The sequence below is a fragment of the Nocardioides dokdonensis FR1436 genome (assembly GCF_001653335.1).
Taxonomy (GTDB): domain Bacteria; phylum Actinomycetota; class Actinomycetes; order Propionibacteriales; family Nocardioidaceae; genus Nocardioides; species Nocardioides dokdonensis.
On the sequence record NZ_CP015079.1, the window covers coordinates 1,873,429 to 2,784,761 of the forward strand.

The following is a 911,333-nucleotide window of genomic DNA, read 5'->3' on the forward strand; positions in this document are numbered from 1 at the left end:
ACGGTGAGGGAGGCCGCGGAATCAACCAACGTCCGCCGGCGTTGAAGCCAACCGTGCCCATCGACGACTCACGCCGCGTGTCCATGCTGATCGGCGTGCTCTTCGGGCTCGCCGGGATGGGCTCCGCAGCCGCCGCCGTGGCGCTCCCGGCCCTGGGCCAGGACTTCGGCATCAGCGTCGGCACCGCCGCGTGGACGATCAGCCTCTACGCGCTGATGTTCGCGGTCACCACGGCGCTCTACGGCCGCTTCTCCGACCTCGTCGGCATCCGCACCCCGCTGCTGATCGGCATCGGGCTGATGGCCGGCGGCGCGCTGCTGGCCGCGCTGGCGCCGACGTACGCCGTGCTCCTCTTCGCCCGCCTCGTCCAGGGCGCCGGCGCCGCCGCCGTGCCGACCCTCGGTGTGGCGATCCTCAGCGGCCGGTACGACGGTGCCGTCCGCGGGCTCGCCCTGGGCCGGCTCGCCGGCACCGCGGCCGCCGTGACCAGCCTCGGGCCGCTGCTCGGCGGGGTCGTCGAGCACGCCTTCGGCTGGCGCGCGGTGATGGCGATCCCGATGCTCGGGGCGCTGGTGATCCCGTTCGTGTGGCGCGCGCTGACCACCGAGGGGAGCGGGGCCAACCTCGACGTCATCGGGGCCGTGCTCGTCGCCCTCACCGCCGCCGGGCTGGTGCTGCTCATCCAGTCGCCCTCGACCGGTCTGGTGATCGCGCTCGTCGGGCTGCTGCTGCTCGGTCTCGGCACCCCGCTGGTGATGCTGCAGGTGCGGCGTCGCCCCGACGGGTTCCTGCCACGCGACGTGATCCGCAACCCCGTCGTCGTCCGCTCCGCGCTGGCGGCGGCCGCCGTGCCCGCCTCGTGGTTCGGGATGCTGATCGCCGTGCCCGCGGTGCTCGTCGGCGAGGCCGGCTGGGAGCCGTGGCAGGTCGGCCTGCTGCTGCTGCCCAGCTCGGTGGTCGCGGTCCTCATGCCTCGGGTGACCGGGCCGATGCTGACCAGGATCGGCGCCGCCCAGACGCTCGTCGGGGCCGCGATCGCCGCCTCGCTCGCGCTGTTCATGTCCGCGTGGGGTGCTGCCGTGCTCTCGCCGGTGGTGCTCGCGATCGCGTTGATCCTGGTGACGTTCTCCTTCGGCGCCGGCCAGCCCGCCCTCTCCGCCTCCGTCGGGGGCGCGGTGCACGTGCACGTGCGCGGGGTGGCCCTCGGCATCGCCACGCTCGTCTTCATGACCGGTGGCTCCGTCGGCTCCGCCCTCGTCGGCGGTCTCGGCTCGGTCACCGGGCTGCCGTGGGCGCTGGCCATCCTCGGGGTGCTGCCGCTGATCGGCATGACCGCGCTGTTCCCGATCCTCAAGCACTCCCCGGAGGCGCTGATCGCCGAGGCCGACTGACGGCCCCGCCTTGTCCGCGGTCAGAGGTGGAAGCCGCTGCTGTGCGGGCAGGCGGTGCCGTACCGCCACCGACACCGGACGTAGCGTCGGAAGCGGGTGAGGCCCTTACGCGACATGGTCCGAAGGTAAGGAACGATCCGTTCGCTCGCCACAAGAAGTGCAGTGAGTGGGCGAATGGGGGCATGGAGGACCAGACCAGCAGCAAACGCCGAGCGGTCACTTCTGCACCCTCGAGCAGTCACTTTGTGCACGCCCGAAAAAGTTTTCGATCTGCCTGTGGAAAACGCTATTTGACCTGGTGTTTTACCTAGCGGCTTGGGAGAATGTTCCCATGGCCACGACGGCGCTGCACCCCATCGGCGACGCTGTCGCGCGGGTGCACTCGGTGTTGGACGACGTCGCTGAGACCCCGGCGTGGTCGATGGGTCAGGCTGACGCCGCTGAGGTGCTGGTGCAGATCGCGCGGGCTGAGGCGAGGTTGGTCGAGCTCCGCTCCCGGGCGCTGGTGCAGGCGGAGGCTGTGGCGGTCCAGGATCGCAACGCCTCGCCGTCGCTGGCGGTGTGGCACGCGTACGTGACCCGGTCGACGAAGCGGGAGTCGTTCCGCGAGGTCCACCTCGCCACCGGTCTGACCCGGTACGGCGTGGTGCGGGAGGCGCTGGGGCGTGGCGACCTGGTCGCGGAGCAGGCGTCGGTGATCGTCAACGCGCTGGACGTCCTGCCCGACGACCTGGACACCTCGGTGCTGGAGCAGGCCGCGAAGGCGCTGGTCGCCTACGGCGAGGTCCACGACGCCAAGGCGTTGAGGATCCTGGGGCGTCGGATCCTCGAGGTCGTCGCCCCGGAGGTCGCCGAGGCGTGGGAGGCCGAGCAGCTCGCCAAGGCCGAGCGTGAGGCGGAGAAGGCGGCGGTGTTCCGGATCCGTCAGGACGGCGAGGGCCGCTGCAAGGGGTCCTTCACGGTGCCGCTGCTGGTGGGGCAGATGCTGGAGCGGGCGCTGCTGGCGTTCGCCGCACCCAAGCACCAGATCGCTACGCGCACCGGACAAGACGGCCAGGACGACGCACCCCTGCCCGTACGTCGGCCCACCGCACAGCGTCTGGGTGCGGCGTTCGTGGAGCTCATCGAGCGCCTCGACCCGACGACTCTGCCCCGTGCGGGCGGGGTGAACGCCACCGTGGTGGTCACCATGACCGCAGCCTCGCTGATGGGCGGACTCGCTGCCGCGACCCTCGACACCGGCGCCCGGGTCTCCGCCGCGACCGCACGGCGGCTGGCGTGCGAGTCCGGGATCGTCCCGGTCGTGCTGGGCGGGAAGAGCCAGCCCCTCGACGTCGGCCGGACCAAGCGGTTCTTCACCTACGCCCAGCGGCTCGCCCTTGCGGTGCGGGATCGGGGCTGCACCGCCGAGGGCTGCGACGCCCCGCCGGCGATGTGCCACGCCCACCACGACGACCCCTGGTCCTGCCACGGCCACACCGACCTCGCCCGGGGCCGGCTGCTCTGCCCGTTCCACCACCGCCGCATCCACGACCCGGAGTACGAGGTCGATGTCGGCGCCGACAACCAGGTGCGGTTCCACCGGCGGACGTAGGAGAGCTCTGCTCGGTTCTCACGGGGTCTCGACGGGCGGTCGGCGCCGGGGCGCCTCCCTGCTCGACAGTGACGATACGAATGGAGTGCCTGGTGGCAGGTCGTCCTGACTCGCTGCTCGACTGACCATGGTGTCCATCGCTGGATCTGTCGGTCGGTCTGCTGCCGGGTGCTGCACCCAGCCAGGCGGGGGCCTCGTGACTTCATAGGAGCTTGTGCCCAGCCGTCACTGATCACTGTCCTGTCCGCTGCCCTCGCCTGGCTGGCGCCACCGCCACCACAAGAGGAGACGGCATGACCACCATGACATCTGCACCACCCGTATCGCACTGCACCCACGAGGAGACCAGCGCTGCCTTCGGTGATCCGCCGTCGCCACGGGTCGGGGTGATCGGCGGAGTCGACACCCACCGCGATCAGCACGTCGCTGCCGCCCTCGACTCACTGGGACGCCTGCTAGGCATCGAATACTTCGACGCTGACACATCCGGCCATCGGGCCCTGCTGGCCTGGCTGGAATCGTTCGGACCGGTGCTGATGATCGGCATCGAGGGCACCGGCGCCTACGGCCTAGGACTCGCACGCCACCTGGCCACAGCCACCACCGCCGACCTGATCGAGGTCGATCGACCAGATCGACGCACGCGCCGGCTCAAGGGCAAGTCCGACCCCGTCGACGCCGAAGCCGCCGCCCGCGCGGCGTGGTCGGGAGCGCACACCGGCACTCCCAAGGCCCGCGACGGACGCATCGAAGCGCTGCGCAACCTGCGTGTCGCTCGACGCTCAGCAGTCCAGCAACGCGCCGACGTCGTGCGCCAGATCAAAGCACTGATCGTGACCGCCGAGGACGACCTACGCCACCGCCTGCGTCACCTAGACACCCCCACATTGGTGCGCACCTGCGCCGCACTGCGACCCGACCCCGCGCACATCGCAGAGCCCCTGCACGCCACCAAGGCCGCCCTGCGCAGCCTCGCCCGCCGTCACCGCCACCTCAGCGAGGAGATCACCGACCTCGAGGCGCTGATCCACCCCCTGGTCGAACAGATCAACCCCGCCCTGATGGCCATCAACGGCATCGGACACGACTGCGCCGGACAGCTCCTGGTCACCGCCGGCGCCAACCCCGAACGCATCCACACCGAAGCAGCCTTCGCGATGCTCGTCGGCACCGCGCCGGTCCCGGCCTCCTCAGGCCAAACCCACCGCACGAGGCTCAACCGCGGCGGCGACCGTCAGGCCAACGCTGCCATCCACCGCGTCCTGCTCTCACGAATGCGCTGGCACAAACCCACCAAGACCTACCTCGCCCGCCGCGTCAACCAACGCGACCTCTCCAAACGCGAAGCAGCCCGCATCCTCAAGCGCTACATCACCCGCGAGATCTACCCCGCCCTGATCAACCCCCACCACGGACTTGACCATCCATAGGAGCATCCAACGGTGGGGTGCTCCTCCCTGCTCAACCCACGGGGGCGGCCCTGGGACAATCGGCATGCCGCCTGAACCCCCGCTGCGAAGGACCGCCTCATGAGCTACCCCCTCCCGCTCCGACGAGGACGGCTGGTCGCCGCCACCGCAGTCCTCGCCTGCGCACTGGTGCTCGCCGGGTGTGCCGGCTCGGACCCGCAGCCGCCGTCGTCCGCCGCCCAGTCGGACGCGGCCGGCGACCTGTTGTCCACCCACGACCTCGCCGGCCTCGACACCGCTGAGGTCATCGAGCGGCTCGACACGCTGCCGCTGGCCGAGCGCCCGACCGACCTGCTCGCCTCCGTGCAGCCGGACGCCGTCGTGCTCACCGACGACCAGGACCGCGAGACCTGGCTGCCGATGCCGACCGACGAGGTCTACATCTCGGTCGCGCCCTACCGCGAGCAGACCCATGAGTGCCACTTCCACAGCCTCACCACCTGCGTCGGCGAGCTCGGCAACGAGACGGTGCAGGTCGTGCTCACCGACGCCGACGGCGACGTGCTGATCGACGAGACCCGCGAGACCTACGACAACGGCTTCGTCGGGCTGTGGGTGCCGCGCGACCTCGAGGGGACCCTGACCATCGAGCACGACGGGCGCACCGGCACGGTGCCGGTCGCGACCATGGACGCCGACGACCCGACCTGCCTCACCGGGCTGCGCCTCACCTGAGCGTCGTACGCCGCCGCGTCACCACCGTCGCGTCACCACCGGCGGGACCCCTGACGAATCCCGGGCGAGCGTGGCGGCAGTGCGCCGATGTCGGCGGCCGCGATCTGGGCGCGCTCCAGCTGGGCCTGGACCTCCGCGCCGGCGGCCAGGGCGCGGGTGAGGGCGTCGGCGACCACCGCGACGGCCGCCTCAGGCTCGCCGACGAACGGACCCTCGCGCACCGTCAACCGCCGCGCCTCCTGCGCGTCGACCAGCCAGGCGGCGACCGCCCGCGCCCCGTCCTGGGTGGCCTGCGAGGTCATCCCCAGGCAGCCGAGGACGACGTACGCCTCGCCCGGCCCGGCCAACCCCTCGACCCGGGCGCCGTACGCCACGCTCCTCGCGGCCGAGCGCAGCTCGACGGCCCGTGCCGCGGCGGTGCTGCGGTCCCGAGAATCACGCATCCCCACCGTGCTGCCCCCTCGCAGTCGAACCCGACCTCCACTGTGGACGCCGCGACCGTTCTCGTCCATGGCGACAATCGGGGGTCAGAGTTTAGAGTTCCTGCATGGAGCTCCGGCTTCACCGCCTGCGCATCCTCCGCGAGGTCGCGCACCACGGCGGTGTGAACGCGGCGGCCCTCGCGACGCACTACTCGCCGTCCGCCGTCTCCCAGCAGATGGCCGCGCTGGAGAGGGACGTGGGCGCCCCGGTGCTCGAGCGCCGCGGCCGCCACGTCGTGCTCACCGAGGTCGGGCAGGTGCTGCTGCACCACGCCGAGATCCTGCTCGCCGCGGAGCGCGACGCCCGCAGCGCGGTCGAGCACGTGCGTGACCTCGTGGCCGTCGAGCTGACCGTCGGGGTCTTCAGCACCGTCGCCGCGGGCCTGGTCCCGCAGGTCGTCACCGACCTGGGGCGTCGGCGCCCCGAGATCCGCGTCCGCACCCGGGAGACCGATCCCGACGAGGCCGGGATGCAGCTCGCCCACGGCCACCTGGACCTCGCCTTCCTGATCGACTACCCCGACGCGACCGAGCCCTGGACCGCCGGGCTCGCCCTCGTGCCGGTCATGGACGACCGGCTCCACGTCGCGGCCGCGACCGGCCAGCTGGCGCCCGGCACGATCCGGCTCGCCGACCTGGCCGACCACGACTGGATCATCTCCGGACCGCAGAGCTACTACGGCAGGGCGGTCCGGGCCGCCTGCCGCGACGCCGGCTTCGAGGTCCGGACCACCCACGAGGTGGACGGGCAGGCGACCGCCCTCGCCATGGTCGCCGCCGGGCTCGGCGTCACCCTGGTCTCCGACCTGGGCCGCACCTTCCTGCCGGGCGACGGGATCACCCTGCACCGGGTCTCGCGGCCGCTGCGCCGCCGGATCCTGCTGGCCCGCCACGAGCGGGCCGACAGCCCGGCGATGCAGGCGTTCCTGAGCAGCACCGCACGGGCCGTGGCCGCGCTGGAGCTGGCGGATCAGGACTGAGGCACGAGACCGCTGTCGCGGAGGGCCTGCTCGAGGCTGGTGGCGATCGTCTGGTGGCCGGCGTCGAGGGGGTTGCCGGCCGCGCCGGTGGGCAGGTCGGCCCAGCCCTCCTTGCTCGGGCGCAGCACCAGGGTGCCGTCGAGGTCGCGCCACGCCTTCGTCATCTTCGCCTCCTGCTTCGCCTTCACCCCGTCGGGGCGGAACGAGCTGACCGCGACCACCGGGGTGTCGGGCAGGTCGGCGGCGATCTGCTCGCCCAGGTCGGCGATCGCCCGGGTCACGGCCTTCGTGTCGGTGGCGCCGGCGTACCCGGCCTGCACCAGGACGGCGTCGGGGTCGATCGAGCCGAGCGGGGCGCCGGCGAACATGTCGAGGATCGTGCTGCCGCCCAGGCCCGGCACCGTGTAGCCGGCCCCGGACTCGGCGACGGTGCGCACGTCCCAGCCGAGGTCGTCGGCCAGCAGCGCGGCGTACGACGCCTTCTCGGTGGAGGCGCCGTCGCCGGCCGCCCAGCCGTCGCCGAGGAGCAGCAGCACCGGGCGGGGCCGGTTCGCGGTCGGGGTGAGGGTGTCGAAGGTCGGCGGCTCGTAGGCCGGCTCCGCAGGCTCGCTGGGGGAGGCGTCGGGCAGGCCGGGGGCGTCGGGCAGGCGGTCGTCGCTGCCCCCCGGGTCGACGACGGACTCGACGTCGGTGTCCTCGGCGATGCGGTCGTTGAACTGCGTCCAGGCGTAGCCGGTCCCACCCACGACCCCGAGCGCGAGCAGCACGATCAGGAGGGCGGCGAGAGGGAAGTCGTGTCCGCGGCGCACCTTGGCAGCGTAGGGGATCGGGACTTGCCCGGCGGGGGCGCCGTGGCTCTGGGAGAGTGCGGCCGTGGACATTGGTATGACACTGCCCGTGATGGAGCCCGACCTGTGGTCGGCCCCCGACACCCTCGAGCGGTGGGCGCGCGAGATCGACGCCGGGCCGTGGTCGTCGCTGTGCTTCGGCGAGCGGATGGCCTTCGACAACCCCGAGACCCTCACCCTGCTCGGCGCGGTCTCCGCGTGGACGAGCCGGGTGGCGATCGCACTGACCATCGTGGTGCCGCAGCTGCACGAGCCGGTGCCGCTGGCCAAGGCGCTCGCCACCGCCGACCGGCTCTGCGGGGGCCGGCTGACCCTCGGCGTCGGGGTGGGTGGGCGCGAGGAGGACTACCGCGCCGCCGGCGCCCCGCTCGAGACCCGCACGATGGCCGAGATGGCCGACCGGGTCGCGGTGCTGCGCCGCGTCTGGGCCGGCGAGAAGGTCGTCGAGGCCACCCTGCCCGTCGGGCCCGCGCCGCTGCAGGTCGGCGGGCCGCCCGTGTACGTCGGCACCCTCGGCCCGCGCACCATCAAGCACGCCGCCGGCTGGGCCGACGGGCTGGCCGGGGTCTCCCTCGACCTCGACCTGGACGGGGTGTCCGCGCTCTTCGACCTGGCCCGCGAGTCCTGGGCCGCGGCCGGGCGTGAGGCGCCGAAGCTGACCACGTCCTTCTGGTTCGCCCTCGACGACGGCGACGGGTCCGCCCGCGAGCAGGTGCACCGGCACCTGCGCCACTACATGAACTGGTACCCCGTCGAGCTGGTCGACGCGATGGCGCCCACCACCGGGTTCGCCGGCACGGTCGAGGAGCTCGAGGAGGTGCTGCGCGGCTTCGCCGGCATCGGCTGCGACGAGGTGCAGCTCATCCCGACCTCCTGCGACCGCGAGCAGCTCGCCGCCGCCGCGGACGTCGTACGACGCCTGGGCTGAGGGGCGCTCCCGTGCCCGTACCGCTGAGAGGAGAACGCCCGTGGACCTCGTGCTGAGCGTCATCATTGGCTGCGAGATCGCCTTCTGGGTCGTCGTCGCGCTCGGCCTGCTGGCCCGCTACGGGTGGCGGCGGCGACGCCTCGGGGCGGTCCTGCTGGCAGCGACGCCGGTGATCGACGTCGTCCTGCTCGTCGCGGTGGTCGTCGACCTCGAGCGTGGCGGCACCGCCACCTTCTTCCATGGCCTCGCCGCGCTCTACCTCGGCCTCTCGCTGGCCCACGGGCCCGCCATGATCCGGTGGGCCGACACCCGTGTCGCCCACCGCTTCGCCGGCGGCCCGCCGCCGGTCAAGCTCTACGGCTGGGCCTACGCCCGGGGCTGCTGGAAGGACGTCGCGCGCACGACGCTCGCGGTGGGCATCGCAGCCGGGGTGCTGGGGCTGCTGACCGTCCTGGTGCAGGACGCCGAGCGCACCGAGCCGCTGCTGTCCGTGCTGCCGCTGCTCGGCATCTGGTGGGTGGTCGACCTGCTGTGGGCGCTCGGCCACACCGTCTGGCCGAGGCGGCCTGCCGCTGCCGGGTGACCGCAGGCGCTACCGGGTGTCGCGCCACAACGCGGCGCAGCAGGCCATCGCCGCGGCCCACAGCAGGATCACCGGGACGTCGCCGGTGTTGAAGCCGTGGCTCTCGCTGACCCTGAACAGCACCCGGCCCGCCCACGGCCCGTGCCCGGCGATCAGCAGCAGCGCGAGCACCGAGGTCACGAGGTAGACCGCGATGGCGATCAGGCGTCGGCGCTGCACCCGCTGACGATAGTCGTGGGCGTGCACCGGCCCCGCACAGCGGTCCGCCGGGGGAGCGGCTCGATGCGGCGTGCTAGCGCATCCTGACCACCTCGGCGAAGCCGCTAGCCATGGCTAGCGAGACGTTTCGCCTTGTTTCATGAGGGTTACTCGACAGTAGTGACTCGTCACACACGCGCTTGCACTTGCAAGCGCTAGCAGGAGCAAGCATGATGGAGGCATGACAAAGGGAAAGGTCTCGAGCGCCGTCGAGACACTGGGCGACTACCTCAAGGAGCAGCGCACCACTGCGCAGCTCTCCTTGCGGCAGCTCGCCGAGCAGGCCGGCGTGTCGAACCCGTACCTCAGCCAGATCGAGCGCGGGCTGCGCAAGCCGTCCGCCGAGGTGCTGCAGCAGATCGCACGGGCGCTGCGCATCTCCGCCGAGCAGCTCTACATCCGCGCCGGCATCGTCAGTCCAGACGATGGCGTCGGTGGGTCCGTGGAGCTGTCCGTGCTGAACGACCCGGCGCTCACCGAGCGCCAGAAGCAGTCGTTGCTCGACGTCTACCAGTCCTTCCTCGCCATGAACGGCGCTGGTCCAACGGACCCGGCACCGCCCGTCACCGACGAGGACTGAGCGACCACCCGTCGTACGCCGCTCGTGTGAGCGGCGCCCCACAGACCACCCGACACCGTCGGGATCTCAACCGAAGGAGCCGACCATGGCCAAGACCAAGTTCGACATCAAGTCCGAGGCCACCAAGGGCCTGTACGCCTACGCCGGTGTGGCCGACCTCGTCGTCGAGTCCGTGCGCGACTACGTCGCCGTCGTCCAGAAGGACGTCTCGACCCGCGTCGCCGACGTGCAGAAGTCGGTCTCCGACCTCGACTTCAAGCCGGAGACGCTGCGCAAGCAGGCCGTCACCACCGTCAACGCCCGCGTCGACGCCCTGACCGAGGACGCCAAGGCCCGCCGCAGCGCCATCGAGGCCCGCGTCGCCGAGCTCCAGACCGAGGCCCTCGCCCTGCCGGGCAAGGTCCAGGAGAGCGCCACCGAGACCTACACCGACCTGGTCAAGCGCGGCGAGACCCTGGTGACCCGCATCCGTCGCCAGGAGTCCACCAAGGCCACGGCCTCCTCCGCCAAGACCACCACGGCCAAGGCGAAGACCGCGAAGACGCAGGGCACCAAGGCGGCCACCACCACCGCCAAGAAGGCCTCGACGACGTCCAAGACGGCCGCCAAGAAGTCGACCACCGCGACGAAGACCGCCGCGAAGACCTCGACCGACGCCACCAAGACCGCCGCGAAGAAGACCGCGACCGCCACCAAGACGGCCGCCAAGTCCACCGCGACGACCGCCAAGAAGTCGGCCGCCCCCGCGCAGTCCTCGGCCAAGGCGACCACCACCGCCGCGACCAAGACCGCCGAGAACGCCGCCACGGCGACCACCGAGGCCGCCAAGAAGATCGGCGACTGAAGGACCCCCACCTCCACGCTCGTCGAATCGGTCACGCGATGACGAGCGCACGGAGCTGAGGCACCAGGACCCCCGCACCCACCAGGGTGCGGGGGTCCTCGCACGTGCGGGGGCCATTCGTGCGCGCGAGGTCGGATCTGAGCGAAAGCACTCCGTTGTCGAGCCACGGTCCTTTACCTTCGGGGTTGTGACCCCACCGCGCGGCGTACGCCGCCTCCTCTCGCCGCTGGCCACCCTGCTGATGGTCCCGGGCATGGCGCTGGTGCTGCCGGCCGCGTCGGCCGCCCCGCCCGCCGCAGTCGTGCGTGCCGTCTCGCCCGGTCCGGCCACCGGGCTCCAGGTGACCAGCCGGCCCGTCGACGACGTGCTGCGGCTCGACTGGCAGCACCCGAAGGGCGAGGACGCCGACGACCTGCGCTACCGCGTCGCCCTCAGCGCGTGGGAGGACGATGCAGAGGCCTCCTACGTCGTCGACAAGCCGTTCATCGAGGTGGCCACCCGCGGCGTCGGCACCACCTACCGCGGGTGGATACAGACCATCTCGCCCGCCGGGGACGGCGACTTCCTGCCGTTCAAGGTCGTCTACGAGGACGTGCCGGGCCAGGCGGTCGAGATCAACCCGCGTCCGCGCGCGGGCGGGTTCGCCCTGAAGTGGAAGTACGCCAAGTACGACCAGGCCAGGTCGTGGGAGGTCTTCGTCGACGGTGTCGTGGTGCCGACGAAGGTCAAGCAGGGGATCAAGCGGACGCTGCTGGCCCAGGTGAGCGGGCTGCAGGCTGGCACCGACTACGAGATCGGTGTGCGTGGGGTCAACGTGCATGGCGCCGGCGAGGCGCTCAGCGTCGTCGCGCGCACCTACGACCTGCCCGACCAGATGGCCGCCCCCACCGTCAAGCCTGGGAGGAAGGGCGGTGGGCTGAGCGTGCGGGTCGCGTGGACCCCGCCGACGGGCTGGGGCGGTGGCGAGCAGTGCTGCTACCGGATCACGGGCCACGGGCCCGTCGACCGGCAGGGCGCGCCCGCACGGGTCGAGCGCTGGACCGACGCCCCTGCCACCCGCTTCGACTTCCCCGTGGGCCGGTCCGGGAAGTGGCGCTTCCAGGTCGAGGCCAAGACAGGAGCCGGGTTCAGCCCGATCAGCGACCTGAGCCGGTCGGTGCGGGCCCGCTGAGGGTGGCTGGCGTCCCCCGCCCGACCGCCGCGGCCATGACCACCGAGGCCGCCGAGGAGTTCGGCGACGTGCTGTGTGCGGGGACCGGGGCCCCGACGTTTCCCGGGTCGGGGCCCCGGCGCCCCGTCCACCCCGATTCAGGTGGAGATCCGCCACCCGGACGTGGTGGAGGGCTCGGGGCTGTCTTTACTCCACATCGGCGACGCCCCGCGGCGGCTCACCCGCGCAGCGCGGTGACGAGCTCGGCCGCGCACTCGCTCGGGGTGCCGCGCACCGAGATGGTGTCCAGGCAGGCGGTCTACCCAATATCTATGAATCGGCGCTGCGGGGCTCGCGGGGCGGCGGCGCGCCGGCGCATATTGGTCCTGCGGATGCCCGGGCCCGCGGTCTTGAGACTCCCGCCGGCCCGGACACCCGCCTTACTCTGCCCGCCGACGTCAGCCGGCCTGGTCCCCGGCGGCGTCGCACCACAGGGACATCTCCTCGCAGCGTCCGCGCGCGTGCGCCGGCACCATCTCGCGCAGCGTCATCCACGTGTCCAGGTGGGCCGAGGTGGCGAACCGGGCCAGCCGGTCGGCGTTGAGGTGCGGGTCGAGCAGGAGCTCGGCGATCGTGTGCCGACGCGCCAGGGCACCACCCGGGTCGTCGCGGACCATCCGCAGCGCCACCGCCACCGCCTGGCCCACGAGCGTGCCGGGCCGCTGGTCGAGGCGACGCTCCGGGTCCCGGCCCAGCAGCGCGACCCAGGACCGGTGCGGCAGGTCGGCGGAGATCGAGGACTCGGCCTGCAGCGTCAGCCCGCTCGGCAGCCGTCCGCTCGCGATCCGGGTGCTGAGGATCTCCAGCCAGCCGGGGGGCTTGCCGGCCACGGCGGTCGCGGTCGCCTCGTCCACCACCAGCGGTCGCCACTCGAGGGCCAGGCCCGGCTCCTCGTCGATCGGCACCACCCGGCCGAGCACGTGGGCGTCCTCCGGCGCCTGCTCGCCGAGCCCGAGGTCCAGCACCTCGAGGGCCGCGCCGGTGCGGGCGTCGACCAGGGTGCGGTGCTCCTCGAGCGGTCCGAGCCGGTAGCCGCCCATCGGCGCGTACCGCCAGTCCACGATCCGCCCGGCGCGCCCGAGCAGGTCGGGGGAGAAGTCGATGGGCGGGCAGTGCGGGCAGAGGAGGTCCTCGAGCGCGTGCAGCTCGTAGACCTGCACCTGCCGCACCACCCAGTCACGCGCCCACAGCTGCGGGGTGGCCTGCTGCGGGTGCTCGAGGTCGAGGGCGTCGAGGTCGACCCCGTGCGGGTGCGCCACCGCCATCCCGAGCTCGAAGGCCCTCCGCTGTCGGTCCCGGTCGTCGTCGTGGCGACGCGCCAGCTCGGTGAGCCAGCGCGCCACCAGCCACCCGGGGGCGTCGTCGCCGAGCGTGGCCAGCAGCTCCAGCTGCTCGCCGTGCGTGGCGTCGCGGAACATCGGGATCCGCCGGTAGTGGCGCAGCGCCCCGGCCCAGTCGCCGCGCAGCTCGGCGGCCTGGAAGGCCTCGAGCGCCACGTGGTGCGCGGGCGTCATCTGGCTCGCGACGGAGCGGTAGGGACGGGACGGCTTGCGTGGACGGCTCATGCGACGACCCTGCGCCGACGCGGGAGCTGCCGTGAGGGGGAGCGTCGGGCCTGTGGAGAACCCGGCGGATCAGGCGGGCTGTGAATGCGCGGGGGACTTCACGAGCCGAGGCCGAGGGCGCCGGCACCATCTCCTGAGACGGGTCAGTGGCGGGCGACAGCTCGGGCCGACTCGAGGGGACATCTGGGCCGGGTCGGCGTGATATCTGGGCCGGGTCAGGGTGATATCTGGGCCGGGTCGCGGGTGGGGGGTGCGGCGGCCCGGTCGAGCAGCACCGCACCGACCCCGGCGACCACCCACACCGAGGCCAGGGTCAGCAGTGCGGCCCGGAACCCGTCCGCGCCACCGCCGTACGCCGCCATCAGCGCGACGCTGAGCGCGCTGCCGACGGTGAAGCCCAGGTATCGCAGCACCTGGTTGAACGCGACCGCGGAGCCGGTCTCGGCCGCCGGCAGGTGCGGGACCATCAGCACCGCGAGGCTGGAGAACGTGAAGCCGGACCCGGCGCCGCCCAGCGTCATCGCGAGCGAGGCCTGCCACAGGTGGTCGTGGAAGAGCCCCAGGCTCAGGGTCGCGGCCAGGAACATCGAGCAGCCCGTCGGCAGCAGCCAGCGGCTGCCCAGCCGCGCGCGCACCAGCAGGGCGAGCTGGTTGCCCAGGACGCTCATCAGCGAGTAGGGCACCAGGATCAGCCCGGCGACCACCACCGACCGGCCCAGCCCGAAGCCGGGCTCGTCGGTGCGCACCAGCACCACGACCAGGGTCAGCAGCGCGTACATGCCCAGCCCGGCCACCGCCGCGACCAGGTTGGGCGCGGCCACGCCGGGGCGCACCGCGAGCCGCAGGTCGACCAGCGGGGTCGCGCTGCGCAGCGTCCAGCGCACCCAGACCACCAGCGCCAGGAGCCCCGCACCGCCCAGGCCGAGCGTGCGCACCGAGGCCCAGCCCCACACCTCGCCCTCGGAGACCGCGAGCAGCACCGCCAGCATCGCCGCGCTGAGCAGCACCGCACCGGCCCAGTCGACCCGCGCGGGTGCCACGGTCGCGCTGCCCGGCAGGTGCCGCCAGGCCAGCAGCAGGGTCACCCCGCTCAGCACCCCGCCCAGCGCGTACGCCGCTCCCAGCCCGCCGAGCTCGGCCACGACCGCGGTGACGGGGTAGCCCAGCCCGGCACCGGCCACCGTGGTCACCGAGAGCAGCGCGATCGCGCGCTCCTGGCGCTCCCCGGCCAGCACGTCGCGGGCCACCGCGATCGCCAGCGGCAGCAGCGCCATCCCGACGCCCTGCAGCGCCCGGCCCGCGACCAGCGCCGCGAACGCGCCGTCCGAGGCGCCCAGCGTCGCGGAGAGCGCCGAGACCAGGGTGCCCAGCGTGACGACCCCCAGCCCGACCAGGATCGTGGGTCGCCGCAGCCGCCCGCTCGCGAACCGGCCCACCACCGGGGTCGACACGGCCCCGGCCAGCAGCGCCGCGGTCAGCGACCACTGCGCCGTCGTCAGCCGGACGTCGTACGCCTCGGCGACGGTGGGCACCAGCGGGGCGCCGAGGCTGCTGACCAGCGCCGTGATCGAGGTCAGCAGGACCAGGGTGGGCAGCAGGGCACGCGGGGGTGCGGTGGTCGGGTGCGTGCTCACCACCCGAACCTAGGCGCCGCCGGAGCGGCGGCGCCGACGGGGCGTCAGACGTGGACGTCCTCGACGAGCGAGTCGAGGTAGGTCGTGCAGACCTGGCGCATCCGGTCGATGGTCATCGAGCGGGAGCCCAGGATCACCTGGATCGCGAGGCCGTCCACGGCACCGATCAGCAGGTTGGTGTGGATCACGGCGTCACCCTGGCGCACCAGCCCCTGCTCCTGGCACTCCCGGATCAGCCCGGCCATCATCGCGCGCCACTCGCCGTAGACCGCGTCGTTGATCACCTGCAGCTCGGGCTCGTGCAGCGCCTCGATCCACAGCTCGGCCCAGACCCGCCAGGCGCGCTCGGTCTCCTCGCCCTCCGGGAGGTACGACTCCACGAGCGCACGCAGTCGGGTCAGCGGGTCGTCCTCGGCGTCGATGATCTGCCGGCGGCGCTCCAGCGACCGGGAGAAGTTGTGCTCGAAGGCCGCGTGCAGCAGGTCGCGCTTGGTCGGGAAGTAGTAGTGCACGGTGCCGGTCGCGGTCCCGATGCGCTTGGCCACGTCGGAGACGCGCAGCGAGCGGAACCCCTGGTCGGCGATGACCTCGCAGGTGGCGCGCAGGATCTGGTCGCGGCGCCCGCTCTCGGAGACTCGGCTCATGACGGCACACTAACTGACGGGCCAGTCAATCCGCTAGGGCTAAAGTCAGGCAGAATGGGCGTTGTGGCGATCCGAGTTGTTTGACTCGCCGGTCAATTTACCGATGTGGCCCTTGACACTCCTGTGACCCGCATCGCATGGTGGTGTCACTAACTGACGCACCAGTCAAACATCGGTCGGTGTCCACGGCCACGTTGAAAGGAACCGCGATGCGCCTGTCGCCCCGCCCCCTCGCCATGGCCGCCGTCGGCCTGCTCGCCGTGACGGTGACCGCCTGTGGCGGCAGCTCCGCCGAGGACGGCGAGAGCCTGACCGTCGTGATGTGGGGCGGCAGCGCCCAGAGCGCCCACGTGGACTCCTATGTCGCCCCCTGGGCCGAGGAGAACGGGGTGGAGGTCCTCCAGGACCAGCCCACCGACTACGCCAAGCTCCGCGCCCAGGTCGAGTCCGGCAAGGTCAGCTGGGGCGTCGTCGAGGCCGAGCCCAACTTCACCGTCACCGCCTGCGAGGACGGCCTCCTGGAGAAGATCGACACCAGCGTCGTCGACACCTCGGCCCTCGACCCGCAGTTCGTCAACGACTGCGCGATCCCGAACCTGCAGTACGCGTTCACGATCTCCTACAACACCGACGTCTTCCCCGACGCCCACCCCACCACGTGGGCCGAGTTCTTCGACACCGAGGAGTTCCCGGGCAAGCGCGGCTTCTGGCGCTACGCGACCGGCGGGATCTTCGAGGCCGCACTGCTGGCCGACGGGGTCGCCGCCGAGGACCTCTACCCCCTCGACATCGACCGGGCGTTCGCCAAGCTCGACACGATCAAGGACGACATCGTCTTCTACGACACCGGCGACCAGCAGGTCCAGCTGCTGGCCAGCGGTGAGGCGCCGCTGGTGCAGGCCTGGAACGGTCGCGTCTTCGACGCGGTCAAGCAGGGCCAGCCGGTCGCCAACGAGTTCGGGGAGCACCTGCTGTCCTACGACCAGATCGCGATCCCCAAGGGCTACCCCAACGCCGACCTGGCCATGGAGTGGATGGGCCACTTCGTGGAGGACCTCGAGGGCCAGGCCGCGGACGCCGACGCCACGGCGTACTCGCCGGTCAACCCCGCCGCCCTCGACCTGGTCGCCGACGACGTGCTGCCCCAGCTGCCGACCGCTCCCGAGAACGACGACTCCCGCGCCATCGTGATCGACTACACGTACTGGGCGGAGAACTACGACGCGGTCAGCGAGCGCTTCAACGAGTGGCTGGCCAAGTGAGCCTCGCGGCCCCCGAGCGCCCCGTCGAGCAGCCACCCGCGCGTCCCCCGGAGCCTCGGTCCCGTCGGTGGAGCCTGCGCGGCCTCGCCGACGGGTGGGGACTGCTGGTGCTGCCGCTGGCGGCCTTCCTGGTCCTGGTGCTCGTGGTGCCGCTGGGCATGATCCTCGCCCGCAGCTTCACCGACCCCGACCTGGGCCTGGGCAACTACCAGTCCTTCTTCGGGTCCGGGGTCTACCTCGACGTCCTGGTCAACACCTTCGTCACCGCCATCTCGGTGACGCTGATCTGCCTGGCCATCGGCTACCCCTACGCCTACCTGATGACGATCGCGCCGGCGTTCTGGCGCACCACGCTGCTGATCCTCGTGCTCGTGCCGTTCTGGACCAGCCTGCTGGTGCGCTCCTTCGCCCTGCTCCTGCTGCTGCGCGACACCGGGGCGGTCAACGAGACCCTGATCTCGTGGGGTCTCATCGACTCGCCGATCTCGATGGTGCGCAACTTCACCGGCGTCCTGATCGGCATGGTCCAGGTCCTGCTGCCCTTCATGGTGCTGCCGCTCTACGCCACGATGCGGGGCATCGACCGGCGCCTCCTCGAGGCCGGCGAGAGCCTCGGGGCCCGCCCGGCCTTCGCGTTCTGGCGGATCTTCGTGCCGCTGAGCATCCCGGGCATCGCCGCCGGCGGGCTCCTGGTCTTCATCCAGTCGCTGGGCTTCTACATCACCCCCGCCCTGCTCGGGGGACCCAGCGACGTGATGCTCGGTGAGCTCATCGTCCAGCAGGTCAGCACCGTGCTGCGCTGGGGCTTCGCCGCCGCGCTGGCCACCGTGCTGCTCCTGACCACCTTCGCCCTCCTGGCCGTGGTCAGCCGCTTCGTCAACGTCCGTGCCATGTTCTGGAAGGAGTCGTGATGCTGACTCGCCGACTCACCCGTGGCGCACTCGCCGCGCTGGCCGCCCTCACCGGGCTGGCCCTGGTGCTGCCAGTGCTGGTCATCGTGCCGATGTCCTTCAACGACAGCGCGTTCCTGCAGTTCCCGCCCAGCAGCTTCTCGACCCGCTGGTTCGAGAACTTCTTCGCCGACCCGCGCTGGCAGGCCAGCCTGATGGACAGCCTGCGGGTCGCGGTGCTGGTCACCATCTGCGCGGTGGTGCTGGGCACGGCCGCCGCGATGGGACTGGTCCGGGGCCGGCTGCGGCTCAAGGCGCTGCTCTCCGGGCTGGTCATCGCCCCGCTGGTGGTGCCCTACGTGATCGTCGGCCTGGCCTTCTACGCCGTCGCCCTCGAGCTCGGCTTGACCCAGACCACCCTCGGCCTGGTGCTGATCCACACCGCGGTCGCGGTGCCCTACGTGACGATCAACGTCGCGGCCGGGCTCGCCTCCTACGACCAGCGCCTCGAGCAGGCCGCGATGAGCCTGGGCGCCAACCCGTTCGTCACCTTCATCAAGGTCACGCTGCCGATCATCGCGCCCAGCGTGGTGGCGGGTGCGCTCTTCGCCTTCGTCACGAGCTGGGACGAGGTCGTCATCAGCCTGTTCCTCTCGGGCCCCGAGCTGACCACGCTGCCGGTGCAGATGTGGTCGGGGGTGCGGGTCCAGATCGACCCGACCGTCACCGCCGTCTCCACGATGCTGCTGCTGGTGACCATCTCGGTCTTCGCCACCGGGGGCCTGACCCAACTCATCCGTACCCGTCGGCTCGCCCGACAGCGCTAGGACCTGGAGCAGATCATGAACCAGACCATCACCCCCGCCGCGACGGCGGCCACGGGCTCGCCCACCGAGCCCACCAACGGTGCGGCCGTCTCGGTGCGCGGCATCGTCAAGGCCTACAAGGGCGCCCGGGCGCTCGACGGGGTCGACCTCGAGATCCGGGCCGGCGAGTTCCTGACGCTGCTCGGCTCGAGCGGCTCGGGCAAGTCGACCCTGCTCAACATCATCGCCGGGTTCACCACCGCCACCTCGGGCCAGGTCGTCGTCGACGACGCCGACCTCACCAGGGTGGCCCCGCACAAGCGCGACCTCGGCATGGTCTTCCAGCACTACGCCCTCTTCCCGCACATGAGCGTCTTCGACAACGTCGCCTTCCCGCTGCGTCGCCGCAAGACGCCGAAGGCCGACATCGCCCAGCGGGTCCAGGAGGCGCTCGACGTGGTCGAGCTCGGTCACCTGGCCAAGCGGATGCCGTCGCAGCTCTCCGGCGGACAGCAGCAGCGGGTCGCGCTGGCCCGGGCCATCGTCTTCCGGCCCCGGCTGCTCCTGCTCGACGAGCCGCTCGGTGCCCTGGACCGGCGGCTGCGCGAGCAGCTGCAGCTCGAGATCAAGCGGCTGCACCGCGACCTCGGCATCACCTTCGTGTTCGTCACCCACGACCAGGAGGAGGCGCTGGCGATGTCGGACCGGATCGCGCTGCTGCGCGACGGCCAGATCGTCCAGGTCGGCACCCCCGAGGAGCTCTACGAGCGTCCCGCCCAGCTGTACGCCGCGCAGTTCCTGGGGGAGTCCAACGTCTTCGCCGGCGGAGTCGAGGCCGGCACCTTCAGCGACGCCACCAGCGGGGCCCACCTGTCCTGCGCCTCCGGTGCCGTGGACGGGCCCGGTGCCATGGTCGTGCGCCCCGAGAACCTGAGCATCCTCGCCGACGGCGAGCCGCTGCCCGCCGGTCACAACGCCCTCAGCGGCACCATCAGCGAGGTCACCTACCTCGGCTCCGTGGTGCGCCTGGAGCTGACGCTGCCCGACGGGCGCCGGCTCGTGGCCCGCGCCGACACCGCCCAGCGCGGGCTGGTCGTCGGCGCCAGCGCCGTGGCCACCTGGTCCAGCGAGCGCTGCCAGATCGTGTCCGACTCCGGCGAGCAGGTGCCCCACCACCGCGCCGGCCTGGTGCGCCCCTGAGCGGCGTACGCCGCGCCCACCTGCACCACCGCCCGTCACCCCGCCCCCGTACGCACCGTCGCGCTGCCCCGCGCCCACTCGAAGTGAGAGACCAGCCATGAACCGTGTCCTGAACGACGCCCTCGACCTGACCAGCGACCAGAAGGAGTTCGTGGCCCTGGCCCGCGACTTCGCCGAGAAGGAGATCCGGCCCCGCGCCGAGGCGGTCGACGAGGCCGACTTCGAGTCCCCGATCGACCTGTGGAAGCAGGCCGCGCAGATCGGCCTGACCCACTTCATGATGCCCGAGGAGTACGGCGGCGGCGGGGTCACCGACCTGCTGACGCAGATCCTCGTGCAGCAGGAGCTCTGCTACGGCGACATCTCGATCGGCAACTTCCTCACCTCCAACGGCTTCTTCTCCGGCCCGGTCGAGGCGCTCGGCAGCCCCGAGCAGAAGGAGCGCTGGCTCGGGATCCTGTGCCGCGACGAGCCCCCCGTCACCGCGCTGGCCGTCACCGAGCCCGGTGTCGGCTCGGACGCCGCGGCCCTGCAGACCCGCGCGGTGCGCGAGGGCGAGGAGTACGTGCTCAGCGGTCAGAAGACCTGGATCTCCAACGCGCCGTACGCCGAGTACTTCATCGTCTTCGCGACCGTCGACCCCAGCCTGCGCTCGCGCGGCATCACCGCGTTCGTGGTGCCCCGCGACACCCCCGGCCTCAGCGTCGGGGGCCCGATGAAGAAGATGGGACAGCGCGGCATCGTCAACGCCGAGGTGTTCCTGGACCAGGTCCGGGTGCCGGTCGAGAACCGTCTCGGCGAGGAGGGCCAGGGCTTCTACGGGATGATGCGCACCTTCGACGCCTCGCGCATCCTCATCGGCTCCAGCGCCACCGGGCTGTCCCGCGCCGCGCTCGACGCCAGCCTGAAGTACGCCCAGGAGCGCGAGCAGTTCGGCACCGCGATCGCCAACCACCAGGCCGTGGCGTTCCGCCTGGCCGACATGGCCGCACGCGTCGACACCTCCCACCTGCTCACGGTGCGCGCCGCCAAGCTGTACGACGCTGGTCGCGACTGCACCGTCGAGGCCGCCATCGCCAAGCTCACCGCCTCGGAGAACGCCTCCTGGATCGCCTCCGCCGCGCTGCAGACCCACGGCGGCTGGGGCTACTCGCGCGAGTTCCCCCTGGAGCGGTGGATGCGCGACGCCAAGCTCGAGGAGCTCGAGGAGGGCACCTCCGACATCCAGCGCCTCATCATTTCCCGCGGTCTCCTGGCAGCCGGGCGATGAGCACCGCGACGGTGCGCGGCGACCGGTCCGCGGGGTCCCCTCCTGCACCGGCCGCCGAGCCGGCGCTCGCCGACCTGTCGGTGTTCCGCGACCCCGAGGTCGTCACGGTCCTCGGCGCCTCCGCCGACCCCGGCAAGTGGGGCTACTGGCTGGCCCGGGGCGCCCTGACCGGCGCCCACCGCCGGCAGGTGCACCTGGTCAACCGGCGCGGGGTCGAGATCGAGGGCCACCCCAGCGTGACGTCGCTGGCGGAGATCGAGGGCGACCTCGGCCTGGTCGTGCTCTGCGTGCCTGCTCCGGCGCTGCCGGACGCCGTGACCGAGGCCCTGGCCCGGGGTGCCCGCGGGTTCGTCGGGATCACCGCCGGCCTGGACCGGGCGACCGGGCGCCCCGGCGCCGAGGTCGAGCTGGCCCGCACCATTCGCGAGGGCGGGGCCCGGATCATCGGCCCCAACTGCCTGGGCATCTACGACGCCTCCACCGACCTGCGCCTGGCGTGGGGCGAGTTCACCCCCGGCGCGCTCGGGATCATCTCCCAGAGCGGCCAGCTGGGCTCCGAGCTGGCGAACCTGGCCGCCGACCGCGGCCTGGGCGTCTCCCGCTTCGTCTCGGTCGGCAACCAGGTCGACGTGAGCGCCCGCGAGCTGGTCGCGGACCTCGCCGACCACGAGGCCACCCGCGTGGTCGCGCTGTACGTCGAGAGCTTCGTCGACGGTCGTGCGCTCGCCGACTCGCTGCGGCTGCTGCACGCCGCCGGCAAGCAGACGGTGCTCCTCACCGTCGGCGCCAGCACCGCCAGCCAGGCCGCGGCCGCCTCGCACACCGGCTCGATGACCTCGGCCCTCGACGTCGTCGACGCCGCCTGCCGGGTCGCCGGCACGGTGCGCGTGGAGACCCCGGCCCAGCTGGTCGAGGTGGCGCAGATGCTCCTCGACGCCCCGCTGCCCCGCGGCCCCCGCGTCGCGGTGGTCGGCGACTCCGGCGGGCAGGGTGCGATCGCCGCCGACGTGCTCACCGGCCAGGGCCTCGCCGTCCGGAGCCTGGACCCCGCGGTGCGGGACTCGCTCGGCGCGCTGCTGCCGCCCGACGCCGGGATCGACAACCCGATCGACCTGGCCGGCGCCGGCGAGCAGGACCTCGCCGTCTACGCCGAGGTCGTCGAACGGCTGCTGGGCGACCCGGCGGTCGACGCGGTCACCATGACCGGCTACTTCGGCAGCTACGGCTTCCACACCCCGTCCCTGGCCGACGCCGAGGAGCAGGTGGCCCGCCGGATCGCCGCCGCGTCCGTGGCCACCGGCAAGCCGGTGGCGCTGCACTCCATGTGCCGCGACTCCGCCACCATCACCCTGATCCGCGAGCTCGGGGTGCCGACCTACCACACCATCGAGATGGCCGCCCTCGCGCTCGCGGGCGCCACCCGGATCGGTGCCGGGTCCGGGCGCGAGCTCGAGGACGTCGCCGTGCTGCCGGCCGAGCCCACCCACGGCTACCTGGCGGCGCGCGCGCTGCTGGACGCCGCCGGGGTCGACTTCCCCGGCGCCGCAGGGGTCCGCGACGTGGCCGGGCTGCGCGCCGCGGCCGCGACGCTGCAGGCGCCGTACGTGCTCAAGTGCGACTGGGAGGCCCACAAGACCGAGGTCGGCGGGGTGGTGCTCGGTCTCGCCGACGCCGAGGCCGCCGAGGCCGCGTTCGTCGAGATGTCCGCTCGCCTGGGCGGGGGCCTCTACGTCCTCGAGGAGATGGACACCCGCCGCCACACCGTCGAGCTCATCGTCGGCGCCCGCCACGACCCCTCCTTCGGGCCGGTCGTCGTGATCGGCGCGGGCGGGGTGCTGGCCGAGCTGCTCGACGACAGCGTCGTCGAGCTGGCCCCGGTCGACCGCGACACCGCCCGCGACATGGTCGCGCGGCTGCGCTGCGAACCGCTGCTGGCCGGCTGGCGCGGCGCCCCCGCCGTGGACCGCGAGGCGGTCGTCGACCTGGTGGTCGCGGCCTCCCGCCTCATCTGCGCCCGGCCCGACCTCAGCGACCTGGAGCTGAACCCCGTACGCGTGGCCCCCGACGGCCTGCTCGCCGTCGACGCCCTCGTCACCCACCGTCAGGAGAACCCATGACCAGCACCACCCCCACGCCCATGACGGGCCCCCGCACCGATCCCCGCTTCGCGGGCCGGGTCGCCCTCGTCACCGGCGGCGGCTCGGGCATCGGGCGCGCGATCGCCCTGGCGTACGCCGCCGGCGGCGGCACCGCGGTCGCCCTGGGCCGACGCAGCGAGGCCGTCCAGGAGACCGCCCGGCTGGCCGAGGCCGCCGGGGGAGCGGGGGACTGGATCTCCTGCGACGTGCGCGACGCCGACGCCCTGACCGCCGCGGTCGACCAGGTGGTCGAGCGGCACGGCCGCATCGACGTCCTGGTCAACAACGCCGCGGGCAACTTCGTCGTCGACGGCGAGGACCTCTCTCCCAACGGCTGGCGCGCGGTCATCGACATCGTGCTCAACGGCACCTTCTTCGCCACCCGCGCCGCCGGCCAGCACATGCTGCGCGCCGGCAGCGGCTCGATCCTCAACGTCATCGCCAGCTACGCCTGGCACGGCCACCCCGGCACCGTGCACTCCGCGGCCGCCAAGGCCGGCGTGCTCGCAATGACCCGCACCCTCGCCGTGGAGTGGGCCGACCGCGGCGTCCGGCTGAACTGCCTGGCGCCCGGGCCCACCGAGACCGAGGGCGCCGGCGCCGCGCTGTGGGCCACCGAGGAGGCCCGCGCCGGGGTGCTGGGCAGCGTCCCGATGGGCCGGTTCACCACGCCCGAGGAGGTCGCCGGCACCGCCGCGTTCCTCCTCTCCGACGAGGCGGCGTACGTGACCGGAGAAGTGCTGACCGTCGACGGCGGACAGTGGCTGGGCAAGCAGATCTACGGAAGGACCGACTCATGAGCACCCCCACCCCCGCGGCCCAGGCGCCGACGCAGACCGGCGGCGAGGCCCTCGTGGCGGCGCTCGCCGCGCACGGCGTCGACACCGTCTTCGGCATCCCCGGCACCCACAACCTGCCGATCTACGCGCACCTCGACGCCTACGGCGTCCGGCACTTCTCGCCGCGCCACGAGCAGGGCGCCGGGTACGCCGCCGACGGCTACGCCCGCTCCAGCGGCCGGCCGGGTGTCGCCCTGACCACCTCCGGGCCCGCCGTGCTCAACGCCGCCGCGGCGGTCGCCCAGGCCTACTCCGACTCGGTGCCGGTGCTGCTCATCTCGCCGGGCCTGCCGCTGGCCCACCCGGGCCTCGGCAACGGCTACCTGCACGAGGTCAAGGACCAGCAGCAGGCCCTGGCCAGCGTGGTGGCCTACAGCCACCGGGTCACCAGCGTCGCGGAGATCCCGCTCGCCGTCGCCCAGGCGTTCGCCACCATGACGTCCGGGCGCCCGCGCCCGGTGCACCTCGAGATCCCGCTCGACCTGCTCGACGAGTCCGACGTCGTCGTCCCGGTCGCGCCGGTGCCCGTCGCCGTCTCGATGCCGCCCGCCGAGGTCCTCGCCGCCGCCGCGGAGGTGCTGGGCAGCGCCCAGCGCCCCGGCATCGTCGCCGGGGGCGGCGCCCGGCACGCCGCCGCCGAGCTGGTCGCCCTCGCCGAGCGCTGGGGCGCCCCGGTGGTGACCACCACCAACGGCAAGGGCGCGGTCGCCGACGACCACGAGCTCGCGCTCGGCGCCGGGGTGCACCACCCGGCCGTCGCCGCGTTCGCCGCCGACTGCGACGTCGTGCTCGTCGTGGGCTCCGAGCTCGCCCCGGCCGACCTGTGGATCGGGCCGCTGCCCTACGGCGGCCAGGTCGTGCGCATCGACGTCGACCCCGTCCAGGTGGTCACCAACGCGCTGCCCGACCTGGCCCTGGTCGGCGACGCCGCCACCTGCCTCGCCGCACTCACCGCCCGGCTCCCGGGCACCCCCGCCGAGGACGCCGTCGGGCGGGCCGACCACTGGCGCAAGCAGCTCCAGGGCGACGCCCGGGCGGAGGGTCGGATCTACCTGTCCCTCATCGAGGCGATGGCGCAGGCGCTGGACCGCGACGCCATCGTCGCCGCCGACAGCGCGATGGCCTGCTACTACGGCGCACTGTCGAACCTGCCGTCCTACACGCCGTCGAGCTTCCTCTACCCGACCGGCCTGGGCACCCTGGGCTACGGCCTGCCGGCAGCCATCGGCGCCAAGATCGCCCACCCCGACCGGCAGGTCATCGCCATGCACGGCGACGGCGGGGTGATGTTCACGATCGCCGAGCTGGCCGGCGCCGCCGAGGCCGGGCTCGCGATCCCGCTCCTGGTCGTCGACAACGGCGGGTACGGCGAGATCCGCAACGAGCAGGTCGCCCGCGGCGACGCCACCCTCGGCGTCGACCTGGGCCGCGTCGACTTCCCGACGCTGGCCCGCGGCCTGGGCTGCCACGGCGTCAGCGTCGAGGTCTCGGGCCTGGCCGCCGAGCTGCGCAAGGCCTTCGCCGCCGACCGGCCGACGCTGGTGCACGTGATGGAGCCGACCGATGGGTGAGCAGGTGGCGCTCGAGCGTCGTCCCGAGGTGGGTGCGCCCCGGAGCGCGAGGGGCGCCTACATCGACGGCCGCTGGTGGCCGGTCGAGCAGACCCTGCCCGTGCACAGCCCGGCCACCGGTGCGGTCGTCGGCGAGGTGGCGGTCTGCGGCGTCGCGGACGTCGACCGGGCCGTCGCGGCCGCCCGAGCGGCGTACCCCGGGTGGCGCGACGCGGGCCCCGAGGCCCGCGCCGACGCGCTCGACGCCCTGCTGCTCGCGCTGCGCGAGCGCCGCGACGAGCTCGTCGACCTGACCGTCGCCGAGGTCGGGGCGCCGGTCGCGGTCGCGCGCGAGGCCCACATCGACCTCTCGCTCGACATCGTCGCCTTCTACGCGGGCCTGGCCCGCCGGGGCGCCGAGGTCGAGACGGTCGCCAACACCACCATCTACCGGGAGCCGGTGGGCGTCGTCGCGGCGATCACCCCCTGGAACTACCCGCTCTACCAGCTCGTCATCAAGGCCGCCGCCGCGATGGCGGCCGGGTGCACCGTGGTCGCCAAGCCGGCCGAGCTGACCCCGTTGACGTCGCTGCTCTTCGCCGAGGCGTGCACCACCTCGGGCCTGCCCCCGGGCGTGTTCAACCTGGTGCCGGGCCGGGGACGGCAGGTGGGCAGCGCCATGGTCGAGCACCCGCACGTCGACCTCGTCTCCTTCACCGGCTCCACCCAGGTCGGCTCCGCCATCGCCGGTGCCGCAGCGCTGAGCGTGAAGCGGGTCAGCCTGGAGCTCGGCGGCAAGTCCGCCTCCGTCGTGCTCCCCGACGCCGACCTCGCCACCGCGGTGCGGGCCACGGTCGACTCCGCGATGCTCAACAGTGGTCAGACCTGCAGCGCCTGGACCAGGCTGCTGGTGCCGGCGGAGCGGTACGACGAGGCGCTCGGCCTGGCCGCCGACCGCCTGGACGCGCTGGTCGTCGGCGACCCCGAGGACGAGGCCACCGAGCTCGGGCCGGTCATCTCGGCCGACCAGGCCACCTCGATCGAGGGGTTCCTGGAGCGTGCCGCCGCCGGGGGGGCGCAGGTGCGCCGGGGCCCGGCGTACACCGGGCTGCCCGGCCACTACGTCGCGCCCGCGCTGGTCTGGGACGTCGAGCCGGACGCCGAGATCGCCCTCGAGGAGGTCTTCGGGCCGGTGCTGGTCGTGCAGGCCTACACCGACGTCGACCACGCGGTCGAGATCGCCAACGCCACCGACTACGGCCTTGCCGGCGCGGTCTGGTCGGCCTCCGACCAGGCGGCCCTCGCGGTCGCCCGGCGGATGCGGACCGGCCAGGTCGACCTGAACGGCGCTGAGTTCAACCTCGCCGCACCCTTCGGCGGGGTCAAGAAGTCGGGCTACGGGCGCGAGCTGGGTCGCCACGGGCTCGACGAGTTCACCGAGGTCAAGGCCGTGCAGGCATGAGCCGCCCGGTCGCGGTCTACACCGACGTCACCGAGCTCGACCCCGCGCCTGGCGTCGCCCTGCTCGAGCAGGCCGGGTTCGAGGTGCGCGTGCTCGACGAGAGCGATCCCGATCGCGTGGCGGCGCTGGCCGCCGACGCGAGCGTGCTGCTGATCGGCTACTCGGTGGTGGACGCAGCGCTGCTGGACCGGCTGCCGCAGCTGCGGCTGGTCTGCACCCAGTCGGCGGGCGTCGACACCGTCGACCTGGCCGCGGCCGCCGCCCGCGGCGTACAGGTGGCCCACGTCCCGGACGGCGCGACCGACGACGTCGCCGGGCACGCCCTGGCCATGGCCCTGGCGCTCGTGCGGGGACTGCCCTTCCTCGACCGCCAGGTGCGAGAGGGCCAGTGGGACGGCACCAGCGAGCCGCTGCGCCGTCTGTCGAGCGTGCGGCTCGGCGTGGTCGGGATGGGCCGGATCGGACGGCGCCTCGCCACGATGGCGCTGCCGCTCTTCGGCGAGGTCGTCGGCCACGACCCGGTGCCGGGCACCCAGCACTGGCCCGACGGCGTACGGTCCGCGTCGTTCGACGACCTCCTCGCCGAGGTGGACGTGCTCAGCCTGCACCTGCCGCTCACCGACGGGACCCGGTCGCTGCTCGGCGCCCCGCAGCTCGCGCGGATGCGCCCGGATGCGCTGCTCGTCAATGTCTCGCGCGGCGGGCTCGTCGACCATGACGCCCTGCTGGCCGCGCTCGACGACGGCCGGCTCGCCGGCGCAGCGCTCGACGTGCTGCCCGTCGAGCCCCCGCCCGCCGACTCCGTCGTGCTGCGGCACCCGCGGGTGCTGCTGACGCCGCACGCGGCCTACCTCTCGCCCGACTCCGCAGCGGCGTACGTGCGCACCCAGGCCGAGAACGCCGTGGCCTGGCGCGACACCGGGCGGGCCCTGCACGTTGTGGGTCCCGCTCCGGGTCCGGTCGCCTCCGGCCACCCGGGATGACGACCCGCGCCCGCGACCACCGGTTCGTCCCGTTCCTGGCGCTCAGCGTCGTCACGGCGCTGTGGGGCTCGACGTTCGTGCTGTCGAAGGACCTGCTGGAGCGGCACGACCCGCTGACGGTGCTGAGCGTGCGGTTCGTGATCGCCGCGTTCTGCCTGTGGGCGGTGCGACCCGCCGCCCTGCGCGGGCTGCCGCGGCGCACGTGGTGGACCGCGATGGTGCTCGGTGCGGTCTACGGCAGCGCGCAGATCCCTCAGTACTACGGCCTCCAGATGACGACCGCCTCGACGTCGGGGCTGCTGATCGGCAGCTACGTGATCTTCACGCCTGCCGTGGCGTGGCTGCTGTGGCGGGTCCGGTCGAGCCCGCGCACCCTCACCGGGGTGGGGCTGGCGGCGCTGGGTCTCACGACCTTCTCGCTGCAGGACGCCCGGATCGGGCCCGGTGAGCTGCTCGCCCTGGGCGCCGCGGTGCTCTACGCCGTGCACATCGTGTCGATGGGGCGGTGGAGCACCCCGGGGCAGACCTGGGCGATGACCACGATCCAGATGATGACGATCAGCGTCGTGGTCAGCGTGCCGGCGCTGGTCCGGGGGCCGCAGGTGCCCGGGTGGGGCACCGACTGGCTGCTGATCGGCTACCTCGCGCTGATCAGCGGGGCGCTGGCGATCGGGGTGCAGACCTGGGCCCAGACCCGGATCCCGGCCGCCCACGCCGCCATCATCATGGCCGCCGAACCGATCTGGGCCGCTGGTCTCGCGGTGCTGATCCTGGGCGACCTGCTGACCTGGCGGATGGTCTTCGGCGGCGCGATGCTGCTCGCCGCCAACGCGCTGGTGGCCACCGGCGACCGCCGCGAGGCCGTGGTGGTGTCGGCTCCCGACGCGCTCAGCACCGGGTGGTGCGAGGACGAGGAGGAGCCTGAGGTGGAGGAGCCGGCCGGCGAGGAGACGCCCGCGGTGGGCCGGGTGGACAGCGCCGGCGACCCCGACCGGGTCTCCTAGACCGGCCGGCCGGAGCCGGGCCGGATGCCGCGCGGGTGGGACCGTGTCGCGATACGTTGAGTGACGAGTCAGTCCATCAACGACTCACGGATCAGCGATCCCACCACCTACGGAGGACCCATGGCCCGCCCGAGCGTAGAGGCAGAGCGACGTGAGCAGATCCTCGCAGCGACGCGCGAGGTGGTCGCCGAGATGGGTTTCCGGGCGATGCGGGTGGCCGACGTCGCCAAGCGCTCCGGAGCCAGCACCGGCACCGTGCACTACTACTTCGAGACCAAGCGCGAGCTGATGCAGGCGGCGTTCGAGTGGAACTTCCACGCCTCCCAGGCACGCCGCACCCCCGTCGTCGAGGCCCACGAGGACCCGCGCGACCGGTTGCGCGCCTTCCTGGACTCCTACCTGCCGGTCGACGAGGTGGTGGTGCAGTCCTGGCACATGTGGATCGAGCTCTGGACGGCCGCGCTGCACGACACCGACCTGCGCGAGCTCAACGAGAACGTGTACGGCGAGTGGCGGCGCACGGTGGCCGGCATCATCCGCGACGGCCAGGACCGTGGGTACTTCGTCACCGGCGACCCGGTGCTGCTCGCCAACGGGCTGGTCAGCATGGTCGACGGACTCGCGCTGCAGGTGCTGCTGGGCTCGCGCAGCATGACGCTGGAGCAGATGCGCCGCGTGTGCGAGCAGTCGGTCGAGCTGATCCTCACCGAGGGCAGCTAGCCGCCGCACCCCCTCCCGGGCCCGCCGCCCCCTTTCGGGGGCGGCGGGCCTCGTGCTGCCCGGACGCAGGTCGGCCGAGGACAGGCTCGCGGCGATCCCGGTCGCTGGAAGTGCTTGACATCACACTCGGGGTTCCTCACACTCGTCTCAGTTGTTAACTGACGCGCCGATCAACTATGGAGGACCACGTGCCCCAGCCCCCGCTCCACCTGATGGCAGGCCTCGCGGCAGCCGGTCTCATCGCCCTGACCGCCTGCTCGTCGGGCACCTCCTCCGACGCCGGATCACCCGCCAGCTTCGGTGACTGCGAGGTGTACGGCGACGCCGGCACCGTGGAGATGAGCCCGGTCGCCGACGGCGTCCTCACCGTCCAGACGACCCTGCCCTCGCCGGGCTGGTGGAAGGGCATCTCGCCGGACTCCATCGAGGGCGGCTACGAGTACTGCCTGGCCGCCAACATCGCGCACCGCGCCGGCCTCGACGGCGTCAAGGTCGCCAACGTCTCCTTCGACGCGCTCGTCGCCGGGCAGACCAAGGACTTCGACATCGCCATGGCCCAGGTCTCGGTGACCCCCGAGCGCGAGGAGGTGGTCTCCTTCTCGGAGCCCTACTTCGACTCCAACCTCGGCGTCCTGGCCCCGACCGACTCCGGCATCACCGAGGACAACATCGGCGAGCAGACCATCGGGGTCCAGGTCGGCACCACGTCGGTGAACTGGGTCGAGGACACCCTGCAGCCGGGCTCGGACGCCAAGAACTTCCAGGACACCACCGCCATGGTCACCGCGATCACCAGCGGTCTGACCGACATGGCGATCCAGGACACCGCGATCATGCTGGGCTTCGCCAAGAACTCCGGAGGCGCCCTCGAGGTGATCGGCCAGTACGAGTCCGGTGAGCAGTACGCCGCGATCTACCCGCAGGACTCCACCGACCAGGACGCCATGGACGCCGCCATCGAGGCGATGCGCGAGGACGGCACCCTGGACAAGCTCTCGGCGACCTGGCTCGGGCCCGAGCTCGGTGGCGACCCCGCCGCGGTGCCGGTGTGGACGGTGCGCTGATGGTGATGCCCACCCTCACTCCTGCGCCGCTCGACGCCCGGCCGAGCCCTCCTCCCACGCCCCCGGCGCGCGTGCTCCCGATGGGGGTCGTCGCTGCGGCGTGCGCCCTGGTGGCCCTGACCTGCACCCTGCTGGCGCTGCGCTCGGTGCACCGGCTCGTCGAGGCGCCCACGGCCCTGCTGACCGTGGTGCTCCTGCTGGTCGCGGTGGCCGCCGCGGTCCCCGTGGTCCCTGCGGTCCGGGCCCTGCTCACGGTGCCCCGGCGCACCGCCCTCGTCTCGGCCGGCGACCTCTCCGGCGCGCGGCAGGTGGCGGCCCGCGGCCGTGAGCTCGCCGCCACCGCCATGGGCTACGCCCTCGCGGTGCTGCTGGTGGCCGGCGTCCTCGGCTTCACCACCGCCAACAACGGCGCGATCGCCACCACGTTCCTGCGCTGGGAGTTCATCGCCGACTCGTGGGAGGGCATCGCCAAGGCGTTCGCCGTCAACATCCAGGTCGCCGTCGGCGCCCAGGTGCTGGTGCTCGTGGTGGGCCTGGCCCTCGCGGTGATGCGGCTGCTGCCGGGCCGCGCCGGCCGGCCGCTGCGCTGGATCGCGACCCTGTACGTCGACGTGTTCCGCGCGATCCCCAGCATCATCGTGCTCTACCTGGTCGGCTTCGGGCTGTCCCTGGCCCAGGTGCCGATCGTGCGCGACTTCTCCCCGCTGTGGCTGGCGATCCTCGCGCTGACGCTGACCTACTCGGCGTACGTCGCCGAGGTCTACCGCGCCGGCATCGACTCGATCCACCCCAGCCAGTGGTCGGCCTCGCGGTCCCTGGGGCTGTCGTACTCGATGACCCTGCGCACCGTGATCGTGCCCCAGGCGGTGCGGCGCATCGTGCCGCCGCTGCTCAACGACTTCATCGGGCTGCAGAAGGACACCGCGCTGATCGGTGTCATGGGCGTGACCGACGCCTTCATGCAGGCGCGGCTGGTGTCGTCCAACGTGTTCAACCTGACCCCGGTCATCGTCGTCGCCGTGCTCTTCGTGATCATCACGATCCCGCAGGCCCGCTTCGTCGACCGGCTGATCGCGGGCGAGCAGGCTCGCCGCGCGGGGAGGACGTCATGACGTTCCTGCAGATCCGTGAGGTCCACCAGTCCTACGGCCAGACCGAGGTGCTCAAGGGCGTCAGCCTCGACGTCGCCCGGCACGAGGTGGTCTGCCTGATCGGCGCCTCGGGCTCGGGCAAGTCGACGCTGCTGCGCTGCATCAACGGCCTCGAGACGATCGACTCCGGGGAGATCCTCGTCGACGGTGACGTCGTCAGCGGCGCCGGCGTCGACGTGAACCGGCTGCGCCGCAACGTCGGCATGGTCTTCCAGTCCTACAACCTCTTCCCGCACATGACGGTGCTGGCCAACATCGTGCTGGCCCCGACCCGGGTCGGCGGCGTGGCCAAGGCACAGGCCGAGGAGCAGGCGCTCGCGCTGCTCGAGCGGGTCGGGATGCGCGACAAGGCCGGCGCCTACCCCGACTCCCTCTCCGGGGGCCAGCAGCAGCGCGTCGCCATCGTGCGCGCCCTGGCCTGCCACCCCCAGGTGCTGCTCCTCGACGAGATCACCGCCGCGCTCGACCCCGAGCTCGTCGGCGACGTGCTCGCCATCGTCCGCGAGCTCGCTGCGGACGGGCTGACGATGCTGCTGGCCACCCACGAGATGGGCTTCGCCCGCGAGGTCGCCTCGCAGGTCTGCTTCCTGCACCAGGGCCGCATCCTCGAGCGCGGCTCCGCCGAGCAGGTCTTCGGCGACCCGCAGGAGGAGCGCACCCAGCAGTTCCTGTCCCGCGTCCTGACGGCGGGCCGGCTGTGAACGCGGCGGCGGTGCACCCGGGTGAGCGCGGCACCGCGCTGGTCCGGCGGCCCACGGCCGACCTGGTCGAGGGCATCGTGACCCACGTCGCCCGCGTCCCCGTCGACGTCGAGCGGGCCCTGGAGCAGCACGCGGGCTACCGCGCCGCGCTGGCCGACGCCGGCTGGACGGTCCACGAGGTCGACCCCGCACCCGGCTGCCCGGACGCCGTCTTCGTCGAGGACACCGTGGTGGTCGTCGACCGCACCGCGGTCCTGACCCGGCCCGGTGCGCCGGCCCGGCGCGACGAGGTCGCCGGCGTCGAGAAGGCCGTGCGCGAGCTCGGCCTCGACGTACGACGCCTCGAGGCGCCCGGGACGCTCGACGGCGGCGACGTCCTCCAGGTCGGCGACCGCGTGTACGTCGGCCGCGGCGGCCGCACCGACGCCGAGGGCGTCCGCCAGCTGCGGGCGATCGTGGCCCCGATGGGCCGCACGGTCGTGCCGGTGCGCCTCGAGGCGGTGCTGCACCTGAAGTCGGCGGTCACCGCGCTGCCCGACGGCACCATCCTGGCCCTGCCCGAGCTGCTCGAGGCCGGGGTCTTCCCGACCACCCGACCGGTGCTCGAGGAGGCCGGCTGCCACGTCGTCCCTCTCGACGACCAGCAGCTGCTGATCAGCGCCTCCGCACCGCGCACCGCCGACCGGCTCGCCGACCTCGGCTTCACACCCGTGGTCGTCGACATCGGGGAGCTCGAGAAGCTCGAGGGCTGCGTGACTTGCCTCAGCGTCCTGGTCCGACCCCGAGCCGCCTGAACCACCTCCCCGTGCCTGCCACCCCGCAGGCCGTCCTGCACGATCTGACCGCCGAAGGAGGCGCAGCATGAAGGACTCCAGCTCGCTGCTCGAGATCACCTGGACCGACCCGGTCACCGGCACGAAGGGGTTCGTCGTCATCGACACCCTGGTGCGCGGCCTGGCCAGCGGTGGCCTGCGGCTGCGCAAGGGCTGCACCCTCGAGGAGGTCCGCGGCCTCGCCCAGGGCATGACCCGCAAGGAGGCGGTGGTCTACGACCCGCAGGACCGCTACGTCCCCCTGGGTGGCGGCAAGGGCGGCATCGACGTCGACCCCGCCGACCCCGAGGCCGTGGCCGTGCTGACCCGGTTCCTGGCCGCGGTCCGCCCGGTGGTGCGCGAGCAGTGGACCACCGGCGAGGACTTCGGCCTGCGTCAGGAGACGATCGACAAGGTCGCCGCCGACCTGGGCATGGCCTCCACCGTCGAGGCGGTCTTCGCCACCATCGACGACGTCCCGGCGGCGCGGCAGCGCCTCGCCGAGGCCTTCGCGGTGCACGTCGGCGGCATCTCGCTCGGCGACCTCGTCGGCGGGTACGGCGTCGCTCGGGCCGCCACCGGGGCCGCCCGGCACCTCGGGCTGGAGCCGGGGGAGTCGACCGCGGTCGTCCAGGGCTTCGGCTCGATCGGCGGCGCCGCCGCGCGCTACCTGGTCGAGCAGGGGGTGCGCGTGGTCGCCGTCGCCGACCGCGAGGGCCTCATCCGCGACGACGCCGGGCTCGACGTGGAGGCGCTGCTCGCCGCCCGCGACGGCGCCGGTGTCATCGACCGCTCGCGACTCGGCGCAGGCGTGCGGCTCGGCGACCGGGACGCCTGGCTGGACGTGCCCTGCGACCTGCTGGTCCCGGCCGCGATGTCCTACGTGATCGGGCCCGACGACGTGGACCGCATCACGGCCCGCGTGGTCGTCGAGGGCGCGAACATGCCGACGCTGCCCGAGGCCGAGCGGCTGCTGGGGGAGCGGGGCGTCCCCGTGGTGCCCGACTTCCTGGCCAACGTGATGACCAACGCGTGGTGGTGGTGGGTCGTCTTCGGCGACGTGGCCCCGACCGAGGAGTCGTCGTACGCCAAGATCGACGCCGTGATGGCGCGCCTGGTCGCGACCGTCTTCGCCGACAGCACCGCCACCGGGACCTCCCTGCGCTCCTGCGCGCTCGAGCTGGCCGCCCGGCACACCGCCGCGGTGACCGAGCGGGTCGGGATCACCGGCTGAGCAGCCGGGCGGAGGGGCAGCGCCCGCCGGGCCCGGGTGGACAGCGCCGACGGCGCCGACCGGGTCTCCTAGGGTGGGCGGGTGAGCCAGCCCGACTCCGCCCCTCCGTCCGCACCCGCTGAGCCGACCGGCGCACGCGTCCAGGCCGAGCTCGAGGCGGCTGCCCAGGCCGCGGCCGAGCACGCCCGGCTGGGCACCCGGCTGGCCGCCGCCGACGCCGAGCTCGCCGACGCCGAGGCCCAGGTCGCCGCGGCCCGGGCCCGGCTCGCCGACGAGGCCGCCGACGTCGCGCGCCTGGAGTCCTTCAGCCCCACCCGCATCTGGGCCGGGCTGCGCGGCAGCCGCGAGTCCGACCTCGACCGCGAGCGCGCCGAGCAGCAGCAGGCCGAGTACGCCGTCGCCGTGGCCCAGCTGCGCCGCGACCGGGCCCGGGACGCCTGCACCTCGCTGCGGTCGGCGTACGACGGGCTGGGGGACGTGGCGGGCCGGCGCCGGGCCGCGCTCGACGCGAAGGAGGCGTGGCTGGCCCGCACCGGGGCGCCCGAGGCCGCGGAGCTGGAGCAGGTGGCCGCCGACCTGGGCGTCCTGCGCTCCGGGACGACCGAGCTGCGCGGGGCCTTGGTCGCGACCGACACCGCCCTCGACGCGCTGGGCCAGGCCGACCGGCTGCTGAGCTCGGCGCGGGGCTGGTCGACCGCCGACACGTTCTTCGACGGCGGCCTGCTCACCGACATGGTCAAGTACGACCGGATGGACCAGGCGCAGGGCCTGATGCGTGCCGCCGACGACGCGCTCTCCGACCTCGGGGTCGAGCTCGCCGACGTCGGGATGGAGCCGGTCGGCGGCGTCGAGATCACCGACCTGGTGCGCGCCTTCGACGTCTGGTTCGACAACATCTTCAGCGACTGGGCGGTGCGCGAGCGGATCAGCGAGGCGGCCGGGCGGGTCGCCGAGGCGCGCGGGGCCGTGGGCGAGGTGCGGCGCCGGCTCGTGGACCGGCTGCTGCAGGCCGAGTCGCGCGAGGCGGTGCTGGTGGCGCGGCGCGAGGACCTGCTGGGGGGCTAGTCCGGGGTCGGGCCCAGCAGCTGTGCCTCGAGGGTCACCAGCTCGTCGTCGCTGAGCCCGTGCGCGCGCAGGTAGGCTCGCGCGCCGCCGTACGTCTGCTCGACCAGGCGCAGGAAGCGCCGCATCACCTCGGGCGGGGAGCCGAACGCCTCGGCGGGCAGCTCCTCGAGCCGCGCCTGGTACGACGGCAGCCGCCGGAACTGCTCGCGCAGGAGCGGCATCGCCTGCTCGGTGCGGGCGTAGTCGGCGCTCAGGTCGTCCTCGCGCACGCCCACGGCGGCCAGCGTCAGCGCGACCGCGGTGCCGGTGCGGTCCTTGCCGGCGGTGCAGTGCGCGAGCACCGCGGTGCGCGCGGGGTCGCCCACGAGGCGGGCGAACGCGACCAGCGCGTCGGGGGAGTGCTCGGTGAAGCGCAGGTAGTGCCCGGCCACCCAGTCGGCCTGGTGCGCCGACTGGAAGTCCCACGACCGGCCGCCGGCGTGCACCTCCAGGTGCTCCACGGCCACCGCGTCGAAGGCGCTGCTGGTGGCCTCGTCGGCCTCCTGCTGGGTGCGCAGGTCGACCCGGGTCTGCACGCCCAGGTCCTGGACCAGCCGCTCGACCTGCGCGTCGTCGACGAAGGCCGGCGTCGCGCAGCGCAGCAGCACCCCGGGGCGCACCGTGCGGCCGTCGGTCGTGCGCAGGCCCGCGACGTCGCGCAGGTTCAGCAGGTCGGGCGCAACAGGCGGGGTGCTCACACCTCCGATGGTGCCCGGTCGCCCCAGCCCGCGGCGCGCCGGGTGTGGGCCGCGGTGGCGCCGGCCACAGCCGGCACCAGGAGCGCGAGCCCGACCAGGCGCAGGTAGCGCAGCGGGGTGAGCAGGTGGTGCTCGTAGAGGACGTAGGCGAAGCTCGTGCTCGACGTCTCCATCAGCACGTACTCGGCCAGGTACACCAGCTGCACCAACCCCCACAGGGCGCCGGCGGCGACGACGAACCACGCCCAGCGCTCACCGGTGCGCAGGGCGATCAGGCCGACCACGAGCACACCGACCGCGACCACGGTCTCGATGATGAGCGGCAGGACGGCTTCGAGGAAGAAGGACTGTTCCATGGACCCATCGTGCCCGAGGCGGGCCGGGTCTTTACCCACGCGTTCGTGCTCCGAGGCGTCGTAGCCGGAAGGACCGAACGCGCCGGGTGCCGGGGAACCCAGGGGGCCGGTGTTTCTGAGTCCTCCGGACGGCGAGCTCTCGCGTCTGAGACAGTTCGCCAGCCCCAGGACGCTCCTGAGCGTCGGGCCGAGAGAGGGAGACATCGTGGTGGACGTGACGACAGCGGTCCTGGTGCAGGCCCTGCGCCATGGAGCCGAGCTGGGGCCGCCGGAGGGCGACGGCCGGCAGCCGCTCCGAGCCGCGGATCTGCGCAGTGCTCTGCAGCAGGTCCTGCGGGGCGATGAGGCCATGTCCGTCGATCCCAGCGGACTCACGTTGAGGTCGACGGAGATCGAGGGTGACTTGGACCTGTCCGGCTTCCAGGCGCTGCCACCTCTCCACTTCGAGCACTGCACCTTCGACGGGGCGGTGCGCCTGGTCGACACGAGTGCGGCCCATCTGTCGTTCGAGCACTGCGCGGGTCAGGAGCTCGACGCCTGTCGGCTCACCGTGACTGGAGACTTCGCGGCCTCGCACAGCTCGTGGACCACCCTCGACCTGAGTCAGGCGAGCATCGGTGGTCGTCTCGACGTGATCGACTGCAGCATCGACGCTGGGCGAGGACACATCGATGCCCGCCAGGTGTCGGTCGGGTCCTTCATGTCCTGGTACCTCACCGAGGCCGCACACGTCTCACTCGAGTCGTGCCTCGTGCGCGGGCCCGACAGCGACAGCGCCAACAACAACCTGGCTTTCGCGAAGACGGGTTGCCTCGACCTGAGTGGCGCCGACATCCGGGTCTCGGTGGGCATCGGCTACGACAACGGCCCGGACAACGTGTCCAAGATCGACGTGCTGCGTGCCGAGCGAGCTGCTTTCGGTGGCGACGTCGAGCTCGAGGGTGAGTTCGGGGTCATCCACCTGGCTCAGGCCTCGGTGCTCGGTCTCGCGTCGTTCGGCCCGGCGCTGGTGGGCGAGACCGGATGGAACGCGCACGTGACGCAAGCACGGGCCTTGGCACACCAGGTGAGCCAGATGCTCGAGCTCCTTGACCAGTCGGACCCGGAGGTCGAGATCGACTACGTGTCACTTCATCGCCGCGTCCAGGCAACCGGGCGCCCGGACGTGTTCTCGAGGCTCAGGGACACCGAGGCCGCGGTGGTCATCGGAGAGCTCGCCGAGGCAGCCGAGCGCCCCGATGACCCGCAACGGCCCCAGGACAGCGAAGCGCGACGCGTCCGGCTACGTGGCTCGTTGCGTCTCATCGGAGCCCAGCTCCAGGATCTCGGCCTCGAACCCGGGGTGAGTGGTCGCACCACGGTGTCGCTCGATCTTCGCGACAGCAACGTCAGGAGCCTGGAGCTGCCGTTGCGACGTCACGACGGGGTGGCGAACCTCGACGGCGCGATCATCGGGACCCTTCACGTCGCCACTCGGGAGGGCGGGGAGCCGGCATCGATGCGTCTCGATCCGACCATCAACAGCTGGCAGGTGGAACGACTCCGCAACCGACCCGTCTTCGTCGGGCGAGGAGTGCCGTCGGCACAGCTGCAGGTGCCGCCGCTCCGGCTCGGTTCAGCTGCAGGGGGTGGGGGTGCCGGTCTGCTGGGATGGATGCCTCAGGGGACCAGGACGGTCTTCTGGCAGCAGCCGTGGCACGTCCTGGCTGCCTCGCTTGATGCCGAGGGTCGGGAGTGGGAGGCCCGCGGTGTGCGGATCCTGGCGGCCGACAAGCACAAGCGGGCGGTGGCAGCAGGTCACCGGCTCGGCTCCGGACGGATGAGCAGGCTGCGCGCAACCCTCTCCGAGGCTGGGCGGCGCATCACCTGGGCGACCATCGGTCACGGCTACTCGTCGTTCCGCGCGATCTGGTTGCTCCTGGCATGTCTCGTCGCCACGTGGGCGGTCACTGCGGCAGGACAGAGCGCCGGGGCGTTCGAGCCCACCACCGATGAGGCGCCCGGGTTGTGGTGGTTCCTGTACGGACTCGACATCACGCTGTCACCCGTCGGCACCGGCCAGTACGACGCCTGGCAGTCATCGGTCTTCTGGTTGGCACTGAGCCTGTGGACGCTCAAGCTCGTCTCTTGGACGTTGTTCGGCCTGTTCCTGTCGGGAGTCTCCGGACGCGTCACCCGCTCGCAGGGCGGAGCTCAGTGACGTGCGTCGGGCACGCTGCTGAACGCGGCTGATCGTCCGGCGTGGCACGGGGACGTCGCGCGGCGGTTGCTGCAGGGTGGCGCCCGCCGTTCGTAGCCGGAAGGACCGAACGCGCCCCGGACCACCACTCCCACGCGGGGAGGAGGTCCGGGACGCGTCGTTCGGTCCTTCTGGCTACGACGGGCCCCGAGGAGCCCGGCGAGCGGATCAGCTCTTGTTGGCCTTGCGGGCCTGCGAGGCGGTCTTGGCGCGCGCGTTGGCGTCCAGGACGACCTTGCGGATGCGGACCTGGTCGGCGGTGACCTCGACGCACTCGTCGTCGCGGCAGAACTCCAGGCACTGCTCCAGCGACAGCTTCTTCGCCGGGATCAGCTTCTCGAAGTTGTCGGAGGTGGCGGACCGGATGTTGGTCTGCTGCTTCTCCTTGGTGATGTTGACGTCCATGTCGTCGGCGCGGGAGTTCTCGCCGACGATCATGCCCTCGTAGACCTCGACGGCCGGCTCGAGGAACATCACGCCACGCTCCTGCAGCGACGTCATCGCGTAGGCGGTGGTGACGCCCTTGCGGTCCGCGACGAGCGAGCCGTTGTTGCGCGAGCGGATCTCGCCGGCCCACGGCTCGTAGCCCTCGGAGATGTGGTGCGCGATACCGGTGCCGCGGGTGTCGGTGAGGAACTCGGTGCGGAAGCCGATCAGGCCGCGCGCCGGGACCAGGAACTCCATGCGCACCCAGCCGGTGCCGTGGTTGGTCATCCCCTCCATGCGGCCCTTGCGGGAGGCCAGCAGCTCGGTGATCGTGCCGAGGTACTCCTCGGGCGCGTCGATGGTCAGGCGCTCGACGGGCTCGTGCTTCTTGCCGTCGATCTCCTTGGTGACCACCTGCGGCTTGCCGACGGTGAGCTCGAAGCCCTCGCGGCGCATCTGCTCGACCAGGATCGCCAGGGCCAGCTCGCCTCGGCCCTGCACCTCCCAGGCGTCGGGACGCTCGGTCGGCAGGACCCGCAGGCTCACGTTGCCGATGAGCTCGGCGTCGAGGCGGTCCTTGACCAGGCGCGCGGTGACCTTGGAGCCCTTGACCCGGCCCACGAGGGGCGAGGTGTTGGTGCCGATGGTCATCGAGATGGCCGGCTCGTCGACGTGGATGAGCGGCAGCGCCACCGGGTTCTCCGCGTCGGCGAGGGTCTCGCCGATGGTGATGTCGGGGATGCCCGCGATCGCGACGATGTCACCGGGGCCGGCGGACTCGCCGGGCTGGCGCTCGAGGCCCTCGGTGACCAGCAGCTCGGTGATGCGGACCTTCTTGGTCTCGCCGTCGCGCTTCATCCAGGCGACGGTCTGACCCTTCTTCAGCACGCCCTCGTGCACGCGCACCAGCGCGAGCCGACCGAGGAACGGCGAGGAGTCGAGGTTGGTGACGTGCGCCTGCAGCGGCGCGCCCTCGGTGTACGTCGGCGCGGGGATCGTGTCCAGGATCGTCTTGAACAGCGGCTCGAGGTCCGGGGAGTCGGGCAGCTCGCCGTTGGCGGGCTGGTCGAGCCCGGCGACACCGGCGCGGCCCGAGGCGTAGACGACCGGGAAGTCGAGGGCGGCCTGGCTGTGGGTGTCGTCGAGGAGGTCCATGAAGAGCTCGTAGGTCTCGTCGACCACCTCGGCGATGCGGGCGTCGCCACGGTCGGTCTTGTTCACGACCAGGATCACCGGCATGTCGGCGTTGAGCGCCTTGCGCAGCACGAACCGGGTCTGCGGCAGCGGCCCCTCGGAGGCGTCGACCAGCAGCACGATGCCGTCGACCATGGACAGGCCGCGCTCGACCTCGCCACCGAAGTCGGCGTGCCCGGGGGTGTCGATGATGTTGATGACCATCGGCTCGCCGCCCGCGGAGGGACCCGCGTAGTGGATGGCGGTGTTCTTCGCGAGGATGGTGATGCCCTTCTCGCGCTCGAGGTCACCGGAGTCCATGACGCGTTCGGCGACGCCCTCGGCCTGGTGCTCGGTGAACGCACCACCCTGCCGGAGCATCGCGTCGACGAGCGTGGTCTTGCCGTGGTCGACGTGCGCCACGATGGCGACGTTGCGGAGGTCGGTGCGGGTCTTCTGTCCAGACATGCGGGAGCGGCGTCGCTTTCGATTGACGAACGGCCGGTTCCGGCCTCGGCAATCTTATCGGCGCGGGCCGTCGTACGCCGATTCGGGCCGCCGCCCGGACCCTGCCCGAGTCCCTGCATGAGTCCCCGGCCAGCCGGGGACTCCGGTACTTGTCAGGTGTTGCAACACCCACTAAGTGCATGAGTCCCCGGTCGACCGGGGACTCATGCACACGTGTCAGGAGGGCGTCAGCCGGCCAGCGAGCCGCCGAAGATCTGCCAGGCCAGGAGGCTCTTGGCGACCAGGCTGAGCACCAGGTACGCCTTCTCGCCGAAGGCGTAGGAGCGCCACGGCCCGATGCCCTTGTACTGCAGCCACTGGTTGACGCCGAAGCTCATGAAGAAGACGAACAGCGACACCACGATGCCGTAGACGAAGCCGGGCACCGTGTCGGCGCCGGTGGTGTTGACGACGATCGCGACCCAGGGGGCCAGGCCGGCGAGGGTGCCGAACCAGAAGGGCAGCATGGTGGTGCGCTCGCGCCCCGGCGGGTTCATGACCTCCTGGATCCACCCGAAGAGGATCATCGAGACGTTGGCGCCGATGATCGCGATCAGCGCGTCGATGCCGGTGATGCCGTTGTAGAAGGCGATCAGCACGATCATCAGCGTCGCGCTGAGCGAGTACTCGACCCAGCGGAACCGGTTGATGCCCTCGCGCAGGCCCTGGTCGTAGCGCTTCTTCAGCAGGGTGCCGGTCAGCAGGTGGTCGACGGCGGCGAGGACCAGGAAGGCCGCGATCGCCCACCCGATGCGGACGTCGAAGAGCACCTCGGGGCTCGGCGGCTCGCTGCCCGGGGGGCCCGCGGGGAAGGTCGAGGTGACGCCGATCGCGAAGTCGGTGGCCAGCACCAGCACGGCGATCGCCTGCAGCCCGTGCAGCACCGCCAGCCCGATGTTCCAGGTGCGCAGCGAGGCGAGTGACGTCTCGTCCACCCCGCTGGCGACCGCTCGACCGGTGTGGCTGCCTGCCTCGGTGGTGTTGCTGGCGTGCGTCATCGGAGCACCATCTCCTTGCCGTCCATCACGATCTCGGTGGCGTCGCCACCGACTGCGTCCAGGATGGCGGAGATGACCTGCTCGTGGGGCATGGATGCCGGTAGTCGTGGCGCCGAGCCGGCCAGCGCCCGGGTCTCGAGGCCGGTGTCGAGGTGCGGCGGACGCACGTCGAGCACCCGGAACGAGCGGCGCTCCTCGCGGCGCAGCACCTGCAACCACGTGGCCAGCGCGGCCTTGGCAGCGGAGTAGTCGGCCATCCCGGCGGTCGGCAGGTCGGCCAGCACCGCGCTGAGCACCGCCGCGGTGCCTTCCCCGTCGCGCGCCTCGGCGAGGTACGGCGCCGCCGCGCGCACCAGCGCCATCGGGCCGAGGGTGTTGACCGCGAACAGCTCCTCCGCCACGGCCTCGTCGAGCTCGGTGGCCCGGCCGAAGCCGGCCGCCCCGGTGGCGACGACCAGCAGGTCGAGCCCGCCCAGCTCCTCGACCGCGCCCCGCACGGCGTCCCCGCACGAGTCGACGTCGACCACGTCGAGGTGCCGCCCCGACGTGCCCAGCGCCCCGGCCACCTCCGCGAGCCGCGCGGCGTCGCGTCCGGCGGCGACCACGCGGGCACCGCGCTCGTGCAGCCCCGCGGCGACCGCCCGCCCCAGCACGCCCGTCGCTCCCGCCACCAGCACCCGTGCTCCCTCGATCTTCATCTCTCGAACCTAGGTCCCGCCGCCCGACGGGGCAGGACCCCTGCGGGTGTGCGGAGCGTGGCTATCGTCGAGGGATGGCCACGATCGCGACCACCGACCGAGTCGACCTCGACGGGCTCCTGGAGTTCGTCCGGCCGCGCCACCGGATGACGTTGATGACCCTGCGCGCCGACGGCCGCCCGCAGGTCTCGCCCGTGAGCGGCGGGGTCGACGCGGACGGGCGGATCGTGGTGTCGACGTACCCGCAGCGCGCGAAGGCGGTCAACCTGCGCCGCACTCCCGAGGCGACGGTCCTGGTGCACTCCGACGACTGGAACGGGCCCTACGTGCAGGTCGACGGCACCGCCGAGGTGCTCGACATGCCCTCGCCGGAGGCCGAGGACGCGCTGGTGGAGTACTTCCGCTGCATCGCCGGCGAGCACCCCGACTGGGACGAGTACCGCGCCGCGATGCGCACGCAGGGCAAGTCGCTGCTGCGGATCACCCCCGTCTCGTGGGGTCCGGTGGCCACCGGCGGGTTCCCGCCGGGGCGCGCCCCCGCCTGAGGCCTGTGTGGGCGTCGGAGTCCCCTGAGGGGTTCCGCAACGTCGGTGCGCGGGTGTTACCTGGGTCGATGACTCGGCATCGGCCCTCCCATCGTCACTGCTTCGTCCCGCCCTACCTGCAGCGCGCCCTCGGGTACGCCGACACCCTCGCGGTCGACGAGTCGCTGCGGTCCGCGCGCCTCGCCGGCCCGGCCCCGGCCGCGACCCTGATCGCGACTCCGGGCGCCCCCGCGTGGACGGTGCACGACGCGCACTCGGGTCGCACCCTGCCCGGCGACCCGGTCCGCAGGGCGGGCGATCCCGACTCCGGCGACCCGGCGGTCGACGAGGCCGCGACCGGCATCGTCGCCTCGCTGGCGCTGCTGGCCGAGGTCTGGGGCCGCGACTCCTACGACGGCGCCGGCAGCCCGGTGAGCCTGAGCGTGCACTACGGCCGCGACTACGCCAACGCGTTCTGGGACGGCACCCAGCTGGTCTTCGGCGACGGCGACGGCGTGGTCTTCGACCGGTTCACCAAGCCCGTCGACGTGCTGGGCCACGAGCTCGCGCACGCGCTGACCGAGCACACCGCCGGTCTCGTCTACGCCGACCAGCCCGGCGCGCTGAACGAGCACGTCTCCGACGTCGTCGCGGCCTGCGTCAAGCAGCGGCTGCTGGGCCAGCGCCCCGACGAGGCCGACTGGCTGGTCGGTCAGGGACTCTTCCGGCCCGGCATCAACGCCCGCGGCCTGCGGGACATGGCGCACCCCGGCACCGCCTACGACGACCCGCGGCTGGGCCGCGACCCCCAGCCCGCGCACCTCGACGACCTCGTGGTCACCACCGACGACCACGGTGGGGTGCACCTCAACTCCGGCATCCCCAACCGCGCCTTCCACCTCGCCGCGGTCGCCGTCGGCGTCGCCGACCCCGGGCCGGGCGGCACGTCGTGGGAGGGCGCCGGCCGGATCTGGTACGCCGCGCTGACCGGCGGGCAGGTGGGCCCGCGCACCGACTTCGCCGGGTTCGCCGCCGCCACGATCGCGGCCGCCGGCCCGCACGCCGACGCCGTGGGCGCCGCCTGGGCCGAGGTCGGGGTGCGCCCCGGGGCGACCGACCCCGCGGGCGGGGTGGACGCCGGCGCCGGGGCGGGGTCGTCCTCGGGTGGGGGGCCGGCCACGGGCGTGGTGCGGGTGCGGCGTACGGGTGGGTTCGCGGGGTTGAGCGCCGAGGCCGACGTGGACCTGGCCTCCGACGACCCCCGGGTGCCCGAGCTGCGCGGGATCGCCGGCCGGGTGGACCTGGCGCAGGCGGCCGCGCGGTCCCCGGAGCCGCAGCCGGACCGCTACGTCTACGACCTCGACGTGTGCGGCGAGTGCGCCCAGGTGGGGGAGCAGGCCCTCACCGCCGACCTCGAGCGCCTCGTCGAGCTGGTGCTGGACCTGGGCCACCGGTAGACGAGCAGTCACTTCTGCACCACCGAGCAGTCACTTCTGCACCTCGACGGGGTGCAGAAGTGACTTCTCGAGGGTGCGAAAGTGACTGCTCGTCGGGGCGGGGTCAGTCGTGGACGCGGTGCACCTTGTGCTGCGCGGCCTGGGCACGGGGGCGCAGGACCAGCTCGTCGATGTTGACGTGCGGCGGGCGGGTCACGACGTAGGCGATCGCGTCGGCGACGTCCTCGGCGACCAGCGGCTCGGCGACCCCGGCGTAGACCGCGTCGGCCGCCGCCTGGTCGCCGTCGAAGCGGACCAGCGCGAACTCGTCGGTGCGGACCATGCCCGGCGCGACCTCACAGACCCGGACCGGCTGGTCGAAGAGCTCCAGGCGCAGCGTCTCGGTGACGACCTGGGTGCCGTGCTTGGCGGCGGTGTAGCCGGCGCCGCCCTCGTAGGCGATCCGGCCCGCGGTCGAGCCGACGTTGCAGATCACGCCGGCGCCGGAGGCGACCAGCGCGGGCAGCAGCGCCCGGGTGACCTGCATCAGCCCGATCACGTTGACCTCGTACATCGCGCGCCACTGGTCGGCGTCGGCCCGGGCGACCGGGGCGGAGCCGAACGCGCCCCCGGCGTTGTTGACCAGCACCGCGAGGCCGGTCTGCCCGGTCTCGGCGCCCAGCTCGGCGACCCGCTCGGCCAGGGCGGCCACGGAGTCGGCGTCGGTGACGTCGCAGACGACCGCGGTGCCGTCGATGTCGGCGGCCAGCGCCTCGACCCGGTCGGCGCGGCGGGCGGCGCACACCACGTGGAAGCCCTCGGTGCTCAGGCGGCGCGCGGTCGCGGCCCCGATCCCGCTGCTGGCTCCGGTCACGACGGCGAGGGGGCGGGGGGTGCTCATGGGCGCCATTGTGGCCCACGGCCGGTGGGGTGGTGGCCGTCGGTGCGGCCTGCGAGCATGGGGGGCGGGGCGCGCCAGGACGGATGACCGGGCGCGCCGAGAGGGAGGTCCGCTGTGGACAGGAGTACGACGTCCGCCGCCGTCGCCGGGGCACTGGCGGCGCTGGTCGGCGGTCTGCTGTGGGTGCTCGCCTGGATCGGCGTCGGCGGGTTCGCCTGGTGGCCGGGAGCCGTGCTGCTCGTGCTCGCCGCGGTCGCGGTGGGAGCCGGGCTGGTCGACCGGGGCGCGACGCCGCTGCGCGTGGTGGTCGGTGTGTGCCTGGCGGTGCTGGGCTGGGCGCTGCTGACCGTCGTCGGCGGGGTCGTCGGCACCGGCGGCTCCGAGCGCGTCGACGGCATCGCCGGCGCGGTGCTCGCCGCACTGGGCGCGGTGGTCGTGGGCCGCGCGCTGCGCGGGCGGGGCGACCGGCCCGCCGAGCCGGACGCGGGTCGGGGCGCGGGTCGGCCCGCCCCGGGGCGGCGACGTACGGGTGGGGCGCACGCGGGCTGAAGTCTGGCAATGTTCCATCGGCCGGCCGCTGAACCTGGCGCCGGGCCGATGAAGCTTCAGCGTCCACCCGGGAGTTTCATCGGCCGGCCGATGAAACTCCCGGCCAGCCGAGGCGACCCCGACCCGCGCCCGGGAATCAACCGGCCGCGACGGCGGTTGAGCGACGTGGACCAGTCAGACACGGATGGAGGCGCGCGTGAGCAGCCAGCACCGGAACGCTCGACCCCTGCGGCGGCTCGCGATGATCAGCCTCCACACCAGTCCCCTCGACCAGCCGGGCACGGGCGATGCGGGCGGGATGAACGTCTACGTCATCGAGCTCGCGCGGCGCCTGGCCGCCCAGGGCACCGAGGTCGACATCTTCACCCGTGCCACCAGCTCGCGGCTCGAGCCGGTCGTCGAGGCCCACGACGGGGTGACGGTGCGCCACATCCACGCCGGCCCGTTCGAGGGGCTCACCAAGGCCGAGCTGCCCGGCCAGCTGTGCGTCTTCGCCCGTGAGGTGCTGCGCACCGAGGCCGCCCAGCCGGCGGGCCACTACGACGCCGTGCACAGCCACTACTGGCTCTCCGGCCAGGTCGGCGCGCTGGCCCGCGACCGGTGGGGCGTGCCGTTGGTGCACTCGATGCACACGATGGCCAAGGTCAAGAACGAGGCGCTCGCCGAGGGCGACACCCCCGAACCCGCCGCCCGCGTGATCGGCGAGGAGCAGGTCGTCCAGGCCGCCGACCTCCTGATCGCCAACACCGACCTCGAGGCCAAGCAGCTCATCAACCTCTACGACGCCGACGCCGGCCGCGTCGAGGTCGTGCACCCCGGGGTGGACCTGACGCGGTTCCGCCCCCTCGAGCGCGACGTCGTACGCCGCGAGCTCGGGCTGCCGCTGGACGCCGACGTGCTGCTCTTCGCCGGCCGCATCCAGCCGCTCAAGGGCCCCGACGTGCTCCTGCGCGCGGTCGCCGAGCTGCTGCGCCGCCGCCCCGGGCTGCGCGAGCGCCTGGTCGTGCCCGTCGTCGGCGGCCCCTCCGGCAGCGGCCTCGAGCACCCCGACGCGCTCGCCACCCTCGCCGACGAGCTCGGCCTCGACGGCGTGGTCCGGTTCGTGCCGCCGGTCGCGCAGGACGACCTGGCCCGCTGGTACGCCGCCGCCACGCTGGTGGCCGTGCCGTCCTACAACGAGTCCTTCGGCCTGGTCGCCGCCGAGGCGCAGGCCGCCGGCACCCCCGTGGTGGCCGCGGCCGTCGGCGGGCTGACCACGGTCGTCAGTCACGGCCACAGCGGACTGCTCGTGGACGGCCACGAGGCCGGTGCCTGGGCCGACGCGCTCGACCAGGTGCTCAGCGACCCCGACCTGGCCCGCCGGCTGCGCGCCGGCGCGCTGCTCCAGGCGAGCGGCTTCTCGTGGGAGGCGACCGCGCAGGCGATGCTCGCCGGCTACGAGCGCGCGCGTTCCTTGATGAAGCAGGAGGTGCTGGCGTGAGCGAGACCCCGTCCGACCTGAACGGCGCGACCAGCGCGGCGCAGCGGCGCGCCACCGACGTGGTCCGCGCCTGGCTGACCACCAACGAGATCGAGGCCGACGAGCCCAGCCCGGGCCTGTTCTCGTTCTCGCTGCCCGGTGAGAAGAAGCTGCAGACCCCGGTCCGCCTCGACGTCGGCGGCCACGCCCTGGGCGTGCACGCCTTCGTGTGCCGCAACCCCGACGAGAACCACGAGCGCGTGTGGCGCTGGCTGCTGGAGAAGAACCTGCGCCTGTACGCCGTCGCGTTCGCCGTCGACCGCACCGGTGACATCTACCTCGACGCCCGGCTGCCGCTGGCCAGCATCGACGAGGCCGAGCTCGACCGGCTCCTCGGCTCGGTGCTCACCTACGCCGACGAGTCGTTCAACGCGATCCTCGAGCTGGGTTTCGCCTCCTCGATCCGCAAGGAGTGGGAGTGGCGCCGGCTGCGGGGGGAGTCGACCCGCAACCTCGAGGCGTTCCGCGGCTGGCTGGAGGCCGGTGGGACGCCGGCCGCCGAGCCGGTGACCGAGCGCGGCGAGGACTGACCTCTTCGACCTTTACCCCAGATGGGGTATGACCCGACGCCGGTCGGTGGAGCAGCATCAACACCCTCGACGCCACTCGGTGCGTCGGCAGGGGGGATGCAGGTGAGCGCGAGCAGCACGACGTCCCGGCTCGTACTGGCCGTGCTCCTCCTGAGCGTCTCTCCCGCGGTGGGGGCTGCGGGAGAGACGCCCACCGAGCCGACCGGGGTACGGATCCTGACCCCGTCGGCGGATCAGCGCGTCGCGACCGGCTGGGCCGGTCCGGTCCTCGTCGAGGTCCCCGACGGGCCGCTCCCCGAGCCGATCCCGGACCCGATCCCGGACCCGATCCCCGACCCGATCTCCGAGCCGGTGGGCGAGGCCCTCGACCCGGTCCTGCGGGAGGGCACGTTGACGCTCGACTGCCCCTCCACCGGCTACCACCACCAGACCACCTTCCCCACCGAGCCCGGCACCGTCGAGGTCGCCGTGGCACCGGTCGGGGAGCCCGCGGCCGACTGCACGGCCCGGGCCTCCCTCGACGACCCGCTCACCCACCAGGAGGACCAGGTGGGCTTCTCGGCGTGGAGGGCGGTCGGCTTCGCCCAGCCCCGGGTCAGCCCGGTCTTCTACCCCACGGTCCGCGACGGGTTCGCCGACGACGCCGAGCTCTCCTTCGAGCTGTCGGCCGACACCGACGTCGACCTGCTCGTCTACGACCTCGCCCACGGCCGCGTCGTACGCGAGGAGAACGCGCAGCTGGCGGCCGGACCGCACCGCTGGACCTGGGACGGCACCCTGACCTCACGCCGCCGCGAGGCGTCGCTGGCACCGGGGCGCTACCTGCTCGCCGCGGTGGCCACCGATCCGGTCACCCAGCGCTCCGTCGCGGTCATCGGCCGCACCGAGCTGGCGCGGCGCACGCTCACCCAGCGCACGGTGCGCACCGTGCCCGCCGTGCAGGCCACCCGCGAGCCGCACGGGGCGTGCGCGACGCGCGCCGACTCCGACGTGGTGGCGATCGTGTGCCGCGGTTCGCGGGGCACCGCGGTCGCGGAGCTCTCCGAGGTCGTCTGGGTGCCGCCCGGTGCGAGGCTGCGGCGGGCGGGTTCGCACCACGAGCTCGCCGCCGCCGACCAGCGCCCCGGACGCATCCGGCACACGCTCGAGCGACTGGCGCCGCGCAAGGTCCGGGTCTCGCTGCGGGTCGACGGCCGGCGCGCCGTCGTCGTCGAGGACCTGTACGTCGTGTGGGCGCGGCGCGTGCAGCAGCGCCCCCAGGAGGCTGCTGCCCCCTCAGCCGCGGGGATCGTGGGCGGCCGGGTGATCCGCCAGGACGGGCAGTGGCACATCGACCTCGACCCGCCGGGGTAGGGCAGGTCAGGCCGGAGCCGGCGGGTGCACCATCCGCCGCGGCTTGCGCCGCGCGACCGCGACGCCGATGAGGGCGAGCGCGCCGCCGACGTACGCGACGCCGGGCGGGGTCTCGCCGAGCAGCGCCCAGCCCAGGCCGATGGTGATCGGCGGGACGAGGTAGGTGGTGACCGCGAGCCGGCTGGCGTCCATGTGGGTCAGGGCGTAGGCGTAGGTGGTGAAGGCGATCGCGGTGGGGAAGACGCCGAGGTAGACCACCCACAGCACCGACGACGTCGGCGCGGCCCGGACCTCGTCGACGAGGGTGGGCAGGAACGGCAGGCACGCCACCGCGCCGATCGTGCAGGCCAGCCAGGTGACGTGCACGGCGGCCAGGCGCGCCACCAGCGGCTTCTGCAGGATCAGGCTGATGGCGTAGACGACCGCCGACAGCAGGACCAGGAAGACACCGAGCAGGTCCTGGCCCTGGCTCTCCGAGGTCGACAGCCCGATCAGGGCCACGCCGCCGAAGGCCAGCGCCAGGCCGATGGCGAGGTAGGCGGTGAACCGCTCGTCGAGGAACGCCACCGCGAGCAGCGCGACCAGGACGGGGGAGAGCTGGATCAGCATCGCGGCGGTGCCGGCGTCGATGCGCTGCTCGCCCTCGTTGAGCGCGACGTTGTAGACGCCGAACCACAGCAGCCCGATCGCGACCAGGGACACCCACTCGCGCCGGGTCGGGTGCGGCAGCCCCCGCGAGAGCGCCACCACAGCCAGGCACAGCGCCCCGACGAGGAGGCGGCCCAGGGACAGCGGCCCCGCGGAGAAGTCGGCGCCCAGGTGCCGGATCGCCACGAAGGCGGAGGCCCAGAGCACGAGCGTGGTGGCCACCGCCGCCGGCGGCAACCAGGTCGCGGGTCGGGGGCGGGCCGGGGCGGCGAGGTGCGTCACCGGCACAGACTAGGAGTCGCTGCCCCCATCGACCGCACGGGCCGGCAGGTCGGCCGAGCCACGGGCCGGGATGGCGCGGCAGCGCTGCACCAGCGCGGCCAGCTCGTCGTCGCGGTCGGCCGCGGCCGGCAGCCCGACGGCGAGCCCGTCGGCCAGGCCGGCGTACCACCGGCCGAGCACGGCGGGCAGGCGGTCGTAGGTGCCCTGAGGCACCAGGTCGTCCAGCACCTCCTCGGACAGCACCGCGCCCAGGTCGTCCCAGCGCTCCGCGCGCACGAGCGCACCGAGCCGGTCGGGCAGGTCGCCGTGGCCGAGGAGCTCCAGGGTCGGCCGGTAGGCCGGGGTCGACCACAGGAACGCCATCTCGCGACGCGCCTCCTCGCGCGCCGCGACGAGGCGCTCCTCGTCGGGGGCGGTGATCGCCTTCGACACGATGACCACCCGCGGCCCGCCGTCGGTGCGCCCGGCCTGCTCGGCCCCGGCCGCCAGCGCCGGCAGCACCCGCTCGCGCAGGTAGGTGGGGTGGGAGTTGGTGGCGTGGGTGACGAAGCCGTCGGAGGCCGCACCGGCTGCCTCGCAGGTGCGCCGGTTGACCCCGCCGGTGTAGATCTGCGGCGCCGCGACGTCGAGCGGTCCGGGGTTGAAGTAGGGCTGGAGCCGGTCGAAGCGGTAGTACGGGCCCTCGTGCAGCAGCGGGCCGCCGGCCTGGAACGCCGCGAAGATGGCGCGCAGGGCGCCCACGTAGTCGGCCAGCCGCCCGGCCGGGTCGCCCCACGGCATCGAGAACCGGCCCACGATGTTGCCGCGGACCTGGGTGGCCAGCCCGAGCTGGAAGCGCCCGCCGGAGAAGCGCGCCAGGTCCCAGGCGGCGTACGCCGTCGTCATCGGGCTGCGCGGGAAGGCCAGCGTCATGCTGGTGCGCACCGTCAGCCGGTCGCTGTGCTCGACGGCCAGCAGCGCGACCTGCAGCGAGTCGTGGACCGTCTCCGGCACGTGCACGGTGTCCACGCCCAGCGCCTCGATCCGGCGCACCGTCGCGCCCACGTCGCGCAGCGCGGTGTCCTGGGGCAGCGACGCGACGATCTCCATGCGGGCCATCCTGCTCACCCGCCCCGGGCCCCGTGGCCCCGCTCCCACCCGTCGGGAGCCGAGCGGGGCAGGCGTTGGGGTGAATCCGTAGGCGTTCGGGTGTTGCACCACCCCAACGCCTACGGATTCCCCGGGTCCCCGGGGAATCCGCAGGCGGGGGCTCAGAGGTCGAGCTTGTAGCCCAGCCCGCGCACGGTGACGAGGTACTTCGGCTCGCCCGGGTCGGGCTCGAGCTTGGCCCGCAGCCGCTTCACGTGCACGTCGAGGGTCTTGGTGTCCCCGACGTAGTCGGAGCCCCAGACCCGGTCGATGAGCTGGCCGCGGGTCAGCACCCGGCCGGGGTTGCGCAGGAACATCTCGAGCAGCTCGAACTCCTTGAGCGGCAGCCGCTGCTCCTCGCCGTCGACGGTCACCACGTGCCGCTCGACGTCCATCCGGACCGGCCCCGCCTCGAGCGTCGCGGGCGCGGCCTCGGGCTCGGCGCCGCGGCGCAGCACCGCCCGGATGCGCGCGACCAGCTCGCGCGGCGAGTAGGGCTTGGTCACGTAGTCGTCGGCGCCCAGCTCGAGCCCGACCACCTTGTCGACCTCGTCGTCCTTGGCGCTGACCATGATCACCGGGACGTTCGAGGTCTGGCGGATGGTGCGGCAGACCTCGGTGCCGGGGATGCCGGGCAGCATCAGGTCGAGCAGCACGATGTCGGCGCCGTTGCGCTCGAACTCCGCCAGCGCGGCGTTGCCGTCGGCGGCGATGGCGACCTCGAAGCCCTCCTTGCGCAGCATGTAGGCGAGCGGGTCGCTGTAGCTCTCTTCGTCCTCGACGACGAGTACCCGTGTCACGGGCTGTCCTCCTGTTTCCTCTCGGACCCGAAGTGCTGGGGCAGCGTCAGGGTGAAGGTGGAGCCGTGTCCCGGCTCCGACCAGACCCGGACCTCCCCGCCGTGGGTGGCGGCGACGTGCTTGACGATGGACAGGCCGAGCCCGGTGCCGCCGGTGGAGCGGTGGCGGGCGGGGTCGACGCGGTAGAAGCGCTCGAAGATGCGGTCGAGCTCGCCGGCGGGGATGCCGATGCCCTGGTCGACCACCGAGATCTCGACCGAGGTGTCCACGACGCGGGTGGAGACCAGCACGGTGGAGCCCGGGTCGGAGTAGGAGACGGCGTTGGAGACCAGGTTCGCCACTGCGGCGGTCACCTGCTTCTCGTTGCCGAAGACCTGCAGGTCGTCCTGGCCGCCCACGGTCACCGCGATCCGCTTGGCCCCCGCGTCGATCACGCTGGCGTCGACGGCCGAACGGATCGCGTCGTCGAGGTGCACCGGGACCGCGGCGTCGAGCGGGTCGTCGGCCTGCAGTCGCGACAGCTCGATGATCTGCTGGACGAGCTTGGAGAGGCGGTCGCTCTCGGTGCCCATCCGGTGCGCGAACCGCTTGACCGCCTCCGGGTCGTCCGCGGCCTCGAGCATCGCCTCCGACAGCAGCCGGATGGCACCGACGGGGGTCTTCAGCTCGTGCGACACGTTGGCCACGAAGTCGCGTCGCACCTCCTCGACGCGGCGCTCACGGGTCCGGTCCTCGACGAGCGCCAGCACCAGGCGCGAGCCGAGGGGCGCGACGCGGGCGGTGACGTGGCGCACCGGCGCACCGGCGCGCGTCATCGAGATCTCGCTCTCGCGGATCTGCCCGTCACGACGCACCATGCTGACCTGCTCGGCCAGGGCCTCGGAGGCCAGGCGGGAGCCCCTCACCAACCCGAGTGCGTACGCCGGCGCGCTGGCCTTGAGCACGACGTCGGCCCCGTCGACCACGACCGCCGAGCTGCGCAGGGTCGAGAGCACCGTCGCGACGCCGTACGGGAGCACCGGTTCGGGGGCGGTGGGCTCGCGGTGCTGCTGCCGGTCGCTGATGTGCCAGGCGATCACGCCGCCGCCGGCGACGACCGCGCCCACGACGGCGGCCACGAATGCCTGCAGCGTCGGGTCCACGGTCTGGATCGTACGCAGCAGCCGCCGCACCCGACGCCCGGGACGGCTTCCGCCGCACAGCGTTCACCCCCCGTTCACCGCCTACCGCCACCTCGTCACCCGCATTGCCTAGGGTCTGTCCCATGCGCAACGTCTTCCATGAGCAGCTCGACGCCGTCTTCGAGGACCTGACCCGCATCTGCGGGCAGGTCGAGATCGCGGTACGCCGTGCCACCGAGTCCCTGTTGACCGGCGACGCCGCGGTGGCCGAGCAGGTGATCACCGGGGACGCCGAGATCGACCGGGCGCGCGAGAAGGTCGAGGAGTCGGCCTTCGAGCTGCTCTCGCTGCAGCAGCCCGTCGCGGGCGACCTGCGGGTCATCATCGCGGCGCTGCGGATGGTCACCGAGCTCGAGCGGATGGGTGACCTGTCGGTGCACGTCGCGAAGATCGCGCGCCTGCGGGTGCCGAACGTGGCCGTGCCCGACGCGATCCGCGCCACGATGACCTCCATGGGCGAGACCGCCGAGGACATGGTGCGCCGCGTCGGCCAGATCATCGAGAAGCGCGACGTCGGGGCGGCCATCGAGCTTGGCCGTGACGACGAGGTGATGGACCGGCTGCGCCGCGACAGCTTCGCCCAGCTCCTCGGCGACGACTGGGAGCACGGCGTCGAGGCGGCGGTCGACATCGCCCTGCTGGGTCGCTACTACGAGCGGATCGCCGACCACGCCGTCTCGATCGCCAACCGGGTCGTCTTCGTCGTCACCGGCCAGAACCCCCGCTCCATCGAGTCCTGACCCGGCCCGGATCTCTCGCCGACCCGGCCCAGATGTCGCGTCGACCCGGCCCGGATGTCGCGTCGATCCGGCGCAGATAGCCCGCTCAGTCGGCGCGCATGGGCCCTCCAGCGAGCTCCGGCCTGCTGGGCACATTCGCGCCGACTGAGCGCGACATCTGCGCCGGGTCGCGCGGACATCTGCGCCGGGTCAGCGCGATATTTGAGCCGACTCGCGGGTTCTGGGGGGTGGGTGCGGGGCTGGTGAGCCGGGTGGGGCTCAGCGGCCCTGCGAGGCCACGGCTGCGGCAGCGGCCTCGGCCGCGGCCGGGTCGAGGTAGCGCCCACCGGGCACGGTGGGGGACAGGTCGTCGTCGAGCTCGTAGACCAACGGCATGCCGGTGGGGATGTTGAGCCCGGCGATCTCGTCGTCGCCGATGCCGTCGAGGTGCTTGACGAGCGCGCGCAGGCTGTTGCCGTGCGCGGCGACCAGGGTCACCTTGCCGGCGCGCAGGTCGGGGACGATCGCGGACTCCCAGTAGGGCAGGAACCGGACGATGACGTCCTTGAGGCACTCGGTGCGCGGCATCTCGTCGCCGAGGTCGGCGTAGCGGGGGTCGCCGGCCTGGGAGAACTCGGTGCCGTCCTCGATCGGGGGCGGCGGGGTGTCGAAGGAGCGGCGCCAGGCCATGAACTGCTCCTCGCCGTACTCCTCGAGGGTCTGCTTCTTGTCCTTGCCCTGCAGGGCGCCGTAGTGGCGCTCGTTGAGGCGCCAGGAGCGCTGGACGGGGATCCAGTGCCGATCGCAGGCGTCGAGCGCGAGCCCGGTGGTGCTGATCGCGCGGCGCAGCAGCGACGTGTGCACGACGTCGGGCAGGACGCCGGCCTCGCGCATCAGCTCACCGCCGCGACGGGCCTCGACCTCGCCCTTCTCGGTCAGCGGCACGTCGACCCAGCCGGTGAAGAGGTTCTTGGCGTTCCAGTCGCTCTCGCCGTGGCGGAGCAGGACCAGGGTGCTCATTCGGTGCTCTCCGGCTCGGACTCGGCGCCGCCCTCGTCGACGAGCTCGTCGCCGACGTAGCCCTCGTTGTCGGGGCCGAACTGTCGCACCGGCTCGGGCAGCCCGCAGTCGTACGGCTCGTCGACGCCGCCCTCGGAGGCGGTGTCGAAACCCTCGAAGTCGCCGCACTCGCGCACGACGGGGACGTCGATCCGGACCGACTCACCGTTGTCGAACTCCAGGCGCAGCGCGAGGTAGTCGCCCGCGGCGAAGTCGCCGGTCACGGCGACGCCGTTGCCCTTCTCGGAGAGGTTCTCGTAGCCCAGCGGCGCGATCTCGCGCGGGTCCAGCTCGACGTCGAGCTGGCCGTCCTCGGCGGTGAGCGAGGTGAGGCTGATCGCGTCGGTGGCGGAGTTGTTGGCCAGGCCGGCGATGAAGGTGCCGGCCCCGTCGCGGCTGGCCACGACGGCGGCACCGAGGACGTCGACCTCGGCGGAGCGCTCGTTGGCGCCGGCGGCCGGCGTGTACGGACGGTCCGTCGCGTAGTCGAACCCGCAGGACGTGAGCGGGAGTGCGAGGGCGAGCGCGCAGGTGGTCAGCGCGAGCTTGCGGCGGATCAGCATCGTGGGTCTCATGCCTTCGGTTCGTCGTGGTTCCGGCTGCGGCCACCTTAGCGCCAGCGCGCCGTCGTGGTGACCGCGGTCCGGGCCGGCGCCCGTCAGGAGGTCCCTCAGGCGGCCAGCCCGAGACTGGTGCCGACGAAGGCCATGGCGACCACGACCAGCGCCAGGTAGACGGCCGTCACCGTCAGCAGCTTCGCGGCGCCGAGCTTGAGCCCCAGGCGCAGCGGCAGGTAGGTCCACTCGTCCTCGTGGTCGGGCACCAGGCCCCACAGTGCGCTGAGGACGTGCACCCCGACACCCAGCAGCGCCGCCAGCACCACCAGCGCCGGCTGCGGCGCGTCACCCGTGCCGACACCGCCCCAGCCGCCGTACGACAGGAAGGCGGGGTACGTCGCGAACGCCGCGGCCCACGGGACGAAGGACAGCAGCCCGGTGCGCAACGTCAGGTTGCCGAGCAGTCCGATCAGCACGGAGAACAGGTAGAACAGCCCGGCGGTCGTGCCGTGCGCCATCGCCAGGGGCACCAGCGCCAGGACGCCGCAGGCCAGGCTGAACCACACGGTGCCGGGGTCGAGGCGGCCGTCGGCGACGGGCTTGCCGCGGGTGTCGTGGGCCGCGTCGCGCCGCCGGTCGACGAGGTCGTTGTGCCAGCCCAGCACCGCCTGGCCCACCAGCACGGTGGCCAGGACCAGACCCAGGTCGCGGGTCGGCCGGTCGGCGAGCGCGGCGGCGACGGTGACCAGGACCGCGGTCAGGGCCGCCTGGCGCGGGTGGGCGGCCTGCGCCAGCAGCAGCGGGGTGGAGTCGAGCACCCGCGCCGGGCCGGTACGCCGCGCCCGCGGCAGCGGCGGGGGCCCCGGCACGTCGGTCGTCGCGGGGCGCTCGGCGGTGTCGGTCGCGGTCGACGTCGCAGGGGCGGGCGCTGGGGTGGGTCCGGTGGTGGGTGCGGTGGTGGGCGCGGAGGTGCTGCCGGCCGCCGCCGGAGGCTCGGGGGCCGCCTTGCGTCGACGCCGGAGGTGAGGTCGGGCCATGCGCGGCAGTATCCCTCCCGCAGGCGCTCGATGGGGGAGGTCCGCGCAGGTCGGAGGCACTTTCACGCGCCGCGCCGGGACGTGGACGTGGGCTGCGTCACGCGACCGTGGACAGGCGCCACCACAGCCCGTATCGTTCTGTCAAGACCCCATAGTGCCTCTGACCTGCGCAAACGGTACTGAGCACCCTCGGACCCGTGGTAAGATGGTGCTCTAGGAAGGGGAACCTGACATATGACTTTCACCGTCGGCGAAACGGTTGTGTATCCCAATCACGGGGCCGCTGTCATCGAGGACATCGAGATGCGGACCATCAAGGGTGAAGACCGGCAGTACCTGGTCCTGAGGATCGTGGCCCAGCAGGACCTGGTCGTGCGCGTGCCGTCCTGCAACCTCGATCTGGTCGGCGTCCGCGACGTCGTGGACAAGGAAGGCCTGGATCGCGTCTTCGACGTCCTGAGGGCCGCCCACGTGGAGGAGCCGACCAACTGGTCGCGCCGCTACAAGGCGAACCTCGAGAAGCTGCACAGCGGCGACGTCATGAAGGTGGCCGAGGTCGTCCGCGACCTGTGGCGCCGCGAGCGTGACCGCGGCCTGTCGGCCGGCGAGAAGCGGATGCTGGCCAAGGCGCGCCAGATCCTCGTCTCCGAGCTGGCCCTGGCCGAGCAGACCAACGAGGACAAGGCCGAGATCATCCTCGACGAGGTCCTCGCCTCCTAGAGGCGCTCCCACCAGCACGAGCAGCACCCAACGGTCCCCGGGCATGTCCCGGGGACCGTTGCTGCGTCCTAGGCTCCTGCTCGTGACCACACCCGACGCGAACGACGCCGAGACCGACTTCTGGGGCGACGAGGTCGACCCGGACGAGCTGCCGGCTGCGCTGGGCGCGGTGCTCGACGCCGACCGCGGCTCGCTGCCCTTCGCGCTGCTGCACGGCGAGGCGCTGGTCGCGGTCGCCGCCTGGGGCCTGGGTGAGTCCGGGGTGACCCCCGTCGACCTCGGCACCGAGTGGGCCGGCCTGGTCGAGTCCGGCGAGCCCGTGGTGCTGCACGACTGCCTGTGCCCGATGACCCCCGCGGCCTTCATCGCCGACTGCCTGCGCGAGGCAGTACGCCGCGACGCCGTGGTGGTGGGGGTCCGTCCGGTGACCGACACCGTCAAGACCGCCGTCCCGGGTGGATCGGGTCCCTCTGAGATCGGCGACGGCCCGGACCGCGACGACCTGCTGGTGATCACCTCGCCCGTGGTCCTCCCGGCCGCCGTCGTGGCAGCCCTCGACGTCCTGCCCTCCGACGACGTGGCCACGCTCGTGGCCGCGCTCGCCGAGCGCTTCCCGGTCGTGACCCGGTTGGCGCCGCCCGAGGGACGCCGGGTCGCCAGCCTCGAGGACGTCACCGTCCTCGAGGCGCTCACCGCGCCCTGACCCGACCCGTCCGCCTGGCTGCCTCACCCCTCCCCGACCGGGGAGGGGTCAGGGGCGTCGCGCCAGCAGCTCCTCGGCGAGGGCGAGGTCCTCGGGCCAGGTGACCTTGAGGTTCGCCGGCCCGGAGGGGACCGCGACGACCGGCAGGGCGGCGTACCGGGTGAAGCAGGCGGCGGTGTCGGTGCCCTCGAAGCCGTCGTCGTCGGCGCGCCGGTAGGACTCCAGCAGCGCCTCGGCGCGGAACCCCTGGGGGGTCTGGACGCCGACGAGGTCGGCGGGCGCGGGCCGCAGGGCGCGGGTGAGCACACCGGTCACCGGGGCGGCCGGGAGCGCACCGCCGTGCGCGCGGGCCGCGGTGATGACCGCGGCGAAGAGGTCGGGTGAGGCGAGGGGGCGGGCGCCGTCGTGGACCACGACCACGTCGGTGCGTCCGGCCCCGACGTCGGCGTCCAGCAGCCGCAGCGCCTGCGACTCGGAGGCGTGCCGGGTGGCGCCGCCCTCCACGAGCCCGACCTCGACCCCGGGGACGTCGCCGGCAGCCGGGTCGGCAGCCGGGTCGCCTGGCAGCTGGTCGGCCAGCTGGTCGGCGACCTCGTCGAGCTCGCCGGGGGCGGCGACCACCACGACCCGGCCCACGCCGGGGGTGGCGAGGGCGGCGCGGACCGACCAGGCCAGGACCGGGCGACCGGCCAGCGGCAGGAGCACCTTGTTGACCCCGGCGCCCACGCGCGACCCGGACCCGGCGCCGAGGACGACCACGGTGGCGGTGGGAGCGGTCACCGGCTGCTCACCAGTGCGGTGGCGATCGCCGCGACACCCTCACCGCGCCCGGTCAGCCCGAGCCCGTCGGTGGTGGTGGCGGAGAGCGAGACCGGGGCGCCGGCGGCGGCGGAGAGGGCCGCCTCGGCCTCGGCGCGACGCGGGCCGATCCTGGGCCGGGTGCCGATCACCTGCACGCCCACGTTGCCGATCGTGAACCCGGCCGCGCGGACCCGCCGCGCGGTCTCGGCGAGCAGGCTGACGCCCGCGGCGCCGGCCCACTGCGGCTCGGCGGTGCCGAAGTTGGAGCCGAGGTCGCCCAGGCCGGCGGCGGACAGCAGGGCGTCGCAGGCGGCGTGCGCGGCGACGTCACCGTCGGAGTGACCCTCCAGCCCGGCGTCCTCCTCGGGCCACGACAGGCCCGCCAGGTGCATCGCGGTGCCCGGGGAGAGCCGGTGCACGTCGGTGCCGATCCCGACGCGGAACCCGCCGCCGGTCGCGGGCTCGGGGGGCTGCTGCGGCGTCTCGGTCACGGGGGAATCATGCCCGAACAGCACGCCTGGGGACGGGTGGGTCACAATCGGGGCGTGGAGGCGCGGGCAGGACTGTGGCGGCTGGCCGGGCTGGTGGCCGGCCTGGCGGGCCTGGCGACCAGCTACACCGCCGCGATGGTGCTCACGATCCGGGAGTCCCCGGTGGTCGCGATCGCCGAGGGCGTCATCCGGCTGACCCCCGGCCCGGTCGCCGACTTCGTGATCCGCTTCTTCGGTGCCTCGAACAAGGCGCTGCTCCTGGTGATGATCTTCCTGATCGCCGGGCTGGTCTTCGCCGCCCTCGGCCGCGCCGCCCGCACCCGCTGGTGGGTCCCGCTGGCCGGCTACTCCGTGCTGGCCCTGCTCACCGCGGCGGCCGTGATCGCCCAGCGCGGCTCGACCACCGTCGACCTGCTGCCCGTGGTAGTCGGCTACCTGACGTGGCTGCTCGTGCTGGCGCTGCTGGTCGCCCCGCTGCGCCGCGCCGACCGAGCGGCTGACCCCGCCGGCGTTGGCGGCCCCGTCGCGACCGAGGCCCCCGAGCCCCGGACCGACGCGTACGGCGACGGGGCCGCGACGCCGCAGGGGCGGCGTACGTTCCTGGTCCGCGCGGTGCTCGTGGCGGGCGCGGCGGTGGCCGTCGCCGGCGCGGGCAAGGTGCTGGGCACCGGTCGCCGCGCGGTGGAGGAGACCCGGCGGCTGCTGCGCATCGAGGGTGCCGGGCTGACCCCGGCGCCGCGGGGCGCCAGCCTGGGCCTGCAGGCCATCGCGCCGTGGCAGACCCCGAACGACGAGTTCTACCTGATCCACACCGCGCTCGTGGTGCCCGCGATCGCGCCGGTCGACTGGAGCCTGCGCATCCACGGGATGGTCGAGCGCGAGATCGTGCTGACCTACGACGACCTGCTGGCCCGCGAGCGCACCGAGGCGTGGGTGACGCTGAACTGCGTCTCCAACCCCGTCGGCGGCGACCTCGTCGGCAACGCGCTGTGGACCGGCGTGCTGACCTCCGAGCTGCTCGCCGAGGCCGGCGTCCTCGACGGCGCCGACGCGGTCCTGCAGACCTCCGAGGACGGCTGGACCTGCGGCACCCCGCTGGCCGCGCTCACCGACGACCGCGGAGCGATGCTCGCGGTGGCGATGAACGGGGAGGCGCTGCCGATCGAGCACGGCTTCCCGGTGCGCACCCTGGTGCCGGGGCTCTACGGCTACGTGTCGGCGACCAAGTGGGTCGTCGACCTCGAGGTGACCCGCTTCGCCGACTTCTCGGCGTACTGGACCCAGCGCGGGTGGGGTGAGCAGGGGCCGGTCAAGATCGCCTCGCGCATCGACGTGCCGCGCTCGGGGGAGAGCCTGCCGGCCGGGAAGATCGCCTTCGGCGGCGTGGCCTGGATGCAGGGCACCGGCGTCTCGGCGGTCGAGTTCTCCGTCGACGACGGCGAGTGGGTGCCCGCCACGCTCGGGAAGGTGCCCAGCGCCGACACGTGGGTGCAGTGGGCCGGCACCACCGACGTGGCGCCCGGCGACCACGTCGTGCGGGTGCGGGCCACCGACGCCGACGGCAACGTCCAGACCGACGTCGAGCGCGACGTGCTGCCCGACGGCGCCACCGGCCTCGACGCGGTCGACTTCACCGCGACCGACACCGACTAGGGCCGGCCCGCGACGGGCGGGCGGGCCCTCACCAGTTGGAGTGCTTCTCCGGTGCGGGCAGCGGGTGGTCGGCGTCGGTGATGACGTACGCCGTGCCGCCGGAGCGCGGCAGCCACGCGTTCTCGAGCTGGCCGCGGTCGTAGGTGCGGCGCACCGCGCCGTTGTTGGCGCCCGCGGGGTCGTTGACCACGACGTCGCCGTCGCGGGTGAAGCCGACGACCACCAGCAGGTGCCCGTTGGAGGCGCTGATCGGCGTGCCGCTGATCTCGCCGCGGCCGAAGGCGATCGAGACGACCACCGGGATGTCGGCGGCCACGAGCTGCTCGACCTCGCGCATGCTGCGCAGCCGGGTCACGAACGCCGCGCCGGTCTGGCGGGCGGCGTACGCGGTGTTGAAGGGCCAGTTGCCGGTGCCGTCGTAGCCGTGGTCGTAGGTCATCCGCGCCGCGTGGTCGACCCACGGGTCGGGATGGCCCTCGGGCACCCAGCCGCGGTCCTTGGCGCTGGGCAGCGCGTCGTAGTAGCCGAGCACCATCGAGGTCGACGTCGGCGAGCACCACGCCTCGCCGCCGTTGCCCCACTTGGCGTAGTGGCCCTGGTGGATCATCTGCGAGTACGTCGGCACGGCGAGCACCTTGCCGCCGGCGTTGCTGACGACGCCGGGCTTGGAGGCGCTGACCGAGCCCGACGGGAGTCGCGAGGCCATCGCGCCGACCATGCCGAGGCTGGGGGGCTTGGTGGAGGCGCCGGCCTTGCGCCCGAGGGTGACCCGGAGCCGGTAGGCGACCAGGCCGGCCGGGGCGCGCCAGGTGTCGACGTTGACCGAGGCCAGGTCGTCGTCCTGGCCCGAGACGGTGGTGCGCTCGACGTACTTGTCGCCGGAGGCCCAGCGGCCCATCAGGTCCCACGACGAGCGGCGCCCGTCGGCGGCGCGGCCCTTGACCTCGACCTCGATCCAGCTGTCCCCGGGCGTCTTGGCCTCCCACGAGGCGATCAGCTCGGTGAACGAGAAGCCGGGGCGGTGCCACGGGCCGTCCCAGCGCGAGGTCGTGTACGACGTGCCGTCCAGCGCGCGGGAGCGCGTCGAGGCCGCCGGCTGCGCGAAGACCCGTCCGCGCTTGACCCGGGCCGCGGCGAAGCGGCCCTTCTTCAGCTGCGCCGACCCGTCCCAGGCCTGGTGGTTGATCTTGCGCGTGGTGCCGCGGCGGGCGGCGACGTCGGCCCGCCCTGCGGTGCCGGTCGCGCTCGCGCTGCGGGCGGCAGGGGGCTGCGCGCCGCCGTCGGCGGCGTACGACGTGGGGGCGGGGGACAGCGCGGTGGCCACGAGGGCGAGCGCGGCGGCGGGGAGGACCTGTCGGAGCACGAGGTCACGGTACGTCACACGCGTCACTTGCGTCACAGGCCGATCGGGTGGAGTTCTATCGGCCGGCCGATGAACCTCCTGCCGGGACGATGAAGTTTCATCGGCCACCCGCCAGCTTCAGCGGCCGGCCGATGAAACTCCCCGCCGGCCGGCCTGTGGACAACCGGCGGAGCCGTGGCGAAGCGGCCCGGGTGGGGATGCGGGACGCGGCGCGGCGCGCTCCTACACTTGCTCGGTGACCTTCCGGCTCTACGACACCGCCACGCGCGACGTCCGCGACTTCGTCCCCCTGCACGCAGGTCGGGCGAGCGTGTACGTCTGCGGCCTGACCGTGCAGTCGGAGCCGCACGTGGGACACGTGCGCTCGGCGGTCAACTTCGACGTGCTGCGCCGGTGGCTGGGCCACCAGGGCCTCGAGGTCACCTTCATCCGCAACGTCACCGACATCGACGACAAGATCCTCACCAAGGCCGCCGAGCAGGGCCGGCCGTGGTGGAACCTGGCCTACGACATGAAGCGCGAGCTCGACCGCGCGTACGCCGCCCTCAACGTGCTGCCGCCGAGCTACGAGCCGGCCGCGACCGGGCACGTGCCGGAGATGATCGAGCTCATCGCGACGCTCGTCGAGCGCGGGCACGCCTACGCCGCCGAGGACGGCTCCGGCGACGTCTACTTCGACGTCCGCTCCTGGCCGTCGTACGGCGAGCTGACCCGGCAGGGCCTCGACGACATGGAGGCCGCCGAGGACGCCGACCCGCGCGGCAAGCGCGACCCCCGCGACTTCGCGCTGTGGAAGGGTTGGAAGAAGGACTCCGAGCCCGAGACCGCGGCCTGGCCGTCCCCGTGGGGCCCGGGTCGCCCCGGCTGGCACATCGAGTGCTCGGCGATGGCCGGCAAGTACCTGGGCGCTGCCTTCGACATCCACGGCGGGGGCGTCGACCTGCGCTTCCCGCACCACGAGAACGAGCAGGCCCAGAGCCGCGCCGCGGGCCAGCAGTTCGCGTCGTACTGGATGCACAACGCCTGGATCACCACCGCCGGGGAGAAGATGAGCAAGTCGCTGGGCAACAGCCTGGTGATCCCCGCCGTCCTCGAGCGCTTCCGCGGCATCGAGCTGCGCTACTACATGGTCGCCGCGCACTACCGCAGCCACGTCGAGTTCAGCTTCGAGGCCCTCGAGGAGGCCGCGGTCGGATTCCGCCGCGTCGAGGCCTTCCTCGAGCGCGCCCGCGCCGTCGTCGGGGACATCCCCGCCGGCGGCATGCACTGCGCCGACTTCGTGGCCGCGATGGACGACGACCTCGGTACGCCGGCAGCGGTGGCCGCGATCTTCGACGTGGTGCGTGAGGGCAACAAGCTGCTCGCCGACACCACCGTGGACACCGCCGCCCTGCGCGGCAACGCCGCCTCCGTGCGCGCGATGCTCGACGTGCTCGGGCTCGACCCGGCCGACCCCACCTGGGGCGGCGCGAGCAGCACCGACGACCAGCTCACCCACGCCGTCGACGTCCTCGTCGCCGGCCTCCTCGACCAACGGGCCGCCGCCCGGGCCGCGAAGGACTTCACCAGCGCCGACGCGATCCGCGATCGCATCAAGGACGCCGGCATCGAGGTCGAGGACACCCCCGACGGACCGAAGTGGAGCCTCATCAATGGCCGGTAACTCCCAGCGCAAGGGCGCGATCAAGAAGACGGGCAAGGGCAACCCCACCGCCGGCTCCGGGGGCCGCGTCAAGCGCGGCCTCGAGGGCCGCGGCCCGACGCCGAAGGCCAAGGACCGCGAGTACCACCAGGCCCACCACGACGCGAAGCGTGCGGAGAAGAACCGCCCGCAGTCGCGCGGCGGGTCGCAGAAGAAGCGCGGCAGCAGCGACGCCGAGTGGATCGCCGGACGCAACTCGGTGCTCGAGGCGCTGCGCGAGGGCGTCCCGGTCAGCGCGGTGTACGTCGCCGAGGGCGCCGAGCGCGACGGCCGGCTGCGCGAGGTCTTCGCGCTGGCCGCCGACAAGGGCGTCAGCCTGCTCGAGGTCGGCCGCGGCGAGCTGGACCGGCTCACCAAGGGCGCGGTCCACCAGGGCCTGGCCGCCCGCATCCCCTCCTACGAGTACGCCGACCCGCACGACCTGATCCTGCGCGCCGAGGAGATGGGCGAGCCGGCCCTGATCGTGATGCTCGACTCGGTCACCGACCCCCGCAACCTCGGCGCGATCGTGCGCAGCGCGGCCGGGTTCGGCGCGCACGGCGTCGTCATCCCCGAGCGCCGCGCGGCCGGCATGACGGCCTCGGCCTGGAAGACCAGCGCCGGCGCCGCCGCGCGCATCCCGGTCGCCCAGACGGTGAACCTGAACCGCCAGATCAAGGAGTACCAGGACTCGGGCTGCATGGTCGTGGGCCTGGCCGCCGACGGCGAGGTGGCGCTGCCCGACCTCGACCTGGCCACCGGTCCGCTCGTGATCGTCATCGGCTCCGAGGGCAACGGGCTCTCGCGCCTGGTCGCGGAGAACTGCGACCAGCTGGTCTCGATCCCGATGGCCAACCAGCTGGAGTCCCTCAATGCCGGCGTCGCGGCCAGCGTGACCCTCTACGCGATCGCCCGTGCCCGCGCCTGACCCGGACGTCGGGGTCGACCCGGCAGCCGCCGCCGCAGGTCCTGCCGAGGAGCAGGACCCGCGGCCGGCTGGGAAGCAGGGCCGCGGCCTGCTCGGGCACACCGTGCGCGGCGCGGTCGTGCTCACCGTCCTCGCGGTCTGGCTCGGCGGGTCGCTGCTCGCGACCGGCTTCCTCTTCCTCAGCAGCGAGCGCGAGGTCAGCCTGGCCAGCCACGACTCGGTGGTCCGCCCGACCCTGAGCGGGCAGGTCGAGCTGCGCACCGGCCCGGTGCTGCCCGACCTGCGGATCTCCGCCCGCCCCCCGCTCGGCCTCCCGATCGGCATCTCGGTGCAGCTGGGCAAGACCGAGGCGGCCAGCACCGGCGAGCTGGCCCAGCGCTACGCCCTCATCGCCTCCGCCCCCGAGGGACCCGAGGCCAAGCTCCGCTCGGCGATCGTGGACATGGCCCTCGACGCGCTGCTGCGCGGGCTGGTGATCGGCGCCGTGCCGGTGCTGGTGTGGGTGCTGCTGGGCCAGCGCCGACGACGCGAGCTGCTGCGCCGCCTGCCCACCCCGTACGGCGCGCTCGTGGCGCTGCTCGTCCTGGCGATGGCGCTCGGGCTCTGGCAGCCCTGGACGCCGGCCGACGACGCGGTCGCGGCCGCCGAGGACGAGCGCGAGTGGGTGCCGCTGGCCGACTTCGTCGGCCCCGGGGTGCCGCTGCCCGAGGAGGTCGAGGGCGTGGAGATCCGCGCCGACGCGACCACGAACCAGTCGCGGCGCCTCATCGAGTCGGCGATCAACACCTACGACAAGTCCCAGACGTTCTACGCCAAGGCCGCCGAGGCGGCTGCGGACCTCGAGCTGCGCACGCCCGAGGAGGACGAGGTCGTGGTGACGATGGTCAGCGACCGCCACGACAACATCCAGATGGACGCCGTGGCCCGCGCGGTCGGCGACACCGCCGGCGCGACCGGCGTCCTCGACGGCGGCGACGACACCTCCACGGGTGCGAGCTGGGAGGCCTTCTCGCTCGACTCGGTCTCCGCGGCGTTCGACGACGTCTCGCGCTGGGGCGTGGCCGGCAACCACGACAACGGCACCTTCGTCGCCGACTACCTGGCCAAGCAGGGCTGGAAGATGCTGGACGGCGAGGTCGTCGAGGGCCCCGGCGGCGGCACCCTGCTCGGCGTCGCCGACCCCCGCTCCAGCGGTCTGGGCAGCTGGCGCGACGAGGGAGGGCTGAGCTTCGAGGAGGTCGGCGAGCGGCTCGCCGACGCCGCCTGCGAGGCCGACGAGCCGATCGACACGGTCCTGGTGCACGACGCCAACCTGGCCTCCGAGGCACTGCGCCGCGGCTGCGTCGAGCTGGTCGTCGGCGGTCACCTGCACGTCCAGGAGGGTCCGACCCCGGTCGTGGCCGACACCCCCGCGGAGCGCCGCGGCGACGAGGCCGATCCGGGCGCGGACACCGAGCCGCGCACCGGGTACCGCTTCACGATGGGCACCACGGGCGGGGCGGCGTACGCGATCGCGCTGGGCTCCAAGATCCGCCGCGAGGCGCAGGTGAGCCTGATCACCTACCGCGACGGGCGCCCGGTGGGGATCCAGACCGTCAACCTGCAGACCAACGGCGTCTGGGTCGTCGACGACTACATCGAGCTCGCCGAGCTGGCACCGCCCCCGGGCCAGGACCCCGACGACCCGCCCACCGACGGCCCCGCACCGGGCCCGATCGCGCCCGGCGACGGACCCGACGAGGGCCTGGACGACGGGGCGCCGGCGGACCCGGCGGGCTCGTCCCGGGCCCGCAACCCCGCCGCTCGCTGAAGCTGACGGGTGGCCGATGAAGCTTCATCGGCCACCCGGGAGCTTCATCGGCCGGCCGATGAAACTCTCCCGCTCAGCCGCGGCGCCGGTCCCGGACCGCCTGCACCCGCTCGCGCAGCGGTCGCTTGCTGATCTGGCTGGCCCGCCCGTGCAGCGCGGTGAGCAGGGTGACGAAGAGCGTGTCCTGCTCGGTGGTGCGCTCGAAGGTGGTCAGGTTGAGCACCGGCTTCATCCGCTGGCGGGTCACCGCCTTGGCGTAGGTGAACTCGCGCAGTCCGTCGGCACCGTGGATGCGACCGAAGCCGGAGTCACCGACGCCGCCGAAGGGCAGCGAGGGGATGCCGGCGAAGGCGATCACGGAGTTGACCGAGGTCATGCCCGAGCGCAGCTGGCGCGCGATCTCGGGGCCGCGGCGTCCGGAGAAGACGGCCCCGCCCAGGCCGTACTTGCCGGCGTTGGTGCGCTCGATGGCCTCGTCCATGCAGGCCACCTTGTTGACCACGACCGTGGGGCCGAAGGTCTCCTCGGTGACGGCGAGCGAGTCCTCGGGCACGTCGACGAGCACGACGGGCTGGGCGAAGCGCTCGTCCACCGGCTCCGGGCCCCCGACCACGGCACGTCCGCCGCGGGCCAGGGCGTCGTCGACGTGACGGCGCACCACCTCGAGCTGCGACGTCATCGTCATCGGGCCGAGCTTGGCGTCGGCGTCGGTGCCGGCGTGCACGGCGCGGGCCTTCTCGGAGAGCAGAGCCACGAACTCCTCGTGGACCTTCTCGTGCACGTAGACCCGCTCGACCCCGATGCAGGTCTGCCCGGCGTTGGAGAAGGCGCCCCAGGCAGCGGCGTCGGCGGCGGCCTCGAGGTCGGCGTCCTCGTCGACGATCAGCGCGTCCTTGCCGCCGGCCTCGATGACGACCGGGGTGAGGTTCTCGGCGCAGGCGGCCATCACCTTCTTGCCGGTCCCGGTCGAGCCGGTGAAGGCCAGCTTGTCGATGTCGGCGCGGCACAGCGCCGCCCCGGTCTCGCCCCAGCCGATCACCGTCTGCAGCAGGTGCTGGTCCGGGACGACCTCGCGCAGGCTGTCGGCCAGCCAGACCCCGACGCCCGGGGTCAGCTCGCTGGGCTTGAAGACCACCGTGTTGCCGGCGCCCAGCGCGTAGGCGATGGACCCCATCGGGGTGAAGACCGGGTAGTTCCACGGGCCGATCACGCCGACCACGCCCAGCGGCCGGTACTCCACCGACGCCGAGTGGTTGGCCAGCAGCAGCCCCGAGGAGACCCGGTGGCGCCCCAGCACCTTCTCGGCCTTCGAGCCGATCCAGGCGAGGTGGTCGATGGCCAGCCCGATCTCGAGCTGGGCGTCGGCGTGCGGCTTGCCGGTCTCGGCGTGCACGACGTCGGCGAGCTGGGCCATCCGGCGGGTCAGCACCGCCCGCCACTGGCCGAGGACCTCGGCCCGTCCGTCGAAGCCGAGGCCGGCCCACCAGCCGGCCGAGGCCCGGGCGCGGGCGACCGCGGCGTCGACCGAGGCGGTGTCGTCCACGGCGTGCACGCCCACGACGTCGCCGGTCGCCGGGTCCATCGACTCCAGCTTGTCCGGGCTCTCGGTGTGCTCGCTCATCAGTACGCCTTCCTCTGGTGGCCGCCGGCGGCGACGGGCGCTCGCCCGCGCAGCAGGTCCGCGGCCTTCTCGCCGATCATGATGGTGGGGGCGTTGGTGTTGCCGCGGGTGACCATCGGCATCACGCTGGCGTCGACCACGCGCAGCCCCTCGATCCCGCGGACCCGCAGCTCGGGGTCGACCACGGCCCGGTCGTCGTCACCCATCGCGCAGGTGCCCACGGGGTGGTAGAGGGTCTGGGTCTGGGCCCGCACGTGCTCGACGATCTGGGCGTCGGTGGGGTCGGCGCCGCCCCGCGTGGCCCACGCCATGGTGGGCATCCCCGGCCCGGCCACCAGGTCGGCCAGCGGGCCGGTGGCGACGGTCTCGAGCATCCGCCGCACCCCCGACGTCATCGCGTCGAGGTCGGCCTGGTCGTCGTAGTAGCCCGGGTCGATGTCGGGGTGCCAGTGCGGGTCGGTGGAGCGCAGCCGCACGGAGCCGCGGCTGGCCACGTGCACCAGGGTCGGGGCGACGGTCACCTTGCGGCTCGTGGGCTCGTGCAGCCCGTTGTCCCAGAAGCCGGTCGGGGCCACGTGCACCTGCAGGTCGGGGGCGCTCAGCCCCTCGCGGCTGCGCCAGAACCCGCCGCCCTCGCCGACGTTGGAGGTCAGCGGTCCGCGCCCGAGCAGCTTGGCCCGCGCGAAGGTGCCCAGGGTGTTGAGCTCGACCAGGTCGGTGGTGCCGCGGGTCTCGAAGACCAGCGGCAGCGCAGGGTGGTCGTGCAGGTTCGCACCGACCATGGGCTGATCGAGCACCACGTCGACGCCGACCTCGCGCAGGTGCGCCCCGGGGCCGATGCCCGAGAGCATCAGCAGCTGCGGGCTGTTCACCGCCCCGCCGCACAGCAGCACCTCGGCGGCGGCGTACGCCGTCTGGCTGGTGCGGCCGTGCTGGTAGCGCACGCCCACGGCGCGGCCGCCCTCGACGACCACCTTCTCGGCCAGCGCGCCGGTGCGCACGGTGAGGTTGGGCCGGCCCATCGCCGGGTCCAGGTAGCCCTGGGCGGTCGACCAGCGCCGGCCACGGTGGCAGGTGACCTGGTAGAGCCCGGCGCCCTCCTGGTCGGCGCCGTTGAAGTCGTCGTTGCGGGCCATCCCGCTGGCCACCGCCGAGTCCACCCAGGCCTGCGTCAGCTCGTGGGTGTAGCCGCGGTCCTCGACGTGCAGCGGTCCGTCCTGGCCGTGGAAGGGCCCGCCGAGGCGGCTGTTGGTCTCGGCGCGACGGAAGTAGGGCAGCACGTCGTCGTAGCCCCAGCCGTGCGCGCCGTGCTCGTCGCGCCAGGTGTCGTAGTCGAGACGGTTGCCGCGGATGTAGATCATCGCGTTCATCGACGAGCAGCCGCCGAGCGCCTTCATCCGCGGCCAGTAGGCGCGCCGACCCAGCTGCTTCTGCTCGGTGGTCTGGTAGTTCCAGTCCCACTTGGTCTTGAAGAGGTTCGGGAACGCCGCGGGGATCGTGATGTGGTCGGACTCCGCCTTCCCGCCCGCCTCGAGCAGCAGCACCGAGGTGCCCGGGTCCTCCGTCAGCCGGGCGGCCAGCACCGCCCCGGCACTCCCGGCCCCCACCACCACGTAGTCGAAGCTCTCACGCTCGCTCATCGGCCCTCCTCGCCAGGCGCGGGCCACCCGCGCGCACTGTCGAACGTACGGGGGCGTGGTCCGGGTCACAACGCCCCTGGGCCCCCGGACTCACCCCAGGTGGTGCAGACGTCCTGTGATCCACGTCACTCGGGGCGCTGCGGCTCGTTGGGAGGTCGACAGGCCGAGCCCAGCCACCCGACCAGGAGGTCGCCCCGTGCGTCCGTCCCTCTCCCGGCGCGGCTCCACGCGCCTGCCGGCCGCACCGACCGGCGTGCTGGCTCTCGTGCTGGCGCTCGTGCTGGCCGCCTGCGGGTCGCAGGTCGCACCCGGCGACCTGGCCGGCGGCGTCGGTGGCGCCGGCGGGTACGCCGGGTCGGGCCCGGGCGGGACGGACGCCGCCGGCTACGACGCCACGGGCCCGGACTCCTCGGGCGGCGGGTCCGTGCCGGGCACCGCCGGGTCGGTGGGCGGTGCCGCGAGCGCCGGCTCCGCAGGTGGGGTGGACTCCGGCTCCGGCGCGACCGGGGGTGGCGCCGGCGCGGGTGGCGCAGGGCCCGGAGGCGGCGGTGACGGCGGGGCGCCGGTGGCGATGGGGAGCTGTCGGGGCTTCTCGAACGGGCCGGGGATCACCGACTCGACCATCACCATCGGCAACGCCTCGGACATCTCGGGGCCGGTGCCGGGTCTCTTCGAGGCCGCCCAGGACGCCACCAAGGCCTTCGTCACCTACTTCAACGCGGCCAACCCCGACGGCATCTGCGGGCGGTCGCTGGTGCTGAGGAACTACGACAGCCGCACCGACGCCGGGGCGGACCAGCAGGCCTACGCCGACGCGTGCGAGAACGTCTTCGCGATGGTCGGCTCCATGTCGGCCTTCGACTCCGGTGGCGCGAGCGCCGCGGAGGGCTGCGGGCTGCCCGACCTCCGCTCGACGGGCGTCACCCACGCCCGACAGGCCTGCGCCACCTGCTTCGGGGCCCAGTCCACGATCGCGGGCGAGGTCAACAACGCCGTCGCCGACTACGCGCTGGAGAACTTCCCGGCGGCGGCGAGGTCGGCGGCCATGCTCTACGTGAACGCCGGCGCCTCCGCGGAGAACGGCCGGATCATGCCGCAGGCCATGACCAAGCGCGGCATGGTCTTCAAGTACGTCCAGGGCATCGAGGTCTCGGAGTTCAACTACGCCCCCTTCGTCCAGGCCCTGAAGGAGAAGGGCATCCGCTACGTCCAGATGATCGGCGCCGTCCCGCAGTTCGTGCGGATGGCCCAGGCGATGGAGCAGCAGGCCTACGAGCCGGACGTGTTCATGTTCGACCCCACCGCCTACAACCCCGGGCTCATCGAGCAGGGGGGCGAGGCCGTCGAGGGCGCCACCGTCTACACGAACTTCGTCCCGTTCGAGGAGGCCGGACGCAGCGCGGAGACCCGGCTCTACCTGGACTGGCTGCAGCAGTCCAAGCCGGGCGCGGTCCCCGACTTCTTCGGGGTCTTCTCCTGGTCGGCGGCGCGTCTCTTCGTCGAGAAGATCGCCGCCCTCGGCGGCCGGGTCAGCCGCTCGGCGCTGGTCGACGCCGTGCGCAAGGTCGACGACTGGACCGCGAACGGGCTGCACGCCCCGCAGCGGGTCGGGCCCAAGCACACGGGGGACTGCTTCCGCTTCGTCCAGGTCCGCAACGGTCGCTGGGTCCCGGTGGGCGGCTCGAAGTACCTGTGCAACGGCACCACGGCCGTCGAGTGAGGACGCGGGCCGCCGGGGGCGCTCCGGACCGTCCGCCACCCCTGCCGGGGTGGGAAGCGAAGAAATGTCCGGACATCTCGATGTGCCCCCCGTCACCTTCCTGAAGCCCTATCGTTAAGAACTAGTACACGTTCTAGTTTCTGGAGGCCCAGTGTCCGCTCGCCGACCCACTCGTGATGCCCGACGTGCCGCCTCGGCCGTCGCGGCGGGCGCGCTCTGCCTGGTCCTCGCGGCCTGCGGTTCCCAGCTCGACCCCAACGACGTCGTCACCGCGGGCGGCACGGTCGGCGGCACCACGGTGGGCGGCACCGGCGTCGTCGGTGACGACGGCACCGTGGTCGGGGGCGACCCCGGCGCGGGTGGCGTCCCGGGGACCGACGGCTCCAGCGGCACCTCGGGCTCCTCGGGCTCCTCCGGCAGCACGGGCGGCACCGACAGCGGCGGCGGCAGCGGCAGCACCACCGACCCCGGCGGGGCCAGCTCCGCCGACGGTGGCGGCAAGGCCGCGTCCTGCGACGGCTTCAAGAACGGCCCCGGGATCACCGACTCCACGATCACCATCGGCAACGCCTCCGACATCTCCGGGCCCGTGCCCGGTCTCTTCGAGGCCGCGCAGGACGCCACGAAGGCGTACGTCGCCTTCTACAACAAGTCCAACCCCGACGGCATCTGCGGCCGCTCGCTGGTGCTGAAGAACTACGACAGCCGCACCGACGCCGGCGCCGACCAGCAGGCCTACGCCGACGGGTGCGAGAACGTCTTCGCGATGGTCGGCTCGATGTCGGCCTTCGACTCCGGCGGCGCCAGCGCCGCCGAGGGCTGCGGCCTGCCCGACATCCGCTCCGCCTCGGTCACCAAGGCGCGCAGCGCCTGCAAGACCTGCTTCGGCGCCCAGTCGACGGTGGCCAACCAGTTCCAGAACGCCGTGCCCGACTACGTGCTGAAGAACTTCAAGGCCGCCTCGCAGAAGGGCGCGATGCTCTACGTCAACGCGGGCGCCGCGGTCGAGAACGGCAAGCTGCAGATGCAGGCCATGACCCAGCGCGGCATGAAGTTCGTCTACGAGCAGGCCATCGAGGTCTCCGACTTCAACTACGCGCCCTACGTCCAGCAGCTCAAGGACCGCGGCGTCGGCTACGTGCAGTTCATCGGCGCCGCGTCGCAGGCCGTCAAGCTGGCCCAGGCCATGGAGCAGCAGAGCTACGAGCCCGACATCTACATGCTCGACCCCACGGCGTACACCAGCGAGTACCTCAGCGGCGGCGCCGCCGTCGAGGGCACCACGCTCTTCACCAACTTCGTGCCCTTCGAGGAGGCCTCCTCCAACCAGGAGACGCAGCTCTACACCTCGTGGCTGCAGCAGGTGAAGCCCGGCGCCAAGCCGACCTTCTTCGGTGCCTTCGCCTGGTCCGCCGCACGGCTCTTCGTGCAGGAGGCCACCGGCCTGGGCGGTCAGCTCAACCGGGGCACGCTCGTCGCCTCGCTCAACAAGGTGAGCGACTGGACGGCCAACGGGCTGCACTCCAAGCAGCAGGTCGGCCCCCGCCAGACCGGTGAGTGCTGGCGCTTCCTGACCGTCAAGGGCGGCAAGTTCGTGGCCCAGGGCAGCCGCAGCTACACCTGCAACGGGATCACGACGGTCCGATGACCTCCTTCCTGGCCTTCACCTTCTTCGGCCTCTTCAGCGGCGCGGCGTACGCCATCGCCGCGAGCGGCCTGGTGCTGACCTACACCACCACCCGGGTGTTCAACATCGCCCACGGTGCCCTGGGCATGGTGCTGTCCTTCGTCTTCTGGGACTTCAGCGTGCGCCAGGGGATGCCGCTGTGGCTGGCGCTGTTCCTGGTGCTGTTCGTGGTCGCCCCGGCGGTGGGCTGGTTCATCCAGCGCTTCGTCACCCGCGGCCTGGGCGAGGGCCCCGTGTCGGTGTCCCTGGTGGTCACCGTGGGCCTGCTCGTGGGCTGCATCGGGCTGGCCACGCAGATCTGGCCGCCCGAGCCGCGCTCGATCCAGCCGTTCTTCCCCGGCGTCAACATCGAGATGTTCGGCATCTTCGTGACCGCCCACCAGCTGATCACCATCGCCCTGTCCGGCGTGGTCGCGGTCGGGCTGTACGTGCTGCTCAACCGCACCCGCATCGGCACCGCCATGCGCGCCAGCGTCGACAACCCCGAGCTGCTCAAGCTCTTCGGCGGCAAGCCCGAGCAGGTCGCCGCGCTGTCCTGGGCCATCGGCACCTCGCTGGCCGCCCTGGCCGGGGTGCTGCTGGTCTCGACCGTCGGGCTCGACTACTACGCCCTGACCCTGCTGGTGGTCAACGCCTACGCCGCCGCCATGCTCGGCAAGCTCAAGTCGCTGCCGATGACCTTCCTCGGCGCGATGGTGCTGGGCCTGACCACCTCCTACGCGTCGGGCTACCTGCCCACCGAGGGCGTGCTCAACAGCGTGCGCAACGTGGTGCCGGCCCTCTTCCTCTTCGTGGTCATCGTCGCGATGCCCCAGGCCCAGCTGCGCATCGGCCAGGTCAAGGGCATCGTCTCCGCCCCGCAGCCCTCGCTGTTCAAGGCCCTGGGCTGGGGCGGCGCGCTGCTGCTCGGGGTGGCCTTCCTGGCCACCGCCATGGGCGAGTCCAAGCTGCTGCTGCTCGGCACCGCGGCGACGTACGCGATGGTGATGCTCTCCCTGGTGCTGCTGACCGGCTACGGCGGCCACGTCTCGCTGGCGCAGTTCACCTTCGCCGGCGTCGGCGCCCTGGCCTACGTCAAGCTCGACCAGCCCAACCTCGTGGGGCTGCTGCTCTCCGCGCTGATCGCCGCCGGCGTCGGCGCCCTGGTCGCGCTGCCGGTGATCCGGCTGACCGGGCTCTACCTGGCGCTGTCGACCCTCGCGTTCGGCGTGATCATGGAGAAGATGATCTTCCAGGCCGACTTCGCGTTCGGCTTCAACGGCACGCTGGACGCCCAGCGGCTCTCGGTGCTCGGCGTCTCGATCGACTCGAGCGCCGCCTACGTCTGGGTGATGTCGCTCTTCTTCGTGCTGATGGGCCTGTTCCTGCTCTGGCTGCGCCGCGGCACCCTGGGGCGGATGCTCATCGCGCTGCGCGACAGCCCGGCCGCCTGCGGCACCCTGGGCCTCGACGCCCGGTGGTTCCGGGTGGGCCTCTTCGGGCTCTCGGCCGGCATGGCCGGGCTCGCCGGTGCGCTGTACGCCGGCCTGCGCGGCTCGGTCGGGGCGGCGGAGTTCCAGTTCTTCAACTCGCTGCCGCTGCTGCTGCTCGCGGTCGTCTTCGGGGTCACCTCGGTGACCGGCGCGGCCCTGGGCGGGATCGGGCTGATGCTGCTCCCGGTCTTCCAGTCCTCCAGCCCGTCGATGGCGGGGTTGATCTTCGCGGTCATCGGCTTCGGTGCCGTCGCCCTGGGGCGCGACCCCAACGGCCTGGCCAACCAGGTCTTCAAGCTCGGGCGCCTGCTCGACCGGCGCTTCGGCAGCTCGATCCGGGCCCGGATCCCGGTGCTGCCCGCCCCGGGGGAGGCCCAGCGACGGGTCCGCGAGGAGGCCGAGGCGAACGCCGGGGCCGCCCCGTCGCTCGCCGGCGTCGGCCTGCACGCCGACCCCGCGGACGACCAGTACTCCGACGGCTCCCACGACATCCCGCTCCGCTCCGACCCGCGCCAGGAGGTGCCCGCCGATGCCGCTCCTCGAGGTTGACAACGTCGTCGTCCAGTTCGGCGGCGTGACCGCCGTCAACGAGGCCTGCTTCGCCGTCGAGGCGGGTCGCGTCACCGGGCTGATCGGGCCCAACGGCGCCGGGAAGACCACCTGCTTCAACGTCATCTCCGGCCTGCAGCGCCCGACCCGCGGTGCCGTGCACTTCGACGGCCGCAAGGTCACCTCGGTGCCGGTGCACCGGCGCTCGAAGCGGGGGATGGGTCGCACCTTCCAGCGCCTCGAGGCCTTCGGGTCGCTGAGCGTGCGTGACAACGTGCGGGTCGCCACCGACATCCACCGCGGCGTCCTGGGTGCCGTGCGCGGCCTCGGGACGTCCTCGCGCGGCGAGGTCGACGCGCTCCTGGGGCGCGTGGGCATCGCCGAGTACGCCGACGAGCGCGCCGACTCCATCCCCACCGGCACCGCGCGGCTCCTCGAGCTGGCCCGCTGCCTGGCCGGCGACCCGAAGCTGCTGCTGCTCGACGAGCCCTCCTCGGGCCTCGACGAGACCGAGACCGACGGCTTCGGCGACCTGCTGCGCGACCTGGCCGCCGAGGGCCGCGCCATCTTGATGGTCGAGCACGACATGGACCTCGTGATGGGGGTCTGCGACGAGATCCACGTCCTCGACTTCGGGTCCGTGATCGCCTCCGGCAGGCCCGCCGAGATCCGCCGCGATCCCGCGGTCCAGAAGGCCTATCTCGGCTACGCTCCCGACGAGGACGTCGAGCCCGTGGGTGGTGCCTCGTCCGCTCCGGGCGCGGTCGACGAGACCCGCACCGACCTGCCGGCCGTGAGCGACGAGACCACCGTGCTGCCCGCCGTACCCGCCACCGGAGGTGCCCGATGAGCGTCCCCATCCTCGAGGTCGTCGACCTGCACGCCGCCTACGGGCGCATCGAGGTGCTGCGCGGGGTCGACCTGGCGGTGCCGAAGGGCGCGGTGATGGCGCTGCTGGGACCCAACGGCGCCGGCAAGTCCACCCTGATCAAGGTCATCTCGGGACAGAAGTCGTCCACCTCCGGCGACGTGCACCTCGGCGGCGTCCACGTGAAGGGCGCCGGCCCGGAGGAGCTCGCCCGGCTCGGGCTGTGCACCGTGCCCGAGGGACGCTCGGTCTTCCCGAACCTGACCGTGCAGGAGAACCTCACCCTGATGTCCTACGCCGGGGTGTCCACCGAGGCGGTCCTCGAGACCGCGTTCACCTACTTCCCGCGGCTTCTCGAGCGCCGGGGGCAGCTCGCCGGCACCATGTCGGGCGGGGAGCAGCAGATGCTCGCGATGTCGCGGGCGCTGGCCTCCGACCCGGCGCTGCTGCTGCTCGACGAGCTCTCGATGGGCCTCGCACCGCTGATCGTCGACGAGCTCTACGACACCGTCGCCCAGATCGCCGAGTCCGGCGTCTCCATCCTCTGCATCGAGCAGTTCGCCCGCACCGCGCTGCGCGTCTCCGACTACGCCGCCGTCATGACGGGTGGGCGCATCGTGGCCAGCGGTGAGCCCGCCGAAGTCCTCGAGACCATGTCCGACGTCATCCTGGGAGGTGCGGCATGAGCCGCAAGACCACTGTTCGGCCCATCGTCCCGGGACGCCGGCCGCGGCGGGTGCTGCTCTCGCTGGCCGCGACCGCGCTCGTCGGCACCAGCCTGCCGCTGGCCTCCGGCCCGGCCGGCGCCGCCGAGGGCGACCCGCCGTTCGCCGGCTACTCCGCCACCACCAGCTCCACCCCGGTGCGCCTCGAGATCTACGAGCCCACCATCCCGATCCCCGCGAGCCCGCAGGCCGAGCTCAACCTCGGCTACAGCGTGGTCAAGGCCGACTCCTCCACCTCCCGCGGCCGCGCGGCCTTCATCTGGCCCGGCGACGCGGTCGGTGAGGGGTTCAAGACGATCATCGAGAACCTGGGCTTCCCGCCCGAGATCTCCGGCCCGCTGGCCGAGCGCGGCTACCCGGTGCAGGTGAACTCCAACCACCCCGCGGGCCCCGAGCGCGAGGCCGACGAGCCCTTCCCGGGCGTCGTCAACCGCACCCGCGCCACCGAGAGCAAGACCTTCGCCGAGGTGGGCTACTCCACCGACTGCCGCCTGGGCGAGCCCGGCGCCGGCAGCGACGACGGTGACGGTGGTGACGGCGGCGGCGGGGGCGGACTGCCCGGCCTGCCCGAGATCCCCGGGATGCCGGCCATCCCCGGGCTCGGCTCCCTGACCAGCGACGGCGGCCTGCTCAGCGGGCTGACCAGCGGTCTGACCGGCTCGCTCAGCGGTGGGCGCGCGGACGCCTCGGCGCCCTCGCCCGCCGCACGCGAGCGGCGTACGGCGCGGTCCTCGGCGGCCGCCGAGGACGAGGTCGAGTGCCAGATCCCGGCCCAGCTCGCCGCCCTGGTCGACCTCGGCGGGTACGCCGCCGAGTCGGTCGTGACCAGCGAGACCACCGAGGTGCGTGCGGTCTCGCGCTCGGCCGTCGGCGACGTCAGCCTGCTCGGCGGCGTGGTGACCCTCTCCGGCATCACCGCGCGCGCCGTGGCGGCCAGCGACGGCGCCAAGGGCAGCACCGGCGGCGGCGCCGACTACGGCGTCCTGACGATCGCCGGCCAGAAGTTCCGCTACGGCTCCGACGGCTTCGAGGCCGCCGGCCAGGCCAGCCCGATCCCGGGCCTGCCGTCCGACCCCGGCAAGGCGCTCGAGGCGCTCGGCCTCCAGCTGCTGCTGCCGCAGCCGTCGTTCGAGAAGGACGGCGACAAGGCCACCAGCACGGTGCAGGGCATCCAGGTCGTCATCGACACCCCCGTGCTGCGCAAGCAGCTCGACGCGCTGCCGCTGAACGCCCTGGCCGACCTGATCAACCAGATCCCCGAGGAGGCCGGCCAGCTCAAGAGCCTGCTCGGCGCCGCGGTGAACCTCTCCCCGAAGATCGTCATCACCCTCGGCAACGCCACCAGCGTCGTCGACACCTCCCAGGGCGTCGACATCCCCGGCGGCGAGGTGCCCGACAACAACACGACCGGCGAGACGACCACCGACGGTGACGGTGGCGGTGCGGGCGGCGCGGGCACCACGGGCGGCGACTCCGGATCGGCCGGCACCGCCGGCACGCCCGGCGAGCCGGCCGTGCCCGGCAGCGACGGTGGCGGGTCCGCCGACGGCGACCTCCTCGACGCGGCCCCCGTCGGCTCCGGCCTGCCCGCGCTGTTCTCCATCCCCGGCGCGCTGCTCCTCGGTGCGCTGATCGGCGCCACCATCGCCGGCAGCTACCTGCGCCGACTCGGCCTGCTCGCCCTCGGCGGCGGCACGGCCTGTCCCCACGGCCTCGACAGCGGCCTTCCCGATCTCCGAAAGGCCTGACGCGATGACCACCGTCAACCCTGCCCCCGCCTCCACCGTCCCCGCCTCGGGCGCCCGCACCGGGGCCTCGTCGGTGGGCTCCCTGCCGCGCGCCGGGTCGCGCGGCGGCAGCGGCGCGGCGCCCCTGAAGAACAACAACTACCGGCTGCTGCAGGTCGTGCTCTTCTGGGCCGGCGCGGTGCTGCTGCCCCTGGGCCTCGTGGTGATCGTGCTCGGCTGGTACGGCGCGGCCAACACGCCCTACGAGTACGACCAGATCTCCTACCTGGTCTCCGGCGGCATGCTCGGCCTCGGCCTGACCTTCTGCGGCGGCTTCCTGTACTTCGGTGCATGGCTGGCCCGGATCGCCGACGACGGGCGCGAGTCCTCCAAGCGCCTGGCCGACACCCTGCTCCTGCTCGCCGACGTCACCTCCCGCGCCGCCACCACCCGCGACGACGGGGTCGACGTCTCCGCGCTGCCCGTCACCGCCGGTGAGGGCACCACGATGCACCGCCGCGACTGCTCCCTCATCGCGCACCGCAGCGACCTGCACCCCGTCGGCGAGCAGAACGGTCACCTGACCACCTGCCGCGTCTGCCGCCCCTGACCCCAGCACCGCCCACCAGCACCGCCCCACCACAGGGAGTCACCGGCCCAGACCCATCAGAACCAGCACCAGCCCACCCGCGAGTCGGCGCAGATGTCGCACTGACCCGGCGCAGATGTCGCACCGACCCGGCCCAGATGTCGCGCTGGCCGGGTCCGGGAATGCCCCACCGCCAGGCGTAGATCCGGGCCGACTCGGCGGGATCTCTGCGCCGACTGGGCGCAACATCTGGGCCGGGTCGGCGGAACATCTGGGCCGGGTCGCTACTCCGGGTCGGTGGCGAGGGCCTCGTCGGGGCGGGTGGCCAGGACGGTGTCGATGTAGTCGCGGGCGGTGTCGAAGATGTCGACGGGGCGCTCGGCGCGCTCCGAGAGGTACCACCGGTGCACCAGCACCTCGTGGAAGAACTCGGCCGGCTCGAGCTTGCCGCGGGACTCGGGCGGGATCATCGCGGTGAGCGGTTCGTAGACGCGGGTGAACCACCGGTTCGCGACGAGCTGGCGGTCCTCGCGGCCCAGGTCGTGGTGGGCGGTGAAGGCGGCGAGGTCGTTGAGCAGGCGCCGGGCCTGGGCGTCCTCGACGTCGAGCCCGGTCAGTGACTGCAGCTCACGGCGGTGGTGCCCGGCCTCGACCACCTTGGGCTGGATCCGCACCTGGTCGCCGTCGTAGTCGGTGACGATGTCGAGCTCGTCGACGTCGAAGCCGAGGTCGTTGAGCCGCTCGATGCGCCGCTCGAGGCGCCACATCTCGCCCGAGGAGAACTCCTCGTGCCCGGTCAGCTCGCTCCACAGCTCGTCGTATCGGCGCTGCAGCAGGGTGACCACCTCGTGCGGGTCGATCTCGTTCGGCCCGGTGCTGCTGGCCTGCAGGTCGAGCAGCTCGGCGAAGACGTTCTCGGTGGCCACGGTGACGTCGTACTCCCGCATCTGCCTCGACAGGCTGGGGCGCAGCTCGCCGGTCTCCGCGTCGACGAGGTACGCCGCGAAGCCGCCGGCGCTGCGTCGGAAAAGCACGTTCGACAGCGACACGTCGCCCCAGTAGAAGTCCGCCAGGTGCAGCCGCACCAGCAGCACCACGAGCGCGTCGATCAGCGAGGGCAGGTCCTCGCGCCCGGCGCCGTGGCTGAACAGGCTGCGGTAGGGCAGCGAGAAGCGCAGGTGCTGGGTGATCAGCGCGGCGGGCAGCGGCTCACCGTCGGCGTCGACCCGTCCGGCGACCACGCCCTGCGGCACCACCGACGGCATGCCCATCCGCTGCAGGTCGCGCAGCAGCCGGTACTCGCGCACCGCGATCTCCTCGACGGTCTCCTTGACCGCGTAGACCCGCTCGCGCAGCTGCACGATCCGCACCACGTGGCGCGAGAGCCCGCGCGGCAGCGGGACGGTGTGCTCGTCGCCCCAGTCCTCCAGCGGCGTGGACCAGGGCAGGGTGAGGATGGCCGGGTCGGGTCGACTGGCGACGATGCGCAGGGCCATCCGGCGAGCCTAGGGCCGAGCGCTCAGAGCCGCCAGAGCTCCACGCCGACCCCGCCGGCGGGCACCCCCAGCACCCCGTCGCGTACGACGAGTGCTCGCGGCGCGCCCGCGGTGGCCAGGAGCGGCTCGGGCTCGCCGACCGGACGGGCCGGGGCGCCGTCGTGGGTCGGCTGCGCGAGGGCCGCCGCGGGCAGCTCGACCGCACCGCCGGGGGCCCGGCGCGCGCAGACCAGCACCGAGCCGGCCGGGTGCTCGCGCACGAAGACGAGCGTGTCGTCGTCGACGTGCGCCCAGCGCAGTCCGCCGCGGACCAGGGCCGGGTGCTCCGAGCGCACGCGGGCGAGGTCGGCGTACACCTGCATCGTCGTGCGGTCCCAGCCCTCGGGGGAGTCCCAGGCCATGGTGCGGCGCGCGTCCTCGCCGTTGACGCCCTCGAGGCCGATCTCGTCGCCGGCGAAGACCATCGGCACGCCCGGCAGCGTGAACTGCAGCCCGGCCGCGACGCGGTGCACCTCGGGGGAGCCGGTCAGGGTGCGGATCCGCGAGGAGTCGTGGGAGCCGAGGATGTTCCACGACCAGGTCGTGGCCCGCCAGCCGTGCCGGGCCACCCACTCGCGCATCGAGCGCTGCACGAGCGCCCCGGGTCGGCGCGGCACCGGCAGCGGCCGCCCGAACGCGCGGGCGGGGGAGGCGGGGTCGCGCAGCCACGACCAGACCGGCCACGAGAAGCCGGAGTAGTTCATGGTGCCGTGCCAGCCGTCGCCGTCGAGGTCCTGCGAGGCGTCGTGGTTGTGCTCGCCGATCACCAGCGCGTCGGGACGCTCGGCGTGGGCGGTGGCCCGCACCGTGCGCGCCACGTCGTGGGCCACGTCGGTGGCGCCGAGGCGCCCGGTCATGTTGGCGACGTCGATGCGCCAGCCGTCGACGTCGTACGGCGCCCGCAGCCAGCGCGCCACGACGCTGTCGGGGCCCTCGGTCATCGCGGCGCGCAGCCCGGGGTCGGTGTGGTCCAGCTTGGGCAGCGTGTGGTGGCCCATCCAGCACTCGTAGGAGCCGTCGGCGCGGAAGCAGTACCAGCCCCGGGTCGGCCCGTCCGGCTCGGCGACGGCGCTGCGGAACCACTCGTGGGTGTCACCGGTGTGGTTGGTGGTCAGGTCGCCCAGCAGCCGCAGCCCGCGCTCGTGCACGGCCGCGGAGAGCCGCGCGTAGGCGTCGTCGCCGCCCAGCAGCGGGTCGACGCCGTCGAAGGTGGAGGCGTTGTAGCGGTGGTTGGACTCCCCGGGGAAGACCGGGGTCGTGTAGAGCACCGTCGCGCCGAGCTCGACCACGTGGTCGAGGTGCTCGGTGACACCGTCGAGGTCGCCGCCGAAGTACTGCAGCGGGGTGCGCGGGTCGGAGCCCTCGAAGACGACCTCGTCGTCCCAGGCCGCGGGCACCGCCCACGCCGGCACCGGGCGCTCGTCGGCGGCCGCGGAGCGGGCGAACCGGTCGGGGAAGACCTGGTAGACCACGGCCTCGCGGCCCCACTCCGGGGGCGGGGCGTGGCTGGTGACACGGAAGTCGAGGGCGTCCGGCGGGTCGTGGTCGACCACCCCGGCCGCGCCGAGCCAGCGCTGGGTCCCGTCGGGGCCGGCGATGAGGAACCGGTAGTGGGTGACCGGGTTGTGCACCGGCAGCTCGCCCTCCCACCACACCGAGCCCTGGCCGTCGGCGGAGTCGTCGCGCCCTACCTCGGCGCAGCGGTGGAAGACCGGCTCGGCGTCGTACGACGTGCGCAGCCACACCGCCTCGACGGGGTCGCCCACCCAGGTGCGCAGCCGCACCCGCACCGGCCAGCCGGGCGCGGGCGCCTCGGGGTCCAGGTAGAGCACGGAGCCGTCGTGGTGCGGCTCGTGCAGGAGGGAGGGGGTGGCGCCGGGGGAGGTGCTGCTCATCGGGTCATCGTCCCAGGCCGGTCCGGGTCGGGTCGCCCTTGCCCCGAACTAGAACGTGTTCTAGGTTCAGCGCATGAGCAACCGTGTCGTCGTCATCACCGGAGCAGCCTCCGGCATCGGGTTCGCCACCGCCGAGAGGTTCCGCGACCTGGGTGACACCGTCTTCGGGCTCGACATCGCCCCGACCGTGCCCGACGGGGTCACCTACGTCGCGTGCGACGTGGGCGACAAGACCGCCGTCGACGCCGCGATCGCCACCTGTGCGGCCGCAGGACGCATCGACGTGCTGGCCAACGTCGCCGGCATCGTCCAGTTCGGGCGCTTCGAGACCATCAGCGAGGACCTCTTCGACCGGGTCCAGGCCATCGACCTCAAGGGCCCCTTCTTCCTGATGCAGGCCGCGCTGCCGCACCTGCGTGCGAGCCGCGGCTGCGTCGTCAACGTCTCCTCGGTGGCCGGGCGGGTCCCGCAGCCCTACGCCGCGGCGTACGCCGCCGCCAAGGGCGGGCTCACCGCGCTCACCCGCTCGCTGGCCCTGGAGCTCTCGCCCGACGGCATCCGCGTCAACGCGGTGTGCCCCGGCGCGGTGGACACCCCGCTCATCGCCCGGGTGGCCGAGAACTACCCGACCGACCTCGACCCGCGCGTCTCCGACCGGCTGCTCGCGATGCTGCCCGGCCCGGCCTCCAGCGCCGACGAGATCGCCTCCTCGGTGGTCTACCTCGCCTCCGCCGACGCGCGGATGATGACCGGCGCGGTGCTCGCCCACGACGGCGGCATGAGCTGAGCCCCGACGGCGCGCCGGCTGTCGCCGTGGCTAGGCTGGGGCGCCCCCGCCGGTGTAGCTCAGTTGGCAGAGCACCTCTCTTGTAAAGAGGATGTCGCAGGTTCGATCCCTGTCACCGGCTCGTGACGGACCTGACTGGCCCGACCGGCCCGAGCGCCCCGTACGGCGTGCTCGTGCTGGCCGCCACCCCCATCGGCCAGGCCGGGGACGCCCCGCCGCGCCTCGCCGCGGAGCTCTCCGGGGCCGACGTGGTCGCCGCCGAGGACACCCGCCGCCTGCGCCGCCTCACCACCGACCTCGGCATCGAGCTGAGCGGACGCGTGGTGTCCTACTTCGAGGGCAACGAGGTCGCGCGCACCCCCACGCTGCTCGAGGCGCTGCAGGCCGGGCAGCGCGTGGTGCTGGTGACCGACGCCGGGATGCCCAGCGTCTCCGACCCCGGCTACCGCCTCGTCGCGGCCGCCGTGGAGGTCGGGATCCGGGTCACCGCGGTGCCCGGACCCAGTGCGGTGCTGACCGCGCTCGCCGTCAGCGGGCTGCCCGTCGACCGGTTCTGCTTCGAGGGGTTCCTGCCCCGCAAGGCCGGCGAGCGCGCCCGGCGCCTGGACTCCCTGGCCGCCGAGGAGCGCACGATGGTGTTCTTCGAGGCCCCGCACCGCACCGAGGCGGCGCTGGCCGCGATGGCGACCTCCTGGGGCGAGGACCGGGTCGCCGCCGTGTGCCGCGAGCTGACCAAGACCCACGAGGAGGTGCGCCGCGGACCGCTCGGCGAGCTCGTCGCCTGGGCCGGCGAGGGCGTGCGCGGCGAGGTGACGATCGTGGTCACCGGCGCCGACCCGACCGCAGCCCTCTCCACCGAGCCCGCCGCCCTGGTCGCGGCCGTGACCGAGCGCGAGGAGGAGGGGATGTCGCGCAAGGAGGCGATCGCCGAGGTCGCCCGCCTGGCCGGGGTGCCCAAGCGCGAGGTCTACCAGCTGGTGCACGTGCCATGAGCGGGCTGCCGCCTCGCCCGCTGCCGGCGCGGATCACCTCCTACCGCCACGACGGCCTCGAGTTCGACGTCGTCGACGAGGGCCCCCTCGACGGTGACGTCGTCGTGCTGCTGCACGGCTTCCCGGAGCGCGCCTCGAGCTGGCACCAGGTCGCCGCCCGGCTGCACGCCCACGGCCTGCGCACCCTCGCGCCCGACCAGCGCGGCTACTCCCCGGGCGCCCGCCCGCCCCGGCGCCGCGACTACCGGCTCTCCCTGCTCACCGCCGACGTGGTCGCCCTGATCGAGCGGGTCGGCGGCCCGGTCCACCTCGTCGGGCACGACTGGGGCGCGATCGTGGCCTGGTCGCTGACCCAGGCCCGCCCCGACCAGGTCCGCACCCTCACCGCCTTCTCGGTCCCGCACCCGCGCGCGCTCGCCCGCTCGATGCGCTCCTCGCGCCAGCCGCTGCGCTCCTGGTACGTCGGTGCCTTCCAGGTGCGCGGTCTCGCCGAGCGCGTGCTGGCCCACCCGCGCCTGGCCGCCCGCATCCTGACCCGCGCCGGGATGGACGCCGACGACCTGGCCCACTTCGAGCGCGGCATCGTCGCGCACGGAGCGCTGCGTGGCGGCCTGATGTGGTACCGCGCCCTGGGCCTGGTCGACCGCGACCGGTCCGCGCGCCACGTCACCGTGCCGACCACCCTGGTGTGGAGCGACGGCGACTCCTTCCTCGACCGCGACGGCGCCGAGCGCACCGAGGAGTACGTCGACGCCCCCTACGAGCTCGTCGTGCTCGCCGGGGTCACCCACTGGATCCCCTCGCAGGCGCCCGACGCCGCCGCCGAGGCCGTCCTCGAGAGGATCACCGGCACATGAGCACGCCCGCCACCGCACCGCGCGAGGACCTCCCGCCGGTCCCGGAGCCGCTGCCGCACCCGGTCGTGGACAACCACTGCCACCTCGACATGGGCCGCGGCGACGCGCCCGCCCTGCCGGTCGAGGAGGCCCTGGTCGCGGCCGCCGCGGTCGGGGTGACCCGGATCGTGCAGATCGGCTGCGACCTGCCCGGCGCCCGCTGGGCGGTCCAGGCGGCAGCGACGTACGACGCCCTGGTCGCGAGCGTGGCCCTGCACCCCAACGAGGCGCCGCGCCTGGCCGCCGCCGGGCGGCTCGAGGCGGCGCTGGCCGAGATCGAGCAGCTGGCCGGGGCGCACCCCGGCGTCCGTGCGGTGGGGGAGACCGGCCTCGACCACTTCCGCACCGGCGAGGAGGGGCGCGCCGCGCAGGTCGAGTCGTTCCGCCGCCACATCGACCTCGCCAAGCGGCTCGACAAGACCCTGGTCATCCACGACCGCGACGCCCACGACGAGGTGCTGGCCGTGCTCGACGAGGAGGGCGCGCCCGAGCGCTGGGTGATGCACTGCTTCTCCGGGGACGCGGAGTTCGCGCGGCGCTGCCTGGACCGGGGCGCCCACCTGTCCTTCGCGGGCACCATCACCTTCAAGAACGCCGACCCGCTGCGCGAGGCGCTGGCCCTGGTGCCCGGTGAGCGGCTGCTGGTCGAGACCGATGCGCCGTACCTGACGCCGATGCCGCACCGGGGCCGCACCAACGCCTCCTACCTGGTGCCGCTGACCGTGCGGACGATGGCCGAGGTGCGCGGCGACGACCTCGCCGAGCTCTGCGCCGGCATCGACGCCGCCACGGAACAGGCGTTCGGCGGCACCTGGGGCGCGGCCGCGTCGTCCATCTGAGATCGACGTCTAGAGGGGCTGAGAGCGCCGTTCATCCCCGCGCTGACCTGCACCGACAGCTCCTCAGCAGGGGTGCTCAGCGTGGCGAGAGCCTGCTCACGTCGCGCGTCCAGGACTTGGCCGGACGCGGGGGGCTCTGGTGTGGTGGAGTACTGACAGCCGGGATCGCCATGGTCCCGCCGGTGCCGCTGGTGGCCAGCACGATCGTCGCCCGGCACTCCCGTCACTCCAGCACCACGCACGATAGTGGTGCGGCGCGGACGGGCCGCCGGCGGGGGTTGAGACCCGGACAGCTCCGACCTTGGAGAACTGTGCGACGTATCAACACCCTTGTTTCGACCGCCGCCCGCAGCCGCGTCTGGCTGGTCTCGCTGAGCGCCGTCGTCGTGCTGGCCGTGGCCGGCACCACCCTCGGCTACAGCGCGATGGCCGACACCGTCACCCTCACCGTGGACGGTGAGGAGCGCCAGCTCGACGCCCGCGCCGCGACCGTCGGCGACGTCCTGGCCGACGAAGGCATCGAGATCGGCGAGCACGACCAGGTCGCGCCGTCGCTCGGCGAGCCGATCGAGGACGGCAGCGAGATCTCCGTGCGCTACGGCCGCCCGCTCGACCTGACCGTCGACGGCAAGACCGAGACGCACTGGGTCACCGCCACCGACGTGGACTCCGCGCTCGCGCAGATCGGCCGCGGCTTCGACGGCGCCGAGCTGTCGCTGAGCCGTGGTGGCGAGCTGGACCGCTCCGGCGCCGAGCTCGACGTCGTCACCCCCAAGAAGCTGACCCTGGTCGTCGCCGGCAAGAAGCCGGTCAAGAAGACCATGACCGCCAGCACCGTCGAGGACGCCCTCGAGGAGCTCGGCGTGAAGGTCGACAAGCTCGACGAGGTCAAGCCCGGCTTCGACAAGCGCGTGCGCAACGGCGACAAGATCGTCTTCACCGACGTGCGCAAGGTGACCCGCAAGATGACCGAGTCGATCGCCTTCGGCACCGTCGAGCGCAACGACTCCTCGATGTTCGAGGGCGAGGACGAGGTCGCCCGCGAGGGCCGCGCGGGCGCCCGCAGCGCGACGTACCGCGTCACCCTGCGCAACGGCCAGGTCGCGAACCGCACGCTGCTCAGCGCCACCGTCACCCGCAAGCCCGTCGACCGCGTCGTCGAGGTCGGCACCAAGGAGCGGCCCACCGCTCCCGCCGCCCCCGCCGCGAACTACGCCGGCGGCAGCTCGGTGTGGGACAGCCTCGCCCAGTGCGAGTCCGGCGGGAACTGGGCCATCAACACCGGCAACGGCTACTACGGCGGCCTGCAGTTCAACCTGCAGACCTGGCGCGCCTACGGCGGCACCGGCTACCCGCACACGAACAGCCGCGAGACCCAGATCGCCGTCGCCACGCGACTGCGTGACGCCAACGGCGGGTACGGCGCCTGGCCGTCGTGCTCCTCCAAGCTGGGGCTGCGCTGACGGTCCGCCTGCATGAGTCCCCGGTCGACCGGGGACTCCTGCACTGGATGGGCGTTGCAACACCCGACAAGTGCAGGAGTCGCCTGACAGGCGGCCGTGGCCCGCGCCTAGGCTGGAGCCATGACTGACACCTCCGCCGGCCCGAGACTCCTCGGGCCGGCGGAGGTGCGTCAGCTGGCGGCCGAGCTCGACCTGCGCCCCACCAAGCAGCGCGGCCAGAACTTCGTCATCGACCCCAACACCGTGCGGCGCATCGTCCGCGAGTCGGGCGTCGGCGCCGACGACGTGGTGCTCGAGGTGGGCCCCGGACTGGGCTCGCTGACCCTCGCCCTGCTCGAGGTGTCCGGTCGCGTGGTCGCCATCGAGCTCGACCCGCTGCTCGCCGGCCGGCTGCCGCGCACCATCGCCGAGCACGCCCCCGCGCAGGCCGACCGGTTCGAGGTCGTCCTGGGCGACGCGATGCGCGTCACCGAGGTGCCCGGTCCCGCGCCCACCGCGCTGGTGGCCAACCTGCCCTACAACGTCTCCGTCCCGGTGCTGCTGCACCTGCTGGCGCTGCTGCCCTCCCTGGAGCGCGGCCTGGTGATGGTGCAGAGCGAGGTCGCCGACCGGCTCGCCGCCCGCCCCGGCTCCAAGGTGTACGGCGTCCCGTCGGTCAAGGCCGCCTGGTACGCCGACGTGCGTCGCGCCGGCGCGATCGGTCGCACCGTCTTCTGGCCCGCCCCCAACGTCGACTCGGGGCTGGTGGCCTGGACCCGGCGGGACCCGCCGCAGACCACCGCGACCCGCGAGCAGGTCTTCGCGGTCGTCGACGCCGCCTTCTCCCAGCGCCGCAAGGCGCTGCGCGGGGTGTTGCGCGCGCTCGCGCCGGCCGTCGAGGTCGACGCCGCGCTCGAGCAGGCCGGGGTCGCGCCGCTCACCCGCGGGGAGACCCTCGAGGTCGGCGACTACGTCCGGATCGCCGAGGCGCTCGCGCAGGTGGCCCGATGAGCCTCACGGTCCGGGCTCCGGCCAAGATCAACCTGCACCTCGGCGTCGGGGCGCTGGGCGCGGACGGCTACCACCCGCTCGCCACGCTCTACCAGGCCGTCGGGCTCTACGACGACGTCACCGTCGAGGAGCAGCTCGAGTGGTCGGTGCACCTGCGCGGCGACGGGCGCATCGACCTCGGCGAGGTGCCCTCCGGCGACGACAACATCGCGCTGCGCGCGGGCCGGGCCCTGGCGGCCCATCACGGCCTCGACCGGGCCGCGAAGGTGGAGATTCGCAAGGGCATCCCCGTCGCGGGCGGGATGGCCGGCGGCTCGGCCGACGCCGCGGCCACCCTGGTCGCGCTCGACCGGCTCTGGGACCTGCAGACCCCCGACGACGACCTGCTGCGCCTGGCCGCCGGGCTGGGCAGCGACGTGCCGTTCGCGCTCGTGGGCGGCACCGCCCTGGGCAGCGGGCACGGCGAGCTGGTCACCCCGGTCGCCGACCACGGCTCCTGGTGGTGGGTGGTGGTCGAGGACGACGCCGGCCTGGCCACCCCGGGCGTCTACCGCGCCTTCGACGAGCTGCACGCCGGCCGCGACGTCCCGACCCCCGAGATCCCCTCCGCCCTGTACGACGCGCTGGCCGACGGCGACGTCGAGCAGCTCGCGCGCCTGCTGCGCAACGACCTCCAGGAGCCCGCCCTGCGCCTTCGACCCGACCTCGCGACCACCTTCGACGACGCCCTGGCCGCCGGCGCGCACGCCGCCCTGCTGTCGGGATCCGGGCCCAGCGTGCTGCTGCTGTGCGCCGACCGCGACCAGGCCGAGGGGGTCGAGGCGGAGCTCGCCGAGCGCGGCCACCGGCGTACATCGGTGGTCCCCGCGCCGGTCGCGGGGGCGCACGTGGTGGAGTACGTCTGATGGCTGCCCCCCAGAACCTCCTCAACCTCGAGCGCGTCTCCAAGTCCTACGGCGTGCGTCCGCTGCTGACCGACGTCTCCCTCGGCATCGCCGAGGGGGAGCGGATCGGCATCGTCGGGCGCAACGGCGACGGCAAGACCACGCTGCTGGAGGTGATGACCGGGCTCGAGGAGCCCGACTCCGGCCGGGTGTCGATGTCCCGCGGCCTGCACGTGGGCTACCTGCACCAGGGTGACGAGCTCACCGACACCCACACGGTGCGCGAGGCCGTGCTCGGCGGCATGGACGACCACGAGTGGGCGGCCGACTACCGCACCCGCGAGGTCGTCGAGGAGCTGCTGGCCGGCGTCTCGCTCGACCGGCCGGTGCTCGGCCTGTCCGGTGGCGAGCGCCGACGCTGCTCGCTCGCCGCGCTGCTGCTCGGCGAGCACGACCTGATCGTGCTCGACGAGCCCACCAACCACCTCGACGTCGAGGCGGTCGCCTGGCTGGCCCGGCACCTCAAGAAGCGTCCCTCCGCGATGGTCGTGGTCACCCACGACCGGTGGTTCCTCGACGAGGTCTGCCAGTGGACCTGGGAGGTCCACGACGGCGTCGTCGACGCCTACGAGGGCGGGTACGCCGCCCACGTGCTGGCAAAGGCCGAGCGGACCCGCCAGGCCTCGGCCTCGGAGGCGCGGCGCCAGAACCTGGCCAAGAAGGAGCTGGCGTGGCTGCGCCGCGGCGCCCCGGCCCGCACCGCCAAGCCCAAGTTCCGCATCGAGGCCGCCAACGCCCTGATCGAGGACGTCCCGCCGCCGCGCGACCGGCTCGAGCTGCAGAAGTTCGCCACCCAGCGGCTGGGCAAGCAGGTCATCGACGTCGAGCACGTGGACCTCCAGCGCGGCGAGCGCACCCTGCTCACCGACGCCACCTGGCGCCTCGGCCCGGGCGACCGGGTCGGCCTGGTCGGCGTCAACGGCGCCGGCAAGACCTCGGTGCTCGCGATGCTCGCCGGCGACCTGGCCCCGAGCGCGGGCAAGGTCAAGCACGGCCGCACGATCTCGATGCGGCACCTGACCCAGCAGCTCGACGACCTCGACCCGAACGCCCGGGTGCTGCCGATGGTGGAGTCCTACCGCCGGGTCGTGAAGACCGACGGCGGCGAGATCTCCGCGACCTCGATGCTGGAGCGCTTCGGGTTCACCGGCGACAAGTTGACCGCGCGCATCGGCGAGCTCTCCGGTGGCGAGCGGCGCCGCTTCCAGCTGCTGATGCTGCTGCTCGAGGAGCCCAACGTGCTGCTCCTCGACGAGCCCACCAACGACCTCGACATCGACACCCTCAACGTGCTCGAGGACTTCCTCGACGCCTGGCCGGGCACCCTGATCGTCGTCTCGCACGACCGGTACTTCCTCGAGCGGGTCACCGACTCGGTCTGGGCGCTGCTCGGCGACGGCCAGATCTCGATGCTGCCGCGCGGCGTGGACGAGTACCTCGAGCGCCGGGCGCAGGGGGCGGCCTCCGGGTCCGTGACCGGCGGGGGCGGCGGCGTCGGCGCGAGCGACGTACCGGCCTCGAAGCGCGCGAAGCCCGGCTCGGCCGAGGAGCGCGCGGCCCGCAAGGCGGTGACCCGCGTCGAGAAGGCCATGAAGCGGCTCGACGCCCGCGAGGCCGAGCTCAACGCCCTGGTCCTCGAGCACGCCCAGGACCACGCCAAGGTCGCCACCCTCGGCAAGGAGCTCAGCACGCTGGCCGCCGAGAAGGACGAGCTCGAGCTGGAGTGGCTCGAGGCTTCTGAGCTGCTCGAGTAGGCCCGTGCGGTTTCCCCGGGTACCCGGGGATTCCGTAGGCGTTGGGGTGTTGCAACACCCGAACGCCTCCAGTTTCCCCGGGTACCCGGGGAAACCGTCAGCGCGGACGACGTCAGCGGAACGGCGTCAGCAGGGTGCGCAGCAGGTCGCCGAGGCGTTCGCGGTCGTGGGTGGGCAGGTCGGCCAGGAAGCCGCGCTCGGCCTCGATCAGGGCCGTGAAGGCCCGGTCGACGGTGGCCTTGCCCTCGGGCGTGAGGCGGACCTTCACCCCGCGCCGGTCGGCGGGGTCGGGCAGCCGCTCGACGAACCCGCGCGTGACGAGCCGGTCGACGCGGTTGGTCATCGTCCCGCTGGTCACCAGCGTCTCGCGCAGCAGCCGGCCGGGGGAGAGCTCGTACGGCGTCCCGGCGCGGCGCAGCGCGGCGAGCACGTCGAACTCCCACGACTCCACGCCCTGAGCGCTGAACGCCGCGCGGCGGGCGAGGTCGAGGTAGCGCGCGAGCCGGCTGATCCGGCTGAAGACCTCGACCGGGCCGAGGTCGAGGTCGGAGCGCTCCCGCGCCCACGCCTCGACCAGCTCGTCGACCTCGTCTCGCATGCGCCCACCCTACGCCCGTCGAGATTCTCGACGTCAAGAGACCTGCCGGCCCCCGGGTCGCGCCCCTCAGGGTGGCCCCGGGGCCACGCTCCGGGCCTCGCCCAGCGGCAAGGAAGTCTCTTGACGTCAAGACACTTTGTCTGCAGACTGTGGATATCTTGACGTCAAGAGACTCGGAGCGGCCATGACGCACAGCTGGGACCCGCAGCACTACCTGACTTACGCCGACGAGCGCGGCCGCCCCTTCGTCGAGCTGCTGGGCCGGGTGGGCGCGGAGGCGCCGCGCACGGTGGTCGACCTGGGCTGCGGCCCGGGCAACCTCACCGCCCTGCCCGCCCAGCGCTGGCCGGACGCGGAGGTCCGCGGCCTCGACTCCAGCGCGGCCATGGTCGAGGCGGCCCGGCGCGACGTGCCCCACGTCGAGGTCGAGCGGGCCGACCTGCGCGAGTGGCTCGCGGCCGGCGGCGCGAGCGTCGACGTGCTGGTCTCGAACGCGACCCTGCAGTGGGTCCCCGGCCACCTCGACCTGCTGCCCGCGCTGCTGGAGCGGGTGGCGCCGGGCGGCTGGCTGGCGCTCCAGGTGCCGGCCAACTTCGACGAGCCGAGCCACACGATCCGCGCCGAGCTGGCTGCGGAGCCGGCGTACGCCGCGCACACCCAGGGGGTGGCGGTCCCCGCGAGCCACGACCCCGCGACCTACCTCGACGCGTTGGCCCGCCTCGGCGCCCGCGTCGACGCTTGGGAGACGACGTACCTGCACGTGCTCACCGGCGATGACCCGGTCTTCGAGTGGGTCAGCGCCACCGGCGCCCGCCCGACGCTCCAGGCGCTGCCGGACGACCTGCGCCCGGGGTTCGAGGCCGAGCTGCGGCGCCGGCTGCGTGCGGCGTACGTGCCCGGTCCCGCCGGGGTGGTGCTGGCCTTCCGCCGGGTCTTCGTCGTGGCGCAGAAGGCAGGTGCGTGATGCGGTTGCACCACGTCCAGGTGTCCTGCCCGCGCGGCGGCGAGGACGCCGCACGCCGGTTCTGGGCCGAGGGCCTGGGACTGGTGGAGGTCGAGAAGCCGGTGGCGCTGCGGGCCCGCGGCGGCGCCTGGTTCCGGGCGTACGACGACGCCGGCGCGGTCGGCGCCGAGGTGCACGTGGGCGTCGAGGACGCGTTCGCACCCGCACGCAAGGCGCACCCGGCGCTGCTGCTCGACTCGGTGGCGGCGCTGGAGGCGGCCACGACGCGGCTCGAGGCGCTGGGCTTCGAGGTGGACCTGACCGAGCGGCACACCTTCGACGGCCACGAGCGGGTGCACGCGCGCGACGGTCACGGCAACCGCGTCGAGCTGCTCGCCGTCGAGGAGCACCCGCGCTGACCTGCGCAGAATGACTGGACCGGTGGCGTAACCCGGCCCCCGCTGCGGCGTTGATCAGGAGTCCTCCCCGTGCGGGGAGTCGTCAGCCAGAGGGGCCCTGATGAACGCCACCGCCAGCCTGTCCGTCGAGCCCGTGGGCGACCACGCGCCCGCGCCCGTCGCCCCGTCCGCCGCCGTTCCGCCCGCCGACATGACCGCGGTCATGAACCGCGTCAAGCGCGCGCAGGGCCAGCTCGGCGGGGTGCTGCGGATGCTGGAGGAGGCCCGCGACGTCTCCGACGTGGTCGTGCAGCTCAAGGCCGTCTCCCGCGCCCTGGACCGCGCCGGCTTCGCGATCATCTCCGCCGACCTGCGCCGCCAGGTCGCCGGCGGCGACGCCGTGAACGGCGACGACCTCGACCGCCTCGAGCGCTGGTTCCTCTCGCTGGCCTGAGCGGGCCGGGGTCCCCTGCATGAATCCCCGGTCGACCGGGGACTCATGCACTGGATGGGCGTTGCAACACCCATCCAGTACCGGAGAAGGCTGACAAGCCCGGTACGCGCCCGGCGCCAGCCCCGGCACGCGCCCGGGGTCAGGCCCCGGCGCCCTCGAGCTGCGCCGCCGCGGCGGGGTCGCCGGAGGACCGGCTCATCCGGCGCTCGACGTACTCGGCCAGCTTGGAGAGGGCGTAGTTGATGAGGATGAAGATGGTCGCGATGATCAGCAGCGACTGGATCGGGTTGTCGAGGTTCTGCGAGATCAGGTTGCCGCGACGCAGCAGCTCGAGGTAGCCCAGCGAGACCACCGCGGCCAGCGAGGTGTCCTTGAGGGCCACGACCAGCTGGCTGATCAGTGCCGGCAGCATCACCCGGAAGGCCTGGGGCAGCAGGATGGCCCGCATGGTCTGGCCGTTGGTCAGGCCGACAGCCAGCGCCGCCTCGCCCTGACCGCTGGGCAGCGAGTTCACGCCGGCGCGCAGGATCTCGGCGATGATCACGGAGTTGTAGAGGGTCAGCCCGATCACCAGGTACCACAGGCCCGGGTCGCCGGGCAGCGGGCCGAGGTCGATCTTGAGCTCCTTGAAGGCCCGCCACACCAGGACGATGGTGACGACCACGGGCAGCGCGCGGAACAGCTCGATCCACAGCACCACGGGAACCCGCAGGATGGGGCCGAGCATCAGCCGGCCCACGCCCAGCAGCACCCCCAGCACCAGGGAGAGGACGATCGCCAGCGTGGCGGCGGTCAGGGTCGCGGCCAGCCCCTTGCCGACCAGCTCCCAGACGGCGCTGAAGTTCTCGTCCGAGGGGTTCGCCCACGGGCTCCACAGCTCGCTGGCGAACTGGCCGCGGTCGTTGAGGCGCTTGGCGGCCACGGCCAGGAAGCCGACGAAGACGAGGATCGCGAGGATCGTGCCGATCCGGGCGCGGCGTACGGCGCGGGGTCCGGGGGCGTCGTAGAGGACTGAGAGCTGGCTCATCGCGCGATCGCCACCTTCCGCTCGAGGACCGCTAGCAGTGCGCCTGCGGTCAGGGTGATGATCAGGTAGCCGATCGCGACCCCGGTGAGCACCGGGATGAACGCGTAGCCCTGGGCGCTGGTGAGGTTGCGGCCCACGCTCCACAGGTCACCGCCGACCCCGAAGGCACCCACGACCGCGGAGTTCTTGAACATCGCGATCTGGACGCTGCCCAGCGGCGGCACGGTGGCGCGCAGGGCCTGGGGCAGCACGACCTGGGTGAGGGTCTTGGTGAACGGCAGGCCGATGGCCCGCGCCGCCTCGGCCTGACCGGCGGAGACGGAGTTGATGCCCGAGCGGATCGCCTCGCAGACGAAGGCGGAGGTGTAGATGATCAGCCCGATCACACCGAAGGTGTAGAAGCTGACGTTGATGCCGACCTCCGGCAGGCCGAAGGCCATGAAGAACAGCACGATGGTCAGCGGGCAGTTGCGCACCACCGTCACCCACGCGGAGCCGAAGGCCCGCAGCGAGGCGACCGGGGAGACCCGGAAGGCGGCGATCAGCGTGCCCAGCAGCAGGGACCCGACGAGCGCCCAGCCGATGATGCCCAGGGACGTCAGGAATCCCTGCCAGTACAGGTCCAGGTTGTCCAGCACCGGGCTCACGGCGGCTCCTCGGGGTGGGCCGGTGGGGACGCGCTCGCGCCCCCACCGGTCAGGGTGTGATCAGGTCAGGCGCAGGGGGCGGCTTCGGGGAGCTCGGGGGTCTCGGTGCCCTCGACCTCGCCCGCGGTGGCCTCCCAGGCCGCGACGTAGGCGTCCTCGTTGTCGGCGAGCGTCTTGTTGATGAACTCGCAGAACTCGACGTCACCCTTGGCGATGCCGATGCCGTAGGGCTCCTCGGTGAACTGCTCGCCGACGAGCTTGAAGTCGCCGTCGCTCTCGTCGACGTAGCCGAGCAGGATCACGTTGTCGGTCGTGACGATGTCGACCTGGCCGTTGCCCAGGGCGTCCTTGCACTTGTCGTAGATGTCGAAGAGCACCAGCTGGTCGTCGGAGGCCAGGTACTCCTTGATCTGCTCGGACGGCGTCGAGCCGGTCACCGAGCAGACCTTCATGTCGGGGTTGTCCTTGATGTCCTCAGGACCCTCGATGGAGTCGTTGTCCGAGTTCACCATCAGCTGCTGGCCGGCCTCGTAGTACGGGCCGGCGAAGGTGATGCGCTCGGCGCGCTCCTCGTTGATCGTGTACGTCGCCACGACCATGTCGACGTCGCCGTCCTCGATGACCTGCTCGCGGATGTCGGAGGAGGCCTGCTTCCACTCGATGTCCTCGGGCGCGATGCCCATGGCGCCCGCGATGATCTTGGCGACCTCGACGTCGAAGCCCTCGGGGACGTCCTCGAGACCGAGGAGGCCGAAGCCGGGCTGGTCGAACTTGGTGCCGACGGTCATGCTGCCGGCCTCCTTCAGCTTGGCCATGGTGGTGCCGGAATCGAACTCCGCGTCGGTGACGACCTCGGGCTCGCTGTCGGAGCTGTCGTCCCCGCAGGCGGCGAGGGATCCAGCGAGGACGAGGCCCGCGAAGGCCGCCGTGAACTTGGTCAGGCGCATCGTTCATTCTCCTTTGTCGGCTGTGCTGGGTGCTGCTGGTGCTGGGTTCAGCGGGTGGAGATCAGTGCTTGAGGATCTTGCTCAGGAAGTCCTGGGCGCGCTCGCTGCTGGGGTTGGTGAAGAACTCCTCGGGGGTGTTCTCCTCCACGATCGCGCCGTCGGACATGAAGACCACCCGGTCGGCGGCGGTGCGCGCGAAGCCCATCTCGTGGGTGACCACGACCATCGTCATGCCCCGCTTGGCGAGGTCGACCATGACGTCGAGGACCTCCTTGATCATCTCGGGGTCCAGCGCGGAGGTCGGCTCGTCGAAGAGCATCACCTTCGGCTCCATCGCGAGCGCCCGGGCGATCGCGACGCGCTGCTGCTGGCCGCCGGAGAGCTGCGCGGGGTACTTCTCGGCCTGGTGGGCCACGCCCACCCGCTCGAGGAGCTCCATCGCGTGCTGGTCGGCCTCGGCCTTCTTGACGCCGCGCACCTTGATCGGGCCGAGGGTGACGTTCTCGAGGATGGTCTTGTGCGCGAAGAGGTTGAAGCTCTGGAAGACCATCCCGACCTCGGCGCGCAGGCTGGCCAGCGCCTTGCCCTCGGCGGGCAGCGGCTGGCCGTCCAGGGAGATGGTGCCCTCGTCGATGGTCTCGAGCCGGTTGATGGCCCGGCACAGCGTCGACTTGCCCGAGCCCGAGGGCCCGATCACCACGACCACCTCGCCGCGGTGCACCGTCAGGTTGATGTCCTGCAGCACGTGGAGGTCGCCGTACCACTTCTGGACGCCGTCGAGCACGACCAGCGGTTCCCCGGTGGCGGCGCTGGGGCCTGACCCTGTCTGCTCAGCCGTCATGGCACATGACCCTAGTCACTGGTGGCCGGTGCGTGCCACGCTCAGGCTGCTCTCAGGTGGTCACATCTTCGTTGCGGTTTGGGAGCGGGACCCGGTCACGGAGGCGCCCCGGCCCGGGTGCGGGCCCAGGAACACCGGGTTGCTCAGCGCCACCGTGGCCCAGGCCGGGACCCCCTCGACGGGGTTCACGACGGGCGCGCCGTCGGCGCGGCGCACCTCGGCCCGGACGAACGGCGCGACCCCGGCCGCGACCCGCAGGGTCACCTCGGCGGCCCCCTCGGTGTCGGTCACAGCCCCGGCCAGCGGACCCAGCGGCCCCCACAGCTGGACCACGCAGCCGGGTGCGCCGGCGACCTCGAGGCGTACGTCGACCAGGTCGGTCGGGGCGGCGTCGAGGCTGTCGCCGCAGGTGGCGGTCCGGTCGCCGAGGCGGGCCTGGAGGCTCAGGTCGACCGCGGCCGACTCCGCCAGCCACGCGTGCCCGCCGCGCAGCCCGCGCACGATGGCGCCGACCGAGAGCGACCCGGCGCGCACCACGGTCTGGGCGCGCCCGACCTGCTGGCCGTCGTGGTGGCTGTCGGAGGAGCCGACGGCCGGCACGAACCGCCCGGCCACGAGCAGCGCGTGCCAGTGGCTCAGGGCGGTCTGGTCGTCGAGGGTCCAGGGGCCGTTCCACAGCTCGACGGCGTCGACGTCGGCGTAGTCGTACTGCCAGGTCGAGCCCGACGTGGGCGCGAAGGGGTGCGCGGCCACCGCCATCCCGCCCAGGGCGCGCACCCGGTCGGTGAAGCGGCCCAGCTGGTCGTCCTCGGGGCGGTAGCGCCAGTCGATCCAGGCGCCTGCGGGCTGCCCGAAGGTGACGCAGTGCCCGGCGCGGGTGGTCACCTCCTCGCCGGGGAGCACCAGGAAGTCGTCGGGCACGTGCCGGCCCCAGGTCAGCTGTGCGGAGGTGGTGTTGTGCTCGGTGGAGGCCAGGAAGTCCAGCCCGGCCTCGCGGGCCAGGGCCAGCAGGCTGCGCTGGGTGTGCCGGCCGTCGGAGTGCACGGTGTGGGTGTGCAGGTCGCCGCGGTACCAGCCCGGCCCGGTGCCGCGGACCCGGCGCGGGGCCGGCCGGGGCCGGAACCGCCGCCCCGGACGCCCGCGGTGCAGGGTGACGGTCACGGTCCACCCGACGCCGGGCGGGATGATCGTGAACGGGCCCAGCACCACGTGCCAGGTGCCCGGGGTGATCGGTCCGGCCAGGTAGCCCGGGGTGGCGCGGGTCCGGCTGATGCTGAACCGGTCGCGGGCCCCGCCGGACCAGCCGCGGAACCCGGCGGCGTCACCGAGGCCGACCCCACCGGGGTCGAAGATCCCGATGTCGATGATGTTGAAGGAGACCCCGGCGCCGGTCTCGAGCTTGTCGTAGTCGTAGGAGACCTCGATCCGCGTGGTCCCGCGCGGCACCTCCACCGGCAGCGCGTACCAGTCGGGGTCGCCGACCCCGGTGAACCGCCCGCGGTAGACCAGCCCCGCCGCCGTCGCCCCGTCGGCGTACGCCGCCGCCGGGGGCACCAGCACGGCGCCCGCGACCACGCCCAGGCCGGCCCCGAGACCAGCGCCGACCACCGCGCGACGACCCGGACCGGTCACGGGTGGGGAGGGGTCGCACACACCGCTCCAACGACCGGCCGGGCCCCGGGTGACGGATTGGGGGCGCCCGGGCGCGCCGCCGTACCCTGGGAGGCGTCATGACTGCCACCACCGCCCCGTCCGAAGCCCGCACCTACGAGGTCAAGACCTACGGGTGCCAGATGAACGTCCACGACTCCGAGCGCCTGACCGGGCTGCTGGAGGACGCGGGCTACCTGCCCTTCGACAAGCAGGGGGCGCCGGCGGGCGACCAGGCCGACGTGGTCGTGTTCAACACCTGCGCGGTGCGCGAGAACGCGGACAACAAGCTCTACGGCAACCTCAGCCACCTCGCGCCGATCAAGGCGTCGCGCCCCGGCATGCAGATCGCCGTCGGCGGCTGCCTGGCCCAGAAGGACCGCGCCACGATCACCGAGAAGGCGCCCTACGTCGACGTCGTCTTCGGCACCCACAACATCGGCTCGCTGCCGGTGCTGCTGGAGCGGGCGCGGGTGGCCGAGGAGGCGCAGGTCGAGATCCTGGAGTCCCTCGACGTCTTCCCCTCGACGCTGCCCACCAAGCGCGAGTCGGCCTACGCGGCGTGGGTCGCGATCTCGGTCGGCTGCAACAACACCTGCACGTTCTGCATCGTCCCCGCGCTGCGTGGCAAGGAGAAGGACCGCCGTCCCGGCGACATCCTCGCCGAGATCCGCGCCCTGGTCGCCGAGGGCGTCTCCGAGGTGACCCTGCTGGGCCAGAACGTCAACGCCTACGGCGTCGAGTTCGGCGACCGGCAGGCCTTCTCCAAGCTGCTGCGTGCCTGCGGCGGCATCGAGGGCCTGGAGCGGGTGCGCTTCACCAGCCCGCACCCCGCCGAGTTCACCGACGACGTGATCGAGGCGATGGCCGAGACCCCGAACGTGATGCCCAGCCTGCACATGCCGTTGCAGTCCGGCTCCGACAAGGTCCTCAAGGACATGCGGCGCTCCTACCGCTCCGCCAAGTACCTCGGCATCATCGAGCGGGTCCGGGCCGCGATCCCCGACGCCGCGATCACCACCGACATCATCGTCGGCTTCCCCGGTGAGACCGAGGAGGACTTCGCCGAGACGCTGCGCGTGGTCGCCGAGTCGCGCTTCTCCTCCGCGTTCACCTTCCAGTACTCCAAGCGCCCCGGCACCCCCGCCGCGACGCTGCCCGACCAGATCTCGCCCGAGGTCGTCAAGGACCGCTACGGCCGCCTCGTCGACCTCGTCACCGAGATCGCCTGGGACGAGAACAAGAGGATCGTCGGGCGCACCGTCGAGCTGATGGTCGCCGAGGGCGAGGGCCGCAAGGACGCCGAGACGCGCCGGCTCTCCGGCCGCGCCCCCGACAACCGCCTGGTGCACTTCGCGGCGCCCGGCGACGACCTGCTCACCGACGGCCGCGGCGACGTGCGGCCCGGCGACATGGTCACCGTCGAGGTCACCTACGCCGCCCCGCACCACCTGGTCGCCGACCGCGTCGTCTCCGTGCGGCGTACCCGCTCGGGCGACGCGTGGGAGGCCCGCACCTCCGCGCCGACGCCGAGCGGGGTCGGGCTCGGCATGCCCGTTGTGGGTGTGCCGGCGCCGCTGCCGGACGCCCCCGCCTGCCGCTGACCGCCCGCCGCTGACCGCCTGAACGCTCCCCCTGTGGAGGAGCGGGTGCATGCGCCGCCGCCCCGACGCATGCTCGCCGGGTGGACGACGACCTCCCCGTGGCGGAGGTGCTGACGGCGCTGGGTGGGGTGGCCACCCGCGAGGCGCTGGTGCGCGCCTGCTCGCGGCGCGCCGTCGACGCCGCCCTCGCCGCCGGCGACGTGGTGGCGCTGGCCCGCGGCCGCTACGCCCTGCCGGCCGCCGACGAGGCGCGACGGGCTGCGCACCGGGTCAGCGGGGTCGTCTCGCACCGCAGCGCCGCGCTGCTGCACGGGTGGGCGGTGAGCAGGCAACCGGATCAGCCGGAGGTGACCGTGCCACGCAACCGCAATGTCACCGGCGTGCACCGCGACGGGATCGCGCTCCGGCTGGCTGACCTGCACCCGTCCGAGGTCGTCGAAGGGCGGACCTCGCCCGAGCGCACGCTGGTGGACTGCCTGCGGGTCCTGCCGTTCAGCGAGGCGCTGGCGGTCGCTGACTCAGCGCTGCGCGAGGGGTTCGGGGAGGACCGGCTCCAGACGCTCGCGCGCGACGTCCGCGGGCCCGGGGCCCGGCAGGTGCGCCGAGTCGCAGCATGCGCGGAAAGAGCAGCCGCCAACCCGTTCGAGTCGGTGCTGCGCGCGATCTGCCTCGGTGTCGAGGGGCTGTCGGTGCGCGCCCAGGTGTCGGTGCGCGACCCGGACTGGCTGGGCCGCCCGGACCTCGTCGACGAGCGGCTGAAGATCGCGCTGGAGGCGGACTCCTTCGAGTGGCACGGGGACCGTGCGGCGCTGCACCGCGACGCCCGTCGCTACAACGCGTTCGTCGCGGCGGGCTGGCTGGTGCTGCGCTTCTCGTGGGAAGAAGTGATGCTGCATCCCGAGCGGGTCGCCGCTGTCCCCCGGGCTCAGTCCTTGCTGCGCGGGTCCGTCGAGGAGTAGCCGGCCTTCGGGGTCAGCCCCTCGGGCTGCGTCTCCTCCCCGCCGCGGGTCTTCTCGGGGTGCTCCGGGTCGGGCACCCCGCGGTCCTCGGCGACGGAGGTGTCCACCACGCCGTCGGTGCCGTGCTGGCCCGGGCCGGTGGGGCCCTCGCGCTCGCTGCTGACGCCCATGTCGCCGGCCAGCTCGTCGTTGGAGCTCTGCGGCTCGTCCGGCTCGCGGCCGGTGCGGGGGTCGGTCGGGGTGCTCATACCGGCGCCTCCTCGCTCGGGTCGACCTCGTCCGAGTCCTCGTCGGACTCGGTGGCCTTCGTGCTGGTGTCCTCACCCTCGCTGGTCTCGGCCGGAGCGTCCTCGGTGGCGGGGTTGGCCCCGGCGCTGACGTCGGGCACGACCGGGTCCGTGCTCACCTCGCCGAACGCGTCGGGGCCGCCGGGCACGAGCTGGGGCTCCTCCGCGTGCGGGGTCGGCATCGGGCCGAGGTCTCCGGCCGGGTCCTTGTCGTGCTGCTCGTCGCTCATCAGGTGGGTCCTTCCTCAGGGGGCCCCGACGGCGGCGCCGTCGAAGCCGAAGGTGCTGTAGGGACTGGTCGTACCCGCGCGGAGCCCGTCCAACACCGCCCGCTCGTGGGGGACCACGGGGTCGGGCAGCGTGTCGAGCGCGTCGAGGGCGCACCACCGCAGCCCGCCGGACTTCTCCGGCTCCACCACGTGCGGCTCGCCGCGCCAGGTGCGGGCGGTGAAGAAGAAGTCGATCCGCTCGTCGATCGCCTCGCCGCCACGGGTCCGCTGCATGGCCGTGACGAAGGTGAGGTCGAGGTCGGCGAGCCCGATCTCCTCCAGGGCCTCGCGGCGCGCTGCGTCGTACGCCGTCTCACCCTGCTCGACGTGGCCGGCGGCCGCCGCAGCCCAGTGCCCGTCCATGTAGCCGGTGCCGCGGCGCAGCTGGAGCAGCACCTCGGTGCCGGCGTCGCCCTCGCGCAGGGGGAAGACGTAGGAGGCGGGCACGACCACGAAGCGGCCGTGGTGGGGGTCGGGGGCGCTCACTGGCTGGTCACTGGCTGGGCTGGTCCTCGGAGGTTTCGGCGTTGCGCTCGTGCTCGGCCGGGGCCGGGTCGGCCGGGCGCTCGGAGTCGTCGCCGGGCAGCTCGGTGTCGTGCTCGCCGGGAGGCTTGCCCGCGGTGTCGAGCGGGCTCGCGTCGCGCTCCTCGGGGATCGGCGCGGTCACGGGGTGTCGTCCGTGCGCGGGTAGGTGGTCGGCGGGTTCTCGGGCGGCCGGTCGTCGTTCTTGTCGTCGAGCTTGTCGAGGCCGTCCTTGGCCTTGGAGACACCCTTGGCGATCTTGTCGCTGTGCTTGCCGCCGGTGCGCTTGTCGGCGGCGGAGGCGGCCTTGTCGATGCCGTCGGAGATCTTGTCGCCGTGCTTGTCCACGGCGTCGGTCAGCTTGCCGCGCAGCTTGGCGATGTTGCGCTTGTCGAAGAAACCCATGGCGGCCTCCTGCTCGGTGCGGATGAGGGCGTTGCCACACTAGCCACATGTCGTCACTGCCCGGTTCGCCCCAGCGGATGGTCCCGGTGGTCGTCGCCGTGGTCGGTGCGACCGCGTCGGGCAAGACGGGGCTGTCGCTGGACCTGGCCGAGCGGCTCGGCGGCGAGGTGGTCAACACCGACGCGATGCAGCTCTACCGCGGCATGGACGTCGGCACCGCCAAGCTCGCGCCCGCCGAGCGTCGCGGCGTGCCGCACCACCTGCTGGACGTGCTCGAGGTGCACGAGCCGGCCAACGTGGCCGACTTCCAGGCTCGGGCGCGCGGCTGCATCGCCGAGCTGCGCGGGCGCGGACGGGTGCCGGTGCTGGTGGGCGGCTCGGCGCTCTACACCCGGGCGGTGCTGGACGAGTTCGAGTTCCCCGGCACCGACGCCGAGGTGCGGGCCCGGCTCGAGGCCGAGGCCGAGGAGGTCGGCGGGGCGGCCCTGTTCGCGCGGTTGAGCGCGGTCGACCCCGACGCCGCGGCCCGGATGTCGCCCGAGAACACCCGCCGCGTGATCCGCGCGCTCGAGGTGGTCGAGCTGACCGGGCGCCCCTACAGCGCCTCGCTGCCGCGCCTGGTCTACACCGACCCCCGCACGCTCCAGATCGGCGTCGACATCGACCGGCCCACGCTCGACGCGCGGATCGAGCAGCGGGTGGAGCAGATGTTCGCCGACGGCTTCGTGGCCGAGGTCGAGCGGCTGCTGGACGAGGGCCTGCGGGAGGGACGGACCGCCTCGCGCGCGATCGGCTACCGCGAGGTGACGGCGTACGTCGCCGGCGAGCTGGGGCTCGACGAGGCGCGCGAGCGCACCGCGGCGGCCACGCGGCGCTTCGCACGGCGCCAGGACGGGTGGTTCCGCAAGGACCCCCGCATCGTGTGGATCTCGTACGACGACCCGGCGCGCGTCGACCTCGCGGTCGCGGCCGTCGAGCGGGTCGCGGCGACGTCCTGAGCGGCACGCCCACCCCCGACGGGCGTTGACGCCCGGCGCGTCCGGGGCGCAGGGTGGACGCTCGATCGTCGCCCTGCTCGGAGGACCGATGCGCCCCACCCGCCTGTTCGCCACCGCCGCCGCTGCGGCCGTGCTGCCCCTCTCGCTCCTGCCCGGGAGCACCACCGCTGCTGAGCAGCGCCCCGCGCCCGACAAGAACCCGACCGCCGTCGGCCGCGGGGGAGCGGTCACGTCGGTCGACCCCGACGCGACCCGGGTCGGGCTGCGGGTGCTGCGCCAGGGCGGCAACGCCGTCGACGCCGCGGTCGCCACCGCGGCCGCGCTCGGGGTGACCGAGCCCTACTCCGCCGGGCTGGGGGGCGGTGGCTACCTGGTGCACCTCGACGGGAGGACCGGCGAGGTCTCGACCATCGACGGCCGGGAGACGGCGCCCGCCGCGATGCCGCGCGACGCGTTCATCGACCCGGAGACCGGCGAGCCCTACCCGTTCACGCCCGAGCTGGTCACCAGCGGCGTCTCGGTCGGGGTGCCCGGCACGCTGGCGACCTGGGAGACCGCGCTGGAGGAGTGGGGCACCCGCTCGCTGCGCCGCTCGCTGACGCCCGCCGCCCGGCTGGCTCGCCGGGGCTTCGTGGTCGACCAGACCTTCCACGACCAGACGGCCGACAACGCCGAGCGGTTCGCGGCCTTCCGCTCCACCAAGCGGCTGTTCCTGCCCGGCGGTGAGCCGCCCGAGGTCGGCAGCGTCTTCGCCAACCCCGACCTGGCGCGGCTCTACGAGCTGCTGGGGCGCAAGGGCACCGGCCCGTTCTACCGCGGCGGGCTCGCGGCGAGGATCGCGAAGACCACGCGCAAGCCGCCCGTGGTCGCCGACACCGACCTGCCGGTGCCCGTCGGGTTCATGAAGCCGCGCGACCTGCGCCGCTACCGGACCCTGCAGCCCGAGGCGGTCACCGCCGACTACCGCGGCCTGCGCGTGCACGGGATGGGCGGCTCCTCCAGCGGCGGCAGCACCGTCGGCGAGGCGCTGGCCATCCTGGACACCTTCGACCTCGCGGCCATGAGCGACACCGAGGTGCTGCACCACATGCTGGAGGCGAGCGCGCTCGCCTTCGCCGACCGGGCGGCGTACCTGGGTGACCGCACGTTCGTCGACGTGCCGGACGAGCAGCTGCTCTCCGAGGAGTACGCCGCGCAGCGGGCCTGCCGCATCGACCCGGCGAAGGCCGCGACCAAGCCGGTGCCGGCCGGGGACGTCGACGACGCCGACGGGACCTGCCCGGCCCCCGACGGCGGGCAGGCGCGCCCGGCTCCTGACACGGAGAACGTCGAGACCACGCACCTGACCGTGGCCGACCGCTGGGGCGACGTGGTGTCGTACACGCTGACCATCGAGCAGACCGGCGGGTCGGGGATCGTGGTGCCGGGGCGCGGGTTCCTGCTCAACAACGAGCTCACCGACTTCAGCACGGTGTACGACCCCGACGACCCGAACCGCCTCGAGCCCGGCAAGCGTCCGCGCAGCTCGATGTCGCCGACGATCATCACCGAGGCCGACGGCACCCCGGTGCTGGCGCTGGGCTCGCCCGGCGGCTCCACGATCATCACCACGGTGCTGCAGCTGGTCGTCGACCACCTCGACCGCGGGCTCGCGCTGCCCGCCGCGGTGGCCGACCCGCGCGGCTCCCAGCGCAACACCGCCGCGGTCACCGCCGAGCCCGAGTTCATCGACGCGTACGGCGCCGGGTTGCGGGCGCTGGGCCACGAGCTGAAGCCGGCCGGGGACGCGTTCACCAGCGCCGCGGAGATCGGGGCGGCGACCGGGATCGGCTTCGGACCCGGCGGGCTGCTGACCGCCGTGGCCGAGCCGGAGCGGCGCGGCGGCGGCGACGCGCGGGTGCTCGAGCCGACGTCCTGAACAATGCGCCCATGAGCCGGACGACCTACTACACCGCCACCACCCTGGACGGGTTCATCGCCGACCCGCACGACTCGCTGGACTGGCTCTTCACGCTGGACATCGACGCCGACGGGCCGATGGGCTACCCCGCGTTCATCGCCGGGATCGGGGCGGTGCTGATGGGGTCGACGACGTACGAGTGGATCCGGACGCACGAGGCCACGTCCCCGTGGCCCTACGAGCAGCCGTGCTGGGTCTTCACCCACCGCGACCTGCCGGTGGTCGAGGGCGCCGACGTGCGGTTCGTGCGCGGCGACGTGGCCGAGGCCTGGCCCGAGGTGCTGGTCGCGGCCGGCGCGAAGGGCGTGTGGGTGGTCGGCGGCGGCGACCTGGCCTCCCAGGTGGCGACCGCGGGGCTGCTCGACGAGGTGGTGGTCGCGGTGGCGCCGGTGGTGCTCGGGGCCGGGCGGCCGCTCTTCACCCGGCCCGTCGACCTGCGCCTGGTCGAGCTGGCGCGCAACGGCGACTTCGCGTGCGCGCGCTACGAGGTGGTCGGGGTGCGGGCGTAGGTTGGCCCGCGTGAGCAGCCCGACCCCCCGCCCCGATCCCGCCTGGCACGAGGTCGCCGACGTCGACGAGCTGGTCGCCCTGCTCGGCGAGCCGCTGCCGGTGGTCCGGGCCAAGGTGCACCACGCGCTGCTGTCCGTCGACCGCGACTGGCTGGGCGCCTCGCCGTTCTGCGTGGTCGGCACGGCCGACGCCGACGGACGCTGCGACGTCTCGCCGAAGGGCGACCCGGCGGGCAGCCTGGTGCACGTGATCGACGACGTGACGATCGCGATCGCCGAGCGGCCCGGCAACCGGCTGGCCGACGGCTACCGCAACATCCTGACCAACCCCCACGTCGGCCTCGACTTCGTCATCCCCGGGCGCGGCGACACGCTGCGCATCAACGGCCGGGCCCGGCTGGTGCGCGACGCGCCGTTCTTCGACGCGCTGGTCGTGCGCGGGCGCCGGCCGCTGCTGGCGATGGTGGTCGACGTCGAGGAGGTCTTCTTCCACTGCGCCAAGGCCTACCTGCGCTCGCGGATGTGGGAGCCGGAGACCTGGGCGCCCGAGGCGGTCGTCCCGCGCCGGGCGCTGCTCGCGGCGGCGGCCGAGCCCGCGGTCGAGGACGGCGGGCGCAGCCCGGCCGAGCTCGAGGAGTACTACGGACCGTCCTACGCGCAGAGGCTGTACTGATGACCTACCCGTTCCTCAAGGGCCACGGCACCGAGAACGACTTCGTGCTGCTGCCCGACCACGACGGCTCCGTGCACGGCGACCTCGACGAGGCGCGGGTGCGGGCGCTGTGCCACCGTCGCGCCGGGATCGGTGGCGACGGGGTGCTGCGGGTGATCCGCACCGCCGCGCTGCCGGCCGACCTCGCGGCACTGGGGGAGGGGTCGGAGTGGTTCATGGACTACCGCAACGCCGACGGCTCGATCTCGGAGATGTGCGGCAACGGGGTGCGTGTCTTCGCCCTGCACCTCATCGACGAGGGGCTCGTCGACCCTGACGCGCCGATCCCGGTGGGCAGCCGCGACGGCGTCAAGGTCGTCACCCGCGCCGCCGACGGCGGCCTCACCGTCGACATGGGCAGTCCGCGGCTGCTCGGGCACACCGAGGTCACGGTCGACGGCCGCACCTGGCCCGCCCGCCACGTCGACATGGGCAACCCGCACGCCGTCGCCTTCGTCGACTCCCTCGACTCCATCGGCGGGGCCGGCACGCTGCTCGAGCCCCCGGGCCACGACGCCGCCGTGTACCCCGACGGCGTCAACGTCGAGCTCGTGGTGCGCCGCGGCCCGCGCCACGTCGCCATGCGCGTCCACGAGCGGGGCTCCGGCGAGACGCGGTCCTGCGGCACCGGCGCCTGCGCCGTGATGGTCGCCGCGGCCGAGGCCGACGGGGCCGGGTCCGACGGGGCCGGGTCCGCCGCGGGTGCGGCGTACCGGGTGGACCTGCCGGGCGGCACCCTGATGATCGAGCTCAGCGCCGAGGGTCGGGTGCTGATGACCGGCCCGGCCGTCATCGTCGCCCGCGGCACCACCGACCTGTGACGCGGCGGCCGGGAGGTTCATCGGCCGGCCGATAGAACTCCTGCCGGGACGACAAAACTTCATCGGCCACCCGTCAGCTTCATCGGCCGGCCGATGAAACCCCCGCGGCCGACCGTGACAGCGAAATTGTCTCAGTCGGCGGGGGTGCCTGACGCCGTACGCCGGCGCCCCCTAGGCTCGGGTGCATGGACATCTCCGGAGCATCTGCCATCGTCACGGGGGGCGCGTCGGGCATCGGCGCCGCCGCCGCTCGCCAGCTCGCCGCCCAGGGCGCGACCGTCGTCATCGCCGACCTGCAGGCCGAGAAGGGCGAGGCCCTGGCCGCCGAGATCGGCGGCGTCTTCGCCCAGGTCGACGTCACGAACACCGACCAGATCAAGGCCGCCGTCGAGGCCGCCGCCGCGATCGCCCCGCTGCGCGCGGTCGTGAACTCGGCCGGCATCGGCTGGGCGCAGCGCACGATCGGGCGCGACGGCGAGTTCGACTCCGCGCACGACCTGGCGGCGTACAGCAAGGTCATCGCGATCAACCTGATCGGCACCTTCGACGTGACCCGCATCGCGGCGACCGCGATGAGCCGCAACGAGCCCGACGCCGACGGCTGCCGCGGCGCGATCGCCAACCTGACCTCGGTCGCGGCCTTCGACGGCCAGATCGGCCAGGCGGCGTACTCCTCCTCCAAGGGCGGCGTCGTCGGGATGACCCTCCCGGTCGCGCGCGACCTGTCCTCGGCCGGCATCCGCCTCAACACCATCGCCCCGGGCCTCATCGACACCCCGATCTACGGCGAGGGCGAGCAGTCCGAGGCGTTCAAGGCCAAGCTCGGCGAGAGCGTGCTCTTCCCCAAGCGCCTCGGCAGGCCCGAGGAGCTGGCGTCGATGGTCGTCGAGACCATCACCAACTCCTACATGAACGCCGAGGTCGTCCGCGTCGACGGCGGCATCCGGATGCCCCCCAAGTGACCTGCTGATCGACGGCGTGCCCCTGGGCGTGACCCCCGGGTCACCCTCAGGGGCACGACTGATTTTGGAGGGGATGGGGAGGATCTCGCTGTGGACCTCGCACCCCGACTCATCGACACCCTGACCCCCGCCGACCCGCAAGGCGTGGTGCTGGTCCTGCACGGCGGCGCCGACCGGCAGGACAGCCCCGGCGTGAGCCCGACCCAGCTCTCGGTGCTGCGGATGATCCCCGTCGCGAAGGCCGTCGCGCGCGCCGGGCGCGGACGCCTCGCGGTGCACCGCCTGCTCAACACCCGTCGCGGCTGGGACACCCACCACACCCCGGTCGACGACGTCGAGTGGGCGCTCGAGCAGGTCCGGGAGCAGTACGGCGACCGCCCGGTCGGCCTCGTGGGCCACTCGCTCGGCGGTCGCGCCGCGCTGCTCGCGGGCGGGCTCGACCCGGTCCGCTCGGTCGTGGCGCTCAACCCGTGGGTCTACCCGACCGACGGCGGCGCGATGCCCGGGCGCCGCGTGCTGGTCGTGCACGGCATGCGCGACCGCATCGCCCCGCCCGGCCGCGCAGAGACCGTCGCGCGCCGCGTCGCCCGCTCCACCGACGTCGGGTTCATCCGCATCCCCGACGGCAAGCACGCGATGCTGCGCCACGGCCGCTCCTTCGACTCGTACGCCGCTCAGTTCAGCGCCGCCGCCCTGCTCGGCCCCGACGACGTCGAGGTCTCGGAGCCGGTCGCCGCCGTGCTGGCCGGTGAGCCCTGGGTCACCGTCTGAGCGCGACCCGGCCCAGATATCGCGCTGACTCGGCGCAGATCGCCCGTCGACCCGGCCCGAATATCGCGCTGACCCGGCGCAGATCGCCCGCCGAGGCGGCGCGGAGCATCAGCCGGCCGGCCGGCTGGCGCAGCTCGACCAGACCAGCCGGGTCGCGACTCGGCCTGAAAGCACCAGGCCGCGCGAACCTCGGCCTGACACCCGGCCCGACATCTGCGCCGACTCGGGCTCTTGTGACTGATGTGTGGGTCATCTGCCGGGTAGTCGGGGTCGGTGGCCGCCGAGAGTGAGCATGAGGATGGCAATCAGAGCGTGGGGGTCGCGGAAGCCGTAGGCCATGCGGGTTCGTAGTCGGATGCGCAGGTTGACGGCTTCGGTGCGGCCGTTGGACAGGCCGTGCTCGATGGCCAGCAGGATGGGGCCGCGTTGGGCCTGCACGGTCTTGGCTAGTGCTGCGAACTGGGGGATGCGGCAGCGTTGCGCTGAGGTGATCCAGGCATTGAGCGCCTCGGGGGCCTCGTGGTGGGGCAGTTTGAAGATCGCGCGTAGCCCTTCTTTGAGCTGGTAGCCGCGCCACAGTCGGGGGTCGGTCTGTGCGATCCACTTCAGTTGGGCACTCTGGCTGCTGGTGAGGTTCTCGGGGTTCTTCCACAGCGCGTAGCGGGAGCGGGTGAGCAGTCGCAGGCGCTGTGACTCCAGGTGCGGTGGTGCGTCCTTAACTGGTCGTCCGCGTCGTGGTGGGTTCGCGCGCACCGCTGCTCGTGCCTCGCGCCAGGCAGTCAACCGGACCTCCCCGAGGGCGTCGTTGGCCCACTTCACGACGTGGAAGGGATCAGCGGCCTGGATCGCGGCAGGGCAGTTGGTGCCTACGACGTCGGCGATGTAGCCGGCGCTGTCGGCGGTGACGTGGGTGATCTGGGCGGACCGTTCGGGCCCGAGGGCATCGAAGAAGGACTGCAAGGTGGCCTTGGTCTGGCCCTTGCCGGCCCACACCAGTCGGCCGGTGTCGTGGTCGATGACGACCATCAGGTACAGGTGCCCGCGCCGGTAGGAGACTTCGTCGATCCCGATCCTGGTGAGCCCACTCAGCAGGTCGACGCGTCCTTCTACCTCGGCCCAGACACGGGTGATGACCGCGCCTACGGTGCGCCACGCAATGCGCATCAGCTCGGTGACCGCGATCTTCGAGGTCTGGGTGGCCAACCAGGCGACCTGGTTCTCGAATGCCCTGCTTGCCCTAGCACCATGGCGGGCCCAGGGCAGGTGAGCTACCACCACGCCGTGCTCACGACACCGCACCCGCGGCGCATCGCCCTGCAGTTGACACCGGATCGTGCCCAGGTCCAAAGCGCGCCAGTGCCGGCGTCCTCGACCTGCGTCGTAGCCCGGCGAGGGGCGCTGGCAACGGCCACAGCGGCCACGCTGACGAGCTACCGGGCGGACCCGGATGGTGACCTGCTGCTGTTCCTGCTCGAAGTCAACGCCCTCGATCACGGTGTTCTCACACCCGACAAGAGCACGCCATAAGGTGGCATCGCGCACGCCGCTCTCCTGTGCACCTGGTTTCAGTTCCTCGACAGTTCAGAAACCTAGACAGAGAGCGGCGTGCGCTCATTCACGGCACGCTCAGCCACCCACACATGCATCACAAGAGCCCGACTCGGCATGACATCTGCGCCGACTGGACGCGACATCTGGGCCGACTCGGCGGGGCGGGTTCTAGGTAGTGATGCAACACCTCGATGACTGAGGAGTTGTGCCATGGCTCGACCGATGCGGCCCAGGGAGCTCGACCGTCCGTTCTGGGAGGCGATCCGTTCCGGGCTGGGAGTGAAGTCGGCTGCCCGTGTGACGGGCATGTCGGCGACCACGTCTAAGCGGGTCTTCCGCAAGGCTGGCGGGGTGAACCCTGTTCCTGTGAACCCGCCGGTGGGCCGGTATCTGTCCTGGGTCGAGCGCGAGGACATCGCAGCGTTGACCCATGCCGGCCACGGGGTCCGTGAGGTCGCGCGTCGTACTGGCAGGAGCCCAGCCACGATCAGCCGCGAGCTGGCCCGTGGTGCGACCGGTCGTGGGTACCGGGCCTCGGTGGCCCAGTCCAAGGTCGATCGTGGCCGCACGAGGTCGCGGGGGGCGAAGCTGGCCACCAACCTGCAGTTGCGCAGAGCGGTCCAAGACCACCTGGTCCAGCGTCGCAGCCCCGAACAGATCGCTGGCAGACTTCGACGCGACTTCCCCGACGATCCGGAGATGCGGGTGTCACCCGAGACGATCTACCAGTCGCTGTACATCCAGGCCCGCGGCGGGCTGAAGCGCGAGTTGAGCGCGCACCTGCGCACCGGACGTTCGATGCGCAAACCCCACCGCCGTGAGGCCGAGCGACGCGGCCGGATCCCCGGCATGGTCATGATCAGCGAACGACCCGCCGAGGTCGAGGACCGCGCCGTGCCCGGGCACTGGGAAGGCGACCTGATCCTCGGCTCGACCGCCTCGAAGTCCGCGGTGGGCACCCTGGTCGAGCGCAGCACCGGGTTCGTGATGCTGCTGCACCTGCCCGGCGACCACGGCGCCTTGGCGGTCCAAGAAGCGCTCGTGGCGAAGATGGCCACCCTGCCCGAGCAGCTGCGCCGCTCGCTGACCTGGGACCAGGGCGGCGAGATGGCCAACCACGTCGCGATCGCCGAGGCCACCGGCCTGGAGATCTACTTCTGTGACCCGCACTCGCCCTGGCAACGCGGCTCGAACGAGAACACCAACGGCCTGCTGCGCCAGTACCTGCCCAAGGGCACCGACCTGTCCTTCTACGGCCCCGGCCTGCTCGACAACATCGCCTCCGAGCTCAACGCCCGACCCCGCAAACGCCACGACTTCCAAACCCCAGCCGAGGTCCTCGACCAACTACTCTCAGACCCCATCACCAACCACGGTGTTGCGTGACTACCTAGATTCCGCCCGGGATATCTGGGCCGGGTCGGCGGGATGTCTGGGCCGGGTCAGGGGGTGAGGTCGAGGACCAGGTCGGCGCGGTGCGCGGCGGACTCGACCAGCTCGGCGTTCGGGTCGTCGACGCTCTCGACCCAGGCGCGGGCCTCGGCGGGGGTCTTGCCGAAGGTGACGTGGCGCGCCAGCAGCCGGTCGCGGCGCAGGTCGCGGTCGAGGTGCACGTGCCAGACGGTGTCGAGCCGGGCCCGCACCGCGGCCCAGCGCGGCTCGTCGAGCAGCAGGTAGCTGCCCTCGGTGACGACCTGGTCGGCCGAGCCGGGCACGGGGACGGCGCCGGCGAGGGGCTGCTCGAGGTCGCGCTCGAAGGCGGGCGCCATCACCAGCGGTTCGCGCAGGCGCACCCGCGCGAGCAGGGCGGCGTACCCCTCGGCGTCGAAGGTCTCGGGCGCGCCCTTGCGCCCGAGCAGGCCCCGGCGGCGCAGCTCGACGTCGGCGAGGTGGAAGCCGTCCATGGCCACCACCGCGGCCCCGGTCAGCGCGGCGAGGCGGGCCGCGAGCGTGGACTTCCCGGCCCCGGGGGCGCCGGTGAGGCCCAGCATCCGGCCGCGGGGCAGCCGGGCCAGCGCGTCCGGATCGGCGAGCTCGGGGACGGCGACACGGCGGGGCACGGGGCCCATGCTGGCACCCCGCACCCGTAGGGGGGATGAAAGTCGCTCGTGGTGGCGTTGCACAAGGCATACCCTGGAGGCATATGACGAAGACACCTGACTTCTCCCTCGCCGACGAGCTCGAGGCCACCGCGGCCTGGAGCGAGGACGGCCCCGCGGACGACGCCGACGACGCCGGCCTCGCCACCCCGGACGACTCGGACGACCCGGACGACTCGGACGACGACTTCGAGTCGGGCTACGCCGACGAGGTCGTCGACCTCGACGGCCCCGACCCCGAGTGGGACCTCGAGGACGACGTGCCCACCGCCGGCGCGATGGAGCTCGCCGAGCGCCACCAGCTGCGCCGCGTGGCCAGCCTGCGCACCGAGCTCGAGGACATCACCGAGGTCGAGTACCGCCAGCTGCGCCTCGAGCGCGTCGTGCTCATCGGGGTCTGGACCTCCGGCACGGTGCAGGACGCCGAGAACTCGATGGCCGAGCTCGCGCTGCTCGCCGAGACCGCCGGCTCCGAGGTGCTGGAGGCGCTCTACCAGCGCCGCCAGAAGCCCGACCCGGCCACCTACATCGGCCGCGGCAAGGTCGAGGGCCTCGCCGAGATCGTGGCCGCGACCGGCGCCGACACCGTCATCTGCGACGGCGAGCTCGCGCCCAGCCAGCTGCGCAACCTCGAGGACAAGGTCAAGGTCAAGGTCGTCGACCGGACCGCGCTGATCCTCGACATCTTCGCCCAGCACGCCAAGTCCCGCGAGGGCCAGGCCCAGGTCGAGCTGGCCCAGCTCAGCTACATGAAGCAGCGCCTGCGCGGCTGGGGCGGCAACCTGTCGCGCCAGGCCGGTGGCCGGGTCGCCGGCGGCGCCGGCATCGGTGGCCGTGGCCCCGGTGAGACCAAGATCGAGACCGACCGCCGCCGCATCAACACCAAGATCGCCAAGCTGCGCGGCGAGCTCAAGCAGATGAAGGTCACCCGCGACTCCAAGCGTGCCGGGCGCGCCCGCAACGAGGTGCCCGCGGTCGCGATCGCCGGCTACACCAACGCCGGCAAGTCCAGCCTGCTCAACCGCTTCACCAGCGCCGGGGTGCTCGTCGAGGACTCCCTGTTCGCGACCCTGGACCCCACCACGCGTCGTACGGCGACCCCCGACGGCCGCGTCTACACGATGAGCGACACCGTCGGGTTCGTCCGGCACCTGCCGCACCAGCTCATCGAGGCGTTCCGCTCGACGTTCGAGGAGGTGGCCGCCTCCGACCTGATCGTGCACGTGGTCGACGGGTCGCACCCCGACCCCGAGGGCCAGCTGTCCGCGGTGCGCGAGGTGCTCGCCGAGGTCGACGCGGCCGCGATCCCCGAGCTCGTCGTCATCAACAAGGCCGACATCGCCGACCCGCTCGTCCTGGCCCGCCTGCAGGCCCGCGAGCCGCACTCGGTGGTCGTCTCCGCCAGGACCGGGGAGGGCATGGCCGCGGCCCTGGCCGCGATCGAGGCCGAGCTGCCGCGCCCCGGGGTCGAGATCACGGCCCTGCTGCCCTACAGCCGCGGCGACCTGGTCAACCGGCTGCACCAGGAGGGCGAGATCGACAGCATCGAGCACACCGCCGACGGCTCGCTGGTGCGCGGACGCGCACCCGAGGCGCTCGCCGGCGAGCTCGCGGAGTACGCCGCCTCCTGACGCTGCGAGCCCTGGCGGGCGGGTCGCTCACACCCCGATCCGCCCCCAGGGTCCCCAGATCGCGAACGTCATGCCCTTGCTCGACTGGATGTTGACGAAGAGCGTGCGGCCGTCGTGGCTGAAGGTCGACCCGGCGAACTCGTCGCCGAACCGCTCCGCCCCGCCGCTGCCGCGCAGCCGGTTCAGCGCGATGTCCCAGATCCGACCGCGCGGGGTCAGCCCGCGCAGGTAGTTGTCGCCGCTGGAGTCCTCGCACACCACGAGCGTGCCCCGCTTCGAGGTGGTGATGTTGTCGGGCAGGTCGAGCACCATCGGCCCCGGCGACTGGAAGACGCAGCGCAGCTGCTGGCGCCGGGTGTCGTAGGCCCACACCTGTCCCGACCCGTTGCCGTAGCCCGAGGGGTCCTCGGTGCCCTCCTCGGCGGCTCCGCCGCCCTGGGTGGAGGTGAAGTAGACGACGCCGCGGTCGAAGACCTGACCCTCGAGCCGCGAGAAGTACGCCGCCCCCTGCCCCCAGCCCTGGCTGGCCACGTGGGTCAGGGCGGTCGACTGCTCGGTGGGGGCCGGCTCGCCGGGCGTGTGGTCGTACTCGACGTCGGGCTCGGCGATGTCGACCCACTCCACGTCGTAGGTCGCGCCCTGCTGCTGCTCGGCCTCGAGGTGGGCGTTGTCCACGCCTTTGACCTTGAGCATCTGCAGGCGGCCGCCGTCGCGCAGCTCGCCGACCTCCATCGGGTGCGCCGGCGGGCGGTAGCGGTAGAAGCCCGAGGCGAAGCCGAAGTCGTCCTCGGTCAGGTAGAGGTGCCCGCGCCGGGGGTCGAAGGAGACGGCCTCGTGGGCGAACCGGCCCGCCGAGCGGATCGGCTCGCGGTCCGACTGGCCCGACCCCGGCTGGTGGCTGACCGGGACCTCGAAGACGTAGCCGTGCGGCTTGGTCAGCGGCACGTTGGAGGTGCCGGTGAAGTCGGCCTCGACGTCGGGGCCGTTGACGGTCTCCTCGCAGGTGATCCACGCACCCCAGGGCATCTGGCCGCCGGAGCAGTTCATCATCGTGCCGTTGAGGCTGGTGAAGGAGCCCAGCACCCCGCCCCGGCCGTCGACCTGGATCGTGGTGGTGCCGCCGCCGGCCATCTCGTCGTACGGCGTCCCGGGACCGAAGGCGGGCTGCGGGTTGTTGACCTCGTGGTTGCGCACCAGGATCGAGGAGCCGCGCGGGCCGCGGAACGCGCCCATGCCGTCGTGCCGGCCCGGGAGGGCGGTGCCGTCGGTGAGCACGACGGGACCCTCGGTGTCGTGGAACGAGCGGTACTTGAAGCCGCGGGGCAGGTGCAGGCGCACCGTCCCGTCGCGCAGGTCGCGCACCGGGACGAGGTCGACGGAGCGGGGTGGTCCCGACCGTGCCGCGTCGGCGGGCATCGTGACCAGGCCCGCGAAGGGGCCGGCGGCGGCGCCGGCAGCGCCGGTGCGGAGCAGGGTGCGTCGGTCGAGGGGCATCGAGACTCCAGTCGTCGAGGAAACCGGGCGACCAACGTAATCCAGGTCACAGCATCCGGCCACCCGGGCCGCGCGCACGGCAGCGCGTAACGATCTCGGCACGACCGCGTCACGAGGTGGCGTGATCGGCTGCGGAGCCGGGCCGGGTCGCGCAGCATTGACCCGTGCTCGGACCACTGGTGGTGTCGCGGCGGCGCACCCTGGGGGTCGCGCTCGCGGCGCTGCTGCTCGCGCTCGCGGGGGTCTTCGTGCTCGTCGGCCCCGAGCGCGCCACCGGGTCGTACGCCGAGAGGTGCGCCCGGTTCGATGTCGACTCCGCGACCCGGGCGGGCGTGGTCACCGGCAGCGGCGACCCGGTGCTCGTGGTCGGTGACTCGTGGTCGGCCGGCCTCGGCCTGCCCGACCCCGCCGCGTCCTGGCCCTCCCGGCTCGAGGGGCGCGTGCGCGTGGCCGGCTTCTCCGGCTCGGGGTTCTCGGCGCACGCCTCGGGCTGCGGTGCGGTGTCCTTCGCCGACCGGGTCCCCGCGGCGCTGGTCGGGCTGCCCGCCGGGGCGCTGGTCGTCGTGGCCGGTGGCCTCAACGACTGGGACCGCCCCGAGGCGGAGGTCCGGGCCGGCTTCACCGCACTGGTGGCCGCGCTCGAGGGACGCCGCGTGGTGGTGGTCGGGCCGGCCGCCGCCCCGGCGCGGGCGGCGTACGTGCCCCGGGTCGATGCGCTGCTGGCCGAGCTCAGCGCGGCGCACGGCGTCGCCTACCTGGCGCCCCGCGACGTGGCGCCGGCGTACCTCGACGACGGGCTGCACCTGACGCCCGCCGGCCATGCCACGTTCGGGGACTGGGTGGCCGACCAGCTGGGGCGGCTGCCCCGGCCGAGGGCGTGACCCGCAGCACCACCCGCCTCCACAGGCCCGGACGGGGCGGCGGGAGTTGTCCCTGCCCGCGGCTAGGGTGCTCGGGTGCCTGAGACGCCCACCCCCGACGCGACCCCCGACGCGGCGACCCCGCCGTTGCTCAGCGACGCGACGACCCACCCGGTCACCGAGCTGCTGAGCCAGGCCGTGGCCGCGCTGGGCGGGTCCGAGCGGGCCGGGCAGGTGCAGATGGCCGAGGCCGTCGCGCGCGCGTTCGTGGAGGAGGAGCACCTGCTCGTCCAGGCCGGCACCGGCACCGGCAAGTCGCTGGCCTACCTGGTGCCCTCATTGCTCAACCACGAGCGGGTGGTGGTGGCCACCGCGACCCTGGCGCTGCAGCACCAGCTCGTCGAGCGCGACATCCCGCGCCTGATGGAGGCGGTCAAGGGCACCCCGGCCGGCAAGGGCGTCGACACCTCCTACGCGGTGCTCAAGGGCCGCTCCAACTACGCCTGCCTGCACCGGGTCCGCGAGGGCGTGCCCGACGACCAGGGCGCGCTGGTGCAGATGCCCGAGGGGTCGATGGGCCAGAAGGTGCTCGAGCTGCGCTCGTGGGCCGAGAAGGAGGCCGAGGACGGCGGGTCCGGCGAGCGCGACGGCGCCCCGCGGCACACCGACCGCGAGTGGCGCCAGGTCAGCGTCAGCCACCGCGACTGCCTCGGCGCCGCGCGCTGCCCCTTCGGCCAGGAGTGCTTCGCGGAGGTCGCGCGCGAGAAGGCGCACCGCTCCCACCTCATCATCACCAACCACTCGCTGCTCGCGATCGACGCGATCGAGGGCGTGCCGATGATCCCCGAGTACGACGCCGTGGTGATCGACGAGGCCCACGAGCTGACCGCGCGGGTCACCCAGGCCGCCACCGACGAGCTCTCGGCACTCGACGTCGAGCGGGCCGCGAAGCGCTCGGGGCGCCACGTCGACGGCTCCGAGGCCGACGACCTGGCCGATGCCGCCGACGCGCTGCGCGACGCGATGGCCGAGTGCGACGCGGGTCGGTTCGAGCGGCTCCCGGTGCACCTGGGCGACGCGCTCCAGCTGGTGCGCGACGCGGCCCGCGCGTGCGTGTCGGCGTACCCCAAGGACAGCCCGAAGGATGCCGGCGAGGGCGACGCCGGCAAGCAGCAGTCCAAGGGCATGGTCCAGGACGTCTTCGTCACCGCCGAGCGGATGGCCGCCGACCTGGAGTCCGACGTGCTGTGGCTGGGCGAGGCGCGCGAGCGGATGCCGGCGCGCCTCTACGTCGCGCCGCTGGCCGTGTGGGGCCCGATGCGCGACAAGCTGCTCAGCGAGAAGACCGTCGTGCTGACGTCGGCGACCCTCATGCTCGGTGGCGACTTCGCCTCCGTCGCGACCAGCGTCGGGCTCAAGCCGAGCGAGCGGGTCGGGGTGGGCCGCGAGATCGCCGCCGGCGACGGGGTGCTGCCCTGGCGCGGGCTCGACGTCGGCAGCCCCTTCGACTACGGCCAGCAGTCGATCCTGTACGTCGCGCGGCACCTGCCGCAGCCCGGGCGCGACGGGCTGGTCAAGGCCCAGCTCGACGAGATCGTCGAGCTCGTCGACGCCGCCGACGGCCGCGCGCTGGGGCTGTTCTCCTCCCGGCGGGGAGCCGAGGCCGCCGCCGAGGCGGTGCGCGAGCGGCTGCCGCACCTGACGATCCTGGCCCAGGGCGACGCCCAGCTGCCCGAGCTGGCCAAGCAGTTCGTGAAGGACCCGCACACCGTGCTGTTCGGGACGCTGTCGCTGTGGCAGGGCCTCGACGTGCCCGGTGACACCTGCCAGCTGGTGCTGATCGACCGGATCCCGTTCCCGCGGCCCGACGACCCGCTGATGAGCGCGCGGCAGAAGGCGGCCGACAAGGCCGGCGGCAACGGGTTCATGCAGGTCGCGGCCACCCACGCGGCCCTGCTGCTGGCCCAGGGCGCGGGCCGGCTGATCCGCACCACAACCGACCGCGGCGTCGTGGCCGTCCTCGACCCGCGGCTGGCCACCGCTCGATACGGCTCGTTCCTCAAGGCCAGCCTGCCGCCGATGTGGACCACCACCGACCCGGCCGTGGTCCGCAAGGCGCTGGCGCGGCTGTCCTCCTCCGCCAAGGACTGACCCCGGCCCTGGTCCGGCCGCCGGACGTCATACGGGCGGGACGTCCGTCACCGCCCAACGTATGACGTCCCGGCGCCGTGCCCGGCGCTCTACAGCCGCGCCCGCCCGTCGTACCCGCCGCGCGGCGGCTTCAGCCCGAAGAACGCACCGACGGTGGGCGCGACGTCGGTGGTGCGGGCGTGCCGCGAGGAGACCCGGCCCGCGGGGACCGCGGGGTGCCCGCCGCCGATGAAGAACGGGATGGCGCGGGTGGCGGGGTGGCCGTGGTTGCCGGGGATCGGGTTGGAGAAGACGTCCGGGTCGCTGAAGCGCCACCCGGCCTCGCAGAAGACCACCACGTCGCCGGACTCCGGGCCCAGGCGCAACCAGCCGGCGCGGCGGTCCCAGGCCTTGAGCACCCCGGGGACCTCGGAGGCGATGCGGCGGATGCGGCGTACGGCCTTGTCGCGGTCGGCGGCCGGTCCGGTCCAGTAGACGAGGTCGGCGCCGCCGTTGTCGGCGATCGCGAACCGGCCGGCCAGGAACGGGTCGTCGGAGAGCGGACCGTCGAGGGAGACGATCCTGTCGGGGTAGGACCAGTCCATCGAGTGGTCGGCCAGCACGACGACGATCGAGTGCTCCCAGCGCCCCGAGCTCTTCAGCTCGGCCACGAAGTTCCCGACGAGCCGGTCGGTGTTGAGCAGCGCGAGCCGGCGGGCGGCCTCGAGGGTGGTGGGCCCGGTCAGGTCGGAGTGCCCGAGCCGGTCGACGTCGCCGAGGTTGACGAAGACCAGGTGCGGGTCGAACTCCTCGATCATGTCGAGGGTGGCGCGCATCGTGAACTCGTCGGGCGCGTGGCCCGAGATCGGCACGATCGGCGCCGGCTCCCAGCGGTGCGTGGCCCGCTCGCCGAAGATCCCGTAGAGGTACTCCTTGCTGAGCACCGTGCCGGTGCTCAGCCCGCGCTTGTCGAGCCGCTCGAGGATGGTCGGGAAGCGCAGGTCGGAGGGCTGGTCGAGGGTGCGGACGTCGCCCAGCTCGCGGTCGTAGACGGCGTTGGCCGGCACGCCGCTGCGGTCGGGGCGCACCCCGGTCATCATCATCGTGTGGTTGGGGATGGTCTCCATCACCGGCATCGAGGTGGCCCGCGGGTGGTGCAGTCCGCCCTCGCGCAGCGCCAGGAGGTTCGGCGTCAGGCCGCTGTCGATCTCTTCGGGCCGGCAGCCGTCGACGACGAGCACGTAGGCCCGCTTGCGGGTCGAGGCCCGTGCGGCGAGCGCCGGCTGGAGGCCGGCCACGGTCGAGAAGGCCAGGCCGGAGGCCGCCGCCGTGAGCACCGTACGTCGACCGGCGCGGATCTCACCGAGCCCGCGGGCGAACGGGGCGTCGGCGCCGGCGGGGCGGGGCACGTCGGACTCGCACATCAGTTGTCTCCCACGGGGGTCGCGACGCGCTGCACCGTGCTGGTGCCGGCGAGGGTGCGGAACGACGCGTCGTGCGTCGCGGTCGTCTGCTTGTCGTCGCGCGAGCCGATGATGAACCAGTCCATCTGGGTGCGCTCGGCGGTGATGTCGAGCACCGAGAAGCCGTGGTCGTCGAAGTTGAGGTACTTCACGTGCCGGTTGTTGGCCATGAAGACCGCCTCCACGACGGGGGTCAGCGCGGGTTGGCCGGTGATGTCCTTGAGGTTGTTGGAGGTGACCGAGGAGCACACGAACTCCACCGCGACCGAGTCGCCGAGCACCGGGTAGGCCGAGGTGTCCAGCGGCAGGTCGTTGGCCCAGCCGGAGTGGATGTCGCCGGTCACGAACACCACGTCCTTGACCTGGTGGTCGTCGAGGTGGGCGAAGACCTCGCGGCGATCGGCGGTGTAGCCGTCCCACTGGTCGACGTTGTAGGGCGAGCCGTCCTGCGGCAGCAGCCCGGTGACGTCGTTGACCGGGTCGACGAGCTCGTTGGGCAGGTCGGCGAAGGTGACCGGGGCGATCATCACCGGGTTGCCGATGATCTTCCACTGCGGCGCGTGGTTGCCGCGGGTCAGGGAGTCCTTGAGCCACTCCATCTGCCGCTTGCCGGTGATCGAGCGCGAGGGGTCGTTGATCTCCGAGTCGATGATCGGGGTCGCGACCTGCTCGGAGCGGTAGGTGCGCAGGTCGAGCATGCTGATCTCGGCCAGGTCGCCGAAGCGCAGGCGCCGGTAGAGCCGCGCCCCGTCGCCCAGCGAGGCGGTGCCGTCCATGCGCACCGGCATCCACTCGTCGTACGCGCGGTGGGCGCGGGCGCGCCGTCGGCGGTAGTCGCCCTCGGTGTCGTCGTGGTTCTCCGCGCCTGCCTTCCACTGGTCGTTGGTGACCTCGTGATCGTCCCAGGTCACGATCCAGGCGTGCGCCGCGTGCAGCGCCTGCAGGTCCGGGTCGGTCTTGTACTGCGCGTGCCGGCGCCGGTAGTCGCTGAGCGTGACGACCTCGTGCGGCGGGTCGTGCGGGCGCACGTCGACGTTGTCGCGACCCATCCCGTACTCGCCGGGGCCGTACTCGTAGAAGTAGTCGCCCAGGTGCAGCACCGCGTGCAGGTCGCGGCGCGCCGCGAGGTGGCGGTAGGCGCTGAACCAGCCGGCCTGCAGGTTGGCGCAGGAGACCACGCCCAGGCGCAGGTTGGCGGGGGTGGCGCGCTTGGCGGGGGCGGTGCGGGTGGTGCCGACCGGGCTGCGCTGCCCGCGGGCGACGAAGCGGTAGTAGTAGGTCGTCTCCGGTTGGAGGCCGGTGACGTCGAGCTTGACGGTGTGGTCGCGCGCGGCGCTGGTCGCGAAGCGGCCGCGGCGCACGACACGGCGGAAGCGGCGGTCGGTGGCGACCTCCCAGCGCACCCCCAGCCGCGGGCCCTTCCCGGAGCCGGGCTGTGCGGCCCGGGTGGGGGTGACCCGGGTCCAGATCAGCACCGCGTGCGGCAGCGGGTCGCCGGAGGCGACGCCGTGCGCGAAGACGTCGTGCCGGGCGCTGGCCGCGCGGGCAGCGGGCGCGGTGAGTGCGCCGCTGCCGGCGGCCACGGCGGCGCTGCCGGCCCCGACGGCGAGGACCGTACGCCGCCCCAGGGCGGCCAGGCGGTCGCGCTCGGCGTCGCGGACGGGCCCGGTGGGGGAGGGAGCGGCAGGGGAGGGGATCTGCGGTGGGGTCACGCCTCATCCAACGACGAACCCCCGTCCGCGTGACGCGGACGGGGGTTCGGACGCCGAGTGTTCACCGTCGGTTCGACGGTGCGACAGGTGCGGGGCTCAGGGGCTGCCCCCAGAGGCTGTCCCTAGAGGCTGCGCAGCACCGCGGTGACGACGCCGAGGATCGAGGCGTGGGTGCCGTCGATGGGCTCGTAGGCGTCGTTGTGCGGCAGCAGCCAGACCTTGCCGTCCTTGCGCTGGAAGGTCTTGACGGTGGCCTCGTCGCCGATCAGGGCGGCCACGATCTGGCCGTTGCTTGCGGTCTGCTCCTGGCGGATCACCACGTAGTCGCCGTCGCAGATGGCGGCGTCGATCATCGAGTCGCCGGAGACCTCGAGCAGGAAGAGGGTGCCGTCGCCCACGAGCTGCTTGGGCAGCGGGAAGACGTCCTCGACGCGCTCCTCGGCCAGGATCGGACCACCGGCGGCGATGCGACCCACGACCGGGACGTAGGTGGCGGCCGGCATGGTGTTGCCGACGTCGGTCTCGTCGACCGAGCTGTCGTCGGCCGAGGAGATCGCGCGGCGACGCGCCATCAGCTCGGGCAGGAAGACCTCGAGCGCGCGGGGCCGGTGCGCGTCGCGCTTGAGGAAGCCCTTCTCCTCGAGCACCTTCAGCTGGTGGGAGACGCTCGAGGTACTGGTCAGGCCGACGGCCTGGCCGATCTCGCGCATGCTCGGCGGGTAGCCGCGGGTCTCGATGGCCTCCTTGATGCAGCCGAGCACCTTGACCTGGCGTGGGGTGAGGCCGGTCGCGTCGGGGGGCCCGTCGGGCAGCTCCGCGACCTTCCGCTTGCGGGGGACGCCGTCCTTGGTCGCCATCGTGTGCCTTTCGTGCGCGAGGCCCGAGCCGGGGTGTCCGCTCGGATGGTCGTGAGGACACGGTAGCGCCGCAGGGCGGGCAACTTCAAACATCTGTTCGAACGGCGTGTCGGACCGCGGCCCGGTGGGTGTGGCTGGTAACCCCCGTCGACAGGCCTCGAACAATTGTTCGCGCACCCTCTTGCATTCCCTCGAACACCTGATCTAGTCTCGCTCATGTGTTCGATCGAACACCTGGTCGAGGAGCTTCTCGACCGGGACTGTCGGTGGCCGTCTGTAGACATCACCTCGACCGATCACGACAACGACCACCCCCTTCCCCAGGAGGTCACCATGAGCACCATCGCCCAGTTCCCCATGCAGACCCAGCACCCCGTCCAGACGCGTACGACGCCCGGCCCGGTCCGGTTGACCCGTCGCGGTCGCCTGGTCGTCCTGGGCCTCGCGCTGGTGCTGGTGGTCCTGGCCGGCGTCCTCCTGGCCGGCGGCTCGATGGCCACCAGCGAGAAGGGCACGCCCCCGCCGACCGAGGTGATCACCGTCGGCACCGGCGACACCCTGTGGGCCATCGCCACGGAGCGGGCCCAGGGTGACGACGTGCGCGAGATGATCCAGCACATCCAGACGCTCAACGCCCTCGACGGTGGCCTGGTGGTCACCGGTCAGCGGCTGCGGGTCCCGACCAGCTGAGGCTGCTCGACGGCCCTGCGGGGCACTGGCGGCTGCGGCCGCCCACGATTTTCGCCGGTCGCCTCGACCCCGGCCGGCGAAACCAGGGGAAGCGAGGGGCGGGCCCAGGTGGGCCCGCCCCTCGCGCTGTCTCCGGTGGAGCTCGGCCCCGATGAGTGCGGCACGGTGCGGCCTCAGCGGGCCGCGCGGCGTCCAGCGGGCTGCGCGGTGGCCGGTTCGGGGGAGTCTGTGGCGTCGGGGGAGCGTGGCGCAGGCGCCTGGGTGATGCCCAGTGCGCGCAGCAGCCGCACGACCAGCATCAGTCCCACGAAGAGGCAGGCCACGGCGCCCAGCGAGGCCAGCGCCAGGAAGAACCATGCGGCCGACTCGCCACTGCGGGCCTCGGCGCCGAAGTCGATCGCGGCGTACACGAGGTAGCCCCAGGCCACCACCGCCACGGTGACCCCGAGGGCGAGCCCGAGCATCCGGGGGTCCATGGAGCGCTTCGGCTTCGCGGCCCGCCGAGCCCCGGCCCGCTTGCCCGGAGCGGGGGGTGCTGGAGAGTGCCCGCTCGGCTCCACGACCACCCTGTCCACGACCTCCCCGTCCACGTGCCCATTGTGGCCGATGCCCCCTGGTCGCGGGGACCGGGGCGAGGAACTGGGGCTGCCTGCGTGGCGCTGACCTGCACCGATGCGGGGAGCGAGATCCAGATCACACCAATTCTGCGGACCGGGTTGCGCACCTCGGGTCCGCAGGCGTACGGTTCCACTACATCTAGTAGTTACACCGGTGTAGTTATCCACATCTAGTTCACAGAACCGATGTGGAAGGTGCACAGGTGGACGGTTGTTCTCCACAGGAACAGCTTCGATATCCACAGGTACGGACCCCAGCAGGGGCCCGTCCGGCGCGCCCGAGAGAGGAGGAACCCTGATGCACTGCCCCTACTGCCGTGGCACCGACACCCGGGTCCTCGACTCCCGGGTCTCCGACGACGGCGGCTCGATCAAGCGTCGGCGTACCTGCTCGGACTGCTCGAAGCGGTTCACCACGGTGGAGCAGATGCAGCTCACGGTCGTGAAGCGTTCGGGGGCCGCCGAGCCCTTCGTGCGCGAGAAGGCCGTGGCCGGTGTCCGCAAGGCCTGCAAGGGTCGCCCGGTCACCGAGGACCAGCTGGCCTGCCTGGGCCAGGCGGTCGAGGACGCGCTGCGCTCCTCCGGCGCCGCCGAGATGGCCGCCCACGAGGTCGGCCTCGCGATCCTGGGCCCGCTGCGCGAGCTCGACGAGGTGGCCTACCTGCGCTTCGCGAGCGTCTACCGCCAGTTCGCCTCCGCGGCGGACTTCGAGGACGAGATCGCCATGCTCCGTGCCGAGCGACTCACGCTCGACACCGAGCCCGTTCCAGCCCCCACGGGCTGACCCAGACCGCCCGGCAGGTAGTGGGGAAGCTACCTGCCGGGCGCACCAACCCTTCCCCCACCGCACCGGAGCGCCGGTGTCGGTGGTCGCGGCGACCATGGAGACCGGGTCGCCCAGCACGAGCAGCAGTACGAGCCCTGAGCACGACGACGAGACCAGCACCCCCCGAGCGGGACCACAGAGGAGCACGGCAATGACCGAGACGGTGAGCGGCGCAGCCGACACAGCCACCCAGGGCACGACGACGGGCAGCGGGAAGGGCCTGACCATGCAGCGCGTCTTCAGCACCGAGGGCATCCACCCCTACGACCAGCTGACCTGGGAGAGCCGCGACGTCGTCCAGACCAACTGGAAGACCGGCGCGACCGTCTTCGAGCAGCGCGGTGTCGAGTTCCCCTCCACCTGGTCGGTCAACGCCTCCACCATCGTCACCACCAAGTACTTCCGCGGCGCCGTCGGCACCGACGCCCGCGAGCGCAGCCTCAAGCAGCTCGTCGACCGGGTGGTCTCCACCTACGTCAAAGCCGGCCTCGATCACGGCTACTTCGCCACCCAGGCCGACGCCGAGGTCTTCGAGCACGAGCTGACCTGGCTGCTGGTCAACCAGTACTTCTCCTTCAACTCCCCGGTCTGGTTCAACGTCGGCACGCCGTCGCCGCAGCAGGTCTCGGCCTGCTTCATCCTCTCGGTCGACGACTCGATGGACTCGATCCTGAACTGGTACAAGGAGGAGGGCTTCATCTTCAAGGGCGGCTCGGGTGCTGGCCTGAACCTCTCGCGCATCCGCTCCTCCAAGGAGCTCCTCTCCTCCGGCGGCACCGCCTCGGGCCCGGTCTCGTTCATGCGCGGCGCCGACGCCTCCGCCGGGACCATCAAGTCCGGTGGCGCCACGCGCCGCGCGGCCAAGATGGTCGTCCTCGACGTCGACCACCCCGACATCGAGGAGTTCGTCGCCACCAAGGCGCGCGAGGAGCACAAGATCCGTGCGCTGCGCGACGCCGGCTTCGACATGGACCTCGGCGGCGAGGACATCACCTCGGTGCAGTACCAGAACGCCAACAACTCGGTCCGGGTCTCCGACGAGTTCATGCGCGCCGTCGAGGACGGCACCGAGTTCGGGCTGCGCTCGCGCGGCACCGGCGAGGTCATCGAGACCGTCGACGCCCGCGACCTGTTCCGCAAGATCTCCACCGCCGCGTGGGAGTGCGCCGACCCGGGTCTGCAGTACGACGACACGATCAACGACTGGCACACCAACCCCGAGACGGGCCGGATCACCGCGTCCAACCCGTGCTCGGAGTACATGAGCCTCGACAACTCCTCGTGCAACCTCGCGAGCCTGAACCTGCTGAAGTTCCTCAAGGACGACGACACCTTCGACGGTGAGCTCTTCGCGAAGGCCGTCGAGGTGATCATCACCGCGATGGACATCTCCATCTGCTTCGCCGACTTCCCGACCGAGCCGATCGGCCAGACCACCCGCGACTACCGCCAGCTCGGCATCGGCTACGCCAACCTCGGCGCGCTGCTGATGGCGATGGGCCTGGGCTACGACTCCGACGGTGGCCGCGCGATGGCCGCTTCCATCACCTCGCTGATGACCGGTGTCTCCTACAAGCGCTCGGCCGAGCTGTCCGCCGTGGTGGGCCCCTACACCGGGTACGCCCGCAACGCCGACGCGCACAAGCGCGTGATGCGCAAGCACCAGGCCGCCAACGACACCGTGCGTCCGGTGCACATCGCCGACTCGCAGGTGCACAAGCTGGCGACCGCTGCCTGGGCCGACGTCCAGACCCTCGGCGAGGCCAACGGCTTCCGCAACGCGCAGGCCTCCGTGCTCGCGCCCACCGGCACCATCGGCTTCATGATGGACTGCGACACCACCGGCATCGAGCCCGACTTCTCGCTGGTGAAGTTCAAGAAGCTCGTCGGCGGCGGCTCCATGCAGATCGTCAACCAGACGATCCCGCGGGCGCTGAGGAAGATGGGCTACCAGCCCGAGCAGGTCGAGGCGATCGTCGCCTACATCGCCGAGCACGGCCACGTCATCGACGCGCCCAGCCTCAAGACCGAGCACTACGAGGTGTTCGACACCGCGATGGGTGCACGTTCCCTCGCGCCGATGGGTCACGTCCGGATGATGGCGGCCTGCCAGCCGTTCCTCTCCGGCGCCATCTCGAAGACCGTCAACCTTCCCGAGACCGCCACGGTCGAGGAGATCGAGGACATCTACTTCCAGTCCTGGAAGCTCGGGCTGAAAGCGACCGCTTGTTACCGCGATAATTGCAAGGTCGGCCAGCCGATGTCCTCGGGCAAGGGCGAGAACAAGGGCGTCGACTCCAACAAGGCAGCCGACGCCCCCGTGGAGACCAAGGTCGTGGAGAAGGTCGTCTACGCCCCGACCCGCAAGCGCCTGCCCAAGTCGCGCACCTCGCGCACCACGTCGTTCACCGTCGGTGGCGCCGAGGGCTACATGACCTCGGGTGCCCACGACGACGGCCAACTCGGCGAGGTCTTCCTCAAGCTCGGCAAGCAGGGCTCGACCTTGGCCGGCGTGATGGACGCGTTCTCGATCGCGGTCAGCATCGGCCTGCAGTACGGCGTCCCGCTGGAGACCTACGTCTCGAAGTTCACCAACCTGCGCTTCGAGCCCGCCGGTCTCACCGACGACGCCGACGTGCGGATGGCGCAGTCGATCATGGACTACATCTTCCGCCGCCTGGCCCTGGACTACCTGTCCTTCGAGGACCGCGAGGCCCTGTCGATCTACTCGGCCGACGAGCGCCAGCGCTACCTCGAGACCGGCTCCTACGAGCCCGTCGAGGAGACCGGTGGCGCCGCTGAGCTCGTCGACCACCCGATCGTTGGTCGAGCAGCGAGCGAAGCGAGCGTCGTCGAGACCGCTGAGACTGTCGAGGTCGCCGAGGTCGCCGAGGTCGTCGAGACCACCCGACGCGACACCTCCGGTGCCCACACCTCGGCCGAGCTGATGGAGAAGATCACCGGCACCGCCGTCGATTCCCCGCTCTGCTTCACCTGCGGCACCAAGATGCGCCCCGCCGGCTCCTGCTACGTCTGCGAGGGCTGCGGCAGCACCTCCGGCTGCAGCTGATTCACTAGCCGTACGACGACCCCGACGCCCTGATGGTGTCGGGGTCGTTCGTGTTCGGACGGCATAGCCATGGCCTGCGCAACACCAAGCAGATCTACGAGACCTTCGGCCCCCTCGCGCCGACCCGCATGCAGGCCCGCGGCGGCGACGGCCTCGCCGTGCGGTTCGTGCCCGCGAGCCGCGACGACGCGGTCGGGGTCGCCGACGACCAGGTCGAGGCGCTGCTCGAGGACGGTTGGGACCCCGCCAAGGTCGCCTTGCTCACCACCGGGCACCGCCACCCCGTGCAGACCGAGCAGTTCGAGCGGCACGGGCCCATCGGCTACTGGCGCTCCTTCTGGGACGGCGAGGACGTCTTCTACGGGCACGTCCTCGGTTCCAAGGGACTCGAGCGCGCTTGCGTCGTACTGTGCGTCAACGAGGCGGGCGAGCGTGATCGTGCGCGTGAACGCCTCTACGTCGGCATGTCGCGGGCCACCGACGTGTTGGTCGTCGTGGGTGACCCCGAGGTCGTCCGCCGCGTGGGTGGCGACGAGGTCGCAAGAAGATTGGGGATCTGAATGAGCGAGCAGCTGCCTCCAGGGCACCTCTTCGTGGTGCATGGCCGCATCGAGAGCGTGGTGCACGACGCTGCGGTCGTCCCCACATCTGACGGGATGCACTTCCGCTCCTACTGGCACGAGCTCCTCGGCGAACGGCGGCGCGAGGACGTCAGGCCTCCCGGCTGGCCGGGGCCCGGGTGGGGGCGCGCTGCTGATGGCAGCAACCTCTGGTTCGTGAGCGTGGGGGCCACGTCGCGCATCGACGCCACTGCTGTGGTGGCGCGCACCCTCGGTGCGGTGCGCAGCGCGGCAGAGGCTCAGCTCGGCAGACAGGAGAATCGTGTCCTCCCGGTCATCGCCGTCCCTGTCACGGGCATCGCGGGCGGTGGGCACGGTGAGCGGCGTGGTGACCTTCTCAAGGACCTGATGGCCGGGCTCCACGAGATGGCCGCCGAGCTGTGCGTGGACGTGGCGCTCGTGACACCGGACGCTGCGGTGCACGCAGCCGCCCAGCGCCTGCGTGCACCGCTGCTGGAGGACGTCCTGACGGAAGGGCTGAGATCGACGGCTCAACGGCTGGGTGAGCAAGCCAGGCGAGGCGAGCTGGCGTTGTTCCTGGGCGCCGGGGCCAGCATCCCAGCCGGCCTCCCGAGCTGGGACGAGCTGCTCCAGCAGTTGGCCACCGACTATGACGGCTCGCTGGTCGGGCTCTCTCCAGTGGATCAGGCCGAGCTGCTCGAGAAAAGGTTCCCCGACTTCCGTCACCGGGTGGCCGAGCGGGTGCGGGGGGCGGGACGGCCCTCGCTGGCCCATGCCCTGCTCGCGTCGCTGGGGTGCCGCGAAGTCGTGACCACCAACTACGACACGTTGTACGAGCAGGCGGTGACAGCGCGCGGCGCACAGGTCACCCGCATCCTGCCGGGTGCTGACAACCCAGGTTCGACCGGCTGGGTTCTCAAGCTGCACGGGGACGTGGATCGCCCTGGGTCGATCGTTCTGACCCGTCGCAGCTTCGTCCTCTTCGACTCTCGGACCCGTCCCGCAGGAGCCCTCCTCCAGACGTTGTTGATGACCCGCCACCTGCTCGTCGTCGGCGCGTCGATGCAGGACGACAACGTGGTGCGCCTGATGCACGAGGTCGAGGAGTACCGAGAGTCGCACCGCATGACCGGCCGATTCGGGACGCTGCTCGACGTCGACGCGGCAGGGCCTCGTCGCGAGCTGTGGGAGAAGCAGCTCGACTGGGTCAGCCTGCCGGGTACGCCGTTCGCCGAGACCTCACGCACGCTCGAGATCCTCCTCGACCTCGTCGCCCACCACGCCAGTGAGGACGTCCCCTGGCTGCTGGACGAGCGCTTCGCATCGCTCCTCGAGTCGGAGGAGGAACGAGAGATCGCGCAGGCCCTGCGTCGGGTCAGGGAGTCCCTTCCCGACGGACACACGGTCTGGGCTGAGGTTGCTCGCGCCCTGGACGGCTTCGGAGCACGCCCCCGAGGCCGCTCGAGGCCGTGAGGGAAAGCGTCGAGACCTCAGAGCTGGAGGTTCGCGTGGCCGCGCAGATGCGTGAGCAGCTGCAGCATCCGGTAGGCAGGCTCGCCGGTCGTTTTCGTGTGCTTGCTCGCGAGGTCCACCAGCGACTGCACACGCCCCGTGAACTCCTTGTTGGCCACAAGGGTGAACTCCTCGGAGGCGGCGTGCTGCTCGATGCGCTCGACCAGACCACTCGGGACGATCGGTGACCAGAACTCCAGGTGCAGGTTCGCCGTCGGGTAGAGACGCTCGGCGTACCTGCGCGCCGAAGCCATCTTCGTCCGCACCTTTTTCGTGGTGAAGTCGTAGGTGCCGTACTGGAGGCCCTCCAGGTGGATGGCCACCTCGGCGACGAACACGTCGATCTGCTCGCCCAGACGGACTCCGATAACGTCGATCTCACCCTGGGCGTCGGGAAGGAACGTGTTGAAGGTGATCGACTGGCACTTCTCGACGTGACGCAGGTATGCGCCCGCGATGCTCTCGCCCATGTCCATGCCGAGGGACTCTAGGCCCTCGGCGACCTGGGAAGCGGGAACGGCCCGGCCTCAGCGTCACGTACCGAGGCCCGACGCAGCCGGTAGAGCTGCGCCGGGCGACCGACGGTCTCCGAGGTCAGCACCGGCTCACCGCGCGAGTCCAGCTCCGCCTCCAGGTAGGGCAGCATCCGTCGGTTGAACGTGTCGCGCTTCAGCGGCTCGTCGAGGACGGCCTCGTGCACGTGCCGCAGCTGGCTGAGCGTGTACGGCGCCCGCAGCAGGCCGAGCGGGTCGGGGGAGCGCTCGTAGCGGCGGCGGGCGCGGCGTACGGCCGTCGTCACCATCTCGTCGTGGTCGTAGGCCAGCGGTTCGGGTGTGATGCGACGCCCCCGGTCGGCGCGACCGTGCAGGGGGAGCACCTCGGTGGTCTCCTGGGGCAGTCGCGCGAGGTGCTCGGTGAGGAGCGACGTCACGTGGGCGACCGAGACCACCCAGCCGCGCTCGTCCCGACTGGGGTCGTCGTACACGTCGATCATCTGCACGCGCAGACTGCGACGCGGCCGCAGGGAGAGCTTCTCGGCCATCAGCTCGATGACCGTCTCCCGGATCGTCTGGCGCTCGTGGACGAAGCGGCCTGGCAGCACGGCCCGGCCGTCTGGGCGTCGGAGTGCCACCAGACCGAGCTCTAGATGGCGACTGCCTGCTGGCTCCGGGATCGTCAGAACGACGAGGTCCACGGCCAGGTTGGGGCGGGGGTAGTCGGTGAGCGCGGAGGGCATAGCAGCAGATTAGCGCAACGGTGCGCATATCCGTGATATGCTCACATCCTCACAAACTCCGGAGGTCCCCATGACTGCTCAGCCCGAGCCCACCATCGAGCTCTTCCGCACCGCCACCGGTCAGCGGCTGCACATCCTCGGCTGCCCCCACGTGGGCAGCCCCGTGGTCGCTGCGACTGCGAACGACCTCGCGCGCCTGGCGATCTGCACGTGGTGCCGGGCTGAGATCCACGGCACGGGTCGCACGTACTGCCACAGTCTGGATGACGCGATGCGCGTGCTCGGCTGCTGGGAGGGCACCCACCGGCTCATCCGTGACGCGCTGCGCTTCGTTGCCTACGACGAGATCTGGCTGCCGCACAGCGACTCCTACATCGCGCTGGGTCGGGGCGGACGCTGCGTCGCCCGGGTCGGCAAGGGTTACGTCACCATCGCCGCCACCGAGACCTACGTCGAGCTGCCTGGTCACCGCGCGGGCCGGGGTGGAGGCGCCCCCCGGGTCGAACGGCTCGGTCCGATCTGCCCACGCCACTTCCTCGCCACGTCGATCGCCGGCGTGTGCGACGCCTGCGAGTCCTGAGCTTCCTGCTTACATGACCTCAATTTGAGCACATCCTAGAGAAGGAGGTGGGGCAATGAAGCTCCACGTAGGCCAGGGGACCACCATCGGCTCCCTCACGATCTTCCCGGTGTGGCACGACCGCGCCGTGCCTGCCCGACGCCGCTACGACACCGCCCACGACGCGCTCGTGGTCACCGAGGTGACCGACGGACCGGACGTCCCCCAGCTGCAGGTGCACAACCCGGGGGAACGGCCGGTGCTGGTGCTCGACGGCCAGCTCTTCGAGGGTGGCTGGCAGCACCGGATGGCGACGCGGTCCCTGCTCGTCCCTGCTGGCCAGCAGGCCCGCGTCGACGTCGCCTGCGTCGAGCAGTCGCGCTGGAGCGGCGACCTGGAGCAGACCACCCGGGGGCGCCGAGCGCCGACGTACGTGCGGGAGGGCTTCGAGCGGCCCGGCCAGCAGGCCGAGGTCTGGCGCCGGGTCCAGGCGTACGCCGGCTCGTCGCCGACGTCCTCGCTCGTCGACGGCATGGACGCCCTCGACGACCAGGTGGAGCTGCTGCGCCGCCTGGTGCGGCCGCTCGCCGGTCAGACCGGCGTCGTCATCGGGGTCGGCGGCCAGCCGCTGACCTTCGAGCTCTTCGACCACCCGGCGACGCTGGTCGAGCAGCTGCCCCAGCTGCTGCGAGCTGCGGCGCTCGACGGCCACGGCCGGCCCAGCCTGCCGACCCCCGGACGCCGCGCTCGACGCCTGGTCGAGCGCATCGAGCGCACCCGCCTCGACTGGGAACCTGCCGTCGGACAGCTCTCGACCCTCGGTCGCGCGACCACCGGCCACCTCGACGTGATGTCGCTGCGACACGGCTACCGGCCCGTCCACCTGCGCGCCACGCACCGCACCCACCCGATCCTCCAGGAGGCCTGATGAGACTCACCACCGCCCAGCACGACCGCGCCGCCGGCGTGCTGCTGACCACCGCCGTGGGCGACGCGCTCGGTGTCCCCTACGAGTTCGCCACGCCTCCGGGCCCCGGCGAGCTCGCCGAGATGAAGGGCGGCGGGCTCGGGAACCTGCCGCCGGGGGAGTGGAGCGACGACACGTCGATGGCCGTCGCGATCGCCGAGGTCGCCGCCACCGGAGCCGACCTCACCTCCGACGAGGCGCTCGACGCGATCGCCGAGGGGTTCCTGCGCTGGTACGACGGGCACCCGCCCGACATCGGCATCCAGACCAGCGCCGTCCTCGGCCGCACCCGGCGCCGACTCGATGCCGGAGAGACCGGGGCGGCTGGCGTGATGCGTGAGGAGGCGGAGCGGTACGCCCGCGAGAACGCCCACTCGGCCGGCAACGGCGCACTGATGCGCACCGCCGGGGTCGCGCTCGCCCACCTCGACGACCGTGACCACCTGGCGCGCGCGGCCCGGGGCATCGCTGAGCTGACGCACGCCGACCCGCTCGCCGGCGACGCCTGCGTGCTGTGGTGCGAGGCGATCCGCCTAGCCGTGCTGGGCGAGGCAGGCGGCCCCCACGCAGGGCTGGACCTGCTGCCCGATGGCCGCCGCTCGCCGTGGCGCGGCTGGCTCGACGACGCGACAGACGACGGGACGGACCCGGCGCGGTTCCGGCCCAACGGATTCACCGTGACCGCGCTGCAGGCCGCCCTCGCCTCCGTCACCACCACGCCTGTCCCCGACGCGGCGCTCGAACCCCGCTGCCTGCACCTGCAGCGCGCCCTCCACACCGCCGTACGCATCGGCGACGACACCGACACGGTCGCCGCCATCGCCGGTGGCCTGCTGGGCGCGACCTGGGGAGCCAGCGCGGTGCCGTGGCGCTGGCGCCGCGCGGTCCACGGCTGGCCCGGCCTTGGCGGGCGGGACCTGGTCGCCCTGGCGAGCCTCACGGTCTCCGGTGGACGGGTCGACCCGGTGGGCTGGCCCCTCGTCGACAGCGTCGACTACGGCGAGCCCGCTGGGGCTGTCGTGCCCCACCCCTACGACCCCGGCGTGCTGCTCGGGACGTCGGGCACCACGCACCACGACGCCGACGCGGTCGTCTCCCTGTGCCGCGTCGGGCGGCACCAGACCTGCTTCGGCGGCGCCACCGAGGTCGTCGAGTCGCGGCTCGTGGACTCTGACGGCCCCGCCGCCAACCCGCACCTGGACTTCGTGCTCCTCGACGCAGCCGACGCCGTGCGGGGGCTGCGCGCCGAGGGCAAGACGGTGCTCGTGCACTGCGTCTCCGCCCACCACCGGGCCCCCAGCGTGGCCGTCGCGTACGCCGTGCTGCTCGGACACGACCTCGAGCAGGCCCGGCGCGACGTACGCCGGGTGCTGCGCAGCACGCGGGCGTCCGGGGTCGTGTGGGACGGGGTGGCGGAGCTGACAGTCGAAAAAGTGTGGAGTCCTCGATGAACCTGCTTGATCCGCGGCTCCACACTTCCGCCGTCGGCCCTCGCTCGGGACCAGGTCCATGGGACCTTGGACGGGGGCCGTCAGCCACGGTGCAGGTACAGGCCGGGTGCCACCGGCGGGAAGGCCCGTTTGGCGACCCCTCCGATGCCCCGGGTCAGCGCGGCGTCGACGCCACCGCCGACGAGACCGCCCACGCCGGGCACAGCCTTGGACAGGGTGATCATCGACCGCTGGGTTCCGTACTTGGCCACCAGGTAGACGCCGGCGCGCTGGTTGACGGCCCTGATGACCTGCATCGGGATCTTGTCGATCGCCTGCAGAGCGGCTTGCTTGCCGAGCTTCACCCCCATCTCCGACGCGATGGACTGTGCGCTCGACCCCGCGACCGTGAGCATCAGCATCGCTTGGACGTGCGGGTCGTCGAGGTCGTGCCCCCGCAGGTGGGCGATGCTGCCGACCATCCTCGCGTTGATGATCAGGCTGCCCGTGATGCTCGCAGGCAGACTGACCGGGAGCGTGATGAGGCCGCCCAGACCTGTGACGAACCCAGCGGTGCCGGCCGCAACGACCGACTCTCGGACGACCCGGGTCACCGCCTTGTCGACGTCCTCGTGGGCGTGGCGGAGTCGTTCAGCGGCGTACGACCGGGACCCCGACATCGGGCCGACGCCCTTGTCGACAGCGCTGAGCGTCAGCTTCTGCAGCTGCCCGGCCGCCTTCGCGGTCGCCTTGCCGACCGCGGTCCCGGAGGGCTGCCCCTCCGTCGTCGGGTCTTGCATGTTGCCCTCCTGTGTCTGGACGCAGCGCGGTCGGGTCACGGCGGACCCCCTGGAGGCGGCTGGACTGGTGCGTCGCGCTGCGATCGTCGCCCTGGGTAAAACCAACCAGCCGGAACACGCTGGTGGGAACACCCGGGAGGCGGGGCGCCTGCCATCGGTGTCGGGTGGCGTAACGACCATCACGTCGCGCCGTTGGACGGGCATGCTCCCCACCCCACGCGTCCTGCTCGCTCCTGCGATGGTGGCGGGTCTGGTCCTCGGCTTGGGCGCGGCTCCTTCACAGGGGGTCTCGACAAGCTCGACCAACGGGGGAGGCCTGCCCGAGGGTGCCCCGGCCGCGGCGACGAAGGCCGAGCCGAAGCTGGACAAGCCGAAGGGCTGGCCGTTCGCCCAGCGGGTGTCGCGCACGTCGGGCACCGAGCGGCTGCACGGGGGAGCGTCGTACTGGACCGACTTCGTCTACGACGACCACGGCGCCGCGGTGCCGAGCGGGTTCAGCGTCGACAACATCGCGATGCTGGCGCCCGAGCAGGGCGTCTACGAGCAGCCGGAGGAGGCGGCCGGCAACGGGGCTGACGTGTTCGTGGCGGCCACGGGCGCGGACCGGCGGGCGACGTACTGGCGGGTCGACTGGACGACGCTGGCCAGCCGGGACGTGCCGATCGCGGTGTGGGCCTTCGACACCGACCGCGACGCCAGCACCGGCGTCGACACCTGGCCGGCCGCTGCCGGCGTCACGTCGCCGGGGCTCGAGCAGGCGCTCGTGGTCTCCAGCCGCGGCGCCTGGCTGCACGACCTCACCACCGGCGGCGTCACCGACGTGACCAGGAACGGCGGGCGGCTGACCGTCGACGAGTCGACCCGCTCGTTCACGGTGCGGGTGCCCAGGCAGCTGCTGCGCGCCCGCGGCTCCTGGCGCGTCCGGCTCGCCGCCGGCCTCGCCGACGACACCGGTGAGGCGATGGCGGCGCCGACGCTCAGCGGCGGCCTACCGCTGCCGCCCGGCCTGCCGCACGTCTACAACCTCGCCTTCCGCACCCCCGACCAGGAGACCCCGGTCGTCACCGACAGCCAGACCGCCGGCCTCGTCGCCGCGTTCCAGGCCGTCGCGGCCGGCAACCCGGTCACCGACCAGCTCGGCGTCGACGGGCAGGCGCGCTTCGTCACCGGCAACTTCTGGATGGAGGACGCCCAGGCCGACGCGCTCGCCACCGGCGACGCCTCCCCGTTCTCCCACGTCGTGCGCTGGCGCGACCTGCGCCGCAAGAAGCGCACCCGCGAGCCGCTGGTGCACGGCCCCAGCAACCGCTGGTACCTCTCCCGCCTCGACCTCGGCGAGGGCGTCGTAGCCGACGAGGGCCAGGGCAGCGGCGACGGCGCCCCCAACTACCTCTCCCCGGTGCAGCCCTACGCCGTCCACGTCCCCACGTCCTACCGCCGCGGCGACGCCGCCCCGCTCACCTGGACGCTGCACTCGCTGGGCGTCAACCACAACCAGTACGCCGCCTACGACCCCCAGCTGATGCAGCGGCTCTGCGAGGACCGCGACTCCATCTGCGCCGGCACCCTGGGCCGCGGCCCCGACGGCTGGTACTTCGACGAGGCCGAGGTCGACTACTGGCAGGTCTGGCGGGCGCTCGCCGACGGCTTCGACCTCGACCCCCGACGCACCGTCCTCACCGGCTACTCCATGGGCGGCTGGGCCGGCTACCACCTCGGGCTCGCGCACCCCGACCTGTACGCCGAGACCGTCGTGCTCGCCGGTCCGCCCCAGTGCGGGGTGTCCGTCGACGCCGACCAGCTCGTCTCGCCCGCGTTCGGCGGCCGCTGCACCACCGACGGGACGGCCTACGACCTGGTCGGCAACGCCACCTGGCTGCCGTTCCGGATCGGGCAGGGCATCCTCGACCAGCTCGTGCCGTTCACCTCGGTCGAGCGGCAGGTCTCGCGCTTCGAGGCAGCCGGGCTGCGGCACCGATTCGTGCGCTACCCCGGCGAGGACCACCTGATCTTCGCGGTGCAGGACCGGTTCGCGACCGTGATCGACGGGCTCGGGCTGCCGACGGTCATGCGCGACCCGCGCGACATCGACTTCACCTGGCGCCCCCACCTGACCTTCCGCGGGCTCGGCATCGGCGCGACCACGGCGTACTGGACCCGCGGCCTCGCCGCCCGTGACTCCGGCCCCGGCACCCTCGCCCGGGTGCGGGCCACCTCGGAGCGCATCCCCGACCGGGAACACCTGCCCGCCAGCAGCGGCCCGACGCCGGTGGTCAGCCCGCTGCCGGCGCTGCTGCAGGAGACGACCTGGCAGGACGGCGAACGGCTGCCGCTGCGCGACCGGCTCGCGCTGCGGCTGACCAACGTCTCGCGGGTGAGCGTCGACCTCGCCCGGGCCCGGTGGCGCTGCGGCACCCTCGAGGTCGTCTCCGACGGCGACGCCGTCGTCCGGCTGGTGCGCGGCGACCGGGTCGTGCGGACGCTCCGGGTCAGCGACGGGGAGCGGGTCCTGCGCCGCCGCTGCTGAGCCCCTCGCCGGTTATCCACAGACGCGGATCTGCTGGTGTCGCCGCCGCGCGATCCTGGGGAACCTGGAGGCATGACCCACACACCTCCTCCGTTCCCTCCGGTGGTCTACGCACCGACCGTCGAGCGCGACGACACCCAGCGACTGGCCATGCATCGCATGCACGACGACAAGGTCGCGCTGTTCGTCTACTCGGCCATGGACCGCCTCGCTGACTTCTACAGCCCCGAGTCCGCCTGGGTGCTGATGTCGGTGGCCGACCTGCAGGCGGCGCACGAGCAGGCGCCCTACGACCTGCTGTACCTCGACAAGCGGCCCAGCCCGGGGGCCGTCGAGGCGGGTCGGCGATGAGCATCGAGCTGCGGTGGGCGACCGCGGAGTCGATCACCGGCGACCTCGAGCAGGCGCGGGCGGCGATCGAGGACTGCGGGGCGCGGCTGCCGACCGGCCTCGACGCGGGCGAGGTGACGCCGATGCTCACCGAGATGCTGGCCCGCATCGCCGAGACCGCTGCCGAGGTCAGCGTCGGGCTGCTCGGTGCCGTCGACAACGTCCGCTCCGCCGTCGCTGCCCTGCAGGGCGCCGACGTCGCCTCGCAGCAGGCCTTCCGGCCCCAGGCGTGGTGGTGACATGAGCATCGACACCGAGATCCCCGGCTCGCCCGACTCGATCGAGGCGACCGCCGAGTGGCTCGCCGGGTCGCTCGGCGCCGCGCTCGGCGCCGGCGTAGGTCACGTGGCGAGCGCTCGCACGGCCGCCTCCGGGGACTGGGCCGGAGCCGCTGCGGGCGGGTTCGTCGCACGCATGGGGGTGGCCGTCGAGAAGATCGACCTCGTCCAGGAGGGGACCGACTCGGTCGCGCGCGAGCTGGCGGCGTACGCCGGCAGCCTGCGCCGGCTCCAGGAACGGATGAGCGACATCCGGGCCGCGGGCGCTGCGGCCGGGCTGGTCGTCTCCGGCTTCGTCATCGAGCCGCCCGGCGCCGGACCGACCCACCCCGGGCGCCCGCCGGCGGGCCGGGTGAGCCCCACGCTCGTCGACGCCCACGCGGCCTCGCTCGACGCGTGGGCCGACCACCGGGCGAAGGTGGCGGCGTACGAGATCGCGGCCGCGGAGGCGGCGGTGGTCCGGGGCGATCTCGCCCGGAGCACCCGGCGGCTCGAGGACGAGTACCGCGGCCTCGACGGACCCGCCTGGGCGCTGACCGCCATCGACATCGCGGGCGGGTTCGGTGCGGGGGCCCTCAGCAACAAGGCCTCGTCCTTGAGGGTTGCCAGCAGGGCGTTGAGCGACCAGGCCGGCGAGTACCTGGCGCTGATCGAGGCGGACAACACCGGGTTCACGAATCACGACCTCGACTACTGGGAGGGCAGGGGGCGCGAGGCGGCGGAGCAGGCACGGAAGGCCGACGACCTCGACCGCGCCGCCAGGGCCGGTCAGCTCAAGCTCGGTGGGGCGCTGGCCGTGGTCGGGATCGGGCTGGACGTGGCGGCGGGGGAGAGCACGGTCCAGGCGGTCGCGTCCAACGGCGGAGGGTTCGCGGCATCCGTGGCCGCGGGCGTAGGGACGGGTGCCCTGGTCGGCTCCTTCGTGCCGGTCCCTGGTGTGGGGACCGCGGTGGGGGCCGTCGTCGGGGCCGGCGTCGGGATCGTCGCCTCGGGTGCGATCGACTCGCTCTTCGAAGAAGGTCCCGATGTCGCGAATGCCTTGAGCGACGGATGGGAATCACTCACGGACACCGGAGGTGCTGTGGGCGACGGGGTGGGCGCTCTCGTAGACGGTGTCGGTGGACTTCTCGACTGAGGGAGAACGGTGTCTCGCAACGTACGCAACGTGCTCGTCGGCGTGGGCTACGTGTGGTTCCTGCTGATGGGTGTCGGGCTCGTCTCGCTGGGTGACTTCGGGCCGGTGCTGGCCGGGTCGTTCCTCCTGCTGCTGGCGGTGGGCGGGTTCGTCATGGTCGGCATCGACGTGTGGGTGCCGCGGCGGCGTCCCGCGGTGCGGGTGGGGACCGCGCCGTCGGGCGCGGCCGCCACCGTGTTCCCGTACTCGCGGGCCCAGGTGCTGATGTCCGGCGTCGGCATGACGGTCTACATCGTCTGGAGCGCCGTGGGCGCGGTGCTCTCCGCCCGCGAGGGGTACCCGGTCGGCGCGTGGCTCCTCGCCCTGACCGGGCTCGGACTGGTGGTGCCGATGGTGCCGCTGCTGCGGGGCAGGATCGCCGTCGGCGGGTTGTACGTGACCACGGTCGGCCTCGAGCTGCGCCAGGAGGGTGCCGGCTGGTCGGTGCCGTGGGAGGACGTGACCGGCGTCGTCCCTCACGAGCCCGTCCCCGTCCTCGTGTCAGCTCCCCCGAAGCGCCACGACACGACGACGAGGATGTGGCGCCGCGAGCCCCGCACCGGGCCCGGCATGGTCGTGATCGACACCCGTTACCTGGCCGGCGGGCCGGGTGTCGTCGCGGCGGTGATCGGGAAGTGCCTGGTCCACCCCGGCCAGCGCGCGCGCATGGGCGACATGTACGTCGTCAGCGAGATCAACGCGCTGACCACCACCTGACCCCGCGCGCAGGGCCCGTGACCGGTCGACCTGAGCCGATCGATGTGCCCCGCTGACGCGGCGTACTGTCGGAGGGGTGCTGCCTGATGCTCGGCTCCGACCCGCGCTGAAGGTCGCTGCTGCGCCGTCGTCGTGAGGAGCTCCCGCGTCGCTGGAGCCGTCGTCGCAGGGACGCTGCTGCTCGCCACGGCCAGCTGCCTCGGGAGCGTCCCCTCCGAGCGGGTGGAGGAGCAGCCGAGCGTCTCGACGCGCGCCCGGCTCGTCCCCGACTGCCCGGCCCCGCCGGTGGGAGGGCAGGCGCGCTCGGCCGACGAGCTGAACCGGATGATGGCCTCGATCGACCTGCCCGCCTGGCAGTCCGGGGACATCGGGGCCAGCGCCCGGCTGCCCGACGGGCGGATCGCGTGGATCTTCGGCGACACCAGCCGCACCGACGCAGTGCGCCCGTTCCTGGTGGCCAACTCGATGCTCGTCACCTCCCGGCGCTGCGTCTCCCAGCTTCGTACCCCCGACGACGGGCCGGTGGTGCCCGACGCGGCGCCCGGCGTCGTGTACTGGCCGATGTCGATGACCCAGGGCCGCTACGACGGCCAGGACTACCTGGTGGTGCTCTGCTCGCGCATCGACCGCGGCTTCGGCGGGGCGTTCGGGTTCACCTACCTCGGCAGCTCGGCGGCGGTCTTCACCGTCGAGGACGGCGAGGCGCCCCAGCTGCTGGTCGTCGCCGAGCTGACGCGCGACTCCCGCGACCTCGACCAGGTCAACTGGGGCGCGGCCGCCACCCGCGACGGCGACTGGTACCTCGTCTACGGCACCCGGGTCACCGGGCGGGCCTACGAGCCGGGCCGCGAGCTGTACGTCGCCCGCACCCCGGTCGCCACGCCCGCCGAACGGGAGCGCTGGCAGTTCTGGGACGGCTGGCGCTGGCAGCCCCGGGTCGAGCGGGCCGCCCCCGTCCTCGCCGCCGAGGACGGTGTCTCGCAGACGCTGTCCGTCGACGCCATCGACGGCGAGTACGTCGCGGTGTCCAAGCGCGACGGCGACGTCGCCGACTACGTCTACACCTGGTCCGCACCCCACCCGTGGGGGCCGTGGACCGCCGTCAAGCGGCTCCGGGCGCCGGCGGGCCTGGACACCGGGCGGTTGCGCTACGCCCCGCTGGCCCACCCCGACATCAGGCTCGTCTCGGGCGACCTGCTCGCCTCCATCTCCCGCAACACCACCGACCTGCAGGAGCTCAGGCAGGACCCCGCGCTCGGGCGCCCCGAGTTCATCGAGCTGGCCCGCTGATCGGGTGGTCCCCACCCGGGTAGCGTGCCAGCGTGCAGGTGCTCCCCGACCTCGTCCCGGACCGGCCGCTCGTCGTCTTCTGCGGCCTGGCCGGCGCGGCCAGCCAGAAGCACCGCGACCACTACTACGAGACCCCGGGCAACAGCTTCTGGGAGTCGTTGCACCTCTCCGGGCTCTCCCCGCGGCGGTTGCAGCCGCACGAGGACCACCTCGTGCCCGACCTCGGCCTGGGCCTGACCGACCTCGTCGGGCACTGGGACCCGCGCTGGGTGGAGGTCGACGAGCTCGTTGCCAAGTGTGAGAAGTGGCAGCTGGAGTGGCTGGCCTTCACCAGCAAGGCCGTGGCCCACGAGGCCGCCCGCGCGGTGGGACGCCGAGGGCGGCCCGGGCTGGGAGTCCAGGACTGGTACCTCGGGCCGGCGCAGGTCTTCGTCCTGCCCGGGGTCTCCGGCGCCAACCAGCGCCGCGACTACGACGGGCGCCCGAACCGGCTCGCCTGGTGGCGTGACCTGGCGATGATCTGCGGCGCCTGAGCCGGCGCGTCGCTCAGCGGCGCGCGGTCGCCCTGCCCTGCCTGATCTCCTCGACCAGCTGCTCGGGGGACACCGCGAAGGCGGTGATCGGGACGAGCGGGTCCTCGCCCGGGCCCTTCACGTCGATCGCCGCGCCGGCCGGGCGCGCCTGGAGGTGGGCGCCGTGGACCTGGGCCCACGGCCACGTCTGGTCGGTGCGGTAGCCGCGGTAGGTCACCCCCTGCGGACCGATCTCGAGCCGCCACCGGTGCAGGCGGCCGGTGAGCAGGCGGAGCAGGTCGGGCAGCGACGCGATCGCGCCGCCGACGGTGATCAGGGCCCACCCCGGCGACTCCAGGGCGCCGAGGTCCGTCACGGCCAGGTAGGCCCACATCCCCGCCACGACCAGGACGACGCCCCAGGCGCCCAGGAGCGGCCACGTGGTCAGGGCGGGGGCGAGGAACACGCGGGTCCCGTCCGGACGCACCTCGGGCTCACGCCGGCGACGCGGACGGACCAGCGCGGAGACCGCCGCGACCAGCAGCAGCCCGACCGCCACGTTGACGCCACGGATGCTCCACGCCACGAACCCGTCCACCGCCCACGACACGGCTGTGAGGGCCAGCACCACGACCAGGAGCGCCACGACGCCGACGGTGAACCGACGGGGGATCAGTCGCGCTGGTGGGTCGCTCACGCCCGGAGGCTATCGGTGCGCGCCCACCGAAACGTCGTACGCCGCCCGCTCGCGCCGCCCGGGAATGTCGGCGCTCCCGCCTAGCGTGGGGTGCTCGGGGTCGGTGGGGGCCGGCCCGGGCCGAGACACCGGGAGTGACGTGACGATCGATCCGACGTACGACGAGGCGTGGCGCGAGCTGCGCGCCCGGCTGGCCGACCACCTCTTCGCGATGGAGACCGACGACGAGCTGGTCGTCGCGCTGGACGACGAGCAGGAGGGGCAGCGCTACGTGCGGGCGACGGTCGAGGCGAGCGAGCTCTGGCTCGACTCGGTCGGCCCACACCGTCCCGACGGCCCCTGGGAGCGGGACCAGGACGACGCCGGCGACGTCAGCTGGACCCTCGACCTGGCCCAGCGCGAGTGCGACCGCGCGGCCGACCTGATGGTCGCTGCGCTGCGGGTCACGCACGGCTGCCTGCACCCCGCGTTCCTGACCAGCGACCGGCTCGACCTCGGCGGGCTGCGCTGGGAGCGCCCGGTGGCGGTGCTGGCGGCCCAGCGCCCGAGGGTGCTCGCCGACGACGCACCGCTGGCGGTGCTCGTCGAGGACCGCCAGCACCTGCAGCAGATGGTCGACGCCACGATCTCGGAGATGCTCGGCAAGCACCCCGTCGCCCACGACGAGGACGGCGACGTGCCGGTCCCGGCGGGCGAGAGCGTCGTGTGGGTGCAGGTCGTGGCCGACCGGCCCGTCGTGGGGCTGATGGCGATCCTGGTCGACGACATCGCCGACACCGAGGCCGCCGAGCGCGAGGTCCCGGGCCTGCAGGCCCGGCTGCCCTACCTGCAGGTGCGCGTCGTCGGTGACCGCATCCTGGTGCGCCACGAGATCTGCGCCGTCCCGTTCGCGCCCCGCCAGCTCGCGGGCGTGCTCACGCGGCTCTGCGCGGAGATCGACGACATCGCCGGCGAGGTCGCCGGACGGGTCGGCGGCCGCCGGTTCCTCGAGGGCCTCCTCGACGCCGACGACCACGCCGAGGTCCAGGAGCACGACGGCGCCGAGCTGCTCGCACCCCTGCCCGCCGACCTCGACGAACACCTCGCCACCGTCGTCGAGCTGCTCCTCGACGGCCAGGTCGAGCCGAGCCAGGTCGCGGCGGCGTACGACGGGCAGCGCCCGCTGCTGGTGCGGTCCCTGGTGGGGCTGCGCACCGGCACCGTGGTGGTGCCCGACGTCGACCTCGATCTCCTGCTGCACACGCTGCGCTCCGGGCTGCGCCACCTCGTCGACCGGCTCGCCCGCCGCGACGAGGGCCCCAGCCGCTCGCGCGGACCGCGCACCCAGCAGCTCTCGCTGCTGCCCGAGGACGAGCCCGGCCTCGACCTCACCGACCCCGGTCGCTGGGCGGGCTGAGGCGGCGTCGGTGTGCTGGCCGGTGCGGGAACCATCCCAGCGGCGGCTCGGTCGTCGTCCTGACGTTCCGCACCGCGACACGCCGAGCGGGCGTGCGGGACGTCAGGATGACGTGGGGTGGGAGCGCGCTCAGACGGGGATGGCGGTGCCGACCGGTGCCGCGGCGGTGCCGCGCAGCAGGTCGTGGGTGCCGGTGAGCCTCATCAGGCGCAGCGCGGCGGGGCTGGCGGCGTCGACGATGCAGGCGCGGCCGGCGTCGAGCGCCCGGCGGCGGCACCACATCACGGCTCCGAGGCCGGCGGCGTCCATGAAGGTGACGCCGGTCAGGTCCAGGTCGAGCCCCGGTCCGGAGTCGGGCCCGGACAGGGCCGGCTGGTCGAGCGCGGCGGTGAAGCGACGGCGCAGGTCGTGCACGGTGGCGACGTCCAGCTCGCCGGTCACGGTGTAGCGGGTGTGCCGTGTCGGCACGGTGATGATCTCGTTGCCCATCGTGGGCCCCCAAACAGGTGGTGCAGCGCCGAGTCCCGACGCTTGTTCACTTCTTCGACTGTAGGGACCGAACAGGGTTCCTACCAGCCCGCGCCACCGACATCCCCCGTAGGGGTGAACCTCGGACGCCGGATCCCCGACCCCGTCAGCCGCCGGCGAGGCCCAGGTCCACCCGGCCGTCCGGCCGCAGGGCAGTGCCCTCGGCGCGCAGCAGGCCCAGGCCGGTGCCGTCGTGGCAGGTCGGTGGGGTGCCGTCGGCGCGCACCACCCGCCACCAGCACACCTGCGACCCGTGCCGCGCCAGCACCTGCCCGACCTGGCGGGGCCCGGCACGGCCCACGACGGCCGCCACCTCGCCGTACGTCGTGACCCGCCCGCGCGGCACCGCGGCGACCACCGCGAGCACGGCCTCCACGTAGTCGGCGTCCATGACCCCAGGCTAGGAGGGGCTAGGAGGGGGCCGGGGGCGGTGGGCCGTCGTAGTGCAGCCCGTCCTCGCCCACCCGGGCCCCCTCGGCGGGCGGGTGCGGGGTGAGTCGCCCGTCGTGGCCGAGGTGCTGCACGTCGACGCCGTGCAGCAGCACCGCCGCGTCACTGACGATGCGCCGGTGGCAGCGCCACCACACCGTCTCGCTGCACATCACCGCCGTCAGCGCCGCGCCCGCCTCCTCGAGCACCTGCGCCAGCCCGGCGCGGAACTCCTCGGTGCGGGTGTGGGCGGCATAGGCGCGGAACGCCGGCACCCGCCACCAGCCGTCGACCTCCTCGGGCTGGCCCTGCGGCACCCGGCGCCGCCCGCCGAGCCGTTCCTCCCACCGGTAGTCGACCCCGGCGGCCGGCAGCCGCCCCGTCAACGAGTCGCGGCCCACCGACGGGTCGCGCCGGCTGCCGGGGAAGCGGCGTACGTCGACCAGGCGGCGCACGCCGGCGTCGCGGAGCAGCCCGACCAGCCCCTCGGCGTCGAGCGTCCCGTGGCCCAGCGTGAGCAGTCTCGGCGTGGTCATGCCCGCGCTCCTCGCAGCGTCTCGATCCCGATGCCGTCGGTGACGGCCCGCTTCACCTCTCCTGCCCGGTCCCAGTCGTTGACATGCATGGCGGCGCGGACGATCCCGCCGACGCCGTAGTAGGCCACCAGCGAGGTGCCCAGGTCGCCGTGGACGACGACCTCGTCGGGGCCGTCCGGGCCGACGTCACCGAAGTGCTCCAGGCCGAGGTCGTACTGGTCGGAGAAGAAGAACGGCTGCTCCTCGACGAGGGCGTCCTCGCCCAGGGCCGACCGGGCGGCGAGCCGGCCGTGGGCCTGCGCGGTCGCCCAGTGCTCCACGCGCAGCGACCGGCCCAGCGCGGGGTGGGCGAAGCGGGCCACGTCGCCCGCGGCCAGCACGTGCGGGTCGGAGGTGCGCAGGTGCTCGTCGACGACGATGCCGCCGTCGACCTCGAGCCCGGCCCGCTCGGCCAGCTCGGTGCGCGGCGTCGCTCCCACCCCGACGACCAGCACGTCTCCGGTCACGCCGGGCCGCCCGTCCAGGTCGACCATGACCAGCTCGTCGACCACGCGCACCCCGGTGACCTGGGTGCCGAGCCGCAGGTCGACCCCGTGATCGCGGTGCACCTCGGCCAGCCGCAGTGCCACCTGCTCGCCGAGCACCCCGACGAGGGGGAGGGCCTGGGACTCGACGACGGTCACCTCGGCGCCGCGGCCGCGGGCCGTGGCAGCCACCTCCAGACCGATGAACCCACCACCGATCAGCACGACGTGCCGGCCCGGGTGCAGGTGCCGCTGGAGGACGTCGGCGTCCTCGATCGTGCGCAGGTAGCAGACCGGCGCCCCGTGGCTCGCCGCGTCGTCCGCCATCGCGAGGTGGCGGGGCGCGGCGCCGGTGGCCAGCAGCAGCTGGTCGTAGCGGACCCGGTCGCCCGCGCTCGTCGTCACTGTGCGGGCCGCGAGGTCGAGGCCGGTGACCGTGGTCGCGAGGCGCAGGTCCACGTGGTGCTCGGCGTACCAGCCGGGCGGCTGCACCTCGAGTGCCGCGGCGTCCTCGCTGCCGGCGAGGTAGCCCTTGGAGAGCCCGGGTCGCTCGTAGGGCACGTGGTCCTCCGCGCACACCAGCGTCAACGGCCCGCGGTGCCCGCGCTCGCGCAGCGCGACGACGGCCGCGCCGCCGGTGAGACCGCCGCCGACCACCACCACCCGCTGGTCGCGGGGGTCGGGCGTGGTCGTGTCCATCACCGCACCCCCGGGCTGCGGGCCGGGCGGGCGAGGTCGAGGAACTCCGCACGCGCGGCCGGGTCGTGGCGCAGCGTGCCGAGCAGGGTCGAGGTGACCGTGCGCGCGCCGCCGGCGCGGGCGCCGCGCAGCGTCATGCAGGAGTGGTCGGCCTCGAGCACCACCCCGACGCCGCGCGGGCGCAGGTGCTTCTCGAGCTGCCGGGCGACCTGTTGGGTCAGCCGCTCCTGGGTCTGGGGGGCGCGGGCGGTGAAGTCGACCAGGCGCGCGAACTTCGACAGCCCGAGGAGCCGCTCGCCGGGCAGGTAGCCGACGTGGGCCACCCCGACGAACGGCAGCAGGTGGTGCTCGCACAGCGACTGGAACGCGATGTCGCGCACCACCACCAGCTCGTCGTGGCCCTGGCCGTCGTGGCCCTGGTCGTTGGGGAAGGTGGTCAGCTCGAAGGCGGGCGCCGTGAGCATCTCGGCGTACGCCGCTGCCAGCCGGGCCGGGGTGCGCGCCATGTGCACGGTGTCCCAGTCGACGCCCAGGGCGGTGAGCAGCGCCGCGGCCGCCCGGGTCGCGGCCTCGGTGTCCGGGGCCGGGGCGCAGGAGGGCGTCGTCCTGGTCGCCGTCGTCATCGCTGTCAGGGCCGTCATCGGCGAGCAGCGTTGTCGACGGCCTCCGCACGAGCCGCGTGAGCGGCGGGGGAGACGGCGAGCCGGTAGAGCGCGAGGGCGGCGACGAACAGGCCGGCGTCGCGCAGGGCGATGTCGTAGTACTGGCCCATCGAGACCAGGTTGACGATGATGCCGGCCAGCCACAGGGCGACCACGGGCGCGCCGAGGCGCGGGGCGAGGGCGACCAGGACGCCGGCGGCGATCTCCACGACGCCGACCGCGAGCATCGCCTGGTGGGCGGTGCCCGGTGCCAGGTCGTCGATCCAGCCGGCGAGGTAGACGTCCCAGTCGACGAGCACGCCGAAGAACTTGTCCAGCCCGAAGGCGATCGGGGCGATGGTGAGGACGGTGCGCAGCAGCAGGTAGGCCTGGTGGGCGCCACGGTCGTCGCTGAGCAGCGGCGAGGCGTTCCCGGCGGGCCGGGACGAGGGTGAGGCTGAGACGGGGTGCTGGTCGAGCATGGTGGACTCCTTCTAACGGAAACTTATTTACACGTTAGAACTGGAGTAAGGTTTCGTCAATGGATGTATCCGTTAGAGATGTCGCGGCGGCCGCGGCGCGAGAGGGTGAGCGGATGGACGACGACTTCGCAGCAGCCGTGACCGGCGTCGGCGCGCTCAGCGACCCGACCCGCCGTGCGCTCTACCTCCACGTCGTCGACCAGGTCGACGCCGTGACCCGGGAGCAGGCGGCCACCGCGTGCGGTGTCGCGGTGCACACCGCGAAGTTCCACCTCGACCGGCTCGTCGAGGCCGGCCTGCTCGAGGTCGACCAGCGCCGCGCACCGGGACGCACCGGGCCCGGCGCCGGACGGCCGGCGAAGGTCTACCGCCGCGCCGACCGCGAGGTCAGCGTCTCGCTGCCCGAGCGCTCCTACGACCTCGCGGCGCACCTGCTGGCGCGCGCCGTCGAGGACGCCATGGCCACCGGAACCGCGGTCGACGTCGCGGTGCGCGCCGCGGCCCGCCAGCACGGGGTCGAGGCCGGCGGGGCCGCGTCGCGCGCGCACCCCGGGGGTGGACGCGAGCTGGAGCGGGTCGCCCCGGTGCTCGCCGCCCAGGGCTACGAGCCCGTCGAGGACCCCGACGGGCTCCGGCTGCGCAACTGCCCCTTCGACCAGCTGGTCGACGAGCACCTCGACCTCGTGTGCGGGATGAACGAGGCGCTCGTCGACGGGGTGCTCGAGGGGATGTCGTGCTCCTCGCTGCACGCCGTGCTGCTGCCCGCCCCGGACCTGTGCTGCGTCCGGGTGCGGGCCCGCTGACCCGCTCGACGATCAGGGCTCGAAGGTCACCACGAGCTCGTCACCGTCCACGTCGACCTCGACCTGGAGGCTGAGGTAGGACGTGTCCTCCTGCGGCTGGAAGTCCTTCGGGCCGAAGCCGTAGGACTCGTCGGCCTCGTAGGTGACCGCCGCCTCGCCGTCGCTGAGGTAGAGCGTCTCGGGGAACTCCCCGCTGAGGTAGAGGTCGCTGGTGTCCGGTGCCCGCGTCAGCGTCCACTCCACCTTGCGGACGCCGTCGCCGAAGGAGTACGTCGACTGCGGGCAGCCCTCCGGCTCGAGCTCGGTGCTGGCCATGCACTCCTCGAGGTAGGCCCCGACCTGGTCGTCCAGCTGGGCGCGGAACTCCTCGGTGGGCTCCGCCGAGGACGAGACGCCGATGCTGGCGTAGCCGGCCCCCGGCTCGACGACGACCGGGTCGACGTCGGCCTGGAGGAACGGGTCGTCGGCGTAGGGGTCGATGTCGTAGGTGCCGGGCAGCAGCCACTGGTCGGCCTCGGGATCGGTCTCCACCATGATGCCGTTCACCCCGATCGAGTCGGTCTCGCCGTAGCTGCTCCCGACCTGGGCCAGGCCGGCGTCGCCGACCACCCAGTCGGTGAAGAGCCCGAAGCTGCGACCGTCGCGGTAGAGCGTCAGGTCGACGGTCGGCTCGCCGGACAGGCCCTCGAGGCGCACCTCGAGCTCGGCCCGGTCACCGCTCACGTCGGTGGAGAGGATCTCGTAGCCGGTGATCCGCTCCTCGGTCGCCTCGTAGATCTCGCGGGTGAAGAGGTCGGTGCGGGTGTCCTCGTCGCCGAAGCTGACGGCGAAGGCCAGGCCCTCGGGCTCGTAGTCGAACGGGGCGAGCTCCTGGGCCTTGTCGAGGTCGGCGTCGACGACGGCGTCGAGGTAGGCCTCGGCCTGCTTCTCGGGCCCGAAGAACGTCGAGTCGACGACGCGGTAGCCGATCGCGAGCACGGCCAGCGAGGCCACCACCCCGACGCCGATGAGCACCAGGCGCCGGTCACGACGCCGCTCCTCCGGCGTACGGACGCGGGGCTCGGCGCGCTCGCCGCCCGGCTGGTCGGTCGGGTCGCCCTCGTGGAGCGGGCGGGGGTGGTCGAGCAGGCGGGCGATCGGGGCGGGCAGGCCCGGAGACAGGGCGGGGGCGACGGTGCGGCTCAGGCCCTCCGCGGCCAGCGCCCAGACGGCGAGCACGAACATCGACCAGAAGGCCGGCGCGATGACGGCCTGGCCGCCGAAGCCCTCGATGCCGCCGCCGACGACCACGAGGCCGGCCAGCCACGCGATCAGCCCGGCCACGAGCCCGGCGAGCGGGAGGACGGCCCAGGACCAGGCGTCGGCGCCGGCGGGACGGACCCGCCGACGGTGCCAGGCCACCGAGACCAGGAGGGTCGAGACCAGCGCCGCGACGGTGAGGATCCCCCCGAGCAGGATGCTCTCGCTCCACACGAAGTACGTCTCGCCGGCCCCGGACACGGCGCCCAGGTGGGCCAGCTCGAGCAGGTAGATCGCGGCGGTCGGACCGGCCGCGAGGACGGTCACGGTCGCGTCCGGACCCTCACCGACGAGCGCGAGGATCGCGGCGACGGGCACGGCGACGACCAGCCAGCCGATGAGCACCGACCACATCAGGCGCAGGGCGACCACGAGGTCGAGGTCGACGGCGCGGTGCCAGCGGCCCCGGGCCGACCAGCGCCCGGCCCACAGCGCACCGAGGGTGAGCAGGGTGGTGCCGATGAAGAGAGTGGGCGAGGCGGTGTGGCTCAGCGTGCCGTTGGCGCGCATCGCCAGCAAGCGCATCAGCGGCAGCAGCACGACGCCGAGCGCGAGCCCCACGATCGCGCCGGAGCGGACCCGCTCCAAGGTGGTGGTGGGCACCGCGGCGCGCAGCTCGGCGCGGCGGGCCAGCACTGCGGTGGTGACCACGAAGGCGCCCGTGACCCAGTAGACCGGGGCGTAGAGGCTGGCGTGCACCCCGGACTCGGTGAGTCCCAAGGTGCCGAGCAGGCCCAGGCCGAGCACCTGGAAGGGCAGGAAGAAGAGGACCGTGACGTTGCCGAGCTCGTCGTCGATCCCGGAGGGGCTGTCCCCGGCGATCGCGAAGCCGAGCAGGACGACCACCGTGACCAGCACGGCCGCGCCCAGTGCGACGGCCAGACCCAGCAGCGCCGGGACGGCCGCCGTCCGGGCCTCGGCCAGCAGGGCTGCCGGGGTCACACCCGTCGACGGGGGTGGCCCGGTCGGCGCAGCGGTGGGGGGCGGAGGAGGGGGACCGGTGGGGGGATCGGTGGGGAGCACGAGCCTGAGAGTAAAGGAGTCGAGGCGTCGGGCCGCCATCCTCCGGCGCGCGTCGTCCTGACCTTCCGCACCGCGACACGCCGCGGCGGCGTACGGAGGGTCAGGCCGGGCCGGGCCGCCCCGGGTGTTTACCCGCACCCGCGGGAGAGGCAGGGTGAGGCCCATGGCTGCTGCTCCCCATGGACTCGTGTTCCCGGTCGACCCCGCTGACGCCGAGGGACGGCGCAGCACCACGACCACCGGCCGCGGTGTGGTCGCCGACGCGCTGCGCCCGGTCGACCCGGTCGGCGCCCGCGCCGCCGAGCGCGAGACCGCCTGGCGCACGCAGTACGTGCCGTGGTTCCGCCGCCTCGTGGAGGCCGGTCTGGGCGCGCCCGACGACGCCGTCGCCGTCGCCCGCGCCGGCCTGGAGTCGCTGCACACCCGGATGCGGGTCGTCGACGGCGAGGACGACCGGCCGCTGGCCGAGTGGCCACGCGCGACGACCGGCTTCGGCCAGGTCGAGATGCACGGCGCGGCCGAGCCGCTGCGCGAGCTGGTGCTGCCCTACCGCGGCGAGCGGCTGCGCGGCGACGACGTACGCCGTCGGGTCGAGGCGTGGGTGCAGGCCGGGGTCGTCGAGCCCAGCCTCGCCGAGGCGGTCGACGCGGTGCTGGCCAACCCCGACTGGCTGCGCCTGGAGGACCACACCGTCGCCGTCGTCGGCGCCGGCTCGGAGATGGGCCCGCTGCAGGCCCTGACCCGCTGGGGCGCCCGGGTCGCGGCCGTCGACCTGCCCCGCGACGACATCTGGGAACGGGTCAGCGACACCGCCGTGGCCGGCGCCGGCACCGTGGTCGCCCCCGCCGTCGACGGACGTCCGGGCGCGGACCTGCTCGCCGACGTGCCTGCGCTGGCCGACTGGCTCGCCGACCAGCCCGGCACCCTCGTCCTGGGCAACTACGTCTACGCCGACGGCGCCACCAACGTGCGCGTCTCCACCGCGGTCGACGAGCTGAGCCGGCGGCTGCTCGAGGCGCGCGACGACACCGCGCTGGCCTTCCTGGCCACTCCGACCGACGTGTTCGCGGTGCCCGCCGACGCCGTCGACCAGGCGCTGGCCTCCTACGCCGGCCGCGGCCGGCTCAGCAAGGGCCTCGGTCGTCCGCTGCGCAGCGTCTCCGGGGGCCGGCTGCTCCAGCGCCCGTACGCCGGACCCGCCGACCCCGGCGTCAACGACTCGCTGGTGCCGCAGCAGGGCCCGAACTACGCGCTGGCCAAGCGCCTGCAGCGCTGGCGCGCCACCGACGCGCGCCACGACGGCCGCCTGGTCTCGATGAACGTCGCGCCCCCGACCCGGACCCGCTCGGTGGTCAAGAACCGCGCCCTGGCCGCGGCGTACGCCGGCGCGCACCGCTTCGGCGTCGAGGTCTTCGACCCCTCCACCTCCAACGTGCTGATGGCGGCGATGCTCGTCCACGACCTGCACACCGACGGCGGCCCGCGCCACGAGCACCCGTGGCAGGACGAGGCGTACGCCGCCGCGCACGGCGGGCTGTGGCGCGCGGCGTACTCGCCCCGCAGCGCTCTCGGGCTGGCCGCACTGCTCGGCATCGGCGGCGCCCGGGGCTGACCCGAGGTCGAGGAGCCGGCCCGGGGTCGGCGCTGGGGGTGGTCGCCCGGGGGCGGTCTGTTCGCCTACGGTCGAGGGATGCGGATCCCCATGCTGCCCCTGTCGGTCCCGGGCCCCGCGGACGTGCGCGTCGTCCTCGACGCGCTCCTCGACGCCGGTCCCCGCGTGCTGCACCTGATCGGCGCCGCGGAGGAGATCGTGCTCGACGTCGGAGGGCTCCTGGACCGGATCGAGGCGACCCGCGTCCGCGCCGACGAGGTGGTCGCCGCCACCGACCGGACGCGGGGCGACGCCGCCACGATGCTGGCCGACCTGGCCCCCCTGTCCGGGCGCCTCGAGGCGCTGCTCGACTGCCTCGAACCGCTCGCGGCGCGCGCGGTCCCGCCGGCCGAGAAGCTGCTGCCCGTGCTCGACCACCTCGCCGAGACCACCTCGCCGCGTGAGGTCGACGCCATGGTCGGGCTGATCGACCAGCTGCCGCTGCTGTCGCAGCGCATGGAGACGCAGGTGCTGCCGATCCTCGAGACCCTCGGCACCGTCGCGCCCGACCTGCACGACCTGCTCGACGTCTCCCAGGAGCTCAACGAGATGCTGGGCAAGCTCCCCGGCATGCGCGGCATCAAGAAGCGGGTCGAGGAGGCGCAGGCGGAGGAGCAGCAGGAGGAGGGGCGCGCGTGACCACGATCCGTGACGGCGGACCTCTCGTCGCCCCGGACGCGGCCTACCGCTCGCTGGGCCGCTACGCCGTGCTGGCTCTCATCGCTCTCCTGGTGCCGATCGGCGCGCTCTTCGCGGTCGCCGGGCTGAGGGCCGAGCAGCCGGCCTTCCCGGTCGCCCTCGGGGCACTGCTCGTGGTGATGGGCGTCGCCGGGGCCGGCAGCCTGACGGCCCCGCGCCACGGGCCGCGGGCCGACCCGCCGCCCGCCGTCGCCGTCGAGGGTGGTCTCGCGCTGCCGCTGCGCCGCGCGCACGTGCTGATGCGCGCCGTGGTGGGTGCCGCGATCGCGGGCCTGGGTGTGGGGATGGTGCTGCTCGGCGGCTCGGCGACCCGTCCCCTGCTGGTGTTCGGGCGGGACGTGGACCCCCGGGTCGTGGGCGTCCTGGTCGTCCTCGGGGTGGTCGCGGCGGCCGTGCTGGCGACGCGCACCGAGAACCGGTTGGTCGTGGGCCCCGACGGAGTGCGGATGCCCGGCGGGCTGACCCGGGCGCGGACCGTGCCGTGGCGCGACATCGCCGAGGTGGGCGCCGTACGCGGGTGGCAGCCGCACCTGGTCGTCGCGTTCAAGGGCCCCGGGCTGGTGGCCTGCCGACTGCTGCCGCAGGCGTGGCCGGCCTCGTCGCTGGTGGCGCTGCTCGAGCACCACCGGCGCAAGGCCGGTGACCGGGGTGCGCTGGTCCACCCCGACGCCGTGGAGCGTTTCCGCACCTGAGCGTCCTCCTGCTGCTTGACTGTGGCCGCCGTCACCGGTCGAGCAGGGGAGAGTGGTCGTGAACGACTCCGCACTGATCAGCGTGGGCCTGCCGGTCGCGCTGGCCGTCATCATGTTCGGCCTCGGCCTGTCGTTGCAGGTCGAGGACTTCCGCCGGGTGGCGCGCAGCCCCCGGGCGGTGGTCGTGGCGCTGACGCTGCAGGTGCTGGTGCTGCCCCTGATCGCGTTCGGGTTGGTGCTCCTGCTGGACCTCGACCCGCTGCTCGCGGTCGGCGTGATGCTGCTGGCCGCCTCGCCGGGCGGCACCACCGCCAACCTCTTCAGCCACCTCTTCCACGGCGACGTCGCCCTCAACGTCACGCTCACCGCGATCAACTCGGTGATCGCGGCCTTCACCATCCCGCTCATCACCAACCTCGCGATCGGGTACTTCGACGCCGACGGCGAGCTCGGCCTGCAGGTCGGCAAGGTGCTGCAGGTGATCGCCATCGTGCTGGTGCCGGTCGTGATCGGGATGCTCGTGCGCCGCCGCTCGGCCGGGTTCGCCGCCCGCGCCGACAAGCCGGTGCGGATCTTCTCGATCGCGGTGCTGGTGGTCGTCGCCGTCGGGGCGCTGCTCGGCGAGCGGGAGAACCTGCCCGACTACGTCCGCCAGGTCGGGCTCGTGACCGCGCTGTTCTGCGCGGCCAGCCTGAGCCTGGGCTACCTCGGGGCCCGGATGCTGCGCCTGGACCAGCCGCAGGCCATCGCCAGCTCGATGGAGGTCGGCATCCACAACACCACCGTCGCGCTCACGATCGCGCTCAGCGTCCTCGACAGCACCGAGGTGGCCATCCCGGCCGCGGTCTACTCGGTGATCATGTACGTCTTCGCCACCGCCTTCGGGTTCCTCCTCACCCGTCGGACCCGGGGGCGGCAGCACCAGCCGGTCGGCTGAGGCGAGCCGGCGGGTCCTCGACGAGCAGGACGTGGGTGCCGGTCAGGCGCATGATGCGGACCGCCGAGGGGCTGGCCGCGACCACCCGGCACCCCAGCCCCACGGCCAGGGCCCGTTGGCGGCACCACAGGATCGTGCCCAGGCCGGTGGCGTCGAGGAAGGTCAGCCCCGCGAGGTCGAGGTCGAGGCGCCGGGGCGCACCGACCAGCGCCTCGGACCAGCGCGCGCGCAGGGCGCGGACCGAGGCGAGGTCGAGCTCACCGACGACGCTGAAGCGGCAGCCGTCGGGTGTCGCGGTGGTGGCGGTGGCGAGCGTGTCGGTGCCCATGGCGGTCCCAAGATGGTGGTGGTGGCGCCGTCGATCCTGGCGTCTGGACCACTCAACGGCCGGCGGCGTGCCGGCGGTGCCGTCGCGGGCCAAGATGACCCGTCTGTGCGTGGATATGACCCGAGAGGACCACACGCCGCCGGTCCGGAGGGGCGGGGCGGGTCGCTCGACCCGGCGGCTCAGTCGAGCAGACCCAGGCGGCGGGCCTCGAGGGTCAGCGCCGCGCCGTCGGCACCCCGCCCGGTGCGCCGGGCGCCCGCCTCGTGGCCGGGCTCGTGCTCGGGATGCGCGGCGCGCCCGAGGTCCGCGGGCTCGTCGTCGGCCTCGTCCGCCTCGCCGTCCAGGCGGCCGTGGCGCACCACCTGCTCGGGCAGGCTGAGCTGGCGGATCAGCACCGCGTCCACCCGGCCCGGGTGCTCGCGGGCGATCTGCGCGTACGTGCTCGGGTCGTGCTGGCCGTCGTCGCCGACGAGGATCCAGGACAGCTGGGGGAAGTCGACGAGCAGTCGCCGCAGCTCGGTGATCTTGTGCTGCTGCCCGGAGCGGAACCAGCCGGTGGGCGCGGGCCCCCAGTCGGTGAGGAGCGCCGGGCCCGGCGGGTAGCCGTGGCGCTGCAGGAAGCGTCCGATGGCGCTGGCGACGTTCCACGCGCCGGTGGAGAGGTAGACGACGAACGTGTCCGGGTGCGCGGCCAGCAGGTCGCGGTACAGCGCAGCCATGCCGGGCACCGGCACCCGGTCGACCTCCCGGCTGACGAAGGCGTTGCGGAAGGCCACCAGCGGGCGCGGCAGCATCGTGACCATCACGGTGTCGTCGACGTCGCTGACCAGGCCGTGGCGGGCGTCGGCGGCGGCGATGCTGAGGTGCGCGGAGGTCGGTGGGCTGTCGTCGAGCAGCAGCCGGGCCCGTCCCCACCCGGCCGGCAGGTCGGCGGGCAGCCGGACGTCGACGTAGCCCTCGCGGTCGGTCTCGACGCTGGTGACGGTGCCACCCACCTCGACCTGCACCGGGATCCCGGAGGCGGACTGGGTCACGAACCGGCGCCAGCCCCGGGCGTCGTCGGGGTGCCGCGAGGCGAGGCTGCCCTCGGGCACCAGCACCACGCGCGCCAGCACCCGGACCCACTCACCCTCGAGGCCGTAGCCGACGTGGGGCACCACCCGGGGCACCCACCCGGCTCGGCGCAGCCCCCGGTCGATCAGGCCGTGGACGGCGTCCTCGACGAGGACGGCCGGATGCATGCGCGGCGACGGGAGGGGGCTCACCGGGCCAGCGAAGCACAGATCCGGCCCGGGGGTGGCCTGGCTAGGCTCACCGCGTGCCCGGGACCCAGACGCTGCTGCTCGTCGGTGCCGGCCACGCCCACCTGCACCTCCTGCGCCACGCCGACCGGCTCCGGGCGGCCGGCTGGGACGTCGTGCTGCTCGCGCCACGCTGGTTCGACTACAGCGGGGTCGCCTCGGCGGTCGCCACCGGGGCGCTGCCGGTGAGCGACGGCCGCCTCGACGTGGCCGCGCTGGCGGCCCGGAGCGGCGTACGACACCTCGAGAGCCTGCTGGGCGACCTCGACACCGGGGCGCGGATCGCGACGAGCGCGACGGGGGAGCAGGTGACCTACGACGTCGTGTCGATCGGGATCGGCTCGGTCACCGCCGGGGGCGGCGGGCCCGTCGGCGAGGACGTCGTCGCGGTGAAGCCGTTGGCGCGGCTGCAGACCCTGGTCGACCGGCTGCCCGCGCACGCCGCCGCGACGGTCAGCGTGATCGGCGGCGGCAGCTCGGGCCTCGAGCTCGCTGCCCAGCTCGCCGTGCGTGACGGGGTCGCCCGGGTGCGGCTCGTCGACGGCGCCGACCGGGTGGGGGCGGGCCTGCCGCCGGGGGCGCGGCGCTACGTCGACCGGCTGCTCGCCGCGCGGGGTGTGGAGGTGCTCACCGACCGTCAGGTCACCCGCCTGGAGGCCACCAGCGTGACCCTCGCGGACGGCCAGGTTTTCGAGCACGACCTCGCCGTCCTCGCCGCCGGCCTCGACGCGCCGCCGCTGCTCGAGCGCCTCCGCCTCGGGGACGCGCGCGGCATCCCTGTGCGCGCCACCCTCCAGCACGTCGACCACGACGACGTGTACGCCGTCGGCGACTGCGCGTTCTTCACCCCCGGGCCGCTGCCCCGCGTCGGCGTCCACGGGGTGCGCCAGGCGCCGGTGCTGCTGGCCGCCCTGGAGGCCCGGGGCCGGGGCGAGAGCACCGCGGGGCACGTCTACGTCCCGCCGCGGCACTGGCTCTCCGTGCTCGACCTCGGCGACGGGCTCGGGCTCGCCGTCCGAGGACGCTGGTGGTGGGGCGGGCGCGGCGCCCTGCGGCTCAAGCGGCGCATCGACCGGCGGTGGATCGACGGCTACCGCGGCACCGCCTGACGGCCCCGGCTGCTGGAGCCCACCCCCGGTTGCGGGCGCTGTTCCTGACGCCGTTGGTGACCAAACGGCATCAAGAAGGCCGGATTCATGCCGTTTGGTCACCAACGGCAGCGTTGACGAGCCAGATGATCCCGAACCGGTCGGCGCACTGGCCGAACATGTCGCCCCAGGGCTGCATCTCCATCGGCACGTGCACCTCGCCGCCCTCGGCCAGCGCGTCGAACCAGCCGCGCAGCGTCGGCTCGTCGTCGCCGGAGAGGCTGATGCGCACGGTGCTGCCGTGCTCGACCACCTCGCCCGGCGCGACGTCGGAGGCCATCAGCGCCAACCCGTCGGGCGTGGTCAGGCTCGCGTGCATGATCTTGTCGGCGAGGTCGCCCTCGGCGCCCATGTCGCCGTACGACATCAGCTCCAGCTCGCCGCCGAGCACCGACCGGTAGAAGGTCATCGCCTCCCGGGCCGTCCCGGCGAGGGTGAGGTAGGGGTTCAGGTGGACGGGCATGGCTGGCTCCTGGTCTCGAGGGGGTCACCTCATCCGACCAGCCCCGGCGGTCGACGTCATCGGTGCGCGCCGGAATCCTCCGAACAGGTGAAGTCGGCCAACCCCATGGTCGGATGCCCGGGTCCGGCCTACAGTTCTCCTGCGGGCCTTCGGGCCCCGCTGGAGAGCGGAGCGAATGCATGCGGGCTGGCGGTCTGAGGAGCGTGGCGGCATCCGGCGCTGCCGCCTGCCTGGTGCTCGCGGCCGGTGCCGTCGCCGCCCCCGCCGCCCCCGCCCCGGTCGCAGCGGGCGCCGGCGCCGAGGGGTCCGGCACCGTCGTGGTGCGCGGCCTCGCCTTCCCCGAGGGGCGGGCGATGCGGCTGGGCTTCGTGGGCTGCCAGAACATCTACGACCGGGCCCCCGAGACACCGCAGGCGATGATCGGGGTGGGCCCCGGCGCCGCGCCCGCGGGCGAGCGCAGCCTGCGCTACGACCTCGCCGGCGGCAACGCCGTGGGCGCGCTGAGCTTCGTCTCCTCCGTCGCCCTGACCGAGTCGGCCGGCCTGACGGCGTACGCCGCCGACGGCACCACCGGTGTCGTCTACGCCGGCTACCAGGAGCCCGCCGACCGTCGCACCGGCCTGGTCTGGTTCGGGCGGGCCGACGTCGTCGTGCCGGCCGGGACCTGGACCCGCATCGAGGCCACCGACCTGACCTACTCGTGGAGCAAGTGGGACATGCACGCCCAGGCGCCCGTCCCGGTGGCGGCCGGCACCAGGCCCGCGCCCGTCGGGACGCTGGCCGACATGGTCGTGCGGCACCGCGGCGACGGCGCCGGGTTCGTGATGACCGGCCTGGGCTGCGACGGCCACGAGTTCGCGATGGACGCCCTGCACCTGGACACCGCCGGCACCGCCACCACCTACGACCTCGAGGGCCTGGCCACCTCGACGCGCATGCTCGCCCCGCCCGTACGCCGCGTGGTCGCCGGGCAGGACCTCGACCTGGGCGGCACCCTGGTCGACAGCACCGGGGCGCCGCTGAGCGGGGTCACCATGATGCTCGAGTCACGCGCGGCCGGCTCCTCGACGTGGGAGGTGGCGCAGGTCGTCGACGTCGACGGCACCAGCCCGAGCGTGGCCGTCGCCCCCGTCACCGGCACCACCTACCGCTGGCGCTTCGCCGACCGACCGATGGCCGAGGGCAGCGTCTCCGCGCCGTTCACGGTGCAGGTCGTCGGGGGCGTCAGCGCCGACCTGGTCGGCACCGGCACCGAGCGCGCGATCACCGGCGCCGTCACCCCGGCCGCGCCGGGCAGCGAGGCGGTGCTGTGGCGCCTCGACGACGGGGCCTGGCGGCGCGTCGCGACCGCCGCGGTCGGGCCGCTGGGCGGCTACCGCTTCGACCTGCCCGCCGACGCGGCCGGGCGCTGGTCGGTGACCCTGCCCGCCGCGCCGGGACGTCTCGAGGGCCGCTCGCCCTGGCTCACCGTGGCCGGCGCGTCGACGCCCGAGGCCTCCCCGAGCCCCAGCGCGACGCAGAGCCCGACGAAGAGTCCTTCGCAGAGCCCCACCAGGAGCCCGTCGACCTCGTCCACCCCGAGCGCGACGGCGAGCCCCACGAAGAGTGCCAGTGCATGGGCGACCGCGAGCCCCACAAAGAGCCCCACCGCGTCCAGCAGCCCCAGCAGCAGCTCGAGCGCCAGCGCGAGTGCCGGTCAGAGCGCCAGCGGGAGCGCGAGCCCCTCGGCCGGCGCCGACACCTCGACCCCCTGAGGTCGCGGCACCGGCGAAATGACGACGAGCGCCGACGAGGAGCTTCTCCTCACCGACGCTCGTCGAGCGTGCGACCCGTGGGTCAGACGCGAGCCTTGCCCTTCGAGGACATGCCCTCCGCGACACCGATCAGCAGCACAGCGGCGACCACGGCGATGACGAAGCCGAGGATGTTGAGCTCGAAGATGTCCCCGGTGCCGAGGGCGCTGGCGGCGATGCCGCCGATGAGGGCGCCGACGACGCCGAGCACCAGCGTCGCCAGGATGCTCAGCGACTGCTTGCCCGGCTTGATCAGTCGCGCCAGTGCTCCGATGATGAGCCCGACGACGAGCAGTCCGATGATGTTGAACATGGTGGTTCCCTCCTGGTCGTCCGACGGTCGAACGTCGGCATAGACCCTACGGGCGCCGGACTCACCCCTGGGCCACCCGCCCCGTAGGCTCCTCGGTCGTGCAGTGCGACTACTTCGACGCCGGCGCGTGCCGCTCGTGCACGTGGATGGGTCGGGCCTACTCCGACCAGGTCGCGGAGAAGCAGCGGCTCGTCGCCGACCTGCTCGCGCCGGCGCTGGCCGGGCGGGGGCCGGCGCGCCGGGCGCCGTTGACCTGGCTGCCTCCGGTCACCGGACCCGAGGAGGGGTTCCGCAACAAGGCGAAGATGGTCGTCGCCGGCACCGTCGACGCCCCGACCCTGGGCATCCTCGACCCCCGCGGGGGCGGCACCGACCTGCGGCACTGCGGCCTGCACGAGCCCGGTCTGCACGACGCGCTACCGGTCCTGGCCGAGCACGTGAGCCGCGCGCGGCTGGCGCCGTACGACGTCACGACGCGCCGCGGCGAGCTCAAGCACCTGCTGGTCACCCGCGCGCCCGGCGGCGAGCTGATGGTGCGCTGGGTGCTGCGCTCGACCGAGCCCGAGGCGCGGCTGCGCAAGCACCTGGCGTGGCTGTGCGAGCGGCTGCCGGTGGCGGTGGCCTCGGTCAACATCCAGCCCGAGCACAAGGCGGTGCTGGAGGGCGAGCGCGAGATCGTGCTCACCGAGCGCGCGACACTGCCGATGGAGCTGCCGATGGAGCTGCCGGTCGACCTGCCGGGCGGCGCCGGGCTGCGGCTGCACCTGCGGCCGCAGTCGTTCTTCCAGACCAACACCCTCGTCGCCACCGCCCTCTACGAGCAGGCTCGGGCCTGGGCCGCCGAGATCGGGCCCGCCTCGGTGTGGGACCTGTACGGCGGCGTCGGCGGCTTCGCGCTCGCCCTCGCCGCCCCGGGGCGCGCGGTCACCGGCGTCGAGATCTCGCCCGAGGCCGTCGCCTCGGCGCAGCAGTCGGCCGCCGAGGCGGGGCTCGCCGACGCCCGCTTCGTCGCCGCCGACGCGACCGCCTGGGCCCTGGAGCAGCCCGCCGCGTCGCACCCGGACCTCGTCGTGGTCAACCCACCGCGACGCGGCATCGGCCCGCAGCTCACCGGGTGGCTGGAGTCCTCCGAGGTCGGTGAGGTCCTCTACTCCAGCTGCAACGCCACCACGCTGGCCCGCGACCTGGCCGCCCTGCCGTCGTACGACGTCGTCACGGCGAGGCTGCTCGACATGTTCCCCCAGACCACCCACCACGAGGTGCTCGTCCGGTTGCGGCGCCGGTGAGGTCGCTCGGCTGGCCTGGAGGTTCATCGGCCGGCCGATGAACCTGACGGGTGGACGACGAAACTTCATCGTCCACCCAGGAGTTTCATCGGCCGGCCGATGAAGCATGCGGGGGCCCTTCCGCTGACCCGGGGGTGCGTGGGTACGGTCGAGGCGTGAGCTCCACCGACTTCTGCGACCTGTGCGAACTCCCTCTCTCGACCTGCGTGCACGGGATGCCCGCCCCGGTGGAGCCACCGCCACCGGTCAAGAAGGCGCCACCGAAGGCCTCCCCGGTGACCCGACGACGTACGACGCCCGCGGCGTCCGGCTCCTCGACGAGCCCGGCCGCGCCCGCCGCCCCCGCGCGTCCGCGCCGCCGCACCCCACAGGCCGACTTCAAGCCCTGGATCGTCAAGATGCTCCAGGAGGCCGGCGGCCAGGCCGAGGCCGATGACCTGCTCAGCGACCTCGAGCAGCGCCTCGGCGACGTGCTGCGCCCCGGCGACCTCGAGACCGGGCCGACCGGTGAGGTCCGTTGGCGCACCGCGGCCCGCACCGCCCGCAAGCAGCTGGCCGATGACGGCCTGCTCCTCGCCCCCCGCCCCGGCACCTGGGCGCTGACCGACCGCGGCAGCGTCGAGTGGGTGCCGGACCTGCCCTCCGCCTGAGGAGTCGCGCCCTGGGTCGTGGCTTGGGTCGTGGCCTGACTCGTGGTCCCTCGACGCGCCCTGGCGCGTCCTGGGACACACGACCCGGACCACGACCCAGACAGGCCGCAGGACAAAGAAAGTGACCCCGGCGCGCTGATCACGGACAATCGCTGACGTGGGTCATGTGGATGTCGCCGGTGTCAGGTACGAGCTCCCCGACGGGCGGGTGCTGCTCGACGAGGTGGCGTTCCGGGTCGGTGAGGGCGCCAAGGTCGCGCTGGTCGGCGCGAACGGCGCGGGCAAGACGACGCTGCTGCGCATCATCACCGGCGACCTGGCCCCGCACGCCGGCGCCGTGACCCGCTCCGGCGGCCTCGGCGTGATGCGCCAGGACGTCAAGGCCGGGCTGCGCGAGGGCGCCACCGTCGCCGACCTGCTGCTCAGCGTCGCCCCGCCGCGGGTGCGCGAGGCGGCCGCGGAGGTCGAGCGGCTCGAGCTGGCGCTGATGGAGTCCGACGACGAGGCGACCCAGATGCGCTACGCCGAGGCGCTGGGGGAGTACGCCGACGCCGGCGGGTACGACGTCGAGGTCACCTGGGACGTGTGCGCCACCGCCGCGCTGGGCTTCTCCTACGACCGCGCCAAGTACCGCGAGCTGACGACGCTGAGCGGCGGCGAGCAGAAGCGGCTGGTCCTGGAGTTCCTGCTGCGCGGCCCCGACCAGGTGCTGCTGCTCGACGAGCCCGACAACTACCTCGACGTGCCCGGCAAGATCTGGCTCGAGGGCCGCATCCGCGAGTCCGACAAGACGGTGCTGATGATCAGCCACGACCGCGAGCTGCTCGACAACACCGCGACCCGGGTCGTGACCGTCGAGCTCGGCGCCGCGGGCAACCGGGTGTGGACGCACCCCGGCGGCTTCGCGTCGTACCACCAGGCGCGCACCGACCGCTTCGCGCGCTTCGAGGAGCAGCGCAAGCGCTGGGACGAGGAGCACGCCAAGCTCAAGGCGCTGGTCCTGCGGCTCAAGATCAAGGCCGAGTACAACGACGGCATGTCGAGCCAGTACCGCGCCTCGCAGACCCGTCTGCGCAAGTTCGAGGAGGCCGGCCCGCCCCTCGAGCAGCCGCGCGAGCAGCAGGTCTCGATGCGTCTCAAGGGCGGGCGCACCGGCAAGCGCGCCGTGGTCTGCGAGGACCTGGAGCTCACCGGGCTGATGAAGCCCTTCGACCTCGAGGTCTGGTACGGCGAGCGGGTGGCCGTGCTGGGCTCGAACGGCTCCGGCAAGTCGCACTTCCTGCGGCTGCTGGCCGCCGGCGGCAGCGACCCCGACGTCGAGCACCGCCCCGTGTCGGAGGTCCCGGTGAAGCCGGTGCCGCACACCGGCAAGGCCAAGCTCGGCGCCCGGGTGCGACCCGGCTGGTTCGTGCAGACCCACGAGCACCCCGAGCTGGTGGGGCGCACCCTGCTCGACATCCTGCACCGCGGCGACGGCCACCCCGGCGGGCGCGGCGGCCTGGGTCGCGAGCAGGCCGCGCGGGTGCTGGACCGCTACGAGCTGGCGCACGCCGGCGAGCAGACCTTCGACTCGCTCTCGGGCGGCCAGCAGGCCCGCTTCCAGATCCTGCTGCTGGAGCTCTCCGGCGCCACGCTGCTGCTGCTCGACGAGCCCACCGACAACCTCGACGTGCAGTCGGCCGAGGCGCTGGAGGAGGGACTCGAGGCCTTCGAGGGCACGGTCCTGGCCGTCACCCACGACCGGTGGTTCGCCCGCGGCTTCGACCGGTTCCTCGTCTACGGCGCCGACGGGGAGGTCTACGAGTCACCCGGACCGGTCTGGGACGAGGGCCGGGTGGTCCGGGCGCGATGACCGCCCCCAGCGGGACGGGCGAGCTGCGCATCGAGGCGGTCGACCCCTTCGACGACGACACGTTCGAGGCGTGGCACGCGGTCTACCTGTCCTCCCAGCGGCACGTGCGCGAGCCGGCCGCGGTCACCGCCTGGACCCTGGGGGAGATGCGGCCGCAGATGCAGGCCCAGGGCAGCAAGCGGTGGGCGGGGGCGTTCCTGGGTCGTGTCGACGAGGTGCCGGTCGCCTCGGGCTACCTCGCGACCCCCTTGCTGGACAACCTCGCCCAGGCGCAGGTGTCCCTCGACGTCGGGCCCGACCACCGGGGCCGCGGCCACGGGTCGACGATGCTGGCCCACCTGCTCCGGCAGGCCGCGTCCCGCGGGCGCGACGTGGTCACCGCCGAGACCTCCTGGGAGTGGGACGCACCGGTCGACGGGGCGGGCCGGGCCGGTCCCGCCCTGCTGCGCCGACACGGCTTCGAGCTGGGCCTGACCGAGGTGCTGCGGGTGCTCGACCTCCCGGTCGCTGCCGAGCGGCTGCACGACCTGGCCGCGCAGGCGGCGCCGCACCATGCGGCGTACCCGCTGCGCTCCTTCGTGGGCCGGGTGCCCGACGAGCTCGCCGAGCAGTGGGCGGCGATCACCGCCAGCCTGTCCACGGAGGCGCCCGTGGGCAGCCTGAGCGTGGAGGCCGAGACCGGCGACGTCGCCCTGCTCCGGGAGGAGGAGGACATGCTGGCGCGCCAGGCCCGCACCCGCTACGCGAGCGTCGCGCTCACCGCGGACGGCCAGGTGGCCGGCTACACCGAGATCGTCACCACCGAGCACGAGCCCGGCAAGGCCTACCAGTGGGGCACCGTCATACGCCGCGAGCACCGGGGTCGACGTCTCGGCTCGGCGGTGAAGACCGCGACGCTGCTGCTCCTGCAGGAGCACGTCGCCGACCTGCACTCGGTGCGGACCTGGAACGCCGACTCGAACACGCACATGGTGGCGGTCAACGACGCGCTGGGCTACCGCCCGGTCGAGCGCCTCGGCACCTTCGAGCGGCGCGTCTGAGGCGAGACCGGCGGACGGTCAGGAGGTGGCGTCGGAGTCCAGGACCAGCTCGACGGTGTCCTCGTCACCGCCGCGCACGTAGGTGATCGTCACGCTGTCGCCGGGGCGGTAGGAGCGGATGGTGGCCACCAGGGAGTCGGAGCTGACGATCATCGTGTCGTCGACCTTGGTGATCACGTCGTCCTTCTGCAGGCCCGCGTCGGCGGCGGTCGAGCCGTCGCCGACCTCGCGCACCAGCGCACCCTGGACGACGTCGGCGCCCGACGACGACTCGTCGGAGCCGCCGCGGAGCGCGACGTCGCTCACCGAGATGCCCAGCCGGGCGTGCGTCGGCGTCTCGCCGGCCGCCATCTGCTCCACGACCCCCATCACCTCGTCGATCGGGATCGAGAAGCCCAGCCCGATGGACCCGCCCTGCGAGGACTCGCCGAAGGGCGAGCCGCTCGAGCCCGCCGTCCGGATGGAGGAGTTGATGCCGACGACGTGACCGTTCATGTCCACCAGGGGGCCGCCGCTGTTGCCGGGGTTGATCGCGGCGTCGGTCTGCACCGCGGGGTAGATGGTCGCGTCGCCGTCCTCGTTGCTGCCCACGCCCACGGGGCGGTCCAGGGCGCTGACGATGCCGCTGGTCACGGTCGCGTCGAGCCCGAAGGGCGAGCCGATCGCGACGACCGCCTGGCCGACCCGGAGGTCCTCGGACTTCCCGATCGTGGCCGGGGTCAGGCCCTCGACGCCCTCGGCCTGGATGACCGCGGTGTCGGTGAGCGGGTCGGAGCCGAGCACCGTGGCCGCCGCCCGCGAGCCGTCGTCGAAGGAGACGGTGATCTCGGCGCCGTCACCCGCCGCGGCGATCACGTGCTCGTTCGTCAGGATCTGCCCGTCCGAGGACAGCACGATCCCGGACCCGGAGCCACCCTCCTGCCCGCTGCGCACGTCGATGCGCACGACCGAGGGCAGGACGTCGGCCGCGACCTGCTGCACCGATCCCGGTTCGGCACCGGCCTCGGGGGTGTCCACGACCTCCGAGGTCTGCACGGCCGGGCTGTCCTGGCTGCTGCCGCCCTCGCCGTCGAAGGCGCTCCACGCGGCCGCCCCGCCGAACCCGGCCACCCCGCCGACCACCAGCGAGGCCGCCACCACCGCCGCTGCGAACCCCTTGCGCCCACGGGCCGGCGGAGCCGCTGCCGGTGCCGGCGTACCGCCCGGGTTCCAGCTGGGCTGGGGCCCCAGGTCGTACGCCGTGGTGTCGCGGTACGGGTCGTGCTGCGGGTCGTGCGGGGGCTGCGGGGCGTCCGACGGCGTCTCGTTCATGTGCCCATGGTGCCTACCGCGGCTGTGAGTCGCCTGAGACGGGCCTGGGGACGAGGCAAGAATGAGCGAACTTCGCGAAGTCCTTGAGCGCGCCTGTGCCCTCGGTCACACTCGGCGCATGACTGCCACGCCGACCCCGGCCACCAGCCCCGAGAACCAGCAGGCCCAGCCCGGGGCGACCCCCGGCCCGACCCCGCGCTTCGTCGACGACCGCCTCGCCCACTGGGCCGCGACCACCCCCGACGCCGAGGCGATGACCTACCTCGCGCGCACCTGGACCTGGGCCGAGCTCGACGATCGCGTACGCCGCTGCACCGGGATGCTGGCCGGCCTCGGGGTCGGGCGCGGCGACGTGGTGGCCTTCCTCGACAAGAACCACCCGGCCTGCGTGGAGCTGAGCATGGCCGCGGGCGCGCTGGGCGCGGCCAACGCGATCATCAACTTCCGCCTCGCCGGGGAGGAGATCGACTACGCCGTCAACGACTCGGGGGCGACGGTGCTGCTGGTCGGCAGCGAGCTGATGGGTCAGGTCGAGCAGATCCGCGACCGGCTGACCCGGGTCGAGCACGTCATCGAGGTGACGCCCGACGGCGGCCTCGAGTCCGACGACTACGAGCGCCGCCTCGCCGAGGCGACCCCGACCGGGCGCGCCGCCGACGTCGACCCGGGCGACACCTGCCTGGTCATGTACTCCTCGGGCACCACCGGCCACCCCAAGGGCGTGATGCTCAGCCACGCCAACATGGTCGCCCACACGACCAACGCCCACGACGGCTGGGGATTCGAGCCCGGCGACAAGTCGATGGTCGCGATGCCGCTCTTCCACGTCGGCGGGTCGTCGTACGTGCTCTTCGGCATCCACGACGGCATCCCCAGCGTGATGACCCGCGACCCCGACGGCGCGTCGCTGGCCGGCGCGATCCTGGCCGGCGCCAACCGGACCTTCCTGGTGCCGGCGGTGCTCGCCCAGGTGCTGCAGTCCGGGCCCGACGCGATCAAGCTCTTCGGGGCCCTCAAGACCTACACGTACGGCGCCGCGCCGATGCCGCCGCCGCTGCTGCGCGCGGCGATGGAGGCCTGGCCCGACACCGACTTCATGCAGGTCTACGGGCTCACCGAGGTCTCCGGCGTGGCCACCCACCTGATGCCTGAGGAGCACCGCACCGCGGTCGCCGACGGCCACCCCGAGCGGCTGGTCTCGGCGGGGCGGGCGCTGCCGGAGATGGAGGTGCGCATCGTCGACCCGGCCACCCTCGAGGACCAGCCGACCGGCTCTGCCGGGGAGATCTGGCTGCGCACCCCGCAGCTGTTCCAGGGCTACCTCGGCAAGCCGGAGGCGACCGCGGAGGTCATCACCCCCGACGGCTGGTTCCGCACCGGCGACATGGGCAAGGTCGACGCCGAGGGCTACGTGTTCGTGGAGGACCGGCTCAAGGACATGATCATCAGCGGCGGCGAGAACATCTACAGCCCCGAGGTCGAGCGGGTGCTCGCCGAGCACCCGGCGGTGATGGAGGTCGCGGTCATCGGCATCCCCGACGACACCTGGGGCGAGTCGGTCAAGGCCGTCGTGGCGCTCAAGGAGGGCGAGAGCGCCACCGAGCAGGAGATCATCGCCTACTGCCGCGAGCACCTGGCGCACTTCAAGTGCCCCAAGACCATCGACGTCCTGGAGGCGCTGCCGCGCAACCCGACCGGCAAGATCCTCAAGCGCGAGCTGCGGGCGCCGTACTGGGAGGGGCGCGACCGCGCCGTCTGACGGCCCCGAAGAGGCGTGGGGCCGCAGGCGTTGGGGTGATCCCGTAGGCGTTGGGGTGATGCACCACCCCAACGCCTACGGATTCCCCGGGTACCCGGGGAATCCGCAGCGGCTCAGAGCGGCAGCCCGAGCCCGGCCAGGTCGACGCGCAGCGCCTCGGCGTCGGTGAACACGAGGCCGGTCATGCCCAGCGCGACGGCCGCGTCGACGTTCTCGGGCCGGTCGTCGACGAAGACCAGCTCGCCCAGCGCCCGCCCGGTGCGCGCCACGAGCAGCTCGTAGACCCGCGGGTCCGGCTTGGCCAGGCCCTCGGTGCCGGAGACGACGACGTCCTCGAGCAGGGCGAGGACCTCGAACATCCGCGGTGCGTGCGGGTAGAGCTCGTGCGACCAGTTCGTCAGCCCCCACTGCGGTACGCCGCCGGCGTGCAGCGCGCGGACCAGCTCGGGGGTCCCGGGCACCTCACCGACCAGGGAGGCGGGGAAGTGCGCCCGGTAGGCGCGGGCGTGCGCCAGCCAGTGCGGGTGGCTGCGGGCGACCGCGGCCTCGGCCTCGTCCCAGGTCATCCCGGAGTCGGGGCCGTGGTTGTAGGCGCGGAAGTCGAAGTCGTCGGCACCCAGGAACCGGGCGGCCTCGTCCTCGCCGACCCCGGCGGCGATGGCCCGGGAGGCGTCCCAGTCGATCAGCACGTTGCCCAGGTCCCACACGACCCCGGCCCCCACGTGGGGGACCGGGGTCGCGACGGGACCGGGGGAGGTGCTCAGGCCCACCGCTCCGAGGCCGGGGTGAACTGCAGCTGACGCTCACCGGTGTAGATCTGCTTGGGGCGAGCGATCTTCTGCTCCTTGTCCTGCACCAGCTCGATCCACTGCGCGAGCCAGCCGGGCGTGCGCCCGATGGCGAAGAGCACGGTGAACATCTCGGGCGGGAACTGGAAGGCCTCGTAGATGAGGCCGGAGTAGAAGTCCACGTTCGGGTAGAGCTTGCGGCTGATGAAGTACTCGTCCTCGAGCGCGATCTTCTCGAGCTCCTTGGCGATCTCGAGGAGCGGGTTGACCCCGGTGACCTCGAAGACGTCGTCGCAGGCCTTCTTGATGATCGTGGCGCGCGGGTCGTGGTTCTTGTAGACCCGGTGGCCGAAGCCCATCAGCTTCTCGTTGCCGTTCTTGACGCCCTCGATGAAGGCCGGGATGTTCTCCTTCGACCCGATGCGCCGCAGCATCCGCAGCACCGCCTCGTTGGCGCCGCCGTGCAGCGGGCCGTAGAGCGCGCCGATGCCCGCCGCGACGGCGGAGTACGGGTCGACCTGCGAGGAGCCGACCGAGCGCACCGCATTGGTGGAGCAGTTCTGCTCGTGGTCGGCGTGCAGGATGAAGAGGATGTCGAGGGCCTTGACCAGACGCTCGTCGACCTCGAACTTCGACTCGCTCATCTTGAAGAGCATCGAGAGGAAGTTGGCGGTGTAGGAGAGGTCGTTGTCGGGGTAGATGTAGGGCTTGCCCTGCGCGTGCCGGAAGGACCAGGCGCCCAGGGTCGGCATCTTCGCGATCATCCGCACGATCTGCATGTGGCGGTTCTGCGGGTCGGAGATGTTGCGCGCGTCGGGGTAGAACGTCGACAGGGCCCCCACCGACGCCATCAGCATCCCCATCGGGTGCGCGTCGTAGCGGAAGCCCTGCATGAACGTCTTCACGTTCTCGTGCACGAACGTGTGGTAGGTGATCTCGTGCACCCACGTGTCGTACTCGGCCTTGGTCGGGAGCGCGCCGTGGATCAGCAGGTAGGAGACCTCGAGGAAGCTCGACTTCTCGGCGAGCTGCTCGATGGGGTACCCGCGGTACTCCAGGATCCCCTTCTCCCCGTCGATGTAGGTCACGGAGCTGCGGCAGGAGGCGGTGTTGACGAAGCCGGGGTCGTAGACGGCCAGGCCGGGCGTCTCGTCGTCAGCCTTGATCTTCCCGATGTCGGCGGCCTTGATGGAGCCGTCGAGGATCGGGACGTCGTACTCCTGTCCGGTGCGGTTGTCACGGACTGTCAGAGAATCGGTCACGCTTCGCGACTGTAGTCCGCGTTCGCGACGAACGTGAACCCGACGTCCCGCGCCTCGAGCGCCCCGGGGCCCCCGGCCCTCGCATTTGGCCGTACGTCGGGCCCGCCCGTAGTCTGGGCTGTCGCGACCCCTGCCGCGTCCCGACGTCCTCGTCGGGGTGCTGATCCGGACGTGAGCCGAGCCCCATCCAGACCCACCGTGGTCGGGGTTGGTCGGTGCGACCCGGGCCGTGTTCGTCAGAGGCCGTGCTCCACCACCCCGTCGAGCAGCTCGACGGGGACCAACGAACGAAGAGAGTAGATCAGCCGTGCGTACCTACAGCCCGAAGCCTGGGGACATCCAGCGCGAGTGGCACATCATCGACGCCACCGACGTCCGCCTCGGACGCCTCGCCGTCCAGGCCGCCACCCTCATCCGTGGCAAGCACAAGCCGATGTTCGCCCCTCACGCCGACACCGGCGACTTCGTCATCATCATCAACGCCGAGAAGGTGTCGCTCTCCGGCGACAAGGCGACCAAGAAGATGGCCTACCGCCACTCCGGCTTCCCCGGTGGCCTGTCCGCGACGCCGATCGGTGAGGTCCTCGAGAAGGACGCCCGCCGCGCGATCGAGATGGCCGTGTGGGGCATGCTGCCCAAGAACAAGCTGGGCCGTCAGGTGCTGAAAAAGCTCAAGGTGTACTCGGGTCCCTCGCACCCGCACCAGGCCCAGCAGGCCGTCCCGTTCGAGATCAGCCAGATCTCCCAGTAATCGTCGTCGTCGAGAAAGACTGAGTGAGGAACATCGTGGCTGAGACCACCGAGAACGAGAAGACCGAGAACACCGGCGAGGTCGAGGAGACCTTCACCCCCGACGAGCAGGGCGTTGCCTACAGCTCCGAGAGCACCCCGAGTGCCGAGGCTGTCGCCGAGCGTCCCGCGACCATCGCGCCTGGCGCGGCCACCGGCCGTCGCAAGCAGGCCGTGGCGCGCGTGCGCATCGTGCCGGGCACCGGAGTGTGGACCGTCAACGGTCGCGCCCTGGACTCCTACTTCCCGAACAAGCTGCACCAGCAGGTCGTCAACGAGCCCTTCGCTGCGCTGCAGCTCGAGGGTCGCTTCGACGTCATCGCCCGCATCCACGGCGGCGGCATCACCGGCCAGGCCGGCGCGCTGCGCCTGGGCGTGGCCCGGTCGCTGAACGCGATCGACGTCGACGCCAACCGCGCGATCCTGAAGAAGGACGGTCTCCTGACTCGTGACGCCCGCGTCATCGAGCGCAAGAAGGCCGGTCTGAAGAAGGCCCGCAAGGCGCCGCAGTTCAGCAAGCGCTGATCAACGAGGTCGCGTGAGCACTTCTGTGACACGCCTCTTCGGCACGGACGGGGTCCGGGGTCGGGCCAACGGTGTACTCACCGCTGGCCTGGCCCTGGACCTTTCCGTTGCCGCGGCGCGCGTGCTGGCCGACGCCGGCGAGTTCGAGGGCCACCGCCCCCGGGCCGTCGTGGGTCGCGACACCCGCATCTCCGGTGAGTTCCTCGAGGCCGCGGTCGTGGCCGGCCTGGCCTCCGCCGGCGTCGACGTCGAGCTCGTCGGCGTGCTGCCGACCCCCGGGGTCGCGCACCTGACCGACGTCCTGGACGCCGACCTGGGCGTGATGATCTCCGCCTCGCACAACCCGATGCCCGACAACGGCATCAAGTTCTTCGCCCGCGGCGGGCGCAAGCTCGACGACGCCCTCGAGGAGCAGATCGAGCAGCGGATGCACGCCGACGAGGCGCTGCCCACCGGTGCCGCGGTCGGCCGGGTGCGCTCGCACCCCGAGGCCGTGCAGCGCTACGCCGACCACCTCGTCTCCACGCTGGCCACCTCCCCGGGCGCCCCCGGGGCCGGCCCGCTCACGGGGCTGCGGATCGTGCTCGACTGCGCCGAGGGTGCGGCGTACGACGCCGGGCCGCGTGCGCTGCAGGCGGCCGGGGCCACCGTGGTCGCCATCCACGCCGCTCCCGACGGGCTCAACATCAACGACGGCTGCGGGTCCACCCACCTGGAGCCGCTGCGCCGAGCGGTGCTCGAGCACGGCGCCGACGCCGGCTTCGCCCTCGACGGCGACGCCGACCGGATGCTCGCGGTGGACGCCGCCGGTGAGGTCGTCGACGGCGACCAGGTGCTGGCGATCCTGGCGCTGGCCGGTCTCGAGGACGGTTCCCTGGTCGACTCCACCGTCGTGGCGACGGTGATGAGCAACCTCGGGTTCGTGCAGGCCATGGAGGCCGCCGGCATCAAGGTGGCGCTCACCAAGGTCGGTGACCGCTACGTGCTGGAGCAGATGGGCGCCTCGGGCTTCGTGCTCGGCGGCGAGCAGTCCGGCCACGTGATCATGAGCCGCCACGCCACCACCGGCGACGGCCTGCTCGCGACGCTGCACGTGGCGGCCCGGATGGCGGCCACCGGCCGCTCCCTGGCCGACCTCGCCGGTGTCGTGACCCGCCTGCCCCAGGTGCTGGTCAACGTCCCCGACGTCGACAAGTCGCGTACGCACGACGACGTGCTCGTCGCCGCAGTGGAGCGCGAGGAGGCCGCGATGGCCGGTTCCGGCCGCGTCCTGCTGCGCCCCTCCGGCACCGAGTCCCTGGTGCGGGTGATGGTCGAGGCCCCCACCCAGCAGCAGGCCCAGGACGTCGCCGACCGGCTCGCCGACGTCGTGCGCGAGCGGCTCGCGCTGGCCTGAGCGCCCGTCGCGCGTACCCCGGTGGGTATGTAAGCACCCTGACTTGATTAGGTGGGTGCATGATCGACGCACCCCCGCTGGTCCTCGAGGGACTGGGCAAGAGGTTCGGTGCGGTGCAGGCGGTGGAGGACCTCTCCTTCACGGTCGCGCCGGGCCGGGTCACCGGATTCCTGGGCCCCAACGGCTCGGGCAAGACCACCACGCTGCGGATGCTGCTGGGCCTGACCAGGCCCACCACCGGCCGTGCGCTGGTGGGGGACTCGGCGTACGCCGACCTGGCGGTGCCGGGCGCCGTCGTGGGCGCTGCGCTGGAGCCGGGCTTCCACCCCGGGCGCACCGCGCTGGGCCACCTGGAGGCCTACGCGCCGCAGGTCGGCGCCCACCGCGCGCGCTGCCGCGAGGTGCTGGTGATGGTCGGGCTCGACGAGAGTGCCGACCGTCGCGTCGGCGGGTTCTCGCTGGGCATGCGCCAGCGCCTCGGTCTGGCCACCGCCCTGCTCGCCGACCCGCCGGTGCTGGTGCTCGACGAGCCCGCCAACGGGCTGGACCCCGAGGGCATCAAGTGGCTGCGCGGCCTGCTGCGCCACTTCGCCGCCGAGGGCCGCACGGTCCTGGTCTCCAGCCACGTGCTCGGCGAGGTGCAGCACACCGTCGACGACGTGGTCGTCATCGCCCACGGACGCCTGGTGCACGCCTCGACCCTGGAGGGCCTCGCCGAGCTGGCGGAGGCCCGCACCTACGTCGAGTCCGCCGACCCCGAGGGCCTCGCCGCCGCGCTCGCCTCGGCCGGCTGGGACGCGGAACCCTCGGGGCCGCAGGGACGCGGCCTCGTGGTCAGCGGCGTGCCTGCCGCCCAGGTCGGGGCGCTCGCCCACGCCGCCGGGCTCGAGCTGCACCAGCTGACCTCGCAGGGCACCGACCTCGAGGACGTGTTCTTCCACCTCGTCGAGCAGGCCGGGACCCGGCAGGAGGTGGTCGCATGAGCAGCCCAGCCTCCAGCCCCGCCGCCTCCCGGTCGGTCGCCTCCCGGGTGGCCAGCGCGTTCGTGGCCGAGCACCGCAAGCTCGTCAGCACCCGCATGTGGTGGATCCTCGCCCTGGTGATGGCGGTCTACCTGGCCTTCATCGGGGGCGTCCTGGCGCTCAGCATCACCGTCACCCCGCCGGGCGAGAGCGCGCCGCCGCTGGTCGGCATCGACGCCGCGCTGTCGACGTACGGCGTCATCAACGCCATCGGCTACGTGTTCCCGCTGGTCGTCGGCACCCTGGCCGTCACCAGCGAGCACCGGCACGGCACCATCGACCAGACCTACCTCGCCGAGCCGCGCCGCGGGGTGGTGCTGCTGGCCAAGCTCCTCGGCACCGTGCCCGTGGGTCTGTTCCTGGGCGTCGTCGGCACCCTCGGCCTGGTCGCCACCGCGGCCCCGGTGCTGGCCTGGCAGGGCCAGGGCGCCCACCTCGACAGCGGCCGGGTCTGGCAGACGCTGCTCCTCGGCGTCGTCGTCACCGCGCTGTGGGCGGTGCTAGGCGCCGCCTTCGGGGCGGTGCTGACCAACCAGGTCGCCGCGATCGTGGTGGTCCTCGCCTTCACCCAGTTCGTCGAGCCGGTCGCCCGGGTCTCGCTCGCCGCGTTCGAGGGGGTCTCCGGGGTGGCGGCCTACCTGCCGGGCGCCGCCGCCGACGCGGTCGTCGGTGCCAGCATCTTCAGCGGCTTCGGCGGCGGGGACCTGCTGTCCCGCTGGGCCGGCGCCCTGGTGCTGCTGGCATACGTCGCCCTGCTCGGCGCGGTCGGCTGGTGGCGGTCCACCCGCAACGACGTGCGCTGAGTGTGAGCGTCGGCGGCGCGGGGTAGACCCCAGCCATGGGGACCCGCGCCGACCGGCTGCCGTGGCCGCTGGTGGCGCTCGCGGTCCTGACCAGCGCGCTCGTGCTGGTCACCGGTGGCGTCGTCGTCGCCGGCTGGGTCGCCCGGCCCGGCGACGGACCCGCAGGGCCGACCGCCGGGGAGGCGACGGCTGGCACCCCGGTGGTGCGCGACCTGGGGCCGGGTGCGGCCGCCTTCGACTTCAGCGGCGACTGGTCGTTGCGCCCGCCGGGCACCTCGGTCTTCTACACCGACGCGGAGGGGCGGATCAGCGCCGCCCTCGACGGTGCTGCGGTCTACCGCGACGGCTTCTGCGACCGTGCCGGCGCCGCCCACCGCCCCTCCAACCGGGCGGTCGCCGGCTTCGGGCGGGTGTCACGCCTGGGCGCGCGGCGCACGAGCCGGGCGGTGGCGCAGCAGTGGCGCGCGGCCATCGCCTTCGACAGCCGCACCGGCACCGTCCACGAGACGTCGCGGGTGCGCACCCGCGACGTCGAGCTCGCCGACGGCGCCGCGGCGGTGCGCTCCGACTTCACCCTGCGCATCGCGGAGCCGAGCGCCTGCGAGGCGGCCCGGGTGCGCACCAGCGTGGTCAGCCTCGACACCGGCGGCTGGACCGCCAGCCTGGTGCTGGTGCGCGACGTCGCTGTGCCCGACGCGCTGGGCGACGCGGAGGCCGAGCGGCTGCTGGCGAGCCTGCGTCCGGCCTAGAGCTTGCGCAGCCGCACGTAGCGCACCGAGTGGTCGATGTCCTTGCGCAGCACCAGGTTGGCGCGGGAGCGGGTCGGGAGCACGTTCTGCACCAGGTTGGGGCCGTTGATGGTGTCCCAGATCCGCTCCGCCTCGGCGACCGCCTCGTCCTCGCTGAGCGCGCCGTACTTCGCGAAGTACGAGCCCGGGTCGCGGAACGCGGTCTTGCGCAGCCGCAGGAACCGGTCGACGTACCACTGGCGGATCTTGTCGCGCCCGGCGTCGACGTAGACGCTGAAGTCGAAGAAGTCCGAGAGCACCAGGCCGGCGGTGCCGTCCTCGCGGACGCGCGGGGGCTGCAGGACGTTGAGACCCTCGATGATGACGATGTCGGGCCGCTTGATCACGACCTTCTCGTCGGGCACCACGTCGTAGACCAGGTGGGAGTAGGTCGGGGCCAGCACCTCGTCGCAGCCCGACTTGATGTCGACCACGAAGCGCAGCAGCGCACGGCGGTCGTAGGACTCCGGGAAGCCCTTGCGGTCCAGGATGCCGCGCCGCTCGAGCTCGGCGTTGGGGTAGAGGAAGCCGTCGGTGGTCACCAGCGCGACGTTGGGGTGCTCGGGCCAGTGCGCCAGCATCTGCTGCAGCACCCGCGCCGTGGTCGACTTCCCGACCGCCACCGACCCCGCGAGCCCGATCACGAAGGGGGTGCGCGGCGGGGTGCGCCGGTGCAGGAAGTCCTCCTGGTGGCGGTGCAGCTGGCCGGCCGACTCGACGTACAGGCTCAGCAGCCGCGACAGCGGCAGGTAGACCTCGCGCACCTCGTCGAGGTCGAGCTCGTCGCCCAGACCGCTGAGCTCGGCGACCTCGCGCTCGGAGAGGGGATCCTCGATGCCGGAGTCGGCGAGCGCGGCCCAGGCCGACCGGTTGAGCTCGATGTACGGCGAGGACTCGCGGCCGTTGTCGTCGTGGCCGCCCTGGGGGTGGCCCCGACCGTGCGAGGACATGACGAGGATTGTTGCAGCACCGGCGCCGGCGGTGGGGCGGCGGCCCCGCTCCTCGATAGACTCACCCTCCATGTGCGGGATCGTGGGATACGTCGGGCAGCGCCCCTCGGAGCTGGTCGTGGTCGAGGGACTGCGGCGCATGGAGTACCGCGGCTACGACTCCGCCGGCATCGCGGTGGTCGCCGACGGGGTGCTGGCCACCCGCAAGAAGGCCGGCAAGCTGGCCAACCTCGAGCAGGTCGTCGACCAGGACCCGCTGCCGCCGTCGACGATCGGGATCGGGCACACCCGGTGGGCCACCCACGGCGCGCCCAACGACGTCAACGCGCACCCGCACCTGGGCTCCACCGGCAGGGTCGCGATGGTGCACAACGGGATCATCGAGAACTTCGACGACCTGCGCGCCCGTCTCGAGGCCGACGGCCACCAGCTGCACTCCCAGACCGACACCGAGGTCGTCGCGCACCTGCTCGAGCTGCAGGTCGTCTCCGGGGTCGACCTGACCACCGCCATGCAGCGGGTGTGCAGCCGGCTCGAGGGCGCCTTCACCCTCGTCGCGATCGAGGCGGAGGACCCCACCAGGGTCGTCGCCGCGCGCCGCAACAGCCCGCTGGTCGTCGGGCTGGGGGAGGGCGAGAACTTCCTCGGCTCCGACGTCGCGGCGTTCATCGAGCACACCCGCGAGGCGCTGGAGCTCGACCAGGACCAGGTCGTCACGATCACCGCCGACGACGTCAGCGTCACCGGCTTCGACGGCACCCCGACCCAGGGCCGGCAGTACCACGTCGACTGGGACCTCTCCGCGGCCGAGAAGGACGGTCACGACTGGTTCATGCGCAAGGAGATCTTCGAGCAGCCCCGCGCCGTGGCCGACTCCCTGCTGGGGCGGCGTACGCGCGAGGGGGCGCTGCACCTCGACGAGATGCGGCTCTCGGACCAGGAGCTGCGCGACGTCGACAAGATCATCATCATCGCGGCCGGCACCTCGTTCTACGCCGGCATGGTCGCCAAGTACGCCATCGAGCACTGGTGCCGGATCCCGGTCGAGGTCGAGCTGTCCTCGGAGTTCCGCTACCGCGACCCGATCCTCGACTACTCCACCCTCGTCGTCGCCATCAGCCAGTCCGGCGAGACCGCCGACACCCTGCAGGCGATCCGGCACGCGCGCACCCAGCGCTCGAAGGTCCTCGCGATCTGCAACACCAACGGCTCGACCATCCCGCGCGAGTCCGACGCGGTCATCTACACCCACGCCGGCCCCGAGATCGGGGTCGCCTCGACCAAGGGGTTCCTGACCCAGCTGGTCGCCTGCTACCTGCTCGCGCTCTACCTCGCGCAGGTCAAGGGCACCCGCTTCGGCGACGAGATCGCCGAGGTGGTGAGCCAGCTCGAGGAGATGCCGGCGCACATCGAGACCGTGCTCTCGCGCGCCGAGCAGGTCTACGAGCTGGCCCGCGAGCACGTCGACACCCGTGCGGTGCTGTTCCTGGGCCGGCACGCCGGCTACCCGGTCGCGCTCGAGGGCGCGCTGAAGCTCAAGGAGCTCGCCTACATCCACGCCGAGGGGTTCGCCGCCGGGGAGCTCAAGCACGGCCCCATCGCACTCATCGAGCAGGACCTGCCGGTGTGGTGCGTCGTGCCGCCCCGTGGGCGCGACCAGCTGCACGGCAAGATGCTCAGCGGCATCCAGGAGGTCCGCGCCCGCGGCGCCCGCACCATCTGCCTGGCCGAGGACGGCGACGAGTCGATCGCGTCGTACGCCGACGTGCTGGTGCGCCTGCCCCAGGTGCCGGTGCTGCTCCAGCCGCTGGTGGCGGTGGTGCCGCTGCAGCTCTTCGCCTGCGAGCTGGCCACCGCGATGGGCCACGACGTCGACCAGCCGCGCAACCTCGCCAAGTCCGTCACGGTCGAGTGAGCGCGCCGTGCCCGTGATCGGCGTCGGCATCGACGTCTGCGACATCGAGCGGTTCGCCGAGTCCCTCGAGCGCACCCCCGCCCTGCGCGAACGCCTCTTCACCCCCGCCGAGGCCACCCGCCCGCTGGCGTCGCTGGCGGCCCGCTTCGCCGCCAAGGAGGCGCTGGCCAAGGCCCTCGGCGCGCCCATCGGGATGGCGTGGCACGACTGCGAGGTCGTCAACGAGTCCTCCGGCCGCCCGCTGCTCGAGATCCGCGGCACCGTGCTGGCCCGCGCCGACGCCCTCGGCGTCGCCCACCTGCACCTGTCGCTCTCCCACGACGCCGGCATCGCCTCCGCCGTGGTGGTCCTCGAGGCGTGACCCTGAGGGTGACTCCTGCGTCACCCTCAGGGGCACGACCCGGTGCCGGTGCGGAGGACGCCCAGGCGCAGCAGGTCGTGGGCGACCCGGTAGGCCTCCTCGCGCAGCTCGCGGGCGGTGCAGCGCACCACGATCCGGTCGGTGGAGACCAGGGAGCGCTCCCGAGCGATGTCGTCCTCCCAGTTCTCGGCGTGCATGTGGAACGCGCCGTCGATCTCCAGCACCAGCACGCCACCGCCAGGTAGATCCCACTCGCAGTCGGTGTAGCGCAGCCGCCCGTCCGATCCGCGCCGACGTACCTGCCGGTGCGGCGGCGTCAGCCCGTGCTCGCGACACAGCCGGGCCACGTCGAGCTCGGAGACCGAACGGGCCCCGCCCTCGATCTCGTCGAGCGCAGTCCGCAAGAGCCCCGCCCAGCGCAGCGGCCGCATCCGGCGCACCCACTCGTGCAACCGCTCCGGGGTGGTCAGCTGCTGCTGGACCACGGCGGCCAGCACTCCCTGCGCCGTACGCCGCGAGTGCTGGTAGTCCGCGAAGTGCAGCACCGCCGGCTCGAGCCGCATCACCGGCAGGTGGCTGGACGCGGACATCGGTCCCAGAGCGCGCCGGGTGCGGCGGAAGACCACTCCCTCGACGTCCTCGTCGAGCTCGAGGCCCTGCGGCACCACGATCGTGACGTCGTCGCGGTGCCAGCGCTCGAGCCCGTGCACCTCGGCGGCGCTGAGGTCGCCGACCAGGGCCTCCGGCCCGGCGTGCAGCACTCCCAGCCAGCGCACCTGAGCGCGACTCAACGGCCCGGTGGTGGTCGAGACGACCATCGGTGTGCGCAGCGTCCACCGCTCGGCGCGCACCTGTGAGCGCACCGCCCACCGGTCCACCCCGAGCTCGCTCAGCTGTCGCCGGCTCAGCAGCCCTTCCTGGCGGAGGGCGAGCGCGCGCCATGCCTCGTCCGGTCCTCGTCGCATGCCAGGAGGGTGCCCCGTTCGCCGCTGCGGCGGGCGCGTCTTCCACAGGCACCGGGTCGTGCCCCTGAGCGTGACCCAGGAGTCACCCCCAGGGGCACGACCGGCGGGACTAGGTTGGGGCGGCATGAGGCAGGCGCACACGGTGGAGCAGGTCCGGGCGGCGGAGGCGGCGCTGATGGCGCGGCTGCCGGAGGGCGCGCTGATGATGCGCGCGGCGCACGGGCTGGCGCAGGCGGTGGCGGACTGGCTGGGGTCGACGTACGGCCGGCGGGTGCTGCTGCTGGTCGGCTCCGGGGACAACGGCGGCGACGCGCTGCATGCCGGGGCGCTGCTGGCGCGGCGCGGGGCCGGGGTGGAGGCGTGGCTGCTCTCGGACCAGGTGCACGCAGGGGGTCTCGCGGCGCTGCGGGCCGCCGGGGGCCAGGTTGTGCCCGCAGGAGTGCAGACGGGGCCACGTTGGGGGACTCGTTGGGGGGCACGTCCCGAGGTGGTGGTCGACGGCATCGTCGGCATCGGCGGGCGCCCCGGGCTGCGACCCGCGGCGCAGGAGGCGCTGGCCCGGGTCGAGGGCGTGCCGGTGGTGGCGGTCGACGTGCCCAGCGGCGTCGACGTCGACACCGGCGAGGCCCCGCAGCCGCACGTGCGGGCCACGTTCACCGTCACCTTCGGCACCCACAAGGCCGCCCACCTCGTCGACCCCGCGGCCCGCGCCGCCGGCACGGTGCACCTCGTCGACCTGGGCCTCGACCTGCCGGCACCGGGAGTGGAGAGCCTCCAGGCCGCCGACGTCTCCCGGCTGCTGCCGCGCCCCAGCGACGACGCCCACAAGTACACCCGCGGCGTCGTGGGGGTGCGCGCCGGCTCGGCGACCTACCCCGGCGCCGGGCTGCTCAGCGTCGCCGGCGCCGCGTGCGGGCTCGCCGGCATGGTCCGGTACGTCGGCGACGCGGCCGTCGCGGACCGGGTGCGGCAGGCGCACCCCGAGGTGGTCGGGGCCGGTCGGGTCCAGGCCTGGGTCGTCGGCTCCGGGACCGGCGACGACGCGGCCGCCACGCTGGCCGAGGCGCTGGCCGACGCCCGCGAGCACCGGCTGCCGGTCCTCGTCGACGCCGACGCCCTGCACCACCTCACCGGCCCGCTGGACGTCCCGGCGGTGCTCACCCCGCACGCCGGCGAGCTCGCCGCGATGCTCGACGAGGACCGCGCCGAGATCGAGGCGCGCCCGCTGCACTTCGCCCGGGAGGCCGCCCGCCGCTACGGCTGCGTGGTGCTCCTCAAGGGCCGCCACACCCTGGTCAGCACCCCCGACGGACGCACCCGGGCCACCACCACCGGCACCCCGTGGCTGGCCACGGCCGGCGCCGGCGACGTGCTCGGCGGCGTCATCGGCGCGCTGCTCGCCGCGGGGCTCGACCCGTTCGACGCCGCCAGCGTCGGCTCGTGGCTGCACGGCGCCGCGGCCACGCTGGTCTCCCGCGGCGGCCCCCTGGTGGCCGGCCAGGTGGGCGGCGCCGTGGCCGACGTGGTCCGGGCCCTCCCCGCGCCGTGAGCCGCAGGGTGGAAGGATGGCGGTGATGAGCCTCCTGCCCCCACACGTCGCCCGGCGTGCCGAGATCGTCGTCGACCTGGCGGCGATCCGGCACAACGTGCGCCTGCTGGCCGGCGAGATCGGGCCCGACGTGGCCCTGATGGTCGTGGTCAAGGCCGACGGCTACGGCCACGGGATGGCCCAGGTGGCCGCGGCGGCCCGCGAGGCCGGAGCCCCCTGGCTCGGCGTGGCCACCTTCGACGAGGCGCTGGCGCTGCGCGCCGCCGGCGACACCGGCCGCCTGCTGGCCTGGCTCACCGTGCCCGGTGAGGACTGGGCGCCTGTGGTGGCCGCCGACGTCGACGTGACGGCGTACTCGCTCGCCGACCTCGACCAGCTCGTCGACGCGGTCGCCCGCGCCGGTCGCCCCGCCCGGCTGCAGCTCAAGATCGACACCGGCCTGCGCCGCGGCGGCTCGCTGCCCGCCGACTGGCCGGCCCTGGTCGCCGCCGCCCGCGCCGGGGAGGAGGCGGGCCACTGGCGAGTCACCGGCATCTGGTCGCACCCCGCCTCGGCCGACGACCCCGCGCACCCCGCCAACGACGCCCAGGAACAGGTCTTCCGCGACGCGCTGGCCACCGCGGAGGAGGCCGGGCTGCGCCCCGAGGTGCGTCACATCGCCAACTCCGCCGCCACCCTGCTGCGCCCCTCGATGCACTTCGACCTCGTCCGGGTCGGCATCGCGACCTACGGCCTCGACCCCGCCCCCGGCCACACCCGCGACCTGGGCCTGCGCCCCGCGATGAGCGTGGAGGCGACGCTGGCGATGACCAAGCGGTTGGCCCCCGGCGACGGGGTCTCCTACGGCCACACCTGGGTCGCCGACGCGCCGGTCACCGTCGGCCTGGTCCCGACCGGGTACGCCGACGGCGTGCCGCGCCACGCCGGCAACACCGCCCACATCGGGGTCGCCGGCGTACGCCGACCGGTGCGCGGCCGGATCTGCATGGACCAGCTGGTCGTCGAGGTGGCCGGCGAGGGCGAGGAGCCGGCGGTGGGGGCGGGGGACCGGGTGGTGCTCTTCGGCAGCGCCCCCGACCCGACCGCGCAGGACTGGGCCGAGGCCTGCGACACGATCTCCTACGAGATCGTCAGCCGGATCGGCGGCCGCTTCGTGCGGCGCTGGACCGACAGCGAGCGGGACTCGTGAGCAGGGCTCGACGCGTCCTCGGCGTCGCCGGGGCCGTCGCGGGGGTCGCCGCGGCCGGCACCGCCGCCGAGCTGGTCCGCCGCCGCCGCGACATCGCGAGCCGCGACGCCCTCGACGCGACCCCGCTCGGCTCGCTGCGCGCCCCGGGCCGCACCGTGATCGCCGACGACGGGGTGCCGCTGCACGTCGAGGTCGACGAGCTCGATCCCGAGGCCGCCGCCGACCAGCGGTCGGACCTGACGATCATCTTCGTGCACGGCTACGCGCTGAGCATGGGCTGCTGGCACTTCCAGCGCGCCGCCTACCGCGGGCTGGTGCGCTCGGTGTTCTACGACCAGCGCTCGCACGGCCGCTCGGGGCGCTCGTCGATGGAGAACGCCACCATCGACCAGCTCGGCTCGGACCTGGCCCGGGTGCTCGAGGAGCAGGTGCCCGAGGGCCCTGTCGTGCTGGTGGGCCACTCGATGGGCGGGATGACGATCGTGGCCCTCGCCGAGCAGCACCCCGAGCTCTTCGGGTCCCGGGTGGTGGGCGTCGGGCTGGTCTCCACCACCGCCGGCGGCCTCGACGTCGGGCGGCTCCTGCTGCCGGTGGTGCCCGCCAAGCTGGCCGGGCCGCGCCTGGGCCGCGCCCTGGGCAAGGCGATGGTGCCGATCGCCCGCGGGCACCGCGTCATCGACCTGGCCCGGCGCTGGGGCGCCTCGATGGCGATGATCGGCACCGACCTGTTCGCCTTCGGCGGCGAGGTGCCGGAGTCCTACGTCCGCTTCGTCGACCGGATGCTCGCCGAGACCCCCTTCGAGGTGGTCGCCGAGTTCTTCCCCAGCTTCAGCGAGCTCGACAAGTTCCACGTGGTCGACGTGCTCAGCCGGGTGCCGGTCTCGATCATCTGCGGCACCGCCGACCGGATGACCTCCATCGGCCACAGCCGCAAGCTGCACGCCCGCATCCAGGGCTCCAGCCTGCTGGAGGTCGCGGGCGCCGGGCACATGGTGGTGATGGAGAGCCACGACCAGGTCAACGCCGAGCTCGACCAGCTCCTCGCGGCCGCGGCCGAGCGGGCGGCACGCCCATGACCGTCGTCGTACGACGCGTGGGCCCGGAGGCGGCCGAGCAGGTGCAGCAGGTGGTCCAGGCCGCGTTCTCGGCGCGCCCGCCGCTCGACCCGCCGCCCGGTGCGCTGAAGGAGACGGTGCACACGATCCGCGGCAAGCTGGCCGACGGCGGGGGACTGCTGGCCTGCCTCGGCGACGAGCCGGTCGGCGCGCTGATCCTCGACCCGATCGGGTCCTCGACCTACATCCGTCGCTTCGGCGTGGTCCCCGGGCACCAGGGGATGGGCATCGCGGGGCGGCTCATCGACGCCGCGGTCGACGCGGTCGCCGACTCCGGGCGCGGCACCGACGACCTGATCGTGCAGGCGCGTGAGGAGCTGCCGGCGACCGTGCGGTTCTGGGACCGCCAGGGCTTCCGCGAGATCCGGCGCTACTCCCCGCTGGTGGAGATGCGCCGGCCGTTGCGCACCGCGGTCTTCCAGGCCCCGACCGCCGACGCGATGCGCAGCATCGGCCGCTCGTTGGCCGGCCAGCTCACCCACGGCGACCTCGTCGTGCTCACCGGCGACCTCGGGGCCGGCAAGACCACCTTCACCCAGGGCCTGGGTGCGGGGCTGGGGGTGCGCGGCAACATCACCTCGCCCACCTTCGTGATCGCCCGGGTGCACCCCACGATCGTGGACGGCCCGGAGCTGGTGCACGTCGACGCCTACCGCCTCGACGGGCTCGAGGAGCTCGACGACCTCGACCTCGACACCTCCCTGGAGGACGCCGTCACCGTGGTCGAGTGGGGCGAGCACCTCGCTGAGGGGCTCTCGGAGTCGCGGCTGGAGATCCGGATCGTGCGTGCCATCGGCGAGCCCGACCCCGAGCCCCCGCCCGACGGTCGGGCCGCGGGCCAGCCCGACGAGGAGGCCGACGAGCGGCCGCCCTTCGACCCGCGCCGCGTCGAGGTCACCCCGGTGGGCCCGCGCTGGCACGCACTCTCCTTCCGCGCCCTGGGCTGAGCCCGCGCAGCGCTTTCGGTGCGCGTCGGGGCCGGTCGTAGACTCGTCCGCGCTGCCCCACCCACCCCCGTCTCGGTCCTGAGCGGGGGCGTTCCCCGTGCTGGGGGTCAGCCCCACCACCACCCAGGAGCCCTCGCCCCGTGTCGACCACGACCACCGATGTCCACCTCGCCCCCGGCCCCGCCGGGATCGCCGACGCGGTGCTCGCCGACCCGACCCTGCTCGACGTGCTCTCCGACGCGGGGGAGGGCCGGGTCCGCGCGCTCGACCTGACCGGTCCCGAGGCGCTGCGCCCGTTCGTGATCGCCGGGCTGGTGCGCGCCGGACGCACGGTGCTCGCCGTGACCGCCACGTCGCGGGAGGCCGACGACCTCGTCACCGCCCTGGGCGACCTGCTCGACCCGCACACCGTGGCCTCCTACCCGTCGTGGGAGACCCTCCCGCACGAGCGGCTCAGCCCGCGCTCCGACACCGTCGGGCGCCGCCTGGCCGTGCTGCGCCGCCTGCAGCACCCCGGCACCGACCCCAGCAACGGCCCGCTCCAAGTTGTCGTCGCCCCGGTCCGCTCGATCCTCCAGCCGCAGGTCAAGGGGCTCGGCGACCTCGAGCCGGTCGAGCTGGTCCCCGGGGCCACCGCGCCCCTCGACGACCTGGTCCAGCGCCTGGCCGATGCGGCGTACTCGCGCGTCGACCTCGTCGAGCGCCGCGGCGAGTTCGCGGTCCGCGGCGGCATCCTCGACGTGTTCCCGCCCACCGAGGAGCACCCGCTGCGCGTGGAGCTGTGGGGCGACGAGGTCGAGGAGATCCGCTCGTTCTCCGTCGCCGACCAGCGCACCCTCGAGCCCGTCGAGAGGCTCTGGGCGCCGCCGTGCCGCGAGCTGCTGCTCACCGACGAGGTACGCCGCCGCGCCGCCGCCCTGGGCCAGGCCCACCCGCAGCTGCTCGAGCTCACCGACAAGATGGCCCAGGGCATCGCCGTCGAGGGCATGGAGTCCCTCGCCCCGGTCCTGGTCGACGACATGGAGCTCCTCGTCGACCTGATGCCCCCCGACACCCACGTCCTGGTGCTCGACCCCGAGCGGGCGCGCCGCCGCGCCCACGACCTGGTCGCCACGAGCGAGGAGTTCCTGGGCGCCAGCTGGGCCGCGGCCGCGAGCGGCGGCAGCGCGCCGATCGACCTCGGGGCGGCGTCGTACCGCAGCCTGGCCGACGTGCGCGAGCACACCCTGGGCCAGCACAAGCCCTGGTGGACGGTGAGCCCCTTCGGGATCGACGTCGAGGGCGCGGACTCACCGGTGCTGCGCGACGAGGCCGGCGCCATCACCGGCATCGACGTCGACGTGACCGTGGGCGCGGTGCCGAGCCGGGCCCTGTCGGCCAAGCCGGTCGACGCCTACCGCGGCGACGTCGAGCGCGCCATCGCCGATCTCGACACCTGGCGCTCGGAGGGCTACCGGGTGCTGGTGCTGCACGAGGGCCACGGCCCCGCGCAGCGGATGGTCGAGGCGCTGGCCGAGCACGACGTGCCGGCCCGGCTCGTCGAGCCGCACACCGGCGGCGACGACGCCCGGATGGGTCCCGACGTCGTCACCGTGACCTGCGGTGGGCTCTCCCACGGCTTCGTGGACGAGACCAACCGCCTGGTGCTGCTGACCGGCGAGGACCTGTCGGGGCAGAAGTCCTCCACGCGCGACATGCGCAAGATGCCCACCCGGCGCAAGAAGCAGATCGACCCCCTCGAGCTGAAGTCCGGCGACTTCGTGGTGCACGAGCAGCACGGCGTGGGCCGCTTCGTGGAGATGAAGCAGCGCGAGGTCGGCGGCGCCACCCGCGAGTACCTCGTCCTCGAGTACGGCGCCTCCAAGCGCGGCGGGCCCGCCGACCGGCTCTACGTGCCGGCCGATGCGCTCGACCAGGTCACCCGCTACGTCGGCGGCGAGCACCCCAGCCTCGACCGCCTCGGCGGCGGCGACTGGGCCAAGCGCAAGGGCCGGGCCCGCAAGGCGGTGCGCGAGATCGCCGCCGAGCTGATCAAGCTGTACGCCGCGCGGCAGGCCACCCAGGGCCACGCCTTCGGCCCGGACACGCCCTGGCAGCGCGAGCTCGAGGACGCGTTCCCGTTCCAGGAGACCCAGGACCAGCTGACCACCGTCGACGAGGTCAAGGCCGACATGCGCCGGGTGATCCCGATGGACCGGCTGGTCTGCGGCGACGTCGGCTACGGCAAGACCGAGATCGCGGTGCGCGCGGCGTTCAAGGCCGTCCAGGACGGCAAGCAGGTCGCGGTGCTGGTGCCCACGACGCTGCTGGTCACCCAGCACCTCTCCACCTTCAGCGAGCGGATGGCCGGCTTCCCGGTCGTGCTCAGGGGCCTGTCGCGCTTCCAGACCGACAAGGAGGCCAAGGAGGTCCTGGCCGGGCTGGCCGACGGCAGCGTCGACATCGTGGTGGGCACCCACCGGCTGCTCAACCCCGACACCCGGATGAAGGACCTCGGGCTGATCGTCGTCGACGAGGAGCAGCGCTTCGGCGTCGAGCACAAGGAGCAGATGAAGCGGCTGCGCACCTCCGTCGACGTGCTGTCGATGAGCGCGACGCCGATCCCGCGCACCCTCGAGATGGCGATCACCGGCATCCGGGAGATGTCCACGATCACCACCCCGCCCGAGGAGCGGCACCCGGTGCTGACCTACGTCGGCGCCTACGAGGACCGCCAGGTGACCGCCGCCGTACGCCGCGAGCTGCTGCGCGAGGGCCAGGTCTTCTACATCCACAACCGGGTCCAGTCGATCGAGAAGGCCGCGGCGCGGATCCGTGAGCTGGTGCCCGAGGCGAGGGTCGCCACCGCGCACGGCCAGATGGGCGAGCAGCAGCTCGAGCGGGTGATGCTCGACTTCTGGGAGAAGAGCTTCGACGTGCTGGTGTGCACCACGATCGTGGAGTCCGGCCTCGACGTCTCCAACGCCAACACGATGATCATCGAGCGCTCCGACACCTTGGGCCTCTCCCAGCTGCACCAGCTGCGCGGGCGGGTGGGCCGCTCGCGCGAGCGGGCCTACGCCTACTTCCTCTACCCGACCGAGAAGCCGCTCACCGAGACCGCGCACGAGCGGCTGGCCACCCTGGCCCAGCACTCCGACCTCGGTGGCGGCATGGCCATCGCGATGAAGGACCTCGAGATCCGCGGCGCCGGCAACCTGCTGGGCGGTGAGCAGTCCGGTCACATCGCCGACGTCGGGTTCGACCTCTACGTGCGCCTGGTCGGCGAGGCGGTCGCCGAGTTCAAGGGCGACGGCGGTGAGCCCGAGCTCAACGAGGTGCGCATCGAGCTGCCTGTCGACGCCCACCTGCCGCACGACTACATCGGCACCGAGCGGCTGCGCCTGGAGATCTACAAGCGGCTCGCCGAGGTGCGCACCGACGAGGACGTCGACGCGATCAACGAGGAGCTGCTCGACCGCTACGGCGAGCCGCCGATCGAGGTCGTCTCGCTGCTGCTCGTCGCGCGCTTCCGCGCCCGGGCCCGTCAGGCCGGCATCGCGGAGGTGACCATCGCGGGCAAGAACGTCCGCTTCGCGCCGGTCAGCCTGCCCGAGTCGCGCCAGGTGCGCCTGCAGCGGATGTACCCGAAGTCGCTGATCAAGCCCCAGACCGACACGATCCTGGTGCCGCGCCCGCAGACCGCGGTCATCGGTGGGCGACCGATCGACGGCATCGCGCTGCTCGAGTGGGCCCGCCAGGTCATCGACCAGGTGATCGACCCGTCCTGACAGACTGGTTCAATGGGCCCCAGCTGTGAGCCAGCCCTCACCCTGATCTACCTCTAGGAGCACCCGTGCGTCTGTCCCGTCCCCTCGCCGGTCTCGCCGCCGCGGCCCTGCTGGGCATCGGTGCCCTGTCCGGTTGCGGCGTCTCGGAGATCCAGGCGGCTCCCGGCGTGGCCGCCGACGTCGACGGCACGGAGATCCGCGTCGACGAGGTCGACGAGCTGTCCTCGACGACCTGCGCGGTGCTGCGCAGCAACCCCGAGCTGCTCGGTCAGGGCTACACCGGTGCCACGGTGCGCGACACCGTGCTGGCCCAGCTGGTCTCGCGCGAGATCGCCGACAGCATCGCCGCCGACAACGACATCGACGGCGCGGTCCTCTACGGCCGCTCCGCCCAGCAGGCCCGCCTCGGCCTGGGCCAGTCCGACTCCGCCGAGCTCGAGGAGGTGCTGCCGGTCTTCGCCTCCAGCAGCTACCTGCGCTCGGTGCTCGCGGCGGTCGCCGACCCGACCCTGCCGGCCGACACCGACGAGGCCACCGCGGCGGCGGCGTACCAGCAGGTGCTCGCCGACTGGCAGGCCGAGCACGACCTCACCACCAACCCGCTCTTCACCCCGGTCGACTTCACCGCGACCTCGAAGCAGAGCTCGGACCTCTCGGTGGCGGTCAGCGACGAGGCCGTCGAGCTGCAGTCCCTCGACCCGGCCGCGGTGCGCATCGAGGACCGGCTGCCCGCCTCCCAGCGCTGCAGCTGAGCCTCCGGGCGACGCCGTGACCACCGAACCGCTGCTCGAGCTGCGGGCGGTGATGGCCCGCCTGCGCGCCGAGTGCCCGTGGAAGGCCGAGCAGACCCACCGCTCGCTGGTGCGCTACCTGCTCGAGGAGACCCACGAGACGATCGAGGCGGTCGACCGGCTCGAGAGGGGTGAGCCCGGGGCCGTGGAGCACCTGCGCGAGGAGCTCGGCGACCTGCTCCTGCAGGTCTACTTCCACGCCGCCGTCGCCGCCGAGAGCGACTCCTTCGACATCGACGACGTGGCCCGCGGCCTCACCGAGAAGATGGTGCGCCGCAACCCGCACGTCTTCGGCGACGAGGCCGACCAGGGCCGCGACGCCGCCGCGGTCAACGAGCGGTGGCAGGAGATCAAGGCCGCCGAGAAGGCCGGCCGCACGCGCGTCGACGAGGGCGTCCCCGCCGGTCTGCCCGCGCTGCTGTACGCCGACAAGGTGCTCGACCGCCTCGCCCGCGCCGGCCACGAGGTGCACCTCGACCCGGCCTCGGCCGACCTCGGCGAGCGCCTGCTGGCGCTGGTCGCCGAGGCCCACGCCGATGGCCTCGACCCCGAGCAGGCGCTCCGCGACGCCGTCCGCCGCCGCACCTGACCCGGCCCGGATGTCGCGCCGACCCGGCCCGGATGTCGCGCCGACCCGGCCCGGATGTCGCGCCGATCCGGCCCGGATGTCGCGCCGACCCGGCCCGGACCGACCCCCGCGTCCGGGCAGTAGGTCCGGGCCGACTCGAGGGGACATTCGGGCCGGCTCGGGGTGACATCCAGGCCGACTGGGCGGGACATCTGGGCCGACTCGGCGCCCCGGGGGGAGGGGATCAGAGGGGCGGGCGGCGGTCCCACCAGGGCGCGGCGTCCTCGAGCTGCGCGGCCAGGCGCAGCAGCAGCCCCTCGCTGCCGAGGCGACCCACGAGCTGCACCCCCATCGGCAGCCCGTCGGGCGTCCAGTGCAGCGGCACGCTCATGGCCGGCCGGCCGGTGAGGTTGGCCAGCTGGGTGTAGGGCACCCAGCCGAGGTTCTCCTTGACCATCTGGTCCACCAGCGGCGTGAAGCGCAGCAGGCCGCCGCCGCGGGCGGAGAGCAGCGCCTTCTGGACCTTCTGCAGGGCGGCCGGCTGGTCGAAGGCGCCGACCCGCGGTGGCGGCGTGGCGGTCGTCGGCGTCAGCAGGAGGTCGTACGACGCGTGCAGCTCGGCGAGGCGGCGCACGTGCCGGTGCCGGTCCTCGACGGCCTCGATGAACCCCACCGCGCCGGTGGCCCGGCCCAGCGCCGCCATCACCCGGGTGTCGGGCTCGAATTGGTCCTCGCCGCACCCGGTGTCCGCGCGGGCCTGGGCCACCGAGACGGCCGTGTGGGCGAACCACGTCGTCAGGAAGCTCTTGGCCAGCGCCTCGTCGTCGACGGGCGGGGTGTCGAGCTCGACGACCTCGTGGCCCAGCCCGGCCAGCAGGTCGGCGGCCCGCGCGACCGCGGCCCGGGCCTCGGGGTGCGGGTCGGGGTTGATCGCGCTGCGCCAGCTCATCACCACGCGCAGCCGGCCGGGGTCGCGGCCTACCTCGGCGGCGTACCCGTCGACCGGCCCGGGCGCCGGCAGGTACGGCGACTCGTCGGTCGGCCCGGCGAGCACGTCGAGCATCGCGGCGGAGTCGCGGACGCTGCGGGAGATGACGCCGTCGGTGGCGGTGCCGCCGAAGAGCTCGCTGTAGACGGGGCCGTAGGGCAGCAGCCCGCGCCCGGCCTTGAGGCCGAAGAGCCCGCACGCCGAGGCGGGGATCCGGATCGAGCCGCCGCCGTCGCTGGCCGCGGCGCACGGCACGATGCCCGCCGCGACCGCGGCGGCGGAGCCGCCCGACGAGCCGCCGGGGGTGTGGTCGGTGTTCCAGGGGTTCCGCGCGGCGCCGAACAGCTCCGGCTCGGTGACGCCCTTGGTGCCGAACTCGGGGGTGTTGGTCTTGCCGAACACCTGCAGCCCCGACTCGATCCAGCGCTCCACGACCGCCGCGGTCTCGGTGGCCGGCAGCTCCGCGAGCGACCGGCTGCCCGCGCTGGTCGGGACGCCCGCCAGGTGCTGGTGGAGATCCTTGAGCAGGAACGGCACGCCCTCGAAGGGACGCCCGCCCTCGGGCGCGGGGCCGCTGGGGGTCGGCGGCTCGAGGTCGCGCACGACGGCGTTGAGCCGCGGGTTCACCTCCGCGGCGCGGGCCCGGGCCGCGGCGAGCAGCTCGGCGGGAGTGGTGGTGCCCTCGCGCACCAGGGCGGCGAGGGCGACGGCGTCGTGGTCGAGGTAGTCCTGCATCGCCCCACCGTAGCCACCCGACGGGTCCGCGTCCGCGGACCGTGCGAAGCCCACGGCCCGCGACGGTCTAGGCTCGTCTGGACGTCCCAGCACCCCGACCCCGTCCCAGGAGCAGACCACCGTGGCATCCATCGAAGCAGTCGGCGCCCGCGAGATCCTCGACTCCCGCGGCAACCCCACCGTCGAGGTCGAGGTCGTCCTCGACGACGGCACCTTCGCCCGGGCCGCGGTGCCCAGCGGCGCCTCCACCGGCGCCTTCGAGGCCGTGGAGCTGCGCGACGGCGGCGACCGGTACGCCGGCAAGGGCGTCCAGCAGGCCGTCGACAACGTGATCCGCGTGCTCGGTCCTGCGGTCGAGGGCCTCGACGCCGACGACCAGCGCCTCGTCGACCAGGCGATGCTCGCCGCCGACGGGACGCCCAACAAGGCCGAGGTCGGCGCCAACGCCATCCTCGGCGTCTCGCTGGCCGTGGCCCGCGCGGCCGCCGACTCCGCCGGCCTGCCGCTCTACCGCTACGTCGGTGGCCCCAACGCCCACGTGCTGCCGGTGCCGATGATGAACATCCTCAACGGCGGGTCGCACGCCGACTCCAACGTCGACATCCAGGAGTTCATGATCGCCCCCGTGGGCGCGCCGACCTTCCGCGAGGCGCTGCGCTCCGGCGCGGAGGTCTACCACGCGCTGAAGACGGTGCTCCAGGAGCGCGGCCTGGCCACCGGCCTGGGCGACGAGGGCGGCTTCGCGCCGAACCTCGACTCCAACCGTGCCGCCCTCGACCTGATCGCCGAGGCCGTCGAGCGCTCCGGCCAGCAGCTGGGCACCGACATCGTGCTGGCCCTCGACGTGGCCGCCACCGAGTTCTGCACCGACGGCGTCTACTCCTTCGAGGGGCAGTCGAAGACCGCCACCGAGATGAGCGCCTACTACGCCGAGCTCTGCGACGCCTACCCGATCGTCTCCATCGAGGACCCGCTCGACGAGGACGACTGGGAGGGCTGGAAGACCCTGACCGACCAGCTCGGCCACAAGATCCAGATCGTCGGCGACGACCTGTTCGTCACCAACGTGGAGCGCCTGCAGCGCGGCATCAGCGGCGGCCAGGCCAACGCGCTGCTGGTGAAGGTCAACCAGATCGGCTCGCTGACCGAGACCCTCGACTCCGTCGACCTCGCGCACCGCAACGGCTACCGCTGCATGATGAGCCACCGCTCCGGCGAGACCGAGGACGTCACCATCGCCGACCTCGCCGTCGCCACGAACTGCGGGCAGATCAAGACCGGTGCCCCGGCACGCTCGGAGCGGGTGGCCAAGTACAACCAGCTGCTGCGCATCGAGGACGAGCTGGCAGATGCAGCGCGCTACGCCGGTGTGTCGGCGTTCCCGCGCTACACCTCCTGAGCGACCCTGGGACACATGCCCGAGAACCGACGCACCCCGTCGCGGGGCAGCGGCCCGCGCGGGCGCACCGGCCCGGGCCGGGGCGGCGCCCCGCGCTCGACCGCGCGCCCCGCGGCCGGAGCGACCCCGCGTGCCTCGTCCCGGCGCCGCCGCCCGCCCCGACTGACCGGGCGCGCCGCGGTGCTGGTGCTCGTGCTGGTGCTGCTCGCGGTCTCCTACGCCAGCTCGGCGCGCGCCTACCTGCAGCAGCGCGGCGAGCTCGAGGCGCTGCGCGCCGACATCGCCGAGAAGGAGTCGAGCATCTCCGACCTCGAGCGTGAGATGCGTCGGTGGGAGGACCCCGCCTACGTCACGCAGGAGGCACGCGAGCTCGGCTACGTGATGCCCGGCGAGACGTCGTACGTCGTGCTCGACGAGAACGGCGACCCGCTGGAGCCGGCCGCGGAGCTGCCCGACCCCGAGGAGGTGGGCCCCGAGGTCGAGCCGGCCTTCTGGGAGGCCGCCTGGGGCTCGGTGCTGCTGGCCGGCAACCCGCCGCGCAACACCGGCACCCCGCCGCTGACCGAGATCGACGGCTCCGAGGAGCAGGAATGAGCGGTCCGCAGCCGGGGATCGACCCGGCGGACCAGGCGGCCGTCGACGAGCAGCTGGGCCGACCCGCCAGCGGCATCGCCGAGGTCGGGCACCGCTGCCCCTGCGGAAACCCCGACGTCGTGACCACGCAGCCGCGGCTGCCCAGCGGCACCCCGTTCCCGACGACGTACTACCTGACCTGCCCGCGCGCGGCCTCGCGGATCGGCACCCTCGAGGGCTCGGGGCTGATGAAGGAGATGGAGGCGCGCCTGGGCGAGGACGAGGAGCTCGCGACGGCGTACGCCGCCGCCCACGAGCGCTACCTCGAGGCGCGTGCCGAGATCGGTCGCGCCGCGGGGCTCGACGTCCCCGAGATCGAGGGCGTCTCCGCGGGTGGGATGCCGCACCGGGTCAAGTGCCTGCACGTGCTGGCCGGGCAGTCGCTGGCCCAGGGCCGCGGCGTGAACCCGCTCGGCGACGAGGTGCTCGACGCCCTCGGTCCCTGGTGGGAGCCCGGCCCGTGCGTGTAGCCGCCATCGACTGCGGCACCAACACGATCAAGCTGCTCATCGGCGACGTCGACGTCGCGACCGGGAGCACCACCGACGTGGTCCGCGAGGCCCGGATGGTGCGCCTGGGGGAGGGCGTCGACCGGACCGGGCGCCTCTTCGAGGCCGCGCTGGAGCGCACCTTCGGCGCCGTCGAGGAGTACGCCGCCCTGGTGCGCGAGCACGGCGTCGACCCGGCGCACACCAGGTTCTGCGCGACCTCCGCGACCCGCGACGCCGACAACGCCGAGGACTTCGCCGACGGGGTCGAGGCCCGGCTCGGGGTGCGCCCCGAGGTGCTCACCGGCGGCGAGGAGGCCCGCCTGGCGTGGGCCGGGTCGGTGCGGGTGCTGCGGGAGACGCCGCGGGCCCCGGTGCTGGTCATCGATGTCGGCGGCGGCTCGACCGAGCTGGTGCTGGGTCACGACGGCGCCGACCAGGACCGGCCGGACCAGGCGCACTCCATGGACATCGGCTCGGTGCGGCTCACCGAGCGGCACCTGCACTCGGACCCGCCGACGCCCGAGGAGGTCGCGGCCTGCGTGGCCGACGTGGACGCGGCGCTCGACGAGTGCCCCGTCGCGGTCGCCGACGCCCTGAGCGTCGTCGGGGTCGCCGGCACCATCACCACGCTGGCGGCGGGGGTGCTGGGCCTGGCGGCGTACGACCGGGTCGCGATCGACCAGAGCGTCCTCGACGTCGCCGCGGTGCACCGCGAGTGCGACCGCCTCGTCGGGCTCAGCGTGGAGCAGCGCCGGGCCGAGCCGTGGATGCACCCGGGCCGCGCCGACGTCATCGCCGCGGGCGCCCTGATCGTCTCCCGGGTCCTGGCCCGCACCCGGGCCACCCGGCTGGTGGTCAGCGAGAGCGACATCCTCGACGGCATCGCCTGGGACCTCGCCGTCTCCACCCCGTGAAGGTGGATTGAGGATCGCTGCACCGGGTATGCGGGTCGGGACACCGACGAGAGGAACGACCCATGAAGAAGATCCCGATGCTCCTCGCTGCCGGAGCCGGCTACGTCCTCGGCGCCCGCGCCGGGCGCGAGCGCTACGAGCAGATCAAGTCGCAGGCCTCCCGCGTCGCCCGGGACCCGCGGGTCCAGGACGCCACCGAGAAGGCCAAGGAGAAGGCCGGCGAGGTCGCCTCCGACGCGGCGGACGCCGCCCGGCGCCAGGCCTCGTCCTCGACCCCCTGACGGGCCGAACCCGGTGCCTCGGGGGAGCCCCGAGGCACCGGCGGCGGGTCGCTCAGGGCGTGAAGACGGCCTTGATCATCCCGTCCTGCTTGTCCCGGAAGGTCCGGTAGGCCTCCGGCGCCTCGGCGAGCGGGAGCCGGTGGGTCACGAAGTCCTCGGTGCCCAGCGGGTCGGTGTCGTCGAGCAGCAGCGGCATGATCGCGTCGGTCCAGTGCCGGACGTTGGCCTGGCCCATCCGCAGCTGCAGCTGCTTGTCGAACATCTGCATCAGCGGCATCGGGTCCATCGCTCCGCCGTACACGCCGAGCAACGAGACCGTGCCGCCGCGGCGCACGGCGTCCAGGGACGCGTGCAGGGCCGCGAGCCGGTCGAAGCCGGCCTTCTTCATCAAGGGCTGCGCCACCGCGTCGGGCAGCAGCCCCACGGCGCGGATCGCCTTCTCGGCCACCGGGTTGCCGTGCGCCTCCATGCCCACCGCGTCGATCACCGCGTCGGCGCCGCGGCCGCCGGTGCGGCTGCGCACCTCCTCGCCCACGTCGTCGACGGCGTCGAGGTCGATCGTCTCGGCGCCGCGGGCGCGCACCCGGGCGAGCCGCTCGGGCACCCGGTCGACCACGACGACCCGGAGGCCGCGGTGCAGGGCGATGCGGGTGGCCATCTCGCCGATCGGGCCCGCGCCCATCACCAGGAGCGTGCCGTCGGCCGGGCAGTCGGCGTACTCCACGCCCTGCCAGGCCGTCGGCAGCACGTCGGAGAGGAAGACGAACCGGTCGTCCGAGGGGCCCTCGGGCACCTTCATCGGCAGGAAGTCGGCGAACGGGACGCGCATCAGCTCGGCCTGGCCGCCCGGCACGGCACCGTAGAGCGCGCTGAAGCCGAACAGGCTGGCACCGGTGCCGTGCTGGTGGTTCTGGGTGGTCTCGCACTGGCTGTGCAGACCGCGGGCGCAGGTCCAGCAGCTGCCGCAGCTGATGTTGAACGGCACCACCACGCGGTCGCCGACCCGCAGGTCGCGCACCTCGGGGCCGACCTCGCGCACGATGCCCATCGGCTCGTGGCCGATGACGTCACCGGGGGTCATGAACGGCGACAGCGGGTCGTAGAGGTGCAGGTCGGACCCGCACAGGCCGGTGGTGGTGATCTCGATGACCGCATCGGTGGGGTCCTCGATCGTGGGGTCGGGGACCTCCTCGACGCTGATCTTGCGGGGGCCCTGCCAGGTCACTGCCTTCATGTTGCTCCGTTCGGTGCTGACGTCCCCGAGGGGCGAAGGTCCCACCGTGCGTGGCGCTCGCCGCGCACAGGACCTCCCTGCGGGTGAGTCGTGCCGGGCACCCGCTGGCCCAGGCTGGGCCGCATCGAATGGCGACCCCGACAACAAGGAGTGCACGTGAGCGCGCAGAGCGTGTGGTGGCAGCGCCGGGGCGACCCGCCGACCCAGCCCGAGGGCCCCGACAGCCCGGGGCCGGACGAGGTCTTCGACGCCGTGGTGGTCGGCGCCGGCGTCACCGGCCTGGCGACAGCGCTCGAGCTGGTCCGCGCGGGCCGCTCGGTGCTCGTCGTCGAGGCCCGGCACCCCGGTGCGGTCACCTCGGGCCGCACCACCGGCAAGGTCTCGGCCCTGCAGGGCACCACGCTCTCGGAGCTGCGCCGCAAGCACGGCGACAGCGCCCGGGTCCCCGCCTACGTCGACAGCTCGCTGGCCGCGCTCGACTGGGTCGCGGCCTTCTGCGAGGAGCACCGGGTGGCGACCTCCCGCCGTGACGCGCTCACCTACGCCGCCTCGCGCGACGAGGTGCCGACGGTGCGCGAGGAGCACGAGGCGGCGCTGTCCCTCGGGCTGCCGGTGCGCTACGAGACCGCGCCCGACCTGCCGGTCCCCGCGCACGCCGCGACCGTGCTGCCCGACCAGCTGCAGCTCGACCCCGTCGAGCTGGTGCTCGCCATGCTCGAGCAGGTCCGATCGGGAGGCGGTCGCCTGCTCACCGGTCGCCGCGTGCAGCGGCTGCGCCAGCGCGGCGAGGTCGTGCACGTGCTGGGCGAGGACGGCCTCGACGTGCGCGGTCGCCACGTGGTGCTCGCCACCGGCGCGCCGGTGGTGGACCGCCGGATGCACTTCGCGCGCCTCACCGCGCAGCGCAGCTACCTGATGGCCTTCAGCCACCCCGACCCGCCCGAGGTGATGGCGCTCTCGGCCGGGTCGCCGGGCCGGTCCTGGCGCGGCGGCGAGCTCGACGGGCGCCGCCTGCTGCTGGTCGGGGGAGAGGGGCACGAGACCGGCCGCGGCCCCCGCGAGAGCAGCCGCGTCGACCGGTTGCGCGAGTGGAGCCAGGAGCACTTCCCCGACGCCGTCGAGCTCGGCGCCTGGTCGGCGCAGGACTACATGTCCCTCGACGGGCTGCCCCTCGTGGGTGGGCTCGGCGGGCCCAGCTCCTCGGTGAGCGTGGCGACCGGCTACCGCAAGTGGGGCCTGACCAGCGGCATCGCCGCGGGCATCGCGCTGGCCGGCGCGCAGACCGGCTCGCCCGCCCCCTGGGCCGACGAGCTGTACACGCGCCTGCCGCGGCTGCGCGACCTGCCCGCCTTCCTGGGCGTCCAGGCCGGGGTCACGCTCGGTGAGGTCGGCGCGCTCGCCAGCGGCGTACGACGCCCGCCCTCGCGGGCCGCGGTCGAGGCGGGCGGCTGCGCGGCGCTGCCGGTGTGCACCCACCTCGGCGGCACCCTGCGCTGGAACGACCACGAGCAGACCTACGACTGCCCGCTGCACGGCTCGCGGTTCTCCGCCGACGGCGAGGTCCTCGAGGGCCCCGCCACCCGGTCGTTGGCCCGCGTGCCCGCGCTGCCCCGGCTGCCCGGCACGGGAGGGCGCTCGAGCACGTGAGCGACCGGAGCCACCAGCGGATCGTCGACGACCTGCTCGAGCAGCACGGGCACACGTTCGCCGCGCAGGCGGGGATCACGCTGCGCGACAAGCCGGCCCCGCTCTTCCAGCTGCTGGTCCTGGCGACGTTGTCCGCGGCCCCGATCTCCGCCGAGGTCGCGGCCGCCACCGCGCACGAGCTCTTCCGGGCCGGGTGGCGCACGCCCGAGCGGATGCGGGCCGCCACCTGGCAGCAGCGGGTCGACGCCCTCGGCCGCGGTGGCTACCGCCGCTTCGACGAGCGCACCGCGACCGTCCTCGAGGAGTCGGCAGGGCTGCTGCTGGAGCGGCACGGCGGCGACCTGCGCCGGCTGCGGCGTGCCGCTGACGGCGACCTCGACCGGCTGCTCGACGCACTGGAGGACCTCCCGCGGGTGGGGCCGTCCGGGTCGCGGATCTTCGCCCGCGAGGTGCAGGCGGTCTGGCCCGAGGTGGCGCCGTTCTTCGACGACCGGGGGCTGGACCGCGCCGGCGCGCTGGGGCTGCCCACCGACGTCGCGGAGCTCGCGGCGACCGTCGGCGGCGACCCGGCGGAGGTGGCGCGCCTCTCGGCCGCGCTCGTGCGGTCCGCGCTGGGCGCCGGTCGCCGTGGCTGAGCGGCCCGAGCCGCGCCAGCGAGATGGCCTGGGCGAGCTCGAGAGCCGCCTGGTGCAGTGCCGCGCCTGCCCCCGCCTGGTGGCGTGGCGCGAGCAGGTGGCGCGCGAGAAGCGAGCGGCGTACGCCGAGCAGGAGTACTGGGGGCGACCGGTGCCGGGCTGGGGCGCGGGCGACCCGCGGATCCTGGTCGTGGGCCTGGCCCCGGCGGCGCACGGGGCCAACCGCACCGGCCGGATCTTCACCGGTGACCGGTCCGGCGACTGGCTCTTCGCGAGCCTGCACCGCGTCGGGCTGGCCGCGATCGCGACCAGCACCCACGAGGGCGACGGGCAGGCGCTGCGGGGGACCCGGCTGGTCTCGGCGGTGCGCTGCGCGCCGCCGGAGAACAAGCCCACGCCCGCCGAGCGCGACACCTGCGCGCCGTGGCTGGACGAGGAGCTCGAGCTGGTGCTGCCCGGGGTCGAGGTGGTGGTGGCCCTGGGTGCCTTCGGGTGGGCGGCGGCGCTGACCGCGCTGGCCCGGGTCGGGGCCGAGGTGCCGCGTCCGCGGCCCCGCTTCGGCCACGGGCTCGAGGTCCTGCTGCCCGTCGGCGGGCGGATGCTGACCCTGCTGGGCTGCTACCACCCGAGCCCGCACAACACCGCCACGGGGCGCCTGACGCGGCCGATGCTGGACGAGGTGTTCGGGCGCGCGCGGTCTCTTGCGAGGATGGAGGCGTGAGCACCGACCCCGCCGCCCCCACCAGCCTGCACGCCGTCACCGTCCTGGGCCACGACCGGCCCGGCATCATCGCCGAGGCGACCGGTCGCCTCGCCGAGCTGGGCCTCAACCTCGAGGACTCCTCGATGACGCTGCTGCGCGGCCACTTCGCGATGACCCTGGTGTGCGCGGGCCCGGTCCGGGCGCTCGAGATCGAGCAGGCGCTCGCCCCGCTGACCGGCGACGGCACGCTGACCGTGACGGTGCGCGACGTGCCCGACGAGCACGCGCAGTCACACCACACCGGATCCGGCTGGGTACTGACCGTCCACGGCGGGGACCGGGCCGGCATCGTGTCGGCCGTCGTGGGCCGGGTCGCCGAGGTCGGCGGCAACATCACCGACCTCACCACCCGCCTCGCCGGCGAGCTCTACCTGCTGATCGCCGAGATCGACCTGCCCGCGGACGCCGACGTCGCGGCCCTGGAGCGCGCCATCGGCGACGCCGCGACCGGGCTCGGCGTGGGCGCCACCCTGCGCGCTGTCGAGGCCGACGAGCTGTGAGCGAGCAGCCCGCTGCGACCACCGAGCACCCGGTCGCGGCCTGGAGCGAGGACGACCTGGGCGTCGAGGGGCGCGTGCTCGACGTCGTACGAGCGCCGGCGGTGGTGCTCTCGACGGTGGGGGAGCCGGTCGACCCCTGCAGCCCGGACAGCGTCCAGCTCGCCGCCGACCTCGTCGCGACCATGCGCGTCAGCCCCGGCTGCGTGGGCCTGGCCGCCCCGCAGGTCGGTGTCAGCGCCCAGATGTTCTGCGTCGACGTCTCCGAGCACCCCAAGACCCGCGGGCACCACGGCACCTTCGTGCTGTGCAACGCCGAGGTGGTGGCCTCGAGCCGCAACGAGAAGGCCCGCGAGGGGTGCATGAGCGTCCCCGACCTGACCGGCGACGTGAAGCGCGCCTCGCGGCTCACCGTGCGCGGCCGGCTGCCCGGCACCGGCGAGGAGGTCGAGATCGAGACCTCGGCCTTCGAGGCCCGCGCGCTGCAGCACGAGATCGACCACTGCCAGGGCCTGCTCTTCGTGGACCGGGCCGCCGGCGCGCACGCGATCTACTCCCGCAAGACCTACCTGTGATCCGCCCCTGACCCCGCCCGCGGGACGTCATACGCTCGGCACCGACGTACGTCCCGCCCGTATGACGTCCCGCGGCCGGGACGGACCGGCCCCCGTATCCCAATCGGCAGAGGAAACCGCCTTAAAAGCGGCTCAGTCTGGGTTCGAGTCCCAGCGGGGGCACCACGCGCAGGGGGTAGGCTCGCGGGTGGGGAGGGATAGAGCACCGGCCGCGAATGCCCCCCATCCTGTGGTCGATGCTCCTGCCCCCGGCAGGGCCGTGCGTGGGCCCCGGCCCGCGAGAACCACCCCCCGGCCCTGCCGTCACCCACCCGGTTGCATAGTGGAGCAATGAGCGAGCACGGGGCCGGTCCGATGTGGACCGCGGAGTTCTGGGACGAGCGCTACGCCGAGAAGTCGGCCATCTGGAGCGGGCGGCCCAACGCGCGGCTGGTGGAGCACGTCGCCTCGCTGCCACCCGGCACGGCGCTCGACGTCGGCTGCGGGGAGGGTGCCGACGCGCTGTGGCTGGCCGGCCGCGGCTGGCAGGTCACCGGGGTCGACCTCTCGCAGGTCGCCCTGGACCGGGCGGCCGCCCGGGCCCGCGAGGAGGGCCTCGAGATCGACCTGCGCCAGCGCGACCTCATCAGCGCCCCGGTGCCCGGCACGTTCGACCTGGTCTCGGTGTTCTTCATGCACGTCCCGCGCCCGGTCTTCGACGGCCTCTACGCCAAGCTCGCCGCGGCGGTCCGTCCCGGCGGTTCGCTGCTCGTGGTGGCCCACCACCCCGACGACGAGCACACCGGGGTCCGTCGTCCGCGCGGCGAGGACCTGCTCTTCGGCCCGGAGCGGGTCACGGCCCTGCTCGACGACGGCGAGTGGGACGTGCGGGTCGCCGACACCCCCACCCGCAGCCAGGACCTCGACGGCGCGCCGGTGACGGTCACCGACACGGTCGTGCACTCCGTACGCCGCTGACGGCCCCCAGTTCTCGGGAACTTCTCAGCCGGGCCCGACACGTTCCGGGAACGTCGACGCCCGGCCCTGCGTTGCACACAGCAGAGCCACTACAGTGGAACGATTGCAGCGGCCGCGAGAGCGGCCACCACCCGGCCTCCAAGGAGAGACCATGAAGAGCAGCAACCCCGTGTTCTCGCGCTCGGAGTCGTTCAACCGCTCCGGCGCGAACGCCTACAGCAGCCCGACCCACACCGGCGGCTACGGCTCCGACCCCTCGACCTGGGGCACCGGCACTCCCGGTGACACCGGCTACGCCGCCCCCCAGGCGCCCGCCGCCCCCATGACCATCGACTCGGTGGTCCAGAAGACCGCGATCACCCTCGGCGTCGTCGTGCTCGCCGCGTTCGTGACCTGGATCCTCACCCCCGACCTCACCGACAACACCCAGGCCGGTGGCGCGCTGTACGCCGCGCTGATGTTCGGCAGCCTGGGCGCCTTCGCGCTGTCGATGGTCCTCTCGTTCAAGAAGGTCATCAGCCCCGCGCTGGTGATCGCCTTCGCCGTGCTCGAGGGCGTCGCGATGGGCGCGTTCTCGAAGTTCATCGAGCAGACCTTCGTGCCCGAGGGTGCCGGCTCGATCGTGATCCAGGCCGTCGTCGGCACCTTCGCCGCGTTCGCCGGCACCCTGGCCGCCTACAAGTTCTTCAACATCCAGGTCGGCCAGAAGTTCCGCACCTTCGTGGTCGCGGCGATGTTCGGCATGGTCGCCCTCGGTCTCCTCGAGATCGTCCTGGGCATGTTCGGCAGCGCGGTCGGCTTCCTCGGCTTCGGCGGCTTCGGCCTGCTGTTCGCGGTCGCCGGCCTGGTGCTCGGTGTCTTCATGCTGATCCTCGACTTCGACTTCGTCGAGCAGGGTGTCGCCAACCGGATCCCCGAGCAGGAGTCCTGGCGTGCGGCGTTCGCGCTGACCGTCAGCCTGGTCTGGATCTACACCAACCTGCTGCGCATCCTCGCGATCCTGCAGAGCGACTGACCCACCTCGCTGCGCCCGTCCCGGGCGTGAGAGCACCAGAAGACCCCCGGAGCACCGCTCCGGGGGTCTTCTGCGTGGCCGGGTCCTCCCAGGCGATCAGACCTCGGCGGGGGCGTCCGGCGCGTCGGTCCCGTCGCCCCGGGCGGGCTGGTCGGGCTCGTCGTGCTCGTCGGGGGTCTCGCCCGCGGTCTCGGGGTGGCGGCGGCGGTGCCGCAGCTCGACCCACAGCCCGCGCACTCCGCGCCGGTCGCCGCCGACCTGGGTGCCGCCGAGCTCGGTGCCCGGGGTCTTGACGGCCTGGATGGCGGCATCGGTGATGGGCAGCACGCCCTCGCCGCGCAGCGACTCGAGGCCGTGGTCGTCCTCGATGACGCCGAGGGCGGCCAGCACGCTGGGCAGCAGCACCGTCACCAGCGACCGGTAGCCGGTGGCGGAGGGGTGGAACTGGTCGGGGCCGAAGAGCAGCGCCGGCGCCGCGGCGAACTCGGGTCCGAGGATCGAGCTCAGCGAGACGGTGCGCCCACCTTCCTCGATGACCGCGATCGTCTGGCCGGCGGCGAGGCGGCGCGACCAGGCGCGGGCCACCTGCTTCAGCGGCGGCGCGATCGGCTTGAGGGTGCCGAGGTCGGGACAGGTGCCCACCACGACGGCCACGCCGGCCTCCTGCAGGCGGCGTACGCCCTCCTGCAGGTGCCGGATCGAGGTGGCCGGGGTGACGATGTGGGTGACGTCGTTGGCGCCGACCAGGATCAGCGCCACGTCGGGCTCGATCGGCAGCGCCCGGTCGATCTGGTCGTCGAGGTCGGAGCTCTTGGCGCCCACCACCGCGAAGTCGCGCAGGTAGACCCGCCGGTCCGCGTGCTCGGCGACGCCGCTGGCCACCAGGGCTCCCGGGGTCTGCTCGACCCGGTCGACGCCGTAGCCGGCGGCGCTGGAGTCACCGAGCAGCGCGACCTTGATCGCGGGGCCGGGACGCCCGCGGCCGTACCAGCCGGTCGGGTCCGGGGGCGGGTGGTCGTGGATCGGCCCGATGGTCTTGCGGGCGAGCTTGGCCTCGGCGGTCAGGACGCCGTACAGGCCGGCTCCGAGCACGGAGAGACCGCCGCCGCCGTAGGCCGCGGCCGACGCGAGCTTGCGTGCTGCCGCTGCCTTCCCCATGGCCTGGAGTCTAGAGGGACGGCCAGGTTTGGTCGCGATCGCCCGCACGCACCTAGATTGGGGCCATGCAGTACGTCGACTCCGTCCTGGACCTGATCGGCAACACCCCGCTCGTGCGGCTGCGTCGCACCCTCGACGGGCTGGCCGATGGCCCCCTCGTGCTGGCGAAGGTGGAGTACCTCAACCCCGGGGGGTCGGTGAAGGACCGCATCGCCACCCGGATGATCGAGGCCGCCGAGGCCTCCGGGGCGCTGCAGCCCGGCGGCACGATCGTGGAGCCCACCTCGGGCAACACCGGTGTCGGGCTGGCGATGGTGGCCCAGGAGAAGGGCTACCACTGCATCTTCGTGTGCCCCGACAAGGTCAGCGAGGACAAGCGCAACGTGCTGCGCGCCTACGGCGCCGAGGTGGTGGTCTGCCCGACCGCGGTGGCCCCCGAGCACCCCGACTCCTACTACAACGTCTCCGACCGCCTGGCCTCGCAGCCCGGCGCCTGGAAGCCCGACCAGTACTCCAACCCGCACAACCCGCGCAGCCACTACGAGACCACCGGACCCGAGATCTGGGCGCAGACCGAGGGGCGGATCACGCACTTCGTCACCGGCATGGGCACCGGCGGGACGATCTCCGGGGTCGGGCGCTACCTCAAGGACCAGAACCCCGACGTCCAGGTCGTCGGCGCGGACCCCGAGGGCTCGGTGTACTCCGGGGGCACCGGTCGGCCCTACCTCGTCGAGGGCGTCGGTGAGGACTTCTGGCCCGATACCTACGACCGCTCGGTCGCCGACCGGGTCATCGAGGTCTCCGACGCCGACTCCTTCGCCATGACCCGGCGCCTGGCCCGCGAGGAGGCGCTGCTGGTCGGTGGCTCGTGCGGCATGGCCGTGGTCGCCGCACGGCAGCTGGCCCACGAGCTTGCCGAGGACGGCCGCACCGACGCGGTCATCGTGGTCCTGTTGCCCGACTCCGGGCGCGGCTACCTGACCAAGATCTTCAACGACGACTGGCTGGGCCAGTACGGCTTCGCCACCAGCGAGAACCAGGACCACACCCGCACCGTCGGCGAGGTCCTGCGCGGCAAGGCCGGGGAGCTCCCCGACCTCGTGCACACCCACCCGAACGAGACGATCGCCGAAGCCGTCGCGATCCTGCAGGAGTACGGCGTCTCCCAGATGCCGGTCGTGCGCGCCGAGCCGCCGATCGTGGCCGCGGAGGTCGCCGGCTCGGTCTCCGACCGGGCCCTGCTCGAGGCCGTCTTCGCCGGGCACGCCCGCCTCACCGACAAGGTCGAGGACCACATGTCGCCGGCCCTGCCGACGATCGGGGCCTCGGAGGAGGCGTCGTCGGCCGTGGGGATGCTGGAGTCCGCCGACGCGGTGCTGGTCCACGAGGACGGCAAGCCCGTCGGCGTCCTGACCCGTCAGGACCTGCTGGCCTACCTCGCCCGCTCCTGAGCCTGTGGAGGAGCGGATGCGCTTCTCCTCGCGTCCCCCCAGGGTGGGGGCATGGACGTCGTGGACCTCGTCGCCGACCTCGGTGGGGTCGCGCGCCGCTCGGTGATCCAGAAGGTCGTGCCGCGCGCCGACCTGGATCGTGCCGTGGCCGGAGGCCTCCTGGTGCGCGACGCTCGCGGCCTCTACGTGCTGCCCGGTGTGGACGATGCCCGGCGGGCCGCGGCGCGGCTCGGCGGGGTGCTGTGCGGGCCGAGCGCGGCGCTGCTGCACGGCTGGGGGGTCAAGACCGCACCGGACCGACCGCACGTGCTGGTCAGCCGGGGGCGACGCGTGCCACCGCGAGAACGCCACCGGGTCCACCTCCACCGCGGCGACGGGGTGCCGCACGAGGACGGCGTGGTCGTCGCCGAGGTCGCCCTCGAGCAGTGCCTGCGGTGGCTGCCCTTCGACGAGGCGCTCTGCGTCGCGGACTCGGCACTGCGCGAGGGGATGGCCCCCGGGGTACTGGCGCGCCTGGCCGACGGTGCCGGTCCCGGGGCGCGGAGCCTCGCGAGGGTCTGCGCGCTGGCCAGCCCGCTGGCGGCCAACCCGTTCGAGTCGACGCTGCGCGCGATCTGCGCCGGGGTGCCGGGGCTCCAGGTCGTCCCCCAGGTGGTGATCGCCGGGCTCGGGGTGCGTCCGGACCTCGTCGACGAGCGGCTGCGCATCGTGCTGGAGGCCGACTCCTTCGAGTGGCACGGCGGCCGGGCGGCGCTGGCCGCCGATGCGCGGCGGTACAACCTGCTGGTGGTGGAGGGGTGGCTGGTGCTGCGGTTCAGCTACGAGGAGGTCATGGGCGAGCCCGACCGCGTGCAGGAGGTGCTTCGGCAGGCGGTGGCGCTCGCCGAAGTGCTGAGGGAACGTGGTCGGCGCAGGGGCGGCGCCGCGTGAGGCCGTGGGTCCCGACCAGCTCGTGGACCCTTTGCTCAGCACTTCGGCGAAGGACCCGTGCGCCCTCGGCGTCGACCCAGTGAGACGCCGGTGGTGGGCGTGCGTCGGGGCCTCTAGGGTCGAGAACCCGTTCTACCTCTGGAGCTCGTATGACTGCACCGGCCATCGAGGGATGGTTCACGACCGGACCCGACCCGACCTTGACGGGGGAGCGGTGCACCACGTGCACCACCGTGTACTTCCCCCCGACGATCGCGGCCTCCGGTTTCTGCCGCAACCCCGCCTGCAGCGGCGAGGAGTTCGAGCGCGTGCAGCTCTCGCGCCGCGGGCGCGTCTGGTCCTACACCGACGCGCAGTACCAGCCGCCGAAGCCCTACTCGGCTCCTGAGCCCTTCGAGCCGTTCGCGCTCGCGGCGGTCGAGCTGCCCGAGGGCATCGTGGTGCTCGGCCAGGTCGCGCGCGGCTACGGCGTGGGCGACCTCAAGGTCGGCGCCGAGGCCGAGCTGGTCGTCGAGCCGGAGGCCGTGGGCGACAAGCTGATCTGGAAGTGGCTGCCCCTGGGGTCGGGCCACGTCACCGAGCTGGGCGAGGAGGCCGACCAGTGAGCGCTCGGACGAGTGGACCGGGCGTCGCCGTCGCGGGTGTGGGCATGCACCCGTGGGGCAAGTGGGGCCGCAGCTTCGTGCAGTACGGCGTGCACGCCGCACGTGCGGCGCTCACCGACGCCGGCGTCGCGTGGACCGACGTCGACCTGGTGGTCGGCGGCGAGACCGTGCGCAACGGCTACGGCGGCTACGTCGCCGGGTCGACCTTCGCGCAGGCGCTGGGCTGGAACGGCGCGCGGATCGCGACGTCGTACGCCGCGTGCGCCACCGGCGCGCAGGCGCTCGACACCGCTCGGGCCCGGATCCTGGCCGGCCTCAGCGAGGTCGCGCTGGTCGTCGGCGCCGACACCACTCCCAAGGGCTTCCTGGCGCCCAACGCCGGTGAGCGCTGGGACGACCCCGACTGGCTGCGCTTCCGCCTGCTGGGGATGACGAACCCCGCCTACTTCGCGATGTACGCCCGCCGGCGGATGGACCTCTACGGCGCGACGTCGGAGGACTTCGCGCAGGTGAAGGTGAAGAACTCCAAGCACGGGTTGAACAACCCCAACGCGCGCTACCGCAAGGAGGTCGCCGTCGAGGACGTGCTGGCCAGCGCGGTGGTCAGCGACCCGCTGCACCTGCTCGACATCTGCGCCACCTCCGACGGCGCGGCCGCGGTCATCCTGGTCTCCGACGACTACGCCCGTCGCCACGGCCTGGTCGACCCGGTCCGGATGAAGGCGGTCTCCACCGTCACGCCGACCTTCCCGAACACGGTGCTCGACATGCCGATGCTCTCCACCGACTCCAGCGGCGGCGTCGAGCCCGAGCGCACCTTCAAGGAGTCGCTGGCGCTGGCCGCTTACGAGGAGGCCGGCCTCGGCCCCGAGGACGTCGACGTGGCCGAGGTCTACGACCTGTCCACGGCCCTCGAGCTGGACTGGATCGAGGACCTGGGGCTGTGCAAGCGCGGTGAGGCCGAGTCGCTGCTGCGCGCCGGCGACACCACCGTCGGTGGCCGGATCCCGGTCAACCCGTCGGGTGGACTGGCCTGCTTCGGCGAGGCCGTGCCCGCCCAGGCGCTGGCCCAGGTCTGCGAGCTCACCTGGCAGCTGCGCGGTCAGGCCGAGGGCCGCCAGGTCGAGGGCGCCCGGGTCGGCATCACCGCCAACCAGGGGCTCTTCGGCCACGGCAGCGCGGTCGTGCTCACGCGCTGACCCAGCGCTGCGCTCAGACGACGGCGGGGAGGACCATCAGCAGCAGGTCCTCCTCGCTGTCGGGCAGCCACGGCGGCCGCATCCGGCCGACCTGCTGCCAGCCGCGGTGGAGGTACACCTCGAGCGCGGTCCCGTGGCTGGTGACGACGTCGAGCACCGGGGTGCGTCCCGCCGCGTGCAGCCACGCCACCGCCGTGTCGAGCAGCAGCCCGCCGATCCCGGTGCCGCGCACGGCGACGTCGGTGAAGAGCACCTCGACGATGCCGAGGCCGGCCGCGTCCGGCAGGTCCAGCGCGTCGAGGAACGCCTGCTCCACGCCGCCGCGGGGCGGCCCGACCGCGACGTGACCGACGGGTCGGCCCCCGACCTCCGCGACCCAGGCGCGCTCCTGGCCGTCGCGCACCACGAACTGCTCGACGGGGAACGGCAGCGGCCAGCGCATCGGGTACGACGACGTCGGCTGCTGCGCGGCCAGTGCGGCGACCAGGTCCGGCAGGTCCGCGTCGCGGCGCTCTCGGACGGTGGGGGTGGGGTGCACGGCGGCCATCGTGCCCGACGACCGCGCGCACCGGACGCCCGAGGTGATAGACGTACGAGGACGCATCCGTCACCGAGGAGCCCACCATGGCTGAGCAGACCACGACCGACACCGACTCCGGGACCGCTCCGATCCGGGTCTTCCTGCTCGACGACCACGAGGTGGTGCGCCAGGGCCTGCGTGCCCTGCTGGAGGCCGCGGGCGACATCGAGGTGGTGGGGGAGTCCGGGCTGGCCGCGGAGGCCACCGCCCGCATCCCGGCCCTGCAGCCGGACGTCGCGATCCTCGACGCACGCCTGCCCGACGGCTCCGGCATCGAGGTGTGCCGTGCGGTGCGCGCGGTCGACCCGTCCGTGCGCGCCCTGATCCTGACGTCGTACGACGACGACGAGGCGCTCTTCGCCGCGATCATGGCCGGGGCGTCGGGCTACGTGCTCAAGGAGGTGACCGGGATGAACCTCGTCGGCGCGATCCGCCAGGTCGCCGCCGGCAACTCGCTCATCGACCCGTCCCTGACGGCGCGGGTGCTGGAGCGGGTGCGCAACGGCCCGGCGACCGCGCCCGAGCTGGCCGACCTCACCGAGCGCGAGCTGGAGCTGCTGGCGCTGATCGCCGAGGGGCTGACCAACCGCCAGATCGGGGAGCGGATGTTCCTGGCCGAGAAGACGGTGAAGAACTACGTCTCCGCCATCCTCGCCAAGCTCGGCCTCGAGCGGCGCACCCAGGCCGCGGTCCTGGCCAGCCGCCTCCTCGGCCCCGACGACCGGACCCGCTGATGGCGGGACCGGCGGACCTGCGCAGCGCCCTGCGCCGCCTGCCGGCCGACCCGCGCGTCGTCGTGGCCGGCAACTACGCCACGCCGTGGCACACGCTGGGCCTCGTCGACGAGGCGCTGGCGTCGTACCGGCTGTGGATGCTCAACGCCCAGACCGGGGTCCCGGACCGGGACGGCGTGACCCTCGAGACGTCGTTCGTGGGACCGGGCATGCGGCGGAACCCGCGGCTGAGCTACATCCCCTCGCGGCTCTCGATGGTGCCGACCCTCTTCGCCACCGCGCTGCCGCCCGACGCCGTGGTCCTGCACACCACCCGGCCGCGCGGGGGCCGGGTGTCGCTGGGCGCCGAGGTCAACGTGCTGCCCGCCGCTCTCGAGCAGGTACGCCGCCGCGGCGGGGTCGTGGTCGCGCAGGTGTCGCGGCACGTGCCGTGGACCTTCGGGGACGCCGAGATCGACGTCGACCAGGTCGACGTGCTGGTCGACGCCGACGAGCCGCTGCTGACGACCCCCGAGGCGGCCATCGGCGACGACGCCGCCCGGATCGGTGCGCTGGTCGCGGAGCGGGTCCAGGACGGGGCGACGCTGCAGACCGGGATCGGGGCCGTGCCGGACGCGACCGTGAGCGGCCTGGTCGAGCGCCGCGGGCTGCGGGTCTGGAGCGAGATGTTCTCCGACTCGGTGCTGCGGCTGGAGCGGGCCGGGGCGCTGGACACCTCGGTGCCGATCACGGCCTCGTTCCTCTTCGGGTCCGAGGAGCTGCTGGAGTGGGTGGACGGCAACGACCGGGTCCACCTCGCCCGCACCGAGGTCACCAACGACCCCGGGCGGATCGCGCGCAACCCTGCGATGGTCAGCGTCAACACCGCCCTCCAGGTCGACCTGTTCGGCCAGGCCAACGCCTCCCGGATCGACGCCCGCATCCACTCCGGCTTCGGGGGCCAGACCGACTTCATCGTCGGGGCCCTGCACAGCCCCGGTGGCCAGGCGATCCTCGCGCTGCGCTCCTGGCACCCCAAGGCCGACTGCTCGACGATCGTGGCGATGGTCGACGAGCCGGTGACGTCGTTCCAGACGAGCGCCGTGGTGACCGAGCAGGGGGTCGCCGAGGTGTTCGGCAGCTCCGAGGGCGAGCAGGCGCGTCAGCTCATCGAGCACGCCGCCCACCCCTCGGTGCGAGAGGAGCTGCGCGAGGAGGCCCAGGCCCTCGGCCTGCGCTGGTGAACGCAGGCCGACGACCCGGGCGGGACGTCGCTGCTCAGCGCAGGGCGGGCATCTTCTGCACCAGCGGCGTACGGCGCCAGGTGCGGCCCAGGCCCCAGGTGTCGCCGGCGTGGAAGAGCGCCAGGACCACGAGGGTCAGGCCGCCCAGCAGGTGCTCGTCGAGCACGGGGTTGTTGGCCGGGGGCAGGGCGACGGTCCACATCAGCACGTAGAGCAGCGCGCCGCTGGCGGCCGCGATCCGCATCCCGATCCCGAGGGTGAGCGCCAGGCCGATGCCCAGCAGGCCGACCATGAACAGGACGTCGGCCCAGGCGGCGCCGGCGACCGAGCCGTAGAGGTCGGCGAAGGGTCCCTTCGCACCGAAGGCGAGGAACCCCTCGGTGGGGCTGCCGCCGTTCACCCAGGCCGCGTCACCGAAGCGGTCGACGACTCCCTCGGGGTTCTTCCCGGTGGCGAAGCCCAGGGCCAGCAGCTTGTCGAGGAACGCCCACAGGAACGTGAGGCCGAAGCCGATGCGCAGCAGCGCGAGCGCCCGGTCCCCCAGCGTGCCGCCGTGCGGTGCCGCGGTGCCCCCCGTCGCTGCGCCCTCCCCGGACGGGTCGGAGCGGGGTGCGGACTGGGACTGCGTGGTGGTGCTCACAAGGGGCCTCCGGACGTCGGGGCGCCCTCAGGTCGGGGCTCCTCCGCGTTGATCCTCGGGGTCGCCGGCGCCACGGCCCAGGGGACTGGGTCACCGCTCGAGGTGCCATAGGTCCCGGTGGGCGTCAGCCGACGGGCACCCGCCACACGAACGACGTGCCGCGGGGCTCACGGCGGCTGATGTGGCAGGACCCGCCCAGGGCCGCGGCGCGGCGCCGGGCGTTGCGCAGACCGCTCTCGTCGACCTGGGCGGGCAGCCCGACGCCGTCGTCGTCGACGCGCAGCACCAGCTCGACGTCGCCGAGGCTGAGGTCGACCTCGGCGTGGTCGGCCAGCGCGTGGCGCGACAGGTTCGACAGCGCCTCGCGCAGGACCGGCACCAGGTGCTCGGCCACCGTGGTCGGCACCCCGGTGTCCAGCGGCCCGGCGGTGCGCACGGCGGGGGTGAAGCCGAGCGCGGGGACGTACTCGCGCACCAGGGTGCGCACCTCCGAGCGCAGCGAGCCTCGGGTGCGGTGCTGGAGCTCGAAGATGGAGCCGCGGATGTCACGGATCGTCAGGTCGAGGTCGGCCACGGCCTTGTCGAGGCGCCCGGCCAGCTCGGGGCCGGCCATCATCTGCGCGCCCTGCAGCTGCAGGCCGGTGGCGAAGAGGCGCTGGATGACGACGTCGTGCAGGTCGCGGGCGATCCGCTCGCGGTCGGAGATCACCGCGAGCTCGGCCCGCTCCTCGAGCGCCTGGGCCCGGTCGAGCGCCAGCGCGGCCTGGTCGGCGTAGGAGATCATCAGCTCGCGCTCCTCGACGTCCAGCGAGCCGTGCCCGCCCTCGAGGAGCAGCACCAGCGCGGTCCGCTCGACCAGGTGGGCGCGCAGCGGCACCACCAGGGCGTGGTACGCCGCCACCTCGCCCTCCGTCGGCTCGGTGCCGGAGGTGAGCAGGCCCAGGGCCGCGGTCACGGCCGCCCGCACCTCGTCCTCGTCGGAGCGGTCCCCGGCCAGCACCGCCGCCTGCACGGCCTCGTCGACCGGTCTGGCCAGGGCGACGACGGCCGCCGCCCGGGCGTGCGCCAGGGTGCACGCCGACCGCGCGATGTGCTCCAGCGCCTGCTGGCGCGCCACGGGCGGCTGCAAGGCGTCGCTGAGCTCGGCGGTGGCCTGCAGCAGCTGCCGACGCCGCTCGCTGAGTCCGTAGGCGCGGGCGTTGTCGATCACGAAGCCGGCCGCCGACGCGAGCGCCTCGACCAGGCTCGTGTCGGCCTCGGTGAACTCGGCGGCGCTCTCCTTCTCGGTGAGGTAGAGGTTGCCGAAGACGATGCCGCGGATGCGCACCGGCACCCCGAGGAACGACCCCATGGGCGGGTGGTGGGGTGGGAACCCGAACGACCCGGGGTGCTGGGACAGGTCGGGCAGCCGCAGCGGCTCGGGGTGGTCGATGAGCAGCCCGAGGATGCCGCGCCCGCGCGGCAGGTCCCCGATCTGCTCGCGCACGTGCGAGTCCATGCCGGAGGTGATGAACTCGCTGAGGTCCCCGTCGGGACCCACCACCCCCAGGGCGCCGTACCGGGCCCCGGTCAGCTCGCGGGCCGACTCGACGATCCGGGTCAGCACGCTGGGCAGGTCGAGGTCGGAGGAGATCGCGACGACGGCGTCGAGCAGGGCCTGGGCCGAGCCGGCGAGCTCGGGGTGGCGCGAGACCTGGCGGTGGGGCATGGCCCCATCCTCACAGGTGCCCGCTCACCGGGTGTGGGCTCACAGGTTCCGGCGCGCGGGCATGGCGGACATCGGGTCCCACGTGTCGCCCAGCCGGCGCCCGGAGATCTGGGTCCACCCGATCGCGACGTACAGCGAGCGGGTGCCCGCCGCCCAGGGCCGGGGCTCCCAGACCTTGCGCACCACCTCGAGGTCGGCGGCGTCGCTGATGACCTCGCTGCGACCGCGGGCCACCACGCTCCACCCGCGCTGGCGCTCGTGGTCGAAGCCGTCGACCTCGAAGGCCAGCACCGCCCCGCGCGCGTTGCTGCCCAGCACCGAGTAGGGCGTGGTGCGCAGGATGATGCGGCTCTCGACGACGGCGTAGTTGACCGGCACGATGTGCGGCCCGTCCGGGGTCGAGATCGCCACCCGGCCCACGAGCCCGGCGCGCAGCAGCGCCTCGCACTCGCTCTCGGACAGCTCGACGGACTCGGGCACGGCGACCTCGCAGGTAGGTGGGGTGGTGGCGCCACCCATCGTGCCGCCGCCGCGGGGAGCGCCGCAGGGTCCTTGGTCCCGACCTGGGGGGCCGCTGGTCGGGTCGCGGGTCGGGGCTCAGCCGCCGAAGGTGCCGTCGACGTAGACCCAGTGCCCCGCGCGCTTCTCGAAGCGGCTGCGCTCGCGCATCGTGCCGGGCCGGCCGCCGTCGACGTAGTGGGCGGCGAACTCCACCCAGTCCTCGCCGTGGTCGAGCACCTCGAGCCCGGTCCAGGTCCGCGCGGGGTCGATCCCGTTCTCGATGAGATCGGCGGGCCGGGTGCGCGGGTGCCAGGTGCGGAACAGGTGGTCGACGTGGCCGACGACGAAGGCCGAGTAGCGGCTGCGCATCAGCTCCACCGCGCTGTCGGCGCGGCGGGCGCCGCGGTGCAGCGGCCCGCAGCAGGCGTCGTACGCCGCTCCGGTGCCGCACGGGCAGGGCCCCGGGGTGGGCCGGGTGCCGAACAGGCTCACGTCTCCACCACCAGCCGCCACAGGGCGTGCTCACCCGGGAGGCCCTTCAGCTCGACCTCGCCGGCCTCCTCGAAGCGCATCCGACGCTCGTCGGTGCCCTCGACCTCGAGCCGCACCGCGTCGGTGACGAGCACCTCGCCGCCGTCGGCGAGGTCGGCGACGCGGGCGGCGATGACCACGTTGCGCCCGAAGTAGTCGCCGTCACGGGTGATCACCCGCCCGCTGTGCACGCCGATGCGCACCTTGACCGCCGCCAGGCGCAACCGCGGGTCGAGGGTCCGCGCGAGCGTGCGCTGGATGCCGCGGGCGGCCCGCACGGCCGAGTAGGGGTCGCGGAAGGCGACCATGAACCCGTCGCCGGCGCTCTTGACCACCTGGCCGTGGTGCCGCGCGACCCGGGCCCGCACCACCTGGTCGTGGGCCTCGAGCACCTTGACCCAGGCGCGATCGCCGAGCCGGTGGTTGAGGCTCGTCGAGCCCTCGATGTCGGAGAACATCAGGGTGACCGTGCCGTCGGAGGAGGCCATCTGCAGGACGTCGGGCCGCTTCTCCAGCGCCCAGGTCTGGAGGTCCTCCAGCGACGATCCGACCATGCCGACGACGCCCTGCCGGCGCACCCTGCCGGCGGTGCCGACGACGGCCCGCAGCGCGCGCTCGGCCGGGGAAGGGGCGGCGGCGGGCCGCAGGGCGGCGTCGAGGTCGGCCTCGAGCTGCTGCAGCATCCGCCGGGCCACGTCGAGCTCCCGGCGGGCCTGGGCGAGCAGGTGCAGCGCGACGACCAGCCCGACCACCAGCGCGGCGACCAGGACGACGGCGAGGACCACGCTGGTCACCACCGTCGCCTCGAGCACCCCCGCAGCCTAGGGCTCACGACCGGGACCGCAGGACGTGGATCGGGACCTTGGTCCCACCGGGTCCCGACCTGGGTCCCTTCGACCCGGCGGCGCCAGCGGGGAGGGTGGGCCCATGACGACCTCAGACGACGCCACCCCGACCAGCACCGCCACCGGACCGGCCCTGGCCACCGAGGTGTCGTCCCACGGCGCCGTCGTGGTCGCCGTGGACGGCAGCGAGCACGGCGAGCGGGCGCTCGCGTGGGGGGCCCGCCAGGCGGCGCTGCACCACCGGACCCTCGCCGTGGTGCACGTCTGGGAACCGGTGCCGAGCATGTGGCTCGACATCAGCGGCATCGACCACGCCATCCTGTACGCCGAGCTGGCCCAGCAGGGTCGGGACTTCGCGCTCGCCGCCCGGGACAGGGCGCTGGAGCTCCACCCCGACCTCGAGGTCGAGGCCGTGGTCGGCCGTGGCGACGTGCGCGGCGAGCTGATGCGGATCGCGAAGGAGGCCTCCGTGCTGGTGCTGGGCTCGCGTGGCCACGGCCCGGTGCGCTCCCTGCTGCTGGGATCGGTCAGCGCGGCCGTGGCCCGGCACGCGCCCTGCCCCGTGGTGGTCGTACGTCCCGGCGGCACCGGCGGCGGCGGCATCCTGGTGGGCATCGACGGCACCGAGCGCTCGATGGGCGCCGTGGCGGCGGCGTACGACCAGGCGGCGGCGACGGGGGAGAAGCTCACCGTCCTGCACTGCTTCTGGGACGCCCGGGTCGCCTACGCGGGCGTGATGGAGGTCGAGGACGAGAACGACGTCGCCGACGTGCGCAGCCTCGTCTCCGAGACCCTGGCCGGGCTCTCGGACAAGCACCCCGACGTGGAGGTGGAGGTCCGCCTGGTGCGCGGGCTCGCCGACCAGGTGCTGGTGGCCGAGTCCCAGGGCCGCGACCTGGTCGTGCTGGGCTACCACCGCCAGTCGGCGGTCGGCGAGGTGCTGTTCCCCTCGGTGGTGACCTCCGTGCTCGAGCACGTGCACGGTGCGGTGCTCGTGGTGCCCTCCCACGCGTGATCCGGCCGGGCGAGGTCCCGACCGGGGAGCGGGCCGTGGGCACGCGCAGTAGCGTGGCGCTGTGACCACCGCCGCGACCGCGACCACGTCCACCCCGCGACCGGGCCCCGCCACGCTCGGTGAGCTGCGGGCCTCCGGGCACGAGCACCGGACGCTGCGCGTCGAGCTGCGTGACAACCTGCTCGCCGCGCTGCGCGAGGGGCGGGACCCCTGGCCGGGCCTGCACGGCTTCGAGGACACCGTGGTCCCCCAGCTCGAGCGGGCGCTGATCGCGGGTCACGACGTCGTCCTGCTCGGTGAGCGCGGCCAGGGCAAGACCCGGCTGCTGCGCACCATGGTCGGGCTCCTCGACGAGTGGACGCCGGTCATCGCCGGCTCCGAGCTCGGCGAGCACCCCTACGACCCGATCACCGTGGGCTCCCAGCGCCGCGCGCTCGAGCTCGGCGACGACCTGCCGGTCGAGTGGCGCCGGCGCGAGGAGCGGTACTCCGAGAAGCTGGCCACCCCCGACACCTCGGTGGCCGACCTGATCGGTGACGTGGACCCGATGAAGGTCGCCGAGGGGCGCTCGCTGGGCGACCCCGAGACGATCCACTTCGGCCTGATCCCGCGCAGCCACCGCGGGATCGTGGCGATCAACGAGCTGCCCGACCTCGCCGAGCGCATCCAGGTGTCGATGCTCAACGTGATGGAGGAGCGCGACATCCAGATCCGTGGCTACGTGCTGCGGCTGCCGCTCGACGTGCTCGTGGTCGCCAGCGCCAACCCCGAGGACTACACCAACCGCGGCCGGATCATCACCCCGCTCAAGGACCGCTTCGGCGCCGAGATCCGCACCCACTACCCGACCGAGCTCCACGACGAGGTCGCGGTGATCCGCCAGGAGGCCGCACTCCCGGCGGACCTGGTGCACGTGCCCGACCACCTGGTGGAGATCCTGGCGCGCTTCACCCGGCACCTGCGCGGCTCGACCGCGGTCGACCAGCGCTCGGGGGTCTCGGCGCGCTTCGCCATCGCCGGCGCGGAGACGATCGCCGCCGCCGCGATCCACCGCGCCACCTCGCAGGGCGAGGACGCCGCCGTCGCGCGGGTCGTCGACCTCGAGACCGCGGTCGACGTGCTCGGCGGCAAGATCGAGTTCGAGAGCGGCGAGGAGGGGCGCGAGGCCGAGATCCTGACGCACCTGCTGCGCACCGCCGTCGCCGAGACCGTGCGCGAGCACTTCCGCGGTCTCGACATGTCGCTGCTCGTCGACGCCCTCGAGGCCGGCCAGATGATCACGACCGGCGAGCAGGTCACCGCGCGTGACCTCCTGAGCGGGCTGCCCGTCCTCGGCGAGTCCGAGCTCTACGACGACATCTGCGACCGGCTCGAGGCCACCACCGACGGCGAGCGTGCCGGCGCGATCGAGCTCGCCCTCGAGGGACTCTTCCTGGCGCGCAAGGTCAGCAAGGACAGCTCGCGCGGAGAGACGGTGTATGGCTGACATCTGGTCCCAGCGACGGGCCTCGCGCTACGGCCGCTACCACGGCGGCCCGGACCCGCTCGCGCCTCCGGTCGACCTCACCGAGGCCCTCGACGAGATCGGCGAGGACGTGATGGCCGGCTACAGCCCCGAGCGGGCGGTGCGCGAGATGCTGCGACGCGGGGGGCGCGACCACGACGGTCTCGACGAGCTCGCCCGCCGGGTGGCGAAGAAGCGGCGCGAGCTGCTCGAGCGCCACGACCTCGACGGCACCCTGCAGGAGGTCCGCGAGCTGCTGGACACCGCGGTGCTCGAGGAGCGCAAGCAGCTGGCCCGCGACGTCGAGATGGACGACGGCGACCGGGCGCTGCGCGAGATGCAGATCGACAGCCTGCCGCCGAACGCCGCCGCCGCGGTCAGCGAGCTGGCGTCGTACGACTGGCGCAGCCGCGCGGCGCGCGAGGCCTACGACCAGATCAAGGACCTGCTCGGGCGCGAGCTGCTCGACCAGCGCTTCCAGGGCATGAAGGAGGCGCTGGAGAACGCCACCGACGAGGACCGGGCGGCAATCGACGCGATGCTCTCCGACCTCAACGAGCTGCTCGAGAAGCACGAGCGCGGCGAGGACACCCAGGAGGACTTCGAGGAGTTCATGGCCCAGCACGGCCAGCACTTCCCCGAGCAGCCGCAGGACCTGGAGGAGCTGCTCGACGCCATGGCGGCCCGGGCGGCCGCCGCGCAGCGGATGCTGAACTCGATGAGCGCCGAGCAGCGCCAGCAGCTGATGGAGCTCTCCGCCCAGGCCTTCGGCTCACCGGAGCTGATGGACTCCCTGGCGCGCCTCGACGCCAACCTGCAGAGCCTGCGCCCCGGCGAGGACTGGTCCGGGTCCGAGCAGATGGGCGGGTCGGAGGGCGTGGGGCTGGGCGACGGCACCGGCGTCTTCCAGGACCTCGCCGAGCTCGACGCGCTCTCCGAGCAGCTCTCCCAGTCCTACGGCGGGGCCCGGATGGACGACCTCGATCTCGACGCGCTCTCCCGCCAGCTCGGGGACGACGCCGCGGTCAGCGCGCGCACCCTGCAGGAGCTCGAGCGGGCGCTGCGCGACTCGGGCACCCTGCAGCGCAGCTCCGACGGGCGCCTGCGGCTGAGCCCCAAGGCGATGCGCCAGCTGGGACGCTCGCTGCTGCGCGACGTGGCGCAGCGGCTCTCGGGGCGCCAGGGCCAGCGCGACATGGACCGCGCCGGCGCGGCCGGCGAGCGCTCCGGGGCGACCCGGTCCTGGGCCTTCGGCGACACCGAGCCGTGGGACGTCACCCGCACCGTCACCAACGCCCTGACCCGCACCGTCGGCGAGGGCGGGTCGATGGCCGGCGGGGTGCGCCTGAGCATCGACGACGTCGAGGTCCAGGAGACCGAGGCCCGCACCCAGGCCGCGGTCGCGCTGCTCGTCGACACGTCGTTCTCGATGGCGATGGACGGGCGCTGGGTGCCGATGAAGCGCACCGCGCTGGCGCTGCACACCCTGATCCGCAGCCGCTTCCGCGGCGACGCGCTGCAGCTCATCGGGTTCGGCCGGCACGCCGAGGTGCGCGAGATCGAGGAGCTCACCGCCCTCGATGCCCGGTGGGAGAAGGGCACGAACCTCCACCACGCGCTGCTGCTGGCCAACCGGCACTTCCGCAAGCACCCGAACGCGCAGCCGGTGCTGCTGATCGTCACCGACGGCGAACCGACCTCGCACCTGGAGCCCGGCGGCGAGATCTACTTCTCCTACCCCCCGCACCCGCTCACCGTCGCCTACGCCGTGCGCGAGCTGGAGGCGTCGATGCGCCTGGGCGCCCAGACCACCTTCTTCCGCCTCGGCGAGGACCCGGGCCTGGCGCGGTTCGTCGAGCAGATGGCGCGCCGCGTGGACGGGCGCGTGGTGGCCCCCGAGCTCGACGACCTCGGCGCCGCGGTCGTCGGCTCCTACCTGGGGGACCGGACCGGTCGCGGCGGACGGGAGAGCGGCGGTTCGCTCGGGGACTGGTTCGGTGGGCGCGGCTTCTGGGTCGGCGACTGAGTCAGCCGGCGGTCCGCGAGCCGTGAGTGGAGCGCGGGCTCCGCTCCCAGTGCCGGCACGGCCGGCTGCTGGTCGGGCCGACCCCGGCACAGCCGGGCCAGTGCTCGGGCTCCTCGAGCTCGTCGGTGTGCACGTCGCGCACCAGCACCTCGCGCACCGGGCGCAGCCCGTCAGCCAGCACGCCGCAGTCGCAGCCGCCCAGCGCGAGCAGGCGGCGTACGAGCGAGTGGGCGCCGGGCGAGCGAAGCTCGCGGAAGCGCACCGCCCAGCGCAGGGAGTGGTCGCACCCCTCGTCGGCCACCATCCGCCGCAGGTAGCAGATCACGCACTCGTCGGGGTAGGGCTCCGGGGCATCGGTCCCGGTCGGCGGCAGCAGAGGCACGGGACCACTTCTAGCAGTCGGCGCCGACAGCCGGACCAGACCACGTCCGGCACGAGGTAACCGTCGCCACCCACGATTGCCTCACCGCGGCCTCGGTCGGGCAACGGCTCCGCCACAGCTGCGCCACGCCCGTCCTCGCCGCTGGCATTCGCCCGGCGCCGGTCCCGGGCCGCGCGAGGATCGACCCGCGCCCGCCGGGAGGGTCGTGGCGCACCGATCACGCGGTGCCCCGAGCGGGCGCCGGCAGCTGGAGGGCTGAGCGATGCCGACGACACCTCGCACACACCGACACCCACGGGCGCGGCGCTGGACCCCGACGCTGGTCAGCCCGGTGCTCGGCACGGCTGTGAGCCTGGTGCTCGGCGCCGCGGGCCTCGCGCTGCTGCCCGCCGGCCCTGCGGCGGCGACGTCGACGACGGTGCCGGCCTTCAGCTGCGTCGACAACGCGGTCTACAGCGTCGACGGGGACAAGCCGTGGGCGATCCGCAAGATCACCAGCACCACCGGGGCCTCGAGCAGCAACGGCGCCTTCAGCCTCGACGACAAGGACAGCCGGGCCAACGCCCTGGCCCTGCCCAAGGGCGGCGGCGACCACATCTGGGCCTTCGACCGCGACGACAACGAGGTGCTGCGCTACACCCGGACCGGCACCACCAAGCGGTTCGCCCTGACGAAGAACAGCAACGCTACGAGCGTCGTGGCCGGGGCGATCAACCCCGTCACCGGCATCTACTACTACGCCGCCAGCGGCGGCAGCTGGACCGTCTACGCCTTCGACACGACCACCGAGAAGGCGATCGGTCAGGTCGCCACGATCTCCGGCAGCGGTCTCGGTGGCAACGGCGACTTCGCCTTCGACAGCACCGGGACCCTGTGGGTCGTCAGCAACAGCGGTGGCACCGGCGCCGGCACCCTGGCCCGCGTCGACCAGGGCGTCCCCGCCACCTCCGGGGCGACGGCCCTCTCGCTCACCACCCTCACGGCCACGCCGGGCGACGCCGGGCAGTACCACTCCATGGCCTTCGACTCCTCCGGCAACCTGGTGATCGGCACCAGCCTCGGGTACGTCGCCCGGGTCAACCCCGCCTCCGGCGCCATGGTCGGCAGCGCGGCGCAGGTCAGCAAGGACTTCGTCGACCTCGCCTCCTGTGCCCTGCCCAGCACCGGCCAGGCGCGGGTGGACCTGCCCCAGGGCCGCTACGCCGGCACCGACCAGTTCCGGGTCGAGCTGAGCGGCGGCGGCCTGGGCGGCCCGGTCACCGGCACCACCGCCGGCACCGACAGCGGCCTGCAGGCCGAGACCGCCGAGGTCGCCGGCCCGGCCGTGCTCGTGCCCGGCCAGACCCACACGATCACGCAGAGCGGGGTCGGCTCCACCGCGCTGGGCGACTACACGACCACCTGGCGGTGCACCGACGCCGCGGGCACCCAGGTCGCGGCGGGCACCGGCAGCACCGGCACGTTCACCATGCCCGGCGCCGCCGGCGCCGCCCTCACCTGCACCTTCACCAACCTGCCGATCAAGCCGGCCGTGCGGCTCGACAAGACCGCCTCGTCGATCGCCGACCTCGACGGGAACGGACCGGACGCCGGGGACACGATCACCTTCGCCTTGAAGGTCACCAACACCGGCAGCGCCGCCCTGGACCCGGTCACCGTGCACGACCCGCTGCTCAGCGGCGCCACGCCCAACGTGGTCTGCCCCGGCGGCGCCCTGGCGCCCGCGGCGTCGCGCACCTGCTCCTCGCGCACCTACACGCTGACCCAGGCCGACGTGGACGCGGGCACGGTCGAGAACACCGCCACCGTCACCGGCCGCGCGGCCAACGGCCGCACCGTCACCCACAGCGCCAGCACGAGCACCCCGGTCGGCGCCGCCCCGGCGATCCACCTGACCAAGCGGGCCACGCTCGTGGACCTCGCCCCCGTCGGGGCCAACGCGGGCGACACGATCACCTACGAGTTCAGCGTCCGGAACACCGGCAACACCACGTTGTCCGCGATCACGCTCACCGACCCGCTGCTCGGCGGGCTCGTCACCTGCGCCGCGACGGCGTTGCCGCCCGCCGCCGCGACCACCTGCACCACGACGTCGTACGTCGTGAGGCAGGCGGACGTGAACGCCGGCACGGTCGACAACACCGCCACCGTCGCCGGCACCTCGCCGAAGGGCGCCACGGTCCAGGACCGCAGCTCCACGAGCACCCCGCTCGACGCCGAGCCGCGCGTGATGCTCGACAAGACCGCAGGGCCCGTCGTCGACCTCGACGCCAACGGCCCCGACGCCGGCGACACGATCACCTACTCCTTCGAGGTCACCAACACCGGTGGCGTGACGCTGGACCCGGTCACCGTCGCCGACCCGACGCTCGGCGCCGTCACCTGCCCGGCCGGGGCCCTGCTGCCGGGCCGCAGCGTGCGCTGCGCCGACCGCTCCTACGTCCTGACCCAGGCCGACGTGGACCGCGGCAGCGTGGCCAACCGAGCCACCGCCACCGGCACCGCGCCCGGTGGCACGAAGGTCGCCGACGACGACGACACCCGCACGTCGGTGGTCGGCACGCCCGGGCTCACCCTGGTCAAGAGTGGCGGACCCGTCGTGGACGCCGACGGCAACGGTCCGGACGCCGGCGACACGATCACCTACTCGTTCGAGGTGACCAACACCGGCACCGTGACGCTCGACCCGGTCACCGTGCACGACCCGCAGCTGGGCGGGCCGGCCCCCAGCGTCACCTGCCCCGGCGGTGCGCTGGCACCCGGCGCGACGCGCACCTGCACCGACGCGACGTACGTGCTCACGCAGGCCGACGTGGACCGCGGCAAGGTCGTGAACACGGCGGTCGCCACCGGCACGCCGCCGAGCGGCCCGAAGGTCACCGACGACGACACGGTCACCACCCCCGTCGTCGCCCGGCCGGCGATCCGGCTCGACAAGACCGCCTCCTCGATCGACGACCCGGACGGCAACGGACCCGACGCCGGTGACACGGTGACCTTCACGCTGGAGGTCACCAACACCGGTCCGGTCGCGCTCGACCCGGTCACCGTCCACGACCCGCTGTTCGGCGGCGCGGCCCCGAACGTCACCTGCCCCACCGGCCCGTTGGCCGCCGGCGCGTCGAGGACCTGCACCGTCCTGACCTACCCGATCACCCAGGCCGACGTCGACACCGGGCGCATCGACAACACCGCGACCGCGACCGGCACCGCCGGGGCGACGACGGTCACCGACGACGACTCGACGACCACACCGATCGTCCCGGTCGTCGCGCAGGACACCGACCTGGTGCTGACCAAGGAGGTCGACCGCGCCGCACCCCGGGCCGGGCAGGACGTCACCTACACCCTCACGGTCCGCAACAGCGGACCCGGCGACGCCGCCGACGTGGTCCTCACCGACGTGCTGCCCTCCGGAGTCACGTTCGGGTCCGCCACCTCGCCCTGCACCCAGAGCGCCGGCACCGTCACCTGCGCCTGGGAGTCGGTGGCCGCCGGTGCGAAGCGGGCCGTGAGCATCACGGCGACCGTGAAGGCGCTGCCCGCCGGCGGGGGCGACCACCAGCACCAGCTCGACGTGCAGAAGGTGGAGGCCCACCTCGACCTGGAGCCGGGTCAGCAGCGCACCCTCGCGGTGACCTGCCCGACCGGCTACCTGGCCACCGACGGCTCCGGCCGCATCGACCACGTGGACCAGGGGACCGGGACCGTGGCGTCCGTGGGCGTGCTGCGCAGCGCGGCCACCGGCCTCGGCACGTGGGAGGTCCAGGCGCTCAACGAGGCCACCGGCCGCGCCCAGGCCAAGGTCTTCGCGGTCTGCGTGCAGACCCCGACCGTGAGCGAGGCGGGGCACCGGCACCCGCTGGAGGTCGGCCCGGTGCTCACCGGCGCCGTCGACCTCTCCTCGGGCGCGGGATCCACCACCCTGCAGTGCGACCCGGGCTCGCGCCCGGTGCAGCCGGGCTGGTCGCTCGACGCCCGCGCGGCGACCGTGACGTCGTACCCGGTGGGGACCACCGGGTGGCGATTCGGCTTCGCGCCGGGCGCCGCGACGGCGGCCGACGTCTCGATCCGCTGCCTGGGCGAGCAGGTCGGGGCGGCCGGCGGTCACACCCACCCGCTCGCGCTGGGCGAGGTCGCGGAGACGGTCACCGTCCCACCGGGTGCGGTGCGCGAGGTGACCCTGTCCTGCAGCGGCGACGCCAAGGGCGTCGTGGCCGGCTGGGACCTCGACCCCGGTCTGGTGGGTCTGGGCAACGACCCGCGACCGGTCGTGCGGGTGTTCAGGCTCCACAACCCGACGACGACACCGCTCGAGGCAGACCTGTGGCTGCTCTGCCTGTCGACGCGCACCCGTGGCGGTGACACGCCCGCCCAGGTCACCAACCGGGCGAGCGTGCGCACCACCACCGCGGAGACGAGCACCTCGAACAACACCGCCGAGGCCACCTTCACCGTGGAGCCGGGCGCCCCCGGGGCGTCGCTGGCCAGTCCGACCGTCCTGGTCTCGGGCAGCAGGGTCGCCGCCCAGGTGGTCTGCTCCTCCGGTGCCGACGGCTGCCAGGGCACGGCGAGGCTCGTCGCCCTGCGCACCCAGGTGGTGGGCGGCACCCAGGTCCGCCGGGGCGCGACCCTGGCCACCAGCCGCTACGCCGTGAGCGCGGACAGTGCCGGCAGGGTCGTCCTGAAGGCCTCGAAGGTGGGCCGCAAGGCGCTGCGCTCGACGAAGCTGAGGAAGGCCCGTCTCCTGCTCGGGGGCGAGGCCCGCACGGTCCGGTTGCGTCGATGAGCGGGTTCCACGAGGGCGGCGACGCTGGCAGACTGCTGAGATGGATCTCGGGGAGCTCCACGAGCTGGCGACGTCGTTCGACGGTGTCACGCGCACGACCCGCGAGGGGCGTGCACGCTGGGAGCTGGGCGGCCGGCTGATCGCTCGCGAGGTCGATGCCACGCAGGTCGTGGTCCGGGTGCCGTTCGACCTGCGTGACCAGCTGGTGCTCCAGCACCCGGACGTCTTCTCGGTGCCGCGCCGGTTCGCCTCGCACATGCTGGTCGTCGCCGCGCTCGACAGCGACGACCCGGACACCCGCGGGGCGCTGGAGGAGGCCGTGGCCGGGGCGTGGGAGCTGCAGCGCCATGAGTGAGCTGGCGGGCCGGGTCGCGCTGGTCGCCGGCGCCACCCGGGGTGCCGGACGGGCGCTGGCGGTCGAGCTGGGCCGCGCGGGCGCCTTCGTCCACGTCACCGGGCGCAGCAGCCGTGCGCACGGTCCCTCGGACATGGACCGGCCCGAGACCATCGAGGAGACGCTCGGGCTGGTCGAGGCCGCGGGCGGCCGGGGCGTGGCGCTGCGCGTCGACCACCAGGAGCCCGACGAGGTCCGCGCCCTCGTGGAGCGGATCCGGGTCGAGCACGGACGGCTCGACATCCTGGTGAACGACATCTTCGGTGGCGACCGCTACGCCCAGTGGGACCGGCCGCTGTGGGCCCACGACCTCGAGGGCGGGCTCCGGATGCTGCGGATGGGCATCGAGACCCACATCGTCACGAGCGTGCTCGCGCTGCCGTTGATGCTCGAGACCGGCCCCGGCCTGCTGGTCGAGATGACCGACGGCACCCGGGAGGTCAACGCCCGGGTGCGGGCGGGCGTCGGCTTCTACTACGACTTCGTCAAGGCCGGCGTCGACCGGTTCGTCACCAACCTGGCCGTCGAGCTGGCCGAGCAGGGCGTGACCCCGGTCGGCGTCACCCCGGGCTGGCTGCGCTCCGAGCGGATGCTCGAGAACTTCGGCGTCACCGAGGCGACCTGGACCGAGGCCTGCGAGCAGGTCCCGGGCTTCGCCGTCTCCGAGTCACCGACGTACGTCGCCCGCGGCGTGGCCGCCCTGGCCGCCGACCCGGCGCACGCCCGGTTCGCCGGGCAGGTGCTCACGGCCCGGCAGCTGGCCGAGACCTACGACCTCACCGACACCGACGGCTCGCGCCCGGACTGCTGGGGCCTCATCGAGGCGCACGGGTGGGACGACCAGCCGCCCGAGGTCGTCGCGCGCTACCGCTGAGACCGCGCCGACGGCTCAGGAGCCGCGTGCTAGACACCTGGTGTGACCCTCCTGCTCGGCCGCCACGAGTTCGACGACCACCAGACGCTGATGATGGCCATCGTCAACCGCACCCCGGACTCGTTCTACGACAAGGGCGCCACCTGGGCCGAGGACAAGGCGTTCGAGCGGGTCGCGACCGTCGTCGCGCAGGGAGCCGAGATCGTCGACATCGGTGGCATCAAGGCAGCGCCGGGCGTCGAGATCGGGGCGGCCGAGGAGAAGAGCCGGGTCGTGGACTTCGTGGCCCGCGTCCGTGCGACCCACCCAGGCCTGGTCATCTCCGTGGACACCTGGCGCGCCGAGGTCGGCGACGCGGTGTGCCGGGCCGGCGCCGACATCCTCAACGATGCCTGGGGCGGGGCCGACCCCGAGCTCGTCGACGTCGCCGCCGCCCACGGCGCTGCGATGATCTGCACCCACACCGGCGGTGCCACCCCGCGCACCCGGCCCTACCGGGTCGAGTACGACGACGTGGTCGCCGCCGCCATCGCCGACACGATGGCCTACGCCGACCGGGCCGTCGCTGCCGGCGTCGACCCGCGCAGCGTGGTCATCGACCCCGCCCACGACTTCGGCAAGAACACCTTCCACTCCCTCGAGCTGACCCGGCGCCTGGGCGAGATGGTGGCCACCGGCCGCCCGGTGCTGGTCTCGCTGAGCAACAAGGACTTCGTCGGCGAGTCCCTCGACCTGCCCGTCGGGGAGCGTCTCACCGGCACCCTGGCCGCCACCGCGGTCTGCGCGCTCGCCGGGGCCCGCATCTACCGCGTGCACGAGGTCGTCGAGACCCGCCAGACCGTCGACATGGTCGACGTCATCGCCGGCCGGCTGCCGCCGATGCGCGCCATCCGCGGCCTGCAGTAGCCGTCGGCCGCCAGCGGCGAGGAGTCGGGGACCAGGGGTCAGGCGAGGGCGAGCCGCTCGAGGGCGCCGCGCAGGTCGGCGACCCCGTCGGCGACCCGCGGCCCCGGTCGGGCCCAGTGCGCGTTGGCGTCGACCGCGTGCACCGCCACGCCGGGCGGCAGCACGCCGGAGGCCACCAGCCGGTCGGCCTGCTCCTGGGCCGCGGCCCGGTCGTAGCCGCACGGCGCCACGACCACCAGGTCGGGCCGCGCGGCCCGGACGTCGTCCCAGGTGACCCGCACCGACTTCGCCCCGGCCGTGCCCAGCAGGCACTCGCCCCCGGCCGCCTCGACCATCTCGGGGATCCAGTGCCCCGGCGCGTACGGCGGGTCGGTCCACTCCAGCACCACCACCCGCGCGCGGGTGCCCCCCGGGGCCGGACCGGTGGTCACCGTCAGCGGCTCCAGCGGAGCCGCCAGGCGGGCCGCCTCGTCGGGTCGGCCCACGGCGGCGCCGATGCGCAGCACGCTCTCGCGGATCTCGGCGATCGTGTGCGGGTCGAAGGACAGCACCTCCGCCCGGCAGCCCAGGTGCGCCAGCGCCTCGTCGACGCTGCCGACGTCGATCGCGCAGACGGCGCACAGGTCCTGGGTCAGCACCAGGTCGGGGTCGAGGTCGGCGAGGGCGCCCGCGTCGAGGCGGTAGAGGTCCTCGCCCGCGGCGGCCGCGCGAGCGACGTAGGTGTCGATCTCGGCGGGGGAGAGGCCCTCGGGCATCGTCGTCGACGACACGACCTGCCGCGAGCGGGCCTCGGCGGGGTGGTCGCACTCGAAGGTCACCCCGACGACCTGGTCGCCGACACCGAGCCCGAAGAGGATCTCGGTGGTTGAGGGCAGCAGGGAGACGATGCGCATGGGCACACGGTAGGGGGTGGCCCGCGGCCCGGCCCGTGCGGAACACCTAGGGTCGGGGGGTGGAGGACCTGACCCTGACCGTGCTCCTGCTGCTCGGGTTCGCGGCGCTGGCGGCGGGCTTCGTGGACGCCGTCGTCGGGGGTGGCGGCCTGATCCAGCTGCCCGCACTGCTGATCGGCCTTCCCGGGGCCAGCCCGGTGCAGATCCTGGCCACCAACAAGCTCGGCTCGATCTGCGGCACCAGCGTCAGCTCGGTCACCTACTACCGCCGGGTCCGTCCCGATCCGCGTACCTTCTTGCCGCTGATGGCGCTGGCCTTCGTGGGGTCGGCGGCCGGGGCGGTGGTGGCCAGCCAGATCCCGCGCGGGGCCTTCGAGCCGATCGTCCTGGTCGCCCTGCTGCTGGTGGGCGCCTACGTGCTCTTCAAGCCCAGCCTGGGCCAGGTCACCGCCCTGCGCTTCGCAGGTCGGCGCCACACCGGGGCCACCATGGGCACCGGATTCGCCATCGGCTTCTACGACGGCGCGCTCGGTCCCGGCACCGGCTCCTTCTTCGTCTTCGCCCTCGTCGGGCTGCTCGGCTACGGCTTCCTCGAGGCGTCCGCGAAGTCCAAGATGGCCAACTGGGCCACCAACCTCGCCGCCCTCGTCGTCTTCGTCCCGCAGGGCGCGGTGCTGTGGGAGGTGGGCCTGCTGATGGGCCTGTGCAACCTCGTCGGCGGCTACGTCGGTGCGCGCACCGCGGTCGCGAAGGGTTCGCGCTTCGTGCGGGTCTTCTTCATCGCCGTGGTGGTCGCCTTCGTGGTCAAGATCGGCGGCGACGTGCTGGGTGTCTGGTGAGGGGGTGGGCCCGGTGAGCGGGGCGACGTCGTACCTCGTGCTGCGTCGCGACGCCGCGGCCGAGATCGAGGTCAAGCGGTCCCGGTTCCTGGCCACCCTGGTGCGCGTCGACAGCGAGGACGCCGCCCGCGCGGTCGTCGAGCGGCTGCGCAAGGAGCACTGGGACGCCCGCCACCACTGCTCGGCAATCATCGTCGGCCCGCCGCCGACGCCGGTCCAGCGCTCCTCCGACGACGGGGAGCCCGCCGGCACCGCCGGCGCCCCGATGCTCGAGGTGCTGCGCGGAGCGGGGCTCAGCGACACGGTCGCGGTCGTGACCCGCTGGTTCGGCGGCACCCTGCTCGGCGCCGGGGGCCTCGTGCGGGCGTACGGCGACGCGGTGCGCGCGGCGCTGGACGCAGCCGGCACCCGCGAGCGCCGGCTGCGCCTCGAGCTCGCGCTGGAGGTCGACCACGCCGACGCCGGCCGGGTCGAGGGCGAGCTGCGGGCGCGCGGCGTCGACGTCCTCGGCACCACGTGGGGCGCGGCGGTGCAGCTGGTGCTCGGGGTCGACCCGGCCGCCGAGGCCGCGACCCGCGCCCTGGTCGCCGAGGTCACCGGCGGCACGGCCGAGGCGAGCACGACGGGGCAGCGCTGGGTCGACGCCTAGGGTGGCTGGCATGAGCATCCCTGTCGCGATCGACGACCTCGCCGCGACGCTGAGGCGTTTCGACGCCGCCTTCCTGCTGAGCACCGACCCCACGACCACCCCGGCGCGGGTCAAGGTGGTCTCGGTGCGACCCCGCTTCTCCGGCGGCCTCCTGCTGCTCGACGCCCCGGGGCGTGGCTCGCTGGCCAACGCCGGCGCCAACGACGCCGTCACCCTGCTGTGGCCGCCGCGCGCGCCCGACGACTTCTCGCTCATCGTCGACGGCACCGCCCTCGTGGTGGAGCAGACGATGCACGTGCGACCCACCGGCGCCGTGCTGCACCGACCGGCGGGGACGAGCCCGGGCGCATGAGCGTGGACCTGCCCGTCTCCAGTCCCACGTGGGTCAGTGCCTTCCTGGACCTGGCCGCCGAGGAGCTGGAGCGGGGCTCGGCCTTCTGGGCCCAGGTCACCGGCACCACCCTGTCCGCGGTGCGCGGTGCGCAGCACGAGTTCACCACCCTCGTCCCGACCGACGGCGACGACCACCTCCGCATCCAGCGCCGCGACGCGGGCGGCTCGCGGGTGCACCTCGACCTGCACGTGCCCGACCAGGCCGCTGCGGCGGCGTACGCCGTGGAGCTGGGCGCGGAGGTGGTGCGGCCCGAGGAGCGCGAGGACGGGTTCGTGGTGCTCGTCTCGCCGGGCGGGCTGAGCTTCTGCTTCGTCGGGCAACGGGCGACCACCCGCAGCCGCCCGACGTCCTGGCCGGCCGGGCACCGCTCCCGAGTCGACCAGGTCTCCATCGACGCGCCGGGTCGGCTGCTCGCCGCCGAGCTGGCGTTCTGGCGCGACCTGACCGGCTGGCGGCTGCGGCGCACGGCGTACCCCGAGTTCCACCAGCTCGAGGTGCCCTCGAGCCAGCCCCTCCAGGTGCTCCTCCAGCGGCTCGACGACGACGCCACCGAGGTCAGCGTGCACCTCGACCTCACCACCGACGACGTCGGCGCCGAGCTCGAGCGGCACGTCGCCCTCGGCGCCCGGGTGCTGGCCAGCCACGACCACTGGACGGTGCTGGCCGACCCTGGTGGCCTGCGCTACTGCGTCGCCGGCGACCCGCCGGACCACGACGTCCCGGCCTGACGCACGAGCCCGTAGCCAGAAGGACCGAACGCGTCTTCAGCGTCCCTGCTCAGGCGGGGAGTCGACCGGCAGCGGGTCGTTCGGTCCTTCCGGCTACGACGGGCTGAACCTCCCGACTAGCGTGGACGGGTGCCTGAGACCCCGCTGCCCGAGATCCCGTTCGTCGCCGACGAGGTGAGCGCTGTCCGCTCGTTCCTGGCCTACTACCGCGCCACCCTGCGCCGCCAGGCCGAGGGACTCAGCGCCGCCCAGCTCCGGCAGGCCCTGCCGCCGAGCACGATGACGCTGGGCGGGATGCTCTCGCACCTGGCCTTCGTCGAGGACTACTGGTGCTCGCACGTGCTGCACGGCACCGAGCCCGCCGAGCCGTGGGCCGGAATCGACTGGCGCGCCGACCCCGACCGCGACTGGCACCGGGCCGCCGACCAGGGCCCCGAGGAGCTCCTCGCCCAGTACGACGCCGCGCTGGTCGTCGCCGACGCGGCCATCGACCGGGCGCTCGCCGACGGCGGGCTCGACACGCTGGCGGTCACGCCCAGGCACGGCTCAGCGGCCAGCCTGCGCTGGATCCTCCTGCACCTCGTCGAGGAGTACGCCCGGCACGCCGGGCACGCCGACCTGATCCGTGAGTCCATCGACGGTGCCACCGGTCTCTGACCGCGGGCGACCTACGGTGGGGAGATGCGATCCACCACGCAGCGCCCCGCCAGCCGCCTCTCGAGGACGACACTCGTCGCCGTGGTCGTGGCGGCGCTGCTGGTCCTGGCGGCCTGCGGCGCGGACGAGCCCGGCGAGGCGGACGGGACCGCAGCGGAGGGATCGGGGGAACGCATCTCCCTGGTCGACGACGGCGACGCGCTGCGCTGGGGTGACGGCTCGTACGGCGTCGTGCTGGCGCACGGCGCGGCGTTCGACGCCGCCAGCTGGCAGGACCAGGCGGTCGCGATCGCAGACCAGGGCGCGAGCGTCATCGCGGTCGAGGACCTGACGCCCGAGGCGATGACGGCCGCCGTGGACCTCCTGCGCGACGAGGGTGCGGAGAGCGTCGCGCTCGTCGGCGGCAGCGCGGGCGCCGACGCGGCGCTGCGGCTGCTCAGCGACGAGCCCGACCTGGTCGACCAGCTGGTGACGCTCTCGGTCAACAGCGTCGTCGACGGCCTGGGCGACCAGCCCAAGCTGTTCATCGCGAGCGAGGAGGAGCCGGTCGCCGACGTCTCCGTCGAGCTCGCCGAGACGGCCCCCGGCGACGACAACGAGGTCCTGCTGCTGCCCGGCGCCGACCACGCGCAGAACATCTTCGACGGCGAGCAGGCGGAGGCGGCCCTGACCGCGCTGCTGGAGCGGCTCGACCGAGGCTAGGCCGGGTCGGCGAACCCCGGCAGCGACTCGCGCAGGATCTCGCCGAACGCCACCTCGGCCTCGAGCTGGGAGAGGATGCCGACCGCGCCGAGCCAGGTGCGGTGGATCAACAGGTAGGACGGCGGCAGGTTGATCTTCAGGGCCACCGAGAACGACGGGTCGCGGGGGTTGTTGATCCGCTGGAACTGCTCCTGCATCCAGGCCCGGGTGAACTGGAACCGCTCGGTGCGGGCCGGTTCCACGAACGGCGCGAGGTAGTCGAGCAGCTCGCGGGAGCCGATGCTGACCCCGGGCTTGACGAAGCCCTCCTCGCGCAGCCCCTCGAGCAGGGTGGCGTCGTCCTCGATGGAGGCGATCCGGATCAGGGTGCCCATGGCCAGGGGCAGGCCGTCGGGCAGTCGCGCCACGGCGCCGTAGTCGAGCACGCCCATCCGGGGCGGCCCGCCGTCGACACCGGGCAGGACCCGGAAGTTCCCGGGGTGCGGGTCGGCGTGCAGCATCCCGGTGCGCCCCGGGGCGCCGGTCAGGAAGCGGGTGAAGAGGTCTCCGAAGCGGTCGCGCTCCTCCTGGGTGCCCTCGGTGATCACCTTCGCCAGCGAGGAGGTGGACTCCATCCACTCCGTGACGAGCGTGGCCGGGCCGTGGGCCACGACGTCGGGCACCTCGATGTCGGGGTCGTCGGCGTACGCCGCCGCGAAGGCGCGCTGGGCGGAGGCCTCGAGGTCGTAGTCGAGCTCCTCCTCCATCCGCGCCTGCATCTCGGCCACCAGCGGCTTCACGTCGAGCCCCGGCACGAGCGGACCGATGCTGCGCGCGAGGCGGGCGAGCTGGCGCAGGTCGGAGCGCAGCGCCTCGCCGGCGCGGGGGTACTGCACCTTGACCGCGACCTCGCGGCCGTCGTGCCAGCGTCCCTTGTGCACCTGCCCGATCGACGCGGCGGCGGTGGGGCCGCCGTCGAGCCAGACCAGCTGGTCCTGCCAGTCCTCACCCAGGTCGCGGGCCAGCGTCTCGCGCACGGTCTGGGTCGGCATCGGGGGGGCGGAGTCCTGCAACCGGGTCAGCTGGGCGCGGTAGGGCGCGGCGAGCTCCTCGGGCAGCGCGGCCTCGAGCACCGACAGGGCCTGGCCGAACTTCATCGCCCCGCCCTTGAGCTCGCCCAGGGTGCGGAAGAGCTGCTCGGCGGTGCGCATCTGGATCTCGCTCATCACGGCCTCCGCCGGGCGACCGCCCAGGCGCTTGCCGAGGCCGATCGCGTTGCGGCCGGCGTACCCGAGCGGGAGCGCGGCCAGGCGAGCCGTGCGTCCGAACGCCCTGCGCGGCATGTCGCTCATGGACACATCCTCCCTGACCGGGCAAGGCAGCGGCAGGTGAGCGCGTCCCGGTTCGTGGCCCCCATCGATTGCGCGTGTGCACCAGGAGGCGCACGCTGGAACACGGAGAGCACCTGCCCTGCCGCGAACCTCGTCCGGGAGTGATCCTGATGTCGGAGCGTCATCTCGCAGTACGACGCCGCATGGCTGCCCCGCCCAGCGCGGTCTGGGCGGTGTACGCCGACTTCCCGCACCTCGCGACCCACTGGAGCGGACTGCGCTCCTCGAGCGCCATCGGCGACCAGAGCGACGGCGTGGGTGCGCGCCGCCGCGTCGGGCTGAGGCCGCTGGGCAGCATGGACGAGATCGTGACCGTCTGGGAGGAGGGCCGCAGGATCGACACCGAGAACCAGCCCAGCCTGACGGTGCCGATCCGGCACGCCCGGTCGAGCCTCACGCTCGAGCCCGACGGCGACGGGACGGTGGCCACCTTCGACTACCGGTACCGGCCCCGGGGCGGGCCGCTCGGCGGGCTGCTCGGGCCCGTGACCGACAAGCTGTTGACGGCCACCTTCACCCACATGCTGGAGGCCGGCGAGCACGCCGCCCGCGCTGGCAGCTAGCGCGGCAAGAAGAAGTCGGCGAGCGCCGCAGCGATGACCCCGGGGTGGGTGAGGGGTGCGGCGTGCCCGGCGCCGGGAACCACCTGGAGCCGCGCGTCGGGGACGCGGTCCACCACGTGGTGCGCGCTGGTGGTGGAGAGGGGCTTGGAGGCGGAGCCGATCAGCACCAGGACCGGGACCCGGATGTCGCCCAGCACGGCCGGGTCGTCCACGGTCGGGCCCTCGTAGGCCAACCACTGCTGCAGGGTGCCGAGCAGGCTGGGGACGTAGCGTCCGCTGGCCTCGAAGTACCCGGCGGCCTCGGCCCCGGCGATGTCGTCGTCGGTGAAGGGCCAGCCGGCGAAGGCGCGGGCCGCCTCGGTCCGACGGTCGTCGGCGAGCAGCTGGGCCACGTGCGCGATCGTGGCGCCGACGACACCCTGCTCCGCCTCGTCCATCAGGCTCGGGACCACGGGCTCGAGGGCCGCCACCGCTGTCACCGCCTCGGACTCGGCCGCCGCGGTGAGCGCGAGGCCGGCCCCACCGGACCAGCCCACCAGCGCGACGGGTCCGTCGAGGCTGTCGACGTAGCCGAGGAGGTCCGCCACCTGTCGGCCGAAGCCGAGGTCGGGGTGGTCGCCGCTGAGGCCGCGGCCGCGCAGGTTCGTCAGGTGGCAGGTGAACTGCCCGGTCAGGTGCGGCAGCAGCGCCTGCCAGTCGAGCTCGCCGTCGCCCATGATCCCCTGCACGAGCACCAGCGGTGGCCCGTCACCGTGCACGGTGGCGCCGATCCTGACGCCGTCGGTGGGCACGTGGTGGGTGCGCTGCTCGCTCATGGGGGGCTCCGTCGTCACAGGGGGTCCCTGCCACGCTGTCGGATCGCGTCACCACGACCAGGTACGGCGCCGCCAGGCCCCTGGGACGTCATGCGCCCCGCAGCGACGGACGTCCCGCCCGTATGACGTCCCGCGGACGGGGACGCGCAGGCTCAGGCGTCCGCGGGGAACGGGACGCCGGTGTTCGAGTGGCAGCGGTAGCCGTTCGGGTTCTTGGCCAGGTACTGCTGGTGCACGTCCTCGGCGTAGTAGTACGTCGGCGCCTCGCGGACCTCGGTGGTGATCGCGCCGAGGCCGCGGCGGGCCAGCTCGTCGCCGTACACCCGGGTCAGCTCGAGTGCGGTGGCCTCCTGCTCGGGCGTGGTCCAGTAGATCGCGGAGCGGTACTGGGTGCCGACGTCGTTGCCCTGGCGCATGCCCTGGGTGGGGTCGTGCACCTCGAAGAACGCCTTGACCAGGTCGGCGTAGGAGACGACGGCGGGGTCGTAGACCACGCGCACGGCCTCGGTGTGGTTGGTGCGTCCCGAGCAGACCTCGTCGTAGGAGGGGTGCGGGGTGTCGCCGCCGGCGTACCCGACCGAGGTCGACCAGACACCCGGCATCTTCCAGTAGAGCTCCTCGGCGCCCCAGAAGCAGCCCAGCCCGAAGACCGCCACCTGGTGGCCGGCGGGGGCCTCGTCGGTGACCACCGGGGCGTCCAGCACCACGTGCCGCTCGGCGAGGTGCCAGGGGCTCTCGCTGCGACCGGGCAGGGTCTCGTCGGGGGAGATGAGGTCGGTCTGCTTGCGGGTGAAGAACATGCGGTGCGCCTCCAGAGGGTGGGTCGTCACGAGTGACAACACCGATCCTGCCCAGATGGTTCCCGATCCGTCCCACCCGGTCGGGCCGCCCACCCGGCGGGCATGAGTACCCTCGACGGGTGAGCGAGCAGCAGCACTTGGCCAAGGCGGGCTTCGAGACCCGCGCCATCCACGCCGGCTACGAGCCGGACGCCGCGACCGGGTCGGTGATCCCGCCGATCTACGCGACGTCGACGTACAAGCAGGACGGCGTCGGGGGTCTGCGCGGCGGGTACGAGTACTCCCGCTCGGCGAACCCCACCCGCACCGCGCTCGAGGGCAACATCGCGGCGCTCGAGCAGGGCGAGCGCGGCTTCGCCTTCGCCTCGGGCCTGGCCGCCGAGGACACCCTCGTGCGCTCGCTGTGCAAGCCCGGCGACCACGTGGTCATCCCCGACGACGCGTACGGCGGCACCTACCGGCTCTTCGACAAGGTCGAGCAGGCCTGGGGCCTGGAGCACAGCCCCGCTGCGGTCTCCGACGTCGACGCCGTGCGCGCCGCGATCCGTCCCGGCCAGACCCGGCTCGTGTGGGTGGAGACGCCCACCAACCCGATGCTCAACATCGGCGACATCGAGGCGCTCGCGGCCGTGGCCCACGAGGCCGGTGCGCTGCTCGTGGTCGACAACACCTTCGCCTCGCCCTACCTGCAGCAGCCGCTCACCCTGGGCGCCGACGTGGTCGTGCACTCGACCACGAAGTACTGCGGGGGACACTCCGACGTCGTCGGCGGCGCCCTGGTCGTGCGCGACCTCGGGATCGCCGACGCCGTGGCCTTCCACCAGAACGCCATCGGCGCGGTGGCCGGCCCGTTCGACTCCTGGCTGACGCTGCGCGGGTTGAAGACGCTCGCGGTGCGCATGGACCGCCACTGCGACAACGCCGAGAAGGTCGTCGACTTCCTGCTCGACCACCCCCGCGTGGAGCAGGTCATCTACCCGGGGCTGGCCTCGCACCCCGGCCACGAGCTCGCGGCGCGGCAGATGAAGCGCTTCGGCGGCATGGTCTCCTTCCGGGTCACCGGCGGCGAGGAGGCGGCGCTGAAGGTGTGCGAGAGCACCGAGGTGTTCACCCTGGGTGAGTCGCTCGGCGGCGTGGAGTCGCTCATCGAGCACCCCGGCCGGATGACGCACGCGAGCGTCGCGGGCACCGACCTGGAGGTGCCCGCCGACCTGGTGCGGCTCTCCGTGGGCATCGAGACGGCCGACGACCTCCTCGCGGACCTCGACCGGGCACTCGGCTGAGCGCGACCCGGATAGGTTGACGCCGTGGACGAGCAGCGGGACACCAGCACACCCACCACGGCGACGGCCGACCCGGGCGCCCCGGGGCCGGGCCTCCCCGGTCCGGACGGTCAGCAGGCGCTCGCCCAGCCCGACCCGGCGGCCCCGGCCCCGGGCGGACGGCTGCGCCGACGCAGCCTGCGGCCGCGGTCGGTGGAGGACGAGGAGAGCCTGGCCCACCGCCTCTTCCAGCAGTGGAGCCTGCTGCGCGACGAGCGCGAACGGCAGCTGACCCCTCCCGAGCTTCTCAGCGGCTCGGCCGCCTACCCGCGCACCCACGTGCCGCCCGGGGTCGACCTCGCAGCGGCCTGGGCGTGGCGCTTCCTGGTGATCGTGGCCGCCGGCGGCATCATCGCGTGGACCGTCGGCTACCTCTCGGTGATCGTGCTGCCCATCGTGGTCGCCCTGCTCATCAGCGCCCTCGCCGTCCCCGTCGTCGACCTCCTGACCCGCTGGCGGGTGCCTCGCGGCGCCGCCGCGCTCGTGGTGCTGGTCGGCGGGCTCGCCACCGTCAGCGCCGCGCTCACCTTCGTGGGCCAGCAGGTCGCCAACGGCGCCACCGACCTGGCCGACCAGACGGTCAAGGGGCTCGGGCAGATCCGGGTGTGGCTCGAGGAGGGCCCGCTGAACGCCAGCGACTCCCAGATCGACCGCTACATCAACGACGCGCAGAACCTGATCACCAACCAGACCAGCGACGGCGAGGTGGTCAGCCGGATCACCGAGGTCGGCACCACCTTGACCCACGTCTTCGCGGGCTTCTTCATCGTGCTGTTCGCGACCTTCTTCTTCATGGCCGACGGGCGTCGCATCTGGTCGTGGCTGGTGCGCCTGGCGCCGCGGGCGGCCCGGGCCCGCGTCGACTCCTCGGGCCGGGTGGCCTGGATCTCGCTGACCCAGTTCGTGCGGGCCACCGTCATCGTGGCCCTGGTCGACGCGATCGGGATCGCGGGCTGGGCCTGGTTCCTCGGGGTCCCGTTCGTGGCCGCCATCGGGGTGCTGGTCTTCCTCGGTGCGTTCGTCCCGATGATCGGAGCGACCATCGCCGGCACCGTGGCCATCCTGGTGGCCCTGGTCGACCAGGGGCCGTGGGCGGCGCTGCTGATGCTGATCGGCGTCATCGTCGTCCAGCAGGTCGAGGGGCACGTGCTCCAGCCCTTCCTGATGGGGCGCTGGGTCTCGGTGCACCCGCTCGCCGTCATCGTCGCCATCGCCACCGGTGTGCTCGTCGCCGGGATCGCCGGTGCGCTGGTCGCCGTCCCGCTGGCAGCCGCCGCGAACGCCGTCATCCAGCACCTGGCGGCCAACACGGCGCCCGGGGACGATCCGGAGGTGGAGCTGGCCGAGGACTACGACGAGACCGGAGCCAGGGTCGACGTACCGGAGGAGTCGTCCTCGTCAGCGGTGGGGGACACCCCGTGAGCGAGTGGCCGATGGTCGGCCTGGCCGAGATCGAGGCCGCCCGCGACCTCCTCGAGGGCGTCGCGGTGCGTACGCCGATGGAGGAGTCGCGCTGGCTCTCGGAGATGGTCGGCGGGGAGGTGCGGCTCAAGGCGGAGAACCTCCAGCGGACCGGCTCGTTCAAGGCCCGCGGTGCCTACGTCCGCATCGCCCGGCTCTCGCCGGAGGAGCGCGCCCGCGGCGTGGTCGCGGCCTCGGCCGGCAACCACGCCCAGGGCGTGGCGCTGGCCGCCCGGCTGCTGGGCATCTCCGCGACCGTGTTCATGCCCGAGGGGGCGCCGATCCCCAAGGAGCGCGCGACCCGCGGCTACGGGGCCGAGGTCGTCTTCTCGGGCCAGTACCTGGAGGACGCGCTGGTCTCGGCCCACGAGTTCGCGGAGCGCACCGGCGCGGTGCTGATCCACCCCTTCGACCACCCCGACGTGGTGGCCGGGCAGGGCACGGTGGGTCTCGAGATCCTGGAGCAGCTGCCCGAGGTGGCCACCGTGGTCGTGCCCACCGGCGGCGGTGGCCTGCTGGCCGGCATCGCGCTCGCGGTGAAGGCGGTGCGTCCCGACGTACGCATCGTGGGCGTGCAGGCCAAGGACGCGGCCGCCTACCCCGGCTCGTTGGCCGCCGGTCGGCCCACGCCGCTGCAGGTGATGCGCACCATGGCCGACGGGATCGCCGTCGGCCGGCCCGGCGACCTGACCTTCGCGGCCGTGCGCGAGCACTGCGACGACGTGCTCACCGTCAGCGAGGACTCACTGGCGCGAGCGGTGCTGTCGTTGGCCGAGCGCGCCAAGCTGGTCGTCGAACCGGCCGGGGCCGCCGCGGTGGCCGCCCTGCTGGACCGGCCGGGCGACTTCGCCGCACCCGTGGTCGCGGTGCTCTCGGGCGGCAACATCGACCCGTTGCTGCTCGGCAAGGTGATCCGCCACGGCATGGCCGCAGCGGGGCGCTACCTCAACCTGCACGTGACGATCCCGGACGCGCCCGGCGGACTGGCCCGGTTGCTCACCGAGGTCAGCGCGGCCGGCGCCAACGTGCTCGAGGTCGCCCACGAACGGATCTCCCCGGCCCTGTCGATGGACGAGGTCGACGTGCACCTGCAGCTGGAGACGCGCGGGTCCACACACTCAGAAACCGTGCTCGCGCGGTTGCGCGAGCACGGTTACCGGGTGCTGGAGTGAGTGCTCAGACGGTGTAGGGCACCGCGTCGAGGATGACGACCTCGAGGACCTTGCCGTTGGGAGCGGTGTAGGACACGGTGTCGCCGCGGCTGGCGCCGTGGATGGCCTGCCCGAGCGGGGACTGGGGGGAGTAGACCTTGAGGTCCTCGACGGAGTCCTCGATCTCGCGGGCGCCGAGCAGGAAGGTCTCGACCTCGTCGTCGCTGTCGCCGACGAACTTGTAGGTCACCTTCATGCCGGGCTCGACGACGCCGTCGTCGGGAGGGGTCTCACCGATCTCGGCGCGGCGCAGCATGTCCTCGAGCTGGCGGATGCGGCCCTCGATGCGGCCCTGCTCCTCGCGCGCTGCGTGGTAGCCGCCGTTCTCCTTCAGGTCGCCCTCGTCGCGCGCCTCGCTGATGCGCTCCACGATCTCCTGACGCACCGGACCCCTGAGGTCGTCGAGCTCGGCGGTGAGCTTGTCGAAGGCGTCCTTGGTCAGCCAGATCTTGCCGGGCTCGGTCGACTGCGTCATGGGTACTCCTACGGGGTGCGTCAGGGTGTGGTCGTCAGCACCCGGTGGTCGTGGGTGTGTGTGGAACGGATCTGACTACGTCGGACCGACAGACGGACGGCCGACGGTGCTTGCGGGCCTTCGGTCCTGGCGGGCCCACGGGACAGTCAGGGCTTCATCTTAACAATCTCTGCCCAGAAGTGCAGATACGTCCGCCGCAGCGGTCAGCGCGGGCGGGGCTGGCCCTCGGCCGTGCAGCCGACGTTCTCGACCGCGGTGGCGAGCCGCTCGGTGCGGATGCGCAGCTCGGTGCGGCCCCCACGGTCGGGCTCGAAGACCAGCTCTCCGACGGTCGCCTTGTCCTCGGCGTAGGCACGCACGAGGCACTGGACGCCGGTGGCGTCGTCCTGGAGGCGCACGTCGATCACCGCGGTGGCCACGTGCTCGTCGACCACGTCGAAGCCGACGATCTCGGACTTCACCGCAGGGGAGGCGTGCACCAGCGTGGTCCAGGTCAACCAGGCCAGGCAGGTGGCGGCCACGACGCCGATCAGCACCAGCAGCGCGCGCCGCCGCCACGGCGCGGGAGCGCCGTACCGCTCGGCGAGGAGGTCCTGGGAGGTCACTCCTCCATGGTGACACCTACGATGGAACCCATGTCGCAGCACCCCCAGCCGCCTGCCCGGCAGCAGCAACCGCACCGGCCCTACGACGGACTGCGCCTCATGCACGTCCACGCCCACCCCGACGACGAGTCGAGCAAGGGTGCGGCGTCGACCGCGCGCTACGTCGACCAGGGGGCGGAGGTGCACGTCGTGACCTGCACGGGCGGTGAGCGGGGCTCGATCCTGAACCCGCGCATGGACCGTCCCGAGATCCTCGAGAACATCACCGAGGTGCGCCGCCAGGAGATGGAGCGTGCCCGTGACATCCTCGGCATCCGCCAGCACTGGCTCGGCTTCGTCGACTCCGGGTGGCCCGACGGCGACCCGAAGCCGCCGCTGCCGGAGGACTGCTTCGCGGTGGCTCCGCTGGAGGAGTCGGTGGAGGCGCTGGTGCGCATCATGCGCGAGGTCCGGCCGCACGTGGTGACGACGTACGACGAGCGCGGCGGCTACCCGCACCCCGACCACGTGCGCTGCCACGAGGTCAGCGTCGCGGCCTTCGAGGCCGCCGGGGATCCCGACCGGTTCCCCGACGCGGGCGAGCCCTGGCAGCCGCTGAAGCTCTACTACCACCACTCCTTCAACCGTCCCCGCATGGAGGCGTTGCACGCCGCGATGCAGGCCCACGGCCTGGAGTCGCCGTGGGAGGAGCGACTCAAGAACTGGATCCCCGAGCCGGAGTGGGACGAGCGGATCACCACCAAGGTGGAGTGCGGCGACTACTTCGGCGTGCGTGACCAGGCGCTGCTGGCGCACGCGACCCAGATCGACCCCGACGGGCACTGGTTCGCGATCCCGCGCGAGCTGCAGGTCGACGTCTGGCCGACCGAGGACTACGAGCTCGTGGTGAGCCATGTCGCTCGAGCGGAGCACGAGGACGACCTCTTCGCCGGCATCGACGCCCCGGGTGGCACGCTGTGAGCATGTTGCTGGCTGAGCTCACGCCGTTCCTGGCCCCGGTCCTCGACCTGGTCCGACTCGTCGACGAGGCCCCGGAGCCGGAGGACGTCAAGGCCGGCTGGGGCGCGCTCGCGATCTTCTTCGGGCTGGCCGCGGCCGTCGCGCTGCTCGGCTGGAGCCTGTTCCGCCAGCTGCGCAAGGTCGACTCCGCCGAGAAGGCAGGCGTCTACGGCAGCGCACCGACCGAGGCCGAGCCCGAGCCGGCGAACGGCGACGACGACCGCGGCTGAACCCTGGGTGATCAACCCCGGGCGATCAGCCCTGGGTGATCAGCCCTGGGCCTCGACCTGCTGGCGCACCTCGTCCATGTCGAGGCCGCGCACGGCCTGGATCACCTCGTCGAGCGCCGGTGCGGGGAGCGCGCCGGGCTGCGCGAAGACCAGCACACCCTCGCGGAAGGCCATCAGCGTCGGGATCGACTGGATCCCGGCGGCGGCCGCGAGCTGCTGCTGCTCCTCGGTGTTGATGGACCCGAAGGTGATGTCGGGGTTGGCCTCGGAGGCGGCCTCGTAGGTCGGGGCGAACTGCTTGCACGGTCCGCACCAGCTGGCCCAGAAGTCGACCAGCAGGATGTCGTCCTCCTTCACGTGGGTCTCGAAGTTGGCATCGGTCAGCTCGATGGTTGCCATGCCTCCACCGTACGACGCGATCGCTCCGGAACCACGCGGGTCACCGCCGTTGGGACTTCCCCTCGCGCTGCCCGGGGCGCTCGGTGCCGGGGTCGTCGGGGTCGTCCGCGCTGTCGGAACCGGCCGCGAGCCCGGCGACCAGGATCAGCAGCAGCATCGCGGCCACCGCACCGGCCACGCCCCGGTGGTGCACCGGGGTGGCCCGCCAACGCGCGAGCAGCCGGCCCGGGGCATGGGCGATCGCGGCCCCGGCCCGGTCCGGGAAGCTGTCGCCGGGCACCCGCACCCTGGCCGGCTCCGCCTCGTCGGGCGCCGGGGCCGACGGGGGCCCGGGCGGCGGGGGCGCCGCGGCGGCCGGCACCTGCGAGGTGAGGGCGACCGGGGCGGTCAGCACGGCGGTGGTGGCGCCGAGGTCCGGCGCGGCCGACGGCGTACGCAGCTCCTCGAGGGTGGTCTCGACCTGGCCGGCCGAGGGACGCGCGGCCGGGTCCGCTGCGGTCATGGCCGCCAGCAGGCGCCGCCACCGCTCGTCGAGCGAGGCGGGCAGGTCGGGGTCGCGCTGCAGGCGGGCCAGCGCCGACTCGGTGGGGCTGCCGGGGAACGCGCGCTCGCCGGTCAGGCACTCGAGCAGCACCAGGCCGAGGGAGTGGACGTCGACCGCGGTGCCGACCTCCTCGCCCCGGACCTGCTCGGGCGAGAGGTAGGCGGCGGTGCCGATGGCGGTGCCGGTCCGGGTGTGGCGCACGGTGTCGCCGATCAGCCGGGCGATGCCGAAGTCGGCCAGCTTCACCCGTCGCTCGGCGCCCAGCAGCACGTTGCCGGGCTTGATGTCCCGGTGCACGACGCCGCGCTCGTGGGTGTGGGCGAGGGTCGCGGCCAGCTGCGCGCCGACGTGCGCGGTCTCGTTGGCCCCCAGCGGTCCCTCGTGGAGGGCCTGGGCCAGCGAGCGGCCCTCGACCAGCTCCATCACCAGGAACGGGTGCTGCTCGTCGATGCCGGCATCGAGGACCGTGACCAGGCCGCGGTGGGAGAGGTTGGCCAGGGTGCGGGCCTCGGTGGTGAACCTCGCCCGGTCCGCCGGGTCGCCGGCCACGTCGCGCAGGACCTTGACCGCAACCTGGCGGTCGAGGAGCCGGTCGGTGGCGCGGTGCACGTCGGCCATCCCGCCGGAGCCCAGGAGGGGTCCGAGCTCGTACCGGCCGTTGAGGAGTGAAGAGACCACGTGCGCAGTCTGGCAGCCCCCGACGGGTGAAGGGTCGATGGCTAGGCTCGGACGATGGACAACCCCACCGGTGCCCCCCGGGTGGTGGTCCTCGACGTCAACGAGACGCTCTCGGACCTCTCCCCGCTCGACGACGCCTTCACCGAGATCGGCCTCGCCGCGCACGAGCGCCAGGCATGGTTCGCCGGCGTGCTGCGCGACGGGTTCGGCCTCGGCCTCGCCGGCGCGAGCGCGCCCTTCGCGGAGATCGCCTCCGGTGCCCTGCGCGCACGCCTGCAGGAGCGCGGCGCGGCGTCGGAGGACGAGGTCGAGGCCGCCGTCGCGACGGTGATGGGCCGCTTCTCCGAGCTCGGCCTGCACCGCGACGTGGCCCCCGGCATCCGGGCGTTGCGCGCCGCCGGGCTGCGGGTGGTGACGCTGAGCAACGGCGCCGCCGGCGTGGCCGAGGCGCTGCTGGCCCGCGGGGGCCTGCGCGACCACGTCGACCTGGTGCTCTCGGTCGAGGACGCCCCCGCGTGGAAGCCGGCGGCGTCGGCCTACCAGCACGCGCTGGACGAGTGCGGGGTCGAGGCGCACGAGGCGATGCTGGTCGCCGTGCACCCCTGGGACATCGACGGTGCGGCCCGGGCGGGGTTGCGCACCGGCTGGGTGGACCGCAGCGGTCGGGGCGCCTACCCGTCGTACCTGCGCGCCCCCGAGCTCACCGCGCCCTCGCTGGCCGAGCTCGCCGGCGACCTGCTCACCGCCGAGCTGAAGTGACGCGGGGCTGACGTGCCACCGGCCCGCGCGCTTCCCCGAGGGGGCACGGACGGGCCGGTGGGTGGGGTGCGGTGGCTCAGGGGGTCGGCGGCACCGGGGTGCCGTCGACGGTGAAGACGCCGCCGTCGTTGTGGTTGTCGGGGTTGGTCGGTGCGGTGTTGCCGCGGACGGTCACGTCGGAGACCGTCAGCACGCCGGTGGCGCTGTTCCACAGGCCGCCGCCCTCGTTGGCGGCGTTGTTCCCGGTGACGGTGCCCCCGGTGTAGGTCACGACCCCGGCAGCGGTGATGTGCAGCCCGCCGCCGTTGCCCGGCGAGGCGCCGGTGTCGTTGCCGGTCAGCACCACGTCACGCAGGGTCACGGAGGTGGCGTCGGTGGTCTCGATCGCACCGCCGGCGCGCACCGAGGTGTTGGCGTCGAAGGTGCTGCCGGTGACCTCGAGGGTGCCCTTGTTCAGCAGGCCGCCGCCGGAGCCCGCAGTGCCGGTCGCGGTGTTCTCGCTGACCACCGAGTCCCGCACGGTGAGCGTGCCGCCGTCGTTGTAGAGGCCGCCACCACCCTGGTCGGCGTCCTTGCCGCCGGCGGTGTTGGCGACGACCTCGGACCCGGTGACGGTGAAGGTGCCGGCCGCGCTGTTCCACAGACCGCCGCCCTCGGCGCTCGCGCGGTTGCCGCGGACCTCCGTGCCGGTGACGTCGACGGTGCCGGCGCCGGTGAGGTGCACCGCGCCGCCGTTGCCGGGGGCCGCGCCCGCGGTGTTGTCGTTGAGGGCCGAGCGCTGCACCGACGTGGTGCCGAGGTTGGCCTCGATCGCTCCACCGGCGCGCTGCGCGTCGTTGCCGATGACGTCGCTCTGGACGACGGTGAGGGTGCCCTGGTTGTTGAACAGCCCACCGCCGGAGCCCGCAGCGCCGGGTGCTGAGTTGCCGGTGACGGTGCTGCCGCGCACGGTCAGGTCGCCCATCTCGTTGTAGAGGCCGCCGCCGCCCTGGTCGGCGGCGCCGCCGGCCGCGACGTTGTCGACGACGTCGGAGCCGCGCACGGTGAAGACACCGCCTGCGCTGTTCCACAGCCCACCGCCCTCGGCGAGGGCGGTGTTGCCGCTGACGGTGGAGCCGACCACGTCGACGGTGCCGGCGCCGGTCAGGTGCAGGCCACCGCCGTTGCCCGGGGCGGCGCCCGCGGTGTTGTCGGTGAGGGCGGACCGGCGCACGACGGTGTCGCCGGCGTTGGCCTCGATGCCACCACCGGCCCGCGGTGCCTGGTTGTCGTTGATCGTGGACTCGCTGACCTCGAGGGTGCCGAGGTTGTTGAGAATGCCGCCACCGGAGCCGGCGGCGCCGGTCGCGGTGTTGTCGTCGATCGTGGAGCGGGTGACGCGCATGAAGCCGCCGTCGTTGTAGATGCCGCCGCCGCCCTGGTCGGCTGCGGCACCGCCGGCGGTGTTGCCCTCGATGCGGGTCCGGTCGACCAGGAAGGTGCCGTCGGCGGAGTTCCACAGCCCGCCGCCCTCGGCGCCGGCGCTGTTGCCGCCGATCCAGCTGCTGGTGATCTCGACGGCTCCGCCACCGGTCAGGTGCAGGCCGCCGCCGTTGCCGGGCTCGGCGCCCGTGGAGTTGTTGACGAGGCGGGTGCCGATCAGCTGGGTGAGCCCCTCGAGGGCCTCGATCGCACCGCCGGCGCGGGTGGCGGTGTTGCGCGCCAGGCGCGAGTCGGAGATGAGCACCTCGCCGCCGTTGTTGAACACGGCGCCACCGGAGGCACCGGTGCCGGTGACCTTGTTGGCGAGCATCGAGGTGTTGCGCACCACGAGCGAGCCGTTGACGAGCACGGCGCCGCCGCTCTCGCCGGCGGCCGGGGCGCCGCCGCGCAGGCGGGCGTTCTTGACGACCAGCCGGGCCCCGTCGGCGACGGTGAAGATCCGGTCGACGCCGTCGGCGTCGATGGTGTGGCCGCGAGCGTTGAGCACCAGGTCGTCCTCGACCTCGATGGCGCCGCCCAGGCGGCCGTTGAAGCGCACGTCGTCGCGCAGCTTGAGCCGGGCCCGACCGTCCTGGCGGTTGGCCTTGTCCACGGCGCGGCGCAGCCCGGCCTCGGAGCTGGCACTGGGGCGCTGCGCGGCGGCGGACGGGGCGGTGGGTGAGGCTGCCTGCGCAGTGCTCGGGAAGGCGGCGACCGCCGCCAGGGCGAGGGCCCCGGCCGTCGCTCCGCCGAGGAGTCGGCCTGCTCGGGTGCTGGGTGTCGTCATGTGGTGCCCTTCTCTCCGGGTGCGACCGACCGGCCGCAGGACGCGCTCCAGGGACGGGAGGCGGCGGTGCAGAGCGGGTGCGCCGCCCGTGAGGGCGCAGACCTGCTCGGGGGTGCTTCGGAGCCGCGCCCCGATCGGACTGGTCCGGGGGATGAAGGGGTGCTGCTGCGCTGGGGCGAGCTCAGCGCAGCGAGTAGGTGGCCAGCGAGACGCCGATGTAGTGGGTGGCGAAGGCGAGGATGGTGAAGGAGTGGAAGACCTCGTGGAAGCCGAACCACCGGGGGCTGGGGTTGGGGAACTTGAAGCCGTAGACGGCCCCGCCCAGGGTGTAGAGCAACCCACCGGCGGCGATCAGCACCAGCACGCCGATGGCCATCCCGGTGCCCAGGCGCGAGGTCGCGCCGTCGATGAAGCCGGGGATGAAGAACAACGCCGACCAGCCCATCGCGATGTAGATGGGCGTGTAGAGCCAGCGCGGGGCGTCGGTCCAGAAGACCCGGAACAGCACGCCCAGGACGGCGCAGATCCACACGGTCAGCAGCAGCACGGTGCGCTGGGTGCCCCCGAGCAGCATGAGCGCCAGCGGGGTGTAGGAGCCGGCGATGAGCACGAAGATGTTCGAGTGGTCGAAGCGCCGCAGGAACGCCCACGTCCGGGGCGACCAGGTGCCGGTGTGGTAGATCGCCGAGACCGTGAACAGCAGCAGCGCCGAGCCGGTGAAGACCGCCGAGCCGATGCGGGTGGTCGTGTCGGGGGAGAGGGCGACCAGCACGATGCCGGCGACGAGCGTCAGGGGTGCGGTGCCCAGGTGCAACCAGCCGCGCAGCTTCGGCTTGATGTCGCGGAACTTCTCGTGCACCGACTCCGTGAGGTGGTCGACGCCGTGGCGGACCGAATCGGGGAGGTGGGCGCTCATGAAGGAGGAATCTACCGTCCGGCTCCCCATCCGCGCTCCCTCACGAGGACCTCGGGGGACGAAGATCACGTGTCGCGGTGAGGTCGGGCCGCCCAGGCCGTAGCCTGAGCGGGTGGACTGGAAGCGAGGAGTGCGGCGGGTGATCTACCCGGCGTACGAAGCGCGGCTGCTGCGCCGCCTCCCCGAGAACCTGCCCCGCCACGTCGGCGTGATGCTCGACGGCAACCGGCGCTGGGCACGGGCGGTCGGTCACGACACCGCCCACGGGTACCGGGCGGGGGCCGCCAACATCGAGCCGTTGCTGGGCTGGTGCGGCGAGGTCGGGATCGAGGTGGTCACGCTGTGGCTGCTCTCGACCGACAACCTCAACCGGCCGGCCGAGGAGCTCGAGCCGCTGCTCCAGATCATCGCCGACGCGGTCGACTCGCTCGCGGTGCAGCGGCGGTGGCGGTTGAACCCGGTGGGCGCGCTCGACCTGCTGCCGGCCGAGACCGCCGAGCGCCTCAAGGCGGCTCAGGAGGCCACCCGCGACGTCGACGGGATGCTGGTCAACGTCGCGGTGCCGTACGGCGGGCGGCGCGAGATCGTCGACGCGGTGCGGTCGCTGCTCAGCGAGCACGCCGCGAAGGGCACCTCGCTCGAGGACCTCGCCGGCGTCGTGGACATCGACATGATCGGCTCGCACCTCTACACCCGTGGCCAGCCCGATCCCGACCTGGTGATCCGCACCAGCGGCGAGCAGCGTCTCGGCGGCTTCCTGCTGTGGCAGAGCGCCACCTCGGAGTTCTACTTCTGCGAGGCCTACTGGCCCGACTTCCGCCGCGTCGACTTCCTGCGGGCCATCCGCGCCTACGCGCTGCGCGAGCGCCGGCACGGGACCTGACACCCGCGGGTAAAATCCGGGATCGGCGTGTTGCCCCCGACGTCACGTGGGCAGGCGTAGATTCAGTGCCACCGGTGAGTGGGGAAGCTCACCGCACCTGGAAGGCCCGCTCGTGACCACTCACGAATGCTCCGCACGTCAGGCTCCTGCCTGGCTCGCGCTCGGAGGCGGGCACTCCCGTCCCTGGGGCCCCTCCCGGTCCGAGATCAGGTTCTAGGGCGGGCGACGAGTGCGCGCCGCGACCCGTGAGGGGTAACCGTGCCGACCAAGGTCACGTCGCAGCAGTCGCACAGCGCAGCTCACCCAGCAGTCCAGCACCCCGCCCAGGACGCACCCGACCAGCCGGGCGATGTGCCGCTGGTGCGCACCTACGTCCTGGACACCAGCGTCCTGCTGGCCGATCCGGGGGCACTGCGGCGCTTCGAGGAGCACGAGGTCGTGCTGCCCGTCGTCGTCATCACCGAGCTCGAGGGCAAGCGTCACCACCCCGAGCTCGGCTTCTTCGCCCGCGCCGCGCTGCGGATGCTCGACGAGCTGCGGGTGGAGAACGGGCGCCTGGACACCCCGGTGCCCGTCGGGGAGCTGGGCGGCAGCATCCGGGTCGAGCTCAACCACACCGACCCCAGCGCGCTGCCGTCGGGCTTCCGGCTCGGCGACAACGACACCCGCATCCTCGCGGTGGCGAAGAACCTCGCCGACGAGGGCGCGGCGGTCACCCTGGTCTCCAAGGACCTCCCGCTGCGGATCAAGGCCTCGGCGGTCGGGCTGGACGCCGAGGAGTACCGCGGCGAGGCGATCTCGGAGTCCGACACCGGCTACACCGGGATGGCCGAGCTCGACGTGCCCGCGGCCGATCTCGACACCCTCTACGACGAGGGCGTCGTCGACCTCGACGAGGCCCGAGACCTGCCGTGCCACCAGGGCCTGGTGCTGCTCTCGGAGCGCGGCACCGCCCTGGGGCGGGTCGGGGCCGACAAGCGGGTGCACCTCGTGCGCGGTGACCGGGAGGCGTTCGGCATCCACGGGCGTTCCGCGGAGCAGCGGGTCGCCCTCGACCTCCTGCTCGACCCCGAGGTGGGCATCGTCTCCCTCGGTGGGCGCGCCGGCACCGGCAAGTCCGCGATGGCGCTGTGCGCCGGCCTCGAGGCCGTCCTGGAGCGTCGCCAGCACCAGAAGGTCATCGTCTTCCGTCCGCTGTTCGCCGTGGGCGGGCAGGAGCTCGGCTACCTGCCCGGCTCGGAGACGGAGAAGATGTCGCCGTGGGGCCAGGCGGTCTTCGACACCCTGGGGGCGATGACCTCGCGCGAGGTGGTCGACGAGATCCTCGACCGCGGCATGCTCGAGGTGCTGCCGTTGACCCACATCCGGGGCCGTTCCCTGCACGACGCCTTCGTGATCGTCGACGAGGCGCAGTCCTTGGAGCGCAACGTGCTGCTGACGGTGCTCTCGCGCATCGGGGCCAACTCCAAGGTGGTGCTGACCCACGACGTGGCCCAGCGCGACAACCTGCGCGTGGGCCGGCACGACGGCGTGGTCGCGGTCATCGACAAGCTGAAGGGCCACCCGCTCTTCGCGCACGTGACCCTGACCCGCTCCGAGCGGTCGCCGATCGCCGCGCTGGTCACCGAGATGCTGGAGAACGTCACCGTCTGAGGACCGTCGGCTGGGGCCGGTGGTCCGGGTGGGACCTGTGGGGCGGAATGGACGAGATCCGCCCCACAGGTTCGCCGGTTCGGTTTGCGTGCGACCCGCGCCTCCTGCACAGTTGCCCGTGATCGTTTCGTGACCTTGCCTTCCCCCGCCCGGTCACGGGGCGCGCCGACCCGCTGACGCACGGACGCGGGGTCTCGCGCCCAGTCCTGTCGTCGAGCATCGCGAGCCATTCCCTGTGTCCAAGCAGCCCAAGTACGTCGGCAAGCACGCCGCGCCCAAGACGCACCGTGCCAGCGCCGCACCTCGTCAGGCCCTGCGCACCACCGTCGTCATGTCGACGCTGGCCGTGGGGGCCACCGGCGCAGTCGTGACCGGCGGCGTCGCCGGTGCTCCCGCCACGTCGACCGCCGGCGCCGAGACCCCCGCCTCGGTGGTGCCGCTGGCGGCCGAGGCCGTCTCGGAGGAGACCCGCGCGGCCATCGTTGACGGCCGCGACGAGGTCGTCTCGCGCAGCGACCGTCGTGACCAGGCCGACCCCGCCAAGCAGGCGGCGCTGTCGACCGACGAGGGCCAGGCGATGACGAAGGCCGAGCGGCTCGCCGAGGCCGACCCCCGTGACATCGGGCGTGCCCTGCTCGGCGAGTTCGGCTTCTCTGCCGACCAGTTCAGCTGCCTCGACTCGCTGTGGGTCAGCGAGAGCGACTGGGAGGTCGACGCCGACAACCCGACGTCGTCGGCGTACGGCATCCCGCAGGCGCTCACCGAGCTACACGAGCTGCCCGCCGACTACATGACGTCCGCGGAGAGCCAGATCCGCTGGGGCCTGGAGTACATCCAGGACTCCTACGGCTCCCCGTGCAGCGCCTGGTCCTTCAAGCAGGCCAACAACTGGTACTGAGCGCCCTCGCGTCGGTCCGGCCTGGGACCATCGAGGCGTGAGCAACGTCTTCGAGTGCGAGATCCAGGCGCGACTGCGCGACATCAACCTCGGCGGCCACGTCGACAACGTCGAGGCGATCCGCATCCTCGACGAGGCGCGCATCCTGTTCCTGCGATACGCCGACGTCAGCCCCCCGGCCGGGCCGCGTCCGGGGCTGTTCGGTGGCCTGCCCGACGGTGTGGTCGACCTCGTCGGCTCGCAGCGGGTCGACTACCACGCCGAGATGCGCTTCGCGCCGTTCCAGCCCTTCCTGATGCGGCTGTGGGTGCAGCGGATCGGCGGCTCGTCGTTCACGGTCGCGACCGAGCTGCGCGTCGCGCGCGACCACGAGCCGGCCCTGGTCGCGGCGACCACGCTGGTGCTCTGGGACCACGCGACCCAGGCCTCGTGGCCGATGAGCGACGACGTGCGGGCCACCTTCGAGCGGTACGCCGGCGACCCGGTCGTGCTGCGCGGCTGACCGGCCCGGCCCGCTGCGGCCCGGTCCTAGGGGTGGGTCATGCTCTCGACGTCGAGGGCCGCGTCGAGCTGCTCCTCGGTGAGGTCGCCCCGCTCGACGTAGCCCATCGAGAGCACCTGCTCGCGGATGGTGCGGCCCTCGGCCAGCGCCGCCTTGGCGACCTTCGCGGCCTCCTCGTAGCCGATGTGCTTGTTCAGCGGTGTCACCACCGACGGCGACGACTCGGCGTAGGTGCGCATCCGCTCGGCGTCCGCGGTGATCCCGTCGACCGTGCGCTCGGCGAGGACCCGTGAGGAGGCCGCGAGCAGGCGCACCGACTCCAGGACGTTGCGGGCGATGACCGGCATCGCGACGTTGAGCTCGAAGGAGCCGCTGGCGCCGGCGACGGTGACGGCCGCGTCGTTGCCGATGACCTGGAAGCAGACCATCAGCGTCGCCTCCGGCAGCACCGGGTTCACCTTGCCGGGCATGATGCTCGAGCCGGGCTGCAGGTCGGGCAGGTGGATCTCGGCCAGCCCCGTCGTCGGGCCCGAGGCCATCCAGCGCAGGTCGTTGCAGATCTTGGTCAGCCCGACCGCGTAGGTCCGCAGCGCGCCGCTCAGCTCGACGAGGGAGTCGCGGGTGCCCTGCGCCTCGAAGTGGTTGCGGGCCTCGGTGAACGGCTGACCGGTGCGCTCGCCGAGCACCTCGATGACACGGGCGGCGAACCCCGCGGGGGTGTTGATGCCGGTGCCGACCGCGGTGCCGCCCAGCGGCAGCTCGTGGACCCGGGGGAGCACCGCCTCCAGCCGTTCGGCGGCGTACCGCACGGTGGCGGCGTACCCGCCCATCTCCTGGCCGAGCATCACCGGGGTGGCGTCCATCAGGTGGGTGCGACCGGACTTGACCAGGCCGGCGAACTCCTCGGCCTTGGCCTCGAAGGAGGTGGCGAGCACGTCGAGCGCCGGCAGCAGGTCGTCGACGACGGTGAGGGTGGCGGCGACGTGGATCGCGGTGGGGAAGGTGTCGTTGCTCGACTGGCTGGCGTTGACGTGGTCGTTGGGGTGCACGTCGGTGCCCGCCCGCGAGGACAGCGAGGCGATGACCTCGTTGGCGTTCATGTTCGACGAGGTGCCCGACCCCGTCTGGAAGACGTCGATGGGGAAGGCGTCGTCGTGCCGGCCGGCCGCGACCTCCTGGGCCGCGGCGGTGACGGCCCGGGCCTGCGACTCGTCGAGGATGCCCAGCTCACCGTTGACGGTGGCGGCGGCGGCCTTGACCTGACCCATGGCATGGATGAGCGACGGCTCGATCGGGGTGCCGCTGATCGGGAAGTTCTGCACGGCCCGCTGGGTCTGGGCGCGCCACAGCGCGTCGCGGGGCACCTCCACCTCGCCCATGGAGTCGTGCTCGATGCGGACGTCGTCCCGGTCGCTGTGCTGGCTCATCCGGCCACCGTAGCGACTGCGCCGGGACCCGGGTTCACCTGGCGACGTAGAGCAGGTACCGCTCGTCGCGCTCCTGCAGCTGCACGTCGTGGCGGCGTACGTCGACCTCGTCGAAGACCCCGCGCAGCGCCGCCTCGAGCGCGGCGGACTCGGAGGCCGACCACACGACCAGGGCACCGCCCGGGCGCAGCACCGCGCGGACGGTGGCCAGGAACGGCTGCTCGTAGAGCGTCGCGTTGGCGTCATGGACCAGGTAGCCGGGGCCGTTGTCCACGTCGAGCAGCACCAGGTCGTACGACGCCGGCCGCGCCTCGGCCATCGCGACGGCGAGGTCGGCCACCACCACGTGGACCCGGGCGTCGGCCAGCAGCGACGGCCCGTGCGGGACGGTGCCGTCGCGCATCCAGCCGACGAGGGCCTCCTCGATCTCGACCACCGCGCACGTCTCGACCCGGGAGTCGGCCAGCACCTGGTGCATCGTGTAGCCGAGGCCGAGCCCCCCGACGACGACGGCCCGCGGGTCCGCCACGAGGTCGAGCGCGGCGCTGGCCAGCGCGCGCTCGCTGCCGACCTCGACGGTGTCCATCACGAAGACGCCGTTGGCGCGCAGCTCGAGCCCGGCCGGCGAGCCGTCGACCCGACGCTCGCGCAGCACCAGCTCACCGCGTTCGGTCTCGGCCCGGGCGATCTCCACGTGCTCCACACCAGCATCCTGCCCCGACGCGGAGGGTGAGGTTCGGCAGCACCGCCGTGGCTACCGTCCGGGGGAGGAACCACCGACGCACGACGAGGGAGATCCGTGAGCCAGGGCCAGCAGGACCGCGAGCAGGAGCGCAAGCAGGACAAGCAGCGCGACGCCGACGAGAAGGGTGCGGCCGACGAGGGCGGTCAGGTCTCCGAGGTGCAGAACATGGAGGGTGCCGGCGAACCGATCTCCGACGACCAGTCCGTCGCCGGTCAGCCGGACGCCGAGAGCGGTCGCGTCGACGAGGGGCCCACGGGCCCGAACGCCCGCAGCGGCTCCAACGAGAACTGACTACTCGGCCGAGCGGACCCGGATCCCGGACAGCGGCACGGTGACGGTGCCGCTGGGGTCGGTGAAGAAGTCGTTGCCTTTGTCGTCCACGACGATGAAGGCGGGGAAGTCCTCGACCTCGATCTTCCAGACCGCCTCCATGCCGAGCTCGGGGTACTCCAGCACCTCGACCGACTTGATGCAGTCCTGGGCCAGGCGGGCGGCGGGGCCGCCGATCGAGCCCAGGTAGAAGCCGCCGTGCTCGCCGCAGGACTCGGTCACCTGCTTGGACCGGTTGCCCTTGGCGAGCATCACCATGGAGCCGCCCGCGGCCTGGAAGGACTTCACGTAGGAGTCCATCCGGCCCGCGGTGGTGGGGCCGAACGAGCCGGAGGCGTAGCCCTCGGGGGTCTTGGCCGGGCCGGCGTAGTACACGGCGTGGTCCTGGAGGTACTGCGGCATGGGCTCGCCGGCGTCGAGGCGCTCCTGGATCTTGGCGTGCGCGATGTCGCGGGCCACGACCAGCGGACCGGTCAGCGAGAGACGGGTCTTCACCGGGTGCTTGGTGAGCTCGGCGAGGATCTCGGTCATCGGCTGGTTGAGGTCGATGCGCACCACGTCGGCCTCGGCCTGGAGGGCCTCGTCGGTGGGCTCGGGCAGGTAGTGCGCCGGGTCGGTCTCGAGCTGCTCGAGGAAGACGCCCTCGGCGGTGATCTTGCCCAGGGCCTGGCGGTCGGCCGAGCAGGAGACGGCGATCGCGACCGGCAGCGAGGCGCCGTGGCGGGGCAGCCGCACGACGCGCACGTCGTGGCAGAAGTACTTGCCGCCGAACTGGGCGCCGATTCCGAAGTCCTGCGTCAGCTTGAAGACCTGCTCCTCGAGCTCGAGGTCCCGGAAGCCGTGGGCGGCCATCGAGCCCTCGGTCGGCAGGTTGTCGAGGTAGTGCGCGGAGGCGTACTTGGCGGTCTTGAGGGCGAGCTCGGCGCTGGTGCCGCCGATGACCACGGCGAGGTGGTACGGCGGGCAGGCGGCGGTGCCGAGCGAGCGGATCTTCTCGTCGAGGAACGCCAGCATCCGCGTGGGGTTGAGGATCGCCTTGGTCTCCTGGAACAGGAACGACTTGTTGGCTGACCCGCCGCCCTTGGCCATGAAGAGGAACTTGTACTCCGGCTTCCCGCTCGTCTGCGGGGTGGAGTAGATCTCGATCTGCGCCGGCAGGTTGGTGCCGGTGTTCTTCTCCTCGTACGTCGTCAGCGGCGCGAGCTGGGAGTAGCGCAGGTTGAGCTTCGTGTAGGCGTCGTGGACGCCACGGCTGATCGCCTCGCCGTCGTCGACGCCGGTCAGCACGCCCTCGGACTTCTTGCCCATCACGATCGCGGTGCCGGTGTCCTGGCACATCGGCAGCACGCCGCCCGCGGAGATGTTGACATTCTTGAGGAGGTCGGTGGCCACGAACCGGTCGTTGCCCGACGCCTCGGGGTCGTCGATGATCTTGCGCAGCTGGGCCAGGTGGGCCGGGCGCAGGTAGTGGGCGATGTCGTGCATCGCCTCCGCGGTCAGGCGCTGGATCGCCTCGGGGGAGACCTTCAGGAAGGTCTGGCCCTCCACCTCGACGGCGGAGACGCCCTCGGTGGTGATCAACCGGTAGGGCGTGTCGTCGTGTCCGATGGGCAGCAGGTCGGAGTAACGGAACTCGGCTTCGCTCACGGGCGCCCAGGGTACGCCGTCCGGACCGGCGCTGTTCTTCGGGCATGGGAGAGATGGAGGAGGGGGTACCCGGACCGTCGAGGTCGCGGGTCTCGCACGCCGACCGGGAACGGGTCGCGGAGGTGCTGCGCGTCGCAAAGGGGGAGGGGCGCCTGGACCTCGACGAGCTCGGAGAGCGCCTCGACCTGACCTGGGGCGCCAAGACGTACGCCGACCTGGTGCCGATCACCCACGACCTGCAGACCCCGGACTCGATCGTCCCCGCGCAGCACACCGCGTTCGCGCTGATGGGCAGCGTGGTGCTCGACCTGCGCCAGGCGGTCCTGGAGAGCCACGAGACACGCATCCAGGCCAACGCGGTCATGGGTGACGTGAAGGTCCTGGTGCCGGCGCACGTGCACGTCGTGGTCGACGGCATGCCGGTGATGGGCGACTACGGCCAGGGCAAGGACAAGGTGCCCGCCGACCTCGGCCCCGAGTCGCCCGTCGTACGGGTGCAGGGCGTGGCGCTGATGGGCTCGGTGCAGGTCCGGCGGCTGCCCCCGCCCGGCACCCCGAAGAAGTACCTCGGCACCTACTGATACCTCAGCCGGGGGTGGGCTCGTCGAATCGGAGGCGAGCGGCTCGCACGTCGGGGAGGTGCCGTTCGGTCCACTCACGCATCGCGGCAAGGGGCTCGGTCACGGTGTGCCCTAGGTCGGTGAGGGAGTACTCGACCTGGGGCGGCCGCTTGTGCGCGAGGACGGTGCGATCGACCAGCCCGTCGTGCTCGAGGCCCCGAAGCGTCTGGGTGAGCATCTTCTGCGTGATGCCAGGGACGGCTCGGCGCAACTCTCCGAAGCGGTGCGCCCTCTCCTCGAGCCTGCCGATGATCAGCGCCGACCACTTCGACGCCACGAGGTCGAGGATGTCGCGGCACGGGCATTCGGCCGAGTAGAGGTCACCCCGGTGGGAGGCGTCATCACATGCTGTGTGCGGGTGGGTAGTTTCCATGAGGTACCTACTAGTCAGACGAGTGCCTTCTTGCGGAAGGATACTGCAGCGATGATGCTGGATCGCATGATGAGTGACAAGCCCCAGATGACCGCCATCGTCCGCTCCGACGACGGGAGGCTGTCGGCCCTCCAGGTCGCCCGCCCCGTGCCCGGGCCGACCGAGGTCCTGTTCAGAAGCGCGGCGGCCGGGGTCAACGCGATCGACTGGAAGATCCGTGCGACCGGCGACATCTTCGGCACGTTCGATCCGGACCTGCCGATGGTCCTGGGCTGGGACGTGGCCGGCGAGGTCGTCGAGGTGGGCCCGGGCGTCACCCGGTTCGCGGTCGGCGACCGGGTCTTCGGGATGCCGCGGTTCCCGCGTCCCGCCGAGGCCTACGCCGAGTACGTGGTCGCTGGCTCCCGCGAGGTCGCCCACACCCCCCAGGCACTGTCCGACGTCGAAGCAGCCGCCCTCCCGCTGGCCGTGCTCACGGCATGGCAGTCGGTCGTCGACACCTTGCGCGTCGGTCAGGGCGACCGGGTGCTGGTGCACGCGGCATCGGGTGGCGTCGGTCACCTGGCCGTCCAGCTGGCCAAGGCCCGCGGCGCCGAGGTGTGGGCCACGGCGTCGGCCCGCAACCACGACGCTCTGCGCGACCTCGGTGTCGACCACGTCATCGACCACCGGACGGAGCTCTTCGAGGAGGTGGCGGTCGACATGGACGGGGTGCTCGACCTCGTAGGCGGGGCCGAGCACGCGGAGCGGTCGGTGCGGAGCCTGCGCCGGGGTGGCCGCCTGGTGGTCGTGCCGTCCCCCGACGACATCCCATCCCGCGACGTGCTCGACGAGGCCGGTGTCAGTGCGACGTGGATCCTCGTCGAACCCGACTACGCCGCCCTGGAGGCCGTGGCGCAGATGATCGGCTCGGGGACGCTGCGAGTCGTCGTGGGTGACACACGGCCGCTCGAGCGGTTGGCCGAGCTGCACGAGATCGGCGCGACGGGCGGTCCGTTGGGCAAGCTGGTCGCCACCATCGGTTGAGCGCCGACCCAGCGGCTGCCTGCGCACGTGTGCGGCTGACTCCTCCCACGCCCCCTGAACAGAAGGACTCCACGATGTCCACGATCATGATCACCGGCGCCACCGACGGCATCGGCCTCGCCACCGCCCAGCGGCTCGCCTCCCTCGATCACCGGCTCGTCCTGCACGGACGCAGCCCAGGCAGGCTCGCCGACGCCCGCGCAGCCGTCGAGGCGCAGCGGGCCGGGTCAGTCCTCGCGACCGCGCTCGCAGACCTGTCCGACCTGTCCGAGGTCGACGCACTCGCCGCTGCCGCCGCCGACCTGAGCATCGACGTGCTCGTCAACAACGCCGGCGTTTACCACACTGAGCACCCGGTCACCGTTGACGGGCTCGACGTCCGCTTCGTCGTCAACACCATCGCCCCGTACCGACTGACACGTCTGCTGCTTGCGCACCTGCCCGCCAGTGGACGCGTCGTCAACCTGTCGTCCGCCGCTCAGGCGCCCGTGGACCTGCAGGCGCTCGCCGGTGGGCGCCGGCTCGACCACGGCACGGCCTACGCCCAGAGCAAGCTCGCCCTCACCATGTGGACTCGTCACCTCGCTGACCAGGTCGGACCCGACGGGCCGGTCGCCGTTGCTGTCAACCCCGGCTCGTTGCTGGCTTCCAAGATGGTCCGGGACGGCTTCGGCATCGCCGGCAACGACATCAACATCGGTGTCGAGGTCCTCGTCCGAGCCTCGACGAGCGGCGAGTTCGCCGATGCGGGCGGAAAGTACTACGACAACGACGCGGGCCGGTTCGCCGATCCGCACCCCGACGCGCTGGACCCCGAGAAGCGCGCGGCCCTTGTCGCGGGGATCGACCGCGTCCTCGGACGATGACCGGGAACGACCCGACGACGCGGCCCGGTCGATGGCCCGGCGGGGATGCGGCCGACGTGGTCAGCATGCTCTTCCGTCTGCTGTGGGACGGGGCCTTGACGTCACCTCCCACGTCCGCGCTACGGTCTGCTCGTCCACCACGGGAGCTCGCGGCAGCGGGCTGAGAGGGAGCTGTTCCGCTCCGACCGTTGAACCTGATCCGGGTAAAGCCGGCGAAGGAAGCGAGGAGCGAAGCGTGCTGCCACGTCTGTTCTGCCTGGTCGGCCCCGCCGACGACCTGTCCGTCCTGCCCGGGCTGGCCCGGCTCGGGATCCGCGGCTTCCAGGTGCGTGCCAAGCACTGGTCCACGCCGGTCTCGGACCGCCAGGCCCTCGAGCTCGTACGCCGCGTGGTCGCCGCGGTGCGCCCGCACGGCGCCGTCGTGGTCGTCGACGACCGGGTCGACCTGGCGCTGGCCGGCGCGGCCGACGGGGTCCACCTCGGGGCGCTGGACCTGCCCGTCGCCGAGGCGCGGCGGATCGCCCCCGGGCTGCTGCTGGGCGCGACCTGTCGGGACCGCGACGAGGTGTGCCGTGCCGCCGCGGACGGCGCGGACTACGCGGGCCTCGGGCCGGTCTTCGACACCGTGAGCAAACCCGGACTGCCGCCCGCCCTGGGCCTGGCCGCCATCACCGCGGCCGCCGGTCCGCTGCCGCTGCTGGCCATCGGTGGCCTCGACGCCCCCCGCGCCCGACAGGCCCGCGAGGCCGGGGCCCACGGGGTCGCCGTGATCGGTGCCCTGTGGCGTCCGCCCGACCCCTTGCAGGCCGCCCGGGAGCTGCTCGACGCCGTCGCGTGAGCGGCACCGACGCGGCCCGCGTCGAGATCCTCGGGGCCGGCGTCATCGGGCTCGCGGTGGCCGACGAGCTCCGGCGTCGCGGTCACGAGGTGCGCGTCGTCGACCCCGCCCCGGCCCGCGGTGCGTCGTGGGCGGCGGCCGGGATGCTCAGCCCCGCCGCCGAGGTCTGGCACGACGAGCCGGCCCTGCTCGACCTGGGCCGGCGCAGCCAGGCGTCGTGGCCCTCCTGGGGTGACCGGCTCGGGGTCCCGCTGACCCGCGGCGGCACCCTGCTGGTCGGGCTGGACGCCGACGACCTGCGCGACGTCAAGCGCCAGGCCACGCTGGTGCGGAGCCTGGGCGGCCGGGTCGAGGACCTCGACGGGGCTCGGGTGCGCGCGCTGGAGCCGACGCTCGCGGGGCGGGTGCTGGGCGGGGTGCTGCTGCCCGACGACCACAGCGTCGACCCGCGTCGGGTCCTCGCCGCCCTGCTCGACCGGGTCCCGGTGCAGCGTGACCCCGGCCCGGCCGGCTGGGCCGAGGTGACGGTCCTGGCCACCGGCGCGTCGCTGCCGTCGGCGTACGCCGCACGGCTGGGGCCGGGTCTCGTGCGGGGGGTGCGCGGGGAGGTGCTGCGGGCCCGCAGCGACGACCCGCCGACCCGCCCGGTGCGCGGCTGGGTGCGCGGGCGTCCCGTCTACGTGGTGCCCCGCGCCGACGGCGAGGTCGTCATCGGCGCCACCAGCGAGGAGCACGACCAGCCGCCGGTGGTGACGCTCGGTGGCGTGCACCGCCTGCTCGACGCGGCCCGCGAGCTGGTGCCCGGGCTCGACCGGGCCGAGCTGCTCGAGGCGCTGGCCCGCGACCGGCCCGGCACCGCCAACGGGCTGCCGTTGGTGGGCCCCACCCACGACCCCCGGGTGGTGCTGGCGACCGGCCACTTCCGCCACGGCGTGCTGCTCGCGCCGCTGACCGCCGAGCTGGTCGCCGACCACCTCGAGAGCGGCCGGGTCGACCCGGCCACCGACCCCCGCCGACTCCTGGAGGACCGATGAGTGCCCCGACCACCCCGCAGATCCTGCTCAACGGCCGGCCCGCGCCGCTCGTCGCGAGCGTGCGTGACCTGGTGCCCGACCCCGACGGCAGGGCCGTGGCCGTCAACGGTGCGGTGGTGCCCCGCGCCGAGCACGGCACCCACCGGCTGCGCGACGGCGACGTCGTCGACGTGGTGACGGCGGTGCAGGGCGGATGACGCGGGCGGCGACGACCGGTACCGGGGCGCTGCGGGTGGCGGGGGAGGAGCTGTCCTCCCGGTTGCTGCTGGGCACCGGCGGCCTGCCCGGGCTGTCGCTGCTGCCGGCGGTGCTGGAGGCGGCCCGGCCCGGCCTGGTGACCGTCTCTGTGCGCCGCACCTCGACCACCGGCGCCGGCGGGCTGCTCGACCTGCTGCGCCGCTCGGAGGTCCGGCTGCTGCCCAACACCGCCGGCTGCACCTCGGCGCGCGAGGCCGTGCTGACCGCGCGGCTGGCGCGCGAGGCGCTCGACACCTCCTGGGTCAAGCTCGAGGTGATCGGTGACGAGACGACCCTGATGCCCGACGTGGTCGAGCTGCTCGACGCCGCCGCGACGCTGGTGCGCGACGGGTTCACCGTGCTGCCCTACACCACCGCCGACCCGGTGCTGGCACGTCGCCTCGAGGACGTCGGGTGTGCCGCGGTGATGCCGCTGGGGGCCCCGATCGGCTCCGGGCTCGGCATCCTCGACCCCTACGCGGTCGAGGCCGTGGTCGCCGCCGTGGGCGTGCCGGTGGTGCTCGACGCCGGGGTCGGCACCGCCAGCGACGCCGCGCTGGCGATGGAGCTGGGCTGCGACGCGGTGCTGGCCGCGACGGCGGTCACCCGCGCCGAGGACCCGGTCGCCATGGCCGCAGCGCTGGCGCTCGCCGTGGAGGCCGGCCACCTGGCCCGCGGCGCCGGACGGATCCCTCGGCGCGGGGTCGCCCGGGCCTCGAGCCCGCGGGCGGGGCGGGTCGGATGAGCGGCCCGAGCCTGCCGCGGCTGCTGCTGCTCACCGACCGGGCCCAGCTGGCCAAGGGACGAGGACTCAGCGCCACCGTCGCCGAGTGCGCCGCCGCCGGTCTGGAAGCGGTGGTGGTGCGGGAGCACGACCTCGACCGGCGCGGGTTCGCCGCGCTCGTCGACACGCTGCTGGCGGTGCCCGGGTTGCGGGTGCTCACCTCGCGGCGCGCGCACCCCGGGGCCGCCGGGCTGCACCTCGCCGCGCACCAGCCCGCCCCGGCCACCGGTGTCTTCGGGCGCTCCTGCCACGACGCCGCCGGGCTGGCCGCGGCCGCCGCCGAGGGGGCGGCCTGGGCCACGGTGTCGCCGTACGCCGCCACCGCGAGCAAGCCCGGCCACGGCCCGCCGCTGGACCCGGCGCTGCTGGGTCGGGACCACGGGCTGCCGGTCTGGGCCCTGGGCGGCCTCGACCCCACGAACGCCGCGGGCGCCCTGGGCGCCGGCGCCGCCGGCGTGGCCGTCATGGGGGCGGTGATGCGGGCCCGCGACCCGGCGCAGGTGGTCGCCGACCTGCTGGCCGCGACCGCACCGGCGGTGACCCGGTGATCCGCGCGCAGCGGCGGCCCGTCGACCCGCCGGTGCTGCTCAGCGTGGCCGGCACCGACTCCGGCGGCGCCGCGGGGACGGCCGCCGACCTGACCACCTTCGCCGCCCTGGGCGCCCACGGGGCGTGCGTGGTCACCGCCGTGACCGCCCAGGACACCACCGGGGTGCGCGACGTGCACCCGGTGCCGCGGCGCAGCGTCGAGGCGCAGCTCGACGCCGTGCTCGAGGACCTCCCCGTGGCGGCCAGCAAGACCGGCATGCTCGGACACCCTGGTGTGGTCGAGCTCGTCGCGGCCCGCCTGGGCGGCACCCGTCTGGTCGTCGACCCCGTCCTGGTGGCCACCAGCGGGGCGGTGCTCGGCGACGCGTCGGTGGCGCGCGCCTACGTCGAGCACCTCCTGCCGGTGGCAGCCGTCTGCACGCCCAACGCCGACGAGGCCGCCGTGCTGCTCGGCCGCGAGGGCACCCCGCGCGACCTCGCCGCCGCGCTGTCCGACCTGGGGTGCGCGGTCGTGGTCACCGGCGGCCCCGGCACCGACCCGGCCGGCGCGAGCTGCACCGACTGGCTCGCGCACCCCGGCGGGCCGGTCCGCGCGCTCGCGCACCCCGCCGTCGACACCGGCAACGACCACGGCACCGGGTGCACGTTCAGCGCTGCGCTGGCGGTCGCGCTCGGCCACGGGGACGACCTCGAGACCGCGGTGGCCCGGGCCGCCGCCCACACCGTCGCCGCGCTGCACCGCAGCTCCGGCTGGCGCCTCGGCCGCGGCCGGGGGCCCATCGCCCACACCCACGACCCGATCCGCACCACCGGAGGAGACCGATGACCCAGCAGCAGCCAGTCCACCCCGCCCACTCCCGCGTGCTCGTCGACCACGCAGGCGTCCAGGTGCCCGTCACCCGGGTCGCGCTGACCAACGGCGAGACGTTCGACCGCTACTGCACCACCGGCCCCGGCTCCGACCCCGCGGTCGGGCTGCCGGCGCTGCGGGAGCCGTGGGTGGTCGAGCGCGGTGACACCACGACGTACGACGGTCGGCGCGGCAGCGCGCTCGACGACGGTCGCGGGGCTGCCCGGCGCGGGGGAGCCCGCCAGGAGTGGACCGGCCCGCGGCGAGCACCGCGGCGCGCGACCGGTGCGGCGGTGACCCAGATGGCCTACGCCCGGCGCGGGGTGGTGACCCAGGAGATGCGCTACGCCGCGGCCCGGGAGGGCTGCGACGTCGAGCTGGTGCGCAGCGAGGTGGCCGCGGGGCGCGCGATCATCCCGGCCAACCCCAACCACCCCGAGGCCGAGCCGATGGTCATCGGCAAGCGCTTCCTGGTGAAGATCAACGCCAACATCGGCAACAGTGCCGTGACCTCCAGCATCGCCGAGGAGGTCGAGAAGCTGACCTGGGCGACCACCTGGGGTGCCGACACGGTCATGGACCTCTCCACCGGCGAGGACATCCACACCACCCGGGAGTGCATCCTGCGCAACTCCGCGGTCCCGATCGGCACCGTGCCGATCTACCAGGCGCTGGAGAAGGTCGACGGCCAGGCCGACCGTCTGACCTGGGAGATCTACCGCGACACCGTCATCGAGCAGGCCGAGCAGGGCGTGGACTACATGACGGTGCACGCGGGCGTGCTGCTGCGCCACGTCCCGCTGACCGTCGACCGGGTCACCGGCATCGTCTCGCGCGGCGGCGCGATCATGGCCGGCTGGTGCCTGGCCCACCACGAGGAGAACTTCCTCCACACCCACTTCGACGAGCTCTGCGAGATCTTCGCGGCGTACGACGTCTCGTTCAGCCTGGGCGACGGGCTGCGCCCGGGCAGCGTGGCCGACGCCAACGACGCCGCGCAGCTCGCCGAGCTGCGCACCCTGGGGGAGCTGACCCTGCGGGCGTGGGAGCACGACGTGCAGGTGATGGTCGAGGGTCCCGGGCACGTGCCGCTGCACCTGGTGGAGGAGAACGTGGCGCTGCAGCAGGACTGGTGCCACGGCGCGCCGTTCTACACGCTGGGCCCGCTGGCCACCGACGTCGCGCCCGGCTACGACCACATCACCAGCGCGATCGGCGCCGCCGCCATCGCGATGCACGGCACCGCGATGCTCTGCTACGTCACCCCCAAGGAGCACCTGGGCCTGCCCGACCGGGACGACGTGAAGACCGGGGTCATCACCTACAAGCTCGCCGCGCACGCGGCCGACGTGGCCAAGGGCCACCCGGGTGCCCGGGAGTGGGACGACGCGCTGTCGAGGGCCCGCTTCGAGTTCCGCTGGCACGACCAGTTCGCGCTCTCCCTCGACCCGCCCACCGCGCAGGCGATGCACGACGAGACGCTGCCGGCCGAGGCGGCCAAGACCGCGCACTTCTGCTCCATGTGCGGGCCGAAGTTCTGCTCGATGCGGATCAGCCAGGACGTGCGCGACCGGTTCAAGGAGAAGTCCCAGGAGTTCCTCGACCTCGGGGCCAGCGTCTACGTCGAGGAGGGAGCGGGTTCGATCTAGGCTGTCGCCATGGACGACCTCTCGGACGCAGCCGGCCACGACCGTGGTCGGCTGCGCGTCTCCCACGCGGACCGTGAGCGGGTGGCCGAGGTGCTGCGCGAGGCTGCGGGCGACGGTCGGTTGGACCTCGACGAGCTCGACGAGCGCCTGGGACTGACCTGGCAGGCCAAGACGTACGCCGACCTGGTCCCGATCACCGTCGACCTGCAGGCCGGGGGCGCGCTGACCTCACCGCCGCCCGGCCCCGGGAGCCGCGCCCCGGTGCCGACCACGGGGCACGCCTCGTCGACCGCCATCCTCGGCGACTGCAAGCGCCGCGGCGTGTGGCGGGTCCCGGCCCAGCACACGGCCTTCACGCTGATGGGCAGCGTGCTGCTCGACCTGCGCGAGGCCGTGCTCGAGAGCCGGGAGACCGCCATCACCGCCAACGCGGTGATGGGCGAGGTCAAGATCCTGGTCCCGGCGCACGTCCACGTCGTGGTCGACGGCACGCCGATCCTGGGCGACTTCGGGCAGGGCAAGGACAAGGTGCCCGCCGAGCTCGGCGCGGACTCACCCACCGTCCGGGTCCGGGGGATGGCGCTGATGGGATCGGTGCAGGTCCAGCGCCTCCCCGCACCGGGCACCCCCAAGAAGTACCTCGGCACCTACTGACCCGGCCCAGATGTCGCACCGACCCGGCGCAGATGTCGCGCCGGGTCGGCCCGAAGTGTCCGGCCGGCTCCGGTCAGGCGGGGGTGGCCACCGCGTCCGCGGGGATCTCGCCGGCGTGCTCGCGGTCGACGGTGAGGTTCTCCCCGGTGGCGGGGTCGAACAGGTGCATCTTCGTGGCGTCGACCCAGATCTCGGCCGTCTCGCCCTCCTTGATGCGGCTCGCCCCGTCGAGGGAGACCACGAGCTGGGTGCGCAGGCCCTCGCCGTCGAGGTCGGCCTCGAGCTCGCGCATCTTCGCCTCCACCTCGGGGGGCGCCTCGAAGGGGATGTAGGCGTAGGTCTCGTTGCCGAGCCACTCCACGTAGTCGACGTCGGCGCTGAAGGTGGAGTCCGAGCCGACCTTGTCGGCGATGGTGGCGTCCTCGAAGTACTCCGGTCGGATGCCGGCCATCAGCACGCCCTTGCCCTGGCAGCGCTCGGCCTTGGCCTCGGGGATCTGCACGGTCCCGAAGGGCAGCTTCACCGAGGTGCCCTCCACCTCGGCGGGCAGGAAGTTCATCGGCGGGGAGCCGATGAAGCCGGCGACGAAGAGGTTGCCGGGGTTCTCGTAGAGCTCGCGGGGGGTGGCCAGCTGCTGGAGCAGACCGCGCTTGAGCACCGCGACCCGGTCGCCGAGCGTCATCGCCTCGGTCTGGTCGTGGGTGACGTAGACGGTGGTGATGCCCAGCCGCTTCTGCAGGCGCGCGATCTCGGTGCGCATCTGCCCGCGCAGCTTGGCGTCGAGGTTCGACAGCGGCTCGTCGAAGAGGAACGCGTCGGCCTGGCGGACGATTGCGCGACCCATCGCCACCCGCTGGCGCTGACCGCCCGACAGGTTGCCGGGCTTGCGCTCGAGGTGCTCGTCGAGCTCGAGGGTCTTCGACGCCTCGCGCACCTTCTCGTCGATCTCCTTCTCCGGAGCACCGGCCAGGCGCAGCGGGAACGCGATGTTCTCGTAGACCGACAGGTGCGGGTAGAGCGCGTAGTTCTGGAAGACCATCGCCAGGTTGCGGTCGCGCGGCGCCAGGTCGTTGACCTTGCGGTCCCCGATCATCATGTCGCCGGAGGTGATGTCCTCGAGGCCCACGATCATCCGCAGCAGCGTCGACTTCCCGCAGCCCGAGGGGCCGACGAGGATCACGAACTCGCCGTCGGCGATGTCGATCGAGACGTCGTTGACGGCCGGGAAGCCGTCGCCGTACTTCTTGACGATGTTCTTGAGGGTGATGGCGGCCATCGGACCTGCCTTTCTGTGTCTGACTCAGCCCTTGACGGCGCCGGAGGTCAGACCGGCGACGATCTTGCGTTGGAAGACGAGCACGATGAGCACGATCGGGATCGTGGCCACCACGGCCGCGGCGGCCAGGAGGCCGGCGGGACGCTGGAAGGGGTCGGGGCCCACGAAGAACGACAGCGCCGCGGGGATCGGGCGCGCGTTCTCGGTGGAGGTCAGGGTGATCCCGAAGACGAAGTCGTTCCAGGCGAAGAAGAACGTCAGGATCGCGGCGGTGAACACACCCGGCGCGGCCAGCGGCACGATCACCTTGCGGAACGCCTGCCAGGAGGTGGCACCGTCGACCTGGGCGGCCTGCTCCATCTCCCACGGGATCTCGCGGAAGAACGCCGACAGGGTCCAGATCGCCAGCGGCAGCGTGAACGACATGTAGGGCAGGATCAGCCCCGGCCAGGTGTCGTAGAGGCCGATCGTGCGCCACAGGTCGAAGAGCGGGCTGACCAGCGAGACGACCGGGAACATCGCGATCGCCAGCGAGATGGTCAGCACCAGCTTCTTGCCCTTGAACTCCAACCGGGCGATCGCGTACGCCGCCAGGGTGGCGATGATGACCGACAGCAGGGTCGCGATCAGGCTGATGCCGATCGAGTTGATGATGGCGCGACGGAACTGGTCGTCCTGCAGGACGCTGGAGTAGTTGTCCCAGCCGGTGAACGAGTCCAGCGGCAGGAACCCGGGGTCGGTGCCACCGGAGACGGCCGCCTGGCTCTTGAACGACAGCGAGATGATCCACACGACGGGCAGCAGGCACCAGACGAGCACGAGCAGCACGCCGATCATGAGTCCGATCTTGTTACGCATCGTCGTCACTCCCCTCGGGCCTGGGCCAGGTCGACCTTGAACATCTTCACGATGAGCCACGCGACCAGCAGCACGGACAGGAACAGCAGGACCGCGAGCGCCGAGCCCATGCCGAGCTGGAACTGCTCGATGCTCTGGCGGTAGGTCAGGAACGAGATCGACTCCGTGCCCTGGGCGCCGGCGGTCATCACGAAGATGTTGTCGAAGATGCGGTAGGCGTCGAGGGCGCGGAAGAGCACCGCGACCATGATCGCCGCCTTCATGTTCGGCAGCACCACCTTCCACATCCGCTGCCACCAGGTGGCGCCGTCGACCTTGGCGGCCTCGACCATGTCCTCGGAGACCTGGGCCAGCCCGGCGAGGAGCAGCAGCGACATGAACGGCGTGGTCTTCCAGATCTCGGAGACCATGATCGCGATGATCGCCGGCGGCGGGGAGCCGAACCAGTTGAAGTCGTCGGCGATGAACGGCAGCCAGCCGTTCACGAACCCGTTCTGGTAGGTGAACGCGAACTGCCACGCGAAGCCCGAGACGACGGTGATGATGCCGTAGGGGATCAGGATCGAGGTGCGGATCAGCCCCCTGGCGAAGATCACGCGGTGCATCACCAGGGCGAACGCGAAGCCGATCACCAGCTCGATCGCCACGGTCACGACCATGTAGAGGACGGTCACGCCGATGTCGCGCCAGAAGAGCGAGTCGGTGAGGGCGGTGACGTAGTTGGAGAGCCCGATGAACTCCCGGTCCGCGGGTGCGGTGAGCGAGTAGTTGTACAGCGAGAGGTAGAGCGCCCGCAGGATCGGGAACGCGGTGACGATCAGCATCACCACGATCGCCGGTGCGACCAGGCGCTGGCCGAGACGGTTCTCGTGCCGGGCGCGGTCGCTGACGTAGGCCTTGGGCTGCTTGGGGTCGCCGGCGTTGACGGCCGGCGTGGCCACGGTCGAGGAGGTCACAGCAGCGCCTTCCCTTCGAGCACGGCCTGCAGGTAGGCCTGGGACTTCTCGGGCGTCGAGTCGGGGTCGACGTCGCTGGGTGCGTGCCAGCGGGCCTGGATGGCGCCGGAGATGGTGGCGTAGAAGGCGCTCTTGGGGCGCGGCCCGCCGTCGTCGACGCTGGTGCGGAACAGCTCGAGCAGGTCCGGGGGTAGGCCTTCGTCAGCTCGTCGGCGTCGTACGCCGTCTGGGTGGCGGGCATCAGCCCGTCGGTGACGGCGAGCTCGACCTGGTTCTCGGTGGAGGTGATGCAGGCGGCCGCCTCCCGGGCGAAGTCGGGGTGCTTGCTGAACGCCCCGACGCCGATGTCGATGCCGCCCACCGGGGGCGCGGAGTCCTCGCCCTCGACGGTGCGCGGGTAGCGCGCCCAGCCGAGGTCGTCGAACTCCTCCTTCGTGTAGTCGTTGGCGTCGGAGGGCTCGTAGTTCTTGTAGACGAACGTCCAGTTCGTCATGAACTCGCCGGGGGAGTCGCCGTACATGTAGGCCAGCGCGGTGCCCTCGTTGGACACCGACAGGTCGCCCTGGGCCGCGGAGGAGTCCGCGAGGGCCTGGATGACGCTCGCGGCCTCGCGGGCGGCGTCGGAGTCCAGGGTCACCTTGGCGTCCACGCCGTCCTCGGGGTTCTCGAGGATCGTGCCGCCGGCCCCCTCGATCAGCGCGTTGATCCACACGACGTACGCCTCGTACTTGTTGCCCTGCACCCCCACCGTGGCGCCGTCGACCGAGCTGGCGCCCTCGATGATCTGCTTCCAGGTGACCGGCTGGCTCATGTCGAGGCCGGCCTTCTCGGCCAGCGACTTGCGGTACCAGAGCACCTGGGTGTTGGCCCACAGCGGTGCGGCGAAGATCTTGTCGTCCCAGCGCACTGTCTCGGCGATGCCCTCGAGGGTGTCGTCGGTGACGGTGTCGCCCGGCAGCTCGGCCAGCCAGCCGGCGTTCGCGAACTCGGGCACGAAGACCGGGTCGAGGTTCATCAGGTCGGTCTGGTCGTCCTCGGCGGCGAGGCGGCGGGCCAGCTGCACCCGCTGGTCGGTCGCGCTGGTGGGCAGCAGCCGGGTCTGGATGTCGTACTCGTCGGTGCTGCACTGCTCGGCGAAGGCCACGAAGGTGTCCTGGCCGTCCGGGTTGAGGTACCAGGTCAGGGTCGGCTTGCCCTCGGAGCCGCAGGCGGCCAGCAGGCCGACCGAGAGCGTGAGGGCCGCCGCGGTGGCCAGGCCGCGCCGCGACCTGCGGCGTACGACGGCTCGTCGCCGGCCCCGGGTCGTCGGGGCTGGGCTCTCCTGCGGCATGGGACCTCCCGAGGACGCGAATGGGACCCCAGGTCTAGTCCCTGCCAGCGGGCCTCCACAACCCCCTACCGGGGTATCTGCGGGGGTGAGGTCCGCTCAGGCCCGGTCGGCCGTGCGGCGGATCGCGGCCGCGAGGGTCTCGTGCAGCGCCGGGGGCAGGTCGTGGCCCATCCCGTCGATGAGCAGCAGCTCGGAGCCGCGGAGCCCGCGGGCGGTCGCGCGGCCACCCGAGGGGTGGACCATCTTGTCGGCGAGGCCGTGCACGACCAGGGCCGGCTTGCGCAGCGCCCGCAGCCGCGGCTCGCGGTCGGGCTGGGTCAGGATGGCCATCATCTGGCGCAGCGTCCCGGCGGCGCTGACGCCGTGGTCGAAGGTGTCCTCGGCACGGCTGCGGGTGGCCTCGGGGGACTGCGGGTAGGCGGGCGAGCCGATGAGGCGCCACAGCCGCTCGCTCTGCCTGACGAAGTCCTCCTTGGAGGTGCCGCCGCGACCCAGCAGGGTCGGCAGCAGCGCGGGGTGCTGCCACCCGACGGTGCGCCGGCCGGTGGTCGACATGATCGAGGTCAGCGACCGGACCCGCGTCGGGTGCTCGAGCGCGAGCGTCTGCACGATCATCCCGCCCATCGACACGCCCGCGACGTGCGCGGACTCCACGCCCAGGTGGTCCAGCAGGCCCGTGACGTCGCCGGCCATGTCGGCCAGCGAATACGGCGCCCGGGTCGGCGCACCCGCGAAGGCGCGCACGAGGGTGGCCCGGGTGACCCGGCCCCCGACACGGCTCGACCGCCCGCAGTCCCGGTTGTCGAAGCGCACGACGTAGAAGCCGCGGTGCGCGAGCATCGTGCACAGCTCCTCGTCCCACCAGGTCAGGGGCGCACCGAGACCCATCACCAGGACGAGCGGCTCGTCGGCGGGGTCTCCGAAGGTCTGGTAGCACAGCTCGACGTCGGTGCTGACGGGCGCGCGGAGCTGCTCGGACATGGTCACCGGGGGACGAGCGGGCATGGTTCCAGTAGACCGCAAGGACCAGGTCGACCGGACGTCCGGTCACAATTGTGTGTCACACCTCACAGGGTGGTCCGAACCGCGTTACGGTCGGGCGATGAACGAGTCGCCGCTCGCCTCCTTCCTGCTCCCGGAGGGCTACCGCCGCCCGCCGGTGGTGGCCGTCCTCAACGAGGCGCGGATCGCAGGCGAGGCCCGTCGCTACGCCACGCGGGCCCTCAGCGCGCGCCTCGAGCGCCGCCGCACGCCGTACGTCGCCGGGCCGCAGGCGCGTGACCTCGACCCGGTGCTGCTGGTCCCGGGCTTCCTCGCCGGCGACTACACGCTGCGCTTCATGGCCGCCGCGCTGCGCAAGCAGGGGATGCGCACCTACCGCTCGCACATCGTGGCCAACGTCGGGTGCACCCTCGACGCCGCCCACCTCATCGAGCAGCGGCTCGAGGCGATCGCGAACAAGCGCGGCACCCGGGTGCAGCTCGTGGGCCACAGCCTGGGCGGGATGCTCGCACGCGGCATCGCCGTACGCCGCCCCGACCTGGTCTCCGGGATCGTCACCATGGGCAGCCCGATGCTGGCCCCGGCCGCGCACCACCGCGCCCTGACCGCCGGCCTCGGCGGGCTGATCGCGCTCAGCAAGGTCGGGGTGCCGCGCACGATGACCGTCGACTGCGTCGGCGGCCCGTGCGCGCGGGAGAGCTTCGAGGAGAGCCGGCAACCGGTGCCCGCGGACGTGGCGTTCACCGCGATCTACTCGCGCCGCGACGGGATCGTCGACTGGCGCGCCTGCATCGACCCCACGGCGACGGCGGTCGAGGTGCGCACCTCGCACGTCGGCATGGTCATGGACCCCGCCGTCATCACCGCCGTCACCGAGGCGCTGGTGCGCCACCGCGGCGCCCGTGAGGAGACGCAGAGCTGGGTGGCCAGCGCCTGACCGACGAGCAGTCACTTCTGCACCGTCGACCGGTCAGTTCCGCACCCCGCCGGCTCAGCGGTCGAAGTCGACCGCCGAGTAGGAGCGCAGCTTGTGCAGCTGGTGCTCCGACTGGATCTGGCGGATCGTGCCGGAGCGCGAGCGCATCACCAGCGAGTGGGTGGTGACCCCGCCGGCGCTGTAGCGCACGCCGCGCAGCAGCTCGCCGTCGGTGATGCCGGTGGCCACGAAGAAGCAGTCGTCCCCGGTGACGAGGTCGTCGGTGGTCAGCACCGTGCCGAGGTCGAGGCCGGCGTCGAGGGCCTTCTGGGTCTCCTCGTCGCCCTGCGGCCAGAGCTTGCCCTGGATGGTCCCGCCCATGCACTTCATGGCGCAGGCGGTGATGATGCCCTCGGGGGTGCCGCCGATGCCGAGCAGCAGGTCGATGCCGGTCTCGGGGCGGGCGGCCATGATCGCGCCGGCCACGTCGCCGTCACTGATGAACTTGATCATCGCGCCGGTGGCGCGGATGTCGGCGACCAGGCTCTCGTGGCGCGGCCGGTCGAGCAGCATGACGGTGACGTCCTCGGCCCGCTTGCCCTTGGCCTTGGCGACCGCGGCGATGTTGTGCGCGACGGGCGCCTCGATGTCCACGAAGTCGGCGGCCTCGGCGCCGGTGACCAGCTTCTCCATGTAGAAGACCGCCGACGGGTCGTACATCGACCCGCGCGGCGAGACCGCGAGCACCGAGACGGCGTTCGTCATGCCCTTGGCGGTCAGGGTGGTGCCGTCGATGGGGTCGACCGCGACGTCGCACTCGGGGCCGGTGCCGTCGCCGACCTGCTCGCCGTTGTAGAGCATCGGCGCGTTGTCCTTCTCGCCCTCACCGATGACCACGGTGCCGTTCATGCCGATGGTCGAGATCAGCACCCGCATGGCGTTGACCGCCACCCCGTCGGCGCCGTTCTTGTCGCCGCGGCCGACCCAGCGGCCGGCGGCCATGGCGGCGGCCTCGGTGACCCGCACGAGCTCCAGGGCCAGGTTGCGGTCGGGGGCCTCGGGCGAGACGTCCAGCCCACCGGCTGGGGCGCTCGTGGTGGGGCTGGTCTGCGTGGAGGGCGAGGTCATGGGCGCATGCTATCGGTCTGCACCGCTGTCTCCTTGACGCTCAACCACACCTCGGCACCCGGGTCGAGCCCGAGCTCGACCGCGGCGGCCGGGGTCACGTCCGCGATCAGCTCGGGACCCCGGGTCGTGGTCACCAGCAGGCGTACGGCGTCGCCGTGCGGTGCGAGCGCCGCGACCCGGCCGGCCCAGCGGTTGCGCGCCGACGTCGGGGCCGGCCCGCTCCCGGCGCCGCGGGGGGAGACGGTGACCGCGCTGGGGGCGAAGGAGCGCAGCGTCTCGCCCTCGCGGACCACGTTGAGCCCGACCAGCCGGGCGACGTGCTCGGTGCGCGGGTGGGCGGCCACCTCGCGCGGCGACCCGGTCTGCACCACCCGGCCCTCGTCGAGCACCAGCACCTCGTCGGCCAGCGTGAGCGCGTCCAGCGCGTCGTGGGTGACCAGCAGCACGACGCCGGCGTACGCCGCCAGGTGCCGGGCCAGCTCGATGCGCAGGCCGGTGGCGACGCCGACGTCGAGCCCCGCGAACGGCTCGTCGAGCAGCAGCAGGTCGGGCTCGGTGGCCAGTGCCCGCGCGATCGCCACGCGCTGGGCCTGGCCGCCGGAGAGCTCGGCCGGGCGGCGCTCGGCCAGGTCGCCGACCCCCAGCCGGTCCAGCCAGTCCCGGGCCCGGCGCTCCGCGTCGCGGCGCGGGACGCCCCGGGTGCGCAGCCCGAAGGCGACGTCCTCGTGGGCGCGCAGGTGCGGGAAGAGCGACCGGTCCTGGAAGACCACCCCGAGGCGCCGCTCGCGCACCGGCAGGTCGGTCCAGTCGCGCCCGCCGACCTCGACCCGACCGGTCGCGGCGACGGTGCCGGCCAGCGCGCCCAGCAGGGTGGACTTGCCGGCGCCGTTCGGGCCGATGACCGCCACCACCCGGCCGGGGGCGGCGTGCACCTGCGCCACCAGGCGTCCGGGGACGGTGAGGTCGGCGTGCAGGCCCGTCATCGGGGCCTCAGCCAGCGGTGCCGCAGCCCCGCGAGCACGCCGACGGAGACGATGAGCAGGATCATGCTGAGCGTGCGCGCCGCAGCCGGGTCGGCCTGCAGGGTGGTGTAGATCAGCGACGGCATCGTCTGGGTGGTGCCGGGGAAGTTGCCGGCGAAGGTGATGGTGGCGCCGAACTCGCCGAGGCTGCGCGCCCAGGCCAGCGCCGCGCCCGCGACCAGGCCGGGCATCGCCAGCGGGAGCGTGACGCGGCGGAAGGTGGTCCAGCGGTCGGCGCCCAGGGTGGCGGCCACGACGTCGTACCGCTCTCCGGCGGTGCGCAGGGCACCCTCGACGCTGAGCACGAAGAAGGGCATCGAGACGAAGGTGTGCGCGATGACGACGGCGCTGGTGGTGAACGGGATGCTGATCCCGGTGGTCTCGCGCAGCAGCGAGCCGACCACGCCGTTGCGGCCCAGGGCGGTCACCAGGGCGACGCCCGCGACCACCGGCGGCAGCACCAGCGGCACCGTGACCGCCGCGCGCAGCAGGCTGCGACCGGGGAACTCCACGCGCGCCAGCAGCCAGGCCAGGGGCGTGCCGAGCACGACGCAGGCCGCGACGGTCAGCAGCGACGTCAGCGCCGACAACCCGAGCGCCCGGCGCACCGGCTCCGAGCGCAGCTCGCTCCAGAACGACCCCCACGGGGTGTCGAGCACCAGCGTCGCCAGCGGGAGCACGAGCAGCACCGCGGCGAGGACCGCGGGCACCAGCAGCACCAGCGGCGGCCGGCCGAGGTGTCGGGGGGCCGCCGTCGTCGGCGCCCCCGTGGCCCCCGGGGCCGTGGCGGCCAGGAGCGGGCCGGAGGTCACGGGGCGCCGAAGCCGGCGTCGGCCAGCACCCGGCTCCCGACCTCCCCGAGCACGAGGTCGACGAAGTCCTGGGCGAGGTCGGGCTGCTGGGTCTGCTGCAGGATCGACAACGGGTACGACGTGGGCTGCTGCTCCGCGCCCGGCACGGTGATCGTCTCCACGGCGTCGCCGGCCGCCACGGCGTCGGTCGCGTAGACCAGGCCGGCGTCGGCCTCGTCCGCGACCACCCGGGCCAGCACCGCCTTGACGTCGACCTCGAGGCTCGCGGCGTCGGTCTCGACGCCCGCCTGCTCGGCCAGGGCGGCCCAGACCGCACCGCAGGGGGCGGTCTCGACGCAGGCGACGTAGTCGACACCTTCGGCGGACAGGTCGTCGAGGCCCTCGATGCCGGCGGGGTTCCCGGCCGGCACCACCAGGACCAGGGTGTTGGTGGCGAAGAGCTCCGGCGCGCCGGCCAGCGCCGCGGCCGCCGACTCCATCGTGCGGGTGTCGGCGGTGGCCAGCACGTCCGCGGGCGCTCCCTCGAGCGCCTGCTGGGCCAGGGTGGCCGAGGAGTCGAAGGCCAGCGTGACCTCCACCCCCGGGTGCTCGGCCTCGAACTGGGCGGCGAGCTCGGTGAAGGTCTCGGTCAGCGAGGCCGCGGCGAGCACGGTGAGGCTCTCGCTCCCGCTGGTGCCGCTGCTGCTCGGCTCGCCCGCGCCGCCGGCCGGGTCGCTGCTGCTGCTGCAGGCGGCCAGGGGGAGCAGGGCAAGCACGCCCAGGAGGCCGGCGGCGACGTGCGGACGGGCGTTCACGGCAGCTCCACGACGACGTTGGTCGACTTCACCGAGGCGACCACCCGCGAACCGGGGGCCAGGGCGAGGTCGTCGGCGGCCTCCGCGGACATCAGGGAGACCAGGCGGTAGGGGCCGCAGACCATGTCGACCTGGGCCATCACCGTGTCCTTGCGGACCCGGGTGACGATGCCGACCAGGCGGTTGCGGGCGCTGACCGCCGAGGCGCGGGCGGGGTCGGGCGCGTCGGCCAGCGAGGCGGCGAGTGCGGCCAGGTCGGCCCCGTCGACCACGGTGCGGCCGTCGTGCTGCTGCGCGGGCACCCGGCCGGCCTCGACCCAGCGTCGTACGGTGTCGTCGCTGACGCCGAGCAGGTCGGCGGCTTCCGCGATCCGGTAGGTGGTCACGCAGCGAGTATGCCGCACCTGCGGTGAAGACGGCCACAGGGTGCCGCACCTGCGGGTCTCGGGAGGTGGCCTGCCGCCCCGGGCGCGGTGACGTTGGAGCGGCACGGGAGAATGACGCCATGAGCCAGACGGGCCAACCCGGCCGCTACACGCGCTCCACCAACGGATTCATCGGCGCGATGCTGATCCTGGTGGTGGCGGTCATCGGCACCGTGCTGATCGCCGGGCTGTTCCGCTCCGAGCCGGAGTACACCCCCTCCAACGCCGACTACACCGAGGTCGTGCGCGCGGTGCAGGGCGAGGGCGTCGAGCTGGTCTACCCAGAAGCACTGCCCTCGGGCTGGCTGGTCAACAACGTCAGCTACGAGCCGGGCTCCCCGCCGACCTTCGCGCTGGCGCTCCTGACCGAGGAGAAGACCTACGCGGGGCTCCAGGTGGAGGGCGAGGACGTCGACGACCTGGTGGAGGTCTACGTCGACGAGGGCGCCACCGAGGGTGACCCGCTGGTCCTCCAGGCCGGTGAGAGCAGCATCGCCACGCAGTGGCGCACCTTCACCGACGAGGAGGGCGACACGGCGTACGCCGCCGAGGTCGGCCGCGGCGCGCGCGCCAGCACCGTCCTGGTCTACGGGTCCGCGACCCCCGCGGAGCTGCAGGCTCTCCTGCGCTCGCTCACCACCGCCCCCCTCAGCTGACCCGGCCCAGATATCGCGCCCACCCGGCCCAGATATCGCGCCCACCCGGCCCGGATGTCGCGCCCACCCGGCCCGGATGTCGCGCCCACCCGGCCCGGATATCGCGCCCACCCGGCCCGGATGTCGCGCCCACCCGGCCCGGATGTCGCGCCCACCCGGCCCGGATGTCGCGCCCACCCGGCCCGGATGTCGCGCCCACCCGGCTGGAACCGACCAGCCGGCGCGCGGGAAAGATCTGCGCCGACTCGGGCTCTTGTGATGCATGTGTGGGTGGCTGAGCGTGCCGTGAATGAGCGCACGCCGCTCTCTGTCTAGGTTTCTGAACTGTCGAGGAACTGAAACCAGGTGCACAGGAGAGCGGCGTGCGCGATGCCACCTTATGGCGTGCTCTTGTCGGGTGTGAGAACACCGTGATCGAGGGCGTTGACTTCGAGCAGGAATTGCAGCAGGTCACCATCCGGGTCCGCCCGGTAGCTCGTCAGCGTGGCCGCTGTGGCCGTTGCCAGCGCCCCTCGCCGGGCTACGACGCAGGTCGAGGACGCCGGCACTGGCGCGCTTTGGACCTGGGCACGATCCGGTGTCAACTGCAGGGCGATGCGCCGCGGGTGCGGTGTCGTGAGCACGGCGTGGTGGTAGCTCACCTGCCCTGGGCCCGCCATGGTGCTAGGGCAAGCAGGGCATTCGAGAACCAGGTCGCCTGGTTGGCCACCCAGACCTCGAAGATCGCGGTCACCGAGCTGATGCGCATTGCGTGGCGCACCGTAGGCGCGGTCATCACCCGTGTCTGGGCCGAGGTAGAAGGACGCGTCGACCTGCTGAGTGGGCTCACCAGGATCGGGATCGACGAAGTCTCCTACCGGCGCGGGCACCTGTACCTGATGGTCGTCATCGACCACGACACCGGCCGACTGGTGTGGGCCGGCAAGGGCCAGACCAAGGCCACCTTGCAGTCCTTCTTCGATGCCCTCGGGCCCGAACGGTCCGCCCAGATCACCCACGTCACCGCCGACAGCGCCGGCTACATCGCCGACGTCGTAGGCACCAACTGCCCTGCCGCGATCCAGGCCGCTGATCCCTTCCACGTCGTGAAGTGGGCCAACGACGCCCTCGGGGAGGTCCGGTTGACTGCCTGGCGCGAGGCACGAGCAGCGGTGCGCGCGAACCCACCACGACGCGGACGACCAGTTAAGGACGCACCACCGCACCTGGAGTCACAGCGCCTGCGACTGCTCACCCGCTCCCGCTACGCGCTGTGGAAGAACCCCGAGAACCTCACCAGCAGCCAGAGTGCCCAACTGAAGTGGATCGCACAGACCGACCCCCGACTGTGGCGCGGCTACCAGCTCAAAGAAGGGCTACGCGCGATCTTCAAACTGCCCCACCACGAGGCCCCCGAGGCGCTCAATGCCTGGATCACCTCAGCGCAACGCTGCCGCATCCCCCAGTTCGCAGCACTAGCCAAGACCGTGCAGGCCCAACGCGGCCCCATCCTGCTGGCCATCGAGCACGGCCTGTCCAACGGCCGCACCGAAGCCGTCAACCTGCGCATCCGACTACGAACCCGCATGGCCTACGGCTTCCGCGACCCCCACGCTCTGATTGCCATCCTCATGCTCACTCTCGGCGGCCACCGACCCCGACTACCCGGCAGATGACCCACACATCAGTCACAAGAGCCCGACTCGCGGCGACATCTGCGCCGACTCGGCGAGACATCTGCGCCGACTCGCGGCGACATCTGGGCCGGGTCAGGTGTCGGTGGCGAGGACCTCGTCGAGGCGGGCGCGGGCCCCGTCGAGCCAGTCCTGGCAGACCCCGGCGAGCTTCTCGCCGCGCTCCCACAGTGCCAGCGACTCCTCGAGGGTGGTGCCGCCGGCCTCGAGGCGTCGTACGACGTCGACGAGCTCCTCGCGCGCAGCCTCGTAGGAGGGCGTGGTCTCGGTCGTCGGCTCAGCCATCGGTGTCGTCCTCCGGGATCGGGGTGGTCGAGGACTCGAGCAGCGGCTCGAGCCGGGTGGTGGTCGCGTGGACACGGCCGTCGGCGACCCGCACGCTCACATCGGCGCCGGGTGCGAGGTCGTCGACCGAGGTGACGACGTGGCCGTCGACGTCCTGCAGCACGGCGTAGCCGCGGCGCAGCGTGGCCAACGGAGAGAGGGCACGGGCGCGGGCGCGCTGGTGGTCGATCTCGTCGGCGGCCCGGTCGAGGCGGTGCGAGAGCGAGCGACGGGCCCGCTCGCGCAGCAGCACCAGCTCGTCGCCGCGGGCATCGACCAGGGTGCGGGGGTCGGCGAGCGAGGGGCGGGAGCGCAGCGCGTCGAGACCGGCCTGCTCGCGGGCGACGTGGGCGGCGACCAGCGAGCGCAGCCGGTCGCGGGTGCGGGCCACGCCACCCATCTCCTCGACCACGTCGGGCACGACGAGCTTGGCGGCGTCGGTGGGGGTGGAGGCGCGCACGTCGGCGACCAGGTCGAGCAGGGGTGAGTCCTGCTCGTGGCCGATGGCGGACACGACGGGAGTGGTCATCCGGTGCACCGTGCGCACCAGCGCCTCGTCGGAGAAGGGGAGCAGGTCCTCGACGGAGCCGCCACCACGGGCGACCACCACGACGTCGACCTCCGGGTGCCGGTCGAGCCGCTCGAGCGCCTCCATCACCTCGCCGGCACACCGGGTGCCCTGCATGGTGGCGTGCGCGACCTCGAAGTCCACCGCGGGCCAGCGGCGCCGGGCGTTCTCGAGCACGTCGCGCTCGGCGGCGCTGTTGGGGGCGGTGACCAGGCCGACGCGGGCGGGCAGGAACGGCAGCCGGCGCTTGCGGGCGGGGTCGAAGAGACCCTCGGCGGCCAGGAGCTGGCGGCGTCGCTCGAGCTGGGCGAGCAGCTCGCCGAGGCCCACCATCCGGATCTCGCGCACCTGCAGCGACATGCTGCCGCGGTTGGCGTAGTACGACGGCTTGGCGTGCACGACGACGCTGGCACCCTCGACCAGCGGCGGGTTGAGCGAGTCCACGAGGGTGCGCGGCGCGGTCAGGGGCACCGACACGTCCGCGACGGTGTCGCGCAGGGTCATGAAGACCGTCGCCATGCCGGGGCGACGGTTGATCTGGGCCAGTTGGCCCTCGACCCAGATGGCGCCGAGACGGTCGACCCAGCCCGCGATCGCCGTGGCGATCTGGCGCACCGGGGCCGGCGCCGCGGCGGAGGTCTCGAGAGCCATGGCCGCGAGGTTAGGCCATCGCGCCGACACGCCTACCATGGAGCGCATGAGCACCGACGTATCCCGCAGTCCCGGCGTGAGCATGGGGATGCCCCCCGTCCTGAGCCCCGACGAGGCCGAGAAGGCGGTGCTGCTCGCGGCGCCGCGCGGCTACTGCGCCGGTGTCGACCGGGCGGTGGTGACCGTCGAGCAGGCCCTCGACCTCTACGGCGCCCCCGTCTACGTCCGCAAGCAGATCGTGCACAACAAGCACGTCGTGGCCGACCTCGAGACCCGTGGAGCGATCTTCGTCGAGGAGGTCGCCGAGGTGCCGACCGGTGCGACCGTGGTGTTCTCGGCGCACGGTGTGAGCCCCGAGGTGCACCGCCAGGCCGCCGAGCGCGACCTGAAGACGATCGACGCGACCTGCCCGCTGGTCACCAAGGTGCACCACGAGGCGAAGCGCTTCGCCAGCGACGACTACGACATCCTCCTGATCGGCCACGAGGGCCACGAGGAGGTCGAGGGCACGGCCGGCGAGGCTCCCGAGCACATCCAGCTCGTGCAGGGCCCCGAGGACGTCGCCAACATCGTCGTCCGCGACCCCAGCCGTGTGGCCTGGCTCTCCCAGACCACGCTGTCGGTCGACGAGACCCTCACGACGGTCGCGGCGATCCGCGAGCGCTTCCCCGAGCTGCTCGACCCGCCCAGCGACGACATCTGCTACGCCACCCAGAACCGGCAGCTGGCGGTCAAGGAGATCTCCGAGGGCGCCGACCTGCTCATCGTGGTCGGCTCGGGCAACTCCTCGAACTCGGTGCGCCTGGTCGAGGTCGCGCTGGACGCCGGCGCCAAGGCCTCCTACCGCGTCGACGACGCCAGCGAGATCGACGAGGCCTGGCTCGAGGGGGTCCGCACCGTCAGCGTCACCTCCGGCGCCAGCGTGCCCGAGTCCCTGGTCGACGGCGTGCTCGCCTACCTCGCGGAGCGCGGCTACCCCGACGCCAAGGCCGTGCACAGCGCCGAGGAGTCGCTGATCTTCTCCCTGCCCAAGGAGCTGCGCCGCGACCTCAAGGCCGCCCGGGCCGCGGCCCGCGAGGCGAGCGAGCAGAACTGATGGCCCGGTACGTCGACCTTCACCCCGACAACCCGCAGCCCCGGCTGGTCAGCCAGGTGGTCGAGGCCCTGCGCGACGACGCGCTGATCGCCTACCCGACCGACTCCGGCTACGCCCTCGGCTGCCGCATCGGCAACCGCGACGGCCGCGACCGGATCCTCAAGATCCGGGGGTTGGACGACAAGCACCACTTCACGCTGGTGTGCCGCGACTTCTCCCAGCTCGGCCAGCTCGTGCACGTCGACAACGCCGCCTTCCGGGCGATCCGGTCGGCGACCCCGGGGCCCTACACGTTCATCCTGCCCGGCACCCCCGAGGTGCCGCGTCGGTTGCTGCACCCCAAGAAGAAGACGGTGGGGGTGCGCATCCCCGACCACGTCGTGGTGACCGCGCTGCTCGAGGAGCTCGGCGAGCCGCTGCTGTCGAGCTCGTTGATCCTGCCCGGGGAGACCGAGGCGCGCACGATGGGCTGGGAGATCAAGGAGGAGCTCGAGCACCAGGTCGACCTCGTCATCGAGGCCGGTGAGACGACCGCGGAGCCTACGACGGTCGTGGACTGGTCGGGCCCGGAGCCCGAGGTGCTGCGGTACGGATCGGGCGACGCCTCGCGCTTCGAGTAGGCCACGCGATGGCCGCCCCGCGGCCGTGCGCCCGCGCGACCCGGTCGCGCACCACCAGGCACCCCAGCGCCAGGGCGTAGCCCAGCACCAGGGCGAGCGCGTGGTCCGCGAGCCCGGAGACCACGGCCTGCACCGGGCCGTCCTGGGCCCGTGCGATCGAGCCGGGGCTGGTCGCCCCCAGCAGCACCAGCGCGACGAGCATCAGCAGCGGCGGCAGCACCCCGACGGTGAAGAAGTCGCGGGGACGCACCAGCAGCGCGCACGCGACGCAGATCAGCACGAACGCGACGTCGTAGAGCCACCCCAGCCCGGGGGAGACCAGGCTGTCGAGGGCCACTGCGCTCAACGTCAGCGCCAGCCCGAGCGCGACGACCTGCCAACCGGGGTCGCTGCCCTCCTCCCAGAGAGTGCGTGCGGTCACCGGTGGCTCACCTCCGCTCCTGTGCTGGTGGGGCCCGAGCGCTACAGCGCCACGCTAGGGCGGTCCTCGGCCTCCGGGGCGTCGGCGCGCCGGTCGACCGCACGCAGCTCGACCGTGCGCGGGCTGCCGAGCTCCTCGTCGGTGACCGAGAGGTCGTTGAAGCGTCGAGCGGACACCAGCACCCGCGACTCCAGCGAGCCCACGGCGCTGTTGTAGTGGCCGACCGCCGCGTTGAGCGACCGGCCCACGGCGTCGAGGTGGCCGCCCAGGGTGCCCAGGCGTCCGTGCAGGTCGCGCCCCAACCGGTGGATCTCGCGGGTCTGCGCGGCCAGGGCCTCGTGCTGCCAGCCCTGCGCCACGGTCCGCAGCAGCGCGATGAGCGTCGTGGGGGAGGCGAGCACCACCTGGCGGGCGGCGGCGTGCTCGATCAGTCCCGGGTCGGCCTCGAGCGCGGCGGCCAGGAAGGACTCGGCGGGCACGAAGAGCACCACGAACTCGGGGGTCTGCTCCAGCGAGCGCCAGTAGGACTTGGCGCCGAGCTGCTCGACGTGGGTGCGCACCTGCCGCGCGTGGCGGGCCAGGTGCGCGCGCTGGACGTCCTCGTCCTCGGCGGAGGTGGCGTCGAGGTAGGCGTCCAGCGGCACCTTCGCGTCCACGACCACGTGCCGGTCGCCGACCAGGTGGACCACCAGGTCGGGGCGCAGCGCACCGTCGTCGAGGCGGACCTGCTCGGAGAAGTCGCAGCGCTCCACCAGCCCCGCGAGCTCGACGGCGCGGCGCAGGTGCAGCTCGCCCCACTGCCCGCGCACCTGCGGCTTGCGCAGCGCGGTGCTCAGCGCCCGGGTCTCCTTGCTGAGCAGGTCGGTGGTGTGGCGCATGTCGGCGACCTGCTGGTGCAGCTGGCCCTGCCACGAGACGCGGGTGTGCTCGAGGTCGCGCAGCTGGTCCTGCAGCCGCTCCAGCCCCTCGCGGACCACGGCCTGGTCGGCCACCCGCTGGTCGAGCGCGGCCGTCATGCGGGCGTCGTACGGCGCCTCGGCGGCGGCCTCGGCGTGCCGCAGTCGCGCCCAGAGCAGGCCCAGGGCCACGCCCAGGGCTAGCCCGAGGAGCAGGGTGGTGGTCAGTGCGGCGACCGTCGAGACGTCCATGGGCTCAGCATGGCTGCGACCACCGACAAGCCTCGGTCGGCAGTCGACCGGCAGTCAGTCGGCCAGGTCGACGACCACCGGCGCGTGGTCGGAGGCACCCTTGCCGGCGCGCTCGTCGCGGTCGACGAACGCGCCGGTGGTGCGAGCCGCCAGCGCCGGCGAGCCGAGCAGGAAGTCGATGCGCATGCCGCGGTTGCGCTCGTAGCGCTGGCGGTAGTAGTCCCAGTAGGTGTAGCTGTCGGGCTCGGGGGTGAAGGGACGGGCGAGGTCGGCGTACCCGTCCTCGAGGAACCCCTCGAAGGCCGCCCGCTCGGGTGCGGTGACGTGGGTGCTGGTCTTGAACTGGGCGATGTCGAAGACGTCCTCGTCGCGCGGGGCGATGTTCCAGTCCCCGACCAGGGCGGTCGGGCTCGCACTCCAGTCGCGGGCGGCCGCGCGCAGCCGGGCGAGCCAGTCGAGCTTGTAGGCGTAGTGCGGATCGTCGATCTTGCGACCGTTGGGCACGTACAGGCTCCACACCCGTACGCCGCCGCACGTCGCGCCGATGGCTCGGGCCTCCTGGGTGACCGGGTCGCCGAAGCCGGGCATGTCGGGGAAGCCGACCTCGACGTCGTCGAGGCCGACGCGGCTGATGACGGCCACGCCGTTCCACTGGTTGGTGCCGGCGGCCGCGACCTCGTAGCCCAGCGACTGCAGTCCCATCAGCGGCAGCTGGTCGAGGCGGGCCTTGGTCTCCTGCAGGGCCAGCACGTCGACGTCGTGCCGGGTCAGGAAGGCCTCGACGCGGTCGATGCGGGAGCGGAGGGAGTTGACGTTCCAGGTAGCCAGGCGCACCGTGACACGGTACGTGCGAGCACCGTGACGGCCGCGATCGGGGCGTTATGGTTCCTTATGAAGCAGCCACTCCATCAGGAAGCATCATGATCCCCAGCCCCTACACCCCCGGGGCCGCGCCGAGCGTGCTGGCCGGGCGGCGCGAGCAGGTCGAGGCCGCTGAGGCCGATCTCGCCGTGGTGGCGACGTACGCCCGCTTCCAGGGCCGGGTGCGCGTGGACATCGGCTCGCGCGGGGTGGGCAAGACGTCGCTGCTCAAGACGGTGCGCGAGTCGGCGGCGCACGCCGGCCTCGTCACCGCGTGGGTGACCGCGCGCGCCGACGAGTCGCTGGTCGCATCCCTCGTGCACGCCCTGGCTGCCGAGCTCGACCGGATCGGCGTGGACGTCGCCCGGCGCACCCCGTGGCGCGAGCGGCTGGAACGGCTGGGCCTGGAGCTCGGCGTGGGTCCGGCCAAGGCCGGCGTCGAGCTCGACGTGACCCCCAGCGCCGAGGGCCGGGCCGGACGCCGCGCGGCGTCCGCGGCGTTCGGGGACCTGCTCTCCACCGCGGCGCTCGAGGCCCGGGCGCGCGGCTCGGCGGGGATCTGCCTGCTGGTCGACGAGATCCAGGCCGCGCCGCGGGCGGACCTGCGCACCCTCGCGTACGCCTGGCAGGAGCTGCAGAACGCCGTGCCCGAACCGCCCGCGGTGCTCTTCGCGGCGGGGCTGCCCAACACGCCCGACGTCCTGACCGCCGCGGTCACCTTCAGCGAACGGTTCGGCTTCCGCACCCTCGAGCGGCTCGGTGCCACGGACGCGGCCGAGGCGCTCGAGGTGCCCGCGGCTCAGCACGACGTCACCTGGTCGCCGGAGCTGCTGGGAGAGGTGGTCGCGCTGGCCCAGGGCTACCCCTACTTCCTCCAGCTCTACGGTGACGCGCTGTGGCGCCGGGCGCGCCCCGTGGCGGGCAGCCGGCTGGGTCCCGAGCTCCTCGGGGCAGCGCACGTCGACGTCGAGCACGAGCTGGCCACGATGTTCCGGGCCCGCTGGGCCAAGGCGTCGCCGGGGGAGCGCCGCCTGCTCGAGGCGATGGCCGCCCTGGGCGACGACGCCGTACGCCGCGGCGACGTCGCGGCCCGGCTCGGGGTCGGCACCAACGACCTGAGCGTGCCGCGCCGCAGCCTGCTCGACAAGGGGCTCATCGAGGTTGCCGCGCGCGGGATGCTCCGCTTCACGGTGCCCGGCTTCGCCGCGTTCGTGCGCGACGAGTCGGGGGAGGGCCGGTCGTGAGCGGGCAGCGGGCGTTCAGACGAAGGCGCTCTCACCGGTGATGGCGCGCCCCACGATGAGGGTGTTGATCTCGCGGGTGCCTTCGTAGGAGTAGATCGCCTCGGCGTCGGCGACGAAGCGGCCCACGTGGTGCTCGAGCAGGATGCCGTTGCCACCGAGCACCTCGCGCGCCCAGCCGACCGTCTCGCGCATCCGCACCGTGCTGTGCACCTTGCACAGGGACGCGTGCTCGTCGCGCAGCATCCCGGCGTCCTGCAGCTGGGAGGCGCGCACGTTCATCGCCGTGCCGGCGGTGACGTTGGACAGCATCTTCACCAGCAGGTCCTGCACCAGCTGGAAGGAGGCGATCGGGCGACCGAACTGCTCGCGGGCCTTGGTGTAGCGCACCGCGTGCTCGTAGGCACCGCGTGCGCACCCGACGGCCTGCCAGGCCACGCCCATCCGCGTCACCCGCAGCACCTGCGAGGTGTCGGCGAAGCTCGCCGCGCCCTGCAGCCGGTTCGCCTCGGGCACGTGGACGTCGCGCAGGTGGATCTCGGCGTTCTGCACCACGCGCAGCGCGATCTTGTCCTGCTGGACGTCGAAGCCCATGCCCTCGGTGCCCTTCTCGACCACGAAGCCCTTGACCTCGCCGTCGTCCTCGTCGCGGGCCCAGATGATGACCAGGTCGGCGAACGAGGCGTTGCCGATCCACTTCTTCTCACCGTTGAGGACCCAGCCGTCGCCGTCGCGCCGCGCCGAGGTGGCCAGGCCCATCGAGATCGCGGAGCCGACGTCGGGCTCGGTGAGCCCGAAGGCGCCGATCAGCTCCATCCGGGCCATCGCCGGCAGCCACCGCTGGCGCTGCTCCTCGGAGCCGCACAGCTGGATCGAGCCCATCGCCAGTCCGCCGTGCACGCCCATGAAGGTGCCGATGGAGGGGTCGATGCGGCTCAGCTCCATGGCGACGAGGCCGTCGACCAGCGCCCCGCGGGCCGGGCAGCCGGGGCCGTCGTAGGCGAGCCCCGCGATCCCGAGCTCGGCCATCGCGGGGATCAGCTGGTGCGGGAACTCCCCGCGCGTCCAGTGCTCGTTGATCACCGGCTCGACCTCGCGGGTCATGAACGCGCGCACCCGGCTCAGCAGCTCGCGGTCCTGCTCCTCCAGCAGCAGCTCGAACCCGAGGAAGTCGGAGAAGGGGGAGTCGTGCAGGTCGTGGTCGGCAGTGCCCGAGTCGCTCATGGACAGAACGTACTGCTGGACGTGGCGGCGCGGCTCACACGTCGGGGTCGGGTTCGAGCAGGAACTGCTCCACGACCGGAGCCAGCGTCTCGGCCGCGGTCACGAGGTCGAGGTGACCGCCCTCGTAGAGGTGCAGCCGGGCCCGGGGGATCAGCCTGGCCTGCATCCGCGGGTTCACCGCGGGGATGATGGGGTCGTCGGTGCCGCCCATCACCAGCGTCGGCTGCCGCAGCAGCCGCAGGAACGGCAGGCTCGTCCAGCCCGCCATCGCGGCGAGCTGGTAGTAGTAGCCGCGCTTGGGGCCCGAGCGGGTCGCGGCGTGCAGCAGCCGGGAGCCCTTCTCCGGGTGGGTGCGCATCGTGCCGCCGTAGATGTCGGCGGCGATGCTGGCGGCGTACTCCGGGTCGCGGTGGCGACGCGGGGTCGACATCTTGAGCAGCACCGAGGGGTGCGCGGGCACCATCAGCGCCCCGGTGCCGGTCGCGACCAGCACCACCCGGCCCACGCGGCGCCACGACTGCACGGCCAGCTGCTGGGCCAGACCGCCGCCCCACGAGAGGCCCAGGACGTCGAAGCGGCGGTAGCCGAGGTCGCTCATCAAGGTGGTGACCCACAGCGCCAGCGCCGAGATCGGGTACGGCGCCGGCGGCAGCGCGCTGCCCCCCACGCCCGGCACGTCGAAGCGGACGACCCCGCGGTGCGGGTCGAGGTGGTCGACGAAGTTCTGCAGCACCTCGAAGGACACCCCGATGCCGTTGCACAGCAGGAGGGGTGGCTCGTTGACGAACCGGCCCACGCCCGGGCGCACCGAGACGCGGGCGGTGATGCCCCGCACCGAGATGGTGCGGACCCGGTCGGGGGCGGAGTCGCGGATCGGCTCAGCGGTCATGGACGTAGGTCCCCGGGGCTGCGCACAGCGGCTCGTAGCGCGCGGAGCCGTCCTTGCGGGGGCGGTTGCGCTCCGGCCCGGTGCGCTCGGCCAGCCAGGCCACGTAGTCCGCCCACCAGCTGCCCTTGACCTTGGTGGCGTCGGCCAGCCAGGCCGCTGCGTCCTCCGGGTTGGTGTCCGAGGTCTGGAAGCTGGCCTTCTCGTTGCCCGGGGGGTTGACCATCGCGGCGATGTGGCCGCTGGTCGAGAGGATGAAGCGCGACTCGCCGCCGAAGAGCTGGGTGGTCTGGTAGCAGGACTCCCACTTGCACAGGTGGTCGGCGATGCCGGCGACGACGTAGGAGTCCACGTCGACCTTGCCCAGGTCGACCGGCGAGCCGAGCATCGTTGAGGCGCCGGCCTCGGTGAGCGCGTTGCGGACCGCGAGGTCCATGAAGTCGCGGTGCATCGCGGCCGTCATCCGCACCGGGTCGGCGTTCCAGTAGAGGATGTCGAAGGCCTTGGGGGCGTGGCCCATCAGGTAGTTGTTGACCCAGTAGTTCCAGATCAGGTCGTTGGGGCGCAGCCAGGCGAACAGCTCGGCCAGCGCGCGGCCGTCGAGGTAGCCCTTGTCCCGCGAGGCCCGTGTGGAGGCGGCGGCCCCCTTGTGCGAGAGCAGCGCGCTCGGCAGCCCGGCCTCGTGCTGGTCCAGGACCGTGACGGCCAGGCTGAAGGCCGCCACCCGGCCCAGGTCGCCGGTCGCGGCGAGGTGGGCCATCACCATCGAGGCCAGCATCCCGCCCGAGCAGATGCCGAAGATCGCGACCTGCTCCTGCCGCGAGATGTCCTGGGCCGCGGTCATCGCCTCGATGATCGCCTGGCCGTAGGTGTCCAGGCCCCAGGCGGCGTGCCGGGTGTCGGGGTTGCGCCAGGAGATGCAGTAGACCTGCTGCCCGGCCTGGACCAGGTGCTCGACCAGGCTGCGCTGCTCGGCGAGGTCGATGACGTAGTACTTGTTGATCGTCGGCGGCACGATCAACAGCGGCACGCTGCGGACCCGGGGGGTCTGCGGGGTGTACTGGATCAGCTCGAAGACGTCGGTGCGCAGCACCACCGAGCCGGGCGTGACCGCGACGTCCTCGCCGACGGTGAACGCGTCGGGCTCGACCATCGAGGGCACCCGGGGCGCGGTGGCGAAGTCGCGCACGAAGCGGCGCCCGCCGGCCAGGAGGTTGCCGCCGCCGGTGTCGATGATGCGCTTGAGCACCTTGGGGTTGAGCGTGGGGCTGTTGCTGGGGGCCAGGGCCTCGACGAGGTTGTCGACGATGAAGCTCATCCGCTGCTCGTCGCCGTAGCCGAGACCGGCGTCCGCCACGAGCCCGCGCAGGCTCTCGCCGGTGGCGAGGTAGCTCTGCAGGGTGCGCTTGAGGAAGGGGTTCTTCTGCCACGCCTCGTCGCTGAAGCGGCGGTCCTTGGGATCGGGGGCGGTCTCGGAGCGGCCCACCTGCACCCGGGCCAGCTCGGCGCCCAGCCCGACGGCCCGACCGGCCACCGCCCGCGGACGCCGCGCCAGCCCGGCAGCGAAGCGGACCCCCGACATGCCGGGGATGAAGCGTCGCCAGGGTCCGCGCCCGGCGTCGGCGAGCAGCAGGTCCAGGGGGGTGCTCAGCTCCATGGCCCCGGGCTCGTCGCGGTCGCCGGCGTCGGACATCCGCTCGTCGGCCTGGCGTGCGAGCTCCGTGCGTGTTCCGCTCATGGGGTATCCCTCCCGAGGACGTGGCCACCGGCGGCGCGGCGCCGGTGGGCGTGGTCCTCCGAGTGTGACCCATGCCACCGCACCCTGGACACCACCTGCTGGTGGTCGGGACGGGTCGGGGGGTGAGGGGGTGCCGGGACCGACGGGTGCCGCCGGGATACTGGGGCGCGTGAGTGAGCACCCCGGCCTCGACAGCTACCCCGCCCGCAGTCGCGACAAGCTCCGGTACGGCGACACCGACCGCCAGGGGCACGTGAACAACGCCGTCTTCTCCACCCTGCTGGAGACCGGCCGCGTGGAGCTGCTGTTCCCCGGCGACGGCACCTCGATGAGCGATCCCGGCGCGTCGTGGGTGATCGTGCGGATCGAGCTGGACCTGGTCGGCGAGATCACCTGGCCGGGCAGCGTGGACATCGGCACCCGCGTCGAGCGGGTCGGCAGCTCCTCGGTGACCATGGCGCAGGGGCTCTTCCAGGCGGGACGGCCGGTCGCGCGCGCCACGACCGTGATCGTGCAGATGGACGAGCAGACGCGGGGGTCACGGCCGCTGGGCGCGGAGCTGGCCGAGCGGTTCCGGTCGCTGCAGGGGTGACGCCGGGGTGATCTGGGCGCCGCTGTCGCGACGTACGTTCGCGAGGACCGGAACCGACCCCCAGGAGGCCACCCCATGACCGACGAACAGCGCGTGCTCGACCTGGTCAACGACGCCAAGATCGCGATGCTCACCTACGTCGACCCCTCCGGCAAGCTGCTCAGCAAGCCGATGGCGACGCAGGACACCGACGTCGACGGCTCGCTGTACTTCATCGCCGAGCTGCACTCCGACAAGGTGCAGGCGCTGCAGGCCGACCCGCGCGTCAACGTCTCCTACAGCGATCGCGGCTCGTGGGTCTCCATCGCCGGCACCGCCACCGTGGTGCACGACGAGTCGCGGCTCGAGGAGCTGTGGAGCGCCTTCACCGACTCCTGGCTGCAGGGCGGCCCGGACAACCCCGAGAACGTGCTCATCGAGGTCGATGCGGAGTCGGCGGAGTACTGGGACGCCCCGGGCGGCTCGAAGGTCGTCCAGCTGGCCAACCTCGTGAAGGCCAAGGTCGCCGGCTCCCGGATCGAGGGCGACAACGAGACCGTCGAGATGTGACCGGGTGCCGTAGCGACACCTAGACTCACCGCCCGTGGCTCTCACCATCGGCATCGTCGGTCTCCCCAACGCGGGCAAGTCGACCCTCTTCAACGCTCTGACCAAGAACGACGTCCTCGCGGCGAACTACCCGTTCGCAACCATCGAGCCGAACGTCGGCGTCGTGGGCGTGCCGGACGACCGGCTGCCGCGGCTGGCCGAGGTGTTCGGCTCCGCGAAGCTGCTGCCGGCGACGGTGGAGTTCGTCGACATCGCCGGCATCGTGCGCGGGGCCTCGGAGGGGGAGGGCCTGGGCAACAAGTTCCTCTCCCACATCCGCGAGTCCGCCGCGATCTGCCAGGTGACCCGGGTCTTCCGCGACGAGGACGTCACCCACGTCGACGGCGAGGTGAACCCCAAGAGCGACATCTCCACCATCCAGACCGAGCTGATCCTGGCCGACCTGCAGACGGTGGAGAAGGCGATCCCGCGCCTGGAGAAGGAGGTGCGGGGCAACAAGGACCTCGCCCCCGTCCTCGCCGCGGCCCAGGAGGCGCTCGGTCACCTCGAGGCCGGCACGCCGGTGATCGACACGAAGATCGACACCGCGCTCCTGCGCGAGCTGTCGCTGCTGACCGCCAAGCCCTTCATCTACGTCTTCAACTGCGACGCCGACGAGCTGAACGACGAGGACCTCAAGCAGCAGATGCGCGACCTGGTCGCGCCGTCCGAGGCGATCTTCCTCGACGCGAAGTTCGAGTCCGAGCTCGTCGACCTCGGTGACGACGACGAGGCCCGCGAGATGCTCGCCGAGATGGGCGTCACCGAGCCCGGCCTCGACGTCCTGGCCCGGGTCGGGTTCGACACCCTCGGCCTGCAGACCTACCTGACCGCCGGCCCCAAGGAGTCGCGGGCCTGGACGATCCCCAAGGGCGCCACCGCACCCGAGGCGGCGGGAGTCATCCACACCGACTTCCAGAAGGGCTTCATCAAGGCCGAGATCGTCTCGTTCGACGACCTGATGGAGCACGGGTCCATGCAGAAGGCCAAGGAGGCCGGCAAGGTGCGCATGGAGGGCAAGGAGTACGTCATGGCCGACGGCGACGTGGTGGAGTTCCGCTTCAACGTCTGAACGAGGCTGGCCGGTCCGCCGTCGACGGCGCCCGCGCCCGTGACCCGCGCGGGATCGTCTATCGGGCCGGCGCCCTGTCGAACCACTCGGTCCTGGTGAGCAGCTCGATCATGTCGTCGGCGTCGAGCACCGGGTCGGTGCGGGTCGGTTCACCACCCAGGCTCGCCCTGGTGGCGTTGTAGGCGGTGAGGTTGACGCTCCTGCCGTCACGAAGGATGTAGGTCGCCTGCACGCCGGCCAGCGCTGGGCTCCCACCCGAGACGTCGGGGAGCGACGGACCGGTGAAGATCCACCCGGCACCCGTGTCGACACAGTCGTCGGGGGCCGGCGAGGCGACGACCCGCTCACATCTGGCGTCCTGTCGACCGACGATGGCGGAGTCGTCGGTGGCGACGACCTCCACGATCTCGCCGAGGCCGCGCCCGTCGGGGTCGTAATCGACCCGGGCGATGTACCCGGGGTCCGGGATGGACTCCGGGAGCGCATCGAGCAGCAGATCCTGTGCCCGCTGCAGGTGGGGTGGGAGCCCGGTCGGGGTCGGCTGCGGCGCCGACCCGGACGTCGGCCTCGCGGCGGCACTCGGTGCGCTGTCGGTCGGAGTGCCGGCCACCGGGGACCGCTGGTCGTCGTGGCCACCGAGGAGGGACGGTGCCGCGACCACCGCCGCTGTCGCCAGCGCGGCGGCGGCGCCGACCCCGACCGTCCGGACCACGCGGCGGCGACGGACGGCGCGTCGGCCTCGGCGCACGCCACCGGCCACGAGCTCGTCGCTCGCGGTCACCGAGACCATGGCGTGCTGCACCAGACGGTGCATCTGATCATCGCGCAGGGCCGTGTCGTGAGTCATGGTGTCGCCTCTCATCGGCTGTTCTCGTGCAGTTCAAGGAAGTCGGATCCGAGGTGCTCGCGGATCCGGGCGAGAGAGCGTGAGGCCCTGGTGCGGACCGCGTTCTCGGTGAGCAGGAGATCGCGGGCCACGGTGGCCACATCGGCGTCGAACAGGTACCGGTGCACCACCACCGCACGATCCAGTGGTGCCAGCTCGCGCAGCGCCGCCACCAGCACCTGTCGTAGGTCGCTGTCGGGCGTGCTCACCTGGCCGAGCGGCGGGTCGGCCAGCGAGAGCTCGGTGGAGCTGAGGCGCCGTACCGAGTCGAGATGGAGCCGGGTCAGGATCGTGCGGGCGTACGCCACCGGGTTGTCGGCCGCCCTGACCCGCGACCACCGCGTGAAGACCCGGGCCAGCGTCTCCTGGGCCAGGTCCTCGCCGCGGTGTCGATCCCCGGTGAGCAGCCACCCGGCTCGCAGCAGCTCATGGGAGCAGGCCCTGGCGAACTGCTCGAAGTCGCGCCGATCGGTGCGCTGCACATGCCCTCCTGCGCCGGTGAGGACCACGTCCCTGGTTGTCGCTGTCCTCACTCCTACGACGAGACCAACGACGAGTTTGTGTCACCCGGCCCGGGGCGGGGTCTCGCTCGGTCAGTGCCGCGGGCGTGGGGAGCCGCCGAGCCAGCGGTCGACGATCAGGTATGGCTGCCGACGTTGATCACGCGCCCGGACGAGTCGCGGTAGAAGAAGCGGCGTACTCCCCACTCCTCCGTGGACAGCGGATGCACGATCTCGACGCCCGATGCCACCGCGGCGTCGTGGGCGGCCTCGACGTCGGCGACGAAGACCGAGACGTCGGGGTTGACCGGCGCCGTTGCGTCAGCGGTCATCAGTCCGATCTGACGACCGTCGTCGTCGGCGAGGAAGGCCACCCAGCCCATGTCCATCACCACCTGCATCCCGAGCGCCCCCGCGTGCTCGGCGATGGCGGTCGGGAGGTCGTGGACGGTCAGGATCGGGGCGATGCGCTCGATTCTCACCCGCCGATTCGATCACCCCGCACGGCGTCGGTCCAGCGGTCGAACCGCTGCGCGGCCGAGGTCACGACGTGCTGCTCGCGACCTCCTACGCCTGGGACCGCCCCGGCCGGCCCGTCAGCAGGCCGGCCAGGGTCACGCCCCAAGCGTGCGCGCGCTCAGCCTCGCCCGGCTCCAGCGGACCCTCCATGCCCGCCACACGGAAGTGCTCGGCGGGCACCAGGCGCGTCCCTCCGAGCTTCGCGAGGCCCTTCTCGATGCTCTTCGAGGCATGGTCCATCGCCACGACGGCCTTGGGATGCGAGCCTCGGGTGTCGTAGGCGACCGTCGGCAGCCCAGGGGTGAGTGAGGCGCTCCCGAGCCACTCGCGCACCCCGATGCCCTGGCTGACCAGTGGGGTGTCCGCCTTGGCCTCGGCGCTCTCACGAGTGTTGGGTCTGGGCATGCTCCAGGCATGGTTGGGCGACCCCACGACGAGGAGGTCGACGTCCGAGCCGAGCGCAGTCGGGGCGGTACCCACCTCGATCGCCTCGGCCGCGACCCCCGCCTCGATCAGCCCGGCCGCGATGGCCCGGGCCACCTGCTGGTTGTCCCCGAACATCGACTCGTAGATCACGACGGCCCGCATCCGGCGACTCTACGCCCGCGCTGTCGCAGGGTGTCGTCACGCGGAGCGCGACAGTGACCGAGCTGAGCGAAGCGATCGAGAAGTATGAGTCCCGCGAGTCACCCTGTGCGCCAGGTCGTCAAGGGCCGGCGACGCCGCCGGTCTTGGGCGGCAGGGTCCGTACGTGGCGGACCGCCCGGTCCACCCAGGACCCGAGGTCCTGCTCGGACGAGAGGCCCTCGCTGTCGACGATGATCCAGCCGCGCATCGGCCGGCCGGTGAAGTCCATCTTCCGCGCGTACGGCTCCTGCACCGCGGACTCGCCCTCCTCGGCCGAGAGGCGCACCATCATCCCGCCGCCCTTCATGACCCCCACGCACATCTTGCCGTCGAGCATCAGGGCGACGCCGCCGAACATGGCTCGCTCGCTGAGCCCGGGCTCCCCGCCCAGCAGGAGACGCAACCTGTCGAGCAGGTCGGTGTCGTAGTCGACCATGGCTCAGCATCCCACAGGGCCTCCGTGCGGCGGTCCGGTCACGACGGCCCGTCGAGCCGGTGCCGCACCACCCTCCGGCGCAGGGTGGGCGAGTCCACCACCTCGTAGCCTGCGTCGAGGAAGGCCTGCAGCAGCCCGACCGACGCCTCATCCCAGATCACGGTCTTCCCGGGCACCGGCTCGGTCGGGTAGCCCTCCAGGACGTGGGCGCCGACCTGCCTCCCGTAGTCGACGGTGGCGGCGGCCAGCTCGTACATCAGCCCCTGGCGGCGCAAGCCCTTGCGCACCACGAAGCAGGTGACCGACCAGACGCCCTCGAGCTCGGGGTCCATCCGCATCCACGACTTCTTGCGGCTCCAGACCCGGGGGTAGTTCTCCCGGGGCTCGACCGCGACCCAGCCCACCGGCTCACCGTCGAGGTACCCGATCAGGCCGGACGTGGGTCCGTCGGTGCCACAGCCGGTCTGCTCGAGGAGGGCGGCGTCCCGCTGCTCCTGGGTGGTGTCGCGCCAGATCCAGCCGGGGACCTTCAGCGCCTGGCAGCGGCACTTGGCGGCGCCGCCGGTGCCGAGCACCGACTCGACGTGCTCGGTCGTCGCCTCGTTGGCCGGTCGCCAGGTGAAGTCGGGCACGGCGCAGCCTAGGCCGGATCGGTCGGGCGAGCCGGGCGCGGCGCGTACTCCACCTCTGACCACGGCCAGTCCTCAGCGAGCCACCTGGTCACGGCCTCGTAGAGGGGCTCGTCGAGGTCGGAGTGCTCGGCGGTGACCCAGGACAGCACGACGACCGCGCCGGACCGTGCAGGTCGGGCGGGCTTGAAGTAGACACAGCCGATCACCTCGTCACGGTCGGGCAGCAGCACCGTGTACGCGAAGTCCACGCCGGAGCCCGACCGCTCGGCGTGGGAGACGCAGTCCCGCAGGTTCGCCTCGATCGTCATGGGCTCCGGCCAGCTCGACGCCGCCCATCCGGGCAGGCTGCGGATGAACTCCATGCTCCCGGTCCACGCCGCGTAGTCCGACTCGTTGTGCTCCGGGCCGAGCAGGGCGAGCCGGAAGCGAGCCGTCTCGAGGGGGGCGGGAAGCACGAAGTCGGCCGGGACGATGCTCATGGCCCGAGTGTGCCACCACGGTTCAGGATTCCCCGCCGGCGTTCCCGGACGTCCCCGCAGTGAGGTCGAGCAACCGGTAGCGGTCAGCAGCCTCGCGGGCAGCACCGGCCGGGATGGTGCCGCGCTGAGCCAACATCTGCAACGTCCGGACCACGATGGAGGGTCCGTCGACGTGGAAGAAGCGGCGTGCGGCGGGCCTCGTGTCAGAGATCCCGAACCCGTCAGCGCCGAGCGAGGCGAAGTCTCCAGGGACCCACGGGCTGATCTGGTCCTGCACCTGCCGCATGTAGTCGGAGACGGCGATGACCGGCCCTTGGGCCTGGCTCAACCGACGGGTGACGTAGGGGACCCGTCGGTCCCGGTCGGGGTGCAGGAAGCTCTGTTCATCGCAGGCCAGGGCGTCGCGACGCAGCTCGGTCCACGAGGTCACCGACCACACGTCCGCGATGACACCCCACTCGTCGCGGAGGAGCTGCTGTGCCTCGAGTGCCCAGGGAAGAGCGACCCCGGATCCGAGGAGCTGGGCACGCGGTGTCGACTCGGGCAGCTCCTCGCAGTCCCCGCGGGCATAGAGGTGCATGCCGCGCAGGATTCCGTCGACGTCCACCGCATCGGGTTCACGCGGTTGTTTCAGAGGTTCGTTGTAGACCGTCACGTAGTAGATGACGTCCTCAGGCTCGTCCCCGTACATGCGCTGCAGACCGTCTCGGACGATGTGGGCGATCTCGAAACCGAATGCCGGGTCGTACGAGACGACCGCCGGGTTGGTCGCCGCGATCAGGTGGCTGTGGCCGTCAGCATGCTGCAGCCCTTCCCCGGTGAGCGTCGTGCGACCCGCCGTGGCCCCGATCAGGAAACCACGGGCCATCTGGTCGGCCGCGGCCCAGATCGAGTCCGCGGTGCGCTGGAACCCGAACATGGAGTAGAAGATGTAGATCGGGACCATCGGCTCGCCGTGGGTCGCGTACGACGAGCCAGCGGCAGTGAATGCCGCCACCGAACCGGCCTCGTTGATCCCTAGATGCAGGATCTGGCCGTCCTTGGCCTCCTTGTAGGCGAGCATCAGGTCGGCGTCGACAGACAGGTAGTTCTGCCCGAGCGGGTTGTAGATCTTGATGGTCGAGAAGAACGCGTCCATGCCGAACGTGCGGGCCTCGTCAGGGATGATCGGCACGACACGCGCGCCGAACTCCTCGTCCCGCAAGAGGTCCTTGAGCAGGCGGACCAAGGCCATCGTGGTCGCGATCTCCTGGCTGCCCGAGCCCTTCTTGGTCTGGTGGTACGCCTCGTCGCCGGGGAGCTTCAGTGGCGCGTGCTGCACCCGTCGTCGGGGCAGCGGGCCGCCCAGCTTCGTGCGCCGCTCGCGCAGGTACTGGATGGCCTCGTCGTCCTCGCCGGGGTGGTAGTACGGCGGCAGCTGGGGGTCGGCCTCGAGCTCTCGATCTGAGATGGGGATGCGCAGCGTGTCCCGCAGCAGCTTGAGGTCGTCGATCTTCAGCTTCTTCATCTGGTGGGTGGAGTTGCGCCCAGCGAAGCTGGATCCCAGTCCGTACCCCTTGATGGTCTGCGCCAGGATCACGGTCGGTCGGCCGGTGTGTCTGGTCGCGGCGTCGTAGCCGGCATACACCTTGCGATAGTCGTGCCCGCCCCGCTTGAGGTTCCAGATGTCGTCGTCGGACATGCCCGCGACCAGCTCCTGCGCGCGGGCGTCGCGCCCGAAGAAGTGGTCACGGATGAAAGCGCCGTCATTGGCGCGATAGGTCTGGTAGTCACCATCGAGGGTGTCGTTCATCAGCTGGACGAGCGCGCCGTCGGTGTCTGCCGCCAGCAGCGGGTCCCACTCTCGCCCCCACATCACCTTGATGACGTTCCAGCCAGCGCCTCGGAACGTGGACTCGAGCTCGTGGATGATCTTCCCATTGCCACGAACCGGACCATCAAGGCGCTGGAGGTTGCAGTTGACGACGAAGGTGAGGTTGTCGAGGCCCTCGTTGGCGGCCACCTGCAACACACCCCGGGACTCGGGTTCATCCATCTCCCCGTCGCCCAGGTAGGCCCAGACGCGCTGGTCGCTGGTGTCCTTGATGCCCCTGTCGTGCAGGTACCGGTTGAACTGTGCCTGGTAGATCGCGTTCATCGGTCCGAGCCCCATGGACACGGTCGGGAACTCCCAGAAGTCAGGCATCAGTCGAGGGTGCGGATACGACGGGAGTGAGGCTGCCTCGCCGTCGACCACGTGGCTGTTCGCCTGCCGGAACCCGTCGAGCTGGCTCGTGGTCAGCCGACCCTCCAGGTAGGCCCGGGCGTAGATCCCGGGCGATGCATGTCCCTGGACGAAGACCTGGTCCCCACCACCGGCATGCTCCTTGCCGCGGAAGAAGTGGTTGAACCCGACCTCGTACAGCGTGGCTGCCGAGGCGAAGCTGGAGATGTGTCCGCCGACGGAGATCTCGGGGCGCTGGGCGCGGTGGACGAGCGCCGCGGCATTCCAGCGCACGAAGGACCGGTAGCGCCGTTCGATGTCCTCATCGCCGGGGAAGCACGGTTCTGCCGCAACAGGGATGGTGTTGACGTAGTCGGTCGTGGTGGGGGAGGAGACGTCCACCTGCAGCGTGTGAGCCCGAGCGTGCAACCGCGTGAGTATGTGCCGAGCCCGGCGTCGTCCACCAGCGTGGACGACGCCGTCGAGCGACTCCAGCCACTCCTGGGTCTCGTCGGGATCGCTGTCCCAGCTGGGCTGCGGGTCGACGGGCGCGCTGGCTCCGGTCTCACCTGATGGCATGAGTGGTTCCCTTCTCGGACGATGGCCCCCGAAAGTCCTGGGCCCACCCCCGGTGGGGCTGAGCTGCTGCTGACGCGGATGCATCCATGGAAGCGCGGGTGCGCCCGGGGGCCCGTCGCAATTTGAGACTGGCGCGCGCCGGTCGTTGAGGCACAGTCTGTGAAAACTCGACGTGAAGGAGCTGTGACGTGAGCGCACCACCAGCAGACTGGCAAGGTCAGGCACTAGCAGGACTGGGGCGGCTGAGCAATACGACGATGCCCACGATGGAGCTGCTCTACCTCGATGGACTGGCCGTCCATCTGCTGGGTCCGGATGCGCCGGTTCCGCCGTACACGGTCGAGCACGGGACGACGATCGCGAGCCATCTCCTCCGCGCCGTGACCGATGCGCCCACCGTGGACCTGGAGCTGGAGCCGGACCCCGATGAGGAGGATCCGGCCATCAGCGTCGCGCGGGAGTCGGTCGTAGCGGGCGGACACCGCCTGTCCAGCCGCGGGGGGCCGGGCGTGCACCAGCTCGTGACACGGTTCCTGACCGCTGCTGTAGGTGAGCTCGAGCAGCACAAGGACGACCCGGAGGGCCAAGTGCGCTCCCTGTTCTACTACGGGTTGCTGGCGATCGCCTCGGGCCCGGAGAACCAGACCAACGACCAGGTCGCCGAGGGTGCCCTCGCGGCGTTCAACGCCTGGGATGCCCGGATCGGCGCGGGTTTCGTGCCGCCGTGGCGGATTGTTGCCTGAGCCTGCTGGGATCGGCGCGGCGCCTCGCCGTGCCGACCCGGGGGTCCTGATCGGCGTCGTCGGGCATCGCGATGCGGCCCGGATGTCACCGAGGCATGACGATGCCGTAGTCACGGAGCTTGCGATAGATCGTCGCCCTCGACGTGCCCAGTGACGTGGCCGCAGCGGTCTTGTCGCCGTCGAAGACGTTGAGCGCCTTCACGATGGCGTCTCGCTCCAGCGACTCCATCCGCGAGAGGCTGCGCCGGGTGGTCGCCAGGCACTCAGCCGGCAGATCGCCGATGTCCACGACGCCGGAGCGTCGGGTACGGACGATCGAGAGCAGGATGTCGTGCAGGTGCGTGACGTTGCCGGGCCAGGCCAGGCGCATCAGCTGGTTGATGGCCTGCTTCGACAACGTCAGCTGCGGGGCTCCGGCGCGGTCGAGCAGCGACCGCACCAGCTCCGGCAGGTCCTCGAGGTGCTGCCTCAGCGGTGGCACCTCGATCGTGCGGGGGAAGAAGTGGAGCAGGTGCGTGCCGGCCTGTGTCTCGTCCTGGCCCTCGATGGTGGTCAGTGCTATCCACCGGTCGTCGTCCGCCGCCGACGAGGCCTCGGTCGCGTGCAGCAGGTCGGCGAGTCCGTCGAGCTGTTCTCGGTCGAGCAGGTGCGCGCGACGCACCACTAGATCCGCACCACTGTCCAGCTCGGCCTCTGCCTGCGCGATCAGAGCTGTCGAGTCGTCGGCCGCGTCCACCACCGCCAGGCGGCGAGAACGCGCGGTGTGCCGGTGTGCGGCCTCGAGCAGCGCCATCTTCCCGGTGCCGGTCTCACCTTGCACGACCACCCGTCGCGATCGCGAGAAGGAGTCGAGCAGCTCCTGGCTGACATGTCTCCAGGCTGCACTGGTCCCACTCAGTCCGGTGAGGGCGCCGGCGGGGGATTCTCGGGCGATGGAGCGGTGCTGCTTGATCTGGATGACCCCGCCCGCCAGTGCCTCGCCCACCAAGGTCGGCTGGTAGGCGAGCCGAGCGGTGACCCCGCTGGGCAGGTCGGCGATCACCGTGGTGGCGGAGAAGCTGCCGATCGCATCTCTGGCCTGGGCGAGCAGCGCAGCCTGATCGTGGGCATCGAAGTGCTGCTCAGTGAGGCTGTTCATCATGAAGACGCTCTTGCTCACCGCCATCACCGGGCCGCCGCTGTGCTGGCAGGCGGCGTGGTAGCCCGCGAGGAGAGCCGCGTCGAGCTCAGTGGCCATCTCGATCACGCGCTGCTGGATCCGCCGGGCAGCGAGCTTGGCGAAGGAGAGCAGCAGGGAGTTGCAGTTGCCGCTCGCCGTCGTGATGTCGATGACCCCGAGCAGCGCACCGGAGGTCGGGTGGGTGATCAGGGCGCCGGCGCACGAGAACGCTCGTAGACCGCCGGAGTAGTGGTCGCTCCCGTGCACCAGGACAGAGGCGCCCACCTCCAGCGCGGTACCGATGCCGTTGGTGCCGACCTCGGGCTCGGCGTAGCCGAAGCCCGGCGCCAGGTTCACCTTGTCGAGAGCCCTGAGCAGGGAGTGGTCGCCGCCCATGCGTCGGAGCGCGACGCCGTGGTGGTCGGTCAAGATGATGCAGACGGGCTCGTCGACCAGCTCGGTCGCCAAGGCCTTCAGCACCGAGTCGGCGGCGCGCAGGAGCGTCGACTCCGCGGCGTCCGGCGCGACGAAGGTGGGGCTCGGGTTGTCCGTGTCCACCTGGGCAGCCGCTGAGCGCTCCCACGAGACGCGGATCAACGAGCGCATGGGTTCCTCATGGGGCGAACGTACTCGCCGGGCGCTGTGACCTGCGTCTCACATTGAGACAGGGGTGATGACGAGACGCGTGTTCTGTGTGTGCCACAGGCCGAACGAACCGGCAGGGCACGGCACACGGGTCGGCCCCCGACCAAGGAGGCAAGGTTGAGCAGACAAAGTCTAACGAAGGCTCACGCCAAGATCAGCGAGCTGACGTGGGAGCCGACGTTCGCCACTCCGGCGACGCGATTCGGCACCGACTACACGTTCGAGAAGGCCCCGAAGAAGGACCCTCTCAAGCAGATCATGCGGTCCTACTTCCCGATGGAGGAGGAGAAGGACAACCGCGTCTACGGAGCCATGGATGGTGCGATCCGCGGCAACATGTTCCGTCAGGTGCAGGAGCGCTGGATGGAGTGGCAGAAGCTGTTCCTCTCCATCATCCCCTTCCCCGAGATCTCGGCGGCCCGAGCGATGCCGATGGCCATCGACGCGGTCCCCAACCCGGAGATCCACAACGGTCTTGCGGTCCAGATGATCGACGAGGTCCGACACTCGACGATCCAGATGAACCTCAAGAAGCTGTACATGAACAACTACATCGATCCCGCCGGGTTCGACATGAGCGAGAAGGCGTTCGCCAACAACTACGCCGGCACCATCGGTCGACAGTTCGGCGAGGGCTTCATCACCGGTGACGCCATCACGGCAGCCAACATCTACCTGACGGTGGTGGCCGAGACCGCGTTCACGAACACGCTGTTCGTGGCCATGCCTGATGAGGCGGCGGCGAACGGCGACTACCTGCTGCCGACCGTCTTCCACTCGGTGCAGTCCGACGAGTCGCGCCACATCTCCAACGGCTACTCGATCCTGCTGATGGCCCTGGCCGACGAACGCAACCGGCCGTTGCTCGAGCGGGACATGCGCTACGCGTGGTGGAACAACCACTGCGTGGTCGACGCGGCGATCGGCACCTTCATCGAGTACGGGACCAAGGACCGTCGCAAGGACCGTGAGAGCTATGCGGAGATGTGGCGTCGCTGGATCTACGACGACTACTACCGCAGCTACCTCCTTCCCCTGGAGAAGTACGGGCTCACGATCCCGCACGACCTGGTGGAGGAGGCCTGGAACCGGATCGTCAACAAGCACTACGTGCACGAGGTGGCTCGCTTCTTCGCCACCGGGTGGCCGGTCAACTACTGGCGCATCGACGCCATGACCGATGCCGACTTCGAGTGGTTCGAGGAGAAGTACCCAGGTTGGTACTCCAAGTTCGGAAAGTGGTGGGAGAACTACAACCGCCTGGCCTACCCCGGACGCAACAAGCCGATCGCCTTCGAGGACGTGGGTTACCAGTACCCGCACCGCTGCTGGACGTGCATGGTCCCGGCCCTCATCCACGAGGACATGGTCACCGAGAAGGTCGACGACCAGTGGCGCACCTACTGCTCGGAGACCTGCTACTGGACCGACGCGGTCGCGTTCCGTCCCGAGTACGAAGGCAAGCCGACCCCCAACATGGGACGGCTCACCGGGTTCCGCGAGTGGGAGACGTTGCACCACGACAAGGACCTCGCCGACGTGGTGCAGGACCTGGGCTACGTGCGTGACGACGGCAAGACCCTCATCGCTCAGCCGCACCTCCATCTGGACGACCCCAAGAAGCTGTGGACGCTCGACCACATCCGCGGGATCCAGTTCATGAGCCCGAACGTGCTCCTGAACCAGATGTCGGACGTCGAGCGTGAGGCGCACCTCGCCGAGTACAAGACCAACGGCACACACGCCACGGTCTGACCTGCTGCACCGCTCGGAGGCGTCGAGGAGCGACTCGGCGCCTCCGGGCTCCCCATGCACACGACCAAGGAGGAACCCGTGGCCGCCAAGCACACCATCACCTTCGAACCGGTTGACATCGAGATGGAGGTCGGCGAGGACGAGAACATCCTCGACGCCGCGTTCCGTCAGGGCATCCACCTGATGCACGGCTGTCGGGAGGGCCAGTGCTCGGCCTGCAAGTCGTACGTCCTGGACGGCGAGATCCAGATGGACCGCTACTCGACGTTCGCCTGCAACGACTCCGAGGCCGCGGAGGGATACGTACTGCTCTGCCGATCGCACGCCTACAGCGACTGCACCATCGAGCTGTTGAACTTCGATGAGGACGAGCTGCTCGGAGGGGTGCCGATCCAGGACGTCATGACCCGGATCAGTGCCATCGAGTCCATGACCCGCGACATCGTCTCGCTCCGCCTGACAGCGGTGGAGCCGACCACCTACGAGTTCAAGCCCGGGCAGTATGCCGACCTCACCATCCCGGGCACCACCGAGCACCGGTCGTTCTCGATGGCCACCACGCCGTCCACACCCGGCGAGGTCGAGTTCCTGATCAAGAAGTACCCGGGTGGCAAGTTCTCCTCCCTCCTCGACGCCGGGCTCAGTGTCGGCGACGAGATCGGGCTCACCGGGCCGTACGGGGCCTTCACCCTCAAGGACGGGCATGCGCTGCCGGTGGTGTGCATCGGGGGAGGCGCCGGAATGGCGCCGATCCTCTCGCTGCTGCGACAGCTCAGCGAGACCGAGAGCTCTCGTCCCGTCCGCTTCTACTACGGCGCACGCACCGCGGAAGACCTGTTCTACGTCGACCTGATCGAGTCGCTCGGCAAGTCGCTGCGTGACTTCGAGTTCGTCGTGTGCCTCTCCGAGTCGCTGCCCGAAGACCCGTCGCTGTACGCCTTCGAGGCCGAGGCCGGGAACGTCACCGAGGTGGTCGAGCGCCGCGAGGAGGCGCTGGCCAAGACCGAGGTCTACCTGTGCGGTCCCCCTCCGATGGTGGACGCGGCGATGGTCTTCCTCGACCGGCAGGGAGTGCCGGCGGACCAGGTCTTCCACGACTCGTTCACCAGTCCGGCAGCAGCGGACTGAGCAGCTCCACCCCCCATCCACCCACCCGTCCCAGACCATCGGACTGCCACAGGGAGTTGACAGACATGTCTGACATCACCAACCAAAAGGAACGCAGCTTCCCCAAGATCGAGTTCACGGACTCGGAGGCGGGTGCGCTGACCTTCCCCAGCTCGAAGAGCCGGAGCTACAACTACTTCACCCCGGCCAAGAAGCGGTCGACCATGTACGAGGACGTCACGGTCGACGTCCAGCCCGACCCGGACCGACACCTGTCCCAGGGCTGGATCTACGGCTTCGGTGACGGGCCCGGTGGGTACCCGCACGAGTGGACCACGGCCAAGTCGTCGAACTGGCACACCTTCCTCGACCCCAACGAGGAGTGGGAGCAGACGATCTACCGCAACAACTCCGCCGTGGTGAAGCAGGTCGAGCTGTGCCTGAACAACGCCAAGAGGGCCAGGGTCTACGACAGCTGGAACTCCGCGTGGTTGAAGTTCGTCGGCCGGAACATCGGTGCGTGGATGCACGCGGAGAACGGCCTGGCCCTGCATGTGTTCACCTCCATCCAGCGCTCCGGGCCCACCAACATGATCAACACAGCAGTGGCCTTCAACGCGGCGCACAAGATGCGCTTCGCCCAGGACCTGGCCCTGTTCAACCTCGACATGTCCGAGGCCGACGTCGAGTTCGATGGCGCCGAGCACCGCGAGGTGTGGCAGCAGGCGCCGGAGTGGCAGCCGACCCGGCAGGTCGTCGAGCAGCTCACGGCCGTGGGCGACTGGTGCGAGCTGCTGTTCGCCACGAACATCGTCTTCGAGCAGCTGGTCGGGTCGCTGTTCCGCACCGAGCTGGTGATGCAGATCTCGGCACGCAACGGTGACTACATCACTCCGACGATCGTCGGTACCGGCGAGCACGACTACGACCGGGACCTGGGCTACACCCGAGCGTTGTTCCGGCTCCTGACCCAGGACGAGGAGCACGGCGCAGCGAACAAGGAGCTGTTCGGCTCGTGGCTCAGCACCTGGGTCCCCAGGTGCTTGGAGGCCGCCTATGCCCTGCAGCCGATCTGGTCGCAGCCGGCAGACAAGCACGTCACCTTCGCGACCAGCCTGGCCAACGCCAGCTCGAAGTTCGCATCGCTGCTCGAGGACCTCGGGCTCGACATCCCCCAGGAGCTGAACCAGTGAGCATGCAATTCGGATCCGACGTGGAGTTCTCCAACATGTGCGGCGTCACGCTGATGAACACGCCGATCGGGCGGGCCGTCGCTGAGGTGATGGGCGAGAAGGACGGGGTCGAGCTGACCGAGTACCCGTCCATGATCCGGGTCGACGGCCCCACGCTCCTGGAGTTCGACTACGACGAGCTCACCGACGCGCTGGGCACGGACTTCGATGGCTCGACGTTCGAGGAGATCAGCTCCACGCACTACGGGCGGATGGTCCACCTGGACGACAAGACCATGTTGTTCGCCAGCCCCGAAGATGCGGCCGAATACATCGGCTTCGACCTCAACGTCGCGACCTGAACCACCACGAGCGTCCCGTCCGGGACCCGGGTCTGTGGTTCCGGGCGGGACTTCTGACAGACCACTCACGCACCAGAAGCGAGGCATGAGATGTACAGCAAAGATGGCGAAGACTATTTCATCGTCGACAGTCACGTTCACCTGTGGGACGGGCGCAAGGAGAACCAGAAGAACATCCACGGCCAGGAGTTCATCGACTGCTTCTTCGACTACCACACCAACCTGAGCCCGGACTCCGAGAAGTGGAGCTACGAGGAGTACGTCTACTACGGCGGCGAGCGCCTGATGAAGGACCTCTTCGAGGACGGGTACGTCGATCACGCCATCTTCCAGTCCACGATGCTGATGGAGTTCTACAAGCGTGGGTTCTCCTGCTCGGACGAGAGCTGGGCCCTGACCCAGAAGTATCCGGAGAAGCTCACCTACAACCACTCCTTCGACCCCCGCAACGGCGAGGCGGGACTGAAGCAGCTCGAGGCCGACGCCGAGCGGTTCAACCTGCGGGGCATCAAGCTGTACACGGCCGAGTGGTTCGGTGACTCGCGCGGATACAAGCTGAGCGACCCTGGCTGCCGGACCTACCTCGAGAAGTGCCTCGAGCTGGGCATCACGAACATCCACGTGCACAAGGGCCCCACGCTCAAGCCGCTGGACCGCGACGCGTTCGACGTCGCCGACGTGGACGCCGTCGCCTCGGACTACCTGGACCTGAACTTCATCGTCGAGCACTGTGGCCTGCCCCGGTTGGAGGACTTCTGCTGGATCGCCACCCAGGAGTCGAACGTGTACGCCGGCCTCTCGGTCGTGATGCCGTTCATCCACACCCGGCCGCGCTACTTCGCCGAGGTGATCGGCGAGCTCCTCTACTGGGTGGGGGAGGACAAGATGACCTTCTCCAGCGACTACGCGCTGTGGACCCCCAAGTGGTTGATCGAGAAGTTCGTGGACTTCCAGATCCCCGAGGACCTCAGCGACTATGCGCCGATCACGACCGCGCAGCGCAAGAAGATCCTCGGCCTCAACGCCGCTGCGCTCTATGACATCGACGTTCCCGAGCACCTGCGGCTGCCGACCACCGCCGGCGTTGCCGAGACGGAGGTGGCTCCCGGGGCCAAGCAGGCCGTCGCGTCATGATCGTCGCGACGATGTCCCTCGAGGCAGAGGTGCTCGCTGCCCTGTCGACGGTCCTCGACCCCGAGCTCGACGAGCCCATCACCGATCTCGGCTTCGTGCGCTCCATCGAGATCGACGAGCACGGTGTGTCGGTGCACGTACGTCTGCCGACGTCCTTCTGTTCCCCCAACTTCGCCTACCTGATGGTGTCCGATGCTCGTGACGCGCTGCGGCGTGTGGAGGACATCGGGCGGGTCCATGTGTTCCTGGACGACCACCACGACTCCGAGAAGATCAACGCCGGGATGGCCGCGGATGCCGGCTTCCGCGGGACCTTCGGGGTCGAGGCCGAGGACAGCCTCGACGAGCTTCGACTGATCTTCCAGCGCAAGGCGCACACCGCTGCGATGGAGCGCTGCATCGAGGACCGGTTGAAGAACTCCGGCCTCGCTGTGTCCGACATCTACCGCTTGCGGTTGCGCAACCTCCCTGGCGGTCAGTTCAAGGAGGCGCTGCTGCGCAGGCGAGCCACCCTGGGGCTGGACATCGCTCCCGATTCGTCGGTGTTCGTCGATGAGCTCGGGGTGCCGGTGCCGCCTGATGACATCCCGCTCAGGCTGCGCTTCGCGAAGTCGGTCCGGATCTCCATCGAGGGGAACTCCCACTTCTGCCGGGGGCTGCTGGCCACCCGCTACGAGGACGAGGAAGACCTGGCGACCCGCATCACCAACACCCGGCTCGTGACGAGGAGTGCTTCATGAGGGCGGTTCAGGTTGTCGGCTACCACACGAAGATGCAGATGACAGAGGTGCCGGACCCCCAGGTGGAAGGGCCCCTCGACGTGGTGGTGAGGATCGGCGGCGCAGGAGTGTGTCGTACCGACCTCCATGTCCTGGAAGGTCAGTGGGAGGCCAAGTCGGGAGTCGAGCTCCCCTACACGATCGGGCACGAGAACGCCGGCTGGGTCCATGCCGTCGGCGACGCCGTCAGCAACGTGGTGGTGGGGGACAAGGTGATCCTGCACCCGTTGATGACCTGCGGGCTGTGCCGCGCCTGCCGGTTCGGTGACGACGTGCACTGCGAGAACAGCAAGTTCCCCGGCATCGACACCGACGGCGGGTACGCCGAGTACCTGCTCACCAACGCACGCAGCGTCGTCAGGATCGACGACTCGCTGGAACCGGCCGGCGTCGCCGCACTGGCCGACGCCGGCCTGACCGCCTACCACGCAGTGGCCAAGGCTGCTCGGGCCACCCGACCCGGGGACGTCTGCGTGATGATCGGGGCCGGCGGCCTGGGCCACATCGGCATCCAGGTCATGAAGGCGATCTCGGCGGCGACGATCATCGTCGTGGATCGCAACCAGGCGGCCCTCGACCTGGCCCTGGAGATCGGCGCCGACCACGTGGTGCTCGCTGATGGACGTCATGTGGCCCAGGTGCTCGAACACACCGGCGGCAACGGCGCTGAGGCCGTCGTCGACTTCGTCGGCGAGGGCGGTGCGACCGCCGAGGGCATCGCGATGCTGCGCCGGGCCGGGAGCTACTACGTCGTCGGCTACGGCGAGAACATCGACGTGCCGACCATCGACGTGATCTCCACCGAGATCAACTTCATCGGCAACCTCGTCGGTTCCTACAACGACCTGCAGGAGCTCATGGTCCTGGCGGCCAGGGGCGACGTCCGGCTGCACACCACGACCTACCCGCTCGCGGACTTCCAGCGAGCGCTCGACGATCTCGACAACGGACGGGTCCGGGGCCGGGCGATCCTCGTCCCCTGAGGCACGGCAACACCCATCAACAGACCATCGATTGCTACGTGAAGGGTTGTTCGACATGGCTAAGGAACTGAGGTTCAACGAGGAAGCACGGCGGCTGCTGGAGTCCGGGGTCAACGCCCTGGCTGATGCGGTCAAGGTGACGCTGGGGCCGAAGGGTCGCAACGCGGTGCTGGAGAAGCTCACCGGCCCCCCCACCATCACCAACGACGGAGTGACGATCGCGAAGGAGATCCAGCTCCGCGAGCCCTTCGCCAACATGGGGGCCCAGCTGGTCAAGGAAGTCGCCATGAAGACCAACGGCGTGGTCGGTGACGGCACGACCACCGCCACGGTGCTGGCGCAGGCGATGGTGCGCGAGGGCATGGCCGCCGTGACCGCCGGCGCCAACCCGATGCGGGTGCGCCGCGGCATCGAACGGACGATCCCCGTCCTGGTCAAGACGCTCGCGGAGTCGGCCGTCGACGTGTCGGGACAGGACGACCTGGAGCGAGTCGCGTCCCTGGCTGCCAGCGACGACGACGCGATCGGGCGCGTCATCGCCGAGGCGGTCGCCCGGGTGGGACGAAACGGCATCGTCACCACCGAGGAGTCCGAGACGCTGGGACTCTCGGTGGACGTCGTGGACGGCATCGAGTTCGGCCACGGCTACATCTCCGGATACATGGTCACCGACCAGGAGAAGATGGAGACGGTCTACCAGAACCCGGTGATCCTGCTGACCAACAAGAAGATCACGCAGGTCCAGGACATCATGCCCACCCTCGAGGTCGCCAAGCGCGCCGAGCGACCGCTGGTCGTCCTGGCGGAGGACGTCGACGGTCCGGCGCTGCAGCTGCTGGTCGGCGGGAACATGCACAACACCATGTCCTCGGTGGTGGTGCGAGCGCCCGGCTTCGGCCATCGCCGCATCGCGGAGCTGCAGGACCTCGCGGTGGCACTCGGCGGTCAGGTGATCGCGAAGGACACCGGCCTGGAGCTGAGCGAGGTCACGCGCGAGCAGCTCGGCTCGTGTGATCGCATCACGATCACCGACAGCGACACCACCATGGTGGGAGGGCACGGCGACAAGGACCTCGTCGAGATCCGCATCGCGCAGCTGGAGACGCAGTTCGAGCGTGCCCGCCTGGACGCGGATCAGGACAGCCTGCAGCTGAGGCTGGCTCGGCTGGCCGGCACCGTGGCGGTCATCAAGGTCGGTGGCGCCACGAACGTGGAGCTGCGGGAACGGATGCTGCGTGTCGACGACGCACTCTCTGCCACTCGCGCCGCGCTGGAGGAAGGAGTGGTGGCAGGCGGGGGCGCCGCACTGGTCCACGCCCAGGAGGCCGTGTCCCGGGTCGAGCTCAGCGGCGACGACGCGGTCGGGCGCGAGATCGTCCGGCTAGCACTGGAGGAGCCGCTCCGGTGGATCGCGATCAACGCCGGCTACGACGGTGACGAGGTGGTGGCGGCGGTCGCAGGAATGCCGACGTCGCACGGCTTCGACGCACTCACGGGCGAGTACGTCGACATGCTCGAGGCGGGGATCATCGACCCGTTCAAGGTGACGCGGGCGGCCCTGGAGAGTGCAGCCTCCATCGCTGCTCTCCTGATCACCACCGAGACGGCCGTGGTCGAGGAAGTGTTCGGGAACCCGGGAGCCATCATGGCTCCCGGGTTCGGCGACCTCGCCGAGGGCATGGTTCGCCCCTCGAACATCTACTGAGGGGGTGCGAGCAATGGGCAACGGGTTGCAGCTGATGGCCATCGGTGCATTGCTCGTGGGGAGCCTGCTGCTGCGCAACGCAGCAGCAGGCCACCTCACCCCTGGGATGGTGCCCGCCTGTCTGGAGGGGCGGCTGCGTCTCACCAACCGGATGGCGCCGTGGATGTTGGCCGGCGCGTCGGCGGCGGTCCTGGCGGGATCGGTACTCACCCTGGTGTCTCAGATTGCGACACGACAGTGAGACGCATCACCCTAGGCTCCGCCGCATGACGAGGACCAGCATCCATGTGCAGGTCCCCCTCCCCTCCGAGGACGAGCGGAGGGGGAACGGACAGGACCACGAGGACCCGGCAGGCACACGCCGACGTCTTCTGGTGGAGACCTTCTTGCACCGAGTCCTCGGACTCACGTGCGAGGAGATACCCGAGGAGGTCACCATGCTCGAGCGCAACCTCAGCCACGGGGTGGAGGAGCTGATCGACGCGGCTCTCGGCTTCCCGCGACATGATCATCACGGTCGCGCCATTCCCGCAGCGCCGATGGGCAGCGAGCCGATCGGCAGCGCTCGGGCTGGCCGCGGGGGCTGTGCCGCAGCGGTGGAGTCATGACCCTGGACGAGCTGCCGCGTCGGGGATGTGCAGTGGTGACCAGTCTGGAAGCCACGGGCGCAGAACGGCGGCGGCTCATGGATCTCGGGGTCCTCCCGGGTGTGGAGGTCCGCTCAGAGACCAGGAGCCCCCTCCGAGACCCGACCGCCTACCGGGTGCGCGGCACCCTCATCGCCCTGCGGCGCTCGCAGGCACGGGGCATCCACATCGTCCTGCAGGACGAGCGATGAGGGTCGACCTCCCGATGCTGGAGGCCGGGACCGGAGCGGTGGACCACGCGTGTGGGGGATGTGCCCTCAACGGGGTCTCGAACCTCAAGAAGTTCGGCCTCGCGACGAGTGGGTGCGACGTCGTCGTCGCACTGGCCGGCAACCCCAACACGGGGAAGAGCACTGTCTTCAACGCCTTGACCGGGTTGCGGCAGCACGTCGGCAACTGGCCGGGCACCACGGTCGCGCGAGCCGAAGGCGCGTACGGCTTCAATGAGCGGTCCTTCAAGGTCGTCGACCTGCCGGGCACCTACTCACTGCTTGCCGGGAGCCGTGACGAGGAGGTCTCGCGGGACTTCCTCCTCTTCGGGGAGCCCGATGCGACGGTGGTCGTGGTCGACGCGACCCGACTCGAGCGCAACCTCAACCTGGTCCTGCAGATCTTGCAGGTCACCGATCGAGTGGTTGTGGCCCTCAACCTGATGGATGAGGCCAGGCGGCACCGCACGGAGATCGACCTCCGACACCTGACCCGCGCGCTCGGCGTGCCGGTGGTGCCGATGGTGGCTCGTCGCGGTGAGGGTCTCCCTGAGCTGATGGCGGCGATCGCGGAGACGGTCGGCGCCTCCCCGAGAAGGCGCCGCCGGCGCGAGCAACGGTTCGAGCCGGTCGTCTCCCGTGCCATCGACGAGCTGGCGGGCCACCTGGTCGCCGGGTTCCCAGGACTCGCCAACGCACGATGGGTGGCGCTGCGTCTGCTCGAGGGTGACCCTGGCATGGAGCGTGCCGTCCGGAACGGGACGCTGGGCGAGCTGGCCCAGCAGCAGGCGAGAAGAGCGGCCTCATGAGCGGCCTCGTGAGCAGTCCGGTCCTCGAGGCGGCAGCGAGGCTGCGCCACACCATGCCCGACGACTTGAGCGAGGGCGTGGTGACCTCGATATTCGACGATGCTGCCGCCATCGCTCGCAGCAGTGTCTCGACGGACTCCCCGGAGGACGGCTCGCGGAGGCCGACCGTGGATCAGGTGCTCGACCGTGCCCTGACCCACCCGGTGTGGGGCTTCGTCGTGATGGGGGTGCTGTTCTACGGGGTCTTCTGGTTCACCATCGCAGGTGCTGCGGTGCCCTCGGACCTGCTCTTCGTGGGGCTGGTGGATCATGGGCACACCTGGCTGCGCAGCGGCTTCGAGGCGGTCGGTGCCCCGTGGTGGGTCACCGGGCTCCTCGTGGACGGGGTGTACCTGGGGACCGCCTGGGTGGTGGCGGTGATGCTTCCCCCGATGGCGATCTTCTTCCCGCTCTTCACGTTGCTCGAGGACTTCGGCTACCTGCCACGGGTCGCCTTCAACCTCGATCGGCTCTTCGCTGGCGCCGGTGCGCATGGCAAGCAGTCGCTGACCATGATGATGGGCTACGGCTGCAACGCCGCCGGGGTGACGGCTACTCGCATCATCGACAGCCCCCGCGAACGGTTGATCGCGATCATCACGAACAACTTCAGCGTCTGCAACGGGCGGTGGCCCACTCTCATCCTGATGGGCACGATCTTCATCGGCTCGATGGCGCCCCCGGCCCTCGCCGGGCTGTTGGCCGCCGGAAGCGTCGTGCTCGTGGCTCTGGTCGGGATCGCCACGACGATCGTCGTCTCGTGGTTCCTCTCGCACACGATCCTGCGTGGCGAGACATCGGTGTACTCCCTGGAGCTCCCGCCCTACCGGAGACCGCAGGTGTGGCGCACGATCTACACCAGCATGGTGGACCGCACCTTCAAGGTGCTGAAGAGGGCCCTGGTGATGGCGGCCCCGGCGGGCGCGGTGATCTGGCTCCTCGGCAACGTCGAGATCAGCAGCACCAGTCTCGCCATGTACCTCGTCGACGCACTGGAACCGGCGGGCTGGGTGCTGGGCCTCAACGGTGTGATCCTGCTGGCCTACCTCGTGGCGATCCCCGCCAACGAGATCGTCATACCCACGATCCTCATGCTCACCTTGACGTTGCACGCTGCGCCGGGCACCGCAGCGGGGGTGATGCTCGACATGTCCGACCTGGAGGCGAGCACGGTGCTCGTCGGTGTCGGCGGCTGGACCCTGCTGACGGCGGTCAACCTGATGCTGTTCTGTCTGCTGCACAACCCCTGCAGCACCACGGTGCTGACCATCTGGCGGGAGACAGGGTCCGTCAGGTGGACCACCTTCGCCACGTTGATGCCGCTCGCGCTGGGTGGCCTCGTCACCGCCGGCACCGCGGTGGTCTGGCGCATGTTCTAGCTGTGAGCCCGGCCGGGTCGGACAGCCCGGTGGGTGGTCTCCGCGGGTCGAGAGAGGTGCAGCAGTCGCCGACCCACCAGGACGGCGAAGACCGACCACGGCGCCAGCGACACCACCGCGAGCACCAGGCCGACCTGCCCGAAGGTGGCAGGGACGACCATGAGGACGGCGCTGGCCAGGCCCCACGCTCCCGTGGCGCGGCTGAAGACCGCGGATCGCAGCATGAGGACGCTCAGGATCAGCAGGGTGGCGAAGCCGAGGTAGTAGTAGACGACGTACCCGGTGCCCTGCCAGGTGGCGAGCATGCCGTCGCCCGTGGCCAGCAGCGCCGTCCGTTCCGCTTCGTCGGCATCGGCGTACGTGGTGGCGAGCGTCAGCATCTCCACGGGGCGTGTGGAGGACATGAAGGCAGCCGTGCCGACGACGGCGAACGCGAGCGCGACCACCACCGCTGACCGGCTGACCCGCCACAGTGCGAGACCCAGGGCGACGTAGACCAGGAACGTCAGGGTGTTCGACACGATGAAGAGCAGGTCGAGCGAGACCAGACCCAGGACCGGGTGGTCCAGCAGCAGGGCGTAGAACCCCGCGGTCGAGGTCGGCGGGGGCCAGAGCAGGTACCGGCCGACCTCCACGACGATCATCGCCACGACCGCGAAGGCGCACCAGCCGCCGGTGACGAGGAGCCCGCGCCACTGCGGTGCATCCGTGTGAGGAGTCACCCGGTCGTCAGCCATCACCCCAGCCTTCGTCCCGCTGCCCGAGCACGCCAGGGACCTTGGTCATCTGCACCGACTGCCCGGGCAGGACCTGCCGGGACCGCCGTCGGGGGACTCGGTTCGCGCCGAATTGACCCACGGCAGGACGGGGCCTAAGTTTCTCGTCGTTGCCCCGGCAGCCGCCCGCAAGGGAAGGCCGCAGGAGCAGCCACCTTCGGCCAGCCGGCCGGAACTTCCAGCAGCAGGACCCGCTGGGAGTTCTCTCGGCGCGCCGTGGGTGAGGAACTCGTCGGAGACGGGGTTCCGCCCAGCTCACCGAGTTGACGCGGACTACCACAACCGGTAAGTTTCTGCAGGTTGCCCCGCCGCTGGAGCCGAGAGGTTGCAGGACGGTGTGCGTCTGATTCTTGAGAACTCAACAGTGTGTCATAGTCGACGAATTAGTTTGTTATGCCCCGTCGATCACCGAAGCCCTTTTGGGGTGGGTGTGGTTGATGGTTTCTTTGGTAAGACGATGATTCTGGCAATTGTCAGTTTTGTTCTCTTGTCGGGGGCATCTCTTTTTGCTGCATCGGCCCTCAAGGGGGAAGGTGTGGTGTTGTTTTTCAACGGAGAGTTTGATCCTGGCTCAGGACGAACGCTGGCGGCGTGCTTAACACATGCAAGTCGAGCGGTAAGGCCCTTCGGGGTACACGAGCGGCGAACGGGTGAGTAACACGTGAGTAATCTGCCCCTCACTTCGGGATAAGCCTCGGAAACGGGGTCTAATACCGGATACGACACAGACCTGCATGGGTTCTGTGTGGAAAGTTTTTCGGTGGGGGATGTGCTCGCGGCCTATCAGCTTGTTGGTGGGGTAATGGCCTACCAAGGCTTCGACGGGTAGCCGGCCTGAGAGGGTGACCGGCCACACTGGGACTGAGACACGGCCCAGACTCCTACGGGAGGCAGCAGTGGGGAATATTGGACAATGGGCGGAAGCCTGATCCAGCAACGCCGCGTGAGGGATGACTGCCTTCGGGTTGTAAACCTCTTTCAGTGGGGACGAAGCGCAAGTGACGGTACCCACAGAAGAAGCACCGGCCAACTACGTGCCAGCAGCCGCGGTAATACGTAGGGTGCGAGCGTTGTCCGGAATTATTGGGCGTAAAGGGCTCGTAGGCGGTTTGTCGCGTCGGGAGTGAAAACACCGGGCTTAACTCGGTGCTGGCTTTCGATACGGGCAGACTAGAGGTATTCAGGGGAGAACGGAATTCCTGGTGTAGCGGTGAAATGCGCAGATATCAGGAGGAACACCGGTGGCGAAGGCGGTTCTCTGGGAATTACCTGACGCTGAGGAGCGAAAGTGTGGGGAGCGAACAGGATTAGATACCCTGGTAGTCCACACCGTAAACGTTGGGCGCTAGGTGTGGGGTCCATTCCACGGATTCCGTGCCGCAGCTAACGCATTAAGCGCCCCGCCTGGGGAGTACGGCCGCAAGGCTAAAACTCAAAGGAATTGACGGGGGCCCGCACAAGCGGCGGAGCATGCGGATTAATTCGATGCAACGCGAAGAACCTTACCTGGGTTTGACATACACCGGAAAGCTGCAGAGATGTAGCCCCTTTTAGTCGGTGTACAGGTGGTGCATGGCTGTCGTCAGCTCGTGTCGTGAGATGTTGGGTTAAGTCCCGCAACGAGCGCAACCCTCGTCCTATGTTGCCAGCGGGTTATGCCGGGGACTCATGGGAGACTGCCGGGGTCAACTCGGAGGAAGGTGGGGATGACGTCAAGTCATCATGCCCCTTATGTCCAGGGCTTCACGCATGCTACAATGGCCGGTACAAAGGGCTGCGATCCCGTGAGGGGGAGCGAATCCCAAAAAGCCGGTCTCAGTTCGGATTGGGGTCTGCAACTCGACCCCATGAAGTCGGAGTCGCTAGTAATCGCAGATCAGCAACGCTGCGGTGAATACGTTCCCGGGCCTTGTACACACCGCCCGTCACGTCACGAAAGTCGGCAACACCCGAAGCCGGTGGCCTAACCCCTTGTGGGAGGGAGCCGTCGAAGGTGGGGCTGGCGATTGGGACGAAGTCGTAACAAGGTAGCCGTACCGGAAGGTGCGGCTGGATCACCTCCTTTCTAAGGAGCACACGCCCCGATGTCAGACGCATGTTCTGGCACGTATGGTGGTGTTCACTAGTGGAATCGTCGATGATGTTTCTTTCACCTGTTGGTGGGGGTTGTCTTAGTACTGTCGTTCATCTCTTCGGGGGTGGGGGGCGTGGAACGGAGGAGCCTGCTGGGAGGTGGGGGACTGGCACACTGTTGAGCTTTGAGGGATCAGATTCCCTTCGGGCCGGTCTTTGACTGGTGGCGAGGGGGTTTGGTTTGCTCTGTGCCTCCTTTGCTCCGCGTCCCGTCTGTTGGTGGGTGTGGGGGTGTTGGTGGGCTGGTTGTTTGTGAATTGGATAGTGGACGCGAGCATCTGACGCGATGAAGGCTCTCTCCTCTTGTGTGGGGTGGGGGTGTTGGTCGTGTCTTTCTAGATGTGTAATTAAGTCTAGTCTTTGTAGTTTTTGTTGAGTGTTTGTGAGACAAGCTATGAAGGGCACATGGTGGATGCCTTGGCATCAAGAGCCGATGAAGGACGTAGGAGCCTGCGATAAGCCCTGGGGAGTTGGCAACCAAGCTGTGATCCGGGGGTGTCCGAATGGGGAAACCCAGCTGGAGTCATGTCCAGTTACCCGCGCCTGAATATATAGGGCGTGTGGAGGGAACGTGGGGAAGTGAAACATCTCAGTACCCACAGGAAGAGAAAACAAAAGTGATTCCGAGAGTAGTGGCGAGCGAAATCGGATGAGGCCAAACCATGTACATGTGATACCCGGCAGGGGTTGTGTATGTGGGGTTGTGGGACCGTATGGGAGGATCTGCCGGTCTTCCACACAGTAAGAAACTCACGTTGAAGTTGAAGTCCATTGGAAAGTGGCGCCGTAGAGGGTGATAGCCCCGTAAGTGTAAGTCGTGAGCTGTGATGCGGTATCCCAAGTAACACGGAACCCCTGAAATTCCGTGTGAATCTGGCGGGACCACCCGTTAAGCCTAAATACTCCTTGATGACCGATAGCGGACAAGTACCGTGAGGGAAAGGTGAAAAGTACCCCTGGCGGGGAGTGAAATAGTACCTGAAACCATGTGCCTACAATCCGTCGGAGCTTTGCTCACACTTTGTGTGACGGGGTGACGGCGTGCCTTTTGAAGAATGAGCCTGCGAGTTTGCGTTGTGTTGCGAGGTTAACCCGTGTGGGGAAGCCGTAGCGAAAGCGAGTCCGAATAGGGCTACTTAGTAGCACGATCAAGACCCGAAGCGGAGTGATCTATCCATGGGCAGGTTGAAGCGCGGGTAAGACCGCGTGGAGGACCGAACCCACTTAGGTTGAAAACTGAGGGGATGACCTGTGGATAGGGGTGAAAGGCCAATCAAACTCCGTGATAGCTGGTTCTCCCCGAAATGCATTTAGGTGCAGCGTCGCGTGTTTCTTGCCGGAGGTAGAGCACTGGATAGCTAATGGGCCCTACAAGGTTACTGACGTTAACCAAACTCCGAATGCCGGTAAGTGAGAGCGCGGCAGTGAGACTGCGGGGGATAAGCTCCGTAGTCGAGAGGGAAACAGCCCAGACCATCAGCTAAGGCCCCTAAGCGGTGACTAAGTGGAAAAGGATGTGGAGTCGCAGTGACAACCAGGAGGTTGGCTTGGAAGCAGCCACCCTTGAAAGAGTGCGTAATAGCTCACTGGTCAAGTGATTCCGCGCCGACAATGTAGCGGGGCTCAAGTCACCCGCCGAAGCTATGGCATTCATGCGAGCCCAGCATCCCCTTGAGGGGTGTTCAGGTGTGTGGATGGGTAGGGGAGCGTCGTGTCGCGAGTGAAGCGCCGGAGTGATCCAGGTGTGGACGCGACACGAGTGAGAATGCAGGCATGAGTAGCGAATCACGTGTGAGAAACACGTGCGCCGAATGATCAAGGGTTCCAGGGTCAAGCTAATCTGCCCTGGGTAAGTCGGGACCTAAGGCGAGGCCGACAGGCGTAGTCGATGGACAACGGGTTGATATTCCCGTACCGGCAAAGTAGCGCCCATGACGAACCTGGTGATGCTAACCATCTGAAACATCCATGATCGGACCCTTCGGGGCGAGACGCGGGTGCGTAGCGTGGGACCCGAACTGGTAGTAGTCAAGCGATGGGGTGACGCAGGAAGGTAGTCCAACCGTACCGATGGTTGTGTACGGCTAAGCATGTAGGGCGTCATCTAGGCAAATCCGGATGGCTGACTTCGATGTCGAGCTTGAGATGTGATGGGGACCCCGTATGGGGGAAGTGGATGATCCTATGCTGTCGAGAAAAACCTCTAGCGAGCTATGCGCCGCCCGTACCCCAAACCGACTCAGGTGATCAGGTAGAGAATACTAAGGCGATCGAGCGAACCACGGTTAAGGAACTCGGCAAAATGCCCCCGTAACTTCGGGAGAAGGGGGGCCCGGAACGTGAACACCCTTGCGGTGGGAGCGGGAAGGGCCGCAGAGACCAGGCCCAAGCGACTGTTTACTAAAAACACAGGTCCGTGCGAAGTTGTAAGACGATGTATACGGACTGACTCCTGCCCGGTGCTGGAAGGTTAAGAGGACCTGTTAGGTGGTAACACCGAAGCGGAGAATTTAAGCCCCAGTAAACGGCGGTGGTAACTATAACCATCCTAAGGTAGCGAAATTCCTTGTCGGGTAAGTTCCGACCTGCACGAATGGAGTAACGACTTGGGCGCTGTCTCAACCGTGGACTCGGCGAAATTGCACTACGAGTAAAGATGCTCGTTACGCGCGGCAGGACGGAAAGACCCCGGGACCTTTACTATAGTTTGGTATTGGTGTTTGGTTCGGCTTGTGTAGGATAGGTGGGAGACTGTGAAGCATTCACGCCAGTGAGTGTGGAGTCAACGTTGAAATACCACTCTGGTCGTACTAGATGTCTAACCTAGGTCCGTCATCCGGATCAGGGACAGTGCCTGATGGGTAGTTTAACTGGGGCGGTTGCCTCCTAAAGAGTAACGGAGGCGCTCAAAGGTTCCCTCAGCCTGGTTGGCAATCAGGTGGCGAGTGTAAGTGCACAAGGGAGCTTGACTGTGAGACAGACATGTCGAGCAGGGACGAAAGTCGGAACTAGTGATCCGGCGTCGGCATGTGGAAGCGGCGTCGCTCAACGGATAAAAGGTACCCCGGGGATAACAGGCTGATCTTCCCCAAGAGTCCATATCGACGGGATGGTTTGGCACCTCGATGTCGGCTCGTCGCATCCTGGGGCTGGAGTAGGTCCCAAGGGTTGGGCTGTTCGCCCATTAAAGCGGCACGCGAGCTGGGTTTAGAACGTCGTGAGACAGTTCGGTCCCTATCCGCCGCGCGCGCAGGAAACTTGAGAAAGGCTGTCCCTAGTACGAGAGGACCGGGATGGACGAACCTCTGGTGTGCCAGTTGTCCCGCCAGGGGCACGGCTGGTTGGCTACGTTCGGAAGTGATAACCGCTGAATGCATCTAAGCGGGAAGCACGTTTCAAGATGAGGTTTCCCACCGGGTTAACCGGGTAAGGCCCCCAGCAGAACACTGGGTTGATAGGCCGGAGGTGTACAGCAGCAATGCCTAGCCGACCGGTACTAATAGGCCGAGGGCTTGTCTTACACTCACTCAGCTGAACCTACAAAGTCTCGCGTCCACGAATCCACACACACAGACAACACGTGTATGATCACATGTGAATAATGGCTTGGTAACCAGCCACACCAGACGGTGAACACACCCGTCTGGGCTGGTACCGCAAGAGTTACGGCGGCCATAGCGAAAGGGAAACACCCGGTCCCATCCCGAACCCGGAAGTTAAGCCTTTCAGCGCCGATGGTACTGCAACCGGGAGGTTGTGGGAGAGTAGGACGCCGCCGGACAATAATTAGCAGCAGCCCCACCGCACCGCGGTGGGGCTGCTCGCATTTGCAGGGCATCTCGCGGAGATCTCTCTGGAGGCCCAGCGACGTACCGTCGACGTGAACGTCAGCCCGAGCTGGCCACCTACTCCGCGACCGAGTTCGCGGTGCGGGGGTTGACGGAGGCGCTGGACCTGGAGTGGGCCGCCAGGTGCGGATGGCGTTGGCGTCGGGCGGGTGGGGGCAGACCATCGAGGACCCCGTAGATTCAGGGTGACGCGCACCACGCAGCCGGGGAGGGCCCTGATGATGCTCACGAGCAGGACCAGCCCATGAGGGAGCACCGGGTCGACCCCGTCGATGCCATCTGGCTGGGGATGGACCGCCCGCAGAACCTGATGGTCATCGAGTGCTTGATGTTCCTCGACGGACCTCTCGACCGGGAGCGCTTCGACCGCGTGGTCCGCGAGCGCCTGCTCGCCGTCTACCCGGTGTTCTCGCGGCGCCCCGTGCCCGGGACCGGGCGTTGGCGCCGGCGTCGGTCGCGCTGGCGCGACGTACCGGACCTGGACGTGAGCCAGCACGTGCGCGAGGTGCGCCTGCCCGCGCCCGGTGACGATGCCGCGCTGCAGCGCTACGTCAGCGGCTACCTCGGCACCCCGCTGCCGCGGGAGCGCCCGCTGTGGGACATCCACCTGATCCACGGCCTGGAGGAGGGGTCGGCGGTCTACGTCCGGCTGCACCACGCCCTGGCGGACGGGATCGCCCTGACCCAGGTGCTCCTCTCGCTGACGGACGAGACCCCGGAGGCGGACCGCGACGGCACCCACGCCCCGCCCGCGCCCCACCACGCACTCGCGGACGTGGTCCAGGCCGCCCGGCGCGCCGCGCCCGAGGTGCCGCAGCTGCTCCGGCCCGCACGCGTCCGGCGCGCCGTCCGTGAGGGCTTGCGCCTGGGCCTCAGCGGGGTCGCAGCGCTGCGCAAGCTGCTGCTGACGACGAACCCGGACACCTCCCTGGCCGGCGAGGCCGGGATGGAGAAGGCGGCCGTGTGGTCGGCGCCGATCGACCTGCAGGGGATCAAGGACATCGCCAGGCGTTCGGGAGCCACCGTCAACGACGTGCTCGTGGCGGCGCTGGCCGGCGCGCTCGAGCGCTACCAGCTGGACCACGACGGCCAGGCGGTCGACATCCCCACGATGATCCCGGTGAACCTGCGTCCCATGCACCTGCCGCTGCCGCGCGAGCTGGGCAACCGGTTCGCGCTCGTGCTGCTGATGCTGCCGTCGGGACGGCTCGACGCCGCGGACCGGTTGGCCGAGACCAAGCGTCGGATGGACGTCATCAAGCGCTCGCCGGAGCCGGTCATCACCTTCGCGCTGATCCTGGGCATCGGCCGCCTCGGGGCGCGGCTGAGCCGCCTGCTCGTGACGTTCTTCGCCAGCAAGGCCACCGGGATCACCACCAACGTCCCCGGCCCGCGCGAGGCCCGCTACCTGGCGGGGACCCGGATCGACAGCATGCTCGGCTGGGTGCCGGGCTCGGGCCACCAGACGGTGGGCACCTGCATCTTCACCTACGCCGGGAAGGTCCGGGTGGGCTTCAAGGTGGACCTCGCCGTCATGCCCGACCCGCAGCAGATCCTGGACGCCTTCCACGACGAGATCGACGCCCTGGCCGCACTGGAGGGTTCCGTCAGGGCTTGACGGCCAGCTGCACGCCGAACGCCACGAAGACCGTGCCCATCAGCCGGTCGAGGCGGCGTCGGATGCGGGGCTCCGCCATCCAGCGCACCACCGGACCCGACAGCGCGATCAGCACAGCGACGTAGACGGCGGTCTCGGTGATGTAGATGCCGCCGAGCAGCATCGAGGTCGTCGCGACCGACGCCCCGGACGGCACGAACCCGGGCAGCAGCGCCACGAACATCACGCCGATCTTGGGGTTGAGCAGGTTGGTGGCCAGCCCGGCGCCGAACCCCGACGTACGCCGCTCGCGAGGGCCCGGCCCACTCGCTGCGGTGACGGGCGCCTCCACCGGCACGTCGCCGGTGCGGGAGCGGAACGCCTGCACGCCCAGCCAGACCAGGTAGGCGGCTCCGGCGATCTTCAGCGCCAGGTAGGCGGCGTGGCTGGCGTGGAGAAGCGCCGCGAGTCCGAGAGCGGTGATGGAGACCCAGACGACGAGTCCCGTCAACCCACCCAGCGCCGTCCACACCGCGCGCCGACGACCGCCGCGCACCATGCCGCGGATCACGACGAGCGTGTCCGGGCCCGGCAGGACCACCAGCAGCGCGCCGGCGAGGCTGAAGGCGAGGACGGCGGTGAGCACCCGGCGATGGTAGCCGCGTCAGGAGGGCCCGAGCGAGGCGTCGAGCACCGGGCGCACGTCGCCGCGCGAGCCGACCCAGCCGACGTCCGGCTCGAGGCGCCGGACCACGCGTGCGGGGTTGCCGGCGACGACGGCGTGGTCCTCGACCTCGCCGCGCACCACGGAGCCGGCGGCGACCACCACGTTGCGTCCCAGGCGGGCGCCGGGCAGCACCATCGCGCCGTGCCCCAGCCAGGAGCCGGCACCGATGACGACGGGGTCGTGCGTGCCGAACTGGTGCCCGACGGGGATCGTCGGGTCCTGGTAGCCGTGGCTGGTGTCGGTGATGAAGACGCCCTGCCCGCAGAACACCCCGTCGCCGATCTCGATGGACTCGTGGGCGGTGATCGAGCTGCGCGCGCCGATGGCGCACCGGTCGCCGATGACCAGCCCGCGTGCGGGGGCGCCGGGGTCGCCGGCGCCGTACCCGACCGAGAGCGTGATCTGGCGCCCGATGAGCGTGTGCTCGCCGACGTGGATCGAGCCCGGGTTCAGGATCGTCGCCGGCGCGAATCCGATGCTGCTGCCGCGTCCGAACGTGCCGAAGGCGGCGGCGGAGGCGCTGCCGGGCACGATCTCGCCGATGCCGTCGAGGTAGCGCCAGGTCGCGTGCAGGCCGCGGTGCAGGAGGCGGCTCAGAGGGTTCACGGCCGTGACTGTAGTGGGCCCAGGATGTCCCCGCGTGGTTCTAGGCTGCCGGGATGGGCGCCGACTCCACTCCGCACCGCCTGACCGCGCAGCAGGCCAGGCGGATCGCGGTGCGGGCCCAGCTGCTCGACGCCGCCGCCCGGCGGCGCGACCTCGACGTCCTCGAGGTGGTCCAGCACCTGACGATGCTGCAGGTCGACCTGACGGCCCGGGTCGCCCCGAGCGCCGAGCTGGTGCTGTGGAGCCGCCTCGGTGGCGACCTCGACCCTGCCGAGCCGGCGGACCTGCAGGAGCAGCAGCGCCTCGTCGAGGTGTCCGCACGGCTGCTGCACCACGAGGACGTCGCGCTGCACCGTGCCGAGATGGCGGTGTGGCCCGACCCCGACCTGCACCGCGCGGGGGAGCACGAGAGCTGGGCGTGGGTCCTCGACAACGGCGCCTGCCGCGCAGACGTGCTGGAGCGGCTGCGTGCCGACGGCCCGCTCCCGGCCTCCGCCCTGCCCGACACCTGCGTGCGCCCCTGGGGGTCCTCGGGCTGGAACGACGACAGGAACATCGGCCGGATGCTCGAGCTCCTCAGCCGGCGCGGCGAGGTCGCCGTCGCCGCGAGAGAGGGCCGGGTCCGGCTGTGGGACCTCGCCGAACGGGTCTTCCCCGACGACCCGCTCCCGCCCGTCGAGGAGGCCCTGCACGAGCGCGGCGTACGCCGCCTGCGCGCGCTGGGTCTCGCCCGCGCCACCGCGGCGCTGATGCCGGGTGCCGAACCCAGCGACGTCGGCATGGTGGGGGAGCCGGCCGTCGTCGAGGGGGTGCGGGGTGCGTGGCGGGTGGACCCCGAGCAGCTCGCTGCGATCGGGGTGCCCTTCGAGGGCCGGGTGGCCCTGCTCTCCCCGCTCGACCGGTTGGTCTTCGACCGCAAGCGGATGGTCGAACTGTTCGACTTCGACTACCAGCTCGAGATGTACAAGCCGGCCGCGTCGCGGCGCTGGGGCTACTACGCGCTGCCCGTGCTGGTCGGGGACCGGCTGCTCGGCAAGGTCGATGCCACCGCCGACCGCCGGGCCGGCGCCCTGGTGGTGCACGCCCTCCACGAGGACGAGCCGTTCGACGACGCCACCACCGACGCGGTGCGCGCCGAGGTCGCGGACCTCGCCGGCCGGCTGGGCCTGGAGGTGGTCTGGGCCCGGTGAGGGCGGCGGAGGACGGTCCTCAGACCCGAGGCCCGCCCACTCGGTGCAGCGATGCCAGAGCACGGACCACGTCGTGGCTCGCGGCGATCGCGGCGACCGCGTCCTCGACGTCGGCAGCCGCCCCGGCGCCGATCAGCGCCCGCATCTTCTCCCGCAGTGCGCCGTCATCGAGCGGGAAGTGGTCGGCGTCGCCGACGGGGTTGGGCTGCGCGAGCCCGAGCGTGCTGCCGTCGTGGAACCCGAGGACGACCTCGGTGATGCGCCGCTCCGGGAGGTGGGCGTCCAGGTCGGCGTCGATCTCGACCTCGACGCGCTCGCTGAAGGCCTCGGCGGCGAGGAACTCCCGCGTGCCCGGCTGCATCGTCGCGGGGTCGACGCGACCGTTGACGACGGCGTTGGCGACCACGAACGGCAGCGAGAACATTGCGGCCAGGCGGGTGCGTGGGTGCCGGGCCAGCAGGGGGCGGGCCAGGGAGTGGGTGCGGACGCGCACGGTCGCGACGTCGGTCTCGTGCCAGGGGCGGGCGGCGCGCAGCGAGGCCACCAGGTCGACGGCGCTGTGGGTGTAGGAGCACGAGGCGTGCTGCTTGAGGTATCCCTGGGTGACGAGCAGCGGCTCCTCGCCCAGTCCGGCACCCAACGCCTCGAGGTCGAGCTCGCCGACCAGCCCGCCGAGCGAGTGCTGGGCGTTGCCCACGTTCTCCGCGAGCCCGGCCATCGCGAGCCGGGCCGCGCGGAGGCCGGCGCCACCCGCACCGGCGATCCACAGGTTGCGGGTGAAGTCGCCGCTCAGGACGGTGCCCCACGGGGTGACCTGCATGAGTCCGGTCGAGCTGTCGATGGCGGCGGCGACCTGGGCGGGGCTCGCCCCGAGCAGGAGGGCGGCCGCCGCCGCGGCCCCGGTGGCCCCCCAGTGGCCGTGCGGGTGCCAGCCGGTGGCGGTGGTGGTCGCGCGGCCGAACCGCGCCGCCACCTCGTACCCCACGGCGACCGCCGTCATCAGCTGCGGGCCGGAGATCGCCTCGGGGGAGAGCTGGGCGGCAGCCACGGCGGTGAACACGACGTGCGCGGCGGGATGTCCGGCGGCGTGCTTGTTGCCTTCGTCGAGCTCCAGCATGCAGGCGGCCACCGCTGCCAGGAAAGCACCGGTCTCGGGGTCACAGGTCTCCGCGGTGCCGATCAGCGGCGCGGTGCCGGCCGGGCGCGGCCACACCTCCAGCAGGCGGCGCATCTCGGGGGTCCGCATGCCGGCCACGGTGACGCCCACCAGGTCGGTGAGCAGGAACCGCACCCGGCGCTGGGTGGCGGGGTCGGAGGAGGACCGGTAGGCGGCCGTGGCCCACTCCGCGAGGCCCGCCACCGCGACGGCACATCGTTCCGGCAAGAGAAACGATTCGTCGGTCCGCATGACCTGAACGTAGGTGGCCCCGCGGGAGGGGTCAAGGGCGTTGCGACGATGTCTTCGCAACTTTCCGCGCCCTGTCGTTCCCAAGCGCGAGCGGAACGGCTATCGTTGGCCGCATCGATATGTTTCTTCCAGCGGAACGGATGACCCATTGACTGCCGAGTCCTTGCCCCTTGCCGGGCTGCGGGTCCTCGACGTCTCGACGATCCTGGCCGGCCCGCTGTGCTGCCAGATCCTCGGTGACTTCGGGGCAGACGTGATCAAGATCGAGCACCCCGCCCAGGGCGACAACATGCGGGGGCACGGTCACAGCAAGGACGGCGTCCCGCTGTGGTGGAAGGAGATCAGCCGCAACAAGCGCACCGTCGCGCTGGACCTCAAGGCGGACGAGGGTGCCCAGGTGCTCCGTCGGCTGGCGGCCACCGCGGACGTGCTGGTCGAGAACTTCCGTCCCGGCACCCTCGAGCGGTGGGGGATCGGTCCGGAGGTGCTGCACGAGGCGAACCCGGGACTGGTCGTGGTCCGCCTGACCGGCTTCGGGCAGACCGGTCCGTACTCGAGCCGTCCCGGGTTCGGCACCCTGGCCGAGGCGATGAGCGGGTTCGCGGACGCGACCGGCGAGCCCGACCGTCCCCCGACGCTTCCCGCCTTCGGTCTCGCCGACAGCATCTGTGGCATCGCCGCGTCGTCGGCGGTGATGATGGCACTGCGCCACCGTGACCAGACCGGGCGCGGTCAGGTCGTCGACATGAACATCCTCGAGCCGATCATGACCGCAGTGGGGCCGGCGCCCACCGTCTACCAGCAGCTGGGCATCGTCGAGCCGCGGCACGGCAACCGCTCGACCAACAACGCCCCCCGCAACACCTACGAGACCTCCGACGGCAAGTGGGTCGCGGTCTCGACGAGTGCCCAGCGCATCGCTGAGCGGGTCCTGACGCTCGTGGGCCACCCCGAGGTCATCGGCGAGGAGTGGTTCCGCACAGGGCATGGGCGGGCCGCCCACGTCGACCTGCTCGACGAGTACGTCGGCTCCTGGATCCGTGAGCGCACGCGGGCCGAGGTGCTCGACGCCTTCACCGAGGCCGGCGCCGCCATCGGCCCGGTCTACGACGCCAAGGACATCGTCGAGGACCCCCACGTGCGGGAGACCCAGATGTTGGTCGAGGTCGACGACGACGACCTCGGCCCGATCCTGCAGCACAACGTCATGTGGCGCCTGACCGACAGTCCGGGTCGCATCCGGTTCACCGGTCGCGCCCTGGGTCAGGACACCGACGAGGTGCTGACCGAGCTGGGCATGACCACCGACGAGATCGCCCACCTGAGGAAGAACGAGGTCATCCGATGAGCAGCACCACCCCCGCCGGCGCCAGCGCCGGGGCCGACACGCTCCTGGACGTGGTGAGTGCCGGCGTCGATGTCATCGACCTGGGCCGCCAGCTGCGCACCGGCATGCCCCAGTCGCCGAACCACCCCCAGTTCTGGCACACCCTCCCGCGCCGGCACGGCGACATGACGCGGGCCGACGGCGGCAGCGCCGCCAACGACATGATCACCACCGGCACCCACGTCGGCACCCACATCGACGCCCTGGCCCACGTCTCGCACAACGGCAAGATGTACGGCGGCATCGACGCCGTCGAGGCGGGCATCGGGGGCAAGTACGACCAGCTGGGCGTGCACACCATCGCCCCGATGATGCGTCGCGGCGTGCTGCTCGACATCCCGGCGCTCCTCGAGGTCGAGCACTGCGCGGGCGGGTACGAGATCACCGTGGCCGACCTGGAGGGCGCCTGTGCGCGCCAGGGCGTCGAGGTGCGCGCCGGCGACGTCGTGCTCGTGCGCAGCGGCTGGGGGAGCCTCTTCGAGGACGGCACCGCCTACCTCGGCAAGGAGAGCGGCGTGCCCGGCGTCTCGGAGGCCGGTGCGCAGTGGCTGGCCGAGCACGAGGTGCACGCGGTCGGCGCGGACACGATCGCGTTCGAGCGGTTGGCGCCGTCGGGTGGGCACGCGCTGCTCCCGGCGCACCGGGTGCTCCTCGTCGAGCACGGCATCTACATCATCGAGTCGATGGACCTCGAGGCGCTGGCCGCCGCGGGGCGCCACGAGTTCACCTTCGTGCTGGTGCCGATGAACATCTACGGCGCCACCGGCTCCCCGGTCCGTCCGCTGGCCGTGGTGCCGGCATGAGCGCTCCGACCCTGGCCGAGCAGGTCGCCTCGTTCGCGGCGGAGACGTCGTACGACGACCTGCCGGACGCCGTGGTGCACAGCGTCAAGATGCGCGTCCTGGACACCATCGGCATCGCGGTCGCCGCGGCGCCGCTCGAGACGAGCCGCTCGGCCCGGCGCTGGGCGCTGGAGCAGGGCGGGCGGGAGCTGGCCTCCGCGGTCGGGGTCGAGCAGCGGCTCCCGGCCAACCTGGCCGCGTTCGTCAACGGCGTCCTCGCGCACTCGCTCGACTACGACGACACGCACCTGCCCTCGGTGCTGCACCCCAGCGCCAGCGTCGTCCCGGCCGCGCTGGCCGCGGCCGAGAAGCACGGGGCCGACGGGCGCACCCTCATCCGGGCCATCGCGGTGGGCCTGGAGACCTGCGTGCGGCTCGGCATGGCCGGCTACGACCACGAGGCCCGCAACTCGACCTTCTTCGAGCACGGCCAGCACGCCACGTCGATCTGCGGGGCCATGGGCGGCGCGGTGGCCGCGGCCGTCATCGCCGGGGACGGCGAGACCGTGCTGCACTCGCTGGGCGTGGCGGCCTCCATGGCCTCCGGCATCATCGAGGCCAACCGCACGGGCGGCACGGTCAAGCGCATCCACTGCGGGTGGGCCGCGCACTCGGCGATCTCGGCGGTCGAGCTGGTGCGCCACGGCCTGACCGGCCCGCCCACGGTGCTGGAGGGTCGCTTCGGCTTCTTCGAGGCCTGGCTGCACGGGCGCTTCGACCCCAGCGCCGTCAGCGAGGGGTTGGGCGAGACCTGGGCGGTGCCGGACATCTTCTTCAAGCCCTACCCCGCCAACCACTTCACGCACGCCGCTGTGGATGCTGCGGCGGCGTTGCGTGCCGAGGGCATCACGGTGGACCAGGTGGAGCGGCTCACCCTCGGTGTGCCGGCTCCCAACCTGCGCACCATCGGCGAGCCGATCGAGGTCAAGCGCGCCCCCGAGACCGGCTACATGGCCCAGTTCAGCGGCCCGTACGCCGTGGCCGTCGGACTGCTCGGCGGCAGCGGGCTGGGCGCCGGTCTCGACGACTACACCGACGAGCTGGCCCAGGACCCGCAGCGGCGACGCATCATGGACCTCGTCGACGTGGTCGCCGACGAGCGCTGCACCGAGATCTTCCCCCGTCAGTTCCCCGCCGTGCTCACGGCACGGCTGCACGACGGCCGGGAGCTGGTGCAGGAGGTGCTGACCACCCGAGGGGGACCCCAGCGCCCCCTGTCCTTCGAGGAGCTCGCAGCCAAGTTCGAGGACAACGCCGCGCGCACGCTCGCCGGCGACCAGGTCGACGCCCTGGCCCGGGCGTGCGACGAGCTGGAGACCTGCACCGACCTGGCCGCGCTGATGCGGCCGTTGACCACGGTGGACCCGCTGGCCGACCCGGCCGTGGGCCGCACCACCGACGCCGGCGGGTCCTCCGCCGGCGCGACGCCGTACCCAGGATGAGGAGAGTCATGTCCCACTACGATCTGGTGATCCAGAACGCGCTGGTCGTCCGCCCCGGAGCCGAGGCGCCCGAGCGTCTCGACGTCGCTGTCAAGGACGGTCGCTTCGCCGCCTTCGAGGACTCGATCGACGCGGGCGAGGCCACCCAGGTGGTCGACGGCACCGGCAAGCACCTCTTCCCGGGCGTCGTCGACGTGCACCAGCACTGGGGGATCTACAACGAGCTGGGCGAGGACGCCGCCACGGAGAGCCGGGCGGCCGCGCAGGGCGGGGTGACCTCGGGGATCACCTACATCCGCACCGGCGCCTACTACCTCAACCGCTCGGGGCCCTACCGGGAGATCTTCCCCGAGATCCTGGCAGCGACCGCGGACAAGGCCTATATCGACTACGGCTTCCACGTGGCGCCGATCCTGCAGGAGCACATCGGCGAGATCCCCGACCTCATCGAGGAGTTCGGGGTGCCGTCGTTCAAGGTGTTCATGTTCTACGGCAGCCACGGTCTGCACGGTCGCTCGACCGACCAGGGCTCGTTCCTCATGCTCCCCGAGGACGAGAGCTACGACATCGCCCACTTCGAGTTCGTGATGCGGGGCATCCAGGCGGCCCGCCAGCAGGAGCGCTTCGCCGCGGACCGCGACCACATCTCGCTGTCGCTGCACTGCGAGACCGCGGAGATCATGCGGGCCTACACCAAGCTCGTCGAGCAGGAGGGCACGCTGACGGGCCTCGAGGCCTACAGCGCCTCGCGTCCGCCGCACTCGGAGGGGCTGGCCATCACGATCGCCTCGTACCTCGCGCACGAGACCGAGCTGCCCAACATCAACCTGCTGCACCTCACCTCGCGCAAGGCGATCGAGGCGGCGATGATGATGCAGTCGACGTTCCCGCACATCGACTTCCGCCGCGAGGTCACCGTGGGGCACCTGCTCGCGGACTACACGACCGCCAACCTGGGCGGCAAGGTCAACCCGCCGCTGCGCTCGCCCGAGGACGTCGAGTCGCTGTGGGAGCACCTGCTGGCCGGCAACTTCTCGTGGGTCACGTCCGACCACGCCTGCTGCAAGGACGAGACGAAGTTCGGCGAGCCGCGCGACGACGTCTTCGTGGCCAAGTCCGGCTTCGGCGGCACCGAGTACCTGCTGCCGGGCATGGTCTCCGAGGGGCGCAAGCGCGGGCTCTCCTACAACAAGATCGCGGAGCTGGTCGCCCGCAACCCGGCTCAGCGCTTCGGCATGTCGACGAAGGGCGACCTCGCGGTTGGCCTCGACGCCGACTTCTGCCTCCTCGACGACGCCACCGAGTACGTGGTGCGCGCCGAGGACTCGCTGTCGACCCAGGAGTACACGCCCTTCGAGGGCTTCACCCTGACCGCGCGGGTGACGGACACCTTCCTGCGTGGCGAGGCGATCCTCACCGACGGCTCGGTCGTGGGCAGCCCGCGCGGTCGCTACGTGGCCCGCTCGGGCTCGGGTTCCTGACCCACGACGACACCTGTCGCACCCCGGTCGCCCCGGGACAGCAGCGAGCCCCGACCGCACCGCGGTCGGGGCTCGCTGTCTCAGCGCTCAGCGCGGGCCAGCACCTCGCGGGCTCCCCGCACCACCGCCGCATCGATGAGCCGGCCGTCGGCGGCGGTCGTCACGCCCCCGGCCGACGTCTCGAAACGGGCCATCAGGTCGCGCGCTGCCTCGACCTCGGACTCGTCGGGGGCGAGCACGTCGTGGATGACCGGCACCTGGCCGGGGTGGATGGCGGTGCGGGACCGGAAGCCGAGGTCGCTCAGGTGCCGAGTGGACTCGGCGAAGGCCTCGAGATCGCGGAAGGCCGTCGAGGTCGGGGCCACGGGCGCCTGCTTGCCCGCGGCTGCGCAGTGCACGACGACCTGGGTGCGCAGCGCGTCCAGCGCGGCGGCCGAGCGCGCCGAACGGACCATGCGCAGGTCGCCGAGGAGGTCCGCCTCGCCGAGGCCGAAGGTGAGGAGCCGCTCGACCTGGGTCATCCGGGGCAGGTCGAGGAGGCCGAGACCGCTCTCGACGAGCCCGATGACCGGGACGGATCCGGGAGCCAGACCGCGCTGCCGCTCGAGATCGCGCAGACGGGTGTCGGTGGCGTCGAGCTGGGCTGCTGTGCACTTGGCCAGCACCACCCCGGACGTGGCCGGCAGGACGGCGGCGTCGAGGTCGGCGTCGAGGGCGTCCGGGTCGACGCGGACCCACAGCTGCGTTCCCGCACCAGGGTCGTGGGCAGGGCGCGTGGTGAGCCAGGCGCGCAGGTGGTCCCGGGCCTCGTCCTTGCGAGCCAGCGGCACCGCGTCCTCGAGGTCGAGGATCAGGGCGTCGGCGGGACCGTCCGCCGCCTTCGAGAAGAGCTCGGGGCGCACCGTCGGGACGTAGAGGAAGGAGCGCGGCAGCGCCGCGGCCGTGGGGGTCGCCGTGCTGCTCATGCGTCACCCGCCAGGCCGGCCGTGATGGCGCGCGCGGCGTTGATGACCAGGCGGACGTGGTCCTCGTGGCCCTCCTCGCCGTAGCGGAAGACGGGGCCGCACGAGCTGATGGAGCCCATGACGTTGCCCGCGGCGTCGAAGAAGGGGGCCGCGATGGCGGCGGCCCCGGTGTTGCGCTCGTTCAGCGACACGGCGAAGCCCTTGCTGTGGACCTGCTCGAGCTCGTGGCGGTAGGCATCCGCGTCGAAGTCGGGGTCGGCCGCGCGCAGGTGGCGCACGGCCTCGGCGATGAAGGGCTCGGGGAGGAAGGCGAGGATCGAGCGGCTCGAGGCCCCGGAGTGCAGCGCGAAGCGAGGGCCGAGCTCGACGACCATCTTCACCTCCTGCCGGCTCTCGAACTGGTCGAGGTAGATGCGGTGATGCCCCACGAGCACCGACAGGGTGGTGGTCTCCAGGGTCTCCTCGCGCAGGCGCCGCAGGATCGGGGCCGCGATCGTGCGCACGTCCATCTGGCTCCACGCCCGCGCGCTCAGGCTGGTGGCGGCCGGGCCGAGGATGTAGGTGGAGTCGCCGGGCACGACCTGCAGCAGGGATCGCGAGGTCAGCGACTGCAGGATGCGGTGCACCACCGCCTTGCTGAGCGAGAGCGACCTGGCGATCTTGGAGACCCCCAGCGGGTGCTCGGCCCGGGCGAAGAGCAGGAGCACGTCGGCGACCCGGTCGGCTGACTCGGTCCCGCGTGACCCCGTCCCTGGGCTCAGGTCGGTCGTTCCGTCCGTCATGGTCGCGCTCCTTGGGTTGTGTTCCGCCTGGCGGAACCATACGGCTTACTCAAAATTCGGTCAATGCTCTAGTCAGTAGGCCTCAGCGCATGTAATCTCGCCCACTACAGCCGCACCGCGCTCCGACATTGATCGCAGAGCGGAACACCCACACTGAGTTCGCGTTCCTGCAGGGGAAACAGTATCCAGTGTCTTTGCGTACCGAGGAAGGCCCGTCACCATGAAGCCAAGGCCCAGCACGTTGAAGAAGCTCACCGGTCTCGTCGCCGTCGCGGCCACCTCGTTGGCCCTCGCCTCCTGCGGCGACTCGGGCGACAGTGCCGACGGTGGCGGCGAGATCACCATCGGCTCCGTCCACCCGCTCACCGGCGGCCTCGCCGGCGTCGGCGGTCTAATGAACGACGGCGCCCAGATGGCCATCGACGACATCAACGCGGACGGTGGCATCGAGTCGCTGGACGGCGCCACGCTCACCCTCGCCGACGGCGACAGCAAGGGCGAGGCCGCGACCGGCCAGAGCGAGGCACAGCGACTGATCCAGGACGGCGCCGTGGCACTGGTGGGCACCTACCAGAGCGACGTCACCCAGAACGTGGCGGCCGTGGCCGAGCGGGCCCGCGTGCCCCTGGTCATCGATGTCGCCGTGGACGACCAGATCTTGGAGCAGGGCTACCAGTACGCCTTCCGCACCCAGCCCAACGCCACGAGCATGGGCACCGCCGGCGCCCAGGCGCTGATCGCGATGGGCGAGGAGAACGACACCCCCATCGAGTCGGTCTCCTACATCCACATCGAGGGCTCCTTCGGCCAGAGCGTCTACGACGCCTTCGAGGCCGAGGCGGAGTCGCAGGGCGTCGAGGTCCTCAAGGAGGTCGTGTACGCCGGCACCAACTTCACCGATGCCACGACGCAGGTCCGCGAGGCCGCGTCGGCCAAGCCCGACGCCATCGTCGCGACCGGCTACTACCCCGACAGCCTGCTGATCGCGAAGTCCGTCAAGGCCCTCGACCCCGACATCAGCGCCCTGTACGGCGTCGCCAATGGCGCCTTCGACGACGGTTCCTTCCCCGCGGACGCGGGTGCGGCCGGCGAGAACGTGCTGAGCGCCAACTACCACTACGCCGCCACCAGCGACCGCGTGGCCGACATCCGGGAGCGCTTCGAGGAGAAGTACGGCCAGCCGATGGAGACCGCGGCCATGCTGTCCTACCAGTCGATCGAGCTCATCGCCGCGGCCCTGGAGGAGTCCGGGAGCAGCGAGCCGGCCGACGTGCGCGACGCCCTCGCCGACCTCAGCTTCGAGGACCCGCTGCTGGCCTTCGACGGCCCGATCACCTTCGACGAGACCGGTCAGAACGAGAACGCGACGGTCATCGTGATGCAGGTCCAGAAGGGCGCGGTGGAGCAGGTCTACCCCGCGCAGTTCGAGACCTCCTCGCTGGTCTTCCCCGCATTCACCCGCTGATCCGGACCGGAGCCTGAACCGATGAGCCACTCCACGAGCCAGCCACCCCGCCAGCCACCGGACGAGCCCACCGGAGAGGTGGTCGCGGACGAGTCCACGTCGTCCGCGACCACGGTCCTGGCCCGGCTGCGTGACTGGGCCATGCCGCTCGGACTCGCGGGCGCCGTCGTCCTCGGGCTCCTGCTCGTCTACACCGTGGGAGGGCGTGACTCCGGCCTGATCACCCAGTCGATCGTCACCGGCCTGCTGCTGGGCGGGGTGTACGCCCTGGTCTCGATCGGGCTCACGCTCATCTTCGGTGTCCTGGGCGTGGTCAACTTCGCCCAGGGGTCGATGCTCACCCTGTCGATGTTCCTGGTCTACGTGATGGTGACGTCGATGGGCATCCCCGTCTACGTCGCCACCTTGATCGCGATCCCGATCATGTTCGCCTTCGGCGCGACCATCCAGACGCTGTTCCTCAACAAGCTCACCACCTCGGGCAACCACGAGGGCCCGCTGCTGATCACCCTCGGGGTGTCGCTGCTGATCATCAACGGACTGCTGATGATCTTCGGCGGGCGGCCCAAGTCGGTGCCCGGCGGCGTCAGCGGGTCCATCACCGTCTTCGGCGCCATCGCCTCCTACGAGCGCCTCATCGCGTTCGGCGGCGCCGCGGTCGTGGCCCTGGTGCTGACCCTGGCGCTGAAGAAGACCTCGTTCGGACTCTCGATTCGAGCGGTCTCGGCCAACAGCCAGGCCGCGTCGCTGGTCGGGGTCAACGTCAACCGTGTCTACGCCATGACGTTCGGCATCGGCGCCGCCTGCGTGGCGGTGGCGGGCGGGCTCACCGTGCCCTTCCTCAGCCTGACGCCCACCGTGGGGGAGCAGTTCACGATCCTCGCCTTCGTCATCGTCGTCCTGGGCGGTCTCGGCAACGTCGTGGGGGCCATGGTGGGCGGGCTCGTGATCGGGCTCGTCCAGACCGTCGGTGCGCTCTACCTGCCCGGGACCGGGTCCCTGATCCTGGTCTTCGGGGTCTTCGTCCTCGTCCTCTTCTTCCGGCCCCAGGGCCTGTTCGGAGCCACGTCGTGACCGACACCGCAAGCCGCTACGGGACCACCCCCGTGGCCGCAGACGACCCGCGGCTGCGTGACACCGCGCAGCGACGGTCCTTCCTGGCCCTGCTCGTGCTCACCGCCGTGCTCGCCGTCCTGCCGCTCTTCCTGTCCGAGCGCCTCGAGTCGATCGCCATCCGCACCATGATCTTCGCGATCATGGCCGTCGGCTGGAACCTGATGAGCGGCTACGGCGGGATGTTCAGCTTCGGCCACGCCGCCTTCTTCGGCATCGGCGCCTACACCGACGCCTACCTCCTGGTCGAGCACGGCGTCTCGCCGTGGATCGCCATGGTCGTGGGTGCCGCCATCTCGGCGGCGGCCGGCACCCTGATCGCCTTCCTGTGCCTGCGCTACAAGCTCGCCGGGGCCTACTTCGCGCTGGCGACCTTCGCCTTCGCCCAGATGTTCCTGCTCGTGGTGCAGAACCTCGACTTCCTGCGCAAGACGCTGGGCTACAACATCCCGATCCTGCCCCGGGACTCCTGGGCGATGATGCAGTTCGCGCAGGGCAGCGACTACTACTTCTGGATCCCGCTGGGCATCCTCGCGCTCGCGCTGGCCATCACCATCGCCTTCGTGGGGGCGCGTTCGGGCCAGTACACCCAGGCGATCCGCGACGACGAGGTCGCGGCGGCGTCGCTGGGCATCAAGGTCCTGCGCTACCGCCTGGTCGCGGTCGCCCTCAGCTGTGCGATCACCTCGGTGGCGGGGTCCTACTACACCCAGTACTACTTCTTCGTCGGCCCCGAGCAGGCCTTCGGCGGCTCGGTGTCGATCGAGGCCATCATCCCGGCTGTCATCGGTGGCATCGGCACGATCTGGGGCCCGGTCGTGGGTGCCCTGGTCGTCGGTCCGCTCTCCGAGCTCATCGCCTCGATCCTGCGCAACCCGCCGGCGTTCTTGGACTTCCTCCAGGGGGTCACCGGCCTCGACGTGGCGGTGTACGCGGCGCTGCTCATCATCATCGTGCTCTTCATGCCGAAGGGCATCTACGGAACGATTCGGGACCGGTGGCGCAAATGAGCCTTCTCAAGATCGAAGGGCTGACGAAGTCCTTCGCCGGGCTCAAGGCCGTCAACAACATCGACCTCGAGGTCGCCGAGCACGAGTTCCTCGGCATCGTCGGCCCCAACGGTGCCGGCAAGACGACGCTCTTCTCGCTGCTGGCCGGTCAGATCCCGCCGACCCAGGGCCGGGTCTGGTTCGAGGGGCGTGAGATCACCGGGTGGAGCGCCGACCGCGTCGCGGCCGCCGGGCTCGTGCGCACCTTCCAGCTGATGCGCCCCTTCGAGAGCATGTCGGTGCTCGACAACGTCGCGATCGCCTCGCACGCCCGCCACCGCTCGCGGAAGGAGGCCCGGCGGCACGCGCTGGGGGTCATCGAGCGCGTGCAGCTCGAGCGCTACGTCAACGACCCGTCGGGCAGCCTGCCCACCGCCGGCCTCAAGCGTCTCGAGCTGGCCCGTGCCCTGGCCCTGGAGCCACGGCTGATCCTGCTGGACGAGGTGCTGGCCGGCCTGGTGCCGACCGAGCGCGCGCCGATGATCGACCTGCTGCGCGACCTGCACGCCGACGGGCTGACGGTGATGTTCGTCGAGCACATCATGGCCGCCGTCCTGGCCCTGTCCGAGCGCCTCCTGGTGATGCACGACGGTGCCAGGCTCGCGCTCGGAGACCCCCGCACCGTGATCGAGGACAAGGTCGTCATCGACGCCTACCTCGGGGAGGACTACGCATGATCCTCGACCTCCAGCAGCTGACAGCGGGCTACCGCAAGCTCCAGATCCTGCACGAGCTGTCCCTGCACGTGGACCGCCACGAGATCGTCTCCCTCATCGGCGCCAACGGGGCGGGCAAGACGACCACGCTGCGCGCCATCGCCGGCCTGATCGGGACGATGGGCGGCAAGATCGTCTTCGAGGGCGAGGAGATCCAAGGTCAGCGACCCGACACCATCGTGCGCTCCGGGCTCGTGCACGTGGCCCAGGACCGGGCTCTCTTCGGGGACCTGCAGGTCTGGGAGAACCTCGAGATGGGGGCCTACACGCAGCCCCGGTCCTCGATCAAGGGCTCGCTGGACGAGGTCTTCGACCTCTTCCCGATCCTGGCGGAGCGTCGCAAGCAGGTGGCCAAGACCATGTCGGGCGGCCAGCAGCAGATGCTCGCCATCGGCCGCGCCCTGATGGCCCGGCCGCGGTGCCTGACCCTGGACGAGCCGTCGGTCGGCCTGGCGCCGAACCTGGTCTCGCAGGTGCTCGACGCGATCAAGGCCATCCGGGACTCCGGGGTCACCGTCCTCATCGTCGAGCAGAGCGCCCGCCAGGCACTGGCGATCTCGGACCGTGCCTACGTCATCGAGAACGGCGCCATCGTGCTGGAGGGCACCGGCGCCGAGCTCTCCGACGACCCCCGGGTGCGCGAGGCGTACCTGGGCATGTGAGCCGCTGACGATCGTCGTCGGCCCACGAGCACCGCTACCGCACTTCCCCGGGAGGGACCCATGCACCTGCTGGCCATCACGCCGATCCACCTCGACGAGGACGAGATCGCGCGCCGCCAGGCCCGCTACGACCGGCTGGTGCCTGCCGGCGTCACCGTGCGGCTCGAGGACCTCGGCGCGGGCAGCGAGATCCCGCGCGCGCTCGAGACGGCCGCCGACGTGTCCGCCTCCGAGGCAGCGGTGCACGCGCGCTTCGCCGACGCGGACCTCGCCGGCGTCGACGCGTTCCTGCCCGACTGCGTGCTCGACCCCGCGGTGGACCACCCGGTGGCCCTGCCGCGCCCGGTGTTCGGGATCGGTCGGCTGTGCGCCGGGTTCCTCGCCGGGCTGGGAGGACGGATGGGGGCCGTGGCCCGCAACTCCGCGATCGCCGACGAGCTTGACCGCAAGCTGGCGTCGTACGGGCTGGCCCCGGTGCTGCCGACGGCGGTCCTCGACCTCTCGGTCGAGGACATCGCCGACGACGCGGTCTGGGCCTCGGCGGTGCGCCGCACCGTGGACCACCTGCCCGTGGACCACGTCTTCAACGCCTGCTCGGCGGTCGAGGTGGGGGCGCCCGACGGTGGTCCGCTGCTGGTCGATCCCACGCGCGTGGCACTCCAGCTGGTCGCCATGCGGCAGGCGCTCGCGAGCGCCGAGGCGGGCGGCCCCCGATGAGCCACGACGGTCCCGACCTCGTCGTCGCCGGTGCGGGGGGCGGACTGATCGGCGCCCTGCGTGCGGCCTCCCTGGGCCTCTCGGTGCTCGTCGTGGAGCGCAACGAGCACTACGCGGTCTCGAACAACACCGCCATGTCCACCGCGATGCTGCCGGGTGCCGGCTCGCGCTGGCAGCGCGAGCTGGGGCTCGAGGACTCGCCCGAGAGGTTCGTCGCCGACCTGGTCGCCAAGACCCACGGGGAGACCGACGAGCTGCTGGCCGGAGCGCTGGCCGGGGTGAGCGCTCGCCTGGTCGAGTGGATGGCTGACGACCTGGGGCTGCCGCTGTCGCTGGTGACCGACTTCCCCTACCCGGGGCACTCCCAGCTGCGGTGCCACACGGTGCCGGGACGCATCGGGCGCAACCTCCTGCGCGACGTGGTCCGAGCCGTGCGCGACAGCGACCTGATCGACGTGATGGTGCCGGCGACCCTGACCGACGTGGTGGTCGACGCCGCGGGGGTCACCGAGGTCGTCATCACCTCGGGCGGCCGCGAGGAGCGGGTGCCGACCCGCGCGGTGCTGCTGGCGACCAACGGCTTCGCCGCCGACGCCGAGCTCGTGGCCCGCCACATCCCCGAGATCGCCGGCGCGGTCTACCACGGCAGTGACGCCTCGCTCGGCGATGCGCTGCGCATCGGGGAGCGTCTCGGTGCCGCGACCGCGTTCCTGGACGCCTACCAGGGCCACGCGGCGCTCGCGATGCCGTCCGCCACCCTGACCGGCTGGGCCACCGTCATGCACGGCGGCGTCCTGGTGGACCGGGCCGGTGCCCGGTTCGGCAACGAGACGACCGGCTACTCCGAGTACGCCGCCCAGGTGCTGCGGCACGCCGGCGGCGAGGCCTGGATCGTGCTGGACCAGCGCATCCACGAGGCCTGCCAGGAGTTCCAGGACTACCGCGACACCGTCGAGTCCGGTGCGCTGCGCTGGGCCGAAGACGTGGAGTCGTTGGCCACGAGCATCGGCGCGGACCCGGCGGTGCTGCTGGAGACGATGTCGCGCGCCCGGGCCAGCGCCGGGGGCGCTGCGGACGAGTTCGGGCGGACGCACTGGGAGCAGCCGCTCGAGCCGCCGTACGCCGCGGTCGCGGTGCGCCCGGCGCTCTTCCACACCCAGGGCGGCCTGCGCGTCGACGAGCACGCGCGGGTCCTCACCCGCACCGGCGAGCCCATCGGTGGGCTCTACGCCTCGGGGGGAGCGGCCGCGGGCATCTCCGGCCACGGGTCGGGCGGCTACCTCGCCGGCAACGGCCTTCTCCCGGCGTTCGGCCTGGCGTTCCTGGCCGCTGAGCACCTCGCCGACCACGCACGAGCAGAGCAGCAGACGGAGGACGGGGCATGAGCGCGCTGGAGGACGCCCAGGAGGCGGCACTGCGATTCGTGGGGGAGGAGGCCGGCTTCGCCCAGGTCACCACCCTGGACATCAAGGGCTTCCCGGTGTCGCGGTCCATGACCGCGTTCCTCGCCGACGACTGGTCGGTCTCGCTGGTGCAGCGCCACAGCCACCAGCGCATGAACCAGATGCGCCGGGACCCGCACATCCTCGTGACCTGGGTCGGCAGCCCCGCCCCCGGCGCCACCAACGAGCGCCCGCACGTCTTCGACATCGGACAGCTCCCGCCACGAGCGGTCTTCGTGCGCGCCACCACCGAGTTCATGGACGAGGAGTGGACCTGGGACTGCTACGAGCGCGAGGTGCACCGACAGCGCTCGCAGGGTTTCGACCGGGCGCCGCTGCGCAGCCGCGACCAGGTCCGCGAGGACCTCGTCGGTGTCCGCCTCGAGCCCTACCGGGTGCGCCTGGAGGGCTTCGGCGAGGGCGCCCAATCGTTCGACTGGACCATCACCTCGACCTCAGGAGACTCATGAGCATCAAGACCATCCTCGGCTACGACATCGTCCCCGGCGTCTCGGAGGAGGAGTACGAGGCGTGGCTGTTCGACGTGCACGCGCCCGACCTGCTGGCGAACCCCCACCTCGACAAGATCGTCTTCAACAAGGTGCTGCGTCCGGTCACCCAGGCCTCCGGCGGGACCGCCGACGTCCCGGAGGGGCTGACCTTCTACCGGATCGCGGAGATGTACTACGCCGACGAGGAGGCCTACCAGCGCTACCTCGCCTGGTTCGACGAGAACCCGCTGCCCAAGGACCGCGGCCCGGGCGGACGCACGGCCTTCCGGTTCTACCTGGTCACCGAGAGCACCACCGTCACCCGCTGATCCTGCTCCCACCACCCCTGTGAGGGCGTAGGTCCGCACCACAGTGGGTAGACAGGTGGGTTGTCGGAAGGAGTGTGATGGCACCGGAACTGATCGCGGGTCGATACCGCGTCGAGCGTGAGCTGGGCCGAGGGGGCATGGGCGCGGTCTGGCTGTGCCGTGACGAGATGCTGGGCCGGCAGGTGGCGGTCAAGCAGATCGGCGCGCTGCCGGGCGAGGCGGCCGACCTGGCCCGGGCGCTGCGCGAGGCCCGCAGCTCGGCGGCGCTGCAGCACCCGAACGTGGTGTCGGTCTTCGACGCCATCGACGAGGGCGAGACCATCTGGTTGGTGATGGAGTACGTGCCCTCGCGCACGCTGTCCCAGCTCGTGCGCGACGACGGTCCGCTCGACCCGCGCCGTGCCGCCGGGCTCGGCGCCCAGGTCGCCGAGGGGCTCGCGCTGGCCCACGACCGCGGCACGGTGCACCGCGACGTGAAGCCGGGCAACGTGCTGGTCAAGGAGGGCGACCACGCCAAGATCTCCGACTTCGGCATCGCCCGCAGCAACACCGACGACGAGCACCGCACGCAGACCGGTCTGATGACCGGCACCCCGGCGTACTTCTCACCCGAGCTCGCCCGGGGCGCCGACCCGACACCCGCCTCGGACGTCTGGGCGCTCGGGGCGACGCTGTACGCCGCCGTGGAGGGGCGCCCGCCGTTCCCCAGCCGGGACAACGCGATCGCGATGCTGATGGCGATCGCCCACGACCGGCCCGAGCCGCCGCGGCACGCGGGACCGCTGGCCGGCGTTCTCGGCCACATGCTCGACCCGGAACCCGACGCCCGGTGGAGCATGGCGCGGGTGGCCCGCGAGCTGCGCGCCGTCGCCGGCGGCCGCGACGACAGCGGTGACCGGGCCGCCGCCGCGACCGCACCGATGACGGCCGTCGCGCCGGCCGTGGTGCCCGAGCCGGAGCCCGAGCCCGACCCCGCCCCGACGCCCGCTGCGACCCCCGCTGCGACCCCGGCGTCGGCCGTGGGCGCGGCCGGGACCGCCGACCGGCGACGCGGGATCTGGATCGCGGTGGCCGCCGTGGTGCTGCTGGTCCTGGTCGCGCTGGGCGGGTTCGCGCTGCTGGGCGGCTCGGAGGACGACCAGGCGCCGGCCGCCGACGACAGCAGCGCGACACCGGAGGCGACCGGCGACCCGAGCGACGACACGACGGCCTCCTCGGCGCCGACCGCGGACGGCTCGAGCGCCGCACCGGAGGAGACCGAGGACCCGGGCAACGACGCCGACGTCAGCGGCAGCGACGCCGAGGGCGTCGTCAGCGACTACTACGCCGCGCTGCCGCAGGACGTCGACACGGGCTGGGCCACGCTCAGCCCGGACCTCCAGGACGAGATCGGACGCGACAGCTACGACGGCTTCTGGGCCACGATCTCCTCGGTCAGCATCCAGGAGGTCGACGACGTCGGCGACGGTGTGGTCGACGTGACGCTGACCTACGATGGCGGCTCGCGCGAGACGCGCCGCATCGAGGTCGGCCCGGTCGACGGCGACCTGCGCATCCTCAGCGACAGCGTGGTCGGCTGAAGACGCGTGAACCACCGTGACAACGGGTATGCGGACCTGTAGGTGACATCATCGCCGGCGCTCCGCGCCGGCCAGGAGGGAGACATCATGATCGGCGGCATCATTTCCAAGGTCCTCGGAGGCGGTCGCGGTGGCAGCCGCCGCGGCGGCGCGGTCGGCACCCCCGGTGCCGGCGGTGCAGGCATGGGCGGCACCCGCGGCGGCTCCAGCAAGGACGCAGCGATCGGTCGCGGCGTGCGTGGGGTGCTGGGCCGCTTCACGCGCCGTTGAGCGACCGCTCGGCACACCCACGGCTGCCGCTCGGCGTCCGCGCGCTGGACTCCCTGTTCCGCGTCGCGCCGTCGATGTCGGTGGCCCGCATGGACGAGGAGCGGTTGCGCCGGGTCCAGGGGGTCGCCATCCCGACCCGGGGCCCGGCCAACCTGCTCCTCGGCCGTCCGCGGCGCGGCGTACGGATCAGCACGCGCACGTTCGACGCCGGCCACGGGCCGTTACCGCTGCGCCTCTACACCCCCACCCGCGCCACGACCGGTCCGCGACCGGTCGTGCTGCACCTGCACGGCGGCGGCTTCGTGCTGGGCAGCGCCCGGCAGGGGGACTGGCTGTGCAGCGTCGTGGCCGACGAGCTCGACGCGGTCGTCGTCGCCGTCGACTACCGGCTCGCGCCCACGCACCGGTTCCCGGCGGCGCTCGAGGACTGCTACGAGGCGCTGCTGTGGACCGCTGCGCACGCCCGGGAGCTGGGGGCCGACCCCGACCGGCTCGGCCTGATGGGCGACAGCGCCGGCGGCAACCTCGCCGCCGTCCTGGCCCTGGTGGCCCGCGACGAGGGCGGGCCGGGGGTGCGCCACCAGGGGCTCGTCTACCCCGCGACCGACCTGACCGACGCGACCCGCGAGCACGCGTCGTACGTCGGCAACCGGGGGATCGTGCTGAGCAACGACGACCTCGAGGTGTTCTACGGCCACTACCTGCCCGAGGGCACCGATCCCGCCGACTGGCGGCTCTCACCGGTGCGGGCGCCCGACCTGTCCGGACTGCCGCCCGCCCTGGTGGTGGTCGCGGGGCTGGACCCGCTGCACGACAGCGGGGTCGGGTACGCCGAGGCGCTGGTCGCCGCCGGCACGCCGGCGCGGGTGGAGGACTTCCACCTGATGCCGCACGGGTTCCTGAGCTTCCCCTACCTGGCGCGCAGCGCGCGCGACGCCGCGACCGCGCTGGTCACCGACCAGCGTCGGCACCTCGGCGGCGCGCGCCCCGGCTCCTGAGGCTCAGTGCGCGCCGCTGAGGTTGAGCCCGACGACGCCCACCACGATCATCCCGAGGGAGGCCGCGCGGATCCAGCCGAGCGGCTCGCTGAGGAAGACCACCCCGACGATCGCCACCAGGGCGGTGCCGAGGCCGGCCCACACGGCGTACGCGACCGAGACCGGCATCGTGCGCACCACCAGGGCCAGCAGCCACAGCGCCACGGCGTAGCCGCTGACCACCGCGACCGTCCAGCCGGGACGCGTGAAGCCCACGGTGCGCGGCAGCAGCGCGGTGGACACGACCTCGACCACGATGGCGAGGGTGAGCAGGACGGCGGGCACGGGCTCCACTGTAGCGATCGCTACAATCGGGCCATGGATCGCCGCGAACGGCTGCTCGACGAGGTCACCGACCACGTCCTCGAGCACGGGCTGATCGGGCTGACGCTGCGCCCGCTCGCCGCTGCCATCGGCACCAGCGACCGGATGCTGATCTACCACTTCGAGAGCCGCGACGCCCTCGTCTCCGCGGTGGTGCTGCGCGTCAACGAGCGCGCCGTGGCCGCCGTCGAGGCGCTGCCGGCGCGGCGGACCGTCCGGGCGGGCGTGCACGGGCTGTGGGAGGCCTTCGGCGCCGCGCCGCTGCAGGCCCTGATCACGGCCTACGTCCAGGCCGCCGCGACCGGGCTGCTGGGGGAGGAGCCCTACCGCACCGACGTGCGCGCCAGCAACGACCAGTGGGCGGCCGCGCTGCGCGACTACTTCGTGCGCTGCGGCGCGCCGCCTCGTCGCGTGCGCCGCGTGGTGCGGCTCGTCGACGCCTCCCTGCTCGGGCTGCACGTCGACCTGGCCACCGAGTCCTCCGACCAGCTCGCCGGCGTCGTCGACGACCTGGCCCGTGCCGCGCAGGGGCTCGCGCACCCGGAGACCGGCCGGCCCGAGACGTGACCTGAGTCGCACTGCGACGTTGTGCCAGTCATGACGATCCGACCGCTCGCCTCCCTCGTCACCCTCACCGCCGCCGTCCCGCTCGTGGGCGCCCTGCTGCTCGCGCCGACCGCCGTGGGCACGGCCGTGTCAGCACCGGCGCCGCAGGAGCGTCGCCTGCCGGTCGTCATGGAGTACGTCGCGCTGGGCGACTCGTGGACCGCCGACGTGGTGCTGGTCGACCGCTACGGGCTGCCGGACACCACGCACGCGCCGATCGACTGCGCCCAGTCGAAGCAGAACTACCCCAAGATCGTGGCCGAGGCGCTGTCGGTGACCGAGTTCCGCGACGCGTCCTGCGGCTCGGCGACCACCCAGGACTTCCGGCGCCCCCAGGACGGGCTGCCGCTGGGCGGCACCAACCCGCCGCAGTTCGACCGGCTCAGCCCCACCACCGACCTGGTCACCGTCGGCATCGGCGGCAACGACGCCGGCATCGCGGGTGCCGGCCTGGACTGCCTCAACCTGCTGCCCGCGCCCAACCCGGTCTCCGACTCCGGGCCCGGCCTGCCGCTGGGCGGCTGCAAGGCCAAGTACACCGCCGGCGGCAAGGACCGGCTCGCGGAGCGGATCCGCGCCTCGGAGATCAAGGTCGTCAAGGCGCTGCGCCAGATCCACCGCCGCGCGCCCCGGGCGCGGATCCTGGTGATGGACTACCTCGACGTGGTGCCCGACCACGGCTGCTACCCGACGCTGCCGGCCACCGACGAGGACATGGCCTACATCTCCGCCAAGTTCCGCCAGCTCAACAAGATGGTGCACCGCGCCGCCCGCCGCGGGGGCGCCGAGGTCGTCAACACCTACCGCCAGAGCGCCGGGCACGACCTGTGCCAGGCGCCGCAGGTGCGCTGGGCCGAGACCTACGGCCCCTCGGTCAACGATCCTGCCGTCGGCGTGCCCGCCCACCCCAACGCCGCCGGCGCCCGCGCCCAGGCGGCGTACCTGCTGCAGCACCTGCGGGACACCGACCCCGACGTCTACCAGTGAGGGCGGCCACCGCTCCTGCATGAGTCCCCGGTCGACCGGGGACTCATGCACTGGATGGGTGTTGCAACGCCCGACAAGTGCTGGGGATGCCTGACAAGCAGCCCGGGCGCCCGGCTCAGGCGCTGAGCAGCGGCGGGTGCAGCACGCGGTTGATGCGATCGGCGGTGGCGGCGCCGTGCTGCAGGTCGTTCCAGTCGACCCGGACCGGGCGCCACTGGGTGATCTCGCAGACCTGCTGCTCGCGGGCCTTCTCGCGGAGCACGACATCGGTGATGGTCTCGCCGGGGCGCAGCAGCTTGGTGTACTTGATCTTGCCGTCGAACTCCATGTAGACGCCGAGCTCGGGCCAGGCGAAGTCGACGCGGGCGACGAGCCGGCCCCACCGGTCGCGGATCTCGTACTGAGGGATCGGCATCGGCAGGCCGAAGAGCCAGCAGAGGTAGAAGAGGCGGCTCTCACCGACCGACTCGATCCGTGCGTCGCACAGCATGAAGACCGTGTTCGCGGTCAGCGTGTGCGGCCAGTGGTCCATCGGATCCGTGGCGTCCTCGCCGATCGCCCGGTAGCGCCGCTCCAGCTCCTCGGATGTGGTCAGCCCACGGTGCAACAGGTCGTTGACGACGCACAACGCGGCCTCGGTGCGACCGGACGTGGTGACCTCGATGCCCAGCCGGGTGGGGGAGGAGACGATCACCCCGCCCCGAGTGACCGTGTCCCCCGGCAGGAGCTTGCCCCGGTGCTGCTGGACGCCTGCCTCGTGCCGGCCCGCCTTGCGGTCCGGTCGGGTGACGTGCACGTCGGTGAGGTCGAGGCCCCACGTCGGGGCGCCCCAGAACGGCAGCGCCGAGGTGTGGGAGACCACGAGGGGAGTACCCGCCTGGGCGACGACTGCCCGGGCGCGGAGGCCGTTGCGTCCGGCCTCGTCCAGAGCGTCGTACGCCGCCGCGTCGACGTAGGCGCCCCACCTCACCTTCGCCAGGTCGCGACGGGCCACGGCGCGGGCGATGGCGCGGTCGGTCCAGCCGGCCTCGATGAGGTGCTTGCGGAGCTGGATCGGGCTGAGCATCGGGTTGGTTGCTTCCAGTTCATCCATGCCTGGGCCGATGCCCGGCGCCCCGAACGCCTACCCAGGGGGTTGCTGGCCTGTGGGGAGGCGGAACCCGGGCCGCGCCTGTGGACAACAAATGGCCCGGGCTCGGGACGACCCAGCTGGCCCGGGATCACTTGTCAGGCAACTCCAGCACTGGATGGGTGTTGCAACGCCTGACAAGTACCGGAGTCCCCGGTCGACCGGGGACTCCTGCAGCCCGGCCGGCCTACCCCAGGGAGGCAGCCAGGGCGAGGAGGTCGCGGTCGCGGCCGGGGGCGGCGGTGAGGCTGACGCCGCAGGGCAGACCGGCGGCGGTGCGCAGCGGCAGGCTGACGGCGGGCAGCCCGCCGAGGGGCGCCAGGCAGGTCAGCAGGAGGGTGGCGCCGCGGACCGGCCCGAGGTCGCTGCCCAGGAGCGGGGCGACCGACGGGGTGGTGGGCAGCACCAGCACGCGGTCGCCGACGAGCTCGCGCAGCCGGGTGCGGGCGGTCTGCACGACGCCCTGAGCCCGCTCGGCGGTGCGCTCGTCGATGGTCGCGGCGTGCTCGAAGCGGGCCCGCACGTCGGGGCCGAGCAGGTGCAGACGTTCGCGCAGCCACGGGCCGCGCACGGTCCAGGCCTCCCACGCCTGCCAGGTCGAGAAGGCGCGGCGCCACTCGTCGAGCTCGCCCAGCGACCACGTCTCGCGCACCACCAGCCCCTGCGCCGCGGCCCACGACTCGACCGCGTCGCGCACGTCGGGCTCGGCGAGCGCGAGCAGCTCGGGCACCAGCACCAGCTCCGAGGTGCCGGCGGGTCCGGCGGTGTCGGGCAGCAGCACGTCGCCGACGAGGGCCAGCAGGTCGGCGTCGCGGGTCAGCCAACCGACGCTGTCGAAGCTCGGCGCCAGCGCCAGCACGCCGTGGGTGCCGATCGCACCGTGCGTGGTGCGCACGCCGTACAGGCCCTGGTAGGCCGCCGGCACCCGCACCGACCCGGCGGTGTCGGTGCCGAGCCCGATCGTGGCGTGCCCGAGCGAGACCGCGCTGGCCGGGCCCGACGACGACCCGCCGGGCACCCGGTACGGCGCCCGCGGGTTGGGTGGGGTGCCGAAGTGCGGGTTGGCGCCGAACAGTGACCAGCCGAGCTCGTCGGCGCGGGCGATGCCGCGCAGGTCGGCGCCCGCCTCGACGAGACCGAGCACGGCCTTGGCGTCGCCGCGCTCGACCGGCGCGCCGGCCTCCCAGGCGGGGTTGCCGCCGCCGACCGGGTGCCCGGCCACGGCGTAGACGTCCTTGACCGCGACGCTCTCGCCCGACAGCGGCCCGCCGGGGGTGCCCGGCACGAGCGGGTCGCCGACCACCCGCCAGATCCGGCTGTCCAGGGCCGGCGGGGGCTCGGAGGTGTGCGCAGCGGTGATCACCCACCCGTCGGCGGTGCGCGCCCACAGCTGGGTCTGCTGGCCGCGGCCGCCGGACTCGTGCTCGGTCAGCGCCACGACCAGCGCGTGGTCGGGGTCGGTGACCTGCACGTGGGTCTGCACGAGACGGCGCGGCGGCGGGGCGGCGGCGTACGCCGTGATCGCGTCGCTGCCCACCAGCAGCCCGTGCGGGTCGCCGGCCAGGGTGCTGGAGCCGGGCGCCACGAACCGCGCCAGCGCCGTCGTGTCCCCCTCGGCGGCCGCGCGCTCGTAGTCGCGGAACGCCTCCACGAGCCCGTCGGGGACGGGCAGGGCGGGGCCGGACGGTGCGGTCATCGCTGCTGCTCCACGAGGCCGAGTCTGCCCGACCCGAGGCGGTGGGAGACTGCAGGCGTGCCCGTCGTCGCCTCGCTGCTGCTCTTCGTCCTGGCCGCGTTCGCCGAGATCGGGGGTGCGTGGCTGGTCTGGCAGGGCGTCCGCGAGGACCGTGGCTGGCTGTGGATCGGGGCGGGCGTCATCGCACTGGGCCTCTACGGCTTCGTCGCCACGCTCCAGCCGGACGCCCACTTCGGGCGCATCCTCGCGGCGTACGGCGGGGTGTTCGTGGCCGGCTCGCTGGTCTGGGGGATGGTCGCCGACGGCTTCCGCCCCGACCGGTACGACGTCACGGGTGCGCTGGTGTGCCTGGTCGGGGTCGCGGTGATCATGTACGCCCCGCGCCCGGGCTGAGCCCGCCCCGGCCTGGTCCGTCCGACGAGAGCGGTCTCAGTCCTGGCGGCTGTCGTCCACGCGCTCCTGCGGGGCGTGCAGCTCGACGTCGGAGTCGGGGTCCGTGGCGTTGAGCTGCTCCTCGGGATCCTGGTCGAGCCGGTCGGCGGCGTCGGCGGGGGAGATGCCCTCCTCGTCCGGCACGCCCTCGGTGTGCAGCGGCTGGTCGTCGCGACCGTGCAGGGTGCCCATGTCGTCCTCCGGTCCTCGGGTGATGGGCGTCCCACCCTGCATCGCCGGTCGCCGGGTGGCTTCACCCCACCGGTGATGCGCTGGATATCTTCGTCCCATGACGACGCAGCGCGCCGAGTTCGACGCCGACACGACCGTGACCCCCGCCGGTGCGGGCCGGTACGCTGCGCAGCTGGCGCCCGGCTGGAAGGTGGGGGGCGGCCTCAACGGCGGCTACCAGCTGGCCGTGATCGGCACCGCGATCAGCGCGCACCTGCCCGAGAAGCCCGACCCGGTCGCGATCAGCGCCTACTTCCTCTCCGCCGCCGAGGCCGGGCCGGCGACGGTCGACGTCGAGGTCAAGCGCGCCGGCGGACGGATGTCGACGGTCGCTGCCGAGATGACGCAGGGCGACGCGACGCGGGTCAGCGTGCTGGCGACCTACTCCGACCTCGACCGGTTCGACGGCGACGTGCGCACCACCGCGGTCGAGCCCGAGCTGCCGCCGCGCGAGGAGTGCGTGGGGCGCGCCGACGTGCCGTCGTACGTGCTCGAGATGGCGCCGCTGATGTCGCGCTTCGACATGCTCTTCCCGCGCGAGCAGTCCGGCTGGACGGTCGGGGAGCACACCGGGGAGGGGCGCTTCCAGGCGTGGTTCCGCCTCGCCGACGACCGCGAGCCCGACCCGCTGGCGCTGCTGCTGGTCCTCGACGCGCTGCCCCCGGTCACCTTCGACCTCGGTCTGGTCGGGTGGGCGCCGACGCTCGAGCTGTCCGCGCACGTGCGCGCCAAGCCGGCCCCGGGCTGGCTGAAGGTGCAGCACCACACCCGCAACCTCGCGGGCGGGATGTTCGAGGAGGACTGCGAGGTCTGGGACTCCACCGGGCGCCTGGTCGCCCAGTCGCGCCAGCTGGCGCTGGCGCCGCGCGCCTCCTGAGCGGAGCCTCGGCCACCAGGGCTCAACGCGGCTGCGGCACCGTCCCGAAGTCCTGCTGCTCGCACTGGCTCACGCCTGAGCAGTCCTCCAGCGACCGGTAGCGGCGGCGCAGCTCGCCCAGCACCGGCGCGTACGCCGCCCGGTCGGCGACGTTGTCGATCTGGAAGCGGTCCTCGCGGCGGTCGTAGAGCTCCTCGGACCCGTCCCACCAGCGGGCGTAGGTCCAGCGGCCGGTGCGTACCCCGCGCCACTCCCACCCGAAGGCGGCGAGCGCCTCGGGGTCGCTGGTGCCGGCCTGGATGAGCGAGGTGTCGTTGACCGGAGCGCCCTCCGCCCAGCCGGGCTGCAGGGTGATGCCGTCGGTGTGCCCGGCGCGGCGGACCTTGCCGAGCACCCCGGCGAGGTCGAGGAAGGTCGGCGCGAGGTCGACCATGCTGGCGGTGGCCGTGCTGGTGCTGCCCGGCTCGATCCCGGGCCCGCGCAGCAGCAGCGGCACCTGCAGCGCCTCCTCGTAGGGGTAGTTCTTGCCGAAGAGCCGGTGCTCGCCGAGCAGGAAGCCGTTGTCGCTGACGAAGACGATGAGCGTGTTGTCGAGCTCGCCGCTGCGGCGCAGTGCCCGGACCGTCCGTGCGTTGGCCTGGTCGATGGCCTGCAGGGAGCGCGCCCGGTCGCGGACCTGGCGGGTCAGGGCGGGCAACGACAGCCGGTCGCGTCCGCTGATCGCGGCCGGCTTGTCGGACATGTCGTCCTCGTTGAAGGAGGCCTTGTCGCGGGTGCTCAGGCGCAGGTCCGAGAACATCTCGGCGTGCCGACGCGCGGGCACCGGCGGGCCCCACCCGTCGACGTACGCCGCGTGCGGACCGACGTGGGAGGCCCAGAGGAAGAACGGCGCGCGCCGCGGCGCGTACTCCTTGATCAGGCGCACCGACTCGTCGCGCACGATGTCGGCGACGTACTTCTCGCCGAAGCCGCGCGGCTCGCCGTCGTTGTAGAAGGTGGTGCCGTAGTAGGAGTAGGTGCGGGCGCCGGTGGGGGAGTAGAAGTCCCAGCCACGCGGGCGGGGCTCCTCGAAGGTGTACTCGTTGAGGTTCTTGCCCACGAACGCCGTGCGGTAGCCGGCGCGGCGCAGCCACGGCCCGAGGTTCTCCTTCTCGTTGCCGGCCACGAACGCCGGCCACCCGCCGTAGGGGCCGTCGTTGTGGCGCACCCCGTTGTTGTGCGCGTACTCGCCGGTGAGGATCTCCGCACGCGCCGGGCAGCACAGCGGGTGCGGGTTGATCGCGTCGGTGAACTCGATGCCCGCGCGCCCCAGCAGCCGCCGCGTGCGCGGCATGAACCGCATCTCGGTGTCGGTCTGGTCGTCGGTGGTGATCAGCACGATGTTGGGTCGCGCCTGCGGGCGGGCCGGCGCCGGCGGCGCCTCCGTCCGTTGCGGGCGTCCGGGAGCCTCGGTCCGCTCCGCGCGCCCCGGACGCTGCGGGCGCCGTCCGTCGTCGGTCTGCGCGGGCCAGGTGCTCACGAGCAGCGCCAGCACCAGGGCGCCGACGAGGAGCAGCACGCCCGTGAGGACGCGCAGCCGCCTGGGCATGTCCGAGAACCCCATGTCTTGGTAGACGCAGCGGATCCGGATTCGGTTGCCACGAGTCACGATTCTTCTTCCACAACCTCGGCCTGCCCATTGCTCTCGAACTCCAGTTCGAGTAAAATCAGGTCATGGCAGCCGTTCTCACCACCACCTCCGGCCGCAGTGTCGGCGAGGCGGACGTGGCACGGCTGAGCGAGGTCGAGCTGGTGGAGGAGATCCGGGCCCTGGAGGAGCTGAAGGCGCAGGCCTCGGCTCGGCAGGTCGAGGCGACGGCGCGCCTGGACGTGGTCGTACGCCGCCGCCACGCAGCGGCCGGTCTGCCGGCGGACCGCCACGGGGTCGGGGTCGCCTCCCAGGTGGCCCATGCTCGCCGTGAGTCACCGGTGCGCGGTGCGCGGCACCTGGGGCTGGCGAAGATCCTGACCCGGGAGATGCCGCACACGCTGGCCGCGATGCGGGCCGGCTGGTGCAGCGAGTGGCGCGCGACCCTGCTGGTCCGCGAGACCGCCTGCCTGTCGTTGGAGCACCGCCGCCAGATCGACGCCGAGCTGATGACCGAGCCCTCGACCACGCAAGGGTGGGGCGACAAGCGGCTCATCAACGAGGCCCGCACCCGGGCCTACCGGCTCGACCCGCACGCCCACCTCGCCCGCTCCCGCAAGGCCGAGGCCGACCGGTACGTCTCCATCCGCCCGGCACCCGACACGATGACCTGGGTCAGCGCCCTGCTGCCGGTCAAGCACGGCGTCGCGGTCTATGCGGTCCTCAAGAACGCCGCCGACCACGCCCGCGCCACCGGCGACGAACGCACCCGTGGCCAGGTCATGGCCGACACCCTCGTCGCCACCCTGCTCACCCCCGCCGAGCCGGCGCAGACGTCCACCCCGCCCACGGGCCCGGTCGCGGTGAACCTGACCATCTCCGATGCCACCCTGCTCGCCGGCGGCCACGAACCCGCCTGGATCACCGGCTACGGCCCCGTCCCCGCCGGGTTCGCCCGCAACCTCGTCGCCGACGCCCTCGCGGAGGCGCACGCGACGCTGAGGCGGCTCTACACCAGCACCACCGGCGCCCTGACCGCCATGGACTCCAGGTCCCGCACCTTCCCGGCCGGCCTCGCTCTGTTCATCGAGCTGCGCGACCAGTCGTGCCGCACCCCCTGGTGCGACGCACCGATCCGCCACCACGACCACGTCCGGCCCCACACCACCGCCGGCCCCACCAGCGGCCACAACGGCCAAGGCCTCTGCGAGGCCTGCAACCACGCCAAGGAAGCCCCCGGCTGGACCTCACAACCCACCACCAGCCCCGACGGGCGCCACCAGGTCGAGATCACCACCCCCACCGGCCACCAGACCCGATCCAGAGCACCCGACCTCCCACCCGGCGACCCACCGGCGTACGCGTCGATGCGCGACTTCACCCAGGCCGTCGTGCTCCGGCTGCGTCGCCATCGGGAGCTCGAGCTCGTCCGCACCCCCGTCGCCTGAGCGGCGCGGCTCAGGCTGCCCTGCCCTCGGTGTCGTCGTCGCGCAGCGCCACCTCCAGCCCGGTTGGCTTGAGTGCTGTGGACGCTGATTCACTGGAGCCATGCCTACTTTTCGCCGCTTTTCGGTTGGTGTTGCGCTTGTCCTGTCCACTTCCCTCGCGGGTTGTGGAGGCGATGGATCCCCAGATGCTGATGCGGAGGGCGCTACGCAGGTAGTGGAGACCGAGGAGCAGTGCGACGCCGCCGTCAAGGTGCGTGGTGACGAAAAGGCCCGTTGGAAGACGGACGGCTTCACGATCCTCCAGGACGGCACACAGGCGTTCTACAAGTCGACTCACAAGAAATTCGCGCTCTCTGTCTTCCCGGACATGGAAGACATGCCGGCCCACGCAGTCCTCACGGTCAAGGGCGCCAGTTACACCACTCAGGACTCGGGGCAGGTGGATGCGGACCCCGAGGGCAGCGGGGCAGAGGTCGAGGCCGTCGCCACAGGTGTCGAACCTGGCGCCTCCGTGAAACTGACGGCATCCATCTCCTGCACGCAGTAGTTGGGCGCTCCTGAGAAGCGGTCGACAGTCGGACGGAGTCGTACTACGCGCCAGCATCCGTGATCGCGGGGCCGACCTTGAGCCACCACGAGGCGACGGCGCGATCGTTGGGCGGCAGCGAGTCCATCTGGTGCAGGTGGGCGGGCGCGCCGCTGCCGAGGGCGAGCAGCGCCGCGGAGCGCACGCCCCCGTGCGACGTACGCCGCGCGGTCTCGGCAATGCTGGTGGCCTCCTCGTCGTCGAGCGGCTCGCCGCACAGGCCCAGTGCACTCAGGGCGCGCCGCTGGAACCAGGGGTGCCGCTCGTCGGTGGCCATCGCGGCGACGTCGTCGCGCCCGCTGCCGAGGCCCAGCAGCCAGACCGCCTCCCAGGCCCGGCCGCTGACGAACTGGCTCTCGCCGGTGGCCAGGTTGAGGCAGCCGTCGGCCACGGCGTCGCGGTAGGGGCTGACGCTCAGGAGGTGGGCGGCGGTCGCACGGCGCGACCCGTGCACGTGGAAGAGCACCTCGCGCACCAGGCGGTAGAGCAGCTGGTCGGGCTCGGTGGCGTACGTCGACGGCGTGACGGCCTGCGCCTCCTGGGCGATGGTGCGGCTCAGGGCGCGGGCGACGTCGCCGGGCAGCAGGCAGCGGGTCTCCCGCGCCTGGTCGAGGCGGTTGCGCATCTGCGCGTCGCGCACGGTGGCGAGCACCCGGCGGTAGGACGTGTCGGGCAGGTGGGCGGCCAGGTCGAGGATGTCGATGCCCTGCTGGCCCTGGGGGGAGACGAGCTCCCGGACCGCGCGCTGCTCGAGCAGGGCCAGGGCCACGCCCTGGAAGTGCCCGCGGTCGGCCTTGGTGGCCGCGACCTGGACCGCGCCCTGGCCGATGGTGCGGCTGTCGCTGTCGAGCAGGCGCAGCACCAGCTTGCTGGCCTGCTCGGCGGGCACGTGCTGCAGCAGGGGGAGCAGGGGGGTAACGACCTGGACGGCCGGCTCGGTGAGCCACTCACCGAGCGCTTGCACGAGGTGACGCTGGGCCACCGGGTGGCAGATGAGGGTGACGGCCGCCTCGTAGCGCCGCAACCGGTCCGGGCCGGTGGTGCGGGCGAGCTCGTTGACCAGACGGGCGCAGAGCGCCTCCCAGGTGGGGCGAGGCAGGAGCACCATCTCGAAGCGGGTGAGCTCGACGGCCAGGCTGAGCCAGTCACCGCCCGCCATCGGCCGCAGCGGGTCGCTGGCGCGCTCCATCAGGTCGCCCGCGACGTGGTCGGCGGGGGCGTCGGGATCGCCGAAGTGGACCGGATCGGGGGCCGGGCCGCTCGGGTCGCACATCCGCAGCAAGCCGCGATGGGCGGCCACGAGACTGCCCTTGGCCAGGCCGAGGACGTCCTCGTAGCCGCATAGGGCCCGGGTCGGCACCGCCTGCGCGCCGGACTCCCAACGGCTCAGGCGCGTCACGTCGGCCGAGACTCCCGTGTCCCGCAGGCTCGTCACGAACGAGGCGCGGCGGGCGGCGTCCGGGTCGGGGGAGAGGGAGCGGCAGGTCGAGAGCAGCCACGCGGTGCGCGCCGCGGCGTTCACAGTGCCGGAGCGCATCGAGCTGGGGTCGTCCGGCATCTGCACCGGCCGGCCGCGGCGCTTCTGGGGCGGCTGCGCGGCGCCGGCGGGGGCGGTTCGTGAGGTCCTCGCGCGGCTCGCGCGGGTCCAGGGGGACGTGGGTCCCGGCAATGCGTGCTCCTCGAGGCCGAAGTATGAGGTCTCAGCGGCTCCAGGGCGGAACCGATGCGCCTATGTACCCACAACTAGTGACGGACGCCATGGTTATTGCAAAGGATCTTGCTTCTGGCATTAATCACCCCTCCCGAGTCTTTACGTTCCTAGAGTCCTGATCGTCTGACTCGGTGCCTTGTGTCCAAGTCAGGCTCACAGCGGCCTTTCTTGGATCGCTGTGGCATGACTTCGAGCCCAGCTCGATGTCAGTCCTCTTCACACATCCGGAAGGATCACTTGCACATGAACAGCAGCGGCATTAAGCGGGGGCTGGCCGGTTCGGCCATCACCGCCCTGGCGATCACGGGTCTCCCGTTCCTCGCTTCCTCAGCCAACGCCGACTCCCTCGCGGCTCAGGAGGGTCTCGCCACCGGCGTCACCCTGCAGAGCCCCGAGTTCGTCGCGTCCGTCGAGAACGACGGCTCCGAGAGCACCGTGCACCTGGTCGCCACCGGCGGCTCGGACGTGCAGCAGGTGCGCTTCGAGTTCCAGAACGCGGGCGGCACCTGGGTGCCGATCGCCACCGTCTCCCGCAACGCAGGTGCCTTCTCGACCGAGTGGGCCCCGCCCCCGGCGACCTTCAACAGCACCGTTCCGGTGCGTGCCGTGGCCCTCGGCTCGGTCGGTACTGAGATCGGCACCCCGGACACGAACAACGTCGACGTGGACGCTGACGCGGACGCGATCGACATCGCCTATGCCCCCGGCGCCGAGGTCGGCGTCTTCAAGCAGGACTACGCCACGGAGGGCCAGGAGGCCCTGCTCGGTGCCGTCTCCGGCACCACCTCGGACCTGGCTGCCGACCCGGCGCTGACCTTCGAGTCGAACACGGGCGCGCCGACCACGTCGGAGGACGTCGCGGGCGAGGTGGAGACCGGCGACACGAGCCGCACCTACTCGGCCCCGGTCGACTTCACCGGCTACAGCTTCGACACCGTGGCTCCCATCGTCAACGAGGCCCTCATCCTGGCTCAGGCCGAGGGCGAGGACGCGGAGCCGGTCAACATCTACAAGCAGAGCATCTCCGGCGTCACCGTGACTGCCGAGAACTCGAACGTGCAGGGCTCGACGCCGACCGACATCGCCGTCAAGGTGACCGACTCGAAGGGCAACCCCATCGTGGGTGCCCAGGTCGTCGCCGAGGACGCCGTCACCGGCGCCAACAGCGGCACCGACGTCGAGTACACGAACTCGCAGGGCGAGGCCGTGTTCGAGGGTGCCACCGGGTCGGCCAACGGCACGGCGTATGACTTCTACGTCAACACCACCGACAACGACGTCTACGAGAACGGCGTCGACTTCCGTCGCTCGGTGACCGTGGGCAGCTACACCGCGGCTCCCACCACCATCACCACGTCGTCGAAGGACGGCGCGGCCTTCGACGTGGATGAGAACGCCACCGGCGACCTGCGTGTGCGGGTGCTGGACCAGAACGGCAACCCGGTCAACAACCAGACCGTGTCCTACTCGCTGTCCGTGGACTTGTTCCCGCCCGCGACCGGCGCGGCTCCGACGAACCCGCCCGCCACGACCGGCAACGTCACGACCGGCCCCGAGGGCTACGCCAACATCCCCTTCACCGACAAGGGCGACGGCGAGTACACGCTGTCCGCTTACGTCAACCTTGACGGCACCCCCGGTCAGGGTGCTGGCGACCTCTCTGCCCAGGACTTCGTCTTCAAGGCCGGCGACGCCGAGCTCGAGTTCGATGACGAGATGGACAACGCCGCCGGCACCACGGCCACCTACGACGCGACGCTCGCGCTGGTCGACGGCACCCCGCTGGCCGGCCGAAAGGTCCGCTTCACCTACGCCGCGAACGGTGACGACGTGGTCGTCGCCGCGCAGGGCGCCCAGCCGAACGGCACCGAGCGGATCAGCAACACCGTGGCTGACGCGGTGACCGGCAGCGACGGGTCGGCGAGCGTCGCCCTGTCCGACCCGGCCAACACCCCGACCCGCTCGGAGCTCGACGGCGAGCTCGACGCCGCCTCGGTGACCAACACCTTCGGCAACGCCGGTGCTGACGCCGACGCTGTCGAGGTCAACTTCGTCACCGACGAGGTCGACGGCACGGCCGTCGTCAAGATCGCGGCGAACACCGCCGAGGGCACCCCCGGCCAGGTCACCACCGGCACCGTCAAGGTGACCGTTGACGACCCTGACACCACCGCTGTCGAGACTGACCCGGCCGCCAACGTTCTCGTTACGCTGACGGTCGACGGTGACGCCTTCTTCACCACCGCCGCCGGCGAGCCGACCGACCCGAAGGAGGGTGACCTCGAGGGTGACATCGTCGACCGGGGTCAGTCGATCACGGTCGTCACGGATGTCAACGGCAACGCGACGTACTACCTGGGCGTCAAGCGCAGCGAGGACTTCGACGACGACGGCGAGGCCGTAGTCGACGTGACCGCCTCGGTTGATGGGTCCTCTGACGATGAGGACTACAAGTTCTCGTCTGAGGACCCGCTGAACGGCGGCGACGTCAACATCAAGCTGGCCAGCGCTCAGTTCCAGACGAGCAGTGTTCTGCCGAAGCTCCCGCTGACCGACACGGTCGCCTACGACGTCATGGTCACCGACCAGTTCGGCAACCCGGTCAAGGGCGAGGATGTCGACATCGACATCGACGGTGTTGGCACGGCGTCCGCCAGCTCGGTGACGACCGACTTCAACGACAACGTCGAGTTCACTGTGGCCTCGAACGTTGCCGGGAACTCGAAGCCTGTCGGCACCTGGGACGCTCCGGTCAACGAGTACAACGCCGCCGGCGTCGTCGTCCCCACCACTGACGACATCGAGGGTGAGGGCCCGGCGGTCGAGTTCTACGCCGTCGACTTCGCTAACAGCACCTACACGCTGTCGCAGAACGGCGAGGAGACCCAGCCCGTCGGCACCACGGTCATCATGACCTACTCGGCTGTCGACCAGAATGGCGAGCCGATCGAGCTGTTCGTCGACTTCTTCCGCACCGGTCCCGATGACCTGCAGGGTGGCGAGTCCAACTCGAAGGACGTCTTCACGGGTGAGGATGGCAAGGCCACCTACGTGTTCTCCGGCACCAAGGAGGGCACTGCCACGGTCACGGCCATCGCATCCGAGACCGCTACCGGCGAGGCGATCGCTGACACCCAGGTCACCGACACGGTGAGCTTCGGCAAGGTTGGCGGCGGCGAGGAGCCGGTCGTCGTCGAGGCGATCATCTCGGGTGACAGCAACGGCCCGAAGAAGGATGTTGTCCGCTTCCAGGTCGACGACGAGGCCGAGGGCGCCACGGTCAAGCTCTTCAAGATCCGTGGCACCAAGTCGCAGGGCAACAAGCGGCTGGTCCAGGTTCGCGAGGATGTCGTCCCCGAGGGCGGCACGCTCACCTTCAAGGTGGCTGACCGCAACGGGAACAAGAAGACCCGCTTCATCGCGAAGGTCTCCGCCACGGAGCTCTCGCAGAAGGCGAAGTCCAACACCCAGAAGCTCCGCTGAGCTTTAGCTGGACCAAGTGAGGAGTTCCGGGGCGGCCCACCCGCCCCGGGACGACTCTCCCTGGGGGAGCCGTAGAGGACGCCCCCACTCCTGCGCCCAGTCACCTGAGCGAGTTCCACTGAGCACAGCTCACTGAGCCGGAGACACAGACGCGGTCCGGGCCATTCTCTGTTGCCGCTGCTTGAGAATGGTCCGGACCGCCCTGTCACCATATGCATCTGGTGCCACCGGCTGCATCACCGGGGCCGCACACATCGTGTGCGGCCCCGGTGGGCATTTGTCTCCCTTCATCGGCCCTGACCCGCTTTACTCGCGACGATCGGCAGATGCTTGACTCGACGCATGCGTCTTTTCAATCCCGTCTCTGCCCTGGCCGCCCTCGCGACGACCGCCCTCGTCCTCACCGGCTGTAGCGGCGATGACGACAGCTCCGCCGAGCCCGAGGCCACCACCTCCGCCTCCGCCGGCTTCGACGAGAAGACCGGCGTGACTGACGACGGCAGCGGCGACAAGCAGCGAGAGTGCAAGGCCAAGGTCGAGGTCTCGGGGGGTGCCAATGCCACCTTCAAGGGCAAGGGAGAGTCCGTCCAGCCCGCGAACGGACAGCCTGCCGCGTACTACGTGTACGAGGGCAAGAAGGGCTCGATCCAGGTCTTTGCCGGAGCGGACGACATTCCCACCAGCGCCGTGGTGACCGTCGACGGAGTTACATACACCACCGACCCGGAGGACCCGACCGGCGTCGAGGCCGGCGAGGATGGCACCTCGGCGACCGTCGACGCAGTGGGCAACCCCACCGAGGGCGGCAGCGCCGACATCGTCGCCGAGTTCACCTGCGGGAACTGAGGCGCACGATCCAGCGCCGCCGCGGGTGCTCCGTGGCGGTCCACAGGTCGCCGGCGGGGTCGGCGTACAGGTCCTCGGGTCCCATCGGGGCGGCCCAGCGGCGGCGGGTGAACGCGCCGGGGACTCCGGACCAGATCGAGCCGGGCGTCCACGGGCCGTGCGAGGTGGACACGAGCCAGCGGCCGTCGCGCTCCACGACGCCCTGCATGCCCGCGACGCCGTCGCCGGCGACGACCGGGGCGCCGCAGGGCAGGTCGGTGGCCGGGTCGACCGGGATGCACGCCAGCCGCCGGGTCTTCTTGCCGCGGCCGTACTCGCCCACGACGATCCCCGAAGCCCCGGCCGAGAAGAACGAGTAGCGCAGCCGCTCGACGCCCTCGGGCGCCGTGGCGCGGTGTGCGTGGCGCATGGGCAGCACCATCTCCCCGTCGACGGAGACGATGTCGTCGAGGTGCGCGGTCCAGAAGCCCTTCCCGGTCGCCGCCACGTGCAGCCACCGCCCGGTCCGGGCCAGGCCACCCGCGTGCACCTTCAGGGGACCGAGCGACAGCTCGCCGGCGTCGTCGAGGCGTGGCACGACGAGGCGCACGTGGGCGTACCAGCCGGTGCGGGTGTCGACGACCGAGATCCGCGAGCCGCCCTTCTTGGCGTACCACGACACCAGCAGCGTCGGGTCGCCGTCGGCGGCGTCGGTGATGCCCTGCGGCCACCACTCCCGGTCGCGTCGGTCGGCCGCCTCCCACGTCCAGGCACGCATCCCCGCCACCCGCAGCAGCGGGCTGCGGCGCAGCTGGCCGGTCAGCGGCACGCCCTCCAGGCCCACCGCCCCCGGCACCCGCGGGTACGCCGCGCTCCGCGCGAGCCCGAGCCCGCTGTCGGGGTCGGTCCACGACGTCGTCGCTGTGCTCATGCGGTCGGCTCCTCGAGTCTCGGGGTGAGTCGGCGCGCCCGGCCCGCGCGGGTGGCGACGGCGACGCCGACCACCGACAGGGCCAGCCCGATCACCTGGCGCGGCCCGAGGGTGTCACCGAAGGCGACCCAGGCCAGCACCGCGGTCACCGGCGGCATCAGGAAGAACACGCTGGCGCCCGCGCTGGCCCCGCCGCGGCGCACGAGCACGCCCAGCAGCAGCAGCCCGGCCACCGAGTTCACCGCGGCCAGGTAGAGCACCGCGACCAGACCCTGGCCGGGGTCCTGGACCCCGCCGGTGCCCTCGAAGGCCAGCGCCACCAGGCCCAGCGGCACCGTCGCCACCGCGCACTGCACCGTCGCCGACCAGATCGGGTCGGCGCTGACGTGGATCCAGCGCTGGCCCAGCGTGCCCAGGCTCAGCGCCAGCAGGCTGGCCACCCCCAGCCCGAGCCCCAACCAGCCGCCCGCGCCATCGACGTCGGGCCCGAGCACCACCAGCACCCCCACGACACCGGCGGCGAAGCCGGCCACCTGCACCCGGGTCAGCCGCTCCCCGAGCAGCAGCCCGGCCAGCACCACGGTCAGCACGGGGGAGAGGGAGTGCAGCAGCGCGGCCAGGGTGGCGCCCAGGCCCAGCGCGAAGCCGACGTACATCAGCCCGAACTGGATCGCGTTGAGCACCAGCCCGACCGCGCCCACGCGCAGCAGCTCGTGGCGTGTCATCCGCATCGGTCCGCGCAGCCACCACGCCAACGGCGCCAGCAGCAGCGCGGCCACCCCGAAGCGCAGCGTCAGCAGGGTGAACGGCTCCACCACGTCGACGCCCGCGGGGCCGGCGATGTAGCCCGACGACCACACCAGCACGAACGCCGCCGCCGGCAGGAGGGGCACCGCGCCCGGTGGTGGCGCGGTGCGGCTGGTCGTGCGGTCCCGAGAGGTCACGGAGCCAGCCTGCCTGATGGCGCCACCCACTAGGGTGCGGGCGTGGGTGAGCGGCAGCTGGTGGTGGGCGCAGCGATCGTGCGCGGAGCGCGGGTGCTGGCGGCGCGGCGTACGACGCCGGCGGCGGCCGCGGGCCGCTACGAGCTGCCTGGCGGCAAGGTGGAGCCCGGCGAGCTGCCCAGCGCCGCGCTGGAGCGCGAGATCGTCGAGGAGCTCGACTGCGAGATCGAGGTGACCACCTGGCTGGCCGGCACCAGCCCGATCAGCGACATCCTCGAGCTGCGGATCGCGGTCGCCCGCCTCGTGGCCGGCGAGCCCGAGCCCCACGAGCACGACCGGCTGATCTGGGTCGGCGCCGACGAGCTCGACGGCCCCGACGGCCCGGACTGGATGGACGCCGACCGCCCCTTCCTGCCCGAGCTGGCACACGTGCTGCGCGCCGCCGCGACCGCCCAGCGCCGCGCGGTCCTCTTCGACGAGGACGACGCGGCCGCGGTGCTGCGCCGCCTGCGCGCCGACGGCTACGACGCCGAGCTGGAGCGCGAGCGCCTGGCCGGCGAGGACGACGACGAGGACCACCCCTGGGCAGTGCTCACCGACGCCCCCGGGTTCATCGTGGAGATGCTGGTCGACGAGCACGACGGCTGGCTCGACGAGGACGCCGGCGCGCCCGCGCCGCCGCCGGTCGCCCCGCTCGACCTGCCCACCGCCCCCCGCCGCATCAAGCGTCCTGGGGCCGGCTCCTAAGATCGAGGGCATGTCCACGCCCTCCTCGAACGCCGGCGACCACCGCCTCCTGCTCGTGCACGCCCACCCCGACGACGAGTCGATCGGCCAGGGCGCCACGATGGCCAAGTACGCCGCCGAGGGCCGCGGAGTCACCCTGGTGACCTGCACCGCAGGTGAGATGGGCGAGATCCTGGTGCCCGAGCTCGAGCACCTCGCCGCCGACCGCGAGGACCGTCTCGGCGAGCACCGCCGCACCGAGCTGGACGCGGCGATGAAGGCCCTGGGCGTCACCGACCACCGCTTCCTGGGCGGCTTCGGGCGCTACCGCGACTCGGGCATGAAGTGGCACGCCGACGGCCACGCCATCGCCGCCGATGACATCCACGACAACGCGTTCTGGCGCGCCGACCTCACCGAGGCCGCCGACCTGCTCGTCGAGGTCATCCGCGAGGTCCGCCCGCAGGTGCTCGTCACCTACGACCAGTTCGGCGGCTACGGCCACCCCGACCACATCCAGGCGCACCGGGTCGCGATGTACGCCGCCCAGCTCGCCGCGGTGCCGTCGTACCGTAAGGAGCTCGGCGCCCCCTGGTCGATCGCCAAGATCTACTGGGGTGCGATGTCGGAGAGCCGGATGCGCGCCGGGCTGCGGGCGCTGCGCGACGCCGGCGACACCACGACGTTCGAGGGCATGGACCCCGACGGGAAGCTGCCGCACTTCGTGACCGCCGACGAGGACCTCGCCTGCGGCGTCGACGCCACCGACTACGTCGACACCAAGATGGCCGCCCTGGCCGCGCACGCCACCCAGATCACCACCGACGGCCCGTTCTTCGCGCTGTCCAACAACGTCGGGGCCACCGCGTGGGGCATCGAGTTCTACCGCCTGGTCCACGGCGAGCTCGGACCGGTGGGGGAGGACGGTCTCGAGACCGACCTCTTCGCCGGGCTCTGAGCGGGTGACCCGGCTGGCGCTGGCGCTGGCCCTGCTGGTGGCGGGAGCAGCGATCGGGCTGGCCGCGCTCGTCGTGCACGCCACCGCCTGGGGCCTGCCGCTCGGAGCGGCGGCCGCCGTCGCCGTCCTGGTCGCCCTCCCGCCGGGGGTGGCCACCCGCCTGCCCTACGCGCTGGGCCTCACCGGCCTCTTCGTGTACGCCGCCCGGGCGCGGCCCGAGGGCGACTACCTGGTCGGCGCCGATCCGCGCGGCTACGGCCTGCTCCTCGTGGCGGTGGTGGTGCTCGTCGGGGCCGTGGTCAGCGTCCCGCACCGACGATTCAACGCTGTCGACAACGGTCTTTAGACTCGCACGGTGAGCCGAGACCCCAAGCGACCCTCCGACGACCGCGAGTCCAGCGGCGCCAAGGCCGTGGTGCTGATCCTCGGTGTCCTCGTGCTGCTCGCCGCAGGCGGCTACGCCGCGGCCGGTGCCTTCGCCGGCGACAAGGTGCCCCGCGGCACCACCATCGCAGGCGTCGACGTGGGCGGGCAGAGCCCCGCGCGCGCCGAGCGCACCCTGCGCAACGGCCTCGAGGAGCGCCTCGCCGAGCCGCTGCAGGTCAGCGTCACCGGGGCCGGCGGCGACACCACCGAGCTCGACCCGGCCGAGGCCGGGCTGTCGGTCGACCACGCCGCCTCGGTCGCCGAGGCCGGCGGGCGCCGCTCGTGGGAGCCCCGGCGGCTCTGGGACTACTACACCGGCGGCCAGGACCTCGCGCCCGTCGTCGACGTCGACGAGAGCGCCCTCGAGGACGCGCTCGCCCAGATCTCCGAGGAGGTCGGCGAGCCCGCCGTCGACGGTGCGGTCAAGCTCACCTCCACCGGCGTCAAGACCACCAAGGCCAAGCCCGGCCGCGAGCTCGACCTCGACGCCTCCCGCGAGGCCCTCGTGGCGGCGTACCTCCAGATGGCCGAGGGCGAGCCCGACGGCAGCGCCGACCTCGCGCTGAGCGAGGTCGCCCCCGACATCGACGAGCGCGACGTGGAGCGGGCCGTCGCGGAGTTCGCCAACCCCGCCCTGTCGGCGCCGGTCTCCCTCGACTTCGGCGACGCCACGGTCGTGCTCGACCCCCAGCAGTACGCCCCCATGCTGCGGCTCGAGCCGGTCGACGGCCGCCTCGAGCCCGTCGTGAAGGGCAAGCAGCTCATCGCCCTCGTCGACGCCGCGACCTCGGGCGACGGCGCGCCCGTCGACGCCACCGTCGCGCTGGTCGACGGCAAGCCGCAGGTCGTGCCCGGCAAGCCGGGCGTGGCCTACGAGCCCGACGACGTGACCGACGCGTTCCTCGACGTGGTCGTGCGCAAGGAGGGCAAGCGCCAGATCGAGGTCGAGGCCAAGGTCGCGCGCCCCGAGGTCACCACCGCCGACGCGAAGGCGTGGAAGATCCGCGAGAAGGTCTCCACCTTCACCACGTACTACCCCAACGCGGCCTACCGCAACACCAACATCGGCCGGGCCGCCGAGCTCATCGACGGCACCGTGCTGGCGCCGGGCGAGACGTTCTCGATGAACGACACCGTCGGCGAGCGGACCCGCGAGAACGGGTTCACCGAGGGCTTCATCATCTCCGACGGCATCCTCAAGGAGGACCTCGGCGGTGGTGTCTCGCAGATGGCGACCACCCTCTTCAACGCCGCGTTCTTCGCCGGCCTCGAGGACGTCGAGCACAAGCCGCACTCGTTCTACATCGACCGCTACCCGGTCGGGCGCGAGGCGACGGTGGCCTGGGGCGCGATCGACCTGCGCTTCAAGAACGACACGCCCTACGGCATCCTCATCGACACCTCGGTGACCCCGGGCGACGCGACCGGCACCGGCGTGGTCACCGCGACGATGTACTCCACGAAGTACTGGGACATCACCTCCAAGACCGGGGAGCGCTACGCCTACACCGAGCACAAGACCCGCACGCTCGAGGGGGACGACTGCTACGCCTACACCGGCTCGTCGGGCTTCTCGATCAACGTGTGGCGCTACTTCCGCAAGGCCGGGGAGTCCGCGCTGGACCACGACGAGAAGTTCACGACCGTCTACACGCCCTCCGACGGCGTGGAGTGCAAGTAGCGCCCCAGCTGGGGCGCCTAGCCTGAGCAGGTGCTCGTCCACCTGCGCCTGACCGCGCCCACCGACCTCTCCGACCGCGTCCGCGAGACCCTGTGCGCACCCGACTGGGTCACGAACGTGACGTGGCAGCGGGACGCGGTGATCGATCCGCCCGGCGACCTGTTCGAGTGCGACGTGGCGCGCGAGAAGGCCGGCGCCCTGCTCGACAAGCTCGAGCACTGCGGGCTCAAGGAGCACGGCAGCATCCTGGTGCTCGACCCCAGCGGTGCACCGTTCGCCAAGGCCGAGGAGCTCGAGGAGGTCGCCCCCGGCCACCCCGACGACGCCGTCATCTGGGAACAGGTCGCGGACGACGCCGAGAGCGGTGCCGACCCGACCGTGTCCTACCACCTGTTCCTGGTGCTCGCGGTCGTGCTGGCCGCGGTCGCGGTGCTCACCGACTCGGCGGTCCTCGTGGTGGGTGCGATGGTCGTGGGGCCCGACTTCGGGGTGGTCGCCGCCGCCAGCGCCGGCATCGTGCTCGGCCGGTGGCGGCTCGTGCGTCGCAGCCTCCAGCTGCTCCTGCTCTCCTTCGTCCTGGCCATCGCGGTCGTGGCGCTGCTGTGCCTGGTGGGGCGCGCCACCGGGATGATCGACGTCGCCGACGTGACCCGGGCCCGGCCCAACACCGGCTTCATCTGGCGACCCGACCAGTGGTCCGTGGTGGTCGCGCTGACCGCCGGGGCGGCCGGGGTGCTGGCGCTGTCGATCCAGAAGACCTCGACCATGGTGGGCGTCTTCATCAGCGTCACCACCGTGCCTGCAGCCGGGAACCTCGCCCTCGGCCTGGCCTTCCTGGAGACCGGGGAGATCCTCGGGTCGCTGGCCCAGCTCGGCATCAACCTCGCCGGCATGCTGGTGGCGGGCACGCTCGTGCTCGGCATCCAGCGGCGCTGGTGGATCCCGATCACCGCCGGCGCCGAGCGGGTCTTCCGCGCCACGAGCTACGGCAACGACGACGGCGGCGACGCGGCGTCCGCGCCGGGGCACAGCCGCGACGAGGGGATCGACGTACGCGACGAGGAGTGAGGTCAGTCGCTCGCGGCCGGCACCAGGTAGCGCGCCACGTGGTGGGTCAGCAGGCCCAGGGCGTCGTAGAGGGCGCGGGCGGCGGTGTGGTCGGTCTCGACGTGCAGCCACACCGTCATCGCGCCGCGCTCGGCGCCCCACTCGAGCAGCGTGTCGAGGACCTCGCCGGCCAGGCCCTGGCGGCGGTGCTCGAGGTGGGTCCTGACGGCGTTGAGCCCGAGCCAGTCGTCGTGGACCGCGGCGCGCCCCTCCGCGACCGGCCCGCTGGGGCCGGGCACCACGACGTGCGCCCGCTCGTCGCGGTCACCCTCGAGCGCCACCACGCCCAGGCCCCGGCCGCGACCCCGTCGGGCGCGGCGCAGCGTGACCAGGGAGGCGAGGCGGAACTCGACCTCGCCGTGGGGCAGATAGACCCAGCCGTGCTCGAGGAACGACCGCTCGACGTCGGTGCCGGCCTCGACCTGCACCATCGGGTCGCGGCCGCGCTCGGCGTAGAAGTCCAGCACCGCGGCCGCGGCCTCGGGGAAGGGGCGACCCGGGTCGCCCATGGCGAGCGCGGAGTTGGCGCGCTTGTAGGGCCGCCCGATGGGGGCGGGGTCGGAGCGCAGCACCCACTCGCCCAGGTCGACGCGGTCGGTGTCGGGGAACAGCACGAACGAGTGGCCCTCGGCGGCGCGCGCGGAGACCCGCTGGCGCACCGACGCACGGGGCGGCACCGGCTTGCCGGCCACGATGTCGGCGATCGCGATGCGCACCGGAGGGCCGTCCTCGGGCTGCACCACGCAGACCCCGTCGGCCCAGCTCAGACAGGTGCCGAGCACGTCGGTCAGCGCCGGCCCGCCGCTGGGACCGGTCTGCCCCTGCAGCACGCTGCGCACCACGACACGGGTGCCGACCACCTGAGGACCCAGGTGCGGGGCGGCGGCCGGCGGCGTGCTCCCACTCGAGGGGTGGGCTTCCGGCGAATCTGGCACGACGGGATACTAGGCTGGAGCCCTCGCGTCGACCTGACGCGCCTACCCGCTGCCCCACCCTCCGAGGAGGATTCGGTGACCTACGTCATCTCCCAGCCGTGCGTGGACCTCAAGGACCGCGCCTGCGTGGACGAGTGCCCCGTCGACTGCATCTACGAGGGCAAGCGGATGCTCTACATCCACCCCGACGAGTGCGTCGACTGCGGTGCCTGCGAGCCGGTCTGCCCGGTCGAGGCGATCTTCTACGAGGACGACACCCCGGAGGAGTACAAGGCGTACTACGACGCCAACGTGCAGTTCTTCGACGACCTCGGCTCGCCGGGCGGTGCGGCCAAGATGGGTGAGATCGACAAGGACCACCCGTTGATCGCCGCTCTCCCGCTGCAGGTCCACGAGTCCTGAGCACCCACGCGAGCAGCACCCGGGGGACGGGTGGGCCGGTCTCGGCCCGCCTGCCCGACTTCCCCTGGGACAAGCTGACGACGTACGCCGCCACCGCCCGGGCGCACCCCGACGGCATCGTCGACCTGTCCGTGGGCACGCCGGTCGACCCGACGCCCGAGGTCGCCCAGGCGGCGCTGCGCGCGGCCGCCGACTCACCGGGCTACCCCGTCACGATCGGGCTGCCCGAGACGCGGCAGGCGTGCCTGGACTGGCTCGAGCGGCGCTTCGGCGTCACCGGGCTCGGGCTCGACGCGGTGCTGCCGGTGATCGGCTCCAAGGAGCTCATCGGATCGCTGGCGGTGCACCTCGGCGTCGGCGCCGGCGACCTGATCGCCTACCCGGCGCTGGCCTACCCGACGTACGAGGTCGGTGCGGCGCTGGCCGGCGCCCGCTCGATCGCCACCGACTCGCTGACCTCGATGGGCCCCGAGGTGCCGCGCATCCTGTGGCTGAACTCGCCGTCGAACCCGACCGGGCGGGTGCTGCCCGTCGAGCACCTGCGCAAGGTCGTCGACTGGTGCCGTGAGCGGGGAACCCTGCTGGTCTCCGACGAGTGCTACCTCGAGTGCGCCTGGGAGAGCGAGCCGGTCTCGGTGCTGCACCCCGATGTCTGCGGCGGCTCCTCCGAGGGCATCCTGACCGTGCACTCGCTCTCGAAGCGCTCCAACCTCGCGGGCTACCGCTGCGCGTTCGTGGCCGGCGACCCCGCCGTGGTCGGCGAGCTGCTCGCGGTGCGCAAGAACCTGGGCCTGCAGATGCCCGGGCCGCAGCAGCACGCGATGGTCGCCGCCCTCGACGACGACGAGCACGTCGCCGTCCAGCACGCCCGCTACGCCGCGCGGCGTACGGCGCTGCGCGCGGCGCTGGAGGGCGCCGGCTTCCGGATCGACCACTCCGAGGCCTCGCTCTACCTGTGGTCCACGCGCGACGAGGACTGCTGGGAGACCGTCGCCTGGCTGGCCGAGCGGGGCATCCTGGCCGCCCCCGGCTCCTTCTACGGCCCCGCCGGCGACCGGCACGTCCGGGTCGCCTTCACCGCCACCGACGAGCGCATCGATGCTGCGGTGGCGCGGCTGGCGGCGGGCTGAAGGTTCATCGGCCGGCCGATAGAACTGGCGGGTGGACGATAAAACTTCATCGTCCCGCCAGGAGCTTCATCGGCCGGCCGACAAACCTCCCGGCCCGGCCGGCTCAGACCGCGACGCCCATCGCGCCCAGCATGTGGTCCAGCACCACGGTGTGGGCGTGGGAGGGGCTGAAGAGGATCACCTCGGCGTCCTCCTCGACCCGCACGCTGTGCCCGGCGGGCCAGCTGAACAGGTCGCCGCCCGCGCAGCGCTCCTCGCTGCCGTCGGTGTAGCTGACGACCAGGGCGCCGGAGATGACGTAGCCGACGTGGGTGGACTGGCAGGCGTCGCCGGGCAGCCCGACGAGCAACGGTGCGATGTCGGTGCCGGCCGCGAGCGAGAACCACTCGGCCGCCAGCGGCCCCTCGGCCAGCCCGAAGTCGGGCAGCTGGCGGGCCTTGGCGCCGGGGACGTCGATCTTGACGGGCAGGTCGTGCTGGGAGATGCGCATGGGATTCACCTGTCGTGTGTGGGGAGCTGACACTCCTTCGGCGTGACAATCGGTGTCACACTGCGACAGTGGTGCTCGACGAGCAGGACACCCCCGAGCTGCCGGCCGCCCTGGAGCTGCAGGCAGGCCAGCACTACGCCGCCGGAGACCTGGAGCGGGCCATCGGCTGCTGGGAGCGCCTGCACGCGCTGCACGAGCAGCGCGGCGAGCGCGAGCCGGCGGGCCGCGCGGCCGCCATGGCGGCGCTGCACCTGCTCATCGACTCGGGCCTGATGGCCACCGTGCGCGGCTGGAACCGGCGCGCCGAGCGGCTGCTGGCCGACACCCCGGGCTCCCCGGTGTGGGCGGTCGTGACGATGGTGGCCGGCTACGAGAGGTTCTTCAGCGGCGACATGGTCGCGGCCGCCGAGCTGTCCCGACGTGCGGTCGCGCTGGGCCGGGAGCGCGACGTGCCGGCGGCGGTCGTCATCGGTCGTACGGCGCTCGCCCGGCTGCGCATCATCGACGGGGCGGTCGAGGAGGGGATCGAGCAGCTCGACGAGGTCGCCGTCGAGCTGACCTCCGGCCGGGTCGACCCGCTCACCGCGGGGATGATGCTGTGCGAGATCGTCTGCGCCGCCCAGGGCGTGGGGCGCCACGACCGGGCCCGGGAGTGGACCGAGGTGATGGACCGCTGGCGACCGGGTCGCGCCGTGGGCGGGATCAGCGGGCGCTGCCGGGTGCACCGCGCCGAGATGCTGCGCTGGTCCGGGCCGGGCGACGAGGCCGAGGCCGAGGCGGTGGCCGCCTGCGACGAGCTGCGCCCCTGGATGCGGCGCGAGTTCGGCTGGCCGCTCGTCGAGCTCGGCACGATCCGGCTGCGTCGGGGCGACCTGGTGGGCGCCGAGGAGGCGCTGCTCGAGGCCCACGAGCACGCCTGGTGCCCGCACCCCGCGCTCGCGCTCGTGCGGCTGGCCCAGGGTCGGGGGGAGGAGGCGCTGGCGCTCGTCGAGGAGGCCATCGCCCACCCCCTGCCGATGCCGTCGAAGGAGCGGCCGCCCTTCGTCGAGCTGCGCGTCGCGCCGCTGCTCGAGGCGCAGGCGCAGATCGCCGCAGCGTTGGGCCGCCCCGAGCAGGTCGAGGCCGCGGCCGAGCGCCTCGAGTCGATCGCCCGGCGCTGGGCCGGGCCGGGTCTGCGCGCGGCCGCGGCCCTGGCCCGGGCGCGCGCCGAGCTGGCCGCCGGGCGGCCAGCGGTCGACGCGGGCACGGCGGCCGTGGCGGCCTGGGCCGACGCGGAGGCGGCGTACGAGACGGCCGTGGCGCGCGAGGTGCTCGCCGCTGCGCTCGACGCCGCCGGCCGCCCCGAGGCGGCCAGGCTGGAGCGGGGCTCGGCCCTGGCGGCGTACGAGGCGTTCGGTGCGGCCCTCGACGTACGCCGCCTGGCCGCGGCCGACGACGACGTCACCGAGGCACCGGCGCGGGAGCCCGCGGTGGCGGTCTTCGAGCGGCTGGGCTCCGGGCGCCGGATCGCGCTGGGCGGGGTCGAGCGGGTGCTGCCGGACCTCAAGGGCCTGCGCTACCTCGAGCGGCTGCTGGCCGAGCCGGGCCGGGAGCTGCACGTGCTGGACCTGGTCGCGGGGGAGAGCGACGCCGAGGCGCCGGAGGGCCCCAGCCGGGTCGACACCACCGGCCTGCTGGTGCTCGACGACGAGGCCAAGGCGGCCTACCGGAGGAGGTTGGCCGAGGTCGAGGAGGACCTCGACGACGCGGTGGCGATGAACGACCTGGCCCGCCAGGAGGTGGCCCAGCACGACCGCGACTACCTCGTCGACGAGCTGGCCCGGGCCGTGGGGCTGGGCGGGCGGGACCGGCGTACGGGCGGCTCGGCCGAGCGGGCGCGCACCAGCGTGACCCGCTCGCTGCGCTACGCGCTGGGGCGGGTCGCCGAGCAGCACCCCGACCTCGGCGCCCACCTGGCCCGTCGCATCCGGACCGGCACCTACTGCTGCTACGAGCCCGACCCGTTGAGCCCGGTGACGTGGCGGCTGGGTCCGGACTCGCCCCCTCATGGTTCATCGGCCGGCCGATGAACCTGGCGGGTGGCCGATAAAGTTTCATCGTCCATCCAGGAGTTCCGTCGGCCGGCCGATGAAACTCCCGCCGGCCGGCCTACTCGGTCGCGATCGCGTCCAGCACGTTCATCCGGGAGGCGCGGACGGCGGGCAGGATGGCGGCGACCACGCCGAAGACGACGGCGATGAGCAGGAACACCGCCAGGCTCGGCAGCGGGACGGCGAGCTCGGAGAGGTCGTCGCGCAGGGAGCGTTGCAGCAGCACCCCGATGAGCACCCCGAGCAGCAGGCCGAGCACGGCGCCCATCATCGAGATGGTCACCGACTCCAGGGTCACCATCAGCCGCAACCGGCGCCGGGACAGCCCGACCGCGCGCAGGAGGCCGATCTCGCGGGTGCGCTCGAGGACGCTGAGGCTCAGGGTGTTGACGATGCCGATGACCGCGATCACCACCGACAGCGCCAGCAGCCCGTAGACGATGTAGAGCAGCTGGTTGATCTGGGCGGTGATCGAGTCGGCGAACTCCTCCTTGTCCTGCACCGCCACGATCGGCAGGTCCGCGACCAGTGCGTCGAGCGCGGCCTTGACCGCGACGACGTCGGCGCCGGGCGCGGTGTTGATGCTCAGCGTGGTGTCGACGCGACGCACACCGGCGGTCTCGAGGACGTCGAAGCCGACGTTGAACGGCCCCGCGACCTGGCTGTCCTCGAAGATCCCCGCCACGGTGACCGGCACCTGCTGGTCGCCCGGGAAGCCCAGCTCGGTGGTCGCGCCGAGCGTGAACCCTCGGTCCTCGGCGGTGCTGGCCGACACCACGACCTCTCCGGGGCCGGGCTGCTCGTGCCCCTCGAGCATGGTCAGGTCGTAGACGTCGCCGAAGGAGCCGTCGGCCGCCACCACGTACGTCGGGTCCTCGTCGTCGCCGACCGTCGCCAGCAGCGCCTGCTGGCGGGAGAGCACCTCGACGCCCTCGACGCGGCTCATCCGGTCGCCGATCGCGACCGGGAAGCTGCCGAAGACCGGTGACTGCACCAGGAAGTCGGCCTCGAACTGCTCGTCGACCAGCTGGTCCGTCGAGGCGCTCACCGAGGCCGCGAGCACGCCCACCGCCGAGACCAGCGCGAGACCGATCATCAGCGCCGAGGCGGTCGCTCCGGTGCGCCGTGGGTTGCGCAGCGCGTTGTCTCCGGCCAGCCGCCCGGTGGTGCCGAAGACAGCGCCGAAGAGCCGGCGGGCGCCGAGCAGGACCGGGCGCCCCAGCACCGGGCTGATCGCGGCCACGGTCAGCACCCAGAGCACCGCACCGGCGCCGAGGTAGAGCGCGTCGTTGCCCGGCGCGCCGACCAGGCCGACAGCGGCGAGCGCAGCGCCGACGACCAGCAGCACCGCCCCCACCAGGGTGCGTCGGCGCAGCCCGGCCTCGCTGGCGCCGGTGTCCTCGCGCATCGCCACGACCGGTGCCACCTGCGCGGCCCGGCGTGCCGGCAGGTAGGCCGACGCCAACGTGACGCCCAGTCCGACGACGTACGCCGTCAGCACCGTCGCGGAGGTCAGCGTCAGCACCGCGGCGTCGATCGGGAGCCCGATGCCGTTGAACAGCGCGGCCAGGGCGCGGGCCAGGCCCAGGCCGAGCAGCAGGCCGGCGGTGGAACCGATCATCGCGGTGAGGGCGGCCTCCAGCAGCACCGATCGGCGCACCTGCGCACGGCTGGCCCCCAGGCCGCGCAGCAACGCGAGCTCACGGGTGCGCTGGGCCACCAGGATCGAGAAGGTGTTGGCGATGATGAAGCCCCCGACGATGACCGCGATCACCGCGAAGGCGCCGAGGAAGATGTCGATGAAGCCGAGGAACTCGCCGACCGCCGACTTCGACTCCTCGGCGACGACGTCACCTGCGACCGCCTCGTAGCCGGCCGGCAGGACCTGTGCGGCGGCCTCGGCCAGCTGCTCCTGGTCCACCCCGTCCGTCGCGGTCAGCCCGACCGAGGTGAAGGCGTCCGCGCCGTCGAGGAACATCGCCTGGGCGCCCGAGGTGTTGAAGATGACCAGCGTGGCGCCGGCGGTACCGGCGCCGGCGTTGAAGCCGGCCAGGCCGACCAGCTCGAGCTGCTGGGTGATCGGGCCGCTGCCGTCGACGCCCGGCGGGATGACGGTGACCTGGTCGCCCACCTCGTAGCCGGCGTTGCGAGCGGCCCCGGTGTCGAGGGCGATCTCGTCGTCGGCCTCGGGCCAGCGGCCGTCGTCGAGGACCAGGATCTGTTGGCCGCTGAGGTTGGGGGAGTCGGTGTAGTTGAAGGACAGGGTCGGGGCGCCGCCGGTGCCGACCAGCTTGAGGTCCGGGTCGAGCACGTAGAGGCCGAAGCCGTCGATGCTGCCGTCGGCGCGGGCCACCTCGGGGAGTGCAGCCAGCCGCGCGACGTCCTCGGGCGCCAGGGTCTGGGTGTTGCCGGCACCCACCGCCTCGAACGATGCCGTGCCTGCCGGTCGGACGACCGCTGCGGGCGTGGAGCCGTCGATGATCCCGTTGAACGTGGCCGACAGCCCGCTGCTGAACGTCAGCACCCCGCTGAGGAAGCCGATGCCGAGCACGATCGCCAGCGTGCTCATCACCAGCCGCGCCTTGCGGGCCAGCAGCGTGCGCCAGGTGAGGCGGAACACCGCTCAGCCCGCCTGCGGCGGCGTGGCCTCGGGCTGCAGGCGGCGCATCCGCTCCAGCACCGCGTCCCGATCGGGATGACGCAGCTCGTCGACGATCCGGCCGTCGGCGAGGAAGAGGATGCGGTCGGTGTACGCCGCCGCCGAAGGGTCGTGGGTGACCATCACGATCGTCTGGTCGAACTCGTCGACGCTGCGCCGCAGGAACCGCATCACCTCCGCCGAGCTGGTCGAGTCGAGGTTGCCCGTCGGCTCGTCGGCGAAGACGATCGCGGGGCGGCTGACCAGCGCCCGGGCGCAGGCGACGCGCTGCTGCTGGCCGCCGGACATCTCGCTGGGCCGGTGCCCCAGCCGCGGGCGCAGGCCGACGGCGTCCACGACCGTGTCGAACCATCCCCGGTCGGGCTTGCGCCCGGCGAGGTCGAGCGGCAGCAGGATGTTCTCGCGGGCGGTGAGGGTGGGGATCAGGTTGAAGGCCTGGAAGACGAAGCCGATCTTCTCGCGCCGCAGCGTCGTGAGGTCCTTGTCCTTGAGCCCCGCCAGGAGGGTGCCGTCGATGACGACCTCACCGCTGCTGGGGGTGTCCAGGGCGGCCAGGCAGTGCATGAGCGTCGACTTGCCCGAGCCCGACGGGCCCATGATGGCGGTGAACTCACCGCGGTGCAGGTCCACGGTGACGCCGTCGAGGGCACGCACCTGCGCCTCGTCGGCGCCGTACACCTTGGTCAGGTCGCGGGCGCTCGCCGCGGGTGTCTGCTCCATGCCGACGAGTCTGGCACCAGGCACCCCGGTCGGGCATCCGGGATATCCCCGATCCTGGGGGCAGGGGTGACCCGTCAGGCGGTGACGCCGTGCGGGATCACCACGACGGGGCAGTGCGCCTGCTGCACGCAGTGCTGGCTCACCGAGCCGAGCAGGGCCGCGCCCCACGACCCGTGCCCGCGAGATCCCACGACCAGCAGCGAGGCCACCCAGGTGGCCTCGACCAGCACCTGGGCCGGGTGCCCGCGCACCGTGCGCTGCACGACGGCCGCGTCCTCGCCGAGCACCTCGAGGACGGTGCTCCGCAGGGCCGCGGCGGCGAACTCCTCGTACTCCGGCGGATCCGGCGTGGTGACCATGGCGTAGCCGTAGGTCGCCGGGACGTCCCAGGCGATCACGGCCTCGACGTCGACGCCGACGTGGCGCGCGTACCCGGCCGCCCAGCGCAGCGCGGACTTGGCGTTCTCCGAGGAGTCGATCCCCACGAGGACCGGGCCGGTGGGATTCATGGCGGTGGCTCCTTGCTCGACGACGACCGGTCCACCAGCCTGTCCCAGGCCGTGGCGCCCGGCAACCCGACGGTTCAGGAGAAGACGTCGACGTGCACGTGGTCGCGGTGCTCGAGGATCTCGGCGGTCTCGGCCGACACGTCGGAGGTGTCGACGTCGTAGTCGCGCCAGCCCTGGGCGGAGCGACGGGCGGTCCAGATCTTGTCGTCGAAGATGATCGTGGCCACCGACATCCGCTCGGCCTGGGTGACCAGGTAGTGCGCCATCGCCCAGCCGCGCACGGCGCTCTGCTCCGAGACGGGGCGGAAGAAGACGTCCACGGCGCGCCCCTCGTAGTGCGCCGACCCCTCCTGGTGCCCCGTGCTGACCCCGCCGGGGGCGAAGCCGCCCACCGAGAGGTCGCCGAAGACGGCGGTGAGCTCCTTGCGGACCTTGTCGGCGCGGAAGGTCAGCCCCACGTCGCGGAGCTCGGCGTTGGCGGCCTCGGCGTCGCCGGGCACCTCGCACGACAGTGCGGCAGGGGAGTTGCCGGTGAGCGCGGAGGCCAGCACCCGGGCGTCGGCCTCGTGGTCGGCGTAGGCCTCGGGGAAGCCCGAGCGCTGCACCGCCTGCGCCGCCTCGGTGACCTCCATCTCGCGGTAGCCGTCGATCTCGACGAGGGCGTCGTAGAAGGCGTTGGTCGAGTAGACCGGGTCGAGCACCTGCTCCTCGCTGCCCCAGCCCTGGGAGGGGCGCTGCTGGAACAGGCCGAGCGAGTCGCGGTCCCCGGAGGTCAGGTTGACGATCTTCGACTCCTGGTAGGCCGTGGCCAGCGCGATCGACACCGCGCGCGCCGGCAGCCCGCGTCGTACGCCGATCGCCGCGATCAGCCCGGCGTTCTCGGCCTGCTCGGGGGTCAGGTCGACGCTGCTGCCAGCGACGGTCGCGGTGCAGGTGCGGCTGGTGAAGAGGCCGCCCACCCGGTCCACGAGGGCCCACACGCCCACGCCGATCACGCCGGCCACGACGAGCGTGATCACGACGGCGGGCACCAGCTTCCTCATGCGCCCATCGTCCGTGACGCCCCCAAGGGGACGAGGGGCCGGGTCGGTCCCGGTGGTCGGGAGACGGCCGCGTCACGCCGGCGCGGGCTGCGTAGCGTCCGCGCGTGGCCACGACTCGTACCAGCCCGGACTTCTCCCACCTGCTCGCCGAGGGCCGTCTCGGCCCGGTGACCCTGTCGAACCGGGTGCTGCTCGCCGCGATGGACATGAACCTGTGCCACGACGGTGAGATCGAGCAGGGCGACATCGACCACTACGTCGCCCGCGCCGAGGGCGGCACCGCGATGATCATCACCGGCGCGTGCGCCGTCGCGTTCCCCCACGGCACCGCCAGCATGCACGAGCCCGGCCTGTCGGAGGACCGCTTCATCCCGGGCCTGACCGCGCTCGCCGACGCCGTGCACGCGGCCGGCAGCAAGCTGTGCATCCAGATGACGCACCACGGCAAGGTCGGGCGCGTCGACATGGCCCACGACCGGCCGCTGCTGGTGCCCTCCGCGCCCCGGTCCGCCTACGACATGAGCGCCCTGGCCGACAACACGCCCCAGGAGCTGATGCGGATGGCCACGGCCTCCCAGGGCAAGCAGGCCACCTACAAGGAGGCCACCGAGGAGGACATCGCCTGGCTGATCGAGTCGTTCGCCGACGCCGCGCGTCGCGTGCGCGAGTCGGGCGCCGACGCGATCGAGGTGCACTGCGCCCACGGCTACATCCTCGGAGGCTTCCTCTCCCGCGCCGACAACCACCGCACCGACCAGTGGGGCGGCGCGTTCGAGAACCGGGCCCGCCTGCCTGTCGCGGTCGTGCGCGCGGTCCGCGAGGCGATGGGTCCCGACATGGCGCTGCTGGTGCGCATCGCCGGCAAGGAGTTCGGTGAGGAGGACGGCCTGACCACCGAGGAGGCGATCGCCGCCTCGAGGCTCTTCGAGGAGGCCGGCGCCGACGCCATCCACGTCACCGGCTGGGGCCGCAACCCGTTCCAGAACTTCCTCGACGGCCCGCTGCCCAACAAGCTCGGCGCCTACCGCAGCCTCGCGGCGGCCGTGAAGGCCGAGGTCTCCGTGCCGGTCGTCGCCGTCGGACGGGTGCTGCCCGCGATCGGTGAGGACATGATCGCCGGCGGCCAGGCCGACTTCGTGGCGATGGGTCGCCAGCTGCTCGCCGACCCCGCCCTGGTCAACAAGCTGCGCGCCGGCAACGCCGCGAGCGTGCGCCCGTGCATCAACTGCTACGTCTGCGTGGAGCGCAACTTCTTCGACGAGACCCCCGTCTGCGCGGTCAACCCGGCGCTGGGCAACGAGGCCTCGCTGCCGTTCCCGGGCGTGCGTACGCCGCGCCACGTGGTCGTCGTCGGCTCCGGCCCCGCCGGTCTCGAGAGCGCCCGGGTCGCCAAGGAGCGCGGGCACCGCGTCACCGTGCTCGAGTCGGGCGACCGCATCGGCGGCACCCTGTGGTTCTCCCAGCTCACCACCCCCGACAACCAGCGCCTCGTCGACTGGCTGACCCACGAGACGCAGCGTCTGGGCGTCGACGTGCGCCTGGGCCACCGCGCCACCGCCGACTCCGTGCTCGCGCTCGAGCCCGACGCGGTCGTCGTGGCCACCGGCGCGGTGCGTGCCCTCCCGTCCGTGCCGGGCGCTGACCTGCCGCACGTGCACACCGGTGACACACTGCGCGCCCTGATGACCGGCGACGGCGACGCCGGCGGCCAGAGCCACCTGCTGCGGGTGTTCGGCAAGCTCGGCAAGTGGTCCCGCATCACCAACGACCCCGGGCGGATCCGTGCGGTCACCCAGCGGTTCATGCCGATCGGCAAGGACGTCGTGGTCATCGGCGGCTCGCTGGTGGGTCTCGAGCTGGCCGAGTTCCTCGCCGAGCGCGGGCGCCGGGTCACCCTCGTCGAGGAGGGCGGCCAGGTTGGTCTCCCGATGGCGATGCCGCGCCGCTGGCACGCGGTCGCGAAGGCCGGCAGCCACGGCGTGACCATCCACCGCGGCGCCACCGTGGAGCGGATCACCGAGGACACCGTGCACTTCACCACCGAGGACGGCGCGACCAGCGCCGCCGCCGCCCTCGTGGTCGTGGCCTCCGAGGTCTCGGCGGCGGCTCCGCTGGCCGACGACCTGCGGGCGCGCGGCGTCGAGGTGCACGTCGCCGGCGATGCCGACGACGTGGGCTACATCGAGGGCGCGATGCACTCCGCCTGGGCGGTCGCCCGCACGCTCTGACCAGGGATCAGTTGGCGTGCAGGGCGGCGTTGAGGGCGACGCCGTCGCTCCTCCACGCCACGGCCTCGACCGCGCCGGAGACCGAGTTGCGCCGGAACAGCACGTTGTCGGCGCCGGACAGCTCGGCGGCCTTGACGACCCGACCGTCCTCGGACGGCAGGGTCACCTTGGTGCCGGCGGTGACGTAGCACCCGGCCTCGACCACGCAGTCGTCACCGAGCGGGATGCCGATGCCGGAGTTGGCGCCGAGCAGGCAGCGCTCGCCCAGGGAGATGACCGTGGTGCCGCCGCCCGAGAGGGTGCCCATGATCGAGGCGCCGCCGCCGACGTCGCTGCCCGCGCCGACGACGACGCCGGCCGAGATCCGGCCCTCGACCATCGAGGAGCCGAGCGTGCCGGCGTTGAAGTTCACGAAGCCCTCGTGCATCACCGTGGTGCCCTCGGCCAGGTGCGCGCCCAGGCGGACCCGGTCGGCGTCGGCGATGCGCACCCCGGTGGGGGCGACGTAGTCGGTCATCCGCGGGAACTTGTCGATGCCGTACACCGAGACGTGCGTGCCGCCGGCCTTCATCCGGGCCCGGGTCAGCTCGAAGTCCTCGACGGCGCAGGGGCCGGACGACGTCCACACGACGTTGGTCAGCTTGCCGAAGACCCCGTCCATGGAGACGCCGTGCGGGCGCACGAGGCGGTGGGAGAGCAGGTGCAGGCGCAGCCACACGTCGGCCGTGTCGACCGGGGGCTGCTGCAGGTCGGCGATCTCGACCAGGAGGACCTCCCGGCGTACGCCGCGGGCGTGGTCGCTGCCCTCCAGGTTGGTGAGCTCGGCGGGGGCGCTCTCGTCGCTGTCGGGACGCGTCCCCAGCCGCGGCTGCGGGAACCACGCGTCGAGGACGGTGCCGTCGTGGGTGACGGTCGCCAGCGCGTGGCCCCAGGCGGGGCCGGTGGTGCGGGTCGGGGTGGTCTCGGGGGCGGTGTCGGAGGCAGTCACGTGGCCCACCCTAGGAAAGACGACGCGCCGCTGTCGCACCGATCCCCGGGCGTGGGACCGGTCCGGGGTGCTTGGCGGCAGTGACGCGAGGACCTACCCTGGTCAAGCCTGCTCGGGGGGAGCCGGTCGGCACCGACGACGTTCGTCGGCGAGGGAGTGGCACTCGCATGGCTTCGACGTCGGTGCACCGTGGGGACAGGCCCGGGCCCGTCCGCGGTCGCAACCGGGAGCTGGCCATCCTCGAGGTCGTGGTCCGCGAGGTGCGTCCCGCGGTGGTGCTCGGTCGCGCCGGCGTCGGGGTGAGCACGATCCTCGACGAGGCGGCCCGCCGCGCCGCCCAGGACGGCGTCCGGATCGGGCGGCTGCGCCCGCGTCCCTGGGCCTCCTCCCCGCTCGACCTGGTCGACACGCTCGAGCCGATGCTGGAGGGGCGCGACAAGGTCCTGATCGTCCTCGACGACGCCGACCTGTGCGACCCGGCCCAGCGTGCCGAGGTGGTGCGCCAGTGCCAGCGCTCCCGGGCCCCGCTGCTCGTCGGGGCCCACGGTCCGGTGCCGGAGGTCGCCGACGGCCGCGACTGCACCGTCGTGGACCTGGGCTGCCTGGAGCGCGCCGCGGTCGCCGACGTGGTGGGCGACGCCCTCGGTGAACGGCTCGACGGCGCCTCCGCCCTCGTCTCGGCCTACCACCGCGCCAGCGCCGGGAACCCTGCGGTGCTGTGCGCGATCCTCGACGACCCCGACCTGCGATCCCAGTTCGACGCGGCACGGCACCTGGCCGACCCCAGCGACGTGGCCCGGTCCCTGTCCGAGGCGCTGCCGGCCGCCGTACGCCGACGCCTGGGGGGCCTCGACCCGCTGGCGCTGCTCGCGGTCGGGGTCAGCGCGGTCGCCGGGCCGCTCGCCCCGGCCGGCGTCGTGGAGGACGCCGTCGGCCCTGCCGCCCTGGCCCGCGCGGTGGACTCCGGGGTGCTGGTGCACACCCCCGACGGGACCCCCGTCTTCCGCCACGGTGCCGTGCGTCGCCTGGTCCTCGAGGAGCTGGCCATGGAGGTCCACACCGACGTGCGCCGGCGCCTGCGTGACGCCGCTCGGGCCCACGGGCTCACGGTCGTCCCCGAGGACGTGCTGGCCGTCGGCTGAGTCGACCTGGGACGGATGCTGTCAGTCGACTGACAAAACCCGGCGGCGGTGTCATGGTGACGTCGATCACCCGATCTCGCGGACCGTGGTGGTCGTCCTCGACTGTTCCTTCTTGCCCCAGGAGTCCTTTGATGTCACCCCACCTGCGCCGGCTCCGGCTCGGTTCCCTGGCCCTCGTCGGCGCCCTCGCCGTCTCCGGCTGCACGTCCTCCGCCGAAGAGGAGGGCAGCTCCGATAACACCTCGGGCGGCCAGCCGAAGAGCGAGATCTACACGACCGGCATGGTCGGCGTCGCCGACGGTGACACCGAGCCTGTCGAGGGCGGGACCCTGACCGTCGCGGAGTACTCCGAGATCCGCACGCTCGACCCCACCAAGAGCTACGCCAACGGCGCTGCCGGCGGCAGCGCGATGGGCGCGATCTACGACACGCTGGTCCGCTACGACCACGAGTCCCAGACCTTCGAGCCGCAGCTGGCCGAGTCGTTGACCACCGACGACAACATCGTCTGGACGCTGGCCCTGCGCGACGGCGTCGAGTTCGCCGACGGCACGCCCCTCGACGCGCAGTCGGTGGTGGACTCCATGAAGTACTACACCGACAACTTCGCCTACCAGGCGCTCACCCTGATGGCGAACCTCAAGTCCAGCAAGGTCGTCGACGACCGGACGGTCGAGTTCACCCTGCAGCGCGAGTGGGCGACCTTCCCCAACATGCTGGCCGGCGGCCCGGGCATGATCCTGGCCCCCGCGGCGTACGACGACGTGTTCGACTTCGAGCCGATCGGCGCCGGCCCCTTCGAGCTCGAGACCTACGCCGAGGGCGAGGAGCTGGTGCTCAGCGCTCGTCAGGACTACTGGGGCGAGGGCCCCTACCTCGACGAGCTGCGCTTCGTGTGGCTGGGCGGTGACGACGCCAAGCTGGAGTCGCTGACCAGCGGCGGGGTGGACACCGCGTTCATGCGCGGCCCCGGGCCGGTCGAGCAGGCCATCGACGAGGAGTTCGCCGGCATGATGTTCGCGACCGGCCTCGGCACCCAGATCTGGATCAACAGCCGGGAGGGACGCCCGGGCGAGGACCCGCGCGTGCGTCGCGCGGTCGCCCTGGCCATCGACCCCGAGGTCTACCTGCAACGGGTCACCGACGGCGCCGGCGTGCCGACCAAGGAGATCTTCCCCGACGCCTCACCGTGGTCGACCGGGGTGCCGCCCCTGGAGACCGACCCCGACGCGGCCCGGGCGCTGCTCGAGGAGGCCAAGGCGGACGGCTTCGACGGCACCGTCCGCTACCTGCACGGCGCAGATGGCCCCGGCACCGCCGGTGGCGTCGCGGTGAAGGCGATGCTCGAGGACGTGGGGTTCACCGTCGAGAACGAGGCGCTGCGCAGCGTCTCCGACCAGATCCAGCGCCTCTACATCGACCACGACTACGACCTGGCCGTGGCCGCCCTGAGCATCCCCGACGAGGACCCCTACTCGCGCCTCATCGGGGCGCTGCAGAGCTCCTCGCGCCAGAACACCAGCGGCTTCTCCAACTTCGAGATGGACGCCCTGCTCGCCGACCTCCAGGCCGCGGCGACGCCTGAGGAGGGCATCGGCACGATGACCAAGATCGAGCGCCTGTGGCACGAGAAGGTCCCCGGTGTCGGCCTCGCCGCCGGTGGCACCTTCCAGGCCTGGAACGACAACGTCCACGGCATGGAGCCGACCAGCGAGACGATGTTCCTCTACGACCGGGCCTGGGTCGACTGACCCGTAGCCCGCTCGTCGTGCCGGCTCGCCCCTCGGGGCGGGCCGGCACGTCTGTTCCCGGTCAGCTGCCCAGCCCGACCAGGAACAGCGTGGTGCCGAAGACCAGGCCGGACGCGATGAGGGTGACCATCGTGTAGCCGAGGATGTCGCGGATCTTGAGCCCCGAGATCGCCAGCACCGGCAGTGCCCAGAAGGGCTGGATCATGTTGGTCCACTGGTCGCCGTACGCGATGGCCATGATCGTGATGGACGGGTCGACCCCGAGCCGGCCGCCGGCGTCGAGCATCACCGGGCCCTGCACGGCGAACTGCCCGCCCCCGGACGGCACGAAGAAGTTCACGACCCCGGCGGAGAGGAAGACCAGCACCCCGAAGGTCGAGGGGCCGGCGGTCTCGACCATGAAGTCGGAGAAGACGGTGATCAGGCCCGAGGTGGCCATGATCCCCATGATCCCGGCGTAGAGGGGGAACTGGAGCAGGATCTCGCCCACGTTCGAGGCGGCGTTCTTGACCAGGCCGATCAGCTCGAGCGGGCTGCGCACCAGCAGGAAGATCAGCGCCAGGAACGTCCAGTTGACGACGTCGAGGGTGGCGGTGCCGCCGTCGGAGTAGTGGACGACCAGGTAGGCGACCAGTGCCAGGCCGACCAGCAGCGTGGGGATGCGGCTGGCGTCGACCCGGTCGGCCGGGGTGACCACGTCGTCGTCGATGACCGGGCCGTCGTCGAACTGGGCCTGCGGCTTCAGCTCGATGATCTTGTCCCCCCCGCGCGGGGCCACCAGGGCGAGCCCGATGCCCACCACGACGATGGTGGCGACGATCGCCACGATGTTCCACCAGGCGAAGGTGGTCTCGCTGATGGGGATGGTCTCGCCGAGCTGCTCGGCGATGAATGAGCCCTCGGTCGCGGCCGTCAGGGTCCCGGAGCCGGAGTAGCCCATGTGCCAGATGACGTAGCCGGAGTAGCCGGCCGCGACGAGCATCGGGAAGTGCAGCCTCAGCCCCTTCTCGCGCCCCTGCTTGGCCACCTCGACGGCCAGCAGCACGCCGACGACCAGGCCGAGGCCCCAGGTGATCAGGCACGCGACGGAGGCGACCAGGAACACGAAGAGGTAGCCCTGGAGCGCGGTCTTCGGCAGTCCGCCGAGCCTGCTCAGCAGGGCGCGCACCGGGCCCGTGTTGGCCAGGGTGTGGCCCAGCAGGAGGATCAGCGACATCTGGGTCATGAAGGCCAGCAGCCCGGACAGCCCGTCGCCCCAGCCCCTGACGACGTCGACCGGGCCGGTGTCGGTCATGAGCAGCGCCAGGAGGGCGACGATGAAGGTCAGGACGATCGCGAAGACCAGCGCGCTGGGGATGAAGCGCTCGACGACGGAGTTGACGGGGCGCATCAGGGCGGAGAGCCCGGACGACTTCTCTTGGGAGCGGGTGCTCGGGCTGGACATGACTGGCTCTCCTCGTCCTCGGGGCCGTGCGGTGGTCGGCGGGCGCTCGTCTGGGTCCGGGCTGCCGTCACCGCAACCTATGGGCGGGGCGGGGTCCCGACAAGGAGCGGAACCGGCGCGGCGCCCGCCGAGTCCCACCCGTATGCCCTCGCGCCGCGTCGTCGCCCTCGCCCTGCTCCCCGTGCTCGCCTCGGGCGCGCTGGTCGGGTGCGGCGACGATCAGGGCGAGGACCCCGTGGCGCACGCGGACGTCACCGCCGCCGGCTCCGCCGTGCGGCTCGTGGACCGGTCCGAGGCGGACCTGGTGCTCCACGTCAGCAACCAGTCGTTCGACGACGAGCGGGTCGGCCTGGAGATCGCTGTCGACGGCGTCACCGTGGTCGATGACGACTTCCACGTCGGGAGCCAGCACAACTGGGTCAGCTTCTCGCTGAGCCTGCCCTCGGGCGCCCACGAGGTCACGGCCGAGTCCGACTCCGGGGCGACGCTGCGTGAGCGGTTCCGGGTGCTCGACGGCACCACGCGGTACGCCGTCATCGACCACTGGGGAGCGGGCGACTCGGCGGAGCTCACGTGGTTGTTCCAGCGGGGCCCGGTGGCGTTCGACTGAGCGGTTGTTGCTCGAAGAGGGTCGGCGCGCCCGGCAGGTCCTCGACGTCGCGCGGCAGCTCCTCTGCGAGGACGTCCATGAGCAGGCCGTCGTGCCACCCGACGCCGTCCGCGTCCCGCTCGTAGCGGCGCAGGATGCCGACCGGTCGGAAGCCCACCGCCGAGTAGCAGCGGATAGCCGCCTCGTTGTCCGCAGCGGGGTCGATCACGAGGCGGTGATGACCCTTGACCTCCACCAGGTAGCGAGCCAGCGTGGCCACGCTGTCGCGGCCGACGCCGCGACCGTGGAGGGCAGGGTGGATGAAGACGTCGATCGAGGCATGCCGGTAGTCGGGTTCCTCCTCCTCGGCGTACTGCACCAGCCCGCGCACCGTGTCGTCGACCAGCACGGCGAAGCGGGTCGCCGAGGGGTCGTCGAAGGGCCACGCCGGGGAGGCGTCCTCGTCGCGCCAACGCGCTCGTACCGCGGGGGTAGCGAGGATGCGGCGAAGCGCCGGCACGTGGATCGCTGCGACCGGTGTCAGCACCACCTGCAGGCCGTGGAGGGTCGGGGACGTCATCCGATCGAGCCTGCCACGATCGGTCAGGCGTCGGCGACGAGGTCGCGGGCGAACGGGAGCGGGCGAGGTGGGCGTGCGGGTCGAGGGCTCGGTCATCAGCTCGGCGTCGATCTGGCGGCGGCGTACGACCTGGTCCAGGCGCAGCGTTCGCACCCGTCCGCGAGCACCGTCTAGCGTGCTCGCATGACAGGGGAGCTGCTGCTGATCACAGGACCGCCGGCGGTCGGCAAGATGACGGTGGGGCGGAGGATCTGTGCGCGCAGCGACTACCGGCTCTTCCACAACCACCACACGGTCGAGCCGCTGCTGGAGGTGTTCGGGCACGGCACCCCGTCCTTCGAGCGGCTCACGCTGGAGTTCCGGCGCCGGGTGCTCGAGGAGGCCGTCGAGCACGGTGTGAAGCTGGTCTTCACCTTCGTGTGGGGCGTCGACGACCCCGCCGAGGCCGATCTGGTGCGCCAGATGATCGAGCCCTACCGGGACGCCGGGCTGCCGGTGCGCTGGGTCGAGCTGTACGCCGACCTCGAGACCCGGCTGGCCCGCAACGCCGGCGCCGACCGGATCTCGGCCAAGCCCTCGAAGGCGGACCTGGCCTGGTCGGACGCGCATGTGCGCGAGATGGAGGAGCGGCACCGGATGAACACCGACCCGGGCGATCCGACGCTGGCCGACGAGCTGCTCGGCGACGTCGAGCACCTGCGACTCGACAATGCCGCGCTCACCGCTGACGAGGCCGCTCAGCGGGTGCTCTCCTGGCTCGAGCCGCACTGAGTGCGGTCATCTCGGGCCGGGTGGGCGGGATATCCGGGCCGGGTGGGCGGGATATCCGGGCCGGGTCACTGACCGGTGCGGCCGTCCAGGCACTCCCTGACCAGGTCGGCGTGCCCGGCGTGGCGGGCGTACTCCTCGACGAGGTGCACCAGCACGTCGCGCACCTCGATCTGGTCGCCGCCGACGTCGACGAGGTCGTCGTACGACGCCGCGGCCACCGCCTCGCGGGCGTGGGCGCACTCGGCCCGCCACAGCGCGAACGCCTCGTCGACCGTGCCCTGGTCGACCTCGGGAGGCAGGCCGAAGCCGGCGTCCTCGTCCGGGCCGTGGAAGAGCCGGGTCAGGTCGGTGCGACCCTCCAGCACCCGCCGCGCCCAGTGGTGCTCGACCCGGGCGAGGTGGCGCACCAGGCCGAGCAGCGACAGCGCCGAGGGCGGCACGGACGCCGTGGCCAGCTGGGCGGGGGAGAGGCCCTCGCACTTCAGCGCGATCGTGTGCCGGTAGGCGTCCAGGTAGCCCTCGACGCAGGCGCGCTCACCCCGGGTGTCGACGATCTGGGTGCGCGGGTCCTGGTCGGAGGGGACGAACATGCCCTCGTGAGACGTCATGGCAGCACCCTGCCTCGTGGCGGAGCCGCTCACGGCAGCGGGTGCTCGTCGGGCTCGAACATCTCGTCGAGGGGGATCTCGAAGAGCCTGCTGATGCGGAAGGCGAGCGAGAGGCGCGGGTCGAAGTGGCCCTTCTCGATCGAGATCACGGTCTGTCGGGAGACGCCCAGTGCGCTCGCGCACTCGCTCTGCGAGAGGCCGGCCCGCTCGCGCGCCGTCCTGAGGTGGTTGTGCATCAGCCCTCACGCCGCTGGAGCACGACCAGGCGGACCGAGATGTCGGCGAGGCCGAGCGCCACGAAGGGCCACAGCGGCACGCCCCCGGTGTCGAGCACGGAGGTGAGGAAGGTGACCAGGGCCAGGGCGATCAGCAGGTCGTAGAACGCGCGGCTGCTCGCCTCGCGCGCCCACTGGGACTCGATCGAGTCCTCGTTCTGCTCGGGACGCTCGGTGCGGTCGAGCAGGATCGCCCCGAGGGCCAGGAAGAAGCCGAACGTCATCGCCGCGAACACGGTGAACGTCACCGCGTCGGGGGCGTCGTCGCGGACCCGCGCTGCGAGCGCGCCGACGCCGGCGGCGAGGGCCAGGGCGGGCAGGGCGGCGAGGAGCCACGGACGGAGGGGGCGTGCGGTGGTGGTCGTCGGCATGGGGCGCCTCTCGGTGTTAGAGTTCTTTGACATCTCCCAGCATCGGACCAGAAATCCGACATGTCAAGTTTCTTTGACACATCGATCCGCGGGAGCCTCCGGTCGTCGTCGTGGTCAAACCGATTGCGGCCGGACCCACGCGGCGGCGTACGATCGGGGCACAGGCGTCTGAGCCGTCATCAGCGGCGAGCCTCCGGAAGAACAGCCCCGGCCTCGGTCGGGAGCCCAGTAGAACCGGACGGGTAGGCCCGTCACAGCCCGCAACGAGCGGCCTCCGCTGCAGCACCGTGGAGGCAAGCGAGGTGGTACCGCGGACCCCGTCAGGGGAGTCGTCCTCGTGGCAGTCAGCCCCGACGACCGACGTACCCCAGGAGCAGCAGTGACCTATCCGAAGGTCTCCACCGACGCCACGGGCGCCATCCCCTCCTCCCCGCGCTTCCCGGAGATCGAGGAGCGGGTGCTGGCCTACTGGGCCGCCGACGGCACCTTCGAGGCCAGCGTCGAGCAGCGCGACGCGGGCGAGCACGGCGAGAACGAGTTCGTCTTCTACGACGGCCCGCCGTTCGCCAACGGGCTGCCGCACTACGGCCACCTGCTCACCGGCTACGTCAAGGACCTGATCCCGCGCTACCAGACGATGCGCGGTCGCCGCGTCGAGCGCCGCTTCGGCTGGGACACCCACGGCCTGCCCGCCGAGCTCGAGGCGATGCGACTCAACGGCATCAAGACCACCGACGAGATCGTCGAGATGGGCATCGACAAGTTCAACGACGCCTGCCGCGAGTCCGTGATGACCTACACCGGCGAGTGGCGCGACTACGTGACCCGCCAGGCGCGCTGGGTCGACTTCGACAACGACTACCGCACCATGAACCCCGACTACATGGAGTCGGTCATGTGGGCGTTCTCGCAGCTGCACGAGAAGGGCCTGGTCTACGAGGGCTTCCGGGTGCTGCCCTACTGCTGGAACGACGAGACGCCGCTGTCGAACCACGAGCTGCGGATGGACGACGACGTCTACAAGAACCGCCAGGACCCCGCGGTCACCGTCGGCTACGCGCTCGACGCGACCGGTGCGGACCCGGTGCTCGACGGCGCGCACCTGCTGATCTGGACCACGACGCCGTGGACGCTGACCTCCAACCTGGCCGTGATGGTCGGCTCCGAGATCGAGTACGTCGTCGTCGAGGCCGGCGTGCCCGGCACCGACACCACGGCGCGCTACCTGCTCGCCGAGGCCCGACTGCCGGCGTACGCCAAGGAGCTCGGCGCCGAGCCGACCGTGCTGGGCCGCTACCGCGGCGCGGAGCTGGTCGGACGCACCTACACCCCGCCGTTCTCCTACTACCTCGGCCACGAGCGCGCCTTCCGCGTGGTCGCGGCCGACGACGCCGTCACCACCACCGACGGCACCGGGCTGGTGCACACCGCCGGCGCCTTCGGTGAGGTCGACAAGGAGGTCACCGACCGCGAGGGCATCGAGCCGGTGATGCCGGTCGGCAAGGACGGGCGCTTCACGCACCCCGTCGACGACTACGCCGGCATGCAGGTCTTCGACGCCAACCTGCACATCATCGACCACCTGAAGGCGGCGACCCGGGCCTCGACGGGCTCGACCGACGCCACGGGCGCGGTCACGCCGGGCACGATCCTGCTGCGCCGCGAGAGCTACGACCACTCCTACCCGCACTGCTGGCGCTGCCGCGAGCCGCTGATCTACAAGGGCGTCTCGTCGTGGTTCGTCGAGGTCACCGCGATCAAGCAGCGGATGCTCGAGCTGAACCAGCAGATCAACTGGGTCCCCGACCACATCCAGGACGGCCAGTTCGGTCGCTGGCTGGAGAACGCCCGCGACTGGTCGATCACCCGCAACCGCTTCTGGGGCTCCCCGGTGCCGGTGTGGAAGAGCGACGACGAGGCCTACCCGCGACTCGACGTCTACGGCTCCTTCGCCGAGATCCAGCGCGACTTCGGCGACCTGCCGCGCAACAAGGCCGGCGAGCCCGACCTGCACCGCCCCTACGTCGACGACCTGGTGCGGCCCAACCCCGACGACCCGACGGGTCGGTCGATGATGCGCCGGGTGCCCGACGTGCTCGACGTGTGGTTCGACTCCGGGTCGATGTCCTACGCCCAGGTGCACTACCCGTTCGAGAACGCCGAGTGGTTCAGCGGCAAGGACGGTCAGCCCGGGCACTTCCCGGCCGACTTCATCGTCGAGTACATCGGCCAGACCCGCGGCTGGTTCTACACGCTGCACATCCTCGCGACCGCGCTGTTCGACAAGCCGGCCTTCGAGAACTGCATCAGCCACGGCATCGTGCTCGGCTCCGACGGCAACAAGATGAGCAAGTCGCTGCGCAACTACCCCGACGTGCGCGAGGTGTTCGACCGCGACGGTGCCGACGCGATGCGCTGGTTCCTGATGTCGAGCCCGATCCTGCGCGGCGGCAACCTCGTGGTCACCGAGCAGGGCATCCGCGACTCGGTGCGCCAGGTGCTGATCCCGCTGTGGAACAGCTGGTACTTCTTCAGCCTCTACGCCAACGCCGGGTCCGTGGACGCCCAGCGCTCCACCGCCTCGACGGACCCGCTGGACCGCTACCTGCTGGCCAAGTGCGGGCAGTTCGTCGAGCAGATGACCACGTCGCTGGACGCCTACGCCGTCGCCGACGCGTGCGACGCCACCCGCTCCTTCCTCGACGTGCTGACCAACTGGTACATCCGTCGCTCGCGCGAGCGGTTCTGGGACGCCACGGACTCCGAGCCCTTCGACACCCTGCACACGGTGCTCGAGACGGTCTGCCGCGCCACCGCACCGCTGATGCCGCTGGCGACCGAGGAGATCTGGCGCGGCCTGACCGGGGGACGCTCGGTGCACCTGACCGACTGGCCGACGCCCGACGAGCTGCCCGCCGGCCCCGACGACCTGGCGCTGGTCGCGGCCATGGACCAGGTCCGCGAGGTCTGCTCGGCCACCTCCGCGCTGCGCAAGGCCCGCGCGCTGCGCAACCGGCTGCCGCTGTCGACGCTGACCGTGGTCGTCACCGACCCCGCGGCGCTCGAGGGCTTCGAGTCGATCGTCGCCGACGAGGTCAACGTGAAGACGGTGCGACTGCTCGGCGTCGATGCGCCCGAGGCGGCGTCGTACGGCGTCTCGCAGCGGTTGAGCGTCAACGCGCGCGCGGCCGGACCGCGCCTGGGCAAGGACGTGCAGCAGGCCATCAAGGGCTCGAAGTCGGGGGACTGGTCGGTGGCCGAGGACGGCACCGTCACCGCCGGTGGGCTGGTGCTGGTCGAGGGCGAGTTCACGCTCGAGACCGTCGCCGGCTCCGCCGAGGACTCCGACGCGGTCGGGATGCTGCCCGGCGGTGGCTTCGTGGTGCTCGACACCGTGGTCACCGACGAGCTGGCCGCCGAGGGCCTGGCCCGCGACCTGGTGCGCGCGATCCAGCAGGCCCGCCGCGACGCCGGCTTCGAGGTCTCCGACCGGATCGGCCTCACGATCGCCGGCTCGCCGGCGGTGCAGGCGGCCGCCTCGACCCACCGCGAGCTGATCATGGCCGAGACGCTGACCACGGCCTACGAGGTGTCCTCCAACGTCGACCACCCGGGGACGTCGGTGCTGGTCGGCGACGGCGAGAAGGCGACCGTGGCGGTGGCGAAGACCTGAGGTCAGTCGAGGGGCGGCGGGGGCGGGCCCAGGAGCTGGATCCGGAACTGGGCAGCGACCTCCGCCACCCGGGCCCCGTCGACCTCACGAGGCTCGGGGATCGTGGCGCTCTCGGCAGCAGTGCCCAGGGTGCGCACGAAGTCGTCGAACTGGGCGGGTGTGGAGACCTGGAAGACCTTCGCGGTCCTCGACGTCGTGGCTGTGCAACGGCGGCCCGAAGCCCCGTGGGCCTTCGAAGACCAGCGCCGTCTTGGCCCCGTCGCTGCGCGCGCCGTCGACCTTAAGGGTCTGGAGCGTGTTGAGGAAGTGCCAGTGCTCACCTTCGCCGGCGCCGAGGATCGAGGGTGTCTGCAGGGTCATCGGAGCCTCCGTGGGTGGGGTGGGCTCCTGCCACGCTAGGCGCCCCGGCGCCCTCGTGCGTGACCCAGATGGGGGGTCCTGCCCCGTCACCCGAGGAGCGGCTCCGGGGCCAGGCCCAGGCGGCTGGTGAGCCGGTCGAGGCTGGCGAGCACCTCGTCGGGCTCCTTGTCCGGGACCCCCCAGATGAGCTCGGTCGCCCCGGCCTCGGCCCAGGCGACGAGGTCGTCGGGGTCGGGCTTGAAGGCGATCAGGATGCGCACGTCGGGCCGGCCGGTGCGCCCGGCGTCGGCCCAGGCCTGCTGGAGCGCGCCGATCTGGGCGGTGATGTCGCGCTGCTGCGGGGTGGTCATCCAGCCGTCGGCGTGCCGGGCGATCCAGGCGAACGTCTTCGGCCCGCCGCCGGCGCCGATGACGAGCGGCACGTGCCGCGCCGGCTTCGGCCACGCCCAGGACGGCCCGAACGAGACGAACTCGCCGTCGTAGGCCGCCTCCTCCTGCGTCCACAGCGCGCGCATCGCCTCGACGTACTCCTTCAGGACGGTGCGGCGACGCTCGGCAGGCACCCCGTGGTCGGCCAGCTCGTCGGTGTTCCAGCCGAATCCGGCGCCGATCTCGACGCGGCCCCCGGAGAGGTGGTCGAGCGTGGCGATCTGCTTGGCCAGGGTGATCGGGTCGGACTCCACCGGCAGCGCCACGGCCGTGGACAACCGGATCCGGCTGGTCACCGCGGCCACGGTGGCCAGCGAGATCCACGGGTCGAGGGTGCGCGTGTAGCGGTCGTCGGGCAGCGTCTCGTCGCCCGTGCCGGGGTGCGCGGCCTCGCGGCGTACCGGGATGTGGGTGTGCTCGGGCACGTAGAACGTGTCGAACCCTCGCTCCTCCGCGGCCATCGCCAGGGCTGCCGGGGTGATGCCGCGGTCCGAGGTGAACAGGACGAGTCCGTTGCGCATGGTCCGCAGACTAGAACGCGTTTCAATTGTGGGCCAGGGGGGTTTCGTCGGCCGGCCGATGAACCTGCCGCCGGGCCGATGAAGCTTCATCGTCCACCCAGGAGTTTCAGCGGCCGGCCGATGAACCTTCGGGGTCGGCGGCGCGCACCCGCCGCGGGGTGGAGGAGCGGCTGGTTGGATGGGGGCATGACCAGCTCTGGCAGCCGTACGGCGACCGGCCCGACCCCCGTGCTCGACCTCGACACCGACGTGGTGACGCTGACCCGTCAGCTGTGCGACATCGAGTCGGTCAGCCGCGACGAGCAGCGCATCGCCGACGCCGTGGAGACGGCGCTGACCGCGCTGCCGCACCTGAGCGTGACGCGCCTGGGCCACACGGTCGTGGCTCGCACCGAGCTGGGCCGCGGCGAGCGGGTGGTGATCGCGGGCCACCTCGACACCGTGCCCGTCAACGGCAACTTCCCGAGCCGGATGGACGAGGAGACCGGCATCCTGCACGGGCTCGGCACCTGCGACATGAAGGGCGGCGACGCGGTCATCCTGCGCCTGGCCGCCACCGTGCCCGAGCCGGTGCGCGACGTGACCTACGTGCTCTACGAGGCCGAGGAGATCGAGGAGGAGTTCAACGGGCTGAAGCGGGTCGCCGAGGAGCGCCCCGACCTGCTCGAGGCCGACTTCGCCATCCTGATGGAGCCCTCCAACGCCGGCGTCGAGGCCGGCTGCCAGGGCACCCTGCGCGTCGAGGTGCGCACGACCGGCGAGCGCGCCCACTCCGCCCGCTCCTGGAAGGGCGTCAACGCCATCCACGGCGCCGCCGACGTGCTGGCGCGGCTCAACGCCTACGAGGCGCGGCGCCCGGTCATCGACGGGCTGGAGTACCACGAGGGACTCAACGCCGTCGCGATCCGCGGGGGAGTGGCCGGCAACGTGGTGCCCGACGAGTGCGTGGTCGAGGTCAACTACCGCTTTGCCCCCGACGTCTCCACCGTCGAGGCCGAGGCGTTCGTGCGCGACTTCTTCGAGGGGTACGACGTCACCCTCACCGACCTCGGCGCCGCCGCGATGCCCGGGCTCGACCGGCCCGCGGCCCAGCAGTTCCTCGAGGCCGTCGGCGGCCGGGTCGCCCCCAAGTTCGGCTGGACCGACGTCGCCCGCTTCACCGCGCTCGGCGTGCCGGCCGTCAACTACGGGCCCGGCGACCCGCTCTTCGCCCACAAGGCCGACGAGCACGTGCCGGTCGCCGAGATCGAGCACTGCGAGCGGGCGCTGCGCGCCTGGCTCACCGCCGGGCCTGCCGGTCCCGCCGAGCGGGCGGGGGCCTGAGGTGTCGCGTCTGCGCGGACGGTTCACGGGGCCGGTCTTCACCCGTCGCAGCGAGGCGACCACGACCGACCAGCGGCTCCTCGACTCCCACCAGCCCAGTGATTGGGTGCACACCGACCCGTGGCGCGTGATGCGCATCCAGAGCGAGTTCGTGGAGGGCTTCGGCGCCCTGGCCGAGCTGGGCCCGGCGATCGGCGTCTTCGGCTCCGCGCGCACCGCCGCCGACCACCCGACGTACGCGCAGGCCGAGCGGGCCGGCCGGCTGCTGGCCGAGGCCGGCTACGCGGTCATCACCGGTGGCGGTCCCGGCGCGATGGAGGCGGCCAACAAGGGCGCCTGCGACGCCGGCGGCACCAGTGTCGGGTTGGGCATCGAGCTGCCCTTCGAGGCGGGGCTCAACGAGTGGGTCGACGTGGGCATCAACTTCCGCTACTTCTTCGTGCGCAAGACGATGTTCGTGAAGTACTCCCGGGGCTTCGTGGTGCTGCCCGGCGGCGTCGGCACCCTCGACGAGCTGTTCGAGGCGATCACGCTGGTGCAGACGCAGAAGGTCACCCGCTTCCCGATCGCCCTCATCGGCGTCGACTACTGGAGCGGGCTGCTGTCGTGGCTGCGCGAGACGGTGCTGGCCGACGGCAAGATCTCGCAGACCGACCTCGACCTGCTCTTCCTCACCGACGACGTCGAGGAGGCGGTGCGCCACGTCCTGGCGGTGCAGGAGGAGGACCCGCGGCCATGATGTGGTTCTTCGCGATCCTGCTGGTGCTGGTGATGGGTGCGATCGCGACGGTCGCCGCCGGGCGCGGCACCCCGCTCGCGGCGGAGTACGACGACCGGCCCGACGTGCTCGTCCCGGCGGGCCGCCTCGTGGGTGCGGACCTGCGCCGGGTGCGCTTCTCGCTGGCCTTCCGCGGCTACCGGATGTCGGAGGTCGACGCGCTGCTCGACCGGCTCGCCGCGCAGCTGGAGGAGGGCCGCGTCGAGGTGGGCCCCGAGGAGCGCGACGCGCCGGACGGCGGGGAGCGTGGCGCGGCGAACGACGCGTAGGGCACACTCACGCCCGTGTCGTCCCAGGTCGTCGTCTACGTCCTCACCGCCCTTGCGGCGGTCGTCGTCGTGCTCACCCGCGTGCGCCTCGGGCCCTCCGACGGTGCCGCGCGGCGCCTCGACGTGGGTCGCCGCTGGCTCGCGGTGCACACCGGCGCCGGCGCCCTGGCGCTGGTGCTGTGGGTGGTCTTCCTCGTCGCACCCGACGACACCGCCCTCGGCGGGTCGCTGCTCGGCATCGTCGCGCTGGGCCTGTGGTGGGTCGTGGCCCTGGTCGGGCTGGTGATCCTCGCGCGCTGGCTGCCCTCGAAGGGCAAGCACGCCCAGGCCGGCACCGAGGACACCTGGTCGGCCGGTCCCGGGCTCTCCGTGCTCGCCCACGTCGGGATGGTCGTGGGCGTCGCGGTCTTCACCTGGGCCTACTGGTCGGCCACGGTCTGAGCCGACCGGCTCCTCAGCGGCCCCGGAACTGCGGCCGCTGCTTGGCCACGAACGCCTCGACGGCCCCGCGGTGGTCCTCGCTGGCGCCGGTGCGGGTCATCATCGCGCTCTCGAAGGCCAGCGACTCCTCGAAGCCGTGGCTGGCCGAGTGCGCCACCGAGCGGCGCATCGCGCCGAAGGCCAGGGTCGGCCCGGCGGCCAGGCGGGCCGCCAGCGCGGCGACCTCGTCGCCGAGAGCGTCCGCGGGCACCACCGTCGTGGCCAGGCCCAGCTCGAGGGCCTCGGCGGCCGGGACGGTGCGCGGGAAGTAGAGCAGCTCCATCGCCTTCGCGCGGCCCACCAGGATCGGCAGGTGGATCGAGGCGCCGGTGTCGCAGGACAGGCCGACGCCGGCGAAGGCGAGGTTGAAGCCCGCGGTGTCGGCCACGATCCGCATGTCGCAGGCCATCGCCAGGGACGCCCCCGCGCCGGCGGCCACGCCGTTGACCGCGGCCACGACCGGCTTGTCCATCTGGGCGATCAGCGTGACCAGCGGGTTGTAGTGCTCGTCGACGGTGCGGAACAGCGCGTCGCTGCCCCCGTTCTCGAGCAGCTCGATGTGCTCCTTGAGGTCCTGCCCGGTGCAGAACGCGCGCCCGGTCCCGGTGAGCACCACGCAGCGCACCTCGGGGTCCGCAGCCACGCCGCGCACCGTCTCCAGCAGGAGGTCCTTGGTGGCGTTGTCGAGGCTGTTCATGGCGCCGGGTCGGTTCAGCGTGATCGTCGCGACGCCGTCCGCGGTGCTGAGCAGGACGGTCGGAGCCGGGCTGTCCGGGGTGCCGGTGGCGGGGGTCTCGGAGGTCATGGTCCGAGTCTGCCCGACCGACGCCGCGAGCGGTGTCCGGGTCGCGTCGACGCCCGGGGGTGAACCCTGTGGTGTCGGTCACCGCGGCGATAGGGGATAATAAAGATTCACGCGCGACTCGGGTCCTCGACCGGGGTCCGCACCTGTGCACGCACGAATGGGAAGAGGTGCCGGATGGCGGCGATGAAGCCGCGGACGGGCGACGGTCCGCTGGAGGTCACCAAGGAAGGACGCGGCATCGTGATGCGCGTTCCCCTCGAAGGTGGAGGCCGCCTCGTCGTAGAGCTCAACAAGGACGAAGCAACGGCGCTGGGTGACGCCCTCAAGGGCGTCGTCGGCTGAGCCGGCCGCGTCCCGCTTGATGCCCGCCCCCACCGCCGACCACCTCCCGCCCCAGGTCGCCCCGCCCGAGGTCGCTCTCAGCGACCTCGGGCCGTACGCCGTCCTGGGCGTCGACGTGGTCGCCGTCCCCGTCCTGCCGGCCGAGAGCCCGCAGGACGGTGCCGGCGACTCCAATCGAGCGGGCAGCGACGAGCCCAGGACCGGCCCCGTGCTGGGTCCCGGTGCCGCCGAGCTGTCCGACGGGCTCGGTCTCGACCTGCTCGCGGTCCTGGACCTCGAGGAGGCCACCGGCGCGGTCGGGGAGGTCATCCGGGTCCCCGTGCCGCTCGGCGGCCCCGAGAACGCCCAGCTGCGCTGGGTGCTCCTGGTGGGAGTGGGCCAGCAGCGCCCCGTCGACCTGCGGCGCGCCGGCGCAGCCCTGGCGCGCGCCGTGCGCAACCGCGAGGCGGTCGCCACCTCGGTGCCGGCCGCCGCCGGACCTGCGGGGATGACAGCCGGGCTGGAGGCGTTCGTCGTCGGCCTGGTGCTCGGCTCGTTCGGGTTCAGCTGGTCGAGCCGCGACCCCGAGCAGCCGCCGGTGCGTCGGGCCGTGCTCGCGGGCGTCGGCGACACCGCCGAGCACCGCCAGGTGCTCGCCCGCGCCCTGGCCATCGCCGGTGCCGGGTGGCAGGCCCGCCTGCTGGCCACGGTCCCCTCGAACCTGAAGAACCCGGCCTGGCTGGCCCAGCAGGCGGTCGAGACCGCCGGCCGCGCCGGTCTGGACGTCGAGATCTGGGACGAGCACCGGTTGGCCGACGAGGGCTTCGGTGGCGTCCTGGGCGTGGGCCAGGCCTCCGCGAGCCCGCCGCGCCTGATCCGACTCGACTACACCCCGCCGGGCGCCTCGAAGAAGACCCCGACCGTGGTGCTCGTCGGCAAGGGCATCACCTTCGACACCGGCGGTCTGTCCATCAAGCCCGCCGAGGGCATGGCCACCATGAAGCGCGACATGACCGGCGGGGCCGTGGTGATCGCCACCATGGCGGCCCTGGGCGCCGTCGGCTGCCCGGTCCGCGTCGTCGGCCTGGTCCCCGCGGCAGAGAACGCCGTCTCCGGCAGCGCCATGCGCCCCGGCGACGTGGTGCGCCACTACGGCGGGCGCACCTCCGAGGTCACCAACACCGACGCCGAGGGTCGGCTCGTGATGGCCGACGCGCTCGCGTACGGCGTCGCGCGGCTGCAGCCCGCCGCGATCGTCGACGTCGCCACCCTCACCGGTGCGATGAAGGTCGCGCTGGGCCTGCGCACCGGCGGCTACTTCGCCGACGACGAGGCCCTGGCCGCCCACCTCGCCGCAGCGGCCGAGGACTCGGGGGAGACCCTGTGGCGGATGCCGTTGGCCGACGTCTACGAGGAGCGCATCGCCTCCGAGGTCGCGGACGCCGACAACGCCGGGGGCGGCCCGGGTGCGATCACCGCGGCGCTGTTCCTGCGCCACTTCACCGGCGACGTGCCGTGGGCGCACCTCGACATCGCCTCGGTCGGCGACTCGCCGGTCGACGTGCACGAGTACAGCACCGGGCCCACCGGCTTCGGCGCCCGCGCGCTGCTGAGCTGGCTGGGCTCCGCGGATCCGCTGGCCGGTGTCGGCGAGGGGCAGCAGCGCCCATGAAGGGGTTGACCGTGCGCTGGTCGCTCACCGACGCCCGCGAGGGCGTCGGCGCCGAGCTGGCGACCTACGTCGAGACCACCTCGCACGCGAAGTTCACCGGTCAGTCGGGACTGTGCTTCAAGACCTGGCGGATGGTGCCGGGGCAGTGGTTCGAGGGCTGCTACGTCTTCGCCACCGACGAGGCCCGCACGGCCTTCCAGGAGACGTTCACCGCCGGCGCCGCCGACGCGCCCGGGTCCGTGATCGTCGGCAGCGCGCCGGTGCTCATCGAGGCCTGCGAGATCGTGGCCGTGGCCGAGGGCTGGGACGGCTTCACGCCGACCGCCCGCGACGAGGGGTAGCCGCCGCTCCCGACAGCTGTTCGGGATCGTCCGGGATCGCGGTTCCGGCCGCAGGGGCCGCCGGGCGGCTGACAGGGTCAGCCTCCCACCCCCGAAGGAGCCCCTGTGCCCACCACGCCCCTGACCCGCCTCGCCGGCGTCGTCACGTCCCTCACCCTGCTCCTCGCGGGACTGAGCCTCGCCCCGGCTCAGGCCGCCGAGCCGTCGTCGAGCGCGCCGGCCGCGGACTCGACCGCGGACCGGTCCCGCACCAAGCCTCTGAAGGTCACGACCGTCGGGGTCTCGTGCGAGTGCGGCGGTGCCGGCTACCACTGGGGCTGGCGCGTGGTGAGCCTGCAGTTCAAGGGGGTCCGGAAGGGCCACACGTACCGGGCGTTCGTCGACGGCGACAGAGCCACCGAGACCCAGTCCTACGGCTACGCGTCGTTCTCCGGCGTCGACCACGACTTCCAGCACGGCGAGACCTACTCGTTCCGCGTCAAGGAGTACAAGCGCAAGAGGCTGGTCCGCACCAGCAAGGCGAAGAGGTACACGATCCCCACCCCGGTCGCCCACCCGGAGCAGGCCTTCCTCGGGGTCGTCGAGGGCGAGGGCGAGGACTTCCTGGTGGCCGGGCGCACCTACAGCGTCTCCTACGAGGGCCAGTGGCAGGAGGGCATCCAGTTCGCCAAGGGAGTGGACCGCTTCAGCACCGCCGACGGCGGCTTCGGCTGGTACGAGGAGGAGGGCTACCCCCTGCCCTGGACCGAGCACGCCCCGGACGCCTCACTGACGCTCAGCCCGACCGAGGAGCACCTCGGCCAGTCGTGGAACATCTACGTCGTGGGTTCACGACCCGCGCCGAAGGACGTCCCGAGCCAAGGCATCGAGGCGGGCGACCCGGTCCGTGGCTCGGAGTGGGGCCACCGGTGGTACGTGTCGATCATCTCCGAGGAGCAGGCCGCCGAGCTCGAGGGTTAGTCCTCGTCCTCGGGACTCCAGACCTTCTTGGCGCACAGCAGGCCGTCGCCGACCGGCAGCAGCACCGAGAGCAGCCCGTCGTGGGCGGCCACGGCGCGACCGAGCTCGCGGATGGCGACCGTCTCGTCGTCGCGCTGCGCCGGGTCGGCGACCCGGTCGTGCCACAGGGCGTTGTCGAAGGCCACCACGCCGCCGGGGCGCAGCAGCCGCATCGCCTCGGCGAGGTAGGCGGAGTACTCGCGCTTGTCGCCGTCGCAGAAGACCAGGTCGTAGTGGCCGTCGGTCAGGCGCGGCAGCACCTCCAGCGCGGAGCCTGAGATGGTCCGGGCGCGCTGGGTGGCGATGCCGGCCTCGGTGAAGGACTGCCGGGCCAGGCGCTGGTGCTCGGCCTCGATGTCGACGGTGGTCAGCACACCGTCGCCGCGCATGCCGCGCAGCAGCCAGAGCCCGGAGACCCCGGTGCCGGTGCCGATCTCGACGACCGCGCGGGCCTCGAGGATCGAGGCGAGGAAGCGCAGCGATGCGCCGCCGCCAGGGCTGATCGGCACGACGCCGACCTCCTCGGCGCGCGAGCGCGCAGCGGCCAGGACGTCGTCCTCGGGGACGAACGCCTCCGCGTGGGACCAGCTGGCGGGCGTGATCGGCGTGGTGATGACGAGCCTCCTGCAGACGTGGCGCGCGGCCAGGCGCCCGCGCGGTCGCGCTCAACCTATCGCGGTGCGGGCCCGAGACCGGGGAACACCACCCCGGTGCCGCTCGTTGGACGAGGCGACGAGGTTCACAGACTCCCCTCAGCAAGAGGCCCTAGCGTGAGAGAGGTCCACGCCGTGGGCAGCAGGCACCGCTCCCAGGAGACAGCCATGACCAGCACCCAGCAGCCCGACCCGGCCCTGTCGTGGGAGCGGATCGTCGAGGACCACTCCGACCGCGTCTACCGGCTGGCCTACCGGCTCACCGGGGACCGGCACGACGCCGAGGACCTGACCCAGGAGGTCTTCGTGCGGGTCTTCCGCGCGCTGGACTCCTACACACCGGGCACCTTCGAGGGCTGGCTGCACCGCATCACCACGAACCTCTTCCTCGACCAGGCCCGGCGCAAGCAGCGGATCCGCTTCGACGCGCTCTCCGACGAGCGGGCGGCCCGGTTGACCAGCAGCTCGCCGGCCCCCGAGGCGGCGTACGCCGACCAGCGCTTCGACGACGACATCGAGCGCGCGCTCGCGACGCTGCCCCCCGACTTCCGCGCCGCGGTCGTGCTCTGCGACGTCGAGGGGCTGAGCTACGAGGAGATCGCCCACATCCTCGACGCGAAGCTCGGCACGGTGCGCAGCCGGATCCACCGCGGCCGGGCGATGCTGCGCAGCGCGCTGGCCCACCGGGCCCCCGCCAACGGCCGCTCGCGCTTCGCCGGACCGGTCGTGCCCGGCCTCGTCACGCTGCCCGGCGTCCCGGGGGGCGCCCGGTGATCGGACACCTCGGCAGCCGCGCCAGCGCCCTCCTCGACGGCCACGTCGCCCCCGAGGAGGCCGAGCGGCTGTGGACCCACGTCCACGGCTGCCACCTGTGCCGCGACCTGGTCGAGCGCCTCGGCGCGGTCAAGACGCGGCTGGGAGCGGCTCCCACGTCCGGCGCGCCGGACCACCTCAAGGGGGCCCTGCTGAGCGGCGCCGTCCTGGGTGACGCCTACCTCTCCCTCGGCGACCAGGCCCCCAGCCGCCACCGCCGAGCCGGCGGGGTCGCCGCGACCGTCGGTGGCGCCGCCGGGGTCGCCGTGCTCGGGCTGCTCGCCTTCGGTGCCGCCCCCGCGGACGCACCCACCCCGGGTCGCCAGGTGCCGGTCACCTCGGTCACCGTGCCGACGTACGGGCCCAGCGTGACGCCCGCCCGCAACGCCACCCGTCCCTGATCCCGCACCCGGTCCGCGCGGTCCGGCGGGGACCACCCGGGCCGGGGGGAGCACCGGCTGCCTGGCTCAGGGGATGATGGGTGGGTGAGTGACGACGAGCAGCCGCCGTACCCGGAGCAGTCCCCGGCCCCGGCGCCGCTCCCCGCCCCGGCCCCCGAGCCGCTGCTGGGCCCGCCGCCCGCGCCGTACGCCGGCTACGGGCAGGCGCCGGCTCCCCGCCCGGCGGCCCCGCCCGCTCCGCGGGCCCGGATCAGCGGCTGGGTGTGGCCGCTGGTGACCGCGCTCGCCCTCCTCGTGGGCCTGGTCGGTGGCCTGGTGGGAGGTGCGGTCATCACGGTGATCGACCGGGACGACCTCGGGACGGTGGGCGAGGGCCTCGCGGGGGTCGACACGATCTCGAGGGCACCCCTGAAGGCCGAGGACGGCTCCGTCGCCGCCGTCGCCGAGACGCTGCTGCCGGCGACCGTGCAGATCGTCGCCGAGTTCGGCTCCGACGACGAGGGCGCCACCGGCTCGGGGTTCATCCTGGACCGCCAGGGCCACGTCATCACCAACAACCACGTCGTCGCCGACGCCGCCGACGGCGGGAAGATCCAGGTCGTCGACCAGGACGGCAGCCGGTACGCCGCCAGCGTGGTGGGCCGCAGCCCCGTCTACGACCTCGCCGTGCTCGCGGTCCCCGGGCTCGAGGGCACGGAGCCCGCGTCGCTGGGCGCCTCCTCGGCCCTGCGGGTCGGGGAGACCGTGGTGGCCATCGGCTCGCCGCTGGGGCTGAGCTCGACGGTGACCTCCGGCATCGTCAGCGCGCTCCAGCGCCCCGTCACCACGGGCGACTCGGCCAACGAGTCGTCGTACATCAACGCGGTGCAGACCGACGCCGCGATCAACCCCGGCAACTCCGGCGGACCGCTGGTGAACCTGCTCGGCCAGGTCGTGGGCGTGAACTCCGCGATCGCCACCACCGGCGGCGGCAGCTTCGGCGGCGGCAGCTCCGGCAACATCGGGGTCGGGTTCGCGATCCCGATGGAGCAGGTCAAGATCACCGCCGACCAGATCCTGCGCACCGGCGAGGCCCGCTACCCCGTCATCGGCGCCCAGGTCCAGACCGGCCGCGAGGACGGCCGGGGGGCCCGGATCGAGGAGGTCGTCGACGGCAGCGCCGCCGAGGACGGCGGGCTGGAGAAGGGCGACCTGGTGGTCGAGGTCGACGGCGACCGGGTCACCGACGGGATCGCGCTGATCGTGGCCATCCGCGCCCACCAGTCCGGGGAGACGATCGAGTTCACGGTGCTGCGCGACGGGTCCGAGGAGCGCGTGGAGATCACGCTGCGACCCGAGGTCGGCTGAGGGCGACCGTCCCGCCCGGGCCGCCCGGCCCGACTACTCCGGCCGCTCGGCCTCGACGTAGGGGTGCTCGTCGACGAAGGTGCGGGTCTCGGTGTACATCCGCTCGATGAACTGCTCGAGCTGGGCCGACTCCACCCGCCACTGCCCACGCCCGCCGATCTTGATCGCCGGGAGGTCGCCGCGGCGCACCAGGGCGTAGACCTGGGCGCTGGAGGTGTTGAGGACCTCCGCGACGTCGGCGAGGGTGAGGAAGCGGGGCGTGCCGGACATGGCCCCATCGTCGCACCTGCGGGCTCCGGTACGGGGCAGCGACCCGGCGCCTGTGGACGGGTGGTCCGCGCCGCCCACCCAGGGACGAGCAGTCACTTTTGCACCACCGAGCGGTCACTAATGCACCGACCCAGGTGCAGAACTGACCTCTGGATGGTGCACAACTGACCTGTCGATGGTGCAGAAGTGACCGCTCGGCCGGGGGCGGGGAGGGGCGGGGCCTGTGGAGGAGCAGGTGAGAGGAGCGGCCGGAGTGGGCATGATGCCGGCCGTGAAGGCCGAACCAGCGAGCAGTTCCGTCGTCCCGCCCGCCGTGCGCAGCACCCGACCGGGGTGGCGCGACCCGCGGCTGTGGGTCGGTGTCGCGCTGGTCGCCGCCTCGGTGCTGCTCGGTGCGCGGCTGCTCGCGGCCGCCGACGACATGGTCACCGTCTGGGCCGCCGGCAGCGACCTCGGGGTCGGCCAGCGGCTGGAGCCCGAGGACCTGGTCGCGCAGCGGGTCCGCTTCGACGACGCGCAGGCGCAGGCGGGGTACCTGGGTGCCGACGACGAGCTGCCCGCCGACGCGACCCTCGTGCGCCCCGTCACCGCGGGGGAGCTGGTGCCGGCGGCGGCCCTCGGTCCCGCCGAGGGGGCCGCCCGCGTCGAGCTCCCGCTCTCGGTCGACCCCGAGCGGCTGCCCGACCTGGGGGCGGGCACCACCGTCGACGTCTACCTGCTGGCCACCGGGCGCGACGCCGACGGCCGCAAGGTCCGGCTCGACCCGGGCCCGGTGCTCGCCGACGTCACCGTGGTCGACGCCAGCACCCCAGACGGGGGCTTCGGCTCCTCCGGCCAGCGGCGCGTCGTGGTGGCCGTGCCGGCGGAGGACGCCGACGCCTACGTCGCACTGCTGGGCCGGCTCGGGGAGCCGACCGTCCTGATCTCGAGGGCCCAGTGACGGGTCCGGTGGCGGGTCCGGTGCAGGGGCCAGGGAGCTCCGACCCGGTGGTGGTGCTGGTCGCCGCCGCCGGCGCCGCCTGGGAGAGCACGGCCGTCGAGGCGCTCAACGCCCGCAGCGGCGTCGTGCTGCTCAAGCGCTGCGTCGACGTCGACGACCTGCTCGCCGCGGCCTCGGCCGGTCAGGCGCACGTGGCCGTGCTCGGTCTGGACGCCCACGGCCTGGACGCCTCCGCCGTCGACCTGCTGCACCACTACGAGGTCCGACCGGTCGCGGTGGTGCCGAGCACCGTGGCCCCCGACACCGCCCGCTTGCGCGCCTCCCGCATCGGGGTCCGCACGCTGGTGCCCGAGGGACGTGTCGACACCGTCGCCGACGCCGTCACCGCCCCCGAGGTGCAGCCGGAGCCGACCCGCGTCGCCGCCGCGCCGGCGTACGACGTCGGGGCCGGGCCGCCGGCCAGCGTCCCCCGACCCGGCCGGGTGCTGGCCGTGTGGGGGCCCGCCGGCGCGCCCGGACGCAGCACCGTGGCCGTGGCGCTCGCCTCGGAGCTGGCGCGCCGGCGGGAGGAGACCCTGCTCGTCGACGCCGACCCGCACGCGGGCAGCATCGCCCAGCAGCTCGGCGTCCTGGACGAGGTCTCGGGGCTGCTGGCTGCGGCCCGGCTCGCCACCGCGGGCGTGCTGGAGGAACGGCTGTCGTCGGTGCAGCGCTCGCTGGGCCCGCACCTGCGCGTGGTCACCGGCCTGCCCCGTCCGGACCGGTGGAGCGAGGTGCGACCGGGGGCGTTGGAGCACCTGCTCGAGCTCGGGCGCGTCGGCGGGCACGTGGTGGTCGACGTCGGCGCGGACCTCGAGGACGACCCGGCCGCCGACGTCGGGGGCCGGCCCTCGCGCAACGCCCTGACGCTCGGCGCGCTCGAGGTCGCCGACGAGGTGCTCGCGGTCGGCACGGCCGACCCGGTGGGCCTGTCGCGGCTGGCGCGGGGCCTGGTCGAGCTGGGGGAGCGCTGGCCCGGCACCCCGGTGCGGCTCGTGGTCAACCAGATGCGGCCCAGCCTGGGCTGGACCCGGGAAGAGGTCGCGGGGATGGTGCGCGGCTTCGTCGCGCCGGCGTCGCTGCACTTCCTGCCCGAGGACCGGCCCGGGGTGGACCGGGCGCTGGTCGCCGGGCGCACCCTGCTCGAGGGGGGCGAGTCCCCCCTGACCCGGGCGGTCGCCGAGGTGGCCGACGCCCTGGTGGGCGCCGGCCAGGCTGCAGCGGTCAGGCCGCGAAGAGCAGGAAGAGCCCGCCGGCGGTGAAGCCGACCATCAGCGCCAGCAGCGGCAGCTGGCCGGTGAGCTGGTGCCGCTTGGGCAGCAGCGTGATCGCCCGGTCGTGGGCGGCCACCACGGCGACCACGTGGCCCAGCACGACGCCGGCCACCTTGAGGTTGGCCAGCAGCGTCGGGTGGTAGGAGAGCCAGTAGTTGACCCGCCAGTCGCCGGTGCCGAGGTAGTTCGCCCCCGTGCTCATCGGGTCGCTGGCCTTGATCAGGGTGTCCTGGCCGACCTCGATCCAGTACGACAGGTAGTGCGCGGCGATGTAGCCCACGATGATCGGGACCATCGAGTGCGCGAACTGGCCGGGCAGGTGGATGCGTCGCTGCTCCGAGCCGACCCCGGTGAGCATCGTGCCGGCGGCGAAGAGCAGCCCGACGCCGCCGCAGAAGACGATCAGCGCGAGGTTGTCGGCGAGCGTGGCCGCCCAGTCCCGCGAGGCGATCGCGTCGGTGTTGAGCAGGAACCGCACCCAGGTGGGCGACTCGCGGAAGGAGTCGAAGCCGGTGCTGCCGAAGAGCACCGCCACGACCGCGACCAGCCCGGGCCGGGCCTCGATCGTGGCCAGGTTGGACAACGGGGAGCGCACCAGGACGCGCCCGTCGCGGCTGCCCCACACCGACAGCTTGGCGACCAGCGAGGAGTAGACCTCGAAGGGGTCGGCGCGGGCGTACCAGGTGTTGCCGAAGAGGGCCCCGCCCACCAGCATCACCGCGACGTACACCGCGGCCCACAGGCGCACGGGCCCGAGCTCGGTGGAGTAGGGGTAGACCAGCTCCAGCCACACGAACGCGAACAGGCCCAGTGCGGCGGGCCAGTAGCCCCACCGGGCGGGGTAGGCGAAGACACCCCGCTCGGGGTCGGACCCGGAGGCCCTGGCCAGCAGCAGGTTGAGGGTGCGCACCGGGCTGACGGCCCGCCAGACCGGACCCAGCAGCAGCGAGGCGGGGACGATGCCGACCCACCACCACACGTAGAACATCCCGAAGAACGGGTTGGTCAGCAGGTCCTGACCCGCGACCGCGGCGATGCCGGCCCAGGCGAAGAACAGCAGGCCGACCACCCGCAGCGCGATGCGCCACACCCGGGAGTCGAGGACCCGCTGCGCGACGTCCGGCAGCAGGTGGCCGCCGTGGTCCGGGGTGTGCTCGGAGGCGTAGCGCGGGGTGCGCCAGGCCAGGGCGAGGACCGTGAAGGAGATCGTCAGGGCCGCCACGGCGCCGGCGACGGCCAGCTCGGGGGAGATCGGCAGGTCCTTGGCGCCGCCGATGCCGTGGGCCTCGACGGTGCGTGCGGCGTCGCCCAGCGCGGGACCCAGCAGGAGCGTCACGTCAGGAGACTTCGAGCTGGACGATCAGCTGGTCGATCGTGTGCGACTCGACCTCGACGACACCGGGACGCTCGAAGGTGAGCGTCTCCTCGGTGGTGCCCTCCTCGTAGGAGAACTCGGTCTCGGGGGTGGAGTGGACGTGCACCTCCCCGGGCGCGTCGGCCGTCACCGTGAAGACGACGTCCTGACCGACACCGACCTCGACCCGGTCGCCCTTGGGGCTGATGACCCCGTCCTCGACGGTGATCTCGATGCTGACCGCCTCGTTGCCGCCCGCGCCGCCGTCGGGCTCGCTCCCGGAGTCGTCGGACCCGCAGCCGCTCACCGCCAGCGGCAGGGCGAAGGCCGCCACGAGGGCGACGGCACGGGTGCGGGGACGGATCGGGGCGCGGAGCATGGGGCTCATCCTTCTCGGGCACGGCGCGCGGCACCCACCGGAGGAGATCCCCTCCGGTGGTAGGTCCGTCGCGCGGGGGGTGGGCTCTGACAGAATCCCATGCAGGACAAGCACGACGACGTTAGGGGCCTGGCCAGATGACCACTCGGGTGCGCTCGCGCGACCTGGCCTTCCTGGCTGAGGAGACGGCCGCCACGCCGCGGCACAACGCCACCGTGGAGATCTTCGAGCCCGGGGAGTCGGGATTCGACCACGAACGGCTGCTCGAGCTGATCGAGGACCGCATCTCGTTCGTGCCGCGCTACCGCCAGCGCCTGCAACCGGTCCCCGGCCGGCTGGCCAACCCGGTGTGGATCGACGACCCCGACTTCGACCTCGGCTACCACGTACGCCGCTCCGCGCTGCCGCGTCCCGGCACCCCCGAGCAGCTGCGCGAGCTGGTCGCGCGCATCGTCTCCCGCCCGCTGGACCGCACCAAGCCGCTCTGGGAGGTCTACGTCGTCGAGGGCCTCGCCGACGGCCGCGTGGCGCTGCTCTACAAGGCCCACCAGGCGCTGGTCGACGGCGTCGAGACCGTCGACCTGGCCCAGGTGCTGCTCGACACCTCCCCGGAGCCCAAGTCGCTCGGCGGCGACGAGTGGCACGCCTGGAGGCCTCCGACCTCGTCGAGCCTGGTGCTCGGCGCCGTGCGCGACAACCTGACCCGGCCCCGGGTGCTGGGCCAGACGCTGCGCAGCACGTCGGCCGCTGCGGCCCGGACCGCCGACGCGGCGGGCGAGCGGGCCGGGCGGGTGCTGGGCGCGGTCACCGGGCGCCGCCACGAGGGGGAGACCCCGATCAGCGGACGGCACTCCCAGCAGCGCCGGGTGGTGTCGGTGCACACCGACCTCGCCGACTACCAACGCATCCGCGAGGTCCACGGCGGCACCGTCAACGACGTCATCCTCGCCACCATCACCGGCGGGCTGCGCGGCTGGCTGATGACCCGCACCGAGTCGCTGGCCGGGTTGCGCCGGGTCCGGGCCGTGGTGCCGGTCTCGGTGATCGACCGGGAGCTCGAGGCGACCTCGCTGGGCAGCCAGATCGAGGCCCACGTCGTCGACCTGCCCGTCGGCGAGGCGAGCCCCGTGGTGCGTCTGCACCAGGTGTCCTACGCCTTCAAGAGCCACCAGGAGACGGGTCGGGGCGTCGCTGCCAACCGGCTCGCCGGCATCGCCGGGTTCGCGCCCAGCACCTTCCACGCGATCGGGTCGCGGGTGGCGGCCTGGGAGAACGTCCGCGGCCTGCAGTTGGTCGTGACCAACGTCCCCGGCCCTCAGTCCCCGCTCTACGCCGCCGGCGCCCGGATGGTGGCGACGTACCCCGTCCCGCCGCTGCTGCCCGGCCACCTGCTGGCGATCGGCGTGACGTCGTACGACGGCGGGGTGTCCTTCGGTCTCACCGTCGACCGCGACAAGGTGCCCGACGCCGAGGTGCTGGGCACCTGCCTGACCGAGGCGCTCGACGAGCTGCTCGACACCGTGACGGGCGCCCGACCCCGGGTGCCGCGCGGCCGCCGCACGAAGAAACCGAGCCGCCCATGACCCGCCTCTACCTGCCCGCGTCCCTCCAGGCGCTGGCGCGCCTGCACTCCGGGGCGGGCCTGTCCCGGACCGGAGCCGTCGAGGCGGAGGACGACGCCGAGGAGAGCGAGTACGCCGCGCTGCTCACCGCCGCCGTGGCCTCGGCCGAGCTCGTCGGCCACGGGAAGCGGCGCGTGGTGGTCGTGGCCGAGGTCGACGACGGGGTCGAGCGGGTCGTGGTGGCCGACGTGGTCGCGGTGCACGTCGACGTCGAGCCGGGCGCGGAGCCCGACGACGACCTGGCGTGGTTCGCCACCCAGGAGATCGACCGGTTGCTCGAAGGGTCGTAGGGTCGCCACATGGATGCGATCTCCTTCCCGCCGGTGCCCGTGAACGAGCCGAACCTGACCTACGCCCCGGGCAGCGCGGAGCGTGAGGCGCTGCTTGCCGAGATCGCGCTGCTCGAGAAGGAGCAGCGCGACCTGCCCGCCTACATCGGCGGCCAGTGGCGCCCGGCCGGCGGCGCCGAGATCAAGGTCGTGCAGCCCCACGACCACCAGCACGTCCTCGGGGTGACCCACAACGCCACCAAGGCCGACGCCCAGGAGGCCATCGATGCCGCGCTCGAGGCGGCCCCCGCCTGGCGTGCGCTGCCCTTCGACGAGCGCTGCGCGGTCATCCTCAAGGCCGCCGACCTGCTGGCCGGTCCCTACCGCCAGCGCCTGAACGCCGCCACCGTGCTCGGCCAGTCGAAGACGGCCTTCCAGGCCGAGATCGACGCGGCCTGCGAGCTCATCGACTTCTGGCGCTTCAACGTCCACTACGCCAAGCAGATCCTCACCGACCAGCCGATCGCGAACAGCCCCGGCATCTGGAACCGCACCGACCACCGCCCGCTCGAGGGGTTCGTCTACGCGATCACCCCGTTCAACTTCACCGCCATCGCCGGCAACCTGCCGACCGCGCCGGCGCTGATGGGCAACACGGTCGTGTGGAAGCCCAGCCCGACCCAGCAGCTGGCCGCCTCGATCACGATGGAGATCCTCGAGGAGGCCGGGATGCCTCCCGGCATCATCAACATGCTGCCCGGCGACGGGCTCGAGGTCTCCGAGGTCGCGCTGACCCACCGCGACCTCGCCGGCATCCACTTCACCGGCTCGACCCCGACCTTCCAGCACCTGTGGCGCACGGTCGGCGAGAACATCACCGGCTACCGCTCCTACCCGCGCATCGTCGGCGAGACCGGCGGCAAGGACTTCATCGTCGCCCACCCCAGCGCCGACCCGCAGGTGGTGAAGACCGCGATGATCCGCGGCGCCTTCGAGTTCCAGGGCCAGAAGTGCTCAGCGGCCTCCCGCGCCTACGTCGCCCGCTCGGTGTGGGAGCGGATGCACGAGGACCTGGTGGCCGAGGTGGAGGCGATCAAGGTCGGCGACCCCACCGACCTGTCGAACTTCATGGGCGCCGTCATCGACGAGCGCGCCTTCGCCAAGCACGAGCAGGCGATCGAGCGGGCCCGCTCGACGCCCGGGCTGGAGATCATCGCCGGCGGTCAGACCGACGACTCCGTGGGCTGGTTCGTGCGCCCGACGGTGGTGCTGGCCGACGCGCCCACCGACGAGATGTTCTCGACCGAGTACTTCGGCCCGATCCTGGCCGTGCACGTCTACGAGGACGCCGAGTTCGAGTCCGTGGTGGCGCAGATGGAGTCGTTCGCGCCGTACGCGCTGACCGGCGCGATCATCGCCCAGGACCGGGGCGCGATCGCGTGGGCCCGCAAGGAGCTGCGCTTCGCCGCCGGCAACTTCTACATCAACGACAAGCCCACCGGCGCGGTCGTGGGTCAGCAGCCCTTCGGTGGCGGCCGGGCCTCGGGCACCAACGACAAGGCCGGTGCCGCGATCAACCTGCTGCGCTGGACCAGCCCGCGCTCCATCAAGGAGACGTTCGTGCCGGCGACCGACTACCGCTACCCCTACATGGGCTGAGCCGGCCCCGCAGACGACGAACGCCCCGCCCGGGAGTCCCGGGCGGGGCGTCGTGCGTCCGAGGTCAGCCCTCGAGCGCGGGGTAGTCGGTGTAACCCTCGGCGCCGCCGCCGTAGAACGTGGCGGAGTCGGGCTCGTTGAGGTCGGCACCCTCGGCCCAGCGCCGCGGCAGGTCGGGGTTGGCGATGAAGAGCCGGCCCACGGCCACCGCGTCGGCGAGGTCCTTGTCGAGGATCTCCTGCGCCGACTCGCGGGTGGTGATCTCGCCGAAGCCGTCGTTGGCGATGACAACGCCGCCGAAGCCGCGGCGCAGGTCCTGGACGAGGTCCAGGCGGGGGTCGGCGAGGACGCTGAGGTAGGCCAGGCCGAGCGGGGCGAGCGCCTCGACCAGGTGCGTGTACGTCGCCTTCACGTCCGCGGCGTCCTCCTCGGTGGCGCCCTGGATGTTGTGGGCCGGGCTGATCCGGATCCCCACGCGGTCGGCGCCGATCGCCTCGGCGACCGCGCGGGTCACCTCGATGGCGAAGCGGGCCCGGTTCTCGGGGGAGCCGCCGTACTCGTCGTCGCGCTGGTTCGAGCCGGGCGCCAGGAACTGGTGGATCAGGTAGCCGTTGGCGGCGTGCACCTCGACCCCGTCGAGGCCGGCCTCGACGGCGTTGCGGGCCGCCTGGACGATGCCCTCGACGACGCCGGGGATCTCGTCGGTGTCCAGGGCGCGCGGGACGGGGTGCGGCTGCGCACCGGTGGGCGTGAACATCTCCCCGGGAGCGGCGAGCGCGGAGGGCGCCACGACGTCCTGGCCGCCGGTGTTGTCGGGGTGGGACACGCGGCCGGCATGCATGAGCTGGGCGACGATGCGCCCGCCCTGGGCGTGCACGGCGTCGGCGACGCGGCGCCAGCCGGCGAGCTGCTCGGGGGAGTGGAAGCCGGGGGTGTTCGGGTAGCCCTGGCCCTCCGCCACGGGCTGGCTGCCCTCGGTGATGACCAGACCGGCGGAGGCGCGCTGGGCGTAGTAGTCGACGTGCAGGTCGCCGGGGACGGTGCCGGTGGCGCGGTTGCGGGTCAGCGGGGCCATGACGAGGCGGTTCGGCAGCGTCATGGCGCCGGCGGTCAGGGGGTCGAAGATCGAAGGCATACCGGTCTCAACCTCCACCCGCCCCCGCTGCATTCCGCCCGCATCGTCTGCTGCGTCACGTCGCCGGCCACGCGGGGCAGGTCCCTGACGCCGGGACCCCAGAGTCGGACCCATTGCCGCGCGCAGCTCGGCAAAGGACCTCGACCTCGACGTCGCCGCCTGACCGGCAGTGGGGGAGGATGGCCGCGATGTTGATCGCGACCTTTCTCTGGACGGTGCTGGCGCCCACGGCCCTGCACCTGGGTTCGCTGCACCCCGTCGAGAAGGCGCTGACCCTGGCGCTGGCCTTCGGCCCGTTCCTGGTGCTCGGCGTCGTGATCTGGTGGCGCTCGCGGCACGAGGACCAGGACGAGGACCAGGACGAGGACGAGGACGAGCCGGCTCAGCGCGAGAGGTAGTCGCGCCCCACGGTGTTCTCGATGACGAGCGCCTTGCGCAGGATGTCGGCGACCAGCTTCTCGACCTTGCCGCCGACCAGCGGGATCGACACCTTGATCGTCAGGTCGACGGTCTCGGTGGTGCTGCCGCCGTCCTCGCGCAGCGTGATCGTGCCGGTCACGTCCCCCGGCTTGCCGGGGATGGTGACGGTGACGTCGCCCCGCTCGGGGCTCGCCCAACGCTCCTCCTGGACGATCGCCATCTCGTCGCCCACGATCTTGCGGGCGAACGAGGGCATCCCGTCGGCGGTGCGCACCTGCTCGACGCGCACGGTCAGCGCGGCGTCGGTGCGCTCGAGGTGCACGTCGTGGCGCAGCACCTCCTGGGCCTGGCTGACCTCCTCCCGGAAGGCCGGGTCGGCCAGCATGGCGGCGACGTCGGCGAGGGGGGCGTCGTACGTCAGCTCGTGGACGAGCGAGGTGGTCATCAGCGCTCTCCTGCCAACCAGGCGATGCCGACGGTCTGCTCGATGTCGAGGCCCTTCTCGATGTTGTCGGCCATCAGCGCCTCGAGCTTGCCGCCGACCAGCGGCACCTTGACCTTGACGTCGAGCTCGACGACCTCGCGGGTGCCGGCACCGGCCGCCTCGAGCGCGACGGTGCCGGTGGCCGAGGTGGGCTTGCCCGGGGCGGTGATGCTGACGGTGCCGCCCGAGGGGCCGGCCCAGTCCTCCTCGACGACCGCACGGGTCGTGTCGCCGGTGATCTTGCGGGCGATGGCCGGCAGACCGGCGGTGTCCTGGACCTGCTCGACGACGAGGTGGAAGCCGCCGGCGCCCCCGTCGCGCGGCTCGAGGGTGACCTCCGAGGAGACCACCGCCTGGGCCGCGAGGACCCGCTCGCGGAAGGCGGGGTCGCGCAGCATGGCGTAGACGTCGTCGGGGGACGCGTCGTACGAGAGCGTGTGGGTGAACTTCATGGGCGACATCATGCCGGTACGAGCACGGGCATAGGTTCGGGACATGAGCGAACAGTTCGTGTCCTTCGGCGAGCAGGGTGCCCAGCTGACCTACGGCAGCTACCTCCGGCTGCCGCAGCTCCTCGACGCCCAGCACCCGGAGTCGGGCACCAGCGACGACCCGCCGGCCCACGACGAGCTGCTGTTCATCACCATCCACCAGGTCTACGAGCTGTGGTTCAAGCAGCTGCTGCACGAGGTGGGTGCGGCCCGGGACGCGCTGCTCTCGCCGAGCGCGGGGCGCGACCGGTTGTGGTGGGCCCAGCACCTGCTCAGCCGGGTGCACGTCATCGAGCGCACGCTGGTCCAGCAGGTCGACGTGCTGGAGACGATGACCCCGCAGGACTTCCTGGAGTTCCGCCAGCGTCTCGCGCCGGCCAGCGGCTTCCAGTCGGTGCAGTTCCGCGAGCTGGAGTTCCTCTCCGGCGCCAAGGACCCGGCCTACCTCGAGCGCTTCCGGGGGCTGACCCAGGACGAGCAGGAGCGGCTGCGGCGGCGCCTGGTCGAGCCGTCGCTCTGGGACGCCTTCGTCGCGGCCCTGGCCACCGCCGGCTTCGCGGTCGACGACGACGCCGCGATCGCGCAGGCGCTGCACACGGTGGCCCACGACCGCGACTCCCACGCGGCGCTCTGGGCGCTGGCCGAGGCGCTGCTCCAGCACGACGAGCTGGCCGCGTCCTGGCGCGCGCGGCACGTGGTGATGGTCGAGCGGATGATCGGGGCGAAGTCGGGGACCGGCGGTTCCAGCGGCTCGGCGTACCTGCGCTCACGGCTGCCGGTGCAGTACTACCCGATGCTGTGGGAGCTGCGCTCCCAGCTGTAGCCCGGGTGTCGTGTTGTCCACGTCACCTCCGCGTCCTAGGGTCGGGCTGTGTCAACGACGACGCACGATCTCGAGAAGTCCGAGCTCATCTCCCGGGCCGCAGAGCTGGCCCGCTCCGGTCGGGGCAGCGGCGGGCCGCCGCACGACCAGGTGGGCGACCTGCTGACGGCCTACTACCGCCACGTGGCGGCGGAGGACGTGGCCGAGCGCAGCGAGAGCGACGTGTACGGCGCGCTCGCCAGCCACTACCGCCTCGCCCAGCAGCGGCCCCAGGGACGCGCGACCGTCCGGGTCTTCACCCCGACCCTCGCCGACCACGGCTGGTCGGCCGGGGGGCACAGCGTGGTGGAGGTCGTCACCGACGACATGCCCTTCCTCGTGGACTCGCTGACCATGGAGCTCTCGCGCCAGCTGCGCGACGTGCACGTGGTCGTGCACCCCCACTTCGACGTCGAGCGCGACATCACCGGTGCGCTCCAGCGCGTCGCCGTTGTCGACGACGGCGCCCTGCCGCCCCAGGACTCCTCGGTGCGCGAGTCGTGGATGCACGTCGAGATCGACCGGCTGGCCGACGACGACGACCCCGACCAGGTCGTCGAGGACGTCCAGCGCGTGCTGCGCGACGTCCGGGAGGCGGTGGAGGACTGGTCGCGCACCCGGCAGCGGATGCTCGACGTCGTCGAGGGGCTGCAGAGCGACCCGCCGCCGGGCCTGGACCCCGAGGAGGTCCGCCAGGGCGCCGCGCTGCTCGAGTGGCTCGCCGACGACCACTTCACGTTCCTGGGCTACCGCGAGTACCGCCTCGAGACCGTGCCCGGTCACGACGGTGGTGAGCACGCCGTCGACGACGAGGTGCTGCGCGCGGTCCCCGGCACCGGCCTGGGCATCCTGCGTGCCGACCAGGCGCACAGCGGGTCCTTCGCGCGGCTGCCCGAACCGGTCAAGGCCAAGGCCCGCGAGAAGTCCCTGCTGGTGCTGGCCAAGGCCAACTCGCGCGCCACCGTGCACCGTCCTGCCTACCTCGACTACGTGGGCGTCAAGACGTTCGACGAGCGCGGCGAGGTCGTCGGGGAGCAGCGCTTCCTCGGGCTGTTCTCCTCCACCGCGTACGCCGAGTCGCTGACCCGCATCCCGCTGCTGCGGGAGAAGGCCCGCGAGGTGCTGCGACGCAGCGGCTTCGACCCGCGCTCCTACGCGGGCCGGGCGCTGATGGACACCCTGGAGACCTACCCGCGCGACGAGCTCTTCCACACCGAGGTCGCCCAGCTGGCCACGATGGCCGAGTCGGCGATGCACGCGCGCGAGCGCCGCTCGGTGCGCGCGATCATCCGTCCTGACACCTACGGGCGCTACGTCTCGGTGCTGGTCTACCTGCCGCGCGACCGCTACAACACCGCGGTCCGCGAACGGTTCAGCGAGATCCTCCTGGAGCGGCTCGGCGGCGAGTCGATCGAGTTCACCGTGCGCATCAACGAGTCCACGACCGCGCGGGTGCACTTCGTGGTGCACCTGCCGCGCGGCGAGGCCGACCCCACCGTCACCGGCCAGCTGCGCGCGCTCGACACCACCGACCTGGAGCGCCGGCTCGCCGACGCGTCGCGCTCGTGGCGCGACGACTTCATGGCTGCGGTCCTGTCGGAGTACGGCGAGCAGTCCGGCGCGGTCCTCGGCCGGCGGTACGTCGACTCGTTCCCCGAGGCCTACAAGGAGGACTTCTCGGCCCGCACCGCCGCGATCGACGTGGGACGCCTCGAGGCCATCACCGGGGACGAGGGCATCGACCTGAGCCTGCACGAGGACCTCGACGCCGGACGCGGTGAGGTGCGGCTCAAGGTCTACCGGGTCGGCAGCCCGCTGTCGCTCTCGGAGGTGCTGCCGATGCTCTCCAGCCTCGGGGTGGAGGTCGTCGACGAGCGGCCCTACGAGCTCGACGGGCTGTCGCGCTCCTCCTTCGTCTACGAGTTCGGCCTGCGCTACCCGCGCTCGCTGCCCGAGGGCAGCCGCGACCTCTTCGTGCAGTCGCTGCACGCCATCTGGGACGTGCGCACCGACACCGACGGCTTCAACACCCTCGTGCTCGGCGCGGAGCTGACCTGGCGCCAGGTCGCGGTGCTGCGCGCCTACGCCAAGTACATGCGCCAGGGCGGGTCGCCCTTCCAGCTCGACACCATCGAGGAGGCGCTGAGCAGCAACGTCGACATCACCCGGCTGCTGGTCCGCCTCTTCGAGATCCGCTTCGATCCGGCCTGCGCCGAGCGGGAGCAGCAGGAGGAGCGGCTGCGCGAGCAGCTGGTCAGCGCCCTCGACGACGTGGCCAGCCTCGACCACGACCGGATCCTGCGCTCCTACCTGACCCACGTCGGCGCCACCCTGCGCACCAACCACTACCAGCGCGGCACCGACGGAGAGCCCGCCGACTACCTCAGCCTCAAGCTCGAGCCGTCGTCGATCCCTGACCTGCCCGAGCCGCGGCCCAAGTACGAGGTGTTCGTGCACTCCCCGCGCGTCGAGGGCGTGCACCTGCGCTTCGGCTCGGTGGCCCGCGGCGGGCTGCGCTGGTCGGACCGGCGCGACGACTTCCGCACCGAGGTGCTGGGCCTGGTCAAGGCGCAGATGGTCAAGAACACCGTGATCGTGCCCGTGGGCGCGAAGGGCGGGTTCTTCGCCAAGCAGCTGCCCGACGCCTCCGACCGGGAGGCGTGGATGACCGAGGGGATCGCGGCGTACCGCACCTTCATCAGCGGCCTGCTCGACATCACCGACAACCTCGTCGAGGGCGCGGTGGTCCCGCCGACCGACGTGGTGCGCCACGACGGGGACGACTCCTACCTGGTGGTGGCCGCCGACAAGGGCACTGCGACGTTCTCCGACATCGCCAACGAGCTGTCGCAGGACTACGGCTTCTGGCTCGGGGACGCCTTCGCCAGCGGCGGCTCGGTGGGCTACGACCACAAGGCGATGGGCATCACCGCCCGCGGCGCCTGGGTCTCGGTGCAGCGGCACTTCCGGGAGCGGGGGATCGACTCGCAGACCGAGGACTTCACCTGCGTCGGCGTCGGCGACATGAGCGGCGACGTGTTCGGCAACGGGATGCTCTGCTCGGAGCACATCCGGCTCGTGGCCGCCTTCGACCACCGCGACATCTTCCTCGACCCCACGCCGGACGCCGCGTCGTCGTACGCCGAGCGCCAGCGGCTGTTCGACAAGCCGCGCTCGAGCTGGCAGGACTACGACACGTCGCTGATCTCCGAGGGCGGCGGGGTGTACCCGCGGTCGAAGAAGTCGATCCCGATCAGCCCGCAGGTCCGCGAGGCGCTCGGGATCGCCGACGACGTCACCCGGCTGTCGCCGGCCGAGCTGATGCGGGCGATCCTCACGGCGCCGGTCGACCTGCTCTGGAACGGCGGGATCGGCACCTACGTGAAGAGCCGGGCGGAGTCGCACGCCGACGCCGGCGACAAGGCCAACGACGCGATCCGGGTCGACGGTCGCGACGTGCGCGCCCGCAGCGTCGCCGAGGGCGGCAACCTGGGGCTCACCCAGGCCGGGCGCATCGAGTATGCCCGCTTCGGCGGCGACCCCGACGGTGGCGGCGGGCGGATCAACACCGACTTCATCGACAACTCCGCGGGCGTGGACACCTCCGACCACGAGGTGAACATCAAGATCCTGCTGGACCGGGTGGTCGCCGCCGGCGACCTGACCGGCAAGCAGCGCAACGAGCTGCTCGCCGCGATGACCGACGAGGTCGCCGCGCTGGTGCTGCGTGACAACTACGAGCAGAACCTGGCCCTGGCCAACGCGCTGTCCCACGCGCCGTCGCTGCTGCACGTGCACGAGGACTTCATGAAGCAGCTGGAGCGCGACGGGACCCTGACCCGCTCCGTGGAGGGGCTGCCGTCCAGCCAGGAGGTACGCCGCCGCGGCGACCGCGGCGAGGGACTCACCGCCCCGGAGCTGTCGGCACTGATGGCCTGGACCAAGATCGTGCTGGCCGACGAGCTGCTCGCCTCGGACGTCCCCGACGACCCGTACCTCGACGAGGACCTGCTGGCCTACTTCCCCTCGGCGATGCGCGAGCGGTTCACCGACCAGATCCGCAGCCACCCGCTGCGCCGCGAGATCATCGTGACCCAGGTGGTCAACGACCTCGTCAACGGCGCGGGCATGACCTTCTGGCCGCGGCTGGGCGGGGAGACCGGCCTGGGCGCGGCCGAGCTGACCCACGCCAACTTCGTGGCGCGCGAGATCTTCGCGTCGCTGCCGCTGCGCGAGGAGCTGCGCTCCTACGACAACCGCCTCGACGCGGCCGTCCAGACCCGGATGCGCCTGGAGATGCGCACCCTGGTCGAGCGGGCCACCCGGTGGCTGGTCGCGAACCGGCGCGCGCCGCTGGACAGCAGCGGCACCGTCGAGCAGCTGGCCGGACCGGTCCAGGAGACCGTCGCGCGGCTGCCCGAGCTGATGGTCGGCCACGAGCTGGCCGCCTACGAGCAGCGCCGCGACCGGCTGGTGAAGCGGGGCGTTCCGGAGGACCTGGCGGCCCGGGTCGCTGCGCTGCCGCCGGCCTACATGGTGCTGGGTATCGTCGACGCCGCCACCCGCGAGGGCCTCGACCCCACCGAGGTGGCGCGCGTGCACTTCGCCCTGGGGGAGCGGCTCGGCCTGACGACGCTGGTGCTGCGCATCCTGGCGCTGCCGCGCGAGGACCGGTGGCAGACGATGGCGCGGGCGGCGCTGCGCGACGACCTGCACTCGGTGCACCTCCAGCTCACCCTGCGGGTGATCGCCGCGACCCCGGCCGAGGAGTCGGCCCCGGCCCGGATCGCCACCTGGGAGGACGCCGACGCGACCACCGTGGGTCGCGCCGCCACGACGCTGGGGGAGATCTGCTCCGACGACGAGGCCGACCTGGCCCGGCTCTCGGTCGGGCTGCGGGTGGTGCGGGGGCTGCTCGCGAGCTGAGTCGCGGACCGGCACAACCTCGCGGCCGCTCGGGCGCGTCGTACAGGCATGGAGCACGCATGGAGACGGTGAGCACGTCGTCACGGCCCCCGTCACGGTCGGGCCGCGAGAGGCCGGGGACGCCGCGGGACGGCGACTTCGCGTCCTTCTTCGCCGCCACCTGGCCGCGGGTCTACCCGGTCGCCGTGGCGGTGGCCGGGGAGCACGCGGCGGCCGAGGACGCGCTGCAGAGCGTGTTCGCCAAGGTCTACGCGCGCTGGGACCGGGTCCAGCAGGCCGACCACCCGGAGGCGTACGTGCGCCGGATGGTCGTCAACGAGGTGGTCGGCGCGCGGCGCTACGGGTTCGCCCGGCGGGAGCGGACCGCCGAGCAGGTGCCCCACGACGACCGGCGCGCGAGCGGCTCGCCCGAGCCCGGCGTCGTACGCCGCGACGAGGTGCTGGCCGCGCTGCGCACCCTGCCGCCGCGCCAGCGGGCGGTGGTGGTGCTGCGCTACTACGAGGACCTGTCCGAGGCCGAGATCGCCCGCACGCTGGGCTGCAGCCGAGGCACGGTGAAGTCGCAGGCCTCCGCCGCGCTGGCCTCGCTGCGCCGCTGCGGGCTGGTGTCCCTGGCGACCGACGACGAGGGAGACGCGAGATGAGCACCCAGGACCTGGCCCGCGGGCTCGAGGCCGAGCTGTCGGCCCTGCCGGTGCCGCCCGGCGACCTCGATCGGGCGATCCGCGAGGGCACCGGCCGACGTCGGCGTCGCCGGGCCGGCATCGTGGCTGCCGCATCGACCCTCGTGCTGCTCGCCGGTGGGCTGGGGGTGGCGCTGCTCAGCGGGGAGGACCCGGGCGGCGCCCGGGTGCTCGACCCCGCGGGCGTCGGTCCCTTCGACGTCTCCGGGGGCCTGCGCGCCTACGCCGACCCCGGGGTGAGCCTGCACCTGGGCGACCGGACCTTCCCGGCCGAGGGGCTCGGGGCGCTCGACACCGACGCCAGCGCCACCGACCTCGGCGTCGTCCACACCGTCTCCGGCCGTCCGTACCTGCTGGGCCCGGACGGCGCGTCCCGCCCGCTCGTGGACGGCCCGGTCGACGACGTGTCGTCGTTCCACCCCGGCAGCAGGGCGGACCGCGCCGGGACCTCCGTCGTGGTGGCCACGCTGTCCGGCGACGTGGCGACGCTGCACCTCGTCGACCTGCGCGACCTGAGCACCCTGGGCACCCGCACCCTGGAGTGCGGCGGCGGGTGCGAGGCGCTGCGCCTCGACGCGCTCGACGAGGGCCGGGTCTTCCTGCAGGGCCCGACGGGCCCGGCGGTGTGGGACACCCGCGACGACTCCTGGACCCCCTTCGGCGCGCGCACCCGGGTCGCGGACGTCCGCAACGGCGTCGTGCTGCACGACGGTCCGCCGGCCGCCGAGCTCGACGGGCTCGGGCTGCGCCAGGTCGCCGGGGCGATCGACTCGCAGCTCACCTTCGACGGCGGCCACGTCCTGGGCTGGTCGAGCCGCCTGGAGCCGACCACCCGGGGTGGGACGGCGATCCTGCTGGAGCGTGGCGCGGGCGGCGCCGATCGCGCGGACAAGGGTGCGCTGGGCTTCTGGAGCATCGACAGCGACGGCTCGGTGCTCCTGGCCCTCAGCACGCGCTACCCCCGGTACGACGTGCTGGACTGCGAGGTCCCCTCGGGCCGCTGCGAGCAGATCGGCACCCTGGAACCCACCGGAGGCGACCCGGCCTTCATGGGCAACGACATGTGAGCCGACCGGGCTGCGGGGGTGAGGAGGAGCCGCCGGGGGTGTCGGTCCCGCGACCTAGGATCGTGGACGATGTCAACGACTCTCGGCTCTCCTGACAGCGCCCTCGACCGTGCCCCTGGCAGCCCGGCGGGGGTGCACTCGCTGTGGCGCCTGCGCGGCTACCTGCGTCCCTACGTCGGCTCGCTCGCGATCATGCTGTTCGCCTCCCTGGGCGGCGTCGGCCTGGCCATCGGCATCCCGCTGGTGACCCGGGCGATCATCGACGGGCCCGTCGAGCAGCGGGACCTCGCAGCCCTGTTCCCGCTCGCGGGGCTCGCCCTGGTGCTCGGCGTCCTCGAGGCCGTCCTGGTCTGGTGGCGCCGGTGGGTGCAGTCCAACGCGGTGCTCGGCCTCGAGACCACGATGCGCCGCGACCTCTACGCCCACCTGCAGCAGCTGCCGATGGCCTTCCACACCCGGTGGCAGTCCGGACAGCTGCTCTCCCGGGCGACCACCGACCTCGCCGCGATCCGCCGGTTCTCAGGGTTCGGGATGCTCTTCCTGCTCATCAACGTCGTCCAGCTGGTCGTCACCACGCTCGTGCTGCTGCAGATGTACTGGCCGCTGGGCGTGGTCGTCGCTGCGGCCGCGGTGCCGATCGTGTGGCTCTCGATGCGCTTCGAGAAGCGCTACGTCGTGATCTCCCGCCAGGTCCAGGACGAGCAGGGCGACCTCGCGACCCTGGCCGAGGAGGGGGCGGTCGGCATCCGGGTCATCAAGTCCTTCGGACGCAGCGCGCACATGGGCGAGCGGTACGACGTCGCCTCGCGGCGCCTGCACGCCACGAGCGTCGCCAAGGCCCGGCTCTCGGCACGCTTCTGGACCTTCCTCGAGGTCATCCCGAACGTGGCCGTGGTGGTGGTGCTGCTGCTCGGCGCCATCGGCGTGGGGCGCGGCCAGCTCTCGCTCGGCGAGCTGGTCGCCTTCATCACGCTGATGCTCAGCCTGGTCTGGCCGGTCTCCTCCCTGGGGGTCATCCTGGCCATGGCACAGGAGGCGATGACCGCCGCGGCACGCATCCTCGAGATCTACGACACCGAGCCGTCGATCCTCAGCGGCGAGCGCGAGGTCGCCGAGCCGCGCGGGCACCTGCGCCTCGAGAACGTCGACTTCGCGTTCCCTGACGCCCCCGACGAGCCGGTGCTGCGCGGGCTCGACCTCGAGGTGCACCCCGGCGAGACGATCGCGCTGGTGGGAGCCACCGGCTCGGGCAAGACGATCCTGACCGCGCTGGTGCCGCGGTTGTGGGACGTCACCGGCGGCCGGGTGCTGCTCGACGGCGTCGACGTGCGCGAGCTGCGCACCGAGCACCTGCGCACCCTGGTCGCCACCGCCTTCGAGGACCCCACGCTCTTCTCGATGAGCGCCCGGGAGAACCTCACCCTGGGGCGTGCCGACGCCACCGAGGCCGAGATCGAGGAGGCCCTCGAGATCAGCCAGGCCGGCTTCGTGCACGACCTGCCGTGGGGGCTCGACACCCGCATCGGTGAGCAGGGCATGGCGCTGTCGGGCGGTCAGCGCCAACGCCTGGCCCTGGCCCGCGCGGTGCTGGCCGGGCCCCGGGTGCTGGTGCTCGACGACACCCTCTCCGCGCTGGACGTGCACACCGAGGCGCTGGTCGAGGAGGCGCTGGCACGGGTGCTGTCCTCGACCACCGCCATCGTCGTGGCCCACCGGGCCTCCACGGTGCAGCTCGCCGACCGGGTCGCGCTGCTCCAGGACGGCCGGATCACCCACGTGGGCGGGCACCGCGAGCTGCTGGCCACCGTGCCGGCGTACCGCGACCTGCTCGCCGGCGACGAGGTGCCGGCATGAGCGGGGGAGCGTCGCGGTCGTGGCGCGGCGAGGCGGAGGTCGACCGCGACGAGGCGGCCGAGCGGCTCACGTCGGGCTCGCTCGGCGGCGGCGCGGGTCGCCTGCTGCGCGACCTGCTGCGGCCCTACCGCCGTGCGCTGCAGGTCCTGGTCCTCATCGTCCTGGTCGAGAACACCGCCCGCCTGGCGATCCCCTACCTCGTCAAGGTCGGCATCGACTCCGGCATCCCGCCGATCCGCGAGCGCGACGACCTCTCCACGCTGCTGATCGTGGTCGCGGTGGTCCTGGTGGCCACCGTGACCCAGGCCCTGGCGCGCAACCGGTTCCTGGTGCGGCAGGGCGAGATCGGCCAGGACGTCCTGCTGGCCCTGCGCCGGCGCGTCTTCGGCCACTTCCAGGTGCTCAGTCCCGCCTTCCACGACGGTTACACCTCGGGGCGGGTGATCTCGCGGCAGACCTCCGACGTCGACGCCATCCACGAGATGCTCGAGACCGGCTTCGACGGGCTCGTGACGGCGGCGCTGACCCTGGTGGGCACCGCGGGGATCCTGCTCTTCCTCGACGTCCGCCTGGGGCTCGTGGCGTTGCTGTGCGGACCGTTCCTGGCGCTGCTGACGAACTGGTTCCGCAAGGCCTCCGCCGACAGCTACCGCGTCACCCGCGAGAAGGTCGCGCTGGTGATCGTGCACTTCGTCGAGTCGATGGGCGGCGTCCGGGCGGTGCAGGCCTTCCGGCGCGAGGACCGCAACCAGGAGATCTTCGACGACGTCAACGAGCAGTACCGCCGGGCGAACCTCGTCGCCTTCCGTCTCGTCGCCTGGTTCATGCCGGGCATCCGGCTGATCGGCAACATCACCATCGCGGTGGTGCTGCTCTACGGGGGCTACCTGGCCCACGAGGGCGAGGTCACCGTCGGGGTGCTGGCGGCGTTCCTGCTCTACCTGCGCCAGTTCTTCGAGCCGATGATGGAGATCAGCCAGTTCTACAACACCTTCCAGTCCGCCTCAGCGGCGCTGGAGAAGCTGGCGGGGGTCCTGGAGCAGGAGCCCGACGTGCCCGAGCCGCTGCACCCGCGACCGCTGGACCGGGCCGCGGGCGAGCTGCACTTCGACGGGGTGCGGTTCGAGTACGTCCAGGGCCGCCCGGTGCTGCCGGGTCTCGACCTGCGCGTGCCCGCCGGCCAGACGGTCGCGCTGGTGGGCACGACCGGGGCGGGCAAGACCACGCTGGCCAAGCTGGCCACCCGGTTCTACGACCCGACCGGGGGCCGGGTGCTGCTCGACGGCATCGACGTGCGCGACCTGGCCAGCGACACCCTGCGCGACCACGTGGTGATGGTGACCCAGGAGAACTACCTGTTCTCCGGCACGATCGCCGACAACATCCGCTTCGGGCGCCCCGACGCGTCGATGGACGACGTCGTGGCCGCGACCACCGCACTGGGCGCGCACGACTTCATCGCGGCGATGCCCGACGGCTACGAGACCGAGGTGGCCAACCAGGGTGGACGCCTCTCGGCCGGGCAGCGCCAGCTGGTCGCCTTCGCCCGGGCGTTCCTGGCCGACCCGGCCGTGCTGATCCTCGACGAGGCGACCTCCTCGCTCGACGTGCCGTCCGAGCGGCTGGTCCAGCAGGCGCTGCGCACCGTGCTCGCGGGCCGGACCGCCGTGATCATCGCGCACCGCCTCTCCACGGTGCAGATCGCCGACCGGGTGCTCGTGATGGAGCACGGTCGGGTCGTCGAGGACGGCAGCCCCGCCGCGCTGGTCGCGGCCGGCGACGGCCGGTTCTCGGCGCTGCACGAGGCGTGGCAGGCTTCGCTGGCATGAGGCGCCTGCTGAGCACCCCGGCGGCCCGGATCGGTCGGGTCACGCGGCTATGGACCGGCCGGCCGAGCCCGCTGGCGGGCAGCACGGTGCTCATCACCGGCGCGTCGTCGGGCATCGGCGAGGCCACGGCGTACGCCGCCGCTGCCGCCGGCGCCCACGTGCTGCTGGTGGCGCGGCGCGCCGACGAGCTCGACCGGGTGGCGGCGCGGGTGACGGAGCAGGGCGGGCGGGCCACCGCCCATCCCTGCGACCTGACCGACGCGAGCGCGGTCGACGCACTGGTCGCGGGGCTGCTCGCCGAGCACGGGCACGTCGACCACCTGGTCAACAACGCCGGTCGGTCGATCCGTCGCTCGCTGGCACTGAGCGCGGACCGCTTCCACGACGTGGAGCGCACGATGGCGATCAACTTCTTCGCCCCGGTGCGCCTGACGATGGCGCTGCTGCCCTCCATGCGGGAGCGCGGGTCGGGCCACGTCGTCAACATCGTCACCTGGGGCGTGCAGCTGAAGGCGCCGAAGTTCTCCGCCTACATCGCCTCCAAGACCGCCCTGGACGCGTGGAGCCGGGTCGCGGGCCGCGAGACCTGGGCCGACGGCGTCACCTTCACCTCCATGCGCTTCGGTCTCGTCGCCACCGCGATGAGCGCACCCACCGAGGCCTACGCCGGACGCGGCGCGACCCCCGAGCGGGCCGCGGCACGCGTCGTACGCGCCCTGGAGGAGCGCCCGGTGCTGGTCAGCACCCTGGCCGGCAACGTCGGAGAGGTGCTCAACCTGGTCGCACCGCGCCTGAGCGACGTGCTCTTCGCCCGCGCCGATGCCCGATTCCCCGACTCCACCGCCGCCCGCTCGCCCGATCTTGCGGCGCCGGGTGGGGCCGGCGCCGGAGGAGTTTCATCGGCCGGCCGATGAAACTCCTGGGTGGACGACAAAACTTCATCGGCCACCCGTCAGGTTCAGCGGCCGGCCGATGAAACTCCCCGGTCAGCTGGCCTTCTTGGCCGCCGTCTTCTTCGCGGTGCTCTTCTTGGCAGTCGACTTCTTGGCCGCGGCCTTCTTGGCGGCAGACTTCTTCGCGGGCGCCTTCTTGGTGGCCTTCGCAGCCGAGGTCTTCTTCGACTCCGTGCCGGACGACTCGTCCTTGGACTCCTCGGACTCCTCGTTCCCGCGCCGACCCGACTTGGCGGCGTCGACGGAGCGCTGCAGCGCGGCGAGCAGGTCGACCACCTCGCCGGAGGACTTGGTGGAGGTGGGGGTGCGCTTCATCTCGCCCCCCTCGATCTTCGTCTTGACCATCGTCTCCACGGCGGCGGCGTAGTCGTCCTCGAACTCGGAGGGGTCGAAGTCGCCGGCCAGGGTCTCGACGAGCATCGTGGCCATCTTCACCTCGGTGTCCTTCACCTCGCCCGGCTCGATGCTGAAGTCGGGGGTGCGGATCTCGTCGGGCCACATCATCGTCTGCAGCACGATGACGTCGTCGCGCACCCGCAGCACCGCGATCGTGGTGCGCTGGCGCAGCGCGACGGTGACCACGGCCATCCGGTCGGCGTCGAGCAGCGCCTGGCGCAGCAGCGCGTAGGGCTTGGCGCCGGACTTCTCGGGCTCGAGGTAGTAGCTCTTCTCGAAGAGCATCGGGTCGATCTGGTCCGAGGGCACGAACTTCTCGACGGCGATCTCTCGCGAGGACGTCGAGGGCAGCTGGGCCATGTCGTCGTCGGTGAGGATGACCATCTCGCCGTCCTCGGTCTCGTAGCCCTTGGCGATGTCGGCGTAGGGCACCTCCTCGCCGTCGATCGCGCAGACCCGCTGGTAGCGGATCCGACCGCCGTCCTCGGCGTGGACCTGGCGGAAGGAGACGTCGTGCGACTCGGTCGCCGAGTAGAGCTTGACCGGCACGTTGACCAGCCCGAAGGACACCGCGCCCTTCCAGATCGCACGCATGGCTCGCCTCTCGCTCGGCACGCGTCCCGGCGGACGCCCCACCAGTGTGACGGGTGGGACGCCCGGAAGTCATCGCCCGGGTGGGGGCGTGGCGATCACCGGGTCGGGCAGGATGGCGGCGTGCCCCCGCCGCGCCCGATGCTCGCCACCAAGACCGACACCGTGCCCGTGGGTGCGGACTGGTCGCACGAGGTGAAGTGGGACGGCGTGCGGATCCTGGCCGACCGGGCTGATCGGGGCGCCGGCGGCGCGACGAGGCTGTGGAGCCGCAACGCCAACGAGGTCGGGGTCGCCTGGCCCGACGTCGTCGACAGCGCCGTGGGCTCCCGCGACCTGCTCGTCGACGGCGAGGTGATCGTGCTCAACGAGGCCGGTGTCCCCGACTTCCGGGTCCTCCAGGAGCGCCTGCACGTACGCCGCGCCCGCACCGCCGAGCACCTGGCCGGCACCCTGCCGGCGACGTTCATGGTCTTCGACCTGCTGCGCCTCGACGGCACCGACCTGACCGCCCTGCCGCTCCACGAGCGGCGCGCCCGCCTCGCCGACCTCGACCTCGGGCGCTGGCAGGTGCCGCCGGCGTACGACGACGGGGCGATGCTGCACGCCGCCACGCACCAGCAGGGGCTCGAGGGCGTGGTCAGCAAGCGGCTCGACTCCCGCTACACCTTCGAGCGGCGCAGCCCGCACTGGCTCAAGCTGGCCCACCGGCACCGCCGCTCCTACGTGGTCGGCGGGTGGCGTCCCCAGGAGGGGACCAGCGACCGGCTGGCCGCCCTGCTGGTGGGGGAGCCGACCCCGCAGGGGCTGGCCTACCGGGGTCGGGTCGGCAGCGGCATCGGCGCGCGGACCTCGCGGCAGCTCGCGGAGCTGGTGGCGGGCCTGGCCCGGGGTTCCAGTCCCTTCGACGACGAGGTGCCCGGGATCGATGCCCGGGGCACGCACTGGGTCGAGCCGGTGCTGGTCGTCGACGTCGACACCCACGGCACCGGTCACGCACGGCTGCGCCAACCGTCCTACCGCGGACTGCGCGAGGACCTCGTCCCTGCCGACCTGCCGGACCAGTCCTGATGGCGGGGGAGGAGGTGCACGTCGACGTCGAGGGCCGCACCCTGCGCCTGACCAACCTCGACAAGGTGCTCTACCCGGCCACCGGCACCACGAAGGGCGAGGTGCTGCACTACTACGCCCAGATCGCCCCGACGCTGCTGCCGCACCTCGCCGACCGGGCCGTGACCCGCATCCGCTGGCCGCACGGGGTCGGCGGGAGCAGCTTCTTCGAGAAGAACGCCCCGTCTGGCACCCCGTCGTGGGTGCGCACCGTCTCGGTGCCGACCACCGGCAGCCGGGGGGAGTCCCGGCACGGCGACCGGCTGGTCTTCCCGGTCGTCGACGACCTCGCGACCCTGACCTGGTTGGCCAACCTCGCGGCCCTCGAGCTGCACGTGCACCAGTGGCGGGTCGGGCGCAACGGGCGGCCCCGCAACCCCGACCGGATCGTCATCGACCTCGACCCCGGCGACCCCGCCGGGCTGCACGAGTGCTGCCAGGTGGCGCTGCTGGTGCGCGACCGGCTGGCCGGGCGCGGCCTGGTCGCCCGCCCGGTCACCAGCGGCAGCAAGGGGCTGCACCTCTACGCCACCCTGCCCCAGCGCCTCGCGGCCGACGCCGCGACCGAGCTGGCCAAGGAGGTCGCCGACGAGCTCTCGGCCGCCCGTCCCCGCCACGTCACCGCCACCATGACCAAGGCGCGCCGCGGCGGCAAGGTGTTCCTCGACTGGTCGCAGAACGCCGCGTCGAAGACCACCATCACGCCCTACTCGCTGCGCGGGCGCGAGCGGCCGTACGTCGCCGCGCCGGTGTCGTGGGCCGAGGTCGAGGCCGGCGCGGAGGACCCCCTGGGGCTGGAGCAGCTGCGCTTCGAGGAGGTCCTCGAGCGGGTCGCGGACCTCGGCGACCTGTTCGCCAAGCCCACCTGACGTTACCCAACCGTGGACGGGTCGTGGGGTCGACGTGGTCACGACGTGGCAGCGGTGTGCGGACCGCACTCCTACGGTCAGGGGACCGGTCTCCCGACCGGGGACGACCAGGGAGGACCCGTCATGACGTCGATCCAGCTCTCGAGGCCCGCACAGGCGCACCTGCCGAGCCTCAGCGGCTCCCAGTGGCGCGGCGCGACGGTCCTCCTGGCGGTGCTCCTGGTGCTCGCCGGCACCGTGTGGCTCAGCGGCATCCCGCTGCGGGCCGCCGACGTCGACTCCGGGGCGGGCCTGTCCCTGAGCGCCAGCGAGCGCGGCACCAGCCTGAGCGTGACCAGCCTCGACGCCGGCGCGAGCGCGAGCCGCACCGTGACGATCCGCAACCCGGAGAGCACCGACGTCCGGCTGGCCCTGGTCGAGAACGCCGCCCCGACCACCGCGGCCGGCGGCGCCCTGGTGCTGCGCATCGAGCACGACGACCGCACCGTGTACGAGGGCCCCTTCGGGGGCATGGCCGACGTGAGCCAGGACATGGGGTGGGTGCCCGCGCGCGGCGAGAGCACCTTCACCTTCACGGTCTCGCTCCCCGAGACGGCCGACCCGCTCTCCGCGGGCGGTCAACCCGCGATGGCGGCGTACGCCTGGGAGAGCACGCCCTGACCGCCGGGTCAAACTGTGGTGTTGGCCCCGCGCCGGGGGCCGGCGGGCCCTATGATCCGGTCATGGGCCAACGGGTCCTCGTTGTCGAGGACGAGGAAGACATCGCGTTCCCCCTCGTGCGCACCCTCGAGCGAGAGGGCTACGAGGTGAGCTGGGTCGACACCGGCCAGCGGGCCCTCGACGACCTCGCCGGCATCCCGGCCGACGTGGTGATCCTCGACCTGGGGCTGCCCGACATCGACGGGCTCGAGGTCTGCCGCCGTGCCCGTGAGGCCGGGTTCGAGGGCGCGATCATGATCGTCACCGCCCGGGCCGGCGAGCTGGACCGGGTGGTCGGCCTCGACTACGGCGCCGACGACTACCTCTCCAAGCCGTTCGGCCTCGCCGAGCTCCAGGCCCGGGTGCGCGCGCTGCTGCGCCGCACCAGCCACGGCTTCGCGGCCCCGGCCGACACCGACCCGCACGGGCTGCGCATCGACGTGGCGGCCCGGCGCGTGCACTCCGGTGACCAGGAGGTCCCGCTGACCGGGAAGGAGTTCGAGGTGCTCAACATCCTCGCCTCCCAGCGCGACAAGGTCGTGGCCCGCAGCCGGTTGATGGCCGACGTGTGGGACGAGAACTGGTACGGCTCCACCAAGACCCTCGACGTCACGATCGGGCGGCTGCGACAGAAGCTCGAGAGCGTCGGCGTCACGGAGAAGATCGTCGCGGTGCGTGGCGTCGGGTTCCGGCTCGAGGGCGCCGCCGCGGCCCCGGACTCCTCCGTCCAGGGCTGAGCCGCCGGGTGGGTCATGATGGCGTCATGAGCGACGTCCCCGCCGTCCCGGAACCCCGCGAGGTCAGCACCTGGCTGACCGACATGGACGGGGTGCTGGTCCACGAGGACGTGCCGATCCCGGGCGCGCAGGAGTTCATCGCGCGGCTCCAGGAGTCGGGCCTGGGCTTCATGGTGCTGACCAACAACTCGATCTACACCCCGCGTGACCTGCGGGCCCGGCTGCTGCGCAGCGGCATCGACGTGCCGGAGAGCGCGATCTGGACCTCGGCCCTGGCCACCGCCCAGTTCCTGCGCGACCAGCGCCCCGGCGGGTCGGCGTACGTCGTCGGCGAGGCGGGGCTGACCACCGCCCTGCACGACGTGGGCTACGTGATGACCGACCACGACCCCGACTACGTGGTGCTCGGCGAGACCCGCACCTACTCCTTCGAGGCGATCACCCGGGCGATCCGGCTGATCGACGCCGGTGCCCGGTTCATCGCCACCAACCCCGACCCGAGCGGACCCAGCCAGGACGGCAAGCTGCCGGCCACCGGTGCGGTCGCCGCCCTCATCACGACCGCCACGGGGCGCCAGCCGTACTACGTCGGCAAGCCGAACTCGTTGATGATGCGCAGCGCCCTGAACCGCATCGACGCCCACTCCGAGACGACCGTGATGGTGGGCGACCGGATGGACACCGACATCATCGCCGGGCTCGAGGCGGGGCTGCGCACCATCCTGGTCACCACCGGGTCCACGACGCAGGACCAGGTGGGGACGTTCCCCTACCGCCCGACCTTCGTGCACGAGTCGGTCGCCGACCTCGTGGACCTGGTCGACGAGTGGGCCCAGCGCGGATAGGCGCAGACTCCGGCAGTAGGCTCCGAGCATGCCCTCCGGCCCCCCCGCCGCCAGGCGCCAGCTCGTCTCGCTCGTCGTCGCCGCCGTGGTCGCGGCCGGGCTCTTCCTGGTCCTCTGGGCCCTGCTGTCCTCGTCGTTGGCACTCTCCGTGCGGGGGAGCATCAGCGTCCTGGGCCTGGTCGTGGCCGGCGCCCTGGCCACGGCCAGCACCGCGATCCGGGCCCGGTGGTCGACGGGCGGGCGGCGCCGTGCGTGGCGGCTGCTCTCGCTGGCCGGGCTGACCGCCCTCGTCGGGAACGTCCTCGCCGCGCTCCTGGGCGATCCGGAGTCCGTGGGGTCGTCTCCGGTCGGTGACGCCGCCATCGCGGTGGCGCTCCTGCTCTCCATCGCCAGCCTGACCTGGTTCACCCAGGTGAACCGGAGCCGGGTCGACCTGGCGGTGATGGCCCTGGACGGGGTGATCCTCGGGACGGCGGTGCTGATGATCGCCGCCAGCCTGGTCTACGACCAGCTCCTGGCCTCGGGAGGCAGCGTCTCCCTGCTGGCGGGCACTGTGATCCCGATCCTCGACGTCGTCCTCGCGACCGTGGCGCTGATCCTGCTGCGCCGCACCCGGGGCCCGGACCGAGTGGCACTGGGCCTGGTCGCCGCCGGCTTCATCGTCTACACGATGACCGACCTCGGGTACGCCGTGCGCATCGCCGCCGGGACGTTCGACTTCGGCTCCGTGCTCGACCTCGGGTGGATCGGTGGCTACCTCCTCCTCGCGCTCGCCGCCTGGTGGCCGACCCGGGTCACCGACGTGTCCCGGGAGGACGGGGTGGCGGGCGCCGAGGACTGGGACACCGCCGTGGTCTTCGGCGTGCTGCTGGTCGCGACCATGGTCGAGGTGATCGGTGACGGCCCCGGGCGGCTCCTCAGCATCGAGGCCCTCCTGTGGCTCGTCCTGATCGGCGGCGCCGGGGTCCGGCAGGGCCTGATCGCGCGCGACAACCGCCACCTGCGGCAGAGCCTGGAGGACCAGGTGCGCGAGCGCACGGCCGACCTGCGCCAGATGGGACGCGAGACGGAGGTGCTGCTGTCCTCGGTCGCGGACGGCATCTACGGCGTCGACCTCGAGGGCCGGGTCACCTTCGTCAACCCCTCCGGCGCCGAGATGCTGGGCTACGCCACCGGGGGCCTGGCCGGCATGGTCGCCCACGACGTCTTCCACGCCCCTGACGCCGAGGGCAGGCCCTTCCCCTTCGACGCCTGCTACATCGAGGAGGCGGTGCGCTCGCGCGTGGTCACCAACGGCGAGGAGGACCTCTACGTCCGGGCGGACGGGGACGTCTTCCCGGTGGAGATCACGGCCAGCCCGCTGGTCGACGACGACACCGGCGAGGTCCGCGGCGGCGTGGTGGTCTTCCGCGACGTCACGTCGCGCCGCGAGGTCGAGCGGGTGAAGAACGAGTTCCTCTCCGTGGTCAGCCACGAGCTGCGCACCCCGCTGACCTCGATCCGGGGCTCCCTCGGCCTGCTCTCCGGCGGGGTGCTCGGCGCCCTGCCCGAGCAGGCCGCCTCGATGGTCGACCGGGCCCTCGTGAGCTCGGAGCGGCTGACCCGCATGATCAACGACATCCTCGACCTCGAGCGGATCGAGTCCGGGAACCTGGCCCTGGAGGTCCAGCCCCACGACGTCGACGAGCTGCTCGCCATCGCGGACCGGGAGATGAGCGGGCTCGCCGCGAGCCGCGACGTGCGGCTGGTGCGCAGCACCGGGTGTCCCGGACTGGTCCTGGCCGACCACGACCGGATCGTGCAGTCGCTGACCAACCTGATCGGCAACGCGATCAAGTTCTCCGCGCCGGGCTCGGTCGTCGAGCTCGACGCCCGGCTCGTGGGCGACGACGTCGAGATGCGCGTGCGTGACCGGGGTCGTGGCATCCCGGCCGATCGCCTCGAGACGATCTTCGAGCGCTTCGTCCAGGTCGACTCCTCCGACATGCGCCAGGAGGGCGGCTCCGGACTGGGGCTGGCGATCTGCCGCGGCATCGTGGAGCGGCACGGGGGCCGGGTGTGGCTCGAGAGCGAGGTCGACGTCGGCACCACGGCCCACCTGAGCCTCAGGGCCGCACCGACCCCGGGCGTGGACGCCGTCCCGGCCGCCGGCGGCGCGACGGCCGGAGGACCCTCCGCTCCCTCCGCCTGAGTGGCAGGGAACAATCGGGCCGCGCCCACCCGGTGGGACCGTCCTGCTCCGCCGTCCCCGCCAACCCCTGCCTCGGAGGCCCCGTTGGATTCCGCCCCGCTCCTCGACCTAGGCGACGACGCGGCGAGCGCCGCACCGCCCGTGGGCCCGCGCATCACGGTGCGCACCGGGAGCGGCACCGGCCGCACCCGGCTCTCGGCCTTCGACGCGGCCCTGCGCGCGGCCGGCGTCGCCGACCTGAACCTGGTCACCCTGTCCTCGGTCGTCCCGCCGGGCAGCACCGTGGTGGAGTCGCACGAGCCGCTCGCCCACACCCACGGCGACCGCCTGTGGTGCGTGCTGGCCTCGGCGGGCGCCGAGCAGCACGGCGAGGTGGTCTGGGCGGGCCTGGGCTGGGCCCGCGAGACCCGGGGCGGCGCCGGGGTGTTCGTGGAGCACCACAGCGGCAGCGAGGAGGCACTGCGCACCCAGATCGCGCTGAGCCTCGAGGACCTGTGTGCCTCGCGTGGCTGGACTGCGGTCGAGAGCCACACGGTCGTGGCCAGCGCCGAGTGCGTCAGCGACCCGGTCTGCGCCCTGGCCGTGGCCGCCTACGAGGTCCAGGGGTGGGGGACCGGTGGCTGAGCGGACCCTGGACGGGCTGTCCATCACCGTCGATGTGGAGGGGGCGCTGGACGCCGACGTCATCGAGCGCTTCCACGACCTCTACACCGTGACCTTCGCCCCGATGGCCGAGCTGGCCGTGGCGCGCCAGGTGCTGCACCGCGAGGAGTTCGTGGAGGAGATGAGCGACCCGCGGGTGATGAAGTACGTCGCCCGCGACCCGGCCGGCGAGGTGGTCGGCCTCACGACGCTGACCCGCGACCTCCGGACGGTGCCGTGGATCAGCCCCGAGTACTTCGCGGCGCGCTACCCCGAGCACACGGCGCGCAACGCGGTGTTCTACCTCGGCTTCACGCTGGTCGCGCCGCAGCACCGCCGCTCGCACGTCTTCCAGTTCATGATCGAGGAGGTCATCGACCGGGTCCTGGCCGCGCAGGGCGTGTGCGGGTGGGACGTGTGCGCCTACAACGAGCGGGTGCTCGGCTTCTCCGACATGGTCGGTGCCCTGCTGCACGCGCACGCCGACTGCACCGTGACGGAGATCGACACCCAGTCCTACTCGGTCGTGGAGATGCACGGTCCCGCCGGGGGGTGATACCCGCGGCGGTATCGTGTCCCCTTCGCAGCTGTCCGCGGGACCGAGACGTCAAGAGGAGCACGATGCCGACCGTGCTGATCGTGGACGACGACGACGACGTCCGGATGGTCACGTCGCTCTCCCTCAGCAGGGTGGGCGGGTGGGACGTGCTCGAGGCGTCGCGGGGACGCGAGGCCATCGATCTCGCGCGGGCCGCGCAGCCGGACGCCATCCTGCTCGACCTGATGATGCCGGAGATGGACGGCATCACGGCCTTCGGGCTGCTGCAGGAGGACGCCGCGACGCGGCACATCCCGGTCATCCTGCTCACGGCCAAGAGCCGGGTGGGCGCCACCCAGCCCTGGGACGGCCTCGCCGTGGCCGGGGTGCTCGCGAAGCCCTTCAGCCCGATGCAGCTGCCCGGTGACGTCGCAGCGCTGCTGGGCTGGGAGACCACCTAGCGGCGGCGTACGACGCCCACGACGGCCCGGCCGACGGCCCGGGCCATCGCGTCCGGGGCGACCCCGGCGGGGGAGACCCGGGGGTCGTCGAAGAGAGCGCTCGCGGCGCCGAGCGCGAAGAGCATCCGCCACGCGGCCTCCGCGTCGGCCTCGTCGGCCCCCAGCCGCTCGCGCAGCCAACCGGTGACGGTGTCGGCGAGCAGGTGGCTGCCGCGGGCGGTGCGCTCCGCGAACGCCCCGTCGGGGTCGGGGTCGACGAGGAAGGGGCGCACCGCGCCCCGGTGCCGCTCGAAGATCGCGAGCGCCACGCCGGCGAGCAGGGTCGTCGCGCGATCGTCGTCCGGCTCGTCGTGGGCCTCGGCGAACGCCACCGCGGCCTCGGCCTCGACCCGCGTCAGCGCCCGGTCCTGGGCGGCCAGCAGCAGGCCGCGACGGTCGCCGAAGCGGTGGTAGAGCGATCCGTTGGACGCGCCGGCGGCACGGGCGACCGCGGCCACGGTGACCGCTGCGGTCCCACCCTGCGCCAGCAGGTCGAGGGTGGCGTCGAGCATCGCCTCGGAGGAGGCCTCGCTGCGGGACTGGACCGGTGTGCGCACCGGACCACCCTAGCGCGACTGGAGTGGATGCTCTAGTTTGTGGGCATGCGGACTCCACGACTCACCTGGCGGGGCAAGACCTTCGGCGGCGTGCCGCGCGACCACTGGCGCCGCGTCAACGACCGGCTGGACCCCGAGACCGACTACGTCGAGATCTACCGCAACGCGGTGGTCCACGAGTTCCCCTGGGACATGAACCAGGCGCTCTCCTTCGCGCTCTTCCGCACCTACGCCGTGCCCGGCATCGGCGCCCTGCTCGCCGAGACCGGCGCCTTCACCGAGGCGGTGCAGCGGCGCTACGACGACACCGCGCTGCTGCTCGAGGTGCCCTCCCTGAAGGGCTTCGAGCACCCCGATGCCCGGGCGGCGATCCGTCGGGTCAACCAGATGCACCGCGCCTACGACATCCCCGACCACGAGTTCCGCTACGTGCTCTCGACCTTCGTGGTGGTGCCGCAGCGCTGGCTGGCCGACTACGGCAAGCGCCCGTTCACGGCAGGGGAGCTGCGGGCCTCGGTGAACTACTACCGCACCCTCGGGCGGCACCTGGCCATCCCCGACATCCCCGAGACGTTCGACGAGTTCGCGCGGTTGATGGACGACTACGAGGTCGAGCACTTCGGTCCCGACGCCGGTGGTCGCGCGGTCGCCGACGCGACCCTGGGCCTGATGCGGACCTTCCACCCGTCCGTCGCCGGGCCGGCCGTCGAGGTGTTCTCCCGGGCGCTGATGGACGCCCCGCTGCGCGACGCGCTGGGGTACGCCGCCCCGCCGGCGCCCGTCGAGCGCGCCTCCCGGGCCGCGCTGCGTGCCCGGGGCCGGCTGCTGCGCCTCTTCCCGGCCCGGATCAGCAGTCAGACGGTCGCGGACCTGCCCTGGGTGCGCTCCTACCCGCAGGGCTACGACATCGAGCAGCTCGGCACCTTCCCGGTGCCCGGCGCGGCCGGCTGCCCGGTCCGCCGCACCTCCTAGTCGCCCGCGGTCCTTCCACGAACCTGTTGACACCGGGGGTGGCTGTGGCTACGGTCACATCTGAAACCTGAATCACCTGTCAGGTTCGCGACTTGGAGGAGACCTCATGGGTATCGGCACCGCACCGCACCAGGCCCGCCGTCGACGCAGCACCACGATCGCGGTCGCCGCGGTCGTCGGCGTGCTCGGCCTCGGCAGCGCCTGCGCCCCCGACAGCGGCAGCGCCTCGTCGGGAGACGAGAGCAGCGGGGTGCCGGTCGCGATCGTCTACTCGCAGAGCGGCCCCCTGGCGGCGTACGGCGAGGCCTACCGCAACGGCCTCGAGGCCGGGCTGGACTACGCGACCGAGGGCACCGGCGAGGTGGACGGGCGCGAGATCGAGCTCGACTTCACCGACGACGCCGGCGACGCCGCCAAGGCCGTCGGCCTGGTCAAGGACGCCATCGGCTCCGGCACCCAGATCATCGCGGGCACCGTCTCCTCCGGGGTGGCCCTGCCGCTGGCCGAGCAGGCCGAGCAGAACGAGGTCCTCTACATCTCCGGGCCGGCCGCGGCCGACGCCATCACGGGCATCAACCGCTACACCTTCCGCTCCGGTCGCCAGACCTACCAGGACGTCGCCACCGCCGGCAGCTTCCTCGGTGACCCGGAGGGGCAGCGGATCGCGGTCTTCGCGCAGGACAACGCGTTCGGGCAGGGCAACGTCGCCGGCGTGGAGGCCGTGCTGGGCGCCGAGGGCGCCGAGGTCGAGCCGGTGCTGGTCCCCGAGGACGCCACCGAGTTCACCCCCTTCGCCCGCCGGGTGCTCGACGCCGACCCCGACCTGGTGTTCGTCGCCTGGGCCGGCGACACCACCAGCGCCATGTGGCAGGCCCTGAGCCAGCAGCAGGTCTTCGACGAGGTGCCGGTCACCACCGGCCTCGGCGACGTGTCGACGTACGGCGCCTACGGCCCGGCGACCGAGGACATCACCTTCCTGTCGCACTACTTCGGCGACGCGGCCGACAACGACGTCAACCAGGCGATGGTCGACTGGCTCGAGGAGAACGACGCCGAGGCCGACCTCTTCTCGCCCGACGGCTTCGTGGCCGGTCAGATGATCGTGCACGCGATCGCCGAGGGTGGCGGCGACGACGTCGACGCCATGATCGAGGCGCTCGAGGGCTGGGAGTTCGAGGGCCCCAAGGGCACCACCATGATCCGCGCCGAGGACCACGCGCTGATCCAGCCGATGTTCGAGGCGCGGCTCGTCGGCTCGGGCGGCGACGCGCTGCCCGAGCTCGTCGAGACCGTCGACGCCGACTCGGTCGCACCCCCGGTCGCCGGCCAGTGACCGCTCCCGGCCCGGTCCTCGCCGTCCGTGACCTGCGCCTGAGCATCGGTGGGGCCGTCATCATCGACGGCGTCAGCCTCGAGGTGGCGCAGGGGGAGGTGCTCGGGGTCATCGGCCCCAACGGCGCCGGCAAGACCACCCTGTTCAACCTGCTCTCGGGCGTCAGCCGGCCGACCGCCGGCACCGTGCACCTCGCCGGTGTCGACGTCACCGGCCGCTCGGTGGACGCGCGGGCCCGGGCCGGGCTGGGACGCACCTTCCAGACCTCGAACCTCTTCGACGGGCTCAGCGCCGTCGAGAACGTCAGGCTGGCAGCCCAGGTGGCGCTGGGCGGCTCCTTGAGTCCGTGGCGCTTCCCCGGCCGCGAGGACGCCGCCACCCGGCGCGCCCTCGAGCAGCTCGACCGGGTGGGGCTGGCGCACCACGTCGACACCCTGGCCGGGGGACTGGCCCACGGCGACAAGCGCAAGCTCGAGATCGCGATGCTGCTCGCCGTCGAGCCCCAGGTGATCCTCCTCGACGAGCCGATGGCCGGCGTCGGCAGCGCCGACGTGGCCGGGCTGGTCGACCTGATCCGCCGGGTGCACCGCGAGGAGGGCACCACCGTGCTGATGGTCGAGCACCACATGGACGTCGTCCTCGGCCTGGCCGACCGGGTCGCGGTGATGCACCACGGCCAGCTGCTGGCCTGCGACGTCCCCGACGTCGTGATGGCCGACCCCACCGTCCAGAGCGCCTACCTGGGAGCGAGTGCATGACCGACCGGACCGCCGCCGAGCAGAGCGGTCGCAGCGTGCTGCGGGTCCGCCACCTCTCGGCGCACATCGGCAGCCAGCAGGTCGTCGAGGACGTCTCCCTGGAGGTCCCCGAGCGTGGCGTGACCGCGCTGCTGGGCCGCAACGGGGTGGGCAAGACCTCCACCATCAAGGCGGTCCTCGGGCTGATCGGGCGCGCGGGGGAGGTCGAGCTCGACGGTGAGCGGATCGAGACCCTGCCCACGCACCGCATCGTGCGGCGCGGTGTCGGCTACGTCCCCGAGGACCGGGAGGTCTTCGGCTCCCTGACCGTGGAGCAGAACCTGCGCCTGGCCGAGCGCGACGCGCACCCGCGCCGCGACCTGGTCGCCGACCTCTTCCCCGACATCATGGCCCGCTCGGGCCAGGCCGCCGGCACCCTCTCCGGGGGGCAGCAGCAGATGGTGGCCCTGGCCCGCGCGCTGCTCAACGACAACCGGCTGCTGCTCGTCGACGAGCCCACCAAGGGCCTCTCGCCCAAGCTGGTCGAGGAGGTCGCCGACGCCCTCGAGCGGGCCGCCCAGGTGGTGCCGATCCTGCTGGTCGAGCAGAACCTCGCCGTCGCGCGCCGACTGGCCACCGACGCCGTGGTGATGGCCGGCGGCCGGGTCGTGCACACCGGCGACGCCCGGGCGCTGCTCGACGACGAGGAGCGGGTGGTCAACCTGCTCGGTGTGGGCGCCGAGCCCGCCCCGTCGCACGGCCGCCCCCCGTCCACCCACCAGTCCCACCAGGAGGTCCCGTCGTGAGCACCGTCGTCCTGCTGCTCGCCACCGGCCTCGGCCTCGGCGCGCTCTACTTCCTGGTCGCCTCCGGGCTCTCGTTGATCTACGGGCTGATGGGGGTGCTCAACTTCGCGCACGGCTCGTTCCTGACCCTGGGCGCCTTCGCCGGCTGGGAGACCGCCCGCCGCCTCGGCGGGGACTCCTGGGCCTCGCTGCTGCTCTCGCTCCTGGTGGGCGCCGCGGTCGGCGCCCTGGCCGCGGTGCTCACCGAGCTGCTGCTGATCCGGCGGCTCTACGAGCGCCACATCGAGCAGGTGCTGGTCACCGTCGGGCTCGCGCTGGCCACCGTCGCGCTCTTCGACGGCATCTGGGGCACCGACGCGATCTTCGTGACCGGGCCCCCGTGGTTCAACGAGACCACCACCCTCCTGGGCGCCCGGATCCCCAACGACCGGTTCGTGCTGATCGGTGTCGCGGTCCTGGTGCTGCTGGGCATCGTCGCCTTCCTGCGCTTCACCCGCTTCGGCCTCGTCATCCGCGCCGGGGTGGAGAACCGCTCGATGGTCACCGCCCTGGGCATCGACGTACGCCGCGCCTTCACCGTCGTGTTCGCCATCGGCGGCGCGGCGGCCGGGCTCGGCGGGGTGCTCGCCTCGCACTACTTCGGCTACGTCTCGCCCCAGCTGGGCGGCTCGCTGCTCATCTTCGCCTTCATCGTCACCGTCATCGGTGGGCTGGGCTCCCTGCTCGGTGCCGCCATCGCCTCGGTGGTGGTGGCCGTGCTGCAGCAGCTGGCCAACTTCTACCTCTCCGGCACCGGCGACCTCGTCGTCGTGCTGCTGCTCGCCGCCGTGCTGCTCGTGCGCCCGGCCGGTCTGATGGGAGCACGCGCATGACCACCAGCTCTGAGACCACGCCCGCCGAGCAGGTGGCGCCCACGGGTGCGCCCGAGGCACGCGACGCGCGGGTGGCCACCCCGGCCCCGGACCGCGGGACGTCACGGCTGCTGCGCCGGCTCGCCCCGCTGCTGCTGCTGGTGCTGCTCGCGGTGCTGCCGCTGGTCGACGTCACGGTGCCCGGCGTGCTGCCGGGGTCGACGTACACCGCCGGCACCCTGCAGCTGCTGGCGCTGTGCCTGCTCTTCGCGGCACTGGCCCTGACCTACCACGTGATCTTCGGCGTCGCGGGGCTGCTCTCCTTCGGGCACGCCCTCTACCTCGCGATCGGCGCCTACGGGTTGGGCATCGTGCTCGAGCGCACCGACCTGGCCCTGGTGCCGGCGATGCTGGTCACGCTCGTGGGCGGCACCCTGGTCGCGGTGGTGCTCGGCGTCATCGGGCTGCGGGTCAGCGGGATCTCCTTCGCGATGGTCACCCTGGCCTTCGCCCAGGCCGGCTCGGTGCTGATCCGGCGCAACGCCGACGTCACCGGCGGCGAGGAGAGCCTGCGCCTGGACACCACCCACGTGCCCGACGCGCTGGTCGGCGTCGCCGACACCCGCAACCTCTACTGGCTCACCCTGGCCCTGGTCGTGGTGGTCCTCGCGCTGGTCACCTGGTTCGAGCGCTCGCGGGCCGGGCACGTGGCGGCCGCCACCCGTGAGAACGAGCTGCGGGTCCGGGTGCTGGGGCTGCGCCCCTTCGTGGTCAAGCTGATCGCCTTCGTCATCGGCTCGTCGCTCGCCGTCGTGGTCGGCATGGTCTACCTGCTGCTGCAGAGCGGGGTGACGCCCCGCGTGGCCTCGGCCGACTTCACGCTCACGATCCTGGTGGTCGTGGTGCTCGGTGGCCTGGGTTCACGGTGGGGGGCCATCCTCGGTGGGGTGGTCTACACCCTGCTCGACCAGCGCCTCACCACGCTGGCGGCCTCCGACACCGTGGCCGGCCTGCCCGCGGTGCTCCAGGTGCCGCTCAGCGAGCCGCTGTTCCTCCTCGGCACCCTGTTCATCCTCGTGGTGCTCTTCGTGCCCGGCGGCCTCGTCGGGGTCGGCCAGCGCCTCGCCTCCGCCCGCCCCCGTGCCGCGCGGCGGCGTACGGCGGACGGGGCGGGCGCGTGAGGACGACCGACGCCGACGGGCTGCACACGCTGGGTCGGTGGACCACCGACCGGGCGGCCTCCACCCCGCAGCGCGTGGCGATCGACGACCGGGGCGTGGAGCTGACCTACGCCCAGCTCGACCGGCGCGCCACCGCGCTGGCCGACCGGCTGCTGCGCAGCGGCTACGCACCCGGCGACCGGCTGGCCACCCTGACCGGCAACAGCGCCGACCACGTCGTGGTCCTCTTCGCCTGCGCCAAGGCCGGGCTGGTGCTGGTGCCGCTGTCGTGGCGGCTCTCGCCGCGCGAGCTGGCCGAGCAGGTTGCCGACAGCGACCCGGCCGTGCTGCTGGTCGAGGAGGAGTTCGGCGCCCTGGCCCGCGCCACCCTCGACCTGGTCACCGCGCCCGTGCCGGTGACCCGGATGGGGGAGCAGGGCGTCGAGCAGGCCCCGCCCCCGCCGGGCGGCTCCCGCCCCGCCGACCTGGCCCGGCGCCCGGTGCGCGACGACGACCCGCTGCTGATCATCTTCACCTCGGGCACCTCCGGGCGGGCGCGCGGAGCGGTGCTGACCCACGCCAACTGCTTCTGGACCAACCTCTCGCTGTCGCGCACCGCCGAGATCACCAGCCGCGACGTCGTGCTGGCGCTGATGCCGCAGTTCCACGTCGGCGGCTGGAACGTGCAGCCGCTGCTGGCCTGGTGGATGGGTGCGACCGTGGTGCTCGAGCGGACCTTCGACGCCGGTCGGGTGCTGCACCTGATCGGGGACCGCGCCATCACCACCACGATGGGCGTGCCGGCGACCTACCTGATGCTGGCCGAGCACCCCGACTTCGACTCCGCCGACCTGTCCAGCCTGCGCCACGCGATCGTCGGCGGCGCCCCGATGCCCGAGCCGCTGCTGCGCACCTGGCACCGCCGCGGGGTCGCGCTGACCCAGGGCTACGGCCTGACCGAGGCCGCACCCAACGTGCTGTGCCTGCCGCCCGAGGAGGCGACCCGGCGCGTCGGCATGGCCGGGACGCCGTACCCGCACGTCGACGTCGAGCTGGTCGACCCCGTCACCGGCGAGGTCGTCGAGGGGGCCGGCACCGGTGAGCTGGTGGTGCGCGGACCCAACGTCTTCGCCGGCTACTTCCGCGAGCCCGACCACGAGCGGGCCGAGCAGCGGCGCCGCCGCGGGCTGCACACCGGCGACCTCGCCACCCGCGACGCCGACGGCTACTACCGCATCGTCGACCGGCTCAAGGACATCTTCATCAGCGGCGGCGAGAGCGTCGCCCCGGCCGAGATCGAGCACGTGCTGCTGACCCATCCCGGGGTCGCCGACGCGGCGGCCGTCGGGGTGCCCGACGAGCAGTGGGGCGAGGTGTGCGCCGCGTTCGTGGTGCTGCGCCCCGGCGTGCCCACCGACGAGCAGGACCTGCGCGAGCACTGCGCCACCCGGCTGGCGTCCTTCAAGGTGCCTCGCCACCTGCAGGTCGTCACCGAGATCCCGCGCTCCTCCAGCAGCAAGATCCTGCGCCGGGTGCTGGCCTCGGCGTGGGCCGCGCCGCAGCGCACCGCCGTCCCCGACCGAGAGGTGCACCCGTGACCGAGAGCGTGCGCAAGCCCCCGACCACCAAGCGCGGCACCGCGACCCGCAAGGCGATCATCGACGCCGCGGAGCACGTGTTCGCCGAGCACGGCTACGCCGACGCCTCGATCGTGCGGATCACCGAGCGCGCCGGCGTCGCCCAGGGCACCTTCTACCTCTACTTCGACTCCAAGCTCACCGTCTTCGAGGAGCTGGTCGAGGACCTCAACCGCCGGGTGCGGCACGCCATGACCGAGGGCTCCAGCGGCGCCACGACCCGGCTCGAGGGCGAGCGCGCCGGCTTCCGGGCCTTCTTCGCCTTCACCGCCGAGCACCCTGCGCTCTACCGCGTGGTGCGGGAGGCGGAGTTCGTCTCGCCCCGCGCGCTCAAGCTGCACTACACCCGCATCGTCGAGGGGTACGTCGCGAACCTCGAGCGGGCCCGCGCGGCCGGCGACGTCGGCGACATCGACCCCGAGGTGGTCGCGTGGGTGCTGATGGGGATCGGCGAGATGGTCGGGATGCGCTGGGTGCTGTGGGGCGACGAGCCCGGGCATGCACCCGGGCCCGGCTCGACCGCCACCGTGCCCGACCACGTCTTCGAGCAGGTGATGGCCTTCATCGAACGCGCCCTCGCCGCGCCCCGCCCCGACACCTCCTCCGACCACCCGAGCCCTGGAGCAGACCAGCGATGACCCTCGACCTCACCGACACCGACACCGGTACGGACACCGGCCGGTCGGCCGCGGACTCGCCGGACGAGCCGCGGACCCTGCGCGTGCCCTGCGAGGGCGGCGACCTGGTCTGCGGGGTCTGGGGACCCGAGGACCCCGACGCCCCGGTCGTGCTCGCGGTGCACGGCATCACCGCCCACCACCGCTGCTGGCCGCTGGTGGCCGCGGCGCTGCCCGGCACCCGGGTCGTGGCTCCCGACCTGCGCGGGCGCGGGCGCAGCGCCGCGCTGCCGGCGCCGTACGGCCTGGAGCGGCACGCCCGCGACCTCGAGCAGGTCCTCGACCACCTCGACCTGCGCGAGGTCACGCTGGTGGGGCACTCGATGGGCGCGTTCGTCGCCCTGACCCTCGCGGCGCGGATCGGACCCCGGGCCACCGGCCTGCTGCTGGTCGACGGCGGGCTGCCGCTGGTGCCGCCTGCGGCCGGCGTGCCCGGCCCCGACGCCACGCCGGAGGACGTGCTCGGCCCGGCCGCCCAGCGGCTGACGATGACCTTCGAGAGCCACGCGGCCTACCGCGACTTCTGGCGCCAGCACCCCGCCTTCGCCCACGACTGGAGCCCGGTGGTCGAGGGGTACGTCGACTACGACCTCGAGGGCGAGGCGCCGCGGTTGAAGCCCTCGGCGGTGGTGGCCGCGGTGGCCACCGACGCCTCGCAGCTCTTCGGGGGAGCGGACTACGAGACGGCGATGCGCGGGCTCGAGGTCCCCACCACCTTCCTGCGCGCGCCCCGTGGGCTGATGGACGAGCCCCAGGCCCTCTACGGGAGCGATGCCGCCGCGCGGGCGCGGGGGCTGCTGCCGCAGCTGCGCGACCTCGAGGTCGACGACGTCAACCACTACACGATCGTGCTCGGCCCTCGCGGGGCCGAGGCGGTCGCCGCCGCCACGCGAGATCTGCTCGCCTGACCCACCGCTGCACCGTCCCACCAGTCCGTCATGCCAGGCCCTACTCGGAGGAGCACCATGAACGACGTACGCATCCCGTCCACCGCCACAGCCACACCTGTCCGCCGCGGGATACCCGCCGTGCTGGCCGGGGTGATCGCGGTGGTGCTCACCGCCGTCACCCTGGTCCTGGCGCCCGGCGCCGGCACCAGCGCCCAGGCAGCGGGCAGCTGGACCAGCGAGACGATCGCCGGGATGAACGTGCGGCTCTACGTCCCGACCACCGCCCCCGCCATCGCCGACGGCCGGGCCCTGATGGTCAACCTGCACGGCTGCGTGCAGACCAACGCCGACCTGCAGGGCGCCGGCAACTGGCAGGCCACCGCCGACGACTACGGCATGGTCGTGGCCGTCCCCGCCGCGCCGGGCGGCGGCGTGATCGCCGGGTGCTGGGACTACTACGACGCCAACCACAGCCGCAGCAACCCCGCCCGGCACGACGACAACCTGCTCGCCCTGGTCGACGCCCTGCTGGCCCGGAGCGCGCTGGGCCTCGACGCCGACCAGGTCTACCTCTCCGGGCTCTCCTCGGGCGGCGGCGAGACGATGGTGATGGGCTGCCTGGCGCCCGACGTCTTCGCCGGCATCGGCATCAACGCCGGTCCCACGGTCGGCACCACCTCCTCGCAGATCTCGACCGTCTCGACCACGAAGGCGGCCGCGACCTCGACGTGCACCGGCTTCGCCGGCAGCCACACCGCCGGCTTCGACACCCAGCTGACCTCGGTGGTCCACGGCAACGACGACTACACCGTCAACACCGGCTACAACCGGCTCAACGCCGAGGTGATGGCCGGGCTGTACGGCGCCACCGCGACCTCGCCGGTGACGATGTCGACGCTGCCCGGCACCAGCACCAACGGCAGCGGCACCGTGTGGTCCGACGCCGAGGGCCCGCGGGTCTCGCTGCTCACCAACACCGGGCTGGGCCACAACTGGCCGGCCGGCGGTGGCCCGGGCGGGCGCTACATCAAGGCGAGCAGCATCGACTACCCGCGCTACGTCACCTCGTTCTTCTTCGCCCACAACCGCCGGGTGAGCGGCACGACCACCGGCACGCCGACGCCCACCCCCACGCCGACTCCCACCCCCACGCCGACTCCCACGCCCACGCCGACCACGGCGCCGGGCCCGGTGGACTGCTGGACCACCACCAACGCCACCCACGAGAGCGCCGGGCGGGCAGTCAGCTACGGCAGCCACCCCTACAACCCGTTCTACGCGCTCGGGAGCCAGGACTACCTGGGCCAGGGGAACACCACCGTGACCTCGGTGCGCGAGACCAGCGCCGGCGTCTACCGCAAGGTGAGCGTCTGCTGAGCCGGCGCCGGCACTAGCCTGAGCGCGTGAAACCGCTGCTCACCGTCGTCATCGGCCTGCTGCTCACGGTGGGCGACCTGCGCATCGGCGACGGGGAGCTGGCGCCCGACCTCCTGCCCGACCCCGTCGGCTGGGTCCTCGTCGCGGTGGCGCTGGGCCGGCTCGCCCACCTGCACCAGGGGTTCCGGCTCGGCGCCGTCGCCGCCTGGGTCGGTGCGGCGATCTCGGTGCCGCTGTGGCCCGGCCTCGCGGGGCTCGGCGAGGTCGAGCCGCTGCTCGGGCTCGCCACCGGGATCGTCGACCTGGTCGTGGTGGCGGGCGTGCTGAGCGGGGTGGTGGCGGTGGTGCCGACCCGCAGCGACGGCGCCCGCTCGCTGCGCACGGCGTACGTCGTCGTCGCGGTGGTCTTCACCCTCCTCGCCGTCGGCGCCGAGGTCAGCGTGGCGTTCGCTGTGCTGGCGCTGACGGCGGGACTGGTCAACCTGGTGGTGCTGGTCATCGTGCTGGTCTTCCTGGGCAGGGTGGCGCGCGACCCCGAGGCGGTGCCCTCAGGCGGATGAGGGCGCCACGCTGAGGGGCACGACGCGGTGCGCGACGATGGCCGGATGGACGACCTCGTGTTCTACCTCGGCCTGCCCCCGCTCGGTGCCCTCGCGGTCGTGGTCTCCACGATCGTGCTGTACCTGGCGATCACGACCCTGCTCACCCACGCCGGCCAGCGGCTCTACGCCTCGCCCTCCAGCCTCGACCTGGCGGTCGTCACCGTGCTGGGGGCGATCGTTGGCCGCGCGATCCTGGGGCAGGTGCCGACCCTGAGCGGTGGTCTGCTCGCCCTGGGCACGCTCTTCGTGGTCGAGAGCGTCGCCGGGCGGGTACGCCGCAGCGACCGGATGCTCGCGCGCCGCCGGCACCGGGCGGTCGCGGTGATGGTCGCGGGCCGGGTGGAGCGCCACGAGCTGCACCGCCTCGGCCTGGACGAGTCGGTGCTGTGGAGCGAGCTGCGCGGCGCCGGCGTGCGCACGCCGCAGGAGGTGGCCGTGGTCGTCGTGGAGCCGGACGGGCGCTTCAGCGTGCTGCGCCGCGATGAGGAGGTGCACCCCGCCGCGCTGACCGGGGTGAAGCACTCGGTGGAGCTGCTCGAGCGGCTGGCTGCGGTCGCCGACTGACCGCAGGCCGCGCACGCGACCGCTGTGGCGGATGGGGCTCGAGTGCCGCTACGCCCCGCCCGACGGTCATCCACAGGTTAAGAAGTAGGGCTTCCCGGGTAGGTGGATGGCTGCGTAACGTCGCCGGCGACGCGCTCCTCGATCTCGGATTCCCTACTCGGAGGGAGGCCCCATGGCGATGACCCACGCTGGCGCCCGGCGTTTGCCGGGGCATGCCGAGACCCTGGAGTCGCTCGACCACGCGCTGCGCGAGGTCGTGCGGCGCGAGGGCGTCGATCCGCAGCGCGATCCCGACGTCGTACGCCGTCTGGCCGAGGGGTTGGTGCGCGCGCACGACGAGCGCAGCCTGACCGGCGCGGTGGTCCCGGTCGGCGACGTCGAGGGCATGGTGGGCGAGCTGATGGCCCGGGTCTCCGGCTTCGGGGCGCTGCAGCCGCTGCTCGACGACCCGAGCGTGGAGGAGGTCTGGATCAACGACCCCAGCCGCGTGTTCGTGGCCCGCAACGGCCGCCACGAGCTGACCAACCTGATGCTCACCCAGGCCCAGGTCTCCGAGCTGGTCGAACGGATGCTGAAGTCGAGCGGTCGCCGGATCGACATGAGCCGGCCGTTCGTCGACGCGATGCTGCCCGAGGGGCACCGGCTGCACGTGGTGCTCGAGGGCATCAGCCGGGGCTTCTCCGCGGTGAACATCCGCAAGTTTGGAGCCAGGGCTCAATCGACCGCCTGACCTGCGAATATGTGATCATCGGTGGGTCTGCAGTCCGCAAGGGGTCCGCACGTGGGCGAGGGGCCTGGTCCTGTTCCTGCCTTTCGGTGCCCGTTTCGGGCGTCACGACGCGGCAAGCGAGGGCGCGTGGATAGGGTCCCCGTGTGACGCCGTTTCCAGGGTTCGACGTAACGGACTGGCTCGTCACGGATGTGGAACCGGTCGGAGACGACATCAAGTACTGGCTCCGTGGGGCAGCGGGTGAACCTGACGAAGCGTCTTGGCTCTTCAAGCAGGCGACTGTGAAAGAGATAGCAGTTGCTAGGTCCGCCGGTGGCGGCTACCGCCTCTACCGGCAGGGAGAGGACTGGGCAGAAAAGGTATGCAGTGAGCTCGCCTCCCTGATCGCCCTACCCGCAGCGCGAGTCGAGCTCGCCGAGCGTGACGGTGTCCCGGGCCTGATCTCCCGAGACACCAAGCCGAGAGGGTGGTCCCTTAACGGAGGAGGGGTTCTGTTGTCGGCCGTGGACCCGCGCTACAAGCCGAAGTCGGACAGTGATGCAAGGGCTAACCGAGTTGGGCACAATCTGGACAACATCGAGCGAGTCCTCCTTGGGGCTGACGCTCCGCCCTGGTGGCCCATCCGGGGCTTCTCCGCGTTCGACCTGTTCGCAGGTTTCTTGCTGTTCGACGCTTGGGTCGCGAATCGAGACCGACACGAGTTCAATTGGGCTGTGCTGCAGGAGCCTGAAGGGGGCCTGTTCCTTAGCCCCAGCTTCGACCACGGCGCTGCGTTGGCGTCAGGACTGGAGGACGAACGGCGAGAAGCCGTGCTCGCGAGAGCGACGGTGTCAGACTGGTGCGCCAAGGGGACGGCTCACCGCTTCGAGGACTGTGGGCGTCGCTCACTGCTGGACGTTGCCACCGATGCGCTACTCCGTGCGACCCCGACGGCTCGAGAGTTTTGGATCGACAGCATCGTGAGTGTCGAGCAGCATCAGTGGGAGGATGTGCTCAACCGAGTCCCATCACTGTCGGCGGTCACCAGTACGTTCACTGCAGAGCTGTTGAGGGTCAACCAAGAGAGGATTCGCGATGAGTTCAAGCGCCGCGCTTGACGCGTCCGGAGTTCGTCCGCACGCGGATGTTCCCTCGCGCTTGCTTGTCACCGTGAGGACCGGCGATCCGGATCTGCCGGGGCACAGGCTGTACCGGCATGTGGGCTTCCTGGCCTGTCGGGCAGACGGCTATGAATTCGTGTACGCGTCACGTGATGCGTTCCGACCACTACTTGGCTTCCCCGACCTGCAAGCGCGATACACGTCGGACGAGATCTTCCCTCTGTTCGCGCAACGGATTATGAATGCGAAACGCCCAGATAGAGCGAGGTACCTCGAGGCGCTGGACCTGGACGAACAGAGCGAGCCTTGGGAAGTGCTAGTCCGATCTGGTGGGAGGCGAGCTGGGGACACGATCGAGGTCTTGCCGGAGCCCGTCATAGGGCCTGATGGGGCAACCTCCTGTGTCTTCCTCGTTCACGGGGTTCGGCACTGCGGTCCGCAAGCAAGTGCCGAAATTTGCGGACTTTCGGCTGGAGATTCGCTGGCGTTGCGGTGGGAAGAGGACAACCCAGTCAATCCTCGAGCCGTGCTGGTGCTGAACAACTCCGGCACAGAGCTCGGCTACGTTCCCGATCCTCTCGTGGAATATGTCCAGACCGTGATGACGGCCAGCGAGGCTAGGCTTAGCGTGGTCCGCGCCAACGGCCCCGAGGTCGGCTCCCACCTCAGACTGCTCGTGCGTCTTGACGGGTTTGTGCCAGTCGGGTACCAGCCGTTCCCTGCCCCGGTTAACCCTGGGCCCTAGACCATCAGGCTTCATCGACTAGGGACTTCGACTTTGATCGTCTAGCGCCGAGCATGAAGTCCACCGCGGAGCGTGTGAGGTTCTAGGAGACCGGCCACAGGTGCGAGTAGGTATCCAGCGTCTCCTTCGCCGACGCGTGCCACAGTCACGGCTGCACCACCTCCACGCTTTCGCCATGCCGCGACAGGAGCGAGGGGTAATAGTGCCGCAGGTCCTGCAGACGCGTGGTGGGGGCGGCACCGACCTAGAGGACGGCGGGCTTGAACGAAGTTGCCATGTCGTCGCGCTTCGATACTCCACCGCTGCGACTAGTGAAGATCAGGCGGTGCTCGCCGACCGGGTGCTCGGCCAGATGTGCCGAGAATCGATCGAATACGACTCGGGGGAGCGGAGCCGTCCGGCGCGAGGTGGCTTTGAACTGCCGGATTCGGGAGTTCACTCTCGATGAAGCCGCGACGGCCGGAGGGGCGGACCGCTACGGTGTCGCGGTGTCCAGCGCTCCCACTGACTATGCCTGGCTGACCTCCAACAGCGGCTACCCGCCGATCGGGCGTCGGCGATTGTCGCTGGATGCGGCAGAACAATTGCTGGTCGGGGAGTCTGCTTTCCATGGTTCCCCGACGCGAGCAGGCCTGTGGCGGGGCCTCGAAGAGTATCTAGGCCGATTCATCTATCTCGAAGATCTGTACGCCTCGGAGCTGAATGGGCGCAGCCTCATCGAGTTTCTGTGGCTGGGCGGTAGCTTCGTGAGCCAGAAGTTCGACCCCAACAACATCGATGTCTCTGTGGCGGTCAACTTGGAGGCCAGGAACCTTTTGAAGGGGCGGAGACTCGCCGGCTGGTTGGTAGATGCCTTCAGCCGAGACCGGATGCTGGCTGCCTACGGTGTGAGCCCCTTGGAGATCTCTTACGTTCCTGTTGCCTCGGTCTTCGACCGTCGCGCCATGGAGCCCGCTGAGCGCGAGTACCTCGAGGCTCGTGGGAGCTGGGATGACTGGTGGCAGCGACTGCGCGACCCTAGTGCGCAGACAGGCCAACCAACGACGGCTACCGTTGAGGCGAGGCGGGGATACTTGGAGGTGACGTTGTGACGGGTTCTGAGTCACGTCGGCGCCTGCTTTCGGTCCATCAGCAAGCGCTAGACACGTGGGCAGCATCTGATGATGCAAACGTCCTCCTCGGCGACGACGAGTTTGAGTCAATGGCAAGGCGGAATCGGTTGCTTGCGTTGCGCAGCCATGACCCGACGGCCAGTTTGGGCGAGAGCCTCGAGGTTCGGCTGTCGTCCCCTCAGTTGCGGACGGGGGCGCTATCGTTTGCGGCTGGCGACACGCTTCTGCGGCCGCTGGAAGATACGGTCTCGGCCTTGGGGCCGCGAGTAGTGGAACTTGAGGTCACCGGTATCTCCCGTGGCAGCACGATCCTGCACGTCCGCCCGGTGTCGGCACCCGAGCCTCCGTTAATGGATGGACCACCCGTCGACACCTCGAGCGCAGACACAGCCATGAGGGCGCTCGTCCGCATGCTCATGGCGCTTGAAGAGCGTCAGGACGTGAAGTCCTACGTGGACGGGTTAGTCCAGTTGAGCAGACTCTCCAATGCGCTCGACAAACTCGATGCCCGACTGGACGTCGCGTGGTCAGCGAGCAACGGTGACAGATCATCGGCCTCGTTCACAGACGTGGGTCAGACGTATCTTCGAAGCTTGATGGAGACGCGGCCCCGCGAGGAGGTCCGCGAGATCTCAGGGCGGGTTACCGAACTTCGAGAGAGTGGTCTGGTCAAGGTTAAGAGCGGAGTGGCCCGCAACTCACCTGCGTTCGACGTTCGTTTCGAGCCTATGGATCTGCTGAATCTGCGCCTGTCTCTAGGTGAGAACGTGCACTTTTTAGTGCGTGAGCGGCGCGAAGTTGACCGACTGGGCACGGTTCACCACGTGGAGTGGAACTTTGAGCGGGTGCTGTCTTCGCAGGGTCAGATCGAGACCCAGTAGTTCTTAAGCCGACCCTTCCCGTAGTGGCGTCGCGGGCTGCCGCAGCGTCGGCAGCCGTGGTCGGGAGATGGCGAACGACCCCGCAAATCGATGGGTCGGTGGGTGCACCCGGCGTTCACGTGCCTGCAGAGACGCTGGTGCACGCAAGGTGCCGCATCGGGACCACCGTTCGTGACCAGCCAGGATCGAGGAAGGACCCCATGCCCACTCCTACCTGCGAGTGTCAGCCCGATAGTCATGCACTAGTCAAGGCCGCGCCTGGATCACCGCTGGCGTCTAGCCCAGGGCTCAGTCGCAAGTACCTCGTGGCTTTGCGAGATGGACTTCCGGTGCCTGACGAGGGGTGGATGGTCGAGTTCGGGGCAGGCCGTTTCGCAAGTTTCGTTCCTATCCACGTGCCCGATCGCGCTGAGGTTGGTATCCAACAGGCGCTCCGGCTTGTCGGCGACTCGTTGGTTGATAGACCCGGCGTGCCCGAAAGTGTCAAGGCTGGCCCAGCGAATCAGGTGCTCGCGTTGGCTGGTGTGCCGACCGCTGACCCATTCGACGCAGGGGAGCATCTATCCGCTTGCCTTGATCTGATTGAACAGGCTTCGAGGGCGCTCTTGCGCAACGTTGATTCTTCGGGTCGACCGGCAACGACCAGACGGCTTCATCCCTGGGTGGTAGTGCTGGACCGGGACGCGGATGGGTCCTTCGTGCCTGCACAAGGCATCACGCTGCCTACCTTTTTCAAGCCGACGCCTGTCGCCGATCTCGCCCGAGCGACGGCGCACCTAGACCTCGATCTGTCAGGCGACACGATGACTCGTTACGAGGACCTGTGGTTGGCGGCGCGACGGGCAAGCGACCTCGATGGTGACTTCACACAGTCGGTGCTGGCCGCAGCCACCGCCAGTGAATTCCTGGTCAAGCAGACGGCATGGTCCCTCGAATGGGAGGCTGCGGAACGAGGTGACGCGCCTATCTCCGTATCAGGGGGCCTTTTTGAGGCGGGGCCAGGCGAGCTGATCGGGTCGGTTTTCGCGCACCGGTTGCGGGGCAACTGGAGTACGCAGTCGTGCCGTCACCCCGCAGGGGCTTGGCGCCACCACGTCGCCCGAGTGCGCAACGCGATCATGCATCGTGGGCACTCTGCCTCCGAGTGGGAGGCTCTGCTCGCGATAATCTCAGAGGAGCGACTCTGTGGCGCCATCACGGCCCAGTTGATGAAACGTCGGTCCTTATGGCCGCGCACGGCGCACGTGCTGGCGCTCAAGGGCGGCCCCGAGCCCGACAGGCCCCGCTATGAAGAGCTCGAGTCGTTTCGAACCTGGCTCAGCGATTGTGGATTGGACTGAGCCGCACAGGATCAGGCATCGAGCCTGCGGAGGACGTCGCCATTGCAGGTCGGCGGCTGTACCAGCCCCAGTGCTACCAGAGGCCCCTTGCCACATGCTGAGCCCTCTGGCTGACCTAATTCGACTAGTTCGCGACCGTGCCGGCGCGTTGGGCGCCCAAGACCGTGTCGATTGCCTGTCGAGTCATGTCTTCAGAGTCGGGCCATAGATGCGAGTAGGTGTCGAGCGTCTCGCTGGCCGATGAATGTCCGAGGCGTGATTGGACGACTTTGACGCTCTCGCCGTGACGGATTAGGAGGGAGGCGTAGTAGTGCCTCAGATCGTGGAGTCTGGTTTGGGCCGGAGCGCCTGATGCCGTCACTGCGCGTCGGAACGCCGCAGATACGTGATCTCGCTTGAGTAGCGAACCATCCGTGTTTGTGAAGATCGCTTCATTCTCGCCGACAGGGAATTGCGCCACGTGGGCCGCCAACGCGTTGACGACTACCTGAGGCAACGGGATGGTACGGATGGAGCTTCGCGTCTTCGGGGGCCCATGGGTCGGCGGCCAGGTAAGCAACAGTTGGCGGTCGATGCGAACCGTACGGCGGAGGAAGTCGACGCGGTCGAGCGATAGCCCGGCGGCTTCTCCGGGACGTATGCCAGTGCCGGCCATCAAGGGAATCATCGCAGCCCAGCGGTGAGGCATCGCGCCTTCCAATGCGATCACAACTTCGCTGGGAAGTGGTTGCAGCACCCGGCGTTCCACCCTTGGGAGGCTTATCCGCTGACAGGGACTTCTTGCAATCAAGCGGTCCGCCTCAGCTGCTCGAAATACGGCTCGCACATGCTGATAGGTCACTCGTACAGTTGAGGGGGCGAGGCGCTGGGTCAGGGTGTGCACGAAATTCTGGATGTCAGACGGTTTGATCGAAGCGATCTGCCGGCCGCCGAATGCGGGGAAGGCGTGGACCCGAAGGGCGGAGTCAACGGCTGCTGCAGTGTTAGGCCGATGAACCTGCGCGAGCTGCCACTGGCGAGCAAAGACCTCGAAAGTAATCTTTCCGGCCTTGGGGTCGACATAGTTGCCTGTCAAGATAGAGGCCGTGACCTCGTCGAGCCAACGTTGGGCGTCCACCTTCCGTTCGAAGTGCCGCGCGTGCTCCTTACCGTCTGCGTCGCGATAGCGGGCACGCCACTTACCGCTATCGCGACGTTTGATCGAACTCACTCGGCTTCAGCGCCTGCACTCGATTGACGCAGTTCCGTCTCGAGGGAAGCTACTCGCTCCTGAGCCTCTTCTAGTTCGATCTGAACCGCGTGGGCGTGTCCCCGCGCCTCGATCAACCGCCTTTCAGCGGCCTTTAGGTCTGACCGTGCGACGAAGAGGCTCTGGGCCAATACGTCCTGTTGAGAGACCGGATCTGACATCAAAGAGGCAGGCCTAACGCCCAGTGCAGTGCCGAGGGCTGCAAGCTCCTCCACTGGAAGTGGCCGCGCTCCTGCCTCGGTCTTCGCAACAGTGGACTGCAGCCAGGCGTGCCCATGCGTCTGCATCACGTCCGCCAGTTGCTGCTGCGACCAACCCCTCTGCTTGCGGCAGTCAGCTACCCGCGATCCCACTTGACGACGAAACTCATCAACCTCCACAGGGATACCGTACATGCGCTCCTGGGGGTTGACAATCATCGATCCAGACTGAAACCTAGTGAGGGTTAACGAAACTATTCGGTAGGGGGATGGCATGACGAAGTTGCTCACGCTCATGGAAGTTGCGGACCGGACGCGCTTGCCCGTCGGGACGTTGCGGTGGTTCCGGCACCAGGGGACTGGCCCGCGATCGGCCAAAGTGGGTCGAAGGATCATGTACCGGGAGGCCGACGTGCTGGCTTGGATCGACGATCAGTTTGGCACTGAGAGCAGGGGCTCGTGACGTGTCGTGGAGTCGCTTTGACGATCGGTGGTGCGATCGACCCGTATGGGAGACCGTCGATTTCGCTAGTCGATGGCACTACTTCGCTCTCATCCAAGTGTGCTCGCGGGAGGAGCGCTTCGAGGGCGTCATGCCTTTGGCCCGTGCTCGTCGAGCCTCAGATGTCCCGGACCCTGATGCTTGCCATCAAGTGCTTGTAGATCACTCGCTACTCGTGCTGGACAATGGTTCAGTCCGGCTCGTAGAGATCGACCAGCACCTTCCGCCGCCCTCCGTGCGTGCCGCCTCCGCGGATGCCAAGGTGCGCATGGCTCGGTCGCGGAAGCACCGAAATGGTGATCATTCGGAGTGCTTGGTTGGTCGATGCGAAAAGGGGACGGTCCCACCTGTTGCGAGGCCGGTTACGCGTAACACCGGGACGGGACAGGACGGGACAGGACAGGACAGGACGGGCCACAACGCAACGGGACGGGGGGTGGCCGTGAGTCCCGCTCGCCCAATGGCTGCGACGGCCAGCAGTCAGGACGAGCACTATCGGACGAGCTCGACTCCGTCTTGTGTGCACGGAGTCCCCAGCGGTGACGAGTCGGACCCTTGGAAGGCCGGTCGGAAGTTGTGTGATTCGTGCCAGGAGCTGGCCGCATCGTAGTTCGCCGGCATCTCGCCGTGAGAGCCATCGAGGCTCGCGTTTTCGCAGGCGGCTTGGGCTCGAGTGTCGCGAGATAGAGAGAACGGTTGCGCCCGGCTTGTAATCGTGTGTCCTGTGGCTCTTGCTTAGACATGGACACCTCTATCGAGACTCGCCGAGTGCGAGACGCCTACCTGCTGCCCTACTCCAACAACACGCTCTTGACGTACACGTACCAGTTGGATCGCTGGCTCGCCTGGTGCGCAGGCGAATCATTGGAACCGCTGCAGGTCACGCGGACGGACGTCGAGACCTACATCAGGCATCTCCACGAGGAACTGAGCCAGAAGATCTCGACAGTCCACACGGCATTGGTGCCCGTCCGGGGGTTCTACCGCTTCGCCTTCAATGAAGACCTCATAGCTCGGGACCCTGCCGCGATGGCACGCCGTCCACGGCTTTCGCGAGGAGTTACGGACACCCTTGGTCTTGACCGCCAGCAGATGCGGGCGTTCCTTCGAGCCGGCTCGGAGAGGTCGGCGCGGGACTGCGCCATCGCCCATCTCCTCGCATGCATGGCCCTGCGGTCGAGTGAGGCCTGTTCGATCAGGATCGAGGACTACCAGCAGACCGTTCGGGGACATCGAATCCTCCAGTTCACCGGCAAGGGATGCGTCCCTGCACGCATGCCCCTTCCGGTGCCAGTCCTCCGGGCTCTCGATTCCGCCGCCGACGGCCGAGCGCAGGGTCAACTGCTTCGAGGACGGGATGGGCAGCCGCTGTGCCGTCGAGGGGTGTACAGAGTTGTTGGGTATCTGGCTCGACAGGCGAGCATCTCGACCCGTGTGACCCCGCACCTCCTGCGTCACAGTTCCATCACCAACGCACTGGAATCCGGGGCGTCACTGCGGAAGGTTCAGGACCTGGCCCGTCACTCAGACCCTCGAACGACCATGCACTACGACCGCAACAGGACGAGTCTCGATGACCACGCCGTGCACTCACTCGTCGCATTCTTGTCCGGCGAAGCCGGGTACAGGGTGGATGCCGCGCTTGATGAGGTTGCTGACATCGACCGACCGGAACTGCCGCGATGAGATCACGCGAATCGCGGCCAATCCGGATGTTCCGAACGGCGATCCCGTACTGGTCACGATCCAATCGAGTCCTGGGAACGGCTACTACTCGAGCACACCACCGCAGTGAGCACGCTCGACCTCTGCACCGCGTACATGGAACAAGCCTGACGGAACGGAGGGACCAACACGCCGACGCGCCACACCGACTAACACAGTCGAACGATGGTCTATCTTTCGCCAGTGAACGATTCGCCAAGCGGGCCGACGCCCAGTAACGAAACCAAGATTCCGTGGTGGGCTCACGAGGCTGCCTTCGCTTTATACGGTGGAGTCTCGGGCGCCTGTGCGGGCGGGTGGGCCTTCTTCTGGGCGGATGACGAGATCACAACCACCGCCGGATTCATCAAGGCGTACCCGTTCATCGGGAGCCTGATTGTGATCGCCGTCTCAGTGGACCGCATCGTTCGCGGCCTTAGCGACGACGGGGAGCAGAAGAGGGCCTACGAGCGGTTGCGCAGTTCCGTGCCACTTGCCATGGCAGGATTTGCCGGGGCGTTCGCATTGGTCGCCCTTCTCGACGCAGCTAGCGGTCTCAAGCTTGAGTGGCTTGTTGTCCTAGGAGTGGTCGCACCGCTGGTGGCGCTCGCGGTCGCCGTCAACAAGTTGTCTTCGCGTTTGCAGGCGCAGGCTCCCACGGCGGATTCACTCGATGCGGAGCCGCACGTTTCGGGATAGACAACTTGAGGGCGCCCGCGGAGGCCGCGGCCAGCGCGAGAAACAGCAGGCACATAGGGTCGCTCGCGGTCCTCAGAGCCGGGTTCGTGTCGTCCCGGTCGCTGACCGCTGCGGGCATCCGCTTCGAGGTCGTCGCTCCAGGCAGACGGCCGCATCCGACGGGTGACCCTCAGTCCGCCAAGTGGTCCATCTCGCCCGGCTGCTGCGGATCGACGGAGTTCACTGCGCTGTCGATTCCGAGCGGTGGACTGGAAAGGGCGCTCGGGATCTGGTCCGGGCCGGGAAGATTACCGTGAGGGTCTGATGCGTGCCCGGTACCGGCTGTACCTCCTGCTCCGGCAAGGAATCCTTAATCGGATGTCGGTGGCTGTTTGTCGAGACGGCGAGGTCGCCCGTCGATTGGCGTCGCATCGCCGCTATAGCGCAAGGCCCGCCGTGACGCACTCATGAAGGCTGTCGCTGCCGGGTGAATCCTGACCCCCTGGTGCCGATCGAATCCTGACCCCCTCGGCACTGTGAGGGAGTGATCATGACTGAGGACTGGGCTGAGATTCGACGGCTGCACAAGTCGGAGCAGATGAGCATCAAGGCCATCGTGCGAAAGACCGGCTTGGCGAGGAACACGGTGCGTGCCGCGTTGGCCTCGGATACGCCGCCGAAGTACGAGCGGGCTGCGGTGGGGTCGATGCTCGACGCCTACGAGCCACGGATCCGGGCTTTGCTGGCGGAGTTCCCCTCGATGCCGGCCACGGTGATCGCCGAGCGGATCGGGTGGGCGAACTCGTCCTCGGTGCTGCGGGCGAAAGTCGCCCAACTGCGTCCGCTGTATGCCCCCAGCGATCCCGCGGACCGTACGAGCTATGTCGCGGGAGAGATCGTGCAGTGCGACCTGTGGTTCCCCGGCAAGGGCATCCCTGTCGATGTCCACGCTGGGTCCAAGACCGCGACCTGGGTCGGCGGGCGGCCCGCGGTGGATCTGCCGGTGTTGACGATGGTCGCGGCGTTCTCGGGTTTCATCATGGCCACGCTGTTGCCGTCCAGGAAGACCGGCGATCTGGTGGCCGGGATGTGGCAGCTCCTGACGGGCCTGGGCGGGGTCCCCAAGATGCTGGTGTGGGACAACGAGGCCGGCATCGGCCAGCACCACCGCCTGACCCTGGGCGCCAGGTCGTTCGCCGGCACGCTGGGCACCCGGATCTATCAGACCGCGGCACGTGACCCCGAAGCCAAGGGGATCGTCGAGCGGGCCAACGGATTCCTGGAGACCTCCTTCATGCCTGGACGCGAGTTCGACTCCCCGCACGACTACAACACCCAGCTCACCAGCTGGCTGCCGCGCGCGAATGCTCGGATGCTGCGCCGCACCGGCCAGCAGCCCGGCGTCCGGGTCACGGCCGATGTCGCCGCGATGGGGGCACTGCCGCCGATCGCGCCGTCGGTGGGCACCACGGTCCGGGTCCGGCTGGGCCGCGACTACTACGTGCGCATCGCCGGGAACGACTACTCGGTCGACCCGGGCGTGATCGGCCGGTTCGTCGATGTCCACGCCGGCCTGGACACCGTCACGATCACCTGCGCCGGCACCAGCGTGGGAGTCCACCAGCGGTGCTGGTCGACCCACCAGACGATCACCGACCCGGTCCACGTGGACACTGCTGCCGGGCTACGCACCGCGTTCCAAGCCCGCACCGCTGGCATGCGTGGCCCCGCCACAAGGCCGGTGTCCGGACTCGGTGCGGTCGTCGGCGTGCGGGCGTTGAGCGACTACGACGCGCTGTTCGACCTGGCCCCGGCAGTCACCGACGAGGTCGCTGTGGCCGCGCGTGCGCGACTGGAGGTCGTGCGATGACCACACCCACCGGCAAGGTAAGGGGCAGCGACCTGTTCAGTGAGGTCGCGTTCCTGGCTCGTGAGCTCAAGACCCCGGTGATCAACGAGACCTTCGCTGTCCTGGGCGACCAGGCCCGCGCCGAGGGCTGGTCGCACGAGGAGTACCTCGCGGCCGTGCTGGGCCGCCAGGTCGCCTCACGCACCGCGAATGGGACCCGGATGCGGATCGCGGCGGCGCACTTCCCCGCGATCAAGACCATGGAGGACTTCACCTTCGACCACGTCCCTGCCGCGACCCGCGACTTGGTCGCGCACCTGGCCACCACCACGTTCATCGCCAAGCGCGACAACGTCGTGCTCCTCGGGCCGCCCGGGACCGGGAAGACGCACCTGGCGATCGCGTTGGCGATCAAGGCCGCCGAGGCCTCCTACCCGGTCGCGTTCGACTCCGCGACCGGGTGGATCACCCGCCTGGCCGCTGCCCACGAGCAAGGCCACCTCGAGCGCGAGCTGCGCAAGCTCAACCGCTACCGGCTGCTGGTGATCGACGAGGTCGGTTACCTGCCCTTCGACACCGCCGCCGCGTCGCTGTTCTTCCAGCTCATCGCCAGCCGCTACGAGACCGGCTCGGTCGTGGTCACCTCGAACCTGGCGTTCTCACGCTGGGGCGAGACCCTCGGCGACGACGTTGTCGCCGCAGCCACCATCGACCGCCTCGTCCACCACGCCCAGGTCATCGCCCTGGACGGCGAGTCATACCGCACCCGCGGACACCGAACCGGGCCACCCCCGGCCACGCGCACCAAGACCATCTAGCACCAACGAACCGCTCGAAGGGGGTCAACTTTCGATCGGCAAAAGAGGGTCAGTTTTCGGCCGGCGTTGACAAAGGCATCTCTTGCCGCTCGAGCACGCTCGGCGGCGTCAACTACGACGTCGAACGCTTGATAACTTTCCAACCCGCCGGCGACGTCCCACAGCGCCTCGTGAAGGCCATGCACGAGAAGTGGGCCTCCAAGCGCCCTTCCGTGGCTTACGGTGCCTGTGTGTCTTCGGGGACTACTGAGCGTCGACTTCTACCGCTCTTGGGTGGGTACCCGGCGAAGCGCTGCCCGCGCAGGGTCCACAACGACTTCGACCGGACCGTCCCCGCCCCGCCGCCGGAATCAGAGTCTGCGACACGACGCATGGAGGACGGGCGGGTCTTTGAGGACCAGACGGTGGTCCCGATGCTGGTCGCTGCGCTGGGAGGCCGGTGCGTAGCCATCGACTCTGGCGACCATGGGGTCGACAAGCCCCGTCGGATCGCCGAGACGTTGGCGGCCATGGAAGCCGGGGTGCCGGTCATCATCGGAGCCCAGTTGCCCGACGACACCGTTGGGGGACGTACAGGGTCTCCAGATGTCTTGATGCGGACCACTCCTGACGGGACCGAAGCAAAGTACCTACCTGCCGACATCAAGCACCACACGTCACTCAAGCCCGCCAAGCGGGTCGTCGCTCGCGTGTCGCGCCTCGGAGCCGGTTTCGCGGTTTCGGACGCGCCCGGCTGGACGCCGATGACCTCGCATCGAGCCGGCGACGGGATGCAACTGGCGCACTACACTCGCATGCTGCAAGCGATGGGTCGCCACCCTGGCACGGACATGCTCCTGGGTGCCGTACTGGGCACCTCCGACTTCGCCCAGGTGACCGGGGAACGCTACGGATTCGTTTGGTACGACCTCTCCGCGCTGACTGAGAAGACCCCATCGAAGTCCTCGGACACCCGGTGGGCGAAGCGGTCCGTGTTGAACGTCTACGACCACCAGTTCGCGTTTCGCCAGAAGGTCGCTGCAGCTGCCCGTGCCGGTGAGACCCTGGTGGTGCCATTCGGGAAAGACGAATGCGCCCATTGCCCGTACCAGGACTGGTGCGAGGACTACGCAGGTGAGCAGGACGTCTCGTTCGCCATCACCGTGGGCCGGTTGAGCGACCGCGAGTGGCGCTACCTGTACGACCAAAAGCTCGGCACTACCGACGCGCTCGCCAGCGCAGACCCGACAGACCCGGCACTCCTCTCGGGCTACCTACGAGTGGCCTCTCACCTGCCAGCACCCGAAAGCAGGCTCGCCACAGCCGTCCGACGAGCCCGCATGCACCGCGACGACATTGCGCTCGAACTCACCGCCCCCGACGGGTTCGAAGTCCCGGGCGCGGACGTCGAAGTCGACTTCGACGTTGAATGGCACCCCGATGACGGGCACGTCTACCAATGGGGTGCACGCGTCCGGTACGACAGCAACGAAGCGACCGCCACCTACGACCACACCGTGATGTCGTTCGACATCCTCGACGATGCAACTGCCTACGACTTGGCACAGGACTTCTTCGCCTGGATGGAAGGCTTCGTCGCCGATCAGGAAGCCCAAGGACGCACCGTCGGCATCTACCACTGGACCACCCCAGAGACCCGGGTGGCGACTAAGGTGCTTGGCGGAGAACGAGCCGAGCGACTCTTCGAGGGCCGCTTTGTAGACCTCAAAGCGCTCATGGCAACCCACTTCTTCGCACGCGATGGGTTCTCCCTCAAGAAGATTGCCCCACTCTTCGACTTCACATGGCGGGCACCGGACGCAGGTGGGGACGTATCCGTCCTCAAGATCGAGCAAGCCCGCAACGCCGCGGACCCAGAGACGGCGCAAGCGGCGCGAGAGTGGCTGTTGGCCTACAACGAGGACGACTGCGCAGCCCAGGCTGCCATCCGTGACGGGCTGAAGATGATGCTCGACCAGCTGCCCTCTGATAGTGAGACGAGCGATAAGTCCAGCGTCGCCGCGCCTTCACCTGACCTGCCCCACACCAGCAATGACGCCGCTACCACCACCCCCAAGACTGCTATCGAGCCTGAGGTGGTGAGGTCTCGACCTTCGACTCAAGGAGAACCGGTGCCCCCGACAGAAGCGCTGACTCCGGCGGAGTCTCAGCCTGCTGGCCCCGCAGTAGGGCGGGCCGCGACGCAACCGGTGGGACGCGACGGGCGACTGCTGTCACTTAACGAGATGCGTCGACGGGTGGCCCAGTTCGTTATCGACTACTCCGGAGTCACCAGCGAACGGCAAAACACAGGCGACTTCTGGAAAGCGTTCATGCGCTGCTACGGCGTCGAGGACTCCTACCTGCACGGCGTGACCTTCGAGTACCCCGCGATGCGCTCCGACACCGGACGTGAAGGCCGCATCGACGTGTTCTTGCCCCGCCGGTACCTGATCGAGCAGAAGACCACCGGAAAGATTCGCACCCCTCGCCTCGGCTCGGAATCGAACGCCGAACAGCAGGCCAAGGCGTACCTGACCGGCGGGTCGATCACCACAGCGCAGATGCCTCGGTATTTGGTCACCTCCGACTTCGCCACTATCCAGGTCACGGACCTTGACCAGCCCCCCCGGTCGGTTCACCGCACCCGCAACATCCGATTCGAGGATCTCAACGACCACGTAGAGATGTTCCTCTTCCTTGCCGTCGACGATCCCGACGCGATGATCGCCGAAGAGCAGGCAGACGCGTCGGTGAAGGCGGCCCGGTTAATGGGCGACCTGTACGCCGCCATGACCGGCGACTCCGACGTAGACGCCACAGAAGTTCATGACGCTCGCGAAGAGGACGCCGCGTCGATGGAGGCTTCGATCCTCCTGACCCGGCTGCTGTTCCTCATGTTCGGCGACGACGCCGGGCTATGGGAGCGGGGCCTGTTCCATCGATTCGTGGAGACCCGCACCTCGGTTGACGGCTCCGATCTTGGGCAACAGTTGAGGACTCTCTTCGAGGTGCTCGATACCCCCGAAGACCGTCGCCCACGCCGGGTTGATGAGGCTATGAAGGTCTTCCCGTACGTCAACGGCGACCTGTACAAGGACGCTGGACGCGACCAGACAGTGTGGTTCGACGCCGACATGCGTGACGCGCTTTTGGCGGCGTGCCGGTTCGACTGGTCACGCATCAGTCCGGCAGTTTTCGGGTCCTTGTTCCAGACGGTCAAGTCGCGGGCTGCCCGCAACCTTGCCGGTGAGCACTACACCAGCGAGGAAAACATCCTTAAGACGTTGCGCCCGCTTTTCCTCGACGAGTACCGCAAGCGATTGGACGCTGCGGACACCAAGCCGAAGTTGGAAGCGCTACACGCCGAACTCAAATTGTTCCGATACATCGACCCTGCCTGTGGATGCGGCAACTTTCTCATCGTCGCGTACCGGGAGATGCGCGCATTGGAACTAGAACTGTTGGTCAAGTTAAAGGCCATGCGCGGCAGGGAAGGCGAACTGGTCCTCGACCCCAGCGAGCTGCTTAACGTGCGGCTCGACCAGTTCTACGGGATCGAGTTGAACTGGTGGCCCGCAAAAATCGCGGAGACCGCCATGTACTTGGTGGATCACCAGGCCAACCAGAAGATGCTGAACACGCTCGGTTTGCCCGTCACCCGTCTCCCCATCAACATCTCCGCCCACATCGAGCACGAGAACGCGCTCTCTATCGACTGGGAGGTCGTCCTACCGACTACACCCGAGCTGCGCGTATACGTGTTCGGTAATCCACCTTTCCTAGGTCGCAAGGTGAGCAGCGCCGCACAGAAGGCAGAGTTGCGGGAGGCGTGGGGCGTCACCAACCCTGGACATCTTGACTTCGTGACCGCATGGCACGCCAAGTCACTCGATTACCTGTCTGGCAAGGACGGCGAATTTGCGTTCGTGACCACGAACTCCATCACCCAAGGCGAGCCGGTCGGGGACCTGTTCCCGAAGATCGAGCAACAGGGCTGGCGGATCAAGTTCGCGCACCGTACGTTTGCGTGGCGAACCGAATCCTCCGCCAAAGAGACTGCAGCGGTGCACTGCGTCATCGTTGGATTCACTCGTGACACGCAGACAAAGCAGAGATTGTTTGAGTACGCCAGTCCCGGCAGCGCCCCAATCGAGCGACGCACCGTATCCACCGGCATCAACGGATACCTCGTCGACGGACCACTCGTGTACGCCACGCGTCGCAGCACCATGTTGTCCCCAGAACTTCCCGAACTTGGCTACGGCTCCATGCCGAACGACGGTGGAGGGTTGATGATCAACCCTGCCGAATACGCCGAGGTGATGGCAGACCCAGTTGCAGCTAAATACGTGCGCAAGTTCGTGGGGGCTTCCGAACTCATCCATAACAAGGACCGCTGGTGTCTGTGGATGGTCGACCTCGACCCGGCTGACGTGCCACGGTCGCCGATTCTGCAAAAGCGGTTGGCGAAAGTGAAGGCGGTTCGACTGGCATCAAAAAACCCCGACACGTGGCCCCACGCCGAGACCCCGGCACGGTTCTGGTTTATCAACCAGCGAGACGTGCCCTATCTGTGCATCCCGGCGCACTTCTCGGAGAACCGGCGCTACGCAACAGTTGCCCGCTTCGAACCGGACGTCATCGCGGGTAACGCGAACTTCACCTGCCCTGACCCCGACGGGTTCGGCTTCGGGATCATCTCTTCCGCAATGTTCATGACCTGGCAGCAGACTGTCGGTGGACGACTTGAATCCCGGCTTCGATTCTCAGCGTCGCTCGTGTGGAACAACTTCCCGCTCCCAACAGTGCCTACGCCGCTGCGACGCCAGATCATCGCAGCCGGGGAGAAGGTGCTAGCAGCCCGCGCCCTACACCCGGACAGGCCGTTGGCTGACCACTACCAGCCCTTGGCGATGACCCCGGAACTCGTGGCCGCACACCGCGCTCTCGACAAAGTGGTGGACAAGGCATTCGGTGTGCACGGTGCACGCCGAATGGCCGAGGGCGACAGGCAGAGAATCCTGTTCGAGAAGTACGCCGAGATGACAACTGCCCCGGTCACGTAGGCACACACCGCCCCCCTTTACGATTGAGGTGTGATAGCCGCACGCCAAGATCGCGGCGTGGTCAGACGCCTCTTGGACCGGTCCGCGGGGTGTGGGAGTGCTGCCACCTCCGTCACCGGGCCAAGGCCCAACCTCGAAGGTGTCGGTGCGAGGGAAAGCGGACATCCATCCGGTCGTGGGCGGTGCTTCGTAAGGACGATGCGCCTCGGCTCAGCAGCGGGACAGCGTCTTCTCGATGGATGCGAAGTTCTTCTTCGACATCGTGGCGTCAGTCTCGTGCGAACGGTCCTTCAAGTCTTGCTTCAGCTTTTTGGCGCTCCGGCTCAGGGTGCGCAGGTCGGTCGTCGGTATGACGAAGTTCTCCTTGAGGGCGGCGCAGGGGTCCGCACCGTAGGAGTTCCAGTTGACGCCGACGGCCGGCCAGTAGCCAGTCCACATCTGCTGGGGGGCGTAGCTGTTTAGCGTGAACTCGCGGCTGAGCACGACCGGCTGCGCGGCGCCGTTTAGGTCGAGGCGGATGAGCGTGTTCAGCGAGACGCTGAGGTAGTCGCCGCTGGGGTCGGTCTCGGCCCTGGCGGTCAACTTCGGGCTGAGATAGGCGACGTCGTCGACCTCGACGCTTTCCGGAAACCTGGAGGCGACCGTCCCTTCCCACTCGAACGGCACGTCCCCTTGGCTCATCGTGTCCTCGAAGTTCGTGCGCAGCTGCTCCACGCTCTCGCCCGGCAGGACCGAGAGCACGCGGTCGAAGGCCGCGGCGGCGGGCAAGTCGCTCAGAGCCGGGTCGGTTGACCGCTGCATCAGGCGGATCAGCAGGTCCGTCATCACCTTGACGTCGGCGACGGTGAAGTCGTCGGGCGCCTCTGGCAACTTCAGCTCGTCCAGCGGCTTGGCGCGTCGGTCCGCCAGTCGGGAGAACTCCTGCCTCGCCTCGTCCAGGGGGGTCGCAGGCGAGGTTTTTTCTATCGTTGCGGTCTTCGGTTGGTCATCGCCTGTGCCACCGCACCCGGCAAGCGCCGCAGTCAGGATGAGCGTCGATGCCAGTGTCTTGTAGGCGCGAAACACCGCTTAGTCCTTCGTCTGTTCTTGTGCCGCCCGGTCGGGCGGGCTCAACCTATGTCAGGACCGCGACGCGCGGGCGCGAATACGCCGATGACGCCGGTTCGGTGCCGCATCGAGCGATCTGCCAATGGGCCGTCCGCTGGTCACCGAGTTCGTTGAGGCCATCGAGACAGCCCTTCGTGCTGTCGGTCGGATGGGGTCGGAGACCCTTCGCGGACGCTGACGAGAACGACCGTTTCTCGGCGGATCCGGACGCCTCTGCGCGGAGGGTCATCACACCTCAATCGCATAGGGGGCACACCGCTGCCACAGTTCGATCTTGTGAGACCGACCGTCTGAGATAACCACGGTCGGAACGCGTCCGATGAGTGACGATGTGACTGACGTGGAAGCAGTGAGAAGCCGGTGGCGGGGACGCCAACGTTTCTGCATCGACGCTCAACGCGTTCTGACTCGTGCGCGGGTGTGTCGCCGCGATGGCATGTTCGTGGAGCTTGGAACAGGCGCCGCGGGCAGCGCAAGCTCCATCCGGCACAAGCCGGGTCACAGCGGGGCGCGAGGTTTGATATCAGGCTGAGCCCCGAAGTGGATGAAGTACATGGTCGTCTGGACTCGCGAGATTGGGAAGCTTGTCAATCCAGCCGGCCATCTCTGCAGCGTTGAGCGGAAGATGAGCCCCGAAGCCGCGAAGTTCTGGGGCGCTCGACAGAGCGGTTCGTGCCTCGGCATCGGTGAGCAGCGCGTCGCAGTAGGCGTACGCGACCGCGAGGGCGTCGATGTCGGCGATGTGATTGGTTTTCCACCGGTGACCCGGGTTGCGGTGGTAGCGAGTCTTCATAGTGGTCGCGACCTGGATATGGGGCATCGCGGCCCAAAGAGCCACCATCTCGGTGTCCTTGGGAAGTTCGTGCGGGAGGCCGTCTTCTTCGCGTTGCTGGAGGTGGTGAATGAAAGCAGTCATTCCTTCGTGCGTGACCTCGCGGGCGAAGATGAGGTCGCGCAAGCGACCGCGTCGCCAGGACGGGTACTTCTCGAGGGTCGCTGAGGTCTCGAGCTCGAACGCCAGGCGGCTCTGGGCGCTGACTTGGAAGGTCTCAGGGGCGTAGCCACAGGCACGGAGGTCCGCAATCTCGGAGTCCTGCGGGCCTTCCAGCAGCTTGCGTTCCATGAAGTAGCGCATCTCGACCAACTGATTCTCGAACGCCTCGTCGCCGAGTTCCTCGCGCAGTTGTGCTTCGGTGTCTTCGCCAGTGATCTCGTTGAAGAACCTGAATCCACCGCTTCTGCCAAACGCCCACAGCGCTGAGTCCCCCAGGAGCGGCATCAAGGCGTAGCGCGGTGGCGTGCCATAGACCTTGTCGAGACCCGCCGCGATCTCCATTTCGACGATGGATGGCCGGCCGAGGAGATAGGTGAAGTCCGAGAGTTCCTCCATGACGTCCGCGACGTGACCGCGTTGGCGCGGGCTCGGGACCGAGTGCGCGACCTCCATAAAGTGGACTGCGGAGAGAGGGAACATCGCGCGACGATCTGCCTTTGCGCGGCGAGCCGCCGCCAGGAGGTCCGTGTACCCGGGGAGGACCGTGATGGGTCTGCCTGAGTCCATGACATGGCCGTCCGCTGCCCGGCTGGCCTTGGCAATTTCGATGTAATGGTTCAGGTCCAAGTAGACGAGCGAAACCGGTGGACGAGTGACACGCGCCCACACCAACTCGTCAGGTACAGGTGCTTTCAGCATGGCGACGAGAACGGTACGCCGAAAGCCTCAACCAGCGCCGCCGAATATGAGCCACGAGTCAGGCGGGTGTCGATCCGAGACTCGTGGCGATCATCCGCCCCCGGTTCGTCTGAGCCGAGCCCGGGTCGTGGACTACCTGCGCGATCCGACGCCGCCGTTCCCGGGCACCAGCACCTTGATTTGGCGTCTTCCGTGGCCGTGCAGACCTGTTCGACGACGGGGGTCAGGCTCGCAGCAAGTCGCTTCTTGATGCGTCCCACCGGGTCTGGAGCTTCCGTCCGGATGCAGTACAGCCGACCTTGCTGAGGACCGGCGTGTGTCGATCAGGGACTGCGCGAGACTGTGACCTGCGAAAACGCCGACGCCGTCTCCGGGTGGCGAGCAAGAAGCACGAGTCGGGTCAACGTTTCCGCATCGACGCTCAACGCGTCGCACGCGCGGCTCTCGGACCATACCGGCCCCACCACAGCAGCCAACTCGTTCGTGCCCCGGCACCCCAGCACCTCGATGGCTTTTGGTGGCCAGACCCGCCTGTCAATACGGCTCGGGCCACCCGGTCACCCACACCATCCCGCCAGCGCCTCCGCCCGCTATCTCATTGACTCAGGACCAGACTTCGACTCCTCAGCGCGGCGGGATCTGTTCGCATCTGAGCGGCCAATAGCGGGGCGAGCCCACCTGCACCGCGAAGAGGGTTCCGCCGGCATCCAGTAATCGTTGGATCGTGGCCGGAGGTCTCATCAATGTCGGGGTCGTCGAGTACCACCCCGTGAATGACGCCAGAATGTCGACACCCCATGGAACTTCGAACGATCGCGTTGCCGTTCGCAGGACACATGGCCTGCTTGCCCACTCCCCGGCACGAAGGGTCCGCACTGAGTCCGCGGACTGTCCGCAAGAAGTCGGTGATTGTCGATCGGTGTCAACACGCTTCGACGAATGTTCTTGCAGGTCAAGCCACATATTGCCTGATTAGCGCGATGGTGTGCGGACTACATCCGCAAGTTCGTGCTGCGGGCCGCGCGGCTCGACGACCTGGTCGAGCTCGGCAGCCTGACCCCGCAGGCGGCGGAGTTCCTGCACGCCTCGGTGCGCGCCGGGCTCAACATCCTGGTTTCCGGAGGGACGCAGGCGGGAAAGACGACGATGCTGAACTGCCTCGCGGCCGCGATCCCGGGCAGCGAGCGGGTGATCTCGGCGGAGGAGGTCTTCGAGCTGCGCTTCCCGCACCCCGACTGGGTGCCGCTGCAGACCCGGCAGGCCGGGCTCGAGGGCACCGGTGAGATCCGGCTGCGTGAGCTGGTCAAGGAGACGCTGCGGATGCGCCCGAGCCGGATCATCGTGGGGGAGGTGCGGGCCGAGGAGTGCCTCGACCTGGTGCTTGCTCTGAACTCGGGGCTCCCCGGCATGTGCACCCTGCACGCCAACTCCGCGCGCGAGGCGCTGGTGAAGATGTGCACCCTGCCGCTGCTGGCCGGCGAGAACATCGGGTCGCGCTTCGTGGTGCCGACGGTCGCCGCGTCGGTCGACCTGGTCGTCCACCTCGGCCTCGACCACCACGGCCGGCGCCACGTGGAGGAGATCGTGGCCGTTCCCGGCCGCACCGAGAACGACATCATCGAGGTCGAGCCGATCTTCCGGCGCAGCGGCGGGGAGCTGCGCCGCGCCAACGGGATGCCGCCGCGCACCGGGCTCTACGAGCGGCACGGCATCGATGTACGACGCCTGCTCGCGGTGGGCGCGGAGCAGGAGGTCTGAGCGTGGGCGCGCTGGTGGGCCTCGGGGTGGGCGTCGGACTGCTCCTGATCTGGTCAGCGTTCGCGATGCCGCGGCGACCGCGACCAGTCGCGACCGGGCCCGGCCGCACCGCACGGCTGCTGGGCTCGGCCGGGCTGGGCGGGGTGTCGGTGACCTCGTTCGTGCTGCTGTGCCTCGGCTGCGGAGCCGGTGTGGCGGTGCTGGTCCAGCTGGTCTCGGGCACGCCGCCGGTCGCCCTCGTCTTCGGCGTGCTCGCCGCCTACCTGCCCGTGACGGTGGTGGCGGCACGGGCGCGGCGTCGGCTGCGCGAGTTCGCCGAGGTGTGGCCCGAGGCGGTCGACAACCTGGCCTCGGCGGTGCGGGCCGGCATGTCGCTGCCCGACGCGCTGGCTGCCCTCGGCGGCCGCGGGCCCGAGCCGCTGCGCGCGGCGTTCGTGGCCTTCGCGCTGGACTACCAGGTGTCGGGGCGCTTCGGGGAGAGCCTCGACCGGCTCAAGGACCGGTTGGCCGACCCGGTCGGCGACCGGGTCGTCGAGGGGCTGCGCGTGGCCCGCGAGGTCGGCGGTGGCGAGCTCGGCCGGCTGCTGCGCAACCTGTCCGGCTACCTGCGCGAGGACTCCCGGACGCGCTCGGAGCTCGAGTCGCGCCAGGCCTGGACCGTCAACGGCGCCCGGCTCGCCGTGGCCGCGCCCTGGGTGGTGCTGCTGCTGATGTCGTTGCAGAGCGACGTGATCCGGCGCTATGCCTCGCCGACCGGCGTCGTGGTGCTCGCCGTGGGGGCCGGCCTGTGTGTCGTGGCCTACCGGTTGATGATGCGCATCGGTCGGCTGCCGACCGAGAGGCGGATCCTCTCGTGAGCCTGACGATGTGGGGCGCCCTGCTGGGCGCGACGACCGGTGCCGGGCTGCTGCTGGTGCTGGCCCGGCTCCGCGTGGTGCGGCGCCCGCAGCTGGCAGCCCGGGTGCTGCCCTACGTGCGCGACCTGCCGCAGGGCGTCGGACCGGGCGCTGCTCGGTCGACGGGGGCCGGGACGGAGCCGGTCGCTGTCGCGGTCTTCGGCCCGGTGCTGCGCTCGCTGGCCCGAAGCATCGAGCGGGTGCTCGGCGGCTCGGCCTCCGTGCGCCGCCGCCTGCACCGCGCGGGTCTGGACAGGACCGTCCACGAGTTCCGCATCGAGCAGGTCCAGTGGGGCCTGGTCGCCTTCGCGGTCGCGGCGGCCTGGGGACTGCTGCGCACGCTCGGCGATCCCGGTGCCGTGGTCAGCTCCGCACTGGTGTGCGCGCTGGCCTTCGTGGCCGGCGTGCTCGGGCGCGACCACCACCTCTCCGAGCAGGTCCACACCCGCGAGCGACGCATCCTGGCCGAGTTCCCCACCGTGGCCGAGCTGCTCGCCCTGGCGGTGGCCGCCGGGGAGAGCCCCGTCGGCGCCCTGGACCGGGTGGTCAGCCGCTCCGGTGGCGAGCTCTCGGCCGACCTCGCGCGGGTGCTGGCCGAGGTGCGCACCGGCGAGCCGGTCGGCGCCGCCTTCGACACCCTCGCCGCCAGCAGCGGGCTGCCGCTGGTGTCGCGCTTCGCGCAGGGCATCGCGACCGCCGTCGAGCGCGGCACCCCGCTGGCCGACGTGCTGCACGCCCAGGCCGCCGACGTCCGGGAGGCCGGTCGTCGCGAGCTCATCGAGTCCGCGGCCCGGCGCGAGGTGCTCATGATGGTGCCCGTCGTGTTCCTGGTGCTGCCCGTGACCATCCTCTTCGCCTTCTGGCCCGGCGTCGTCGGGCTCGACCTGACGACCCCATGACCCTCTCGGGAAAGGACACCCCATGATCACCCTCCTCGCGCACCGGTTGGTGCTGCTGTGGCTCGCCCTGGTCGCTCCGGCGCCGCACAGGTCCGCGCGACGCGACGAACGCGGCGACGTGCCCGGCTGGGTGCTGGTCACGGTGATGTCGGCCGGGATCGTGGTCGCCATCGGGTCGATCGCCCAGGACGAGCTCAGCCAGATGCTGCGCAACGCGCTGAACAAGGTGAAGTAGTGCTGCGGCTGCGCCACGACCGGCGCAGCACGGGCGCCCGGGGCGCAGCGATCGTCGACTTCGTCCTGGTGCTGGTGGTGCTCGTCCCGCTGGTCCTCGGCATCCTGCAGGTCTCGCTGGTGCTGCTGGTGCGCAACACCCTGGCCGCGGCCGCCGCCGACGGGGCCCGGTACGCCGCCACGGCCGGTCGCGGCGAGGCCGACGGGGCCGCCCGGACCCGCGACCAGATCGCCGGCGCGATCTCGGGCCGTTTCGCCCAGGACGTCTCGGCCCGCACGGTGCTGGTCGACGGGGCCCCCACCGTCGTGGTGACGGTGCGGGCCAGCGTGCCCGCGCTCGGCCTGGGCGGACCGGGCGTCGACATCCAGGTCGCCGGCCACGCGGTCGAGGAGGAGCAGTGAGCCGACCTCGCGACGAGGAAGGCAGCGCGCTCGTCGAGCTGGTCTGGCTCGGCATCCTGCTGCTGGTCCCGCTGCTGTGGATCGTGGTCAGCGTCTTCGACGTCCAGCGCGGCGCCTTCGGGACCGAGTCCGCGGCCCGCTCGGCGGCGCGGGCCTACGCCCTGGCGCCCGACGACGCGAGCGGCCGGGAGCGGGCCCACGCGGCGGCGCGGCAGGCCCTCGCCGACCAGGGGCTCGACGGGGCGCCGGTCGACGTCGAGGTGAGCTGCCGTGGGCTGGCCGACTGCCACAGCGGCACCTCCGTCATCACGGTGCGCGTCGGCTCCCGGGTCGACCTGCCCCTGATGCCGGACGTGCTCGGCGGGGGAGCGCCCAGCTTCGCGCTGTCCTCCAGCCACACCGTGCCCATCGGGCAGTACCAGGAGATCACCCGGTGAGGCGGCGCCGGCGCGGGCATCACAGCCGGGGTCGCGACGAGCGCGGCCAGGTGACGGTGCTGATCATCGGCTTTGCGTTCGTGCTCGCGCTGGGGGTGGCCGTCGTCGTCGACGCCAGCGCCGCCTACCTGCAGCGCTCGGGGCTCAGCACGCTCGCCGACGGCGCCGCGCTGTACGGCGCCGACGCGGGCGCCACCGGGGCGTCGACGTACACCGAGGGCGTCCCGGAGGGGCAGCTCGCGCTGGACGCCGACGTCGCGCGGGCCGGGGTGGCCGACTACCTGCGCAGCGTCGGCGCCTACGAGGAGTACCCCGGGCTCCGGGTGCTGATCCAGGTCGACCCGGCGCGGTCCGCCGTCGAGGTCCGCGTCTCCGCCCCGCTCGACCTGCCGCTGGGTTTGCCCGGTGCCCCGGAGTCCCCGACCGTCTCCGCCGAGGGATCGGCCGTCTCCGACGTGGAGCGGTAGTCACCACATGTTCACGCGCTGACTGTGTGCGGCAGGCACATATCGACACCGAGTCGCAGTGCGTAACGTGCCTCACATGATAGAGACCCTCATCACACCTGCCCCCGGACAGCGCCCATGATCGGGCTCGCCGGCATCATCCTGTCGCTGGTCCTGCTGATCGTCTTCGCCTACCGCGGCGTCAACGTGATCATCCTGGCCCCGCTGATGGCGCTGCTCGCCACCGCGTTCGCAGGCGGACTGCCCATGCTGGCCACCTACACCCAGGTGTTCATGCCAGCGCTGGGCAACTACCTGATCACCTACTTCCCGCTGTTCCTCCTCGGCGCCCTCTTCGGCAAGCTCATGGACGACAGCGGAGCGGCCCGGGCGATCGCGTACTTCATCGTCGAGAAGCTCGGCGACACCAAGGCGATCCTGGCGATCGTCCTGGCCTGCGGCATCCTCACGTACGGCGGCGTCTCGCTGTTCGTGGTCGCCTTCGCGGTCTTCCCGATCGCCGCGGCGCTCTTCCGTGAGGCCGGGGTGCCCAAGCGGCTGATCCCCGCGACGATCGCGCTGGGCTCGTTCACCTTCACGATGACCGCGCTCCCGGGCACGCCGCAGATCCAGAACGCGATCCCGGCGCCCTTCTTCGGCACCAACGCCTTCGCGGCGCCCGGGCTGGGCATCATCGCCGCGCTCATCATGTTCGGCGGCGGCACCGCGTGGCTGATGTACCGCGCCAAGCGGCTGACCGCCGCGGGCGAGGTCTACCTGCCCGAGGAGGCCCCCAAGGGCGGTGGTCTGCTCAGCCGCTTCAGGGGCAAGAAGACCGATCGCGACGCGCCGTCCGGTGCCGTCGACCAGGCCGGCCCGATCCCGGGTGGCTCCGGCACCGCCACCGCCACGGCCACCACCACGGAGCCGGTGGCGGTCGACCAGTCGACGCTGCCCCGGCCCAGCGTGCTCATCGCCTTCCTGCCGATCTTCGTCGTCATCGCCCTCAACTACGTGCTGGTCACCTGGGTCTTCCCGGCGATGGACACCGACTACCTGTCCGGCGACGCCTACGGCAACACCGACATCGACACCGTCGGTGGCATCTGGGCGATCGTGGTCGCCCTGGTGGTCTCCTGCCTGTTGGTCGTCGCGACCAACGTGAGCCGCTTCGGTGACGTCAAGGAGTCGGTCAACTCCGGCACGATGGGGTCGTTCCTGCCGATCTTCAACACCGCCAGCGAGGTCGGCTACGGCGCCGTCATCGCCTCGCTGCCGGCCTTCCGCACGGTGCGCGACTCCGTGCTGGGCATCTCCAACAACCCGGTCATCTCCCTGGCCGTCGCCGTCAACGTGCTGGCCGGCATCACCGGCTCCGCGTCGGGCGGCATGAGCATCGCGCTGCAGACGCTGGGCGAGCAGTTCCGCGGCCTGGCCGACGCCCAGGGCATCAGCCTCGAGCTGATGCACCGGGTCACCGTGCTCGCTGCCGGTGGCTTCGACGCCCTGCCGCACAACGGCGCGGTCGTCACCGTCCTCGCGATCTGCGGGCTCACCCACCGCCAGTCCTACAAGGACATCTTCGTGGTGGCCGTCGCCATCCCGCTGGTGGCGCTGGTCGTCGTCATCACGCTGGGCACCGCCTTCGGCGGCTTCTGACCCACAGGTCGTGCCCCTCACCGTGGCCTCGGGGCCACGCTGGGGGGCACGACTGCGTCCCGGTAGTTTCACGACGTGACCGCCGACCTCGTCTACCTCGTGGCCGGCGCCAGCCTGCTGCTGGCCATCGTGCTCCCCAGCAGCCTGAGCAGGCTGCCGCTCACCTCTCCGATGGTGCTGGTCGCCGTCGGGATGCTGCTGGGCGCGACCTCGTTGCCCGACGACCTGCCCCTGAGTCCGCAGGACAACCGGGCCGCGATCGAGCACATCACCGAGATCACCGTCCTGGTCGCCCTGATGGGCGTCGGCCTCGCGCTGGACCGGCCGTTCGACCCGCGCCAGCGGGCCTCGCGCCGCGCCTGGTCGCCGACCTGGCGGCTGCTGGCCATCGCGATGCCCCTCTCGATCGCCGGCGTGGCCCTGCTCGGCTGGTGGGCCGGTCTGGCCCCTGCCGTGGCGATCCTGCTCGGCGCGGTCCTGGCGCCGACCGACCCGGTGCTGGCCTCCGACGTCCAGGTCGGCGGCCCGGCGACGCACGCCCTCGACGAGGTCGATGACTGCGCCCCGATCGACGAGGACGACGAGGTCCGCTTCGCGCTGACCGCCGAGGCCGGGCTCAACGACGGCCTGGCGTTCCCCTTCGTCTACCTCGCGGTCCTGGTGGCCGGCGGCGGCGCCCTCGGCGCCACGACCCTGGAGTGGCTGGGCTGGTATCTGCTGGGCAAGACCGTCATCGGCGTCGTGGTCGGCGTGGCGGTCGGCTGGGTGCTGGCGCGGCTCGCCTTCCGGGCGTCCAGCCCCGCGCTCCGGGTCGCCGACCGCGGGGAGCCGCTGCTGGCGGTGGCGGCGCTGGCGACGTCGTACGGCGCCGCCGAGGCGCTGGGCGGCTACGGGTTCCTGGCCGTCTTCGCGTGCGCGATGACCTTCCGCGCCTCCGAGCGCCGCCACGACTACCACCGCGCCATGCACGAGGTCGTCGAGCGGCTCGAGCGGCTGCTCACGCTCTTCGTGCTGCTGGTCCTCGGCATCGCCCTCACCCGCGGCCTCCTCGAGGCGCTGGACTGGCGCGGCGTGACGATCGGCCTCGGGCTGGTCCTGGTGATCCGACCGCTCGCGGCCTACCTCGCCCTCAGCGTTCTCCCAGTGCCGGCGGGGGAGCGCGGCGGGCTGACCCGGGCCGAGCGCAGCGCGACCGCCTTCTTCGGGGTCCGCGGCGTCGGGTCGCTGTTCTACCTCGCCTACGCCGCCGGCCAGGTCGACGCGTTCGGCCAGCCCTGGCTGTGGTCCACGGTCGGCTTCACCATCGTCGCCTCGGTGCTCGTGCACGGCGCCGCCTCCGGCTGGGTGATGAAGCGGCTCGAGGGCCAGCCCCGCGTGACGTCTCGCTAGACCGCGCTGGCTCGCGTCGTCGAGGAGCCCGCCTCCGATACGGCCGGAGCTGTTCACGGGATCGCCGGACGCGGCCTCTCGGCGGGTGCATCATCTTCGCGTGAACCGTGATCGTCGCCTCGCTCTCGCTGCCCTCGCGCTGACCGCGGGACTTGTCGCACTCGTACCGGTGGCCTCCAACGCCGGGCACCCGGCCGGTGCGGCGCAGGAGACCGCCCAGCAGCGCGTCCCTGCGACCGCCTCCCGTGCGGAGGTGCGGCGCGACTACCTGGACGTCTGGCTCCCGCTGCAGAAGATACCGACGACCTGGACCGGTGGGGACGTGGCCACCTGCCAGGAGGGGCGCACGGGGGGACAGACCCAGCAGGGCATCCTCGACGCCGTCAACTACGCCCGTGACCTGGCCGGTCTCGGCCCCGTCGTCATGAACGCCGCCTGGTCGGCGAAGGCGCAGAAGGCCGCGCTGATGATGCATGCCGCCAACCGGCTCAGCCACTCTCCCGACCCGGGGTGGCCGTGCTGGAGCGAGGAGGGGTCCGAGGCCGCGGGACGGTCGAACCTCTACCTCGGCCGCACCGGGGTCCCCTCCATCGGCGGCTACCTCGATGACCCGGGGAGCAACAACGCGGCGGTGGGGCACCGGTCGTGGATCCTCGATCCGGACATCGTCCGGGTGGGCGCTGGCAGCACGAGCGGCGCGAACGCGCTGTGGGTGGTGGACACGCAGTGGCCCTCCAGCGGCCACACCGAGCCCGTCACCTGGCCCACCGCAGGCTGGTTCCCCCGTCCGCTGCTTCCGATCTCGGGCCGGTGGTCGCTGTCCACCGTGCCGGCGGACCCCCGCAGCCTCGAGTCGGCCGTGGTGCACGTGAGCGTCGACGGCGGGCCACGCGTCCTCGCCGACGTCGAGTACAGGTCGCGGAGCCGGGTGGTCTACGCCGTCCCCGGCCTCGGCTCGAACGTGGGCGACCGACGGGTGGTGGTCAGCATCTCGGGCGTGGAGCTCGACGAGGCGCCCACTGCGGACATCGGCTACGAGGTGAGGCTGCTCGACCCGGACCAGGCAGCGCCGACTCCGACGCCCACCACGAGCCCCAGCCCCTCTCCGACGGTGACACCCACAGCCACCACCCCGACCGCGGCCGGGCGGGTCGGCATCCGGGGCCGGGCGCGGCCCCGGTCCACGCTCCGGGCGAAGGTGCCGACCTTCGACCCGTCGAGCAGCGTGGTGTCCCTGCAGTGGTTGAGCGACGGCAAGGAGCTGCGCGGTCGCACCGGTCCTCGGCTGGTGCTGCGGGGGCGCGACGTCGGCCACCGGATCTCGCTCCAGGTGACCGCGGTCCACGAGGTCGACGGCTCGACCGAGGAGACGGTCGTGGTCAGCACCGCGAAGGTGGTCCGTCGCTGATCCAGCTGCAGACTGCGAGCAGGCACCCCTACGAACCCCTGACGTACGGGATCGAGAACCGCACTTTCTCCCCACAAGTGAATGCGTGAAAACAACCTTGGGGGGTGGTTTTCACCCCTGGTCGGGGGGCAGGAAGGGCCAGTCAACATCGGCGCGCTCGGGGTGCCGGACCTCATGGCTGATCGGCCCGACCACAGGAGAACCATCATGCGCACGACCACTGCCGTCCCCGCTCCCTGGCGCCGCCGTGCGCCGGGTGCCGTTGCTGTGCTGGCCGCGCTCGCGCTCGGTCCGGCCGCCGTGGCTGCTCCGGCGGCTGCTGATCCCGGCGGTGGCAACGGGAAGGGGAGTGCCTCGGCCCAGCCGGGGCAGGGCGACAAGGGCAAGACCCAGGGGCAGGGTGACAAGAACAAGAACAAGAACAACAGCAAGAGCAACGGCAAGAGCAACGGCAACGGGCCGGGCGCCAACAGTGCCGGCGGCAACAGCAACGGCAACGGCAACGGCAACGCCACCGGCCCCGGCGCGAACAGCAACGGCAACGGGCCGGGCGCGAACAGTGCCGGCGGCAACGGCAACAGCAACAGCAACAGCAACAGCAACGACGGCGCCACCGGCCCCGGCGCGAACAGCAACGGCAACGCCGGCGGCAACGGCAAGGGCAAGGGCAAGGGCAAGGGCAAGGACGGGGACCCGGCCGGCAACAACGGCACGGTGAAGATCTCCTACACCGGCGACCGGGCGACCCCCGACAACAACCCGCACCCCGGGTGCACGTTCCTCGTCGAGTGGTACGGCTTCGGCCCCGACGCGACGTCGGACGTCACCTTCGCCATGCAGGCGCCGACCAGCGACGCCACCCTCTCCGTCGTGCAGGGCAAGCTGGACAACGTGCAGCTCGACGGCGACGACGCCAGCGGCGCCGGCACCGAGACCGGGCTCGACCACTCCGAGGCATACACCCTGCAGTTCGAGGGCGAGCCGCACCCGAAGCAGGGCTACCACGTGAAGCTGACGGCTGCCACTGAGTGGTCGCAGGGCAACGACACCAAGAGCAAGGTCTTCTGGGTGGCCCCCTGCACGGCGGACCGCGACGGCTCGGGCGCCAGCGAGGGCGACGAGAGCACGACCGCCGGGTCGGACGAGACCGGCGCGGAGGCGGACAGCGGGGTGCTGGGCACCCAGGCCAGCGCCGGTACGGCCGTGGGCGGCTCGAGCGAGGGCTCGCAGGACACGGCCGCGGTCGACGCCGGCTCCGACACCGGTGCTGGCAGCGACGTGCCCTCCGCCGTCGACGCCGGTGCCTCCGGCAGCTCGGTGTCGGACTTCGTGCGCTCCCCGCTGCCGCTGCTCCTCGTGGGGCTCGGGGCACTGCTGGCGCTGGGCGCGGTGATCGCCCGACGTCGCACACATGGCTGAGACGTCGCCCGCACGCCGTACGACGTCGTGGGTGCTCACCGCCGCCGCGGTCGTGCTGGTCGGCGCGGGCATCGTGACCTGGCGTGAGCAGGAGCCCACCCCCGCCGGTGCGTCCGAGGAGGGCGCGTCGGCGGTGGGGGAGCGTGCCCTGGTGTCCGAGGCCGAGCTCCCGCGACCCCGTCGGCTGGCCCGTGTGCCCGGGAGCCCTCGGCGCCTCCGGGTGCCCGCCCTCGAAGTGGATGTGCCCGTCGTCGCCGTCGGCACGCGCCGAGACACGCTCATCCCGCCGACCGACCCCCAGCAGGTCGGCTGGTGGGGCGAGGGAGCCAAGCCGGGCGCCGCCACCGGCCGGGCGCTCCTGGCCGGGCACACCGTCAGCTCGGGTGGCGGGGCGCTCGACGACCTCGAGACCTTGGTCGAGGGTTCCGAGGTCGTCGTGACCGGGGACCGGGGCCAGGTCGACTACGAGGTGCTCTCGGTGCGCACCTTCGGCAAGGGGCGCCTCGCCCAGCAGTCCGAGCGGCTCTTCCGGCAGCGTGGCCCCGGGCGGCTGGTCCTGCTGACCTGCGAGGACTGGGACGGGGAGCGGTACCTGAGCAACGTCGTGGTCGTGGCCCGGCCGACCGGTCGGTCGTCGGCTGGATCGTGACCAGGGGGTGCAAGGGCTCGCCGGTGCCCCACGGTCTGGCCTACCCTGCTGGTCATGTCCAGCCGCCCCCTCCCCTCCGCCACCTGGCGGGCGACGGTGGTCGTGGCGGTCGTGGCGGCGGTGCTGCTCACCCTGGTCCCGCCCGTCTCGGCCAAGACGGCCGCCGGGTTCCAGGGTGGTGTCCGCTCGAGGACCAACGCGGTCCGGGTGGAGCGTGACCTTCCCCAGCTCCGCAAGGAGTCGTGCGTGCAGAAGTACGCGGCGCGACAGGCGCGGCGGATGGCGAAGCAGGGGAAGATGTTCCACCAGGACCTCAAGCCCGTCCTGCGGAACTGCTCCCTGACGTCGGTCGGCGAGAACGTCGCCTACGGCTACTCGTCCGCGACCGACGTGCTGAAGGCGTGGATGGACTCAGCACCCCACCGGGCCAACATCGTGAAGAAGCGCTACCGCCTGCTGGGGGTGGGGGCCCGCAAGAGCGCGTCGGGCACGTGGTACCTGGCCCAGGTCTTCGGCCGCAAGTAGGAACCCCTCGGCGGGGTGCGTAGTCTTATCGACTGTGGCAGGCACTGATTACGACCTCGAGATCAAGCAGCTCCAGGCGACCATGCGCACGATCGAGCAGGTGCTCGACATCGACGCCATGCGCCAGGAGATCGTGGACCTCGGCGAGCAGGTGGGCGCCGCGGACCTCTGGGACGACCAGGAGAACGCCACCCGCGTGACCGGGCGCCTCTCCCTGCTGCAGGGCCAGGTCGACCGCTTCGCCGAGCTCTCGAGCCGCATCGAGGACCTCGAGGCCCTCGTCGAGCTCGGGGTCGAGGAGGGTGACGCCGACTCGATGGCCGAGGCCGAGCGCGACCTGGTGAAGATCAAGAAGTCGGTCGAGCAGCTCGAGGTACGCACCCTGCTCTCGGGCGAGTACGACGTCCGCGAGGCGCTGATCACGATCCGCGCCGGCGCCGGTGGCGTCGACGCCGCCGACTTCGCCGAGACGCTGATGCGGATGTACACGCGCTGGGCCGAGCAGCACAAGTACCCCGTCGACGTCTTCGACACCTCCTACGCCGAGGAGGCCGGCTTGAAGTCGGCCACCTTCGCCGTGCGCGCGCCGTACGCCTACGGCACCCTCTCGGTCGAGGCCGGCACCCACCGCCTGGTGCGGATCAGCCCCTTCGACAACCAGGGCCGCCGCCAGACCTCCTTCGCCGCGGTCGAGGTCGTGCCCGTCTTCGAGCAGACCGACGCCATCGAGGTCCCCGACGAGGAGATCCGCACCGACGTCTACCGCTCGGGCGGTCCCGGTGGGCAGTCGGTCAACACCACCGACTCGGCGGTGCGCCTGACGCACATCCCGACCGGCATCGTCGTGTCCTGCCAGAACGAAAAGTCGCAGCTGCAGAACAAGGCCAGCGCCATGGTGGTGCTCAAGGCCAAGCTGCTGGCGCGCAAGAAGGCCGAGGAGAAGGCCCACCTCGACGAGATGCGCGGTGACGTGCAGGCCTCGTGGGGCGACCAGATGCGCAACTACGTGCTGAACCCCTACCAGGTCGTCAAGGACCTGCGGACCTCCTACGAGGTCGGCAACCCGCAGGCGGTCTTCGACGGCGACATCGACGGCTTCCTCGAGGCCGGCATCCGCTGGCGGATGGGGGCCGAGAAGGCCGGCGCGAGCTGACGCGTCGGCCCCCTCGGGGCCCGGTCAGCGGGCGCGCACGGACCGCGACATCGCCGAGGCCGCACCCTGGCCGGCGCTGTTGACCGCCACCACCGTGAAGGCCCACCGGCCACGCGGCATCAGGTACTGCACCTTGCGCGTCGTCGACGGCTCCTCCGCGGTGCGGGTCTGCCTCACCTGACCGCGCTTGTCGACCTTGTGCGCCGACACCTCGTACGCCGTCACCGCGGCACCGCCGTCGTCGGCCGGTGCGCTCCAGCTGATCTTGATGGTGAGCGGCTTGCCGCGCCGACCCGGCCTGGCCTTGCCGATCGTGGGCGCATCCGGCGCGGTCACCTCCGGCTCGGGCTCCGGCTCGGGCTCCGGCTCGGGGTCCGGCCCGTAGCCGCACCCGGTGACGGCGAGGTCGTAGAAGCCCAGGCTGCCGTAGTCGCTGTACCCGGTGGAGGGCGTGCCGTGACCCACCCCGTCGACGGCGGCGAAGAGCTCCTGCCCGGACGCCGAGTGGGTCAGCGCGGCGCCCATCCCCGAGGCCGTCTCGCCGTCGCCCGTGCCGGCCGGCGGGTTCGACGTGGCGAGCGCGGGACCCGAGGCCGGCAGCAGCCGGAGCTCGATGTCGAGGTCGGGGCTCGTCGAGGTCGGCGTCGCGGTGACGCTGACCGAGCCGGAGCAGGTGCCCAGCCGGTACACGTCGACGTCGGTGCGCGTCGAGATGACCCCGCGCGTCGCGGTCAGCGCTGCAGCCGTGGCCGGGGTGCCGCCCGCGTCGTCGGCGCGCATCGGTGCGCCGTTGGCGGCGATGTCGACGAGGTCGTCGCCCTTGTTGTCGGCGCCGGGGTAGTCGCCGTTGCTCCACTGGGTGATGGGTGCGTAGCCCGAGCCCATGATGGGTGCCCAGAGGCCGTTGCCGGCGTCGTACTCCTCGGAGGCGTTCCCGTCGTGGTCCAGGCCGAGGTTGTGACCCACCTCGTGGGAGATGGTCTCGGTGATGTTGAAGACGTCCGAGGACTCGGCGGTGAACGTCAACGCGGGCTGGTAGTAGGCGTGCCCGCTGGTCTCGTCGAAGACGTCCAGGAACCCGACGCCGGAGCAGGTGCTGCCGGGGCAGATGGTGTCGAGCGCCTCGCGGTCGCCGGTGACGAGCGCCGTCGTGCCGTAGACCTGGTCGCCCGGTCCGGCCCGGTCGATGGCTCCGGGGGCAGGGGGCTGCGTGGTCACGTCGACGGCGAACGGTGCGTAGTCCTCGGCCACGCGCTGCCACACCGTCTGGATCAGCGCGTGCTCCTCGGCGTTGAAGGTCGAGTAGCTGCCGTCCAGCGAGAATCCGAGCAGCGGTGAGGTCTTCAGGCCCTGGTCGTTCCACCCGGTGCCGGTGACCGTGGCGCCGTCGAAGTCGAGGTAGATGGTGCGCTGGGCGCCGGGGAAGCTGTGCAGCAGGAACGTCTGGCTCTGCGGCAGCGACGCCTTCGGCGGTGTCGCGCCGGAGTCGGGTCGGGCGACTCGACGGTCGCGGAAGAAGACCCGGCCGCTCGAGCTCAGCGCGGCGGTGTCGTCCTCGGCGAGGAGGCGACGCAGCGCCGCGGGAGTCATGTCGTTGACCCGGGCGGCGTCCTCGAGCAACCGGTCGCCGTCCGGCGCGGGAGCGGCCGAGCCCGCGGCGCCGGCCGCGGGGAGCGCCAGTGCCGCGGCGAGGGCGGCGGCGAGGGCGGCGAGCAGTGGACGGGAACGACCTGGGGGGCGGCGCATCGATCGACGCTAGGTCGATCCTGGGGGCGGCGCGGGTGGTTCGGCCCAGGCGGTCCCACTGGTCTGGTCAGGCGCGGTGCCCGGGTTCAGAGGCCCTGGCGTAATCTCGGTCGGGTGATTCGCTTCGAGAAGGTCACCAAGACCTACCCCGGTGCCGGAGGGCATGCCCTCGACGAGGTGTCGGTCGACGTCGAGAAGGGCGAGTTCGTCTTCCTCGTCGGCAGCTCGGGGTCGGGCAAGTCCACCGCGCTGCGACTGATCCTGCGCGAGAGCCGGCCCACGTCGGGCCGGGTCTACGTGGCGGGCAAGGAGATCAACCGGCTGGCGGGCTGGAAGGTGCCACGGCTGCGCCGCCAGATCGGCACCGTCTTCCAGGACTTCCGGCTGCTGCCGTCCAAGACCGTGGCGGAGAACGTCGCCTTCGCGATGCAGGTCACCGGCCACTCGCCGAAGGAGGTCCGGGCCCTGGTGCCCGAGACGCTCGAGCTCGTGGGTCTCGACACCAAGGCCGACCGGATGCCTGACGAGCTGTCCGGCGGTGAGCAGCAGCGGGTCGCGATCGCGCGTGCGTTCGTCAACCGGCCGATGATCCTGATCGCCGACGAGCCGACCGGCAACCTGGACCCCACCACGTCGGTGGGCATCATGAAGCTGCTGGACCGCATCAACCGCACCGGCACCACGGTGGTGATGGCCACCCACGACCACGGCATCGTCGACCAGATGCGCAAGCGGGTCATCGAGCTCGACCACGGCAAGGTCATCCGGGACCAGGCGCAGGGCGCCTACGGCTTCCAGCACTGATCCCGGCCGGACCGCGCGAGCCTCCGACCCCTCCTCCCGAATCTTCGACAGGCAAGAGAGCCCCTCCTCCATGCGCTACGTCTTCTCCAACCTCGGCCAGGGGCTGCGTCGCAACCTCTCGATGCACCTGGCGGTGATCCTGACCCTCTTCGTCTCGCTCACGCTGGTCGGCGCGGGCGCGCTGCTGAACCGGCAGGCGGAGAAGACCAGCGACCAGCTCGGCAGCGAGCTCGAGATCACGGCGTACCTGTGCCGCGACAGCGACCCCAACCAGAGCTGTCAGGGCGAGGTCACGGGCGCGGAGAAGAAGCGCATCATCCAGGCGGTCGAGGACAACCCCGAGGTCGCGTCCTACCGCCTGGAGTCCCAGGAGACCGCCTTCGAGAAGGTCAAGGAGCTGTACGGGCCCGAGGAGGCCGACCGCTTCGAGGGCCCCAACGCGATCCTGACCGCCGAGGACCTGCCCGAGTCGATCTGGATCACGCTGGAGAACCCAGCGGAGTTCGAGGGGATCACCTCGGCGATCGTCGGTCTCGACGGCGTCGCCAAGCTGGTCGACCAGCGCGAGACGGCCGGCAAGATCATCAACACGATGGAGGCGATGCAGCGCGCGGCGCTCGGCATCGCCCTGCTGCTGGTGATCTCGGCGCTGCTCCTGGTGGCCAACACGATCCGGCTCGCCGCGTTCGCGCGGCGCCGCGAGATCGGGATCATGCGCCTGGTGGGCGCCTCCACGCTCTACATCGCGCTGCCGTTCCTGCTGGAGGCGCTGGTCACCGCGGCCATCAGCGTGGTGCTCGCCGGCGGTGCGCTGGCCGGGTTCCAGTACTTCGGGATCGAGCAGCGCTTCAGCGGCTACCTGGAGTTCATCCCGTGGGTCGGCTGGGACGACTACCTGGTCGCCCTGGGCGTGGTGGCGGTCCTCGGCCCCATCCTGACGCTGCTGCCGACACTCGCGCTGACCCGCAAATACATCAAAGTCTGACCGCGGCGCCGTACCGTCGTCTCGACTCTCTTCCCCGACGTCGAAGGCAAACCGGTGCGCTCCTTCCCCAGCGCCTCGCGCCACCGCCTCGCCACGGCCGCCACGGCCGGTGCGCTGGTCCTTGGTGCTCTGGCCGTCCCACTCGCCCACGCAGACGACGACCTCAAGGACCAGCAGCGACAGGTCCAGAAGCAGATCAACGGCGCCGCCGAGGACCTCGAGGAGTCCAGCAAGCGCACCCGCCAGGCGTACGCCGCGATGACCGCCGCCCGCGAGAAGCTGGACTCCGCCAAGGCGGAGCTCGGGGCGGTGCGCACCAAGCTCGGTGACGCCCGGCTCGAGGACGCCCGGATGGCCGAGCGCCTCGCCACGGCCCGGCTGCGCCTCGAGTCCGCCCGGGACGAGCTGGTCGAGGGCCAGGCGGCCCTGGAGCGCCAGCGGGGCGTGGTCAAGGACCGCATCGCCGACACCTACATGCAGGGCAGCCCCGACCTCCTGGTCCTGGGCAGCCTGCTCAACTCCAGCTCGACCAGCGACCTGACCCGCCAGCAGTCGGCCAGCAGCGTGATCGTGGGCCGCGAGACCTCCATGTACGACGACCTGGACGCCGCCGAGGTGCTGCTCCAGGTCCGGGAGGACGACGTCGAGGAGGCCAAGGACCAGGTCGCCGACGAGCGGGCCGCCGCGGCCGCGCACCTGTCGAAGGTGAAGTCGCTGACGGCCCAGGCCGTGCAGGTGCGCGACGAGGTCCGTGGCCTGGTCGGCAAGCGGCTGGCGGCCCGCCGGGAGGCGACCCGGGCCCAGCAGGCCGACCGCGCCGCCCTCGCCTCGCTGCGCAAGCAGGAGGCCCGGATCAAGGCCCGCATCGCCGCAGCCGCGCGTCGGGCGCGCGGCACCTCGGTGTCGGCCAAGCCGTCGGGCTACCTGCAGCGCCCGGTCGGCGGCACGGTGACCTCACCCTTCGGCTACCGCACCCACCCGATCTACGGCTACCGCGGCCTGCACGACGGCACCGACTTCGGCGTCAGCTGCGGCCAGCCGATGGCCGCCGCGGGCACCGGCACCGTGATCGCGAAGTACTACTCCTCGGTCTACGGCAACCGGCTCTTCCTCAACCTCGGCCAGGTCAACGGCCGGTCGCTGACGGTGGTCTACAACCACGCCCGCAGCTACCGCTACAACGTGGGGGCGCGGGTCTCCCGCGGCCAGACGATCGGGTACGTCGGCGACACCGGCTGGTCGACGGGGTGCCACCTGCACCTGAGCGTGCTGGTGAACGGCACCGCGGTGGACCCGCTCAACTGGATGTGACGGCGCCCGGCGCAACCACGTTGACCTGACCTGGGACAATGATCAGATGGCCAGGGAGCAGGGACAGAAGATGGTCGCGCAGAACAAGAAGGCGCGACACGACTACGCCATCGAGGACACCTTCGAGGCGGGCCTGGTGCTGCAGGGCACCGAGGTGAAGTCGCTGCGGATGGGGCGCGCCAGCCTCGTCGACGGGTTCGTCGACATCGACCGCAACGAGGCGTGGCTGCTCAACGTGCACATCCCCGAGTACACCCAGGGGACCTGGACCAACCACGCGGCCCGGCGCAAGCGCAAGCTCCTGCTCAACCGGGCCGAGATCGACAAGATCGAGCGCCGCGTCAACGAGAAGGGCCTCACCGTCATCCCGCTGTCGCTGTACTTCGTCGACGGCCGGGCCAAGGTCGAGATCGGCCTCGCCAAGGGCAAGAAGTCGTGGGACAAGCGGCACACGATCGCCGAGCGCACCGCCAAGCGCGAGGTCGAGCAGGCCGTGGGTCGTCGCCTCAAGGGCATGAGTGACTGACGGCTCCGGCCCGTCGCCCGAGGCGTGGTCCGCCGAGGTCGAGCAGGTGACCGCGTTCTGGCGCGGGCTCGGGCTCCCGGGCCTGCTCGACGTGCACACCCACTTCCTGCCCGCGAACATCCAGCGACGGGTCTGGGCCCAGTTCGACGACGCGGGGCCGAAGATCGGCCGGGCGTGGCCGATCCGCTACCGCGGCAGCACCGAGGAGCGCGTCGAGCAGCTGCGCGAGCTCGGCGTACGCCGCTTCTCCTCGCTGCCCTACGCGCACCGGCCGGGCATCGCCGGCTACCTCAACGACTGGGCCACGACGTTCAAGCAGCAGGTGCCAGAGTCGCTCTGGTCGGCGACGTTCTACCCCGAGCCGGAGGCCGCGAGGTACGTCGCGGCGGGCCTCGCAGTCGGGGTCGAGATCTTCAAGGTGCACGTGCAGGTCGGGGAGTTCGACCTCGACGACCCGCTGCTCGACCCCGTGTGGGGGCTGCTCGCGGAGGCCGGGACACCCGTCGTGGTGCACGCCGGGCACGCGCCCGTGGGCAACGACTTCACCGGTCCGGCGCCGATGGCCCGCGTGCTGGCCGCCCACCCGCGGCTGTGCCTGGTGGTGGCGCACCTCGGTGCTCCGGACTACCTCGACTTCATGTCCTTCGCCGACACCTACGACCGGGTGCACCTCGACACGACCATGACCTTCACCGACTTCTGGGAGACCACCTACCCCGACGGGATGCTGGCGCGGCTCGCCGACCTCGGTGACCGGATCCTGCTCGGCACGGACTTCCCGACCATCCCGTACCCGTACGGCCACCAGCTCGAGGGCCTGGCCCGCCTCGACCTCGGCGACGACTGGCTGCGCGCGGTCTGCTGGCACAACGCCGAGGCGCTCGTGGGTCGCTGACCCGATGCCCTTGCTTTACCTTGTGCGGGTGACCGTCTCGCGAGCGCTGCTCGGACCCCTCGCCCTCGTCCTGGCCGTGGCCCTGTCAGGCGCCGCCGGGCCGGTGGCGGCCGGCCTTCCTGACGGAGGCGCCGGCCCCGGCTCGCCGGGGATCGGGGACCCCTACTGGCCCCGCGACGGCAACGGTGGGTACGACGTCGACCACTACGACCTCGACCTGCGCTACCGGCCAGGGTCGAAGCAGCTGTCGGGCGTTTCGACGATCTCGGCGCGCAGCACCCGAGCGCTCTCACGCTTTCATCTCGACCTCGTCGGTATGCAGGTCACTCACGTGAACGTCGACGGACGACCGGCCCGGTGGGACCGCCGCGGCCAGGAGCTGCGGATCACGCCGCGGCGCGCCATCTCGCGTGACACCGACTTCGCCGTCGCGGTCACCTACGCGGGGCGTCCGGGGCGGGCCGGGCAGGGCCGCTTCGACGAGGGCTGGATCTCGCTGCCTGACGGGGCGATCGTGGCGGGGGAGCCGCACTCGGCGACCAGCTGGTTCCCGTCGAACGACCACCCGACCGACCGGGCGCGATACACGTTCCGCATCGAGGTCCCGGCGGCGCTGAGCGTCGTGGCCAACGGTCGGTTGGAGGGCACCGAGGAGCACGGGCGCACGACCACGTGGACCTGGCGCGCCGACGAGCCGATGGCCAGCTACCTCACCACGGTGGGCATCGGCGACTACGACGTCACGACCTACGAGGAGGACGGGCTTCGCTTCCACGACGCGATCGACGCCGGTCTGCCCGGAAGGCTCTCCTCTCCCAGCACCGGAACGCGTCTTGCGGTCGCTCGAGGCTCCAACAACGCCTACCAGCGTCTGGCGCGCCGCATCGAGGTCCCGCCGGACGGCGCCACGATGGCCTTCGACCTGGCCCGGGACACCGAGCCCGGCTTCGACTTCGTCTTCGTCGAGGCGCACACGGTAGGCCGGGACGACTGGACCACGCTGCGCGACCTCGGCGGGCACACGTCCTCGAGGACCGGCCGCCAGTGCGCCACCTGGAGCGAGGAGCGCCCGTTCATCGTCGAGCACTACCAGTCGCAGCGTCGTCGCAGCTGCCGGCCGGTGGGTCCCACCGGTGAGTGGTGGGCCGCCTCCGGGGCCGGTGACGGGATCGAGCGGTGGGAGGTGGACCTCGGGCCGTACGCCGGCTCCGAGGTCGAGGTGTCCATCACCTACCTCACCGATGGGTCCTTCCGTGGGGCGGGCGTGACGGTCGACGACGTGGAGGTCAGCGCCGGGGTCGGTAGCACCTCCTTCGAGGGCGGCCTCGAGGGCTGGACCGTGCCGGGGCCGCCCGAGGGTGACGCAGCGAACCGGACCGACTGGCGCGTGGGCAGCACCGACGACGTACCCGCGGGCGTCGGCGAGAAGGCCCGCCGGGCCCTGGCGCGTCAGCCGGAGATCGTGCGCTACCTCTCCGGGCTGTTCGGTGAATACCCGTGGCGCGACGTCGGAGGCATCGTCGAGGACAGCGGCGTGGGGTTCGCGCTGGAGACCCAGACGCGCCCGGTCTACGAGAGCGGTTTCTTCGCCAGCGTGTCCGGCGGTTCCAGTCTCATCGTCCACGAACTGGCTCACCAGTGGTTCGGGGACAGCCTCACCGTCAAGCGGTGGAAGCACATCTGGCTGAACGAGGGGTTCGCCAGCTACACCCAGTGGCTGTGGTCCGAGGCGGAGGGCAGGGCGAGCGCGGCCGAGCTCGCGTGGCGGTCCTGGCGCTCCATGCCGCAGGGCAGCGATTACTGGGACCTGCGGATCGGGGCGCCGGGGCGCGACAATCTCTTCGACGGGGCGGTCTACAACCGTGGCGCTCTGACCCTGCACGCGCTGCGCGTCCGGGTGGGCGACGAAACCTTCTTCCGCATCTTGCAGGGATGGCCCACGGCGCGGGCTGGCCAGGACGTCACCACCCGCCAGTTCGTGCGGTACGCCGAGCGTGTGGCCGGTCGCGACCTCGATGGACTCTTCCGGCGTTGGCTCTTCACCCCGAAGCGCCCTGACTTCCCGGGCGCGCGGCCCTCCGCTGACCGGCGTACGGTGCGCGACGTGCCGGTGGTGGCGCACCGCTGACCCGGTCCGGCCGGAGGGCTATCTCCGGCGCCGGCTCAGCTCCCAGCCGCGGTCGGGGTGGTGTCGTAGCTGCCAGGTGGGGTCGTGGGTGCGGTGGTGGTGCCAGGAGCAGAGGGGGATGGCGAGGTCGAGGTCGGTGTCGCCGTGGTGGGACCAGGGGATGAGGTGGTGGATCTCGGTCCAGGCGAAGGGTCTCTGGCAGGTGTCGATGGCGCAGGTGTCGTGGGTCAGGGCGAGTGCTTTTCGTTGGTGGTGGGTGTGCAGTCGTCGGGTGCGGCCGAGGTCGAGTGGCGCTGACTCCGAGTTGAGGATGGCGGGGACGAGTCCTGCTTCGCAGGCGAGGCGGCGCAGGTCGCCGGCGGCGGTGCGGGTGCCGGTGTCGAGCTTCGCGGTGCCGGTCTCGGCCGGGCCTTTCCAGTCGGGCCAGGTGGTGGGGTCGTGGTCGCCGGTGGCGGCGAGGTCGCGGGTGAGGTCTTCGGCGGTCATGGTGACCAGGAGGGTGAGTGCGTTGGCGCCGGTCCAGCCGTCGGTGGGCAGGTGTTCGATGAGCTCGCAGAGGGCGTGGCCGTGGAGTTCCCAGCCGGAGAGGCCGTGGCCTTCTCCGGTGGGGGCGGAGGGGTCGTGGCCGGAGATGTGTTTCCCGTCGGGGCCGGTGCGGGCCTTGTTGAGTCGTCGTGGTGCGGAGAGGGTCTCGATGGCGGTGCGCAGTAGGGAGCCGTGGAGCTCGGGGAGGGTGAACCTGCCGGAGTAGGTGCCGTCGCCGTTGTCGTGCAGGGCGAGGTAGGTCTCGTGCTTGGCACGCCTGGATTCGCGTCCGAGCATGATGGCTTCGTGGCGGTCGGCGAGGTCGCGGTCGACGACCTCGAGCATCCGTCGGGCTGCTTGGCGCAGTCGTTTGGCGTTCATGGGGCGCCCCGAACGGGTGCCGACACCGGTGGCTTTGCCCACGAGGATCTCCTCGGCGACGGCGAGCTGCTCAGGAGTGGTCTCGACCGGCGCCTGTTCGGCGGCGCGCACGATGACGCGGACCTGGTCGGCGCGCAGCTGCCCGGCGGCGTAGGCCTCGCGCGTGTGGTGGTACTTGGCCTTGAGCAGCTCGGCCAGGTGCAGACCGCCGGCGTTGACCTCGCGCGTGGTGCCGGTCAGCGCCGCGGCCCACGCATCGGTGCCGGTCGCGGCCTCGTCGGCCGCGACCTGGCGGCGCTCGGCCTCGGCCAGCACCTTCAGCCGCAAGGCCTCGGCCTGGGACTCGACCACCGCCAGCGTCTCGAGCAGGTGGCCGAGCTCCGCACGCGCCACCCGGTCGAGCGCGACCCCGTGCGCCTCGGTCAGGAGAGCGCTCGCCCCATTCACCGCGGGGGCCGCGGTGGGGGTCGGGAGCGCCTGGACCGTCATGCCTCCATTCTCTCAAGGCAAAGACCCGATGGGAACACCAGTTCGACAATCTGTGGAGAACTTCTGGGAGGGGCCACCGGCCCTCTCGACGGGACCTTCGGCGCTGCCGCTGGACGTCTCCGTGCGCTGCACTGGGGGCATGAGGCCGGGAGCTGCTGATCTCCTGCCGAGGCGGACATCGCGCTCGGCGAGCCCGCCCCGCCTGCTGATCTGGGCAGCCGCGCTTGCGCTCGCGGAGGCCGTCGGTCTCGCCGCGGCAGCGGGCGCCTCTCAGGCGGTCACCGCGTGGTCGACCGAGCCGGGAGCCAAGGGGAGCACCGGTCTCGCGTTGGCCCTGGTGGTGGGCGCCGGTCTGGTCGAGGGCCTGGCGCTGGGCTCGGCGCAGGGGTGGCTGCTGGGCCGCTGGCTGCCGCGGCTGCGGCGTACCCGCTTCGTCGTGGCGACCCTGCTCGTCGCCGGTCTCGGCTGGGCTGCCGGCGCCGCCCCGGCGGTGCTGGGCCAGGAACAGGCGGGCGAGGCGCCGAGCACCCCACCCCTGGCGTTCATGCTGCTGGGGGCGATCGGGGTCGGACTGGTGATGGGGCCGGTGCTCGGTCTCGCCCAGGCGTGGGCGCTGCGCCCCGCCGTGCGGCACGCCCGCGCGTGGGTTGTCGCCAACGCGCTGGCCTGGCCGGTCGTGATGGTGGTGATCTTCCTCGGCGCCTCGCTGCCGGGGCACGGATGGCCGGTGGCGGCCATCGTCGCCACCGGCGGTGCGACGGGCGCGGTGGCGGGTGGCGTCCTGGGACTGACCACGTACTGGGCGTTCGGGTCGATGACCGCGGTGCCGGCGTGGGACCGCGCGCTGCTGCGGCTGCTGACCACGTCGTGGGGGTGGCTCGACGGCGACCTGGTGGGGCTCGAGGTGCGCGGGCTGCGGACCGGCCGGACCTACCGGATGCCCGTGCGGTACGCCGTCGACCTCGAGGGTCGCCTCGTCGTCGCTCCGGGCGAGCACACGGGGTGGTGCGGCAACGTGCACCGCCCCACGACGGCGGTGGAGGTGCTGTGGCAGGGGTCGTGGCTGCCCGCGCGCGCCGAGCCGGTGGTGCCCGGGCACCCGGACTACGCCGACGCGCGCGCGGCGTACGAGCTGCGCTGGCCGCGAGCAGGGCTCCCCGCGGACCAGGTCCTGGTGTGGGTCCGCACCCCGGGCGCGGATGAGGGCGAGGGCGCGTAGGCGTCGCTGCGAGCCGTTTGGGCAACCGGATGCCGGGTAGAGGGACCGCGACCCGAGGAGGCCCCATGAGTCCCCAGCCGAGCCTCGCCCCTCCGCCTGAGCACGAACCGGGCGCGAGTGGGCGTCCCCCTGCCACCCGGCGTGCCCGTCACCTGGTCGTGGGCCTTGCCCTGGTGGCGCTGCTGGCCGGCGGTGGCGTCACCGCGGCTGCCGTGCTCGCCGGCGGGGACAGCCCGGACGAGGCCGCGGGATCGACGGGGGAGGGGGGCCCCGCCGAGCAGCCGGCGGAAGAGACAGCTCCGGTGGAGGAGGACCCGGGACCCATCCTGGTCGGGGACCGGCCCTACCTGAGCCCGTGCCGGCTGGTCACGCTCGCCGACGTCGAGCGGGTCCTTCGACCGCTCGGGGACCGGGGGCGGGTCGAGCAGACGTACGTCGCCGAGCCGATGACGCGCGGCGAGCTGCGGGCGGAGACCAGGTACGGCGGCGGCGTCGAGGTGGAGTGCCGGTACGACTTCGCCGACAGCGACGGCAGCTCGTTCTCGGTGGAGGTCGAGCAGTTCCCGTCGACCAAGGCGGCGCGGGAGCGCTGGGAGGCGGTGGAGTACCTCGGGACCGGGCAGCAGAGTGACGAGATCGCACGCGAGGACCTCGACGGTGCCTTCGACTGGGTCGCCGAGGCGGCCGCGGAGAACGAGCGGGACCTCGGCGGACAGCCCGTGGAGGGAGCCGACGATCTCCTCTACGTGCCGGGCCAGCAGCGCTACCTGCTGACCGCCGGCCACGCGCTGGTCTGGCTGCAGCTCAGTGACGTGATCTCCGTCTTCGCCGACGAACCGCTGTCGCCCGCGGAGTACGCCGCGCAGACCCCGCGCATGCGTCGGCTCGCGGCACTGGTGCGCGACCGCGTGCGGGCAGGGCTCGACGACCAGGCCCCGGTCCCGGTGACGATCAGCGGACAACGCACCCTCGGCGGTGCCGACGTCGACCTCATCGATGCCTGTGCGCTCCTCGGCGACGACGTGTTCGAGGCGCTGCTGCGGGTCGAGCCCGAGCCCTACTTCGAGAGCACGAGCCTGGCGCGCGAGACGCGCAAGAAGTACCGGCAGAACGTCGGGGACCCGTACGCCGCCTCGCCGAGCAGCACCTGCCGACGCAAGCGCTACGTCGACAAGGGGGACTCGGGGAGCACCCGCAGCGCCGAGCTGACCGTCCGGTACGCGGCCAACGGCCTGGAGGCCTTCGACCTGCTCGAGGACGACCTGGCGGAGCGGTTCGCCCAGGGCGAGCGCGGGCTCCGGGCGTCCCAGCTGGAGGGCGTCGGGCTGCTGCGCAAGCTCGACTCCGACGCGGACGCGGCGTACGTCTTCGACGCGCTGGCGGAGGTGGGCAAGGACGACCGCTACACCGAGGCCTTCGTGACGGTGGGACCGTACGAGATCACCATCGACGCCGACCGGGGACTGGTCGCGGGGACCCTGCGTGAGCGTGTCGTCGCGGACGAGCAGTACCTCGCCGCGGTCGATCTCATCGCCGAGCACGTGCACGAGCTCACGGGGTCGCAGGACGGGTGAGGCCGGCTCGTGGGAATGCCGCGTGACCTCGCCTGGTTGAGCGAGGTAGCCTGTGCATGCAGGTGAAAACTCAAGAGGGGCTGATCGGTTTCGACTTGGGACGTTAGTTCCAGGAGAAGCGGGTCGAGAAGCCAGCGTTATCTCGTTAACGATCGCTGGAAACCTATAACTGCCAACACCAATCGCAGTTCCTTCGCTCTCGCTGCCTGAGCAGTGACCGAAGCGTCAGACCGGGCACCCGTCTCCGTCCCGGAACCTGGCGTCGACTAGGAGACTTGCTGTTCAACTGCCGTCAGAGTGGTTGATCGGGACTTAAATCTGACTGAGCCCGTCGGTGACGTGTCTGTGGGAGCACCGGGGCTGAGAAAGGCGACATCACAGACTGCACCCGGAGAAGACCTGGTTCGACGCTCGAGGACGCGGGTTCGATTCCCGCCAGCTCCACGCGCAGAACTGCCGGTCACGGTGGGTCACCCCACCGAGATCCAGCCCTCTTGAACGAGAGCCTCCCTGACACCCGTCGGGGAGGCTCTCGTGCTGCGCTCTATCGTCCTCTGCGACGGTTTGCGCCCCTCTCGGTGGAGCCGTCTTCAAGACCACGTCAGCGATCCCGGTTGTAGTCCAGGCGTGATCACCGGGGAGCTCAAGAGCAAGATCGACACCATCTGGAGCGCCTTCTGGTCTGGGGGTATCGCAACCCCCTCGCGGTCATAGAGCAGATCACCTACCTGCCCTTCATTCGCCGTCTCGCCGACCTCCAGACCCTGACGGAGCAGAACCAACCGCGCCGGCCAGGCGATCGAGGAGCCGCTTTTCCAGCCAGGGCAGGCCAGAGTTGCGATGGTCGAAGTTCGAGGACCTCGAGCCTGGCGTGATGCACCAGGTGGTCGGCGAGGGCGTCATCCCATTCCTGCGCAAGCTCGGGGGTGACGGCTCGACCTCCTCGTCGCACATGAAGGATGCCCGGTACACCATCCCGGCGCCGGCTCTACTGTCGAAGGTCGTCGACCTGGTCGACGACATCCCGCTGAACGACCGCGACACCACCGGTGTCCTGTACGAGTACATGGTCGACAAGAACGCCATAGAGGGCCCTCCCACCCGCGAGGACCACGCCGACGAGGCCGGGCATCCCTTGTTGCGCCCCGAGCCGACGGGTGTGACAACGGAATCGCCGGGCGTTGCCGCCGAGCACGCTGCCCCGGTCGACGGTGCTTTCCGCCAAAGCATCCACTCTGCTTCGCCGGTCATTAGTGTCGTCTGTGGGATCGCTCTAGGGGGCCGGGGATGGTGGGTCGCGACTGGCCTGGTCGGTCACTTGACCCATGGGACCCCGTACGTCTCGGACGCTTCGACATCCGGGGCCGCTTGAGCGCTGGTGGCATGGGGGTGGTGTACGCCGCTGAAACCCTGTCGGGGGACCGGGTTGTGATCAAGACGGTCCTCAGTGAGCACGCCGACAACGCGGACTTCCGACGCAGATTCAGACGTGAGGTCGTCGCGGCATCCGCGGTCGAGAGTCCCTTCCTGGCCAAAATCCTGGCTTCGGACGTTGATGATCGGCGTCAGTGGTTGGCCATGGAACACGTGCCGGGACCCACGCTCGACGAACTCGTGCGACAGCACGGTCCGATGACCCCTGCCCAGCAGGTCGACCTCGCAATCGGCCTGGCCGCGGGGCTCAATGAGTTGCACGCTGCGGGCCTGATCCACCGCGATCTCAAGCCGTCAAACGTGATCTGCACGGATGGCGGTCCGCGAATTGTTGACTTCGGCATAGCCGTCCTCTCGGGGCTGCCGACCTTCACGGCCACCGGAGTCCTCAGTCCAGGCACCCCAGGGTGGATGGCCCCAGAACAGTCTGACCCCTCGGTCCGCCCATCCCAGGCCGTCGACTTGTACGCATGGGGATGCCTCTGCTTCTTCGCAGCTGTCGGCACATCGCCAAGGCAACTCGAGGCTGAGCCCTCGACCGAGCGGGCTACGTGGAGTCGCGAAATGACTACACCGGCGATGCCTGACTCGATGCCGGTCGTCCTTCGTGGCGCAGTTCAGCGCGCTCTGTGCGCCGAACCGTCCGCCCGGGGTTCTGCCGCGCAGTACCTGGCGATGATGCGGCCACTCGTAACAGCGTTGAACGAGGAAGAAACGCAGGCGATGCCGGTCGCTGCAGCGGTGGGCGCAAGCTCAACGATGCTCAGTACCAAGGTCGACCCAGCCCCAGATCCGCCGCGAGAGCAGCGCCGCCAACGAGGAACCTTCCTCGTCTACGTCACTGCGGCCATCGCAGTGCTGGCGCTCGCGGGCGCCCTGATAGCCACTGTCTCGATCAGGAAAGACGAGGTCGGGAGCGCAAGCGTGAGTCGCGACTTCGGCAGTGGCAGCACCGCGTCGCCCACCAATGAGCCTCTCTCGAGGACCAAGGCGCCGCAGAGGCCGGCAACCTCGGGAACTGCCGAATCGCCCAAGCCCCCCGCGGCGAGGGCCGGCTATCTCCCGATCGGGAGGACAGTCCGACTTGAGTACTTCGACGTTGCAGTCCGCGCGCAGAGAACGACCCGCACGACCTGGAGTGTGGACGTCAAGGTCTGCTACGCGAGACCCCACGACTCCGCGAACCCCGACGGCACAACCCGTGTGAGTACAGATCCCTGGGCGATGGACTATCTCAGCACCCGGAGGCAAACCGAGCGCACCTCTATCAGCGAGCTCACAGTCCTTCGCGGTCCTGCGCCGCTGTACACCGAGGCTCGCCTCAGTCTTGGGGACTGCCGGTCTGGATGGATAACGGTGGGCCGGCCGCGCGGCTCTCGAGGCCTCCTGGGTATGCACTACGCCCCCGCTGACTTTCCGAGCAGTGCGGCAACCTGGAGATGGGCGATGTAGCGGACCACGGGATCGAGACGTACCCCCCTCTGCTGGGGGTATGTCCGATGCCAAGGGCCGCGCGCCCATACCGGTGTGCGTCTGCGGCTTTGGCTTCCAGGCGATGTGCGGCCCTCAAGGCAGGGACTGCTGCACGATCAGATGTCACCTACTCGTGCAGCAGCCCCTTCTATTGCTCTAGGGTCTCGATTCGGAGTCGTCAGAGACCGGCGGTGATGAGGTCTCGGAGGATCTCAGCTCCGACCTGCACGCGGTCGACGGTATCGACGAGCTCACCAGCATGGCTCCTCTGTGGAGTGCGAAGGAGCCAGCCGTCTTCACAGGGTTCCGCACCTGCGGCTTCGCATAGCGCTTTGAGGGTGCCCTCGTCGCTAGCCGAGTCGCCGTTGCGGAGAGCGAGACCCCCTGAGACGCTTCGGATGCCGACGCGAGAGCGAGCAAGTTCCATCCAGCGTGCGGTCGTGGAGTAGCCGTAGAACCATGGGTCGCTGACCTCGCTGGGGCGGCCAGCCTCGCTCCAAATCGCGTACAGGTAGGCGTCGCGGTAGTAGCTGCGCTGCACCTTCTTGCGCAGCATTGTCATCTCGTAGCCGAGTTCGCCGTCCGCTCCGTAGTAGATGCCGGTGTTGCCCTCGCGCATTTCCGGGTATCGGACCAGGTGGTATCGCCAATCGAAGCGCTCCTGGTCGGCTCGCGACTTCGTGAAATCGCGAGCGATCTCGCCGAGTGCGATTTCTACGTCTTGCGTATCTGCATCGGCAATGAGGTCGAGCATCGCGGCGAGCGCTTCACGGGCCGGGGCCAAGACATCCCGATCACCGCGATCGACAAGCACCAAACGCCACACGCTGTCTGTGTTGGGTGAGCCGAACTGGAACCGGTCCGAGTTCTGGTAGCCGCGTTGGTATGCCCCGCACGCGAGCAGGGTGCCAGTCACGAGGGGCCACCGGGTCGGCTCGAATGCGGCCTCGAAGGCACTTGCGCGGTGGGAGATGGAGGAGGAGAGGTCGAAGCAGGCCAGCGTGCCGCGCAAGACGGCATGGTCCTCGAGGCGGGCGATGCTCGGAATCAGTTCGGGATTCAGAGTACGAAGGTCCTGTTTCGCCTTCTCCTCGTTGACTTGGTTGGTGTTGAACGTGGCGAGCGCATCGAAGTCGCCGGTCTGGATGAACGTCGTGACCTCGTTCACGAACTTCGGCATGTTCGTGACGCGCATCTCGAACTGCGATGCCTCATTGACGTTCCGCAGGCTTCGCAACCGGGCAGCCACATCCGGGGTCTGGTGCTGTCTGTGCACGAGGACCGCGAGTAGAAGCAACGTGTCGGTCAGAGAGAAGAGCCTGGTTGATCCTCTGAGGTCGCCATAGCGATCACAGCAAGCGTGGAAGAGGTCGCTAGTGGCGTTAGCGCCAAAGACCCGCACTCCGTCGCCATCGAGCGTCGTCTTGAAGAGACTCTCGAAGTAGTCCCTGAGATTGGGCTCTGCGACCCACGTCTCGAATGCTCCGTGCATGAATGAGAGGTGCTCGCGGTGGCGTGGGTTGCCGAGGCCGTAGAGGGCCTTGGCACGCTTCTCAGGGGTCACGAGGTCGTCGACCCTGGACCAACCTTCACGCCACTCGCAGACCTCCATCAGGAAGTCGAAGTAGCGCATGAACTCGTCGTCGACGATGTTGTTCTCGCCCCGGTACGGCCACAGGACGTCGGTCCAGTCTCCGTCGATCTTGTGCCCGAAGTCCTCGAACCCGCCGGCCTCGTCCACAAGTTGTCCCAGGAACGCCTTGAATGCCTCGAACTCGGTGAGAGGCTTCCCGCGGGAGTTCATCTTGATGTAGAGGTCTTCGGCGGCGCCCATGTCGTCGATCGGTAGCAGCTGGAACCAGATGGCTGGGTTCTCGGCGTCGGACAGCCGTTGCCAGAGCTCATCAGGGCTCTCATCGGCGAAGCGACTCGCGATGGCGTCAATGGTCACGAGCATCGCGCGGATCGTCGGGTCGAACTGCCACAGATGCAGGTACCAGCTCTGATCGGTGATCCACGCCGACGGCGGTGTGGAGAGGTCACTTGGCGGGGGGTGCTTGACCAAGCGTTCGCAGAAGAGTCTGGCGCTTGGCCGCGTGGCGTAGCTGAAGTTCGTCCAGGGTTGCGCTGCGCTGACTTCGCCGCGACGGAATGCGAGGTACCAATGCAGCAGGAACAGCGTCGTGAGGCGTTGTTGGCCGTCCAACGGCTCGAAGGTGCCGTCGTTATGGACCTCTCCGTAGATGAAGTCCAGGCCGACGGAGGTCTCGCCGGTGAGCGCGGCGTGCAGGGCATCCAGGAAAGTGGCTCGAATTGTGGATGTCCGTGTATCCAGGCGCCCCTGGGCGTAGTCACGCTGGATCAGGGGAATCGCGACTCGCTCCACGGACGGCATGCCATCGATCTGCTCGCCGAACATGGCCTGGAAGGTGGTGCGGTAGCCAGTCATGTTTTCCTCGTCGGACTCACGGATACTCATGCCACGTCCTCCACGTCGACTTCGGCCGCAATGCTGTCGTTCTCCGGCGTGTCCTCGAGCAAATACGGCTGAAGTTTCGCGCGTATCGCTGTCAGGTAAGCCTCCCGGTCGCGTCGCCCCCAGAAGTGGATCTGCTGGGCTGCGGTGCTGGTGTCGTAGTACTTCAGGAACACGTTCCGAGTGCAGACTGGGATGTAGGACCCTCGCTGATCGAGTTCGATCACGTGGCGGCGTTTGACCTCGAACACCGAGTTGTTCAACACGCTGTTGTCGTCGCGCGAGAGCAGCGCGAGATTGGCGATCGAGTCGATCTCATCATGGTCGGCTGAGGTCGGCCCTTCGGCTTCGTCCGGGTCGGTGCTGTCGCTGAAGAGCTCAACGAGCTCGAGGTGCAGGGCGTCGAACGAGTCGCTGTTGATCGACGGCAGTGCGTTGTTGATCTTGGCTTGGAGGTCCGCGCGCTGTTCGGAAGACAGGTTCAGCACTTCCAAGGCGTCGAGGTGCTCCTTCAGCCAGGACGTCCACTGGTCGACTGTGTTCAGACCTTCGGAGCGCTGCGCGTGAATGTGCTCGAGGGACCAGAGCCGTTGCACATGTTGACTGAACGAGTACCGCTCAGAGGAGAACTCATTAGTCCGAACGGTCTCGACGTTCATGAGGAGGAGGACTTGCCTGGTCTTCCTGCTGCCGTAGGTCAGCGCAGCAACTCCTGTCCAGGCGAGACCCAGGCTGCGCCTGATGCGCTCGTTTAGTGCACCGTCGAAGGCGGACTTTGCTCTGCCGTCGGCCATCTTGACGAGGTCGAAGAACGTTGCCACCTCGGACGCGACGAGGTAGCCGACTTTGTGAAACGAACTCAGATCTTCGTACCAGCCGAGGATTAGGGAGTGCAGATCAACGACCTTGTCCCACACCGCCTGGGGATCCGACAGGATCAACGGTCGCAAGATCTCGAAGGTGTGGAATCGCGGACGGTTCTTGATGTGCGTTCCCGACTCGAGATCAGCAACGGTGTCGAGCAGCAATTCGATCCGGGTTGCCGCTTGGTCGTAGGACGAGCCAGCCGCGAAGGCCCACACCTCCGGCGACCATAGCTGGCGCTCGATGGTGTCCCACTGCGCCGCGGTCTCGTGCTCGCGCTCGATGCGGGACAGTAGCGATGCCTTGACTAGCTCGGCGTCTGTGAGCGGAATTCGGCCGACGTTGAGTCGCGTGAAGAGAGCGCGCGAGTCGAACTCAGGTTCCTGCGGCGCCTCGTACCAGATCACGAAGACCGTGCTACTCAGAGCCTCTGACAGCTTGTAGGCAGCGAGGTTCGGCTTGGCCTGCTTTGCGAACCAGGACTCGATGGCTGTGAACGCCTCGAACATGTGGAAGTAGTCGATGTTCTCGTGGCGAAGGTCCTCACGGGGGTCGTCGAGGTACTCCGCGCTGCCCGGCCGGGTCTCGTAGCTGAGGTCATAGTGAACCTCCGCTTGCGGCATGTAGGCCTTGAGTGCGCGCATCACCAGGTACAGGGTGGTGAGTCGCTGCTGCCCATCGACGAGCTCCCAGCGACCGTCGTCCATCGGCTTCACCACCACGGGCTGGAGGTAGTAGTTGGCGCCCCCAGCCTCCTGGATGTCGTCCAGAAGCCTCTCCACCTCGTGAGCACCCCAGCGATAGCCGCGCTGGTAGTCCGGGACGAAGAACGATCCCTTGAGATCGTCGACGAGGCGTGGCTCCAAAAGCGCCGGGGTTCCGAGGTTCATGCGGCACATCTTGACTCACTCCCATGGGACACGCCCGGAAGCCGGGCAACTCCGGCGGGGCCACCTCGCACAGCGGACTGAGGGCCGGGGCCGGGGCCTGCGGCCAGTTGGCAGCGGTCGCGCTCAGAAGCGAGTGACCTCGCGGGCGACCGCCATCGGCGCCGCACGCCGCATCGACGATGCCAAGGTCCAGGAGTTCAAAGGGGCGTACAGGGCCTGGGCTTCCGGGAACACGCCAAGCACGCGCGCGCAGAACTGCCGGTCCCGGTGGGTCGTCCCACCGAGATCCAGCCCTCTTGAACGCCAGCCGTTCCGGATATCACGTCAAGGCGGCTATCGTGTCCCGCTGCCCGGGCCGCGCGCTTGCCCCGTGCTCGGCTGGCCCGCAGCGCTGCCGGTGCCGTCGCACCGGAGTCAGTCAGTGAGAGCTCCTGAGCCGTCGAGTTGGCTCTCGCCATCAAGTGTCCCAGTACGGCAAGTGCCCCTCAGGCTGGATGACATCCCCGATAGCGACGATGCGGGCGTCCGGGATGTTGGTACTGGTGTTGGCACCTGCGGGGTCGAATGAGCTGAAGCGTCGCGACGGCCCAGCTCTGGAAAGCCGGCTAAGCGCGACGCGACTACTGGAAACTAGGTCGATGTTCTACCGCGTGCAAGGGGCCCACGAGCCCGTTTGATTACAGCCTGCTTCGGCCAGCTGTCTCCACGGCCCCGCTCTCGGCGTCTGAGCGCCGACTAATCCCTGCCGAGGTCAGTGGAGAAGAAGTGGCGGCTCGGTCCGCGAGGGTTGAGCTAGAGCATGCGTTCCAAGCGGTTCTTGTATACGGGCGACGCCCGAATCACGTTCTCCACCTACTCCTGACAGTGTTTCTCCTAGGCCTGTGGTTGATCGTGTGGGTCCTCGTAGCGATGTCGGGCGGCGAGCGACGCCGAGTCCTCTCAATCGATGACTTCGGGGCTGTCCGGATTTTTTCGCGGCGCCGAACTAGCGCACACACGTCCGGATTTCGCGTCAGGCTGACAGTCTGACACCGGTCCGCTTCCGCCGCTGCGCAGCTGAGATCAGCGGTACCGGCACGTCCGGGCGGCGACGCCGAGAGTCTCGGAGTCTCGACGGGCGAATGCCCAGCTAGCGTCGGGGCTGGTGGAGTAATGAGTGGTCGTGGGGCCCGCTGCCCTCGTGTCAACTGCACAGCTGCTCTCCCTTGCTATTCGCACAGCAGCGCTCGGCGATCTGCCGAGCGTGGTTGCTGACGCCACGTTGGCGACGCTCATCGGCCTTCTTGACCCCATGGTGCCGACGCTAGGCTGCCTCGGTGACTGAAGACGCCACGCCGACGAGCGACATCAGCGGTGCAGTACCGACGGGAAGCCAGGGCGGCGGGGACAACGTTCAGTACACGTTCATGACCGCCAAGACGATCCGCGGACGAGAAGGTGCCACGCGAACCAAGTGGCAGAATCAGGGCTGGGAGTTCGTCGACCAGACGCAAGGACCGCTGCGCTCGGAGCTGAATTTCCGGAAGGTGAAACGCAAGGGTGCCGGGGCCTACCTGGCCCAGGGCTACACAGCCTTCCGAGGGCTCAAGCCCACCACCCAGAAGACCATTCTGAGCGTTGTGGGTGCGCTGGTCGTGCTGAGCGTTTTGGTCGGCTCCATAGCCGCCGCGCTCGGCGGAGACGATGACGCTCCCGAGACGACCCCGCCGGCAGCCCAGACCGAGCCGCTCCCGGCCAGCCCGGAGCCCACCGAGGGGCCCTCTGAAGAAGCGAGTGCTGAACCACTGGCGTCCGAAATTCCTGAGGTTGATCCCTATTCGTACGACGGTCCTACTTACGAGGTCGTTACGACCGACGAGAACCAGGGTCCGGCCAAACTGACCCAGTACTGGGTGGTCACCACGCCCGATCTCGCCTTCTCGGGCGATGCCTACAAGGACGCGATCAAGCTGATCATCGACGACATCGCCCACGCGCAAGGCACAAGCAAGTTCATCGCTGAGGTGGTCACCGACAAGCAGATTGCCGAGGCTGAGTCACCCTCGACCTTCGAGGCTTTCATCGATGAATACGGCGCCGACTACGCCATCAAGACGATCCCGAAGCTCGAGAAGAAGGGTTGGGTCGCCAACTACACGGGTGGTTTCGACCAAAACACCGGGAAACCCAGTGACGACGCCTCGGCGTTCACGATCCTCTGGCGTCCGTACGCGACTCAAGAGTTCGAGCAGTGGGAGCCCGAGGTGCCGGTTTCCTAGGCACTCCTTTGCCGCGCCGATATAGCCGAGCCGGGCTGGAGCGCCTACGGGCTGACAGCGGGGTCGCACCTGCACCCCCACCCGCAGTGGTGTCCGCCGATGGGCCGCGGGCATCTCATGGCGGGCTGTAGTCGTACCCCTGAGCCAACACAGAGTCAGCCGGATCTTGAGGTCGAACTGTGGCGTGTGGGCTCTACGGGCACGGTTTCCTGAGCGAGCAGGCCGGCGCGGTGGGGATGGGTGCTGATTTCGGGTCGCAGGGGTGCAAGCGTTCACAGCGAATCGCAGATTCGGGTGCTTGACCTGCACGTTTGCGATTCTGCGAACACCCCACGCGCAGAACTGCCGGTCACGGTGGGTCACCCCACCGAGATCCAGCCCTCTTGAACATCAGCCGCCCTGACACCAGTCAGGGCGGCTGATGTGCGCTGCTCACGCCCCAGGCTCAGCCGAGGGGGCGCTGCATGACGCCGAGCACGTTCCCGAACGGGTCGACGACGCTGGCGCCGACGTACCCCGCGCCGAAGTCCCGCGGTGGCCACTGGCTCGTGGCGCCCATCCCCAGGAGCCGCTCGTACGCCGCCACTGCGTCGTCGACCTGCCAGTAGGCGATCACCGACCCGGTGCCGTCGGCCCGGTGCTCCGGCGCGAACGCGGCGTCGAGCAGCCCCAGCTCGCGGTCGTGGGGGCCGACCCGCCACTCGACGTACGGCCCCTGGTCGAAGTAGGGCTCGGAGTGCAGGAGTTCGGTGTACCAGGCCCGGGCCGCTGCGGGGTCGGCGGCGAAGTAGACGACTGTGCTGACCCCGGTGGTGAAACCGGGCTCCGAGGGTGTCCATGGTTGCAGGAAGCCCAGGTCGCCCATCCCCTCGGCGGCGGCGATCAGGGGATACATCGTGGCGCCGTCGAGGGTCTCCCGGATGATGTCGCCGTGGCCGGCGTGCCGGGCCAGCTCCTGGACGAGGTGGCCCCAGACCCACCGCACCGACCAGTGCTCGACGTCCTTCGGGAACCAGGGCGCGTCGGGCACCGGTACGGCGGTGTCGAGGGCGACCCGCCGGGCCGCGGCGAGCGCGCGTTCGGCGACGTCGTCGTACTCCTTCATCGCGGCGGCCAGGGAGTCACCGGCGACGAAGCCGCGCTCGAACTCGGCGACACGCTTCTCGATCTCGGCAACCGGGGCGTGCTCCGGCGCGTGGGTCACGCCGTCGACCCAGTTGGCCGTCACCACGGTGACGTGGCGGACCAGGCCGCCGATGGAGAAGGTGCTCGCACTCGGGGTCGCGGCCGCCTGTGCGTCGGACAGGCCGTGGGCGAGAACACGGAAGGCGTCGAGCTGCATGGACAGGTAGCCGGCCAGGTTCTCCTGCTCGGTGGCGGCGGGTGGGGCCAGGAAAGGCATCGGTTCTCCTCGGTGGTGGATGGTCCTGCTTCCACCCTGGACCCGAACTAGGACAGTTCCTGTCCGCGGCCTGTGGCAGGTTGTCGTGATGACCGAACCCTCCTCAGGTCCCACCGAACGCATCCTGCGCCTGCTGGCCCTGCTGCAACAGCGTCACACCTGGAGCGGCAGCGAGCTGGCCGAGCGCCTGGGAGCGACGACCCGCACCATCCGACGCGACGTCGATCGCCTGCGTGAGCTGGGGTATCCGGTCAACGCCACGCAGGGTGTCGCCGGCGGCTACCGCCTCGGCGCCGGACGAGCGCTGCCGCCGCTGCTGCTCGACGATGCCGAGGCGGTGGCGGTCGCGGTGTCCCTCCGACTGGCGGCAGGGGGGACGGTCGCGGGGGCCAGCGAGGCGGCGCTGCGCGCACTGACCAAGCTCGACCAGGTCCTCCCGTCACGTCTGCGGCAGCGGGTCCACGGGATCCACGACTCGATCTCGACGCTCCCCGGCGGACCGGCCGCCGAGACCGTCGACGCCGATGCCCTGGTCGAGATCGCCGGTGCCTGCCGCGACCTGGTCCGCCTGGAGTTCGCCTACGCCGACCGCTCGGGGGCGACCACCCAGCGACGGGTCGAGCCGTACGGACTGGTGGCGACCGGGCGACGCTGGTACCTGATGGCCTACGACCTCGACCGCGAGGACTGGCGCACCTTCCGTCTCGATCGACTTCGCGAGGTGCGGGTCAGCACCTGGCGCTTCACCGCGCGCGAACACGAGGACCCGGTGACCTACGTGCACCGAGCGGTCACCTCGGCGCCGTACCCCCACCAGGTCCTGGTGCGCTTCCACGCCTCGGCCGAGGAGGTGCGCGCGGTCTACCCGGTGGCGGCGGTCACCGTGGAGCACGAGACCGACGTGACATCCCTGCTGCGCACCGGCGGTGAGGATCTCGCCATGGTCGCCGTCTACCTCGGCCTGGCCGGGTACGACTTCGAGGTGCTCGAGCCGCCTGGGCTCGTCGAGCACTGCGCGGTCATCGGACGGCGCTTCGAGCGCGCGGGGCGCTGAGGGTCAGCGGGCGCCGGCTCCTCCGGGCCGGGCCGACGGTGGCGCCACCCGCGCGTCGCGTCGCCCCGAGCGCTCCAGGGCGTCGGCGACGAACCCGTCCGCCTTCAGCTCCTCGACGACGTCGTGGAGGAATGCGAGCGTCCCGGCGCTGCGGGAGCGAGTGGTGCCCACCGCCTGCTGGATCCCCATGAACGCCGGTTCGAGGACTCGGTGCCCGGGATGCTCGGCGACGAAGTCGAGCACCGGCTGCCGGATGCCGGCGCCCACCTCGAGCCCCTGCTCGGCGAACACGGTGGTGCCCTCGACGCCTCGCACCGGCTCTGCCTGCTCCAGGGTCCGGGACAGGAACAGGTCGTAGGCCGAGCCCTCCTTCACGCCCACCCGGACGCCCGCGCGATCGACCTCGGCCGCCGAGCCGATGGGTGAGGCGTCCGCGACCACGTAGACTCCCTCGATCACGGCGTACGGCGCCGTGAAGGCGACCGCCGCCTCTCGTGCCGGGTCGACGGCCAGGAAGCAGAGGTCGGCCCGGCCCTCGGCCATGGACTCGAAGGACTGGCGGGCGGCTGCGAAGCAGCTGAGCTCGACGGGGACGCCGAGTCGGGACCCGAGCTCGCGGGCTATGTCGACGGTGACCCCGCTCGGTCGCTCCGCTGTCCCTTGGGCGAGCACCGGGTTGCCCAGGTTGATCGAGACGCGCAGGGCGCCGGTAGGGGCGAGGTCGCTCGCGATGTCCACGGGGTGCACTGTGCCACCCCGGGCTCCCCGGCCGGACGCAACTTCGGGCCGGGTCAGCGGGAGATATGGGCCGGGTCGGCGGAGATGGTCAGCCCTCGGGGGTGTCCGGCACGGTCGCGTGCAGCTCGGCCACGATCCTGTCCAGCTGGTCGAGGCTGCTGCGCTGCCCGTGCAGGACGGCGTCCCACACCGGGACCAGGTCGTCCTCGTAGACGTGCCCGTGCCCGGCCGGCGGGTCGTTGGCCACGGCCATGTCGAGCGTGACCTGCCAGAAGGTGACCAGCGGCCACCAGCGCAGCCCGATGTTGACGTCGCCGCCGGCGCCCTCACGGATCCAGTCCGGCTCCTGGAGGACGAGGCCGGGGGACCACCACACGATCGGGTCCGAGGCGTGCTGCAGGAACGCCACGCGCGGCTCCTGCCAGGCGCCGTACTCGCGGCCGTAGGCGTCGCGGTCCAGTCCTGCCGGCCCGGTGACGAAGCGGATGTGGCGGCCCTGCTCGAAGACGGGGGAGACCTGGGGGCTGCCCCGCAGCCGCTCGGCGGTGATGGAGCTCCACAACGGGGTGAAGCTCGGGGTGCCGACCCAGACCGCCCCGTCGACCTTCGCCACCAGGTCGTCCGCGTCCTCGAACGCGGCTGTACCGCCGAACGCGCCCAGCGACTCGCCGCTGACGTAGAGGCGCGGCCGCTCGTCGGCAGGTCGCGACCGCACCTCGGCGTACACCTTCTCGAAGAGCAGCCGGCCCGCCTCCGCGGGCGCCTGTCGACTGGTGAGGAAGGCGACCGGACTGGGCAGGTAGGAGTACTGCATCGCCGCGGTCGCGGAGTCGCCACCGGTGAGGTACTCGATCGAGGCGACGTTGTACTCGTCGACCCAACCCCGGCCGGTGGTGCCGATCAGGGTCAGCGTCGACCGGTCGAAGGCGCCGGTGCGCACCAGCTCGCGCACGACGTTGTCGGAGACCTCGTCCAGGCTCAGCTCGTCCCCCAGGGAGCCGTAGACCCGGATCGGCTCCTGCGCCGGCTCGCCGGTCACCGCCTCGATCTCGGTGCGCGTGGGACCGCTGGCGGTGAAGACCTGGCCGTGGAACCCCAGCTCGTCCCACGGCTGGGTCGAGCCCGGACCACCCGAGCGCAACCGTGAGGTGGGCTCCGCGAGGTCGGGGGTGGAGTCGTTGAGCCTGAGCGCGGCCGCCGACACCGACTCCAGGGTGCGGCGCAGCAGGTACTCGTTGCTCGTATAGCCGACCAGCGCCACGACCAGCAGCACCGCGGCGATCCTCGCCAACCAGGGTGGCAGTGCGATCCGCAGCACCCGGCGCCACCCGGCCAGGGAGATGCGCACCAGCACGACCAGCGCGACGATGCTCAGCGCCAGGGCGATCCCCCCGAGCAGGGCGCGCACGTCGTCCAGGAGGCTCGGAGGCGGCAGCCCGACCAGCTCGGCGGTCAGTGCGCGGGCCTGGCGCTGCAGGTGGACCACCCAGCCGACGGCAGCCAGGACCACGAGGGCCGTCAGGGCGCCGACGAGCCGGCGCCGTCGGGGCTCGACCACCAAACGGATGCCCAGGAAGTCGATCAGCGGGCGCAGCAGGAAGACCAGGAGCACCCCGAGGGCGTAGGCGGTGGCAGCCGAGAGGCCCGTGGCGAGCGCCTGGAAGGCCCAGCTGCGCGGGAGCAGGCTCGGGGCGAAGGAGACGAGGAAGGCCACCAGCCCCAGGAACGCCGCCACGCCCGAGCGGCCCTGCCACCAGCCGCTCCACCGCGACCGTCCCGGCACCGACGGGGTGGACCGAGCGGGGGCTGGCACGGCCGACGTCGCACCTGCTGCGGCTGGGGTCCCTGTCGTCACCACGTCGGGCGCAGGCTATCCCACTTGCCAAAGGTCATACCTTTGCTGCACCCTCGTGCGTGACCCGTCCCACACCGTCACGTCTGCCTGGAGTCCCGATGGAAGCGATCACCCCCGCCTACGGCACAGCCACGCTGCTGCTCATCGCCGCGGCCGCCGTGGCCGTGCTGCTGTTCCTGATCATCAAGGTGCGGCTGCACGCCTTCATCGCCCTCGTGCTGGTCAGCCTCGTGACCGCCGTGGCGGCGGGCATCCCGCTCGACCTGGTGCCCACGGCGCTGACCAGCGGGTTCGGGAGCACGTTGGCCTCGGTGGCGCTGCTGGTCGGCTTCGGCGTGATGCTCGGGCGGCTGCTCGAGATCACCGGCGGCGCCCAGGTGCTGGCCGACACCCTGATCAACCGCTTCGGCGAGGCCCGCGCGCCGTTCGCGCTCGGCGTGGCCGCGCTGCTCTTCGGCTTCCCGATCTTCTTCGATGCCGGCCTCGTGGTCTTCCTGCCGATCATCCTCACCGTGGCCCGCCGCTTCGGCGGCTCGGTGCTGTACTACGCGCTGCCCGCGGCCGGTGCCTTCGCCGCGATGCACGCCATCGTCCCGCCGCACCCGGGCCCGGTGGCGGCGGGCACCCTGCTGGGCGGCGACATCGGCGTGGTGCTGCTGGTCGGCCTGCCGGTCGCGGTCCTGTCCTGGTACGTCGGCGTCTACCTCGTCTCGCGCTGGCTCGGCGCCCGCATCTACGTCCCGCTGCCCGACCTGCTCCTCGGCGAGATCAACGGCGGTCGCACCGCCGGCTCGCCCGCAGGCGACCCCGACGCGCCGGCCGGCTCCGGCGGGACCGCCACCGCGACCCGCACCACGACGCCGCCGGCGTTCGCGACCGTGCTGGGCCTGCTCCTGGTGCCGCTGGTGCTGATTGCGCTCAACACGGTGCTCACCACCCTGGTCACCGCCGGCACCCTCGAGGAGGGCAACTCGCTCATCCAGGCGCTGCAGCTCGTCGGGCAGACGCCGGTGGCGCTGCTGATCACGCTGCTGCTGGCCATCGCCACACTCGGTCGACGGGAGCGGACCCTCGCGGAGACGACGGCGGTCCTCGACCAGGCGCTCGGACCGATCTGCTCGATCATCCTGATCACCGGTGCCGGCGGCATGTTCGGTGGCGTGCTGCGCGCCAGCGGCATCGGCGAGGCCCTGACCAGCTCGCTGTCCGACCTGGGTCTGCCGCTGCTGCTCCAGGCCTTCCTCATCGCCACCGCCCTGCGCGTGGCGCAGGGCTCGGCCACCGTGGCGCTGACCACCGCCGCGGGCCTCATCGCCTCGCAGGCGGCGGGTCTGCACGACCTGCGCGTCGCCCTCCTGGTCATCGCCATCGCCGCCGGAGCGACCGTGCTCTCGCACGTCAACGACTCGGGGTTCTGGCTGGTCAGCCGCTTCTTCGGGATGGACGAGAAGACCACGCTCAAGACCTGGACGGTCATGGAGACGACGCTGGGGCTCACCGCCTTCGCCGCGGCCGCGGTGCTCTGGCCGCTCAGCGCACTGGTGATCTGAGCCGGTTCGGACGGACTCGCTCAGGAGTCGCGGGTCGCCCGCAGCACCTCGGTGCAGATCGCGGTCATCGCGGCCCGGGCCGCGCCGGGCTCCCCGGCGGCGACCGCCTGCGCCACCTGCAGGTGCAGCCGCCGGGCCTCCGGCTTGGGGTGCGCCGGCATCAGGTCGTGGTCGGTGCGACCCCGCAGCACCTCCTCGACCACGTCACAGAGCCCCGCGAACATCTGGTTGCCCGACAGGTGCAGCAGGCTGCGGTGGAAGGCCACGTCGTGCTCGAGGAACGTCAGCAGGTCGCCGGCCGCCCCGGTGGTCTCCATGTCCTGGGCCAGGCGCAGCAGCGCGGCTCCGTCCTGGGGCGTCGCACGCTCGGCGGCGAGCGCCGCTGACGCCGGCTCGATCGCCGCGCGCAGCTGTGAGAGCTCCTGCAGGTGCGCGGTGCGCTGGGCGCCCCCGAGGCGCCAACGCACGACCGCCGGGTCGTAGGAGTGCCACTCGTCGCGCGGACGGATGCGGATGCCGGTGCGGCGGCGGCTCTCGACCAGGTTCATGGAGGCCAGCACCTGCACGACCTCCCGCGCGACCGTGCGCGAGACGGCGTACTCGTCGCCGAGCCACTCGAGGGTGATCACCGAGCCCGCCGGCAGCGACCCGTCGATGATGCGGGGGCCCAGGCTCGCGAGGACTCCCTCGTGCATCGTGGCCATGGGCGGAGCCTAGCCGCGCACAAGTTCCCCACTTCCGGGCATGACCGCGGAGGGGGCCGGGAGGACTCTCATCTCATCCGGACGCTTCGGCGGCGGGGTCGTCCCGCACGGACAGAGGGGAGAGGACCGTGCTCAAGACCTATCAGGGGCTGGCGTACACCATCGCCGGACTCGTCGTGGTGCAGGCGGCCATGATCGCGTGGGCGTTCTTCGGGATGACCAACTGGATCTCCGACGAGGGGGGCGTGGTCAACAAGCAGCTGCTCGAGTGCGAGAGCTGCGACATGAACTTCACCGCCGAGTGGGGCTTCGCGTTCCACATGTTCTTCATCGGACTGCTGCTGATCCCCCTGCTCTCGCTGGTGCTGCTCGTGGTCTCGTTCTTCACCAGGCTCCACGGCGCAACGGCGTACGCCGGCACGATCGTGGGCCTCGTCGTGCTGCAGGTCATCGTGCTGCCGATGCTCTCTCGCGAGATCGGGTCCGCCTTCGGGGCGCTGCACGGCGTCAATGCCCTGGTGATCCTGGCTGTGGCGGCCATGGCCGGGCACCGGGCCACTCCCGCGGCGCTCCGGGAGCCGCAGCACGCCTCCGTCGCGATGTAGACGATGCGCCTGCGCGCGCGGTGGCGGTGGGTCGTGGCGGGCGCGGCCACGGCGGCGCTGGTGGTGCCGGTGGGTTGGTCGTGGCAGGCGAGCCTGCTGCCCGACGAGTACGACATGGCGGCGATGGGCTACGCCGACTGGGGAGGCGGACCGGTCGGGGAGCCCGGGGCGCACGGGGCGCACGGACCCTCGGGGGTCCCCGTCGCCGAGCTCACCGAGACCGCGGCGGGTCCGGCCGACGTCCGGGAGACCTTCACCGTGCAGACCGCGAGCGCGGGCCGCTTCACCGTCAACGGGCAGACTCCCGGCCCGCTGCTTGAGGCCCGGGTCGGCGACCTGGTCGAGGTCACCCTCGTCAACGACGACGTCGAGGAGGGCGTGACCCTGCACTGGCACGGGGTCGGCGTGCCGAACGCGGCGGACGGGGTCGCGGGGGTCACCCAGGACGCCGTCCTCCCGGGCCAGAGCCACGTCTACCGCTTCGTCGCCGACCAGGCCGGCTCGTTCTGGTACCACTCCCACCAGCTCAGCCACGAGCAGGTGCGCCGTGGTCTGCTGGGGCCGCTGGTGGTGCACGAGGAGCGCCCGGACCCGGCCGTGGTGGACCAGGTCGCGCTGCTGCACGCGTACGGCGACGGGCCGACCCTCAACGGGGAGCCGGGGGTCAGCGAGCTCGACGTCGCGCCCGGGCAACGGGTCCGCCTGCGGGTGGTGAACACCGACAACGGGCTCGCCACGGTCTGGGTCACCGGTGCGGCGTTCGAGGTCACCGCCGTCGACGCGACCGACGTGAACGACCCGTCGCCGGTGGAGGACCGCGCGGTGCGCGTGCCGGCCGGCGGGCGGGTCGACCTGGGCCTGGAGGTACCGGCCGGCGGTGTCCGGGTCGACTTCGGCGGCACGACCAGCCTGGTCCTGGGCCGCGACCCCACCGGCGGTGCGGCCACCCTGCCCCCGACCGAGGTCGTCGACCTGCTCACCTACGGCCGGCCCACCGACCTCGGCCTCGACCCGACGGACCCCGACCGCGTCTTCGACTACCGCATCGGCAAGCGGCCCGGGTTCCTCGACGGGCGCCCCGGCATGTGGTGGAGCATCAACGGGCACCTCTTCCCCGACGTGGCGATGTTCATGGTCGAGGAGGGCGACGTCGTGGTGGTGCGCATCGAGAACGGCAGCGACGACGCCCACCCGATGCACCTGCACGGGCACCACGCGGTGGTGCTCTCCCGCGACGGGGTGCCGGCGACCGGCTCGCCGTGGTGGGTCGACTCGCTCGAGGTGGGCACCGGGGAGACCTTCGAGATCGCCTTCGTCGCCGACAACCCCGGGCTGTGGATGGACCACTGCCACAACCTGCCGCACGCCGCCCAGGGCCTGGTCTCGCACCTGATGTACGCCGGTGTCGTGTCGTCGTACCGCGTGGGGGGCGGACCGGGCAACCAGCCGGAGTGAGCCGGAGGTCACCCGGCGGATGGTCTGCGAGGGGTGACGAACGGGTAGGAAGGAGCCGTGCCCCACGACCCGAGCGACCACTTCGTCCACGTCCGCGGCGCCAGCGAGCACAACCTCAAGAACATCGACGTCGACCTGCCGCGCGACGCCATGGTCGTCTTCACCGGCGTCTCCGGCTCCGGCAAGTCCTCGCTGGCCTTCGGCACCCTGTACGCCGAGGCGCAGCGCCGCTACTTCGAGTCGGTGGCGCCCTACGCCCGGCGGCTGCTGCAGCAGGTCGGGGCGCCGCACGTGCAGGAGATCACCGGTCTGCCCCCGGCCGTGGCGCTGCAGCAGCGTCGCGGGGCGCCAAGCTCCCGCTCGAGCGTCGGCACCCTCACCACCCTGTCCAACCTGCTGCGGATGCTCTACTCGCGCGCCGGCACCTACCCGGAGGGTGCGTCGCGGCTGGGCGCCGAGGCCTTCTCGCCCAACACCGCCACCGGGGCGTGCCCCGTGTGCCACGGGCTGGGGGAGGTGCACGACGTGGCCGAGGACCTGCTGGTCCCCGATCCCTCGCTGAGCATCCGCGACGGGGCGATCGCCGCGTGGCCCGGCGCCTGGCAGGGCAAGAACCTGCTGCGGGTCGTGAAGGCGGTCGGCATCGACGTCGACGCACCCTTCGACCGGCTCTCGCGCGAGGACCGCGACTGGCTGCTCTACACCGACGAGCAGCCCCGCGTCCTCGTCGACAGGCGCGGGGAGCCCGACGACTCCACCGGACGCGACTACCACGGCACCTTCTGGAGCGCCCGCAAGCACGTGCGCCACGTGCTGGCCGACACCAAGAGCCAGATGATGCGCGACAAGGCGATGCGCTTCGTGCGGACCGTCGTCTGCTCGGCCTGCGAGGGCACCGGGCTGCAGGCGGACTCGCTGGCGGTGACCTTCAGGGGGCTGTCCATCGCGCAGGTCAACGCGCTCTCCTTCCACGACCTCCTCGCGCTGCTGCGACCTGTGGCCGAGCTGACCGAGGCGGGTGCGGCGACGTCCTCGGCCGACTCGGGGGAGGCGACCGAGGTGGCGGTGCGCCTCAGCGCGGACCTGGTGGCCCGGGTCGAGGTGCTGCTCGAGCTGGGGCTGGGCTACCTGTCGCTGGGCCGCACCTCCACGACCCTCTCGCCCGGCGAGGCGCAGCGGCTGCGGATCGCCACCCAGCTGCGCTCGGGCCTCTTCGGGGTCGTCTACGTCCTCGACGAGCCGTCCGCGGGGCTGCACCCTGCCGACGCGGAACCCCTGCTCGACGTGCTCGAGCAGCTCCTGGGGTCGGGCAACTCGCTGTTCGTGGTCGAGCACGACCTCGACGTCGTCCGTCGCGCCGACTGGATCGTCGACATCGGGCCGGGAGCCGGTGAGGGAGGGGGACAGGTGCTGTACTCCGGACCGGTCGCGGGCCTCGAGCAGGTCGAGGGATCGATCACCGGCGACCACCTCTTCGGGCGCGTCGAGGCGGTCGAGCGCCCCCAGCGCACCCCGCAGAGCTGGCTGCACCTGCGCGGGGTCACCCGGCACAACCTCGTCGACCTGTCGGTGGACGTGCCGCTGTGCGTGCTGACCGCGGTGACCGGGGTGTCCGGGTCGGGGAAGTCGACCCTGGTCACCCAGGTCCTCGCCGAGCTGGTGCGCCGCCACCTCGGCCAGGCCCCCGACGACGCCGGCGACGACGGGACGAGCGACCTGGAGATCGACGTCGACGACGCGACCGGGCTGGAGTCCTTCGACCGGTTGGTGCGTGTCGACCAGCGACCGATCGGGCGCACGCCCCGGTCCAACCTGGCCACCTACACCGGGCTCTTCGACGCGGTGCGCAAGCTGTACGCCGCGACCCCCGAGGCCCGCGAGCGGGGCTACGGCGCGGGCCGGTTCTCCTTCAACGTCGCCGAGGGGCGCTGCGAGACCTGCCAGGGTGAGGGGTCAGTCTCGGTCGAGCTGCTGTTCCTGCCCGGCACCTACGCGCCCTGCCCGACCTGCCACGGCGCGCGCTACAACGCCGAGACCCTCGAGATCACGTACCGCGGCCGGAGCATCGCCGACGTGCTGGCCCTCTCGGTCGACGAGGCGGCCGACTTCCTGGCCGACGTCCCGGCGGCCGCCCGCAGCCTGGTCACGCTGCGCGAGGTGGGCCTGGGCTACCTGCGCCTGGGGCAGCCGGCCACCGAGCTCAGCGGCGGGGAGGCGCAGCGGATCAAGCTGGCCACCGAGCTGCAGCGCGCCCGCCGCGGTCACGCCCTCTACCTGCTCGACGAGCCGACCGCGGGGCTGCACCCGGCCGACATCGCCCTGCTGGTGCGCCAGCTGCACCGCCTGGTCGACGCCGGCAACACCGTCGTGCTGGTCGAGCACGACCTCGACACCATCGCCGGCGCCGACTGGGTGATCGACCTCGGCCCGGCCGGCGGCGACGAGGGTGGTCGGGTGGTGGCCACCGGCACCCCGCAGGAGGTCGCCCGGGCCGAGGGCAGCGCCACGGCGCCGTACCTGGCCCGGCGCCTGGCCGAGCGTTGAGCGACCAGGGGGCGCTGCTACCGTCCGGGCAACCGCGGGTCGTAGCCGACCCGGTCAGTTTTTCGTAGGACCCGTCGACCGATGCGCAACGGAGCGCGTCGACGCCCTGTGCCCCCCTGCACGCAGCCGCCCACCGGCCGGCGCGTCGGGTAGCGCGATGCGCAGGGTGCCCCGACGCGCGCCCTGCGACGAGTGTGGAGGAGGTGGCGCGCGTGCTCGAGCTCGACTCGGCCCCGTTCGGCGCGGCAACGGCGATCGGTCTGATCGTCTTCTTCTACGGGGGCACCTTCTGGGTGTCCTCGCGGATCGGCAAGAAGCAGGAGAACGCCGACGACTACATGACGGCCGGCAACCAGGTCGGCTTCGGGATCTCGGCGGCCAGCATGACGGCCACCTGGATCTGGGCCTCCTCGATGTACGCCTCGGCGACCTCCGGCTACACCTACGGGATCTCCGGGCCCATCCACTACGGGCTGTGGGGGGCGCTGATGATCCTGTTCATCTACCCCTTCGGCAAGCGGATCCGGGCCGTCGCGCCGCGGGCGCACACGCTGGCCGAGGTGATGTACGTCCGGCACGGCCGGTCCAGCCAGCTGATGCTGGCCGGCTCCAACGTGGTCGGCAGCGTGATCAGCCTGATGTCGAACTTCATCGCCGGCGGGGTGCTGATCTCGCTCCTGACGCCGTTCAACTTCATCCAGGGCATCTTCACCGTGGCCGCCGGGGTGCTGCTCTACACGTTGTGGTCGGGCTTCCGGGCCTCGGTGCTCACCGACTTCGTGCAGGTCGTCGGCATGCTCGGCGCGGTGGCGGTCATCGTCCCGTTCATCTTCCTCGCGGCGGGCTTCCCGGCCGCCTTCGAGACGGGCGCGGGCAACCTCACGGCGCAGCAGGGCAGCTTCTTCTCCAGCGACGCCTTCCTCAACCAGGGCGCGCCCTACATCGCCGCGGTGCTGGCCTACGCGATCGGCAACCAGACGATCGCCCAGCGGCTGTTCGCCGTGCGCGCCGATCTCATCAAGCCGACCTTCATCACGGCGACCATCGGCTACGGCGCCATGGTGATCGGGGTCGGGATGCTGGGGGTCCTGGCGCTCTACCTGGGCTTCGAGCCCACCGGGGGCGACTCCAACAACCTGATCCCGGGGATGGCGGCGGAGTACCTGCCGCCGGTGCTGCTGGCGGTCTTCTTCCTGATGATCATCGGTGCGCTGTCCTCGACCGCGGACTCCGACCTATCCGCGCTGTCGTCGATCGTGATGACCGACGTCTACGGGCAGAACGTGGCTGGCAAGGGCGATGCCGACCCCCGGACCATGCTGCTCATCGGGCGGGTCACCATGGTCGTGGCCAGCGCGGTCGCGGTCGCGTTCGCGAGCCTGGAGCTGAACATCCTCGACCTGCTCGTCTTCGTCGGCGCCCTCTGGGGGGCACTGGTCTTCCCGGTGCTGGCCAGCTTCTACTGGGACAAGGTCACCAACAAGGCCTTCACGGTCTCGGTGGTCGCTGCGCTGGCAGCCTTCCTGCCGGTGCGGTTCGGCTGGGTCTCCATGGGCGGACCCATCGGGCTGCTGGTCGACCTGGCCTCCGTGGTCGGCATCGGCGTCGTGCTCGGGCTGATGGTCTTCGGGTTCTGGGGGGTGCGCCCGGCGCAGGTGGTCGGCGTCCTCGCGATGGTCGTCTCGGCGCCGTTCGTCCTGGGCTTCCTGCACGACTACGCCACCCTCAGCGGCTCGTTGGTCGCCTACGCGGTGAGCACGGTCGTGTGCTGGTCGATGTCGGTGGGCCAGACCGAGCGGTTCGACTTCACCGAGATCGCGGAACGCACCGGTGACTTCGATGTCGAGGTCGTGGACGGGAGCGGGCGTCACGACGACGACCCGCAGCAGAGCCTGAGCGAGGAGATCCGATGAGCACGACGATCCTGACCCTGTACGTCCTGATCTGGCCGGTCGTCGTGGCCGGTGTGCTGTTCGTCATCTGCCGGGCGTTCCTGCGGGAGTGGACCTCCGCGCGCCGCGAGGGCCGCGACCTGATCTGAGTCGGGGCGGGGCGGGGCGGTCGGCTCAGGCCGGGCCGGGCGGCTCGACCGCGGACGAGACCAGCACCAGCCCGGTGCGCTCGCGCAGGACGGACGGCAGCATCGAGCAGGCGACGAGGGCGACGAATCCGCTGATGATCTTGTCGCCGAGCGAGATCAGCGTGTTCGACAGCCCCACGGCGACGGCCAGGGTGTCGGTCATCTGCAGGAAGGTGGAGGTGACCTGGTCCTGGCTGTGGCCGGTGCTGCCGCCGTAGAGCAGCACCAGCAGGGGGACCGCGACCAGGGTGCAGGCCAGTGCGACGAGCACGTTGAGGCCCAGGAACCGCGGCAGCGTGCGACCGAGGCCGAGGCGGCGCACGCCGTAGCCCCACAGCAGCGCCCCGGTCACGTTGACCAGGGCGAACGGGATCGAGTCGGCGCCGCTGACCGTGGACGCTCCCACGTTCGTGGCGACCCCGACGACGGCGCCGTACCAGGGACCGAGGGCGATCGCTGCGATCGCGGTGCCGACCATGTCGAGATGGACCGGCAGCTCGAGGAAGTCCACGAGGGCCCGGCCCACGAAGTTGACCGCGATGCACGCGGCCATGAGGCCCAGCGTGAGCCGCAGCCGAGGTGTCGCCTGAGCGGTGGCGGTGGCGGCGGACTCAACGGGCTCAGCGGGCTCGGTGGCCTGGTCGGTCCGGGCCTGCGCGACCGGCGCCGGCGTCGGTCGCGGCGCGCCGGACTCGCGGGCCTCGGCGATCCAGGCGTCCACCTGCTCGTCGCTGGCGCCGAGGACCTCGGCGATCTCGCGCACCAGCACGAGGTTGATCCGGGCGCGCCCGGTGCGGAAGACGTCGTAGACGGTGGTGCGCGCGACCCGTGCGACGTGCTCCGAGCGGCCCTGGGCGATCCGCAGCTCGGCGACGCGCCGCGCGATCTCGGCGTACGACGGCTCGCCGACCTCCGCGCGCAGCGCCTGCAGCCGGACCGCGAGCAGGTCCCACTCGCTGCCGAGAGGGGTCTCAGCGGGGTTCTCGATCACCGCTGCTGCCACCTCGTCCCTGTGCCGGATCCCTGCGGGGACCACTGTACGAAGCGTGGGGGCGTTGTTCGGGTTCGTTCGGATTCTTTGCCGATCCTGGTGGAAAGGGGCCCCGGGGGCGTACACCTGACGTGTGCGTCCTGGCCCGTCGTGGGCCGAGCGAAGGAGTGGGAAGATGTCGATGGCCGCTGCCGACCCGTCCGGGTCAGTCCGGTCCGCGTGCGAGTTCACCGCCGACCTGAGCCACCTGGTCTTCGACGAGGAGGGGACCGTCGCGCGGGAGAACCTGGTGCTCAGCCCCGAGCTGCGCGTCGACGAGACGCACCTGCACTTCACCGACGGTGCCTCGCTCTTCTACTGGGTCTTCTCCTTCCACTGGAACGGCGAGCGCTGGCACGGCCAGCTGCACGAGTCGCGCCACCGCGACCTGCTCATCACCCAGGCGCGGGCGGTGATGGCCGGGTTCCTCCCGTTCAGCCGCTTCCAGGACACCGCGGGGCTGGTGCGCACCGAGCAGGAGCACTACAGCACCGACGACCTGCGCCGGTTCGGCTGCCGCTACCGCTACGAGAAGCTGGGCTGGTAGCCCCGCCCGGCTGCGCCGGGGCCTTCCCTCGTGGGCGGTGCGGGCTTATGTTCGATCCCACGCCGTCACCAGTCAGCGAGGCGGTCGACCCAGCTCTCGGGAGGATCACCCGCATGCGTCCACGTCAGATCGTCGCCGCCCTCGCCACGTCCGCGGTCGCCGTCACCGTCCTGACCGGAGCGGCACCGGCCGACCTGCGTCCGGTGGCCTCACCGGGCGTCCAGGCCTGTGCGGAGGCCCCGGACCAGGCCCGCGTGCGCCAGGGCGCCCAGGTGGCCGAGCCGGCGCTCTACGCCAAGAAGGACGCCCGCAAGTACGGCGTCATCAAGGACCTGCCGACCCTGGCGCCCGGCTCGGTCGAGGTGGAGACCGTCTTCCACGTCGTGACCGAGACGACGCCGACCCCGGCGCAACGCGCGCGGACGACGTCGATGATCGACGCCCAGATGCAGGTGCTCAACGACGCCTACGCGGGCACCACGTCCCCCGACGCAGCAGCCACTCCCTTCCGGTTCACGCTCGACCACGTGACCTGGACCGTGGACGCCACCTGGGCGCACGTCTCCCCGGGCAAGCCCGAGCGGGACATGAAGGCCGCGCTGCACGAGGGGGACTCCGAGACCCTCAACGTCTACGCCGCCGACATCGGCGACAACCTGCTCGGCTGGGCCTACTTCCCCAAGGGCTACAACAACGGCCGGGACTACATCGACGGCGTGGTGCTGCTCGACGAGTCGATGCCCGGCGGCACCGTCAACGCCTACAACGAGGGCGACACCCTGACCCACGAGGTGGGCCACTGGCTGATGCTCGAGCACACGTTCGCCGGTGGCTGCTCGGCGTCCGGGGACGGGGTGGCCGACACCCCGCGCGAGGCCGTGCCGCAGTTCGGGTGCCCCGAGGGCGCCGACACCTGCCCCACGCCCGGGCTCGACCCCATCCACAACTTCATGGACTACAGCGTCGATGCCTGCATGGACATGTTCACCCCGGGCCAGGCCGACCGGATGAGCGACGCCTGGCAGGACTTCCGGGCCGGGGGCAACGGCTGAGGCCCGCCGACTGCGTCTTCTGCCGCATCATCGCCGGCGACGTCGAGGCCGACGTCGTGCTCGAGACCGACGACCTGGTCGCCTTCCTCGACCAGCGCCCGGTCTTCAAGGGTCACGTGCTGCTGGTGCCGCGCGAGCACGTGGTGACGCTGCCCGACCTGCCGGCCGCCCTGCGGGATCCGTTCCTGGCCGCGGCCCAGCGCATCGCCACGGCCGCCGTCGAGGAGCTGGGTGCCCAGGGCAGCTTCGTGGCGGTCAACAACACCGTGAGCCAGTCGGTGCCGCACCTGCACCTGCACGTGGTGCCGCGCACCAAGGGCGACGGGCTGCGCGGGTTCTTCTGGCCCCGGCAGAAGTACGCCGACGGTGAGCGGGCGGCGTACGCCTCCCGGTTGCGGGCGGCCCTGTCCTGATCGGCCCTGAGCTGATCCGGCGTCGCCTCCGTGGTGAGGCGGGACTATCGTTCTGGCGGCGCGGGACAGCATCGCGCGGGCGCGCCGTGCGGCGCGCCGCCGCAGAGCTTCGAAGGAGTTGGACAGCTGATGGGTCGATTCGACGGACGCGTGGTCGTGGTCACCGGGGGTGCGCGGGGCATCGGCTTCGGCACCGCCACCCGCTTCGCCGAGGAGGGCGCCTCGGTCGCCATCCTCGACCTCGACGAGACCGCTGCCTCCGAGGCGGCGGGCCGGCTCCCGCTGGTCGACGGCGCCAGGGCCGCCGGCATCGGCGCCGACGTCAGCAACGGTGCCTCGGTCGAGGCGGCCGTGAGCCGCGTCGTCGAGGAGCTCGGCGGCATCCACGTGCTGGTGAACAACGCCGGCATCACCCGCGACAACCTGCTCTTCAAGATGAGCGAGGACGACTGGGACCTCGTCATGGGCGTGCACCTCAAGGGCGTGTTCCTCATGACCAAGGCTGCCCAGAAGCACTTCGTCGAGCAGAAGTACGGCAAGATCGTCAACATCTCCAGCGTCTCGGCGCTGGGCAACCGCGGCCAGGCCAACTACTCCGCGGCCAAGATGGGGGTCCAGGGTCTGACCCGGACCCTCGGCATCGAGCTGGGCCCCTTCGGCATCAACGCCAACGCGGTCGCCCCGGGCTTCATCGCCACCGAGATGACCGACGCGACCGCCGCCCGCCTGAAGATGGACGTCGAGGAGTTCCGCGCCCTGTCGGCCGAGGCCAACCCCGTCAAGCGGGTCGGCTTCCCCGAGGACATCGCCGCGGCCGTGGCGTTCCTGGCCAGCGACGAGGCCTCCTACATCACCGGCCAGACCCTGTACGTCGACGGCGGCGCCAAGCTCGGCTGAGCACCGCCCGCCCTCGCCCCACCCCCCCCGATCGGAGCCCTCGTGCGACCTGTCCGCACCCGTCATGCCCAGCGCCGCCCCCGCGGCACCCGGGCCGCGGTCCTGGTGGCCCTGGTGGCCGTGGCCTGCCTGGGCCTGGCCGCCTGCTCCTCCGACGACGGGGGCGAGGGCTCCGAGCCGGACGCCGGCCCAGAGGGCCAGAAGGTCAGCAAGGGCGCCACCCTCGACGCCACCTGGCCGCTGACCGGGCTGCCGGTCACCGGCTCGCAGACCGCAGCCCAGGACCACCCCGTGATGGTGGTCAAGATGGACAACACGCCCTCCAGCGCGCCGCAGCGTGGACTGGACGCGGCCGACCTGGTGGTCGAGGAGCTCGTCGAGGGCGGGGTCACCCGGCTCGCGGCGTTCTACTACTCACGCATCCCCGGCACGGTCGGGCCGGTGCGCTCGATGCGCGCCAGCGACATCGGCATCGTCTCGCCGGCCGGGGCCGCCGTCGTCACCAGCGGTGCGGCACCGGTGACCCTGCAGCGTGTGCGCGGCGCCGGCATCGACTTCTTCTCCGAGGGCGCCAAGGGCTTCTTCCGCGACTCCGGCCGCGCGGCGCCGTACAACCTCTTCACCGACCTCGCGGCGACCACCACCCTGGTCGAGTCCGCGGAGGCGCGCCCCGACGACTACCTGCCGTGGGGCGACGCGCAGGACCTCCCGAGGGGCAAGCCGGCCGGTTCGCTGTCCGCGAGCTTCGGCAGCCACACCACCACCTGGTCCTACGGCAAGGACGGGTGGACCAACTCCAACTCCTACGCGGCCCAGGGCGAGCAGTTCCCGGCCGACACGGTGCTGGTGCTGCGCGTGCAGGTGGGCGACGCCGGCTACCGCGACCCGGCCGGCAACCCGGTGCCCGAGACCAAGCTCGAGGGCAAGGGTGACGCGATGCTCTTCCACGACGGGCGCGTGGTGCGCGGCCAGTGGTCGAAGAAGAGCCTGCAGGCGCCGATCGCCCTGAGCGTGCGCGGCAAGGAGCTCACCGTGCCGGCGGGTCGGACCTGGATCGAGCTGGTCCCGGCCGCGACCGGCTCGGTCGGGATCGGCTGAGCCCTCCGGCTCAGCCCTCCTGCTCGGGCAGCTCCACCCCGGCCTCCACGAGCGCCTGGAAGCCGCTGATGATGAAGCCGACCGCGGTCTCGACCCGGGCGGCGGCGGCGATGGCGTCGTCGGAGGCGGCCACGTCCTCGCCGGCCGAGGACATCGCGCCGAAGAAGATCCGCGCGAAGGTCTGCAGCATGTCCTCGTCGAGGTCCCACGTGCCGGCGGTGAGCACCGCGCGCACGATGTCGACGACGTTGCCGAAGGTGGAGCGCTCCTCCTGCTCGCGGAAGCGCTCGTAGCCCAGGACCGAGGGGCCCTCCTGGATCACGATGCGCCGGTACGCCCGTCCCTGCACCACCAGGAGGAATGCCTGCAGGCCGGCGCGGGCCTTCATCCAGGGGTCCACGCTGTCCTTCAGGGCCTGCTGGATGGTCTGCGAGGCCTCGGTCTCGATGCGCTCGAAGACCGCCTGGAAGAGCGCCTGCTTGCCGGTGAAGTGGTGGTAGAGCGCGCCCTTGGTGACGTCGGCGCCGCTGACGATCGCATCCAGGGAGGTGCCGGCGTAGCCGTGCTCGGTGAAGAGCTCCTCGGCGACGTCGACGAGGGCCCGCTTGGTGGAGGCGGAGTACTGCTGGCGTCGGGAGCCGGCGACCCCGGGCACGCCCGGCACCTTGGGCATCAGCTTGGAGACGGTCGACTTCGGCATGGAACCACCTTAGGGAACGCGGGACGGGTGGCGGGGAGCCGCCGGGGGTGCGGTGGTGGCCAGCGTCACGCCCGGTCCCACCCCCACAGCGTTGCATACCGTGAGTATGGATGAGTACCGTGAGTACGTACCTACGGTATGTGAATATTCGACCGCACGGGAGAAGACGCGATGACCCGCACCACGCACCGCCACCGCGGAGAGACCCTCCGCCGCGTGATCGCCGCCGCCGACCAGCGTCGCGACGGCCACCTGCCGCTGCACGTCGAGGGCGTCGACGAGGCGTTCGCCGACGAGCTCGACCTGCTCGGCGCCCTCCAGCTGCGCTGGCACACCCGGCTCGGCGGACACATCGAGCGGGCCCTGGTCAACGACCCGCTGGACCTCGAGCAGGCGGTCGTCACCGCGTGGCGCGCGACCGCCGAGGGCCTGCCTGGCGTCCGGGCCGTCGTGGACCACCACCGCGAGCACCCGCTCGACGACCGGATGCGCGCCGCCATGGACAAGGCCGTGCTCAAGGAGCGGGCCTTCCTCGCAGTGATGGCCGGCCAGGCCAGCGCCACCGACGCCGGCGCCGCCTCGGTGGGCGCCCGGCTGGAGGCGAAGGCCCGTGCCGGTTGGCAGCCCACCGCCGTCCGCGGCCAGGTCGGTCGCCCGACCCTGCTGCACCGGCTCCGCGCGGCACTCGCCGCCTGAGTTCCTCTGACCGGCCCGGTCCTCCTACCGGGCCGCCCGTTCTCGTCCCGCGGCAGTTCATGGCGTACGACGCCGCGCCGTCGGTCGAGCAGGGAGGCGCCCTCTATGCGATTGAGGTGTGATGACCGAGCGCACGGATCGCGGAATGAGCGGCTGGTGCGAGGGCTTCGTAGTCAGAAGGACCGAACAGCCTTCGCGTCGACGGCCCCCGCCCAGCGGGCCCCCTCGAGGGGTCTTCGGTCCTTCCGGCTACGGCGCGAGGCCGCACAAGCCGACCGTCCGAGGCTCGGCATGAGAGTGCGTTTCGGGCTCAGTAGGGACACACCCAGTTAGTCGACCTGGTCGCATTCGAGTGCCACACCGCCACCGACGGGGAGGCGTTCCGTTCCTGGACCGCCACCAACTCGGCCTGCACCAGGGCCCGCGAGCGCAGTTCGACCAGCCGGGCCTCGGCCCGAGCGATCTCCACCAGCACGTCCGCAGTGGCGCCCTGGCTCATCGACCACGCCGGCGTACCAGCCACGTCGTCGAGCGCCGCGTGCACTCTCGCGACAGCACCGCCGATGGGGTGCGGCGCGGTGGTGACCATGCTGAGGATTATCCAGCCCAGCCAGCAAAGCACCAGGTCAGAAGCCGTTTTCCACAGACGCAACGAAAGTTCTTTCGACGCTCCTCGCGGCGGTGTGAACGCGACTGGTCGAAGGTGCACAACTGACTGCTCGGTGGTGCAAAAGTGACTGCTCGCGCATCCGCGGCATAGTGGTCCCATGGCGACGGGCGAGGCACGGGCGGGGATGCTGCTCGTGGCCAGTCCTGCCCTGCTGGACCCGAACTTCGTCGACACCGTGATCCTCGTGCTCGACGCCGACGCCGACGGTGCGCTCGGCGTGGTGCTCAACCGGCCGAGCCCGGTGCCGGTCGCCGAGGTGCTCGCCGACTGGGGGCCCGTGGTGGCCGAGCCCGACGTGCTCTTCCAGGGCGGGCCCGTCAGCACCGAGGGCGCGCTGGCGGTCGCGCACCGGGTCGAGCCGGGGGAGGAGCCGCTCGGCTTCCGCTCCGTCACCTCGACGTTGGGCCTGGTCGACCTCGACACCCCGGTCGAGCTGCTCGCCGGGCACCTCGACGCGCTGCGGATCTTCGCCGGGTACGCCGGCTGGGGTGCCGGGCAGCTCGACGACGAGATCGCCGAGGGCAGCTGGTACGTCGTCCCGGCCCACGACTCCGACGTCTTCCGCGAGGAGACCACCGGGCTGCGCCGCGACGTGATGCGCCGCCAGCCGGGAGAGCTGGCCTGGCACTCCACCCGGCCCATCGATCCCGACCTGAACTGAGGCCGGGTCTCGCGTAGGGTGCTTCCGTGAGCAGCTTCGGATTCGGGACCGGCACCGCCGTCGATGAGGGCGTCCGCGAGGACCGCCGCACCGTCCCGACCGACGAGGGCGACCACGAGCGGTTCTCCCACTACGTCGACAAGGACAAGCTGACCGAGGCGATGGTGATGGGCACGCCCGTCATCGCACTGTGCGGCAAGGTCTGGGTGCCGAGCCGCTCGCCGGAGAAGTTCCCCGTCTGCCCGGACTGCAAGGACGTGTGGGAGTCCTTCAAGGACAACACGGGCGGTTCCGACGCGTGACGGGCCCGCACCAGCCGGACATCCCCCTCGACGACGGGTCCGGCCCCTCGCTGACGCCCGCGCTGCCCCCCGCCTGGCCCGAGCGGGCCGCGTGGGGCACCGCGCCGTCGTTGCGCGCCTGGCAACAGGCGGCGATGGAGCAGTACTTCTCCGAGCAGCCACGTGACTTCCTCGCCGTGGCGACGCCCGGCGCCGGCAAGACCACGTTCGCGCTCTCGGTGGCCGCCGAGCTCCTGGGGCGCCGCATCATCGACCGGGTCACCGTGGTGGCGCCGACCGAGCACCTGAAGACCCAGTGGGCGCAGGCCGCCGAGCGGGCCGGCATCCCGATCGACCCGGCGTACGCCGCCGGCAAGGGCAGGACCTCGCAGGACTACGTCGGCATCGCCGTCACCTACGCCGGGGTCGCGGTCAACCCGCTCGCGATGCGGATCCGCACCGAGCGCTTCAAGACCCTGGTCATCCTCGACGAGGTGCACCACGCCGGCGACGCGCTGTCGTGGGGCGAGGGCGTGCGCGAGGCCTTCCAGCCCGCGACCCGTCGCCTGGCGCTGACCGGCACGCCGTTCCGCTCCGACGTGAACCCGATCCCGTTCGTCACCTACGCGCCGGGTCCCGACGGCATCCCGCGCTCGGCCGCCGACTACACCTACGGGTACTCCCACGCGCTGGCCGACCACGTCGTGCGCCCGGTGCTCTTCCTGGCCTACTCCGGCGAGATGAGCTGGCGCACCCGCGCCGGTGACGAGATCGCCGCGCGGCTGGGCGAGCCGCTGACCAAGGACCTGACCAACCAGGCGCTGCGCACCGCGCTCGACCCCGAGGGGTCGTGGATCCCCTCGGTGCTCGCGGCCGCCGACAAGCGTCTCTCCGAGGTGCGCCGCCACGTCCCGGACGCCGGTGGCCTGGTCATCGCCACCGACCAGGACAGTGCGCGGGCCTACGCCAAGACGCTGCGCCAGATCACCGGCGAGTCGCCCACGGTCGTGCTCTCCGACGAGAAGGCCGCCTCGAAGAAGATCAGCGCCTTCGCCGCCGACGAGTCGCGCTGGATGGTCGCGGTGCGGATGGTCTCCGAGGGCGTCGACGTGCCCCGGCTGGCGGTCGGGGTCTGGGCCACCACCACCTCGACGCCGCTGTTCTTCGCCCAGGCCGTGGGTCGTTTCGTGCGCGCCCGGACCCGCGGCGAGATGGCCTCGATCTTCCTGCCCTCCGTGCCCCGGCTGCTCACCTACGCCTCCGAGATGGAGGTCGAGCGCGACCACGTCCTCGGACGCACCATCACCGACGAGGACGACCTCTTCGCCGCCGAGGACGACCTGCTCGCGCAGGCCAACGCCGGCGAGTCCGCCTCCTCCGACGAGCAGTTCCTGCCGTTCGAGGCGCTGGGCTCCGAGGCCCGCTTCGACCACGTGCTCTACGACGGTGCGACCTTCGGCCACGAGGGCGAGGTCCAGGTGGGCTCCGAGGAGGAGATGGACTTCCTCGGCATCCCCGGTCTCCTCGAGCCCGGCCAGATGCGCGACCTGCTGCGCCAGCGCCAGTCCGACCGGGCCCGCAAGCAGAAGCCCACCGCCGCGGCCGCGGCCGCGCCGGTCCCGAGCATCGAGCAGGTCTCCACCCACGAGCAGCTCGCCGTGCTGCGCCGCGAGCTCAACGGGCTGGTCGCCGCGTGGTTCCACCGCACCGGCCAGGCGCACGGCATCACCCACTCCGCGCTGCGCAAGGAGTGCGGCGGACCGGCCGCCGCGATCGCCAACGCCGAGCAGCTGCGCGCCCGCATCGACCGCGTCCGCGAGTGGGCGGCCCGCAAGTCCGGCTGAGGCCTAGGATGACGGCGTGCCGGCCGAGACCTCCCAGACCCTCGACCGCGGGCTGCGCGTCCTCGAGACCCTGGCGACCTCCGCCGGCGGGCTGACCGTCACCGAGCTCGCCGCGCGGCTCTCGGTCAACCGCACCGTCGTCTACCGGCTGGTCAGCACCCTCGAGCAGCACACGCTCGTACGCCGCGACGCGCGCGGTCGCCTCCACGTCGGGCTGGGCGTGCTGCACCTGGCCTCCGCCGTGCAGCCGGTGCTGCGCGACCTCGCCGGGCCGGTGCTGCGCCGGCTGGCCGAGACCGTGGGCTGCACCGCCCACCTGACCGTGGCCGAGGGCGCCGAGGCGCTGGCCGTGGCCGTGGTCGAGCCCTCGTGGACCGACTTCCACGTGGGCTACCGGGTCGGCACCCGCCATCCGCTGGCCCAGGGCGCCGCAGGTCGGGCGATCCTCCTGGCCCGCAGCGGGCGCGCGCCGGCGGCGTACTCGGTGACCGAGGGGGAGCTGCAGACCGGTGCGCGCGGACTAGCCGCCCCGGTCCGCGACGTCGAGGGGCTCGAGGCCAGCGTCGGCATCGTCACCCTCGGTGTCCTCGACGAGCGGGTCGTGGCCCGGGCCGTGACCGCCGCCGCCGACGAGGTCGCCGACCTGCTCTCGGGTCGCGCCGCGAGCTGAGGGACCTCAGGTCGCCGCGGCCCGGACGAGGGGGAGGGCCCGGTAGCCGACCTGTGTCGCCAGCGCGATGACGGTCGAGGAGCGGGTGATGGCCGGGTGGGCCAGCACCCGGTCGATGACGCGCTGCAGGTCGGCGTTGGAGCCGGCCACCACGCGGGCGAAGAGGTCGCCGGCGCCGGTGATCGTGTGCGCCTCGAGCACCTCGGGGATGCGGGCGAGGTGCTCGCCGACCACGTCGTGGCCGCTGGCGCCCCCGGCCCGCGCGTCCTCCGGCCGGGTGCCGGCGTCCTGGCGGATCTCCAGGGTCAGGAAGGCCGTGACCGGGTAGCCGAGGGCGGCGGGGGAGAGGTGCGGGCCCCAGCCGGTCACGACGCCGCGCTCGACGAGCTTGTCGAGCCGGGCCTGCACGGTCCCCCGGGCGACCCCGAGCCGGCGCGACGCCTCGAGGACGCCGATGCGCGGCTCGGTGCTGAAGAGATCGATCAACCTGACGTCCAGATCGTCCATGGGTGCTCCTTCGACTGTGCAACCTGACCAGCGTGGCGACGTTCGATTGCGCAGTCTGCCCTATCTCATCAGGCTGGGCGCATGACGACGACGCACGACACCCCCACCACCGGTGGCGCCCTGACCGAGGACGAGCTCAAGGCCGACCTGACGCTCGACCAGCTGCGCCAGCTGGTCGGCCTCGTCGAGTACGACGCCAGCAGCGACCCGTTCCCGGTCACGGCGATGGACGCGATCTGCTTCGTGGTCGGCAACGCCACCCAGACCGCGACCTTCTACCAGCTCGCCTTCGGCATGGAGCTCGAGGCCTACCGCGGCCCCGAGAACGGGCTGCGCGACGCCAAGGTCTTCGTGCTCCGCTCGGGCAGCGCCCGGTTCGTCTTCGCCGGCGGGGTCACCCCCGACAGCCCGCTGCTCGAGCACCACCGCAAGCACGGCGACGGGGTGGTCGACCTGGCCCTGGAGGTGCCCGACGTCGACCGCTGCATCGACCACGCCCGGTCGGTCGGGGCCACGATCCTCGACGAGCCCTACGAGATCTCCGACGAGCACGGCGTCGTGCGGATGGCCGCCATCGCGACGTACGGCGAGACGCGTCACACGCTGGTCGACCGGTCGCGCTACGACGGCCCCTACCTGCCCGGCTTCGAGGCGCGCTCGACCGTGGTGGAGCGCCGCGAGGGGCACCCCAAGCGTCTCTTCCAGGCCGTCGACCACTGCGTCGGCAACGTCGAGCTCGGCCGGATGGACGAGTGGGTGACCTTCTACAACAAGGTCATGGGCTTCACGAACATGGCCGAGTTCATCGGTGACGACATCGCCACCGACTACTCGGCGCTGATGTCGAAGGTCGTGGCCAGCGGCAACCACCGGGTGAAGTTCCCCCTCAACGAGCCGGCGATCGCGAAGAAGAAGTCGCAGATCGACGAGTACCTGGAGTTCTACGACGGTGCCGGCTGCCAGCACATCGCGCTGGCGACCAACGACATCCTGCGCTCGGTCGACATCCTGCGCGCGAACGGCATCGCGTTCCTCGACACCCCCGACTCCTACTACGACGACCCGGCGCTGCGTGAGCGGATCGGCGAGGTGCGGGTGCCGATCGAGGAGCTGAAGCAGCGCGGCATCCTGGTCGACCGCGACGAGGACGGCTACCTGCTGCAGATCTTCACCAAGCCGGTCGGCGACCGTCCCACGGTCTTCTACGAGCTCATCGAGCGGCACGGCTCGCTGGGCTTCGGCAAGGGCAACTTCAAGGCGCTCTTCCAGGCCATCGAGCGCGAGCAGGAGCTGCGCGGCAACCTCTGAGCCGGCCGCGGGGCCGGGGGTGACGCAGGTCACCGCCGCCCGGCCCATCCGGAGGGCGCCTGTCCCTCGAACCCCTGTCGTCAGAAGTTGAAGCACCCACCCCGACAGGGAGCACCCCATGCGCTCGATCACCACCACGCCCCGCACCCGCCGCGTCCGTCGCATCGCCGGAGGCATCGCCGTCGCCGCGCTGGTCGCACTGCCGATCAGCGCCTGCGGCTCCGAGAACGACGCCGAGGCCGCTGGCTCCAGCAGCTCCGAGGTCGCCCAGAGCGCCCCCGAGCCGGTCGCCGTCATCGAGGCCCTCACCGGGGACAGCACCCAGATCACCCTCGACAAGGGCTTCCTCGACGCCCTGACCCAGCTGAAGCTCACGCCCGGCACCGTCGGCGAGGCCACCCTCGAGGGGGCCGAGCTCAGCTTCCCGATCACCGGTGGCAACGTCACCGTCTTCGAGCCCGGCACCGTCTCGCCGTACGTCATCGGTCAGCTCCAGCACGTCAGCTCGGGGCTCTCGCTGAGCGCGGGCGGCACCACCGTCGAGCTGCTGAACCTCAACGTCGACCCGGGCGTCTCCCGGGTCTACGGCGACGTCGCCGTCAACGGCAAGGTCGCCGTCGAGAGCGCGTTCCTGTTCCAGCTCGACGGTCGGACCCTGAACCCGCTGCAGGTCGATGGCGGCCAGGCGGTGCTCGAGGGTACCGAGGTCAAGATCTCGGAGCCCGCCGCCGGTCTGCTCAACGACACCTTCGGCACCGACGCGGTCAAGCCCGGCCTGCTCGTCGGCATCGCGGAGATCACGGTCGACCTGCCTGCCTGAGGCGCGACCCATCCGGGAGGGGGGCGGTGACGAACAGTCACCGTCCCCCTTCCTGCTCCCTCCGAACGGATTCCGTCATGGCCCTGCGCCCGCCCCTCCGTCCCCTGCGCCGGCTCGCCGTCGGCGCTGCCGTGCTCGCCCTGACACTGCCCCTGGCGGCGTGCGGCGACGACGCCGACGCGTCCTTCGACGGCCCGCCGCAGCCGGTCGCGGAGATCGCCGCCGTCCAGGGGAAGACCACCGCGATCAAGCTGGACAAGGGCTTCGTCGAGGCGCTCGACGGCCTGGGGCTCACCCCCGGCGTCACCGGTGCGGCCCGGCTGGTCAAGGGCTCCCTCGTCTTCCCCATCAGCGGTGGCAACGTCTCGGTGTACACCCCCGGCGAGGTGTCGCCGTACGTCATCGGCCAGCTGCAGCACGAGGGCTCCGGGCTGACCCTGGCCGCGGGCGGCACGACCGTGCGGCTGAGCAACTTCAACGTCGACCCCGGCGTGTCCCGGGTCTACGGCGACGTCGCCGTCAACGGCAGCACCGCCGTCACCAACGCCTACCTCTTCCGGCTCGACGGGCGCACGTTGAAGGACCTCGCCACCATCAAGGACGGCAGGTTCGCCGTGCTGGAGGGCACGAAGGTCTTCATCTCCGACGTCGCCGCCGGCCTGCTCAACGACACCTACGGCACCAAGGCCGTCACCGACCAGCTCCTCGTCGGGATCGCCAAGATCACGGTCAACACCAAGTCCGCCTGACGGCTCCTGCCCGCTGGCGCCTCGCCGCCCCCGCGGGCAGGATCGCGGGCATGAGCACCCGGATCGCCTTCCTGCGCGCCATCAACCTCGGAGCGAAGCGGAAGTTCCCGCGCGACGACGTCGTCGCCGCGGTCGAGGGCGCCGGTTTCACCGGCGTGCTGACCCACCTCAACACCGGCAACGTGCGGCTGGAGACCTCGATGCGCGCCGCCGCGCGCATCGAGGCCGCCCTGGAGGCGGCGTTCCTGGCCGACCGCGGCTTCGAGGTCCCCACGCTCGTGCTGACTCCCGACGAGCTGCGCGAGGTCGACGCCGCCGCCACGGCGATCGAGCACGACGGCCACCACTACGTCGCGCTGCTGCGCGAGCGCCCCGCACCCGAGGCGCTCGCGGCCCTGCAGGCCCGGGCGGGCGAGGGGGAGCGGGTGGTCCTCGGCGGCCGCGCCGTGCACCTCCTCGTCGGCCCCGACGGGGTCCACGGCACCCGGCTGAGCAACGCCCTGGTCGAGAAGACGCTCGGCACGGTCGCCACCACCCGCAACCCCACCGTCCTGCGCACCCTCGTCGAGCGGTGGTGCTCCTGACCGCACGCCCCCGACCCCGGACGAGCGGTCACTTCTGCACCATCGAGAAGTCAGTTCTGGCACGCGGGAGGGTGCGCACCGCGGGGGAGAGCAGGGTCAGCAGGGCGACCCCGGTGAGCAGCAGCCCGGCCACCAGCATGACCGGCCGCAGGCCGAACGCGACGGCCAGCGGGCCGGCCATCAGCTGGCCCAGCGGGATCGCGGCGAAGGAGCCGAGGGCGTCGTAGGAGAACGCCCGCGAGAGCATGTCGGCGGGCACGTTCTCCTGCATCGCGAGGTTCCAGGCGAGCTCGAAGACGCCGATCCCCGCGCCCGCGCCCAGTGCGGCGAGCAGGGCGATCCCGAGGTCGTCGGTGAGACCGAGCGCGATCAGCGGGGCGCCGTACACGGCGGTGCCGAGCATGCCCCAGAAGAGGGGCCGCTCGAGGCGGACCCGGAGCAGCACGAGCCCGGCCACCAGCAGCCCGAGGGCCTCGGCCGACAGGATCAGGCCCCAGCCGCGCTCGCCCAGGGCGGAGCCCTTGGCCAGCGCCGGGCCGAGGGTGAAGAAGCCGCCCTGGTGGACGGCGCAGATCATGCTGAAGGCCAGCACGACGATCCAGAGCCAGGGCGTGCTGCGGAAGTAGGTCCACCCCTCACGCAGGTCGGCGACGGCCGAGGAGCCGGCCGCGCGCACCGGTCGGGGCAGCTCGATGCACGACAGCAGGGCGGCGGCCCCCAGATAGGTCACCCCGTCGACGCCCAGTGCCCAACCGGGCCCGACCCCCACCACCAGCAGGCTCGAGACGGTCGGGCCCGCGACCGCCAGGGCGCCGCCGGCCATCGAGACCAGCACGTTGGCGGGCTGCAGCTGGGCGCGCGGCACCAGCTGTGGCAGCACGCCCGCAAGGGCCGGCAGCGCCGCCGCGGCAGCGACGCCGTTGACGGCGGTGAGCACGACGACGTGCCAGATCTGGGCCTGCCCGGTGATCACGAGGGTGGCGATGGCGAGCTGGCTGAACCCGGCCACGACGTTGGAGGTCTGGATGACCAGCGTCCGCCCGAAGCGGTCGGCCAGCACGCCGCCGACGAGCAGGAAGACCACCATCGGGATGCTGTGCGCGGCCAGCACGACGCCCAGCGCAGTGGGGGAGTCGCTGATCTGCAGCACCGCGAAGGCCAGCGCCACCGGGGCCATCAGGGCGCCGAGCAGGTTGACGATGCGCGAGGCGAAGTAGAGGCGGAAGTTGCGCTCCCGCAGCGGCGCGAGCGCCCCGGTGGTCATTGATCGTCCTGCATCCGGAACGCCACGGAGGTCGCGCTGACGTGCACGGTGCCCGGGGTGCGGGGCGGACGGTTGCGCTCGTGCAGCAGGCGCGCGGCGCTCATCAGCAGCTCGAGCGCCTCCTTCCAGGTGTCCTCGTCGACCCAGCCCTCCAGGTCGCTGCTCAGGCTCTGGGTCGAGGCCGCGCGCGACCTGCTGCGCCGCTCGAGCTCCTTGCCCAGCGCTCGCAGGTACGCCGCCGGCGCACTGGGCCTCGTCGGGGTGCCCGGCTCGCTCGGCGCCAGGTCGCGCTCGTGCGGGTAGCGGTAGCGCTTGGCGACCCCGCCGCGGATCTTCTCCTCGCCGTCGACCACCAACTCGCCGGCATCGGCCAGCAGTCGCAGGTGGTAGCTGGCGTTCGCGTGGGTCAGGTCCAGCTCGCGCGCCACCTCCGCCGCGCTCATCGCCGTACCGGTCAGCAGCGACAGCATCCGCAGCCGCACCGGATGGGCGATCGCCCGCATCGCCGAGATCTCGTCCACCATCTCACCCTCCAAGATGTATTGGAGAGTCAGTTCACACCCACCCGTTCCCCACTGTCAAGGACTTCTTGGGGGGTCGCCCGACGAGCGGTCACTTTCGCACCGTCGACCAGTCACTTCTGGTCCCCGGGGTGTGCGGAAAGTGACCGGTCGGTGGTGCGAAAGTGACTGCTCGTGCCTACTCGCCGCGGAAGGTGGGGCGGCGGCGCTCGGAGAAGGCGGCCATCCCCTCGGCGACGTCGGCGGTGCGCATCAGGACGCTCTGGCCGGTGCGCTCGCGCTCGAGGGCGTCCTCGAGGGGGAGCAGGGTGGCGGCGTTGACGGCCTTCTTGGTGGCGGCCAGCGCCAGCGGGGGACCGGCCGCGAGTCGGCGGGCCAGGGTGGCCACCAGGTCGGGGAAGTCGTCGTCGCTGGCCAGGTGCGAGACGAGGCCGGCGTCGTACGCCTCCTGGGCCGAGAGCGGCTCGGCGAGCAGCGCCATCCGCATCGCCCGGGCGCGCCCGATCGACGCGGCGACGGTGGCCGAGGCGCCGCCGTCGGGCATGAAGCCGATGCGGGTGAACGCCAGCAGGTACGACGACGAGGCCGCTGCGACGACCAGGTCGGCGGCCAGCGCCACCGAGCAACCGACCCCGGCGGCGATCCCGTTGACCGCGGCCAGCACCGGTCGGTCGCAGGAGACGACCGCACGCACCACCCGGTTCGTCACGTCCATCGCCCGTACGTCGAAGCGCTCGTGGGCACCGTCGCCGCTGATGTCGGCGCCGGTGCAGAAGGCCGCCCCGGTGCCGGTCAGCACCACGACGCGCACGTCGTCGCGGGCGGGCACCGACTCCAGCAGGTCGGCCAGGGCCAGCATCATCTGCCCGGAGACGGCGTTGAAGACCTCGGGCCGGTCGAAGCGGGCGGTGAGCACCCCGGCGTCGAGGGTGACGACGAGACCGTCGACGCCCGCGAGGAGCGGGTCCGACCGCTCAGACAACCTGGACCCCGGCGGCCTCGAGCTCGGTGAGCGTGGCCGCCGTGGACTCCGCCGCCACGCCGGCGCTGAGCTCGGTGAGCACCCGGGTGGTGAACCCGGCGGCCACGGCGTCCAGCGCGGTGGCCCGCACGCAGTAGTCGGTGGCCAGGCCGCACACGTCGACCTCGCTCACCTCGCGCGCCCGCAGCCAGTCGGCGAGCCCGGAGCCGTCGGCGGCGCGGCCCTCGAACCCGGAGTAGGCGGCCTCGTGCTCGCCCTTGAGGAAGACCGCCTCGAAGGCGGCCGGGTCGAGGGCGGCGTGGAGCTCCTCACCCGGTGTGCCGACCTCGCAGTGCACCGGCCACGAGGTCGCGAAGTCGGGCGTGCTCGACCAGTGCGCGCCGGGGTCGACGTGGTGGTCCTTGGTGGCCACCACGTGGTCCCAGGCGCTCGCCGCGGAGCCGCTGCCGGCCCACTGGGTCACCAGGGCGCCGATCTCGCGGGCCACCTCGGCCCCACCGGCCACTCCCAACGACCCGCCCTCGCAGAAGTCGTTCTGGACGTCCACCACGATCAGCGCTCGCGTCATGCCCCGACCCTAGCCACCCGTCGTCGGGTCGACCCGTCGGGTCGGCAGCACCGGCTCGCCGCGGCTCATCGACTGCGCCGCCAGCGGCAGCTCCTCGCGGGAGGCGAGGTGCCGGGCCCGGGCGTCGGCGAGGGGTTCGCGCCCCACCACCTCACCGGCGCGCACCAGCGGCACCAGCAGGTCGCGGCTGCGCGGTCCCGGATCGGGGGCGGGGCCGGTGCCGACCACCTCGGCCTCGGCGTAGCCGTCCGTCCCGAGGTGCCGGTGCGCCCACTTGCGCCCACCGAAGGACGCCTTCTTGCTGCTGCGCTTGGCCACCGGCTCCATCTCCCCGCGGGAGTCCTCGCGGGCGACGAGCTTGTAGACCATCCCGCACGTGGGGTGCCCGCTGCCGGTGACCAGCTGGGTGCCCACGCCGTACCCGTCCACGGGCGCGGCGCCCAGCCCCGCGATGGCGTACTCGTCGAGGTCGCTGGTCACCACGATCCGGGTGTCGTGGGCGCCGAGCGAGTCGAGCTGCTCGCGCACCTGGTGGGCGAGCACGCCGAGGTCCCCGGAGTCCAGGCGCACCGCGCCGAGGCCGGTGCCGGCGACCTCGACGCCCAGGCGCACGGCCTCGGCGACGTCGTAGGTGTCGACCAGCAGCGTGGTGCCGACGCCGAGCGAGTCCACCTGCACGCGGAACGCGTCGGCCTCGGTGTCGTGCAGCAGCGTGAAGCTGTGCGCCGACGTGCCCGTCGAGGGCACGCCCCACCGGTGCCGGGCCGCGAGGTTCGAGGTCGCCTCGAACCCCGCGACGTACGCCGCCCTGGCCGCGGCCACCGCGGCCTCCTCGTGGGTGCGCCGCGAGCCCATCTCGATGCACGGGCGGTCGCCGGCCGCCCGGGTCATCCGCGACGCGGCGGCCGCGATGGCGGAGTCGTGGTTGTAGATCGAGAGCAGCACGGTCTCGAGCAGCACCGCCTCGGCGAAGCTGGCCTCGACCACCAGCAGCGGCGAGCCGGGGAAGTAGGTCTCGCCCTCGCCGTAGCCCTGCACGTCGCCGGAGAAGCGGTAGGCGGACAACCAGGCCAGGGTGGGCTCGTCGACGACGCCGTCGAGGGCGTCGAGGCTCTCCTGGTCGAAGCGGAAGGCCTCGAGCGCGTCGAGGGCCCGACCGACCCCGGCGACCACGCCGTAGCGGCGCCCGTCGGGCAGGGAGCGGGAGAACAGCTCGAAGACGCAGCGTCGTTCCGCGGTGCCGCCCGCCAGGGCGGCCTGCAGCATCGTCAGCTCGTAGTGGTCGGTGAGCAGCGCGGTCGTCCGGGTCACGTGCACACCCTAGGGAGGACGCGTGCAGGGTTGTGCAAGCATGGAGTCGTGTCCGCGCCCAGCCCGGTCGAGGTCGAGCCGACCACGACGCCCGAGGAGCTCCTCACCCCCACCACGCCGTGGGTGGTGATCGTGTGGAACGACCCGGTCAACCTGATGTCCTACGTCACCTACGTGTTCCGCACCTACTTCGGCTATCCCAAGAAGAAGGCGGAGAAGCTGATGATGCAGGTCCACGAGGAGGGACGCTCGGTGGTCTCCGCGGGAAGCCGCGAGGAGATGGAGCGCGACGTGCAGGCGCTGCACGAGTACGGCCTGTGGGCCACGATGCAGAAGGACGACTGAGCCGCTTTGAGCGCCTTCGCACGCCACCGCCGCAGCAAGCGGATCATCGCCACGTTCTCCGGCTTCGAGGCCGACCTGCTGCGCTCGTTGGCCTCCCAGCTCGTCGAGCTGCTGCGCAACGAGGCGGCCGTCCCCGACGAGGACCGCGACCCGCTCGAGGCGATGATGGACTTCTCGGGGCCCACCACCGAGCCGGAGGACCCGGTGCTCGCGCGGCTGTTCCCGACCGCCTACCCCGACGACGAGGAGGCGGCCGGCGAGTTCCGCCGCTTCACCGAGGGCGGGCTGCGCGACAGCAAGGCGGCCGCGGCCTGCCTGGTCATCGACACCCTCGAGGAGGCCGGGCTGCCCTCCGAGCTGGACGAGGACGGCCTGATGATCGACGTCGAGCTCGAGCAGGACGTCGCGACGTCCTGGCTGCGCTCGTTCGCCGACCTGCGCCTGGCCCTCGCCACCCGCCTCGAGGTCGAGGACGGGGACGAGGAGTACTGGCTCGACCTGCCCGAGGACGACCCGCGCTCCCAGGCGCACGACATCTACGAGTGGGTCGGCTACCTGCAGGAGACGCTGGTCGACGCGCTGATGCGCTAGCCGACGGCGCCAGGTCGCCCCGGAAGGACCGTCAGACGACGCCGTGGGCGAGCATCGCGTCGGCGACCTTGAGGAAACCGGCGATGTTGGCGCCGGTGACGTAGTCGCCCGGGGCGCCGTACTCCTCGGCGGCCGTGGCGCAGCCCTCGTGGATGCCGGCCATGATCTGGTGCAGCCGCTCCTCGGTGTGCTTGAAGGTCCAGGAGTCGCGCGAGGCGTTCTGCTGCATCTCCAGGGCGCTGGTGGCCACGCCACCGGCGTTGGCGGCCTTGCCCGGGGCGAAGAGCACACCGGAGTCGCGGAAGACGTGGGCGGCGTCGGGGGTGCAGGGCATGTTGGCGCCCTCGGCGACGGCGAGCACGCCGTTGGCCACCAGGGTGCGCGCGGCCTCGACCCCGAGCTCGTTCTGGGTGGCGCAGGGCAGGGCCACCTCGCAGGGCACGTCCCAGACGCTGCCGCCCTCGACGAACTTGGCGCTGCCGCGCTCGTCGGCGTACGCCGAGATCCGGGCCCGGTCGACCTCCTTGACCTGGCGCAGCAGGTCGACGTCGAGGCCGGCCCCGTCGTAGACGTAGCCCGAGGAGTCCGAGCACGCCACGACCTGGGCGCCGAGGTCGGCGGCCTTCTGGGCGGCGTAGATGGCGACGTTGCCGCTGCCGGAGACGACGACGCGCTTGCCGGAGATGCTCTTGTTGGCCGCGGCCAGCATCTGCTCGGTGAAGAAGACGGTGCCGAAGCCGGTCGCCTCCTTGCGCACCTGCGAGCCGCCGTAGGCCAGGCCCTTGCCGGTCAGCACACCCGACTCGTAACGGTTGGTGATCCGCTTGTACTGCCCGAAGAGGTAGCCGATCTCACGCTCGCCCACGCCGATGTCTCCGGCGGGGACGTCGGTGTACTCACCGAGGTGGCGGTAGAGCTCGGTCATCAGCGACTGGCAGAAGCGCATCACCTCGCCGTCGCTGCGGCCCTTGGGGTCGAAGTCGGACCCGCCCTTGCCGCCGCCGATGGGCATCCCGGTCAGGGCGTTCTTGAAGATCTGCTCGAAGCCGAGGAACTTCACGATCCCCAGGTAGACCGACGGGTGGAAGCGCATCCCGCCCTTGTAGGGGCCGAGCGCGGAGTTGAACTCGACGCGGAAGGCCCGGTTGACCTGCACGTTCCCCTTGTCGTCGACCCACGGGACCCGGAAGATCAGCTGGCGCTCGGGCTCGCAGATCCGCTCGATGACCGACTGGTCGGTGTACTCCGGGTGCCGGGTCACGACGGGTGCGAGCGTCTCGAGGACCTCCAGGACGGCCTGGTGGAACTCCCCCTCACCGGGGTTGCGCGCCAGGACGGTCGCGTAGTGGTCTTCGAGGATCGGGTCGAGATGGGCCATGAGCGCACTCTAGGAGACGCCGGGCGGGCCCTCGGACGCGCACTTCCCACATGGACACCCGACGCAGCGCACGAACGGGACCGCGACCGTGGCGCGGGGACGACCGCCTAGGGTGGAGCCGTGCTGAGCATCGACCAGAAGACCTACGACGCGATCGTCGCGCACGCCAAGCGCGACCACCCCGTGGAGGCGTGCGGTCTCGTCGCGGGCCCCGAGGGCAGCGACCGGCCCGAGCGCTTCGTGGAGATGGTGAACGCCGCGGGGAGCCCGACCTTCTACGAGTTCGACTCCGCCGAGCTGCTCGCCCTCTACAAGGAGATGTGGGACCGCGACGAGGAGCCGGTGGTGATCTACCACTCCCACACGGCGACCGAGGCGTACCCCAGCCGCACCGACATCGGCCTGGCCAGCGAGCCCGGAGCCCACTACGTGCTGGTCAGCACCCGCGAGCACGGGAATAACGAGGGCCCTGTGGAGTTCAGGTCCTACAGGATCGTCGACGGCCAGGTGAGCGAGGAAGAGGTCACCGTCGTCGCCGAGCTGCCCTGAACCCCTTTCCCTGAAGCATCCCCCTGATCGGTCGTCCTGATCGGTCGACCGAGAACCAGCAAGGAGTCACGCGTGTCCATCGAGGTCCGGATCCCGACCATCCTGCGCACCTACACCGGCGGCGAGAAGGCCGTCAACGGTGCCGGCGCGAGCCTGAGCGCCCTCATCGACGACCTCGAGGCCAACCACCCCGGTCTCAAGGACCGCCTGGTCGAGGACAAGAACGGCAAGGACGACCTGCGCCGCTTCGTCAACATCTACGTCAACGACGAGGACGTGCGCTTCATCGGCGGCCTCGAGGCGTCGCTGAGCGACGGCGACCAGGTCGTCGTGCTGCCGGCCGTCGCCGGCGGCTGCTGAGCGGCACCGTCGTGACCGAGCGTCGTACCTTCGTCATCGTCGACGGCGAGAACATCGACGCGACGCTCGGCAACTCGCTCCACGGGCGGCGACCGACCCCCGAGGAGCGACCCCGCTGGGAGCGGGTGACGGCGTACGCCGAGAGCCTGTGGGGTCAGCCCACCCAGGGCCTGTTCTTCCTCAACGCCTCCAGCGGCCAGCTGCACACGCCGTTCGTGCAGGCCCTGCTGGCGATGAGCTACCGGCCGGTGCCGCTGTCGGGTGGCAGCGACGTGAAGGTCGTCGACGTCGGTATCCAGCGCACCCTGGAGGCCATCGCCCAGCGCGGCGAGGAGGCACCGGCCGACGTGCTGCTGTGCAGCCACGACGGCGACTTCGCGCCGCAGGCCGGAGCGCTGCTCGACGCCGGGCACCGGGTGGGCCTGCTGGGCCTGCGCGAGTTCATGAGCACCGCCCTGACCGGGCTGGGCCTGGAGGTCCACGACCTCGAGGACGACGTCAACGCGTTCCTCTCCCCGCTGCCGCGGGTGCGGATCATCGCGCTCGAGGACTTCGACCCGGCCTACTTCCTTCGCTGAGGAGCCCCGTACGCCATGCGTTACGACAACCTGCTCGCCTCTGTCGGCGGCACCCCCCTCGTGGGGCTGCCGCGTCTCTCGCCGAGCCCCGACGTCCGTCTGTGGGCCAAGCTCGAGGACCGCAACCCCACCGGGTCCATCAAGGACCGACCGGCGCTGCGGATGATCGAGGAGGCCGAGAAGGACGGCACGCTGCGGCCCGGGTGCACGATCCTGGAGCCCACGTCCGGCAACACCGGCATCTCGCTGGCCATGGCTGCCAAGCTCAAGGGCTACCGGATCGTCTGCGTGATGCCGGAGAACACCTCCGAGGAGCGTCGCCAGCTGCTGCGGATGTGGGGCGCCGAGATCATCTCCTCACCGGCCGCCGGCGGCTCCAACGAGGCGGTGCGCGTGGCCAAGCGCACCGCGACCGAGCACCCCGACTGGGTGATGCTCTACCAGTACGGCAACGCCGCCAACGCGCTCTCGCACGAGGAGACCACCGGTCCCGAGGTGCTGGCCGACCTGCCCTCGATCACCCACTTCGTGGCCGGGCTGGGCACCACCGGCACGTTGATGGGCGTGAGCCGGTTCTTCCGGCGCGCGAAGCCCGAGGTCAAGATCGTGGCCGCCGAGCCGCGCTACGGCGAGCTGGTCTACGGCCTGCGCAACCTCGACGAGGGCTTCGTGCCCGAGCTGTACGACGCCGACCTCATCGACTCCCGCTTCTCCGTCGGCCCCCGCGACGCGGTCCGACGCGTGCGCGAGCTGCTGGAGATGGAGGGCATCTTCGCCGGCGTCTCGACCGGCGCCATCCTGCACGCCGCGCTGGGCCAGGCCGCGAAGGCGGTCAAGGCGGGGGAGTCGGCCGACATCGCCTTCGTCGTGTGCGACGGCGGCTGGAAGTACCTGTCGACCGGTGCCTACGAGGGCACGGTGGACGACGCCGAGGACCGGCTCGAGGGCCAGCTCTGGGCCTGAGGCCCCTCACCCGCCGGTGACCCGGCTGGCGCCCGGCGCGGTGGCCGTGCCCCGCCCCACACGTGACCTGTGCCGCCTTGTCGTGCGGGCGAACGAGACTTGTGCCTACCCTTCACCCGTGCCGCCTGTGTCCTCCCCGCCGTCGAAGGACGCCCCGATCGGGATCTTCGACTCCGGATTCGGGGGCCTGACCGTGGCGCGCTCGGTCATCGACCAGCTGCCGCACGAGTCGGTGGTCTACCTCGGCGACACCGCGCGGCAGCCGTACGGCCCGCGGCCGATCGGCCAGGTGCGGGAGTACGCGCTCGAGTGCCTCGACCACCTCGTGGAGACCGGCGTCAAGGCGCTGGTCATCGCCTGCAACTCCGCGAGCGCCGCGATGCTGCGCGACGCGCGGGAGCGCTACGACGTACCGGTGGTCGAGGTGATCTACCCCGCGACCCGCCGCGCGGTGGCCGCCACCCGCACCGGGCGGATCGGGGTGATCTGCACCCGCGCCACCGCCGAGTCGATGGCCTACGACGACGCCTTCGCCGCCGCGCCGCACCTGGAGCTGACCACCCGCGCCTGCCCCCGCTTCGTCGACTTCGTCGAGGCCGGGGTGACCGCCGGGGACGACCTGCTGGCCGCGGCCCACGAGTACCTCGACCCGTTGAGCGAGGCCGGTGTCGACACCCTGATCCTGGGGTGCACCCACTACCCGCTCCTGACGGGCATCATCTCCTACGTGATGGGCGACGGAGTGACCCTGGTGAGCTCCGCCGAGGAGTGCGCGAAGGACGTCTACAAGATGCTGGTCGTCAACGACCTCCTGCGCGACGGCGGCGAGCCCCGGCACCAGTTCCTCACCACCGGTGAGCCCGAGGAGTTCGCGGCCGTCGGCCGGCGCTTCCTCGGACCCGAGATGGTGGCCGCGACCGGCCTGGCCGGGAGCCTCGCGTGAGCGCCCCGACGCTGCGGCTGACCGTCGTCGGCTGCTCCGGGTCCTACCCGGGCCCGGAGTCACCCGCGTCGTGCTACCTGCTCGAGGCCGAGCACGACGACGGCAGCGGGCCGCGCACCTGGCGGGTCGTCGTCGACCTCGGCAGCGGCGCGCTGGGTGCCCTGCAGCGCTACGCCGACCCGCTGGCCATCGACGCGGTGCTGATCAGCCACCTGCACGCCGACCACTGCCTCGACATGTGCGGCTACCACGTGCTGCGGCGCTACCACCCCTCCGGCAAGCAGCCGCTGCTGCCGGTCCACGGCCCCGTCGGCACCGCCGACCGGTTGGCCCGCGGCTACGACCTCGAGCCCGACCCCGGCATGCGCGAGGAGTTCGACTTCCACGTCTGGGACGCCCCGGTGCAGGTCGGGCCCTTCCACGTGGTCCCGATCCCGGTCGACCACCCGGTGGAGGCGTTCGGGATGCGGATCTCGGTCGGCGACGTGACGCTGGGCTACTCCGGCGACACCGGCCCCTGCGCCGGTCTCGACGCCGTCGCGGAGGGTGTCGACCTGTTCCTCGCCGAGGCCTCCTTCCGCACCGGGGACCACAACCCGCCGCACCTGCACCTGACCGGCACCGACTGCGGCGAGGCCGCTGCCCGCGGTCAGGTCGGGCGCCTGGTGCTCACGCACGTGCCGCCCTGGTTCGACCCCGCCGACGCCCTCGCCGAGGCCACGGCCGTCTTCGACGGACCGATCGAGCTCGCCAGCGCCGGGGCGGTCTACGAGCTCTGAGGCGGCTGCACGAGTCCCCGGTCACCCCCCTGTCGACCTAGGGACCCGGGCCTACTCCCGCCTGTCGGCTTCGCCACGGGCGCTTCATCGGGCAGGGTGGAGCCATGATCATCGTGGATCACCTCACCAGGAAGTACGGCTCGTTCGCGGCCGTCGACGACGTCTCCTTCGTCGCCCAGCCGGGCCGGGTCACCGGGTTCCTCGGCCCCAACGGCGCGGGCAAGACGACCACCATGCGCGTCATGGTCGGGCTGACCCCGGCCACGAGCGGGTCGGTGACGATCGGCGGCCACGCCTACCGGGACATCCCCAACCCCGGACGCCACGTGGGCGTGCTGCTCGACGCCTCCGCCCAGCACGCCGGGCGCACCGGTCGCGAGGTGCTGACCATCGGCGCCCGCACGATGGGCCTGCCCGACTCACGCATCGACGAGATGCTCGAGCTGGTCTCGTTGACCGGCCCGGAGTCCAAGCGCCGGCTGCGCAACTACTCGCTCGGCATGCGTCAGCGCCTCGGCATCGCGCACGCACTGCTCGGCGACCCCTCGGTGCTGATCCTCGACGAGCCCGCCAACGGCCTCGACCCCGCCGGCATCCGGTGGATGCGCGGGCTGCTCAAGGGGTACGCCGACCGCGGCGGCACGGTGCTGCTCTCCAGCCACCTGCTGCACGAGGTCGAGCAGATCGCCGACGAGATGATCCTCATCGGCCGCGGCCGCGTGGTCGCCCAGGGCGACAAGAAGTCGCTGCTGCAGGGCCAGGCGGCCAGCACCCTGGTCACCTCCACCGACAACACCCGGCTCGCCGAGGTGCTGCGCGCCCAGGGGATCGCCGTGACCCCGGCCGGCGAGGGGCTGCGTGCCGAGTGCGCCGCCCTCGACGTCGGCCGCGCCGCGGCCGAGCACGGCCTCGTCCTCACCGACCTGCGCACCGGCTCGGCCGGCCTCGAGGACCTCTTCCTCGAGCTGACCGCCAGCACCCAACGTGAAGGCCACCCCCAGGCCGCGACCCAGCAGGGAGCCTCCGCATGAGCGCCACCACCCCCGCGACCCACGCCGGCGCGCCCGGCATGCTCGATGTCAGCGGCACCCCGCGGGTCCCGCTGAGCCGCCTCGTCACCGTCGAGCTGCGCAAGAGCCTCGACACCCGCGCGGGGCGCTGGTTCACCGGGTCGATCCTGGCGCTGTGCCTGGCGATCGTGGTGATCTACGCCCTGATCGCGCCGGAGGGCGCCATCGACCTCGGCGACTTCCTGCTCGTCTCCGGCAGCGTGCTGGGCTACTTCCTGCCGATCCTCATCATCTTGATGGTCACCAGCGAGTGGAGCCAGCGCACCGGGCTGGTCACGTTCACCCTCGAGCCGCACCGGCCCCGGGTCGTGGCAGCCAAGTTCCTCGCCGGGCTGCTGCTCGGGGTCGGCCTGATCGTGGTCGCCGCGCTGATCGGAGTGCTCGGCGTGCTGATCGCCGGCGGCGGCTGGGACGTCGAGACCGGCCTGATCGTCAACGGGTTCGTGATCGCGAACATCATCGGCATCCTCCTCGGCTTCGCCATCGCGATGCTGCTGATGAACACCCCCGCCGCGATCGTCGCCTACTTCATCTACACGCTGGTGCTGCCGATCGCCGTCGGCATCCTCGGCGCGTTCCAGGAGTGGTTCGCTGACCTGGCGCCGTGGATCGAGTTCAACACCGCCCAGGCGAGCCTCTTCGAGGGTGACTACGTCCCCACCGGCGAGGAGCTGGGCCAGCTGATCACCTCCGGGCTCATCTGGCTGGTGCTGCCGCTGGTGCTGGGCACGCTGCGGCTGCTGCGCGCCGAGCCGAAGTAACGCCGTAGCCGCGACCGGCCCCGGATCGTTGAGCCGGACGTGCGCCGACTGCTGCTGCTCGCCCTGACGTTCCTGCTGGTCACACCGGTTCCGGCTCCCGCCGTCGGCACGGCACCCGAAGACCCGGGGCGCCGCGCCGACGGCCCGGCGGCGACAGCGGTGCCGCTCCCGAGGCTGAGCGCCCCGCCCGGCGGGCTGCACGGTCACCCTCTGTGGGACTCCTGGCACGACCTGGAGCCGTTCGGCTACACCGAGTCCGAGCTCCTCGTCTCCGGGACCGCGACGTCGGCGGACGGCGCCAGCACGGCGCCGTACACGACCCGGGTGGTCATCACCCGGCCGCAGCAGCGCCGCGACTTCAACGGCACGGTGCTGCTGGACTGGGTCAACGTCACCGCCCAGTTCGAGAACGCCGTTGACACCCTCGAGGCGCGCGAGATGCTGCTGCGCGAGGGGGTGGCCTTCGTCCACGTCAGTGCGCAGAAGGCCGGCCTGTGCTGCACCCCGCTGACCCCGCAGGTGTGGGACCCGGTGCGCTACGCCGACCTCGACCACCCGGGCGACGCGTACGCCGCCGACATGTTCGCCCAGGTCGCGCGAGCGGTGCGGACCCGCCGGGTCGGCTCGGTGCGACCGCTCGGCCCGCTGCGTGTACGCCGCGTGCTCGCTGCCGGCCAGTCGCAGTCGGCCAGTAGGCTGCACACCTTCGTCAACGCCCGACCCGACGGCTCCGGGGTCATCGACGGCTTCCTGATCCACGGCGGCGGAGGCCTCGAGTACGGCCCGCGCCTGCGCGTGCCCGTGCTGCAGATGAACAGCGACTGGGCCGAGAGCACCGGCACCCCCGACGACGACCCGCGCTTCCGGCTGTGGGAGGTGGCCGGGTCCGCGCACGCCGACTTCTTCATCGGCCATCAGCAGGTCTTCGGCCAGGCTCCCCGGGTCCTCGACCAGCCCCCGAAGGACCGCGCCGGCTACGAGGCGCTCATCGAGACCGCCGGCAACTACGGCCAGGTGCCCGACCTGCTGCAGGCGGCCTGCACCGTCGCCGGGGCCACCATGCCGACCCGCTACGCGGTCTCCAGCGCGCTGCACCGCCTCGACCGGTGGGTGCGCACCGGAGTGGCGCCGGCGCCGACGCCGCGCTACCGCTACAGCCCCGACGGGCAGACCCCGCTGCGCGACGCCGATCACAACGTGCGCGGCGGGATCCGGCTGCCGCCGATGCAGGTGCCGGTCGCGAGCTACCGCTCCGACGACTGCCAGCTGGGCGGCATCACGGTGCCGTTCAGCGACCAGGAGCTGGCGCAGCGCTACCCGACGTTCGGCGACTACCAGCGCCGGATGCGCCTCGCCACCGATCGCTCCGTGCGCCGGGGCTGGCTGCTGCCCGCTGACGCGGTCGACATGATGCGCCGGGTCTGCGCCGTGCGCTCCCGCTACCCCAGCGCGGACCAGGGTCGCTGCCGCGGGTACCGGCCGCCGCGCTTCCCCCGGCACTGACGCCCGACGCCCGGCTGGTTAGGGTCGCGAGCATGACTGCACGCGAGGACGGCCGCGCCGACGACGAGCTCCGCCCGATCACCATCACCCGCAACTGGCTCGACCACGCCGCGGGCTCGGTGCTCGTGGAGTTCGGCCGGACCAAGGTGCTGTGCGCCGCCTCGGCCTCCACCGGCGTGCCGCGCTGGCGCAAGGGCTCCGGGCTGGGCTGGGTCACCGCGGAGTACGCGATGCTCCCGGCCGCGACCAACACCCGCTCGGACCGGGAGTCCGTCAAGGGCCGCATCGGAGGTCGCACCCACGAGATCAGCCGGCTCATCGGCCGCTCGCTGCGCGCGGTGGTCGACTACGAGGCGCTGGGGGAGAACACCATCCAGCTCGACTGCGACGTGCTCCAGGCCGACGGCGGCACCCGCACCGCCGCGATCACCGGCGCCTACGTGGCCCTCGCCGACGCGGTCGCGCACCTGCGCTCCACCGGGGCGATCAAGGGCGAGCCGCTCACGGGGTCGGTGGCCGCGGTCTCGGTCGGCATCATCGACGGCATCCCGCGCCTGGACCTGCCCTACGTCGAGGACGTGCGCGCCGAGACCGACATGAACGTCGTGATGACGGGCACCGGCTCGTTCATCGAGGTGCAGGGCACCGCCGAGGGGGCCGCCTTCGACCGCGCCGAGCTCGATGCCCTGCTCGACCTCGCCGGCAAGGGCTGCGTCGACCTGACCCGGATGCAGGCCGAGGCCCTGGCTCGATGAGCCGCTCGACTGACGGGGGCGGCGAGACCCGGCAGGTCGTCCTCGCCTCCCGCAACGCCAAGAAGGTCGCGGAGATGCAGCGGATCCTGCGCGAGCACGCTCCGGACCTCGAGGTCGTCGGCCTCGACGACGTGGCGGCGTACGACGAGCCGGTCGAGGACCAGCCCACCTTCGCCGGCAACGCGCTGCTCAAGGCGCACGCAGGGCACGCGGCCACCGGCCTGCCGACGCTGGCCGACGACTCCGGCCTGTGCGTCGACGCGCTCAACGGCATGCCCGGCGTGCTCTCCGCACGGTGGTCCGGCCGGGCGAAGGACGACGCGGCGAACAACGCGCTGCTGCTCGCCCAGCTCCACGACGTGCCCGAGGTGCGCCGGGGCGCGCACTTCGCCTGCGCGGTCGCCTTCGTGCACGGCGACGGGGAGCTGGTCGTCGAGGGGCGGATGGACGGCACCGTGATCCGTGAGGTGCGTGGCGAGGGCGGGTTCGGCTACGACGGGCTCTTCGTCGCCGACGAGCACTCCGAGCCCGAGCGCACCAGCGCCGAGCTCGAGCCGGCGGAGAAGGACCGGCTCTCCCACCGTGGTCGGGCGCTGCGCGAGATGGCTCCACTGGTCGCCGCGGCGCTGGCCGACGAGCCGGCCTGACGACGCGGAGCGACCCGACGCCCTAGGATCACCGCCGTGAACCGTCACTTCCTGCTGCGCCGCTCCATCGCCCGTGTGCTGCTGCGACTGGTGCGCTGGCGCACCGTGGGGGAGGTGCCGCGCAAGGGCGTGCTCGTGGGTGCGCCGCACACCTCCAACTGGGACTGGGTGCTGACCCTCCTGCTGGCCTGGGACAACAGCGTCACGATCCGGCTGCTGGTGAAGCAGGAGTTCTTCAAGGGCCCGGTGGGCTGGTTCCTGCGCGTCACGGGCTCGGTGCCGCTGGACCGGGCCAACCCCGGCGCCACCATCCGCCAGCTCATCGCCGACTCCAAGACCGACGAGACGTTCCTGCTCGGGCTCGCCGCCGAGGGCACCCGCAGCAAGAGCGAGTACTGGAAGTCCGGCTTCTACCGGATCTCCCAGCAGACCGGCCTGCCGGTCACCCTCGCCTTCGTCGACAAGCCCACGCGACGCGTCGGCTGGGGGCCCACGTTCGCGCTCACCGGCGACGTCTCGGCCGACATGGATCGCATCCGCGAGTTCTTCGCGGACAAGACGGGCCTGCGCCCCGAGCTCACCACCACCCCCCGCCTCAAGGAGGAGGGCCCGGCCTGACCGACGAGCGGTCACTTCTGCACCACCCAGCAGTCAGTTCTGCACCTGGGGGCGGCCCGGCGTGGGCCGCAAGTGACCTCTCGATGGTGCAGAAGTGACCGGTCGATGGTGCAGAAGTGACTGCTCGTGCGTGGGTGCCGGAGGCGGGACTCGAACCCGCACGCCCATGGGGCACAGGTACCTAAAACCTGCGTGTCTGCCGTTCCACCACTCCGGCTGCAGGTGGGAGTCTAGGAGCGATGACACGCTCACGCCCGGTGGGTCCGGCACTCGCCCTCGCGCTCGCGCTGGTCGTGCTGGGCGCGGCCTGCGGCGCTGAGCCGCGCCCCGACGCGGTGGGCGCCGGGATCGACGCCGAGCTGCGCCAGTCCTCGCTCGACGCCGCTCGCGGGCAGATGCAGGTGTGGGTCGCGAACGACACCGGGGCCGCGCAGGTCCCGACCTCGGTGCGCTACCTCGACGACCGGCTGGCCGGGCCGCTGGAGGGTGACCGGCTGCGGCCGATGGCCGCCGGGGCGCAGATCGGGTTCGGCCTGCCCCTGCCATTACGCCCGCCCTGTGGTGCGGAACCGGCGCCGCGGGGCGCCCAGCGCGTGGAGGTGCGCACCGACGAGGGCGACACCTGGCGCAGCGCCGTGGCGGACGAGACCGACGTCCTGGGGCGCTACCTGGCCTCCCGCTGCCTGGAGCTGGCGGTGGCGGAGGTGGCCGGGCTGCGGTGGCTGCCGGTGCGCCACGACGGACGGCGGGGCAGCACCGGCACCCTGACCCTGGCCGTGCGCCCGACGGGGGAGCCCGGCCACGTGCTGTTCCTCGACACCGTCAGCGGTACGCCGCTCCTGGGCGCGGCCGGGGCGGCCCACTGGTCGCCGGGGGTCCGGGTGCGCAGCGACGGGGAGCCGCTGCTGGTCCCGCTGGAGGCCCGGGCGGCCCGCTGCGACGACCACGTGTTCATGGAGGGCGGGGGCTCGACCGCGTTCCGTGTCGGGCTGCGGCTCGACGACCGTGGAGGTCAGCTGCTGGTGCGCATGGGCGAGCGCGCCACCGCCTCGGCCGTGGCCTTCGTGCGCGACAGCTGCGGCCTGTGAGCGCGCCGGTCGGCAAGACGCCGGAGCAGTGGGAGGGCGCCGGGGTGCGGCTGCGCGCGTTCGTGCGCGCCGACGAGACCGACCTGGTGGCGGCCTTCGCCGACGCCGCGATCACGACCTGGAACCCCGGGCCGCCGGAGGGGCCGACGGCCTTCGTGGCCGAGCGCAACGACTGGAGCACCGGCACCCACGCGTCGTGGGCGGTCGCTGCCCCCGCTCCCGGTGGCGAGCCCGGCCGGCTGCTCGGATCGGTGTCGCTGCACAAGATCGACCTCACGCAGGGCGACGCCGAGATCGGCTACTGGGTGGCGCCGTGGGCCCGCGGCCGCGGGGTGGGTGCCGCGGCGGCCGCGGCAGCGGCGGCGTACGGCTTCGCCCGTCTGGGGCTGCACCGGGTCCACCTGTTCCACGCCGTGGAGAACCACGCCTCGTGCGCGGTGGCGACCCGCGCGGGGTTCCTGCTCGAGGGCACCCTGCGCCAGTCCTTCCGCTACCCCGACGGGCACCGCCACGACGAGCACCTGCACGCCCGGCTGGTCACCGACCCGCTCAGTCGCTGAGCCCGAGGTCGCGGCGCAGCTTGGCGACGTGCCCGGTGGCCTTGACGTTGTACTGCGCCACCTCGATGGCGCCCTGCTCGTCGACGACGAAGGTCGAGCGGATCACGCCCTGCACGACCTTGCCGTACATCTTCTTCTCGCCGAACGCGCCCCAGGCCGTCAGCACCGACCGGTCGGGGTCGGAGAGCAGCCGGATCCCCAGCGCCTCCTCGTCGCGGAACTTCGCGAGCTTCTCGGGCTTGTCGGGGGAGATGCCGAGCACCTCGTAGCCCTCGGTGCGGAAGGCGTCCTGGGTCGCGGTGAAGTCACAGGCCTGCTTGGTGCACCCCGGGGTCAGCGCGGCGGGGTAGAAGTAGACGACCACCTTGCGACCGCGCAGCGCCGAGAGGGTGACCTGGGCGCCGGTGTCGTCGGTGAGGGTGAAGTCGGGGGCCTGGTCACCGGGAACCAGGCGCGGGGCGGGCGTCGTGGTGGTCATCGGGTCCTCCTGCGGGCAATCCGGATGGCGGCTTGTTGCGAACAACTTGCAACAACGTATTCTGGGCGAGGATGTCGCACCGGCGTCCAACCTAGCCTCACCCAGACCTGCCCCCAGACCTGCCCCGAGACCTGCCCCGAGACCTGCCCAGGAGCGGCCATGCACGTGCCCGACGGGTTCTTCGACGCCCCCACCTCCATCGCCACCGGCGTCGTCGCCGTGGCCGCGATCGGGGTGTCGCTGCGCGGCGCCCGGCGCGAGCTCGACGACCGCACCGCACCGATGGCCGGGCTGGTGGCCGCCTTCGTGTTCGCCGCGCAGATGCTGAACTTCCCCGTCGGTGCCGGCACCAGCGGGCACCTGATGGGCGGCGCCGTCGCCGCGGTGCTGGTGGGGCCGTGGACCGCCGTGCTGGCCACCAGCGTCGTGTTCGTGGTGCAGACCCTGATGTTCGCCGACGGCGGCATCACCGCGATCGGCACCAACGTCGTCGTGATGGGCGTGGCCACCGTGGTCGTCGGGTACGGCGTCTTCCGCGGCCTGCAGGCCGTGCTGCCCAAGAAGCTCGCGCTGGTCCCGGTCCTGGCGGGGATCGGGGCCTTCGTCTCCGTGCCCGCCGCGTCGCTGCTGTTCGTGGCGCTGTACGCCGTCGGCGGCGCCGCGCCGGTGCCGATCGACACCCTCACCACCGCCATGGTCGGCGTGCACACGCTCATCGGGGTCGGGGAGGGGCTGATCACCGCCCTGGCGGTGGCCGGCATCATCGCCGTGCGCCCCGACCTGGTCCGCGGGGCCCGTCGGGTGCTGGAGGAGCGTCCGCTCGAGATCCGCACCGCACGTCCGGAGGTCCCCGCATGAGCGCGCCCACCCGCAAGGTCAGCACCCGGGTCGTCCTGGTCGGTGTCCTCCTGGTCTCCCTCGTGCTGGCCGGCGTGATCAGCTTCTACGCGGCCAGCAGCCCCGACGGCCTGGAGACGGTCGCCCAGGAGCACGGCTTCGCCGACGCCGAGCAGGACCACGGCGCCGCGGACGGCCCCTTCGCGGGCTACGACAGCGGCTTCGTCGACAGCGACCGCCTCGGCGGCGGGCTCGCCGGCGTCGCCGGTGTGCTCGTGGTCCTCGTGCTGGGCACCGCCGTAGCCTACGGCGTACGCCGCCGCCCGCGGGCGACCGAGGCCGACGACAGCGTGGACACCCCCACGAGCACCGGGTCCTGAGGTGGGTGCCGGGCACGGGCACCGCCTGCACTACCACGCCCACTCGGCGCTGCACCGCGCCCCGGCGCACCTGAAGGTGCTGGGCCTGCTGGGGTTCATGCTCGTCGTCGTGGCCACCCCCGACGACTGGTTCGCCGCCTTCGGCGCCTACCTGCTGGTGCTGCTGGGCGTCGTCGCGCTCTCCCGCGTGCCGCCCACCTACCTGCTCAAGCGGATGGTGGTCGAGGTGCCGTTCGTGGTCTTCGCGCTGGTGCTGCCCTTCGTCGCGTACGGCGAGCAGGTGCAGGTGCTGGGCGTCGGCCTGAGCCGACCCGGGCTGCTCGCCGCGTGGGGCATCCTGGCCACCGCCACGCTCGGCGTGCTGGCCTCGCTGACGCTGGCGGCCACCACCGAGCCGCAGGACCTGCTGGCCGGGCTCCAGCGGCTGCGGGTGCCGCACCTGCTGGTGCAGATCATGTCGTTCATGGTCCGCTACCTCGACGTCGTCACCGGTGAGATGCGCCGGATGCGCGTGGCCCGGGAGTCCCGCGGCTTCCGCGCCCGCGACCCCCGCCAGTGGCCGGTGATCGCCCGCTCGACCGGCGCCCTGTTCATCCGCTCCTACGAGCGCGGCGAGCGGGTGCACCTCGCGATGCTCTCGCGCGGCTACACCGGCACCATGCCCGAGCCCGAGGCGCACCGGTGAGCCTCGGACGCGTGCACCCGACCGAGCCGCCGGTCCTGGACGTGCGGGGACTGGCCTACGCCTACCCCGACGGTCACCAGGCGCTCTACGGGGTGGACCTGCGGGTGCGCCGCGGCGAGCGGGTCGCGCTGCTGGGGCCGAACGGAGCCGGCAAGACCACGCTGGTGCTGCACCTCAACGGCATCCTCGCCGCCGGAGCCGGCTCGGTCGAGGTCGGCGGGCTCGGGGTCGGCAAGGAGACCCTGCAGGAGGTGCGCCGCCGCGTCGGCATCGTCTTCCAGGACCCCGACGACCAGCTGTTCATGGGCAGCGTGCGCGCCGACGTGGCCTTCGGCCCGCACAACCTCGGACTGCGCGGAGCGGCGCTGGAGCGTCGGGTGATGGACGCGCTCGAGCAGGTGCAGATGGCGGCGTACGCCGACCGGCCGCCGCACCACCTGTCCTTCGGGCAGCGCCGGCGCGTGGCGGTCGCGACGGTGCTGGCCATGGAGCCGGAGGTGCTGGTCCTCGACGAGCCGTCCTCCAACCTCGACCCGGCCTCGCGCCGCGAGCTGGCCGACGTGCTGCGCTCGCTGGACGTGACGGTGCTGATGGTCACCCACGACCTGCCCTACGCCCTCGAGCTGTGCCCGCGCTCGGTGGTCCTGCACGAGGGCCAGGTCGTCGCCGACGGTGCGACCTACGACGTGCTCACCGACGACGCCCTGATGCGGGCGCACCGCCTCGAGCTGCCCTTCGGCTTCGACCCCCGCACGGTGGGTCCCCCACCGGGGGGCCCGCGGGGTGGTGGCGGTGTTGATAGCGTGACGCCGTGACCACGGACCCCAGCGCCCTCGAGCGTGAGATCGAGGAGACCCGCGAGCGACTGGCGGGCACCATCGACCAGCTGCTGCACCGGGCGAGCCCCAAGACGATCGTCGGCCGCGAGATCTGGACCATCAAGGCCCACTACGTCGACCCGGCGACCGGGCAGCCCCGCACGGACAACATCTTGAAGACCGTCGGCGCCGTCGTCGGCGTGGTCGTGGCCTTCGTCGCGGTCCGCAAGATCACGTCCTGAGTGCGCGCAGCGCGATGAGCGACAAGATCCCGATCAAGATGTTGCACGACCGGGTGCTCGTCGAGCTCGACACCGAGGCCGGTGAACGCCGCTCCTCGGGAGGCATCGTCATCCCGGCGACCGCCGCCATGGGCGCGCAGCGCCTCGCCTGGGCCCGCGTGGTGGCCGTCGGTCCGCACGCCCGCGCCGTCGAGCAGGGCGACCGGGTGCTGTTCGGGCCCGAGGACAAGGCCGAGGTCGAGGTGCAGGGCGAGACCTACGTCGTGATGCGCGAACGAGACGTGCACGCGGTGGCCGCCGAGCGGGTCGGGGACCAGGCCACCGGTCTGTACCTGTGAGGTGGCACACCCGGCCGCCCCGCCCACGTAGGCTGGGCACCGACCTCCGACGTTCCCCTGCCCGCCCGGGGCAGGAAGCCGCAGGAGCGAGAGGTGGGCGCCCGTGCGGACCCCAGGACGAAGCGAGCCGCTGACGGTGCTGCGTGAGCGCGTCCGCGTGGCGCGTGACGAGGTCGCCCTGCGCCGCCAGGACCCCGGACGCCGCGACGACCTGGGTCGGGCCCAGCTCGAGCTGCGCCGTGCGCTGGAGGCGCTGGTCGTCGAGCTCGAGGACCGCCGGCTCCCGGTGCCCTACGCCCTGCACGCCGAGCTGCGCCTGCACCAGGACATCGACCCGCGCTGACAGGGCGTAACGCAGGTCACTCGCCGCCGTTGGGCAGGCATGGTCAGCACTCGCCCCACCCGAGCGGTCATCGCGCTCGCCGCCACCCTCCTCGCGCCCCTGGGCGCCGTCACCCTGGCGGGAGCAGCAGCGCAGCCGCCGAGCACGCCGCGAGCCGAGCCCGCTGGCATGCGCGCGGAGATCACCTGGACCACGCACGGCATCCCGCACATCGAGGCCCGCGACTTCACCTCGCTGGGCCTGGGCAGCGGGTACGCCGCCACGGAGATGTCGGCGTGCACCCTCTTCGACACCCTGATCACCGGGCGGGGTGAGCGCTCGCGCTGGTTCGGCCCCGAGGAGCGCTACAACGACCAGGTCACCCTGGACGCCACCAACCTGCAGGTCGACACCCTGGTCACCGACCTGCACGACCGCAAGGTCGTCGAGACGCTGCTCGCCGACGAGGTCCGCGGCCCCGGTCGCCAGGCCCGCGCCCTGGTCAAGGGCTACGTGGCGGGCGTCAACGAGTGGGTGCGCGACCACGACGTGCGCGACCCCGCCTGCCGGGGCGCCGCCTACCTGCGCCCCGACGTCACCGCCCTCGACCTCTGGTACGGCGTCTACCTGGCCAACCTGCTCGCCTCCACCGGCGTCTTCGTGCCGCAGATCGCCGACGCGTCCCCGCCGAGCCCGGACGACCCCGGCCTGCCCTCGCTCCCGGTCCGCGCCTCCCAGGTCGACCAGGACGCGCTCCTGCGCGCCCTGGGGCGGGACCCCGACGCGCCCTTCGGCTCGAACGCCACCGCGGCCGGCGCCGACGCGACCTCGACCGGCCGCGGGATGCTGCTGGGCAACCCGCACTTCCCGTGGCGCGGTCGCTACCACTTCACCCAGCAGCACCTGACGATCCCGGGACGCTACGACGTGGCCGGCGCGTCCCTGGTCGGGTCGCCGGCGGTCAACATCGGGTTCAACAAGGACGTGGCCTGGAGCCACACCGTCTCGACCGCCTACCGGTTCACGCCCTACGAGTACCGCCTCGTCGGCCCCACGACGTACCTCACCGACGCCGGCCCGGCCACGCTCGAACGACGCGAGGTCGAGGTCCGGGTGCGGGGTGAGGACGGCCGGCTCAGCACGGTCACCGAGGACCTCTACCGCACGCCCGAGGGGTACGTCGTCGACTCGCCGGACACCCTGATGCCGTGGAGCCCGGCGTCGGTGTGGGCGATCCGGGACGCCAACGCCGAGCACCTGCGCACCATCGACACCTTCCTCGACATGGGCAAGGCCACCGGGGTCCGCGACCTCCTGCGGCGCCAGGACGCCGGCAGCGGGATGCCGTGGGTGAACACCACCGCCGCCGACCGCGAGGGCAAGGTGCTCTACGCCGACCACTCGGTGGTGCCGAACGTGCCGGACGCGCTGGCCCAGCGCTGCCTGACCCCGGTCGGGCGGGTCCTCGAGCAGGTCGCGGGGCTCCCGGGCCTCGACGGCACCCGGGCCGGCTCGTCGTGCGCCTGGGGCGAGGACGCCGACGCCCAGCGCCCCGGCATCTTCGGGCCGGGGAACCTGCCCTCGGTGGTGCGCGAGGACTGGGTGATGAACGCCAACGACTCCTACTGGCTGCCGAACCCGGAGGCGCGCCTGGAGGGGTACGCCGCGATCATCGGGTGCGAGCGCTGCGAGCGGACCATGCGCACCCGGGTGGTGTCGCACTACGTCATGGACCGGCTCGCCTCCGGCCGCAAGGAGACCCCGCGCAGCTTCCGTGGTCACCAGTACGCCAACCGCGTGATGGCGGCGGAGGTGATGCGTGCCGACGGCGCCCTCGACGACGTGTGCGAGCAGACCGGCGAACGCGAGGCCTGTGCCGCGCTGGCGGCCTGGGACGGCCGCTCCGACAAGGGATCGCGAGGCGTGCACCTCTTCGAGGCGTTCGTCGCCCGGTTGCCGAGCGCGCCGTTGGACCTGGTCGAGACCGTGTGGCGCACCCCGTTCGACCCGGAGCAGCCGCTGACCACCCCGCGCGACCTGAACACCGACAACCCGCAGGTCGTCGAGGCGATGCAGGCGGCCATCGACGCGGTGCGCGACGCGGGGGTGCCCTTCGACGCCCGCTGGGGCAGCCTCCAGGTCGCGGGGGACCGAGGCGCTCGCCCCTACGGCCTCGGCGGCGGGACGGGTGACTCGGTGGGCAACGCGAACGCCCTGGCCTCGCGCTGGGTGCGCGACCACGCCGACCGGTACCGCCCGATCACCTACGGCTCCTCGCACATCCAGGCGATCAGCTACCGCGGGCGACGCGGGGTGGATGCTCGCACGATCCTGACCTACGGGCAGTCCGAGGACCCCCGCTCGCCGTTCTCGCGGGACCAGACCCGGATGTTCTCGAACGAGCAGTGGGTGCGCTTCGCGTGGACCGACGCCCAGATCCGCAAGGACCGGGTCCGTCAGCAGGTGGTCACCCGCTGACGGACCCGGTCCGTGAGGTCATGAGGTCGGTGCGGCCCTGATCAGCGACGCACCTTGACCTTGAGGACGCCGCTGACGGCGCCGGTGACCGACTCCGAGCCGTGGACCACCAGGCGGTAGCGGGAGGTGCCCTTGCGGCGCTCCTTCGGGAAGCTCACGAGCACCCGTCCGCTGTCGGCCGGCAGGGTCGCCTTCGTCGTCCAGTCACCCTTGCCGAGCCGCTGCAGCTCCACGGAGGACAGGCCGGGCTGGTCCACGGTCACCATGTCGGTGGCGACGCTCTGGCCGCGGCGCAGCTTGACCTTCGCGTCGTCGAAGTCCGCGATGGCGGTCACGGCGCGGGGCACGTCGAGCGTGTCGGCGTCACCGTCGGTCTCGAGCAGGCAGCGCAGGCCCTTCTCCCAGTGGTAGTTGGTGCCCGCGACCTGGATCCACTCGACGGTGTAGTCGGTGGTCCCGGCGGGCCAGTTGCGGTGCTGGGAGTAGGGGAACGCCCGTGTGCCGGACCAGGTGCCCTCGTTGTTGTGGTAGTTCAGCGTCACCTGGCCACGGGGAGTCATCAGGCGGATGTTGATGTCGTTGGCCTGGCCCTCGGGCAGGTCGCCCGGGTAGGCGACGACGAGGCCGGCACACGTCGGGTCGGCGTACTTCCAGTTCCAGTCGAACGAGCCGCCCGGGTTGGTCGGCGGGTTCGGCGGGAACGTCGGCGGGGGCGTGGGCTCCGGGGTGGGCGTGGGAGTCGGGGTCGGCGTCGGGGTCGGCGTGGGGGTGGGCGTCGGAGTCGGGGTCGGCGTGGGCTCCGGGGTGGGCGTGGGAGTCGGCGTCGGCGTCGGCGTGGGCGTCGGAGTCGGGGTCGGAGTCGGCGTCGGCGTGGGGGTCGGAGTCGGGGTCGGCGTCGGAGTCGGGGTGGGCGGCGGCGTGGGCGTCGACGGGGCACTCACCCAGGAGTACGAGTAGTGCGAGATCTCTTTGCCGGAGGTGTGGGAAATCGGGTACTGAGCCGTCGGGGTGTCGAGCGTGACGTACTGCGGGCCGTTGCCCTGCTGAACGCTGCCAGCCTTTACGCAGTACTCCGAGATCAGCATGCCGTCGGGTGCCGTGAGCGTGATGCTCTGCACCTTGCCGCTGACGTCGATCTTCTTGGACCTGAGGTCCTGGCAGACCTGGTCCTTGTCGTCATCGTTGCCCTTCGCGACCGCGGTGCCGGCACCGCCGACCACCCCGAGGACCCCGACGGCCAGCAGCGAGCCGAGGGCGGTGACGGCGGTGGCGCGGCGGCGGCGTCGGACGGACGGGGTGGCCGCGCTGGGCGCGGCGAGCTCGATCTGCACGGGAGACTCCTCGTTCTGGAAGGCGATGACAGCAGCCTGGCACGCGGATCCGGCCCGGGAGCGGGCCTTGTGGAGACCTTGCGGACCTCCGGGCAGACCTTGAGGATTCCTTGCAGAAACACCCGCGACCGGCAGGCGACCGCCTAGCGCGCGGGCGCCGACGGCAGGTAGCCGAGCTCCGCGTTGTCGGCATCGGCCCAGGACCCCGCGGTGCCCTGCTCGTGCAGGTCCGGGATGCGCGAGGCAGCGAGCGCAGCCAGCACCATCGCGCCACCGAGCACCAGGAAGCCGAGGGTGTAGGCGCGCTCGGTGGGGTACCCCGACGCCAGCACGTCGGCGGTGAGGATGCCGGCCATCACCGCGGAGCCGATCGCTCCGCCGATCGTGCGGATGTTGGCGTTCATGCCGCTGGCGACACCGGTCTGGTGGGCGGGCACGGAGGCGATGACGACCCCGGCGAGCGACGAGAACACGAAGCCGGAGCTGAGGCCCTGGACCGTGGTGGCCAGGTAGAGCTGCCAGGTGTGGTCGTGGAAGAGGGCCACCGAGCAGAACGCGACCGTGTTGCCCAGGGTGCCGGCGACGATCACGGTCCGCGCACCCATCCGGCGCACGAGCCGCGCGGTGACGAAGCCGACGGCGAAGCTGGCGACCGCGGACGGCAGCAGCAGCTGCGCCGACTCGCTGATCGAGGCGCCGAAGCCGTAGCCGGTCGCGGTGGGGGTCTGCAGGAACTGGGGCAGGAACCCGAAGGAGGCGAACATCCCGAAGCCGACGAACGCCGCGACGGCGTTGGCGGTCCAGATGCCGCGCTGGCGCATCATCGTCATGTCGATCAGGGGCACCGGCACGCGGGTCTCGACGACCACCCACGCGACCAGGAGCACCACGGCGGCCACGAGCAGGGCCGGGACGCGCGCGGACGTCCAGCCCCACACGTTGCCCTGGCTGACCCCGAGGAGCAGGCAGACCAGCCAACCGGCCAGGAGCAGGGCGGGCAGGACCGGCAGGCGTCCGGGGGTGCGCACCGGTGACTCCGGCACGAGCAGCAGGGCGCCGACCGCGGCCAGGGCGGTCGCGATCATGGGCAGCCAGAACAGCCAGCTGTAGCCCAGGGAGTCCACGACCGGTCCGGCGACGACGATGCCGACACCGAAGCCCACCGCGGTGAGCGAGGCCATCACGCTCAGGGCGCCGTTGACGCGGGTGTCGCTGAACTCGTCACGGATGATGCCGAAGGCCAGCGGCAGCACGCCGCCGCCGACGCCCTGCACCGCGCGGGCCACGATCAGCCACCCGATCGTCGGGGCCAGCGCAGCCAGGGCCGAGCCCAGGGTCAGCACGGCCAACGTGATGACCAGCATCCTGCGCTTGCCGATCGCGTCGCCCAGGCGGCCGATCAGGGGAGTGGCGATGGAGGCCGAGAGGAGGTAGCCGGTCAGCACCCAGGTGACGGTGGCCTGGTCGGTCTCGTACTGCACCTGCACCTGCGCGAGGACCGGGATGATCAACGACTGGAGCATCACGAACGACGAGACCGCGACCGCCAGCACCGCGAAGGTGACGCGTTCGCCGCCGCGCGCACGCGGGGTCGTGCTCCTGAGCACCCGGACTCCTCGTTCGGCAGATGGTTGTGCCTGACAACCAAGCACTCGGTGAGTGTAGTGCGTGCTCCCGGGCCGGTGTCGCCGGTCAGTCCCGCCGGTCGATCAGCAGCGCGGCGATGTTGAGCGCGCCCCACCCCAGCGTCACGCCCATCACCTTGCGGCGTACGTCGCCCTCGGTGCGCAGGGCCAGCAGTGCGCAGTCGCCGAGGTCCATCGCGATGCGCATGCGCATGGCGGCCCTGACCACCGCGGGGGAGCCGAACATGCCCGCGCTGCTGATGGCGAGGTCGCGCACGCCGTAGGCCTGGGCGAGCAGGCGGTAGCCGTCGCGGTCCCCGCGCGCGGAGCCGAGCGCGTCGGGCAGGTGGTCGGGCTGGACGAGGGCGAAGACGCCGTACGACGCGGTGGCGGCGGACAGGGCACGGGAGAGCTTCATGGTGGCCATGACTGCGACGGTAGGTCGTGCGGGACGCCCCGCCATCACCCTCGGCGCAGGCGGGCGTGCAGCATCGCGGCGCGGGCGGCGTTGGCGCCGGGCGCGCCGTGGACGCCGCCGCCGGGGTGCGCCGAGCTGGACCCGAGGTAGAGCCCGCCGATGCCCGTCTCGGCGCGCCCCAGCCCGGGGACCGGGCGCAGCACCAGCATCTGGTGCAGCTGGGAGGTGCCGCCGTTGACGGCGCCACCGATGAGGCTGGCGTTGCGCTCCTGGAGCTCGCGCGGGCCGAGCACCCGACGCGACAGCACCCGCGAGCCGAAACCGGGCGCCAGCCGCTCGATCCGGTCCTGCATGCGGTCGCCGAACCGCTCGACGTCGTCGTGGTCCCAGACGCCACGGACCGGACCGTCCTCGACGCCGTCGCGCGCGCTGCCCTGGGGCACGTGCGTGTAGGCCCACAGCGACTCGGTGCCGGCCGGGCTCCGGGTGGGGTCGGTGGTGGTCATCTGCCCGGCGAGCATGAACGGGTGGGCCGGGACCGTGCCTGCGGCCACGTCGGCCAGCGAGCGCTGCATCTCGGCCAGCGAGTCGCCCACGTGGAAGGAGCCGGGTGCGACCGCGGGTGCGGCGGCCCACGGGATCGGCCCCGACAGGGCCCAGTCGACCTTGACGGTGGCGGGGTCGAGCTCGAAGGAGGCCATCCCGCGTCGCACCCGGGTCGGCAGGTGCTCGGACGCCACGAGGCGCCCGAAGAGCAGCGGTGCGCTCACGTCGGCCACGACCGCGCGGCCGGCGGCGTACCGCTCGCCGTCGCGGGTGCGCACGGCGACGGCACGACCGCGGTCGATCTCCACCGCGCTGACCTCGGTGCCGAGCTCGATCCGTCCGCCCCGGCTCTCGAGCCGCCGCGCCATCGCCTCGGTGAGGCGTCCGGCGCCGCCCTCGGGGACCGGGAAGCCGACCGTCTGGGCCAGCATCGTCATGATCAGCCCGAAGACCCCCGAACCGGTGGCGTCGAGCGGGATGTCCGCGTGCCCGGCGCTGCCGGCGATCAGCGTGCGTGCGTCGCGGCCGCCGAAGCGGTGCGCGCCGAAGCTCGCCGCCGGGGTGAGCAGCTCGCGGACCAGGTGCAGCCCACCGGCCCGGGGCAGCCGGGTCAGCAGCCGGGCACCGCCCCGCACCGGCGGGAACGGGCTCAGCAGCGCACTCAGCAGCGGTTCGCCGATCCGGTCCCAGGTGCGGCACAGCTCGAGCCACGCCTCGCCGTCGCCGGCGTGCTCCCCGTCGAGCCCCGCGGCGGTGTCGTGCCGGTCGGGGTGCAGCAGTGCCCAGCTGCCGTCGGGGAAGGGGTGGCCCAGGGGTGCCGGCGGGTGCTGCCAGCGCAACCCGTGCTGCTCCAGGTCCAGGTCGCGGATGACGGGGGAGGCCGCAGCGAAGGGGTAGAAGGCGCTGAACGTGTCGTGGACGAAGCCGGGGTGCACGTCGGTGTCGCTGCGGACCGCGCCGCCGACCTGCTCCTGCTGCTCGAGGACCAGCACCGACCAGCCGGCGTCGGCCAACAGGTTGGCGGCCACGAGGCCGTTGTGCCCGGCCCCGATGACGACGGCGTCGTGGTCGCTCCTCGCAGTGCTCACCCGGCCACGGTGCCAGCCGGGTGGTCGCGGAGCCTCACCCGGCGGGCAGCTCGAACCACAGGGCGGCACCGGCGCCCTCGGGGAGGTCCTCGGTGCCGCAGTCGCCCCCGTGCGCGTGCACGACCCGGGCCACGGTGGCCAGCCCGATGCCGTGGCCCTGGGCATGGCCGGTGCGGGTGAAGAGGTCGAAGACGCGTGAGCGGTGCCCGGCAGGGATGCCCACGCCGGCGTCGCGCACCGTGACCCGGACCCGGTCCCCGCGGCGCTCCGCGCGCACCGCCACCTCGGGTGGCTGGCCCGGTCGGGCGAACTTGCGGGCGTTGTGGAGCAGGTTCTGCAGGACCAGCGTGAGCTGGGTGGGGTCCCCGACCACGGGCGGCAGCTCCCCGAGGTCGACGGTGCCGCCGACCTGGTCCCACTGCTCGGCCTCGTCCGCCAGCAGCTGCTCGGTGAGCGCCCGCAGGTCGACGGTCTCGTGACCGGGCGCCTCGCGGCCCAGGTCGTGCAGGCGCAGCGTGCCCTCGACCATCCCGCGCATCCGCTCCACGGACCTGGTGGCCATCGCGAGCACGGAGGCGCGGGTGGTGCTGTCGAGTTCCTCGCCCTGGAGCACCCCCAGGCTCATCATCAGCGTGGCCAGGGGGGACTGCAGGTCGTGGCTGACCTGCGCGGCGATCGCCAGCACGTCGGCGGTGGGTGCGGGCATCGGCGCCAGGCGACGCAGCCGCAGCTCCAGGATGCGGTTGGCGGCGACCGCGAGCGTGGCCACGACGCGGCGCTGGGCGTCGTCGAGCCGGCGGGGGCTCAGCCCGAACAGGCAGAAGCGACCGGTCTCCTCGCCGGTCGACGTGCTCAGCGGGAACGAGGCGTAGAAGCGCACCGACGCCAGCTCGCCGGTCACGAAGGGGGAGTCGGTGAAGCGGGGGTCGAGCAGCGTGTCGGGCACCTCGAAGAGCTCGCCGTGTCCCCACGCCTGCCGGCACATCGCGGCGGCGTACGGCGTGGAGAACGGCTCGATGCCCACCGCGACGGGGTAGTGGAAGTCGTCGCCGTCGGCCACGGTGACCGCTGCCACCTCGACGTCGAGCAGGTCGGCGGCGAGGGCGAGCAGGTCCCTCAGGTCGGTGTCGCGCACGGTCGACAGCGCCGTCATCGTGCGTCCCGAGCTCTCGGGATCCACGTCCGGCCGCGACGTCACCGCCTCGCTCTCACGCGTCAACGGGCCCTCCCTGCCCCGGGCCGCCCCGTCCCTCATCGCAGGTGGCTCGTGACCGAGGCTACGCGGTGCGGACCGCCGGCGTCCCGTGTCGGCCGGGACAGAGCTGGATCGCCCCGGGAAAGCAGTCGAGGCCCACCCGGATCTCTCCGTGGTGGGCCTCGGCCGGTCGAGCGCGGTACGGCATCAGGGACTCGAACCCCGAACCCGCTGATTAAGAGTCAGCTGCTCTGCCAATTGAGCTAATGCCGCGTGGTGAAGCGAGAAGAACGCTACCAGTGGGAGGCGGGGAGTCGAAATCGAGGGGGCTGGAGCCCCGGTCAGCGGCTCTCGAGGACCGCGTGCGCCGCGTGGTGACCGCCCAGGCCGGACACGGCACCGCCCCTGCGGCTGCCCGAACCGCAGAGCAGCACCTGGTCGACACCGGTGGCGACGCCCCAGCGCTGTGCAGGGGTGTCGAGGCGCGCCCGCTGCGGGGCCCAGGGCCAGTCCAGGTCCCCGTGGAAGATGTGCCCTCCGGGCATCGCCAGGTCGGCCTCGATGTCCTGGGGGATCTTGGCCTCGATGCAGGGGTTGCCCTCGGCGTCGCGGGCGACGACCGACGAGATCGGCTCGACGAGGTGCTCGTCGAGCGCGGCGAGGGCCCGCTGCACCGCGAGCTGCTTGGTCACCTCGGTGTCCTGCTCGAAGAGCGTGGCCGGGGTGTGCAGCCCGAAGTAGGTCATCGTGTGCATCCCGGGCGCGGCCGAGCCGAGGATCGAGGGGTCACTGAGGGAGTGGCAGTAGACCTCGCCGGGCATCTGCGTCGGCACCCGGCCGGCCGCGGCGTCGGCGTAGGCGCGCTCGACCTGGGAGTAGTCCTCGGCGAGGTGCAGGGTGCCGGCGAAGGCCTCCGCCGGGTCGACGCCGGAGCGCAGCCGGGGCAGCCGGTCGAGCAGCAGGTTGATCTTGAGCTGGGCGCCCACCGGCTTGGAGGCCGGGTCCGCGGGCTCGCCGAGCAGGATGCGCAGCACCCAGGGCGCCACGTTGGCCAGGACCGTGGTCGCGGTGATCGTGCGGGCGCCCGCCGAGGTGTGCACGTCGATCTCCGCCGGGTCGTCCCCGCCGGGTCGGATGGCCGAGACGCCGGCGGAGGTGACCAGCTCCGCGCCGGCGCGGAGCGCGGCCGTGGCCAGGGCGTCGCTCACCGAGCCCATGCCGCCCACCGGCACCCGCCACTCGCCCGTCCCGTTGCCGATCAGGTGGTAGAGGAAGCACCGGTTCTGGACCAGCGACGGGTCGTGCAGCGAGGCGAAGGTGCCGATCAGGGCGTCGGTGCCGACGACCCCGCGCACCGTGTCGTCGGCGAAGCGGCGCTCGATGGCCTCGGCGAGCGGACGCTCGACGACGTCACGCCAGGTCGTGGCGTCGACCTGGGCGCGCACGTCGCGCTCGTGCGGCAGCGGCGCGAGCAGCGTGGGCGCCAGGACCTGCGCCAGCCGTCCGACCCCGGCGTAGAAGTCGGTCCACGCGGCGTACTCGTCGTCGCCGCCCGTGAGGTCGCGGAAGGACCGCGCCGTCTCGTCGCCCTCGGGGCGCTGCACCAGCAGGCCGCCGGGGACGCCGTCGCGCAGCGTCGGGGTGTACGACGCGGTGCTGCGCGAGGTGAGCCGCACGTCGAGGTCGAGGTCGCTGATCAGCTGGTCGGGCATCACCGAGACCAGGTAGGAGTAGCGCGAGAGGCGCACGTCGTGACCGCTGAAGGCGGGTGCGGAGACCGCTGCGCCACCGGTGTGGTCCAGCCGCTCGAGCACCGCGACGGAGAGTCCGGCGCGAGCGAGGTAGGCGGCCGCGGTGAGGCCGTTGTGGCCACCGCCGACCACGGCGACGTCGTAGTGGGTGCGCGAGGGTGCCGAGCTCATCGGGCCAACCTAGACGAGCGGTCGCACCGCTTCGTCCACCCGTGCCGAAGGTGAAGTCTTGGGCCCCGCGACCAGCCAGCGGTGCGGGAAGTCCACGCGCTGCCCACCGAGATGTCACGATGCTGGCGCCCGGACCGCGGGCTGCAGCGGAAGGGGCACCGTGTCGACTGACTGGGTGAGGTCGTGGCAGCTGCGCGCCGCGGGCCTGCTCGTGCTGATGGTGGTCCTCGGGGCGCTCACGGTCCGGTCCGCGCCCCTCGCCGGGCACGTGGTCGGCAGCTGGCCGGTCGGGCTGGCCACCGGGCTCGTCGTGCTGGCGCCGCGACGGGCAGCGCCGCTGATGCTGGGGCTGGTGCTGCTGGCCGCGCTGCTCTCCCTCTCCCTGACCGACCGCCCTGTCGGGGTGGTGGTCGGCTACTCCCTGACGATCGTGCTCGAGACCGCGCTAGTCGCCCGGCTCCTGCTGGGGGGCAGGGAAGGTCGCTGGCGACTGCGCCGGGACGCGGACCTGCGTCGCTACCTGGCCGCCTGCGCGATCGGCGGTGTGGTGGCGACCCTCGGCGGCGCCGTGACCTCGGTGCTGACCGGCCTCGGGGAGCCGTGGTTCGTCGCGCTGACGCTCGGCACCGCGCACCTGGCCTCCCAGCTGGTGCTCACCCCGCTCTGGGCGAGGCTGCCCTCCCACGGCACCCTGGCCCGGCGACCCGAGCGGATGCTGCAGTGGGGCGCCGTGGCAGTGGTCACGCCGGCCGTCTTCGCCCCCGAGCTCTCGCTGCCGCTGGTGTTCCTGGTGATCCCGCTGCTGGCCTGGAGCGCCCTGCGGACCAGCCCGGCCCAGGCGCTGGCGCAGATGGTCGCGGTGCTGGCCTTCGCCGTCGCGATGACGACGTTCGGCCGGGGGCCCTTCGCGTTCCTGCCCGGTCTGCTCGAGATGGAGCACGACGTGCGCGGCGTCCTCACCGCGGCGTACGCCGCCTCGTGCGCCCTGATCGTGGTGCCGCTGCTGCTGCGGGTGGGGGAGAGCATCGAGGCGGCCCGGGCCGCCTCGGCCGAGCGCGACACCCTCGACCGCATCGTGCGCAGCGCCACGGGGACCGCGATCGTCGGCACCGACGACCAGGGACGGGTCACCCTGTTCAACCCCGGCGCCGAGCGGCTGCTCGGCTACACGGCCGCCGAGGTCGTGGGGGAGACCACCCGCGTCTTCCACACCGCGGAGCAGATCGCGGCCAAGGCGGAGGAGCTCGGCGTCGAGCCCCGCTTCTCCGAGGTGGTGCGGCGGATGGCCGAGCCCGACATGGCCGGCGAGGACATGGGCTTCGTCCGCAAGGACGGGGCGGTGCGGACCCACTCGATGACCCTGGGTCGCATCACCGACGACGCGGGTCGGGTGCTGGGCTACGTGAGCACCTCGGAGGACGTCACCGAGCGGGTGCACACCGAGGAGGCGCTGCGCGAGGCGTTGGCGCGGATGCAGGAGGTCGACGCGGTCAAGGACGCCTTCGTCTCCAGCGTCAGCCACGAGCTGCGCACGCCCATCACGAGCATCCAGGGCTACCTGGAGATGCTCGAGGACGGTTCGTTCGGCCAGCTCAGCACGGCCCAGAAGTCGGCCGTCGCCCGGGTCGCGGGCAACAGCGAGCGCCTGCTCATCCTGATCGACGACCTGCTGACCCTCTCGCGGGTGCAGGAGGACGGGCTGGGGCTCAGCGACAAGGTGGTGGACCTGTGCGAGGTGGTCGCCACCGGGTGTGCGGTCGTGGCGCCGGGCGGCGAGCGGTCCCGGGTGGTGCTCACGGTCGACGTGCCGGCGCACCCGGTGCCGTGCCTGGGCAACCGCGAGATGCTGGAGCGGGTGGTGATCAACCTCGTCGGCAACGCGATCAAGTTCACGCCGGCGGGTGGCCACGTCGACGTCGCGCTGACCAGCGCGGCGGAGGGCTCGACGATCACCGTGACCGACACCGGCATCGGCATCCCGCCCGAGGAGCAGGCGCGGCTCTTCACGCGCTTCTTCCGCTCCTCCCTGGCGCAGGCCCAGGCGATCCCGGGCAGCGGGCTGGGGCTCTCGATCGCCTACTCCGTGGTCGCCCAGCACGGCGGGACGATGCGTGCGGAGTCCGCCCCCGGGCAGGGCACGACCTTCTTCGTCGACCTGCCGCCGCTGCCGTGACCACCCTGCCGGAACAACAAGGATTCAACTACCGTTGGGACGAGTGCCCGGCCGGTCCGCGTCGGGTCTGACCGATCCTCCGTGAAGCGAGGTGGGCTCCGTGCCCGCGATCACCGTCGACGACCTGACCGTGCTGTCCCGGGTGCGCGCCCCCGGCCTGGGTGACCAGCCGCGACCCGTGCGCCAGGTGACGACCGCCCCCGAGGGCCACGAGGGGGAGGGCTTCCCCGTGCGCCGCGCGTTCGCGGGCATCGACATGGCCCTGCTCGACCCGTTCATCATGATGGACCAGATGGGCGAGGTGGACTACGCGCCGGGGGAGCCGAAGGGCACCGCCTGGCACCCGCACCGCGGCTTCGAGACCGTCACCTACATGATCGACGGCGTCTTCGACCACCGCGACTCCCACGGGGGCGGCGGCTCGATCACCAACGGCGACACGCAGTGGATGACCGCCGGTTCCGGACTGCTGCACATCGAGACCCCGCCCGAGTGGCTGGTGACCTCCGGTGGGCTCTTCCACGGCATCCAGCTGTGGGTGAACCTGCCCCGGGACACCAAGATGACCGACCCGCGCTACCAGGACATCCGCTCCGGTGAGGTGCGCCTGCTGACCAGCGCCGACGCGGGTGCGCTGGTCCGGGTCATCGCCGGCACCGTGGACGGCCATGCCGGGCCCGGGTCGACGTACACGCCGATGAGCCTGGTGCACGCGACCATCGAGCCGGGGGCCCGCCTCGACCTCCCGTGGGAGGTCGAGCACAACGCGCTGGTCTACGTCCTGTCCGGCCAGGGGACCGTCGGTGTCGAGGGACGCCCGCTGCGCACCGGCCAGACCGCCGTGCTCGGCGCCGGCGACTACCTCACGGTCGCGGCCGACGCCCGCCAGGACAGCCGGACCCCGGCCCTGGACGTGGTGGTGCTGGGCGGCCGGCCGATCCGCGAGGCCGTGGCCTGGGCGGGCCCGTTCGTGATGAACACCCGCGCCGAGGTGATGGAGGCCTACCAGGACTTCCAGCAGGGCCGGTTCGGCCACATCCCGGCCTGAGGGGTGGATGACGCTGAGCTCACCATCCGTCAGATCGCTGGGGCGGCTTCGACGGAGTACGCCGCAGACGAGGTCAGCCAAGGGGCCATCGCCGCCGCACTCAACCGGCGCGGTGTCGACGGCATCGAGGTCGTGGCGGGCAGCTCACCTGTCCGGGCCAGGCGCAGCAGGGCGGGTTGGGGCACATCCCGGCCTGAGCGCACGCCGCGGCCGCGCCGCTAGGACGTGTCGGGGGCCAGGGCCGCGTCCAGCTGTGCGCGGCTCCACCGGTCGGCACCGGGGCAGCCGCTCAGGTAGGCGGCCTGCCGGTCCGGGGGATGCCCGGCCGTCTCGGCGAGCCCGGCGCCGATGGTGCGCAGGTACGCAGCCGTCGGGGCCGTGACCCGGGCCTGGGCCAGGGAGAAGGGGGCCGTGAACGTGACCACGGGCAGGCCATCGAGGTCTCCCAGATGGACGAGGGTCTCGTAGGCGCCCTGCCCCATCCCGGCCCGGCCATCGCGGACCGCCTCGGCCACCGGCACGGGCGCCGCAGCCGAGGCGTGCCGGCCGTTCTCCTGCGCGACCACCTGCGCGAGCTGGTCGGTGCTGATCCGGTACGCCCGCAGCCACGCATAGGCTCCCGGCGCAGTGACGTCGGTGTCGAGGAACGCGACCCCGCCGCCCCACACCGCTGAGGTCAACGCGAAGTGGACCCGGCTGCCGGGGAGCGCGAACGCCACGTCGCCGTCCGGGACGGAGGTGTCGTCGCTGCCGGAGTAGGTACGTGCTGAGCCGGGTGGGGTGCCGCCGTGCAGGTAGGTCAGGAAGCGATCACGGCAGAGGTTCGACCCGTACGCGGCGTACCAGATCCGTCCCGGCGCGACGCGGTCCGGGACCCGGGTGGAGCGGTCCAGCGCGACCCGGGCCGGGCGCGCAGCCTGCGGGGCAGCGGTGGGCTTCGCCATCTCCGACTCTTCCCGACAGCGAACTGTCCGCGTCCGGGTCCCCGTCGTGGACAGGGCGGACGGGATCGTCGACGAGCCGGCGGGACGCTGGCACCACTCGCGCGGGCGGTGCGAGCACCTCCAGGAACCGACCGTACCAGCGCCTGTGGACGGCCCGGGACGGGTCGAGCCCCTGACCGCGTCTCCGCAGGTCAGGGGCTCGATACCACTGGGGTGAGTAACGGGACTTGAACCCGCGACATCCGCCACCACAAGGCGGCGCTCTACCAGCTGAGCTATACCCACCGTGGGCCCGGCGTTCCTGCCGGACCGTCGAGAATCGTACTAGATCGTCGCGGCGCTGCCTGCATCGGGAGCATCCGCGGCCAGACCGGTGATCGAGCCGCCGTGGCGGGCCGCGATCTCCCTGGCGGTGGCGCTGTCGGGTCCGGGCGGTGCCACGAAGACGGCCTCGCGGTAGTAGCGCAGCTCCTCGATGCTCTCCTGGATGTCGGCGAGGGCTCGGTGGTTGCCGCGCTTGTCGGGAGCGGCGAAGTAGGCGCGGGGGTACCAGCGGCGGGAGAGCTCCTTGATCGAGGAGACGTCGACGATGCGGTAGTGCAGGAACGACTCGAGGGTCGTCATGTCGCGGGCGAGGAACGCCCGGTCGGTGGCCACAGTGTTGCCGGCCAGCGGTGGACGGCTGCCGTCGGGGCAGTGCTCCTTGATGTGGGCCAGGACCCGCTCCTCGGCCTCGGCCAGGCTCACGCCGTGGTCGAGCTCGACCAGCAGCCCGGACTTCTCGTGCATCTCGCGGACGAACGGGATCATCTGCTCCAGCGCCTCGGCCGGGGGCTTGATGATGATGTCGATGCCCTCGCCGAGCACGTTCAGGTCGAAGTCGGTGACCAAGGCGGCGACCTCGATCAGGGCGTCGGCGCCCAGGTCGAGGCCGGTCATCTCGCAGTCGATCCACACCAGTCGGTCACTCATGGGCCACCACCCTACGCGGGGCCGGCCCCCTCTCTCAGGGGGTCCTCAGCCCGGTCTCCTACCCTCAGGGCGTGAGCAGCGCGGTCAAGGAGTGGATCGGCCTCCTCGCGCGCCTGCTCACCGGCGGCGTCTGGATAGCGGCGGGCGCGGTCAAGCTGCCCGCCCCCCACGAGTCCGTGGCGGCCGTGCGGGCCTACGACCTGCTGCCCGAGGTCGTGGTGCCCACCGTGGGCCAGCTGCTGCCCGTGCTCGAGGTGGTCATCGGCCTCGCGCTGGTCCTCGGCGTGCTCACCCGCGGCGCGTCCGTGGTCTCCGCGGTGCTGTTCGCGGCGTTCATCATCGCCATCGCGTCGGTGTGGGCGCGGGGCATGACCATCGACTGCGGCTGCTTCGGCGGCGGCGGGGCCGACCCGGACGCCGCGTCGCAGTACCCGTGGGAGATCGCCCGGGACGCCGGCCTGCTGCTGGCCTCGGCGTACCTCGTCGCGCTGCCACGCACGCGCCTGGCCCTCGACAACCTCCTCTTCCAGCGGCGTACGCCGCTCCCGCTCGACCTGACCGACCCCATCCCCGAGGGAGAACGATGAGCAGCAACAAGTCCAACGCGGCCGACCGCACCGCCCGCGCCCAGCAGGCCCGTGCCGAGCAGGAGCGTGCCGAGCGCCGTCGCCGGCTGCTGTCCATCGGCGGCGTCGTGCTCGCCATGGTGCTCATCATCGGCGTCGGGTTCGTGATCCAGCGCTCGCGCGACACCAGCTCCGACGTCGCTGCCCCGGCCGCAGGTCAGGGCGAGTACGGCGTGACGATCGGCGCGGCGGACGCACCGCACGACATCGTGGTCTACGAGGACTTCCTCTGCCCGTTCTGCGGTGCCCTCGAGGAGGTCTCCACCGACGACCTGGCGCGGCTCGCCGACGAGGGGAAGGTGACCGTCGAGTACCGGCCCTTCAACCTGCTCTCGCGCATCGGCGACTACTCCGCCCGCGCCACGAACGCCTTCGCGGTCGTGCTCGAGGAGTCCGGCCCCGAGACGGCCAAGGCCTTCCACGACCTGCTGTTCGAGAACCAGCCCTCCGAGAGCGGCCCCTTCCCCTCCGACGCCGACCTGGTCGCCCTGGCCGTCGAGGCCGGCGCCGAGGAGAGCGACGTCGCTGACGGCATCGAGTCCGGCGCCCGCATGGACTGGGTCGAGGAAGCCACCCGGGCCGCCCAGGACGCCGGCGTGCAGGGCACCCCGACGGTGCTGCTCGACGGCGAGGTCGTCAACGGCGGCTCGGTCGAGGAGATCGCCGATGCGCTGGTGGCCGGGGTCGAGTGAGTAGGTTCGGTGCGATGAGCACCGAGCACCCTCACGCACTGGACTCCTTCATCGCCGGCCTGCCCAAGGCCGAGCTGCACGTGCACCACGTCGGCTCGGCCTCGCCGCAGATCGTCTCCGAGCTCGCCACCCGGCACCCGGGCGTCGTGCCGAGCGATCTCGAGGAGCTGCAGCGGTTCTTCGAGTTCCGCGACTTCGCCCACTTCATCGAGGTCTACCTCGCCGTGGTCGACCTGGTCCGGACCCCGGAGGACATCCGCTACCTGACCTACGAGGTGGCTCGCGAGATGGCCACGTCGCAGCGGGTGCGCTACGCCGAGCTCACGTGCACGCCGTACACCTCGGTGCGCCCGCACGAGGACGGTGTCGGGATGCCGATCGAGGCGTACTCGGAGGCGATCGAGGACGCTCGGGTCGCGGCCGAGCGGGACTTCGGCCTGGTCCTGCGCTGGATCTACGACATCCCCGGCGAGGCCGGGCTGCCGGCGGCCGAGAAGACGCTGGAGTACGCCCTCGAGCACCGCACCGACGCCCTGGTCGGCTTCGGTCTCGGCGGTCCCGAGGTGGGCGTGCCGCGCCCGCAGTTCCAGCCGTACTTCGACGCCGCGCGGTCAGCCGGCCTGCGCAGCGTCCCGCACGCGGGGGAGACCACCGGGCCGCAGACGGTCTGGGACGCCCTGCACCTGCTGGGGGCCGAGCGGATCGGGCACGGCACGTCGGCGGCGCAGGACCCCGAGCTGCTGGCCCACCTGGCGAGCACCGGGATCGCGCTGGAGGTCTGTCCGTCCTCCAACGTGGCCACCCGTGCCGTCGCCTCGCTCGCGGAGCACCCGATGAGCCTGTTCCGCGACGCCGGCGTGACGGTGACGGTGCACTCGGACGACCCGCCCATGTTCGGCACCACGCTCAACCGCGAGTACGGCATCGCCGCGGACCTGCTCGACCTGGACCAGGACGGGGTGCGCGACCTGGCCCGGGCGTCGGTGCACGCGTCGTTCGCCCCGGACGACGTGCGTGCCCGGCTGCTCGGCGAGATCGACGCTCACACGGTCTGACGCAGGTCGTCCTCGTCGCTGAGCCCGCCACCGTCCGGACCGGCCGGGACCGCGGTCACCACCAGGTGCTCCACGGGGATGGTGAAGTGCGCCAGCATCGGTCCGCTCAGTGCCGGCGGGTCCTCGGGGGAGAGGGCACGCACCTGGGTGACGTGCGCGCGGATCGCTGCGAGCTTGGTGTCCAGCACGTCCTCGGGCAGGTCGACGCGCACCATCTCGTCCCACGGCGCCTCCTCCGGGGTGCGCAGGCGCCACATGACCAGGGGGTACTCGACGAGGCGGGCGCCGGTCAGGGTCGCCACCTCGGCCGCGGCCCGGCCGGCGGCGTCGTGGTCGGGGTGGCCGTCGTGGCGCCACGGTGCGACCAGCAGGGTGTGGCTGCCGTCGCCGACGATGTCCGTCAGGGCGGTCACCATCTGGTCCTCGACCTCCGCGGCGCCGCCGTCGGGCGCGCCGAGGAACACCACCGGGGCGCCGGGAGCCAGCAGCGCGACCGCGGCCTCCATCTCGGCGAGCCGCTCGGTGGCCAGCGCCTGGCGACTGATCTCCCGACCGGGCGGGTGCGAGGCCTCGCCGGCGGTGAGCAGGACGACGTACACGTCGATCCCCGCGCGGTGGGCGGTCGTGATCAGCCCGCCGACGCCGAGGCTCTCGTCGTCGGGGTGCGCCGACACGACGACGAGCCTGCGGATGCGGGCCTTGCCCGTCCCCAGGTCGAGCGGAGGCACCTGGCCCCACGCAGGATGCTGCTGCCACTTCTCCGGCAAGGTCGTTCCCCTCTGACCGACCGCTGCTGCCGGCGGTCCTGCCCGGCGGCGACGGAGGTCGCATCAGGTAAAGGATAAGTATCCCCCGTGGGGAGGCACTTCCCCCACCCGGGTGACACGATCCCCAGCATGGGTCAGGCCTGAGGCCCGACCGACCACGCGGTGCAGCAGGAGCGCCCCCGGCAGGACTCGAACCTGCGACCGGCGGATTAGAAGGCCGCTGCTCTATCCAGCTGAGCTACGGGGGCGGGGGACCGGAAGCCACAGTCGGAAGCACAGGGACGACCCCGGTGCAGTTCGACGGCATGCTGCCGACCCGGACGCCAGTATGCCGTAGCGGGTCATCGCGATGCTCCGGGGTGGAGTCGGCTCCCACCGGGCTGAGGTCCACGGACCGGACTCTCCCACCCGATCTCCGGCTGCTGCGTGCTGCTCGGGTCCGGCGTGACCGTGGTGGTCGGGGCCGGGGTGCTGCTGTGCGCGCACGCGTCGCCGGACCGTGCGCCGGGGCGTCCGGCTGGAAGCCGCCGAGGCGGGTAAAGCCGGTTACGCTGCGGGCGTGGACGACTCGGCGGGACCTTCTTCCGCCGTCACGCCTCCCGATCAGAGCGGCGTACGCCGGCTGCGGCTCCTGGTGGTCGACGACCAGGAGGACATCCGCGAGATCATGGTCCGGATGGTCGCGCGCCTGGGACACGAGGCGGTCGAGGCCGAGGACGGCCAGCACGCCGTGGAGGCGCTCTCGGCGGACCGGTTCGACGTGATGCTGCTGGACCTCTCGATGCCGCGGATGACCGGCGAGGAGGTCGTCCGGTGGCTCCGCGACCATCCAGAGGTCGCCCCGGACCTGCGCATCGTCGTGGTCAGCGCCTGGGCCGGGGACAAGCGTCCGGCGCTGCACGAGCTGGGTGTGGACGCCGTCCTGCCCAAGCCGTTCCGCAAGCAGCAGCTCGTCGACCTGCTCGACGAGCTGTCGACCAGGACCTGAGCCTCGCCTCCCGGCTGCACGAATTGCTGGTCGTGGGGTCGGCCCGGTCCCTAGGATGAGCCCAGCCGTGCCGGGGAGGGTCTGGTCGGCTCGTCGCTGGGTAGGTGCCCGGGGACGTCGGTCTCGTCGAGGGAGGAACATTCCATGCTCAAGTTGATCCAGAAGCGCCGTGTCGCTCGCCAGCTCAGCGCCGTCTACGGATGGCGTCCGGGCCGCTGACGGTGGCCCGACCATCGAGGAGCGGACCCGGATGACGGGTCCGTTCCCCAGTCTCGGCACCGAGGCGCCTTCCGGGCGTCTCGGTGCCGTTCTACGTGCGGTGGGTGCCGACGAGCCGGTCGCGCTGGGGCGGACCGGGCCGTGGCTGGTCACGAGCCCCGCCGACTCCCGGCGCGTGCTCACCGACACCGCGTGCTTCGACTTCCCCCTCGACGTGAGTCGCCGTGCGGTGCGCCGGGGCGCGGGCCGTGCTGCCGCGTCCGGCCCGCCCACCCCGCACGAGACCTTCGCAGCGTTGGGCCCCGCTGCTGTGGCGGCAGGCCGCCGGGTCGTCGCCGAGGAGCTCCGGAGCCGCTGCGGCGACCCGGGGACCGTCGTCGAGGCGATGGACCTGCTGCGTGCCCCGGTGGCGCGCTCCACGGCCGCGGCGGCGCTGCCGGACCTCGACCCCACGGCCCGCGACGAGATCGCCGACCTCGTGCTGTCGTGGGTCGACGCCCTGGGCCCCGTCATCGCCCACCGTCGCAACCCCGCGCGGTTCTCCCGCGTACGGCGCCGCGAGTCCGTGGCACGTCGACGTCTGGAGCAGCGGCTCACGGACGCCGGCGAGCAGCACCCCGCCAGGATCGCGACCTACCTGGCCGCCGGCACGCAGGTGCCGATCGCGGCCGGGGCGTGGCTGCTGGTCGCGCTGGCGGCCCATCCCGGCGTGGCCACCGACCTGCGTGCGGGGGAGACCGAACCCCTCGCCGCCGTCTGGGAGACCCTGCGGCTCACGCCGCCGACGTGGGTGACCGGGCGCGTGAGCGCGGCGCCGGTGGAGCTGGGCAGCACCCGGTTGCCGGCCCAGGCAGTGACCCTCGTGAGTCCGCTGCTCCTCGGGCGTCGCGCCGAGCTCGTCCCGGGGCCGGAGCACGGTGAGGCCGATCGCGGCGTCTTCAGCCCGCGCCGCTGGACGGGTGTCGCGATGAGACCGGGGGCCTGGCTGCCGTTCGGTGCCGGGCCGCACGCGTGCCCGGGGCGTAACCTGGGCCTGGCACAGCTTCTCGAAGTGGTCGCCTGGGCGGGTCGGCACGACCTGGAGCCCGGCGCGGTCGCCCGGGTGGACCAGAGCCGCGGCATCTTCCCCGCCCCTTCCACACTGGTCGTGCACCCCAGGCACCCCGACAGGAGCAGCAGTGACTGAGCCCGGCCCCCTCCAGGTCCTCGGGGACGAGGCCCAGCCCACGGCCGCGGCCACGCGGCTCGCGCAGGCGATCCTGCAGGGCGCGCTCAGTGGCGCGGAGGCGGTCGAGGCCATCGCTGACATGTTCCTGCCGCACCCGCGCGTCGATGCCGTGACGGTGGCGCTGACGACGTACGAGCCGGAGAGCAAGGACGGGTGGATCGAGCTGGGGCAGCGCGCGTGGCTGCGCGAGTGGGTCAGCCCCGGGAGCCTCGTGTCGGTGGTGCCGGACGGCGACGCCGGGCCCGAGGCCGCGCTGACCATGCCGTGGATGTCGCCGCGCACCCGCGAGGGCGTCGTCGTCATCACCGACGTCGAGCTGCTGCCCCCGGAGGCGGCGCAGGACCGCCGCGAGATGCTCGCCTGCGGGGTCCGCAGCCTGGTCAGCTCCTCCCAGGTCAACGATGGCGTCATGTTCGGCAGCATCTCGCTGCTGAGCGCGACGGGCGGTCCGTGGCCGGACGGCGACATCGCCGACCTCACCCTGCTCGCGGCAGCCCTGCGGTCCCGGCTCCAGGTCCTCGCGACCCGGCACTCGCTGGCGGACGCGATCGCGCGCGGCGACCAGGCCAGCGCCGTCCAGCAGCAGTTCTTCGCCGCCACCGGCCACGAGCTGCGCACCCCGATCAGCGCGATCCTCGGCTACGCCGAGGTGCTGCAGTCCGACGCCGAGGACCTGGCCGGGGTCACCGATCCCGAGCAGCTGGCGCGCTTCGTGGCCGGCGTGCACCGCGACACCGGGATCATCGTCGGCGCCGGCGAGCAGCTGCTCGCGATCGTGGAGGAGCTGCTGAGCACCGCCCGGGTCCTCGGGGACGCGCCCCGCGAGCCGGTGGTGGTCGCCGAGGCGGTCCAGGACGTCGTGCACTGGGTGCGCACCCCGGCGGCCACGGCGCAGGTGGACGTGACCGCGTCGGTGCCCGCGGACCTCGCGGTGCTGGGCACGCCGGCGGGCGTGCGCCAGGTGCTGACCAACCTCGTCGGCAACGCGGTGGCGCACAACCGTGCCGGCGGCCGGGTCACCGTCTCGGCCACCCCGACGCAGGGCGAGGCCGGTGAGCCCCGGATCCGGATCAGCGTCAAGGACACCGGGCCCGGGCTGACCCCCCGTCAGCTCAGCCAGGTCTTCGAGCCCTTCGTGCGCTTCGCCGAGCCGGGCGTGCGGGGGACCGGGCTCGGTCTCTCCCTGTCCCGTGCCGTCGCCGAGCGCGACGGCGGGCTGCTCGGCGTCGAGTCGCGCTCGGGCGAGGGATCGACGTTCTGGTTGGACCTGCCGGCCGCCACCGGGGGCTGAGCCGGCCTCGGAGGGAGCGCCCAGGGGGAGCGGGTCAGAGCCGGGCGCCCATCCATGCCTCGACGTCGTCGGCGCTGCGGGGCAGCGCCGCGGAGAGGTTGCGGTGGCCGTCGCGGGTGACCACGAGGTCGTCCTCGATGCGGATCCCGATGCCGCGCAGCTCCGCAGGGACCAGCAGGTCGTCCTCCTGGAAGTACAGGCCCGGCTCGACGGTCAGCACCATCCCCTCGGCCAGGGTGCCCTTCGCGTAGGACTCGGGGGCCGCGGCGCCGCAGTCGTGCACGTCCATGCCGAGCATGTGGCTGGTGCCGTGCAGCGTCCAGCGGGCGTAGACCTTGCTCTCGGGGTCGAGCGCCTGCTCGGCCGGCACCGGCAGCAGACCCATGCCCTCGAGGCCGTGGGCCAGCACCGTCATCGACGCGGCGTGCACGTCGGCGAAGGGGGTGCCGGGGCGCACCGCCTGGAAGCCGGCCTCCTGGGAGGCGAGGACGAGGTCGTACAGCTCGCGCTGCAGCGCCGTGTAGCTGCCGTCGACGGGCAGCGTGCGGGTCACGTCGGCGGTGTACAGGTTGTGACCCTCCACCCCCATGTCGAGCAGCACCAGCTCCCCGGGCGTGATCGCACCGGAGTTCTCGATCCAGTGCAGCGTCGTGGCGTGCTTGCCGCCGCCGACGATCGAGTCGTAGCCGATGTCGTTGCCCATCGCGCGGGCCCGGCGGAAGAACGTGCCCTCGATCCAGCGCTCGCCGTACTTGAGCACGTTGGCCCAGTCCGACACGGAGTCCTCGAAGCCCATCGTGGTGGCGTCGCAGGCGGCCTGCAGCTCGCCGACCTCCCAGTCGTCCTTGACCAGGCGCATCTCGGACACGACCCGCGCCAGCTCGCTGTCGAGGGCCGCGTCGGCGCTGACGAGACGGTCGACGTGGGCGGAGACCCCGCGGTGCACGCGGGTCTTGTGCTGGACGCCGGACAGGTCGTCGGCGAGCCGGTCGACGTGGCGGACCCCGATGCCGAGCGAGGACGAGAGCTCGTGCGCCGAGGGGCGGCGCCCGGCCCACAGCTCGCCGTACTGGCGGTCCCGGAAGAATTCGTCGGTCTCCCGCGAGGAGCGGGGGCGCGCGTAGAGCACGGCCTCGCCGTCGGTCAGCACCAGCACGGCGTCGGAGGTGAGGTTGCCGGTGAAGTAGGTGTGGGCGGTGTCGCTGCGGAACCGGTAGTCGGTGTCGTTGGCGCGCACCTTGTAGGTGCCGGCGGGCAGCACCAGCCGCTCGCCGGGGAAGGCCTCGCTCAGGCGCGCCCGGCGCTGCGCGGCCAGGTCGGCGACGGGGTGGCGGGGCAGGTCGAGCTCGCGGTCGCCCCAGCCCGAGCGCATGAACGTGGAGTACGCCTCCGGCACGGCGGGGTCGTGCGACTCGGTCTTGGGCTCGGTCGGCGCGGGGACGCTCTGCTCGCTCATCCGGCCATGGTACGTCGCGTGGTCGCGCCGGGACGGCGTGCCGGGTCGCCTGCCGATAGGGTCACGCGCATGGTGCCGACGCGTCGCGACAACGTCGCCTTCACGGTCGTGGTCACCGCGCTCGTGGTGCTGGGAGCGTTGCCGATCCTGCTGGTCATCGCGTTGTCGGGCGGGCCCGACTCGTTGGTCCTGGCCACCGTGCTCGCAGCCCTGCCGGTGGGCCCCCTGGTCGCCTGCTACCTGTGGCTGGACCGCTACGAGCCCGAGCCACGCTCCCTGCTCCTGCTGGGCCTGCTGTGGGGCGGCTTCGTGGCCACGGCGGCCGCGCTGCTGGTGCAGGGCGTCGGCGGCCTCGTCGTCGGGGTCACCGAGGCGGCCAGCCTGGCGGTCGTCGCGCCGGTGACCGAGGAGTTCTTCAAGGGCGCGTTCCTGGTCCTGCTGCTGTGGTGGCGCCGCGCCGAGCTCGACGGCGTCCTCGACGGCATCGTCTACGCCGGCATGGTCGGCATCGGCTTCGCCTTCGTCGAGAACATCCTCTACCTCGCCGCGGCCTACAACGGGACCGACGGGATGGGCCCCGGCGGCACCGAGGCCCTGACCACGACCTTCGTGCTGCGCTGCCTCTTCAGCCCCTTCGCCCACCCCTTCTTCACCACGTTCATCGGCATCGGGGTCGGCTTGGCCGTCGGTTCCCGCTCCACCGCGATGCGGGTGCTCGCCCCGCTGGGCGGCTACGTCCTCGCCGTGCTCGCGCACGGGCTCTGGAACGGGTCGACCATCTACGGCTTCGGCGGCTTCGTCGTCGTCTACGTCGTGCTGATGGCTCCGGCGCTGGTGGCCACGGCGGTGCTGGCGGTGTGGGCGCGCAGGTCCGAGCGCCGGATGCTGGCCGCCGCCCTCGGCGACGCGGCCCAGCGCGGGCTGCTGCCGGCCACCGACATCGGCTGGGTCGTCGACCTCGGCGCCCGCCGGAGGGCCCGCAGCCACGCCCGACGGCTCGGTGGCACCGCCGGTGAACGGGCCATGATCGACTACCAGCAGGCCGTGATCGAGCTCGGGTTCCTGCACCACCGCTACCTCCGCGGCACCCCTCCGCCAGACTTCGCACTCCGAGGACAGGACTACGTCGCCCGCATCCGCGCCGTTCGTCCTTCCATCGCTTTTCCCGGACAGGTGGTTCCAACCCGATGACAGCCCGCCCCGACGCCAGTCCCAGCGGAGCCGAGGACGCCCAGATGCTCACCGCGCTGGTCCGCCTGCGCGGCGCGCTGCAGGGCGCCACCCTCCCTCTGGACCTGCCCGGCGTCGACGAGGTGCGCGCCTCGCACGACGAGATGGTCGCGCAGCTGGAGGACTACGTCATCCCGCGCGTGATGACCATCGACGCCCCGCTGCTCGCGGTCGTCGGCGGCTCGACCGGCGCCGGCAAGTCCACCCTGGTCAACTCGCTCGTCGGGCGCCGCGTCACCGAGCCCGGGGTGCTGCGCCCCACCACCCGCTCGCCGGTGCTGGTGCACCACCCCGACGACGGCCACTGGTTCGGCCAGGACCGGCTCCTGCCCGACCTGCGCCGCGTCGAGCACACCACCAACGACCCGGACGCCCTGCAGCTGGTGGCCTCCGAGACCGTCCCCCAGGGACTGGCCATCCTGGACGCCCCCGACGTCGACTCCGTCGAGGAGCGCAACCGCACCCTGGCCGCCCAGCTGCTGGCCGCCGCCGACCTGTGGCTCTTCGTCACCTCCGCCGCGCGGTACGCCGACCAGGTGCCGTGGGGCTTCCTCAAGCAGGCCGCCGACCGCTCGACCGCGGTCGCGGTGGTCCTCGACCGCACCGCCCCCGAGGCGGTGCAGACCGTCTCCACCCACCTGGCCCGGATGCTGGCCTCGCGCGGTCTCAAGGACTCCCCGCTCTTCGTCGTCCACGAGGGCCCGGTCGACGCCCAGGGCCTGCTGCCGGCAGCGCACGTCCAGGACGTGCGCGGCTGGCTGGACTCGCTGGCCCACGACGCCGGCGCCCGCGCCGCGGTGGTCAAGCAGACCCTCGACGGCGCGATCCGCAGCATCACCCACCACGTGCACCCGGTCGCCGATGCCGCGGCCGTGCAGCTCGAGACGGCCGCCACCCTGCGCGACGAGGCGGAGCGGGCCTACGAGCGCGCCGCCGCCGATGCCGTCAAGGCGACCGCGGACGGCACCCTGCTGCGCGGGGAGGTGCTGGCCCGCTGGCAGGAGTTCGTCGGCACCGGTGAGCTGCTGAAGTCGCTCGAGAACCGGGTCGGCTGGCTGCGCGACCGCGTCGTGAACGCGGTCAAGGGCAAGCCGCAGCAGGCCGAGCGGGTCACCGTCGCCGTCGAGTCGGGGCTGGAGCTGCTGATCCTGGAGCACGCCGAGCAGGCCGCCGAGCGTGCCGAGGCCGCCTGGCAGCAGCACGCGGCCGGGGTGGGCCTGCTCGCGCAGGCCGGGCCCGACATCGGTCGCGCCTCGCGCGACCTGCGTCGTCGTGCCGAGCGCGCGGTGCGCGACTGGCAGGGCGACGTCCTCGAGATGGTCAAGGCCGAGGGCGCCGACAAGCGCTCGACCGCACGCTTCCTGGCCTTCGGGGTCAACGGCCTCTCGGTGGCCCTGATGGTCGTGGTCTTCACCCACACCGCGGGCCTGACCGGGGCCGAGGCGGGCATCGCGGGCGGATCGGCGGCCCTGGGCCAGAAGCTGCTGGAGGCGGTCTTCGGCGACCAGGCCGTGCGCGGCCTCGCCGACCGGGCCCGCACGATGCTCGAGGAGCGCATCACCGGCCTCTTCGACACCGAGCGCGCCCGCTACACGTCCCTGGTCGACGGGCTCGGCCTCGTGCCCGGCTCCGCGGAGCAGCTGCGGCAGGCGGCGCGCCGCGTCGACGACGTCCGCTTCGCGGCCGCGCCCCGGCAGGGCTGAGCCCTGCTCGCGACCTGGCGCCCGGGGCACCCTAGGGTGTCCTCCAGCACTGACCGCACGCTGAGTGGGAGAACATGACGTCCTTGCTGGACGGGGCCAAGAAGCTGGTCACCCGTGGCACCGACACCGGCGCTCGCATCGAGGGGCTGGCCACCGCCGTCGACGCGGCGCGCGGACGGCTCGACGACGACCTCGTCGACGCCGCCGAGTCCGTCGTCGACCGCGCCACCAGCCGCCTGCGGCTCTCCGCGTCCCACACCGTGGTCGCGATCGCCGGCGCGACCGGCTCCGGGAAGTCCTCCACCTTCAACGCGCTGACCGGCCTGGAGCTCTCCGCCGTCGGCGTACGCCGCCCGACCACGTCGTGGGCCACGGCGTGCGTCTGGGGCAGCGACGGTGCCGGTGAGCTCCTGGACTGGCTCGGCATCCCGCCGCGGCACCAGACCACCCGCGACTCGATGCTCGACACCCGTCGGGAGTCCCAGGCGCTCGAGGGCGTCGTGCTCCTCGACCTGCCCGACCACGACTCGACCGAGGTCTCGCACCACCTCGAGGTCGACCGTCTCGTGGCGCTCGCCGACATGCTCGTGTGGGTCCTCGACCCCCAGAAGTACGCCGACGCGGCCATCCACGACCGCTACCTCGCGCCCTTGAAGACCCACGAGGGCGTCATGGTCGTGGTGCTGAACCACATCGACACGGTGGCCCCGGACGGCCGGGAGGCGATGGTCGCCGACGTGCGCCGCCTGCTCCAGGCCGACGGTCTCGGGCAGGTGCCGGTGATCGCCGTCAGCGCCCGGGAGGGCATCGGCATCGACGCGCTGCGTCGCGAGATCGAGTCGCGGGTCAGCGCCAAGAAGATGACCGCCGCCCGGATCGAGGCCGACGTGCGCGCCGTGGCGGGACGCCTGCAGGAGGCCGGCGGCGACGCCGCGACCCGCGCACTGTCCGACCAGCGGGTGCGTGCGATGCAGGACGCCTTCGCGGAGGCCGCCGGGGTCCCCACCGTCGTGGAGGCCGTCGAGCGTTCCACCCGCCTGCGCGCCGGTCGGGCCACCGGGTGGCCCCTGGTCTCGTGGGCCAGCCGGCTGCGTCCCGACCCGCTGAAGAAGCTCCAGCTCGACCTCGGCTCCTCCACCCGGGCCCTGCGTGGCACGCACGCGGCCGTGCCCGAGACCACGTCGGTGCAGCGCGCCCGCGTCGACTCCGAGGTCCGGGCGCTGACCGACGAGGCGACCCGCGGGCTCGGTCGGCCCTGGGCCGACGCCGTGCGCCGGGCCTCGGTCGACCGGCTGCCCGAGGTCGGCGACCGCCTCGACGAGGCCCTGCGGGGCGTGGACCTCCAGGTCGCGCGCATCCCGGTGTGGGCCGGGATCGTCCGGGTGCTGCAGTGGGTCCTGATCGTCACCGCGCTCGTGGGTGCGGCCTGGACCGCGGCCGCCGGGCTGTCCGGCACCCTCGCCAGCACCCCGAAGGTCGGCGGCGTCGCGCTGCCCCTGGTGATGCTGCTCGGCGGGGTGGGGCTGGGCATCCTGCTGGCCCTGGTCTGCCGTGGGCTGGTGGCCGGGACGGCGGCCCGGCGCGCCGGGAGCGCCGACTCGCGGCTGCGCGCCGCGGTCGACAGCGTCGCCCACGACCTCGTCGTCAGCCCCGTGGAGGCCGAGCTCGCGGCCTACACCCGCGCTCGCGCCGGGTTGTCGAAGGCCCTGGCCTAGCACCTGGCACCAGGTCGCTCCGGGCCGCTCCGCGTCCACAGCGACCCGGTGACGCAGCGTCCTGCACCGCCGGCCCGTGCCGGCCCGCGGTCGCGCCGGCCCGGTCAGAGGGTGGGCTCATCCGGGGACGGCCGTCCCCGGTCGACGGCCCGGCACCCGGGCGAGAGCGGAGGACGCATGCTCAACGAGACGACCGTGACGCTGCAGGGCTGGCTGGGCAGCGACGTGACCGTGCGCGAGGCGGCCGGGAACCCGGTGGCCAGCTTCCGGGTGGCCAGCACCCCGCGCCGCTACCACCGCGGGACGGGGGAGTGGGTGGACGGGGTGACCCAGTGGTACACCGTCAACGCCTGGCGGGCCCTCGCGAGCACCTGCGCCGACTCGCTGAGGCGTGGGGACCCGGTCGTGGTCCACGGCCGGCTGCTGCCCCGGGTCTGGGTCAACCAGGCGGGGGTGGAGGTGACCACCGTCGAGGTCGACGCCGTCCTGGTCGGCCACGACCTGAGCCGCGGCACCACGGTCTTCACCCGGACCCCGCGCACCGCCGACCGGCCCACCGGTCCCACCACCGACCACGCCGCGGCCTGACCGTGACGGAGGGCCCCGATCGAGCCAGGACGCCGCTCAGCAACTAGGCTCGCTGACCATGGCGGATTATGTTTTCACTCTGCGCAACGTGCGCAAGGCCCACGGTGACAAGGTCGTCCTCGACAACGTCACCCTCTCGTTCCTGCACGGCGCCAAGATCGGCGTGGTGGGCCCCAACGGCACCGGCAAGTCGTCGATGCTGAAGATCATGGCCCAGCTCGACCACGCCAACAACGGCGACGCGATCCTCGACCCCGGCGCGACCGTCGGCATGCTCCAGCAGGAGCCGCCGCTCAGCGAGGGCAAGACGGTGCTCGAGAACGTCGAGGAGGCCGTGGCCGAGACCAAGGCCAAGATGGCGCGCCTCGACGAGCTCTACATGATGATGGGCGACCCCGACGCCGACCAGGACAAGGTCGCCACCGAGGCGGGTGACCTGCAGAGCGAGCTCGACGCCGCGAACGTGTGGGACCTCGACAGCCGGCTCGACCAGGCCATGGACGCCCTGCGCTGCCCCCCGGCCGACGTCGTCGTCGACCACCTGTCGGGTGGCGAGCGGCGCCGCGTGGCGCTGTGCAAGCTGCTGCTCCAGCAGCCCGACCTCCTCCTGCTCGACGAGCCCACCAACCACCTCGACGCCGAGTCGGTCCAGTGGCTCGAGGGCCACCTGGCCAGCTACCCCGGTGCGGTCCTGGCCGTGACCCACGACCGGTACTTCCTCGACAACGTCGCCTCCTGGATCCTCGAGCTCGACCGGGGTCAGGCGCACCCCTACGAGGGCAACTACACGACGTACCTGGAGACCAAGAAGGACCGGCTCAAGATCGAGGGCCAGAAGGACGCCAAGCGCGCCAAGGCCCTGGAGCGCGAGCTCGAGTGGGTGCGCTCCAACGCCAAGGCCCGCCAGACCAAGAGCAAGTCCCGACTCGCGCGCTACGAGGAGATGGCGGCCGAGGCCGACCGGATGCGCAAGATCGACACCTCGGAGATCAACATCCCCGCGGGCCCGCGTCTCGGTGACGTGGTGCTGGAGGCCAACGGGCTGACCAAGGGCTTCGAGGACCGGACCCTGATGGACGACCTGAACTTCTCGCTGCCGCGGGCGGGCATCGTGGGCGTCATCGGCCCCAACGGCGTCGGCAAGACCACGCTGTTCCGGATGATCACCGGTCAGGAGCAGCCCGACGAGGGCGAGCTCAAGGTCGGGCAGACGGTGAAGATCTCCTACGTCGACCAGAGCCGGGGCGGCATCGACCCGAACAAGAACGTCTGGGAGGTCGTCTCGGACGGGCTCGACTTCATCAAGGTCGCGAACTTCGAGATGAACTCGCGTGCCTACGTCGCCTCGTTCGGCTTCAAGGGCCCGGACCAGCAGAAGAAGGCCGGGGTGCTCTCCGGAGGTGAGCGCAACCGCCTCAACCTCGCGCTGACCCTCAAGATGGGCGGCAACATGCTGCTGCTCGACGAGCCCACCAACGACCTGGACGTCGAGACGCTGTCCTCGCTCGAGGACGCGCTGCTCGACTTCCCGGGCTGCGCCGTGGTCACCTCGCACGACCGGTGGTTCCTGGACCGGGTGGCCACCCACATCCTGGCGTGGGAGGGCACGGACGAGAACCCCGCCTCGTGGTTCTGGTTCGAGGGCAACTACGCGGCCTACGAGGAGAACAAGATCGAGCGGCTGGGCGCCGAGGCGGCGCGACCGCACCGGGTCACGCACCGTCGCCTGACCCGCGACTGACCCGCGACTGGCCCGCAGCTGGGCAGCACCGGCCCGGGACGGGCCCGGGTCCACCCGGGGAGCTAGCGGATCTCCCTCTCCGGGTGGGCTCCGACCAGGGCGTCCGCGACGGCGTTCATCACCCGACCCATGGCGGCGAAGTCAGCGGGGTCGACGAGGTCGACCAGGTGGTCGCGCACCCCGTTGACGTGCAGCGGCGCGAGGCGCTCGAGGGTGCTGCGGCCCTGGTCGGTGAGCCGGCACTCGATGCCGCGGCCGTCGTCGGGGGAGGTGCGGCGCTCCACCAGGCCGGCCCGCTCCATCCGGGCCACGGTGTGGGTGACCCGGCTGCGGCTGTGGGCCAGGGCGTCGGCCAGCTGGGCCATCCGCAGCGTCCCGTCCCGCTCGGAGAGCCGGACCAGGATCTCGTACTCGGTCAGAGACAGGTCGCACTCGCGGCGCAGGTCGTCGTCGAGGCGGTCCAGGAGCAGCGTCGACCCCAGCACGAGCGCCCGCCAGGCGCGCTGCTGGTCCGCGTCGAGCCACCGACCCTCGACGGGTGCGGTGGCGGGTGCCGTGGACGCGGAGCTGGGGGTGCCTGTCACGGCGCAGAGCCTAGTGCGGGCCCGCGCCGCCCTGAACACCCCCCGAGGTCCCGCCGCCCCCGACCCGCCCACAGCGCAGCGGACCCCCCGGCACGGGTGCCGGGGGGTCCTGAGTGCGTGGTGCTGCGGGGAGCCGATCGGGTCAGAGACGCTCGAGGATCAGCGCCATGCCCTGGCCGCCACCGACGCACATGGTGATCAGGCCGGTGCTCTTGTCGTGCCAGTCCAGGCTGTTGAGCATGGTGTTCTGCAGGCGGGCGCCGGTCATGCCGAAGGGGTGCCCGACGGCGATGGCGCCGCCGTTGACGTTCAGGCGGTCGAGGTCGATGCCCAGGTCCTGGTAGGACGGGACGACCTGCGCGGCGAAGGCCTCGTTGATCTCGACCAGGTCGATGTCACCGATGCTCATGCCGGCGTACTTCAGGGCGTTCTTGGTCGCCTCGACCGGGCCCAGGCCCATGATCTCGGGGGACAGCCCGCTCACACCGGTGGAGACGATGCGCGCGAGGGGCGTGAGGCCCAGCTCGGCGGCCTTGGTGTCGCTCATGATGACGACCGCGGCGGCACCGTCGTTGAGGGCGCAGCAGTTGCCGGCGGTCACGACGCCGTCGGGGCGGAAGACCGGCTTGAGGTCCTTGAGGCCGTCGTAGGTGACGCCGGCGCGCGGGCCGTCGTCGGCGGAGACCACGGTGCCGTCGGGCAGGGTGATCGGGGTGATCTCCCGGGCCCAGAAGCCGTCGTTGATCGCCTTCTCGGCCAGGTTCTGGCTGCGGACGGCGAACTCGTCGAGCTCCTTGCGGTCCAGGCCGCGCAGCTTGGCGACGTTCTCGGCGGTCTGGCCCATGGCGATGTAGGCGTCCGGCAGGAGGCCGTCCTCGCGGGGGTCGTGCCAGCCCTGGCCGCCCTCGGCGGTCTTGGCGGTGCGCGCCTTGGCGTCGTCGAAGAGGTGGTTGTGGGTGTCGGGCCAGTGGTCCGAGGTGCCCTTGGAGAAGCGGGACACGGTCTCGACGCCCGAGGAGATGAAGATGTCGCCCTCGCCGGCCTTGATGGCGTGGAAGGCCATCCGCGTGGTCTGCACCGAGGACGAGCAGTAGCGGGTGATCGTCGCGCCCGGCACGTCGTCCATGCCGTTGAGCACGTTGACGACGCGGGCCATGTTGTTGCCGGACTCGCCACCGGGCAGGCCGACGCCCATGTAGTGGTCGTCGACGGAGTTCGGGTCGAGCGCGGGGATCTTGTCCAGGGCGGCCTTGATGATGGTCGCGCTCAGGTCGTCGGGGCGCAGGTCCTTGAGCGAACCCTTGTTGGCCCGCCCGATGGGCGAACGGGCGGTGGAGACGATGACTGCCTCAGGCATGGATGGGAACCGGCTCTCTGGTGGGGAACGATGAGTCGGCTGCAGCCTAGTCCAGCCGGTGGGTGGGCGGCCTGGGGACCACCGCGTCGAGCAGCAGCCCCAGCCAGCTGGTCAGGGCCCGGTCCCGCTCGGCCTCGGGGCGGGCCAGGGCGGCCGCCAGGACGCCGTCGAGGGCGGCGACCAGCATCTCTGCCACGGACATGGCCGCGTCGGGGCCCGGGGGAGCAGCGCCCGGATCCAGGCGGCGTACGACCTGCTCCACGGTCTCGACCAGCGGGATCCGCCACTGCGCCAGGAGGTCGGCGAGCGCCGGGTCGCGCGCAGCGGCGAGCCCCAGCTCCAGCGAGACGAGGTACACCGTGCGCTCGCGCAGCCAGCGCCCGAACAGCTCGTGCACCATGGCGACGGCCTCGGCCCGGGTGGGGACGGGCTCGCCCAGCGCCCGGGCCAGGTCCTCGACGTCGGCGGTCAGCTCGGCCACCACCTCCTCGGCGAGCGCCGTGCGCAACGCGTGGCTGGTGCGCAGGTAGGCCGAGCAGGTGCCGAGGGGCAGCCCGGCCTCGCGGTCGACCGCACGGTGGGTCAGTCCCCGCAGGCCCTCCCGGGCAGCCACGGTCCGGGCGGCGCCGAGCAGCTCGGCGCGGCGTCCGCCGGCGGGGCGCGGGGGAGTGACGGACATCGCTCTCCTGGGGCTGGGGTCCTGGACGTGGCGAGCGTACTGTCGGCAGCACCGAAGTTCTACAAATGTAGAAGGAGAGTCCCATGGTCAACCTGACCACCGCCGTCCTCGTCCTGCTCGTCCTCACCGCGGTCGCCGCCGGGCTCGCCGCCCTGCTGGTCGCCGGCCTGGCGACCACCGCCGTGGCCGCCCACCGGCGCCGGCGCCGGGCCGCCGCGCTCACCATCCCCGCCTACTACCGCGGTCTCGCCCTGTCGCACTGACGCTGCGGCGAGCGCGACGTCTGACACCATCGCGGGCGTGCGACATCGCTACGAGTGCCCACTGCGCTGGGCCGACCTCGACCTCCTCGGCCACGTGAACAACGTGGTCTACGTCGACTACCTGCAGGAGGCGCGGGTCGACATGCTGCGCCACCACCGTGGCGAGGCCTCCGCCGAAGGACTGGTCGAGGGCCTCGTCGTGGTGCGCCACGAGGTCTCCTACCTCGCGCCGCTGGTCTTCCGCTTCGCCCCGGTGAGCATCGAGTGCTGGGTCGTGGAGATCCGGGCCGCCAGCTTCACGATGGGCTACGAGGTCTTCGACGAGCACGAGGACGGCAGCCGCACGGTCTACCTGCGCGCCAGCACCGTGCTCACGCCGTACGTCTTCACCCACGAGCGCCCGCGCCGCGTCTCCGCCGAGGAGCGCCTGGTGCTCGAGGCGTACCTGGGCACCGAGACGCCGTCGCCCCGGCCGGCGCGCAGCGCGCCGCACCACGAGGAGCTCGGGCACTACCCGGTGCACGTGCGGTTCAGCGACGTCGACATCTACGGCCACGTCAACAACGTCGTGTACTTCGAGTACATCCAGGAGGCCCGGATCTCGCTGATGGCCCGGCTGTGGCCGGACCCGAGGGAGGCGAGCGCGGGGAGCATGGTGGTCGCCCGCACCGACGTCGACTACCGGGTGCCGATCCTGCAGCGCCAGGCGCCGTACGACGCCTGGTCCTGGGTCAGCCACGTGGGCACCACGTCGGCGGTCATCGAGACCGAGATCCTGGACGGAGACGTGCTGCTGGCCCGGGCGCGGGTGGTGATGGTCTTCGTCGACGCCGACACCGGGCGCTCGCGCCCGCCGGCACCCGAGCACCGCGACCCGCTGGCCGCGATGCTGCAGCGGGCCGGCTGAGCCGTGGGCGACGCTCAGTCGAGCGTGTTCACCATGAACTGCGCGGCGTGGGTGACGTAGTCGTTGAACGTCTCGCGCTGCTCCGCGGTCAGCCCGCTCTCCTCCAGGGCGGCCCGGAAGTGCGTGAGCCAGTGGTCGCGCGCCTCCGGGTTGACCGCGAACGGTGCGTGCCGCATCCGCAGCCGGGGGTGACCGCGCCGGTCGGAGTAGGTCGTGGGCCCGCCCCAGTACTGCATGAGGAACAGCGCGAACCGGTCCTCGGCCGGCGCCAGGTCCTCCTCGGGGTACATCGGGCGCAGCACCTCGTCGGTGGCCACCCCCTCGTAGAAGCGGTGCACGAGAGCGCGGATCGTCGCCTCGCCGCCGATCTCGTCGTAGAAGCTCATCGGTCCATCATCTCGTCGTCCTGCGCAGCAGGGGCGGCCGCGTCCCGCTCGTCGCGGTGCCACACCACCCGCTGGGGGAACGGGATCTCGATCCCCTCGATGTCGAAGCGGGCCTTGATCCGCTGGCGCATCTCGCGCGCCACGCCCCACTGCAGGCCGGGGGCGGTCTTGAGGGCCACCCGCACCGCGATGCCGTCGGCGCCGAGGTCCTGCACGCCCCAGACCGAGGGCTCCTCGATGACCTTGCCCTTGAAGTCCTCGTCGTCCCACAGGTCGTGGGCGACGTCCTCGAGCACCCTTCGGACCTTGACCAGGTCCGCGGAGTAGGAGACGGAGACGTCGAGGACGGTGCGGGCCCAGTTCTGGCTCATGTTGCCCACCCGCACGATCTCGCCGTTGCGGACGTACCAGACGGTGCCGTTGATGTCGCGCAGCCGGGTGACGCGCAGGCTGACGGCCTCCACGGTGCCGATGGCCTCCCCCAGGTCGATCTCGTCGCCGACGCCGTACTGGTCCTCGAAGATCATGAAGATGCCGGACAGGAAGTCGGTGACCAGTGACTGGGCGCCGAAGCCGACGGCGAGGCCCACGATGCCGGCGCTGGCGATGATCGGGGCGATGTTCACGCCGACCTCGCTCAGCACCATGGTGCCGACGATGGCCAGCACCAGCCCGGTGATGATGCTCTTGAGCAGGCTGCCCATCGTCTTGGCGCGCTGGACCCGGCGGGTGGCGTTGAGCGAGTCGCGGGCCACCTGGGCCTTGGCGGCGCCACCGCGCCGGAAGCGGGTGACGTGGTCGGGCAGCACGCCGTCCTGGGCGCGCGCCACGACCCGGTCCACCACCCGGTGCAGCAGCCAGCGCAGCACCAGGCCGAAGAGGACGAGGCCCAGCACCGCCAGCGGCTTGCCGATGAGGATGTCGGCGATGTTGGCGAGCTTGTTGCTGCCGGTCCAGTCCTTGACCAGGTTGCAGACCGTCTCGGTGTCTTCGCAGCGGCCCTTGGTCAGCGAGGTCACGGAAACGAGGGAGAACATGCTCGCCAGTCAAACAGGTGCCTGGCCCTACTCCGAACCCTGAGCGTGTCGACCCCGTCACGTCGGGGAGTCCTCGGCCGGACAGGGTTCGATGCCAGCGCCTGGAGCCGATACGATCGCAGGTGTGACCACCCTGATCACCGCCTTCGCCGTCCTCGCCCGTCGCGCCCGCGTGGCGCTGCTCGCGCTCGGCCTCGCCGGCACGACCGTCCTGCTCGGTGCCGCTCCGGCGGCCGCCGACGTCCCCGTGGGCTGGTCCGACCCGGCCGACGTCAACCCGCTGATGGCGCTGCTGCTGATCGTCGGGCTCCCGCTGCTCGGGCTGCTCGCGCTCGCCGCGATGATCTACGGGCCGCCGCTGGCCCGCGGAGAGCGCGTCGCGCCCGGCGCCCCGGCCGTGGCCAACCAGTGGATCGGTGGGCCCCGCCGCAAGACCGGCGAGCTCGCCGGCCCCGACACCGAGGAGTCGCAGGCAGGTGGCTCCAGTGCCCGCTGGTGACCCCTTCACCTCCGCGGACCACGCGGCCCTCGACGCGACCATCCGTCGCGCCGAGCAGCTGTGCCGCATGGAGTTCTCGGTGTTCGTCGGCAACGCCGAGGGCGACCCGCGCGCGTTCGCCACGAGCCTGCACAACACGCTCGTCGCGCCGGCGCGCAGCATCCTGATCATGGTCGACCCGACCCGGCGCCTCCTCGAGATCGTCACCGGCGCCTTCGTGCGTCGTACCCTCAGCGACAACCAGGTCGAGCTCGCCGCGCTGCACATGCAGCAGGACTTCGCCAACGACGACCTCGCCGGCGGGCTGCGCCGCGGCATCGAGATGCTCGCCGAGCACGCCCGCGCCCCCCGCACCCTGCACGCCAAGGCCTGACGCACGAGCGGTCACTTTCGCACCCTCGAGCAGTCACTTCTGACCGCCGAGAGGTGCCACAAGTGACCTCTCGGTGGTGCAGAAGTGACTGCTCGTCCCTCAGCTGCGGGCGTCGCGCTCCTGGGCGGCCATCGCCCGCAGCGCGTCGGCGCGGCCCTCCTGGACGTAGCGCTGCGCCGCGGCGGGCGCCTCGGTTCGAGCGAGCCAGGCGTCGACCTTCTCCACCAGCTCCGGCCCTGCGAAGGGGCTGGGGAAGATGTAGTTGAGCACGGTCGAGGCGCGGTGGGTGCCCAGGTGGTCCCAGAGCGTCTCGGCGGCCTCGAGGTAGCGGTCGACGTACGGCGCCAGGACCTCCTCCTGGCCGTGGCGCATGAACGAGAACACGATCGAGCGGGCGGTCTCGTTGGGGACGTCGGTGCGCTCCACCGCCAGCGACCAGGCCTCGACCTTCGCCTCGGCGTCCGGGAGCGCGGCCCGGGCGGCGGCTGCGTGCTCCTGGCCCGAGATGGTCGCGTCGCCCGCGAGCTCGTCGTCGATGCGCGACCCGGCGCGACCCGCCGCGGCCAGCGAGGTGACCAGGGACCAGCGCAGGTCCTGGTCGACGGTGAGGCCGTCGATCTCCCACGTGCCGTCGAGCAGCCCGGCCACGTCGTCGAGGGCGCTGTCGCTGTGCGCCGCCCCCGCGAAGGAGCGCACGAAGGTCAGCTGCTGGTCGCTGCCGGGCTCAGCGGCCAGCGCGAGCTCGCGCAGGCCGCTCTCCCAGCGGGCCTGCAGGGCGGCGCGCTTGGCCGGGGCGGCGTACGCCGTCGCTGCCGTGGCGGCCGTGCTGGGGATGCGGCTGACGCCCCACGGGTCGGTCTCGGCGCCGATGTTGGCCAGCACCAGGTCGACGTAGTCGGAGGCCGCCATCTCGGCGTCCCGCGTCATATCCCAGGCCGCGCCCCAGACCAGGGCACGCGCCAGCGAGTCGTCGAGGCGCGAGAGCCCACCGATCGCGGTGGCCAGCGAGCGCTCGTCGAGCCGGATCTTGGCGTAGGCAAGGTCGTTGTCGTTGAGGAGCAGGAGGTCCGGCTGGGTCTCACCGACCAGCTCGGCGATCTCGGTGAGCTCGCCCTCGACGTCGGTCTCGACGTAGCGGGTGCGCACCAGCCGGCCGTCGACGTCGGAGTACATGCCGACGCCGATGCGGTGCCGGCGCAGCGTGGGCCAGTCCGGGTGGGCGCTCTGGCGCACCGCGACACGGGTGTAGCGGCCCTCGTCGTCGAGGTCGAACTCGGCGGCGAGCGTGTTGACGCCCGCGGTCTGCAGCCACTCCTTGGCCCAGCCGGCCAGCTCGCGACCGGAGGACCTCTCCAGGGCGGCGAGCAGGTCGGAGAACTCGGAGTTGCCGTAGGCGAAGTCCTTGAAGTACTGCTGCAGCCCGCCGAGGAAGTCGTCGAGCCCGACCCAGGCCACCAGCTGCTTGAGCACCGAGGCGCCCTTGGCGTAGGTGATCATGTCGAAGTTGACCTCGACGGCCTGCAGGTCGACGTTGTCCGCGGCGATCGGGTGGGTGCTGGGGAGCTGGTCGGCGCGGTAGCCGGTCTGCTTGCGCGCGTTGGCGAAGCCGGTCCAGGAGTCGGTGAACTCCGTGGCCTCGACCTCGGCGTGGTAGCAGGCCCACTCGGCGAACGACTCGTTGAGCCAGAGGTCGTCCCACCAGCGCATCGTCACCAGGTCGCCGAACCACATGTGCGCCATCTCGTGCAGGATCACCGAGCAGCGGAACTCGTAGAACGAGCGCGGCTGGCGCGAGCGCGGCAGGTACTCGTCGCGCAGCGTCACGGCGCCGGCGTTCTCCATCGCGCCCATGTTGTACTCCGGCACGTAGAGCTGGTCGTACTTGCCGAACGGGTAGGGGAAGTCGAAGGCGTCCTCGAAGAACGCGAAGCCCTGGCGGGTGATCTTCAGGAGGTCGTCGAGGTCGCGCTCGAGGTACTCCACCAGCGACTGGCGGCAGTAGTGGCCCAGCGGGATCGTCCCGTGCGCGCCCTCGTAGGTGTGCTGCACCTCGTGGTACTCGCCGGCGATCAGCGCGGTGATGTAGGTCGACATCGGCTTGGTGGGCTCGAAGTCCCACACGGCGCGGCCGTCTCCGAGCGGCTCGGGCTGCGGAGTGGGGGAGTTGGAGACGACCTTCCAGTCCTGCGGGGCCGTGACGCGGAAGGTGAAGACCGACTTGAGGTCGGGCTGCTCGAAGGTGGTGTAGACGCGGCGCGCGTCGGGCACCTCGAACTGCGAGTAGAGGTAGACCCGGTCGTCGACGGGGTCGACGAAGCGGTGCAGGCCCTCCCCGGTGTGGGAGTAGGTGCAGTCGGCGCGCACCACCAGCGTGTTCTCGGCCTGTAGGTCCGCCAGCGCGATGCGGCTGTCGGCGTACGCCGTGGCCGGGTCGAGCGGCGTGCCGTTGAGGGTGATCTCGTGCACCGTGGCGTCGACGAGCTCGGCGAACGTCTCCGCTCCCGGCTGCGTGCAGGTGAAGGAGATCGTGGTCGTGGAGGAGAAGGTCTTCTCGCCCGTCGTGAGGTCCAGGTCGATGGCGTACGACGTGACGTCCAGGAGGGCGGCGCGGATGGCGGCCTCGTCCCTGGTCAAGTTGGTTCCAGGCATGACGCAGATCATTGCACCGGCACCCGGAGGACGCCGCACCAAGTGCCTCCCGAGCGCCGGTGAGGTGCGGATGCGCCGGATGAGCGCTCGTGGGACTCGTGGGACGAAAGTGAAAATAATTCACTCGACCGGCGTGTCGGTGCTTGACGTGGGGTTTAATCCCCACTCGTGATGATGACTCGGGATGCGCTCTGTGCCACCACGCGCCAGCGCTGCACACAGCTGGTGGGTCTCCTCGTCGCGCTGGTCGCGGCGCTCGTCGTGCTGCCGGCGGTGCCGGCCCAGGGGTACTCGACCTACCTGTGCACCGGCTACCAGGGCTGCCAGGACAAGGGCTACTCGCACGCCGGCTACCGCACGGCGGGCCAGCAGATGTGGTGGCGGATGTACGGCGGGCACAACTGCACCAACTACGTGGCCTACCGCCTGGTCCAGAACGGGATGCCGAACGAGCGCCCCTGGAGCGGCAGCGGCAACGCCACCAACTGGGGCGAGGCGATGTCGCACCTCGTCGACGACCAGCCCGTGGTCGGCGCCGTCGCGTGGTGGCGTGCGGGCACGCCCGGCGGCGGCTCCGTGGGCCACCTGGCCTACATCGAGGAGGTGGTCTCGCGCGACGAGATCATCGTCTCCGAGGACTCGTGGGGCGGCGACTTCCACTGGCGGCGCCTCACCAACACCGGCTCCGGCTGGCCGACCGGCTTCATCCACTTCAACGACAAGCAGATCGAGGCCGAGGAGGCGCCCGTCATCGCCGGGGACGCCGCGGTCGGCGAGACGCTGCGCGCCACCACCGGCAGCTGGAAGCCCGCGGGCACGACCCGCCTGCAGTGGTACGCCGGCAACTCGGCCATCGAGGGGGCCGACGGCCAGACCTTCACGCCGACCCCGGCCCAGCGGCGTACGCGGCTCTCGGTGGCGGTCGTGGCCACCAAGAAGGGCTACGCCGACGGCACGGCGACCTCGCAGCGCACCCGCAAGGTCAAGCCCGGCACCCTCACCACCACCAGCACCCCCGTGGTCAGTGGGACCGCGCAGGTCGACAAGGTCCTGACGGCGACGAAGGGCAGCTACGCGCCGGCCCCGGCGCGCACGTCCCTGCAGTGGTACGCCGACGGCGAGCCCGTCCCGGAGGCGACCACCGCCAAGCTGCGCCTCACGCCGGCGCTGGTCGGGGCCACCGTGGAGGTCCGCGAGAAGAGCACCCTCGAGGGCTACCGCGACCGCGTGGTCGCCGCCGACGCCGGACAGGTCGCGCCGGGCGTCTTCCAGGTCTCCGAGCCGTTCACGGTGGCCGGCAGGCACCGCCTCGGGGTGCGGCTCGAGGTGGCGCCCGGCACGTTCTCGCCGTCCGCCGACGACGTCACCTACACCTGGCTCCGCGACGGGAAGCCGGTCACCGGCAGCGCCGTCGGTGCCGGCGGGCGTCGCTTCGCGCTGACCGAGACCGACGTGGGCCGCCGGGTCGCGGTGCGCGTCGAGGTGGCGCGGGCCGGCTACGAGACGCTCACGAGCGAGCTCGGCGCGGAGGGCCCGGTCACCACCGGCTCCGACCTCGACGTCGTCGCCGAGGGCCGCAGGCGCAAGGTCCTCGTCGACGTCGCCGTCAGCGCGCCCGGGGTCGACGTCCCCGAGGGGCCGGTGCGGGTGCGGGTCGGCGACCGGGAGGTGGTCGGTGAGCTGAGCGAGGGCACGGTGCGCCTGCGGGTCACGAAGCTGAGCCCCGGCATGCAGCGCGTCCGGGTCCTCTACGAGGGCACGGAGGTCGTCCGCGGCTCCCGCGAGGTCGTGCGGGTCAGCGTGCCGCGCCGCTGAGGCGGAATAGCCGGACGCCCGGCGGGCTTGTCACGTCCATGACCTCCAAAGCCGATTTCTGGTTCGACCCGCTCTGCCCGTTCGCCTGGATCACCTCGCGGTGGATCCTCGAGGCCGAGAAGGTGCGTGACATCGAGGTCACCTGGCACGTGATGAGCCTGTCCTACCTCAACGAGGGCAAGGACGTGCCCGAGGACTACCGCGAGGCGCTCGTGAAGGGCTGGGGCCCGGTCCGGGTCGCCATGGCCACCTGGCAGCAGCACGGCCAGGACCAGCTGCTCCCGCTCTACACGGCGATGGGCACCCGCATCCACGACGACGGCCGCGGCATCTCCCGCGAGGTGGTCGTCGAGGCGCTGGCCGAGGTGGGCCTGCCCGACTCGCTGATCGACGCCTGGGACGACGCGTCGTACGACGACGACGTGAAGACCTCGCACCACGCGGGCATGGACCAGGTCGGCGACGAGGTCGGCACGCCCACCATCGCCATCGACGGCACCGCCTTCTTCGGCCCCGTGCTGACCTCGATCCCACGCGGCGAGACCGCTGGCAAGGTGTGGGACGGCGCCGTGCTGCTCGCGTCGTACCCCTACTTCTTCGAGCTCAAGCGCTCGCGGTCGGCACCGCTGGACTTCAGCTAGCCGCTGGGCCCGCGGCGCCGGCGAGCTGGTGCTGCTTGGCCACGATCGTCTGGCGGTGCTCGGGCGAGGCGTCGACCTCGAGGTCGTCGAGCATCTCGCGCAGCCGCCGCGGCACCTGGATGCTGTCGCGGCCCCAGTGCGCGATCTCGTCGACGGCGAGGTCGAGCAGGGTCGAGAACGTCGGTTCCCGGGTGACCACCCGGGGCATGCCCTCGGCGTCGATGTGAACCGGGTAGGGGTCGCGCGCGGTCGACATCCGGTGCAGCAGGTCGTGCAGCTGGTCCACGACCTGGATCGCGGTCGTCGGGTCGTTGATGCCGGGGGAGAGCGCTCGCTCCGCGATGTCGACCAGGCGCCGCAGCCCGAACGAGATGTCCTGCTGCAGCGACCGGTCACGGGCGAGGTCGACGTGGCGGTGCAGGGCCTCGTCCCAGCCGGTGGGCGGTCCGGCGCCGTGGACCATCGCGAGCGGCCGGCCCTCGACGATGAACGTGCCCAGCGGGTGCAGGATCTCGATGCGGGCGTCGTTGCGGACCGCGAGGGTGCGCAGGTCGCCCAGGTCGAGCGCGTCCAGGTAGCCGCTGCGCGGCGCGACCACGACGTGCTGGTGGCCCAGGTCGGGCAGGTCGGGGCGCCCCTCGGCCCGGCCCTCGTCGGCGCGCTGCGCCCGAGCCAGCATGGTGCGCGTCTCCTCCGCGCCCCGGTGGAGCACGTTGGAGACCCCCACCGAGGCGGTGATGTGGTTGATGAAGGCCAGGAACATCGCGACCGCGCCCACCACGAACAGGAAGGACAGCGTCACCGCCACCTGGGGGACGGGGTCGCCGCCGATGTCGGCCAGCGAGCGGAGCACGGTGAGGGCGTAGACGAACGAGGCGGTGAACACGCCCAGCGTGTGCTGGGTGACACGGTCCTCGAGGAAGGTCTGCAGCACGCGCGGGGAGAACTGGCTGCTCGCCAGCTGCAGCACGACCATGGTGTTGGAGAAGACCAGGCCGGTCACCGAGATCATCGCGCCCGCGATCGTCGAGAGGACGCTGCGCGCGCCCTCCACGTCGCCGGGGAAGAAGTAGGGCAGCAGCGCGTCCGGCACCAGCCCGTCCACCCGGGGCGCCAGGAGCCCGAGCGTGACGGCGAACAGCGACCACAGCGCCGGGACCACCCAGAACGGCCGCAGCATCGTGCGCAGTCGACGCGCGAGGGTGCTCTGTCCACCCGGTTCGACGCTGCTCGTCGCAGGCACGGGGGTGCGGTGCATCGGGGGTGTGCTCACCGGCCATTCCTACCGTGCCCGGGGGTGGCTGCGGCCCCCGACAGGCGGGGAAGGCCGGGTCAGCGGATCGACACTGTGGCTGATGTGACGCATGATGTTGGAGATGTCTAGTCCAGAGATGCAGCGTCGCGCCCTCGTGACGACTGCGGCGGCCCTCGCCGCCGGACCCGCTCTCGGGGTCCTGGCCGGCCCTGCCGCGAGCGCCCGCGCCGGCGGCGTGGCCTCCCACGAGATCGCCCTGGACGGGCGGCGGCTGGCGTCCAGCGGCCGGGGCCGCTGGGCCACCGGTCGCCTCGACACCGCGGCGTACCGGATGCTCGCCGCGACGTGGACCGGCCCGGCCCCCACGCTGCGCGTGCGCACCCGCAGCAGCGGGCGCTGGTCCCCGTGGCAGGTGCTGCGGGTCCTCCACGACGGGCCCGACCGCACCAGTGGCGAGGGCAGCGGCCGCGCGGGCACCGACCCGCTGTGGGTGGCGGAGTCCGACGCCGTCGAGGTCGTCGTGGTCGGCCGCCGCCCCGACGACCTGCGCCTGGTGCTGATCCACCCCGGGAAGCGGGGCGAGGACGAGCGCGCCACCGGGTCGATCCCGGCGGGACGGGCGTTCGCCGAGGACGACAGCGGCGAGGTCGACGAGACCGGGAGCGGCCGGAAGCGGGCGCGACGCTCACCCCGGCCGCGGCTGCTGAGCCGCGGGGACTGGGGCGCCGACGAGTCCTGGCGCGACGGCAGGCCCGTCATGTGCCGCACCATCCAGCAGGTCCACGTGCACCACACCGCCAGCGGCAACGACTACAGCCGCGGCGACGTCGCCGGGATGATCCGCGGGATGTACCGCTACCACACGCAGTCGTTGGGCTGGTCCGACATCGGCTACAACTTCCTCGTCGACAAGTTCGGCCGCACCTGGGTCGGCCGCGCCGGCGGTCCTGGTCGGCCCGTGCGGGGCGCGCACACGTTGGGCTTCAACAACACCTCGATGGGCGTCGCGGTCATCGGCAACTTCGAGAGCGGGAAGGTGACCCCGCGCACCGTGACGGCGCTGGTGAAGCTGGCGGCCTGGAAGCTCGACAAGTACGGCCGCCGTCCCTCCGGCAAGGTCCGGGTCTACTCGACGGGCAGCGACAGGTACTCCAAGGGCTGGGTGCGGCTGCGCGTGATCGACGGGCACCGTGACACCAACGACACCGCGTGCCCCGGCCAGGCGCTCTACGCCAAGCTCCCGACCATCCGACGCCGCACCCGCAAGCGGGCCAAGAAGTACGGCGGCACCGGCCGCTGAGGTGACGCCCGGGGGTCACTCCTAGGATCCCCCCATGAGCAGAGTCCTCTCCGCAGTCGCCTGGCCGTATGCCAACGGTCCGCGCCACATCGGCCACGTGGCCGGTTTCGGCGTGCCCTCCGACGTGTTCAGCCGGTACATGCGGATGGCGGGCCACGACGTGCTCATGGTCTCCGGGTCCGACGAGCACGGCACCCCGATCCTGATCGCGGCCGACGAGGCCGGGGTGAGCCCCCAGGAGCTGGCCGACAAGAACCACCGCATCATCGCCGAGGACCTCGCGGCGCTCGGGTGCACCTACGACCTGTACACCCGCACCACCACGCCCAACCACCACGCCGTGGTGCAGGAGCTGTTCACGGGGGTGCACGCCAACGGCTACTTCGTCGAGCAGACCACCCACGGGGCCATCTCGCCCTCCACCGGACGCACGCTGCCCGACCGCTACATCGAGGGCACCTGCCCGATCTGCGGCGCCGGCGGGGCCCGCGGCGACCAGTGCGACACCTGCGGCAACCAGCTAGACCCGGCCGACCTGATCGACCCGGTCTCCAAGATCAACGGCGAGACGCCGGAGTTCATCGAGACCCAGCACTTCTTCCTCGACCTGCCGGCGCTGGCCGAGGCGCTGGGGGAGTGGCTCGACGAGCGTGAGGCGACCGGGCTGTGGCGGCCCAACGTCATCCGCTTCAGCCAGAACATCCTCAAGGAGATCCGTCCGCGCGCGATGACGCGCGACATCGACTGGGGCATCGCGGTGCCGCTCGACGGGTGGCGCGAGCAGCCGACGAAGAAGCTCTACGTCTGGTTCGACGCGGTGATCGGCTACCTCTCCGCCTCCATCGAGTGGGCCCGGCGCACCGGCGACCCGGAGGCCTGGCGCCAGTGGTGGAACGACCCCGAGGCGCTGTCCTACTACTTCATGGGCAAGGACAACATCACCTTCCACTCCCAGATCTGGCCGGCCGAGCTGCTGGCCTACTCCGGCAAGGGCGACCGCGGTGGCGAGGTCCACACCTACGGCGAGCTCAACCTGCCGACCGAGGTGGTCTCCTCGGAGTTCCTGACCATGGAGGGGAAGAAGTTCTCCTCCTCCAAGAAGGTCGTCATCTACGTCCGCGACCTGCTCAGCCGCTACCAGCCCGACGCGTTCCGCTTCTTCGTCGCCTCCGCGGGGCCGGAGAACCAGGACTCCGACTTCACCTGGGCCGAGTTCGTGCGCCGCACCAACGACGAGCTGGTCGCGGGCTGGGGCAACCTGGTCAACCGCACCGCGACGCTGATCGCCAAGAACTTCGGTGAGCTCCCGGCCGCCGGGGCGCTGGAGCCCCAGGACGAGGAGGTGCTGGCCGCCGCCGAGGCCGCGTTCGGCACCGTGGGCGACCTGATCGCCCGGCACCGCCAGAAGGCGGCCATCTCGGAGGCCATGCGCGTCGTCGGCCTCGTGAACAAGTACGTCTCCGACTCCGAGCCGTGGAAGCTCAAGGGCGACGACCAGCGCGAGCGGCTCGCCACGATCCTGCACGTGGTCGCCCAGTGCGTGGCCGACCTCAACCTCGTCCTCGCCCCGTTCCTGCCGTTCTCCGCCAACGCGGTGGACCGGGCCCTGGGCGGCACGGGCGAGATCGCCCCGATGCCGCGCATCGAGGAGGTCGAGGACCTCGACGGCGGCCCCGGCTACCCGGTCATCACCGGCGACTACACCACCGCGCCGTCCTGGCAGCGGCACCCGATCGTCGTCGGCACCCCCGTCGGCAAGCCGACCCCTGTCTTCACCAAGCTCGACCCCGAGGTCGCCGAGGAGGAGGTCGCCCGGCTGGCCGACGCCTGAGCCGGCCGAGCAGTCACTTCTGCACCATCGAGCGGTCGCTCTTGCACCACCGACAGGTCAGAGCCGCTCCTGCTGCCGACGTACGTCGGGGTGCCGCGCCGCGACGTGGACGACGACCACCAGGATGGCGAGCGTGCCGCCGGCCACGGGGTGGCTGGTGAGCACCAGCGCGACCACGGCGCCCGTGAAGACCAGCGTCTTGACGGCGGGGGTGAGCACGGCGCCGCGCCACCGCGCGCGGGGCGAGGCCGTCAGCGCCCACAGCGTGACGACGAGCAGCGGGAGTGCCCACACCCACAGCCAGCCCGGGGACAGCGCCCAGCCGAGCACGGCGTACGCCGCCCAGGCGAGCAGCTCGACGACGAAGAGGAGCGCCAGCACCGACCAGGCCATCAGCACAGTCTGCGCCCCGTGACCAAGGTGCATAACTGACTGGTCGGTGGTTCAGAAGTGACTGCTCGGCAGTAGGTTGCGGGCGTGCTCTACCCACAGTCCCGCCGTTCGCTCGAGGCCGCGGCGCTGACCCCGAAGGTCTTCGACGCCGACTTCGACATCGCCGAGTCGCGCCGCCAGGCACGTGACCTCGCCGCCGGCCAGCCCCGCGAGGACGTCGAGCAGGTCCTCGACCTCGACGCCGACGGGGTGCGCTGCCGCCTGTACCGGCCGCACGACGCCCGCGAGGGGGTGCTGGTGCACCTGCACGGGGGCGGCTTCGTCTTCCACGACATCGACGTCCACGACGCCGCGGCCCGCCGGCTGGCCAACCGCAGCGAGGTGGCGGTGCTCAGCGTCGACTACCGCCGCCCGCCCGAGCACCGCTTCCCGGCAGCGCCCGACGACGTCGACACCGTGCTGCGCTGGCTGGGCCGCGAGGGCGCGTCGTACGACCTCGGCGGTCCGCTCTACGCGCACGGCGACAGCGCGGGCGGCAACCTCGCGCTGGTCGCCGCGCTGCGCCACCCCGGCCGCTTCCGGGCGCTCGCGCTGGTCTACCCGTTCCTGGACCCCGAGGCCGGCTTCGAGAGCTACCGCACGGCCGCGGACGGCTTCGACCCGCGGGAGGCCGCGTGGTACTGGCAGCAGTACGCCGCCACCGCGGACGACCTCCAGCACCCCGACCTCGCGCCGCTGCGCTCGGACCGGCTGTGGACGCTGCCGCCGACCCTGGTCACCACCGCCGAGCACGACCCGCTCCGCGACGAGGGTGAGCACCTCGCCGCGCTGCTGGCCGACGCCGGCGTCGCGGTCGTCGGGACCCGCTACCTCGGGCAGCTGCACGGCTTCTGGCGGCACCCGGAGGTCTTCGACGCCGCGGAGCCGATGACCCGTCAGGTGGCGGCCTTCCTGGCCATGTACCCCTGAGCACGCCCGGGTCCCGGGTTCTGGGAGGATCGCCCCCATGCGCGTGCACCTCGGTTCCGACCATGCCGGACTCGACCTCAAGGCCCACCTCGTCGAGTGGCTCGGCGAGCACGGGTACGAGGCCGTCGACCACGGCCCCTTCGTCTACGACGCCGTCGACGACTACCCCGTCTTCTGCCTGCGCGCCGCCGAGGCCGTGGCCCGCGAGCGCGCCGCCGGGCAGGACTCCATGGGCGTGGTGATCGGCGGGTCCGGCAACGGCGAGCAGATGGCGGCCAACAAGGTCACCGGCATCCGCTGCGCCCTCGCGTGGTCGGAGGAGACCGCGAAGCTGGCCCGCGACCACAACGACGCCCAGATGGTCTCGGTCGGCGGTCGGATGCACAGCCTCGAGGACATGACCCGCTTCGTCGAGGTCTTCCTGGCCGAGCCCTTCAGCGGTGACGAGCGGCACGTGCGCCGCATCGGCCAGCTCACGTCGTACGACGAGACGTCGGTGCTGCCGCCGCTGCCGGCCTCGGCCCAGGGGCTGGGCCCCGACGCGGGGCTCGATGCCTGAGGGGCACACCCTCCACCGGCTCGCCGGCCACCTCGACGACGCGTTCGCGGGCCGCCGGCTCGAGGTGTCCAGCCCCCAGGGTCGCTTCGCCGGGTCCGCGGCCCAGCTCGACGGGCAGCCCCTCGAGCACGCCGAGGCCTGGGGCAAGCACCTCTTCCTCGACTTCCCCGGGGAGCGGTACGTCCACGTGCACCTCGGCCTCTACGGCAGGTTCGACGTGCACGCCGACGCCGAGGACGTGCCCGCACCCGTCGGCCAGGTCCGCCTGCGCCTGAGCGCCGCCGACGCCCGCGGTCGTGCGTACGCCGATCTGCGCGGGGCCACCGCGTGCGAGCTGCTGACCGGGCCCCAGCGCGACCAGGTCGTCGCCCGGCTGGGACCGGATCCGCTGCGGGCCGACGCCGACCCCGACCGCGCCTGGGCGCGCATCAGCCGCAGCCGGACCTCCATCGGCGCCCTGCTGATGGACCAGTCGGTGCTGGCCGGCGTCGGCAACGTCTACCGCGCCGAGCTCCTCTTCCGGCACCGCCTCGACCCGCAGCGCCCGGGCCGGACCCTGCGGGTCGGTCAGTGGCGCGCCATGTGGGACGACCTGGTCGAGCTGATGGCCGAGGGGGTGCGCACCGGTCGCATCGACACCGTGCGTCCCGAGCACACCCCGGAGGCGATGGGTCGGGCGCCGCGTCGCGACGACCACGGGGGAGAGGTCTACGTCTACCGCCGCCACGCCCAGCCGTGCCTGGTCTGCGGTCGAGCGGTGCGCACCACCGAGATGGCCGGGCGCAACCTCTTCTGGTGCAGCCGATGCCAACCCGCCTTCCGGTCGCGAGCCCTACGATGAGCCTGCCTCGAGGGAAGGGTTGGCGATGAGCGCGGTGTTCGACCACTCCGAGCCGGGTACGGCGTCGGCGACCGTCGAGCGGCTGCGGCTGGCCTGGCGGCGCGGGCGCATCGGTCAGTTCCGCACCGCCGCCCTGCTGTGCCTGCTCGCCCTCGCGCTCGTGGTCGGGGTGGCGCTGGTGCCCGAGGTCTTCCCCATCACGTCCCTGATGGTGCCGCTGCTGCTCGGGAGCCTGGTGCTCAACCCGCGCCAGCTGCCGTGGTTCGTGGGCTGGATCGTCGTGATGGCCGCCATCACGCTGGCTCTCCAGGAGGAGCGCACCGGGCGGCTGGTGGCGGCCGGCGTGATCGAGCTCCTGATGGCCGCGATCGTCCTGGCCACGGCCTTCCGGCGCGGGCGCCTGGGCGTGGCGGGCAACACCGGCGAGTCGATGTTCGTGGACCTGCGCGACCGGCTGCTCAACCAGGGCGGCATCCCGGACCTGCCCGCCGGGTGGCACGTCGAGGCCGCGCTGCACTCGGCCTCCGGCACCCCGTTCGCCGGCGACTTCCTGGTCGCGACGATCCTCGACGACGACACCCGCCTCGAGGTCGTCGTCGTCGACGTGTCGGGCAAGGGCGACGCGGCCGGCACCCGTGCCCTGCTGCTCTCCGGTGCGTTCGGCGGCATGCTCGGCGCCCTGGCTCCCGAGGACTTCCTGGGGGCCGCCAACGACTACCTGATGCGCCAGGGGTGGGACGAGGGCTTCGCCACCGCGGTGCACCTCTCCCTCGACCTGCGCAGCGGCGCCTTCCAGGTGCGCAGCGCCGGTCACCCGCCGGCGGTGCAGCGCCACGCCGGGTCGGGGCGCTGGGCGGTGCTGCCCAGCGCGGGCCCGGTGCTCGGCCTGCTCGACCGCGCCGACTTCGAGGTCGCCTGCGGGGCGCTGGACCACGGCGACGCCGTGCTGCTCTACACCGACGGCATGGTCGAGCGCCCGCGCCGCGACATCGAGATGGGCCTGGACCGGATGCTCGGCCAGGCCGAGACCCTGCTGCACGGCAGCTTCGTCGGCTCCGCCGACCGCCTCGTCGAGGCGCTCGGTTCGCGTGACGACGACCGCGCCATGGTGGTGGTCCACCGCCGCTGAGGGCGGTCCGACCCGCGGCGCCGGTTGTGGCTGCGCAGGCCCGGTGTGGCACGATTCAGGGGTCCAGGGGAGCCGCCACCTGCGCGCCCGCCGTGACCACGGTCCGGGGGTACACGGGGGCGGAGCCCCTGTGCGTGCGGATGTAGCTCAATGGTAGAGCCCCAGTCTTCCAAACTGGCTACGCGGGTTCGATTCCCGTCATCCGCTCCAGGGAGTCCTCGGCGGCGTCGCGACGCGAGCCGGAGGGGACGCTTTGGCGGGGCGTAGCGTAGTGGCTAGCGCGCCTGCTTTGGGAGCAGGAGACCGCAGGTTCGAGTCCTGTCGCCCCGACGTACCAGTGCCGGAAACAATCACCGAACCATGAGGAGACACCCTGTGAAGAGCGCCGTCGAGACCTTGAGCCCGACCCGGGCCAAGCTGACCGTCGAGGTGCCCTTCGAGGAGCTCAAGCCGAGCCTCGACGCGGCGTACAAGGCCATCGCCCAGCAGATCAACGTCCCCGGCTTCCGCCGCGGCAAGGTCCCGCCGGGCGTCATCGACCGTCAGGTCGGGCGAGGCGCCGTCCTCGACCAGGCCATCAACGACGCGCTTCCCAAGAAGTACGTCGAGGCCCTGCAGGAGAACTCCCTCGAGCCCCTGGCCCAGCCCGAGATCGAGGTGACGAAGCTCGAGGACAACGAGCTCATCGAGTTCACCGCCGAGGTCGACGTCAAGCCGCAGATCGACCTGCCGGCCTACGAGGGCCTCGAGGCCCAGGTCGAGGACATCGAGATCAGCGACGAGGACGTCGACGAGCAGGTCGCGGCGCTGCGTGAGCGCTTCGGCACCCTGGCCGACGTCGAGCGCGCTGCTGCCGAGGGCGACTTCGTCGTGCTCGACCTGAAGGCCATGAAGGACGGCGAGGTGCTCGAGGGCGCCGAGGTCACCGGCATGAGCTACCAGGTCGGCAAGGGCGGCATGATCGACGGCCTCGACGAGGCCCTCGTGGGCATGTCGGCCGGCGACGAGAAGACCTTCACCTCCAGCCTCGTCGGCGGCGACCTCGTCGGCGAAGAGGTCGAGGTGGCCGTCTCGGTCAGCCAGGTCCAGGAGCAGGAGCTCCCCGAGCTCGACGACGAGTTCGCGCAGCTGGCCTCGGAGTTCGACACCTCCGACGAGCTCGTGGCCGACGTCCGCAAGCGCCTGGGCAACGGCAAGCGCCTCGAGCAGGCCGCCGAGGCCCGCGACGCGGTGCTGGAGGCCCTCCTCGAGAAGGTCACCGTCCCGCTGCCGGAGTCGATGGTCACCGACGAGCTCAACGCTCGCCGCCAGAACATCGAGCAGCAGCTGGTGATGGCCGGCATCTCGATGGAGAAGTACCTCGAGGACGAGGAGCAGACCCAGGAGGAGTTCGAGTCCGAGCTCGACCGCCGGGTCCGCGACGCCGTCGCCGCGCAGTTCCTGCTCGACGAGATCGCGAAGAAGGAGGAGCTCGGCGTCGACCAGCAGGAGCTCTCCCAGCACCTGATCCGTCGCGCCCAGCAGTCCGGCCAGGACCCGCAGGAGTTCGCGAACCACATGTTCGAGCACAACCACATCCCGGACCTCGTCCAGGAGATCCTGCGCGGCAAGGCGCTGGCCGTGCTCGTCGAGTCCGCGACCGTCAAGGACGCCTCCGGCGAGGTGCTCGAGCTGAAGAACCTGCAGCCCGACGGCACCATCATGGAGACCCCGGCCGAGGACAGCACCGAGGAGCCCGCCGACGAGGCGCCTTCCGAGGACGCCGCCGAGGACAGCACCGAGGACAGCACCGAGGACGCGGCCGACAAGGCCTGAGCCACCTCGGCACCGCAGCACCGACGACCCGCCCGAGCACCTCGGGCGGGTCGTCCGCGTTGCACCGGCCTGTCGAGTGCACACTCGTTCACTCGACCTCTAGGATGGCGCTCATGTCCACCGCCGCCGCACCCAGCGGGCCCTCGCTCCTCGACGCCGCCTCGCTGGCCTGCGAGGTGGCCGACGGCCTGGTCCTGCGCAGCGTCCGCGACACCCACACCGCGTGGCTCGACCGCGTGCACGGCATCGGACGCCGCATCACGGGGCGCGGTCCGGGCCCCGTCGAGCAGCTGCACCGCGGCCTCTCCGGCGCCGTGTACGGCGGCCTGGGCCTGGGTCTGCGGGCCGCCTCCCGGGGACTCGACGTCGCGGCCGCCAGCGGCGCCGGGCCGCGACTGGAGGACTCCCCGCGCGGACGCTTCGTCAGCTCGGCGGTCAACGGACTCATCGGTGACCGGCTCGCCCAGGACCGGCCGCGGATGGCGATCACCACGGCGGTGCGCCACGAGGGTCGCGACGTCCGACCCGACGCCGACGGCCTCGCCCGGGCCTTCCCGGACGCGACCGGGCGGCTGCTGGTGCTCCTGCCGGGCCTGTGCGAGAACGAGTCCTACTGGGAGCGGCACCGCGAGCGCACCGGGACGACGTACGCCGAGGACCTCGCCGGCCGCGGCTGGACCCCGGTCCACCTGCGCGCCAACACCGGGCTCCCGCTGCGCCAGAACGGGGTCGCGGTGACCTCGTTGCTCCAGCAGGTCGTGGACCACTGGCCGGTCGGGGTCACCCGCATCGCGCTGGTCGGGCACTCGATGGGCGGCCTGGTGCTCCGGGCGGCCGGTGCGGTCGCCGCCGAGCCGGGCGGGGCGAGCGCGTCCTGGACCCGGCTCGTCAGCGACGTCGTCACGCTGGGCACGCCGCACCTGGGCGCGCCCGTCGCGTGGGGGATCGGCCAGAGCAGCAGGGGCCTGTCGCGGCTGCCCGAGACCGCGGCGTTCGGCCGGCTCCTGGACTGGCGCTCGGTGGGGGTGCACGACCTGGTGGCCGGGCTGGCCGAGGACGTCCCCCCGCTGCCGCACGCGCGCTACCGGCTGGTGGCCGCCACGCTCAGCGAGGACGAGCGGCACCCGGTGGGACAGGTCGTCGGCGACCTCCTGGTCCGTCCGCGCTCGGCGTACGGACGGGACCGGGCGGGGCGCACGCTGTTCCCCGGCGCCACGGTGCTGCACGTGGGCCGCAGTGACCACTTCGGCCTGCTCAACCACCCCGAGGTGCTCGCGGGGCTGCGGGAGTGGCTGGCCTGATCCCGGAGGGGCCCGATGAAATCCGCTGTCGGCGAACAGTGCCGGGTTGCCCGTGGAAGTGTCGGTCCTTCGGGCTAGTGTCGGCGACGTGAACCAGAACTCCAGCTCCGAAGGCCGCGACACCGCCTCCGACCAGAGAATGGGTGGGGGCGCCGGGCTCAACGTGCTCGACGACCACATCTACCAGCGTCTGCTCCGGGAACGGATCATCTTCCTCGGCTCCGAGGTGCGCGACCAGAACGCGAACGCGATCTGCGCGCAGCTGCTGCTGCTGTCCGCCGAGGACCCCGAGGCCGACATCTTCCTGCACATCAACTCACCCGGTGGCTCCGTGGATGCCGGCATGGCCATCTACGACACCATGAACTACATCCCCAACGACGTGGCGACCGTCGGCATGGGCCTGGCCGCCTCCATGGGCCAGTTCCTGCTGTGTGCCGGCACCAAGGGCAAGCGCTACGCCCTGCCGCACGCGCGGATCATGATGCACCAGCCCTCCTCGGGCATGGGTGGCTCCGCCTCCGACATCAAGATCCAGGCCCAGCAGTCGCTGCACATCAAGAAGGTGCTGCTCGACCTCATCGCCGAGCACACCGGACAGCCCATCGAGCAGGTCGTCGCCGACGCCGACCGCGACCGGTGGTTCACCGCCGACCAGGCCAAGGAGTACGGCCTGGTCGACCAGGTCGTCAAGAGCGCTCGCGACGCGGCCGACGAGGGCCGCCCGGCCCACACCAAGTGACGGGAGCACCGGACATGAACTACTACATCCCGCAGTGGGAGGAGCGCACGTCCTACGGCGTGCGCCGGATCGACCCCTACGCCAAGCTCTTCGAAGAGCGCATCATCTACCTGGGCACGCCGATCTCCGACGACGTCGCGAACGCCGTGATCGCCCAGCTGCTCTGCCTGCAGTCGATGAACCCCGAGCAGGAGATCAGCATCTACATCAACAGCCCCGGTGGTTCCTTCACCGCGCTGACGGCGATCTACGACACGATGAACTTCATCAAGCCCGACGTGCGCACGGTCTGCCTGGGCCAGGCGGCCTCCGCCGCCGCGATCCTGCTGGCCGCCGGCACGCCCGGCAAGCGGATGGCGCTGCCCAACAGCCGGATCCTCATCCACCAGCCCTACACCGAGGGCACCTTCGGCCAGACCTCGGACATCGAGATCCAGGCCAACGAGATCCTCCGGATGCGCGAGCTGCTCGAGAAGATGATCAGCGACCACTCCGGCCGTGCGGTCGAGGAGGTCAGCCGCGACATCGAGCGCGACAAGATCCTCACCGCCCAGGCTGCGGTGGAGTACGGGCTGATCGACTCGGTCCTGGAGTCCCTGAAGGCACCGGCCCTCACCTGAGGGCCGACAAGGCGAGGTATCTCCCCGTGTCTGCCCCCGAGAGGGCGGTCCGGGGAGTACCTTCGTCCAGATCGGTACAACGAGCACGACCCCGGGCGTCCCCCACGCCTGAGATGACTGAGGAGGGTGACCCCGGTGGCACGTATCGGTGACGGTGGAGACCTGCTGAAGTGTTCGTTCTGCGGCAAGTCGCAGAAGCAGGTGAAGAAGCTCATCGCCGGACCCGGCGTCTACATCTGTGACGAGTGCATCGACCTCTGCAACGAGATCATCGAGGAGGAGCTCAGCGAGGGCACCGAGGAGGGTCTGGCCGAGCTCCCGAAGCCGCGCGAGATCTTCGACTTCCTCAACTCCTACGTCATCGGCCAGGAGCAGGCGAAGAAGTCGCTGGCCGTTGCGGTCTACAACCACTACAAGCGGGTCCAGGCGGGCGTCCAGCCCGCCGGCGGCAAGCACGCCAAGGACGAGGTCGTCGAGGTCGCCAAGTCCAACATCCTGGTCATCGGCCCGACCGGGTGCGGCAAGACCTACCTGGCCCAGACGCTGGCCCGGATGCTCAACGTGCCGTTCGCGATCGCGGACGCCACGGCGCTGACCGAGGCCGGCTACGTCGGCGAGGACGTCGAGAACATCCTGCTCAAGCTGATCCAGGCGGCTGACTACGACGTCAAGAAGGCCGAGACCGGCATCATCTACATCGACGAGATCGACAAGGTGGCCCGCAAGTCGGAGAACCCCTCGATCACGCGCGACGTCTCCGGCGAGGGCGTCCAGCAGGCGCTGCTCAAGATCATCGAGGGCACGACCGCCTCGGTGCCCCCGCAGGGCGGGCGCAAGCACCCGCACCAGGAGTTCATCCAGATCGACACCACCAACATCCTGTTCGTGGTGGGTGGGGCCTTCGCCGGCCTCGAGCACATCATCGAGCAGCGGGTCGGCAAGAAGACCCTCGGCTTCACCGCCGAGGTGCGCAAGGAGGCCGACCGCACCGAGGACGACCTCCTGGCCCTGGTGCGCCCCGAGGACCTGACCAAGTTCGGCCTGATCCCCGAGTTCATCGGTCGGCTGCCGCTGATCGCCAGCGTCTCGAAGCTCGACCGGCCGGCCCTGGTGCAGATCCTCACCGAGCCCCGCAACGCCCTGGTCAAGCAGTACCAGAAGCTCTTCGAGATCGACGGGGTCGAGCTCGAGTTCACCGAGGACGCCATCGCCTCGATCGCGGAGAAGGCGATGGAGCGCGGCACCGGCGCCCGAGGACTGCGCGCCATCATCGAGGAGATCCTGCTCCAGGTGATGTACGACGTGCCCTCGCGCGGCGACGTCGCCAAGGTCGTGCTCAACTCGGCCGCCGTCCTCGGCGAGGAGAGCCCCGAGCTGGTCCTGCGCGAGGTCGAGGCCAAGAAGAAGAAGTCGGCCTGACCCGAGCCCCCACCACGCAGAGCAGCGCCCCGACCGGATCCCGGTCGGGGCGCTGCTGCGTGTGTGCCGCGTCGGCCCGGGATCAGTCCTGGGCGAGCGGTGCGAGCTCGGCGGCCACGCTGAGCTCGGTGGCGGCGGCGTCGACGGTGAAGACGAGGTCGCCCACGATCCGCCCGGTGCGCCGCAGGTCGTCGGCGGCCTGCTCGGCGGCCCGGACCAGGGCCTCGGGGCCGCTGACCTCGACGCGGCCCAGCTCGGCGCGCATGCTGACCTTGGCCTGCGACTTGGCGCCACGGATGCCGCCCAGGGCGGTCGCGACCGCCTCGACGACGATCGGGTCGGCGGCCGCCGCCGAGCCCAGGTCGAGCTCCGTGGGCCACGAGGCCTGGTGGATCGAGCCCTCCTGCCACCACGACCAGACCTCCTCGGTCACGTAGGGCAGGAACGGCGCGAGCAGGCGCAGCTGCACCTGCAGGGCGATCGCCAGCGTCGACCTCGCCGAGGCCGTCGCGGGGCCGCCGTCCTCGGCGTAGGCCCGCTCCTTGACCAGCTCGAGGTAGTCGTCGCAGAACTCCCAGAAGAACTTCTCCACCGACTCCAGGGCGCTGGTGTAGTCGTAGGCCTCGAAGGACTCGGTGGCCTTGCGGGTCACCACGGCCAAGCGGCCCAGCAGGGCGCAGTCGACGGGCTCGGAGACCTCGTAGGCGTTGCTCGAGGTCGCGCCCACGTTGCCCAGGACGAACTTGGAGGCGTTGAGCACCTTCATCGCCAGCCGGCGCCCGACCTTCATCTGCGCCTCGTCGAAGGGCGAGTCGAGGCCGGGACGGGCCATCGCGGCGCGCCAGCGCACCGCGTCGGCGCCGAACTTGTCGAGGATCTCGGTGGGCACCACGACGTTGCCCTTGGACTTCGACATCTTCTTGCGGTCCGGGTCGAGGATGAACCCGGAGACCAGCGCGTGCGACCACGGGGCGACGTGGTGCTCGAAGTGGGCACGCACCACGCGGGAGAACAGCCAGGTGCGGATGATGTCGTGGGCCTGGGTGCACAGGTCCATCGGGAAGACGCGCTCGAAGAGGTCCGGGTCGCTCTCCCAGCCGCCCGCGATCTGCGGGGTCAACGACGAGGTGGCCCAGGTGTCCATGACGTCCGGGTCGCCCATGAAGCCGCCGGGCTGGTTGCGGTGCGCCTCGTCGTAGCCGCGCGGGGCGTCGGTGGACGGGTCCACCGGCAGCTCGTCCTCACTGGGCAGCAGCGGGTGCTCGTAGTCCGGCTCGCCCTCGGCGTCGAGGGGGTACCAGACGGGGAACGGGATGCCGAAGAAGCGCTGGCGCGAGATCAGCCAGTCACCGTTGAGCCCGCCGACCCAGTTGTCGTAGCGGTGCTTCATGTGCGCCGGGAGCCAGGTGATCTCCTCGGAGCGGGACTGCATCTCGTCGCGCAGCGCGGCGTCGCGGCCGCCGTTGCGGATGTACCACTGGCGGGTCGCGACGATCTCGAGGGGCTTGTCGCCCTTCTCGTAGAAGTTCGCCATCCGCTGGGTCGGCTCGGGCTCGCCCTCGAGGTGGCCGCTCTCGCGCAGCATCGCGACCATCTCCTCGCGGGCGGAGAAGACGGTCTTGCCGGCCATCCGCTCGTAGGCGGTCTCGGCGGCGGCCAGCCAGGGCGGGGTCTCCCGCGTGAAGCGGCCGTCGCGGCCGATCACGGTGCGCACCGGCAGGTTCAGCTCGCGCCACCAGGTGACGTCGGTGAGGTCGCCGAAGGTGCAGCACATGGCGATGCCGGCGCCCTTGTCCATCTCCGCGCCGGGGTGGGCCAGGACCGGCACCTCGACCCCGAAGACGGGGGAGGTCACGGTCGTGCCGAAGAGCGGCTGGTAGCGCTCGTCGTCGGGGTGCGCGATGAGCGCGACCACGCTCGGGATCAGCTCGGGCCGGGTGGTCTCGACGTGGACGGCGCTGCCGTCGGCGGCGTGGTAGGCGACGCGGTGGTAGGCGCCGGCGTAGTCGCGCGCCTCCAGCTCGGCCTGGGCGACCGCGGTCTGGAAGGTGACGTCCCACAGCGTGGGCGCCTCCTGGAGGTAGGCCTCGCCGCGGGCGAAGTTGCGCAGGAACGCGCGCTGGCTGACCGTCTGCGCCTTCGGGCCGATGGTCGTGTAGTGCTGCGACCAGTCCACGGACAGGCCCAGCGTGCGCCACAGCGACTCGAAGACCTCCTCGTCCTGGGCCACGAGCTCCTCGCACAGGGCGATGAAGTTGGGGCGGCTGACCGGGACCTGCTTCTTGGGGTCCGGCTTGGCCGGCGTGGTGAAGTCGGGGTCGAAGGGCAGCGAGGGGTCGCAGCGCACGCCGTAGTAGTTCTGCACCCGGCGCTCGGTGGGCAGGCCGTTGTCGTCCCAGCCCATCGGGTAGAACACCGACTTGCCCTGCATGCGCTGGTAGCGCGCGATCAGGTCGGTGTGGGTGTAGGAGAAGACGTGGCCCACGTGCAGGCTGCCGCTGACGGTCGGCGGGGGAGTGTCGATCGAGAAGACGTTCTCGCGCGGCTGGGTGCGGTCGAAGGTGTAGGTGCCCTGCTCCTTCCAGCGCGCCGCCCAGGTCGACTCGAGACCCTCGAGCGCCGGCTTGTCCGGTACGACGAGAGCACGCGCATCGGTGCTCGTCGCGTCGGTGGCCTGGGGCGTGGTCTCGGTCATGGCGTCAATCCTATGAGTCCCGCTCCTGCGGACCGAACCCGCCGTCCGGGGTCCGGGTCCTAACCTGCGTGCGTGACCTCCTACCGATTCGAGACCACGACGGACCCGGGCGCCTTCCTGGCCCGCGCCGGCGACCACCTGGCGCAGGAGCCGGTGCTGGCCACGGTGGTGGCCTCCTCCGCCCACGGGGCGTTGGGGGACGACGGCCCCGGGCCGCAGCACCCGCAGTGGTGGGTGAGCGTGCTCGCCGACGGGACCGACGGCGAGGAGGTCGTCGGGGTCGCGATGCGCACGGCGCCGTTCGTGCCGCACCCGATGTGGGTGCACCTGATGCCGGACGACGCCGCGCTCGCGCTGGCCCGCGACCTGCACGCGCGCGGGGAGGACGTCACCGCCGCCAACGGTGCGCTGCCGAGCGTGGCCGTCTTCATGGACGAGCTGGCCCGCCTCCGCGACCGCGCGGCGTACGTCCACGAGCACCTGCGGCTCTTCGAGCTGCACAGCCTGGTCGAGCCGCGTCCGGTGCGCGGGCGGGCCCGTCCTGCGGGGCCCGAGGACCTCGACCTGGTCACCCGGTGGGCGGCGGCGTTCTCGGTCGACGCCGACGAGCAGGCCGGGCGCGAGCCCGAGCCCGGGGAGCACCTCGACGCGGCGTGGACCACGAGCCGGATCGAGCGCGGCCTGCTGTGGGTGTGGGAGGTCGACGGACGGCCCGTGCACTTCAGCGCCCGGTCCCCGGAGAGCTTCGGTGTCGTCCGGCTGGGGCCGGTCTACACCCCGCGCGAGCAGCGCGGGCACGGCTGGGCGAGCGCGCTGGTGGCGCACCTGAGCCGGGAGGTCCTCGACGAGGGGGCCCGCCCGACGCTCTTCACCGACCAGGCGAACCCGGTGTCGAACCGGATCTACCAGGCGCTGGGCTACGAGGCGCTGGCCGACACCGCCAACCTGCGGCTCACCACACCAGCACCGGCTTGACGACCCGACCGGCCAGCACGTCGTCCACCGCGTCGTTGATCTTCTCGAACGGGTAGGTCGTCACCAGCGCGTCGAGGTCGAAGCGACCCTGCGCGCGCATCGCGAGCAGCCGAGGCACCATCACCAGCGGGTCGGAGTCGCCCTCGACCGAGGCCAGCACCCGCTTGCCGCCCTGCAGCAGGTCGATCGCGTCGAGCTGGTACTCCTCGGGCCCCAGGCCGAGGACGACCAGCGTGCCGCGCGAGGCCAGGGACTGCTGGGCCTGCTTGACCACCGCAGGCACCGCGGTGGTGTCGACGGCGTACGTCGCGCCCCCACCGGTGAGCTCCTTGACCCGGGCCACGACCTCGGCCGGCTCGAGCCCCGAGGCGTCGACCGCGGTCGCGCCGAGCCGGGTCGCCTCGGCGAGCCGGGCCCCGACCAGGTCGACGGCCAGCACGGTGCCGACCCCCTCCGCGACGGCTGCCGCGACCGAGGCCAGCCCGACCGCGCCGACGCCGTACACGACCAAGGAGTCGTCGGCGTCGGGGTGCAGGACGTTGAGCACGGTGCCTGCGCCGGTCTGGTAGCCGCAGCCGAAGGGCGCAGCGAGGGTCAGGTCGAGGTCCGGGTCGACCACGACGCAGTTGTCGGCGTGGGCGAGGGCGTGCCGGGCCAGGCTGGACTGGCCGAAGAACGAGCCGAAGACGGGGGAGCCGTCCTGGTGCATGGTCGTCGAGCCGTCCGCGCGCATGCCCATGTAGTTGAGCAGCAGGGTCTGGTCGCAGTAGCCGACCAGACCCTCGCGGCAGGGACCGCACTCGCGGCAGGAGCGGAAGGACAGCACCACCTGGTCACCGACGGCGATCCCCTCGACGTCGGTGCCGACCGACTCCACGACGCCGGCCCCCTCGTGGCCGAAGACGTTGGGGAACATCTCGGCCGGCAGGAGGCTGCGCATCGTGAGGTCGGTGTGGCACAGCCCCGTGGCCACGATCCGCACCAGCACCTCGTCCGCGCGGGGCTCGTCGAGCTCTACCTCGGCGAGCTCGAACGAGCCGCCCTGCCGGGTGACCATCGCCACTGTCGTCCTCATGCCAGAACTAGAACCTGTTCCAGAGTCTGGGTCAAGCGGTGGTCGTCCCTAGACTGGACCGGACATGAGTGAGCCTTCGTCTGACCCCGCCGCCGTCCCGCGTCCCGCCCAGAGCTTCGCCGAGGTGGAGGACGCCCTGCTGTCGCGCTGGCCCGAGACCCGTCTCGAGCCGTCGCTGGACCGGATCGAGGCCTTCCTCGAGCTGCTCGGCGACCCCCAGCGCTCGCTGCGCCTGGTCCACCTGACCGGCACCAACGGCAAGACGTCCACCGCGCGGATGATCGACGCGCTGCTGCGCACGCTGGAGCTGCGCACCGGGCGGTTCACCAGCCCGCACGTGGAGACGATGCACGAACGGATCAGCATCGACGGCGAGCCGCTCGACGACGAGGCCTTCGTGCGCGCCTTCAACGACGTCGCGGCGTACACGCACCTGGTCGACGAGGACCAGGCGCACCCGTTGTCGTTCTTCGAGACGGTCGTGGGCATGGCCTACGCCGCGTTCGCCGACGCGCCGGTCGACGTCGCGGTCGTCGAGGTCGGCATGGGCGGCGCCTGGGACGCCACCAACGTCGCCGACGCCGACGTCGCGGTGATCCTGCCGATCGCCGTCGACCACGCCCGCTACCTCGGGGGCACGCCCGACGTGATCGCCCAGGAGAAGGCCGGGATCATCAAGCCGGGCTCGACGGTGGTGATGGCCCAGCAGGAGGTCGAGGCCGCCGCCGTGCTGATGGCGCGCGCCGCCGAGGTCGGTGCCACCGTGGCCCGCGAGGGCCTGGAGTTCGGCGTCGTCGCCCGCACCGCGGCCGTCGGCGGCCAGATGATGTCGCTGCAGGGCCTGCGGGCCCGCTACGACGACGTCTTCGTGCCGCTGTACGGCGCCCACCAGGCGCAGAACGCCGCCGTCGCGCTGGCCGCGGTCGAGGCGTTCGTCGGCGGGACCGACGCGCAGCCGCTCGACGCCGAGCTCGTGCGCGCGGCCTTCGCCGAGGTCACCTCGCCGGCCCGCCTCGAGGTGGTGCGCCGCAGCCCCACCGTGCTGCTCGACGCCGCCCACAACCCGCACGGCGCCGAGGCCGTGGGGGCCGCGCTCGAGGACTCCTTCACCTTCGAGCCGGTCATCGGCGTGCTCGGCGTGATGAGCGACAAGGACGTCGAGGGCCTGCTCGTGGCCCTGGAGCCGCACCTGGCCCACGTCGTGTGCACCCAGAGCTCCACCGACCGCGCGATGCCGGCCGACGCCCTCGGCGAGGCCGCCGTGGAGGTCTTCGGCCAGGACCGCGTCAGCGTGGTGCCCCGCCTGATCGACGCGATCGACGCCGCGGCTGCGCTCGCCGAGGCCGGCGAGAGCGTCGGCTCCTCGATCGGCTCCGGGGCGGTGCTGGTCACCGGCTCCGTCGTCACCGCCGGCGAGGCCCGCACCCTGCTGACCCGCGGTCGCCGGGAGCCCGGCGCCCCGCGCGAGGAGGAGCCGTCGTGAAGCGGTCGCCCCGCCGCGGCATGTGCGCCGCGATCCTCTCCCTCGAGGCCATCACCCTGGGTCTGACCACCCCGGTGCTCATCTCGCTGACCGACGTGCCCACCGGGCTCGCGCTGCTCATCGGCCTCGGGCTCGCCGTGGTCTGCCTGCTGCTGGCCGGCATGCTGCGCTCGGAGTGGGCCTACACCGCCGGCTGGGCGGTGCAGGTGGCGGCTGTCGGTCTGGGCTTCGTGATCCCGATGATGTTCTTCCTGGGCGGCGTCTTCGCGCTGCTCTGGGCCACCGCCGTGCTGCTGGGTCGCAAGATCGAGCGCGAGCGGGCCGCCGCCTACGCGGCGTACGAGGCGCAGCAGGGGTAGCCCGCCCGGGTCACTCGACGGCTGCTGCCACGACCGCCAGCACCCGGTCGAGCTCGGCGTCGGTGCAGCCGCCGAAGCCCAGCACCAGCCCGTGCCGGACGCTGCTGCGGCAGTAGTCGGCGAGCAGGGGCAGGTCGAAGCCCTCCCGCAGGGCCGCCTCGCGGGCCCGTCGGGCCGTGGCGGCGGGCAGGGTCCAGGTCGCGTACATCCCGGCGAGCGGGCCGTCGAGGTGCTCGCCCAGGGCCGCGGTGATCCGCGCCGCCCGCTCCGCGTAGGTGCGCCGCGCCGAGCGCACGACGCGGTCGACGTACCCGTCGCGGAGCAGGGAGAGCAGCGCACGCTGCACCGGCCAGGACGCCGCGTCGTGGGTGCGGGAGCGGTGGGCGTCGATGCGCTCGCCCAGGCCCGGCGGCGGCACCAGCCACCCCAGCCGCAGGCTGGGCGAGACGGCCTTGCTCGTGGTGCCGAGGTAGGCCACCCGTTCGCGGTCGAGCGCCGTCAGGGCCGGGATCGGTGCCACGTCGTAGCGGAACTCCGAGTCGTAGTCGTCCTCGACGAGCACCGTGCCGCTGCGGGTGGCCTCCGCGAGCAGCGCCAGGCGCGCGGCCCCGGACATCGTGGCGCCCAGCGGGTGCTGGTGCGCCGGCGTGACGTACGCCGCCGCGAGACCGCCCAGGTCGGCCCCGGCCGCGCCGGGCGGGAGGTCCACGACCCGACGCCCCGTGGCGCTCGCCGTGGCCACGGCCGCCCGGTACCCGGGGTCCTCCACCCCGACCGGACCGGGCCCGAGGGCCGTGAGCAGGTGGCGCAGGCCGTCGGTCGTCCCGGCGGTGATGCGCACGTCGTCGGGACCGACGTCGAGACCCCGGTCGCGGACCAGCCGGTGCGCGACCTCGGCGCGCAGCGCGGGCAGGCCGCGCGGGTCGTCGTACCCGCGCGGCGGGGTGGCGGCGGCGACGTCGCGCCAGGCCCGGCGCCAGGCGGCCACGTGCCGGGGATCGATCCACGGGGTGCCGGTGTCGAGCCGGACCAGGGACGGACCCGTCGGTGCCGCCGGCCCGGCCCGGCGCCGGGGTGGGGTGCGGGCGCGTCCGGCGGCCACGAAGGTCCCCGAGCCCTGCCGACCCTCGAGCCACCCCTCGGCGACCAGCTGGGCCCAGGCCTGCTCGACCACGGTGCGGGCCACGCCGAGCTCGGCGGCCAGGGCGCGGCTGCTGGGCAGGCGCTCACCGGGCGGCAGCCGGCCGTCGGTGATGCGGGCGCGCACGGCGTCGCTGAGCTGCACGCCGAGCGGGCGGGTGCTGCCGCGGTCGAGGCGGACGGCGAGCGGCGTCATCGAGTGGCCTGTCCAGATCGTCGTGAATTGGCCCTGGTTCGTGGGCCATTGTGCCCGCAGGATCGGAGCATGACCACCGCAGCGCTCTCGCCCACCGACCGCACCACCGCGACCCGGGGTCGCCACCGCATGGTGGCGGAGCGCGCCGCGCTGCACGCCCTGCTGGCGGAGGCGATGGTGGCCCACGTCGGGCTGACGGTCGGGTCCGGACCGGACGCCCACCCGCTGGTCCTGCCCACGGCCTACGCCGCCGACCCCGACGGCCCCGACGACGGCGGCTCGCTCTACCTGCACGGCTCGGTCGCGGCCGGTTGGCTGCCCACGGTGCTCGCGGGCCAGGTCTGCGTGACGATCACGCTCCTCGACGGGCTGGTCGCGGCCCGGTCCGGGTTCCACCACTCGGCGAACTACCGCTCCGCGGTCGTGCTCGGCCGGCCCCGCCTGGTCGAGGACGAGGTCGAGAAGGTGCGGGCCCTGGACCTGGTGGTCGACCAGGTGGTGCCGGGGCGCTCGGGCACGCTGCGCCCGCACACGCGCAAGGAGCTGGCGGCGACCGCGGTGCTGGCGCTCCCGCTGGCGGAGGCCTCGCTCAAGGTGCGCGCCGGGGGACCGGTCGACGACGAGCCCGACATCGCGGCGGGGGTCTGGGGCGGCCACGTCCCGCTGCGCCTGGTCGCCGGCGAGCCGGTCGCCGACGCCGACGCGGTCGGCGTCCCGGTGCCCGCCGAGGTGGCCGCACGCGCGGCGGCGCTCGCTGCTCGGTAGGGTCGCGGGCATGACCGAGCGCACCCTGGCCCTGATCAAGCCCGACGGCGTACGCCGCGGCCTCACCGGCGAGATCGTGCGCCGCATCGAGGCCAAGGGCTACACGCTGGCCCGCCTCGAGCTGCGCGAGGCGACGCCCGAGCTGCTCGCCGAGCACTACGAGGAGCACCACGGCAAGCCGTTCTACGAGCCGCTGGTCGAGTTCATGCTCTCCGGCCCGGTCGTGGCGATGGTCCTCGAGGGCGAGCGCTGCATCGAGGGCTTCCGCTCGCTGGCCGGTGCCACCGACCCGACCGTGGCCGCCCCCGGCACCATCCGCGGCGACCTGGGCCGCGACTGGGGCCTGAAGGTCCAGCAGAACCTGGTGCACGGCTCCGACGCGCCCGAGACCGCCGAGCGCGAGATCGGCATCTGGTTCCCCGCCTCCTGACGCCACCTGTGGCAGATGTGACTCGTGAGGCGCCTGATCCACCGGCGTGGCGTCCCTGATCCGTGGTAGGTGCTCCCTAGTCTCGTGACCGGGTCGCACCGGGATCGTGCGCGCGGGACGACCCACCTTCCCGGGTCAGCACCGCGCACGAGGGACCACGAGGCGCACCCGCCATGGCGAACAGCTTCTTCGGCCGCGACATGGCCGTCGACCTCGGCACGGCCAACACGCTGGTCTACGCCCGCGGGCGCGGCGTGCTGCTCGACGAGCCCAGCGTCGTCGCGCTCAACGCGAACACCGGCGAGATCCTCGCCGTGGGCCACGAGGCGAAGCGGATGATCGGGCGCACGCCCGACAACATCACCGCGATCCGACCCCTCAAGGACGGCGTGATCGCCGACTTCGAGGCCACCGAGCAGATGCTGCGCTACTTCATCCAGCAGGTGCACCGGCGCAGCGTCTTCGCCAAGCCCCGCATGGTCATCTGCGTGCCCAGCGGCATCACCGCCGTCGAGCAGCGCGCGGTCAAGGAGGCCGGCTACCAGGCCGGCGCCCGCCGCGTCTACATCGTCGAGGAGCCGATGGCGGCTGCGATCGGCGCCGGGCTCCCGGTCCACGAGGCCACCGGCAACATGGTCGTCGACGTCGGCGGCGGCACCACCGAGGTCGCGGTCATCAGCCTCGGCGGCATCGTGACGAGCCTGTCGATCCGCACCGCCGGTGACGACCTCGACGCCGCGATCGTGGCGTGGATGAAGAAGGAGTACTCCCTCATGCTCGGCGAGCGCACCGCCGAGGAGGTCAAGATGACGCTCGGGTCGGCCTTCCCGCTGCCCGACGAGCCGGAGGCCGAGATCCGCGGCCGCGACATGATCTCCGGGCTGCCGCGCACCGTCGTGGTCTCCAGCGCCGAGGTCCGCCAGGCCCTCGAGGAGCCGCTGCACGCGATCGTCGACGCGGTCCGCACCACCCTCGACCAGACCCCGCCCGAGCTGGCCGGCGACATCATGGACCGCGGCATCGTGCTCACCGGCGGCGGTGCGCTGCTGCGCGGCCTCGACGAGCGGCTGCGCCACGAGACCGGCATGCCGGTGCACATCGCCCCCGACCCGTTGAGCTCGGTGGTCCTGGGCGCCGGCAAGTGCGTCGAGGAGTTCGAGGCCCTCCAGCAGGTCCTCGTCACCGACCCGAGGCGCTACTGATGGCCCTGCTCGACCGCGTGGGCCCCGCCCGGAACCCCGGTGCGCCGCGTCCCGACCAGCCCGGCCGGCCACGGCGCACCCGGTCGCTGATGGCGCGCCACGACCGCCGCGAGCGCCGGTGGGGCACCGCCCCCGGCGGCGGCCCGGACGCCGAGCAGCAGAAGCCGTCGCGCGCGCTATTCGTCGCACTGCTGCTGGCCTGCGCGAGCGTGACGACCCTCGACCTGACCACGGGTGCCGACTCACCGCTCGACCCGGTGCGCGCGGGTCTCGCCGACACGCTGGGCCCCGCGCAGACCGGTGCGACCGCCCTGGTGCGCCCCTTCACGTCGGTGGGCGGGTGGTTCCAGAGCAACGGCGCGCTGCGTGACGAGGTCGCGTCGCTGGAGTCCGAGAACTCCGCCCTGCGCGCCGACCTCAACACCTCCGCCTACGACCGCAACCGGCTGGCGGAGTACGACGGCCTGACCAGCGTCGCCTCCGACCTCGGCTACTCCCTGGTCCCGGCCCGCGTCGTCGGGGTGGGCGCCGCGCAGTCGTTCTCCAGCACCGTGACGATCGACGCCGGCACCGACGCCGGCCTCGCCCCGGACATGACCGTGGTCAACAACGACGGCCTGGTCGGTCGGGTGCTCAGCGCCGGGCGCTCCAGCGCCACCGTGCTGCTGCTGGTCGACCAGGAGTCGACCGTCGGCGCCCGGGTGGGCGACTCGATGGCGATGGGCTTCCTCAGCGGCCGCGGCGCCCTGGGCGAGGACGGCCGCCTCGACCTCGAGCTGGTCGACACCACCTCGGTGCCCGCGCGCGCCGACAGCGTCGTCACCTGGGGCAGCGAGGGCGGGGCGCCGTACCTCGCCGGCATCCCCGTCGGCCGGGTCACCAAGGTCTACTCCTCGCTGCGCGAGACCTCCCAGCGCGCGGTCATCGACCCCTACGTCGACTTCGGCTCCCTCGACCTGGTCGGGGTGGTGGTGCCTACCGGCACCCGCAGCGACCGCGGCGTGATCGGTGCCGACGGCGAGATCACCGGGGGCTCCCGGTGACCGCGGTGCGCGCCGTGGTGGCGGCCGTGGCCGTCGTCGCCGCGCTGGTGCTGCAGGTCTCGGTCTTCGGGCCGCTGGCCTGGGAGGGGATCGTGCCCAACCTGTGCCTGCTCGTGGTGGTCGCGGGCGCGCTGACCCGCGGGCCGCAGTTCGCGATGGTGCTCGGCTTCGGGGCCGGGCTGCTGCTCGACCTGGCTCCGCCGGCCGATCACGTGGCCGGCCGCTGGGCCCTGGCGCTGCTGCTCGTGGGCTACCTGGTCGGTCGGGTCCGGCCCGAGTCGCGGCCCACCGCCACGACCGTGGTGGCCACGGTCGCTGCCGCCTCGTTCGTCGGCACCTCGGTCTTCGCCCTCACCGGCATCGCGCTGCAGGACCCCGTCGTCGGGGTCGGCCAGACCCTCCAGGTCCTGGTGGTCTCGCTGGTCTGGGACGTGCTGCTCACCCCCTTCGTGCTCCCTCCGCTGATGGCGCTGTTCCGTCGCCTCGAACCCGCCCACGCCCTGTGAATGCTCCTGTGAGGTCCTGCTGATGCGTGCTCCCACCCGCGGCGAGGAGGCCGCCGGCACCCGTCGTTCGCGGCTGCGGATCCTGGTCATCCAGGCCCTCGTGCTGTCGCTGTTCGCGACCCTGCTGGTGCGGCTCTACTACATCCAGGTCGTCACCGGCGAGGAGTACACCGCACAGGCGGCCTCGCAGTCGGTGCGCGACATCGTCGTGCAGCCCCAGCGCGGCCTGATCGTCGACGACATGGGTCGCCCCCTGGTCACCAACCGCACCGCCTGGGTGGTCTCGGTCGACCGGACCCTGCTGGGCAAGATGGGCGGACGGGACCGCCGCGAGGTGCTCAACCGCGTCGCGGTCGTCACCGGTGCCGGCCGCAGCGAGGTCGAGAAGCGCCTGGTCACCTGCGGCGACGCCGGCTCGGTCAGCGGCACCTGCTGGAACGGCTCGCCCTACCAGCCGGTCCCGGTCGCCACCGACGTCGAGCGCGGCGTCGCGCTGAAGATCCTCGAGCAGCCCGAGGACTACCCGGGCGTGCTCGCCGAGCAGCAGACCGTGCGTGCCTACCCCCGCCCCTACGGCGTCAACCTCGCCCACGTCCTGGGCTACCTCAGCCCGATCACCGAGGACGAGCTCGACCAGGCCGACAGCGACGGCGACGCGAGCGTCAACGGCGCGTCCTCGGTCGGTCGCGCCGGCGTCGAGAAGCAGTACGACGCCTGGTTGCGCGGGATGCCCGGCTACCAGTCGGTGGCCGTGGACTCGATGGGCCGCGTGCTCGGCGAGGACAGCCAGACCCAGGCGCGGCCCGGCGACACGCTCGTCACCTCCATCGACGCCCGCGTGCAGAGCGTGGTGGAGAAGCAGCTCGCCGAGACCATCAAGACGGCGCGGGCCACGACCGACACCGTGACCGGGCGCCGCTACGCCGCCGACTCCGGCGCCGCGATCGTGCTGGAGGCCGACACCGGCCGCGTGGTCGCGATGGCCAGCCAGCCGACGTACGACCCGGAGGTCTGGGTGGGCGGCATCTCCGACAAGGAGCTCGCGCACCTCTACTCCGAGGCCGCCGGCACCCCGCTGCTCGGGCGCGCCACCCAGGGCCAGTTCGCGCCGGGCTCGACCTGGAAGCCGTTCATGACCGCCGGCGCGCTCAGCAACGGGTACGGCACCGACACGATGCTCAACTGCTCCTCCGCGCTGCGCGTGGGCAACCGCGACTTCAAGAACTACGAGTCCGGCGCCTACGGCTTCATCGGCTTCGCCAAGGCCCTCGAGGTCTCCTGCAACACGTTCTTCTACCGCGTCGGGCTCGACTACTGGCAGCGCTACGGCTCCGACGTGTCCGACGTGGACGCCAAGGACCCGCTGGTGCAGGAGGCCAAGGACTGGGGCTTCGGCGCCGAGACCGGGATCGACATGCCGGGGGAGGCCCCCGGCCGGATCGCCGACCGGCAGTGGAAGCGCGACTACTACGAGTCGATGAAGGACTACTACTGCGGCATCTCGGAGAAGCCTCAGGACGCCGAGACCAGCGACTTCGTCTACAGGTTCTCCCGCGAGTTCTGCGTCGAGGGCTTCGCCTACCGGGCCGGTGACGCCGTCAACTTCGCCATCGGCCAGGGCGACACGATCGTCACGCCGCTGCAGCTGGCCCGCGCGTACGGCGCGATCGCCAACGGCGGCACGCTCTACGAGCCGCGGATCGCCAAGGCGGTCGTCGGCCCGGACGGCAAGGTGCTGCGCCGCATCGACCCCGAGGTCCAGGGCGAGGTCGACCTGCCGGCGAAGACGTTCGGCTACATCGACGAGGCGCTCGCCGGCGTGACCCGCCAGGGCACCATGTCGTGGCGGATGATCGGCTTCCCGCTCGAGGAGGTGCCGATCCGCTCCAAGACCGGCTCCGCCGAGGTCTACGGCAAGCAGTCGACCTCGTGGGTGGCCTCCTACTCCGAGGACTACGTCGTGGTGATGATGGTCAGCCAGGGCGGCACCGGGTCGGGCACCTCCGGCCCGGCGATCCGCACCATCTGGGAGACGCTGTACGGCGTCGACGGTGAGCAGGTGCGACCCGCGAAGGCCGCCATCCCCGGCACCACGCCGCCCACGCAGCTGCCCACCTTCACCCGCGACGGCTCGGTGCTCCCGCCCGCTCGCGCGAAGGGCGACTCGTGAGCACCGGCGTCCGGCTCAGGTCCGCCGGCGGCACCAAGCCGCGGTTCCGCTGGGCGGGGCTCGACTGGGTGCTGCTCGGTGCGGTGCTGGCGCTGGTGGTGATCGGCACCCTGCTGGTGTGGTCGGCCACCTCGACGCGCGAGGACCTGACCGGCGGCAACCCGCGCGCCTACCTGGAGAAGCAGCTCTTCAACATCTCCGTGGGCCTGCTGCTGATGGCCGTGGTGGTGGTCGCCGACCACCGCTGGGTGCGGGTCGCCGCGCCCGCGGTCTACCTCGCCTCCGTCGTCGGGCTGGTCCTGGTGCTGGTGATGGGCTCGACCATCAACGGCTCGCGCTCCTGGCTGATGCTGGGCGGGATGTCGGTGCAGCCGGCCGAGTTCGCCAAGCTCGCCGTGATCATCGGCATGAGCCTGGTCCTGGCGCACCGCGCCGCTGGTCGGTGGCGCCCCAAGGTCGGTCTCGTCGAGGTGCTGCTGATGCTGCTCATCGCAGCCGTGCCGGCGGCACTGATCCTGCTCCAGCCCGACCTCGGCACGATGCTGGTGCTCACCGCCACCGTCGTGGGGGTCCTCGCGGTCTCGGGCGCCCCGCGGCGCTGGCTGGCCCTGCTGGGCGCGGGCGGGGTGACGGCAGCGGTCGTCGCGGTCGCCGCCGGGGTGCTCAAGGACTACCAGGTCGACCGCTTCCTGGCCTTCACCAACCCCGACCTCGACCCGCGCGGTGCCGGCTACAACGTCGAGCAGGCCCGGGTCGCCGTCGGCAACGGCGGCCTCTTCGGCCAGGGCCTCTTCAACGGCTCCCAGACCCGCTCGGGCTTCGTGCCCGAGCAGCACACCGACTTCGTCTTCACCGTCGCCGGCGAGGAGCTCGGCCTGGTCGGCGCCGGCCTGGTCGTGCTGCTGCTCGGCGTCGTCATCTGGCGGGCCCTGGCCATCGCCACCGCCACCGAGGACGTCTTCGGCCGGGTCGCGGCCGCCGGGATCGCCTGCTGGTTCGGCTTCCAGGCCTTCCAGAACATCGGGATGTGCCTGGGCATCATGCCGGTCACCGGCGTGCCGCTGCCGTTCGTGTCGTACGGCGGCTCCTCCATGTTCGCCGGCCTGCTCGCGGTCGGGCTGCTGCAGAACATCCACCTGCGCTCCACCGAGCAGGCGCCCCGGCGCTACTCCGCTCCGCGGGTGCTGGTCAGCGCGCGCTAGGGCTTGACCGAGAAGAACAGGAACGTCGCGAACAGCACCAGGTGCACCACGCCCTGCAGGGTCTTGGCTCGACCCTGGGCCAGGGTGAGGGTCGAGATCGCCACGGTGATGGCCAGCAGCACGATCTGCAACGGCTCGAGGCCCAGCACCAGGTCGCCGTCGATCCAGATCATCGCCACGGCGATGGTCGGGATCGTCAGGCCCACCGAGGCCATGGCTGAGCCGTAGGCCAGGTTGAGGCTGTTCTGCACCCGGTCGCGCTCCGCGTTGCGCAGCGCGGAGATCGACTCGGGCGAGAGCACCAGCAGTGCGATCACCACACCGACCACGGTGTAGGGCAGCCCGAGACCGGCGACGGCGTCCTCGATCGTGGGGGACAGGATCTTGGCCAGGCCCACCACCGAGACCAGGGCGACCACCAGCAGAGCCAGGCTCTGCTTCGCCGCGCGGTCCGAGGGCGGGTCGGCGTGCCCGTCCTCGTCCTGGTCGAGCAGCCCGGTGACCCGGCCATGGTCGTCGGAGGAGACCGGCAGGAAGAAGTCGCGGTGCTGCACCGTCTGGGTCAGCACGAACGCGCCGTACAGCACCAGCGAGGCGACCGAGACGTAGGCCAGCTGGGAGGGCGAGTACGACAGTCCGGCCTCGCTGACGGTGAAGCCGGGCAGCACCAGGCACACCGCAGCCAGCGCGACGACCGTCGACAGCGCCGAGCCGGTGCCGCTGGCGTTGAAGCTGACCAGGTGGTGGCGCAGCGCCCCCACGAGCAGCGAGATGCCGACGATGCCGTTGAGGGTGATCATCAGGGCGGCGAAGACCGTGTCACGGGCGTAGGTGCTGGCTCCGTCGCCGCCCCCGATCATCAGCATCACGATCAGGCCGACCTCGATGACGGTGACCGCCACCGCGAGGATCAGCGACCCGAACGGCTCGCCCACGCGGTGCGCCACCACCTCGGCATGGTGCACGGCTGCGACGACCGAGCCCACCAGCGCGACGGCGACCGCGACCAGCACCGGCCACGCGTCGTGGTTGGCCCAGGTGGCCAACAGCAGCACGAACGCCACTCCCGGCACGGCCACGGTCCAGCTGAGGGGGTGTCGGACCGTGGGTTCGCTCATGTGCCGAAGACTAGAGAGGCGGAGAAATGGCCCACCGAACGGCACCGCCGTACGCTGGAGCCTTCCCGACCGTTCGCCGAACCACCGCTTGCGAGGTTGCTCCATGTCTGCGTCCACCGTCGAGACCACGCGCCAGGCAGGCCGCTCCGTCTTCGCCGACCTGGAGCCGCACCTGCCCAGCGTCTCGAAGCCCATCCAGTACGTCGGCGGCGAGCTCAACTCGACCGTCAAGGACTGGGACGCCGCCCCCGAGGGCGAGACGGTCCGCTGGGCGCTGATGTATCCCGACGCCTACGAAGTGGGCCTGCCCAACCAGGGCGTGCAGATCCTCTACGAGGTGCTCAACGAGCGCGACTGGATCGTGGCCGAGCGCACCTACGCCGTGTGGCCCGACATGGAGGCCGTGCTGCGTGAGCACGACATCCCGCAGTTCACCGTCGACGCGCACCGCCCGGTCGGCGACTTCGACGTGCTGGGGCTGAGCTTCTCGACCGAGCTCGGCTACACCAACATGCTCACCGCGCTCGACCTCGCCCGCATCCCGCTGCACGCGGTCGACCGCGGCGAGCACGACCCGGTGGTCCTGGCCGGTGGCCACGCCGCGTTCAACCCCGAGCCGATCGCCGACTTCGTCGACGCCGCTGTGCTCGGTGACGGCGAGGAGGTCGTGCTCGCGATCTCCGAGGTCGTGCGCGAGTGGAAGACCGAGGGCCGCCCCGGCGGTCGCGACGAGCTGCTGCGCCGCCTCGCGGTCACCGGCAACGTCTACGTCCCGAAGTTCTACGACGTCGTGTACGCCGAGGACGGCTCCATCGAGGCGATCGTCCCGAACAAGCCGGGCGTGCCGTTCCGGGTCAAGAAGCACACCCTGATGGACCTCGACGCCTGGCCCTACCCGCGCAAGCCGCTGGTGCCGCTGGCCGAGACGGTGCACGAGCGCTTCAGCGTCGAGATCTTCCGTGGCTGCACCCGCGGCTGCCGCTTCTGCCAGGCCGGGATGATCACCCGCCCGGTGCGGGAGCGCTCGATCAAGACCATCGGCGACATGGTCGAGAACGGCATCCGCTCCACCGGCTTCGAGGAGGTCGGGCTGCTGTCGCTCTCCAGCGCCGACCACACCGAGATCGGCGAGGTCGCCAAGGGTCTGGCCGACCGCTACGAGGGCACCAACGTCTCGCTCTCGCTGCCCTCGACCCGCGTGGACGCCTTCAACATCACCCTCGCCAACGAGTTCTCCCGCAACGGCCGGCGCTCGGGGCTGACCTTCGCCCCCGAGGGCGGCTCGGAGCGGATGCGCAAGGTCATCAACAAGATGGTGACCGAGGAGGACCTGATCCGCACGGTGGCGGCGGCGTACTCCCACGGCTGGCGACAGGTGAAGCTCTACTTCATGGTGGGCCTGCCCACCGAGACCGACGACGACGTCCTCCAGGTCGCCGAGCTGGCCAAGAAGGTCATCGCCAAGGGTCGCGAGGTCTCCGGGCGCAACGACATCCGCTGCACCGTCTCGATCGGCGGGTTCGTGCCCAAGCCGCACACGCCGTTCCAGTGGGCCGCGCAGCTCGATCACGAGACCACCGACTCGCGGCTCAAGAAGCTGCGCGACACCGTGCGCGAGGACAAGAAGTACGGCCGCGCCATCGGGTTCCGCTACCACGACGGCAAGCCCGGCAGCATCGAGGGACTGCTCTCCCGCGGCGACCGTCGCGTCGGTGCGGTCATCGAGCAGGCATGGCGCTCCGGGGGCCGCTTCGACGGCTGGAGCGAGCACTTCTCCTACGACCGCTGGGCCGAGTCCGCGGCCACCGCCCTGGCCGGCACCGGCGTGGACCTCGAGTGGTACACCACCCGCGAGCGCCCCTACGACGAGGTGCTGCCCTGGGACCACCTCGACTCCGGCCTCGACAAGGACTGGCTGTGGGCCGACTGGGAGGACGCTCTCGACCCCGACTCCGTCGACGTCGAGGACTGCCGCTGGACCCCCTGCTACGACTGCGGCGTGTGCCCCGAGATGGGCACCGAGATCCAGGTCGGCCCCACCGGCCAGACGCTGCTCCCGCTCGCCGTCGTCTGACCCCCCGCGGGCCGAGCAGTCACTTTCGCACCACCGAGCAGTCACTTCTGCACCTGCGAGCGGTCGATCCCGGCCCGCGCGACGTACGCCGGTGACCGGTCGGTGGTGCAGAACTGACCGCTGGGTGGTGCAGAAGTGACTGCTCGTGCGTGGGCTGGGGGGTGGCTCAGCCGAGGGGTGCGGTGAGCTTCTCGCCGTCGGTGCGCTCGAAGAAGCAGGCGACCTGGTCGCCGGGGTCGGGGTCGGCCACGTCGGTGGCGAACGTCGCGTCGAGGTCGTCCCGGTCGCTGCCGGACGAGGCCAGGAAGGCCGGGGTGCAGATCTCGGTGTAGTCGCGGTCCGGGTGCTGCGCGAGCAGGTCCTCGGTGAGCTCGTAGACCCCGACCACCTCCGCGTCGTGGCTCTCGGTGCACTCGGCCAGCGTGATCGCGGAGAAGGTCTCGGTGCTGCTGCTGTCGTCGACTCCGGAGAAGTTCACGCACTGGCCCTCCTCCAGGTCGTCGACCGACTGGACCTGGGAGGCGAACACCACGATGAGCACGACCACGGCGATCGTGGCCAGCAGCACCAGGGTGCTGATGACGATGCCGGCGATGGCCAGACCCCGGCCGTGGTCGCGGCCGTTCCTGCTGCGCCCCAGCACGATGACCCCGAGCACGATCGAGGCGATGGCTGCCACGAAGGGCACGCAGAACAGGAACGAGAGCACCAGCGAGGCGACCGCCATCGCCTTGGACGGCGGTCCCTCCTGGCGCGGGTCCCCGGCGCCGGGGAACGCCTGCCCGTACGGGTTCTGGGGCGGGGGCGGCGGCTGCGGGTGGTAGGGGTCCTCGGGCGGCGGGTTGCTCACGGGCGGGTGCTCCTTCGTGGAGTGCTGCCCCCGAGCTGGTCCTCGAGGAAGTGGGGTCGGGCCAACCACGAGGCCAGGGCCAGCATGGGGACCACCAGGGCCAGCAGCAGCGCCAGCGGCACCGTCCACTCGCCGGTCGCATCGTAGAGCAGCCCGACCACGAAGGGACCGGAAGCGGCCAGCAGGTAGCCGGCGGACTGGGTGAAGGCCGACAGGGCGGCCGTGCCCTCAGGGGTGCGGGCGCGCAGCCCGATCAGGGTCAGGATCAGCGGGAACGTGCAGGCGCCCACCCCGGCCAGCAGGGCCCACAGCACCGCGCCGGCGGCGGGAGCCACCAGCAGCCCGACGTACGCGACGGGGTAGCAGGAGATGACCGCCACCAGGATCCGGCGCTGGTGCGACGACCGGGCCAGGAGCGGGGGCAGCAGCCACGACAGCGGGATGCTGACACCGGCGATCAGCCCGACCAGCGCGCCCGCGGCGGTGGGGGAGTAGCCGGCGTCGCGCCACAGCTGGGCGAACCACCCGAACATCACGTAGGCATGGATCGACTGGACGCCGAAGAACGCCGCCATCGCCAGGCCCAGGGGCGTCCGGGCGACCTGTCCGACGGTGATCGGGCCCCCGGGCGTCGGGGTCACGCGGTCGTGGCGGGCCAGCAGGATCCACGGCAGCACCGCCACGCCGGCCAGCACCGCCCAGGCGCCCAGCCCGCCGCGCCACCCGCCGAGGGCCGTGGACAGCGGGACCGTGAGCAGCAGCGCCGAGGTGAGCCCGATGGCCAGGGCGGTGGAGTAGATCGCGGTCACCGCACCGATCCGCTCGGGCGCGTGCCGCTTGACCAGCGAGGGCATCAGCACGTTGGCCATCGCCATGCCTGCCACGGCCAGCAGCGACAGCGCCAGGAAGGCTATGTCGGAGCCGGTGACGGCACGACCGGCGAGACCCACGACGACCGCGAGCAGCGCGACCAGGGTGACCCGGTGCAGGCCGCCGCGCGCGGCGGCGGCCGAGGCGAGCGCGCCGAAGACGGCGAAGGCGAGGACCGGGAGCGTGGTCAGCAGGGACGCCTCGGTCGCCGACATCGACAACCCCTCGCGGACCTCGGCCAGCACCGGACCCACGCTGACCGCGGCCGGGCGCAGGTTGAAGGAGAGCAGCACGAGGCCGAGCAGGAAGAGCGGACCACCACGACGCGACACCCGTGGATGCTCCCACCTCGCCCCTCACCCTCCGTGACGGGTGTCGGTGCGCCGCGCCACCATGGGGGCGTGCGACACGTGAGCGACCACGAGCGGCGCGACCGGCTGGCCCGCCGGCACGCCCTCGCCCCCAGCCACAGGGCGCCGGACCCGGCGAGCGCCACCCGCGCCGTGGTCGTGCTGCACGCGACCGAGCCGGCCACCGTCCACCTCTCCCTGCAGGCGCGGGTGGACGGGTTGCGCGTCGCCGACGTCGACCGAGCGCTGTACGACGACCGCAGCCTGGTGCGCCAGCTCGCGATGCGGCGCACCATGTTCGTCTTCCCACGCGACCTGCTGCCCGCGGCCTGGGGGAGCGCCGCGGCGCGCACCGCCGCGGCCGAGCGCGCCCGGCTCCTCAAGGACGTCCGGGCCGCGGGGGTGGCGGCCGACGGGGAGGAGTGGCTGCGGGCGCGGCAGGACGAGGTCCGGGCCGCGCTGGCCGCCGAACCCGGCGGCCTGACCAGCCTGGAGGTCCGCGCCCGGGTGCCGGGCCTGGAGGTCCGGATCAACGGCGGCACGGTCTGGGCGGCCGGCCGGGTCCTGGGCCAGCTGGGCGCCGCAGCCGAGATCGTGCGCGGGCCCAACCTCCTGCACTGGCGCCAGTCGCGGCCGCGCTGGCGGCTGGCGCAGGAGTGGCTGGGAGGGCCGCCGACCCCGCTCGACGCCCCCGCGGGCTACGCCGAGCTCGTACGCCGCTGGTTGCACCGCTTCGGCCCCGGCACCGAGAGCGACCTGGTCTGGTGGCTCGGCGCCACCAAGGGCGCCGTGCGGGCCGCGCTGGCCGAGGTCGGCGCGGTCGAGGTCGGCACCGACGCCGCGGAGGCGGCGTACCTGCTGCCCGACGACCTCGAGCCCGAGCCGTCGGTGGCGCCGTGGGCGGCGCTGCTGCCGGTGCTCGACCCCACGGTCATGGGCTGGAAGCAGCGGGCGTTCTACCTCGGCGAGCACCAACCGGTGCTGTTCGACCGCAACGGCAACGCCGGCACCACCGCCTGGTGGGCCGGCCGGGTCGTGGGCTGCTGGGTGCAGGACGAGGACGGTGCGGTCGAGGTGCGGCTGATCGAGGACGTCGGCGCCGAGGGACGGGCCGCGCTGGGCAGCGAGGCCGCCCGGCTCACCGACTGGCTCGAGGGCCAGCGCGTCGGCACCGTCTACCCCTCGCCGGCGATGCGGGCCGACCCCGGTGACCTCGCCTACGCTGTGGTGCGTGCGTGAACAGCCCGAGCAGCAGGCCCCTCCCGTCCAACGGCTCCGCATCCGCTACGCCAAGCGCGGGCGGCTGCGCTTCACCAGCCACCGCGACTTCTCCCGGGCCTTCGAGCGCGCGGTCTTCCGGGCCCGGCTGCCGATGGCCTACTCCTCCGGGTTCAACCCGCACCCCCGCATCTCGTACGCCGGTGCCGCGCCGACCGGGTCCGCCAGCGAGGCGGAGTACCTCGAGATCGGCCTGGCCCAGGTGGTCGACCCCGCCGACATCCATGGTGAGCTCGCCGCCGCGCTGCCCGACGGGCTCGACGTGCTCGAGGTCGTCGAGTCGCCCGGCGGCTCGCTGAGCGACCGGCTCGAGGCCAGCCACTGGCGCCTCGACATCGAGGCGATGCCCGAGGAGGCCGCCGCGGCGGTGACCACGTTCCTGGCCACCGACGAGGTGCTGGTGGAGCGGATGATGAAGAAGGGGCTGCGCGAGTTCGACTGCCGCGCGCCGGTGGTCTCGCTGGGCACCGAGCCCCGCGAGGACGGCGCCTCGCTCGACCTGGTGCTGCGCCACGGCGTGCCCTCGGTGCGACCCGACGACGTGCTGCGCGGCCTCGCCGCCCTCACCGGCCTCGATTCGGGTCGCGCGCCGCTGCTGACCCGGCTGGCGCAGGGCCCCCTCGAGCAGGACGGGAGCGTCGGCGACCCGCTGTCCTGACGTGACATGACGGGACTTGGGGGCCCGGTGTGCGATACTCGCCACGGTCCCCGACCTGCGGTCGTACCCGACGAGGGCGCACTCCAGCGCCTGCCCCGAGGGCACAGCTGTGGTCGTCGACCCGACGACGTTCTCGCCGTTCCTCCCAGCTGGAGGGCGGCACACCAGGGAACCGGTCGTCGCCAGACCGCGACGCGGCAGGCAGGCCCGGTGACAGCGAGCCTTCCACCTCCATCCGGAGGCCAGCCCGGCGACCGCGGCAGGTGACGGCGGGGGACGTGGTGACGCACACACGCGGAGGGTGTCGTCGCCACCGAAGGCTTTGCGTCGCCCCGCACCGCGGGAGCCGGCGTCTGACCGTCCGGCACCCGCTGGCGTGCCGGGCAGAGGAGCACCACATGCCCGACGAGAACCAGGTCGGCCAGGAGCCGACCACCTCCGAGGTTCCCACCGCTGAGAGCGGTGCGGCCGCGCAGGAGACTGCGGCGCCAAAGGTCACCACCACGACCCGCACCCGCAAGAGCACCGCCAAGGCGCCGGCCAAGAAGTCGGCGACCAAGAAATCGACCGCCAAGGCCGCCACCCCGACCGACGAGCCGGGCGAGGCCCAGCTCGACCTCGGCGAGGTCGAGGCCGCGCCGGCGAAGAAGGCCGCTGCCAAGAAGGCCCCGGCCAAGAAGGCCGCTGCCAAGAAGGCGCCGGCCAAGAAGGCTGCCGCCAAGCCCGCCGAGGACCAGGGTGTCGACGCGGCCGCCGCCGAGGCGCCGACCAGCACGCGCACCACCACCACGACCCGGGCGGCGCGCAAGAGCCCCGCGAAGAAGACGGCCGCCGCCGCGGAGGAGACCCCGGTGCCCGCGACCGTGGCCCCCGAGGCCCGGACCGAGCCCACCACCGAGCCCACCACCGAGCCCGTGGTCGAGGCCGGCGCCGGTGTGGCGCCGCTGTTCCAGGCGCCCGCCGTGACGACCACGACCCGCAAGCGCACCGCCAAGAAGGTCGCGCCCGCCAAGGTCGCCGAGCCCGTCGTGCCCGCCGAGGACGAGGACGAGGCCGACGAGGCGGCGCCCGCGGTCCAGGAGAGCAGCACGCCCGCGCGCACCACCACGACGACCACGACGCGGCGCACCCGAGGGACGGCGGCGGCCAAGGCCGCTGCGGCCACGCAGTCCGGTGAGCAGGCCGACGAGCAGGCCGCGGAGAAGGCCCCGGAGAAGGCCGCGGAGAAGCCGGCCGCGAAGACCCGCAACGACGACCGGAACCGCGACAGCAGCGTCGACCAGGACGACGACAGCGACGACGACGACGAGAACGACGACGACGAGACCGGTGGGCAGGGCTCGGGCACGGGCCGGCGCCGGCGCCGGCGCGGCGGTCGACGCCGCCGCAAGTCCGGCGATGGCGGCGATGGCGGCCAGCAGGACTCCGACGACTCCTCGGGCTCCACCGACACTGCGGACGCCTCCGAGAGCGGCACCCCCAACGGCGGCGGCAACAGCGGCGGCAACGGCGGCGGCAACGGTGGCGGGGGTCGCCAGGGTGGCGGCCGCGACGGCAACCGGGGCGGTTCGTCGGCGGCCAAGGAGAAGGCCGAGAACGACAACGGCCCCGGCAACGGACCCGGCGACGACGAGCAGGACGGCGACGAGAACGGTGGCAGCACCAGCTCGCGGCGCCGTCGGCGTCGTCGCCGCTCGGGTGAGGACGGCGGCGACGGCGGGGACGACCCGAGCAACACCGTCACCCGGGTGCGCAGCTCGCGCACCGGCGAGGACCAGATCACCGCACTGTCCGGCTCCACCCGGCTCGAGGCGAAGAAGCAGCGTCGTCGCGAGGGCCGCGAGGCCGGTCGTCGGCGCGCGCCGATCGCCAGCGAGGCCGAGTTCCTGGCCCGTCGCGAGGCGGTCGACCGCGTCATGGTCATCCGCCAGCGCGAGGACCTGACCCAGATCGGCGTCCTCGAGGACAAGGTGCTCGTCGAGCACTACGTGGCTCGCGAGTCGCAGACCTCGCTCATCGGCAACGTCTACCTGGGCCGTGTGCAGAACGTGCTGCCCTCCATGGAGGCGGCCTTCATCGACATCGGCAAGGGTCGCAACGCGGTCCTGTACGCCGGCGAGGTCAACTGGGCCGCGCTGGGCCACAAGGAGGGCCAGCCCCGCAAGATGGAGTCGGTCCTCTCCTCCGGCCAGTCGGTGCTGGTGCAGGTCACCAAGGACCCGATGGGCCACAAGGGCGCCCGGCTCACCAGCCAGGTCAGCCTGGCCGGCCGGTTCCTCGTCTACGTGCCCGACGGCACCAGCAGCGGCATCTCGCGCAAGCTGCCCGACACCGAGCGGGCGCGACTCAAGGCACTGCTCAAGGAGATCGTCCCGGACTCCGCCGGCGTGATCGTGCGCACGGCCGCCGAGGGCGCCAGCGAGGAGGAGCTGACCCGCGACGTCGAGCGGCTCAAGGCCCGCTGGGACGACATCGAGAAGAAGGCCAAGGGCAACGGGCCGCAGCTGCTCTACGGTGAGCCCGACCTGACCCTCAAGGTCGTCCGGGACCTCTTCACCGAGGACTTCGCCAAGCTCGTCATCGACGGCGACGAGGCCTGGGAGACCGTGAGCGACTACGTCAGCCACGTCGCCCCGGACCTCCAGGAGCGCCTCGAGCGCTTCGAGCCGGCCACCGAGGGCAAGCAGGCCGGCAAGGACGCCTTCGCCGCGCACCGCATCGACGAGCAGATCGCCAAGGGCCTGGACCGCAAGGTCTTCCTGCCCTCGGGCGGCTCGCTGGTCATCGACCGCACCGAGGCGATGACGGTCGTCGACGTCAACACCGGGAAGTTCACCGGCTCGGGCGGCAACCTCGAGGAGACCGTCACCAAGAACAACCTGGAGGCGGCCGAGGAGGTCGTGCGCCAGCTGCGGCTGCGCGACATCGGCGGGATCATCGTCGTCGACTTCATCGACATGGTGCTCGAGTCGAACCGCGACCTGGTGCTGCGCCGCATGGTCGAGTGCCTCGGCCGGGACCGGACCCGTCACCAGGTCGCGGAGGTGACCTCGCTCGGCCTGATCCAGATGACGCGCAAGCGCATCGGCACCGGACTGCTCGAGGCGTTCAGCGAGCCCTGCGAGCACTGCTCCGGTCGCGGCATCCTCACCCTCGACCACCCGGTCGAGCCCAAGCACGACGACGACGGTCGCCGCGGCGGCGGCGGTGGTGGGAACAGCAGCGGCGGCGGCAACAGCGGCAGCAGCAGCCGACGCTCCCGTGGGGGCAAGGGCGGCGGCAACGACAGCGACGCCGGCAACGACGGCGGTCGCGGCGGCAGGGGTGGCGGCAAGGGCGGGTCGTCCGACGACACCTCCGCCACGAAGGCGCCCTCGCCGAAGGACGTCGCGGCCATGGCACGCCACGAGAACGCCGAGCAGGACGCCGCCTCCGCGCCGGCCGAGCAGCAGAAGGCGGCCGAGCAGGACCAGCCGACCGGGCAGGACCAGCCGGCCGAGCCGGAGCAGCCGCAGAAGTCCACGCGGACCCGCTCGCGCCGTGCGCCCCAGAACGAGAAGGCCCAGAACGAGAAGGCCCAGACCGAGAAGGTTCAGGCCGACGAGGTCCAGCCGGTCGCCGAGCCGGAGACGGTTCCGGTGCCGGACGAGGCGCACAAAGGAGCCGACTCGCAGCCCACGGGGTCGTCGGGGTCGGCTGAGCCGGCTCAGCAGCCTGCTGCGCCGGCCGAGCAGGACAGTGGGCAGGACGCAGCAGGAGCCCCCGGCACCCGGGTCGTGACCCGGACCCGTCGTCGGGCCGCCACGCGACCCGCAGGGCAGCCCACGACGGCCGGTGAGCCGGTCGTCATGACGGCGCCCGACGTCGTACCGGCTCCGGAGGCGGCTGCAGCGCCCGCGACGACGGCTCCCAAGGTCGTCACCCGCACGCGCAAGCGCTGACGCACATGCACGATCGGGCGGGGTCCGGGCTGGCGTTTTGCGCCTGTCCGGCCCCGTCCGTAGTATTGCCCCTCGGTGCGTTCACGCGTGCTGTCTCTGTGTGGCACCCCCACTGAAGAGGCACCTCCCCGGAGGTGGCCCGACCGTGGGCGGGCAGCCCCAGACCCAAGACACATCCAGATGTTCGACGAAGGAGACCGCGGTGTACGCGATCGTGCGCGCAGGCGCCACTCAGCAGAAGGTTGCCGTGGGCGACGTCATCCAGATCGACAAGGTCACGACGGGCGTCGGCGAGACTCTGACCCTTCCCGTCCTGATGGCAGTCGACGGTGAGAAGGTCACGGCCAGCGGCCTGGACAAGGCGGCCGTGACCGTCGAGGTCCTCGGCGCTCTCAAGGGCCCCAAGATCATCATCCAGAAGTACAAGAACAAGACCGGTTACAAGAAGCGCCAGGGTCACCGCCAGCGGTACACCCAGGTCAAGGTCACCGACATCTCGCTCTGAGCCTCTGGCTCCAGGCCTCCTCCGAACGCATCCAGGACTAAGGAACTCGACATGGCACACAAGAAGGGCGCGGCGTCCACCAAGAACGGCCGCGACTCCAACTCCCAGCGCCTCGGCGTCAAGCGCTTCGGCGGCCAGCTCGTCAACGCCGGCGAGATCATCGTGCGCCAGCGTGGCACCCACTTCCACCCGGGTTCGAACGTCGGTCGCGGCAACGACGACACGCTGTTCGCGCTCGCGGCCGGTGCGGTCGAGTTCGGCACCCGTCGCGGTCGTCGGGTCGTCAACATCGTCCCGGGCGAGTGACCTGACACCACGTGTGCGCCGGTCCTGACCGGCAGCTGTTCAGGAGGGCGCCCCGACCCGGGGCGCCCTTCGGCATTTCTGTAGTAGAACGACCCCGAGGAGCACCACCATGGCCGTCCCCACCTTCGTGGACCGAGTGTCGCTGCACGTCAGCGCCGGACGCGGCGGCAACGGCGTCGCCGGGGTGCACCGCGAGAAGTTCAAGCCGCTGGGCGGCCCCGACGGCGGCAACGGTGGTCTCGGCGGGTCGGTGATCCTGCGCGTCGACAGCGACGTCACCACGCTGCTGGACTACCACCACAGCCCCAAGCGCCGTGCCGAGTCCGGCGGGCACGGCGCCGGCTCGCACCGCAACGGCGGGCACGGCAGCGACCTCGTGCTGCCCGTCCCCGAGGGCACCGTCGTCAGCGACCCGCAGGGCAACGTGATCGCCGACATGGTCGGGCCCGGCACCGAGCTGGTGATCGCCCAGGGCGGTCGCGGCGGCCTCGGCAACGCGGCGCTGGCCTCGGCCAAGCGCAAGGCGCCCGGCTTCGCCCTGCTCGGCGAGCCCGGCGACGAGCTCGAGATCGTGCTCGAGCTCAAGGTGGTCGCCGACATCGGCCTGGTCGGCTTCCCCAGCGCCGGCAAGTCCAGCCTGATCGCCGCGATCTCGCGGGCCCGGCCCAAGATCGCCGACTACCCCTTCACCACACTGGTGCCCAACCTCGGCGTGGTCACCGCCGGCGACCTGACGTTCACCGTCGCCGACGTGCCCGGCCTCATCGAGGGGGCCAGCGAGGGACGCGGCCTGGGCCACGACTTCCTGCGCCACATCGAGCGCTGCGCCGCCCTGGTCCACGTCATCGACACCGCCTCGATCGAGCCGGGCCGCAACCCCGTCGACGACCTGGACGTCATCGAGAACGAGCTGGCGCGCTACGGCGGGCTCGAGGACCGACCCCGCCTGGTGGCCCTGAACAAGATCGACGTGCCCGACGGGCGCGACCTCTCCGACATCACCATCGAGGACCTGCGGGCCCGCGGGCTCAAGGTGTTCCCGATCTCAGCGGCCTCGGGGGAGGGCCTCAAGGAGCTCGGCTTCGCCATGGGCGAGATCGTGGCCGCGGCCCGCGCGGAGCGCACCGTCGTCGAGCCCCAGCGCATCGTGATCCGCCCGCCCAGCGCCGACGGCGGCGACGACTTCACCATCACCCGGACCGAGGACGGCTGGCGGGTGCGCGGCACCAAGCCGGAGCGCTGGGTGCGCCAGACCGACTTCAGCAACGAGGAGGCCGTGGGCTTCCTCGCCGACCGCTTCAGCCGGCTGGGCATCGAGGAGCAGCTGGTCGCGCTCGGCGCCCAGGCGGGCGACCCCGTGCTCATCGGCCACCCCGACAACGCGGTGGTCTTCGACTTCGAGCCCGGCATCGAGACCGGTGCCGAGATGCTCGGTCGCCGTGGCGAGGACCAGCGCTTCGACGACTCCCGCCCGGCGGCCCGCCGTCGTCGCGACATCGACGAGGCCATGCCCGACCGCGCCGAGGCCGAGACCCGCGCCGACGTGGCGCGTCGTCTCGACACCCCCAAGCGCGGCGGCGCGAGCGGCCCGACGTCGTACGAGATCGGCAGCAGGAACGACCCGGACTGGGCCGAGTCCGACCCCGGCCGCGACCAGGACTAGAGACGTGAGCCTGCGCCCGGAGGTCACCGGGGCCCGACGGGTCGTGGTCAAGGTGGGCTCGTCGTCGCTGACGACCGCGGCCGGCGGGATCGATCCCGACCGGGTCCGCGCGCTCGTCGACGTGCTGGCTGCGGCCCGCGAGCGCGGGATCGAGGTCGTGCTGGTGTCCTCGGGCGCCATCGCCGCCGGACTGGCTCCGCTCGGGCTGCGCCGACGACCCTCCGGGCTCGCCGCCCAGCAGGCCGCGGCCTCGGTGGGCCAGGGCCTGCTCGTGCACCGCTACACCGAGGAGCTGCGCCGCCACGGGCTGATCGCCGGGCAGGTGCTGCTCACCGTCGACGACGTCACCCGCCGCGCGCACTACCGCAACGCCTCGCAGACCTTCACCCAGCTGCTCGAGCTGGGGGTGCTGCCGATCGTCAACGAGAACGACACCGTGGCGACCTCCGAGATCCGGTTCGGGGACAACGACCGGCTCGCAGCGCTCGTGGCGCACCTGGTGCACGCCGACCTGCTGGTGCTGCTCTCCGACGTCGACGGTCTCTACGACGCCGACCCGCGCACCCCCGGGAGCCGGCTGCTCGGTGACGTGCAGGGCCTCGACGACCTCGACGGCGTGCGGATCGGGCGCACGGGTGCGGCGGGGCTGGGCACCGGCGGGATGGAGACCAAGGTGCAGGCGGCGCGGATCGCGACCGGTGCGGGCATCCCGGTCGTGCTGACCTCCGCGGACCGGGCCGCGGACGCGGTGGGCGGTGAGCGCGTCGGCACCCTCTTCCACGCCACCGGCAAGCGTCGCGCCAAGCGGCTGCTGTGGTTGGCGCACGCCACCGAGCCGATGGGCACGGTGCACCTCGACGAGGGCGCGGTGCGCGCGGTGGTCGACCGCCGCGCGTCGCTGCTGGCCGCCGGGGTGGTCGGGGCCACGGGTTCCTTCCACGCGGGCGACCCCGTGGACCTGACCGGTCCCGACGGCACGTCGGTGGCGCGCGGGCTGGTGAACTTCGACGCCGAGGAGATCCCCCGCCTGGTCGGGCGCTCGAGCCACGACCTCAAGCACGAGCTCGGCGCCGCCTACGAGCGCGAGGTCGTGCACCGCGACGACCTGGTCCTGCTCTGAGATGAGCGCGCGACGGGTCCTCTGGTGGGTGCTCCTGGCCGTGACCCTGGTCCCGGCCCTGCTGCTGAGCGTCCTGCGGGTCGCCGAGCTCGAGCAGGGACAGGCGGTGCGACTGGTCTCCTTCGCGCCGTACGCGCTGCCGGGCTACGCAGCCGCCCTGCTGCTGCTCCTCGCCGTCGTACGCCGCCGGCGGGCGGCGCGGGTCGGGGTGCTGCTCGCCCTGGCGGGTCTGGTCGTGCACGCATGGTGGCTGGCGCCGCTGGTCACCGGCCCCACGACGGAGGCCGACGGTGAACCGCTGACGGTGATGAGCAGCAACCTGCTCCGGGGACGCGGCGACGCCGCCGCCGTGGTGGCCGCCGCCGTGGCGGACGACGTCGACGTGCTGGTGCTGCAGGAGGTGACCGCGGCCGTGCTCGCCGACCTCGACCGGGCCGGGCTGGACGAGCTGATGCCGCACCGCATCGGCCACCCGGACGCCGGCGAGCCGCCGTTCGCCGACACGGTCGGCACGATGGTCTTCGCCCGCACACCGCTGGAGCAGCCCGTGCGGCTGGGCACCGAGCTGCAGTCGTGGCGGGTCGAGGTCGAGGGACTCACGCTGCTGGCGCTGCACTCCAACGCGCCCACCGATCCCGCCGGGTGGATCAGCGACCACGCGGTGCTGCGCGAGGCCGCCCGCGATCCGGAGGTCGACCTGCTGGTCGGCGACTTCAACGCCACGCTCGACCACGCACCGCTGCAGCGCCTGGTCTCCGACGGCTATCGCGACGCCGTCGAGCAGTCCAACGCCGGATGGCAGCCCACCTGGCCGGACAACGGCCTCTTCAAGGGCCTGCCGCTACCGCCCCTGGTGGCGATCGACCACGTCCTGACCCAGCCGGGACTGGCGGCCACCGGGGTCTGGACCGTGCCGATCGAGGGCACCGACCACCGCGCCATCCTGGTCGAGCTGCGACGACGCTGAGCCACGAACGGCCCCGACGGGTGCCGCCGCCTCAGCGCTTCCTGCGGTCCCGCCAGGCGAACAGGGCACGGAACAACCGCACCGCGAACGACGGGTCACCGCCGTGCGCCACCGACGACGTGCCGAGGAAGTCCCGCTGGACCGACTGTCGGGCGCCTGCGCGCCCCTCGTAGCTCTCGTTGGACTGGCCGGGGCGGCGCGGCTCGGGACTCATCCGCCCAGGGTAAACCCCCCTGTCCACGACTCGTCCCGAGAAGAACCAGCCGGCGCTGCGCGAGGCCGTCGGTGCCACCGAGCCGGCCGACCACCCGTGGCGCCGGCTCCTCACCCCCTCAGGTGTGGGTGGACCAGACCACGAGGTGGACGGTGGAGGGATGAGCGATCAGAGCATCACCGTCAGCCGCACCATCCAGGCACCCACCCAGGACGTCTTCTCGGTCCTGACCAACCCCGAGCGGCACCCCGAGCTCGACGGCTCCGGGTTCGTGGTCAGCGACGAGAAGACCGACCGGATCACCGCGACCGGGCAGGTGTTCCGGATGAACATGACCGGGGACCACATGGGCGGTGACTACCAGACCGACAACACCGTCACCGGCTACGACCCCAACCACCTGGTCGCCTGGCAGACCGCGCCCGCGGGCACGCCGCCGCCGGGGTGGGAGTGGACCTGGGAGCTGAAGTCGCTGGGCTCGGACTCCTGCGACGTCTCGCTGACCTACGACTGGAGCAAGGTCACCGACAAGGAGCTGCTGTCGAAGATCACCTTCCCGCTGGTCGAGCGCTCCGCCCTCGAAGGGTCGCTGGACAACCTCGCGTCGGCCGTGTCGGGCTGAACCCGCAGCGGGTGCGGCGCGGGCCGGGGACGGGTGCGTCCGGGCGCTGGCCTGCGCCGTAGGCTGGCACCCACATGAGCACGCCCGTCTACCTCGACCACGCCGCCACGACACCCATGGTGCCGGCGGTCCTCGACGTCATGACCCGCCACCTGGCCGCCGCGGCCAACCCGAGCTCGCTGCACGCCTCCGGTCGTCGCGCCCGCCGCATCGTCGAGGAGTCGCGCGAGACCATCGCCGACGCCCTCGGCTGCCGCCCTGGCGAGGTCGTCCTCACCTCGGGCGGCACCGAGGCCGACAACCTGGCGGTCAAGGGCATCTACTGGGCGCGCCGCGCCGCGGACCCGCGCCGGGTGCGCGTCCTGACGACCGCCGTCGAGCACCATGCCGTGCTCGACCCCCTCGACTGGCTCGCCGAGCAGGGCGACGCCGAGGTCGAGCACCTGCCGGTCGACGCCGAGGGGCGCCTCGACGTCGACGCGCTGCGCGCGAGCATCGAGCGCGACCCCACGAGCGTCGCCCTGGTGTCGGTGATGTGGGCCAACAACGAGGTCGGCACCCGCCAGCCCGTCGCCGACGTGGTCGCGGTCACCTCGCCGCACGGCATCCCGGTGCACACCGACGCCGTCCAGGCCCTGGGCGTGCTGCCCGTCGACTTCGCCGCCTCCGGCGTCGACGCGATGACGGTGACCGGGCACAAGGTCGGCGGCCCGCACGGCGCCGGAGCCCTCGTCGTACGACGCGAGGTCGCGGTGGTCCCGCTCGTGCACGGCGGCGGGCAGGAGCGCGACATCCGCAGCGGGACCCTCGACACCCCCGCGATCGCCGGCTTCGCCGCCGCGGTCGAGCTGGCGGTGGCGGCGCAGGCCGCGCACGCGACCCGGATGGCCGGGCTGCGCGAGCGCCTGGTCGCCGGCGTGCTCGCGGCGGTGCCCGACGCCGTCCTCAACGGCCCCGGTCCCGAGACCTGGGAGGCCGAGCGGCTGCCCGGCAACGTCCACCTGTCCTTCCCCGGCTGTGAGGGCGACTCGCTGCTGATGCTGCTCGACACCCGCGGCATCGAGTGCTCCACCGGCTCGGCCTGCTCGGCGGGAGTGCCCCAGGCCTCCCACGTGCTGCTGGCGATGGGCCGCGGTGAGCGGGCGGCGCGCAGCTCGCTGCGCTTCTCGCTGGGCCACACCTCCAGCGAGGCCGACGTCGACGCGCTGGTCGCGGCCATCGGGCCCTGCGTCGAGCGGGCGCGGGGGGTCCGGCTCTGATGCGCGTCCTCGCTGCCATGTCCGGTGGGGTCGACTCGGCCGTCGCCGCGGCCCGCGCCGTCGAGGCCGGTCACGACGTCACCGGCATCCACCTCGCCCTGTCCCGGAACCCGGCGTCGTACCGCTCGGGGGCCCGCGGCTGCTGCACGATCGAGGACAGCAACGACGCCCGGCGCGCTGCGGACGTCATCGGCATCCCGTTCTACGTGTGGGACATGTCGGAGCGCTTCCACGAGGACGTCGTCGAGGACTTCATGGACGAGTACGCCGCCGGACGCACCCCGAACCCGTGCCTGCGCTGCAACGAGAAGATCAAGTTCGCCGCGGTGCTCGACAAGGCGCTCGCGCTCGGCTTCGACGCGGTCGCGACCGGGCACTACGCCCGGCTGCGCACCGGTGCGGACGGTCTCGTCGAGATGCACCGGGCCCTCGACCACGGCAAGGACCAGTCCTACGTGCTCGGGGTCCTCGACCAGCGCCAGCTGCGGCACTCGCTGTTCCCGCTCGGCGGGTCCACCAAGACCGACGTGCGCGCCGAGGCCGCGCAGCGGGGGCTGCTCGTCGCCGACAAGCCCGACAGCCACGACATCTGCTTCGTCGCCGACGGCGACAACGCCGGCTGGTTGCGCGAGAAGCTGGGCGAGCGGGCGCCGAACCACGAGGGGGCCGTCGTCGACGACGCCACCGGCGAGGAGCTCGGGCGCCACGAGGGCACGTACGCCTTCACCATCGGCCAGCGCAAGGGACTGCGGATCGGGCGCCCTGCTGCCGACGGCAAGCCCCGCTTCGTCCTCGACATCGAGCCCGTCACCGGCACCGTGCGGGTCGGCCCACGCGAGCGGCTGGCGGTGCACCGGCTCAGCGGCGTCCGGCCGCGCTGGTGCGGCACCCCGCCCGAGGTGCTCGACGGTCCCGAGGTCAGCGTGCAGCTGCGCGCGCACGGCTCCGAGCTCCCGGCCCGGGTCCGGGTCGCCGGCGCCGAGCGCGACGGCGTCGAGGTCGAGCTGCTCGAGCCGGCGTACGGCATCGCGCCGGGGCAGGCGGTCGTGGTCTACGACGGCACCCGCGTGGTCGGCTCGGCCACGATCAGCGCCACCCGAGGAGATCGATGAGCGTGCTCGCGACCGGCATCGGCTCGATGCCCGGAGACGACACCAGCGGCGAGGGCTACCGCGAGGCGGTGCGCACGGTGCTGGGTGAGCTCGCCGAGCACGCGTACGTGCCCGAGATGCCCGGCCGCGGCCCCGCTGCCACCATGACCGGCCGCGCGCTGGCGGTGGTGGAGGGGCTCGACGCCGACCTCCAGCCCTCCGGCTGGCGGCTCACCGGCGGCTCCGGGAGCCCCGGGATCGACCACCGCCGCACCCGCAGCCTGCTCGCCCAGGACCTCGACGCCCTCGAGGAGCTGGGTCAGGGGTACGCAGGGGTCGTCAAGCTGCAGGTCACCGGCCCGTGGACGCTGGCCGCCACCGTGGAGAAGCCGCGCGGAGCACTCGTCCTCGGTGACCACGGGGCCCGCCGCGACCTCGCCGAGGCACTGGCCGAGGGTGTGCGCGCCCACGTCCGCGACGTACGGCGCCGGATGCCGGCGGCCGCCTCCCTCGTGGTCCAGCTCGACGAGCCCGCCCTGCCCTCGGTGCTCGCCGGCGCGGTGCCGACGGCCTCGGGCTTCAGCCGGCACCGCACCGTGCACCCGCCGGAGGCCTCGGCGCTGCTCGAGCAGGTCGTCGCCGCGATCGTGGCGGAGGACGCCGAGGCGTGGGTGCACTCCTGCGCCGCGGGTACGCCGCTGTCGTTGCTGCGCGGCGCGGGCGTGCGCGGCCTGCTCGTCGACGTCGATCGGCTCACCGCCGCCGACCACGACGTGCTGGCCGAGGCTCTCGAAGCGGGCGAGACGGTGGTGCTGGGCGTCGTCCCCGCCACCGACCCGCACGGCCCCGGCGGCCCCGACAGCCCCGACAGCGCCGTGGCCGACACCCGGCTGACCGAGCGGGTCGCGCGCTGGCTCGACATGCTCGGCCTGGACCCCACCATCGGCGGCCTGGGCGTCTCGCCCGCCTGCGGGCTCGCCGGCGCCTCGCCGGCCTGGTCCCGCCGCGCCCTGCAGCTGAGCCGGACCGTGGCCGACAACCTGGCGAACCTGGGCTAGCTCACCCGGCGTGGACCGGGGGGCCGTCGGTCGCTAGCTCCTCGTGCTTGACGTCGAGGAACAGCCAGATCACCAGCGAGCCGACCAGGGCCATGCCGGCGCCGACCAGGAACGCCGTGGTCGAGCCGGCGGTGAAGACCTGGTGGGTCAGCGTGAGCTCGTCGACCGGGACCCGGGCCTGCTGGGCAGCAGCCGCGATCTCGGTCGACCGGTCCGTGATGACCCGCGTGGCCACCGTGCTCAGGGTCGCCAGGCCCAGCGCGCCACCGACCTGCTGCATGGTGTTGAGCACGCCCGAACCGATGCCGGAGTCCTCCGTGCGCAGGTGGTGCACCGCGGTCAGCGTGACCGGCACGAAGGTGGCGCCCATGCCCAGGCTCATCAGCACGATGAACGGCAGGATGTCGGTGGCGTAGCTGGCGGTGACGTCGGTGAGCGGCACCGTGGTGTCGGAGGGGATGCGCGAGAAGCCGAAGAGCGCGACGGCGGCCATCAGGGTGCCGGTGCCGGCCAGGTACCGGGGATCGATGCGGTTGACCAGCTGGGAGGAGATCGCTGCGGCCACGATGATCCCGCCCGAGAACGGCAGGAACGCGAAGCCGGCGTGCAGGGGCGTGTAGCCCATCACGTTCTGGATGTACTGCGAGAGGTAGAAGAACATCGCGAACATCGCCGCGGGCAGCAGCATCATCGCCACGAAGCTCGCGGCGCGGGTGCGGTGCAGGAAGACCCGGAAGGGCAGCAGCGGACGCTCGGTGCGCGACTCGATGACCCCGAAGAGGACCAGGACCGCGATGCCGCCCAGCAGCGTCACGAGCGTCCAGGTGTCGCCCCACCCGTCGGTGGCGGCGCGCGAGAGGCCGTAGACCAGGCCGAGCAGGCCGGTCGTGCCGGTGACGGCGCCGGGCACGTCGAGCTGGCCGGTGTGGCGCTCGGACTCGGCGAGGATGCGCGGCGCGAGGGCCGCGGCCGCGAGGCCGATCGGGGTGTTGATCAGCAGTGTCAGGCGCCACCCGTCGACGGTGACGCCGAGGACGTCGAGGCTCAGTCCGGTCAGCCAGCCGCCCAGGATCAGCCCGACGGCGGCGCCGGCACCCGACATGGCGGCGTACACGGCGAAGGCGCGGTTGCGCTGCGGTCCGGCGGGGAACGTCGTCGTGATCAACGCCAGTGCGGCGGGCGAGGCGAGCGCTGCACCGAGGCCCTGGAGCCCGCGGGCGGACAGCAGCAGCGCCGGGCTGGTCGCGAGGCCACCGAGCAGCGAGGCGACGCCGAAGATCGTCAGGCCGATGGCGAAGACCCGGCGACGTCCGTAGAGGTCACCCAGCCGCCCACCCAGCAGCAGCAGGCCGCCGAAGGCGAGGGCGTAGCCGGTGACCACCCAGGGCAGGTTGCCCTGGCTGAAGCCGAGGTCGGCCTGGATGTAGGGCAGGGCGATGTTCACGATGGTGCCGTCGAGCACCACCATCAGCTGGGCCACGGAGATCAGCACGAGGGCCCAGCCCAGGTGCGCGACCGGCGTCGAGGCGCTCGGTTCCGTGGCGGGGCCGCCGGGCGGGGTCGCCGGTTCGACGATGTCGGTCATGGGTGTTCCTTCTGTTCCGGTGCACGGTGAGCGGGACGCGGTGGCGTCGCCGCGGGCAGGATGATCTGGTCGATGAGGCGGGAGACGGTGTCCGGGTCGGGTGCGTGACCCAGCACCACCGCCCGGTGCAGCACGATGGCGGCGAGAGCCGGCTCGACGAGCTCGAGGTCGAGGTCGTCGCGGACCTCGCCCCGGGCACGTGCACGAGCCCACACCAGGTGCGAGGCCTCGAGCCTGGGGCCCAGGACGTCGCGGCGGAAGGCGGCGGCGAACTCGGGGTCGTGCCCGACCGCGGTGACGATGCTGGACAGGGTCGCGGTCGCGGTCGGGCCGCCGAGGCCGCCCGACCCGCAGTAGAGCGCGTGCAGGTCGCCGCGCAGCGAGCCGGTGTCGGGCACCTCGAGGGGACCCTTGGCCTGGCGCAGGGCGTCGACGACGAGGCTGGCCTTGCTGGTCCAGCGCCGGTAGAGCGTGGCCTTCGAGGCCCGGGCGCGGGTGGCCACCGCGTCCATCGTGAGCCGGTCGTAGCCGTCCTCCAGGAGGACCTCGAGAGCGGCCTCGAGGACCTCGCGCTCCCGGTCGCCCCGGACGCGGGGACGCACGGTGCCGTCCGTGGTCGTCATGGCTGCCCCTGTCGGCTCGATGGAACGGAACGGTTTCGTTCCGAAGGAGCCCAACCAGGAGGCCTGCCGGGGTATTCCCCGCTCGGGGGATCGGCTCGCCCGGCGTCGGGCGGGGTCCCCGAGAGGGTGTCCCCGGCAACGGGCAGGATGTCTGCCATGAGCGACCCCACCCCGGCCGGAGACGCGGCCCGCGAGGAGCACCGCAGGTTGGCGGAGGAGGTGGAGGACGCGCGCTGGCGCTACTACGTGCTGGACAGCCCCACCGTGGACGACGCCGACTTCGACGCCCGGGTGCGCCGGCTGGAGGAGCTGGAGGAGGCCCACCCCGAGCTGCGCACCCCGGACTCGCCGACGCAGAAGGTCGGGGGAGCGGTCTCGACGCAGTTCACGGCCGTCGACCACCTGGAGCGGATGGAGAGCCTCGACAACGCCTTCTCCTTCGAGGAGCTGCAGGCCTGGCACGAGCGGCTGCGCCGCGATGGCGTGGACGACCCGGCGCTGCTGTGCGAGCTGAAGGTCGACGGGCTCGCGATCAACCTGCTCTACGAGGACGGGCGCCTGGTGCGGGCCCTGACCCGCGGCGACGGTCGCACCGGCGAGGACGTCACGCCCAACGTCAAGACGATCGACACGATCCCGCACCGGCTCACCGGCACCGAGCAGTTCCCGGTGCCCGAGCTCGTCGAGGTGCGCGGCGAGGTCTTCCTGCCGGTGGCCGCGTTCGAGCGTCTCAACGAGGCGATGACCGAGGCCGGCAAGCCGGTCTTCGCCAACCCCCGCAACGCCGCCGCCGGCTCGCTGCGCCAAAAGGACCCCCGGGTCACCGCGACCCGCGCGCTGGGCATGGTCTGCCACGGCATCGGGGCCCGGCGCGGCTTCGAGCCCCGCTCCCAGTCCCAGGCGTACGACGCCCTGGGAGCCTGGGGCCTGCCCACCAGCACCCGGGCCACGGTGCTGGCCACGCTGGGCGAGGTCGAGGCGCTGGTCGCCCACCACGGCGAGCACCGCCACGACGTGGAGCACGAGATCGACGGCGTCGTGGTCAAGGTCGACGACGTCAGCCTCCAGCGTCGTCTCGGCTCCACGAGCCGGGCGCCCCGCTGGGCGATCGCGTTCAAGTACCCGCCCGAGGAGGTCAACACCGAGCTGCTCGACATCCGGGTCAACGTGGGCCGCACCGGCCGCGTCACGCCGTACGGCGTCATGGTGCCGACCCGGGTGGCCGGCTCGACGGTCGAGAACGCCACCCTGCACAACGCCCACGAGGTGCGCCGCAAGGACGTGCGCCCCGGCGACACGGTGATCCTGCGCAAGGCGGGGGACGTGATCCCGGAGATCCTGGGGCCGGTGCTGGCGCTGCGCCCCGAGGGCCTGGAGCCGTGGGTGATGCCCACCCACTGCCCCGCCTGCGGCACAGAGCTGGCCGAGCAGAAGGAGGGCGACAAGGACCTGCGCTGCCCGAACCACGAGCAGTGCCCCGCCCAGGTGCGGGAGCGGGTCTTCCACGTCGCGGGTCGCGGTGCCTTCGACATCGAGGGACTCGGCTACGAGGCCGCCTCGGCGCTGCTCGACGCCGGCGTGATCACCAACGAGGGCGACGTCTTCGACCTCACCGTCGACGACCTGCTGCGCACCGAGCTGTTCACCCGCGCCGCCAAGAGGACCGAGGCCGACACCGCGACCGACGGCCGGGTGCTCTCAGCCAACGGGCAGCGGCTGCTCGACCACCTGCAGCAGGCCAAGCAGGTGCCGCTGTGGCGGGTGCTCGTGGCGTTGTCGATCCGCCACGTCGGCCCGACCGCGGCGCGCGCCCTGGCCCAGGAGTTCGGCTCGATGGCGCGGATCCGCGAGGCCGCCGAGGAGCAGCTGGCGGCGGCGGAGGGGGTCGGCCCCACGATCGCCGAGGCCGTCATCGAGTGGTTCGGCGTCGAGTGGCACCGCAGGATCGTCGAGCGGTGGGACGCGGCCGGGGTCACCATGCAGGACGAGCGCGACGAGTCGGTGCCGCGCACCCTGGAGGGGCTCACGATCGTGGTCACCGGCTCCCTGGTCGACTTCAGTCGCGACTCCGCCAAGGAGGCGATCCTGGCCCGCGGCGGCAAGGCGGCGGGATCGGTGTCGAAGAAGACCGACTACGTCGTGGTCGGCGACAACGCCGGCTCCAAGGCCGAGAAGGCCGAGCAGCTCGGCGTGCCGGTCCTCGACGAGGACGGCTTCAAGGCGCTGCTGGAGCAGGGGCCCGCTCAGGACTCGTAGGACAGCCCTGCCAGCTTCAGCGGCCCCTGCACCGACCCGGCCACGTCCTGCTCGTCGCACGTGCCCGACACGGGTGCGCAGGTGGTGGTGGTCCCCGCCTCGGTGTCGACGGAGAAGAGGTGTCCGCCGGCGGTCCAACCGAAGTCCCACGGGGCCTCGGTGATGGTCGTGGTCCGGCCGCTGTCGAGGTCGACGACGAGGAAGCCCTCGTCCTCCTGCTCGTCCTGGAAGACGACCTTGGCGAGCTCGCCGTCGGGGGAGAGGTCGATGTAGGGGTAGCGCTCGGTGCTCACGGAGTAGAGCACCGCGCCGGTGGCCAGGTCCACGACCCGTGCCTGGTCGTCGACGGTCTCGACGACGCGCCCGCCCACGGCGGGGCCGTCGCCGGAGTAGGGCACGACCTCGCCCTGGCGCCAGTCCACCGCGGTCGTGGCTCCGTCGTCGAAGCTGACGTAGACCAGGTCCCCGTCGAGCGCGACCGGCGGGGCCTCCCACCCGCCGGACAGGCTGCCCTCGACGTCGACCCGGGCCCGCTCCTGCCCCGTGGTCACGTCGAGCACCACGACCTGCCAGCTCCGCGGCCCGCCGGCGGCCTCGGCGAAGGCCAGCAGCGGCTGCGTCGGATCGGTGGCGGGGATCCGGTCGCCGAGGTCGAGGTCGAGGGTCGACTGCGTCGCGTCGGGACGCACCAGCGTGTAGTGGGACGGGCCGTCGTCGTCGGTGTGGCTCACCAGGCCGGTGCGCACCAACGGACCGGCCGAGGTGTAGTAGAGCACCTTGACCTTCTCCGCCACCTCGGCAGTGGAGCCGTCGCCGAGGTGGATCGTCGAACCGGTCGCGAACACGCCGTGGTCGAGGTACGCCGCGGTGGCGGGGTCCACGCCCCGCTGCCGGCCGGCCGGGTCGTCGCCGCCCAGGGCGGCGAGGCCCAGCGCGACGCCCGCGACCGCGACCAGGGCGAAGAGGCCCGATCCGGCCACGGTCGCGCCCTGGCGGCGACGCCGGGCGCGACGCCCCGCCACGAGGATCGAGGCCGCCGGTGCCGTGGGCACGTCGAGGTCGGCCGCCTCGCGCTGCAGCAGGGTGGCGAGAGGGTCAGTCATGGGTTCCTCCGGTGGTCGTGGTGGTGGTCGTGAGGAGGTCCTCGCCCAGGAGCGCGCGCAGGCGCTCCAGGGCGTGCGAGGTCTGGCTCTTGACGGTGCCCTCGTTGATGTCGAGAGCAGCAGCGGTCTGGGCCACGCTCATGTCCTCGTAGTAGCGCAGCACCACCACCGCCCGCTGGCGCGGGGCGAGCCGGGTGAGGGCGTCGAGCAGGGTCGGGCGCAGTGCCTCGTCGGTGTGCGTCCCCGCCTCGGGCAGCACCTCGGTGGGCCGCTCGTTGCGCCAGGACCTCTTGCGGAACCACGAGGCCGCGGTGTTGACCAGGACGGTGCGCGCGTAGCCGGGCGCCGCGTCGACGGAACGCACCTTCGACCAGGTCGCGTAGGTCTTGGTCAGGGCTGTCTGCACCAGGTCCTCGGCCTCGGCGGCGTCGCCGAGGAGGAGGTAGGCGGTGCGGTAGAGCGCTGGCCAGCTGGCGTGCACCATCTCGCTGAACTGCGCGTCGGTCGGGGGGCGTGTCATGGGATCTCCCGGAAGCTCACACCCGAAGAGATGCGGCGAGCCCCGATTCGGTTGCGCCGCGGTGCGATCAGGCTTCGAGCATGGACAGCGCGACGGGGAAGTCTCGCAGCTGGTGGGCCAACGCATCCCACACCTGGTCGACGCTGGCGGGGTCGCCGCCGCGACCGGTCAGGACGTCGCGCAACCAGGCTCGGGTCTCGGAGAGCACCGAGACGTCGTCGCACAGCAGCGCTCCGACGAGGGAGTCCACGACGTGGGGGGTGTGCGTGGCCAGCACGACCCGCCAGTCGTCGGGGGACAGCGCCAGGCTGCCGAGGTCGAGGGCGGCCAGCACGTCGCGCGCGATGGCGTCGGCCCGCGCCTGCACGGTCCGCGCCTCGGTCGCGCCCCGGTGGCCCAGGGGAGGGGCGGCGTCGACGTGGCGCGGCAGCGTCGGCAGCAGCGCCAGCGCCTCGGCGGGGGAGGCGGCGTACGCCGTCGCGCCGAGCCGGCGCGCCCGGACCCCGCCGCTGTCGAAGGCCCGCCCACCGACCACCACGGGGGTGCCGGTGCCCCGCACCGCCTCCACCTGGCGCCGCAGCCGGGACAGGGAGGACGAGAGCGACGCGCTGAGCAGCACCGCGCGAGGCCCGCGGTCGAGGATGGCGGAGACCAGGTCGTCGCGGGAGGTGGCGGCGCCGGAGTACTCGGCGCCCAGCCCTCGCGCCCTCAGCACGGTGGTGAGCACCAGGGCGGGCATCGCGTGCCACTCCCGCTCCACGCAGGCCACGAGCAGCAGCGGTCCGGCCCCGGCGGGCAACCCGTCGGCGACCCGGTGCACGACCGCCTCCGAGACCGCGGTCGCGGCGTGCTCGCGCGCCACGCTCCACCGGTGGGAGGCCCACAGCTCACCGACCCGGCGCTGGGCGTCGACGACGACGTGCTCGAGGAGGTCCTCGACGCTGGTGCCGCGGTCGAGCACCCGTTGCGCCACGGCGTGCGCGGCGGCGGTGTCGGCGTCGGACACCGCGCGCCAGTAGTCCTCGCGGTCGGCGGGCTCGACCTCGGCCCGGACCGGGGTCACGCAGGCTCCGCGCCGTCGTTGTGCAGCACGAGCAGGGCGATGTCGTCGTGGGCGCGCTCCCCGAGGTGGTCCGAGACGGCGAGGGCCACGGCCTCGACGACGGCGGCGGCGGACATGCCCGCCACAGCGGCGAGGACGGACTCGAGCCGGTCCTGGCCGAAGAAGTCGGTGACCCCGCGCGCCTCGGTGACCCCGTCGGTGTAGAGGACCAGGCTGTCGCCGCGGTGCAGCGTGGTGGTCGCAGCGGGGAAGTCCGCGTCGGCGATGAGCCCGAGGGCCACGCCCTCACCAGCGATGGCCTCGACCCCGCCGGTGGCACGCAGCACGAGGGAGTCGGGGTGCCCGGCGCCGGCCAGCACCACGTCGAGGTCGTCGCCGTGGCGCTGCAGGCGGCCGCACACCGCGGTGGCCAGCCGCTCGCTGAAGACCTCGTCCTGGTCGGCCTCGGTCACCAGCACCCGGTTGGTGAGCGCCAGGATGCTGCCGGGGTCCTGGTGCACCAGCGACGCGGTGCGCACGGCGTTGCGGATGCGCTTGGCGTGCACGGCGGCCTCCACACCCTTGCCGGTGACGTCGCCGCACAGCACCAGGAGGTCGTCGGGCTCCCCGGGGACGCGCAGGACGTCGAGGAAGTCGCCGCCCACGGCCTGTGCCTCGTGGGCGACGCGGACGTGGCTGTGGATCTGCAGGCCGGGGACCTCGGGCAGGCGGGCCGGCTTCAGGGAGCGGCGCAGCACGTCGGCGACGTAGCGGCTCTCGGCCACGAGCAGGGTCGCGTCGAGCCCGACGGCGACGCGGTCGGTCAGGTCCCCGAGGAAGGCGTGGGAGCCGGAGAAGTCACCGCCGCGGTCGCGGCCGACGACCAGCGCTCCCAGGGTGCGCCCGCGGGCCGTGAGCGGCAGCACCGCCAGCAGCTCGACCTCGCTGGCGGCCACCTGCGCGACGAGGTCCTCGTCGACCAGGAGGGACCGCAGGGCCGCGAGCCGGGTCGGGCCGGAGCGCGGCAGCACGACCTCCGTCGAGAGACCGGTGTCCAACGTGGCCCCCAGGTCCTCGGGCAGCGGGTCGGCCAACGGGCGTCGCGCAGAGACCGGCTCGGCACGGTGGGTCCCGCTGCACACGAGGTGGTGCGGTCCGGAGCGGACCACCACCTGGGCCACGTCGACGACCTCGTCGAGCAGCAGGTCGACGAGGGCCGCGAGCCCGCGGTCCGGGTTCTGCACCGCGGAGACGGTGCGGGAGAGCCGCAGCAGGAACTCGGCGCGGCTGACGGCCTGGGCGAGGCGGGCGCGGGGCTCGGCGGAGCGGGAGTCGGCCAGCAGACGGGCAGGGCGCTCACGCGTCATCGCCGTCACGGGGCCTCCTGGGGGTGTCGGCACCGGCTGGTACCGGGGCCATCGTAAGGAAGAAGCCCGCACGGTGGTGCTTTCCCAGCAGAGCCACCCGGTCGGGTGACCGGCAGCCTGCCTCCTAGGATGGCCCCATGCCCGAGATCTCCCGAGACGAGGTCGCCCACCTCGCGACCCTGGCCCGGATCGACCTGTCCGACCACGAGCTCGACCACCTGGCACCCCAGCTGTCGGTCATTCTCGAGTCGGTCGCATCGATCCGCGACGTGGCCGGCACTGACGTGCCGCCGACGTCGCACCCGCTGCCGCTGACGAACGTGTTCCGCGAGGACGTCGTCAGGCCCGGCCTGAGCGCCGAGGAGGCGCTCGCCGCCGCCCCGGCCTCCGAGCAGCAGCGCTTCATGGTGCCGCGGATCCTGGGGGACGAGCAGTGAGCATCGACCTGACCCGGGCCAGCGCCGACGAGATGGCCCGCGCCCTGGCCGCCGGGGAGACGACCTCGGTCGAGCTCACCCGCGCCGCCCTGGCCGCGACCGAGCTCGTCGACGGCGCCGTGCACGCCTACCTCCACGTCGACGCCGAGGGCGCGCTGGCCGCGGCCGCCGAGTCCGACGCCCGCCGTGCCGCCGGCACCCCCGCCTCCGCGCTCGACGGGGTCCCGATCGCGGTCAAGGACGTGCTGACCACCACCGGGCTGCCGACCACCTGCGGCTCGAAGATCCTCGAGGGCTGGATCCCGCCGTACGACGCCACGGTCGTGGCGCGCCTGAAGGCGGCCGGTCTGCCGATCCTGGGCAAGACCAACATGGACGAGTTCGCGATGGGCTCCTCCACCGAGCACTCCGCCTACGGCCCCACGCACAACCCGTGGGACCTCGAGCGGATCCCCGGCGGCTCCGGCGGCGGCTCCGCGGCCGCGGTCGCCTCGTTCCAGGCGCCGCTGGCGCTCGGCACCGACACCGGCGGCTCGATCCGCCAGCCCGGCGCCGTCACCGGCACCGTGGGCGTGAAGCCGACGTACGGCGGCGTCTCCCGCTACGGGCTGGTCGCGATGGCCAACTCGCTGGATCAGGTCGGTCCGGTCACCCGCACCGTGCTCGACGCCGCGCTGCTGCACGAGATCATCGGCGGGCACGACCCGCTCGACTCCACCTCCGTCGACCAGCCGCTGCCGCCGCTGGTCGAGGCCGCCCGCCAGGGCGCGACGGGGGACCTGTCCGGCCTCAAGGTCGGCGTCATCACCGAGCTGTCCGGTGAGGGCTACCAGTCCGGGGTGCTCGCCCGCTTCAACGAGTCGGTCGACCTGCTGGTCGCCGCCGGCGCCGAGGTCGTCGAGGTGTCGTGCCCGAACTTCGTGCACGCGCTGGCCACCTACTACCTGGTGATGCCGTGCGAGGCGTCCTCCAACCTCGCCAAGTTCGACGCGATGCGCTACGGCCTGCGGGTGCTGCCCGAGGGCGTGGAGTCGCCGTCGGCCGAGGAGGTCATGCGCGCGACCCGCGACGCCGGGTTCGGCGACGAGGTCAAGCGCCGCATCATCCTGGGCACCTACGCACTCTCCAGCGGCTACTACGACGCCTACTACGGCACCGCCCAGCGGGTGCGCACCCTGATCTCGCAGGACTTCGCCGCTGCCTTCGAGCAGGTCGACGTGCTGGTCAGCCCGACCTCGCCCACCACGGCCTTCAAGCTCGGCGAGAAGCTCGACGACCCGTTGGCGATGTACCTCAACGACCTCGCGACCATCCCCGCCAACCTGGCGGGCGTCCCGGGCATCTCGGTGCCCAGCGGCCTCGCCGAGGAGGACGGTCTCCCGACCGGCTTCCAGGTGCTGGCCCCGGCGCTGGCCGATGACCGGCTCTACCGCGTCGGTGCGGCCCTCGAGGCCGCGCTGGAAGCGATCTGGGGCGGTCCGCTGCTCGACAAGGCCCCCACCCTGGAAGGAGCAGCCCGATGAGTGCCGCCGAGAAGCTCGTGCCGCTCGACGACGTGCTCGCCGCGTTCGACCCCGCCCTGGGGCTCGAGGTGCACGTCGAGCTGAACACCGCCACGAAGATGTTCTGCGGCTGCCCGACCGAGTTCGGTGCGGAGCCGAACACGCAGGTCTGCCCGACCTGCCTGGGCCTGCCCGGAGCGATGCCGGCGGTGAACCGGGTCGCCGTCGAGTCGGCGATGCGCATCGGACTGGCGCTGCACTGCGAGATCGCCGAGTGGTGCCGCTTCGCGCGCAAGAACTACTTCTACCCCGACATGCCGAAGAACTTCCAGACCAGCCAGTACGACGAGCCGATCGCGTTCGAGGGCTGGATGGACGTCGAGGTCGACGGGGAGACCTTCCGCGTCGAGATCGAGCGCGCCCACATGGAGGAGGACACCGGCAAGTCGCTGCACGTGGGCGGCTCGACGGGTCGCATCCACGGCGCGGACTACTCGCTGGTCGACTACAACCGCGCCGGCATCCCCCTGATCGAGATCGTCACCAAGCCGATCACCGGCATGGGGGAGAAGGCGCCGGCCGTGGCCCGCGCCTACGTCCAGCAGCTGCGCGAGCTCATCGTGGCCCTCGGCGTCTCCGAGGCCCGGATGGACCAGGGCAACCTGCGCGCCGACGTGAACCTCTCGCTCGCCCCGAAGGGCAGCGAGGTGCTCGGCACCCGCACCGAGACCAAGAACGTCAACTCGTTCCGCTCCGTGGAGCGCGCGGTGCGCTACGAGATGCAGCGCCACGCGGGCATCCTGCAGGCCGGCGGGTCGATCCTGCAGGAGACCCGGCACTGGCACGAGGACACCGGGGTCACCACCAGCGGCCGCGAGAAGTCCGACGCCGACGACTACCGCTACTTCCCGGAGCCCGACCTGGTCCCCGTGGCTCCCTCGCGCGAGTGGGTCGAGGAGCTGCGCGCCACCCTGCCCGAGAACCCGACCCAGAAGCGGGCCCGGCTGCAGACCGCGTGGGGCTTCACCGACCTCGAGATGCGCGACACCGTCGGAGCCGGTGCGTTCGGCCTCGTGGAGGAGACCGTCGCGGCCGGGTGCACGCCGCAGGCCGCCCGCAAGTGGTGGCTGGGGGAGATGGCGCGCCGCGCCAACGACTCCGGCGCCGACATCACCGATCTCGGCGTCTCCCCGCTCGACGTGGCCCGCGTGCAGGCCCTGGTCGACGAGGGCTCGCTCAACGACAAGCTGGCGCGGCAGGTCTTCGACGGCCTGCTGGCGGGGGAGGGCAGCCCCGACGAGGTGGTGGCCGCCCGCGGGCTCGCGATCGTCTCCGACGAGGGTGCGCTGGGCGCGGCGGTCGACAACGCGATCGCCGCCAACCCCGACGTCGCCCAGAAGATCCGCGACGGCAAGGTCGCCGCGGCGGGCGCCCTCATCGGCGCGGTGATGAAGGAGATGCGCGGCCAGGCCGATGCCGGCCGCGTGCGCGAGCTCATCGTCGAGAAGCTGGCCTGAGGCACCCGTGCCGCCGCCGGTCACCGGCGGCGGTACGCTCCGCACACCAACTCCATACGCACGCCCACGCAGGGGGAAGCCGGTCGAAGCCCGGCGCTGACCCGCAACCGTAGACCGCCTTCGAGCGGTGAGCCGGAGCACCCACGTGTCGCGTACCGATCACACGCTGTCGAGGACCGCAGCGGTGACGTCCTCGCCGCGTGCGGGGTCGCCGCCGCTGCCTGCGCAGCGGAAAGGCACCCTCATGTCGCTCCGACTCACCCGTGGGGTGGCGCTCGTCGCCACCACCGCCGCCCTGGCGCTCGTCGCCACCACCACGCCGGCCGTCGCCGGCCCGGTCCGGGACCAGAAGCAGGCCTCGCGCTGGCTCTCGGGCCAGCTCACCGACGGCCTGGTCCACAACGACCAGTACGACTTCACCGACTACGGCCTGAGCGTCGACGTCGGGCTGGCCCTGCACGCCCAGGAGCGTCGGGGCGGCACGGTCACCGCGATCCGCGACGCGCTCGCCGGCGGGGTCGACAGCTACACCACCGGTGTCGACTGGGGCTCGGGCGACGTGTACGCCGGCGCCACCGCCAAGCTGACCTCGTTCGTGGCCCGGACGGACGGTGACCCCGCCTCCTTCGGCGGCGTCGACCTCGTCGAGCGGCTGGAGGGCCTGGTCTCCACCGAGGCCCCGACCACGGGTCGCCTCCAGGACGTCACCACCTCCGACGACTACGCCAACACCATCGGCCAGGCCTTCGCGGCCCAGGCGCTGGACGCGGTGGGCTCCGACGCGGCCGCCCCGGTGACGTCGTTCCTGCTGGACCAGCAGTGCGAGGCCGGCTACTTCCGGCTCGGGTTCTCCCGCAAGGACTCGGTCGACCAGACCTGCGACGGCGACCCGCGTGACGCCGGCAAGCCCGACCAGGGCGCCGACGTCACGGCACTCGTGCTGATCAGCCTCGACGCGCTCGAGAACCCCTCGGCGCAGGTGCAGGACGCCGTGGAGCGGGGCTCGGCGTGGCTAGCCGCCCAGCAGCGCAAGGGCGGCAGCTTCGACGACGGCTACGCCGGCAGCAACGCGAACAGCACCGGCCTCGCCGGCTGGGCGCTCGGCGAGACCGGACGCTGCGGCAAGGCCCAGAAGGCGGCCCGCTGGGTGCAGAAGCAGCAGGCGGGGAGTAAGGACAAGGCGCTGTCGGCGGACAAGGGCGTCATCGCCTACGACCGCAAGGCCCTCCTGACCGGCAGGAAGGACGGCATCGAGGTCACGACCCGCGACCAGTTCCGCCGCGCCACCGCCCAGGCAGCGCCCGCGCTGGACAACCTGCGCAAGAAGCAGTGCAAGGCCTGATGCCGGTGCTGCGCACCGCCGCGGCCGCGCTCGTCGTGGCCGGGGCGGGTGCGGTGCCGCTGGTGGTCGGCGCGTCGGGCGCCGAGGCGGCGACGTGCTCCGGCGCCGGGGGCATCTCGGTGGTCGTCGACTTCAACAGCCTCGGCGGCGCCGACCGCACCGGCTGCGTGACCGACAGGGGCGGCAGCAGCGCGGCCACCGTCCTCAGCGCGGCCGGGGTCGACCTGACCCGGGCCCGCAACCAGCCCGGCTTCGTCTGCCGGGTCGAGGCCGTCCCGGCCGACGACCCCTGCGTCAACGCCTCGCCCGCCGACGCCTACTGGTCGTTGTGGTGGTCGGACGGCTCCTCGGGCAGCTGGAGCTACGCGAGCCTGGGCGTCGACCAGCTGAAGATCCCCGAGGGCGGCTCGGTCGCGTTCGCCTGGGACGACCAGGAGGGTCAGGTCGCACCCGGTACGCCGCCGCCGACCAAGCCGAAGCCGGCACCGGCACCCTCCCCGGAGCCGACGACGAGCGCCCCGGCACCGACCGGCGCGACCGGCCCGGCCCCGAGCGCCCCGGCGGCGTCCACGGGCGCCGTGGAGGAGGAGGACGAGACCGGCACCAGCGGGTCCACCTCGTCGGGCAGCGCGGGGGAGAAGGACGGGAGCAGGAAGGGGAAGGCCGGCAAGGGCCAGGCCGACAAGGGCAGGTCCGAGAAGTCGGAGCGGGCCCCGTCCCCGACGCCGACCGCGGGATCGACCGCCTCCTCCGTAGACGACGACCTGACCGGCAGCGAGCCGGCCGCGGCACCGACCGACGATGCCGGCCTGCCGACCTGGGTCGCACCGGCGCTGCTGGGCGTGCTGGGGCTCGCCCTGGCCGGCGTGGCCGTCGTACGCCGTCGCCGCCGGCCCTGAGGGACGCATGCCGCCGTCGGGTGCCGGCGGCGGTATGCTCCTGGGACCAACCACCCACCGCGCACGCTGGGGGAAGCCGGTCGAAGTCCGGCGCTGACCCGCAACCGTAGGCCGCCTCGAGGCGGTGAGCCGGAGCACCCACGTGGGCGTACCGATCACACGCTGTCGAGGCCACAGCGGTGACGTCCCCGCTCCCCAGGGTCGCCGCCGCGTGCAGCGGAGAGGACCCCCGTGCAGAGCTGGAGGACCCGTCTCGCCGCCCTCGTCGCGGCCGCGACCGTGGTGGTCGCAGCGGTGCTGCTGTGGCCGAGCGGCACCGACGACCCCGACGAGTCCCAGGGCCCGCCGACGAGCGCCCCGGAGGCCGTCGAGCCCGGCCTGGCCGCCGACTGGTTGACCGCCCAGCTCACCGACGGGCTGGTGCACAACGACCAGTACGACATCGACGACCACGGACTGAGCATCGACGTGGCCCTGGCGCTGCACGCCCAGGGCGGCCACGACGCCACCGTCGAGGAGATCAGCGACGCGCTCGCGGGCGAGGTCGACGCCTACACCCGCGGCGGCACGAAGGACCTCTACTCGGGCTCCGTGGCCAAGCTGGCCTCGTTCGCGACCCGTACCGGCGCCGACCCGGGCTCGTTCGGCGGGGTGGACCTGCTCGAGCGGCTCGAGGGCCTCGTGAGCACCCGGCCCGTCTCGGCCGGTCGCTTCGAGGACCGCTCCGCGGCGGGCGACTTCGCCAACACCATCGGCCAGGCCTTCGGCGCGCACGCCCTCACCGAGGCCGGGTCGCCGCTGGCCGCGCCGGTGACGGCGTACCTGCTCGAGCAGCAGTGCGAGGGCGGCGGGTTCCGGCTCCTGCTCACCGAGGACAAGACCGCGCGGGACCAGTCCTGCGCCGCGGACGCAGCCACCCCGGAGGTCGACGCGACCGCGCTCGTGGTGCTGGCGCTCCTGGAGATCCGGGACCCCACGGACGAGGTGCTCGACGCCGTGGACGGCGCGCAGTCGTGGCTGCTCGAGCAGCAGCGGGCCGACGGCAGCCTGCCGGGCAGTGCCAACGCGACCGGGCTCGCCGGCTGGGTGTTCGGCAGGCTCGGCTCCTGCGACCCGGCGCAGCAGGCCGCCCAGTCGCTGGGCGACCTCCAGGTGCCGGCAGGGGAGCCCGAGGCGGGCGCCGTCGCCTACGCGCCGCCCGCTCTGGACGCCCTGCCCGCCTCGGGCCGCATCACCACCCGCGAGCGCGACCAGTGGCGACGGGCGACCGCGCAGGCGGCACCCGCCCTGGAGCACCTGCGACCGACCCGCTGCGAGGCGGGCGCCACGGCACTGCCGGGCTGCGACCCCGACACCGAGATCGCGGTGGTGGTCGAGTACCGCGACCTCGGCGGTCCCGATCGACCCGACCTGTCCAGCTGCGTCGCCAGCGACGCGGCCGTGGCGAGCGAGCTGCTGCTCGAGGCCGGCGTCGAGCTCACCACCGCGCGCACCGTGCCGGGCTTCGTGTGCCGCGTCGACGGCGTCCCGGCCGACGACCCGTGCGTGACCGCGGCTCCCGCCGACGCCTACTGGGGCGTGTGGTGGGCCGACGACGCGACCGGGTGGACGTACTCGACGCTCGGCGTGGACCAGCTCGAGGTCCCCGTCGGTGGGTCCGTCGCCATGGTCTGGGACGACGAGGAGGGCGACGTCGCCCCCGCGGGCGGGGCGGGCGCCCCATGAGCGGCGGCAACGCCAGGCTGCCCCGCGACCTGCACCCCGTCGCCTGGTGGGTCTGGGCGATCGGGCTGGCCGCCGCCGCCTCGGCGACCAGCAACCCGCTGAGCCTGCTCCTGCTCGTCGGCACCGCGGCGCTGGTCGTGGCGGCCCGCCGCTCCGACCAGCCGTGGGCGGGCTCGTTCCGCCTCTACCTGTGGCTGGGCCTGGCGATCGTGGTGATCCGGGTGCTGTTCCGCATCCTGCTCGGAGGCGGGTACGCCGCCGGCCCGGTGCTGCTGGACCTGCCCGAGATCCCGCTGCCCGACCTCGCGGCCGGCATCGTGCTGCTCGGGCCGCTCAGCTCGCAGGCCCTGCTCGCCGGTCTCTACGACGGGATGCGGCTGGCCACCATCGTGATCTGCATCGGTGCCGCCAACTCCCTGGCCAACCCCAAGCGGCTGCTGCGCTCGGTGCCGCCGGCGCTCTACGAGATCGGCACCGCCCTCGTGGTCGCGGTGACCGTGCTGCCCCAGCTCGCCGACTCGGTGCGCCGGGTCCGAGCCGCGCAGGGCCTGCGCGCAGGGGCCAGCAGCCGCACGGGGCTCGTGAGACGGTCGCTGGTTCCGGTCCTGGAGGACGCCCTCGACCGCTCGCTGGCGATGGCGGCCGGGATGGACGCCCGCGGCTACGGGCGCAGCCCGGAGCAGTCCCGCAGCGCCCGCCTGCTCACCGGGACCCTGATGGTCAGCGGGCTGATCGGGGTCTGCGTGGGCACCTACGCCGTCCTCGACAGCACCGCGCCGCGGGTGCTGGCCCTGCCGATGCTCGCCCTCGGCGTCCTGCTGGCCTTCGCCGGCCTGGCGAGCGCCGGTCGCCGGGTCGAGCGCACCCGCTACCGCCCGGACCGGTGGCGCTGGCCCGAGGTCGTCGTCGCCGTGGCCGGCGTCGGGGCCGGGGCCGCTGGCCTGTGGGTCGGACGCGCCCAGCTCGACATCGCCCACCCGCCGCTCGACGCGGTCCCGACCGTCAGCCTGGCTGTGCTCCTCGGGGCCGCACTGGCGCTCGCCGGTGGCCTGGCCGCGCCCGCCGCCCCGACCGCCCCGACTGCCCAGGTCCCTGCTCCGGCGGTGGCCGCATGATCGAGCTGCGGGGCATCAGCTTCGCCTACGACCCCGAGCAGGCGCCGGTCCTCGACCGGGTCGACCTGGCGGTCGGGGAGGGCGAGCTGGTGCTCGTCTCCGGCCCCACCGGGGTCGGCAAGTCCACGCTCCTGGGGGTCGTGACCGGCCTGGTGCCCCGCTTCTCCGGCGGCACGCTGGACGGTGACGTGCTGCTCGACGGCGCCAGCATCGTGCGCACCCCGCCCCGCGAGCGCGCCCACGCCATCGGCTACGTCGGGCAGGACCCGGCCCGCGGGTTCGTCACCGACACCGTCGAGGAGGAGCTCGCCTACGGCATGGAGCAGCTGGGCCTGCCCGCCGCGACGATGCGCCGCCGCGTCGAGGAGACCCTCGACCTGCTCGGCATCGCCGACCTGCGCGCCCGCGACCTGCGCAGCCTGTCGGGCGGGCAGCAGCAGCGGGTCGCCATCGGCGCGGTGCTGACGATGCACCCGCGCCTGCTCGTGCTCGACGAGCCGACCTCCGCGCTCGACCCGACCGCTGCCGAGGAGGTGCTGGCCACCCTCACCCGGCTCGTGCACGACCTGGGTGTCTCGGTGCTGCTGGCCGAGCACCGGCTCGAGCGGGTGGTGCCCTTCGCCGACACCATGTGCCTGCTGCCCGGGGACGGCCGGCTGCTGGTGGGGGAGCCCGCCGAGCTGCTGCGCACCTCGCCGGTGGCCCCGCCCATCGTCGAGCTGGGGCGCGCCGCCGGCTGGTCGCCGCTCCCGCTCAGCGTCCGCGAGGCGCGCCGGCTCGCGCGCGACCTGCGACCCCGGCTGAACGGCGTACCCGAGGAGGCGGTGGTGGTCGAGGCGCCCCGTGGCGCCGGGCTCCTCGCGCGCGGCGTCACCGTCGTCCACGGCGCCACCGTCGCGGTCCGCGAGGTCGACCTGCACCTGCCGCCGGGGCGGGTCACCGCGCTGATGGGGCGCAACGGGTCAGGCAAGTCGTCCCTGCTGTGGGCGCTGCAGGGCACCGGTCGGCGGTACGCCGGCAGCGTCGCCGTCGCCGGGACCGACCCCGCGGCGCTGGGTGCGACCGCCCGGCGGGCGCTGGTCGGGCTGCTGCCCCAGAACGCCGCGGACCTGCTCTACCTCGAGACGGTCGGCGAGGAGCTCGCCGCCGGGGACCCCGAGGGCTCTCCGGGCGCCTGTCGCGCGCTGCTGGACCGGCTGGTGCCGGGCATCGGCGACGAGGGCCACCCCCGCGACCTCTCCGAGGGGCAGCGGCTGGCGCTCGCGCTCGCGCTGGTCGTCGCCGCGCGACCGACGGTGGTGCTCCTCGACGAACCGACCCGGGGTCTGGACTACGCCGCGAAGCGTGAGCTGTCCCGGGTGCTGCGCGCGCTGGCCGCCGACGGGCACGCGGTCCTCGTGGCCACCCACGACGTCGAGTTCGTGGCCCTGGGCGCCGACGACGCCGTGGTGCTGGCCGAGGGCGAGGTCGTCTCCTCCGGTCCGGCCCGCCGGGTCGCGATCGAGTCGCCCGCCTTCGCCCCGCAGGTCACCAAGATCCTGGGGTCGCCGTGGCTGCGCGTCGACGAGGTCGTCGCCGCCCTGGAGCCGGTGTGAGCGCCGGCACCAGGGCCGTCCCCCTGAGCCGCCGCTCGGCGCTCGTGCTGTCCCTGGCCTCGCTGGCCGGGCTGATGATGCTGGCCTGGCCGCTGCTGCTCCGGGTGCCCGAGGGCACCCGGGTGGACCCGCCGTTCCTGTTCCTGGCGCTGCTGCCCGTGGTCGTGGCCGTCGTGCTGGCCGAGGTCAGCGAGGGCGGCCTCGATGCCCGGGTGCTCGCGGTGCTGGGTGTGCTCAGCGCCGTCAATGCGCTGGCCCGCGCCGTCTCGCCGGGCATCGCCGGCGTGGAGCTGGTCTTCTTCCTGCTCGTGCTCGGCGGCCGCGTCTTCGGTGCCGGGTTCGGCTTCGTGCTCGGCTGCACCAGCCTCTTCGCCTCGGCCCTGGTCACCGCCGGGGTGGGGCCCTGGCTGCCGTACCAAATGCTGGTCGCGGCGTGGGTCGGCATGGGGGCCGGGCTGCTGCCCCGTCGGGTTCACGGACGCGCCGAGATCGCGTTGCTGGTGGTCTACGGCATCGTCGCGGCGTACCTCTTCGGGGCCCTGATGAACCTGTCGGGCTGGCCGTTCCTGCTCGGTGTCGCGGTGCCCGGGCACGAGGGGGACCTGACCTACGTCGCCGGGGCGCCGGTGCTGGAGAACCTGCACCGCTTCCTGATCTACACGCTGCTGACCTCGACCGGGGGCTGGGACACGCTGCGCGCGGTGACGAACACCGTCGCCATCGTGCTGCTCGGGCCCTCGATCCTCGCCGTCCTGCGCCGCGCGGCCCGCCGGGCCACGGTGACCGGGCGGGTGAGCGCCCCTGCCCCGGTCCCGGTCAGGGACGGATCCTGAGGATCCGGTCGTCGTCGGCGTCAGGGGAGCCCCGGCCGTCGCGGTTGCTGGTGGTCACCCACAGCGACCCGTCGGGCGCCTCGGCCACGGTGCGCATCCGACCGTGCTCCCCGACGAAGTACGCCGTCGGCTCGCTGGCCGTGGCCCCGTCGCGGTCGACCTCGACGCGCCACAACCGCTCGCCCTGGAGCGCCGCGAGCCACAGGTGACCGGCTGCGAACGCCAGCCCCGACGGGGAGGCCTCGCCGGTCTCCCAGGTCAGCTGCGGATCGGTGTAGCCCTGCTCGGTCCCGCCGGTGCCCTCGACCTCGGGCCAGCCGTGGTCCTCGCCGCCCTCGACGAGGTTGAGCTCGTCGGCCTCGTCGGAGCCGAACTCCGAGGCCCACAACCGGTCAGCGACGAAGGCCAGGCCCTGCACGTTGCGGTGCCCCGACGAGAAGACCGGGCTGTCGGGCTCCGGGTTGCCGGGCGCGGGGTCGCCGCCGGCGGTGATCCGCAGGATCTTCCCGCCGAGGCTGTCGGGGTCCGGCGCCCGCGAGGGCTCGCCCGCGTCGCCGGTGGAGACGTAGAGGAAGCCGTCGGGGCCGAACTCGAGACGACCCCCGTCGTGGATGAACCCGTTGGGGATGCCGGTCAGCACCGGCTCCGTCTCGCCGAGCCGGGTGCCGCGCAGCCGGGCCCGCACCACGCGGTTGTCCTCGGCGGTGCTGACGTAGAGGTAGAGCAGCCGGTCCTCCTCGAAGTCGGGGGAGACCGCCACGCCGAGCAGCCCCGCCTCGCCCTCGGGGGCGGCCTCGTCGACGGTGCCGGCCTCGACGACACGGTGCTCCTCGCCCCGCAGCAGCAGCACCCGGCCGCTGTCGCGCTCGGTCACCACGGCATCGCCGTCGGGCATGAAGTCCAGCCCCCAGGGGACCTCGAGACCGGTCGCCACGGTGTCGAGCAGCCGCGGGTCGGACGTTGGAGCCTGGGGGGACGGCGAGGAGCCCGTCGGGTCCGGGGACGGCGTCGGGGTGGTCGGCAGCGGCGTACCGCTCGGGGTCGTCTCGATCATCCGCACGTCGGTCGTGTTGCCCTCCTCGAGGCAGCCGGACAGCAGCGGCACGCTGAGCGCGCAGCCGGTGAGGACGGCGACCAGGCGCCGGTTCACCCGACGCGCTCGAGGAAGTCGAGCAGCAGGGCGTGCAGCTCGTCAGGACGCTCCAGGGACAGGAAGTGGCTGCCCGGGAGCTCGTGGAAGGTGGCGTCCGGCAGGCGGGCGGCGGCGCTGGCCATGTCGCGGGCGCCGGCCAGGACGTCCCAGGTGCCGGCGACGAAGGCGGCGGGCACCCGGATCCGGCGCAGCGAGACCCGCGAGTGCTGGGAGGTGCGCAGCGCCAGGTGGAAGTACCAGTCCAGTGGCGTGGTGAGGAACTCGCGGACCGCCCTCGCCGCCATGTCGGGCTCGCTGACCGGCAGCATGAACCCGGTGTGGCTCAGCGCCGCGATGGTGCGCCGGCCCACGGGCAGGCGGGTGGAGATCGGGGTCAGCGCGGACCCGGCGTGCTTGGCGGCGTGCGCGAGGGTGACGGTGAGCGTGCGGACCACCGGGCGGGGCAGGCGCAGCGGGGCCAGCATCGTGGCGAAGGTGTCGCCCGGCACGCCCGCGACGGCGAACAGGCCGCTGACCCGCTCGGGGTGGTGCAGGGCCAGCTCGAACATGGCGTTCACGCCCATCGACCAGCCCATCAGCACCGCCCGGTCGATCCCGAAGGCGTCCATGACCGAGAGGCCGTCGTCGACGATGTCGGCGATGCCGCAGTGCTTGCGGTCCAGCGGCCGGTCGGAGCCGCCGACACCGCGGTGGTACCAGGACACGACACGCACGCCGCAGTCGGGACGCAGCAGCGCGGGCCAGGCGTAGGGGCTGGTGCCCAGGCCGTTGCAGAGCACCACTGTCGGGCCGCTCATGGTCTGGTCGGGGTCGTTGGTCCAGGCGCGCAGCCGGGTGCCGTCGTCGGAGAGCACGTCACGGAACGCGAGCGAGGGCGAGGTGCTGGTGCGGGCCTCGGAGGTCGGCATGCGCAGATTGTGCCCCACCGGCGCAGCGGCCGCGGATCAGTGGTGGTGCGCCTGGTCCTGCTCGAAGGAGTCGCGCCGGGCCTCGAGACGCTCGAGGTAGTCCTCGACCTCCTGCCGCTCGACCCGACGCCGCGTCGTGGCGGTGCAGGCCACCATGGCGTTGCGCTGGGCGCCGCGCTGCGAGTCCACCGGCCAACGGCGGGCAGCGCCGGCGAGGTCGAGGACCGGCAGGACGAGGCGAGCGATCAGCACGAGGGGGGCTCCAGGAGGTCGAGGAACCCCCGACAGTAGGACGCTTCCGTTGCCCGGGGGAGCCCGCGGCGTGACAGGTGCGTGAACACCCAGGTCAGTCGATCAGGGTGACCGGCCGCCGCTGGGAGCGGGTCGCGCCGATGCTCGCCAGCACCACGCACGCGACGGCGGCGTACTGCACCGCTCCGAGCAGCTCGCCGAGCACGACGATCCCGGCCAGGGCGGCCGCGGCCGGCTCGAGGCTCATCAGGATGCCGAAGACGGCCGGGCGCAGGCGGCGCAGCGCCACCAGCTCGCAGCTGTAGGGGATCACCGAGGACAGCAGGCCGACGGCGGCGCCGATGAGCAGGATGCGCGGGTCGAGCAGGTCGGTGCCGCCGACCCCGACCGCGAAGGGCATCAGCAGCAGGGCCGCCACGAGGCTGGCCAGCACCAGGCCGTCGACGCCCTCCCAGTGCCGCCCGGTCTCCGCGCTCAACAGGATGTAGGCCGCCCACGCGCCGCCGGCCAGGAGCGCGAAGCCGACCCCGGCCCAGGTCAGGTCGGCGCCGTCGAAGCCCAGGAGCGCCACGCCGAGCCCGGCCAGCGCGACCCACACGAGGTCTCGTGCGCGCCGGGAGCCGAGGACCGCGAGGCTGAGCGGGCCGATGAACTCGATCGTGACCGCGACGCCGAGCGGGATCCGCGCGAAGGACTGGTAGATGGCCCAGTTCATCAGTCCCAGGCTGAGCCCGAACGCGACGACCACCGCCCAGTCACGCCGGCTGCGACCGCGGACCCGGGGACGCACCACCAGGGCGAGCACCAGCACGCTGGAGGCCAGGCGCAGCCACACCATCGTGGTGGGCGCGATCTCGTCGAAGATCGACTTGGCGAAGCTCGCGCCCAGCTGCACCGAGGCGATGCCGACGAGGACCAGCCACACCGGTGACATCCCCAGTGGGAGGCGAGACGATGAGTTCACGTCGGCCATGCGGTCAACCTACGGGTAGGCCATGGACGACGAGGACATCGACGGAGGACGCAGATGACGGATCGGGCGGCGAGCAGGACGGTGCTGATGGTCGGCACCCGCAAAGGGCTCTGGATCGGGACGGCCGACGACCAGCGCGAGGAGTGGTCCTTCACCGGGCCGCACTTCGACATGCAGGAGGTCTACTCCTGCCTCGTCGACCCCCGCAGCAGCGACCAGGACGGGCGGCCGCGGCTGGTCGCGGGGGCGTCGTCGAGCTGGTTCGGCACCCAGGTGCACACCTCCGACGACCTCGGGACCGGGTGGCGGGCGGGCGCGCAGCCGCTGGCCTTCCCCGAGGACGTCGACGCCTCGGTGGAGCGCATCTGGCAGCTCAGCGCCGGCAGCGAGGCGGGGGTCCTGTGGGCCGGCACCGAGCCGGGCGCGGTCTTCCGCTCGCGCGACGACGGGGAGAGCTGGTCCCTGGAGCGTGCGCTGTGGGACCACCCGCACCGAACCCAGTGGTCCGCCGGGTTCGGCGGCCAGGCGTTCCACACCGTGCTGCCGCACCCCGACGACCCGGGGTCGGTGCTCACGGCACTGTCGACCGGCGGCGTCTACCGCAGCACCGACGACGGCGCCTCCTGGCACCCGCGCAACCAGGGCATCCGCGCCGAGTTCCTGCCCGAGGGCGAGCAGTACCCCGAGTTCGGCCAGTGCGTGCACAAGGTCGCGCGCCACCCCTCCCGCCCCGAGCGGCTCTTCGCCCAGAACCACGGCGGGGTCTACCGCTCCGACGACGAGGGCGGCACCTGGGAGTCCATCGCCGACGGGCTGCCCGCCGACTTCGGCTTCCCGGTCGTGGTCCACCCGCACGAGCCCGACACCCTCTACGTCTTCCCGCTCGGCGGCGCCGGCGGACGCTACCCACCCGAGGGTCGGGCCCGCGTGTGGTGCTCGCGCGACGCCGGGGCGAGCTGGACCGAGCTGGGGGAGGGCCTGCCCGACGGCTTCTTCGTCGGGGTCCTGCGCGACGCCATGTGTGCGGACGACCACGCCTCGGCCGGCCTCTACATCGGCGGCCGCAACGGCTCCGTCTGGGCCTCCGCCGACGCGGGGGAGACCTGGCGCAGCATCGTGACCGACCTGCCCGACGTCGTCTGCGTGCGCGCCGCCTCGTTCTAGGTCCGCCGGTGGAACCGGATCGATCCCGCGAGACACACATCGGACTCGGAGGCCGAGCACAGCCTCTACACAGGTTCGCTGGGGATGGTCGAGACCGAACGAACGACACGATCCCGACGAGGAGTCCTCATGAACAGATCCACCAACATCCGACGCGGCGTGGCCATCGGCATCGCCGGAGCAGGTCTGGCCGTGGGCGGACTCGGTATCGCTTCGGCGGCCGAGGACGGAGCCCAGTCCGAGAGCTCGACGCCCGCCGCGAGCTCCGCCACCGACACCGGTTCCGCCGAGCGCGGCGGACGCGATCGCGGTCACGGCCCGGGGCGCGGTCATGGGCCCGATGGCCCGGAGCTCGCCGAGGCCCTCGGCGTCAGTGAGACCGAGCTGAAGTCCGCGCTCGCGTCGGTCCGCGAGCAGCTCGAGCCGTCGCAGACCGACCGGTCCACGCCGCCGGCCGACGGCGAGCGCGAGGAGCGGCGCGGCCAGATGATCGACGCGCTCGCAGAAGAGCTCGGCCTTCCCGCAGCCGAGGTCACCTCGGCCTTCGAGGAGCTGCAGCAGGGTCTCGCGGAGGAGCGGCGTACCGGGCTGGGTGACCGGCTGGACGAAGCGGTCTCGGACGGCGACCTCACTGCCGGAGACCGGGCCTCGGTGCTGAAGGCCTTCGACGCCGGAGTGCTCGGTGGTGGGGCCGGGGGAGGCCACCGGGCTCGCTGAGCCCGCCGCCCCGGTGGGCCGGGCGCCCCCTGCGCACAGGGACGCCCGGTCAGATCGTGGGGGCCGGCACCCCCGCGGTGATCCGGCTGCCGTCGGCACGGGTGCCGCCGAGCTGCGGCCGCTCGTCGAGCGGGTGCGGGAGCCGGGTCCCGCGGGCGTCGAGGTCGATCTCGAGAGGTCGCTCGGCGCTCACCGTGTGCTCGGTGCCGCGCACGCTCAGGTGCACCGGACCGGTGCCCTCGACCATGGTGACCAGCAGCCGGGTCGCCGTCAGCTCGAGGCGCAGGCGGTGCTGCTGCCAGCGCAACGAGCAGCGCAGCACCGGGAAGGCGTCGGGCAGGCGCGGGTCGAAGGACAGCCGGCCGCCGTGGTCGCGCATCCCCGCGAAGCCGTTGACCAGCGCCGCCCACACCCCGCCCGCGGAGGCGATGTGCAGTCCGTCGTCGGTGTTGCCGTGCAGGTTGGCCAGGTCCACGTAGAGCGCGTTGCAGAAGTAGCTCCAGGCCGCGTCGGCGTAGCCCACCTCGGCCGCCACCACCGACTGGACCACCGCTGAGAGCGTCGAGTCGCCGGTGGTGATCGGGTCGTAGTACTCGAAGTCGGCGCGCTTCTCCTCCGCGGTGAAGCGGTCGCCCTGCAGGAAGAGCGCCAGGACCACGTCGGCCTGCTTGAGCACCTGGAAGCGGTAGATCACCAGCGGGTGGTAGTGCAGGAGCAGGGGGCGCAGCCGGTCCGGGGTCTGCGAGAGGTCCCACACCTCCCGGTCGAGGAACGCGTCGGCCTGCGGGTGGATGCCCAGGCCCTCGTCGAAGGGGATGTGCATGCCGGCGGCGCAGCGGGCCCACTCCTCGACCTCGTCGTCGCGCAGATCGAGGCGGGCGCAGATCTGCGTGAAGTCCTCGGGATGCTCGCGGCGCACCATGTCGACGGCGGCCACCGCCTGCTCGAGGTTGTCGCGGGCCATCACGTTGGTGAACAGGTTGTTGTTGACCACCGTCGTGTACTCGTCGGGGCCGGTCACGCCGTGGATGTGGAAGGACGGGGTGCCGTTGCTGCGCCAGAACCCGAGGTCGGCCCACATCCGGGAGGTCTCCACGAGGATGTCGATGCCGTCGCGCACCAGGAAGCCCACGTCGCCGGACGCCGCGACGTACTTGGTCAGCGCGTGCGCGACGTCGGCGTCGATGTGCACCTGGGCGGTGCCGGCGGCGTAGTAGGCCGAGGCCTCCTCGCCGTTGATGGTGCGCCAGGGGAAGAGGGCGCCGTTCTGGGCCATCTCGCGGGCCCGGTGCCGGGCGGCGGGCAGCATCCGGCTGCGGAAGTGCAGCAGGTTCCGGGCCAGGTGCGGCTGGGTGTAGGTCAGGAACGGCGCGACGTAGATCTCGCTGTCCCAGAAGTAGTGGCCCTCGTAGCCGGACCCCGTCACGCCCTTGGCGGGCACGCCCTGCTGGTCGGCGCGCGCGGTGGCCTGGGCCAGTGAGAACAGGTTGAAGCGGATCGCCTGCTGCACCGCGATCTGCTCGTCGTCGGCGTCCGGCGAGGTGACCTCGACGTCGGCGCCCGACCAGAAGTCGGCGTACCAGTCGCGCTGCTCGTCGAGGTAGTGGTCCAGGCCGTGACGTCGGGACCGGTCGAGGGTGCGCTCGCAACGGTCGGCCAGCTCGCGCACGGGGACACCGCGCGAGGTGTGGTAGGCCACGGTCTTCTGCAGCCGCACCGGCTGGCCCTCGGTCGCCTCGACGCGGAAGACCATCTTGGTCAGGTCGGCCTCGGCACGGCGCACGACCTCGCTGGGATCGGTGGTGGTGAGCTGGTGGTCGGCAGCCACTGCGATCGTCATCCGCGAGTTGGCACAGCTGTAGCCGAGCATCATCCGCTCGTCCTGGGCCGAGTGCAGCCGCGGCACGAGCACCCGGTCCTCGAACGCCGAGGCCTTGCGGGGGTCGATGCCCTCACCCATCGCCGCCCGCGGGTCGTGGTACTCGTCGGTGCCGTCCTGGCGGTTGAGCAGCTGCGACGAGATCGTGATCGGCGCGTCGCCCTCGAGCATCGTGACCGTCAGGCTCAGCAGCGCGAGGTGGCGCTGGGTCATCGAGACCATCCGGGTGGACTCGACCTTGACCCGCTTGCCCGACGGGGTGCGCCACACCAGGGAGCGGCGCAGCACGCCGTCGCGGAAGTCCAGCGAGCGCTCGTAGCGCTCGAGGTCGGCGGTGCCCAGGATCAGCGGCTCGTCGTCGACGTAGAGCTTCATCAGCTTGGCGTCGGGGACGTTGACGATCGTCTGCCCGGTCTGGGCGAAGCCGAAGGCGGACTCGGCGTGCCGGATCGGCCAGGTCTCGTGGAAGCCGTTGACGAAGGTGCCGTGGGCGTGCGCGTCACGGCCCTCCTCGGGGTTGGCACGCATGCCGAGGTAGCCGTTGGCCACGGCGAAGAGCGTCTCGGTGACCCCGAGATCCGCGGCGCGGTGGCCGCGCTCGACCAGGCGCCAGGGATGCACCGGGAAGCGGCCCCGGTCCATGGGGTCCTGGCCGCCGCCCAGCCTGTCGCGGTTCACGCGTCGGCTCCGGGGACCAGCTCGGCGAGGTCGCCGACGACCAGGTGGGCGCCCGCCTCGCTCAGGGTCTCGGCGCCGGCACCGCGGTCGACGCCGATCACCAGCGCGAAACCCCCGGCAGCGCCGGCGCGGACCCCGGAGACGGCGTCCTCGAAGACGACCGAGCGCTCGACGGCCGCTCCGAGCTCGCGGGCGGCGTGCACGAAGGTGTCGGGTGCGGGCTTGCCGGGCAGGCCCAGCTCCGCCGCGACCGCACCACTGACGACGGTGCCGAAGCGGTCGGCCAGCCCGGCCGCCGCGAGCACAGCGGGGGCGTTGGCCGAGGACGAGACGACCGCCAGCGGCACCCCGAGGTCGCGCAGGTGGTCCAGCAGGGCGACGGACCCGGGGTAGGCCACGACGCCGTCGCGGGCCAGGACGTCGTTGAACGCGTCGTTCTTGCGGTCGCCGAGCTCGCGGACCCGCTCCTCGGGCAGCTCGATGCCGCGCGAGGTGAGGAAGTCGCGCACCCCGTCGTAGCGGGGCTTGCCGTCCACGTGGGCGAAGTAGTCGGCGTCGGTGTAGGTCGAGAGGTCGGTGGCCGCGCCGTCGTAGGAGTCCAGGAAGGCGTTGAACATCTCCGACCAGGCGCGCATGTGCACCTCGGCGGTCGGGGTGATCACCCCGTCGAGGTCGAGGAGCACGGCGTCGTGGTCGGTCCAGGTCACAGGCATCACGGAACGAGGCTAGGGCCCACCCCGTCCCGCGCGCAGGTCGACGGGGTGAGACGCAGCGGTGGGTGCGACGAGGCTCACGGATAGCCTGACGCCATGACCGGACCGTCCGAGCGCCCCGACCTCAAGCCCCGTTCCCGCGACGTCACCGACGGCATCGAGCGCGCTGCCTCGCGCGGCATGCTGCGCGCCGTCGGGATGGGCGACGACGACTGGGAGAAGCCCCAGATCGGTGTCGCCTCCAGCTGGAACGAGATCACCCCCTGCAACCTCTCGCTGGACCGCCTGGCGAAGGCCGTGAAGAACGGCGTGCACGCCGCCGGCGGCTACCCGTTGGAGTTCGGCACCATCTCGGTCTCCGACGGGATCTCGATGGGCCACGAGGGCATGCACTTCTCGCTGGTCTCCCGTGAGGTCATCGCCGACTCCGTCGAGGTCGTGATGAGTGCCGAGCGCCTCGACGGCTCGGTGCTGCTCGCCGGCTGCGACAAGTCGCTGCCCGGCATGCTGATGGCCGCGGCCCGCCTCGACCTCGCGTCGGTGTTCATGTACGCCGGTTCGATCATGCCCGGCCAGGTCGACGGCGAGGACGTCACGATCATCGACGCCTTCGAGGCCGTCGGTGCCTGCCTGGCCGGCAAGATCACCCGGGAGCAGCTCGACCGCGTCGAGCGGGCGATCTGCCCGGGCGAGGGCGCCTGCGGCGGCATGTACACCGCCAACACCATGGCGGCGGTCGGCGAGGCCCTCGGCATGTCGCTGCCCGGCTCGGCCGCCCCGCCCGCCGTCGACCGGCGTCGCGACGGGTTCGCCCACCGCTCCGGCGAGGCTGTCGTCGAGATGCTGCGCCAGGGCATCACCGCGCGCCAGATCATGACGATGGAGGCCTTCGAGAACGCCATCACCGTGGTGATGGCCCTCGGTGGCTCCACCAACGCCGTGCTGCACCTGCTCGCGATCGCCCGCGAGGCCGAGGTGCCGCTGACGATCGACGACTTCAACCGGATCGGCGACAAGGTCCCGCACCTCGGCGACCTCAAGCCCTTCGGCCGCTACGTGATGAACGACGTCGACAAGATCGGCGGCATCCCGGTGGTCATGAAGGCGCTGCTCGACGCCGGGCTGATGCACGGCGACGTCATGACCGTCACCGGCCGCACCATGGCCGAGAACCTCGAGGCGCTGGCCCCGCCGGCGCTCGACGACGACGTCATCCGCAGCCTCTCGCGCCCGATCCACGCCACCGGCGGCCTCACGATCCTCAAGGGGTCGCTGGCCCCCGAGGGTGCGGTCGTCAAGACGGCCGGCTTCGACGAGACGGTCTTCGTGGGCACCGCCCGCGTCTTCGACGGCGAGCGCGCCGCGATGGACGCGCTCACCGCCGGCGAGATCAAGGCCAAGGACGTCGTGGTGATCCGCTACGAGGGCCCCAAGGGCGGTCCCGGGATGCGCGAGATGCTCGCCATCACCGGCGCCATCAAGGGTGCCGGCCTCGGCAAGGACGTGCTCCTGCTCACCGACGGGCGATTCTCCGGCGGCACCACCGGCCTGTGCGTGGGCCACGTGGCGCCCGAGGCGGTCGACGGTGGCCCGATCGCGTTCGTCCGCGACGGCGACACGATCACCCTCGACGTCCTCAACCGCTCCCTCGAGGTGGAGCAGGGCGAGGACTGGGAGTCGCGCAAGGAGGGCTGGGAGCCGAACCCGCCGAAGTACACCCGCGGGGTCCTGGGCAAGTACGCCAAGACGGTCTCCTCCGCCGCCCACGGCGCGGTCACCGGCTGACCGACGAGCGGTCACTTCTGCACCACTGAGCGGTCACTTCTGCACCCAGCCCGGGTGCAGAAGTGACCTGTCGGCGGTGCAAAAGTGACTGCTCGTGCCTCACCAGGTGTCGACGGTGCGGCCGCTGCCGACGAGGCGGCCGTCGCGGGCGGCGGCGCTGATGAGTGCGGCGACCACCTGACGGGTCTCGGCCGGGTCGATGACGTCGTCGATCTCGAAGTGGCGGGCGACGTTGAGGGCGGTGGAGTGCGCCTGGGCGTACGCCGTCAGCTCGCGGACCTGCTGCTCGCGCTCGGCCTCGTCCTCGATCGCCTCGAGCTCGCGGCGCATCGAGAGACGTACGGCGCCCTCGAGACCCATCGCACCCAGGTGGGCGCCGGGCCAGGCCAGGGTCATCAGGGGCTGGTGGGTGCTGCCGCCGAGCATCGCCTGGGCGCCGAGGCCGTAGCCGCGACGCAGCACCACGCCGACCAGCGGCACCTGCAGCTGGGCACCGGCCACCAGCAGCCGCGAGGTGTGGCGCACCATGCCGGTCCGCTCCGCGTCGGGGCCGACCATCATCCCGGGGGTGTCGACCAGCGAGACGACGGGGAAGCCGTAGGCGTCGCAGAGCTGCAGGAACCGGGCGGCCTTGTCGCCGGCGTCGGCGGTGATCGCCCCGGCGCTGTGCCGGGTGTCGTTCCCGATCACACCGACCGTGCGGCCCTCGATGCGCCCGAGCGCGGTGACCAGCTCGGGGGCGAACCCGGGGCGCAGCACCGTGACGGAGTCCTCGTCGCAGAGCGTCTCCACCACCGGCAGCAGGTCGTACGACGTCCGCTCGCCCTCCGGCACCGCCTCGCGCAGCACCCCCTGGTCGGGCGCCACCCAGGACTCCTCAGGACCCAGGAAGTACCCGAGCAGCCGGCGCGCGGTCCCGACCGCCCCGAGAGCCCCGTCGTCGTCGACACCGACGTCGACGACGCCGTTGGCCTCCATGACGTCCAGGGGACCCACCTCGGCGGCCGTGAAGTCACCCAGGCCGCCGCCGGCGATCATGGCCGGTCCGCCCATGCCCAGCGAGGCCCGTGGGGTGGCGACGACGAGGTCGGAGCAGCCGGCGATCACCGCGTTGCCGGCGAAGCAGGGTCCCTCGACCACGGCGATGCGCGGCACCTTGCCCGAGAGCCGGGCCCACGCCGCGAAGGTGGGCACGTCGAGCGCCGAGACGAGCGGGATGTCGGTGTCGCCGGGGCGGCCTCCGCCGCCGGCGGCGAAGAACACCGTGGGCAGCGCGAGCCGCTCGACCACGTCGAGCAGCCGGTCGGTCTTGCGGTGCCCGCGCATGCCCTGGGTGCCCGCCATCACGAGGTAGTCGTAGGACAGCACCGCACAGGCCCGGCCGTCGATGGTGGCGAGTCCGCCGACGATGCCGTCGGCGACCGTGCGGTCGAGCAGGTCGTCGATCTCGCGCTTGTCCTCCTGGGCTGCGGTGACGAACCGGCCGTACTCGACGAAGCTGCCCGGGTCCACCAGCGCCGCCACCTGCTCGCGCGCCGTCCGGCCACCCCGGGCGTGCAGCCGCTCGACCGCCTCGGGGCGTGCGGTGTCCTCGGTCAGGGCTCGCCGTGCGAGCACCTCCAGCAGCTCGGGGCGGATCGACATGGCGGGGAGTCTAGGAGGGCGCTCGCGATGCCCGGTGGGGTAGACATGCGCTCGTGACCGCCACCGCCTCGGACGCCGCCGCCCTGGACGCCGCCGACCCGCTCGCCGCCCACCGTGACCTCTTCGTCGGGGCCGAGACGCCGTTGGTCTACTTCGACGGCAACTCGCTGGGGCGACCGCTGAAGGTCACCGGGCCCCGGATCGCTGCGTTCGTCGAGCAGCAGTGGGGCGGTCGGCTGATCCGCGGCTGGGACGAGGCCTGGATGAGCATGCCGTCCGCGGTCGGCGACCGGATCGGCTCGATCTGCCTCGGCGCCGCCCCCGGCCAGACCGTGGTGGGCGACTCGACCACGGTGCTGCTCTACAAGGCGCTGCGCGCCGGGGTCGCGGCCCGACCCGGACGCACCGAGATCGTGCTCGACCGCGACAACTTCCCCACCGACCGGTACGTCGCCGCCGGGGTCGCCGAGGAGCTCGGCCTGAGCCTGCGCTGGATCGACGTCGACACCAGTGCCGGGGTCACCCTCGAGCAGGTGCGGGAGGTGGTCGGGGAGCAGACCGCCGTGGTGCTGCTCAGCCACGTTGCCTACCGCTCCGCCTGGCTGGCCGACGCGCCCGCGATCACCCGCGCCGTGCACGACGCCGGCGCCCTGGTGCTGTGGGACCTGAGCCACTCCGTCGGCTCGGTGCCTCTCGAGCTGGACGCCTGGGAGGTCGACCTGGCGGTCGGCTGCACCTACAAGTACCTCGACGGCGGACCCGGCGCCCCGGCCTTCGTCTACGTCGGCGAGCACCTGCACGAGGACCTGCGCCAACCGATCCCCGGCTGGTTGGGCCACGCCGACCCGTTCGCGATGGGTCCGGGCTACACCCCGGCGCCGGGGATCCGTCGGATGATCTCCGGCACCCCGGCGGTCGTGGGGATGCTGGCGATGCAGGACATGCTCGACCTGCTCGGTGAGGTCGGCATGGCCGCGGTGCGGGAGAAGTCGCTCGCGCTCACCGACCTGGCCCTGCGCCTGGCCGACGAGACGCTCGCACCGCTGGGGGTCGGCGTCGCCTCGCCGCGCGACCCGGAGCGTCGCGGCGGGCACGTGACCCTGACCCACCCCGCGATGCGCGAGGCCACGACCCGGCTGTGGGCCGACGACGTGATCCCCGACTACCGCGACCCCGGCGGCCTGCGCCTGGGGCTCTCACCGCTCTCGACGTCGTACGCTGAGGTGGCCGCCGGCATGGAACGCATTCGCGAGGTGCTGGTCGACCTGGCAACCTCGACGCCATGACGAGCCCCCAGTCGGCCACCGCGGTCCGTTTCCCCCGCCCGCTGCGCCCCGGCGACACCATCGGTGTCACCGCGCCCTCCGACGGGGTGGCGACGCCGCTGGTGCCGCGCCTCGACCTCGCCTGCGACCAGCTGCGCGGGCGCGGCTACGAGGTGCGCCGCGGCCAGGTGCTCACGACCCCCGACGGGGGAGTGGCCGGCACGGCCGCGCGACGCGCCGCCGAGCTGACCGCCATGCTCTGCGACCCCGACGTCCGTGCGGTCGTCCCGCCGTGGGGCGGCGAGCTGGCGATCCAGGTGCTCGACCACCTCGACTGGGACGCGCTGGCCGCGGCCGAGCCGACCTGGCTGGTCGGCTGGAGCGACCTGACGACGTTGATGGTGCCGCTGCTGACCCGGCTCGGGTGGGCGTCGCTGCACGGCGGCAACCTGATGGACACGCCCTACCGCCAGCCCGACGGGCTCGCGCACTGGCTCGACGTGCTCGAGACCGAGCCCGGCGAGGCGGTGCTGCAGTCCTCTCCGGGCCGGCACCGCACCGGCGGGTTCGACGACTGGGAGGTCGAGCCGGGCCTCACCGAGCAGCGCCTGGAGGCGACCGGGTCCTGGGAGGTCGCCGGTGGCGGCGGCCTGGACCTGACCGGTCGGCTGGTCGGCGGGTGCATCGAGGTGCTGGGGCCCCTGGTCGGCACGCCGTACGCCGACGTCGCCGGCTGGGGTCGCAGCCAGCACGAGGAGGGCCTCGTGATCTACCTGGAGGCCGCCGAGCACGGCGCCTTCGACGTGTGCCGGGCGCTGCACGGGATGCGGATGGCCGGTTGGTTCGAGGAGGCGGAGGCGGTGCTGATCGGCCGCACCTCCGCTCCTGACGCCACCGGGCTGACCCAGCGCGAGGCGGTGCTCGACGCGCTCGGCCCGCTCGAGGTGCCGGTCGTGCTCGACGTCGACCTCGGCCACGTGCCGCCGAACCTGTCGCTCGTCAACGGTGCGTCGTGCCGCGTGGTCGTCGACGGCCGACGCAGCGAGATCACCCAGACGTGGGGCTGAGCGGTCGGGGCTCCCGGGCCCTGTCGCCGAGCCGGGAGGCCAGTGCGCAGGCCCCGAGCAGCGCCACGAAGAGCGCGGTGATCGCGACGCAGGTGACCACCACGGCCGCCCAGCCGTCCTCGCGGTGGTCCAGGAACGGGTAGGGGAACCACCCGGAGACCAGGCCCACGACCAGCGTCCAGCCCAGCCAGGCCAGCGGCCACACCAGGGCCAGGCCCGCCGTGCGCCGCGTGAGCGGGGGGCGCGGTCCGACGAGCAGGAACCCGCCGAGCGCCAGCACCGGCACCACGAGGTGCAGCAGCGCGTCGGCCAGGGCGTCCGCGCCCGACAGGTCCAGCAGCGGGCGCAGCAGCACGAAGTGGACCAGGCCGGTGATCGTGATGCCCACGACGGCGTCGAGCCGCGCCACGGTCCAGGCGGTGCTCCCGTGCCCTGGGCCGCGCCTCGCGGCGCGGGCCAGGTGGACGGCGGTCACCGCGACGAGCAGGTTGCTCTGGATGGTGAAGTAGGAGACCAGCCGTCCCAGCCGGATCCCCAGCGGGGGCACCGTCTGCTCGTCGAGCACCCGGCCGCCCTGGACCACCAGCACCAGCTGCAGGAGCAGGGCGCTGCACGCCACGAGGGCCACCAGCGCGTACCAGGACCGGACCTTCGTCGACATGGAGCCCGAGGCTAGGGCATCTGGCAGCATCGATGTGGTGGACCAGCGACTCAGCTTCGTGACCCTGGCCGTCGACGACCTCGACGTCGTACGCCGCTTCTACCTCGACGGGCTGGGGTGGCAGGCCTCGTTCGACGGCGAGGAGGTGCTGATGCTGCGCGCCGGTCCGCTGCTGGTGCTCTCGCTGTGGCGGCGCGAGGCCTTCGAGGCCGAGGTCGGCCCGATCGGCACCGGCCCCGCGCCGGTGACCCTGGCCCACAACGTGGCCACCCGCGACGAGGTCGACCGGGTCCTGGCCGAGGCCCACGCGGCCGGGGCGTCGCTGGCGGACCCGCCGGCCGAACGGATCTGGGGCGGCTACACGGGTTACTTCACAGATCCGGCGGGCTACCGTTGGGAGGTCGCGTGGAATCCCGGGCCGATCGGACAAGAGGTGCTGCCATGACCATCCCCGACGAGGACCGCCAGGTCCTGACCGGCCACGACGTGGCCGCCGAGCTGCTCGAGGACTGGCGCTTCGTGCTGGGGGCGTTGCACGCCCGCTTCCGCACCGGCGACTTCGCCACCGGCGCACGGCTGGTGCAGTGGATCGCCGAGGCCGCCGACGACGTGGACCACCACCCCGACGTCGACCTGCGCTACCCGCACGTCGACGTGCGCCTGGTCAGCCACGACGTCGACGGGGTCACCCAGCGCGACGTGCGCCTGGCGCGCGAGATCACCCGGCTGGCCAGCGGCGTCGCGAAGGCGGCACCCGACGAGGTCGTCGCGGTGGAGTGGGCCCTGGACACCCCCGACCACGCGGAGGTCAAGGACTTCTGGGCCGCCGTGCTGGGCCTGGCCGGCCACCAGCCCGACGACCTCGTGGACACGGGCGGCCGCTGGCCGAGCGTGTGGTTCCAGGAGTCCGAGCGGCCCGAGGACGGTGCCGCGCCGGTCCAGCGCTGGCACGTCGACGTCCACGTCGCGCCCGACCAGGCCGAGCGACGCATCCGCGCGGCCCTGGAGGCCGGCGGCACGATGGTCGACGAGGGGTGGGCGCCCTCGTTCTGGGTCCTGGCCGACGCCCAGGGCAACCGGGCCTGCGTGTGCACCTGGCTGGGCCGCGACGGCGGGCCGGACAGCGACTGAGCGGGCCGGGCGACCAGGATGTGGGACCTGCGTCCCAGATGTCGGGACGAGTGGCAGGCTGAGATGACGAGGCGAGTGGCCCCGAGATAGCATGCGGCCATGTGCCAGGACCTTCTCGTACCCACGCGACGCGTGAGCTGAGCCGTCCGGCACCAGCCAGCGCGTCACCCCTCGTTGCCCACCGGGCCGAGGGGCTTTTTCATGAGCAGGCGACACCATGCACCATCAGGGGCACGAGCAAGGGAAGCGGCAGGGCATGAGCACTGAATCCTCCGGCACACAGACCACAGGCACCGCGATCACGGGCGCGCAGAGCCTGGTCACCTCCCTCGAGGCGGCCGGTGTCACCGACATCTTCGGCATCCCCGGTGGCGCCATCCTGCCGGCGTACGACCCGCTGATGGACTCCTCGATCCGCCACATCCTGGTGCGCCACGAGCAGGGCGCCGGCCACGCCGCGCAGGGGTACGCCGCCGCGACCGGCCGGGTGGGCGTCTGCATGGCCACCTCGGGCCCGGGGGCCACCAACCTGGTCACGCCGATCGCCGACGCGCACATGGACTCGGTGCCGATGGTCGCGATCACCGGACAGGTGGGCGCCTCCCTGATCGGCACCGACGCCTTCCAGGAGGCCGACATCCGGGGCATCACGATGCCCATCACCAAGCACAACTTCCTGGTCACCGATCCCGCGGACATCCCGCAGCGCATCGCCGAGGCCTTCCACATCGCCTCCACCGGCCGGCCCGGCCCCGTGCTGGTCGACATCGCCAAGTCCGCCCTGCAGTCGATGACGACCTTCCGCTGGCCCACCGAGCTGCACCTGCCCGGCTACCGCCCGGTGACCAAGCCGCACAGCAAGCAGATCCGCGAGGCCGCGCGGCTCATCCTCGAGTCGCGTCGCCCGGTGCTCTACGTCGGCGGCGGCACCATCCGCGCCCACGCCTACCGGGAGCTGAAGGTGCTCGCCGAGATGACCGGCATGCCGGTGGTCACCACGCTGATGGCCCGCGGCGCCTTCCCCGACAGCCACCCCCAGCACCTGGGCATGCCCGGCATGCACGGCACCGTCGCGGCGGTGGCGGGGCTGCAGAAGAGCGACCTGATCATCAGCCTCGGTGCCCGCTTCGACGACCGGGTCACCGGCAACCTCGACTCGTTCGCCCCGCACGCCAAGGTCATCCACGCCGACATCGACCCGGCGGAGATCGGCAAGAACCGCTACACCGACGTGCCGATCGTGGGCGACTGCCGCGAGGTCATCTCCGACCTCATCGTGGCGCTCCAGGCCGAGGCCGACGCCGGGAACACCGGTGACTACGAGGCCTGGGTGGCGTTCCTGTCCGGGGTCAAGAAGAAGTACCCGGTGGGCTACGAGCAGTCGCCGGACGGGACCCTGGCGCCCCAGCACGTGATCGAGCGGCTCAGCGCCATCGCCGGCCCCGAGGCGATCTACACCTCCGGGGTGGGCCAGCACCAGATGTGGGCCGCGCACTTCGTGCAGTACGAGAACCCGCGCACCTGGCTCAACTCCGGTGGCCTGGGCACGATGGGCTACTCGGTGCCGGCCGCGATGGGCGCCAAGGTCGGCTGCCCCGACACCACGGTGTGGTCCATCGACGGTGACGGCTGCTTCCAGATGACCAACCAGGAGCTGGCCACCTGCGCGATCGAGGGCATCCCGATCAAGGTCGCGGTGATCAACAACGAGTCGCTCGGCATGGTGCGGCAGTGGCAGACGCTCTTCTACAACGAGCGCTACTCCAACACGAACCTGCAGCGCCAGGGCGGCACCGTGCGGATCCCCGACTTCGTCAAGCTCGCCGAGGCCTACGGCTGCGTGGGCCTGTCCTGCGACAGCCCGGCCGACCTCGACGCCACGATCAAGAAGGCCATGGAGATCGACGACGTGCCCGTGGTCGTCGACTTCCGCGTGCACCGCGACGCCATGGTCTGGCCGATGGTCGCGGCCGGCACCGGCAACGACGACATCAAGTACGCCCGTGACCTGGCCCCCGACTTCGACGAGGACGACCTGTGAGGACGCACCGATGACCCAGCACACCCTGTCGGTCCTGGTGGAGGACAAGCCCGGCGTCCTGACCCGGATCGCCGGCCTGTTCAGCCGCCGCGGCTTCAACATCCACAGCCTGGCGGTGGGCCCCACCGAGCACGCCGAGATCTCGCGGATGACGATCGTGGTCAACGTCGACGAGTCCCCGCTCGAGCAGGTGACCAAGCAGCTGAACAAGCTGGTCGAGGTCATCAAGATCGTGGAGCTCGACGCGGCCGCCTCCGTCAACCGCGAGCTCGTGCTCGTCAAGGTCGGCGCCACCGCCGAGACCCGCGGACAGGTGCTCGACACCGTGCAGCTGTTCCGTGCCAAGGTGATCGACGTGGCACCCGATGCGGTGACCATGCAGATCACCGGCAACGATGCCAAGATCGCCGACTTCCTGCGGATGCTGGAGCCCTTCGGCATCCGCGAGCTGGTGCAGTCCGGGATGGTCGCGATCGGGCGCGGTCCGCGCTCGATCTCCGAGCGCAGCCAGCGCCCGGTCGCCGTCCCGGCACCGCCGCCCGCAGTCTGACCCCGCCCAGCACCACCGTGACACCCCAACCAGAAGGAGAAGCCAACCGTGGCTGAGATGTTCTACGACGACGACGCCGACCTGTCCCTGATCCAGGGCAAGAACGTGGCCGTCATCGGCTACGGCAGCCAGGGTCACGCGCACGCGCTGTCCCTGCGCGACTCCGGCGTGGACGTGCGCATCGGCCTGCAGCCCGGCTCGAAGAGCCGCGCCAAGGCCGAGGCCGAGGGCCTGCGCGTCCTGACCCCGGCCGAGGCCACGGAGGAGGCCGACGTCATCGTCATCCTCGCTCCCGACCAGCACCAGAGGAAGCTGTACGCCGAGGAGATCGCCCCGCACCTCGCCGAGGGCGACACCCTGGTCTTCGGCCACGGCTTCAACATCCGCTTCGGCTACATCACCCCGCCCGAGGGCGTCGACGTCTTCATGGTCGCGCCCAAGGGCCCCGGCCACCTCGTGCGCCGCGAGTACGTCGATGGGCGCGGCGTCCCCGTGCTCGTCGCGGTCGAGAAGGACCCCTCCGGCACCGCCTGGCAGCTCGCGCTGTCCTACGCCAAGGGCATCGGCGGCCTGCGTGCCGGCGGGATCCGGACCACCTTCACCGAGGAGACCGAGACCGACCTCTTCGGCGAGCAGGCTGTCCTCTGCGGCGGCGCGTCGCAGCTGGTCCAGTACGGCTTCGAGGTCCTCACCGAGGCCGGCTACCAGCCCGAGGTCGCCTACTTCGAGTGCCTGCACGAGCTCAAGCTGATCGTCGACCTCATGTACGAGGGCGGCATCGCCAAGCAGCGCTGGTCGGTCTCAGACACCGCCGAGTTCGGCGACTACGTCTCCGGCCCCCGGGTCATCGACGAGCGCGTGAAGCAGAACATGGTCGGTGTCCTCGAGGACATCAAGAACGGTTCGTTCGCCGAGCGGTTCATCACCGACATGGAGAACGGCCAGCCCGAGTTCACCAAGTTCCGCGAGCAGGGCGAGGCGCACCCGATCGAGAAGACCGGGCGCGAGCTGCGCAAGCTGATGGCGTGGGTCAAGAGCCACGACTCGGACTACACCGAGGGCACCGCCAGCCGCTGATCACCAGCCGCTGAGCAGCACCTCCGCTGGCCCGCCCGGGACTCCCGGGCGGGCCAGCGTCACTTCACCTCGGAGCGCAGCACCAGCCGCAGCCCGACGGCGAGCGGCAGCACCAGCCAGAAGAAGCCGGACACCCCGAGCTGGGCCCACTGCTCCGCGCTGGGGACGACGTCGAAGAGCTGGCCCTGGCTGTAGTTGAAGTCCACCCAGGGCTGCAGGTCGGCGAACCACGGCTGGAGGAGGGCCAGCAGCGCGGTGAGACCGCTGAGCACGAACTGGTAGACGAAGTAGGCCACCAGCGCGGCCGCCGAGCTGCGCAGCACCAGACCCAGCATGAAGCCGATGAACATGTTGAGCACGGTGGCCAGCGTGATCATCGCGAGCTGGAGGGCGCCGAGGTCCCACACGTGGTCGACCCCCGCCAGCGAGGCCCCGACGAGGTTGCCGAGGGCACCGATCGCGGCGGCCACCAGCATCGAGACGACCCCGATGCCGAGCGCGCAGACGGCCTTGGCGGCGATGACCCGGCCGCGTCGAGGGGCGAGCGTGAACGTCGTCAGACCGGTGCGCTGGCTCCACTCGCTCGTCACCGACAGGAGCGCCACGATCGGCAGGATGACCGTCATCGGGAGGCCGATGGCGGCCGCGAACGTGTCGTAGGTGAGCGACTCCTCGGGGGCGACGAGGACCACCGCGACGGTGGCGACCAGTGCGGTGAGGCCGATGCTGGTCAGCAGCCAGGCACCCGAGCGGGTGTCGAACATCTTGCGGAGCTCGACGCCGAGCAGCCGGCTGGTGGGGATCGGGTCGGGCGCCGGCCGGGCGGCGTACGCCGGGGGAGCGGCGCCCGTCGCGAGACCGTCCGGGTCGAGGGCCGTGGTGGTCATGCTGCTGCTCCTTCTCTCTGGGTGTCGGCGGTGAGCTCGAGGAACATCTCCTCCAGGCCGGCGCCGTCGGCGGTGCGCAGCTCGGAGAGGGCGATGCCGGCCTCGAGCGCCAGCCGGCCGACCGTGTCCGGGTCGGCGTCGGTCGACAGGGCTCCGTCGCCGCTGGGTTCGGCGGTGTGACCCGCGGCCACGAGGACGCGGCCCAGCGCGTCGGCGTCGCGGCACCGGGCCAAGGTCCCCGCCGAGACGAGCAACTCGGCCTGGGTGCCCTGCGCGACGATCCGGCCCTGCCCGATGACGACGAGGTCGTCGGCGATCACCTCGATCTCGTGCAGCAGGTGGCTGGAGAGCAGGACCGTGCCGCCCCGGTCCGCGTAGTCGCGGAGGAGGTCGCGCATCCATCGGATGCCCGCAGGGTCGAGGCCGTTGGCGGGCTCGTCGAGGACCAGCACCTCCGGGTCGCCCAGCAGCGCGGTGGCGATGCCGAGCCGTTGGCGCATGCCCAGCGAGTAGTGCCGCACCCGGCGCTCCGCCTCCTCGTCGGTCAGGCTGACCAGGTCGAGGCTCGTCTGCACGCGGGCGCGGGGCAGGCCCATGGTGCGCTGGGCGACGGTGAGGATCTCGCGCCCGGTCCGCCCGGCGTGCTGGGCGGAGGCGTCGAGCAGCACGCCCACCTCGCGTCCGGGGTCCGGCAGGTCGACGAAGCGCCGTCCCAGCACCGTCGCCGAACCGGCTGTCGGTGCGGTGAGTCCGACGAGCATCCGCAGGCAGGTCGACTTGCCGGCTCCGTTGGGGCCCAGGAAGCCGGTGACGCGGCCGGGCCGCGCCGTGAAGGTGACGTCGTCGACGGCGGTGCGGGGGCCGTAGCGCCGGGTGAGGTTCTCGATCGTGATCATGGCCCGAGCCTCGGCCACGTGGGGTCCGGTGCACATCGGGGATGGTGCCGATCTCCACCCCGGACCGACCCCGGGAGGCCTCCGGGGAAGAACCGGGGGCGGCTCGGGGTTGGCCCCACATGCGTATCGAGATCTGGTCCGACATCGTCTGCCCCTGGTGCTACATCGGGAAGCGCCGCTTCGAGACCGCCCTGGCGGGGTTCGAGCACCGTGACGAGGTGGAGGTCGTGTGGCGCTCCTTCCAGCTGGACCCGGGTGCGCCCGCGGTCGCGGCGGAGAGCATCGCCGAGCACCTGGGCCGCAAGTACGGCGGCGGCCCCGAGGCCGGCCAGAAGATGGTCGACCAGATGGAGGCCGTGGCCGCCGAGGAGGGCCTGGTCTACCGGCTCGGCCAGGCGCACCGCGTCGGCACCGCCGACGTGCACCGGGTGCTGCACGCCGCAGCCGACCACCAGCAGCGCGGCGTGCTGAAGGAGGCGCTGCTGGCGGCGTACTTCCTCGAGGCCCGCAACGTGGCCGAGCACGACGTGCTCACCGAGATCGCGGTCGGCGCCGGGCTCGACGAGGCGCGCGTGCGCGAGGTCCTCGCGAGCAGCGAGTACGCCGACGAGGTCGAGGCCGACATCGCCCAGGCGGGTGCCTACGGCGCCACCGGGGTGCCCTTCTTCGTCATCGACAGCCGCTACGGCATCGCGGGGGCGCAGCCCGCTGCGACCTTCGCCGACGCGCTCGATCGCGCGTGGTCCGACAGCCACCCGGCCGTCGAGATGGTCGGTGCCGGCACGGGTCAGGACGGCGCGGTCTGCGGGCCGGACGGCTGCAGCTGAGGGTCACCTCACTTTGGTTAGGCAAACCTAACTAATTGCCTGTAGCGTTCGGCGGGTGCTGGGCAACTTCCTGATCGGACTGCGCGAGGGCCTCGAGGCCTCTCTCGTCGTCAGCATCCTCATCGCGTACCTCGTGACCTCCGGGCGACGGCACCTGCTGCCCCGCGTCTGGACCGGGGTCGCCCTGGCGCTCGGGGTCTGTGCGGCGCTGACCGTCGGCCTCGGCCTGCAGGCGCGCCAGCTGACCTTCCAGACCCAGGAGATCGTCGGCGGCACCCTGTCGATCGTGGCGGCCGGGTTCGTCACGTGGATGGTCTTCTGGATGGCCACGGCCGCCCGCTCCATGGGTGCGCAGCTGCGCGGACGTGTCGACGCGACCGCCGACGGCCCCGCCTGGGGGCTGGTGCTGGTGGCGGTCCTGGCCGTGGGGCGCGAGGGGCTCGAGACCTCGCTGATCCTGTGGACCAACACCCGCCAGGCCACCGGCGACGGGGTCGGCGAGCGGACCAGCACGCCGATCCTGGCCGCGCTGCTGGGCATCGCGGTCGCCGCCGCCCTGGGCCACCTGCTCTACCGCGGCGCCATCAGCATCGACCTGACCCGCTTCTTCACCTGGACCGGGGCGCTCCTGGTGGTCGTGGCCGCCGGCGTGCTCGCCTACGGCTTCCACGACCTGCAGGAGGCCGGCGTGCTGCCGGGCCTGCGGTCCTACGCCTTCGACGTCTCCGGCGTGATCAGCAGCAGCGGCTGGCTGGGCACGCTCCTCAAGGGCGTCCTCAACTTCTCCCCGCAGACGACCTGGCTGGAGGCCGGGGTCTGGGTCGCGTACGTCGTGCCCGTCCTCGCGCTCTTCCTGCACCGGGTGCGTCGTCCTGTCCCGTTCGCTGCCGCCCGATGAGAGAGAACCCACCTGTGCGCACCCACCTGACCCGCCCGTTGCTCACCGCCCTCGTGCTGACGACGCCGCTGCTCGCTGCCTGCACCGAGAGCACCGACGCCGGGTCGACCGCCGACGGTCCCCGCGCGATCACCGTGACCTCGGGCGAGGACGACTGCCAGCTCTCGGCGTCGCGAGCGCCTGCGGGCACGGTCCGCTTCGACGTCACCAACACCGGCTCGCAGGTCACCGAGTTCTACCTGCTCGCCGAGGACGGGCTGCGCATCGTGGCCGAGATCGAGAACGTCGGGCCGCAGGCCACCCGCCAGCTGGTCACCCACGTCGCACCCGGGCGCTACCGCACCGCCTGCAAGCCGGGGATGAGCGGCGAGGGCATCCGCGGCGACTTCACGGTGTCGGCCTCGGACCAGGAGCGCGACGTCTCCGCCGACGAGCAGCAGCTGGTCGATCGGGCCCTGGCCGGCTACCAGGGCTACGTCGAGGACCAGTCCGCGCAGCTGGTGGAGAAGACCCGCGACTTCGTGGCGCTCTACGAGGGCGGCGACGACGACGGGGCGCGTGCGCTCTACCCGGTGGCGCGCACCCACTGGGAGCGGATCGAGACGGTCGCGGAGTCCTTCGGCGACCTCGACCCGAAGATGGACCTGCGCGAGGCCGATCTCGAGCCCGGCCAGGAGTGGACCGGCTGGCACCGCATCGAGAAGGACCTGTGGCCGGACCGGGCCGAGGGCTACACCCCGCTCACGCCGCGGCAGCGCACGGCGTACGCCCAGGACCTGCTGGCGAACACCGAGCAGCTGGACACGGAGATCCAGGGCCTCACCTTCACGGTCGACCAGATCGCCAACGGGTCGCGAGGCCTGCTCGAGGAGGTCGCGCTCGGCAAGGTGACCGGCGAGGAGGAGTACTGGTCGCGCACCGACCTCTACGACTTCCAGGCCAACGTCGACGGCGCCCGGGTCGGCTTCGAGGGCGTCGAGCCGATCGTGGCCGAGAAGGACCCCCAGCTGGCCGAGAGCCTCACGACCCGCTTCGCCGCGCTGCAGGAGCTGCTCGACGCGCACCGCGACGGCGACGGGTTCGTCTCCTACGACGACCTCGCGCCCGAGGAGGTCAAGGCGCTCGCCGACGCGGTCAACGCCCTGTCCGAGCCCCTGTCGCGGCTGACGGCCGCCGTCCTGGCGTGAGCGTGGGACGGATCTCCCGGCGCGGACTGCTCGGCGGGAGCGGGGCCGCTGTCGCGGGCGTCGCCGGCGGTTTCGCGCTGAGCCGTGAGGTGGAGGCGGCCGGCGGGATCGACGGCACGACGACGACGTACGCCTTCCGGGGCGCGCACCAGGCCGGGATCACCACGCCGGCCCAGGACCGGCTGCACTTCGTGGCCCTGGACGTGACCACGGAGTCCCGCGAGGAGCTGGTGGCGCTGCTGGAGGAGTGGACCGCGGCGGCCGAGCGGATGACGCGCGGTGCCGGGGCGGGTCCGGTGGGCCCGGTCGAGGGCAGCTACCTGCTGCCGCCCGACGACACCGGCGAGGCGATCGGCCTGGGCGCGAGCGGGCTGACGCTCACGTTCGGCTTCGGGCCCGGCCTCTTCCGTGACGGCGAGGGCCGGGACCGCTTCGGGCTGGCGGACCGGCAGCCCGAGGCGCTGCGCGACCTGCCGCACTTCCCGGCCGACGTGCTCGACCCGCGCCGCTCGTACGGCGACCTGTGCGTCCAGGCCTGCGCCCAGGACCCCCAGGTGGCGGTGCACGCGGTGCGCAACCTGATCCGCATCGGGTTCGGGCGGGTGTCGGTGCGCTGGTCCCAGCTGGGCTTCGGCCGCACGTCCTCGACGTCGACCAGCCAGGACACCCCGCGCAACCTCTTCGGCTTCAAGGACGGCACCGCCAACGTCAAGGCCGAGGAGCCGGCCGCCCTCGACGAGCACGTGTGGGTGGCGCCCGAGGACGATCCCGACGCGTCGTGGCTCGCCGGGGGGACCTACCTGGCGGCGCGGCGCATCAACATGACGATGGAGGTGTGGGACCGCCAGCCGCTGGGGGACCAGGAGGCCTTCATCGGCCGGGCCAAGGGCAGCGGGGCGCCGCTCTCGGGCGGGGAGGAGCACACCGCACCGGACTTCGACATGCCGGGCAGCAACGACACCACCGTGATCGCGCCCGACGCGCACGTCCGGGTCGTGCACCCCGACGCCCACGGCGGCGCCCGGATGCTGCGGCGTGGCTACAACTTCGTCGACGGCACCGACGACCTCGGGGGACTGGACGCGGGCCTGTTCTTCATCGCCTTCGTGCGCGACCCGCGCACCCAGTTCATCCCGGTCCAGAACGCGATGGCGAGGAACGACGCGTTGATGGAGTACCTGAGGTTCACCGGATCCGCGCTGTTCGCCGTGCCCGCCGGGGTCGCCGAGGGCGAGCACGTGGGACACGCGCTCTTCAGCTGAGCGGCGACTCGTCGAGGCGCACCAGGACGACGGTGTCGATGCTGCTCCGGCGTGGCAGGCGCGCCCGCCACCCGTACTTCTCGCCGAGCCGACCCAGCGTCTCCTCGAAGAGCCCCCCGAGCGCACCTGCTCGGCCTCGCCCTCCACCGGTGCGGCGTCATCGCGGGGGCGCCCGCGGGAGTCGCACGGCTGGAGCCGTACCCGCGGCTGCGCCCCGAGGGCGGCCGGGAGGCCCAGGCGTCCGTCTCCGAGGCGGACCACCCACGCCGGGACGGTCACGGGTTCACCCTCGGTGTCGTAGGTCGTGAGGGCGACCTGCCTCGCTGCAGCGAGGTCGGCGACGGTCATGGCGTCGAGCCTCCCACCAGCGGGGCGCCGAGGTCGAGGGTGTGCTCGAGACCGAGGTCGTCGAGGAACGCCTGGTCGTGGCTGGCGACCACGAGCGCGCCCCGGTAGCCCGCGAGGGCGGTGACCAGGGCGTCGTACGACGCCAGGTCGAGGTTGTTGGTCGGCTCGTCGAGCAGCAGCAGCCGCGGGGCGGGGTCGGCCAGGAGCAGGGCCGTGAGGGTGGCGCGCAGCCGCTCGCCGCCGGACAGGGAGCCGACGAGGCGGTCGCCGGCCGCGCCGCGGAAGCCGAAGCGGGCGAGCCGGGCACGCACCTGCTCCGGAGTCGCGCCCGGGTTTCGGCGCGCCACCTCCGCAGCCAGCGGGGCGGCGTCGTCGAGGACGTCGAGCCGCTGGGGGAGCAGGGCCACCGGGACGTGCACGCGGACTTCGCCCGCGCGCGGGGCCAGCAGCCCGGCCCAGGTGTGCAGCAGGGTCGTCTTGCCGCAGCCGTTGGGACCGACGAGCGCCAGCCGTTCCGGGCCGACGAGGTCGGTGTCGACGGTGGTGCCGGTGCGTAGCACCAGGTCGCGGCTGCTGAGGACCAGGGCGCCGCGTCGCACCTCGGTGCCGGGCAGGTCGACGCGGATCGCGGTGTCGTCGCGCAGCAGCTCCTCGGCGCGGTCCAGCCCGGTGCGGGCGGTGTCGAGCCGGTCGGCGTGCACGTGGCGGTAGGACGCGGCCGACCGCTCGGCACGGCCCTTCAGGTAGTCGCGCGCGGCCTTGCCGAGCCCCGTGGTGCGCTCCGCCTTGGCGGCGACCCGACGACGCCGGGCGAGGGCCTGCTCGGCGTCGACGACATCGCGTCGCTGTCGACGGACCTCGGCGCGGGCGGTCACCACCGCCTGCTGCGCCGCCTCCTGCTCGGCCGCGACCTGGGCGACGTACGCCGACCAGCCGCCGCCGTACCACCGCACCACGCCCTCGCGCAGGTCGGCGATGCGGTCGACGCGCTCGAGCAGCTCGCGGTCGTGGCTGACCACGAGGAGGGTGTGGGGCCAGGTGGCGACGAGGTCGTGGACGCGTGCCCGGGCGGCCCGGTCGAGGTTGTTGGTGGGCTCGTCGAGGAGCAGCACGTCGGGGCGACGGAGCAGCACCGCGGCCAGCGCGAGGCGGGTCACCTCGCCGCCGGAGAGCTCTCCGAGACACCGGTGCAGGGTGCGGGCAGGCAGTCCGAGCCGGTCCAGCTCGGCGGTGGCGCGTTCCTCGACGTCCCAGTCGTCACCGACGCGGTCGAAGTGGGACTGGTCGGTGCTGCCGGTCTCGATCGCCCGCAGCGCCTCGAGCGTCGCGGCGATGCCGAGGAAGTCGGCGACGGGACGGGTGGGGTCGGCAGTGAGGTCCTGCGGCAGGTAGCCGACCTCGCCGGTGACCGAGACGTGCCCGGCCGTCGGGATCATCTCCCCGGCCAGCACCCGGAGCAGGGTCGACTTGCCGGACCCGTTGAGCCCGACCAGTCCGGCCCGGCCGCGCTTGAGGGTGAGGTCGAGCTCACGCAGCGCGCTGCCGCCATCGGGCCAGGTGACGTCGAGGCCGGAGACGACGCAGACGGGTCGGGTCGAGGACATGGCTGCTCCAGGTGAGGGGTCGGGTGCGTCGCGACGGACGCGGGGACGGACCTCAGAGGAGCAACGTGACCTTGCCTGGGGTGCGGGGGTGGGACCACGCCAGGTTAGGACGGGACCATGGCGTCCTGCACCTGGTTTTGGAGCCACCCGGCTTGTGCGAGGGAGTCGAGACGATGACTTCTTGCCATCGTGCTGTGTGAGAGGTTGCCGGGATGTTGATCTACGTCGCGGGTGCGTTGGCCGATGTTGAGACCGTCCGCAGCGTGCAGACCGCGGTGATCCGGGCGGGCCACGAGCTGACGCTCGACTGGACCCGAGCCAGCGATGCTGCGCTCACCGACTACGAGTCACAGCCGGCCGCTGCGGCGTCGGTGGCCTCGGCCGACCTTGATGCGGTGCTGGCGGCCGAGGCGGTGCTCGTCGTCGCGTCCGAGCACGAAGGTCGGGGGATGTATGTCGAGCTCGGCGCCGCGCTCGCGCGGGCCAGCGCCGGCGAGCTCGAGCAGGTGGCGGTCATCGGCTCGATCCATCACCAGAGCGTCTTCTTCTACCACCCCGCGGTGACGCGGTGGGTCAGCGTGGAGGAGTGGCTGGCGAGCCTGGATCGAGCTCGAGGGTGCCGTACGGCGTGACGGCGTACCTGTTCCCGTGCTGGTCGCGCCACAGGTAGTCGCCGTGGTCGGTGCGCTGGTAGCTCCACGCGTCGATGGTCTTGGCGCGGTGATCGTGTCTGCACAGTGGTGCCAGGTTGGCTGGGTGGGTCTGGCCGGGTGGGCCGCCGTCGTCGGGGTCGATGTAGGGCTCGATGTGGTCGAGGTCGCAGCGGCTGGCGGGGACGTCGCAGAACGGGAAGACGCAGTGGGTGTCGCGGCGGGTGACCAGGTCGCGCATCCACCGGGGCGGGTCGTGGGCGTCGACGGAGTCGGTGCGGGCCATGTCGAGGACCGGCAGCACCGTCACCGACGCCCCTGCGAGCCACTCGCGGATCTTGGTCAGGGTGGCGGGCCCGAGTCCGAGCACCTGCCCGACACCGGTCTCGGTGCCGGTGCCGGTGGCGTCGAGGTCGCTGGTGGTGACGTCGATGTTGAGCCTCACCCGGGGGCGGGGTGCACCGAGCCCGTCGAGGACCGCTGCCAGCGCGTGCACCTGTCGTTCGCCGAGGCCCGGGTCGAGCTCGGCGTCGGGGCCGGTGGCGGGCTCGGTGGTGTCGACGATCAGGTCGTGCAGCCGCTGCAGCGTGGGGGTGTCGCCGGTGATCCCCAGCCACGACGTCCCGGCCCACTGGCCGCCCTCACCGGCACGGTGGTGCCGCAGGCTGATGCCCCACTCACGAGTCCTCGCGTGCTCCTCCGCGGCCTCGAGGGTCTCGGGGTCGAACAGCGCCACGGCCTCCGCGACCGCCCGGTCGATCCGGGTCGGCCCGACGGAGTCCACGACCGGCGCCAGCGCCGCATCGACGTGCGCGGCGGCCTCGGGTGAAAGTCCCTGGGTGGCCTTCGCGACCCGGCGTGCCCGCCACAACGCCACGTCCAACGCCTCGACCCGGGCGTGGATCTTCGGCAGCCGGTGCCGCAGCTCGAGCGCCTCGGCCATCAGGGACGTGGTCGCTGCCGGCGACATCCGCATCACCGCAGCCAACGGCTGCGCGGAGAACTCCGCCACCGCCGGCACCCCCTCGCCACCGATCCAGGCGTCGCAGTCCCAGACCCGCTCCTGCTCACCCCACGAGAGCCGGTGCGCGTCGTCGACCGCGGGATGCAGGTCGCACCAGCGCAGCACCACCCGCAGTCGACGCCGCTCCGCCCTGCGGACCTCAGCCTCTGCCTCGTGGGCGAAGTCGAGCAGCCACTCAGCATCGAGGTCGTCGACCTCGAGAGGCTGCCCGTGGCTGTCGGTCTCGATCATGGGTCCGATCCTACTCGAACACCTGTTCGAGAGCAAGGGCTTTCTGCTGCGAATCGACCCACCAGCGCGACGCTCGGGGACGTCTGACGGGCCGACGTCGACCCGTCGGGCCATCCATGCTGTCCGGTCGGTCGGCGCCTGGTTTGACGAGCAGGGCCCGCTCGCGCCAGTGTCGCCGTCCCACGCCTCCCACCCCGACAGGACATCCCGATGAGCGCGCCCGGCACGTACCCGCTCGGTGTGGCCACCAGCGAGCAGGACCGTCGGCGGTACGCCCGACGGGCCCAGCTGCTGGCAGGTGCGTCGGTGGCCTACAACGTGGTCGAGGCCGTCATCGCGATCGCGGCAGGGCTGGTGGCCGGGTCGATCGCCCTGGTCGGCTTCGGCCTCGACTCCGTCGTCGAGGTCTCCTCCGGCCTGATCATCCTGTGGCAGTTCCGCCATGCCCTGCCGGAGTCACGTGAGCGCACCGCGCTGAGACTGATGGCGCTCTCGTTCTTCGCCCTCGCCGGCTACGTCGCGTTCGAGTCGATCCGCTCGCTCGCGAGCGGGCTCCGTCCGGAGGCCTCGACGGTCGGCATGGTGCTGGCGGCAGCGTCGCTGGCGATCATGCCGTTCCTGTCCTGGGCGCAGCGCCGCACCGGTCGTGCGCTCGGCTCCAACGCCGTGGTCGCCGACTCGACGCAGACCCTCCTGTGCACCTACATGTCCGCGGTCCTGCTGGGCGGCCTGGTGCTCAACGCGACGCTCGGCTGGTGGTGGGCCGACCCGGTGGCCGGCCTGGTCATCGCCGCTGTCGCGCTCAAGGAGGGCCGGCAGGCCTGGCGCGGCGAGGGGTGCTGCGCTCCGATGCCGGTCGGCGCGCCCGACCAGGCCGACGGGTGCGGCTGCGGGCAGGGCTGCGCCTGCTGCTGACCGCTCACCCCACAAGTAGGCAGAACGGGTGCCCAGCGGGGTCGGCGAGCACGTACAGCGGCTCGGTTTGCTCCCTGGTGCGGTCCAGCAGCAGCCGGGCGCCGAGCTCCTCCGCGCGCCTACGGTGCCGCTCGAGCGCCTCGCGGTCGGTCACGGCGAAGTCGAGGTGCATCTGCATCGGTACGTCATGCGCAGGCCAGGTCGACGCAGTGAGACGCTCGACCTCTTGGACCGCGAGGACCCGACGGCCCTCGGCGTCGACCAGCACCAGCCAGTCCGCGGCGTCGTCGGTGCCCTCGGTGGGTGGCTCGTCGCCCGGCCGGTATGTCAGGCCGAGCAGCTGTCGGTAGAACTCCGCGAGGCCGCGGGCGTCCGTGGTGTCGATCGCGGCGTGCATCAACCGTGGGTAGTCGTTCATGGATCTCCTCACGCGGGGCGGCGGGCTGCTCAGGCCACCATCACCCGCGTGCCGCGCCGCACCCGCGTGGCGGGGGCGTCGCGCACGTCCGCCCAGGCGTGGGCGAGGCGCTCCACGGCGAGGGCGAGCTCGTCGGGGCGGCGGGTCCAGGGCACCCGCACGAACCGGTCGAGCCCGCCCTCGGCGGCGAAGACCGGGCCCGGGGCGACGATCACGCCGTGCTGCTCGGCTGCGGCGGCCAGGGCGCTGCCGCGCGCCGAGGGCAGCTCGATCCACAGCGCCAGCCCGCCGCCGGGCGTGTGGAAGCGCCACTCGGGCAGCCGCGCGGTCATCTCGGCGACCAGGCGGTCGCGCTGGGCGCGCAGCTGCTCGACGTGACCGGGGAGCACCGGGCCGGTCTCCAGCAGCCGCGCCAGCGTCAGCTGCTCCAGCACGGGCGCGCCGAGGTCGAGGGCCAGTCGGGCCTCCTGCAGCTGCTCGAGGCACTCGTGCGGGGCCCGGATCCACCCCAGGCGCAGCCCGCCCCAGAAGCTCTTGCTGGCGCTGCCGATGGTGATCGTCCCGGGCGCGTGCGCCGCGAACGGCAGCGGCATCGGCTGTCCGTCCAGGGCCAGCGCCTGGTGCGCCTCGTCGACGACGGCGCGGGTGCCGGCGGCGCGCAGGTGGGCGGCGTACGCCGCTCGCTGATCGTCGCTCATCACGTGCCCGGTCGGGTTCTGGAAGTCGGGCACCAGGTAGGCCAGCCGCGGCCGGGCGGCGCGCAGTGTGGCGCCCACCGCGTCGAGGTCCCAGCCGTCGGGATCGACGGCGCTGGGCACCAGCCGTGCCCCGGCGTTGCGCAGCGCCTGGGTGGCGTTCGGGTAGACCGGGGACTCCACCAGCACCCGGTCGCCGCGACCGGTGAACGCCTGCGCGACGACGGCGGCGGCCGACAGCGCCCCGGGCGTCACGAGCACCTGGTCGGGGTCGGTGGCGAGGCCGCGGGCGGCGTAGGCCTCCGCGATGCGCTGCTGGAGCCGGGGGAGGCCGGTCGGGAAGTAGCCGTGGCCGCCCAGGTAGGCCGGCAGGTCGCCGGCGGCGTCGGAGTAGGCCTGCAGGAGACCGACGGGCGCCGCGGCCGCAGCACAGTTGAGGTCGACGGCGTCCCCGTCGTCCACCCCCGGCAGCAGCGCGCGGTCGTGGGAGCGGGCGCGGCCGCCGGGCACCCGGGTGAAGGTGCCCGAGCCCTGGCGGGAGGCGGCGTACCCGGTCTCGCGCAGCAGCGCGTAGGCGCGCGTGACGGTGGTGCGGGAGACGCCCAGCGCCTCGGTCAGCTCGCGCTCGCTGGGCAGGCGCACGTCGAAGCCGATCCGCCCGTCGCCGACGAGCAGCGTGAGCGCGTCGGCGAGGCCGAGGTAGGCCGGCGAGCGGTCGAAGGCGCCCACCAGCGACGCGACCCGGGCGGCGGACACAGAGGCGACCATGCAGACCACTGTCGCACGATTGGCTATTTCCTGACAGGCCAATCCGACGGCATCCTGGACCCATGCTCCTCGCCGACCTCGGACCCCTCGCCCAGCTGCGCGCCGGGCGGCTGGGGCGCCGCCTGCCCCAGCTCTACGTCGGCCTGTGGCTGTACGGCGTCTCGCTGGCCATGATGGTTCGCGCGGACCTGGGCGTGTCGCCCTGGGACGTGCTGCACCTCGGCATCGCCCGCTACGTCCCGCTCAGCCTGGGCGAGGTGCTGATCATCGTCAGCCTCCTGGTCCTGCTGCTGTGGATCCCCCTGCGCGAGATGCCCGGCCTGGGCACGATCTCGAACGCCCTGGTCATCGGGATCGCGACCGACGCGACGCTGGCGATGCTCGACAGCCCCGACCACCTGGGCCTGCGGATCGCCTTGATGGTGGCGGGCGTGCTCGGCAACGGCGCGGCGACCGCGTTCTACATCGGCGCCCAGCTGGGCCGCGGCCCCCGCGACGGCCTGATGACCGGGCTCCACCGGCGCACCGGGGTGTCGCTGCGCCTGGTGCGCACCGGCCTCGAGATCACCGTCGTGGCGATCGGCCTCCTGCTCGGCGGCGCCGCCGGCGTCGGCACGGTCCTCTACGCGCTCAGCATCGGACCGGTCACGCAGGCCCTGCTGCCCGTCCTGACCGTGCGCCTGGGCCCGGCGGTCGACCCGCCCGGCGCCGACGCCGCGACGGCTACCGCTTCGTCGCGATGATGGTGGAGGCGTCCGAGGCCACCATCACCTCGACCGCGGTGAACCGCGGGTCGGTGAGCCACTGCTCACGCAGCACGTCGACGCGCCCGTAGGTCACCGGCGGCCACTGCTCGCAGGGCGTGAAGTCGTCGAGGACCACGATGCCGCCGTCGGCGACCAGGTCGGCCAGGGCGTCGACGCCGACCGCGCCGGGCTGCTCGGAGTCGAGGAACAACAAGGAGAACGGGCCCTTGTCCAGGAGCGTCGACCAGTCGGCGGCCAGGACCTCCACGAGCGGGTCGTCGGCGAAGATCTCCCCGGCCGCCTGCGCGAGCCGCGGGTCGAGCTCGGCGGTGAGGATCCGCGCCCGCTGGTCGCGCACACCGCTGCGCAGCCAGGCCGTGCCGACGCCGCAGCCGGTGCCGAACTCGGCCATCGTGCCGTCCCGCGTCGCAGCCAGGGTCGCCAGCAGCCGACCGGTCTCGTTGCGGCAGAACGAGACGTAGCCGGCGCGGCGGGAGACCTCGAAGGCGCGCCGTACGACGTCCGGCAGCTCGGGAGGGGCACTCATGGCCGCGAGTCTGTCATCTCGGGACCCGCGTCTCGGATCGCGGACACATTCCGGAAATCGGTAGCCGCCGTCCGCTGGGCGAGCCTAGGCTGTGTCCATCATGCGGAGCATCCTCGTACTTATCGAGCGCCGCGGCGAGGCCCAGCAGCAGTAGCTGCCAGTGAGGCCCCCTCGCCGCGGTGGTTCGGCGTTGCGTGTGGTCTCACGGCACATCTGAAGATGTCTCCGCGGCGGGTCCTGCTTCGACAGCACGCGCGATCCGCTCCTCTCGAGGTCTACGCCTCCCCATGCGATCCATGGGTTCCTAGTCCCCACCGCGGGGTCATCTCCGGCTGTGGCGTCATGCCGCCGGAACAACCGCGCCACACCGCGCAGGAACCCGTCAGATCAGCCACCGAGAAGGAGTCACGACATGTACGACATGTACCCCGAGTGGGGCCCCGCCGCGCACAACCCGGAGAACCCCCGGAGCTGGGAAGCGGTCCAGACCTCGCTCGACCTGCGGGACAACGGCGGTCAGCGCCCCGACGACAACTAGCGTTCGGCCCATGACCACCACTCCTGCCTCGTCCGGTTCCGTCAACCTCGCCGTCATCCCCGGCGACGGCATCGGGCAGGAGGTGACCACCGAGGCGCTCAAGGTCCTCGAGGTCGCCGCCCCGGCAGGGATGCACGTCGCCCAGACCAGCTACGACCTCGGCGCGGAGCGCTACCTCGCGACCGGCGAGGTGCTGCCCGACACCGTGCTCAGCGAGATCCGCGGGCACGACGCCATCCTGCTCGGCGCCGTCGGTGGCAAGCCGAACGACCCGAACCTACCGCCGGGCATCCTCGAGCGCGGGCTGCTGCTGCGGCTGCGCTTCGAGCTCGACCACTACGTGAACCTGCGCCCCTCGCGGATCTTCCCCGGCGTCACCTCGCCGCTGAGCCGCGAGATCCTCGGCGACGACGAGGTCGACTTCGTCGTCGTGCGCGAGGGCACCGAGGGCCCCTACACGGGCAACGGTGGCGCGCTGCGCGTCGGCACCCCGGCCGAGGTCGCCACCGAGGTCTCGGTCAACACGGCGTACGGCGTGGAGCGGGTGCTGCGTGACGCCTTCGCCCGCGCCGAGCGCCGCCCGCGCAAGAAGCTGACCCTGGTCCACAAGACCAACGTGCTCGTCCACGCCGGTGCGGTGTGGTGGCGCCTGACCCAGGAGGTCGCCGCCGAGCACCCGGACGTCACCGTCGACTACATGCACATCGACGCCGCGATGATCCACATGACCACCAACCCGCAGCGCTTCGACGTGATCGTCACCGACAACCTCTTCGGCGACATCATCACCGACCTCGCCGGTGCGATCAGTGGCGGCATCGGCCTGGCCGCCTCCGGGAACATCAACCCCGACCGCACCGCGCCGTCGATGTTCGAGCCCGTCCACGGCTCGGCGCCGGACATTGCCGGTCAGCAGGTCGCGGACCCCACCGCCGCGATCCTCTCGGTCTCGCTGCTGCTCGACCACCTCGGGCACGCCGAGGCCGCGAGCGTCGTCGAGCAGGCCGTGATGGCCGACCTCGCCGAGCGCGGCACGACCACGCGGCGCACCTCCGAGGTCGGCGACGCGATCGCGAAGCGCGTCGCGGGCTGACCTCCGCCCTGCACCCGACCGCCCTGCACCCACCACACGAGAGCGCGTAGTTTGATGCCCATGGAGATCAGCGTCACCGGCAACGCCGCGCCCGTCCCCGACGACCGTCTCGCCGAGATCCTCTCGGCGCCGGGCTTCGGTGTGCACTTCACCGACCACATGCTCACGGTCGAGTGGACCCCCGAGAAGGGGTGGCACGACGCGCGCATCACGCCGTACGGCCCGATCACGCTCGACCCGGCCACGGCGGTCCTGCACTACGCGCAGGAGACCTTCGAGGGGATGAAGGCCTACCGGCACGAGGACGGCTCGATCTGGAGCTTCCGCCCCGAGGAGAACGGTGCGCGGATGGCGCGCTCCAGCCACCGCCTGGCGCTGCCGGTCCTCGAGGTGGAGGACTTCGTCGCCGCGGTCGACGCCCTCGTGCGCGTCGACGAGCGCTGGGTGCCGGACGGCGCGGGGGAGAAGAGCCTCTACCTGCGTCCCTTCATGTTCGCCTCGGAGAAGTTCCTGGGCGTGCGCCCCTCGCAGCACGTGACGTTCATGGTCATCGCCAGCCCGGCCGGCGCCTACTTCAAGGGTGGGCTCAAGCCGGTCAGCCTGTGGCTGACCGAGGAGTACACCCGGGCCGGACGTGGCGGGATGGGCGCGGCCAAGACCGGCGGCAACTACGCCTCCTCCCTGGTCGCCCAGCAGGAGGCCACCAGCCACGGGTGCGACCAGGTGGTCTTCCTCGACGCGCAGGAGATGCGCTACGTCGAGGAGCTCGGCGGGATGAACATGTACTTCGTGTACGACGACGGGCACATCGTCACCCCGGCGACCGGCACCATCCTCGAGGGGATCACCCGGGCCTCGATCATCGAGCTCGCCGGCAAGCTCGGCCACAGCGTGGAGGAGCGGCGCTTCTCCATCGAGGAGTGGCGCGACGACGTGTCGTCGGGGCGGATCCGCGAGATCTTCGCCTGCGGCACCGCCGCGGTCGTCACCCCGGTCGGCTCCCTCAAGCACGCGGGCGGTGAGATCCCCGCGCCCGCCGACACCGGCGAGGCCGGCGGCGAGCTCACCGGGCGCATCCGCTCCGCGCTCGTCGACCTCCAGTTCGGGCGCGCCGAGGACACGTTCGGATGGATGCACCGCATCGTGTGAGCGTCCCCGAGGAGCGCGCCTCGCGCGGGTAACCTCATCGGGTGAGCACCTCGCCGCGCAGCGACGCCCTCGTCACGGTCGGCGAGTACACGTTGCTGACCAAGCTCGGTGAGGGCGGCATGGGCGTGGTGCACCTCGCGCGTCGTCCTGGCGGCGACCGGGTGGCGCTGAAGGTGCTGCGGCCCCAGGTGGTCGGTGGCGACGACGCCCGGCAGCGCCTGGAGCGCGAGGTCGCCTCCCTCTCACGCGTGCGCAGCCGCTGGGTCGCCGAGGTCCTCGACGCCGACCCGTGGGGCGACGTCCCCTTCGTGGCCACCCGCTACGTGCCCGGTCTGTCGCTGCACGACCACGTGGTGGAGGAGGGCCCGATCCGGGGGCGTGACCTGCTGTGGTTCGCGGGCTGCCTGGCCGAGGGCGTGACCTCGGTGCACGACGTGGGGGTGCTGCACCGCGACATCAAGCCCTCCAACGTGCTGATGGAGGGGCGCACCCCGATCCTCATCGACTTCGGCCTGGCCCGTGTCGCCGACGACCCGCGGCTGACCCACACCGGTTGGCTGATCGGCACCCCGGGCTACCTGGCCCCCGAGATCCTGTACGGCGACGACGCCAGCGCCGCCTCCGACGTGCACTCGTGGGCGGCCACGGTCGCCTACGCCGGCACCGGCCGCGCGCCCTTCGGGCGGGGGCCCTCGATGGCGGTGATGGACCGGGTGCGCCGCGGCGAGCACGACCTCACCGGGCTGCACGGCGACCTCGCCGACGTCGTCGAGGCCGCGCTCGACCCCGATCCCGAGCGGCGGCCGACGCTGAGCGAGATCCTTGCCTGGCTGCGCCCGCAGACCACCCAGGTGCACCGGCGACCCGTCGCCGGTCCGCTGCCCGAGACGCTCCCGGTGCACGTCGCGGCCTGGCCGGACGACGCGACCCGCGTCGAGCCCCTCGACGACGACGGCTACGACGAGGGCCACCCGGACGAGGCCGGCCACACGGCGGTGCTGCCGACCGAGCGCTGGCCCGACCAGCCCTACGACCAGCCCTACGACCAGTCCTACGAGCAGGTGCCGGAGCAGCCCCGCGTCCCGCCGCTCGAGCGGGCGCGACGCGGTCTGCTCCTGCTGGCGGGCGGCGTGGCCGTCGGGGTCGGCGTCGCGGCGGCGCCGTACCTGGGCCTCGCGCTGGTGCTGGTGCTCGTCTGGCTGCTGCGCAGCGGCTCGCTGGCCGCCGGCCACGTGGGGGAGCGCCGCCGCCTGCGCGGGCGGCGCTGGTACGACGCGCCGCTGCTGCTGGTGCGCGCGCCCTGGGACGTGCTGCGCTCCGTGCCCTCGACGCTGGTGCTGCAGCTCTGGGCGATCGGGCTGGCGCTGGCGGCCGGCCTGCTGTGCTACACGTTCGCCCTGGGCACGACCACCACGCTGCTGGTCGGCTCCGGGGCGGTGCTGCTCGGTCTGTGGTGGGGCCCGGGAGGCTCGCGGGTCCGGTCCCCGCTGGGGCGGGTGGTCCGCCCGTTGTCGGCGCGCCCCGGCTCCTGGGTCGCCGCGGTGCTGGTGGTGCTGGTGCTCGCCGCCGGGGCGGCGTACTCGCTGGACCAGCGGGGCCCGCAGTGGAGCCCGGCCCAGGACCAGCCGATCGGATCGCGAGACGCCGGGCAGGGCGGCGGCCTGAGTGGCATCATCGGTCGTGTGCAGCACCGCGTCCTCATCATTCGCTAGCGCGCCGGGTCCACCCCGACGCGCCAACCTCTCGTCCGCGAGAGGTTTTTTTGTGGGCGCACCCATGACCTCCCACCCCTGACGGAGCAGCAACGATGGACCTCCACGGCGCTTTCCACGTCTACGACACGACCCTGCGCGACGGCGCCCAGCAGGAGGGCCTGAACCTGTCGGTCGCCGACAAGCTCTCGATCGCCCGGCAGATCGACGGGCTCGGGGTGGGCTACATCGAGGGCGGCTGGCCCGGGGCGAACCCCAAGGACACCGAGTTCTTCCGCCGCGCGGTCGACGAGCTCGACCTGCGCCACGCACGGCTCGCAGCGTTCGGGGCGACCCGCCGCGCCGGTCTGGTCGCCGCCGACGACCCGCAGGTCGCGGCCCTGCGCGACAGCGGCGCCGGTGTGGTCACCCTGGTGGCCAAGTCCCACGACCGCCACGTCGAGCTCGCGCTGCGCACGACGCTGGAGGAGAACCTCGCGATGGTGCGCGACACCATCGCCCACCTGCGTGCCGAGGGCCAGCAGGTCTTCCTCGACGCCGAGCACTTCTTCGACGGCTACCGCGCCAACCGCGACTACGCCCTCGAGGTGCTGCGCACGGCCTTCGAGGCCGGGGCCGAGGTGGCGGCGCTGTGCGACACCAACGGCGGGATGCTGCCGCCGTGGGTGGCCGACGTGGTCCACGACGTGGTGGAGAGCACCGGCGGGCGCGTCGGCATCCACTGCCACAACGACACCGGGTGCGCCGTGGCGAACTCGCTGGCCGCCATCGACGCCGGTGCCACCCACGTGCAGGGCACGGTCAACGGCTACGGCGAGCGCACCGGCAACGCCGACCTCGTCACCGTGGTCGCCAACCTCGAGCTCAAGCGGGAGCGCCCGGTGCTGCCGGCGGGGCTGCTGAGCGAGGCCACCCGCATCGCCCACGCGGTGGCCGAGGTCACCAACATCGCCCCCGCCGCCCGGCAGCCGTACGTCGGCACCTCGGCCTTCGCGCACAAGGCGGGCCTGCACGCCAGTGCGATCAAGGTCGACCCCGACCTCTACCAGCACATGGACCCCCTCGGTGTCGGCAACGACATGAGGCTGCTGGTCTCGGACATGGCCGGGCGCGCCACCATCGAGCTCAAGGGCCGCGAGCTCGGCTTCGACCTGTCCGGGGACAGCCCCGAGGCCAAGCAGCTGCTCACGCGGATCACCGACCGGGTCAAGGCGCTCGAGAGCCGCGGCTACACCTTCGAGGCCGCCGACGCCTCCTTCGAGCTGCTGCTGGCCGAGGAGGTCGAGGGGGAGCGTCCGGCCTACGTCGAGGTGGAGTCGTGGCGCGTCATCACCGAGACCCAGTCCGGCCCCGGGCTGGAGGCGCTGTCGGAGGCCACGGTCAAGCTGCGGGCCCAGGGGGTGCGCTACGTCGTGACCGGTGAGGGGAACGGTCCGGTCAACGCGCTCGACCAGGCCCTGCGCTCGGCCATCGGGCAGGCCTACCCCGAGGTCGCCAAGCTGGAGCTCGTCGACTACAAGGTGCGGATCCTCGACCAGGGCCACGGCACCGACGCCATCACCCGGGTGCTCATCGAGACCTCCGACGGCGCCGGCACGTGGGTCACGGTCGGGGTGGGACACAACGTCATCGAGGCCTCGTGGGAGGCGCTGCTCGACGCGCTGACGTTCGGCCTGCGCCGCCACCACCGCTGACACCGACGAGCGGTCAGTTCTGCACCATCGACCAGTCACGTCTGCACCATCGACCGGTCAGTTTGGCACCGCCGATCAGTCGATGCGGCGCCGCCGCTGTCCCGGCATCGGCGTCGGCCGGCAGTACCTGCCGCCTACGAGTCGGGTGCAGAACTGACTGCTGGATGGTGCAGAAGTGACTGCTCGGCGGTCCGTGGGTGGGGGAATAGACGCCCTCCTGAAGTGGTTGAACCCTGTATGACTTCTACCCGTGTCGCAGTCCTCGTCGGCAGCCTCCGTGCCGACTCCCTCAACCGCCGTCTCGCCGAGGGTCTGGTCGCCTCCGCCCCCGAGGGGGTCGAGCTCCAGATCGTCGACGGCCTCGGCGACCTGCCTTTCTACAACGAGGACATCGACGGCGAGACCCCGCCGGCCGCGGCCGTGCGTCTGCGCGAGAGCGTCGCCGCTGCGGACCGCGTGCTCGTGGTGACCCCGGAGTACAACGGCACCATGCCGGCCGTGCTCAACAACGCGATCGACTGGCTCTCGCGCCCCTACGGGGCCGGCGCGCTCGTCGGCACCCCGCTCGGCGTCGTCGGCGTCACCCCGACGCCGTACGGCGGTCGCTGGGCGCACGCCGACGTGGTGCGCTCCGCCGGTGTCGCCGGTGCGAGCGTCATCGAGGACGTCACCGTCTCGCAGTCGGCGCTCGACGTCGACCCGCTGACCGACCCCGAGGTCCAGGAGAGGCTCGCGTCCGCGGTGCGCCGGCTCGTCGACGTCGCCCCGGTCGCCGCCTGACCCACGTCCGAGCCGGCGTGCCTGGCCTCAACCGCCGGAGCGCGTGAGCAGGACGTAGGCGTAGCGGGTGTCCAGCTCGTCCTCGGGGACCAGCGTGAGCACGTGCGGGCGGAGACCTTGCTGCTCGCAGATCGCCCAGAACTCGTGGATCTTGAACGTCGTCATGTGGGCGACGTGGCGGTGGTAGTCCCGCCGCCGCGCCGCCCCGGTCCACGTGCCGTCGTCGTACTTGATCTGGATCACGGCCGCCCCGTCCGCGGCCAACAGGTCGTGCACCGCTCGAAGCACCTGCGTCGCCGAGCGCGATGAGGGCAGGAGCTCGAAGACGTAGAAGCAGACGACGAGATCGATGGTCCCGGGGCCGAGCTCCGCGACCACCGTCTCGGGAGTGGCCGGGTCGACCAGCACGGTCCGGATCTCTCGACCTGTGTGGGTCAGGACCTGGTCGCGGCACTCGTCCAGGCTGTGCTGCGAGATGTCGACGCCGACGTACTCGCGACACAGCGGGGCGAAGCTCACCGCGTTGGCGCCCCCACCGCAGCCCCACTCGAGGACGCGCCCCTCGGGGACGTCGCGGCCCAGGGAGGCCAGCAGGCTCCGGGTCAGCGCGAGCTGGCGCGGTCCCACCGACGACCACAGCTCACCCAGGCCGGACCGCCAGTGCGACTCCACCGCCCACCGGGGTGCCTCGGTGTCGGACCAGTGCGCGAGCGCCGCGTCGGTGAGCGCGCGCTGCGACTGTGGCGGTGCCACCCTGCTGACCGTGTCGCGAGCACCGCTGAGGGCAGCGCGCAGCAAGCCCATCTCTTCTCCCGGTACGACGTCCTGCGGCGCCGCTGCGCCGCTCTCGCGACGGTGGCACGCAGCCGCGGGAGCGCCGGTGGACGGTCCGGATGTTCATCGATTCTGGTGACCCCGGGTTGCGACCCCGACCGGAGGGTCTCGGCTACGTTCCTGGCGTGAGCCACGTCCACGACCTGACCGCCCTCGAGCAGGGAGCACTCGTCCGCCGCGGCGAGGTGTCCCCGGCCGAGCTCGTCGAGCACTACCTCGACCGGGTCGCGCGCCTCGACGACGTCGGTGCGTTCGTGCACCGCACCGCCGAGCAGGCGCGGGAGCGGGCCGTGGGGCTGGGCAGCCGCCCGCCCGAGGGGGCCGGGCCCCTGTGGGGCGTGCCGACCGCGGTCAAGGACCTCAACCTCAGCGCAGGCGTGCGCACCGCCTTCGGTTCCGCGGCCTACGACGACCACGTGCCGGAGATCTCGGACGGGGTGGTCCTCTCCCTGGAGGCCGCCGGCCTGGTCAGCCTCGGCAAGACCGCGACCCCCGAGTTCGGCTCACCCTGCTACACCGAGCCCGAGGGGCACCCGCCGGCGGTCACACCCTGGGACCGCACCCGGATGGCCGGCGGCTCCTCCGGTGGCGCCGCCGCGGCCGTCGCGGCCGGGCTCGTCCCGCTCGCGCAGGGCTCCGACGGCGGTGGCTCGATCCGCATCCCGGCCTCCTGCTGCGGCCTGGTCGGCCTCAAGCCGTCGCTGGGACGCATCAGCGGGACCCCCGTGTACGGCGACCCGATCGGCCTCTCCACCTCCGGCCCGCTCGCCCGCACCGTGCGTGACGCCGCCGCGCTGCTCGACGTGCTGGCCGGCCACCGCACGGGCGACCCGACCTGGGCGCCCGAGCCGGACGGCACCTTCCTCGACGCCTGCGACCGCGAGCCCGGCCGGTTGCGGATCGCCCGGTTCATCGAGCCGGTGATCGCCGAGACCGACGTCGACCCCGAGTGCCACGCCGCCTGGGAGGCGGCCTCCCGCCTGCTCGAGGGGCTCGGGCACGAGGTCGTCGACGTGCCGGTGCCGATGAGCCGCGAGGCGGTGCCGGTCTTCGAGACCTGCTGGGCGGTGCTGACCGCGATGTCGACCGCGCCCGAGGGGCGCGAGCACCTGCTGCGGCCCCTCACCCGGTGGCTCAGCGAGCGCGGCCGCGCCGCCAGCGGCCCCGATCTGGGCCTGGCCATCGGGGCGATGCGCCGGCACGCGGCCGAGGCGGTGCGCGCCCTGGCGGCGTACGACGCCGTGCTGACGCCGACCCTGGCCACGGTGCCGCTGCCGGTGGGCGCGCTGCGCGACGACGCCGACCCGGCGGCCGACTTCGAGGCCCAGAAGCGCTTCACCCCGTGGACCTCGGCCTGGAACGTCACCGGGATGCCGGCGGTCTCGCTGCCGCTGCACTGGTCGGCCGACGGGCTGCCGGTCGGGGTGATGCTGGCCGGGCGCCCTGCCGGCGACGCCGACCTGCTCGCGCTCGCCGCCCAGGTCGAGCAGGCCGCCCCCTGGCACCACCGGCGCCCGCCGGGCTGGTGAGTCCGCGCTGGCGGCCTCAGTCGTCGCCGAGACCTCTGGCGGCGAGGGCGTCCCCGGTCTCGTGGGCGCGGGCGACGACGCGGATGACGAACGGGGTGACGTAGGCGCGCGGGTGCCGGCCCAGACCGCGAGCCCGGGCCGCGTCGCGCGTCTCCAGGGCCAGGGTGACCGTCCCCGGGAGCGCGCCGATCGCCATCGAGAAGGTCAGTGCCACCCGCTCGGGATCGACGCCGACCCGGCGGAAGGGGCCCACCCAGCGCACGATCGCGTCCAGCATCGCGTTGACCGACGTGGTGGCGCTGACCACGATCGCGGCCAGCGCGAGCGCGAGCAGGTCGACGAGCGTCTCGACCGCCTTCGCCGGGCCGTCGATCCACCACTGGAACGCCGACACGACCAGTGCCAGCAGGAGGATCGTGCGGGCGCCGCGCAGCAGGGTGGCCAGGTCGAGGCGTGCCAGGACCGCCAGCAGGAGCGCGATCGCCAGCCAGACCCCGGAGGCCGGCATCGAGCGGACCAGCACCACCGACAGGCTGAACACCGCGAGCCCGGCGAGCTTCACGCCGACCGGCAGGCGGTGCAGGAGGGTGTGGCCGGGCCGGTAGACCGCGACCAGGACGGCGCTGCTCATCCGGGGCTCATCGGAGGCTCACCGGGGCACGCTCGCCTCGTACGCCGCCACCGCGGCGGCGGCCGGCCCGTCGTGGACCACGCGTCCGTCCTCGACCACCAGCACCCGGTCGCAGCGCCGGGCCAGGTCGAGGTCGTGGGTGACGAGCACCAGCTGCTGCTCCAGCCCGAGCAGCAGGTCACCGATCCTGCGGGTGTTGGCCAGGTCGAGCAGCGTGGTGGGCTCGTCCGCGACCAGCACCGCGGGGTCGGTGGCCAGCACGCCCGCCAGGGCGAGGAGCTGGCGCTGACCACCGGACAGGGTGTGCACCGACACGTCGGCGTGCGCGGCCAGGCCGTAGCGCTCCAGCACGGCCAGCGCCAGCTCGCGCCGGCGTCCGGCGTGGCGCTCGCGCCGGCGCAACGACAGCTCGACGTCCTCGACACAGGTCGGCATCACCAGCTGCGCCGCGGGGTCGGTGAAGCAGAAGGCGACCTGGCGGCGGACGGCGGCTCCCCGGGAGGCGACGTCGGTGCCGTCGACGCGCACCGCGCCGGTGGTGGGCACCACCAGGCCGTTGAGCAGCCGGGCAAGCGTGGACTTGCCCGACCCGTTCGCCCCCACGACGCCGATGCGGTGCTCGCCCAGCGTCAGGGTGGTGGGTGCCAGCAGCACCCGGTCGCCGTCCGGGGTCGCGACGGCGACCCCGGCGGCGTCGAGCTCGATCAGCGGCACCGTCGGCCCGTCAGCGCCGCGCGCGGAGCAGCTGCGGGAAGGCGCGGTGGACCTCGGCGGCGACGAGGGCGACGAGCGTGGTCTTGAGGAGGTCGCCGGCCCAGTAGAGGACGTCGATCTTGAGTGCCTCGGCCAGCGAGAGGTCGAGGTAGAGCGCGAGGCCGGCGATGCCCATCGGGTGGATCACCAGGATGCTGGCCGCGATCGAGCACCCGAACACGACCAGGGCGCGGGTCTTGCCGCGCTCGCCGGCGGCGTACTTCACCAGCAGGCCGCCGACCAGGGCCGCGATCGGGAAGGACCACAGGTAGCCCGCGCTGGCGCCGGTCATGGCCCCGAGGCCGGCGGAGTGCTCGGCGAAGACCGGGAGACCGATCGCACCGAGGGCGAGGTAGAGCGCGACGGCCAGGAAGCCCCGACCGGGGCCGAGCAGGCAGCCGGCCAGCATCACGCCGGCGGTCTGCAGCGTGATCGGGACGCCCGCGCCGCCGACCGGGATCGCACCGATGTAGGCGAACGCGGAGATCAGGGCCGCGAAGGAGGCGACGAGCGCGAGGTCGGTGGGCGTCATCCGGCGCCGGCGGGTGGCCGGGGCAGGAGTGCCGGAGGGAGTGGTCTGGTCGGTCATCGCCACGGGAGAGCCTTCGGGGTGCGGGGGAGGAGAGGGTCGCCTCCTGAACGGTGTTCAGGTTAGGGTGGGTCTCGCGGCCCGGTCAATCGGGCGTCTCGATCGGAGGTCCGTGACATGCGCCACCACCGCGACGACGTCGTGCGGCACGCCATCGTCGTGCTCGACACCTACGGCCTCGCCGACCTCACGATGCGACGACTCGCCAGCGAGCTCGACGTCCGGCCCAGCGCGCTCTACCACCACTTCCGCGACAAGCAGTCGCTGCTCGCGGCGGTCGCCGACGAGCTGCTGCGCCGCGGCGCCCGTCCGCTCGCGGCGCAGGCGTGGGACGAGCAGGTGGTCGAGCTGTGCTCGGGCCTGCGTGACGCGCTGCTGGCCTACCGCGACGGCGCCGAGCTGGTCTCTACCGTGATCGCCTTCGGTCTCGGTGCCTCCCAGCCGTACGACGACCTGGTCACCGCCCTGGCCCCCGCCCGGCTGGGCGAGGAGCTCGCATCGACCGCCGCGCGCACCCTGCTCCACTTCGTGCTCGGTCACACCCTCGACGAGCAGACCCATCTGCAGGCCGGCAGCGCCGGTGCGATCGGGGACGACCCTCGGCCGCGCTCGGACTTCGGCGCCGGGCTCGGCCTGGTCGTCGACGGCATCCGCCTGCGCTCCTCACGAGGCGTCGACGCGCGCGCCTGACTGCTCGGCCAGCAGGACCGCCCCGTCGACGTCGAGGCGGGTGGTGGCCAGCCGCGCCTCGACCAGGTCGAGCTCGTCCAGGGTGGCGCCGCGCAGGTCGGTGCGGACCAGGGTCGCCTCGCGCACCGTCGCGCCGGTCAGGTCGGCGCCGCGCAGCACGCTGCCGGTCAGGTCGCACGCCGACAGGTCCGCGTCGCGCAGGTCGACGCCGGAGAGGTCGAGGCCGGCGAGGTTGGCCCCGCTCATCGCCACCCCGCGCCACTGACCACCACGCACCGTCATCGGCCGCAGCGTGCAGCGCTCCAGCACCGAACCGGTGAGCTTGCAGCCCTCCAGGGTGGCGCCGAAGAAGGAGGTGCCGCGGAAGGTGCAGGCCACGAAGGCCGAGTCGACGTGCGTCGAGGCGTTGAACCGGCAGGTCTCGAACGTGCACCCGGTGAAGACCGCGCCCCTGCTCCGCGCCTCGGTCAGGTCGACGTCTCGGAAGGTGCAGTCGGTGAACCGGGCGGCACCGAGGTCGGTGGCGTACCAGTCGTCGCCCTCGAAGGTCCGGCCGTCCTCCACCCACTGCTCACCCACGCAGCGGAGGCTACGCGGAGGGTGCGGGTGCGCCTCAGCGAGGGCGGCGCTCGCGCTTGTTGAGCAGGCCGTGGCCGCGCGAGAAGGAGTACGCCGCCCCGCGGCCGGCCGACGAGCCGCCCAGCAGGTCGGAGTCGGTGCCGGGCTGCTCCGGGCCGCCCAGGCCCCGCTGCTCTCGCCGGGACAGCAGGTGGTCGACGCCGAGCACCACGACGGAGACAGCGATCACGACGAGGACGACGACGGTGGTCATGGCCCGACCCTAGGGCAGGGGGACGCCCAGGGCGAGGAGGGCGATGTCGTCGCGCGCGATGCCGTCCTGGAAGTCGAGCACCTGGGTCAGCACCGTGTCCACGACCTCGGTCGCGGTGCCACCGGCGCCGTCGTCGACGACCCGCAGCAGACGGTCGTCGCCGAAGAAGCCGGCCGCCCCGGAGGCCTCGGTGACCCCGTCGGTGTAGAGCAGCAGGGTGTCGCCGGGACCGAGGAGGACCTCGTGGTCGGTGTAGGTCGCGTCGTCCATCACCCCGACGAGGGGGCCGAGCAGGTCCAGCTGGCGTGCCGAGGTGTCCGCGGACAGCAGCAGCGGTGCCGGGTGGCCGCCCACGCTGACCACCGCGCGCCAGCCCTCGCCCTGGCGCTGCAGCCGGGCGAGCACCACGGTGCAGAAGCGGTCGGTGCGGTGCTGGATGACCGCCTCGTTCAGCTTCTCGAGCAGCAGGCTGGGCTGGCGGGTTCCGACCGCGAGGGCACGCACGGTGTAGCGCACCAGGGCCGTGACCACGGCTGCCTCCGCGCCCTTGCCGCACACGTCGCCGAGGATCACGAACCAGTCGTCCTCGCCGAGGTCGAACACGTCGTAGAAGTCACCGCCCACCTCGGAGCCGTCGCCGGCCGGGCGGTAGGCGGCCGCGACGTCCAGGTCGGCGATCTGTGGCGGCGACGGCGGGATCAGGGTCTCCTGGAGGGTGCGGGCCAGCATGCTGGCCCGTTCCTCGGAGGCCTCGGCCCGCTCCTTGGCGCCCACGAGCTCGCGCTCGTAGCGGCGCCGCTCGGTGGCGTCGAAGACGGCGATCCGGACCGTGCCCAGGCTCCCGTCGGGGGTGCTGTCCATCGTCGCGTTGACCAGCACCGGCAGGCGGGTGCCGTCGCGGCGGCGCAGGTCCACCGCGATCTCGCGGGCCTCCCCGTGCATCCGCAGCAGGGGGGCGAAGTGGGTCTCGTGGAAGATCCGACCACCGGGGGTCAGGAGGTCGATGAAGGCCCGCGACAGGAGGTCCGTGACCTCCCAGCCGAGCCAGGTGGCCAGCGTCCGGTTGATCTGCAGGATCCGACCGTCGGGATCGGTCGACAGGTAGCCGCAGGGTGCGCGGTGGTAGAGGTCGTCGGCGTCGTCCGCCGCCGGCGCGACCACCGGGACCAGCCCCGTCTCACCTGTCACGCGGGCACGACGTCGAGCCCGCGGACGAAGGAGTCGATGGCTGCGGTGGTCTGGGTCGGTGCGCTGAGGTTGGGGCAGTGCCCCGTGGCCTCGAGCAGCACCAGGGACCCGGCGGGGACCTGCTCGGCGACGTACTCGCCCACGCTGATCGGCGCGATCACGTCGTTGGTGCACTGCAGCACGAGCGTGGGAGCAGAGATCCGGGGCAGCAGGTCGCGGCTGTCGGAGCGGAAGGTGGCGGTGGCGAAGCGGCGCGCGATCGCCGGGTCCATCCGGCAGAAGGTCTCCGTGAGCTCCTCTCCGAGCTCGGGTCGCTCCGCGTTGCCCATGATCGCCGGCGCCATCGCGGCGGACCAGCCGAGGTAGTTGCTGCCCAGGGACTCGAGCAGCTCGTCGATGTCCTCCTCGGCGAACCCGCCGGTGTAGTCGGCGGTGTCGGTGTAGCGGGGGGAGGGGGCGACCATCACGAGGGCCTTGACCCGTTCCGGCTCGGCCAGCTGCGTCATCGCCACCAGCATCGCGGAGACGGAGTGGCCCACCAGCACGGCGTCGCGCAGGTCGAGCTCGCGCACGACCTCGGTGACGTCGGCGGCGTACCCCTCGAGCGTGGAGTACCGCTCCGGGTCGTAGGTCGCGAGGTCGGAGCCGCCGGCCCCCATCAGGTCCATCAGCACGACCCGGTGCTCGGCCTCGAAGGCGGGAGCGACGTGGCGCCACATGTTCTTGTCGCAGCCGAAGCCGTGCACGAAGACGATCGGAGGCCCGTCGGGTCGACCCGACACGGACACGCTGTGACGGATCAGGGCACTCATGGGTAAAGCCTATCGTTCCTGGTGCGCTGCGGGGGCTTCCTCGAGCAGCCGCTCGCACTCCCGCACCAGGCGGAGGCGCAGGGGAGCCCCGCGCTCGGCGAACGCGGCCTGTGCGGCGGCGTACTCGCGCTTGCCCTCGGCGGTCTCGATGCGCACCGGTTCCAGTGGGCGGCCGTCCACCTCCAGGTCGCTCAGGTCGTACGGCGCGGCGCGCATGTCGAGCTCGCGGATCTCGCGGGCCAGCTCGAAGCAGTCGGCCACGAGGTCGGAGCTGATCATGGGGGTCAGCCGGAAGGCGTGCTTGTAGAGGTCCATGCCCGCGTGGAGGCAGCCGGGCTGCTCGAAGTCGGGCCGGTCGTCGGCGGTGGGGGAGAGCGTGTTGAGCGGGCGGGCGGGGCCGGTGAAGAAGCGGTAGGCGTCGAAGTGGCTGCAGGAGATCCGGTGCGACTCCACGACGGCGTCGGTGCCCGCCGGCCCCAGGCGCAGCGGCCAGTCGGCGTGCCGGGTCTCGTCCTGGTCGAGGCGGTAGACCATCGCCCACTCGTGCAGCCCGAAGCAGCCCAGCTGGGCCGGGCGCGAGGCGGTGGCGCGCAGCAGCCGTCGGGTCGCCTCGAGCAGCGGGCGCTGCGAGGCGACGTGCTCGGCGGTGACGCCCACGAGTCCGTTGACCTCGGCGTACCCCTTGAGCCCTGCGTGCTCCGCCGCCCCACGGAGCGCGGTGCCGAAGCCCGGGTGCCAGCGCCGCAGCTGCGCCGGGCGCTGGGAGTAGTAGGTGAAGAGGAAGTCGTGCACCGGGTGCTTGACCCGTGCCTCCCGGCGCGCCAGGTGGGGTGCGACGAACGCATCGACACGGGCCGCGTGTGACGCGGCCCGCGCCTGCCACTCCCGCTGGTCCAGCACCTCCACGGGCACCAACCGTAGGTCGCTAGGGTCAGGGAGTGCGCATTGCGAGATTCACCACTGGCGAGGACCCGCTCTACGGCGTGGTCACGGGCGAGATCGACGAGCTCGGGCAACCGAGCGAGGACAGCGTGGTCGTGGCCCTGGCCGGCGACCCGTTGTACGTCGGCGTGAAGCTGCTGGACCAGCAGTTCCGGCTGCCCGACGTGCGGCTGCTCGCGCCCGTGCTGCCGCGCAGCAAGGTGGTGGGCATCGGGCGCAACTACGCCGCCCACGCCGCGGAGATGGGCACCGAGGTGCCCGCCGAGCCGATGATGTTCCTCAAGCCCAACACCAGCGTGGTCGGGCCGAACGACCCGGTCTTCTACCCGCCGCAGACCCAGGACCTGCACTACGAGGGCGAGCTCGCCGTGGTGATCGGTCGGATCTGCCGGGACGTGCCGGTCGAGAAGGCCACCGACGTGATCCACGGCTACACGATCGCCAACGACGTGACGGCCCGCGACCTGCAGCGTCGCGACGGGCACTTCACGCGGGCCAAGGGGTTCGACTCCTTCTGCCCGCTGGGGCCCTGGGTCGAGACCGACCTGGACCCCCAGACGTTCAAGGACGGGGTGCGCCTGCAGACCCACCTCAACGGCGAGCTCGTGCAGGACGGCTCGACGGCCGACATGGTCTTCGACATCCCCACGCTGATCGCGCACGTCTCCAGCATCATGACGCTGCTCCCCGGCGACGTCATCCTCACCGGCACCCCCGAGGGCGTCGGTCCCATGCAGGTCGGTGACGAGGTCGAGATCTCGATCGACGGCCTCGGCACCCTCACGAACAAGGTGGCAACCCGATGAGCACCCCCGCTCCAGTCCGCGTCCGCATGGCTCCCTCCCCGACCGGGTCGCCGCACGTCGGGCTGGTCCGCACCGCGCTGTTCAACTGGGCCTTCGCCCGGAAGGCGGCGATCGAGGGCCGGGACGCCACCTTCGTCCTGCGCATCGAGGACACCGACAAGGAGCGCTCGACCGAGGAGTCCTACCAGGCGATCCTCGACCTGTTCCGCTGGGTCGGGCTCGACTGGGACGAGGGCGTCGAGAAGGGCGGTCCCTACGGCCCCTACCGCCAGTCCGAGCGCGGCGACCTCTACCGCGACGTGCTCGCCAAGCTGGCCGAGTCGTCGCACACCTACGAGTGCTTCTGCACCAACGACGAGGTCGACGCGCGGCGCAAGGCCTCCGGCTCCAAGGTGATGGGGTACGACGGCTTCTGCCGCGACCTCTCGGCCGAGCAGCGGGCCGCCTTCGAGGCCGAGGGGCGCGCGCCGCTGGTGCGCTTCCGGATGCCCGACGGCTCGATCACCTGGGACGACCTGGTGCGCGGCGACGTCACCTTCGACACCACCCACGTGCCCGACTTCGCACTGTGCCGCGCCAACGGCGACCCGCTCTACACGCTCACCGCGCCGGTGGACGACGCGACGATGCACATCACGCACGTGCTGCGCGGGGAGGACCTGCTCTCCTCGACCCCGCGCCAGATCGCGCTCTTCGAGGCGCTCAAGGCGATCGGCGTGGCCGACGTGACGCCCGCCTACGGGCACCTGCCCTACGTGATGGGCGAGGGCAACAAGAAGCTCTCCAAGCGCGACCCGCAGGCGCACGCCCTCGCCTACCGCGACCAGGGCTTCATCCCCGAGGGCCTGATGAACTACCTGGCGCTCCTGGGCTGGGCGATCGCGGCGGACCGCGACGTCTTCAGCCTCGAGGAGATGGCGCACGCCTTCGACATCAAGGACGTCAACCCCAACCCGGCGCGCTTCGACCTCAAGAAGGCCGACGCCATCAACACCTCGCAGATGCGGCTGCTGCCGGTCGAGGAGATCACCCACCGGGTGCTGCCGTTCCTCAAGGACGCCGGCGTCGTCTCCGACCCGGTCTCCGACGCCGACGCGCAGCTGCTCGAGCTGGCGATGCCGCTGATCGCCGAGCGGATCAACAAGCTCACCGAGGCCCCCGGGATGCTCGGTTTCCTGTTCGTGGACGAGGCCGACTTCAGCATCGACGAGGCCGACGCCGAGAAGCTGCTCACCGAGGACGGCCTCGCGGTCGTCCGGGCGGCGCTCGAGTCCGTGGAGGGGCTCGAGCAGTGGTCCACGGCGGCGATCCAGGAGGCCCTGACGCACAGCCTGGTGGAGACGATGGGGCTCAAGCCCCGCAACGCCTACGGCCCGGTCCGGGTGGCGATCTCGGGTCGCCGCGTGAGCCCCCCGCTCTTCGAGTCCATGGAGCTGCTGGGGCGCGAGCGCTCGCTCGCGCGGCTGCGCAGCGTCCTGGCCTGACGGTGGCGGGCGTGCAGGACCTGCCGGACCGCCTGCGCTACCACCAGCTCCTGCGGGCCGCGCCCCGCGGGCGCTGGTGGGCGCTGCTCGGGATCGCCGCCCTGGGGCTGGTGTTCGTCGTGGCCCAGACCCTCATCGCGATGGCCCTGGGCGCCTATCTCGTGCTCGGCGGTCTCGACCCCGGGACCGCGCTCGACCGGCTGAGCGGGCAGGGCGAGATCACGCCGGTCTTCCTCGTGCTGGTCAACCTCGGGTGGGCGGTGACGATCCCGCTGGCCCTGGGCATCGTCTGGGCCGTGCACGGGCTGCGGCCGGGCTGGCTCTCCTCGGTCGTGCCGCGGCTGCGCTGGGGCTGGCTGATGACCTGCTTCGGCCTGTCCCTGCTGGCACTGCTGGCGACGTTGGTGGTCTCGACCCTGGTGCCCGCCCAGGACAGCGTCGCCCTCACCGGCGGGCCCAACGACTTCACCTCGACGACCCGCGACTTCCTGCTCGTGGTGGTGCTCCTGACGCCGCTGCAGGCCGCGGGGGAGGAGTACGCCTTCCGGGGCTACCTCACCCAGGCCTTCGGTGGCTTCTTCGCCAACCCCCGGGTCTCGCTGGTGGCGGCCGTCGGCGTGCCGGCGCTGATCTTCGCGCTCGCGCACGGTGCCCAGGACCCGCCGATCTTCGTGGACCGGCTGGCCTTCGGCCTCGTGGCCGGCGTCCTGGTGGTGCTGACCGGGGGTCTCGAGGCCGGGATCGCGATGCACGTGCTCAACAACTTCCTCGCCTTCGGCATCGCCCTCGCCTTCAGCGACATGACCTCGGCGCTGAACCCCACCGGGGGCAGCTGGTGGAGCCTTCCGGTGACGCTCACGCAGAGCCTGGTCTACCTCGGCGTGGTGGTCTGGGTGGCCCGCAGGCGCGGGATCGCGACCACCACGGGGGTCGACCAGGTGGCCGTTTTGTCTGCCCGGCGCACCCGCGTGTAAGGTTTCGACCGTTCCTGAGGGAGGCCGCAAGGCGGCTCTCGGGACGCCCCATTGGGATATGGTGTAATTGGCAACACGACTGGTTCTGGTCCAGTTATTCTAGGTTCGAGTCCTAGTATCCCAGCGAGCAGCACGATTTTGTGCGGAAGTCGGCCTCGGCTAGAGTTCCGCACGTTGCTCTGGAGGGACCTCCGCGTCTCTCCGACTTGCATGCCCCCGTTGTGTAGCGGCCTAGCACGCTGCCCTCTCACGGCAGTAGCGCCGGTTCGAATCCGGTCGGGGGTACCACGCAGTTCAGCAGGCCCCAGCCCTCAGGCTGGGGCCTGCTGTGTCTCTCGCCGACCCGGCCCGGATCTCTCGCCGACCCGGCGCAAATCTCTCGCCGACCCGGCCCGGATCTCTCGCCGACCCGGCCCGATCCGCTCCCACCGCGGCGGTTGCACAGCAACCGTGTCCGCCCTGCGTCTGGTTGCTGACGCACCGCCCGACCGCGCGGATCTGCCGCGCTCCGCCCACACGTCGTCATCGCAGTGAGTGGCCGTCCCTTCTCGAGAGTCGCGAGATGTGGGCCGACTCGAGGAGCTGGGGGGACTGGTCAGGCGCAGAGACCGTTGGCGAGCGCCTCCGCCTTCTCGATCTCGCTGGGAGCCTTGCCCCCGCCGGACCCGGGGCTCGCGCTCGGGGAGCCGCTGGGGCCGCCCACCGGGTCGGCGGCGTTGATCGAGCCCTGCTTGAGCGAGGTGCTGAGCGGCTTGTCGCGCTTGATGCGGGTCCACAGCTTGCTGGCGTCCTCGGTCCACACCAGGCGGTTCGGGTCGGGCTCGTAGGTCTCGAAGGGCACGCTGATGAACTTGATGTCGCTCAGGCCGGTCTTGCGGAACTGCATGGCCAGGTCGGCCAGCTTGCTGAGGCTGTCCAGCTCGGCGTCCAGCGTCAGCGAGCCGGTGGCGGCCTTGAGGAAGGCGTAGACCCGGTCCGGACGGGTCAGCGTGCCGGCGGAGACGACCTTGTTGACCATGGAGGCGATGAAGGCCTGCTGGCGCTTCATCCGCCCGATGTCGGAGTTCGCGGAGAGCACCGTGCGCTCGCGGACGTACTTGAGCGCGTCGCCGCCGTCGAGGACCTGGGTGCCGGCGTCGAGGTAGATCTTGGTCTTGGGGTCGGCCACCGCCTTCGGCAGGCAGACCTCGACGCCGCCGACCGCGTCGACCATGTCGACGAAGCCGTTGAAGTCGACGGTGACGTAGTGGTCGATCAGCACCCCGGTCAGCTGTTCCAGCGTCTGCACGGTGCAGGCGGCCCCACCCTCGGCGAAGGCGGTGTTGAACATCGCGAGCTCGGCCCCGGGGATGGTGCTGCCGTCCTCGGCCATGCAGTCGGGGCGGTCGACGAGCGCATCGCGCGGCAACGAGACGCCGTACGCCTCCTGGCGGTCGGCCGAGACATGGATGAGCAGGGTGGTGTCGGAGCCGCCCCCGCCGGCCTCGCCGTCGATGCCGCACCCCTCGCAGCCCCGGTCGTCGGTGCCCAGCACCAGGATGTTCAGCGGCTCCTCGGGACCAGCGGTGTCGAGCTTGTCGGGGCGATCCATCAGCTGGGCCTCGATGTCCTGCACGTCGAGACCGGAGTCGAGCCGGTCGTAGGCGAACGCCACCGCGCCCGCCGTGATCAGCGCGAGGCACAGCTGGGTGACCAGGACGACCCGGAGCACCGTGCGCCGGTGCGGCCGATCGGGGTCGGCGCCGCGGCGCCGACCCGGGCGTGGAGCGGGCGGCTCGCTGCGGCGGGATGTCGGCTCGTCGTTCACGAACCGATTCTCCCTGACCCATGGTGATCTGCGCGACACCCGCAGCCACCCCCGGCTGGCGAGGTTCGGCCGCGGTGTCCGATTCCCGCCAGTCACCGCTGGGGCGGTGGGGGAGGATGGGGCCATGACGACGCGAGCGGAGCCCCGGACCCGGCTGGACGCCGAGTCCTGCTACGCCGCGGTCAAGGCCCGCGACCGGCGCTTCGACGGCCTCTTCTGGACGGCGGTGCGGACCACGGGCATCTACTGCCGCCCCTCCTGCCCGGCGCGGACCCCGGCCGCCGGCAACGTCACCTTCCACCCCAGCGCCGCCGCGGCCCAGGGCGCCGGCTACCGCGCCTGCAAGCGGTGCCTGCCGGACGCGACCCCGGGCAGCCCGGGGTGGGACGTCGCGGCCGGGGTCGCGGGACGCGCGATGCGCCTGGTCGGCGACGGGGTCGTCGACCGTGAGGGCGTCGACGGCCTGGCTCGGCGGCTCGGGTACAGCCCCCGCCACCTCGCCCGGGTGCTGACCGCCGAGCTGGGCGCTGGCCCGCTCGCGCTGGCCCGGGCCCGTCGGGCCCAGACGGCGCGGGTGCTGATCGAGACCACCGACCTGCCGCTGACCGAGGTCGCCTTCGCCGCCGGCTTCGCGAGCGTGCGCCAGTTCAACCAGACCGTCCGTGAGGTGTACGCCGTGACACCCACGCAGCTGCGCGGGCGCCGGACCGCGGCCCCGACGACCGGCGAGATCTCGCTGCGGCTCGCGGTGCGCACCCCGTTCGCCGGCCAGGCGCTCCTGTCCTTCCTGGCCTACCACCTGGTGCCGGGCGTCGAGACCGCCGGCGCAGGGTTCTACGCCCGCACCCTCGACCTGCCGCACGGCCCCGGCACCGTGCGGCTCGAGCTCGACCCTGCCCTCGACGAGGTCCCGGGCGGGGGAGTAGCCCTGCTGACGGCACGCTTCCGGCTCACCGACCTGCGCGACACCGCCGCGGCGGTGGAGCGGGTCCGTCGCCTCGTCGACGCCGACTGCGACCCGCTGCCGGTCGCCGAGCACCTCGGCGCCGATCCCGTCCTGGGCCCTCTCGCCCGGGCGCTGCCGGGCCTGCGCCTGCCCGGCCAGGTCGACGGTGACGAGACCGCGGTGCGCACCGTCGTCGGCCAGCAGGTCTCGGTCACCGGGGCCCGGACCGTCGGCGGCCGGATCGTCGCCGCCCACGGTCGTCCCGTCGAGACCGGGGAGCCCGGTCTGACCCACCTCTTCCCCGACGCCGCGACCCTGGCGGAGGTCGATCCCGAGACCCTGCCGATGCCGCGGGCGCGCGGCCGCGCACTCGTCGGGCTGAGCGCAGCCCTGGCCCGCGGGGACATCGCGCTGGACCGGGGGCCCCAGCGTGACCAGGTGCGGGCCGCGATGGTCGCGCTGCCCGGGATCGGTCCCTGGACCGCCGACTACGTGGCGATGCGGGCCCTGGGCCACCCCGACGTGTTCCTGCCCACCGACCTCGGCGTGCGCACGGCCCTGAAGCGTCTGGGCCAGGAGCCCGCCGTCGCGATCGCCCGCGCCCCGGAGTGGAGCCCGTGGCGCTCCTACGCCCTGATGCACCTGTGGCAGACCCTGATGCCCGCCCCACCGACGACGGAGGACGACTGAGATGTGGACCGAGACCGAGAGTCCGATCGGGCCGCTGCGCCTGGTCGAGCGCGACGGCGCCCTGAGCGCGATCGAGTTCTCGCCCTACCGCGAGGAGGCCTGCCCCACGCAGGAGCGCCAGGACGACCACCCGCTGCTGCTGGAGACCGCCCGCCAGCTCGCGGCGTACTTCGCGGGAGAGCGGCGCGACTTCGACCTGCCGCTCGCGCCGGTGGGCAGCGACTTCCAGCAGCGGGTGTGGGCCCAGCTCCAGGAGATCGGCTTCGGTGAGACCGCGTCGTACGGGCAGGTCGCGCTGCGCCTCGGCATGACCAACGCCGCGTCGCGCGCGGTCGGGCTGGCCAACGGGCGCAACCCGATCCCGGTGGTGATCCCGTGCCACCGGGTCATCGGTGCCAACGGCACCCTCACCGGGTACGCCGGGGGGTTGGAGCGCAAGCAGCTGCTGCTCAGCCTGGAGCAGCACTCCTTGTTCTGAGCCGGCTGCTGCTCAGGCGCTCTCGGCGGCGGCGCGGCGCAACGACTCCGAGAGCCGCTCGGCCGCGGCGAGGACGGCGGGCGCGTGCATCCGACCGGGCTGGCGCGAGAGCCGCTCGAGGGGTCCGGACACGGAGACCGCGGCGATGATCTTGCCGCTGGGGGAGCGCACGGGGGCGGAGACCGAGGCCACGCCCTGCTCCCGCTCACCGACGGACTGGGCCCACCCGCGGCGACGGATGCCGGAGAGTGCGGCGGCGGAGAAGGCGGCGTTCTGCAGCCCGCGCTGCATCCGCTCGGGGTCCTCCCAGGCCAGCAGCACCTGGGCAGCGGACCCGGCGCGCATGGTCACCTGCGAGCCGACCGGGATGGTGTCGCGCAGTCCTGAGGGGCGCTCGGCGGCGGCGACGCACACGCGGTGCTCGCCCTGGCGCCGCCAGAGCTGGGCGGACTCGCCGGTGATGTCGCGCAACCGGGCGAGCACGGGGCCGGCGGTGGCCAGCAGGCGGTCCTCGCCGGCAGCGGCGGACAGCTCGGCCAGGCGTGGGCCCAGCACGAAGCGTCCCTGCATGTCGCGGGCGACCAGCCGGTGGTGCTCGAGGGCCACCGCCAGACGGTGCGCCGTGGGGCGCGCGAGCCCCGTTGCGGTCACGAGCCCGGCCAAGGTCGCCGGTCCCGCCTCGAGCGCGGTCAGCACGATGGCCGCCTTGTCGAGAACTCCCACTCCACTCGTGTCCATATGCCAATACTCGCGTCTCAGAAGATGGGATGCAAGTCCTGTGACCCACTCCTCACCACGCGGAGCGCTGGGGGTTTCGCGCGCTTGAATCTCGAACTGTGAGAACCGAGTCTCACGAGGTGGGATCGACGACGTAGGGTTCCTCCTGTCGCAACGACGTCCACGAACCCGTCATGAATGGAGCACGTCATGGGCAGGACCCTGTCGGAGAAGGTGTGGGACGAGCATGTCGTCCGCTCGACCGCGGGAGAGCCGGACCTGCTCTACATCGACCTCCACCTCATCCACGAGGTCACCTCGCCGCAGGCCTTCGACGGTCTGCGCCTGGCCGGTCGCCCGGTGCGTCGTCCCGACCTCACGCTGGCCACTGAGGACCACAACGTCCCGACCCTCGACTGGGACAAGCCGATCGCGGACCCCGTGTCGCGCACCCAGGTCGAGACCCTGCGGCGCAACGCCGAGGAGTTCGGCGTGCGCCTGCACCCCCTGGGCGACATCGACCAGGGCATCGTGCACGTCGTCGGCCCGCAGCTGGGCCTGACCCAGCCGGGCATGACGATCGTCTGCGGCGACAGCCACACCAGCACCCACGGCGCCTTCGGCGCCATCGCGTTCGGCATCGGCACCTCCGAGGTCGAGCACGTCCTCGCCACCCAGACCCTGATGCAGGCCAAGCCCAAGACGATGGCGGTCACCATCAACGGCAGCCTCTCCGAGGGCGTCACCGCCAAGGACATGGTGCTGAACCTGATCGCCCACACCGGCACCGGTGGCGGGCAGGGCTACATCGTCGAGTACCGCGGCCAGGCCATCGAGGAGCTCTCGATGGAGGCCCGGATGACGGTGTGCAACATGAGCATCGAGTGGGGCGCCAAGGCGGGCCTGATCGCTCCCGACCAGACGACCTTCGACTACATCGAGGGCCGCCCCGAGGCGCCCAAGGGCGCCGACTGGGACGCGGCCGTCGAGCACTGGACGAGCCTGCGCAGCGACGACGACGCGACGTACGACGCCGAGATCGTGCTGGACGCCTCCACGATGACGCCGTTCGTCACCTGGGGCACCAATCCCGGCCAGGGCGTCCCCCTGGGGGCCTCGGTGCCGCACCCGGACGACTTCGACGAGCCGTCGGACCGCGTCGCCGCGGAAAAGGCGCTCACCTACATGCAGCTGGTCGCCGGCACGCCGATGCGCGAGGTCAGCGTCGACACCGTCTTCATCGGCTCCTGCACCAACGGACGCATCGAGGACCTGCGGCTGGCGGCCGAGGTCATCCAGGGCCGCACCGTGGCCGCGGACACCCGTCTGCTCGTCGTCCCCGGCTCGGTCCGGGTCCGCCTGCAGGCCGAGGCCGAGGGGCTCGACGTCATCTTCAAGGAGGCCGGCGGGGAGTGGCGCGGAGCGGGCTGCTCGATGTGCCTGGGCATGAACCCCGACACGCTGGCCCCGGGTGAGCGCAGCGCGTCCACCTCGAACCGCAACTTCGAGGGCCGGCAGGGCAAGGGCGGGCTGACCCACCTCGTCTCCGTGCCCGTCGCTGCCGCGACCGCCGTGCGCGGCACCCTGTCCTCGCCCGCGGACCTGGACTGAGACGAGAGAGATGACCATGGACAAGTTCACCAGCCACACCGGCATCGGCGTCCCCCTGCGACGCAGCAACGTCGACACCGACCAGATCATCCCCGCGGTCTACCTCAAGCGCGTCACCCGCACCGGCTTCGAGGACGGTCTCTTCGCCGCCTGGCGCAACGACCCCGAGTTCGTGCTCAACGACCCGGTCTACTCGCAGGGCACCGTGCTGGTCGCGGGCCCCGACTTCGGCACCGGCTCCTCGCGTGAGCACGCCGTGTGGGCCCTGCAGAACTACGGCTTCAGGGCCGTCATCTCGTCGCGCTTCGCCGACATCTTCCGGAGCAACTCCGGCAAGGCCGGCCTGCTGGCAGCCCAGGTGGACGAGAAGGTCCTGCAGCAGCTGTGGGACCTCCTGGACTCGGACCCCGGAGCCGCGATCACCGTCGACCTCGAGTCGCGGACCGTGCGTGCCGGTGAGGGTGCGGACGCCATCGAGGAGTCCTTCGACATCGACGACTACACCCGGTGGCGCCTGCTCGAGGGCCTCGACGACGTCGGCATCACGCTGAGCCACGACGAGCTGATCGGCTCCTTCGAGAAGGACCGTCCGGCCTGGAAGCCGGTCACGATCCACTCCTGAGCGGTCTGGTTCTCCAGCGCTTTCCCGGCGTGGTCGTTGTGGCGCAGCCCACATTTCCCTACCGTGCTTGGAACATCGCGCAGCGTGCCTCGCTGTCGAGGTCAGGTGAAGGGGAACCGGAGTGAACAAGTCTCAGCTCATCGACGCGCTCGCAGCGCGCTACGAGGGGAACAGGAAGGCGGCCGCGCACGCGCTCGAGTCGGTCCTCGACACGATCACGCGTGAGGTCTCGAAGGGCGAGAAGGTCGCCATCACCGGCTTCGGCTCCTTCGAGAAGCGCATCAGGGACGCTCGCTGGGTGCGCAACCCGCGCACCGGCGAGAAGATCAAGGCCAAGAAGACCGCCGTCCCGAAGTTCACCCCGGGCGCGAATCTGAAGGGCGTCGTCTCGGGGGCCAAGAAGCTGCCGAAGCTCACCGTCGCGGCCGCGACGGCCCCGGCGGCGATGGCGGCCGGAGCGGTCAAGAAGGCCACCCCGGGTGGTCGCGCGACTGCGAAGAAGGCACCTGCCACGAAGGCGTCCACCACGACGTCGGCACCGGCCAAGAAGTCCGCGGCCAAGAAGGCGCCCGCCAAGAAGGCGCCTGCCAAGAAGGCCCCCGCGAAGAAGGCTGCTGCCGCGAAGGCCCCGGCCAAGAAGGCTCCCGCGAAGAAGGCGCCGGCGAAGAAGGCTGCTGCCACGAAGGCCCCGGCCAAGAAGGCTCCTGCGAAGAAGGCGACTGCCACCAAGACGGCAGCGAAGAAGGCGCCGGCAAAGCAGGCGCCGGCGAAGAAGGCTGCTGCCACCAAGGCTCCCGCCAAGAAGGCCCCGGCGAAGAAGGCCCCGGCCAAGAAGGCCGCGAGCAGCAACGGCTCGTCCAGCACCACCTCGTCCAGCACCACCTCGTCGGGCAACGGGGGCTCGTCCTCGTCGTCCTGACCAGGAAGGGCTCAGAACAGGCGGAGGGCCGCCACGACCTCGGTCGTGCGCGGCCCCAGCCCGAGGGCGACGGCCGCCTGCAGGTCGACCAGGTCGTCGACGTCGTGGCGCAGGGTGAGCGGCGCGTCCGCGAGCTCCGCGCAGCCGGCGTCGAGGTGGGCGTGGCGCGACGGGCCGCCGTACCTCGGCTCGAACGACGCGTGCGGTGCGGCGTAGAGGGTGGTGCCCACGCCGGCGGCGTCGGGGACGAAGGCCGCGGCGGGTGCGCCGGGCGCGCCGATCCTCGCCAGTGCGGTCGCGAGGTCGGCGGCCCGCAGGGACGGCAGGTCCGCGCACAGGGCGACCGGGCGCAGGTCGGGCCAGCGTCGTCGCGCCTCGGCGGCGCTCTGGCGCAGCGTGGCGTTGAGGTCCCCCGACGCGCCGTCGGGCAGGCAGCTGGCACCCAGGGCGCCCAGCGAGGCGGCGAAGCCCGCGTCGTCGGTCACCACCAGCACCCGCGCCACGCCCGGCGCCGCGAGGCAGGCTGCGACCGTGTCGAGCGCGAAGGCAGCGGCCAGCTCGCGCCGTGCGTCGTCGTCGAGGCCCAGCAACCGCGACTTGCCGCGGGCGGGCGGCTTCACGGGCACCAGCACGACCCACTCCCCGGCCGGGTGCGGGACCGGGGGCTGCTCGTCGTCGGGGGAGGGGGCGGCGTGCTCATCGCGGTGCATCCTCTCAGGCGTCGCTGCCCGCGGTGGAGGACGGCTGCTAGTAGCCTGCAGATCGACGTCGCGGGCGGCCCGCTCCGACACGGGAGACGAGGGAGTCGTGTGAGCGTTCGCGAGGTGCAGGAACCCCGCGGTTGGGCGTGGCGGATCGCGGTGGCGATCGTGAAACCGCCGCTGCTGGCCACGACCCGTCCGGACTGGCGCGGCGGCGAGCACATCCCCGCCTCAGGCGGCTTCGTGCTCGTGCTCAACCACATCTCGCACGTCGACCCCTTCACGGCGGCTCACCTGGTCCACGGCCACGGGCGGCTCCCGCGCTACCTCGCCAAGGCGGACCTCTTCAAGCACCCGCTGCTGCGCCGCTTCCTCCACGCGCTCGGTCAGATCCCGGTGCACCGCGCGAGCAGCACGGCCGCCGGGGCGTACGCCGCCGCGGTCGCGGCCGTGCGCCGCGGCGAGTGCGTCGTGGTCTACCCCGAGGGCACCATCACCCGCGACCCCGGGCTGTGGCCGATGCGCGGCAAGTCCGGCGCGGCCCGGATCGCGCTCGCGACCGGTTGCCCGGTGGTCCCGGTCGGCCAGTGGGGCGCCCAGCACCTGCTGGCGCCGTACGCCAAGCGGCCGCACCTCCTGCCCCCGCGCAAGCGGATCTCGATGCTGGTCGGCGAGCCGGTCGACCTGTCGGACCTCGTCACCGACCCGGGGGCGCCGACGTCCCCCGCGGCCGTCTCGGCGGCGACGGACCGGATCATGGCCCGGATCACCGGGCTCGTCGAGCAGATCCGCGGCGAGCAGGCTCCCGCTGAACGCTTCGACATGCGCCGCATGCACGACCACGACCGGAAGGACTCCGCATGACCTCCGCACCGCACGGCAAGGTGGCCGTCTTCAGTGCAGGTTCCTGGGGGACCGCCTTCTCGATCGTGCTGGCCGACGCCGGCAACGACGTCACCCTGTGGGCGCGGCGTCCCGAGGTCGCCGACGCCATCAACGCCCGGCACGAGAACGTCGACTACCTGCCCGGCATCGAGCTGCCGCCGAACGTCGACGCGACCACCGACGCCGAGAAGGCGCTGCACGGCGCCGACGTGGTCGTGCTGGCCACGCCGTCGCAGACGCTGCGCGAGAACCTCACCGAGTGGGCGCCCCACATCGAGGACGACGCGGTCATCGTCTCGCTGATGAAGGGCGTCGAGCTCGGCAGCCTGAACCGGATGAGCGAGGTGATCCACCAGGTCACCGGCGCCGGTCCGGAGCGCATCGCCGTCATCAGTGGACCCAACCTCGCCAAGGAGATCGCGCGCCGCGAGCCTGCGGCCTCCGTGGTGGCCTGCGCCGACGAGGAGGTCGCCAAGCGCCTCCAGCAGCGCTGCCACTCGCCGGCGTTCCGGCCCTACACCTCGGTCGACGTGCTGGGCTGCGAGCTCGGTGGCGCCTACAAGAACGTCGTCGGCCTCGCGGTCGGCATGGCGGTCGGCCTGGGCTTCGGTGACAACACCACCGCCTCGATCATCACCCGCGGCCTCGCCGAGACCGCCCGGCTCGCGATGAAGCTGGGCGCCAACCCGCTGACCCTGATGGGCCTGGCCGGCCTCGGCGACCTCGTGGCCACCTGCTCCTCGCCGCTCTCGCGCAACCGCTCGTTCGGCGAGAAGCTGGGTCAGGGCATGACCACCGAGGAGATCTACGCCAGCACCCGCCAGGTCGCGGAGGGTGCGAAGTCGTGCTCGTCGCTGCGGGCGCTCGCCGAGCAGTACGGCTGCGACGCCCCGGTCGCGCGGTACGTCGACGAGGTCGTCGCCGGCACCATGACCGCCCAGGACATGATGGACGCCGTCCTGGCGCGGGACACGAAGGCTGAGACTGACTGAGCGCGCAGCGTCAGGGGTGCGTCACCTCTGCGCACCCGGCGCCGTGGTCCTGCTCCAACCGCTTGCCGATCGCGCCGGTGTCGAAGAAGCAGTCACCGTCGCTGATCGACGCGAGCAGCGTCCGACCGCTCTGCACGTCGTACCACGCGTCCTGGACCCCACCGAGCGACCGGAGGTGCCGGCCCACGACGGCTGAGGCCTCCTCGGGTGACGTGTCGGCGGGCAGCCGCACCTCCGCGAAGTCGTCGTACAGGCGGACCGTGGCGCCGTCGGGGAGGCCGTCGCCGAGCTCGTCGAAGAGGGCGAGCACCTCGGTGCCGGGGAACGCCTCGTCAGCACTGACCAGCCATCCGGACCGGCCGCCGCTCTGCACGCGCCAGCCGGCGTCCGGGATGTCGGCGTGCTCCGTCTCGAGCGTCGCGAGCTTCTCCAGCACGCTCTCGCGGCCCGGCTCCTCGACCGCCACGCTGAAGGTGGTGAACACGTGTGGCTCCTTCGAGACGTCCTGGGTGTTGATGTCCGCGCGGACCTTCCCGCCGGGCAGCACGGCGACGGCCTGCACGGCGGCCTCCTGGACCGCAGTGACGTCCGCCTCCGGCTCGAAGCTGCGCAGGTGCAGGACGTCACCACCGACCCGGACGTCCAGGTCGCCCTCCTCGGCGCGGTGGGTGTCGGCGAAGGCGGCGTAGGTCGTGGCGACGACCTCGGTGACCTGGTCGGCGTCGGCATCCTTCGACATCGCGACCTGCAGCTGCAGCTTGCCGGAGTCGAGGGTCACCGGCTCCGTGTAGTCGAGGGTCGCCTTCGAGACCCCGGGCAGTGCCGCCAGCTGGTCGCGCAGGGCCTCGGCGTCGCTCTGGTGGCTCGGCCCCGCGCAGGCGGCGAGCAACGGCAAGGAGAGGGCGGCGAGGCCCACGAGCACAGCGGTGCGTGTCATGGCTGCAGCCTGGCCTGTCGGCGTCGGTGTGCGCGTGAGTCGGCGTACTCAACGGGCTGTCCACAGATCCACCACCCCTGAGCTGGGGCACTGCGACACCGCCGGCGCGGTCCTCGCCCACGCCCGCTCCTCACGCGCAGCCCGCGACCGGGCCGCGGTCGACCTGTACGAGGCCACCGTGGCGTGGGCCGTCATGCACTCCACTTTCGACGACCGTCAGGCGGCCGTGCTGCCCGGCACCGACATGATGATCGAGCTCGCCGGTCTCGGAGCCCCGAAGGTCAGTAGCGAAGCGGTGCCCGCTCTTCGGCATTATGCACAGGATCGGGGCGGTCGCTCATGATGCTTCGCCTTCCGTGAGGCCGGTGAGGAGCTGGCCGAAGAGGTCGGCGCGGTGGTGTTGGCCCTTCTTCTCGGCGTCGTCGTGCTGGGCCTGGAGTGTGGGTCGGAACTCGATGCTGGTCTGGAAGAAGCTGCAGTTCTCGCAGATCGACTCGAAGGCGCAGTCCAGCTCGGCGGGGCGGGTGCAGTGGCCGTTGCCGAGGAGTCGGTGGTGCTCGCGGCGCAGCCGGGCCATTTTGGGTCCGATGGCGTCGGCGGGCAGCGGTTCGGTCTTGGCGTAGAGGGCGTCGACCTGGTCGGTGACGGCGAAGTACTCATCGGCCACGGTGCGGTTGGCGATCTTGGCGTAGCGCAGCGTCATGTCCATGCTGCGGTGGCCGAGCATCGCTGCGATCGCCTCCAGCGACATGCCGCGGTTGATGGCCTGGGTGGCCAGGGTGTGTCGCAGCTGGTGGGGGTGGATGTGCGCCAATCCGGCTGCGGTGCCGGCCTTGTTGATGAACCTGGTGACGGTGTGGCGGTCCAACGCTCGCCCGTTCTCCCGGGGCAGCAGCAGCGGGTGTTCGGCGGGCACGTGAGCGGTGCGGTACTGCTCGATGAGAACCACCAGGTGTGGGTGCAGCGGCAGGTAGCGGTCCTCGCGCAGCTTGCCGACCGGGACGTGCAGCCAGGGTGCGGCGCCGATCTGGACCACCGCGTCGGCAGACAGCGCGGTGAACTCGCTGACCCGCAGCCCGGTGCGCAGGAGCACCTCGATGGTGACGCGGACCAGCAGCCGGGGCTCGGCCTGGGCGGCGCGGAGCAGCTTCGCGGCCGCGGCATCGTCGAGCGCCTTGGGCAACGGATGGTCCTGGCGGGGCAGGTCGCCGGGGAACATCGGCACCCGTGGTGGTGCCTGGTCCCAGCCCCACTCATCGATGCGGACGAAGAACATCCGCAGTGTGCCGAGCCGGTGTGCCAGGGTCGCGATGGTGACCCGGTCCTTGTTCTGGCCCGGACGGGCCGCCAGCCAGGGCTTGTAGTCCTCGACGTGGCGCCGGGTGACCTGGGCGATGCTGGTGACCTCCGGGGCGGCCTCGACCAAGTACGCAGCGAACGAGCGCAGCGCCAGGTCGGCGCCAGCGACGCTGCCTGGGCGCAGCACGCATCCGAGCTGCTCCAGGTAGCGCCGCATCGTGGCCACCACCTGCGGGCGCACGCCCAGCTCCTCCCAGGTCGGCAGCAGCAGCGGCCCGCTCACCGGGTGCTCCCACCGGTGGGGTCCTGGTGCCCGGCGTAGAGCTGGGCGTCGAGGACCTCAGCGGCCTTGCGGTACTGCGCCGCGAGCCAGTCATCGGCCAGGTGCAGGTAGATCCGGGTGGACTCGATCGAGGCGTGTCCGGCCTGGGCCTGGACCGCCTCCAGTGCCATCCCGGCCTCGCGGAGCCGGGTCAGGCAGGTGTGGCGCAGCTCGTGGCAGGTCGCGTGCGCCAACCCTGCCCGCCGCTTGGCGCCGGCGAGGACCTCGTCCAGCCCGCGTACCGACAACGCGCGACCGCGGGTGGGCCCCTTGAGGACCACGAAGACCCGGTCGGTGTCCGCATCGGCTGGGCGTTCGGTGTCCAGGTAGGCCGCGAGGGTGGCGAAGAAGCGCGATGAGACCGGCACCAGCCGCTGGTGGCCGCCCTTGCCGTCGGCGATGAACACCCGCCGTTCCGCGACCCGCAGGTCCTCCAGCCGCAGCCCCAGGACCTCGCAGCGCCGCAGCCCACCGAACACCATCGCCGCGACCATCGCCCGGTCGCGGTGCGTGCGCAGCGCGGCGGTGAGCTGGTCAACCTCGAGGGGAGTCAGGATGCGCGGCAACCGACGCGTGCGCCGGGTCAGCGGCACCCCCTGCCCCGGACGCGAGCGTTCCCTCCGCGTGGGCAGACCGCGCGGTACCGGGTTCGCGGTGATGTCACCACGAGCCTGCAGATAGGCGAAGAACCCCGAGATGATCGACAACCTCCGCGCCACCGTGCTCATCGACACCCCCACCGTGCCGTCGTCCTCACCGACCGGCTGCAGCGCCTCGGTGCTGGTGCGACCGGTGCGCTGAGCGGTGATGAAACCGAGCACGTCGCAGGCACGGACCTCGTGGGCCGGCTTGGCCACCACCGCGAAGAACACCCGCAGGTCATAGGCCGCAGCCAGCACCGTGTTCGGTCTACACCGCCCCTCCAGGAACTCCAGGTAGTCATCGACCAGCGGCACCCCGAGCCGGGCCACCACCTGCCCCGACGGCCCTCGAGAACGGATCAGACACGGATCGAGCAGCGACATCTCGGGGCCTCCAGCTCCGTCGACAGGCAGCCACAACGGCTGGTCGAAATGTCCTGCTGGATCACGTGCATAACAAGCACGAGCGGATGGTGCGAGGGCTTCGTAGTCGGAAGGACCGAACGGCCTTGGCGTCGACGGGCCCCCGCCTGGCGGCTCCCCCTCGAGGGGTCTTCGGTCCTTCCGGCTACGGCGCGACCGACCGGGACGGCGACCAGGGAGCCCTCTGTGTCGACGTGTCCGCTGCGACGAACGTCTGAGACGCGGACCCCGCTCAGGTCAGCTGGCGCCGGGCACCGTCAGGTCGTCCAGGGCGCCGGCGAGGTCGGCCCAGAGGTCCTCGACGTCCTCGACGCCGACCGAGAGCCGCACCAGCGCGTCGGAGACGGTGGCGGACTCGGTCTTCCACCGGCGACGCCGCTCGAAGGTGGACTCGACGCCGCCGAGGCTCGTGGTGTGCACCCACAGGCGGGTCTTGCGGGTGAGCAGGTCGGCGGCCAGCGCGCCACCGGCGAGCTCGACCGAGACGATCGCCCCGAAGCCGGGGTAGCGCACGAGCTCGACCGCCGGGTGCTCGCGCAGCCGGCTCACCAGCTCGGCGGCGTTGGCGGTGGCGCGCTCGACGCGCAGGTGCAGGGTGCGCATGCCCCGCAGCGCGAGCCATGCCTCCATGGTCCCGGGCACCGAGCCGAAGAGGTCGCGCCGACCCTTGAGGACACCGGCGAGGGTCTCGTCGTTGGTCACCAGCGCACCGAGCAGGAGGTCGCTGTGCCCACCGAGGTACTTCGTGGCCGAGTGCACGACGATGTCGGCGCCGTCGGCCAGCGGGGTCTGCACCAGGGGAGTGGCGAAGGTGTTGTCGACGACCACGTAGGCGCCGGCCGCGTGCGCAGCCTCGGCGATGCGGCGTACGTCGGCCACGTCGAGGTTCGGGTTGGTGGGCGTCTCGATCCACACCAGGGCCGCGTCGTCGCAGGCGGCCACGACGGCGTCGGTGTCCGCGACGTCGACGAGCAGGCTGCGCACCCGGCCGCGCATCTCGAGGTCGGCCAGCTGGCCCAGGGTGCCGTTGTAGGCGCTGTCCGGGGCCACGACGAGCGCGCCGTGGCCGACCAGGTCGAGCACCGTCGCGACCGCGGCCAGGCCCGAGGAGAAGGCCAGCGCGGTGCCGCCCTCGAGCTCACCCAGGGCCTCCTCGAACGCCTGCCAGGTCGGGTTGCCGTAGCGGCCGTACTCGCGATCGCCGAGCGCCACGAAGGTCGAGGCCATCGTCAACGGGTGGTTCAACGGCTGGTCGGGCTCGTGGGGCGGACGGCCCGCCGTCACCGCGACGGTGGACGGGCGGAGTGCAGCGGGCAGGGAGTCGTCGGCCATGCCCACACACTAAGGTGACGGGCCATGACCTCGATGCCCGGGACCGCACCCGGAGTGGCCCCCGGAGCAGCACGGTGATCGCCCTGACGCTCGCCCGGATCGCCGAGGTGGTCGGCGGCGAGGTCGTCGCCGACCCCCCTGTCGCCAGCGAGCCCGTCACCGTCACCGGCCCGGTCGTCATCGACAGCCGCGAGGCCCGGCCCGGCGGCCTGTTCGTCGCCTTCGTCGGCGAGCGCACCGACGGGCACGAGCACGTCCCTCAGGCCGCCGAGGCGGGCGCTGTCGCGGTGCTCGGCAGCCGCCCGACCACCCTCCCGACCGTGGTCGTGGCCGACCCGCAGCAGGCGCTGCAGCGACTGGCCGCGCACGTCGTCGCCGAGGTGCGCCGCGCCGGCCGCCTCACCGTCCTCGCGATCACCGGCTCCCAGGGCAAGACCTCGACCAAGGACCTCCTCGGCGCCGTGCTCGAGCACGCCGCGCCGACCGTGGCCACGCGGGGCTCCTTCAACAACGAGCTGGGGATGCCGCTGACGGCGCTGCGCACCGAGGCCGACACCCGCTTCCTGGTGCTGGAGCTCGGCGCCCGCGGGCGGGGGCACATCGCCGAGCTGACCGACCTGGTCCGGCCAGACATCTCCGTGGTCCTCAACGTCGGCCAGGCGCACCTGGGTGAGTTCGGGTCGCAGGACGCCATCGCCGAGGCGAAGGGCGAGCTGGTGCAGGCCCTGACCGCGACCGGGACCGCCGTGCTCAACCACGGCGACGAACGGGTCGCAGCGATGGCGCGGCTCACCGACGGATCCGTCGTCACCTTCGGGGACGGTGCGGGGGCCGACGTGCGCGTCGAGGACCTGACCCTGGACCGTCTGGGACGGCCGTCCTTCGTGCTGGCGACCCCCCAGGGCTCGGTGCCGGTGGCGTTGCAGGTCGTCGGCTCGCACCAGGCGCTCAACGCGGCCGCTGCGTGCGCCGCCGCCCTGGCCGCGGGCCTCGACCCGGCCCAGGTCGCCCAGGCGCTGGACGAGGTCACCACGCTCTCGCAGTGGCGCATGGAGCTGCGGGAGCTGGACCGCGGGGTCATCGTGCTCAACGACTCCTACAACGCCAACCCCGAGTCGATGCGGGCCGCGCTCGACGCGCTCGCCTCCATCGGCGCCGACCCCGGCGTGCGCCGCACCGTCGCCGTGCTGGGCGAGATGCGCGAGCTGGGGGACTCCGGCCACGAGGAGCACGAGGGCGTCGGCTCCTACGCGGCCGCGCTGGGAGTCGACCTGGTCGTCGTCGTCGGAGACGCCGCGCACGGCATCCGGGACGGCGCGGGGGAGCGGGCCGTCGCCGTGGCCGACAACGTGGAGGCCGTCGCCTGGGTCCAGGAGCACATCGGCGACGGTGACGCAGTTCTCTTCAAGGCCTCGCGCGGGGCGCGCCTGGACGAGGTCGCTGCGGCGCTTCAGTAGGGTCGCGGACCATGACCGAGACCCCTCCCCGCAAGATCCGGGTGGCCCTCGTCTTCGGCGGCCGGTCGGGCGAGCACGCCATCTCCGCCGCCACCGCCGGTGGCGTGATGAAGGCGATCGACACCGACGTCTACGACGTGCTGCCGGTCGGCATCACGCGCGAGGGCCGGTGGGTCCTGGCCAGCGGTGACGCGTCCCGCTGGCAGCTCAGCGCCGGCAACCTGCCCGAGGTCACCGCCGACTCCGGCCGGGAGATCGCCAGCCTCAGCGAGGCCGGCCCCGTGGACGTCGTCTTCCCCCTCCTGCACGGGCCCTACGGCGAGGACGGCACCATCCAGGGCCTCCTCGAGCTCGCCGGGGTCCGCTACGTCGGTGCCGGCGTCCTGGCCTCCGCGGTCGGGATGGACAAGCACTACATGAAGCTGGTCTTCGCGGGCCACGGCCTGGCCGTGGGGCCGTACGTCGTCGTGCGACCCGGCGACTGGGAGCGGCGCCAGTCCGAGGTCGTCGACCGCATCCAGGCCGAGCTGGACTTCCCGGTCTTCGTGAAGCCGGCCCGGGCCGGCTCGTCGCTCGGGGTCACCCGGGTCGATGACGTGACCGGGCTCGCCGACGCCATCGAGGAGGCCCGCTTCCACGACCCGAAGGTCCTCGTCGAGCAGGGACTCCAAGGCCGCGAGATCGAGTGCGCCGTCCTGGGCGGTCGCCAGGGCGGTCCGCCGCGCGCCTCGGTGCCGGGCGAGATCGTCGTCGACCACGGCGCGGCGTCGTTCTACGACTTCGAGGCCAAGTACCTCTCCGACTCCCAGGCGCGCACCGAGGCGCCGGCCGACCTGCCCGACGACGTCGCGGAGCGGGTGCGCGAGGTCGCGGTCCAGGCCTTCGAGGCGATCGGCGGCGAGGGGCTCTCGCGGGTCGACGTCTTCGTCGCCCGGGACGGCGAGGTGGTCGTCAACGAGATCAACACGATGCCCGGGTTCACCCCGATCTCCATGTACTCGAAGATGTGGGAGGCCTCGGGCCTGTCCTACACCGAGCTGGTCGACGAGCTCATCCAGCTCGCGCTGGAGCGCCCCCTCGGCTTGCGCTGAGTCGCCCCGGCGCTGCGGTGCTCAGCCGCGCAGCACGCGCCGGACGGAGTCCAGCGTGACCTGGCCCAGGCTGGTGCCCGACAGGGTGCAGGCGTAGGGCATCACCGAGGTCTCGGTGGTGCCCGGGGTGATCGCGACCTCGAGCACGACGTAGCTGCCGTCAGGGGAGACGATGAAGTCCGAGCGCGACACGTCGCGCAGCCCGAGCACCCGGTGCGCCTCGACCGCGGTGCGCCCGAGCTCCTCGATGAGCTCCTCGGGCAGCTCGGGGCGCGAGAACGAGACGAACTCGGCGGTGTAGCGCGCCGCGAAGTCGAACTGGTGACCCTTCTCGTACTCCACCGCCACCGGCGTGAGCGCCTGCACACCCTCGTCGGTCTCGACGCACACGACGCTGACGTCGGTGCCGTCGTGGAAGCGCTCGACCAGCGCGTGCTCGCCGTAGGAGTAGGCGGTGACCAGGGCTGAGGGGAGCGCGGCCAGGCCGTCGACGCCGGTGACGCCCAGGGCGCTGCCGCAGCGGGTCGGCTTGACGACGACCCGCTCGCCGAGGCGGTGCATGACATGCTCCATCAGCGCGGGCGCACCGATGTCGCGGAAGGTCTGGGCCGAGAGCCCGACGCTCTGGGGGACGGGCAGTCCGGCGCGGCGCAGCAGCTCGCGCGCCGACCCCTTGTCGTAGGCGACCCGGCAGGCGCGGCTGTGGGAGCCGACGTAGGGCAGGTCGATCAGCTCCAGCAGCGTCTGGATCTCGCCGTCCTCACCGAACTGGCCGTGCAGCGCCGGCACCGCCGCGACCACCTTGTGCTGCTCCAGCGTGTGCAGCAGGTTGCGGTCGAAGTCGTAGGCCTCGGCGTCGACACCCACGGCGCGCAGCTCGCGCACCAGGTTGCGGCCACTGGCCAGGGACACGTCACGCTCGTGGCTCAAACCGCCGGCGATGACGGCGACAGGTCCGGGAAGCAGGTCCTCGCTCATGGCACGAGCGTCCCACACGCCTCCGACGACCCGTCACCTCACCGGCAGCGCTGGACGAGGTCGAGGTGCTCCTCGATGGGTGCGGCCAGCGCGGACAGGACCGCGAACGAGGTCCCGCCGCGGTAGCCCTCGGGCACCTCGAGCTCCACGCGGGGCCGGTAGCCGATGGTGGTGCCGGTGACGGGACCGTCCTCGCGCCCCAGCTGCTGGGGCGGGAAGAACCAACCGATGCCGACGATCTCGTCACACGAGGGCGCGATCAGCTCACGGAAGGCAGGGGGCTCCTCGACGCCGCAGGTCACCACCAGCCCGTCGCCCCACGCCCGCGCCGGCGCGTCGGCGGGGGAGACCTCGGCGCTCTCGAGACCGGCCAGCTCGTCGGGCAGGTCGTCGAGGAACGTCGAGCAGGTGGCGGCGTCGTCGGCGCTCAACACGGGCGCGGTGACCTCGACCGCCCCGCTGCACCCGCCCAGGAGCAGGGCCAGCGACAGCGTCAGGGCGGAGGCCCGGATGGGCTCGATGCTCAGATGTGGACGACGGGGCAGGTCAGGGTGCGGGTGATGCCGTCGAGGACCTGGACCTTCGACACGACCAGCTTGCCGAGCTCGTCGACGTTGCGGGCCTCGGCGCGCACGATCACGTCGTAGGGACCGGTGACGTCCTCGGCCAGGGTCACGCCCTTGACCTGGGCGATCGCGGTGGCGACCTCTGCGGCCTTGCCGACGTCGGTCTGGATCAGGATGTAGGCCTGCACGACCATCGTGGAGCTCCTCAAAGGTTGTCGGCACGGCACGGGGCCGCGGACACGTCACCCGGATGTGTCGGCGACAACCTACCCGCTGCGAGTCACCTGGTCACCGTCCGGCCCGGCAGGTGCCTCGACGCCCCCGCCGTCTGGTGGGATGGGGACATGGCCACCGACCAGCACCCGGACCCCGCAGCCGCGCTCGAACCCGGTGCCACCCTGGGCGACATCGGTGAGTTCGCCCTCATCTCGGCGCTGACCCAGCGCTTCCCGCAGGGCGAGCAGGTCCTCATCGGGCCGGGGGACGACGCCGCGGTGCTGCGGGTGCGCACCGGTCACGTGGTGGTCTCCACCGACCTGATGGTCGAGGGGCGCCACTTCCGTCGGGACTGGGCCTCGGCCGCCGACGTCGGGCACCGTGCCGCGGCCCAGAACATCTCCGACATCAACGCGATGGGCGGCACGGCCACCTCGCTGACCATCGGGATCGCCGCCCCCGTCGACCTCGAGGCGCAGTGGCTCCTCGACTTCGCCCAGGGCTTCGCCGACGAGTGCGCGCTCGTGGGCGCCAGCGTCGTGGGCGGGGACCTGACCCGGGGCGACCAGGTCGTCGTCGCGGTCACGGTGCTGGGGGCCTGCACGGTCGCGCCCGTCGTCCGCTCAGGGGCCGGGCCCGGGGACGTCCTCGCCGTGGCCGGGCGCCAGGGCTGGGCCGCCGGGGGACTGGCCGTGCTCGGCCGCGGCTTCCGCTCCCCGCGGGTGCTGGTGGAGGCCTACCGCCGACCCGAGCCGCCGTACGCCGCCGGGCCGGCCGCCGCCGACGCCGGCGCCACCTCGATGATCGACGTCTCCGACGGACTGCTCTCCGAGGTCGCCCACCTCGCCACCGCCTCCGGGGTCCGCATCGACGTGCGCAGCGCCGACCTCGAGGTGCCCGAGCCGCTGCACGCGGTCGCGGCGGCGCTGGGCGGGGTCGACCCCGTGGGGTTCGTGCTCTCCGGGGGCGACGACCACGCGCTGCTGGCGACCTTCCCGGCCGACGCCGACCTGCCGGAGGGCTGGGCCGTCATCGGCAGCGTCGCCGAGGGCGAGGGCGTCACCGTGGACGGGGCGGTCCGCACCGGCGACACCGGGTGGACGCACTTCTGACGCACGAACGGCCGCCACCCGGTGGGGTGACGGCCGTTCGACGGCGGAACGAGGGGGAGGTCAGCGAGAGACCTTGCCCGCCTTCAGGCAGCCGGTGCAGACGTTGAGACGCTTGGGGGTGCCGTTGACCGTGGCACGCACCCGCTGGATGTTGGGGTCGAAGCGGCGCTTCGTGATCTTGCGCGACCACGGCCGGTTGTTGCCGAAGCCAGGCTTCTTGGCGCAGATGTCGCAGACGGCAGCCACCGTGAACTCCTGAAGGATCGAGGTTGGGACGTAAAGTGTTCGAGCTTGTCGAGCGAGGTTCGAGCAAAGATCGAGGGGCCCGATGCTTCGGGCAACCGGTCCAGAGTATCCGAGGGCCCCGGTAGGTCGGAAATCCTGGTGTCCTGGACCCCCTGGTGCGCGTCACACCGCGCCTCCGGGGTCGGTGCACACTAACGTGTCGCCCCGTGAAGGCAGTGGGAGCGACCGGTCCGGGGGTCAAGCTGGACGTCGTGCTGCTCTTCGTCGACATCGCCGTCGACGCCCTGGGAGCGGCGCGGGAGGAGATCGACGCCCTCAACGTCTACCCGGTGCCCGACGGCGACACCGGCACCAACATGTACCTCACCGTCTCGTCCGCCCGCGACGCGGTGCGGGAGTCCACCGGGGGTGACCCCGACGCCCACGTCGGCGAGGCGCTCGCCGCCTTCAGCCGCGGGGCGCTGCTCGGAGCGCGCGGCAACTCCGGGGTCATCCTCAGCGAGATGATGCGCGCGATCGCCCGTCGCCTGGCCCGGGCGACCCCCGGCGAGCGCAACGCCGAGGTGCTCGCCGACGGGCTGCGGCTGGCCACCGACGCGGCGTACGCCGCCGTGGGCACCCCGGTCGAGGGCACGATGCTGACGGTGGCCCGCGCCGCCGCCGACGCGGCCGAGAGCGCCGCGAGCGACCCCGCGGCCCGGACCCGCGACGTCTTCACCGGCGCCGCCGAGGCGGCTCGGACCGCGCTCGCCGCCACCCCCACGCAGCTGCAGGCGCTCGCCGACGCCGGGGTCGTCGATGCCGGCGGTCGCGGGCTCAGCGTGGTCCTGGACGCGGCCGACACGGCGCTGACCGGACGCCGCCACGACCCCCTGCCGCCCCGCCTGGGCAGGCACGCCCTCCCGGTGACGGGCCACGGCGTGCCCGGCGCCGACCTCACCCCCGGCGGTCCGTCGTACGAGGTGATGTACCTGCTCGACACCGACGCCGAGCACGTGCCGGCGCTGCGGGAGCGGCTCGCCGCAGTGGGTGACTCGCTGGTGGTCGTGGGCGACGAGCGCCTGTGGAACGTCCACGTCCACGTCGACGACGTCGGCGCCGCGATCGAGGCCGGCATCGAGGCCGGTCGCCCGCACCGCATCCGGGTCACCCACTTCCACGACCAGGTCAACGAGCAGGCCGAGCAGGCGCAGCCGCCACGCCCGCGCCGGGGCCGGTGCGTCGTGGTCGTCGCGGCCGGGCCCGGGTTGTCGACCCTGTTCAGCGGCGCAGGCGCCGTCGTGGTCGAGGGCGGTCCCGGACGACGCCCCTCGACCGGTGAGCTGCTCGAGGCCATCACGGGCTGCGGTGCGCAGGAGGTGGTGGTGCTGCCCAACGACGGCGACTCGGTGCGCTCCGCCCAGGTCGCCGCCTCCACCGCCACCCAGGACGCCGGGGTGCGGGTGGCGGTGATCCCCACCCAGGCGCAGGTGCAGGGCCTGGCCGCGCTGGCCGTGCACGAGCCGGGTCGCGCGTTCGACGCCGACGTCCTCGAGATGACCGCCACCGCCCGTCACGCCCGCCACGGTGCGGTCACCGTGGCGGCGCGCCGGGCGATCACCATGGCCGGGCCGTGCGAGCCCGGCGACGCCCTCGGCGTCGTCGCCGGTGACTTCGCGGTCGTCGGCTCCGACCTCGCCGTCGTCGCGACCGACGTGCTCGACCGCCTGGTCGCCGGTGGCGGCGAGCTCGTGACGATCGTCTCGGGCGCCGACGACGCGGACGGCGCGCTGGCCGAGCACTGCGTCGCCTGGCTGGCCGACCACCACCCCTATGTCGACGCCGTGGTGTACGACGGTGGGCAGGAGCGCTACCCGCTGCTGCTCGCGGTGGAGTGACCGACCAGGAGGTGGTGCAGTCGTGGTGATCTCGATGGACTCGCCCGTCGAGAGCGTGCTCGGCGACACCCGGACGAAGGTCGACAAGATCGTCAAGGGCCTGCGGCTGCGCACGGTCGGCGACCTCGTGCACCACCTGCCGCGGCGCTACGTGCAGACCGGCGAGCTGACGACGGTCGACTCGCTGCAGGACGGCGAGCTGCTCACCGTGGTCGGACAGATCGGGGAGACCCGACGCTTCGAGTACACCGACCGGCGCACCGGCCGCACGGCGTACCGCGTCGACACGGTGCTGCGCACCGACGGGCCCAGCCTGCGGATGTCGTTCTTCGCCAAGAAGGCGCACATGGCCGACTGGCACGTGCGCCGCCTGCCGACCGGTCGGCGGGGCATCTTCCAGGGCAAGGTCGGGCGCTTCCGCGACGAGTGGCAGCTGACCAACCCGCAGATGGTGCTGATGGGCACCGAGGGCGAGGACTCCGCCCAGCTCTCCCTGGAGACGCTCGGCGACCTCTACCCGATCTACCCGCTCACCAAGGGCGTCGACACCTGGGACCTCCAGCGCGCGATCACCTTCGCGCTGACCGTGCTCGACGAGGTGCCCGAGCTGCTGCCGGAGGCGGTGCGTGCCGAGGCCGGGCTGGTCGACGCCGGCACCGCCCTGCAGTGGGTGCACCACCCCCTGGACCACGCCCAGGTGACCCGGGCGCTGCAGCGGCTGCGCTTCGACGAGGCGATCGTGACCCAGCTGGTGCTGGCCCGGCGGCGGCGGGCGCTGGCCGCGCTGGGCGCCCGGCCGCGGACCGGACGCAGCGGGGGACTGCTCGACGCCTTCGCTGCCCGCCTGCCCTTCGAGCTGACCGGCGGGCAGCGCGAGGTGGGGGCCGAGATCGAGGACGACCTCGACCGCGACCGGCCGATGAACCGGCTGCTGCAGGGCGAGGTGGGCTCCGGCAAGACGCTCGTCGCGCTGCGCGCCATGCTCCGGGTGGTCGACTCCGGCGCCCAGGCAGCCCTGCTGGCGCCCACGGAGGTGCTCGCCCAGCAGCACCACCGCTCGATCACCGCCCTGCTCGGGGACCTCGCCGCGGGCGGGCTCCTCGGCGGTGCCGACGAGGCCACCGCCGTCGAGCTGCTGACCGGCTCGATGGGGCGCACCCAGCGCCGCGGCCCGCTCTCGCGCCTCGCCTCCGGCGAGGCGGGCATCGTCATCGGCACCCACGCACTGCTCGAGGAGGCCGTCTCCTTCGCCGATCTCGGGCTGGTCGTGGTCGACGAGCAGCACCGCTTCGGCGTCGAGCAGCGCGCCGCGCTGACCGACAAGGCCGGGACGCCCCCGCACGTGCTCGTGATGACGGCCACCCCGATCCCGCGCACCGTGGCCATGACGGTCTTCGGCGACCTCGAGGTGTCCACCCTGACCGAGCTGCCGGCCGGGCGGGCGCCCATCCAGACCACCGTGGTGCCGCTGGCCGATGCGCCGCGCTGGATCGACCGGGTCTGGCAGCGGGTGCGCGAGGAGGTCGAGCGCGGGCACCAGGTCTACGTCGTGTGCCCGCGCATCTCCGGGGACGAGCCGGAGGCCGGCGACGGCGCCGACGCACCCGACGACGACGCGCCGGACCGGCCCCTGGCCGCCGTCGAGGAGGTGGTCGAGGAGCTGCGCGAGGGACCGCTGACGGGCCTGCGGGTGGCGGTGCTGCACGGGCGGCTGCCCGCGGACCAGAAGGACGCCACGATGCGGGCCTTCACCGCCGGCGACGTCGACGTGCTGGTCTCCACCACGGTGATCGAGGTCGGGGTGGACGTGGCGAACGCCACCACGATGGTGCTCCTCGACGCCGACCGCTTCGGCGTCTCCCAGCTGCACCAGCTGCGCGGGCGGGTCGGTCGGGGCGGACTGCCGGGACTGTGCCTGCTGGTCTCCCACGCCGAGGTCGGCAGCCCCGCCCGGGGCCGGTTGGAGGCGGTCGCGGCCACCACCGACGGCTTCGAGCTCAGCCGGGTGGACCTCGAGCAGCGTCGCGAGGGCGACGTGCTCGGAGCCCACCAGTCCGGCTACTACTCGAGCCTGCGGACCCTGCGGGTGCTGCGCGACGAGGAGACGATCCTCGCGGCGCGTCGCGTCGGCGTCGACCTGCTCGAGCACGACCCGGACCTGCTCGGCGCCCCGCTGCTCGCGGCGGCCGTCGACGAGATGGAACGGTCCGTGGCGGGCGAGTTCGTCGACCGCTCCTAGGATCGGACCCCATGACCCGCATCATCGGCGGCAGCGCCGGCGGCCGCCGCCTGGCCACCCCGCCCGGCACCGCCACCCGTCCCACGTCCGACCGGGTCCGCGAGGCGCTGTTCTCGTCCCTCGAGGCGACGTTCGGCCCCTTCGCGGGCCTGCGCTTCCTCGACCTGTACGCCGGCTCCGGCGCGATCGGGCTCGAGGCACTCTCCCGCGGTGCCGAGGCCGCCACCCTCGTCGAGTCCGACCGGGACGCCGCAGCGCTGATCGCGAGCAACGCCCGCACCCTGGGCCTCCTCAGCGCCCAGGTCCTCGCCGCCCCGGTCGCCTCGACGCTCGCCCGTCCCGCGGCGGCGGCGTACGACGTCGTGTTCAGCGATCCGCCCTACCCGCTGGGCGAGGAGGAGCTCGACGCCGACCTCGCGGCCCTGGCGGGCAACGGCTGGTTGGCCCCCGATGCGCTGGTCGTCGTCGAGCGATCGCGACGCAGCCCGGAGCCCGGGTTCCCCGCCGGGTTCGTCGAGGTCCGCTCGCGCAAGTACGGTGAGACGATCCTGTGGTCGGCCCACGCACCCGTGGCAGCACCGACCGCACCACCACCAGCACCGGAAGCAGGGGAGCGTTGATGCGTCGAGCCGTCTGCCCGGGGTCCTTCGACCCCGTCACCAACGGGCACATCGACATCGTCGCGCGAGCCGCCTCGCTCTTCGACGAGGTCGTCGTCGCCGTCGGGGTGAACAGCTCCAAGAACCGGATGTTCAGCGCCGAGGAGCGGATCGCGATGCTGACCGAGGCCTGCGCCGACTTCGACAACGTCCGCGTCGACCACTTCAAGGGCCTGCTGACCGACTACTGCTCCGCGAACGGCATCCACGCCATCGTCAAGGGACTGCGCGCGGTCAGCGACTTCGACTACGAGCTCCAGATGGCGCAGATGAACTCCTCGCTCACCGACGTCGAGACCGTCTTCGTGCCCACGAGCCCCGAGTACTCGTTCCTGGCCTCCAGCCTGGTCAAGGAGGTCGCGACCTTCGGCGGCGACGTCTCCTCGCTGGTGCCCGACTTCGTGCACTCCCGCCTCACCGCCCGCATCGCGGAGCAGCGCGGATGACCCGGGGCGCGCGTTTTGCTCCCCTGTTCACCCGAGGGATACGATTCCCGCTGTTCTGTTCGTGCCCGGACCCGGAAGTGATCCCCTGACCAGCCTGGACCCGAGAGCGCCGCTCGTGATCGACACCCGCGAGCTCGGTCGCCAACCCGGGTCCCAGCGTGAGGTGACGCTGTCGGTGCCGGCACCGGCAGATCTGGGTATCGACGTCCTCAGTGTCCCCGAGGGTGCGCAGGTCGAGCTTGACCTGCGTCTCGAGGCGGTCCTGGAGGGAGTCCTGGTCACGGGAACGGCGCGAGCCGGGCTCGTCGGCGAGTGCGCACGGTGCTTGGAACCTCTCCACGAGGACCTCGAGGTGGGATTCCAGGAGCTGTACGTCTACGCCGAGCACCAGACGCCGCACGACGAGGACGACGAGGTCAGCCGGCTCGAGGACGACCTGGTCGACCTGGAGCCACAGCTGAGGGATGCAGTGGTGCTGGGACTGCCGTTCCAGCCCCTGTGCACCGAGGACTGCCCCGGCCTGTGCCCCGAGTGCGGGGCACGTCTTGCCGAGGACCCAGAGCACGCGCACGACGACCCGATCGACCCGCGCTGGGCCGGACTGGTCGCACTGGCCCAGGACGACCCGCCCGAGAAGTAGCGGTCCGAACACGCAGGACCACCCAGCAAGACCACCCCAGGCCGGGGAGATCACCCGGCCTCGCAACGAGGAGAAAACAGTGGCTGTCCCGAAGCGGAAGATGTCGCGCAGCAACACCCGTCACCGTCGCTCGGCCTGGAAGGCCGTCGCCCCGACCCTGGTGACCTGCGCGAACCCCGCGTGCCTCGCCAAGCACCTCCCGCACCGCGCGTGCGGGTCGTGCGGCCAGTACGGCGCCAAGGCGGCGCGTCGTCAGGTCCTCTGAGACTCTCAGTGCCCTGAACGACTACGCCGAGCTGCGTGCAGCGCTCGGGGATCCTGTCCTGGACCCCGGGCTGCTGGACCGCGCCCTGACGCACCGGTCCTTCGCCTACGAGAACGGCGGCCTGCCGACCAACGAGCGCCTGGAGTTCCTGGGTGACTCGGTGCTCGGTCTCGTCGTGACCGAGGCGTTGTACCGGACCCACCCGGACCTCTCCGAGGGTCGGTTGGCGAAGCTGCGGGCCGCGGTCGTCAACGCGCGCGCCCTGGCCGAGGTCGGGCGCGCCATCAGGCTCGGCGAGCACGTCAAGCTCGGTCGCGGCGAGGAGAGCACCGGGGGGCGCAACAAGGCCTCCATCCTCTCCGACACCGTCGAGGCGGTCATCGGCGCCGTGCACCTCTCCGGTGGCGGCATCGACACCTCCTCCGCCGTGGTGCACCGCCTCTTCGACCCGCTCATCGAGGCCGCCTCCGCGATGGGCGCCGGGCTGGACTGGAAGACGTCGCTGCAGGAGCTCTCCGCCGAGCACGCCCTCGGTGTGCCGGAGTACGTCATCGCCGACACCGGTCCGGACCACCAGAAGACCTTCACCGCACAGGTCCGGGTCGGGGACCGGCTCTACGGCAACGGCACCGGCCGCTCCAAGAAGGAGGCCGAGCAGGCCGCCGCGGAGACGGCGTACGGCGAGATCGCGTCCCAGCTCGGGGTCACCGACCCGGCCGAGACCGCCGCCGAGGCGGCCGCCGGCAACGCCGCGGCCGGCAAGTCCGGCACCGGACCCAGCGGCTCCTAGGCCCCGCGTGCCCGAGCTCCCCGAGGTCGAGGTCGTCCGCGCCGGTCTCGAGCGCCACGTCGTGGGCGCCCGCGTCGTCGGCGTCGACGTGCTGCACCCCCGTCCGCTGCGCCGCGACGCCCGCGGGCCCGAGGGGTTCGCCGCAGCCCTCACCGGGCGCACCATCGCCGGGGCCCGGCGCCGGGGCAAGTACCTCTGGCTGCCGCTCGACGACGGTGACGCCCTGCTGGCCCACCTCGGGATGAGCGGACAGATGCTCGTCCAGCCCGGCGACGCCGTGCCCGAGAAGCACCTCCGGGTGCGGCTGCGCCTCGAGGGCGCGGCGGACGCCCGCAACCTGCACTTCGTCGACCAGCGGATGTTCGGCGGCCTCTCCCTGTCCGAGGGCGGCGCCGCGCTGCCGGCCGAGATCGCCCACATCGCCCGGGATCCCCTCGACCCCGACTTCGACGAGGACGAGTTCGCGGCACGGGTGCGCCGCCGCGCGTCCGGCATCAAGCGCCAGCTGCTCGACCAGAACCTGGTCTCGGGCGTCGGCAACATCTACGCCGACGAGGCGCTGTGGCGCGCCGGCATCCACGGCGAGCGCCCGGGGGAGCGGTTGACCCGGACGCAGGTCCTGGCCCTGCTCGGGCACGCCCGCGAGGTGATGACCGACGCGCTGGCGCAGGGCGGCACCTCCTTCGACGCGCTCTACGTCAACGTCAACGGCGAGTCGGGGTACTTCGACCGCTCGTTGCACGCCTACGGCCGCGCCGACGAGCCCTGCGACCGGTGCGGGACCGCCATCCGTCGGGTGCCCTTCATGAACCGTTCGTCCTACTTCTGCCCGGCCTGCCAGCCGGTGCCGCGACGTCGCCGGGTGATGACGGCGGGGACCGCACCGCTCGATTGACCCCCCGGGCCACCGGTGGGACTCTTGAAGATGGTCCGCATGGCCGGACCCGCCCCCATCGCACGCCCCCACTCCGAAAGGTCCACCCCATGGCCAAGGCGCTGATCGGCTACCGCAGCAGCGACCTGTTCGACCCGCACCTGGCGACCGACAACGCGCGGCTGCGCGCCCGTGTCGGTGAGCTGGAGGCTCTCGTGCTGAGCCTGTGCTCCGAGAACGACCGGCTGAGCGCCCAGGTCGCCGAGCACGGGCTGCGCGAGGAGATGCAGGACCTGTCGGAGATGCAGCCGGCCTGAGCCTGCGTGACCCCGGCGGTCACGTGTCGTTGGGACGGCATGACCCGTCGTCCTCGTCATCTGCCCGTCGCGCTCGCTGCAGCAGCCGTCGCGCTCACCACGATCGGGCTCGCGGCACCTGCGGGTGCCGCCGACAGCGACGAGGTGCGCGAGCAGATGCGCGAGCGGGCGGCCCAGCAGCCGGGGACCACCGCCTCGCTGGTCTCCAGCGACAACATCGCGCAGGTCTCCACGAACCCCACCCAGGTCGGGATCTCGGGCTGCTTCACCTCGACGGCGCCCCTCTTCGTCACCAGCGGCCTGGACACCCTGCGCGTCTTCGACGTCTCCGACGCCGCGAGCCCCGCCCTGACCGGGGTGCTGCCCAGCGTGATGTTCGAGAACGAGGCGATGAACTGCGGCGAGCGGCGCACCAGCAGCGGCACCCGTCGGTTCGCGCTGATCGGGGTCGACCTCGTGCAGGCCTCGCCCGACGACATCGAGCACGTCAACGTCGGTGGCGGCGAGCTCGTCGTGGTCGAGGTGACGGATCCCTCGGCGCCCACCGTGCTCTCGCGTGCCCCCGGCACGACCAGCACCCACACCGTCGCCTGCATCGACGACACCAACTGCCGCTACGCCTACTCCGCGGGCGGCCGCTCGACGTTCTCGATCTTCGACCTGCGCGACCTGGAGAACCCGGTCGAGGTCGATGCCGACCGCTCCACGCCCGGGGTGCAGCCCTTCGAGACGCCCACCGGCGGGCACAAGTGGAACTTCGACGACGCCGGCATCGGCACCCACACCGGGTGGAACGGCGCGTCCATGTGGGACGTCTCCAAGCCCCGTCGCCCCCGTGTCCTGACCACCACCGGTGAGGCCGGGCAGGGCGTCGACCCCGACCACGAGGGCTGGAACGACTTCATCCTCCACAACTCCTACCGCCCGCACGCGAACCGGTTCAAGCCCGGGCGCAAGCCCTCACTGCGCCGCGGCAACGTGCTGCTGGTGACCGAGGAGGACTACGAGCAGACCGACTGCAGCCAGGCGGGCTCCTTCCAGACCTGGTGGGTCAAGAAGCTCAACGGCAAGCCCGGCAAGATCGTGCCGCTGGACAAGGTCGAGCTCTCCGACCTCGGCACGTTCCCGCTCCCGCGCGGCGCGTTCTGCTCCTCGCACTGGTTCGACTACCGCTCCGGCGGACTGGTGGCGGCCGGCTTCTACGGCGGCGGCACCCAGGTGCTCGACGTCAGCGACCCCCGCCGCATCCGTACCCACGCCCACGCGGTGTGGGGCCTCTCGGAGGTCTGGGACTCCATGTGGGTGCCGGTCTTCGACGCCCAGGGCCGCCGGACCTCGAAGCGCACCAACCTCGTCTACAGCATCGACCTGGTGCGCGGCCTCGACGTGTACGCCGTCGACGTGCCCGGTGACGGTCGTGGCGCCGAGCCGCCGGCCGACGCCCTCGCCCCCGTGTCGGCCTCCGACCGGGCCGCGGCCAGTGCGTTGCCGCTGGGGTTGGTCGGGGTCGCGATGGCCGGCGCGCTCCTCCTGCGGCGCCGGCGCGCCCAGGGGTAGCCTGAGCCCCTCCGCGGCGGAAGGGCGCCAGCCTTGTACCTGAAGAGCCTGACCCTGAAGGGGTTCAAGTCCTTCGCGTCCTCGACGACCCTCCAGCTCGAGCCGGGGATCACCTGCATCGTGGGGCCCAACGGCTCGGGCAAGTCGAACGTGGTCGACGCGCTGGCCTGGGTGATGGGCGAGGCCAGCGCCAAGAGCCTGCGCGGCGGCAAGATGGACGACGTCATCTTCGCCGGCACGTCCGGGCGCCCGCCGCTGGGGCGCGCCGAGGTGATCCTGAGCATCGACAACACCGACGGTGCGCTGCCGATCGAGTACGCCGAGGTGACGATCAGCCGCACCATGTTCCGCTCCGGGGGCTCGGAGTACGCCATCAACGGACAGACCTGCCGGCTGCTCGACGTCCAGGAGCTGCTCAGCGACTCCGGCATCGGTCGCGAGATGCACGTCATCGTCGGTCAGGGCCAGCTCGACCAGATCCTGCACGCGACCCCCGAGGACCGCCGCGGCTTCATCGAGGAGGCCGCCGGCGTCCTGAAGCACCGCAAGCGCAAGGAGAAGGCGCTGCGCAAGCTCGACTCGACCGAGGGCAACCTGACCCGGTTGAACGACCTGCTCAGCGAGATCCGCCGCCAGCTCAAGCCGCTGGGCCGTCAGGCCGAGGTGGCCCGTCGCGCCGCGACCGTGCAGGCCGACGTCCGCGACGCGCGGGCCCGGCTGTTGGCCGACGACCTGCTGACCGCACGCACCGCGCTGGCCCAGGAGATGGCCGACGAGTCGGTGCTGGTGAAGCGGCGCGAGGAGGTCGAGGCCGCCATGACGCAGGCGCGCGAGGCCGAGGCCGCCCTCGAGGCCGCCCTGCGCGAGGACCTGCCGGTGCTCGCCGCGGCCCAGGACACCTGGTACGCCCTCTCCGGCCTGCGCGAACGCCTGCGGGGCACCCAGTCCCTGGCGGCGGAGCGGGTCCGCAACGCCGCGGCGAGCACCGAGGTCGAGACGGCGAGCGGGCGCGACCCCGCGGACCTCGAGGCCGAGGCCGCCCGGGTGCGCGAGCAGGAGCAGCGCACCGCCGCCGACGTGGACACCCGCCGGACCGCGCTGGAGCAGGCCGTGACCGCCCGCAAGGCCGCCGAGGACGCCGCCAGCGAGGAGGAGCGCCGCATCGTCGCCCTCCAGCGCGCCGCCGCCGACCGGCGCGAGGGCCTGGCGCGCCTGCACGGCCAGGTCAACGCCCTGAGGTCGCGCGCCGCCGCGGCCGACGAGGAGGTCGGCCGGTTGCGGCACAGCCGCGAGGAGGCGCTGGCACGAGCCCAGCAGGCGCAGAAGGCCTTCACCGCGCTCGAGACGGAGGTCGCGGGCCTCGACGCGGGCGAGGAGGGCCTCGACGCCGAGCACGAGCAGGCCGTCGAGGCGCTCGACGAGATCGAGGGCCAGCTGGCGCAGGTGCGGGAGCAGGCCCAGGCCGCCGACCGCGACCGGCACACGCTCGCCGCCCGCAAGGACGCGCTGGAGATGGGGCTGAACCGCAAGGACGGCGCCGGTGCTCTCCTGGGCGCCACCGACGTCACCGGGCTGCTCGGCTCGGTCGCCGCGCTCGTCTCGGTGCGACCGGGCTACGAGGCCGCGGTCGCGGCGGCCCTGGGCCCGCACGCCGACGCCGTCGCCGCCGAGGGCGCCGGGGCCGCGCTCGGCGCCGTGGACCACCTCAAGGCGGGCGACCTCGGGCGCGCCGGGCTCCTGCTCGGCGACGGCCCCGAGGTGCCGGGACCCCGGACCTGGCCCGCCCTGCCCGACGCGGCGGCGTACGTCGTCGACGTGCTGGAGTGCCCCGCACCGCTGCGTCCCGCCCTGACGCGGCTGCTGGACCGGGTCGCCGTCGTGGAGGACCTCGACGCCGCGCGGTCCCTGGTCGGGCTCGACCCGACGCTGGGCGCGGTCACCCGCGACGGCGACGTCGTGGGCGCCCACCTGGTGGCCGGCGGCTCCAGCGCCCAGCCCAGCCTGATCGAGGTGCAGGCCGCCGCCGACGAGGCCGCCGCATCCCTGGCCGAGGCGGTGGCCGCCAGCGAGCGCGCCGGCTTCGAGATCTCGCGGCTCGAGGCCCGCCGCCACGACGCCCAGCAGCGCGTCGACGTGGCGCTGGCCCGGCTGCACGAGTCGGACGCCACCCTGGCCGCAGTGGCCGAGGAGCTCGGCCAGCACGGGTCCCAGGCCCGCTCGGCCCGCGCCGAGGCCGACCGCGTCGAGCAGGCCATCGCCAAGGCCGAGCAGGCCCGGGTCGACGCCGTGGCCGGGCTCGCCGACCTCGAGAGCCGCCTCGAACGAGCCGAGGAGGCCCCCGAGGAGGAGCCGGACACCACCGGACGTGAGCGGCTGACCGAGACGGCCCGCGAGGCCCGGCAGAGCGAGATGGACGCCCGGCTCGCGCTGCGCACCGCGGAGGAGCGGGCCCGCGCCATCCACGGGCGCGCCGACTCCCTGCTGCGGGCCGCGGCCAAGGAGCGCGAGCAGCGGGCCAGGGCCGCCGAGCGGCGCGAGCGGCTGCTGCGCGAGGGCCGGGCCGCCGAGGCCGTCGGCGCTGCCGTCACCTGGGCGCTGACCCGCCTGGAGGTCTCGGTGCACCAGGCCGCCGACGCGCGCGCCGCGGTCGAGGAGGCCCGACGCGAGCGCGAGGAGAAGCTGCGCGAGGCCCGCGGGCTGCTGCGCGACCTGGCCCGCGAGCACGAGGAGCTCGTGGGCTCGGTGCACCGCGACGAGATGGCGCGCGCCCAGCAGCGGATGCGCATCGAACAGCTCGAGGAGCGCGCGCTCGACGAGCTCGGGATCGAGCCCGACGGACTGGTCGCCGACTACGGCCCCGACCAGCCGGTGCCCCAGGCGCCGGCGGACGACGCCCCGGACGACGCCCCGACCAGCGTGCCCTTCGTGCGCGAGCAGCAGGTCAAGCGGCTCAAGGCCGCCGAGCGGGCCCTGGCGATGCTCGGCAAGGTCAACCCGTTGGCGCTCGAGGAGTTCTCGGCCATGGAGGAGCGGCACAAGTTCCTCACCGAGCAGCTCGAGGACCTGCGCCGCACGCGCAAGGACCTCCTCGACATCGTGCGCTCCGTCGACGACCGCGTCGAGCAGGTCTTCCGCGAGGCCTACGCCGACGTCGAGAAGGCCTTCGACGCCACCTTCGCCCGGCTCTTCCCGGGCGGCGAGGGGCGGCTGGTCCTCACCGACCCCAGCGACATGCTCACCACCGGCGTCGAGGTCGAGGCGCGCCCGCCGGGCAAGAAGATCAAGCGCCTCTCGCTGCTCTCGGGCGGCGAGCGGTCGCTGGTCGCGGTGGCCTTCCTGGTGGCGCTCTTCAAGGCCCGGCCCTCGCCGTTCTACATCCTCGACGAGGTCGAGGCGGCGCTCGACGACACCAACCTGGGCCGGCTGCTGGAGATCTACGAGGAGCTCCGCGAGAGCTCCCAGCTGCTGGTGATCACCCACCAGAAGCGCACCATGGAGGTCGGCGACGCGCTGTACGGCGTGACCATGCGCGGCGACGGCGTCTCGACGGTCATCAGCCAGCGACTACGAGAGACGGAGACCGGATGAGCGAGCGACCCGGCCGGACCGACCGGCCCACCCGCGGCGACTACGTCGCCTGGCGCACGGTGACCACCCGCTGGCGTGACGACGACGCCTACGGCCACCTCAACAACGCGACCTACTACGAGATGTTCGACACCGCGGTGAACGCCCACCTCTTCGAGGCCACCGGCACGAACGTGCGGCTGCTGCCGCAGATCGGTGTCGTCGCCGAGACCTCCTGCCGCTACTTCCGCGAGATCGGCTTCCCCGACCCGGTCGAGACCGGCCTGGTCGTCGACAAGGTCGGCACCTCCTCGATCGTCTACCGGATCGGGCTTTTCCAGGGGGAGAGCGACGAGGCGGCCGCGGAGGGCCGGTTCGTGCACGTGTACGTCGACAACACCGACCCGGCGCGGTCGGTCACGCCGATGCCCGACGTGATCCGCGCCGCAGTCGAGCCCCTGCTGCGTGTGCCCGGGAGCGCTTGACACCGGGGTGTGCCACCGTGGGGGGTTCCTGCTCGCCCCACTTCTCGGAGGACCCCGTGCTCTCGATCGTCGTCGCGATGGTGGTCATCGTGGCCGTGGCCGCCCTGGTCCTCTACTACGTCGCCTACCCGCACCGCGAGGGCAGCGAGGGCGAGGGGACCTGGCTCGGCCGGGCCCTGGGCCGGGCCCGCGGGTCGATGCGCACGCTCGGTGACCCCGACGACCGGGACGACCCGCCCGCTCGCTGAACCCGCCCTTCCCGGTGGTTGGATGAGCGGCATGGATGTCCTCGCCCTCGTGATCCTCGCCATCGCCGTCCTCGGCGTCGCCCTCGTGGGCAGCGTCCTCGGTCTCGTCGTCTCCCGGCGCCGCAAGCCGGCGCCGCTGCCCGACACCCACACCGACGTCCTCGTCGTCCCGCCGGTCGACCCGGACGCGCCCCCGGTCGAGCTGAGTGCGCCGCCCGCCACCCTCGAGCCCGAGGCCCCTGCTGAGTCGCTGGCACCCGAGTCGCTGGCCCCCGAGGTCGAGCGCCCGGAGAGCACCGCGTCCCGCCTGGTGCGGCTGCGTCAGCGGCTGGCCGGCTCGCAGGGTGGGCTGGGCCGCGGTCTGCTCGCGCTGCTCTCCCGGGACCGCCTCGACGAGGACACCTGGGAGGACATCGAGGACACCCTGCTCACCGCCGACATCGGGGTCGCGCCCACCCAGGAGCTCGTCGACCGCCTGCGTGCGCGGATGCGCGCCGAGGGTGGCGCCGACGCGCGTGCGGTGCTGCGCGAGGAGCTGTTGACCCTGGTCGACCCGACCATGGACCGCAGCCTGCGCATCAGCGGCGAGGACGGCAACCCCGGCATCGTGCTCGTGGTCGGCGTCAACGGCGCCGGGAAGACCACCACCGTCGGCAAGATCGCGCGCATCCTCGTGGCCGAGGACCGCAGCGTCGTGCTCGGTGCCGCCGACACCTTCCGCGCCGCCGCCGTCGAGCAGCTGAGCACCTGGGGCGAGCGCGTGGGCGTCGACACCATCAAGGGCGAGGAGGGGGCCGACCCCGCCAGCGTGGCCTTCCGGGCCGTGGAGGAGGGCCGCCGCACGGGCGTCGACACCGTCATCGTCGACACCGCGGGCCGGCTGCAGAACAAGCAGGGCCTGATGGACGAGCTCGGCAAGGTCAAGCGCGTCATCGAGAAGCAGGCGCCGGTCACCGAGGTGCTGCTGGTCCTCGACGCCACCACCGGCCAGAACGGGCTGATCCAGGCCCGGGTCTTCAGCGAGGCCGTGGCCGTCACCGGGATCGTGCTGACCAAGCTCGACGGCTCTGCCAAGGGCGGCATCGTCGTGGCCGTGCAGCGTGAGCTCGGGGTGCCCGTCAAGCTCGTCGGCCTCGGCGAGGGCGCCGACGACCTGGCCCCCTTCGACTCAGGTGCCTTCGTCGACGCGCTGCTCGGCGGCTGAGCGGGAGCGTTCACGCAGACGTAACACCGGCGGCACCTTCGTCGCCGGGGCGTAACACCCACGGCCGCACGTCGAAACACGGAGCAGCCAAGGTCAGCACCGATGGGGACGCACCCCGTGCCCGACACCGCAGTCGGGTGCCGGGGGAGCGTCCTACGGAGTTGATCTTGGAGGTTCTGTGGACGGCTACAACGCGTTCATGCTGGTGGCCACGCTGCTGGTACTGATGATGACCACCCCGGCCCTGGCCCTCTTCTACGGCGGTATGACGCGGTCGAAGTCGGTGCTGAACATGATGATGATGTCGTACGCCGCCATGGCGATCGTCGGCATCATCTGGGTGCTGTGGGGCTACTCGATGGTGTTCAGCGACGAGGGGGGCATCGACACGTTCTTCAACTCGCCGTTCGCCAACTTCGCCCTCGACGGCGTGGGCTACGACGGCTACACGTTCATGATGTTCCAGCTGACCTTCGCGGTGATCACCACCGCGCTGATCAGCGGTGCGATCGCCGACCGGGTGAAGTTCTCGGCCTGGCTGGTCTTCGTGCCGATCTGGGCGACCCTGTCGTACTTCCCCTTGGCGCACATGGTCTTCGGCTGCACCGACGGTGCCCTGATCTGCAGCCAGATCGGTGCCCAGGACTACGCCGGAGGCACCGCGGTGCACATCAACGCCGGCGTCGCCGGCCTGGTCCTGGCCCTGGTGATCGGCAAGCGGGTCGGCTTCGGCCGTGAGCCCATGCGCCCGCACAACCTGACCCTCACCATGCTCGGCGCTGCCCTGCTGTGGGTCGGCTGGTACGGCTTCAACGTCGGCTCGATCGTCTTCAGCGACGACCTCGACGCCAGCGACCAGTTCCTGGCCGAGACCGGTCTCACCTTCGCCAACACCACGCTGGCCACCATGGCCGCGATCATCGGTTGGCTGCTCGTGGAGAAGGTCCTCCACGGCAAGGCCACCACCCTGGGAGCCGCGTCGGGCATCGTCGCCGGGCTGGTCGCGATCACCCCGGCCGCCGGAGCGGTCAACATCCTCGGCGCCCTGGCCATCGGCCTGGTCTCGGGTGCCCTGTGCGCCTGGGCCGTGGGCCTGAAGTTCAAGCTCAACTACGATGACTCGCTCGACGTGGTCGGCGTGCACCTGGTCGGCGGCATCGTCGGCACCCTGATGATCGGGCTCTTCTCGGTCACCGCCGGTGAGGGCGACAACATCGCCGGCGGCGCCGTCGACGGCCTGTTCTACGGCGGTGGCCTCGGCTCCCTGGTCGACCAGCTGCTCGGTGTCCTGGTGGCCGTGGCGTGGTCCGGTGCGGCCACTCTGCTGATCGCCCTGGCCATCAAGTTCACGATGGGCTGGCGCATCGACGAGGAGTCCGAGGTCGAGGGCATCGACTTCGACCAGCACGGCGAGTCTGCCTACGATCTGCACACCAGTCTCTCCAGTGGCAGCGGCGGTCTCGCCGCCGCCACGAGGCCCGATCCCGCCACCCGCACGGAAGGGGCACGCGCATGAAGCTCGTCACCGCGGTGATCAAGCCGCACAAGTGGGAGGACGTCCGCGAAGCCCTCGAGACCTTCGGCGTGACCGGGATGACGGTCAGCGAGGTCAGCGGCTACGGACGGCAGAAGGGTCACACCGAGGTCTACCGCGGTGCCGAGTACGACGTGGCGCTGGTACCGAAGATCCGGCTCGAGATCGTGGTCGACGACGGTGACGCCGACGACGTGGCCGGCATCATCGTCACCGCCGCCCGGACCGGTCGCATCGGCGACGGCAAGGTGTGGACGAGTCCCGTCGACAGCGTGGTGCGCGTGCGCACCGGGGACCGGGACTCCACCGCGATCTGAGCGACCCGTGACCGGCCCGTGACCCGGCCCACCCGTGCGGTGGGCCGGGTCACGGCCGCTTCCGGCATGATCGAGCCCCCACCCACGCGCTGCGACGACCCCAGGAGACCGATGTGACGGCCACCGAGCGGGAGCAGCGCAGCACCGGGGCCGACGCCCTCTGCGCGGCGGCGTACGACGAGGTGGGCGGCGCCCGGACCGGCATGGCCCTGGTGGCGGTCGGCGGCTACGGCCGCGGCGAGCTGGCGCCGTACTCCGACCTCGACGTGGTGCTGGTCCTCGACGAGGGCGTCGAGGCGGGGGAGGTCGCCGAGCGGCTGTGGTACCCGCTGTGGGACTCCGGCACCGCGGTGGACCACTCGGTGCGCACCCTGCCCGAGATGGTCGCCGCCGCCGACAGCGACCTGCGGGTCGCGCTCGGACTGCTCGACGTGCGCCACCTGGCCGGCGACGCCGACCTCACCCTGCGGCTGCGGGGCACGATGCTGGCGCACTGGCGTCGCCACGCCCGGGAGCGGCTGCCGGCGCTGCGCGAGCTGGTGCGGGGTCGGCACGAGCTGGTCGGCGAGCTCGCGCACCTGTCGGTGCCGGACGTGAAGGAGGCCGAGGGCGGCCTGCGGGACGCGACCGTGCTGAAGGCGCTGGTCACGACCTGGCTCGTCGACGTGCCGCACACCGAGCTCGAGAACAGCCGGCAGGCGCTGCTCGACGTGCGCGACCTCGTGCAGCAGAGCGCCGGCCGGGCCAGCGACCGCATCCACCCCGAGGTGTGGAGCGAGCTCGCGACCGGGCTCGGGCTGGCCGACGCACGCAGTGCCCAGGTGCACGTGCGCACCCTGGGGCGACGCCTGACCCACCTCTCCCGACTCACCTGGCGCCGCGTGGACGACTACCTCGCCCGGCCGGCCTCGGTGCGTTCGGCCCGACGTCCCGCGCTGTTCCCGATCGCCCAGGGCGTGGCGCTCTCGGGTCGCGAGATCGTCCTCGACCGCACGGCGCGTCCGGCCGAGGACCCCGTCCTGCTGCTGCGGGCGGCGGCGGCCGCGGCCGAGATGGACGCCGTGCTCGCGCCCCCGACGGCGGCGCGCCTGGCCCGGGAGGTCGCCGACCTGCCGGATCCGTGGCCCGACGAGGCCCGCCACCTGCTGGTCCGCCTGCTCGCCTCCGGGCGGGGACTGCTGCCGGTGTGGGAGACGCTCGAGGAGACCGGGGCGCTGCCGCGGCTGCTCCCGGAGTGGGAGCGCATCCGGCTGCTGCCGCACGCCTCGGCCATCCACCGCTTCACCGTCGACCGGCACGTGGTCGAGACCTGCATCGAGGCGTCCTCGCTGATCCGGCAGGTGAACCGGCCCGACGTGCTCATGGTCGCCGCGCTCCTGCACGACATCGGCAAGGGCAGCCTCACCGAGCACAGCGTGGCCGGCGAGCCGATCGCCCGGGGGATCGCGACCCGGATGGGCTTCGAGCCGGCCTCGGTCGACCTGGTGGCGACGCTGGTGCGCTGGCACCTGCTGCTCGCCGAGACCGCCACCACCCGCGATCACGACGACCCCGCCACCATCGAGCGGGTCGCGTCCCGGGTCGGGTCGACCGAGGCGCTCTCGCTGCTGACGGCGCTGACCGAGGCCGACGCCAAGGCCGCCTCGCCGCAGGCCTGGTCCAGCTGGCGCGCCGGCCTGGTCCTCGAGCTCTCCCGCCGGGTCCACACCTCCCTGGACACCGGGCGGCCCTTCCCGTCGGCGGTCGACGAGGAGGTCGAGATCCCGCGCGCCGTGCGCAACGGCGCGGTCTCGTTCGCCGTCGAGGCCACGCCCGACGGCACCCGGGTCACCGCGATCGCTCCCGACCGGGTCGGGCTGCTCGCCGACTTCTCCGGCCTCTTCGCCCTGCAGCGCCTCCCCGTCCGCTCCGCCCGTGCGTGGGTGCAGGAGGGCTACAGCGTCTCGTCGTGGGACGTGGCGGAGAGCGGGCTCGACGTCCCCTTCCTGCGCGAGCGGTACGCCGCCATCGCGGAGGGCCGGGTCGACCCCACCAGCCGCCTGCGGCCCGACCCGCGCGCCCTGGCGCCCACGGTCGAGGTGCGCGCCGACGCCTCTCTCGCCGCCACCGTGCTCGAGGTCCGCGCCGCCGACCAGCCGGGCGTGGTGCACCGGGTCTGCGCGGCGCTGGCCCAGCTCGACGTCGCGGTGCGCTCGGCGCACGTGGAGACGCTCGGCCCCCAGGCCGTGGACGTCTTCTACCTGCAGGAGGCCGCGGCCGGGGTGCTCTCGGACACCCGGGCCTCCGAGGCAGCGCACGCTGTCCGTGCGGCTCTTGCGGGCCAGCCCGGTTAGGCTGGAGCCAGCTCCGCCCGTTGCCGACTCACCTGAGGGACGCCCTTGTTCGCCACACTGTCCGACCGGCTCGCCGACACCTTCAAGAACCTCCGGGGGAAGGGTCGCCTGTCCGAGGCCGACATCGACGCCACGGCACGCGAGATCCGCATCGCGCTGCTCGAGGCCGACGTCGCCCTGCCGGTCGTCAAGGAGTTCGTCGGCGCGGTCAAGGACCGGGCCCGCGGCGAGGAGGTCAGCGGTGCGCTGAACCCCGCCCAGCAGATCATCAAGATCGTCAACGAGGAGCTCGTGACGATCCTCGGCGGCGAGACCCGCCGGCTGCGCTACGCCAAGACCGGCCCGACGGTCATCATGCTCGCCGGCCTCCAGGGCGCCGGCAAGACCACGCTGGCCGCCAAGCTGGCGCTGTGGCTCAAGGAGCAGGGCAAGGCCCCCATGCTGGTGGCCGCCGACCTGCAGCGCCCCAACGCCGTCAAGCAGCTCCAGGTCAACGGTGAGCGCGTCGGCGTCACGGTCTTCGCCCCCGAGCCCGGCAACGGCGTCGGGGACCCCGTGTCGGTGGCCCGCGCCTCGATCGAGCAGGCCAAGCGCACGCTGCACGACGTGGTCATCGTCGACACCGCCGGCCGCCTCGGCATCGACGCGGAGCTGATGAAGCAGGCCTCCGACATCCGCGACGCGGTCGACCCCGACGAGGTCCTCTTCGTCGTCGACGCGATGATCGGCCAGGACGCCGTCACGACCGCGCAGTCCTTCCTCGAGGGGGTCGGCTACGACGGCGTCGTGCTCACCAAGCTCGACGGTGACGCCCGCGGTGGTGCGGCACTGTCCATCGCCTCGATCACCGGCAAGCCGGTCATGTTCGCCTCCAACGGCGAGAAGATGACCGACTTCGACCTCTTCCACCCCGACCGCATGGCCTCGCGCATCCTCGACATGGGTGACGTGATGACCCTGATCGAGCAGGCCGAGAAGAGCTTCGACTCCGAGCAGGCCATGAAGGCGGCGCAGAAGCTCAGCGGGCAGGGCGGCGAGTTCACCCTCGACGACTTCCTCGAGCAGATGCAGCAGGTCCGCAAGCTCGGCTCGATGTCCAAGATCATGGGGATGCTGCCCGGCATGGGGCAGTTCCGCGAGCAGCTCGAGAACTTCGACGAGCGCGAGATCGACCGGATCCAGGCGATCATCCAGTCGATGACGCCGGCTGAGCGCGCCAACCCCAAGATGATCGACGGCTCGCGCCGCGCCCGCATCGCCAAGGGCAGCGGGCGCCAGGTCTCCGACGTCAACCACCTCGTCGACCGGTTCTTCGAGGCGCGCAAGATGATGATGCAGATGGCCCGCGGCGGCGGCATCCCAGGGATGCCGGGCATGCCGGGGATGCCGGGCATGGGTGGCGGCAAGCGCGGCAAGGCGAAGGCGCAGCCGAAGAAGGGCAAGGGCGCGAAGCGCTCGGGCAACCCGGCCAAGGCCGCCCAGGAGGCGCAGGCCGCCAAGGAGAAGGCTGCAGCGGCACCGAGCAACCCGTTCGGCACACCGGGCGGTGAGCCGGTCGACTACGCGCAGGCAGCAGCCGACCTGGACCTGAGCAACGACTTCTCGAAGTTCCTCAAGTGAACGCCGTCGTGGTGGTCGACGCGGCCAACGTCGTCGGCAGCCGTCCGGACGGGTGGTGGAAGGACCGCGCCGCCGCGACCCGGCGCCTGCACGAGGCGCTGCTCGTCGGCGACGTGCCCGGCGACGAGATCATCATGGTCCTCGAGGGCGGTGCGCGCGGCGGTGCCCGACCGGGCAAGGACGCCCACGTGCGCATCGTGCACGCGCCCAAGGAGGGCGACGTGACGATCCTCGCCGAGGCCCAGCGGGCCGCCAAGCGTGGCTGCACCGTCACCGTCGTGACCGCCGACCTCGCCCTGGGTGCCAACGCGGCCGCCACCGGCGCCACGGTCGTCGGCCCGTCGTGGCTGCTGGACCACCTCGAGCAGGTCTGAGCACGCGCTAGCCTCGCGTCCATGAGCGCGCTGAGGTTCTCCGGACCGGTCCTGCCCGACGGCGAGAGCCGCGACCTGTACGTCGTCGACGGCCGGGTCACCTTCGAGGCCCAGCCGGGGGCCGAGACCGTCGCCCGGGGCTGGATCGTGCCCGGGCTGGTCGATGCGCACAACCACCTCGGCCTCGAGGACCACGGCGCCGTCGAGGACGACCGCGTCGAGGAGCAGGCGGTCGCCGACCGGGACGCCGGCGCCCTGCTGCTGCGCGACTGCGGCTCCGCGGCCGACACCCGCTGGGTGCACGAGCGCGACGACCTGCCCCGCCTGCTGCGTGCCGGGCGGCACATCGCCCGCACCCGGCGCTACATCCGCGACTACGCCCACGAGGTGGAGCCCGAGCAGCTCGCGGCGTACGTCGCCCAGGAGGCCGACGCCGGGGACGGCTGGGTGAAGCTGGTGGGGGACTGGATCTCCCGCGACAGCGGCGACCTGGCCCCCTCGTTCCCCCAGGACAGCTTCGCCGCGGCCATCGCGGTCGCCCACGAGCACGGCGCCAAGGTCACCGCGCACTGCTTCGGCCACGAGGTGCTGCAGGGCCTGCTGGACGCGGGCATCGACTGCATCGAGCACGGCACCGGGCTGGCCCTCGACCAGATCGAGCAGATGGCGGCCGGCGGCGTGGCGCTGGTGCCGACCGTGATGCAGACCGGCAAGTTCCCCGAGTTCGCCGCGCAGGGGCGCGAGAAGTTCCCCGACTACGCCGCCACCATGGACCAGCTCCACTCCCGGCGCCGCGAGGTGCTGATGTCGGCGCACGAGGCCGGGGTGGCGCTCTACGTCGGCAGCGACGGCGGGGGAGCCCAGCGCCACGGCCACCTGGCCGGCGAGGCGTTGGCGATGACCGAGATGGGGATGCCGGCGGGCGACGTGCTCGCCGCGGTGTCCTGGAAGGCCCGCGAGTGGCTCGGCTTCGAGGGCCTCGTCGAGGGCGCGAGCGCCGACTTCGTGGTCTACGACCGCGACCCCGCCGCGGACCTCACCGCCCTGTGGGAGCCGACCTGCGTGGTGCTGCGCGGGCGCGTGGTGGCCTGAGTCCCGGCCGTTCTCCTGGCCGATTTCTCCCGGCCCCGCGGCGTCTGGCATCATCGGACGCTGAGTCCTGCGTCGCTGGCCCCTCTCAGCCGGTGGCGCAGAGCCCATCGAGGCGTCCGTCCCCGGTCCCCACCTGGAGTGCCGGCCCTCACCACCACGACCTCAAGGAGACACCACAGCTGTGGCCGTCAAGATTCGTTTGAAGCGCCTGGGCAAGGTCCGGGTGCCGCAGTACCGCATCGTCGTCGTCGACTCGCGCAAGAAGCGCGATGGTCGAGTGATCGAGGAGATCGGCAAGTACCACCCCAAGGAGGAGCCGTCCTACATCGACGTCGTCTCCGAGCGGGCGCAGTACTGGCTCGGCGTGGGCGCTCAGCCCAGCGACGCCGTCGCCGCGATCCTCAAGATCACCGGTGACTTCCAGAAGCACCACGGGCTCCCGGGCACCGAGGGCACGCTGAAGGTCGCCGAGCCCAAGCGCGACAAGCTCGAGATCTTCAACGAGGCCCTCAAGGAGGCGCACGGCTCCGCCGGCGCCGCCGCGACCACGAAGAAGGCCGCTGCCAAGAAGGCCGACAAGGCTGACAAGGCCGAGACCAAGGCTGACGACAAGGCCGAGGCCAAGTCGGACGACAAGGCTGACGACAAGGCTGACGACAAGGCCGAGACCAAGGCTGACGCCAAGGTCGAGGAGCCGGCTGCCGCCGCCGAGCCGGAGGCCACCTCCGACGACGCGACCAAGGCTGAGGCCTGAGCGCCATGCTCGCCGAGGCGCTGGAGCACCTCGTGCGCGGCATCGTCGACAACCCCGACGACGTCAGCGTGCGTGACAAGCAGCTGCGCCGCGGCTCGGTCCTCGAGGTCCGGGTCCACCCCGACGACCTCGGCAAGGTGATCGGCCGCAGCGGTCGGACCGCTTCGGCGTTCCGCACCGTGATGGGTGCGCTCGCCGGTCGCGACGGGACGCGCGTCGACTTCGTCGACGTCGACCGCCGGAGCTGAACCAGCACCACCCCAGCACGTCTGTACGTCGACCCGTCCGGGGCAGCTCGGGCGGGTCGACGTCATTTGGCGGCACTCATCTCTCATACGCACTTCAGGAGGCAGCGGTGGAGACCATCGACGTGGTCGTGGGTCGGCTCGGCAAGCCGCACGGGCTCAAGGGCGAGCTCACGGTCGACGTGCGCACCGACGAGCCCGAGCACCGGTTCGCGGTCGGGGCGGTGCTCGAGGTCGAGAAGCCGCGGGACTCCACGACCACCTTCCGCACGCTCACGGTGGCCCGCACCCGCTGGCACCAGGGGGTGCTGCTCGCGACGTTCGAGGAGATCGGCGACCGCAACGAGGCCGAGGCGGTCCGCGGCATCGTGCTGCACGCGCAGCTGCGCGTCGACGCGACGCCCGCGGACCCCGACGAGTACTACGACCACCAGCTGGTCGGTCTCGACGTCGTCGACCTCGAGGGCGCCCCGCTCGGCGTGGTGACCACCGTGGTGCACGGCGGCTCCCAGGACCTGCTCGGGATCCGGGCGCTCGACGGGCGCGACACCCTCGTGCCGTTCGTGGCCGTGCTGGTGCCCGAGGTCGACCTCGAGGCCCGTCGGGTCGTCGTGGCGGACCGTCCGGGACTGGTCGCGCCGCTGCCCGAGGACGCCTGAACCCCGTGCGTCTCGACTACCTCACGATCTTCCCCGACTACCTCGCACCGCTCGGGCTCTCGCTGCCCGGCCGCGCCGCGACCCGGGGCCTGGTCGAGATGCACGTCCACGACCTGCGCGACTGGACCCACGACCGGCACCGGACCGTCGACGACACCCCGTACGGCGGTGGCGCGGGCATGGTGATGCGCCCCGAGCCGTGGGGCGAGGCGCTCGACGACCTGCTGGGCCCGTCGGTGGGCGGGGGAGCGGCGACAGTCGTGGTGCCCAGCCCCGCCGGGCGGCCGCTGACCCAGGCGCTGGCCCGCGAGCTGGCCACCCGGTCGCGGCTGCTGTTCGCGTGCGGGCGCTACGAGGGCATCGACCAGCGGGTCATCGACCACGCCCGCTCGCGCCCGGACGTCGAGGAGGTCGTGGAGATCTCCCTGGGCGACTACGTCCTCAACGGCGGGGAGGTGGCCGCGCTGGCCGTCACCGAGGCCGTCGTGCGGCTGCTGCCGGGCTTCATGGGCAACGCGGCGTCGCTGGAGGAGGAGTCCCACGAGCAGGGGCTGCTGGAGTACCCCGTCTACACCAAGCCCGCGACCTGGCGCGACCACGAGGTCCCGCCGGTGCTGCTGAGCGGCAACCACGCCGCCATCGCCGCCTGGCGCCACGAGCAGGCCGTGCAGCGCACCGCCGAGCGGCGCCCCGACCTGCTGCACCCCAGCCACGCCGCGGGGCAGTGGCAGGTAGTCCCGGCCGTGCCCTCCGACGCCGCCGAGCTGCACGTGCTGACCCTGGCCTGCTGGGTCGAGGAGGCGCTGGTCCACGACGACCTGACGATCCCCCCGCTGCAGGAGGGGGTCGAGGACGCCGTCGCCGCCCTGACGGAGTGGGACACCTACGTCGTGCGCGCCGGCGGCCGGCTCGTGGGCTCGGTCCGGGGGCGCCTCGAGGGCACCACGTGGCAGATCGGCCGGCTGATGGTGGCCCCGGACCTGCGGGGACGCGGGCTGGGCCGGGTGCTCCTCGAGCACGCCGAGCGGGTCGCCCCGCCCGCGGCCTCGACGTACCTGCTGCACACGGGGAAGGGCAGCGAGACCAACCTGCGTCGCTACAAGCGCGCCGGCTACCGGATCCGCGAGGTCCTCGACGGGCCGTCCGGGCCTGCGGTGCTCACCAAGCAGCGCCGGCGCACCGCCCGCGGCTGATCCGCGGCCGGTCCTCGGTGGCCCCAGTCTGATTTCGGGGCGCCGCCTCCGTTGTGGCAGACTCGGACGCTGGTCCTGTCGGACCGGAGGGCCGCCCCGAGGAACGCACGGGGGACCCGCGTCGGACGCCTGCCACAGAGGGCGGCCCACGCAGCCGGAGAAGTCGACGTACCGACCCCGTTCACGCACCACCTGATTCCGCGGCTGATCTGTGGCACTCGCGAGGAGACAACATGCCCAACATCCTGGTCGCCCAGCTCGGCAACGAGCTCAAGCGCGACGACATCCCGCACTTCCGTGCCGGTGACACCGTCAAGGTCCACGTCAAGGTCGTCGAGGGCACCCGCGCGCGTGTCCAGATCTTCCAGGGCGTCGTCATCCGCATGCACGGTGCCGGCGTGGGTCGCACCTTCACCGTCCGCAAGGTCTCCTTCGGCGTCGGTGTCGAGCGCACCTTCCCGCTGCACTCCCCGATCTTCGAGACCGTCGAGGTCGTGACCCGCGGTGACGTGCGTCGCGCCAAGCTGTACTACCTGCGCAACCTGCGCGGCAAGGCCGCCAAGATCAAGGAGCGTCGCGACTTCTGATCCGCGACCTCAGCCTTACACTCGCCGCGTGAGCAGCGACGACCGCGACCCCGCCGGCCCGACCACCGTGGCCGACGGGGTCGTCCCGTCCCCGGCCGAGCGCGTGGCCGCGGCCCGGCAGAAGCACCAGCGCGGCGGGCTGCCCGTGTGGCAGGAGTCGCTCCTGCTGCTGGGGCTGGCCGTGGTGTTGGCGGTCCTGCTCAAGACGTTCGTCGTGCAGGCGTTCTACATCCCCTCGGAGTCCATGGAGCCCGGTCTCGTCGAGGACGACCGGATTCTGGTGGAGAAGTGGTCGGGCTGGTTCGGCGGCGAGGTCGAGCGCGGCGACGTCGTGGTGTTCGAGGACCCGGGCGGCTGGCTGAACGCCGGTGAGGTCGAGGAGCCGGGCAACCCCGTCTCCTCCACCCTGGCCGCCATCGGGCTGATGCCGGACACCGGCTACCTGGTCAAGCGGGTGGTGGGCGTCGAGGGCGACGTCATCGAGTGCTGCGACAGCGAGAAGCGGCTCACGGTCAACGGGGTCGCGCTGGACGAGGACGACTACGTGCTCGAGGACCAGCGCGTGCGCGGCTGCCGTGGCCCGATGACCGGCAACTGCAGCTGGAAGGCCGGGCCGGTGCCGAAGGGGTCGGTCTTCGTGATGGGCGACAACCGCGGCCGCTCGGCCGACTCGACCGTCCACATGTGCCTCGAGGACGAGACCGACTGCGTGCCCGGCGACGAGTTCGTGCCCACGGACCTGGTGGTCGGCAAGGTGTGGCTGCTGCTGTGGCCCACCGACCGCTTCGGTCGCCCCGACGAGGTCGACGCGTTCGACGACGTGCCCGACGCCCCCTGAGCCGATGTCCGTCCTGCCCCGAGGGTCCACCGTCCGGCGTGATGCCGGGCTCTACGGCTACGAGCGCGCCCTGCGCCGCCACGGCATCGAGACGATCGCCGGCGTCGACGAGGCGGGGCGCGGGGCCTGCGCCGGACCGCTGGTCGCCGGTGCCTGCATCCTGCCGCCGGGCCGCGCGGGCATCGTGCCCGGTCTCGCCGACTCCAAGCTGCTGACGGAGAAGGCGCGCGAGCGCTGCTACGACCAGGTGGTGCGCCGCGCCGTGGCCTGGTCGGTGGTGGTGCTCTCGCACGAGGAGTGCGACCGGCTGGGCATGCACGTGGCCAACATCGAGGCGCTGCGCCGGGCCGTGGCGCTGCTCGACGTGCCGGCCGACTACGTGCTCACCGACGGCTTCCCCGTCGACGGCCTCGGCGTGCCCGGCCTCGCGGTCTGGAAGGGCGACCGGGTCGCCGCCTGCATCTCGGCGGCCTCCGTGCTGGCGAAGGTGACCCGCGACCGCCTGATGCGTGAGCTCGACGGTGAGTGGCCGGCGTACGACTTCAAGACGCACAAGGGCTACATCACCGACACCCACACCCGGGCGCTGGCCGAGCACGGCCCCTCGCCGGTGCACCGGATGCGGTTCGTCAACGTGCGCCGCGCCGCCGGGCTGGTCTGACTCGTCGCCGAGCTGCTGAGCAAAGGCAGGGTCGTCACCGCTGCCTGAGCGTGGCCGGAGCCACCCGGGCCGACGTTTGCTCAGCACTTCGGCGACGGCGTCGGTCCCGAGGTGGGTGCTGGAGTCCGGCGGGCCCGGTCACAGCGGCTGCGGGAGGCCGAACTGGGTGCGGACGCCGGGGGAGTGCAGGACCGAGACCGGCGCGCTGGTGGCCACCCCGGGCAGGCCGGCGGCGCTGACGAGCTCGTCGTGCAGGTCGCGGAGCCGGGCCCCGCGCAGCGGCCACGGGCCGTGCGTGTTCGGCACCCACAGGGTGCGGCCCAGGACCGAGGTGTGCAGGCCGAAGCGGGCGGTGAGGAACAGCTCGAGCGGGTCCGGCTCGACAGGTGCGCCGACCTCGACGTCGATGAGGCTGCGGGGCCGGGAGCCGGTGCGGCGGCGCATCTCGTAGCGCCACCCGTCGTCGGTCTCCTTCGCCGCCATCCGTGCCCACTTGTACGGCACCCCGAATCCGGCGTTGGCACCGGCGACGACGGCCAGGCGGTCGGCGTCCAACGAGCGGAAGACGACGCCGTGGCGGCCGCGGTCGTCGGTCGAGTAGAGCCGCACGTTGGTCTCGAGGAAGCTGCCCAGCCACGGCACGGGGTGCCCGGCGCCCACGCCCGCGTCGACCATGCGGAACGGGATCAGACCGACCCAGGCGGCACCGTCGTACAGGTCCGGGCGCACGCCGCGCGGGAGCAGCGGCGCCACCGCGGCGGGGTCGACGGGCCAGTGCAGGAACGTGATGTCGCGCCACCACTGGTCCATGATCGGTCGGCCGGGCAGCGGTGGGCCCTGGCCCGGGGGAGTCGCCTGCGAGTGTGGTCCCACGCGTCTACGATGCCAGTGCCGACCTCACCAGCAGGGTGGGCGAGTGCGGACGAGGTCGAGTGAAGGAGCACGTGTGAGCGCCGAGGAGCTCGAGCAGTACGAGGCCGAGATGGAGCTCACCCTCTACCGCGAGTACCGCGACGTCGTGTCGATCTTCAAGTACGTCGTCGAGACCGACCGCCGCTTCTACCTGTGCAACCAGGTCGACGTGAAGGCGCGCACGGAGCAGGGCGACGTCTTCTTCGAGGTCTCGATGAGCGATGCGTGGGTGTGGGACATGTACCGCCCGGCCCGCTTCGCCAAGAACGTGAAGGTGCTGACCTTCAAGGACGTCAACGTCGAGGAGCTCCAGTCCTCCGACTTCGACCCGCCCAAGACCTGAGCCCTCCGCCACCCCTCGAGGGGGCCGAGCGACCACGATGACTAGTCCTTCTGGGCCATACGACCCCGCGAACCCACCCGCGGCTCGCGACGGCTCCCTATGGTCGTCGAGACGGATGGGGAGTCCGTCGAGATGACGGGTGGGGAGCATGTTCGGAGGGGACCGGCGCGAGCGTGAGCGCGGCGCTGCTGCGGTCGAGTTCGCGCTCGTGGTGCCGCTGCTCCTGCTGCTCGTCTTCGGGATCATCAGCTACGGCTACATGCTCAGCTTCCGTCAGGCGATCAGTCAGGCGGCAGCAGAGGGGGCGCGGGCCGCCGCTGTGGCCCCGGCGGCCTTCACAACAGGCGAGAAGCAAACGGCCGCGAACAACGCTATCAAGCAGGCGCTCGACAGCTATGGAGTCGTGTGCGGTACCGGTGCCATGACATGCAGCGTCGTCGTAAAGGCATGCCCTGCGGACCTGTCGCGGGACTGCGCCGTGGTCACGCTTGACTATCTTTACTCCAGCCAACCATTGATTCCGAAATTCCCTCTGGTGCCTTTGCCCGAGCACCTGGCGTATTCGGCTGTGGCGGAGGTCAGCTGATGGCTCTGGGGAAAGGGGGGAGTCGCCACGAGCGTGGCGCGGTCGCACCGTTCCTAGCTGTGACGATGACGTTGCTCATTGTCATGGCAGCTTTCGCCGTCGACCTGGGTATGCAGCGAGTCGCCCGGCGCGACATGCAGGCACTTGCGGACGTCATCGCTCTCGACATGGTTCGGCATCTCGACGGGCGCAGCCACGCCGTGATCAAAGCTGCCAACGAATGGAGGTCGGGGCTTGCGGAGTCGCTTTCTCACAACCTTCAGGACAATTCGAGCCCCGGCATCAGTGTCCAGCAGAAGCAGGAGACGCTGACAGCCACCGTCGCGGGTTCCCCGCTGACAGTCACGGTCGAGATGGGCCAGGTAAACCTGCTTACCGGGGAGTTTTCGCCCATTGATTACCCGGAAATTCCGAACGCCGTCCACGTCGAAGCCTCGACCAGCATCGACTTCGCCTTCGCGCCGGGCTCGGGTGGAGCCGTGCGCACCGCGAACGCCATGACGGAGGCCAACACTTGCTTCTCGGTCGGGTCCTGGGTCGCCGGGCTCAGCAAAGAACCGGAGACCGTGGTCGCGCTGCTGAACCCGATCCTCGGTAACAGCGATTTGACGGCCGTCGGGTACCAAGGTCTCGCCGACGCGAACGTTTCGTTGCTGGACCTGATGTCAGCCCCCACAATCAACGTCGGAAGCATCGAGGGCCTGGCGTCGGCAACCGACATCACGCTCAACGACATCCTCCTCGCGAGTGCCTTCGTCCTGCGGAACGAGGGCGATACTGCTTCAGCCGAGTTGCTCGATGACTTGGCGAGAACCTCGGTGGTCGGTGACATCGAGATCCAATTCGACCGTCTAGTCGCCCTGACGACTGCCAGCGGAGGTGCCTTGGACGCCGAGTTGAACGTGCTTGACCTGGTGGCGGGCGCCGCAAGCATCGCCAACAAAACAAACTTCGCTGGCCTGGTGGTTGCGCTGCCCGGCGTCCCTATGAAGACGGAGACGACGATCATCGAAGGGCCGCGGCAGGCCTGTGGCGGGAGTGGTGCCAAGGCGTCGACTGGTCAGATCGTGGTCGACGTATCTGGGGACGTCGGAACGTCAGTGCCGGCTCTCATCCCCGGAACTGGCGCCGTCACCATTGGTGGGTACCTAACGGTTCACTCCGAGGTCGGCGCGGCCACCGGAACCCTCGGAGACGTGACATGCGGGCCCGACCTGATCCCAGTGGAGGTCCAGACCGACGCTGTAACGGCGAGCCAGAGCCTGATATTGAAGATCGAGGCCAATGATCTCGGTATCGGGTCGGGGATTATTCCCGGAGTCCCCGGCCTCGTCACGCTGGACCTAGCCGCGAGTCAGAGCATCGGGGCCGCGGCACCCGTTGCCCTTGACGAGCCAGAGGACCTGGTTTGGGACATCCCTAAGACCGACACGTACAAGACCGTCAAAGAGATCTCCGGAGGCTCGCTCCTGGGGGTCCCCACGCTGTCGGCCCCGACGGGAATCAAGATCAGCGACCTTCGCTTAATGGGCGTGCCTATCAACAACGTTCCTATCCTGGGGCCTCCTCTCAAGAAGCAGCTTGAGCGGACAGTCTCGGACCTCGTCGACGTGTTACTCGGCTCCACCGGATTAGTGGGGACAGCAGTCTCTGGCCTTGCCTCTGGTGTGGTTGCTCCCGTAATTACCGCCACGAACGATCTGGTTGGCGACCTCTCCGGGGCACTCGGCCTCCAGCTCGCTGGGGCGGACGTGCGAGTCCAGCCTTATGCAAAATGCAACGCGCCGGTTCTTCGCGGGTGAGAACCGACTGACGTCAGAAGTGGGCTGCCTTCATGCCCGGGACCGGACTGCTTTGCCCGGAACCTCCCACACTCATGGTTGGAAAGCCGGTGGTGCACAGGTTCGCCCCTTCGCCTTCTTGAGACTGTCCGGTCGGCAACTCTCTGACCAGGAGGTCGGAGATGACGGCGACAGCAGCGAGCAGGCAGGCCCTGGGGGCCTATGGCGAGAAGGTGGCGGCACGCCACCTCGTGGCGCAGGGGATGACCCTGCTGGAGCGCAACTGGCGGTGCCCGGTGGGCGAGGTCGACCTCGTGCTGCGCGAGGGCGACGTGCTGGTGGTGTGCGAGGTGAAGACCCGGGCCGGTGAGCAGGGTGGCACGCCGCACGAGGCGGTGACCCCGGCGAAGCTCGCCCGGCTGCAGCGGCTGGGGGAGGAGTGGCAGGTCGCCCACGAGGTGCGTCTGCCCGAGATGCGCGTCGACCTGGTGGCGGTCCGGCTCGCGGCCCGCGGCGCTGCTGAGGTCGAGCACGTGCGGGGGCTGGTCTGATGCCGTTCGCGACCGCCCGCACTGTCTCCCTGCACGGCGCCGTCGGACACCTGATCCACGTCCAGGCCGACGTCTCGCCGGGTCAGGTCGGCACCACGCTCGTGGGACGGCCCGACATCGCGATCAACGAGGCCCGTGACCGGGTCCGGATGGCGATCATCAACTCGGGGCTCGGCTGGCCGGCCACCAAGCGGATCACGATCCTGTTGTCCCCGGCCGACCTGCGCAAGCGGGGCACCCACTTCGACCTGGCCATGGCCCTGGCCGTCCTGGCGGCCGACGACGCCCTCACCGAGACCGCCCTCGACGGCTGCTTGTTCATCGGTGAGCTCACCCTCGACGGCGGGTTGCGCTCGGTCACGGGGGTGCTGCCGATGGTGCTCGCGGCCCGTGAGTCCGGCATCCGCACCGTCTTCGTGCCCGAACCGCAGGCGGCCGAGGCCGCGATGGTGCCCGGCACGACGGTCTTCGGGATGCGCTCACTGCGCCAGGTGGTCGCCCAGCTCAGCGGCGCCGAGGTCCCCGACGCCGTCCCCGTCGCCGCCTCGTCCGGCGCCAGCCTGCTGACCTGGCGCGGGTCCCATCGGCACGACGAGGTCGACATGTCCGACCTCATCGGCATGGCCGACGCGCGGTACGCCGCCGAGGTCGCCGCCGCGGGCGGGCACCACCTGCTGCTGGAGGGGCCGAAGGGGTCGGGCAAGACCACGCTCGCCGAGCGGATCCCGACGATCCTCCCGGACCTGGGCCCGGAGGAGTCCCTCGAGCTGACCGCCATCCATTCGCTGGCCGGCGTCCTCGACCCTGCGCGGGGCATGCTCACGCGGCCGCCGTACGCCGCGCCGCACCACGACGCGAGCAAGGCCAGCATCGTCGGTGGTGGCAGCGGACAGGTCCGGCCCGGTGAGCTGAGCAGGACGCACTGCGGCGTGCTCCTGATGGATGAGTTCCCGCTTTTCCGCGCCGACGTGATCGAGGCGCTGCGCGAGCCCCTGGAGAACGGTGAGATCACCGTGGCCCGCGCCGAGGAGCTGGTGACGCTTCCGGCGCGGGGAATGGTGGTGCTCGCCGCCAACCCCTGCCCCTGCGGCGACTTCCGCGCGGCTGCCGGCGCGAACCGCTGCAGCTGCCGGGAGACCGTGCGGCGCGACTACCGTCGCAAGGTCACCGGCCCGGTCACCGACCGCATCGACATCACCCGCCAGGTCGACCCGCTGCGCCCCCACGAACGGCAGGATCCCCTTGCCGTCCGGGAGACCTCCGAGGTCGTGCGGGCCCGGGTGACCCGGGCCCGGCGTCGACAGGCAGGTCGGTACGCCGGCTGCACCTGGCGGCTGAACTCGCAGGTGCCCGGCGCCGCCCTGCGCGAGCGCTGGCCCCTGGGCGAGGACGGGCAGGCCCTGCTGGACGACGGGCTCTACCAGGGCGAGGTCAGCAGCCGCGGCGCCGTACGCGTGCACCGCCTGGCCTGGACCGTGCTCGACCTGTCGGCCGAGACCGACGACGACCGCCGACCCGGCGCCGCCGAGGTCGACACGGCGCTGCGGTTGCGCTCGGGCTCCCCGCTCCTGCTCAGCGCTCTCGAGCGAGGTGCCTGATGCGGGTCTGGCAGGACGACCGCCTCGCCCGCGTCGCGCTCTCGCGCATCGTCGAGCCCGGCCACCCCGGCTTCCTCGCGAGCGTGAGCAGCATCGGGGCCGTCGAGACGCTGCAGCAGCTCGCGGACAGCCACCCCGACCTCGCCGAGCTGCAGGGCGAGACCCAGGCCCGCAGCGACGGGCTCGAGCCCGAGCGGGTCCTGGCCACGGCGGCCCGGCAGGGCATCCGCTTCGTGATCCCCACCGACGACGAGTGGCCGACCCAGCTCGCCGACCTCGAGCACCCCCGGGTCCAGGGCCGCGGGGGAGTGCCGGTCGGGCTGTGGGTCCGCGGACCGCAGCGCCTCGACACCCTCGCCGGGTCGGTCGCCGTGGTCGGGGCCCGGACCGCCACCGGGTACGGCGGATCGGTCGCCGCCGAGATCGCCGCGACCGTCGCCCGCGAGGGGCATCCGATCATCTCGGGCGCGGCGTTCGGCATCGACCAGGCCGCCCACCGCGGCGCCCTCGGCAGCGACGCCTCCACCGTCGCGGTGCTGGCCTGCGGCGCCGACCGGATCTACCCCTCGGCCCACCGGGACCTGATCGAGCACCTCGCCGCCCGGCACGCCGTCATCTCCGAGGCGCCGCCCGGCTGGTCGCCGATGCGGGTGCGCTTCCTGAGCCGCAACCGCCTCATCGCAGCCCTGAGCCGTGGCACGGTGGTCGTCGAGGCGGCGCTGCGCAGCGGCGCGCTCAACACCGCCAACTGGGCCCAGCAGCTCAACCGCACCGTGATGGGGGTGCCCGGCCCGGTCGGCTCCGCCCAGTCGCAGGGGGTGCACCAGCTGATCCGCGCCGGTGCGGCCCACCTGGTGACCTCCGGGCCCGAGGTGCTGGAGATGGTGGCCGAGGCGGGCCAGCACCTGCTCGAGATCCCGCGCGGACCCGAGACGCTGCGCGACCAGCTGAGCCTCGTCGACCGGCAGGTGCTCGACGCCGTGCCCGTCTCCCGTGGGGTCGCCAGCGACTCGATCGCGCGCACCGCGGGAGTGGGGCCCACTGCGGTGCTCGCGGTGCTGGAGCGCTTGCAGGAGGTCGGTCTAGTGCGTCAGGAGGGCAGCGGCTGGCGGCTCGCCGGGCTCGCTCTGCCCTGAGCAGCGAGCGGCTTCCTAGACTCCGGGCATGACCGACGCCGACGTGGAGCTGCTGCCCGAGGCGTTCGTCCGGCTCCTGGGCGACTACGAGCAGCACCTCGCCGTCGAGCGGGACCTCACCCCGCACTCGGTGCGGGCCTACACGACCGACATCGCCGGTCTGCTGGAGCACGCGCGCCGGCTCGGGATCGACGACGTCACCCGTCTCGACCTGCGCACCCTGCGCAGCTGGCTGGCCCAGCAGCAGAGCCTGGGCCGCTCGCGCACGACCATCGCGCGTCGCGCCAGCGCCGCGCGGGTCTTCACCGCGTGGCTGGTCCGCACCGGGCGGGCGGAGCAGGACGCGGGCGCCAGCCTCGCCAGCCCCAAGGCCCACCGGCCCCTGCCGCCGGTGCTGCGCCGCGACGAGGCCGACGAGCTGATCCGCGCCGCCACCGAGATCGCCGACGACGGCGGGCCCGTCGGGCTGCGCGACGTCGCGATGCTCGAGCTGCTCTACGCCACCGGCATCCGCGTCGGTGAGCTGGTCGGCCTCGACGTCGACGACGTCGACCGGGAGCGCAACGTCGTACGGGTCCTCGGCAAGGGGCGCAAGGAGCGGATGGTGCCCTTCGGGCGACCCGCCGCCCGGGCTCTCGACTTCTGGACCAAGCAGGGGCGACCCCACCTGGTCGTCGAGGGCTCCGGCCCGGCGCTCTTCCTCGGCGTCCGGGGCAAGCGTATCGACCAGCGAGCCGTGCGCACCCTGGTGCACCGCTCCGTCGGTGACGTGCCCGGTGCCCCCGACATGGGGCCGCACGGCCTACGGCACACGGCTGCCACCCACCTGCTCGAGGGCGGCGCCGACCTGCGCTCCGTGCAGGAGCTGTTGGGCCACGCCTCGCTGGCCACCACCCAGATCTACACCCATGTCACCACCGACCGGCTCCGCGCCGCCTACCGGCAGGCACACCCCCGAGCCTGACCGGAGCCGGTCCCCGGGGTCAGTTCGCGCCGGCTCGGCGAGACATGTGGGCCGGGTCGCGGTGGTCGGGGCGCCCTCGAGGGGGAGGAGACGGACGGGGCCCTGCCCGACCAGGCGCAGCGGGTCGAGGTAGGTGTCGCCGTAGGTCCCACCCCCCTCGATCCAGCCCCAGTGCAGGCAGGTGCGGGGGACGCAGTGCGACGGTGCCACCTCGAGGCGGCCCAGCACGTCGCCGGCGACCACCGCGTCGCCGAGGCTCGCGCTCGCCGCCACCGGTTCGTACGTCGTCCGCGTCGCACCGTGGGAGACCACGACGACCCCGCGCCCCGCGATCCGGCCCGCGAAGGAGACCTCGCCGTCCAGCGCCGCCCGGACCGGCTGGCCCGCGCGACCCAGGAGGTCGACCCCGCGGTGCCCCGGCCCGTAGGGCGAGGACGGTGGGCGGAACGCCTCGACCACCTCGGGCTCGGGCCGCAGCGGCCAGGTCCCGACCGGGTCCGGTCCGGGATCGAGCGACGGCCACCAGGACAGGGTCAGGGCGGCGAGCAGCGTGGCGGTGGGGGAGAGCAGCATCGGTCCAGCCTCGGGCGGAACGGGCCGCGTCGTGCAGGCCGAACGTCGCTCTGGGGACGGGCGGCGCGTGAGGGGTCGGTGTGCGCGCCCGGCGGCCCTGCGACGGATTGGCGGGCACCGGCAGGACTGGCGTACGCTGGCGGACGCAATCCTCATGGATTGACTTCGCACGTCCGCAGACCGCGACACCCCTCCGCAAGGAGGAGTGGCCACCCGTGGGCGACGATCCTCGGTCCCGGACCGACAGGCGTGAGCCTGGAGATCCGGGTGGGATCGCGCGCAGACGTCAGGGCGACCGGCACCCGCTGGTCGCAGTGAACTGAAAACCCCAACCGGAGCGTGACCCCGGCGCGTCCTGGCCACCAGGCCTGAAGGACGCCACCGACGGGAGTCGCCTCCACCACAGGAGAACACCACCATGGCAGTTGTGACCATGCGCCAGCTCCTCGAGAGCGGCGTCCACTTCGGGCACCAGACCCGTCGTTGGAACCCCAAGATGAAGCGCTTCATCATGACCGAGCGCAACGGCATCTACATCATCGACCTGCAGCAGTCGCTGAGCTACATCGACCGCTCGTACGCCTTCATCAAGGAGACCGTCGCCAAGGGCGGCACCGTGATGTTCGTCGGCACCAAGAAGCAGGCGCAGGAGGCGATCGCCGAGCAGGCGACGCGCGTGGGCATGCCCTACGTCAACCAGCGCTGGCTCGGTGGCATGCTCACCAACTTCCAGACCGTGCACCAGCGGATCAACCGCCTCAAGGAGCTCGACGAGATCGACTTCGACGCGGTGGCCGGCTCGGGCCGCACGAAGAAGGAGCTCCTGCAGATGAAGCGGGAGCGCGACAAGCTCGACAAGACCCTGGGCGGCATCCGCGAGATGGGCCGCGTGCCCTCCGCCGTGTGGATCGTCGACACCAAGAAGGAGCACCTCGCTGTCGAGGAGGCCCGCAAGCTGCGGATCCCCATCATCGGCATCCTGGACACCAACTGCGACCCGGACGAGGTCGACTTCCCGATCCCGGGCAACGACGACGCCATCCGCGCCGTCGGGCTGCTGACCCGCGTCATCGCGGACGCCGTCGCCGAGGGCCTCATCGCCCGCTCGGGCGGCAAGTCCGAGTCGGCCTCCGGCACCACCGACGAGCCGCTGGCCGAGTGGGAGCGCGAGCTGCTGGCCGGCGAGGCCGACAAGGCCGCCGAGAAGGCCACCTCCGCCGACGACGCCGCCGCCTCCGAGGCCACCGGCGCGTCGACCGAGGCCGCCGCCTCCGACGAGGCCGCTGCTGAGACGACCGAGGCGACCGAGGCCCCTGCGGCCGAGGAGACCACCGAGGCCCCCGAGGCGACCGAGGCCCCCGCGGCCACGGACGCCCCCGAGGTCAAGGACGAGGCCAAGGCCTGATCGCTCTGTGCTGACCGCCGTCCGCGAACCCCCGGGTTCGCGGACGGCGGTACGCCCGGGGCTCTCCCTGCTACTCCCACCACTTTCTCTTCGAGGGACGGAACGTCAATGACGAACATCTCCGCGGCCGACGTCAAGAAGCTCCGCGAGCAGACCGGCGCCGGCATGATGGACTGCAAGAAGGCGCTGACCGAGGCCGAGGGCGACCTGGACAAGGCCGTCGAGATCCTGCGGGTCAAGGGTGAGGCCAAGGCCGCCAAGCGCGGCGCCGAGCGCGAGGCCTCCTCGGGTCTCGTCGTCACCGCGGGTGGCGCGCTGGTCGAGCTCCGCTCCGAGACCGACTTCGTGGCCAAGAACGCCGACTTCGTCGCCGCCGCCCAGAAGATCGCCGAGGCCGCCAACGAGGCGAAGGCCGCTGACGCCGACGCGCTGAAGGCCGCCCCGCTCGACGGCAAGACCGTCGGTCAGGTCGTCGAGCAGCTCGCCATCACGATCGGCGAGAAGATCGAGCTCGGCCGCGTGGCCTACTTCGAGGGCTCCGTCGTGACCTACATGCACAAGCGTGCCGCCGACCTGCCGCCCGCCGTGGGTGTCCTGGTCGAGTACGACGGCTCCGACGAGGCCGCCCGCGGCGCTGCGATGCAGATCGCTGCGATGCGCCCGCAGTACCTCACGCGCGACGAGGTCCCCGCGGACGTCGTCGCCCAGGAGCGCTCCATCGCCGAGCAGAAGTCGCGCGAGGAGGGCAAGCCCGAGCAGGCGATCGCCAAGATCACCGAGGGTCGGGTCAACGGCTTCTTCAAGGAGGTCGTCCTCCTGGAGCAGCCGTCGGTGACCGAGGCCAAGAAGAGCGTCGAGGCCGTCCTCAAGGAGTCCGGCACCACGCTCAAGCGCTTCGCCCGGTTCGAGGTCGGTGCCTGAGAGGCACTGATCCGCTAGGTTGCACCTGACGCCAAGGAGGCCGGTCCGCTTGATCCCCCACCAGATGGATCAACGGGCCGGCCTTCGTGCTGTGCCCACACCCCCACGAAGGGAATCTCGATGACCCAGCCGACGACCCAGCCCACGAACCAGCCCTACCAGCGTGTCCTGCTCAAGCTCTCGGGCGAGGTCTTCGGCGGCGGCCGGGTCGGCGTCGACCCCGACGTCGTGCAGAAGATCGCGCTCGACATCGCCGAGGTCGCCCGCTCGGGTGTCCAGATCGCCGTGGTGACCGGTGGCGGCAACTTCTTCCGGGGCGCCGAGCTGCAGCAGCGCGGCATGGACCGGGTGCGCGCCGACTACATGGGCATGCTCGGCATCGTCATGAACTGCCTGGCGCTGCAGGACTTCCTGGAGAAGATGGGCGTCGAGACCCGGGTGCAGACCGCGATCACGATGGGCCAGGTCGCCGAGCCCTACGTGCCGCGCCGCGCGATCCGGCACATGGAGAAGGGGCGCGTGGTCATCTTCGGCGCGGGGATGGGCATGCCGTTCTTCTCCACCGACACCGTCGCGGTCCAGCGGGCGCTCGAGAGCCGGTGCGACGCGGTGTTCTTCGCCAAGAGCGGCGTCGACGGCGTGTACGACGCCGACCCGCGCAAGGACCCGAACGCCACCAAGTTCGACACGATCACCTACACCGAGGCCATCCAGCGCAAGCTCGAGGTGGTCGACCAGACGGCCTTCACCCTGTGCGCTGAGAACAAGCTGCCGATGGTGGTCTTCGGCATGGAGCCCGAGGGCAACATCCCGCGGGTGCTCAAGGGTGAGAAGATCGGGACGCTGGTCAGCGCCGACTGACCCCACCGACCTTCCACCGACGTACGCGACGACACCAGGAGCAGCCGTGATCAACGACATCCTCAACGAGGCCGACACCAAGATGCGCAAGTCGGTGGAGGCGACACGCGAGGAGTTCGCCGCGATCCGCGCCGGCCGCGCCCACCCCTCGATGTTCAGCAAGATCGTCGTCGACTACTACGGCTCGCCGACCCCGCTGCAGCAGCTGGCCTCCTTCACCGCGCCCGAGGCGCGCGTCATCCTCATCGCGCCCTTCGACCAGAGCGCGATGAAGGGCATCGAGCGGGCCATCCGCGACTCCGACCTCGGCGTGAACCCCGCCGACGACGGCAAGATGATCCGCTGCGTGTTCCCCGAGCTGACCGAGGAGCGCCGCAAGGAGTACATCAAGGTCGCGCGCGCCAAGGCCGAGGACGGCCGGGTCGCGGTCCGCAACCTGCGCCGGGCCGCCAAGCAGGGCCTGGAGAAGCTCGAGAAGGACGGCGAGGTCGGCAAGGACGACGTCACCGGCGCCGAGAAGAAGCTCGACGTGACCACCAAGAAGCACACCGACGCCATCGACGAGATGCTCAAGAGCAAGGAAGCCGAGCTGATCGAGGTCTGAGGACCTCGAGGCAGCAGCGCAGATGACGACCCCGACGCCCCCGACGGCCTCGCCTGCCCCCGTGAAGAACCACGGCCGGGCGGGCCGGGACCTGCGCGCCGCCTTCCTCTCGGCCTTCGTGCTGATCGGCGCGATCCTCGCCTCGCTGCTGCTGTGGAAGACCGCGTTCATGGTCATCGTGGTGGTCGCGGTCGTCGTCGCGATCTGGGAGCTCGGTCGCGGGCTCAGCGCCAAGGGCATCGACCTGCCCGAGGAGCCGCTGATGCTGGGCGGTGCGGTGATGGTGGTGGTGGCCTACGTCTTCGGCGCCGACGCCCTGGTCACGGCCACGGCCGTCACCGCCCTGGTGACCATGCTGTGGCTGCTGCGCCGCGGCATCGACGGCTACGTCCAGGACGCCTCCGCATCCCTGTTCACGTTGGTCTACGTGCCCTTCCTCGGGGCGTTCGTGGCGCTGCTGCTGCGTGAGGGCGGTCTGTACGGCGGCGGCCTCGAGAACGACGGCGTGCGCGGGATCATCGTGTTCATCGCGGTGACCGTCTTCTCCGACACCGGCGGCTACACGTTCGGCGTGCTGTTCGGCAAGCACCCGATGGCCCCGGTCATCTCGCCCAAGAAGTCGTGGGAGGGCTTCGTGGGCTCGGTGGTCTTCAGCGTGGCCGCCGGCATCGGCCTGATGGTGTGGCTGCTCGAGGGCCGCTGGTGGGTCGGGCTGCTGCTCGGCCTGATCGTGGCGGTGATGGCGACCCTGGGCGACCTGTGCGAGTCGGTCGTCAAGCGCGACCTGGGCATCAAGGACATGAGCCAGGTGATCCCGGGCCACGGCGGCCTGATGGACCGGCTCGACTCGTTGCTGGCCACCATCGCCCCGGTCTGGCTGCTGCTGCACCACCTCGTCTTCCGGGCATGAGCCTGCACCTGGTCCGGCACGGGCGGCCCCTGGTCGTGCCCGGGACCCCGGCGGCCACCTGGGAGCTCGACCCGGCCGGCTTCGACGACGTGTGGGCGCTGCGCGAGTCCGGGCGCCTGCCACGCGGCGCGGTGTGGTTCTGCTCCCCGGAGCCCAAGGCGGTGGGCACCGCCCAGCTGCTCACCGAGGCCGAGGTCGGCGTCGTCGACGACCTGCGCGAGCACGAGCGCGGTCCGGCCTGGATCGAGGACCTCCCCGGCACGGTCGCGCGCGCGTTCGCCGACCCCGATCGGGCGGCGTACGACGGCTGGGAGCCGCTGGCGCGCTGCCGCGAGCGCGTCGTGGCCGCCGTCGAGCTGATCGCCGACGTGCACCGGGACCAGGACGTCGTGCTCGTCGGTCACGGCACGGCCTGGACGCTCGCGGCGGCAGCCCTGAGCGGCACCGAGCCCGACCTGGAGCGCTGGCGCGCCCTCGCGATGCCCGACGTGCTCGTCGTGGCGATGGTCGCGCCTGAGGACCAGGGCCGCGGCGGGGTGCGAGACTGAGCGGATGGTGGACACCGACGACGCCGCGACCTCGCGATCGGCCGAGACCGACGCAGCGCCGAGGCGGTGGCACCGCGACCACCCGGTCTTCACGTCACTGGCCGGGTTCTTCACCGGGCTGGTGTTCGTGCTCGTCGTGCCCAGCGTCTACGCCGGGGTGCTGAACGCCGTCACCGACGACGAGACCGCCACCGCGCTGTTCCCCTTCGTGCTGGTCGCCCTGGCGCTGCCGGTGGGGCTGCTGGTCGCCCCGCACACCCGCCGGTTCGGGCGCTACATGCTGCTCGGGGTCGTCTCGACCGCGCTCGTGGTGGTCGGTGTGACCGCCCTCGTCCTGTGGATCCTCATCAGCAGGACCTGACGTGTAGAACCCCGACGAGATGGGTAGAGAGGTGACGCACCTCACATCGACCCGCTCGGAGGACTGATGTCACGCCACTCCAGACCAGCCATCGTGGGAGAGGTGTGTGCCGAGTTCGCCGGCACGATGATCCTCATCCTCTTCGGGGTGGGGGTGGTGGCCCAGGTGGTCACGGCCCCCGACGGGTCGCTCGGCGACCACGACTCCATCGCCTGGGCGTGGGGCCTCGGCGTCACCCTGGGCGTCTACGTCGCGGCCCGGATCTCCGGGGCGCACCTGAACCCGGCGGTGACCCTGGCCTTCGCGGTCTTCAAGGGCTTCGAGTGGCGCAAGGTGGCGCCGTACGTCGTCGCGCAGACGCTGGGCGCGTTCGTCGCGGCGCTGATCGTGCGCGTCGGCTACGCCGACCTGCTCGCGAGCGTCGACCCGGGGCACACCATCAAGACCCAGTTCGTCTTCTCCACGCTGCCCGGCAACGGCTCCGGCCCGGCGTCCATCCAGACCGCGTTCTTCGACCAGGTCGTGGGCACCGCGATCCTGGTCTTCCTGGTCTTCGCGCTGACCAACGCCTGGAACAACCCGCCGATGGCCAACCTGGGCCCGTTCATCATCGGTCTCGTCGTGGTCGCCATCGGGATGGCCTGGGGGGCCAACGCCGGCTACGCGATCAACCCCGCGCGTGACTTCGGCCCCCGGATCGCCTCCCTCATCACCGGCTACGGCGGGGCGCTGCGCGACCAGAACGGCTACCTGTACTTCTGGTTGCCGATCGTGGCGCCCCTGCTCGGCGCGCTCGTGGGCGGGGCCGCGTTCAAGTACCTCGTCGACATCCACCTCGAGCCCGACGAGGATGAGGCCGAGCGTGACGAGGCCGTCGGGGAGCCGGTCCCCGAGACCGCCGCGGAACGTCCCGCCGGACCCACCACCTGATCCCACCACCTGATCCGCCACCTGAGGAGAGCACAGCATGGCCGACTACATCGGTGCCGTAGACCAGGGCACGACCAGCACCCGCTTCATGATCTTCGACCACGACGGCGAAGAGGTGGCCCGACACCAGCTCGAGCACGAGCAGGTGATGCCGAAGGCCGGCTGGGTCGAGCACGACCCGGTGGAGATCTGGGAGCGCGCCCGCTCGGTGATCCAGAAGGCGATGGGCAAGGCGGGGCTGCACGCCGAGGACCTGGCCGCGATCGGCATCACCAACCAGCGCGAGACCACGGTGGTGTGGAACCGCTCGACCGGGCGTCCCTACTACAACGCGATCGTGTGGCAGGACACGCGCACCGACAAGATCGCCTCCAAGCTCGAGCGCGACGGCCACGGCGACCTGATCCGGCACCGCGCCGGGCTGCCGCCGGCCACCTACTTCGCCGGCGGCAAGATCCAGTGGATCCTCGAGAACGTCGACGGGGTGCGCGAGGCCGCCGAGAAGGGGGAGGCGCTGTTCGGCACCACCGACTCGTGGCTGATCTGGAACCTCACCGGCGGCACCGACGGGGGCGTGCACGTCACCGACGTCACCAACGCCAGCCGCACGATGCTGATGGACCTGGAGACCTGCGAGTGGGACGACGAGCTGCTCGCGCTCTTCGACGTCCCGCGCGCGATGCTGCCCGAGATCCGTTCCTCCAGCGAGCCCGAGGGCTACGGCACCACCCGTGCCGACGGTCCGCTCGGCGGCGAGGTGCCGATCACCGGCATCCTCGGCGACCAGCAGGCCGCCACGGTCGGGCAGGTCTGCTTCGAGCCCGGCGAGGCCAAGAACACCTACGGCACCGGCAACTTCATGCTCCTCAACACCGGCACCGAGCTGATCCGTTCCGAGCACGGGCTGCTCACGACGATCTGCTACCGCTTCGGCGACGAACCCCCCGTCTACGCGCTCGAGGGCTCGATCGCGGTGACCGGGTCGGCGGTGCAGTGGCTGCGCGACCAGCTCGGCATCATCTCCGGGGCGTCGCAGAGCGAGTCGCTGGCCCGTCAGGTCGAGGACAACGGCGGGGTCTACTTCGTGCCCGCCTTCTCCGGCCTCTTCGCCCCGCACTGGCGCTCCGACGCCCGCGGCGCGATCGTCGGGCTCTCGCGCTACAACACCAACGCCCACCTGGCCCGGGCGACGCTCGAGGCGATCTGCTACCAGAGCTGCGACGTCGTGGCGGCCATGGAGCAGGACTCCGGGGTGAAGCTCGAGGTGCTCAAGGTCGACGGCGGGGTGACGGCCAACGAGCTGTGCATGCAGATCCAGGCCGACACCCTCGGCGTCGACGTGAGCAGGCCCGTGTGCGCGGAGACCACCTGCCTCGGGGCGGCGTACGCCGCCGGCCTGGCCGTCGGGTTCTGGTCGGGCACCGACGAGCTGCGCAAGAAGTGGAACGAGGGCAAGCGCTGGTCCCCGCAGTGGGACGACCAGCAGCGCGCCGAGGGTCACGCCATGTGGACCAAGGCCGTCCAGCGCACCCTGGACTGGGTCGACGTCGAGTGACCCGGTGGGCCCGGCACCCACCCGTCGGGCATCGTGGTCAGTCCAGCAGTCCCCTGAGACCCGAGAGCGTGAGTGAGCCCCGTGCAGTCCGTTGCCCTGTCCCCGCAGTTCCGTGACAGCTCCCTGCGCGAGATGGCCGCCCAGGAGCTCGACGTGCTCGTGGTCGGGGGAGGCGTCGTCGGCACGGGTGCCGCCCTCGACGCCGCCACCCGAGGACTGCGCGTCGGGCTGGTCGAGGCCCGCGACTTCGCCTCGGGCACGTCGAGCCGCTCCAGCAAGCTGATCCACGGTGGCCTGCGCTACCTGGAGATGCTCGACTTCGCACTGGTGGCGGAGGCGCTCAAGGAGCGCGGGCTGCTGATGCAGCGACTGGCCCCGCACCTGATCCGCCCGGTCGGGTTCCTCTACCCGCTGCAGCACCGCGGGTGGGAGCGTCTCTACGCCGGCTCCGGCGTCGCCCTGTACGACGTCCTCTCGCGCCTGTCGGGCCGCTCCGGGCTGCCGCTGCACCGCCACCTCACCCGTCGGGGCGCGCGCAGGCTGGTGCCGGCGCTGCGCAAGGACGCCCTCGTCGGGGCGCTGCACTACTACGACGCCCAGGTCGACGACGCGCGGCACACGATGTTCCTGGCCCGCACGTCCGCGGCCTACGGCGCCCACGTCGCCTCCCGGGCCCGGGTCGTGGAGCTGCTGCGTGAGGGGGAGCGGGTCACCGGTGCGGTGGTGCACGACCTCGAGAGCGGCGAGCACATCACGGTGCGCGCCAAGCAGGTCGTCAACGCGACCGGGGTCTGGACCGACGAGACGCAGTCGCTCGGCGGGCAGCGCGGGGTCTTCCGGGTGCGGGCCAGCAAGGGTGTGCACCTGGTCGTGCCCAAGGACCGGATCCGGTCGGAGAGCGGGCTGATCCTGCGCACCGAGAAGTCCGTGCTCTTCGTCATCCCGTGGGGCCGGCACTGGATCATCGGCACCACCGACACCGACTGGGAGCTGGACCGGGCCCACCCCGCGGCCAGCAGCGCCGACATCGACTACCTGCTCGACCACGTCAACGCCGTGCTCGAGACCCCGTTGACCCGCGACGACGTCGAGGGCGTCTACGCCGGGCTGCGCCCGTTGCTCGAGGGCGAGTCCGACGCGACCTCCAAGCTCTCGCGCGAGCACGCCGTGGGCCACCCCGCACCCGGCCTGGTCGTCGTCGCGGGCGGCAAGTACACGACGTACCGGGTGATGGCCAAGGACGTCATCGACGAGGCCGTCTTCGGGATGGTCCGCCACGACGACCGGCAGGTCCCGCCGTCGGTGACCGAGGACGTGCCGCTGCTGGGAGCCGAGGGCTACCAGGCGCTGTGGAACGCCCGGCACCGCCTGTCCAGCGAGTCCGGGCTGCACCAGGTGCGCATCGAGCACCTGCTGGGGCGCTACGGCTCGCTGGTCCACCAGCTCCTCGCGATGGTCGCCGAGGATCCGTCGCTGGGCGAGCCGCTGGCCGGGGCCCCGGACTACCTGCGCGTGGAGGTCGTCTACGCCGCCACCCACGAGGGCGCCCGGCACCTCGACGACATCCTGTGCCGCCGCACCCACATCTCGATCGAGACCTTCGACCGGGGGCTGGGCTCGGTCGACGAGGTCGCCGCGCTGGTCAGTGGACCACTGGGCTGGAGCGCCGACCAGGTCGAGCTCGAGATCGAGCACTACCGGGCGCGGGTGGCCGCGGAGCGGGAGAGCCAGCAGCAGCCCGACGACGAGACCGCCGACGCAGCGCGCCTCGGCGCGCCCGACGTGGTGCCGCTGACCTGAGCCGGACGCCGTGAGTTCGCCGGGGCGACCGGGCCGGTGGGAGACTGGGCGTGCTATGCCCGAGAACCCCGCTGCCCCTGTGCCCGCCGTCGCCGCCGTCCCGCCGCGCGCTCCCGAGCCCGCGGAGGGAGTGACAGCGCTCCCGCTGGTCTTCGACGAGCCGCGCGGACGCAAGAAGCCGCCGCGTCACCTCGCCGACCTCACCGCGCCCGAGCGCAAGCAGCTGCTCGAGGACAACGGCCTCCCGGGCTTCCGGGCCAAGCAGCTCTCGACGCACTACTTCGCCCGCCTGGTCGACGACCCGGACCAGATGACCGACCTGCCCGCCGGTCAGCGCGCCGAGCTGGTCAGCACGCTGCTGCCGCACCTGATGACGCCGCTGAAGACGATGGAGGCCGACAAGGGCACCACGCGCAAGACGCTGTGGAAGCTCTTCGACGGCGCCCTCGTCGAGTCGGTGCTGATGCGCTACCCGGGCCGCACGACGATGTGCGTGTCCAGCCAGGCCGGCTGCGGCATGGCCTGCCCGTTCTGCGCCACCGGCCAGGGCGGCCTGCAGCGCAACATGAGCACCGCCGAGATCGTCGAGCAGGTCGTCGCCGGCGCCCGCTCGCTGGACCGTGACGAGGTGCCCGGCGGCCGGGGTCGCGTCAACAACGTGGTGTTCATGGGCATGGGCGAGCCGCTGGCCAACTACAAGGCCGTCATCGGCGCCGTGCGCCGCCTCGTCGACCCCGCGCCGGACGGGCTGGGCATGTCGGCGCGCGGCATCACCGTCTCGACCGTCGGTCTGGTCCCACGCATCCGCCAGCTGACCGAGGAGGGCATCCCGGTCACCCTCGCGCTGAGCCTGCACGCTCCCGACGACGAGCTGCGCAACACGCTGGTCCCGATCAACACCCGCTCCTCGGTCGCCGAGACCGTCGAGGCGGCCTGGGACTACGCCCGGGTGACCAAGCGCCGGGTCTCCATCGAGTACGCCATGATGCGCGGCATCAACGACCAGGCGTGGCGCGCCGACCTGCTCGCCGACGTGCTGCGCGGCTACGGCGACTGGGGCTGGGTGCACGTCAACCTGATCCCGCTCAACCCCACCCCGGGCAGCAGGTGGACCGCCTCGGACCCCGCCGACGAGCGCGAGTTCGTGCGCCGGCTCGAGGCCAAGGGCATCCCGACCACGGTGCGCGACACCCGCGGTTCGGAGATCGACGGGGCCTGCGGCCAGCTGGCCGCCACCGAGGACTGACTCCCCGGGGCGACCAGCCGGCGCCTCAGCGGCGCAGGCGCGGCTTCGGCAGCACCAGCTCGCAGTTGCGGTCGAGACGGGCACCGGCCCGGTCCTTGGTGCCCTCCTGCCAGTCGTTGGCCGCGAGCTCGCGCGCCAGCGCCGCCAGCGCCAGCGGCGAGTCGAGGCCGGGATCGCCCACCGGTGCCGCGTGGTCGAGGACCGTGGTGAAGATCGACAGCGTGCCGTCCCGGTTGTCGGCGACCTCGACGATGCGCGACTGCTGAGGCCAGTCGATGTGCGAGGCCGTGTTGACCTCCCAGAACCCACCGCCGCCCTCGCGGGCGTGCGGGGTGATCCGGTTGCGGTGCGAGTGCCCGTTGACCCAGGCCACGACCGTGGGGGTCGCGAGCAGCGCGGCCACGACCTCGGGGCCGAGCACCCGGGGCGCGACGTCCCCGCCGGTGCCGACCAGCCGGTTGCCCATCGACGTGGAGGTGTGGTGGCTGGCCACGACGACGTACCGGTCGGCGCTCGCGGCGAGCAAGTCCTGCAACCAGGCGAACTGGGTGGCGTCCAGGGACCCGTCGGACTGGCCGTTGGGGTTGACGGAGTCGAGCACCACGAACCGGAAGGCGCCGGTGTCGAAGGAGTAGTAGGCGGTGCCGGCGGCGCGGTTCTCCTCGGTGAAGCCGTGCCCGACCGGGAGTCCACGGGTGCTGAAGTGCTCCTCGACGACCTGGGCGCGCGAGAGCAGGCGGCGGCCCTCGTCGGGGGTGACCTGCTTGGTGCCGGGACCGTCGACGAGCTTGGCGAGCAGGTCGGTGACCTTGCCGGTGGCCAGCGCCTGGAGGACCTCGCTCTGCTTGACGCTCGGCGGCGGGGTGATGACCTTGAGGTCGCCCCGCGCGAACGCGTCGAAGACCCCGTCGGCGGGGAAGTTGCCCTGCACCAGGCCGTCGTGGTTGCCGAAGGCGCTGTACCAGGGCAGGCGCAGCCCCTGGGCCCGGAACGGACGGCGCACGGCGTCGAGCAGGCCGGGCACGACCGGGAAGCCGTAGCGGCTGCGCGGCAGGTCGTCCTCGGCGCCCTCGGGGGTGCCCTCGGGGTGCCAGTAGCTCGGGTCGTACGTCGTCGGGTCGGCGTCGGCCACCCCCTCGTAGCGGCTCAGGTCGCCGGAGTCCGGGGTGAGCGTCCCGCCGTCGAGGACGTCGATGTTCCAGCGGATCTCGTTGAGCTGGCTGTTGTCGGAGTTGTCGCCGGTCTGCACGACGAGGTCCAGGCGGCGCCCGGTGGCCGGGCCCCGGCGGATCGCGTTGACCTGGCGCACCATGGAGTCCGCGACCTGGGCGGAGAGCACCTCCTGCGGCCGCCACGCGGAGCTGAAGAGGCCCAGCGCCAGCGGCGAGCCGGGGTCGTCGTACCGGTCGGTCCACTCCACCCGCAGCGGTGACTGCGCGTCGACGATGTGCACGTCGGAGATCTGCACGAAGGCCAGCAGGGGGCGGCGACGGCGACGGCGGCCACGCCGCGGACGCTCCGCGAGGTCCAGGCGCATCCGGTGCCGCTCGCCCGGGGCGGTCACGATGGCGCGCCACCCGTTCGCGCCGGGCTCGCCGCGCTGCAGCACCAGGTCGAGCGTGGTCAGCCCGCGGACCCGGGCCCGCCCGAGGCCGGCGACGGCGTGGCCGGCCAACCCGCTCGCGGAGCCGGCCATCCCGGCCAGGGCACCGGCGACACCGATGCCGGCACCGCCGCGCAACAGCTGGCGGCGCCCCAGAGCGGTGCGGTCGGTGGCGGATGACGCGTGCGACTCAGGGGTCGCAGATGACTCGGACGACAAGGTCCCTCCCCAGGGTGTGACGACCGGCTCACCCTAGGGCTGGGAGGCCTCCCGCGGAGGCGCTTTGCACGACCTCGAGTGCTTCCTCGACGGTGTCGACGAGGTGCACGTGCTGCTCCATCGCCCGTCCGGCGGCCAGCGCCTGCAGCAGCGGCCAGGCCGGCAGGTCGACGGTCCAGTGCTCGCGGCCCACGAGCACCATCGGCGCCACCGAGGCCTCGTCGGCGTAGTAGTTCTCGCAGGCGTCCTGGAAGACCTCCTGCACGGTCCCGCCGGCGCCGGGCAGGAAGACGATGCCGGCGTCGCAGACCTCCAGCAGGATCGCCTCCCGGGTGGCGTTGCGGAAGTACTTGGCGATCGCGGTGCCGAAGACGTTGGGCGGCTCGTGGCCGTAGTGCCAGGTGGGGATCGCGAGGTTGGCGGCCGGGCCGCCGTCCTCGGCCGGGGTGTCGAGGCTGGCGAGGACGTCGAAGGCGGAGAGGATCCACGCGTCCACGGACGGGCGGTACGACGGCACCGTCGCCAGCATCTCCAGGGCCCGGTCGAGCACGTCCTCACCGCGGGGGGAGAGCCGGGCGCCGAGGTTGGCGGCCTCCATCGCGCCGGGGCCGCCGCCGGTCGCGACGGTCAGCCCCGCCGCGCCCAGACGGTGCCCGAGCCGCGCCGCGTCGGCGAACAGCGGCGTACCCCGTGCGGCGGCGTGGCCGCCCATCACCCCGACGATGCGCCGGTCGGCGCGCCAGTGGTCCAGGGCGGTGTCGATGGCGTGGTCGTGGAGCGCCTGGGCCAGGGAGGTCTCGCCGGTCGACCGGCCGGTGTCGCCGGGCGTGGCCTTCGACCAGGCGTAGGCGCGTCCGTCCAGGGAGTCGCTCCAGCGCAGGGTGTCGAAGAGCTCGCGGGCGACGTACAGGTCGTGGCGCGCGGTCTCGACCGGCACGTCCACGATCGCGGGCAGCACCAGCGCGCCGGCTTCCTCGACCCGCTCGGCGTCGCCGTCGGCGAACCGGCAGCCGAGGAAGGTCGCGCCGGCCAGGCGGCAGCTCCGCAGCGCCTCGCCGCGCTCGCGGAGGTCGACCGAGTGCACCCGCCAGCCGGTCAGGTACCAGGCACCGTCCTCCAGCCGGCGGTCGAGGTCGGCCAGGGAGGTGATGTCGACGACGCGTCCGCGGGTGTGCCTCACCCGGGCAACGTATCGGGTGGCGGCACCGGGTCGCCGCGGTCCACCGCATCCGCCGCGCGGCGCAGCTCCTCCAGCGCCAGCGCGATCTCGGGCTGACCGGCGGTGCCGCGACGCACGCCGGTGCGGACGTGGCGCACCGGGGTCGCCGCCCCGCGCAGCGGGACCCGCACCAGTCCGTCGTCGGCGGGCAGCCGCGCCATCCGGGGCACCAGGGCCACCCCGAACCCGGCGGCGACCAGCGCGGCGCCGGTGTCCCACTCCGTCACCTCGTGCACCTGGTGGGGGGTGAACCCCGCGGCGGCGCAGGCCGTGCTGACCATGTGGTGGTAGGGCCGCCCGGGCCGGTCCATGATCCAGGGCTCCCCGGCGACCTCGGTCAGGGAGACCCAGGACCGGACGGCGAGGCGGTGCCCTCCGGGCACCAGCAGGTCGAGGCTGTCCTCCATGAGCGGCTGCTGCTCGAAGCGTGGGTCGTCGATCGAGGGCAGCACGTCGGTGGCCACCACCACGACGAGGTCGGCGCGGTCCGCGACCAGCATCTCGAAGCAGACCTCCGGGTCGGCCTCCAGGATCCGCACCGTCGAGCGCGGGTGTGCCCGCATCACCGCCGTGGCCACCGAGGGCAGCAGCACCGAGGCCGCGGTCGAGAACCCGGCCAGGCGCAGGTGCCCGATGCCGGTGAGCGAGGTGCCGAGCACATCGGTGCGGATCTCCTCCCAGAGCGCGTGCAGGTCGGTGCTGCGCGCCAGCAGGGTCAGGGCCGCCGGGGTCAGCCGGACGCGGCGCCCGTCCGGTTCGAGGAGGCGGACACCGAGGTCGCGACCCAGGGTCCGCAGCTGGTGGGAGACCGCGGACGGGGTGTAGCCGAGGTGGTCAGCGGCGGCGGAGATCGTGCCGCGGTCGGCGACGACCTGGAGCACCCGCAGCCGGTGATCGATCATGTGACCAGATTGCACGATGATGGACGAAAACGTGCGCTTTTCCTCGTGATTATGTGACGCGCATCATGGTCGTGTGCACCAGCTGGACCCATTGCTCGGGGAGTACCTGCTCCGCGGGGTCGCTCTGCGCAACCGCGTCGTCAGCACGTCGCACGAGCCGGCGTACACCGAGGACGGGATGCCGAAGGACCGCTACCGGCTCTACCACCTCGAGAAGGCCCGCGGCGGGGTCGGGCTGACGATGATTGGGGGCTCCGCGGTGGTCTCGCCGGACAGCCCGCCGGCCTTCGGCAACATGCTGCTCTACCGCGACGAGGTGGTGCCGTGGCTGCGCCGGCTCTGCGACGACGTGCACGAGGCGGGCGCCGCGGTGATGTGCCAGGTGACCCACCTCGGCCGGCGCACCAGCAGCGCGAGCGGCGACTGGCTGCCGCTGGTCTACCCCTCACGGCTGCGCGAGCGCCAGCACCGCTCGTTCCCCAAGGTCGCCGAGGCCTGGGACGTCGACCGGATCGTGCGCGACTACGCCGCCGCGGCCGCGCGCTGCCAGGCCGCCGGCCTGGACGGCATCGAGATCGAGTCCTACAGCCACCTCTTCGACTCCTGGGCCTCCCCGGCCACCAACCTGCGCACCGATGCCTTCGGCGGCGACCCCGAGGCCCGGCTGGTCTTCCCGCTGCGGGTGCTCGACGCCGTGCGGGCGGCGGTGGGTCCCGACTTCGTCGTCGGGCTGCGGATGGCGATGGACGAGGACCTGCCCGAGGGGCTGGGTCTGGAGGACACCCTGCCGATCGCGCGGCGCTACCTCGAGCACGGCGTCGACTTCCTCTCGGTCATCAAGGGGGGCCTCGACAGTGACGCCCGGCTGGCGGCGACCATCCCGTCGATGGGCACGCCCTCGGCGCCGTTCCTCGAGCTCGCCGGCACCGTCCGGCGGGCCCTGGGGGTCCCGGTGATGCACGCCGCCCGGATCGGCGACGTCGCCACCGCCCGGCACGCGATCCGCGAGGGCCTGCTCGACCTGGTCGGGATGACCCGGCCCCAGATCGCCGACCCGCACCTGGTCGCCAAGGTCGCCCGTGGTGAGGAGGACCGGGTGCGCCCCTGCGTGGGCGCGAGCTTCTGCCTCGACGCGATCTACGAGTCCGGCGACGCCAAGTGCGTGCACAACCCCGCCACGGGTCGTGAGCAGTCGCTGCCGCACGTCATCGCGCCGACGCTCGGTCGGCGTCGGCGGGCCGTGGTGGTGGGAGCCGGACCGGCGGGTCTCGAGGCCGCCCGGGTGCTGGGGGAGCGCGGTCACGAGGTGCTGCTCCTGGAGGCCGGGGACCGCCCCGGCGGGCAGCTGCTCCTGGCCTCCTCGACGCTGCGCCGTCGCGACCTGATCGGCATCGTCGACTGGCGGGTCGCCGAGCTCAAGCACTCCGGGGTCGACGTCCGGTACGGCGTGTACGCCGAGGCCGCCACCGTCCTCGCCGAGCAGCCCGACCTCGTGGTCGTCGCGACCGGCGGGGTGCCGGACCGCTCGGTGGCCGGGGCGGGGGAGGACCTGGTGCTCGACACCTGGGACGTCCTCGGCGGCTCCGGTCCGCGTGCCGGTGAGCGGGTGCTGGTCTTCGACGACCACGGCGGCGAGCCCGCCCTCGACGCGGCCGAGCACCTGGCCCGCCTGGGCGCGCACGTCGAGCTGGTGACCCCGGAGCGGATGGTCGGCATCTCGGTGGGCAGCATGAACAGCCCGGCCTACCTGCGTGCCTTCGCCGAGCACGACGTGCGGCTGAGCGTGGCCCGGCGGCTGCTCTCGGTGCGCCGCGCCGCGCCCGAGGAGGGCGGCCGCCTGGTGGCGGTGCTGGGCAGCGACTACGCCGACGCGGTCGAGGAGCGGGTGGTCGACCACGTCGTGGTGGAGCACGGCACCGTGCCCAACGACGAGCTGTACCTCGAGCTCGTGCCCGGCTCGCGCAACCTCGGAGAGGTCGACCACGCCGCCCTGCTCGCGGGGCTGCCTCAGGAGGTCGCCACCCACCCCGAGGGCCGCTACCAGCTCTTCCGGATCGGTGACGCCGTCGCCAGTCGCAACATCCACGCCGCCATCTACGACGCGCTCCGGCTGTGCGTCACCGTCTGACCCGGCCGCCCAGGAGGAACCGATGACGCTCACCACCACGACCCCTCGACTCGATGCCGGTTGGCTGCTGGACCTCCTCGACACGCGCCCGCGAGGGCACTCGCTGCCCGGTGCCTGCTACTCCGACCCGGCGGTGCACGAGCTCGACCTGCGGCTGATCTGGCAGCGCCAGTGGATCTTCGTGGGCTCGGTCGCCGAGGTGCCCGAGGAGGGCGACTTCCTCAGCATCGACCTGGGCAGCGCCTCGGTGGTGGTGCTGCGCGACGACGACGGCCGGCTCCAGGCGTTCCGCAACGTGTGCCGCCACCGGGGGTCCCGGCTGGTCACCGAGTCCCACGGCTGCGTCGGCAACATCGTGTGCGGCTACCACCACTGGACCTACGCCACCGACGGCCGTCTCCTGCACGCCCCCCAGCTGCCGCCCACCGCCGAGCGTGCCGCTCTCGGGCTGCGCACGGTCCACCTGCGTGAGGTCGCCGGGCTGCTCTTCGTCTGCCTGGCCGCGGAGCCGCCGGGCGACATCGAGGACGTCGCGCGCGTGGTGGCGCCGTACGTCGCCCCGCACGCGCTGGACCGCACCAAGGTCGCCGCGCAGACCGACCTGGTCGAGCACGGCAACTGGAAGCTCACCATGGAGAACAACCGGGAGTGCTACCACTGCGACGGGCACCCCGAGCTGCTGTGCTCGTTCTTCCCGACCTGGGGCCTGGCCGACCACCAGGTGCCCGAGCGGCTGCGCGCCGACCACGACCGCTACCTGCTGGCCCAGGTCGACCTCGAGCGGCGCAGCGAGGACCTCGGCCTGCCCTACGCGCTCGTGGAGGACCTCGGTCGGCCGGTCGGCTTCCGGCTCCACCGCGAGCCGCTCGACGGGGCGGGGGAGTCCTTCAGCCCCGACGGCACCCGTCTGGTCGGCCGGCTGCTCGGTGACCTGCCCGACGCACGGCTGGGCCGGCTGGGGCTGCACACCCAGCCCAACGCGTGGTTCCACGCCCAGGCCGACCACGTCGTGACGTTCGCGGCGCTGCCGGTCTCCGTCGACCGCACCCTCGTGCGCACCACCTGGCTCGTGCACGAGGACGCCGTCGAGGGGGTCGACTACGACGTCGCGAGCCTCACGGCCACCTGGCGCGCGACCAACGAGCAGGATGCGGCGTTCGTGGCGCTGACCCAGGCCGGGGTCGCCGACCCCGGCTACGAGCCGGGTCCCTACTCCGAGGCGGAGGAGCAGGTGGAGGCGTTCGTCGCCTGGTACGACGCCCGCATCCGAGAGGAGGCGGCCCGATGAGCGAGCTGCAGCCGTTCCTGTGCCCCGCCGACGAGGCGACCCTCGCCCCCGTCCCGGCGCTGCGGGTGGTGCCCGACCCCGCGCGCGCGGTGCGACCGCTGGGCGACGGGCTGCTCGGCGAGGAGCTCGACCTCGACCTCGACACCGAGCTGGTGCTGCGCGCCCGGGTCCGCGAGACCCACGACGTCGTGTCGCTGGTGCTGGAGCCGACCCGACCGAGCACGTTCGCCTTCCGGCCGGGGCAGTTCCTGACCCTCGGGGTCGACGTCGACGGGCACCGGGTCGAGCGCTGCTACACGATCTCGTCGCCGCCGACCCGACCGCACCTGCTGAGCATCACGGTCAAGCGGGTCGAGGGTGGCGGGTTGTCGCCGTACCTCCACGACCGGCTGGCGCTCGGGGACCGGGTCCGGGTCAGCGGGCCGCGCGGCGCCTTCACCGTCGCCGCGCACCCGGCTGCGCGCTACCTGCTGCTCTCGGCCGGCAGCGGGATCACCCCGACGCTGGCCACGCTGGGCACGATGGCCGACCTCGCCGAGCTGGGCCCCGGCGCCCTGGACGTGGTCGTGGTGCACAGTGCGCGCACCCCCGACGACCTGGTGCGCCGCGACGAGATCGAGCACCTGGCCGCGGTCCACGAGGGTCTGCGGGTCGTGTGGGTGTGCGAGGACGACGCACCCGGTCGGCCCGGTGCGTGGGTCGGGCCGCGGGGCCGCCTGGACGCCGCGATGCTGCTCGGCGCGGTGCCCGACGCGGCCGACCGGGAGGTGCTGACCTGCGGGCCGCCGGGCTACATGGCCGGCGTCCGCAGCGCGCTCGCCGAGGTGGGGGCCGACCCCGCGCGCTGCCACGAGGAGAGCTTCGTGCTCGGGGAGTCCGGTGCGCCGGTGGCTGGGCCGGGGGCTGGGCCGGTCGCCGACGGCGTGCCGGAGGCACGGGTGCGCTTCGGCCGCAGCGGTCGCGAGGTGCGGTGTCCCCCCGGCATGACGGTGCTGGCCGCCGCCCAGGAGGCCGGCGTACGGCTCCCGTCGTCGTGCGCGGAGGGGCTCTGCGGGACCTGCAAGTCCACCCTGCTCTCGGGCCGGGTCGACATGGTGCACCAGGGCGGCATCCGGCCCCGCGAGATCGCCCAGGACAAGTTCCTGCCCTGCTGCTCCACCCCCGACGGCGACATCGTCGTCGACGCCTGACCACCCACCCGCCCGCTCACGACCTGGGAGAGACCTGTGACCCACACCCTGACCGCTGACGCGGTCGTCGTCGGCTCCGGCGTCATCGGCTCGGCCGTGGCGCTCGAGCTGGCCCGCGCCGGTCGCGACGTGCTCGTGCTCGACAAGGCGGGCGGGCCCGGGCACGGCTCGACGTGCGCCTCGAGCGCGGTCATCCGCTTCCTCTACTCCACCTACGACACCGTCGCGACGTCGTGGGAGGCCAAGTTCATGTGGGAACGGTGGGCCGACCACCTCGGGCTGCCGGGGTTCGAGCCGCTGGCCGACCCGCCGGTGCTCTCGCGCTTCCACCGCACCGGGATGCTGCACCTCGACGTGCCGGCCGTGCCGCACGACGAGGGGATGCGGCTCCTGGAGGCCGCCGGGGTGCCGTGCGAGCACCTCGGGCCCGACGAGCTCGCCGCCCGGTTCCCGCACCTCGACACCGGTGCCTACTGGCCCAACAAGCCGGTGGCCGACGACGCGTTCTGGGAGGACGCACCGGCCCGGCTCGGGGCGATCTGGACCCCCGACGCCGGCTACATGGACGACCCGCGGCTGGCCGCCGACAACCTCGCCGTCGCGGCCCGGCTGCACGGTGCGACGACGGCGTACCGCGCCCGGGTCGTCGCCGTCGAGCGTCGCGGCTCGCTGTGGCACCTCGCCCTGGCCGACGGGCGCCGGGTGGAGTCGCCGGTCGTGGTCAACGCGGCAGGCCCCTGGTCGGGGGCGTTCAACGCGATGGCGGGCATCGGGGCGGAGTTCACCATCGGCGTCCGGCCGCTGCGCCAGGAGGTGCACCAGGTGGCCCAGCCGGAGGGGTACGGCACCGACGCCGCACCTGGCCCGGGCGTCTTCGACATCGACCTCGGCACCTACATGCGTCCCGGGCCGCAGCAGGCCTGGGTCGTCGGCGGCACCGAGCCCGCGTGCGACCCCTTCGACTGGATCGAGGACCCCGACACCATCGACGACCACGTCACGCTGGCGCGCTACGAGTCGCAGGTGACGCGGGCTGCCCGGCGGCTGCCCGAGCTGCGGGTGCCCAACCGGCCCTGCGGGGTCGTCGGGGTCTACGACGTCGCCGACGACTGGACACCCATCTACGACCGCACCGACGCCGACGGCTTCTACGTCGCGATGGGCACCAGCGGCAACCAGTTCAAGAACGCTCCCATCGCCGGGTGCTTCCTGGCCGCGATCATCGCCGCGGTGGAGGACGGCGGCGTGGACCACGACCGTGACCCGGTCACCTACGTCGGCGAGCACACCGGTCTGAAGATCGACCTGGCGGCGTTCTCCCGGATCCGTCCGGTGAACGCCGCCAGCACCCGCACCGTGCTCGGGTAGGTCGGCCCCGGCGGCTCAGAAGGCATGGGCCATGAGCTCGCCGAACAGGTCGTGCTCGTCGACGGCCAGGCCGCGGGCCCGGAACCAGGTGGCCATGTGGGTGCAGTCACGCAGCAGGAAGTCCATCCCGTTCACGTTGCCGACCAGGTCGACGACCTGCGGCAGGTCGATGACGACCAGCCGCTCGCCGGCGGCCAGCACGTTGTACGGCGACAGGTCGCCGTGCACGATCCCGGCCTGCACCATCAGCGCCATCGCGTCGCGGGTCTGCTCCCAGTACGACGCCAGCAGCCCCGGCTCCGGTCTCGACTGCGCCAGCCGGGGCGCGGTCTCGTGCCCGTGCTCGCCCTCGACGGTGATCCACTCCATCAGCAGCTCGGTGCCGTCGACCTGCACCGGGTAGGGCACCGGCAGGCCCAGCGTCCAGAGCCTGGTCAGGGCCTGCCACTCGGCCCAGGCCCACTGGCCCGCGGCGACCGCCCGGCCGTGCGCGGTCTTCTTGGCCATCGCCCGGGCGTCGCGCGTGTTCCGGACCCTGCGCCCCTCGGTGTAGGCGCCGGAGCGGTGGAACGTGCGGTGCTCCTCGCTGCGGTAGCGCTTGGCCACCATGACCACCGACTGTCCAAAGTCGCCCGGAGGGTGGGTCGGGTCGGTGTCGGGCACGGCGCGCTCGAGCAGGAACGCGTCGGCCTCCTTGCCGGTCTTCAGGACACCGAGCTCGGTGTCGACGGCCGCCTGGCTGGTGACCACCCAGGCGGGCCGGGGCTCGGGGCCGCGCGAGAGCGGCTCGACCTCGAGCCAGGTGGACCAGCGCTGGCCCTCGTCGAGGTCGTCGAGCGGGCGGAAGTCGAAGTCGAAGTGCTCGGCGCCGCGCTGGGGGTCAGGGGTGGTGCGGTCGTGCGGGTGCTGAGAGACGTCGTACGTCACGGTGGGTGCTCCATCGGGAGAAGAGGATGTGGTCTGCGGACAGGCCAGGGACAGTCGTCGACATGTCACGCTCCTCTCGACGGGCACGGCTCGGACGCCGTGCTGCTCCGGTCCAGGGTGAAGGGTCTCCGGACGCGACGCAACGGATTTTCGGCCGCCACGACCAGCGTCCCCCACCGAGGGTGCGACTCGGGCCAGGGGGCTCATCGCTCGGCAGGTCATCGGCCGTGCCACTCAGGTGCACCGGGGGCCGGTGTCTCCGACGACGTGCCTGTCGCTGCGATGCACGGCCGGACCGCTCCATACGGATCTGCGACGACCGGGCGGTCCCGACCCGACCTGGTCGTCACGACCAGTCGACCTCCGGCATCGCTCCCGAGCGTGACGCGGGTGCCGGCTGCAACCGCTCGTGAGCCCCCACGGCATCCATGACGTCCTTGAGCCAGCTCACCTGCCGGAAGCCGGGCGCGGTACGGCGGGTCACCCAGCGATAGGCATCGTGCTCCCAGTTGATGGCCAGTCGCTTGACCAGCGTCTCGCCGCGGAAGGTGTGCACCTGCCAGGTGTTCGCCCCGGCGTCGACCAGCTCCACGACGGGTCCTTCGTCCAGCGAGACGAGATCGGCCACTCGGAGCCCGGTCTCCTCTAAGACCTCCGCGAGAGCCTGCTCCAGCGGGCTGACCCCCGGCTCGAGGAACCCCGTCACGCAGTGCCAGAGCCCGTTGTCGTGGGACACCGCGTCGCTGCGTCGCAGGAGCGCGGTCCTGCCTCGCCGCTGCAGGACCACGGCGACGATGTTCTTGGTGTGTGGGGGTGGCACGGTGGCTCCCTGAGGTCAGCGGACAGCGGTCAGACGCCGGCCACGACGCGCGCCTGGTCCAGGAGCGTCACTGCCCAGGCGTGCAGCATCTTGCCGGTGTCGCGCGGGGCCAGGCCCGCGCAGGCCCGAGCATGGGTTCCCTCGATGACGATGGCGAGCTTCCACGATGCCAGCACCTCGTACCAGTCGATGGCGGACATGTCCCGGTGGGACCGGTCCGCGTAGTGCTGGACGAGCTCCGGCTTCGTGACCGCGGACGCCATGGAGTCGACCGACCAGCCGACGCCGTGCGGCCGACCAGGTCGAGGCCACGTGGCCAGCAGCGACCCGAGGTCGAGCAACGGGTCACCGATCGTCGCCATCTCCCAGTCCACGATCGCTGCCACCTCGGCAGTGCTCGGATCGACCAGCAGGTTCGCCAGGTGGAAGTCTCCGTGCAGTATCCCGGGGGTCCAGTCGGCGGGCCGGTTGTCGTCGAGCCAGTCACCGATGGCAGCGACTGCAGGTAGGTCCGGGCCCTGGTACTCGGGGAACCGGGCGTAGGTGGCCAGCTCGGAACGCCACCGCGCGACCTGCCGTTCCAGGAAGCCGTCGGGCCGGCCGACTCCGGACAGGCCCACCGCCTCGTGGTCCACCTCGCCCAGTCCGGCCAGGGCCTCCACGGTCGAGAAGCACAGCCGGCGGGTGCGCGTCACGTCCTCCTCGGCCCACGGCATCTCCACCGTCGGATTGAGGCCGTCGACGAGTTCCATGACGTAGAAGGCCGCGCCGCCGAGGATGTCCTCGTCCGGGCAGTCCGCTACCAACCGCGCGTGCGGGACCCTCGTCCGGCTGAGGCCGTCCAGGACCCGCATCTCCCGGCGGAGGTTGTCGTTCGTGCTGGTCCTCAGGTGACGGGGCCCGCGACGGAGCACCAGGTCACGGCTGCCGCGACGGAGGCGGAGCAGGATGTTCTGCGTCCCGCCACCCAGCAGCCCCACCACCTCGAGCGGCCGTCCCGGTGAGACGCCCTGGTCGTCCAACCAGGCGCGGAGCGCAACCAGGTCGATCAGGCCGTCGATCTGTGTCGAGACCGAGAGGTCGGTGGACGGGCTGCCCACGCTCACCTCGGTCCCCGAGCGACCTCGGCCAGCCGAGCCTTGACGGGCGCCGCGACCTCGGAGGCCAGGTAGTGCATCCGAGCGGTGCCACTGGCCACCGACTCACCAGGCAGCTGGGCGAAGTAGTGCATGTCTCGGACCTGTGGACGCAGCTTCTTGAGCTCGAGGATCTCCTGGATCGCCATCTCGGCATCCTGCAACCGGTAGGCACCACCGGCCAGGACATCGGCCGGTGTCTGGAAGCGGGGGATCTCGTCAGGGTCCCCGAAGGCGCCCCACTCGATGTAGGCGTTGAGCTGGTACACGGCGCACTCGCCGATCTCGGCCCAGACCTTCTCCGGGTCCTCGGCCACCACTGCCCATTGGCCGGCCATGATGCGCGCGTCGTCCAGGTCTCGTCCGTGGCGGGCCCAGGCATCGAGGAAGGCCTCCTGGTGGTGGTTCTGGGTGCTCAGGAATCCATCACCCAGCCGCGCGGCCCGATCGATCGCCTTGTCGGCCATCGCGCCGATGAGAAGCCCGGGGACCTTCTCGGGCAGCGGGTGGACCGGAAGCCCGGGGTAGGTGTGACGCTTGCCCTCGAACGGCTCGGCAGAGCCCGCCCAGGCACGCTTGATGACCTCGATCCCTTCCTCGAGGAGGCTGGGTCGGTTCTTCAGGTTGCGACCGAACGCCTCGAACTCCCGCTTCCAGTATCCCAGGCCGACACCGAGGTCGAACCGTCCGCCGGAGAGGAGGGAGAGGGTGGCAGCGTCCTCGGCGAGGCGGATCGGCTCATGCAGTGGTGACACGATCAGGTTGGTGCCAAGGTGCATGGTCGAAGTTCGCTCCGCTATGGCCGCGAGCAGGACCAGGGGGGAAGGGGTGTACCCGTCGGGGCAGAAGTGGTGCTCCGTCAGCCACACCGACTCCAGCCCCGCCTCCTCAGCCTCGACGACCTGGTCGAGCACCTCGCGGTAGAAGGTGCTGAACGAGCGCTGCGCCGACGGGGGGTTCCGGAAGTCGTACCAGAGCCCGATCCGGAGCGCGTCGAGCTCGTCCTGGTTCGACTGCGCGTGCACGTCGGCCGGGGGGGAGAAGGTCGTGCTCATGCCGGGTCTCCTTCGATCGTGTGGAACTTCCGGTTCTGGTAGACGACCGGTGTGGCACCCGACATCTCCACGTCGACGATCTCGCCGACCAGGATGGTGTGGTCGCCGCCGTCGTGCTTGGCGTAGGCGCGGCACTCCACGCGGACGGGGACGTTCGCCAGGCTGGGCAGACCGGTGCTGAAGTTGAACTCGCCGCCGCCGAACTTGTCAGCGTCCCGCGAGGCGAAGCGGTAGGCCAGGTCGGCGTGCTCCTCGCCGAGGATGTGGATGTTCCACCGGTCCAGGCCCAGGAACGCCGGGTGGCACCGGGCGGTCTTGGCCAAGCAGACCAGCACCAGCGGCGGGTCCATCGACAGCGAGGTGATGGCGCTGGCGGTGAAGCCCCAGGGCCGCCACGCGTCGTCGCAGGTCGTGACGACCGTGACGCCTGCAGGCAGGGCCGCCATGGCGTCCTTGAAGGAGGCCACTACGGGGTCGAGAGCCGTGGCAGTCATGTCGGCGCTCCTCACAACTGGTCGAGGTAGTCGAGCAGTGCTTCCCGGTACTCCGCCTTCGCCTCGATGAAGGGGACGTGACCCGTGTCGAGCGCCACCAGCTTCGCCTGCGGGTAGGTCTCCGCCTGGTGCTCGGCGATCGTGAACGGAACGGTCGGGTCGTGCTTGCCTCCGAACACCAGTGTCGGAGCGGTGATCTTGGCGACTGCCTCGCGGAGGTCGACGTGCGCGAGGTCGAGAAGCGTCTCGTGCGCTCGGGCGCCGGCCTCGTTGAAGATCCACCACATCCAGTCGATGATCGCCGGGTCCAGGGCGACGTGCGCCTGCCCGGCCGACATCGCTCGCAGGAACGTGACCGGGTCGTCGTCGAGCGCAGCGATCATGTCCGGGATGCCGTCAGCGGGGATGCCGTGGGTCCAGTCCTCGGCGTTGGTGAATCGCGGGGCGGCCCCGCACGTCAGCACCAGGCCGGCGCAGCGTCGCCCCAGCGATGCAGCGGCCGAGGTCACCACGGCCCCACCGGCGGACCAGCCGTTCAGCACGACGGGCTCCAGGTCCAGGTGATCGACCAGGGCGACGACGTCGGCGCCGAGCGTCTCGATGCCCATGTCATCGAAGTCACGGTCCGATCGTCCGCAGGCCCGCTGGTCGGCCACGACCACGTCGTGCCCGGCTCGCAGGAGATAGGGCAGCACGTAGTCCCAGACCCGGCCGTTCATCCCCCAGCCGTGGACCAGCACCACCGGGGCACGATCTCCGCCCTTGTGGTGGTCGAAGTGAATCTCCCGGGTGCCCTCTACTGCGAGACGAGCCATGACAGACCTCCTGCATCAGGACCGGTTCGGTCGTCGAACCGGCGCGTATGTGACTTCCTGCACGCTAGGGCCGCTGAGGCGTGTGGAGGAGCATCGGATCCGTCAGAGTTTGGTGATCTCGACAAGTCAGGAGTCAGGGCGGCGGGAGGAGGTCATGCACCTGCAGCGCCAGGCGCACCTTGAAAGCGTCGGTGAAGTCGTTGAGGTCGACCCCCATCGCCTCCCCGGCCTTGCCTACTCGGTAGCGCACGGTGTTCTCGTGGACCCCGAGCGTCCGACTCGCGGCGCGGATGTGGCAGTTGACCGCGAGGAACACGCGGATGGTCTCGATCAGCACGTCGTTCTGGTCGGTGCGCAGCAGCGGTGCCAACAGGGTGACCGCGAACTCCTGTGCCCGTCCGATGCCGGTGTCCTGCAGCAGCATCTGCAGCACCCCGGCGCGGTCCATCCGGAGCAGCTGCGGGCGTGCACCGAGCTCCAGGAGTGCCCGCTCCATGTCGCGCAGCTCGGTTGCCGCCGCAGACATCGAGACCAGTCCGACCTGGGGGAGCGAGAGGACCAGGTGCAGCACCCCGATCGCCTCCAGGTCCGGCCGGAGCGGCTCGAGCCGCTCGGCCAGGTCGATGCCGGGCCGTTCCTCGAGCAGGAGGATGTCCCCTCCAGGGATGCTGGTGTCGACCAGGCCGTCCAGGTCGAGCCGTTCCGAGAGGAGGTCGAGCAGGCCCTGACGCCGGGCTCGACCGGTGTGTCGCTGCTCGTCCCCGTGGCCGTAGCGCACCCGAAGGAGTCGGTAGGTCCCATCGGGACTGATCCCCCGCGCGGTCGCGGCGCGCCGCAGCGAGTCGGAGTCCCTCTCCCCGTTGAGGATGTCAGCCAGGAAGTCGCTGCGGGCCTGGGCCTCGCTCTCGGCCCGCCTCGACTCGGTCTGCAGCTGCAGGGCGATGGCGACGGCCGCACGGTCGAGGATCTCGCGCTCCAGGTCCACGAACGGGCGGCCGAACTCGACGGCTTCGAGGTAGCCGACCCGGCGACGTTCCACGACGATCGGTGCCAGCAGTCGGCGGTGCGGGGACCCGATGGCCGGGAGCGAGGGCAGGAGGGCCGGGCTCGTGTCCTCGGCGGACCGCAGCTGACGAACGACCTGGAGATCGCGCGCGCGCTGCGGCAGCGCGGGCGGGTGGGCGAGCTTGAGGCTGGACGGGGCCTTCCAGGCGAGCACGTTGAGATCAGCCGAGTAGAGCACGACCGGACGGTGCAGGAACCCCTCCACCAGCGTGAGCAGGTCGTCGGTGTCCGCACCCTTGAGGGTGGCGTCGGAGAGCATGCGCGAGATGGTCGCGATCTTGCGGAGCTGCTGGTTCTTGTGCTGGATGACGGCGTTGTGCTGGTCCAGCTCGTCGCGGAGCTCGACCTGACGTACGGCGATCGCCGCCAGGCTGGCGAAGGCCTGGGCCGTGGCCAGCTCGGCGGTGCCGTACGTGTGGTCCCGGTCCTCGTTGTCGACGTAGATGACACCGATCACCTCACCGGCAAGCACCATCGGGACCGCCAGGATGTCGCGGACGCCGAAGTGGATCATCGCCTCGTGGTCGGTCAGCGGGTGGTTGACCGCATCCTTGGCCAGGATCGGCTTCCGTGTGGCCACCGCCTCCTTCGTCAGTCGGTCGCCGCCGCTGACGAGACGGCTGACGAGGTGCCCCATGTCGCCGGCCGCGGACCACCCGGCGTGGCACGCGAACCGACCGTCGCCGCGACGTAGGTAGACGGTGCACCGGGAGATCTGGAGCAGCTCGATGAGCCGGCGTCCGATGGCCTGCAGCACCAGGTGCAGCTCCATGGACTCCTCCATGGAGGCGAGCGCGATCTCTTCGAAAGCCCGCACGACGCCGTTGAGCCGGTTCTCGTCGGCGCGAAGCACATCCTGCCGGGACATGACGCCCACCCTGCCTCTCCTCGTCGGACAGCCCCTGGCTGCCTCTCCTGTCCGGTGTGGACTGTAGACCTCGACAAGATCGGGAGGAAGCGGCTCTTCTCGCTGCGTCGCTCGGGTGCGACGGTCATCTCGGTGCTCGACCGGACCGGAAGGGGGTCACCCCCCACCACCGGTGCCCGAGCACCGGACATCGAACACCGCGAGAACTTCCTCGGATGGGTCCCGGACGCATCCAGCCGCAGGTGCACGCAGCCACCCAGATCACCAAGGAGAACAAGATGGACGTTGGAATTCTGCTCGTCGCGCAGAACTGGTACAAGGACAAGTCGGACGAGGCCGTCTTCATGGACGAGGTCGAGATGGGCGTCGCCGCTGAGGAGGCTGGCTTCGACTCCGTCTGGTCCGCCGAGCACCACTTCGACGACTACTCCATGCTCCCGGACAACTTCCAGGTGCTCTCCTACATCGCCGGTCGCACGAAGCGGGTCAAGCTCGGCATCGGCGCTGCCATCCTGCCCTGGAACGACCCGCTGCGCGTGGCGGAGAAGTCCATCCTCCTCGACCACCTCTCCGGCGGCCGGGCGATGGTGGCCCTGGGTCGTGGCCTCGCCAAGGCGGAGTACGACGCGTTCGGCATCGACATGAACGAGTCGCGAGCCCGCTTCAACGAGTCGGCCGACATGGTCATCAACGCCGTCAAGACGGGGGTCATCGAAGGCTCCGGGCCGCACTACCCGCAGCAGAAGATCGAGCTCCGACCGGCACCCAGCCCCGACCGTCCCTGGGACGACCGGCTCTTCGCCGCTGCGATGTCGCCGGACTCCATCCCCATCGCTGCCGAGCTCGGTGTGCGGATGATGACGTTCATGCAGTTCGACAACGCCACCCACGCCGGCTCGATCAACGAGTACCGCGAGATGTTCAAGAAGCACCACGGTGCCTACCCGGCGGCGCCGCTGGTCCAGGACTTCGTCTTCTGTCACGAGGACCCGGACGTCGCCGAGGCGATGGCGCAGCAGTACATCGGTCAGTACTTCCTCAGCGTCATCAAGCACTACGACTTCGCTGGCGAGCACTGGCGCGCCACGAAGGGCTACGAGACCTACCAGGTCGGTGCGGACATGATCCGTGAGGCCGGTATGGAGAACGCCGCGAAGGGGTACGTGCAGGCGAACATCCACGGCACGCCCGAGCAGTGCATCGAGCAGTACCGTGAGCGCCGCGAGATCTTCGGTTGCGACTACCTGGCGAACGCGGCCTTCTGCTTCGCGGGCATGCCGATCGAGGAGTCGATGAAGAGCATGCGCCTCTTCGGCGAGAAGGTGGTCCCCGCGCTCAAGGAGATGTGACCCGGGTCGAGCGACGACGCGGCACACGGCGGGAGGCCCGGACCGATGGTCCGGGCCTCCCGTGCTGCCGCTCCGACCCTCGGGCTCAGACGTCGCGCTCGCGGTGGATCGGCCTGGAGGACCGGGCCCCGGGTCAGTGCGCGGGGGAAGCGGAGACTGTCGCCAGTGCCAGGTCGCAGTAGCGCTCGGCCATCTCCTCGGGGCTGGCCTCGCCGTCGGGCCGGTACCAAGCGGCGATCGAGTACCCCATGTTGATCACTGCCCGGGCAGCTTCGAGGGGGTGGGCCGTGCCGAACTCGCCGGTGGTCACGCCTTCTTCGACGAGGATGCGGAAGACGGCCTCCTGCTCGTCTCGCAGACCGATCACCAGCCGGCGCCCGCGGTCGTCGAGGCTCCGCAGCTCCGAGGCGCCGATGAGCGCCTCGGACCTCCGGGTGGTGTGGAAGAGGACCCACGTGCGCATGAGTGCGCCGAGCCGGGTCGCCGCGGTGGTCTCGACGGCGGCGACCGAGGCACGCGTCTGCTCGAGGATGTCTCGCATCGTCGACACCATGATGTCCCGCAGGATGTCCTGCTTCGCGGGGAAGTGGTGGTAGATCGACGCGACCGTCACGTCCGCGCCGCGAGCGATGTCACGCATCGAGGTGCCGTGGTACCCGCGCTCCGTGAAGTTGTGCACGGCCGAGGCGACGATCACCGCCCTGCCTCCGCGTGCCCGGGGTCGAGGGCGAGGCTCCATGGCTGCTTCCGCGGGGTCAGTTCTCAGGGCGGGCATCGAGCTGCTCGACGGCCCAGGGACGCAGCTCGCGCTTGAGAAGCTTGGAGTTGGCGTTGCGGGGCAGCGGCTCCGTGCGGACGATGGTGACCCGCGGGCGCTTGTACGACGCGAGCTGGGCCGCGCACGCGGATTCGACGACGGCGCTGTCGAAGTCCGGATCGTCGGTCACGACCACCGCGACCGCGGTCTCGCCGAACCGCTCGTGAGGCACGCCGACGACGGCGGCCTCGACCACGCCGGGCAAGGCGGTGATGACGTCCTCGATCTCACGCGGGTAGAGGTTGAGCCCACCGGAGATGATCATGTCCTTGGTCCGACCGACGATCGTGATGAAGCCGTCCGCGTCGAGCTCGACGAGGTCGCCGGTGTGCAGCCAGCCGTCCCGGAAGGCCTCCGCAGTCTGGTCGGGTCGTTCGTGGTAGCCCACCATCGTGGCCAGGGACCGGACCAACAGCTCACCGGTGCCTCTGCGCCGGATCTCGCCGTCGGCAGCCCGGATGGCCAGATCGGTGTGGGGAAGGGCCCGTCCGGCCGATCCCTCGTGGTCGAACACCTCGTCGGCCATCAGCACGGTTGCGATGGTGGGGAACTCGGAGAGCCCGTAGCCCTGGCACACGTCGACGTCGGGGATGCCGCGGCACACTCCCTCGATGACCGCGCGGGGCACCGGCTCGGCCCCGGTGACGATCCACTCGAGCGCACTGGCCGAGAGACGCTCCATCAGCTCGGGGTGGGACACCAGCTCGCGCAGCAGGCTCGGGACGAGCATCACGTGGGTGATCCGGTCATGTTCGACACCTTCGACGATCGACTGCACCGTCATCCCCCCGGTGCGCCGGACCTCGGAGTAGCCGCCGATCCACACCAGGCCCAGGACGAGGTTGTGGAAGCCGGCTGCCCAGGAGAAGGACGGGATGACCGCGTAGCGCACCTGCGGCGTGAGCGAGAGACCCTGCACCTGACCGATGGCATTCCACAGCACGCCGTCATGGGTGTGCGTGGCGGCCTTCGGCAGACCGGTGGTGCCGGAGCTGTAGTAGAGGATGAAGACGTCGTCCAGCGCGGGGCCGACGTGGTCCGCGGGCAGTCTGCCGCCCACGACGTCGGGGTAGGCCGCTGTGCGGGCGTGGCGCGGGGCCGACGCGTCACCCACGACCACGACGGTCTCGAAGTCGACGTCGAGGGCCGCGACGCTCCGGCTGGCGATCTCGTCCATGACCAGGTGTCGCGCCCCGCTGTCGCGGCACACGTGATCGATCTCGGGACCGGTGAGGAGCACGTTGACCGGGACGCAGACGGCTCCCAGGGCGGAGAGCCCGAAGAAGACCTCCAGCCACTCCAGCCGGTTCCCCATCATCACGGCGACCTTGTCGCCGGGTCGGACCCCGAGGTCGTGCATCCCGCCCGCGAAGCCGAGAGCGGCGTCGCGGAGCTCGACGAAGGTTCGGGTCCGGCCTTCGAACCCGACCGCAGCTCGGGCGCCGTAGGACGACTCCGCCGACCGGTCGAGGATGCCGAAGACATTGCGAGCCAGGGTCATGAGGAGCCTCCGGGGACGGTTGCGGTGGATCGGCCGGAACACTATCCTAACGATCGTTCGGTTTAATGCAAGCGCCTGAATCAACTGGCGGTGCCGCAGCTGCCGGCCGCCCCGAGAGGACACAGCGACATGGAGCAGGACGAGTTCACCGGCAAGGTCGTCGTCGTCACCGGCGGCAGCCGCGGCATGGGTCGAGAGATGGTGCTTGCCTTCGCCGCGCGCGGAGCCCACGTGGTCGTGGCCAGCCGCAAGCTCGAGGCCTGCGAGCAGGTCGCCGCCGAGGTCGCGGACACCTACGGCGTGCGCGCGCTGCCGGTCGGCTTCAACGCCAGCTCCTGGGAGGACTGCGACCGGTTGGTCGACACCGTCTACGCCGAGCTCGGCACGGTCGACGTCCTCATCAACAACGCCGGTCTCTCCCCGCTCTACTCCAGTCTCGAGGAGGTCTCGGAGGCCCTCTTCGACAAGGTGATCGCCGTCAACCTGCGTGGTCCGTTCCGGCTCTCCGCCTCCATCGGGGCCCGGATGGCGGAGGGTGACGGCGGCGCGATCATCAACATCGGCTCCATCGAGGCCATCCGGCCCCAGACCCACGCGCTCCCGTACGCCGCGGCCAAGGCCGGGCTGCACACGCTGACCGAAGGCTTCGCCCGGGCCTACGGACCCCGGGTCCGCGTCAACACGATCCAGGCGGGGGCCTTCCTCACCGACATCGCCGCCAACTGGCCCGAGGGCCTGCAGGAGGAGATGGAGCCCAAGATCGCGCTGGCCCGTTGTGCGCAGCCCCACGAGATCGTGGGCACAGCCCTCTACCTCGCCGGCGCGGCCTCGTCGTACACCACCGGCACCGCGATCCGGGTGGACGGTGGGTGGCAGTGAGCCTCCCGTGAACGCGGCGCGGACCTAGGATGCGGTCATGACAGCTGCCCGCGCCGACACGGCGTCGACGACCGGCCCGGACCGGGGGCACCAGCGCCGTGACGGCACCGGTGCGCGGGCCGAGCTGATCGCGGCCGCCGAGCGGCTCTTCGCCGAGCGGGGCATCGACGGGGTGTCGATGCGCGAGATCACCCGGGCGGCCAGCCAGCGCAACACCACGGCGCTGCAGTACCACTTCGGTGACCGCGACGGACTGCTCAAGGCCCTGGTCGACAAGCACATGGACCATGTCGCCGTGCGACGTGCCGCGTTGCTGGACAACATCGCCTCGAGCGACGGGCTCACGCTGCGCATGGGGGCGTCGGTGCTGGTGCAGCCGCTGGTGGCCAAGATCGTCGGTGACGACGGGGGGCCGGACTTCCTGCAGATCGCCGGCGAGCTCGTCAACCGCACCCAGCGCGTCGTCGACCCGGCCGAACCGGTCGGCGGGATCATCTACGACCACCTGGCGAGCCTCGACCGGTGGTCGGAGACCTTCGAGGTGCTGATGCCGGAAGGATCGACCGGCGCGCCGTTGCACCGTCGGTTCGCCGTCATCCGGTTCGCTCACATCGAGGTCGGCCGACGAGCCCGGGTCGGCCCCCCGATCGACGTGCCGCTCTTCACCAGCCAGCTCATCGACCTGGTGGCCGGGCTGCTGGGCGCGGAGGTGTCCACCGAGACCGCCCGGCTGCTCGCCGTGCGCGAGGAGTCGGACGCCTGAGTCCTGGTGGGGTCAGTGGGGCGGGCCGCCCCACGCCGCCAGCACGGTCTCCCACGACTCGGTACTGCCGATGCCCACGACTCCGGACTCGTCGTCCCGCATCCGGGGTGCCCTCCCAGCCGCCACGAAGCCTGCTGAATCGCGCGTGAGCGATCGTCGTGCCACGACGTGCGGGTGCTGGACGGCCTCGTCGAAGTCGAGGACCGGCGTGACGCACGCGTCGCTGCCGTCGAACACCGACTCCCAGTGGGCGCGCGGCTGGGCGCCGAACGCCACGGCGAAAGTGCTGCGCAGCTGGCCCCAGCGCGTGGTGTCGTCGCGGTCCGGGAGCGAGGCCGGTTCGAGGCCGAGTCCGGCCACCAGCAGCGCATAGAACTGCGGTTCGATGGCGCCAACGGCCATGAAGCCGCCGTCGGCGCACCGGTAGGTGGCGTAGAAGGGGGCGGCGCCGTCGAGCAGGTTGTTGCTGCGCTCGTCGTTCCACGTCCCGTCGGTGCGCAGCTCCAGGATGCCCGCCAGCAGCAGCGACGTGCCGTCGACCATGGCCGCGTCGACCACCTGGCCAGTGCCGGTCGAGCCCCGTTGCACGAGCGCAGCGAGGACGCCGGTGACGAGCAGCATCGAGCCGCCGCCGTAGTCCCCGACGAGGTTCAGCGGGGGCACTGGCTGCTCGGACGTGCCGATCGCGTGCAGCGCGCCCGTCAGGGAGATGTAGTTGATGTCATGACCGGCCATGGCGGCGTAGGGACCGTCCTGTCCCCAGCCGGTCATGCGCCCGTAGACGAGTCGCGGGTTGCGCGCGAGGGCGTCGTCCGGTCCCAGGCCCAGCCGCTCCATCACGCGGGGCCGGAAGCCCTCGACCAGCACATCGGCGACGGCGACCAGGTCGAGGACCCGGTCGCGGTCCGCCGGGTCCTTGAGGTCGGCGACGATCGTGCGCCGCCCGCGCAGGGTGTGCTCGTTGGCGTGGTGGTCCGTCGCCTGGCTCGGCCGCACGACCCGCACCACGTCGGCGCCGAGGTCGGCCAGCACCATGCAGGCGTGGGGACCCGGGCCGATGCCCGCCATCTCCACTACTCGGACGCCGGTCAGCGGCCGGCTCACGGAGTGGTGTCCCCGGTGCCGTACAGAGCGCGGGCGCGTTCGACCTGCTGGTGGCGGATGTAGCTGGGGAACTGTGCCTCCTCGACCTCGAAGTCCTTGAGGACCTCGCGGGCCACGACCATCTTGTGGACCTCGGTCGGGCCGTCTGCCAGGCCGATGTGGAAGGAGTTGATGACCCACTCTGCGAAGGGCATCTCGTGGCTCAGTCCCAGGGAGCCGTGCAGGTGTAGCGCACGCGACGCGATGTCGTTGAGCACCCCCGGCATGATCGCCTTGACCGCCGAGACGTTCTTGCGGATGGACTTCCAGTCGTTGCCCTGGTCGGCGAGCCAGGCGGTCTCCAGGATGAGCAGGCGGAACTGACGCAGCTGCACCCAGGAGTCCGCGATCTTCTCCTGGACCATCTGCTTGCGGGCCAGCACCTCGCCCTTGGTCGAACGGGAGACCACGCGCTCGCAGGTCATCTCGAACGCGCGGGTGGCTTGGGCCAGCGTGCGCATCGCGTGGTGCATCCGACCACCGCCCAGTCGGGTCTGGGCGATCGCGAAGGCCTGGCCGGGCCCGCCCAGCATCGCGGAGTCGGGTACCCGCACGTCGGTGAGTCGCAGATGGGCATGGGTGTCGTCCGGCTCGCCGTAGAAGCCGTAGTTGTGCACGATCTCGATGCCGGGAGTGTCGGTGTCGATGATGAACATCGAGGCCCGCTCGTAGGGACTCTCCGCGTCCGGGTCGGTGACCACCATCATGATGTAGAAGGCCGCGGTCTCCGCCTCGGAGGCGAACCACTTCTCGCCGTTGATGACCCACTCGTCCCCCTCACGCACGGCGCTCGTGCGGAACAGCAACGGGTCCGCCCCACCCTGGGGCTCGGTCATCGAGAAGCAGGACACGACCTCGTTGGCCAGAAGCGGCTCGAGGTAGCGCTTCTTCTGGTCCGCGGTCCCGAAGTGGGCGAGGATCTCCGAGTTGCCGGTGTCAGGGGCCTGGGTGCCGAAGGTGATGGGGCCGAACCGCGACATGCCGAACTTCTCGTTCATCAGCGCGAGCTTCAGCTGTCCGTAGCCGGGCCCGCCCAGCTCGGGCCCGAGGTGGCAGGCCCACAGGCCGCGCGCCTTGACCTCGGCTTGCAGAGGGCGGACCAGCCGGATGAACTCGGGGTCGTGGATGTCCCACTGGCTGCCGAGTATGTAGTCGAGCGGCTGCACCTTCTCGCGGACGAAGGTGTCGATCCAGTCGAGCTCCGGCTGGAAGGCGGGGTCGTTCTCGAAGCTCCACATGCTGGTGTCCGGCCTGCTTCCTGTGGCGGACGGCGGCTCCGGGGGTCGGGCGCCGTCGGGCGTGTCGGGGTGGGCTCAGCGTGCCCGACGCCGGGGATCACAGTCAAGGCGGTTCACTCAATGATTGGCGCAGATGACTTAAACACCTCATTCCGAAGGACTGCTCCGAGAGTCCGCCGTCACTGGGCCTCCAGGACGGCTGCCCCGCGCAGCCGCACGGACAGGCAGGTGACGCAGCCCTCGAGCTTCTCGTACTCGCTCATGTCGACCGCGACCACCCGCAGCCCGCGCGCCTCGAAGAGCGCCCGGCTGCGCGGGGCGCTGGTGGACATCAGCACGGTGCCGGGGTCGAGGACCACGACGTGGGCGCCCGGCTCCTCCGGCACGGCCAGGTAGGACTCCCACACCGATGCGTCGTCGACGACCGGGTCCCAGCCCACGACGGTGCCGTCGGGCAGGGCGGTGACGGCCGACTTCAGGTGCAGCACCTTCGCCAGCGGTACGCCGACCACGCGGGCTCCGAGCGGAGCCAGCAGGGCCCGGAGCTGGTCGACGGCCCCCGGGGTGGTGCGTCCTCCGAGACCGACCCAGACGGTGCCGTCGTGCTTGAGCACGTCGCCGCCGTCGAGGGTGTCGGGCGCCTCCACGTGGGCGACGCGGTAGCCGAGCCGGCGCAGGGCGTCCTCGGTCGCCGGCGTCTCCGGCTTGCGCTCGTCGGCGCCGGGACGGGCGATGACGGCGAGGTCGGCGTACACGACGACGGTGTCCTCGACAAAGACCGCGTCGGGGCAGTCGTCGGCGGGGTCGACCTCGACGGTCTCCCAGCCCTCGGCGTGCAGCGCTTCGACGTAGCCGTCCCACTGGCGCTGCGCCAGGTCGAGGTCGACGGGGGAGCGGTCGATGTGGGTCACGATGCCGTCGGCCAGTCGCGGACCGGGACGGCGGACCAGGGCGAGCTTCCTCATGAGGTCATCCTGCTCCCTGGGAGGCGCTCAGCCGAGCAGCGGCGCGACGGCCCGGGCCACGAGCGAGGGTCGCCGGGTCAGCGACTCCTCCGCGTCGGCGAGCGTCATCGCGCGCAGGCCGGCGTTGATGCCCAGCCAGCGCAGCGGCTCGCGCTCCCAGTCGGGGGAGCGGTGGCCGACCCACGGCAGCGCCGTGAGGTCGGTGTCGTGGCCCAGGACGAGGTCGCGCAGCGTGCGGCCGGCGAGGTTGGTGGTGGCCACGCCGTCGCCGACGTACCCGCCCGCCCAGGCCAGACCGGTGCCCCGGTCCAGGCCCACCGAGGCGCACCAGTCGCGCGTGATGCCGAGCGCGCCGCCCCAGGCGTGCGTGACCCGCACGTCGCCGCGAGAGCGGCCCAGCACGGGGAACATGTCGGTCAGCGTCGCCAGCAGCGCGGCGTGCACGCGGGGGTCGCGGTCGTGGTCCGGCCGGATCGCCGAGCCGAGGTGGTAGGGCGCACCGCGGCCGCCGAAGACCAGCCGCCCGTCGGCGGTGCGCTGGCCGTAGACGATGAGGTGCCGGTGGTCGGTGAACGTCTCGCGCCGCGCCAGCCCGATCTCGTCCCACACGGCGTCAGGCAGCGGCTCGGTGGCGATCACCAGCGAGTAGACCGGCACCACGGCCCGCTCGTGCCCGGGCAGCCGGGGCGTGTAGCCCTCGGTGGCGCGCACGACCACCTCGGCGCGCACCACGCCGTACGGCGTCTCGCAGCGGCCCGGCGCGATCGATGTGACCGGCGTGCGCTCGAGCACCCGGACCCCGCGGCGCTCGACGGCGCGGGCCAGCCCGCGCACCAGCCGCGCGGGGTGCAGCGCCGCGCAGTCAGGGGTGTACGTCGCCCCCAGCGTGCCGCTGGCCCGCAGGATGCTGTCGGCCTCGGCCCGGCCGAGCAGCCGCAGGTCGTCCTGGCCACGGTCCCAGGCGCGGGCGTGCGCGACCTCGGCCCGGGCGCGGGTCAGCTGGGCGGGCGTGCGGGCCAGGTCGATGGTGCCGCCCCGGGCGACGTGGGCGTCGATCCCCTCGGCGGCCGTGGCCCGCTCGACCTCCGCGACGGTGGCGCGCATCGCGGCGTGCTGCGCCAGCGCGCCGGCCCGGCCGTGCGGCCGGCCGCCCGGGCCGGGCAGCGCGGCGAGGGTGTCGGCGGAGGCGGGGAAGAGCGCCGAGCACCAGCCACCGTTGCGCCCGGAGGCGCCGTAGCCCGCGACCTCGGCCTCGAGCACCGCGATCCGCAGCGTCGGGTCGGCCTCGGCCAGGTAGTGCGCGGTCCACAGCCCGGTGAGGCCGGCGCCGACCACGGCCACGTCGACCTCGAGGTCGCCGGTGAGCGGCGCCCGCGGGGTCCAGTCGTCCTCCGCGGTGGCGTGCCACAGCGAGAGGACGCGGTAGTCCTCCGGCGGGAGCGGACGCTGGCTCAGCGGACCCCCCACGAGTAGGTCTGCTTGCGCAGCTTCAGGTACATGAACGTCTCGGTGGCCACCACGCCCTCGATCGTGCGGATGCGCGACGAGATCAGCTCGAGCAGGCGCTCGTCGCTCTCGGCGACCACCTCGGCCAGCAGGTCGTAGGCGCCGGCGGTGATGACGACGTAGTCGACCTCCGCGATCTCCGCGAGCGCGTCGGCGACCGGCTCCAGGGGCCCGGTGCACCTGACCCCGACCATCGCCTGGCGCGCGAAGCCCAGCTCGAGCGGGTCGGTCACGGCCACGACCTGCATCACCCCGCCGTCGACCAGGCGCTGCACCCGCTGGCGCACGGCGGCCTCGGACAGGCCCACGACCTTGCCGATGGCGGCGTACGAGCGGCGTCCGTCCTGCTGGAGCTGCTCGATGATGGCCTTGGAGACGTCGTCGAGGGGAGTGGTCGGACGGGCTCGGCGCTCGTTCATGGCAGCAACCTACCGTCTTCGGACATGAGGGGAACGATTCCAGGCGTGCGACTTGACGATGGATTTCGTTGCGAACGTGTTTCGTCTCAACGGTTTCCCTTGTCCTCAGTGCCCGACCAGTGTCACGATCCTGGTTCAGCCGTCACTGGAGGTAACCCATGTCCGTGGACCCCGCCCGTCTCGATGAGCTCACCCGCGCCGTGCGCGCCGCCGGAGGTCGCGGCGTCGGTCGCCGTTCGCTCCTGCGCGGGGCGTCGCTGTCGGCGCTCGCCCTGGGGGTGCCCGGTCTGCTCGCGGCCTGCGGCACCGACTCCCAGGTGCAGACCTCGGACTCCTGCACCTCCGAGGACCTGTCGGGCACCGAGAAGGCCCTGGTGTTCTCCAACTGGCCGGAGTACATCGACCGCAAGGGCAAGAAGATCCCCACGTTGGCGGAGTTCGAGACCACCAGCGGCATCTCGGTCACCTACAACACCGACATCAACGACAACACCGAGTTCTTCGGCAAGGTGAAGGACCAGCTCGGCGGCTGCGAGCCGGTCGGGCGCGACATCATCACGATGACAGACTGGATGGCGGCGCGGATGGTGGGCCTGGGCTGGGTGCAGGAGCTCGACAAGAGCGCGATGCCGAACGTCGAGGCCAACCTCAAGCCGGACCTCCGCTCGCCGACCTGGGACCCCGAGCGGGACTACAGCGTGCCGTGGCAGAGCGGCCTGACCGGCATCGCCTACAACGCCAAGTACACCGACGAGGTCGGCAGCTTCGAGGAGCTGATGACCCGCGGCGACCTCAAGGGCAAGATCAGCCTGCTCTCCGAGATGGGCGACACGATGCTCTTCATGCTGCTGCTCGAGGGCGCGAACCCCGAGGAGTTCACCTCCGAGGAGTGGTCCGGGGCCCTGGGCCGCCTCGAGGGGTACGTCGGCTCCGGCCAGGTCCGCCGCTTCACCGGCAACGACTACATCCGCGACCTCAACGCCGGCAACGTGGTGGCCTGCGAGGCCTGGTCCGGTGACGTGATCGCCATGCAGTACGACAACCCCGACATCAAGTGGGTGGTGCCCGAGGAGGGTCTGTCCCTGTGGTCGGACAACATGCTGGTGCCGAACCGAGCCGATCACAAGGCGAACGCCGAGGCGATGATGGACTTCTACTACCAGCCGGAGATCGCCGCGAAGCTGGCCGCCTGGGTGAACTACATCTGTCCGGTCGAAGGTGCCCAGCAGGCGATGGAGAAGGTCGACCCGTCCCTGGTCGACAACCCGCTGATCTTCCCAGGCGACGACTTCCTGGCGGGTGCCTACGGCTTCATGGAGCTCGACGAGTCGACTCGCCAGCAGTACGACAAGGACTTCGCCCGGGTGATCGGGGCCTGATGGCAACGCCCACGACCGTCCCGACCGGAGGCGCCATGTCCCAGGAGACCGCACCACCGCAGACCGGCGCCGACCTGGTGCTGCGCGGGCTGACCAAGAAGTTCGCGGGCTTCGTCGCCGTCGACGCGCTCGACCTGACGGTGCCGCAGGGCTCGTTCTTCGCGCTGCTCGGGCCCTCGGGCTGTGGCAAGACGACGACGTTGCGGATGGTGGCCGGGCTCGAGGAGCCCACGGGCGGCACCATCACCCTCGGCTCCGACGACATCACCCACCTCAAGCCCTACAAGCGCCCGGTCAACACGGTGTTCCAGAGCTACGCGCTCTTCCCGCACCTGACCATCGCCGCGAACGTCGCGTTCGGGCTGCGCCGGCGCGGGCGCAAGAAGGTGACCGAGGACGTCGAGCGGATGCTCGACCTGGTCGAGCTCACCGAGCTCGCGGACCGCCGCCCCGCCCAGCTCTCCGGTGGCCAGCAGCAGCGGGTCGCGCTCGCCCGGGCCCTGATCAACCAGCCGCAGGTGCTGCTGCTGGACGAGCCGCTCGGTGCCCTGGACCTCAAGCTGCGTCGGCAGATGCAGATCGAGCTCAAGCGCATCCAGACCGAGGTCGGCCTCACCTTCGTGCACGTCACCCACGACCAGGAGGAGGCCATGACCATGGCCGACACCGTCGCGGTGATGAACGCCGGCCACATCGAGCAGATGGGTCCCCCCGAGCTGCTCTACGAGAGCCCGGCGACCACGTTCGTGGCCAACTTCCTGGGTCAGTCCAACCTGGTCGCGGCCCGGGTCACCGGCACCGCACCGGGCGACGGCGACGGCGACCTCCTCCTCGACGTGCACGGCACCACGGTGCGCGCCGCCCGTTCGCGCGCCGTGGTCACCGAGGGCGACGTCTGGGTCGGCGTACGCCCCGAGAAGGTGGTGCTGACCCCGGTCGGCGGCACGACCTCGGGCCCGGAGGACAACTGCCTGCGCGACGGCGTCGTCAGCGACGTGAGCTTCGTGGGGGTCAGCACCCAGTACCTCGTGCGGATGCCCTGGGGCCAGGAGCTCACGGTCTTCTCGCAGAACACCGGCGCCCACGAACGCCTCCGCGGCGGGGACCCGGTGGACCTGCACTGGTCGGGCGCCCACACCTTCTGCCTCGATGCCTCGCAGGACGCGGCGGCGGGCGTGGAGCCGGAGGACCGGTGAGCACCCGGCGCGGACTGAGCGGCTACCTGCTCCTGCTGCCGGGCGGGGTCTGGCTGGCGCTGTTCTTCGTGGTGCCCACCGTGACCCTGGTGGCGACCAGCCTCTACGACCCCAGCGGGTCGTTGCAGCTGGGCTACCAGATGACCGGGCACGTGCAGAACTACGCCGACTCGCTGCAGGCCTACTCCCCGCAGCTGGTGCGCAGCTTCGTGTACGCCGGCACCGCCACGGTGGCCTGCATGCTCCTGGGCTTCCCGCTCGCCTACGCCATCGCGTTCAAGGCGGGCCGCTGGAAGAACCTGATGCTGGTGGCCGTGATCGCGCCGTTCTTCACCAGCTTCCTGGTGCGCACCCTGTCGTGGCAGTACATCCTGGGCGACAACGAGCCGCTCGTGTCGTTCCTGCGGACCATCCAGGTGCTCGGCCCGGAGGGACACCTGCTGGCCACGCCGTTCGCGGTGGTCACCGGCCTGACCTACAACTTCCTGCCGTTCATGGTGCTGCCGCTCTACGCGTCGCTGGAGAAGATCGACCACCGGGTCCTCGAGGCGGCCGCCGACCTCTACGCCTCTCCGTTCACCGCGTTCCGCACGGTGACGCTGCGACTGGCGATGCCCGGCCTGGTGGCCGGCACGCTGCTGACCTTCATCCCCTCGGCCGGTGACTACATCAACTCCGAGCTGCTGGGGAACCCCCGCACGCGGATGGTCGGCAACGAGATCCAGGACCTCTTCGCCGCCGGCGACTACCCCACGGCCTCGGCGCTGTCGGTCACCCTGATGGCCGCGATCGTGGTGCTGGTCTTCGTCTACGTACGCCGCGCCGGCACCGAGGAGCTGCTGTGAGCACCGCTGCCCCCACCTCTGGGCCCACCTCTGGGCCCACCTCTGGGCCCACCTCTGGTCCCTCCTCCACCCGAGCCGCGGCGCGGCGTCGGCGCGGACCGGTCCGTTGGCTGGCCGACCACCTGGTGCTGGTGCTCGGGCTGCTGGTGCTGCTCTACATGTCGGTGCCGGTGCTCGTGGTGATGCTGATGTCCTTCAACGACCCGGCGAGCCGCAACAGCTACAGCTTCGACGGCTTCACGACCGGCAACTGGACCGACATCTGCGGCCCCTACCAGCTGTGCGAGTCGCTGGTCAGGAGCCTGCAGATCGGGCTGCTGGCGACCGCGGCGGCGACCCTGCTCGGGACCCTGATGGCCTTCGCGATGGTCCGGCACCGCTTCCGTGGGCGGAGCGCTGCGAACCTGCTCATCTTCCTGCCGATGGCCACGCCCGAGGTCGTGATGGGCTCCTCGCTGCTGGCGCTGTTCGTCAACGCCGGGGCGGCCGGGTTCCTCGGCTTCTGGACCATCTGGATCGCCCACGTGCTGTTCTGCCTGTCCTTCGTGGTGGTCACGGTCAAGGCACGCCTCGCCGGCCTGGACCCGCGCCTGGAGCAGGCGGCGATGGACCTCTACGCCAACGAGTGGCAGACGTTCTGGCGGGTCAGCTTCCCGCTGGTCTTCCCCGGCATCCTCGCGGCCGCGCTGCTGTCGTTCTCGTTGTCCTTCGACGACTTCATCATCACCAACCTCAACGCCGGCCAGGAGGTCACCTTCCCGATGTTCGTCTGGGGTGCTGCGCAGCGGGGCATCCCGCCGCAGATCAACGTGGTGGGCACGATCATGTTCCTGGTCGCGATGACGGTCGTCCTCGTCGGCGAGCTCGGCAGCAGGCGCCGGGCCGGTCGGTGACCTCGGCCGCCGCCGGGGCCCTGCGCGACGCGGCCCCACGGACCTTCTGGCTCGACGACCCGGAGCGCCCCGCACCGCTGCCGGCGCTCGTCGGCGCGGCGAGCGCCGACCTCGTGGTCGTCGGCGGCGGGTACACCGGGCTGTGGACCGCTCTGCTCGCACGTGAGCGTGACCCGTCCGCGTCCGTGCTGGTGCTCGAGGCGGGGGAGTGCGGGGGTCAGGCGAGCGGGCGCAACGGCGGGTTCGCCTCGGCCAGCCTCACCCACGGGTTCGGCAACGGGCTCGAGCGCTGGCCCGAGGAGCTGGCCCTGCTCGACCGGCTCGGCGCCGACAACCTCGCCGAGATCGGCGCCACCGTCGCCCGGCTCGGGATCGACTGCGACTGGCAGGAGACCGGCGAGCTGACGGTCGCCACGCGGCCCCACCACGTGGCCGAGCTGCAGGAGCTGGGCACGGTGCTGGCCGAGCACGGCAGCGGGGCGACCTGGCTGGACGCCGCCGAGGCGCAGGCGCAGGTCGCGTCACCGACGTACCTCGGGGCGTTGAGCGAGCCGGACGGCACGGCGCTCCTCGAGCCCGCGCGGCTGGCCTGGGGCCTGCGGCGCGCGTGCCTCGAGGCCGGCGTGGTCGTGCACGAGCAGACGCGGGCGGTCGGTCTGGAGCGGGCCGGGGCCGGGGTCGAGCTGACGACGCTCGGACCCGGGGGGCCCGGACGGGTGCGCGCGGGCCGGGTCGCGCTGGCCACCAACGCGTTCCCGCCGCTGCTGCGCCGGCTGCGGCTGATGACCGTGCCCGTCTACGACCACGTGCTGATGACCGAGCCGCTGAGTGCCGAGCAGAAGGCGGCGATCGGGTGGGAGGGGCGGCAGGGTGTCGGTGACGCCTCGAACCTGTTCCACTACTACCGCCTGACCCGCGACGACCGGATCCTGTGGGGCGGCTACGACGCGGTCTACCACTGGGGCAGTCGCATCGACGCCTCGCTCGAGCAGCGCGAGCGCACCCACCGGATGCTGGCCCAGCACTTCCTCAAGACGTTCCCGCAGCTCGCCGGCATCCGGTTCACGCACCGGTGGGGCGGGGTGATCGACACCTGCACCCGCTTCTCGGCGTTCTTCGGAACGGCGCTCGCGGGGCGGGTCGGCTACGCCCTGGGCTACACCGGCCTCGGGGTCGCCGCGTCGCGCTTCGGCGCCCAGGTGGTGCTCGACCTCCTCGACGGCGCCGACACCGAGCGCACCCGCCTGCGGATGGTCCGCGAGCAGCCGTTGCCCTTCCCGCCCGAGCCGCTGCGCTCGGTCGGCATCAACCTGACCCGCTGGTCCCTCGAGCGGGCCGACCGCTCCGCCGGCCACCGGAACCTGTGGCTGCGCGGCCTCGACGCCGCCGGCCTCGGCTTCGACTCCTGACCACCCGCGACCCGGCCCAGATATCCCGCCCACCCGGCCCAGATATCGCCGCGAGTCGGCCCGGATGTCGCCGCGAGTCGGCCCGGATGTCGCGGTCGGTCCGGGTTGTCCACAGGCTGCCGGAACACCCTGGCGCGGGGACACCGGTGAGCGCACGCTGTCGGCATGGCACAGATCTTCGACCTCGGGCACTCGTTGCCGCTGGACCGACCCTTCACCACCGCTGAGGCGCGCGATCTCGGACTGAGCGACCGTCGCCTGCGGCGCATGGTGGCGCACGGCTGGCTGCGGAGGCCGGCCCACGGCGTGTACGTCGTCAGCAGCCTCGAGGACACGCTCGAGCTGCGGTGCGCCGTGCTGGCGCTCGTCGTCCCGAGCGATGCGTTCATCTGCGACCACACCGCGGCGTGGCTCCATGCCGGCGACCGTGCGCTGGCACCCAACGACCACCTCTCGACGCCGGAGATCGCCTGCTTCCGGCCCAGCGAGGTCGGGCGGCTGAAACGGGGCACCGTGCGCAGCGGTGAGCGCGCAGTCCAGGACAGCGACCTGGTGCAGGTCCACGGCCTGGTCGTCACCACACCGCTGCGCACCGCTCTCGACCTCGGACGGCTGCCGCGGTCCCACGACGCGCGGCTGCACGGGATGGACACCATGCTCTCGCTCCAGGTCTTCACCCACGACGAGCTGCTGGAGGCCGTCCCGCGCTTCGCCGGCCAGCGCGGGGTGGTGCCGCTGCGGGTGCTGGCACCGCTCGCCGACGGTGGTGCGGAGTCCTTCGGCGAGTCCGCCCTGCGCCTGCGCTGGCACCAGGCCGGGCTCCCGCGCCCGGTCACGCAGCTCGAGGTCGCTCGGGGCGGAGCGTCGTACTTCCTCGACATGGGCCTGGTCGAGGAGCGCGTGGGCGGGGAGTACGACGGCGAGGAGTTCCACTCCTCCGTCGAGCAGGTCGAGCACGACCGGGACCGCAGGTCCTGGCTGCAGCGGGAGGCCTGGACCATCGAGGTCTTCCGCAGGTCCAGCGTCTTCGGCAGCCAGCAGGACGCGGAGCGACGGCTCCGGGCGCTGTGGCAGAGCGTCCGGGGATCGCGTCGGCGTCGCCGGTACCTGTAGGTGTCACTCTGAGCCGACTCGGCGCGACATCTGGGCCGGGTCGCGAGTCAGATGAGGGTGCCGGCCTTGTCGAGGACGACGCGCAGGATCTGCTCCATCTCCTCGAAGTGGGACGGCTCGCAGATCAGGGGAGGGGCGAGCTGGACGACCGGGTCGCCGCGGTCGTCGGCGCGGCAGTAGAGGCCCTCGGCGAAGAGCTGCTTGGAGACGAAGCCGAAGAGCAGGCGCTCGCACTCCTCGTGGGTGAAGGACTCCTTGGTGGCCTTGTCCTTGACGAGCTCGATGCCGTAGAAGAACCCGTCGCCGCGGACGTCGCCGACGATCGGCAGGTCCTTGAGCCGCTCGAGGGTGGCGCGGAAGCCGCTCTCGTGCTCCCGCACGTGCTCCAGGACGCGCTCCTCCTCGAAGATCTGCAGGTTCTTCAGCCCCACGGCGGTGGAGACCGGGTGGCCGCCGAAGGTGTAACCGTGCGCGAAGGACGTGTCGCCGTGCAGGAACGGCTCCATCAGCCGGTCGGTCGCGATCATGGCGCCGAGGGGCGAGTAGCCCGAGGTGAGGCCCTTGGCGCAGGTGATCATGTCGGGCTGGTAGTCGTAGCGCTGCGCGCCGAACATGTGGCCGAGCCGGCCGAAGGCGCAGATCACCTCGTCGGAGACCAGCAGCACGTCGTGCTCGTCGCAGATCTCGCGGACCCGCTGGAAGTAGCCCGGGGGCGGGGGGAAGCAGCCGCCCGCGTTCTGCACGGGCTCGAGGAAGACTGCGGCCACGGTGTCGGCGCCCTCGTTCTCGATGGCGATGCCGATCTGGTCGGCGGCCCAGCGTCCGAAGGCCTCGGGGTCGCTGCCGTCGAGGAAGCCACCGGTCATCTCGTCGGCACGGTAGGCGTTGGTGTTCGGCACCCGGAAGGTCGAGGGCACCAGGGGTTCGAACTGCGCCTTGAGCCCGGGCAGGCCGGTGATGGACAGCGCTCCCTGGGTGGTGCCGTGGTAGGCGATCGCCCTGCTGATCACCTTGTGCTTCATCGGCTTGCCGGTGAGCTTGAAGTAGTTCTTCGCCAGCTTCCAGGCCGTCTCGACCGCCTCGCCGCCACCGCTGGTGAAGAACACCCGGTTCAGGTCACCGGGGGCGTTGGTCGCGATCTTCTCGGCCAGCTCGATGGCGCTGGGGTGCGCGTAGGACCACAGCGGGTGGAAGGCCAGCTCGGCGGCCTGCTTGGCGGCCGTCTCGGCGAGGTCGGTGCGTCCGTGACCGAGCTGGCTGACGAAGAGACCGGCCAGGCCGTCGAGGTAGCGACGTCCCTTCGCGTCCCAGATGTAGGCGCCCTCGCCCTTGACGATGATGGGGACGTCGGACTCCTCGTACTGCCCGTGGCGGGTGAAGTGCATCCACAGGTGGTCCTTGGCGGCCCGTTGCAGGTGGTCGTAGTCCATGGAGCCATGGTGCGCCGAGACAGGACACTTCTGCAAGTGAATCCGTGGTGATTTCGCGCCATCGACACGGAATCCGTCGCGTACAAGCGGAAACGCTGGTCTGATAGAAAGCCACCATGCCTGCCACCGTCTTCCGCAACGGCACCCTCTTCGACGGGCACCGGTACGCCGGCCCCGGCGAGCTGCTCGTCCGCGACGGGCTGGTCGCCGCCGTGGCCACCGGCGGCGAGCACCTCGAGGCGACCCAGGGCGCCCAGGAGGTCGACCTGGCCGGGGGACTGCTGGCGCCCGGCTTCGTCGACGCGCACGTGCACGCCGTCCAGGGCGGGCTGGAGCGCACCCGGTGCGACCTCTCCGGGCTGGCGACCCGTGAGGAGTACCTGGCCGAGGTCCGTCGCTACGCCGATGCCCACCCCGAGCGGCCCTGGATCCTCGGCGGCGGCTGGGCGATGGCGGCCTTCCCGGGCGGCACCCCGCTGGCCGCCGACCTCGACGCCGTCGTGCCGGACCGCCCCCTCCTGCTGCCCAACCGCGACCACCACGGCGCCTGGGTCAACACCCGTGCGCTCGAGCTCGCCGGCATCACCCGGCACACCCCCGACCCTCCGCACGGCCACCTGGAGCGCGACGCCGACGGTCACCCGACCGGCACCCTCCACGAGGGCGCGATGGAGCTGGTGTCGCGGCTGCTGCCCGCGGTCACCGAGGCCGAGCTGGACGCGGGCCTCGCGGCCGGCCAGGCCTACCTGCACGCGTGCGGGATCACCGGCTGGCAGGACGCGATCATCGGCGCCTACGCGGGCATGGACGACCCCGGGCCGACGTACCGCCGCGCCGCCGAGCGCGGAACCCTGACCGGGCACGTGGTGGGTGCGCTGTGGTGGGACCGCGGCCGCGGCGCCGAGCAGCTGCCCGACCTCGTGGCCCGGCGCCAGGACTACACGCTGGGCCGGTTCCGGGCCACGAGCGTCAAGATCATGCAGGACGGGGTCGCCGAGAACGGCACGGCCGCGCTGGGGGCGCCGTACCTCGACCGGTGCGGGCACGCCACGGGCAACACCGGCCACTCGTTCCTGCCGCCCGCCGCCCTGGCGGAGGCGGTCGCCGCCCTGAGCCAGGCGCGCTTCCAGGTCCACGTGCACGCGATCGGGGACCGCGGGGTGCGCGAGACGCTCGACGCGTTCGAGGCGGCCGGCCCGGACATGCGCGACCTGCGCCACCACGTCGCCCACCTGCAGCTCGTGCACCCCGACGACCTGGCCAGGTTCGCCACGCTCGGCGTCGCGGCCAACATCCAGGCGCTGTGGGCCTGTCTCGACGAGCAGATGGTCGACCTGACGCTGCCCTTCCTGGGGCCCGAGCGGGCGACCTGGCAGTACCCCTTCGGTGGCCTGCACCGCGCCGGGGCCCGGCTCGTGGCCGGCAGCGACTGGCCGGTCTCCACCCCCGACCCGCTGGCCGCGCTGCACGTGGCGGTCAACCGGCGGGCCCACGACGAACCCGGTCGGGCCGGGGCGGAGCCGTTCCTGCCCGAGCAGGCGCTCGACCTCACGACCGCGATGGCCGCAGCGACGTCGGGCAGTGCGTGGGTGAACCACCGCGACGACGCCGGGGTGCTGCGTCCCGGGGCGGTGGGCGACCTCGTGGTCCTCGACCGGGACCCGTTCACAGGTCGGGCCGACGAGATCGGGGCGACCGGCGTGGCCAGCACCTGGGTGGAGGGGCGCCCCGTCCACCAAGCCTGAGCACGGAGCGTTTCGCGCCTCCAGGAGTCCCAGGCGACGGAATCGGTTTCCATCCGTGCTCGGGACTACCGAATCCGCACCGGTGTCACTAGGGTCACGCCATGGCGGACACCACTTTCCAGAACGTGATCAACGGCCGGCTCGTCGACAGCGCCTCGGGTGCGACGTACGACGTCATCGATCCGACGACCGGCGAGGTCTACGCCCAGGCACCGGCCTCCGGCGCCGAGGACGTCGACCGCGCGTACGCCGCCGCTGACGCCGCGTTCGAGGGATGGGGCTGGGGCAGCACCCCCCAGGACCGGGCCCGGGCGCTGCTGCGGATCGCGGACGCGATCGAGGACCGCGTCGAGGAGATCAACGCGGTGGAGTGCCGCGACACCGGCAAGCCGCTCGGGCTGACCATGGCCGAGGAGATGCCCTACGCCAGCGACCACTTCCGGTTCTTCGCCGGCGCGGCGCGGCTGCTCGAGGGGCGCTCGGCGGGGGAGTACATGGCCGAGCACACCTCGTGGGTGCGGCGCGAGCCGATCGGGGTCGTGGGGCAGGTCACGCCCTGGAACTACCCGCTGCTGATGATGATCTGGAAGATCGCCCCGGCGCTGGCCGCCGGCAACACCGTGGTGCTCAAGCCCAGCGACACCACGCCGGCCTCCTCGACCCTGCTGGCCCAGATCTGCCAGGAGTTCCTGCCGCCGGGCGTGCTCAACGTGGTGTGCGGCGACCGCGACACCGGTCGGGCGCTGGTCGCGCACCCGACCCCGCAGATGGTGGCCATCACCGGCTCGGTGCGGGCGGGCATGGAGGTCGCCGGCACCGCGGCCGCCGACGTGAAGAAGGTGCACCTCGAGCTGGGCGGCAAGGCCCCGGTGATCGTCTTCGACGACGCCGACATCGCCAAGGCCGCCGAGGGCATCGCCGGCGCGGGTCTCTTCAACGCCGGGCAGGACTGCACCGCAGCCACCCGGGTCCTGGTCGCGCCGGGCGTCCACGACGAGTTCGTGGCAGCGCTGGCCGAGGCCGCCCGGGGGATGCCGACCGGCAGGCCCGACGTCGAGGGCGTCTACTACGGCCCTCTCAACAACGCGCACCAGCTGGAGCACGTGAGCGGGATGGTCGACCGGCTCCCGGACCACGCCCGGATCGACACCGGCGGCACCCGCCAGGGCAGCGCCGGCTACTTCTACGAGCCGACCGTCCTCTCGGGCCTGCGCCAGGACGACGAGCAGGTGCAGACCGAGATCTTCGGTCCGGTGATGACGGTGCAGAGGTTCACCGACGAGGCCGAGGCCCTGCGCTGGGCCAACGACGTGCAGTACGGCCTGGCCTCCAGCGTCTGGACCAGCGACCACGCCCGGGCGATGCGGGTCTCGCGGCGCCTCGACTTCGGGGCCGTGTGGATCAACACCCACATCCCGTTCGTCTCCGAGATGCCGCACGGCGGGTTCAAGCACTCGGGCTACGGCAAGGACCTGTCGATGTACGGGCTCGAGGACTACACGCGGATCAAGCACGTCATGTCCTACATCGGGCAGGAGTAGAACGGTGAGTAGCATGCGGATCCTGCTGGTCGGTGCCGGCGGCGTCGGGGCGGCCTTCGCCGCGATCGCCGCCCGCCGCGACTTCTTCGAGACGATCGTGGTCGCCGACCACGTCCTGGCCAGCGCCGAGCGCGCGGCCGCCGTCGACGAGCGGTACGCCGCCGCCCGCGTCGACGCCTCCGACGCGGGATCGGTCGCCGCACTGTGCCGCGAGCACGCCATCACCCACGTGATGAACGCGGTCGACCCGCGCTTCGTGATGTCGATCTTCACCGGGGCCGGCGAGGCCGGGGCGCACTACCTCGACATGGCGATGTCGCTCTCGCGCCCGCACCCGGAGGCGCCGTACGAGAAGACTGGCGTGAAGCTCGGTGACGAGCAGTTCGCGGTCGCCGGGGACTGGGAGTCGGCCGGTCGGCTCGCGCTGGTCGGGATCGGGGTGGAGCCGGGGCTCTCCGACGTGCTGGCCCGCTACGCCGCCGACCACCTCTTCTCCGAGATCGACGAGCTCGGGGTGCGCGACGGGGCGAACCTGACGGTGCAGGGCTACGACTTCGCGCCGTCGTTCTCCATCTGGACCACCATCGAGGAGTGCCTCAACCCGCCGGTGATCTGGGAGGACGGCGCCTGGCGGACCACGGCGCCGTTCTCGGAGCCGGAGGTCTTCGACTTCCCTGAGGGCATCGGCCCCGTCGAGTGCGTCAACGTCGAGCACGAGGAGGTGCTCCTGATGCCGCGCTGGATCGAGACCCGGCGCGCCACCTTCAAGTACGGCCTCGGCAACGAGTTCATCGAGGTGCTCAAGACCCTGCACAAGCTCGGCCTGGACCGCACCGACCCGGTGCGCGTCACGGGGGGCGAGGTCAGCCCGCGCGACGTGGTCGCGGCGGTGCTGCCGAACCCCGCCGAGCTCGGTCCGCTGATGAGCGGCAAGACGTGCGCAGGGGTGTGGGTCACCGGTCGCGGCAAGGACGGCGAGCCGCGCTCGACCTACCTGTACCACGTCGTCGACAACGCCTGGTCGATGCAGGAGTACGGGCACCAGTGCGTGGTGTGGCAGACCGCCGTCAACCCGGTGGTGGCCCTGGAGCTCCTCGCCACCGGGGTCTGGACCGGCGCCGGCGTGCTCGGCCCGGAGGCCTTCGACGCGGTGCCGTTCCTGGACCTGCTCACCGACTACGGCAGCCCCTGGGGCATCAAGGAGATGTGAGGAGGCCCGCCTCGGCAGTGCGGGGCAGCGGCGCACGGTCGGTGCGCCCGGCCCGCAGGAAGCGACCGGTGCGCTCGCGCTGGACGACGTCGGTGGGTGCGCCCTCGCGGTAGACCACGCGTCCGCCGACCATCACCAGCGGCACGGTCGCGTCGTTGCGGTTGACCATCCGCGAGAGGCCGTCGTACTGCTCGACGGGGGCCTCGGCGTACGCCTCCAGGGTGTCGTCGAGGCGTGCGGGGTCGAGGACCAGCAGGTCGGCTCGGTCACCGACGCGCAGGTGGCCCGCATCGATGTCGTACCAGTCGGCCAGCTCGCCGGTCAGGCGGTGCACGGCCTGCTCGACCGTCAGGAAGGGCCGCCCGGCCCGGTCGGCGTCGCGCACGTGCTTGAGCAGCCGGAGCCCGAAGTTGTAGAAGGACATGTTGCGCAGGTGCGCACCCGCGTCCGAGAAGCCCATCTGGACGCCGGGGGACTGGGCCATCCGGCGCAGCACCCGGGGACGGTGGTTGGAGATCGTGGTCCGCCAGCGGATCGCCGTGCCGTGCTCGAGGACGAGGTCGAGGAACGCGTCGACGGGGTGCACACCACCGCGCTCGACGCCGACCTGGCCGAAGGACTTGCCCACCACGTCCTCGTCGGGACAGGCGACGATCTCGGCGTCGAAGAAGTCGCGGTGCCACACGCGGGGTCCGTACTTCGAGTCGTAGTCCTTGCGGAAGCGTCGGCGGTAGTCCTCGTCGCGCAGCAGCTCGTTGCGGGCGACCTCCTCGGCCAGGTGCAGCGCGGCCGCGCCGGAGCCGAGCTCCTCGAAGATCACCAGGTCGATGCCGTCGGCGTACACCTCGAAGGGGACCGGCAGGTGCTGCCAGCGGAAGTCGGCGCCGGCCCGGTTGACCGCCCCGGACAGTCCGCGCATCAGGTGGATGATGAACGGGATCGCCTTGATGTCGGCGGCCGAGAGCAGGCTGGTCTTCAGCGCCGGACGACCGCGTCCGCCGCGGCCCCAGCCGATCGAGTGCAACGCCTGGAGCAGGATCGTGTGCGGGTGCGACGCGTCCGGACCCGCCTGCAGGGCCCGGCCGCGGCGACGCAGGATCTCGCGCAGGCCGCGCATCTCACGCCGATCGGCGTACGTCGAGGGCAGCGTGCGGGAGCGGCAGGTGTCGCCGTCGAGCTTGTCGAAGAGCAGCTGCTGGGCCGACATGCCGACGAAGCCGGCGTCGAGCGCCTCGGTGAGCAGCCGTTCCATCCGCGCCTGCTCGGGGCGGCTGGGTCGGACCTCGGGGCGGGTGGCCCGGTCCAGCCCCATGGTGGCGGTGCGGATGTCGGAGTGGCCGATGAACGCGGCCAGGTTGGGCCCCAGTGGACGGTCCTCGAGCGCGGCGACGTACCCCTCGGCGTCGGACCACGTCCTGGCCGCGTCGACGGAGCGGATCACGTGGCGACGGGGGATCGCCTCGACCCGGCCGAACAGGTCGCCGGCGTCGACCGGGTCCACGTGCACCGTGGACAGCGAGCACGAGCCGATCAGGATGGTGGTCACCCCGTGCCGCAGCGACTCGGGCAGGTGCGGGTCGTCGAGGACCTCGACGTCGTAGTGGGTGTGGATGTCGACCATCCCAGGCAGCACCCAGCGTCCGGCCGCGTCGACGACCTCGGGGCAGCCGCGCTCGTCCAGCGGCTCCTCGGAGACCGCGACGACGACGCCGTCGCGGATGCCGAGGTGTCGCACCGCGGAGGGGGCGCCGGTGCCGTCGAACCAGCGGCCGCCGCGGACGATGGCGTCGTACGTCGGGAAGTCCGTCATGTCCGAATGGTCGGGGGTCCCGCCGGGGACGTCAACGGGCGCGACGAAACAGGACAGGCGGTCCAGAGGTCTCGCCCTGGCGCGCCGCGTCTCCTAGGCTGGGCCCATGACCAGCACCTCATCCTCCGGCGGCCCCTCGTTGCCGCAGGTCCGCCGCCTCGTGACCGACATCCCCGGACCTCTTTCGGTCAAGCACCTCGAACGCAAGAAGTCCTTCGTCGCCGACGGTGTCGGCACCGCGCTGCCGGTCTTCGTCACCGCCGCGGGCGGCGGGGTGATCGTCGACGTCGACGGCAACTCCCTGATCGACCTCGGCTCGGGCATCGCGGTGACCTCGGTCGGCAACGCGGCGCCCGCCGTCGTGCGCAACGTGCACGCCCAGGTCGACGCCTTCACCCACACCTGCTTCATGGTCACGCCCTACGAGGGGTACGTCGACGTCTGCGAGGCGCTGGCGCGACTCACCCCGGGTGAGCACGCGAAGAAGTCGGCACTGTTCAACTCCGGTGCGGAGGCGGTCGAGAACGCCGTCAAGATCGCCCGGGTGGCCACTGGCAAGGACGCGGTCGCGGTCTTCGACCACGCCTACCACGGCCGGACCAACCTCACGATGGCGATGACGTCGAAGAACATGCCCTACAAGCACGGCTTCGGCCCGTTCGCCGGCGAGGTCTACCGCGCCCCGATGTCCTACCCGCTGCGCGACGGCCTGAGCGGTCCGGAGGCCGCGGCGCGGGCGATCGACGTGCTCGACAAGCAGGTCGGCGCGACCAACCTCGCCTGCGTCGTCATCGAGCCGGTGCTGGGCGAGGGCGGCTTCGTCGTGCCCGCCTCCGGCTTCCTGCCCGCGCTGCGCGAGTGGTGCACCGCCAACGACGTGCTGCTGGTCGCCGACGAGATCCAGACCGGCTTCTGCCGCACCGGCGCCTGGTTCGCCTGCGACGACGAGGGCGTGGTGCCCGACCTGGTCACCAGCGCCAAGGGCATGGCCGGCGGGCTCCCGCTCGCGGCCGTGACCGGTCGCGCCGAGCTGATGGACGCCGTGCACGCCGGTGGGCTGGGCGGCACCTACGGCGGCAACCCGATCGCCTGCGCCGCCGCGCTGGGCGCCATCGAGGAGATGGAGGGCAACGACCTGGCCGCCCGGGCCCGCGAGATCGAGGCGCTCGTGCGCCGCCGCCTCGAGGCGCTCGCGGCGGAGCACCCGGTTGTCGCCGAGGTCCGCGGGCGCGGCGCGATGATGGCCATGGAGCTGTGCGCGCCGGGCACCACGACCCCCGACCCGGCGCGCGCCGCGGCAGCGTCGGCGTACTGCCATGCGCACGGGGTGGTGACCCTGACCTGCGGCACCTGGGGCAACGTCTTCCGGTTCCTGCCCCCGCTGACGATCTCCGACGAGCTGCTCGAGGAGGCCTTCGACGTCGTGGCGGAGGCGTTCGCGGCTACCGCCTAGGTGTCGGCGCGGGCGGCTCCTCGGGGGGCGGCTCGGGGGCCGGCTCGGGGGCCGGCGGGTGGATCGTCACCAGGGCGTCGGGTCGGGCCGGACGGACGTTCCGGGCGGCGCTGAGGCGCAGGAGGAACGTCTCCACCTCCTCGTCGGGCGGTCCGGGCAGCACCGTCACCGGCACGACGACCGTGCGCCGGCCAGGTGCGAGGCGCACCGTCCGGCTCACCTCCTCGAGGTCGTCGGGGCCGGCGCTGAGCAGCACCGTGGTCACCTGCACCCGCACCCGACGGGCGCTGGGCACGGCCAGGCGGAGCCGCACCTCGACGACGACGGGGTCGGTCTCCGACGCGGTGACCTCCGCGTCGAGCGCCGTCAGGCGGGGGGCCGGGTCCCGGTCGCGGATCGCCATCGTGGCCCGGTGCGGTCCCAGGACCAGGCCCACCGGCCGGTCGAGCCGGACCTCGATCCGCTCCGTCGGCTCGTCCAGCCGGTCCCGCAGGATCGCCAACGGCACCCGCACCTGCTGCACCCCGGCCGGCACGGTGACCAGCTCGGGCGGGCGCTGCACGTCGACCCCGGGCGCGGCGCTGCCGGCGTGCAGCCGCAGCCGCAGCGTCGTCGCCCGGGCGGTCGGCCGGTCCAGGGTCACCACGGCCGCGGCGGGCCGGCCCTCGGCCGCGCCGCGGCGGGGGGTGCGCAGCGCCAGGCTGGCGCGGGGCGTGGGGAAGCCGGGGCGGCCCTGCTCGTCGAGCGCCACGAAGCAGTAGCCGCGACGCCGGGCCTCGGCGACGATGCGCGGCACCGCGTTCACCGAGGCGGGGGAGTTGCCGACGCCGTCGTGCTGCAGGACCACGTTGCTCCGTCCCGGCCGCAGGCCGGCCAGCACCCGCGACGCGATCGCCTGGGCGCTCAGCCCGGTCCAGTCGCGGGAGTCGACGTCCCACATCGTCGTCACCCCGCCGGTCGACCTGATGGCGGCACGGACCCGGTCGTCGACGGCGCCGTACGGCGGTCGCACCAGGCCGGTCGGGACCAGGCCGGCCTGTCGCAGCCGGCGGTCGGTGGCCCGCAGTGTCGCGCGCACCTGCTCGGAGGTCTGTGAGGTCATCCGCTGGTGCGCCCAGCTGTGGTTGGCGACGAGGTGGCCGGCCGCCGCGACCTGCTGGGCGACCCGGGGTGCGGCGTCGACGCGCGTCCCGACCATGAAGAACGTCGCCGGAACCCCGGCCTTCGCCAGCAGCCCCAGGAGGCGGGGTGTCGACGTGGTGGAGGGCCCGTCGTCGAAGGTCAGCGAGACCTGCCCCGACGAGCACGCGCCCCGCGCCGCGGTCGGGTCGGCCGCCAGCGCCGGGAGCGGCGGGAGCGGCGCGAGCAGGACGGCGGCGAGGGCGAGGGCGACGGCCGGGCGGGTCACGGCTCCACTGTGCGCGCACCCAGGGCCGCGGGAGGCCCCTAGCGCGGAGTCGTCGAGCTGGTCTGGTCCAGGGGTCAGAAGCCGCCCGAGCCCCCGCCACCGCCTCCGCGACCACCGCCGAAGCCGCCGGATCCGCCGCCGCCGAAGCCCCCGCCTCGTCCGCCACCGAAACCCCCGGAGCCGCCGCCACCGAAGCCCGAGCCGCCGGAACCCGAGCCGCCGAAGCCACCGAAGCCCGAGCCACCGGAGTGGCGGGACCTCGACGCCGCCGCGGCGGCCGCCGCGGCGGCGCGGCGCTGGGCGTCCTCGTGCTGGCGGACCGCGTCCCGGGCCTCGTCGACCGCCCGCCGGGCGAGGGCCTCGGCCTCCCGGGCGTGCTCGAGGCGCTCCTCGAGGACAGCGATCCCGACGCCGGAGGCGGCGTGCGCCAGCCCGAGGCGCCGCTCGGCCTCGCGGCAGGTCTCGCGGGAGCGGCCACCGGCGTGGCTCCGGCCGGTCTCGACACGGGCGTCGTCCACCGCGGAGTCGGCGTGGGTCAGTGCCTGCACGGCAGCGTCGTACGTCGCCACCACGGTGTCGGCGAGCCGGCGGTCCAGCGTGACCGCGTCGACCAGCAGGCCCAGGTCGGCGGCGGCGCCCACCAGGCGAGGGCGCCGCTCGTCGAGCCGGTCGGCGACCGAGGCCCGGGCCCGGTCGTGGGCGTCGAGGTCGGGGGAGGGGACCAGGTGGGCCAGGGCGTCGGCCCGGGCCCGGACGAGTCCGCGCAGCGCGTCGAGCGCGTGCGTGGCGGCGTCGAGGCGGTGCGGGAGCGTCGAGCGCAGCTCCGCGAGCGAGGCCCGGCGGCGGTCGGGCTCGGCCACGGCCGTGGTCGCCGTGACCAGCAGGGCGGCGACGCGGTCACCGGTGCGGTCGGCCTCGTCGAAGCGCTGCTCGTCCATGGACGCCTGCCCGCGCATCCGCGCCAGGTCGGTGCCGACCGTGGCCAGCGCCCGGTCCGCGGCGTCCAGACCGTCCCCGAGGCCGTCGACGCACTCCGCCGCGTAGCCCTCGGTGAGCCGGGCCAGCTGGTCACGTGCCTCGGGCAGCCGGGCACCCAGCACGGCGGCCTCCTGCGAGAGCGTGTCGTGGCGCGTCCCCAGGGCGCGGTGCCGCTCCGGCAGCCCGTCGAGGGCCGCACCGGCACCGGTCGCCGTGAGCAGCGCCGCGTCGGCCTGGTCGTGGGCCTGGCCCCAGCGGTGCGCACGCAACCGGTCCTCGGCGGCCAGCAGGGCGGGCCCGACGCCGTCGAGGAGCTCGATCACCGCGTCGACGCGGAAGCCCTCGGCACGCCGGGTGAGCGCCACCGACCGGGCCCGGAGCACCTCGGTGCGGGCCTGCTCGACCAGCCCCGGCACGGCGTCGCGGCGGTCCTCGAGGTCGTCAACGGCGGCCGAGACCACCTCGAACTCCGTGTGGACGCTCTCGAGCTGCGCGGTGAGCTCGTCCAGCCGCGTCACCGCCTCTCGCGCGGCGTCGGCGTCCAGGCGCGCGATCGCCTCGGGACGGTGGGTGCTGTTCAGCTCCAGCTGGCGGTTCGTGGCGGCGGCGTACGTCGCCGACACCGCTGCCCAAGCCTCGCGGACGGAGACGAAGGCCGGGTCGTCGACGCCGGGCAGGGCGTCGACGCGGGCCCGGAGCAGCTCCAGGTCCTCCTCGGTGCCCAGGAACGCATCGCCCGCCCGGCCGCCGGCCGCGAGCGCTGCCGCCCGCGCCTCGGCCCGGGTCCGCCGCCGCCGGTGCAGCACGAGCCCGCCGTATCCGGCGCCGCCGAGCGCCGGGACCGCCAGGACGGCCAGCACCACGCCCGGAGAGGCGGTCGAGCCGGGGTCGGCGGCGCCGCTCGGCTCCTCGGGGGGCACCCCGTTCCCGCTGCCGCTCCCGGTGCCCCTCCCGGTGCCGCCACCACCGCGCCCGTCCTTGACCAGGACGGTGCGGTAGCCGTCGAGACCGGCCACCACCCCACCGGTGAAGTCGCCGGTCCGCATCCGCGGGCCCATCAGCTCGGTGCGGGTGCGGCCCTGGGCACGGTCGAGCGCCCGGGTGCCGAGCCCGTCGAAGTAGGACCCGATCAGCCGGTCGTCGACGCTGACGGCGACCACGACGAGCGTGGCGGCGTCGCTGCGACCGAAGCCCCACGAGTCGCAGGCCCGCTTGCGCTGCTCGGCGTACCTGTCGAGGTCGCGTCCAGGCACGGTGTCGACCGTGATCACCCGCACCACCGCCCCGTCGCGGGCCCGGGCGAGCCGCGCGGCAGCCTGCTCCACGACCGGGTCGTCCAGGACGTCCGCACCGTCGTCGACGACGCCGCGGCAGGTGGTCGGGCCCTCCGGGCCCACGGCTGTCGCCGTCGCGGCCGGGCCCAGCAGCGCGAGGCCCGCGGCGGCGAGCGCACCGGCGAGCAGGACGAGCGAGCCGGACCGGCCGACGACGGCGTCGGGTCCCCGAGTGACATCCACGGGAGCAGGGTAAAGCCCCGGCGCTGGCGCAGGCGTCCGCCGCTACCGCGCGCGGCGGGACCGAGGTCGGACGAGGCCCAGCACGACCCGGACGAACCAGGCGACGGCGACGACCAGCAGGGACAGTCGCAGGAGGACCAGCACCGTGATGCCGGTGCCGGCCGCGACGTCGGCCGGGGCGAAGGCCAGCACCACCAGCACCGGCAGCGCCAGGGCCAGCAGCACCAGCGCGAGGCGTGCGTAGCCGGTGGACCCACGGGCCACCCGGCCGACCCAGCCGCCCGGCCCGCGGGGCAGGTCGCGCAGGAACGACCGCGTCACCAGCGCCACACCGACCAGGAGCGCGGCGCCGGTGAGCGCGCGCAGCGACCAGGAGGCTCCGTTGCCCAGCTCGACGCCGAGGACGAGCGCCGCGACGGCGGCCACCCCCAGCAGCCGGAGGGCGAAGCGCGTCGCCACGACAGCCAGGAGCCGGTGCAGCGCAGCCTCGCCCGGGTGCTCGGCGAGGGCGGCGGTGAGCCGCCGGGCGCCGCGTCGCAGCCGGCCTCCCTCGGCGTCGAGCCCCGCGAGGTTCGCGCCGGCCAGCACGTGCTGGGGGTCCAGGCGCAGCGCCTCCTCGAAGGCGGTCCTGGCCTCGTCGGGGTGCATCATCGCGTCGAGGCACACCCCGGCCAGGTTGTGCAGGCTCGGCTCGTGCGGAGCGGTCCGCAGGCCACGGTTCACGCAGTCCAGCGCCTCGGCCGGCAGGGGCCGCGGGCCCGTCAGCAGGGCGCGGGCCCTGGCGTAGTGGCTCGTCCAGCTGTCCGGGTGCAGCGCCAGCGCCCGGTCGGCCGCCCCGAGCGCCGACGTGGGGTCATCGGCCCGGGTGCTCACGTCCACCAGGGTCAGCACCGCGGAGTAGTGCTCGGGGTCCAGCCGCAGGGCTGCCCGCACGACCCGCCCGCCCTCGTCGTGCCGGTCCTGGTCCATGAGGGCGCGCGCCAGCAGCACGAGGGCGTCGACGTCCTCCGGCTCCTGGCCGAGGTGCGTGCGGACCACGGCCTCCGCCTCGGCCGGGCGACGCAGGTCGAGGAGGTGTTGCGCCCGCGAGCGGACCTGCTCCCGGCTCACCGCCGCCCGCGCTTGCGCAGGTAGCGGGCCAGCTCGTCGTACTGCCCGTCGTTGTTGGCGAAGAGGGCCACGTTGCGCGCCGTCTCGAGCCACGGGTCGATGGAGGGGCGCACCTCCTCCAGTGCGGTGGTGAGGTCGGACATCCGGATCATCCGCGTCGTCCCCGACCGCACCGAGTCCATCAGCGCCACCTCGGCGGCTGACTCGCACAGGTGCGCCAGGTCGGCCCCGCTGAGGCCGTCGGTGCGCTTGGCGAGCGCCGACAGGTCGATGTTCTCGATCGGTCGTCCGCGCAGGTGGGTGCGCAGGATCGCCTCGCGTGCGGGCCGGTCGGGCGGCAGCACGAGCAGGGTGCGGTCGAGCCGACCCGGCCGGCGCAGGGCGGCGTCGACGTCCCACGGGTGGTTCGTGGCGGCCAGCACGAAGACGCCCTCGTTGTCGCGCCCGATGCCGTCGAGCTCGGTGAGCAGCTGGTTCACGGTGGTGCGCATCCCGCTGTTGCGGCTCAGCGAGCGCTTCTGCCCCAGGGCGTCGAGCTCGTCCAGGAACAGCACGCACGGGGCGGACTCGCGGGCCACCGCGAACAGCTCGGCGATGTTGCGCTCGCTGGAGCCGACGTACATGTCGAGGACGTCGGCCAGGGCGACGTGCAGGAACGCCGCCCCCAGCTCGCCCGCGACCGCCTTGGCCAGGTAGGTCTTGCCGCACCCCGGAGGGCCGTAGAGCAGCAAGCCGCCCCGCAGGGACTTGCCGTAGAGCCGGCGCAGCTCGGGGTTGCGCAGCGGCGCCAGGAAGCTCGCCTCCAGGCGCTCCTTGACCTTCTCCAGCCCGCCGACGTCGGCGAGGCGGACGACACCGCGCTCCACGTCGAAGGCCCGCTCCTGCGGGACGGGTGCGTCGCCGACGTACATCGGCGGGGCCAGGTCGCCGACCTCCTGCTCCGCGCGGGACCAGTCGAACCCCCCGCCCGAGCCGGCAGCGTCCTCTGCAGCGTCGTCCTCGGCCGGGGGCGGCTCCGCGGGCGCCTCGCCGGTGCCGGTGTCCTCGTCCAGCGCGTCGGCGAGCACCCTGCGGGCCGCGACGGAGGCGGGGTCGGCCGCCAGCGCGGTGGCGGCGTGCCGCAAGGCCTCCTCGCGGCGCCCGGCCGCCAGCAGGAGCTCGGCGAGGTGCACCCGGAGCACGGGGTCGTCGGGGGCCGCCCCGACCGCGCTCTCGAGGCTGGCGATGATCCGGTCGTCCATGGTGGTCGGCCCTTCCGAGTGGCTGCCGGCAGCGTACGGCGTCGTCGTTGGCACACTGGGACGGTGAGCCAGCGTCGCGACATCGTCATCCTCGGTTCGACCGGGTCGATCGGCACCCAGGCCCTCGACATCGTGCGGGCCAACCCCGACCGGTTCCGGGTGGTCGGGCTCACGGCGGGCGGCTCGCAGCCCGACCTGTTCGAGCAGCAGGTCGCCGAGCTGGCGCCGGCGTTCTCCGGGTTGGGGGAGGAGGCGTCGGTCGAGGCGGCCGCGATGGACTGCGACGTGGTGCTCAACGGCATCACCGGCGCGGTCGGCCTGCGGCCCACGCTCGCCGCCCTGGAGGCCGGTACGACGCTGGCGCTGGCCAACAAGGAGTCGCTGATCATGGCGGGCCCGCTGGTGCTCGAGCGGGCCCGGCCCGGCCAGATCGTGCCGGTCGACTCCGAGCACTCCGCGATCGCGCAGTGCCTGCGCGGCGGCTCGCCCGAGGAGGTGCGCAGGCTGGTGCTGACCGCGAGCGGCGGACCGTTCCGCGGACGCACCCGCGACCAGCTGGGCGACGTACGCGTCGAGGACGCGCTGGCGCACCCGACCTGGTCGATGGGCCCGGTCGTCACCATCAACTCCGCCACCCTGGTCAACAAGGGGCTCGAGGTGATCGAGGCGCACCTGCTCTTCGGCATCGGCTTCGACCGCATCGAGGTCGTGGTGCACCCCACCAGCGTCGTGCACTCGATGGTCGAGTTCGTCGACGGCTCGACGCTGGTGCAGGCCAGCCCCCCGACCATGCACATCCCGATCGCGCTCGGCCTGGCCTGGCCCGACCGGGTGCCCGACGCCGCCCCCGCCGTCGACTGGACCCGCGCCGAGACGTGGGAGTTCCACCCGCTCGACGACGAGGCGTTCCCGGCGGTGGCGCTGGCCCGCGAGGCCGGCGAGCGCGGGGGCACCGCGCCGTGCGTCTACAACGCCGCCAACGAGGCGTGCGTGCAGGCCTTCCGCGAAGGTGTGCTGCCGTTCGTGCGGATCGTGGAGATCGTGGGCGACGTGGTGCGGGCCCACGACGTAGGCTCGACGACGCACCTCACCCTCGACGACGTGCTCGCGGCCGACACCTGGGCCCGCGAGGCCGCCACCGACCTGATCCGGCAAGGAAGCCCCGCATGACGGCCCTGCTCTACCTCCTCGGCGTGGTGCTGTTCGTCGGCGCCATCCTGGTCTCGATCGGCCTGCACGAGCTCGGCCACATGATCCCGGCCAAGAAGTTCGGCGGGAAGATCACCCAGTACTTCATCGGCTTCGGCCCCACGGTGTGGAGCAAGCAGGTGGGGGAGACCGAGTACGGCGTCAAGGCGATCCCGCTCGGCGGCTACGTCAAGATCGTCGGGATGCTCCCGCCGGGTGCCGAGCAGCTCGGCGAGACCACCGTCGACGCCGAGGGCCACACCGTGACCCGGGTGCGGAAGTCGAACACCGGCATGTTCACCCAGCTCATCTCCGACGCCCGCGCGGCCGAGTGGGAGCTGGTGCGTCCCGAGGACGAGGACCGGCTCTTCTACAAGATGGCGTCGTGGAAGAAGATCGTCGTGATGTCCGGCGGTCCGTCGGTCAACATCGCGATCGCGTTCCTGATCTTCCTGGGCATCTTCGCCACCTACGGCCAGCGCAGCGTCGAGCCGGACGCCGGGGCGCCGGTCATCGACACGGTCTCGGTCTGCGTCATCCCCTTCGAGGACGGCGCCCGCGAGTGCACGGCGAGCGACCCGCGCAGCCCGGCGTACGAGGCGGGGCTGCGCCCGGGGGACACCGTGACCTCGTTCAACGGGGTCACCGTCACCGGGTGGGACCAGCTGCGCACGCTGATCCGCGACAACGCCGGTGGCGAGGCGGTCATCGGCTACGACCGCGACGGCGAGCAGCTCAGCGGCTCGACCTCCACGACGGTGCAGGCGCGACCGACCTCGGAGTCCGACGTGACGCTGACCCAGGTCGGCTTCCTCGGCGTGACGCCCACCTCGCACCTCGAGGTCGTCCGCGGCGGACCGATCTTCACGCTGCAGCAGATGGGCACGATGGCCAAGGACACCGTGGTGGCGCTGGCGACGCTGCCGGTCAAGGTGTGGGACGTGGCGCAGGCCATCGTCGGGCTCGAGGAGCGCGCGGCCGACAGCCCCATCTCCATCGTCGGTGGCGGCCGGATCGCCGGTGAGGTGACCTCCGCCGAGACCTTCCCCGTCGTCGAGAAGTCGGTCTTCCTGCTCTCGCTGATCGCCGGGTTCAACTTCTTCATCGGCGTCTTCAACTTCGTGCCGCTGCTCCCGCTCGACGGGGGCCACATCGCCAGCGCCGCCTGGGAGTGGGCCCGCCGCGGCTGGGCCCGCCTGCGCCGCCGCCCCGACCCGGGCTACGTCGATGCCGCCAAGCTCCTGCCCGTCGCCTACGTCGTCGCCTCCGCCCTCCTGGTGATGGGCGTCGTCCTCATCGTCGCCGACCTCGTCGTCCCGATGAACCTCAACATCCAGTAGCCGCACGCCGCCGCAGGCCCCGCCGGACGTCATACAGGCGGGACGTCCATTGCTGCGGAGCGTATGACGTCCCGCGGAGCCGGCAGCCGCGCACAGGACGGCACCGGAGGGGCGGGTGTGCACAGGCGGGTCGGAGCCCGTCGTCACGCGTCGCAGCGCGGGCAAGGTCGCCGGCATGAACCGCCACCTGCGCCTGCACGACCAGCTGCTGAGCACTGCCCGCGCCCTGGGCGCTGACCAGGGTGACGTGGTCTCCCGCCCCCAGCTGTACGACGCCGGGGTGCCCCGCTGGCTGGTGGCCCGCGAGGTGCGCGCGAGGCGCTGGCGGCTGCTCGGTGACCAGGCGGTCTGCCTGCACAACGGTCCGGTGGCCGACGTGGGTCACTGGTGGGCGGCCGTCCTCCAGGGCGGGCCGCGGGCGCAGCTCGACGGGGCGTCGTCGCTGGTGGCCGGCGGACTGAGCCGGTTCACGGTGGACCGGGTGCGGGTGTCCGTGCCCCGTGGCGCCCGCGTCCGTCGCACTGCGCAGTACGACATCCGCCAGACCCGGCGTTGGCAGGCAACCGACACCACGCCGTCGGGGATCCCACGCACCCGCAACGAGGTCGCCGCGGTGCGGGGAGCCTTGTGGGCACGCATCGAGCGGGAGGCGACGTACCTCCTGACCGTCTGCGTGCAGCAGGGCCTGGTGTCACCGAGCGCCCTGGGGCAGGAGATCCTGCGGGTGCGGCGCGATCGTCGGCGCGGGCTCCTGCACGCGGTCGTCAACGACCTCCTGGACGGCGCACGTTCCCTGGGGGAGATCGACGTCGCCCGCGACCTCGAACGACGGGGGCTGCCGCGCCCGGAGCGGCAGGTGCTGCGTCGCGATCGGCGCGGCCGCTACTACCTCGACCTCTACTGGCCTCGCTACCGGTTGGTCCTCGAGATCGACGGCATCCACCACTCCTGGGCCGAGAACGTCGTTGGCGACGCGCTGCGCCAGAACGCCCTGGCCCTGCAGGGCGACACCGTCCTCAGGCTGCCGTTGCTGGGGTACCGCCTGGAGCCGGAGGAGTTCTTCGCCCAGCTCCGGACGGCACTCGAGGCTGCCGGCTGGTCGGCTCGGGCCGCGTGACCCACGGACGTCATACGCTCCGCACCGACGGACCTCCCGCCCGTATGACGTCCGGCAGGGGACGGGCCAGTAGCCTGGGGCGCATGACCGAGATCAACCTGGGCATGCCCGCGGCCCCGCCGCCGGTGCTCGCCCCGCGCCGTCCGACCCGCCAGATCCAGGTCGGGAAGGTGGGGGTCGGGAGCGACCACCCGATCTCGGTGCAGTCGATGACCACGACGCTCACCTCCGACATCAACGCGACGCTGCAGCAGATCGCCGAGCTGACCGCGAGCGGCTGCGACATCGTGCGGGTGGCCTGCCCGAGCCAGGACGACGCCGAGGCGCTGCCGGCGATCGCGCAGAAGAGCCAGATCCCGGTCATCGCCGACATCCACTTCCAGCCGAAGTACGTCTTCGCGGCGATCGACGCCGGCTGTGCCGCGGTGCGGGTCAACCCGGGCAACATCCGCAAGTTCGACGACCAGGTCAAGGAGATCGCCCGCGCGGCGCAGGACCGGGGCACCAGCATCCGCATCGGCGTCAACGCCGGCAGCCTCGACAAGCGGCTGCTGGAGAAGTACGGCAAGGCCACGCCCGAGGCGCTGGTCGAGTCGGCGAAGTGGGAGGCCGGGCTCTTCGAGGAGCACGGCTTCCGCGACTTCAAGATCTCGGTCAAGCACAACGACCCCGTCGTCATGGTGCGCGCCTACGAGATGCTCGCCGCCGAGGGGGACTGGCCGCTGCACCTCGGTGTCACCGAGGCGGGCCCTGCCTTCCAGGGCACCATCAAGTCCGCCGTCGCCTTCGGGCACCTGCTCAGCCAGGGCATCGGCGACACGATCCGGGTCAGCCTCAGCGCTCCGCCGGTCGAGGAGGTCAAGGTCGCGCTCCAGATCCTGGAGTCGCTGAACCTCAAGCCGCGTCGCCTCGAGATCGTCTCGTGCCCCTCGTGCGGGCGCGCGCAGGTCGACGTCTACAAGCTCGCCGACGAGGTGACCGCAGGGCTCGAGGGGCTCGAGGTCCCGCTGCGGGTGGCCGTGATGGGCTGCGTCGTCAACGGTCCGGGCGAGGCTCGCGAGGCCGACCTCGGTGTCGCCTCCGGCAACGGCAAGGGCCAGATCTTCGTCAAGGGCGAGGTCATCAAGACCGTCCCCGAGTCGAAGATCGTCGAGACCCTGATCGAGGAGGCCATGCGCATCGCCGAGGGCATGGAGAGCGTCGACGGCTCGTCAGCCGAGATCTCGGTCGGCTGAGCACCCCCGACCACCCGTAGGCTCGCAGCGTGCTGACCACCCGCCACGGAGTGCGCCCCCTCGGGGCTGCCGACCTCGCGGACTTCCTCGCGCTCAGCGACCTCGACCCGGTGGTCAACGTCTTCGTCGACCACCGCGCCCGCAGCACCAACCTCGAGCCCCGCTGGCTCGGCGGCGAGGTCTGGGGCCGGTACGTCGACGGGCGCCTGGTGGCGGCCTGCCACGTGGGCGCCAACCTGGTGCCGGTCAACGCGAGCCCCGACGACGCCCGCGCCTTCGCCGAGCGCGCGCTGGGCCGGGCCCGGACCGTCTCGACCATCGTGGGTCCCCACGAGGCCGTGCGTGCCTTCTGGCAGGTGGTCTCGGGCACCTGGGGCCCGCCGCGGGAGACCCGGTGGCGCCAGCCGCACCTCGAGCTGACCGCTGCGCCCGCGGTCGAGGCCGACCCGCGGGTGCGGCGCACGACCCGCCAGGACCTGGACCTGCTCTACCCGGCGTGCGTGGCGATGTACACCGAGGAGGTCGGGCTCTCCCCGGAGGCCGGGGGAGGTGCCGACCTCTACCGTGCCCGGGTCCTGCAGCTGGTCAGCCGGGGCTGGTCCTTCGCCCGCTTCGACGGCGGCCGGCTGGTGTTCAAGGCCGAGGTCGCCTGCATGTCGCCCCACGCCGCCCAGGTCCAGGGTGTGTGGGTCGCGCCGGACCGGCGCGGCGAGGGCCTCGCGACGAGCGGCATGGCGGCGGTCGCCGACATCGTGCGCCGCGAGATCGCCCCGACGGTCTCGCTCTACGTCAACGAGTGGAACACCCCTGCCCGCCGGGCCTACGAGGCGGTCGGCTTCGAGGAGACGGCGCGCTTCTCGACCGTCATGTTCTAGTCGTCGCCGGCCCCGCGCCGCGACCGGCCCTCAGATCAGCGGGGCGGGTGGGGCGCCACGCCGCTGGCGAGCTCGCAGTGCGTGCCGCTGCACCGCACCACGGCTCCCGCGTCGCCGGACTCGACGCCCAGCAGCACCGTCTGCTCGTCCTCGAAGTGCACGAGACCGGTTCCCCAGCCGTCGCGGATCCGGTAGCGGGCCACCTGCTCGCCCGCGGCGTCGAGGACGCGGAGGTCCTGAGCGTCCCACGACCGTTCGCTGACCAGCAGGTGCTGACCGTCGGGCGAGAGCAGGCGAGGCACCTCGTCGGCGCACCGGCTCCACATGGCCTCCCGGGGGGAGGACAGCGACGCCATCTCCAGGCACTGCGTCCCGCGCCTGCGCGGTGTGCGCACCAGGACGTCCTGGTCGAGGTCGGCCAGACCACCGCTCTCGCGCACGACAATGCGCACGTCGCCGCTGCCGGGTGACCAGGAGAGCACCTGCCGGGGGTCGTCGGAGGTCAGCACCACCTCGTCGGCGGTGACGTCGAGCGGCCACAGCGACCGTGGCGACCTCAGTCGGGCCAGGTCGCGTCCGTCGGTGCTGGAGAGCAGCATGAACCGGGTGCTGCGGGCCCGGCCGCCCAGGCGCATCAGCACCACGCGCGCGTCGTCGCTGAGGGTGAACGAGCGGGACCTGCTGCCGAAGGTGCCCAGCACCCGGTCGCCGCCGCGCCGCGCCAGGACCCTCAGCGTGGTGCGGCCGTCGACGGAGCTGGTGACCAGGTAGCCGCCGTCGACCTCGCCCAGCAGGTCCGGCTGCCGGCCCGGGATCCGTCGTCGGAGGTCGCCGTCCTGGATGGTGCGGTGGCGCCGGTAGGGCACTGCGGCGTCAGGTCCCCGCTCGAGGTCGTCGAGCCGGATGGCGGTCCGCCGCTCCTGAGGCGCGCCGGGCTCCGCAGCGACGGAGGCGGTCAGCAGGCCCGGGGCCAGCGTCAGGGCGGCGAGGGCCGCGACGGCAGTGGCCAGACGATTCACCAGCATCTCCCGCAGGTCGTCAGAAGCTCTCGCCCGGACCGAGGTCCGAGGCCAGCTCGCAGCGACCGGCGTCGCAGCGCACCACGCCGGAGGCCTTGTCGGTGGCGGTGTCGAGGAGGAGGGTGTCGGCGTCCTCGAAGAAGAGGGACCGGAAGTACCCGTTGTCCACGCGGTAGCGCCCGGTCCGCACGCCCTCGTCGGTGCGCACGGTCACCTGCGCGGGGCCCAGGCCGTCGGCCAGGATGTAGCTCGTGACGACATGGCTGGCGTCGGTCGAGAAGTGCCAGACCGCCTCGTCGCAGGAGCGCCACAGCGCGGTGTCCGGGTCGGAGATCGAGCTCACGACGGTGCACCCGCCCTGGTAGGGGTCCTTGGTGAAGACGGCGAGCCGGTCGTTGGCCAGGTCGGCCCGGTAGCCGAACCGCTTGGTCACCCGCTCGCCGGTGTCCGTGCTCAGGTCCCACGCCACGACGGGGCCGTTCTCACCGCTGTAGAGCACCGTGTCGGTGGCCGAGTCGAGCGTCGTGAGGTACCCCTTGCGCTTGCGCGAGCCGAGCAGCTCGCCGGTGGTGCTGTCGTAGGCACGCAGCAGGGTGTGGCGGCTGCGGTACTTGAAGCGGCCGGTGACCAGGGTGGTGCCGTCGCCGGAGAGCGACACCTCCAGCTGGCTGGTGTCGCCGAAGATCTTGCTGGACCCGCCGCCCGGCTCCACCGCGCGGACCCGGTCGTGGTCGCCGCGCTGGGTGATGACGACGTAGCGGCCGTCCGGACGGGTGCCGAGGAGCCGCAGCTGCCGACCGCGGACCCGGGTGCTCTCCGCGCCGTCCACGATGCGCTTTCCCCGGACGTAGGGCTGCGCGGCATCGGCGCCGCGGTCCAGCTTCTCCGGGCGGATGGTGGTGGCCCGGGCCCGAGCCTCGGATCCGGGCGTCGCGCCGGGTGCTGACCCCAGGGCCGGGGAGCCGGTCAGCGCCAGGCCCTGGGACAGGGCGAGCGTGGTCAGGGCGGCCAGGGCCGCGGCCAGGGGGCGGTGGGTCATGGTGGTCTCTTCTCCGAGAGCAGGCGGCCGACGGGGGTGCCGGCCTCTCACTGGGACAGACGCGGCCCGGCACGGAAAGGTTGCGAGGAAACCGGTGCGACTCGCGTCCGGGCCCCGCCGTACCCTTGCGCGCATGACTGCCTCGACGCGGAGCTCCGCCCGGATCCTGCGGATGTCCCAGCTGTTCGTCCGCACCCTGCGTGAGGACCCGGTCGACGCCGAGGTGCCCAGCCACCGGCTGCTGGTGCGCGCCGGCTACATCCGTCGCGCCGCCCCCGGCATCTACACCTGGCTGCCCCTGGGCCTGCGGGTGCTGCGCAACATCGAGGCGATCGTGCGCGAGGAGATGGACGGCATCGGCGCCCAGGAGCTGAGCTTCCCGGCGCTGCTGCCCCGTGAGCCCTACGAGGCCACCGGTCGCTGGACGGAGTACGGCGCCAACCTGTTCCGGCTCCAGGACCGCAAGGGCAACGACTACCTCCTCGGCCCCACCCACGAGGAGATGTTCACCCTCGTCGTCAAGGACCTGTACTCCTCCTACAAGGACCTGCCGCTCTCGATCTACCAGATCCAGACCAAGTACCGCGACGAGGCGCGTCCGCGCGCCGGGCTGCTGCGCGGGCGCGAGTTCGTGATGAAGGACTCCTACTCCTTCGACATCGACGACGCCGGTCTCGAGCAGAGCTACCAGCAGCACCGCGACGCCTACGTCAGGATCTTCGACCGCCTCGGGTTCGAGTACGTCGTGGTCAAGGCGACCTCCGGGGCGATGGGCGGCTCGAGGTCCGAGGAGTTCCTGGCCAAGGCGGCCGTCGGCGAGGACACCTACGTCAGCTGCACCACCTGCGACTACGCCGCCAACGTCGAGGCCGTCGAGGTCCGGGCCCCCGCGCCGGTGCCGTACGACGACGCGCCCGCGGCCCACGCCGAGCAGACCCCGGCCACGCCGACCATCGAGACGCTGGTCGACCACCTCAACGCCGAGCACCCCCGCGGCGACCGGTCCTGGACGGCCGGCGACACGCTCAAGAACGTCCTGGTCCAGCTCCGGCACCCGTCCGGGGAGCGCGAGGCGCTCGCCATCGGCGTGCCCGGCGACCGCGAGGTCGACCTGAAGCGCCTGGAGGGCCAGCTCGAGCCCATCGAGGTCGAGCCGATGGACGAGGCCACGCTCCGGGAGCACCCGGCGCTGGTCAAGGGCTACATCGGCCCCGGGGTGCTGGGTGAGGAGAGCGCCTCCGGCATCCGCTACCTCGTCGACCCCCGCGTCGCCGAGGGCACCCGCTGGGTCACCGGCGCCGACGTCGACGGCAGCCACGTGCTCGACCTCGTCGTCGGGCGCGACTTCGCCCCCGACGGCACCATCGAGGCCGCCGACGTGCGCTCCGGTGACTCCTGCCCGCGCTGCGACGACGGCGTGCTGGAGCCGGCCCGCGGCATCGAGATGGGTCACATCTTCCAGCTCGGGCGCAAGTACGCCGAGGCGCTGGACCTGCAGGTGCTCGACGAGAACGGCAAGCTGGTCACCGTCACCATGGGCTCCTACGGCATCGGCTGCTCGCGCGCGGTCGCGGCGGTCGCCGAGGGCACCCTGGACGACATCGGGCTCTGCTGGCCGCGCCACATCGCCCCCGCCGACGTGCACCTGGTGGCCGCCGGCAAGGACGAGTCGATCCTGGCCGCCGCGGAGCGGATCGCCCACGAGCTGGCCGGCGCCGGCATCGAGGTGCTCTACGACGACCGCGTCGGCAAGGTCAGCCCCGGAGTGAAGTTCAAGGACGCCGAGCTCATCGGCGTACCCACGATCGTCGTGGTCGGCCGCGGCCTCGCCGAGAGCGGCGAGGTCGAGGTCAAGGACCGCGCCAGCGGCGAGAAGACCGCCGTCGCGGCCGACCACGTGGTCTCCCACCTGGTGGACCTGGTCCGCCGGTGAGCGCGCGCCCCGGTCGTGGGACCGGACCCGGGGCGGGCCTCGAGGCGGTCATCTTCGACTGGGGCGGCACGCTGACGCAGTGGCACGACGTCGACTTCCACGCGGAGTCGCTGGCCTTGGCCGGCGCCGTGCGCCGCACCCCCAGCACCGCGGACGACGCGCTGCTCGACGACCGCGGGGAGCACGCCGCCCGGCTGCTCTCGGCCGGTGACGTGGTGTGGGGCCGTAGCCGCGACCACCAGCGCAGCGCCACGGTCGCGGACCTCTTCGAGGAGGCGGGCCTCGACCACGACCCCGACCTCCTGGCGGCGTACTACGAGTTCTGGGAACCGCACACCACGACCGACCCCGAGGTGCGTCCGCTGTTCGAGGCGCTGCGTGCCGACGGGCTGAAGGTGGGGGTGCTCTCCAACACGCTGTGGCCGCGCGAGTGGCATGTCGGGTTCTTCGAGCGCGACGGCGTCTACGACCTGGTGGACGGCGACGTCTACTCCAGCGAGATCGCGTGGACGAAGCCGTCCCCGCTCGCCTTCCGGGCCGCCATGGAGGCCGTGGGGGTCACCGACCCGGCTCGCTGCGTCTTCGTGGGGGACCGGCTCTTCGACGACGTGTGGGGAGCCCAGCACGCGGGGATGCGGGCCATCCACCTGCCGCACAGCCGGATCCCGCGCGGGCAGGTGGGCCACACCGAGGGCGTGCCGGACGCCGTGGTGCACCGGCTCGGCGAGGTGCACGGGATCGTCTCCGGCTGGGCCTGACCCGCACCGGACGATCCGTCGACCGCTCCCACTTCTGCAGGAACCTGCAGTGCAGGAACAGGAGGCGGCCGGACGCTACTGCTGCGCTCCGGGGTGCGCCACGATCAGCGCACCCGGCCGCTCACCCCGCGGCCCGTCCCGGAACGAGGAACCCCGCTCATGGGTCTGAAGAACCGTCTCTCCACCGCCGCCTCCGGCGCCGCCACCACCGTGGCCGCCGGCGCCCTGGTCGCCACCGGGCTGCTGTCCCCGGCCTCCGCCCACGTCGCGCAGGAGGCCGTCGCGCCGCGCGCCGCGCCCTGCATCGACGGGGCCGCCGACGGCACCGAGGCGGCGCGCGGGGGACCCCGCGGCGCCGACCACCGCGACGTCTCGGTGCGCGAGCAGCAGCGCATCGAGCGGGAGGTGGGGGACCGCCTCGCCGCCCGCGGGCTGAGCCGCAGGGCGGCCGCCGCTTCCTCGGCCACGGTGCCGGTCTACGTGCACGTGATGCGGGACTCCGCCGGCGGCGGGGACGTCACCGACAGCCAGGTCCAGGCGCAGGTCGACGTGCTGAACCGCAGCTTCGCCGGCCAGAAGTCCTCGACGGCGACCGACACCGGCTTCCGGTTCACGCTGGCGGGCATCGACCGCTTCGACAACACCAGCTGGCACCAGGACAAGCAGTCCTCGACCTACCGCCGTCAGACCCGGCAGGGCGGGGCGAACGCCCTGAACATCTGGCTGGTCGACTTCGCCTACCTGGGGGTGGCGACCTTCCCGTGGGACTACTCCCGCAACGGCGCCATCGACGGCATCCGGGTCAACTACACGACCCTGCCCGGCGGCTCGGCGAGCAGCTACAACCTGGGGGAGACCGCCACGCACGAGGCCGGACACTGGTTCGGGCTCTACCACACGTTCCAGGGCGGTTGCACGACCACGAACGACCAGGTCGCCGACACCCCGGCCCAGTCCAGCTCCACGAGCGGGTGCCCCGCGGGCCGGGACTCCTGCTCGCTGCCGGGCCTCGACCCGATCCACAACTTCATGGACTACAGCTACGACAGCTGCTACCTGGAGTTCACCGGGGGGCAGTCCGACCGGGCCGGGCAGATGTGGGCGGCCTACCGCTGAGCGGTGCCACTTTGTGCAATGCACGTTTGTGAGGCAGGCGGGACGTGTGGGCCCGCTGCCCCACCGGGCATGATCGCCGTGTCAGGAGCGCAGGCGCCCCCCAGCCCGGCGCTCCTGACACTGCCGGACCGGCTCCGCGACCGCGGCGCTGTCCCTCTGGGAGAGATCTCGGGCCTCTCCCACAGGGACGACGCCGCGGTCGCGGTGTCGCGTCAGCCCTCGGGGTCCAGGCCGGGCAGCGCCTCGGCCGGACCGCCGAAGGCCAGGACCGTGACGGCCGCCTCGCCCAGCAGCTGCACGGCGGTGCGTCGGCGCGAGCCGGCGGTGGCCGCGACCAGGGCGGCGTACGACGCGGCGCAGCGGCGCTCGACCAGCGCGGCTGTCGCAGACACCTGCTCGGGGGTGCGCACGGGCCCCGGCACCTCGTAGAAGGCCGCGGTGCCCACCGGCTCCTCGCCCGCGTCTCGCAGCTCGACCTCGAGCGCGTCGCGCCGTCCCCGGTGGGCGGTCCACCCCTGCGAGATCCGCTCGTAGAGCTCGGGGGTGGCCGACATCGACGTGGCGGCCCCGAGCACGCCGTAGACGTGGACGGCCGCGTGCTCGGCGAGCAGCGTCGCCTGCAACGCCTCGAGCGTCCTCATGCGCTGCTCCCGGCGGTCGGGGTGACGCCGCCCGTGGCGAGCAGCACCTGCTGCTGGGCGACCCCGGCCGTCACGGCCGCGACCAGCCGGGCCAGGACGCCGCTGCGGGCGTCGACGGCGTACGACGTGAGCCGGCGCCGGGCGGTCTCCTCGCGCCGGCGCAGGGCGTCGAGGGCCGCCGCGGGGGTCCCGGCCACGCGGGGCCGGGGCGCCGGGCCGGGGGCCTCGGCGCCGGTCGCCAGCAGCGCGTCGAGCTGCGCGCGGTGCACCCGCAGTGCGGGGGCCAGCGTCGAGCGCAGCGGCGCGTGCCGGGTCCGGGTCCGCTCGAGCAGCGCCACCAGGGCGGCCAGCTCGCCGAGCACGCCGGCGACCACCACCAGGTCCGGGTCGGACACGTCCTCCCGGTCGGCGGCGCCGGGTGTGAGATCGGTCGCGGGCGCACCCCCGCAGGCGGTCAGCAGGGCGGGCAGCGCGGCGGACAGTGCCAGGGCGCGCAAGGCCGTACGACGCGTCGCGACAGGCTCGTGGGGCACCGCAGGAGCCTAGCCGCCCGGCCGCCCCGGGGAGCGCCGGACCCGGTCCGGCCGTTGCGCGTGCCAACGCCCCGAGGGGCTATCGTGACCGGACCGCACCGCCCGCACCAGCACAAGAGAACACCGGAGGCTTCCGACCCGTGAGCACCCCCAGCCAGGACACCACCAGGGACCGGATCGAGGCCGAGCTCGTCGAGCCGTTGCAGGCCCTCGAGCTCGACGTGGAGGCCGTGGAGATCAGCCCGGCCGGGAAGCGACGGGTGCTCCGCGTCGCGGTGGACAAGGACGGCGGGGTCACCCTCGACGACGTCGCCGAGGCCACCCGTGAGGTCAGCCGGGTCCTCGACGCCTCCGACGTGATGGGCGAGCAGCCCTACACCCTCGAGGTCGCCTCGCGCGGCGTCGACCGCCCGCTCAGCCTCGAGCGGCACTGGCGCCGCAACACCGGGCGTCTCGTGAAGGTCACCACGACCGACGGCACCACGTTCACCGGTCGTGCGACGAGCGCCGGCGAGAGCGCCGTGACGCTGGACGTCGACGGCCAGGAGCGCGAGGTCGCCTACGCCGACGTCACCAAGGCCCTGGTCCAGATCGAGTTCAACCGCCCGGGCTCCGCCCAGGCCGCCGAGTCGGAGGAGGACGCCTGATGGACATCGACATGAGCATCCTGAGGATGTTGGAGCGCGAGAAGGAGATCTCCTTCGAGGTCCTGGTCGAGGCGATCGAGCAGGCCCTGCTGATGGCCTACCTGAAGTCGCCGGGCGCCTTCGAGGAGGCGCGCGTCGAGCTGGACCGCAAGACCGGGCACGTCACCGTGCTGGCCGCCGAGCTCGACGACGACGGCAAGAAGGTCGGCGAGTTCGAGGACACCCCGAAGGGCTTCGGCCGGATCGCCGCGACCACGGCGAAGCAGATCATGCTGCAGCGCCTGCGCGACGCCGAGGACGACATCCGCTTCGGTGAGTTCTCCGGCAAGGAGGGCGACATCGTCTCCGGGGTGATCCAGCAGGGACGCAACCCGGACGACGTGATGGTCGACCTCGGCAAGATCGAGGCCCTGCTGCCCGTCAGCGAGCGGGTGCCCGGGGAGAGCTACACGCACGGCACCCGCATCAAGTGCCTCGTGGTCTCGGTGCGCCGGGGCATGCGCGGGCCCCAGATCACGCTGTCGCGCTCCCACCCCAACCTCGTCAAGCGGCTCTTCGCGCTCGAGGTCCCCGAGATCGCCGACGGCACCGTCGAGATCGCCGCGATCGCGCGCGAGGCCGGGCACCGCACCAAGATGGCCGTCATGAGCGACGCCCCGGGGGTCAACCCCAAGGGCGCCTGCATCGGCCCGATGGGTCAGCGGGTGCGCAGCGTGATGGCTGAGCTGAACGGCGAGAAGATCGACATCGTCGACTGGGCCGAGGACCCCGCCAGGCTCGTGGCCTCGGCCCTGTCGCCGGCCCGGGTCACCTCCGTGCAGATCATCGACGCCGCAGCCCGCTCGGCGCGCGTGGTCGTCCCCGACTTCCAGCTCTCCCTGGCCATCGGCAAGGAGGGGCAGAACGCCCGCCTGGCCGCCCGGCTCACCGGCTGGCGCATCGACATCCGCAGCGACGAGGCCGACGACGAGGCCGAGGCCTCCGCGCCCTCCCGCTGAACCGCTCCTCCAGGGCTCGTGGCCGCTGCTCGCACCGGTGCCGGTTCGGTCCTGAGGGGGTCGACACGCTAGGGTTGTCGGCGGTGGACCACCCAGACGCACGCCCTGCGCCCACGGCCGATCCCGCTCCCAGCGGGCCCGTCCGGACCTGCGTGGGATGTCGTCGGCGGGCCGCCAGGAGCGAGATGCTGCGCCTCGTCGTCGGCTCGGACGCACACGGCCACCCGGCCGTGGTGCCCGATCCCGGAGGCAGCGCAGCCGGTCGAGGGGCGCACCTGCACCCCACGTCCGCGTGCTACGACCTCGCGGTGCGTCGCAAGGTCTTCGCCCGCGCCCTCCGCTACCGCGGCGGGACCGGGCTGACCAGCGCACCGGTCGAGGAGCACCTCGCCACCCGCACCACCGGTACGACCCGCACGACCACTGACAGCGAGGCGGTCACATGACCGCCCGGACGACCAGGAACTGGAGCAGCAGCTCATGAGCACTCGATGAGTTCTTCCCGATGAGTTTGCACCACCACTAACGGTCCCCAGAGACGCCCGTGACCGGGTCTGGGGCCAGAAGGAGAATTGTGGCCAAGACCCGCGTACACGAGCTCGCCAAGGAGTTCGGCGTCGAGAGCAAGTTCGTTCTCGAGAAGTTCAAGGAGATGGGGGAGTTCGTCAAGTCGGCGAGCTCCACCGTGGAACTGCCTGCGGAGATGCGTTTCCGCAAGGAGTACGGCGACAAGCTGAAGGCCGAGACCCCCTCGACCCCGGCTCCCGCCCCGGCCGCGCCCAAGCCCGGCCCCAAGGCGCCCAAGCCCGCGCCCAAGCCGGAGGCCACCCAGGCCCCGGCCGCCCCGGAGACCCCGGCAGCTGCTGCGGAGGCCCCGGCCGCTGCTGCGGCCCCCGAGGCCCCTGAGGCACCGCAGGCACCCGCCGCCGAGGCCCCCGCGGCCTCGACCGGCCCGCGCCCGGGCCCCAAGCCCGCCCCCCGGCCCGCCGCCAAGCCGGCCGCTGCCGAGCCGCAGGCGCCCGCCGCCCAGGCGGAGACCCCCAGCGCTCCCGGCGACGCCGCTCCCAAGTCCCCGGCTCCGCGTCCGGTCGGACGCCCCGGCGCGCCGCGCCCGGGCAACAACCCGTTCGCCCCCAGCCAGGGCATGGGCCGCAAGCCCGCCCCCGGCCCCGGTGCCGACCGCGGTCCCGCGGCTCCCGGTGCGGGCGACCAGCGTCCCCCGCGTCCCCCGGCCGGCCGTGACGGCGGCGCCCCCGGGCGTCCCGGCATGCCGCGCCCGAACCCGGCGATGATGCCGAAGTCCCCGGCCGCGTTCGGCCAGGGCCCCGGCGGTCGTCCCGCTCCCGGCGGCGCAGCTCGTCCCGGCCCCGGTGGCCGTGGCGGTGCGCCCGGCCGCGGCGGTCCCGGCGGTGCCCCGGCACGTCCCGGTGGCGCTCCCGGCGGGTTCGCCGGTCGCCCCGGCGGCGGCGGTCGCCCCGGCGGCGGTCGTCCCGGCCAGCGCGGCACCACCCAGGGCGCCTTCGGTCGTCCCGGTGGCCCCTCGCGTCGCGGTCGCAAGTCGAAGCGGGCACGTCGTCAGGAGTTCGAGGCCATGGAGGCCCCGACCCTGGGCGGCATGCGCGTCCGCAAGGGCAACGGCGAGACGGTCCGGCTGGCACGTGGTGCCTCGCTGACCGACTTCGCCGACAAGGTCGGCGTCGACGCCGCCCAGCTCGTGCAGATGCTCTTCCACCTCGGCGAGATGGTCACCGCGACCGAGTCGGTCAACGAGGCGGTGCTGGACCTGCTCGGCGAGGAGCTCAACTACGTCGTCCAGGTCGTCTCGCCCGAGGACGAGGACCGCGAGCTGCTGTCCTCCTTCGACCTCGAGTTCGGTGAGGACGAGGGCGACGACTCCGACCTCTCGGTGCGACCCCCGGTCGTCACCGTCATGGGTCACGTCGACCACGGAAAGACCCGGCTCCTCGACGCGCTGCGCAGCGCCAACGTCGGCGACAAGGAGGCCGGTGGCATCACCCAGCACATCGGCGCCTACCAGGTCACCACCGACGTCGACGGCACCGACCGACGCATCACCTTCATCGACACCCCGGGTCACGAGGCCTTCACCTCGATGCGTGCTCGTGGCGCCCAGGCGACCGACATCGCGATCCTCGTGGTGGCGGCCGACGACGGCGTCATGCCGCAGACGGTCGAGGCGCTCAACCACGCCAAGGCCGCCGGTGTGCCGATCGTGGTCGCGGTCAACAAGATCGACAAGGAGAGCGCGGACCCGACCAAGGTCCGTGGCCAGCTCTCCGAGTACGGCCTGGTGCCCGAGGAGTACGGCGGCGACGCGATGTTCGTCGACGTCTCGGCCAAGTCCGAGCTCAACCTCGACAAGCTGCTCGAGGCCGTCGTCCTGACCGCCGACGCCTCGCTCGACCTACGGGCCAACTCCGAGCAGGACGCCCAGGGCCTGGTCATCGAGGCGCACCTCGACCGCGGTCGCGGTCCGGTCGCCACGGTGCTGGTCCAGCGCGGCACGCTGCGCGTGGGCGACTCGATCGTGGCGGGTCCGGCGTACGGCCGGGTGCGCGCCATGCTCGACGAGCACGGCGAGAACATCACCGAGGCCGACCCGTCGCGTCCCGCGATGGTGCTGGGTCTGACCGCCACCCCTGGTGCCGGGCAGACGTTCCTCGTCGTCGACGACGACCGGATGGCTCGTCAGATCGCCGAGAAGCGCGAGGCGCGCGAGCGTGCGGCCATGCAGGCCAAGCGTCGTGTCCGTCGCACCCTCGAGGACTTCATGGCCTCCATGGAGAAGGGCGCCAGCCAGGACCTCAACCTGATCCTGAAGGGCGACGTCTCCGGTTCGGTCGAGGCGCTCGAGGACGCTCTGGCCGGTCTCGATGTCGGGGACGAGGTCAGCCTGCGGATCATCGACCGCGGTGTCGGTGCGATCACCGAGACCAACGTCGACCTCGCTGCCGCCTCCGACGCGATCATCATCGGGTTCAACGTCCGGCCGCAGGGCAAGGCGAGCGAGATGGCCGACAAGGAAGGTGTCGAGATCCGCTACTACTCGGTCATCTACCAGGCCATCGAGGAGATCGAGGCGGCTCTCAAGGGCCTGCTCAAGCCGGTTTACGAGGAGTCGGTCCTGGGCCAGGCGCAGATCCGTGCGATCTTCCGCTCGTCCAAGCACGGCAACATCGCGGGCTGCATGGTCACCAGCGGCCTGATCCGTCGCAACGCCAAGGTGCGGGTGATCCGCGACGGCAACGTCATCGCGGACAACCTGGACCTGGCCTCGCTGAAGCGGGAGAAGGACGACGCGTCCGAGGTCCGCGAGGGCTTCGAGTGCGGTCTGGTGCTCAAGAACTTCCAGGACATCAAGGAAGACGATGTCGTGGAGTCCTTCGAGATGCGCGAGATCCCGCGGAGCTGAGCGGCTCCGCACCCGGGTGAGAGCCCGGGCGCACCATCGCGACCCAGGCGCCCGCCCCCACCTCGTGTGGGGGCGGGCGCCGGTGTCGCTCCACCGAGCAGAACCACTTTCATTGAGGTAGGAACATGGCCAACCCCCGGGTGCGCAAGATCGCCGACCGGATCCAGGTGATCGTCGCCGAGATGCTCGAGCGTCGGGTCAAGGACCCACGGCTCGGATTCGTCACCATCACCGACGTCCGGGTGACCGGTGACACCCAGCACGCCACCATCTTCTACACCGTGCTGGGCACCGGCGTGACCGCTGCCGCGCCGGACGACGAGATGCAGCTGGCCGCGTCGGCGGCCGCCCTGGAGTCGGCCAAGGGCCTGATCCGCTCCGAGGTCGCCAAGCAGCTCGGCATGCGGCTGGCGCCGACGCTGGAGTTCGTGCACGACGCGCTGCCCGAGACCGCGCGCGCCCTCGACGAGGTGCTGGCCCGCGCCCGCGCGCAGGACGAGGCCGTCGCCGCCCAGCGTGGTGCGGCGTACGCCGGCGAGGCCGACCCGTACAAGAAGCCCCGCGAGCAGGTCGACGTGGACGCTGACGGGGACTCCGACGGGGACACCGACGGGGCCCCGGGCGCCGGCGAGGACGAGCCGGAGGCGTGAGGCCCTCGGCCCCGGTGCCGCCCGGGCTCGTCGTCGTCGACAAGCCCGCGGGGATCACCTCCCACGACGTCGTCGCGCGGGTCCGCCGGCTCGCCGGCACCCGCAAGGTCGGCCACGCCGGCACGCTGGACCCGATGGCCACCGGCGTGCTGGTGCTGGGCGTGGACCGCGCGACCCGGCTCCTCGGCCACCTCATGCTGACCGAGAAGTCGTACGACGCCACCGTGCGGCTCGGGGTCAGCACGGGGACCGACGACGCTGAGGGTGAGACCACCCAGGCCCTCGGGGCGGGGTCGGTGACCGAGGCGGCGGCGCGCGAGGTGCTGGCCTCGTTCGTCGGTGACATCGAGCAGGTGCCGACCGCGGTCTCGGCGATCAAGGTGGACGGCAAGCGTGCCTACCAGCGGGTCCGCGACGGCGAGGAGGTCGCGCTGAAGGCACGGCCCGTGACCATCCACGAGCTGGTGGTGCACGAGGTGCGGCCGGGGCAGGTCGAGGGGCCGGGCGGCGAGAGCCTCGCGGTCCTCGACGTCGACCTCAGCCTGCGCTGCTCCTCGGGCACCTACGTGCGGGCCGTGGCGCGCGACGCCGGTGCGGCCCTGGGTGTCGGCGGGCACCTCACCGCGCTGCGCCGCACCGCGGTCGGTCCCTACGACCTCGGGCTCGCTCGCACGCTGGACGAGCTGGCCGACGGCTTCGCCGTCCTGCCGCTGGCCGAGGCGGCGCGGGCCGCCTTCCCGGCCCAGGACCTCGACGAGCAGCAGGCCGGCGACGTGCGGGTCGGTCGGGCGCTCGATCTCGACCTGGGGGCGCTGACCGGCCTCTTCGACCCCGACGGGGAGTTCCTCGCGCTCTACGAGCCCCGTGAGGGCCGTGCCCGAGCCGTCGCCGTCTTCGTGCAGGGAGCGGCGGGTTAAGGTCGTGCCCGTGCAGATCTGGCGTTCCCTGGACGACGTGCCCGCCGACCTCGCGCGCAGCACGGTCTCGATCGGCAACTTCGACGGCGTCCACCTCGGTCATCGTCAGGTCCTCGCGCGGGCTCGCCGGGTGGCCGACGAGCAGGGTGGGCCGCTGGTCGCGGTCACCTTCGACCCGCACCCGATGGCCGTGCTGCGACCCGACCACGCGCCCACCTCGCTGACCACCCTCGAGGCCCGCGCCGGCCTGCTCGGCGACGCCGGTGTCGACGCGGTCCTGGCCCTGCCCTTCGACCGCGACGTGGCCGCCTGGTCGCCCACGGAGTTCGTCGACCGCGTCCTGGTGGAGGCGCTGAAGGCCACCGCCGTCGTCGTGGGCGCCAACTTCCGCTTCGGCAACCGTGCCAGCGGCGACGTGGCCACCCTGACCGAGCTCGGGCACGCGCGTGGCTACGCCGCCGAGGGGATCACCCTCGACGGGGGGCCGCAGGTGTGGTCCTCGACCTACGTGCGCACCTGCCTGGCCGCCGGCGACGTCTCCGGGGCCGCCGAGGCGCTCGGTCGCCCCTACTCCGTGGTCGGCGAGGTCGTCCGCGGTGACCAGCGCGGCCGGGAGCTGGACTACCCGACCGCCAACGTGCCCACCGACGCCGCGACCGCGACCCCCGCCGACGGGGTCTACGCCGGCTGGTTGCGCCGCCTCGACACGGGGGAGTCCTTCCCCGCGGCGATCAGCGTCGGGACCAACCCGACCTTCGAGGGGCTCCGGGAGCGCCGGGTGGAGAGCTACGTGCTCGACCGCACCGACCTGGACCTGTACGGCGTGGAGGTCGAGGTCAGCTTCGTGGAGCGGGTGCGCGAGATGGTGGCCTTCGACTCCGTGGAGGCGCTCGTGGCGCAGATGGCCGACGACGTGCGCGTCACGCGCTCGATCCTCGGGGTCTGAGCCGGTGCCCTCGCGCCCCTCGCTGCCGCTGCGCGGCCGCTCCGCGGCGGGCGACGACCCGCTGGAGCGCACCGACGCGTGGTTCCTGGCCAACGGGCTCTCCTACTTCGTGCCCGAGAAGCGGGCCCAGGCGCACGCCGCGCTGTCGCCGCGACGCACCGTGCCCCGGCTGGTGCTGGTCGCGCTGCTGGCAGCGGGCGTCGGAGGACTGCTCACCTGGGCCACCGGCCAGGTCAGCGCCGCCCCGGCCGTGGTGCTCTCGCTGGTCATCGGCGCCGTGGTGGTCTACGCCCTCACCGTGCTGCACGCCCGTCCCATCGTCACCTGGGCGCTGGCACGCACCGTCGCGGGACTGCGCTCGCTGCTGCCGCTGGCGACCCGGGCGCTGCCGCTGCTGCTGGTCTTCGTCACGTTCCTGTTCATCAACGCCGAGGTGTGGCAGCTCTCCGCCGCCCTGGAGACCGGAGCCCTGTGGCTGGTCGTGCTGCTCTTCGCGGTCCTCGCGGTCGCCTTCCTCGCGGTGCGGCTCCCCGAGGAGGTCGACAAGGTCGACGACGAGGTCGACGACGCGTTCCTGGTGCGCGCCTGCGCCGGCACCCCGCTGGAGTCCGAGTGCGCGCGGCTGCTCGCCGACCCCGACGCCGACCCGGCGTCGTACGCGACGGTGAGCGGGTTCGAGCGCGCCAACCTGGTGCTGTTCATGGTGGTCATCCAGGCCGCGCAGGTGCTGCTGATGGCCGGCGGCGTCTTCGTCTTCTTCCTGCTCTTCGGCGCGCTGACGATGGGTGTGGACGTGCAGTCGGCCTGGACCGGCATCGACAAGGGCGACATCACCACGCTGCCCTACCTGGTGCAGGTCTCCCTGCCGCTGGGCAAGGTCTCGCTGTTCCTGGCGGCCTTCTCGCTGCTCTACCTGGCGGTGGCGACCGTCACCGACGACACCTACCGCGAGCAGTTCTTCGGCCGCGTCGTGCGCGAGCTCGAGCGGGCCGTGGGGGTCCGGGCCGTCTACCTGGCCCTGCGCGACCAGCGTTCCTGACCCCGCCCGCGAGCCCCTGCGCGGCCTCGCCGGTATCACGCTGCGACCCGGTGCCGACCCGGTGGGGGAGGGGGGTCGGCGGCTCGGAGGTGGGCTAACTTCGATGGCTGGTCGTCGCCCCGGCCGCTCGGGAGACAGGGGCAGTCCGCGCGACCATCCCACGTCCGGGCCGGAGGTCTCCTCCGGCCCGTGCACGTGCCCGGGTGGCCGCGTCCAGTGGCGCCGGCAGCAGGTCGGGCCCCCGAGTCGGAAGTCGAGCACCCCACGTGCCAGTGATCGAGGCGAACAACGTCTACAAGGTCTTCGGGCGTCGTCCCGAGCGCGCCGTCCAACGCCTGCGCGACGGCGCCGGCCGCGAGGAGCTGCGTGAGAGCGGCCAGACCGCCGCGGTGATCGACGCCTCGTTCACCGTCGACCAGGGCGAGATCTTCGTCGTCATGGGCCTCTCCGGCTCCGGCAAGTCGACGCTGATCCGGATGGTCAACGGGCTGCTGCTGCCCACCGCCGGCCGGATCGAGGTCGGCGGTCGCGACATCGGGTCCCTGGACGCGCGCGGCCTGCGCCGGGTGCGTCGCGACACCGTCAGCATGGTCTTCCAGCACTTCGCGCTGCTCCCGCACCGCACCGTCGGCGAGAACGCGGCGTACGGCTTGAAGCTGCAGGGCCTCAACCGCTCGGAGCGGGAGAAGCGCGCCGGCGAGGCGCTCGAGATGGTCGGCCTGGACGGTTGGGGCGGGTCGCTGCCCGGCGAGCTGTCGGGCGGCATGCGCCAGCGGGTCGGGCTGGCCCGCGCGCTGGCGGCCGGCACCGACGTGCTGCTGATGGACGAGGCGTTCAGCGCGCTCGACCCGCTGATCCGCCGCGAGATGCAGGACCAGCTCGTCGAGCTGCAGCACCGCCTCGGCAAGACCGTCCTCTTCATCACCCACGACCTCAACGAGGCGATGCGCCTGGGTGACCGGATCGCGATGATGCGCGACGGCCGCGTCGTGCAGCAGGGCACAGCGGAGCAGATCCTCAACGACCCCGCCAACGACTACGTGGCCCAGTTCGTGCAGGACGTCGACCGCACCCGGGTGCTCACCGCCGGCTCCGTCATGGAGCCACCGGTCGCGGTGCTCGGCGGGGACCAGGGTCCCCGGGCCGCCCACAAGCTGATGCGTGAGCACCAGACGGCAGCCCTGATGGTCGTGGACCGCCAACGCCGGCTGCTCGGGGTGGTGACCGAGGACGACGTGGCCCGCTCGAGCGTCGACGACGTCCGCGCGACGCTGCGTCCCGCCGTGACCGTGACGGCCGACACCGCCGTCGCCGATCTCTTCGCCGCCTCTGCCGACAGCCCCACCGCGCTCGCGGTCGTCGGTGCGGACGACCGGCTGCTCGGGGTGATCCCGCGGGTCACGCTGCTCAGCGCGATGGGCGCCCTGTCGGCACCCGACGTCACCGGCACCACCAGCACGCCCGCGACGACGAGCAGCACCGGAGAGAGGGTCCTTCGATGAGCACCCAGGCAGCTTCGAGCACCTCGGACCCGATCGTGCCCCGCATCCCGGTGGGGGAGTGGATCGACTCCGGCTTCGACTGGGTCAAGGAGAACCTCGGCGAGTTCTTCGACACCGTCTCGGACGGCACCGAGACCGTGATCGGTGGGCTCTCGGACGCGCTGAACTCGCCGGCCCCCCTGCTGATGGTCGGGATCCTGTCGGTGGTCGCCCTGCTGGTCGCCGGGTGGAAGGTCGCCCTGACCTCCCTGGTCGGACTGACGCTGGTGATCGGGATGGACCAGTGGGAGAACGCCATGGTCACCCTGGCCCTGGTGCTCACCGCGACCGTCGTGGCCCTGCTCATCGGCATCCCGGTCGGCGTGCTGGCGGCCACCTCCGACCGGGTCAGTCGGGCAGTGCGACCGGTCCTGGACCTGATGCAGACCATGCCCGCCTTCGTCTGGCTGGTGCCCGTCGTGACGCTCTTCAGCATCGGCGTCCCGGCCGGGCTCGTGGCCACCGTCATCTTCGCGGTGCCCCCGGGCGTGCGCCTGACCGAGCTCGGCATCCGCCAGGTCGACGCCGAGGTCGTCGAGGCCGGGAACGCCTTCGGTGGCACCCGGCGCCAGATCCTCGGGGGCATCCAGCTGCCGCTCGCCCTGCCGACGGTGATGGCCGGGGTCAACCAGGTGATCATGCTGTCGCTCTCGATGGCGGTCATCGCGGGGCTCGTCGGAGCCGGCGGCCTCGGCGGCGCGGTGACCAGCTCCATCGCCCGCCTCGACATCGGGCTCGGCTTCGAGGCCGGGCTCGCCGTCGTCGCCCTGGCGATCTACCTGGACCGCGTCACCGCGGCGGTCAGCGAGCGCGGTCGGCGCAGCCGGCCCTCGCTGCGTGGGCTGGTCGCGCGGCGCGAGCAGCGGCGCGCGGTCCGGTCCGCCGCCTGACCCGGACCACCACCACCCACCCGCCCCGACCAGCACCGACCAGCACCAACCAGTGAAAGCACCACGAGAGGAACGAGACATGCGCAAGACGACACTGCGACGCGTCGGACTGGCAGCCGCGCTCCTGGCCATGGGCGGCACTGCCGCTGCCTGCGGCAGCGACGAGGGCGAGACCCAGGCCTCCGGTGGCGAGGGCGGCACCATCACCCTCGGCATCATCCCGTCCTGGACTGACGGTCTCTCCATGGCCCACCTGTGGCAGAACGTGCTCGAGTCCGAGGGCTACGAGGTGGAGATCAAGGAGATCGCCGACGCGGCCCCCCTCTACACCGGGGTCGCCGAGGGCGACATCGACGTCTACCCCTCGGCCTGGCCGGAGGTCACCCACGCCTCCTACATGGAGAAGTACGGCGACGACCTCGAGGACCTCGGCGCCTGGTACGAGGGTGCCAAGCTCACCTTCGCCGTGCCGGAGTACAGCGACCTGGAGTCCATCGCCGACCTCGAGGGCCGTGCGGACGACTACGACGGCAAGATCATCGGCATCGAGCCCGGCGCCGGCCTGACCGAGGCCACCAAGAACAGCGTCATGCCGACCTACGGGCTGGTCGAGGACTACACCCTGGTGGAGTCCTCGACGACGGCGATGCTGGCCGAGCTCAAGAAGGCGACCGAGTCGGAGGAAGACATCGTCGTCACCCTGTGGCGTCCCTTCTGGGCCAACTCCGAGTTCCCGGTCAAGGACCTCGAGGACCCCGAGGGCGCGCTCGGTGACGCCGAGACCCTCAACGCCATCGCGACCGACGGCTTCTCCGAGGAGTTCCCGGAGGCGGCCGAGCTGTTCACCAACTTCACGCTGGACGACGAGCAGTACGGGTCGCTGGAGAACCTCGTGGTCAACGAGTACGGCCAGGGCAAGGAAGGCGAGGCCGTCGAGGCCTGGCTGCAGGAGAACCCGGACTTCGTGGACTCCCTGCAGGGCTGACCCCATCTCGACCCGGCTCCGGCCGGGCCCAGCACGGCCCCGGACCGGGCCATCCCTGAGGGGGTGGCCCGGTCCGGTGCGTCAGGCGTCGAGGTCCTGCTCGACCAGGGCGGCGATCGTGTCGACGTCTCCCTGGTCGTCGCCGGAGACGATGACCTTGTCACCCTTGCCGGCGCCGAGGGTCATGATGAGCAGGGCGGACGACGCCTCGACGGGCTCCCCGCCCTCGACGGCGAGGAGGACCTCGCTGTCCAGCTCGGCCGCGGCCTCGGAGATGGTGGCGGCGGGTCGTGCGTGCAGCCCGACGGCGGAGCCGACGAGGACGGTCGTGGTGGGCATGGTGCTCCTTCAGTGGGGTGGTGCGGTGGGGGCGGGCGGATCAGACGGTGACGAGCGGTGTCTCCACCGGTGCCGGGGCGGTCGACTTCAGGGCCAGGACCGCGGCGCAGGCCACGGCCACACCGGCGGCCAGGGCGATGATGAAGCCCAGCACGCCATCGACGGCGAAGAGTACGAAGATGCCGCCGTGCGGGGCGCGCAGGCTGACCCCGAAGAGCTCCGCGAGCCCTCCCGTGACGGCGCTCCCGAGCATGATCGAGGGGATCACCCGCAGCGGGTCGGCGGCGGCGAACGGGATGGCGCCCTCGGTGATGAACGACGCGCCGAGCAGCCAGCCCGCCTTGCCGTTCTCCCGCTCGGCCACGGTGAACAGGGACGGACGCAGGACGGTGGCCAGCGCCAGGGCGATCGGCGGCACCATGCCGGCGAGCATCACCGCCGCCATCACCTTGAGCTGCGGAGCGTCGGTGGCCGTCGCGGCGGCGGCCAGCCCGGTGGTGGCGAAGGTGTAGGCGGTCTTGTTGAGCGGGCCGCCCATGTCGAAGGCCATCATGGCGCCCAGCAGCGCGCCGAGCAGGACGGCCAGCCCGGGACGGTCGCCCATGTAGACGAGGCCCGCCTCGAGCTGCTCCATGACGAAGCCGAGCGGGCGACCCAGGAGCACGACCATCACGAAGCCCACCGAGAGGGTCGTGAACAGCGGGATGACGAGCACGGGCATCAGCCCGCGGGCCCAGGTGGGCACGGGGCGTCGGGCGATCCAGTGCGCCACGAGGCCGGCCAGGACGCCGCCGATGATGCCGCCCAGGAAACCGGTGCCCAGCGTGCCCGCGAGCGCGCCCATCACGAAGCCCGGCGCGATCCCGGGGCGGTCGGCGATCGCGAACGCGATGTAGCCGGCCAGGGCGGGCACGAGGAACCCGAAGGCGGTGCCGCCGAGGACGAAGAAGAGGGCGCCGAAGTAGGCCAGGAGAGAGCTGCCGAAGAGTGCGTGGTCGAGCCCGAGCGCGTCGAGGTCGGGCAGGTTGAACAACGAGCTGTCGGTCGCCACAGCGCCGTGGTCGACGATCTCGTAGCCGCCGAAGAGGAAGCCCAGCGCGATGAGGAGGCCGCCTGCTGCGACGAACGGGATCATGTAGGACACGCCGGTCATCAGGATCCGGCGGACCCGCCCGCCCCAGGTCTCACCGCTGGAGCCGCCGGTGCCGACGGACGCGCCGGCGCCGCCCTCGCCTGCGGAGCCCTCGACCCTGGGTGCCGACGGGTCGTCGGCGCGCTCCAGGGCCTCGGCGACCATCAGGTCGGCCTCGTCGATCGGACGCTTGACGCCCGAGCTGACGAGGGGGAGACCCGCGAACCTGGCCCGGTCCCGCACTCCGACGTCGACGGCGAAGATCACGGCGTCGGCGGCCTCGATGGTCTCGCGCGCCAACGGGGTCGAGCCCGCCGAGCCCTGGGTCTCCACCGCGAGATCCACACCGGCGCGCTCGGCCGCGGCCTCCAGCGCCTCGGCGGCCATGTAGGTGTGGGCGATGCCGGTGGGGCAGGCGGTCACTGCGACGAGGCGGCGTCGTGCGGTCGGTACGGCGGCAGCCGGGCCGGGCTCCGGCCGGGACGGAGCCTCGGTGGTGGTCGGCTGGGCCGGAACCAGCACCTCGCTCACGAGGCCCACGAGCTCCTCCGCACTGCCCGCGGCGCGCAGGGCGTCGGTGAACGCCGGCTTCACCAGGGCGCGGGCCAGCTGCGTGAGCAGCTTCAGGTGGGTGGCGTCCCCGCCCTCCGGAGCGCAGATCAGGAAGGCCAGGTCGGCGGGTCCGTCCTTGGCGCCGAAGTCGACGGGCGGGGACAGCCGGGCGAAGGCGAGGGTCGGTTCCTCCACGGCCGCGGTGCGGCAGTGCGGGATGGCGATGCCCCCGGGCAGGCCGGTCGGCGACGTCGCCTCACGAGCCAGTGCGTCCTGCACCAGCTGGTCGAGGTCACGGGTGCGTCCGGCGGCCAGCAGCAGCTCGGCCAGCCCCCGGATCGCCTCGTGCTTGTCGGCGCCGAGGTCCGCGTCGAGCCGGACGAGGTCTTCGTGGATCAGTGGTGACATGTCACCCTCCCTGGGTGTGGGGCAGTGCGCGCACGGGGGCCGGCTCCGGGTGGACCTGGCTCGGTGGCCGGGCCACGCCCTGCTGTGCGTCCTGGGCGGGCATCGAGATGTCCTCCGGGCAGCAGGCGCGACCCCACCTGTGTCTGTGTTTATGTTGTTATATGCCCGAAAGTGTTTGATAGTCAAGGGGTCGGTGGGACACAGCTCCCGGGTGTCCCCGCCGAGCGCTGGTCTGGTCCGTCCGGCCGCGGTGGTTTGAAGTCCGGCGCGCGTGGACAACCTGACCCACGGCGTCCCCAGACCCACCCTGACCAGGGGCGCCGTCGATGAGAGGACACACCATGGGTTACGGACTCGGAGCCTTCCTGATCGCCCTCGGCCTGATCCTGGCGCTCGCCGTGCAGGACGCCGTCGACGGCGTCGACCTGCAGATGATCGGCTGGATCCTCACCCTCGTCGGTCTCGGGGTGCTCATCCTGACCGCGGTGACGCTCAACTCGAGCCGGCGCAAGGGCACCGTGCAGACCACGACCCACCCCGACGGCTCGGTGAGCGAGCGTCGTACGGAGCACGACCTGTGAGCACTCGGCACTGAGGCGACCCCGAGCGGCGTCCGACCCGGATTTCGGGTTGGGCGCCGCTCGTCGTTATGGTGGTCGTTGCCGTAGAACGGCCGCGGACCAGTAGTGCCCGGGTGAACAGGCCCCGGCGCGCCGCGCAGCGAGTGCCCCAGCTGGGGCGAAGAAGGGAGCCCGCATGTCGATCGGAACCGACGCGGAGACCAAGAAGAAGATCATCGCCGAGTACGCCATCGCCGAGGGCGACACCGGCTCGCCCGAGGTGCAGATCGCGCTGCTGAGCCACCGCATCAGCCACCTGACCGAGCACCTCAAGGAGCACAAGCACGACCACCACAGCCGTCGTGGTCTGCTGCTCCTCGTGGGCCAGCGCCGTCGGCTGCTGAACTACCTCAACAAGTCGGAGATCGCTCGGTACCGCTCGATCATCGAGCGCCTGGGTCTGCGTCGCTGACCACGCACCACTCGTGAGGGCGGAGCGGCTGCCCGACGGGCAGCCGCTCCGTCGCATTCCGGGCCCCGAGCACTAGGCTCGGGCCTGCACAACTGAAGAACCCACCACCAGGAGCGACCCGCGCGCATCGGCCCGGTCCTCGGTAGTGGCTCTCAGCACCGCCAGTGAGCGGTCTGCGGGCCTCGATCGAAGACCGGCCCCCGCACCAACGGCGGGCCTGGCATCGCCCCCCGCCGCAGCAAGCGGGACGCAGCGGATCGCTCCGTGAGAAGGACAAGGATCCCTTTGACTGAGAACACCATGGCCGAGCCCGTGATCTCTGCCGTCGAGACCGTGCTCGACAACGGCAAGTTCGGCACGCGCACCATCAAGTTCGAGACCGGACTGCTGGCCCGTCAGGCCGCCGGTTCCGTGACCGCCTACCTCGACGACGACACGATGCTGCTCTCGGCGACGACCGCCGGCAAGCACCCCAAGGACCACCTCGACTTCTTCCCCCTGACGATCGACGTCGAGGAGCGGATGTACGCCGCGGGCCAGATCCCCGGGTCCTTCTTCCGCAGCGAGGGTCGTCCCGGCGAGGACGCCATCCTCACCTGCCGCCTCATCGACCGGCCGCTGCGCCCCACCTTCAAGAAGGGCCTGCGCAACGAGGTCCAGGTCGTCATCACCGTGATGGCGCTGGACCCCGACCAGCCCTACGACGTGCTCGCGATCAACGCCGCGTCGATCTCCACCCAGCTCTCCGGACTGCCGTTCTCCGGCCCCGTCGGTGCCGTGCGCGTGGCGCTCATCGAGGGCCAGTGGGTGGCGTTCCCGACCCACAGCCAGCTCGAGGAGGCCGTCTTCGACATGGTCGTCGCGGGTCGGGTCACCGACACCGGCGACGTCGCGATCATGATGGTCGAGGCCGAGGCCACCGAGCAGTCCTGGACCATGATCCAGGGCGGCGTCCAGGCGCCGACCGAGGACGTCGTGTCCGGTGGCCTCGACGCCTCCAAGCCCTTCATCAAGCAGCTGTGCGAGGCCCAGGCCGAGCTGGCCAACGTGGCCGCCAAGCCGACTGCTGACTTCCCCGTGTTCCTCGACTTCGAGGACGACGTCTTCTCGGCCGTCTCCTCGGCCGTCAAGAGCGACCTGAGCGCCGCCATGACCATCGGCGACAAGCAGGAGCGCGACGGACGCACCGACGAGCTCAAGGCCGGGCTGCTCGAGAAGCTCGCCGGCCAGTTCGAGGGTCGTGAGAAGGAGATCGGCGCCGCGTTCCGGGCGCTGAACAAGGAGGTCGTGCGCGAGCGCGTCCTGCGCGACAAGGTGCGCATCGACGGCCGCGGCCTCGCCGACATCCGTCCGCTGCACTCCGAGGTCGGCCTGATCCCGCGCGTGCACGGCTCGGCGCTGTTCGAGCGTGGCGAGACCCAGATCCTGGGCGTCACCACCCTGAACATGCTCAAGATGGAGCAGCAACTCGACACACTCTCCCCGGAGAAGCACCGCCGCTACATGCACAAGTACGTCTTCCCGCCGTTCTCCACCGGTGAGACCGGTCGCGTGGGCTCGCCCAAGCGCCGCGAGGTCGGCCACGGTGCGCTCGCGCGCCGCGCGCTGCTGCCGGTGCTGCCCAGCCGCGAGGAGTTCCCCTACGCGATCCGCCAGCTCTCCGAGGCGATGGGCTCCAACGGGTCCACCTCCATGGGCTCGGTCTGCGCCTCGTCGCTGTCGCTGCTCCAGGCCGGTGTTCCGCTCAAGGCGTCCGTGGCCGGTATCGCCATGGGCCTGATCTCCGGTGAGGTCGACGGCAAGACGCAGTACGTCGCCCTGACCGACATCCTCGGCGCCGAGGACGCGTTCGGCGACATGGACTTCAAGGTCGCCGGCACGCGGGAGTTCATCACCGCGCTCCAGCTCGACACCAAGCTCGACGGCCTGCCCGCCGAGGTCCTCACCGCCGCGCTGACCCAGGCCCGCGACGCGCGCCTGGCGATCCTCGACGTCATGGCCGAGGCCATCGACGCCCCCGAGGAGATGTCGCTGCACGCCCCGCGGATCATCACCGTCAAGGTGCCCGTGGACAAGATCGGCGAGGTCATCGGCCCCAAGGGCAAGGTCATCAACCAGATCCAGGACGACACCGGCGCCACGCTGTCGATCGAGGACGACGGCACCGTCTACATCGGTGCCACCAGTGGCGACGCCGCCGAGGCGGCCCGCGCGGCCGTCAACGCGATCGCCAACCCGACGATGCCGGAGATCGGTGAGCGCTACCTGGGCACCGTGGTCAAGACCACGAACTTCGGCGCGTTCATCTCGCTGATGCCGGGCAAGGACGGGCTGCTGCACATCAGCAAGCTGCGCGGCCTCGCCGGCGGCAAGCGTGTCGACTCCGTCGAGGACATCGTCTCCGTCGGCCAGAAGATCCAGGTCGAGATCGGCGAGATCGACGACCGCGGCAAGCTGTCGCTGGTCCCGGTGCTCGAGGAGGGCGCGCAGGACGCGGCCGAGGAGAGCACCGAGCAGGAGTGACCTCCCGCGCCTGATCGCTCCACCGGTCGACCCGCTCGAGATCACTCGGGCGGGTCGACCGCTTTCTCCAGGAGGAACCCGTGGTCCACCCCCAGCACGTCGCCCCCGCCCCGTCGCCCGCCGAGCCGAGCCCCGCACCGGGCCTGCGCCGCACGGTGCTGCCCTCGGGCCTGCGCGTCGTCACCGAGCACATGCCCCACGTCCGCTCCGCCAGTGTCGGGGTCTGGGTGGGTGTCGGCTCCGTCGACGAGGACGAGACCCTGCACGGCTGTTCGCACTTCCTCGAGCACCTGCTCTTCAAGGGCACCAGCAGCCGGTCCGCCCTGGACATCTCGATCGCCCTGGACACCGTCGGCGGGGAGTTCAACGCCTTCACCGCCAAGGAGTACACCTGCTTCCACGCGCGGGTCCTCGACGAGGACCTCGCGCTGGCCGTGGACGTGCTCGGCGACATGATCACCGACAGCCGGCTCGAGCCGGGCGACGTGGAGGCCGAGCGCGAGGTGATCCTCGACGAGATCGCGATGCACGACGACGATCCCGACGACGTGGTGCACCAGCTCTTCGCCGAGCAGGCCTACGGCGCCAGCTCCGACCTGGGCCGCTCCATCGCGGGCACCGAGGCCAGCATCCGGGCGCTGAGCCGCGCGCAGGTCCACGACTTCTACCGTCGCCACTACCGGCCCGCGACGATGGTGGTCTCGGCGGCCGGGAACATCGACCACGATGAGGTGGTGCGCCTGGTCGAGAAGGCCTTCGGGCGTGGCGGCTTCCTCGAGGTCGAGGAGGCCCCGGTGCCGGTGACCGGCACCGGGCAGCCGGTCCCGGTCCGCGCCGGGCACGCCTCCACCACCCGGCCGTTCGAGCAGGTCAACGTGGTGCTGGGGATGGAGGGGCTGAACCGCGACGACCCGCGCCGCTTCGCCCTGGGCGTGCTCAACACCGCCCTCGGAGGCGGGACGTCCAGCCGACTGTTCCAGGAGGTCCGCGAGATCCGCGGGCTCGCCTACTCGGTGTACTCCTTCGCCGGGCACCACGCCGACTCCGGGCTCGTGGGCGTGGGCGTCGGCTGCCTGCCGGACCGGCTCGACGCGGTGCTCGAGGTGGTACGCGACGAGCTGGCGAAGGTCGCTGCCGACGGGATCACCGCGGAGGAGCTGACTCGCGGTCAGGGGCAGCTCCGGGGCGGGCTGGTGCTCGGCCTGGAGGACTCCGGGTCCCGGATGGCCCGGGTCGGCAAGGCCGAGCTGGTGCACACCGAGGTGCTCAGCATCGACGAGGTGCTGCGCCGCATCGACGCCGTGACCCTCGAGCAGGTGCGCGAGGTCGCGGCCGAGGTCTTCGCGCGCCCGGAGATCCTCGCCGTGGTCGGTCCGGCCTCCGCCTGACCTGCTACCCGCCGACGGGGCCCTCGTTGACGGCCGCGTCGAGCACCCGGTGGATGTCGGCTGCCGGCGTCGGGGAGGCGGCCGGCATGCCGGCCGCCTGGCCCGGGCGGGCGCCCGAGGCGTCGGCGTCCGGGTCGAAGTACACAGCCCCGTACGCCGGGGTGCCCGGCTCGAAGCGCCAGCTCTGCGCGAGGTCGCCCGCGACCACCGCGTCGTAGCCGAGGGTGTCGAGGAACGCCGTGGCCTCGGCCAGCGCCTGCGCGTCGTCACCGGCGATCGGCAGGGCGGAGCGCTCCGGCGAGCCCGCGGGTCGCGCCAGCACCGGCAGGTGGCCGTAGAAGATGTTGTTGAAGACCTTCACGACACGGGCGCCGGGCAGGTGCTGCTGCACCCACGCGCTCGTGGTCGTGCTGCGGTCGTCGAGCTCGGCGATGTTCCCGTCGCGCTCGGGGTAGTAGTTGCTGGTGTCCAGGACCAGGCGGCCGGCGAGCGGCTCGGCGGGCAGGGTCGGCACGGCCCCCAGCGGGACCGTCACCACGACGACGTCACCGGCGCCGGCGGCCTCCTCGGCCGTGGCCGCGCGGGCCCGGGGTCCGAGCTCCTCGACGAGATCGGTGAGGGTGTCGGGCCCCCGGGAGTTGCTGAGGACGACGTCGTGGCCGGCGGCCACCGCCAGGCGGGCGACGCCGCTGCCGATGTTGCCGCTGCCGATGAGAGCGAGAGTAGTCATGTCGGGTCAGCGCTCGGGGGCGCTACGACATTCCACGGGCCCGCGTGTCGAAGGGCACCAGGCGGAGCGTGCGTCAGCCGATCCGCTTGCCGATGATGCCGACCACGGCCGGGTTGCGACGCTGGACCACCGAGACGCGGAAGCCGCCCTGGGTCAGGGACCCGGAGGCCTTCTCGACGATCATCGGCACCTGCTCGGGCCGGGTGGCCTCGAAGAACAGGTAGACCGACCCGCCGGGCAGCAGCCGCTCGTGCAGCAGGGCCACCTCGTCGGCGCAGTCGCGCACCCAGAAGAGGTTCACGTTGAAGGCGTAGACCTTCGTCAGTCGCTTGACCGGCACCCGCAGCGTGGCCAGGTCGATCTGCCGCACGGTCAGCCGACCGGACTCGACGTACTGCGCGCAGCGCCGCTTGGTGCGGTCGACACCGGACTCCGAGCGGTCGATCGCGAAGACCTTCCCGGCCGTGACCCGGCTGCAGATCAGCTCGGCCCCAGCCCCTGGTCCGCACCCGATCTCGAGCACGTGGTCGTTCGGCTGGAGGTCCATGATGTCGACCGCCCAGCGGATCCGCGCCGGGATCGTCTGCAGCACCATGGGCAGCAGCCTGCCAGAAACCTCCGCCGCTGTGTCGGTGAGGTCCCCCCTGGACCACATCCGCGTGTCGCAGGGCACGTGTGCCAGGCTGGTCCACCGTGACGAACGACGCGCGGGCCCGAGACGTTTCCGGAACGCTGACCGACGTGCTCCGGGTGGGAGTGCTGGGGGCGCGCGGCAAGGTGGGCCGCGAGGTCTGCCGGGCCGTGGCCGAGGCACCGGACACCGAGCTGGTCGCCGAGATCGACGTCGACGACGACCTCGAGAGCCTGGTCGAGGCCGGGGCGCAGGCCGTCGTCGACTTCACCCACCCCGACGTGGTGATGGCCAACCTCGAGTTCTGCGTGTCGCGCGGCATCCACGCCGTCGTGGGCACCACCGGCTTCGACGACGAACGGCTGGCCACCCTGCGGGGCTGGCTCGCGGAGGCCCCCGGCACCGGGGTGCTCATCGCGCCCAACTTCTCGGTCGGAGCGGTGCTGATGATGCGCTTCGCCGCCGCTGCCGCACGGTTCTACGAGTCGGTGGAGATCGTCGAGCTGCACCACCCGGACAAGGCCGACGCGCCCTCCGGCACCGCGCGGCGCACGGCCGAGCTGGTCGCGGCCGCGCGCCGCGAGGCCGGCTGCGCGCCGGTGCCCGACGCCACGACCACCGCGCTGGACGGGGCCCGCGGCGCCGACGTCGACGGCATCCGCGTCCACGGGCTGCGCATCCGCGGCCTGGTGGCCCACCAGGAGGTCGTGCTCGGTGGCGTGGGGGAGACGCTCACCATCCGCCACGACAGCCTCGACCGGGCCTCCTTCACCCCGGGCGTGCTGCGGGCCCTGCGGGCCATCGGCACCCGCCCCGGGCTCACCGTCGGCCTCGAGGAGCTGCTCGACCTCGACGTCTGACCGGGTGCGCCCTGCGCCCTCCTGCCTCACCTTCCTGCAGGTCGAGAAGATGAGGCAGCCGGACGGTTCCTCCCGACCCGGTCCCTGCGACAGGGTCGGGTCCGCGCCACCCGCTCGGAGGCGGCGCAGGAGAGAGGAACCAGATGCGAACCACCATGGGGCTGGCCACCGCCGCCGTCCTGGCCGTCGGAAGCCTCGGCCTCGGCGCCGCGACCGCCACCACGAGCCAGGCGGCACCGGCCGCACCGGCCGCCGCCGCTGAGCGCACCGACGTCGCCCAGGCCGCCATCGACGCGTTGCGGGACCACCCGGGCGCCGCTCGGTCCAGCCAGGGCCAGGCGCTCCTCGTCGCCGACACGATCGTCGACCCGGACGGCGGCACCCACGTGCGCCTCGACCGCACCTACCAGGGCCTGCGGGTCCTCGGCGGGGACCTGGTGGTCCACCAGGGCGCCGGCGCCACATGGGAGGGCGTCTCGCAGACCCTGCGGACGCCGATCGACCTCGCGACCACCCCCCGGGTCGGCAGCGACGCCGCCTCGACGCAGGCGCTGGCGCCCACCCGGCAGCTGCGGGCGGTCAGCGGGCTGCGTGGCGCGGGCCGTCCCGAGCTGGTGGTGGACGCGACCGGCGCACAGCCGACGCTGGCCTGGGAGGTCCTCTCCACCGGGGTCCGCGACGACGGCACCCCGAGCCGGCTGGCCAGCTACGTCGACGCCGGCTCCGGCGAGGTGCTGCGCCGCGAGGAGCAGATCCAGACCGCCGACGGCCAGGGCCAGTCCCTCTACAGCGGCACCGTGCCCCTGCAGGTCACGCAGCGGGGCTCGACGTACGAGATGCGCGACGCGACGCGGGGTGGCACGTACACCACCGACATGGGCAACGCCACCGACAGCAGCGCCTGCTCGATCTTCGGCTGGGGCTGCAAGACCGGCACCATCGTGACCAGCCCGAGCACCACGTTCGGCAACGGGACGACGTCCGACCGCGCGAGCGCCGCTGTCGACGCCCAGTACGGCACGGCCACCACCTGGGACTACTTCAAGTCCAAGCACGGTCGCAACGGCATCTTCGGCAACGGCTCCGGCTCCTACAACCGGGTGCACTACGGCAAGAACTACGTCAACGCGTTCTGGGACGGCACGAAGATGACCTACGGCGACGGCGACGGGGTGAGCTTCGGGCCGCTGGTCTCCCTCGACGTCGCGGGCCACGAGATGTCGCACGGCGTCACCGAGAACACCGCGGGCCTGACCTACTCGGGCGAGTCGGGCGGTCTCAACGAGGCCACCTCCGACATCTTCGGCACCATGGTGGAGTTCCACGCCGCCAATGCCTCAGACCCGGGCGACTACCTGATCGGTGAGGAGTTCGACCTCGCGAACAGCCGTGGGTTCCGGCGCATGGACAACCCCATCGCCGACGGCAAGTCCCCGAACTGCTGGTCCTCGAACACCAAGAACCTCGACGTGCACTACTCCTCGGGCGTGGGCAACCACTTCTTCTACCTCCTGGCCGAGGGGTCGGGGTCGAAGACGTTCGGCGGGGTCGCGCACAGCTCGACCACGTGCAACGGCTCGAGCGTGGCCGGCATCGGTCGCAGCGCCGCGGAGCGCATCTGGTTCCGTGCGCTCGACGTCTACATGACGTCGGGCACGACCTACTCGCAGGCTCGTGCCGCCACGATCTCGGCGGCCGGCGACCTGTACGGCGCCGGCAGCACCCAGGCGGCTGCGGTGGCCGCCGCCTGGAGCGCGGTGTCGGTCTCCTGAGCCAGCGCGTGCCGGTGTCCACCCGTGGGGGGTGGACGCCGGCCCGTCGGTCTGCGGGTCACCCCGCGAGCAGCCGCAGCACGGCCGCGGTCGCCGCGGAACCGGCGACCACCGCCAGGAAGGGGGCGCGCACCACGAGCAGCACCACCGCGGCGGCGAGACCGGCCGCCCGGGCGTCGAGCACCAGGCGCTGTCCCTCGCCCACCACCTGCACGGCGACCAGCGCGGCCAGCAGCGCCACCGGCACCAGGTCGGCGGTACGCCGCACCCAGGGCCGCTCGAGCAGCGAGCCGGGGACCGCGAGCCCGGCCAGCTTCAGCAGGTAGCACCCGGCGCTGCCCACCAGCACCGCCACGCACAGCCCGCTCACCGGACACCGCGCCCACGCAGGAGGGCACCGGCCAGCAGCGCCACTGCGCCGGCGGCCAGGACGGGCACGCCCGCCGCGGTGACGGGCACCAGCCCGAGCGCCACGGCGGCGGCGAGCGCCGCCACCACCCGGTGGGCGGGGTCGGCCAGCCGCGGCCACAGCAGCGCCAGGAAGGCAGCCCCGACGGCGGCATCGAGACCGTAGGTGCGCGGGTCGCCCAGCACGGTGCCCCCGATGGCGCCGAGCAGCGTGAACAGGTTCCAGAGGACGAAGATCCCGCCGCCGGTCACCAGGAATCCCAGCCGCGCCTGGTCGATGGTGGGCCGGGTCACCGACATCGCCGTGGACTCGTCGATGAGCAGGTGGGCGGCCAGGGCCCGTCGCCGTCCCCGCCACGCGAGCAGGGGGCCCAGGCGCAAGCCGTAGAGGGTGTTGCGGGTCCCGAGGAGCCACGCCGTGGCGACCGCCGAGACGGGAGCGCCGCCCGAGGCCACGACACCGACCATGGCGAACTGGGAGGCGCCGGTGAACATCAGCAGCGACAACGCGCAGGTCTGGGCGACGGAGAGCCCCGACGCCACCGACACCGCCCCGAACGAGACGCCGTAGGTGCCCGTCGCCAGCGCCACCCCGAGGCTGTCGCGCACCACGGCACGGCGAGCACTCCCAGCGGGTGGGTCGGGGAGGTGCTCGGAGGTCGCGCCGGTCATGGCGCGGACTCTAGGACGCCGGGGTCAGCGACGTACGCGCACCTGCCGCGCCACCGGCCGGCTCCCGTCAGCGGCCAGCGCGAGGAGCGCGCCGGCGCCGGCGCCGGCGACCAGGCCCACCGTGGCGGGCAGGGCCGGCGCGGCCATCACCACGACGAGACCCCCGGCGGCGCCGAGCAGGACCAGCAGCGAGAAGACGAACGAGCGGTGACGACGAGGAAGCGGCCCGAGCATGGTCTGTCCTTCGATCCGGTGCGGCCCCGGTGGCCGCGTCCATCCACCTGGTGTTACCCGTCCCGCTCGAGGACCAAGTCCGCCCCTAGGGGTGAACGTCGTCGGTCTCGGCCAAGGAGGTGTGCAGCCGGACCTGCTTGAGGGTGACCGCGCCCGTCCCGTCGAGGTCGAGCTCGCGGTGCGCGCCGTCGGTGTCCCAGCCGGCCTCGACCAGGAAGCGCCGCAGCCCGTCGTCGGAGGCGACCGCCCACGTCACGGCACGGGTGAACCGGTCGGAGCGCAGCGTGTCCACGGCCGCCTGCTGCAGCCGCGAGCCGTGCCCCTTGCCGCGCTCGTCGGGGTCCAGGACCAGCTCGGTCAGCTCGCCGACGGAGACGGGGTCGCAGTCGGGGTCGGTGGCGGGGGTGGTGATCGCGAACCCGACCACCCGGTTGCGCTCGAGCGCGACGAGGGTGCGGTGCCGGGCGTCGGCCGGTCGGGCCAGCGCCTGGGTCCAGGCCGCGGCGACGGACTCCAGCGCCTCCGGGCCCGACGGGAGCACCTCGGCGGGGACCAGGTCGGCGTACATCACCGGCCAGGCGCGCAGCTGGAGCGCGGCGATGGCGGCGGCGTCGTCGGCCCACGCCACCCGCACGGACACGTCGGCGGTCGGGCTGCTCATGCCTCGATCCTCTCAGGGCCCGGCGCCGGCGGCCCCGTGGGGTGAGGGCACGTGGGTATGGTCGCTGGCATGGAGATCCGCAACCTAGGAACGAGCGGCCTGAAGGTCTCGGCCATCTCGTACGGCAACTGGCTCACCCACGGCTCGCAGGTCGAGGAGGACGCCGCGACCGCGTGCGTGCGGCGCGCCCTCGAGGAGGGGATCACGACCTTCGACACCGCCGACGTCTACGCCAACACCGCGGCCGAGACGGTGCTCGGCAAGGCGTTGGCGGGGGAGCGGCGCGAGGGCCTCGAGATCTTCACCAAGGTCTACTTCCCGACCGGCCCGGGTGCGCACAACGACCACGGGCTGTCACGCAAGCACATCATGGAGTCCATCGACGCCTCGCTGCGTCGGCTGCAGACCGACCACGTGGACCTCTACCAGGCCCACCGCTACGACCACGAGACGCCGCTCGAGGAGACGATGGCGGCCTTCGCGGACGTCGTGAAGGCCGGCAAGGCGCACTACATCGGCGTCTCGGAGTGGCGCGCGGAGGAGATCCGGGCCGCGCACGCCCTGGCCCGCGAGATGCACGTGCCGCTGGTCTCCAACCAGCCGCAGTACAACCTGCTGTGGCGCGTGATCGAGACCGAGGTCGTGCCGGCGTGCGAGGAGCTCGGCATCGGCCAGGTGGTGTGGTCGCCGATCGCGCAGGGTGTGCTCACCGGCAAGTACCGCGTCGGCCAGGAGCACCCGAGCGGGTCGCGCGCCCTCGACGAGAAGGGCGGCGACAAGATGATCAGCCGCTGGCTCCAGGACGACGTGCTCCGGCGCGTCGAGCAGATGGCCCCGCTCGCCGACCAGGCGGGGCTCACGATGGCCCAGCTCGCGGTCGCCTGGGTGCTGCAGAACCCGAACGTCTCCTCGGCGATCATCGGCGCCAGCCGGCCCGAGCAGGTCAGCGACAACGTCAAGGCCGCCGGCGTACGGCTCGACGACGACCTGATGGCGGCCATCGACCAGGTGGTCGACCCGGTCGTGGAGCGCGACGCGGCGAAGACGTCCTCACCGGCGCGGCGCGACTTCGGCTGAGCCCGGAGCGCCGCTGCGCGCGGGGCGGGTGAGGTCGGCGGAGCGCCCCAGGCGCACCGCCCCCCACGTCGAGACGACCAGCCCGAGCAGCACCACCCACCACCACCCCGGCCGCACGGTGTCCCCGAGGAACGCCACACCGACGAGGGCCGGGACGAACGTCTGCCCCACGTTCATGGGCGCGGTCGCCGACGAGACCGAGGCGCGGTCCATGCCGAGCGAGTAGAGCCAGAAGGCCACCAGGCTGAAGGCCGGCACCGCGAGGGCACAGGTCAGCGTGGTCAGCGGCAGACCGCTCCGGGGCAGCTCGACGCCGCGCACCGCGACCGCCGAGCCGGCGTAGCCCAGGCCCGCCAGGCACCCCAGCCCGGCGGCGCCCAGGTGGTGCCGGGCGAGGCTGGCGGCCGCCAGGACGAGCGCCGCGCCGGCCAGGGCCGCGGCGAGCAGGGGGTCGGAGCGGGTGGCGCCCGCCGCACCCGAGCCGGCGGCCAGCAGCACCAGGCCGCCGACGACGAGCGCGACCGACCCCCAGTGGCTGCGACCCAGCGGTGCCTCGACGTGGCGCTGGGCCAGCGCCGCCACCGGCAGCGCCATCGCGACGGTGGCCTGCGCGAGGTAGAGCGGCAGCCACCAGATGGCCACCACGTGCAGCAGGAAGCCCAGCAGGTAGGCGACCAGCACGAGCAGCGTCCACGGGTCGCGCACCGAGCGGCGCACGAACCCCACGAGGTCGGTCGGCGGCGCCGGGTGTCGGCGTACGCCGTGCGCCTGGGCGACCGCGCCGACGCCGAACAGGACCGCGCCGAGCAGCCCGGCACCCAGCCCGGCGAGCTCGAGCGGGCCCATGGCGTCGACCTAGCGGTAGTGCTCGGGCAGGGTCTGCCCGATCTTGACCTGCGTCTTGGGCAGGCGCATGAAGCGCATCTGCATCGCGCGGGTGATGGCGTAGTAGGTGGTGCCCTTCAGCGACTCGTCGGCGAAGCGGACCGCCAGCTCACGACGCAGGCGGAAGCGCAGGAGCACCATGTCGAGGACGACGAGCAGCATCGCCAGCAGCAGCACCGAGCTGCCGAAGCTCTGCAGCCCCTCGTTGCCGGAGTAGGTGAAGACCATGGTGAGCACCAGCAGCGGGATCATCAGCTCGATGAACGAGAAGCGCGCGTCGACGAAGTCGCGGGTGAAGCGGCGCACGGGGCCCTTGTCGCGGGCCATCAGGTAGCGCTCCTCGCCGGCCTTCATCCCGGCCTTGACCCGTGCGGTCGACTCACCGCGGGTCGAGCGCTGGGCCTGGGCGATCTCGCGACGGGTGCGCGGCGGCTTGGCCCGGGCCCGGGCCATCGCCTCGGCCTCCTTGCGGGTCGGCGTCGGGCGCCCCTTGCCGCCCGGCGGGGCCTGCTCGGGGCCCAGGGCGGAGGTGGGCGACGTGGAGGCGTCCGGGACGGACTCGCTCTTGCTGCGACGGAACAACACTGGGCCTTCGGCTGGGGCCGCCGGTGCGGCGGCTGGGGATGGGACGCTCGGGCGTCCAGCCTACTGGCGCTGCGCGCACCCCCTCGCGGCACCTTGCTCCGGAGCCGTAAGGTGAGGTGACGCACGCGACCGACGGGAAGAGGGACCGCACCACCATGAGCCTCTGGAAGCGCATGACCTTGATCTTCCGGTCGAAGGCCAACACGGCCCTCGACCGTGCCGAGGACCCCCGCGAGACCCTCGACTACAGCTACCAGCGCCAGCTGGACCTGCTCTCGAAGGTACGCCGTGGCGTCGCCGACGTGGCCACCTCGCGCAAGCGGGTCGAGCTGCAGGTCAACCAGCTGCAGCAGCAGTCCGACAAGCTGCAGACGCAGGCCGAGAAGGCCCTCTCGGTGGACCGCGAGGACCTCGCCCGCGAGGCGCTGACGCGCAAGTCCGCGCTGACGCAGCAGATCGAGGACCTCCGCGCCCAGCACGCGCAGCTGCAGGGCGAGGAGGAGAAGCTCACCCTGGCCCAGCAGCGCCTGCAGGCCAAGGTCGAGTCCTTCCGCAGCCGCAAGGAGACCATCAAGGCGACCTACACCGCCGCCGAGGCCCAGACCCGCATCGGCGAGGCCATGTCCGGCATCGGCGAGGAGATGGGCGACGTGGGCCTGGCCATCCAGCGTGCCGAGGACAAGACCGCGAACATGCAGGCCCGGGCCGGGGCCATCGACGAGCTGATCTCCTCGGGCGCGCTCGACGACGCCAGCTCGATCAACCGCGGCGACGACATCTCCCGCGAGCTCGACGCGATGAGCAGCCACTCCGACGTGGAGGCCGAGCTGGCCAGGTTGAAGGGCGCCAAGAAGCCCGAGGCCCTCGAGGGCGGCTCCGACATCCTCGAACCGAGTGCCGAGAAGGAGACCGCGGAGCGTCCGGAGGAGCGGTCATGATCGTCCGCATCCTCGGCGAGGGCCAGGTCGACGTACCGGACGAGGCGCTGGAGCGTCTCAACGAGCTCGACGCCACGGTCGAGCAGGCCGTCGAGGCCGGCGATGAGGTGGCCTTCAAGGCCGCCCTCGACGCCCTGCTCGACGCAGTGCGCCGCGAGGCCACGCCGCACGACGTCGACAGCCTCGACGAGTCCGACCTGATCCTGCCGCCCGCCGACGCCACGATGGCCGAGGTCGCGCAGATGCTCTCCGGCGACGGGCTCATCCCCGGCTGATCCTGCGCTGGTCGTGGGACCCGCTTGGACCCTCTGGGAAGAATAGAGTCATGGCACGCACCCGTTTCGTCGGCGATCGTGGGCTCACCGCCCGGATGACGCTGGTCATGTTCCTGCTCGGGGGACTCTTCGTCGTGCTCATCGGCGGGCTGATGGCCGCGGCCGCCGGCTCGGGGTACAGCACCTTCGTCCCGTTCATCGGGCTGGCCGGCATCGGCATGGCCGTCTACCAGTGGTGGCGCAGCGACACCGTGGCGATGAAGGCGATGCGCGCCCGGGAGGTGAGCCCCGAGCAGGCCCCCGAGCTGCACGGCATGATCGACCGGCTCTGCGCCATGGCCGACATGCCGAAGCCCCGGGTGGGGATCTCCGACTCGCGCATCCCCAACGCCTTCGCCACCGGACGCTCCCCGGAGCGTTCCGTGGTCGTGGTGACCACCGGCATCATGCAGACGCTGAACGCCGAGGAGCTCGAGGGTGTGCTCGCCCACGAGCTGTCCCACGTGGCGCACCGCGACGTCCTGGTGATGACCGTGGCGTCGTCCGCCGGCATCGTGGCCGGGATGCTCACCTCGGGCGCTCGCTACGGCATGTTGTTCGGCGGCGGCCGGAGCCGCAGCAGCAACAACAACAACGGGCTGCCGGTCTGGCTCCTGGTGCTGCTGGTGAGCGTGGTCGTCTACGCCGTCAGCTTCGTGCTGCTCAAGGTGCTCTCGCGCTACCGCGAGCTCGCCGCCGACCGGGCCGGTGCCTACCTGACGATGAAGCCGCAGGCGCTGGCCTCCGCGCTGCAGAAGATCACCGGCGAGATGGACGCCGTCCCCGACAAGGACCTGCGTGCGAGCTCGGCGATGAACGCCTTCTTCATCGCCCCGGCGATCAAGGGCGTGTCGATGCGCAGCCTGACCTCCACCCACCCCAGCCTCGAGCAGCGCCTCGAGCAGCTGGCCAAGATCCAGGCCGAGCTCGGCCGCCCGACGGGCTGAGCGCGAGCGACATGGGATTCCTCGACTCGATCCTCGGCCGCAGCCGGCCCAAGCAGGCCGACCTCGATGCGCTGTTCATGGTGCCGAGCGCGGCGATCACGCTCGAGGCCTCGTTGGGTCTGCGACCCACCGGGCAGGGCGCGGTCTGCTACCGCGCCGCCGGAGGGGCCGCGTTCGCACAGGCCGAGAGCGACATCCTCAGCCTGCTGCGCGACGCCCCGGACGCGCCCGGCGTCACCACGTCGCACGACGAGTTCGGCTACACCTGGCTGGTGGTGGACGACGACCCCGACGACGTGGCCGGGCTGTGCACCGACCTGCACGGGGTGAACACGACCCTGGAGGCACAGGGGTTCGGGCCGGGGCTGCTGTGCTCGCTGGTGCCGTTCGTGGACCCCGCCGGGCGCCGGGTCGGGCTGGTCTACCTCTACAAGCAGGGCACGTTCTACCCCTTCGCGCCCCAGCCCGGAGGTGGCCGCCAGCGCGACACCCTCCTGGAGATCAACCTGCGCGAGACCCTCACCGGCGAGCTGCCGGTCGAGCAGGAGACCTCGCGCTGGCTCGCGATCTGGGGTGCGCCGGGCCTGTGACCCGGCAGGCTCGCCGTTCGGCTGCAGCAGCCACGGCGGCCTCCCTACACTGACCACGCCGCGACGCGCCCGATCCCGAGCGCGCCGGGGACCCCCCGAGGAGAACCTGTGACCAGCCAGCGCACCGACCCCGTCGTCGGCCTCCCCGAGGACGGGACCGGTGATCCGGGCACGGACCGGGCCCGGGTCGTCGAGATCGACCGCTACCAGGTGCTGCTCGACCCGCCGCGCAGCGACCTGGTCGCGCTGGTCGACATCGCCGCCCAGGTGGCCGAGGTCCCGCTGGCCACGATCAACCTGATCACCGACGTCGCCCAGCACCAGATCGCCACGAAGGGCTTCGACCCCTCGGTGTGTGCGCGGGCCGACTCCATGTGCAACGTCGTGCTCCACGACGGCGCGCCGGTCGTGGTGCCCGACGCCTCGCGGGACCCCCGGTTCGCCGACAACCCCTTCGTGACCGGTGAGATCGGCCAGGTGCGCTTCTACGCGAGCCACCAGCTCGTCACCCCCCACGGCGTCACCATCGGGACGCTGTGCGTCTTCGACACCGAGGCCCGCGAGATCAGCGACGACCAGGAGCGTGCCCTCGTCGAGCTGGCCGAGCGGGTCGTGGACCTCCTCGAGCTGGAGCTGCGCACCCGCGAGCTCGCGGTCACGGTCACCGAGCTCGAGCGGGCCCGCGACGAGCTCCAGCGCTCGAACAGCCAGCTCGCCGCCTTCGCCGGCCAGGTCAGCCACGACCTGCGCAACCCGCTGACGACGGTGCGGATGGCGCTCTCGATCCTCGCGGAGGACCCGGAGACGCTGCACACGGATCCCGAGGCCGGGTCCTTCTTGATCTCGCGGGCCGAGAAGGGCGCCGGGCGGATGCAGGCCCTCATCGACGACCTGCTGGCCTACGCGCGCATCGGTGGTCGGATGGCGAGCAAGCAGGTCGACCTCGCCGCCGTCGCGGCCGACGTGCGCGACGACCTGGCGGAGGCCCTCGGCGGCGCGACGCTCGACATCGGGATCCTGCCCGTCGTCACCGGCGACCCGGTCCAGCTGCGCGCGGTCCTGCAGAACCTGGTCGCCAACGCCGCCAAGTTCGTCCCCGCCGGGCAGCCTGCCCGGATCCGAGTCGGGGCGTCCCGGGTGCGGACCGGGTGGCGCGTCGAGGTGGTCGACCAGGGCCTGGGCATCGCCCCCGAGGACCGCGAGCGGGTCTTCGAGCCGCTCGCCCGCGCCCACGACGACGTACCCGGCACCGGCATCGGGCTGGCCACCGTGCGCCGCATCATCGACGCCCACGCCGGCTCGATCGGCATCGAGGAGACCCCCGGCGGCGGCACCACCGTCTGGTTCGTGCTGCCCGCCGACACCCCCTGAGCACGAGCGGTCACTTTTGCACCATCGACCAGTCACTTATGCCCGGTGGTAGGTGCAGAAGTGACCGCTCGGTGGTGCAGAAGTGACTGCTCGTCCGTCAGTCCTTGGCGGTCTTGCCGGGGAGGGCGAGCATCCGCTCGAGCGCGACCAGCGCCTGCTCGGTAGTCGTGGGGTCCACGTCGATGCGGTTCACCACGGTCCCGGCCACCAGCGACTCCAGCGCCCACACCAGGTGGGGCAGGTCGATGCGGTTCATCGTGGAGCAGTAGCAGACCGTCCGGTCGAGGAAGGCGATCTTCTTGTCCGGGTGCTGGTCGGCGAGGCGCTTGACCAGGTTGAGCTCGGTCCCGATGGCCCACGAGGAGCCGGCGGGGGCGGCCTCGATGGTCTGGATGATGAACTCGGTGGAGCCGACCAGGTCGGCCTTGAGCACCACCTCGTGGGTGCACTCGGGGTGCACCAGGATCTGGATCTCGGGGTCTTTGGCCCGCAGCGCGTCGACGACGTCGGGGGAGAAGCGCCCGTGCACCGAGCAGTGGCCCTTCCACAGGATCATCCGGGCGTCGCGCAGCTGCTCCGGGGTCAGCCCGCCGCCGGGGCGGTGCGGGTCCCAGACGACGCAGTCCTCGAGCGTGAGGCCCATCTGGAGCACCGCGGTGTTGCGGCCCAGGTGCTGGTCGGGCATGAAGAGCACCTTGGCACCGCCCTCGGCGTCCGGCTTCTGCGCGTAGGCCCACTCGAGCGCCGTCTGGGCGTTGCTCGAGGTGCACACGACACCTCCGTTGCGGCCGCAGAAGGCCTTGATGTCGGCGCTGGAGTTCATGTAGGTGACCGGGACGACGGAGTCCTGGATGCCGGCCTCGGCCATCGCGTCCCACGCGGCCTCGACCTGCTGCAGCCGCGCCATGTCGGCCATCGAGCAGCCGGCGGCGAGGTCGGGCAGGACGACCTGCTGGGCGGGGGAGGTGAGGATGTCGGCCGACTCGGCCATGAAGTGCACGCCGCAGAAGACGATGAACTCGGCGTCCGGTCGGGCCGCGGCCTCGCGGGCGAGCTTGAAGGAGTCGCCGGTGACGTCGGCGAACTGGATGACCTCGTCGCGCTGGTAGTGGTGGCCCAGCACGAACACCCGCTCGCCGAGGGCCTCCTTGGCGGCCAGCGCACGCGCGACCAGGTCGGGGTCGGAGGCGGCCGGGAGGTCGCCGGGGCACTCGACCCCACGCTCGGACTGCAGGTCCACGCCGCGGCCCAGGGGCAGGAGCGGGAGGTCGACGGTCGTCATGACCCCATCGTAGTCGTCGGGATCAGAGCAACGAGCCGTGGTGCAGGTACGCCGAGGGCGGGCGCATCCCGCGCAGGGCCAGGTAGCCGGAGGTCCAGACCTCGAGCCGGCCGGCCAGCCCGACGTCGAGGGCCCACTCGTTGGCGCTGGTGACGTGCGCGACCTCGGTCTGCTCCGGGCCGTCGGCCAGCGCCGCCCACAGCAGTCGGGTCGCGGTGCGCCGGTTGGTCGCGGCGAGCAGCGCGACGCCCCCGTCGGGGTGGGTGTAGGCGTAGCCGGAGCCGGTCGAGGTCTCCGAGACCAGCAGCCGGGTCAGCCCCATCAGCAGCGGGTGGTCCGGGCCGTGGGCGCAGCCGCGGGTGCCGCGGTCGACGGAGTCGAGGAGGTCCACGTCGGCGGGCGCGCCCTCGCGGACCTTGTCGCCGGTGCCGAGCGGGATCGCGGTGCGGTCGAGGGTGCCCCGCAGCACCATCTGCGGGTGCAGGGAGAACCCGGCCTGGCGGTAGACCCGGACCGCGCGCGGGTCGTTCGAGCTCGACAGCATGCCGCGCAACGAGCCCCGGCCGTGGTGCAGCGCGGCCGCGAGCAGCGGCTTCCCGACACCGCGGCCCTGCCGGCCCGGCCGGACGGCGTACGTGGAGAGGATCCAGGTGCCCTCGCGCACCAGCGAGGTGGCGATGCCGACCATCCGGCCGTCCTCCTCGGCGACCCAGCAGCCGCCGGGGTCGGTGCGCAGCAGGTGCTCGGTGCGGGTCCGCCAGGCCTCGCTGCGACCGGGGCGCCGAGGCTCGGGGTCGGGCCAGGCCCGGGGGAGGGTGCGCTGGTCGACGGCGTGGAAGCTCTCCGAGCTCAGGTCCGCGGCCTCGGCGACGTCGCCCACCTGCATCGGTCGGACAGCAGCGCTCGGAGCAGTCACCGACCCACCGTAGGCGTCGGGGGCGGGCGGTGTCGGGAGGGCCTGCGAGGATGCGCCCATGCGAGTCCTGGTGGCCCCCGACAAGTTCGCCGGCACCCTCACCGCCGTGGAGGCGGCCGAGGCGATCGCGGCCGGCTGGCGCCGTCACGCCCCCGACGACGAGCTCGACCTCGCCCCGATGTCGGACGGCGGGCCCGGGTTCGTCGACGTGCTGCACGCCACCCTGGGTGGCGAGCTGCTCGTGACGACCGTGGAGGGCCCGCACGGCGAGGAGGTCCCCGCGACCGTCCTGCACGTCGGGGACGTCGCCTACGTCGAGAGCGCCCAGGCGATCGGGCGGCACCTCGTCACCGAGGGCGGAGCGGAGTTCGCCACCACCGTCGGGGCCGGCGAGCTGCTCCTGGCCGCGCTCGGCACCGGCGCCACCACGGTGATCGTCGGTCTCGGGGGCAGCGGCACCAACGACGGAGGCGCCGGCCTCCTCGACGCGCTCGGGGCCGTGGCCGACGCCGGCCAGCTCGACGGGGGCCCGGTCCTCTTCGCCGGCCTGTCGTCGGTGGACCTGGCCCCGGCCCGGGCCAAGGTCGCCGGCGTGCGCCTGGTCGCGGCCACCGACGTCGACAACCCGCTCACCGGACTGTTCGGCGCCACGAAGACCTACGGACCCCAGAAGGGCATCGCCGAGGACCGGCTCTACGAGGTCGACGGCTGGCTCGAGCAGCTCGCCGAGGCCACCGACCGCCGCACGTCGCTGGTCAAGGGCGCCGGCGCGGCCGGTGGGCTGGGGCACGCGCTGCTGTGCCTGGGCGCGGTCCGCGAGCCCGGCATCGCCCTGGTCGCCGAGGCCGTCGGGCTCGCGTCCCGGGCCCGGGCCGCCGACCTGGTCGTCACCGGCGAGGGTGCCTTCGACTTCTCCAGCCGCTCGGGCAAGGTGCCGTACGGCGTCGCGGAGATCGCCGCAGAGGCGCTGCGGCCCTGCATCGCGATGGCCGGGCAGGTGCTGGTCGGGTCCCGGGAGATGCGCGCGCTCGGCGTGGAGAACGCCTACTCGCTCGTGGACCTGGTGGGGGAGCAGCGAGCCTTCGAGGACCCGGTGGGCAGCCTCCAGGCGCTCGGGGAGCGGGTCGCCCGGCAGTGGTCGAGGGAATAACCGCGCGTGGCCTACCCTTGTCCTCAGGACGCACCCGCACCACACCGAAAAACCACGTTGGGAGCACAGACATGACCGAGCAGGTGGACACCACCACGGAGCACCGCACCGACAGCATCAACCTCAGCCCGGTGGCGGCAGCCAAGGTGAAGAGCCTCCTCGAGCAGGAGGGTCGCGACGACCTGGCGCTGCGCATCTCGGTCCAGCCCGGTGGCTGCTCCGGTCTGCGCTACCAGCTGTTCTTCGACGAGCGCACCCTCGACGGCGACGCCGTCGTCGGCTTCGACGGGGTCAACGTCGTCGTCGACCGGATGAGCGTGCCCTACCTCAACGGCGCGACGATCGACTTCGTCGACAGCATCGAGAAGCAGGGCTTCACCATCGACAACCCGAACGCCACGGGTTCCTGCGCCTGCGGCGACTCGTTCAACTGATCGGGTAGCGCCAGCAGCACTGAGACACAGACGAAGCCCCCGGACCGACCAGGTCCGGGGGCTCCGTCGTGCTCAGCGGGTGAGCACCGTGCATCAGTCCAGGTGCAAGGACAAGGCGTTGGCGAGGCGCAGGGCCGCGTCACCGACCTCGATGTCGCGCTTGCGCACCTCGCGGGGGAAGTCGGCGAAGTGGATGCTGGGCGCCGGTCGGCGCGCGGCGCGGGTCACGGCTGCGGCGGCCGCGGCCTCGCGGCCCACGGACAGGTGCAGCGCGCGGCCGACCGCCTCGCAGTCGACCTCCATGTCGGAGACGCAGGCCAGGTCGTCGTAGGGGAGCCGGCTGCCGGTCCCGTGGGGGCTGGACGAAGGCGTGGGTGAGGTCATGAGGTCGACGCTAGGGGCTACTCGGGGGTACTCCCAGCACTACCCGCAGGTAGTGTGCCCGCCGTGCCCGACACCTCCTCGACGCCCCTGACCCCTGCTCCTGCGAGTGGCCCCCTGCTGGTGGCCGGGTCGATCGCGACCGACCACCTGATGAGCTTCGCCGGGAAGTTCGAGGACTCCCTGGTCGTCGAGCAGCTGCACAAGCTCTCGGTCTCCTTCCTCGTCGACGACCTCGAGATCCGCCGCGGCGGGGTCGCCCCCAACATGTGCTTCGGCATGGCCCGCCTCGGTCTGCGCCCGGTGCTGGTCGGCGCGGCCGGCGAGGACTTCGCCGACTACCGCTCCTGGCTGGAGCGCCACGGGGTCGACTGCGACCACGTGCGGATCTCCGAGACGCTGCACACCGCCCGCTTCGTGTGCACGACGGACACGACGATGGCGCAGTTCGCCTCCTTCTACCCCGGGGCGATGCAGGAGGCCCGGTTGATGGAGCTGGCCCCCATCGTGCGCCAGGTGGGCGAGCCGTCGTACGTGCTGATCGGAGCCGACGACCCCGACGGCATGCTGCGCCACACCGAGGAGTGCCGCCAGCGCGGCTACCCCTTCATCGCCGACCCCAGCCAGCAGCTGGCCTTCGGTGAGGGCGACCTGATCCGCCGCCTCGTCGACGGGGCCGCCATCCTGTTCAGCAACGAGTACGAGTCGCACCTGATCCAGCAGAAGACCGGCTGGTCGGCCGACGACATCCTGGCCAGGGTCGGCGTGCAGGTCACCACGCTCGGTGCTGCCGGGGTGCGGGTGACCCGGGCCGGCGAGGAGGACATCGTCCTGCCGGCTGCCGCGGGCGTCACCGCGGTCGAGCCCACCGGGGTCGGTGACGCCTTCCGTGCCGGCTTCCTCGCCGCCACCGCCTGGGGCCTGGACCTGTCCGCCAGCGCGCAGGTCGGCTGCGTGCTCGCGGCGTACGTCGTCGAGACCGTCGGCACCCAGGAGTACTCCTTCACCGCCGAGCAGTTCCTCGCCCGCCTCGAGGAGTCGTACGGCGCCGAGGCGGCCGCCGTCGTCCGGCCCCACCTGTCCGACCTGCGCTGAGCCGGCGGGCTCAGGACGTGCGACGCACGAGGTAGCGGGGCACCCCGTCGGGGGCGGCGTCCTCGCCGACGTACTCCTGCCGGCGCATCCGGCACCACGCCGGCACGTCCACGCGCGCCGCCACGTCGTCGGCGACCACGGCCACGACCTGTCCCACCTCCAGGTCCGGCAGCGCCCGGGCCAGGTCGATGACGGGCAGCGGGCACATCCGGCCGCGGCAGTCGAGCTCGAGCGCCACGCCCGGACCGGGGGCGCTCACATCCCCACCCGGGCGCGCAGGTCGGCGACGATCCCGGGCAGCACACCCAGGAGCCGCTCGACGTCCTCGTCGGTCGTGGTGCGGTGCAGCGAGAGCCGCACGTTGCCGTGGGTGAGCGCCCCCATCGCAGCCAGGACGTGGCTGGGCTCGAACGTCGAGGACGAGCAGGCCGATCCGCTGGCCACGCCGAAGCCGTGCCGGTCGAGCTCGTGGACCAGCGCCTCTCCGTCGACGTAGAGGAACGAGAAGGTCACCAGGTGCGGCAGCCGGTCGTCGGGGTCGCCGACCACGTCGACGTCCGGCACGCCGGCGACGCCCTCGCGGACCCGGGCCACGAGCGCGTGCTGGCGGGCCCCGACCTCGGCGCGCCCCTCGACGACGGCGCGCAGCGCGGCGGCGGCGGCCAGGGCGGCCGGGACGTTCTCGAAGCCGCTGGCGCGCTCGTCGACCCGGTCGTCACCGGGGAACGGCGTCGCCCAGCGCGCCCCCTTGCGCACCAGCAGGACACCCACCCCGGCCGGGCCGCCCCACTTGTGCGCGGACGCGGCCGCCGCGTCCCACCCGCCCGGGAGGTCCAGCCGCCCCGTGGAGGCGCAGGCGTCGACGAAGAGAGGGGTGCGGCCCTCGAGAGCCGCGGCGACCTCGGCGACCGGCTGGACGGTGCCGACCTCGTGGTTGGCGGCCTGGACCGCCACGACACCGGTCCTCGGGCCGACCGCCTGCTGCACGGCGGCGGGGGAGACCCGGCCGTGCCGGTCGACGGGCACCAGCACCGCGTCGTCGGCACCGGTGCGGCGCGCGTGCCACGAGGCGGCGTGCAGCACGGCCGAGTGCTCGACCGCCGACAGGGTGCAGGTCGCCGCGGCACCGGGACGGGCTCGCCCCTCGAGCAGCCCCAGCAGCCCGCGGTGCACGGCATCGGTGCCGGACGAGGTGAACGTGACCTCGTCGCGGCGTACGCCGAGCGACTCGGCGACGACCTCGCGGGCGTTGTCGAGCAGCAGACGGGCGTCGCGGGCGTGGCGGTGCAGCCGACGCGGGTCCGCCCATCCCCGCTCGAGGGCGGCGTCGAGGACGCTGCGGGCGGCCGGGTGCATCGGCTCACCGGACGCGGCGTCGAGGTCGACCGGCGCGGGATAGATCACATCGGCCACCGTAGGGCACCCTGTGCTGCCCAGCAGGGGGTGGTCGCGGTACTGTGACGCCAACTTCTGATCGCTTGAGAGGAAGGCTCGTTCGTGAGTCTGCAGCTCCCCCAGAGGGCACCAGGACGTCGGTGGGCCACGGCCCGTCGCGCGGGCCTGAGTGCCTCGCTCGGCCTCGGCCTCGTGCTGCTCGCCGGCTGTTCTTCCGAGTCCCGCGGTGAGTGGGAGCGCCTGGCCATGCCAGAGCCCATCACCGAGCAGGGTGAGGCCACCTTGGGCCTGTGGCAGGGCGCGTGGATCGCGGCGCTGGTCACCGGTGCCATCGTCTGGGGCCTGATGGCCTGGGTCGTGGTGGCCTACCGCCGTCGGCACGAGGACGAGGTCCCCGTGCAGACGCGCTACAACCTGCCCCTCGAGATCTTCTACACGATCGCGCCGATCATGATGGTCGTGGTGTTCTTCGCCCACACCATCCGGGTCCAGGACGTCATCCTCGACGACAGTCCTCCCGACAACGTCGTCGAGGTCGTCGGCCAGAAGTGGTCGTGGACCTTCAACCACGGGGTCGGTTCGCCCGACCTCGCGGCCAACGAGGACAACACGGACCTGGACTTCCCCTACGACGAGTACGCGAACGTCGTCGGCACCCTGACCGACATCCCGACGCTGCTGCTGCCGCTGGGCGAGACCACGCGGTTCAACCTGCACTCGCCCGACGTCATCCACAGCTTCGGCGTGCCGGGCTTCCTCACCAAGATGGACGTGATCCCGGGTCGGGTGAACTCCTTCCAGGTGACGCCGCAGATCGAGGGCACCTTCAAGGGCAAGTGCTTCGAGCTCTGCGGTGCCCAGCACTCGCGGATGCTGTTCGACGTCAAGGTCGTCAGCCCCGCGGAGTACGACGCCTACGTGGCCTCGCTGGTCGAGGCCGGCGACTCCGCCGCGGCCCCGCTGCTCGGCGGCGACGCCGCACGCACCCAGGTGGGCCTTGACGTCACCGAGACCGAGGAGGGCCAGTGAGCGCCGCAACCGCACCCGGCGGGCTCCGCAAGCCGCTGGGCAAGCAGCTCGTCACGATGATGACGACGACCGATCACAAGCTGATCGGCAAGATGTACCTGGCGACCTCGTTCGCCTGGTTCCTCTTCGGGGGCCTGATGGCCCTCGTGATCCGCTCCGAGCTGGCCTTCCCGGGTCAGCAGATCGTGAACGAGGAGCTGTACAACCAGCTCTTCACCATGCACGGCACGATCATGCTGCTGCTGTTCGCGACCCCGCTGTTCTTCGGCTTCGCCAACGTCATCATGCCGATCCAGATCGGCTCGCCCGACGTCGCGTTCCCGCGCCTGAACATGTTCAGCTACTGGCTGTTCCTCTTCGGTGGCCTCATCGCCGCCTCCGGGTTCCTGACCCCGCAGGGCGCGGCCTCGTTCGGGTGGTTCGGCTACACCCCGCTCTCGGACTCGATCAACTCGCCCGGCGTCGGCGGTGACCTGTGGATCATGGGTCTGTGGATGGCCGGTCTGGGCACGATCCTGGGTGCGGTCAACTTCATCACGACCATCATCTGCATGCGTGCGCCCGGCATGACCATGTTCCGGATGCCGATCTTCGTGTGGAACACGCTGGTCACCAGCCTGCTGGTGCTCATCGCGTTCCCCGTGCTGGCCGGCGCGCTGCTCTCGCTGGAGGCCGACCGGCTCTTCGGGGCCCACGTCTTCGACACCGCCCACGGCGGCGCGGTCCTGTGGCAGCACCTGTTCTGGTTCTTCGGCCACCCCGAGGTCTACATCATCGCGCTGCCGTTCTTCGGGATCGTCTCCGAGATCCTGCCCGTCTTCAGCCGCAAGCCGATCTTCGGCTACGTCGGCCTGGTCGGGGCGACGGTGGCCATCGCGGTCCTGTCGATCGCGGTCTGGGCGCACCACATGTTCGTCACCGGCGCCGTCGACCTGCCGTTCTTCTCCGGCATGACGTTCCTGATCGCGGTGCCCACGGGAGTGAAGTTCTTCAACTGGATCGGGACGATGTGGGGGGGATCTCTGTCCTTCGACACCCCGATGCTGTGGTCGATCGGCTTCCTGACCACCTTCCTCTTCGGTGGTCTGACCGGTGTCATCCTGGCCAGCCCGCCGCTGGACTTCCACGTCTCGGACTCCTACTTCGTGGTCGCGCACTTCCACTACGTCGTGTTCGGCACCGTGGTGTTCGCGATGTTCGCCGGCTTCTACTTCTGGTGGCCCAAGTTCACCGGTCGGATGCTCGACGAGCGCCTCGGCAAGCTGCACTTCTGGACGCTGTTCGTCGGCTTCCACCTCACGTTCCTGGTCCAGCACTGGCTCGGCGTCGAGGGCATGCCCCGTCGCTACGCCGACTACCTGCCCGACGACGGCTTCACGGTGCTGAACCAGGTCTCGACGGTCGGTGCGTTCCTGCTGAGCCTCTCGATGCTGCCGTTCTTCTACAACGTGTGGATCTCGCGCAACGCGCCTCGCGTGGAGGTCGACGACCCGTGGGGCTGGGGCCGCTCGCTGGAGTGGGCGACCTCGTGCCCGCCGCCGCGGCACAACTTCGTCAGCATCCCCCGGGTCCGCTCGGAGTCGCCGGCCTTCGACCTGCACCACCCGGAGATCGCCGCCATCGAGCTGGACCAGAACGAGGCCGCCCGCAACGGCGACCGCGCTGACGCACCCGACATGCAGGGCCGCGAGGAGCTGGTGGCCGAGCGCAGCACCACCACCACGACCACCGACGACCCGGAGGGCACCCGATGAAGGTAGAAGCGAAGATCTTCGGCGCCTGCACGGTCTTCTTCGGACTCGTCGCCCCGGCCTACTGGTTCGTGACCAGTGCCGGTGAGCACGGCGGGGACTGGACCGGCACGTCGGCGCTGACGATGACGGCGCTGCTGACCCTGATGGTCACGTTCTACCTCGGGTTCCACGCCCAGAAGATGGAGCCGCGTCCCGAGGACCGGCTCGACGCCGAGATCGCGGACGGCGCCGGCGAGCTGGGCTTCTTCCCGCCCTACTCCTGGTGGCCGCTGTGGGCCGCGCTCACGCTCGGCACCATCGTGTACGGCCTGGCCATCGCGGCCTGGTGGCTGGCCATCATCGGCGTCGCGCTCGGCGCCGTGGCCACCTGCGGGCTGGTCTACGAGTTCTACCGCGGGGAGCACGCTCACTAGAGCATCCTCGCTGCACGCCACCGACGACACCGCCACCCCGACCCGGGGTCGCGGAGTCGTGGTGTTCTGGGGCGGGCCTTTACCCTGGAGGGCATGAGACTCCTGCGACTCCGTGGCGGTGGCCCTCGACGACTGCTGGGCACCGTAGCCGTGCTGGCGCTGGCCAGCAGCGCCCTCAGCGCCTGCGACGCGGCCCCGGGCGACGCCCAGACCGACGGCGCCGGAACGACCCCGCAGGCCGGCCAGGAAGCGGCGCAGGAGGCGGGCCAGCCCCGGGACGTGGTGCTGCGCAGCAACGTGGCCAAGGGCGCCCAGGGCGTCCCGGTCGACACGCTGCTCGAGCTGAGCGCCGAAGGCGCTGAGCTCGAGCGGGTCGTGGTGACCTCACCGCAGGGGCGGCTCCCCGGCCGCAGCACGGACGGCGGTGCCTGGCGGGCCACCGAGCGGCTCGAGCCCGGCACGACGTACGCCGTGGAGGTGCGCGTGGGCGCCGGTGACGAGTCCCAGGTCCGCCAGCGCACCTTCCGCACCGTGGACCTGAGCCTGGCCCAGCAGACCTACGCCTCGGTCGCCCCGTTGGACGGCGAGACCGTCGGCGTCGGCATGCCGGTGGTCGTCGGCTTCGACCTGCCGGTGACCGACCGGGCCGCCGTGGAACGCCAGATGCAGGTGACCGCCACGCCCCGGCAGGCCGGCACCTGGCACTGGATCAGCGACACCGAGGTGCACTACCGACCGCGGGAGTACTGGAAGGCCGGGACCGAGGTGAGCGTCGACCTCGACATCAACGGAGTCGACGCCGGCGGTGGGATCTACGGCCAGGAGAGCCGACAGGTGGCCTTCACCGTGGGGGAGGCGCACGTCTACCGCGTGGATGCCCGCAGCCACACCATGAAGGTCTTCTCCGACGGCGATCTGCTGCGCACCATCCCGATCACCACCGGCAAGGCCGGCTTCACGACCCGGTCGGGCACCAAGGTCGTGATGGAGAAGCACGACACCAAGCGCATGGACTCCGAGACCGTCGGCATCGGCGGCTCCGAGGCCTACGACATCGCGGACGTGCAGTACGCCATGCGCCTGACCAACTCGGGGGAGTTCATCCATGCCGCGCCCTGGTCGGTCGGCAGCCAGGGGAGTGCCAACGTCTCCCACGGGTGCACCGGGCTGAGCACCGAGAACGCCGGCTGGCTCTACGACATGACGCGCCGCGGTGACGTCGTCGAGTACACCGGCACCGACCGCCCGATGACCCTCGACAACGGCTACGGGGACTGGAACGCCTCCTGGGGCGCATACCGGAAGGGCTCGGCCCTCGGCTGACGGCCCGGGGTGGGCTCGCGGTGGGCGACATGGGCACTCAGCTGAGGTGGTCCCTGGGCACGCTCACAGTCGTGTCCATCGGGTTCATGGTGTTCGGCCTCGTGCTGGCACCGGACGCCGACAGCATGAGCGGAACCCGCTGGATCGACCGCGTCGACACGGTGATGATCGTGGCTTGGCAGTCCTCACTGGGGGCTGTGCTGGCGGCGCTGGCGCGTCTGCTGGGTGATCACGGGGACCGGGGGAACGCGAGGCTCCTGTGGGTGGCCGCCGGTGCGATGTTCACCTCCGCAGTCGCGGGCGGCATCGAGGACGGCTTCCGTGTCGCCGTCATGTTCGTGCCGTACCTGCTCGCCGTCCTCGTCGCCTGGATCAGCCAGCTCGTCGCCGGGTGTCGGCGCCCCGGAGGCTCGGTGCTGCTCGGTTGCTGCCTGGCCGTGCCACCGGTCGCAGCAATCCTCTTCAACTACCTCGGGTGGGTCCTCAGCACTCTGGCCGCGGTGCCGCTGATCTGGCGGTGGGCCCACCACGCGGAGGGGGCGCGGACGACGAGCGCACGGGCAGTGCCCAGGAGCAACGAGTGAGCCTCACCATGACGAAGGCCCCCACCCGATCGCTCGGGTGGGGGCCTTCGACGTCAGCCGGCAGGCGCCGGCTCAGTGCTTGCCGCGCAGGGTCTCTCCCTCGACGGCGTGGTGGCCGTCGAACTGGTGACCGTCAGCGGAGTGGCCCTCCAGCGGTGCCTGCAGCTCGTGCTCGTGCTCGGCGTGGTGGTGCGCCGCCTCGAGCTCGGCCGCCGTGGGCTTCTGGACGTTGTCGGCGTACCAGAGCTCGTTGAGCTTGGCGCGCAGACCGCTGAGACGACCGCCCGGTGCCGCGACACCGTTCTCGTCCGTCGTCGAGCCAGGCGTCCAGACCTCCTCACGATCACGCGCGGTGAGCGTGTAGGCCGACGACGGGGCGATCGGCAGGTGCCGCTCGGAGTACCCGCCCTCGGGGGAGCGCATGATGACGCCCGTCTCGTAGCCGTGCAGCAGCTTGTTCTCGTCGTGACGCTGCAGCGAGATGCACCAGCGCCGCGTGATCATGAAGGCGATGACCGGCCCCAGGAACACCGCCACCCGCATGAAGTAGGTGATCTGGTTGATGCTCAGGTGCAGCTTGATGGCGATGATGTCGTTGCCGCCCGCGGCCCACATCAGGCCGTAGAAGGTCATCAGGGCCACCATCAGCGCGGTGCGCGTCGGCGCGTTGCGGGGACGCTCGAGGAGGTGGTGGTCCCGCTTGTCGCCGGTGATCCAGGACTCCAGGAACGGCAGCAGCATCAGGATCGTGAACATCAGCCCCGGCAGCACGATGATCGGCAGGAAGACGTTCCAGGCCATCGTGTAGCCGAAGAGGTGGGTCTCCCACCCGGGCATGATCCGCAGCGCACCGTCGGGCCAGCCCATGTACCAGTCGGGCTGGGAGCCGGCGGTGACCTTGGTCGGGTCGTAGGGGCCGAGCTTCCACACCGAGTTGATGTTCAGCAGTCCACCCATGAGAGCGGTGACGCCGAAGACGATGAAGAAGAAGCCACCGGCCTTGGCGGCGTACACGGGCAGCATCGGGAACCCGACGACGTTCTCCTCGGTGCGGCCGGGTCCGGGCCACTGCGTGTGCTTGTGGTAGACGAGCAGCAGCATGTGGGCCGCGATCAGGGCCAGCAGGATGCCCGGCAGCAGCAGCACGTGGATGGTGTAGAGGCGCGGGATGATCGAGTCGCCGGGGAACTCCCCGCCGAACAGGAAGAACGACATGTAGCTGCCGATGACCGGCATCGACTTCATGAAGCCGTCCGCGGCCCGGATGCCGGTGCCCGAGAGCAGGTCGTCGGGCAGCGAGTAGCCGGTGAAGCCCTCGAGGGTGCCCAGCAGCAGCAGCAGCGAGCCGATCACCCAGTTGAGCTCACGGGGCTTGCGGAACGCGCCGGTGAAGTAGACGCGCAGCAGGTGGATCATCATCGAGGCGATGAAGATGTTGGCGGCCCAGTGGTGCATCTGACGCATCAGGAGCCCGCCGCGCACGTCGAAGCTGAGGTTCAGCGTCGAGGCCATCGCCTCGGACATGTGCAGCCCGCGCAGCTGGTCGTAGGAGCCCATGTAGGTCACCTCGGCCATGCTCGGCCGGTACCAGAACGTCAGGAAGACGCCGGTCAGCAGCAGCACGACGAAGCTCCACAGAGCGATCTCGCCGAGCATGAAGGACCAGTGGTCGGGGAAGACCTTGCGCAGGTTCTTCTTCATGGCCGTGCCGAGGCCGAGACGCTCGTCGGCCCAGTTGGCCACGACGCCGGCCTTGCCCGGCTTCTTGGCCGTCGCGGCGGAGCTGTTGCTCGTCGCGACCTTGCTGGTGTCCATGCTCACAGATCCGCCTCACCCTGGTCGCCGATGTCCTTGTGGTCACGCGTCCAGTAGCTGGGCCCCACCGGCTCGGTGAAGTCGCTCTGGGCCACCAGGTAGCCCTCGGCGTCGACAGCCAGCGGCAGCTGGGGCAGGTGCCGGCCCGCCGGACCGAAGACGACGCGACCGGAGTCGGCGAGGTCGAAAGTCGACTGGTGGCAGGGGCACAGCAGGTGGTGCGTGGTGCGCTCGTAGAGCGAGATCGGGCACCCGACGTGGGTGCAGATCTTGGAGTAGCAGACGATGCCGTCGACCGACCAGTTGTCGCGCCCCTCGCCGGGGACCAGGTCCTCCGGGTCCATCCGGACCACGACCACGGCGGCCTTCGACTTGGCGACGTTGAGCTCGACGCCCTCGATCTCGGGGTAGCCGTTCTCCTCGGTCGGGAAGATCGCCTCGGGCTCGGCGTTGACCAGGTCGCCGACCTCGAGGTCGGCGGCACGGATGGGGGTGCCCACGACGTCGCGGACGACCCGCATGTCGGGCTTCCAGATGGTGTTCTCGAGCCCGGCGTTGGGGCCCTCGGCAGCGGCCTGGCTCGGGGTCGGACCCAGGTCGCGGAAGAGCACGACGGCCGGGGCGAGCAGCACGGCCACCGAACCGATGAGCGAGTTGCGCACCAGCGGGCGGCGGGCCAGGCCGGACTCCTCGAGGCCGGCGTCCAGCGCGGCGAGCGTCTCGGTGCGGTCCTCGTCGGAGGAGCGGGCCGGGTGACGCATCTCGACCATCTCGTGGTCGGCCATCAGCTTGCGGGCCCACTGGATGATGCCCATGCCGACGAGCAGCAGCGCTGCTCCCAGCGACACGCCCAGGGCCACCGTCGAGGCGCCGAGGCCGGCGGCGGTGTTCCAGTTGTCGCCGATGTCGAGGGTGAAGTAGGCGACCATGAAGAGCACCACGAACACCGAGGACAGCATGAACATCGCTGCGACCTGGCGCTCGGCGCGCTTCTCGGCCTTGGGGTCGACGTCGGTGGGTCGCCAGGTGTGCTCGGGCAGGCCCGGGTTGGCGAGCGGCTCCTCAGCCGTGGTCGCCGGCAGGTGGCCGGGGTCGTGCTGACCGTGCTGGAGGTCGGTCACGCCGCCACCTTCTTCTTCTTCGAACGGGTCGTGTGGGCGGCGATCCAGACGGCGAAGCCGACCAGGCCGCCGATGCCGACGACCCAGGCGATGATGCCGTCGGACACGGGGCCGAGGCCGCCGAAGCCGAAGCCGCCGTAGGCCGGCTGGTCCTCGAGCGACTTCAGGTAGGCGATCACGTCGCGCTTCTCGTCGGGGGAGATGTTGCCGTTGCTGAAGCTCGGCATGTTCTGCGGGCCGGTCAGCAGGGCCTCGTAGATGTACTTGGACTCCACGCCGTGCAGGGCCGGGGCGTAGCCACCCCGGGGCATGGCGCCGCCGGAGCCCTCGAAGTTGTGGCAGGCGGTGCAGTTGGTCAGGAAGATCTGCCCGCCGCGGACGATCGCGGCCTGCTGGGCGTCGTCGTCGAGACCGTCGATGGAGTAGTCGCTCTCAGCGGGGATCGCCGGACCGGGGCCCAGGGAGGCGACGTACGCCGCCAGCTGCTGGGTCTCCTCCTCGGAGTACTGCACGGGCTTGCGCGGCGCCTGGGCGCCGGGCTGGGCCATGGGCATCCGGCCGGTGCCGACCTGGAAGTCGACCGCAGCGGCGCCGACCCCGACCAGCGAGGGGCCGAGGTTGTTGCCGTTGAGGGTGCTCACCCCCTCGCCGTTGAGGCCGTGGCAGCTCGAGCAGCCCACGAGGAACAGCTCGCGACCCTTCTCGACCTCGATCGCCAAGGTGTCGGAGTCCTGCGCCTGGGCGGGTGCCAGGGCGGTGTAGAGACCGCCGGCGGTCACGAGACCGACCAGCAGCAGGACGAGGCCGGCCAACGGCCCGCGGCGGTGGCGGGAGAGGCGACCGGCGGAACGGTTCACGAATCGCACTGAGGGTCCTTGGGTTCGGGGTGCTACGTCTCGGGGGAGTTACTTCACAAGGTAGATCGTGGCGAAAAGCCCGATCCACACGACGTCGACGAAGTGCCAGTAGTACGAGACGACGATGGCACTGACCGCCTGCTCGTGGGTGAACTTGCGGGCCAGGTAGGTGCGTCCCAGCACGAGGAGGAAGGCGATCAGCCCGCCCGCCACGTGGATGCCGTGGAAGCCGGTGGTCAGGTAGAACATCGAGCCGTAGGCCGAGTCCTGGAGGGTCACGCCCTCCTGGACCAGCTGGGCGTACTCGACGGCCTGACCGGCGACGAAGATCGATCCCATCACGTAGGTCAGGCCGAACCACTCGCGCAGGCCCCAGAGCTTGACCTGGAGGAGCGAGCCGGCCCGGCCCACCTGCCCGCGCTCGGCGGCGAAGACGCCGAGCTGGCAGGTCAGCGAGGACAGCACCAGGATCGTGGTGTTGCCCAGCGCGAACGGCACGTTGAGGAGCTGGGTGTTCTGCTCCCACAGCTCCGGACTGACCGAGCGGATCGTGAAGTACGACGCGAAGAGCGCCGCGAAGAACATCAGCTCGCTCGAAAGCCAGATGATGGTCCCGACACTGACCATGCTGGGTCGGTCGTGGTGCCCGTGCAGACGGGATGCTGGGATCGTTGTCGCTGTCGCCACAGGAGCATTATGGCCCGTCGTGTCCGGGAGGGCACCCCGGCCCCCGGTTAGTGGGGGGTCATAAAGTTCACACCGTGCAGATCACCGCTGTCCCGGCCCGGCCGACCGTCTTCGTGGGGGCCCCGTGACGACCCCGTTCTCGGCCGGTCTCGACCTTCCCGCCTTCTCGATGGGCCAGATCCTGGGCCAGTGGAACCTGGTCCCGGTGCCGACGATCGCGACCGTGTGGGTCGTGGGCCTCTACCTCTACGGCGTCTCGCGCCTGCGCGCGCGAGGAGACCGGTGGCCGGTGGGGCGCACCGTCGCGTTCGTCGGCGTGGGCATGGGCTCGTTCTACGTCGCGACCACCTCGGGGATCGCGGCGTACGACACGACGCTGCTGAGCGTGCACATGGTCCAGCACATGGTCCTGTCGATGCTGGTGCCGCTGGCCCTGGCGCTCGGGGCGCCCGTGACGCTGGCGCTGCGCACCCTGCCCAAGCGGCCACGGAAGTGGCTGCTGGCGCTGCTGCACTCGCGGCTGGGCAAGGTGCTGTCGTTCCCGCCGCTGGCCTTCCTGCTCTACGTGACCTCACCGTGGGCGCTGTACTTCACCGACTGGTACCGGGCCTCGCTGGAGTCGGTCCTCGTGCACGAGATGATGCACGTCCACCTCGTGGCGGTCGGTGCCCTGTTCTTCTGGCCGCTGATGGGCGTCGACCCGGTCCCCGGACGCGTGGGCTACCCCTTCCGGGTGCTGCTCACGGTGCTGACACTGCCCTTCCACGCCTTCCTGGGCGTCACGATCATGGGTCAGTCGACGCTGCTCGGCGGGGACTGGTACCCCCGCCTGGCCGAGGGGCCGATGGGGTCGTGGCTGCCGGATCCCTTCGACGACCAGCACCTGGCCGGCGGCATCCTGTGGGGCTCCGGCGACTTCATCGGGTTGTCGTTCTTCGCGGTCCTGTTCGTGCAGTGGGTGCGCTCCTCGATGGCCGAGGCGAAGCGGGAGGACCGCCGCCTCGACCGGCTCGAGGCGAGGGACCGGGCCGCGGCGGGCGCCGGGGAGCCCGACGGGTAGCATCGCCGCCGTGAGCGACACCACTTCCTCCCGCACTCCGCTGAAGGTGCTCGTCTACAGCGACGACGTGAACACCCGCAAGCAGGTCATCCTGGCGCTGGGCCGACGCCCGCACCCCGACCTGCCCGAGCTGGAGTACGTCGAGGTCGCCACCGAGCCCGTCGTCATCCAGAACATGGACGCCGGCGGCATCGACCTCGCGATCCTCGACGGCGAGGCCGCTCCCGTCGGCGGGATGGGCATCGCCAAGCAGCTGAAGGACGAGATCTTCCAGTGCCCACCGGTGCTGGTGCTGACCGGTCGTCCCCAGGACGCCTGGTTGGCGACCTGGTCGCGCGCCGAGGCGGCCGTGCCGCACCCGCTCGACCCGATCCAGCTGGCCGAGACCGTGGTGGCGCTGCTGCGCTCGCGGGTCCCGGCCACCCCCGCCTGAGGGTGACGACCTGGCCCGAGGTCCTCGGTGACCTCGTCGCAGGGCACGACCTGACGGCGCCGCAGACCGCCTGGGCGATGGGGGAGATCCTCGACGGCCAGGCCAGCGAGGCGCAGATCGCCGGGTTCGCCGTCGCCCTGCGCGCCAAGGGCGAGACGATCGAGGAGGTCCTCGGCCTGGTCGAGGCGATGTACGCCGTCGCGACCCCCCTCACCGTCACCGGACGCACCCTCGACGTCGTCGGCACCGGCGGGGACCGCTCGATGTCGGTCAACATCTCGACGATGGCGGCGATCGTGGCCGCCGGCGCCGGTGCCCGGGTCGTCAAGCACGGCAACCGCTCGGCCTCATCCAAGGCCGGCACCGCCGACGTCCTGGAGAACCTGGGCGTGCGCCTGGACCTGCCGCCCGACCGGGTCGCGAGCACCGCGGAGACGGTCGGCATCACCTTCTGCTTCGCCTCCGCCTTCCACCCCGCGCTGCGCCACGCCGCGGTCCCGCGCCGCGAGCTGGGCATCGGCACCACCTTCAACCTGCTGGGCCCGCTGGCCAACCCCGCCCGCCCCACCGCCCAGGCCATCGGGTGCGCCTACGAGGGCAAGGTCGAGCTGATGGCCGGGGTCTTCGCCCGCCGCGGCGTCGACGCGTGGGTCTTCCGCGGCGACGACGGGCTCGACGAGCTGACCACCACCACGACCTCGTCGCTGTGGGTCGTCCACGACGGGCAGATCAGCACCGCCACCATCGACCCTGCGGCACTCGGGCTCGCGCCCGCGACGACCGAGGACCTGCGCGGGGGCGACGCCGCCCACAACGCCGACGTCGTACGCCGCGTGCTCGCGGGGCAGCGCGGAGCGGTGCGCGACGCGGTGCTGCTCAACGCCGGGGCGGCGCTGGCGGTCCACGACGAGCCCGGCGCCGACCCGGTGACGGCCCTGGTCGCGGGCATGGAGCGGGCCGCGCAGGCCGTCGACTCGGGAGCCGCCGCGGCGACGCTGCAGCACTGGGTCGAGGTCTCCTCCGCCTGACCCGGCGGTCGGGTCAGCCCGGGGTCAGCTCGCCGAGCGCTCGGCGCACTCGGCGGGGTCGAGGTCGAGCACGTGCACGTCGCCCTCGCGGCGGAAGCCCAGGTGGTCGTAGTAGGCGCCGAGCGTCTGCGGCGCGGTGCGGACCTGGCGGAAGCCGAGCGCGCACAGGACGTCGCTGCGCCGCCACACGAACTCGCCGGGGGTGAAGTCGCGGTAGCGGCGGGTGACGTAGTCGAGGCGCACGTGGGCGACCACGCCGACGCGGCGCACCACCACGACCCCGACGGTCTCGTCACCGCGCAGGATGAGGAAGACGTGGTCCTGGGCGGGATCGGGCCGGCAGTCGAAGTCGGGCTGGAAGCGCACGATGTCGCTCTTGTGGGTGCGCAGCACGTGCTGGAGGTAGGTGTCGGCAGCGCCGACCTCGATCACCTCGAACGCGTGGTCGTCGTGGCGCTGACCCAGGAGCCGGACCAGGAACCAGATGTTGATGGCGCTGGTGGCGGCGTTGAGCCCCACCATCGGCCACACCTGGATGAGGGCGTTGAAGATCAGCAGGGCCAGGCCGGCCGAGAGGTTGAGCACTCGGAAGCGCAGCACCCGCTGCTGCATGAGCGAGAAGACCAGCAGCGCGCTGCCGCTCCAGCCGAGCGCCTCGAGCCAGTGGTCGGCCAGGAGGTCCACGGGGTGGCTCAGTCCAGACCGAGGGAGAAGGCGCTCTCGAGGTCGTGCTGGGAGTAGGCCCGGAAGGCGATGTGCGTCTCGGTCGACGTCACGCCGGGGACCTTGTTGAGCTTGTCGGCCACCACGGAGGCGACCTCGTCGTGGTCGCGGACCCGGACCAGGGCGATGAGGTCGATCTGGCCGGTGACGGAGTAGACCTCCGAGACCCCGGCGAGGGCGGCGATGGCCTCGGCCACCTCGGGGATGCGGGCGACGTCGGCCTTGACGAAGACGATGGCGGTGATCACGGGGCCACGGTAGCGGCTCCGGCGCGCTCGAGCGCGCGACGGGAGTCGGCCACCGCGTCGTGGACCGCCAGGTGTCCTCCGGCGCCGGCGACCGGGCAGGCCCACTCGCCGGTGACGTCGACCAGGCGCACCTGTGGCGACTCCAGCCAGCGCAGGATCTTCTCGGTCTCCTCGGGGCTGGCAGCCGGCACCGGGCCGGGCGCGCTGCGGACGGTCTCGGCTGCGGCCCGCAGGAGGTCGACGTAGCCGTGCGCATCCGTGGCGGGCGGGATCACCCCGGCGCCGGCGAGCCGGCCGTGGCGCACCACGTGGACCGCCCAGCGTCCGTCGTCCTCGCGGCGGGCGGCCACCACCTCGGGGCAGGCGCTCAGCGCGCTGAGCCGCTGGGTGCGGGCGGCGGCGCGCACGAACGAGGCGAGCCGGTCACGGTGCGTGCCGGCCTCCTCGAAGCGCTCGTCGGCGGCCAGCAGGCTCATCCGGTGGTTGATGGTCTCGACGACGTCGTCGGGACGGCGCAGCAGGGTGTCGCGCACCCGCCGCACCAGGGCGGCGTACGACAGCTCGTCGACGCTGCCGTCGCAGGGCGCCAGGCACTTGCCCATCTCGGCCAGGACGCAGGCGGTGCGCGAGGGGCGGCGGGCCAGCCGCTCGGTGCACTGGCGCACCGGGAAGGTCTCGTGCAGGGCCGAGAGGCAGCTCTCGGCAGCCTTCTTGGAGGAGAACGGGCCGAGGTAGTCGGCGTCGTCCTCGAGGACCCGGGCGACCAGGGACAGCCGCGGCCACGGCTCGCGGGTGAGCTTGATGAAGTGCATCTTCTCCGGGAAGCGCGAGCGGCGGTTGTAGCGCGGCTTGTGCTCGGCGATCAGGCGCAGCTCGCGCACCTGGGCCTCGAGCGGGGTCGCGCACTCGACGTGGTCGACGCGGCTGGCGAGCCGGACCATCTCGCCCATCCGCGAGCGGGTCTCGGAGGCGGTGAAGTAGGAGCGGACCCGGGTGCGCAGGTCGCGGGAGGTGCCGACGTAGAGGACCCGCTCCCGGTCGTCGCGGAAGAGGTAGACGCCCGGGGCGTGCGGCAGGTGCTCGGCGAGGTGGCGCTTCTTGCGCTGCGCGGGGCTGACGCGCGCGGAGAAGGTCTGGAGCTCCTCGAGGGTCTGCACGCCGACGCTGCCCAGGCGCCCGAAGAGACCGTGCAGCACGTCGACGGTGGCCCGGGCGTCGGCCAGCGCCCGGTGGTTGGGCGTGGTCGTGGCCCCGAAGACCTGGGCCAGGGAGGAGAGCTTGCAGTTGGGGGCGTCGTCGCGGGTGATGACCCGGCGCGCGATCTTGGCGGTGTCGACGACCTCGAAGCGCGGCCAGGGCCGCTGCTGCTCGGCGGCGAAGTGCCGGAGGAACCCGACGTCGAACGGGGCGTTGTGGGCCACCAGCACGCACCCGGCCGCGAACTCGAGGAACGCCGGCAGCGCCGACTCGATGCCGGGGGAGTCGGCGACCATGGTGTTGGTGATGCCGGTCAGCACCGAGATGAACGGCGGGATCGAGGTGTGCGGGTTGACCAGCGTCTGGAACTCCCCGAGCACCTCCCCGCCGCGGACCTTGACCGCGCCGATCTCGGTGATCATCGCGCCGTGCGCGGCCGAGCCGCCGGTGGTCTCGAGGTCGACCACGCAGAAGGTCAGGTCGCGCAGCGGTCGGCCGAGCTCGTCGAAGCTGAGCTGGGCCTCCCGGGGCGGTGGGGTGGGCCCGGTGGATCCGGTGGGCGCCGAGGACCTGCTCATGGTCGTGAGGCTAGGTGGGCGTACCGACAGTGCGGTGCAGGCGCGCGCCCTAGGGTGGCGGAGACGGAACGAGACGGGCACGACACGGGCACGACACGGTGGACGAGACGGGGGAACGCGTGGAGGAGCGGGAGCAGGTCGACGAGTCGGCCGAGGTCGCGCTCGCGGACCTGCCGGTCGAGGTGCGCACCCGGGTGGTCGCCGTCGTGGCCTCGGTCCTGCCGGGCGTCACCGGGCTGCCGCCGGCGCTGCGGCGGGTGGCCGGCTTCGCGCCGGCGCGCCGCGCCCGCCTGGGGGGTACGGCGATCGCGGCCGCGCTGGCCGACCCGGGACTGCGCGAGCGGGCCGCCCACCAGGTGGCCGTCCAGCGCGCCGACGAGGTGCGTGCGCTGCGTGACGGTGGCTCGGGCGACGCGCTCGAGGACGCCGCGCTGGGCTGGCTGCTGCGCCCGCGGGGGTGGACGCACCGGCTCGACGCCGCCGTCAGCACCGTCGCCGCCCGCGAGGAGAGCGCTGAGCGCAGCCGCGAGGCACGGCTGCGCGAACGGACCGAGCAGGCCGAGCAGGCGCTGCGAGAGGCCCGGGCGGCGCACCGCCAACAGGTGGAGGAGCTGAAGGCCGAGGTCGTGACGCTGCGGCACCGGCTGGGGGAGACCCGCACCGCCGAGCGGAGCGCGCGCGAGGAGGTCGAGCGGCTGCGGGTCGAGCTCGACGAGGCCGGCGCCCACGAGCAGGCCGCGCTGGCCCAGCAGGACAAGGAGCTGCGTCGGCTCCGCAGCCGGGTGGAGGACCTCGAGGCGCAGACCCAGACCCAGCGTCGGGCCGGGCGCAGCGAGCGCGAGGAGGCCAGCGCCCGGGCGCGGGTGCTGCTCGAGACCGTGATCGACGCCGCCTCGGGGCTGCGCCGCGAGCTGGCGCTGCCGACCGGGTCGACCTCGCCCGCGGAGGCCGTCGAGCAGGTCCTCGAGGACGACGCGGCGCGGGGTGGGCCAACAGGACGGCCGGTGAGCACCCCGATCAGCGCCACGGTGCTGGAGCAGCACCTCTCGCTGCCGCACTCGCGGCTGGTCATCGACGGCTACAACGTCACCAAGGCGGTGTGGTCGGGGTCCTCGTTGGAGACCCAGCGCAGCCGGCTCCTGGCGCTGCTCGCACCGCTGGTCGCCCGCACCCGGGCGGAGACGACGGTGGTCTTCGACGCCGCCGACGTCGACATGCGCCCCGCCGTCTCCGCGCCGCGGGGCGTCAAGGTGCTCTTCAGCCCCTACGGCGTCATCGCCGACCGCGTCATCGAGGACCTCGTCGGGGTCGAGCCCGAGGGACGGGTCCTCGTCGTCGTCACCGACGACCAGGAGCTGCGGGCGCGGACCAGCGAGCGCGGGGTGCGGCACGTCGCGGCGCGGGTGCTCCTGGACCTCCTGGCGCGGTAGCGCGACACGCCGCGACACGCCGCGACGGGTCGTCGCGGAGCCCGTTGTCGGTGCTGCCTGTCAGCGTCTGGCTCATGACGACGAGAATCGATTGCGACACCTGCGTGGTCCGACACATCGCGTGCCACGACTGCGTGGTCAGCGTCCTGCTCGGCCCGATGCCCGACCTGAGCATCGACGACGACGAGAAGCGTGCCCTGGACGCGCTGGCCGCCGGTGGTCTGGTGCCACCGCTGCGACTGGTCGAGCCGGTGGTCGGCCCCCAGGCCGAGTCGGCCTGAAGTGACCCCTCCGGTCCAGACATGAGGGGCCCATAGCGGACGGGTCTGTGGCGGGTGTGACGTGTGTGACACGTGCGCCCCACGAGACCCGAATTTGCTCGACGACTCGCCCCGAAGGTTTGGCCTGGGGTAGTCCCACCGATTACCGTCCGTGGCTGGTGTGCGTGGGAGTGGACCGTCCTGGTCCGCGCGGACACCGCGCTCAATCCGGAGCGCCGTGCGCTCCGGAACCGGGGAACCATCGGTCGTGGGGTCACACCCTCCTGCGCACCCGGTCGGCGCCGACAGCTGAGGGAGACCGCCCACTCGTGCTTCACGGTCGCAAGAGACTGACCACCGCCTTCGCCGGCGCCCTGCTCATCGGGGCGGTGGCCTTCGTGCCGACCAGCCCCGCGCAGGCCGAGCCGGACATCGACGACGTCCAGGCCCGCGTCGAGAAGCTCTACCACGAGGCAGAGCAGGCCTCGGAGCGCCACAACGACGCCCGCATCGAGCTCGAGGAGCTCGAGCGCGAGCTCAAGGCCGTGCGCGCCGACCAGGAGCTCCAGGACGCCCAGATGAGCTCGGTCCGCGACCAGGTCCGCGACTCCATCGTGCGCACCTACCAGGGCCAGAGCCTCTCCGCCGTCGGCCAGGTCGTGCTCTCCGACGACCCCAGCGCCTTCCTGGCGCAGATGTCGACCCTCAGCGCCTACGACGGTCTGCAGGACCAGCTCTTCGAGACCTACTCCACCGAGGTGAAGGCGCTCGACATCCGTCGGCAGGCCACCGCGTCGCAGGCCGCCGAGCTCGCCGACGTCGAGGCCCGCCTCGCCAAGGAGAAGGCGACCATCGACGAGAAGGTCGACGAGGCCGAGTCGATGCTGTCGCGCCTCGAGACCGAGGCCCGCGAGGCCGTCGTGTCCCGCGACGACTCCCGCACCGAGGAGCCCGCCCCGGTCTCCGTGCCCGCCTCGGGCCGCGCCGCCGCCGCCGTGCAGTACGCCATGGCCCAGGTCGGCAAGTCCTACGTCTACGGTGCCGCCGGCCCCAGCTCCTTCGACTGCTCCGGCCTGACCATGATGGCCTGGCGCCAGGCCGGCGTCTCGCTGCCGCACTCCTCCAGCGCCCAGTACAGCGGCGGCACCAAGGTCTCGACCTCGTCGCTGCAGCCCGGCGACCTGGTCTTCTACTACAGCCCGATCAGCCACGTCGGCATGTACATCGGCAACGGCCAGATCGTGCATGCCGCCAACCCCAGCACCGGCGTGCAGATCACCGGTGTGAACACCATGCCCCTCGTCGGGGCAGTCCGCCCCGGCTGATCCGCTGGAGCGCACCGAGCACCGGGAGGCCGGCCGTCCACGTTGGTGGGTGGCCGGCCTCTCGCTGTGCCTGCTGCTGCTCGTCGGGGTCGTCGCCTGGCAGGTGCGCGACGACCCGTACGTCGCCACCCCCGCAGACCGCAGCGCGGACGCACCGAGCGTGCGCCCCGGTGCTGCCGCCGAGGCGCTGGCGAACCTCGAGGACGCCATCGGGCGCGGGGACGCCGACGCGGCGGCCGCGCTCGCGCCGCGCGACGACCCCGCCGCGGCCCGCCGGCTCGCGGACATCGTCGAGAACGCCGAGGAGGTCGGCCTGGAGGGCGTCACGCTGCGCTACGTCGACCAGGACGGCGGCATCGATGCCGAGGGCGGGTGGCGCGCCGACGTCGACGTGACCTGGCAGGTGGCCGGCTTCGACCCCGGACCGGCCCGCAGCGAGGTGACCTTCGCGCTGCGCGACGAGCCCACGGACGGCGGCGCGCGGGTCGCGTTGACCGCGGCCGGGGTCGGCGGCGGCCGGGCCCCGCTGTGGCTCACCGACGACCTGCAGGTGCGGCGTACGGACTCGCGGGTGGTGATGGTCGCCGGCACCCGCCGCGACCTGGTCCGCTACGACCGCCTGGTGCGCGCGGCGCTGCCGGTGGTGCGGCGGGTGCTGCCCGGCACCGACCGCGGGCTGGTGGTCGAGGTGCCGGCGAGCGCCGCGGCGCTGGACGCCGCCCTGGGCGCCGACGAGGGCACCTACGCCGAGGTCGCCGCGGTGACCACCAGCCCCGACGGGCTCGTCACGCCCTCGGCGCCGGTGCACGTGCTGGTCAACCCCGACGAGATGGACCGGCTCGAGCGCACCGGCGCGCAGGTGGTGATGAGCCACGAGGCCGTGCACGCGCTCACCGACGCCCCGACCAGCCAGGCGCCGCTGTGGCTGGTGGAGGGCTTCGCCGACTACGTGGCGCTGCGCGACGTCGACCTGCCCGACACCACCGTCGCCGCCCAGGCGCTCGAGCAGGTGCGGGAGAACGGTCTGCCCGACGCGCTGCCGGGGCCGGCCGAGCTCGGCGTGGGTGCGCCGTACCTGGGGGCGTCGTACGAGGCGGCCTGGCTCGCGACCCGGGCAGTGACCCGGGCGGCTGACGAGAAGGCGCTGGTCGAGCTCTACCGGGCGACGAGTGCGGGGGAGCCCTTCGAGGCCGCGCTGCGCGACGTCGCCGGGATCAGCGTGCCTGGGCTGACCCGACGCTGGCGCGACGAGCTGGAGCGGCTCGCGGCGCAGGCGGGACCGTCGTGACGGCTGTGGAGCCGCGGAGCGCGGTGCGTCCGCACGTGCGGACGTCGTGGCTGGTGCTGCTCGTCGCGGGCGCTGCCTTCGTGCTGCTGGCGTGGTGGCTGGTGCCGTGGGACCCGGTGCCCGGCGGCCGCCCGGAGCCGGTGGATCCCGAGGACTACTTCACGGCCGCGCAGATCACGCGCGCCGAGGAGTTCTCCGGCTGGGCCCGCACCTGGAGCCTGTCCTCGCTGGGCGTCTCGCTGCTCGTGGCGTGCGTGGTCGGTTTCACCTCGCTCGGACGCCGGCTCGTGGCCCGGCTGCCCGGCCCGTGGTGGGCGCAGGTCGTGCTCACCGTGGCGGCGCTGGAGGTCGCGGGCCGGGTGATCACGCTGCCGTTCGCGGTGCTGGTGCGTCGGTTGGTGCGGGAGTACGGGCTGTCCACCCAGTCGTGGTGGGGCTTCGCGCGCGACCTGGTGGTGAGCGAGGCGCTCACCGTGGTCGTCACCTCGGTCGGGCTGCTGGCGCTGGTGTGGTGCGCGCGACGCTTCCCGCGGCGCTGGCCGGCGATCGCCGGGGGAGTGCTCGGGGTGCTGGTGCTGCTCGGGTCGTTCGTCTACCCCCTGCTGGTCGAGCCGCTCTTCAACGACTTCGAGCCCCTCGAGGACGGCAGCCTGCGCAGCAGCATCCTCGCGCTGGCCGACGCCGAGGGCGTCGAGGTCGACGAGGTGCTGGTGGCCGACGCCTCGCGGCGTACGACGACGCTGAACGCCTACGTCTCCGGCTTCGGCCAGACGCGGCGGGTGGTGCTCTACGACACGCTGGTGCAGGACCTGCCCGAGGACCAGGCGCTGTCGGTGGTGGCGCACGAGCTGGTCCATGCCCGCCACGACGACGTGCTCGTGGGCTCCGTGCTCGGCGCGGTCGGTGTCGCCGCCGTGGTCGGCCTCGGCGGGGTGCTGCTGCGCCGACGGGACGTGGGACGGGCGAGCACGGTGCCGCTGCTGCTGGCGCTGCTGGCCGTGGGCACGGTGCTCGCGGCTCCCCTCCAGAACGGCCTCAGCCGGGCGGTGGAGACCCGGGCGGACGTCGAGGCGTTGCGCTACACCGGTGACGCGGGCGCGTTCGTCGAGCTGCAGCGGCAGCTGGCGGTGCGGTCGTTGGCCGACCCGTCACCACCCCGGGTGCTCGAGTGGTGGTTCGCCAGCCACGACGGTGCGCTGCGGCGGATCGGGCTAGCGCTGCCCGACTGAGGGCGCTGAGCCGGCGTCAGCCCCGGATCAGGCAGAACGGGTGACCCACCGGGTCCGTGTAGACCCGGAAGCCCCCGTCCTCGGAGGTCTGGTGCTCGTGGACCTTCGCGCCCGCCGCGAGCACGGCGGGCTCGGCGCGCGCGATGTCGGGCACCGAGAGATCCAGGTGGAACTGCTGCGGGTGGCTCCCGCCGGGCCACGTGGGCGCTGCCCAGTCGTCGATGCGCTGGAAGGCCAATGTCGCACGTCCGTCCGGGTTGTCTGGGCTCACGCCGCCTCCCGGCGGGACCAGGGTTGCGAAGGCCTGGTCAGACCCCGCCTGCAGCTCCCAGCCGAGCACCTCGGCGTAGAAGCCGGCCAGTGCCAAGGCGTCGGGGCAGTCGAGGACCACCAGGTCGAGCTTGGGAAGCGGGGCGTCAGCGCTCACCGCCTCACCCTAGCGCCCGAAATGCGACGAGCACGGTGCCCGTGTTGCTGGCCGTGGTGGCCGTGGGCACCGTGCTCGTCGTGTCCCTCCCAGGAGGGCATCAACCGGACTGTGGAGCCCGGGCCGAGGTCAAGGTGATGCTACAGAGGTGATGCGGATGGGCACATCCAACTGTGCAGCGGTGACTGGCGGTGTGGTCATTCGCGGACTTGTTGCCGCCAAAGGTCTATGCACGGTGCCTCTTGAGTCACCAGCCTGCGAGACCGCCTAGGTCTTCGAGGCCCGATCTCAGCCGGCGGACTTGGTGGGGGCGACGGGCTGGAGGTTGGTGCTCGTGCCTTCGAAAGCTCCCTTGATCTGGCCGCCGAGGGCGATGACGGCCACGACGATCACGGCGGCGATGCCAGCAACGAGGAGGCCGTACTCGACGGCGGAGGCTCCGCGCTCGTCCATCTTGGCCTTGTGGCCGGCGAGCAGGATGGTCAGGTACTCGATCATGGTGTCTCCCTCGAATCAGACGGTCCCGGACAGGGGGCGGGACCTGATGAGTTCAGTCTGCTGAGAGATCGCTTCCGGCGGATCGGGAGACAGTGTGCGGTGCTAGTAGTCCGTTCGGACTATGTGGCGTCCCAGCAGGTCAACGCTGCGTCGGGTTCCGCTGTACCGAGGACAGCAGGCCGACGCGCATGGCGGTGACCAAAGCCTGGGCCCGATTCGAGGCGCCCAGCTTCTGGTAGATCTTGGCGATGTGCGACTTGGCCGTCGACTCGCTCATGTAGAGCTTGTCGCCGATGGCGGCCGCACCGAGGCCGTCCGCGAGCAGGGTGAGCACCTCGTGCTCGCGGTCGGTGAGCCGGGTCGATTCTGCGGCTCCGCGGCGCATCATCGCGCCGACGAGGCCGGCGCAGACGAAGGACCGGGGCGACACCTTGGCGTGTCGGGCGGCCTTGACCACCTCGTCGGAGGGGGCGTCCTTGCCGACGAAGCCGGAGGCGCCCGCCTCCATGGCGGCGAAGATCTGGTCGTCACCGGAGTGCATGGTGAGCACGACCAGGCCGACCTCGCCGTGGTCGCGGCGCAGCGCGCGCACGATGTCGAGGCCGGTGCCGTCCTGGAGCTGCAGATCGGTCACCACGACGTCCGGCCGCAGCTCGGCGAAGCGGGCCAGTGCCTCGGTCACCGAAGCGGCGGTGCCGACGACGGTCATGTCGGCCTGCATGTCGAAGACGCCGCCGAGGCCGTCGCGGATCAGCTGGTGGTCGTCGACCAGCATCACCCTGGTCAGTACCTCGGTCATCTGCTCACCTGGATCTCTCGGGGGGACTCGGGCTGCGGCACCCGGCCCCCGGACGGTAGCGCGACCGACACCCGAAGCCCGCCACCGGGCGGCTCCTCGAGGTCGAGCCGGGCGCCGATGAGAGCGGCCCGCTCGCGCATGATGCCGAGGCCGTAGGAGTCGGCGCGCACGTCAGCTAGGCGCCCGGAACCCTCGCCGAGGCCCCGCCCGTTGTCGGTGACCGAGATACGGGCGCCCGGTGCATCGACCAGGCAGTGCACCCGCACCAGGGTGCACTGCGCGTGCTTGACGGCGTTGTTGAGCGCCTCCTGAGTGATCCGGAAGAGCTCAGCCTCGATCTCGCTGCGCAGCCGCTGCGACGTCTCGTCGAGGGTGACCTCGATCGCCACCCCCGAGAGCTGGCTGAGGTTGCGGGCCAGGGACCCGATGGCGGCGCCGAGGCTCTCGCTCTCACCGACGGTGGTGCGCAGGGTGACCACGGAGCGCCGGACCTCGGCCACCACCTCGGTGACCCGCTCGCGCAGCGTTGCGAACCTGGCTGCCTGCTCGGGCGAGGTCGCCTGGGACGCTAGCGCGTCGACGAGGTAGCCGAGCGACGCGATCTCCTGGGCGACGCCGTCGTGCATCTCGCGGGAGAGCCGTCGGCGCTCGTCGGCGGTCGCCGCGTCGCGGAAGGCGGTGAACTGCAACGCGGTCTCGAGGTGCACGGTGCTGACCTGCAGGTCCCGGGTCAGCCGTCGGACGGTGCGCGGCAGGTCGAGCGCGCCAGGGTCGAGCCGGTCAGAGAAGACCCCGGCCACGATGCCGGGGTGCCCGGGTCGGGAGGCATCGGGCGAGAGCGGGAAGGCGAAGGTCTGAGCGTCTGTTTCAAGCCGGCCCGACCGCTGCGCGAGGCGGGCCAGGAGGGAGGTGTGCGCCGACCCGGAGTCGTCGAGGGTGGTGCTCAACAGAGGCGCGAGCACGTCGTCGCCGACATACAGCACCAGGTCGGCGGTGGGCAGCTCGTCGCGCACAGCGCTGAGGATCGCGCCACCCAGGCTGCGCGGCTCGAGCCCGGAGCTGAGTCCCTCGGAGAGCTGGTTGAGCTCGTGCAGCAGGTCGCTGGCATGCCGGTAGGGCAGCAGCGGGTCCGGTGCGCTGAGCGTGGCGTGCAAGAAGGAGGACACCATCCCGAGGCCTAGGCCCATGGTCAACCAGGTGAAGGCGGTCAGCAGGTCAGCATCGGTCAGGGTCACCCCTGACAGGTTCACCACGACGACGGCGGTCGTCAGCACGGCGCCCAGCGACGCGAAGACGCCCTTGGCTCCGCAGCGCAGTCCGGCGACGAAGGGTGGGGCCGCGAGGGCGCCGAGGACGGCGGGCGACGAGTCCACCACCAGCAGGCAGGTGGTGGCGACCGCGACCGCCTCGACGATGCTGACCACGATGGCCCGCTGGGGGGAGCGGCTCTCGACGACCAGGGTGACCAGCCAGATCACGCCGAGGACGCCCAGGCCGACCAATCCCTCCCGGTCACGGTCCCACAGCAGGGGTCCGCCGATCGCCAGCAGCACAAAGGCGCGGGCGGCGGCGTTGATGCGAAGCGCTTGGCGGTGGGCTAGTAGCACAGGGGCCTCATCCGAAGCTGTCCATCATGCCGATAGCGGCGGGACCCATCACCGCTACGAAGAGGCAGGGCAGGATGAAGAAGATCAGCGGCACGGTGATCTTCACGGGCACCTGCTGCGCCTTCTCCTCGGCGCGCTGGCGCCGCTTGACCCGCATCTCCTGGGACTGGACCCGCAGCACCTGGGCGATCGGGATGCCGAAGGAGTCGGCCTGGACCATGGCGCTGACGAACGACTTGAGGTCGGGGACATCGGTGCGCTCGGCCATCGCGCGCAGCGCGGCGGAGCGGCCTTGGCCGATCTGCATCTCACGCAGCACCCGGGCGAACTCGTCGGCGACTGGGCCCTCGAAGTTGCGGGCCACCTGCTGCACGGCCGCGTCGAAGCCGAGCCCGGACTCCACGCTGATCGTCATCAGGTCGATGGCGTCCGGCAGGTCACGGCCGATTTGCTGGGTCCGGTCGTGGGCCTTCTGGTAGAGGTACAGGCCCGGCGCGAGGAACCCGAGCACCAGCCCGACTGCGACCACCACGACCAGGACGGCGACGGAGAGCCCTAGGGCCAGCCCGACGAGGAGGCCCACCACGAGCCCGACGACCGCGCCGATCACCTTGCCGCTGACCACCCGGTCGACGTCCCAGCCCGCCGGGTTGCCGGCCAGGTCGAGCTTGTGCCGGGTGCGGTCGGCGGAGTCGGCGCCCGAGAATCGGCGGCCCACGCCCAGGGCACGACCCTGCAGCGGCTCGAGCACCCGCTCGGCGAAGGGCCGGTCGACCTCGGCGGTGAGCTCCGGGGGAGCGCCGGTCATCGCCCGCAGGACAGCCAAGGACTTGCCGACGCCACCGGCCTCGGCGTCGCTCGTCGTCGCAGCAGCGACCAGCACGAGGGCAGCGGCGATCAGGACGACGCCGAGCAGCAGCAGCACCATCTCAGACCTCCACCTTGATGAGCTTGCTCATCCAGAACGCACCGATCGCCAGCCACAGGCCGGCCCCGACGAGCATGATCAAACCACGCGGATCGGTGAAGAGGACCATGACGTAGTCGCGCTGGGCGAAGAAGAGGTAGAGCAGGAAGATCGGCGGCAGGCCGCCCAGCACGTACGCCGACAGCTTGCCCTCCGCGGCGAGCGCGGCGACCTGGCGGCGCACGTAGGCCCGCTCACGCATGGTGTCGGCGACGGTGTTCAGCAGCTCGCCGAGGTTGCCGCCGACCTGGCGCTGGATGCCGATCGCCATCACCACCCACTCGAAGTCCTTGCTGTCGAACCGCACGGCCACCCCCTCGAGCGCCTCCTCGAGCGAGACCCCGAGCCGGGTCTCGGCCAGCACTCGGCGGAACTCGCCGGCGATGGGCTCCTGGCCCTCGCGCACGACGGTGTCCACCGACTGGGTCAGGGACAGCCCGGCCGAGAGCGAGCCGGAGATGAGGCCGAGGGTCTCGGGCAGCAGGTCGTCGAACTTCTTGCGGCGCCGGGAGCGGCGCATGCCGAGGTAGAGCCACGGGCCGAGCCCGCCGAGGACCAGGAACAGTAGGGCCACGCCGAGGCTGCCGCCGCCGAGCAGCAGGCCGAGGAGACAGGCACCGACCAGGATGCCCACGTGCACGAGGAGCCACTCGGGCGGCTTGAGCTGGCTGCCGGCGGCCTCGAGGCGGGCCCCGATGCGTTGCTCGAGGCCACGGCTGCGACTCAGCACCTGCCCTGCGGCGTCCTTGGCCTGGCTCAGCGCCTGCTCGCGGTCCATCTTCGGCTGCGTGGCGCTGGCCGCCGAGCCCGGTCGGGCCGTGGCGGCGGCGTACGCGTCGACGCGCTCGGCGGGGGTGGCCGCGGCGCGGGGGCGGGGCACCAGCAGGACGGCGAGCGCGACCAGACCGATCCCGAGCGCGAGGACGCCGATCCACATGGTCCAGCGCGGCGCGCTCCAGCCGTTGTCGCTGGGCAGCTGGGCATCGATGCCGGTGCCGCCCGCAACCGACTCGGCGACGGGGACGAACGCTTCGGCGACGAGCGGGCCGGAGGCCGAGGCGAGGGTGATGGTGACGGTCTGCTCGGTGGCGGTCAGCGCGTCCGGCAGCTCGGCGGTGACCAGCAGCTGCCGCTCGAGCGCCTCGGCCTCGGCGGCGAACGCCGCCGCCAGCGCGTCGGTGCCGGCGGGCACGACCCGGCCGTCGCCGGCCTGGGCCAGCTTGCGCAGCGGCGGGCTCGCGCCCTGCAGCGAGATGACGTCGAGGCCGACCTCCGCGGCCCGCACCGCAGCCGCGGCGTCGGCG

At 72.2% G+C, this 911,333-nt stretch carries 865 protein-coding genes, 10 tRNA genes, 3 rRNA genes, 1 other RNA gene, 5 pseudogenes and 1 riboswitch (1 of these 885 running past the window's edge); of the genes and pseudogenes, 581 read left to right on the forward strand and 303 right to left on the reverse strand.

Annotated elements, in window-relative coordinates; genetic code table 11:
- The first annotated feature begins 53 nt into the window (after positions 1-53).
- From I601_RS08840 to I601_RS08855, 4 genes are all read left to right on the forward strand, one after another.
- Positions 54-1,391 (forward strand): MFS transporter, encoded by a 1,338-nt coding sequence (locus tag I601_RS08840; protein ID WP_068108383.1) that lies wholly within the window; start codon positions 54-56, stop codon positions 1,389-1,391.
- Positions 1,392-1,722: 331 nt separating this feature from the next.
- A complete protein-coding gene (locus tag I601_RS08845; protein ID WP_068108387.1) occupies positions 1,723-2,985 on the forward strand; it encodes an HNH endonuclease signature motif containing protein in 1,263 nt (420 codons plus the stop codon).
- A 293-nt stretch (positions 2,986-3,278) separates the two neighbouring features.
- On the forward strand, positions 3,279-4,415 hold the full coding sequence (locus tag I601_RS08850) for an IS110 family RNA-guided transposase (protein WP_237089591.1): 1,137 nt from the start codon (positions 3,279-3,281) through the stop codon (positions 4,413-4,415).
- Positions 4,416-4,514: 99 nt separating this feature from the next.
- Complete coding sequence (locus tag I601_RS08855) at positions 4,515-5,129, forward strand: CueP family metal-binding protein (RefSeq protein WP_068108393.1); 615 nt, start codon at positions 4,515-4,517, stop codon at positions 5,127-5,129.
- A 32-nt stretch (positions 5,130-5,161) separates the two neighbouring features.
- Here the strand turns inward: I601_RS08855 and I601_RS08860 are convergent, their stop codons facing one another.
- A complete protein-coding gene (locus I601_RS08860; protein ID WP_157519991.1) occupies positions 5,162-5,572 on the reverse strand; it encodes a hypothetical protein in 411 nt (136 codons plus the stop codon).
- A 104-nt stretch (positions 5,573-5,676) separates the two neighbouring features.
- Between I601_RS08860 and I601_RS08865 the strand changes: the two genes are divergently transcribed.
- On the forward strand, positions 5,677-6,591 hold the full coding sequence (locus I601_RS08865) for a LysR family transcriptional regulator (protein WP_068108402.1): 915 nt from the start codon (positions 5,677-5,679) through the stop codon (positions 6,589-6,591).
- On the opposite strand, the gene I601_RS08870 is transcribed toward I601_RS08865, so the two are convergent.
- Entirely contained in the window at positions 6,582-7,400 is an 819-nt protein-coding gene (locus tag I601_RS08870) for an SGNH/GDSL hydrolase family protein (RefSeq protein ID WP_169834680.1), read from the reverse strand. The genes I601_RS08865 and I601_RS08870 overlap by 10 nt on opposite strands.
- Positions 7,401-7,476: 76 nt before the next feature.
- On the opposite strand from I601_RS08870, the gene I601_RS08875 reads away from it, so the two are divergent.
- Positions 7,477-8,367, forward strand: a complete 891-nt coding sequence (locus I601_RS08875; RefSeq protein WP_068108407.1) for an LLM class flavin-dependent oxidoreductase — start codon at positions 7,477-7,479, stop codon at positions 8,365-8,367.
- Between the two features lie 40 nt (positions 8,368-8,407).
- The gene (locus tag I601_RS08880) at positions 8,408-8,950 is read left to right on the forward strand and encodes a hypothetical protein (protein ID WP_068108408.1); all 543 of its coding nucleotides are present in this window, start codon (positions 8,408-8,410) and stop codon (positions 8,948-8,950) included.
- Positions 8,951-8,959: 9 nt separating this feature from the next.
- Here the strand turns inward: I601_RS08880 and I601_RS08885 are convergent, their stop codons facing one another.
- Positions 8,960-9,169, reverse strand: coding sequence for a hypothetical protein (locus I601_RS08885; RefSeq protein ID WP_157519993.1), 210 nt, complete (start codon positions 9,167-9,169; stop codon positions 8,960-8,962).
- Between the two features lie 220 nt (positions 9,170-9,389).
- Between I601_RS08885 and I601_RS08890 the strand changes: the two genes are divergently transcribed.
- The 3 genes from I601_RS08890 (at position 9,390) to I601_RS08900 (ending at position 11,803) form a co-directional block, all read left to right on the forward strand.
- Positions 9,390-9,788, forward strand: a complete 399-nt coding sequence (locus I601_RS08890) for a helix-turn-helix domain-containing protein (protein ID WP_068108414.1) — start codon at positions 9,390-9,392, stop codon at positions 9,786-9,788.
- A gap of 85 nt (positions 9,789-9,873) precedes the next feature.
- Positions 9,874-10,632, forward strand: coding sequence for a hypothetical protein (locus I601_RS08895; protein WP_068108417.1), 759 nt, complete (start codon positions 9,874-9,876; stop codon positions 10,630-10,632).
- A 187-nt stretch (positions 10,633-10,819) separates the two neighbouring features.
- On the forward strand, positions 10,820-11,803 hold the full coding sequence (locus I601_RS08900) for a hypothetical protein (RefSeq protein WP_068108419.1): 984 nt from the start codon (positions 10,820-10,822) through the stop codon (positions 11,801-11,803).
- 437 nt (positions 11,804-12,240) lie between these two features.
- Here I601_RS08900 and I601_RS08905 read toward each other — a convergent pair whose 3' ends face one another.
- The 3 genes from I601_RS08905 to I601_RS08915 form a co-directional block, all read right to left on the reverse strand.
- A complete protein-coding gene (locus I601_RS08905; RefSeq protein ID WP_068108422.1) occupies positions 12,241-13,407 on the reverse strand; it encodes a hypothetical protein in 1,167 nt (388 codons plus the stop codon).
- Between the two features lie 215 nt (positions 13,408-13,622).
- Positions 13,623-15,041, reverse strand: coding sequence for an MFS transporter (locus tag I601_RS08910; RefSeq protein WP_169834681.1), 1,419 nt, complete (start codon positions 15,039-15,041; stop codon positions 13,623-13,625).
- A gap of 44 nt (positions 15,042-15,085) precedes the next feature.
- Positions 15,086-15,685, reverse strand: coding sequence for a TetR/AcrR family transcriptional regulator (locus tag I601_RS08915; RefSeq protein WP_068108425.1), 600 nt, complete (start codon positions 15,683-15,685; stop codon positions 15,086-15,088).
- A 209-nt stretch (positions 15,686-15,894) separates the two neighbouring features.
- Here I601_RS08915 and I601_RS08920 point away from each other — a divergent pair, with 209 nt between their 5' ends.
- From I601_RS08920 to I601_RS09005, 18 genes are all read left to right on the forward strand, one after another.
- Positions 15,895-16,947 carry an ABC transporter substrate-binding protein gene (locus I601_RS08920; RefSeq protein ID WP_068108428.1) on the forward strand — a complete coding sequence of 351 codons (1,053 nt, stop codon included), beginning with the start codon at positions 15,895-15,897 and terminating at the stop codon, positions 16,945-16,947.
- Positions 16,944-17,858 carry an ABC transporter permease gene (locus I601_RS08925; protein ID WP_068108431.1) on the forward strand — a complete coding sequence of 305 codons (915 nt, stop codon included), beginning with the start codon at positions 16,944-16,946 and terminating at the stop codon, positions 17,856-17,858. The genes I601_RS08920 and I601_RS08925 overlap by 4 nt, the downstream gene beginning before the upstream one ends.
- Positions 17,858-18,664: an ABC transporter permease gene (locus I601_RS08930; protein WP_068108434.1), complete on the forward strand. Its 807-nt coding sequence runs from the start codon at positions 17,858-17,860 to the stop codon at positions 18,662-18,664. Before I601_RS08925 ends, I601_RS08930 begins: the two co-directional genes overlap by 1 nt.
- A gap of 15 nt (positions 18,665-18,679) precedes the next feature.
- On the forward strand, positions 18,680-19,843 hold the full coding sequence (locus I601_RS08935; RefSeq protein ID WP_068108437.1) for an ABC transporter ATP-binding protein: 1,164 nt from the start codon (positions 18,680-18,682) through the stop codon (positions 19,841-19,843).
- 97 nt (positions 19,844-19,940) lie between these two features.
- Entirely contained in the window at positions 19,941-21,113 is a 1,173-nt protein-coding gene (locus tag I601_RS08940; RefSeq protein ID WP_068108440.1) for an acyl-CoA dehydrogenase family protein, read from the forward strand.
- Positions 21,110-23,230, forward strand: coding sequence for an acetate--CoA ligase family protein (locus tag I601_RS08945; RefSeq protein WP_084527380.1), 2,121 nt, complete (start codon positions 21,110-21,112; stop codon positions 23,228-23,230). The genes I601_RS08940 and I601_RS08945 overlap by 4 nt, the downstream gene beginning before the upstream one ends.
- Positions 23,227-24,051 (forward strand): SDR family oxidoreductase, encoded by an 825-nt coding sequence (locus tag I601_RS08950; RefSeq protein ID WP_218917777.1) that lies wholly within the window; start codon positions 23,227-23,229, stop codon positions 24,049-24,051. The genes I601_RS08945 and I601_RS08950 overlap by 4 nt, the downstream gene beginning before the upstream one ends.
- Complete coding sequence (locus I601_RS08955) at positions 24,048-25,661, forward strand: thiamine pyrophosphate-binding protein (protein WP_068108445.1); 1,614 nt, start codon at positions 24,048-24,050, stop codon at positions 25,659-25,661. The genes I601_RS08950 and I601_RS08955 overlap by 4 nt, the downstream gene beginning before the upstream one ends.
- Positions 25,654-27,102, forward strand: coding sequence for an aldehyde dehydrogenase family protein (locus I601_RS08960; protein WP_068108446.1), 1,449 nt, complete (start codon positions 25,654-25,656; stop codon positions 27,100-27,102). The genes I601_RS08955 and I601_RS08960 overlap by 8 nt, the downstream gene beginning before the upstream one ends.
- On the forward strand, positions 27,099-28,085 hold the full coding sequence (locus I601_RS08965) for a C-terminal binding protein (protein WP_068108449.1): 987 nt from the start codon (positions 27,099-27,101) through the stop codon (positions 28,083-28,085). The genes I601_RS08960 and I601_RS08965 overlap by 4 nt, the downstream gene beginning before the upstream one ends.
- Positions 28,082-29,089: a DMT family transporter gene (locus I601_RS08970; RefSeq protein ID WP_068108452.1), complete on the forward strand. Its 1,008-nt coding sequence runs from the start codon at positions 28,082-28,084 to the stop codon at positions 29,087-29,089. The genes I601_RS08965 and I601_RS08970 overlap by 4 nt, the downstream gene beginning before the upstream one ends.
- Positions 29,090-29,209: 120 nt before the next feature.
- Positions 29,210-29,809, forward strand: a complete 600-nt coding sequence (locus I601_RS08975) for a TetR/AcrR family transcriptional regulator (protein ID WP_068108456.1) — start codon at positions 29,210-29,212, stop codon at positions 29,807-29,809.
- A gap of 188 nt (positions 29,810-29,997) precedes the next feature.
- Positions 29,998-30,873: an ABC transporter substrate-binding protein gene (locus I601_RS08980; RefSeq protein ID WP_218917778.1), complete on the forward strand. Its 876-nt coding sequence runs from the start codon at positions 29,998-30,000 to the stop codon at positions 30,871-30,873.
- Positions 30,873-31,985, forward strand: a complete 1,113-nt coding sequence (locus I601_RS08985; protein WP_218917779.1) for an amino acid ABC transporter permease — start codon at positions 30,873-30,875, stop codon at positions 31,983-31,985. Before I601_RS08980 ends, I601_RS08985 begins: the two co-directional genes overlap by 1 nt.
- Positions 31,982-32,725: an amino acid ABC transporter ATP-binding protein gene (locus I601_RS08990; RefSeq protein ID WP_068108458.1), complete on the forward strand. Its 744-nt coding sequence runs from the start codon at positions 31,982-31,984 to the stop codon at positions 32,723-32,725. Before I601_RS08985 ends, I601_RS08990 begins: the two co-directional genes overlap by 4 nt.
- A gap of 11 nt (positions 32,726-32,736) precedes the next feature.
- Positions 32,737-33,519 carry a dimethylargininase gene (gene ddaH / locus I601_RS08995; RefSeq protein ID WP_068114625.1) on the forward strand — a complete coding sequence of 261 codons (783 nt, stop codon included), beginning with the start codon at positions 32,737-32,739 and terminating at the stop codon, positions 33,517-33,519.
- A 67-nt stretch (positions 33,520-33,586) separates the two neighbouring features.
- Positions 33,587-34,771: a Glu/Leu/Phe/Val family dehydrogenase gene (locus I601_RS09000; RefSeq protein ID WP_068108460.1), complete on the forward strand. Its 1,185-nt coding sequence runs from the start codon at positions 33,587-33,589 to the stop codon at positions 34,769-34,771.
- An 81-nt stretch (positions 34,772-34,852) separates the two neighbouring features.
- A complete protein-coding gene (locus I601_RS09005) occupies positions 34,853-35,836 on the forward strand; it encodes a hypothetical protein (RefSeq protein WP_068108463.1) in 984 nt (327 codons plus the stop codon).
- On the opposite strand, the gene I601_RS09010 is transcribed toward I601_RS09005, so the two are convergent.
- The gene (locus I601_RS09010; protein WP_169834682.1) at positions 35,833-36,573 is read right to left on the reverse strand and encodes a tyrosine-protein phosphatase; all 741 of its coding nucleotides are present in this window, start codon (positions 36,571-36,573) and stop codon (positions 35,833-35,835) included. The genes I601_RS09005 and I601_RS09010 overlap by 4 nt on opposite strands.
- Entirely contained in the window at positions 36,570-36,929 is a 360-nt protein-coding gene (locus I601_RS21360; RefSeq protein ID WP_169834683.1) for a hypothetical protein, read from the reverse strand. Before I601_RS21360 ends, I601_RS09010 begins: the two co-directional genes overlap by 4 nt.
- 751 nt (positions 36,930-37,680) lie before the next feature.
- Here I601_RS21360 and I601_RS09015 point away from each other — a divergent pair.
- Positions 37,681-39,129, forward strand: a complete 1,449-nt coding sequence (locus I601_RS09015; RefSeq protein ID WP_157519995.1) for a hypothetical protein — start codon at positions 37,681-37,683, stop codon at positions 39,127-39,129.
- Between the two features lie 207 nt (positions 39,130-39,336).
- On the opposite strand, the gene typA is transcribed toward I601_RS09015, so the two are convergent.
- The 3 genes from typA to I601_RS09030 all read right to left on the reverse strand — a co-directional run bounded on the left by typA (position 39,337) and on the right by I601_RS09030 (position 42,970).
- Entirely contained in the window at positions 39,337-41,235 is a 1,899-nt protein-coding gene (gene typA, locus I601_RS09020) for a translational GTPase TypA (RefSeq protein WP_068108467.1), read from the reverse strand.
- A 227-nt stretch (positions 41,236-41,462) separates the two neighbouring features.
- The gene (gene heR / locus I601_RS09025) at positions 41,463-42,272 is read right to left on the reverse strand and encodes a heliorhodopsin HeR (protein ID WP_068108470.1); all 810 of its coding nucleotides are present in this window, start codon (positions 42,270-42,272) and stop codon (positions 41,463-41,465) included.
- On the reverse strand, positions 42,269-42,970 hold the full coding sequence (locus I601_RS09030; protein WP_068108474.1) for an SDR family NAD(P)-dependent oxidoreductase: 702 nt from the start codon (positions 42,968-42,970) through the stop codon (positions 42,269-42,271). Before I601_RS09030 ends, heR begins: the two co-directional genes overlap by 4 nt.
- 74 nt (positions 42,971-43,044) lie before the next feature.
- On the opposite strand from I601_RS09030, the gene I601_RS09035 reads away from it, so the two are divergent.
- Positions 43,045-43,515 carry a PPOX class F420-dependent oxidoreductase gene (locus tag I601_RS09035; protein ID WP_068108476.1) on the forward strand — a complete coding sequence of 157 codons (471 nt, stop codon included), beginning with the start codon at positions 43,045-43,047 and terminating at the stop codon, positions 43,513-43,515.
- A gap of 68 nt (positions 43,516-43,583) precedes the next feature.
- The gene (locus tag I601_RS09040) at positions 43,584-44,951 is read left to right on the forward strand and encodes a protealysin inhibitor emfourin (protein WP_068108481.1); all 1,368 of its coding nucleotides are present in this window, start codon (positions 43,584-43,586) and stop codon (positions 44,949-44,951) included.
- A 103-nt stretch (positions 44,952-45,054) separates the two neighbouring features.
- Here the strand turns inward: I601_RS09040 and I601_RS09045 are convergent, their stop codons facing one another.
- The gene (locus tag I601_RS09045; protein ID WP_068114632.1) at positions 45,055-45,831 is read right to left on the reverse strand and encodes an SDR family oxidoreductase; all 777 of its coding nucleotides are present in this window, start codon (positions 45,829-45,831) and stop codon (positions 45,055-45,057) included.
- A 114-nt stretch (positions 45,832-45,945) separates the two neighbouring features.
- Between I601_RS09045 and I601_RS09050 the strand changes: the two genes are divergently transcribed.
- From I601_RS09050 to I601_RS09065, 4 genes are all read left to right on the forward strand, one after another.
- Positions 45,946-46,380, forward strand: coding sequence for a hypothetical protein (locus I601_RS09050; RefSeq protein WP_068108484.1), 435 nt, complete (start codon positions 45,946-45,948; stop codon positions 46,378-46,380).
- A gap of 196 nt (positions 46,381-46,576) precedes the next feature.
- The gene (gene mshA, locus I601_RS09055) at positions 46,577-47,860 is read left to right on the forward strand and encodes a D-inositol-3-phosphate glycosyltransferase (RefSeq protein ID WP_472459286.1); all 1,284 of its coding nucleotides are present in this window, start codon (positions 46,577-46,579) and stop codon (positions 47,858-47,860) included.
- On the forward strand, positions 47,857-48,429 hold the full coding sequence (locus tag I601_RS09060) for a type III secretion system chaperone family protein (protein WP_068108491.1): 573 nt from the start codon (positions 47,857-47,859) through the stop codon (positions 48,427-48,429). Before mshA ends, I601_RS09060 begins: the two co-directional genes overlap by 4 nt.
- 102 nt (positions 48,430-48,531) lie before the next feature.
- On the forward strand, positions 48,532-49,782 hold the full coding sequence (locus I601_RS09065; protein ID WP_157519997.1) for a hypothetical protein: 1,251 nt from the start codon (positions 48,532-48,534) through the stop codon (positions 49,780-49,782).
- A 6-nt stretch (positions 49,783-49,788) separates the two neighbouring features.
- Here I601_RS09065 and I601_RS09070 read toward each other — a convergent pair whose 3' ends face one another.
- The 4 genes from I601_RS09070 to I601_RS09085 form a co-directional block, all read right to left on the reverse strand.
- Positions 49,789-50,712 carry a DMT family transporter gene (locus tag I601_RS09070; RefSeq protein ID WP_068114634.1) on the reverse strand — a complete coding sequence of 308 codons (924 nt, stop codon included), beginning with the start codon at positions 50,710-50,712 and terminating at the stop codon, positions 49,789-49,791.
- 9 nt (positions 50,713-50,721) lie between these two features.
- Positions 50,722-51,801, reverse strand: a complete 1,080-nt coding sequence (locus I601_RS09075; RefSeq protein WP_068108496.1) for a TIGR03617 family F420-dependent LLM class oxidoreductase — start codon at positions 51,799-51,801, stop codon at positions 50,722-50,724.
- Between the two features lie 161 nt (positions 51,802-51,962).
- On the reverse strand, positions 51,963-52,640 hold the full coding sequence (locus I601_RS09080) for a response regulator transcription factor (RefSeq protein WP_068108498.1): 678 nt from the start codon (positions 52,638-52,640) through the stop codon (positions 51,963-51,965).
- Positions 52,637-53,782 (reverse strand): sensor histidine kinase, encoded by a 1,146-nt coding sequence (locus tag I601_RS09085; RefSeq protein ID WP_068114636.1) that lies wholly within the window; start codon positions 53,780-53,782, stop codon positions 52,637-52,639. Before I601_RS09085 ends, I601_RS09080 begins: the two co-directional genes overlap by 4 nt.
- A 122-nt stretch (positions 53,783-53,904) precedes the next feature.
- Between I601_RS09085 and phoU the strand changes: the two genes are divergently transcribed.
- Positions 53,905-54,561 (forward strand): phosphate signaling complex protein PhoU, encoded by a 657-nt coding sequence (phoU, locus tag I601_RS09090; RefSeq protein ID WP_068108501.1) that lies wholly within the window; start codon positions 53,905-53,907, stop codon positions 54,559-54,561.
- Between the two features lie 258 nt (positions 54,562-54,819).
- Here phoU and I601_RS09095 read toward each other — a convergent pair whose 3' ends face one another.
- From I601_RS09095 to I601_RS09105, 3 genes are all read right to left on the reverse strand, one after another.
- Positions 54,820-55,560 carry a phosphoglyceromutase gene (locus I601_RS09095; protein ID WP_068108505.1) on the reverse strand — a complete coding sequence of 247 codons (741 nt, stop codon included), beginning with the start codon at positions 55,558-55,560 and terminating at the stop codon, positions 54,820-54,822.
- Positions 55,557-56,174: a hypothetical protein gene (locus tag I601_RS09100; RefSeq protein WP_157519999.1), complete on the reverse strand. Its 618-nt coding sequence runs from the start codon at positions 56,172-56,174 to the stop codon at positions 55,557-55,559. The genes I601_RS09095 and I601_RS09100 overlap by 4 nt, the downstream gene beginning before the upstream one ends.
- 95 nt (positions 56,175-56,269) lie before the next feature.
- Positions 56,270-57,193: a UbiA family prenyltransferase gene (locus I601_RS09105; protein ID WP_068108511.1), complete on the reverse strand. Its 924-nt coding sequence runs from the start codon at positions 57,191-57,193 to the stop codon at positions 56,270-56,272.
- 234 nt (positions 57,194-57,427) lie between these two features.
- Here I601_RS09105 and I601_RS09110 point away from each other — a divergent pair, with 234 nt between their 5' ends.
- Together I601_RS09110 and I601_RS09115 are read left to right on the forward strand one after the other, a co-directional pair.
- A complete protein-coding gene (locus tag I601_RS09110; RefSeq protein ID WP_068108514.1) occupies positions 57,428-57,913 on the forward strand; it encodes a CarD family transcriptional regulator in 486 nt (161 codons plus the stop codon).
- A gap of 82 nt (positions 57,914-57,995) precedes the next feature.
- Positions 57,996-58,616, forward strand: a complete 621-nt coding sequence (locus I601_RS09115) for a glycosyltransferase family protein (RefSeq protein WP_237089592.1) — start codon at positions 57,996-57,998, stop codon at positions 58,614-58,616.
- A 48-nt stretch (positions 58,617-58,664) separates the two neighbouring features.
- Here the strand turns inward: I601_RS09115 and I601_RS09120 are convergent, their stop codons facing one another.
- Together I601_RS09120 and ispF are read right to left on the reverse strand one after the other, a co-directional pair.
- Positions 58,665-59,396 carry an IspD/TarI family cytidylyltransferase gene (locus I601_RS09120; RefSeq protein WP_068108517.1) on the reverse strand — a complete coding sequence of 244 codons (732 nt, stop codon included), beginning with the start codon at positions 59,394-59,396 and terminating at the stop codon, positions 58,665-58,667.
- Positions 59,393-59,908, reverse strand: a complete 516-nt coding sequence (gene ispF / locus I601_RS09125; RefSeq protein ID WP_068108521.1) for a 2-C-methyl-D-erythritol 2,4-cyclodiphosphate synthase — start codon at positions 59,906-59,908, stop codon at positions 59,393-59,395. Before ispF ends, I601_RS09120 begins: the two co-directional genes overlap by 4 nt.
- 54 nt (positions 59,909-59,962) lie before the next feature.
- Here ispF and I601_RS09130 point away from each other — a divergent pair, with 54 nt between their 5' ends.
- On the forward strand, positions 59,963-61,561 hold the full coding sequence (locus I601_RS09130) for a molybdopterin-dependent oxidoreductase (protein WP_237089593.1): 1,599 nt from the start codon (positions 59,963-59,965) through the stop codon (positions 61,559-61,561).
- 28 nt (positions 61,562-61,589) lie between these two features.
- On the opposite strand, the gene I601_RS09135 is transcribed toward I601_RS09130, so the two are convergent.
- The gene (locus tag I601_RS09135; RefSeq protein ID WP_157520001.1) at positions 61,590-62,924 is read right to left on the reverse strand and encodes a peptidase C39 family protein; all 1,335 of its coding nucleotides are present in this window, start codon (positions 62,922-62,924) and stop codon (positions 61,590-61,592) included.
- Positions 62,925-63,159: 235 nt separating this feature from the next.
- Between I601_RS09135 and cysS the strand changes: the two genes are divergently transcribed.
- From cysS to I601_RS09150, 3 genes are read left to right on the forward strand one after another with little or no spacing between them, the layout of a single operon-like run.
- Entirely contained in the window at positions 63,160-64,587 is a 1,428-nt protein-coding gene (cysS, locus tag I601_RS09140) for a cysteine--tRNA ligase (RefSeq protein ID WP_068108526.1), read from the forward strand.
- On the forward strand, positions 64,577-65,533 hold the full coding sequence (rlmB, locus tag I601_RS09145) for a 23S rRNA (guanosine(2251)-2'-O)-methyltransferase RlmB (protein WP_068108528.1): 957 nt from the start codon (positions 64,577-64,579) through the stop codon (positions 65,531-65,533). The genes cysS and rlmB overlap by 11 nt, the downstream gene beginning before the upstream one ends.
- The gene (locus I601_RS09150) at positions 65,520-67,343 is read left to right on the forward strand and encodes a metallophosphoesterase (RefSeq protein WP_068108530.1); all 1,824 of its coding nucleotides are present in this window, start codon (positions 65,520-65,522) and stop codon (positions 67,341-67,343) included. The genes rlmB and I601_RS09150 overlap by 14 nt, the downstream gene beginning before the upstream one ends.
- Before the next feature lie 73 nt (positions 67,344-67,416).
- Here the strand turns inward: I601_RS09150 and I601_RS09155 are convergent, their stop codons facing one another.
- The gene (locus I601_RS09155) at positions 67,417-68,964 is read right to left on the reverse strand and encodes an aldehyde dehydrogenase family protein (RefSeq protein ID WP_068108533.1); all 1,548 of its coding nucleotides are present in this window, start codon (positions 68,962-68,964) and stop codon (positions 67,417-67,419) included.
- A complete protein-coding gene (locus I601_RS09160) occupies positions 68,964-70,604 on the reverse strand; it encodes a GMC family oxidoreductase (protein WP_068108535.1) in 1,641 nt (546 codons plus the stop codon). The genes I601_RS09155 and I601_RS09160 overlap by 1 nt, the downstream gene beginning before the upstream one ends.
- A gap of 196 nt (positions 70,605-70,800) precedes the next feature.
- Between I601_RS09160 and I601_RS09165 the strand changes: the two genes are divergently transcribed.
- From I601_RS09165 to I601_RS09195, 7 genes are all read left to right on the forward strand, one after another.
- Complete coding sequence (locus tag I601_RS09165; protein ID WP_068108537.1) at positions 70,801-72,324, forward strand: ABC transporter substrate-binding protein; 1,524 nt, start codon at positions 70,801-70,803, stop codon at positions 72,322-72,324.
- A gap of 151 nt (positions 72,325-72,475) precedes the next feature.
- The gene (locus tag I601_RS09170) at positions 72,476-73,972 is read left to right on the forward strand and encodes an ABC transporter substrate-binding protein (protein WP_068108539.1); all 1,497 of its coding nucleotides are present in this window, start codon (positions 72,476-72,478) and stop codon (positions 73,970-73,972) included.
- Positions 73,969-76,032: an ABC transporter permease gene (locus tag I601_RS09175; protein ID WP_218917780.1), complete on the forward strand. Its 2,064-nt coding sequence runs from the start codon at positions 73,969-73,971 to the stop codon at positions 76,030-76,032. Before I601_RS09170 ends, I601_RS09175 begins: the two co-directional genes overlap by 4 nt.
- Positions 76,013-76,882, forward strand: coding sequence for an ABC transporter ATP-binding protein (locus I601_RS09180; RefSeq protein ID WP_084527384.1), 870 nt, complete (start codon positions 76,013-76,015; stop codon positions 76,880-76,882). Before I601_RS09175 ends, I601_RS09180 begins: the two co-directional genes overlap by 20 nt.
- On the forward strand, positions 76,879-77,586 hold the full coding sequence (locus I601_RS09185; RefSeq protein ID WP_068108542.1) for an ABC transporter ATP-binding protein: 708 nt from the start codon (positions 76,879-76,881) through the stop codon (positions 77,584-77,586). The genes I601_RS09180 and I601_RS09185 overlap by 4 nt, the downstream gene beginning before the upstream one ends.
- Complete coding sequence (locus tag I601_RS09190) at positions 77,583-79,373, forward strand: choice-of-anchor P family protein (RefSeq protein WP_157520003.1); 1,791 nt, start codon at positions 77,583-77,585, stop codon at positions 79,371-79,373. The genes I601_RS09185 and I601_RS09190 overlap by 4 nt, the downstream gene beginning before the upstream one ends.
- Positions 79,374-79,377: 4 nt before the next feature.
- Positions 79,378-79,962, forward strand: coding sequence for a hypothetical protein (locus I601_RS09195; protein ID WP_068108547.1), 585 nt, complete (start codon positions 79,378-79,380; stop codon positions 79,960-79,962).
- 263 nt (positions 79,963-80,225) lie between these two features.
- Here I601_RS09195 and I601_RS09200 read toward each other — a convergent pair whose 3' ends face one another.
- The gene (locus I601_RS09200) at positions 80,226-81,437 is read right to left on the reverse strand and encodes a DUF4032 domain-containing protein (RefSeq protein ID WP_068108550.1); all 1,212 of its coding nucleotides are present in this window, start codon (positions 81,435-81,437) and stop codon (positions 80,226-80,228) included.
- Positions 81,438-81,460: 23 nt separating this feature from the next.
- The gene (locus tag I601_RS09205; protein ID WP_068108553.1) at positions 81,461-83,371 is read right to left on the reverse strand and encodes a glycoside hydrolase family 13 protein; all 1,911 of its coding nucleotides are present in this window, start codon (positions 83,369-83,371) and stop codon (positions 81,461-81,463) included.
- 73 nt (positions 83,372-83,444) lie between these two features.
- On the opposite strand from I601_RS09205, the gene I601_RS09210 reads away from it, so the two are divergent.
- The 9 genes from I601_RS09210 to I601_RS09250 all read left to right on the forward strand — a co-directional run bounded on the left by I601_RS09210 (position 83,445) and on the right by I601_RS09250 (position 92,036).
- Positions 83,445-84,158 (forward strand): SDR family NAD(P)-dependent oxidoreductase, encoded by a 714-nt coding sequence (locus tag I601_RS09210; protein WP_068108557.1) that lies wholly within the window; start codon positions 83,445-83,447, stop codon positions 84,156-84,158.
- A 48-nt stretch (positions 84,159-84,206) separates the two neighbouring features.
- Positions 84,207-84,279: transfer RNA gene (locus I601_RS09215), tRNA-Thr, on the forward strand.
- A 10-nt stretch (positions 84,280-84,289) separates the two neighbouring features.
- Positions 84,290-85,150 (forward strand): 16S rRNA (cytidine(1402)-2'-O)-methyltransferase, encoded by an 861-nt coding sequence (gene rsmI / locus I601_RS09220; RefSeq protein ID WP_237089618.1) that lies wholly within the window; start codon positions 84,290-84,292, stop codon positions 85,148-85,150.
- Complete coding sequence (locus I601_RS09225) at positions 85,147-86,007, forward strand: alpha/beta fold hydrolase (protein WP_068108559.1); 861 nt, start codon at positions 85,147-85,149, stop codon at positions 86,005-86,007. Before rsmI ends, I601_RS09225 begins: the two co-directional genes overlap by 4 nt.
- Positions 86,004-86,885, forward strand: a complete 882-nt coding sequence (locus I601_RS09230; RefSeq protein WP_068108562.1) for a TatD family hydrolase — start codon at positions 86,004-86,006, stop codon at positions 86,883-86,885. The genes I601_RS09225 and I601_RS09230 overlap by 4 nt, the downstream gene beginning before the upstream one ends.
- A 311-nt stretch (positions 86,886-87,196) precedes the next feature.
- Entirely contained in the window at positions 87,197-88,348 is a 1,152-nt protein-coding gene (locus I601_RS21910) for a resuscitation-promoting factor (protein ID WP_068108563.1), read from the forward strand.
- A 120-nt stretch (positions 88,349-88,468) separates the two neighbouring features.
- Positions 88,469-89,338 carry a 16S rRNA (adenine(1518)-N(6)/adenine(1519)-N(6))-dimethyltransferase RsmA gene (rsmA, locus tag I601_RS09240; protein ID WP_068108566.1) on the forward strand — a complete coding sequence of 290 codons (870 nt, stop codon included), beginning with the start codon at positions 88,469-88,471 and terminating at the stop codon, positions 89,336-89,338.
- Entirely contained in the window at positions 89,335-90,243 is a 909-nt protein-coding gene (locus I601_RS09245; protein WP_068108569.1) for a 4-(cytidine 5'-diphospho)-2-C-methyl-D-erythritol kinase, read from the forward strand. Before rsmA ends, I601_RS09245 begins: the two co-directional genes overlap by 4 nt.
- Positions 90,243-92,036, forward strand: a complete 1,794-nt coding sequence (locus I601_RS09250; protein ID WP_068108572.1) for an ABC-F family ATP-binding cassette domain-containing protein — start codon at positions 90,243-90,245, stop codon at positions 92,034-92,036. Before I601_RS09245 ends, I601_RS09250 begins: the two co-directional genes overlap by 1 nt.
- A gap of 112 nt (positions 92,037-92,148) precedes the next feature.
- Here the strand turns inward: I601_RS09250 and I601_RS09255 are convergent, their stop codons facing one another.
- Positions 92,149-92,634, reverse strand: coding sequence for a MarR family winged helix-turn-helix transcriptional regulator (locus I601_RS09255; RefSeq protein ID WP_068108577.1), 486 nt, complete (start codon positions 92,632-92,634; stop codon positions 92,149-92,151).
- Between the two features lie 184 nt (positions 92,635-92,818).
- On the opposite strand from I601_RS09255, the gene I601_RS09260 reads away from it, so the two are divergent.
- The 3 genes from I601_RS09260 (at position 92,819) to I601_RS09270 (ending at position 94,429) form a co-directional block, all read left to right on the forward strand.
- Positions 92,819-93,598 (forward strand): methyltransferase domain-containing protein, encoded by a 780-nt coding sequence (locus tag I601_RS09260; RefSeq protein WP_068108580.1) that lies wholly within the window; start codon positions 92,819-92,821, stop codon positions 93,596-93,598.
- Positions 93,598-93,996, forward strand: coding sequence for a VOC family protein (locus I601_RS09265; protein ID WP_068108582.1), 399 nt, complete (start codon positions 93,598-93,600; stop codon positions 93,994-93,996). Before I601_RS09260 ends, I601_RS09265 begins: the two co-directional genes overlap by 1 nt.
- A gap of 100 nt (positions 93,997-94,096) precedes the next feature.
- Complete coding sequence (locus tag I601_RS09270) at positions 94,097-94,429, forward strand: metal-sensitive transcriptional regulator (protein ID WP_237089594.1); 333 nt, start codon at positions 94,097-94,099, stop codon at positions 94,427-94,429.
- A gap of 139 nt (positions 94,430-94,568) precedes the next feature.
- On the opposite strand, the gene I601_RS09275 is transcribed toward I601_RS09270, so the two are convergent.
- The 5 genes from I601_RS09275 to I601_RS09295 all read right to left on the reverse strand — a co-directional run bounded on the left by I601_RS09275 (position 94,569) and on the right by I601_RS09295 (position 99,523).
- Positions 94,569-95,456 (reverse strand): amino acid ABC transporter permease, encoded by an 888-nt coding sequence (locus I601_RS09275; protein WP_068108585.1) that lies wholly within the window; start codon positions 95,454-95,456, stop codon positions 94,569-94,571.
- The gene (locus I601_RS09280) at positions 95,453-96,103 is read right to left on the reverse strand and encodes an amino acid ABC transporter permease (protein ID WP_068108588.1); all 651 of its coding nucleotides are present in this window, start codon (positions 96,101-96,103) and stop codon (positions 95,453-95,455) included. The genes I601_RS09275 and I601_RS09280 overlap by 4 nt, the downstream gene beginning before the upstream one ends.
- Before the next feature lie 65 nt (positions 96,104-96,168).
- Complete coding sequence (locus tag I601_RS09285; protein WP_068108591.1) at positions 96,169-97,050, reverse strand: glutamate ABC transporter substrate-binding protein; 882 nt, start codon at positions 97,048-97,050, stop codon at positions 96,169-96,171.
- A gap of 61 nt (positions 97,051-97,111) precedes the next feature.
- Positions 97,112-97,891 (reverse strand): amino acid ABC transporter ATP-binding protein, encoded by a 780-nt coding sequence (locus I601_RS09290; RefSeq protein WP_068108593.1) that lies wholly within the window; start codon positions 97,889-97,891, stop codon positions 97,112-97,114.
- A gap of 60 nt (positions 97,892-97,951) precedes the next feature.
- Complete coding sequence (locus I601_RS09295) at positions 97,952-99,523, reverse strand: CehA/McbA family metallohydrolase (protein WP_068108596.1); 1,572 nt, start codon at positions 99,521-99,523, stop codon at positions 97,952-97,954.
- Between the two features lie 98 nt (positions 99,524-99,621).
- On the opposite strand from I601_RS09295, the gene miaB reads away from it, so the two are divergent.
- Together miaB and I601_RS09305 are read left to right on the forward strand one after the other, a co-directional pair.
- The gene (miaB, locus tag I601_RS09300; RefSeq protein WP_068108599.1) at positions 99,622-101,145 is read left to right on the forward strand and encodes a tRNA (N6-isopentenyl adenosine(37)-C2)-methylthiotransferase MiaB; all 1,524 of its coding nucleotides are present in this window, start codon (positions 99,622-99,624) and stop codon (positions 101,143-101,145) included.
- Between the two features lie 80 nt (positions 101,146-101,225).
- Complete coding sequence (locus tag I601_RS09305) at positions 101,226-102,104, forward strand: DUF559 domain-containing protein (protein ID WP_084527388.1); 879 nt, start codon at positions 101,226-101,228, stop codon at positions 102,102-102,104.
- Here the strand turns inward: I601_RS09305 and I601_RS09310 are convergent.
- From I601_RS09310 to I601_RS09325, 5 genes are read right to left on the reverse strand one after another with little or no spacing between them, the layout of a single operon-like run.
- The gene (locus tag I601_RS09310) at positions 102,071-102,352 is read right to left on the reverse strand and encodes a hypothetical protein (RefSeq protein WP_068108602.1); all 282 of its coding nucleotides are present in this window, start codon (positions 102,350-102,352) and stop codon (positions 102,071-102,073) included. The two genes, I601_RS09305 and I601_RS09310, sit on opposite strands and share 34 nt — an antisense overlap.
- On the reverse strand, positions 102,349-102,621 hold the full coding sequence (locus tag I601_RS09315) for a hypothetical protein (RefSeq protein ID WP_068108605.1): 273 nt from the start codon (positions 102,619-102,621) through the stop codon (positions 102,349-102,351). The genes I601_RS09310 and I601_RS09315 overlap by 4 nt, the downstream gene beginning before the upstream one ends.
- A 15-nt stretch (positions 102,622-102,636) precedes the next feature.
- Positions 102,637-103,146: an NUDIX domain-containing protein gene (locus I601_RS09320; RefSeq protein ID WP_068108607.1), complete on the reverse strand. Its 510-nt coding sequence runs from the start codon at positions 103,144-103,146 to the stop codon at positions 102,637-102,639.
- A gap of 7 nt (positions 103,147-103,153) precedes the next feature.
- Positions 103,154-103,327 (reverse strand): hypothetical protein, encoded by a 174-nt coding sequence (locus tag I601_RS21145; RefSeq protein WP_157520005.1) that lies wholly within the window; start codon positions 103,325-103,327, stop codon positions 103,154-103,156.
- A complete protein-coding gene (locus tag I601_RS09325) occupies positions 103,324-103,587 on the reverse strand; it encodes an antitoxin (RefSeq protein WP_068108612.1) in 264 nt (87 codons plus the stop codon). Before I601_RS09325 ends, I601_RS21145 begins: the two co-directional genes overlap by 4 nt.
- 47 nt (positions 103,588-103,634) lie before the next feature.
- Here I601_RS09325 and miaA point away from each other — a divergent pair, with 47 nt between their 5' ends.
- From miaA to I601_RS09360, 7 genes are all read left to right on the forward strand, one after another.
- The gene (gene miaA, locus I601_RS09330; RefSeq protein ID WP_068108615.1) at positions 103,635-104,585 is read left to right on the forward strand and encodes a tRNA (adenosine(37)-N6)-dimethylallyltransferase MiaA; all 951 of its coding nucleotides are present in this window, start codon (positions 103,635-103,637) and stop codon (positions 104,583-104,585) included.
- A gap of 88 nt (positions 104,586-104,673) precedes the next feature.
- Entirely contained in the window at positions 104,674-106,503 is a 1,830-nt protein-coding gene (ggt, locus tag I601_RS09335; protein ID WP_068108620.1) for a gamma-glutamyltransferase, read from the forward strand.
- 11 nt (positions 106,504-106,514) lie between these two features.
- Positions 106,515-107,054, forward strand: a complete 540-nt coding sequence (locus tag I601_RS09340) for a dihydrofolate reductase family protein (protein ID WP_068108624.1) — start codon at positions 106,515-106,517, stop codon at positions 107,052-107,054.
- Between the two features lie 10 nt (positions 107,055-107,064).
- Positions 107,065-107,727 (forward strand): MSMEG_1061 family FMN-dependent PPOX-type flavoprotein, encoded by a 663-nt coding sequence (locus I601_RS09345; protein ID WP_068108627.1) that lies wholly within the window; start codon positions 107,065-107,067, stop codon positions 107,725-107,727.
- Complete coding sequence (dapF, locus tag I601_RS09350) at positions 107,727-108,587, forward strand: diaminopimelate epimerase (RefSeq protein WP_068108629.1); 861 nt, start codon at positions 107,727-107,729, stop codon at positions 108,585-108,587. The genes I601_RS09345 and dapF overlap by 1 nt, the downstream gene beginning before the upstream one ends.
- A 185-nt stretch (positions 108,588-108,772) precedes the next feature.
- A complete protein-coding gene (locus I601_RS09355; RefSeq protein WP_068108632.1) occupies positions 108,773-109,549 on the forward strand; it encodes an SDR family NAD(P)-dependent oxidoreductase in 777 nt (258 codons plus the stop codon).
- Positions 109,550-109,639: 90 nt separating this feature from the next.
- Complete coding sequence (locus I601_RS09360; protein WP_068108635.1) at positions 109,640-110,320, forward strand: alpha/beta hydrolase; 681 nt, start codon at positions 109,640-109,642, stop codon at positions 110,318-110,320.
- Between the two features lie 249 nt (positions 110,321-110,569).
- Here I601_RS09360 and I601_RS09365 read toward each other — a convergent pair whose 3' ends face one another.
- Positions 110,570-111,862 carry an ISL3 family transposase gene (locus tag I601_RS09365; RefSeq protein ID WP_068108638.1) on the reverse strand — a complete coding sequence of 431 codons (1,293 nt, stop codon included), beginning with the start codon at positions 111,860-111,862 and terminating at the stop codon, positions 110,570-110,572.
- Between the two features lie 219 nt (positions 111,863-112,081).
- On the opposite strand from I601_RS09365, the gene I601_RS09370 reads away from it, so the two are divergent.
- The gene (locus I601_RS09370; protein ID WP_084527390.1) at positions 112,082-113,257 is read left to right on the forward strand and encodes an IS30 family transposase; all 1,176 of its coding nucleotides are present in this window, start codon (positions 112,082-112,084) and stop codon (positions 113,255-113,257) included.
- 56 nt (positions 113,258-113,313) lie between these two features.
- Here I601_RS09370 and I601_RS09375 read toward each other — a convergent pair whose 3' ends face one another.
- Entirely contained in the window at positions 113,314-113,931 is a 618-nt protein-coding gene (locus I601_RS09375) for a nucleoside/nucleotide kinase family protein (RefSeq protein ID WP_237089595.1), read from the reverse strand.
- Positions 113,932-114,014: 83 nt separating this feature from the next.
- Here I601_RS09375 and hflX point away from each other — a divergent pair, with 83 nt between their 5' ends.
- Complete coding sequence (gene hflX / locus I601_RS09380) at positions 114,015-115,601, forward strand: GTPase HflX (RefSeq protein ID WP_068108640.1); 1,587 nt, start codon at positions 114,015-114,017, stop codon at positions 115,599-115,601.
- A 27-nt stretch (positions 115,602-115,628) separates the two neighbouring features.
- Here the strand turns inward: hflX and I601_RS09385 are convergent, their stop codons facing one another.
- Complete coding sequence (locus I601_RS09385) at positions 115,629-117,095, reverse strand: PhoX family protein (RefSeq protein ID WP_068108644.1); 1,467 nt, start codon at positions 117,093-117,095, stop codon at positions 115,629-115,631.
- Positions 117,096-117,259: 164 nt separating this feature from the next.
- Between I601_RS09385 and I601_RS09390 the strand changes: the two genes are divergently transcribed.
- Positions 117,260-117,976 carry an SGNH/GDSL hydrolase family protein gene (locus I601_RS09390; RefSeq protein ID WP_068108647.1) on the forward strand — a complete coding sequence of 239 codons (717 nt, stop codon included), beginning with the start codon at positions 117,260-117,262 and terminating at the stop codon, positions 117,974-117,976.
- A 219-nt stretch (positions 117,977-118,195) separates the two neighbouring features.
- Positions 118,196-120,106 (forward strand): ATP-dependent DNA helicase, encoded by a 1,911-nt coding sequence (locus I601_RS09395; protein WP_237089619.1) that lies wholly within the window; start codon positions 118,196-118,198, stop codon positions 120,104-120,106.
- Between the two features lie 89 nt (positions 120,107-120,195).
- Here I601_RS09395 and I601_RS09400 read toward each other — a convergent pair whose 3' ends face one another.
- The 3 genes from I601_RS09400 to lexA all read right to left on the reverse strand — a co-directional run bounded on the left by I601_RS09400 (position 120,196) and on the right by lexA (position 124,117).
- Positions 120,196-121,509, reverse strand: coding sequence for an alkaline phosphatase family protein (locus I601_RS09400; RefSeq protein WP_084527392.1), 1,314 nt, complete (start codon positions 121,507-121,509; stop codon positions 120,196-120,198).
- On the reverse strand, positions 121,509-123,260 hold the full coding sequence (locus I601_RS09405; RefSeq protein ID WP_237089596.1) for an alkaline phosphatase D family protein: 1,752 nt from the start codon (positions 123,258-123,260) through the stop codon (positions 121,509-121,511). The genes I601_RS09400 and I601_RS09405 overlap by 1 nt, the downstream gene beginning before the upstream one ends.
- A gap of 122 nt (positions 123,261-123,382) precedes the next feature.
- Positions 123,383-124,117, reverse strand: a complete 735-nt coding sequence (gene lexA, locus I601_RS09410) for a transcriptional repressor LexA (RefSeq protein ID WP_068108649.1) — start codon at positions 124,115-124,117, stop codon at positions 123,383-123,385.
- A gap of 333 nt (positions 124,118-124,450) precedes the next feature.
- On the opposite strand from lexA, the gene I601_RS09415 reads away from it, so the two are divergent.
- Positions 124,451-124,807 (forward strand): LysM peptidoglycan-binding domain-containing protein, encoded by a 357-nt coding sequence (locus I601_RS09415; protein ID WP_068108652.1) that lies wholly within the window; start codon positions 124,451-124,453, stop codon positions 124,805-124,807.
- 173 nt (positions 124,808-124,980) lie between these two features.
- On the opposite strand, the gene I601_RS09420 is transcribed toward I601_RS09415, so the two are convergent.
- Positions 124,981-125,397 (reverse strand): hypothetical protein, encoded by a 417-nt coding sequence (locus I601_RS09420; RefSeq protein ID WP_157520007.1) that lies wholly within the window; start codon positions 125,395-125,397, stop codon positions 124,981-124,983.
- A gap of 325 nt (positions 125,398-125,722) precedes the next feature.
- Here I601_RS09420 and nrdR point away from each other — a divergent pair, with 325 nt between their 5' ends.
- From nrdR to I601_RS09440, 4 genes are all read left to right on the forward strand, one after another.
- On the forward strand, positions 125,723-126,208 hold the full coding sequence (gene nrdR / locus I601_RS09425) for a transcriptional regulator NrdR (protein ID WP_068108660.1): 486 nt from the start codon (positions 125,723-125,725) through the stop codon (positions 126,206-126,208).
- Between the two features lie 193 nt (positions 126,209-126,401).
- A complete protein-coding gene (locus I601_RS09430; RefSeq protein ID WP_068108664.1) occupies positions 126,402-129,320 on the forward strand; it encodes a vitamin B12-dependent ribonucleotide reductase in 2,919 nt (972 codons plus the stop codon).
- A gap of 50 nt (positions 129,321-129,370) precedes the next feature.
- Positions 129,371-129,880 (forward strand): ATP-binding domain-containing protein, encoded by a 510-nt coding sequence (locus I601_RS09435; protein WP_237089597.1) that lies wholly within the window; start codon positions 129,371-129,373, stop codon positions 129,878-129,880.
- 258 nt (positions 129,881-130,138) lie between these two features.
- Complete coding sequence (locus I601_RS09440) at positions 130,139-131,374, forward strand: SIR2 family protein (protein WP_169834685.1); 1,236 nt, start codon at positions 130,139-130,141, stop codon at positions 131,372-131,374.
- A 17-nt stretch (positions 131,375-131,391) separates the two neighbouring features.
- Here I601_RS09440 and I601_RS09445 read toward each other — a convergent pair whose 3' ends face one another.
- Both I601_RS09445 and I601_RS09450 read right to left on the reverse strand, forming a co-directional pair.
- Positions 131,392-131,889, reverse strand: a complete 498-nt coding sequence (locus tag I601_RS09445) for a hypothetical protein (RefSeq protein ID WP_068108672.1) — start codon at positions 131,887-131,889, stop codon at positions 131,392-131,394.
- Between the two features lie 11 nt (positions 131,890-131,900).
- The gene (locus tag I601_RS09450) at positions 131,901-132,650 is read right to left on the reverse strand and encodes an NrtR DNA-binding winged helix domain-containing protein (protein WP_068108675.1); all 750 of its coding nucleotides are present in this window, start codon (positions 132,648-132,650) and stop codon (positions 131,901-131,903) included.
- Between the two features lie 70 nt (positions 132,651-132,720).
- Between I601_RS09450 and I601_RS09455 the strand changes: the two genes are divergently transcribed.
- From I601_RS09455 to I601_RS09465, 3 genes are read left to right on the forward strand one after another with little or no spacing between them, the layout of a single operon-like run.
- Positions 132,721-133,230, forward strand: a complete 510-nt coding sequence (locus I601_RS09455; protein ID WP_068108678.1) for a hypothetical protein — start codon at positions 132,721-132,723, stop codon at positions 133,228-133,230.
- Between the two features lie 55 nt (positions 133,231-133,285).
- Positions 133,286-134,137 (forward strand): ARPP-1 family domain-containing protein, encoded by an 852-nt coding sequence (locus tag I601_RS09460; RefSeq protein ID WP_068108682.1) that lies wholly within the window; start codon positions 133,286-133,288, stop codon positions 134,135-134,137.
- Positions 134,137-135,627: an ADP-ribosylglycohydrolase family protein gene (locus tag I601_RS09465; protein ID WP_068108684.1), complete on the forward strand. Its 1,491-nt coding sequence runs from the start codon at positions 134,137-134,139 to the stop codon at positions 135,625-135,627. The genes I601_RS09460 and I601_RS09465 overlap by 1 nt, the downstream gene beginning before the upstream one ends.
- An 80-nt stretch (positions 135,628-135,707) precedes the next feature.
- On the opposite strand, the gene I601_RS09470 is transcribed toward I601_RS09465, so the two are convergent.
- The gene (locus tag I601_RS09470) at positions 135,708-136,406 is read right to left on the reverse strand and encodes an EcsC family protein (RefSeq protein ID WP_068108687.1); all 699 of its coding nucleotides are present in this window, start codon (positions 136,404-136,406) and stop codon (positions 135,708-135,710) included.
- A gap of 202 nt (positions 136,407-136,608) precedes the next feature.
- Between I601_RS09470 and I601_RS09475 the strand changes: the two genes are divergently transcribed.
- The 7 genes from I601_RS09475 (at position 136,609) to I601_RS09505 (ending at position 143,315) form a co-directional block, all read left to right on the forward strand.
- Positions 136,609-138,933 (forward strand): alpha/beta hydrolase, encoded by a 2,325-nt coding sequence (locus I601_RS09475; protein ID WP_068108690.1) that lies wholly within the window; start codon positions 136,609-136,611, stop codon positions 138,931-138,933.
- A 72-nt stretch (positions 138,934-139,005) separates the two neighbouring features.
- Positions 139,006-139,284: an SAV_915 family protein gene (locus tag I601_RS09480; protein ID WP_157520009.1), complete on the forward strand. Its 279-nt coding sequence runs from the start codon at positions 139,006-139,008 to the stop codon at positions 139,282-139,284.
- Positions 139,281-139,562, forward strand: a complete 282-nt coding sequence (locus I601_RS09485) for a hypothetical protein (RefSeq protein WP_068108696.1) — start codon at positions 139,281-139,283, stop codon at positions 139,560-139,562. Before I601_RS09480 ends, I601_RS09485 begins: the two co-directional genes overlap by 4 nt.
- 1 nt (position 139,563) lies before the next feature.
- Complete coding sequence (locus tag I601_RS21150) at positions 139,564-140,736, forward strand: hypothetical protein (RefSeq protein WP_068108700.1); 1,173 nt, start codon at positions 139,564-139,566, stop codon at positions 140,734-140,736.
- Between the two features lie 9 nt (positions 140,737-140,745).
- On the forward strand, positions 140,746-141,492 hold the full coding sequence (locus I601_RS09495; RefSeq protein ID WP_157520011.1) for a hypothetical protein: 747 nt from the start codon (positions 140,746-140,748) through the stop codon (positions 141,490-141,492).
- Positions 141,493-141,624: 132 nt separating this feature from the next.
- Positions 141,625-142,782 (forward strand): DUF4185 domain-containing protein, encoded by a 1,158-nt coding sequence (locus tag I601_RS09500; RefSeq protein WP_068108706.1) that lies wholly within the window; start codon positions 141,625-141,627, stop codon positions 142,780-142,782.
- A 32-nt stretch (positions 142,783-142,814) separates the two neighbouring features.
- A complete protein-coding gene (locus I601_RS09505) occupies positions 142,815-143,315 on the forward strand; it encodes a mismatch-specific DNA-glycosylase (RefSeq protein WP_068108710.1) in 501 nt (166 codons plus the stop codon).
- Positions 143,316-143,328: 13 nt separating this feature from the next.
- Here the strand turns inward: I601_RS09505 and I601_RS09510 are convergent, their stop codons facing one another.
- On the reverse strand, positions 143,329-143,991 hold the full coding sequence (locus I601_RS09510; protein WP_068108713.1) for a PH domain-containing protein: 663 nt from the start codon (positions 143,989-143,991) through the stop codon (positions 143,329-143,331).
- Between the two features lie 139 nt (positions 143,992-144,130).
- Between I601_RS09510 and I601_RS09515 the strand changes: the two genes are divergently transcribed.
- A complete protein-coding gene (locus I601_RS09515; RefSeq protein WP_068108716.1) occupies positions 144,131-145,387 on the forward strand; it encodes a T3SS (YopN, CesT) and YbjN peptide-binding chaperone 1 in 1,257 nt (418 codons plus the stop codon).
- Between the two features lie 129 nt (positions 145,388-145,516).
- Here the strand turns inward: I601_RS09515 and I601_RS09520 are convergent, their stop codons facing one another.
- The 6 genes from I601_RS09520 to I601_RS09545 all read right to left on the reverse strand — a co-directional run bounded on the left by I601_RS09520 (position 145,517) and on the right by I601_RS09545 (position 149,226).
- Positions 145,517-145,876, reverse strand: coding sequence for an STAS domain-containing protein (locus I601_RS09520; protein WP_068108719.1), 360 nt, complete (start codon positions 145,874-145,876; stop codon positions 145,517-145,519).
- 145 nt (positions 145,877-146,021) lie between these two features.
- Positions 146,022-146,306, reverse strand: coding sequence for an MGMT family protein (locus I601_RS09525; protein ID WP_068108722.1), 285 nt, complete (start codon positions 146,304-146,306; stop codon positions 146,022-146,024).
- Positions 146,307-146,325: 19 nt separating this feature from the next.
- The gene (locus I601_RS09530; RefSeq protein ID WP_068108724.1) at positions 146,326-146,880 is read right to left on the reverse strand and encodes a DUF488 domain-containing protein; all 555 of its coding nucleotides are present in this window, start codon (positions 146,878-146,880) and stop codon (positions 146,326-146,328) included.
- A complete protein-coding gene (locus I601_RS09535) occupies positions 146,877-148,103 on the reverse strand; it encodes an NAD(P)/FAD-dependent oxidoreductase (RefSeq protein WP_068108726.1) in 1,227 nt (408 codons plus the stop codon). Before I601_RS09535 ends, I601_RS09530 begins: the two co-directional genes overlap by 4 nt.
- Positions 148,103-148,744 carry a GTP cyclohydrolase I gene (gene folE, locus I601_RS09540; protein WP_084527398.1) on the reverse strand — a complete coding sequence of 214 codons (642 nt, stop codon included), beginning with the start codon at positions 148,742-148,744 and terminating at the stop codon, positions 148,103-148,105. Before folE ends, I601_RS09535 begins: the two co-directional genes overlap by 1 nt.
- The gene (locus I601_RS09545) at positions 148,741-149,226 is read right to left on the reverse strand and encodes a DoxX family membrane protein (RefSeq protein WP_068108731.1); all 486 of its coding nucleotides are present in this window, start codon (positions 149,224-149,226) and stop codon (positions 148,741-148,743) included. Before I601_RS09545 ends, folE begins: the two co-directional genes overlap by 4 nt.
- A 113-nt stretch (positions 149,227-149,339) precedes the next feature.
- On the opposite strand from I601_RS09545, the gene I601_RS09550 reads away from it, so the two are divergent.
- Positions 149,340-150,029, forward strand: a complete 690-nt coding sequence (locus I601_RS09550; RefSeq protein ID WP_068108734.1) for a helix-turn-helix transcriptional regulator — start codon at positions 149,340-149,342, stop codon at positions 150,027-150,029.
- A gap of 12 nt (positions 150,030-150,041) precedes the next feature.
- Here the strand turns inward: I601_RS09550 and I601_RS09555 are convergent, their stop codons facing one another.
- Positions 150,042-152,270, reverse strand: a complete 2,229-nt coding sequence (locus I601_RS09555; protein WP_068108738.1) for a hypothetical protein — start codon at positions 152,268-152,270, stop codon at positions 150,042-150,044.
- Positions 152,271-152,514: 244 nt separating this feature from the next.
- Here I601_RS09555 and I601_RS09560 point away from each other — a divergent pair, with 244 nt between their 5' ends.
- The 4 genes from I601_RS09560 (at position 152,515) to I601_RS09575 (ending at position 156,330) form a co-directional block, all read left to right on the forward strand.
- Complete coding sequence (locus I601_RS09560; protein ID WP_068108740.1) at positions 152,515-153,963, forward strand: hypothetical protein; 1,449 nt, start codon at positions 152,515-152,517, stop codon at positions 153,961-153,963.
- Between the two features lie 78 nt (positions 153,964-154,041).
- Entirely contained in the window at positions 154,042-154,641 is a 600-nt protein-coding gene (locus tag I601_RS09565) for a hypothetical protein (RefSeq protein WP_068108744.1), read from the forward strand.
- Entirely contained in the window at positions 154,638-155,393 is a 756-nt protein-coding gene (locus tag I601_RS09570) for a PH domain-containing protein (protein ID WP_068108746.1), read from the forward strand. Before I601_RS09565 ends, I601_RS09570 begins: the two co-directional genes overlap by 4 nt.
- 58 nt (positions 155,394-155,451) lie before the next feature.
- Complete coding sequence (locus I601_RS09575; RefSeq protein ID WP_068114660.1) at positions 155,452-156,330, forward strand: bile acid:sodium symporter family protein; 879 nt, start codon at positions 155,452-155,454, stop codon at positions 156,328-156,330.
- Here I601_RS09575 and I601_RS09580 read toward each other — a convergent pair.
- Both I601_RS09580 and I601_RS09585 read right to left on the reverse strand, forming a co-directional pair.
- Positions 156,287-156,658, reverse strand: a complete 372-nt coding sequence (locus tag I601_RS09580) for an STAS domain-containing protein (protein ID WP_068108748.1) — start codon at positions 156,656-156,658, stop codon at positions 156,287-156,289. The genes I601_RS09575 and I601_RS09580 overlap by 44 nt on opposite strands.
- Before the next feature lie 179 nt (positions 156,659-156,837).
- Positions 156,838-157,923 carry an App1 family protein gene (locus I601_RS09585; protein ID WP_157520013.1) on the reverse strand — a complete coding sequence of 362 codons (1,086 nt, stop codon included), beginning with the start codon at positions 157,921-157,923 and terminating at the stop codon, positions 156,838-156,840.
- A 53-nt stretch (positions 157,924-157,976) separates the two neighbouring features.
- Here I601_RS09585 and I601_RS09590 point away from each other — a divergent pair, with 53 nt between their 5' ends.
- A complete protein-coding gene (locus tag I601_RS09590; RefSeq protein WP_068108755.1) occupies positions 157,977-159,068 on the forward strand; it encodes an NAD(P)/FAD-dependent oxidoreductase in 1,092 nt (363 codons plus the stop codon).
- Positions 159,069-159,153: 85 nt separating this feature from the next.
- Here the strand turns inward: I601_RS09590 and I601_RS09595 are convergent, their stop codons facing one another.
- The gene (locus I601_RS09595) at positions 159,154-159,570 is read right to left on the reverse strand and encodes a VOC family protein (protein ID WP_068108758.1); all 417 of its coding nucleotides are present in this window, start codon (positions 159,568-159,570) and stop codon (positions 159,154-159,156) included.
- 203 nt (positions 159,571-159,773) lie between these two features.
- Here I601_RS09595 and I601_RS09600 point away from each other — a divergent pair, with 203 nt between their 5' ends.
- Positions 159,774-161,324, forward strand: coding sequence for a hypothetical protein (locus tag I601_RS09600; protein ID WP_157520015.1), 1,551 nt, complete (start codon positions 159,774-159,776; stop codon positions 161,322-161,324).
- Positions 161,325-161,406: 82 nt separating this feature from the next.
- On the opposite strand, the gene I601_RS09605 is transcribed toward I601_RS09600, so the two are convergent.
- Positions 161,407-161,676 carry a GlsB/YeaQ/YmgE family stress response membrane protein gene (locus I601_RS09605; RefSeq protein WP_237089598.1) on the reverse strand — a complete coding sequence of 90 codons (270 nt, stop codon included), beginning with the start codon at positions 161,674-161,676 and terminating at the stop codon, positions 161,407-161,409.
- Positions 161,677-161,774: 98 nt separating this feature from the next.
- On the opposite strand from I601_RS09605, the gene rlmC reads away from it, so the two are divergent.
- The 4 genes from rlmC (at position 161,775) to I601_RS09625 (ending at position 166,504) form a co-directional block, all read left to right on the forward strand.
- Positions 161,775-162,962: a 23S rRNA (uracil(747)-C(5))-methyltransferase RlmC gene (rlmC, locus tag I601_RS09610; protein WP_068108762.1), complete on the forward strand. Its 1,188-nt coding sequence runs from the start codon at positions 161,775-161,777 to the stop codon at positions 162,960-162,962.
- 155 nt (positions 162,963-163,117) lie between these two features.
- Entirely contained in the window at positions 163,118-163,612 is a 495-nt protein-coding gene (locus tag I601_RS09615) for a hypothetical protein (protein WP_068108766.1), read from the forward strand.
- A 157-nt stretch (positions 163,613-163,769) separates the two neighbouring features.
- Positions 163,770-165,464, forward strand: coding sequence for an ABC-F family ATP-binding cassette domain-containing protein (locus I601_RS09620; protein ID WP_068108769.1), 1,695 nt, complete (start codon positions 163,770-163,772; stop codon positions 165,462-165,464).
- Positions 165,461-166,504: a GNAT family N-acetyltransferase gene (locus I601_RS09625; RefSeq protein WP_068108772.1), complete on the forward strand. Its 1,044-nt coding sequence runs from the start codon at positions 165,461-165,463 to the stop codon at positions 166,502-166,504. Before I601_RS09620 ends, I601_RS09625 begins: the two co-directional genes overlap by 4 nt.
- An 18-nt stretch (positions 166,505-166,522) precedes the next feature.
- On the opposite strand, the gene I601_RS09630 is transcribed toward I601_RS09625, so the two are convergent.
- A complete protein-coding gene (locus I601_RS09630) occupies positions 166,523-167,815 on the reverse strand; it encodes a S1C family serine protease (RefSeq protein WP_068108775.1) in 1,293 nt (430 codons plus the stop codon).
- Between the two features lie 118 nt (positions 167,816-167,933).
- Between I601_RS09630 and I601_RS09635 the strand changes: the two genes are divergently transcribed.
- The gene (locus I601_RS09635) at positions 167,934-169,574 is read left to right on the forward strand and encodes a long-chain-fatty-acid--CoA ligase (protein ID WP_084527402.1); all 1,641 of its coding nucleotides are present in this window, start codon (positions 167,934-167,936) and stop codon (positions 169,572-169,574) included.
- 113 nt (positions 169,575-169,687) lie between these two features.
- Here the strand turns inward: I601_RS09635 and I601_RS09640 are convergent, their stop codons facing one another.
- Both I601_RS09640 and I601_RS09645 read right to left on the reverse strand, forming a co-directional pair.
- The gene (locus I601_RS09640; protein ID WP_237089599.1) at positions 169,688-170,344 is read right to left on the reverse strand and encodes an HAD family hydrolase; all 657 of its coding nucleotides are present in this window, start codon (positions 170,342-170,344) and stop codon (positions 169,688-169,690) included.
- Positions 170,335-171,624: a citrate synthase gene (locus I601_RS09645; RefSeq protein ID WP_084527404.1), complete on the reverse strand. Its 1,290-nt coding sequence runs from the start codon at positions 171,622-171,624 to the stop codon at positions 170,335-170,337. Before I601_RS09645 ends, I601_RS09640 begins: the two co-directional genes overlap by 10 nt.
- Positions 171,625-171,931: 307 nt before the next feature.
- Here I601_RS09645 and rplM point away from each other — a divergent pair, with 307 nt between their 5' ends.
- The 6 genes from rplM to I601_RS09675 are packed head-to-tail and all read left to right on the forward strand — an operon-like array spanning position 171,932 to position 176,908.
- The gene (gene rplM, locus I601_RS09650) at positions 171,932-172,375 is read left to right on the forward strand and encodes a 50S ribosomal protein L13 (protein ID WP_068108778.1); all 444 of its coding nucleotides are present in this window, start codon (positions 171,932-171,934) and stop codon (positions 172,373-172,375) included.
- Between the two features lie 35 nt (positions 172,376-172,410).
- The gene (gene rpsI, locus I601_RS09655; protein WP_068108781.1) at positions 172,411-172,938 is read left to right on the forward strand and encodes a 30S ribosomal protein S9; all 528 of its coding nucleotides are present in this window, start codon (positions 172,411-172,413) and stop codon (positions 172,936-172,938) included.
- A 25-nt stretch (positions 172,939-172,963) separates the two neighbouring features.
- Positions 172,964-174,334, forward strand: coding sequence for a phosphoglucosamine mutase (glmM, locus tag I601_RS09660; protein ID WP_068108784.1), 1,371 nt, complete (start codon positions 172,964-172,966; stop codon positions 174,332-174,334).
- A gap of 59 nt (positions 174,335-174,393) precedes the next feature.
- A complete protein-coding gene (locus tag I601_RS09665; protein WP_218917781.1) occupies positions 174,394-175,317 on the forward strand; it encodes an ATP-binding cassette domain-containing protein in 924 nt (307 codons plus the stop codon).
- Entirely contained in the window at positions 175,314-176,159 is an 846-nt protein-coding gene (locus tag I601_RS09670; RefSeq protein ID WP_237089600.1) for an ABC transporter permease, read from the forward strand. Before I601_RS09665 ends, I601_RS09670 begins: the two co-directional genes overlap by 4 nt.
- A gap of 35 nt (positions 176,160-176,194) precedes the next feature.
- Complete coding sequence (locus I601_RS09675) at positions 176,195-176,908, forward strand: DUF8017 domain-containing protein (protein ID WP_068108787.1); 714 nt, start codon at positions 176,195-176,197, stop codon at positions 176,906-176,908.
- Here the strand turns inward: I601_RS09675 and coaA are convergent.
- Positions 176,905-177,897 (reverse strand): type I pantothenate kinase, encoded by a 993-nt coding sequence (gene coaA / locus I601_RS09680; RefSeq protein WP_068108791.1) that lies wholly within the window; start codon positions 177,895-177,897, stop codon positions 176,905-176,907. The two genes, I601_RS09675 and coaA, sit on opposite strands and share 4 nt — an antisense overlap.
- A 70-nt stretch (positions 177,898-177,967) precedes the next feature.
- On the opposite strand from coaA, the gene glmS reads away from it, so the two are divergent.
- Both glmS and I601_RS09690 read left to right on the forward strand, forming a co-directional pair.
- Positions 177,968-179,812 (forward strand): glutamine--fructose-6-phosphate transaminase (isomerizing), encoded by a 1,845-nt coding sequence (gene glmS, locus I601_RS09685; protein WP_068108794.1) that lies wholly within the window; start codon positions 177,968-177,970, stop codon positions 179,810-179,812.
- Positions 179,813-179,819: 7 nt separating this feature from the next.
- Positions 179,820-180,173 carry a holo-ACP synthase gene (locus I601_RS09690; protein ID WP_068108797.1) on the forward strand — a complete coding sequence of 118 codons (354 nt, stop codon included), beginning with the start codon at positions 179,820-179,822 and terminating at the stop codon, positions 180,171-180,173.
- A 26-nt stretch (positions 180,174-180,199) separates the two neighbouring features.
- Here I601_RS09690 and I601_RS09695 read toward each other — a convergent pair whose 3' ends face one another.
- Positions 180,200-181,138: a hypothetical protein gene (locus tag I601_RS09695; RefSeq protein WP_068108799.1), complete on the reverse strand. Its 939-nt coding sequence runs from the start codon at positions 181,136-181,138 to the stop codon at positions 180,200-180,202.
- A 124-nt stretch (positions 181,139-181,262) separates the two neighbouring features.
- Between I601_RS09695 and I601_RS09700 the strand changes: the two genes are divergently transcribed.
- The 7 genes from I601_RS09700 to I601_RS09730 all read left to right on the forward strand — a co-directional run bounded on the left by I601_RS09700 (position 181,263) and on the right by I601_RS09730 (position 191,088).
- Positions 181,263-182,687: a bifunctional ADP-dependent NAD(P)H-hydrate dehydratase/NAD(P)H-hydrate epimerase gene (locus tag I601_RS09700; RefSeq protein WP_068108802.1), complete on the forward strand. Its 1,425-nt coding sequence runs from the start codon at positions 181,263-181,265 to the stop codon at positions 182,685-182,687.
- Positions 182,688-182,712: 25 nt separating this feature from the next.
- Positions 182,713-183,876 carry an alanine racemase gene (alr, locus tag I601_RS09705; protein WP_068108805.1) on the forward strand — a complete coding sequence of 388 codons (1,164 nt, stop codon included), beginning with the start codon at positions 182,713-182,715 and terminating at the stop codon, positions 183,874-183,876.
- Positions 183,873-184,952, forward strand: coding sequence for an alpha/beta fold hydrolase (locus I601_RS09710; protein WP_068108808.1), 1,080 nt, complete (start codon positions 183,873-183,875; stop codon positions 184,950-184,952). The genes alr and I601_RS09710 overlap by 4 nt, the downstream gene beginning before the upstream one ends.
- On the forward strand, positions 184,949-185,938 hold the full coding sequence (gene tsaE, locus I601_RS20790) for a tRNA (adenosine(37)-N6)-threonylcarbamoyltransferase complex ATPase subunit type 1 TsaE (protein WP_084527408.1): 990 nt from the start codon (positions 184,949-184,951) through the stop codon (positions 185,936-185,938). Before I601_RS09710 ends, tsaE begins: the two co-directional genes overlap by 4 nt.
- Positions 185,939-186,078: 140 nt before the next feature.
- A complete protein-coding gene (mfd, locus tag I601_RS09720; RefSeq protein ID WP_068108812.1) occupies positions 186,079-189,708 on the forward strand; it encodes a transcription-repair coupling factor in 3,630 nt (1,209 codons plus the stop codon).
- 65 nt (positions 189,709-189,773) lie between these two features.
- Positions 189,774-190,460: a hypothetical protein gene (locus tag I601_RS09725; RefSeq protein ID WP_068108815.1), complete on the forward strand. Its 687-nt coding sequence runs from the start codon at positions 189,774-189,776 to the stop codon at positions 190,458-190,460.
- A gap of 16 nt (positions 190,461-190,476) precedes the next feature.
- Positions 190,477-191,088: a nucleoside triphosphate pyrophosphohydrolase gene (locus I601_RS09730; protein WP_068108817.1), complete on the forward strand. Its 612-nt coding sequence runs from the start codon at positions 190,477-190,479 to the stop codon at positions 191,086-191,088.
- A gap of 223 nt (positions 191,089-191,311) precedes the next feature.
- Here I601_RS09730 and I601_RS09735 read toward each other — a convergent pair whose 3' ends face one another.
- Positions 191,312-192,790, reverse strand: a complete 1,479-nt coding sequence (locus I601_RS09735; RefSeq protein WP_068114675.1) for an amidase — start codon at positions 192,788-192,790, stop codon at positions 191,312-191,314.
- Between the two features lie 121 nt (positions 192,791-192,911).
- Between I601_RS09735 and eno the strand changes: the two genes are divergently transcribed.
- From eno to I601_RS09760, 5 genes are all read left to right on the forward strand, one after another.
- Positions 192,912-194,189, forward strand: a complete 1,278-nt coding sequence (gene eno / locus I601_RS09740) for a phosphopyruvate hydratase (RefSeq protein WP_068108820.1) — start codon at positions 192,912-192,914, stop codon at positions 194,187-194,189.
- Positions 194,190-194,204: 15 nt separating this feature from the next.
- Entirely contained in the window at positions 194,205-194,783 is a 579-nt protein-coding gene (locus tag I601_RS09745; protein WP_068108822.1) for an FtsB family cell division protein, read from the forward strand.
- Positions 194,780-195,292 (forward strand): DUF501 domain-containing protein, encoded by a 513-nt coding sequence (locus tag I601_RS09750; protein ID WP_068108825.1) that lies wholly within the window; start codon positions 194,780-194,782, stop codon positions 195,290-195,292. Before I601_RS09745 ends, I601_RS09750 begins: the two co-directional genes overlap by 4 nt.
- Positions 195,283-196,227 carry a Ppx/GppA phosphatase family protein gene (locus I601_RS09755; protein ID WP_218917782.1) on the forward strand — a complete coding sequence of 315 codons (945 nt, stop codon included), beginning with the start codon at positions 195,283-195,285 and terminating at the stop codon, positions 196,225-196,227. The genes I601_RS09750 and I601_RS09755 overlap by 10 nt, the downstream gene beginning before the upstream one ends.
- Positions 196,228-196,289: 62 nt before the next feature.
- Positions 196,290-196,508 (forward strand): hypothetical protein, encoded by a 219-nt coding sequence (locus I601_RS09760; RefSeq protein ID WP_068108828.1) that lies wholly within the window; start codon positions 196,290-196,292, stop codon positions 196,506-196,508.
- A 52-nt stretch (positions 196,509-196,560) separates the two neighbouring features.
- On the opposite strand, the gene I601_RS09765 is transcribed toward I601_RS09760, so the two are convergent.
- Positions 196,561-197,742 carry a zinc-dependent alcohol dehydrogenase gene (locus tag I601_RS09765; protein WP_068108832.1) on the reverse strand — a complete coding sequence of 394 codons (1,182 nt, stop codon included), beginning with the start codon at positions 197,740-197,742 and terminating at the stop codon, positions 196,561-196,563.
- A gap of 156 nt (positions 197,743-197,898) precedes the next feature.
- On the opposite strand from I601_RS09765, the gene I601_RS09770 reads away from it, so the two are divergent.
- The 8 genes from I601_RS09770 to I601_RS09805 all read left to right on the forward strand — a co-directional run bounded on the left by I601_RS09770 (position 197,899) and on the right by I601_RS09805 (position 203,831).
- Entirely contained in the window at positions 197,899-199,389 is a 1,491-nt protein-coding gene (locus I601_RS09770) for an FAD-dependent oxidoreductase (RefSeq protein WP_169834686.1), read from the forward strand.
- On the forward strand, positions 199,386-200,024 hold the full coding sequence (locus I601_RS09775) for an endonuclease (protein ID WP_068108835.1): 639 nt from the start codon (positions 199,386-199,388) through the stop codon (positions 200,022-200,024). The genes I601_RS09770 and I601_RS09775 overlap by 4 nt, the downstream gene beginning before the upstream one ends.
- Positions 200,017-200,745 (forward strand): uracil-DNA glycosylase, encoded by a 729-nt coding sequence (locus tag I601_RS09780; RefSeq protein ID WP_068108838.1) that lies wholly within the window; start codon positions 200,017-200,019, stop codon positions 200,743-200,745. Before I601_RS09775 ends, I601_RS09780 begins: the two co-directional genes overlap by 8 nt.
- Complete coding sequence (locus I601_RS09785) at positions 200,742-201,287, forward strand: glycine cleavage system transcriptional repressor (protein WP_157520017.1); 546 nt, start codon at positions 200,742-200,744, stop codon at positions 201,285-201,287. The genes I601_RS09780 and I601_RS09785 overlap by 4 nt, the downstream gene beginning before the upstream one ends.
- Entirely contained in the window at positions 201,284-201,859 is a 576-nt protein-coding gene (def, locus tag I601_RS09790; protein WP_068108840.1) for a peptide deformylase, read from the forward strand. The genes I601_RS09785 and def overlap by 4 nt, the downstream gene beginning before the upstream one ends.
- A gap of 88 nt (positions 201,860-201,947) precedes the next feature.
- Positions 201,948-202,024, forward strand: a tRNA-Leu gene (locus tag I601_RS09795).
- 165 nt (positions 202,025-202,189) lie between these two features.
- A complete protein-coding gene (locus tag I601_RS09800) occupies positions 202,190-202,816 on the forward strand; it encodes an SAM-dependent methyltransferase (RefSeq protein ID WP_068108843.1) in 627 nt (208 codons plus the stop codon).
- Between the two features lie 151 nt (positions 202,817-202,967).
- Positions 202,968-203,831: a Bax inhibitor-1/YccA family protein gene (locus tag I601_RS09805; protein WP_068108845.1), complete on the forward strand. Its 864-nt coding sequence runs from the start codon at positions 202,968-202,970 to the stop codon at positions 203,829-203,831.
- Positions 203,832-203,927: 96 nt separating this feature from the next.
- Here the strand turns inward: I601_RS09805 and I601_RS09810 are convergent, their stop codons facing one another.
- Complete coding sequence (locus I601_RS09810; RefSeq protein ID WP_068108848.1) at positions 203,928-204,989, reverse strand: SGNH/GDSL hydrolase family protein; 1,062 nt, start codon at positions 204,987-204,989, stop codon at positions 203,928-203,930.
- Positions 204,990-205,054: 65 nt separating this feature from the next.
- Between I601_RS09810 and I601_RS09815 the strand changes: the two genes are divergently transcribed.
- From I601_RS09815 to I601_RS09830, 4 genes are all read left to right on the forward strand, one after another.
- Entirely contained in the window at positions 205,055-206,443 is a 1,389-nt protein-coding gene (locus tag I601_RS09815; protein ID WP_068108851.1) for a cystathionine beta-synthase, read from the forward strand.
- A gap of 51 nt (positions 206,444-206,494) precedes the next feature.
- A complete protein-coding gene (locus tag I601_RS09820; protein WP_084527412.1) occupies positions 206,495-207,373 on the forward strand; it encodes a DUF559 domain-containing protein in 879 nt (292 codons plus the stop codon).
- Between the two features lie 149 nt (positions 207,374-207,522).
- On the forward strand, positions 207,523-207,978 hold the full coding sequence (locus I601_RS09825) for a Zn-ribbon domain-containing OB-fold protein (RefSeq protein ID WP_068108854.1): 456 nt from the start codon (positions 207,523-207,525) through the stop codon (positions 207,976-207,978).
- A complete protein-coding gene (locus I601_RS09830) occupies positions 207,975-209,177 on the forward strand; it encodes a lipid-transfer protein (RefSeq protein ID WP_237089601.1) in 1,203 nt (400 codons plus the stop codon). Before I601_RS09825 ends, I601_RS09830 begins: the two co-directional genes overlap by 4 nt.
- Before the next feature lie 13 nt (positions 209,178-209,190).
- On the opposite strand, the gene I601_RS09835 is transcribed toward I601_RS09830, so the two are convergent.
- Positions 209,191-209,715: a GNAT family N-acetyltransferase gene (locus tag I601_RS09835; protein ID WP_218917783.1), complete on the reverse strand. Its 525-nt coding sequence runs from the start codon at positions 209,713-209,715 to the stop codon at positions 209,191-209,193.
- Positions 209,716-209,801: 86 nt separating this feature from the next.
- On the opposite strand from I601_RS09835, the gene I601_RS09840 reads away from it, so the two are divergent.
- Positions 209,802-210,491 (forward strand): response regulator, encoded by a 690-nt coding sequence (locus I601_RS09840; protein ID WP_068108861.1) that lies wholly within the window; start codon positions 209,802-209,804, stop codon positions 210,489-210,491.
- Entirely contained in the window at positions 210,491-211,714 is a 1,224-nt protein-coding gene (locus I601_RS09845) for an acetyl-CoA hydrolase/transferase family protein (protein ID WP_068108863.1), read from the forward strand. The genes I601_RS09840 and I601_RS09845 overlap by 1 nt, the downstream gene beginning before the upstream one ends.
- Positions 211,715-211,748: 34 nt before the next feature.
- Here the strand turns inward: I601_RS09845 and I601_RS09850 are convergent, their stop codons facing one another.
- From I601_RS09850 to I601_RS09870, 5 genes are all read right to left on the reverse strand, one after another.
- Entirely contained in the window at positions 211,749-212,354 is a 606-nt protein-coding gene (locus I601_RS09850) for a hypothetical protein (RefSeq protein WP_068108867.1), read from the reverse strand.
- A gap of 124 nt (positions 212,355-212,478) precedes the next feature.
- Positions 212,479-214,062 (reverse strand): GAF domain-containing sensor histidine kinase, encoded by a 1,584-nt coding sequence (locus I601_RS09855; RefSeq protein WP_068108871.1) that lies wholly within the window; start codon positions 214,060-214,062, stop codon positions 212,479-212,481.
- A 39-nt stretch (positions 214,063-214,101) separates the two neighbouring features.
- Positions 214,102-214,542 carry a pyridoxamine 5'-phosphate oxidase family protein gene (locus I601_RS09860; protein WP_169834687.1) on the reverse strand — a complete coding sequence of 147 codons (441 nt, stop codon included), beginning with the start codon at positions 214,540-214,542 and terminating at the stop codon, positions 214,102-214,104.
- A gap of 117 nt (positions 214,543-214,659) precedes the next feature.
- Positions 214,660-215,055 (reverse strand): YchJ family protein, encoded by a 396-nt coding sequence (locus I601_RS09865; RefSeq protein ID WP_237089602.1) that lies wholly within the window; start codon positions 215,053-215,055, stop codon positions 214,660-214,662.
- Positions 215,052-215,906 carry an adenylate/guanylate cyclase domain-containing protein gene (locus tag I601_RS09870; protein WP_084527414.1) on the reverse strand — a complete coding sequence of 285 codons (855 nt, stop codon included), beginning with the start codon at positions 215,904-215,906 and terminating at the stop codon, positions 215,052-215,054. Before I601_RS09870 ends, I601_RS09865 begins: the two co-directional genes overlap by 4 nt.
- 115 nt (positions 215,907-216,021) lie before the next feature.
- Between I601_RS09870 and I601_RS09875 the strand changes: the two genes are divergently transcribed.
- The 3 genes from I601_RS09875 to I601_RS09885 all read left to right on the forward strand — a co-directional run bounded on the left by I601_RS09875 (position 216,022) and on the right by I601_RS09885 (position 220,484).
- On the forward strand, positions 216,022-216,954 hold the full coding sequence (locus tag I601_RS09875) for a universal stress protein (RefSeq protein ID WP_068108877.1): 933 nt from the start codon (positions 216,022-216,024) through the stop codon (positions 216,952-216,954).
- A gap of 61 nt (positions 216,955-217,015) precedes the next feature.
- Complete coding sequence (locus I601_RS21460; protein ID WP_068108882.1) at positions 217,016-218,440, forward strand: magnesium chelatase ATPase subunit I; 1,425 nt, start codon at positions 217,016-217,018, stop codon at positions 218,438-218,440.
- Positions 218,433-220,484, forward strand: coding sequence for a vWA domain-containing protein (locus I601_RS09885; RefSeq protein WP_068108885.1), 2,052 nt, complete (start codon positions 218,433-218,435; stop codon positions 220,482-220,484). Before I601_RS21460 ends, I601_RS09885 begins: the two co-directional genes overlap by 8 nt.
- Position 220,485: 1 nt before the next feature.
- Here the strand turns inward: I601_RS09885 and I601_RS09890 are convergent, their stop codons facing one another.
- Complete coding sequence (locus I601_RS09890; protein ID WP_068108888.1) at positions 220,486-220,866, reverse strand: DUF2695 domain-containing protein; 381 nt, start codon at positions 220,864-220,866, stop codon at positions 220,486-220,488.
- Between the two features lie 331 nt (positions 220,867-221,197).
- Between I601_RS09890 and I601_RS09895 the strand changes: the two genes are divergently transcribed.
- The 4 genes from I601_RS09895 to folP are packed head-to-tail and all read left to right on the forward strand — an operon-like array spanning position 221,198 to position 227,829.
- The gene (locus I601_RS09895) at positions 221,198-225,655 is read left to right on the forward strand and encodes a DUF11 domain-containing protein (RefSeq protein WP_068108891.1); all 4,458 of its coding nucleotides are present in this window, start codon (positions 221,198-221,200) and stop codon (positions 225,653-225,655) included.
- A 40-nt stretch (positions 225,656-225,695) separates the two neighbouring features.
- The gene (locus I601_RS09900) at positions 225,696-226,010 is read left to right on the forward strand and encodes an MmcQ/YjbR family DNA-binding protein (RefSeq protein ID WP_068108894.1); all 315 of its coding nucleotides are present in this window, start codon (positions 225,696-225,698) and stop codon (positions 226,008-226,010) included.
- A complete protein-coding gene (locus I601_RS09905) occupies positions 226,003-226,923 on the forward strand; it encodes an SDR family oxidoreductase (protein ID WP_068108898.1) in 921 nt (306 codons plus the stop codon). The genes I601_RS09900 and I601_RS09905 overlap by 8 nt, the downstream gene beginning before the upstream one ends.
- A gap of 42 nt (positions 226,924-226,965) precedes the next feature.
- Positions 226,966-227,829, forward strand: coding sequence for a dihydropteroate synthase (gene folP, locus I601_RS09910; protein WP_218917784.1), 864 nt, complete (start codon positions 226,966-226,968; stop codon positions 227,827-227,829).
- Positions 227,830-227,867: 38 nt separating this feature from the next.
- Here folP and I601_RS09915 read toward each other — a convergent pair whose 3' ends face one another.
- Positions 227,868-228,722, reverse strand: coding sequence for an ABC transporter substrate-binding protein (locus tag I601_RS09915; protein WP_068108901.1), 855 nt, complete (start codon positions 228,720-228,722; stop codon positions 227,868-227,870).
- 59 nt (positions 228,723-228,781) lie between these two features.
- Between I601_RS09915 and I601_RS09920 the strand changes: the two genes are divergently transcribed.
- The 6 genes from I601_RS09920 to I601_RS21465 all read left to right on the forward strand — a co-directional run bounded on the left by I601_RS09920 (position 228,782) and on the right by I601_RS21465 (position 232,691).
- Complete coding sequence (locus I601_RS09920) at positions 228,782-229,561, forward strand: sulfite exporter TauE/SafE family protein (protein WP_068108903.1); 780 nt, start codon at positions 228,782-228,784, stop codon at positions 229,559-229,561.
- Positions 229,562-229,574: 13 nt separating this feature from the next.
- On the forward strand, positions 229,575-230,210 hold the full coding sequence (locus I601_RS09925; protein ID WP_068114694.1) for a YigZ family protein: 636 nt from the start codon (positions 229,575-229,577) through the stop codon (positions 230,208-230,210).
- 10 nt (positions 230,211-230,220) lie between these two features.
- The gene (locus I601_RS09930; protein WP_068114696.1) at positions 230,221-230,562 is read left to right on the forward strand and encodes a hypothetical protein; all 342 of its coding nucleotides are present in this window, start codon (positions 230,221-230,223) and stop codon (positions 230,560-230,562) included.
- Complete coding sequence (locus I601_RS09935; protein WP_068108906.1) at positions 230,559-231,332, forward strand: VOC family protein; 774 nt, start codon at positions 230,559-230,561, stop codon at positions 231,330-231,332. Before I601_RS09930 ends, I601_RS09935 begins: the two co-directional genes overlap by 4 nt.
- 129 nt (positions 231,333-231,461) lie before the next feature.
- Positions 231,462-231,989 (forward strand): DinB family protein, encoded by a 528-nt coding sequence (locus I601_RS09940; RefSeq protein WP_068108908.1) that lies wholly within the window; start codon positions 231,462-231,464, stop codon positions 231,987-231,989.
- 24 nt (positions 231,990-232,013) lie between these two features.
- The gene (locus I601_RS21465) at positions 232,014-232,691 is read left to right on the forward strand and encodes an alpha/beta fold hydrolase (RefSeq protein WP_179948562.1); all 678 of its coding nucleotides are present in this window, start codon (positions 232,014-232,016) and stop codon (positions 232,689-232,691) included.
- Here I601_RS21465 and I601_RS09950 read toward each other — a convergent pair.
- On the reverse strand, positions 232,688-234,022 hold the full coding sequence (locus I601_RS09950; RefSeq protein ID WP_068108911.1) for an ABC1 kinase family protein: 1,335 nt from the start codon (positions 234,020-234,022) through the stop codon (positions 232,688-232,690). The genes I601_RS21465 and I601_RS09950 overlap by 4 nt on opposite strands.
- Before the next feature lie 149 nt (positions 234,023-234,171).
- Here I601_RS09950 and I601_RS09955 point away from each other — a divergent pair, with 149 nt between their 5' ends.
- Positions 234,172-234,624 carry an SRPBCC family protein gene (locus tag I601_RS09955; protein WP_068114700.1) on the forward strand — a complete coding sequence of 151 codons (453 nt, stop codon included), beginning with the start codon at positions 234,172-234,174 and terminating at the stop codon, positions 234,622-234,624.
- On the opposite strand, the gene I601_RS09960 is transcribed toward I601_RS09955, so the two are convergent.
- The gene (locus I601_RS09960) at positions 234,621-235,439 is read right to left on the reverse strand and encodes an alpha/beta fold hydrolase (RefSeq protein WP_084527418.1); all 819 of its coding nucleotides are present in this window, start codon (positions 235,437-235,439) and stop codon (positions 234,621-234,623) included. The genes I601_RS09955 and I601_RS09960 overlap by 4 nt on opposite strands.
- A 152-nt stretch (positions 235,440-235,591) precedes the next feature.
- Positions 235,592-236,269: a peptide-methionine (S)-S-oxide reductase MsrA gene (gene msrA, locus I601_RS09965; RefSeq protein WP_335582187.1), complete on the reverse strand. Its 678-nt coding sequence runs from the start codon at positions 236,267-236,269 to the stop codon at positions 235,592-235,594.
- A gap of 89 nt (positions 236,270-236,358) precedes the next feature.
- Here msrA and I601_RS09970 point away from each other — a divergent pair, with 89 nt between their 5' ends.
- The 3 genes from I601_RS09970 to ilvA are packed head-to-tail and all read left to right on the forward strand — an operon-like array spanning position 236,359 to position 240,194.
- Positions 236,359-237,522, forward strand: a complete 1,164-nt coding sequence (locus I601_RS09970) for a cystathionine gamma-synthase (RefSeq protein WP_068108917.1) — start codon at positions 236,359-236,361, stop codon at positions 237,520-237,522.
- Positions 237,523-237,546: 24 nt separating this feature from the next.
- Positions 237,547-238,983: an AI-2E family transporter gene (locus tag I601_RS09975; protein ID WP_237089603.1), complete on the forward strand. Its 1,437-nt coding sequence runs from the start codon at positions 237,547-237,549 to the stop codon at positions 238,981-238,983.
- Positions 238,980-240,194 (forward strand): threonine ammonia-lyase, encoded by a 1,215-nt coding sequence (gene ilvA / locus I601_RS09980; protein WP_472459305.1) that lies wholly within the window; start codon positions 238,980-238,982, stop codon positions 240,192-240,194. Before I601_RS09975 ends, ilvA begins: the two co-directional genes overlap by 4 nt.
- 4 nt (positions 240,195-240,198) lie before the next feature.
- On the opposite strand, the gene greA is transcribed toward ilvA, so the two are convergent.
- Both greA and I601_RS09990 read right to left on the reverse strand, forming a co-directional pair.
- On the reverse strand, positions 240,199-240,708 hold the full coding sequence (gene greA / locus I601_RS09985; RefSeq protein WP_068108920.1) for a transcription elongation factor GreA: 510 nt from the start codon (positions 240,706-240,708) through the stop codon (positions 240,199-240,201).
- 203 nt (positions 240,709-240,911) lie between these two features.
- Complete coding sequence (locus I601_RS09990) at positions 240,912-241,313, reverse strand: DUF4307 domain-containing protein (RefSeq protein ID WP_068108922.1); 402 nt, start codon at positions 241,311-241,313, stop codon at positions 240,912-240,914.
- A 30-nt stretch (positions 241,314-241,343) separates the two neighbouring features.
- Between I601_RS09990 and mca the strand changes: the two genes are divergently transcribed.
- On the forward strand, positions 241,344-242,273 hold the full coding sequence (gene mca, locus I601_RS09995; protein WP_068108925.1) for a mycothiol conjugate amidase Mca: 930 nt from the start codon (positions 241,344-241,346) through the stop codon (positions 242,271-242,273).
- A gap of 2 nt (positions 242,274-242,275) precedes the next feature.
- Positions 242,276-242,542, forward strand: a complete 267-nt coding sequence (locus tag I601_RS10000) for a hypothetical protein (RefSeq protein WP_068108927.1) — start codon at positions 242,276-242,278, stop codon at positions 242,540-242,542.
- 39 nt (positions 242,543-242,581) lie between these two features.
- Here I601_RS10000 and trxA read toward each other — a convergent pair whose 3' ends face one another.
- The gene (gene trxA / locus I601_RS10005; protein WP_068108930.1) at positions 242,582-242,941 is read right to left on the reverse strand and encodes a thioredoxin; all 360 of its coding nucleotides are present in this window, start codon (positions 242,939-242,941) and stop codon (positions 242,582-242,584) included.
- 40 nt (positions 242,942-242,981) lie between these two features.
- A complete protein-coding gene (locus I601_RS10010; protein WP_068108934.1) occupies positions 242,982-244,163 on the reverse strand; it encodes a serine/threonine-protein kinase in 1,182 nt (393 codons plus the stop codon).
- Between the two features lie 54 nt (positions 244,164-244,217).
- On the opposite strand from I601_RS10010, the gene I601_RS10015 reads away from it, so the two are divergent.
- Positions 244,218-244,922, forward strand: coding sequence for a haloacid dehalogenase type II (locus I601_RS10015; protein WP_068108936.1), 705 nt, complete (start codon positions 244,218-244,220; stop codon positions 244,920-244,922).
- A 76-nt stretch (positions 244,923-244,998) separates the two neighbouring features.
- Here I601_RS10015 and I601_RS10020 read toward each other — a convergent pair whose 3' ends face one another.
- The gene (locus I601_RS10020; RefSeq protein ID WP_068108939.1) at positions 244,999-247,170 is read right to left on the reverse strand and encodes a hypothetical protein; all 2,172 of its coding nucleotides are present in this window, start codon (positions 247,168-247,170) and stop codon (positions 244,999-245,001) included.
- A 181-nt stretch (positions 247,171-247,351) separates the two neighbouring features.
- Positions 247,352-248,086 (reverse strand): PAQR family membrane homeostasis protein TrhA, encoded by a 735-nt coding sequence (gene trhA, locus I601_RS10025; protein WP_068108943.1) that lies wholly within the window; start codon positions 248,084-248,086, stop codon positions 247,352-247,354.
- Positions 248,087-248,198: 112 nt separating this feature from the next.
- On the opposite strand from trhA, the gene I601_RS10030 reads away from it, so the two are divergent.
- The 4 genes from I601_RS10030 to I601_RS10045 all read left to right on the forward strand — a co-directional run bounded on the left by I601_RS10030 (position 248,199) and on the right by I601_RS10045 (position 252,022).
- Positions 248,199-248,969: an isoprenyl transferase gene (locus I601_RS10030; RefSeq protein WP_068108945.1), complete on the forward strand. Its 771-nt coding sequence runs from the start codon at positions 248,199-248,201 to the stop codon at positions 248,967-248,969.
- Between the two features lie 351 nt (positions 248,970-249,320).
- A complete protein-coding gene (locus I601_RS10035; protein ID WP_068108948.1) occupies positions 249,321-250,622 on the forward strand; it encodes a PhoH family protein in 1,302 nt (433 codons plus the stop codon).
- A 235-nt stretch (positions 250,623-250,857) separates the two neighbouring features.
- Complete coding sequence (locus tag I601_RS10040) at positions 250,858-251,520, forward strand: aggregation-promoting factor C-terminal-like domain-containing protein (RefSeq protein WP_068108951.1); 663 nt, start codon at positions 250,858-250,860, stop codon at positions 251,518-251,520.
- Positions 251,521-251,557: 37 nt separating this feature from the next.
- A complete protein-coding gene (locus I601_RS10045; RefSeq protein ID WP_068108955.1) occupies positions 251,558-252,022 on the forward strand; it encodes an acyl-CoA thioesterase in 465 nt (154 codons plus the stop codon).
- Between the two features lie 26 nt (positions 252,023-252,048).
- Here I601_RS10045 and I601_RS10050 read toward each other — a convergent pair whose 3' ends face one another.
- Together I601_RS10050 and I601_RS10055 are read right to left on the reverse strand one after the other, a co-directional pair.
- Positions 252,049-253,449: a class II fumarate hydratase gene (locus tag I601_RS10050; RefSeq protein ID WP_068108959.1), complete on the reverse strand. Its 1,401-nt coding sequence runs from the start codon at positions 253,447-253,449 to the stop codon at positions 252,049-252,051.
- Positions 253,450-253,483: 34 nt separating this feature from the next.
- Positions 253,484-254,152, reverse strand: a complete 669-nt coding sequence (locus tag I601_RS10055) for a spermidine synthase (RefSeq protein WP_068108963.1) — start codon at positions 254,150-254,152, stop codon at positions 253,484-253,486.
- A 96-nt stretch (positions 254,153-254,248) separates the two neighbouring features.
- On the opposite strand from I601_RS10055, the gene I601_RS10060 reads away from it, so the two are divergent.
- Positions 254,249-254,485: a hypothetical protein gene (locus I601_RS10060; protein ID WP_068108967.1), complete on the forward strand. Its 237-nt coding sequence runs from the start codon at positions 254,249-254,251 to the stop codon at positions 254,483-254,485.
- On the opposite strand, the gene I601_RS10065 is transcribed toward I601_RS10060, so the two are convergent.
- A complete protein-coding gene (locus I601_RS10065; RefSeq protein WP_068108970.1) occupies positions 254,486-256,171 on the reverse strand; it encodes a fumarate hydratase in 1,686 nt (561 codons plus the stop codon).
- A gap of 44 nt (positions 256,172-256,215) precedes the next feature.
- On the opposite strand from I601_RS10065, the gene I601_RS10070 reads away from it, so the two are divergent.
- Positions 256,216-256,752 (forward strand): DUF1707 SHOCT-like domain-containing protein, encoded by a 537-nt coding sequence (locus I601_RS10070; protein WP_068108975.1) that lies wholly within the window; start codon positions 256,216-256,218, stop codon positions 256,750-256,752.
- A gap of 4 nt (positions 256,753-256,756) precedes the next feature.
- On the opposite strand, the gene I601_RS10075 is transcribed toward I601_RS10070, so the two are convergent.
- Entirely contained in the window at positions 256,757-257,068 is a 312-nt protein-coding gene (locus tag I601_RS10075; RefSeq protein WP_218917786.1) for a winged helix-turn-helix transcriptional regulator, read from the reverse strand.
- 165 nt (positions 257,069-257,233) lie between these two features.
- Here I601_RS10075 and I601_RS10080 point away from each other — a divergent pair, with 165 nt between their 5' ends.
- The 10 genes from I601_RS10080 (at position 257,234) to I601_RS10125 (ending at position 265,651) form a co-directional block, all read left to right on the forward strand.
- Positions 257,234-258,190: an NADP-dependent oxidoreductase gene (locus I601_RS10080; protein WP_237089604.1), complete on the forward strand. Its 957-nt coding sequence runs from the start codon at positions 257,234-257,236 to the stop codon at positions 258,188-258,190.
- 74 nt (positions 258,191-258,264) lie between these two features.
- On the forward strand, positions 258,265-259,056 hold the full coding sequence (locus I601_RS10085; RefSeq protein WP_068108980.1) for an SDR family NAD(P)-dependent oxidoreductase: 792 nt from the start codon (positions 258,265-258,267) through the stop codon (positions 259,054-259,056).
- A 129-nt stretch (positions 259,057-259,185) separates the two neighbouring features.
- A riboswitch (TPP riboswitch) is annotated at positions 259,186-259,295 on the forward strand.
- Complete coding sequence (locus I601_RS10090; RefSeq protein WP_084527424.1) at positions 259,292-259,894, forward strand: thiamine phosphate synthase; 603 nt, start codon at positions 259,292-259,294, stop codon at positions 259,892-259,894. Its footprint overlaps the riboswitch before it by 4 nt.
- Positions 259,891-260,928 carry a glycine oxidase ThiO gene (thiO, locus tag I601_RS10095; protein ID WP_068108982.1) on the forward strand — a complete coding sequence of 346 codons (1,038 nt, stop codon included), beginning with the start codon at positions 259,891-259,893 and terminating at the stop codon, positions 260,926-260,928. The genes I601_RS10090 and thiO overlap by 4 nt, the downstream gene beginning before the upstream one ends.
- Entirely contained in the window at positions 260,925-261,125 is a 201-nt protein-coding gene (gene thiS, locus I601_RS10100; RefSeq protein WP_068108985.1) for a sulfur carrier protein ThiS, read from the forward strand. Before thiO ends, thiS begins: the two co-directional genes overlap by 4 nt.
- Complete coding sequence (locus I601_RS10105) at positions 261,122-261,910, forward strand: beta/alpha barrel domain-containing protein (protein ID WP_068108988.1); 789 nt, start codon at positions 261,122-261,124, stop codon at positions 261,908-261,910. The genes thiS and I601_RS10105 overlap by 4 nt, the downstream gene beginning before the upstream one ends.
- Positions 261,907-262,497 carry a thiamine phosphate synthase gene (locus tag I601_RS10110; protein ID WP_068108991.1) on the forward strand — a complete coding sequence of 197 codons (591 nt, stop codon included), beginning with the start codon at positions 261,907-261,909 and terminating at the stop codon, positions 262,495-262,497. Before I601_RS10105 ends, I601_RS10110 begins: the two co-directional genes overlap by 4 nt.
- The gene (gene thiD / locus I601_RS10115; RefSeq protein WP_068108993.1) at positions 262,494-263,324 is read left to right on the forward strand and encodes a bifunctional hydroxymethylpyrimidine kinase/phosphomethylpyrimidine kinase; all 831 of its coding nucleotides are present in this window, start codon (positions 262,494-262,496) and stop codon (positions 263,322-263,324) included. The genes I601_RS10110 and thiD overlap by 4 nt, the downstream gene beginning before the upstream one ends.
- Positions 263,321-264,997: a phosphomethylpyrimidine synthase ThiC gene (thiC, locus tag I601_RS10120; RefSeq protein WP_068108996.1), complete on the forward strand. Its 1,677-nt coding sequence runs from the start codon at positions 263,321-263,323 to the stop codon at positions 264,995-264,997. The genes thiD and thiC overlap by 4 nt, the downstream gene beginning before the upstream one ends.
- Before the next feature lie 9 nt (positions 264,998-265,006).
- The gene (locus I601_RS10125; RefSeq protein ID WP_068108999.1) at positions 265,007-265,651 is read left to right on the forward strand and encodes a DUF1707 SHOCT-like domain-containing protein; all 645 of its coding nucleotides are present in this window, start codon (positions 265,007-265,009) and stop codon (positions 265,649-265,651) included.
- A gap of 73 nt (positions 265,652-265,724) precedes the next feature.
- Here I601_RS10125 and I601_RS10130 read toward each other — a convergent pair whose 3' ends face one another.
- The 5 genes and pseudogenes from I601_RS10130 to I601_RS10145 all read right to left on the reverse strand — a co-directional run bounded on the left by I601_RS10130 (position 265,725) and on the right by I601_RS10145 (position 271,076).
- Positions 265,725-266,927: an ABC transporter ATP-binding protein gene (locus tag I601_RS10130; RefSeq protein ID WP_068109002.1), complete on the reverse strand. Its 1,203-nt coding sequence runs from the start codon at positions 266,925-266,927 to the stop codon at positions 265,725-265,727.
- Between the two features lie 24 nt (positions 266,928-266,951).
- Positions 266,952-267,785: a carbohydrate ABC transporter permease gene (locus tag I601_RS10135; RefSeq protein WP_068114710.1), complete on the reverse strand. Its 834-nt coding sequence runs from the start codon at positions 267,783-267,785 to the stop codon at positions 266,952-266,954.
- A gap of 5 nt (positions 267,786-267,790) precedes the next feature.
- Positions 267,791-268,741, reverse strand: a complete 951-nt coding sequence (locus I601_RS10140) for a carbohydrate ABC transporter permease (RefSeq protein WP_068109004.1) — start codon at positions 268,739-268,741, stop codon at positions 267,791-267,793.
- Between the two features lie 256 nt (positions 268,742-268,997).
- Positions 268,998-270,071 (reverse strand): annotated as a pseudogene (locus I601_RS21980) (extracellular solute-binding protein); the annotation flags it as partial.
- 96 nt (positions 270,072-270,167) lie between these two features.
- A complete protein-coding gene (locus I601_RS10145; RefSeq protein ID WP_218917787.1) occupies positions 270,168-271,076 on the reverse strand; it encodes an alpha/beta fold hydrolase in 909 nt (302 codons plus the stop codon).
- A gap of 97 nt (positions 271,077-271,173) precedes the next feature.
- Here I601_RS10145 and I601_RS10150 point away from each other — a divergent pair, with 97 nt between their 5' ends.
- Positions 271,174-272,010 carry an alpha/beta hydrolase gene (locus I601_RS10150; protein WP_068109006.1) on the forward strand — a complete coding sequence of 279 codons (837 nt, stop codon included), beginning with the start codon at positions 271,174-271,176 and terminating at the stop codon, positions 272,008-272,010.
- Positions 272,011-272,064: 54 nt separating this feature from the next.
- On the opposite strand, the gene glpX is transcribed toward I601_RS10150, so the two are convergent.
- Genes glpX through I601_RS21160 form a run of 5 tightly spaced genes read right to left on the reverse strand, consistent with a single transcriptional unit; the run spans position 272,065 to position 276,131 of the window.
- A complete protein-coding gene (gene glpX, locus I601_RS10155) occupies positions 272,065-273,117 on the reverse strand; it encodes a class II fructose-bisphosphatase (protein ID WP_084527430.1) in 1,053 nt (350 codons plus the stop codon).
- On the reverse strand, positions 273,114-274,100 hold the full coding sequence (locus I601_RS10160; protein WP_068109009.1) for an ABC transporter ATP-binding protein: 987 nt from the start codon (positions 274,098-274,100) through the stop codon (positions 273,114-273,116). The genes glpX and I601_RS10160 overlap by 4 nt, the downstream gene beginning before the upstream one ends.
- Positions 274,097-274,951 (reverse strand): ABC transporter permease, encoded by an 855-nt coding sequence (locus I601_RS10165; RefSeq protein ID WP_084527432.1) that lies wholly within the window; start codon positions 274,949-274,951, stop codon positions 274,097-274,099. Before I601_RS10165 ends, I601_RS10160 begins: the two co-directional genes overlap by 4 nt.
- Positions 274,948-275,745 (reverse strand): molybdate ABC transporter substrate-binding protein, encoded by a 798-nt coding sequence (gene modA, locus I601_RS21155; RefSeq protein WP_218917788.1) that lies wholly within the window; start codon positions 275,743-275,745, stop codon positions 274,948-274,950. Before modA ends, I601_RS10165 begins: the two co-directional genes overlap by 4 nt.
- A complete protein-coding gene (locus tag I601_RS21160; RefSeq protein ID WP_068109012.1) occupies positions 275,742-276,131 on the reverse strand; it encodes a TOBE domain-containing protein in 390 nt (129 codons plus the stop codon). Before I601_RS21160 ends, modA begins: the two co-directional genes overlap by 4 nt.
- 119 nt (positions 276,132-276,250) lie before the next feature.
- Between I601_RS21160 and I601_RS10180 the strand changes: the two genes are divergently transcribed.
- Together I601_RS10180 and I601_RS10185 are read left to right on the forward strand one after the other, a co-directional pair.
- Positions 276,251-276,826: a DUF4245 family protein gene (locus tag I601_RS10180; RefSeq protein WP_068109014.1), complete on the forward strand. Its 576-nt coding sequence runs from the start codon at positions 276,251-276,253 to the stop codon at positions 276,824-276,826.
- A 362-nt stretch (positions 276,827-277,188) separates the two neighbouring features.
- On the forward strand, positions 277,189-278,481 hold the full coding sequence (locus I601_RS10185) for an ISL3 family transposase (RefSeq protein ID WP_068109018.1): 1,293 nt from the start codon (positions 277,189-277,191) through the stop codon (positions 278,479-278,481).
- Positions 278,482-278,574: 93 nt separating this feature from the next.
- Here I601_RS10185 and I601_RS10190 read toward each other — a convergent pair whose 3' ends face one another.
- A complete protein-coding gene (locus I601_RS10190; protein ID WP_068109021.1) occupies positions 278,575-278,784 on the reverse strand; it encodes an exodeoxyribonuclease VII small subunit in 210 nt (69 codons plus the stop codon).
- Positions 278,777-280,042: an exodeoxyribonuclease VII large subunit gene (xseA, locus tag I601_RS10195; RefSeq protein ID WP_068109024.1), complete on the reverse strand. Its 1,266-nt coding sequence runs from the start codon at positions 280,040-280,042 to the stop codon at positions 278,777-278,779. Before xseA ends, I601_RS10190 begins: the two co-directional genes overlap by 8 nt.
- Positions 280,043-280,124: 82 nt before the next feature.
- Here xseA and I601_RS10200 point away from each other — a divergent pair, with 82 nt between their 5' ends.
- Together I601_RS10200 and I601_RS10205 are read left to right on the forward strand one after the other, a co-directional pair.
- Positions 280,125-281,138, forward strand: a complete 1,014-nt coding sequence (locus tag I601_RS10200) for a 4-hydroxy-3-methylbut-2-enyl diphosphate reductase (protein ID WP_068114718.1) — start codon at positions 280,125-280,127, stop codon at positions 281,136-281,138.
- The gene (locus I601_RS10205; RefSeq protein ID WP_068109027.1) at positions 281,138-281,758 is read left to right on the forward strand and encodes an L-threonylcarbamoyladenylate synthase; all 621 of its coding nucleotides are present in this window, start codon (positions 281,138-281,140) and stop codon (positions 281,756-281,758) included. Before I601_RS10200 ends, I601_RS10205 begins: the two co-directional genes overlap by 1 nt.
- Here the strand turns inward: I601_RS10205 and I601_RS10210 are convergent.
- The 3 genes from I601_RS10210 to I601_RS10220 are packed head-to-tail and all read right to left on the reverse strand — an operon-like array spanning position 281,679 to position 284,161.
- Positions 281,679-282,179 carry a DUF6542 domain-containing protein gene (locus I601_RS10210; RefSeq protein ID WP_068109030.1) on the reverse strand — a complete coding sequence of 167 codons (501 nt, stop codon included), beginning with the start codon at positions 282,177-282,179 and terminating at the stop codon, positions 281,679-281,681. The genes I601_RS10205 and I601_RS10210 overlap by 80 nt on opposite strands.
- A gap of 41 nt (positions 282,180-282,220) precedes the next feature.
- Positions 282,221-283,327, reverse strand: a complete 1,107-nt coding sequence (locus I601_RS10215; RefSeq protein WP_068109033.1) for a DNA recombination protein RmuC — start codon at positions 283,325-283,327, stop codon at positions 282,221-282,223.
- A gap of 54 nt (positions 283,328-283,381) precedes the next feature.
- The gene (locus tag I601_RS10220) at positions 283,382-284,161 is read right to left on the reverse strand and encodes an exodeoxyribonuclease III (RefSeq protein WP_068109036.1); all 780 of its coding nucleotides are present in this window, start codon (positions 284,159-284,161) and stop codon (positions 283,382-283,384) included.
- 86 nt (positions 284,162-284,247) lie between these two features.
- Here I601_RS10220 and I601_RS10225 point away from each other — a divergent pair, with 86 nt between their 5' ends.
- The gene (locus I601_RS10225; protein WP_068109039.1) at positions 284,248-285,432 is read left to right on the forward strand and encodes an AAA family ATPase; all 1,185 of its coding nucleotides are present in this window, start codon (positions 284,248-284,250) and stop codon (positions 285,430-285,432) included.
- 15 nt (positions 285,433-285,447) lie between these two features.
- Here I601_RS10225 and I601_RS10230 read toward each other — a convergent pair whose 3' ends face one another.
- The 3 genes from I601_RS10230 to I601_RS10240 are packed head-to-tail and all read right to left on the reverse strand — an operon-like array spanning position 285,448 to position 289,277.
- Complete coding sequence (locus I601_RS10230) at positions 285,448-286,653, reverse strand: acyl-CoA dehydrogenase family protein (RefSeq protein WP_068109041.1); 1,206 nt, start codon at positions 286,651-286,653, stop codon at positions 285,448-285,450.
- A 34-nt stretch (positions 286,654-286,687) separates the two neighbouring features.
- Positions 286,688-287,542: a poly(3-hydroxyalkanoate) depolymerase gene (gene phaZ, locus I601_RS10235; protein WP_068109045.1), complete on the reverse strand. Its 855-nt coding sequence runs from the start codon at positions 287,540-287,542 to the stop codon at positions 286,688-286,690.
- Positions 287,532-289,277, reverse strand: coding sequence for a PHA/PHB synthase family protein (locus I601_RS10240; protein ID WP_157520021.1), 1,746 nt, complete (start codon positions 289,275-289,277; stop codon positions 287,532-287,534). The genes phaZ and I601_RS10240 overlap by 11 nt, the downstream gene beginning before the upstream one ends.
- 169 nt (positions 289,278-289,446) lie before the next feature.
- Here I601_RS10240 and I601_RS10245 point away from each other — a divergent pair, with 169 nt between their 5' ends.
- The 3 genes from I601_RS10245 to ychF all read left to right on the forward strand — a co-directional run bounded on the left by I601_RS10245 (position 289,447) and on the right by ychF (position 291,529).
- Positions 289,447-289,869, forward strand: coding sequence for an acyl-CoA thioesterase (locus tag I601_RS10245; RefSeq protein ID WP_068109046.1), 423 nt, complete (start codon positions 289,447-289,449; stop codon positions 289,867-289,869).
- A gap of 75 nt (positions 289,870-289,944) precedes the next feature.
- Positions 289,945-290,418, forward strand: coding sequence for a pyridoxamine 5'-phosphate oxidase family protein (locus I601_RS10250; RefSeq protein WP_068109050.1), 474 nt, complete (start codon positions 289,945-289,947; stop codon positions 290,416-290,418).
- Positions 290,419-290,452: 34 nt separating this feature from the next.
- The gene (gene ychF, locus I601_RS10255) at positions 290,453-291,529 is read left to right on the forward strand and encodes a redox-regulated ATPase YchF (RefSeq protein ID WP_068109053.1); all 1,077 of its coding nucleotides are present in this window, start codon (positions 290,453-290,455) and stop codon (positions 291,527-291,529) included.
- A gap of 58 nt (positions 291,530-291,587) precedes the next feature.
- On the opposite strand, the gene I601_RS10260 is transcribed toward ychF, so the two are convergent.
- From I601_RS10260 to aceE, 8 genes are all read right to left on the reverse strand, one after another.
- A complete protein-coding gene (locus tag I601_RS10260) occupies positions 291,588-292,376 on the reverse strand; it encodes a hypothetical protein (RefSeq protein ID WP_068109054.1) in 789 nt (262 codons plus the stop codon).
- An 11-nt stretch (positions 292,377-292,387) separates the two neighbouring features.
- Positions 292,388-292,897, reverse strand: a complete 510-nt coding sequence (locus tag I601_RS10265; protein ID WP_068109058.1) for a SigE family RNA polymerase sigma factor — start codon at positions 292,895-292,897, stop codon at positions 292,388-292,390.
- A gap of 155 nt (positions 292,898-293,052) precedes the next feature.
- Positions 293,053-293,397, reverse strand: coding sequence for a VOC family protein (locus tag I601_RS10270; RefSeq protein WP_068109061.1), 345 nt, complete (start codon positions 293,395-293,397; stop codon positions 293,053-293,055).
- A gap of 85 nt (positions 293,398-293,482) precedes the next feature.
- Entirely contained in the window at positions 293,483-294,022 is a 540-nt protein-coding gene (locus I601_RS10275; RefSeq protein ID WP_068109064.1) for a flavodoxin family protein, read from the reverse strand.
- 118 nt (positions 294,023-294,140) lie between these two features.
- Entirely contained in the window at positions 294,141-294,497 is a 357-nt protein-coding gene (locus I601_RS10280; RefSeq protein WP_068109067.1) for a TfoX/Sxy family protein, read from the reverse strand.
- 38 nt (positions 294,498-294,535) lie between these two features.
- A complete protein-coding gene (locus I601_RS10285; protein WP_068109070.1) occupies positions 294,536-295,129 on the reverse strand; it encodes a GNAT family N-acetyltransferase in 594 nt (197 codons plus the stop codon).
- Positions 295,130-295,137: 8 nt separating this feature from the next.
- Positions 295,138-295,608, reverse strand: a complete 471-nt coding sequence (locus I601_RS10290; protein ID WP_068109074.1) for a hypothetical protein — start codon at positions 295,606-295,608, stop codon at positions 295,138-295,140.
- A 22-nt stretch (positions 295,609-295,630) separates the two neighbouring features.
- Complete coding sequence (gene aceE / locus I601_RS10295) at positions 295,631-298,390, reverse strand: pyruvate dehydrogenase (acetyl-transferring), homodimeric type (protein ID WP_068109077.1); 2,760 nt, start codon at positions 298,388-298,390, stop codon at positions 295,631-295,633.
- 266 nt (positions 298,391-298,656) lie between these two features.
- On the opposite strand from aceE, the gene I601_RS10300 reads away from it, so the two are divergent.
- Positions 298,657-299,133: a hypothetical protein gene (locus I601_RS10300; RefSeq protein WP_157520025.1), complete on the forward strand. Its 477-nt coding sequence runs from the start codon at positions 298,657-298,659 to the stop codon at positions 299,131-299,133.
- A gap of 85 nt (positions 299,134-299,218) precedes the next feature.
- On the opposite strand, the gene I601_RS10305 is transcribed toward I601_RS10300, so the two are convergent.
- A complete protein-coding gene (locus I601_RS10305) occupies positions 299,219-300,898 on the reverse strand; it encodes a sigma-54-dependent Fis family transcriptional regulator (protein WP_068109083.1) in 1,680 nt (559 codons plus the stop codon).
- Positions 300,899-301,054: 156 nt separating this feature from the next.
- On the opposite strand from I601_RS10305, the gene I601_RS10310 reads away from it, so the two are divergent.
- From I601_RS10310 to I601_RS21475, 13 genes are all read left to right on the forward strand, one after another.
- Positions 301,055-302,692, forward strand: a complete 1,638-nt coding sequence (locus I601_RS10310; protein WP_068109085.1) for a ferritin family protein — start codon at positions 301,055-301,057, stop codon at positions 302,690-302,692.
- 78 nt (positions 302,693-302,770) lie between these two features.
- Positions 302,771-303,820 (forward strand): 2Fe-2S iron-sulfur cluster-binding protein, encoded by a 1,050-nt coding sequence (locus I601_RS10315; protein ID WP_068114724.1) that lies wholly within the window; start codon positions 302,771-302,773, stop codon positions 303,818-303,820.
- A 65-nt stretch (positions 303,821-303,885) separates the two neighbouring features.
- Complete coding sequence (locus I601_RS10320) at positions 303,886-304,992, forward strand: aromatic/alkene monooxygenase hydroxylase subunit beta (protein WP_068109087.1); 1,107 nt, start codon at positions 303,886-303,888, stop codon at positions 304,990-304,992.
- Positions 304,993-304,994: 2 nt separating this feature from the next.
- Positions 304,995-305,333, forward strand: coding sequence for a propane 2-monooxygenase effector subunit MimD (mimD, locus tag I601_RS10325; RefSeq protein WP_157520027.1), 339 nt, complete (start codon positions 304,995-304,997; stop codon positions 305,331-305,333).
- Between the two features lie 90 nt (positions 305,334-305,423).
- On the forward strand, positions 305,424-306,467 hold the full coding sequence (locus tag I601_RS10330; protein WP_068109094.1) for an amidohydrolase family protein: 1,044 nt from the start codon (positions 305,424-305,426) through the stop codon (positions 306,465-306,467).
- 11 nt (positions 306,468-306,478) lie between these two features.
- On the forward strand, positions 306,479-307,207 hold the full coding sequence (locus I601_RS10335; RefSeq protein WP_218917789.1) for an iron-sulfur cluster assembly protein: 729 nt from the start codon (positions 306,479-306,481) through the stop codon (positions 307,205-307,207).
- Positions 307,208-307,239: 32 nt separating this feature from the next.
- A complete protein-coding gene (locus I601_RS10340; RefSeq protein WP_237089606.1) occupies positions 307,240-308,229 on the forward strand; it encodes an NAD(P)-dependent alcohol dehydrogenase in 990 nt (329 codons plus the stop codon).
- A 55-nt stretch (positions 308,230-308,284) separates the two neighbouring features.
- Positions 308,285-309,934, forward strand: a complete 1,650-nt coding sequence (groL, locus tag I601_RS10345) for a chaperonin GroEL (protein WP_068114726.1) — start codon at positions 308,285-308,287, stop codon at positions 309,932-309,934.
- A gap of 13 nt (positions 309,935-309,947) precedes the next feature.
- Complete coding sequence (locus I601_RS10350) at positions 309,948-310,175, forward strand: hypothetical protein (protein WP_068109102.1); 228 nt, start codon at positions 309,948-309,950, stop codon at positions 310,173-310,175.
- Positions 310,176-310,200: 25 nt separating this feature from the next.
- Positions 310,201-310,542, forward strand: coding sequence for an iron dependent repressor, metal binding and dimerization domain protein (locus I601_RS10355; RefSeq protein WP_068109104.1), 342 nt, complete (start codon positions 310,201-310,203; stop codon positions 310,540-310,542).
- A complete protein-coding gene (locus I601_RS21985; protein WP_068109108.1) occupies positions 310,539-310,772 on the forward strand; it encodes a FeoA family protein in 234 nt (77 codons plus the stop codon). The genes I601_RS10355 and I601_RS21985 overlap by 4 nt, the downstream gene beginning before the upstream one ends.
- Complete coding sequence (locus I601_RS21470; protein WP_218917790.1) at positions 310,769-311,599, forward strand: FeoB small GTPase domain-containing protein; 831 nt, start codon at positions 310,769-310,771, stop codon at positions 311,597-311,599. The genes I601_RS21985 and I601_RS21470 overlap by 4 nt, the downstream gene beginning before the upstream one ends.
- Positions 311,596-313,017 carry a nucleoside recognition domain-containing protein gene (locus I601_RS21475; protein WP_179948563.1) on the forward strand — a complete coding sequence of 474 codons (1,422 nt, stop codon included), beginning with the start codon at positions 311,596-311,598 and terminating at the stop codon, positions 313,015-313,017. The genes I601_RS21470 and I601_RS21475 overlap by 4 nt, the downstream gene beginning before the upstream one ends.
- Here the strand turns inward: I601_RS21475 and I601_RS10370 are convergent.
- Positions 313,014-313,754, reverse strand: coding sequence for a DUF4386 family protein (locus I601_RS10370; protein ID WP_157520030.1), 741 nt, complete (start codon positions 313,752-313,754; stop codon positions 313,014-313,016). The two genes, I601_RS21475 and I601_RS10370, sit on opposite strands and share 4 nt — an antisense overlap.
- A gap of 587 nt (positions 313,755-314,341) precedes the next feature.
- Between I601_RS10370 and I601_RS10375 the strand changes: the two genes are divergently transcribed.
- The 4 genes from I601_RS10375 (at position 314,342) to I601_RS10390 (ending at position 321,392) form a co-directional block, all read left to right on the forward strand.
- Positions 314,342-315,858: ribosomal RNA gene (locus I601_RS10375) — 16S ribosomal RNA — on the forward strand.
- Between the two features lie 453 nt (positions 315,859-316,311).
- Positions 316,312-319,446 (forward strand): 23S ribosomal RNA (locus I601_RS10380).
- A 144-nt stretch (positions 319,447-319,590) separates the two neighbouring features.
- Positions 319,591-319,707 (forward strand): 5S ribosomal RNA (rrf, locus tag I601_RS10385).
- Together the 16S, 23S and 5S rRNA genes form the textbook arrangement of a ribosomal RNA operon.
- Positions 319,708-320,018: 311 nt before the next feature.
- Positions 320,019-321,392 (forward strand): wax ester/triacylglycerol synthase family O-acyltransferase, encoded by a 1,374-nt coding sequence (locus I601_RS10390; protein WP_068109116.1) that lies wholly within the window; start codon positions 320,019-320,021, stop codon positions 321,390-321,392.
- On the opposite strand, the gene I601_RS10395 is transcribed toward I601_RS10390, so the two are convergent.
- Positions 321,382-322,017 (reverse strand): LysE family translocator, encoded by a 636-nt coding sequence (locus I601_RS10395; protein WP_068109119.1) that lies wholly within the window; start codon positions 322,015-322,017, stop codon positions 321,382-321,384. The genes I601_RS10390 and I601_RS10395 overlap by 11 nt on opposite strands.
- 18 nt (positions 322,018-322,035) lie before the next feature.
- Positions 322,036-322,704, reverse strand: coding sequence for an acyltransferase (locus tag I601_RS10400; RefSeq protein WP_068109122.1), 669 nt, complete (start codon positions 322,702-322,704; stop codon positions 322,036-322,038).
- Between the two features lie 53 nt (positions 322,705-322,757).
- Here I601_RS10400 and I601_RS10405 point away from each other — a divergent pair, with 53 nt between their 5' ends.
- The gene (locus I601_RS10405) at positions 322,758-323,894 is read left to right on the forward strand and encodes a DNA glycosylase AlkZ-like family protein (protein WP_068109124.1); all 1,137 of its coding nucleotides are present in this window, start codon (positions 322,758-322,760) and stop codon (positions 323,892-323,894) included.
- 19 nt (positions 323,895-323,913) lie between these two features.
- On the opposite strand, the gene I601_RS10410 is transcribed toward I601_RS10405, so the two are convergent.
- The gene (locus I601_RS10410) at positions 323,914-325,254 is read right to left on the reverse strand and encodes an MmgE/PrpD family protein (protein WP_068109128.1); all 1,341 of its coding nucleotides are present in this window, start codon (positions 325,252-325,254) and stop codon (positions 323,914-323,916) included.
- A gap of 196 nt (positions 325,255-325,450) precedes the next feature.
- Between I601_RS10410 and I601_RS10415 the strand changes: the two genes are divergently transcribed.
- From I601_RS10415 to I601_RS10430, 4 genes are read left to right on the forward strand one after another with little or no spacing between them, the layout of a single operon-like run.
- Entirely contained in the window at positions 325,451-326,650 is a 1,200-nt protein-coding gene (locus I601_RS10415) for a CaiB/BaiF CoA transferase family protein (protein ID WP_068109130.1), read from the forward strand.
- Positions 326,647-327,492: a cyclase family protein gene (locus I601_RS10420; protein WP_068109133.1), complete on the forward strand. Its 846-nt coding sequence runs from the start codon at positions 326,647-326,649 to the stop codon at positions 327,490-327,492. Before I601_RS10415 ends, I601_RS10420 begins: the two co-directional genes overlap by 4 nt.
- Complete coding sequence (locus I601_RS10425) at positions 327,489-328,973, forward strand: MmgE/PrpD family protein (RefSeq protein WP_068109136.1); 1,485 nt, start codon at positions 327,489-327,491, stop codon at positions 328,971-328,973. The genes I601_RS10420 and I601_RS10425 overlap by 4 nt, the downstream gene beginning before the upstream one ends.
- Positions 328,974-328,981: 8 nt before the next feature.
- Positions 328,982-330,454: a dihydroorotase gene (locus I601_RS10430; protein ID WP_068109139.1), complete on the forward strand. Its 1,473-nt coding sequence runs from the start codon at positions 328,982-328,984 to the stop codon at positions 330,452-330,454.
- Positions 330,455-330,534: 80 nt separating this feature from the next.
- Here the strand turns inward: I601_RS10430 and I601_RS10435 are convergent, their stop codons facing one another.
- Both I601_RS10435 and I601_RS10440 read right to left on the reverse strand, forming a co-directional pair.
- Positions 330,535-331,419 carry an HpcH/HpaI aldolase/citrate lyase family protein gene (locus tag I601_RS10435; RefSeq protein WP_068109144.1) on the reverse strand — a complete coding sequence of 295 codons (885 nt, stop codon included), beginning with the start codon at positions 331,417-331,419 and terminating at the stop codon, positions 330,535-330,537.
- Complete coding sequence (locus tag I601_RS10440) at positions 331,416-332,201, reverse strand: IclR family transcriptional regulator (RefSeq protein WP_068109147.1); 786 nt, start codon at positions 332,199-332,201, stop codon at positions 331,416-331,418. Before I601_RS10440 ends, I601_RS10435 begins: the two co-directional genes overlap by 4 nt.
- A gap of 220 nt (positions 332,202-332,421) precedes the next feature.
- Here I601_RS10440 and I601_RS10445 point away from each other — a divergent pair, with 220 nt between their 5' ends.
- From I601_RS10445 to I601_RS10500, 12 genes are all read left to right on the forward strand, one after another.
- Entirely contained in the window at positions 332,422-333,666 is a 1,245-nt protein-coding gene (locus I601_RS10445) for an ABC transporter substrate-binding protein (protein WP_068109149.1), read from the forward strand.
- A 21-nt stretch (positions 333,667-333,687) separates the two neighbouring features.
- Positions 333,688-334,740, forward strand: a complete 1,053-nt coding sequence (locus tag I601_RS10450; protein WP_084527442.1) for a branched-chain amino acid ABC transporter permease — start codon at positions 333,688-333,690, stop codon at positions 334,738-334,740.
- Positions 334,737-335,789 (forward strand): branched-chain amino acid ABC transporter permease, encoded by a 1,053-nt coding sequence (locus I601_RS10455; RefSeq protein WP_068109152.1) that lies wholly within the window; start codon positions 334,737-334,739, stop codon positions 335,787-335,789. Before I601_RS10450 ends, I601_RS10455 begins: the two co-directional genes overlap by 4 nt.
- Entirely contained in the window at positions 335,786-336,505 is a 720-nt protein-coding gene (locus tag I601_RS10460; RefSeq protein ID WP_179948531.1) for an ABC transporter ATP-binding protein, read from the forward strand. Before I601_RS10455 ends, I601_RS10460 begins: the two co-directional genes overlap by 4 nt.
- The gene (locus I601_RS10465) at positions 336,502-337,206 is read left to right on the forward strand and encodes an ABC transporter ATP-binding protein (RefSeq protein ID WP_068109158.1); all 705 of its coding nucleotides are present in this window, start codon (positions 336,502-336,504) and stop codon (positions 337,204-337,206) included. Before I601_RS10460 ends, I601_RS10465 begins: the two co-directional genes overlap by 4 nt.
- A 60-nt stretch (positions 337,207-337,266) precedes the next feature.
- Positions 337,267-337,923, forward strand: coding sequence for an aspartate/glutamate racemase family protein (locus tag I601_RS10470; RefSeq protein ID WP_068109161.1), 657 nt, complete (start codon positions 337,267-337,269; stop codon positions 337,921-337,923).
- Entirely contained in the window at positions 337,920-339,308 is a 1,389-nt protein-coding gene (locus I601_RS10475; RefSeq protein ID WP_068109164.1) for an FAD-dependent oxidoreductase, read from the forward strand. The genes I601_RS10470 and I601_RS10475 overlap by 4 nt, the downstream gene beginning before the upstream one ends.
- Positions 339,305-339,835 (forward strand): hypothetical protein, encoded by a 531-nt coding sequence (locus I601_RS10480; protein WP_068109167.1) that lies wholly within the window; start codon positions 339,305-339,307, stop codon positions 339,833-339,835. Before I601_RS10475 ends, I601_RS10480 begins: the two co-directional genes overlap by 4 nt.
- A complete protein-coding gene (locus tag I601_RS10485) occupies positions 339,832-340,185 on the forward strand; it encodes an EthD domain-containing protein (protein WP_068109170.1) in 354 nt (117 codons plus the stop codon). The genes I601_RS10480 and I601_RS10485 overlap by 4 nt, the downstream gene beginning before the upstream one ends.
- A 77-nt stretch (positions 340,186-340,262) precedes the next feature.
- Positions 340,263-341,765 (forward strand): serine/threonine-protein kinase, encoded by a 1,503-nt coding sequence (locus tag I601_RS21480; protein ID WP_068109173.1) that lies wholly within the window; start codon positions 340,263-340,265, stop codon positions 341,763-341,765.
- Positions 341,766-341,807: 42 nt separating this feature from the next.
- Positions 341,808-342,035: a hypothetical protein gene (locus tag I601_RS10495; RefSeq protein WP_157520033.1), complete on the forward strand. Its 228-nt coding sequence runs from the start codon at positions 341,808-341,810 to the stop codon at positions 342,033-342,035.
- A complete protein-coding gene (locus I601_RS10500) occupies positions 342,032-343,033 on the forward strand; it encodes an alpha/beta hydrolase (RefSeq protein WP_068109179.1) in 1,002 nt (333 codons plus the stop codon). The genes I601_RS10495 and I601_RS10500 overlap by 4 nt, the downstream gene beginning before the upstream one ends.
- A gap of 3 nt (positions 343,034-343,036) precedes the next feature.
- Here I601_RS10500 and I601_RS10505 read toward each other — a convergent pair whose 3' ends face one another.
- On the reverse strand, positions 343,037-343,357 hold the full coding sequence (locus I601_RS10505; RefSeq protein WP_068114730.1) for a DMT family transporter: 321 nt from the start codon (positions 343,355-343,357) through the stop codon (positions 343,037-343,039).
- Positions 343,358-343,390: 33 nt separating this feature from the next.
- Between I601_RS10505 and I601_RS10510 the strand changes: the two genes are divergently transcribed.
- Positions 343,391-343,963, forward strand: a complete 573-nt coding sequence (locus I601_RS10510; RefSeq protein WP_068109183.1) for a TetR/AcrR family transcriptional regulator — start codon at positions 343,391-343,393, stop codon at positions 343,961-343,963.
- Between the two features lie 30 nt (positions 343,964-343,993).
- Positions 343,994-344,989 carry an SGNH/GDSL hydrolase family protein gene (locus I601_RS10515; protein ID WP_068109186.1) on the forward strand — a complete coding sequence of 332 codons (996 nt, stop codon included), beginning with the start codon at positions 343,994-343,996 and terminating at the stop codon, positions 344,987-344,989.
- 115 nt (positions 344,990-345,104) lie between these two features.
- On the opposite strand, the gene I601_RS10520 is transcribed toward I601_RS10515, so the two are convergent.
- On the reverse strand, positions 345,105-346,082 hold the full coding sequence (locus I601_RS10520; RefSeq protein ID WP_157520036.1) for a hypothetical protein: 978 nt from the start codon (positions 346,080-346,082) through the stop codon (positions 345,105-345,107).
- Positions 346,083-346,305: 223 nt separating this feature from the next.
- A complete protein-coding gene (locus tag I601_RS10525) occupies positions 346,306-347,814 on the reverse strand; it encodes an AtzH-like domain-containing protein (RefSeq protein WP_068109192.1) in 1,509 nt (502 codons plus the stop codon).
- Between the two features lie 57 nt (positions 347,815-347,871).
- Between I601_RS10525 and I601_RS10530 the strand changes: the two genes are divergently transcribed.
- Complete coding sequence (locus I601_RS10530) at positions 347,872-348,207, forward strand: YnfA family protein (protein ID WP_068109194.1); 336 nt, start codon at positions 347,872-347,874, stop codon at positions 348,205-348,207.
- Positions 348,208-348,243: 36 nt separating this feature from the next.
- On the opposite strand, the gene I601_RS10535 is transcribed toward I601_RS10530, so the two are convergent.
- The gene (locus tag I601_RS10535; RefSeq protein WP_068109197.1) at positions 348,244-348,438 is read right to left on the reverse strand and encodes a hypothetical protein; all 195 of its coding nucleotides are present in this window, start codon (positions 348,436-348,438) and stop codon (positions 348,244-348,246) included.
- A gap of 97 nt (positions 348,439-348,535) precedes the next feature.
- On the opposite strand from I601_RS10535, the gene I601_RS10540 reads away from it, so the two are divergent.
- Entirely contained in the window at positions 348,536-349,354 is an 819-nt protein-coding gene (locus tag I601_RS10540) for a thioesterase family protein (protein WP_068109199.1), read from the forward strand.
- Positions 349,355-349,376: 22 nt separating this feature from the next.
- On the opposite strand, the gene I601_RS10545 is transcribed toward I601_RS10540, so the two are convergent.
- Complete coding sequence (locus I601_RS10545) at positions 349,377-350,942, reverse strand: sulfatase family protein (RefSeq protein WP_169834688.1); 1,566 nt, start codon at positions 350,940-350,942, stop codon at positions 349,377-349,379.
- 125 nt (positions 350,943-351,067) lie between these two features.
- Here I601_RS10545 and I601_RS10550 point away from each other — a divergent pair, with 125 nt between their 5' ends.
- Positions 351,068-352,429: an HNH endonuclease signature motif containing protein gene (locus I601_RS10550; RefSeq protein ID WP_068109205.1), complete on the forward strand. Its 1,362-nt coding sequence runs from the start codon at positions 351,068-351,070 to the stop codon at positions 352,427-352,429.
- A gap of 214 nt (positions 352,430-352,643) precedes the next feature.
- On the forward strand, positions 352,644-352,976 hold the full coding sequence (locus I601_RS10555) for a hypothetical protein (protein WP_068109209.1): 333 nt from the start codon (positions 352,644-352,646) through the stop codon (positions 352,974-352,976).
- A gap of 43 nt (positions 352,977-353,019) precedes the next feature.
- Here the strand turns inward: I601_RS10555 and I601_RS10560 are convergent, their stop codons facing one another.
- Complete coding sequence (locus I601_RS10560) at positions 353,020-354,684, reverse strand: hypothetical protein (RefSeq protein ID WP_157520039.1); 1,665 nt, start codon at positions 354,682-354,684, stop codon at positions 353,020-353,022.
- Between the two features lie 285 nt (positions 354,685-354,969).
- Between I601_RS10560 and I601_RS10565 the strand changes: the two genes are divergently transcribed.
- Positions 354,970-358,209 (forward strand): hypothetical protein, encoded by a 3,240-nt coding sequence (locus I601_RS10565; protein WP_068109214.1) that lies wholly within the window; start codon positions 354,970-354,972, stop codon positions 358,207-358,209.
- A gap of 342 nt (positions 358,210-358,551) precedes the next feature.
- Positions 358,552-359,055, forward strand: a complete 504-nt coding sequence (locus tag I601_RS10570; RefSeq protein ID WP_068109218.1) for a hypothetical protein — start codon at positions 358,552-358,554, stop codon at positions 359,053-359,055.
- Here the strand turns inward: I601_RS10570 and I601_RS10575 are convergent.
- Positions 359,039-359,965, reverse strand: a complete 927-nt coding sequence (locus I601_RS10575; RefSeq protein WP_068109221.1) for a hypothetical protein — start codon at positions 359,963-359,965, stop codon at positions 359,039-359,041. The genes I601_RS10570 and I601_RS10575 overlap by 17 nt on opposite strands.
- Positions 359,962-360,909, reverse strand: coding sequence for a DMT family transporter (locus tag I601_RS20805; protein WP_068109225.1), 948 nt, complete (start codon positions 360,907-360,909; stop codon positions 359,962-359,964). Before I601_RS20805 ends, I601_RS10575 begins: the two co-directional genes overlap by 4 nt.
- Before the next feature lie 42 nt (positions 360,910-360,951).
- On the opposite strand from I601_RS20805, the gene I601_RS21175 reads away from it, so the two are divergent.
- Genes I601_RS21175 through I601_RS10605 form a run of 5 tightly spaced genes read left to right on the forward strand, consistent with a single transcriptional unit; the run spans position 360,952 to position 365,768 of the window.
- Positions 360,952-361,656 carry an NUDIX domain-containing protein gene (locus I601_RS21175; RefSeq protein WP_068109226.1) on the forward strand — a complete coding sequence of 235 codons (705 nt, stop codon included), beginning with the start codon at positions 360,952-360,954 and terminating at the stop codon, positions 361,654-361,656.
- 10 nt (positions 361,657-361,666) lie between these two features.
- Positions 361,667-362,593, forward strand: a complete 927-nt coding sequence (gene mshB / locus I601_RS10590) for an N-acetyl-1-D-myo-inositol-2-amino-2-deoxy-alpha-D-glucopyranoside deacetylase (RefSeq protein WP_068109229.1) — start codon at positions 361,667-361,669, stop codon at positions 362,591-362,593.
- A 4-nt stretch (positions 362,594-362,597) separates the two neighbouring features.
- On the forward strand, positions 362,598-362,939 hold the full coding sequence (locus I601_RS10595; RefSeq protein ID WP_068109232.1) for a hypothetical protein: 342 nt from the start codon (positions 362,598-362,600) through the stop codon (positions 362,937-362,939).
- A gap of 9 nt (positions 362,940-362,948) precedes the next feature.
- Positions 362,949-364,700 carry a VanW family protein gene (locus I601_RS10600; RefSeq protein WP_068109235.1) on the forward strand — a complete coding sequence of 584 codons (1,752 nt, stop codon included), beginning with the start codon at positions 362,949-362,951 and terminating at the stop codon, positions 364,698-364,700.
- A 30-nt stretch (positions 364,701-364,730) separates the two neighbouring features.
- The gene (locus tag I601_RS10605; RefSeq protein ID WP_068109237.1) at positions 364,731-365,768 is read left to right on the forward strand and encodes a DUF389 domain-containing protein; all 1,038 of its coding nucleotides are present in this window, start codon (positions 364,731-364,733) and stop codon (positions 365,766-365,768) included.
- Positions 365,769-365,770: 2 nt separating this feature from the next.
- Here the strand turns inward: I601_RS10605 and I601_RS10610 are convergent, their stop codons facing one another.
- Positions 365,771-366,742: a GNAT family N-acetyltransferase gene (locus tag I601_RS10610; protein ID WP_157520045.1), complete on the reverse strand. Its 972-nt coding sequence runs from the start codon at positions 366,740-366,742 to the stop codon at positions 365,771-365,773.
- 75 nt (positions 366,743-366,817) lie between these two features.
- On the opposite strand from I601_RS10610, the gene fdxA reads away from it, so the two are divergent.
- Positions 366,818-367,144 (forward strand): ferredoxin, encoded by a 327-nt coding sequence (gene fdxA / locus I601_RS10615; RefSeq protein ID WP_068109243.1) that lies wholly within the window; start codon positions 366,818-366,820, stop codon positions 367,142-367,144.
- Positions 367,141-368,274, forward strand: coding sequence for a succinyldiaminopimelate transaminase (gene dapC / locus I601_RS10620; RefSeq protein ID WP_068109246.1), 1,134 nt, complete (start codon positions 367,141-367,143; stop codon positions 368,272-368,274). The genes fdxA and dapC overlap by 4 nt, the downstream gene beginning before the upstream one ends.
- A 103-nt stretch (positions 368,275-368,377) precedes the next feature.
- Here dapC and I601_RS10625 read toward each other — a convergent pair whose 3' ends face one another.
- Complete coding sequence (locus I601_RS10625; protein ID WP_068109249.1) at positions 368,378-368,764, reverse strand: cupin domain-containing protein; 387 nt, start codon at positions 368,762-368,764, stop codon at positions 368,378-368,380.
- 68 nt (positions 368,765-368,832) lie between these two features.
- Between I601_RS10625 and I601_RS10630 the strand changes: the two genes are divergently transcribed.
- Positions 368,833-370,833, forward strand: a complete 2,001-nt coding sequence (locus tag I601_RS10630) for a hypothetical protein (RefSeq protein ID WP_157520048.1) — start codon at positions 368,833-368,835, stop codon at positions 370,831-370,833.
- A gap of 79 nt (positions 370,834-370,912) precedes the next feature.
- On the opposite strand, the gene I601_RS10635 is transcribed toward I601_RS10630, so the two are convergent.
- The 4 genes from I601_RS10635 to I601_RS10650 form a co-directional block, all read right to left on the reverse strand.
- Positions 370,913-373,474 (reverse strand): ABC transporter permease, encoded by a 2,562-nt coding sequence (locus I601_RS10635; protein ID WP_068109254.1) that lies wholly within the window; start codon positions 373,472-373,474, stop codon positions 370,913-370,915.
- Positions 373,475-373,477: 3 nt separating this feature from the next.
- On the reverse strand, positions 373,478-374,233 hold the full coding sequence (locus I601_RS10640; RefSeq protein WP_068109256.1) for an ABC transporter ATP-binding protein: 756 nt from the start codon (positions 374,231-374,233) through the stop codon (positions 373,478-373,480).
- A 74-nt stretch (positions 374,234-374,307) separates the two neighbouring features.
- Entirely contained in the window at positions 374,308-374,742 is a 435-nt protein-coding gene (locus I601_RS10645) for a universal stress protein (protein WP_068109259.1), read from the reverse strand.
- A 74-nt stretch (positions 374,743-374,816) separates the two neighbouring features.
- Positions 374,817-375,785, reverse strand: coding sequence for a VldE C-terminal domain-containing protein (locus I601_RS10650; RefSeq protein WP_068109261.1), 969 nt, complete (start codon positions 375,783-375,785; stop codon positions 374,817-374,819).
- A gap of 104 nt (positions 375,786-375,889) precedes the next feature.
- On the opposite strand from I601_RS10650, the gene I601_RS10655 reads away from it, so the two are divergent.
- Positions 375,890-378,013, forward strand: coding sequence for an oxidoreductase (locus tag I601_RS10655; RefSeq protein WP_068109265.1), 2,124 nt, complete (start codon positions 375,890-375,892; stop codon positions 378,011-378,013).
- Between the two features lie 7 nt (positions 378,014-378,020).
- On the opposite strand, the gene dapD is transcribed toward I601_RS10655, so the two are convergent.
- Entirely contained in the window at positions 378,021-379,001 is a 981-nt protein-coding gene (gene dapD, locus I601_RS10660) for a 2,3,4,5-tetrahydropyridine-2,6-dicarboxylate N-succinyltransferase (RefSeq protein WP_068114732.1), read from the reverse strand.
- A gap of 167 nt (positions 379,002-379,168) precedes the next feature.
- Here dapD and I601_RS10665 point away from each other — a divergent pair, with 167 nt between their 5' ends.
- Both I601_RS10665 and I601_RS10670 read left to right on the forward strand, forming a co-directional pair.
- A complete protein-coding gene (locus I601_RS10665) occupies positions 379,169-380,143 on the forward strand; it encodes a hypothetical protein (RefSeq protein WP_068109269.1) in 975 nt (324 codons plus the stop codon).
- Between the two features lie 131 nt (positions 380,144-380,274).
- Positions 380,275-381,894, forward strand: a complete 1,620-nt coding sequence (locus tag I601_RS10670; protein ID WP_068109272.1) for an ABC transporter substrate-binding protein — start codon at positions 380,275-380,277, stop codon at positions 381,892-381,894.
- A 61-nt stretch (positions 381,895-381,955) separates the two neighbouring features.
- On the opposite strand, the gene I601_RS10675 is transcribed toward I601_RS10670, so the two are convergent.
- Positions 381,956-383,338, reverse strand: a complete 1,383-nt coding sequence (locus I601_RS10675) for a short-chain fatty acid transporter (RefSeq protein WP_068109275.1) — start codon at positions 383,336-383,338, stop codon at positions 381,956-381,958.
- 142 nt (positions 383,339-383,480) lie between these two features.
- Here I601_RS10675 and I601_RS10680 point away from each other — a divergent pair, with 142 nt between their 5' ends.
- On the forward strand, positions 383,481-383,948 hold the full coding sequence (locus I601_RS10680) for a hypothetical protein (protein ID WP_068109278.1): 468 nt from the start codon (positions 383,481-383,483) through the stop codon (positions 383,946-383,948).
- 55 nt (positions 383,949-384,003) lie between these two features.
- Here the strand turns inward: I601_RS10680 and I601_RS10685 are convergent.
- Positions 384,004-384,507, reverse strand: a pseudogene (locus tag I601_RS10685) (GNAT family N-acetyltransferase); the annotation flags it as partial.
- A gap of 183 nt (positions 384,508-384,690) precedes the next feature.
- Here I601_RS10685 and I601_RS10690 point away from each other — a divergent pair.
- On the forward strand, positions 384,691-385,278 hold the full coding sequence (locus tag I601_RS10690) for an AAA family ATPase (protein ID WP_068109283.1): 588 nt from the start codon (positions 384,691-384,693) through the stop codon (positions 385,276-385,278).
- A gap of 65 nt (positions 385,279-385,343) precedes the next feature.
- Here the strand turns inward: I601_RS10690 and I601_RS10695 are convergent, their stop codons facing one another.
- Genes I601_RS10695 through I601_RS10705 form a run of 3 tightly spaced genes read right to left on the reverse strand, consistent with a single transcriptional unit; the run spans position 385,344 to position 386,532 of the window.
- Positions 385,344-385,886, reverse strand: coding sequence for a DinB family protein (locus tag I601_RS10695; RefSeq protein WP_068109287.1), 543 nt, complete (start codon positions 385,884-385,886; stop codon positions 385,344-385,346).
- Positions 385,887-385,915: 29 nt separating this feature from the next.
- Positions 385,916-386,122, reverse strand: coding sequence for a helix-turn-helix transcriptional regulator (locus I601_RS10700; protein ID WP_068109290.1), 207 nt, complete (start codon positions 386,120-386,122; stop codon positions 385,916-385,918).
- Positions 386,122-386,532 carry a hypothetical protein gene (locus tag I601_RS10705; protein WP_068109293.1) on the reverse strand — a complete coding sequence of 137 codons (411 nt, stop codon included), beginning with the start codon at positions 386,530-386,532 and terminating at the stop codon, positions 386,122-386,124. The genes I601_RS10700 and I601_RS10705 overlap by 1 nt, the downstream gene beginning before the upstream one ends.
- Before the next feature lie 379 nt (positions 386,533-386,911).
- Here I601_RS10705 and ileS point away from each other — a divergent pair, with 379 nt between their 5' ends.
- Complete coding sequence (gene ileS / locus I601_RS10710; protein ID WP_068109297.1) at positions 386,912-390,205, forward strand: isoleucine--tRNA ligase; 3,294 nt, start codon at positions 386,912-386,914, stop codon at positions 390,203-390,205.
- 2 nt (positions 390,206-390,207) lie between these two features.
- Here the strand turns inward: ileS and I601_RS21850 are convergent, their stop codons facing one another.
- Both I601_RS21850 and I601_RS10715 read right to left on the reverse strand, forming a co-directional pair.
- Positions 390,208-390,342, reverse strand: coding sequence for a hypothetical protein (locus I601_RS21850; protein WP_257732851.1), 135 nt, complete (start codon positions 390,340-390,342; stop codon positions 390,208-390,210).
- A 309-nt stretch (positions 390,343-390,651) separates the two neighbouring features.
- The gene (locus I601_RS10715) at positions 390,652-391,515 is read right to left on the reverse strand and encodes an LLM class F420-dependent oxidoreductase (protein ID WP_068109300.1); all 864 of its coding nucleotides are present in this window, start codon (positions 391,513-391,515) and stop codon (positions 390,652-390,654) included.
- Positions 391,516-391,701: 186 nt separating this feature from the next.
- On the opposite strand from I601_RS10715, the gene dapE reads away from it, so the two are divergent.
- Genes dapE through I601_RS10735 form a run of 4 tightly spaced genes read left to right on the forward strand, consistent with a single transcriptional unit; the run spans position 391,702 to position 394,326 of the window.
- Positions 391,702-392,838, forward strand: coding sequence for a succinyl-diaminopimelate desuccinylase (gene dapE / locus I601_RS10720; protein WP_068109304.1), 1,137 nt, complete (start codon positions 391,702-391,704; stop codon positions 392,836-392,838).
- 1 nt (position 392,839) lies between these two features.
- Complete coding sequence (locus I601_RS10725) at positions 392,840-393,577, forward strand: LOG family protein (RefSeq protein WP_169834689.1); 738 nt, start codon at positions 392,840-392,842, stop codon at positions 393,575-393,577.
- Positions 393,574-393,885, forward strand: coding sequence for a DivIVA domain-containing protein (locus tag I601_RS10730; protein WP_418303064.1), 312 nt, complete (start codon positions 393,574-393,576; stop codon positions 393,883-393,885). The genes I601_RS10725 and I601_RS10730 overlap by 4 nt, the downstream gene beginning before the upstream one ends.
- A gap of 15 nt (positions 393,886-393,900) precedes the next feature.
- On the forward strand, positions 393,901-394,326 hold the full coding sequence (locus tag I601_RS10735) for a hypothetical protein (RefSeq protein WP_068109310.1): 426 nt from the start codon (positions 393,901-393,903) through the stop codon (positions 394,324-394,326).
- Between the two features lie 13 nt (positions 394,327-394,339).
- Here I601_RS10735 and I601_RS10740 read toward each other — a convergent pair whose 3' ends face one another.
- Complete coding sequence (locus I601_RS10740; protein ID WP_068109313.1) at positions 394,340-395,170, reverse strand: enoyl-CoA hydratase/isomerase family protein; 831 nt, start codon at positions 395,168-395,170, stop codon at positions 394,340-394,342.
- 174 nt (positions 395,171-395,344) lie between these two features.
- Between I601_RS10740 and I601_RS10745 the strand changes: the two genes are divergently transcribed.
- The 4 genes from I601_RS10745 to I601_RS10760 all read left to right on the forward strand — a co-directional run bounded on the left by I601_RS10745 (position 395,345) and on the right by I601_RS10760 (position 398,464).
- A complete protein-coding gene (locus tag I601_RS10745) occupies positions 395,345-395,512 on the forward strand; it encodes a DUF3117 domain-containing protein (protein WP_068109316.1) in 168 nt (55 codons plus the stop codon).
- 19 nt (positions 395,513-395,531) lie between these two features.
- Positions 395,532-397,163: a leucyl aminopeptidase family protein gene (locus tag I601_RS10750; RefSeq protein ID WP_068109319.1), complete on the forward strand. Its 1,632-nt coding sequence runs from the start codon at positions 395,532-395,534 to the stop codon at positions 397,161-397,163.
- Positions 397,160-397,504: a hypothetical protein gene (locus I601_RS10755; RefSeq protein WP_068109322.1), complete on the forward strand. Its 345-nt coding sequence runs from the start codon at positions 397,160-397,162 to the stop codon at positions 397,502-397,504. Before I601_RS10750 ends, I601_RS10755 begins: the two co-directional genes overlap by 4 nt.
- 105 nt (positions 397,505-397,609) lie before the next feature.
- Entirely contained in the window at positions 397,610-398,464 is an 855-nt protein-coding gene (locus I601_RS10760) for a hypothetical protein (protein ID WP_068109325.1), read from the forward strand.
- On the opposite strand, the gene I601_RS10765 is transcribed toward I601_RS10760, so the two are convergent.
- Positions 398,461-399,012 carry an O-methyltransferase gene (locus I601_RS10765; RefSeq protein WP_472459020.1) on the reverse strand — a complete coding sequence of 184 codons (552 nt, stop codon included), beginning with the start codon at positions 399,010-399,012 and terminating at the stop codon, positions 398,461-398,463. The two genes, I601_RS10760 and I601_RS10765, sit on opposite strands and share 4 nt — an antisense overlap.
- 279 nt (positions 399,013-399,291) lie before the next feature.
- Here I601_RS10765 and sigE point away from each other — a divergent pair, with 279 nt between their 5' ends.
- The 3 genes from sigE to I601_RS10780 all read left to right on the forward strand — a co-directional run bounded on the left by sigE (position 399,292) and on the right by I601_RS10780 (position 401,717).
- Positions 399,292-399,930, forward strand: a complete 639-nt coding sequence (gene sigE / locus I601_RS10770) for an RNA polymerase sigma factor SigE (RefSeq protein WP_257735244.1) — start codon at positions 399,292-399,294, stop codon at positions 399,928-399,930.
- Positions 399,927-400,370, forward strand: coding sequence for an anti-sigma factor (locus I601_RS10775; RefSeq protein WP_068109336.1), 444 nt, complete (start codon positions 399,927-399,929; stop codon positions 400,368-400,370). Before sigE ends, I601_RS10775 begins: the two co-directional genes overlap by 4 nt.
- 84 nt (positions 400,371-400,454) lie before the next feature.
- Complete coding sequence (locus I601_RS10780; protein ID WP_068109339.1) at positions 400,455-401,717, forward strand: S1C family serine protease; 1,263 nt, start codon at positions 400,455-400,457, stop codon at positions 401,715-401,717.
- 33 nt (positions 401,718-401,750) lie between these two features.
- On the opposite strand, the gene I601_RS10785 is transcribed toward I601_RS10780, so the two are convergent.
- Positions 401,751-401,987 (reverse strand): helix-turn-helix domain-containing protein, encoded by a 237-nt coding sequence (locus tag I601_RS10785; RefSeq protein WP_068109342.1) that lies wholly within the window; start codon positions 401,985-401,987, stop codon positions 401,751-401,753.
- A 271-nt stretch (positions 401,988-402,258) separates the two neighbouring features.
- Between I601_RS10785 and I601_RS10790 the strand changes: the two genes are divergently transcribed.
- Both I601_RS10790 and I601_RS10795 read left to right on the forward strand, forming a co-directional pair.
- Positions 402,259-402,927, forward strand: a complete 669-nt coding sequence (locus I601_RS10790) for a CpaB family protein (protein ID WP_157520051.1) — start codon at positions 402,259-402,261, stop codon at positions 402,925-402,927.
- A 20-nt stretch (positions 402,928-402,947) separates the two neighbouring features.
- Positions 402,948-404,228, forward strand: coding sequence for a CpaE/TadZ family protein (locus I601_RS10795; RefSeq protein ID WP_157520054.1), 1,281 nt, complete (start codon positions 402,948-402,950; stop codon positions 404,226-404,228).
- Here the strand turns inward: I601_RS10795 and I601_RS10800 are convergent.
- Both I601_RS10800 and I601_RS10805 read right to left on the reverse strand, forming a co-directional pair.
- Entirely contained in the window at positions 404,191-405,576 is a 1,386-nt protein-coding gene (locus tag I601_RS10800; protein WP_237089379.1) for a hypothetical protein, read from the reverse strand. The genes I601_RS10795 and I601_RS10800 overlap by 38 nt on opposite strands.
- A 1-nt stretch (position 405,577) precedes the next feature.
- Positions 405,578-405,973 carry a hypothetical protein gene (locus tag I601_RS10805; RefSeq protein WP_068109345.1) on the reverse strand — a complete coding sequence of 132 codons (396 nt, stop codon included), beginning with the start codon at positions 405,971-405,973 and terminating at the stop codon, positions 405,578-405,580.
- Positions 405,974-406,110: 137 nt separating this feature from the next.
- Here I601_RS10805 and I601_RS10810 point away from each other — a divergent pair, with 137 nt between their 5' ends.
- The 3 genes from I601_RS10810 to pruA are packed head-to-tail and all read left to right on the forward strand — an operon-like array spanning position 406,111 to position 409,523.
- Positions 406,111-407,556 carry a wax ester/triacylglycerol synthase family O-acyltransferase gene (locus tag I601_RS10810; protein ID WP_068109347.1) on the forward strand — a complete coding sequence of 482 codons (1,446 nt, stop codon included), beginning with the start codon at positions 406,111-406,113 and terminating at the stop codon, positions 407,554-407,556.
- A complete protein-coding gene (locus tag I601_RS10815) occupies positions 407,553-407,885 on the forward strand; it encodes a DUF6912 family protein (RefSeq protein ID WP_068109349.1) in 333 nt (110 codons plus the stop codon). Before I601_RS10810 ends, I601_RS10815 begins: the two co-directional genes overlap by 4 nt.
- Positions 407,886-407,894: 9 nt before the next feature.
- Positions 407,895-409,523: an L-glutamate gamma-semialdehyde dehydrogenase gene (gene pruA, locus I601_RS10820; protein WP_068109351.1), complete on the forward strand. Its 1,629-nt coding sequence runs from the start codon at positions 407,895-407,897 to the stop codon at positions 409,521-409,523.
- A gap of 64 nt (positions 409,524-409,587) precedes the next feature.
- Here the strand turns inward: pruA and I601_RS10825 are convergent, their stop codons facing one another.
- Positions 409,588-410,658: an alkene reductase gene (locus I601_RS10825; protein ID WP_068109353.1), complete on the reverse strand. Its 1,071-nt coding sequence runs from the start codon at positions 410,656-410,658 to the stop codon at positions 409,588-409,590.
- 188 nt (positions 410,659-410,846) lie between these two features.
- Between I601_RS10825 and I601_RS10830 the strand changes: the two genes are divergently transcribed.
- Entirely contained in the window at positions 410,847-411,056 is a 210-nt protein-coding gene (locus tag I601_RS10830; RefSeq protein WP_068109355.1) for a hypothetical protein, read from the forward strand.
- Here I601_RS10830 and I601_RS10835 read toward each other — a convergent pair.
- Together I601_RS10835 and I601_RS10840 are read right to left on the reverse strand one after the other, a co-directional pair.
- A complete protein-coding gene (locus I601_RS10835) occupies positions 411,041-411,523 on the reverse strand; it encodes a DUF2505 domain-containing protein (protein ID WP_068109358.1) in 483 nt (160 codons plus the stop codon). The genes I601_RS10830 and I601_RS10835 overlap by 16 nt on opposite strands.
- Complete coding sequence (locus I601_RS10840; RefSeq protein ID WP_068109361.1) at positions 411,523-412,014, reverse strand: DUF2505 domain-containing protein; 492 nt, start codon at positions 412,012-412,014, stop codon at positions 411,523-411,525. Before I601_RS10840 ends, I601_RS10835 begins: the two co-directional genes overlap by 1 nt.
- Positions 412,015-412,057: 43 nt before the next feature.
- Here I601_RS10840 and I601_RS10845 point away from each other — a divergent pair, with 43 nt between their 5' ends.
- From I601_RS10845 to I601_RS10875, 7 genes are all read left to right on the forward strand, one after another.
- Positions 412,058-412,876, forward strand: a complete 819-nt coding sequence (locus tag I601_RS10845) for a tryptophan 2,3-dioxygenase (protein WP_068109364.1) — start codon at positions 412,058-412,060, stop codon at positions 412,874-412,876.
- A gap of 48 nt (positions 412,877-412,924) precedes the next feature.
- Entirely contained in the window at positions 412,925-417,841 is a 4,917-nt protein-coding gene (locus I601_RS10850) for an NAD-glutamate dehydrogenase (protein WP_068109367.1), read from the forward strand.
- Positions 417,842-417,900: 59 nt separating this feature from the next.
- On the forward strand, positions 417,901-418,485 hold the full coding sequence (locus tag I601_RS10855) for a SigE family RNA polymerase sigma factor (RefSeq protein ID WP_068109370.1): 585 nt from the start codon (positions 417,901-417,903) through the stop codon (positions 418,483-418,485).
- On the forward strand, positions 418,482-419,591 hold the full coding sequence (locus tag I601_RS10860; RefSeq protein ID WP_068109373.1) for a hypothetical protein: 1,110 nt from the start codon (positions 418,482-418,484) through the stop codon (positions 419,589-419,591). Before I601_RS10855 ends, I601_RS10860 begins: the two co-directional genes overlap by 4 nt.
- Before the next feature lie 69 nt (positions 419,592-419,660).
- Entirely contained in the window at positions 419,661-421,445 is a 1,785-nt protein-coding gene (locus I601_RS10865) for an ABC transporter ATP-binding protein (RefSeq protein WP_068109376.1), read from the forward strand.
- Positions 421,442-423,274, forward strand: a complete 1,833-nt coding sequence (locus tag I601_RS10870) for an ABC transporter ATP-binding protein (RefSeq protein ID WP_068109378.1) — start codon at positions 421,442-421,444, stop codon at positions 423,272-423,274. The genes I601_RS10865 and I601_RS10870 overlap by 4 nt, the downstream gene beginning before the upstream one ends.
- Positions 423,271-424,188 (forward strand): SDR family NAD(P)-dependent oxidoreductase, encoded by a 918-nt coding sequence (locus I601_RS10875; protein WP_084527458.1) that lies wholly within the window; start codon positions 423,271-423,273, stop codon positions 424,186-424,188. Before I601_RS10870 ends, I601_RS10875 begins: the two co-directional genes overlap by 4 nt.
- A 72-nt stretch (positions 424,189-424,260) precedes the next feature.
- Here the strand turns inward: I601_RS10875 and ku are convergent, their stop codons facing one another.
- Positions 424,261-425,217 (reverse strand): non-homologous end joining protein Ku, encoded by a 957-nt coding sequence (gene ku / locus I601_RS10880; protein ID WP_068109383.1) that lies wholly within the window; start codon positions 425,215-425,217, stop codon positions 424,261-424,263.
- A 120-nt stretch (positions 425,218-425,337) separates the two neighbouring features.
- On the opposite strand from ku, the gene ligD (I601_RS10885) reads away from it, so the two are divergent.
- The 9 genes from ligD (I601_RS10885) (at position 425,338) to I601_RS10925 (ending at position 433,306) form a co-directional block, all read left to right on the forward strand.
- The gene (ligD, locus tag I601_RS10885) at positions 425,338-426,285 is read left to right on the forward strand and encodes a non-homologous end-joining DNA ligase (RefSeq protein ID WP_237089380.1); all 948 of its coding nucleotides are present in this window, start codon (positions 425,338-425,340) and stop codon (positions 426,283-426,285) included.
- Positions 426,285-427,193 carry a non-homologous end-joining DNA ligase gene (gene ligD, locus I601_RS10890; protein WP_068109388.1) on the forward strand — a complete coding sequence of 303 codons (909 nt, stop codon included), beginning with the start codon at positions 426,285-426,287 and terminating at the stop codon, positions 427,191-427,193. Before ligD (I601_RS10885) ends, ligD (I601_RS10890) begins: the two co-directional genes overlap by 1 nt.
- Positions 427,194-427,316: 123 nt before the next feature.
- Positions 427,317-427,853 carry a hypothetical protein gene (locus I601_RS10895; RefSeq protein ID WP_068109392.1) on the forward strand — a complete coding sequence of 179 codons (537 nt, stop codon included), beginning with the start codon at positions 427,317-427,319 and terminating at the stop codon, positions 427,851-427,853.
- Between the two features lie 62 nt (positions 427,854-427,915).
- Positions 427,916-428,629 carry a response regulator transcription factor gene (locus tag I601_RS10900; RefSeq protein ID WP_068109395.1) on the forward strand — a complete coding sequence of 238 codons (714 nt, stop codon included), beginning with the start codon at positions 427,916-427,918 and terminating at the stop codon, positions 428,627-428,629.
- Between the two features lie 26 nt (positions 428,630-428,655).
- Complete coding sequence (locus tag I601_RS10905; RefSeq protein WP_068109397.1) at positions 428,656-429,474, forward strand: HAD-IIA family hydrolase; 819 nt, start codon at positions 428,656-428,658, stop codon at positions 429,472-429,474.
- Positions 429,475-429,502: 28 nt separating this feature from the next.
- Positions 429,503-431,665, forward strand: a complete 2,163-nt coding sequence (locus I601_RS10910) for an ATP-binding protein (RefSeq protein WP_068109400.1) — start codon at positions 429,503-429,505, stop codon at positions 431,663-431,665.
- 84 nt (positions 431,666-431,749) lie between these two features.
- Positions 431,750-432,289, forward strand: a complete 540-nt coding sequence (locus I601_RS10915) for a pyruvoyl-dependent arginine decarboxylase (protein WP_169834690.1) — start codon at positions 431,750-431,752, stop codon at positions 432,287-432,289.
- Positions 432,282-432,863 (forward strand): hypothetical protein, encoded by a 582-nt coding sequence (locus tag I601_RS10920; RefSeq protein ID WP_218917651.1) that lies wholly within the window; start codon positions 432,282-432,284, stop codon positions 432,861-432,863. Before I601_RS10915 ends, I601_RS10920 begins: the two co-directional genes overlap by 8 nt.
- Before the next feature lie 65 nt (positions 432,864-432,928).
- Complete coding sequence (locus I601_RS10925; RefSeq protein WP_068109404.1) at positions 432,929-433,306, forward strand: response regulator; 378 nt, start codon at positions 432,929-432,931, stop codon at positions 433,304-433,306.
- On the opposite strand, the gene I601_RS10930 is transcribed toward I601_RS10925, so the two are convergent.
- Positions 433,303-433,902, reverse strand: coding sequence for a TetR family transcriptional regulator (locus I601_RS10930; RefSeq protein ID WP_068109407.1), 600 nt, complete (start codon positions 433,900-433,902; stop codon positions 433,303-433,305). The two genes, I601_RS10925 and I601_RS10930, sit on opposite strands and share 4 nt — an antisense overlap.
- A gap of 45 nt (positions 433,903-433,947) precedes the next feature.
- Between I601_RS10930 and I601_RS10935 the strand changes: the two genes are divergently transcribed.
- The 18 genes from I601_RS10935 (at position 433,948) to I601_RS11020 (ending at position 451,416) form a co-directional block, all read left to right on the forward strand.
- A complete protein-coding gene (locus I601_RS10935) occupies positions 433,948-434,874 on the forward strand; it encodes an oxygenase MpaB family protein (protein ID WP_084527462.1) in 927 nt (308 codons plus the stop codon).
- Positions 434,875-434,980: 106 nt separating this feature from the next.
- Positions 434,981-436,207, forward strand: coding sequence for a substrate-binding domain-containing protein (locus I601_RS10940; protein WP_084527464.1), 1,227 nt, complete (start codon positions 434,981-434,983; stop codon positions 436,205-436,207).
- The gene (locus I601_RS10945; RefSeq protein WP_068109410.1) at positions 436,204-436,965 is read left to right on the forward strand and encodes an ABC transporter ATP-binding protein; all 762 of its coding nucleotides are present in this window, start codon (positions 436,204-436,206) and stop codon (positions 436,963-436,965) included. Before I601_RS10940 ends, I601_RS10945 begins: the two co-directional genes overlap by 4 nt.
- Positions 436,962-437,750, forward strand: a complete 789-nt coding sequence (locus I601_RS10950) for an ABC transporter ATP-binding protein (RefSeq protein WP_068109414.1) — start codon at positions 436,962-436,964, stop codon at positions 437,748-437,750. The genes I601_RS10945 and I601_RS10950 overlap by 4 nt, the downstream gene beginning before the upstream one ends.
- Positions 437,747-438,622 (forward strand): branched-chain amino acid ABC transporter permease, encoded by an 876-nt coding sequence (locus I601_RS10955; protein WP_068109417.1) that lies wholly within the window; start codon positions 437,747-437,749, stop codon positions 438,620-438,622. Before I601_RS10950 ends, I601_RS10955 begins: the two co-directional genes overlap by 4 nt.
- Complete coding sequence (locus I601_RS10960) at positions 438,619-439,782, forward strand: branched-chain amino acid ABC transporter permease (RefSeq protein ID WP_084527466.1); 1,164 nt, start codon at positions 438,619-438,621, stop codon at positions 439,780-439,782. Before I601_RS10955 ends, I601_RS10960 begins: the two co-directional genes overlap by 4 nt.
- Positions 439,779-441,359, forward strand: coding sequence for an AMP-binding protein (locus I601_RS10965; RefSeq protein ID WP_068109421.1), 1,581 nt, complete (start codon positions 439,779-439,781; stop codon positions 441,357-441,359). The genes I601_RS10960 and I601_RS10965 overlap by 4 nt, the downstream gene beginning before the upstream one ends.
- Positions 441,356-442,036 carry a TetR/AcrR family transcriptional regulator gene (locus I601_RS10970; RefSeq protein ID WP_218917652.1) on the forward strand — a complete coding sequence of 227 codons (681 nt, stop codon included), beginning with the start codon at positions 441,356-441,358 and terminating at the stop codon, positions 442,034-442,036. Before I601_RS10965 ends, I601_RS10970 begins: the two co-directional genes overlap by 4 nt.
- Positions 442,033-442,983 carry an alpha/beta hydrolase gene (locus tag I601_RS10975; RefSeq protein WP_084527468.1) on the forward strand — a complete coding sequence of 317 codons (951 nt, stop codon included), beginning with the start codon at positions 442,033-442,035 and terminating at the stop codon, positions 442,981-442,983. Before I601_RS10970 ends, I601_RS10975 begins: the two co-directional genes overlap by 4 nt.
- 57 nt (positions 442,984-443,040) lie before the next feature.
- Complete coding sequence (locus tag I601_RS10980) at positions 443,041-444,342, forward strand: extracellular catalytic domain type 1 short-chain-length polyhydroxyalkanoate depolymerase (protein ID WP_068109423.1); 1,302 nt, start codon at positions 443,041-443,043, stop codon at positions 444,340-444,342.
- A 26-nt stretch (positions 444,343-444,368) separates the two neighbouring features.
- Entirely contained in the window at positions 444,369-444,902 is a 534-nt protein-coding gene (locus tag I601_RS10985) for a hypothetical protein (RefSeq protein WP_068109426.1), read from the forward strand.
- A 45-nt stretch (positions 444,903-444,947) separates the two neighbouring features.
- Positions 444,948-445,508 carry a DUF421 domain-containing protein gene (locus I601_RS10990; RefSeq protein WP_068109429.1) on the forward strand — a complete coding sequence of 187 codons (561 nt, stop codon included), beginning with the start codon at positions 444,948-444,950 and terminating at the stop codon, positions 445,506-445,508.
- 172 nt (positions 445,509-445,680) lie between these two features.
- Positions 445,681-446,238, forward strand: coding sequence for an ATPase, T2SS/T4P/T4SS family (locus I601_RS10995; RefSeq protein ID WP_237089381.1), 558 nt, complete (start codon positions 445,681-445,683; stop codon positions 446,236-446,238).
- A 143-nt stretch (positions 446,239-446,381) separates the two neighbouring features.
- Positions 446,382-447,335, forward strand: coding sequence for a HipA domain-containing protein (locus I601_RS21180; RefSeq protein WP_068109432.1), 954 nt, complete (start codon positions 446,382-446,384; stop codon positions 447,333-447,335).
- Between the two features lie 241 nt (positions 447,336-447,576).
- The gene (locus I601_RS21990) at positions 447,577-448,083 is read left to right on the forward strand and encodes an HIRAN domain-containing protein (RefSeq protein ID WP_418303096.1); all 507 of its coding nucleotides are present in this window, start codon (positions 447,577-447,579) and stop codon (positions 448,081-448,083) included.
- A 488-nt stretch (positions 448,084-448,571) separates the two neighbouring features.
- A complete protein-coding gene (locus tag I601_RS11010) occupies positions 448,572-449,174 on the forward strand; it encodes a DUF6932 family protein (protein ID WP_157520058.1) in 603 nt (200 codons plus the stop codon).
- On the forward strand, positions 449,171-450,076 hold the full coding sequence (locus tag I601_RS21185) for a hypothetical protein (RefSeq protein ID WP_157520061.1): 906 nt from the start codon (positions 449,171-449,173) through the stop codon (positions 450,074-450,076). Before I601_RS11010 ends, I601_RS21185 begins: the two co-directional genes overlap by 4 nt.
- A 347-nt stretch (positions 450,077-450,423) precedes the next feature.
- Positions 450,424-451,416: a hypothetical protein gene (locus tag I601_RS11020; RefSeq protein ID WP_157520064.1), complete on the forward strand. Its 993-nt coding sequence runs from the start codon at positions 450,424-450,426 to the stop codon at positions 451,414-451,416.
- A 124-nt stretch (positions 451,417-451,540) separates the two neighbouring features.
- On the opposite strand, the gene I601_RS20815 is transcribed toward I601_RS11020, so the two are convergent.
- Positions 451,541-452,626: a tyrosine-type recombinase/integrase gene (locus I601_RS20815; RefSeq protein WP_084527474.1), complete on the reverse strand. Its 1,086-nt coding sequence runs from the start codon at positions 452,624-452,626 to the stop codon at positions 451,541-451,543.
- Positions 452,623-453,162 carry a helix-turn-helix domain-containing protein gene (locus I601_RS20820; protein ID WP_084527475.1) on the reverse strand — a complete coding sequence of 180 codons (540 nt, stop codon included), beginning with the start codon at positions 453,160-453,162 and terminating at the stop codon, positions 452,623-452,625. Before I601_RS20820 ends, I601_RS20815 begins: the two co-directional genes overlap by 4 nt.
- Here I601_RS20820 and I601_RS11025 point away from each other — a divergent pair.
- The 6 genes from I601_RS11025 (at position 453,161) to I601_RS20825 (ending at position 463,464) form a co-directional block, all read left to right on the forward strand.
- Entirely contained in the window at positions 453,161-453,328 is a 168-nt protein-coding gene (locus tag I601_RS11025; RefSeq protein WP_237089621.1) for a helix-turn-helix transcriptional regulator, read from the forward strand. The two genes, I601_RS20820 and I601_RS11025, sit on opposite strands and share 2 nt — an antisense overlap.
- An 807-nt stretch (positions 453,329-454,135) precedes the next feature.
- Positions 454,136-455,053 carry a tyrosine-type recombinase/integrase gene (locus I601_RS11030; RefSeq protein WP_068109448.1) on the forward strand — a complete coding sequence of 306 codons (918 nt, stop codon included), beginning with the start codon at positions 454,136-454,138 and terminating at the stop codon, positions 455,051-455,053.
- 204 nt (positions 455,054-455,257) lie between these two features.
- Positions 455,258-455,770 (forward strand): hypothetical protein, encoded by a 513-nt coding sequence (locus tag I601_RS11035; protein ID WP_157520070.1) that lies wholly within the window; start codon positions 455,258-455,260, stop codon positions 455,768-455,770.
- A 523-nt stretch (positions 455,771-456,293) separates the two neighbouring features.
- Positions 456,294-457,619, forward strand: coding sequence for an IS21 family transposase (gene istA / locus I601_RS11040; RefSeq protein ID WP_068108317.1), 1,326 nt, complete (start codon positions 456,294-456,296; stop codon positions 457,617-457,619).
- Complete coding sequence (gene istB / locus I601_RS11045; protein WP_068108315.1) at positions 457,616-458,416, forward strand: IS21-like element helper ATPase IstB; 801 nt, start codon at positions 457,616-457,618, stop codon at positions 458,414-458,416. The genes istA and istB overlap by 4 nt, the downstream gene beginning before the upstream one ends.
- A 413-nt stretch (positions 458,417-458,829) precedes the next feature.
- The gene (locus tag I601_RS20825; RefSeq protein WP_237089622.1) at positions 458,830-463,464 is read left to right on the forward strand and encodes a DNA methyltransferase; all 4,635 of its coding nucleotides are present in this window, start codon (positions 458,830-458,832) and stop codon (positions 463,462-463,464) included.
- A gap of 210 nt (positions 463,465-463,674) precedes the next feature.
- Here the strand turns inward: I601_RS20825 and I601_RS11055 are convergent, their stop codons facing one another.
- Both I601_RS11055 and I601_RS11060 read right to left on the reverse strand, forming a co-directional pair.
- Positions 463,675-464,529 (reverse strand): hypothetical protein, encoded by an 855-nt coding sequence (locus I601_RS11055; RefSeq protein WP_068109455.1) that lies wholly within the window; start codon positions 464,527-464,529, stop codon positions 463,675-463,677.
- Between the two features lie 565 nt (positions 464,530-465,094).
- The gene (locus I601_RS11060) at positions 465,095-466,264 is read right to left on the reverse strand and encodes a hypothetical protein (RefSeq protein ID WP_157520073.1); all 1,170 of its coding nucleotides are present in this window, start codon (positions 466,262-466,264) and stop codon (positions 465,095-465,097) included.
- A 1,008-nt stretch (positions 466,265-467,272) separates the two neighbouring features.
- On the opposite strand from I601_RS11060, the gene I601_RS11065 reads away from it, so the two are divergent.
- The 14 genes from I601_RS11065 to prfB all read left to right on the forward strand — a co-directional run bounded on the left by I601_RS11065 (position 467,273) and on the right by prfB (position 479,538).
- A complete protein-coding gene (locus I601_RS11065; RefSeq protein ID WP_237089382.1) occupies positions 467,273-468,022 on the forward strand; it encodes a CpaF family protein in 750 nt (249 codons plus the stop codon).
- Between the two features lie 2 nt (positions 468,023-468,024).
- Complete coding sequence (locus tag I601_RS11070) at positions 468,025-468,879, forward strand: type II secretion system F family protein (protein WP_068109461.1); 855 nt, start codon at positions 468,025-468,027, stop codon at positions 468,877-468,879.
- Entirely contained in the window at positions 468,876-469,817 is a 942-nt protein-coding gene (locus I601_RS11075) for a type II secretion system F family protein (protein ID WP_068109464.1), read from the forward strand. Before I601_RS11070 ends, I601_RS11075 begins: the two co-directional genes overlap by 4 nt.
- A gap of 22 nt (positions 469,818-469,839) precedes the next feature.
- Positions 469,840-470,052, forward strand: a complete 213-nt coding sequence (locus tag I601_RS11080) for a hypothetical protein (protein ID WP_084527481.1) — start codon at positions 469,840-469,842, stop codon at positions 470,050-470,052.
- Entirely contained in the window at positions 470,052-470,453 is a 402-nt protein-coding gene (locus I601_RS11085) for a TadE/TadG family type IV pilus assembly protein (RefSeq protein ID WP_237089383.1), read from the forward strand. Before I601_RS11080 ends, I601_RS11085 begins: the two co-directional genes overlap by 1 nt.
- Positions 470,450-470,890 (forward strand): hypothetical protein, encoded by a 441-nt coding sequence (locus I601_RS11090; RefSeq protein ID WP_068109468.1) that lies wholly within the window; start codon positions 470,450-470,452, stop codon positions 470,888-470,890. The genes I601_RS11085 and I601_RS11090 overlap by 4 nt, the downstream gene beginning before the upstream one ends.
- Positions 470,887-471,357 carry a pilus assembly protein TadG-related protein gene (locus tag I601_RS11095; protein WP_068109471.1) on the forward strand — a complete coding sequence of 157 codons (471 nt, stop codon included), beginning with the start codon at positions 470,887-470,889 and terminating at the stop codon, positions 471,355-471,357. The genes I601_RS11090 and I601_RS11095 overlap by 4 nt, the downstream gene beginning before the upstream one ends.
- Before the next feature lie 117 nt (positions 471,358-471,474).
- Entirely contained in the window at positions 471,475-472,995 is a 1,521-nt protein-coding gene (locus I601_RS11100; RefSeq protein ID WP_068109474.1) for a GntP family permease, read from the forward strand.
- Positions 472,996-473,070: 75 nt separating this feature from the next.
- A complete protein-coding gene (locus I601_RS11105; RefSeq protein ID WP_068109477.1) occupies positions 473,071-474,384 on the forward strand; it encodes a cation:proton antiporter in 1,314 nt (437 codons plus the stop codon).
- 100 nt (positions 474,385-474,484) lie between these two features.
- Positions 474,485-475,792: a CAP domain-containing protein gene (locus I601_RS11110; protein ID WP_169834694.1), complete on the forward strand. Its 1,308-nt coding sequence runs from the start codon at positions 474,485-474,487 to the stop codon at positions 475,790-475,792.
- A gap of 207 nt (positions 475,793-475,999) precedes the next feature.
- Positions 476,000-477,211 (forward strand): hypothetical protein, encoded by a 1,212-nt coding sequence (locus tag I601_RS11115; RefSeq protein WP_157520079.1) that lies wholly within the window; start codon positions 476,000-476,002, stop codon positions 477,209-477,211.
- Complete coding sequence (locus I601_RS11120; RefSeq protein ID WP_068109487.1) at positions 477,204-477,860, forward strand: class F sortase; 657 nt, start codon at positions 477,204-477,206, stop codon at positions 477,858-477,860. The genes I601_RS11115 and I601_RS11120 overlap by 8 nt, the downstream gene beginning before the upstream one ends.
- 54 nt (positions 477,861-477,914) lie before the next feature.
- Positions 477,915-478,385 carry a CAP domain-containing protein gene (locus tag I601_RS11125; RefSeq protein WP_068109490.1) on the forward strand — a complete coding sequence of 157 codons (471 nt, stop codon included), beginning with the start codon at positions 477,915-477,917 and terminating at the stop codon, positions 478,383-478,385.
- Positions 478,386-478,419: 34 nt separating this feature from the next.
- Positions 478,420-479,538: a peptide chain release factor 2 gene (prfB, locus tag I601_RS11130; RefSeq protein WP_068109494.1), complete on the forward strand. Its 1,119-nt coding sequence runs from the start codon at positions 478,420-478,422 to the stop codon at positions 479,536-479,538.
- Between the two features lie 24 nt (positions 479,539-479,562).
- Here prfB and I601_RS11135 read toward each other — a convergent pair whose 3' ends face one another.
- A complete protein-coding gene (locus tag I601_RS11135) occupies positions 479,563-481,284 on the reverse strand; it encodes a fibronectin type III domain-containing protein (protein ID WP_068109496.1) in 1,722 nt (573 codons plus the stop codon).
- A 114-nt stretch (positions 481,285-481,398) separates the two neighbouring features.
- Here I601_RS11135 and ftsE point away from each other — a divergent pair, with 114 nt between their 5' ends.
- From ftsE to I601_RS11165, 6 genes are all read left to right on the forward strand, one after another.
- Positions 481,399-482,088, forward strand: coding sequence for a cell division ATP-binding protein FtsE (ftsE, locus tag I601_RS11140; protein WP_068109500.1), 690 nt, complete (start codon positions 481,399-481,401; stop codon positions 482,086-482,088).
- 70 nt (positions 482,089-482,158) lie between these two features.
- Positions 482,159-483,073: a permease-like cell division protein FtsX gene (gene ftsX / locus I601_RS11145; RefSeq protein ID WP_068109503.1), complete on the forward strand. Its 915-nt coding sequence runs from the start codon at positions 482,159-482,161 to the stop codon at positions 483,071-483,073.
- Between the two features lie 54 nt (positions 483,074-483,127).
- A complete protein-coding gene (locus I601_RS11150; RefSeq protein WP_068109505.1) occupies positions 483,128-484,384 on the forward strand; it encodes a M23 family metallopeptidase in 1,257 nt (418 codons plus the stop codon).
- A 46-nt stretch (positions 484,385-484,430) separates the two neighbouring features.
- Positions 484,431-484,910 carry an SsrA-binding protein SmpB gene (gene smpB, locus I601_RS11155; protein WP_068109508.1) on the forward strand — a complete coding sequence of 160 codons (480 nt, stop codon included), beginning with the start codon at positions 484,431-484,433 and terminating at the stop codon, positions 484,908-484,910.
- Complete coding sequence (locus tag I601_RS11160) at positions 484,903-485,805, forward strand: amidohydrolase family protein (protein WP_068109511.1); 903 nt, start codon at positions 484,903-484,905, stop codon at positions 485,803-485,805. Before smpB ends, I601_RS11160 begins: the two co-directional genes overlap by 8 nt.
- A 28-nt stretch (positions 485,806-485,833) precedes the next feature.
- The gene (locus I601_RS11165; RefSeq protein ID WP_157520082.1) at positions 485,834-487,933 is read left to right on the forward strand and encodes a M1 family metallopeptidase; all 2,100 of its coding nucleotides are present in this window, start codon (positions 485,834-485,836) and stop codon (positions 487,931-487,933) included.
- Between the two features lie 18 nt (positions 487,934-487,951).
- On the opposite strand, the gene I601_RS11170 is transcribed toward I601_RS11165, so the two are convergent.
- The gene (locus I601_RS11170; protein WP_068109519.1) at positions 487,952-489,328 is read right to left on the reverse strand and encodes an HNH endonuclease signature motif containing protein; all 1,377 of its coding nucleotides are present in this window, start codon (positions 489,326-489,328) and stop codon (positions 487,952-487,954) included.
- A 139-nt stretch (positions 489,329-489,467) separates the two neighbouring features.
- On the opposite strand from I601_RS11170, the gene I601_RS11175 reads away from it, so the two are divergent.
- The 5 genes from I601_RS11175 to I601_RS11195 all read left to right on the forward strand — a co-directional run bounded on the left by I601_RS11175 (position 489,468) and on the right by I601_RS11195 (position 495,007).
- A complete protein-coding gene (locus I601_RS11175) occupies positions 489,468-490,547 on the forward strand; it encodes a hypothetical protein (protein WP_157520085.1) in 1,080 nt (359 codons plus the stop codon).
- A gap of 65 nt (positions 490,548-490,612) precedes the next feature.
- Entirely contained in the window at positions 490,613-492,121 is a 1,509-nt protein-coding gene (locus I601_RS11180) for a hypothetical protein (RefSeq protein ID WP_157520089.1), read from the forward strand.
- Between the two features lie 76 nt (positions 492,122-492,197).
- Positions 492,198-492,568, forward strand: a transfer-messenger RNA (tmRNA) gene (gene ssrA / locus I601_RS11185).
- 427 nt (positions 492,569-492,995) lie between these two features.
- On the forward strand, positions 492,996-493,493 hold the full coding sequence (locus tag I601_RS21485) for a hypothetical protein (protein ID WP_179948532.1): 498 nt from the start codon (positions 492,996-492,998) through the stop codon (positions 493,491-493,493).
- 20 nt (positions 493,494-493,513) lie between these two features.
- Positions 493,514-495,007 (forward strand): serine/threonine-protein kinase, encoded by a 1,494-nt coding sequence (locus I601_RS11195; RefSeq protein WP_169834695.1) that lies wholly within the window; start codon positions 493,514-493,516, stop codon positions 495,005-495,007.
- Positions 495,008-495,206: 199 nt separating this feature from the next.
- On the opposite strand, the gene I601_RS11200 is transcribed toward I601_RS11195, so the two are convergent.
- Entirely contained in the window at positions 495,207-497,507 is a 2,301-nt protein-coding gene (locus tag I601_RS11200; protein ID WP_084527488.1) for a DUF262 domain-containing protein, read from the reverse strand.
- Entirely contained in the window at positions 497,504-499,258 is a 1,755-nt protein-coding gene (locus I601_RS11205) for a DUF262 domain-containing protein (protein WP_218917653.1), read from the reverse strand. Before I601_RS11205 ends, I601_RS11200 begins: the two co-directional genes overlap by 4 nt.
- A 1,316-nt stretch (positions 499,259-500,574) precedes the next feature.
- Between I601_RS11205 and I601_RS11210 the strand changes: the two genes are divergently transcribed.
- Positions 500,575-501,516, forward strand: coding sequence for a hypothetical protein (locus tag I601_RS11210; RefSeq protein WP_068109537.1), 942 nt, complete (start codon positions 500,575-500,577; stop codon positions 501,514-501,516).
- 445 nt (positions 501,517-501,961) lie between these two features.
- Here I601_RS11210 and I601_RS21490 read toward each other — a convergent pair whose 3' ends face one another.
- Positions 501,962-502,918 (reverse strand): mycothiol transferase, encoded by a 957-nt coding sequence (locus tag I601_RS21490; RefSeq protein WP_068109540.1) that lies wholly within the window; start codon positions 502,916-502,918, stop codon positions 501,962-501,964.
- Between the two features lie 88 nt (positions 502,919-503,006).
- Between I601_RS21490 and I601_RS11220 the strand changes: the two genes are divergently transcribed.
- Positions 503,007-503,972 (forward strand): helix-turn-helix transcriptional regulator, encoded by a 966-nt coding sequence (locus I601_RS11220; RefSeq protein ID WP_068109543.1) that lies wholly within the window; start codon positions 503,007-503,009, stop codon positions 503,970-503,972.
- A gap of 3 nt (positions 503,973-503,975) precedes the next feature.
- On the opposite strand, the gene I601_RS11225 is transcribed toward I601_RS11220, so the two are convergent.
- Together I601_RS11225 and I601_RS11230 are read right to left on the reverse strand one after the other, a co-directional pair.
- A complete protein-coding gene (locus tag I601_RS11225; protein ID WP_218917654.1) occupies positions 503,976-504,710 on the reverse strand; it encodes a transporter substrate-binding domain-containing protein in 735 nt (244 codons plus the stop codon).
- Between the two features lie 88 nt (positions 504,711-504,798).
- Positions 504,799-506,523: an alpha/beta hydrolase gene (locus tag I601_RS11230; RefSeq protein WP_169834696.1), complete on the reverse strand. Its 1,725-nt coding sequence runs from the start codon at positions 506,521-506,523 to the stop codon at positions 504,799-504,801.
- A 140-nt stretch (positions 506,524-506,663) separates the two neighbouring features.
- On the opposite strand from I601_RS11230, the gene I601_RS11235 reads away from it, so the two are divergent.
- Positions 506,664-508,115, forward strand: a complete 1,452-nt coding sequence (locus I601_RS11235) for a GntP family permease (RefSeq protein WP_068109552.1) — start codon at positions 506,664-506,666, stop codon at positions 508,113-508,115.
- 20 nt (positions 508,116-508,135) lie between these two features.
- On the opposite strand, the gene I601_RS11240 is transcribed toward I601_RS11235, so the two are convergent.
- A complete protein-coding gene (locus I601_RS11240; protein WP_068109556.1) occupies positions 508,136-508,819 on the reverse strand; it encodes a FadR/GntR family transcriptional regulator in 684 nt (227 codons plus the stop codon).
- Between the two features lie 128 nt (positions 508,820-508,947).
- On the opposite strand from I601_RS11240, the gene I601_RS11245 reads away from it, so the two are divergent.
- From I601_RS11245 to I601_RS21565, 5 genes are all read left to right on the forward strand, one after another.
- On the forward strand, positions 508,948-509,424 hold the full coding sequence (locus I601_RS11245; RefSeq protein ID WP_068109559.1) for a hypothetical protein: 477 nt from the start codon (positions 508,948-508,950) through the stop codon (positions 509,422-509,424).
- A 3-nt stretch (positions 509,425-509,427) separates the two neighbouring features.
- Positions 509,428-510,879, forward strand: coding sequence for a multicopper oxidase family protein (locus tag I601_RS11250; protein WP_068109561.1), 1,452 nt, complete (start codon positions 509,428-509,430; stop codon positions 510,877-510,879).
- A 57-nt stretch (positions 510,880-510,936) separates the two neighbouring features.
- A complete protein-coding gene (gene uvrA, locus I601_RS11255) occupies positions 510,937-513,423 on the forward strand; it encodes an excinuclease ABC subunit UvrA (RefSeq protein ID WP_068109564.1) in 2,487 nt (828 codons plus the stop codon).
- Positions 513,424-513,635: 212 nt separating this feature from the next.
- Positions 513,636-515,336, forward strand: a complete 1,701-nt coding sequence (locus tag I601_RS11260; protein ID WP_068114767.1) for a sodium:solute symporter family protein — start codon at positions 513,636-513,638, stop codon at positions 515,334-515,336.
- Entirely contained in the window at positions 515,333-515,464 is a 132-nt protein-coding gene (locus tag I601_RS21565) for a putative transporter small subunit (protein ID WP_218917655.1), read from the forward strand. Before I601_RS11260 ends, I601_RS21565 begins: the two co-directional genes overlap by 4 nt.
- A 25-nt stretch (positions 515,465-515,489) precedes the next feature.
- On the opposite strand, the gene I601_RS11265 is transcribed toward I601_RS21565, so the two are convergent.
- Entirely contained in the window at positions 515,490-516,494 is a 1,005-nt protein-coding gene (locus I601_RS11265; protein ID WP_068109566.1) for an ECF transporter S component, read from the reverse strand.
- A gap of 175 nt (positions 516,495-516,669) precedes the next feature.
- Here I601_RS11265 and I601_RS11270 point away from each other — a divergent pair, with 175 nt between their 5' ends.
- From I601_RS11270 to I601_RS11290, 5 genes are all read left to right on the forward strand, one after another.
- On the forward strand, positions 516,670-517,080 hold the full coding sequence (locus tag I601_RS11270) for a hypothetical protein (protein ID WP_068109569.1): 411 nt from the start codon (positions 516,670-516,672) through the stop codon (positions 517,078-517,080).
- A 113-nt stretch (positions 517,081-517,193) separates the two neighbouring features.
- On the forward strand, positions 517,194-518,132 hold the full coding sequence (locus I601_RS11275) for a zinc metalloprotease (RefSeq protein WP_068109571.1): 939 nt from the start codon (positions 517,194-517,196) through the stop codon (positions 518,130-518,132).
- The gene (locus tag I601_RS11280; RefSeq protein ID WP_084528095.1) at positions 518,129-518,545 is read left to right on the forward strand and encodes an HIT family protein; all 417 of its coding nucleotides are present in this window, start codon (positions 518,129-518,131) and stop codon (positions 518,543-518,545) included. Before I601_RS11275 ends, I601_RS11280 begins: the two co-directional genes overlap by 4 nt.
- Before the next feature lie 129 nt (positions 518,546-518,674).
- Positions 518,675-519,442: an SDR family NAD(P)-dependent oxidoreductase gene (locus I601_RS11285; RefSeq protein ID WP_068109574.1), complete on the forward strand. Its 768-nt coding sequence runs from the start codon at positions 518,675-518,677 to the stop codon at positions 519,440-519,442.
- A 42-nt stretch (positions 519,443-519,484) separates the two neighbouring features.
- A complete protein-coding gene (locus I601_RS11290; protein ID WP_068109577.1) occupies positions 519,485-520,540 on the forward strand; it encodes a DUF3048 domain-containing protein in 1,056 nt (351 codons plus the stop codon).
- A gap of 10 nt (positions 520,541-520,550) precedes the next feature.
- On the opposite strand, the gene I601_RS11295 is transcribed toward I601_RS11290, so the two are convergent.
- Complete coding sequence (locus I601_RS11295; RefSeq protein ID WP_068109581.1) at positions 520,551-521,240, reverse strand: TetR/AcrR family transcriptional regulator; 690 nt, start codon at positions 521,238-521,240, stop codon at positions 520,551-520,553.
- Between the two features lie 171 nt (positions 521,241-521,411).
- On the opposite strand from I601_RS11295, the gene I601_RS11300 reads away from it, so the two are divergent.
- Complete coding sequence (locus tag I601_RS11300) at positions 521,412-521,936, forward strand: hypothetical protein (RefSeq protein WP_068109583.1); 525 nt, start codon at positions 521,412-521,414, stop codon at positions 521,934-521,936.
- Between the two features lie 310 nt (positions 521,937-522,246).
- On the opposite strand, the gene I601_RS11305 is transcribed toward I601_RS11300, so the two are convergent.
- Positions 522,247-522,525: a hypothetical protein gene (locus tag I601_RS11305; RefSeq protein ID WP_157520092.1), complete on the reverse strand. Its 279-nt coding sequence runs from the start codon at positions 522,523-522,525 to the stop codon at positions 522,247-522,249.
- Positions 522,526-522,703: 178 nt separating this feature from the next.
- Between I601_RS11305 and I601_RS11310 the strand changes: the two genes are divergently transcribed.
- The 4 genes from I601_RS11310 (at position 522,704) to I601_RS11325 (ending at position 526,062) form a co-directional block, all read left to right on the forward strand.
- Positions 522,704-523,267: a YqgE/AlgH family protein gene (locus I601_RS11310; RefSeq protein ID WP_068109589.1), complete on the forward strand. Its 564-nt coding sequence runs from the start codon at positions 522,704-522,706 to the stop codon at positions 523,265-523,267.
- 26 nt (positions 523,268-523,293) lie between these two features.
- On the forward strand, positions 523,294-523,569 hold the full coding sequence (locus I601_RS11315) for a DUF3039 domain-containing protein (RefSeq protein WP_068109594.1): 276 nt from the start codon (positions 523,294-523,296) through the stop codon (positions 523,567-523,569).
- Positions 523,570-523,703: 134 nt separating this feature from the next.
- Positions 523,704-525,392, forward strand: a complete 1,689-nt coding sequence (locus tag I601_RS11320) for a DEAD/DEAH box helicase (protein WP_237089623.1) — start codon at positions 523,704-523,706, stop codon at positions 525,390-525,392.
- Positions 525,393-525,408: 16 nt separating this feature from the next.
- A complete protein-coding gene (locus I601_RS11325; protein ID WP_068109597.1) occupies positions 525,409-526,062 on the forward strand; it encodes an IclR family transcriptional regulator in 654 nt (217 codons plus the stop codon).
- A 6-nt stretch (positions 526,063-526,068) separates the two neighbouring features.
- Here I601_RS11325 and I601_RS11330 read toward each other — a convergent pair whose 3' ends face one another.
- Positions 526,069-526,569 (reverse strand): Lrp/AsnC family transcriptional regulator, encoded by a 501-nt coding sequence (locus I601_RS11330; protein ID WP_068109600.1) that lies wholly within the window; start codon positions 526,567-526,569, stop codon positions 526,069-526,071.
- Positions 526,570-526,650: 81 nt separating this feature from the next.
- Here I601_RS11330 and hppD point away from each other — a divergent pair, with 81 nt between their 5' ends.
- The 4 genes from hppD (at position 526,651) to I601_RS11350 (ending at position 530,030) form a co-directional block, all read left to right on the forward strand.
- Positions 526,651-527,877 carry a 4-hydroxyphenylpyruvate dioxygenase gene (gene hppD, locus I601_RS11335; protein ID WP_084527496.1) on the forward strand — a complete coding sequence of 409 codons (1,227 nt, stop codon included), beginning with the start codon at positions 526,651-526,653 and terminating at the stop codon, positions 527,875-527,877.
- 118 nt (positions 527,878-527,995) lie between these two features.
- The gene (locus tag I601_RS11340) at positions 527,996-528,697 is read left to right on the forward strand and encodes a hypothetical protein (protein ID WP_068109603.1); all 702 of its coding nucleotides are present in this window, start codon (positions 527,996-527,998) and stop codon (positions 528,695-528,697) included.
- A 77-nt stretch (positions 528,698-528,774) separates the two neighbouring features.
- A complete protein-coding gene (locus tag I601_RS11345; protein ID WP_068109605.1) occupies positions 528,775-529,446 on the forward strand; it encodes a hypothetical protein in 672 nt (223 codons plus the stop codon).
- Positions 529,447-529,496: 50 nt separating this feature from the next.
- Positions 529,497-530,030, forward strand: a complete 534-nt coding sequence (locus I601_RS11350) for a DUF1697 domain-containing protein (protein WP_068109608.1) — start codon at positions 529,497-529,499, stop codon at positions 530,028-530,030.
- 28 nt (positions 530,031-530,058) lie between these two features.
- On the opposite strand, the gene I601_RS11355 is transcribed toward I601_RS11350, so the two are convergent.
- The 5 genes from I601_RS11355 to I601_RS11375 all read right to left on the reverse strand — a co-directional run bounded on the left by I601_RS11355 (position 530,059) and on the right by I601_RS11375 (position 534,676).
- Positions 530,059-531,294: an MFS transporter gene (locus I601_RS11355; protein WP_068109609.1), complete on the reverse strand. Its 1,236-nt coding sequence runs from the start codon at positions 531,292-531,294 to the stop codon at positions 530,059-530,061.
- Positions 531,291-531,815, reverse strand: a complete 525-nt coding sequence (locus I601_RS11360) for an ArsR/SmtB family transcription factor (protein WP_218917656.1) — start codon at positions 531,813-531,815, stop codon at positions 531,291-531,293. Before I601_RS11360 ends, I601_RS11355 begins: the two co-directional genes overlap by 4 nt.
- 178 nt (positions 531,816-531,993) lie before the next feature.
- Entirely contained in the window at positions 531,994-532,797 is an 804-nt protein-coding gene (locus tag I601_RS11365) for an enoyl-CoA hydratase-related protein (RefSeq protein WP_068109617.1), read from the reverse strand.
- On the reverse strand, positions 532,790-533,365 hold the full coding sequence (locus I601_RS11370; protein WP_068109618.1) for an isochorismatase family protein: 576 nt from the start codon (positions 533,363-533,365) through the stop codon (positions 532,790-532,792). Before I601_RS11370 ends, I601_RS11365 begins: the two co-directional genes overlap by 8 nt.
- A gap of 9 nt (positions 533,366-533,374) precedes the next feature.
- Complete coding sequence (locus I601_RS11375; protein WP_218917657.1) at positions 533,375-534,676, reverse strand: nicotinate phosphoribosyltransferase; 1,302 nt, start codon at positions 534,674-534,676, stop codon at positions 533,375-533,377.
- A 48-nt stretch (positions 534,677-534,724) separates the two neighbouring features.
- Between I601_RS11375 and clpS the strand changes: the two genes are divergently transcribed.
- A complete protein-coding gene (clpS, locus tag I601_RS11380) occupies positions 534,725-535,021 on the forward strand; it encodes an ATP-dependent Clp protease adapter ClpS (protein ID WP_084527500.1) in 297 nt (98 codons plus the stop codon).
- 6 nt (positions 535,022-535,027) lie between these two features.
- A complete protein-coding gene (locus I601_RS11385; protein ID WP_068109623.1) occupies positions 535,028-535,612 on the forward strand; it encodes a DUF2017 domain-containing protein in 585 nt (194 codons plus the stop codon).
- 31 nt (positions 535,613-535,643) lie between these two features.
- Here the strand turns inward: I601_RS11385 and gdhA are convergent, their stop codons facing one another.
- Positions 535,644-536,990 carry an NADP-specific glutamate dehydrogenase gene (gdhA, locus tag I601_RS11390; protein WP_068109626.1) on the reverse strand — a complete coding sequence of 449 codons (1,347 nt, stop codon included), beginning with the start codon at positions 536,988-536,990 and terminating at the stop codon, positions 535,644-535,646.
- A gap of 120 nt (positions 536,991-537,110) precedes the next feature.
- On the opposite strand from gdhA, the gene I601_RS11395 reads away from it, so the two are divergent.
- From I601_RS11395 to I601_RS11450, 12 genes are all read left to right on the forward strand, one after another.
- Positions 537,111-537,539 carry a M67 family metallopeptidase gene (locus I601_RS11395; protein WP_068109629.1) on the forward strand — a complete coding sequence of 143 codons (429 nt, stop codon included), beginning with the start codon at positions 537,111-537,113 and terminating at the stop codon, positions 537,537-537,539.
- A gap of 72 nt (positions 537,540-537,611) precedes the next feature.
- The gene (locus tag I601_RS11400) at positions 537,612-537,899 is read left to right on the forward strand and encodes a MoaD/ThiS family protein (RefSeq protein ID WP_068109632.1); all 288 of its coding nucleotides are present in this window, start codon (positions 537,612-537,614) and stop codon (positions 537,897-537,899) included.
- A gap of 11 nt (positions 537,900-537,910) precedes the next feature.
- Positions 537,911-538,477: an NYN domain-containing protein gene (locus I601_RS11405; RefSeq protein WP_218917658.1), complete on the forward strand. Its 567-nt coding sequence runs from the start codon at positions 537,911-537,913 to the stop codon at positions 538,475-538,477.
- A 15-nt stretch (positions 538,478-538,492) separates the two neighbouring features.
- Positions 538,493-539,440, forward strand: coding sequence for a PLP-dependent cysteine synthase family protein (locus I601_RS11410; RefSeq protein ID WP_068109637.1), 948 nt, complete (start codon positions 538,493-538,495; stop codon positions 539,438-539,440).
- Between the two features lie 118 nt (positions 539,441-539,558).
- Positions 539,559-540,383 (forward strand): glutamate racemase, encoded by an 825-nt coding sequence (gene murI / locus I601_RS11415; RefSeq protein WP_068109641.1) that lies wholly within the window; start codon positions 539,559-539,561, stop codon positions 540,381-540,383.
- On the forward strand, positions 540,380-541,162 hold the full coding sequence (locus I601_RS11420) for an MBL fold metallo-hydrolase (RefSeq protein WP_237089385.1): 783 nt from the start codon (positions 540,380-540,382) through the stop codon (positions 541,160-541,162). The genes murI and I601_RS11420 overlap by 4 nt, the downstream gene beginning before the upstream one ends.
- Before the next feature lie 104 nt (positions 541,163-541,266).
- Positions 541,267-542,193, forward strand: coding sequence for an ABC transporter ATP-binding protein (locus tag I601_RS11425; protein WP_068109643.1), 927 nt, complete (start codon positions 541,267-541,269; stop codon positions 542,191-542,193).
- Complete coding sequence (locus tag I601_RS11430) at positions 542,190-542,993, forward strand: ABC transporter permease subunit (protein ID WP_068109646.1); 804 nt, start codon at positions 542,190-542,192, stop codon at positions 542,991-542,993. The genes I601_RS11425 and I601_RS11430 overlap by 4 nt, the downstream gene beginning before the upstream one ends.
- Before the next feature lie 39 nt (positions 542,994-543,032).
- Positions 543,033-544,496, forward strand: coding sequence for an alpha/beta hydrolase domain-containing protein (locus I601_RS11435; RefSeq protein ID WP_068109648.1), 1,464 nt, complete (start codon positions 543,033-543,035; stop codon positions 544,494-544,496).
- A 32-nt stretch (positions 544,497-544,528) separates the two neighbouring features.
- Positions 544,529-545,251, forward strand: a complete 723-nt coding sequence (rph, locus tag I601_RS11440; protein WP_068109650.1) for a ribonuclease PH — start codon at positions 544,529-544,531, stop codon at positions 545,249-545,251.
- Positions 545,248-545,898 (forward strand): non-canonical purine NTP pyrophosphatase, encoded by a 651-nt coding sequence (locus I601_RS11445; protein ID WP_068109653.1) that lies wholly within the window; start codon positions 545,248-545,250, stop codon positions 545,896-545,898. Before rph ends, I601_RS11445 begins: the two co-directional genes overlap by 4 nt.
- 36 nt (positions 545,899-545,934) lie before the next feature.
- Positions 545,935-546,516, forward strand: a complete 582-nt coding sequence (locus I601_RS11450; RefSeq protein WP_084527502.1) for a 1-acyl-sn-glycerol-3-phosphate acyltransferase — start codon at positions 545,935-545,937, stop codon at positions 546,514-546,516.
- Positions 546,517-546,651: 135 nt separating this feature from the next.
- On the opposite strand, the gene I601_RS11455 is transcribed toward I601_RS11450, so the two are convergent.
- Positions 546,652-546,733: transfer RNA gene (locus I601_RS11455), tRNA-Leu, on the reverse strand.
- Between the two features lie 22 nt (positions 546,734-546,755).
- Here I601_RS11455 and I601_RS21190 point away from each other — a divergent pair.
- Positions 546,756-547,604, forward strand: coding sequence for a hypothetical protein (locus I601_RS21190; protein ID WP_157520095.1), 849 nt, complete (start codon positions 546,756-546,758; stop codon positions 547,602-547,604).
- Positions 547,601-548,164: a GNAT family N-acetyltransferase gene (locus I601_RS11465; RefSeq protein ID WP_068109657.1), complete on the forward strand. Its 564-nt coding sequence runs from the start codon at positions 547,601-547,603 to the stop codon at positions 548,162-548,164. Before I601_RS21190 ends, I601_RS11465 begins: the two co-directional genes overlap by 4 nt.
- On the opposite strand, the gene bcp is transcribed toward I601_RS11465, so the two are convergent.
- On the reverse strand, positions 548,154-548,642 hold the full coding sequence (gene bcp, locus I601_RS11470) for a thioredoxin-dependent thiol peroxidase (protein WP_068109660.1): 489 nt from the start codon (positions 548,640-548,642) through the stop codon (positions 548,154-548,156). The genes I601_RS11465 and bcp overlap by 11 nt on opposite strands.
- 159 nt (positions 548,643-548,801) lie before the next feature.
- Between bcp and I601_RS11475 the strand changes: the two genes are divergently transcribed.
- The 8 genes from I601_RS11475 (at position 548,802) to I601_RS11510 (ending at position 554,742) form a co-directional block, all read left to right on the forward strand.
- A complete protein-coding gene (locus I601_RS11475; protein WP_068109662.1) occupies positions 548,802-549,500 on the forward strand; it encodes an energy-coupling factor ABC transporter permease in 699 nt (232 codons plus the stop codon).
- Complete coding sequence (locus tag I601_RS21375; protein ID WP_068109664.1) at positions 549,497-549,859, forward strand: PDGLE domain-containing protein; 363 nt, start codon at positions 549,497-549,499, stop codon at positions 549,857-549,859. Before I601_RS11475 ends, I601_RS21375 begins: the two co-directional genes overlap by 4 nt.
- Position 549,860: 1 nt before the next feature.
- Positions 549,861-550,544, forward strand: coding sequence for a cobalt ECF transporter T component CbiQ (gene cbiQ, locus I601_RS11485; RefSeq protein ID WP_068109666.1), 684 nt, complete (start codon positions 549,861-549,863; stop codon positions 550,542-550,544).
- Positions 550,541-551,359, forward strand: a complete 819-nt coding sequence (locus I601_RS11490) for an energy-coupling factor ABC transporter ATP-binding protein (protein ID WP_068109670.1) — start codon at positions 550,541-550,543, stop codon at positions 551,357-551,359. The genes cbiQ and I601_RS11490 overlap by 4 nt, the downstream gene beginning before the upstream one ends.
- On the forward strand, positions 551,356-551,604 hold the full coding sequence (locus tag I601_RS11495; RefSeq protein ID WP_068109673.1) for a DUF3618 domain-containing protein: 249 nt from the start codon (positions 551,356-551,358) through the stop codon (positions 551,602-551,604). Before I601_RS11490 ends, I601_RS11495 begins: the two co-directional genes overlap by 4 nt.
- Positions 551,605-551,618: 14 nt before the next feature.
- Positions 551,619-551,942 (forward strand): GroES family chaperonin, encoded by a 324-nt coding sequence (locus tag I601_RS11500; protein WP_157520098.1) that lies wholly within the window; start codon positions 551,619-551,621, stop codon positions 551,940-551,942.
- A gap of 103 nt (positions 551,943-552,045) precedes the next feature.
- Complete coding sequence (locus tag I601_RS11505) at positions 552,046-552,285, forward strand: hypothetical protein (protein WP_157520101.1); 240 nt, start codon at positions 552,046-552,048, stop codon at positions 552,283-552,285.
- Positions 552,286-552,324: 39 nt separating this feature from the next.
- Complete coding sequence (locus I601_RS11510) at positions 552,325-554,742, forward strand: penicillin acylase family protein (RefSeq protein WP_068109683.1); 2,418 nt, start codon at positions 552,325-552,327, stop codon at positions 554,740-554,742.
- A 41-nt stretch (positions 554,743-554,783) separates the two neighbouring features.
- Here the strand turns inward: I601_RS11510 and I601_RS21695 are convergent, their stop codons facing one another.
- The 7 genes from I601_RS21695 to I601_RS11545 all read right to left on the reverse strand — a co-directional run bounded on the left by I601_RS21695 (position 554,784) and on the right by I601_RS11545 (position 562,867).
- The gene (locus I601_RS21695; protein ID WP_068109686.1) at positions 554,784-556,073 is read right to left on the reverse strand and encodes a hypothetical protein; all 1,290 of its coding nucleotides are present in this window, start codon (positions 556,071-556,073) and stop codon (positions 554,784-554,786) included.
- A gap of 143 nt (positions 556,074-556,216) precedes the next feature.
- Positions 556,217-557,680 carry an MFS transporter gene (locus I601_RS11520; protein WP_068109689.1) on the reverse strand — a complete coding sequence of 488 codons (1,464 nt, stop codon included), beginning with the start codon at positions 557,678-557,680 and terminating at the stop codon, positions 556,217-556,219.
- Between the two features lie 85 nt (positions 557,681-557,765).
- Positions 557,766-558,125, reverse strand: coding sequence for a hypothetical protein (locus I601_RS11525; protein WP_084527504.1), 360 nt, complete (start codon positions 558,123-558,125; stop codon positions 557,766-557,768).
- A 35-nt stretch (positions 558,126-558,160) separates the two neighbouring features.
- On the reverse strand, positions 558,161-559,750 hold the full coding sequence (locus tag I601_RS11530) for a phytoene desaturase family protein (protein ID WP_068109692.1): 1,590 nt from the start codon (positions 559,748-559,750) through the stop codon (positions 558,161-558,163).
- A 34-nt stretch (positions 559,751-559,784) separates the two neighbouring features.
- Positions 559,785-560,969 (reverse strand): sensor histidine kinase, encoded by a 1,185-nt coding sequence (locus I601_RS11535; protein WP_157520104.1) that lies wholly within the window; start codon positions 560,967-560,969, stop codon positions 559,785-559,787.
- Positions 560,970-561,145: 176 nt separating this feature from the next.
- Positions 561,146-561,218 (reverse strand) — tRNA-Lys (locus I601_RS11540).
- Between the two features lie 68 nt (positions 561,219-561,286).
- Positions 561,287-562,867, reverse strand: a complete 1,581-nt coding sequence (locus I601_RS11545; RefSeq protein WP_068109698.1) for a phytoene desaturase family protein — start codon at positions 562,865-562,867, stop codon at positions 561,287-561,289.
- A 175-nt stretch (positions 562,868-563,042) separates the two neighbouring features.
- Between I601_RS11545 and I601_RS11550 the strand changes: the two genes are divergently transcribed.
- Together I601_RS11550 and I601_RS11555 are read left to right on the forward strand one after the other, a co-directional pair.
- Positions 563,043-565,040: an ATP-binding protein gene (locus I601_RS11550; RefSeq protein WP_068109700.1), complete on the forward strand. Its 1,998-nt coding sequence runs from the start codon at positions 563,043-563,045 to the stop codon at positions 565,038-565,040.
- A gap of 100 nt (positions 565,041-565,140) precedes the next feature.
- Positions 565,141-566,088 carry a pirin family protein gene (locus I601_RS11555; protein WP_068109703.1) on the forward strand — a complete coding sequence of 316 codons (948 nt, stop codon included), beginning with the start codon at positions 565,141-565,143 and terminating at the stop codon, positions 566,086-566,088.
- Between the two features lie 218 nt (positions 566,089-566,306).
- On the opposite strand, the gene I601_RS11560 is transcribed toward I601_RS11555, so the two are convergent.
- The 3 genes from I601_RS11560 to orn all read right to left on the reverse strand — a co-directional run bounded on the left by I601_RS11560 (position 566,307) and on the right by orn (position 568,004).
- Positions 566,307-567,032, reverse strand: coding sequence for a hypothetical protein (locus I601_RS11560; RefSeq protein WP_084527508.1), 726 nt, complete (start codon positions 567,030-567,032; stop codon positions 566,307-566,309).
- A 209-nt stretch (positions 567,033-567,241) separates the two neighbouring features.
- Positions 567,242-567,317 (reverse strand) — tRNA-His (locus I601_RS11565).
- Between the two features lie 39 nt (positions 567,318-567,356).
- Complete coding sequence (gene orn, locus I601_RS11570) at positions 567,357-568,004, reverse strand: oligoribonuclease (RefSeq protein ID WP_068109706.1); 648 nt, start codon at positions 568,002-568,004, stop codon at positions 567,357-567,359.
- Between the two features lie 71 nt (positions 568,005-568,075).
- Here orn and I601_RS11575 point away from each other — a divergent pair, with 71 nt between their 5' ends.
- The 3 genes from I601_RS11575 to I601_RS11585 are packed head-to-tail and all read left to right on the forward strand — an operon-like array spanning position 568,076 to position 570,377.
- On the forward strand, positions 568,076-568,591 hold the full coding sequence (locus I601_RS11575) for a MauE/DoxX family redox-associated membrane protein (RefSeq protein ID WP_068109708.1): 516 nt from the start codon (positions 568,076-568,078) through the stop codon (positions 568,589-568,591).
- Positions 568,588-569,322 (forward strand): DsbA family protein, encoded by a 735-nt coding sequence (locus I601_RS11580; protein ID WP_068109711.1) that lies wholly within the window; start codon positions 568,588-568,590, stop codon positions 569,320-569,322. Before I601_RS11575 ends, I601_RS11580 begins: the two co-directional genes overlap by 4 nt.
- Positions 569,323-569,336: 14 nt before the next feature.
- Positions 569,337-570,377 (forward strand): adenosine deaminase, encoded by a 1,041-nt coding sequence (locus I601_RS11585; RefSeq protein ID WP_068109714.1) that lies wholly within the window; start codon positions 569,337-569,339, stop codon positions 570,375-570,377.
- On the opposite strand, the gene I601_RS11590 is transcribed toward I601_RS11585, so the two are convergent.
- Positions 570,365-571,144, reverse strand: coding sequence for a PIG-L deacetylase family protein (locus I601_RS11590; protein WP_084527510.1), 780 nt, complete (start codon positions 571,142-571,144; stop codon positions 570,365-570,367). The genes I601_RS11585 and I601_RS11590 overlap by 13 nt on opposite strands.
- Before the next feature lie 174 nt (positions 571,145-571,318).
- Positions 571,319-571,392, reverse strand: a tRNA-Arg gene (locus I601_RS11595).
- 311 nt (positions 571,393-571,703) lie between these two features.
- Between I601_RS11595 and I601_RS11600 the strand changes: the two genes are divergently transcribed.
- The 3 genes from I601_RS11600 to I601_RS11610 all read left to right on the forward strand — a co-directional run bounded on the left by I601_RS11600 (position 571,704) and on the right by I601_RS11610 (position 574,870).
- A complete protein-coding gene (locus I601_RS11600; protein ID WP_157520107.1) occupies positions 571,704-572,132 on the forward strand; it encodes a response regulator in 429 nt (142 codons plus the stop codon).
- 250 nt (positions 572,133-572,382) lie between these two features.
- Entirely contained in the window at positions 572,383-573,537 is a 1,155-nt protein-coding gene (locus tag I601_RS11605; protein ID WP_084527512.1) for a cytochrome P450, read from the forward strand.
- On the forward strand, positions 573,530-574,870 hold the full coding sequence (locus I601_RS11610) for a sensor histidine kinase (protein WP_068109724.1): 1,341 nt from the start codon (positions 573,530-573,532) through the stop codon (positions 574,868-574,870). The genes I601_RS11605 and I601_RS11610 overlap by 8 nt, the downstream gene beginning before the upstream one ends.
- 34 nt (positions 574,871-574,904) lie before the next feature.
- Here I601_RS11610 and I601_RS11615 read toward each other — a convergent pair whose 3' ends face one another.
- Complete coding sequence (locus tag I601_RS11615; RefSeq protein WP_068109727.1) at positions 574,905-576,326, reverse strand: aminopeptidase P family protein; 1,422 nt, start codon at positions 576,324-576,326, stop codon at positions 574,905-574,907.
- Between the two features lie 69 nt (positions 576,327-576,395).
- Here I601_RS11615 and I601_RS11620 point away from each other — a divergent pair, with 69 nt between their 5' ends.
- From I601_RS11620 to ettA, 5 genes are all read left to right on the forward strand, one after another.
- On the forward strand, positions 576,396-577,517 hold the full coding sequence (locus I601_RS11620; RefSeq protein ID WP_068109730.1) for a PrsW family intramembrane metalloprotease: 1,122 nt from the start codon (positions 576,396-576,398) through the stop codon (positions 577,515-577,517).
- Entirely contained in the window at positions 577,514-579,259 is a 1,746-nt protein-coding gene (locus I601_RS11625) for a dynamin family protein (RefSeq protein WP_237089386.1), read from the forward strand. Before I601_RS11620 ends, I601_RS11625 begins: the two co-directional genes overlap by 4 nt.
- A 74-nt stretch (positions 579,260-579,333) precedes the next feature.
- Positions 579,334-580,974 (forward strand): GTPase family protein, encoded by a 1,641-nt coding sequence (locus I601_RS11630; RefSeq protein ID WP_068109736.1) that lies wholly within the window; start codon positions 579,334-579,336, stop codon positions 580,972-580,974.
- 177 nt (positions 580,975-581,151) lie between these two features.
- Positions 581,152-581,562, forward strand: coding sequence for a single-stranded DNA-binding protein (locus tag I601_RS11635; protein WP_068109739.1), 411 nt, complete (start codon positions 581,152-581,154; stop codon positions 581,560-581,562).
- Positions 581,563-581,620: 58 nt separating this feature from the next.
- Positions 581,621-583,303, forward strand: coding sequence for an energy-dependent translational throttle protein EttA (gene ettA, locus I601_RS11640; RefSeq protein ID WP_068109742.1), 1,683 nt, complete (start codon positions 581,621-581,623; stop codon positions 583,301-583,303).
- 62 nt (positions 583,304-583,365) lie between these two features.
- Here the strand turns inward: ettA and I601_RS11645 are convergent, their stop codons facing one another.
- The 3 genes from I601_RS11645 to I601_RS11655 all read right to left on the reverse strand — a co-directional run bounded on the left by I601_RS11645 (position 583,366) and on the right by I601_RS11655 (position 585,923).
- Positions 583,366-583,887: a MarR family winged helix-turn-helix transcriptional regulator gene (locus I601_RS11645; protein ID WP_068109745.1), complete on the reverse strand. Its 522-nt coding sequence runs from the start codon at positions 583,885-583,887 to the stop codon at positions 583,366-583,368.
- A 142-nt stretch (positions 583,888-584,029) separates the two neighbouring features.
- Positions 584,030-585,244 (reverse strand): acetyl-CoA C-acetyltransferase, encoded by a 1,215-nt coding sequence (locus I601_RS11650; protein ID WP_068109748.1) that lies wholly within the window; start codon positions 585,242-585,244, stop codon positions 584,030-584,032.
- 46 nt (positions 585,245-585,290) lie between these two features.
- Positions 585,291-585,923 (reverse strand): TetR/AcrR family transcriptional regulator, encoded by a 633-nt coding sequence (locus I601_RS11655; protein WP_068109751.1) that lies wholly within the window; start codon positions 585,921-585,923, stop codon positions 585,291-585,293.
- 83 nt (positions 585,924-586,006) lie between these two features.
- Between I601_RS11655 and I601_RS11660 the strand changes: the two genes are divergently transcribed.
- Together I601_RS11660 and I601_RS11665 are read left to right on the forward strand one after the other, a co-directional pair.
- On the forward strand, positions 586,007-586,186 hold the full coding sequence (locus I601_RS11660) for a hypothetical protein (RefSeq protein ID WP_068109754.1): 180 nt from the start codon (positions 586,007-586,009) through the stop codon (positions 586,184-586,186).
- 37 nt (positions 586,187-586,223) lie between these two features.
- A complete protein-coding gene (locus tag I601_RS11665; protein WP_068109759.1) occupies positions 586,224-587,093 on the forward strand; it encodes an acyl-CoA thioesterase in 870 nt (289 codons plus the stop codon).
- A 14-nt stretch (positions 587,094-587,107) separates the two neighbouring features.
- Here I601_RS11665 and I601_RS11670 read toward each other — a convergent pair whose 3' ends face one another.
- Positions 587,108-587,479 carry a globin gene (locus I601_RS11670; protein WP_068109763.1) on the reverse strand — a complete coding sequence of 124 codons (372 nt, stop codon included), beginning with the start codon at positions 587,477-587,479 and terminating at the stop codon, positions 587,108-587,110.
- A complete protein-coding gene (locus I601_RS11675) occupies positions 587,476-588,516 on the reverse strand; it encodes a mechanosensitive ion channel family protein (protein ID WP_084527514.1) in 1,041 nt (346 codons plus the stop codon). The genes I601_RS11670 and I601_RS11675 overlap by 4 nt, the downstream gene beginning before the upstream one ends.
- Before the next feature lie 124 nt (positions 588,517-588,640).
- Here I601_RS11675 and I601_RS11680 point away from each other — a divergent pair, with 124 nt between their 5' ends.
- Together I601_RS11680 and I601_RS11685 are read left to right on the forward strand one after the other, a co-directional pair.
- Positions 588,641-589,015 carry a hypothetical protein gene (locus I601_RS11680; RefSeq protein ID WP_068109767.1) on the forward strand — a complete coding sequence of 125 codons (375 nt, stop codon included), beginning with the start codon at positions 588,641-588,643 and terminating at the stop codon, positions 589,013-589,015.
- A complete protein-coding gene (locus I601_RS11685; protein WP_068109770.1) occupies positions 589,002-589,388 on the forward strand; it encodes a DUF5130 family protein in 387 nt (128 codons plus the stop codon). Before I601_RS11680 ends, I601_RS11685 begins: the two co-directional genes overlap by 14 nt.
- A 99-nt stretch (positions 589,389-589,487) precedes the next feature.
- On the opposite strand, the gene pepN is transcribed toward I601_RS11685, so the two are convergent.
- The gene (gene pepN, locus I601_RS11690) at positions 589,488-592,037 is read right to left on the reverse strand and encodes an aminopeptidase N (protein WP_068109775.1); all 2,550 of its coding nucleotides are present in this window, start codon (positions 592,035-592,037) and stop codon (positions 589,488-589,490) included.
- Between the two features lie 225 nt (positions 592,038-592,262).
- On the opposite strand from pepN, the gene I601_RS11695 reads away from it, so the two are divergent.
- Entirely contained in the window at positions 592,263-593,852 is a 1,590-nt protein-coding gene (locus I601_RS11695; RefSeq protein ID WP_169834697.1) for a CHAP domain-containing protein, read from the forward strand.
- Positions 593,853-593,890: 38 nt separating this feature from the next.
- Positions 593,891-594,493 (forward strand): mycothiol-dependent nitroreductase Rv2466c family protein, encoded by a 603-nt coding sequence (locus I601_RS11700; protein ID WP_068109781.1) that lies wholly within the window; start codon positions 593,891-593,893, stop codon positions 594,491-594,493.
- On the opposite strand, the gene I601_RS11705 is transcribed toward I601_RS11700, so the two are convergent.
- Positions 594,486-595,766 (reverse strand): DUF2254 domain-containing protein, encoded by a 1,281-nt coding sequence (locus I601_RS11705; RefSeq protein ID WP_157520110.1) that lies wholly within the window; start codon positions 595,764-595,766, stop codon positions 594,486-594,488. The two genes, I601_RS11700 and I601_RS11705, sit on opposite strands and share 8 nt — an antisense overlap.
- Positions 595,767-595,869: 103 nt before the next feature.
- Between I601_RS11705 and I601_RS11710 the strand changes: the two genes are divergently transcribed.
- Both I601_RS11710 and metG read left to right on the forward strand, forming a co-directional pair.
- On the forward strand, positions 595,870-597,048 hold the full coding sequence (locus I601_RS11710) for an N-acetylmuramoyl-L-alanine amidase (protein WP_169834698.1): 1,179 nt from the start codon (positions 595,870-595,872) through the stop codon (positions 597,046-597,048).
- 34 nt (positions 597,049-597,082) lie between these two features.
- Positions 597,083-598,879, forward strand: coding sequence for a methionine--tRNA ligase (gene metG, locus I601_RS11715; protein ID WP_068109787.1), 1,797 nt, complete (start codon positions 597,083-597,085; stop codon positions 598,877-598,879).
- 57 nt (positions 598,880-598,936) lie between these two features.
- Here metG and I601_RS11720 read toward each other — a convergent pair whose 3' ends face one another.
- Positions 598,937-599,272, reverse strand: a complete 336-nt coding sequence (locus tag I601_RS11720; protein ID WP_169834699.1) for a YrdB family protein — start codon at positions 599,270-599,272, stop codon at positions 598,937-598,939.
- Between the two features lie 84 nt (positions 599,273-599,356).
- On the opposite strand from I601_RS11720, the gene I601_RS11725 reads away from it, so the two are divergent.
- The 11 genes from I601_RS11725 (at position 599,357) to clpX (ending at position 608,667) form a co-directional block, all read left to right on the forward strand.
- The gene (locus tag I601_RS11725) at positions 599,357-600,241 is read left to right on the forward strand and encodes an alpha/beta hydrolase (protein WP_068109794.1); all 885 of its coding nucleotides are present in this window, start codon (positions 599,357-599,359) and stop codon (positions 600,239-600,241) included.
- 37 nt (positions 600,242-600,278) lie between these two features.
- Positions 600,279-600,800, forward strand: coding sequence for a ribose-5-phosphate isomerase (locus I601_RS11730; RefSeq protein WP_068109796.1), 522 nt, complete (start codon positions 600,279-600,281; stop codon positions 600,798-600,800).
- Positions 600,793-601,641 carry an Fpg/Nei family DNA glycosylase gene (locus I601_RS11735; protein ID WP_068109799.1) on the forward strand — a complete coding sequence of 283 codons (849 nt, stop codon included), beginning with the start codon at positions 600,793-600,795 and terminating at the stop codon, positions 601,639-601,641. The genes I601_RS11730 and I601_RS11735 overlap by 8 nt, the downstream gene beginning before the upstream one ends.
- A gap of 25 nt (positions 601,642-601,666) precedes the next feature.
- Positions 601,667-602,770, forward strand: coding sequence for a PP2C family protein-serine/threonine phosphatase (locus I601_RS11740; RefSeq protein ID WP_068109802.1), 1,104 nt, complete (start codon positions 601,667-601,669; stop codon positions 602,768-602,770).
- Between the two features lie 136 nt (positions 602,771-602,906).
- Positions 602,907-602,980: transfer RNA gene (locus I601_RS11745), tRNA-Gly, on the forward strand.
- Between the two features lie 47 nt (positions 602,981-603,027).
- Positions 603,028-603,100 (forward strand) — tRNA-Pro (locus tag I601_RS11750).
- A 45-nt stretch (positions 603,101-603,145) separates the two neighbouring features.
- Positions 603,146-604,585 carry a trigger factor gene (gene tig / locus I601_RS11755; RefSeq protein ID WP_068109805.1) on the forward strand — a complete coding sequence of 480 codons (1,440 nt, stop codon included), beginning with the start codon at positions 603,146-603,148 and terminating at the stop codon, positions 604,583-604,585.
- Positions 604,586-604,698: 113 nt separating this feature from the next.
- A complete protein-coding gene (locus I601_RS11760; RefSeq protein WP_068109808.1) occupies positions 604,699-605,886 on the forward strand; it encodes a lipase family alpha/beta hydrolase in 1,188 nt (395 codons plus the stop codon).
- 139 nt (positions 605,887-606,025) lie between these two features.
- The gene (locus I601_RS11765) at positions 606,026-606,628 is read left to right on the forward strand and encodes an ATP-dependent Clp protease proteolytic subunit (RefSeq protein WP_068114789.1); all 603 of its coding nucleotides are present in this window, start codon (positions 606,026-606,028) and stop codon (positions 606,626-606,628) included.
- Positions 606,629-606,642: 14 nt separating this feature from the next.
- The gene (locus tag I601_RS11770) at positions 606,643-607,248 is read left to right on the forward strand and encodes an ATP-dependent Clp protease proteolytic subunit (RefSeq protein ID WP_068109812.1); all 606 of its coding nucleotides are present in this window, start codon (positions 606,643-606,645) and stop codon (positions 607,246-607,248) included.
- A 135-nt stretch (positions 607,249-607,383) separates the two neighbouring features.
- Positions 607,384-608,667 (forward strand): ATP-dependent Clp protease ATP-binding subunit ClpX, encoded by a 1,284-nt coding sequence (gene clpX, locus I601_RS11775; RefSeq protein WP_068109814.1) that lies wholly within the window; start codon positions 607,384-607,386, stop codon positions 608,665-608,667.
- An 82-nt stretch (positions 608,668-608,749) separates the two neighbouring features.
- On the opposite strand, the gene valS is transcribed toward clpX, so the two are convergent.
- The gene (valS, locus tag I601_RS11780; RefSeq protein ID WP_068109817.1) at positions 608,750-611,362 is read right to left on the reverse strand and encodes a valine--tRNA ligase; all 2,613 of its coding nucleotides are present in this window, start codon (positions 611,360-611,362) and stop codon (positions 608,750-608,752) included.
- A 72-nt stretch (positions 611,363-611,434) separates the two neighbouring features.
- On the opposite strand from valS, the gene I601_RS11785 reads away from it, so the two are divergent.
- Positions 611,435-612,337, forward strand: a complete 903-nt coding sequence (locus I601_RS11785; protein WP_068109820.1) for a GNAT family N-acetyltransferase — start codon at positions 611,435-611,437, stop codon at positions 612,335-612,337.
- Here I601_RS11785 and I601_RS11790 read toward each other — a convergent pair.
- On the reverse strand, positions 612,315-613,412 hold the full coding sequence (locus tag I601_RS11790; protein WP_068109823.1) for an NAD(P)-dependent alcohol dehydrogenase: 1,098 nt from the start codon (positions 613,410-613,412) through the stop codon (positions 612,315-612,317). The genes I601_RS11785 and I601_RS11790 overlap by 23 nt on opposite strands.
- Before the next feature lie 64 nt (positions 613,413-613,476).
- On the opposite strand from I601_RS11790, the gene folC reads away from it, so the two are divergent.
- Positions 613,477-614,895, forward strand: a complete 1,419-nt coding sequence (gene folC, locus I601_RS11795; protein WP_068109826.1) for a bifunctional tetrahydrofolate synthase/dihydrofolate synthase — start codon at positions 613,477-613,479, stop codon at positions 614,893-614,895.
- Positions 614,892-615,254: a DUF4233 domain-containing protein gene (locus tag I601_RS11800; protein ID WP_237089387.1), complete on the forward strand. Its 363-nt coding sequence runs from the start codon at positions 614,892-614,894 to the stop codon at positions 615,252-615,254. The genes folC and I601_RS11800 overlap by 4 nt, the downstream gene beginning before the upstream one ends.
- Before the next feature lie 10 nt (positions 615,255-615,264).
- On the opposite strand, the gene pdxR is transcribed toward I601_RS11800, so the two are convergent.
- On the reverse strand, positions 615,265-616,590 hold the full coding sequence (pdxR, locus tag I601_RS11805) for a MocR-like pyridoxine biosynthesis transcription factor PdxR (RefSeq protein ID WP_068109829.1): 1,326 nt from the start codon (positions 616,588-616,590) through the stop codon (positions 615,265-615,267).
- A gap of 69 nt (positions 616,591-616,659) precedes the next feature.
- Here pdxR and I601_RS11810 point away from each other — a divergent pair, with 69 nt between their 5' ends.
- The 7 genes from I601_RS11810 (at position 616,660) to rodA (ending at position 623,908) form a co-directional block, all read left to right on the forward strand.
- Complete coding sequence (locus I601_RS11810) at positions 616,660-617,355, forward strand: pyridoxamine 5'-phosphate oxidase family protein (RefSeq protein WP_068109832.1); 696 nt, start codon at positions 616,660-616,662, stop codon at positions 617,353-617,355.
- A 10-nt stretch (positions 617,356-617,365) separates the two neighbouring features.
- Positions 617,366-617,785, forward strand: coding sequence for a nucleoside-diphosphate kinase (ndk, locus tag I601_RS11815; protein ID WP_068109835.1), 420 nt, complete (start codon positions 617,366-617,368; stop codon positions 617,783-617,785).
- Positions 617,786-617,958: 173 nt separating this feature from the next.
- Positions 617,959-618,987: a rod shape-determining protein gene (locus I601_RS11820; protein WP_068109838.1), complete on the forward strand. Its 1,029-nt coding sequence runs from the start codon at positions 617,959-617,961 to the stop codon at positions 618,985-618,987.
- A complete protein-coding gene (gene mreC, locus I601_RS11825; protein ID WP_237089388.1) occupies positions 618,987-620,030 on the forward strand; it encodes a rod shape-determining protein MreC in 1,044 nt (347 codons plus the stop codon). The genes I601_RS11820 and mreC overlap by 1 nt, the downstream gene beginning before the upstream one ends.
- Positions 620,027-620,536: a rod shape-determining protein MreD gene (mreD, locus tag I601_RS11830; protein WP_068109841.1), complete on the forward strand. Its 510-nt coding sequence runs from the start codon at positions 620,027-620,029 to the stop codon at positions 620,534-620,536. The genes mreC and mreD overlap by 4 nt, the downstream gene beginning before the upstream one ends.
- 22 nt (positions 620,537-620,558) lie before the next feature.
- On the forward strand, positions 620,559-622,706 hold the full coding sequence (gene mrdA / locus I601_RS11835; RefSeq protein ID WP_068109844.1) for a penicillin-binding protein 2: 2,148 nt from the start codon (positions 620,559-620,561) through the stop codon (positions 622,704-622,706).
- Entirely contained in the window at positions 622,703-623,908 is a 1,206-nt protein-coding gene (rodA, locus tag I601_RS11840) for a rod shape-determining protein RodA (RefSeq protein WP_068109847.1), read from the forward strand. The genes mrdA and rodA overlap by 4 nt, the downstream gene beginning before the upstream one ends.
- Here the strand turns inward: rodA and I601_RS11845 are convergent.
- On the reverse strand, positions 623,905-625,026 hold the full coding sequence (locus tag I601_RS11845) for a calcium:cation antiporter (RefSeq protein WP_068109850.1): 1,122 nt from the start codon (positions 625,024-625,026) through the stop codon (positions 623,905-623,907). The two genes, rodA and I601_RS11845, sit on opposite strands and share 4 nt — an antisense overlap.
- Before the next feature lie 103 nt (positions 625,027-625,129).
- Between I601_RS11845 and I601_RS11850 the strand changes: the two genes are divergently transcribed.
- Positions 625,130-627,100, forward strand: a complete 1,971-nt coding sequence (locus tag I601_RS11850) for a TIGR03960 family B12-binding radical SAM protein (protein ID WP_068109854.1) — start codon at positions 625,130-625,132, stop codon at positions 627,098-627,100.
- A gap of 166 nt (positions 627,101-627,266) precedes the next feature.
- Here I601_RS11850 and I601_RS11855 read toward each other — a convergent pair whose 3' ends face one another.
- Both I601_RS11855 and I601_RS11860 read right to left on the reverse strand, forming a co-directional pair.
- Positions 627,267-627,950, reverse strand: coding sequence for a DUF4190 domain-containing protein (locus I601_RS11855; protein ID WP_068109856.1), 684 nt, complete (start codon positions 627,948-627,950; stop codon positions 627,267-627,269).
- Positions 627,947-629,152: an MFS transporter gene (locus I601_RS11860; RefSeq protein WP_068109860.1), complete on the reverse strand. Its 1,206-nt coding sequence runs from the start codon at positions 629,150-629,152 to the stop codon at positions 627,947-627,949. The genes I601_RS11855 and I601_RS11860 overlap by 4 nt, the downstream gene beginning before the upstream one ends.
- A 69-nt stretch (positions 629,153-629,221) precedes the next feature.
- On the opposite strand from I601_RS11860, the gene I601_RS11865 reads away from it, so the two are divergent.
- The 8 genes from I601_RS11865 (at position 629,222) to I601_RS11900 (ending at position 639,608) form a co-directional block, all read left to right on the forward strand.
- Positions 629,222-630,409, forward strand: coding sequence for a winged helix DNA-binding domain-containing protein (locus I601_RS11865; RefSeq protein ID WP_068109862.1), 1,188 nt, complete (start codon positions 629,222-629,224; stop codon positions 630,407-630,409).
- Positions 630,402-631,106 (forward strand): TIGR03936 family radical SAM-associated protein, encoded by a 705-nt coding sequence (locus tag I601_RS11870; RefSeq protein WP_068109865.1) that lies wholly within the window; start codon positions 630,402-630,404, stop codon positions 631,104-631,106. The genes I601_RS11865 and I601_RS11870 overlap by 8 nt, the downstream gene beginning before the upstream one ends.
- A gap of 398 nt (positions 631,107-631,504) precedes the next feature.
- Positions 631,505-635,047, forward strand: coding sequence for an Rne/Rng family ribonuclease (locus tag I601_RS11875; RefSeq protein WP_068109868.1), 3,543 nt, complete (start codon positions 631,505-631,507; stop codon positions 635,045-635,047).
- Between the two features lie 202 nt (positions 635,048-635,249).
- Positions 635,250-635,552: a 50S ribosomal protein L21 gene (gene rplU / locus I601_RS11880; RefSeq protein WP_068109871.1), complete on the forward strand. Its 303-nt coding sequence runs from the start codon at positions 635,250-635,252 to the stop codon at positions 635,550-635,552.
- A 51-nt stretch (positions 635,553-635,603) separates the two neighbouring features.
- The gene (gene rpmA, locus I601_RS11885; protein WP_068109874.1) at positions 635,604-635,858 is read left to right on the forward strand and encodes a 50S ribosomal protein L27; all 255 of its coding nucleotides are present in this window, start codon (positions 635,604-635,606) and stop codon (positions 635,856-635,858) included.
- A gap of 109 nt (positions 635,859-635,967) precedes the next feature.
- Positions 635,968-637,521, forward strand: coding sequence for a GTPase ObgE (obgE, locus tag I601_RS11890; RefSeq protein WP_068109877.1), 1,554 nt, complete (start codon positions 635,968-635,970; stop codon positions 637,519-637,521).
- Between the two features lie 4 nt (positions 637,522-637,525).
- A complete protein-coding gene (gene proB / locus I601_RS11895; RefSeq protein ID WP_068109879.1) occupies positions 637,526-638,641 on the forward strand; it encodes a glutamate 5-kinase in 1,116 nt (371 codons plus the stop codon).
- 1 nt (position 638,642) lies between these two features.
- Entirely contained in the window at positions 638,643-639,608 is a 966-nt protein-coding gene (locus I601_RS11900; protein WP_068109882.1) for an endonuclease/exonuclease/phosphatase family protein, read from the forward strand.
- 31 nt (positions 639,609-639,639) lie between these two features.
- Here I601_RS11900 and I601_RS11905 read toward each other — a convergent pair whose 3' ends face one another.
- The gene (locus I601_RS11905) at positions 639,640-639,822 is read right to left on the reverse strand and encodes a hypothetical protein (RefSeq protein WP_068109885.1); all 183 of its coding nucleotides are present in this window, start codon (positions 639,820-639,822) and stop codon (positions 639,640-639,642) included.
- A gap of 160 nt (positions 639,823-639,982) precedes the next feature.
- Here I601_RS11905 and I601_RS11910 point away from each other — a divergent pair, with 160 nt between their 5' ends.
- The 4 genes from I601_RS11910 to I601_RS11925 all read left to right on the forward strand — a co-directional run bounded on the left by I601_RS11910 (position 639,983) and on the right by I601_RS11925 (position 643,852).
- Entirely contained in the window at positions 639,983-640,444 is a 462-nt protein-coding gene (locus I601_RS11910; protein WP_068109888.1) for an SRPBCC family protein, read from the forward strand.
- 74 nt (positions 640,445-640,518) lie between these two features.
- Entirely contained in the window at positions 640,519-641,703 is a 1,185-nt protein-coding gene (locus I601_RS11915) for a cysteine desulfurase family protein (protein WP_068109891.1), read from the forward strand.
- Positions 641,703-642,815, forward strand: a complete 1,113-nt coding sequence (gene mnmA / locus I601_RS11920; RefSeq protein WP_068109894.1) for a tRNA 2-thiouridine(34) synthase MnmA — start codon at positions 641,703-641,705, stop codon at positions 642,813-642,815. The genes I601_RS11915 and mnmA overlap by 1 nt, the downstream gene beginning before the upstream one ends.
- A complete protein-coding gene (locus I601_RS11925) occupies positions 642,812-643,852 on the forward strand; it encodes a uroporphyrinogen decarboxylase/cobalamine-independent methonine synthase family protein (RefSeq protein WP_068109897.1) in 1,041 nt (346 codons plus the stop codon). The genes mnmA and I601_RS11925 overlap by 4 nt, the downstream gene beginning before the upstream one ends.
- Position 643,853: 1 nt before the next feature.
- On the opposite strand, the gene I601_RS11930 is transcribed toward I601_RS11925, so the two are convergent.
- A complete protein-coding gene (locus I601_RS11930) occupies positions 643,854-645,437 on the reverse strand; it encodes an MFS transporter (RefSeq protein WP_068109900.1) in 1,584 nt (527 codons plus the stop codon).
- Positions 645,434-646,060 carry a TetR/AcrR family transcriptional regulator gene (locus I601_RS11935; RefSeq protein WP_068109903.1) on the reverse strand — a complete coding sequence of 209 codons (627 nt, stop codon included), beginning with the start codon at positions 646,058-646,060 and terminating at the stop codon, positions 645,434-645,436. Before I601_RS11935 ends, I601_RS11930 begins: the two co-directional genes overlap by 4 nt.
- Positions 646,061-646,216: 156 nt before the next feature.
- Here I601_RS11935 and ligA point away from each other — a divergent pair, with 156 nt between their 5' ends.
- Positions 646,217-648,316 (forward strand): NAD-dependent DNA ligase LigA, encoded by a 2,100-nt coding sequence (gene ligA, locus I601_RS11940; protein WP_068109906.1) that lies wholly within the window; start codon positions 646,217-646,219, stop codon positions 648,314-648,316.
- Here ligA and I601_RS11945 read toward each other — a convergent pair.
- The 4 genes from I601_RS11945 to I601_RS11960 form a co-directional block, all read right to left on the reverse strand.
- Positions 648,304-649,419, reverse strand: coding sequence for a PQQ-binding-like beta-propeller repeat protein (locus I601_RS11945; protein ID WP_068109908.1), 1,116 nt, complete (start codon positions 649,417-649,419; stop codon positions 648,304-648,306). The genes ligA and I601_RS11945 overlap by 13 nt on opposite strands.
- Complete coding sequence (locus I601_RS11950; RefSeq protein WP_068109912.1) at positions 649,412-649,939, reverse strand: SigE family RNA polymerase sigma factor; 528 nt, start codon at positions 649,937-649,939, stop codon at positions 649,412-649,414. Before I601_RS11950 ends, I601_RS11945 begins: the two co-directional genes overlap by 8 nt.
- Before the next feature lie 67 nt (positions 649,940-650,006).
- Positions 650,007-651,002 (reverse strand): cobalamin B12-binding domain-containing protein, encoded by a 996-nt coding sequence (locus I601_RS11955; protein ID WP_068109915.1) that lies wholly within the window; start codon positions 651,000-651,002, stop codon positions 650,007-650,009.
- Positions 650,999-652,348, reverse strand: coding sequence for a PP2C family protein-serine/threonine phosphatase (locus I601_RS11960; protein ID WP_237089624.1), 1,350 nt, complete (start codon positions 652,346-652,348; stop codon positions 650,999-651,001). Before I601_RS11960 ends, I601_RS11955 begins: the two co-directional genes overlap by 4 nt.
- Before the next feature lie 137 nt (positions 652,349-652,485).
- Here I601_RS11960 and gatC point away from each other — a divergent pair, with 137 nt between their 5' ends.
- The 9 genes from gatC (at position 652,486) to I601_RS12005 (ending at position 663,313) form a co-directional block, all read left to right on the forward strand.
- On the forward strand, positions 652,486-652,785 hold the full coding sequence (gene gatC / locus I601_RS11965) for an Asp-tRNA(Asn)/Glu-tRNA(Gln) amidotransferase subunit GatC (RefSeq protein WP_068109923.1): 300 nt from the start codon (positions 652,486-652,488) through the stop codon (positions 652,783-652,785).
- A 32-nt stretch (positions 652,786-652,817) separates the two neighbouring features.
- A complete protein-coding gene (gene gatA / locus I601_RS11970; RefSeq protein ID WP_068114796.1) occupies positions 652,818-654,308 on the forward strand; it encodes an Asp-tRNA(Asn)/Glu-tRNA(Gln) amidotransferase subunit GatA in 1,491 nt (496 codons plus the stop codon).
- The gene (gene gatB, locus I601_RS11975; protein ID WP_068109926.1) at positions 654,305-655,804 is read left to right on the forward strand and encodes an Asp-tRNA(Asn)/Glu-tRNA(Gln) amidotransferase subunit GatB; all 1,500 of its coding nucleotides are present in this window, start codon (positions 654,305-654,307) and stop codon (positions 655,802-655,804) included. Before gatA ends, gatB begins: the two co-directional genes overlap by 4 nt.
- A 244-nt stretch (positions 655,805-656,048) precedes the next feature.
- A complete protein-coding gene (locus tag I601_RS11980; protein ID WP_068109929.1) occupies positions 656,049-657,146 on the forward strand; it encodes a prenyltransferase/squalene oxidase repeat-containing protein in 1,098 nt (365 codons plus the stop codon).
- Positions 657,146-658,045, forward strand: a complete 900-nt coding sequence (locus I601_RS11985; RefSeq protein WP_068109933.1) for a hypothetical protein — start codon at positions 657,146-657,148, stop codon at positions 658,043-658,045. The genes I601_RS11980 and I601_RS11985 overlap by 1 nt, the downstream gene beginning before the upstream one ends.
- 231 nt (positions 658,046-658,276) lie before the next feature.
- A complete protein-coding gene (locus I601_RS11990; RefSeq protein ID WP_068109936.1) occupies positions 658,277-659,770 on the forward strand; it encodes a prenyltransferase/squalene oxidase repeat-containing protein in 1,494 nt (497 codons plus the stop codon).
- The gene (locus I601_RS11995) at positions 659,767-660,885 is read left to right on the forward strand and encodes a CbiQ family ECF transporter T component (RefSeq protein ID WP_068109939.1); all 1,119 of its coding nucleotides are present in this window, start codon (positions 659,767-659,769) and stop codon (positions 660,883-660,885) included. Before I601_RS11990 ends, I601_RS11995 begins: the two co-directional genes overlap by 4 nt.
- On the forward strand, positions 660,882-662,480 hold the full coding sequence (locus I601_RS12000; protein ID WP_068109942.1) for an ABC transporter ATP-binding protein: 1,599 nt from the start codon (positions 660,882-660,884) through the stop codon (positions 662,478-662,480). Before I601_RS11995 ends, I601_RS12000 begins: the two co-directional genes overlap by 4 nt.
- A gap of 74 nt (positions 662,481-662,554) precedes the next feature.
- Positions 662,555-663,313, forward strand: a complete 759-nt coding sequence (locus tag I601_RS12005) for an ECF transporter S component (protein WP_084528103.1) — start codon at positions 662,555-662,557, stop codon at positions 663,311-663,313.
- Here the strand turns inward: I601_RS12005 and I601_RS12010 are convergent.
- From I601_RS12010 to I601_RS12025, 4 genes are all read right to left on the reverse strand, one after another.
- Positions 663,297-664,463: a PQQ-dependent sugar dehydrogenase gene (locus I601_RS12010; protein WP_068109946.1), complete on the reverse strand. Its 1,167-nt coding sequence runs from the start codon at positions 664,461-664,463 to the stop codon at positions 663,297-663,299. The genes I601_RS12005 and I601_RS12010 overlap by 17 nt on opposite strands.
- Positions 664,460-665,374 (reverse strand): alpha/beta fold hydrolase, encoded by a 915-nt coding sequence (locus I601_RS12015; RefSeq protein WP_068109950.1) that lies wholly within the window; start codon positions 665,372-665,374, stop codon positions 664,460-664,462. The genes I601_RS12010 and I601_RS12015 overlap by 4 nt, the downstream gene beginning before the upstream one ends.
- Positions 665,375-665,410: 36 nt before the next feature.
- Positions 665,411-665,626, reverse strand: coding sequence for a hypothetical protein (locus tag I601_RS12020; RefSeq protein WP_068109953.1), 216 nt, complete (start codon positions 665,624-665,626; stop codon positions 665,411-665,413).
- Between the two features lie 94 nt (positions 665,627-665,720).
- A complete protein-coding gene (locus I601_RS12025; protein ID WP_237089625.1) occupies positions 665,721-666,560 on the reverse strand; it encodes an EamA family transporter in 840 nt (279 codons plus the stop codon).
- A 93-nt stretch (positions 666,561-666,653) separates the two neighbouring features.
- On the opposite strand from I601_RS12025, the gene I601_RS12030 reads away from it, so the two are divergent.
- Both I601_RS12030 and I601_RS12035 read left to right on the forward strand, forming a co-directional pair.
- The gene (locus I601_RS12030) at positions 666,654-667,763 is read left to right on the forward strand and encodes a beta propeller repeat protein (RefSeq protein WP_068109958.1); all 1,110 of its coding nucleotides are present in this window, start codon (positions 666,654-666,656) and stop codon (positions 667,761-667,763) included.
- A gap of 129 nt (positions 667,764-667,892) precedes the next feature.
- Positions 667,893-668,480: a hypothetical protein gene (locus tag I601_RS12035; protein ID WP_084527525.1), complete on the forward strand. Its 588-nt coding sequence runs from the start codon at positions 667,893-667,895 to the stop codon at positions 668,478-668,480.
- A 49-nt stretch (positions 668,481-668,529) separates the two neighbouring features.
- Here the strand turns inward: I601_RS12035 and I601_RS12040 are convergent, their stop codons facing one another.
- A complete protein-coding gene (locus I601_RS12040; protein WP_068114805.1) occupies positions 668,530-671,001 on the reverse strand; it encodes a glycoside hydrolase family 65 protein in 2,472 nt (823 codons plus the stop codon).
- 32 nt (positions 671,002-671,033) lie between these two features.
- On the reverse strand, positions 671,034-671,750 hold the full coding sequence (locus I601_RS12045) for an HAD family hydrolase (RefSeq protein ID WP_084527527.1): 717 nt from the start codon (positions 671,748-671,750) through the stop codon (positions 671,034-671,036).
- 96 nt (positions 671,751-671,846) lie between these two features.
- On the opposite strand from I601_RS12045, the gene ilvD reads away from it, so the two are divergent.
- Positions 671,847-673,535, forward strand: coding sequence for a dihydroxy-acid dehydratase (gene ilvD, locus I601_RS12050; protein WP_068109966.1), 1,689 nt, complete (start codon positions 671,847-671,849; stop codon positions 673,533-673,535).
- A 99-nt stretch (positions 673,536-673,634) separates the two neighbouring features.
- Here ilvD and I601_RS12055 read toward each other — a convergent pair whose 3' ends face one another.
- On the reverse strand, positions 673,635-675,179 hold the full coding sequence (locus tag I601_RS12055; RefSeq protein ID WP_179948533.1) for an acyl-CoA carboxylase subunit beta: 1,545 nt from the start codon (positions 675,177-675,179) through the stop codon (positions 673,635-673,637).
- Positions 675,180-675,232: 53 nt separating this feature from the next.
- Here I601_RS12055 and I601_RS12060 point away from each other — a divergent pair, with 53 nt between their 5' ends.
- Together I601_RS12060 and I601_RS12065 are read left to right on the forward strand one after the other, a co-directional pair.
- Positions 675,233-676,465 (forward strand): kynureninase, encoded by a 1,233-nt coding sequence (locus tag I601_RS12060; protein ID WP_068109969.1) that lies wholly within the window; start codon positions 675,233-675,235, stop codon positions 676,463-676,465.
- Positions 676,462-677,511 (forward strand): S66 family peptidase, encoded by a 1,050-nt coding sequence (locus tag I601_RS12065; RefSeq protein WP_068109972.1) that lies wholly within the window; start codon positions 676,462-676,464, stop codon positions 677,509-677,511. Before I601_RS12060 ends, I601_RS12065 begins: the two co-directional genes overlap by 4 nt.
- Here I601_RS12065 and I601_RS12070 read toward each other — a convergent pair.
- Positions 677,492-678,172, reverse strand: coding sequence for a Pr6Pr family membrane protein (locus tag I601_RS12070; RefSeq protein ID WP_068109975.1), 681 nt, complete (start codon positions 678,170-678,172; stop codon positions 677,492-677,494). The genes I601_RS12065 and I601_RS12070 overlap by 20 nt on opposite strands.
- A 37-nt stretch (positions 678,173-678,209) precedes the next feature.
- On the opposite strand from I601_RS12070, the gene I601_RS12075 reads away from it, so the two are divergent.
- From I601_RS12075 to ilvC, 5 genes are all read left to right on the forward strand, one after another.
- Positions 678,210-678,617, forward strand: coding sequence for a VOC family protein (locus I601_RS12075; RefSeq protein ID WP_068114809.1), 408 nt, complete (start codon positions 678,210-678,212; stop codon positions 678,615-678,617).
- Positions 678,614-679,303 carry a 4a-hydroxytetrahydrobiopterin dehydratase gene (locus tag I601_RS12080; RefSeq protein ID WP_068109978.1) on the forward strand — a complete coding sequence of 230 codons (690 nt, stop codon included), beginning with the start codon at positions 678,614-678,616 and terminating at the stop codon, positions 679,301-679,303. Before I601_RS12075 ends, I601_RS12080 begins: the two co-directional genes overlap by 4 nt.
- A gap of 256 nt (positions 679,304-679,559) precedes the next feature.
- Positions 679,560-681,344, forward strand: a complete 1,785-nt coding sequence (locus I601_RS12085; RefSeq protein ID WP_068109981.1) for an acetolactate synthase large subunit — start codon at positions 679,560-679,562, stop codon at positions 681,342-681,344.
- A gap of 10 nt (positions 681,345-681,354) precedes the next feature.
- Positions 681,355-681,894, forward strand: a complete 540-nt coding sequence (gene ilvN, locus I601_RS12090) for an acetolactate synthase small subunit (protein WP_068109983.1) — start codon at positions 681,355-681,357, stop codon at positions 681,892-681,894.
- 48 nt (positions 681,895-681,942) lie between these two features.
- Entirely contained in the window at positions 681,943-682,971 is a 1,029-nt protein-coding gene (gene ilvC, locus I601_RS12095; RefSeq protein ID WP_068109986.1) for a ketol-acid reductoisomerase, read from the forward strand.
- Between the two features lie 59 nt (positions 682,972-683,030).
- On the opposite strand, the gene I601_RS12100 is transcribed toward ilvC, so the two are convergent.
- Together I601_RS12100 and I601_RS12105 are read right to left on the reverse strand one after the other, a co-directional pair.
- Complete coding sequence (locus tag I601_RS12100) at positions 683,031-683,858, reverse strand: ABC-2 transporter permease (protein ID WP_068109989.1); 828 nt, start codon at positions 683,856-683,858, stop codon at positions 683,031-683,033.
- On the reverse strand, positions 683,855-684,754 hold the full coding sequence (locus tag I601_RS12105; RefSeq protein WP_068114811.1) for an ABC transporter ATP-binding protein: 900 nt from the start codon (positions 684,752-684,754) through the stop codon (positions 683,855-683,857). Before I601_RS12105 ends, I601_RS12100 begins: the two co-directional genes overlap by 4 nt.
- A gap of 119 nt (positions 684,755-684,873) precedes the next feature.
- Between I601_RS12105 and I601_RS12110 the strand changes: the two genes are divergently transcribed.
- The 4 genes from I601_RS12110 to efeB are packed head-to-tail and all read left to right on the forward strand — an operon-like array spanning position 684,874 to position 688,928.
- Complete coding sequence (locus tag I601_RS12110; RefSeq protein ID WP_068109992.1) at positions 684,874-685,581, forward strand: DsbA family oxidoreductase; 708 nt, start codon at positions 684,874-684,876, stop codon at positions 685,579-685,581.
- A 55-nt stretch (positions 685,582-685,636) separates the two neighbouring features.
- A complete protein-coding gene (gene efeU / locus I601_RS12115) occupies positions 685,637-686,479 on the forward strand; it encodes an iron uptake transporter permease EfeU (RefSeq protein ID WP_068109994.1) in 843 nt (280 codons plus the stop codon).
- A 14-nt stretch (positions 686,480-686,493) separates the two neighbouring features.
- The gene (efeO, locus tag I601_RS12120) at positions 686,494-687,666 is read left to right on the forward strand and encodes an iron uptake system protein EfeO (protein WP_237089389.1); all 1,173 of its coding nucleotides are present in this window, start codon (positions 686,494-686,496) and stop codon (positions 687,664-687,666) included.
- A complete protein-coding gene (gene efeB, locus I601_RS12125; RefSeq protein ID WP_218917659.1) occupies positions 687,663-688,928 on the forward strand; it encodes an iron uptake transporter deferrochelatase/peroxidase subunit in 1,266 nt (421 codons plus the stop codon). The genes efeO and efeB overlap by 4 nt, the downstream gene beginning before the upstream one ends.
- 344 nt (positions 688,929-689,272) lie before the next feature.
- Here efeB and I601_RS12130 read toward each other — a convergent pair whose 3' ends face one another.
- On the reverse strand, positions 689,273-690,880 hold the full coding sequence (locus tag I601_RS12130) for an ABC-F family ATP-binding cassette domain-containing protein (protein WP_068110001.1): 1,608 nt from the start codon (positions 690,878-690,880) through the stop codon (positions 689,273-689,275).
- Between the two features lie 212 nt (positions 690,881-691,092).
- On the opposite strand from I601_RS12130, the gene I601_RS12135 reads away from it, so the two are divergent.
- Positions 691,093-691,512: a hypothetical protein gene (locus tag I601_RS12135; RefSeq protein ID WP_068110004.1), complete on the forward strand. Its 420-nt coding sequence runs from the start codon at positions 691,093-691,095 to the stop codon at positions 691,510-691,512.
- Here the strand turns inward: I601_RS12135 and I601_RS12140 are convergent.
- Positions 691,454-692,785 (reverse strand): HNH endonuclease signature motif containing protein, encoded by a 1,332-nt coding sequence (locus I601_RS12140; protein WP_068110007.1) that lies wholly within the window; start codon positions 692,783-692,785, stop codon positions 691,454-691,456. The two genes, I601_RS12135 and I601_RS12140, sit on opposite strands and share 59 nt — an antisense overlap.
- 210 nt (positions 692,786-692,995) lie before the next feature.
- Between I601_RS12140 and I601_RS12145 the strand changes: the two genes are divergently transcribed.
- Positions 692,996-693,700 (forward strand): cation diffusion facilitator family transporter, encoded by a 705-nt coding sequence (locus I601_RS12145; protein ID WP_068110009.1) that lies wholly within the window; start codon positions 692,996-692,998, stop codon positions 693,698-693,700.
- Between the two features lie 4 nt (positions 693,701-693,704).
- Here the strand turns inward: I601_RS12145 and I601_RS12150 are convergent, their stop codons facing one another.
- Both I601_RS12150 and yczR read right to left on the reverse strand, forming a co-directional pair.
- Complete coding sequence (locus I601_RS12150) at positions 693,705-694,118, reverse strand: VOC family protein (RefSeq protein ID WP_068110012.1); 414 nt, start codon at positions 694,116-694,118, stop codon at positions 693,705-693,707.
- A 29-nt stretch (positions 694,119-694,147) separates the two neighbouring features.
- Entirely contained in the window at positions 694,148-695,581 is a 1,434-nt protein-coding gene (yczR, locus tag I601_RS12155; RefSeq protein ID WP_068114816.1) for a MocR-like transcription factor YczR, read from the reverse strand.
- 62 nt (positions 695,582-695,643) lie between these two features.
- Here yczR and yczE point away from each other — a divergent pair, with 62 nt between their 5' ends.
- On the forward strand, positions 695,644-696,324 hold the full coding sequence (gene yczE / locus I601_RS12160; RefSeq protein WP_068110015.1) for a membrane protein YczE: 681 nt from the start codon (positions 695,644-695,646) through the stop codon (positions 696,322-696,324).
- Here the strand turns inward: yczE and I601_RS12165 are convergent.
- Positions 696,305-696,874 (reverse strand): O-methyltransferase, encoded by a 570-nt coding sequence (locus tag I601_RS12165; RefSeq protein ID WP_068110018.1) that lies wholly within the window; start codon positions 696,872-696,874, stop codon positions 696,305-696,307. The two genes, yczE and I601_RS12165, sit on opposite strands and share 20 nt — an antisense overlap.
- Before the next feature lie 412 nt (positions 696,875-697,286).
- Here I601_RS12165 and I601_RS21855 point away from each other — a divergent pair, with 412 nt between their 5' ends.
- The 6 genes from I601_RS21855 to I601_RS12190 all read left to right on the forward strand — a co-directional run bounded on the left by I601_RS21855 (position 697,287) and on the right by I601_RS12190 (position 703,840).
- Positions 697,287-697,412: a hypothetical protein gene (locus tag I601_RS21855; protein WP_257733132.1), complete on the forward strand. Its 126-nt coding sequence runs from the start codon at positions 697,287-697,289 to the stop codon at positions 697,410-697,412.
- Positions 697,413-697,422: 10 nt separating this feature from the next.
- Positions 697,423-698,505, forward strand: coding sequence for a 3-isopropylmalate dehydrogenase (locus tag I601_RS12170; protein WP_068110020.1), 1,083 nt, complete (start codon positions 697,423-697,425; stop codon positions 698,503-698,505).
- A gap of 60 nt (positions 698,506-698,565) precedes the next feature.
- Complete coding sequence (locus I601_RS12175) at positions 698,566-699,654, forward strand: branched-chain amino acid aminotransferase (protein WP_084527531.1); 1,089 nt, start codon at positions 698,566-698,568, stop codon at positions 699,652-699,654.
- Positions 699,655-699,695: 41 nt separating this feature from the next.
- Positions 699,696-701,366 (forward strand): serine/threonine-protein kinase, encoded by a 1,671-nt coding sequence (locus I601_RS12180; protein WP_068110026.1) that lies wholly within the window; start codon positions 699,696-699,698, stop codon positions 701,364-701,366.
- 95 nt (positions 701,367-701,461) lie between these two features.
- Positions 701,462-703,060, forward strand: coding sequence for a citramalate synthase (gene cimA / locus I601_RS12185; RefSeq protein ID WP_068110029.1), 1,599 nt, complete (start codon positions 701,462-701,464; stop codon positions 703,058-703,060).
- A 237-nt stretch (positions 703,061-703,297) separates the two neighbouring features.
- Positions 703,298-703,840, forward strand: a complete 543-nt coding sequence (locus I601_RS12190; protein WP_068110032.1) for an NADPH-dependent FMN reductase — start codon at positions 703,298-703,300, stop codon at positions 703,838-703,840.
- 27 nt (positions 703,841-703,867) lie between these two features.
- Here the strand turns inward: I601_RS12190 and I601_RS12195 are convergent, their stop codons facing one another.
- A complete protein-coding gene (locus tag I601_RS12195) occupies positions 703,868-704,593 on the reverse strand; it encodes a class I SAM-dependent methyltransferase (protein WP_169834700.1) in 726 nt (241 codons plus the stop codon).
- Between the two features lie 206 nt (positions 704,594-704,799).
- Here I601_RS12195 and I601_RS12200 point away from each other — a divergent pair, with 206 nt between their 5' ends.
- A complete protein-coding gene (locus I601_RS12200; protein ID WP_068110039.1) occupies positions 704,800-706,203 on the forward strand; it encodes an amidase in 1,404 nt (467 codons plus the stop codon).
- A gap of 16 nt (positions 706,204-706,219) precedes the next feature.
- Here I601_RS12200 and I601_RS12205 read toward each other — a convergent pair whose 3' ends face one another.
- The 3 genes from I601_RS12205 to I601_RS12215 are packed head-to-tail and all read right to left on the reverse strand — an operon-like array spanning position 706,220 to position 708,176.
- Positions 706,220-706,834, reverse strand: coding sequence for an energy-coupling factor transporter transmembrane component T family protein (locus I601_RS12205; protein WP_068110042.1), 615 nt, complete (start codon positions 706,832-706,834; stop codon positions 706,220-706,222).
- An 18-nt stretch (positions 706,835-706,852) separates the two neighbouring features.
- Positions 706,853-707,542 carry an energy-coupling factor ABC transporter ATP-binding protein gene (locus I601_RS12210; RefSeq protein ID WP_068114818.1) on the reverse strand — a complete coding sequence of 230 codons (690 nt, stop codon included), beginning with the start codon at positions 707,540-707,542 and terminating at the stop codon, positions 706,853-706,855.
- A 16-nt stretch (positions 707,543-707,558) separates the two neighbouring features.
- Positions 707,559-708,176 carry a biotin transporter BioY gene (locus I601_RS12215; RefSeq protein WP_068114820.1) on the reverse strand — a complete coding sequence of 206 codons (618 nt, stop codon included), beginning with the start codon at positions 708,174-708,176 and terminating at the stop codon, positions 707,559-707,561.
- Positions 708,177-708,293: 117 nt separating this feature from the next.
- Between I601_RS12215 and I601_RS12220 the strand changes: the two genes are divergently transcribed.
- Positions 708,294-708,866, forward strand: coding sequence for a TetR/AcrR family transcriptional regulator C-terminal domain-containing protein (locus tag I601_RS12220; protein WP_068110045.1), 573 nt, complete (start codon positions 708,294-708,296; stop codon positions 708,864-708,866).
- Here I601_RS12220 and I601_RS12225 read toward each other — a convergent pair.
- Genes I601_RS12225 through I601_RS12245 form a run of 5 tightly spaced genes read right to left on the reverse strand, consistent with a single transcriptional unit; the run spans position 708,840 to position 712,604 of the window.
- Positions 708,840-709,445: a pentapeptide repeat-containing protein gene (locus I601_RS12225; protein ID WP_068110048.1), complete on the reverse strand. Its 606-nt coding sequence runs from the start codon at positions 709,443-709,445 to the stop codon at positions 708,840-708,842. The two genes, I601_RS12220 and I601_RS12225, sit on opposite strands and share 27 nt — an antisense overlap.
- A 34-nt stretch (positions 709,446-709,479) precedes the next feature.
- The gene (locus tag I601_RS12230; RefSeq protein ID WP_068110051.1) at positions 709,480-709,698 is read right to left on the reverse strand and encodes a hypothetical protein; all 219 of its coding nucleotides are present in this window, start codon (positions 709,696-709,698) and stop codon (positions 709,480-709,482) included.
- Positions 709,699-709,707: 9 nt separating this feature from the next.
- Positions 709,708-710,886 carry a PP2C family protein-serine/threonine phosphatase gene (locus I601_RS12235; RefSeq protein ID WP_169834701.1) on the reverse strand — a complete coding sequence of 393 codons (1,179 nt, stop codon included), beginning with the start codon at positions 710,884-710,886 and terminating at the stop codon, positions 709,708-709,710.
- The gene (locus tag I601_RS12240) at positions 710,883-711,698 is read right to left on the reverse strand and encodes an alpha/beta fold hydrolase (RefSeq protein WP_068110056.1); all 816 of its coding nucleotides are present in this window, start codon (positions 711,696-711,698) and stop codon (positions 710,883-710,885) included. Before I601_RS12240 ends, I601_RS12235 begins: the two co-directional genes overlap by 4 nt.
- Before the next feature lie 9 nt (positions 711,699-711,707).
- Positions 711,708-712,604: a 3-methyladenine DNA glycosylase gene (locus tag I601_RS12245; protein ID WP_068110061.1), complete on the reverse strand. Its 897-nt coding sequence runs from the start codon at positions 712,602-712,604 to the stop codon at positions 711,708-711,710.
- Between the two features lie 32 nt (positions 712,605-712,636).
- Here I601_RS12245 and I601_RS12250 point away from each other — a divergent pair, with 32 nt between their 5' ends.
- The 5 genes from I601_RS12250 (at position 712,637) to I601_RS12270 (ending at position 716,192) form a co-directional block, all read left to right on the forward strand.
- Entirely contained in the window at positions 712,637-713,446 is an 810-nt protein-coding gene (locus I601_RS12250; RefSeq protein WP_068110064.1) for a fumarylacetoacetate hydrolase family protein, read from the forward strand.
- Between the two features lie 26 nt (positions 713,447-713,472).
- Entirely contained in the window at positions 713,473-714,930 is a 1,458-nt protein-coding gene (gene gltX, locus I601_RS12255; protein WP_237089390.1) for a glutamate--tRNA ligase, read from the forward strand.
- Between the two features lie 11 nt (positions 714,931-714,941).
- Positions 714,942-715,904: a CPBP family intramembrane glutamic endopeptidase gene (locus tag I601_RS12260; RefSeq protein WP_237089391.1), complete on the forward strand. Its 963-nt coding sequence runs from the start codon at positions 714,942-714,944 to the stop codon at positions 715,902-715,904.
- Positions 715,905-715,956: 52 nt separating this feature from the next.
- Positions 715,957-716,028: transfer RNA gene (locus I601_RS12265), tRNA-Gln, on the forward strand.
- Between the two features lie 88 nt (positions 716,029-716,116).
- Positions 716,117-716,192, forward strand: a tRNA-Glu gene (locus tag I601_RS12270).
- Positions 716,193-716,499: 307 nt separating this feature from the next.
- Here the strand turns inward: I601_RS12270 and I601_RS12275 are convergent.
- Positions 716,500-717,711 (reverse strand): LCP family protein, encoded by a 1,212-nt coding sequence (locus I601_RS12275; protein WP_068110071.1) that lies wholly within the window; start codon positions 717,709-717,711, stop codon positions 716,500-716,502.
- A gap of 124 nt (positions 717,712-717,835) precedes the next feature.
- Between I601_RS12275 and I601_RS12280 the strand changes: the two genes are divergently transcribed.
- Positions 717,836-719,347, forward strand: a complete 1,512-nt coding sequence (locus tag I601_RS12280) for a DNA-3-methyladenine glycosylase 2 (RefSeq protein ID WP_068110074.1) — start codon at positions 717,836-717,838, stop codon at positions 719,345-719,347.
- 1 nt (position 719,348) lies between these two features.
- Positions 719,349-719,825, forward strand: coding sequence for a methylated-DNA--[protein]-cysteine S-methyltransferase (locus I601_RS12285; RefSeq protein WP_068110077.1), 477 nt, complete (start codon positions 719,349-719,351; stop codon positions 719,823-719,825).
- A gap of 12 nt (positions 719,826-719,837) precedes the next feature.
- Here the strand turns inward: I601_RS12285 and I601_RS12290 are convergent, their stop codons facing one another.
- Positions 719,838-720,563, reverse strand: coding sequence for an IclR family transcriptional regulator (locus tag I601_RS12290; protein ID WP_068110079.1), 726 nt, complete (start codon positions 720,561-720,563; stop codon positions 719,838-719,840).
- 189 nt (positions 720,564-720,752) lie between these two features.
- Between I601_RS12290 and leuC the strand changes: the two genes are divergently transcribed.
- From leuC to I601_RS20840, 3 genes are all read left to right on the forward strand, one after another.
- Positions 720,753-722,153, forward strand: coding sequence for a 3-isopropylmalate dehydratase large subunit (gene leuC, locus I601_RS12295; protein ID WP_068114827.1), 1,401 nt, complete (start codon positions 720,753-720,755; stop codon positions 722,151-722,153).
- A gap of 16 nt (positions 722,154-722,169) precedes the next feature.
- A complete protein-coding gene (gene leuD, locus I601_RS12300) occupies positions 722,170-722,775 on the forward strand; it encodes a 3-isopropylmalate dehydratase small subunit (RefSeq protein ID WP_068114829.1) in 606 nt (201 codons plus the stop codon).
- Between the two features lie 121 nt (positions 722,776-722,896).
- Positions 722,897-723,694, forward strand: a complete 798-nt coding sequence (locus I601_RS20840) for an HU family DNA-binding protein (protein ID WP_084527535.1) — start codon at positions 722,897-722,899, stop codon at positions 723,692-723,694.
- Positions 723,695-723,705: 11 nt separating this feature from the next.
- On the opposite strand, the gene cofC is transcribed toward I601_RS20840, so the two are convergent.
- Complete coding sequence (cofC, locus tag I601_RS12310) at positions 723,706-724,404, reverse strand: 2-phospho-L-lactate guanylyltransferase (protein WP_068110084.1); 699 nt, start codon at positions 724,402-724,404, stop codon at positions 723,706-723,708.
- A gap of 99 nt (positions 724,405-724,503) precedes the next feature.
- Between cofC and I601_RS12315 the strand changes: the two genes are divergently transcribed.
- Together I601_RS12315 and I601_RS12320 are read left to right on the forward strand one after the other, a co-directional pair.
- Positions 724,504-725,259 (forward strand): lysophospholipid acyltransferase family protein, encoded by a 756-nt coding sequence (locus tag I601_RS12315; RefSeq protein WP_068110087.1) that lies wholly within the window; start codon positions 724,504-724,506, stop codon positions 725,257-725,259.
- Positions 725,256-726,272: an NAD(P)H-dependent glycerol-3-phosphate dehydrogenase gene (locus tag I601_RS12320; protein WP_068110089.1), complete on the forward strand. Its 1,017-nt coding sequence runs from the start codon at positions 725,256-725,258 to the stop codon at positions 726,270-726,272. The genes I601_RS12315 and I601_RS12320 overlap by 4 nt, the downstream gene beginning before the upstream one ends.
- Before the next feature lie 10 nt (positions 726,273-726,282).
- Here I601_RS12320 and I601_RS12325 read toward each other — a convergent pair whose 3' ends face one another.
- The 4 genes from I601_RS12325 to I601_RS12345 all read right to left on the reverse strand — a co-directional run bounded on the left by I601_RS12325 (position 726,283) and on the right by I601_RS12345 (position 731,226).
- On the reverse strand, positions 726,283-727,209 hold the full coding sequence (locus I601_RS12325; protein WP_157520125.1) for a hypothetical protein: 927 nt from the start codon (positions 727,207-727,209) through the stop codon (positions 726,283-726,285).
- A 337-nt stretch (positions 727,210-727,546) separates the two neighbouring features.
- Positions 727,547-728,791 carry a tyrosine-type recombinase/integrase gene (locus tag I601_RS12335; protein ID WP_068107201.1) on the reverse strand — a complete coding sequence of 415 codons (1,245 nt, stop codon included), beginning with the start codon at positions 728,789-728,791 and terminating at the stop codon, positions 727,547-727,549.
- Complete coding sequence (locus I601_RS12340) at positions 728,788-729,801, reverse strand: tyrosine-type recombinase/integrase (protein ID WP_218917660.1); 1,014 nt, start codon at positions 729,799-729,801, stop codon at positions 728,788-728,790. The genes I601_RS12335 and I601_RS12340 overlap by 4 nt, the downstream gene beginning before the upstream one ends.
- 330 nt (positions 729,802-730,131) lie before the next feature.
- A complete protein-coding gene (locus I601_RS12345) occupies positions 730,132-731,226 on the reverse strand; it encodes a trans-sulfuration enzyme family protein (RefSeq protein ID WP_068110097.1) in 1,095 nt (364 codons plus the stop codon).
- Positions 731,227-731,300: 74 nt separating this feature from the next.
- Here I601_RS12345 and I601_RS12350 point away from each other — a divergent pair, with 74 nt between their 5' ends.
- Both I601_RS12350 and I601_RS12355 read left to right on the forward strand, forming a co-directional pair.
- Positions 731,301-732,683 carry a UDP-N-acetylmuramoyl-tripeptide--D-alanyl-D-alanine ligase gene (locus tag I601_RS12350; protein WP_068110100.1) on the forward strand — a complete coding sequence of 461 codons (1,383 nt, stop codon included), beginning with the start codon at positions 731,301-731,303 and terminating at the stop codon, positions 732,681-732,683.
- An 11-nt stretch (positions 732,684-732,694) separates the two neighbouring features.
- Positions 732,695-733,774 carry a D-alanine--D-alanine ligase family protein gene (locus I601_RS12355; RefSeq protein WP_068110103.1) on the forward strand — a complete coding sequence of 360 codons (1,080 nt, stop codon included), beginning with the start codon at positions 732,695-732,697 and terminating at the stop codon, positions 733,772-733,774.
- 21 nt (positions 733,775-733,795) lie between these two features.
- Here I601_RS12355 and I601_RS12360 read toward each other — a convergent pair whose 3' ends face one another.
- The 3 genes from I601_RS12360 to I601_RS12370 all read right to left on the reverse strand — a co-directional run bounded on the left by I601_RS12360 (position 733,796) and on the right by I601_RS12370 (position 735,512).
- Positions 733,796-734,752, reverse strand: coding sequence for a D-alanine--D-alanine ligase family protein (locus tag I601_RS12360; protein ID WP_068110106.1), 957 nt, complete (start codon positions 734,750-734,752; stop codon positions 733,796-733,798).
- 38 nt (positions 734,753-734,790) lie between these two features.
- Positions 734,791-735,183, reverse strand: coding sequence for a DUF3515 family protein (locus I601_RS12365; protein ID WP_169834702.1), 393 nt, complete (start codon positions 735,181-735,183; stop codon positions 734,791-734,793).
- 92 nt (positions 735,184-735,275) lie between these two features.
- Positions 735,276-735,512, reverse strand: coding sequence for an Lrp/AsnC family transcriptional regulator (locus I601_RS12370; protein ID WP_068110114.1), 237 nt, complete (start codon positions 735,510-735,512; stop codon positions 735,276-735,278).
- Positions 735,513-735,662: 150 nt separating this feature from the next.
- Here I601_RS12370 and I601_RS12375 point away from each other — a divergent pair, with 150 nt between their 5' ends.
- Positions 735,663-736,646 carry a thiamine-phosphate kinase gene (locus I601_RS12375; RefSeq protein ID WP_068110119.1) on the forward strand — a complete coding sequence of 328 codons (984 nt, stop codon included), beginning with the start codon at positions 735,663-735,665 and terminating at the stop codon, positions 736,644-736,646.
- A gap of 60 nt (positions 736,647-736,706) precedes the next feature.
- Here I601_RS12375 and rpmB read toward each other — a convergent pair whose 3' ends face one another.
- Positions 736,707-736,892 carry a 50S ribosomal protein L28 gene (rpmB, locus tag I601_RS12380; RefSeq protein ID WP_028645381.1) on the reverse strand — a complete coding sequence of 62 codons (186 nt, stop codon included), beginning with the start codon at positions 736,890-736,892 and terminating at the stop codon, positions 736,707-736,709.
- Between the two features lie 206 nt (positions 736,893-737,098).
- On the opposite strand from rpmB, the gene I601_RS12385 reads away from it, so the two are divergent.
- From I601_RS12385 to I601_RS12515, 28 genes and pseudogenes are all read left to right on the forward strand, one after another.
- Positions 737,099-738,769, forward strand: a complete 1,671-nt coding sequence (locus I601_RS12385; protein ID WP_335582164.1) for a DAK2 domain-containing protein — start codon at positions 737,099-737,101, stop codon at positions 738,767-738,769.
- A gap of 34 nt (positions 738,770-738,803) precedes the next feature.
- A complete protein-coding gene (locus I601_RS12390; protein WP_068114833.1) occupies positions 738,804-741,008 on the forward strand; it encodes an ATP-dependent DNA helicase RecG in 2,205 nt (734 codons plus the stop codon).
- 11 nt (positions 741,009-741,019) lie between these two features.
- Positions 741,020-741,628, forward strand: a complete 609-nt coding sequence (gene rsmD / locus I601_RS12395) for a 16S rRNA (guanine(966)-N(2))-methyltransferase RsmD (protein WP_068110122.1) — start codon at positions 741,020-741,022, stop codon at positions 741,626-741,628.
- On the forward strand, positions 741,628-742,113 hold the full coding sequence (coaD, locus tag I601_RS12400) for a pantetheine-phosphate adenylyltransferase (RefSeq protein ID WP_068110127.1): 486 nt from the start codon (positions 741,628-741,630) through the stop codon (positions 742,111-742,113). Before rsmD ends, coaD begins: the two co-directional genes overlap by 1 nt.
- A gap of 175 nt (positions 742,114-742,288) precedes the next feature.
- A complete protein-coding gene (locus tag I601_RS12405) occupies positions 742,289-742,753 on the forward strand; it encodes a YceD family protein (RefSeq protein WP_335582190.1) in 465 nt (154 codons plus the stop codon).
- Between the two features lie 79 nt (positions 742,754-742,832).
- Positions 742,833-743,018, forward strand: a complete 186-nt coding sequence (rpmF, locus tag I601_RS12410) for a 50S ribosomal protein L32 (protein WP_068110130.1) — start codon at positions 742,833-742,835, stop codon at positions 743,016-743,018.
- A 73-nt stretch (positions 743,019-743,091) separates the two neighbouring features.
- The gene (rnc, locus tag I601_RS12415; RefSeq protein WP_472459325.1) at positions 743,092-743,808 is read left to right on the forward strand and encodes a ribonuclease III; all 717 of its coding nucleotides are present in this window, start codon (positions 743,092-743,094) and stop codon (positions 743,806-743,808) included.
- A gap of 7 nt (positions 743,809-743,815) precedes the next feature.
- Positions 743,816-744,703: a bifunctional DNA-formamidopyrimidine glycosylase/DNA-(apurinic or apyrimidinic site) lyase gene (gene mutM / locus I601_RS12420; RefSeq protein ID WP_068110137.1), complete on the forward strand. Its 888-nt coding sequence runs from the start codon at positions 743,816-743,818 to the stop codon at positions 744,701-744,703.
- Between the two features lie 89 nt (positions 744,704-744,792).
- Entirely contained in the window at positions 744,793-744,999 is a 207-nt protein-coding gene (locus tag I601_RS12425; RefSeq protein ID WP_068110140.1) for a hypothetical protein, read from the forward strand.
- Positions 745,000-745,038: 39 nt separating this feature from the next.
- Positions 745,039-746,556 (forward strand): LVIVD repeat-containing protein, encoded by a 1,518-nt coding sequence (locus tag I601_RS12430; RefSeq protein WP_068110143.1) that lies wholly within the window; start codon positions 745,039-745,041, stop codon positions 746,554-746,556.
- 33 nt (positions 746,557-746,589) lie between these two features.
- Positions 746,590-750,144 (forward strand): chromosome segregation protein SMC, encoded by a 3,555-nt coding sequence (smc, locus tag I601_RS12435; RefSeq protein WP_068110145.1) that lies wholly within the window; start codon positions 746,590-746,592, stop codon positions 750,142-750,144.
- Positions 750,141-750,608, forward strand: coding sequence for an acyl-CoA thioesterase (locus tag I601_RS12440; protein WP_068110148.1), 468 nt, complete (start codon positions 750,141-750,143; stop codon positions 750,606-750,608). Before smc ends, I601_RS12440 begins: the two co-directional genes overlap by 4 nt.
- Positions 750,609-750,664: 56 nt before the next feature.
- Positions 750,665-750,856, forward strand: a complete 192-nt coding sequence (locus I601_RS12445) for a hypothetical protein (protein ID WP_068110151.1) — start codon at positions 750,665-750,667, stop codon at positions 750,854-750,856.
- A 31-nt stretch (positions 750,857-750,887) separates the two neighbouring features.
- A complete protein-coding gene (ftsY, locus tag I601_RS12450; RefSeq protein WP_068110153.1) occupies positions 750,888-752,060 on the forward strand; it encodes a signal recognition particle-docking protein FtsY in 1,173 nt (390 codons plus the stop codon).
- 178 nt (positions 752,061-752,238) lie between these two features.
- A complete protein-coding gene (locus tag I601_RS12455; RefSeq protein ID WP_269465738.1) occupies positions 752,239-753,576 on the forward strand; it encodes an ammonium transporter in 1,338 nt (445 codons plus the stop codon).
- Positions 753,573-753,911 carry a P-II family nitrogen regulator gene (locus tag I601_RS12460; RefSeq protein WP_068110156.1) on the forward strand — a complete coding sequence of 113 codons (339 nt, stop codon included), beginning with the start codon at positions 753,573-753,575 and terminating at the stop codon, positions 753,909-753,911. The genes I601_RS12455 and I601_RS12460 overlap by 4 nt, the downstream gene beginning before the upstream one ends.
- A gap of 113 nt (positions 753,912-754,024) precedes the next feature.
- Positions 754,025-756,244: a [protein-PII] uridylyltransferase gene (locus I601_RS12465; protein ID WP_068110159.1), complete on the forward strand. Its 2,220-nt coding sequence runs from the start codon at positions 754,025-754,027 to the stop codon at positions 756,242-756,244.
- Between the two features lie 45 nt (positions 756,245-756,289).
- Positions 756,290-757,864 carry a signal recognition particle protein gene (ffh, locus tag I601_RS12470; RefSeq protein ID WP_068110161.1) on the forward strand — a complete coding sequence of 525 codons (1,575 nt, stop codon included), beginning with the start codon at positions 756,290-756,292 and terminating at the stop codon, positions 757,862-757,864.
- On the forward strand, positions 757,861-758,238 hold the full coding sequence (locus tag I601_RS12475; protein WP_068110163.1) for a hypothetical protein: 378 nt from the start codon (positions 757,861-757,863) through the stop codon (positions 758,236-758,238). The genes ffh and I601_RS12475 overlap by 4 nt, the downstream gene beginning before the upstream one ends.
- A gap of 21 nt (positions 758,239-758,259) precedes the next feature.
- A complete protein-coding gene (locus I601_RS12480) occupies positions 758,260-759,330 on the forward strand; it encodes an amidohydrolase family protein (RefSeq protein WP_068110166.1) in 1,071 nt (356 codons plus the stop codon).
- A 181-nt stretch (positions 759,331-759,511) separates the two neighbouring features.
- A pseudogene (gene rpsP / locus I601_RS12485) lies at positions 759,512-759,952 on the forward strand (30S ribosomal protein S16); the annotation flags it as partial.
- 137 nt (positions 759,953-760,089) lie between these two features.
- A complete protein-coding gene (locus I601_RS12490; protein ID WP_068110173.1) occupies positions 760,090-760,332 on the forward strand; it encodes an RNA-binding protein in 243 nt (80 codons plus the stop codon).
- A gap of 107 nt (positions 760,333-760,439) precedes the next feature.
- Positions 760,440-760,988: a ribosome maturation factor RimM gene (gene rimM / locus I601_RS12495; protein ID WP_068110178.1), complete on the forward strand. Its 549-nt coding sequence runs from the start codon at positions 760,440-760,442 to the stop codon at positions 760,986-760,988.
- Positions 760,989-760,993: 5 nt separating this feature from the next.
- Positions 760,994-761,686 (forward strand): annotated as a pseudogene (gene trmD, locus I601_RS21700) (tRNA (guanosine(37)-N1)-methyltransferase TrmD); the annotation flags it as partial.
- Positions 761,687-761,758: 72 nt separating this feature from the next.
- Complete coding sequence (locus tag I601_RS21705; RefSeq protein WP_335582191.1) at positions 761,759-762,181, forward strand: GNAT family N-acetyltransferase; 423 nt, start codon at positions 761,759-761,761, stop codon at positions 762,179-762,181.
- A 233-nt stretch (positions 762,182-762,414) separates the two neighbouring features.
- A complete protein-coding gene (gene rplS, locus I601_RS12505; RefSeq protein WP_068110187.1) occupies positions 762,415-762,768 on the forward strand; it encodes a 50S ribosomal protein L19 in 354 nt (117 codons plus the stop codon).
- Between the two features lie 28 nt (positions 762,769-762,796).
- Positions 762,797-763,606 carry a signal peptidase I gene (gene lepB, locus I601_RS12510; RefSeq protein WP_237089392.1) on the forward strand — a complete coding sequence of 270 codons (810 nt, stop codon included), beginning with the start codon at positions 762,797-762,799 and terminating at the stop codon, positions 763,604-763,606.
- A 4-nt stretch (positions 763,607-763,610) separates the two neighbouring features.
- Entirely contained in the window at positions 763,611-764,267 is a 657-nt protein-coding gene (locus I601_RS12515) for a ribonuclease HII (protein WP_068110192.1), read from the forward strand.
- Between the two features lie 138 nt (positions 764,268-764,405).
- Here the strand turns inward: I601_RS12515 and I601_RS12520 are convergent, their stop codons facing one another.
- Positions 764,406-765,140, reverse strand: coding sequence for a YqjF family protein (locus I601_RS12520; protein WP_237089393.1), 735 nt, complete (start codon positions 765,138-765,140; stop codon positions 764,406-764,408).
- Positions 765,141-765,213: 73 nt separating this feature from the next.
- On the opposite strand from I601_RS12520, the gene I601_RS12525 reads away from it, so the two are divergent.
- The 7 genes from I601_RS12525 to I601_RS12555 all read left to right on the forward strand — a co-directional run bounded on the left by I601_RS12525 (position 765,214) and on the right by I601_RS12555 (position 772,138).
- On the forward strand, positions 765,214-765,522 hold the full coding sequence (locus I601_RS12525) for a DUF2469 domain-containing protein (protein ID WP_068110197.1): 309 nt from the start codon (positions 765,214-765,216) through the stop codon (positions 765,520-765,522).
- Between the two features lie 148 nt (positions 765,523-765,670).
- Positions 765,671-766,108 (forward strand): TadE/TadG family type IV pilus assembly protein, encoded by a 438-nt coding sequence (locus tag I601_RS12530; RefSeq protein ID WP_068114842.1) that lies wholly within the window; start codon positions 765,671-765,673, stop codon positions 766,106-766,108.
- The gene (locus I601_RS12535) at positions 766,108-767,910 is read left to right on the forward strand and encodes a pilus assembly protein TadG-related protein (protein ID WP_084527541.1); all 1,803 of its coding nucleotides are present in this window, start codon (positions 766,108-766,110) and stop codon (positions 767,908-767,910) included. The genes I601_RS12530 and I601_RS12535 overlap by 1 nt, the downstream gene beginning before the upstream one ends.
- A gap of 161 nt (positions 767,911-768,071) precedes the next feature.
- The gene (locus I601_RS12540; protein ID WP_068110206.1) at positions 768,072-768,440 is read left to right on the forward strand and encodes a YraN family protein; all 369 of its coding nucleotides are present in this window, start codon (positions 768,072-768,074) and stop codon (positions 768,438-768,440) included.
- Positions 768,440-770,038, forward strand: coding sequence for a YifB family Mg chelatase-like AAA ATPase (locus I601_RS12545; RefSeq protein WP_068110209.1), 1,599 nt, complete (start codon positions 768,440-768,442; stop codon positions 770,036-770,038). Before I601_RS12540 ends, I601_RS12545 begins: the two co-directional genes overlap by 1 nt.
- Positions 770,038-771,174 carry a DNA-processing protein DprA gene (gene dprA / locus I601_RS12550; RefSeq protein ID WP_068110212.1) on the forward strand — a complete coding sequence of 379 codons (1,137 nt, stop codon included), beginning with the start codon at positions 770,038-770,040 and terminating at the stop codon, positions 771,172-771,174. Before I601_RS12545 ends, dprA begins: the two co-directional genes overlap by 1 nt.
- A gap of 28 nt (positions 771,175-771,202) precedes the next feature.
- Positions 771,203-772,138, forward strand: coding sequence for a tyrosine recombinase XerC (locus tag I601_RS12555; RefSeq protein ID WP_068110215.1), 936 nt, complete (start codon positions 771,203-771,205; stop codon positions 772,136-772,138).
- Between the two features lie 168 nt (positions 772,139-772,306).
- Here I601_RS12555 and I601_RS21935 read toward each other — a convergent pair.
- A pseudogene (locus I601_RS21935) lies at positions 772,307-773,242 on the reverse strand (M23 family metallopeptidase); the annotation flags it as partial.
- On the opposite strand from I601_RS21935, the gene rpsB reads away from it, so the two are divergent.
- The 11 genes from rpsB to rlmN all read left to right on the forward strand — a co-directional run bounded on the left by rpsB (position 773,130) and on the right by rlmN (position 783,852).
- Positions 773,130-774,116 (forward strand): 30S ribosomal protein S2, encoded by a 987-nt coding sequence (gene rpsB / locus I601_RS12560; protein WP_068110218.1) that lies wholly within the window; start codon positions 773,130-773,132, stop codon positions 774,114-774,116. The pseudogene I601_RS21935 and the gene rpsB sit on opposite strands and share 113 nt — an antisense overlap.
- Before the next feature lie 108 nt (positions 774,117-774,224).
- Positions 774,225-775,037: a translation elongation factor Ts gene (gene tsf / locus I601_RS12565; protein ID WP_068110221.1), complete on the forward strand. Its 813-nt coding sequence runs from the start codon at positions 774,225-774,227 to the stop codon at positions 775,035-775,037.
- 120 nt (positions 775,038-775,157) lie between these two features.
- Positions 775,158-775,898 carry a UMP kinase gene (gene pyrH / locus I601_RS12570; RefSeq protein WP_068110223.1) on the forward strand — a complete coding sequence of 247 codons (741 nt, stop codon included), beginning with the start codon at positions 775,158-775,160 and terminating at the stop codon, positions 775,896-775,898.
- A gap of 49 nt (positions 775,899-775,947) precedes the next feature.
- Positions 775,948-776,502: a ribosome recycling factor gene (frr, locus tag I601_RS12575; RefSeq protein WP_068114844.1), complete on the forward strand. Its 555-nt coding sequence runs from the start codon at positions 775,948-775,950 to the stop codon at positions 776,500-776,502.
- A 61-nt stretch (positions 776,503-776,563) separates the two neighbouring features.
- Positions 776,564-777,412 carry a phosphatidate cytidylyltransferase gene (locus tag I601_RS12580; protein ID WP_237089394.1) on the forward strand — a complete coding sequence of 283 codons (849 nt, stop codon included), beginning with the start codon at positions 776,564-776,566 and terminating at the stop codon, positions 777,410-777,412.
- Positions 777,409-777,960 (forward strand): histidine phosphatase family protein, encoded by a 552-nt coding sequence (locus tag I601_RS12585; RefSeq protein WP_068110228.1) that lies wholly within the window; start codon positions 777,409-777,411, stop codon positions 777,958-777,960. The genes I601_RS12580 and I601_RS12585 overlap by 4 nt, the downstream gene beginning before the upstream one ends.
- A gap of 4 nt (positions 777,961-777,964) precedes the next feature.
- Positions 777,965-778,321 carry a hypothetical protein gene (locus tag I601_RS12590; RefSeq protein WP_237089395.1) on the forward strand — a complete coding sequence of 119 codons (357 nt, stop codon included), beginning with the start codon at positions 777,965-777,967 and terminating at the stop codon, positions 778,319-778,321.
- Between the two features lie 93 nt (positions 778,322-778,414).
- The gene (locus I601_RS12595; RefSeq protein WP_237089396.1) at positions 778,415-779,251 is read left to right on the forward strand and encodes an MIP/aquaporin family protein; all 837 of its coding nucleotides are present in this window, start codon (positions 778,415-778,417) and stop codon (positions 779,249-779,251) included.
- 37 nt (positions 779,252-779,288) lie between these two features.
- Positions 779,289-780,806, forward strand: a complete 1,518-nt coding sequence (glpK, locus tag I601_RS12600) for a glycerol kinase GlpK (protein ID WP_068110231.1) — start codon at positions 779,289-779,291, stop codon at positions 780,804-780,806.
- An 81-nt stretch (positions 780,807-780,887) separates the two neighbouring features.
- Positions 780,888-782,606: a glycerol-3-phosphate dehydrogenase/oxidase gene (locus tag I601_RS12605; RefSeq protein WP_068110235.1), complete on the forward strand. Its 1,719-nt coding sequence runs from the start codon at positions 780,888-780,890 to the stop codon at positions 782,604-782,606.
- A gap of 55 nt (positions 782,607-782,661) precedes the next feature.
- Positions 782,662-783,852 carry a dual-specificity RNA methyltransferase RlmN gene (gene rlmN / locus I601_RS12610; protein WP_084527544.1) on the forward strand — a complete coding sequence of 397 codons (1,191 nt, stop codon included), beginning with the start codon at positions 782,662-782,664 and terminating at the stop codon, positions 783,850-783,852.
- A 25-nt stretch (positions 783,853-783,877) separates the two neighbouring features.
- On the opposite strand, the gene I601_RS12615 is transcribed toward rlmN, so the two are convergent.
- The 3 genes from I601_RS12615 to I601_RS12625 are packed head-to-tail and all read right to left on the reverse strand — an operon-like array spanning position 783,878 to position 787,795.
- Positions 783,878-785,674: a TIGR03767 family metallophosphoesterase gene (locus I601_RS12615; RefSeq protein ID WP_218917661.1), complete on the reverse strand. Its 1,797-nt coding sequence runs from the start codon at positions 785,672-785,674 to the stop codon at positions 783,878-783,880.
- A gap of 28 nt (positions 785,675-785,702) precedes the next feature.
- Positions 785,703-786,854, reverse strand: coding sequence for an LOG family protein (locus tag I601_RS12620; protein ID WP_068110242.1), 1,152 nt, complete (start codon positions 786,852-786,854; stop codon positions 785,703-785,705).
- The gene (locus I601_RS12625; RefSeq protein WP_068110245.1) at positions 786,851-787,795 is read right to left on the reverse strand and encodes a LysR family transcriptional regulator; all 945 of its coding nucleotides are present in this window, start codon (positions 787,793-787,795) and stop codon (positions 786,851-786,853) included. Before I601_RS12625 ends, I601_RS12620 begins: the two co-directional genes overlap by 4 nt.
- 73 nt (positions 787,796-787,868) lie before the next feature.
- On the opposite strand from I601_RS12625, the gene I601_RS12630 reads away from it, so the two are divergent.
- Genes I601_RS12630 through I601_RS12645 form a run of 4 tightly spaced genes read left to right on the forward strand, consistent with a single transcriptional unit; the run spans position 787,869 to position 793,769 of the window.
- Positions 787,869-789,923, forward strand: a complete 2,055-nt coding sequence (locus I601_RS12630) for an oxidoreductase (protein ID WP_068110248.1) — start codon at positions 787,869-787,871, stop codon at positions 789,921-789,923.
- A gap of 22 nt (positions 789,924-789,945) precedes the next feature.
- Positions 789,946-791,211, forward strand: coding sequence for an aromatic ring-hydroxylating oxygenase subunit alpha (locus I601_RS12635; protein ID WP_068110251.1), 1,266 nt, complete (start codon positions 789,946-789,948; stop codon positions 791,209-791,211).
- Positions 791,208-792,401 carry an FAD-binding oxidoreductase gene (locus tag I601_RS12640; protein WP_084527546.1) on the forward strand — a complete coding sequence of 398 codons (1,194 nt, stop codon included), beginning with the start codon at positions 791,208-791,210 and terminating at the stop codon, positions 792,399-792,401. Before I601_RS12635 ends, I601_RS12640 begins: the two co-directional genes overlap by 4 nt.
- A gap of 36 nt (positions 792,402-792,437) precedes the next feature.
- The gene (locus I601_RS12645) at positions 792,438-793,769 is read left to right on the forward strand and encodes an NAD(P)/FAD-dependent oxidoreductase (RefSeq protein WP_218917662.1); all 1,332 of its coding nucleotides are present in this window, start codon (positions 792,438-792,440) and stop codon (positions 793,767-793,769) included.
- A 15-nt stretch (positions 793,770-793,784) separates the two neighbouring features.
- On the opposite strand, the gene I601_RS12650 is transcribed toward I601_RS12645, so the two are convergent.
- The 7 genes from I601_RS12650 to I601_RS12680 form a co-directional block, all read right to left on the reverse strand.
- The gene (locus I601_RS12650) at positions 793,785-794,696 is read right to left on the reverse strand and encodes a serine protein kinase RIO (protein ID WP_237089397.1); all 912 of its coding nucleotides are present in this window, start codon (positions 794,694-794,696) and stop codon (positions 793,785-793,787) included.
- Positions 794,697-795,042: 346 nt separating this feature from the next.
- Positions 795,043-795,516 (reverse strand): NUDIX domain-containing protein, encoded by a 474-nt coding sequence (locus I601_RS12655; protein WP_068110254.1) that lies wholly within the window; start codon positions 795,514-795,516, stop codon positions 795,043-795,045.
- A 29-nt stretch (positions 795,517-795,545) separates the two neighbouring features.
- Positions 795,546-796,622, reverse strand: a complete 1,077-nt coding sequence (locus I601_RS12660) for a phosphotransferase family protein (protein WP_218917663.1) — start codon at positions 796,620-796,622, stop codon at positions 795,546-795,548.
- A complete protein-coding gene (locus I601_RS12665; RefSeq protein ID WP_084527550.1) occupies positions 796,619-797,707 on the reverse strand; it encodes an LLM class flavin-dependent oxidoreductase in 1,089 nt (362 codons plus the stop codon). Before I601_RS12665 ends, I601_RS12660 begins: the two co-directional genes overlap by 4 nt.
- Positions 797,704-798,201 (reverse strand): flavin reductase family protein, encoded by a 498-nt coding sequence (locus I601_RS12670; RefSeq protein ID WP_068110256.1) that lies wholly within the window; start codon positions 798,199-798,201, stop codon positions 797,704-797,706. Before I601_RS12670 ends, I601_RS12665 begins: the two co-directional genes overlap by 4 nt.
- Positions 798,202-798,212: 11 nt before the next feature.
- Complete coding sequence (locus I601_RS12675; protein ID WP_068110259.1) at positions 798,213-799,016, reverse strand: alpha/beta fold hydrolase; 804 nt, start codon at positions 799,014-799,016, stop codon at positions 798,213-798,215.
- Between the two features lie 133 nt (positions 799,017-799,149).
- Complete coding sequence (locus I601_RS12680; RefSeq protein WP_157520128.1) at positions 799,150-800,949, reverse strand: GAF domain-containing protein; 1,800 nt, start codon at positions 800,947-800,949, stop codon at positions 799,150-799,152.
- 215 nt (positions 800,950-801,164) lie between these two features.
- On the opposite strand from I601_RS12680, the gene I601_RS12685 reads away from it, so the two are divergent.
- A complete protein-coding gene (locus I601_RS12685; RefSeq protein ID WP_218917664.1) occupies positions 801,165-802,298 on the forward strand; it encodes an LLM class flavin-dependent oxidoreductase in 1,134 nt (377 codons plus the stop codon).
- 133 nt (positions 802,299-802,431) lie between these two features.
- Here I601_RS12685 and I601_RS12690 read toward each other — a convergent pair whose 3' ends face one another.
- Positions 802,432-802,995 (reverse strand): TetR/AcrR family transcriptional regulator, encoded by a 564-nt coding sequence (locus I601_RS12690; protein WP_218917665.1) that lies wholly within the window; start codon positions 802,993-802,995, stop codon positions 802,432-802,434.
- 58 nt (positions 802,996-803,053) lie between these two features.
- The gene (locus tag I601_RS12695) at positions 803,054-804,616 is read right to left on the reverse strand and encodes a class I adenylate-forming enzyme family protein (RefSeq protein ID WP_157520131.1); all 1,563 of its coding nucleotides are present in this window, start codon (positions 804,614-804,616) and stop codon (positions 803,054-803,056) included.
- Positions 804,617-804,745: 129 nt separating this feature from the next.
- Between I601_RS12695 and I601_RS12700 the strand changes: the two genes are divergently transcribed.
- On the forward strand, positions 804,746-805,495 hold the full coding sequence (locus I601_RS12700; RefSeq protein ID WP_068110269.1) for an SDR family NAD(P)-dependent oxidoreductase: 750 nt from the start codon (positions 804,746-804,748) through the stop codon (positions 805,493-805,495).
- A 37-nt stretch (positions 805,496-805,532) separates the two neighbouring features.
- Positions 805,533-806,258 carry a TetR/AcrR family transcriptional regulator gene (locus I601_RS12705; protein WP_084527553.1) on the forward strand — a complete coding sequence of 242 codons (726 nt, stop codon included), beginning with the start codon at positions 805,533-805,535 and terminating at the stop codon, positions 806,256-806,258.
- Positions 806,259-806,270: 12 nt separating this feature from the next.
- Here the strand turns inward: I601_RS12705 and I601_RS12710 are convergent, their stop codons facing one another.
- From I601_RS12710 to I601_RS12730, 5 genes are all read right to left on the reverse strand, one after another.
- Complete coding sequence (locus I601_RS12710; protein WP_068110272.1) at positions 806,271-807,362, reverse strand: CaiB/BaiF CoA transferase family protein; 1,092 nt, start codon at positions 807,360-807,362, stop codon at positions 806,271-806,273.
- Positions 807,359-808,639, reverse strand: a complete 1,281-nt coding sequence (locus I601_RS12715; RefSeq protein ID WP_068110275.1) for an acyl-CoA dehydrogenase family protein — start codon at positions 808,637-808,639, stop codon at positions 807,359-807,361. Before I601_RS12715 ends, I601_RS12710 begins: the two co-directional genes overlap by 4 nt.
- A gap of 179 nt (positions 808,640-808,818) precedes the next feature.
- Positions 808,819-809,604: a dimethylargininase gene (ddaH, locus tag I601_RS12720; protein ID WP_068110278.1), complete on the reverse strand. Its 786-nt coding sequence runs from the start codon at positions 809,602-809,604 to the stop codon at positions 808,819-808,821.
- A 27-nt stretch (positions 809,605-809,631) separates the two neighbouring features.
- Positions 809,632-811,071: an NAD(P)/FAD-dependent oxidoreductase gene (locus I601_RS12725; RefSeq protein WP_084527555.1), complete on the reverse strand. Its 1,440-nt coding sequence runs from the start codon at positions 811,069-811,071 to the stop codon at positions 809,632-809,634.
- A complete protein-coding gene (locus I601_RS12730) occupies positions 811,056-811,529 on the reverse strand; it encodes an Lrp/AsnC family transcriptional regulator (RefSeq protein WP_068110282.1) in 474 nt (157 codons plus the stop codon). Before I601_RS12730 ends, I601_RS12725 begins: the two co-directional genes overlap by 16 nt.
- Before the next feature lie 158 nt (positions 811,530-811,687).
- Here I601_RS12730 and I601_RS12735 point away from each other — a divergent pair, with 158 nt between their 5' ends.
- The 6 genes from I601_RS12735 (at position 811,688) to I601_RS12760 (ending at position 818,364) form a co-directional block, all read left to right on the forward strand.
- Positions 811,688-812,908: a polyamine ABC transporter substrate-binding protein gene (locus tag I601_RS12735; protein ID WP_068110285.1), complete on the forward strand. Its 1,221-nt coding sequence runs from the start codon at positions 811,688-811,690 to the stop codon at positions 812,906-812,908.
- Positions 812,908-814,104: an ABC transporter ATP-binding protein gene (locus I601_RS12740; protein ID WP_237089398.1), complete on the forward strand. Its 1,197-nt coding sequence runs from the start codon at positions 812,908-812,910 to the stop codon at positions 814,102-814,104. The genes I601_RS12735 and I601_RS12740 overlap by 1 nt, the downstream gene beginning before the upstream one ends.
- A complete protein-coding gene (locus I601_RS12745) occupies positions 814,101-814,949 on the forward strand; it encodes an ABC transporter permease (protein WP_068110293.1) in 849 nt (282 codons plus the stop codon). Before I601_RS12740 ends, I601_RS12745 begins: the two co-directional genes overlap by 4 nt.
- Positions 814,946-815,842 (forward strand): ABC transporter permease subunit, encoded by an 897-nt coding sequence (locus I601_RS12750; RefSeq protein ID WP_237089399.1) that lies wholly within the window; start codon positions 814,946-814,948, stop codon positions 815,840-815,842. Before I601_RS12745 ends, I601_RS12750 begins: the two co-directional genes overlap by 4 nt.
- Positions 815,839-817,251, forward strand: coding sequence for an NAD(P)/FAD-dependent oxidoreductase (locus I601_RS12755; RefSeq protein WP_068110295.1), 1,413 nt, complete (start codon positions 815,839-815,841; stop codon positions 817,249-817,251). The genes I601_RS12750 and I601_RS12755 overlap by 4 nt, the downstream gene beginning before the upstream one ends.
- A gap of 165 nt (positions 817,252-817,416) precedes the next feature.
- The gene (locus tag I601_RS12760; RefSeq protein ID WP_068110297.1) at positions 817,417-818,364 is read left to right on the forward strand and encodes a type IV toxin-antitoxin system AbiEi family antitoxin domain-containing protein; all 948 of its coding nucleotides are present in this window, start codon (positions 817,417-817,419) and stop codon (positions 818,362-818,364) included.
- Positions 818,365-818,411: 47 nt separating this feature from the next.
- Here I601_RS12760 and I601_RS12765 read toward each other — a convergent pair whose 3' ends face one another.
- Positions 818,412-819,794 (reverse strand): aspartate aminotransferase family protein, encoded by a 1,383-nt coding sequence (locus tag I601_RS12765; protein ID WP_068110301.1) that lies wholly within the window; start codon positions 819,792-819,794, stop codon positions 818,412-818,414.
- Positions 819,795-819,910: 116 nt separating this feature from the next.
- Here I601_RS12765 and I601_RS12770 point away from each other — a divergent pair, with 116 nt between their 5' ends.
- The 3 genes from I601_RS12770 (at position 819,911) to I601_RS12780 (ending at position 824,290) form a co-directional block, all read left to right on the forward strand.
- Complete coding sequence (locus I601_RS12770) at positions 819,911-821,539, forward strand: amidohydrolase (RefSeq protein ID WP_068110304.1); 1,629 nt, start codon at positions 819,911-819,913, stop codon at positions 821,537-821,539.
- 101 nt (positions 821,540-821,640) lie between these two features.
- Positions 821,641-823,080: a gamma-aminobutyraldehyde dehydrogenase gene (locus I601_RS12775; RefSeq protein WP_068110307.1), complete on the forward strand. Its 1,440-nt coding sequence runs from the start codon at positions 821,641-821,643 to the stop codon at positions 823,078-823,080.
- A gap of 13 nt (positions 823,081-823,093) precedes the next feature.
- Positions 823,094-824,290 carry a saccharopine dehydrogenase family protein gene (locus tag I601_RS12780; RefSeq protein ID WP_068110310.1) on the forward strand — a complete coding sequence of 399 codons (1,197 nt, stop codon included), beginning with the start codon at positions 823,094-823,096 and terminating at the stop codon, positions 824,288-824,290.
- On the opposite strand, the gene I601_RS12785 is transcribed toward I601_RS12780, so the two are convergent.
- Positions 824,277-826,100 carry an N-acyl-D-amino-acid deacylase family protein gene (locus I601_RS12785; RefSeq protein ID WP_068110312.1) on the reverse strand — a complete coding sequence of 608 codons (1,824 nt, stop codon included), beginning with the start codon at positions 826,098-826,100 and terminating at the stop codon, positions 824,277-824,279. The two genes, I601_RS12780 and I601_RS12785, sit on opposite strands and share 14 nt — an antisense overlap.
- A gap of 106 nt (positions 826,101-826,206) precedes the next feature.
- Between I601_RS12785 and gabT the strand changes: the two genes are divergently transcribed.
- Complete coding sequence (gene gabT, locus I601_RS12790; RefSeq protein WP_068110315.1) at positions 826,207-827,553, forward strand: 4-aminobutyrate--2-oxoglutarate transaminase; 1,347 nt, start codon at positions 826,207-826,209, stop codon at positions 827,551-827,553.
- Here the strand turns inward: gabT and I601_RS21890 are convergent.
- The 4 genes from I601_RS21890 to I601_RS12810 form a co-directional block, all read right to left on the reverse strand.
- Positions 827,543-828,961, reverse strand: a complete 1,419-nt coding sequence (locus tag I601_RS21890; protein ID WP_068110317.1) for a polysaccharide deacetylase family protein — start codon at positions 828,959-828,961, stop codon at positions 827,543-827,545. The genes gabT and I601_RS21890 overlap by 11 nt on opposite strands.
- A 74-nt stretch (positions 828,962-829,035) precedes the next feature.
- Positions 829,036-831,456 (reverse strand): TPM domain-containing protein, encoded by a 2,421-nt coding sequence (locus I601_RS12800; protein ID WP_068110320.1) that lies wholly within the window; start codon positions 831,454-831,456, stop codon positions 829,036-829,038.
- A 42-nt stretch (positions 831,457-831,498) separates the two neighbouring features.
- Positions 831,499-832,566 (reverse strand): tetratricopeptide repeat protein, encoded by a 1,068-nt coding sequence (locus I601_RS12805; protein ID WP_068110323.1) that lies wholly within the window; start codon positions 832,564-832,566, stop codon positions 831,499-831,501.
- Positions 832,563-833,807, reverse strand: coding sequence for an ATP-binding protein (locus I601_RS12810; protein WP_068110325.1), 1,245 nt, complete (start codon positions 833,805-833,807; stop codon positions 832,563-832,565). The genes I601_RS12805 and I601_RS12810 overlap by 4 nt, the downstream gene beginning before the upstream one ends.
- A gap of 63 nt (positions 833,808-833,870) precedes the next feature.
- On the opposite strand from I601_RS12810, the gene dxr reads away from it, so the two are divergent.
- The 5 genes from dxr to I601_RS12835 all read left to right on the forward strand — a co-directional run bounded on the left by dxr (position 833,871) and on the right by I601_RS12835 (position 839,562).
- Positions 833,871-834,977, forward strand: coding sequence for a 1-deoxy-D-xylulose-5-phosphate reductoisomerase (gene dxr / locus I601_RS12815; RefSeq protein WP_068110328.1), 1,107 nt, complete (start codon positions 833,871-833,873; stop codon positions 834,975-834,977).
- Positions 834,974-836,335 (forward strand): M50 family metallopeptidase, encoded by a 1,362-nt coding sequence (locus tag I601_RS12820; protein WP_068110330.1) that lies wholly within the window; start codon positions 834,974-834,976, stop codon positions 836,333-836,335. The genes dxr and I601_RS12820 overlap by 4 nt, the downstream gene beginning before the upstream one ends.
- 175 nt (positions 836,336-836,510) lie before the next feature.
- Positions 836,511-837,452 (forward strand): endonuclease domain-containing protein, encoded by a 942-nt coding sequence (locus I601_RS12825; protein WP_068114873.1) that lies wholly within the window; start codon positions 836,511-836,513, stop codon positions 837,450-837,452.
- Between the two features lie 83 nt (positions 837,453-837,535).
- Positions 837,536-838,687 (forward strand): flavodoxin-dependent (E)-4-hydroxy-3-methylbut-2-enyl-diphosphate synthase, encoded by a 1,152-nt coding sequence (gene ispG, locus I601_RS12830; protein ID WP_068110334.1) that lies wholly within the window; start codon positions 837,536-837,538, stop codon positions 838,685-838,687.
- Between the two features lie 29 nt (positions 838,688-838,716).
- The gene (locus I601_RS12835; RefSeq protein WP_084527562.1) at positions 838,717-839,562 is read left to right on the forward strand and encodes a GNAT family N-acetyltransferase; all 846 of its coding nucleotides are present in this window, start codon (positions 838,717-838,719) and stop codon (positions 839,560-839,562) included.
- 35 nt (positions 839,563-839,597) lie between these two features.
- Here the strand turns inward: I601_RS12835 and I601_RS12840 are convergent, their stop codons facing one another.
- Both I601_RS12840 and I601_RS12845 read right to left on the reverse strand, forming a co-directional pair.
- Positions 839,598-840,587, reverse strand: a complete 990-nt coding sequence (locus tag I601_RS12840) for a hypothetical protein (RefSeq protein WP_068110337.1) — start codon at positions 840,585-840,587, stop codon at positions 839,598-839,600.
- Between the two features lie 13 nt (positions 840,588-840,600).
- A complete protein-coding gene (locus I601_RS12845) occupies positions 840,601-841,620 on the reverse strand; it encodes a hypothetical protein (RefSeq protein WP_068110339.1) in 1,020 nt (339 codons plus the stop codon).
- A gap of 133 nt (positions 841,621-841,753) precedes the next feature.
- Here I601_RS12845 and I601_RS12850 point away from each other — a divergent pair, with 133 nt between their 5' ends.
- From I601_RS12850 to I601_RS12860, 3 genes are all read left to right on the forward strand, one after another.
- A complete protein-coding gene (locus I601_RS12850) occupies positions 841,754-843,553 on the forward strand; it encodes a proline--tRNA ligase (RefSeq protein ID WP_237089400.1) in 1,800 nt (599 codons plus the stop codon).
- Positions 843,550-844,311 (forward strand): HAD family hydrolase, encoded by a 762-nt coding sequence (locus tag I601_RS12855; RefSeq protein ID WP_068110342.1) that lies wholly within the window; start codon positions 843,550-843,552, stop codon positions 844,309-844,311. The genes I601_RS12850 and I601_RS12855 overlap by 4 nt, the downstream gene beginning before the upstream one ends.
- 159 nt (positions 844,312-844,470) lie before the next feature.
- Positions 844,471-845,427: a zinc metalloprotease gene (locus I601_RS12860; RefSeq protein WP_068110345.1), complete on the forward strand. Its 957-nt coding sequence runs from the start codon at positions 844,471-844,473 to the stop codon at positions 845,425-845,427.
- A 212-nt stretch (positions 845,428-845,639) separates the two neighbouring features.
- Here the strand turns inward: I601_RS12860 and I601_RS12865 are convergent, their stop codons facing one another.
- The gene (locus tag I601_RS12865; protein WP_068110347.1) at positions 845,640-846,068 is read right to left on the reverse strand and encodes a DUF4439 domain-containing protein; all 429 of its coding nucleotides are present in this window, start codon (positions 846,066-846,068) and stop codon (positions 845,640-845,642) included.
- Positions 846,065-846,601, reverse strand: a complete 537-nt coding sequence (locus tag I601_RS12870; protein WP_157520134.1) for a hypothetical protein — start codon at positions 846,599-846,601, stop codon at positions 846,065-846,067. The genes I601_RS12865 and I601_RS12870 overlap by 4 nt, the downstream gene beginning before the upstream one ends.
- A gap of 140 nt (positions 846,602-846,741) precedes the next feature.
- On the opposite strand from I601_RS12870, the gene rimP reads away from it, so the two are divergent.
- The 11 genes from rimP (at position 846,742) to I601_RS12925 (ending at position 858,647) form a co-directional block, all read left to right on the forward strand.
- Positions 846,742-847,248: a ribosome maturation factor RimP gene (gene rimP, locus I601_RS12875; RefSeq protein ID WP_068110355.1), complete on the forward strand. Its 507-nt coding sequence runs from the start codon at positions 846,742-846,744 to the stop codon at positions 847,246-847,248.
- The gene (nusA, locus tag I601_RS12880; protein WP_068110358.1) at positions 847,248-848,246 is read left to right on the forward strand and encodes a transcription termination factor NusA; all 999 of its coding nucleotides are present in this window, start codon (positions 847,248-847,250) and stop codon (positions 848,244-848,246) included. Before rimP ends, nusA begins: the two co-directional genes overlap by 1 nt.
- A 152-nt stretch (positions 848,247-848,398) precedes the next feature.
- A complete protein-coding gene (locus tag I601_RS12885; protein WP_068110361.1) occupies positions 848,399-848,692 on the forward strand; it encodes a YlxR family protein in 294 nt (97 codons plus the stop codon).
- A gap of 128 nt (positions 848,693-848,820) precedes the next feature.
- Entirely contained in the window at positions 848,821-851,679 is a 2,859-nt protein-coding gene (infB, locus tag I601_RS12890) for a translation initiation factor IF-2 (protein WP_068110366.1), read from the forward strand.
- 125 nt (positions 851,680-851,804) lie between these two features.
- Positions 851,805-852,329: a 30S ribosome-binding factor RbfA gene (gene rbfA / locus I601_RS12895; RefSeq protein ID WP_068110367.1), complete on the forward strand. Its 525-nt coding sequence runs from the start codon at positions 851,805-851,807 to the stop codon at positions 852,327-852,329.
- On the forward strand, positions 852,326-853,246 hold the full coding sequence (gene truB, locus I601_RS12900) for a tRNA pseudouridine(55) synthase TruB (protein WP_068110370.1): 921 nt from the start codon (positions 852,326-852,328) through the stop codon (positions 853,244-853,246). The genes rbfA and truB overlap by 4 nt, the downstream gene beginning before the upstream one ends.
- A gap of 10 nt (positions 853,247-853,256) precedes the next feature.
- Positions 853,257-854,192 (forward strand): bifunctional riboflavin kinase/FAD synthetase, encoded by a 936-nt coding sequence (locus tag I601_RS12905; RefSeq protein WP_068110373.1) that lies wholly within the window; start codon positions 853,257-853,259, stop codon positions 854,190-854,192.
- A gap of 4 nt (positions 854,193-854,196) precedes the next feature.
- On the forward strand, positions 854,197-855,231 hold the full coding sequence (locus I601_RS12910; RefSeq protein ID WP_237089401.1) for a hypothetical protein: 1,035 nt from the start codon (positions 854,197-854,199) through the stop codon (positions 855,229-855,231).
- A gap of 266 nt (positions 855,232-855,497) precedes the next feature.
- The gene (locus tag I601_RS12915) at positions 855,498-856,733 is read left to right on the forward strand and encodes a quaternary amine ABC transporter ATP-binding protein (RefSeq protein WP_084527566.1); all 1,236 of its coding nucleotides are present in this window, start codon (positions 855,498-855,500) and stop codon (positions 856,731-856,733) included.
- Positions 856,730-857,662, forward strand: a complete 933-nt coding sequence (locus tag I601_RS12920; RefSeq protein WP_068110375.1) for an ABC transporter permease — start codon at positions 856,730-856,732, stop codon at positions 857,660-857,662. The genes I601_RS12915 and I601_RS12920 overlap by 4 nt, the downstream gene beginning before the upstream one ends.
- A 79-nt stretch (positions 857,663-857,741) precedes the next feature.
- Positions 857,742-858,647 (forward strand): glycine betaine ABC transporter substrate-binding protein, encoded by a 906-nt coding sequence (locus I601_RS12925; RefSeq protein WP_068110377.1) that lies wholly within the window; start codon positions 857,742-857,744, stop codon positions 858,645-858,647.
- Between the two features lie 81 nt (positions 858,648-858,728).
- On the opposite strand, the gene I601_RS12930 is transcribed toward I601_RS12925, so the two are convergent.
- Positions 858,729-858,986 (reverse strand): HPr family phosphocarrier protein, encoded by a 258-nt coding sequence (locus tag I601_RS12930; RefSeq protein WP_068110380.1) that lies wholly within the window; start codon positions 858,984-858,986, stop codon positions 858,729-858,731.
- A 40-nt stretch (positions 858,987-859,026) separates the two neighbouring features.
- Entirely contained in the window at positions 859,027-861,078 is a 2,052-nt protein-coding gene (locus I601_RS12935; protein ID WP_068110383.1) for a PTS fructose transporter subunit IIABC, read from the reverse strand.
- A 341-nt stretch (positions 861,079-861,419) separates the two neighbouring features.
- Between I601_RS12935 and I601_RS12940 the strand changes: the two genes are divergently transcribed.
- The 4 genes from I601_RS12940 (at position 861,420) to I601_RS12955 (ending at position 866,021) form a co-directional block, all read left to right on the forward strand.
- The gene (locus tag I601_RS12940; RefSeq protein WP_068110386.1) at positions 861,420-861,659 is read left to right on the forward strand and encodes a DUF6458 family protein; all 240 of its coding nucleotides are present in this window, start codon (positions 861,420-861,422) and stop codon (positions 861,657-861,659) included.
- Between the two features lie 175 nt (positions 861,660-861,834).
- Complete coding sequence (gene rpsO / locus I601_RS12945; protein WP_068110388.1) at positions 861,835-862,110, forward strand: 30S ribosomal protein S15; 276 nt, start codon at positions 861,835-861,837, stop codon at positions 862,108-862,110.
- A 300-nt stretch (positions 862,111-862,410) separates the two neighbouring features.
- Entirely contained in the window at positions 862,411-864,633 is a 2,223-nt protein-coding gene (locus I601_RS12950) for a polyribonucleotide nucleotidyltransferase (protein ID WP_068110391.1), read from the forward strand.
- An 80-nt stretch (positions 864,634-864,713) separates the two neighbouring features.
- The gene (locus I601_RS12955) at positions 864,714-866,021 is read left to right on the forward strand and encodes a M16 family metallopeptidase (RefSeq protein ID WP_084527568.1); all 1,308 of its coding nucleotides are present in this window, start codon (positions 864,714-864,716) and stop codon (positions 866,019-866,021) included.
- A gap of 4 nt (positions 866,022-866,025) precedes the next feature.
- Here I601_RS12955 and I601_RS12960 read toward each other — a convergent pair whose 3' ends face one another.
- Positions 866,026-866,751, reverse strand: a complete 726-nt coding sequence (locus I601_RS12960; protein ID WP_068110394.1) for an NADPH-dependent F420 reductase — start codon at positions 866,749-866,751, stop codon at positions 866,026-866,028.
- A 73-nt stretch (positions 866,752-866,824) separates the two neighbouring features.
- On the reverse strand, positions 866,825-867,346 hold the full coding sequence (locus I601_RS12965) for a class I SAM-dependent methyltransferase (protein WP_068110396.1): 522 nt from the start codon (positions 867,344-867,346) through the stop codon (positions 866,825-866,827).
- A 146-nt stretch (positions 867,347-867,492) separates the two neighbouring features.
- Between I601_RS12965 and dapB the strand changes: the two genes are divergently transcribed.
- Both dapB and I601_RS12975 read left to right on the forward strand, forming a co-directional pair.
- Positions 867,493-868,242: a 4-hydroxy-tetrahydrodipicolinate reductase gene (dapB, locus tag I601_RS12970; protein ID WP_084527570.1), complete on the forward strand. Its 750-nt coding sequence runs from the start codon at positions 867,493-867,495 to the stop codon at positions 868,240-868,242.
- Between the two features lie 143 nt (positions 868,243-868,385).
- Complete coding sequence (locus I601_RS12975; RefSeq protein WP_068110399.1) at positions 868,386-870,014, forward strand: M4 family metallopeptidase; 1,629 nt, start codon at positions 868,386-868,388, stop codon at positions 870,012-870,014.
- A 58-nt stretch (positions 870,015-870,072) separates the two neighbouring features.
- Here the strand turns inward: I601_RS12975 and I601_RS12980 are convergent, their stop codons facing one another.
- The 4 genes from I601_RS12980 to I601_RS12995 all read right to left on the reverse strand — a co-directional run bounded on the left by I601_RS12980 (position 870,073) and on the right by I601_RS12995 (position 871,989).
- On the reverse strand, positions 870,073-870,384 hold the full coding sequence (locus I601_RS12980; protein WP_237089402.1) for an AzlD domain-containing protein: 312 nt from the start codon (positions 870,382-870,384) through the stop codon (positions 870,073-870,075).
- The gene (locus tag I601_RS12985; protein WP_068110401.1) at positions 870,381-871,094 is read right to left on the reverse strand and encodes an AzlC family ABC transporter permease; all 714 of its coding nucleotides are present in this window, start codon (positions 871,092-871,094) and stop codon (positions 870,381-870,383) included. The genes I601_RS12980 and I601_RS12985 overlap by 4 nt, the downstream gene beginning before the upstream one ends.
- A 24-nt stretch (positions 871,095-871,118) precedes the next feature.
- Positions 871,119-871,328 (reverse strand): hypothetical protein, encoded by a 210-nt coding sequence (locus I601_RS21195; protein ID WP_068110406.1) that lies wholly within the window; start codon positions 871,326-871,328, stop codon positions 871,119-871,121.
- A gap of 85 nt (positions 871,329-871,413) precedes the next feature.
- On the reverse strand, positions 871,414-871,989 hold the full coding sequence (locus I601_RS12995; RefSeq protein WP_068110409.1) for a GNAT family N-acetyltransferase: 576 nt from the start codon (positions 871,987-871,989) through the stop codon (positions 871,414-871,416).
- A 69-nt stretch (positions 871,990-872,058) separates the two neighbouring features.
- Here I601_RS12995 and I601_RS13000 point away from each other — a divergent pair, with 69 nt between their 5' ends.
- Positions 872,059-873,066: an aldo/keto reductase family protein gene (locus tag I601_RS13000; RefSeq protein ID WP_068110413.1), complete on the forward strand. Its 1,008-nt coding sequence runs from the start codon at positions 872,059-872,061 to the stop codon at positions 873,064-873,066.
- On the opposite strand, the gene I601_RS13005 is transcribed toward I601_RS13000, so the two are convergent.
- Both I601_RS13005 and I601_RS13010 read right to left on the reverse strand, forming a co-directional pair.
- Complete coding sequence (locus I601_RS13005) at positions 873,040-873,912, reverse strand: hypothetical protein (protein WP_068110416.1); 873 nt, start codon at positions 873,910-873,912, stop codon at positions 873,040-873,042. The two genes, I601_RS13000 and I601_RS13005, sit on opposite strands and share 27 nt — an antisense overlap.
- A gap of 9 nt (positions 873,913-873,921) precedes the next feature.
- Positions 873,922-874,533 (reverse strand): DUF3043 domain-containing protein, encoded by a 612-nt coding sequence (locus tag I601_RS13010; RefSeq protein ID WP_068114887.1) that lies wholly within the window; start codon positions 874,531-874,533, stop codon positions 873,922-873,924.
- Between the two features lie 158 nt (positions 874,534-874,691).
- On the opposite strand from I601_RS13010, the gene I601_RS13015 reads away from it, so the two are divergent.
- The 5 genes from I601_RS13015 to I601_RS13035 all read left to right on the forward strand — a co-directional run bounded on the left by I601_RS13015 (position 874,692) and on the right by I601_RS13035 (position 878,696).
- On the forward strand, positions 874,692-875,474 hold the full coding sequence (locus I601_RS13015) for a PspA/IM30 family protein (protein ID WP_068114889.1): 783 nt from the start codon (positions 874,692-874,694) through the stop codon (positions 875,472-875,474).
- The gene (pspAA, locus tag I601_RS13020) at positions 875,471-875,749 is read left to right on the forward strand and encodes a PspA-associated protein PspAA (protein WP_068110419.1); all 279 of its coding nucleotides are present in this window, start codon (positions 875,471-875,473) and stop codon (positions 875,747-875,749) included. The genes I601_RS13015 and pspAA overlap by 4 nt, the downstream gene beginning before the upstream one ends.
- Positions 875,750-875,799: 50 nt before the next feature.
- Positions 875,800-876,735, forward strand: coding sequence for a zinc metalloprotease HtpX (gene htpX / locus I601_RS13025; RefSeq protein WP_068110421.1), 936 nt, complete (start codon positions 875,800-875,802; stop codon positions 876,733-876,735).
- Between the two features lie 11 nt (positions 876,736-876,746).
- Positions 876,747-877,325 carry a PspA-associated protein PspAB gene (gene pspAB / locus I601_RS13030; RefSeq protein ID WP_068110423.1) on the forward strand — a complete coding sequence of 193 codons (579 nt, stop codon included), beginning with the start codon at positions 876,747-876,749 and terminating at the stop codon, positions 877,323-877,325.
- Positions 877,326-877,433: 108 nt separating this feature from the next.
- Positions 877,434-878,696 (forward strand): sensor histidine kinase, encoded by a 1,263-nt coding sequence (locus I601_RS13035; RefSeq protein WP_218917666.1) that lies wholly within the window; start codon positions 877,434-877,436, stop codon positions 878,694-878,696.
- A 97-nt stretch (positions 878,697-878,793) separates the two neighbouring features.
- Here I601_RS13035 and nadA read toward each other — a convergent pair whose 3' ends face one another.
- Together nadA and I601_RS13045 are read right to left on the reverse strand one after the other, a co-directional pair.
- Positions 878,794-879,978, reverse strand: a complete 1,185-nt coding sequence (gene nadA, locus I601_RS13040; protein ID WP_068110425.1) for a quinolinate synthase NadA — start codon at positions 879,976-879,978, stop codon at positions 878,794-878,796.
- 22 nt (positions 879,979-880,000) lie between these two features.
- A complete protein-coding gene (locus I601_RS13045; protein WP_237089403.1) occupies positions 880,001-880,894 on the reverse strand; it encodes a GNAT family N-acetyltransferase in 894 nt (297 codons plus the stop codon).
- A 58-nt stretch (positions 880,895-880,952) separates the two neighbouring features.
- On the opposite strand from I601_RS13045, the gene I601_RS13050 reads away from it, so the two are divergent.
- The gene (locus tag I601_RS13050) at positions 880,953-882,044 is read left to right on the forward strand and encodes a glycerate kinase family protein (RefSeq protein WP_068110430.1); all 1,092 of its coding nucleotides are present in this window, start codon (positions 880,953-880,955) and stop codon (positions 882,042-882,044) included.
- Positions 882,045-882,115: 71 nt separating this feature from the next.
- A complete protein-coding gene (gene erpA, locus I601_RS13055; protein ID WP_068110434.1) occupies positions 882,116-882,478 on the forward strand; it encodes an iron-sulfur cluster insertion protein ErpA in 363 nt (120 codons plus the stop codon).
- Positions 882,479-882,571: 93 nt separating this feature from the next.
- On the opposite strand, the gene I601_RS13060 is transcribed toward erpA, so the two are convergent.
- The gene (locus I601_RS13060) at positions 882,572-882,862 is read right to left on the reverse strand and encodes a hypothetical protein (protein ID WP_068110437.1); all 291 of its coding nucleotides are present in this window, start codon (positions 882,860-882,862) and stop codon (positions 882,572-882,574) included.
- 150 nt (positions 882,863-883,012) lie between these two features.
- Here I601_RS13060 and I601_RS13065 point away from each other — a divergent pair, with 150 nt between their 5' ends.
- Positions 883,013-883,954: a carbohydrate kinase family protein gene (locus I601_RS13065; protein WP_068114893.1), complete on the forward strand. Its 942-nt coding sequence runs from the start codon at positions 883,013-883,015 to the stop codon at positions 883,952-883,954.
- 10 nt (positions 883,955-883,964) lie between these two features.
- Here I601_RS13065 and I601_RS13070 read toward each other — a convergent pair whose 3' ends face one another.
- Both I601_RS13070 and I601_RS13075 read right to left on the reverse strand, forming a co-directional pair.
- On the reverse strand, positions 883,965-884,213 hold the full coding sequence (locus tag I601_RS13070) for a sulfurtransferase TusA family protein (RefSeq protein WP_084527573.1): 249 nt from the start codon (positions 884,211-884,213) through the stop codon (positions 883,965-883,967).
- Complete coding sequence (locus I601_RS13075; RefSeq protein WP_237089404.1) at positions 884,210-885,358, reverse strand: cysteine desulfurase family protein; 1,149 nt, start codon at positions 885,356-885,358, stop codon at positions 884,210-884,212. Before I601_RS13075 ends, I601_RS13070 begins: the two co-directional genes overlap by 4 nt.
- A 93-nt stretch (positions 885,359-885,451) precedes the next feature.
- On the opposite strand from I601_RS13075, the gene ctaC reads away from it, so the two are divergent.
- The 5 genes from ctaC (at position 885,452) to I601_RS13100 (ending at position 890,452) form a co-directional block, all read left to right on the forward strand.
- A complete protein-coding gene (ctaC, locus tag I601_RS13080) occupies positions 885,452-886,378 on the forward strand; it encodes an aa3-type cytochrome oxidase subunit II (RefSeq protein ID WP_084527575.1) in 927 nt (308 codons plus the stop codon).
- A 56-nt stretch (positions 886,379-886,434) separates the two neighbouring features.
- A complete protein-coding gene (ctaD, locus tag I601_RS13085) occupies positions 886,435-888,132 on the forward strand; it encodes an aa3-type cytochrome oxidase subunit I (protein WP_472459326.1) in 1,698 nt (565 codons plus the stop codon).
- Positions 888,129-888,545: a cytochrome c oxidase subunit 4 gene (locus tag I601_RS13090; RefSeq protein ID WP_068110442.1), complete on the forward strand. Its 417-nt coding sequence runs from the start codon at positions 888,129-888,131 to the stop codon at positions 888,543-888,545. The genes ctaD and I601_RS13090 overlap by 4 nt, the downstream gene beginning before the upstream one ends.
- Positions 888,546-888,638: 93 nt before the next feature.
- Positions 888,639-889,868 (forward strand): L,D-transpeptidase, encoded by a 1,230-nt coding sequence (locus tag I601_RS13095; protein WP_068110445.1) that lies wholly within the window; start codon positions 888,639-888,641, stop codon positions 889,866-889,868.
- 71 nt (positions 889,869-889,939) lie between these two features.
- On the forward strand, positions 889,940-890,452 hold the full coding sequence (locus I601_RS13100) for a hypothetical protein (protein ID WP_157520144.1): 513 nt from the start codon (positions 889,940-889,942) through the stop codon (positions 890,450-890,452).
- A gap of 72 nt (positions 890,453-890,524) precedes the next feature.
- On the opposite strand, the gene qcrB is transcribed toward I601_RS13100, so the two are convergent.
- Genes qcrB through ctaE form a run of 4 tightly spaced genes read right to left on the reverse strand, consistent with a single transcriptional unit; the run spans position 890,525 to position 894,932 of the window.
- On the reverse strand, positions 890,525-892,267 hold the full coding sequence (gene qcrB / locus I601_RS13105; protein WP_068110449.1) for a cytochrome bc1 complex cytochrome b subunit: 1,743 nt from the start codon (positions 892,265-892,267) through the stop codon (positions 890,525-890,527).
- A 2-nt stretch (positions 892,268-892,269) separates the two neighbouring features.
- Positions 892,270-893,388 (reverse strand): cytochrome bc1 complex Rieske iron-sulfur subunit, encoded by a 1,119-nt coding sequence (gene qcrA / locus I601_RS13110; RefSeq protein ID WP_084527577.1) that lies wholly within the window; start codon positions 893,386-893,388, stop codon positions 892,270-892,272.
- A complete protein-coding gene (qcrC, locus tag I601_RS13115; RefSeq protein WP_068110452.1) occupies positions 893,385-894,254 on the reverse strand; it encodes a cytochrome bc1 complex diheme cytochrome c subunit in 870 nt (289 codons plus the stop codon). Before qcrC ends, qcrA begins: the two co-directional genes overlap by 4 nt.
- A 39-nt stretch (positions 894,255-894,293) precedes the next feature.
- Positions 894,294-894,932, reverse strand: a complete 639-nt coding sequence (gene ctaE, locus I601_RS13120) for an aa3-type cytochrome oxidase subunit III (protein WP_068110455.1) — start codon at positions 894,930-894,932, stop codon at positions 894,294-894,296.
- A gap of 124 nt (positions 894,933-895,056) precedes the next feature.
- Between ctaE and I601_RS13125 the strand changes: the two genes are divergently transcribed.
- Genes I601_RS13125 through trpD form a run of 3 tightly spaced genes read left to right on the forward strand, consistent with a single transcriptional unit; the run spans position 895,057 to position 897,453 of the window.
- The gene (locus tag I601_RS13125; RefSeq protein WP_068110458.1) at positions 895,057-895,992 is read left to right on the forward strand and encodes a cytochrome c oxidase assembly protein; all 936 of its coding nucleotides are present in this window, start codon (positions 895,057-895,059) and stop codon (positions 895,990-895,992) included.
- A 10-nt stretch (positions 895,993-896,002) separates the two neighbouring features.
- A complete protein-coding gene (locus I601_RS13130; RefSeq protein ID WP_068110460.1) occupies positions 896,003-896,425 on the forward strand; it encodes an Rv3143 family two-component system response regulator in 423 nt (140 codons plus the stop codon).
- Between the two features lie 2 nt (positions 896,426-896,427).
- The gene (gene trpD, locus I601_RS13135) at positions 896,428-897,453 is read left to right on the forward strand and encodes an anthranilate phosphoribosyltransferase (protein ID WP_068110464.1); all 1,026 of its coding nucleotides are present in this window, start codon (positions 896,428-896,430) and stop codon (positions 897,451-897,453) included.
- A 24-nt stretch (positions 897,454-897,477) separates the two neighbouring features.
- Here the strand turns inward: trpD and I601_RS13140 are convergent, their stop codons facing one another.
- Genes I601_RS13140 through I601_RS13150 form a run of 3 tightly spaced genes read right to left on the reverse strand, consistent with a single transcriptional unit; the run spans position 897,478 to position 900,199 of the window.
- Entirely contained in the window at positions 897,478-898,137 is a 660-nt protein-coding gene (locus I601_RS13140) for a YgjV family protein (protein WP_218917667.1), read from the reverse strand.
- Positions 898,138-898,145: 8 nt separating this feature from the next.
- A complete protein-coding gene (locus I601_RS13145; RefSeq protein ID WP_068110466.1) occupies positions 898,146-898,424 on the reverse strand; it encodes an Lrp/AsnC family transcriptional regulator in 279 nt (92 codons plus the stop codon).
- Positions 898,421-900,199: a DEDD exonuclease domain-containing protein gene (locus tag I601_RS13150; RefSeq protein WP_068110469.1), complete on the reverse strand. Its 1,779-nt coding sequence runs from the start codon at positions 900,197-900,199 to the stop codon at positions 898,421-898,423. Before I601_RS13150 ends, I601_RS13145 begins: the two co-directional genes overlap by 4 nt.
- A 119-nt stretch (positions 900,200-900,318) precedes the next feature.
- Between I601_RS13150 and I601_RS13155 the strand changes: the two genes are divergently transcribed.
- From I601_RS13155 to I601_RS13175, 5 genes are all read left to right on the forward strand, one after another.
- A complete protein-coding gene (locus I601_RS13155) occupies positions 900,319-901,629 on the forward strand; it encodes an NYN domain-containing protein (RefSeq protein WP_068110472.1) in 1,311 nt (436 codons plus the stop codon).
- 104 nt (positions 901,630-901,733) lie between these two features.
- Complete coding sequence (locus I601_RS13160) at positions 901,734-901,910, forward strand: hypothetical protein (protein WP_237089407.1); 177 nt, start codon at positions 901,734-901,736, stop codon at positions 901,908-901,910.
- Positions 901,911-902,218: 308 nt separating this feature from the next.
- Positions 902,219-903,214, forward strand: a complete 996-nt coding sequence (locus I601_RS13165) for a C40 family peptidase (protein WP_068110478.1) — start codon at positions 902,219-902,221, stop codon at positions 903,212-903,214.
- Positions 903,215-903,263: 49 nt separating this feature from the next.
- Positions 903,264-904,502, forward strand: a complete 1,239-nt coding sequence (locus I601_RS13170) for a hypothetical protein (protein WP_068110481.1) — start codon at positions 903,264-903,266, stop codon at positions 904,500-904,502.
- Positions 904,499-905,731 carry a M48 family metalloprotease gene (locus I601_RS13175; protein ID WP_237089408.1) on the forward strand — a complete coding sequence of 411 codons (1,233 nt, stop codon included), beginning with the start codon at positions 904,499-904,501 and terminating at the stop codon, positions 905,729-905,731. Before I601_RS13170 ends, I601_RS13175 begins: the two co-directional genes overlap by 4 nt.
- A 16-nt stretch (positions 905,732-905,747) precedes the next feature.
- Here I601_RS13175 and I601_RS13180 read toward each other — a convergent pair whose 3' ends face one another.
- The 6 genes from I601_RS13180 to I601_RS20855 all read right to left on the reverse strand — a co-directional run.
- Positions 905,748-906,158 (reverse strand): VOC family protein, encoded by a 411-nt coding sequence (locus I601_RS13180; RefSeq protein WP_068110484.1) that lies wholly within the window; start codon positions 906,156-906,158, stop codon positions 905,748-905,750.
- Positions 906,159-906,446: 288 nt separating this feature from the next.
- A complete protein-coding gene (locus I601_RS13185; RefSeq protein ID WP_068110487.1) occupies positions 906,447-906,656 on the reverse strand; it encodes a Flp family type IVb pilin in 210 nt (69 codons plus the stop codon).
- 139 nt (positions 906,657-906,795) lie between these two features.
- On the reverse strand, positions 906,796-907,455 hold the full coding sequence (locus I601_RS13190) for a response regulator transcription factor (protein WP_068110490.1): 660 nt from the start codon (positions 907,453-907,455) through the stop codon (positions 906,796-906,798).
- A complete protein-coding gene (locus tag I601_RS13195) occupies positions 907,452-909,062 on the reverse strand; it encodes a sensor histidine kinase (RefSeq protein ID WP_157520150.1) in 1,611 nt (536 codons plus the stop codon). Before I601_RS13195 ends, I601_RS13190 begins: the two co-directional genes overlap by 4 nt.
- Positions 909,063-909,069: 7 nt before the next feature.
- On the reverse strand, positions 909,070-909,990 hold the full coding sequence (locus I601_RS13200) for a type II secretion system F family protein (protein ID WP_068110495.1): 921 nt from the start codon (positions 909,988-909,990) through the stop codon (positions 909,070-909,072).
- 1 nt (position 909,991) lies between these two features.
- Positions 909,992-911,333, reverse strand: partial view of a type II secretion system F family protein gene (locus tag I601_RS20855; protein ID WP_084527579.1) — the 3' portion only. The gene runs 599 nt beyond the window's last position; only the last 1,342 of its 1,941 coding nucleotides appear in the window; the start codon falls outside the window, past its right edge; it ends in the stop codon at positions 909,992-909,994.

What these genes read in the sequence shown, in the direction of transcription:
- I601_RS08845 (WP_068108387.1), top strand. Translation starts at nt 1,723, where the DNA reads ATGGCCACGACGGCGCTGCACCCCATCGGCGACGCTGTCGCGCGGGTG.
- I601_RS08850 (WP_237089591.1), top strand. Translation starts at nt 3,279, where the DNA reads ATGACCACCATGACATCTGCACCACCCGTATCGCACTGCACCCACGAG.
- I601_RS08855 (WP_068108393.1), top strand. Translation starts at nt 4,515, where the DNA reads ATGAGCTACCCCCTCCCGCTCCGACGAGGACGGCTGGTCGCCGCCACC.
- I601_RS08860 (WP_157519991.1), bottom strand. Translation starts at nt 5,572, where the DNA reads ATGCGTGATTCTCGGGACCGCAGCACCGCCGCGGCACGGGCCGTCGAG.
- I601_RS08865 (WP_068108402.1), top strand. Translation starts at nt 5,677, where the DNA reads ATGGAGCTCCGGCTTCACCGCCTGCGCATCCTCCGCGAGGTCGCGCAC.
- I601_RS08875 (WP_068108407.1), top strand. Translation starts at nt 7,477, where the DNA reads ATGACACTGCCCGTGATGGAGCCCGACCTGTGGTCGGCCCCCGACACC.
- I601_RS08890 (WP_068108414.1), top strand. Translation starts at nt 9,390, where the DNA reads ATGACAAAGGGAAAGGTCTCGAGCGCCGTCGAGACACTGGGCGACTAC.
- I601_RS08895 (WP_068108417.1), top strand. Translation starts at nt 9,874, where the DNA reads ATGGCCAAGACCAAGTTCGACATCAAGTCCGAGGCCACCAAGGGCCTG.
- I601_RS08905 (WP_068108422.1), bottom strand. Translation starts at nt 13,407, where the DNA reads ATGAGCCGTCCACGCAAGCCGTCCCGTCCCTACCGCTCCGTCGCGAGC.
- I601_RS08915 (WP_068108425.1), bottom strand. Translation starts at nt 15,685, where the DNA reads ATGAGCCGAGTCTCCGAGAGCGGGCGCCGCGACCAGATCCTGCGCGCC.
- I601_RS08920 (WP_068108428.1), top strand. Translation starts at nt 15,895, where the DNA reads ATGCGCCTGTCGCCCCGCCCCCTCGCCATGGCCGCCGTCGGCCTGCTC.
- I601_RS08930 (WP_068108434.1), top strand. Translation starts at nt 17,858, where the DNA reads ATGCTGACTCGCCGACTCACCCGTGGCGCACTCGCCGCGCTGGCCGCC.
- I601_RS08935 (WP_068108437.1), top strand. Translation starts at nt 18,680, where the DNA reads ATGAACCAGACCATCACCCCCGCCGCGACGGCGGCCACGGGCTCGCCC.
- I601_RS08940 (WP_068108440.1), top strand. Translation starts at nt 19,941, where the DNA reads ATGAACCGTGTCCTGAACGACGCCCTCGACCTGACCAGCGACCAGAAG.
- I601_RS08945 (WP_084527380.1), top strand. Translation starts at nt 21,110, where the DNA reads ATGAGCACCGCGACGGTGCGCGGCGACCGGTCCGCGGGGTCCCCTCCT.
- I601_RS08950 (WP_218917777.1), top strand. Translation starts at nt 23,227, where the DNA reads ATGACCAGCACCACCCCCACGCCCATGACGGGCCCCCGCACCGATCCC.
- I601_RS08955 (WP_068108445.1), top strand. Translation starts at nt 24,048, where the DNA reads ATGAGCACCCCCACCCCCGCGGCCCAGGCGCCGACGCAGACCGGCGGC.
- I601_RS08960 (WP_068108446.1), top strand. Translation starts at nt 25,654, where the DNA reads ATGGGTGAGCAGGTGGCGCTCGAGCGTCGTCCCGAGGTGGGTGCGCCC.
- I601_RS08965 (WP_068108449.1), top strand. Translation starts at nt 27,099, where the DNA reads ATGAGCCGCCCGGTCGCGGTCTACACCGACGTCACCGAGCTCGACCCC.
- I601_RS08970 (WP_068108452.1), top strand. Translation starts at nt 28,082, where the DNA reads ATGACGACCCGCGCCCGCGACCACCGGTTCGTCCCGTTCCTGGCGCTC.
- I601_RS08975 (WP_068108456.1), top strand. Translation starts at nt 29,210, where the DNA reads ATGGCCCGCCCGAGCGTAGAGGCAGAGCGACGTGAGCAGATCCTCGCA.
- I601_RS08985 (WP_218917779.1), top strand. Translation starts at nt 30,873, where the DNA reads ATGGTGATGCCCACCCTCACTCCTGCGCCGCTCGACGCCCGGCCGAGC.
- I601_RS08990 (WP_068108458.1), top strand. Translation starts at nt 31,982, where the DNA reads ATGACGTTCCTGCAGATCCGTGAGGTCCACCAGTCCTACGGCCAGACC.
- I601_RS09000 (WP_068108460.1), top strand. Translation starts at nt 33,587, where the DNA reads ATGAAGGACTCCAGCTCGCTGCTCGAGATCACCTGGACCGACCCGGTC.
- I601_RS21360 (WP_169834683.1), bottom strand. Translation starts at nt 36,929, where the DNA reads ATGGAACAGTCCTTCTTCCTCGAAGCCGTCCTGCCGCTCATCATCGAG.
- typA (WP_068108467.1), bottom strand. Translation starts at nt 41,235, where the DNA reads ATGTCTGGACAGAAGACCCGCACCGACCTCCGCAACGTCGCCATCGTG.
- heR (WP_068108470.1), bottom strand. Translation starts at nt 42,272, where the DNA reads ATGACGCACGCCAGCAACACCACCGAGGCAGGCAGCCACACCGGTCGA.
- I601_RS09030 (WP_068108474.1), bottom strand. Translation starts at nt 42,970, where the DNA reads ATGAAGATCGAGGGAGCACGGGTGCTGGTGGCGGGAGCGACGGGCGTG.
- I601_RS09035 (WP_068108476.1), top strand. Translation starts at nt 43,045, where the DNA reads ATGGCCACGATCGCGACCACCGACCGAGTCGACCTCGACGGGCTCCTG.
- I601_RS09040 (WP_068108481.1), top strand. Translation starts at nt 43,584, where the DNA reads ATGACTCGGCATCGGCCCTCCCATCGTCACTGCTTCGTCCCGCCCTAC.
- I601_RS09045 (WP_068114632.1), bottom strand. Translation starts at nt 45,831, where the DNA reads ATGAGCACCCCCCGCCCCCTCGCCGTCGTGACCGGAGCCAGCAGCGGG.
- I601_RS09075 (WP_068108496.1), bottom strand. Translation starts at nt 51,801, where the DNA reads ATGGAGATCGTCGCGTCGCTGCCCCAGGACACCGCGCTGCGCGACGTG.
- phoU (WP_068108501.1), top strand. Translation starts at nt 53,905, where the DNA reads ATGCGCAACGTCTTCCATGAGCAGCTCGACGCCGTCTTCGAGGACCTG.
- I601_RS09095 (WP_068108505.1), bottom strand. Translation starts at nt 55,560, where the DNA reads ATGAGCACCCTGGTCCTGCTCCGCCACGGCGAGAGCGACTGGAACGCC.
- I601_RS09100 (WP_157519999.1), bottom strand. Translation starts at nt 56,174, where the DNA reads ATGAGACCCACGATGCTGATCCGCCGCAAGCTCGCGCTGACCACCTGC.
- I601_RS09105 (WP_068108511.1), bottom strand. Translation starts at nt 57,193, where the DNA reads ATGGCCCGACCTCACCTCCGGCGTCGACGCAAGGCGGCCCCCGAGCCT.
- I601_RS09110 (WP_068108514.1), top strand. Translation starts at nt 57,428, where the DNA reads ATGACTTTCACCGTCGGCGAAACGGTTGTGTATCCCAATCACGGGGCC.
- rlmB (WP_068108528.1), top strand. Translation starts at nt 64,577, where the DNA reads ATGGCCGGTAACTCCCAGCGCAAGGGCGCGATCAAGAAGACGGGCAAG.
- I601_RS09155 (WP_068108533.1), bottom strand. Translation starts at nt 68,964, where the DNA reads ATGAGCGAGCACACCGAGAGCCCGGACAAGCTGGAGTCGATGGACCCG.
- I601_RS09160 (WP_068108535.1), bottom strand. Translation starts at nt 70,604, where the DNA reads ATGAGCGAGCGTGAGAGCTTCGACTACGTGGTGGTGGGGGCCGGGAGT.
- I601_RS09175 (WP_218917780.1), top strand. Translation starts at nt 73,969, where the DNA reads ATGACCTCCTTCCTGGCCTTCACCTTCTTCGGCCTCTTCAGCGGCGCG.
- I601_RS09180 (WP_084527384.1), top strand. Translation starts at nt 76,013, where the DNA reads ATGCCGCTCCTCGAGGTTGACAACGTCGTCGTCCAGTTCGGCGGCGTG.
- I601_RS09185 (WP_068108542.1), top strand. Translation starts at nt 76,879, where the DNA reads ATGAGCGTCCCCATCCTCGAGGTCGTCGACCTGCACGCCGCCTACGGG.
- I601_RS09190 (WP_157520003.1), top strand. Translation starts at nt 77,583, where the DNA reads ATGAGCCGCAAGACCACTGTTCGGCCCATCGTCCCGGGACGCCGGCCG.
- I601_RS09195 (WP_068108547.1), top strand. Translation starts at nt 79,378, where the DNA reads ATGACCACCGTCAACCCTGCCCCCGCCTCCACCGTCCCCGCCTCGGGC.
- I601_RS09200 (WP_068108550.1), bottom strand. Translation starts at nt 81,437, where the DNA reads ATGGCCCTGCGCATCGTCGCCAGTCGACCCGACCCGGCCATCCTCACC.
- I601_RS09205 (WP_068108553.1), bottom strand. Translation starts at nt 83,371, where the DNA reads ATGAGCAGCACCTCCCCCGGCGCCACCCCCTCCCTCCTGCACGAGCCG.
- I601_RS09210 (WP_068108557.1), top strand. Translation starts at nt 83,445, where the DNA reads ATGAGCAACCGTGTCGTCGTCATCACCGGAGCAGCCTCCGGCATCGGG.
- I601_RS09225 (WP_068108559.1), top strand. Translation starts at nt 85,147, where the DNA reads ATGAGCGGGCTGCCGCCTCGCCCGCTGCCGGCGCGGATCACCTCCTAC.
- I601_RS09230 (WP_068108562.1), top strand. Translation starts at nt 86,004, where the DNA reads ATGAGCACGCCCGCCACCGCACCGCGCGAGGACCTCCCGCCGGTCCCG.
- rsmA (WP_068108566.1), top strand. Translation starts at nt 88,469, where the DNA reads ATGACTGACACCTCCGCCGGCCCGAGACTCCTCGGGCCGGCGGAGGTG.
- I601_RS09245 (WP_068108569.1), top strand. Translation starts at nt 89,335, where the DNA reads ATGAGCCTCACGGTCCGGGCTCCGGCCAAGATCAACCTGCACCTCGGC.
- I601_RS09250 (WP_068108572.1), top strand. Translation starts at nt 90,243, where the DNA reads ATGGCTGCCCCCCAGAACCTCCTCAACCTCGAGCGCGTCTCCAAGTCC.
- I601_RS09255 (WP_068108577.1), bottom strand. Translation starts at nt 92,634, where the DNA reads ATGCGAGACGAGGTCGACGAGCTGGTCGAGGCGTGGGCGCGGGAGCGC.
- I601_RS09260 (WP_068108580.1), top strand. Translation starts at nt 92,819, where the DNA reads ATGACGCACAGCTGGGACCCGCAGCACTACCTGACTTACGCCGACGAG.
- I601_RS09265 (WP_068108582.1), top strand. Translation starts at nt 93,598, where the DNA reads ATGCGGTTGCACCACGTCCAGGTGTCCTGCCCGCGCGGCGGCGAGGAC.
- I601_RS09270 (WP_237089594.1), top strand. Translation starts at nt 94,097, where the DNA reads ATGAACGCCACCGCCAGCCTGTCCGTCGAGCCCGTGGGCGACCACGCG.
- I601_RS09275 (WP_068108585.1), bottom strand. Translation starts at nt 95,456, where the DNA reads ATGAGCCAGCTCTCAGTCCTCTACGACGCCCCCGGACCCCGCGCCGTA.
- I601_RS09285 (WP_068108591.1), bottom strand. Translation starts at nt 97,050, where the DNA reads ATGCGCCTGACCAAGTTCACGGCGGCCTTCGCGGGCCTCGTCCTCGCT.
- I601_RS09290 (WP_068108593.1), bottom strand. Translation starts at nt 97,891, where the DNA reads ATGACGGCTGAGCAGACAGGGTCAGGCCCCAGCGCCGCCACCGGGGAA.
- miaB (WP_068108599.1), top strand. Translation starts at nt 99,622, where the DNA reads ATGACTGCCACCACCGCCCCGTCCGAAGCCCGCACCTACGAGGTCAAG.
- I601_RS09310 (WP_068108602.1), bottom strand. Translation starts at nt 102,352, where the DNA reads ATGAGCACCCCGACCGACCCCCGCACCGGCCGCGAGCCGGACGAGCCG.
- I601_RS09315 (WP_068108605.1), bottom strand. Translation starts at nt 102,621, where the DNA reads ATGAGCGACGAGCAGCACGACAAGGACCCGGCCGGAGACCTCGGCCCG.
- I601_RS09325 (WP_068108612.1), bottom strand. Translation starts at nt 103,587, where the DNA reads ATGGGTTTCTTCGACAAGCGCAACATCGCCAAGCTGCGCGGCAAGCTG.
- miaA (WP_068108615.1), top strand. Translation starts at nt 103,635, where the DNA reads ATGTCGTCACTGCCCGGTTCGCCCCAGCGGATGGTCCCGGTGGTCGTC.
- ggt (WP_068108620.1), top strand. Translation starts at nt 104,674, where the DNA reads ATGCGCCCCACCCGCCTGTTCGCCACCGCCGCCGCTGCGGCCGTGCTG.
- I601_RS09340 (WP_068108624.1), top strand. Translation starts at nt 106,515, where the DNA reads ATGAGCCGGACGACCTACTACACCGCCACCACCCTGGACGGGTTCATC.
- dapF (WP_068108629.1), top strand. Translation starts at nt 107,727, where the DNA reads ATGACCTACCCGTTCCTCAAGGGCCACGGCACCGAGAACGACTTCGTG.
- I601_RS09355 (WP_068108632.1), top strand. Translation starts at nt 108,773, where the DNA reads ATGGACATCTCCGGAGCATCTGCCATCGTCACGGGGGGCGCGTCGGGC.
- I601_RS09370 (WP_084527390.1), top strand. Translation starts at nt 112,082, where the DNA reads ATGGCTCGACCGATGCGGCCCAGGGAGCTCGACCGTCCGTTCTGGGAG.
- hflX (WP_068108640.1), top strand. Translation starts at nt 114,015, where the DNA reads ATGACGAAGACACCTGACTTCTCCCTCGCCGACGAGCTCGAGGCCACC.
- I601_RS09385 (WP_068108644.1), bottom strand. Translation starts at nt 117,095, where the DNA reads ATGCCCCTCGACCGACGCACCCTGCTCCGCACCGGCGCTGCCGGCGCC.
- I601_RS09395 (WP_237089619.1), top strand. Translation starts at nt 118,196, where the DNA reads ATGGCCGAGGCCGTCGCGCGCGCGTTCGTGGAGGAGGAGCACCTGCTC.
- I601_RS09400 (WP_084527392.1), bottom strand. Translation starts at nt 121,509, where the DNA reads ATGTGCGAGTCCGACGTGCCCCGCCCCGCCGGCGCCGACGCCCCGTTC.
- lexA (WP_068108649.1), bottom strand. Translation starts at nt 124,117, where the DNA reads ATGGCGACCAAGGACGGCGTCCCCCGCAAGCGGAAGGTCGCGGAGCTG.
- I601_RS09415 (WP_068108652.1), top strand. Translation starts at nt 124,451, where the DNA reads ATGAGCACCATCGCCCAGTTCCCCATGCAGACCCAGCACCCCGTCCAG.
- nrdR (WP_068108660.1), top strand. Translation starts at nt 125,723, where the DNA reads ATGCACTGCCCCTACTGCCGTGGCACCGACACCCGGGTCCTCGACTCC.
- I601_RS09430 (WP_068108664.1), top strand. Translation starts at nt 126,402, where the DNA reads ATGACCGAGACGGTGAGCGGCGCAGCCGACACAGCCACCCAGGGCACG.
- I601_RS09445 (WP_068108672.1), bottom strand. Translation starts at nt 131,889, where the DNA reads ATGGACATGGGCGAGAGCATCGCGGGCGCATACCTGCGTCACGTCGAG.
- I601_RS09450 (WP_068108675.1), bottom strand. Translation starts at nt 132,650, where the DNA reads ATGCCCTCCGCGCTCACCGACTACCCCCGCCCCAACCTGGCCGTGGAC.
- I601_RS09455 (WP_068108678.1), top strand. Translation starts at nt 132,721, where the DNA reads ATGACTGCTCAGCCCGAGCCCACCATCGAGCTCTTCCGCACCGCCACC.
- I601_RS09460 (WP_068108682.1), top strand. Translation starts at nt 133,286, where the DNA reads ATGAAGCTCCACGTAGGCCAGGGGACCACCATCGGCTCCCTCACGATC.
- I601_RS09465 (WP_068108684.1), top strand. Translation starts at nt 134,137, where the DNA reads ATGAGACTCACCACCGCCCAGCACGACCGCGCCGCCGGCGTGCTGCTG.
- I601_RS09470 (WP_068108687.1), bottom strand. Translation starts at nt 136,406, where the DNA reads ATGCAAGACCCGACGACGGAGGGGCAGCCCTCCGGGACCGCGGTCGGC.
- I601_RS09475 (WP_068108690.1), top strand. Translation starts at nt 136,609, where the DNA reads ATGCTCCCCACCCCACGCGTCCTGCTCGCTCCTGCGATGGTGGCGGGT.
- I601_RS09480 (WP_157520009.1), top strand. Translation starts at nt 139,006, where the DNA reads ATGACCCACACACCTCCTCCGTTCCCTCCGGTGGTCTACGCACCGACC.
- I601_RS09485 (WP_068108696.1), top strand. Translation starts at nt 139,281, where the DNA reads ATGAGCATCGAGCTGCGGTGGGCGACCGCGGAGTCGATCACCGGCGAC.
- I601_RS21150 (WP_068108700.1), top strand. Translation starts at nt 139,564, where the DNA reads ATGAGCATCGACACCGAGATCCCCGGCTCGCCCGACTCGATCGAGGCG.
- I601_RS09520 (WP_068108719.1), bottom strand. Translation starts at nt 145,876, where the DNA reads ATGGGCAACGAGATCATCACCGTGCCGACACGGCACACCCGCTACACC.
- I601_RS09525 (WP_068108722.1), bottom strand. Translation starts at nt 146,306, where the DNA reads ATGGACGCCGACTACGTGGAGGCCGTGCTCGCGGTGGTCGCCGCGGTG.
- I601_RS09530 (WP_068108724.1), bottom strand. Translation starts at nt 146,880, where the DNA reads ATGACCACGCCGAGACTGCTCACGCTGGGCCACGGGACGCTCGACGCC.
- I601_RS09535 (WP_068108726.1), bottom strand. Translation starts at nt 148,103, where the DNA reads ATGGACACGACCACGCCCGACCCCCGCGACCAGCGGGTGGTGGTGGTC.
- folE (WP_084527398.1), bottom strand. Translation starts at nt 148,744, where the DNA reads ATGACGGCCCTGACAGCGATGACGACGGCGACCAGGACGACGCCCTCC.
- I601_RS09545 (WP_068108731.1), bottom strand. Translation starts at nt 149,226, where the DNA reads ATGCTCGACCAGCACCCCGTCTCAGCCTCACCCTCGTCCCGGCCCGCC.
- I601_RS09550 (WP_068108734.1), top strand. Translation starts at nt 149,340, where the DNA reads ATGGACGACGACTTCGCAGCAGCCGTGACCGGCGTCGGCGCGCTCAGC.
- I601_RS09560 (WP_068108740.1), top strand. Translation starts at nt 152,515, where the DNA reads ATGGCTGCTGCTCCCCATGGACTCGTGTTCCCGGTCGACCCCGCTGAC.
- I601_RS09565 (WP_068108744.1), top strand. Translation starts at nt 154,042, where the DNA reads ATGCGGATCCCCATGCTGCCCCTGTCGGTCCCGGGCCCCGCGGACGTG.
- I601_RS09580 (WP_068108748.1), bottom strand. Translation starts at nt 156,658, where the DNA reads ATGGGCACCGACACGCTCGCCACCGCCACCACCGCGACACCCGACGGC.
- I601_RS09595 (WP_068108758.1), bottom strand. Translation starts at nt 159,570, where the DNA reads ATGCCCGTCCACCTGAACCCCTACCTCACCCTCGCCGGGACGGCCCGG.
- I601_RS09605 (WP_237089598.1), bottom strand. Translation starts at nt 161,676, where the DNA reads ATGTTCAACATCATCGGACTGCTCGTCGTCGGGCTCATCATCGGAGCA.
- I601_RS09625 (WP_068108772.1), top strand. Translation starts at nt 165,461, where the DNA reads ATGACCGCCCCCAGCGGGACGGGCGAGCTGCGCATCGAGGCGGTCGAC.
- I601_RS09630 (WP_068108775.1), bottom strand. Translation starts at nt 167,815, where the DNA reads ATGAACGAGACGCCGTCGGACGCCCCGCAGCCCCCGCACGACCCGCAG.
- I601_RS09635 (WP_084527402.1), top strand. Translation starts at nt 167,934, where the DNA reads ATGACTGCCACGCCGACCCCGGCCACCAGCCCCGAGAACCAGCAGGCC.
- I601_RS09665 (WP_218917781.1), top strand. Translation starts at nt 174,394, where the DNA reads ATGATCGACGCACCCCCGCTGGTCCTCGAGGGACTGGGCAAGAGGTTC.
- I601_RS09670 (WP_237089600.1), top strand. Translation starts at nt 175,314, where the DNA reads ATGAGCAGCCCAGCCTCCAGCCCCGCCGCCTCCCGGTCGGTCGCCTCC.
- I601_RS09675 (WP_068108787.1), top strand. Translation starts at nt 176,195, where the DNA reads ATGGGGACCCGCGCCGACCGGCTGCCGTGGCCGCTGGTGGCGCTCGCG.
- coaA (WP_068108791.1), bottom strand. Translation starts at nt 177,897, where the DNA reads ATGTCCTCGCACGGTCGGGGCCACCCCCAGGGCGGCCACGACGACAAC.
- glmS (WP_068108794.1), top strand. Translation starts at nt 177,968, where the DNA reads ATGTGCGGGATCGTGGGATACGTCGGGCAGCGCCCCTCGGAGCTGGTC.
- I601_RS09695 (WP_068108799.1), bottom strand. Translation starts at nt 181,138, where the DNA reads ATGCGACGAGGACCGGACGAGGCATGGCGCGCGCTCGCCCTCCGCCAG.
- I601_RS09700 (WP_068108802.1), top strand. Translation starts at nt 181,263, where the DNA reads ATGAGGCAGGCGCACACGGTGGAGCAGGTCCGGGCGGCGGAGGCGGCG.
- alr (WP_068108805.1), top strand. Translation starts at nt 182,713, where the DNA reads ATGAGCCTCCTGCCCCCACACGTCGCCCGGCGTGCCGAGATCGTCGTC.
- tsaE (WP_084527408.1), top strand. Translation starts at nt 184,949, where the DNA reads ATGACCGTCGTCGTACGACGCGTGGGCCCGGAGGCGGCCGAGCAGGTG.
- I601_RS09735 (WP_068114675.1), bottom strand. Translation starts at nt 192,790, where the DNA reads ATGCAGGACTACCTCGACCACGACGCCGTCGCCCTCGCCGCCCTGGTG.
- I601_RS09745 (WP_068108822.1), top strand. Translation starts at nt 194,205, where the DNA reads ATGCCCGAGAACCGACGCACCCCGTCGCGGGGCAGCGGCCCGCGCGGG.
- I601_RS09750 (WP_068108825.1), top strand. Translation starts at nt 194,780, where the DNA reads ATGAGCGGTCCGCAGCCGGGGATCGACCCGGCGGACCAGGCGGCCGTC.
- I601_RS09760 (WP_068108828.1), top strand. Translation starts at nt 196,290, where the DNA reads ATGAAGAAGATCCCGATGCTCCTCGCTGCCGGAGCCGGCTACGTCCTC.
- I601_RS09765 (WP_068108832.1), bottom strand. Translation starts at nt 197,742, where the DNA reads ATGAAGGCAGTGACCTGGCAGGGCCCCCGCAAGATCAGCGTCGAGGAG.
- I601_RS09800 (WP_068108843.1), top strand. Translation starts at nt 202,190, where the DNA reads ATGAGCGAGCACGGGGCCGGTCCGATGTGGACCGCGGAGTTCTGGGAC.
- I601_RS09805 (WP_068108845.1), top strand. Translation starts at nt 202,968, where the DNA reads ATGAAGAGCAGCAACCCCGTGTTCTCGCGCTCGGAGTCGTTCAACCGC.
- I601_RS09810 (WP_068108848.1), bottom strand. Translation starts at nt 204,989, where the DNA reads ATGGGGAAGGCAGCGGCAGCACGCAAGCTCGCGTCGGCCGCGGCCTAC.
- I601_RS09815 (WP_068108851.1), top strand. Translation starts at nt 205,055, where the DNA reads ATGCAGTACGTCGACTCCGTCCTGGACCTGATCGGCAACACCCCGCTC.
- I601_RS09820 (WP_084527412.1), top strand. Translation starts at nt 206,495, where the DNA reads ATGGACGTCGTGGACCTCGTCGCCGACCTCGGTGGGGTCGCGCGCCGC.
- I601_RS09825 (WP_068108854.1), top strand. Translation starts at nt 207,523, where the DNA reads ATGACTGCACCGGCCATCGAGGGATGGTTCACGACCGGACCCGACCCG.
- I601_RS09840 (WP_068108861.1), top strand. Translation starts at nt 209,802, where the DNA reads ATGGCTGAGCAGACCACGACCGACACCGACTCCGGGACCGCTCCGATC.
- I601_RS09845 (WP_068108863.1), top strand. Translation starts at nt 210,491, where the DNA reads ATGGCGGGACCGGCGGACCTGCGCAGCGCCCTGCGCCGCCTGCCGGCC.
- I601_RS09855 (WP_068108871.1), bottom strand. Translation starts at nt 214,062, where the DNA reads ATGCCCCACCGCCAGGTCTCGCGCCACCCCGAGCTCGCCGGCTCGGCC.
- I601_RS09875 (WP_068108877.1), top strand. Translation starts at nt 216,022, where the DNA reads ATGACGACCTCAGACGACGCCACCCCGACCAGCACCGCCACCGGACCG.
- I601_RS09885 (WP_068108885.1), top strand. Translation starts at nt 218,433, where the DNA reads ATGGCTGACATCTGGTCCCAGCGACGGGCCTCGCGCTACGGCCGCTAC.
- I601_RS09900 (WP_068108894.1), top strand. Translation starts at nt 225,696, where the DNA reads ATGGATCTCGGGGAGCTCCACGAGCTGGCGACGTCGTTCGACGGTGTC.
- I601_RS09905 (WP_068108898.1), top strand. Translation starts at nt 226,003, where the DNA reads ATGAGTGAGCTGGCGGGCCGGGTCGCGCTGGTCGCCGGCGCCACCCGG.
- I601_RS09915 (WP_068108901.1), bottom strand. Translation starts at nt 228,722, where the DNA reads ATGCGCATCGTCTCCCTGCTGCCCTCAACCACCGAGATCCTCTTCGGG.
- I601_RS09930 (WP_068114696.1), top strand. Translation starts at nt 230,221, where the DNA reads ATGAGCATCCCTGTCGCGATCGACGACCTCGCCGCGACGCTGAGGCGT.
- I601_RS09935 (WP_068108906.1), top strand. Translation starts at nt 230,559, where the DNA reads ATGAGCGTGGACCTGCCCGTCTCCAGTCCCACGTGGGTCAGTGCCTTC.
- I601_RS21465 (WP_179948562.1), top strand. Translation starts at nt 232,014, where the DNA reads ATGCGATCCACCACGCAGCGCCCCGCCAGCCGCCTCTCGAGGACGACA.
- I601_RS09950 (WP_068108911.1), bottom strand. Translation starts at nt 234,022, where the DNA reads ATGAGCGACATGCCGCGCAGGGCGTTCGGACGCACGGCTCGCCTGGCC.
- I601_RS09955 (WP_068114700.1), top strand. Translation starts at nt 234,172, where the DNA reads ATGTCGGAGCGTCATCTCGCAGTACGACGCCGCATGGCTGCCCCGCCC.
- I601_RS09960 (WP_084527418.1), bottom strand. Translation starts at nt 235,439, where the DNA reads ATGAGCGAGCAGCGCACCCACCACGTGCCCACCGACGGCGTCAGGATC.
- greA (WP_068108920.1), bottom strand. Translation starts at nt 240,708, where the DNA reads ATGACGCAGTCGACCGAGCCCGGCAAGATCTGGCTGACCAAGGACGCC.
- mca (WP_068108925.1), top strand. Translation starts at nt 241,344, where the DNA reads ATGTCGCAGCACCCCCAGCCGCCTGCCCGGCAGCAGCAACCGCACCGG.
- I601_RS10000 (WP_068108927.1), top strand. Translation starts at nt 242,276, where the DNA reads ATGTTGCTGGCTGAGCTCACGCCGTTCCTGGCCCCGGTCCTCGACCTG.
- trxA (WP_068108930.1), bottom strand. Translation starts at nt 242,941, where the DNA reads ATGGCAACCATCGAGCTGACCGATGCCAACTTCGAGACCCACGTGAAG.
- I601_RS10015 (WP_068108936.1), top strand. Translation starts at nt 244,218, where the DNA reads ATGGACAACCCCACCGGTGCCCCCCGGGTGGTGGTCCTCGACGTCAAC.
- I601_RS10020 (WP_068108939.1), bottom strand. Translation starts at nt 247,170, where the DNA reads ATGACGACACCCAGCACCCGAGCAGGCCGACTCCTCGGCGGAGCGACG.
- trhA (WP_068108943.1), bottom strand. Translation starts at nt 248,086, where the DNA reads ATGAGCGCCCACCTCCCCGATTCGGTCCGCCACGGCGTCGACCACCTC.
- I601_RS10050 (WP_068108959.1), bottom strand. Translation starts at nt 253,449, where the DNA reads ATGAGCCAGCACAGCGACCGGGACGACGTCCGCATCGAGCACGACTCC.
- I601_RS10070 (WP_068108975.1), top strand. Translation starts at nt 256,216, where the DNA reads ATGGGAGAGATGGAGGAGGGGGTACCCGGACCGTCGAGGTCGCGGGTC.
- I601_RS10080 (WP_237089604.1), top strand. Translation starts at nt 257,234, where the DNA reads ATGAGTGACAAGCCCCAGATGACCGCCATCGTCCGCTCCGACGACGGG.
- I601_RS10085 (WP_068108980.1), top strand. Translation starts at nt 258,265, where the DNA reads ATGTCCACGATCATGATCACCGGCGCCACCGACGGCATCGGCCTCGCC.
- thiS (WP_068108985.1), top strand. Translation starts at nt 260,925, where the DNA reads ATGAGTGCCCCGACCACCCCGCAGATCCTGCTCAACGGCCGGCCCGCG.
- I601_RS10105 (WP_068108988.1), top strand. Translation starts at nt 261,122, where the DNA reads ATGACGCGGGCGGCGACGACCGGTACCGGGGCGCTGCGGGTGGCGGGG.
- I601_RS10110 (WP_068108991.1), top strand. Translation starts at nt 261,907, where the DNA reads ATGAGCGGCCCGAGCCTGCCGCGGCTGCTGCTGCTCACCGACCGGGCC.
- thiC (WP_068108996.1), top strand. Translation starts at nt 263,321, where the DNA reads ATGACCCAGCAGCAGCCAGTCCACCCCGCCCACTCCCGCGTGCTCGTC.
- I601_RS10125 (WP_068108999.1), top strand. Translation starts at nt 265,007, where the DNA reads ATGGACGACCTCTCGGACGCAGCCGGCCACGACCGTGGTCGGCTGCGC.
- I601_RS10130 (WP_068109002.1), bottom strand. Translation starts at nt 266,927, where the DNA reads ATGGCCGCCATCACCCTCAAGAACATCGTCAAGAAGTACGGCGACGGC.
- I601_RS10135 (WP_068114710.1), bottom strand. Translation starts at nt 267,785, where the DNA reads ATGCGTAACAAGATCGGACTCATGATCGGCGTGCTGCTCGTGCTCGTC.
- I601_RS10145 (WP_218917787.1), bottom strand. Translation starts at nt 271,076, where the DNA reads ATGCCCGCTCGTCCCCCGGTGACCATGTCCGAGCAGCTCCGCGCGCCC.
- I601_RS10150 (WP_068109006.1), top strand. Translation starts at nt 271,174, where the DNA reads ATGAACGAGTCGCCGCTCGCCTCCTTCCTGCTCCCGGAGGGCTACCGC.
- glpX (WP_084527430.1), bottom strand. Translation starts at nt 273,117, where the DNA reads ATGACCTCGCCCTCCACGCAGACCAGCCCCACCACGAGCGCCCCAGCC.
- I601_RS10160 (WP_068109009.1), bottom strand. Translation starts at nt 274,100, where the DNA reads ATGACGGGCCTGCACGCCGACCTCACCGTCCCCGGACGCCTGGTGGCG.
- I601_RS10180 (WP_068109014.1), top strand. Translation starts at nt 276,251, where the DNA reads ATGAGCCAGACGGGCCAACCCGGCCGCTACACGCGCTCCACCAACGGA.
- I601_RS10190 (WP_068109021.1), bottom strand. Translation starts at nt 278,784, where the DNA reads ATGGCTGAGCCGACGACCGAGACCACGCCCTCCTACGAGGCTGCGCGC.
- xseA (WP_068109024.1), bottom strand. Translation starts at nt 280,042, where the DNA reads ATGGCTCTCGAGACCTCCGCCGCGGCGCCGGCCCCGGTGCGCCAGATC.
- I601_RS10200 (WP_068114718.1), top strand. Translation starts at nt 280,125, where the DNA reads ATGGGGATGCCCCCCGTCCTGAGCCCCGACGAGGCCGAGAAGGCGGTG.
- I601_RS10205 (WP_068109027.1), top strand. Translation starts at nt 281,138, where the DNA reads ATGGCCCGGTACGTCGACCTTCACCCCGACAACCCGCAGCCCCGGCTG.
- I601_RS10215 (WP_068109033.1), bottom strand. Translation starts at nt 283,327, where the DNA reads ATGGACGTCTCGACGGTCGCCGCACTGACCACCACCCTGCTCCTCGGG.
- I601_RS10225 (WP_068109039.1), top strand. Translation starts at nt 284,248, where the DNA reads ATGATCCCCAGCCCCTACACCCCCGGGGCCGCGCCGAGCGTGCTGGCC.
- I601_RS10230 (WP_068109041.1), bottom strand. Translation starts at nt 286,653, where the DNA reads ATGAGCGACTCGGGCACTGCCGACCACGACCTGCACGACTCCCCCTTC.
- phaZ (WP_068109045.1), bottom strand. Translation starts at nt 287,542, where the DNA reads ATGACCGCTGAGCCGATCCGCGACTCCGCCCCCGACCGGGTCCGCACC.
- I601_RS10240 (WP_157520021.1), bottom strand. Translation starts at nt 289,277, where the DNA reads ATGAGCGGAACACGCACGGAGCTCGCACGCCAGGCCGACGAGCGGATG.
- I601_RS10250 (WP_068109050.1), top strand. Translation starts at nt 289,945, where the DNA reads ATGACCGACGAACAGCGCGTGCTCGACCTGGTCAACGACGCCAAGATC.
- I601_RS10260 (WP_068109054.1), bottom strand. Translation starts at nt 292,376, where the DNA reads ATGACTCACGACACGGCCCTGCGCGATGATCAGATGCACCGTCTGGTG.
- I601_RS10275 (WP_068109064.1), bottom strand. Translation starts at nt 294,022, where the DNA reads ATGCGGGCCGTCGTGATCTACGAGTCGATGTTCGGGGACAACCAGCAG.
- I601_RS10280 (WP_068109067.1), bottom strand. Translation starts at nt 294,497, where the DNA reads ATGGTCGACTACGACACCGACCTGCTCGACAGGTTGCGTCTCCTGCTG.
- I601_RS10290 (WP_068109074.1), bottom strand. Translation starts at nt 295,608, where the DNA reads ATGAGCATCGTCCCGGCCGACTTCGTGCTTCCCGCCCCCCTCGAGACG.
- aceE (WP_068109077.1), bottom strand. Translation starts at nt 298,390, where the DNA reads ATGCCATCAGGTGAGACCGGAGCCAGCGCGCCCGTCGACCCGCAGCCC.
- I601_RS10300 (WP_157520025.1), top strand. Translation starts at nt 298,657, where the DNA reads ATGGAGCTGCTCTACCTCGATGGACTGGCCGTCCATCTGCTGGGTCCG.
- I601_RS10305 (WP_068109083.1), bottom strand. Translation starts at nt 300,898, where the DNA reads ATGCGCTCGTTGATCCGCGTCTCGTGGGAGCGCTCAGCGGCTGCCCAG.
- I601_RS10320 (WP_068109087.1), top strand. Translation starts at nt 303,886, where the DNA reads ATGTCTGACATCACCAACCAAAAGGAACGCAGCTTCCCCAAGATCGAG.
- mimD (WP_157520027.1), top strand. Translation starts at nt 304,995, where the DNA reads ATGCAATTCGGATCCGACGTGGAGTTCTCCAACATGTGCGGCGTCACG.
- I601_RS10330 (WP_068109094.1), top strand. Translation starts at nt 305,424, where the DNA reads ATGTACAGCAAAGATGGCGAAGACTATTTCATCGTCGACAGTCACGTT.
- I601_RS10335 (WP_218917789.1), top strand. Translation starts at nt 306,479, where the DNA reads ATGTCCCTCGAGGCAGAGGTGCTCGCTGCCCTGTCGACGGTCCTCGAC.
- I601_RS10340 (WP_237089606.1), top strand. Translation starts at nt 307,240, where the DNA reads ATGCAGATGACAGAGGTGCCGGACCCCCAGGTGGAAGGGCCCCTCGAC.
- groL (WP_068114726.1), top strand. Translation starts at nt 308,285, where the DNA reads ATGGCTAAGGAACTGAGGTTCAACGAGGAAGCACGGCGGCTGCTGGAG.
- I601_RS10350 (WP_068109102.1), top strand. Translation starts at nt 309,948, where the DNA reads ATGGGCAACGGGTTGCAGCTGATGGCCATCGGTGCATTGCTCGTGGGG.
- I601_RS10355 (WP_068109104.1), top strand. Translation starts at nt 310,201, where the DNA reads ATGACGAGGACCAGCATCCATGTGCAGGTCCCCCTCCCCTCCGAGGAC.
- I601_RS21985 (WP_068109108.1), top strand. Translation starts at nt 310,539, where the DNA reads ATGACCCTGGACGAGCTGCCGCGTCGGGGATGTGCAGTGGTGACCAGT.
- I601_RS21470 (WP_218917790.1), top strand. Translation starts at nt 310,769, where the DNA reads ATGAGGGTCGACCTCCCGATGCTGGAGGCCGGGACCGGAGCGGTGGAC.
- I601_RS21475 (WP_179948563.1), top strand. Translation starts at nt 311,596, where the DNA reads ATGAGCGGCCTCGTGAGCAGTCCGGTCCTCGAGGCGGCAGCGAGGCTG.
- I601_RS10370 (WP_157520030.1), bottom strand. Translation starts at nt 313,754, where the DNA reads ATGGCTGACGACCGGGTGACTCCTCACACGGATGCACCGCAGTGGCGC.
- I601_RS10390 (WP_068109116.1), top strand. Translation starts at nt 320,019, where the DNA reads ATGAGGGAGCACCGGGTCGACCCCGTCGATGCCATCTGGCTGGGGATG.
- I601_RS10405 (WP_068109124.1), top strand. Translation starts at nt 322,758, where the DNA reads ATGGGCGCCGACTCCACTCCGCACCGCCTGACCGCGCAGCAGGCCAGG.
- I601_RS10420 (WP_068109133.1), top strand. Translation starts at nt 326,647, where the DNA reads ATGAGCAGCACCACCCCCGCCGGCGCCAGCGCCGGGGCCGACACGCTC.
- I601_RS10425 (WP_068109136.1), top strand. Translation starts at nt 327,489, where the DNA reads ATGAGCGCTCCGACCCTGGCCGAGCAGGTCGCCTCGTTCGCGGCGGAG.
- I601_RS10430 (WP_068109139.1), top strand. Translation starts at nt 328,982, where the DNA reads ATGTCCCACTACGATCTGGTGATCCAGAACGCGCTGGTCGTCCGCCCC.
- I601_RS10435 (WP_068109144.1), bottom strand. Translation starts at nt 331,419, where the DNA reads ATGAGCAGCACGGCGACCCCCACGGCCGCGGCGCTGCCGCGCTCCTTC.
- I601_RS10440 (WP_068109147.1), bottom strand. Translation starts at nt 332,201, where the DNA reads ATGACGGACGGAACGACCGACCTGAGCCCAGGGACGGGGTCACGCGGG.
- I601_RS10445 (WP_068109149.1), top strand. Translation starts at nt 332,422, where the DNA reads ATGAAGCCAAGGCCCAGCACGTTGAAGAAGCTCACCGGTCTCGTCGCC.
- I601_RS10450 (WP_084527442.1), top strand. Translation starts at nt 333,688, where the DNA reads ATGAGCCACTCCACGAGCCAGCCACCCCGCCAGCCACCGGACGAGCCC.
- I601_RS10460 (WP_179948531.1), top strand. Translation starts at nt 335,786, where the DNA reads ATGAGCCTTCTCAAGATCGAAGGGCTGACGAAGTCCTTCGCCGGGCTC.
- I601_RS10465 (WP_068109158.1), top strand. Translation starts at nt 336,502, where the DNA reads ATGATCCTCGACCTCCAGCAGCTGACAGCGGGCTACCGCAAGCTCCAG.
- I601_RS10470 (WP_068109161.1), top strand. Translation starts at nt 337,267, where the DNA reads ATGCACCTGCTGGCCATCACGCCGATCCACCTCGACGAGGACGAGATC.
- I601_RS10475 (WP_068109164.1), top strand. Translation starts at nt 337,920, where the DNA reads ATGAGCCACGACGGTCCCGACCTCGTCGTCGCCGGTGCGGGGGGCGGA.
- I601_RS10480 (WP_068109167.1), top strand. Translation starts at nt 339,305, where the DNA reads ATGAGCGCGCTGGAGGACGCCCAGGAGGCGGCACTGCGATTCGTGGGG.
- I601_RS10485 (WP_068109170.1), top strand. Translation starts at nt 339,832, where the DNA reads ATGAGCATCAAGACCATCCTCGGCTACGACATCGTCCCCGGCGTCTCG.
- I601_RS21480 (WP_068109173.1), top strand. Translation starts at nt 340,263, where the DNA reads ATGGCACCGGAACTGATCGCGGGTCGATACCGCGTCGAGCGTGAGCTG.
- I601_RS10510 (WP_068109183.1), top strand. Translation starts at nt 343,391, where the DNA reads ATGGATCGCCGCGAACGGCTGCTCGACGAGGTCACCGACCACGTCCTC.
- I601_RS10515 (WP_068109186.1), top strand. Translation starts at nt 343,994, where the DNA reads ATGACGATCCGACCGCTCGCCTCCCTCGTCACCCTCACCGCCGCCGTC.
- I601_RS10520 (WP_157520036.1), bottom strand. Translation starts at nt 346,082, where the DNA reads ATGGATGAACTGGAAGCAACCAACCCGATGCTCAGCCCGATCCAGCTC.
- I601_RS10525 (WP_068109192.1), bottom strand. Translation starts at nt 347,814, where the DNA reads ATGACCGCACCGTCCGGCCCCGCCCTGCCCGTCCCCGACGGGCTCGTG.
- I601_RS10535 (WP_068109197.1), bottom strand. Translation starts at nt 348,438, where the DNA reads ATGGGCACCCTGCACGGTCGCGACGACCAGCCGCTGCACACCGAGGGC.
- I601_RS10540 (WP_068109199.1), top strand. Translation starts at nt 348,536, where the DNA reads ATGACGACGCAGCGCGCCGAGTTCGACGCCGACACGACCGTGACCCCC.
- I601_RS10545 (WP_169834688.1), bottom strand. Translation starts at nt 350,942, where the DNA reads ATGCCCAGGCGGCTGCGCGTCCTCACGGGCGTGCTGCTCCTCGTCGGC.
- I601_RS10550 (WP_068109205.1), top strand. Translation starts at nt 351,068, where the DNA reads ATGGCAGCCGTTCTCACCACCACCTCCGGCCGCAGTGTCGGCGAGGCG.
- I601_RS10565 (WP_068109214.1), top strand. Translation starts at nt 354,970, where the DNA reads ATGAACAGCAGCGGCATTAAGCGGGGGCTGGCCGGTTCGGCCATCACC.
- I601_RS10570 (WP_068109218.1), top strand. Translation starts at nt 358,552, where the DNA reads ATGCGTCTTTTCAATCCCGTCTCTGCCCTGGCCGCCCTCGCGACGACC.
- I601_RS10575 (WP_068109221.1), bottom strand. Translation starts at nt 359,965, where the DNA reads ATGAGCACAGCGACGACGTCGTGGACCGACCCCGACAGCGGGCTCGGG.
- mshB (WP_068109229.1), top strand. Translation starts at nt 361,667, where the DNA reads ATGTCCACGCCCTCCTCGAACGCCGGCGACCACCGCCTCCTGCTCGTG.
- I601_RS10625 (WP_068109249.1), bottom strand. Translation starts at nt 368,764, where the DNA reads ATGCGCATCTCCCAGCACGACCTGCCCGTCAAGATCGACGTCCCCGGC.
- I601_RS10640 (WP_068109256.1), bottom strand. Translation starts at nt 374,233, where the DNA reads ATGGAGCAGACACCCGCGGCGAGCGCCCGCGACCTGACCAAGGTGTAC.
- I601_RS10645 (WP_068109259.1), bottom strand. Translation starts at nt 374,742, where the DNA reads ATGAATCCCACCGGCCCGGTCCTCGTGGGGATCGACTCCTCGGAGAAC.
- I601_RS10650 (WP_068109261.1), bottom strand. Translation starts at nt 375,785, where the DNA reads ATGAGGAAGCTGGTGCCCGCCGTCGTGATCACGCTCGTCGTGGCCGGC.
- I601_RS10665 (WP_068109269.1), top strand. Translation starts at nt 379,169, where the DNA reads ATGGCTTCGACGTCGGTGCACCGTGGGGACAGGCCCGGGCCCGTCCGC.
- I601_RS10670 (WP_068109272.1), top strand. Translation starts at nt 380,275, where the DNA reads ATGTCACCCCACCTGCGCCGGCTCCGGCTCGGTTCCCTGGCCCTCGTC.
- I601_RS10675 (WP_068109275.1), bottom strand. Translation starts at nt 383,338, where the DNA reads ATGTCCAGCCCGAGCACCCGCTCCCAAGAGAAGTCGTCCGGGCTCTCC.
- I601_RS10680 (WP_068109278.1), top strand. Translation starts at nt 383,481, where the DNA reads ATGCCCTCGCGCCGCGTCGTCGCCCTCGCCCTGCTCCCCGTGCTCGCC.
- I601_RS10690 (WP_068109283.1), top strand. Translation starts at nt 384,691, where the DNA reads ATGACAGGGGAGCTGCTGCTGATCACAGGACCGCCGGCGGTCGGCAAG.
- I601_RS10695 (WP_068109287.1), bottom strand. Translation starts at nt 385,886, where the DNA reads ATGACGTCTCACGAGGGCATGTTCGTCCCCTCCGACCAGGACCCGCGC.
- I601_RS10700 (WP_068109290.1), bottom strand. Translation starts at nt 386,122, where the DNA reads ATGCACAACCACCTCAGGACGGCGCGCGAGCGGGCCGGCCTCTCGCAG.
- I601_RS10705 (WP_068109293.1), bottom strand. Translation starts at nt 386,532, where the DNA reads ATGCCGACGACCACCACCGCACGCCCCCTCCGTCCGTGGCTCCTCGCC.
- I601_RS10715 (WP_068109300.1), bottom strand. Translation starts at nt 391,515, where the DNA reads ATGCGCAACGGACTCGTCCTGTTCACCTCGGACCGCGGCATCACCCCG.
- dapE (WP_068109304.1), top strand. Translation starts at nt 391,702, where the DNA reads ATGACCAGCTCTGGCAGCCGTACGGCGACCGGCCCGACCCCCGTGCTC.
- I601_RS10730 (WP_418303064.1), top strand. Translation starts at nt 393,574, where the DNA reads ATGATGTGGTTCTTCGCGATCCTGCTGGTGCTGGTGATGGGTGCGATC.
- I601_RS10740 (WP_068109313.1), bottom strand. Translation starts at nt 395,170, where the DNA reads ATGACCTCCGAGACCCCCGCCACCGGCACCCCGGACAGCCCGGCTCCG.
- I601_RS10745 (WP_068109316.1), top strand. Translation starts at nt 395,345, where the DNA reads ATGGCGGCGATGAAGCCGCGGACGGGCGACGGTCCGCTGGAGGTCACC.
- I601_RS10750 (WP_068109319.1), top strand. Translation starts at nt 395,532, where the DNA reads ATGCCCGCCCCCACCGCCGACCACCTCCCGCCCCAGGTCGCCCCGCCC.
- I601_RS10755 (WP_068109322.1), top strand. Translation starts at nt 397,160, where the DNA reads ATGAAGGGGTTGACCGTGCGCTGGTCGCTCACCGACGCCCGCGAGGGC.
- I601_RS10785 (WP_068109342.1), bottom strand. Translation starts at nt 401,987, where the DNA reads ATGTCCGGCACGCCCCGCTTCCTCACCCTCGCCGACGTCGCGGAGGTC.
- I601_RS10805 (WP_068109345.1), bottom strand. Translation starts at nt 405,973, where the DNA reads ATGCTCCGCGCCCCGATCCGTCCCCGCACCCGTGCCGTCGCCCTCGTG.
- I601_RS10810 (WP_068109347.1), top strand. Translation starts at nt 406,111, where the DNA reads ATGACCACTCGGGTGCGCTCGCGCGACCTGGCCTTCCTGGCTGAGGAG.
- I601_RS10815 (WP_068109349.1), top strand. Translation starts at nt 407,553, where the DNA reads ATGACCCGCCTCTACCTGCCCGCGTCCCTCCAGGCGCTGGCGCGCCTG.
- pruA (WP_068109351.1), top strand. Translation starts at nt 407,895, where the DNA reads ATGGATGCGATCTCCTTCCCGCCGGTGCCCGTGAACGAGCCGAACCTG.
- I601_RS10825 (WP_068109353.1), bottom strand. Translation starts at nt 410,658, where the DNA reads ATGCCTTCGATCTTCGACCCCCTGACCGCCGGCGCCATGACGCTGCCG.
- I601_RS10830 (WP_068109355.1), top strand. Translation starts at nt 410,847, where the DNA reads ATGTTGATCGCGACCTTTCTCTGGACGGTGCTGGCGCCCACGGCCCTG.
- I601_RS10835 (WP_068109358.1), bottom strand. Translation starts at nt 411,523, where the DNA reads ATGACCACCTCGCTCGTCCACGAGCTGACGTACGACGCCCCCCTCGCC.
- I601_RS10840 (WP_068109361.1), bottom strand. Translation starts at nt 412,014, where the DNA reads ATGAAGTTCACCCACACGCTCTCGTACGACGCGTCCCCCGACGACGTC.
- I601_RS10845 (WP_068109364.1), top strand. Translation starts at nt 412,058, where the DNA reads ATGAGCGAACAGTTCGTGTCCTTCGGCGAGCAGGGTGCCCAGCTGACC.
- I601_RS10855 (WP_068109370.1), top strand. Translation starts at nt 417,901, where the DNA reads ATGGAGACGGTGAGCACGTCGTCACGGCCCCCGTCACGGTCGGGCCGC.
- I601_RS10860 (WP_068109373.1), top strand. Translation starts at nt 418,482, where the DNA reads ATGAGCACCCAGGACCTGGCCCGCGGGCTCGAGGCCGAGCTGTCGGCC.
- I601_RS10865 (WP_068109376.1), top strand. Translation starts at nt 419,661, where the DNA reads ATGTCAACGACTCTCGGCTCTCCTGACAGCGCCCTCGACCGTGCCCCT.
- I601_RS10870 (WP_068109378.1), top strand. Translation starts at nt 421,442, where the DNA reads ATGAGCGGGGGAGCGTCGCGGTCGTGGCGCGGCGAGGCGGAGGTCGAC.
- I601_RS10875 (WP_084527458.1), top strand. Translation starts at nt 423,271, where the DNA reads ATGAGGCGCCTGCTGAGCACCCCGGCGGCCCGGATCGGTCGGGTCACG.
- ku (WP_068109383.1), bottom strand. Translation starts at nt 425,217, where the DNA reads ATGCGTGCGATCTGGAAGGGCGCGGTGTCCTTCGGGCTGGTCAACGTG.
- ligD (WP_068109388.1), top strand. Translation starts at nt 426,285, where the DNA reads ATGGCGGGGGAGGAGGTGCACGTCGACGTCGAGGGCCGCACCCTGCGC.
- I601_RS10895 (WP_068109392.1), top strand. Translation starts at nt 427,317, where the DNA reads ATGACGTCGATCCAGCTCTCGAGGCCCGCACAGGCGCACCTGCCGAGC.
- I601_RS10900 (WP_068109395.1), top strand. Translation starts at nt 427,916, where the DNA reads ATGGGCCAACGGGTCCTCGTTGTCGAGGACGAGGAAGACATCGCGTTC.
- I601_RS10905 (WP_068109397.1), top strand. Translation starts at nt 428,656, where the DNA reads ATGAGCGACGTCCCCGCCGTCCCGGAACCCCGCGAGGTCAGCACCTGG.
- I601_RS10910 (WP_068109400.1), top strand. Translation starts at nt 429,503, where the DNA reads ATGCCCTCCGGCCCCCCCGCCGCCAGGCGCCAGCTCGTCTCGCTCGTC.
- I601_RS10925 (WP_068109404.1), top strand. Translation starts at nt 432,929, where the DNA reads ATGCCGACCGTGCTGATCGTGGACGACGACGACGACGTCCGGATGGTC.
- I601_RS10935 (WP_084527462.1), top strand. Translation starts at nt 433,948, where the DNA reads ATGCGGACTCCACGACTCACCTGGCGGGGCAAGACCTTCGGCGGCGTG.
- I601_RS10940 (WP_084527464.1), top strand. Translation starts at nt 434,981, where the DNA reads ATGGGTATCGGCACCGCACCGCACCAGGCCCGCCGTCGACGCAGCACC.
- I601_RS10950 (WP_068109414.1), top strand. Translation starts at nt 436,962, where the DNA reads ATGACCGACCGGACCGCCGCCGAGCAGAGCGGTCGCAGCGTGCTGCGG.
- I601_RS10960 (WP_084527466.1), top strand. Translation starts at nt 438,619, where the DNA reads ATGACCACCAGCTCTGAGACCACGCCCGCCGAGCAGGTGGCGCCCACG.
- I601_RS10975 (WP_084527468.1), top strand. Translation starts at nt 442,033, where the DNA reads ATGACCCTCGACCTCACCGACACCGACACCGGTACGGACACCGGCCGG.
- I601_RS10980 (WP_068109423.1), top strand. Translation starts at nt 443,041, where the DNA reads ATGAACGACGTACGCATCCCGTCCACCGCCACAGCCACACCTGTCCGC.
- I601_RS10990 (WP_068109429.1), top strand. Translation starts at nt 444,948, where the DNA reads ATGGACGACCTCGTGTTCTACCTCGGCCTGCCCCCGCTCGGTGCCCTC.
- I601_RS10995 (WP_237089381.1), top strand. Translation starts at nt 445,681, where the DNA reads ATGGCGATGACCCACGCTGGCGCCCGGCGTTTGCCGGGGCATGCCGAG.
- I601_RS21990 (WP_418303096.1), top strand. Translation starts at nt 447,577, where the DNA reads ATGAATGCGAAACGCCCAGATAGAGCGAGGTACCTCGAGGCGCTGGAC.
- I601_RS11020 (WP_157520064.1), top strand. Translation starts at nt 450,424, where the DNA reads ATGGTCGAGTTCGGGGCAGGCCGTTTCGCAAGTTTCGTTCCTATCCAC.
- I601_RS11025 (WP_237089621.1), top strand. Translation starts at nt 453,161, where the DNA reads ATGGAAGTTGCGGACCGGACGCGCTTGCCCGTCGGGACGTTGCGGTGG.
- I601_RS20820 (WP_084527475.1), bottom strand. Translation starts at nt 453,162, where the DNA reads ATGAGCGTGAGCAACTTCGTCATGCCATCCCCCTACCGAATAGTTTCG.
- I601_RS11035 (WP_157520070.1), top strand. Translation starts at nt 455,258, where the DNA reads ATGGTCTATCTTTCGCCAGTGAACGATTCGCCAAGCGGGCCGACGCCC.
- istB (WP_068108315.1), top strand. Translation starts at nt 457,616, where the DNA reads ATGACCACACCCACCGGCAAGGTAAGGGGCAGCGACCTGTTCAGTGAG.
- I601_RS20825 (WP_237089622.1), top strand. Translation starts at nt 458,830, where the DNA reads ATGCTGGTCGCTGCGCTGGGAGGCCGGTGCGTAGCCATCGACTCTGGC.
- I601_RS11060 (WP_157520073.1), bottom strand. Translation starts at nt 466,264, where the DNA reads ATGCTGAAAGCACCTGTACCTGACGAGTTGGTGTGGGCGCGTGTCACT.
- I601_RS11080 (WP_084527481.1), top strand. Translation starts at nt 469,840, where the DNA reads ATGATCACCCTCCTCGCGCACCGGTTGGTGCTGCTGTGGCTCGCCCTG.
- I601_RS11100 (WP_068109474.1), top strand. Translation starts at nt 471,475, where the DNA reads ATGATCGGGCTCGCCGGCATCATCCTGTCGCTGGTCCTGCTGATCGTC.
- I601_RS11115 (WP_157520079.1), top strand. Translation starts at nt 476,000, where the DNA reads ATGCGCACGACCACTGCCGTCCCCGCTCCCTGGCGCCGCCGTGCGCCG.
- I601_RS11120 (WP_068109487.1), top strand. Translation starts at nt 477,204, where the DNA reads ATGGCTGAGACGTCGCCCGCACGCCGTACGACGTCGTGGGTGCTCACC.
- I601_RS11125 (WP_068109490.1), top strand. Translation starts at nt 477,915, where the DNA reads ATGTCCAGCCGCCCCCTCCCCTCCGCCACCTGGCGGGCGACGGTGGTC.
- I601_RS11135 (WP_068109496.1), bottom strand. Translation starts at nt 481,284, where the DNA reads ATGCGCCGCCCCCCAGGTCGTTCCCGTCCACTGCTCGCCGCCCTCGCC.
- ftsX (WP_068109503.1), top strand. Translation starts at nt 482,159, where the DNA reads ATGCGCTACGTCTTCTCCAACCTCGGCCAGGGGCTGCGTCGCAACCTC.
- smpB (WP_068109508.1), top strand. Translation starts at nt 484,431, where the DNA reads ATGGCCAGGGAGCAGGGACAGAAGATGGTCGCGCAGAACAAGAAGGCG.
- I601_RS11170 (WP_068109519.1), bottom strand. Translation starts at nt 489,328, where the DNA reads ATGACGGTCCAGGCGCTCCCGACCCCCACCGCGGCCCCCGCGGTGAAT.
- I601_RS11175 (WP_157520085.1), top strand. Translation starts at nt 489,468, where the DNA reads ATGAGGCCGGGAGCTGCTGATCTCCTGCCGAGGCGGACATCGCGCTCG.
- I601_RS11180 (WP_157520089.1), top strand. Translation starts at nt 490,613, where the DNA reads ATGAGTCCCCAGCCGAGCCTCGCCCCTCCGCCTGAGCACGAACCGGGC.
- I601_RS21485 (WP_179948532.1), top strand. Translation starts at nt 492,996, where the DNA reads ATGCACCAGGTGGTCGGCGAGGGCGTCATCCCATTCCTGCGCAAGCTC.
- I601_RS11200 (WP_084527488.1), bottom strand. Translation starts at nt 497,507, where the DNA reads ATGAGTATCCGTGAGTCCGACGAGGAAAACATGACTGGCTACCGCACC.
- I601_RS11205 (WP_218917653.1), bottom strand. Translation starts at nt 499,258, where the DNA reads ATGAACCTCGGAACCCCGGCGCTTTTGGAGCCACGCCTCGTCGACGAT.
- I601_RS21490 (WP_068109540.1), bottom strand. Translation starts at nt 502,918, where the DNA reads ATGCCTTTCCTGGCCCCACCCGCCGCCACCGAGCAGGAGAACCTGGCC.
- I601_RS11220 (WP_068109543.1), top strand. Translation starts at nt 503,007, where the DNA reads ATGACCGAACCCTCCTCAGGTCCCACCGAACGCATCCTGCGCCTGCTG.
- I601_RS11235 (WP_068109552.1), top strand. Translation starts at nt 506,664, where the DNA reads ATGGAAGCGATCACCCCCGCCTACGGCACAGCCACGCTGCTGCTCATC.
- I601_RS11240 (WP_068109556.1), bottom strand. Translation starts at nt 508,819, where the DNA reads ATGGCCACGATGCACGAGGGAGTCCTCGCGAGCCTGGGCCCCCGCATC.
- I601_RS11250 (WP_068109561.1), top strand. Translation starts at nt 509,428, where the DNA reads ATGCGCCTGCGCGCGCGGTGGCGGTGGGTCGTGGCGGGCGCGGCCACG.
- I601_RS21565 (WP_218917655.1), top strand. Translation starts at nt 515,333, where the DNA reads ATGAGCACGACGATCCTGACCCTGTACGTCCTGATCTGGCCGGTCGTC.
- I601_RS11270 (WP_068109569.1), top strand. Translation starts at nt 516,670, where the DNA reads ATGTCGATGGCCGCTGCCGACCCGTCCGGGTCAGTCCGGTCCGCGTGC.
- I601_RS11275 (WP_068109571.1), top strand. Translation starts at nt 517,194, where the DNA reads ATGCGTCCACGTCAGATCGTCGCCGCCCTCGCCACGTCCGCGGTCGCC.
- I601_RS11285 (WP_068109574.1), top strand. Translation starts at nt 518,675, where the DNA reads ATGGGTCGATTCGACGGACGCGTGGTCGTGGTCACCGGGGGTGCGCGG.
- I601_RS11295 (WP_068109581.1), bottom strand. Translation starts at nt 521,240, where the DNA reads ATGCCGAAGTCGACCGTCTCCAAGCTGATGCCCAAGGTGCCGGGCGTG.
- I601_RS11300 (WP_068109583.1), top strand. Translation starts at nt 521,412, where the DNA reads ATGACCCGCACCACGCACCGCCACCGCGGAGAGACCCTCCGCCGCGTG.
- I601_RS11305 (WP_157520092.1), bottom strand. Translation starts at nt 522,525, where the DNA reads ATGGTCACCACCGCGCCGCACCCCATCGGCGGTGCTGTCGCGAGAGTG.
- I601_RS11310 (WP_068109589.1), top strand. Translation starts at nt 522,704, where the DNA reads ATGGCGACGGGCGAGGCACGGGCGGGGATGCTGCTCGTGGCCAGTCCT.
- I601_RS11320 (WP_237089623.1), top strand. Translation starts at nt 523,704, where the DNA reads ATGGAGCAGTACTTCTCCGAGCAGCCACGTGACTTCCTCGCCGTGGCG.
- I601_RS11330 (WP_068109600.1), bottom strand. Translation starts at nt 526,569, where the DNA reads ATGGACGATCTGGACGTCAGGTTGATCGATCTCTTCAGCACCGAGCCG.
- hppD (WP_084527496.1), top strand. Translation starts at nt 526,651, where the DNA reads ATGACGACGACGCACGACACCCCCACCACCGGTGGCGCCCTGACCGAG.
- I601_RS11340 (WP_068109603.1), top strand. Translation starts at nt 527,996, where the DNA reads ATGCGCTCGATCACCACCACGCCCCGCACCCGCCGCGTCCGTCGCATC.
- I601_RS11345 (WP_068109605.1), top strand. Translation starts at nt 528,775, where the DNA reads ATGGCCCTGCGCCCGCCCCTCCGTCCCCTGCGCCGGCTCGCCGTCGGC.
- I601_RS11350 (WP_068109608.1), top strand. Translation starts at nt 529,497, where the DNA reads ATGAGCACCCGGATCGCCTTCCTGCGCGCCATCAACCTCGGAGCGAAG.
- I601_RS11355 (WP_068109609.1), bottom strand. Translation starts at nt 531,294, where the DNA reads ATGACCACCGGGGCGCTCGCGCCGCTGCGGGAGCGCAACTTCCGCCTC.
- I601_RS11370 (WP_068109618.1), bottom strand. Translation starts at nt 533,365, where the DNA reads ATGACGCGAGCGCTGATCGTGGTGGACGTCCAGAACGACTTCTGCGAG.
- gdhA (WP_068109626.1), bottom strand. Translation starts at nt 536,990, where the DNA reads ATGGCCCATCTCGACCCGATCCTCGAAGACCACTACGCGACCGTCCTG.
- I601_RS11410 (WP_068109637.1), top strand. Translation starts at nt 538,493, where the DNA reads ATGCGTTACGACAACCTGCTCGCCTCTGTCGGCGGCACCCCCCTCGTG.
- I601_RS11425 (WP_068109643.1), top strand. Translation starts at nt 541,267, where the DNA reads ATGATCATCGTGGATCACCTCACCAGGAAGTACGGCTCGTTCGCGGCC.
- I601_RS11430 (WP_068109646.1), top strand. Translation starts at nt 542,190, where the DNA reads ATGAGCGCCACCACCCCCGCGACCCACGCCGGCGCGCCCGGCATGCTC.
- rph (WP_068109650.1), top strand. Translation starts at nt 544,529, where the DNA reads ATGACTGCACGCGAGGACGGCCGCGCCGACGACGAGCTCCGCCCGATC.
- I601_RS11445 (WP_068109653.1), top strand. Translation starts at nt 545,248, where the DNA reads ATGAGCCGCTCGACTGACGGGGGCGGCGAGACCCGGCAGGTCGTCCTC.
- I601_RS21190 (WP_157520095.1), top strand. Translation starts at nt 546,756, where the DNA reads ATGACACGCTCACGCCCGGTGGGTCCGGCACTCGCCCTCGCGCTCGCG.
- bcp (WP_068109660.1), bottom strand. Translation starts at nt 548,642, where the DNA reads ATGACCACCACGACGCCCGCCCCGCGCCTGGTTCCCGGTGACCAGGCC.
- I601_RS11475 (WP_068109662.1), top strand. Translation starts at nt 548,802, where the DNA reads ATGCACGTGCCCGACGGGTTCTTCGACGCCCCCACCTCCATCGCCACC.
- I601_RS21375 (WP_068109664.1), top strand. Translation starts at nt 549,497, where the DNA reads ATGAGCGCGCCCACCCGCAAGGTCAGCACCCGGGTCGTCCTGGTCGGT.
- I601_RS11500 (WP_157520098.1), top strand. Translation starts at nt 551,619, where the DNA reads ATGAGCGACAAGATCCCGATCAAGATGTTGCACGACCGGGTGCTCGTC.
- I601_RS11510 (WP_068109683.1), top strand. Translation starts at nt 552,325, where the DNA reads ATGGTCAGCACTCGCCCCACCCGAGCGGTCATCGCGCTCGCCGCCACC.
- I601_RS11525 (WP_084527504.1), bottom strand. Translation starts at nt 558,125, where the DNA reads ATGGCCACCATGAAGCTCTCCCGTGCCCTGTCCGCCGCCACCGCGTCG.
- I601_RS11545 (WP_068109698.1), bottom strand. Translation starts at nt 562,867, where the DNA reads ATGAGCTCGGCACCCTCGCGCACCCACTACGACGTCGCCGTGGTCGGC.
- I601_RS11560 (WP_084527508.1), bottom strand. Translation starts at nt 567,032, where the DNA reads ATGGCGAAGCCCACCGCTGCCCCGCAGGCTGCGCGCCCGGCCCGGGTC.
- orn (WP_068109706.1), bottom strand. Translation starts at nt 568,004, where the DNA reads ATGAGTGACCGACTGGTGTGGATCGACTGCGAGATGACCGGCCTCGAC.
- I601_RS11580 (WP_068109711.1), top strand. Translation starts at nt 568,588, where the DNA reads ATGAGCAGCAACAAGTCCAACGCGGCCGACCGCACCGCCCGCGCCCAG.
- I601_RS11585 (WP_068109714.1), top strand. Translation starts at nt 569,337, where the DNA reads ATGAGCACCGAGCACCCTCACGCACTGGACTCCTTCATCGCCGGCCTG.
- I601_RS11605 (WP_084527512.1), top strand. Translation starts at nt 572,383, where the DNA reads ATGACGGGTCCGTTCCCCAGTCTCGGCACCGAGGCGCCTTCCGGGCGT.
- I601_RS11615 (WP_068109727.1), bottom strand. Translation starts at nt 576,326, where the DNA reads ATGAGCGAGCAGAGCGTCCCCGCGCCGACCGAGCCCAAGACCGAGTCG.
- I601_RS11620 (WP_068109730.1), top strand. Translation starts at nt 576,396, where the DNA reads ATGGTGCCGACGCGTCGCGACAACGTCGCCTTCACGGTCGTGGTCACC.
- I601_RS11625 (WP_237089386.1), top strand. Translation starts at nt 577,514, where the DNA reads ATGACAGCCCGCCCCGACGCCAGTCCCAGCGGAGCCGAGGACGCCCAG.
- I601_RS11630 (WP_068109736.1), top strand. Translation starts at nt 579,334, where the DNA reads ATGACGTCCTTGCTGGACGGGGCCAAGAAGCTGGTCACCCGTGGCACC.
- I601_RS11635 (WP_068109739.1), top strand. Translation starts at nt 581,152, where the DNA reads ATGCTCAACGAGACGACCGTGACGCTGCAGGGCTGGCTGGGCAGCGAC.
- ettA (WP_068109742.1), top strand. Translation starts at nt 581,621, where the DNA reads ATGGCGGATTATGTTTTCACTCTGCGCAACGTGCGCAAGGCCCACGGT.
- I601_RS11650 (WP_068109748.1), bottom strand. Translation starts at nt 585,244, where the DNA reads ATGCCTGAGGCAGTCATCGTCTCCACCGCCCGTTCGCCCATCGGGCGG.
- I601_RS11655 (WP_068109751.1), bottom strand. Translation starts at nt 585,923, where the DNA reads ATGTCCGTCACTCCCCCGCGCCCCGCCGGCGGACGCCGCGCCGAGCTG.
- I601_RS11660 (WP_068109754.1), top strand. Translation starts at nt 586,007, where the DNA reads ATGGTCAACCTGACCACCGCCGTCCTCGTCCTGCTCGTCCTCACCGCG.
- I601_RS11670 (WP_068109763.1), bottom strand. Translation starts at nt 587,479, where the DNA reads ATGAGCTTCTACGACGAGATCGGCGGCGAGGCGACGATCCGCGCTCTC.
- I601_RS11675 (WP_084527514.1), bottom strand. Translation starts at nt 588,516, where the DNA reads ATGTTCTCCCTCGTTTCCGTGACCTCGCTGACCAAGGGCCGCTGCGAA.
- pepN (WP_068109775.1), bottom strand. Translation starts at nt 592,037, where the DNA reads ATGCCTGGAACCAACTTGACCAGGGACGAGGCCGCCATCCGCGCCGCC.
- I601_RS11700 (WP_068109781.1), top strand. Translation starts at nt 593,891, where the DNA reads ATGACCTCCAAAGCCGATTTCTGGTTCGACCCGCTCTGCCCGTTCGCC.
- I601_RS11710 (WP_169834698.1), top strand. Translation starts at nt 595,870, where the DNA reads ATGTCTAGTCCAGAGATGCAGCGTCGCGCCCTCGTGACGACTGCGGCG.
- metG (WP_068109787.1), top strand. Translation starts at nt 597,083, where the DNA reads ATGAGCAGAGTCCTCTCCGCAGTCGCCTGGCCGTATGCCAACGGTCCG.
- I601_RS11720 (WP_169834699.1), bottom strand. Translation starts at nt 599,272, where the DNA reads ATGGCCTGGTCGGTGCTGGCGCTCCTCTTCGTCGTCGAGCTGCTCGCC.
- I601_RS11730 (WP_068109796.1), top strand. Translation starts at nt 600,279, where the DNA reads ATGCGCGTGCACCTCGGTTCCGACCATGCCGGACTCGACCTCAAGGCC.
- I601_RS11735 (WP_068109799.1), top strand. Translation starts at nt 600,793, where the DNA reads ATGCCTGAGGGGCACACCCTCCACCGGCTCGCCGGCCACCTCGACGAC.
- I601_RS11740 (WP_068109802.1), top strand. Translation starts at nt 601,667, where the DNA reads ATGAGCGCGGTGTTCGACCACTCCGAGCCGGGTACGGCGTCGGCGACC.
- I601_RS11760 (WP_068109808.1), top strand. Translation starts at nt 604,699, where the DNA reads ATGTCCACCGCCGCCGCACCCAGCGGGCCCTCGCTCCTCGACGCCGCC.
- I601_RS11765 (WP_068114789.1), top strand. Translation starts at nt 606,026, where the DNA reads ATGGGTGGGGGCGCCGGGCTCAACGTGCTCGACGACCACATCTACCAG.
- I601_RS11770 (WP_068109812.1), top strand. Translation starts at nt 606,643, where the DNA reads ATGAACTACTACATCCCGCAGTGGGAGGAGCGCACGTCCTACGGCGTG.
- valS (WP_068109817.1), bottom strand. Translation starts at nt 611,362, where the DNA reads ATGACCGAGACCACGCCCCAGGCCACCGACGCGACGAGCACCGATGCG.
- I601_RS11790 (WP_068109823.1), bottom strand. Translation starts at nt 613,412, where the DNA reads ATGAGGACGACAGTGGCGATGGTCACCCGGCAGGGCGGCTCGTTCGAG.
- folC (WP_068109826.1), top strand. Translation starts at nt 613,477, where the DNA reads ATGAGTGAGCCTTCGTCTGACCCCGCCGCCGTCCCGCGTCCCGCCCAG.
- pdxR (WP_068109829.1), bottom strand. Translation starts at nt 616,590, where the DNA reads ATGACGCCGCTCGCCGTCCGCCTCGACCGCGGCAGCACCCGCCCGCTC.
- I601_RS11810 (WP_068109832.1), top strand. Translation starts at nt 616,660, where the DNA reads ATGACCACCGCAGCGCTCTCGCCCACCGACCGCACCACCGCGACCCGG.
- ndk (WP_068109835.1), top strand. Translation starts at nt 617,366, where the DNA reads ATGACCGAGCGCACCCTGGCCCTGATCAAGCCCGACGGCGTACGCCGC.
- I601_RS11820 (WP_068109838.1), top strand. Translation starts at nt 617,959, where the DNA reads ATGGCGAACAGCTTCTTCGGCCGCGACATGGCCGTCGACCTCGGCACG.
- mreC (WP_237089388.1), top strand. Translation starts at nt 618,987, where the DNA reads ATGGCCCTGCTCGACCGCGTGGGCCCCGCCCGGAACCCCGGTGCGCCG.
- mrdA (WP_068109844.1), top strand. Translation starts at nt 620,559, where the DNA reads ATGCGTGCTCCCACCCGCGGCGAGGAGGCCGCCGGCACCCGTCGTTCG.
- I601_RS11845 (WP_068109850.1), bottom strand. Translation starts at nt 625,026, where the DNA reads ATGAGCGAACCCACGGTCCGACACCCCCTCAGCTGGACCGTGGCCGTG.
- I601_RS11850 (WP_068109854.1), top strand. Translation starts at nt 625,130, where the DNA reads ATGTCTGCGTCCACCGTCGAGACCACGCGCCAGGCAGGCCGCTCCGTC.
- I601_RS11875 (WP_068109868.1), top strand. Translation starts at nt 631,505, where the DNA reads ATGCCCGACGAGAACCAGGTCGGCCAGGAGCCGACCACCTCCGAGGTT.
- rpmA (WP_068109874.1), top strand. Translation starts at nt 635,604, where the DNA reads ATGGCACACAAGAAGGGCGCGGCGTCCACCAAGAACGGCCGCGACTCC.
- obgE (WP_068109877.1), top strand. Translation starts at nt 635,968, where the DNA reads ATGGCCGTCCCCACCTTCGTGGACCGAGTGTCGCTGCACGTCAGCGCC.
- I601_RS11900 (WP_068109882.1), top strand. Translation starts at nt 638,643, where the DNA reads ATGAGCGCGCGACGGGTCCTCTGGTGGGTGCTCCTGGCCGTGACCCTG.
- I601_RS11905 (WP_068109885.1), bottom strand. Translation starts at nt 639,822, where the DNA reads ATGAGTCCCGAGCCGCGCCGCCCCGGCCAGTCCAACGAGAGCTACGAG.
- I601_RS11910 (WP_068109888.1), top strand. Translation starts at nt 639,983, where the DNA reads ATGAGCGATCAGAGCATCACCGTCAGCCGCACCATCCAGGCACCCACC.
- I601_RS11915 (WP_068109891.1), top strand. Translation starts at nt 640,519, where the DNA reads ATGAGCACGCCCGTCTACCTCGACCACGCCGCCACGACACCCATGGTG.
- mnmA (WP_068109894.1), top strand. Translation starts at nt 641,703, where the DNA reads ATGCGCGTCCTCGCTGCCATGTCCGGTGGGGTCGACTCGGCCGTCGCC.
- I601_RS11925 (WP_068109897.1), top strand. Translation starts at nt 642,812, where the DNA reads ATGAGCGTGCTCGCGACCGGCATCGGCTCGATGCCCGGAGACGACACC.
- I601_RS11930 (WP_068109900.1), bottom strand. Translation starts at nt 645,437, where the DNA reads ATGACCGACATCGTCGAACCGGCGACCCCGCCCGGCGGCCCCGCCACG.
- I601_RS11935 (WP_068109903.1), bottom strand. Translation starts at nt 646,060, where the DNA reads ATGACGACCACGGACGGCACCGTGCGTCCCCGCGTCCGGGGCGACCGG.
- ligA (WP_068109906.1), top strand. Translation starts at nt 646,217, where the DNA reads ATGAGCGACCCCACCCCGGCCGGAGACGCGGCCCGCGAGGAGCACCGC.
- I601_RS11945 (WP_068109908.1), bottom strand. Translation starts at nt 649,419, where the DNA reads ATGACTGACCCTCTCGCCACCCTGCTGCAGCGCGAGGCGGCCGACCTC.
- I601_RS11950 (WP_068109912.1), bottom strand. Translation starts at nt 649,939, where the DNA reads ATGACACGCCCCCCGACCGACGCGCAGTTCAGCGAGATGGTGCACGCC.
- I601_RS11960 (WP_237089624.1), bottom strand. Translation starts at nt 652,348, where the DNA reads ATGACGCGTGAGCGCCCTGCCCGTCTGCTGGCCGACTCCCGCTCCGCC.
- gatC (WP_068109923.1), top strand. Translation starts at nt 652,486, where the DNA reads ATGCCCGAGATCTCCCGAGACGAGGTCGCCCACCTCGCGACCCTGGCC.
- gatA (WP_068114796.1), top strand. Translation starts at nt 652,818, where the DNA reads ATGGCCCGCGCCCTGGCCGCCGGGGAGACGACCTCGGTCGAGCTCACC.
- gatB (WP_068109926.1), top strand. Translation starts at nt 654,305, where the DNA reads ATGAGTGCCGCCGAGAAGCTCGTGCCGCTCGACGACGTGCTCGCCGCG.
- I601_RS11980 (WP_068109929.1), top strand. Translation starts at nt 656,049, where the DNA reads ATGTCGCTCCGACTCACCCGTGGGGTGGCGCTCGTCGCCACCACCGCC.
- I601_RS11985 (WP_068109933.1), top strand. Translation starts at nt 657,146, where the DNA reads ATGCCGGTGCTGCGCACCGCCGCGGCCGCGCTCGTCGTGGCCGGGGCG.
- I601_RS11995 (WP_068109939.1), top strand. Translation starts at nt 659,767, where the DNA reads ATGAGCGGCGGCAACGCCAGGCTGCCCCGCGACCTGCACCCCGTCGCC.
- I601_RS12000 (WP_068109942.1), top strand. Translation starts at nt 660,882, where the DNA reads ATGATCGAGCTGCGGGGCATCAGCTTCGCCTACGACCCCGAGCAGGCG.
- I601_RS12005 (WP_084528103.1), top strand. Translation starts at nt 662,555, where the DNA reads ATGATGCTGGCCTGGCCGCTGCTGCTCCGGGTGCCCGAGGGCACCCGG.
- I601_RS12015 (WP_068109950.1), bottom strand. Translation starts at nt 665,374, where the DNA reads ATGCCGACCTCCGAGGCCCGCACCAGCACCTCGCCCTCGCTCGCGTTC.
- I601_RS12025 (WP_237089625.1), bottom strand. Translation starts at nt 666,560, where the DNA reads ATGTCACCGGTGTGGCTGGTCCTCGTCGGCATCGCCTCGGTGCAGCTG.
- I601_RS12030 (WP_068109958.1), top strand. Translation starts at nt 666,654, where the DNA reads ATGACGGATCGGGCGGCGAGCAGGACGGTGCTGATGGTCGGCACCCGC.
- I601_RS12035 (WP_084527525.1), top strand. Translation starts at nt 667,893, where the DNA reads ATGAACAGATCCACCAACATCCGACGCGGCGTGGCCATCGGCATCGCC.
- I601_RS12040 (WP_068114805.1), bottom strand. Translation starts at nt 671,001, where the DNA reads ATGGACCGGGGCCGCTTCCCGGTGCATCCCTGGCGCCTGGTCGAGCGC.
- I601_RS12045 (WP_084527527.1), bottom strand. Translation starts at nt 671,750, where the DNA reads ATGCCTGTGACCTGGACCGACCACGACGCCGTGCTCCTCGACCTCGAC.
- ilvD (WP_068109966.1), top strand. Translation starts at nt 671,847, where the DNA reads ATGACCGGACCGTCCGAGCGCCCCGACCTCAAGCCCCGTTCCCGCGAC.
- I601_RS12055 (WP_179948533.1), bottom strand. Translation starts at nt 675,179, where the DNA reads ATGTCGATCCGCCCCGAGCTGCTGGAGGTGCTCGCACGGCGAGCCCTG.
- I601_RS12065 (WP_068109972.1), top strand. Translation starts at nt 676,462, where the DNA reads ATGACGAGCCCCCAGTCGGCCACCGCGGTCCGTTTCCCCCGCCCGCTG.
- I601_RS12070 (WP_068109975.1), bottom strand. Translation starts at nt 678,172, where the DNA reads ATGTCGACGAAGGTCCGGTCCTGGTACGCGCTGGTGGCCCTCGTGGCG.
- I601_RS12080 (WP_068109978.1), top strand. Translation starts at nt 678,614, where the DNA reads ATGACCATCCCCGACGAGGACCGCCAGGTCCTGACCGGCCACGACGTG.
- I601_RS12085 (WP_068109981.1), top strand. Translation starts at nt 679,560, where the DNA reads ATGAGCACTGAATCCTCCGGCACACAGACCACAGGCACCGCGATCACG.
- ilvN (WP_068109983.1), top strand. Translation starts at nt 681,355, where the DNA reads ATGACCCAGCACACCCTGTCGGTCCTGGTGGAGGACAAGCCCGGCGTC.
- I601_RS12100 (WP_068109989.1), bottom strand. Translation starts at nt 683,858, where the DNA reads ATGACCACCACGGCCCTCGACCCGGACGGTCTCGCGACGGGCGCCGCT.
- I601_RS12105 (WP_068114811.1), bottom strand. Translation starts at nt 684,754, where the DNA reads ATGATCACGATCGAGAACCTCACCCGGCGCTACGGCCCCCGCACCGCC.
- I601_RS12110 (WP_068109992.1), top strand. Translation starts at nt 684,874, where the DNA reads ATGCGTATCGAGATCTGGTCCGACATCGTCTGCCCCTGGTGCTACATC.
- I601_RS12130 (WP_068110001.1), bottom strand. Translation starts at nt 690,880, where the DNA reads ATGTCCTCGACCCGACCCGTCTGCGTCGTCTCCGGCCTCGACGTCACC.
- I601_RS12135 (WP_068110004.1), top strand. Translation starts at nt 691,093, where the DNA reads ATGTTGATCTACGTCGCGGGTGCGTTGGCCGATGTTGAGACCGTCCGC.
- I601_RS12140 (WP_068110007.1), bottom strand. Translation starts at nt 692,785, where the DNA reads ATGATCGAGACCGACAGCCACGGGCAGCCTCTCGAGGTCGACGACCTC.
- I601_RS12145 (WP_068110009.1), top strand. Translation starts at nt 692,996, where the DNA reads ATGAGCGCGCCCGGCACGTACCCGCTCGGTGTGGCCACCAGCGAGCAG.
- I601_RS12150 (WP_068110012.1), bottom strand. Translation starts at nt 694,118, where the DNA reads ATGAACGACTACCCACGGTTGATGCACGCCGCGATCGACACCACGGAC.
- yczR (WP_068114816.1), bottom strand. Translation starts at nt 695,581, where the DNA reads ATGGTCGCCTCTGTGTCCGCCGCCCGGGTCGCGTCGCTGGTGGGCGCC.
- yczE (WP_068110015.1), top strand. Translation starts at nt 695,644, where the DNA reads ATGCTCCTCGCCGACCTCGGACCCCTCGCCCAGCTGCGCGCCGGGCGG.
- I601_RS12165 (WP_068110018.1), bottom strand. Translation starts at nt 696,874, where the DNA reads ATGAGTGCCCCTCCCGAGCTGCCGGACGTCGTACGGCGCGCCTTCGAG.
- I601_RS21855 (WP_257733132.1), top strand. Translation starts at nt 697,287, where the DNA reads ATGTACGACATGTACCCCGAGTGGGGCCCCGCCGCGCACAACCCGGAG.
- I601_RS12170 (WP_068110020.1), top strand. Translation starts at nt 697,423, where the DNA reads ATGACCACCACTCCTGCCTCGTCCGGTTCCGTCAACCTCGCCGTCATC.
- I601_RS12175 (WP_084527531.1), top strand. Translation starts at nt 698,566, where the DNA reads ATGGAGATCAGCGTCACCGGCAACGCCGCGCCCGTCCCCGACGACCGT.
- cimA (WP_068110029.1), top strand. Translation starts at nt 701,462, where the DNA reads ATGGACCTCCACGGCGCTTTCCACGTCTACGACACGACCCTGCGCGAC.
- I601_RS12190 (WP_068110032.1), top strand. Translation starts at nt 703,298, where the DNA reads ATGACTTCTACCCGTGTCGCAGTCCTCGTCGGCAGCCTCCGTGCCGAC.
- I601_RS12205 (WP_068110042.1), bottom strand. Translation starts at nt 706,834, where the DNA reads ATGAGCAGCGCCGTCCTGGTCGCGGTCTACCGGCCCGGCCACACCCTC.
- I601_RS12215 (WP_068114820.1), bottom strand. Translation starts at nt 708,176, where the DNA reads ATGACCGACCAGACCACTCCCTCCGGCACTCCTGCCCCGGCCACCCGC.
- I601_RS12220 (WP_068110045.1), top strand. Translation starts at nt 708,294, where the DNA reads ATGCGCCACCACCGCGACGACGTCGTGCGGCACGCCATCGTCGTGCTC.
- I601_RS12230 (WP_068110051.1), bottom strand. Translation starts at nt 709,698, where the DNA reads ATGACCACCGTCGTCGTCCTCGTCGTGATCGCTGTCTCCGTCGTGGTG.
- I601_RS12240 (WP_068110056.1), bottom strand. Translation starts at nt 711,698, where the DNA reads ATGAGTGCCCTGATCCGTCACAGCGTGTCCGTGTCGGGTCGACCCGAC.
- gltX (WP_237089390.1), top strand. Translation starts at nt 713,473, where the DNA reads ATGGCTCCCTCCCCGACCGGGTCGCCGCACGTCGGGCTGGTCCGCACC.
- I601_RS12280 (WP_068110074.1), top strand. Translation starts at nt 717,836, where the DNA reads ATGACGACGCGAGCGGAGCCCCGGACCCGGCTGGACGCCGAGTCCTGC.
- I601_RS12285 (WP_068110077.1), top strand. Translation starts at nt 719,349, where the DNA reads ATGTGGACCGAGACCGAGAGTCCGATCGGGCCGCTGCGCCTGGTCGAG.
- I601_RS12290 (WP_068110079.1), bottom strand. Translation starts at nt 720,563, where the DNA reads ATGGACACGAGTGGAGTGGGAGTTCTCGACAAGGCGGCCATCGTGCTG.
- leuC (WP_068114827.1), top strand. Translation starts at nt 720,753, where the DNA reads ATGGGCAGGACCCTGTCGGAGAAGGTGTGGGACGAGCATGTCGTCCGC.
- leuD (WP_068114829.1), top strand. Translation starts at nt 722,170, where the DNA reads ATGGACAAGTTCACCAGCCACACCGGCATCGGCGTCCCCCTGCGACGC.
- cofC (WP_068110084.1), bottom strand. Translation starts at nt 724,404, where the DNA reads ATGCACCGCGATGAGCACGCCGCCCCCTCCCCCGACGACGAGCAGCCC.
- I601_RS12320 (WP_068110089.1), top strand. Translation starts at nt 725,256, where the DNA reads ATGACCTCCGCACCGCACGGCAAGGTGGCCGTCTTCAGTGCAGGTTCC.
- I601_RS12325 (WP_157520125.1), bottom strand. Translation starts at nt 727,209, where the DNA reads ATGACACGCACCGCTGTGCTCGTGGGCCTCGCCGCCCTCTCCTTGCCG.
- I601_RS12345 (WP_068110097.1), bottom strand. Translation starts at nt 731,226, where the DNA reads ATGGCCGACGACTCCCTGCCCGCTGCACTCCGCCCGTCCACCGTCGCG.
- I601_RS12355 (WP_068110103.1), top strand. Translation starts at nt 732,695, where the DNA reads ATGACCGAGACCCCTCCCCGCAAGATCCGGGTGGCCCTCGTCTTCGGC.
- I601_RS12360 (WP_068110106.1), bottom strand. Translation starts at nt 734,752, where the DNA reads ATGAGCGAGGACCTGCTTCCCGGACCTGTCGCCGTCATCGCCGGCGGT.
- I601_RS12370 (WP_068110114.1), bottom strand. Translation starts at nt 735,512, where the DNA reads ATGGTCGTGCAGGCCTACATCCTGATCCAGACCGACGTCGGCAAGGCC.
- I601_RS12375 (WP_068110119.1), top strand. Translation starts at nt 735,663, where the DNA reads ATGGCCACCGACCAGCACCCGGACCCCGCAGCCGCGCTCGAACCCGGT.
- I601_RS12390 (WP_068114833.1), top strand. Translation starts at nt 738,804, where the DNA reads ATGGACTCGCCCGTCGAGAGCGTGCTCGGCGACACCCGGACGAAGGTC.
- rsmD (WP_068110122.1), top strand. Translation starts at nt 741,020, where the DNA reads ATGACCCGCATCATCGGCGGCAGCGCCGGCGGCCGCCGCCTGGCCACC.
- coaD (WP_068110127.1), top strand. Translation starts at nt 741,628, where the DNA reads ATGCGTCGAGCCGTCTGCCCGGGGTCCTTCGACCCCGTCACCAACGGG.
- I601_RS12425 (WP_068110140.1), top strand. Translation starts at nt 744,793, where the DNA reads ATGGCCAAGGCGCTGATCGGCTACCGCAGCAGCGACCTGTTCGACCCG.
- I601_RS12430 (WP_068110143.1), top strand. Translation starts at nt 745,039, where the DNA reads ATGACCCGTCGTCCTCGTCATCTGCCCGTCGCGCTCGCTGCAGCAGCC.
- I601_RS12440 (WP_068110148.1), top strand. Translation starts at nt 750,141, where the DNA reads ATGAGCGAGCGACCCGGCCGGACCGACCGGCCCACCCGCGGCGACTAC.
- ftsY (WP_068110153.1), top strand. Translation starts at nt 750,888, where the DNA reads ATGGATGTCCTCGCCCTCGTGATCCTCGCCATCGCCGTCCTCGGCGTC.
- I601_RS12460 (WP_068110156.1), top strand. Translation starts at nt 753,573, where the DNA reads ATGAAGCTCGTCACCGCGGTGATCAAGCCGCACAAGTGGGAGGACGTC.
- I601_RS12480 (WP_068110166.1), top strand. Translation starts at nt 758,260, where the DNA reads ATGAGCGCGCTGAGGTTCTCCGGACCGGTCCTGCCCGACGGCGAGAGC.
- I601_RS12490 (WP_068110173.1), top strand. Translation starts at nt 760,090, where the DNA reads ATGCTCGCCGAGGCGCTGGAGCACCTCGTGCGCGGCATCGTCGACAAC.
- rplS (WP_068110187.1), top strand. Translation starts at nt 762,415, where the DNA reads ATGCCCAACATCCTGGTCGCCCAGCTCGGCAACGAGCTCAAGCGCGAC.
- I601_RS12515 (WP_068110192.1), top strand. Translation starts at nt 763,611, where the DNA reads ATGTCCGTCCTGCCCCGAGGGTCCACCGTCCGGCGTGATGCCGGGCTC.
- I601_RS12530 (WP_068114842.1), top strand. Translation starts at nt 765,671, where the DNA reads ATGTTCGGAGGGGACCGGCGCGAGCGTGAGCGCGGCGCTGCTGCGGTC.
- I601_RS12535 (WP_084527541.1), top strand. Translation starts at nt 766,108, where the DNA reads ATGGCTCTGGGGAAAGGGGGGAGTCGCCACGAGCGTGGCGCGGTCGCA.
- I601_RS12540 (WP_068110206.1), top strand. Translation starts at nt 768,072, where the DNA reads ATGACGGCGACAGCAGCGAGCAGGCAGGCCCTGGGGGCCTATGGCGAG.
- I601_RS12545 (WP_068110209.1), top strand. Translation starts at nt 768,440, where the DNA reads ATGCCGTTCGCGACCGCCCGCACTGTCTCCCTGCACGGCGCCGTCGGA.
- dprA (WP_068110212.1), top strand. Translation starts at nt 770,038, where the DNA reads ATGCGGGTCTGGCAGGACGACCGCCTCGCCCGCGTCGCGCTCTCGCGC.
- I601_RS12555 (WP_068110215.1), top strand. Translation starts at nt 771,203, where the DNA reads ATGACCGACGCCGACGTGGAGCTGCTGCCCGAGGCGTTCGTCCGGCTC.
- rpsB (WP_068110218.1), top strand. Translation starts at nt 773,130, where the DNA reads ATGGCAGTTGTGACCATGCGCCAGCTCCTCGAGAGCGGCGTCCACTTC.
- tsf (WP_068110221.1), top strand. Translation starts at nt 774,225, where the DNA reads ATGACGAACATCTCCGCGGCCGACGTCAAGAAGCTCCGCGAGCAGACC.
- pyrH (WP_068110223.1), top strand. Translation starts at nt 775,158, where the DNA reads ATGACCCAGCCGACGACCCAGCCCACGAACCAGCCCTACCAGCGTGTC.
- I601_RS12585 (WP_068110228.1), top strand. Translation starts at nt 777,409, where the DNA reads ATGAGCCTGCACCTGGTCCGGCACGGGCGGCCCCTGGTCGTGCCCGGG.
- I601_RS12590 (WP_237089395.1), top strand. Translation starts at nt 777,965, where the DNA reads ATGGTGGACACCGACGACGCCGCGACCTCGCGATCGGCCGAGACCGAC.
- glpK (WP_068110231.1), top strand. Translation starts at nt 779,289, where the DNA reads ATGGCCGACTACATCGGTGCCGTAGACCAGGGCACGACCAGCACCCGC.
- rlmN (WP_084527544.1), top strand. Translation starts at nt 782,662, where the DNA reads ATGCCCGAGAACCCCGCTGCCCCTGTGCCCGCCGTCGCCGCCGTCCCG.
- I601_RS12625 (WP_068110245.1), bottom strand. Translation starts at nt 787,795, where the DNA reads ATGATCGATCACCGGCTGCGGGTGCTCCAGGTCGTCGCCGACCGCGGC.
- I601_RS12635 (WP_068110251.1), top strand. Translation starts at nt 789,946, where the DNA reads ATGACGCTCACCACCACGACCCCTCGACTCGATGCCGGTTGGCTGCTG.
- I601_RS12640 (WP_084527546.1), top strand. Translation starts at nt 791,208, where the DNA reads ATGAGCGAGCTGCAGCCGTTCCTGTGCCCCGCCGACGAGGCGACCCTC.
- I601_RS12665 (WP_084527550.1), bottom strand. Translation starts at nt 797,707, where the DNA reads ATGAGCACGACCTTCTCCCCCCCGGCCGACGTGCACGCGCAGTCGAAC.
- I601_RS12670 (WP_068110256.1), bottom strand. Translation starts at nt 798,201, where the DNA reads ATGACTGCCACGGCTCTCGACCCCGTAGTGGCCTCCTTCAAGGACGCC.
- I601_RS12675 (WP_068110259.1), bottom strand. Translation starts at nt 799,016, where the DNA reads ATGGCTCGTCTCGCAGTAGAGGGCACCCGGGAGATTCACTTCGACCAC.
- I601_RS12680 (WP_157520128.1), bottom strand. Translation starts at nt 800,949, where the DNA reads ATGTCCCGGCAGGATGTGCTTCGCGCCGACGAGAACCGGCTCAACGGC.
- I601_RS12685 (WP_218917664.1), top strand. Translation starts at nt 801,165, where the DNA reads ATGGGTCCCGGACGCATCCAGCCGCAGGTGCACGCAGCCACCCAGATC.
- I601_RS12695 (WP_157520131.1), bottom strand. Translation starts at nt 804,616, where the DNA reads ATGACCCTGGCTCGCAATGTCTTCGGCATCCTCGACCGGTCGGCGGAG.
- I601_RS12700 (WP_068110269.1), top strand. Translation starts at nt 804,746, where the DNA reads ATGGAGCAGGACGAGTTCACCGGCAAGGTCGTCGTCGTCACCGGCGGC.
- I601_RS12705 (WP_084527553.1), top strand. Translation starts at nt 805,533, where the DNA reads ATGACAGCTGCCCGCGCCGACACGGCGTCGACGACCGGCCCGGACCGG.
- I601_RS12715 (WP_068110275.1), bottom strand. Translation starts at nt 808,639, where the DNA reads ATGTGGAGCTTCGAGAACGACCCCGCCTTCCAGCCGGAGCTCGACTGG.
- ddaH (WP_068110278.1), bottom strand. Translation starts at nt 809,604, where the DNA reads ATGAGGAAGCTCGCCCTGGTCCGCCGTCCCGGTCCGCGACTGGCCGAC.
- I601_RS12730 (WP_068110282.1), bottom strand. Translation starts at nt 811,529, where the DNA reads ATGAACGAGCGCCGAGCCCGTCCGACCACTCCCCTCGACGACGTCTCC.
- I601_RS12735 (WP_068110285.1), top strand. Translation starts at nt 811,688, where the DNA reads ATGTCCGTGGACCCCGCCCGTCTCGATGAGCTCACCCGCGCCGTGCGC.
- I601_RS12740 (WP_237089398.1), top strand. Translation starts at nt 812,908, where the DNA reads ATGGCAACGCCCACGACCGTCCCGACCGGAGGCGCCATGTCCCAGGAG.
- I601_RS12760 (WP_068110297.1), top strand. Translation starts at nt 817,417, where the DNA reads ATGGCACAGATCTTCGACCTCGGGCACTCGTTGCCGCTGGACCGACCC.
- I601_RS12765 (WP_068110301.1), bottom strand. Translation starts at nt 819,794, where the DNA reads ATGGACTACGACCACCTGCAACGGGCCGCCAAGGACCACCTGTGGATG.
- I601_RS12770 (WP_068110304.1), top strand. Translation starts at nt 819,911, where the DNA reads ATGCCTGCCACCGTCTTCCGCAACGGCACCCTCTTCGACGGGCACCGG.
- I601_RS12775 (WP_068110307.1), top strand. Translation starts at nt 821,641, where the DNA reads ATGGCGGACACCACTTTCCAGAACGTGATCAACGGCCGGCTCGTCGAC.
- I601_RS12780 (WP_068110310.1), top strand. Translation starts at nt 823,094, where the DNA reads ATGCGGATCCTGCTGGTCGGTGCCGGCGGCGTCGGGGCGGCCTTCGCC.
- I601_RS12785 (WP_068110312.1), bottom strand. Translation starts at nt 826,100, where the DNA reads ATGACGGACTTCCCGACGTACGACGCCATCGTCCGCGGCGGCCGCTGG.
- gabT (WP_068110315.1), top strand. Translation starts at nt 826,207, where the DNA reads ATGACCAGCACCTCATCCTCCGGCGGCCCCTCGTTGCCGCAGGTCCGC.
- I601_RS12810 (WP_068110325.1), bottom strand. Translation starts at nt 833,807, where the DNA reads ATGGACGACCGGATCATCGCCAGCCTCGAGAGCGCGGTCGGGGCGGCC.
- I601_RS12820 (WP_068110330.1), top strand. Translation starts at nt 834,974, where the DNA reads ATGACGGCCCTGCTCTACCTCCTCGGCGTGGTGCTGTTCGTCGGCGCC.
- I601_RS12825 (WP_068114873.1), top strand. Translation starts at nt 836,511, where the DNA reads ATGAACCGCCACCTGCGCCTGCACGACCAGCTGCTGAGCACTGCCCGC.
- ispG (WP_068110334.1), top strand. Translation starts at nt 837,536, where the DNA reads ATGACCGAGATCAACCTGGGCATGCCCGCGGCCCCGCCGCCGGTGCTC.
- I601_RS12840 (WP_068110337.1), bottom strand. Translation starts at nt 840,587, where the DNA reads ATGCTGGTGAATCGTCTGGCCACTGCCGTCGCGGCCCTCGCCGCCCTG.
- I601_RS12845 (WP_068110339.1), bottom strand. Translation starts at nt 841,620, where the DNA reads ATGACCCACCGCCCCCTGGCCGCGGCCCTGGCCGCCCTGACCACGCTC.
- I601_RS12850 (WP_237089400.1), top strand. Translation starts at nt 841,754, where the DNA reads ATGACTGCCTCGACGCGGAGCTCCGCCCGGATCCTGCGGATGTCCCAG.
- I601_RS12860 (WP_068110345.1), top strand. Translation starts at nt 844,471, where the DNA reads ATGGGTCTGAAGAACCGTCTCTCCACCGCCGCCTCCGGCGCCGCCACC.
- I601_RS12865 (WP_068110347.1), bottom strand. Translation starts at nt 846,068, where the DNA reads ATGAGGACGCTCGAGGCGTTGCAGGCGACGCTGCTCGCCGAGCACGCG.
- nusA (WP_068110358.1), top strand. Translation starts at nt 847,248, where the DNA reads ATGGACATCGACATGAGCATCCTGAGGATGTTGGAGCGCGAGAAGGAG.
- rbfA (WP_068110367.1), top strand. Translation starts at nt 851,805, where the DNA reads ATGGCCAACCCCCGGGTGCGCAAGATCGCCGACCGGATCCAGGTGATC.
- I601_RS12920 (WP_068110375.1), top strand. Translation starts at nt 856,730, where the DNA reads ATGAGCACCCAGGCAGCTTCGAGCACCTCGGACCCGATCGTGCCCCGC.
- I601_RS12925 (WP_068110377.1), top strand. Translation starts at nt 857,742, where the DNA reads ATGCGCAAGACGACACTGCGACGCGTCGGACTGGCAGCCGCGCTCCTG.
- I601_RS12930 (WP_068110380.1), bottom strand. Translation starts at nt 858,986, where the DNA reads ATGCCCACCACGACCGTCCTCGTCGGCTCCGCCGTCGGGCTGCACGCA.
- I601_RS12935 (WP_068110383.1), bottom strand. Translation starts at nt 861,078, where the DNA reads ATGTCACCACTGATCCACGAAGACCTCGTCCGGCTCGACGCGGACCTC.
- I601_RS12940 (WP_068110386.1), top strand. Translation starts at nt 861,420, where the DNA reads ATGGGTTACGGACTCGGAGCCTTCCTGATCGCCCTCGGCCTGATCCTG.
- rpsO (WP_068110388.1), top strand. Translation starts at nt 861,835, where the DNA reads ATGTCGATCGGAACCGACGCGGAGACCAAGAAGAAGATCATCGCCGAG.
- I601_RS12950 (WP_068110391.1), top strand. Translation starts at nt 862,411, where the DNA reads ATGGCCGAGCCCGTGATCTCTGCCGTCGAGACCGTGCTCGACAACGGC.
- I601_RS12960 (WP_068110394.1), bottom strand. Translation starts at nt 866,751, where the DNA reads ATGACTACTCTCGCTCTCATCGGCAGCGGCAACATCGGCAGCGGCGTC.
- I601_RS12965 (WP_068110396.1), bottom strand. Translation starts at nt 867,346, where the DNA reads ATGGTGCTGCAGACGATCCCGGCGCGGATCCGCTGGGCGGTCGACATC.
- I601_RS12975 (WP_068110399.1), top strand. Translation starts at nt 868,386, where the DNA reads ATGCGAACCACCATGGGGCTGGCCACCGCCGCCGTCCTGGCCGTCGGA.
- I601_RS12985 (WP_068110401.1), bottom strand. Translation starts at nt 871,094, where the DNA reads ATGACCGGCGCGACCTCCGAGCACCTCCCCGACCCACCCGCTGGGAGT.
- I601_RS21195 (WP_068110406.1), bottom strand. Translation starts at nt 871,328, where the DNA reads ATGCTCGGGCCGCTTCCTCGTCGTCACCGCTCGTTCGTCTTCTCGCTG.
- I601_RS12995 (WP_068110409.1), bottom strand. Translation starts at nt 871,989, where the DNA reads ATGAGCAGCCCGACCGCCGACGTGTCCGTGCGGGTGGCGTGGGCCGAC.
- I601_RS13000 (WP_068110413.1), top strand. Translation starts at nt 872,059, where the DNA reads ATGGAGATCCGCAACCTAGGAACGAGCGGCCTGAAGGTCTCGGCCATC.
- I601_RS13005 (WP_068110416.1), bottom strand. Translation starts at nt 873,912, where the DNA reads ATGGGCCCGCTCGAGCTCGCCGGGCTGGGTGCCGGGCTGCTCGGCGCG.
- I601_RS13015 (WP_068114889.1), top strand. Translation starts at nt 874,692, where the DNA reads ATGAGCCTCTGGAAGCGCATGACCTTGATCTTCCGGTCGAAGGCCAAC.
- pspAA (WP_068110419.1), top strand. Translation starts at nt 875,471, where the DNA reads ATGATCGTCCGCATCCTCGGCGAGGGCCAGGTCGACGTACCGGACGAG.
- htpX (WP_068110421.1), top strand. Translation starts at nt 875,800, where the DNA reads ATGGCACGCACCCGTTTCGTCGGCGATCGTGGGCTCACCGCCCGGATG.
- pspAB (WP_068110423.1), top strand. Translation starts at nt 876,747, where the DNA reads ATGGGATTCCTCGACTCGATCCTCGGCCGCAGCCGGCCCAAGCAGGCC.
- nadA (WP_068110425.1), bottom strand. Translation starts at nt 879,978, where the DNA reads ATGACGACCGTCGACCTCCCGCTCCTGCCCCTGGGCCGCGGCGTGGAC.
- I601_RS13050 (WP_068110430.1), top strand. Translation starts at nt 880,953, where the DNA reads ATGCGAGTCCTGGTGGCCCCCGACAAGTTCGCCGGCACCCTCACCGCC.
- erpA (WP_068110434.1), top strand. Translation starts at nt 882,116, where the DNA reads ATGACCGAGCAGGTGGACACCACCACGGAGCACCGCACCGACAGCATC.
- I601_RS13060 (WP_068110437.1), bottom strand. Translation starts at nt 882,862, where the DNA reads ATGACCTCACCCACGCCTTCGTCCAGCCCCCACGGGACCGGCAGCCGG.
- I601_RS13065 (WP_068114893.1), top strand. Translation starts at nt 883,013, where the DNA reads ATGAGCTTCGCCGGGAAGTTCGAGGACTCCCTGGTCGTCGAGCAGCTG.
- ctaD (WP_472459326.1), top strand. Translation starts at nt 886,435, where the DNA reads ATGATGACGACGACCGATCACAAGCTGATCGGCAAGATGTACCTGGCG.
- I601_RS13090 (WP_068110442.1), top strand. Translation starts at nt 888,129, where the DNA reads ATGAAGGTAGAAGCGAAGATCTTCGGCGCCTGCACGGTCTTCTTCGGA.
- I601_RS13095 (WP_068110445.1), top strand. Translation starts at nt 888,639, where the DNA reads ATGAGACTCCTGCGACTCCGTGGCGGTGGCCCTCGACGACTGCTGGGC.
- qcrB (WP_068110449.1), bottom strand. Translation starts at nt 892,267, where the DNA reads ATGGACACCAGCAAGGTCGCGACGAGCAACAGCTCCGCCGCGACGGCC.
- I601_RS13150 (WP_068110469.1), bottom strand. Translation starts at nt 900,199, where the DNA reads ATGAGCAGGTCCTCGGCGCCCACCGGATCCACCGGGCCCACCCCACCG.
- I601_RS13185 (WP_068110487.1), bottom strand. Translation starts at nt 906,656, where the DNA reads ATGATCGAGTACCTGACCATCCTGCTCGCCGGCCACAAGGCCAAGATG.
- I601_RS13190 (WP_068110490.1), bottom strand. Translation starts at nt 907,455, where the DNA reads ATGACCGAGGTACTGACCAGGGTGATGCTGGTCGACGACCACCAGCTG.
- I601_RS13200 (WP_068110495.1), bottom strand. Translation starts at nt 909,990, where the DNA reads ATGGTGCTGCTGCTGCTCGGCGTCGTCCTGATCGCCGCTGCCCTCGTG.